The sequence below is a fragment of the Pseudoteredinibacter isoporae genome (assembly GCF_011602085.1).
GTDB classification, from domain to species: Bacteria; Pseudomonadota; Gammaproteobacteria; order Pseudomonadales; family Cellvibrionaceae; genus Pseudoteredinibacter; species Pseudoteredinibacter isoporae.
In genome coordinates this window covers 286,141-1,208,886 of the sequence record NZ_JAAONY010000001.1, presented here as the reverse complement: position 1 = coordinate 1,208,886, position 922,746 = coordinate 286,141, and the positions used below count along the sequence as shown (strand labels likewise).

The 922,746-nt window shown below is 49.7% G+C and carries 796 protein-coding genes, 1 tRNA gene and 1 pseudogene (2 of these 798 cut by a window edge); 373 read left to right on the top strand and 425 right to left on the bottom strand.

Annotation, left to right across the window (positions count from 1 at the left end; genetic code table 11):
• A protein-coding gene (locus tag G8768_RS05235) for a hypothetical protein (protein ID WP_166850265.1) crosses the window boundary here: on the top strand, positions 1-275 show its final stretch. Its footprint begins 643 nt before the window's first position; 275 of the gene's 918 nt are visible here — the last part of the coding sequence; its start codon lies beyond the left edge, outside the window; it ends in the stop codon at positions 273-275.
• 87 nt (positions 276-362) lie between these two features.
• Here G8768_RS05235 and G8768_RS05230 read toward each other — a convergent pair whose 3' ends face one another.
• On the bottom strand, positions 363-1,244 hold the full coding sequence (locus G8768_RS05230; protein ID WP_166850268.1) for a LysR family transcriptional regulator: 882 nt from the start codon (positions 1,242-1,244) through the stop codon (positions 363-365).
• Between the two features lie 222 nt (positions 1,245-1,466).
• Between G8768_RS05230 and G8768_RS05225 the strand changes: the two genes are divergently transcribed.
• Positions 1,467-2,651 (top strand): acyl-CoA dehydrogenase, encoded by a 1,185-nt coding sequence (locus tag G8768_RS05225; protein WP_166850271.1) that lies wholly within the window; start codon positions 1,467-1,469, stop codon positions 2,649-2,651.
• A 90-nt stretch (positions 2,652-2,741) separates the two neighbouring features.
• Positions 2,742-3,992 (top strand): CaiB/BaiF CoA transferase family protein, encoded by a 1,251-nt coding sequence (locus G8768_RS05220; RefSeq protein ID WP_166850274.1) that lies wholly within the window; start codon positions 2,742-2,744, stop codon positions 3,990-3,992.
• Positions 3,993-4,008: 16 nt separating this feature from the next.
• On the opposite strand, the gene G8768_RS05215 is transcribed toward G8768_RS05220, so the two are convergent.
• The 3 genes from G8768_RS05215 to G8768_RS05205 all read right to left on the bottom strand — a co-directional run bounded on the left by G8768_RS05215 (position 4,009) and on the right by G8768_RS05205 (position 9,009).
• Positions 4,009-4,599 (bottom strand): hypothetical protein, encoded by a 591-nt coding sequence (locus G8768_RS05215; protein WP_166850278.1) that lies wholly within the window; start codon positions 4,597-4,599, stop codon positions 4,009-4,011.
• Positions 4,600-4,732: 133 nt separating this feature from the next.
• Positions 4,733-7,897 carry an efflux RND transporter permease subunit gene (locus tag G8768_RS05210; protein ID WP_166850280.1) on the bottom strand — a complete coding sequence of 1,055 codons (3,165 nt, stop codon included), beginning with the start codon at positions 7,895-7,897 and terminating at the stop codon, positions 4,733-4,735.
• Entirely contained in the window at positions 7,894-9,009 is a 1,116-nt protein-coding gene (locus G8768_RS05205) for an efflux RND transporter periplasmic adaptor subunit (RefSeq protein ID WP_166850282.1), read from the bottom strand. The genes G8768_RS05210 and G8768_RS05205 overlap by 4 nt, the downstream gene beginning before the upstream one ends.
• Positions 9,010-9,302: 293 nt before the next feature.
• Between G8768_RS05205 and argS the strand changes: the two genes are divergently transcribed.
• The 4 genes from argS to rsgA (G8768_RS05185) all read left to right on the top strand — a co-directional run bounded on the left by argS (position 9,303) and on the right by rsgA (G8768_RS05185) (position 14,261).
• The gene (gene argS / locus G8768_RS05200) at positions 9,303-11,030 is read left to right on the top strand and encodes an arginine--tRNA ligase (protein WP_166850284.1); all 1,728 of its coding nucleotides are present in this window, start codon (positions 9,303-9,305) and stop codon (positions 11,028-11,030) included.
• A gap of 201 nt (positions 11,031-11,231) precedes the next feature.
• Entirely contained in the window at positions 11,232-12,203 is a 972-nt protein-coding gene (locus tag G8768_RS05195; RefSeq protein ID WP_166850286.1) for an NAD(P)H-dependent flavin oxidoreductase, read from the top strand.
• A 307-nt stretch (positions 12,204-12,510) separates the two neighbouring features.
• The gene (locus G8768_RS05190) at positions 12,511-12,927 is read left to right on the top strand and encodes a hypothetical protein (RefSeq protein WP_166850289.1); all 417 of its coding nucleotides are present in this window, start codon (positions 12,511-12,513) and stop codon (positions 12,925-12,927) included.
• Positions 12,928-13,217: 290 nt separating this feature from the next.
• Positions 13,218-14,261 (top strand): ribosome small subunit-dependent GTPase A, encoded by a 1,044-nt coding sequence (gene rsgA / locus G8768_RS05185; protein WP_166850298.1) that lies wholly within the window; start codon positions 13,218-13,220, stop codon positions 14,259-14,261.
• 143 nt (positions 14,262-14,404) lie between these two features.
• Here rsgA (G8768_RS05185) and ppnN read toward each other — a convergent pair whose 3' ends face one another.
• The 6 genes from ppnN to G8768_RS05155 all read right to left on the bottom strand — a co-directional run bounded on the left by ppnN (position 14,405) and on the right by G8768_RS05155 (position 22,267).
• Entirely contained in the window at positions 14,405-15,769 is a 1,365-nt protein-coding gene (gene ppnN / locus G8768_RS05180; protein ID WP_166850302.1) for a nucleotide 5'-monophosphate nucleosidase PpnN, read from the bottom strand.
• Between the two features lie 116 nt (positions 15,770-15,885).
• Complete coding sequence (locus G8768_RS05175) at positions 15,886-17,106, bottom strand: multidrug effflux MFS transporter (RefSeq protein WP_341800973.1); 1,221 nt, start codon at positions 17,104-17,106, stop codon at positions 15,886-15,888.
• 23 nt (positions 17,107-17,129) lie between these two features.
• On the bottom strand, positions 17,130-18,233 hold the full coding sequence (locus G8768_RS05170) for an MFS transporter (RefSeq protein WP_166853380.1): 1,104 nt from the start codon (positions 18,231-18,233) through the stop codon (positions 17,130-17,132).
• A gap of 71 nt (positions 18,234-18,304) precedes the next feature.
• Complete coding sequence (locus G8768_RS05165) at positions 18,305-18,661, bottom strand: YqcC family protein (protein WP_166850304.1); 357 nt, start codon at positions 18,659-18,661, stop codon at positions 18,305-18,307.
• Between the two features lie 23 nt (positions 18,662-18,684).
• On the bottom strand, positions 18,685-20,814 hold the full coding sequence (gene dinG, locus G8768_RS05160) for an ATP-dependent DNA helicase DinG (RefSeq protein ID WP_166850307.1): 2,130 nt from the start codon (positions 20,812-20,814) through the stop codon (positions 18,685-18,687).
• A gap of 304 nt (positions 20,815-21,118) precedes the next feature.
• Positions 21,119-22,267 (bottom strand): 1-acyl-sn-glycerol-3-phosphate acyltransferase, encoded by a 1,149-nt coding sequence (locus G8768_RS05155; RefSeq protein WP_166850312.1) that lies wholly within the window; start codon positions 22,265-22,267, stop codon positions 21,119-21,121.
• 179 nt (positions 22,268-22,446) lie between these two features.
• Here G8768_RS05155 and G8768_RS05150 point away from each other — a divergent pair, with 179 nt between their 5' ends.
• From G8768_RS05150 to G8768_RS05135, 4 genes are all read left to right on the top strand, one after another.
• Entirely contained in the window at positions 22,447-22,917 is a 471-nt protein-coding gene (locus G8768_RS05150) for a YchJ family protein (RefSeq protein ID WP_166850317.1), read from the top strand.
• Between the two features lie 24 nt (positions 22,918-22,941).
• On the top strand, positions 22,942-24,003 hold the full coding sequence (locus G8768_RS05145; protein WP_166850318.1) for a DUF3549 family protein: 1,062 nt from the start codon (positions 22,942-22,944) through the stop codon (positions 24,001-24,003).
• 10 nt (positions 24,004-24,013) lie between these two features.
• Positions 24,014-24,937: a winged helix-turn-helix transcriptional regulator gene (locus G8768_RS05140; protein ID WP_166850319.1), complete on the top strand. Its 924-nt coding sequence runs from the start codon at positions 24,014-24,016 to the stop codon at positions 24,935-24,937.
• A 550-nt stretch (positions 24,938-25,487) separates the two neighbouring features.
• A complete protein-coding gene (locus G8768_RS05135) occupies positions 25,488-25,850 on the top strand; it encodes a VOC family protein (RefSeq protein WP_166850321.1) in 363 nt (120 codons plus the stop codon).
• 15 nt (positions 25,851-25,865) lie between these two features.
• Here G8768_RS05135 and G8768_RS05130 read toward each other — a convergent pair whose 3' ends face one another.
• Positions 25,866-27,089 carry an FG-GAP repeat protein gene (locus tag G8768_RS05130; RefSeq protein WP_166850322.1) on the bottom strand — a complete coding sequence of 408 codons (1,224 nt, stop codon included), beginning with the start codon at positions 27,087-27,089 and terminating at the stop codon, positions 25,866-25,868.
• A 159-nt stretch (positions 27,090-27,248) separates the two neighbouring features.
• Here G8768_RS05130 and G8768_RS05125 point away from each other — a divergent pair, with 159 nt between their 5' ends.
• Entirely contained in the window at positions 27,249-27,647 is a 399-nt protein-coding gene (locus G8768_RS05125; RefSeq protein ID WP_166850323.1) for a hypothetical protein, read from the top strand.
• Between the two features lie 88 nt (positions 27,648-27,735).
• On the opposite strand, the gene G8768_RS05120 is transcribed toward G8768_RS05125, so the two are convergent.
• The 3 genes from G8768_RS05120 to G8768_RS05110 form a co-directional block, all read right to left on the bottom strand.
• Complete coding sequence (locus G8768_RS05120) at positions 27,736-28,605, bottom strand: DUF1295 domain-containing protein (RefSeq protein ID WP_166850324.1); 870 nt, start codon at positions 28,603-28,605, stop codon at positions 27,736-27,738.
• A gap of 400 nt (positions 28,606-29,005) precedes the next feature.
• Positions 29,006-29,554 carry a DsrE family protein gene (locus tag G8768_RS05115; protein ID WP_208020072.1) on the bottom strand — a complete coding sequence of 183 codons (549 nt, stop codon included), beginning with the start codon at positions 29,552-29,554 and terminating at the stop codon, positions 29,006-29,008.
• A 75-nt stretch (positions 29,555-29,629) separates the two neighbouring features.
• A complete protein-coding gene (locus tag G8768_RS05110; protein WP_184679351.1) occupies positions 29,630-30,715 on the bottom strand; it encodes a TetR/AcrR family transcriptional regulator in 1,086 nt (361 codons plus the stop codon).
• 95 nt (positions 30,716-30,810) lie between these two features.
• On the opposite strand from G8768_RS05110, the gene G8768_RS05105 reads away from it, so the two are divergent.
• A complete protein-coding gene (locus G8768_RS05105) occupies positions 30,811-32,190 on the top strand; it encodes an MATE family efflux transporter (RefSeq protein WP_166850330.1) in 1,380 nt (459 codons plus the stop codon).
• Here the strand turns inward: G8768_RS05105 and G8768_RS05100 are convergent.
• The 9 genes from G8768_RS05100 to G8768_RS05060 form a co-directional block, all read right to left on the bottom strand.
• The gene (locus tag G8768_RS05100) at positions 32,185-32,556 is read right to left on the bottom strand and encodes a YybH family protein (RefSeq protein WP_166850332.1); all 372 of its coding nucleotides are present in this window, start codon (positions 32,554-32,556) and stop codon (positions 32,185-32,187) included. The genes G8768_RS05105 and G8768_RS05100 overlap by 6 nt on opposite strands.
• Before the next feature lie 13 nt (positions 32,557-32,569).
• Positions 32,570-32,953 (bottom strand): nuclear transport factor 2 family protein, encoded by a 384-nt coding sequence (locus tag G8768_RS05095; RefSeq protein WP_166850335.1) that lies wholly within the window; start codon positions 32,951-32,953, stop codon positions 32,570-32,572.
• A 12-nt stretch (positions 32,954-32,965) separates the two neighbouring features.
• Positions 32,966-33,502, bottom strand: coding sequence for a DUF2889 domain-containing protein (locus G8768_RS05090; RefSeq protein WP_166850338.1), 537 nt, complete (start codon positions 33,500-33,502; stop codon positions 32,966-32,968).
• A gap of 13 nt (positions 33,503-33,515) precedes the next feature.
• Complete coding sequence (locus G8768_RS05085; protein ID WP_208020071.1) at positions 33,516-35,294, bottom strand: acyl-CoA dehydrogenase family protein; 1,779 nt, start codon at positions 35,292-35,294, stop codon at positions 33,516-33,518.
• Positions 35,295-35,372: 78 nt separating this feature from the next.
• Positions 35,373-36,563, bottom strand: a complete 1,191-nt coding sequence (locus G8768_RS05080; RefSeq protein WP_166850341.1) for an acetyl-CoA C-acyltransferase — start codon at positions 36,561-36,563, stop codon at positions 35,373-35,375.
• A gap of 10 nt (positions 36,564-36,573) precedes the next feature.
• Positions 36,574-38,694, bottom strand: coding sequence for a 3-hydroxyacyl-CoA dehydrogenase NAD-binding domain-containing protein (locus tag G8768_RS05075; RefSeq protein WP_166850344.1), 2,121 nt, complete (start codon positions 38,692-38,694; stop codon positions 36,574-36,576).
• Positions 38,695-38,701: 7 nt separating this feature from the next.
• Positions 38,702-40,330 (bottom strand): long-chain fatty acid--CoA ligase, encoded by a 1,629-nt coding sequence (locus G8768_RS05070; protein ID WP_166850347.1) that lies wholly within the window; start codon positions 40,328-40,330, stop codon positions 38,702-38,704.
• A gap of 11 nt (positions 40,331-40,341) precedes the next feature.
• Positions 40,342-41,496, bottom strand: coding sequence for an acetyl-CoA acetyltransferase (locus G8768_RS05065; protein ID WP_166850351.1), 1,155 nt, complete (start codon positions 41,494-41,496; stop codon positions 40,342-40,344).
• On the bottom strand, positions 41,497-41,889 hold the full coding sequence (locus G8768_RS05060; protein WP_166850355.1) for a Zn-ribbon domain-containing OB-fold protein: 393 nt from the start codon (positions 41,887-41,889) through the stop codon (positions 41,497-41,499). It lies immediately after the preceding gene.
• A gap of 270 nt (positions 41,890-42,159) precedes the next feature.
• Between G8768_RS05060 and G8768_RS05055 the strand changes: the two genes are divergently transcribed.
• Genes G8768_RS05055 through G8768_RS05045 form a run of 3 tightly spaced genes read left to right on the top strand, consistent with a single transcriptional unit; the run spans position 42,160 to position 44,581 of the window.
• Positions 42,160-42,645, top strand: coding sequence for a flavin reductase (locus tag G8768_RS05055; RefSeq protein ID WP_166850357.1), 486 nt, complete (start codon positions 42,160-42,162; stop codon positions 42,643-42,645).
• Positions 42,642-43,199 (top strand): NUDIX hydrolase, encoded by a 558-nt coding sequence (locus G8768_RS05050; RefSeq protein WP_166850360.1) that lies wholly within the window; start codon positions 42,642-42,644, stop codon positions 43,197-43,199. Before G8768_RS05055 ends, G8768_RS05050 begins: the two co-directional genes overlap by 4 nt.
• Positions 43,196-44,581: an amidase gene (locus G8768_RS05045; protein WP_166850363.1), complete on the top strand. Its 1,386-nt coding sequence runs from the start codon at positions 43,196-43,198 to the stop codon at positions 44,579-44,581. Before G8768_RS05050 ends, G8768_RS05045 begins: the two co-directional genes overlap by 4 nt.
• 76 nt (positions 44,582-44,657) lie before the next feature.
• On the opposite strand, the gene G8768_RS05040 is transcribed toward G8768_RS05045, so the two are convergent.
• Positions 44,658-45,257, bottom strand: a complete 600-nt coding sequence (locus G8768_RS05040; RefSeq protein ID WP_166850366.1) for a TetR/AcrR family transcriptional regulator — start codon at positions 45,255-45,257, stop codon at positions 44,658-44,660.
• 114 nt (positions 45,258-45,371) lie between these two features.
• The gene (locus tag G8768_RS05035; protein ID WP_166850369.1) at positions 45,372-47,837 is read right to left on the bottom strand and encodes a TonB-dependent receptor; all 2,466 of its coding nucleotides are present in this window, start codon (positions 47,835-47,837) and stop codon (positions 45,372-45,374) included.
• Between the two features lie 203 nt (positions 47,838-48,040).
• On the opposite strand from G8768_RS05035, the gene G8768_RS05030 reads away from it, so the two are divergent.
• The 6 genes from G8768_RS05030 (at position 48,041) to G8768_RS05005 (ending at position 55,075) form a co-directional block, all read left to right on the top strand.
• Positions 48,041-49,237 (top strand): MFS transporter, encoded by a 1,197-nt coding sequence (locus G8768_RS05030; RefSeq protein WP_166850372.1) that lies wholly within the window; start codon positions 48,041-48,043, stop codon positions 49,235-49,237.
• Between the two features lie 22 nt (positions 49,238-49,259).
• Positions 49,260-50,045 carry a hypothetical protein gene (locus G8768_RS05025; RefSeq protein WP_166850375.1) on the top strand — a complete coding sequence of 262 codons (786 nt, stop codon included), beginning with the start codon at positions 49,260-49,262 and terminating at the stop codon, positions 50,043-50,045.
• A 10-nt stretch (positions 50,046-50,055) separates the two neighbouring features.
• On the top strand, positions 50,056-51,003 hold the full coding sequence (locus G8768_RS05020) for a sterol desaturase family protein (RefSeq protein ID WP_243749358.1): 948 nt from the start codon (positions 50,056-50,058) through the stop codon (positions 51,001-51,003).
• 131 nt (positions 51,004-51,134) lie between these two features.
• A complete protein-coding gene (locus G8768_RS05015) occupies positions 51,135-52,292 on the top strand; it encodes an aromatic ring-hydroxylating oxygenase subunit alpha (protein ID WP_166850378.1) in 1,158 nt (385 codons plus the stop codon).
• A 343-nt stretch (positions 52,293-52,635) separates the two neighbouring features.
• On the top strand, positions 52,636-53,769 hold the full coding sequence (locus tag G8768_RS05010; RefSeq protein WP_166850381.1) for an LLM class flavin-dependent oxidoreductase: 1,134 nt from the start codon (positions 52,636-52,638) through the stop codon (positions 53,767-53,769).
• Positions 53,770-53,839: 70 nt separating this feature from the next.
• Positions 53,840-55,075, top strand: coding sequence for an NAD(P)/FAD-dependent oxidoreductase (locus G8768_RS05005; RefSeq protein ID WP_166850384.1), 1,236 nt, complete (start codon positions 53,840-53,842; stop codon positions 55,073-55,075).
• A gap of 47 nt (positions 55,076-55,122) precedes the next feature.
• Here G8768_RS05005 and G8768_RS05000 read toward each other — a convergent pair whose 3' ends face one another.
• Together G8768_RS05000 and G8768_RS04995 are read right to left on the bottom strand one after the other, a co-directional pair.
• Positions 55,123-55,728: an MSMEG_1061 family FMN-dependent PPOX-type flavoprotein gene (locus G8768_RS05000; RefSeq protein ID WP_166850387.1), complete on the bottom strand. Its 606-nt coding sequence runs from the start codon at positions 55,726-55,728 to the stop codon at positions 55,123-55,125.
• 23 nt (positions 55,729-55,751) lie between these two features.
• Complete coding sequence (locus G8768_RS04995) at positions 55,752-56,843, bottom strand: hemolysin family protein (protein ID WP_166850390.1); 1,092 nt, start codon at positions 56,841-56,843, stop codon at positions 55,752-55,754.
• Positions 56,844-57,414: 571 nt separating this feature from the next.
• Here G8768_RS04995 and G8768_RS04990 point away from each other — a divergent pair.
• Both G8768_RS04990 and G8768_RS04985 read left to right on the top strand, forming a co-directional pair.
• A complete protein-coding gene (locus tag G8768_RS04990) occupies positions 57,415-59,049 on the top strand; it encodes a FecR domain-containing protein (protein WP_166850393.1) in 1,635 nt (544 codons plus the stop codon).
• An 11-nt stretch (positions 59,050-59,060) separates the two neighbouring features.
• Positions 59,061-61,511, top strand: a complete 2,451-nt coding sequence (locus tag G8768_RS04985; RefSeq protein ID WP_166850396.1) for a putative bifunctional diguanylate cyclase/phosphodiesterase — start codon at positions 59,061-59,063, stop codon at positions 61,509-61,511.
• 32 nt (positions 61,512-61,543) lie between these two features.
• Here the strand turns inward: G8768_RS04985 and G8768_RS04980 are convergent, their stop codons facing one another.
• Entirely contained in the window at positions 61,544-62,686 is a 1,143-nt protein-coding gene (locus G8768_RS04980; protein WP_166850399.1) for an alkylhydroperoxidase-related (seleno)protein, read from the bottom strand.
• A gap of 227 nt (positions 62,687-62,913) precedes the next feature.
• Here G8768_RS04980 and G8768_RS04975 point away from each other — a divergent pair, with 227 nt between their 5' ends.
• Both G8768_RS04975 and G8768_RS04970 read left to right on the top strand, forming a co-directional pair.
• Positions 62,914-64,347: an alpha/beta hydrolase gene (locus G8768_RS04975; protein WP_166850402.1), complete on the top strand. Its 1,434-nt coding sequence runs from the start codon at positions 62,914-62,916 to the stop codon at positions 64,345-64,347.
• 324 nt (positions 64,348-64,671) lie between these two features.
• Positions 64,672-65,337, top strand: coding sequence for a hypothetical protein (locus G8768_RS04970; protein ID WP_166850406.1), 666 nt, complete (start codon positions 64,672-64,674; stop codon positions 65,335-65,337).
• A gap of 19 nt (positions 65,338-65,356) precedes the next feature.
• On the opposite strand, the gene G8768_RS04965 is transcribed toward G8768_RS04970, so the two are convergent.
• Positions 65,357-66,226, bottom strand: a complete 870-nt coding sequence (locus G8768_RS04965) for a LysR family transcriptional regulator (RefSeq protein WP_166850410.1) — start codon at positions 66,224-66,226, stop codon at positions 65,357-65,359.
• Positions 66,227-66,333: 107 nt separating this feature from the next.
• Here G8768_RS04965 and G8768_RS04960 point away from each other — a divergent pair, with 107 nt between their 5' ends.
• Positions 66,334-66,708 carry a nuclear transport factor 2 family protein gene (locus G8768_RS04960; RefSeq protein WP_166850415.1) on the top strand — a complete coding sequence of 125 codons (375 nt, stop codon included), beginning with the start codon at positions 66,334-66,336 and terminating at the stop codon, positions 66,706-66,708.
• A 142-nt stretch (positions 66,709-66,850) separates the two neighbouring features.
• On the opposite strand, the gene fghA is transcribed toward G8768_RS04960, so the two are convergent.
• Both fghA and G8768_RS04950 read right to left on the bottom strand, forming a co-directional pair.
• Complete coding sequence (fghA, locus tag G8768_RS04955) at positions 66,851-67,693, bottom strand: S-formylglutathione hydrolase (RefSeq protein ID WP_166850418.1); 843 nt, start codon at positions 67,691-67,693, stop codon at positions 66,851-66,853.
• Positions 67,694-67,729: 36 nt separating this feature from the next.
• Positions 67,730-68,854, bottom strand: a complete 1,125-nt coding sequence (locus G8768_RS04950) for an S-(hydroxymethyl)glutathione dehydrogenase/class III alcohol dehydrogenase (RefSeq protein WP_166850421.1) — start codon at positions 68,852-68,854, stop codon at positions 67,730-67,732.
• Positions 68,855-69,007: 153 nt separating this feature from the next.
• On the opposite strand from G8768_RS04950, the gene G8768_RS04945 reads away from it, so the two are divergent.
• Positions 69,008-69,889 carry a LysR substrate-binding domain-containing protein gene (locus G8768_RS04945; protein ID WP_166850424.1) on the top strand — a complete coding sequence of 294 codons (882 nt, stop codon included), beginning with the start codon at positions 69,008-69,010 and terminating at the stop codon, positions 69,887-69,889.
• Between the two features lie 5 nt (positions 69,890-69,894).
• Here the strand turns inward: G8768_RS04945 and G8768_RS04940 are convergent, their stop codons facing one another.
• Complete coding sequence (locus G8768_RS04940) at positions 69,895-70,863, bottom strand: SDR family oxidoreductase (RefSeq protein WP_166850427.1); 969 nt, start codon at positions 70,861-70,863, stop codon at positions 69,895-69,897.
• 237 nt (positions 70,864-71,100) lie between these two features.
• Here G8768_RS04940 and G8768_RS04935 point away from each other — a divergent pair, with 237 nt between their 5' ends.
• Complete coding sequence (locus tag G8768_RS04935) at positions 71,101-71,775, top strand: hypothetical protein (RefSeq protein WP_166850430.1); 675 nt, start codon at positions 71,101-71,103, stop codon at positions 71,773-71,775.
• A gap of 51 nt (positions 71,776-71,826) precedes the next feature.
• Here G8768_RS04935 and G8768_RS04930 read toward each other — a convergent pair whose 3' ends face one another.
• Positions 71,827-73,842, bottom strand: coding sequence for a methyl-accepting chemotaxis protein (locus tag G8768_RS04930; RefSeq protein WP_166850433.1), 2,016 nt, complete (start codon positions 73,840-73,842; stop codon positions 71,827-71,829).
• A gap of 324 nt (positions 73,843-74,166) precedes the next feature.
• Between G8768_RS04930 and G8768_RS04925 the strand changes: the two genes are divergently transcribed.
• Positions 74,167-75,171: a helix-turn-helix transcriptional regulator gene (locus G8768_RS04925; RefSeq protein WP_166850436.1), complete on the top strand. Its 1,005-nt coding sequence runs from the start codon at positions 74,167-74,169 to the stop codon at positions 75,169-75,171.
• On the opposite strand, the gene G8768_RS04920 is transcribed toward G8768_RS04925, so the two are convergent.
• Positions 75,152-75,520: a hypothetical protein gene (locus G8768_RS04920; protein WP_166850439.1), complete on the bottom strand. Its 369-nt coding sequence runs from the start codon at positions 75,518-75,520 to the stop codon at positions 75,152-75,154. The genes G8768_RS04925 and G8768_RS04920 overlap by 20 nt on opposite strands.
• Positions 75,521-75,524: 4 nt before the next feature.
• The gene (locus tag G8768_RS04915) at positions 75,525-76,685 is read right to left on the bottom strand and encodes a M24 family metallopeptidase (RefSeq protein WP_166850442.1); all 1,161 of its coding nucleotides are present in this window, start codon (positions 76,683-76,685) and stop codon (positions 75,525-75,527) included.
• 253 nt (positions 76,686-76,938) lie between these two features.
• Between G8768_RS04915 and G8768_RS04910 the strand changes: the two genes are divergently transcribed.
• From G8768_RS04910 to G8768_RS04890, 5 genes are all read left to right on the top strand, one after another.
• The gene (locus G8768_RS04910; RefSeq protein ID WP_166850445.1) at positions 76,939-79,494 is read left to right on the top strand and encodes an efflux RND transporter permease subunit; all 2,556 of its coding nucleotides are present in this window, start codon (positions 76,939-76,941) and stop codon (positions 79,492-79,494) included.
• On the top strand, positions 79,487-80,293 hold the full coding sequence (locus tag G8768_RS04905; RefSeq protein ID WP_166850449.1) for an outer membrane lipoprotein-sorting protein: 807 nt from the start codon (positions 79,487-79,489) through the stop codon (positions 80,291-80,293). The genes G8768_RS04910 and G8768_RS04905 overlap by 8 nt, the downstream gene beginning before the upstream one ends.
• A 71-nt stretch (positions 80,294-80,364) precedes the next feature.
• Positions 80,365-81,630, top strand: coding sequence for a DUF1302 family protein (locus G8768_RS04900; protein ID WP_166850452.1), 1,266 nt, complete (start codon positions 80,365-80,367; stop codon positions 81,628-81,630).
• 12 nt (positions 81,631-81,642) lie between these two features.
• The gene (locus G8768_RS04895; RefSeq protein ID WP_166850455.1) at positions 81,643-81,837 is read left to right on the top strand and encodes a YgaP family membrane protein; all 195 of its coding nucleotides are present in this window, start codon (positions 81,643-81,645) and stop codon (positions 81,835-81,837) included.
• A 283-nt stretch (positions 81,838-82,120) separates the two neighbouring features.
• On the top strand, positions 82,121-83,269 hold the full coding sequence (locus G8768_RS04890) for a GGDEF domain-containing protein (RefSeq protein ID WP_166850459.1): 1,149 nt from the start codon (positions 82,121-82,123) through the stop codon (positions 83,267-83,269).
• Between the two features lie 241 nt (positions 83,270-83,510).
• On the opposite strand, the gene parE is transcribed toward G8768_RS04890, so the two are convergent.
• The 14 genes from parE to G8768_RS04820 all read right to left on the bottom strand — a co-directional run bounded on the left by parE (position 83,511) and on the right by G8768_RS04820 (position 98,589).
• Positions 83,511-85,394 (bottom strand): DNA topoisomerase IV subunit B, encoded by a 1,884-nt coding sequence (gene parE / locus G8768_RS04885; RefSeq protein WP_166850463.1) that lies wholly within the window; start codon positions 85,392-85,394, stop codon positions 83,511-83,513.
• A 41-nt stretch (positions 85,395-85,435) separates the two neighbouring features.
• Complete coding sequence (locus G8768_RS04880; protein WP_166850466.1) at positions 85,436-86,032, bottom strand: YqiA/YcfP family alpha/beta fold hydrolase; 597 nt, start codon at positions 86,030-86,032, stop codon at positions 85,436-85,438.
• 52 nt (positions 86,033-86,084) lie between these two features.
• A complete protein-coding gene (gene cpdA / locus G8768_RS04875) occupies positions 86,085-86,897 on the bottom strand; it encodes a 3',5'-cyclic-AMP phosphodiesterase (protein WP_341800971.1) in 813 nt (270 codons plus the stop codon).
• Positions 86,898-87,024: 127 nt separating this feature from the next.
• Positions 87,025-87,480, bottom strand: a complete 456-nt coding sequence (locus G8768_RS04870; RefSeq protein ID WP_166850470.1) for a DUF1249 domain-containing protein — start codon at positions 87,478-87,480, stop codon at positions 87,025-87,027.
• A 26-nt stretch (positions 87,481-87,506) separates the two neighbouring features.
• Positions 87,507-88,163 (bottom strand): NUDIX domain-containing protein, encoded by a 657-nt coding sequence (locus tag G8768_RS04865; protein ID WP_166850473.1) that lies wholly within the window; start codon positions 88,161-88,163, stop codon positions 87,507-87,509.
• A 16-nt stretch (positions 88,164-88,179) separates the two neighbouring features.
• Positions 88,180-90,351 (bottom strand): cytochrome c3 family protein, encoded by a 2,172-nt coding sequence (locus tag G8768_RS04860; protein ID WP_166850476.1) that lies wholly within the window; start codon positions 90,349-90,351, stop codon positions 88,180-88,182.
• A complete protein-coding gene (locus tag G8768_RS04855) occupies positions 90,315-91,706 on the bottom strand; it encodes a BatD family protein (RefSeq protein WP_166850479.1) in 1,392 nt (463 codons plus the stop codon). The genes G8768_RS04860 and G8768_RS04855 overlap by 37 nt, the downstream gene beginning before the upstream one ends.
• A complete protein-coding gene (locus tag G8768_RS04850; protein ID WP_166850482.1) occupies positions 91,703-92,392 on the bottom strand; it encodes a tetratricopeptide repeat protein in 690 nt (229 codons plus the stop codon). The genes G8768_RS04855 and G8768_RS04850 overlap by 4 nt, the downstream gene beginning before the upstream one ends.
• Before the next feature lie 3 nt (positions 92,393-92,395).
• A complete protein-coding gene (locus G8768_RS04845; RefSeq protein ID WP_166850484.1) occupies positions 92,396-93,310 on the bottom strand; it encodes a vWA domain-containing protein in 915 nt (304 codons plus the stop codon).
• Positions 93,303-94,343 (bottom strand): VWA domain-containing protein, encoded by a 1,041-nt coding sequence (locus G8768_RS04840; protein WP_166850486.1) that lies wholly within the window; start codon positions 94,341-94,343, stop codon positions 93,303-93,305. Before G8768_RS04840 ends, G8768_RS04845 begins: the two co-directional genes overlap by 8 nt.
• Positions 94,330-94,980, bottom strand: a complete 651-nt coding sequence (locus G8768_RS04835) for a DUF4381 family protein (RefSeq protein WP_166850489.1) — start codon at positions 94,978-94,980, stop codon at positions 94,330-94,332. The genes G8768_RS04840 and G8768_RS04835 overlap by 14 nt, the downstream gene beginning before the upstream one ends.
• Positions 94,977-95,927: a DUF58 domain-containing protein gene (locus tag G8768_RS04830; RefSeq protein ID WP_166850492.1), complete on the bottom strand. Its 951-nt coding sequence runs from the start codon at positions 95,925-95,927 to the stop codon at positions 94,977-94,979. The genes G8768_RS04835 and G8768_RS04830 overlap by 4 nt, the downstream gene beginning before the upstream one ends.
• Complete coding sequence (locus G8768_RS04825; RefSeq protein WP_166850495.1) at positions 95,927-96,892, bottom strand: AAA family ATPase; 966 nt, start codon at positions 96,890-96,892, stop codon at positions 95,927-95,929. The genes G8768_RS04830 and G8768_RS04825 overlap by 1 nt, the downstream gene beginning before the upstream one ends.
• 155 nt (positions 96,893-97,047) lie before the next feature.
• Positions 97,048-98,589, bottom strand: coding sequence for an arylsulfatase (locus tag G8768_RS04820; protein ID WP_166850498.1), 1,542 nt, complete (start codon positions 98,587-98,589; stop codon positions 97,048-97,050).
• A 183-nt stretch (positions 98,590-98,772) separates the two neighbouring features.
• Here G8768_RS04820 and G8768_RS04815 point away from each other — a divergent pair, with 183 nt between their 5' ends.
• Positions 98,773-99,714: a LysR family transcriptional regulator gene (locus G8768_RS04815; RefSeq protein ID WP_166850501.1), complete on the top strand. Its 942-nt coding sequence runs from the start codon at positions 98,773-98,775 to the stop codon at positions 99,712-99,714.
• Positions 99,715-99,790: 76 nt separating this feature from the next.
• Here G8768_RS04815 and G8768_RS04810 read toward each other — a convergent pair whose 3' ends face one another.
• A complete protein-coding gene (locus G8768_RS04810; protein ID WP_166850506.1) occupies positions 99,791-100,174 on the bottom strand; it encodes an MAPEG family protein in 384 nt (127 codons plus the stop codon).
• Positions 100,175-100,336: 162 nt separating this feature from the next.
• Here G8768_RS04810 and G8768_RS04805 point away from each other — a divergent pair, with 162 nt between their 5' ends.
• The gene (locus G8768_RS04805) at positions 100,337-101,371 is read left to right on the top strand and encodes an AraC family transcriptional regulator (protein WP_166850509.1); all 1,035 of its coding nucleotides are present in this window, start codon (positions 100,337-100,339) and stop codon (positions 101,369-101,371) included.
• Between the two features lie 177 nt (positions 101,372-101,548).
• Complete coding sequence (locus tag G8768_RS04800) at positions 101,549-102,943, top strand: TolC family outer membrane protein (RefSeq protein ID WP_166850513.1); 1,395 nt, start codon at positions 101,549-101,551, stop codon at positions 102,941-102,943.
• A 94-nt stretch (positions 102,944-103,037) separates the two neighbouring features.
• Here the strand turns inward: G8768_RS04800 and G8768_RS04795 are convergent, their stop codons facing one another.
• The 4 genes from G8768_RS04795 to G8768_RS04780 are packed head-to-tail and all read right to left on the bottom strand — an operon-like array spanning position 103,038 to position 106,501.
• Positions 103,038-103,730 (bottom strand): M48 family metallopeptidase, encoded by a 693-nt coding sequence (locus G8768_RS04795; protein WP_166850516.1) that lies wholly within the window; start codon positions 103,728-103,730, stop codon positions 103,038-103,040.
• 52 nt (positions 103,731-103,782) lie between these two features.
• Complete coding sequence (locus tag G8768_RS04790; RefSeq protein ID WP_166850519.1) at positions 103,783-104,646, bottom strand: alpha/beta fold hydrolase; 864 nt, start codon at positions 104,644-104,646, stop codon at positions 103,783-103,785.
• Positions 104,647-104,670: 24 nt separating this feature from the next.
• Positions 104,671-105,489, bottom strand: a complete 819-nt coding sequence (locus tag G8768_RS04785; protein ID WP_166850522.1) for a spermidine synthase — start codon at positions 105,487-105,489, stop codon at positions 104,671-104,673.
• Between the two features lie 4 nt (positions 105,490-105,493).
• Positions 105,494-106,501 carry a LysR family transcriptional regulator gene (locus tag G8768_RS04780; RefSeq protein ID WP_166850525.1) on the bottom strand — a complete coding sequence of 336 codons (1,008 nt, stop codon included), beginning with the start codon at positions 106,499-106,501 and terminating at the stop codon, positions 105,494-105,496.
• A 426-nt stretch (positions 106,502-106,927) separates the two neighbouring features.
• Between G8768_RS04780 and G8768_RS04775 the strand changes: the two genes are divergently transcribed.
• The 3 genes from G8768_RS04775 to G8768_RS04765 all read left to right on the top strand — a co-directional run bounded on the left by G8768_RS04775 (position 106,928) and on the right by G8768_RS04765 (position 110,628).
• The gene (locus G8768_RS04775; protein WP_166850528.1) at positions 106,928-108,229 is read left to right on the top strand and encodes a DUF2252 family protein; all 1,302 of its coding nucleotides are present in this window, start codon (positions 106,928-106,930) and stop codon (positions 108,227-108,229) included.
• 3 nt (positions 108,230-108,232) lie between these two features.
• On the top strand, positions 108,233-110,095 hold the full coding sequence (locus G8768_RS04770; protein ID WP_166850531.1) for an alkaline phosphatase D family protein: 1,863 nt from the start codon (positions 108,233-108,235) through the stop codon (positions 110,093-110,095).
• Between the two features lie 62 nt (positions 110,096-110,157).
• The gene (locus tag G8768_RS04765) at positions 110,158-110,628 is read left to right on the top strand and encodes an SPFH domain-containing protein (protein ID WP_166850534.1); all 471 of its coding nucleotides are present in this window, start codon (positions 110,158-110,160) and stop codon (positions 110,626-110,628) included.
• Between the two features lie 2 nt (positions 110,629-110,630).
• On the opposite strand, the gene G8768_RS04760 is transcribed toward G8768_RS04765, so the two are convergent.
• From G8768_RS04760 to miaA, 8 genes are all read right to left on the bottom strand, one after another.
• A complete protein-coding gene (locus G8768_RS04760; protein WP_166850537.1) occupies positions 110,631-111,446 on the bottom strand; it encodes a substrate-binding periplasmic protein in 816 nt (271 codons plus the stop codon).
• A gap of 178 nt (positions 111,447-111,624) precedes the next feature.
• Complete coding sequence (locus tag G8768_RS04755; protein ID WP_166850540.1) at positions 111,625-112,917, bottom strand: adenylosuccinate synthase; 1,293 nt, start codon at positions 112,915-112,917, stop codon at positions 111,625-111,627.
• Between the two features lie 37 nt (positions 112,918-112,954).
• Positions 112,955-114,151 carry an ATP phosphoribosyltransferase regulatory subunit gene (locus G8768_RS04750; RefSeq protein ID WP_166850543.1) on the bottom strand — a complete coding sequence of 399 codons (1,197 nt, stop codon included), beginning with the start codon at positions 114,149-114,151 and terminating at the stop codon, positions 112,955-112,957.
• A gap of 359 nt (positions 114,152-114,510) precedes the next feature.
• Positions 114,511-115,392, bottom strand: a complete 882-nt coding sequence (gene hflC, locus G8768_RS04745) for a protease modulator HflC (protein ID WP_166850547.1) — start codon at positions 115,390-115,392, stop codon at positions 114,511-114,513.
• Complete coding sequence (gene hflK / locus G8768_RS04740; protein ID WP_166850551.1) at positions 115,392-116,546, bottom strand: FtsH protease activity modulator HflK; 1,155 nt, start codon at positions 116,544-116,546, stop codon at positions 115,392-115,394. Before hflK ends, hflC begins: the two co-directional genes overlap by 1 nt.
• Before the next feature lie 160 nt (positions 116,547-116,706).
• Complete coding sequence (gene hflX / locus G8768_RS04735) at positions 116,707-118,020, bottom strand: ribosome rescue GTPase HflX (RefSeq protein WP_166850554.1); 1,314 nt, start codon at positions 118,018-118,020, stop codon at positions 116,707-116,709.
• Positions 118,021-118,036: 16 nt separating this feature from the next.
• A complete protein-coding gene (gene hfq / locus G8768_RS04730) occupies positions 118,037-118,288 on the bottom strand; it encodes an RNA chaperone Hfq (RefSeq protein WP_166850557.1) in 252 nt (83 codons plus the stop codon).
• Positions 118,289-118,428: 140 nt separating this feature from the next.
• Positions 118,429-119,427: a tRNA (adenosine(37)-N6)-dimethylallyltransferase MiaA gene (gene miaA / locus G8768_RS04725; protein WP_166850560.1), complete on the bottom strand. Its 999-nt coding sequence runs from the start codon at positions 119,425-119,427 to the stop codon at positions 118,429-118,431.
• Between the two features lie 455 nt (positions 119,428-119,882).
• Here miaA and G8768_RS04720 point away from each other — a divergent pair, with 455 nt between their 5' ends.
• Positions 119,883-122,318, top strand: coding sequence for a bifunctional diguanylate cyclase/phosphodiesterase (locus G8768_RS04720; protein WP_166850563.1), 2,436 nt, complete (start codon positions 119,883-119,885; stop codon positions 122,316-122,318).
• On the opposite strand, the gene mutL is transcribed toward G8768_RS04720, so the two are convergent.
• From mutL to G8768_RS04700, 4 genes are all read right to left on the bottom strand, one after another.
• Positions 122,302-124,182, bottom strand: coding sequence for a DNA mismatch repair endonuclease MutL (gene mutL / locus G8768_RS04715; protein ID WP_166850566.1), 1,881 nt, complete (start codon positions 124,180-124,182; stop codon positions 122,302-122,304). The genes G8768_RS04720 and mutL overlap by 17 nt on opposite strands.
• 113 nt (positions 124,183-124,295) lie before the next feature.
• The gene (locus tag G8768_RS04710) at positions 124,296-125,651 is read right to left on the bottom strand and encodes an N-acetylmuramoyl-L-alanine amidase (protein ID WP_279544994.1); all 1,356 of its coding nucleotides are present in this window, start codon (positions 125,649-125,651) and stop codon (positions 124,296-124,298) included.
• 169 nt (positions 125,652-125,820) lie between these two features.
• Positions 125,821-126,318, bottom strand: a complete 498-nt coding sequence (tsaE, locus tag G8768_RS04705; protein WP_371315459.1) for a tRNA (adenosine(37)-N6)-threonylcarbamoyltransferase complex ATPase subunit type 1 TsaE — start codon at positions 126,316-126,318, stop codon at positions 125,821-125,823.
• 2 nt (positions 126,319-126,320) lie between these two features.
• A complete protein-coding gene (locus G8768_RS04700; protein WP_166850569.1) occupies positions 126,321-127,838 on the bottom strand; it encodes an NAD(P)H-hydrate dehydratase in 1,518 nt (505 codons plus the stop codon).
• 140 nt (positions 127,839-127,978) lie between these two features.
• Here G8768_RS04700 and queG point away from each other — a divergent pair, with 140 nt between their 5' ends.
• On the top strand, positions 127,979-129,085 hold the full coding sequence (gene queG, locus G8768_RS04695) for a tRNA epoxyqueuosine(34) reductase QueG (protein WP_166850572.1): 1,107 nt from the start codon (positions 127,979-127,981) through the stop codon (positions 129,083-129,085).
• Positions 129,086-129,088: 3 nt separating this feature from the next.
• Here queG and orn read toward each other — a convergent pair whose 3' ends face one another.
• Positions 129,089-129,649 (bottom strand): oligoribonuclease, encoded by a 561-nt coding sequence (gene orn, locus G8768_RS04690; protein WP_166850575.1) that lies wholly within the window; start codon positions 129,647-129,649, stop codon positions 129,089-129,091.
• A 102-nt stretch (positions 129,650-129,751) separates the two neighbouring features.
• Here orn and rsgA (G8768_RS04685) point away from each other — a divergent pair, with 102 nt between their 5' ends.
• The 4 genes from rsgA (G8768_RS04685) to asd all read left to right on the top strand — a co-directional run bounded on the left by rsgA (G8768_RS04685) (position 129,752) and on the right by asd (position 134,232).
• Complete coding sequence (gene rsgA, locus G8768_RS04685; RefSeq protein WP_166850577.1) at positions 129,752-130,777, top strand: small ribosomal subunit biogenesis GTPase RsgA; 1,026 nt, start codon at positions 129,752-129,754, stop codon at positions 130,775-130,777.
• 80 nt (positions 130,778-130,857) lie between these two features.
• A complete protein-coding gene (locus tag G8768_RS04680; protein ID WP_166850580.1) occupies positions 130,858-132,402 on the top strand; it encodes a hypothetical protein in 1,545 nt (514 codons plus the stop codon).
• A gap of 80 nt (positions 132,403-132,482) precedes the next feature.
• Complete coding sequence (locus tag G8768_RS04675; RefSeq protein ID WP_243749357.1) at positions 132,483-133,298, top strand: rhodanese-like domain-containing protein; 816 nt, start codon at positions 132,483-132,485, stop codon at positions 133,296-133,298.
• A 13-nt stretch (positions 133,299-133,311) separates the two neighbouring features.
• The gene (gene asd / locus G8768_RS04670; RefSeq protein WP_166850583.1) at positions 133,312-134,232 is read left to right on the top strand and encodes an archaetidylserine decarboxylase; all 921 of its coding nucleotides are present in this window, start codon (positions 133,312-133,314) and stop codon (positions 134,230-134,232) included.
• Between the two features lie 22 nt (positions 134,233-134,254).
• On the opposite strand, the gene G8768_RS04665 is transcribed toward asd, so the two are convergent.
• The gene (locus G8768_RS04665; protein ID WP_166850586.1) at positions 134,255-135,622 is read right to left on the bottom strand and encodes a cyclic di-GMP phosphodiesterase; all 1,368 of its coding nucleotides are present in this window, start codon (positions 135,620-135,622) and stop codon (positions 134,255-134,257) included.
• 103 nt (positions 135,623-135,725) lie between these two features.
• Positions 135,726-136,799, bottom strand: coding sequence for a uroporphyrinogen decarboxylase (hemE, locus tag G8768_RS04660; protein WP_166850589.1), 1,074 nt, complete (start codon positions 136,797-136,799; stop codon positions 135,726-135,728).
• Between the two features lie 258 nt (positions 136,800-137,057).
• On the opposite strand from hemE, the gene G8768_RS04655 reads away from it, so the two are divergent.
• The 5 genes from G8768_RS04655 (at position 137,058) to G8768_RS04635 (ending at position 140,823) form a co-directional block, all read left to right on the top strand.
• Positions 137,058-137,627, top strand: a complete 570-nt coding sequence (locus tag G8768_RS04655) for an RNA polymerase sigma factor (RefSeq protein WP_166850592.1) — start codon at positions 137,058-137,060, stop codon at positions 137,625-137,627.
• Positions 137,614-138,108, top strand: coding sequence for a hypothetical protein (locus G8768_RS04650; RefSeq protein ID WP_166850595.1), 495 nt, complete (start codon positions 137,614-137,616; stop codon positions 138,106-138,108). Before G8768_RS04655 ends, G8768_RS04650 begins: the two co-directional genes overlap by 14 nt.
• Positions 138,109-138,118: 10 nt before the next feature.
• Positions 138,119-139,060, top strand: coding sequence for a DUF4097 family beta strand repeat-containing protein (locus G8768_RS04645; protein WP_166850598.1), 942 nt, complete (start codon positions 138,119-138,121; stop codon positions 139,058-139,060).
• A 123-nt stretch (positions 139,061-139,183) separates the two neighbouring features.
• On the top strand, positions 139,184-140,341 hold the full coding sequence (locus G8768_RS04640; RefSeq protein ID WP_166850601.1) for an aspartyl/asparaginyl beta-hydroxylase domain-containing protein: 1,158 nt from the start codon (positions 139,184-139,186) through the stop codon (positions 140,339-140,341).
• Between the two features lie 35 nt (positions 140,342-140,376).
• Entirely contained in the window at positions 140,377-140,823 is a 447-nt protein-coding gene (locus G8768_RS04635; protein WP_166850604.1) for an acyl-CoA thioesterase, read from the top strand.
• Positions 140,824-140,827: 4 nt separating this feature from the next.
• Here the strand turns inward: G8768_RS04635 and G8768_RS04630 are convergent, their stop codons facing one another.
• Together G8768_RS04630 and G8768_RS04625 are read right to left on the bottom strand one after the other, a co-directional pair.
• Positions 140,828-141,262, bottom strand: a complete 435-nt coding sequence (locus G8768_RS04630) for a hotdog fold thioesterase (RefSeq protein WP_166850607.1) — start codon at positions 141,260-141,262, stop codon at positions 140,828-140,830.
• A 42-nt stretch (positions 141,263-141,304) separates the two neighbouring features.
• A complete protein-coding gene (locus tag G8768_RS04625) occupies positions 141,305-141,952 on the bottom strand; it encodes an MBL fold metallo-hydrolase (protein ID WP_341800992.1) in 648 nt (215 codons plus the stop codon).
• Positions 141,953-142,157: 205 nt separating this feature from the next.
• Here G8768_RS04625 and G8768_RS04620 point away from each other — a divergent pair, with 205 nt between their 5' ends.
• Positions 142,158-143,093, top strand: a complete 936-nt coding sequence (locus G8768_RS04620) for an alpha/beta hydrolase (protein ID WP_166850613.1) — start codon at positions 142,158-142,160, stop codon at positions 143,091-143,093.
• A gap of 15 nt (positions 143,094-143,108) precedes the next feature.
• On the opposite strand, the gene G8768_RS04615 is transcribed toward G8768_RS04620, so the two are convergent.
• On the bottom strand, positions 143,109-143,789 hold the full coding sequence (locus G8768_RS04615; protein WP_166850616.1) for a phospholipase D-like domain-containing protein: 681 nt from the start codon (positions 143,787-143,789) through the stop codon (positions 143,109-143,111).
• 114 nt (positions 143,790-143,903) lie between these two features.
• Complete coding sequence (locus G8768_RS04610) at positions 143,904-144,275, bottom strand: hypothetical protein (RefSeq protein ID WP_166850620.1); 372 nt, start codon at positions 144,273-144,275, stop codon at positions 143,904-143,906.
• Between the two features lie 296 nt (positions 144,276-144,571).
• On the opposite strand from G8768_RS04610, the gene G8768_RS04605 reads away from it, so the two are divergent.
• Positions 144,572-145,345: an SDR family NAD(P)-dependent oxidoreductase gene (locus G8768_RS04605; protein ID WP_166850623.1), complete on the top strand. Its 774-nt coding sequence runs from the start codon at positions 144,572-144,574 to the stop codon at positions 145,343-145,345.
• Between the two features lie 4 nt (positions 145,346-145,349).
• Here the strand turns inward: G8768_RS04605 and G8768_RS04600 are convergent, their stop codons facing one another.
• The 5 genes from G8768_RS04600 to G8768_RS04580 form a co-directional block, all read right to left on the bottom strand.
• Positions 145,350-145,952 (bottom strand): nucleotidyltransferase family protein, encoded by a 603-nt coding sequence (locus G8768_RS04600; RefSeq protein WP_166850626.1) that lies wholly within the window; start codon positions 145,950-145,952, stop codon positions 145,350-145,352.
• Positions 145,945-146,877: an XdhC family protein gene (locus G8768_RS04595; RefSeq protein WP_166850628.1), complete on the bottom strand. Its 933-nt coding sequence runs from the start codon at positions 146,875-146,877 to the stop codon at positions 145,945-145,947. Before G8768_RS04595 ends, G8768_RS04600 begins: the two co-directional genes overlap by 8 nt.
• A gap of 19 nt (positions 146,878-146,896) precedes the next feature.
• Complete coding sequence (locus tag G8768_RS04590; protein WP_166850631.1) at positions 146,897-149,143, bottom strand: xanthine dehydrogenase family protein molybdopterin-binding subunit; 2,247 nt, start codon at positions 149,141-149,143, stop codon at positions 146,897-146,899.
• A complete protein-coding gene (locus G8768_RS04585) occupies positions 149,140-149,634 on the bottom strand; it encodes a (2Fe-2S)-binding protein (protein ID WP_166850634.1) in 495 nt (164 codons plus the stop codon). Before G8768_RS04585 ends, G8768_RS04590 begins: the two co-directional genes overlap by 4 nt.
• A gap of 142 nt (positions 149,635-149,776) precedes the next feature.
• Positions 149,777-150,676, bottom strand: coding sequence for a LysR family transcriptional regulator (locus tag G8768_RS04580; RefSeq protein ID WP_166850637.1), 900 nt, complete (start codon positions 150,674-150,676; stop codon positions 149,777-149,779).
• 119 nt (positions 150,677-150,795) lie between these two features.
• Here G8768_RS04580 and G8768_RS04575 point away from each other — a divergent pair, with 119 nt between their 5' ends.
• The 5 genes from G8768_RS04575 to G8768_RS04555 all read left to right on the top strand — a co-directional run bounded on the left by G8768_RS04575 (position 150,796) and on the right by G8768_RS04555 (position 157,291).
• Positions 150,796-151,494, top strand: a complete 699-nt coding sequence (locus G8768_RS04575) for a CoA transferase subunit A (RefSeq protein WP_166850640.1) — start codon at positions 150,796-150,798, stop codon at positions 151,492-151,494.
• A gap of 11 nt (positions 151,495-151,505) precedes the next feature.
• On the top strand, positions 151,506-152,162 hold the full coding sequence (locus G8768_RS04570) for a CoA transferase subunit B (RefSeq protein WP_166850643.1): 657 nt from the start codon (positions 151,506-151,508) through the stop codon (positions 152,160-152,162).
• A gap of 234 nt (positions 152,163-152,396) precedes the next feature.
• Positions 152,397-154,634 (top strand): TonB-dependent receptor, encoded by a 2,238-nt coding sequence (locus G8768_RS04565; RefSeq protein ID WP_166850648.1) that lies wholly within the window; start codon positions 152,397-152,399, stop codon positions 154,632-154,634.
• Positions 154,634-156,037: a PepSY-associated TM helix domain-containing protein gene (locus tag G8768_RS04560; RefSeq protein ID WP_166850651.1), complete on the top strand. Its 1,404-nt coding sequence runs from the start codon at positions 154,634-154,636 to the stop codon at positions 156,035-156,037. The genes G8768_RS04565 and G8768_RS04560 overlap by 1 nt, the downstream gene beginning before the upstream one ends.
• Positions 156,038-156,163: 126 nt before the next feature.
• Positions 156,164-157,291: a hypothetical protein gene (locus G8768_RS04555; RefSeq protein WP_166850654.1), complete on the top strand. Its 1,128-nt coding sequence runs from the start codon at positions 156,164-156,166 to the stop codon at positions 157,289-157,291.
• A 6-nt stretch (positions 157,292-157,297) separates the two neighbouring features.
• Here G8768_RS04555 and G8768_RS04550 read toward each other — a convergent pair whose 3' ends face one another.
• Genes G8768_RS04550 through G8768_RS04540 form a run of 3 tightly spaced genes read right to left on the bottom strand, consistent with a single transcriptional unit; the run spans position 157,298 to position 158,897 of the window.
• Positions 157,298-157,684 carry a hypothetical protein gene (locus G8768_RS04550; RefSeq protein ID WP_166850657.1) on the bottom strand — a complete coding sequence of 129 codons (387 nt, stop codon included), beginning with the start codon at positions 157,682-157,684 and terminating at the stop codon, positions 157,298-157,300.
• Between the two features lie 9 nt (positions 157,685-157,693).
• The gene (locus tag G8768_RS04545) at positions 157,694-158,158 is read right to left on the bottom strand and encodes a hypothetical protein (RefSeq protein WP_166850659.1); all 465 of its coding nucleotides are present in this window, start codon (positions 158,156-158,158) and stop codon (positions 157,694-157,696) included.
• Between the two features lie 25 nt (positions 158,159-158,183).
• Positions 158,184-158,897 (bottom strand): SDR family NAD(P)-dependent oxidoreductase, encoded by a 714-nt coding sequence (locus G8768_RS04540; protein WP_166850661.1) that lies wholly within the window; start codon positions 158,895-158,897, stop codon positions 158,184-158,186.
• Positions 158,898-159,007: 110 nt separating this feature from the next.
• Here G8768_RS04540 and G8768_RS04535 point away from each other — a divergent pair, with 110 nt between their 5' ends.
• A complete protein-coding gene (locus G8768_RS04535; protein ID WP_166850664.1) occupies positions 159,008-159,982 on the top strand; it encodes a LysR family transcriptional regulator in 975 nt (324 codons plus the stop codon).
• 49 nt (positions 159,983-160,031) lie between these two features.
• Here G8768_RS04535 and smrA read toward each other — a convergent pair whose 3' ends face one another.
• The 4 genes from smrA to G8768_RS04515 are packed head-to-tail and all read right to left on the bottom strand — an operon-like array spanning position 160,032 to position 162,372.
• Positions 160,032-160,607: a DNA endonuclease SmrA gene (smrA, locus tag G8768_RS04530; protein WP_166850667.1), complete on the bottom strand. Its 576-nt coding sequence runs from the start codon at positions 160,605-160,607 to the stop codon at positions 160,032-160,034.
• A 43-nt stretch (positions 160,608-160,650) separates the two neighbouring features.
• Entirely contained in the window at positions 160,651-161,100 is a 450-nt protein-coding gene (locus tag G8768_RS04525; RefSeq protein ID WP_166850670.1) for an acyl-CoA thioesterase, read from the bottom strand.
• A 14-nt stretch (positions 161,101-161,114) separates the two neighbouring features.
• Positions 161,115-162,005: a radical SAM protein gene (locus tag G8768_RS04520; RefSeq protein WP_166850673.1), complete on the bottom strand. Its 891-nt coding sequence runs from the start codon at positions 162,003-162,005 to the stop codon at positions 161,115-161,117.
• A 1-nt stretch (position 162,006) separates the two neighbouring features.
• The gene (locus G8768_RS04515) at positions 162,007-162,372 is read right to left on the bottom strand and encodes a DUF2750 domain-containing protein (RefSeq protein ID WP_166850676.1); all 366 of its coding nucleotides are present in this window, start codon (positions 162,370-162,372) and stop codon (positions 162,007-162,009) included.
• A 231-nt stretch (positions 162,373-162,603) separates the two neighbouring features.
• Between G8768_RS04515 and G8768_RS04510 the strand changes: the two genes are divergently transcribed.
• A complete protein-coding gene (locus G8768_RS04510) occupies positions 162,604-164,025 on the top strand; it encodes a YjgN family protein (RefSeq protein WP_166850679.1) in 1,422 nt (473 codons plus the stop codon).
• Positions 164,026-164,031: 6 nt separating this feature from the next.
• A complete protein-coding gene (locus G8768_RS04505; protein WP_166850682.1) occupies positions 164,032-165,291 on the top strand; it encodes a M48 family metallopeptidase in 1,260 nt (419 codons plus the stop codon).
• A 14-nt stretch (positions 165,292-165,305) separates the two neighbouring features.
• On the opposite strand, the gene waaA is transcribed toward G8768_RS04505, so the two are convergent.
• On the bottom strand, positions 165,306-166,622 hold the full coding sequence (gene waaA, locus G8768_RS04500) for a lipid IV(A) 3-deoxy-D-manno-octulosonic acid transferase (protein ID WP_166850685.1): 1,317 nt from the start codon (positions 166,620-166,622) through the stop codon (positions 165,306-165,308).
• A gap of 158 nt (positions 166,623-166,780) precedes the next feature.
• Here waaA and G8768_RS04495 point away from each other — a divergent pair, with 158 nt between their 5' ends.
• From G8768_RS04495 to G8768_RS04475, 5 genes are all read left to right on the top strand, one after another.
• Positions 166,781-168,025 (top strand): FAD-dependent oxidoreductase, encoded by a 1,245-nt coding sequence (locus tag G8768_RS04495; protein WP_166850688.1) that lies wholly within the window; start codon positions 166,781-166,783, stop codon positions 168,023-168,025.
• Positions 168,022-168,816 carry an aldo/keto reductase gene (locus G8768_RS04490; protein WP_166850692.1) on the top strand — a complete coding sequence of 265 codons (795 nt, stop codon included), beginning with the start codon at positions 168,022-168,024 and terminating at the stop codon, positions 168,814-168,816. The genes G8768_RS04495 and G8768_RS04490 overlap by 4 nt, the downstream gene beginning before the upstream one ends.
• A gap of 42 nt (positions 168,817-168,858) precedes the next feature.
• On the top strand, positions 168,859-169,215 hold the full coding sequence (locus G8768_RS04485) for a nuclear transport factor 2 family protein (RefSeq protein WP_166850695.1): 357 nt from the start codon (positions 168,859-168,861) through the stop codon (positions 169,213-169,215).
• A 53-nt stretch (positions 169,216-169,268) separates the two neighbouring features.
• On the top strand, positions 169,269-169,829 hold the full coding sequence (locus G8768_RS04480; protein WP_166850697.1) for a hypothetical protein: 561 nt from the start codon (positions 169,269-169,271) through the stop codon (positions 169,827-169,829).
• 101 nt (positions 169,830-169,930) lie between these two features.
• Entirely contained in the window at positions 169,931-171,538 is a 1,608-nt protein-coding gene (locus G8768_RS04475; protein ID WP_166850699.1) for a GMC family oxidoreductase, read from the top strand.
• An 8-nt stretch (positions 171,539-171,546) separates the two neighbouring features.
• On the opposite strand, the gene G8768_RS04470 is transcribed toward G8768_RS04475, so the two are convergent.
• The 3 genes from G8768_RS04470 to G8768_RS04460 all read right to left on the bottom strand — a co-directional run bounded on the left by G8768_RS04470 (position 171,547) and on the right by G8768_RS04460 (position 173,709).
• Complete coding sequence (locus G8768_RS04470) at positions 171,547-172,290, bottom strand: LytR/AlgR family response regulator transcription factor (protein ID WP_166850701.1); 744 nt, start codon at positions 172,288-172,290, stop codon at positions 171,547-171,549.
• Positions 172,287-173,282 carry a sensor histidine kinase gene (locus G8768_RS04465; RefSeq protein ID WP_166850706.1) on the bottom strand — a complete coding sequence of 332 codons (996 nt, stop codon included), beginning with the start codon at positions 173,280-173,282 and terminating at the stop codon, positions 172,287-172,289. Before G8768_RS04465 ends, G8768_RS04470 begins: the two co-directional genes overlap by 4 nt.
• Before the next feature lie 184 nt (positions 173,283-173,466).
• The gene (locus tag G8768_RS04460; RefSeq protein WP_166850709.1) at positions 173,467-173,709 is read right to left on the bottom strand and encodes a superinfection immunity protein; all 243 of its coding nucleotides are present in this window, start codon (positions 173,707-173,709) and stop codon (positions 173,467-173,469) included.
• Between the two features lie 209 nt (positions 173,710-173,918).
• Between G8768_RS04460 and sigZ the strand changes: the two genes are divergently transcribed.
• Positions 173,919-174,464: an RNA polymerase sigma factor SigZ gene (gene sigZ / locus G8768_RS04455; RefSeq protein WP_166850713.1), complete on the top strand. Its 546-nt coding sequence runs from the start codon at positions 173,919-173,921 to the stop codon at positions 174,462-174,464.
• A gap of 33 nt (positions 174,465-174,497) precedes the next feature.
• Here the strand turns inward: sigZ and G8768_RS04450 are convergent, their stop codons facing one another.
• From G8768_RS04450 to G8768_RS04440, 3 genes are all read right to left on the bottom strand, one after another.
• Positions 174,498-175,100: a hypothetical protein gene (locus tag G8768_RS04450; RefSeq protein WP_166850718.1), complete on the bottom strand. Its 603-nt coding sequence runs from the start codon at positions 175,098-175,100 to the stop codon at positions 174,498-174,500.
• Between the two features lie 103 nt (positions 175,101-175,203).
• Positions 175,204-176,472, bottom strand: a complete 1,269-nt coding sequence (locus tag G8768_RS04445; RefSeq protein ID WP_166850720.1) for an MFS transporter — start codon at positions 176,470-176,472, stop codon at positions 175,204-175,206.
• 13 nt (positions 176,473-176,485) lie between these two features.
• On the bottom strand, positions 176,486-177,820 hold the full coding sequence (locus G8768_RS04440; RefSeq protein ID WP_166850723.1) for an NAD(P)-binding domain-containing protein: 1,335 nt from the start codon (positions 177,818-177,820) through the stop codon (positions 176,486-176,488).
• A gap of 186 nt (positions 177,821-178,006) precedes the next feature.
• On the opposite strand from G8768_RS04440, the gene arsH reads away from it, so the two are divergent.
• The gene (gene arsH, locus G8768_RS04435) at positions 178,007-178,663 is read left to right on the top strand and encodes an arsenical resistance protein ArsH (protein ID WP_166850726.1); all 657 of its coding nucleotides are present in this window, start codon (positions 178,007-178,009) and stop codon (positions 178,661-178,663) included.
• 95 nt (positions 178,664-178,758) lie between these two features.
• Here the strand turns inward: arsH and hldE are convergent, their stop codons facing one another.
• From hldE to glnE, 5 genes are all read right to left on the bottom strand, one after another.
• A complete protein-coding gene (gene hldE / locus G8768_RS04430; protein WP_166850730.1) occupies positions 178,759-180,195 on the bottom strand; it encodes a bifunctional D-glycero-beta-D-manno-heptose-7-phosphate kinase/D-glycero-beta-D-manno-heptose 1-phosphate adenylyltransferase HldE in 1,437 nt (478 codons plus the stop codon).
• A 45-nt stretch (positions 180,196-180,240) separates the two neighbouring features.
• Complete coding sequence (gene msbA, locus G8768_RS04425) at positions 180,241-182,019, bottom strand: lipid A export permease/ATP-binding protein MsbA (RefSeq protein WP_166850736.1); 1,779 nt, start codon at positions 182,017-182,019, stop codon at positions 180,241-180,243.
• Between the two features lie 24 nt (positions 182,020-182,043).
• Positions 182,044-182,808 carry a lipopolysaccharide kinase InaA family protein gene (locus tag G8768_RS04420; RefSeq protein WP_166850741.1) on the bottom strand — a complete coding sequence of 255 codons (765 nt, stop codon included), beginning with the start codon at positions 182,806-182,808 and terminating at the stop codon, positions 182,044-182,046.
• A 122-nt stretch (positions 182,809-182,930) separates the two neighbouring features.
• Entirely contained in the window at positions 182,931-183,857 is a 927-nt protein-coding gene (locus G8768_RS04415) for a branched-chain amino acid transaminase (protein WP_166850745.1), read from the bottom strand.
• Between the two features lie 88 nt (positions 183,858-183,945).
• The gene (gene glnE, locus G8768_RS04410; RefSeq protein WP_341800969.1) at positions 183,946-186,960 is read right to left on the bottom strand and encodes a bifunctional [glutamate--ammonia ligase]-adenylyl-L-tyrosine phosphorylase/[glutamate--ammonia-ligase] adenylyltransferase; all 3,015 of its coding nucleotides are present in this window, start codon (positions 186,958-186,960) and stop codon (positions 183,946-183,948) included.
• Positions 186,961-187,309: 349 nt separating this feature from the next.
• On the opposite strand from glnE, the gene G8768_RS04405 reads away from it, so the two are divergent.
• Complete coding sequence (locus G8768_RS04405) at positions 187,310-187,687, top strand: VOC family protein (protein WP_166850751.1); 378 nt, start codon at positions 187,310-187,312, stop codon at positions 187,685-187,687.
• 62 nt (positions 187,688-187,749) lie between these two features.
• On the opposite strand, the gene G8768_RS04400 is transcribed toward G8768_RS04405, so the two are convergent.
• Together G8768_RS04400 and tfpB are read right to left on the bottom strand one after the other, a co-directional pair.
• Positions 187,750-189,675, bottom strand: a complete 1,926-nt coding sequence (locus G8768_RS04400; protein WP_166850754.1) for an alpha/beta hydrolase family protein — start codon at positions 189,673-189,675, stop codon at positions 187,750-187,752.
• 46 nt (positions 189,676-189,721) lie between these two features.
• On the bottom strand, positions 189,722-191,485 hold the full coding sequence (tfpB, locus tag G8768_RS04395) for a type IV pilus assembly ATPase TfpB (protein WP_166850757.1): 1,764 nt from the start codon (positions 191,483-191,485) through the stop codon (positions 189,722-189,724).
• A 287-nt stretch (positions 191,486-191,772) separates the two neighbouring features.
• Here tfpB and G8768_RS04390 point away from each other — a divergent pair, with 287 nt between their 5' ends.
• The 5 genes from G8768_RS04390 (at position 191,773) to G8768_RS04370 (ending at position 197,709) form a co-directional block, all read left to right on the top strand.
• Positions 191,773-192,453 (top strand): TIGR00153 family protein, encoded by a 681-nt coding sequence (locus G8768_RS04390; RefSeq protein WP_166850760.1) that lies wholly within the window; start codon positions 191,773-191,775, stop codon positions 192,451-192,453.
• Between the two features lie 81 nt (positions 192,454-192,534).
• Positions 192,535-193,803, top strand: a complete 1,269-nt coding sequence (locus G8768_RS04385) for an inorganic phosphate transporter (RefSeq protein ID WP_166850763.1) — start codon at positions 192,535-192,537, stop codon at positions 193,801-193,803.
• A gap of 212 nt (positions 193,804-194,015) precedes the next feature.
• Positions 194,016-194,420, top strand: a complete 405-nt coding sequence (locus G8768_RS04380) for a hypothetical protein (RefSeq protein ID WP_166850766.1) — start codon at positions 194,016-194,018, stop codon at positions 194,418-194,420.
• A gap of 42 nt (positions 194,421-194,462) precedes the next feature.
• Positions 194,463-195,089: a LysE family translocator gene (locus G8768_RS04375; RefSeq protein WP_166850770.1), complete on the top strand. Its 627-nt coding sequence runs from the start codon at positions 194,463-194,465 to the stop codon at positions 195,087-195,089.
• A gap of 301 nt (positions 195,090-195,390) precedes the next feature.
• Positions 195,391-197,709: a TonB-dependent receptor gene (locus G8768_RS04370; RefSeq protein ID WP_208020070.1), complete on the top strand. Its 2,319-nt coding sequence runs from the start codon at positions 195,391-195,393 to the stop codon at positions 197,707-197,709.
• Between the two features lie 60 nt (positions 197,710-197,769).
• On the opposite strand, the gene G8768_RS04365 is transcribed toward G8768_RS04370, so the two are convergent.
• From G8768_RS04365 to G8768_RS04345, 5 genes are read right to left on the bottom strand one after another with little or no spacing between them, the layout of a single operon-like run.
• The gene (locus G8768_RS04365) at positions 197,770-199,005 is read right to left on the bottom strand and encodes an ABC transporter permease (RefSeq protein WP_166850773.1); all 1,236 of its coding nucleotides are present in this window, start codon (positions 199,003-199,005) and stop codon (positions 197,770-197,772) included.
• The gene (locus tag G8768_RS04360) at positions 199,005-200,201 is read right to left on the bottom strand and encodes an efflux RND transporter periplasmic adaptor subunit (RefSeq protein ID WP_166850776.1); all 1,197 of its coding nucleotides are present in this window, start codon (positions 200,199-200,201) and stop codon (positions 199,005-199,007) included. Before G8768_RS04360 ends, G8768_RS04365 begins: the two co-directional genes overlap by 1 nt.
• On the bottom strand, positions 200,198-201,364 hold the full coding sequence (locus tag G8768_RS04355; RefSeq protein WP_166850779.1) for an efflux RND transporter periplasmic adaptor subunit: 1,167 nt from the start codon (positions 201,362-201,364) through the stop codon (positions 200,198-200,200). Before G8768_RS04355 ends, G8768_RS04360 begins: the two co-directional genes overlap by 4 nt.
• Positions 201,361-202,365: an HlyD family secretion protein gene (locus tag G8768_RS04350; protein WP_166850782.1), complete on the bottom strand. Its 1,005-nt coding sequence runs from the start codon at positions 202,363-202,365 to the stop codon at positions 201,361-201,363. The genes G8768_RS04355 and G8768_RS04350 overlap by 4 nt, the downstream gene beginning before the upstream one ends.
• Positions 202,358-203,092 carry an ABC transporter ATP-binding protein gene (locus G8768_RS04345; protein WP_341800968.1) on the bottom strand — a complete coding sequence of 245 codons (735 nt, stop codon included), beginning with the start codon at positions 203,090-203,092 and terminating at the stop codon, positions 202,358-202,360. The genes G8768_RS04350 and G8768_RS04345 overlap by 8 nt, the downstream gene beginning before the upstream one ends.
• Before the next feature lie 213 nt (positions 203,093-203,305).
• Between G8768_RS04345 and argE the strand changes: the two genes are divergently transcribed.
• From argE to G8768_RS04330, 3 genes are all read left to right on the top strand, one after another.
• Positions 203,306-204,478, top strand: coding sequence for an acetylornithine deacetylase (gene argE / locus G8768_RS04340; protein WP_166850785.1), 1,173 nt, complete (start codon positions 203,306-203,308; stop codon positions 204,476-204,478).
• A 127-nt stretch (positions 204,479-204,605) separates the two neighbouring features.
• Positions 204,606-205,919: an amino-acid N-acetyltransferase gene (gene argA, locus G8768_RS04335; RefSeq protein ID WP_166850789.1), complete on the top strand. Its 1,314-nt coding sequence runs from the start codon at positions 204,606-204,608 to the stop codon at positions 205,917-205,919.
• Positions 205,920-206,095: 176 nt separating this feature from the next.
• Entirely contained in the window at positions 206,096-206,896 is an 801-nt protein-coding gene (locus G8768_RS04330; protein WP_166850792.1) for an oxygen-binding di-iron domain-containing protein, read from the top strand.
• Positions 206,897-206,955: 59 nt separating this feature from the next.
• On the opposite strand, the gene G8768_RS04325 is transcribed toward G8768_RS04330, so the two are convergent.
• A complete protein-coding gene (locus tag G8768_RS04325) occupies positions 206,956-207,756 on the bottom strand; it encodes a crotonase/enoyl-CoA hydratase family protein (protein WP_208020069.1) in 801 nt (266 codons plus the stop codon).
• A gap of 165 nt (positions 207,757-207,921) precedes the next feature.
• On the opposite strand from G8768_RS04325, the gene mnmH reads away from it, so the two are divergent.
• The 6 genes from mnmH (at position 207,922) to G8768_RS04295 (ending at position 217,459) form a co-directional block, all read left to right on the top strand.
• Positions 207,922-208,995 (top strand): tRNA 2-selenouridine(34) synthase MnmH, encoded by a 1,074-nt coding sequence (gene mnmH, locus G8768_RS04320; protein ID WP_166850795.1) that lies wholly within the window; start codon positions 207,922-207,924, stop codon positions 208,993-208,995.
• Between the two features lie 34 nt (positions 208,996-209,029).
• Positions 209,030-209,413: a glutathione S-transferase N-terminal domain-containing protein gene (locus G8768_RS04315; RefSeq protein ID WP_166850798.1), complete on the top strand. Its 384-nt coding sequence runs from the start codon at positions 209,030-209,032 to the stop codon at positions 209,411-209,413.
• 311 nt (positions 209,414-209,724) lie between these two features.
• The gene (locus G8768_RS04310; protein ID WP_166850801.1) at positions 209,725-210,039 is read left to right on the top strand and encodes a hypothetical protein; all 315 of its coding nucleotides are present in this window, start codon (positions 209,725-209,727) and stop codon (positions 210,037-210,039) included.
• Between the two features lie 93 nt (positions 210,040-210,132).
• Entirely contained in the window at positions 210,133-212,334 is a 2,202-nt protein-coding gene (gene selD, locus G8768_RS04305; protein ID WP_166850804.1) for a selenide, water dikinase SelD, read from the top strand.
• A gap of 204 nt (positions 212,335-212,538) precedes the next feature.
• A complete protein-coding gene (locus G8768_RS04300; protein ID WP_166850807.1) occupies positions 212,539-214,077 on the top strand; it encodes an alkaline phosphatase D family protein in 1,539 nt (512 codons plus the stop codon).
• A gap of 145 nt (positions 214,078-214,222) precedes the next feature.
• Positions 214,223-217,459: an amidohydrolase family protein gene (locus G8768_RS04295; RefSeq protein WP_166850810.1), complete on the top strand. Its 3,237-nt coding sequence runs from the start codon at positions 214,223-214,225 to the stop codon at positions 217,457-217,459.
• A 41-nt stretch (positions 217,460-217,500) separates the two neighbouring features.
• On the opposite strand, the gene G8768_RS04290 is transcribed toward G8768_RS04295, so the two are convergent.
• The 3 genes from G8768_RS04290 to G8768_RS04280 form a co-directional block, all read right to left on the bottom strand.
• Positions 217,501-218,493, bottom strand: coding sequence for an LLM class flavin-dependent oxidoreductase (locus tag G8768_RS04290; RefSeq protein ID WP_166850814.1), 993 nt, complete (start codon positions 218,491-218,493; stop codon positions 217,501-217,503).
• A gap of 25 nt (positions 218,494-218,518) precedes the next feature.
• Entirely contained in the window at positions 218,519-219,157 is a 639-nt protein-coding gene (locus tag G8768_RS04285; protein ID WP_166850817.1) for a glutathione S-transferase family protein, read from the bottom strand.
• A 118-nt stretch (positions 219,158-219,275) separates the two neighbouring features.
• Entirely contained in the window at positions 219,276-220,769 is a 1,494-nt protein-coding gene (locus G8768_RS04280) for an amidohydrolase family protein (RefSeq protein ID WP_166850820.1), read from the bottom strand.
• A gap of 126 nt (positions 220,770-220,895) precedes the next feature.
• On the opposite strand from G8768_RS04280, the gene G8768_RS04275 reads away from it, so the two are divergent.
• Positions 220,896-221,795 (top strand): peptidylprolyl isomerase, encoded by a 900-nt coding sequence (locus tag G8768_RS04275; RefSeq protein WP_166850823.1) that lies wholly within the window; start codon positions 220,896-220,898, stop codon positions 221,793-221,795.
• A gap of 49 nt (positions 221,796-221,844) precedes the next feature.
• On the opposite strand, the gene G8768_RS04270 is transcribed toward G8768_RS04275, so the two are convergent.
• The 6 genes from G8768_RS04270 to G8768_RS04245 form a co-directional block, all read right to left on the bottom strand.
• A complete protein-coding gene (locus G8768_RS04270; protein WP_166850825.1) occupies positions 221,845-223,404 on the bottom strand; it encodes a PepSY-associated TM helix domain-containing protein in 1,560 nt (519 codons plus the stop codon).
• Positions 223,401-223,664 (bottom strand): hypothetical protein, encoded by a 264-nt coding sequence (locus G8768_RS04265; protein ID WP_166850827.1) that lies wholly within the window; start codon positions 223,662-223,664, stop codon positions 223,401-223,403. The genes G8768_RS04270 and G8768_RS04265 overlap by 4 nt, the downstream gene beginning before the upstream one ends.
• Before the next feature lies 1 nt (position 223,665).
• On the bottom strand, positions 223,666-223,980 hold the full coding sequence (locus tag G8768_RS04260) for a hypothetical protein (RefSeq protein WP_166850829.1): 315 nt from the start codon (positions 223,978-223,980) through the stop codon (positions 223,666-223,668).
• A 274-nt stretch (positions 223,981-224,254) separates the two neighbouring features.
• Complete coding sequence (locus G8768_RS04255) at positions 224,255-226,060, bottom strand: DUF885 domain-containing protein (protein WP_166850831.1); 1,806 nt, start codon at positions 226,058-226,060, stop codon at positions 224,255-224,257.
• Between the two features lie 21 nt (positions 226,061-226,081).
• The gene (locus tag G8768_RS04250) at positions 226,082-226,750 is read right to left on the bottom strand and encodes a nitroreductase family protein (RefSeq protein ID WP_166850832.1); all 669 of its coding nucleotides are present in this window, start codon (positions 226,748-226,750) and stop codon (positions 226,082-226,084) included.
• 74 nt (positions 226,751-226,824) lie between these two features.
• Entirely contained in the window at positions 226,825-227,199 is a 375-nt protein-coding gene (locus tag G8768_RS04245) for a VOC family protein (protein WP_166850834.1), read from the bottom strand.
• A 127-nt stretch (positions 227,200-227,326) separates the two neighbouring features.
• Here G8768_RS04245 and G8768_RS04240 point away from each other — a divergent pair, with 127 nt between their 5' ends.
• Positions 227,327-228,784, top strand: a complete 1,458-nt coding sequence (locus G8768_RS04240; protein WP_166850836.1) for an HD-GYP domain-containing protein — start codon at positions 227,327-227,329, stop codon at positions 228,782-228,784.
• Between the two features lie 83 nt (positions 228,785-228,867).
• On the opposite strand, the gene parC is transcribed toward G8768_RS04240, so the two are convergent.
• The 3 genes from parC to G8768_RS04225 form a co-directional block, all read right to left on the bottom strand.
• The gene (gene parC / locus G8768_RS04235) at positions 228,868-231,111 is read right to left on the bottom strand and encodes a DNA topoisomerase IV subunit A (RefSeq protein ID WP_166850838.1); all 2,244 of its coding nucleotides are present in this window, start codon (positions 231,109-231,111) and stop codon (positions 228,868-228,870) included.
• Positions 231,112-231,211: 100 nt separating this feature from the next.
• Positions 231,212-231,964 (bottom strand): DUF3592 domain-containing protein, encoded by a 753-nt coding sequence (locus G8768_RS04230; RefSeq protein ID WP_166850842.1) that lies wholly within the window; start codon positions 231,962-231,964, stop codon positions 231,212-231,214.
• Entirely contained in the window at positions 231,918-234,578 is a 2,661-nt protein-coding gene (locus tag G8768_RS04225; RefSeq protein ID WP_166850845.1) for a CehA/McbA family metallohydrolase, read from the bottom strand. The genes G8768_RS04230 and G8768_RS04225 overlap by 47 nt, the downstream gene beginning before the upstream one ends.
• A gap of 365 nt (positions 234,579-234,943) precedes the next feature.
• On the opposite strand from G8768_RS04225, the gene G8768_RS04220 reads away from it, so the two are divergent.
• Positions 234,944-236,602, top strand: a complete 1,659-nt coding sequence (locus G8768_RS04220; protein WP_166850849.1) for an acetolactate synthase large subunit — start codon at positions 234,944-234,946, stop codon at positions 236,600-236,602.
• Positions 236,603-236,687: 85 nt separating this feature from the next.
• On the opposite strand, the gene G8768_RS04215 is transcribed toward G8768_RS04220, so the two are convergent.
• The 11 genes from G8768_RS04215 to yrfG all read right to left on the bottom strand — a co-directional run bounded on the left by G8768_RS04215 (position 236,688) and on the right by yrfG (position 249,542).
• A complete protein-coding gene (locus G8768_RS04215; RefSeq protein ID WP_166850852.1) occupies positions 236,688-237,602 on the bottom strand; it encodes a helix-turn-helix transcriptional regulator in 915 nt (304 codons plus the stop codon).
• Positions 237,602-239,002 (bottom strand): DUF1501 domain-containing protein, encoded by a 1,401-nt coding sequence (locus G8768_RS04210; protein WP_166850855.1) that lies wholly within the window; start codon positions 239,000-239,002, stop codon positions 237,602-237,604. Before G8768_RS04210 ends, G8768_RS04215 begins: the two co-directional genes overlap by 1 nt.
• A gap of 1 nt (position 239,003) precedes the next feature.
• On the bottom strand, positions 239,004-240,773 hold the full coding sequence (locus G8768_RS04205; RefSeq protein ID WP_166850857.1) for a DUF1800 family protein: 1,770 nt from the start codon (positions 240,771-240,773) through the stop codon (positions 239,004-239,006).
• Between the two features lie 285 nt (positions 240,774-241,058).
• Positions 241,059-241,367 (bottom strand): putative signal transducing protein, encoded by a 309-nt coding sequence (locus tag G8768_RS04200; RefSeq protein ID WP_166850859.1) that lies wholly within the window; start codon positions 241,365-241,367, stop codon positions 241,059-241,061.
• A gap of 42 nt (positions 241,368-241,409) precedes the next feature.
• Positions 241,410-243,239, bottom strand: coding sequence for a sulfatase-like hydrolase/transferase (locus G8768_RS04195; protein WP_166850861.1), 1,830 nt, complete (start codon positions 243,237-243,239; stop codon positions 241,410-241,412).
• A gap of 311 nt (positions 243,240-243,550) precedes the next feature.
• Positions 243,551-245,110: a phosphoenolpyruvate carboxykinase gene (locus G8768_RS04190; RefSeq protein ID WP_166850863.1), complete on the bottom strand. Its 1,560-nt coding sequence runs from the start codon at positions 245,108-245,110 to the stop codon at positions 243,551-243,553.
• Positions 245,111-245,423: 313 nt separating this feature from the next.
• Positions 245,424-246,323: an Hsp33 family molecular chaperone HslO gene (gene hslO, locus G8768_RS04185; protein WP_166850865.1), complete on the bottom strand. Its 900-nt coding sequence runs from the start codon at positions 246,321-246,323 to the stop codon at positions 245,424-245,426.
• 117 nt (positions 246,324-246,440) lie between these two features.
• Positions 246,441-246,896, bottom strand: a complete 456-nt coding sequence (locus G8768_RS04180) for a DUF4124 domain-containing protein (protein ID WP_166850867.1) — start codon at positions 246,894-246,896, stop codon at positions 246,441-246,443.
• A gap of 5 nt (positions 246,897-246,901) precedes the next feature.
• The gene (locus G8768_RS04175; RefSeq protein WP_166850869.1) at positions 246,902-248,410 is read right to left on the bottom strand and encodes a S1C family serine protease; all 1,509 of its coding nucleotides are present in this window, start codon (positions 248,408-248,410) and stop codon (positions 246,902-246,904) included.
• Positions 248,411-248,448: 38 nt separating this feature from the next.
• The gene (locus G8768_RS04170) at positions 248,449-248,838 is read right to left on the bottom strand and encodes an RNA-binding S4 domain-containing protein (RefSeq protein WP_166850871.1); all 390 of its coding nucleotides are present in this window, start codon (positions 248,836-248,838) and stop codon (positions 248,449-248,451) included.
• A 50-nt stretch (positions 248,839-248,888) separates the two neighbouring features.
• On the bottom strand, positions 248,889-249,542 hold the full coding sequence (gene yrfG, locus G8768_RS04165) for a GMP/IMP nucleotidase (RefSeq protein ID WP_166853402.1): 654 nt from the start codon (positions 249,540-249,542) through the stop codon (positions 248,889-248,891).
• A gap of 120 nt (positions 249,543-249,662) precedes the next feature.
• Between yrfG and cysQ the strand changes: the two genes are divergently transcribed.
• Both cysQ and G8768_RS04155 read left to right on the top strand, forming a co-directional pair.
• On the top strand, positions 249,663-250,523 hold the full coding sequence (gene cysQ, locus G8768_RS04160) for a 3'(2'),5'-bisphosphate nucleotidase CysQ (protein ID WP_166850873.1): 861 nt from the start codon (positions 249,663-249,665) through the stop codon (positions 250,521-250,523).
• Positions 250,524-250,612: 89 nt separating this feature from the next.
• Entirely contained in the window at positions 250,613-252,499 is a 1,887-nt protein-coding gene (locus G8768_RS04155; protein WP_166850875.1) for a DUF885 domain-containing protein, read from the top strand.
• 198 nt (positions 252,500-252,697) lie between these two features.
• Here the strand turns inward: G8768_RS04155 and G8768_RS21325 are convergent, their stop codons facing one another.
• Positions 252,698-253,444, bottom strand: a complete 747-nt coding sequence (locus G8768_RS21325; RefSeq protein WP_184679349.1) for a glutathione peroxidase — start codon at positions 253,442-253,444, stop codon at positions 252,698-252,700.
• A gap of 133 nt (positions 253,445-253,577) precedes the next feature.
• The gene (locus tag G8768_RS04145) at positions 253,578-254,144 is read right to left on the bottom strand and encodes a DUF3592 domain-containing protein (protein ID WP_166850878.1); all 567 of its coding nucleotides are present in this window, start codon (positions 254,142-254,144) and stop codon (positions 253,578-253,580) included.
• A 217-nt stretch (positions 254,145-254,361) separates the two neighbouring features.
• On the opposite strand from G8768_RS04145, the gene G8768_RS04140 reads away from it, so the two are divergent.
• Positions 254,362-255,951, top strand: a complete 1,590-nt coding sequence (locus tag G8768_RS04140; RefSeq protein WP_166850880.1) for a cation:proton antiporter family protein — start codon at positions 254,362-254,364, stop codon at positions 255,949-255,951.
• Between the two features lie 27 nt (positions 255,952-255,978).
• On the opposite strand, the gene G8768_RS04135 is transcribed toward G8768_RS04140, so the two are convergent.
• Together G8768_RS04135 and G8768_RS04130 are read right to left on the bottom strand one after the other, a co-directional pair.
• Positions 255,979-256,755 carry a metal-dependent hydrolase gene (locus G8768_RS04135; protein ID WP_166850882.1) on the bottom strand — a complete coding sequence of 259 codons (777 nt, stop codon included), beginning with the start codon at positions 256,753-256,755 and terminating at the stop codon, positions 255,979-255,981.
• A complete protein-coding gene (locus G8768_RS04130) occupies positions 256,752-257,243 on the bottom strand; it encodes a styrene oxide isomerase (RefSeq protein WP_166850884.1) in 492 nt (163 codons plus the stop codon). The genes G8768_RS04135 and G8768_RS04130 overlap by 4 nt, the downstream gene beginning before the upstream one ends.
• A gap of 152 nt (positions 257,244-257,395) precedes the next feature.
• On the opposite strand from G8768_RS04130, the gene G8768_RS04125 reads away from it, so the two are divergent.
• On the top strand, positions 257,396-258,037 hold the full coding sequence (locus G8768_RS04125; RefSeq protein WP_166850886.1) for a TetR/AcrR family transcriptional regulator: 642 nt from the start codon (positions 257,396-257,398) through the stop codon (positions 258,035-258,037).
• On the opposite strand, the gene G8768_RS04120 is transcribed toward G8768_RS04125, so the two are convergent.
• Positions 258,030-258,830 (bottom strand): formylglycine-generating enzyme family protein, encoded by an 801-nt coding sequence (locus G8768_RS04120; protein ID WP_166850888.1) that lies wholly within the window; start codon positions 258,828-258,830, stop codon positions 258,030-258,032. The two genes, G8768_RS04125 and G8768_RS04120, sit on opposite strands and share 8 nt — an antisense overlap.
• A 1-nt stretch (position 258,831) precedes the next feature.
• Entirely contained in the window at positions 258,832-259,719 is an 888-nt protein-coding gene (locus G8768_RS04115) for a formylglycine-generating enzyme family protein (RefSeq protein ID WP_166850890.1), read from the bottom strand.
• 306 nt (positions 259,720-260,025) lie between these two features.
• Between G8768_RS04115 and G8768_RS04110 the strand changes: the two genes are divergently transcribed.
• The 3 genes from G8768_RS04110 to G8768_RS04100 are packed head-to-tail and all read left to right on the top strand — an operon-like array spanning position 260,026 to position 264,241.
• The gene (locus G8768_RS04110) at positions 260,026-262,140 is read left to right on the top strand and encodes a TonB-dependent siderophore receptor (RefSeq protein WP_166850892.1); all 2,115 of its coding nucleotides are present in this window, start codon (positions 260,026-260,028) and stop codon (positions 262,138-262,140) included.
• A 42-nt stretch (positions 262,141-262,182) separates the two neighbouring features.
• Entirely contained in the window at positions 262,183-262,722 is a 540-nt protein-coding gene (locus G8768_RS04105) for a hypothetical protein (RefSeq protein ID WP_166850895.1), read from the top strand.
• Positions 262,723-262,771: 49 nt separating this feature from the next.
• Positions 262,772-264,241, top strand: a complete 1,470-nt coding sequence (locus G8768_RS04100) for a PepSY-associated TM helix domain-containing protein (protein WP_166850898.1) — start codon at positions 262,772-262,774, stop codon at positions 264,239-264,241.
• Positions 264,242-264,270: 29 nt separating this feature from the next.
• On the opposite strand, the gene G8768_RS04095 is transcribed toward G8768_RS04100, so the two are convergent.
• Positions 264,271-265,203 (bottom strand): winged helix-turn-helix transcriptional regulator, encoded by a 933-nt coding sequence (locus G8768_RS04095; protein ID WP_166850901.1) that lies wholly within the window; start codon positions 265,201-265,203, stop codon positions 264,271-264,273.
• Positions 265,204-265,332: 129 nt separating this feature from the next.
• Complete coding sequence (locus G8768_RS04090) at positions 265,333-266,334, bottom strand: helix-turn-helix domain-containing protein (RefSeq protein WP_243749356.1); 1,002 nt, start codon at positions 266,332-266,334, stop codon at positions 265,333-265,335.
• A 124-nt stretch (positions 266,335-266,458) separates the two neighbouring features.
• Here G8768_RS04090 and G8768_RS04085 point away from each other — a divergent pair, with 124 nt between their 5' ends.
• The 8 genes from G8768_RS04085 (at position 266,459) to G8768_RS04050 (ending at position 275,235) form a co-directional block, all read left to right on the top strand.
• On the top strand, positions 266,459-266,857 hold the full coding sequence (locus G8768_RS04085; protein WP_166850904.1) for a rhodanese-like domain-containing protein: 399 nt from the start codon (positions 266,459-266,461) through the stop codon (positions 266,855-266,857).
• Positions 266,858-266,982: 125 nt separating this feature from the next.
• Entirely contained in the window at positions 266,983-268,659 is a 1,677-nt protein-coding gene (gene paaN / locus G8768_RS04080; RefSeq protein WP_166850909.1) for a phenylacetic acid degradation protein PaaN, read from the top strand.
• Positions 268,660-268,724: 65 nt separating this feature from the next.
• Positions 268,725-269,984, top strand: coding sequence for a thiolase family protein (locus G8768_RS04075; RefSeq protein ID WP_166850912.1), 1,260 nt, complete (start codon positions 268,725-268,727; stop codon positions 269,982-269,984).
• Complete coding sequence (locus G8768_RS04070; protein WP_166850916.1) at positions 269,981-271,501, top strand: class I adenylate-forming enzyme family protein; 1,521 nt, start codon at positions 269,981-269,983, stop codon at positions 271,499-271,501. The genes G8768_RS04075 and G8768_RS04070 overlap by 4 nt, the downstream gene beginning before the upstream one ends.
• A gap of 1 nt (position 271,502) precedes the next feature.
• Positions 271,503-271,952: a PaaI family thioesterase gene (locus tag G8768_RS04065; protein ID WP_166850919.1), complete on the top strand. Its 450-nt coding sequence runs from the start codon at positions 271,503-271,505 to the stop codon at positions 271,950-271,952.
• A gap of 12 nt (positions 271,953-271,964) precedes the next feature.
• Positions 271,965-272,876, top strand: a complete 912-nt coding sequence (locus G8768_RS04060; RefSeq protein WP_166850922.1) for an NAD(P)H-dependent flavin oxidoreductase — start codon at positions 271,965-271,967, stop codon at positions 272,874-272,876.
• 1 nt (position 272,877) lies between these two features.
• Positions 272,878-274,083, top strand: a complete 1,206-nt coding sequence (locus tag G8768_RS04055; RefSeq protein WP_166850926.1) for an acetyl-CoA C-acyltransferase — start codon at positions 272,878-272,880, stop codon at positions 274,081-274,083.
• Between the two features lie 447 nt (positions 274,084-274,530).
• Positions 274,531-275,235, top strand: coding sequence for a type 2 periplasmic-binding domain-containing protein (locus G8768_RS04050; RefSeq protein WP_166850928.1), 705 nt, complete (start codon positions 274,531-274,533; stop codon positions 275,233-275,235).
• Between the two features lie 140 nt (positions 275,236-275,375).
• Here G8768_RS04050 and G8768_RS04045 read toward each other — a convergent pair whose 3' ends face one another.
• Both G8768_RS04045 and G8768_RS04040 read right to left on the bottom strand, forming a co-directional pair.
• Entirely contained in the window at positions 275,376-276,992 is a 1,617-nt protein-coding gene (locus tag G8768_RS04045; RefSeq protein WP_166850931.1) for a methyl-accepting chemotaxis protein, read from the bottom strand.
• Between the two features lie 120 nt (positions 276,993-277,112).
• Positions 277,113-278,384: a cystathionine gamma-synthase family protein gene (locus tag G8768_RS04040; protein ID WP_166850934.1), complete on the bottom strand. Its 1,272-nt coding sequence runs from the start codon at positions 278,382-278,384 to the stop codon at positions 277,113-277,115.
• A 134-nt stretch (positions 278,385-278,518) separates the two neighbouring features.
• On the opposite strand from G8768_RS04040, the gene G8768_RS04035 reads away from it, so the two are divergent.
• The 3 genes from G8768_RS04035 (at position 278,519) to G8768_RS04025 (ending at position 281,231) form a co-directional block, all read left to right on the top strand.
• The gene (locus G8768_RS04035; protein ID WP_166850937.1) at positions 278,519-278,971 is read left to right on the top strand and encodes an Lrp/AsnC family transcriptional regulator; all 453 of its coding nucleotides are present in this window, start codon (positions 278,519-278,521) and stop codon (positions 278,969-278,971) included.
• 169 nt (positions 278,972-279,140) lie between these two features.
• On the top strand, positions 279,141-280,808 hold the full coding sequence (locus G8768_RS04030) for a class I adenylate-forming enzyme family protein (RefSeq protein WP_166850939.1): 1,668 nt from the start codon (positions 279,141-279,143) through the stop codon (positions 280,806-280,808).
• A gap of 54 nt (positions 280,809-280,862) precedes the next feature.
• Entirely contained in the window at positions 280,863-281,231 is a 369-nt protein-coding gene (locus tag G8768_RS04025; RefSeq protein ID WP_166850942.1) for a hypothetical protein, read from the top strand.
• Positions 281,232-281,332: 101 nt separating this feature from the next.
• On the opposite strand, the gene G8768_RS04020 is transcribed toward G8768_RS04025, so the two are convergent.
• The 3 genes from G8768_RS04020 to G8768_RS04010 form a co-directional block, all read right to left on the bottom strand.
• Positions 281,333-282,442 carry a ferritin-like domain-containing protein gene (locus G8768_RS04020; protein ID WP_208020068.1) on the bottom strand — a complete coding sequence of 370 codons (1,110 nt, stop codon included), beginning with the start codon at positions 282,440-282,442 and terminating at the stop codon, positions 281,333-281,335.
• A 202-nt stretch (positions 282,443-282,644) separates the two neighbouring features.
• Positions 282,645-284,816: a PQQ-dependent dehydrogenase, methanol/ethanol family gene (locus G8768_RS04015; RefSeq protein WP_166850945.1), complete on the bottom strand. Its 2,172-nt coding sequence runs from the start codon at positions 284,814-284,816 to the stop codon at positions 282,645-282,647.
• Between the two features lie 171 nt (positions 284,817-284,987).
• Positions 284,988-285,242, bottom strand: coding sequence for a GlsB/YeaQ/YmgE family stress response membrane protein (locus tag G8768_RS04010; protein WP_166850949.1), 255 nt, complete (start codon positions 285,240-285,242; stop codon positions 284,988-284,990).
• Between the two features lie 356 nt (positions 285,243-285,598).
• Here G8768_RS04010 and G8768_RS04005 point away from each other — a divergent pair, with 356 nt between their 5' ends.
• From G8768_RS04005 to G8768_RS03990, 4 genes are read left to right on the top strand one after another with little or no spacing between them, the layout of a single operon-like run.
• On the top strand, positions 285,599-286,333 hold the full coding sequence (locus G8768_RS04005; protein WP_341800966.1) for a DUF1538 family protein: 735 nt from the start codon (positions 285,599-285,601) through the stop codon (positions 286,331-286,333).
• Positions 286,334-287,140 (top strand): DUF1538 domain-containing protein, encoded by an 807-nt coding sequence (locus G8768_RS04000; RefSeq protein ID WP_166850958.1) that lies wholly within the window; start codon positions 286,334-286,336, stop codon positions 287,138-287,140.
• Positions 287,141-287,149: 9 nt separating this feature from the next.
• On the top strand, positions 287,150-287,500 hold the full coding sequence (locus tag G8768_RS03995; RefSeq protein ID WP_166850961.1) for a P-II family nitrogen regulator: 351 nt from the start codon (positions 287,150-287,152) through the stop codon (positions 287,498-287,500).
• A complete protein-coding gene (locus G8768_RS03990) occupies positions 287,500-287,919 on the top strand; it encodes a CBS domain-containing protein (RefSeq protein ID WP_208020067.1) in 420 nt (139 codons plus the stop codon). Before G8768_RS03995 ends, G8768_RS03990 begins: the two co-directional genes overlap by 1 nt.
• Positions 287,920-287,942: 23 nt before the next feature.
• Here G8768_RS03990 and G8768_RS03985 read toward each other — a convergent pair whose 3' ends face one another.
• The 4 genes from G8768_RS03985 to G8768_RS03970 form a co-directional block, all read right to left on the bottom strand.
• A complete protein-coding gene (locus G8768_RS03985) occupies positions 287,943-288,308 on the bottom strand; it encodes a cytochrome c3 family protein (protein WP_166850964.1) in 366 nt (121 codons plus the stop codon).
• Positions 288,292-289,065 (bottom strand): ferric reductase-like transmembrane domain-containing protein, encoded by a 774-nt coding sequence (locus G8768_RS03980; protein WP_166850967.1) that lies wholly within the window; start codon positions 289,063-289,065, stop codon positions 288,292-288,294. Before G8768_RS03980 ends, G8768_RS03985 begins: the two co-directional genes overlap by 17 nt.
• A 166-nt stretch (positions 289,066-289,231) precedes the next feature.
• On the bottom strand, positions 289,232-292,348 hold the full coding sequence (locus G8768_RS03975) for an efflux RND transporter permease subunit (protein WP_166850970.1): 3,117 nt from the start codon (positions 292,346-292,348) through the stop codon (positions 289,232-289,234).
• Entirely contained in the window at positions 292,348-293,577 is a 1,230-nt protein-coding gene (locus tag G8768_RS03970; protein WP_166850973.1) for an efflux RND transporter periplasmic adaptor subunit, read from the bottom strand. The genes G8768_RS03975 and G8768_RS03970 overlap by 1 nt, the downstream gene beginning before the upstream one ends.
• A gap of 339 nt (positions 293,578-293,916) precedes the next feature.
• Between G8768_RS03970 and G8768_RS03965 the strand changes: the two genes are divergently transcribed.
• The 5 genes from G8768_RS03965 to G8768_RS03945 all read left to right on the top strand — a co-directional run bounded on the left by G8768_RS03965 (position 293,917) and on the right by G8768_RS03945 (position 298,355).
• Positions 293,917-296,268 (top strand): Tex family protein, encoded by a 2,352-nt coding sequence (locus tag G8768_RS03965; protein WP_166853412.1) that lies wholly within the window; start codon positions 293,917-293,919, stop codon positions 296,266-296,268.
• A gap of 217 nt (positions 296,269-296,485) precedes the next feature.
• Positions 296,486-297,007: a DUF4870 domain-containing protein gene (locus G8768_RS20850; RefSeq protein ID WP_208020066.1), complete on the top strand. Its 522-nt coding sequence runs from the start codon at positions 296,486-296,488 to the stop codon at positions 297,005-297,007.
• Positions 297,008-297,241: 234 nt separating this feature from the next.
• The gene (locus G8768_RS03955; RefSeq protein ID WP_166850975.1) at positions 297,242-297,604 is read left to right on the top strand and encodes a hypothetical protein; all 363 of its coding nucleotides are present in this window, start codon (positions 297,242-297,244) and stop codon (positions 297,602-297,604) included.
• Positions 297,605-297,655: 51 nt separating this feature from the next.
• The gene (locus tag G8768_RS03950) at positions 297,656-298,012 is read left to right on the top strand and encodes a hypothetical protein (RefSeq protein WP_166850978.1); all 357 of its coding nucleotides are present in this window, start codon (positions 297,656-297,658) and stop codon (positions 298,010-298,012) included.
• Positions 298,013-298,043: 31 nt separating this feature from the next.
• Positions 298,044-298,355 (top strand): hypothetical protein, encoded by a 312-nt coding sequence (locus G8768_RS03945; protein ID WP_166850981.1) that lies wholly within the window; start codon positions 298,044-298,046, stop codon positions 298,353-298,355.
• A 43-nt stretch (positions 298,356-298,398) separates the two neighbouring features.
• Here the strand turns inward: G8768_RS03945 and G8768_RS03940 are convergent, their stop codons facing one another.
• From G8768_RS03940 to G8768_RS03930, 3 genes are all read right to left on the bottom strand, one after another.
• Positions 298,399-298,743, bottom strand: coding sequence for a hypothetical protein (locus G8768_RS03940; RefSeq protein WP_166850984.1), 345 nt, complete (start codon positions 298,741-298,743; stop codon positions 298,399-298,401).
• A gap of 76 nt (positions 298,744-298,819) precedes the next feature.
• The gene (locus tag G8768_RS03935; protein ID WP_166850986.1) at positions 298,820-299,956 is read right to left on the bottom strand and encodes an SMP-30/gluconolactonase/LRE family protein; all 1,137 of its coding nucleotides are present in this window, start codon (positions 299,954-299,956) and stop codon (positions 298,820-298,822) included.
• Positions 299,957-300,107: 151 nt separating this feature from the next.
• Positions 300,108-300,881: a ferredoxin--NADP reductase gene (locus G8768_RS03930; protein WP_166850989.1), complete on the bottom strand. Its 774-nt coding sequence runs from the start codon at positions 300,879-300,881 to the stop codon at positions 300,108-300,110.
• Positions 300,882-301,009: 128 nt separating this feature from the next.
• Here G8768_RS03930 and G8768_RS03925 point away from each other — a divergent pair, with 128 nt between their 5' ends.
• Complete coding sequence (locus G8768_RS03925; protein WP_166850992.1) at positions 301,010-301,909, top strand: LysR substrate-binding domain-containing protein; 900 nt, start codon at positions 301,010-301,012, stop codon at positions 301,907-301,909.
• Between the two features lie 22 nt (positions 301,910-301,931).
• On the top strand, positions 301,932-302,858 hold the full coding sequence (locus G8768_RS03920; RefSeq protein WP_166850995.1) for a peptidoglycan DD-metalloendopeptidase family protein: 927 nt from the start codon (positions 301,932-301,934) through the stop codon (positions 302,856-302,858).
• Between the two features lie 70 nt (positions 302,859-302,928).
• Here G8768_RS03920 and fba read toward each other — a convergent pair whose 3' ends face one another.
• The 6 genes from fba to G8768_RS03890 form a co-directional block, all read right to left on the bottom strand.
• Complete coding sequence (gene fba / locus G8768_RS03915; protein ID WP_166850998.1) at positions 302,929-303,978, bottom strand: class II fructose-bisphosphate aldolase; 1,050 nt, start codon at positions 303,976-303,978, stop codon at positions 302,929-302,931.
• Positions 303,979-304,038: 60 nt separating this feature from the next.
• Positions 304,039-305,202, bottom strand: coding sequence for a phosphoglycerate kinase (locus G8768_RS03910; RefSeq protein ID WP_166851002.1), 1,164 nt, complete (start codon positions 305,200-305,202; stop codon positions 304,039-304,041).
• Positions 305,203-305,225: 23 nt separating this feature from the next.
• Positions 305,226-306,248, bottom strand: coding sequence for a type I glyceraldehyde-3-phosphate dehydrogenase (gene gap, locus G8768_RS03905; RefSeq protein ID WP_166851005.1), 1,023 nt, complete (start codon positions 306,246-306,248; stop codon positions 305,226-305,228).
• 69 nt (positions 306,249-306,317) lie between these two features.
• The gene (gene tkt / locus G8768_RS03900) at positions 306,318-308,321 is read right to left on the bottom strand and encodes a transketolase (RefSeq protein ID WP_166851008.1); all 2,004 of its coding nucleotides are present in this window, start codon (positions 308,319-308,321) and stop codon (positions 306,318-306,320) included.
• 342 nt (positions 308,322-308,663) lie between these two features.
• A complete protein-coding gene (locus G8768_RS03895; RefSeq protein ID WP_166851010.1) occupies positions 308,664-310,043 on the bottom strand; it encodes a M16 family metallopeptidase in 1,380 nt (459 codons plus the stop codon).
• A complete protein-coding gene (locus G8768_RS03890; protein ID WP_166851014.1) occupies positions 310,043-311,416 on the bottom strand; it encodes a M16 family metallopeptidase in 1,374 nt (457 codons plus the stop codon). Before G8768_RS03890 ends, G8768_RS03895 begins: the two co-directional genes overlap by 1 nt.
• A gap of 305 nt (positions 311,417-311,721) precedes the next feature.
• Between G8768_RS03890 and G8768_RS03885 the strand changes: the two genes are divergently transcribed.
• The 7 genes from G8768_RS03885 (at position 311,722) to G8768_RS03855 (ending at position 319,213) form a co-directional block, all read left to right on the top strand.
• The gene (locus G8768_RS03885; protein WP_166851017.1) at positions 311,722-312,825 is read left to right on the top strand and encodes a serine hydrolase domain-containing protein; all 1,104 of its coding nucleotides are present in this window, start codon (positions 311,722-311,724) and stop codon (positions 312,823-312,825) included.
• Positions 312,826-312,836: 11 nt separating this feature from the next.
• The gene (locus G8768_RS03880; RefSeq protein WP_166851020.1) at positions 312,837-313,139 is read left to right on the top strand and encodes a hypothetical protein; all 303 of its coding nucleotides are present in this window, start codon (positions 312,837-312,839) and stop codon (positions 313,137-313,139) included.
• A 1-nt stretch (position 313,140) separates the two neighbouring features.
• Positions 313,141-313,521 (top strand): cupin domain-containing protein, encoded by a 381-nt coding sequence (locus G8768_RS03875; RefSeq protein WP_166851023.1) that lies wholly within the window; start codon positions 313,141-313,143, stop codon positions 313,519-313,521.
• Between the two features lie 80 nt (positions 313,522-313,601).
• On the top strand, positions 313,602-314,006 hold the full coding sequence (locus G8768_RS03870; RefSeq protein ID WP_166851026.1) for a QcrA and Rieske domain-containing protein: 405 nt from the start codon (positions 313,602-313,604) through the stop codon (positions 314,004-314,006).
• 81 nt (positions 314,007-314,087) lie between these two features.
• Positions 314,088-314,462 (top strand): hypothetical protein, encoded by a 375-nt coding sequence (locus G8768_RS03865; RefSeq protein ID WP_166851029.1) that lies wholly within the window; start codon positions 314,088-314,090, stop codon positions 314,460-314,462.
• A gap of 103 nt (positions 314,463-314,565) precedes the next feature.
• Entirely contained in the window at positions 314,566-316,059 is a 1,494-nt protein-coding gene (locus tag G8768_RS03860) for an efflux RND transporter periplasmic adaptor subunit (protein ID WP_166851032.1), read from the top strand.
• Between the two features lie 10 nt (positions 316,060-316,069).
• Complete coding sequence (locus G8768_RS03855; protein ID WP_166851035.1) at positions 316,070-319,213, top strand: efflux RND transporter permease subunit; 3,144 nt, start codon at positions 316,070-316,072, stop codon at positions 319,211-319,213.
• A gap of 65 nt (positions 319,214-319,278) precedes the next feature.
• Here the strand turns inward: G8768_RS03855 and G8768_RS03850 are convergent, their stop codons facing one another.
• From G8768_RS03850 to G8768_RS03820, 7 genes are all read right to left on the bottom strand, one after another.
• Positions 319,279-319,737, bottom strand: a complete 459-nt coding sequence (locus G8768_RS03850) for a hypothetical protein (RefSeq protein ID WP_208020065.1) — start codon at positions 319,735-319,737, stop codon at positions 319,279-319,281.
• A gap of 55 nt (positions 319,738-319,792) precedes the next feature.
• Complete coding sequence (locus G8768_RS03845) at positions 319,793-320,497, bottom strand: hypothetical protein (RefSeq protein ID WP_166851037.1); 705 nt, start codon at positions 320,495-320,497, stop codon at positions 319,793-319,795.
• On the bottom strand, positions 320,494-321,018 hold the full coding sequence (locus G8768_RS03840; protein WP_243749420.1) for an RNA polymerase sigma factor: 525 nt from the start codon (positions 321,016-321,018) through the stop codon (positions 320,494-320,496). Before G8768_RS03840 ends, G8768_RS03845 begins: the two co-directional genes overlap by 4 nt.
• 234 nt (positions 321,019-321,252) lie before the next feature.
• Complete coding sequence (locus tag G8768_RS03835) at positions 321,253-322,977, bottom strand: vWA domain-containing protein (protein WP_166851040.1); 1,725 nt, start codon at positions 322,975-322,977, stop codon at positions 321,253-321,255.
• A 119-nt stretch (positions 322,978-323,096) separates the two neighbouring features.
• Positions 323,097-323,762, bottom strand: a complete 666-nt coding sequence (locus G8768_RS03830) for an energy transducer TonB (RefSeq protein ID WP_166851045.1) — start codon at positions 323,760-323,762, stop codon at positions 323,097-323,099.
• 1 nt (position 323,763) lies between these two features.
• Positions 323,764-325,263: a M56 family metallopeptidase gene (locus G8768_RS03825; RefSeq protein WP_166851048.1), complete on the bottom strand. Its 1,500-nt coding sequence runs from the start codon at positions 325,261-325,263 to the stop codon at positions 323,764-323,766.
• A complete protein-coding gene (locus G8768_RS03820) occupies positions 325,263-325,658 on the bottom strand; it encodes a BlaI/MecI/CopY family transcriptional regulator (RefSeq protein WP_166851051.1) in 396 nt (131 codons plus the stop codon). The genes G8768_RS03825 and G8768_RS03820 overlap by 1 nt, the downstream gene beginning before the upstream one ends.
• Positions 325,659-325,837: 179 nt before the next feature.
• On the opposite strand from G8768_RS03820, the gene G8768_RS03815 reads away from it, so the two are divergent.
• The 4 genes from G8768_RS03815 (at position 325,838) to metF (ending at position 330,407) form a co-directional block, all read left to right on the top strand.
• Positions 325,838-326,824: an ArsR/SmtB family transcription factor gene (locus tag G8768_RS03815; RefSeq protein WP_166851054.1), complete on the top strand. Its 987-nt coding sequence runs from the start codon at positions 325,838-325,840 to the stop codon at positions 326,822-326,824.
• Positions 326,825-326,872: 48 nt separating this feature from the next.
• Entirely contained in the window at positions 326,873-328,087 is a 1,215-nt protein-coding gene (gene metK / locus G8768_RS03810) for a methionine adenosyltransferase (RefSeq protein ID WP_166851057.1), read from the top strand.
• A gap of 19 nt (positions 328,088-328,106) precedes the next feature.
• Positions 328,107-329,489 carry an adenosylhomocysteinase gene (gene ahcY / locus G8768_RS03805; protein ID WP_166851060.1) on the top strand — a complete coding sequence of 461 codons (1,383 nt, stop codon included), beginning with the start codon at positions 328,107-328,109 and terminating at the stop codon, positions 329,487-329,489.
• Positions 329,490-329,564: 75 nt separating this feature from the next.
• The gene (metF, locus tag G8768_RS03800; RefSeq protein ID WP_166851064.1) at positions 329,565-330,407 is read left to right on the top strand and encodes a methylenetetrahydrofolate reductase [NAD(P)H]; all 843 of its coding nucleotides are present in this window, start codon (positions 329,565-329,567) and stop codon (positions 330,405-330,407) included.
• 54 nt (positions 330,408-330,461) lie between these two features.
• Here metF and G8768_RS03795 read toward each other — a convergent pair whose 3' ends face one another.
• The 3 genes from G8768_RS03795 to iaaH all read right to left on the bottom strand — a co-directional run bounded on the left by G8768_RS03795 (position 330,462) and on the right by iaaH (position 337,020).
• A complete protein-coding gene (locus G8768_RS03795) occupies positions 330,462-332,978 on the bottom strand; it encodes a penicillin acylase family protein (RefSeq protein WP_166851068.1) in 2,517 nt (838 codons plus the stop codon).
• Positions 332,979-333,145: 167 nt separating this feature from the next.
• The gene (locus G8768_RS03790; RefSeq protein WP_166851072.1) at positions 333,146-335,416 is read right to left on the bottom strand and encodes a TonB-dependent receptor; all 2,271 of its coding nucleotides are present in this window, start codon (positions 335,414-335,416) and stop codon (positions 333,146-333,148) included.
• Positions 335,417-335,595: 179 nt separating this feature from the next.
• On the bottom strand, positions 335,596-337,020 hold the full coding sequence (gene iaaH / locus G8768_RS03785) for an indoleacetamide hydrolase (RefSeq protein ID WP_166851076.1): 1,425 nt from the start codon (positions 337,018-337,020) through the stop codon (positions 335,596-335,598).
• A gap of 191 nt (positions 337,021-337,211) precedes the next feature.
• Here iaaH and G8768_RS03780 point away from each other — a divergent pair, with 191 nt between their 5' ends.
• The gene (locus G8768_RS03780) at positions 337,212-338,006 is read left to right on the top strand and encodes a class II aldolase/adducin family protein (protein ID WP_371315460.1); all 795 of its coding nucleotides are present in this window, start codon (positions 337,212-337,214) and stop codon (positions 338,004-338,006) included.
• A gap of 141 nt (positions 338,007-338,147) precedes the next feature.
• Positions 338,148-338,495 carry a hypothetical protein gene (locus G8768_RS03775; protein WP_166851080.1) on the top strand — a complete coding sequence of 116 codons (348 nt, stop codon included), beginning with the start codon at positions 338,148-338,150 and terminating at the stop codon, positions 338,493-338,495.
• Positions 338,496-338,518: 23 nt separating this feature from the next.
• On the opposite strand, the gene G8768_RS03770 is transcribed toward G8768_RS03775, so the two are convergent.
• Positions 338,519-340,069 (bottom strand): alanine/glycine:cation symporter family protein, encoded by a 1,551-nt coding sequence (locus tag G8768_RS03770; protein ID WP_166851084.1) that lies wholly within the window; start codon positions 340,067-340,069, stop codon positions 338,519-338,521.
• A gap of 199 nt (positions 340,070-340,268) precedes the next feature.
• Here G8768_RS03770 and G8768_RS03765 point away from each other — a divergent pair, with 199 nt between their 5' ends.
• Genes G8768_RS03765 through G8768_RS20970 form a run of 3 tightly spaced genes read left to right on the top strand, consistent with a single transcriptional unit; the run spans position 340,269 to position 342,934 of the window.
• Complete coding sequence (locus tag G8768_RS03765) at positions 340,269-340,649, top strand: hypothetical protein (protein WP_166851087.1); 381 nt, start codon at positions 340,269-340,271, stop codon at positions 340,647-340,649.
• 23 nt (positions 340,650-340,672) lie between these two features.
• Positions 340,673-342,259, top strand: a complete 1,587-nt coding sequence (gshA, locus tag G8768_RS03760; RefSeq protein WP_166851091.1) for a glutamate--cysteine ligase — start codon at positions 340,673-340,675, stop codon at positions 342,257-342,259.
• Positions 342,260-342,289: 30 nt separating this feature from the next.
• Entirely contained in the window at positions 342,290-342,934 is a 645-nt protein-coding gene (locus G8768_RS20970) for an ACP phosphodiesterase (protein ID WP_166851095.1), read from the top strand.
• Between the two features lie 13 nt (positions 342,935-342,947).
• Here the strand turns inward: G8768_RS20970 and G8768_RS03750 are convergent, their stop codons facing one another.
• Entirely contained in the window at positions 342,948-343,388 is a 441-nt protein-coding gene (locus G8768_RS03750; protein WP_166851097.1) for a flagellar basal body-associated FliL family protein, read from the bottom strand.
• A gap of 149 nt (positions 343,389-343,537) precedes the next feature.
• Here G8768_RS03750 and G8768_RS03745 point away from each other — a divergent pair, with 149 nt between their 5' ends.
• From G8768_RS03745 to G8768_RS03725, 5 genes are all read left to right on the top strand, one after another.
• A complete protein-coding gene (locus G8768_RS03745; protein ID WP_166851138.1) occupies positions 343,538-344,026 on the top strand; it encodes a disulfide bond formation protein B in 489 nt (162 codons plus the stop codon).
• On the top strand, positions 344,026-344,367 hold the full coding sequence (locus G8768_RS03740; RefSeq protein WP_166851141.1) for a CidA/LrgA family protein: 342 nt from the start codon (positions 344,026-344,028) through the stop codon (positions 344,365-344,367). The genes G8768_RS03745 and G8768_RS03740 overlap by 1 nt, the downstream gene beginning before the upstream one ends.
• Positions 344,360-345,094 carry an LrgB family protein gene (locus G8768_RS03735; protein WP_166851147.1) on the top strand — a complete coding sequence of 245 codons (735 nt, stop codon included), beginning with the start codon at positions 344,360-344,362 and terminating at the stop codon, positions 345,092-345,094. The genes G8768_RS03740 and G8768_RS03735 overlap by 8 nt, the downstream gene beginning before the upstream one ends.
• Positions 345,095-345,340: 246 nt before the next feature.
• Entirely contained in the window at positions 345,341-345,805 is a 465-nt protein-coding gene (gene rsd, locus G8768_RS03730; RefSeq protein WP_166851152.1) for a sigma D regulator, read from the top strand.
• A 100-nt stretch (positions 345,806-345,905) separates the two neighbouring features.
• Positions 345,906-346,895, top strand: a complete 990-nt coding sequence (locus G8768_RS03725) for a WD40 repeat domain-containing protein (RefSeq protein ID WP_166851159.1) — start codon at positions 345,906-345,908, stop codon at positions 346,893-346,895.
• 34 nt (positions 346,896-346,929) lie between these two features.
• On the opposite strand, the gene G8768_RS03720 is transcribed toward G8768_RS03725, so the two are convergent.
• Positions 346,930-348,915 carry an alkyl/aryl-sulfatase gene (locus G8768_RS03720; RefSeq protein ID WP_166851181.1) on the bottom strand — a complete coding sequence of 662 codons (1,986 nt, stop codon included), beginning with the start codon at positions 348,913-348,915 and terminating at the stop codon, positions 346,930-346,932.
• A 145-nt stretch (positions 348,916-349,060) separates the two neighbouring features.
• On the opposite strand from G8768_RS03720, the gene G8768_RS03715 reads away from it, so the two are divergent.
• Complete coding sequence (locus G8768_RS03715) at positions 349,061-349,690, top strand: Crp/Fnr family transcriptional regulator (protein WP_166851188.1); 630 nt, start codon at positions 349,061-349,063, stop codon at positions 349,688-349,690.
• On the opposite strand, the gene G8768_RS03710 is transcribed toward G8768_RS03715, so the two are convergent.
• The 7 genes from G8768_RS03710 to G8768_RS03680 all read right to left on the bottom strand — a co-directional run bounded on the left by G8768_RS03710 (position 349,685) and on the right by G8768_RS03680 (position 358,226).
• A complete protein-coding gene (locus tag G8768_RS03710) occupies positions 349,685-351,517 on the bottom strand; it encodes a serine/threonine protein kinase (RefSeq protein WP_166851192.1) in 1,833 nt (610 codons plus the stop codon). The two genes, G8768_RS03715 and G8768_RS03710, sit on opposite strands and share 6 nt — an antisense overlap.
• Before the next feature lie 69 nt (positions 351,518-351,586).
• On the bottom strand, positions 351,587-352,837 hold the full coding sequence (locus G8768_RS03705; RefSeq protein WP_243749355.1) for a 2-oxo acid dehydrogenase subunit E2: 1,251 nt from the start codon (positions 352,835-352,837) through the stop codon (positions 351,587-351,589).
• A 7-nt stretch (positions 352,838-352,844) separates the two neighbouring features.
• A complete protein-coding gene (locus tag G8768_RS03700) occupies positions 352,845-353,822 on the bottom strand; it encodes an alpha-ketoacid dehydrogenase subunit beta (RefSeq protein ID WP_166851195.1) in 978 nt (325 codons plus the stop codon).
• Complete coding sequence (locus G8768_RS03695; protein WP_166851198.1) at positions 353,815-355,002, bottom strand: thiamine pyrophosphate-dependent dehydrogenase E1 component subunit alpha; 1,188 nt, start codon at positions 355,000-355,002, stop codon at positions 353,815-353,817. The genes G8768_RS03700 and G8768_RS03695 overlap by 8 nt, the downstream gene beginning before the upstream one ends.
• Positions 355,003-355,354: 352 nt before the next feature.
• The gene (locus G8768_RS03690) at positions 355,355-356,437 is read right to left on the bottom strand and encodes a PQQ-dependent sugar dehydrogenase (RefSeq protein WP_166851201.1); all 1,083 of its coding nucleotides are present in this window, start codon (positions 356,435-356,437) and stop codon (positions 355,355-355,357) included.
• A gap of 38 nt (positions 356,438-356,475) precedes the next feature.
• Positions 356,476-356,925 (bottom strand): DUF3465 domain-containing protein, encoded by a 450-nt coding sequence (locus G8768_RS03685; RefSeq protein ID WP_341800964.1) that lies wholly within the window; start codon positions 356,923-356,925, stop codon positions 356,476-356,478.
• 80 nt (positions 356,926-357,005) lie between these two features.
• Positions 357,006-358,226 (bottom strand): methyltransferase, encoded by a 1,221-nt coding sequence (locus G8768_RS03680; protein ID WP_166851204.1) that lies wholly within the window; start codon positions 358,224-358,226, stop codon positions 357,006-357,008.
• A gap of 109 nt (positions 358,227-358,335) precedes the next feature.
• On the opposite strand from G8768_RS03680, the gene G8768_RS03675 reads away from it, so the two are divergent.
• Positions 358,336-359,055, top strand: a complete 720-nt coding sequence (locus tag G8768_RS03675; RefSeq protein ID WP_166851207.1) for a DUF3581 family protein — start codon at positions 358,336-358,338, stop codon at positions 359,053-359,055.
• A gap of 91 nt (positions 359,056-359,146) precedes the next feature.
• Here G8768_RS03675 and G8768_RS03670 read toward each other — a convergent pair whose 3' ends face one another.
• Positions 359,147-360,571, bottom strand: a complete 1,425-nt coding sequence (locus tag G8768_RS03670) for an aldehyde dehydrogenase family protein (protein ID WP_166851210.1) — start codon at positions 360,569-360,571, stop codon at positions 359,147-359,149.
• 282 nt (positions 360,572-360,853) lie between these two features.
• Here G8768_RS03670 and G8768_RS03665 point away from each other — a divergent pair, with 282 nt between their 5' ends.
• Both G8768_RS03665 and G8768_RS03660 read left to right on the top strand, forming a co-directional pair.
• The gene (locus G8768_RS03665) at positions 360,854-361,567 is read left to right on the top strand and encodes a histidine phosphatase family protein (protein WP_166851213.1); all 714 of its coding nucleotides are present in this window, start codon (positions 360,854-360,856) and stop codon (positions 361,565-361,567) included.
• Positions 361,568-361,630: 63 nt separating this feature from the next.
• Positions 361,631-362,821, top strand: a complete 1,191-nt coding sequence (locus tag G8768_RS03660) for a class I SAM-dependent rRNA methyltransferase (protein ID WP_166851216.1) — start codon at positions 361,631-361,633, stop codon at positions 362,819-362,821.
• A gap of 31 nt (positions 362,822-362,852) precedes the next feature.
• Here G8768_RS03660 and G8768_RS03655 read toward each other — a convergent pair whose 3' ends face one another.
• Both G8768_RS03655 and G8768_RS03650 read right to left on the bottom strand, forming a co-directional pair.
• Complete coding sequence (locus G8768_RS03655) at positions 362,853-363,956, bottom strand: imelysin family protein (protein WP_166851220.1); 1,104 nt, start codon at positions 363,954-363,956, stop codon at positions 362,853-362,855.
• Entirely contained in the window at positions 363,953-364,606 is a 654-nt protein-coding gene (locus tag G8768_RS03650; RefSeq protein WP_166851223.1) for a histidinol-phosphatase, read from the bottom strand. The genes G8768_RS03655 and G8768_RS03650 overlap by 4 nt, the downstream gene beginning before the upstream one ends.
• 204 nt (positions 364,607-364,810) lie before the next feature.
• Here G8768_RS03650 and rppH point away from each other — a divergent pair, with 204 nt between their 5' ends.
• Positions 364,811-365,305 (top strand): RNA pyrophosphohydrolase, encoded by a 495-nt coding sequence (rppH, locus tag G8768_RS03645; protein WP_166851226.1) that lies wholly within the window; start codon positions 364,811-364,813, stop codon positions 365,303-365,305.
• A gap of 99 nt (positions 365,306-365,404) precedes the next feature.
• On the opposite strand, the gene G8768_RS03640 is transcribed toward rppH, so the two are convergent.
• The 10 genes from G8768_RS03640 to G8768_RS03595 all read right to left on the bottom strand — a co-directional run bounded on the left by G8768_RS03640 (position 365,405) and on the right by G8768_RS03595 (position 373,965).
• Complete coding sequence (locus tag G8768_RS03640; protein WP_243749354.1) at positions 365,405-366,754, bottom strand: tetratricopeptide repeat protein; 1,350 nt, start codon at positions 366,752-366,754, stop codon at positions 365,405-365,407.
• Positions 366,755-366,767: 13 nt separating this feature from the next.
• Positions 366,768-367,382 carry a TonB family protein gene (locus G8768_RS03635; RefSeq protein WP_166851229.1) on the bottom strand — a complete coding sequence of 205 codons (615 nt, stop codon included), beginning with the start codon at positions 367,380-367,382 and terminating at the stop codon, positions 366,768-366,770.
• An 8-nt stretch (positions 367,383-367,390) separates the two neighbouring features.
• Positions 367,391-367,789 (bottom strand): ExbD/TolR family protein, encoded by a 399-nt coding sequence (locus G8768_RS03630; protein WP_166851232.1) that lies wholly within the window; start codon positions 367,787-367,789, stop codon positions 367,391-367,393.
• A 68-nt stretch (positions 367,790-367,857) separates the two neighbouring features.
• Positions 367,858-368,385: a MotA/TolQ/ExbB proton channel family protein gene (locus tag G8768_RS03625; protein ID WP_166851235.1), complete on the bottom strand. Its 528-nt coding sequence runs from the start codon at positions 368,383-368,385 to the stop codon at positions 367,858-367,860.
• 10 nt (positions 368,386-368,395) lie between these two features.
• Positions 368,396-369,766, bottom strand: coding sequence for a MotA/TolQ/ExbB proton channel family protein (locus G8768_RS03620; RefSeq protein ID WP_166851238.1), 1,371 nt, complete (start codon positions 369,764-369,766; stop codon positions 368,396-368,398).
• Positions 369,763-370,548 (bottom strand): DUF3450 domain-containing protein, encoded by a 786-nt coding sequence (locus G8768_RS03615; protein ID WP_166851241.1) that lies wholly within the window; start codon positions 370,546-370,548, stop codon positions 369,763-369,765. Before G8768_RS03615 ends, G8768_RS03620 begins: the two co-directional genes overlap by 4 nt.
• Positions 370,549-370,848: 300 nt before the next feature.
• Positions 370,849-371,370, bottom strand: coding sequence for a dihydrofolate reductase (locus G8768_RS03610; protein WP_166851244.1), 522 nt, complete (start codon positions 371,368-371,370; stop codon positions 370,849-370,851).
• Positions 371,371-371,425: 55 nt separating this feature from the next.
• Positions 371,426-372,259, bottom strand: coding sequence for a thymidylate synthase (locus tag G8768_RS03605; protein WP_166851247.1), 834 nt, complete (start codon positions 372,257-372,259; stop codon positions 371,426-371,428).
• Positions 372,260-372,306: 47 nt separating this feature from the next.
• The gene (lgt, locus tag G8768_RS03600; protein WP_166851249.1) at positions 372,307-373,143 is read right to left on the bottom strand and encodes a prolipoprotein diacylglyceryl transferase; all 837 of its coding nucleotides are present in this window, start codon (positions 373,141-373,143) and stop codon (positions 372,307-372,309) included.
• Positions 373,144-373,161: 18 nt separating this feature from the next.
• The gene (locus G8768_RS03595; protein ID WP_166851251.1) at positions 373,162-373,965 is read right to left on the bottom strand and encodes a sulfite exporter TauE/SafE family protein; all 804 of its coding nucleotides are present in this window, start codon (positions 373,963-373,965) and stop codon (positions 373,162-373,164) included.
• A gap of 105 nt (positions 373,966-374,070) precedes the next feature.
• On the opposite strand from G8768_RS03595, the gene G8768_RS03590 reads away from it, so the two are divergent.
• The 3 genes from G8768_RS03590 to G8768_RS03580 all read left to right on the top strand — a co-directional run bounded on the left by G8768_RS03590 (position 374,071) and on the right by G8768_RS03580 (position 376,857).
• Entirely contained in the window at positions 374,071-374,826 is a 756-nt protein-coding gene (locus tag G8768_RS03590; RefSeq protein ID WP_166851254.1) for an NRDE family protein, read from the top strand.
• Between the two features lie 191 nt (positions 374,827-375,017).
• Positions 375,018-375,656, top strand: coding sequence for a TetR/AcrR family transcriptional regulator (locus G8768_RS03585; protein ID WP_166851257.1), 639 nt, complete (start codon positions 375,018-375,020; stop codon positions 375,654-375,656).
• A 37-nt stretch (positions 375,657-375,693) separates the two neighbouring features.
• Positions 375,694-376,857 (top strand): aromatic ring-hydroxylating oxygenase subunit alpha, encoded by a 1,164-nt coding sequence (locus G8768_RS03580; protein ID WP_166851260.1) that lies wholly within the window; start codon positions 375,694-375,696, stop codon positions 376,855-376,857.
• 67 nt (positions 376,858-376,924) lie between these two features.
• On the opposite strand, the gene bamJ is transcribed toward G8768_RS03580, so the two are convergent.
• From bamJ to G8768_RS03565, 3 genes are read right to left on the bottom strand one after another with little or no spacing between them, the layout of a single operon-like run.
• Complete coding sequence (bamJ, locus tag G8768_RS21130; RefSeq protein WP_166851263.1) at positions 376,925-377,659, bottom strand: BamJ family beta-barrel-assembly machinery protein; 735 nt, start codon at positions 377,657-377,659, stop codon at positions 376,925-376,927.
• 53 nt (positions 377,660-377,712) lie between these two features.
• Complete coding sequence (locus tag G8768_RS03570; protein WP_166851266.1) at positions 377,713-378,279, bottom strand: hypothetical protein; 567 nt, start codon at positions 378,277-378,279, stop codon at positions 377,713-377,715.
• Entirely contained in the window at positions 378,257-378,763 is a 507-nt protein-coding gene (locus G8768_RS03565) for a TIGR02444 family protein (RefSeq protein WP_166851269.1), read from the bottom strand. The genes G8768_RS03570 and G8768_RS03565 overlap by 23 nt, the downstream gene beginning before the upstream one ends.
• Positions 378,764-378,792: 29 nt before the next feature.
• Here G8768_RS03565 and G8768_RS03560 point away from each other — a divergent pair, with 29 nt between their 5' ends.
• Both G8768_RS03560 and G8768_RS21125 read left to right on the top strand, forming a co-directional pair.
• Positions 378,793-380,691, top strand: coding sequence for an ATP-binding cassette domain-containing protein (locus G8768_RS03560; RefSeq protein ID WP_166851272.1), 1,899 nt, complete (start codon positions 378,793-378,795; stop codon positions 380,689-380,691).
• Positions 380,692-381,247: 556 nt separating this feature from the next.
• Positions 381,248-381,754, top strand: a complete 507-nt coding sequence (locus G8768_RS21125; protein ID WP_166851276.1) for a prepilin-type N-terminal cleavage/methylation domain-containing protein — start codon at positions 381,248-381,250, stop codon at positions 381,752-381,754.
• Here the strand turns inward: G8768_RS21125 and G8768_RS03550 are convergent.
• The 10 genes from G8768_RS03550 to ftsY form a co-directional block, all read right to left on the bottom strand.
• Positions 381,751-382,236 (bottom strand): LEA/WHy family protein, encoded by a 486-nt coding sequence (locus G8768_RS03550; protein WP_166851279.1) that lies wholly within the window; start codon positions 382,234-382,236, stop codon positions 381,751-381,753. The genes G8768_RS21125 and G8768_RS03550 overlap by 4 nt on opposite strands.
• A gap of 56 nt (positions 382,237-382,292) precedes the next feature.
• Positions 382,293-382,949, bottom strand: a complete 657-nt coding sequence (gene elbB / locus G8768_RS03545) for an isoprenoid biosynthesis glyoxalase ElbB (protein WP_166851282.1) — start codon at positions 382,947-382,949, stop codon at positions 382,293-382,295.
• A 139-nt stretch (positions 382,950-383,088) separates the two neighbouring features.
• Positions 383,089-384,195: an OmpA family protein gene (locus tag G8768_RS03540; RefSeq protein ID WP_166851285.1), complete on the bottom strand. Its 1,107-nt coding sequence runs from the start codon at positions 384,193-384,195 to the stop codon at positions 383,089-383,091.
• Between the two features lie 31 nt (positions 384,196-384,226).
• On the bottom strand, positions 384,227-384,883 hold the full coding sequence (locus tag G8768_RS03535) for a DUF2959 domain-containing protein (protein WP_166851288.1): 657 nt from the start codon (positions 384,881-384,883) through the stop codon (positions 384,227-384,229).
• 146 nt (positions 384,884-385,029) lie between these two features.
• Positions 385,030-385,731 (bottom strand): tRNA (guanosine(46)-N7)-methyltransferase TrmB, encoded by a 702-nt coding sequence (gene trmB, locus G8768_RS03530; RefSeq protein ID WP_166851291.1) that lies wholly within the window; start codon positions 385,729-385,731, stop codon positions 385,030-385,032.
• Between the two features lie 9 nt (positions 385,732-385,740).
• Positions 385,741-386,121, bottom strand: coding sequence for a DUF423 domain-containing protein (locus G8768_RS03525; RefSeq protein WP_208020064.1), 381 nt, complete (start codon positions 386,119-386,121; stop codon positions 385,741-385,743).
• A gap of 72 nt (positions 386,122-386,193) precedes the next feature.
• Complete coding sequence (gene rpoH, locus G8768_RS03520) at positions 386,194-387,048, bottom strand: RNA polymerase sigma factor RpoH (RefSeq protein ID WP_166851294.1); 855 nt, start codon at positions 387,046-387,048, stop codon at positions 386,194-386,196.
• A gap of 126 nt (positions 387,049-387,174) precedes the next feature.
• Complete coding sequence (ftsX, locus tag G8768_RS03515; RefSeq protein WP_166851297.1) at positions 387,175-388,167, bottom strand: permease-like cell division protein FtsX; 993 nt, start codon at positions 388,165-388,167, stop codon at positions 387,175-387,177.
• On the bottom strand, positions 388,164-388,859 hold the full coding sequence (gene ftsE / locus G8768_RS03510) for a cell division ATP-binding protein FtsE (protein ID WP_166851300.1): 696 nt from the start codon (positions 388,857-388,859) through the stop codon (positions 388,164-388,166). Before ftsE ends, ftsX begins: the two co-directional genes overlap by 4 nt.
• Positions 388,860-388,904: 45 nt before the next feature.
• Entirely contained in the window at positions 388,905-389,876 is a 972-nt protein-coding gene (gene ftsY, locus G8768_RS03505; RefSeq protein ID WP_243749417.1) for a signal recognition particle-docking protein FtsY, read from the bottom strand.
• 419 nt (positions 389,877-390,295) lie between these two features.
• On the opposite strand from ftsY, the gene rsmD reads away from it, so the two are divergent.
• A complete protein-coding gene (rsmD, locus tag G8768_RS03500) occupies positions 390,296-390,892 on the top strand; it encodes a 16S rRNA (guanine(966)-N(2))-methyltransferase RsmD (RefSeq protein ID WP_166851307.1) in 597 nt (198 codons plus the stop codon).
• A gap of 96 nt (positions 390,893-390,988) precedes the next feature.
• The gene (gene coaD, locus G8768_RS03495; RefSeq protein WP_166851310.1) at positions 390,989-391,471 is read left to right on the top strand and encodes a pantetheine-phosphate adenylyltransferase; all 483 of its coding nucleotides are present in this window, start codon (positions 390,989-390,991) and stop codon (positions 391,469-391,471) included.
• Positions 391,472-391,507: 36 nt separating this feature from the next.
• On the opposite strand, the gene mutM is transcribed toward coaD, so the two are convergent.
• The 9 genes from mutM to radC form a co-directional block, all read right to left on the bottom strand.
• A complete protein-coding gene (mutM, locus tag G8768_RS03490) occupies positions 391,508-392,323 on the bottom strand; it encodes a bifunctional DNA-formamidopyrimidine glycosylase/DNA-(apurinic or apyrimidinic site) lyase (protein ID WP_166851313.1) in 816 nt (271 codons plus the stop codon).
• A 35-nt stretch (positions 392,324-392,358) separates the two neighbouring features.
• A complete protein-coding gene (locus tag G8768_RS03485; protein WP_166851316.1) occupies positions 392,359-394,335 on the bottom strand; it encodes a diguanylate cyclase in 1,977 nt (658 codons plus the stop codon).
• 176 nt (positions 394,336-394,511) lie between these two features.
• Positions 394,512-397,019, bottom strand: coding sequence for a TonB-dependent receptor plug domain-containing protein (locus G8768_RS03480; protein ID WP_166851318.1), 2,508 nt, complete (start codon positions 397,017-397,019; stop codon positions 394,512-394,514).
• 454 nt (positions 397,020-397,473) lie between these two features.
• Complete coding sequence (locus tag G8768_RS03475) at positions 397,474-398,397, bottom strand: nitronate monooxygenase (protein ID WP_166851320.1); 924 nt, start codon at positions 398,395-398,397, stop codon at positions 397,474-397,476.
• A 59-nt stretch (positions 398,398-398,456) separates the two neighbouring features.
• On the bottom strand, positions 398,457-399,569 hold the full coding sequence (locus G8768_RS03470) for a DUF2855 family protein (RefSeq protein ID WP_166851322.1): 1,113 nt from the start codon (positions 399,567-399,569) through the stop codon (positions 398,457-398,459).
• Positions 399,566-400,165 carry a TetR/AcrR family transcriptional regulator gene (locus G8768_RS03465; RefSeq protein WP_167202724.1) on the bottom strand — a complete coding sequence of 200 codons (600 nt, stop codon included), beginning with the start codon at positions 400,163-400,165 and terminating at the stop codon, positions 399,566-399,568. Before G8768_RS03465 ends, G8768_RS03470 begins: the two co-directional genes overlap by 4 nt.
• Positions 400,166-400,388: 223 nt before the next feature.
• Positions 400,389-400,544: a 50S ribosomal protein L33 gene (gene rpmG / locus G8768_RS03460; RefSeq protein WP_166851324.1), complete on the bottom strand. Its 156-nt coding sequence runs from the start codon at positions 400,542-400,544 to the stop codon at positions 400,389-400,391.
• 28 nt (positions 400,545-400,572) lie between these two features.
• Positions 400,573-400,809 carry a 50S ribosomal protein L28 gene (gene rpmB, locus G8768_RS03455; protein WP_166851327.1) on the bottom strand — a complete coding sequence of 79 codons (237 nt, stop codon included), beginning with the start codon at positions 400,807-400,809 and terminating at the stop codon, positions 400,573-400,575.
• Between the two features lie 341 nt (positions 400,810-401,150).
• Positions 401,151-401,837, bottom strand: coding sequence for a RadC family protein (gene radC / locus G8768_RS03450; protein WP_166851329.1), 687 nt, complete (start codon positions 401,835-401,837; stop codon positions 401,151-401,153).
• Positions 401,838-401,986: 149 nt separating this feature from the next.
• Between radC and coaBC the strand changes: the two genes are divergently transcribed.
• The 4 genes from coaBC to slmA all read left to right on the top strand — a co-directional run bounded on the left by coaBC (position 401,987) and on the right by slmA (position 407,602).
• Positions 401,987-403,195, top strand: coding sequence for a bifunctional phosphopantothenoylcysteine decarboxylase/phosphopantothenate--cysteine ligase CoaBC (coaBC, locus tag G8768_RS03445; RefSeq protein WP_166851331.1), 1,209 nt, complete (start codon positions 401,987-401,989; stop codon positions 403,193-403,195).
• A 123-nt stretch (positions 403,196-403,318) separates the two neighbouring features.
• Positions 403,319-405,763: a phosphomannomutase/phosphoglucomutase gene (locus G8768_RS20955; RefSeq protein ID WP_166851333.1), complete on the top strand. Its 2,445-nt coding sequence runs from the start codon at positions 403,319-403,321 to the stop codon at positions 405,761-405,763.
• A 59-nt stretch (positions 405,764-405,822) separates the two neighbouring features.
• Positions 405,823-406,731, top strand: a complete 909-nt coding sequence (argB, locus tag G8768_RS03435) for an acetylglutamate kinase (protein ID WP_166851336.1) — start codon at positions 405,823-405,825, stop codon at positions 406,729-406,731.
• Between the two features lie 277 nt (positions 406,732-407,008).
• Positions 407,009-407,602, top strand: a complete 594-nt coding sequence (gene slmA / locus G8768_RS03430) for a nucleoid occlusion factor SlmA (RefSeq protein WP_166851339.1) — start codon at positions 407,009-407,011, stop codon at positions 407,600-407,602.
• Positions 407,603-407,620: 18 nt separating this feature from the next.
• Here the strand turns inward: slmA and G8768_RS03425 are convergent, their stop codons facing one another.
• The gene (locus G8768_RS03425) at positions 407,621-408,235 is read right to left on the bottom strand and encodes a DUF4124 domain-containing protein (protein WP_166851342.1); all 615 of its coding nucleotides are present in this window, start codon (positions 408,233-408,235) and stop codon (positions 407,621-407,623) included.
• A gap of 53 nt (positions 408,236-408,288) precedes the next feature.
• Positions 408,289-408,930 carry an orotate phosphoribosyltransferase gene (gene pyrE, locus G8768_RS03420; RefSeq protein WP_166851345.1) on the bottom strand — a complete coding sequence of 214 codons (642 nt, stop codon included), beginning with the start codon at positions 408,928-408,930 and terminating at the stop codon, positions 408,289-408,291.
• A gap of 171 nt (positions 408,931-409,101) precedes the next feature.
• On the opposite strand from pyrE, the gene G8768_RS03415 reads away from it, so the two are divergent.
• On the top strand, positions 409,102-409,875 hold the full coding sequence (locus G8768_RS03415; RefSeq protein ID WP_166851347.1) for an exodeoxyribonuclease III: 774 nt from the start codon (positions 409,102-409,104) through the stop codon (positions 409,873-409,875).
• Positions 409,876-410,061: 186 nt separating this feature from the next.
• Positions 410,062-411,897, top strand: a complete 1,836-nt coding sequence (gene ilvD, locus G8768_RS03410; RefSeq protein ID WP_166851350.1) for a dihydroxy-acid dehydratase — start codon at positions 410,062-410,064, stop codon at positions 411,895-411,897.
• A 75-nt stretch (positions 411,898-411,972) separates the two neighbouring features.
• On the opposite strand, the gene G8768_RS03405 is transcribed toward ilvD, so the two are convergent.
• Entirely contained in the window at positions 411,973-414,258 is a 2,286-nt protein-coding gene (locus tag G8768_RS03405) for a leucine-rich repeat domain-containing protein (RefSeq protein ID WP_166851352.1), read from the bottom strand.
• 312 nt (positions 414,259-414,570) lie between these two features.
• On the opposite strand from G8768_RS03405, the gene G8768_RS03400 reads away from it, so the two are divergent.
• From G8768_RS03400 to G8768_RS03385, 4 genes are all read left to right on the top strand, one after another.
• The gene (locus G8768_RS03400) at positions 414,571-415,407 is read left to right on the top strand and encodes an MBL fold metallo-hydrolase (protein WP_166851355.1); all 837 of its coding nucleotides are present in this window, start codon (positions 414,571-414,573) and stop codon (positions 415,405-415,407) included.
• Positions 415,408-415,509: 102 nt separating this feature from the next.
• Positions 415,510-415,863: a VOC family protein gene (locus tag G8768_RS03395; RefSeq protein WP_166851358.1), complete on the top strand. Its 354-nt coding sequence runs from the start codon at positions 415,510-415,512 to the stop codon at positions 415,861-415,863.
• A gap of 132 nt (positions 415,864-415,995) precedes the next feature.
• A complete protein-coding gene (lhpI, locus tag G8768_RS03390) occupies positions 415,996-416,937 on the top strand; it encodes a bifunctional Delta(1)-pyrroline-2-carboxylate/Delta(1)-piperideine-2-carboxylate reductase (RefSeq protein ID WP_166851361.1) in 942 nt (313 codons plus the stop codon).
• A 22-nt stretch (positions 416,938-416,959) separates the two neighbouring features.
• Positions 416,960-418,261, top strand: coding sequence for an aminopeptidase P N-terminal domain-containing protein (locus G8768_RS03385; RefSeq protein WP_166851364.1), 1,302 nt, complete (start codon positions 416,960-416,962; stop codon positions 418,259-418,261).
• A 109-nt stretch (positions 418,262-418,370) separates the two neighbouring features.
• Here the strand turns inward: G8768_RS03385 and G8768_RS03380 are convergent, their stop codons facing one another.
• Complete coding sequence (locus G8768_RS03380) at positions 418,371-418,580, bottom strand: hypothetical protein (RefSeq protein ID WP_166851367.1); 210 nt, start codon at positions 418,578-418,580, stop codon at positions 418,371-418,373.
• A gap of 231 nt (positions 418,581-418,811) precedes the next feature.
• On the opposite strand from G8768_RS03380, the gene G8768_RS03375 reads away from it, so the two are divergent.
• Both G8768_RS03375 and G8768_RS03370 read left to right on the top strand, forming a co-directional pair.
• Positions 418,812-419,510, top strand: a complete 699-nt coding sequence (locus tag G8768_RS03375; RefSeq protein ID WP_166851370.1) for a TetR/AcrR family transcriptional regulator — start codon at positions 418,812-418,814, stop codon at positions 419,508-419,510.
• Positions 419,511-419,531: 21 nt separating this feature from the next.
• Complete coding sequence (locus tag G8768_RS03370) at positions 419,532-420,683, top strand: aromatic ring-hydroxylating oxygenase subunit alpha (protein WP_166851372.1); 1,152 nt, start codon at positions 419,532-419,534, stop codon at positions 420,681-420,683.
• Here G8768_RS03370 and G8768_RS03365 read toward each other — a convergent pair.
• From G8768_RS03365 to G8768_RS03335, 7 genes are all read right to left on the bottom strand, one after another.
• Entirely contained in the window at positions 420,680-421,393 is a 714-nt protein-coding gene (locus G8768_RS03365) for an SIMPL domain-containing protein (protein ID WP_243749353.1), read from the bottom strand. The genes G8768_RS03370 and G8768_RS03365 overlap by 4 nt on opposite strands.
• Positions 421,374-422,063 carry an NAD(P)H-binding protein gene (locus tag G8768_RS03360; RefSeq protein WP_166851378.1) on the bottom strand — a complete coding sequence of 230 codons (690 nt, stop codon included), beginning with the start codon at positions 422,061-422,063 and terminating at the stop codon, positions 421,374-421,376. Before G8768_RS03360 ends, G8768_RS03365 begins: the two co-directional genes overlap by 20 nt.
• A gap of 9 nt (positions 422,064-422,072) precedes the next feature.
• The gene (locus G8768_RS03355) at positions 422,073-422,483 is read right to left on the bottom strand and encodes a DUF1801 domain-containing protein (protein ID WP_166851381.1); all 411 of its coding nucleotides are present in this window, start codon (positions 422,481-422,483) and stop codon (positions 422,073-422,075) included.
• On the bottom strand, positions 422,464-422,991 hold the full coding sequence (locus G8768_RS03350; RefSeq protein ID WP_166851384.1) for a GNAT family N-acetyltransferase: 528 nt from the start codon (positions 422,989-422,991) through the stop codon (positions 422,464-422,466). Before G8768_RS03350 ends, G8768_RS03355 begins: the two co-directional genes overlap by 20 nt.
• On the bottom strand, positions 422,978-423,388 hold the full coding sequence (locus tag G8768_RS03345) for a DUF4175 domain-containing protein (protein ID WP_166851388.1): 411 nt from the start codon (positions 423,386-423,388) through the stop codon (positions 422,978-422,980). Before G8768_RS03345 ends, G8768_RS03350 begins: the two co-directional genes overlap by 14 nt.
• A gap of 75 nt (positions 423,389-423,463) precedes the next feature.
• Entirely contained in the window at positions 423,464-424,747 is a 1,284-nt protein-coding gene (locus G8768_RS03340; protein WP_166851391.1) for an NAD(P)/FAD-dependent oxidoreductase, read from the bottom strand.
• 18 nt (positions 424,748-424,765) lie between these two features.
• Positions 424,766-425,812: a proline racemase family protein gene (locus tag G8768_RS03335; protein WP_166851394.1), complete on the bottom strand. Its 1,047-nt coding sequence runs from the start codon at positions 425,810-425,812 to the stop codon at positions 424,766-424,768.
• Between the two features lie 208 nt (positions 425,813-426,020).
• Between G8768_RS03335 and G8768_RS03330 the strand changes: the two genes are divergently transcribed.
• From G8768_RS03330 to G8768_RS03300, 7 genes are all read left to right on the top strand, one after another.
• Positions 426,021-427,022 carry a 4-hydroxyproline epimerase gene (locus G8768_RS03330; protein ID WP_166851397.1) on the top strand — a complete coding sequence of 334 codons (1,002 nt, stop codon included), beginning with the start codon at positions 426,021-426,023 and terminating at the stop codon, positions 427,020-427,022.
• A gap of 58 nt (positions 427,023-427,080) precedes the next feature.
• Positions 427,081-428,586, top strand: coding sequence for an aldehyde dehydrogenase (NADP(+)) (locus tag G8768_RS03325; RefSeq protein ID WP_166851400.1), 1,506 nt, complete (start codon positions 427,081-427,083; stop codon positions 428,584-428,586).
• Positions 428,587-428,741: 155 nt separating this feature from the next.
• Positions 428,742-429,398: a GntR family transcriptional regulator gene (locus tag G8768_RS03320; protein WP_166851403.1), complete on the top strand. Its 657-nt coding sequence runs from the start codon at positions 428,742-428,744 to the stop codon at positions 429,396-429,398.
• A gap of 68 nt (positions 429,399-429,466) precedes the next feature.
• On the top strand, positions 429,467-430,159 hold the full coding sequence (locus G8768_RS03315) for a glycine-rich domain-containing protein (RefSeq protein WP_166851406.1): 693 nt from the start codon (positions 429,467-429,469) through the stop codon (positions 430,157-430,159).
• Positions 430,160-430,432 carry a Rho-binding antiterminator gene (locus G8768_RS03310; RefSeq protein WP_166851409.1) on the top strand — a complete coding sequence of 91 codons (273 nt, stop codon included), beginning with the start codon at positions 430,160-430,162 and terminating at the stop codon, positions 430,430-430,432.
• Between the two features lie 279 nt (positions 430,433-430,711).
• Entirely contained in the window at positions 430,712-431,392 is a 681-nt protein-coding gene (locus G8768_RS03305; RefSeq protein WP_166851413.1) for a class I SAM-dependent methyltransferase, read from the top strand.
• A gap of 113 nt (positions 431,393-431,505) precedes the next feature.
• Positions 431,506-431,727 (top strand): hypothetical protein, encoded by a 222-nt coding sequence (locus G8768_RS03300; protein WP_166851416.1) that lies wholly within the window; start codon positions 431,506-431,508, stop codon positions 431,725-431,727.
• A 33-nt stretch (positions 431,728-431,760) separates the two neighbouring features.
• Here G8768_RS03300 and G8768_RS03295 read toward each other — a convergent pair whose 3' ends face one another.
• On the bottom strand, positions 431,761-433,455 hold the full coding sequence (locus G8768_RS03295) for an MFS transporter (protein WP_166851419.1): 1,695 nt from the start codon (positions 433,453-433,455) through the stop codon (positions 431,761-431,763).
• A gap of 198 nt (positions 433,456-433,653) precedes the next feature.
• Here G8768_RS03295 and G8768_RS03290 point away from each other — a divergent pair, with 198 nt between their 5' ends.
• The 8 genes from G8768_RS03290 (at position 433,654) to G8768_RS03255 (ending at position 445,795) form a co-directional block, all read left to right on the top strand.
• Entirely contained in the window at positions 433,654-436,299 is a 2,646-nt protein-coding gene (locus G8768_RS03290; RefSeq protein ID WP_166851421.1) for a hypothetical protein, read from the top strand.
• A gap of 259 nt (positions 436,300-436,558) precedes the next feature.
• Positions 436,559-438,499 carry a hypothetical protein gene (locus tag G8768_RS03285; protein ID WP_166851423.1) on the top strand — a complete coding sequence of 647 codons (1,941 nt, stop codon included), beginning with the start codon at positions 436,559-436,561 and terminating at the stop codon, positions 438,497-438,499.
• A 64-nt stretch (positions 438,500-438,563) separates the two neighbouring features.
• Entirely contained in the window at positions 438,564-440,399 is a 1,836-nt protein-coding gene (locus G8768_RS03280) for a hypothetical protein (RefSeq protein WP_166851425.1), read from the top strand.
• 65 nt (positions 440,400-440,464) lie between these two features.
• Entirely contained in the window at positions 440,465-442,294 is a 1,830-nt protein-coding gene (locus G8768_RS03275; RefSeq protein ID WP_166851427.1) for a hypothetical protein, read from the top strand.
• A 51-nt stretch (positions 442,295-442,345) separates the two neighbouring features.
• Positions 442,346-444,166 (top strand): hypothetical protein, encoded by a 1,821-nt coding sequence (locus tag G8768_RS03270; protein ID WP_166851429.1) that lies wholly within the window; start codon positions 442,346-442,348, stop codon positions 444,164-444,166.
• 64 nt (positions 444,167-444,230) lie between these two features.
• Positions 444,231-444,611: a hypothetical protein gene (locus G8768_RS03265; protein WP_166851431.1), complete on the top strand. Its 381-nt coding sequence runs from the start codon at positions 444,231-444,233 to the stop codon at positions 444,609-444,611.
• A complete protein-coding gene (locus tag G8768_RS03260; protein WP_166851433.1) occupies positions 444,601-444,825 on the top strand; it encodes an amphi-Trp domain-containing protein in 225 nt (74 codons plus the stop codon). The genes G8768_RS03265 and G8768_RS03260 overlap by 11 nt, the downstream gene beginning before the upstream one ends.
• A gap of 190 nt (positions 444,826-445,015) precedes the next feature.
• Entirely contained in the window at positions 445,016-445,795 is a 780-nt protein-coding gene (locus tag G8768_RS03255) for an SDR family NAD(P)-dependent oxidoreductase (RefSeq protein WP_166851435.1), read from the top strand.
• A 76-nt stretch (positions 445,796-445,871) separates the two neighbouring features.
• On the opposite strand, the gene G8768_RS03250 is transcribed toward G8768_RS03255, so the two are convergent.
• The 3 genes from G8768_RS03250 to G8768_RS03240 form a co-directional block, all read right to left on the bottom strand.
• Positions 445,872-448,988 carry an efflux RND transporter permease subunit gene (locus G8768_RS03250; RefSeq protein WP_166851437.1) on the bottom strand — a complete coding sequence of 1,039 codons (3,117 nt, stop codon included), beginning with the start codon at positions 448,986-448,988 and terminating at the stop codon, positions 445,872-445,874.
• Positions 448,985-450,331, bottom strand: coding sequence for an efflux RND transporter periplasmic adaptor subunit (locus G8768_RS03245; protein ID WP_166851439.1), 1,347 nt, complete (start codon positions 450,329-450,331; stop codon positions 448,985-448,987). The genes G8768_RS03250 and G8768_RS03245 overlap by 4 nt, the downstream gene beginning before the upstream one ends.
• A gap of 331 nt (positions 450,332-450,662) precedes the next feature.
• On the bottom strand, positions 450,663-452,771 hold the full coding sequence (locus G8768_RS03240) for a TonB-dependent receptor (RefSeq protein ID WP_166851442.1): 2,109 nt from the start codon (positions 452,769-452,771) through the stop codon (positions 450,663-450,665).
• A gap of 617 nt (positions 452,772-453,388) precedes the next feature.
• Between G8768_RS03240 and hisB the strand changes: the two genes are divergently transcribed.
• From hisB to G8768_RS03215, 5 genes are all read left to right on the top strand, one after another.
• On the top strand, positions 453,389-453,982 hold the full coding sequence (gene hisB / locus G8768_RS03235) for an imidazoleglycerol-phosphate dehydratase HisB (RefSeq protein ID WP_166851445.1): 594 nt from the start codon (positions 453,389-453,391) through the stop codon (positions 453,980-453,982).
• A gap of 163 nt (positions 453,983-454,145) precedes the next feature.
• Positions 454,146-454,796 carry an imidazole glycerol phosphate synthase subunit HisH gene (gene hisH, locus G8768_RS03230; protein WP_166851448.1) on the top strand — a complete coding sequence of 217 codons (651 nt, stop codon included), beginning with the start codon at positions 454,146-454,148 and terminating at the stop codon, positions 454,794-454,796.
• 24 nt (positions 454,797-454,820) lie between these two features.
• Positions 454,821-455,549 (top strand): 1-(5-phosphoribosyl)-5-[(5-phosphoribosylamino)methylideneamino]imidazole-4-carboxamide isomerase, encoded by a 729-nt coding sequence (gene hisA / locus G8768_RS03225; protein ID WP_166851451.1) that lies wholly within the window; start codon positions 454,821-454,823, stop codon positions 455,547-455,549.
• A gap of 16 nt (positions 455,550-455,565) precedes the next feature.
• Positions 455,566-456,339, top strand: coding sequence for an imidazole glycerol phosphate synthase subunit HisF (hisF, locus tag G8768_RS03220; protein WP_166851453.1), 774 nt, complete (start codon positions 455,566-455,568; stop codon positions 456,337-456,339).
• A gap of 744 nt (positions 456,340-457,083) precedes the next feature.
• On the top strand, positions 457,084-457,344 hold the full coding sequence (locus G8768_RS03215; protein WP_166851456.1) for a hypothetical protein: 261 nt from the start codon (positions 457,084-457,086) through the stop codon (positions 457,342-457,344).
• Positions 457,345-457,395: 51 nt separating this feature from the next.
• Here the strand turns inward: G8768_RS03215 and G8768_RS03210 are convergent, their stop codons facing one another.
• The 11 genes from G8768_RS03210 to G8768_RS03160 all read right to left on the bottom strand — a co-directional run bounded on the left by G8768_RS03210 (position 457,396) and on the right by G8768_RS03160 (position 467,532).
• Entirely contained in the window at positions 457,396-458,226 is an 831-nt protein-coding gene (locus tag G8768_RS03210) for a ThuA domain-containing protein (protein ID WP_166851459.1), read from the bottom strand.
• A gap of 33 nt (positions 458,227-458,259) precedes the next feature.
• Positions 458,260-459,954 (bottom strand): GMC oxidoreductase, encoded by a 1,695-nt coding sequence (locus G8768_RS03205; protein ID WP_166851462.1) that lies wholly within the window; start codon positions 459,952-459,954, stop codon positions 458,260-458,262.
• A gap of 56 nt (positions 459,955-460,010) precedes the next feature.
• Positions 460,011-460,649 carry a gluconate 2-dehydrogenase subunit 3 family protein gene (locus G8768_RS03200; protein ID WP_166851465.1) on the bottom strand — a complete coding sequence of 213 codons (639 nt, stop codon included), beginning with the start codon at positions 460,647-460,649 and terminating at the stop codon, positions 460,011-460,013.
• Positions 460,650-460,844: 195 nt separating this feature from the next.
• Complete coding sequence (locus G8768_RS03195) at positions 460,845-461,333, bottom strand: GNAT family N-acetyltransferase (protein WP_166851468.1); 489 nt, start codon at positions 461,331-461,333, stop codon at positions 460,845-460,847.
• A gap of 20 nt (positions 461,334-461,353) precedes the next feature.
• Positions 461,354-462,004 carry a DUF799 domain-containing protein gene (locus tag G8768_RS03190; RefSeq protein ID WP_208020062.1) on the bottom strand — a complete coding sequence of 217 codons (651 nt, stop codon included), beginning with the start codon at positions 462,002-462,004 and terminating at the stop codon, positions 461,354-461,356.
• Positions 461,997-462,395, bottom strand: coding sequence for a DUF4810 domain-containing protein (locus G8768_RS03185; RefSeq protein WP_166851474.1), 399 nt, complete (start codon positions 462,393-462,395; stop codon positions 461,997-461,999). The genes G8768_RS03190 and G8768_RS03185 overlap by 8 nt, the downstream gene beginning before the upstream one ends.
• Complete coding sequence (locus tag G8768_RS03180) at positions 462,395-463,072, bottom strand: CsgG/HfaB family protein (protein WP_166851477.1); 678 nt, start codon at positions 463,070-463,072, stop codon at positions 462,395-462,397. The genes G8768_RS03185 and G8768_RS03180 overlap by 1 nt, the downstream gene beginning before the upstream one ends.
• 152 nt (positions 463,073-463,224) lie before the next feature.
• Positions 463,225-463,503 (bottom strand): peptidylprolyl isomerase, encoded by a 279-nt coding sequence (locus tag G8768_RS03175; RefSeq protein ID WP_166851480.1) that lies wholly within the window; start codon positions 463,501-463,503, stop codon positions 463,225-463,227.
• Between the two features lie 38 nt (positions 463,504-463,541).
• Positions 463,542-464,939: an ATP-dependent RNA helicase DbpA gene (gene dbpA / locus G8768_RS03170; protein ID WP_166851482.1), complete on the bottom strand. Its 1,398-nt coding sequence runs from the start codon at positions 464,937-464,939 to the stop codon at positions 463,542-463,544.
• A 163-nt stretch (positions 464,940-465,102) separates the two neighbouring features.
• The gene (gene lhgO / locus G8768_RS03165) at positions 465,103-466,317 is read right to left on the bottom strand and encodes an L-2-hydroxyglutarate oxidase (protein WP_166851485.1); all 1,215 of its coding nucleotides are present in this window, start codon (positions 466,315-466,317) and stop codon (positions 465,103-465,105) included.
• A 36-nt stretch (positions 466,318-466,353) separates the two neighbouring features.
• On the bottom strand, positions 466,354-467,532 hold the full coding sequence (locus tag G8768_RS03160; protein ID WP_166851488.1) for a dipeptidase: 1,179 nt from the start codon (positions 467,530-467,532) through the stop codon (positions 466,354-466,356).
• Positions 467,533-467,726: 194 nt separating this feature from the next.
• On the opposite strand from G8768_RS03160, the gene sstT reads away from it, so the two are divergent.
• Together sstT and G8768_RS03150 are read left to right on the top strand one after the other, a co-directional pair.
• The gene (gene sstT / locus G8768_RS03155; protein WP_166851492.1) at positions 467,727-468,968 is read left to right on the top strand and encodes a serine/threonine transporter SstT; all 1,242 of its coding nucleotides are present in this window, start codon (positions 467,727-467,729) and stop codon (positions 468,966-468,968) included.
• Positions 468,969-469,053: 85 nt separating this feature from the next.
• Complete coding sequence (locus tag G8768_RS03150) at positions 469,054-469,983, top strand: alpha/beta hydrolase (RefSeq protein ID WP_166851494.1); 930 nt, start codon at positions 469,054-469,056, stop codon at positions 469,981-469,983.
• A 10-nt stretch (positions 469,984-469,993) separates the two neighbouring features.
• Here the strand turns inward: G8768_RS03150 and G8768_RS03145 are convergent, their stop codons facing one another.
• Both G8768_RS03145 and G8768_RS03140 read right to left on the bottom strand, forming a co-directional pair.
• A complete protein-coding gene (locus G8768_RS03145; protein WP_166851497.1) occupies positions 469,994-471,019 on the bottom strand; it encodes a hypothetical protein in 1,026 nt (341 codons plus the stop codon).
• Between the two features lie 464 nt (positions 471,020-471,483).
• On the bottom strand, positions 471,484-472,425 hold the full coding sequence (locus G8768_RS03140) for a winged helix-turn-helix domain-containing protein (protein WP_166851500.1): 942 nt from the start codon (positions 472,423-472,425) through the stop codon (positions 471,484-471,486).
• 244 nt (positions 472,426-472,669) lie between these two features.
• Here G8768_RS03140 and G8768_RS03135 point away from each other — a divergent pair, with 244 nt between their 5' ends.
• Together G8768_RS03135 and G8768_RS03130 are read left to right on the top strand one after the other, a co-directional pair.
• On the top strand, positions 472,670-473,209 hold the full coding sequence (locus tag G8768_RS03135; protein WP_166851502.1) for a DUF2058 domain-containing protein: 540 nt from the start codon (positions 472,670-472,672) through the stop codon (positions 473,207-473,209).
• 2 nt (positions 473,210-473,211) lie between these two features.
• Positions 473,212-473,631: an SMI1/KNR4 family protein gene (locus G8768_RS03130; protein ID WP_166851504.1), complete on the top strand. Its 420-nt coding sequence runs from the start codon at positions 473,212-473,214 to the stop codon at positions 473,629-473,631.
• Here G8768_RS03130 and G8768_RS03125 read toward each other — a convergent pair.
• Positions 473,628-474,158, bottom strand: coding sequence for a GNAT family N-acetyltransferase (locus G8768_RS03125; protein WP_166851507.1), 531 nt, complete (start codon positions 474,156-474,158; stop codon positions 473,628-473,630). The two genes, G8768_RS03130 and G8768_RS03125, sit on opposite strands and share 4 nt — an antisense overlap.
• A gap of 106 nt (positions 474,159-474,264) precedes the next feature.
• On the opposite strand from G8768_RS03125, the gene G8768_RS03120 reads away from it, so the two are divergent.
• The gene (locus tag G8768_RS03120; RefSeq protein ID WP_166851510.1) at positions 474,265-476,394 is read left to right on the top strand and encodes a molybdopterin-dependent oxidoreductase; all 2,130 of its coding nucleotides are present in this window, start codon (positions 474,265-474,267) and stop codon (positions 476,392-476,394) included.
• A gap of 54 nt (positions 476,395-476,448) precedes the next feature.
• On the opposite strand, the gene G8768_RS03115 is transcribed toward G8768_RS03120, so the two are convergent.
• Both G8768_RS03115 and rph read right to left on the bottom strand, forming a co-directional pair.
• A complete protein-coding gene (locus tag G8768_RS03115; protein WP_166851513.1) occupies positions 476,449-476,820 on the bottom strand; it encodes a VOC family protein in 372 nt (123 codons plus the stop codon).
• A 143-nt stretch (positions 476,821-476,963) separates the two neighbouring features.
• Positions 476,964-477,692: a ribonuclease PH gene (rph, locus tag G8768_RS03110; RefSeq protein WP_341800991.1), complete on the bottom strand. Its 729-nt coding sequence runs from the start codon at positions 477,690-477,692 to the stop codon at positions 476,964-476,966.
• Positions 477,693-477,826: 134 nt separating this feature from the next.
• Between rph and G8768_RS03105 the strand changes: the two genes are divergently transcribed.
• Positions 477,827-478,690, top strand: coding sequence for a YicC/YloC family endoribonuclease (locus G8768_RS03105; RefSeq protein WP_166851518.1), 864 nt, complete (start codon positions 477,827-477,829; stop codon positions 478,688-478,690).
• 125 nt (positions 478,691-478,815) lie between these two features.
• Here the strand turns inward: G8768_RS03105 and G8768_RS03100 are convergent, their stop codons facing one another.
• From G8768_RS03100 to G8768_RS03085, 4 genes are all read right to left on the bottom strand, one after another.
• Complete coding sequence (locus G8768_RS03100; protein ID WP_166851520.1) at positions 478,816-479,058, bottom strand: hypothetical protein; 243 nt, start codon at positions 479,056-479,058, stop codon at positions 478,816-478,818.
• 471 nt (positions 479,059-479,529) lie between these two features.
• Positions 479,530-481,932: a TonB-dependent receptor gene (locus G8768_RS03095; protein WP_166851523.1), complete on the bottom strand. Its 2,403-nt coding sequence runs from the start codon at positions 481,930-481,932 to the stop codon at positions 479,530-479,532.
• A gap of 577 nt (positions 481,933-482,509) precedes the next feature.
• Entirely contained in the window at positions 482,510-482,995 is a 486-nt protein-coding gene (locus tag G8768_RS03090) for a CPBP family glutamic-type intramembrane protease (protein ID WP_166851526.1), read from the bottom strand.
• Positions 482,996-483,023: 28 nt separating this feature from the next.
• The gene (locus tag G8768_RS03085; protein ID WP_166851529.1) at positions 483,024-483,278 is read right to left on the bottom strand and encodes a hypothetical protein; all 255 of its coding nucleotides are present in this window, start codon (positions 483,276-483,278) and stop codon (positions 483,024-483,026) included.
• A gap of 972 nt (positions 483,279-484,250) precedes the next feature.
• Between G8768_RS03085 and G8768_RS03080 the strand changes: the two genes are divergently transcribed.
• The 9 genes from G8768_RS03080 (at position 484,251) to G8768_RS03040 (ending at position 496,703) form a co-directional block, all read left to right on the top strand.
• Complete coding sequence (locus G8768_RS03080; RefSeq protein WP_166851532.1) at positions 484,251-485,150, top strand: cytochrome-c peroxidase; 900 nt, start codon at positions 484,251-484,253, stop codon at positions 485,148-485,150.
• A gap of 10 nt (positions 485,151-485,160) precedes the next feature.
• Positions 485,161-485,478, top strand: coding sequence for a plastocyanin/azurin family copper-binding protein (locus G8768_RS03075; protein ID WP_166851535.1), 318 nt, complete (start codon positions 485,161-485,163; stop codon positions 485,476-485,478).
• Complete coding sequence (locus G8768_RS03070) at positions 485,430-486,167, top strand: c-type cytochrome (RefSeq protein ID WP_166851537.1); 738 nt, start codon at positions 485,430-485,432, stop codon at positions 486,165-486,167. The genes G8768_RS03075 and G8768_RS03070 overlap by 49 nt, the downstream gene beginning before the upstream one ends.
• The gene (locus G8768_RS21120) at positions 486,164-488,338 is read left to right on the top strand and encodes a PAS domain-containing sensor histidine kinase (RefSeq protein ID WP_166851557.1); all 2,175 of its coding nucleotides are present in this window, start codon (positions 486,164-486,166) and stop codon (positions 488,336-488,338) included. Before G8768_RS03070 ends, G8768_RS21120 begins: the two co-directional genes overlap by 4 nt.
• A 29-nt stretch (positions 488,339-488,367) precedes the next feature.
• Positions 488,368-489,537 (top strand): response regulator, encoded by a 1,170-nt coding sequence (locus G8768_RS03060; protein WP_166851560.1) that lies wholly within the window; start codon positions 488,368-488,370, stop codon positions 489,535-489,537.
• A gap of 15 nt (positions 489,538-489,552) precedes the next feature.
• Positions 489,553-490,692 carry an HD domain-containing phosphohydrolase gene (locus tag G8768_RS03055; RefSeq protein WP_166851564.1) on the top strand — a complete coding sequence of 380 codons (1,140 nt, stop codon included), beginning with the start codon at positions 489,553-489,555 and terminating at the stop codon, positions 490,690-490,692.
• Between the two features lie 195 nt (positions 490,693-490,887).
• Positions 490,888-492,366: a Wadjet anti-phage system protein JetA family protein gene (locus G8768_RS03050; RefSeq protein WP_166851569.1), complete on the top strand. Its 1,479-nt coding sequence runs from the start codon at positions 490,888-490,890 to the stop codon at positions 492,364-492,366.
• A 9-nt stretch (positions 492,367-492,375) separates the two neighbouring features.
• Complete coding sequence (locus G8768_RS03045; RefSeq protein WP_166851575.1) at positions 492,376-493,062, top strand: DUF4194 domain-containing protein; 687 nt, start codon at positions 492,376-492,378, stop codon at positions 493,060-493,062.
• On the top strand, positions 493,062-496,703 hold the full coding sequence (locus G8768_RS03040; protein WP_166851579.1) for an ATP-binding protein: 3,642 nt from the start codon (positions 493,062-493,064) through the stop codon (positions 496,701-496,703). Before G8768_RS03045 ends, G8768_RS03040 begins: the two co-directional genes overlap by 1 nt.
• A gap of 32 nt (positions 496,704-496,735) precedes the next feature.
• Here the strand turns inward: G8768_RS03040 and G8768_RS03035 are convergent, their stop codons facing one another.
• Positions 496,736-497,299, bottom strand: a complete 564-nt coding sequence (locus G8768_RS03035; protein WP_166851584.1) for a hypothetical protein — start codon at positions 497,297-497,299, stop codon at positions 496,736-496,738.
• Between the two features lie 297 nt (positions 497,300-497,596).
• On the opposite strand from G8768_RS03035, the gene G8768_RS21240 reads away from it, so the two are divergent.
• The 3 genes from G8768_RS21240 (at position 497,597) to G8768_RS03020 (ending at position 501,006) form a co-directional block, all read left to right on the top strand.
• Positions 497,597-498,685, top strand: coding sequence for a response regulator (locus tag G8768_RS21240; protein ID WP_166851587.1), 1,089 nt, complete (start codon positions 497,597-497,599; stop codon positions 498,683-498,685).
• A gap of 5 nt (positions 498,686-498,690) precedes the next feature.
• On the top strand, positions 498,691-499,152 hold the full coding sequence (locus tag G8768_RS03025; protein WP_166851590.1) for a PAS domain-containing protein: 462 nt from the start codon (positions 498,691-498,693) through the stop codon (positions 499,150-499,152).
• 450 nt (positions 499,153-499,602) lie between these two features.
• Complete coding sequence (locus G8768_RS03020) at positions 499,603-501,006, top strand: PhoH family protein (protein WP_166851592.1); 1,404 nt, start codon at positions 499,603-499,605, stop codon at positions 501,004-501,006.
• Between the two features lie 13 nt (positions 501,007-501,019).
• Here G8768_RS03020 and ypfJ read toward each other — a convergent pair whose 3' ends face one another.
• A complete protein-coding gene (gene ypfJ, locus G8768_RS03015) occupies positions 501,020-501,919 on the bottom strand; it encodes a KPN_02809 family neutral zinc metallopeptidase (protein ID WP_166851594.1) in 900 nt (299 codons plus the stop codon).
• A 132-nt stretch (positions 501,920-502,051) separates the two neighbouring features.
• Between ypfJ and gmk the strand changes: the two genes are divergently transcribed.
• The 6 genes from gmk to G8768_RS02985 all read left to right on the top strand — a co-directional run bounded on the left by gmk (position 502,052) and on the right by G8768_RS02985 (position 508,413).
• Positions 502,052-502,669 (top strand): guanylate kinase, encoded by a 618-nt coding sequence (gene gmk / locus G8768_RS03010; RefSeq protein ID WP_166851596.1) that lies wholly within the window; start codon positions 502,052-502,054, stop codon positions 502,667-502,669.
• A gap of 188 nt (positions 502,670-502,857) precedes the next feature.
• Positions 502,858-503,118, top strand: coding sequence for a DNA-directed RNA polymerase subunit omega (rpoZ, locus tag G8768_RS03005; RefSeq protein WP_166851598.1), 261 nt, complete (start codon positions 502,858-502,860; stop codon positions 503,116-503,118).
• A 161-nt stretch (positions 503,119-503,279) separates the two neighbouring features.
• The gene (gene spoT, locus G8768_RS03000; RefSeq protein WP_166851600.1) at positions 503,280-505,388 is read left to right on the top strand and encodes a bifunctional GTP diphosphokinase/guanosine-3',5'-bis pyrophosphate 3'-pyrophosphohydrolase; all 2,109 of its coding nucleotides are present in this window, start codon (positions 503,280-503,282) and stop codon (positions 505,386-505,388) included.
• Between the two features lie 26 nt (positions 505,389-505,414).
• On the top strand, positions 505,415-505,798 hold the full coding sequence (locus G8768_RS02995) for a RidA family protein (protein WP_166851602.1): 384 nt from the start codon (positions 505,415-505,417) through the stop codon (positions 505,796-505,798).
• 12 nt (positions 505,799-505,810) lie between these two features.
• Positions 505,811-506,416: a hypothetical protein gene (locus G8768_RS02990; RefSeq protein WP_166851604.1), complete on the top strand. Its 606-nt coding sequence runs from the start codon at positions 505,811-505,813 to the stop codon at positions 506,414-506,416.
• A gap of 59 nt (positions 506,417-506,475) precedes the next feature.
• A complete protein-coding gene (locus G8768_RS02985; RefSeq protein ID WP_166851607.1) occupies positions 506,476-508,413 on the top strand; it encodes an alpha/beta hydrolase family protein in 1,938 nt (645 codons plus the stop codon).
• 25 nt (positions 508,414-508,438) lie between these two features.
• Here G8768_RS02985 and G8768_RS02980 read toward each other — a convergent pair whose 3' ends face one another.
• The gene (locus G8768_RS02980; protein WP_166851610.1) at positions 508,439-509,449 is read right to left on the bottom strand and encodes a helix-turn-helix transcriptional regulator; all 1,011 of its coding nucleotides are present in this window, start codon (positions 509,447-509,449) and stop codon (positions 508,439-508,441) included.
• Positions 509,450-509,550: 101 nt separating this feature from the next.
• Here G8768_RS02980 and G8768_RS02975 point away from each other — a divergent pair, with 101 nt between their 5' ends.
• On the top strand, positions 509,551-510,420 hold the full coding sequence (locus G8768_RS02975) for a TauD/TfdA dioxygenase family protein (protein WP_243749352.1): 870 nt from the start codon (positions 509,551-509,553) through the stop codon (positions 510,418-510,420).
• Positions 510,421-510,466: 46 nt separating this feature from the next.
• Here G8768_RS02975 and G8768_RS21235 read toward each other — a convergent pair whose 3' ends face one another.
• Positions 510,467-511,702, bottom strand: coding sequence for a DUF418 domain-containing protein (locus G8768_RS21235; RefSeq protein ID WP_166851613.1), 1,236 nt, complete (start codon positions 511,700-511,702; stop codon positions 510,467-510,469).
• Between the two features lie 33 nt (positions 511,703-511,735).
• Positions 511,736-512,605, bottom strand: coding sequence for a sugar nucleotide-binding protein (locus tag G8768_RS02965; protein ID WP_166851616.1), 870 nt, complete (start codon positions 512,603-512,605; stop codon positions 511,736-511,738).
• A 142-nt stretch (positions 512,606-512,747) separates the two neighbouring features.
• On the opposite strand from G8768_RS02965, the gene G8768_RS02960 reads away from it, so the two are divergent.
• The 4 genes from G8768_RS02960 (at position 512,748) to G8768_RS02945 (ending at position 517,854) form a co-directional block, all read left to right on the top strand.
• Positions 512,748-513,680, top strand: coding sequence for a hydrogen peroxide-inducible genes activator (locus G8768_RS02960; RefSeq protein ID WP_166851619.1), 933 nt, complete (start codon positions 512,748-512,750; stop codon positions 513,678-513,680).
• Positions 513,681-513,685: 5 nt separating this feature from the next.
• Entirely contained in the window at positions 513,686-515,806 is a 2,121-nt protein-coding gene (gene recG, locus G8768_RS02955; RefSeq protein WP_166851622.1) for an ATP-dependent DNA helicase RecG, read from the top strand.
• Positions 515,807-515,883: 77 nt separating this feature from the next.
• The gene (locus tag G8768_RS02950) at positions 515,884-517,236 is read left to right on the top strand and encodes an aminoacyl-tRNA deacylase and HDOD domain-containing protein (protein ID WP_243749351.1); all 1,353 of its coding nucleotides are present in this window, start codon (positions 515,884-515,886) and stop codon (positions 517,234-517,236) included.
• A 138-nt stretch (positions 517,237-517,374) separates the two neighbouring features.
• Positions 517,375-517,854 carry a DP-EP family protein gene (locus G8768_RS02945; RefSeq protein ID WP_166851625.1) on the top strand — a complete coding sequence of 160 codons (480 nt, stop codon included), beginning with the start codon at positions 517,375-517,377 and terminating at the stop codon, positions 517,852-517,854.
• On the opposite strand, the gene G8768_RS02940 is transcribed toward G8768_RS02945, so the two are convergent.
• From G8768_RS02940 to G8768_RS02915, 6 genes are all read right to left on the bottom strand, one after another.
• A complete protein-coding gene (locus G8768_RS02940) occupies positions 517,851-520,373 on the bottom strand; it encodes a serine/threonine-protein kinase (RefSeq protein WP_166851629.1) in 2,523 nt (840 codons plus the stop codon). The two genes, G8768_RS02945 and G8768_RS02940, sit on opposite strands and share 4 nt — an antisense overlap.
• 125 nt (positions 520,374-520,498) lie before the next feature.
• Complete coding sequence (locus G8768_RS02935) at positions 520,499-523,048, bottom strand: protein kinase domain-containing protein (RefSeq protein WP_166851632.1); 2,550 nt, start codon at positions 523,046-523,048, stop codon at positions 520,499-520,501.
• Positions 523,049-523,222: 174 nt separating this feature from the next.
• Complete coding sequence (locus G8768_RS02930; RefSeq protein ID WP_166851635.1) at positions 523,223-525,820, bottom strand: serine/threonine-protein kinase; 2,598 nt, start codon at positions 525,818-525,820, stop codon at positions 523,223-523,225.
• 8 nt (positions 525,821-525,828) lie between these two features.
• On the bottom strand, positions 525,829-526,791 hold the full coding sequence (locus tag G8768_RS02925) for an FHA domain-containing protein (RefSeq protein WP_166851638.1): 963 nt from the start codon (positions 526,789-526,791) through the stop codon (positions 525,829-525,831).
• A gap of 639 nt (positions 526,792-527,430) precedes the next feature.
• Positions 527,431-528,702 carry a dicarboxylate/amino acid:cation symporter gene (locus G8768_RS02920; RefSeq protein WP_166851640.1) on the bottom strand — a complete coding sequence of 424 codons (1,272 nt, stop codon included), beginning with the start codon at positions 528,700-528,702 and terminating at the stop codon, positions 527,431-527,433.
• Between the two features lie 123 nt (positions 528,703-528,825).
• A complete protein-coding gene (locus G8768_RS02915) occupies positions 528,826-529,101 on the bottom strand; it encodes an HU family DNA-binding protein (protein WP_166851643.1) in 276 nt (91 codons plus the stop codon).
• Positions 529,102-529,303: 202 nt separating this feature from the next.
• Between G8768_RS02915 and G8768_RS02910 the strand changes: the two genes are divergently transcribed.
• The 5 genes from G8768_RS02910 (at position 529,304) to G8768_RS02890 (ending at position 534,281) form a co-directional block, all read left to right on the top strand.
• A complete protein-coding gene (locus tag G8768_RS02910; RefSeq protein ID WP_166851646.1) occupies positions 529,304-529,831 on the top strand; it encodes a chorismate--pyruvate lyase family protein in 528 nt (175 codons plus the stop codon).
• Positions 529,832-529,899: 68 nt separating this feature from the next.
• The gene (ubiA, locus tag G8768_RS02905; protein WP_166851649.1) at positions 529,900-530,784 is read left to right on the top strand and encodes a 4-hydroxybenzoate octaprenyltransferase; all 885 of its coding nucleotides are present in this window, start codon (positions 529,900-529,902) and stop codon (positions 530,782-530,784) included.
• Positions 530,785-530,930: 146 nt separating this feature from the next.
• Positions 530,931-531,635, top strand: a complete 705-nt coding sequence (gene phoB / locus G8768_RS02900) for a phosphate regulon transcriptional regulator PhoB (protein ID WP_166851652.1) — start codon at positions 530,931-530,933, stop codon at positions 531,633-531,635.
• Positions 531,636-531,721: 86 nt separating this feature from the next.
• Positions 531,722-533,041: a phosphate regulon sensor histidine kinase PhoR gene (phoR, locus tag G8768_RS02895; RefSeq protein WP_166851655.1), complete on the top strand. Its 1,320-nt coding sequence runs from the start codon at positions 531,722-531,724 to the stop codon at positions 533,039-533,041.
• Between the two features lie 73 nt (positions 533,042-533,114).
• A complete protein-coding gene (locus tag G8768_RS02890; RefSeq protein WP_166851658.1) occupies positions 533,115-534,281 on the top strand; it encodes a GNAT family N-acetyltransferase in 1,167 nt (388 codons plus the stop codon).
• A gap of 2 nt (positions 534,282-534,283) precedes the next feature.
• On the opposite strand, the gene G8768_RS02885 is transcribed toward G8768_RS02890, so the two are convergent.
• Both G8768_RS02885 and G8768_RS02880 read right to left on the bottom strand, forming a co-directional pair.
• Positions 534,284-534,754: a hypothetical protein gene (locus G8768_RS02885; RefSeq protein WP_166851661.1), complete on the bottom strand. Its 471-nt coding sequence runs from the start codon at positions 534,752-534,754 to the stop codon at positions 534,284-534,286.
• 214 nt (positions 534,755-534,968) lie between these two features.
• On the bottom strand, positions 534,969-536,174 hold the full coding sequence (locus G8768_RS02880; RefSeq protein WP_166851663.1) for an iron-containing alcohol dehydrogenase: 1,206 nt from the start codon (positions 536,172-536,174) through the stop codon (positions 534,969-534,971).
• A gap of 253 nt (positions 536,175-536,427) precedes the next feature.
• Between G8768_RS02880 and G8768_RS02875 the strand changes: the two genes are divergently transcribed.
• From G8768_RS02875 to G8768_RS02865, 3 genes are read left to right on the top strand one after another with little or no spacing between them, the layout of a single operon-like run.
• Positions 536,428-537,579, top strand: a complete 1,152-nt coding sequence (locus tag G8768_RS02875) for a paraquat-inducible protein A (RefSeq protein ID WP_166851667.1) — start codon at positions 536,428-536,430, stop codon at positions 537,577-537,579.
• Positions 537,579-539,207: an intermembrane transport protein PqiB gene (gene pqiB / locus G8768_RS02870; protein ID WP_166851670.1), complete on the top strand. Its 1,629-nt coding sequence runs from the start codon at positions 537,579-537,581 to the stop codon at positions 539,205-539,207. Before G8768_RS02875 ends, pqiB begins: the two co-directional genes overlap by 1 nt.
• Positions 539,207-539,779, top strand: a complete 573-nt coding sequence (locus G8768_RS02865; RefSeq protein ID WP_166851673.1) for a PqiC family protein — start codon at positions 539,207-539,209, stop codon at positions 539,777-539,779. The genes pqiB and G8768_RS02865 overlap by 1 nt, the downstream gene beginning before the upstream one ends.
• A gap of 77 nt (positions 539,780-539,856) precedes the next feature.
• Here the strand turns inward: G8768_RS02865 and G8768_RS02860 are convergent, their stop codons facing one another.
• The 3 genes from G8768_RS02860 to G8768_RS02850 form a co-directional block, all read right to left on the bottom strand.
• Positions 539,857-540,471 carry a DUF938 domain-containing protein gene (locus G8768_RS02860; RefSeq protein WP_166851676.1) on the bottom strand — a complete coding sequence of 205 codons (615 nt, stop codon included), beginning with the start codon at positions 540,469-540,471 and terminating at the stop codon, positions 539,857-539,859.
• Between the two features lie 140 nt (positions 540,472-540,611).
• A complete protein-coding gene (yaaA, locus tag G8768_RS02855; protein ID WP_166851678.1) occupies positions 540,612-541,388 on the bottom strand; it encodes a peroxide stress protein YaaA in 777 nt (258 codons plus the stop codon).
• Between the two features lie 98 nt (positions 541,389-541,486).
• A complete protein-coding gene (locus G8768_RS02850) occupies positions 541,487-541,969 on the bottom strand; it encodes a DUF4265 domain-containing protein (protein WP_166851681.1) in 483 nt (160 codons plus the stop codon).
• A gap of 132 nt (positions 541,970-542,101) precedes the next feature.
• On the opposite strand from G8768_RS02850, the gene G8768_RS02845 reads away from it, so the two are divergent.
• On the top strand, positions 542,102-543,400 hold the full coding sequence (locus G8768_RS02845; protein ID WP_166851684.1) for a M48 family metalloprotease: 1,299 nt from the start codon (positions 542,102-542,104) through the stop codon (positions 543,398-543,400).
• Between the two features lie 57 nt (positions 543,401-543,457).
• On the opposite strand, the gene G8768_RS02840 is transcribed toward G8768_RS02845, so the two are convergent.
• The 7 genes from G8768_RS02840 to G8768_RS02810 form a co-directional block, all read right to left on the bottom strand.
• Complete coding sequence (locus G8768_RS02840; protein ID WP_166851687.1) at positions 543,458-544,564, bottom strand: DUF2891 domain-containing protein; 1,107 nt, start codon at positions 544,562-544,564, stop codon at positions 543,458-543,460.
• A 64-nt stretch (positions 544,565-544,628) separates the two neighbouring features.
• Positions 544,629-546,812 (bottom strand): sensor domain-containing phosphodiesterase, encoded by a 2,184-nt coding sequence (locus G8768_RS02835; protein WP_166851690.1) that lies wholly within the window; start codon positions 546,810-546,812, stop codon positions 544,629-544,631.
• 256 nt (positions 546,813-547,068) lie between these two features.
• On the bottom strand, positions 547,069-547,785 hold the full coding sequence (gene phoU / locus G8768_RS02830) for a phosphate signaling complex protein PhoU (protein ID WP_184679348.1): 717 nt from the start codon (positions 547,783-547,785) through the stop codon (positions 547,069-547,071).
• Positions 547,786-547,819: 34 nt separating this feature from the next.
• Positions 547,820-548,647, bottom strand: a complete 828-nt coding sequence (gene pstB / locus G8768_RS02825) for a phosphate ABC transporter ATP-binding protein PstB (protein WP_208020111.1) — start codon at positions 548,645-548,647, stop codon at positions 547,820-547,822.
• 98 nt (positions 548,648-548,745) lie between these two features.
• Complete coding sequence (gene pstA, locus G8768_RS02820) at positions 548,746-550,035, bottom strand: phosphate ABC transporter permease PstA (protein ID WP_166851696.1); 1,290 nt, start codon at positions 550,033-550,035, stop codon at positions 548,746-548,748.
• A gap of 52 nt (positions 550,036-550,087) precedes the next feature.
• Positions 550,088-551,473, bottom strand: a complete 1,386-nt coding sequence (pstC, locus tag G8768_RS02815) for a phosphate ABC transporter permease subunit PstC (RefSeq protein ID WP_166851699.1) — start codon at positions 551,471-551,473, stop codon at positions 550,088-550,090.
• 218 nt (positions 551,474-551,691) lie between these two features.
• A complete protein-coding gene (locus G8768_RS02810) occupies positions 551,692-552,765 on the bottom strand; it encodes a PstS family phosphate ABC transporter substrate-binding protein (protein ID WP_166853438.1) in 1,074 nt (357 codons plus the stop codon).
• A 332-nt stretch (positions 552,766-553,097) separates the two neighbouring features.
• Here G8768_RS02810 and G8768_RS02805 point away from each other — a divergent pair, with 332 nt between their 5' ends.
• Positions 553,098-554,387, top strand: a complete 1,290-nt coding sequence (locus G8768_RS02805; protein WP_166851702.1) for an alpha/beta hydrolase — start codon at positions 553,098-553,100, stop codon at positions 554,385-554,387.
• A gap of 104 nt (positions 554,388-554,491) precedes the next feature.
• On the opposite strand, the gene G8768_RS02800 is transcribed toward G8768_RS02805, so the two are convergent.
• The 5 genes from G8768_RS02800 to G8768_RS02780 all read right to left on the bottom strand — a co-directional run bounded on the left by G8768_RS02800 (position 554,492) and on the right by G8768_RS02780 (position 558,721).
• A complete protein-coding gene (locus G8768_RS02800; protein ID WP_166851704.1) occupies positions 554,492-554,881 on the bottom strand; it encodes an acyl-CoA thioesterase in 390 nt (129 codons plus the stop codon).
• A 70-nt stretch (positions 554,882-554,951) separates the two neighbouring features.
• Positions 554,952-556,325, bottom strand: coding sequence for a TRAP transporter large permease (locus G8768_RS02795; RefSeq protein ID WP_166851707.1), 1,374 nt, complete (start codon positions 556,323-556,325; stop codon positions 554,952-554,954).
• A complete protein-coding gene (locus G8768_RS02790) occupies positions 556,318-556,869 on the bottom strand; it encodes a TRAP transporter small permease subunit (protein ID WP_166851710.1) in 552 nt (183 codons plus the stop codon). Before G8768_RS02790 ends, G8768_RS02795 begins: the two co-directional genes overlap by 8 nt.
• A gap of 70 nt (positions 556,870-556,939) precedes the next feature.
• Positions 556,940-558,064, bottom strand: coding sequence for a TRAP transporter substrate-binding protein (locus G8768_RS02785; protein ID WP_166851714.1), 1,125 nt, complete (start codon positions 558,062-558,064; stop codon positions 556,940-556,942).
• Between the two features lie 252 nt (positions 558,065-558,316).
• On the bottom strand, positions 558,317-558,721 hold the full coding sequence (locus tag G8768_RS02780) for a DUF4332 domain-containing protein (protein WP_166851718.1): 405 nt from the start codon (positions 558,719-558,721) through the stop codon (positions 558,317-558,319).
• A gap of 277 nt (positions 558,722-558,998) precedes the next feature.
• On the opposite strand from G8768_RS02780, the gene G8768_RS02775 reads away from it, so the two are divergent.
• The 3 genes from G8768_RS02775 (at position 558,999) to G8768_RS02765 (ending at position 561,490) form a co-directional block, all read left to right on the top strand.
• The gene (locus tag G8768_RS02775) at positions 558,999-560,456 is read left to right on the top strand and encodes a helicase HerA-like domain-containing protein (RefSeq protein WP_166851721.1); all 1,458 of its coding nucleotides are present in this window, start codon (positions 558,999-559,001) and stop codon (positions 560,454-560,456) included.
• A gap of 104 nt (positions 560,457-560,560) precedes the next feature.
• The gene (gene lysM / locus G8768_RS02770; RefSeq protein ID WP_166851723.1) at positions 560,561-561,013 is read left to right on the top strand and encodes a peptidoglycan-binding protein LysM; all 453 of its coding nucleotides are present in this window, start codon (positions 560,561-560,563) and stop codon (positions 561,011-561,013) included.
• Positions 561,014-561,055: 42 nt separating this feature from the next.
• Positions 561,056-561,490, top strand: a complete 435-nt coding sequence (locus G8768_RS02765) for a YidB family protein (protein ID WP_166851726.1) — start codon at positions 561,056-561,058, stop codon at positions 561,488-561,490.
• Between the two features lie 301 nt (positions 561,491-561,791).
• On the opposite strand, the gene uvrD is transcribed toward G8768_RS02765, so the two are convergent.
• Positions 561,792-563,987 carry a DNA helicase II gene (gene uvrD, locus G8768_RS02760; RefSeq protein ID WP_166851729.1) on the bottom strand — a complete coding sequence of 732 codons (2,196 nt, stop codon included), beginning with the start codon at positions 563,985-563,987 and terminating at the stop codon, positions 561,792-561,794.
• Between the two features lie 198 nt (positions 563,988-564,185).
• Between uvrD and G8768_RS02755 the strand changes: the two genes are divergently transcribed.
• Positions 564,186-566,378, top strand: a complete 2,193-nt coding sequence (locus G8768_RS02755; protein ID WP_166851731.1) for a TonB-dependent receptor — start codon at positions 564,186-564,188, stop codon at positions 566,376-566,378.
• 108 nt (positions 566,379-566,486) lie between these two features.
• Positions 566,487-567,275: an aspartate/glutamate racemase family protein gene (locus G8768_RS02750; protein ID WP_166851733.1), complete on the top strand. Its 789-nt coding sequence runs from the start codon at positions 566,487-566,489 to the stop codon at positions 567,273-567,275.
• Here G8768_RS02750 and G8768_RS02745 read toward each other — a convergent pair.
• Genes G8768_RS02745 through G8768_RS02730 form a run of 4 tightly spaced genes read right to left on the bottom strand, consistent with a single transcriptional unit; the run spans position 567,272 to position 572,806 of the window.
• Positions 567,272-567,814 (bottom strand): peptidylprolyl isomerase, encoded by a 543-nt coding sequence (locus G8768_RS02745; RefSeq protein WP_341800963.1) that lies wholly within the window; start codon positions 567,812-567,814, stop codon positions 567,272-567,274. The two genes, G8768_RS02750 and G8768_RS02745, sit on opposite strands and share 4 nt — an antisense overlap.
• Positions 567,811-568,992: an MFS transporter gene (locus G8768_RS02740; protein WP_166851735.1), complete on the bottom strand. Its 1,182-nt coding sequence runs from the start codon at positions 568,990-568,992 to the stop codon at positions 567,811-567,813. The genes G8768_RS02745 and G8768_RS02740 overlap by 4 nt, the downstream gene beginning before the upstream one ends.
• A 55-nt stretch (positions 568,993-569,047) precedes the next feature.
• Positions 569,048-570,748: a hydantoinase B/oxoprolinase family protein gene (locus G8768_RS02735; RefSeq protein ID WP_243749350.1), complete on the bottom strand. Its 1,701-nt coding sequence runs from the start codon at positions 570,746-570,748 to the stop codon at positions 569,048-569,050.
• Between the two features lie 3 nt (positions 570,749-570,751).
• Positions 570,752-572,806, bottom strand: coding sequence for a hydantoinase/oxoprolinase family protein (locus G8768_RS02730; protein WP_184679347.1), 2,055 nt, complete (start codon positions 572,804-572,806; stop codon positions 570,752-570,754).
• A 208-nt stretch (positions 572,807-573,014) separates the two neighbouring features.
• On the opposite strand from G8768_RS02730, the gene G8768_RS02725 reads away from it, so the two are divergent.
• The gene (locus tag G8768_RS02725) at positions 573,015-573,524 is read left to right on the top strand and encodes an Lrp/AsnC family transcriptional regulator (protein WP_166851737.1); all 510 of its coding nucleotides are present in this window, start codon (positions 573,015-573,017) and stop codon (positions 573,522-573,524) included.
• Between the two features lie 41 nt (positions 573,525-573,565).
• Here the strand turns inward: G8768_RS02725 and G8768_RS02720 are convergent, their stop codons facing one another.
• From G8768_RS02720 to G8768_RS02705, 4 genes are all read right to left on the bottom strand, one after another.
• Positions 573,566-574,024, bottom strand: a complete 459-nt coding sequence (locus G8768_RS02720) for a methyltransferase family protein (RefSeq protein ID WP_166851739.1) — start codon at positions 574,022-574,024, stop codon at positions 573,566-573,568.
• A 19-nt stretch (positions 574,025-574,043) separates the two neighbouring features.
• Positions 574,044-574,511, bottom strand: coding sequence for an RDD family protein (locus tag G8768_RS02715; RefSeq protein ID WP_208020061.1), 468 nt, complete (start codon positions 574,509-574,511; stop codon positions 574,044-574,046).
• Between the two features lie 58 nt (positions 574,512-574,569).
• Entirely contained in the window at positions 574,570-575,415 is an 846-nt protein-coding gene (locus G8768_RS02710) for an isopenicillin N synthase family oxygenase (RefSeq protein ID WP_166851741.1), read from the bottom strand.
• A gap of 196 nt (positions 575,416-575,611) precedes the next feature.
• Positions 575,612-576,997, bottom strand: coding sequence for a M20/M25/M40 family metallo-hydrolase (locus tag G8768_RS02705; protein WP_243749410.1), 1,386 nt, complete (start codon positions 576,995-576,997; stop codon positions 575,612-575,614).
• Between the two features lie 206 nt (positions 576,998-577,203).
• Here G8768_RS02705 and hexR (G8768_RS02700) point away from each other — a divergent pair, with 206 nt between their 5' ends.
• From hexR (G8768_RS02700) to G8768_RS02665, 8 genes are all read left to right on the top strand, one after another.
• Positions 577,204-578,070 carry a transcriptional regulator HexR gene (gene hexR / locus G8768_RS02700; RefSeq protein ID WP_166851745.1) on the top strand — a complete coding sequence of 289 codons (867 nt, stop codon included), beginning with the start codon at positions 577,204-577,206 and terminating at the stop codon, positions 578,068-578,070.
• A gap of 420 nt (positions 578,071-578,490) precedes the next feature.
• Positions 578,491-580,929, top strand: coding sequence for a TonB-dependent receptor (locus G8768_RS02695; protein ID WP_166851748.1), 2,439 nt, complete (start codon positions 578,491-578,493; stop codon positions 580,927-580,929).
• 87 nt (positions 580,930-581,016) lie between these two features.
• Positions 581,017-581,571 (top strand): gluconate 2-dehydrogenase subunit 3 family protein, encoded by a 555-nt coding sequence (locus tag G8768_RS02690; RefSeq protein ID WP_166851751.1) that lies wholly within the window; start codon positions 581,017-581,019, stop codon positions 581,569-581,571.
• 4 nt (positions 581,572-581,575) lie between these two features.
• Positions 581,576-583,156, top strand: coding sequence for a GMC oxidoreductase (locus tag G8768_RS21230; RefSeq protein ID WP_341800962.1), 1,581 nt, complete (start codon positions 581,576-581,578; stop codon positions 583,154-583,156).
• A 32-nt stretch (positions 583,157-583,188) separates the two neighbouring features.
• Entirely contained in the window at positions 583,189-583,665 is a 477-nt protein-coding gene (locus G8768_RS02680) for a thioesterase family protein (RefSeq protein ID WP_166851754.1), read from the top strand.
• Positions 583,666-583,905: 240 nt separating this feature from the next.
• Positions 583,906-584,952, top strand: coding sequence for a glutathione S-transferase N-terminal domain-containing protein (locus G8768_RS02675; protein ID WP_184679346.1), 1,047 nt, complete (start codon positions 583,906-583,908; stop codon positions 584,950-584,952).
• A 178-nt stretch (positions 584,953-585,130) separates the two neighbouring features.
• On the top strand, positions 585,131-585,484 hold the full coding sequence (locus G8768_RS02670; protein WP_166851757.1) for a hypothetical protein: 354 nt from the start codon (positions 585,131-585,133) through the stop codon (positions 585,482-585,484).
• A 31-nt stretch (positions 585,485-585,515) separates the two neighbouring features.
• Complete coding sequence (locus G8768_RS02665) at positions 585,516-586,421, top strand: phytanoyl-CoA dioxygenase family protein (protein WP_166851760.1); 906 nt, start codon at positions 585,516-585,518, stop codon at positions 586,419-586,421.
• 42 nt (positions 586,422-586,463) lie between these two features.
• Here the strand turns inward: G8768_RS02665 and G8768_RS02660 are convergent, their stop codons facing one another.
• Complete coding sequence (locus G8768_RS02660) at positions 586,464-586,976, bottom strand: AAA family ATPase (protein ID WP_341800989.1); 513 nt, start codon at positions 586,974-586,976, stop codon at positions 586,464-586,466.
• 374 nt (positions 586,977-587,350) lie between these two features.
• Between G8768_RS02660 and G8768_RS02655 the strand changes: the two genes are divergently transcribed.
• A complete protein-coding gene (locus G8768_RS02655) occupies positions 587,351-587,923 on the top strand; it encodes a glutathione S-transferase family protein (RefSeq protein WP_166851766.1) in 573 nt (190 codons plus the stop codon).
• A 19-nt stretch (positions 587,924-587,942) separates the two neighbouring features.
• Here the strand turns inward: G8768_RS02655 and G8768_RS02650 are convergent, their stop codons facing one another.
• The 11 genes from G8768_RS02650 to G8768_RS02600 form a co-directional block, all read right to left on the bottom strand.
• The gene (locus G8768_RS02650) at positions 587,943-588,446 is read right to left on the bottom strand and encodes a P-loop nucleotide/nucleoside kinase family protein (protein WP_166851769.1); all 504 of its coding nucleotides are present in this window, start codon (positions 588,444-588,446) and stop codon (positions 587,943-587,945) included.
• A gap of 211 nt (positions 588,447-588,657) precedes the next feature.
• The gene (locus G8768_RS02645; RefSeq protein WP_243749348.1) at positions 588,658-589,683 is read right to left on the bottom strand and encodes an agmatine deiminase family protein; all 1,026 of its coding nucleotides are present in this window, start codon (positions 589,681-589,683) and stop codon (positions 588,658-588,660) included.
• Between the two features lie 114 nt (positions 589,684-589,797).
• A complete protein-coding gene (locus G8768_RS02640) occupies positions 589,798-590,250 on the bottom strand; it encodes a YaiI/YqxD family protein (protein WP_166851775.1) in 453 nt (150 codons plus the stop codon).
• Between the two features lie 61 nt (positions 590,251-590,311).
• The gene (locus G8768_RS02635; RefSeq protein ID WP_166851778.1) at positions 590,312-590,998 is read right to left on the bottom strand and encodes a hypothetical protein; all 687 of its coding nucleotides are present in this window, start codon (positions 590,996-590,998) and stop codon (positions 590,312-590,314) included.
• A 108-nt stretch (positions 590,999-591,106) separates the two neighbouring features.
• Positions 591,107-591,640, bottom strand: a complete 534-nt coding sequence (locus G8768_RS02630) for a nuclear transport factor 2 family protein (RefSeq protein ID WP_166851780.1) — start codon at positions 591,638-591,640, stop codon at positions 591,107-591,109.
• 31 nt (positions 591,641-591,671) lie between these two features.
• Positions 591,672-592,007: a 5-carboxymethyl-2-hydroxymuconate Delta-isomerase gene (locus G8768_RS21225; protein WP_166851783.1), complete on the bottom strand. Its 336-nt coding sequence runs from the start codon at positions 592,005-592,007 to the stop codon at positions 591,672-591,674.
• A gap of 92 nt (positions 592,008-592,099) precedes the next feature.
• Positions 592,100-592,699 (bottom strand): hypothetical protein, encoded by a 600-nt coding sequence (locus tag G8768_RS02620; protein WP_166851786.1) that lies wholly within the window; start codon positions 592,697-592,699, stop codon positions 592,100-592,102.
• 26 nt (positions 592,700-592,725) lie between these two features.
• Positions 592,726-594,651: an outer membrane protein assembly factor BamB family protein gene (locus G8768_RS02615; protein ID WP_166851789.1), complete on the bottom strand. Its 1,926-nt coding sequence runs from the start codon at positions 594,649-594,651 to the stop codon at positions 592,726-592,728.
• A gap of 63 nt (positions 594,652-594,714) precedes the next feature.
• Positions 594,715-596,688, bottom strand: a complete 1,974-nt coding sequence (locus G8768_RS02610; RefSeq protein ID WP_166851792.1) for a pyrroloquinoline quinone-dependent dehydrogenase — start codon at positions 596,686-596,688, stop codon at positions 594,715-594,717.
• Between the two features lie 27 nt (positions 596,689-596,715).
• On the bottom strand, positions 596,716-597,729 hold the full coding sequence (locus G8768_RS02605; RefSeq protein WP_166851795.1) for a VOC family protein: 1,014 nt from the start codon (positions 597,727-597,729) through the stop codon (positions 596,716-596,718).
• A gap of 31 nt (positions 597,730-597,760) precedes the next feature.
• A complete protein-coding gene (locus G8768_RS02600; RefSeq protein ID WP_166851797.1) occupies positions 597,761-599,596 on the bottom strand; it encodes a virginiamycin B lyase family protein in 1,836 nt (611 codons plus the stop codon).
• 101 nt (positions 599,597-599,697) lie between these two features.
• Between G8768_RS02600 and G8768_RS02595 the strand changes: the two genes are divergently transcribed.
• Positions 599,698-600,720 carry a helix-turn-helix transcriptional regulator gene (locus tag G8768_RS02595; protein WP_166851800.1) on the top strand — a complete coding sequence of 341 codons (1,023 nt, stop codon included), beginning with the start codon at positions 599,698-599,700 and terminating at the stop codon, positions 600,718-600,720.
• A 73-nt stretch (positions 600,721-600,793) separates the two neighbouring features.
• Here G8768_RS02595 and G8768_RS02590 read toward each other — a convergent pair whose 3' ends face one another.
• Positions 600,794-601,408 carry a phosphoadenosine phosphosulfate reductase domain-containing protein gene (locus G8768_RS02590; protein ID WP_166851803.1) on the bottom strand — a complete coding sequence of 205 codons (615 nt, stop codon included), beginning with the start codon at positions 601,406-601,408 and terminating at the stop codon, positions 600,794-600,796.
• Between the two features lie 238 nt (positions 601,409-601,646).
• Between G8768_RS02590 and G8768_RS02585 the strand changes: the two genes are divergently transcribed.
• Complete coding sequence (locus G8768_RS02585) at positions 601,647-602,609, top strand: FHA domain-containing protein (protein WP_166851807.1); 963 nt, start codon at positions 601,647-601,649, stop codon at positions 602,607-602,609.
• Between the two features lie 127 nt (positions 602,610-602,736).
• Positions 602,737-603,057: a heavy metal-binding domain-containing protein gene (locus G8768_RS02580; RefSeq protein WP_166851811.1), complete on the top strand. Its 321-nt coding sequence runs from the start codon at positions 602,737-602,739 to the stop codon at positions 603,055-603,057.
• A gap of 175 nt (positions 603,058-603,232) precedes the next feature.
• Here the strand turns inward: G8768_RS02580 and G8768_RS02575 are convergent, their stop codons facing one another.
• Positions 603,233-603,886 (bottom strand): DJ-1/PfpI family protein, encoded by a 654-nt coding sequence (locus G8768_RS02575; protein ID WP_166851814.1) that lies wholly within the window; start codon positions 603,884-603,886, stop codon positions 603,233-603,235.
• A gap of 90 nt (positions 603,887-603,976) precedes the next feature.
• Here G8768_RS02575 and G8768_RS02570 point away from each other — a divergent pair, with 90 nt between their 5' ends.
• From G8768_RS02570 to yddG, 3 genes are all read left to right on the top strand, one after another.
• A complete protein-coding gene (locus tag G8768_RS02570; protein WP_166851817.1) occupies positions 603,977-604,948 on the top strand; it encodes a GlxA family transcriptional regulator in 972 nt (323 codons plus the stop codon).
• Between the two features lie 55 nt (positions 604,949-605,003).
• Entirely contained in the window at positions 605,004-605,735 is a 732-nt protein-coding gene (locus tag G8768_RS02565; protein ID WP_166851820.1) for an AraC family transcriptional regulator, read from the top strand.
• Positions 605,736-605,806: 71 nt separating this feature from the next.
• Positions 605,807-606,700, top strand: a complete 894-nt coding sequence (yddG, locus tag G8768_RS02560) for an aromatic amino acid exporter YddG (protein WP_166851823.1) — start codon at positions 605,807-605,809, stop codon at positions 606,698-606,700.
• A 1-nt stretch (position 606,701) separates the two neighbouring features.
• Here the strand turns inward: yddG and G8768_RS02555 are convergent, their stop codons facing one another.
• Positions 606,702-607,625: an alpha/beta fold hydrolase gene (locus G8768_RS02555; protein ID WP_166851826.1), complete on the bottom strand. Its 924-nt coding sequence runs from the start codon at positions 607,623-607,625 to the stop codon at positions 606,702-606,704.
• Between the two features lie 148 nt (positions 607,626-607,773).
• On the opposite strand from G8768_RS02555, the gene G8768_RS02550 reads away from it, so the two are divergent.
• Both G8768_RS02550 and G8768_RS02545 read left to right on the top strand, forming a co-directional pair.
• On the top strand, positions 607,774-608,388 hold the full coding sequence (locus G8768_RS02550; protein WP_166851828.1) for a TetR/AcrR family transcriptional regulator: 615 nt from the start codon (positions 607,774-607,776) through the stop codon (positions 608,386-608,388).
• Positions 608,389-608,442: 54 nt separating this feature from the next.
• The gene (locus tag G8768_RS02545; RefSeq protein ID WP_166851832.1) at positions 608,443-610,362 is read left to right on the top strand and encodes an N-acyl-D-amino-acid deacylase family protein; all 1,920 of its coding nucleotides are present in this window, start codon (positions 608,443-608,445) and stop codon (positions 610,360-610,362) included.
• A 198-nt stretch (positions 610,363-610,560) separates the two neighbouring features.
• On the opposite strand, the gene G8768_RS02540 is transcribed toward G8768_RS02545, so the two are convergent.
• Positions 610,561-611,178, bottom strand: coding sequence for a TetR/AcrR family transcriptional regulator (locus G8768_RS02540; protein ID WP_166851835.1), 618 nt, complete (start codon positions 611,176-611,178; stop codon positions 610,561-610,563).
• Between the two features lie 222 nt (positions 611,179-611,400).
• Here G8768_RS02540 and G8768_RS02535 point away from each other — a divergent pair, with 222 nt between their 5' ends.
• From G8768_RS02535 to G8768_RS02525, 3 genes are all read left to right on the top strand, one after another.
• Complete coding sequence (locus G8768_RS02535; RefSeq protein WP_166851838.1) at positions 611,401-613,590, top strand: TonB-dependent receptor; 2,190 nt, start codon at positions 611,401-611,403, stop codon at positions 613,588-613,590.
• A 15-nt stretch (positions 613,591-613,605) separates the two neighbouring features.
• A complete protein-coding gene (locus tag G8768_RS02530; protein ID WP_166851841.1) occupies positions 613,606-614,751 on the top strand; it encodes an alpha/beta hydrolase in 1,146 nt (381 codons plus the stop codon).
• Between the two features lie 147 nt (positions 614,752-614,898).
• Positions 614,899-615,609: a DUF899 domain-containing protein gene (locus G8768_RS02525; RefSeq protein ID WP_166851844.1), complete on the top strand. Its 711-nt coding sequence runs from the start codon at positions 614,899-614,901 to the stop codon at positions 615,607-615,609.
• Positions 615,610-615,617: 8 nt separating this feature from the next.
• Here G8768_RS02525 and G8768_RS02520 read toward each other — a convergent pair whose 3' ends face one another.
• Positions 615,618-616,652, bottom strand: coding sequence for a helix-turn-helix domain-containing protein (locus G8768_RS02520; RefSeq protein ID WP_166851847.1), 1,035 nt, complete (start codon positions 616,650-616,652; stop codon positions 615,618-615,620).
• 217 nt (positions 616,653-616,869) lie between these two features.
• Between G8768_RS02520 and G8768_RS02515 the strand changes: the two genes are divergently transcribed.
• The 3 genes from G8768_RS02515 to G8768_RS02505 all read left to right on the top strand — a co-directional run bounded on the left by G8768_RS02515 (position 616,870) and on the right by G8768_RS02505 (position 622,146).
• Positions 616,870-619,035 (top strand): TonB-dependent receptor, encoded by a 2,166-nt coding sequence (locus G8768_RS02515; RefSeq protein WP_166851850.1) that lies wholly within the window; start codon positions 616,870-616,872, stop codon positions 619,033-619,035.
• Positions 619,036-619,066: 31 nt separating this feature from the next.
• Positions 619,067-620,710 (top strand): amidohydrolase, encoded by a 1,644-nt coding sequence (locus tag G8768_RS02510; protein WP_166851853.1) that lies wholly within the window; start codon positions 619,067-619,069, stop codon positions 620,708-620,710.
• Between the two features lie 239 nt (positions 620,711-620,949).
• Positions 620,950-622,146: an MFS transporter gene (locus tag G8768_RS02505; protein WP_166851856.1), complete on the top strand. Its 1,197-nt coding sequence runs from the start codon at positions 620,950-620,952 to the stop codon at positions 622,144-622,146.
• A gap of 78 nt (positions 622,147-622,224) precedes the next feature.
• On the opposite strand, the gene trxB is transcribed toward G8768_RS02505, so the two are convergent.
• The 3 genes from trxB to G8768_RS02490 are packed head-to-tail and all read right to left on the bottom strand — an operon-like array spanning position 622,225 to position 624,122.
• Positions 622,225-623,187 (bottom strand): thioredoxin-disulfide reductase, encoded by a 963-nt coding sequence (trxB, locus tag G8768_RS02500; RefSeq protein WP_166851860.1) that lies wholly within the window; start codon positions 623,185-623,187, stop codon positions 622,225-622,227.
• Position 623,188: 1 nt separating this feature from the next.
• Positions 623,189-623,521 carry a thioredoxin family protein gene (locus tag G8768_RS02495; RefSeq protein ID WP_166851863.1) on the bottom strand — a complete coding sequence of 111 codons (333 nt, stop codon included), beginning with the start codon at positions 623,519-623,521 and terminating at the stop codon, positions 623,189-623,191.
• A gap of 10 nt (positions 623,522-623,531) precedes the next feature.
• Positions 623,532-624,122, bottom strand: coding sequence for a carboxymuconolactone decarboxylase family protein (locus tag G8768_RS02490; protein WP_166851866.1), 591 nt, complete (start codon positions 624,120-624,122; stop codon positions 623,532-623,534).
• A gap of 170 nt (positions 624,123-624,292) precedes the next feature.
• Between G8768_RS02490 and G8768_RS02485 the strand changes: the two genes are divergently transcribed.
• Both G8768_RS02485 and G8768_RS02480 read left to right on the top strand, forming a co-directional pair.
• On the top strand, positions 624,293-625,093 hold the full coding sequence (locus G8768_RS02485) for a helix-turn-helix transcriptional regulator (protein ID WP_166851869.1): 801 nt from the start codon (positions 624,293-624,295) through the stop codon (positions 625,091-625,093).
• 200 nt (positions 625,094-625,293) lie between these two features.
• Complete coding sequence (locus G8768_RS02480) at positions 625,294-627,486, top strand: TonB-dependent receptor (protein ID WP_166851872.1); 2,193 nt, start codon at positions 625,294-625,296, stop codon at positions 627,484-627,486.
• A gap of 91 nt (positions 627,487-627,577) precedes the next feature.
• Here the strand turns inward: G8768_RS02480 and G8768_RS02475 are convergent, their stop codons facing one another.
• From G8768_RS02475 to G8768_RS02460, 4 genes are all read right to left on the bottom strand, one after another.
• Entirely contained in the window at positions 627,578-628,924 is a 1,347-nt protein-coding gene (locus G8768_RS02475; RefSeq protein ID WP_166851875.1) for a pyridoxal-dependent decarboxylase, read from the bottom strand.
• 87 nt (positions 628,925-629,011) lie between these two features.
• Positions 629,012-630,430: an aldehyde dehydrogenase family protein gene (locus G8768_RS02470; protein WP_166851878.1), complete on the bottom strand. Its 1,419-nt coding sequence runs from the start codon at positions 630,428-630,430 to the stop codon at positions 629,012-629,014.
• 85 nt (positions 630,431-630,515) lie between these two features.
• Positions 630,516-632,114 (bottom strand): class I adenylate-forming enzyme family protein, encoded by a 1,599-nt coding sequence (locus G8768_RS02465; protein ID WP_166851881.1) that lies wholly within the window; start codon positions 632,112-632,114, stop codon positions 630,516-630,518.
• 37 nt (positions 632,115-632,151) lie between these two features.
• Positions 632,152-633,141 carry an MDR family oxidoreductase gene (locus tag G8768_RS02460; RefSeq protein ID WP_166851884.1) on the bottom strand — a complete coding sequence of 330 codons (990 nt, stop codon included), beginning with the start codon at positions 633,139-633,141 and terminating at the stop codon, positions 632,152-632,154.
• A gap of 159 nt (positions 633,142-633,300) precedes the next feature.
• Between G8768_RS02460 and G8768_RS02455 the strand changes: the two genes are divergently transcribed.
• Positions 633,301-634,005 (top strand): TetR/AcrR family transcriptional regulator, encoded by a 705-nt coding sequence (locus G8768_RS02455; protein WP_166851887.1) that lies wholly within the window; start codon positions 633,301-633,303, stop codon positions 634,003-634,005.
• Between the two features lie 93 nt (positions 634,006-634,098).
• Here G8768_RS02455 and G8768_RS02450 read toward each other — a convergent pair whose 3' ends face one another.
• A complete protein-coding gene (locus G8768_RS02450; RefSeq protein ID WP_208020059.1) occupies positions 634,099-635,451 on the bottom strand; it encodes an aminotransferase class III-fold pyridoxal phosphate-dependent enzyme in 1,353 nt (450 codons plus the stop codon).
• A gap of 140 nt (positions 635,452-635,591) precedes the next feature.
• Between G8768_RS02450 and G8768_RS02445 the strand changes: the two genes are divergently transcribed.
• The 8 genes from G8768_RS02445 to G8768_RS02410 all read left to right on the top strand — a co-directional run bounded on the left by G8768_RS02445 (position 635,592) and on the right by G8768_RS02410 (position 644,333).
• On the top strand, positions 635,592-636,779 hold the full coding sequence (locus tag G8768_RS02445; protein ID WP_166851890.1) for an MFS transporter: 1,188 nt from the start codon (positions 635,592-635,594) through the stop codon (positions 636,777-636,779).
• 51 nt (positions 636,780-636,830) lie between these two features.
• Entirely contained in the window at positions 636,831-638,825 is a 1,995-nt protein-coding gene (locus tag G8768_RS02440) for an NAD(P)-binding protein (protein ID WP_166851893.1), read from the top strand.
• Between the two features lie 58 nt (positions 638,826-638,883).
• On the top strand, positions 638,884-639,321 hold the full coding sequence (locus tag G8768_RS02435; protein ID WP_166851896.1) for a nuclear transport factor 2 family protein: 438 nt from the start codon (positions 638,884-638,886) through the stop codon (positions 639,319-639,321).
• A gap of 17 nt (positions 639,322-639,338) precedes the next feature.
• Positions 639,339-640,517 (top strand): hypothetical protein, encoded by a 1,179-nt coding sequence (locus G8768_RS02430; protein WP_166851899.1) that lies wholly within the window; start codon positions 639,339-639,341, stop codon positions 640,515-640,517.
• Position 640,518: 1 nt separating this feature from the next.
• A complete protein-coding gene (locus G8768_RS02425; protein ID WP_166851902.1) occupies positions 640,519-641,271 on the top strand; it encodes an enoyl-CoA hydratase/isomerase family protein in 753 nt (250 codons plus the stop codon).
• Positions 641,272-641,607: 336 nt separating this feature from the next.
• The gene (locus tag G8768_RS02420; protein WP_166851906.1) at positions 641,608-642,210 is read left to right on the top strand and encodes a TetR/AcrR family transcriptional regulator; all 603 of its coding nucleotides are present in this window, start codon (positions 641,608-641,610) and stop codon (positions 642,208-642,210) included.
• Between the two features lie 88 nt (positions 642,211-642,298).
• The gene (locus tag G8768_RS02415; protein WP_166851911.1) at positions 642,299-643,213 is read left to right on the top strand and encodes a haloalkane dehalogenase; all 915 of its coding nucleotides are present in this window, start codon (positions 642,299-642,301) and stop codon (positions 643,211-643,213) included.
• Between the two features lie 436 nt (positions 643,214-643,649).
• A complete protein-coding gene (locus tag G8768_RS02410) occupies positions 643,650-644,333 on the top strand; it encodes a hypothetical protein (RefSeq protein WP_166851913.1) in 684 nt (227 codons plus the stop codon).
• A gap of 56 nt (positions 644,334-644,389) precedes the next feature.
• Here G8768_RS02410 and glmS read toward each other — a convergent pair whose 3' ends face one another.
• The 20 genes from glmS to rpmH all read right to left on the bottom strand — a co-directional run bounded on the left by glmS (position 644,390) and on the right by rpmH (position 664,877).
• Positions 644,390-646,219 (bottom strand): glutamine--fructose-6-phosphate transaminase (isomerizing), encoded by a 1,830-nt coding sequence (glmS, locus tag G8768_RS02405; RefSeq protein WP_166851916.1) that lies wholly within the window; start codon positions 646,217-646,219, stop codon positions 644,390-644,392.
• 110 nt (positions 646,220-646,329) lie between these two features.
• Positions 646,330-647,691: a bifunctional UDP-N-acetylglucosamine diphosphorylase/glucosamine-1-phosphate N-acetyltransferase GlmU gene (gene glmU, locus G8768_RS02400; protein ID WP_166851919.1), complete on the bottom strand. Its 1,362-nt coding sequence runs from the start codon at positions 647,689-647,691 to the stop codon at positions 646,330-646,332.
• A 173-nt stretch (positions 647,692-647,864) separates the two neighbouring features.
• Positions 647,865-648,290 carry a F0F1 ATP synthase subunit epsilon gene (locus tag G8768_RS02395; protein WP_166851921.1) on the bottom strand — a complete coding sequence of 142 codons (426 nt, stop codon included), beginning with the start codon at positions 648,288-648,290 and terminating at the stop codon, positions 647,865-647,867.
• Between the two features lie 64 nt (positions 648,291-648,354).
• Positions 648,355-649,752: a F0F1 ATP synthase subunit beta gene (atpD, locus tag G8768_RS02390; RefSeq protein WP_166851924.1), complete on the bottom strand. Its 1,398-nt coding sequence runs from the start codon at positions 649,750-649,752 to the stop codon at positions 648,355-648,357.
• A gap of 42 nt (positions 649,753-649,794) precedes the next feature.
• Entirely contained in the window at positions 649,795-650,655 is an 861-nt protein-coding gene (gene atpG, locus G8768_RS02385) for a F0F1 ATP synthase subunit gamma (RefSeq protein WP_166851927.1), read from the bottom strand.
• A 55-nt stretch (positions 650,656-650,710) separates the two neighbouring features.
• Positions 650,711-652,255 (bottom strand): F0F1 ATP synthase subunit alpha, encoded by a 1,545-nt coding sequence (gene atpA, locus G8768_RS02380; RefSeq protein ID WP_166851930.1) that lies wholly within the window; start codon positions 652,253-652,255, stop codon positions 650,711-650,713.
• 27 nt (positions 652,256-652,282) lie between these two features.
• Positions 652,283-652,819: a F0F1 ATP synthase subunit delta gene (locus G8768_RS02375; protein WP_166851933.1), complete on the bottom strand. Its 537-nt coding sequence runs from the start codon at positions 652,817-652,819 to the stop codon at positions 652,283-652,285.
• Positions 652,820-652,831: 12 nt separating this feature from the next.
• The gene (locus tag G8768_RS02370) at positions 652,832-653,302 is read right to left on the bottom strand and encodes a F0F1 ATP synthase subunit B (protein ID WP_166851936.1); all 471 of its coding nucleotides are present in this window, start codon (positions 653,300-653,302) and stop codon (positions 652,832-652,834) included.
• A gap of 49 nt (positions 653,303-653,351) precedes the next feature.
• On the bottom strand, positions 653,352-653,600 hold the full coding sequence (gene atpE / locus G8768_RS02365) for a F0F1 ATP synthase subunit C (RefSeq protein ID WP_166851939.1): 249 nt from the start codon (positions 653,598-653,600) through the stop codon (positions 653,352-653,354).
• An 88-nt stretch (positions 653,601-653,688) separates the two neighbouring features.
• Positions 653,689-654,600: a F0F1 ATP synthase subunit A gene (gene atpB, locus G8768_RS02360; protein ID WP_166851942.1), complete on the bottom strand. Its 912-nt coding sequence runs from the start codon at positions 654,598-654,600 to the stop codon at positions 653,689-653,691.
• Between the two features lie 130 nt (positions 654,601-654,730).
• On the bottom strand, positions 654,731-655,117 hold the full coding sequence (locus G8768_RS02355) for an ATP synthase subunit I (RefSeq protein WP_208020058.1): 387 nt from the start codon (positions 655,115-655,117) through the stop codon (positions 654,731-654,733).
• A gap of 451 nt (positions 655,118-655,568) precedes the next feature.
• Positions 655,569-656,498: a ParB/RepB/Spo0J family partition protein gene (locus G8768_RS02350; RefSeq protein ID WP_166851945.1), complete on the bottom strand. Its 930-nt coding sequence runs from the start codon at positions 656,496-656,498 to the stop codon at positions 655,569-655,571.
• Positions 656,499-656,546: 48 nt separating this feature from the next.
• Entirely contained in the window at positions 656,547-657,359 is an 813-nt protein-coding gene (locus G8768_RS02345) for a ParA family protein (protein ID WP_166851948.1), read from the bottom strand.
• A gap of 85 nt (positions 657,360-657,444) precedes the next feature.
• Entirely contained in the window at positions 657,445-658,074 is a 630-nt protein-coding gene (gene rsmG / locus G8768_RS02340) for a 16S rRNA (guanine(527)-N(7))-methyltransferase RsmG (protein ID WP_166851951.1), read from the bottom strand.
• A gap of 33 nt (positions 658,075-658,107) precedes the next feature.
• Complete coding sequence (mnmG, locus tag G8768_RS02335; protein ID WP_166851954.1) at positions 658,108-659,997, bottom strand: tRNA uridine-5-carboxymethylaminomethyl(34) synthesis enzyme MnmG; 1,890 nt, start codon at positions 659,995-659,997, stop codon at positions 658,108-658,110.
• A 927-nt stretch (positions 659,998-660,924) separates the two neighbouring features.
• Positions 660,925-662,301: a tRNA uridine-5-carboxymethylaminomethyl(34) synthesis GTPase MnmE gene (mnmE, locus tag G8768_RS02330; protein WP_166851957.1), complete on the bottom strand. Its 1,377-nt coding sequence runs from the start codon at positions 662,299-662,301 to the stop codon at positions 660,925-660,927.
• Positions 662,302-662,419: 118 nt separating this feature from the next.
• Positions 662,420-664,093, bottom strand: coding sequence for a membrane protein insertase YidC (gene yidC / locus G8768_RS02325; RefSeq protein ID WP_166851961.1), 1,674 nt, complete (start codon positions 664,091-664,093; stop codon positions 662,420-662,422).
• A gap of 5 nt (positions 664,094-664,098) precedes the next feature.
• Positions 664,099-664,338: a membrane protein insertion efficiency factor YidD gene (yidD, locus tag G8768_RS02320; protein WP_166851964.1), complete on the bottom strand. Its 240-nt coding sequence runs from the start codon at positions 664,336-664,338 to the stop codon at positions 664,099-664,101.
• The gene (gene rnpA / locus G8768_RS02315) at positions 664,338-664,706 is read right to left on the bottom strand and encodes a ribonuclease P protein component (RefSeq protein WP_166851967.1); all 369 of its coding nucleotides are present in this window, start codon (positions 664,704-664,706) and stop codon (positions 664,338-664,340) included. Before rnpA ends, yidD begins: the two co-directional genes overlap by 1 nt.
• 36 nt (positions 664,707-664,742) lie before the next feature.
• Entirely contained in the window at positions 664,743-664,877 is a 135-nt protein-coding gene (gene rpmH / locus G8768_RS02310) for a 50S ribosomal protein L34 (RefSeq protein WP_166851970.1), read from the bottom strand.
• Between the two features lie 670 nt (positions 664,878-665,547).
• Here rpmH and dnaA point away from each other — a divergent pair.
• Genes dnaA through gyrB form a run of 4 tightly spaced genes read left to right on the top strand, consistent with a single transcriptional unit; the run spans position 665,548 to position 671,923 of the window.
• Complete coding sequence (gene dnaA / locus G8768_RS02305) at positions 665,548-667,167, top strand: chromosomal replication initiator protein DnaA (protein WP_371315461.1); 1,620 nt, start codon at positions 665,548-665,550, stop codon at positions 667,165-667,167.
• Between the two features lie 60 nt (positions 667,168-667,227).
• Entirely contained in the window at positions 667,228-668,331 is a 1,104-nt protein-coding gene (gene dnaN / locus G8768_RS02300) for a DNA polymerase III subunit beta (protein WP_166851981.1), read from the top strand.
• Positions 668,332-668,351: 20 nt separating this feature from the next.
• The gene (recF, locus tag G8768_RS02295) at positions 668,352-669,455 is read left to right on the top strand and encodes a DNA replication/repair protein RecF (RefSeq protein ID WP_166851986.1); all 1,104 of its coding nucleotides are present in this window, start codon (positions 668,352-668,354) and stop codon (positions 669,453-669,455) included.
• Between the two features lie 50 nt (positions 669,456-669,505).
• Positions 669,506-671,923: a DNA topoisomerase (ATP-hydrolyzing) subunit B gene (gyrB, locus tag G8768_RS02290; protein WP_166851991.1), complete on the top strand. Its 2,418-nt coding sequence runs from the start codon at positions 669,506-669,508 to the stop codon at positions 671,921-671,923.
• Positions 671,924-672,003: 80 nt separating this feature from the next.
• On the opposite strand, the gene G8768_RS02285 is transcribed toward gyrB, so the two are convergent.
• Both G8768_RS02285 and G8768_RS02280 read right to left on the bottom strand, forming a co-directional pair.
• Complete coding sequence (locus G8768_RS02285; RefSeq protein ID WP_166851997.1) at positions 672,004-672,696, bottom strand: RES family NAD+ phosphorylase; 693 nt, start codon at positions 672,694-672,696, stop codon at positions 672,004-672,006.
• A gap of 2 nt (positions 672,697-672,698) precedes the next feature.
• Complete coding sequence (locus tag G8768_RS02280; RefSeq protein ID WP_166852001.1) at positions 672,699-673,097, bottom strand: MbcA/ParS/Xre antitoxin family protein; 399 nt, start codon at positions 673,095-673,097, stop codon at positions 672,699-672,701.
• A 164-nt stretch (positions 673,098-673,261) separates the two neighbouring features.
• On the opposite strand from G8768_RS02280, the gene G8768_RS02275 reads away from it, so the two are divergent.
• Positions 673,262-673,708: a GNAT family N-acetyltransferase gene (locus tag G8768_RS02275; RefSeq protein ID WP_166852006.1), complete on the top strand. Its 447-nt coding sequence runs from the start codon at positions 673,262-673,264 to the stop codon at positions 673,706-673,708.
• Between the two features lie 14 nt (positions 673,709-673,722).
• Here the strand turns inward: G8768_RS02275 and pdxR are convergent, their stop codons facing one another.
• From pdxR to glyQ, 10 genes and pseudogenes are all read right to left on the bottom strand, one after another.
• A complete protein-coding gene (gene pdxR, locus G8768_RS02270) occupies positions 673,723-675,225 on the bottom strand; it encodes a MocR-like pyridoxine biosynthesis transcription factor PdxR (RefSeq protein ID WP_166852010.1) in 1,503 nt (500 codons plus the stop codon).
• 92 nt (positions 675,226-675,317) lie between these two features.
• Complete coding sequence (locus tag G8768_RS02265) at positions 675,318-676,514, bottom strand: acyltransferase family protein (protein WP_166852015.1); 1,197 nt, start codon at positions 676,512-676,514, stop codon at positions 675,318-675,320.
• 547 nt (positions 676,515-677,061) lie between these two features.
• Complete coding sequence (locus G8768_RS02260) at positions 677,062-677,733, bottom strand: spondin domain-containing protein (RefSeq protein ID WP_166852020.1); 672 nt, start codon at positions 677,731-677,733, stop codon at positions 677,062-677,064.
• 181 nt (positions 677,734-677,914) lie between these two features.
• Positions 677,915-678,277 (bottom strand): CZB domain-containing protein, encoded by a 363-nt coding sequence (locus G8768_RS21320; protein WP_425048673.1) that lies wholly within the window; start codon positions 678,275-678,277, stop codon positions 677,915-677,917.
• Between the two features lie 69 nt (positions 678,278-678,346).
• Positions 678,347-678,661: pseudogene (locus G8768_RS21315) on the bottom strand (methyl-accepting chemotaxis protein); the annotation flags it as partial.
• Positions 678,662-679,267: 606 nt separating this feature from the next.
• Complete coding sequence (locus G8768_RS02250) at positions 679,268-681,994, bottom strand: M16 family metallopeptidase (RefSeq protein ID WP_166852032.1); 2,727 nt, start codon at positions 681,992-681,994, stop codon at positions 679,268-679,270.
• Positions 681,995-682,065: 71 nt separating this feature from the next.
• Positions 682,066-682,764 (bottom strand): lysophospholipid acyltransferase family protein, encoded by a 699-nt coding sequence (locus G8768_RS02245; protein WP_243749346.1) that lies wholly within the window; start codon positions 682,762-682,764, stop codon positions 682,066-682,068.
• Between the two features lie 12 nt (positions 682,765-682,776).
• Complete coding sequence (gmhB, locus tag G8768_RS02240) at positions 682,777-683,334, bottom strand: D-glycero-beta-D-manno-heptose 1,7-bisphosphate 7-phosphatase (RefSeq protein ID WP_166852035.1); 558 nt, start codon at positions 683,332-683,334, stop codon at positions 682,777-682,779.
• A 9-nt stretch (positions 683,335-683,343) separates the two neighbouring features.
• The gene (glyS, locus tag G8768_RS02235; RefSeq protein WP_166852038.1) at positions 683,344-685,422 is read right to left on the bottom strand and encodes a glycine--tRNA ligase subunit beta; all 2,079 of its coding nucleotides are present in this window, start codon (positions 685,420-685,422) and stop codon (positions 683,344-683,346) included.
• On the bottom strand, positions 685,422-686,366 hold the full coding sequence (gene glyQ, locus G8768_RS02230; RefSeq protein WP_166852041.1) for a glycine--tRNA ligase subunit alpha: 945 nt from the start codon (positions 686,364-686,366) through the stop codon (positions 685,422-685,424). Before glyQ ends, glyS begins: the two co-directional genes overlap by 1 nt.
• Before the next feature lie 169 nt (positions 686,367-686,535).
• Here glyQ and G8768_RS02225 point away from each other — a divergent pair, with 169 nt between their 5' ends.
• Positions 686,536-687,447, top strand: coding sequence for a lysophospholipid acyltransferase family protein (locus G8768_RS02225; RefSeq protein ID WP_166852044.1), 912 nt, complete (start codon positions 686,536-686,538; stop codon positions 687,445-687,447).
• A gap of 22 nt (positions 687,448-687,469) precedes the next feature.
• On the opposite strand, the gene G8768_RS02220 is transcribed toward G8768_RS02225, so the two are convergent.
• Genes G8768_RS02220 through def form a run of 6 tightly spaced genes read right to left on the bottom strand, consistent with a single transcriptional unit; the run spans position 687,470 to position 693,753 of the window.
• On the bottom strand, positions 687,470-687,997 hold the full coding sequence (locus tag G8768_RS02220; RefSeq protein ID WP_166852047.1) for a DUF4403 family protein: 528 nt from the start codon (positions 687,995-687,997) through the stop codon (positions 687,470-687,472).
• Between the two features lie 50 nt (positions 687,998-688,047).
• On the bottom strand, positions 688,048-689,496 hold the full coding sequence (locus G8768_RS02215; protein WP_166852050.1) for a TrkH family potassium uptake protein: 1,449 nt from the start codon (positions 689,494-689,496) through the stop codon (positions 688,048-688,050).
• Between the two features lie 29 nt (positions 689,497-689,525).
• Positions 689,526-690,911, bottom strand: coding sequence for a Trk system potassium transporter TrkA (gene trkA / locus G8768_RS02210; protein ID WP_166852053.1), 1,386 nt, complete (start codon positions 690,909-690,911; stop codon positions 689,526-689,528).
• Between the two features lie 55 nt (positions 690,912-690,966).
• Positions 690,967-692,268 carry a 16S rRNA (cytosine(967)-C(5))-methyltransferase RsmB gene (gene rsmB / locus G8768_RS02205; protein ID WP_166852055.1) on the bottom strand — a complete coding sequence of 434 codons (1,302 nt, stop codon included), beginning with the start codon at positions 692,266-692,268 and terminating at the stop codon, positions 690,967-690,969.
• A 2-nt stretch (positions 692,269-692,270) separates the two neighbouring features.
• Complete coding sequence (gene fmt / locus G8768_RS02200; RefSeq protein WP_166852057.1) at positions 692,271-693,227, bottom strand: methionyl-tRNA formyltransferase; 957 nt, start codon at positions 693,225-693,227, stop codon at positions 692,271-692,273.
• Between the two features lie 16 nt (positions 693,228-693,243).
• A complete protein-coding gene (def, locus tag G8768_RS02195) occupies positions 693,244-693,753 on the bottom strand; it encodes a peptide deformylase (RefSeq protein ID WP_166852060.1) in 510 nt (169 codons plus the stop codon).
• Positions 693,754-693,985: 232 nt separating this feature from the next.
• On the opposite strand from def, the gene G8768_RS02190 reads away from it, so the two are divergent.
• Entirely contained in the window at positions 693,986-695,029 is a 1,044-nt protein-coding gene (locus G8768_RS02190; RefSeq protein ID WP_166852063.1) for a LysM peptidoglycan-binding domain-containing protein, read from the top strand.
• Positions 695,030-695,079: 50 nt separating this feature from the next.
• Here G8768_RS02190 and G8768_RS02185 read toward each other — a convergent pair whose 3' ends face one another.
• The 3 genes from G8768_RS02185 to G8768_RS02175 form a co-directional block, all read right to left on the bottom strand.
• A complete protein-coding gene (locus tag G8768_RS02185; protein WP_166852066.1) occupies positions 695,080-696,120 on the bottom strand; it encodes a helix-turn-helix domain-containing protein in 1,041 nt (346 codons plus the stop codon).
• Between the two features lie 31 nt (positions 696,121-696,151).
• Complete coding sequence (locus G8768_RS02180) at positions 696,152-697,912, bottom strand: alkyl sulfatase dimerization domain-containing protein (RefSeq protein WP_166852069.1); 1,761 nt, start codon at positions 697,910-697,912, stop codon at positions 696,152-696,154.
• Between the two features lie 180 nt (positions 697,913-698,092).
• Positions 698,093-699,631 carry an HD domain-containing phosphohydrolase gene (locus G8768_RS02175; RefSeq protein ID WP_166852072.1) on the bottom strand — a complete coding sequence of 513 codons (1,539 nt, stop codon included), beginning with the start codon at positions 699,629-699,631 and terminating at the stop codon, positions 698,093-698,095.
• A gap of 272 nt (positions 699,632-699,903) precedes the next feature.
• Between G8768_RS02175 and dprA the strand changes: the two genes are divergently transcribed.
• The 9 genes from dprA to G8768_RS02130 all read left to right on the top strand — a co-directional run bounded on the left by dprA (position 699,904) and on the right by G8768_RS02130 (position 708,002).
• Positions 699,904-701,046 (top strand): DNA-processing protein DprA, encoded by a 1,143-nt coding sequence (gene dprA / locus G8768_RS02170; RefSeq protein WP_166852074.1) that lies wholly within the window; start codon positions 699,904-699,906, stop codon positions 701,044-701,046.
• 83 nt (positions 701,047-701,129) lie between these two features.
• Positions 701,130-701,636 (top strand): 5-(carboxyamino)imidazole ribonucleotide mutase, encoded by a 507-nt coding sequence (gene purE, locus G8768_RS02165; RefSeq protein WP_166852077.1) that lies wholly within the window; start codon positions 701,130-701,132, stop codon positions 701,634-701,636.
• A 6-nt stretch (positions 701,637-701,642) separates the two neighbouring features.
• Positions 701,643-702,206 (top strand): L-threonylcarbamoyladenylate synthase type 1 TsaC, encoded by a 564-nt coding sequence (tsaC, locus tag G8768_RS02160; RefSeq protein ID WP_371315462.1) that lies wholly within the window; start codon positions 701,643-701,645, stop codon positions 702,204-702,206.
• A 119-nt stretch (positions 702,207-702,325) separates the two neighbouring features.
• Positions 702,326-703,237: an oxygen-dependent coproporphyrinogen oxidase gene (gene hemF, locus G8768_RS02155; protein WP_166852080.1), complete on the top strand. Its 912-nt coding sequence runs from the start codon at positions 702,326-702,328 to the stop codon at positions 703,235-703,237.
• 78 nt (positions 703,238-703,315) lie between these two features.
• The gene (aroE, locus tag G8768_RS02150; protein WP_166852084.1) at positions 703,316-704,152 is read left to right on the top strand and encodes a shikimate dehydrogenase; all 837 of its coding nucleotides are present in this window, start codon (positions 703,316-703,318) and stop codon (positions 704,150-704,152) included.
• Between the two features lie 131 nt (positions 704,153-704,283).
• Complete coding sequence (locus G8768_RS02145; RefSeq protein ID WP_166852088.1) at positions 704,284-705,069, top strand: DUF6249 domain-containing protein; 786 nt, start codon at positions 704,284-704,286, stop codon at positions 705,067-705,069.
• A 25-nt stretch (positions 705,070-705,094) separates the two neighbouring features.
• On the top strand, positions 705,095-705,655 hold the full coding sequence (locus G8768_RS02140) for an RNA polymerase sigma factor (protein WP_341800961.1): 561 nt from the start codon (positions 705,095-705,097) through the stop codon (positions 705,653-705,655).
• A gap of 6 nt (positions 705,656-705,661) precedes the next feature.
• Positions 705,662-706,000, top strand: coding sequence for a hypothetical protein (locus G8768_RS02135; protein WP_166852090.1), 339 nt, complete (start codon positions 705,662-705,664; stop codon positions 705,998-706,000).
• Between the two features lie 196 nt (positions 706,001-706,196).
• Positions 706,197-708,002 (top strand): DUF885 domain-containing protein, encoded by a 1,806-nt coding sequence (locus G8768_RS02130; RefSeq protein ID WP_208020055.1) that lies wholly within the window; start codon positions 706,197-706,199, stop codon positions 708,000-708,002.
• A 48-nt stretch (positions 708,003-708,050) separates the two neighbouring features.
• Here G8768_RS02130 and G8768_RS02125 read toward each other — a convergent pair whose 3' ends face one another.
• A complete protein-coding gene (locus G8768_RS02125) occupies positions 708,051-708,620 on the bottom strand; it encodes a gamma carbonic anhydrase family protein (RefSeq protein ID WP_166852093.1) in 570 nt (189 codons plus the stop codon).
• Between the two features lie 145 nt (positions 708,621-708,765).
• On the opposite strand from G8768_RS02125, the gene G8768_RS02120 reads away from it, so the two are divergent.
• Genes G8768_RS02120 through G8768_RS02110 form a run of 3 tightly spaced genes read left to right on the top strand, consistent with a single transcriptional unit; the run spans position 708,766 to position 712,547 of the window.
• Entirely contained in the window at positions 708,766-709,515 is a 750-nt protein-coding gene (locus G8768_RS02120; protein WP_166852096.1) for a response regulator, read from the top strand.
• A gap of 2 nt (positions 709,516-709,517) precedes the next feature.
• A complete protein-coding gene (locus tag G8768_RS20920; protein WP_166852099.1) occupies positions 709,518-711,743 on the top strand; it encodes an ATP-binding protein in 2,226 nt (741 codons plus the stop codon).
• Positions 711,744-711,749: 6 nt separating this feature from the next.
• Positions 711,750-712,547 carry a substrate-binding periplasmic protein gene (locus tag G8768_RS02110; RefSeq protein ID WP_166852102.1) on the top strand — a complete coding sequence of 266 codons (798 nt, stop codon included), beginning with the start codon at positions 711,750-711,752 and terminating at the stop codon, positions 712,545-712,547.
• Positions 712,548-712,596: 49 nt separating this feature from the next.
• Here the strand turns inward: G8768_RS02110 and ggt (G8768_RS02105) are convergent, their stop codons facing one another.
• The 5 genes from ggt (G8768_RS02105) to G8768_RS02085 all read right to left on the bottom strand — a co-directional run bounded on the left by ggt (G8768_RS02105) (position 712,597) and on the right by G8768_RS02085 (position 724,200).
• Positions 712,597-714,351, bottom strand: coding sequence for a gamma-glutamyltransferase (gene ggt, locus G8768_RS02105; RefSeq protein WP_166852105.1), 1,755 nt, complete (start codon positions 714,349-714,351; stop codon positions 712,597-712,599).
• A gap of 143 nt (positions 714,352-714,494) precedes the next feature.
• Positions 714,495-717,518, bottom strand: coding sequence for a TonB-dependent receptor domain-containing protein (locus G8768_RS02100; RefSeq protein WP_166852108.1), 3,024 nt, complete (start codon positions 717,516-717,518; stop codon positions 714,495-714,497).
• Between the two features lie 190 nt (positions 717,519-717,708).
• The gene (ggt, locus tag G8768_RS02095) at positions 717,709-719,478 is read right to left on the bottom strand and encodes a gamma-glutamyltransferase (RefSeq protein WP_166852111.1); all 1,770 of its coding nucleotides are present in this window, start codon (positions 719,476-719,478) and stop codon (positions 717,709-717,711) included.
• A 155-nt stretch (positions 719,479-719,633) separates the two neighbouring features.
• Positions 719,634-721,553, bottom strand: a complete 1,920-nt coding sequence (locus G8768_RS02090; protein WP_166852115.1) for a phytase — start codon at positions 721,551-721,553, stop codon at positions 719,634-719,636.
• Between the two features lie 88 nt (positions 721,554-721,641).
• A complete protein-coding gene (locus G8768_RS02085) occupies positions 721,642-724,200 on the bottom strand; it encodes a TonB-dependent receptor (protein ID WP_166852118.1) in 2,559 nt (852 codons plus the stop codon).
• A 336-nt stretch (positions 724,201-724,536) separates the two neighbouring features.
• Between G8768_RS02085 and G8768_RS02080 the strand changes: the two genes are divergently transcribed.
• Genes G8768_RS02080 through G8768_RS02065 form a run of 4 tightly spaced genes read left to right on the top strand, consistent with a single transcriptional unit; the run spans position 724,537 to position 728,846 of the window.
• Entirely contained in the window at positions 724,537-725,475 is a 939-nt protein-coding gene (locus G8768_RS02080; protein WP_166852138.1) for a diguanylate cyclase domain-containing protein, read from the top strand.
• A complete protein-coding gene (locus G8768_RS02075; protein ID WP_166852141.1) occupies positions 725,475-726,500 on the top strand; it encodes an AraC family transcriptional regulator in 1,026 nt (341 codons plus the stop codon). The genes G8768_RS02080 and G8768_RS02075 overlap by 1 nt, the downstream gene beginning before the upstream one ends.
• Before the next feature lie 49 nt (positions 726,501-726,549).
• Positions 726,550-728,601 carry a M3 family metallopeptidase gene (locus G8768_RS02070; RefSeq protein WP_166852144.1) on the top strand — a complete coding sequence of 684 codons (2,052 nt, stop codon included), beginning with the start codon at positions 726,550-726,552 and terminating at the stop codon, positions 728,599-728,601.
• 8 nt (positions 728,602-728,609) lie between these two features.
• On the top strand, positions 728,610-728,846 hold the full coding sequence (locus tag G8768_RS02065) for a YheV family putative zinc ribbon protein (RefSeq protein WP_166852147.1): 237 nt from the start codon (positions 728,610-728,612) through the stop codon (positions 728,844-728,846).
• A 19-nt stretch (positions 728,847-728,865) separates the two neighbouring features.
• On the opposite strand, the gene G8768_RS02060 is transcribed toward G8768_RS02065, so the two are convergent.
• Together G8768_RS02060 and G8768_RS02055 are read right to left on the bottom strand one after the other, a co-directional pair.
• Positions 728,866-729,519, bottom strand: a complete 654-nt coding sequence (locus G8768_RS02060; protein ID WP_166852150.1) for a hypothetical protein — start codon at positions 729,517-729,519, stop codon at positions 728,866-728,868.
• 168 nt (positions 729,520-729,687) lie between these two features.
• Positions 729,688-731,013 carry an MATE family efflux transporter gene (locus tag G8768_RS02055; RefSeq protein WP_166852153.1) on the bottom strand — a complete coding sequence of 442 codons (1,326 nt, stop codon included), beginning with the start codon at positions 731,011-731,013 and terminating at the stop codon, positions 729,688-729,690.
• 521 nt (positions 731,014-731,534) lie between these two features.
• On the opposite strand from G8768_RS02055, the gene coxB reads away from it, so the two are divergent.
• The 4 genes from coxB to G8768_RS02035 are packed head-to-tail and all read left to right on the top strand — an operon-like array spanning position 731,535 to position 735,800.
• Positions 731,535-732,686, top strand: coding sequence for a cytochrome c oxidase subunit II (coxB, locus tag G8768_RS02050; RefSeq protein ID WP_166852156.1), 1,152 nt, complete (start codon positions 731,535-731,537; stop codon positions 732,684-732,686).
• A gap of 12 nt (positions 732,687-732,698) precedes the next feature.
• A complete protein-coding gene (ctaD, locus tag G8768_RS02045; protein WP_166852159.1) occupies positions 732,699-734,249 on the top strand; it encodes a cytochrome c oxidase subunit I in 1,551 nt (516 codons plus the stop codon).
• Between the two features lie 9 nt (positions 734,250-734,258).
• Complete coding sequence (locus G8768_RS02040; protein WP_166852162.1) at positions 734,259-734,810, top strand: cytochrome c oxidase assembly protein; 552 nt, start codon at positions 734,259-734,261, stop codon at positions 734,808-734,810.
• 51 nt (positions 734,811-734,861) lie between these two features.
• Positions 734,862-735,800: a cytochrome c oxidase subunit 3 gene (locus G8768_RS02035; protein ID WP_166852165.1), complete on the top strand. Its 939-nt coding sequence runs from the start codon at positions 734,862-734,864 to the stop codon at positions 735,798-735,800.
• 13 nt (positions 735,801-735,813) lie between these two features.
• Here the strand turns inward: G8768_RS02035 and G8768_RS02030 are convergent, their stop codons facing one another.
• A complete protein-coding gene (locus tag G8768_RS02030) occupies positions 735,814-736,071 on the bottom strand; it encodes a DUF2909 domain-containing protein (protein ID WP_166852168.1) in 258 nt (85 codons plus the stop codon).
• A 72-nt stretch (positions 736,072-736,143) separates the two neighbouring features.
• On the opposite strand from G8768_RS02030, the gene G8768_RS02025 reads away from it, so the two are divergent.
• The 5 genes from G8768_RS02025 to G8768_RS02005 are packed head-to-tail and all read left to right on the top strand — an operon-like array spanning position 736,144 to position 740,167.
• A complete protein-coding gene (locus G8768_RS02025; RefSeq protein WP_166852171.1) occupies positions 736,144-736,848 on the top strand; it encodes an SURF1 family cytochrome oxidase biogenesis protein in 705 nt (234 codons plus the stop codon).
• A gap of 6 nt (positions 736,849-736,854) precedes the next feature.
• Positions 736,855-737,481: a hypothetical protein gene (locus G8768_RS02020; RefSeq protein ID WP_166852174.1), complete on the top strand. Its 627-nt coding sequence runs from the start codon at positions 736,855-736,857 to the stop codon at positions 737,479-737,481.
• Between the two features lie 2 nt (positions 737,482-737,483).
• Complete coding sequence (locus G8768_RS02015) at positions 737,484-738,518, top strand: COX15/CtaA family protein (RefSeq protein WP_208020054.1); 1,035 nt, start codon at positions 737,484-737,486, stop codon at positions 738,516-738,518.
• Positions 738,518-739,432 (top strand): heme o synthase, encoded by a 915-nt coding sequence (cyoE, locus tag G8768_RS02010; protein ID WP_166852177.1) that lies wholly within the window; start codon positions 738,518-738,520, stop codon positions 739,430-739,432. Before G8768_RS02015 ends, cyoE begins: the two co-directional genes overlap by 1 nt.
• Positions 739,433-739,462: 30 nt before the next feature.
• A complete protein-coding gene (locus G8768_RS02005; RefSeq protein WP_341800959.1) occupies positions 739,463-740,167 on the top strand; it encodes an SCO family protein in 705 nt (234 codons plus the stop codon).
• On the opposite strand, the gene G8768_RS02000 is transcribed toward G8768_RS02005, so the two are convergent.
• The 4 genes from G8768_RS02000 to G8768_RS01985 form a co-directional block, all read right to left on the bottom strand.
• Positions 740,125-740,964: a substrate-binding periplasmic protein gene (locus tag G8768_RS02000; protein ID WP_166852183.1), complete on the bottom strand. Its 840-nt coding sequence runs from the start codon at positions 740,962-740,964 to the stop codon at positions 740,125-740,127. The two genes, G8768_RS02005 and G8768_RS02000, sit on opposite strands and share 43 nt — an antisense overlap.
• 112 nt (positions 740,965-741,076) lie before the next feature.
• Positions 741,077-741,907 carry an iron chelate uptake ABC transporter family permease subunit gene (locus G8768_RS01995; protein WP_341800958.1) on the bottom strand — a complete coding sequence of 277 codons (831 nt, stop codon included), beginning with the start codon at positions 741,905-741,907 and terminating at the stop codon, positions 741,077-741,079.
• Entirely contained in the window at positions 741,873-742,628 is a 756-nt protein-coding gene (znuC, locus tag G8768_RS01990) for a zinc ABC transporter ATP-binding protein ZnuC (protein WP_166852188.1), read from the bottom strand. Before znuC ends, G8768_RS01995 begins: the two co-directional genes overlap by 35 nt.
• Complete coding sequence (locus G8768_RS01985) at positions 742,621-743,121, bottom strand: Fur family transcriptional regulator (protein WP_243749345.1); 501 nt, start codon at positions 743,119-743,121, stop codon at positions 742,621-742,623. The genes znuC and G8768_RS01985 overlap by 8 nt, the downstream gene beginning before the upstream one ends.
• Before the next feature lie 69 nt (positions 743,122-743,190).
• Here G8768_RS01985 and G8768_RS01980 point away from each other — a divergent pair, with 69 nt between their 5' ends.
• Positions 743,191-744,015, top strand: coding sequence for a metal ABC transporter substrate-binding protein (locus G8768_RS01980; protein WP_166852191.1), 825 nt, complete (start codon positions 743,191-743,193; stop codon positions 744,013-744,015).
• A gap of 42 nt (positions 744,016-744,057) precedes the next feature.
• Here the strand turns inward: G8768_RS01980 and G8768_RS01975 are convergent, their stop codons facing one another.
• Positions 744,058-744,330 (bottom strand): hypothetical protein, encoded by a 273-nt coding sequence (locus G8768_RS01975; RefSeq protein ID WP_166852194.1) that lies wholly within the window; start codon positions 744,328-744,330, stop codon positions 744,058-744,060.
• Positions 744,331-744,693: 363 nt separating this feature from the next.
• On the opposite strand from G8768_RS01975, the gene polA reads away from it, so the two are divergent.
• The gene (gene polA, locus G8768_RS01970; protein ID WP_166852197.1) at positions 744,694-747,429 is read left to right on the top strand and encodes a DNA polymerase I; all 2,736 of its coding nucleotides are present in this window, start codon (positions 744,694-744,696) and stop codon (positions 747,427-747,429) included.
• Positions 747,430-747,718: 289 nt separating this feature from the next.
• Here the strand turns inward: polA and G8768_RS01965 are convergent, their stop codons facing one another.
• Positions 747,719-750,319: a TonB-dependent receptor gene (locus tag G8768_RS01965; RefSeq protein ID WP_166852200.1), complete on the bottom strand. Its 2,601-nt coding sequence runs from the start codon at positions 750,317-750,319 to the stop codon at positions 747,719-747,721.
• A gap of 219 nt (positions 750,320-750,538) precedes the next feature.
• Positions 750,539-751,183: a ribosome biogenesis GTP-binding protein YihA/YsxC gene (gene yihA / locus G8768_RS01960; RefSeq protein ID WP_166852203.1), complete on the bottom strand. Its 645-nt coding sequence runs from the start codon at positions 751,181-751,183 to the stop codon at positions 750,539-750,541.
• Positions 751,184-751,487: 304 nt separating this feature from the next.
• Here yihA and G8768_RS01955 point away from each other — a divergent pair, with 304 nt between their 5' ends.
• The 14 genes from G8768_RS01955 (at position 751,488) to G8768_RS01890 (ending at position 769,979) form a co-directional block, all read left to right on the top strand.
• Entirely contained in the window at positions 751,488-752,138 is a 651-nt protein-coding gene (locus tag G8768_RS01955) for a c-type cytochrome (protein WP_166852206.1), read from the top strand.
• Between the two features lie 147 nt (positions 752,139-752,285).
• A complete protein-coding gene (locus tag G8768_RS01950) occupies positions 752,286-752,930 on the top strand; it encodes a thiol:disulfide interchange protein DsbA/DsbL (RefSeq protein ID WP_166852209.1) in 645 nt (214 codons plus the stop codon).
• A 188-nt stretch (positions 752,931-753,118) separates the two neighbouring features.
• Complete coding sequence (locus tag G8768_RS01945) at positions 753,119-754,957, top strand: GGDEF domain-containing protein (RefSeq protein WP_166852212.1); 1,839 nt, start codon at positions 753,119-753,121, stop codon at positions 754,955-754,957.
• A gap of 72 nt (positions 754,958-755,029) precedes the next feature.
• The gene (locus G8768_RS01940; protein ID WP_166852215.1) at positions 755,030-756,853 is read left to right on the top strand and encodes an SDR family NAD(P)-dependent oxidoreductase; all 1,824 of its coding nucleotides are present in this window, start codon (positions 755,030-755,032) and stop codon (positions 756,851-756,853) included.
• 4 nt (positions 756,854-756,857) lie between these two features.
• Complete coding sequence (locus G8768_RS01935; protein ID WP_166852218.1) at positions 756,858-757,595, top strand: SDR family oxidoreductase; 738 nt, start codon at positions 756,858-756,860, stop codon at positions 757,593-757,595.
• Between the two features lie 268 nt (positions 757,596-757,863).
• A complete protein-coding gene (gspD, locus tag G8768_RS01930) occupies positions 757,864-759,960 on the top strand; it encodes a type II secretion system secretin GspD (protein ID WP_166852221.1) in 2,097 nt (698 codons plus the stop codon).
• A gap of 21 nt (positions 759,961-759,981) precedes the next feature.
• Positions 759,982-760,386, top strand: coding sequence for a hypothetical protein (locus G8768_RS01925; protein WP_166852224.1), 405 nt, complete (start codon positions 759,982-759,984; stop codon positions 760,384-760,386).
• 3 nt (positions 760,387-760,389) lie between these two features.
• Positions 760,390-761,286 carry a peptidylprolyl isomerase gene (locus G8768_RS01920; RefSeq protein WP_166852227.1) on the top strand — a complete coding sequence of 299 codons (897 nt, stop codon included), beginning with the start codon at positions 760,390-760,392 and terminating at the stop codon, positions 761,284-761,286.
• 18 nt (positions 761,287-761,304) lie between these two features.
• Positions 761,305-762,666 (top strand): ABC transporter ATP-binding protein, encoded by a 1,362-nt coding sequence (locus G8768_RS01915; protein ID WP_166852230.1) that lies wholly within the window; start codon positions 761,305-761,307, stop codon positions 762,664-762,666.
• Between the two features lie 41 nt (positions 762,667-762,707).
• On the top strand, positions 762,708-763,493 hold the full coding sequence (locus G8768_RS01910; protein WP_221450530.1) for an ABC transporter permease: 786 nt from the start codon (positions 762,708-762,710) through the stop codon (positions 763,491-763,493).
• A gap of 13 nt (positions 763,494-763,506) precedes the next feature.
• Positions 763,507-764,844, top strand: coding sequence for a class I SAM-dependent methyltransferase (locus G8768_RS01905; protein WP_166852236.1), 1,338 nt, complete (start codon positions 763,507-763,509; stop codon positions 764,842-764,844).
• A gap of 9 nt (positions 764,845-764,853) precedes the next feature.
• Positions 764,854-767,274: a glycosyltransferase gene (locus G8768_RS01900; protein ID WP_166852239.1), complete on the top strand. Its 2,421-nt coding sequence runs from the start codon at positions 764,854-764,856 to the stop codon at positions 767,272-767,274.
• Positions 767,271-769,055 (top strand): glycosyltransferase, encoded by a 1,785-nt coding sequence (locus G8768_RS01895; protein WP_166852242.1) that lies wholly within the window; start codon positions 767,271-767,273, stop codon positions 769,053-769,055. The genes G8768_RS01900 and G8768_RS01895 overlap by 4 nt, the downstream gene beginning before the upstream one ends.
• Positions 769,056-769,061: 6 nt before the next feature.
• Positions 769,062-769,979 carry a glycosyltransferase family 2 protein gene (locus tag G8768_RS01890; protein ID WP_166852245.1) on the top strand — a complete coding sequence of 306 codons (918 nt, stop codon included), beginning with the start codon at positions 769,062-769,064 and terminating at the stop codon, positions 769,977-769,979.
• Here G8768_RS01890 and G8768_RS01885 read toward each other — a convergent pair.
• A complete protein-coding gene (locus G8768_RS01885; RefSeq protein ID WP_166852250.1) occupies positions 769,976-772,561 on the bottom strand; it encodes a sulfatase-like hydrolase/transferase in 2,586 nt (861 codons plus the stop codon). The two genes, G8768_RS01890 and G8768_RS01885, sit on opposite strands and share 4 nt — an antisense overlap.
• 218 nt (positions 772,562-772,779) lie before the next feature.
• Positions 772,780-774,600 (bottom strand): sulfatase-like hydrolase/transferase, encoded by a 1,821-nt coding sequence (locus tag G8768_RS01880; protein WP_166852253.1) that lies wholly within the window; start codon positions 774,598-774,600, stop codon positions 772,780-772,782.
• Positions 774,601-774,757: 157 nt separating this feature from the next.
• Here G8768_RS01880 and G8768_RS01875 point away from each other — a divergent pair, with 157 nt between their 5' ends.
• From G8768_RS01875 to G8768_RS01845, 7 genes are all read left to right on the top strand, one after another.
• Positions 774,758-775,264, top strand: a complete 507-nt coding sequence (locus G8768_RS01875; protein ID WP_166852256.1) for a winged helix-turn-helix transcriptional regulator — start codon at positions 774,758-774,760, stop codon at positions 775,262-775,264.
• Between the two features lie 138 nt (positions 775,265-775,402).
• Positions 775,403-776,146, top strand: coding sequence for an SDR family NAD(P)-dependent oxidoreductase (locus G8768_RS01870; protein ID WP_166852259.1), 744 nt, complete (start codon positions 775,403-775,405; stop codon positions 776,144-776,146).
• Between the two features lie 258 nt (positions 776,147-776,404).
• Positions 776,405-777,265 carry an acyl-CoA thioesterase gene (locus G8768_RS01865; protein WP_166852262.1) on the top strand — a complete coding sequence of 287 codons (861 nt, stop codon included), beginning with the start codon at positions 776,405-776,407 and terminating at the stop codon, positions 777,263-777,265.
• 109 nt (positions 777,266-777,374) lie between these two features.
• The gene (locus G8768_RS01860) at positions 777,375-778,535 is read left to right on the top strand and encodes an acyl-CoA dehydrogenase family protein (protein ID WP_166852265.1); all 1,161 of its coding nucleotides are present in this window, start codon (positions 777,375-777,377) and stop codon (positions 778,533-778,535) included.
• Positions 778,536-778,682: 147 nt separating this feature from the next.
• Positions 778,683-779,750, top strand: coding sequence for a ferrochelatase (gene hemH / locus G8768_RS01855; protein ID WP_341800957.1), 1,068 nt, complete (start codon positions 778,683-778,685; stop codon positions 779,748-779,750).
• Between the two features lie 38 nt (positions 779,751-779,788).
• Positions 779,789-780,739 (top strand): YbgA family protein, encoded by a 951-nt coding sequence (locus G8768_RS01850; protein WP_166852267.1) that lies wholly within the window; start codon positions 779,789-779,791, stop codon positions 780,737-780,739.
• Between the two features lie 20 nt (positions 780,740-780,759).
• Positions 780,760-782,169, top strand: a complete 1,410-nt coding sequence (locus G8768_RS01845) for a cryptochrome/photolyase family protein (protein ID WP_166852270.1) — start codon at positions 780,760-780,762, stop codon at positions 782,167-782,169.
• 11 nt (positions 782,170-782,180) lie between these two features.
• Here the strand turns inward: G8768_RS01845 and G8768_RS01840 are convergent, their stop codons facing one another.
• From G8768_RS01840 to G8768_RS01825, 4 genes are all read right to left on the bottom strand, one after another.
• Entirely contained in the window at positions 782,181-782,441 is a 261-nt protein-coding gene (locus tag G8768_RS01840; RefSeq protein WP_166852273.1) for a DUF3081 family protein, read from the bottom strand.
• A gap of 33 nt (positions 782,442-782,474) precedes the next feature.
• Positions 782,475-783,431, bottom strand: a complete 957-nt coding sequence (locus G8768_RS01835; protein WP_166852276.1) for a MerR family transcriptional regulator — start codon at positions 783,429-783,431, stop codon at positions 782,475-782,477.
• 136 nt (positions 783,432-783,567) lie between these two features.
• Complete coding sequence (locus G8768_RS01830) at positions 783,568-784,221, bottom strand: ChrR family anti-sigma-E factor (RefSeq protein ID WP_166852279.1); 654 nt, start codon at positions 784,219-784,221, stop codon at positions 783,568-783,570.
• Positions 784,218-784,772, bottom strand: coding sequence for a sigma-70 family RNA polymerase sigma factor (locus G8768_RS01825; protein ID WP_166852282.1), 555 nt, complete (start codon positions 784,770-784,772; stop codon positions 784,218-784,220). The genes G8768_RS01830 and G8768_RS01825 overlap by 4 nt, the downstream gene beginning before the upstream one ends.
• Positions 784,773-784,912: 140 nt before the next feature.
• Here G8768_RS01825 and G8768_RS01820 point away from each other — a divergent pair, with 140 nt between their 5' ends.
• The 5 genes from G8768_RS01820 to G8768_RS01800 are packed head-to-tail and all read left to right on the top strand — an operon-like array spanning position 784,913 to position 789,426.
• Complete coding sequence (locus tag G8768_RS01820) at positions 784,913-786,244, top strand: NAD(P)/FAD-dependent oxidoreductase (protein ID WP_166852286.1); 1,332 nt, start codon at positions 784,913-784,915, stop codon at positions 786,242-786,244.
• Positions 786,244-787,029 (top strand): DUF1365 domain-containing protein, encoded by a 786-nt coding sequence (locus G8768_RS01815; protein WP_166852289.1) that lies wholly within the window; start codon positions 786,244-786,246, stop codon positions 787,027-787,029. Before G8768_RS01820 ends, G8768_RS01815 begins: the two co-directional genes overlap by 1 nt.
• 11 nt (positions 787,030-787,040) lie before the next feature.
• Positions 787,041-788,288 carry an SAM-dependent methyltransferase gene (locus G8768_RS01810; protein ID WP_166852292.1) on the top strand — a complete coding sequence of 416 codons (1,248 nt, stop codon included), beginning with the start codon at positions 787,041-787,043 and terminating at the stop codon, positions 788,286-788,288.
• Between the two features lie 34 nt (positions 788,289-788,322).
• Positions 788,323-789,078, top strand: coding sequence for an SDR family NAD(P)-dependent oxidoreductase (locus tag G8768_RS01805; protein WP_166852295.1), 756 nt, complete (start codon positions 788,323-788,325; stop codon positions 789,076-789,078).
• 24 nt (positions 789,079-789,102) lie between these two features.
• Complete coding sequence (locus G8768_RS01800; RefSeq protein WP_166852298.1) at positions 789,103-789,426, top strand: DUF6482 family protein; 324 nt, start codon at positions 789,103-789,105, stop codon at positions 789,424-789,426.
• Positions 789,427-789,449: 23 nt separating this feature from the next.
• On the opposite strand, the gene G8768_RS01795 is transcribed toward G8768_RS01800, so the two are convergent.
• Positions 789,450-789,869: a thiol-disulfide oxidoreductase DCC family protein gene (locus tag G8768_RS01795; RefSeq protein WP_166852301.1), complete on the bottom strand. Its 420-nt coding sequence runs from the start codon at positions 789,867-789,869 to the stop codon at positions 789,450-789,452.
• 82 nt (positions 789,870-789,951) lie between these two features.
• On the opposite strand from G8768_RS01795, the gene G8768_RS01790 reads away from it, so the two are divergent.
• From G8768_RS01790 to G8768_RS01775, 4 genes are all read left to right on the top strand, one after another.
• Complete coding sequence (locus G8768_RS01790) at positions 789,952-790,929, top strand: threonine ammonia-lyase (protein WP_166852304.1); 978 nt, start codon at positions 789,952-789,954, stop codon at positions 790,927-790,929.
• A complete protein-coding gene (locus tag G8768_RS01785) occupies positions 790,880-791,782 on the top strand; it encodes an NAD-dependent protein deacetylase (RefSeq protein WP_341800956.1) in 903 nt (300 codons plus the stop codon). The genes G8768_RS01790 and G8768_RS01785 overlap by 50 nt, the downstream gene beginning before the upstream one ends.
• Before the next feature lie 153 nt (positions 791,783-791,935).
• Complete coding sequence (locus G8768_RS01780) at positions 791,936-792,445, top strand: DUF6436 domain-containing protein (RefSeq protein ID WP_166852307.1); 510 nt, start codon at positions 791,936-791,938, stop codon at positions 792,443-792,445.
• Positions 792,446-792,469: 24 nt separating this feature from the next.
• Positions 792,470-793,957 carry a methyl-accepting chemotaxis protein gene (locus G8768_RS01775; RefSeq protein WP_166852310.1) on the top strand — a complete coding sequence of 496 codons (1,488 nt, stop codon included), beginning with the start codon at positions 792,470-792,472 and terminating at the stop codon, positions 793,955-793,957.
• On the opposite strand, the gene G8768_RS01770 is transcribed toward G8768_RS01775, so the two are convergent.
• The 4 genes from G8768_RS01770 to G8768_RS01755 all read right to left on the bottom strand — a co-directional run bounded on the left by G8768_RS01770 (position 793,954) and on the right by G8768_RS01755 (position 800,329).
• Complete coding sequence (locus tag G8768_RS01770) at positions 793,954-797,064, bottom strand: efflux RND transporter permease subunit (protein ID WP_243749400.1); 3,111 nt, start codon at positions 797,062-797,064, stop codon at positions 793,954-793,956. The two genes, G8768_RS01775 and G8768_RS01770, sit on opposite strands and share 4 nt — an antisense overlap.
• Positions 797,064-798,263: an efflux RND transporter periplasmic adaptor subunit gene (locus tag G8768_RS01765; RefSeq protein ID WP_166852316.1), complete on the bottom strand. Its 1,200-nt coding sequence runs from the start codon at positions 798,261-798,263 to the stop codon at positions 797,064-797,066. The genes G8768_RS01770 and G8768_RS01765 overlap by 1 nt, the downstream gene beginning before the upstream one ends.
• Positions 798,264-798,444: 181 nt before the next feature.
• Positions 798,445-799,665 carry a sensor histidine kinase gene (locus G8768_RS01760; protein WP_166852319.1) on the bottom strand — a complete coding sequence of 407 codons (1,221 nt, stop codon included), beginning with the start codon at positions 799,663-799,665 and terminating at the stop codon, positions 798,445-798,447.
• Positions 799,649-800,329, bottom strand: a complete 681-nt coding sequence (locus tag G8768_RS01755; protein ID WP_166852322.1) for a response regulator transcription factor — start codon at positions 800,327-800,329, stop codon at positions 799,649-799,651. Before G8768_RS01755 ends, G8768_RS01760 begins: the two co-directional genes overlap by 17 nt.
• 301 nt (positions 800,330-800,630) lie before the next feature.
• Here G8768_RS01755 and G8768_RS01750 point away from each other — a divergent pair, with 301 nt between their 5' ends.
• Together G8768_RS01750 and G8768_RS01745 are read left to right on the top strand one after the other, a co-directional pair.
• The gene (locus G8768_RS01750) at positions 800,631-801,626 is read left to right on the top strand and encodes a glycosyltransferase family 2 protein (RefSeq protein WP_166852324.1); all 996 of its coding nucleotides are present in this window, start codon (positions 800,631-800,633) and stop codon (positions 801,624-801,626) included.
• Positions 801,617-803,056 (top strand): ArnT family glycosyltransferase, encoded by a 1,440-nt coding sequence (locus G8768_RS01745; RefSeq protein WP_166852327.1) that lies wholly within the window; start codon positions 801,617-801,619, stop codon positions 803,054-803,056. Before G8768_RS01750 ends, G8768_RS01745 begins: the two co-directional genes overlap by 10 nt.
• A gap of 66 nt (positions 803,057-803,122) precedes the next feature.
• Here the strand turns inward: G8768_RS01745 and G8768_RS01740 are convergent, their stop codons facing one another.
• Positions 803,123-804,058, bottom strand: coding sequence for a tetratricopeptide repeat protein (locus tag G8768_RS01740; RefSeq protein WP_166852329.1), 936 nt, complete (start codon positions 804,056-804,058; stop codon positions 803,123-803,125).
• Positions 804,059-804,224: 166 nt separating this feature from the next.
• Complete coding sequence (locus tag G8768_RS01735; RefSeq protein ID WP_166852333.1) at positions 804,225-804,392, bottom strand: hypothetical protein; 168 nt, start codon at positions 804,390-804,392, stop codon at positions 804,225-804,227.
• A 363-nt stretch (positions 804,393-804,755) separates the two neighbouring features.
• Here G8768_RS01735 and G8768_RS01730 point away from each other — a divergent pair, with 363 nt between their 5' ends.
• The 3 genes from G8768_RS01730 to G8768_RS01720 all read left to right on the top strand — a co-directional run bounded on the left by G8768_RS01730 (position 804,756) and on the right by G8768_RS01720 (position 809,512).
• The gene (locus G8768_RS01730; RefSeq protein WP_208020053.1) at positions 804,756-807,056 is read left to right on the top strand and encodes a molybdopterin-dependent oxidoreductase; all 2,301 of its coding nucleotides are present in this window, start codon (positions 804,756-804,758) and stop codon (positions 807,054-807,056) included.
• An 82-nt stretch (positions 807,057-807,138) separates the two neighbouring features.
• Positions 807,139-808,131 carry an MBL fold metallo-hydrolase gene (locus tag G8768_RS01725; protein ID WP_166852336.1) on the top strand — a complete coding sequence of 331 codons (993 nt, stop codon included), beginning with the start codon at positions 807,139-807,141 and terminating at the stop codon, positions 808,129-808,131.
• A gap of 181 nt (positions 808,132-808,312) precedes the next feature.
• A complete protein-coding gene (locus G8768_RS01720) occupies positions 808,313-809,512 on the top strand; it encodes an MBL fold metallo-hydrolase (RefSeq protein WP_166852339.1) in 1,200 nt (399 codons plus the stop codon).
• A 55-nt stretch (positions 809,513-809,567) separates the two neighbouring features.
• Here the strand turns inward: G8768_RS01720 and G8768_RS01715 are convergent, their stop codons facing one another.
• The 4 genes from G8768_RS01715 to G8768_RS01700 form a co-directional block, all read right to left on the bottom strand.
• Positions 809,568-809,762, bottom strand: coding sequence for a DUF2783 domain-containing protein (locus G8768_RS01715; RefSeq protein WP_166852342.1), 195 nt, complete (start codon positions 809,760-809,762; stop codon positions 809,568-809,570).
• Positions 809,763-809,774: 12 nt separating this feature from the next.
• Positions 809,775-811,385 (bottom strand): FAD-dependent oxidoreductase, encoded by a 1,611-nt coding sequence (locus G8768_RS01710; RefSeq protein WP_166852344.1) that lies wholly within the window; start codon positions 811,383-811,385, stop codon positions 809,775-809,777.
• A 24-nt stretch (positions 811,386-811,409) separates the two neighbouring features.
• Positions 811,410-811,949 (bottom strand): VOC family protein, encoded by a 540-nt coding sequence (locus G8768_RS01705; RefSeq protein WP_166852347.1) that lies wholly within the window; start codon positions 811,947-811,949, stop codon positions 811,410-811,412.
• A gap of 220 nt (positions 811,950-812,169) precedes the next feature.
• Entirely contained in the window at positions 812,170-813,045 is an 876-nt protein-coding gene (locus G8768_RS01700; RefSeq protein ID WP_166852350.1) for a D-hexose-6-phosphate mutarotase, read from the bottom strand.
• A 317-nt stretch (positions 813,046-813,362) separates the two neighbouring features.
• Between G8768_RS01700 and edd the strand changes: the two genes are divergently transcribed.
• From edd to G8768_RS01680, 4 genes are read left to right on the top strand one after another with little or no spacing between them, the layout of a single operon-like run.
• Positions 813,363-815,168 (top strand): phosphogluconate dehydratase, encoded by a 1,806-nt coding sequence (gene edd, locus G8768_RS01695; protein WP_166852354.1) that lies wholly within the window; start codon positions 813,363-813,365, stop codon positions 815,166-815,168.
• Positions 815,169-815,197: 29 nt separating this feature from the next.
• Positions 815,198-816,655 (top strand): glucose-6-phosphate dehydrogenase, encoded by a 1,458-nt coding sequence (gene zwf, locus G8768_RS01690; RefSeq protein WP_166852357.1) that lies wholly within the window; start codon positions 815,198-815,200, stop codon positions 816,653-816,655.
• Between the two features lie 9 nt (positions 816,656-816,664).
• Positions 816,665-817,378: a 6-phosphogluconolactonase gene (gene pgl / locus G8768_RS01685; RefSeq protein ID WP_166852360.1), complete on the top strand. Its 714-nt coding sequence runs from the start codon at positions 816,665-816,667 to the stop codon at positions 817,376-817,378.
• Between the two features lie 38 nt (positions 817,379-817,416).
• Positions 817,417-818,043 (top strand): bifunctional 4-hydroxy-2-oxoglutarate aldolase/2-dehydro-3-deoxy-phosphogluconate aldolase, encoded by a 627-nt coding sequence (locus G8768_RS01680; RefSeq protein WP_166852363.1) that lies wholly within the window; start codon positions 817,417-817,419, stop codon positions 818,041-818,043.
• Positions 818,044-818,082: 39 nt separating this feature from the next.
• Here the strand turns inward: G8768_RS01680 and hexR (G8768_RS01675) are convergent, their stop codons facing one another.
• Positions 818,083-818,925 (bottom strand): transcriptional regulator HexR, encoded by an 843-nt coding sequence (gene hexR / locus G8768_RS01675; RefSeq protein ID WP_166852366.1) that lies wholly within the window; start codon positions 818,923-818,925, stop codon positions 818,083-818,085.
• 203 nt (positions 818,926-819,128) lie between these two features.
• Here hexR (G8768_RS01675) and gap (G8768_RS01670) point away from each other — a divergent pair, with 203 nt between their 5' ends.
• The 3 genes from gap (G8768_RS01670) to G8768_RS01660 all read left to right on the top strand — a co-directional run bounded on the left by gap (G8768_RS01670) (position 819,129) and on the right by G8768_RS01660 (position 822,615).
• Positions 819,129-820,154 carry a type I glyceraldehyde-3-phosphate dehydrogenase gene (gene gap, locus G8768_RS01670; RefSeq protein WP_166852369.1) on the top strand — a complete coding sequence of 342 codons (1,026 nt, stop codon included), beginning with the start codon at positions 819,129-819,131 and terminating at the stop codon, positions 820,152-820,154.
• Complete coding sequence (gene pyk, locus G8768_RS01665) at positions 820,151-821,584, top strand: pyruvate kinase (RefSeq protein ID WP_166852372.1); 1,434 nt, start codon at positions 820,151-820,153, stop codon at positions 821,582-821,584. The genes gap (G8768_RS01670) and pyk overlap by 4 nt, the downstream gene beginning before the upstream one ends.
• 80 nt (positions 821,585-821,664) lie before the next feature.
• A complete protein-coding gene (locus G8768_RS01660; RefSeq protein ID WP_166852375.1) occupies positions 821,665-822,615 on the top strand; it encodes an ROK family protein in 951 nt (316 codons plus the stop codon).
• Between the two features lie 40 nt (positions 822,616-822,655).
• Here G8768_RS01660 and G8768_RS01655 read toward each other — a convergent pair whose 3' ends face one another.
• Complete coding sequence (locus G8768_RS01655) at positions 822,656-823,663, bottom strand: substrate-binding domain-containing protein (protein WP_166852377.1); 1,008 nt, start codon at positions 823,661-823,663, stop codon at positions 822,656-822,658.
• 270 nt (positions 823,664-823,933) lie between these two features.
• Between G8768_RS01655 and G8768_RS01650 the strand changes: the two genes are divergently transcribed.
• The 7 genes from G8768_RS01650 to G8768_RS01620 all read left to right on the top strand — a co-directional run bounded on the left by G8768_RS01650 (position 823,934) and on the right by G8768_RS01620 (position 832,818).
• On the top strand, positions 823,934-826,198 hold the full coding sequence (locus G8768_RS01650) for a TonB-dependent receptor (protein ID WP_166852382.1): 2,265 nt from the start codon (positions 823,934-823,936) through the stop codon (positions 826,196-826,198).
• A 77-nt stretch (positions 826,199-826,275) separates the two neighbouring features.
• Complete coding sequence (locus G8768_RS01645) at positions 826,276-827,541, top strand: MFS transporter (RefSeq protein WP_166852386.1); 1,266 nt, start codon at positions 826,276-826,278, stop codon at positions 827,539-827,541.
• Positions 827,542-827,546: 5 nt separating this feature from the next.
• Positions 827,547-829,070 carry a trehalase family glycosidase gene (locus G8768_RS01640; RefSeq protein ID WP_166852389.1) on the top strand — a complete coding sequence of 508 codons (1,524 nt, stop codon included), beginning with the start codon at positions 827,547-827,549 and terminating at the stop codon, positions 829,068-829,070.
• Between the two features lie 135 nt (positions 829,071-829,205).
• A complete protein-coding gene (locus tag G8768_RS01635) occupies positions 829,206-830,444 on the top strand; it encodes a trypsin-like serine protease (protein WP_166852392.1) in 1,239 nt (412 codons plus the stop codon).
• A gap of 77 nt (positions 830,445-830,521) precedes the next feature.
• Positions 830,522-830,836 carry a hypothetical protein gene (locus G8768_RS01630; RefSeq protein WP_166852394.1) on the top strand — a complete coding sequence of 105 codons (315 nt, stop codon included), beginning with the start codon at positions 830,522-830,524 and terminating at the stop codon, positions 830,834-830,836.
• 6 nt (positions 830,837-830,842) lie between these two features.
• Positions 830,843-831,562 (top strand): response regulator, encoded by a 720-nt coding sequence (locus G8768_RS01625; RefSeq protein WP_208020052.1) that lies wholly within the window; start codon positions 830,843-830,845, stop codon positions 831,560-831,562.
• A gap of 5 nt (positions 831,563-831,567) precedes the next feature.
• Entirely contained in the window at positions 831,568-832,818 is a 1,251-nt protein-coding gene (locus G8768_RS01620) for an ATP-binding protein (protein WP_166852397.1), read from the top strand.
• A 3-nt stretch (positions 832,819-832,821) separates the two neighbouring features.
• Here the strand turns inward: G8768_RS01620 and G8768_RS01615 are convergent, their stop codons facing one another.
• Genes G8768_RS01615 through G8768_RS01595 form a run of 5 tightly spaced genes read right to left on the bottom strand, consistent with a single transcriptional unit; the run spans position 832,822 to position 838,640 of the window.
• Entirely contained in the window at positions 832,822-833,028 is a 207-nt protein-coding gene (locus tag G8768_RS01615; RefSeq protein ID WP_166852400.1) for a formate dehydrogenase subunit delta, read from the bottom strand.
• Entirely contained in the window at positions 833,021-833,797 is a 777-nt protein-coding gene (gene fdhD / locus G8768_RS01610; protein WP_166852403.1) for a formate dehydrogenase accessory sulfurtransferase FdhD, read from the bottom strand. The genes G8768_RS01615 and fdhD overlap by 8 nt, the downstream gene beginning before the upstream one ends.
• Positions 833,784-836,645: a formate dehydrogenase subunit alpha gene (gene fdhF / locus G8768_RS01605; protein WP_166852406.1), complete on the bottom strand. Its 2,862-nt coding sequence runs from the start codon at positions 836,643-836,645 to the stop codon at positions 833,784-833,786. The genes fdhD and fdhF overlap by 14 nt, the downstream gene beginning before the upstream one ends.
• Complete coding sequence (locus G8768_RS01600; protein ID WP_166852409.1) at positions 836,638-838,176, bottom strand: formate dehydrogenase beta subunit; 1,539 nt, start codon at positions 838,174-838,176, stop codon at positions 836,638-836,640. The genes fdhF and G8768_RS01600 overlap by 8 nt, the downstream gene beginning before the upstream one ends.
• A complete protein-coding gene (locus G8768_RS01595; RefSeq protein WP_166852412.1) occupies positions 838,173-838,640 on the bottom strand; it encodes an NADH-quinone oxidoreductase subunit NuoE family protein in 468 nt (155 codons plus the stop codon). The genes G8768_RS01600 and G8768_RS01595 overlap by 4 nt, the downstream gene beginning before the upstream one ends.
• 143 nt (positions 838,641-838,783) lie before the next feature.
• On the opposite strand from G8768_RS01595, the gene G8768_RS01590 reads away from it, so the two are divergent.
• A complete protein-coding gene (locus tag G8768_RS01590) occupies positions 838,784-839,851 on the top strand; it encodes a substrate-binding domain-containing protein (RefSeq protein WP_166852414.1) in 1,068 nt (355 codons plus the stop codon).
• A 56-nt stretch (positions 839,852-839,907) separates the two neighbouring features.
• Here the strand turns inward: G8768_RS01590 and G8768_RS01585 are convergent, their stop codons facing one another.
• The 4 genes from G8768_RS01585 to G8768_RS01570 are packed head-to-tail and all read right to left on the bottom strand — an operon-like array spanning position 839,908 to position 843,880.
• Positions 839,908-840,615, bottom strand: coding sequence for a response regulator (locus G8768_RS01585; RefSeq protein ID WP_166852417.1), 708 nt, complete (start codon positions 840,613-840,615; stop codon positions 839,908-839,910).
• Positions 840,602-841,972, bottom strand: coding sequence for a TonB-dependent receptor (locus G8768_RS01580; protein WP_166852420.1), 1,371 nt, complete (start codon positions 841,970-841,972; stop codon positions 840,602-840,604). The genes G8768_RS01585 and G8768_RS01580 overlap by 14 nt, the downstream gene beginning before the upstream one ends.
• Positions 841,962-842,318: a hypothetical protein gene (locus G8768_RS01575; protein WP_166852423.1), complete on the bottom strand. Its 357-nt coding sequence runs from the start codon at positions 842,316-842,318 to the stop codon at positions 841,962-841,964. Before G8768_RS01575 ends, G8768_RS01580 begins: the two co-directional genes overlap by 11 nt.
• Complete coding sequence (locus tag G8768_RS01570) at positions 842,315-843,880, bottom strand: sensor histidine kinase (RefSeq protein WP_166852425.1); 1,566 nt, start codon at positions 843,878-843,880, stop codon at positions 842,315-842,317. The genes G8768_RS01575 and G8768_RS01570 overlap by 4 nt, the downstream gene beginning before the upstream one ends.
• A 247-nt stretch (positions 843,881-844,127) precedes the next feature.
• Here G8768_RS01570 and G8768_RS01565 point away from each other — a divergent pair, with 247 nt between their 5' ends.
• From G8768_RS01565 to G8768_RS01555, 3 genes are all read left to right on the top strand, one after another.
• Positions 844,128-844,574, top strand: a complete 447-nt coding sequence (locus G8768_RS01565; RefSeq protein WP_166852428.1) for a hypothetical protein — start codon at positions 844,128-844,130, stop codon at positions 844,572-844,574.
• Between the two features lie 68 nt (positions 844,575-844,642).
• On the top strand, positions 844,643-846,346 hold the full coding sequence (locus G8768_RS01560) for a type I secretion system permease/ATPase (RefSeq protein WP_166852432.1): 1,704 nt from the start codon (positions 844,643-844,645) through the stop codon (positions 846,344-846,346).
• Positions 846,339-846,518, top strand: coding sequence for a hypothetical protein (locus G8768_RS01555; protein WP_166852435.1), 180 nt, complete (start codon positions 846,339-846,341; stop codon positions 846,516-846,518). The genes G8768_RS01560 and G8768_RS01555 overlap by 8 nt, the downstream gene beginning before the upstream one ends.
• Before the next feature lie 54 nt (positions 846,519-846,572).
• Here G8768_RS01555 and G8768_RS01550 read toward each other — a convergent pair whose 3' ends face one another.
• The 5 genes from G8768_RS01550 to G8768_RS01530 form a co-directional block, all read right to left on the bottom strand.
• Entirely contained in the window at positions 846,573-846,902 is a 330-nt protein-coding gene (locus G8768_RS01550) for a hypothetical protein (protein ID WP_166852438.1), read from the bottom strand.
• Between the two features lie 148 nt (positions 846,903-847,050).
• Positions 847,051-847,452, bottom strand: a complete 402-nt coding sequence (locus G8768_RS01545) for a hypothetical protein (RefSeq protein ID WP_166852441.1) — start codon at positions 847,450-847,452, stop codon at positions 847,051-847,053.
• A gap of 391 nt (positions 847,453-847,843) precedes the next feature.
• Complete coding sequence (locus G8768_RS01540) at positions 847,844-848,860, bottom strand: phosphotransferase enzyme family protein (protein WP_166852444.1); 1,017 nt, start codon at positions 848,858-848,860, stop codon at positions 847,844-847,846.
• The gene (locus G8768_RS01535) at positions 848,857-850,149 is read right to left on the bottom strand and encodes an aspartate aminotransferase family protein (protein WP_166852447.1); all 1,293 of its coding nucleotides are present in this window, start codon (positions 850,147-850,149) and stop codon (positions 848,857-848,859) included. Before G8768_RS01535 ends, G8768_RS01540 begins: the two co-directional genes overlap by 4 nt.
• A 154-nt stretch (positions 850,150-850,303) precedes the next feature.
• Positions 850,304-851,011 carry a response regulator transcription factor gene (locus tag G8768_RS01530; protein ID WP_166852455.1) on the bottom strand — a complete coding sequence of 236 codons (708 nt, stop codon included), beginning with the start codon at positions 851,009-851,011 and terminating at the stop codon, positions 850,304-850,306.
• A 149-nt stretch (positions 851,012-851,160) separates the two neighbouring features.
• On the opposite strand from G8768_RS01530, the gene G8768_RS01525 reads away from it, so the two are divergent.
• The 7 genes from G8768_RS01525 (at position 851,161) to G8768_RS01495 (ending at position 860,822) form a co-directional block, all read left to right on the top strand.
• Complete coding sequence (locus G8768_RS01525; RefSeq protein WP_166852460.1) at positions 851,161-852,318, top strand: MFS transporter; 1,158 nt, start codon at positions 851,161-851,163, stop codon at positions 852,316-852,318.
• A gap of 376 nt (positions 852,319-852,694) precedes the next feature.
• On the top strand, positions 852,695-853,573 hold the full coding sequence (locus G8768_RS01520; RefSeq protein ID WP_166852465.1) for a BadF/BadG/BcrA/BcrD ATPase family protein: 879 nt from the start codon (positions 852,695-852,697) through the stop codon (positions 853,571-853,573).
• Between the two features lie 58 nt (positions 853,574-853,631).
• Positions 853,632-855,347: a sodium:solute symporter family protein gene (locus tag G8768_RS01515; protein ID WP_166852469.1), complete on the top strand. Its 1,716-nt coding sequence runs from the start codon at positions 853,632-853,634 to the stop codon at positions 855,345-855,347.
• A 145-nt stretch (positions 855,348-855,492) separates the two neighbouring features.
• Positions 855,493-858,213 carry a TonB-dependent receptor gene (locus tag G8768_RS01510; protein WP_166852474.1) on the top strand — a complete coding sequence of 907 codons (2,721 nt, stop codon included), beginning with the start codon at positions 855,493-855,495 and terminating at the stop codon, positions 858,211-858,213.
• A gap of 339 nt (positions 858,214-858,552) precedes the next feature.
• Positions 858,553-859,422: a porin family protein gene (locus G8768_RS01505; RefSeq protein WP_166852480.1), complete on the top strand. Its 870-nt coding sequence runs from the start codon at positions 858,553-858,555 to the stop codon at positions 859,420-859,422.
• A 23-nt stretch (positions 859,423-859,445) separates the two neighbouring features.
• Complete coding sequence (locus tag G8768_RS01500; protein ID WP_166852487.1) at positions 859,446-859,793, top strand: hypothetical protein; 348 nt, start codon at positions 859,446-859,448, stop codon at positions 859,791-859,793.
• 345 nt (positions 859,794-860,138) lie between these two features.
• Positions 860,139-860,822, top strand: a complete 684-nt coding sequence (locus G8768_RS01495) for a C39 family peptidase (protein ID WP_166852492.1) — start codon at positions 860,139-860,141, stop codon at positions 860,820-860,822.
• Positions 860,823-860,930: 108 nt separating this feature from the next.
• On the opposite strand, the gene G8768_RS01490 is transcribed toward G8768_RS01495, so the two are convergent.
• From G8768_RS01490 to G8768_RS01465, 6 genes are all read right to left on the bottom strand, one after another.
• On the bottom strand, positions 860,931-862,424 hold the full coding sequence (locus tag G8768_RS01490) for a tryptophan halogenase family protein (protein ID WP_166852499.1): 1,494 nt from the start codon (positions 862,422-862,424) through the stop codon (positions 860,931-860,933).
• A gap of 49 nt (positions 862,425-862,473) precedes the next feature.
• A complete protein-coding gene (locus G8768_RS01485) occupies positions 862,474-863,982 on the bottom strand; it encodes a tryptophan halogenase family protein (RefSeq protein WP_166852505.1) in 1,509 nt (502 codons plus the stop codon).
• Between the two features lie 6 nt (positions 863,983-863,988).
• Complete coding sequence (locus G8768_RS01480) at positions 863,989-866,565, bottom strand: family 20 glycosylhydrolase (protein ID WP_166852510.1); 2,577 nt, start codon at positions 866,563-866,565, stop codon at positions 863,989-863,991.
• Between the two features lie 51 nt (positions 866,566-866,616).
• Positions 866,617-867,411 (bottom strand): glucosamine-6-phosphate deaminase, encoded by a 795-nt coding sequence (nagB, locus tag G8768_RS01475; protein WP_166852515.1) that lies wholly within the window; start codon positions 867,409-867,411, stop codon positions 866,617-866,619.
• Between the two features lie 3 nt (positions 867,412-867,414).
• Complete coding sequence (nagA, locus tag G8768_RS01470) at positions 867,415-868,593, bottom strand: N-acetylglucosamine-6-phosphate deacetylase (protein WP_166852518.1); 1,179 nt, start codon at positions 868,591-868,593, stop codon at positions 867,415-867,417.
• Positions 868,594-868,705: 112 nt separating this feature from the next.
• Positions 868,706-869,734 (bottom strand): LacI family DNA-binding transcriptional regulator, encoded by a 1,029-nt coding sequence (locus tag G8768_RS01465; RefSeq protein WP_166852520.1) that lies wholly within the window; start codon positions 869,732-869,734, stop codon positions 868,706-868,708.
• 224 nt (positions 869,735-869,958) lie between these two features.
• Between G8768_RS01465 and pgi the strand changes: the two genes are divergently transcribed.
• From pgi to G8768_RS01410, 11 genes are all read left to right on the top strand, one after another.
• Complete coding sequence (gene pgi / locus G8768_RS01460) at positions 869,959-871,608, top strand: glucose-6-phosphate isomerase (protein ID WP_166852523.1); 1,650 nt, start codon at positions 869,959-869,961, stop codon at positions 871,606-871,608.
• 500 nt (positions 871,609-872,108) lie between these two features.
• Positions 872,109-882,830 (top strand): putative Ig domain-containing protein, encoded by a 10,722-nt coding sequence (locus G8768_RS01455; RefSeq protein WP_166852526.1) that lies wholly within the window; start codon positions 872,109-872,111, stop codon positions 882,828-882,830.
• A gap of 7 nt (positions 882,831-882,837) precedes the next feature.
• The gene (locus G8768_RS01450; RefSeq protein ID WP_166852529.1) at positions 882,838-883,098 is read left to right on the top strand and encodes a hypothetical protein; all 261 of its coding nucleotides are present in this window, start codon (positions 882,838-882,840) and stop codon (positions 883,096-883,098) included.
• A gap of 405 nt (positions 883,099-883,503) precedes the next feature.
• Entirely contained in the window at positions 883,504-883,836 is a 333-nt protein-coding gene (locus tag G8768_RS01445; protein WP_166852532.1) for a hypothetical protein, read from the top strand.
• A gap of 39 nt (positions 883,837-883,875) precedes the next feature.
• Positions 883,876-885,213 carry an RHS repeat domain-containing protein gene (locus G8768_RS01440; RefSeq protein WP_481883035.1) on the top strand — a complete coding sequence of 446 codons (1,338 nt, stop codon included), beginning with the start codon at positions 883,876-883,878 and terminating at the stop codon, positions 885,211-885,213.
• Positions 885,214-885,225: 12 nt separating this feature from the next.
• On the top strand, positions 885,226-885,558 hold the full coding sequence (locus tag G8768_RS01435; protein ID WP_166852538.1) for a hypothetical protein: 333 nt from the start codon (positions 885,226-885,228) through the stop codon (positions 885,556-885,558).
• A 188-nt stretch (positions 885,559-885,746) separates the two neighbouring features.
• Positions 885,747-886,445 carry a hypothetical protein gene (locus G8768_RS01430; RefSeq protein ID WP_166852541.1) on the top strand — a complete coding sequence of 233 codons (699 nt, stop codon included), beginning with the start codon at positions 885,747-885,749 and terminating at the stop codon, positions 886,443-886,445.
• A 383-nt stretch (positions 886,446-886,828) separates the two neighbouring features.
• Positions 886,829-887,410: a hypothetical protein gene (locus G8768_RS01425; RefSeq protein ID WP_166852543.1), complete on the top strand. Its 582-nt coding sequence runs from the start codon at positions 886,829-886,831 to the stop codon at positions 887,408-887,410.
• A 75-nt stretch (positions 887,411-887,485) separates the two neighbouring features.
• Entirely contained in the window at positions 887,486-888,514 is a 1,029-nt protein-coding gene (locus G8768_RS01420; RefSeq protein WP_166852546.1) for a hypothetical protein, read from the top strand.
• Positions 888,515-888,939: 425 nt separating this feature from the next.
• Complete coding sequence (locus G8768_RS01415; protein ID WP_166852549.1) at positions 888,940-889,890, top strand: sensor domain-containing diguanylate cyclase; 951 nt, start codon at positions 888,940-888,942, stop codon at positions 889,888-889,890.
• A gap of 284 nt (positions 889,891-890,174) precedes the next feature.
• Positions 890,175-891,719, top strand: a complete 1,545-nt coding sequence (locus G8768_RS01410; protein WP_166852552.1) for a cryptochrome/photolyase family protein — start codon at positions 890,175-890,177, stop codon at positions 891,717-891,719.
• Between the two features lie 3 nt (positions 891,720-891,722).
• On the opposite strand, the gene G8768_RS01405 is transcribed toward G8768_RS01410, so the two are convergent.
• From G8768_RS01405 to G8768_RS01390, 4 genes are all read right to left on the bottom strand, one after another.
• The gene (locus G8768_RS01405) at positions 891,723-892,451 is read right to left on the bottom strand and encodes an SDR family NAD(P)-dependent oxidoreductase (RefSeq protein ID WP_166852555.1); all 729 of its coding nucleotides are present in this window, start codon (positions 892,449-892,451) and stop codon (positions 891,723-891,725) included.
• On the bottom strand, positions 892,448-893,431 hold the full coding sequence (locus tag G8768_RS01400; RefSeq protein ID WP_166852558.1) for an NAD(P)/FAD-dependent oxidoreductase: 984 nt from the start codon (positions 893,429-893,431) through the stop codon (positions 892,448-892,450). The genes G8768_RS01405 and G8768_RS01400 overlap by 4 nt, the downstream gene beginning before the upstream one ends.
• On the bottom strand, positions 893,428-893,859 hold the full coding sequence (locus G8768_RS01395) for a DUF3429 domain-containing protein (protein ID WP_166852561.1): 432 nt from the start codon (positions 893,857-893,859) through the stop codon (positions 893,428-893,430). Before G8768_RS01395 ends, G8768_RS01400 begins: the two co-directional genes overlap by 4 nt.
• Positions 893,860-894,025: 166 nt before the next feature.
• Positions 894,026-894,817, bottom strand: coding sequence for a LytR/AlgR family response regulator transcription factor (locus G8768_RS01390; RefSeq protein ID WP_166852564.1), 792 nt, complete (start codon positions 894,815-894,817; stop codon positions 894,026-894,028).
• 94 nt (positions 894,818-894,911) lie between these two features.
• Between G8768_RS01390 and G8768_RS01385 the strand changes: the two genes are divergently transcribed.
• Both G8768_RS01385 and G8768_RS01380 read left to right on the top strand, forming a co-directional pair.
• On the top strand, positions 894,912-896,252 hold the full coding sequence (locus G8768_RS01385) for an alpha/beta fold hydrolase (RefSeq protein WP_166852567.1): 1,341 nt from the start codon (positions 894,912-894,914) through the stop codon (positions 896,250-896,252).
• A gap of 190 nt (positions 896,253-896,442) precedes the next feature.
• Positions 896,443-898,113, top strand: coding sequence for an alkaline phosphatase D family protein (locus G8768_RS01380; protein ID WP_166852570.1), 1,671 nt, complete (start codon positions 896,443-896,445; stop codon positions 898,111-898,113).
• Positions 898,114-898,125: 12 nt separating this feature from the next.
• On the opposite strand, the gene G8768_RS01375 is transcribed toward G8768_RS01380, so the two are convergent.
• Complete coding sequence (locus G8768_RS01375; protein ID WP_166852573.1) at positions 898,126-900,249, bottom strand: winged helix-turn-helix domain-containing protein; 2,124 nt, start codon at positions 900,247-900,249, stop codon at positions 898,126-898,128.
• A 310-nt stretch (positions 900,250-900,559) separates the two neighbouring features.
• Here G8768_RS01375 and G8768_RS01370 point away from each other — a divergent pair, with 310 nt between their 5' ends.
• The 3 genes from G8768_RS01370 (at position 900,560) to G8768_RS01360 (ending at position 905,629) form a co-directional block, all read left to right on the top strand.
• Positions 900,560-901,669, top strand: a complete 1,110-nt coding sequence (locus tag G8768_RS01370; protein ID WP_166852576.1) for an efflux RND transporter periplasmic adaptor subunit — start codon at positions 900,560-900,562, stop codon at positions 901,667-901,669.
• The gene (locus G8768_RS01365; protein ID WP_166852581.1) at positions 901,666-904,791 is read left to right on the top strand and encodes an efflux RND transporter permease subunit; all 3,126 of its coding nucleotides are present in this window, start codon (positions 901,666-901,668) and stop codon (positions 904,789-904,791) included. Before G8768_RS01370 ends, G8768_RS01365 begins: the two co-directional genes overlap by 4 nt.
• Positions 904,792-905,053: 262 nt before the next feature.
• Complete coding sequence (locus tag G8768_RS01360; protein ID WP_166852584.1) at positions 905,054-905,629, top strand: DsbA family protein; 576 nt, start codon at positions 905,054-905,056, stop codon at positions 905,627-905,629.
• 64 nt (positions 905,630-905,693) lie between these two features.
• Here G8768_RS01360 and G8768_RS01355 read toward each other — a convergent pair whose 3' ends face one another.
• The 3 genes from G8768_RS01355 to G8768_RS01345 all read right to left on the bottom strand — a co-directional run bounded on the left by G8768_RS01355 (position 905,694) and on the right by G8768_RS01345 (position 907,505).
• Positions 905,694-906,968, bottom strand: coding sequence for a type II toxin-antitoxin system HipA family toxin (locus G8768_RS01355; RefSeq protein ID WP_166852587.1), 1,275 nt, complete (start codon positions 906,966-906,968; stop codon positions 905,694-905,696).
• Positions 906,965-907,285: a helix-turn-helix transcriptional regulator gene (locus G8768_RS01350; RefSeq protein WP_166852590.1), complete on the bottom strand. Its 321-nt coding sequence runs from the start codon at positions 907,283-907,285 to the stop codon at positions 906,965-906,967. Before G8768_RS01350 ends, G8768_RS01355 begins: the two co-directional genes overlap by 4 nt.
• A 143-nt stretch (positions 907,286-907,428) precedes the next feature.
• Positions 907,429-907,505, bottom strand: a tRNA-Arg gene (locus G8768_RS01345).
• 122 nt (positions 907,506-907,627) lie between these two features.
• On the opposite strand from G8768_RS01345, the gene G8768_RS01340 reads away from it, so the two are divergent.
• Positions 907,628-908,419 (top strand): PaaX family transcriptional regulator C-terminal domain-containing protein, encoded by a 792-nt coding sequence (locus G8768_RS01340; RefSeq protein WP_166852593.1) that lies wholly within the window; start codon positions 907,628-907,630, stop codon positions 908,417-908,419.
• Positions 908,420-908,430: 11 nt separating this feature from the next.
• Here the strand turns inward: G8768_RS01340 and G8768_RS01335 are convergent, their stop codons facing one another.
• Positions 908,431-909,282 carry an SDR family NAD(P)-dependent oxidoreductase gene (locus G8768_RS01335; protein ID WP_208020050.1) on the bottom strand — a complete coding sequence of 284 codons (852 nt, stop codon included), beginning with the start codon at positions 909,280-909,282 and terminating at the stop codon, positions 908,431-908,433.
• A 161-nt stretch (positions 909,283-909,443) separates the two neighbouring features.
• On the opposite strand from G8768_RS01335, the gene G8768_RS01330 reads away from it, so the two are divergent.
• Positions 909,444-910,094 carry a TetR/AcrR family transcriptional regulator gene (locus tag G8768_RS01330; protein ID WP_166852596.1) on the top strand — a complete coding sequence of 217 codons (651 nt, stop codon included), beginning with the start codon at positions 909,444-909,446 and terminating at the stop codon, positions 910,092-910,094.
• Between the two features lie 14 nt (positions 910,095-910,108).
• Here G8768_RS01330 and G8768_RS01325 read toward each other — a convergent pair whose 3' ends face one another.
• From G8768_RS01325 to G8768_RS01295, 7 genes are all read right to left on the bottom strand, one after another.
• Positions 910,109-910,822 (bottom strand): glutathione S-transferase family protein, encoded by a 714-nt coding sequence (locus G8768_RS01325; protein ID WP_166852599.1) that lies wholly within the window; start codon positions 910,820-910,822, stop codon positions 910,109-910,111.
• A 42-nt stretch (positions 910,823-910,864) separates the two neighbouring features.
• On the bottom strand, positions 910,865-911,530 hold the full coding sequence (locus G8768_RS01320; protein WP_166852602.1) for a 2-hydroxychromene-2-carboxylate isomerase: 666 nt from the start codon (positions 911,528-911,530) through the stop codon (positions 910,865-910,867).
• Between the two features lie 61 nt (positions 911,531-911,591).
• The gene (locus G8768_RS01315) at positions 911,592-912,410 is read right to left on the bottom strand and encodes an amidohydrolase family protein (protein WP_166852606.1); all 819 of its coding nucleotides are present in this window, start codon (positions 912,408-912,410) and stop codon (positions 911,592-911,594) included.
• Between the two features lie 15 nt (positions 912,411-912,425).
• Complete coding sequence (locus tag G8768_RS01310) at positions 912,426-913,454, bottom strand: fatty acid desaturase family protein (RefSeq protein ID WP_166852609.1); 1,029 nt, start codon at positions 913,452-913,454, stop codon at positions 912,426-912,428.
• A gap of 201 nt (positions 913,455-913,655) precedes the next feature.
• Positions 913,656-913,973: an AzlD domain-containing protein gene (locus G8768_RS01305; protein ID WP_166852612.1), complete on the bottom strand. Its 318-nt coding sequence runs from the start codon at positions 913,971-913,973 to the stop codon at positions 913,656-913,658.
• On the bottom strand, positions 913,970-914,704 hold the full coding sequence (locus G8768_RS01300; protein ID WP_166852615.1) for an AzlC family ABC transporter permease: 735 nt from the start codon (positions 914,702-914,704) through the stop codon (positions 913,970-913,972). Before G8768_RS01300 ends, G8768_RS01305 begins: the two co-directional genes overlap by 4 nt.
• 48 nt (positions 914,705-914,752) lie before the next feature.
• Entirely contained in the window at positions 914,753-915,628 is an 876-nt protein-coding gene (locus tag G8768_RS01295) for an AraC family transcriptional regulator (protein WP_166852618.1), read from the bottom strand.
• Positions 915,629-915,926: 298 nt separating this feature from the next.
• Between G8768_RS01295 and G8768_RS01290 the strand changes: the two genes are divergently transcribed.
• The gene (locus tag G8768_RS01290; RefSeq protein ID WP_166853478.1) at positions 915,927-916,313 is read left to right on the top strand and encodes a c-type cytochrome; all 387 of its coding nucleotides are present in this window, start codon (positions 915,927-915,929) and stop codon (positions 916,311-916,313) included.
• A 552-nt stretch (positions 916,314-916,865) separates the two neighbouring features.
• Here the strand turns inward: G8768_RS01290 and G8768_RS01285 are convergent.
• From G8768_RS01285 to G8768_RS01255, 7 genes are all read right to left on the bottom strand, one after another.
• Positions 916,866-917,201 carry a DUF6488 family protein gene (locus G8768_RS01285; protein WP_166852621.1) on the bottom strand — a complete coding sequence of 112 codons (336 nt, stop codon included), beginning with the start codon at positions 917,199-917,201 and terminating at the stop codon, positions 916,866-916,868.
• Entirely contained in the window at positions 917,198-917,740 is a 543-nt protein-coding gene (locus tag G8768_RS01280) for a hypothetical protein (RefSeq protein ID WP_166852624.1), read from the bottom strand. Before G8768_RS01280 ends, G8768_RS01285 begins: the two co-directional genes overlap by 4 nt.
• Before the next feature lie 14 nt (positions 917,741-917,754).
• A complete protein-coding gene (locus G8768_RS01275; RefSeq protein ID WP_425328653.1) occupies positions 917,755-918,495 on the bottom strand; it encodes a HupE/UreJ family protein in 741 nt (246 codons plus the stop codon).
• A gap of 26 nt (positions 918,496-918,521) precedes the next feature.
• Positions 918,522-919,451 (bottom strand): M56 family metallopeptidase, encoded by a 930-nt coding sequence (locus G8768_RS01270; protein WP_166852627.1) that lies wholly within the window; start codon positions 919,449-919,451, stop codon positions 918,522-918,524.
• A 25-nt stretch (positions 919,452-919,476) separates the two neighbouring features.
• Positions 919,477-919,854, bottom strand: coding sequence for a BlaI/MecI/CopY family transcriptional regulator (locus G8768_RS01265; protein ID WP_166852630.1), 378 nt, complete (start codon positions 919,852-919,854; stop codon positions 919,477-919,479).
• 158 nt (positions 919,855-920,012) lie between these two features.
• On the bottom strand, positions 920,013-922,034 hold the full coding sequence (gene rep, locus G8768_RS01260; protein ID WP_166853482.1) for a DNA helicase Rep: 2,022 nt from the start codon (positions 922,032-922,034) through the stop codon (positions 920,013-920,015).
• 79 nt (positions 922,035-922,113) lie between these two features.
• On the bottom strand, positions 922,114-922,746 hold the final stretch of the coding sequence (locus G8768_RS01255; RefSeq protein ID WP_166852633.1) for a YifB family Mg chelatase-like AAA ATPase. It continues 885 nt past the right edge of the window; only the last 633 of its 1,518 coding nucleotides appear in the window; its start codon lies beyond the right edge, outside the window — the gene reads right to left on this strand; it ends in the stop codon at positions 922,114-922,116.

Below are 922,746 nucleotides of genomic sequence, written 5' to 3'. Positions count from 1 at the left end.
AAGCTGCCGCCAAAGCCAAAGCTGCTGAAAAGAAAGCCGCTGCTAAAGCTAAAGCCGCTGCCAAGAAGGCTGCTGCCAAGCAAAAAGCTGCTGAGAAGAAAGCCGCTGCTAAAGCTAAAAAAGCCGCTGCTGCCAAGAAAAAGCCAGCTGCTAAGAAGAAACCAGCCGCCAAGAAGAAGCCTGCTGCTAAGAAAGCTCCAGCCAAGAAAGCTGTTGCCAAGAAAAAGCCAGCTGCTCGTCGCGGTCGTCCAGCAAAGAAAGCTGCTAAGAAGTAATTACAGCGATCTGAGCAAAAACGGCGCCTCGGCGCCGTTTTTTATATCTGCAATTTGCGTATTCACCCTTAACACCCCAACCACCTGTTACTGAATCCCCTCTGCCTCGCCAATCAGATAATTGACGAAGGCTCGATTAGCCGGCGACAGATAGCCTCCTTTTTTCCAACCCATTCCCATTTCAATGTATTGCGGCTCATGAAAAGGCAACGCCAACAGCTCTTGTTCCTCTTCAACCAATCGCCGTAAACACAGACACATGCCTTGACCGGATGCCACCATATTGACCATCAGGCGCAGAATATCCGTCTCGACAATAATATTCGCCTTGTGGCCAGATTTTGCCTCAAGATGGTTCAAAATCTGACGCAGGTGATACCCCTGATGGTAAACCAACAAGGGTTCATCTTTGATATCGTGAAAATCAACTGCCGTTTTTTCTGCAAAAGGGTGATCAAGGGCCATGCACAGCACAACCTCCTCGCGCAGCAGATAACTGGATTCGATCAGTTCCGAATGCTGGCGCACATTCACAATGGCCATATCCGTTGAACCATCCAGCAACATTTGTTCTGCACGCTGGGTGCCTTCGGCCGTAATGTGCAAATCGATACCGGGATAGGCCTGCCGAAAGCCAATCAATTTTTCGGGCAAATAATAGGAGCCCAACATGGCCGGGGTATCCAATCGCACTTGCCCGCTTTTTAACGCTTCCAATTCCCGGAGTTCATCTTTCGCCTGCTGGAACTCGCTTAAAATACGCTCGGCCCGGAACAATAGTTTTTCACCGGCGGCGGTTAAACCAATTCGCCGATCAATTCGGTTGAATAGCGGCGTCGCTAATTCGTCCTCCAGCTTTTTAACCGCAATGCTCACCGCCGGTTGCGCCATATGCAGTTCCAAAGCCGCTTTGGTGAAACTCTGGCTAATGGCCACCTGACGAAAGATCTGTAGCTGTCGTTTATCCATGGTTCCTCTTATCTGCTATTTCGCGTCTATCACCGTTTCGCGTCGGATCGATATACCAAACATGCCCATATATAAAATATATGCCAACAATATAAACGATATATTTTATATATGCACACAGCTGGAGTATAATTACATTACACGTGAAGCATTTGCCTATGACTTACTATACAGTTGGACAAATGCCTTAATTAGCGAAACTACACTCAAGCGGAGCACACCATGGCGAAGTCCCCCTGGGCCAGCTTTAACTGGCAAGACCCTTTCCTGATGGATTCAATGTTGACTGAAGAAGAGCGCATGGTGCGTGATTCTGCCCACCAGTACGCCCAGGAGCAGTTATTGCCACGCGTACGCGAGGCCTATCAGAAGGAAGAAACCGACATTAATATCTTCCGTGAAATGGGCGAGATGGGCCTGCTGGGCGCGCCTCTGGAAGGCTATGGCTGCCCTGGCGTGAGCTACGTAGCCTACGGTTTGATTGCCCGTGAAGTTGAGCGTGTGGATTCCGGTTACCGCTCTATGATGTCAGTACAGTCCAGCCTGGTGATGTTCCCGATTTGGAGCTACGGCAGCGAAGAGCAGAAAGAAAAATATCTTCCAAAACTGGCCAGCGGTGAGTACATCGGCTGCTTCGGCTTAACCGAACCCGATCACGGTTCTGATCCGGGCTCTATGATCACTCGCGCTAAGAAAGTTGACGGCGGCTACCGCTTGAGTGGCGCCAAGATGTGGATCACCAACTCCCCGATCGCCGATGTGTTTGTAGTATGGGCCAAGACCGATGACGATGTGATTCGCGGCTTTATTCTGGAAAAAGGCTGGGAAGGTTTGAGCGCACCAAAGATTGAAGGCAAGCTGGCCTTGCGCGCCTCCATCACCGGTGAAATTGTGATGGACAATGTATTTGTTCCTGAAGAAAACCTGATGCCGGGCGTACAAGGTTTGAAAGGCCCCTTCGGTTGCTTGAACTCTGCACGTCTGGGTATTTCCTGGGGTGCACTGGGTGCGGCAGAAGCCTGCTGGCACTCGGCTCGTGAATACACGATGGATCGCAAACAGTTTGGTCGACCCCTGGCACAAACTCAGTTGATTCAGAAAAAGCTGGCGGTTATGCAAACCGACATCAGCCTGGGTCTGATGGGCAGCTTGCGCGCCTCCCAGTTAAAAGATGCCGGACAGTTGGCCCCTGAGTTGATCTCCATGATGAAGCGCAACAACTGCGTGAAGGCTCTGGAAATCGCTCGCGAAGCACGTGATATGCACGGCGGTAACGGTATTTCCGATGAGTACCCGGTAATGCGTCATATGTGTAACCTGGAAGTGGTTAACACCTATGAAGGCACCCAGGATATTCATGCATTGATTCTTGGCCGTGCCCAAACCGGCCTGCAGGCGTTCTTCTAAGCAACGCCGTTTTTGGGCCGGCATTAGCCGGCCCAAACATTTCCGCGCATCCGCGCAGCAACATTTTCACCTTTATTTTTTGGAGCAGTCATGTCCAGCCAGGCTTCCGATTCTCAAAAAACCGGCCCACTCACTGGTTTTCGCGTTCTCGACATGAGCCGCATTCTTGCCGGCCCGTGGAGTGCGCAAACCCTTGCCGATCTCGGTGCACAGGTCATTAAGGTTGAACGCCCTAAAGTGGGGGATGACACCCGCCGCTGGGGACCTCCCTATTTAAAAGATAAAGACGGACAAGACACGGCCGAAGCGGCCTACTACACCGCGGCCAATCGCGGTAAAGACTCGATCACGGTCGACATTACCCAAGCCGAAGGTCAAAACATCATTAAACAACTGGCGCAGAAATGTGATGTATTGATTGAGAACTACAAAGTCGGTGGCCTGAAGAAATACGGCCTGGACTACGAAGCTCTGAAAGAAATCAATCCAGCATTGATATATTGCTCCATTACCGGCTTTGGGCAGGACGGTCCATACGCTCAACGCGCAGGCTATGATTTTATGATTCAGGGCATGGGCGGCCTAATGAGTATTACCGGCGAAAAAGACGGTGAGCCCGGTGCTGGCCCACAAAAAGTCGGCGTGGCCGTTACCGATTTATTTACAGGCTTATATGCAACCATTGCCATTCAAGGCGCCTTGCTTGAACGCGAACGCTCCGGTCTCGGTCAGCATATTGATCTGGCGCTGTTGGATGTTCAAACGGCAGTTCTGGCAAACCAGGCCAGCAACTATCTCGTCGGCGGTACGGTTCCCCAGCGCATGGGGAACGCTCACCCCAACATTGTTCCCTATCAGGCTTTTGCAACGAGTAACGGCTTTATTATTTTAGCTGTGGGTAACGATGGCCAATTTGCAAAACTGCTGCAGTTGGCTGGTCGTGAAGAATTAATGCAGGACGAGCGCTTTGCGACAAACCCCGCTCGTGTGCAAAACCGTGACGTCGTCTGCCAGGAAGTCGCCGAGATTATGGTGCAACAAAGCAGCGAATACTGGCTGGAAGAATTGTCGGTTCGCGGGGTTCCCTGCGGCCCAATCAATAACATTGAACAGGTTTTTGCTAATCCGCAAATTCAACACCGCCAGATGCAAATCGACGTAGAGCATCCTCTGTCAGGCAGCATCTCCCTGTGCAACAGCCCAATTAAATACAGCCGCACCGCGATTGAAATCAGTAAAGCTCCTCCTTTGCTCGGCAGCGATACCGACGATGTACTGAGCGATCTTTTGGGAATGGATGAAACACAATTGAACAGCCTCCGGGAAAAAGGCTGCATCTGATTCTCTTCCGACAGGGCTATGGAGCGTCTACTTCGCGCCCTGTCAGTTTCAAACGGTAACTCGTACCACTGGTAAAAATACACTCCGCACGAAACGCCAGGCGCTCGCCAATCAAACTTACCGCGTCAAAGTCAATCGCGATACCCACCGTCGCATCTTTATAGAGCGTCGGTTCGGGCCGTTCACGGGTCAGCACACGAATGGTGCGGAAGTCTTCATACATATCCGCCACGGCTTTATTGCAGGCCGTCCAGAACTCTCGCATGGAACGTTCGCTGGGACCTTTGTGGAATCGGGATTTGGTGCGATCGTAGGTTTTAAAGCTGGTGCCATCGAGCAGCAGGGAGAAGGTTTTCCGCTCATCGTCACGACACAGAATTTTGAATACCGGAACCTGCTGACTGCTCAAATCCACATTCACTGTGCCCTTCAGCACCTGGCTGCAACGGGGGTTCTCCCTGGCAACATCGACCGCCTGCTTTAACTGGGGCAACTTTCCCTTGTAACTGGTGGGCAACCATAAGTAGGGATCAGCCGCCTTCAGCACCGGAGCATGAAAAGAGGCATAGAACAGAACAGAGCAGATGAATATACAACGGGCTAGCATCGGTGATTCCACATATTTTCTTACTATAGTTATAGCGGAAATTTTTCACTTTGCTTGAGCCTGATGAAGGCATGGCACGTAAATAAAGCCAAGACAAAAAACCCGGCGCATGGCCGGGCTTTTCAGAGAGTATTTATACCGCCTGGCCTTTTCGCCCATTAGGTAAAAAATAGCGACGAACCAGATACACAATTCGCTGGGGTAAAACCAGCAGTACCGGGGTCACTACCAGGGTCAGAATCGTAGAGAATACCAGACCGTACACAACGGCACTGGCCAGTGGTACGAAGAAGGAAGCAATCACGCCACCGGTAACAATCTCGCGGCCCACAAAATCCACGCTCATACCCAGGGCAATCGGCAACAAACCCAATACCGTGGTTACCGTGGTCAGGAAAACAGGACGCAAGCGCTGGGCACAAGCACGCACCACCGCTTCCGCCGGAGTCAGCTCAGAATCCTGCTGGCGCACATGATTGTAGGTATCGATCAAAACGATATTGTTGTTCACCACAATACCCGCCAGAGCCACAATACCCACCCCGGTCAGAATCACACTGAAAGTCTGTTGGGTAATCAACAGTCCCAGCATCACGCCTGCAGTGGACATGATTACCGCTGACAGAATCAGGAAGCCCTGATAGAAGCTGTTAAACTGAGTCACCAGCAATACAAACATCAGGAACAGGGCCAACGAGAAGGCAACCGACAGGAAAGCCGCCGAGTTGTTTTGCTCTTCATTGGCACCCCGGAACTCCACTTTCACTTCAGAATCCCTCGGCTGCTCGGCCAACCAGGCTTCGATTTCCTTCACCTTGTTATCCGCCAACACACCCGGTTGAACATCGGCGCGCACCATCATGATTTCGATACCATCCACGCGCTTGACCTTATCAACCTTGGGCTGAGCTTCTCGGCTCACAAAGCTGGAGATTGGCGTAGAGCCCGAGTTGGTATTCACGCGCAAATCGTCGAGGGCCATCATGCCTCGCTCGGCATCCGGATAGCGCACGCGGATATCAACTTCTTCATCGGCGTCATCAGGGCGGTACTCACCCACCTTCACGCCGTTGGTAACCAGCTGAACCGCACGTCCGACTTCAACAATATTGGCACCCATCTGAGCCGCCAGGGAGCGATCCACTTTCAACTCCCACTCAATGCCTGGCAATGGCGTGGTGTCCGTGACATCGCGCAAACCTTCAAATTCGGTATCCAGAGCGTGGTGAATCCGACGCGCCGTTGCCACCAATTTGTCATGGTTATGCGAGGAAATCTGAATTTGAATCGGCTTACCCACCGGCGGGCCACCTTCAAAGGCGTTCGCACTTACGATCACACCGGGAATATCCTTGGTGTTTTTATTGATGTCCGCAAATACTTCACGGGTACGCTTGGTCAGTTTCTGGGGGTCATCCAGCTCAACCAACAAGGTACCTACCTGATCTTTTTCCGGAGGACGTGCGCCACCACCCTGGGTACCACCACTGCCGCTGGCAGAATAGGTTGAAATCACACCCGGGGTTGCGATCACTCGGCGTTCGACTTCCTGTACGATATCGCGTACTTCTTCCACGGATAAATTACCCTGAGCACGCACCGCCACCTGGCCATACTTCTCTTCGGTTTCCGTAAAGAATTCCACGCCGGCGTTACCTGCACCGTAGGCCATAAAAATTACAACCAGCGTAAACAAGCTCACACCGAACATCACCACAGGGCGACGCAACAGGGTAGTCAGCAAACGAGCGTACGCCCCGGTAACGCCTTGAACTTCTGTTGGAGATTCGGTTTCCAGCTTGCGCAGGTACTGTTGAACGTCCTGCTCCATTTCACTGCGGCCCATCAATGAACCCAGCACAGGTGCGAACAACAAAGCGTACAGTAATGAACCGGTCAGTACTGCGAATACCGTTGTGGGCAAGTAACCCATAAATTCACCGGCAACACCCGGCCAGAACATCAATGGTAAAAAGGCCGCCAATGTTGTTGCGGTAGAGGCGACAACCGGCCAAAACATGCGCTTCACCGAAATCTGATACGCCGCTTTTGCGCTCAAACCTTCGGCCATTTTCCGATCGGCAAATTCGGTAATTACGATGGCACCATCAATCAGCATACCCAGGGCTAGCAACATGCCGAACATCACCATAAAGTTAAAGGTGTAGCCCATATAGGAAATGATAATGATGGCAAACAGGAGGGAGAACGGAATTCCCAGGCCAACCAGCAAACCCGAGCGGAAACCCAGGGCCGCCACAACAATAACCATTACCAGCAACATCGCGGTAACAATATTACCTTCCATCTCACCAATCATGCCGAGGGCAAAATCGGATTGATCCAGAATGTATTCAACGGTTACGCCTTTGGGAATATTGCCCGCGTTTTCGTTAACAATGGCCTGAACTTTTCGAGTAACAGCAATCTGGTTCGCATCGCGACGCTTGGTCACCTCAACCGCAATTGCGCTTTCACCATTCACACTGGTGAAACGGTTCGGGTCTTTAAAGGTGCGACGAATATCCGTTACCTCACCGAGGGTCACAACACCATCGGCGGTGGACTTAATCGGAATCCCGTAAACGTCCTGAGCGGTTTCAATCAGGCCCGGTACTTTAATTGCGAAGCGGCCCTGACTGCTGTCCAGTTCACCGGCCGGCACCAACAAGTTGTTGCCGATGACCGCATTAATTAACTCAGTACTGGTAATGCCATAGTGTTCAAGCTGGTCGGGATTGATGATTACCTCAACCACTTCCTCACGATGGCCAACCATATTGGCTTCGAGAATATCCGGCAGGCCCTCAAATTGGCGCTTTAAGTCCTGAGCGGTTTTAAACAGAGTACGCTCGGAAACGTCACCACGGAAAGTCACCACAATGGCCGGAAAATCACTGGCCGAGGCTTCTTCAACAACAGGTTCTTCAGCTTCTGTGGGCAACTTGGCTTTCGCCCGATCAACCGCTTCTCGAACTTCGGTGACCGCCAGTTTGATGTCTTTATCCGATTCAAACTCCACCAAAATATAAGCGGTGGATTCACGCGCGGTACCGTTCAGTTCTTCCAAACCTTCCAGTGTGCGTAACTCCTGCTCAAGAGGGCGCAGCAACAAGCGCGCACCATCTTCAGGAGAAATACCTTCCTGAAAAACAGAAACGATCACAAACGGCAGACTGACGTCCGGCTGCATTTCCACCGCCATTTTGTCGCGGGAAAACATGCCTACCAGCACGATCAAAAACAATATGCACAAGGTGCTCCGGAAGCGACCTACGGCTACATCGAGAAATTTCATAGACTGGCCGCCTGCTCCTCTGCCTTAGCTCCGCCGGCAAATTTGTAAGCGACTTTTTCTCCCTTGGCCACATACTCCTGACCGACCGTAATCAGCAGGGATGACTCTGGAATGCCCAAAACCCAAACGCCGTCATCGTCGTTACCAATAATCTCGACCAGATAAAACTGCACGACCTTGGTTTCATCCACAATGCGCACGCCAACCTGACCATCATCGTCCAGGGTCAGCAGCGAAGCGGGAATGTGGAAAGCTTCAACCGAGCCTACGGGAATCACCAGTTTACTGGTAATGCCCGCCAACAATTTGCCATCGGCGTTAGGCACTTCAACTTCAATTGGGAAGGTGCGAGTGACGGTATCGGATTCACGACCGATATAGCGGATGCGACCGGTCACCTGCTCACCAGTGCGTAACTTGGCCTGCGCCTCGCCACCAACCTGCAAGCGAGCCACATCGGTTTCAGAAACCTGACCGGCCAATACCAGAGGGTCTAAATCGATCACACGGGCACAGGTGTCACCCTTGCGCATATAGTCTCCCAGCTCAACCGGACGCAAATCCACAACACCGTCAAACGGCGCTTTAACTTGCAGATTTTGTAAATCAAGTTCGCTGCGTTGCAAATTCGCTTTTGCCGTCTGTAAACGGGCTTTCGCACCAGCAATGGCGGTTTTGGATTGGTAGCCGCCAGACTTCAAACGCAGTGCGCCATCGTATTCCAACTGCGCCTGCTGCACAGCCGCTTTGGCTTCATCCAAACGCAGCTTGCGATCTTCCATGGCGATTTGACACATAGTGTCGCCAATCTTCACCTGGGCACCTTTAACCACCGGCTGCTGGGCCACACGGCCTTCAACTTCCGCACGAACATCCACCATACGATGGGCCTGGGTGCGAGCACGAACTCGAACCTGCAAGGCGTAAGGTTCGCTTTTCAAGCGCTGAACCTGAACCGTGGTCAGTTTGTCTTCGGCTTTGACCTCGCGCTGGGTTTCCTCGGAATCCGAGCTCACCACCAGACCCGATAACATCCACAGTCCAGCCAGGACGGCAATAACCGAAGCGATGCGATAATTTTTACTTTCCCATAGGGAACTTAGACTCTGCATACTAATGAACCAAGAGCATCAACATAAAAAAGAAGGGTAATAAGTTTGAGGCTAGTAATTTAGCGCCAGCAAGCGAAACCGCAAGCCAATAAATGTAAAGCGTTTCAAAACCCTCTAATTCTAGCAGAGATAAAGATAATCGCGGCATTTTAGGCATATTTATGCAATTTTCGAATGCATATTCGCACATGCTGATAAAGGCCCGAAGGATTGACTTTTGCAACGCTCTGGCTTGCATCTATATAGCCGCAAGTTACAATCTCGCCTTTCTTTTTTGCCCTCTTGGACGAGTTATGAATATCCGTGAAATCCTGAACCAGCGTTTTGCCCAAGCCATGTTGGCCGCCGGCATTCCTGCGGACTGCGCGCCCCATGTTGCGCCCAGCAAAAACCCGCAATTTGGCGACTATCAAGCGAATGGTGCCATGGGCGCCGCAAAAGCCATGGGTCGCAAGCCACGTGATATTGCCCAGGAGATTCTGGATCAAGTGACGCTTGACGACATGGCCGACAAAACCGAAATTGCTGGCCCCGGCTTTATCAACGTTCACCTGCGCCCGGAATGGATGGCTGAGCAGCTTAAACAGCAAGACAGCAAAGCGCGCCATAACGACGACGCCCAAACCATCGTGGTTGATTACTCCTCACCAAACCTGGCGAAGGAAATGCACGTTGGTCATCTGCGCTCCACCATCATCGGTGACAGTTTAGCTCGCGTTCTCGAATTTATGGGCCACAGCGTTATTCGCCAAAACCATGTCGGCGACTGGGGCACCCAGTTCGGCATGCTGACCGCCGAACTGGAAGAACAACTGGGACAAAACCAGGCCGCCAGCATGGCCTTGAAAGATCTGGAACAGTTTTATCAGCAGGCGAAAAAACATTTTGATGATGACCCCGCATTTGCGGATAAAGCCCGTGACTATGTGGTAAAGCTGCAAAGCGGTGATGCCAAATTGCTGGAGCTGTGGGAGAAGTTTCGTGACGTTTCCCTGGAACACGGCGAAGAACTCTACCAAGCACTGGGCGTGACGCTGAAGCGCGACGATGTGAAAGGCGAGAGCTTTTACAATGATGACCTCGCCAATGTCGTCAGCGAATTAAAAGCACAGGGCCTGGCCGTGGAAGACGACGGCGCGATAGTGGTATTCCTGCAGGAACTGGCTGATAAAGAAGGCAATCCTTCTGTTGTCATTATCCAGAAAAAAGGCGGCGGCTATCTTTATGCCACCACCGACCTCGCCGCAATGCGTCACCGCGTAGGCGAACTGAAAGCCGATCGCATCATGTATTTTATCGACGCTCGTCAGTCTCTGCATATGAAGCAAGTTTTCACGCTGGGTCGAAAAGCCGGTTTTGTCAGTGACGATGTCAGCCTTGAACACCACGCCTTTGGCACCATGATGGGCGAAGACGGCACACCATTTAAAACTCGCAGTGGTGGTACCGTTAAACTGGCTGACCTGACGACAGAAGCGGTTGAGCGTGCAACGGCACTGGTGGAATCAAAGAACCCTGACTTGAACGAAAGCGAGCGCGCCGAGATTGGTCGCAAGGTGGGTATCGGCGCGGTGAAATACGCCGACCTATCCAAAACACGTACCAACGATTACATTTTCAGTTGGGAATCCATGCTGAGCTTCGAAGGTAATACCGCACCTTACCTGCAATACGCTTACGCACGTATTCAGAGCATTTTCCGTCGTGCCGAAGTGAGCGCTGATGACATCAATGCCGAGCTGCAACTCAACGCCCCGGAAGAACAGGCACTGGCCTTAAAGCTGCTGCGTTTCGAGGAAGCCATTGAACAGGTGGCCAAAGAGGCCTACCCACACATTCTGTGCACCTACCTTTATGAGGCAGCCAGCCTGTACATGAAGTTTTACGAAGCCTGCCCAATCCTGAAAGACGGAGTAAGCGAGGCTGACAAGATGAGCCGCCTCCAGCTCTGTGCCGCCACCGCCAGTATTTTGCGGACCGGTCTTGATCTGCTCGGCATCGAAACGATGGAAAAGATGTAAACCAGAAACCCGGCCCAGGCCGGGTTTTTTATTCCCATCGAATTTACCACGGTCCCCACCTCAGCTTCCCCATTGCCCCTCCATGTTTCACTTTTGACCATTTTTATTATTTTTTGCCAAGGCAATGGCGCATCTGGCCATTGCGAACCACTCTCACCTGGGGTTTTATAAGCTCTGATTTTTGGCAAAGGATAAATTCCCATGGCACTACCCGAGATTCTTAAAGGTCGCTTATCGGTCCCCGCAGTGGCCTCACCCATGTTTATTGTTTCCAACCCGGATCTGGTTCTGGCCCAGTGTAAGGCCGGTGTGGTGGGCTCTTTCCCATCCTTGAATGCCCGTGGGGAAGGTGAATTTGAAAAGTGGCTAATCCACATCACCGAAGAGCTGGATCGCTACAATCAGGAAAACCCGGACAAGCCAGCCGCGCCTTATGCGGTAAACCAGATTGTACACCGCTCCAATAATCGCCTGGATCAAGATCTGGAGCTGTGCGTTAAGTACGAAGTACCTATCGTCATCACCTCTCTGGGCGCACGCGTAGAGCTGAACGAAGCCATCCATTCTTACGGCGGCATCACCCTGCATGACATCATCAACAACACCTTCGCCAAAAAAGCGATTGAGAAAGGCGCTGATGGCCTGATCGCCGTTGCGGCCGGTGCCGGTGGCCACGCGGGCGTACAATCACCACTGGCGCTGATCCAGGATATTCGTCAATGGTTTGATGGCCCGCTGCTGCTATCCGGTTCCATCGCAACTGGAGATGCCATTCTGGCAGCTCAGGCGATGGGTGCCGATCTGGGTTATATCGGCTCAAGTTTTATCGCCACGACCGAAGCCAATGCCGATGAACGCTACAAACAAATGATCACCGACTGCGACGCCGAAGATATTGTTTACAGTAATTTGTTCACCGGTGTTCACGGCAACTATCTGAAACCGTCTATTGAAGCGGCCGGTCTGGACCCGAATGATCTGCCAGAAAGCGATCCTTCGAAAATGAATTTTGGTTCCGGTGGTGATCAGAAGAGCAAAGCCTGGCGCGATATTTGGGGCTGTGGCCAGGGTATTGGCGCCATCAAGGAAGTGCGTCCGGCGGGCGAATTCATTGAACAACTTGGTCGAGAATACAAAGCAGCCCTGGCGCGATTAAACGCCTTGCAGGGCTAAAGGAGCACATAAAAGTATGTAAAGTCGCCCGAAGCCGATGGGGGCTATAAAGCAGGAAGGGGGCTTTATAGCTACCTTGGGGTATGAAGGGCGGCGTCCCATCGGTTCGGGCAGTTTTATTCTGGACTTGCCCGAGCCCCCAAATCATCACGTATTTATCACAATTTTCTCATCCCTTCTCGTCACTTGTTTTCGCCATATGCTCATTCATTTTGAGTCTAAATAAAGCCTTGCGCAGAGTCTTAAGCTCGGCAAAACTTCGCGGGTTAACAATTCTTACAACCACAAATTTGTCGCGGATAAAATTATGAAAGCGTGGACTTTACTGTGTACCCGTGTGTCAACGGGCTTATTACTATTGCTGTGGGGCGCAATAAAAATTGGAGCACCCGACAAAGCAAAAGGCGTTTCTGAAAAATATTACGGCGGCCTGGTCAGTGCGGATGAAATTGTTTTGTTGATGGGCATTGGCCAAATCGTTGTGGGCCTGCTGGTTATATTGGGCTTGTTCCGTAAGTACGCCTACCCGGCACAAGCGCTTATTCTTGGCTTTGGTTTGTTTGCTATCTGGCAGTACATTCTTGATCCTTTGGGCATGTATCTGGCAGCCGATCCAAAACCTTTGTTTTTCCCATCCACCACCGTATTTTTTGCCACACTGATTATGCTTCTGTACAAGGAAGACGATCAGCTGGCTCTAGACAATAAGCTCGGCAAAAGCTGAGTTCTGTCTCCGCTCCCAACCTCACGGCGGCCATCACTTCATCAGAACGAGAGTTTAACCTCGCGCCCGATGAAGTGATGGCGCTTGACAAGCGAACGGTTTTTGATAGATTTGCGGCTCGAAAGAACCAATATCACACTGGAGGGTAATCATGATTGTAGTCAAAACCTTCCGGGCAGTTCGCTGAAATTCGCTTAGGCTTATTTTTCTGCCCGGTTTCTAAACCGGGGCATCACCGCCCCTATTGAATCATCGATTGGACGCAACCCAGGTATGCGTCAGGGGTTCTTATGACTACACGTTTCTCACTGTCCCAATGGGGATGGTCACCCTTTTTCCAACAACAACTCACCCTCGCGGAAAGCTCTGACTATTTGGCCGCGCGAGTTATCGCTCAACATCGTTCGTACCTCGAACTCATTACAGAACTTGGCCAACGAAAGCTGACTCTCACAAACGCAATGCCCACCTTAGCGGTTGGCGATTGGCTTCTGTTGTACGAAGATGGAAGGTTCTATCGCGCATTGGATCGACTCTCACTGTTTTCACGAAAATCAGCGGGCAGCAAGCTTTCCGAGCAACTGATTGCTGTCAATGTCGACACGGTATTTATTACGAGCGCGATGAATCGCGATTTTTCGCTAAATCGAATCGAGCGATACCTCGCCCTGACAAAAGAGGCCGGTGCCGAAGCGGTAGTGGTGTTAACAAAATCGGATTTGTGCGAAAACCCGGAGCAGTATGTAACGCAGGCCCAGACACTGGATCCATTCCTTGTGGTAGAGCCCGTGAACGCGCTGGATTTCAGCCGCGTAAAAAGCTTAATGCCCTGGTGCAAGTCCGGAAACACCGTCGCCATTCTTGGCTCATCCGGTGTTGGCAAATCAACATTGGTGAATACGTTGCTTGGGCAGTCCACACAACAAACCGGAAGCGCCAGGGACGACGATGATAAGGGTCGGCACACAACAACGTCGCGTTCTTTACACCCAATGCCGAATGGCGGTGTTTTACTCGACACACCCGGCATGAGGGAACTGCAACTGGCCAATTGTGAAAGCGGCGTACAGGAAACTTTTTCCGACATCAGCACACTGGCGGAACAGTGTCGCTACAAGGATTGCCAACACGAGTCGGAACCGGGTTGTGCGGTACAGCAGGCGATCGAAAACGGAAGTCTTGATTCACGTCGCCTGGAAAGCTATCTCAAGCTAATGCGAGAACAAGCTCACAATGGTGCCTCTTTAGCAGAAAGAAGAGCCAGGGACCGCTCATTGAGCCGCTATTATCGCTCTGTTTTGAACGAATCCAACAAGTTTAAAAAAGGGCGATAAGGCGCGTACTTTTTTAGCGCTATTAACTTCCAGAATCATAACTTATGGAACCATAACTTACAGGACCATAAACCAGGCCCCAACAAACGGCAGATAATACTGTCGTTTGATGGGGCCTTTTTAAACGCGCTCAATTGAACAACTTAATGGCTCAATTCATAACAAGGCGTGTACTCACCTTTTAACTTCATGCGCCCGGCGCTGACAAAACCTCTCAGTAAGGCATCCATCGCCTGCATAATCTCGGCATCCCCTTTCAGTTGATACGGGCCGTGCTCGCGAATCTGTTCAATACCAAACGGTTTCACATTACCGGCAACAATACCTGAAAAGGCGCTGCGCATATTGGCCACCAGCTCATGCGCTGGCACATCTTTATTCAGAGCGAGGGCCGCCATATTTTCATGGCTCGGAATAAATGGCTGTTGCATGGATTCCGGAATCACCAACTGCCAGTTATACACATAAGATTCATGGGAGCGGCGGCGCTGACGTTTCACGCGCTCTACACCCTGCTTGCTTAAACGCGCAACCTGCTCGGGCTGCCCCGTGATGATCTCGTAATACTTGGCCGCGTCATCGCCGAGAGTAAAGCGAATAAAGTGATCAAGGTCTGCAAAGTACTCAGGCTTTTCTTCCGGTGCGGCAAAAATCAATGGCACTTCGATATCACGATTATCCGGGTGCATTAAAATGCCCAACAGATACATCACCTCTTCGGCGGTGCCGGCACCACCTGGAAAAACGATAATGCAGTGGGCCATGCGCACAAAGGCTTCCAAACGTTTTTCAATATCCGGCAGAATCACCAGTTCATTCACAATCGGGTTCGGGGATTCAGACGCAATGATGCCCGGCTCGGTAATGCCCACATAGCGTCCGTTGTGCATTTGCTGTTTGGCGTGACCCACAGCGGCCCCTTTCATTGGGCCTTTCATAGCACCGATACCACAACCGGTACCCACATCCAGACCACGCAGCCCCATTTGATAACCAACTTTTTTGCTGTAGTCATACTCCAGGCGATCAATGGAATGGCCGCCCCAACAAATCACCAGATTGGGAATACGTTCGGGTTTTACCACACCGGCGTTGCGCAAAATACGAAACACTGCATCACTGATACCTTCAGCATTGCTGAGATCGAAGTTGCCATGCTCACTGAGTTTATTGTGGGTAAACACAATATCGCGCAAAACATCGAACAATTGATCCTGAATACCGCGAATCATCACGCCATCCACAAAGGCGCTGGCGGGTGCATTGCGAACTTCCAGTTTTACGCCACGTGATTGCGGTGACAGTTCAATGGAGAAGTCTTTAAAGCTATTCAGCAACAGTTCCGGATCATCATCTTCCGAGCCGGCATTGAGAACCGCCAAAGCGCATTCGCGAAACAAACGATGCACTTCGGGGTGGGAATCCATAAGGCTTTCCATCTCACGGTGGGAAAGCAGGTTCATGCTGCGTGTCGGTCGGACACTGGCGTATTTGATTTTATCACTCATACGTAATACTCCTTTTTATACAGAGCCAGCATGAGCGATCAATATGACAGACGGTAGAGATTGGTAAAATTTAAATATTTTTTTCTAAATTATGTACTCGTTTACATCTACTCGCTCTATTGCTGAGCTTCCTGAGGTGATTCCAGCCTATCGGCAATCGTGACAATTATCAAGGCCAAGGCAGCACAGAGCGCAAAGCTGATCACCAAGGGTAAGACACTTCCCTCGTAATAACTGCCGATCAAGGCGCCAAGGGCAAAGGAGATCAGTGTAGACACCGAGCCCACAACGGCTGCCCCAATTCCGGCCAGTTTACCCAGCGGCTCCATCGCTACCGAACTCATATTGCCGAACACCAGGCCGACACAAAACAGTAAAATGCCAAGGAACAGCATAAAGGACAACAGGCCCGGCTCACCCAAAACAAATATGCCAATTGAGTACAAACAGGCCATCCCCATCACACAGGCAATCGCCCGACGACTGATCAAACGCATACCATAACGCACCACAATGCGAGCGTTCACAACCGAAGCGACACCGAGGCACAAGGCCAAACAAGCAAATAGCAAGGGGAAATATTTTCCGCCACCCAGCTGAATTTCCAAAATCTGTTGAGACGTCGCCAAAAACGCCACAAAGGAACCCGACACGAAGCCCGCTGCCAAGGTATAACCAATAGCGGTTGGCTGTTTAAACACAAAGGTAAAACCTTTTGCGATATCCACAATATGAAAACGGCGACGACTTTCCTTTGGCAGGGTTTCCGGTTGACGCAGCCCCAACCAAAACCAGATCACCACCCCCAGAATCACAAAGGAGCTGAAGATCATGCGCCAGTCGGCGATCCACAATACAAGCTGTCCAAGACTTGGAGCCAGCGCCGGCACCAGAATAAAGATCGTCATCATAAACGACATTACCCTGGCCATCTCGCGCCCTTTATACAAATCGCGGACAATTGCCATCGTGACCACACGAGGCGCTGCCAGACCAAAGCCCTGCAATAGACGGCCATACAGCATGGTGTCAAAATCCTGGGCGAACATGGACAACAAGCAACCAAAGAGATAAATCCCCAGGCCAATGTAAATGGTTGGCTTGCGACCAATACTGTCCGACAGCGGACCAAAACCAATTTGCCCGACGCCCAAGCCCAAAAACAAATAAGCAATAATCAACTGCACATGATTGGGGTTATCCACCTTCAGCTCATCGCCAATTTGTGCGAGTGCCGGCAACATGGCATCGATAGCCAAAGCCACCAACGCGGTCATCAATGCCATCAGAGCGATAAACTCTGGCAGCTCCAAAGGCTTTTGGGGTTTATTAAACACGTTTACTCCAAGGGCTCTGTGCCCTATCTCACTTCATTACCCGGGCTCGGCGCAGAAGGAATTCTGCGAGCCAATATCAAAGAACCCAATGCCATGGCTGCCCCTAACAGGAACACCGCAGCACTGGATGTCATCCACAGCAAGCCAAAACTCACCGGGATAACCACCGCCGCAATATGATTAATGGTAAAACTCACACCCGAGGTTGCGGCGATATCCTTCGGGTCGGCAATTTTTTGAAAATAACTGTTGATGGCAATCGCCATCGAAAAGAACAGATGATCAATAATATACAGGCCTGCAGCCAGTTCGGCGTTGTCCACAAAAGCGTAGCTGACAAAGACCAGAATCAAACCGATGTATTCAAAGCTCAACGCTGTACGTTCGCCCACGCGATTAATCCAGCGCCCTATCGGAGCGGCAATCACACTGTTAATGGCGTGGTTGATCAGATACAAAGTCGCGATATCGCTGACATCGTAGTGAAACTTCTCGACCATCATAAAGCCGGCAAACACCATAAAGATCTGCCGGCGGGCACCACTCATAAACACCAGCGCATAGTACAGCCAGTAACGGCGGCGCAGAAACAAGCGTTTGTGCTGGGGCTCCTGTTCCGGAAACAATGGATAGGCCAGAAACATAAAAAGCGCCAGCACAATACACAGGCCACCACCGAGCAAATAGGTCGATTCATAGCCAAGCGGTTGCCAGACAATGAAGGCATAAACCACCAGCGAACTGGCCGAACTCAAACCCAGCAATTTACCTAACAATGCCGGAGCCTGATCTTTCGGCAACCATTGCAAGGCCAGGGACTTTTTCAGGGTTTCAAAATAGTGAAAGCCCACAGACATAATAAACGTGGTACACAACAGGCCCATACTGCTTGGAAAAAAGCCCGTTAAAGACACCCCCAAACCCAGTGTTAGCAAAGCCAATATAGCGAAGCGTTGCTCGCGCAGCACCAACAATACAAACACCGCAGTGAATGCCAGAAAGCCGGGAATCTCACGCACACTTTGCAAAAGACCAATATCCGCACCCGTGTACTGGGCACGCTCCACCACAAAGTTATTCAGCAAGGCATACCAGGTCGAAAATGCCAGGGGCATCGCAACGGTCATCAAAGCCAGTAAGGCAAATGGAGAACGCCACCCCGATTGCTGCAATGTTTTTTGCTCTGTGTATTCTATATTCACGAGTGGCGCTCCTGCTCCATGCCATTCCCAAGGCAGTGATCAATCGCTTTTAACACCGGCGACAACACTGCCAGAATATGTGTCTGCTGGCGGTACACTTCCTCGGCCATGGCGGTAATACCACTCACCGCCGGCAAAGGCGCCTGTTGATCCAGCATAAACCGGATGCGTGCAATAAACATAAATTGCAGCCACTGGGAAAAGTCCAGAGTATCAATACAAAACGGTTGCGTGCTGGCGAGCGCCTCATCGCTGGGCGGCTCAACTTGCCACAGATCGAGCTGACGCAATGCCGCCTCCAAATCAAGCAATAAGGCCGCCATATCGGCTGCTTGCTTTTCGTCGCGGGACATCAGCTCAACTCCTTAACGGTGATTTAAAATCGGCGTGCAAACGGCGGTAATGAATTCAGAATGGCCTGGCCGTATCGACGGCTCAACAGGCGTTTATCCAACAAGGTTACCTGCCCGGTGTCGGACTCGGTACGCAGCAAACGACCACTGGCCTGAATCAAACGCACACAGGCATCCGGTACGGTAATTTCCATAAAGGGATTACCGCCACGCGCCTCAACCCACTCAGCCAGAGACGCTTCCACCGGATCATCGGGCACCGCAAAGGGTATTTTAGCAATCACCACATGACTGCAATACGAACCTGGCAAATCGATACCCTCAGCAAAACTGGCCAAACCAAAAATAACGCTTTGCATTTCACGGTCGACGGCTTTTTTATGGGCACTGATAATTTCCTGCTTGGACTTTTCGCCCTGCATCAAGATTCGGCCCTGCCAGGAAATCGGCAACCCTTCAAACACCTCACGCATTTGTCGACGCGAGGAAAACAAAACCAGACTGCCCAGTTCCTCTTTCAATAACTTGGGCAGCAATTCAATAATGCTGTCGGAATGCGCCATGGCATTCCCGGCATCGGCCGCTTCCTCAGGAATCGCCAACAAACCATTGCCTTGATAATCAAAGGGGCTGGGGACTGAATTATAACAGCTGTCGACAGGCGTTCCTGCACGCATACGAAAGCGATCAAATTTCTGTAGGGCCGTCAGTGTGGCCGACGTAACAACCGCACCGCAGCAGCGACTCCATAAACCATAAGCCAGGGTACCGGAGGCCAGAATCGGACTGGAGCAAACTTCCAGATCAATATAGCCACTGATCTCAACCACAGTAATCCAGCGTGCGGTCGGTGGTACACCTTCTTTATCGGGTGTGGCAAAACTTTCCCAGAGGGCGGCATTGGCTTCGGCTCTGGCCTGCCAGGTGCCCACCAAGGGATACCAGTTTTCCAAATCGACCTTGGGAACTTCGCAATAGCTGTCCTCCATGGCCTCTTCCAATTCACGTGCAATTTTTCCCAGCAAATCCTGCAGACGATCGAAAGCGCGATAAATTTCTTCACACTGCTGGCGTTGCTCCGGAGGAATTACGCCGCCTTCAAAACGATAGCGCAATTGGCGATCGTCATCGTCGATGGTATCGGTGAGCGCCTGAAAATCCGGGTAGATGCGATCGAGTTCCTGCCGGGCATCCAGCATGGCTGCGGGCAATTGTTCCGCAAAGCGGTCGACATTACCCGCTCCGGAAATATGCCCCAACATGGCCGCCAGCTGTTTATTACTTTGATCTAACCACTTTGAAGTCGACAGCATGCGGCTGTGATGGGCGAAGTGTCCCAGTGCCTTATCAGGCAGATGATGGCCTTCATCGAAAATATAAATGGCATCTTCCGGCGCGGGCAAAATTGCACCACCGCCCAAAGCGAGATCCGCCAACACCAGGTCGTGATTGGTCACAATACAATCGACGTTACCAATATTGTCCCGGGCTTTTAAAAAGCTGCAGCTGGACACATTAGAACAGCGTCGACCAGTGCACTGCCGGTGATCAGTTGTCACGCGACGCCAAACATCGTCTTCCACGCCGTCGGCCCAGGCATCCTTATCGCCATCCCATTCGTTGGCGGCGAGTGCATCGACCATATTTTGATAAATTTTAACGGTCTGCTCGTCCACACCACTCGCATATTCTTCATAAAGCGCCTGGGTGGGATCAACCGGCACCGGCGCATCAACCTGCTGCAGCAGATTGTCGAGTTTGCTCAAACACAAATAGCGCCCACGCCCTTTGGCCAGCGCAAAACTGAACTGCAAGCCGCTGTTGTTGCGCACATCGGGCAGATCTTTATTCACAATCTGTTCTTGCAGGGCTACGGTCGCAGTGGAGACTACGAGCTTTTTCCCCAACGCCTTGGCAATCGGTAAGGCCGCCAACAGGTAGGCGACGGTTTTACCGGTTCCGGTTCCCGCTTCCACGACGCAGATATGGCCATCGCCATGGCGTTGATCATTATCGTCCAGCACGATGCCACCCAATGTGCGGGCGATATCCGCGATCATCAGCTTTTGCCCGTAACGTGGCTGCAGACCTTTGGTCTCTAAAAACTGGCTGTACGCGCCCTGGATCTGGCGCTTGAGATCATTTGTGAGCATGGAGCAATATGGCGTTTGGTTGTGGGCTTCGCTTACAGTGGAGCAAAACTACTGGATAAATATCAGGTAGGGCATTCTACATGGTTTGCGGCGCGGAGAATAGCTGGATCCCCGATGCACACTGACGGGGATCTACAGTGTGAAGGCCCGAGCACTCCCAAAGGGGCAGGCCCTTGAGTTGAAATACGCTCGATCCATCCGGGCACTTAGACGGCGACCTCCATGTCGCAATATGGCTTCTGCTTCAGGCTCCGCCCCCTTCAGGCATACCCTGGGAATTTCGGAAAGCAGAAGAATAAAAGCCCTATTTCGATAGTTTATTGCTGACCGGGTTGGCGTACATAGCCAGATAAATCTCTCGCTGATCTTCTGGAACCTCGGCCAAGCGCTGTTCAAACTCCGCTTGCTCTGCGCTGTAAGCTTCGGCTTTGAAATCCATTGAATCGGGGCCAACTTTGATCATTGGCCACTTTTTATTGAGCTTCTCAAAAGCAAAGCAATTGCTGGGGAACAAGCGGTATTCCAGACGAATCTGGCGATCGATCTCGGCGGCAACGTCGTCGGTATTTTCAAAATCACCACGCAGAACTTCACCAAAGGCAACGTGCACGCGGCCTTTATCGCCCACAATACCCTGGGCAATACTGGCGATATCTTCATGCTCATCTTTTTCATAGCCGCCGTCTTGAGTCTGACAATACAGCTCATTGGTCTTCATGGTATCGCAGGGGTCCAGCTCATAGGAGATCGCCACAGGAACGATATGCAATTCGTTGATGTATTCACTCAGACTGCGTTGCTTGCCCTTGCTGAGCGCAATCATGCTGATCACCGCCGGGTTGGTTACATCCAAACCATCTTTCGCACGCCCCTCACGGTGAGCGATCCAGATATTGGCCTTCTCTTCATCGATGGAATGATGAATGTAGCTCGACAGATGCTTGGCCGCCTTAAGCTTTTCACGGGGCGCGGTCGCGGAACGATTGACAATAAAGCTCTTGTTCAAGCGCATCAAATCCGACACATAAGGCTTGGTCAGCAAGTTGTCACCAATGGCAATGCGCACCGTATCAAAGCCGTTGTTATACAAAGCCATGCCAACAAAGGCCGGGTCCATGGCGATGTCCCGGTGATTGCTGATAAACAGATAGGCATTATTCGGATCGAGATTCTCGATACCGGAAACGGTCAGCCCACGGGAAGTGCTGTCGATCATTTTATCCATATAGGCTTTGACTTCAGCCTGGAAATCCTCGACGTTTTGTACCTTGGCCAAGCGACGCTGCAGCGCCCACTTGATCACCGGACGGAGTACGCCCCCGATCAATCCGCTCAAGCGGGGAAAACGAAACGCTGCGATCGCTTGTAATAGTTCCGGATCGTGAAGGATTTTATCCAGAGTGGGGCGAACTTCAGCATCATTATAGGGGCGAATATCGTCAAACTTGCTCATAGTGTTCCTGTAGCAACAAAAGCGGCCAACAAGCGGCTGGCCAAAACCTGCCAACATACCGAAAAGGCGCCACAAAAGCTATATGTCAAAGCCGCCGATATCAGCGTCTATAGCGTCCTGCCAAGCCATTGTGTCGCTCCCATGATAGAATGCCGGGCTTTTGAAAATGAGGGTTCAGCATGTCGGCCAGCAATTGTTATTGCCAAAGCCAGGCCAGTTTTGAAGACTGCTGCCAGCCGATTCTGGCGGGGCAGCCTGCCAAAACGGCTGAAGCACTGATGCGCTCCCGCTATACGGCCCATGTTCTGGCCAATATCGATTATCTGATGGCAACCTGGCAACACAGCGGCGGCCAGGAAAGCGACACCCGGCAGTGGGTCGAATCCCACGACTGGCTGGGCCTGCAGGTTTTGCAATGCCGCAAGGGTGGCCCCAATCATCAGGAAGGCAGCGTCGAGTTTATTGCCTATTATCGGCCGAAAGGCAGTCAGGAAAGGCTCGCACACCACGAGCTTTCCGACTTCGTTAGAATCAATGGCAAATGGTTCTATGTCGAAGGCCAAACACCGAAAAGCGCGCCAAAGAAAACCGGACGCAATGACCCTTGCCCCTGTGGCAGCGGCAAAAAATTTAAACGCTGCTGCGCCTAGCCAGTAAGCGAGAGGAAGATCACCATGAGCGCCTCAGTAACGACGCTTTATCAACTACTTGAAAACATGAAAGTGCACTGTCGCTGGTTTGACGCTGGCCATCGCATCAGCAAACTCAGCCCAAGCCAATGGCAACAGTTTGAAGATGGACACATCGCCTATCCGCAACCCTACTTGAAACATGCTTATCTGGGCTTGGCCTTTTGGCCCGAAGACGATCAGCGCAAACAGCAGGTTCAGCTCTGGTGTTTGCGCTTCCCACTGGATGAACAGGGCAAACTCGACCTGGCCAGTCGCGATCAGTTTTTAAAGCATCTGCTTACCGCCTTAAGCAGTAATTTGGAAGCCGCCAAAAAAGACGAGCAACTAACCGCCGTATTGGAAGGCAATCCCTATGTATTCAAACCCAGCGATGAAAAACAGGCCAATCTTCACGCCGTGGTCAGCCAGCAATTAAAGCAACCCCACAGCGCTTTTATGAGCACTGTATTGAATTATTTCGCCCACCCCGAAGGCGATGACTGGCAACAACTGGGCATTCAAGGCCTGGCCGATCTGGCCTGTCGCTGGCTAGATCATCAAAACGACATCTGCAAAGCCATTCCCCAGCTGCCCAGCCCGGTATTGTGCAGCTTTTGCCACTGCCTTGAGCATCACGCCATTAACGGCATGGTGGCCGACGCCTTGCTCTCTCGCCTGGAAAACAACGACGACAAGGCCGAGCAAATTGCCCTATTACGCGGCATCAGCCACTGCCAGGATAATGCGCGCATAGAATCCGCCCTGAATCTGGTGCTCTCAAGCCCGGTGATTATGGATGTGGAAATGCTGGTCAGCTTGAGCAGCCGCTGCAGCCAACAACTGATCACCGAAAAATACGCTTTGGTATTTTTAGAGCATTTGGCCGCTGCCGGTAACGATATCTTTGCAGCGGTGATGCAGGAATTATTATTCCAGGCTCCACTGCGCGAACCCTTGCTGGGCTATATACGCTCACCCGATCGCTCAGAGACGCTCAGCCAGGCCATCGGGCATTTGTTCTCCCAGCCCAAACACACTGAACCCCAAGCCGAACAAAAACACTAAGCCGTAGTTTATGAAAGCGCCCAGCCATATCTTGCAGACCATTGCCGACGGATTGGATTTAATCGCCAACCGCTGGACGCTCAGTATTCTGCAAGCGGCCTTTCAAGGCTGCTGCCGCTTCGATGAATTTCTAAAACACACCGGCATCAGCCGGGCCACCCTGACGCGCCGCCTGGAAGAACTGACCGAACACAATATTCTCGTCAAAACACCCAGCGACCACCCTCGCCGCTTTTTGTACATCTTCAGCGAACGCGGCCTGGGCTTACTAAACGCCTCACTACTGGCCCGCGAACTCGAAGCCGCCTGGAGCGGCGAAGCACCGAGGCCACTGAAACACACAACATGCGGTCATGAATTTCGTGCCAAACTGATTTGCGAACACTGCAACAGTGAATTGCACGATAAAGATATCACCTGGCAACAACGCGACCACGGCATAGACGAACTGCAGGAACTCAACCAACTGCAAGCCGCCCTGAGCAGCAACGGAAAAAGCAAACGCCCAAGAGACAGCGCACTCAACAGTAAAAAAGGTCAAAGCGTCGTCGCGAATATTATCGGTGATCGCTGGTGCTTGTTAATTATCATTGCCCACCTGCTCAAAGTATCGCGCTTTGACGACTTCCTAAAACTCCTCAACATCGCCCCCAGCACCCTGAACGCACGTTTAAAACTGCTTCAGGAACAAGAGCTGATTGAAAAAGAGCAGTACCAGGAAAACCCACCCCGTTATAACTATCAGTTAAGCAAAAAAGGACAAATGGCCGGGCGTTTTATCAGTGAACTTCGGCAGTGGATTCTGGCGGGCGATGGAGAAAGCGTTAGCAGTCAGTTGGTCCATACGCCTTGCGGGAATAGTTTGAAGCAGAAGCTGGTTTGCGAATGTTGTGGTGGAGTTCCCAGGGCAGATGAGCTTTCGTCAATCAAATAACAGTACAAAGTAGATCTTCAACCAGGAAGCCAATATACGCATTCATAGAAAATGAACAATAAAGAAAAATACATTCATTTGTTTATCAGTGCCTGCTTCTTGGCGCTTGGAGTGGTAATTGCTTCAAAATCAACAGTATCATTTTATGATCTAAAATATGGAAGAGACCTCGTCTTTTCGGGGACGAGCAAATACATATTGGCCTTATCAGTCCTCTCCTGCGCATTGGGGTTCTTTGGAAATTTTAAAGAATTGAATAGAGACTATGAAATCCTGAACGCAGAAAACCCCTTCATTTTTTCGTTTATCGCATCCTTTATCTTTTTATTGCTCGCCTATGCCATTGAAAATGGCACCTTCCAATGATGCCAAGGCCTTAATCCCTGCACACACATTGTTTAGAACCAACAGAAAGTACTGCACACTGATTTTAATCGCGCTACTTACACGAACCCTGCTCGACGCAAGAACGCACGCCTGAATCCTGCTGACATATCCTGTCAGAGCGACTTGGTATCGTCCCCATCACTTTAGAAGAAGGATACCATCTATGAAAATGAACTACTTCGTTCTCGGCACCAATGATATGGAAGCAGCAATAGCATTCTATGATTCACTTTTTGAACAAACGGAATTTAAACAAACCTATGCAACAGAACGAATGACCTTTTGGCAAGGTGAAGATAAAGACTCCGCATTTGCCGTGGCCAAGCCTTTTAACGAAGAGCCCGCCACTCATGGCAATGGCACAATGGTTGGATTGAGTGTTGGCTCTATTGACGAGGTGAAACGCTTGCATCAAAAAGCGCTTCAATTGGGCGGCACTTGCGAAGGCGAGCCTGATCAGCGCGGACCTCGTTTCTCGGCCTATATCAGAGACCTTGATCGCAATAAAATTGTTTTTTCCGACTAATAGACGGATAACGCACTATTTTACCAGGCGCTGAATATAAACGGCGCCGGAGTTTTTGCCATTATCCGCTCGATTGGGTGAAGCGATAATGGCATGGCCTTCGGAAAGGGCCACATTCCAACCCAACCTATCACCTGCCATGCCGTCAACGGCCAAAATCTTTGAGGAATACGCCCAATCACCGGCAACCTTCTTGTACACATACAGGGCGCCAGCATTATTGTCTTTTTCATCGTTGTGCATAGCGCTGATAATTGCTGTGTTGCCTTTCAGAGCTACACCCCGGCCAAACCGGTCATCAGCCTTACCATCGGGCGCAAGAAGCTTTTGTGTCTGCGACCACTGACCCTTTGATCGTTCGAAGATATAGGCCGATCCCGCGTCAACCCCAACACCCTCAACATCATCGCGCCTTGCAGAAATTAACGCCGTGTCGCCAGATAATGAAACTCTTACACCAAAAATGTCCACAGCCCCACCATCTTCAGCCATAAGCTTGGCCTGTTGGTACCACTGCGTGCCATCATAAACAAAGGCATAAACAGCGCCCGCCTTTTCAGCTTTTTCATCGTTTAAATCAGCACCCACAAGAATGGTATTTCCATCAATGGTCGCACTGATGCCAAAAAGATCGCCCTCAGCGCCATCGCTTGCCGTAAGCTTCGCCTGAAACTGCCACTGATTATTCATGCGCTGGTAAACATACGCTGAGCCAGAATCCACTGCTGACGCATCACTGCGTGGAGCACCAATCACCAGAGTGTTATCTGTCAGCGCGATACTTTGGCCAAAAGAATCACCCTTTTTTGCATCAGCAGCCATCAACCACTGCTTTTCATACCACTTGCCAGATTCACGCTCAAACACCAACACAGCACCCGCGTTTTCAGCAACATCATCCCGACCGATAACCCCCAACACCGCCGTGTCGTTCTTTAGGGCCAAATTCCCGCCAAGCGTGTCTCCTTCAAGCGGTGCACCGGCCACAAGCTTGGCCTCGAAACGCCAACCTTCTGAGTCCAATGTATAAACATAAGCAGAACCGGAATCTTGAATCTCACCTTCGTCAGCTCTAAACGCACCAACCAAGGCGGTACGACCATCGATAGCAACACTGTATCCAAACTGATCCTCCGCCTGACCATCGCTGGCGACCAACTTCTGCTGCCCCGCCAAAGATTCACCCGCTACCAGCAAGCTCAAGACAAAAGCGGCTTTTACAGTTAATCTTTGTCGCATGGAATCTTGTCCTCTTATTTTAGAAGGCTAGCGGTTGTTTTGTGGCACACAGGTTTTTCTGATTTTAGTCATTATATACGCTGCGACAATAAGGGTTTAGGTAGACAGCCTAATAAAAAGGATGAATATAGCAATGCAGCTCCATAGGAAGGTGAAATCATGGATTTGAATTTTCAATATGCACATCATGCTCTTAATGAATCAGAAACGCAGTCAAACATAAGCAAAGACGAAGCCATGATTGCTTTCGATCAATTTGATTGGGAAGGAGAGGTTGGAAAAGCAAACGAATTGCAGAAATGTTCCCCCACTCTATCGATATTGATCAATGGGCAAGATGAAATGTTATGGGTATCAGGATTTGGAGAGGGAGGAGGCCTACAGTTTGTGTCTGAATGCTATTTCCCTGGGGACGTAAGCCGCTGGTTTGGCTTATATAAGTCGAAAGGCACTGTTATTTTGCAGACCCAGACTTTTAACAAATCGCAGGCCCGTGAAGCGCTAGAACTTATCATTGATAGAAATTACGATGGATTGAAAAAACTATTTAATCAATAATATATTCACATGACATTGCGCAGAGCAGCAGGTGGTACCAGCTACTCCGTTCAATGAGCCTATAAAACCCAAGATTCAATCAATGCAGTTAATTTTTCAACTTCGGAATCAAAACCGGAGTATTCCGCTTATAAGCCTGATACTCCTCTTCTTCTCCCCAGCGCTTATCCGCCCCGGCTTCCAAACCGGGAATACCGGAAATACGAGTCAGCAACAGAATGACAAACACAGGGCTTAGCAAAGTGGCGTACTGCCAGGATTGCAGTACTGGCACGGCTAGAATCGCTACGCCTATCCATAAGCAGATTTCGCCAAAATAGTTCGGGTGGCGGGAGTAAGCCCATAAACCGGTATTGATATAACGTCCCTTATTGGCTGGATCGGCGCGGAAGAGTCGTTTTTGGCGATCGGAAATTGCTTCAAAGGCGAAGCCGAAAATCCATAGCGCGATGGCGAAGCCATCCCACAACTGCAACTCTAAAACCTTTTCGCTGCTGATGGCGGCCAGTGCGGCAGCGGCCGTGAAGGATACCCATAGGCCTTGTAGCGTCCACACCACAAAGAAGCGAGGAGCATTGGGCTTGATCTGATCGAAGCGGTGGTCTGAACCGTCTTGCAGGATGCGAGTAAACAAGAAGCTGCCTAAACGCAGTGCCCAGATAAGCACCATGGCCGTCAGCACGATGCTGCGCATGTCGTCTTTCGCGGCAAGAAAAACAGCGAGCAGCGTCACACCGATATAGGTAAGGCTGCCGGTTAAGTCAAAGTAGCGCTCGGTCTGCCAAATATAGGCCGGAATAAACATCAGCCATTGCACGGCAAAGGCCAAGCCCATACACAAGGCAAAAATGGGCCATTCGAAAGCCGCCAAACTGTGACTGCTGCCCGCATAGCCCAACCCAACCGCCACTGCCGCAATCACCAATAAGAACTTCAACGCCCGCATATACTTCGCCATAAGGCCCCCGCTTTTAATTATTTTCTACGCATTGCCAGAGATTTAGGATCATCGGATCATGTTACTATCACTATAAGACTTAAAGATGCCTCGATCAAGTAATACCTGCTAATCCAGAGACTGAATATAGCTACAAATTTTGCCCGAATTTGAGGCCATAGCGCGGTAAAGATGCAATGCAGTTGAACACCCGAGCCTCTTGGCCACTGTTTTCAACTGATCAAAGGGACCAAAAGCCCGGCTGAACCATTCAGAGCGAGCGCCGAAGGAGCAAAAAAGACTCGCGTTTTTTGCGAGGTTTTTTTGTGAGTGAGGGAAACCTGGAAGGTCGCCGATCGTGAAGCAGGGCTTTTGATCCCTTTGATCGACCACTGAAACTGAAAAGAAACCCGCCTGAGATTTAAAACGGATTCACCGTATAACCATTCTGCTGCAAAAGTGCATGGGCCGTCATCGCCGACAAAGACATTTGCACGCCGTCATACAAATCTTCGTTTTTAATATCGTAATACGCCGCTGTCTGGCCACACAGGAAGACTTGAGTATTGTTGTTCATCAACGCTTTCAACAAAGGTAAATTAGGGTTCTCGGTCAGCTCTTTGGCTTTGCGTGCCCTATTGTGCAAAAGGTCGAGACCGGCTTTACCGTGCACCACCAGAGCCAGCTCAATATTCTCTGGTTTTACGCCAGCGGCGATATGCATATTGATAAAACGGGCGAGAGAATTGAAGTTGCGATTCAGCTTACCCGGCTCAGCAGGCTTACCGACATCGAAGGCCACTTTAAACTTGGCATCTTTGCTGACGGGTTTGCTTTGATTAACCTTGGCGTTTTCACCAAAGTTCTTAATCTGCGGACCGGGAGTAAAGGCATCAGCTCCGGCCAATGCTATATTCTGTGTTGCCAGAATCAAAAACAATACCGCTACGAATGTGTTAAACAACTTCACCTTAAGCTCCCTCTACTGTTTATTGTTACATGCTTGTACTGTTATGTGCTTGAATCAATGCCTGATTGCAATGAATCAGTTCAGCCCCTGGCGAATAAACCGCATCAGATACTCTTTCACTTCTTCCTCGGTGTAATCCTGAACGCTCCAGTAGCGTAACGACCAGACATTACAGAAGAAGTAGACCATATTGGCCGCCAAACGTGATTTCGGCGCATCGAATACGCCTTCTTTGTTGCCCTCAATAATGATCGCTTCCCAAAGCTGGGTGAACTTGCGTTCAATATCAAAGACCTTCTCACGATTGTGACGGCTCAGGGCACGGGTTTCGCGATATACCAGATTAATGTAACGGCGATTTTTGGAAATGTACTTCATATAAGCCGTGACCGCCTCTTCCAGCTTCTGGGCCGGCGGGTGATCGGTGCTCATCTCCTCGTACATATAATCGAAGATTTCCTCCATGCAACCGCTGGTAATCATAAAGAGCAGATCTTCCTTGCTCTCGATATACTGGTACATGGTGGAAATAGGTAGACCCGCAGCCTTGGCAACTTTACGAATGGTGGTCGCCGCATAACCTTCACGACCAATCACCTCGCAGGCACCTTCAAAAATACGACGTTTTTTATCTTCTATGGCCTGCTCTTTGGGCGTTAATGGCTGACTTTTGCTCGCGACCGGCTGTTCATTACGAGCCGCTACAATTTCTTCGGCTTTGGCCGCCGCTTCCTTAATATCGTACCACTGACCTTGCAGGTTATATTCGGCGATGAGCGTTTCCGGGCTGGCCTTATGTTCCGGAGCACCACGGAAGAGCTGCACACGAATGGCGCAACGCTCGGCATTTTTAAAAATAATTTCTGCGATGGCCTGAAGACTGTCACCCTCACCTTGGGCAAAAGCATTTAAATGGGTATTCTCGATGCGCAGCAGATGGTTCTTCTCCTGGCTGCGCAATAATTCATGGGCGGCCACCCAGGCCATGCGAGCACAGGCATCATCCAACACCCAGGCGTGATTACCGACATCTTCCTTGGTGAGATCCGACTCCACACAAACGCCCTTGTCACTGTTGCGTTTGCGTATGCTGTAGCTGCTTTCTATTTTATTGAGCTTATGTTCCAAGCTTTTTTCTGCAGTTTGTGTCTCTTCGGCCATTGGGTCCCCCAAATTTTGCCCAATTGTAGCAAATCCATTGAATAATAAACGTATTATTATACAATTATTGATCATAAACGATGACAATCAATACTATGTCACCCAATCAAGCCAACACACCGAAGCCCGACAAATCACAAACGGTCAGTCACGCACCCGCTGGCCGAACGTTTCTGAAGTATCTGCTGCCTTCGCTGATTGGCCTGCTGGCCATTTCCTCCGCTTCGATTGTCGACGGCATCTTTATCGGCCGCTATGAAGGCGAAACCGCTTTAGCCGCAATTAATCTGCTGATCCCGATTTTTTCCGTGTACGCCGGGCTTTTTTATATGCTGGCCGTCGGCGGATCCGTATCAGCGGGAAAATGGATTGGCGAAGAAAATTATCAAGACAGCTCAAATATTTTCAGTAAGGCATTAATGGCTCTGATTGCTGTCTCCCTGTTGTTTTGCGCACTCAGCTTTACCCTGGCCGAGCCCCTATATCGCCTGCTCGGCGCGGATGACTCCCTGAAGAGCCTGCTCGACAATTACTTTAAAACCCTTCTGCCCTTTTTGCCGGTCCAGGCCATGAGTATCGGCCTGTACTTTTTTGTCCGCATTGCGGGGAAGCCTGCTCTGGCATCGGCGGCTCTGATCTCGGCAGCGATTTTAAATGTCGGGCTCGACTATCTGTTTATCGCACGACTCGACCTCGGTCTCTATGGCGCGGCCCTGGCCACCGGCTTGTCTCAACTTTGTGCCTTATTGGTGCTGTCACTGTATTTCCTGCACAAAGAGCGAATTCTGAGCTTCTCATTTCGCCAGAAGAACTGGTCCAGTCTCGCTCAGAGTTCTTTCAACGGCCTGTCAGAATTTATTAATGAGATGTCCGCCGGCACCGTAGCTTTTATTATTAACTTGCTGATCATCAAGCAACTGGGCACCCAGGGGCTGGCTGCCTTCAGCCTGGTGAACTACACCATGTTTATCGGTTTGCTGGTGAGCTTCAGCATCGCCGATTGCCTGCAAGCACTCAGCAGTCAGTGTTACGGCGCAAAACAATGGCAGCAACTGCGCCGCTTTCTGTTGATTGCGTTGAGCGCCAGCATCAGCGTGGGCATCACCTTCAGTGTTATTTTGCTCAGTTCCGCTGAGCACATCATGTCCGTATTTATCCAAGGTGATAAACAGCCACTGCTGGACCAGGCCCGGGCATTTGCCGATATTCTGTGGCCAGTGTTTATCCTTAATGGTTTAAACATCACGTTATCGGCCTACTTAACCGCACTGCATCGGGCGGCCGCGTCATCCTTTATTGCACTCAGTCGCAGCCTGATTTTGCCCCTGACCTTTATCGCGGTGTTTATCTATTTAGTACCGGAGTATTCTCCGGTACTGAGCATTACCCTGGCTGAAGCCGGCACCCTGATACTGGCGGTGCTGCTGTATAAAAAATACAGCATTGCCAAACTAATGCGCCACGGGCAACTATAAGCCCATCGGATTGTCGATAATAAATTGCCACTCACCACAGGCGGATTTTCGCAACACATCGATGGCTCGCTGGGGCTCGGGAGTATCCGATGGGTCATCGGCCCAGTGCCATGCCACCACGACCAGCGCGGTATCATCAACGATATGAATACTGCGCTTAAGCAGATTCATATTCGCGATGATGGTGGAGAAGCGCTCCAACTCTGAATGCAACTCATCGTCGTTTTGCGTTAACTCACCATCGGGTTTCACATAAGCCCCTTGCTCAACATAGAGCGCTCGGGCTTTTGTAAAATCTTTTTTCAACAGGGATTTGACCAGGGTTTTGTAAACCAGCTCAATAGCTTCTTTGTCATGTGCACTCATGCTTTGCCCTCACTCAAGCAGGATTTTTACGATAGGAATCTTTAACCAGAATCTTATCGCCTTCAAAAACAAAGAGATCGCAACCCATCAGGTTTACCGAGCTGCCATCCGCTTTTGTGCCGGTAAATCGCCATTCTGAAACACCCCGATCACCGGCCACAAAGTGGCTATCTTCATTCCATTTGGCATCAGGGAACACCGTAAAAATAGCTTCATAGCTTGCTTTTACTGCTTCCACGCCCTCAGCGCGCTTGCCAAAGACATCTGCACCGGCAGAACTGTCGAAACGACACCCCTCAGCCATGCATGCCATCAGGGCGTCGATATCATGATCGTTCCAAGCCTGGGCAAAGTCTTTGAGCAATTGCAAACGAGTTTGAATCAATACGTCAGTCATTGTTGTTATCCTCTAATTCTTTTCAATAAAGTCCGGCCATAGCCTGGGAATGACATCGCCGCTGCTGTTCAAACCGTGACAGCTATCCAACAGGGGCTTAAATACCTGGGGATTTTCCCGGTAATCAACCGGGCGATACACCGCATCGGTAATGGCCTGGTACGCCACCGTTGCCATAGGCCCCAGCAGTTCGCGCAAATGCGTGCACCCTTCCACGCCACCCAGGCGCTGTTTAACTTCACGCTGCCAGCCAGGCCCAATCACAACACCAAGCAAACGCTGATAATTGGGCAACACCTGCGGGCAACGTTGGTAGGGGGTATCTGTCATGCCCGTTTCCACTTCGCGAATGGTCATCTCCAGATCAATACTGATCCGCAGAAACATATTGTGAAGATAATCATCACTGCCGATTAATTCCCTGTCGGGCGTACTCAGATCAAAGTATTTTTTGTCGGTTAAATGCGCTTCAATATCCCACAAGCCATCATCGCGCTCATAGGCCTGCACTTGAATATTCCGGGTATGTGATCGTTTTCTGCTTGACATGAATCAGTCCGGTTTAGTTGCCAAGGCCTTGCAGATAGTAATCCGCAATCGCCGCATTACCCGACACAATAGATGTCGCCAGGGACTGGGTTCTCGGCAGAATGCGTGCGACATAAAACTCCAGCAACGCCGTTTTTTGCTGAAGAAAGTCTGCACTGTAATCCGAACCTGAATAGGCTTCAGCAGCACAAGCTGCACGTAATAGATAGTGGGCCGCCACGATATATCCACAATACATCAGGTATTCACTGGCGGCGGCATTGACTTCAGCCATGTCTTCACTGAACGTCGGCAAGCATTCCCTGTTTAAACGCTGCCAATCCTGAACCGATTGGGCAATCTGTCGAGCGCTTTGGTGCAAGCGTTGATTATCCAGAGTCAATGCCTGTTCGCAGTTATCCTGAATCTGTTGAATAAAAAGATTTAACTGCTGTTGTTGATCCGCGATGATTTTGCGCGAGATCAGGTCGATGCCCTGAATCGCCGTTGTACCTTCATAGATGGCCGTAATGCGAACATCGCGGTAGAGCTGCTCCATGCCGTATTCCTGGATAAAACCATGGCCACCCAGAACCTGCACACCATGACTGGTGGCTTCCATCGCCACCTCGGTAATAAAACCTTTGGCAATGGGTGTTAGAAAAGCCAACGCGGCTTGAGCCGATGCAGCAAGCTCTCCACCATCATGGAGACGATCTACCTTGGCCGCCAACTCATAAGACATCATTCTTGAGGCCTCTGAAAAAGCCTGCTGGGTAAGCAGTAATCGGCGAATTTCCGGGTGAGCGATAATTGGGTCAGCCGCTTTCTGATCGTTAAAGCGGGGGCTCGCCTTCATTTGCAAACGTTCTTTGGCATAGGCCAGGGCATTCTGAAAGGATTTTTCAATTTGTCCCTGGGCTTGCAAGCACACATCCACCCGGGACTCATTGATAAAAGTGAACATATTGGCAAGACCACGATTAGGCTCACCGATCAGAAAACCTTTCGCGCCATCAAAATTGATCACACAAGTCGCATTACCATGAATGCCCATCTTGTGTTCGATAGAACCGCAAGCCACGGAATTGCGCTGATTGAATTCGCCGTTCTCGTTCGGCAAAAACTTCGGCACCAGAAACAGCGAGATGCCACGCACTCCCTCTGGGGCACTTTCGATGCGTGCCAGGGTGATGTGCACAACATTGTCGACCATATCGTGCTCACCGGAGGAAATAAAAATTTTACTGCCACTCAGTGAGTAACTGCCATCGTCGTTGACAACCGCTTTGGTTTTCAACAAACCAAGATCCGAACCACAGTGCGCCTCGGTCAGGCACATAGTACCCTGCCAGCGGCCGCTGACTAATTCAGGTAGATAATCGGCTTTTTGAGATTCCGTACCGTGGGTTTTTAAGGTCGTTACCGCTCCCCAGGTAATGGTTGGGTACAGAGTCCAGGCCAGATTGGCACTGACCAGCATTTCATAGAGCGAAAACTGCAAGCTCATGGGCAAAGCCTGACCACCCAACTCTTCTGGTTGGGCCAAAGCTGGCCAACCATTTTCAACAAACTGCTGGTAAGCCGCCTTAAAGCCCTTTGGGGTGCTCACTTCACCGTCTTGCCACTGACAGCCTTGCTCATCGCCACTCTGATTTAAAGGCGCCAACTGCTCCTCCGCAAAGCGACCGGCTTCCCCCCAAACGGCGGTGATAAAATCCATATCCAAATCCGGCGAATAGCTATTTGGAATATCCATCACCTGCTCAAAGGCAAAGCGAATGCTGTCATAAGGTACGTGATACTGAGTCACAATAATAATCTCTCAAAAACGAATATCTTTTGTTGCGGCTTTATCGCGTGCTTTTTTCAAAGCGAACAACGGCAAGCCTTACAACACTTCAAACAAACCGGCCGCACCCATACCGCCACCAACACACATGGTCACCACCACATAGCGAGCACCTCGGCGCTTACCTTCAATCAGCGCATGGCCTACCAGACGCGTACCGGTCATGCCATAGGGGTGGCCAATGGAAATGCCGCCGCCGTTAACGTTGAGTTTTTCCAATGGAATGCCAAGCTTTTCGGCGCTGTAAATCACCTGGCAGGCAAAGGCTTCGTTCAACTCCCACAAACCAATATCGTCAACGGTTAAGCCATGCGCTTTCAATAGTTTCGGAACAGCATAAATAGGGCCGATGCCCATTTCTTCCGGCTCAAGACCTGCCACCATCATGCCGCGATAAACGCCCAGCGGTTCCAGGTTTTCGCGCACCGCCAGATCACTGGAGACCAAGACACAAGCCGCCGCGCCGTCGGAAAGCTGTGAAGCGTTGCCCGCAGTAATAAAGCCGCCCTCTACAACCGGATTTAAAGCCTGCAAGCTTTCCAATGTCGTTTCGGGGCGATTGCCTTCGTCCTGCTCCAAGGTAACTTCAGCAAAACTGGTTTCCTTAGTGACTTTATTGAACACCGCCTTGGTCGTCGTTACCGGAACAATTTCCTGATCAAAAGCACCCGCTGCCTGGGCGGCCGCGGTGCGCTGCTGGGACAACAAGGCGTACTCATCCTGGGACTCACGGGAAATATTGTATTTTTTACAAATGTACTCGGCGGTTTGCAGCATCGGCATATAGGCCGTATCGGAGTTGGCCAGTACGGTTTCGTCTTTTTCCTTCATGATCCAGTCGAAAGCGGGTGTTTGAACCATGGAAATATGCTCATGACCAGCAGCTACCACAGCTTCCATTTTGTCGACGACGATTTGTTTTGCTGCTATCGCTACGGACATCAAACCGGAAGAACATTGACGATCAATTGACTGACCAGAAACCGTCAACGGCAAACCGGATGCCAGCGCCGCCATGCGCCCCAGGTTCATACCTGCCGTTCCGGCTTGCAAAGAAGTCCCCATGACCAAATCATCAAAGCGTGCAGCATCCACGCCACTACGCTCTACAGCAGCCTTGATCGCAAAGGCAGACAAGCTCGGAGACTTGGTGATGTTAAATGCACCACGAAACGCTTTGGCGATCGGGGTACGTGCGGTAGAAACAATATAAGCTTCACGTTGGCTCATGCTTGAACTCCTAAACGTTAGAAAATGATTTGGCGCTGCGATTGGCTTGTGCCAGCTCTTTCAGCAGCGGTGCGGCCGCGAACCAACGTTCGCCGTAGGCACCCAGATTTTTTTGAAGGTTTTCGAGGCCTTGCAATACATTTTGCAAACCGGTTTCGTCGGCGTATTGCATCGGGCCACCTCGCCAACGCGGAAAGCCATAACCATTCAGGTAAATAACATCGATATCCCCTGAACGCAGGGCAATGCCCTCCTCAAGAATTCGAAAGCCCTCATTGGCTAAACTGAAAATACAGCGTTGAATAATTTCTTCCTTGGAAATATTTCTTTGCTCAATACCCTGGGACTGAGCAATCTCTTTTGCCAATGCCAGAACTTCAGGGTCTTCCTGTTTTTTCCCACCGTCATAACGATAAACGCCAGCCGATGTTTTCTGGCCTAACCTTCCTTGTTCACGCAAAGCAAACTGCAGAGCCTGATAGCTTTCTTCACCCTGCCACTCATGCTGATTGGCCAAGGCTGCCATGCAACCCACATCAATGCCCGCCATATCAGCCATTTCAATTGGGCCCATTGCCATACCGAATTCGCGCAGGGCAGAATCCACCTGACTTGGGCTTGCGCCTTCCAACACCATGCGGAACGCCTCGCGAGAATACGGCGCAACCATGCGATTGCCGACAAAGCCGTAACACACCCCAACGGTTACTGCGACTTTGTTAATTTTCTTCGCCAACTTAAGGCAGGTCGCCAACACCGGCTCAGAGGTTCGCTCGGTGCGCACAACTTCCAGCAATTTCATAATGTTTGCCGGACTGAAAAAATGCAGGCCAATGACGTTTTCAGGGCGGGCGCAAACATCCGCAATCGCATTCAAATCCAATGTTGAGGTATTACTAGCCAGAATAGCTTCGGCTTTGCAGTGACGATTCAGCTCTTTAAATACCGATTGCTTAACCGTCAAATCCTCGAACACCGCCTCGATCACCAGATCGGCATTGGCAATGTCTTCATAATCACTGGCCGTGGACAGTGCAGCCATTGCCTGCTCGCAAATCTGCGCACTGATGCGGCCTTTATCACGACCGGATTCAATGGTTTTTTGAATATAAGCCCGGGCTTTTTCAAGCGCCTCGCTGTTTACATCCAATAAGCGAGTTGGAATACCCGCCAATAAAAAGTTGATGGCAATACCACAGCCCATCAAACCCGAACCAATGATGGCCACCTCCTGAATCGCCAGGCGGGCATCGTCGCGGTTTATGCCCGGAACCTTCAGAGCGTCTTTTTCGGCAAAAAACGCATGCTGCAAGGCTCTGGCCTGAGGACTCGCCGCACAATCATTGAAAAGTTTGCGCTCCAAGGCCAAAGCATCCTCAAGCGAGCTTTTCATGCCTCGCTGAACGGCTTCGATAATCGCCTGGGGCGATTTCAAACCGGTCCAGCGACGCGCCTGTTGCGCCTGATATTCAAGTAAAGCCGTTTCTTCTTCGCGACTTAAGGAATAATCCTGCTCAAACATATTGTCAGGAGTACCCGCTTCACATTCTTTCAACAGTTGATGAATAGCCGCTTCGGAATGCTCGGAAGATGCCAGCAGGGCATTAACCAGACCCAAATCCAGAGCCTGCTCCGATGAAATGGGCTTACCATCACACATCATTCTTGCCGCGAGACTTGGTGCAATCAATCGGGGCAATCGCTGAGTGCCGCCCGCACCCGGTAAAATACCCAGATTGACTTCCGGCAAGCCCAGCTTGCTCCCCCGGGTGGCGATGCGTTTGTCCGCCGCCAGGGCCAATTCCAAACCGCCACCAAGCGCATAACCGGCGACTTCTGCGATCACCCATTTCGGGAATCGGTCAATACGATCGCACAACGCAGGCAAGCTGGGTTCGGCGAAGGATTTTTCCGTTCCAAATTCGCTGATGTCGGCACCGGCTGAAAACGCCGACAACTCTGAACGCAGTACCAGGGCTTTCACCTCCTGATCCTGTTCCGCAACATCCAGATAATGATCGATGGCGCAACGCAGCTCATAACTCAAGGTATTCACCGGAGCATGACACATGCTTAAGAAAGCAATGCCACCTTCCCGGCGATAATCAACATAGTGATTCACTTCAGACATTTCGGTTTTATTCCTGATATGAAAAATCGCGATACTGTTCGCGCAGATCTTTTTTGCTGACCTTTCCGGTCGCGGTGTGCGGTAACTCGGTGGTAAATAAAATGGTTTCCGGAATCCACCAGCGCGTGACCTGAGTGGCCAGGAACGTTTTTAACTCTTCTTCGCTGACTTCCACACCGGGTTTGGTCACCACGATCAACAGCGGGCGCTCAGACCACTTCGGGTGATATACACCTATTGCGGCCGCTTCCAACACACTGTCGTGAGCCATAACGGCATTTTCCAAATCCGCAGAGCTGATCCATTCGCCGCCGGATTTGATCACGTCTTTGCTGCGATCGGTGATGGAAACGTAACCCTGCTTATCAATCACGGCGATGTCGCCGGTATCGAACCAGTCATCTTCGGTATGAGCATCGGATTGCTCAATGCCAAGATATTGAGAACACACCCAGGGGCCACGTACCTGGAAAGAACCCGGAGTTTTACCATCCCAGGGGAGTTCATTCAGCGCATCATCAACAATGCGAACCTCAATACCAAACGTTGGGCGGCCAACGGTTTTGCGTAATTCGAACTGCGCTTCTTTGTCGAGCTTTTCCATGCTCGGGGTTGGCATGTTCATGGTGCCGAGGGGGCTGGTTTCCGTCATGCCCCAGCCCTGCTGCATAAAGATGCCCTGCTCTTCTTCAAACGCTTTCATCATGGCAACTGGCGTTGCAGCACCACCCACCATCAAGCGTTCAACCGTTTCCAATTTGGTGTTGTTTTCGCGCAGGTGTTGCAGCAAGGCCAACCACACTGTCGGCACACCGGATGCGAAACGCACGCGCTCTTCATTCATCAGTTCCGCCAGTGCCTGGCCATCACCCATGAAACGTCCGGGGAACACCATCTTCGCGCCAGCCATGGCACCCGCGTAAGGAATATTCCAGGCATTCACATGGAACATGGGCACAACCGCCAATAGAGAATCTTCCGGCTGCATGCCGACGGAGCTGCTGGTGTTGGCAGTTAGGCTGATCAATACCGTTGAGCGATGGCTGTACACCACCCCCTTTGGATTGCCCGTAGTACCCGAGGTATAACAAATGCCGCAGGCCAGGTTTTCTTCCAGTTCCGGCCAATCAAACTGCACGGATTGTTCTGCCAACAAACTTTCATAGCAGTACACATTTTGCAGATTGTGCTCAGGCATATCCGCCTCATCACAGAGCACGATGTAACCTTTTACGGTTTTGAATTTGTCTTGCAGACGAGCCATTAAGGGCAGGAAATCCGGGTCAACAAAAATCCACTGGTCACGAGCATCATTTAAAACAAAATCAAATTGCTCATCGGAAAGGCGGGGATTGATTGTGTGGCAGATCGCGCCGATACCAGGAACCCCATAATACAACTCAAAATGGCGATAACTGTTCCAGGCCAGAGTGCCGATAACATCACCCTGTTCGACACCCAGTTTTTTTAACGCACCCGCCAGTTTGGCCACACGATCGAAGGCATCAACATAGCGATAACGATGCAAACTGCCATCAGCCAATTTGGAAACGATTTCGGCTTCGCCGTGAATTTTGCGCGCATGGCGCATGACAGCGGGAATCGTTAATTGAAAATCCATCATTTTACCGAGCATTTCTTTTCCCCTTACAAACAGGCTTCTGTGCCAAAGATAGTGGTGGCCTGGCTGGACAAGGTCCCACCATTACCGTGGGCCAGAGCAAGCTCAGCCGATTGAATTTGTCGATCGCCGCATTCGCCACGCAGTTGGCGAATCGCCTCGATCATGCAGAACAAGCCGTACATACCTGGATGCACGCAGGAAATGCCACCACCATTGGTGTTTACTGGCCGCTCTCCGCCGGGCGCAATTCGCCCACCGGAGACAAATGCACCACCTTCACCTTTGGCGCAGAAACCCAGATCTTCCAAAAATAAAATTACATTGATTGAAAAGGCGTCATACAACTGAATGGCGTCGATATCGGAAGCCTGAACCCCCGCCATTTGATAAGCTCGCTCACCACTTTGCACTGCTGCGGTGGTGGTAAGGTCGGGCATTTGGTCAATCTGTCGATGTGTTGTCGCCGAGGAAGAACCCAGAACATAGGCGGCTTTTTTGCCGTACTCTTTGGCGCGATCTTTCGCAACCAACACCATCGCGGCCGCACCATCGGTCACCAAACAGCAATCCATAACGGATAATGGATCGGAAATTATTTTTGCCCCCAAAACCGTTTCAAGATCGATCTTGTCTTGCACAAACGCTTCCGGATTCATAGCCCCCCAGCTACGCGCTGCCACAACAACTTCGGCGAGCTGCTCACGAGTCGTGCCGTATTCATGCATATGCCTGGCCGCCGCCAGAGCATACCCAGTGACCGGAATGCGCGGTCGATACAGCTGCTCCCACTCCGGGGTTTCGATCAAACCAGCATGATTACCACCGTTGCTGCGAGCATTGCTGCCATAGGCAATCACCACGGTTTTACACAAACCCGCTTCAATGGCCATCACCCCTTGCAGCAGCTGTGACATAAACGATGAGCCACCATTCATATCGCAGCTGGTAAAGCTGGGTTGAATACCTAAATATTCGGCGGCACTCAGGCTGGCAAAATAATGGGAGCCAGTTGTGGCACACAGACCATCGACTTCATGCAGAGCAATGCCGGCATCGTCCAGCGCACCCTGAACCGCCAAGCCCATAAGCTCGAGTGGCTGCCAACCTTCGCAATTGCCAACGCCCGCCTGGGCGACACCGACAACGGCGGTTTTTCCGCGCAAATTTTCAGCAGACATCTAAGCGACCTCCCCATGTTGAAAGACCAGCAAGGCATCGGCATCTTCTTTCTGCTCAATAATGGCGAGCACTGAATCACCAATTTGAGGTTGAGCGTCTAAATTGAGGCGCAGCTGGCTCATGAGGCGCGGGCCTTCAGCCAACTCAACAATGGCCACATAGTAGTCGCCGCCACGCTCCGGGCGCTGGGGAATACGGCTAAGGGAATAGATACTCGCGCGGCCACTGGCTTCCACCCACTGCCAATCGGTACCGCCCTGTGCGGGCACATTGACTCTCGGGTAAAAGAAATAATCACCATTCCCCCCTTGCTGAATGCAAAACTGACCGGCATTCAGGCGCTGTTGGTACTCCGCCCATGGCCCGTGCCCGTTAATAGATTGCCCCACCATTCACTCCTCTATCTTGCTGTTGCCGCTCTGTGCTGTAGCGGTTCTTAAAACACTATTTAGCCATTATTATATTTTCATCGAACGATCGTTCGTGTCAAGATCAATTTCAATGGACTTAATTGCTTAAAATTTGACACAAAAGTGAATCAAACATAATATTATCGAACGTTCGTTCGCAAAGCTAAACAATCGGCAGCCCACCCTTCCAGGCCTGCCGCTGGTACAGGCCCTGCGAACCCTATGAATCATCCAGAAAGTGAGTGCTGAATTGTGGAATCAAGCCGAATCGACCCAAGAGAACTGAGAGATGCCCTAGGCCAATTTGCGACCGGCGTGACGGTAATCACCTGCTATGACAAGGCAGGCAATGCCGTTGGCATGACGGCCAGCAGCTTTAATTCTCTGTCTCTGGAGCCGGCCCTGGTGCTGTGGAGCATTGGCAAAAGCAGCAGCAATTTCGACGCCTTTAATGGCTGTGATCACTTCAACATTCACGTTCTGAAACGTGAGCAAGATGCTTTGGCTTACCAGTTCGCCAGCAAAGAAGGGGATCGTTTTGCCAATGTCGAACTGACCCGGAACGACAGCAAGGCGCCGGCCATTGAGAATTGTCTGGCCCGCTTTGAATGTTCGATGCACGCCAATCATGATGGCGGTGATCATCGTTTATTGATCGGTAAAGTCGAGCAACTTCAGCAAAATGATGGCGAAGCCCTGGCGTTCCATCGCGGTAAATTTGCCGGGCTGTGCGCATGAATTTCTGTAGCGACTGCGGCCATAAATTGATTCTTGCCATTCCCGCAGGCGATCTGCGCGAGCGCCATATTTGTAACCAATGCAGCCGCATTCACTATGAAAACCCGAAGCTGGTGGTCGGTGTGATTGCACACTGGCAGGATCAGGTGTTGCTTTGCCGCCGGGGCATTGAACCCCAAAAAGGCCTTTGGTGTTTGCCCGCCGGCTTCATGGAAAACGGCGAATCCAGCGACGAAGGTGCGATGCGTGAGGCGGAAGAAGAAACTCGCGCTCAGCTTGAAATTGAATCATTGTATGCCGTTTACAACCTGCCTCACATCAATCAGACCTACATGTATTATCTGGCCAAACTGATCACCCCCAAGGTGGAAGCGGGATTGGAAACGCTGGAGGCACAATTATTCAAGCAGCATGAAATTCCCTGGTCACAACTGGCCTACCCCAGCATTGCTGCGGCACTTCAACAGTTTTTTATTGATCAGAAACGGGGTCAGTTTCCACTGATCCACGAAACCATTAACAGCCAAGCCAATTTGTTAGGAAATGCTTCATGAGTGATGTTTCAACACTTAGCGCACTGGAACTCAGCCGCCTGTACCAAAGTAAAACGTTGAGCCCGGTTGAGGTCGTTGACACTCAGCTAAGTCGTCTGGAGTCCCTCAACCCGATATACAATGCCTTTTACTGTATTGATCATGAGGGCGCCCGCGAAGAAGCCAAAAAATCCGAACAACGCTGGCTGAATGGAGAACCAAGCAGCCTGTTTGATGGTATTCCCACCAGCGTCAAAGATGCCTTATTGAGCCGGGGCCAAAAAAGTTACCGGGGTTCCGCGGCCAACAATTCCGATGAGCATGAATGGAATGAAGACTGCCCTTTAGTCGCTCGACAAAAAGAGGCAGGGATGATTTCCCTCGGCAAAACCACGATGCCGGACTTCGGTATTTTGGCCTCCGGTTACAGTTCTCAGCACGGTATTACGCGCAACCCCTGGAACAGCAATGTCACTACGGGCGGCAGCAGTTCAGGAACGGCCGCGGCCATTTGTGCAGGTTTAAACCCGGTTGCAGCCGGCACCGATATTGTTGGCTCTATTCGTCTGCCCGCATCCTATACCGGTTTATTTGGCCTGAAGCCCAGCCAGGGGCGTGTACCCTATTACCCGAGCAATGCCGATACTCTGGTTGCCGGCCCTATGTCACGCTCGGTCAGTGATTCGGCGGCCTATTTAAATATTTTAAGCCGCCCTGATTATCGCGATGCGCGCGCCCTGAACTGGCAAGATACCGATTATTCCGAGCACCTAAATAAAGCAAGACCGTCTTTACGCCTGGGCCTGCTCCTGAATATTGGTTTTGGCACCAGCCCGGACCCGGAAACTCTTGCGGCAATTACTTGCGCAGCGCAACAACTGGAAGATTTGGGGCACCGCATTATTCCAATCGAGAGCCCATTTTCCTCCGGTGATGAGGATTGTGCCGAACTTTATTATCAGCAACGCTGTCACCATGAATTCAAGCAATATCCGAAACATTTGAGAAAGCAAAGCCCGTACATTGATGAATTTACGCGTCGGTGCGAAGAGGTTTCGGCGGTCGATTTATTTGATGCCACAATGGCAATGCGCCAGCTGGGCGTAAAAACACTGGAGATGTGCTCGGCAGTCGACTATCTGTTACTGCCCTCAACACCCCGCCCGGCTTTTGCAGCTGAGTTGCCCGCGGATGCCCCCAACAAGCTGTTCGATCCCTGGTGCAATAATTTTCTGTTTAACATCAGTGAGCAACCGGCCGCTTCGATTAATTGTGGCTACACCGAAGGGGGGCTGCCGATTGGGCTTCAGATTGTGGGGCCGAGGTTTGATGATGCCGGGGTGCTTCAGCTAGCCAGGCAATATGAAAACATTCGCCCCGCACAAAGAGCATTTCCAATCTGATTTTCGAGCGTAATTTTTATTGCCCAGAAGCGTCAAAACCGAGCTGGGCAATTGCTAAGATCTGGAAATTCAAACCCTACACACGCAAGCTCTTCAGCAACGTTCTCGCAACTTGCAAACTGCTTTCCTGAAACACCTGACCACTCCCAAGCGGGGCAATAGACAGGCTACTCAGGGAAATGCTGGCCAAACCCCAGGCAACCGCTGCGCATTGCGCCTCACCCACCTTGGGGTAAACACTTTGCAGTATTTCCTGAAGGGTTGTGATGAAGTCCTTGTTCCATTGAAACAAACGCTTTTTAATATTGGGGTGGTTCTCGACGGCGGCCAGCAATGCCAGGGCGACTTTTATTTTGAGCTGCTCTTGCTCAGGCATTTCCCCGAAGAGGTAGGCAATGATGGCTTCGTCGGCCTGATCCGGCTGGCTACCTTCTTGTTCAATATCTTCGAATAACCGTTTTATTTCATCTTGCTCGGTATCGATGCAGCGCTCGATCAAACGGTCGAGCAGGGCCTCGCGATTGCCCACATGGTGGCGAAGCAAACTGCGATGCAGGCCGGATTCTTTGGAAATGCGCTCAAGGGTCGCACCCTCTACGCCGTATCGTGCGACACAGCGTTCGAACGCGGCCAATATGGCTTCTGCCCTTTCTTCTTTTACGCTTGGTCTTGCCATAGCTACCTCGATTTTCTTACGAGGTCATCTTACAAAGCATTGCAGGCAAAAAAAAGCGGGCCAGTGGCCCGCAAAGCAATTGGGTGAGGATCTCACCTAACCGTCGCTAAACAGTTATATGCGATATGAAAGTGTTAAGCCCACGGTGCGTGGTTTGCTGTAGGTTGAAAAGGTGGTACCGAAGGAAGCGGTGAACTCGCGGGTGTTGGAGCTGTTGTACACTTCGTCGGTCAGGTTCTCAACAAACAGAGTTGCATTCAGGCGCTCGTCGGAGCTGGACCAGTTCAGGCGCGCATTGGTCATCCAGTTGTCATCGGTTTTACCCAGAGGATTGTTACCAATGTCGGTAAAGTACGCATCGGTGTAGGACCAATCCAACTGCGGCGTTAAGTAACCCCAGTCGTCCATTTCAATGGTGTAACTCAGCACACCATTGAAGGTAAACTCAGGCGCATAACGGAATTCGTTGCCACGGATGTTCGGAATGGTACCGGCACTGACTGTCGGTTGCTTGTCCACTTTGGAATCCAACCAGGAAGCGCCCAAAGTCAGCACCAGATTGGTAATGGGGTTGTAAGCCATTTCCAGTTCGGCACCGCGAATGGTGGAATCCGGTACGTTCACCAGTTCGTTTACCACCGTGGTTCCCTGCAATTGCGATGGCAAGGTAACGGCGATAACCGCCTGGAAGTCGGTGTAGTCGTATTGGAACAAGGCCGCGTTTAACGTCATGCGACGATCCAGCAGATAATGCTTGGTACCCAACTCGAACGAGGTCAGTTTTTCAGGATCAACTTCCACTAGACGGTTGTAGTAGGTGCCGTTAAAGCTGCCACCCTTAAAGCCGCGAGACACACCGAAGTAGTACAGGGATTCTTCGTCAGGCGTGTATTCAAAAGAGAGCTTACCGCTGAGGGAATCCCAACTGGCGTCAGCACCAAAGCTTTCCGGCTGACCATTGTTCACACCACAAATCTCCGGATCCATGACCAGACTGGCCAAATCGAAGCCTCCCGGAGCATTCAAGTTGACGCCGATGCCCTGCAACTGATCGAAACGACCGTGCCCAAGATTCGGGTTTTGCCCTACATAACAGCCGAGGTACTGGCCATTCAAATCTTTTTCATCACGACTCCAACGCAAACCCAGGGTCGCTCCCCAGTAATCGCTGATGCGATATTTCATATGTGAAAATACCGCCATACTCTCGAGATTTTGTTTGTGCTTGTTGGCGCGAGTGGACACATTACCCTGCGGGATTCGGCCAACGGCTTGCAACACATTGTAAGCCTGGGCCACAGTAATGCTGTCCGTTGCTTCGAAACCTGCCAGTTGCGCAGAGCCAATCCACGCCCCGCCAAGACCGAGCGCCGCATCGAAACCACCGATGGTGCCATCACTGCCCGGCACGAAACCGTGCGGCAATGCCGCCAGAATACCGTTGATGTCGTAAGAGGTTTGCGACTCCACATCTTCGTCCATAAAGAACACACCGGCTACCCAGTCAAGTCGATCGGTTTGACCTTGCAGGCGAAATTCCTGGGTCAGCTGACGCTGGCCGGTAAAGGCCTGACTATGCCCCAGCGCCTGGGTGCTGGCATCTTCATCGTTTTGATACTGGAAATCGTGATCCACAATACCGGTCACGGAAACGAGGTTCATATCCCCCAGATCCCAATCCACCGTCAGCGAACTCATGATGGTCTCGCCTTTTTCCTTACGCACATAGTCCGGGCTTAAGGTCACGCGACGAAAATCCGAAGCCGCGCCACCGGGTGAGGTCGGATCAAAAACATTAGTCGCCAATTGGTTATGGAAGACAACCGGCTTGTTGTCGATCTGCTGATGGGCCAGGCGCCATTCCACTTTGACATCTTCACTGGCATCCCAATCCAAACTGAAACGTGCGGCCTGCACATCTTCGTTTTGGGCATCGCGGCCAAGCTGATCCTTGACGTAACCGTCGGAGCGATTGCTGACATAGGCCAGACGCGCGCGGGTGCTGTCGGTGAGTTTGCCGGAAACAAAGGCCTCCTGACGCGAGCGATCGAAGCGACCCAAGGTTACCTCAACGCCCGCACTGAACTCTTCGGTAGGACGCGCCGAAAATACCTGCATGGCACCGGTGGTGGAGTTGCGACCGAACAGGGTGCCCTGGGGGCCACGCAAAATTTCCACGCGCTCCAGATCAAACATGGCGAAGCCGTGGGTCTGAATGTTGTTCAGGATGACCCCATCGCTATACACCGCAATCGGGGTGTTGGAAATCGCGCTGAAATCGACGTTACTCACGCCACGCATACTGATGATCGGCGCAGATAGGCCGAAGTTGCCATCCACTGCCACCATGTTCGGGGTTTGGGCCGCCAGCTGACTGCTGCGGGTCACATTAACGATCTTCAGGTCTTCGGCACTGTAGGCCGTCAGGGATACCGGTACGTCCTGGGCGGACTCGGTACGCCGCTGGGCGGTTACCATAACCTCTTCAATTTGTGCTGCTGCCCAGTCGGCAGCCAGGGTTGAGCCCACCAAAATGGCCCCCAGCAGGGGTTTTACAGGGAAACTCCTAATCTCAGACATACTCCTAGCCTCTCGCTCTTTATTGTTTTAAAAATTATTACCACTCTACGTTGTGCAATCGATCGTTGTGCGGGCGGATTCGTGCAAGCCAAGCATTGCATGACCGAACGTTCGATCGTATTATTGGCGAGACTACAAATTTCAATAAGCCCTTGTCAATGAGAATTTGATCGGAATAACGATTTTTAGCCGAGAAGAGAACGATGATTCAGACCAGTTTTAATAGAAGACAAATAATCAGCCTCCTGTTCCTGGCAGTCATCGGCGGCGCTGCCGCCAATATACTGCCCTTTATTTTTGCCTCCTTCAGCTTGGTATTTGATATCGAGTCCACCGCCACCCTGACCACCGCCGAGCTGTTCGGCATCTGTGTCAGCGGCCTCACCTTCAGCTACTGGCGCAACCGCCTGAGCCTCAAGCTCAGCTGTTTGCTGGGCCTGCTGCTGTTTATTTCGGGGAATGGCATCACGATGGCGGCGGACGGAGATTTCAACATCACCTTGTTTGCGCGCCTGCTGTGCGGTCTTGGTGCGGGCATTGTGACCTCCCATGCTTTCTCCATCATCGGCAACCATAAAAACCCCGAACCACTGTTCGCCCTGGTGCTGGTTGCCCAGGTGATCTGGTCGGCGGGAGCCTCCTTTGTCATGCCAGCCCTGAGCGAGAGCGTGCCTCTGCTGTCGTTCTCTTTCCTGTTGGTCTGCGGCCTGATTGCGATCATTCCCATGGCGTTGTGGATGCCCATGCCGGAAAAACAGAATGAGGATCTTGAGGATTACCAACAGACGCCCCTGCTGAAGCGCCTGAAGTGGATCGTGATTGCAACAACGATTATCTGGTATGCCGCCTTAGGCCTTTTCTGGGCAGACTCGGCGAACCGGGGTATGGACATGGGATTATCTGCTACCTTTATCAGTAGCATCTTCGCGGCAGGCTACCTGGCCAGCCTGACTGGCAATGGCATTGCGATCTACTTGGCCAACCGTTTTGACCGCAGCTACCCGATGTTGATTTCCGGCGGTGTGCACCTGATGGTTTACTTTATGTTTTATCTGTCGACCTCCGGTGATGACAAGTGGATCTACGCCGTAGCCGTACTGATTTATTCAGTCTCATGGGCGATATTCACGCCGTTCCAACTGGGCTTATATAGTGAGTTCAGTGTTGACGGGCGTTTTGCCGCCATGTTCCTGCCCGCCACCGTGGTAGGCATGACCTTTGGCACCCAGTTCAATGGATTGCTGGGCGAGGATGGAAAAATGATTCTGGCAACGTTTTTTATGGCGATTTGTTTAGGCTGTTATGCCTATGTTTTTAAGCGCCTACCCCAGTTCTATGGCGAACTGGAAGAGCAATACGGCTCTGATGCGCTTAATGACGAAAACTATTCCCAAGTGTAATTGCGTGATAACAGGTAAGCCTATGAACTTTTTTATCTCTGTTTTGAGCACCTTATTGCTCGGCCTGGTGGTTGGCTTTGCATTAAGCCTGCAAAAAGCAGCTCCGCCGACTGAATTTGAAAAATACAGCAGCGCCAATATGGATTACGCCACCATGAGTGAAGTGGGCTACGCCATGGCGGCCTTCGGGCGCAAATCCACGGCCGATTATTTTGAGCTGGCGGACTACCAGGCCTATGAGCAAATGGCCGCCGCTGATCTCCCGGAAGAACAGCGCCAACAAACGGATGCACCTTTGCAGCTTGCCGCCTCCCCGGCGCCAGCCAAGAGCCGTACCGAGGACAAGCCCCCGGCGGCACCACAAAACAAACCAGCCAACAAGCCGAGAGTGAAACCAACATCCTCCTCGAAAGCCAGCAATTGGCCCAGCTCTGTTGTGGGTATTCAGCGAACCACCGCACTAATGAAAGCCGATACGGTATGGCAGGAGTTTTCCAATAACAAAACGCTCAGCAATCAACTGGACAGCTACACCGTCAGCGTTTTTGCCATTTACAGTAACTTCAACAGCGATTTCAGTCAGGCCACCATCAGCATTGGTTATGACAAGTCCGGCATGAAGGGCAATAGCTACCCTATACCGAGTGGGGACATTACGCCGTTGTTGAAACCCAGTAATTACGGAAACAATGATTTGTTCAATGCGTGGCAGGATATCGATTATAGTCGAGCTGTTGAGGCTGTCGTCGAACGTCGTGACTACACCCAGAACAGCGAGCTGACCTCTTTATTCGTGATTTATAAATAGAGTGCCTGCCATGATGGATTTTCTACAGCAACGCTTAACCGATCTCGAGCTTCACGGCTGGGACGAATACATTAACTACTGGTTCTTTATCGCCATGATGGCTCTGTTCGCCTTCGAACTGATCGTCATGGCGATCAAACGCAACTTCAGCTGGGATTTGGTTGGTGACTCCATTACCAACTTTATTACCCTGTTTGCCTATCGCTTTATCGGTGGCTTGATTTATCTGTTGTTTTATTTGACCGGTTTTTTCTGGATCTACGAAAACTTCAGCATCACGCAGCTGCCCATGACCTGGCTCAGCCTGCTGGGCTGCATTTTACTGGCCGACGTTATTTATTATTGGGAACATCGCTTTATGCATGTTTGCGGTCTGGGCTGGGCAACACATACCGTGCACCACAGTTCACCGCATTTTAATATTTCGGTGGCTTATCGCTTTGGCCCGCTGGACGGCTTCTTCCCGTTCTTCTTCCATGCGCCATTGGTGATGTTGGGCTTCCACCCATTCATGGTGTTCCTGGCCGAAGCACTGGTGCAGCTGTATCAAACCGCGCTGCACACTCAGATGGTGCGCAAGCTGCCAAGACCGATCGAATTCATTATGAATACGCCGTCTCATCACCGCGTGCATCATGCCACCAACACCAAATACATTGATAAAAATTACGCTGGTATTTTTATCATCTGGGATCGCATGTTCGGTACATTTGCGGAAGAAGATGAGAAAGTTAAATTCGGTGTTTACCCTCGGATTAACAGCGTGAACCCCTTTACGGTTTTCTTCCACGGCTTCGCCAAATTAGGCAAGCAACTGTGGGAAGCGCCAAGCTGGGGCTACCGTTTCCAACTGCTGATTCGCCCACCGATCTGGGCCTGGGAGCAGGAACAGAAGCGAAAACGTGAAGCGGCCCAAGCCAAGGCTGAAAGCAAAACCGACGCCGAAGCAACCGCGTAAAAAAGAACAACCTTTTGCCCCTGCTTCTGAGCATTGGGGCAAAAGGTATTTTTTTAGCCAGTTGTTTGTAACACATTACAATAAATGAAATTATCAAAATACAGCCTGGATTGGCTCTGAAGGAGATGACTATGACACTTCTGGATTCCATTAAACAAATCGCAAGCACCAAGATTGAAGACGCTACCGGCTTGCCGTTTGCCGCCTATTCCGACGAAGAAGTTTATCAGTTGGAAATGGACAAAATTTTTCGCAACGATTGGGTGTTCGTTTGTAACGAAGGCGAAGTCGCCAACGCCGGTGATTATTACGCGCTGACCATCGCTGATGAACCCATCATTATTATTCGCGGCCGCGACGGCGAGCTGCGAGCCATGTCCAATGTCTGTCGCCACCGCGGCACTCCCTTGAACGATGAAGGTTTTGGCAACAAGGGTCGCATGGTATGTCCTTATCACGCCTGGACCTACACCGACACCGGCAAGCTCATTGGCGTACCACACCCGGGAACCATCGCTGTCGAGAAAAGCGATCACTGCCTGCCCCACTTTAAGCTGGAAAGTTGGAACGGCTTGCTGTTTGTAAACATCAATGGCAATGCCGAGCCTTTAAAAGAACGTTATGCCGGTATCGATAAATATCTGAAGCGATACAACATCGAATCCTTCACCGAAGGCACCGGCGGTGAAAATGAGTACTGGAACACCAACTGGAAACTCGCCATCGAAAACGGCATTGAGAGTTATCACCTGTTTAAAGTGCATCAGGAAACCCTGGAAGTTAACACCCCCACCCGCGAAGCGTTTTACATCGAAGGCAAACCGGACTGGACCTTAACCGGCGGTAACCTGGTCGGCGAAAGCCGCAGCTTTACCGAATCCGCCATGATGGCTCTGATGCCTAAATCGGTACAGCGCTTGTATGAGCACTATATCCTGTTCAGCTTGCCACCGAATTTTGTGGGCATTCTGATCGGCGATAACCTGGGTTATCTCTCCGTCATCCCTGTGGACGCTGAGAATTCCATCATTCGAGCCGGTACCATTTCTTCGAGCAAAATTAACCCCGGGAAATCCGAGCAGGAATTTGTAGAGGCCTTCTTTGAAGAGGACAAATGGATCTGCGAACGCAATCAAAAATCCATGAAATCCAAACACGCCAAACCGGGCAAGCTGGTGGAACTTGAGCAGGTAGTTGTGGACTTTCACCACTACCTCGCCGAACGCCTATTCGACACCAAGATCGATAGTCACATTGTTGACGAGAAAGCCAAACCACTAATGGATTAATACGGTTTAACCATCCCCCAACGAAGCGCCCTTTGTGGCGCTTCGTTGGTTTTGGGCCGGTCAACGCAATCGTTACCCGCACTCTCTCCTACGGCTCATTGCACCCCGAACAGCGGAAGCTTCTGAAAAGCCCGATTCGTAAGCAATCCACCAGGAAGGTTCGACTCGAAGGCTTTTACGACAACAAACACCCTGCCAACAAAGTCTTTTTATTTCAAACACTTAAGTACTTTGACGCACAGCAAGCCACTGCAGGAAGCCCGCTCAAAACCACTGCCATCTATACAAACTCAACTTGCCGCCCTATAATCGAACGAACGATCATACCAACAGAGGATTTGCAATGAAGGCCCATATACTTGTACAGCCTTATATGCGCAGCAAAGGCGAAGACGTTGAGCTTCCCGGTGGCGACCCGGAGCGCTTTGATACGTTGCTACAGCGCACCACCGAACAAATGAAGTTTGCCGACGAGAACGGCTTTGCGGGCTTCTGCATGACCGAGCACCACTTTCAGGTGGAAGGCATTGAAACCACCACCAACCCTCTGCTGTGGAATCTGCATATTGCCCAGAACACCAAAAACCTGATGGTTGGCCAGGTGGGTATGGCTCTGACAGCGCACCACCCTATGCGCCTGGCAGAAGACCTCGCCATGCTGGATCACATGACCGACGGCCGTCTGTTTGTGGGCTTTGTGCGCGGTAATACACCACGCTGGTTGAACAACCTGTCCCAGTATCTGGACATCACCACCACACAATCTGACCGCTCAAAAGCCGACGCCCGCAACCGTCGCCTGATGGAAGAATCCTGGCAGGTCATCAAGAAAGCCTGGACCAATAAAACCTTCAATCACTATGGCGAGTTCTGGGACATCCCACCAACCGACATCACCTGGCCTTTCCCTCCCACCAAAGCCTGGGGCGGTGAAGATGCACTGGGTGAAGGCGACATTCTGAAAAAAACCGGTATCGTGCCGCGCCCTCATCAACGCGAAGGCCGTGACTTCCCACCGCTGTACGTGCCGTTTTCCTGGTCGATGGAAACCGCAAAGTTCTGGGCCAAAGAAGGCGCCAAACTGGTGGCCTTTGTCTCGAAAGAAGAATTTATCGATATGACCATGGACCTGTACATCGAGGAAGCCCATCGACACGGTCATACCGAATGCACCGTGGGCAACACTCTGGTTCTCGGCGGCCACCTGACCATTGGTTCCACCGAAGCACAGGCCGAAAGTCATTACCGCGACTTTGAAGAGCTGTTTAATTTTGCCTATAACGCGCCACCGTACAATGTCCCAATGGGTCGCGTGTGGAAAGGTACGGTCAATCAGGTTATCGATCAGGTTGGCGCACTGAAAGAAAAATACGGCACCGAAGAATTTGTATGCTGGCACCATGTGGGCTACTTCGAACAGGAAGAAGAACTGGAAATGCTGGACAACTTCTCCCAGGTGATCAAAGCGGTATCCTAATACCGTTGTTTTATGCTCAGGCCACACAAAAGTCTTTTGTGTGGCCTTTTTTGTTGATGGAAGTTTGATTATGCATTGTGTAATTGTTGGCGCTTCTCACGCCGCCGCCCAACTCGTAGCCAGTCTGCGACAGCTGGGCTGGACCGGACCACTTACCCTCATCGGTGAAGAAAATCTGCTGCCCTATCAGCGCCCCCCTTTATCGAAAGCCTTTCTGAGCGGTGAACTGGACGAAGATAAATTGTTGATCCGCCCGAGCCAGGCCTATGAAAAGCTGGACGTGGAATTAAAACTCGGCCTGCGAGTTCAACAAATCGATCGCACAAGCAAACAGCTTCAGCTGAGCAACGGGGAGCAACTGAGTTACGACAAACTGGTGCTCTGCACTGGCGCTCGCCCGCGCTTGCTGCCACTGGCCGGTGCTGAATTGCCGCAGGTTCACTATTTGCGCAATGCAGAAGATGCCCAACAGATTCAACAACAGTTAAAAGTTGGCAGCCGCGTGATCATTATCGGCGGTGGCTACATTGGTCTGGAGACCGCCGCGTCCCTGAAAAAACTGGGCGCCGAGGTTACTGTACTGGAAGCCGCCGAACGCATTTTGCAACGCGTTACCGCCGCTGAGGTCTCCAACTTTTACCAACAGAAACACCAGCGCGAAGGCGTGAAGGTTCTGGACAATGTTCAACTCGAATGCATTAAGGGCGAACACAAGGTCGAGTCGGTCATCGCTTCCGACGGCACTGAGTTTCCTGCCGATATGGTGATTGTCGGCATAGGTGTTCTGCCCAATGTTGAACTCGCCGAAGAAGCCGGGCTCACGATTGACAACGGCATTGTTGTCGATGAACAGGGCCGCAGCAGCGATATGGATATTTTTTCCGCGGGCGATTGCTGCTCCTACCCTCACCCCAAGCTCAAACGCCAGCTGCGTTTGGAATCGGTACCCAGTGCGAATGATACCGCTCGTATCATTGCGTCTACGCTCTGCAACAAGCCTCTGCCCAATGTTGAGCACCCCTGGTTCTGGTCCGATCAATACGAGATCAAACTGCAAATCGCCGGCTTTAATATGGGGTACACCCATCATATTGTGCGCGGCAATCCCGAGGAGGAAAATTTCAGTGTTTGGTATTTCAGGGAAGGCGAACTGATTGCTGCGGATTGCATTAATCGCCCGAAAGATTTTATGGCGGCCAAGCAATTGCTAAAACTCAATGCAAAGCTAAACGCTGAGCAACTGAGCGATGAAAATGTGGAGCTGAAAACGTTGATCGAGGCGGCCAAAGCGCCTGGCCCCGCCTGACAACGGTCCAACAACAGGCCAATAACAGAAGAAGGTATATGAAACGATTAAATATCTTTCATATACCTTCTGATCATCTCCTCCTGAGTTTCCACCTCACCGTCGATGCGCAACTGATCATTGATCATACGTCCCATGGTGGGAAAACTGCTGCGTTCAATCTTGCTTTCTTCAGACCACAATTTAGAACGCATCAGAGCTTTGGCACAATGCAGAAAAACTTCGTCAATATCGAGAACGATACAAGTCTTCGGGGGCTTGTCTTCATTCTTGAACACGTCCAAAAAAGAAGGGTCCTGGCTGAGCCTGGCCTGCCCGTTAACTCTCAGAGTTTCGTCCACCCCAGGAATTAAGAACAAGCATCCCGCCTGTTCTGTGTCCAGAATATTGACCAGACTGTCCAGGCGATTATTGCCCTTGGCATCGGGGATCAAAATGCGCCGCTCATTGTGTATGTGAACAAAACCTGCGACACCACCTCTGGGGGAACAATCCAACTGCCCGCTTTTATTGACCGTCGACAGCAGCATAAACGGCGAATGATGAATAAAGTTAATGCTGTGTTTTTCCAACGCCGGTAATTGTTTGTCTTTGGCTCGCCCGGCCGCGTGACCATAAAGACTCCGCAACTCAGATTCACTATTGATAAACACAGCGCGATTCCTGTATCAGAGGGTTAATCCGTTTTTTGCTCTTCTTCTGTTTCAGTCGTAAGCCCACTGGAATCGATAATCTTATCCTGACTCTCCAGACGCTCACGCCACAGCTGTTGAGCTTCAGCCTGCATATCGCTGACGCGATCATGTTCGTCCACAATTTCTACACCAATCAGGGATTCGAGCAAATCTTCCAGAGTGACGATCCCCTGAACCGCACCGTATTCATCCACCACCAAGGCGATATGCTCACGACGTTGCAGCAGGTTTTGAAACAAGCTTGGGGCCGACAAGGTTTCCGGTACGGTATAGAGTGACTTCACCAACTTGCCCACCCGGTAATCATGACCGACACGGTGATAGGCGAGCATCAAGTCGTTCTTGTGCACAAAGCCAATCACATCATCACCGTCCTCATCGTAAACCAGCACACGGGAAAACGGCACCGAACCGTGCTCTGAAAGATACTCATCCACGGTCATGTCTTTATGAACTTTAAAGAGTACCGTTTGCGGCGTCATCACGTCTTTTAAACTGGCCGTACGGAAATTCAATAAGCTGCGAATAGTATCGGACTCATCCTGATTCAAGGCACCCGCCTTCGAGCCCAACTCCGCCATCACTTCAATTTCCTGGCGGATATAGTGCGCCTCATCTTCCTTTTTACCCAGCAGGCGTGTCAGGCGATCCGCCAGCCATACAAAAGGTTTGAACACCTTGACGAGAAACACCAGGCTGATGGACACCGAAGGCGTCAGTGCTCGCCAGTAGGTGGCCCCCAGGGTTTTCGGAATGATTTCTGACAAGACCAGAACCAACAACGTCATGATCGCCGAGGCAATACCCACCGCCGCATCGGAAAATACCACCGCGGCCTGGGCTCCCACGCCAGCCGCACCGGCCGTATGAGCAACAGTATTCAGGGTAAGAATAGCGGAGAGAGGTTGATCAATATTGTCTTTAAGGGTCTGCACCCGTTTGGCCAGAATCTCGTTTTCTTTGCGGAGCACGCCGATGTAGCTCGGGGTAATACTCAACAGTACGGCTTCCATCACGGAACACAGGAAGGAAATAACAATGGCCAACACCATATAGGTGATCAGTAACAGCAAGGCGGGTTCTCCGAGTCAAATTTCAGGGGCTAACCTTATCACTTTCGTTTAAGTTCAACCACGCAAAGCCTGAGGGAAGCCAGGGTACTGCCAAACCTGATTACCAAGCCGGGTTCTGGCAGCCACAAGAGGCAGCTACCCTATACCGAAGGACGGTGAAGCTTTCTATGCCCCTGACCATATGGGCTCCATCCAAGATACCCATGCAGTCATAATAAAGAACCAATATCTCTGCTCTACGGAAATAAAGACAAATCTTCAGCCTAGGTTCATATTTCAGACGCCATGCTGCCGCGCTTTGTTGGTACCCCGGCACGCTCAAGGTGGGCCCCTACCGCCCAGACTACGGCCTCTGCGGCGTGTACCCAGTCTCAAACTGGAACGTTGATCACGGGCTTTTCCCCGTAACCATGGGATTTACCCCGGTTTTTGATAGACTAAGCAGCCAGACACCACGGAAGGGGCGCGAGATTTGCTCGCCATATACCGAGCAAAGACAACGGTAAAGCCTTCGACTGGCCCCTGCACAAAACATACAAAGATTAAGCCGTTTAATCGTTGGAATAAGAATATGTTGCTCAAACATCTGCGATCCGCGCTGGCACTATGCCTATTCAGCCTTTGTTTTATTCCCAGCAGCCATGCTGAGCACTGGGTATACACAGTTGTGGATGGCGACAACCTTTGGAACTTCAGTGAGAAGCACCTGGATAAAGTCACCCGTTTTGAGCAGCTGCGCCGAATCAATAATATCGCCGAGCCCACTCGCATGAAGCCCGGCTCGGTGATTCGGGTTCCCATGGCCTGGATCAAATCCAATGTCGTGCCTGCACGAATTCACTCCATCACCGGTCAGGCAGAAATCGAGCGAGCCCAAGGCAAAGAGCAGCTGCAAGCCAGTAAATCTATGGAAATCTACCTCGGCGACATTATTCGCACGGGAGAGAACAGCGGTGTCGCCATCAAGTTTGCCGACAATTCCATCGTGTCGATTTTCGATCAGAGCATCGTTCGCTTTGATCACCTGAGTGCCCACGGCAGTACCGGCATGGTGGACTCCCGCATTAAACTGTTGCAAGGTCGATTGAGTTCCCAGGTGACGACAGCGGTTGGCCCCGGTTCGCGCTTTGAAATTCACACACCCTCGGCCATCAGTGCCGTGCGCGGAACGGCGTATCGCGCAGTTGCCGATGATTCCGGAGAAATCTCCAACATCGAAGTGGTTGAAGGCAAGGTTGCGGTGTCCGGTGGTAAATCCCAGACTCTGGTACCGGCCGGCTTTGGCACCCAGGTGAAAGCCGGGGAAGCCCCCAGCAAACCGAAAGAGCTGCTGCCTCCCCCAAGCTTCAAGGCAATTCCCGCCGCCATTCGACAGCTGAACTGGCGCCTGGAATGGAACAAACTGGCCGACGCAAAAGCGTATCGCACTGAAATCGCCGACAATGAGGCCTTTGAAACACTGTTATGGCAAGGCGTCAGCAAACACAATAAAGCCGCTCTGCCAGACCTGCCCGATGGCGAATATTATGTCCGCGTACGAGGCATCGATGAACTCGGCCTGGAAGGCCTTGAACGCATGACACGCTTTGTTCTTGATGCACGCCCGCAACCTCCACTGCCCTTGAAGCCACACAACAAGCAAAGTTATCGCGGAGAGTGTCCCACCTTGCAATGGACCGAATCCACCGATGCCCAGCGCTACCTGCTGGAAATTGCCAGCGATGATCAGTTCAAAACGGTATTGCTAAAAGAAGAAACCAGCGCGCGCACTTTCGACAGCAATGCCATTGCTCAGCTGGGTGACTTCTACTGGCGCTTGACCAGCATTGCCAGCGATGGCGAACACGGCCCGGTTGGCGTCACTCGTCACTATAACGTGAAGCCCATTCCAAAGGAGCCCGACGCGTCACTGGAAAGCACTAACGGCAAATTGTTGGCGAGCTGGGAAAAAACCGGCGAAGGCCAACGCTATCAGGTACAGATTGCCCGTGATAAAAACTTTAAACACATTATCGTGGATGAGATGACCGAAGCTCCGCAATTTGAATTTGATCCGCACAGTGGCAACAATCGTTATATGCGCGTTAAGACCATTGAATCCGACGGCTATGAAAGCCCCTGGGGCAGCACTCAAGTGATTGAGGGATTGCCCGATAACAGTCACTGGGCTCTGATTCTTGGTATTATTGCCATTTTGATTATCTAACAGGCGGAAGCATGCCCGGGCGACATCAACAAACACTGGGCATTGCACTCTTGCTACTCGCTGGCCTTCTGCTATTGGCCAGCGGCCTGCGTTACAGTCAGCTGCTTAACCGCTTTGATACCCTGAGCTACGATTTACTTCTGCCGGTTCAGGCGCCTTCCATGTCCCCCGAAATCGTCATCATCGATATTGATGACGCCAGCATTATGGAACTCGGCCGCTGGCCCTGGCCACGGGATATTCACGCCGATTTGATCAACGTTCTCAGCCAGTACGATAGCAAAGCCATCGGCCTGGATATTATTTTTTCCGAGTCACAACAAACCAGCGTCGATCAAGCGCTGGCCGATGCCATCGAGAAAAACGGTAAAACATTTTTGATTACCGCACCGGTATTGCTGAGCAAAGCGTCGGGCGTGAGTGAACTTCTGCCCATGGCCAATCTGGCGGCAGGTGCAGCGGGTATTGGCCATGTTGATGTGGAACTTGACCTCGATGGACTGAATCGAAAATTCCATGCCTATGGCGGCATGGGGGAAGCCTATTGGCCCTCTCTGCCCATCGCCATGGCCCAGTTTGCCGGTGATGACATGCCCCAACTGGACGAATTGAAAAGCAACGATTTACGCCAGCAAATGGCCGTTGGCTGGGTTCGTGACAAGCGCGGCCTTATCCCCTTTACCCGACGACAGGAACAAACTCTGCGGCTGTCCTACGCCGACGTTTTGCGTGAACGTATCGACCTGGATGTCCTGAACGGCAAATACCTGCTGGTGGGTGTGACCGCCGCCGGCATTGGCGATCGGATTGCGACGCCCTTGTACCGGGAACATGAGCGTATGCCCGGTGTTGAATTACTGGCCCAGCAACTGAACGGTTTGCTGCAGGGAAAAATTTTGCAGGAATTCAGCAACGTTCAGCAATGGCTGATCAGCATCGTTATCATTTTGCTGGGTGCCATCGCCATCATGATGGCGCCACTGCGCTATGGTTTTGCATTGACGCTGATTTTTATTGCCTTATGCATCGCCCTGTCGGCTTTTCTTTTGGCGAGCACTCGCTATTGGTTTGCCCCGGCCACAGCCATTGCCTGTTTAATGATTTGCTGGCCGATGTGGAATTTGTGGCGCCTGCATTCCCAGGCCCAATCCCAGCGTGCTTTGCAGGAAAAACTGGACGAACTCAGCAGCCACAACCCTCTTACCGAATTACCGAACCAGGGTGCCCTGGAACGGGAGCTGGCCGACATTATTCAAAATCAGAGCCAGAAACAATTGGCGCTGGTGATCTGCCATTTTAACTGGAGCGACTCCAGCCACAGTATCTATGACCAGAGTCTGGGCAAGAGCAGCTTATTGCAGATTGCCGAACAACTCCGGGAAATCAATCGCTCAAATTATTTTATCGCACAACTAAACAGCGATGACTTTGCCTTTCTGGTTCCCGATAATGCCGAGAGTCACAACACACTGGATTTACTGGATCGTCTCTGCGCCAGTTTCAGCCGACCGATTACCAAAGAACGTGAGAGCTTGATCCTCTCTGCCAAAATGGGCGTAAGCTGTTGGCCCAAAGACAGCCACGATGCCGGTGAAGCTCTTCGCAATGCCGCCACGGCCCTGTTTAAAGCGCGCATGGATGATCGCAGCAGTTATTGTTTTTATTCAGAAACCATTGGCCAGGAAGTCCAGGCCCGTTACGAACTTGAACAGGCCCTGGTGCATGCCATTGATCGCCTGGAATTTGAATTGCACTTTCAACCGCGTATCGACAGCCAGAGTAATCGAGTTAACGGGGTGGAAGCCTTGCTTCGCTGGAAGAACCCGAAACTGGGCTGGATCATTCCCGACAGTTTTATTCCCGTTGCCGAACACTCGGGTATGATTTCATCCATCGGTGATTGGGTGCTGAAAAAAGCTTGCCTGCATCTCAAGCAGCTGCGCGAGCTGGGCTATGATGACATCCAGATGGGGCTGAACATTTCTCCCCAGCAATTTATGTCGGACAATTTCGTCAGCCGGGTACAGTTGATTGTCCTGGAGCTGGGCCTGCCGCCTTCCAGCCTGGAATTTGAAGTTACCGAAAGCACATTAATGCGAGATATGGATACCGCCGTCAAGGTCATGACCGAACTGACGCAGTTTGGCATCGACTTTACCATCGACGATTTTGGTACGGGATATTCCTCACTGAGCCACCTCAAGAAGTTGCCCTATAAACGCATCAAAATTGACCATTCCTTTACCCGGGAAATCGGCCAGAGTCAGAATGCCCGTGAAATTATTCTCAGCGTTATTGAAATGTCCAAGCGACTGGACCTGGCGATTGTTGCTGAAGGTGTTGAGGAGCAGGAGCACAGCGAATTCCTGACAGCCAATGGCTGCCATGAATTACAAGGGTTTCTGTTCAGCCCGGCACTGCCCTTCGATGAACTGTGCGAATATCTGGAACAAAGGGCATAGGGTGGGTGCTCGGCATCGCTGCTCCGGTTTGATTATTGCCCCTGCCCCATCAATCGGCGCAGCTGAAACTTCAGCAAAATCCAAATGCTCTGCCATAGATTCGGGCGTTGGGTGTTATGGATACCGACCATCTCCGACAAGCCCAATTTCTCGGTTTTATTTCCCAAACGTCCGTAGGCCATCAGGGTTTCTTCCATCGGAACACCGGTCGGATCGCTGGTACGATTCAAGCCATTGAAAATCGCCACCACAGCCGCCAGCTCCATGGCGCCGCGTTCGCCGAGCAATGCTTCCAGCTGTCCATACGACTCATAGGCGTTTTCCGGCTCGCGGTTGGCAAACTCGGTGTAATCCAAAATCAGTTCACCATGGGCCACGCCGATATCGCTCACCGCCACGCCCTGGGGCGCCGCCAAATCCACGGGGTCACCGCTCGCTTTTGCCGCCATATCCAGAATCATGGTGTGCCCGTTCGCACAATAGAAACAACGATTAATAACCGAGGTGCGTGTGGCAGCAATTTCCAGTTGCGTACGAGACAGAGATTTACGGTCCCAGAGTTTGTCAAAGAAGCTGTGCCCTTCCATGTACATGGCATCGACCAAATCGCGTCGCAAACCATTTTCAATCGGACAGACACTGACCGCACGAGAAACGTTCACCAGTTCTTTATTGGCTACCGCTGATGCCGTCTGCCGAATCCAGGCACCGTTATCGACAAGGTCTTCCGGGTATTCACGCAAAGGCTCCCCCGCTTGAGGCTCCGGCAATGGCTGCAACGCCCTGCCAACCGCCAGACAGAAGCGGTCGATCGGCAACACCAGAATAATAATCGCCACCAACTCGGCGTACGCTCCTTCACCGATTTGCGCGCATACCGCTTTGCACCAGGCTTTATCAAGCTGGCCCGATTCCGTCGTTACCCGTTCAATGGTGTCGATCACCAAAGGGCTTAACTCCTGCGCCATATTATCGTGTGCCAGCTCTCCAGGTTCCGCGCGCTGACGATCATAAACAGGGCGAGGTCTGGACTCACGCATCGCCTGAGCAATGGCAATACGCTGTCTGGCCGTCCACCAGTAACCGGGCTCAGCCAGGCGCTGCCAGACGCGATTAAATTGCAGACAGATATCATCAGTGACGAGATGGGGAAAAGAGTCGACAGAGAACAACATGGAATACTCCTGTATGCCATTGTGCCAGACAAGGTAACGGGTCTTACCCTGGCGGTTTTATTATTTTAAGCCTGCATAGTAGGGGCTTTCATCAGCGGCAACAAGGCGTGGCTGTCGAACAAACTTGGCAATTTCAATCAATGTGTTATGTGCTGCATCCAATCAACTCATCATGGCCGTCTAAGCTCGCACAACAAACATTAACAGCAGCAGTAAATGGCACTCTTATGAACAAGGTTCTTAAACTCACACTGCTGGGCGCAAGCCTGGCCTTTTCCAGTTCCCAAACCCTTGCAGGCAGCTTTAACGCTTGTTCAGAAGCACAGCAGCATCCAGAACTGGCCGATTCTCTTTGCGCCAACATTGCCGCTCCGCTGCAGCACGACGATCAATCATCAACAGACAACATCAATCTGTTTGTACGAAAGTTTCCCGCGCAGGAAAAACCGGAAGGCAGTATCTGGTTAATCGCTGGCGGTCCGGGCGAATCCGGCGCGAGCTTTTACAAAATTATCGAGCACTATCAAAACGCTTTTCCCACACTGGATATTTACATTCCTGACCACCGAGGCACCGGCGCTTCCAGCACCATCTGCAAAGAAGAGCAGCTGGCCTCCGACGGTGGAGTCGCCTTGGTGGGTGCCGAATGGGGAAGCTGCTTTGGCAGCATGTACGCCAAACCGGATCATGTGAAAGCCTTTTCAATCAGTAATGCGGCCAAGGACTTACGCCAACTGATTAATCAGCACAGCAGCCCGGGCAAACGCTATGTGTACGCTGTGTCCTACGGCACGCAATTAAGCCTGCGCTTGCTGCAATTGGAGAACGTTAAGATTGACGGACTGATTCTGGACTCACTGGTTCCACTTCAGGATGACAAGGAGTACGAATTAAGTCGCCGCTCCTTTGTGGTAGATGAAATGGGTAAGACGCTTCTGAAAAAGTGCCAACAGGATGCGAACTGTGGCAAAGGTAAGGACCTCTTATCAATCAGCGCCGAACTCAGTCGGAAATATCAGAGCCTGGAAACGCTCGATCCTAAACTGAAGGCGGCCAGCTTATCCAACAGCCTGGGCACATTGCTGGACATTCCGCCTCTTCGCAATGACATCCCCACTATTCTACTGGCTCTACAGGAAGGTAATGGCCAGCCCTTGCTAAACGCATTGGAAGCCGCACAACATTACTACGCCGGTTTCAATCAGAACTACGCCAACTTCGGAAGTTCTGTCCCATTGGTGCAAGTGATTACCGCCGCCGAAAACAACCTTCGCCCTGAGGCCAAGAAAACCGATATCAAAAAAGAAGAAAACGAACTCAGCTTTACCAGCCCACTACCAACACTGATGGCCGAGGTCACTTTGCCGCGTTACCAACGTGACCAGTACTTTGCCAAAGTGCCTGAAAACATGCCTAGAACTCTGGTTTTGCACGGTGATATGGACCCTAAAACTCACCACCTTGGGGCCAGAAAACATGTTCAAAAGTTAAAATCCATGAACACGGGGTCAACAATAAATATGATTACAATAGACGATGCCCCGCACTTTATTGCACTGAACGCTCCAGCTTGTTTTAAGGCCTATGCAAATGCGTTTTTGGGCGATACCCCTATAAAAGGCGACAGCTGCTCCGACGAAAAAAGCAAAATTAATTTTTAGACAAGGCGTTTTTCAAGGCAGAGCGTTCTGCCTTGAAAAATCAAATTTGATGCAGCGGTAAAAAATTTTATCCCCTGGGGACAAAATCACATTTTATTGTCATTTCAACCTGTCCGCTTATAGCAATGACATAAACTGCCAGATATCCTTTGAAAAATACGCGCTTCGAAACCGCCTTCAGCCAGGAAGGTTTAAGAACACAAGTCATAAAAGCGGACTCGTATTCCCTATAACATTAGCGGTTAACAAGCATTCAGAGTGTTGGCGCACAACAAGCGCCACAATAATACCGATCACGTTTTTCATACCGCAGTAGGAGATGATGTGAACACTTTGTTCAAAGGGATTTTAGTACTATTGGCAGCCTATGGCGGTAAACTGTCAGCCGCCCCATTTACCTACCAATTTCAGGATGCAGTTTCTGCCAGTTCTACCGGCATTTACAGTGCTTCTGCAGGCCAGGATTTGGTGGCGCGAGTTGTGCTCGATAATGGCGGCACGAATAATATCAACCAAAGCTGGACGTCAACCGATATCGTGAGCGTTGCCTTTGTTGTAGATGGTGTGATTTCAGTAACCTTTGATCCCAGTGCACCCGGCCATGACTTTTCCTTTATGACTGATTTTCAAAGTGATGCTTCAGGTGAACTGATTGCCGTCCCGACGTCGATGGGATCCATAAACTTTACGTCGCAGGCTTCTGTAACCCCAGGCACAAACACGAGTCAAATTGGGATCTGGTTCCTTGGCGGTGCTTCCCTCGCGGTTGCGCTTTCATCCATGAGCGGCAATTTATTCAGCAATGCCAACGCATCGGCAAGCGGAATGGCCTCTAACTGGCAGAGCGTGTCTTTGCCCGCAGCGCCTCGACAAGTACCCACGGTTCCACTGGGCGCACTGGGCATTCTCGGAATCATTCTGGCCGGCCTTGCTTCCAGGGCTCGATCACAAGAATTACCAGCGCAGGCCGGTAAATTTTTGAAGCAATGAACAGACCCCGGCAAAGGCCTTATATGGAATTCGCCAAGGTCTGTTCAATGGCCTCCAGGCATACCGAAACCCCAAGCGGCAGCAGTTGCCCATAAGGGTGTAAGGCATACACAGGGTTGGCGGGCAACTGAAAACCCGGAAAGGCTTCGCAAATGGTGCCGCTTGAGGACTGCGCCAGGAAATCCGGAATCAGACCGATACCCGCGCCATTTTGAATCAGTGCAATCGCGGTATGAAAAGAATCCACCCGGCATAATTTACTCGGCGCATAATTCATTCGTTTGCGGCTTTTGGGATTAACAAACTGATGCTGAATCGTCGCCCCCTGCCAGGTGTTCGCAACGTAAACCGTTTCTTCGTTAATCTTCTCCCCGGCGACAGACTTACCCTGACACAGCACATCCCTGAATTCACCAATTCGCCGCTGCATGAGGTTGCTGGCAACGGATTCACCAACCCGTATCGCCAAATCAATGTCGTCGGCATTGATCGCCAGTCGCTTGTCACTGCTGATCAGCTCAATGTCCAGTAAAGGATACAGCGTGATGGTTGTCGCGATCGCCGGCGCGACCAGCGTACTCATCAGCGCATCCGGTGCGGTAATACGCACCCGCCCCTGGGGCGCCTCAAGAGCTTGTCGGGCCTGCTGCCAGGCCTGTTCGGCCTGTTGATTTATGGCCTGGCAACTCTCGTAGAACATCTTTCCTGCCGGGGTTAACACTTGCTGCCGGGTAGTGCGCTTCAGCAGACTGACGCCCAGTTCCTGCTCCAAGCGGCTGAGATGTTGACTGACGACGGACTTGGACAGATCCAGATGGGCCGCCGCAGCCGTAATCGAGCCTCTCTCAACGATATGCGCAAAAACCGACATATGCCGTAATTGATTCATTGCCACTGTTCTATTTAGTTAAACATACCGTTTTTATTAGACTGTTTTTCAGATCCAATAGCAAACCTATACTGAGCCCAACGACATCAAACAACGAGGACAAGATTATGTCAGGCAAAGACGAGCTTACACTCTGCAAAGAAGGTATCAGCACTTGGCAAAACGCGTTTAACCAACAGGATGCGGCTGGCTGTGCACAGCAGTATCGTGAGGATGCCGTGATGGAAGCACGACCTTTCGGTGTGTTTAAAGGCCGCAAAGCCATCCAGGAATTTTGGCAGGGCATTATTGATCAAGGCTATGCGGATGTGGACTATACCGATGTAAAGTGGGAAGCCTCCGAACAAGGCGGTTACCTTCTGAGTTCAAGCTGGACGATGAATAAAGCGTATGGTGTGGTTCATTCAGAGCATTGGGTGATCGACAACGATGGCAAAGCCCGCCTGGAAAATGATGTGTTTGAAATTCAGGGCGAGCGCTGATCGTTTCAACTCATCGCCATCGATTTATAAGCCTCAACTCATGGTACAAGTTAGCGGGGTGAAGTTTGCGCACCTCACTCCGCTAAAAACCCTGGCCAGCTCCCTTGGGTGGCGCGCTCAGAACGGTTTCCTGAGGCCGTTCTCAAAGCAAGCCCAAATGCTCTGCATGAAAGGTCAAATGATCTTCGATAAAACTGGCGATAAAGTAATAGCTGTGATCATAACCGGCATGTCGGCGAATATTGATCGGCAAACCATTATTGTTCACCACCGATTCCAACACATCAATTTTCAACTGCTCAACCAGAAACTCATCATCCTGCCCTTGATCCACCAAGGCAGGCAGACAATCCCGCTGGTCACATAACAACTGTACGGCGTCGTATTGAGTCCATTGACCACGATCTTTGCCCAGATAGGCCGAAAGTGCCTTGCGCCCCCAAGGGCAATCACCAGGGTGTGCAATAGGACTGAATGCTGAAACCGATCGGTATTGAGAAGAATGACGCAGAGCACTCACCAGGGCTCCATGCCCCCCCATTGAATGACCGGCAATGGATTTTTGATTCGTAACCGGAAAGGTGGATTCAATAATGGCCGGCAACTCCGTATTCACGTAGTCAAACATGCGATAGTTCTGATCCCAGGGCGCTTCGCTGGCATTCACGTAGAAACCCGCACCCTGCCCAAGATCATAGGCCTCATCATCGGGAACTTCATCACCTCGCGGGCTGGTATCGGGCGCAACAATGGCCAGCCCAAGTTTTGCAGCAATGCGCAGAGCGCCGGCTTTTTGCATAAAGTTTTCATCGGTACAGGTCAAACCTGACAGCCAATAAAGCACTGGAACTTTATGTTCACTGGACGCCTGAGGTGGCAAGTAAATCGCAAAACGCATTGGGCAATTCAATACCGATGAACTGTGTAGATATTGCTTGTGCCAGCCACCAAAGCTTTTATTTGCACTTAAATTTTCAATCGTCATGATAAATTATCCCGAGTGAAGCTTTTGCTTGCGCCATTAAAAATGAATAACCGAGCGAATACTTTCACCTTTGTGCAGCAAATCAAAAGCCTCATTAATATCAGACAAACCCATGGTATGAGTAATAAAGTCATTCAGTTGAAACTCACCCTGAAGGTAACGTTCAACATAATCCGGCAATTCAGAGCGTCCTTTCACACCACCAAATGCTGAGCCTCGCCATACGCGCCCGGTGACCAATTGGAAAGGCCGAGTGGAAATTTCCTGACCCGCGCCAGCAACACCAATGATGACGGACTCACCCCAGCCTTTGTGACAACATTCGAGCGCCGAACGCATCACATTGACATTGCCAATACACTCAAACGAATAATCAACACCACCGTCGGTTAGCTCGACAATGACATCCTGAATGGGTTTATCGAAATTCTGTGGGTTAATGCAGTCAGTGGCGCCGAGTTTTTTCGCCAACTCAAATTTTTTCTCATTGATGTCAATCGCAATAATGCGCGAGGCCTTGGCCATGGTTGCACCGATGATGGCCGACAAACCAATGCCGCCCAAACCGAAAATTGCAACGGTATCACCCTCCTCAACCTTGGCCGTATTCATTACCGCGCCCATACCGGTGGTGACACCGCAACCCAACAGGCAGACCTCTTCCAAAGGTGCCTCAGGGTTCACTTTCGCCAGCGCGATTTCAGGCAATACCGTGTATTCAGAGAAGGTGGAACAACCCATGTAGTGGTAAATGGGCTCGCCATCTTTATAGAAGCGAGTCGTGCCATCGGGCATTAACCCTTTGCCCTGGGTTTCGCGAATTTGCTGACAAAGATTGGTTTTTCCCGATAAGCAAAATTTACATTCGCCGCACTCAGGAGTGTACAAAGGGATCACATGATCACCCACTTTCACGCTGCTCACCCCTTCCCCGACCTGGGTCACCACTCCGCCACCTTCATGCCCCAAAATACAGGGAAAGATGCCTTCCGGGTCTTCCCCGGACAAGGTGAATGCATCGGTATGACACACACCGGATGCCTGGATCTTGATCAAGACTTCACCCGCCTTGGGCAACATCACATCCACTTCTTCAACAGACAGTGGCTGACCAGGCCCCCAGGCAATAGCGGCTTTGGATTTTATAAACTGCTCTGACATAAGCACCTCAATTCACTTCTCAATATTGGCTAAATTCGTTTACGGCGACCGGGCCAACATGGCTTCAGCCCTTTTGAGGCGTCATTATAATCATTGCCAAAATAATGATAATTGGATATTTTGGTAAAACATTATTACTGATAGGTAACAATAGTGAAGTGGGAAGGCATCACCGAATTTGTACAGGTCGCTGAAACCGAGAGCTTTACCCAGGCCTCTCAAAAGCTGGGCATTTCTACAGCTCAGGTAAGCAGGCAAGTCAGCGCATTGGAAAAGCGTCTGAACGTCAAACTGCTGTACCGCACAACTCGGAAGGTTTCTCTTACCCAGGAAGGTAATACCTTCTACCAGCATTGCCGAGCGCTGCTGGATGGATTGGACGCGGCCGAAAATGCCGTCAGCCAGCTGCGGGAACTGCCTCGCGGGAAAATAAAGTTAACAGCTCCCGCCACCTATGGTGAACGCATTCTGGCCCCCGTGCTGAATAATTTTCTGATTCAGTACCCGGATATTGAAATCAATGCCTATTTCACCAATCGTCAGATCGATCTGGTGGAAGAAGGCTATGACATCGCCATTCGGCTTGGAAAGCTGGAAGACTCAGCCTTGATCGCAAAGCGTCTGGGCGATCGCAGTAACTATCTATGTGCATCACCGTCATATCTCGAACGCCACGGCACGCCACACAGCCTGTCTGAACTTAAGCAACATAATTGCTTGCTAGGCACACTGGATTACTGGCGCTTCAAGCAAAAAGACAGTGATAAAAATATCCGCCTGAAAGGCCGACTGAGATACAACAGCGGTGAGGCTCTGCTGGATGCGGCATTGAAAGGCATTGGCATTGTGCAACTGCCCGACTATTACGTTCAGATGCATTTGGCCAGCGGCAAACTGCGCGCCCTGCTGGAACAGTATCAGGATCGCAGCGAAGGGGTTTGGGGCGTTTATCCCCCAAACCGTTATCTATCGCCCCGAATCAGAATGCTGATCGATTACCTGGCCGAACACCTTGCCAGGCAGAAAAGCCAGTAATCGGTTTACTTTTTAGAAGCCGACGCCTTCGCCAATTCTTCGTCCAGCAACTTAACCAACTGATCACGGTTTAATTGATGGACCTGATCGGCATTCAGCTCCAGCATTTTACTGAGCTGGCGGCGCAAGGTAATTTCAGATTGAGCCGGCGTAGCCGTCACCATATAACGAGGCTTCGGCGAGTCACTCTGCATCATATGTAAAGCAGCCTCAGCGACATCAATTGGATCAGGGCCTTTTTCGGTTTGATCCAGTCTGGCCAACAACCCTTCCCGAGTTTTGCTGTATCGAGTCTTTTCACTCCAATAATTTTGTTCCAACAGACGTTTTTTCGCCGCATTACCGATATTGGTGCCGTAATTACCTGGCTCGATGACATGCACACTGACATTGTAACGGGCCATCTCCTGGGCCAGTGCATCGGTATAAGCTTCAATGGCGTGCTTACTCATACTGTAAGCGCCCATAAATGCCGGTGACAAAATGCCGGCAATGGAGCCGGTGGTTGCGATTCGCCCTTCGCTTTCCATAATTAAAGGAGCAAAAGCCTGTGTTACCCGAAAAGGCCCGTAGACATTCACATCCATCTGGTATTCCAGCTGCTCAACGGGCAATTCAATCATTGGGCCAAAAATCGACACGCCGGCATTATTAATCAAACCATAAAGACCTCGGCCTTGCGCCTTGATAAAGATCGCAGCCGCATCGATTTCCTGTTGATTGCGGACGTCAAATTGAACAGCCGTTACATTATCCAAGGCGTCCAGCGCGCTCATTTCCTCTTTATGCAAAACTCCTGCGTAAACATAGAAGCCTTTTTTCGACAGCAACTGGGTCATGCGCAAGCCGATACCCGAACTGGCTCCCGTGACCAATACGGCTTTAGGTGCCGCCTTGGCCTGCTCTGCGGCCGCTTCAGAAAATGCCGAGACAGGCATCATTACCATTAACACAAACAGCTTGAGGTACTTCATAAAATGATCTCGTCCGATTGGATATGAATTCAACATGGGGCGCGATAAGCGCCATTAAAATCGTCAAAGCGGCGTTCACCGTAAGCCAGCGAGGACGGTATTCACAGGGTTAAAAGTGATAACTAGTTTCAGAAAACGGAAGAATGCTGGAAACCGCTGAGCAGTTCAAAAAAGCGAGGCCGGAGATTGGCCTGAACCTTGCTAAACACTATAAAAACTGTGGAAATGGAGGGCAAAGTGTCAATAAACAGTACAAACCTGAATTCGACTCAGGGCCACAATACATCGACACCATCTGCGGCAAGCGACGCGGGACAATCAACGCCCACATCAACACCAACAGCAGAACAGCCGGCCAATAACACGGCCAATAAGGCTTCCACTACTCAAATTTCGAGTCGGGCACTCCATCTTCAAAAACTGGCGGAGGAGTTCTACCCGGGCGGCCCATCACAAATCAAGATCACACCCGAATTTGTGCAACGCCTGAAAGATTACGGCTTGATTTCGAATAACCAGTACAACAATATGCCCCAGCACCTCAGAGAAAGCTCCGGTACAGAAGGGCCTGAAGGGGAAAACGACACGGTATCCAGCCTCACTCAAAAAGCTGAAACGCTGATCGACAAGCTTCAGAACGATCCATCAAAAACAGACCTGATGGCCAGCGTCAAAGAAGCTTATGAGCATATAAAATCAATAGATGCCGACAAGTTAACGGCCCCAGACAATGAACTGAAATCCAGTGCCCTCAAACTCTCACAGCAGTTTAAAGATCAAACGCACAGCCTTGAACCCCAGGACGCCAGAACCATTAAAAATATGATTGTGAGCCTAAGCCTTGCCAATACCCTTTCCCTGGGAAAGAACGGCAGCACATCAACATACCAGAGTTTTAACGCTTACCGCTGACATTGATACACGCTCTCCAACACAATGAATGATTTAAGCCCGTCGAAAACATCAGAATTGAAACTGCTTCACCAGATCCTTCACTTCATTTGAGGTTGCCCCCATCTTTTGGATCGATTTCGAAGTGCTCTGGGCAAGCTGCTCGCATTCCATGGCCGCTTTGGAAATGGTGCCGACGTTATTGTTGATCTCTTGGGTGGCAGCGAACTGCTGTTCTGTTACGACAGAAATTTGACCGGATAAAGTATCCACCTCTTTGATGGAGGAATAAATTTTCTCCAGAGAACTGCCAGCCACATCAACAATGTCCACCAAATCATGGAGTTTGCTTTGATTGGTTCCCATTTTTTTGACGGACAGATCCGAATTTTTTTGCAGACCTTCAATCACGGACGCGACTTCTGCGGTTGACTCCTGGGTTTGCTGGGCCAACATTCTCACCTCATCCGCAACCACGGCAAAACCTCGTCCTTTGTCACCGGCACGGGCTGCCTCAATAGCTGCATTCAAGGCCAGAAGATTGGTTTGCTCGGCAATGCCGTTAATCACTTCCAATACTTTGTTAATCTGCAGAGCAGATTTACTGACATCATCGACAGTTTCTTTCATCTCGTCGAGGTTGAGTTTCAAACTATTGGCTTCTTTGACCACCCTGGATACAGACTCCAGGCCGTCTTCAGCATCTCCACGGGCGATCGAAATATTTTTTGCCACCTGAGAAACATTTTCCGCAACGTTTTTCGAGCTGTGCGACATCTCTTCGACAGAGGCAGAAACCTGAACGCTTTCATTTTGTTGGTAAGAAATCGCTTTTAAGGTCGCGTCGAGATCTCCCTGTATCACGTCACCTTGCTCATTCAAGGCCATGACCGAGTGATCCAGCTTCGAGATCATCTTGGCTTGGGTGTCAACAAAACTGTTAAAAGCCGCCGCCAGATCACCCACCTCATCTTGTCGGTCCGCACTGAGGCGCGCGGTCAAATCACCACCGCCACTCGCCACCTCATTGAACTTATCAACAATATGACTCAGGGGCTTGCTGACCATCGTATTGATCAGCCCGTACACCACGGCACACATGATCAGGAGAAGCACAATTGCGGTAAAAATGGACTGACGGGTACTGCTTAAAACCGGCGCGAGAATTTCCCGGGATTCTACCGTGGTTACCAACCCCCAGCTTCCGGTTTCAATCGTTGTATAGATCACAAAGATCTCCTGCCCACTGACAGGATCAAGCCCTTTTGATACTCGACTTTTACTCCCGTTTGCCGGCTGGGCAAACAAGGTATTTAGCTTGGGGTACGCACTCAACGGTTTCATGGACAAATCATTTGGGCGATCCGTCGACGTGATGATTTTCCCGAGACGGCTGATTAAATAATTCTTGCTACTGTTAAAAGGCTTAAACTCTTCGATAAGGGTTAACAGGCTATCCAAGCGCCGATCAACGCCAGCAATGCCCTTAAACTCACCGTCGATAATAATGGGAAAGACCTGCTCAACCAGTGGCACGCCCTCATACACATAGGGTTCGGTAATCAAGCCCTGCGTGTCTTTGTTTTTATTCGCTTCCCATATTTCCCTGACACCTTGATAGTAGAGGCTGGTTTCCATATCCGCGAGAGGTGATAGCTCAATGCCTTGCGCTGAACGGGAAAAATACGGCAGAAAACGGCCTTCCACACAGCAATTTTCATCGATCGACGAAGAGAGGCCTGAATCAACAGCTGCAATATTGAGTTGTGAATCGGGCTCATAACCAAAATAGGCGCCTTGGTATTCCGGATGTGTCAGTAAAACCTGCCGGGCAAATTTCAGAGATTTATCATAATCGCCAAATAAACCCGACACCTGAGAGGCCGCCATGGTTTCGGCGGTAGATACGGCACCGTAGTTTTTGCCATCAATGGAGGCACCCAAAGCCTCCAGCTCAACGGTCAATTCCCGTACCGAGCCCTGCTCGACATCACTGCGATAAGAGGCCAGCACAAACGCCAAAATAATCGCCAGGATAAGGCAAGCCGGCAGTATGCTGATAAATATAGCTTTCGATCGAATTTTCATATTGTGCAAAACCTGAATGCTAAACAACGGTCTATCTTTGCTATTGAATTCGGAAGGCGAATCTTCTGGGGCCAAGTAATCTGTCGGAATATTCAAGAAGCGGCTTGAGACATCCCTGTCACTGTTGATACTCGATCCTTTCCCTCCCCCTGAATCGTTGTTGTATTTGGGAGAGCCATTTGCAGGAAAGCCCGCCTAGTCGAACCTTCATAAGCCCTTATCGCCCATAAGGGCTTAGACTTTAGGCTCCTGATCGTTTATTCATTCAAAACTCTGACGTATAGTTCTTGTTCTTGAATTCACTGGCCTCTCTACTTTAGCGCAATGGAATTACCGGATACCCACAGCAGCCCGGTCCTGGCAATCGGCGCCCCGGACCTGATGGCGTTCTACCGCCGTCAGCAGACTGGCGAAGAAGCCCTTTTCGGCGTGCATCACTACGATGATTCGGAATTCAGGCAATGCATTCAAGGGCAATATTGGCTGCACGCCTATCACGACATTGGGCTGATCGGCATTCGCGACTTCAGCATCACTAAAGACTTTATCAGCCACAGCCAGCTCGACAACATGCTGAGTCTGGAGTATGTACTCAGCGGCGGCAGCGATATGGAACTCAACCAGAAAGCGTTGCTGGGCGATGGAGTGCCTCGTTCCTATCTCGCCAGTTATGACATCGGAGGCCGGCAGACACGACGCCATAAATCAGGTGAAACGATAAAAGGCCTGGGGCTTTGGTTGAATTCAGAAAAGCTGATTGAACGCTTTCAACCAAAATTTGAAAACTTTCCCACACCGGTGCAGGAACTCTTGCAGCTCAAAGATGAAAGAGTTTTTAGCCTTAACCTGAGTCGCTCGATTAAAGAGGTTTTGGAAGAAATCCTGGCCATGCCTTACGAGCACCATATGGCAGGCATTTATCTTGAAGCCAAAGTAACCGAATTGCTGTTCCATACCTTCAACGATTTTTACCGTTTACATCAAGGCCTGGACAACAGTATTCAGATAAGTCATCACAAGGCTAAAGCACTGGCTTTCATTCTACAAAACATCAACAACAATTTGGCGACTCAACCCGATATCGACCGACTTGCCAGAGAGACGGGCCTGAGCCGCAGTAACCTATTGAGCACCTTCAAATCCAGTGTCGGAATGAATTTTTCTGACTATCTACTGCAACAGAGAATGGAATCAGCCCGCTGCCTGATCACAGCGGGGAAGAGCAATATTCTCGAGACCGCCCTTGCCGTAGGATACAAGGATCAATCAGCATTCGGGCGAGCCTACAAACGCTACTTTGGGCACTCACCTAGGGACGATCGCCCCTGAGTTCTCGCCACCACAACGACACTCCACAGACGACCGCAAAACCATTAAGACTCAACGCACACAACAAAATATGCCCAGTGCCTTCGCTAGCACCGCCGTGCCTTAACCAGTAAACGATATGATTAACAAAGCCACCATAGGCCAATACAGAAAGGCCGATGGGAAATACAAACTTGAAAATACCGGGGAAGCCCTCCTTTAAGCCAAGCACGGTCATAAATAGAGAAATGAACAGCGTTCCTCTCACAGGATCACTGCTTGCCAGGAACGCCTCCCCGTTCTGGATCTTAAAATAAGCAGAGAGGTTGTAAACGAGGGCAAGCAGATACCAAAGGCTAAGCCCGGCCACCCGCCTATCCTTTAACAATGAGCTGCTCCAGACTCTCAGGCGCGCTTGTCATTTTACGAAAACCATCTTTGGTGATCAGCACCGTATCTGAAAAACGAAAGCCTCCGACACCTGGAATATAAATGCCCGGCTCGATACTGAATACCATATTGGCCTTGATCTCTTTTTCATAACCTTCTGCCAGGAAAGGACCTTCATGATCAGTGACGCCAAAGCTGTGGCCTGTTCGGTGCAACAGATTGTCACCATAGCCCAGCGCCCTTAAACGCTGATTCACTTGATGATCAATATCCGCCATGCATTGACCCGGCTTGAGCAGATCATAAGCCAGTCTTCTGGCCTCCAACATCGCCTCAAAGGGTTTTTGGGCGGCCTCGGGAATCCGGTCAATGAAAAAAGTGCGCTCCAGTTCAGCACCGTAGCCATTCGCCAACCCTTGAACTATGGTGACGTTTGGGCCACCTTCGTTCAGACTGGCAAACACCTCTCGAAAATTATGAGGATCACCTGACATAGCCCCAACTTGCGTCACCGCATTGAACTTACTGTTAATGAGATTCGCGGCGGGGTTTTCCAACAGCAGTTTTTGCATTAATTGCGATGAGACCTCCTTGTGAATCAACAGCGGAAGCTGGCCTGGATAGGCCATATCCAACAAAGTTTGATGCCCAAGCGTTAACAGATCACAGCAATATTGAATGCGCTGGATTTCAAACTCCGATTTGATCGCTCTCAACTCCTCAACCATATCGCTTTGTATCGCTGTGCCCGCTAACGCCCGATATACCGACAACGGACACTGACTCTCAACCCCAATCCGGTGATGTTCCTGAACATGATCCGCCAAACGGTCGTACCAGTTATTACCTATAGTGGCTGGAAATTCGAGATACTCGGCATACTCCAGGTCGATCACCACCCGGGATTTCACATGTTCCAACTCTAACTTGGGCGCGATAAAAATGGGCTGCCCCGCTGAAGGAATCAATAGTAAAAAAGGCCTTTCATGCACAAAGTTGGCGAAATTGGATAAGTAAAAAATATTGGCGGGCTCATGGCATAAGTAGAAGTCCAATTCCTGCCTCAGCAGTTGTTGTTGAAGCTTGGTAATGCGAGCCTGAACCTCTTTGTTGTCCGGGTGTTGGCTGTGCGCAGCTGGGCTCATGGTCATATTCTCCGTGGAAGTTTCCTCCATGGTAGCCGAGCGAATCGCTTGGCACTCTGCCGCAGAATCGACTTTTTGTGCCGCAAAACCGAAATCGCCAATCTCGAGCTTCTATCGCTTTTGTCGCGCCAATCCCCGGATTTGACCCTCCAGTTATCTGGCACCTGAATCCCACTACTTTGTAAATCCAGCACTTTACAAATCCAATACATTAGATAATACTAATTTAGATAAACATTGAATTGGTAATACTATGAAACACCGCCTGATGCAGTGGTCTTTCGATCACCCCAAACGCGTATTCTGGGTAACCGGATTGTTATGCCTGTTGGCGCTGGCCATGTTTCCGAGAATTTCGGTCGATACCGACCCTGAAAACATGCTGCCCCATGAGCACCCCACCCGATTGCTCCATGAGGAAATCAAACAACGCTTTGGTCTGTCCGATATGGTCGTGCTGGGGATCGTGAATGAACAGCATCCACAAGGGGTGTTCAACGCTCGCAGCCTTTGGAAACTGGCCCATGTCAGTGAGGCCGCACTGGCTATGGAGGGCGTTATTGACGATGATTTAATGAGCCTCTCCCAAAGCGACAACATCACCCAGGGTGAAAATGGCGAGATCGCATTTAACTGGATGATGCGCAAGCCCCCAAAAAACGATGAGGCTGCCAAACAAATTGCAGAATGGGTAAAACGCCTCCCCCTGCTAAATAACACACTGGTATCTGAAGATGGCAAGGCGGCGGCCCTTTACATTCCCATTGTCTCCAAGGATCAAAGTTACCGGATTTATCAGGAACTTCTGACCGTCATAAAACAACTGCCCGAGGGTGATGAACAATTTCACATCACCGGCCTGCCTGTTGCCGAAGATACGTTTGGTGTGGAAATGTTCAAGCAAATGGCCATCTCTGCGCCAGCCGCCGGCTTGCTAATTTTCGCCCTGATGCTGTTTTTCTTCCGTTCACTCGCATTGGTAACGGCGCCGATGATTGTGGCGATGGCCACGGTCATTATCACCATGGGCAGCATGATCGGCCTGGGCTTTCCAGTGCACATCATGTCATCAATGATTCCGATTTTTTTGATGCCCATCGCTGTTGTGGATTCTGTCCACATCCTCTCGGAGTTTAATGATCATTACCGGCCGGGCATGGATAAAAAAGCGTTGGCTCGCAAGGTGGTGGAAAACCTGTTTCAGCCCATGCTGTTTACCTCGATCACCTCTATGGTTGGATTCGCTTCACTCAACACCGCTGACATTCCACCGGTGAAGGTCTTCGGCAGCTTTGTTGCACTCGGCATTGGTATTGCGTTTTTACTCAGCATCACGCTGGTGCCCGCTTATATGTCGAGCTTGTCTGATAAAACGCTGGCCGCGATGGCCCGACGAGTTCATAGCGATGAAAAACCCAATAGCGTTCTGGCTCGTCTATTACGGCTGTTACCAGGCTTCAGCCAGAATTTCCGTTACCTGATTATTCTAATGGCCATCGCAAGCCTGATGTTTTCAGCCGCCGGCATCAGTCGCATCAATATTAACGACAATCCCATGAACTGGTTTGAAAGCCAACACCCTATTCGTAAAGCCGACCGGGTTCTGAATCAGCATTTTGCAGGCACCTATGAAGCTTATTTGAGTTTCAGCGCAGCACCACGCCATGAAGAGACATCCGCCCTGAACGCGGTTTTGCTCAGGGCTCCGGAACACATCCAGAGCCGGTTCAAAACTTTGCAGGCACGTAACGATGATCTCGCCAGCGCCTTAATCGACCAACAAATGACTGCCGACGACCAGGATCTGCCCTGGTGGGACGAGCTATCGCTGGTAATTGATCAAGCAGGCGATACCCAACGCCTGTTTCTACAGGCCGAGTACCTGACTTACCTTGAAAAAGTACAGGCCGCGTTAATGGAAACTGGCAATGTGGGTAAAACCAATGGATTGGTTGATCTTCTGAAAACGGTTAATCGGGAACTGCATTCCGGTAGCGCAGAGCATTATCAACTTCCGCAAAACCGTCAGGCAACGGCTCAAGCGATTCTGACGTTCCAGGGCTCTCACCGTCCGGGAGACATTTGGCATTTTGTAACGCCCGACTATCGATCTTCGGTGATTTGGTTGCAACTGAAATCCGGCGACAATCAAGATATGAACGCCGTATTGGAGGCCATGGGCACATGGTTTGAAAATAACCCTCCACCGCAAGGGCTGGAAGTGAACTGGAGTGGGCTGACCTATATCAATGTCGCCTGGCAGGATGCAATGGTCAGTGGCATGTTGGAAAGCCTGTTGTCATCTTTTGTGATTGTAGCCCTGATGATGATGTTGCTATTTCGTTCCATCAACTGGGGCCTGATCGCCATGCTGCCACTCAGCATCACCATCAGTTTGATTTACGGCCTGATCGGTTTCAGCGGCAAAAACTACGATATGCCCGTCGCTGTGCTATCGGCCCTGACTCTGGGCATGAGCATCGATTTTGCCATTCACTTTATTGAGCGCTGCCGAGCACTGATGAAAGAACACGGAAATTGGCCAGATACCTTAACGGCCATGTTTGAGGAGCCCGGTCGCGCCATCAGCCGCAATGCCATTGTGATCGCTTTTGGCTTTACACCGTTGCTATTGGCACCACTCGTTCCTTACCAAACCGTAGGTCTCTTTCTGGCATCCATTATGGCGATTTCCTGTATCAGCAGCTTACTGCTGCTACCCAGTGTTATTTCGGTAATGAACAAATCTCTGTTTGCTTCGAGCAACCCGAAAGGCAAGCAGCACAGCGGAGAGTTTTCCCATGATTAACTGGATCAATCGTTTCTTTGGCACTCTGTTGCTATTCAGTGTGCCATTCACGTTTTCAGAAAGCTCGGGCACCAGCGATGCTATGGACATCATTCAACGTTCAAACCTCGCCACGGTTTATGCCGGTGACGATGGTCGCGCCCAGGCACGCATGTTGATTGTCGACAAACAGGGGCGAAAGCAAATGCGTCAGTTTTCAATTTTGCGCCGCAATGTGGAAAAAGGAGGAGACCAGCAATTTCTTTTGGTGTTCTCTCGACCCAGTGATGTCGCACGCACCAGCTTTCTCGTCAATAAACACCCTGGCAGGGACGACGATCGCTGGCTATATCTCCCCGGCCTGGATTTACTAAAACGAATTGCAGCAGGGGACAAACGCACGAGCTTTGTGGGCTCAACGTTTTTCTATGAGGATATTTCTGGGCGGGACATTCATGCGGACAGCTATGAAATCATTCAACAGAACGAGGCCCAATGGACACTCAAGGCCACGCCCAAGGACACCAGCGGTGTTGAGTTTGCTTACTATCATATCAGCATCGACAAGAAGACTTTGCTGCCGATTCAAGCCGAGTATTATGACCCAAGCGGAGAACAATATCGTAGGCTATCTGTGCGTAAAACCACAGTTGTTCAAGGCCTGCCCACCATTGTTGAAATGAAAGCCGAGAATTTGCGTGATGGCAGCTTCAGCATAAATCAAATGCGAAATATCGAATACAGTCTGGGAATACCCGAAGCGATTTTCAGCGAACGCTCCCTTCGCATGCCGCCCAGAAAATGGTTACAAAATCAGTGAGTTTTCTATCGCCTTTCAGCTATGTATTCGCGATCGGAGTCTGTCTGGCCTTCTGTCTAGTGGGCAACCCTGTGCAAGCACAACTGCCCGAAACGTCCAGCGAAGAAAACCAACTGTGGGAAGACAGCTGGCAAGACACCGATTGGAGCGGCGAGAAAACCACTGTTGAATGGCGAGGTTTCAGCGAATTCGCTTTGGGTGCATTCAGCAAGCCAAGCCCCAGTCCGAATGGCAACAGCCTGACCGAGTGGCGCAATCAAGTGTCAGCATCTACCTACTGGGGTGAACAATATCTCAGTGCAAAGTTGGAGTTGCTTTACGACGATGTTGATGACAATCCCCTGCAACTGAATTGGCGAGAACTATACATCGATACGGCTATTAACGAGTCTTTTAATTTACGATTGGGCAAACAGATACTGACTTGGGGAACCGGTGACTTTGTGTTTCTCAATGATTTCTTTCCTAAAAACTGGCAGGCTATGTTTTCCGGGCGCGAGGATGAATACCTCAAGTCACCTTCCACCAGCGCCAAGTTCAGCTACTATAGCAATGCCTTTAACGCTGACATTGTTTGGACACCGACATTTCATTCTGACATTTATATCAGCGGCGAGCGCTTTGCTTATGCCCATCCGGAATTTTCTGAACCCGTTAGTTCACCCCGCGTAATTGCCGATGAACCTGGCCGCCAGCTAAGCAATGGGCAATTGGCGCTGCGCCTGACCAAAAATCATAAGAGCATTGAGTACGCTGCTTATTTTTATCGTGGCTTATACACACAACCGAGTAGTTTTAATCCCGATAATGGACTTCAATACTTTTCAGCACTCAACACTTATGGCGCCAGTATTCGTGCCCCAGTGGCAGGCGGCATTGCCAATACTGAAATTGCCTACTGGCAATCGCGAGACGATCAATCTGGCACAAACCCTTGGGTCCCCAATAGCCAATTGAAAATATTGGTGGGATTTGAACGGGAATTAATGCCCGACTTTACCGCCGCCATGCAGTGGTTCAGCGAGCTCACTTTGGACTATGCCGCTGCCAAGGCAAGCCAAGCCGATAATATGCCAATAGCGAACCGCTGGCATCATAATCTGACTCTGCGATTGAACTATCTCAGCATGCAGCAGAAATTAAGCTGGTCTCTGTTTGCCTTCTACTCACCCGACGAAAATGATTTTTATCTCAAGCCCAAAATCAGCTATCGCCATAACGACCAATGGAGTTTCACGCTGGGCGCCAATGAGTTTGGCGGCGGCAATCTGCAACAACAGTGGGGACAATTCAAACCTTCCAGCAGTGTGTATTTTCGAGTTCGCTTCAGCTACTAACAGGAGAACATCATGACCGTAAATCGCAGCCTGCACATTATCGCAGGCACGTTTATTATGCTAAGTGTTGCACTTGGCTACACCATTAATCCCTGGTTTTTCGCTTTTACGTTTTTTGTCGGTGCTAATTTATTTCAGTCGGGTTTCACAAACTGGTGCTTGATGGCTGATATCTTGAGGAAGTTTGGACTCAAAGACACTCCATAACTTGTCTATCTGAGACAGATTCATCACTTTTAACCCAAACTGAGCAATGCAAACCCCACCAGGCCGGCAAGTTTACAGACTTGCCGCTCAAAGAGCCTGACACACAATCACCAATCAATTGATCAAGCAATAAAACAGGTCGCATACAGAAGCAATACCGTCACTTGAGCCCTAATGCCAAAAACTCCATGAGAAAATTCTGGCAAAACAGTCTAAAATTAGTTGATATAGCAGTAAATAAGTCTTTCGGACAGCATAACGTGTTAAATTGGACTAAGGAAAGATGCCAGATTCAAAGTCGCGATCAATACCCTTAAAATCCGGATCTGAGAAAAATAATACCAATTTCGAATTTCAAATTGATCTATGGGCGTTACTGTCATCGCCAGACAAGCTGCCGGAGTCTCAGCAAAAAGTTATTTTGCTTGTTTCAGTTGCTGCCTTTCTTGTGATCATTCCCAGCACGATGTATCACTACAATCAAGGGCAAATTCTACTGACTGTCCTGGATGCGATTTTTTTATTGGTGGTAGGTTACTCTCTGTATCAGTACTTTCGTAAAACTCCTCTGCCTTTACCTCCAGCAATATTCACCGTAACGCTCTCCGCCATTTTATTAAGCAATATTTATGTTCAAGGTGTGCCATCCAGTTATTGGCTATTTCCTATGATCATGGGTCATGCAATCGTCGTGAAGAAATCCATCTCACTTCCGTACAACCTTATCATGATCACTATCGGTGGCTTTTTACTCTATAACAACACCGGGATTTTTGGTATTGCATTTGAATTTGTCGGAGCAGCGCTTGTACTTATGGGAATCTCCTATGGAATCCTGGCGATTCTCCTCAACCTTCAACACCGCCTTTCCATACAATCTAAATCCGATTCACTGACTGGGCTTAAAAACCGGCGCTACATGTCTGAACAAATTACACAGGCAATGACGGATTTTTTAGATAATCCGGAATCTGCCTATGGCGTTGTCATGTTGGATGTCGATTTATTTAAAGCTATTAACGATGAGTATGGGCACGCACAAGGTGACAATGTATTAATTGGCATCGCCTCAGTACTCAATAGAGCCGAAGAACTCGGAAACATAAAAGCCATGCGTATCGGCGGAGAAGAATTCTTACTCCTTGCCAAGGGTTTTCAGCCCAGTCCACTGAAGCGGCTGGCTGAAACCGTAAGAGTAGATGTAGAGAAATTAAATCTTTTACCTGATAATTCGGTCACGATTAGTGCAGGGGTAGCCATGCTGGAGCTAGGCTTTGATGAAAGCAAATGGCTAAAGCTTGCAGACACATGTTTATATGAAGCCAAGCGGGGTGGGCGTAACCAAGTCGTCTCATCCAACGAGATCGATGAAGCACTGCTCGCATCTGCGCTCAACGAGAACAGCTATCACCGCTGTAAGAGTCGCGCATAGAGGGATAATCCAGAGACACTTCATCAGCCCTCTTCTCTTAGATCAGGCGCATTGCAGCTAAAAAGCATCGAAGATGATTCTATTTAAATTTTTGCGCGAGAAATAAGCCATCGGGTAGCAAGCTTTATCTTCACACATGGCGCGTCCCTGCCCCAATTACATTCAGCTTTATAAGCTTACCCGATACCCCTTACAAACTTCTGCTCGAAAGGTATAAACTTTTATTGAAATCGGCAGGAGACTAAACGTCCGCCAGATTACCCTTCTCCTCCAACCAGACCTTACGGTCACCCGCCCGCTTTTTGGCCAACAACATGTCCATTACCTGATTGGTATCGTCGCCTGGATCGAGAACCAATTGCACCAGGCGGCGAGTATCGACCGCCATAGTGGTTTCGCGCAGTTGCATCGGATTCATTTCACCCAGACCTTTAAAACGCTGAACCCCCACTTTGCCTTTTTTCTTTTCGGCTTTAATGCGCTCAAGAATACCGGCTTTCTCTGCTTCATCGAGGGCATAGTAAACGTCTTTGCCCACATCGATTCGGTACAAGGGAGGCATAGCAACATAAACATGCCCCGCCGCAACCATTGGACGGAAGTGACGCAGGAACAGCGCACACAACAGCGTAGCAATGTGCAAACCGTCGGAATCGGCATCCGCAAGAATGCAGACTTTGTGGTAACGCAGCTTGGAAAGATCATCACTGCCTGGATCAATGCCCAGGGCAACAGAAATATCATGCACTTCCTGGGACGCCAGAATTTCAGAACTGTCGACTTCCCAGGTATTCAAAATTTTACCGCGCAGCGGCATGATGGCCTGAAACTCTCGATCACGGGCCTGCTTGGCAGAACCACCCGCCGAGTCACCTTCCACGAGAAACAATTCGCCACGCTCAGGCTCACCACTGGAACAGTCCGCCAGTTTGCCGGGCAACGCCGGGCCTTGAGTCACTTTTTTACGGGCGACTTTTTTCGAGGAGCGAACACGTTTTTGCGCATTGCTGATGCAAAATTCCGCGAGCTTGTCGCCCTCTTCAGTGTGCTGGTTCAGCCATAAACCAAACGCGTCTTTTGCCACTCCGGAAACAAAGGCGGCCGCTTCGCGGGAAGACAAACGTTCTTTGGTTTGACCGGAAAACTGCGGGTCAGCCATTTTTGCGCTCAATACAAAACAGCAGTTATTCCAGATGTCGTCCGGCGCCAGTTTCACACCACGCGGCAGAAGATTGCGAAACTCACAGTATTCGCGTACGGCATCCAACAGGCCTGAGCGTAAACCATTCACATGGGTACCGCCCTGGGCCGTTGGAATCAGGTTCACATAACTTTCCTGGGTAATTTCGCCGCCTTCGGGCAACCACTGCACGGCCCAGTCGACGGCATCGGTATCACCACTGAAACTGCCCACGAAGGGATCAGAGGGCAGCACTTCCCAACCTTGGGTTGCAGCTTTTAAATAATCACGCAGGCCATCTTCATAATGCCATTCGTCTTTTTCACCGGTTTGCTCATTTTTAAAAACAACTTTTAATCCGGGGCACAGAACCGCTTTCGCACGCAGAACATGCCGCATACGGGAGATGGAAAATTTATTGGAGTCGAAATACTGCGGGTCGGGCAAGAATTTAACGGCGGTACCGGTATTACGCTTACCACAGCTGTCGATTACGGCGAGATCGCTGTGCTTGTCACCGTCGCGAAATTCCATTTGGTGCACTTCGCCGCCACGGCGAATGGTGACCAGCAATTGTTTGGAGAGTGCGTTAACAACACTCACCCCCACACCATGCAAACCACCTGAAAACTGGTAGTTATCGTTACTGAATTTACCACCGGCGTGCAGCGTAGACAGAATCACTTCCACACCGGGAGCGCCCTGCTCCGGGTGGATATCGACAGGCATGCCTCGACCGTCATCGGTCACGGTCATGGAATGATCTTTGTGCAACACCACTTCAATTTGGCTGGCGTGACCCGCCAGTGCTTCATCCACCGAGTTATCAATAATCTCTTGTGCCAGATGGTTTGGGCGAGTGGTTTCGGTGTACATCCCCGGACGTTTTTTTACGGGGTCGAGGCCGGTTAATACTTCAATATCTTCGGCATTATAATTTGCCATAAATACAGGATCCTTATTGCTTCTGTATTATCGTCGAGGCGCTAGGCCTTCGGGTAGTGCTGGGCAAGGAATTCTATGCCCGGCTCGATAAATCGTTCAAAACCCTGAAAGGCATGATCGCCACCGTCTTCAATGGTCAGCCGGGCGTCCTGATACAGGGCTTCGGCTTGTCGGTAGTCCAGGGTTTCATCTTCAGTTTGCAGCAACACCCAGTAGTTTTCAGGGCGCGTAATGTGCTCGGACAGCAGCGCTTTCAATTGCTCGATATGCTCCGCTGCGAGCGTGTAGCGGTCCTCGGTATGGTAGTTCTTCAATGGCTTGCCAATGTATTCAGGCATCAGCATGGAAGGTCGTACCGCCGGGTTGATCAACAGCGCTGGCAGGTCGTAGCGTTCCGCCAGATAGGTGCTCCAAAAGCCCCCCATGGAACTGCCCATCAAATACAAATCCTGCCCTCTGGACTGAACATCCGCCACCAAAGCATCCAGTTCAGCCTGGACTTGATCAGGATAAACCGTGAGAAACGGACAGTGATACTCGATATCGGGGCGGTGCTGCTGCAACCAGTCTTTTACCTGAAGGGCCTTAAAGGAATTGGGAGAGCTGAGAAATCCGTGGATGTAGAGCAGAGCGGGCATTCTTGTATCCTAAAGCACAGCCGCCTTGTGCCGCTGTTCCAAGGCTAGGATATTAATAGCCATTGGAGCTGTAGTCTATGGGGTAATTTCGCTCGCTGATGCGCTCAACCCGGGTACCAAACTGCCCTTCTCCCGCCAGCTCGAACCAGCGATAGCCCGGCATCTTGCGATCAAGGGCAAAATCCACCGAATTGGGCTTGAATTGGATACAGGTCGATGGACTGGCCATATATTGCACACCATCGATAACACTCTCAAAAACCTGGTGAATGTGTCCCCACAACACCACTTCAACATTGCCGGCTTCAGCCACCAATGCCTTAAAACGATCGGCTGAGGCCACCTGATACTGATCGATCCAGTCACAGCCAACCGCCATCGGCTGATGATGCATGCAAACGATAATGTGCTTGTCTCGATTATCCGCTAATGCCTGCTGCAAAAAATCCAGCTCGGCATCGCACAGATTACCGTGTTCGCAATTCGGAATGGTTGAGTCCAATAACACAATTAACCAGTCACCCAATTCGACCGATCTGGGCAAAGCCGATTCAGGAAATGCCGAGGCCATTAATGAAGGAGTATCGTGATTGCCTGGCACACACACGTAGGGCACATTCGGAAAGGCTTTTTCAACATGATAACTGAAGCGCTCGTAAGCTTCGGCAGAAGCGTGACCGGCAATGTCGCCAGTCACCAAAATCAGATCGGGGGTTTCTTCACGGACAAGGGCGTGCTCCAGCACATCAACAAAGCTGGCCTCAACATTTAAGCCCAGCAATGTTTCTCCGGACTTAGCACCTAAGTGGCAATCTGTTATATGCAGAATTCGTGTGGGACGTTCCGCATTAATGGGTAGAATCACCGCATTACCTTTATTTTACACCCAAGCATCAGGCGTGTTCTTTGGAGCAAATTTAGCACCAACGACTGAACCCTAACTTAATAATTCCCGGCAACCTTAAATATGGCACAAGAATTCAAATTTTACTTTATATCCCTTCACCCAGTTTAGTGAAGTTTGGATATTCCAAACTGTGACCCTGTGCAATACACAGGCTCAACCAATCCGAAAGGAATTGATTCAACTGGGTTTTTTCGTCCATTTGATGCATATCTTTATTCGGGTAGGGATAACGCCCTAAAAATTGTCGGTATTGCGCCCAATTCACCACCTCGGCCATTTCAGCATCGTGATAAATTCGCACGCCCAATGACAAATCCTGCAACCACTTATTGATTTTACCCTGCTGCTCTACCGCAATGGTTGTCGTGTAAGGTGCCCGCTCCAGAATTCGGATGGTAATGGTGTGCGCCCCGTTTGGACTTGCACTGTATTCCCAACTGTCACGTTGCTCTCGCCCAGGCATCAAACGAAGCAGCTTGGCATAGTTCATACCACACACAGCCTGCAGGCCTTTAAGATCAACTTTATAACGGGACTTCATAAAAATATATTCAACTTATGGCGGCTTTACGTCAGTTTAGCGACTTCTTTTCGGAGTCGCTCACGATGCATCTGCAACCATTGTAAACCAATCAAAGTCGCCGCGTTATTCATCCTTCCGTTAAGCATAGCAGCAAACACCTCTTGCGCAGAAAAAACCAGCAGGCGGATATCTTCATGCTCTTCATCGAGACCATGAATTCCACCGCCGGCGCCACTCAAATCGCACATCAAAGCATAGAGGAAAACCTCTTCATCGGTCCCTCCCGGACTGGATAAATAGCGACAGATAAACTCCATATGCCGAGCTTTCAGGCCAGCTTCTTCCTCCAGTTCACGCGCCATCACCTGTTCTGGCGCCTCTCCGTCCTTATCCATCATTCCTGCCACGACCTCCAGGCACCAGGGCCCGGCAGGGCTATCGTGGGCGCCAATTCGGAACTGCTCTATCAGAGCAATTTCATCACGCCAGGGGTCGTAAATAATTCCCGCAACAGCATTGCCGCGGCGAAAAATCTCTCTTTGGAAAGCCTCTGTCCAGTCGCCTGAAAATAATCGATGACGCAATGTCCAACGTTGCATTTCAAAGAAGCCACCATAGGCGCATTCCTGGCTCACAACATCGACGTCTTCTGCCTCAAATTGGCTGCCTGCCAATAGCCCTTTATCCGATGTAGATGTCATTAAGTCTCCAATTCCACTATCGATTGATTTGCTCAAGCTGCCGTAAAAACTGCTGCCCTTGAGCATCCAACAGCGACTTTTTCGCCATCAAACGCATTTGCTGCAAGGCTTCTTTGCTTCGCCCGGTTGAGTGTAGAGCAACGGCGTAAACATATTGATAGCGTCCATTATTTGGCTCAAGTTTGGCCGCTTCCGCCAGAGCCTGTAAGGCAGGCAAATATTGTTTATGGCGCACCAATGCCAAACCCAATGCATGTTGCGCCGCTGCGGCTTGCGGCAACGCACGACTTATTTTTTGCAATAACCCTAAAGACTCTTGGGTTTTTCCGCGCTGTCGCAACAAGTCTGCCAAATTTAAATGGGCACCCAGGTGCAATGGTTCCATAACGATAGCCTTTCGGTAACTTTTTTCAGCCAGGTCGAGCTGAGCAAAGGCTAAATGATACAAACCCAAATTCAATTGGCCGGCGGCAGTATCCTGATGAAACAACAAGCTTTGCCAATAGTCCTGCCATAGACCTTTTAATGCCTGACTTTGTTCACTATCAAGCGCAGATAAATCCGCCCCCAAAGTTTGCCGAGCAATCGCCAGCCGCACAGCCATCTCCGGCTCGTTCAAACTGGCCAGCAATTCCTGAACCCGCTGGGGCAATGGCAAGACCGCCAGAAAATTCACAGCAGCTTCGCGCAACAGAGGTTCAGCGTGATGCAAACGTGACTGCGCGACCAACAAGGATTGATTGCTTGGCGCTTGCGCCAAACGCTCAAGAATACTGGCTGCAACAATCGGTGGCTCCTGGCTCAAACGAGACAATAATTTACGAGGCTCGGTCTCCGCCAGAGCCGGCTTTTCAGGCAGCGCTTTGCCTGCCTCTTTTAACCAGTTTTTAAAATGCACACTCGCCCATTGATTACTGCGATCCTGATGGCATTGCACACAAGCATTTGGGCTGCCCAATTCGTCACTTAAATCCGGACGGGGAATTCTCAGGCTGTGATCGCGACGGGGATCAACCACCATATACGTGGTTTCCGGCATATGGCAGTTCACACATTGCGCACCGGCACTGCCTTTCGGATGACGATGATGTTTGGGCTGATCATAAACCGCGGGCACATGGCATTGACTGCATACTGCATTACCGGGTGCTTTCAATTGCAGACTGTGAGGCTCATGGCAATTGCTGCATTCCACACCGTGCTGATACATCTTGCTCTGCATAAAGGAGCCCAGCACAAACACTTCATCGCGTATCTGGCCATCCCGGTGATACATAGGCTCAACCAGACTCTGAATTGCATGCTGTGCAGAGAAAGATTCACCTGCATGATGTACGCGTTTTTCGCTTAATAAACGGCGGCGGGAATGACAGCTGCCACAAACACTGATCTGCTCACTTTGCTCACCGGCTTTTCGTGGTCCCTGTTCACGCCGGGCAATGGATTCACCGACATTCAGAATCCAACGACCCTTCGCATGAAGCCGACTGATTTTTTTATCGTCACCACCGACACCCGCCGTCGCCCACTTAACATGCTCTTCTCCTGGACCATGGCAAGCTTCACAGGCCACATTGATCTCGGACCACTGAGTCTGATAGCTGTGATCTTTTGGCTGATAATTGCGTTTCAGATTGGTGGAATGGCATTCAGCGCAACGGCTGTTCCAATTGAAATAGGCACCCGTCCAATGAAGAGGATCGTCCGCACTGATTTGTTCATTGGGGTAAAGGTGAAACCAGCGTTGCCCGCCTTCAGTTTTGGGACGAGAGTCCCAGGCAATAGTCAGGGCTTGCAAGTGCCCTTTAGGCAGTTGCAATAAATATTGCTGCAAGGGGTAAAAACCAAAAGTGTAAGCCACTTTGAAACTCTGCTGCTTACCTTGGGCATTTGGGGTTTCTACAAAATAATCTTTGCCCTCACGATAGAAACGGCTCTTATCCCCAAAATGCTCAAAAGTTATATCATTAAAGTTACCCAGCACGAACGGTGCTTCGGCGGGCTTCATTGCCCAATCGTGATGGGAACCCTGCCACTGCTGGTATTCTTTTTCGTGACAATGCTTACACTGCTCACTGCCCAGCCATTGAGCTTGTGAAGATACCCCACATAACAACAATACAGCGCAAAGCAGATGTTGCAGCAGACAAGTCAGACCTTCGGAGGTGGATTTAACGGGGGCAAACATAGGTTCTTATCGGTGGCTATGGGGTTTCTGGCTCCTTTTAAACAATCACGGAGCTCTTGCAATTCATTGATTAACTGTCTCTGTTCAATGGCGCTTAAAGCCGCCATTTTACCAGCACTGTTATCTGGACTATAGGGCGTGGACAGATATTTTGGTAGCAGATCGTAACGATGTGTAACCAGAGCGTCGAAACCCTCGGGGCCCATCTTCCAAAATCGCCACCACTGATGGAAGCGCTGATAAACCTTGCTGCCCCCCGCCTCTCGAATCGACGCACACAGTGCCTGCCAGGCTTCTCGCTCAGGATTGGCTCGCTTCCTCAAATTCTGCCGCCATACTGAAGCCAAGCAGCGCCCAATGCCCAAACGATTGAAACACCACCATCCAATCAGCACCAATAAGATCGACATTCCAAGCCAAACAACGCTCGCCCGGGAAAAAACACCTACTCGTTTGATCTTTTGTTCGGGCAGCGCCAGCATTTGCTGAGCCCCATCACTGCTGTCCCAATAACTTAATGCCAAGGCGGGGATTGTGAAGTCTCCCGGCTGATTGAATTCATAACGCCAGATTTCTTCTCTTATCGCGAGAAACTCACCCCGGTTTTCACGATCATCCAGTTGCGATACTCGCCGAAAAACCTTTCCACCTGTGACGTCCTGTTGACTGAATTGAGCCTCATCAAAAAACGGAGCATTGCGATAGCTTTCACTAAACAACTGTGTAAAAGCTGGCAACAGCACCGCCGTCGTCTGCTTTGCCGTGAGTCTTATTTTGCGTTCGACAACATCACCAGGCTCCAAAGACCAGGTGTCACCCGGTGAAAGCACTGTCGAGCGTTCGCCCGCAATCAAACGATATTCTTCCTGCAGCTGCCCCTCATCGGCAACCAGGTCATCCCGCTTTTCTGTGACCGTAAAGATCAAATCATTACTGTGCAATATTAAGGGCTGCACGGCACGACCGGACCGTGCAAGGCTCATCGACAATTGAATTGGTGCCACATAGAAGGCACCCAAGCGCTGGGGGTAAATCCGATAAATCTGCTCCTGAACAATATAGTCCCGCGCCTCTATGGTTTCCTGACCATGAGTTGCAAAGGACAAAGGGCGAACGACCAACGCACCATCAACCGTAATTTCTGGATAACGGGGTGCTTTGCGCAGCCAGGTTTCGGTATACAGCTTTACGCTCAGCTGACGTTCCTGCCCCTGAAGAAACTCATGACCTTCCCCCAACAGACTTATGCGCACAAAGGCAGCCGAGGTATCTACTGCAAGAGAATTGGCACTGAGAACACACAAGATTGTCAGTATAAAGAAGCGGCAATACATTTGAGGAAGACGCTTTTTCATGGCGACTCCTCATGGGCGTTTTTTTGTTGCTGCCACTGGTAGGCAAATTTCCTTTGTAGAAAATCCACAGGTTTTCGATTTAACTGGCGCAACCACAATTTTCTCAAAGAATGTTCACTTAGATCCCCTGTTGCCAAAGCGTCATCTACAGCTTGATCGCTGTTTTTCTTATCCAGATCAAAGGAAACATCATCGGCCGCAAAATCACTTTTGGTATCCTGCTCTCGATCTCTTTGTTGACGAGGCTTGTCTTTTAGTACATCCGCAAGCTGGCGATTGAACTGTGCCGCCGGCCAATCCGGCTGAAGTGCCAGCGCCATACGATACGCCACAATAGCCTCGTCATAGCTTTCCTGATGGGCCAGACTGTTCGCCAGAGCAAAATAGGCAGCCGCATGGTGTTGCTGTGCGAACCCCCGAGCTGCGCTCGTAAAATCCTCACTGGCATAGGCCGCATAGGGAGCCAGGGAAGAGCCTTCCAGGAGTCGCGCCGCCGCTTGATAATTTTTTTGCTGCCAATTCTGGGCGGCCTGCTGCTCCTTACTCCACCAGATATCAGCGATATTTTTTTCGGGAGAAAAATAAGCAAAACCATGCGCCAACAAAAAGACGAGCAGCAAAACACCAAGGCTGCTATCGAATAACAGCCTGATGCGCGCAATGCTCTTTCGACCTTTCCAATACATGATCTATGCCCAACTCAAAACCATACCGCGGCGAAACCACAGCAATGCCAGAAAAAGCATCGGCCAAAGCAACAGATAGCCGGCGTCGTGCCAACGATCTTCTTCTCCTTGGGCCTGACTCAATTGCTGTCGTTTTAACAGCTTGCTTATTTGGTGCACATCCTCCGGGCTGTTTGTCATTAGAATTTGCTGGAAGCCCTGTTGCTGATAAACCTCATCCAGTTTATGGGCCTTCGTTGACCAGTGAATGTTTAACAGGCTTTGCCCCCAGGGCTTCAAAGCCGCTGGAGACATCATGGTTTCATCATTGCCGACCACAATAATGCTGCTGCGGGGATAACGTTGCAGATCCATTTGCCTTTCAAGCTCGGCAAAAGCCAGGTCTGGGCGAAATCCGTCTTCCGGCATGATTTCGGCTCGCAAATCGGCCAGGTACAAATGAATCGCCTGTTGATCTTTGCTTAAAGGCAATACCGTATGCGCACTGCCCGAAAATACGATCACCCCCATCGGGATAGATTTGTGGGCATCCATCAACGCTTGCACCTTCAGTTTACTGCGCAGCAGCGACTCGTCACCACCCTCCTCTGTGCTGGCATTTAATTGCAGAAGCAGAAAAATGGCCTGCTGACTTTGCTGCAAAGGATTCGCTTTCATTTGCCAGCTCGGTCCCGCGGCTGCTAGAGTGGCGATCACACAGCTGATTAGCATCAATCGCGCCGGGTTCAACCAGGCTTGCCCCTGACTATCAACCGCCAGCAACTCCAGATATTCAGCCTTAATAATTCGCCCCCACAAACTGTTCTGACGAGCGCGCCAACGCGCAAGTCCGTACAGAAATAATGCCGGCATCAGAAACGCCAACACCCAAGGACGAAGAAAGTGAAAATTCTGTCCGTCGAGAAGAAGCTCACTCATACTCCAACTCTCCGGACCGGCCGGCCTCAATTTCCCGTCTTTGTTTTATGGTCTGAAATGCGAGATAAAAATGCACAAGGTAAACCAGTAAAATCGAACACAATACTGGCCAGAAAAACAGATTTTTACTGGGCTGATAATAGTGGATCGCATAGCGGCTGGGTTCCAAACGGTCCAACATCGCTGACACCTGCGCCAGCGCTGCACGGTTCTGCGCGTGAAAATATCGACCACCGGTAATATCAGCCAATGCCTTTAGCTGCGCCTGATCGACAGCCTGCTCAGCTATCGCATCCACATTGCCCAGCAAAACCGGGTAAATTTTTATCCCCAGACCGGCCGCCAGTCTCGCGGCTTCTTTTGGTGGCACTCGGCTCCCTGAATCGTTGCCATCACTGAGCAATAACAACACTTTATTTCTCTGAGTTGTGGTTTCAAGGTTGTTCTCGGCATCGTGTTGAAAATGTTTATAGGCAAAGCCGATGGCATCACCCAGCATGGTTTTAGGGCCAGCCATTCGAACACGACTTTCTTCCAGTAATTGAATAAACAGGGATTTGTCTTCGCTGAACGGCAATTGTAAATAGGGGGCGTCGCCATAAACCATCAAGCCGAAACGATCACCTTCGCGCGCCTTGGCAAATTCGGCCAAAACCTGCTTGGCGCCGCGCAACCGAGACATAGGCTCTTGCCCCTCGGGGGCAAAGTCCTGTTCTGACATTGAGCCTGACAAATCTACAGCAACCAATAAGTCCCTGGCAGGCTCACGCACTTCCACCGGCTTTGCCAACCAAACCGGTTTTGCCAATGCAACAAGCAATAAAAACCACACGGATAAGAGCAAAAAGACCTGTATTTTTTGGCGACGCTGAACAGCCCGGGTTTGCAGCAGTTGCCCCTGTTGTTCAAGGAGCGCATCAAAAAACGGCACCTTCAACGATCGTCTCTCGCTTCCGTAGGCAGGCGCCAGTTTGCGTACCAACCAAGGGGCCGGTAACAGCAGGAAAGCCCAGAGATTCTCAAACATCAACATAGCTGCCTCCGGGCTGATGCCAGCAGAGCCAATACTCCAAACGACGCAGCACATCAACGATATGATCGGAAGAAATGCTCTTGGGATCCGGGCCATAGCTCAGTTGTTCCAATAGCAAAAAATCCTCATCGTTCAGCAGCCATTCTTTTTTTTGTTTCACCTCAGGAATCAGACTGTTCATATATTTTCGCTGTTCTGACAAACTGAGCCGAGACAAATCGGAACGCTCGCTAAACACCAGCAAACAGCGTTTACACAGAGGTAATAATTTTTGTGTAGAGTCGAGCTTACCGTTTGAGACATCTGAAGATATTTCCGAGAGCTGTCTTTGAGCTTCTTGTCGATATGCATTCAAGCTCCGCTCCAGTCGCTCTACACTGTAAAAACGTAACAGTAACAACGCACACAAAGTCACAATAAACCAAACACCCCATTGGCTTGGCAGATACATTTCCCAAGTACCGGGTAATTGTTCAGTAATGGAATCCAGTTCGTAAAAATGTTCCAACCAATCATTGCCAAAACCCTGAAACCAGTAGTCCGGTTTAGGGGCCTCCATGGCAAGCTCCACAGCAGTTGATTCGGCTTGATCAAAAGCTTCGTCTGTTACGCTTTGCTCAGAGAGCCCACTCTTCATAGCAGACCCTCTCGATATTGCATAAAGCCATCAAACGCCAGAAGTTGAATATTGGGCTCTGTTAAGGCCAATTGCTGTAAAGGATGAAACCGAAGTGCAAAGGCGTCTTTTAGCGCAAGACTTAACTCAGGATCAGAGCTGTTGATCTCCGCATGATGGGTGCCATCAGAAATGGGCAAAAAACCCAAACGGGGAAATTCATATTCCAACTCATCAAATACAAACAGCACTCGAACGCTGTTATGGCGAGCCAGGGCGCTCAGTGCCTGCACTAAAACCTTCCCCAGCTCAGGCTTGTCGAGACCGGAAAAGTCACTGATCAAATAGATATGCCGCCCTCGGCAACGGGTTTGCAAAAGCTCTTCAAGACACTCAACAAGTAACGCTTCTTTCCTTGGCTGGGAGGCGTGAAGTGTTTGATTGCAATCAACCAATCGGTTCAAGCTGGAGAGCCAGTTATTTGAGCTGCGACTGGATTTTCCTTGTTGGATACCGGATGTCGACACGATGGTGCAGGCACAAGGGTCGCCCTGCTGAATCGCCTGCCAGCCAATCTGGGCCACCAACTTAGCGGCAACAACCGCTTTACTTGCACCGCGAGAACCAAACAGCATAGGACTTCGTTGATCGACAATAAGCTCGAAACGCTGTTCTTTTTCTTCCTGATATTGGCGAACAAACGGCGTTTGCTTTCGACTGCTTAACTTCCAATCGATATGACGCACATCGTCGCCGTGCTGATAATGATTCAGTTCAGAAAAATCCAGGCCGCTGCCTTTTTTAGGACCACTGCGATGCCCCAACAATGGCCCAAGCAGGCCTTGAAACAGCAAAGGCAATAAAGCGTCGGACAGCACGGCCTGCTTCAGCAACGAATCCATATCCAGCTGGACACCGGCTTTGACCAGGCGAGCGGCATCAAGTGTTGCGCGAGCCCGGAAAAACATCAGACGAGGACCTGCTCCAGCAATTCTCGACAGGCATCTGCACTCGTGTAGGATTCAGCCTGGGCGCGATAATTCAATTGAATGCGATGGGCAAAGACTTCTGGCAATACCGAGGCGACATCTTCTGGCAATACATGGTCACGACCAGCCATCCAGGCTTTGGCTCTCGAACATTTATCCAATGCGATGCTCGCCCTCGGGCTGGCGCCCAGCTGGAGATAAGCGGACAACTGGCTTTCGGGATACAAATCGACATGGCGAGTCGCCATCACTAAATTCACAATGTATTGCTCAATAGCAGGCGCGATATGCACTTGTTGGAAGGCCTTTCTCGCTGCCAGCAGATGTTCCTGGCTCATGGTTTTTCTCAGCGCCGGAACACTGTCTTCCTCGGAACGCACCATGCGAATAATATTGAGCTCGTCTTCCGCACTCGGGTAGTCAATACGTGCTTTTAACAAAAAGCGATCCAATTGCGCCTCCGGCAAGGGATAAGTACCTTCCTGCTCGATGGGATTCTGAGTAGCAACGACCAGAAACACTTCCGGCAAGGGATAACTTTTTCCAGCAACTGTTACTTGACGCTCTTCCATCGCTTCGAGCAACGCCGATTGCACCTTAGCGGGCGCGCGATTGATTTCATCAGCCAACACCAGATGATTAAAAATCGGCCCTTCCTGGAAACTCAAATGCTGGCCAGCATTATCCTGATGCAACACTTCGGCACCGCTGACATCAGAAGGCAAGAGATCCGGAGTAAATTGAATACGCCCCATGCTGCCTTCAATGCTCTGTCCAAGCAGTTTTACCAGGCGGGTTTTTGCGGTACCTGGGTAGCCTTCCAGTAGAATATGGCCATTGCACAACAACGCCAGCAACAGGGAATCCAGCAAGGCTTCTTGCCCCACTAAACGCTCGTGCAAACTGCTACGTAAATCAGCAAATTCCTGACGCAAAGCATCCATGATCAACCTATTACCTGTTTTTACTTTTTATATGTTATTTGTTCCGGCCTTTACAGCATAACAAAAAACCCAGCACTGGGCTGGGTATATGCAAAACAGTGCCGACAAAGGCTTGTCATAAATCCAGCGGCTTTTACAGAAAAGCCGTCAGTGATTTATTTGTACTGAACGTTGTCCCAGATTTTGGCATCTTCAACAACCTTATCGATTGTGAAGGTATCCGGCTTTTGACGCGGCGGATATTTCTGGAAAGAACGCAGGAATGGCACTAACACGCCCATTGCCATTGCCGATTGTGGCAGAGTCTTGTCAGCCCACCATTCGTTGTAGGAATTGGAATGCTCATCCGCACGTTCATAAGGATCACGTCGCAAGTTGAACAACTTGGGGATACGCAAGAATTCAAATTGCTCACGCCAGACATCAAATCGTTTGGCTCTTTGCTCGGCGTAAACCAGCTTCCAATCTTCACGGCGAATACCAACAATATCCGAAGTATCCGACAAGTAAATAAAGTGATTGCGCGGTGACTTCTTCGCATTGCCGGTGAGATAAGGCAAGAGGTTATACCCATCGAGGTGCACATTATAATTGCGACCACTGACCGTCTTGCCCTTGAGCAATTGCTTACCAATGTCTTTTTCCCCGACGGCCGCCATCATGGTTGGAAACCAATCCAGATGTGAGGCAATTTCATTGGAAATACCCGGCTTGATTTTACCTGGCCAACGAATCATCGCAGGTACACGGTAGGCGCCTTCCCAGTTGGTATTTTTCTCGGACCGGAAGGGAGTAATGCCAGCATCGGGCCAAGTGTTGTAGTGCACACCATTATCGGTGGAATAAAACACGATGGTGTTATCCGCAATGCCCAACTTGTCCAACTGATCCAGCATGGCACCCACTTTTTCGTCGTGGGCCACCATCACATCATTGTAGAACCCCTGACCGGATTTACCTTTGGTATCCGGTGCAGGATGCGTACGAAAGTGCATGCCGGTAGTGTTCACCCAAACGAAAAACGGTTTCTTCGCTTTATGCGCCTTGTCGACAAAACCCATGGCAGCGTCAACAAATTCCTGGTCGACGGTTTCCATGCGCTTGCGATTCAGTGGACCGGTATCTTCAATACGGCCATCCGCATAGGAGTGCACCACACCACGCGGGCCAAAACGTTTTCGGAAACCCGGCACCTGAGGGTAATCAGGATCTTCCGGCTCTTCTTCTGCATTCAGATGGTAGAGATTGCCGAAGAACTCATCAAAACCGTGGTTGGTAGGCAGAAATTCATCGCGGTCACCCAAGTGGTTTTTGCCGAACTGGGCGGTCATATAGCCTTTGTCTTTCAGCATCCAGGCCAAGGTAGGATCTTCCTTTCGAAGGCCTTTATCAGCACCGGGCAATCCTACTTTGGACAAGCCTGTGCGCATGGGGCTCTGACCGGTAATGAAAGCCGAGCGACCAGCAGTACAGCTCTGCTCGCCATAATAATCGGTGAACATCACACCCTCTCGGGCGATGCGATCAATATTCGGGGTTTGATAACCCATTAAGCCATGGCTGTAGGCACTAATGTTGGTGATCCCAATATCATCGCCCCAAAATACTAGAATATTTGGGCGATCTTGGGCGACAGCGGTCCAGCTGGCTCCCAGGGCTAGCACTCCCGCCATCCCTCTCAGTATGGACTTAAGCATTGTCTTTATGCCTCTTTTATCGTTATCGTTCAGATAATGAGCACCTGTTTAAGGAAGGCACACGCAAGTGCTCATCCGATCAGATGCATCTTATGCACTCTAAACAAATAACAGACATAATTGAAATCGAATTTTTCCTGACTTATCATAACCAAAAGGAATGTCTTTCCAGGATAAATGACCATGCGACCAGATCTGAATTTACTCACCGCTTTACGTGTTCTGTTGGAAGAGCGGAATGTTACCCATGCCGCCAAACGCCTGCATGTCTCACAACCCGCCATGAGCAAAACTCTCCAAAAGCTGCGCGAGGAACTCAACGATCCCTTGTTTACCCGATCCTCCCACGGTTTGATACCCACTCCGCGAGCGAAACAACTGGAGCAACGGCTACCGGAACTTCTGGACCAAATCAGCAATCTGGTACACCCGAAGGAATTTGCCCCGGCGTCTTACCATGGGCGATTCAACATCGCTGGCCCCGGTGTGATTCTGGAGCAGCTTATTCCCGACTTGAGTATTACCCTTCAGGAGCAGGCCCCCGGAACCAGCTTGACCATTTCAGAGGTCACAACGGATTTCACTGAACAATTGGGTTCAGGCCAGCTGGATTTTGTTATTCATATCAACCGCTCCATGTCCGAAGACCTGATTAAAACCAGCGTGGGATTTGGCGAGGTGGTGTGTGCGATGCGTGCCGATCACCCCCTTGCTGCAAAGGAGCAAATTACTCTCGAAGATTACCTTCACTACGCCCATGTACGTCTTTACGTCGCCCAGATAACCCACGCCAATATCGGGGTCGTGGATGAGATTCTGAATCAGAGCGGGCGGCAACGTAATATCGTGCTGGAGACATCATCTTTGTCAGCCGCGCTCAACGTAATTCGCAGGACGGATTGCCTGATGGTAGTGGCCGATAACCCGGTCGAGCTTCAGGACTCCGCCTTTGTCTGCAAAACCATGCCTCTTGAGCTTGGTTATCCGACCCTGGAAACCGTCATTATTCAGCATCGTCGCAGCATCAACAGCCAACCTCATCTGTGGCTGCGCGGGGTAATGGTGGAATTGATGTCACATTTTTTCAGAGAAGAGCGACTGTTTCGATCAACAGCCTTATTGTGAAGCCCTGCCGTAAGGCAACTTGAAAGTCGAGAGCCGGGATTCAGGGGGTGCTCAACCACCCCCACCTTGTTCAAGTCTACAGTGAGCTCGCTACCAGCGCGACGCAGAAACCATAGCCTGCAATCCACACAATACTGCGCAGGGTTGCCCAATCGGCGAGATAGCACAGCTGATACAACACCCGCGATATCACAAAACCACCGGCGTACAAGTGAAGATCTTCCATGGGCAATTCCAAATGGGCGGCTGTCAGCAAAGCCAAGCCAAAAATCGGAATCGCCTCAATAGCGTTTTGATGCGCCGCCAGCGCACGCTTCCCCCAGCCGCTGAGTTCGGTCTGCTGATCCCTGGGAGAGGCATTGTTGTAACGACCGAGTCGTGCCATCGCGATAGCGACAGGCGCCTTGGTCAACCCCAATAGCAAGAGATTAAACAACATATACAAAGCAATTGCGTTCATGATGAGTCCTTAATGATTTCTGCACTGTTATTATTTTAGGAGGACACCTTTTAGGAGGTCACCCTGCGCGCATATTAGCCCAAGTTCCGAGAATTCTCGTTTACGTATTGACTTTTAGCGCCAGAAAAACACAATTGGATTTTTCATCACAGATACTTGGCCATGTCAGTCCCCCTGATTAACAGTGAGTATTTAGACGGCTTCAGCGAGTACGTTAGCGAGCTGGGCGGTGATCCGGCTGCTTTGTACAGAGAAGCAGGACTGGATTTGCCTGAAAATAACAAAACCCTGCACCTGCAAAGCGGCACACTGAATCCCTTTGATCGCCATGTGCGCCTGCTGGACCTGGCCCGTGAACGCTTGAAAAGCCCCAGCTTCTGCCTTGAGTTGGCCAGTCGCCAGGCCGTTGGTGTTTATGGCCCGATCGGTATCATGGCGACCGAGAGCCAAACCATTGGAGAAGCTCTGCAGATGCTCGCCGATCATCTGCAATTTAACGTTCAGATGATCCGCCTCGAGATACGGAAGCAAGGTGAAATCGTACAGTTCATTGTTCACTGCGAGTACGAAGCCATTGCCAAAAGTCAGGCCCTGCAGGATCACGCCCTCGCACTGATCTACAACCTGTTACAAATTTTGTATGGCGAACCCTTGCGACTACGCGCGGCTTACTTACAACATGACGGTTGTGACCACGCCAGCATTTACAGCCGTTTTTTCAAATGTCCGGTGGGCTTTAATCACGAATATGTTGGCCTCTCATTCGAACCCAGTCAGCTCGAACAACCCATTGCGGAATCGGCGCGAGCCCTGCCTGAACTGCTGCGACAATATCTGGAACGTCGCCATAAGGACAGCCTGATCGAACAGGTGCAACATGTCATCTGCATTATGCTGCCCAGCTGTCAGTGCAAACTGGAAAGCGTGGCCCGCGCCATCGGCTACAGCAAACGCACCCTGCAAAGACGCCTGCAGGAAGAAGACACCAATTTCCAGGACATGATTGATGGCGTGCGTTACCAGCTCAGCCTGGATTACTTATCCGAGCCGCACTACCGCTTAACCGACGTTGCCGCGGTATTGGGTTACTCGGAACTCAGTGCATTTACTCGCAGTTTTAAACGGTGGCAGGGAATCAGCCCACAACAATGGCGAGCCCAGCGCAGGAACCTGAAACAGGACGAAGCGCCCAATTAACAATTATTTACGGCACGTTTGCTATCCTTTAAGGCCACTTAGTCGACCACTTGCGGTGAACTGGCTAAAATTAGCGGCTAAATTTTGGAAGCTGCCTGCTCTTTTTTGCCGCAGCATCGTCTAATATGCAAACTCGGTGCATCAGGCACTTTGCTTTATTATCAGGGAACAAAACCTATGTTAAGAAAAACCCTCATTGTCGCCATTAGCGGCTTAGTGGCTGCCAGTGCCAGTTACGCTGACAGCCTGCAAGAAGTTTATCTGCAAGCGTTGAAAAACGATCATCAAATTAAAGCAGATGAAGCGGCATTCCTGGCCGGCAAAGAAGCGGTTAATATCGGACGCGCCAGCCTGCTACCCAATGTGAACGCACGCGCACAATATTCCAAGACTGAACAAGATTCTGTTGGCGCCTTATTCACTGGCGGCCCGGCAGCCACGACTGAAATTGATCGTGAAAACGAAGCCTATACCGCCTCACTCACGCAACCCCTTTTCAATATGGCCGCCTGGTACGGTTTCCAACAGGGCAAGGCACAAACCAAACAAGCTGAGTATCAGTTCGCATCTGCCCAACAGACTCTGATTCTTCGCGTTGTTGAAGCCTACCTGAACGTTTTACAAGCTCTGGATACTCTGAGCACCGCCAAAGCCGAGCAAAAAGCGCTTTCCCATCAGTTGGAACAAACCAAGCAACGTTTTGAAGTGGGCCTGGCGGCGATCACCGATGTACACGAAGCTCAGGCAGCTTACGACTCGGCCAATGCCAGCACTCTGCAGGCGCAAGGTAATGTCGGCATTCAGTTTGAAGCTCTCGAAGTACTGACCGGCAAAAAAGCCGATGCCATTTCCCCACTGAAAGATGATCTGCCAGTGGTCAATCCAACCCCGGCAGCACGTGCTGATTGGGTCGATTTCGCACTGAAAAACAACTACGCGCTAAAAGTCGCCAAAGCGAATGCCGAATCTTCCAAGCAGGGTGCCAAGGCTGCCAAAGCCAATCACCTGCCGACCTTGAACGGTAGCATTTCCTATACCCATTACGACGACACCAATACTGACATTACCGCTCAGGGCAGCACCACCAGCTCTGACAGCCGTGCAGTAGATGGCACCACCTTTGCGGTAACTTTAGATGTGCCGATTTACTCCGGCGGCGGCACCTCCGCTCGCCGTCGTCAGGCTTATCAGAACTGGATGCAGGCTCAGGAGCTGTACAACAAGTCTCTGCGCGACACCATTCAGCAAGCCCGCTCAGCACACCTGCAGGTAGTCACGGATGTTGCACAGGTGAAAGCCCAGAAACAGGCTTTGACCTCAAACATGAGCGCACAGGAAGCAACCCAGGCCGGTTACGAAGTGGGTACCCGAAACATTGTTGACGTATTGCAGGCCCAGCAGCGTCTGTATGCGGCCCAACGTAACTATGACAATTCCCGCTATGCCTACATCCTCAACAATCTGCGCTTGAAGCAGGCGGCAGGCACATTATCACCGGAAGATATTAATTCTCTGGACCAATGGATGAGCAACAGCCAATCCATCAATCGCGCGGAAGTTGACGCCCTGTAAGATTGAAATCGCCCAGCGCAGGGCACTTACACCGCTGTAAGTGCCCCAGCGTTTTTCCACCAAACCACTTCAAGTCCGCTCGGGACGACGACAGCTACAACACCAACAAGTGTCCATTCTGTTTTAACCAATCCTGCGCTTCGTGATAGCCAGGCTCACAATTTTCCACCAAACGCCAGAATGCCGGACTGTGATTAAAATGACGCAAATGGCACACCTCGTGCGCAACCAGGTAATCAATCACCGACTCAGGCGCGAGCATGATCAACCAATTAAACTGAAGCACACCCTTTGATGTGCAATGCCCCCAGCGACGTTTATTTTTTCGAACTTTCACTTCCGCAATCGACAAGCCCAACCTGGCAGCAACACCCTCAGCTTTCGCGCTTAATACGCGTTTCGCCTCTTTGCGGTACCAGGCTTGAACGCGCTCAGCAATATGCTCCGGCTTCGCAACCGGAGTATAAAGTTCATCGCCAATCCTGCGGGTATGACTGTGCCGCTGATGCACGCGCAAACACAATGAGCGCCCTCTCAGCGGAAAATATTCACCATCAACATATCGACGCTGGGGAATTTCAGCAAGTTGAGCGGTTTGCTCTTTGACCTTTCGTAAAATCCAGTCTTGCTTCTGCAAAACAAATGCCTGAATTTCCGCGCGAGCCAAACGCATTGGTGCACGCACAATAACCTGACCATGCTCAATGGTAACGGCCAGGCTTTTACGTTTACTGCGAATAAGTTGAATGCCGGCAATCTCACCGGTACTGACTGAGGGCTGATTCATGCCTCTAGTTTAGCGTTTTTAGGCATTCTTTTTAATGCTAAAAAGAGTACGCTTACTTTAAAAACTCGCGAATATGCTCCGCACATTCCAACGGACGCTCATGGGGCAGCATATGGCCGCATTCAGATAAACTGATCAATTGATCTTGGGGTCTCAGCTTCTTCCAGCGATTCCAGGATTTATCCATCAAAACGTCCGAGTATTCACCACGCAAGCCCAAAACCGGCAATTTCAGTTTCGGCAGCTGGCGCCAGATATACGGCACCGAACTGTAAATATGCGCCTCCCAGTCACGACTGAAACGCAAACCAAACCCCTTATCGGTTTCCTTGATGCCGAAATGTCCGTAGGCCTCCATAGACACATCAGTAAAGCGACTGAAGGCACGCTTTCCACGATGGAACTCTACGGCTTCTTCACGACTGCCCCAATGATTGGGCCGCTTTTTAGCGACCGCAGCCATCGGCACCGGTTTATTGATCAGACGCGCCAAGCGCGACATATACCAAAGTGGAGGCGCGACAAACACCGGATCAATCAGCACAATTTTAGAAAACAGATCCGGGCGTTTGATGGCTGCAAACATAGTGGTTACGCCACCAATAGAATGCCCCATACCCACAACTGGGCCGCGCTTCTGTTTATCGAGAAACTCAATCAGATCATCCGCATAATTGTACCAGGCAACACTGGATTCCGGTTCAGCCTGGTCTTCCCAGCAACCTCGATGGGCCAAACCAAAAATATTGCAATCTTCTGATAAACGCCCCAGCAAATCGGCATAACTGCCGAAGGGAAAACCCGTGGCGTGGTAAAAGTGAAGGGTTTCAGCAGTCTCGTTTTTTGCGTTTATCTCGTGAAAGTGGCCTTTACCATGACTCATATCACTGCGCTGTTCTTGAATCTGCTGATACATACTGTCATTCATCCATTATTATTTTCAGGGTAAGTGCCACAAGGCCAACTCACCACGCTCATCACACACATTGCTACCGAGAAGCCGTTCAAGTTGAACGGGTACTGGATTGGGCAGTTTATTGTTCAACTGTCTTACTGCCTGTACAAACTCCTTATTGCTGTTCGCAAAAGGTCTACCTTTGAAAGCCAGCATAATCACGTTATTACAACCTTCAACCGGCATCATCAACAGTTTTTTCGAGAACACCCGGCGCAACATCAAGGCCAATTGCAGCAAGGGCTCCTGCTGATTCACAGAAACGTTCAAAGCCAGCACACCGTTACTCTCCATACACCCGAAGCAATGCTGGTAAAAAGCTTCCTCATCCAGGCAAGCAGGCTGGGCCGAACCTGTAAATACATCTAATAGGATTAAATCAAACTGACGTTGACATTGGGGAATAAAATCATTGATATCTTCTTGCAATATCTCGACATCATTTCCCACCACCCCTGCGGAAAAATAGTCACGATAAGCGCGAATGATATCCGGGCAAAGCTCACAACAGCTAAACTGACTCGCCATACCTGCACTGCGAAATTGTCGAATCAAATCGCCACCACCCAGCCCCGCCATCAAAACGGACTGTGGCTTGGTAAGCAGAGCTGTATTCAACCATTGAGCATGGGGAAGGCAGGCACGATCCGCTTGCTGCAAATCCATGACACTCTGGATAAAACCGTCGACCTGTAAAAAACGGTAACGGTCATTTTCCAAAATCTGTAAATTACCAAAGCGACTGTTACATTGCCAAAGTTGCTCAGCGTTATCGGTGTTCAATTCGTTCAGAAGAGTCTTCATAATTTTAGGAACGCGTCCATCGCCCCCGTTGCCCGGTGCGACCAAACGCGGAATACGGATTATCATCCTCTTCCAGCTCGACATTGAAGAGCTGGGACAAGCCGACAATTTTCTCGGCCAACCAATTGTGCAGCGGGGAATTCTCCGTCCGTTTGTGGGCAACCAGAACGTAATTGATCTGAATTTCCTGATGGGTCGGCAGAGGTAAACTCATCAAACCACCACCAAACTGAGCAAAGTCGGTCAGGAAGGGCGGCCCCATCATAATACAGTCCGTGCGGCGCACCACCTCCATCGCGGTATAGAGGTGGGAGGTCTCAAACACTTCTCGCACATCATGCTCCAATTGATAGAACACTTCACCGACCTGATCAATCAGCTCCATTTCTTCCACATTGGGCATATACAACGCCACTCTCGGAAACTGGATGATTGAGTCCCAATCGGGTTTACGCTGGCGGCGCAATGGATGCCCTTTGCGTACCAGCAATACAGGCTTGGTGGACCCCAGGTTTTGCAGATTGAACTCTGGACGATAATGGCTACGGCGGACATGAATGGCAAAATCCAGGCCGCCCTCGGTGAGTTCATCCAATTGCCGCTCAACCCTGGAGAGCGTGGTCACTCGAAGCAAAGGCGCTTCTTCCTGCAGAAGCTGCATCAGCGCTGGCAACAGCACGACCCCAACGTATTCAGAGACTGCAATGGAGATCTCACCTTCATAGGTCTTCGGGTCAAACTGCTGACCCGCCGTAATCGACTGAACCTGGGACAACACCCCCTGAATCTGGGATTGCAGCTCCAGTGCCCTCGGGGTGGGCACCATGCCATGGGAACTTCGCGTAAACAACGGATCGTCAAATAAATCTCGCAGGCGACCGAGGGTTTTACTCATGGCCGACTGAGTGATGAACAAACGGTCCGCTGCCCGAGAAACGTGCTTTTCTTCCAGCAAAACCTGAAATGCGACCAGAAGATTTAAGTCCATTCTGGCCAACTGGCGTGTATCCATAGCTTTTTTACATCGTTTTTCTTTGTTATGAATTGAATTCATTATAGCTAGTAATCTAAACCATTGGAAACATAACAGCTCAATAACTAGACTACACACATCTTAAAGAACACGGCGAAATAACTCGCCACCAACCCTAACTTAGCAGGAGATTAGACACATGTTGCAAGCAGCATTCGGTATTTATCTAGCCCTGTTGGCTTTCATCGCCGTACAGGATTTAACTAAGTAAGCTAGCGAGGCTTACTTAAGCAGTCAGTTTCATCATCGCTTCTTCTCTATTATTTAGAGATTTTTTTAGACCGCTAAGCCAGAATGGCCTAGCGGTTTTTTTATGCCTGCCATCTACCATTCCCCACCATACAGCCGTCACCCAATGGCTGATACACTCGTCTAAGCAATACCGATGTATTAGATGGAGCAAACATGTCAGCGAGACATACCGAGGTACAAGAGTGCCTGAAACGAGTAGATCAGAAATTAGGCATCCCCAAGCACCACAAAATGAGCCTGAGCCCTTTTATTTTCTTTCGTGGCTCAGCGCCGCTGTTTTATCAGGATCTGGCCTCGGGTTTATTGCAAGTCCCCCAAGCACTCCAGCAAATGCCGCTGACAACCATTATGGGCGACTGCCACAGCTCCAACTTCGGCTTTCTTAGTGAAGAAGGCTCACACAGCAGCGATATTATTTTTAGCCCCAATGATTTCGATGATGCCTGCATCGGTCACGCCAGCTGGGATCTTCTGCGTTTCAGCTGCAGCCTGTTTCTGTGCGCGGCTCACTGTCAGGCCATCAGCGAAGGCCGCTTTGACACCAAGGACGGTCAAGGCAAAGTATTCGTCGATCAACAAGGCGCCGAAGAAGCGGCATTGGCCTTTGTACAGGCCTACAGCAAGACTTGCAGCGGTCAAGAAAAAGAACTCTACCAAAGCGGCCTGGATCAGTTCCCGGAACAACACTTTTTGTTCAAGAGCTTCAACAAAGCCAAACGCCGAGCAGCCGGCGGTGAAGATTTTTATCGCAAAAGTGCCATTGCCAAATCGGTCGATCTGGATGCCCAGCCATTACGATTTGCCACTAGAGCGGACCGCTTCGAGTTACTCAGTGAAGATCAGCTAAAAGCCATCCACTTTGATTTGGCGCCTTTTGTTGATGACTGCATTCTGGATATTGTTAAACGTCTGAACGCCGGCACAGGCTCCGTCAACATGGATCGCTACTACTTGCTTGTCGGTCCGGAAGGCGCCGGCAAAAACGAGCTGGAGCTGTGTCATTTGGTGGAAGTGAAGCACCAGCGCGAAGCCGCACCGATTCATTATTTTCCTGATTTGAGCCCGAACAACAGATTGAACCCGGCGCACCTGACCGTTATGTGTCAGCGCCGCATGCAACGCTCCCCCGATATGGTGCTGGACGAAACCGAATGGCGCGATGGCCACTGGCTGATTCGCTCAAGGCATCACGCTCGACTTGGTTTCGATCCCGAAGATATTGCACTCGGCAAAAAAGCAGCGAGGGGAGGCTTTACCCAATACGCCGAAGCCTGCGGAACGGCCCTGGCACTTGCTCATTGCCGGGGCGATCGACGCTCACAGCGATTCGAACAGTCTGTACAACAACAGCTGATCGGGCAGGAACATAATATCGTCAGTGCAGCTAAAACCTATGCAAAGCAGGTAGAACAAGACTGCCGAATCCTGGAACAATTATTACAAAGCGAAGGATAAGTAATGCCAACACCGCATGAGCTACCCGATGTATTAGCGGGGCCCATTCTGCGTCATATTGATCAAGACACTTTTACGCTTTGGCTAGCCACTCGCAAGCCTTTGCAGGGCCAACTCCTGTTAAGCGATGAACAAGGGCAGGAGCAACAGTTTGAAATCGATGATCGCATTTGTGACAGCATACAGCTGGGGCAACATTGCTTCATTCATTTGCTACAAGTGTCAACAGAGCTTAGCAGTGAGCAGGACTATTTCTACCAACTGAGCGATTTGGAAGAAGCCAATCATTCAGCCCTCTGCTATCCCGGAGACAAAAGAATACGCTTTCGGCGTAAAGCTGAAATCGATCGAATCTGGCACGGTTCCTGTCGCAAACCACATCACCCGCAACGCGATGCCATGGCCAGCATGGATGATCGCCTCGCCCAAATGGACAATAGCGAAGATCGCCCCGCCCTGCTTATGATGAGTGGCGATCAAATTTACGCAGACGATGTTGCCGGCCCAACCTTGGCTGCCATCCACCAGATCATCGAACACCTCGGTCTATTTTCTGAAAGCTGGGAAGGAGCCATGGCAAATAGCCAGGATGCGCTCCTGGAACACCCTTATTGTTATTATCAACGGGAAAAACTTTTACCCCAGGACAAAAGCAACCAGGAAGTTACTGACAGTTTTTTCCGCGGTGCACGCAAACCCATTTTTACTTCCGCTGGTGCTCACAATCATCTCATCACCCTGGCAGAAAGTATTGCTATGTATTTACTGTGCTGGTCACCCAGCTTATGGGAATTGATCGACTGGCAGGAAGCTCGCAATAGAATTCCGGAAGCCTATCTGGAACGCTATGACAGAGAAAAACAGATTCTGGATGGTTTTATTCGTGAGCTGCCAAAAGTACAACGCGTACTGGCCAGCCTACCCTGCTATATGATTTTTGACGATCACGATGTAACCGACGACTGGAATCTGACTCGTGGCTGGGAAGAAGCTGCATACAACAATCCACTGTCACGACGAATTATCGGCAATACCCTGATCGCTTACTGGATTTGCCAAGGTTGGGGCAACCAGCCTGAAACGCTTCAAGCCCTGCGCGACAGTACTCGCCACTGCTTCCAAAGTACGGGCATTGCAAAGCATGAGACGCTGATTGATATTGTTCTGGACTGGGAACATTGGCACTACTGTATCGACACAAAACCGAAAATGATTGTACTGGACACCCGCACCCATCGATGGCGTTCAGAAAGCAGCCCGGGAAAACCTTCCGGACTGATGGATTGGGAAAGTCTCAGCGAGCTGCAACAAGAATTGATTGGTGAAGACGCCGTGATCATGGTATCGCCTGCCCCCGTATTCGGGGTCAAGCTGATCGAAGTTATACAACGTATTTTTACGTTCTTCGGCAAACCTTTGTTGGTTGATGCTGAAAACTGGATGGCGCACCCCGGTGCAGCCAATGTCATGCTGAACATTTTCCTGCATGGAAAAACGCCACCCAACTTTATTATTCTTTCCGGCGATGTTCATTATTCTTTTGCCTATGACATCACCCTTCGCTTTCGAAAAAACAGCCCCCGAATTCTGCAAGCAACAGCAAGTGGTTTTAAAAACGCTTTCCCGGGGACTCTGCTAAGCTGGCTCGATCGCTTGAACCGTTTGTTTTATGGATCTCGATCCCCCCTGAACTGGTTCACCCAACGCCGTCGCATGCGCATACGCCATCGCCGCCCCAATGACCAAAAAAGCCGAACACTCTACAATCAGGCGGGCTATGGAGAATTACTATTAGCCGACAAAATTGAAGATGTGGAAGTTAAAGTTCATGCCAGCAATGGCGAAACGGTGATGTTTTTTGATTAAGAAAATCAGTTTATCCAAAGGGGAATTCCCTTTAAGATTTAGCGCCAACAGGAGGGACAAACATGTATCAGAACCGACCAGCCATGGCCATAGGTACACTGGCAATATTGACCATTATCTTTATCGCATTGATCATCCTGGCCTTTTGGGCTTGGCCAAAGTACAACGTCTATAAGCAGGAACTCAACGGCCAGGCAGCATTGAGAGAAGCCGAGTGGTCGAAACAGATACTGATTGAGGAAGCCAAGGCGCGTGAGCAAGCAGCATTAATGCAGGCAAAAGCTCGTGTAACTCTGGCCGAAGCCGAGGGTAAAGCAAAAATTGCTCGAGCCAAAGCCGAGGGCCTTGCTGACATTGAACGCGCAAAAGCCGCGGCTGAAGCCAATCGCATTATCGGCGAATCCCTTAAAAACAACGAAGAATATCTGCGCTATATATGGATTAAAGGATTGCAGGATGGCAAAGGCGAGCGCATATACATTCCTACCGAAGCTGGCTTACCCATTCTAGAGGCCGGCAAAGCCAGTAAATAAACTTAGAGGCGCACCGCCCCACCAGAGTATTGTTTCAATAAGTTTTGGTAAGCGGTGCTAGCATAAAACTCTTTCAGCGCCTCTTCCATTTTGCTTTTTAAGCGCTGGTGGTCACGCTTCTTGGAGAACACAATATAGGTTGGCCATTCAAGTACAATACTGTCTTCACTATCCACAAAATTGACCGCGACCACTTTCTCGCCAGCCCCCATTTTTTCCAGAGCCCAAGCAACCCGAACCGCATCACCCGCGATAACGTCAACACGGCCCTGCAAAAGCATTTTCAAATTGCTTTCGGTATCGTTAGAAATAGTATTACTGGAAAAGCGCTGATCAATTGCCTCTCGCAGAATACCATGACCATATAAACAACCACGTTCAGTTCCAATGCGATATCGGTTCGCCTGCTGATAATTCGAGGTCAACTCAACGGCTTGGGATTTCAAACGGTATAAACGGTAGCGCTCTACAATAATCGGCGTGCTCATATAGTCTCCCCAACGCTGACGTGCTTTATCCACACCCGACATAAAAACAAAATCACTGGTACCGTCTTCTGCCCAACGCAGGGCACGCTTCCAGGGTTGAATACGAATATCAATCGGAGCCAGCTCAGTTCGCTTTTCAATTTCCCGAAGAATATCGACAGCCAAGCCCATGAGCTGCCCATGCTCTTTATAAACATAGGGAGGCACCAAAGTCGTACTGGCAATAAGGGTATTTGTGTGATGAGCAGAAGGTGTTGTCGAAGCTGGATTGGCCAAACAACCCAATGCAAACAAGTTAATCAACAGAAAGAAAACAGCAGCTTTATACATCGTAATACTCGCTACTTCTTATTGGATTTAATTATTCTAGAAGCATGATGAATGCCGCATCAAAGGTCAAATACCATAATTAACTTAAGTGAGGCAGAGCATCAAAAGTGGACCAACGGATTCCGACAGGCACAAAAAAGCCGGACATAAAGTCCGGCTTTTTGAAACAATAAATCGCTTAGGCGAAAGGTTGGCGCAGAATAATGGTTTCGACGCGATCCGGACCGGTTGAAACGATATCGACGGGTGCGCCTACCAGCTCTTCAAGGCGAGCAATGTAGTCACGAGCGGCCTGAGGAAGTGCATCAATGGATTGGGCACCCACAGTGGATTCTGTCCAACCCGGCATTTCTTCGTAAACGGGCTGTACATCTTCCCAACCTTCCGAATCGAACGGAACCGAAATCGAATTGCCGTCTTTGTCCTGATAACCCACACAGATTTTTACGCACTCAAGGCCATCCAGCACATCCAGTTTGGTCAGACACAAACCGGAAATGGAGTTGATGCGAATCGCATGTTTAACCGCTACGGCATCAAACCAGCCAGTACGACGCTCACGACCGGTCGTTGCACCAAATTCGTGACCAACTACGCCGAGATGCTTACCCACTTCACAGGACAACTCGGTCGGGAACGGACCAGAACCTACACGAGTGGTGTAAGCCTTGGTAATGCCCAATACATAATCCAGATACAGAGGGCCAAAACCGGAACCGGTTGCCGTGCCACCGGCTGTGGTGTTGGAAGACGTTACAAAAGGATAGGTACCGTGGTCGATGTCGAGCAACGAGCCCTGAGCACCTTCAAACAAAATGTTCTCACCCGCTTCGCGAGCGTTGTGCAGCATATCGGTCACATCAGCAACCAATGGACGCAGCTCTTCACCCCAGGCCAAGGCATCCGCCAGGACCTTATCGTAGTCAAGCGGCTCGGCTTTGTAGTAATGCTCAATCGCAAAGTTATGGTATTCCAGAACTTCCTTCAGCTTCGTAGCAAAACGCTCAGGGTTCATCAGATCACCCAGACGCAAACCACGACGGGCAACTTTATCTTCATAGGCCGGACCAATACCACGGCCTGTCGTACCAATCTTTTTACTGCCGCGTGCCGCTTCGCGAGCCTGATCCAGAGAAACATGGTAAGGCAGAATCAGCGGGCAGGAAGGTGACAGACGCAGACGCTCGCGCACGGGTACACCTTTGGCTTCCAGCTCAGCCATTTCCTTCAACAACGCATCGGGGGCCAGAACCACACCGTTGCCGATCATACAGGTCACACCATCGCGCAGGATACCGGAGGGGATCAGGTGTAAAACGGTTTTTTCACCTTCAATTACCAGGGTATGGCCAGCATTGTGTCCACCTTGGAAACGAGCCACCAGAGAAACCTGATCGGTGAGCAGATCTACAATCTTGCCCTTACCTTCGTCGCCCCACTGGGTGCCTAAAATAACTACGTTCTTGCCCATGTTTTCACGCTCTTAAACTGAATAAAGCTTTACTGGCTTAGCGCCATTCAACGACCTGATAGTCGCCATTAATTAACTGTAACTGGCGATCACAAGCCAGCTCTTCCTGAATGGCTGGCTGATCTGCCAAACCACAAACAACTCTTTCGCCCTGCGCGCGCAAATCCCTTACCGCTTGCCACTGGGCCGGATCATCACTGGCCGCAGCATAAATGCCACGCATCGCTGCCGGACCATCACTGATCAACTGTGCCAGCTTGGTGACATCAACCGCGAAGCCCGTAGCAGGGCGCGCTCGACCGAACACTTCACCAATATGGTCATAACGTCCACCGTTGGCGATGGCCTGACCGATGCCATCAGCATAGGCCGCAAAGATCAATCCGGTGTGATAGTTGTAGCCACGCACCTCGGAGAGATCGAAATACATTTGGGTACCCGGGTAGCGCTGCTCGATCACCGCCGCAATCGCTTCCAATTCATCCAGAGCCGCCAGGGCATCTTCCGATACACCATTGAACCACTGGCGAGCTTTATCCAACACGGACTTGTCTCCCGCCAAGCGCGGCATCTGTTGGAGAAGGTCAACAAACTCAGCGGACAGCGACAAGCTCTCCAGCCATTGTTCCAGCTCCGAAATGGCTTTGTGTTGCAGCAGCTCAAAGAAAGTCTCTTGCTCAGCTGCACTCAAACCCGCAGCTTCCGCTACCGCTCGATAAATACCAACATGACCCAAATCAATATTGGCGGTTTCCAGGCCGGCCAGCTGCAGGGTTTCCAGCATCAGTGAAACCACTTCAATGTCCGCATCCAAACCCGCTTCACCAAACAATTCGACGCCCGCCTGAATGGGAGATCGAGTGGCCAGTGGCCCCTTTGGTTTGGTATGCAGTACATGACCTGCATAGCACAGGCGGTTTGGCCCCTGGCGACGAAAGCTATGAGCATCCATTCGGGCGGTCTGCGGGGTTATATCCGCGCGAATACCCAAAGTGCGTCCACTCAGCTGATCGGTCATTTTAAACGTCAGCAGGTCGAGGTCATGCCCCAAACCAATCAGCAAGGAATCTGTGTATTCAATCAGCGGGGGAATAACCTGGTCGTATCCCCAACTGCGATAGGTATCGATCAAACGGCGACGCAAGGCTTCAATTTTTGCCGCTTCGGCAGGCAGCATTTCTTCCACGCCATCGGGCAATAACCAGCGGTCGACATTAGCCGGGCCAGTGCTCATGGTGACAATCCTTCACGTTTAATTAATCAGGTACATTGGGCCTGCCAATACGCTGGGCAGGCTAGTTACACGAATGTGTGAATCATTCACCTGTGCCTTTGTACGACCAGGCGGCGCCATCGGTGGGGGTACAGAAAAGGGATCACCCTTCCTCGCACCTTCAGTAGACTTAGGGCTCAACCCAAATCTTCCCACATGCGAACTTTCTCTTCACTGGGCCATGCCCAGACTCAACAGGGCCGAAGCCCACACACAAAAAAACCGGAGCTAGCCCCGGTTTTTCTGATTTTACCATTTTCTTCCCGGTGGAAAACAGCCCCTAAGGGCCATTTCCTGCCGGTCAATGGTGTATTTCAGGCCTACTTGTCAGATTTACCTTTGGAATCATTCAAGTAGCGGAAGAAATCGCTCTTTGGATCGACCAGGAGCATATCTTCACGACCTTTAAAAGAGTTCTTGTAGGCGTTCAAACTGCGCACAAAAGAGTAGAACTCAGGATCACGACTGTAGGCGTCGGCGTAAATGGCAGCTGCCTCAGCATCACCGTCACCGCGAATCAATTCAGATTCACGATAAGCTTCTGCTTCCAAAACCGCTTTTTGGCGATCGGCATCCGCGCGAATCACTTCCGCCTGCTCACGGCCTTTTGCACGGTAATCACGGGCTTCTTTCTCACGCTCAGAGGTCATACGGTCATAAACCGAACCACTTACGTCATCGGGAAGATCGATCTTTTTAACGCGGACATCCACCAACTCAACACCAATTTCTTTTTTGGTAATCTCGGTGAGGCTGCGGGTCAAATCAGCCATCAGCTCATCACGCTCACCACTGACCACTTCCTGCAGGGAGCGACCACCGAACTGGTTACGCAGGCCTTCGTTTACACGCTGACTCAGCAGGCGAACTGCAGTGCGCTCTTCACCTGAGGTAGCTTGATAGTAAACGCCCACATCGGTGATGCGCCACTTCGCGAAAGAATCCACCATCAGAGCTTTTTTCTCGATGGTAAAAATACGCTCAGGCGGCGAATCCAGAGTCAATACTCGGCCATCGAAGCGACGGACGTTGTTCACGAAAGGAATTTTAAAGCCCAGTCCAGGCTTCAAGTCATCCTTTTCGATCGCACCAAAGCGCAACATCACCGCACGCTCGGTTTCATTGATGATGTACAAGCTGCTGGAAGCAACCAGCAACAATACGCCCATTAGCAACAGGCCAAATAGGGTTTTAGTATTCATTAGCGGGCCTCCCTACGACGATTGGCAGCAGCATCACGACGCAATTCATCGATTACACGGTTCTTGATATCACGAACCATATCGGGCGAAACCACCTGGCTGGACGGATAGCTGGCACTCGGCTTGGCAATCTTATCCAGTGGCAGGTACAACATATTGTTGCCGCCTTCGACATCGATCATTACCTTGGATGAACGCGACATCACCTGCTCGACCGCATCCAGATACATACGCTCGCGAGTCACTTCAGGCGCCTTCTGGTATTCCACCAACAGATCGGTAAAGCGTTCTGCCTCACCCTTGGCGCGACTGACAACCTCCGCTTGATAAGCATTAGCTTCTTCCACCATCCGCTGAGCTTTACCACGCGCTTCTGGAATAATGCCGTTGGCGTAAGCCTGGGCTTCGTTTTCGGTACGTGTCTTGTCCTCTCGGGCCTTGATCACGTCATCGAAAGCGTCCTGAACTTCGCGGGGAGGTTCAACACCTTCCATGTTCACTTTGCTCACCAGAATACCGGTCTGGTAGTTGTCCAGATAATCCTGCAAACGCAACTGAACGTCCTGGGCGATTTTCTCACGACCAACCGTCAACACGTCATCCATGCGGGAAGAACCCACCACATGACGCAAAGCCGAATCCGTCGCCTGTACCAAACTGCCATCAGGGTTGCGAACACGCAGAGTGTAATCAACCGGATCAGCAATATTGTATTGGACAGACAAGTCGACCTGGACGATGTTTTCATCCTTGGTCAGCATTGTGGACTGGGCCGAATGAACACGCTGCTTGGTGACGTTTACAATGATCACCTGATCGATCAGCGCCGGCGCAAACTTCAAACCCGGCTCAAGAGTACGGTTGTACTCACCCAGGCGAAGCACAACACCACGCTCCTGCTCGTCGATCTGGTAGAAGCTCTGGACGATGTAAAACACACCCAAAACGATAAAGATCAACATCAGAGGGAGACCGGAGCCTTTGTTGCCGGAGTTTTTACCGCCGCCATTACCAAACAGGTTATCCAGGCGATCCTGAACCTTTTTAAACACCTCATCTAAATCCGGTGGCCCGTCATTATTATTGCCACCGCCGCGGTTTCCGCCACCGCCCCATGGGTCTTTATTATTTCCACCCGGTTCATTCCAGGCCATAGATTTTCTCCAGTCAAAAGGCAGCCGTACTGCCTGTGAATTGTTATAAATCAATATAAGGCTGATGCGCTATTTTACAAGCAAACTTACGCAACTTAATAGCCGAGGCTATTGGCATTTTAAGGCAATTAATGCACAAAAGCCCTCGGGCCCGCAGACACTAGTGCCTGACCACTTCAACACGCGGCACATCGGCCTCCTTGAGGTTTTCAGCCGCCAAAATGCGACGAAAATCATTGCGCGGCATACGCAACTCAAGGTGCATTGCACCAGCATCATCATAGCTTTCATTAATAACGGCATTGTTTGCGTAAAAACGAGAGCGCAAACGGCCCGATGCCGCCATTTCAACCCCCGCCATGGAATACACTTCGTGAATCATGTCTCGCCCGACACGTTCAGCAATGGCTTGCAGTAATAAATCGACACCTTCACCACTGTGAGCCGATAACCAGACCGCAACAGGCTGACCTTGATCATCGCGATCAATTCGAGGCTCAAGACCCAGCAAATCAATTTTATTCATGATTTTCAGCGCCGGAATCTCTCCGGCACCGATTTCATCCAGCACTTCGTCGACGGCTTCAATATTGCGATCGCGCTCCTCAGCTGCCGCATCGATAACGTGCAACAACAGATCGGCATTAGCCGCCTCTTCCAACGTGGCGCGAAAGGCCTCCACCAGCTTATGGGGCAAATGGGAAATGAAGCCCACGGTATCCGCCAGAACAGCACCACCGACACCATCCAGCTCAACTCTCCGCATGGTTGGGTCCAGCGTTGCAAACAGCTGATCCTGAGCGTAAACGCCGGCTTCGGTAATGATATTGAACAGTGTGGACTTGCCAGCGTTGGTGTAACCCACCAGCGACAGTGTCGGTAAATCAGCTCGCTGACGTGAACGACGCCCCTGATCGCGTTGCTTACGCACTTTTTCAAGGCGCTTTTCGATGGCGCTGATGCGCCCGCGCAGCAGGCGGCGGTCGGTTTCTAACTGAGTTTCACCCGGTCCGCGCAAACCGATGCCACCTTTTTGGCGCTCAAGGTGTGTCCAACCACGAATCAGGCGTGTCGACATATGCCTTAACTGGGCCAGCTCAACTTGCAGCTTACCTTCGTGGGTACGGGCGCGCTGGGCAAAAATATCCAGAATCAAACCGGTGCGGTCCAATACCCGACACTCCAGCTCTTTTTCCAGATTGCGCTCCTGACTCGGGCTCAATACATGATTGAAAATAACCAGCTGGGCACCGTGCAACTGCACCGTCTGCTTGAGTTCATCAAGCTTACCGCTGCCAATAAAAAAATTAGGGGTGGGACTGTGACGATGGCCAGTCAGAAAAGCAACTGGATCTCCGCCGGCCGAGAGCACAAGCTCTTCGAATTCGCGGGGGTCGTCTGAATCTTCACTGCGAGAGAGATCCAGGTGAACCAAAACTGCCAGTTCACCCGAATCAGGTCGATCAAAAAACAAGGTTACCCTCTATTGATTAACCTTCTTCGCCTTCACCTGCTGCTGGATTCAACATAGGTACACGTACAGGGCGAGAAGGAACAACCGTAGAAATTGCGTGTTTATAAACCATCTGGCTAACAGTGTTTTTCAACAGAACCACAAACTGGTCGAATGATTCAACCTGGCCCTGAAGCTTAATACCGTTTACCAAGTAAATGGACACCGGAATGCGCTCTTTACGCAACACATTCAGGTAAGGGTCTTGTAGGCTATGCCCCTTTGACATTGTTATTCTCCTTAAAAATAAGCAAAAAACTTCCTGCAAAAACACTCTCTAGAGCCAAATATAGCTGGGGACGACTCTGAAGAGGCAGAAACAAGCGTAATAAAGGGCTCAAATGAGACCTTTTACAACTGACATACCTATTATATGTCCTTTCGGCCAATAAATCCCATCGCTTGGGAGATAATTTCATCTTCCCGTAATAATTGTCCATCTTCTTTGTCTATGTAGACCCAGTTTAGTTCAGACCAGCCCCGTAACCAGGTCAATTGGCGCTTCGCCAGTTGACGCGTCGCCACAATTGCTTTTTCTACGGCCTCATCGAGACTCAACTCACCATCCAGGTACTGCCAAATTTGCCGATAACCCACCGCACGCGCCGAAGGAAGTGCAACATGCAAATCCGCGCGACAATGCATAGCCTTCACCTCATCGAGCAAACCTTGATCAATCATGGCGTGATAACGTTGCTCGATGCGCCGGTGAAGCAATGCACGATCATGGGGCGCGATGGCCATTTGCAAAACTCGGTAACGATCCGAAAACCCTTCACGTTGTTCAGCTTGTTGCTGGCGACGCAATTCGCTCATGGTTTTACCACTCGAGCGATAAACCTCAAGGGCCCGGCTCAGTCGTTGGGAATGATTCGGGTGAATAGCGGCCGCCGTTTCAGGATCCACTTTCGCCAACTCAGCGTGCACCGCTGGCCACCCCTCTTTTTCAGCCAGCTGTTCAATTTCCATACGCACCGCAGCATCGGCCGCTGGCATATCCGCCATGCCATCCAGTAGGGCTTTGAAATAGAGCATGGTGCCACCGACCAGCAAGGGGGTTTTCCCCCTGGCCAGAATATCTTCGACCAAGGCTTCAGCATCAACTCTGAAATCTGCTGCACTGTAGGGCTCAGCCGGGTCCCTGATATCAATCAAATGATGGGGCACCTGGGCCAATTCTTCGGCACTGGGTTTCGCGGACCCGATGTCCATGCCACGGTAAACCAACGCCGAATCAACGCTGATAATTTCAACAGGAAGCTGCTTGGCAATTTCCAGAGCCAGGGCGGTTTTACCCGATGCCGTAGGTCCAAGCAGGAAGATTACATTTGACAGGTTAGAATCACCTGTAGGTATTGATACAGTCATTTATCCAGTATAACGGCGATTCAAAATATTCTCTCGAACTCATGCTTATTTGTGCAAATACTGGACACTTAAAACTTAATAACTAGTCCAGCTAAGCCAAAAAGCCCAAAGTAAGCATGACAAGCTTTCCAATTTTGAACAGTTCCCCATAAATTAGTTTGTTATTTAGAGATAATCGGCCCTTCTGGCTTCAAGCATTGAAAAAAGCCATTAACATTAAGCTAGATTTTACGATAAACGACACGGATGCCTTTATTCGAGACTATGCTTATTCGGGTGGCTGCACAGTTCCACAAAGGGAAAGTAAAACATCAGGAGTGTTCGTCCTCAGACCTTCCCCGGCACCCAGCCAAAGGAAAACGAGCAGTGAATCTTAAGGCATCCGTAAAAATGTGCCGACCCTACCTACGCTCAACAAAGCAAGGCAGCGGCGAACGTAAAAGACGAGTGTATCAATGTTTATCAGTCTGAGATGGAAAGCGACACTTGCAGTCAGTTTATTGCTGGCGTTTTTGTGCGCCGTTTTCTTCTATTTCATCGACCAGCGTGCCAGCAAAACCAACGCGAGCGAGCGCACTGAAATGCATCAGCAGCACGTGGGCTTATTGACCGGACTGATTGAGCAATCCGAACATCACTTGCAGCAGGTGGCCAGCGGAATCCCCGAAGCCCTTAGATACCCACAGAACAGCAGTCTGAAACAGGTCATCGATCGTTATTGGCTCTACCTGCAAGCCGATTGGGGCATTGAGGGCATCAGTCTTTATGACAGCAGCGGAACCATGCTGAACAGCTGGGGCAGTTCACCCCGTATGCCGGCGTCGGTTTTACGAGAGACCATTGCAGGCGTGAATCAGTCGGGTTCCAAAATCAGCTGTCAGGAACGCTGCAGTCAATCCATGTTGATGCCTATCAAGGGTTCCGATGGCCATCAGCTTATCCAGATCGATGTTGAGCTCAGCCAGCTGCTGGATGATTTTCGCCGGGTCACCAAAACCGATATCGGCATTATCAGTCGTCGCCCGAATATCGAAAACCCGGACATTCCCAACTGGACTCAGTCGGTATTGCACCTCACCCAACGCCGAAAAAACTTGCCGCACATAATTCGCCTTTCCCATCAGAGCAGCTTTACAGACAGCATCGGCACCAACCAAACCCTGGAGTCTGATAATCGCGCCTACGACATCAGTATCTTCGGCATGCCACAATTTATGGATGCACGCTTAAGTGTTGTGATTCTTTCCGATATCAGCAAATCGGTACAAGCGGCAAGGGAGGCTGAAGAACAATCGCTCAGCCAAATTCTGTTACCGCTGCTTACCGGGTGCATCGTGTTATTTATGATGATGCTTATGCCCTTGAATCGTATGATCAAACAAACACGCATCATGCGCACTCTGATCAAGGGTGATTATGAGCTGGCCTCGTCCCTGATCAAACGGCAAAAGCCACGTCGTTTTTTCTCTGACGAAGTTGATCAACTGCTGGAAGCCGAAAGTGAGCTCTCCACCCAGCTCGACCAACTGCAAATGCAGCTACAGGAAAGTACGGACGAGCTGAAAAACCTGGCCATGTTCGACAATCTGACTGGCCTCGCGAATCGCTACTGTTTTCTAAAAGAAATCAAACTTCGTCAGCGACGCTTCAAGCGCAACAAAACCGGCTTCGCTTTATTGTTTCTGGATCTCGACAATTTCAAACGTATCAACGATTCCCTCGGCCACAGTGCCGGCGATAAATTACTGGGCATTGTCTCGAACCGATTGAAATCCTGTGTTCGCGCCGCTGACGTGGTCGGGCGCTTGGGTGGCGATGAGTTTTGCATCCTGATTGATAAAGTCAGCGACCCCATCGAAACTCGATCTCTGGCCGGACACATCCTCAGCACACTGATTATGCCCATACACATTGCTGGCACCGAGATTAATATTTCCGCAAGCATCGGCATTGTGGTGGCGCCAAACGACGGCATTACGACCGAAGAATTATTGCAGAACGCCGACCTCGCCATGTATCAGGCCAAAGCCATGGGCCGAAACAAATACTGCGCCTTCAGCAAGGAACTGACTCTGCGTGCAGCTCGACAATTATCATTGGAAAATGAATTGCGAAATGCTCTGGCGAACCAGGAGTTCGAGCTTTATTTCCAGCCACAGGTCCACATCAATAGCAGCGAAATTTGTGGAATGGAAACCTTGATTCGTTGGCAGCACCCCAGCAAAGGTTTGCAATACCCCGATCAGTTTATCGACACACTGGAAGAGACCGGTCTTATTGTGCCCGTCGGTGAATGGATCCTTAAAGAAAGCTGCCGATTGGTTTCCAGCTGGTTAAAAGCCGGGCTGCCACCGATTAAAGTAGCCGTGAACATCTCTGCCCGTCAATTTACAGACCCCGGTTTTCTTCGCTCCGTTGAAAAAACCCTGGCCGCCACCGGCTTACCAACAGAATACCTTGAGCTGGAAATTACCGAATCCATGGTGATGGGAAATATTGATGAGAGCTTTGAGCTGTTGCAAAAGCTACGTGAGCTTGGCGTCACCCTGTCCATCGATGACTTTGGTACCGGTTACTCTTCGCTCAGCTATTTAAAATCCCTGCCCGTCGATATTCTGAAAGTCGACCGTTCCTTTGTGATGGACATTCCCAACAGCCAGAGCGATATGGAAATCACAGCGGCGATTATTGCGATGGCGCACAAACTGCAATTAAAAGTTGTGGCCGAAGGTATTGAAAACCCCGAACAGCATGACTTCCTGAATCAAAATAATTGCGACTACGGACAAGGCTACCTGTTTGCCAAACCGCTCACACAAAAAGAGCTGATCGAGGTTTTGAACAAGCAGCGTCTGGAGCAGGAAAACAATTCCCTTACTGTCCCCGCATAAACAGTTTATCCATCTCGGCCAAGCTCAACATCGACCAGGTTGGGCGGCCATGGTTGCATTGACCGCTGCGCTCGGTAGCTTCCATATCCCTCAACAGAGCGTTCATTTCAGCAATGCTCAGTTTACGATTGGCACGCACGGAACCATGACAGGCCATGGTCGCCATAATCTCATTAGCGTGTTCTGTAATGCGGCGACTGTCACCGTATTCGATCAAATCGGAAAGCACATCTCGCACCAAGGTTTCCACATCGGCTTTGTTCAGCAGCATCGGCACCTGACGAACCAATAAGGTTTCCGGGCCTGCCCGTTCAATCACAAAACCCAGAGAACTGAAATTATCATTAAACTGTTCTGCAAAGTCGGCTTCTTTTTGACTGAGGGCTAGACTCTGGGGCACCAACAAAGGCTGGGCCTTAATCCCTTCAGCCGCATGGGCCAACTTCATGCGCTCATAAACGACCCGTTCATGAGCGGCATGCATATCAACGACCACCAGACCCTGGGCATTTTCTGCCAATATATAAATGCCTTTCAGTTGAGCAATGGCATAACCCAGAGGTGGAATCTGTTCGTCTGAACTTTCAAGCCCCTGATTTTGATGTTCTGAAGGCGCAACCACTTGCGCGTAGTTAGCCATTTGTTCACGTAATTGATCGGCGGCTGGTCGCTGCTCAGGCCGATAGGCAGGAGCTGCACCCGACGTAAAACCGGAAGCGCCGACAGGCGCAGAAAACGGTGCACTTTGCGGGCGAAAATCCATCGCCTCCTGCTGTTTGAATTCACCAGCGGCTACACCACTGGTTGGTGCTGTTGTTGGCTGTAAAACATTCGCGTCGGCGCTGGGCAACTGATCATCGGGGCGTACTTCCGCCAGCGCCCGGTGCAAGCTTCGAAACAGGAAATCGTGCACCATACGATTATCGCGAAAACGCACCTCGTGTTTGGTCGGGTGCACATTCACGTCTACGGTGGCGGGGTCCAGCTCCAAGTACAAAACGTAAGCCGGATGACGACCATGATAAAGCACATCCTGATACGCCTGGCGTACCGCGTGGGTCACTAACTTATCGCGAATCGCACGGCCGTTCACATAGAAGTGCTGCATATCCGCCTGACTGCGGGAAAAACTCGGCAATGCCACCCACCCCCACAGACGCAATCCACTGCGTTCAATATCCAGATGCACCGCATTTTCCATAAAAGCCGGGCCACATATCTGGGCCAGACGGCGCTCTTTTTCGTGTTGATTGCTGGCCGCTGGCAAATTGTGAATGGCCTTGCCATTGTGGCGTAGAACAAAGTTCACATCGAAGCGAGACATTGCCAATCGCTTGATCACATCATCAATGCGATTCATCTCGGTTTTTTCGGTACGTAAAAACTTGCGTCGTGCTGGCGTGTTAAAAAACAGATCTCGCACTTCCACCGTTGTCCCTCGGGGATGAGCAGCGGGCTTCAGCTCAGCGACCATGTCTCGCCCTTCCGCACTGGCCTGCCAGGCATCGCCAGCATCTCCGGCATTACTGGTCAGTGTCAGCCTTGAAACCGAACTGATACTCGCCAGAGCTTCTCCGCGAAAACCCAAAGTACCGACCGCCTCCAGATCGTCCAGCTCGTAGATTTTACTGGTGGCGTGACGTGACAGCGCCAGCGGTAGATCATCCTTACCTAAACCACTGCCATTGTCCCGCACACGCATCAGCTTAACACCGCCAGCTTCAATCTCGACTTCAACACGACTGGCACCGGCATCCAAACTGTTTTCCAACAGTTCTTTAATGACCGACGCAGGGCGTTCAACGACCTCACCGGCGGCAATCTGGTTAGCGAGACGGGGGCTAAGAAGCTTGATTTTCGACATGTGATTTAAATCCGTACAGACAAGGCAGGCAGTTTAACGGGCTTTAGGAACTTTCGCATCCTTCGAAGGTGGGGCTTTAGAACACTCGCTGGCCAGCAGATACTCGAGAGCTGTTACGATGTGGGAATTTTCAAACGTTGCCCCACGCGAATGCGGGAATTGCGCAGCTTGTTGGCCTTTTTCAGAGCGGCAACCGAAACATTGTACTCCAGTGCAATACCCGACAAGGTATCCCCCCGGGCAATAATGTATTCTCTGGGGCGCCCTTCCTTCTGGCCATTTTTCACCCAAGCGAGGTAACTTCCAACAGGCGGTTTGTCATCAAAGTAACTGCGCACCCCTTTGAAAATCTGGCTGGCCATTTTTTTACGGTAGCGGCTGCTGCCCAGGTTTTTCGCTTCTTTAGGATTGGAAATAAAACCGGTTTCCACCAGAATTGATGGCACATCAGGTGACTTCAATACCGCAAAACCCGCCTGCTCCACACGACGTTTGTGCAGCTTGGCGATTTTACCCATGGATTTTAAAACCTTGTCTCCAACCTGCAGGCTCGAACTCAAGCTGGCCGTCATGGAAAGATCGACCAACACACCGGCGAGCACTTCATCCTTATCTTCCAGGCTCACACCACCAACACCACCAATCAAATCCGCCTCGTTTTCCTTACGGGCCAGAAAGCGAGCGGTTTCAGAAGTGGCACCACGACGAGACAAAGCAAAAACCGAAGCACCGCTTGCGCTCGGATGTTTGAAAGCATCCGCATGAATAGAGATAAATAAATCAGCGCGAATATCACGGGCAATGTTGCGGCGTTTACGCAGCCCGATGTAATAATCTCCCGTGCGCACCAATTTACCTTTGTAACCTTTGACCTGATTAATCTGGCGCACCAACTCCTTGCTGATCGCCAGAACCACCGCTTTTTCACGCAAGCCCCCGGGGCCTATCGCACCCGGGTCTTCACCACCATGCCCGGCATCCACCGCAATAATAATGTCGCGCTTTTGGCTGGGTTGTGCTTGCTCCAGTTTTTTCTCGGTCTTCAGGCTTTTATCAAATAAATCCAACACCAGACGATCAGGTTTATCACCATGGCGCTTCAACAGGAAACTGCGCGGCTTCACCGCTTCATGCAAATCCAGCACAACGCGCAAATCCTGTTTGTCGCGAGCACCGCTGCGAATGCGGCGAATCGGGGTTTTATTGAGATCCAGATCGGCGAGGGCAAATTTATTACCGGCCGATTCCATATCCAGAACCAGGCGGTGGGGGTTTTCAAGACTGAACAGTTTGTGTTCCAGAGGAGCGGAAAGGTCAAAAACCACTCGGGTATGATCAGGCGCGCGCCATAACCGTACGCCTTCAATTTGCGCTTTGGCGTGAGCGAATTCAGCAATAGAAAAGCAAAGAAAGGACAGCACCATCCATAGGCGCTTGGGCAGCACTAATTCGCTTGCTCGAAAGCCCATCGCTTCCCCCGGTTTTGGTCAACAACAGCAAACTCTATTGCTGTTTTATAAATATTATTAATATGCGGGCAAGAATCATGGTGGAAAGCCCGCTACACACTCTTATAGACCAAGTATAGCGGCTTTTTTCGGGAAACCGAACTGCCGCTAAAATGACCACTTCCTGCCCTTAGGCAAGTGCTTTTAAAATCCGTTCAGCAGCAGCGTTTTGCGCCTCCAAATCGATTTTTCTTCCCTGCCCGTCCACATGAATACGGATAACAATGTCGGGCTTCGGCAAAAACCCTTCACCGCGGCTCGGCCACTCAATCAAACACAGATTTCCCGGCGCAAAGTAATCTCGAATCCCCATGTATTCCAACTCTTCCGGATCCGCCAGGCGGTACAGATCGAAATGAAAAACCGGAGTCGATAAATCGTAGGGTTCTACCAGTGTATAGGTTGGACTCTTAACCGCACCTTGATGCCCGAAACCGCGCAGAATGCCGCGACTGAAGGTGGTTTTGCCAGCGCCCAGGTCACCCAGCATATAAATGACCAAACCATCCGGAAATTCGCTTTCCGCTTGCTCAGTTTCGCCTTGCAGTTGAGTTCGCAAAGCTGCCGACAGATCAGAGGCCAGGGCCAGACTGGCCGCTTCATCATTGAGAGTTTTAACGATATTCACCGCTAGGACTCCGCAAGCAATTCTGCAAGATAGGGAATCAAATCGGCCGCCAGCATGCCTCGCTGACCAAACTCATCCGCGGCCAGATCACCGGCATCACCGTGCAGGCACACCCCCAGTCGGCAGGCGTCACCAACACTCATGCCCTGAGCAATTAATGCCGCGATAACACCGCTCAACACATCGCCCATACCAGCTGTTGCCATCCCGGGATTGCCCACACTGGCTAAACCAATTGCGGCTTGGTTACAGCAGATCAAACTGCCTGCACCTTTCAACAGTACTGCACCGCCATAACGCTGTTGCAACTGAGCTACGCTCTCAAAACGATCATTTTCAATGCTCGGAATATCGCTCTTCAGGAGACGGGCCGCCTCACCGGGATGCGGTGTTAGCACCCAATTATCGCGCGCGCCTTCCAGCACTCTGCCTTCGGCAAGCATATTCAGAGCATCGGCATCCATCACCATGGGAATATGGTGTTCTGCACTGTAGTCCGCCGCTTTCTGCAGTAATTGCTCGGACCATGGGCTTCGCCCCAAACCGGGCCCGATTACCACCACCGTAGCTTTTTCCAACAGGGGTTCCAATTCCTGCCCGGAAACCACCGCATGCGCCATTAATTCCGGGCGCCGGGATATGATCGCACTGATATGCTCTGCCCGGGTCGCCACACTGACCAAACCAGCACCACAACGAGCAGCGGATTCCGCCGACAATAGGGCCGCTCCAGCAAAACCATAATCACCACCGACCACCAAAACATGCCCGAAACGGCCTTTATGGGCATCGGCTTCACGGGCAGGCAAACGGGCCAGCAATTCGGCGCTTTGAATCCGCTCAACACCTGCGGGTAATTTATTGCAGACTTCAGCGCAGGCCAGGTCATGATAGTAAAGCCGGCCACACAGCTTAGGGCCACGAGCCGTTAGCAGGCCGCGCTTCAATCCAATAAAGCAAACCGTGACATCGGCTTTAACGGCATCCTCGGCGTGGCCGCTGTCGGCACACAGTCCAGAGGGAATATCCAATGCCAATACCGGCTTGCCAGCTTCATTGATTTGACGAATCGCGGCGGCGTAATCACCACGCGGGGCGCCGCTGGCACCAATGCCCAGCAAACCATCGACCACTACTTCACCCGCAATGGCACCGTGCTCTTGAAAAGGTGCCATGATTACCCCTTCCTGGCGGGCAAATTGATACGCAGTGTAAGCATCGGCGGGTAGCTTCTCGGGATCCGCCAATTGCACAATATCAACCGCGATGCGCTTTTGTGCGGCGAGCGCGGCCACTACATAGCCATCACCTGCATTGTTACCGCCACCGCAATACACCGTCAGACTGTCGGTTTCGGGCCAATGTTGCAGCAATCTCTCAAAGGCGGCGCGGCCAGCACGCTTCATCAATTTAATTCCCGGAATCCCCAGCTCATTAATCGCCGCCTGGTCCAGGGCTTTTACCTGTTCGGCGGTATATAATGCGCGCGGAAGTGCTTGGCTTTGCGTATGGTTATACATTGTCATCCCAATGTGCTTTGAATGTGTTCAGCGAAATCTTCAGAACCGGTCATGTGCAGCACTTGCCAGGCTCAGGATCAAACCGCTGATGTTATTTTTGAATTATACCCAAGCCACAGCAGCAGACGAAAGACAGCAATATGAGTAACGCGGATAAACTTGAACAACTCGCTGAGTTGATCCCCATCTGGGGGCGTGAGCTGGGTTTTCAGGCTGTCGGCATTACGGACACCAATCTGCATCAGCAGGAAAAAGATCTCCAGAGGTGGCTGGACAAAGGCTATCAAGGCGATATGAAATGGATGGGCGAGCACGGCAATAAGCGCAGTCGCCCGGACGAGTTGCTTCCCGGAACCAAACGCGTCATCAGCGCCCGAATGAATTATCTGGCACCGGCAACCGAGCCCATCCGCGTGCTAAAGGACTCCAGTAAAGCCTATGTATCCCGCTATGCTCTGGGGCGCGATTATCACAAACTGATTCGAAAACGACTCAGCCAACTGGCCAAACAGATCGAAGACTTTATCGGGCGGGAACACGGCGCACGCGCGTTTGTTGACAGCGCTCCCGTCATGGAACGCCCGCTTGCGGAAAAAGCCGGCCTGGGCTGGACCGGCAAGCACACTTTACTCATTAACCGCGAAGCCGGCAGCTGGTTCTTTCTTGGAGAAATTTTTACCAATCTAGAATTGCCGCTTAATCAGGAACAGGAAAAAAATCAGTGTGGTGATTGCAAAGCCTGCTTGCAGGTTTGTCCGACCGACGCCTTTCCCAAACCCTATGTTCTGGACGCACGCCGCTGCATTTCCTATCTGACCATCGAGTACGACGGCCTTATTCCAGAAGAGTTTCGAGACCCCATTGGCAATCGCGTGTTTGGCTGCGACGACTGCCAGGCCATCTGCCCCTGGAATAAATACGCGCAACATACACATGAGCAGGATTTTCTCCCCCGCCACAAATTGCATGACAGTGATCTGCTGGAATTATTCAGTTGGAACGAAGAAGAATTTTTACAACGTACCGCAGGCTCACCACTGCGACGAATTGGCTATCAGCGTTGGCAGCGAAACCTGGCGATAGGCCTTGGCAATGCCAAAGCCAGTGCCGAAGCACATAGCGCACTGACGGAAAAGCTTCCCAATACCGATGCTGTGCTGGCCGAACATTTTCGCTGGGCTATTACGCAACAGGAAAACCCTCAACGTCGACGCAAGCGGAAAATTAAGCGGCCGGACAATAATTAATGTTTATTCGCCCGCAAATACCGGGTCGATAAACTGTCCGCGATAATGCTTGAGTTCCGCGATGGATTCACGAATATCATCCAGCGCAAGATGAGAACCCTGTTTGCTGAAACCATCCAGCACACTGGGGCGCCAACGCTTGGCCAGCTCTTTAATCGTACTGACATCAAGGTTGCGGTAGTGGAAAAAAGCTTCCAGTTCGGGCATGTAACGCGCCATAAAACGGCGGTCCTGACAGATGGAATTGCCACACATGGGCGAAGCACCGGCGGGCACCCATTGGCGCAAGAACTTCAGGGTATCCTGTTCCGCCTTGCTCATACTGATCTGGCTGTTTAAAACGCGTTCGGTCAAACCGGATTCACCGTGGGTTTTGGTATTCCAGGCGTCCATTTTTTCCATTCGCCCCTTGGGTTGTTTAATGGCATAAACGGGGCCTTCAGCGAGGATATTCAAATCGGCATCGGTGACAATCGTGGCAATTTCAATAATCACATCACTGGCCGGAATCAGGCCTGTCATTTCCAGGTCTATCCAGATGAGATGGGTATCTGATACAGACATTGATTATCCTCTTGATCACGCACGCTGATGAAATACTTGTTGCCGGAGCATTGTACTGGCACCATGTCGATCTTTCTAACCTAATTTTAGCACCCCTTTTGTATGTCGAAGCGCAAACTCAGCCGCCGCCAAGCCTGGCGTATTGAAAAAATACAGGCCGAGAGGGCTGAACGAGCCGCCAAAAAGCGCAATAAAGAGCTGGAAAATCTGGAAGCCGACAGTCTCGGAGACGAACAAAACGGCCTGGTCATCGCTCACTATGGCACCCAGGTTGAAGTGGAAAGCCTGGATCTGGAAGAAACCATCAGTCAACGCTGCCATCTACGCGCCAACCTGGGCTCCATCGTTACTGGCGATCACGTTGTCTGGCGCCAGGGCCAGAGCATCGGCGTCATCGAAGCGGTACTGGAGCGCCGCAGCGTGCTCACCCGCCCCGACAGCCACGGCAATATGAAAACCATTGCCGCCAACATTGATCGCCTGGTCATTGTGGTTGCGCCTTACCCAGAACCCTTTGGCAATTTGATTGATCGCTATCTGGTCGTGGCTGAATTACTGGGTTTTGAACCCCTTCTGCTGATCAACAAATGCGATCAGCTGGACGGGGGCAGCGAATCCACAAAAGTGCTGGCTCTGGCCCAGATGTACAGCGAACTGGGCTATCAAACCCTGAAACTCTCCGCCAGCACTGGCGAAGGTGTCGACGAGTTAACCGAGCTACTGAAAGACGGCAACAGCGTCTTTGTAGGGCAATCCGGTGTGGGGAAATCCTCGCTGATCAACAGCCTGATCCCCGGTCTCGATTTGCGTACAGGCGCCCTCTCGGAGGCTCGCCAGAAAGGCACCCATACCACCACTACCGCTATCCTCCTGCACTTTCCCGGTGGCGGTAATTTGATCGACTCCCCGGGTATTCGCGAATTTGGCCTCTGGCCACTGGAAGTCCATGAACTGATGTCGGGTTTTCGCGAGTTAAAAGACTATATCGGGCAATGCCGCTTCCGCGACTGCAAACATGAGAAAGAACCCGGCTGCGCTCTGCAAAAAGCGGCCGAGGAAGGCAGTATCAGAGCAGAAAGGCTAAACAGCTACTATCATATCCTGAAGAGTTTTGAAGACCCGTCCTGAGATCTGACCGGCACTCACCGCCAAACCAGAGCTAGCCTGTTTTAAAACTCTTGTGTGTTTTTTGAACTCCAGGGGTATGCATGTCAGCACCAGTCCAGCTCGTAATCAAACCTCAAGCCGCAGGTGATCGCTACTGGTTACAAAAACTCAACCGCCTTGAATGGAAGGTCTTGCCCGGCACTCGCCAGCAGGTTTTGCACGCCTGCCAGGCATCGACGGCCAACGCCGCGAACGTGGCTGCCGCCTGCCTGAACGATCCGCTGCTGTGCTGGATACTCAGCCAGCAGGCCAACACCCTCATCCCTCAACGGGAAAAATGGCCCAACCATTTGGAGCAATTAATCAGCCTGATTGGTATGCCCAAAATCATTCGTATTGTGCAGAGCTGCAATGAGTTACCGCGTGAGCATTTAACCGTCCACTACGCGGTCCTGAGCCGCAGTGTGATCCACAGCTTATTGGCGACCGAAATATTCAGTGGTATTTCTTCCGCCCTTAAAAATGATTGGGCAAAACAATTTCAATTGAGCAGTGTATTGTTTCGATTGCCCGAATGGGCAATGGCGATCGACAGTCCGCATACTCAACTGCAACTGGAAGTACTGCACAAGCAAGGCCACAACAATGAACAGTCCCAGCAAATTATGTTGGGCTGCACATTTTCAGAACTGTCGGAGGATTTCTGCCGGCAAAATGCCATTCTTCCCGCCTGCCACAAAGCCTGGAAGTGGCAGGAAATGAATAACTTTGTACAACTCAAATCCACAATGCAGGCTTTTCGCCGGAGGCAAGAAGGAAGACCGGAACCTCAAACCCCGGATGCAGCACTGCTGTTAATTGCGTGTCACCGTCTGGCCTCACAATTGTGGAATGCCCGCAGCCGGCAGCAGAATCTGAAATTGCTCAGCGGCGCAAGTGGATTAAGCCGCGAACAGCTGCACGGTATTGTCAATCACAGCATGCTGAATATGCCCTGGCATGACAGCCTCAGCATTGACCTGCACCCCATGCGCTGGCAACACTGCCAATGGCAACAGAAAGACTGGCTGCCCACCTTCCTGATGCCGCAGCAAAACGATCCCGCACAGCAGACGGAAGCCAACGTAGCTGCGTCCGCGATTACGAACGACAATCTCCAGAAAAACGACCAACTGCTAAAGCAATGCCTGAAACGCTTGCTCGGTAATCAAAGCTTTTCCAGCAGTAAACAGTTGTTGGAATTCACCTTGCAAACCTTCCGTCGAGGTCTGGCCAGCAAAGGGGCTCTTATCTGGGTATACAACAAAGGCCAGCTGAGCTGCCGTCATTTCTATGGCCTGGAAGAAAGCAAACAACCCCAGGCATTTAAGCTGAAAGAAGTGAACGGCGATATCTGCCATCGTTTGCTTCAAAAGTCTGCGGCCATTCGGCTCAGCGCCGAGCACAAAAGCCTAAGCCCCGGGCTGAAAAGCCTGCTGAACCCGCAACAGCAAATCGCCATCATGTCCGTTCTCATTGGTGGCAAGCCGGCGGCCCTGCTAATGCTGATCGAGGAATCCACGATCGACGATGAGCAGTTTCGCCGGTTCAAACAGTTAAGCCACGGATTCCACCAGGCCCTGCTGCGGCAACTGCAGGCAAAATAAGACTCCCCAGCGTTAGCACTCGCCCCGCCCCTTGGCATACAATAGCCTTTTGCGTTTTACAGTGAGAGTAAGGACTTGTCATGCCCAGTGCCCCCACGCTAATGCCGCTTATTGTGGAGCCCGAAGCCTTTCAGCAGCAGGAGCAGAGTGATCGACTGATCATTGTCGACCTGTGTGATCGCGATACGTATTTGCGCGGCCATATTCCTGGCGCAATCCACATCGATCCCAAAGCGACCACCCGAGGTGGCCAACCTCCAGGATTGCTTCCTGAAGAAGCCGAGCTGAAAGCCATCGTTGAAAAACTCGGCCTGCAGGAAGATAGCCATCTGCTGGTATACGATAACGAAGGCGGTGGCTGGGCCGGGCGCTTTATCTGGTTGCTGGACTGCATCAACGTTCAAAGCTACAGCTATCTCAACGGCGGCCTGACCGCTTGGCAGGCCATTGATGGCCCACTGCAAAGCGGCGAAGAAACTGCCCTTCAAAACGCCAGAATTGAGATCAATATTTCCAAGGCTCCCAGTGTCAGCCGCGAAGAAATTGAGTTCCTTCTCGGCGCACCCGGCAGCATCGATATTTGGGATGCCCGCAGTCCCGAAGAATATCGCGGCGAAAAAATTGTCGCACAACGGGGCGGACATATTCCCGGTGCCATCAATGGTAACTGGCTGGATTTTATGGACCGGGAACAGCACCTCAAGATTCGCAGCGACGCTCAAACTTACTTAAAGAATTTGGGCATCGATGGCAGCCGCCCGATTATTACACACTGCCAAACCCATCACCGTTCAGGCCTGACGTACTTGATCGCAAAAGCCCTGGATTACGATATTCGCGCCTACCCCGGCTCATGGTCTGAGTGGGGTAATGCCAGTGACACCGAGATTGAATAGGTAGAATCATCACATGGATAAATTATTTATTGCCTTCCAATACATCGTGCCACAACATTTGTTGTCACGTCTGATGGGAAAAATCGCCAACAGCCAACGAAAATGGTTAAAGGATCCTTTCACACGCTGGTTTGTTGATCGTTTTGGTATCGACATGAGCGAAGCGGCCGAAGAAGACCCTTGCGCCTATGCCAGCTTCAACGACTTCTTTACGCGTGCATTAAAAGAAGGTGCCCGTCCGATTGACGACGACAAACAGAGCATTGTTTTCCCCGCTGACGGTGCAATCAGCCAACTGGGCGATATTCAGCATGGTCGTATCTTTCAAGCCAAGGGGCAAAGTTACAGCACTCTGGAATTACTTGGCGGAGCCAATGAACTGGCCGCAGAATTCAATGATGGTAAATTTGCCACCGTGTATTTATCGCCCAAAGATTATCACCGCGTACACATGCCTCTGGCCGGAAAGTTGCGCAGCATGATTCACGTGCCCGGTGATCTGTTTTCAGTAAACGAAACTACCGCTGAAAATGTGCCTCGCCTTTTTGCTCGCAACGAGCGCGTCGTGTGCATTTTTGATACCGAAGTTGGCCCTATGGCTGTTGTCTTGGTCGGCGCCATGATTGTGGCCAGCATTGAAACGGTCTGGGCTGGACAGATTACTCCGCAGCTACGACAGATTCAGCGCAAAGATTATGATCAGCTGCTGGACGACATCGAGCTGGACAAAGGTGAAGAAATGGGCCGTTTTAAACTTGGCTCAACCGCAATTGTTCTGTTCGGCAAAGATGTGATGAATTGGAATGAGGAATTGCAAGCGGGCAGCCCAACCGTGATGGGACAAAGCATGGGACAAATTTTATCTCAGGAAGAGAAAGGCGAACAAGAAGAGCCAAAAGAACAACAGGAAACCGACCAAGAGGACGACAACTAAACCCTCTTGTTTTACCGGGCGCTTAACCCATCAGAGAATGTTTTAAGCGCTCGAACAATCCCTTCTTCTGCTTTTTGAACAAATAGTCGTCGCGCACTTTAGCGATATCAACCGGATAACTCGATGGCTCAAGGTCGTGAGAAATTTCGACACGCTCAACATCCTGCGCACGCTTTTTCCCTTTATCGATCTGGTTTTGTATGCGCATATCTTTTTTCGCCAGATCCAGCACCTGCAATTTCTTTAGCGGTTGCTTATAGCGATCAAGAACCAGCATCACTTTGGGTTTTAAACGGCGCTCAAAGTTTTGCTCAACCACCACAGCAACTTCACCGCTGCTCAATTCCACGAGTGTGCCGGTAGGGTACAAACCGATAGCACGAATAAACTCGACGGTCAGGTCTTCCTGAAAAGAAACATTTCGCAAATCATAAAGTTTGGCAACCGCACGTGATGGCGACAGGGCCTTGCTATTATCACGAGGGTTGGTGATCTCATCGTAAAAACTCACCAAACCCGCAATGCGACCCAATACTGGAATCTTGTCGCCTTTTAAATGCTGAGGGAAACCACTGCCATTAATGCGCTCACAATGGCTATGCACTACCGCAATAGCTCGCGGTTCTACCTGACGACTTTTGCGCAGCATTTCCACGCCGTAGTCGACAAATTTTTCGTATTCCAGCTCTTCTTCATCGCTGCGATTTTCTTTGCGCAACAGTTCGGCAGCCAGTTGAATTTTACCCACATCCTTGAGCAATACGCCAAAGGCCAGCACATCGAGGTCTTTTTTGGTAAGGCCAATATGGCGACCAAATAAGATTGCCCAAATGGCACTTCGTACTGAATGGCTGTAGCTGTGCTCATCCGCCTCGCGCACTCGGTTCAACCAACTGAGCGCGTCCGGATTGCGAAGCACACTGTCGACCATATCACTCGCCACCCGACGGGTATTCGCCAGCGCCTCACTGTTCAAGCTCGCCAGGCCCTTATCCACTTCCACAATAGCTTTAGCTACTCGCTGATTGAGCTGGCGAGCGCCGTCGATTTCGTTTTTCAGGGGAGTGTAATGGCTGTAGACGTTGTGCCGCACTTTGAGAGGCGACACTTTGACATCCACCGGCTGGTTTTTGGGGCTGCGCTTGGGCGCCTCAATGACTTTCTTGCGAATAGGCGCCAGGGAATTGGGCCTATTGGCCGGGCCTTTTCCCTTCTGGACATCGATGTAAACGTGTCGACAGTAGCGTTTTAGCTGGTTGATCTCTTCCAGGTCGCGAAGATAAAAGCCTTGCAGGGGAAACGGGGTCTGCGTCCACGGGCGATCGAGTCCGGATACGAACATACCCAGCACCAGATCATTGACGCCTACTTTTGCCTGCTTTAAGCCCAACGCCCGCTCCTTGAAAAGCCACTTGGGACCCTACCATCATAAGCCCGAGTTATACCCGGACTTGATACAACAACTCTGGTGGTATTTTAGTCTAATCAAGCTATCAGTGATAGTCAGCCGATAGTTCATGAACGGCGGAAATAAAGGCGCCAGCGTGATCTGGGTCTACTTCTGGGGTAATACCATGTCCCAAATTAAAGATGTGTCCCTCACCTTTGCCGAAGCCCTTCAGAATGGTAGCAACCTCTTGGCGAATCCGCTCCGGAGAGGCATAAAGAATACTGGGGTCCATATTGCCCTGCAGGGCGACTTTATCGCCCACACGGGCACGGGCATTGGCGATGTCCGTGGTCCAGTCCAGGCCAAGCGCCTGGGCACCACTGTCAGCCATGGCTTCCAGCCACTGACCGCCGCCTTTAGTGAACAGAATAACCGGCACCTGGCGGCCATCATGCTCTTTGATCAAACCATCGATGATGCGCTTCATCGGCAGCAAGGAGTACTTCAGATAAGCGTCATGCGCCAGGGCTCCCCCCCAGGAATCGAAGATTTGCACCGCCTGGGCACCCGCACGAATCTGGGCATTGAGGTAGTCGATAATCGAATCAACCAACTTATCTACAAGAATCTGGAACAGCTCTGGCTGGTCGTACATCATCGCCTTGGTTCGGCGATAATCTTTACTGGAGCCACCTTCAATCATGTAGGTAGCCAGCGTCCAGGGGCTACCGGTAAAGCCGATCAGCGGCACCATGCCATTGAGCTCGCGGCGAATCATGGAAACCGCATCGGTCACATAACTCAGGTCCTGAGCCGTGTTCACCACCGGCAGCTTCTCAATGTCTTCAGCGGTACGCAGTGGCTTTTTAAATTTCGGCCCTTCTCCGGCCTCAAAATAAAGCCCCAACCCCATGGCATCCGGTACGGTCAGAATGTCCGAGAACAGAATGGAAGCATCCAGAGAATAACGACGCAAAGGCTGTAAGGTGACCTCGCATGCGAGTTCGGTGTTCTTGCACAAAGACAGGAAATCGCCAGCCTGGGCTCGGGTAGCACGATACTCTGGCAAATAGCGGCCAGCCTGGCGCATCATCCATACGGGCGTGATATCCACGGGTTGGCGCAACAGGGCACGCAGGAAACGGTCGTTTTTAAGTTCAGGGAACGCTTGGGACATGGGTAAATTCGCTACCTTTAACAATGCAAAATTGGCCGCACTATACCACAAGATCTTAGCGACAAGACCCAGCCACAAGATCCCAACCAAAATATCCCACAAGCAGTGGCCGGGATTTATGGGGCGTTACCCTGTACAGTACCCCGGCACACCCAAGGCCAATAAATTAATCAGAATAAGTAAATAAATGGTATGGCGGGTAAACGTTTTCGGAGCCACCCCCGTCATACTCAACAAAGCCACACACTAGGAGACACTATGACGGCTGTTGCAGAAGCCTATGCTGGAGAAGATCCAGACAGCCCTCTGGTGGATCAGGCAGCCAGCGGCGATAGCCGGGCCTTCAAGCAGCTCTATGAGCGACACTACAAACGGGTTTACGCCCTGTGTCTGCGCATGACTGCCAACCCGGAATCCGCTGAGGAATGCACCCAGGAGGCCTTTATTAAGGCCTGGCGAAAACTCGACACGTTTAACAAGCAAAGTCGTTTCAGTACCTGGCTACATACCCTGGCGAGCCGAACCACCCTGGATTACCTGCGCAAGCACAAATCCTGGCTGAAGCTGGTCTTCAGCCAAGAGGAAGAATCGATACCCGAGGCCCATGGCCCAAGCCTGGAACAGGACAACATCGAGCTTTCAAGCCTCGATAAGCTGCTCTGTCGGCTGCCTGAACGAGCCAGGGTTGTTTTTACTCTGCACGGTGTTGAAGGTTATCGCCATGTGGAAATCGCCGAAATGCTGGGCATTTCATCAGGCGCAAGTCGCGCGCAGTACCATCGCGCACGCAATTTATTGCAGGAGTGGCTAGACCATGAAGCAGAATAGAACATTGGATGAATTACTGGCTGACGAAAGCCAATGTCCGGAAGAGATCAACCCTGGTAAAGACCTGTGGCCCGGCATTGAACAAGCCATTAATCAAGAGCAGCAAAAAAGAACCTGGGGCTTGTCGATCAACAGCAAAATAGCCCTGAGCAGCGCCGCATCGGTACTGGCGGCTGTGCTGTTGATCAAAACCGATTTCAGCTCGAACAGCGAACCGCAATTGAACGACAGCATTGCCGCTCTGGTGGAAACCTACGAGCAGGAAAAACAACAAATGCTGGTACGTTATCAAGGTCAGGAAGCGCTGGTCAGCGACTGGCAACAACAGCTACATGATATGGAGGAGGCCGCCAAGAGCCTGCGCACAGCCCTTGAAAATGATCCGGACAACGCGGTTCTGATTCGGATGCTGGGCAATGTGTACCAACAACAATTGGACCTGATCAACAAGGTTCACGCACCACAATGGCAACAAATTTAAGGTGAACAAAATGAAGCAAGCAATTTTAACTTTTGGTTTAGCTGTTCTTTCCAGTGCCGCCATTGCCGGTCAAAGCATTGATAAATCCCTGGATGCCGAATCCAATGGCCGAGTTTATATCGACAATATGCGCGGCAACATCACCATCATTGGCTGGGACAAAAACCAGGTCAAGGTCAGCGGCAAGCTGGATGATGAAGCCGAGGGCTACGAGTTCGAAAGACAGGGTCGACGAGTAATCTTCGAGGTGGACGTGCCACGCGGTAAGTATCCGAGACATTCGAAGGGTTCAGAACTGACGTTCTACATTCCCAGAAACAGTAAATTATTCGGCGAAGGTGTACTGGTCGATTTCGACATCAGTGATGTACACGGCGGCAGCATTGTGGAAACCGTCAACGGCAGCATTAAAGCCGAATCCCTGAGCGAAGAAATTCGATTGGAGACCATCAATGGCCATGTGACCGTCGAAAATCTTAATGGCCAGATTGAAATCCAAAGCATTAATGGCGGTATCGAAGACAGAAACTCCAGCGGTTCACTGGAGATCAAAACCGTCAACGGGCCAATCACCAGCACCACCGATGCCCCGGTCATTGAATTGGAATCGGTTAATTCGGTGATCGAACTGGAATCCAAAGAAGTCAGCGACCTGCGCATTCAAACTGCGAATGCCCGCGCTGACATCACCATTGACAAACTCCTGCCCAATGCCGACGTCAGCATCGACTCGGTCAGTGGCCGCATTACCTTAAATCTGGATGCCGATGTCTCCGCAGATTTCAGTTTGCGCAACCACGCTGGCGGAAGAATCAGAAATGATCTGAGCGATCATGAAGCCGTACGCCCACAGTATGGACCGGGTCGCTCTCTGGACATGACACTCAATGACGGCTCAGCCGATGTTCGAATTACCAGTGTCAGCGCTCGTATCGAATTGAAAGCGCATTGAATGGAAAGCGTACAGGGTCGAAACCCGGCATAAAAGCCCGCCGGCACTAGCCTAAAAAGCTTGTGCCGGCATGTCACAGGCTCTACTCTTAGACGTTTCGTTTCGAACAATAAGAAGTGAGTCATGCAAGCCTTACAAGAACAGCTGAATCAAGCCTCCCAGGCCCTGCGCAGCGGCCAGGCCAAACAGGCCAAACAATTATTCCAAACCGCATTGCAACATCCACAGGCCCAAGCCAATGCGGGCGTTTGGCTTGGATTGGCCTTCGCGTGTGGCAATGCCAAGGACTCACAAGGCGCACTGGATGCTGTGAACCGGGCGCTACAACTGCAGCCCCAAAATCCCCAGGCCCTGCTGTTCAAAGCGGATAATCTTTGGCATGGCGGAGAAAAAACCACCGCGGCTGAATTCTATCAGGGCTTTCTGATTCAAGCCGAACAGAACCCCCAGCTCGCGCCGGATCTGCGCGCTCAGGTTCCCCGAGCCCAAGCCAATTACCAAAGCGTTGAAAACGAACAACTGGGCTATTTGCAAGAGCAAGTTAACGCCCTTGGCCTGAAGCCCGAGAACACCGGCCCACGTTTCCAGGAAGCGTTGGACATCAGCATGGGCAAGAAGCAGTTCTATCCCCAGCAACCCTCCAAATTTTTCTTTCCACAGCTACCCCATATTCAATTTTTTGATACCGAGAACTTTGAATGGGTAGAGCAACTCGAATCCGCCACCGCGACGATCAAACAGGAATTGGAAGCGGTACTGGCCAAGGGGGTCAGCTTTGAACCGTATCTGCAAAGCAGCGAGGAAGTTCCCACACTGAGTCAAAGCAGTAATTGGGATAACGACGACTGGGGCGCATTCTATCTCTGGAAAAGTGGCGACCTGCAAGAAAGCGCCAAAGGACATTTTCCAAATACCCTCAAAGCCCTGGATACAGTTCCTTTTGCCACGGTACCCGGCAGCTCACCCAATGTTCTCTTTTCCCGTTTGCGCCCAAAAACACGCATAGATCCACACCATGGCTTTTTAAACACTCGCCTGATTTGTCATTTACCGTTGATCATTCCTGAAAACTGCGGAGCCCTGCGTTGTGGCAATGAAAGCCGCCAATGGCAGGAAGGCAAGCTTATGATCTTTGATGATTCCATTGAACATGAAGCCTGGAATGATTCTGACTCTGAACGAGTGGTGTTGATTTTTGAAATCTGGCGCCCGGAACTGAGCGAAGCTGAACGCGATGCTGTCGCCAAGTTATTACACAGCATTAAATCGTATCAGGCCTAATTTCCGAATATCCGTTTTCAGCCAGGCATAACAATATGAAACCATCCGCAGACTCTCGCAGCGATTATTTTTGGTTCACCCAGATGAGCACCAAATTTCAGGACAACGATATTTACGGGCATCTGAATAATAATATCCACAGCCAATTTATCGACAACGCGGTTAATTTATTTTTGCATCAGGAAGGCGGCTTAAACATGGCTGACGACCCAATCATCGGTCTGATCGTCAATTCCGGCTGTGATTATTTTAAAGAGCTGGGTTGGCCCGAGCACCAAAACATCGATGTGGGCGTGCGCGTTAATAAAATCGGTCGCAGTTCTGTGCAATATGCTGCAGCCCTGTTTGCTCCTGGCGACGACGAAGCAGCGGCACAAGGACATTTCACACACGTCTGGATAGATCGCGAGAGTCGCGCGGCGGTGGAGATTCCGCCAGCTTTGCGCAGCGCCATGGAATCCGTGCTGCGCAAAACCGAATGATCACCTAGCGTTTGAGTGGCACTACCGCCATCGTCAAACGGGAAATACAACTTAGGCGCCCTTTATCATCTTCGATATGAATTTCCCACACCTGGGAACTGCGACCGCGATAGGCTAACTTCGCAGTTCCGGTCACATAGCCCTCTCGAACACCACGCACATGGTTTGCATTCACTTCCTGACCAACACTGAATTCCTTGCTCGGATCGATAACCAGGTTTGCGCCAATGCTGCCCAAAGTTTCGGCCAAAACCACATTGGCACCGCCGTGAATTAAACCAAATGGCTGAAAAGTTCGATGGTCTGCCGGCATGGTGCCGCGAATGTAATCGTCACCAATTTCCGTAACCTTGATACCCATCGCATCAACTGCTGTGTTTTTATGGCCCTTGGAAAAATCTTCAATGTTTGGTTCTGAAAACCAAATACGCTCAGTCATAACGTTCTCTGCTATTGCTACTCATTAGGATTTGTTTTTTAACTAACCGAAATTTTTATCGGAAACAAATGGATTGGTTTTACGCTCATGCCCAAATGTCGACATCGGACCATGCCCGGGAATAAAGCTTACATCGTCACCCAGCGTCCATAATTGTTCACGAATGGATTTCACTAACGTATCAAAATCCCCACGTGGAAAATCCGTTCGGCCGATGGAGCCCTGAAATAAAACATCGCCAACAATCGCCAGTTTGGTTTCTCGATGAAAGAAAATCACATGCCCGGGTGTGTGCCCTGGGCAATGGCGAACTTCCAGAACTTCATCGCCAAAACGAATGTCATCGCCCTGCTCCAACCAGCGATTTGGAACAAAAGTGCTGGCCGGAGGAAAGCCCATCATTTGAGCTTGATTGGGGAGCGACTGAATCCAGAAATCGTCTTCCAGATGAGGGCCCTCAATGGGCAAATCCAATTCTTCGGCCAACGCCGCCACACCTCCCACATGATCGAGATGGGCATGGGTGTTAATAATTTTTACCAGCTTGATTCCCTGCTGCTGCACGACTTGTTTGATACGATCCAGATCACCGCCCGGATCAACGACGACGCCCTCCATGGTTTTTTCACACCACAACAGGCTGCAGTTTTGTTGGTAAGGGGTCACGGGAATAACTTGAAATTTCACGATAAGTCTCTGATCAGGCCTGATTTCATTTGTATTAGCACTGCATTATGCCCAATTTTACGCTCGGGCTCACTGGCCTATTCTGACGATAGATTGACCGGGGCAGCGATTGATCACTATTATCGGTAATGCTGGCACGCAATGCCATAGCTTATCCAACCAGGCGAAAATACCATCAAGAAAAATAAACACTCATAAGGACCTTTCCATGAAAAAGCTCAGTATAGGGCTCGCCATTTTATTACTCGGTGCCTGCGTGGTTGTTGGACTGATACTGCCCAATCACATGCTCGCGGCCAAAAACCAAACACCCAAACAAACCCCTGGGGATTTAGGCATTGCTTATGAGGACATCTATTTTGAGCCCGAAGACGAAGCAGTAAAGCTTCACGGCTGGTGGATGCCGGCGGAAAATCCCAAAGCCATTCTGTTGATGGTGCATGGTGCGAACGGTTCCAAAGAAGGTCGATTCCCAAACTCGCTGGAAATGTACAAAGCTCTTTTGGCTAAAGATATGTCTCTATTGGCCATCGATTTGCGCAACCATGGAACATCGGCTCGCAGTGAGCAGGGTGAATTGGGAATGGGCATCGCAGAACGCCCTGATCTGATCGCCGCACTGGACCAAATTGAATTGAAAAATACACAACAGCTGCCCATTTTCAGTTTTGGTTTATCCATGGGGGGTGCCGCTGTCATTCACCTCGCCGAGGCCGATTCACGAAGCCAGGGGTTGATTCTGTTTGACCCAATGCTCAATACCAAAGACGCTCTTGAGCTGGGTGCACAAGCCAGCACCGGTGTTCCAGAATGGCTGGCCGAACTGGTCGTCTGGAGCACTTTGCAACAGCGCGACTTTGAACCGTCCGCTTTCGACGTCGCCCGTCAGCAAACCTTACCGACGCTACTGCTACAGGATGTTGGCGATCCGGTCACTCGTCTGGAGCATGCCGAAGCCTTGAAAAACCTACGAACAGACATCGAATATCGCGCCTTTGATGATCCGGCCAGCGATCACTGGATCTATGAAAAACACGGAGCCTGGGGCACTCATGTTGCAGCCTTCTACTTCGAGCCCGAGGCCTTTATTGAAAACATTGTGAGTTTTGTCGAAAAACACAGCGCTGTTTCTGCCGGCCAGTAAATCAGCGTAAGCAATTTACTCATAAGCTTCCCAAAGCTGTTCAAACAAAACCGAAAACTCGCGCAACAATATGCGCTCGTAGCTCAGCACAATATTTTCCTGATTTTTTGTGCTGGCGCTGCGAGTCCAGTTAAAACTACCATTGATCAACAAGCGTCGATCAAACAACGCGAACTTATGGTGCATATGGTAAGGACTGTGATCCAGACGCAGCTGCACACCCGCCTCCTGCATGCGCTCAATATCGCTACCCAAATCGTGAGATTTATCATTATCACTGATAATGCGGACGTCTATATTTCGTTGGTGCGCTTCCAGAATTGCTTTTGTAATCACATCGTCTGAAATGGTGAAAACACAAATTTCAATTTGCTTCCGGGCGGCCCGTATCTGCTGAACGATGGCTTCCCGACAACTAGTGCCCGGACTGAAATACGCCTGCTCGGCTTTATAAAAACCACTGTCTTGTTTGCAGACCTTAACGACCTTCCGCAACCATTCCAGAATCGCTGTTGGCTCACTGCCTTCATCGGCCATCGCATCACGGGCCAGGTCAAAAGCCCGGTTACGCACAAAATTGCGATCGGCCTCACCCAGATCCAACACAAAACCTCGCAGCTCGCGCTTTTCCTGATTGTCGAATCGTTCATCGCTGAGGGACTGGGAAAGAAATGATTCCAGCTGGGCTTTTTCCATGGAGCTATCCAAATTCACTAAAACTGTGGAAAGCTCAGGATAGTGAGACACCAAGCACAATACAAGGCTTGGCGTTCAGGGAAATAAAATGATGCTGACGCCTTGAATCTGAATTCAGATTGCTTCAGCCATGTTGGAATCGGCGAGGTACTTAACCAGAGTATTGTGCTCGGAGATGATACGAACAGCACGTAGATTCTGAGGAAATCCGACCCAGGTATGACTGGCGGTTTGAGGACGCAGCAAACGGTAGCTCGCCAGGGAGTTTTCCGACTCACCACCGCAATTACAACGACTCGGCCCCATACAGAATTCGAAATCGTAGATACCCTGATCGGCATCGGGCTGATCTTTTGCAAGGCAAAGCGCAGCCCTGTCGTGCTGTTGGCAACAGTGCCCCAGAGCCACCACCACCAAATGAGACACGATGCCTCGGTACATTTCTATTTCAACTTGTTTGACGCGTTGAGCTCTAATATTTGGCATGAAACATCCCTTTATGCACAAATGGTTATTGTTATTATCGGCAAAGTCCCAAGGGGCTTAAATCGAGTTAGCTGGGCATCCTACGCCTGCTTGCCAAGAAGAAATGTGAAGGACTTGGCAAATTGATCGATGCAGAACCCGAACATCGAACCAACGGTCAATCATAGAGCCAGAACACGTTTTTATCGCCAACTGACGCACTCTTTAAATGCGACATCCTGTCAGTATTCACCCTAGGCGCTATAACTATTGGCTCTTACAATGAGCCCTCTTTCAAAACCAGCCAGGAGACAGCCATGCAGGCACTATTTGATTTACAGGGTAAGGTTGCCATTGTTACCGGTGGTTCACGGGGAATTGGCGCCATGATTGCCCAGGGATTCGTTGCCGCTGGCGCCAAAACCTACATCACAGCCCGCAAAAAGGCCGAGCTGGAGGCCACCGCCGAAGAACTCAGCAAACAGGGCGAGTGCATTGCAATCAGTTCCGACCTCAGCACCATGGAGGGCATCGAGCAGTTTGTTGCTGACATTCAGGCCCGGGAATCACAAGTGGACATTCTGGTAAACAACGCGGGTGCGACCTGGGGACAAGGCATTGACGAGTTTACCGAGCAAGGCTGGGATCGAGTCATGGATTTAAACACCAAATCCATTTTCTTTTTGAGCCAAAAACTGCTGCCCTTGCTTCGTCAGGGCGCCAGTGCCGAAGATCGCAGCCGCATTATCAACATCGCGTCCATTAACGGTTTGACCAATCCGAACATGGACAACTATTCCTACTCAGCGAGTAAAGCTGCGGTGATTCACTTAACTCGCCATATGGCCGCCCGCTTGATCAAAGACGATATTCTGGTGAACGGTATTGCGCCCGGCTTTTTCCCAAGCAAAATGACGGCCTTTATTCTGGATCACGATGAGCAAGCCGCAGCCGCTTCCGTTCCAGCCGGTCGCATTGGTACACCGGAAGATGCCGCCGGAACAGCCATTTATTTAAGCTCGCGGGCCTCGGCCTTTGTCAACGGACACACCATAGTACTGGATGGCGGGCAGGTCGCCAATGCTCACTAAGGCTTTACGCCATTAGATCACTCGGCCTGTCTACATCCCGATAAAACCCGGGATGCTGGCAGGCAATCCGCTGTAAACTTTCCCTGTTATTGTTGATCACTGGCCGGGCACCTTGATCTCCGCTTAGCAGCTCAAACTCCGGCAAAAAACTCCGACTGAATAGAACCGGGTTTCCCAGCCGCGCTTCTTTATCCGAATAAGGCGCAGCAATTAATTTATCTTGCCAGTGAATGCTTTTCAAAAATTCTGTCAGTACCGTCACGTCCAAATAGGGCATGTCGGCCAAGGCAAACACGGTGAATGAAAGATTTTGAGTTTGGGCATAAGCCGCAGCCGCACGCACGGTAACCGACATTCCTTCACTGACATCCCGCAATGTGACATTGGAAATGTTCCGGACATCCAAATGCATTCGTAATTCACCATCGTCTTCACGAAGAAAAACCACCAATGGCAACTCTAATTCAAGATAGGGTTCCAGGCTGTGATCAATCAGGTAACGACCATCCGACATCGTTTCCAATAATTTTCCACGACCAAAGCGTTTTGAAAATCCGGCCGCCAGGACACAAACCTGTAAATTAGAAAAACAATGGAAATCAGGCATTTTTAACTGATATCAAATCCGCCAAAATCGAGACGGCAATTTCAGCGGGGGTTTTACTGTGAATATCCAAACCAATAGGCGCTTTTAGAACGGCCAGCTCGTCTTCACTGAATTCAAAATGTTCTTGCAGACGTTGTCGGCGTTTGGCGCTGGTGCGCACCGACCCCATGGCGCCGACGTAAGCCGCATCGGATCGCAGGCCGAGCATAATTGCCAAATCGTCAATCTTGGGGTCGTGACTTACCGTCGCAATAAAACAATGTCGATCAACACCCTGGGCAGACAAAACGTCATCGGGGTACTGACGAAACAAGGGCGCCCAGTCTTCCTGCCATTGCTCGGCGTATTCCGGGCGAGGATCAATTACCGCACAACGGATGTTCACCAATTCGGCCATCTGCACCAGGTATTGGGCAATCGGTCCGGCACCGACGATATAAAGTTGCCAGCGTGGGCTGAGAACATTCAACCAACGCTCACCATCCCACTGGGATTCCTGCCAGTTATCACAGCTTTGCAAAACGCATTGGCCATCACTGAGTGTGCTCAATAAGGCAATCGATTCCCGGCGCTTCAACGCTTGTTGAGCATCGCGCAATAGATCGGCTTGCAGCGGCTGCACATACAAGCGCATACAACCACCGCACGGCAGTTGTAAACGGGCGCGTTCTTCTTCGCTTTCGCCATAAAGCAAAACATCCGCTTGCTGTGGCCAATTCTGCTTCAGGCGTTCGAGCAGTTCTTCTTCAACACAACCACCGGAAACCGAACCCCAGAATTCGCCACTGTCAGCTACGGCTAACAAAGAACCTACCGGCCTCGGGGAGCTGCCGAAAGTTTCCATCACCGACACCAGACAGACCCGCCGGCCAGTTTCAGCGGCGCCAAGTGCTGCCTGTAAAATATCTTCGTGTTCCGCTTGCATGTATTAACTCAAAACACTCTTAAGTCAGGCGCAAAGGCAATTCACGTAAACGCTGGCCGCTGGCCGCAAATACGGCGTTTGCTACGGCCGGCGCAATAGGTGGCACACCGGGCTCACCTGCACCGGTCGGCGCTTGCGTGCTCTGCACGATATGCAGCTCAATCTCTGGCGCCTCGTTCATACGCACAACCGGATAGTCATGGAAATTACTTTGCTCTACAGCACCATCTTTCAGGGTAATGGTTCCACTCAGCGCGGCGGACAAACCAAAGACAATGCCCCCTTCGATCTGTGCTGCGACCCCATCAGGGTTGACGACTCGACCACAATCGGCGACACAATAAACTTTGTGCACCTTAATCTGTCCACCGTCGACGGATACTTCCGCGACCTGGGCAACATAAGAATTAAAACTGAAAACCGCAGCGACACCCAGATAGCGGCCTTTTTCTGCAAGCTGCTCTCGCTGTGCCCAATTCGACATTTCAGCCACCTTTTTCAATGCAGCGGCCAGACGAGGCATATCACCGCAATGTTGCATGCGATAGTCGAGAGGATCAATACCGGCTTTTATTGCCAACTCATCCATAAAGCCTTCTTTGAAAAAGCCACTGAACGAGTGCCCGACTGAACGCCAAAAACCCAGACGCAAACCGGGATCAACGGTTACCTGCCGAACGGTTTTATTGGCTATGCTGTACTCTTCCCACAAACCTTCAACACTGCTGGGGTCGACCGTCCAATTTTCAAAAATTCCATGGCCACGTTTACTGATCCAATCCACGAAACCACCGGGCAAAAACTCAGGTAAATACATACCAGCCGCTTCATCAATGGTGTAGCCCATAATGTTCGGGCCAACACGCGTGACATCCCAGGCTTGCAACTGCCCCTGATCATCCATCGCCGCACTCATCCGAGCGGAAGCCGCCGGGCGATAAAAATCATTTCTCATATCGTCTTCACGGCTCCAGACTAATTGGATCGGGAAGCCGCTGGCTTTGGCGATCGCGACAGCTTCAGCCACATAATCCTGGTTCACCCGACGACCAAATCCGCCCCCCAAAAAGGTGCTGTGCACACGGATATTATCTCTGGAAACATCACAGTGCTCTGAAGCCACTGTTTGACTGACATCCGGCCCTTGAGTTGGTACCCAAACATCAGCAACGTCATCTTGCAGCCACACTGTACAATTCATCGGCTCCATAGTCGCATGGGCGAGATAGGGCGCATGATAGTCGGCCGTTAATGTATTCCTGGCATTGGCAATCGCTGTACGACTGTCGCCTTGCTCAAAGGCGGTTTGCCCCTCTTCGGCCAGCGCTTTTTCAAAAGCCTGACGGATATCCGCTGAATTTTGTTTGGCAAGTTCAGGCAGATCCCACTCAACGGTTAGCTCAGATAAAGCCTTGCGAGCCTGCCAATAGTGCTCGGCCACAACGGCAACACCATTGAAAATGGTGAGCACATCAATCACACCGGGCAATTGTTTGGCCGCACTGGCGTCAACACTTTTTACTTCGCCACCAATCACCGGACAACGTAGCAATGCCGCGCGTTTTAAATTGGGAATATGTTGATCAGAGCCGTTAATTACCGAATCGGAACCCGGGCTGCCAACATCAATACCGAAGCGAGCCTGACCGGTTACTTTGGCAAGACCATCCACTTTTTTCTGCTGCTTGCCAATAAAGCGTAAATTGCTATTGGGTGTCAAAATCACCTTGGCAGGCGGTTTTGACTGACTCGCACGCTCAACAAAATCACCAAGACTGTAAGCTTTTTCTGCGAGCCACAATTTTCCGTCGCGCAGCTGTAAACTGGTGGGGTCCATATTCAGCTGCTCAGAAGCAGCATGAATGATCATTTCTCTCGCAGTCGCAGCGGTTTTTCTCAACGGCTCATAGTGCGCCATAATGCTGGTACTGCCGCCGGTCATCTGCATACCAAACAAGGGGTTCTTATAAGGCTCGCCAACACCAGCGTGTAAAATCGTAATCAATTCCGGTGGCGTATTCAGCTCTTCGGCAATCAACATGCTCAGCCCGGTATTGGTGCCCTGCCCCATTTCAGCACGAGGCATCAGAAAAATAATTTCACCGGTCGGCGTAATTTGCAAAACACCATCACTAACAAAAGCATCTCCCTGGCTGTACAGGAGCGGCTTGTCGGTCGCGAGCGCCGGCATACTCAACATCAAGCCACCAGCACCCAATAATTTCAGAAAGGAACGACGCTGAATCGCCATATTGGATTGACTCATGCATCACCCCCAGCGGCCTGCTCAGCCGGATCAAACTGCTGAACCGCGGCAACACTTTTAATCGCCTTGCGTATTCTCGGATAAGTGCCGCAACGGCAGATATTGCCACTCATCGCCGCCTCAATTTCGCTGTCGCTGGGTTTGGGATTGGTCGCCAACAGCGCACTGGCTGACATGATTTGTCCGGGCTGACAGTAACCGCACTGTGGGACATTATGCTCGAGCCAGGCTTCCTGCACCGGGTGCAGCTGCTCCGCATCACCGAGCCCCTCAATCGTTGTCACCGATTTTCCAGCAACCGCCACAACGGGCAGAATACACGTGCGGCTGGCAATTCCGTCGACATGCATGGTGCATGCACCACACAGGCCCATACCGCAACCAAACTTACTGCCGGTTAACTGAAAATGTTCCCGGATAATCCATAACAAGGGGGTATCGGCGGGCACATCCACGGACACGGGCTCGCCATTGAGCTGAAATTCGATCATGAGCTAATCCTGCCTGAAGGCTTATTATCTCCGAGCCAGGAAGGCCCAGAATCTATAAAAGGCAGTCTAATTGATGACTCATTGTAGGGCTTTGTGTTTAACCAATCTTTACCAAATAGTACATTTGTACAATTGCAAAAAATCAGCGATAGATGCTCATCAGCATATCCACCATTGCCGCCGCTGGCGCTGACAATCCATGACGGCGGCGACTTAGAATAACCACCTTTCTTTTAAATACTGGCTTTTGCAGACTTTTACACTGCAAACCCATTTGCTCCATCTGCTGCTGGCAGAAACCGGGCACAATACACAAACCCAAACCTTCGGCCGCCATACGGCCCACAGTGGTCAATTGGTTGGCTTCATAGATACGCTCGGGCAACGTATTCTGCTCCAGCATGATCGCATCGAGGCTTCGGCGAAAGCCTGATCGCGCGTTCAAACTGATGAAAGGGTAACGCGCCAAATCCTGCCAATGCAGTTGTTGTTTTGAAGCCAACTCATGGGACTGAGGAAGTGCCACCACCGCCCGATCACTGAACAGCACCTGCTGATTAATATCTTCGGGCGGATCTTGCTCAAAAGCGATCCCCAACTCGACCCGCCCGGAATGCACCGCACTGAGGACATCTTCCATCACAATATCCTCAAGACTGAGATCAATTTCGGGATACTGCTCATGAAAGCGCGCCATCAACGCCGGAAAAACACTTGAAGCCAACGAAGGCATACAGGCCATGGCCAGGCGTCCCCGTCGCAGCGCAAAGCGGTTGTGCATTTCGTCAAAGGCACTTTCCCAGTCCTGCAACAATCGTTCGGCGAGCGGGAAGAAGGCCTCGCCTTCCGGGGTCAGCGACACGCTGCGGGTACTGCGGTTGATTAGCGGACCTCCCAATTGCTCCTCCAGATTACGTATGGTGATACTCAGGGCAGGTTGGGACAAATGCAGCTCACCACAGGCCTCGGCAAAACTTCTGTGCTTGGCCACACAGACAAAGGCACGCAGCTGCTTGTGGGTAAAAGAGGGGCGCTGGCTCATAAGACTCTAAGTTTTATAAAATTTATCAATAGCGAACTTTTTTATATTTGATAAATATAGCGAATTCCACCAAGCTAGACCACCTATGCACAACTGAATAACAGATAACGAGGTGGATGATGTCCGGTTTCAATAAGGTTGTCGGCAGCTATGAAGAAGCCATGGCCGGCCTGGAAGATGGCATGACAATCATTGCAGGCGGCTTTGGCCTGTGCGGTATCCCCGAGGGCTGTATCGCCCAGATCAAAAAAATGGGTACCAAAGAGTTGACCATTGTTTCCAATAACTGCGGTGTTGACGGCTTCGGCCTGGGCATCCTGCTGGAAGACAAGCAGATCAAAAAGATGGTCTCTTCCTATGTCGGTGAAAACAAACTTTTCGAAGACCAATTATTAGCTGGCGAGCTGGAAGTGGAATTGACACCACAGGGCACGCTGGCAGAAAAAATGCGCGCTGGCGGCGCTGGCATTCCAGCCTTCTACACCGCCACCGGTTACGGGACGCCGGTAGGAGACGGTAAAGAAGTTCGCGAATTTAACGGTCGCAACTACATTCTGGAAGAAGCCATCACCGGTGACTACGCCATTGTAAAAGGCTGGAAAGCCGACACCTACGGCAATGTTATCTACCGCCACACCGCTCAGAACTTCAATCCCATGGCCGCTACTGCCGGCAAAATCACCATTGTGGAAGTGGAAGAAATTGTCGAGCCCGGTGAGCTGGACCCAACCCAGATTCACACTCCGGGTATTTATGTCGACCGCCTGATTCAGGGCAGTTTCGAAAAACGCATTGAACAACGCACCGTACGCGCATAAGGAGATTGATCATGGCTTTATCTCGTGAACAACTGGCAATGCGCGTAGCGCAGGAATTACAAGACGGCTTTTACGTCAACCTCGGTATCGGCATCCCAACACTGGTTGCCAACTATGTGCCTGAAGGCATGGAAGTAATGCTCCAATCCGAAAACGGTCTGCTGGGCATGGGCCCCTTCCCGACTGAAGACGAAGTAGACGCCGACATGATTAATGCTGGCAAGCAAACCGTGACCACCATTACCGGCGCTTCGATTTTCAGTTCTGCTGAATCGTTTGCCATGATCCGTGGCGGCCATGTTGACCTGACCGTACTGGGCGCTTTTGAAGTCGATGTAAACGGTAGCATCGCCTCCTGGATGATTCCTGGAAAACTGATTAAGGGCATGGGCGGCGCGATGGACCTGGTGGCCGGTGCCGACAATATCATCGTCACCATGACCCACGCCGACAAACACGGCAATTCAAAACTGTTGAACGAATGTACTCTGCCACTGACAGGGGCAGGTTGCATTAAAAAGGTGGTCACCGATCTGGCCTACCTCGAAATTGAAGACGGTCAGTTTATCCTTAAAGAACGTGCTCCAGGCGTAAGCGTGGAAGAAATTGTCAGCAAAACGGCAGGCAAGCTTGTTGTGCCAGACCACGTTCCTGAGATGAATGTATAAGTTTTTTCTACACTGAAACGGTAACGATTTCCGTACGTAGGGCTCCCAAAGATTCTTCTAGGGGGCCCTTTTTTTATTGTTACCGCTCGCCCTCTAACCGCTTTTCACTACGCTCAATACGGCCACCCCATCATTAGCTCCAGCTAATAAGTCGCGTCACTTTGTCACATCGGAAACTCTCCCGAGCACTGCTAGCATTGTCATGATATCTACATTGTTTAAGGGGAATAAACTTTGCGATTACTCAAACCACTCTGTTTTTTCATTTCTATCAGCCAACTGTCACTGAGCGCTTATGCCACCGATAACGGAGACAATAAAAGCGAGATAGAAGAGATTAATGTAATCGCAGATCGATTATTTGCTGACACCACCCGCCTCAGCCCAAGCAGCACCATCACTGCTGAAGACCTCAAAGCCATCAGTCTGTTAACCGCCGAAGACAGCATCGCCTATGAACCCAATCTGGTTGTACGTCGTCGTTATGTTGGCGACCCCAATGGCGTGCTGGGCATTCGAGGTTCGGGTATGTTTCAAACCGCTCGCAGTCTGGTATTTGCCGATGGCTTACCGCTGCACTATTTACTGCAGACTCGCTGGTCAGGCTCGCCGCGCTGGTCTCTGTTAGGCCCGGATGAAATCGCCAACGCCACCGTAATTTATGGTCCTTATTCTGCGGAGTATTCCGGCAACGCCATGGGTGGCGTCGTCGATATTAAAACTCGTACACCACAGGAACGTCGGTTCATTGTTCAGGGGCATTTGCTCAGTCAGGATTACAATGAACTGGCAACGAACGATCACTTCAATGGCAATAAAATTTATATGGCCTATGAAGATAAAATCGATGATCTCAGCTTGAGCGCTTCCTACAACCGCTTACGAAATAACAGTCAACCTATGAGCCAGTATTTCACCAATGCCAGTGAGGCCGAAGCTCTGGATGATCTTGGTGTTACCGGCTATATCCGTGGAAAAGACAAATACGGAGATGATGTGATTTACATTGGTGACTCCGGCGCAGAAGAGTCCACCACCGAACTCTACAAGCTGAAACTCAATTACCAACTGGGCAATATGCAATTGCGTGGCACAATTGCCTATGAAGACCGGCTACGGGAAGAACAGGATAAAAATAACTATCTTGTCGACGCTTCGGGCAATACCTATTGGGGCCTGGGAAACAGAAACTTTGAGCAGCGTACCCAGGAACGTAACAGCCTGCTTCTTGGCTTCGGTGTCAGTGCAGAGATTTGGGGCAACTGGTTTTACGATATTTACGCCACCAACTTTGAAATTATCAAAGATAAAGAACGCCGCAGCGGTTTAAACCCTGACGATCCCAACTTTGGCAGCCGTAACGGTCGATTAACTCAGTTTGGAGATACCGGGTGGAACACCCTGGATATCAAACTGGGCACTGACTCGTTGTTTAACCGGGACGATATGCGCCTTTCCATCGGACTGTTGAAAGACCGCTATCAACTGGCCATCAATGGATTCAATATCAATGCCAACGACGGCTCAGTCGTTTCCACACGTTCTCCCAGCCAAGGCGAGACCTCCACAACGGCTGCCTTTGCACAATGGGGCTGGCAGAGCACAGAGAGCCTCGACTTCGCCTTGGGACTGCGCTACGAACAATGGAAAACCCTGGATGGTCTCTACAATAATATTCAAGCCCCCAAACGCGATGAAAATACTTGGTCGCCGAAGTTTTCAGCTGGCTACACGCTCAATGAGCGCTGGAGTGTGCGCTACTCAGCCGCTCAAGCATACCGTTTTCCCATTGTAGAGGAACTCTATCGCAATGAAGCCGCAGCAACTGCTGTTCTCATCGCGGATGCCAGCCTGGAACCTGAGCAAGGCATTCATCACAACATCAGCTTGATTAATGAATTCGATTCCGGAAAGCTGCAAATCAATGTTTTCTGGGAAAAAATCAAAGACTCAATTTACAATCAACGCGGCACCATCAATGACGGTGGAAACAACATCAGCGTCTCGACCTTTTTGGCCATTGATGAAGTCAACACCTCCGGTGCAGAATTTATCTATGAGCAAGGCAATTTCCTGATTGAAAAACTTTCCTTAAGATTCAATCTGAATTATACCGACGCCGAAATTACCAAAAACTCCGCCAACACCAGCATCGAGGGTAATGACCTTCCAAGAATCCCAAGTTGGAGATCCAATGTGATGCTCAGCTATCCGGTCAATGATGCGCTGAGTGTGCATTCCAGTTTCCGCTACGCCAGCAACAGTCATGGCAATCTGGACAACAGCGATCGGGGCGGCGAAGTGTTCGGCGCGATTGACGACTACTTTTTTGTCAACACAAAAGTCAGTTGGCGCATGAGTGAAGCACTATCCCTCAGTGCAGGGGTCGACAATCTCTTCAATGACACAGCCTATGTGGCACACCCCTGGCCATCGCGCAGCTATTACCTCGAAGGGCGGTATCAATTCTGATGCCATCACTTCAGGAAAAACATTCCGTCGCCTTCGAGCAATTGCTGTGGCGCTGGCATTTCTGGGCAGGCCTTCTGTGCCTGCCGGTGATCATCACCCTGGCCGCCAGTGGCGGCCTGTATCTGTTCAAATCGGAATATCAGCAGTGGCATGATCAAGGCTTGCTGAAAAACCCGGAGACCCAATCGATCAAGCAACACACCGTCAGCCTGGAACACACGCTTAATCAATTGCTTGCCCAAAAACCCGGAGCCCGTTTTAAAAAACTTCAAATCAGCCAAGCTAACAACCCCGTTGTTCAGTTTGAATTGCATGAAGACGAACAACGAAAGCTGTATTGGATGAATCGCCATAACGGAGAGCTCTTAAAGGAAGCAGTAAAAGGTCAACAGTTAATGCTGTGGTTAAAGAAGCTGCATGGCGAGCTGCACGCCGGAAAGATCGGCTCCTATATCGTTGAACTGGCGGCACAATGGTGCATTGTTTTAATCCTTTGTGGGTTATGGTTGAGCTACCTAAGGCAGCGAAAACGCAGCCCCAATGCACAGGCAGCGTTTTGGCATTTATTCTGGCCACCGCGCACTCGATCCGGCTACTGGCCAAGACACTGGCACCAAATTCTGGGCAGCTGGTTTGCGTTTGCCATTCTCTTGCTGCTGGTTTCGGGGTTACCCTGGACCCAACTTTGGGGCAGTGGATTCAAAGCACTGCAAAAGCTCGCAGGCTGGAACAGCCCTGGACAGGAATGGCATATTACCCTTCAGTCCAAAGACCAACAAACGGTGATCGACAACTCTCTCTGGCAACTTGACAGTCAGGAAGAGCAGGTGAACCCATTGCAGTCGCAAACACCCGCAAAAGCCAATAGCATTGGGCTGACAGAAGTTCTTCAAAAAGTGAGCCAGGAAGACTGGGCCTACCCTATCACCATTCAACCACCCAATAATCCAAAAGGCGTCTGGTCTGTGCGCGCCATGCACAGTGATCGCCGTCTCCGTAAAACCGTTCACATTGATCGCTGGAACGGAGAAGAACTTATGCGAATCGAATTCCAGCACTACCACCCGGTCAAACAGTTGGCGTCCTATGGAATTTCCATGCACGAAGGTGCGCTGTTCGGACGATTGAATCAGTTACTGGGAGCACTTACCGCTCTTGGGCTTATTGCCTTGAGCCTGTTTGGCCTTGTCAGCTGGTGGAAGCGCCGCCCCCAAACAAACTCGGCGAGATCGGAGAAGCCCTTTTCGATGAGCCCCGGCTTCGTGCTCGGCTTGCTGGCACTGATGTTGTTCCTTCCCCTGTTCGGAGCAAGCTTGATTATTGTCTGCCTGCTGGATAAAGCCCTGATCGCTATCCAGAAACCAAAGCCCGAAGCCGAACTGACATCAGATCAAGTACCATGACACCGGGGAATCAGCCCTCAGATCTAACCCCAAAGTATCAATTATTGATACTTTCAATAAACGTGTTGACCCAAAAGTTCTAATCCCTAGTATGGTGGCGTTCATTTGACTTAATTAGGGACTGTCATGAAATCCAGCCGCCAACTCAGTAAGATCGTTAATATCTTTCTTCATATCATCGCCCTGGTATTTACCTACTTCCTCCTTCAAGGGGGATCGCTGATCATCCAGAATCTTCCTAATCGCCATACCCAAATACAGCTGGAAGACTACTTGGACAAATCCCAACTGGATGCCCTCAACAAATCACTCGACGCCCGTAATTTGGAAGCCGAAACACTGGGTTTTAATCAGCAGAGTGTCAGAACAGAATTGGATGGTTTAAAAGAAGTGTTGGCCATTCAGCAGCAAAACTATAAAGAAATGCTTGCTTCCCGCTATGTCACCGAAGACAGCCAGAGCAACAACCAGGTAGAGCAGATTCGCAAAAGGATTGAGCAAGGGCGAGTCGCAATCACCGACGCGACACAAAAAGAAAATCAACTGGAACAGAGTCTGCTCCAAAATCAGCAGTCGCGCAGCCAGATCCAGCAGGAGATCCGTAACTTAAAGCAGGATGCCCGCAAAATCATGCGCGAGGAACAGCGCAGTAATACCTTGAAAGCTTTTTTGATTCGCCTGCTGTTTGTACTGCCCTTGATGGCCATTGCGGTATTTCTGTTTAAGCGCTATCGCGACTCCAACTACTGGCCTTTTGTTTACGGCTGGGGCTATTTCTCCCTGTACGCCTTCTTTATTGAGCTTGTGCCCTACTTCCCAAGCTACGGTGGCTATGTACGCTCCATCGTCGGCATCGCTGCCTGCTTTCTGATCGGACGTTTCCTGATCCATAAACTGCAGGATTACCTGGAAAAGAAACGGGAAATGGAACAACGCGATGAAGAGAGTCGCCGCAGCAGCTTACAGAACAATGAACGCAACCTGGAAAATTCCTTCGAAAAAATTCACAAGGGCATTTGTCCTTCCTGTGATCGAAAGTTTGCCAGCCCGGACAATAAATATTGCGTCTACTGCGGTCTGTGCATTAAACGTGAATGCGGCTCATGCAACACATTGCAAATGAGCTTTAACCAGTTTTGCTTTGAATGCGGCGAGCCCCATCGTGAAGAACAGGGAAATGAAGGTTCAGCGGACAAGGCAGTGGAACACAACAGAAGCGCAAGCAGTAGCCCACCTGCGCCTTCAAGCGCGTAAGCCACCTTAAGCCGAGTGCTGATGTTTTTCCAACCACTCGGCTTCTTCTCCCGGCTCCGGCAGAATCACACCGCCTTCCATCACCCAGCTCGCCGGGACTGGAAAAAGCTCATACCCGATTTTCAACGAAGGTATCGAACTTATGTGTTCCATGCCTTGCACAATATCCTGTTCAATGGTGTCATTTAGCTGCTGAGTGCGACCTGCGCGAGCAGAGGCTAACACATGCAAATCCATATCGTCCTGAAGAGGCAGATGCTCGGAAAAAACAACCTGCACAAATGTCCTTGGCGCACCGGTATGAGCGCAGTGCACATCCGTAATCATCATTGCGGCTTTTGCCTTCGCTTCAGCCGATAATTCCCCACGTGTTGATATCGTATAAAGAGGCATAGCTGGTCCTCAGGATTTAAGATTGATATTGAACGATGTATAACCCCGAAGCCACTTCTTCAACAGGGCTGTAATAAACATCAAAGCGAAACGTGATTTAGCTTTACTCTTGCTCAAACGCCCCTGGGATATCTGCATGTATTTCGCAACCATATCCTCATTCATCGCATTCACAATAATTTCATTCACACTGCAGCCCGTAATCTCCATCCACTCCTGACAAACTGCGTGCATAAATTGCTCTCGAATTTCCTGTTTGATATCGACAGGCACCGGCGGCACGACCGTCGATGTTGTCGATGGCTCGCCGGCCAGGTAAGCCTGTCCGGCCGGGATACGCTGCCAAACCACGCTGACGGAAGCATTCGGGTCCACAATGCCATACGCATTTTTTATGGCCTGTTCCAGCGCTTTAAAACGCTGCTCCCAAACTCCACCTTCATGGACCGAAGCAATTACTCTGTATTTATTCATCACGACTCCATATCCCCGTAAACAATTACCAGTTTTCAGTGGAGGTTCTTAAATCCAACTCAAAACTCCAGGCTTTGTTCTGCTGTTCAAAAAGATATTGATAGGCATCGACAATACCTTCCAGATTGATGCCATCTTCCTGCAAGCGAGCAGCGTACTCGGGATAGCGTTTGGCAACACGCTCACCATTAATGGCACCGTCCACGATGACGTGGGCAACATGGATACCTTGAGGCCCGCATTCTTTGGCCAGCGCTTGAGCCATTTGCCGAAGACCTGCTTTCGCTGCCGTAAAGGCACCAAAGTTGGCCTTACCGCGCAGAGAAGCACTCGCTCCCGTGAACAGAATGGTACCGCTGCCCTGCTCGCTCATTATTCTGGAGGCTTCCCGCGCAAATAGAAACGCACCAAAACAAGCGACACGCCAACTTGCCTCAAAATAATCAGCGGTCATATCCTGAATCGCACCGGGCGTATTATTCCCGGCGTTATAGATCGCGAGAGTAAGTTTTCCATTTACCTTGGAAAACAGAGCCTGAATATCCGCCTCTTGGGTAACATCGGTTTGAACCGCTTCCGCCGAACCACCTGCTTCTGCAATTTTCTCTACAATGACATCCAACTTTTCTTGAGTGCGCCCTGCAACTAATACATGCATACCCAAACTGGCGAAACGAAGGCACAGTTGTGCCCCCAAACCTCTCTCAGCACCAACACCGGCGATTACCGCAGTATCCATTTGATTTACCCTCAAACTTACCTGATAGCAACAGTCTAAAATCGGATAGAGACTCTGGGTACTGAAATAATTTTGCTACCGTTACCAACAATTGTTATAGCCGAAACTTTATGATGGAAATCAGACAGTGGATTTTAAAGATTGAACGGTGCAAACTGATTGATAATCAAGGCATTACGGTGACTGATGTGCTGGATATCTCAGACATAAAATTAATAAGTACAATCGTTGAAGAGGGCAGCATTAACAAAGCCTCAGAACGGCTTAATGTGTCTCAACCTACCCTCAGCAAGCGTCTTGGACGCCTGGAAGAGAAACTCGGGCTGGAACTGTTCTACCGAGACAGCAGTGGCATGGTGCCAACCGAAGCAGCTCGCTATCTGCAAACGGCCGCCACAGGCCTTGAAAACCAGATATCCGCCGTGTCCCGTCAGATACAACTGATGAGCAATAAGTCCTCGGGTCACGTATCCATTGGTGTAGGCCCCATCGTAGAACAGTTGTTTGTTCCCAAAGTGTTGCTCGACTTTGCCGAAGCCGAACATCCTTTTTCTGTGCGTATCCATGTAGATTCCGCTGAAAATCTATTGGATGCCCTGCGGCATGGCAATCTCGACCTGGCGATAGGACCGTTCAGCCTTGAAGAGGCCAGCACAGATCTCAAGGAAGTTTTGAGCCACTCCGAGCCTTGTACCTGCGTCATGAGACATGGCCATAAACTGGCCAACAAACGCAGCATCAGTCTTACCGATGTCAAATCCCATAAATTAATCTCAGCCGCCGTGCCTGCTTCTATGGCACCCGACATCGACAATATCGCCCATGGTCAACTTGAACCCAATATTGTGTACAACAGCTTTGCCATGGCAAAAAATATTGTCTCCAACAGTAATTACCTCACCATTGGGCCGGCTTCGATGTTCTATCGGGAAATTCTAAATGAAGAGCTTATTGCGAAGCCTCTGGAGGACCAACCCTTATGGACTTGCCGTTGCTTTGTCAAACCGGAAGTTCAGTGCATTCCGATCGTACAGGAGATGATTGGATTGTTTGGGCAGTATATGGAAGAAAACCTTCACACCTGATTGGACTTCCCTCCCCCGGAGCGAAGCAGTTTCACAATTCAGCGTTAACTCAACGTTTGGAAAACCGCTCCATATTTTCCTGTCGTTTGCGATCGCTTTTTTTCAGCATCACATACGTTGCACCGGCACCACCGTGATGCTTTTGAGCGGAATGGAAAGCAAGAACCGCATCGATTTGGGGAAGCCAATGGGCGACAGCGCTTTTTAACAAGCCGGATTGCTGTCGGCCTTCACCTTTTCCGTGGGTGATCAAGCTACAACGGATATCGTGTGCCAGGCAATCTTTAACAAATTGATACACGGCTCGGCGACCCTGTTCGATGGTCATATGGTGCAGGTCCAGACGTGCTTCAATCTGGTACTTGCCCAGGCGTAAATTCTTATACACGCCATGTTGCACGCCCGGGCGTTGAAAACCAATAATCTCCAGCGGATCAATAGGTTCTATACACTCATCGGAAAGCGGATCACCCTGGTGGCTTGGCATTTCTTCGACGGCCGCTTTTTTTCGATGTTCCAGCCCCGGGCTTTGGGTTTTACTGGATTTCAGGTTTACCCTTTTAGGTTGTTTAATGGGTTGGACATCCGCCATACTCTGACGGAAAAAATCTTCATCGTCGCTCATCACTCAACCTGTCTAGCTCGTTCTAACGTCTTCTAGCTTTTTCTTACGGGGCAACATCAACCAAAACCGCGCCATACCCGTCGCGGAATTCTGGCGGCATACGACGCGGACGACCACTGCTCATTTCGATGCAGACAACCTTCCACTGGCCACGCAATACGGTAGCGCCATCACTTATACGAACAATCTGGAAGCGTCGGATCATACTCAGCTTACCATCGCTCTCTGTGATCCAGGTGGCAACCAAAAGCTCTTCATTAAGCAAAGTGGCCTGAAGGTATTCGTATTCAGCTTTTTGAATGGCCATGGCCCGATCAAGCTCACGATACGCCTCAATGTCCAGACCAAGATCGCAGGAATGTGCCCACCCCGCCATTTCACACCACTTTACATACACCGCATTATTGGCATGATTCAATCCGTCGATATCTTCTTCTGCAACCGTCACCTCAACGGTATAGGGGTTTGGATAATCCCATTCAATGTCATTCATTTCGCCTAATCCTGTTACAGGCCCCGCTGCCATTCCTGGCGCAGCGGTATCATTCCCGGTTTATTAATTGCGGTGCGAACGGTGTTCAGCAATTTATCTTTGTCTTTACCCAGAACGCCTTTAAGCACGAGATAGTTGGACGCATGATCGCTACGGAAAATGGTTTTATCCAACTCCAGATGATCTAACAACAATTCCATTTCCCGGAACAATTCAAGTTGCTCCAGCTTGCGCCAGGGGATTTCAAAAGCCGCTTCAAAATCGTCACTGCCGCGAGGAAACTCGACAACGAGGGTAGACAAGTAGTCCGGTTGAGCCTCATTCATCAAGCGAGCCGATTGAATCGCATGCTGCTCGCTCAAGCTCGGCCCACCCAAACCGTTTAAAATCATCACCGAACTCTTCATACCCGCGGCTTTAATTTTCTTCAGAGCGTCCAAAGAACTGTCATAGCTTTCACCTTTGCGCACCCGCTCCAATACTTCGTTATCTCCAGATTCACAGCCTACATACATCAAGCTTAAGCCCAGCGAACGCAGTTCCTGAAGATCGTCAACGGTTTTATTTTTGAGGTTGCGGGGTAAACAATAGGAAGACACGCGACTGACATTCGGGAAGTAATCCCGAATTAATTGCAGAATTTCGCGCAGCCGACGCACCGATAAGGTCATGGCATCGCCATCAGCCAGGAAAATGCGTTGTACCGGATAGCCCGCTTCGGCAATCTGACGTAATTCCGCTTCGATCACATCGGTTTTTTTAGGCTTAAAACGCTTCTGCTCCATGGTGTACATTTCACAGAAGGTACACTTGTTGTAGGAACAGCCATTGGCCACTTGCAGAATCAGTGATTTCCACTCGCTAGGAGGGCGAAAAACCGGCTCGATGTAGTTCAGGGGGTACATATCAGCTGATTTCGTTTTCGAATTCTTCCAACAGATCCAGTGGTTCGATTTCCATGCCTTCCATTTCATTGTCCCAGTTGATACCAACCAGGTAGACATCATCATGCATGCCGGGCAACCACTTATCCATAAACTCTTCTACAGAGACAGCAACTGGCTGGTACACCGCCCAATCCTCCACACAATGCTGTTTGGCGAACTCAGGCTGGCTCCAAAAGGGCATTACATCGGTTTCGGTGTACTGCTCAGACGGGCAAAGCGCCCAACCTTCCGGACCTTCAAGGCCCCATACGCAACCGGTTTCAAGGGCTTCAACAATAAATCGGTCGAAATTCTCTTCAATATTGGATGACAATACTTCCGTCATGGGGCTCTCTTCTGATCAGGCAGTTTAAGCGTGCCATTGTACTGGATTTTCCTCCTGGCGATTAGACTTTGTGATGAGCTTTACATGTCACTAAGGCAAAACTCTGAATTTCATAGCTGGTCTGGCTGGGCAAAGGGCTTTTGGCGTACACTTGCTTATTGCGGCTTAGACACTAGCCCTCAGATCGTATGTCAATACGAAAGGATTTAACCTCAAGAAGGAAGGAAATACATGTCGGACGCTCCAGAAATCTCTCCAGCTGAACACGATGCCCCGCCGGCTCCCCAGCCAGAGCAACCCTGGCAATTGGTGAAATTCCACGGCACCGGAGGCGAGTACTTCCGCATCTGGATCGTAAACCTGGTTTTGACGCTGCTTACCCTCGGCATTTACTCAGCCTGGGCTACTGTCCGCGAACGCCGCTACTTCTACGGCCATACCGAAGTTGCCGGCGGGCGGTTTGACTTCCATGGCAAGCCTTTGCAAATTCTTTTTGGTCGAATTATCGCCGTTGTCCTGCTGATTGGCTGGTCACAGGGCGCCCTGCTGCACAACGCCATTCCTTTTATTTCAGCGGCCATTGTTCTTGGCTTGTTACCCATGTTTTTGGTTCGCGCACTCGGTTTTCGCCTGCGCCACACCAGCTTGCGTAATATTCGTTTTGGATTTAGTGGCAAAATCAGCGAAGCCTATAAAGCCCTTTGGCCTTATCTCGTGGCACTGCTGGTTGCCGCTGCCGGAATGATCTACATCAGTAATGAACTGCTGGCCTGGAGCGAAGAAGCTGAACAACGTGCTGAGCAACAATACCAAACTGAGATGGAAGAACTGGAAAGATTGGAAGCCGAAGAGGCTGCCGAATCTTATCAGGAAGACACCGAGGATCTGAGTGAATACGATCTGGCGGAAAATGAAGATGGCGTAATGAGCCCAGAAGAAGAATGGGGCAATGCGGACGACGACCTTGATAACGTAGCCATGCCCGACATGGAATCATTTACTCGCCTTATGGGCTTCTATGGCCTAATCATGATCACCCTGGCATTCATCTTCCCGATTTTTATCTGCGATGTGCGCAACTTCACTACACGGCACAGCCAATATGGCCGCAGCTTGTTCAATGTGGATTTGAAACGCGGAAAGTTCTTTGAGCACTTCTGGATTGCCTTTGGTATTTCGATCGCGGCGGGCATGGTCATTATGATTGCCGGCGGTATTATAGTGGGTATTGGTGCAGCCATCGTTCTCGGTCTGGGACTGGAATTCGACGGCAGCCCAACCATGATCGTGCTGATGATCCTGGCCTTTATCTTTATTTATGGCCTGATGATTGCCTCGTATATGGCCGCTTATGCGTTCTGGCGTGGTCGTATTTTTAACGATACGTTCAACACCCTGGAACTGGGTGATATCGAGTTTCGCTCACAGCTGAGTGTATTTGCCTATGCCAAACTGTGGGTGATCAACACCCTGCTAATGGTGATTACCCTTGGTTTTGCGTATCCATGGATCAAAATTCGCCTGCTGAGAATGCAGCTGGAATCCATTGAATACCGTGGCGACAGCGATCAGTTCATCGCCCACAATCAGCTTCACACCAATGCCGTAGGTGATGAAGTGGGCGAAGCCTTTGATTTCGACTTTGGATTTTAATCAAGCATGGGAATTTTTGGACGGTATTACAGAGCGGGCAGCTCTGAGCAGATTCACGCTGAGATTCTCCATCAAGAATCTCAGCTGACCCTGCACAGCCAAAACGGGGAGATATTGCAGAATCTTGCTTTGGGTGACTGCACACTCTCCGCCCCTATCGGCCGTATGCCTTATCGTATTGAGTTTCCAAACGGCGATTGTGTTGAATGTGAGGACCATGCTTCCATAGAAGCGATCTTCCAACCCAAACATCATTTACGCTTGGTGCATTACTGGGAGCGCAGCCGTCATTTTGCGCTATTGGCCTTGTTGATGCTGCCACTGGTGACTTTGCTGTACATCAAAGTGGGGCTTCCCATTCTCGCCAAAGAGCTGTCTCCACGCATCCCCAAGGAAGTGCTGCTGACTCTGGACGAACAAGCCTTAAAACAGATGGAAAACTATTTTAAGGAAAGCAAACTGGATGAAAACCAACGCTCACTGCTCGACCGAGCCTGGCAGCGCCTGCCTGAGAATCAACGCTATACCCTATTGAGCAAGAACAGCCCGGCCATGGGGGCTAACGCTTTTGCACTGCCTGGCGGGCACATTCTGGTGACCGATGACCTGGTTACCGCACTGAATAATGAAAATGAAATTCTTGCGGTACTCGCCCACGAAGCCGGCCATGTGGAGCAACACCACGGCTTGCGCAATGTGATTCAGTCACTGGGAACCGTGGCACTGCTCACGGTTATCGTCGGAGACATCAGCGCCCTGGCAGAAACAGTTCTGGTTTCTGGTCCGGTGCTGTTCCAGCAATTGTCTTACAGCCGCGATCTGGAACGCGAAGCCGATCAGTTTTCGATAAATCAATTGCAACAACTGCAAGTACCGAGCAGCTGCCTGGGCGCAGGCTTGAATCACTTGATGGCGTCTCATGGCTTTGCCGATGTTACGGATGTCGTTGTCGAAGATGCCAAGCTGACACCGACTGAAAAAACCAAAGACATCAGCAATCAGGAAGGTGAAGCTACACCCAAAGAAGTTTCTCCCGAAGCAGCCTCACCAGAAGCCCTGTCAGAAACATCACCGGAAGAAACTACAGGCGAAAACAAAGACGACAACAAAGAACCTGGTTGGAAAGAACGCCTTAAAAAACAATTGGGCCTCGACGAAGAGATCGATTTCAGCGAGGTCTTCAATTATATGCAAACTCACCCGGCGACCGAAGAACGCATTGAAGCTGCCGGCGGTACTGATTGCCCGGCACCAGCGGTCAAATAAGCGCTGCTGTTTTTCTAGCGTTTATTAAGATGGGCAGCAATGCCCATCATCATTTTATCCAAAGCCCCTCGATTCCCTTCCGCAACGCTCAATGCACTGTCTGACATGCTTCGAGCGACCTCTGGATTACTGATCAACTCTAACCAATGGGCGGCCAATTCATTGGCATTGCTAACCTGCCGCAATGCACCGGCATTCTGCAACAAAGCATTCGCCTCGGCAAAATTAAAGCAGCTCTTACCGGTCACAATAGGCAACCCCCATGCAGCGGCTTCAATCATATTGTGGCCACCCCGATCAACCAGGCTGCCACCGATAAACGCAGCATCCACCGCACCAAAAAAGCACAGCATTTCACCCATGGTATCGCCAAGAATTACCTGACAATCTTCCGCTAGCGCTTTCAGACTTCGGCTTTCACTGCGCCGCTGCATCGACAAGTTACTGGCCTCAATCAAGCGAGCAACGTCCTTAAATCTTTCAGGATGGCGGGGCACCAGCAACAGGCGGGCATTTGGTTTTTTCGCCAGCAATTGCTGAAACGCCTGCAAAATAATTTCATCTTCGCCGGGGTGAGTGGACGCAGCGGCAATAATAAAACGCTTCTCAGCGCCTTCAACATCACCCAACTCCTCCGAACCACCTTGCCACTGTTTGCGCAGCACAGCAGCCTGAGCTCGAAGCTCCTCACTCAACTGCAAATCAAATTTAATATTGCCGCTTACCTCGCAATGCTCAGCTTTGGCGCCGCTTGCAATAAAACGCTCCTGATCGGCGGAAGTCTGCGCATAGACCCCATCCAGAGCTGCAAACATTGGCTGACTTAGGGCCGAAACCCGCTGATAACCCCGGGCAGAACGCTCGGACAGGCGACCATTTAACAATAAGCTGGGAATGCCACGCTGCTGACAGGCGGCCAGTAAATTCGGCCAAAGCTCGGTCTCCATGATCAACAGAATTTCCGGATTTAGCTTACCCAGAAAGCGCGCCATGGCATCGGGCAAATCATAAGGCAGATAGACATGCAAAACCTGATCGCCGAATCGCTCCTGCAATAGCGCAGAGCCCGTTGGGGTCGTTGTTGTCACCATTAACTGATGCTCGGGGTAATCTTGCAACAGGCGCTTGATCAGGGGGCTTGCAGCAATGGTCTCACCCACAGAAACCGAATGCAGGCAAATCAACGGACGTCCATCATCAGGCTTCGGAAACAGCGCAAAACGTTCCTGCCAGCGCTTGGCGTAGGCCGGGGCCTTGATGGCTCGCCACAGCAGTCGCAACAGAACCAAAGGCAACGCCAGATAAAAAATAAGACTGTAGAAAAAACGCATTGAAGTCCTGTTCGCACTCAGAGGTTGACGCTTTTTTAGCTCGCCAGGGTGGTTCCATGAGTGTGAACATACACCAGCAAGATTCTTCATTAATTCGCGGTATAATAAAACAATCTGCCAATACCATACAGCTCTTGCCTTAAGGGGGCCTTCGCACCATGGCTCAAGCCTATATTGAACTCGATACCGCCATCATCGGCGGTGGCGTTGCCGGCCTGTGGTTGCTCAACCGACTGCATCAGCAAGGGCGCCACTGCGCATTGTTCGAGCGAGATGCTCTGGGTGCCGGACAAACCCTGGCCTCACAAGGCATGATTCATGGCGGCATCAAATACACCCTGGCCGGTGCCCTAAGCGGAGCCTCAGAAGCGATTGCCGACATGCCCCGCCGCTGGGGCGAGTGTTTTGCCGGTCATGGCGAAATCGACCTGAGTGAAGCCAAACTGCTCAGCGAAGACTTTTATATGTTTTCCAGCCAACAAAGTAGCTCAAAAATCAGCACCTTCCTGGCCAGTAAATTAACCCGCGGCCGCGTCGAAGCCGTCAGCGGTGATGAACTCCCCGAATTGTTCAAAGGGCAAGACCAGGCTCAGGTCTATAAACTCCTCGATATTGTGGTAGACACGCCTTCACTGCTTAACGCATTGAGCCAGCCCTTAAGCGAACGAATCTTTAAATTGCCCTCTGATCATCACTGGAAAAAAGACGGTAAAAGTGCGCATCTGCTATTAAACAGCAAGAGCGACAAAGCCCAGGAAATACGCGCCCGAAACTTTATTTTTTGCGCTGGCGAAGGTAATGCAGCCCTACTGGAATCGTTGGGTCTGGAAAAACCCGCTATGCAACGACGTCCACTGCAGCAAGTTTGTGTAAAGCATACTCTGCCCTATCGTTTTTATGGCCATTGCATGGGCGCCGAAAGCACACCGCGCTTAACCATTTCCAGTCATCCCTGCGCCGACAGTACTGAGGGGGAACAAGTCTGGTATTTAGGTGGCAGCCTGGCGGAAGCCGGCGCCAAGCAAAGCGAGGCGGAAGTGATCACCTGCGCCAAGAAAGAACTGCGAGAACTCTTTCCCTGGTTGGATTTCAGTGATGCCGAATGGTGCAGCCTGCCCATCAATCGAGCCGAGCCCAAGCAGAAAGGGTTGGTTCGCCCCGACAAGGCTTTTGCATCCCGTGCAGAGGGAATCGATAACGTTATTGTGGGCTGGCCGACCAAACTGGCCCTCAGCCCGAACTTTGCCGATCAAGCGATGGCTTTACTGCCCGTAAATAAAACGTCACTACCCCAAGATTTACCCCTGCCGCGATTGAGCAAAGCAAAAATAGCTCCAGCACCATGGGACAGGCTCTTTGCAAACTCAAATACACACAGTGGCGATGCGGAACACATAAAATGAGTCAGGTACAACTTCCCCAAAACCCCGCTCCCGGTTTGGATTTTTCCATCAGCCCTCTTGGGCTGGGCACCGTAAAACTGGGACGCAATCAAGGTGTTAAATACCCAACGGCTTTTAACCTGCCCAGCGACGAAGAAGCGAAAACCCTGCTCGCGACAGCCAGAAATTGCGGCATCAACCTGATCGACACTGCTCCAGCTTATGGCAATAGTGAAGAACGCTTGGGCCAACTGCTACAAGGTAGCCGACAGGATTGGGTCATCGTCAGCAAAGCCGGTGAAGAATTTGAAAATGGCCAATCCAGCTTTGATTTCCGCCCGGAACACATTCGCCACAGTGTCGAGCGCAGCCTGCGTCGTTTAAAAACCGATTATATCGATATGGTACTGCTCCATTCCGATGGCAACGATATGGAAGCTATTGCACAGGGTGGACTCGAAGCCCTGAATGAACTCAAACAAGCGGGCTTAATACGCGCCAGTGGCATGTCCACCAAAACGGTTGAGGGCGGAATCGCTGCCGCACAACAATCCGATTGCGTTATGCTCACCTACAACCTCAATGAAACTGCCGAAGGCAAAGTGCTGGACTACTGCACTGAACACAATAAAACGGCCCTGATAAAAAAAGCACTGGCAAGCGGACACATTGCCCACAACGATCAAAAAAACGGCGTGTTGGAAAGCATGAAGTTTGTCTTTGCCCACCCGGGCAGCACGGCGGCGATTATTGGGACGATTAATCCGGGGCATTTGCGCGATAATGTGAACAACTATCTCCGCGTTAACTAAATAACGTTGCCAATGCCAATCTATTTAGACACTGGAAATGCAATGCAGCCAAAGCAAATTGTTCAGCAATGGGTAGATGTCTTCAACGAAGGCAATGCCGATAAGATAGCGACCTTCTATGCCGACAATGCGGTTAACCATCAAGTCGCCAACGAGCCCGTGGTGGGCAAAGCCGCCATACACAAGATGTTCACCGATGAGTTCGCCAGTGCAGAGATGGTTTGCATCGTTGAGAATATCTTTCAAGACGGCGACTGGGCCATCTTGGAATGGAAAGACCCTATCGGACTTCGAGGTTGCGGATTCTTTCAAATCGAAAATGGTCTGATTCTTTTTCAGCGTGGCTACTGGGATAAATTGAGTTTTCTAAAAGCGCATAATTTACCGATTCCAACTTAACAGTAAAAACACAGAGAGCGCATCAATACAAATAAAACAGAGAAGGCACTAATATGAAAAAAGGAAATATTTTTATTGGCCTGTACTTTTTGATTTTTACCATTGGTTTAAGCTTGTCAGTTTTAAGTGCTTTAAACCCTCTTCATACGGAAGGAGAATATACCAATTGTAATCGAGATGGAGGATACGCGGAGTATGTGAATTGCCGAAAAATCGTTGCAGATCGATATATTAAGATTGAATACCCCCAAGTAAAAGATCTCAGCAAAATGTTTTTCACTTTGGTAACCGCTATTTTCGTAGCATCGATTACGTTTTCTGAAAAGATTCTTATGACCCCAAAACCAGGTAGCTTTGCAAAATTTTCAATGGTTGCCGCCTGGATTTCGATGCTCTGCTCGATAATCGCCTGCGGCTCCGCACTCGCTCTTGTCTCACTAGCTTATGATCAAGCAGCATGGAGTGAACTGAGGGCTTTTCCGAGTAAAGCAAGCAGTGGCATAGCGCTATATATCATTTCAGGGGCACTGTTTGTTTGGGGACTTATTCTTTTTGTGGTCACCAGTGCATGGTCTCTCTACCATTCGCCAACCGAAAGTGTCGCAACTGCGTGAGACCCAACTCTGGCGCCTATTGTCAAACGGCTCAACTTAAACACAAACGCTTTTCATTACCATAGCGCCAGAGATTAAAACAATAGAGTGGCCCCTTTCCCATGTACGATTACATTATTGTTGGCGCCGGTTCGGCGGGTTGTGTGTTGGCGAATCGCTTATCAGCGAATCCCGAAAACCGTGTTTGCTTAATTGAAGCAGGTGGCAGTGACCGTAACCCGCTGGTGTATACGCCGCTGGGAATCCTGGCCAGCCTGGCAGGGGGCTTGTTTAACTGGAACTTTAACTCCACCGCCCAGAAAAACATGAACGATCGCGAGATCTATTGCCCGCGCGGCAAGGTATTGGGGGGCAGCAGCTCGATCAATGCCATGCTGTATGTGCGCGGTCAAAAACAGGATTACGACAGCTGGGCCGCAGCGGGTAATACTGGCTGGAGCTATGATGAGGTTCTACCCTACTTCAAACGCTCACAGCATCAGGAGCGCGGCGCCAATGAATTTCATGGCACAGGCGGCCCTTTGAATGTAGCGGATCTGCGCAGTCAGCACCAGCTTTGTCAGGCCTTTTTGGACTCAGCAATAGAACAGGGCGAAAAAGCGACCCAGGATTTTAATGGCGACGATCAGGAAGGCGTCGGCTGGTATCAGACGACCCAGAAAAACGGTCTGCGCTGCAGTGCTGCCGCCGCCTATCTGCATCCAGTGCTGAACAAACGCAGCAACCTCACACTGATCAAAGGCGTGCGCGCCAGCAAAATTATCTTTGAAGACAAACGTGCCTGCGGTGTGGAAATTATTGAAAATGGCCAACGCCGAATTCTGAAAGCCAACAGGGAAGTTCTATTAAGCTCCGGCGCCTTTGGCTCGCCCCAGCTGCTGATGTTGTCGGGTGTCGGCAGCAAGGAACAGCTTGAGAAACACAATATTGATCCCGTACATGAACTGCCCGGTGTCGGTGAGAACCTGCAGGAACACGTTGATGTATTGATCACTACCGAAGAAACCACCGGTACCAGCTTTGCGCTTACCCGTCCCAAGGCCCTGTGGAATCAAACCAAGGCCTTCTTTCAGTTTGTATTTGCCCGTCGCGGCAATTTAACCTCGGTTATCGCCGAGGCCGGTGGCTTTATCAAAGTCGGCGAACATGCAGAAACCCCTGATATTCAGTTGCATTTTTCACCAGTAGCCATGGGTGATCACGGACGCGATACCGATTACTACAGCAAGTACGGCCACAGTTTACATGTCTGTGTGCTGCGCCCTAAAAGCCGTGGACAGGTCAGCCTCGCCAGCTCAGACCCGACAGCCGACCCGGAAATTGATCTGAACCTGTTAAGCGAAGAAGACGATCTGAAATTGCTGAGCAATGCCGTTAAGCGCGGCCGCGAGTTGCTTAAAGGTAAAGCCCTTCAGGATGTCAGCGGTTTGGAAATCAGCCCCGGGACAAGCTGCAACAGCGACGACGATCTCGAAACGTTCATCCGCAACAATGCCCAGCATATTTACCATCCTGTGGGAACCTGCAAAATGGGTTCTGACGATATGGCCGTGGTGGATGAACAACTTCGTGTTCATGGCCTGGAAGGTCTGCGCGTAATCGACGCCTCAATTATGCCCACTGTCGTCAGCGGCAATACCAATGCCCCAACCATGATGATTGCCGAAAAAGCCTCAGACATGATTCTGGAAACCGATAAGGCTGGGTAACCCAGCCTTTAAATCGAAAACTGTTTTTTAAGGTACTGTGCCTGGCGACGGCTCACATCAACCGATTGGCCGTTGCTAAGCTGAACCATCAAGCTACCTGGGTTCATGCCCTCTTCCACTTTACATATCGCATCGATACGCACGACATCACTGCGACTGGCCTTCAGAAAATGGCTGTCGTCCAGCTTGGCTTCAAGGCGGCTGAGGGAACTCTGGATATAGGACTTTTCCTTTTCCAGATGCACAACCACATGATTCCCCAATGCTTCAAACCGCAGCACATCTTGCAAGCGAACAATGCGATAGTCATGCCCGAACTTTAACAGGAAGCCATGATTCTCTGGCAAGATATCTGCTGTGGATGCTTTTTCCTGCTCCTGTTGTCCGTGATAGGATTTTCCGGACAACGCCAAGTCCACCTTGGCCATGACCTGATCCAGACGATTCGGGTTCACAGGTTTCAATAGATAATCAAAAGCGTTTAAGTCAAAGGCCTCCAGCGCGTGCTGGCTGTACGCTGTGCAAAAGACAAACAAACTTCGATTTCCGGCACTGGCGACCAGCTCGATACCATCCATTTCCGGCATTCGAATGTCCACGAAGACCACCTGGAATTCCTGCTCCTGCAAGAGCGCCAGCGCCTCGGCGCCATCCGCTGCTTCCGATATCGAATCCAGCTGTGAATAGCGCCCCAGTAAGCGGCGGATTTCCTGGCGGGCCAGAGGTTCGTCATCAACAATCAATACATTCATTTTTTGGGCAATTCCAGTAGCACACTAAAGCTGTCTTCTGAGTTCACGGTCATGCTCGCATGCTCGCCATACATAAGCTCCAATCGTTTACGAATATTATCAAGACCAATACCATGCCCCTGCTCCACCGATTTTTCCGGAAGGCTGTTGACCACGCATAATGAAAAATAGTCATCGCCTTGTTCTTTTGCAACCACAGCAATAGTTCCGCCCTGTCTGGAGGGTGCAACGCCATACTTGACGGCGTTTTCCAGCAAGGTCAACACGATCAGACTTGGCATACTTTGTTGCAGTAGCGAGGCCTCTATCTCCCATTCCACTGTCAAACGTTCCCCTAAACGTAAACGTTCAATTTGCAGATAACTTTCTGCGAGATCACATTCCTGTTCCAGAGTGCTCAGGGCTTCCACTTCGGCATGCATATGCACGCGCATTAACTCGGATAGCTTGGTAATGGTTTCCGCCGCCTGCTCCTGATCACTGTATACCAATGCACGAATGCTGTTTAAGGTATTAAACAGAAAGTGAGGATTGATCTGGTTGGCAAGTTGTTTCAGTCGCGTCATTTCCAACTCGCGTGTTAATTCATCACGCTTGCGGTAAAAGTGCCAGGACAGATACAAGGCCGACCAGAACAACAAAATAATGTAGTTTTGCCCCGCACTGATGGTATAAGCCGCCGTAGACATATGCCGGGATGACACATCACCACTGTTGTTCTGGAATTGAACACTGGTGATATCAAAGTCCGAGAACACAACGATCTGCCCGATAGCATACATCAGCAGCGTCAGCATAATCGCCACCGGGATCATGTAGATCGTCACACCCGCCATCGACGACAAGCTCAAGCCTGAGCGCAGCACGCCCAAGCGTAAAAACGGGCGTATAAAAAAGTGACAGACCATCAATAGCGCCAGGGACTCACAAAATATCCGCAGCAGCAACAGCGGCTTATTGTCGATTATTTTCCCCAAAAAAAGGTCGGTCATTAAGTACGCCGAGGAAATATGAGTAAGAGCCGCTATACAGCAAGCAATTTTATAGGCAGTACTTGGTTGGCGACATTCAGCCAACCAAGTGCTAAGGAACTGTGGCATATCCAGGACAACCATTGTTGTTGATTGATTTCATCCAGGCAGCATAACAATGCCCAGGCCCCAAGGTAAACTGCGATTAGCATCCTTCCTCTTCCTGCTTGCCACTAACTGCCCAGATCAGAATGCCAACCCAGGCAATCCAGGAAAAGCCCGCCGGGATGTTCGCCAACATGATTTTCTTTTTATGTTCCCGGCGCAACAGCACAGCAATCAGGCTGGGCAGGAAGTAAATCGCAAGGAAGAGCGGAACAAACACCAGCAGGAAAGCACCATGTTCGGTCCAAAGGGTATTAAGCATAAGATCGATTTTATCAAGCATCTCTGTCACCTGTTAAGTTGGGTTATTGGGTACAGGATGAATAGTAGAGATGTGGAGCCACGGTGAGGCCAGAAAAGTGAATTTCGGCCGAATAACGTGATTTGTGGTTATTGATCGCTGCAAGCCATGCCTAATTCGATAGTCCGGGCATCAGGGGCAGCCGACTGCTATAATGCGGCAACGCCAAACCTTCACGATATACACTGACTATGTCCATAGAAGCTATTTGGGACGAGTACCGTTCTGCGCTCACACGATTTCTAACTTCCCGGGTATCGAACCCCGCTGATGTTGAAGATTTACTGCAGGATATACTCATCAAGAGCTATAAGAATCTGCATACCGTCAAATCCTCAGACAGCATCAAAGCCTGGCTGTTTCAGCTGGCCAACAACACCATCATTGATCACTACCGAAAGAAAGCCAAAGGCAAAGACCTGCAAGCCGAAGACTTGTGGTATGAAGAAGATCTGCCCAACATCAAGGCTGAGTTGTCTATGTGCATTCTTCCTTTTATCAATGCCTTGCCGGAAGACCAATCCAAGCTACTCAAAGCCATTGATATCGACAACGTTAAACAGAAAGATTTCGCTGAAACGAATAACATCCCCTATTCCACGCTGAAGTCACGGGTACAGAAGTCTCGCCAGGCGCTGAGAAAGCTCTATGAAGATTGCTGCCACCTTACCCTCGACCAGCACGGCAATATTATCGACTACCAGCGCAAAAACCCGGATTGCGACGGCTGCCCCTAACGAATAAACGTTCTTGAAATGTGGTTACTGGCACTAGAATGTTACTTTCACTGACAGCGCCAGTTCTTCTTTGCGTCCATTTTCTCGCCAGCTGTCTTTCAGCTGATAAGTGAATTTTATTGATTGGTTCCCGGACACATTCAAAACATAAGCGAGTTCATACTCCAAGGCCTTAAGCTCAACAGTTGCCCCGCCCTTTTTATCATAAAGTTTCATGGGAGCACCTATTATGAGCTCCAGCTGTGAATTGCCCAGACCAGCCTTGTATTCAATCGCCGGACTGAAAACACTGTCGTTCCAAACCCAGCGGGAAGATGGGTAATACTCCGATTCCAGTTTCAGTGAATAACTCAATCCATGTCGAAGCTCATGTTTGTAGCCTAATGTTAAACTGGATGTGGTTTTGTGCTTGTACAGATCCAGTTCAAGCTCATTTTCGACAGTGAAAATTCCATTCTTTCCGAGCACCCATTCATGGGCAAGTACAAGTTCCAATTTTTCATGGCGATATATTGTGTGGCCATTGTCGCGGGAGTATTCTGCAGACAGCTCCATACTCGGAGCTGAATATTCAAGTTTTGCTGCCCATGTTTTCAAATCACCTTTGACCGTACGGTCTTTATGCTCACTGGTCACCGAAACCACCCACATCCTGTCGGCCATTGACGGTGGGCTACTTACACTCCCCAGGAGTACGACCAGTAACCAACGCATCAACATCATCGCTAAATCAGAACGCTCAGATGGTGCCCTGCTTCTTACAGTTCTGATAACGCTTCACTTTGGTTGCGAGAATAAAACTGATAGCTGAGATCAGCCCAAGAAACGCCAGAAAAACCAATACGGTGTGGTAACCACCACCGACATGCCAAATCACTGCCGCAATCCATGGAGAAAATGCCTTAATCAACTTTACCGGGATATTCATTGCACCGTTGATTGCACCATAGGCTTCTCTGGTCAGCAGTTCGGGAACGGCAACACCCTTTACAATCGTCATAATTCCACTGGCCGCGCCAAAAGCCAGCGCAAAAGGAATCAATAACCAGATTGAAACCGACAGGTATGCAAAAGCCAAAAACACCACCGGCAGAACCGAAGCGGTGAATATACCGAGATTCACAATCGACAGCTCCTTCGAAAGGAGGGATAGTAAAAACCGTCCCGCTACTTGCGCAGGACCCAGCACCACAACAATGGCCACAACTTCCGAGACAGAGAGCCCTTTCTCCAACAACATGGGGTAAAGGTGAAACTTAAAGGTGGTACCCGCTGCTGCGAAAAATGAAAAGCAAAACAACAAGCTCCAGAACATGGGTTGGCCTAAAGCCCAGCGGACCGTTTTATTTCCGGCTTCTTCAGACTTTACGCGGGAAGACCTTTCTTGATGATCTTTTTTTGCTGAGCGCTGAGTTGATGTTGGCAGGCGACGATAGATCAGCAAGCCCACGGCAATATTAATCAGGCCCAACACGATCATCGTGTTACGCCAACCCCCATACTGTAATAGCAGTTCAATCAGGGGAATAAATAAGGTTGCCGCAAAGCCGCCCCACAAGGTCAACGTCGTAATATGCCGTCGGCTGTTACCGGCATCAAAGTGATTGGCAATTACAGAAAAAGCGGCATCGTATAAAGTCGCCGCTTGCAGAGCGCCAATGCCCGCAAACACGATATAAACGCCCCACAAAGTGCTCAACTGAGAACCTGACATGAACAGCAGACCCGCGAGTAACGAGGCTGCCGTCATCACCTTTCGGCCCTGCCCCTTGTCGATGGCTTTGCCAACCGGTATTGCCGCCAGGGCTGAGAACAGAAAGCTTAGCGTCAGCGCAGCGTAGGTTTCCGACTTGTTCCAGAAAAATTCGGACATCATCGCCTCAGCGAGCTGGGGAAAACTGTAATACAGTGTTCCCCATGAGCAGATTTGAGCAATGCCCAACATACTGATGGACATCTCTTCCTGCGAAGCTGCCTGAGGCTTAGCTGAAGATTTTGAAGCCAACATATGCTCCACCTCACTATCCACAGCAGGCCGTGGTTTCTGCCGTTGACGGAGTGCAACAAGCCGAAGGTGCTTCAGCGTTTTCTTGAACAACGCTGTTCCCACTACGCTTTGTGCTACAGGCACCGGTTTTCGGCAGAACAAGTTCCACTCGTCGAGCGGCCTCGTGATCTCCAGCCAGTTCCGCAACAATTGAGCGCACCTGTTCATAGCCTGTCAGCATCAAGAAGGTCGGCGCTCGGCCATAGGCTTTCATACCCACGATAAAAAAGTTTTCGTCGAAGTGTTGAAGCTCCTGCACACCATGGGGTTTCACCGTTCCGCATGAGTGAACATTGGGGTCAATCAACGGTGCCAGCATCGAAGGCGCTTCGACAATTTCATCCAGATCAAGGCGAAGCTCACTCAGAATGCTCAGATCGGGCCGGAATCCAGCGGATACAACAATCTTATCCACCTCAATAAACTGCTCTTCACCGCCGACTGAAAGATGCACCTTCAAGGCCGAGCCCTGGCGAGTGAGACGGTGAACCTTTAACGGTGCCAACAAAGACAAAGATCCACTATCAATCGCGTGCTTGGCTGCCAAGCCCAACTCGCCTCGCGCAGGAAGCTGATCGTTCAAGCCCCCACCCAGAAGCTTTTCGAGGTTATTGGTTCTCAACCCCCAATGCACTTTGGTATGGTCGGAGTTTTCCTGAAGCTTGAGCAGGTCTAAGACCACGTTGATCGCCGAGTGCCCTCCGCCCAACACCAAGGTGCGCAGACCTTCATATTCGGATCTTTGGGAATTCACATCCGGAATGCCGTAACGGATCAAATCCTGGTTTTCGCTTTCTCCCGGTACAGGCAATCCATTTAAACCGATTGGGTTGGGTCTATACCAGGTTCCCGAAGCATCAATCACAGCATCGACATGAACGCTATGCTGCTCACCATTAGCGATCCGGTAGTGAACACTGTAGCCAGCGGCATCACGCCCCTTCGATGAGGATTTACTTAAATCGGTTTTGGTCGCAGCAATCACTTCAGCCTCATAAGTGATTGCGTTTTTCAGAGCGGTTAAGGTGGCAGCCGGGATGAGGTACTGCTCTACAATGTCGCGCCCAGTCGGCATACTTTCTTTGTCCGGGTATCGCCATTGGGTTTTATTCAAAAGCCTCTCAACCGCCGCATCCACCAGATATTTCCAGGGGGTGAACACCTTAACATGCCCCCATTCCAACATGGCTGCACCCGCGTTCTTACCTTTTTCCAACACTATCGGCTTCAAGCCTCGCTCTATCAGGTGAGCGGCGGCGGCAATACCTACCGGACCCGCACCGATAACAACAACGTTTTTGTTTTTCATGACTATTCTCCATTCAGTTTGATTACCCGTAGGACGCCAGCCATTGGAAAAAGACGAAATATAATGAAATTTATTTTCACTAATGGTCCCTCAACATTTTGCCCGCAAGCATTTCGTCTTTTTTCAAACAACGACGTCTTACGGGTAGACCACTTAATTTTGGAGGCCACATTTGTGGAAAGTAGAATGAACTATCTGGATCAGGAATCGTTTGAACTTGTACACACAGAGGGCAGCGAGCATAAGCCGCGTATATTGATACTCTATGGGTCCTTACGGGAACGCTCATTCAGCCGCTTTGCCGCTGAGGAGGCCGGCCGAATATTAGAGACGATGGGCGCCGAGGTCAGACTTTTTAATGCGGGCGGCCTACCGCTATTTGACGGCAATGCCTCATCGGATCACCCCAAGGTGCTGGAGCTTCGAGAACTCAGCCAGTGGTCCGAGGCCCAAGTCTGGTCTTCCCCTGAAGTGCATGGAAATATGTCGGGTGTTATGAAAAATCAGATCGACTGGATTCCCTTATCCATTGGTGCGGTACGCCCAACCCAGGGCAAGGTGCTCGCGGTCATGCAGGTTTCGGGCGGCTCCCAGAGTTTTAATGCGATAAACAATATGCGCATTCTTGGACGCTGGATGCGTATGCTGACCATTCCCAACCAATCCTCTGTGGCGAAAGCCTATCAGGAGTTTGACGAAGAAGGGTATATGAAAGCATCCGCCTACCGGGACAGAATCGTCGATGTCATGGAAGAGCTGATGCGCTTTACTTACCTAACCCGCGACCATAAAGATTTTTTGGTGGACAGGTACAGCGAGAGAATGCGCGCACGAGACGCTTAGAAAGAGCATCTGAAAAGAAAGCCAAAAGAGAAAATTTGAAAAGGCACTCCCCTTGACGCAAGCAAGGGGAGATGACAAGTCTGGCGCGAATGTATTTACGCCGGCTTATCCGCATCTGCGATAACTTTTTCAACAATCGCCGTGGTTGAACAGTTGTCGAAAAAGCTCAACACTTTTACTTCGCCGCCATAGCCTTTTACGATTTCCCAGCCCACAACCTGCTCTTCACTGTAGTCTCCGCCCTTCACCAGCACATCGGGTTGAATCAGTTCGAGCAATCGCTCCGGAGTATCATCCGGGAACGACAACACCCAATCCACGGCGGAAAGGCCGGCAAGTACCGCCATGCGACGATCCACCGGATTAATAGGACGGGACGGGCCTTTCAAGCGAGACACCGATTCGTCGCTGTTGATTGCAACAATCAATCGATTACCCAACTCTCGGGCATCAGCGAGATAACCCACATGACCCGCATGCAGAATATCGAAACAGCCATTGGTAAACACCAGCTTTTCGCCACGTGCTCTTGCCGCCTGAAGAGACAATACCAATTGCTCTTCATTCACCACCCCGCATTCAACTTCCTGCCCCGCCGCCACAGCCTGACGCAATTCCGGAGCAGAGATGGTTGCGGTGCCGAGCTTAGCCACCACCATACCCGCGGCCACATTGGCCAAACCGACGGCCATGGGCAAATCACTGCCCGCAGCAATGCTCGCCGCCAACACAGCAATTACCGTATCGCCAGCACCCGTCACATCAAACACCTCACGAGCTTTGGCGGGCAGATGCAGTTCGCCTTCTTTATTGGCTTGCAATAACGTCATGCCTTGTTCGCCACGTGTGATGAGCAAGGCATCCAATTCCAGATTGTTCAGTAAATCCTGCCCCTTACTGACAAGCTCCGCCTCGCTCTGGCAGGAGCCCACGACAGCTTCAAACTCGGACAGGTTTGGCGTCAGCAATGTCGCCCCGCGATAGCGTTCAAAATCATGGCCTTTGGGGTCGACCAGTACAGGAATTTTTTTCTTACGTGCAGACGCAATCAGCGATTGGCAATGTTGCAAACTGCCTTTGGCGTAATCCGAAAGCAGTAACACCTGCACACCGTCGAGCGACAAGCTATGGCTCAAACTTGCGCTGTCTTGCTCGCTGAAGGGTTTTTCAAAATCCATGCGCAGCAGCTGCTGCTGACGGCTGACCACTCGAAGCTTGGTAATGGTGGGTTTATCGGCAACCGTCGTAAACAGACAATTCACCCCCACGGAACTCAATGAGTCGAGCAAACTGGCGGCGGCATCGTCGTTCCCCACCAGGCCCGCCAGATTGGCAGCCGCACCCAGAGCGGCAATATTCATAGCCACATTACTGGCACCACCCGGGCGATCATCTGTCGCTTGTACATTCACAACAGGGACTGGCGCTTCCGGCGATACCCTTCCCGTATCACCCTGCCAGTAGCGATCAAGCATTACATCGCCCACAACCAATACGGAACCTTGGTCAAAACGCGGCATGCTTAGCTGCATGGTAATCTCCTCAATCTGTGCACTGGCTGCAATGTTTGTACGGCATTAATTGGAACTGGCATCGGCTTCTTCACCAAATTGCATGGCGTGCAGTTTGGCGTACGCGCCATTCTTCGCCAGCAGTTCCTGGTGGCTACCCTGCTCAACAATCTCGCCTTGCTCCATCACCACAATAACATCGGCATTTTCAATGGTGGAAAGACGGTGAGCGATAACCAAAGTGGTTCGGTTCTGCATCAGTTTATCCAGAGCCGCCTGAATTTTACGTTCAGATTCCGTATCCAGCGCAGAGGTGGCTTCGTCCAGAATCAATATCGGAGCATCTTTTAACAGCGCTCGCGCCAGGGCAATACGCTGTCGTTGACCACCACTCAAACGAGTGCCATCTTCACCGACAAGTGTTTCGAAACCCTCACCAAATTGATCAATGAACTCACAGCAATGAGCCGCTTCGGCTGCCTGACGCAGTTTTTCATCGCTGACATCAGCAAGCCCGCCATAGGCAATATTATTACGCAGGGTATCGTTAAACAGCGTGACGTCCTGATTTACCAACGCGATTTGCTGGCGCAAACTGGAAAGCTCATAATCGTTCAGCGCAACATCATCAATGCAAATGCTGCCCTGTTCGTGATGATAAAAACGCGGAATCAAACTGGCTAAGGTGGTCTTGCCACTGCCGGAACGGCCGACCAAAGCAATGGTCTGCCCGGCTTTAATATCGAGATTAATATTTTTAAGCACATCACCTTCGCTGGCATTGTAGGCAAAACTTAGATTTTTAATCGCGATATTGCCTGCGACTCTCTCAATCGTATGCTCGCCATAATCTGGCTCGGGTTCGACATCCAACTGGGCAAAAATATCTTCTGCAGCAGCAATACCCTTTTGAATTTTCGAATTTACTTCGCTGAGCTGACGCACGGGCTTGGGAATCAACGCCGCAGCGCCCAGATAAGCAATGAAGTCTCCGGGTGTGGATGAACCCATAAAACTCAGCGCGATGTACATCAATACACCCAAAGCTACCGCAACAATCAACTGCAATACCGGCGTATTAATCGCCGCCGTAGTCACCAGTTTTAAATTCTGTTTGAAGTTGGCAATGCTGGCTTTTTCAAAACGACCGCGTTCGTAGCTTTCACCACCGAAGCTGCGCATCACTTTATAGCCATTGATCATTTCCGAAGCGGATTGCGTCACGTCTCCCATGGTCAGCTGAATATTGCTCGACAGGCGACGCAGGCGCTTGCCCACCTTGGAGACAATAAAGCCGAGAATCGGTGCGATGGCCACAAATACCAACGTGAGCTTCCAATCTTCCCAAATCAGATACCCAAGCAGAACAATCACCGTCAAGCCTTCACGGATCAACACCTTGATGGCTTCGGTACAGGCATCCGTAACCTGGGTCACGTTATAGGTAATTCGAGAAACCAGGTGCCCTGAGTTATTGCTATCGAAATACTCGCCAGGGGCCAGGGTGAGTTGATCAAAAAGTTGCACCCGCAAATTATGCACAATTCCCAACGACACTTTTGACAAGGCATAGCTACCAATAAAAGTGCCCACGCCGCGCACAAAGAAAATACCGACGACCGCCAGGGGAATAATAACTTTGTAGTCACTGTCGCCGCCATTGATGGAATCCACCAAAATGCCGAACAGCTTGGTTAATGCCGGCTGGGAGGCGGCGAAAATCGCGAAGCCCAGTAAGCCCATAAACAACATGAACTTATGGGGTAATAAATAGGACAGCAGACGGCGATAGGTTTGCGCCCCGCTGGTTTTGTTCTCAGCTTCGCTGGAGCTAAGCTCTGTCATACCAAAATCCCGTATTGAGGCCGATTAGCTGGCTTGCTGGCTTGGGTAAAGGGCCTGTTTCAATGCGCTAAGATTGGGCCACTGGGGACATATATCAACATAGGCCTTAAGCAGGAAGTCCAGCTCGGTTTCGCCCACAACCGACACACTGTCCAGAAAACCCTGCACATCGAGAAGAAGATCACGATTTTTTGCAGGTGCAATAAACTGGGGGCTGGCCAATCGCCACTGGGGGATCTGGGTCAGATCGACGATGATGTCATCGGCTTTAAGACGGCTATGTCCGAGACCGGCGGCATGGAGGCGGCCCAGCGCTTTACCGGCCGTATGCAGAATTGACTCGCGCAGATGCCGCTCCATACCGTACCAATGCACCATAATATCTTGCAGGGACTGATAACCATCCAGAGCGCGTACCACCAGAATAGCGGCCGGGCCGACCTCCATCTGGCGCTCAGCATAGTAAACCGGCTCCAGAGTGGGAATGTGTTTCTCTTCACACAGACGAATATTACGCAATTCCTGAGCGAAGGTTGGCTCGCCAAAAGGACGTCGCCAAGTGCGGATACTGCGATTTAACTGACGCTTCAGATAGAAAGCCCCCTGACCAGACAGCTCAAAACGGTCAATCAGACTGTGCCCGGATTCCGGGAAGGAGATCTTATGGCTGTCGAGGAACTGCATTTCCCACAAGGCATGAAAATTCAGCAGATGCGCCGGGCGAAACTGCTTGCGGAAATTGGCCTCAATAAAGGCTTCGCTGTTCTTTTTAGCCGAATTGGGCCACACGATATCTTGCCTTGTCTTCAATAAAAGGCGGATTATAACAGCCCTAAACGCAAAACGCCGACCACTTAAGTGATCGGCGTTTTTTGCCGGCTTTTGAGGGCCAGAATTTGCCCGGTCAGGCCTTACTCAACAGGTGCCAGCCAATCATAGCGGTTAGGCAAACGACCTTTCACCGCATCGAAATACATGGTCTGCAAACGCTCGGTGATTGGACCGCGACGGCCATCGGCAATCTGGCGACCATCCAGCTCGCGAATCGGCAAAACCTCAGCCGCAGTGCCGGTGAAGAAAGCCTCATCGGCGACATAAACCTCATCGCGGGTAATACGCTTCTCGCGTACCTCATAACCACACTCTTCGGCCATCTGGATCACCGCATCACGGGTGATGCCATCCAGGCAGGAGGTCAATTCCGGGGTGTAGATGATGCCCTTGTTCACCAGGAAGAAGTTCTCACCGCTACCCTCAGCCACATAACCTTCGTTATCCAGCAACAGCGCCTCTTCACAACCGCTGTCCAGGGCTTCGCGCAGAGCCAGCATGGAGTTGATGTAGTGACCGTTCGCCTTGGCCTTACACATGGAAATGTTCACATGGTGGCGAGTGTAGCTTGAGGTACGAATCTTGATGCCCAGCTCTTTCGCTTCCGGGCTCATATAGGAAGGCCATTCCCAAGCCGCTACCATCACATGGGTTTGCAGGGAATCGGCACGCAAGCCCATACCCTCTGAACCCAGGAACGCCATCGGGCGCAGGTACGCTTCGTTCAAATTGTTTTCACGCACTACCAGCTTTTGGGCTTCGTTCAGCTCTTCTTTGCTGAACGGCATATCCATCATCATGATTTTGGCAGAATTGAACAGGCGGTCCGTGTGCTCTTTCAGGCGAAAGATCGAAGTGCCATGCTTTTCGGTTTCATAAGCACGTACACCTTCAAAGACACCCATACCGTAGTGCAAGGTGTGCGTCAGCACGTGGGTTTTCGCTTCGCGCCAGGGCACAAGTTCGCCATCTAACCAGATGACACCATCGCGATCTGCAAAAGACATAGTTATCTCCGTCAATAAAGTCGTTAGCAAGTTTCTGCACTTGCTCGGCCCTGCTGGACAGGAAAGCTAAACACCCCGGCATGAGCCACTATTCAGACAGCTGCATAAAGTGCTGCCATAGTCGCTGTACCGTTTGGCGTTCAGCTTGAAAATCGGTTTTTCCGTGCAAGACACTTTTTTGGCGCTGTAACGCGAGTCGGTGTCCGGCGGATCGATAGGCCTTGTAAGCTTCGATAAGTTGGGCAGTGTCTTCTGCCGATAAATACCCGGTTTGTTCAAGACATCCCAGGATACGAATATTATCCGTCCACTGTGCCAGGGAGGGCTGCTCATGAGCCCAGGCAAGTACGCCGTATTGAACCATAAATTCAATATCCACGATACCTCCGACATCCTGCTTGATGTCGAAGCGCAGGGCTTTTTCGCCCTCTGAACCCTGGGTCGCGAGATGTTTGCGCATTTTTTCTCGCATTTGCACAACATCTTCACGCAATGCTGCTAATTCCCTGGGCTGACAGAGAATATTTTGGCGAACCGTATCAAATTGCATTGCCAGCTCTCGATCACCGGCAATCGCCCGGGCGCGAACCAATGCCTGTTTCTCCCAGGTCCAGGCTTCTTCCTGTAAATACTGATCGAAAGCCGCAATCGTGGTGACCAACATGCCCGAGTTGCCATTGGGCCTCAGGCGCATATCCACTTCATAGAGCTGACCGGAAACGGTCTGGGTGTTCATGATATGAATAATCTTCTGGGCCATACGGGTGTAGAAGATCAAGTTATCCAGGCTGCGTTCGCCACTGTCGTCGCGCCCACTGGTGCTCTGGCCAGCCGCACCGCCGTGAATAAAGACCAGATCCAGATCCGAACTGTGGCCCAATTCAATACCCCCAACCTTGCCATAGCCCAGAACCAGAAACTCCGGGCGTTCAACATTGTCACCATTGCTGTTCCGGGGCCGGCCATGGCGGGCAATCATCTGCTGCCAGGCCAGTTCAATGACTTCTTCCAGTAACAACTCGGCGATGTCCGTCAGGTGATCGCTCACTTTCATTAGCGGCATGGCATCGGTTACTTCACAGGCGGCGACGCGTAACACATTGGCCATACGGAAATAACGCAGCGCTTCCATATATTCTTCGAGGTCTTCCCACTCGATACGCAAGCATTCCTGACGCAATTGATCCGCCAACTCTTGTCGGCTCGGCGGGGAGTACAAGCTGCGATGGTCCAGAAGCTCATCCAGCAGCGCCGGATGTTTGGACAGCTGATCGGCAATCCAGGGACTGGCCGCGCAGAGCCTCACCAGTTGCGCCAAGGCTACAGGGTTTTCGGTCAGCAAAACCAAATAAATGGTGCGTCGCGCAACGGAACTGACCAAGCCCAAAACCCGGCTTAGTGTTTCTGCTATATCTTCATCGGGATTGCGCCCCTGACTCAAGGTATGCAAAAGCCTGGGCATAAATTTGTCCAGACGATTGCGTCCTTCCGATTGCATCGCAAGAATGGCTCGGCTCTGTCGTAAATCACGCAACTGTTGCAGTAACTTATCGGCTTGCTGATAGCCACGCTGCTCCAACAGTTCAATCGCCGACTCATCCTCCAATTCGCCTAACCAGAGCGGCAAAAAAGCGTCCGACTCGTCATCCTCTTTGGTTTCCTCTTCCGGCTCGGCAATCACCGCCTGGAATTCCGCGTTCACCTGTTCACGGTGCTGTTGTAAATCTGCCGCCAGCGATTCCCAACTGGCGTAGTTAAGTACCCAGGCCAAACGTTCAAGATCGTGGGCATCAATCGGCAGTGCCTGGGTTTGTTTATCCTGATAACCCTGAATAGCGTGCTCCACATGACGCAGCAAACGATAGGCTTCAGCGAGTTTATCGCCGGCACCTTCGGGCAAATAACCATCTTCCTGCAGCAGAGGCAAAAGCTTCAGTACGCGACGTTCCTGCAAACGCTGATCGCGACCGCCGCGAATCAACTGAAACACCTGCACAATAAATTCAACTTCACGAATGCCACCAAAACCGAGCTTCACGTCAGTGGCGATACCTTTGCGATGTACCTCTCGATTAATCATGCGTTTCATATCACGCAATGCATCAATCGCTGAAAAGTCGATATAGCGCCGATAACTGAATGGACGAAGCAGCTCCATTAATTCTTCGCCTGCGCTTTGCTCTTGCACAGGTTCTTCACTCAGCACATCAGTTTGGGGGCCGCCCTCAGCAATCACCCGGGCTTTGATCATGGCATAGCGTTCCCACTCGCGCCCCTGGGTTTGGTAATACTCTTCCATGGAACCGAAGTTCATCACCAAAGAACCGCTTTCACCATAGGGCCGCAAACGCATGTCCACACGAAATACAAAACCACCGACCGTTTGCGCATCCAGGCTTTTTATAATTTTCTGCCCGAGGCGATTAAAAAATTCCTGATTGCTGGTGGTTTTTTTGGCGCGTCCACCAGGCTCAACATATCGATGCTCAGTTTCACCGGATTCCGGGTAGGCAAAAATCAAATCGATATCCGATGACACATTTAACTCGCGCGCGCCGAGCTTGCCCATGCCCAACACCACCAAAGACTGAATTCGCCCGCTTTCATTCCCAATAGGTAAACCAAAACGCTTAACCAAAGCAGCGTAGTGAAATTCCAAAGCCAGCTGCGTACAGCTTTCGGCAAGTGCGCTCATGTCCGCCGTGGTTTCTTCAAGTGAGGCAAGCTGATTTACATCGCGCCAGATAATCCGAATCATGGCGCGACGGCGAAACTGTCGTAAAACACGATCCAGTTCGCTGTCTTTTTCTACACCCTTGGCATGTGCCTGCAAATTCCGAGTGAAAGTTTCCCGAGACCAGGTTTCCTGAAGTTCTTCGCTTTGTAACAGCTCAAGCAAGAGACCGGGGTTATCACGGCAACAATGAAAAATAAATTCACTGCCCAACCAGGCCTTAGCAAGTTGCTTCGCGAGAAGGTCATCGTTTAAATATGAGGAAAGAGCCTGTTGCTGCTCCTCACTGGCTCGCTCTTGCCACTGCTGGGAATATTGATCGAGGGTGGACCTGAAATTGGCCAGGTCTGGCACGTATGACGCTAACACAATGTTCTCTTTTTCTATGATGCGATTTATATTCAGCCCTTGCCTTGGTTTTATCGAATCCATCCAGTGGCAGGCTATATCGTTATAAGATGAACTTATAAGGGCAGTTTGATGATGCCGTATGTTCTGGAAAGCCTATCTCAAAACCCTGGGCAGTTATAGGGTCAGGATCAAACAAACAGGCCCTCCCATGACATTATAGAAGCTATTAGCGACAGTATTTACCAAGGGAGGTAAAGAGCATTGAAGACCGCCCCAAAGTTTGTAACTCTTAGCTCCCTGTGTTGAAAAACAAGCAACCCTGAGCCTTGGCTCATTAAAATCAATAACCCCCAACAGGAGCGATTCCATGTTTAGCCATATTATGATCGGCGCGAACGATGTTGCAGAATCTAAAGCCTTTTACGATGCCGTATTAGGTGCACTGGGCCACGGCCCTGGCGTGATGGACGAGAAAGGTCGTTGTTTTTACTTTACGGAAGGCGGCATCTTCGCCCTGACCAAGCCTATTGATGGCAATCCGGCCAGCCATGGTAATGGTGGCACCATCGGATTTGCCGCAGCCACTACCGAAGCCGCGGATGCCTGGCATGCTGCCGGCCTGGAAAGCGGCGGCACTGCGATTGAAGATGCTCCCGGTGTACGCGAAGGCGCAGGTATGAAATTGTACCTGGCGTATTTGCGAGATCCTGCAGGCAATAAGATCTGCGCGATGCATCGTTTGTAATACAAGATGCACTTAGGGGGTTTTAACAAACCCCCTAAGTAACTAACAACAGTTACACCCTCTTAAATGTTCTTTTTTAGAAACTCAATCAGCGTTTTATGAAACTCTCGACGTTCATCGTCACCTCTAACGCCATGCCCGGAATCTCTGAACTTCAACCACTCTGGTGTCTGACCAGCTTTTTCCAATGCTTTTTTCATATCTTCGGCTTGTTCAATAGGCGTACGCTGATCCCGTTTTCCATGTATTAGCAAGACCTTGGCGTTAATAGAAGAAGCATGATTGACCGGCGACATGTTTTTCATAGCCTCCAGGTCATCTCCTAGAGCCTCCCGAAAGATGCCATCACGGCGCCAGTAATTGCTTTCGCGATCATCCTGATACAACATTTCCAGGTCATATACGCCCGCATTACCAACAGCACACTGGTACAACTCAGGCTCACGTACTGCAGCACTCAGAGCCGAGAAAGCTCCATAACTACCACCAAAGATGCAAATCGCTCCATCCTTGGCCACCCCCATTTTCTGAACCGCTTTTGTTGCATCGATGACATCATCTACCATTGCGGTACCCCATTTGAGATACCCTTCTCGCTCAAACCTTTTACCTTGACCACCACTTCCACGAAAATTGACTTGTAGAACATTGAATCCTTGAGCTGCCAACAATTGAACCGTTTCGTCAAACCCCCAGATATCATAAACTCCATGAGGGCCTCCATGAGGGTACACAATCAATTTTTTGCTATCGCCACCTGTTGCGCGCGTGAGATATCCATTAAACTTCAAGCCATCGCGAGCAGTAAATTTCAGCGATTCCATTGGCTGCAGCTTGCCCCGATCCATCCAGGATCTGGCCGCCATCAGGAAATCCGCTTTTTTCGTCTCTCGATTGTATAGGTAAAATTCCCCTGGATTGGTATCGCCAGAGATATGCACAACGATAACGTTTCCATCTTTTGAATGGCTGCTTATTTCAACTCTCTGACCTTTAAACGCTTTCACTAGACGTTTGTAGTCAAGCACAAAACCCTGACCGTCTCGATAAACATACTCAACAGTACTGGAGAGATAGATCGCCGCCACGGCATCACCCGTCTTAGGGTCTCGGATCACAGAGCCGACATCTCCGGCTTCAGCACCAAATAGCTGAGTGAATGTATTGTTCGCCCAATGCCACTCAATAATTCTTCGTTTTTCTTCAGCGCCTGTTTCGCAATTCAGATACACCTTGCTCGCATCAAAATTCAAAAACTCAACAAAACACTGGCTACCCTTGTCTGCAATATCCAGAACCTTCCAATCACTGCCTTTATCTTCTCGATAGTAAACATAGTCATTAAAATCTTCATCCGTGTAATTGAATACTTTCAGTTCACCACCGATAGAGGCTACGGGCAGGCTACCTGGCATTGGCAGTGTTTCCACAGGGCTCCACCGACCTCTTGATCGTACTTTGCCAATTTCAGCTCTCATTTTCCCGCTACGACTGCGCAGCCACCTGGCAACCAATAATTGCTCATCGCCAAGCTTTTGGTTGGACAAGACATGAGAGGTATAATTGCCACCCCATGACATTTTATTGCGCCGCTTATTACCCAAGTCATAACGCATCAACTCGCCAGTTCCGACAGGTCGATCGGTCCACCATACATGTCGTCCAAAGCGATAAATTACTTCTGTATTACTTATCCATGCATAGTCATAAATTAAATCCTCCTCTCCGGCTTTAATGGAGGATATTGGCTTCTTGCTGGCGACATCGACAAATACCAAGTAGCTGGAATCAGCCCCACGGATATAAGCAAAATAGGTTTTTCCATCTGGAGACAGCTGCAAATCAATATAGTCCGTTCGCTTAAGATAAAAATCCAAGTCGGATTCCAGGTCAGCAAATGATTGGCTTATCAGAGCGAAGCAAAGCAACAGCGAAGCTATCAGAGTTTTTACAAGAACAGGAAGGAATAAAATCCCTTTAACATTCATTACGAAGTTCCTTTTGTAATCAGAAATAAAATAAAGAATATACGGCTTACTTCTCTGGCGGCGGTGCCACACGAATCACTTCTTCAATAGTTGTTGTCCCCGCAGAGACTTTTTGAGCACCGGACAGACGCAATGTGCGCATACCTTCGCGCATGGCTTCTTTGCGCATGGTTTGCAGGTCGAGATCATCACTGATTAAACCGCGCAGCGATTCACTGAGCAGTAAAATCTCGTAAATTCCCTGACGCCCCAGATAACCGGTGTGCCGGCATTCATTGCAGCCGGCCGGCTGATAAATATGAGGCGGCGGGGTCACTTTCCAGGGGGCGACCAGTGAATTCCATAAATCCAAATCTACCGGCGCTTCTTTTTTACAGTGATGGCACAGGGTTCTGACCAAACGCTGGGCAACAACACCAGTAAGGGTGGAGCGCACCATATAAGCCGGCAAACCCAAATCAAGCAATCGACTCAAAGCACCGGCAGCATCGTTGGTGTGCAAGGTACTTAACACAAGGTGTCCGGTCAGTGCCGCCTGGGAGGCCATCTGTGCAGTTTCCTTATCCCGGATCTCACCCACCATAATGATATCGGGATCTTGTCGCATCAGGGTGCGAACACCGGCGGCAAAGTCGAGACCAATATTATTTTGCACCTGAGTTTGGTTGAAACTTTCTTCCACCATCTCGATGGGATCTTCAATGGTGCTGACATTCACTTCGCTGGTCGAAAGGGATTTCAGGCTGGTGTACAAGGTGGTGGTTTTACCGGAGCCCGTTGGACCGGTGACCAACACAATACCATTTGGACGGCCAACCATATCCTGCCAGCGATTCAAATCGTCGCCGACCAAACCGAGATCTTCGAAACTGCGCAACAGCACATCGGGATCAAAGATTCGCATCACCAGTTTTTCACCAAAAGCCGTGGGCAGAGTGGATAAACGCAGTTCCACTTCGCTGCCATCCGGCCGTTTGGTTTTTACACGGCCATCCTGGGGCTTTCGCTTTTCAGCAATATCCATGCGACCGAGAATTTTCATACGGCTTAACACCGCCGTAGCCACACCTTTGGGCAACTCATATACGGTGTGAAGAATGCCATCAATGCGGAAACGCAGTTTGCCGGTTTCGCGGCGGGGCTCCAGGTGAATATCACTGGCGCGCTGATCGAAAGCGTACTGCAACAGCCAGTCAACGATATTAATAATATGTTGATCGTTCGCTTCCGGATCTTTCAGCTTGCCCAGTTCCAGCAGCTGTTCGAAGTTACTGACCGAGCTGCCGCCCGGCATGGATTTGGCTCCGGAAATGGAACGTGAAAGTGCGTAGATTTCTGTGCGGGACTTATCGACATCCCCGGGGAAAGAAAAGACTCGCCGTACCTTTTTGCGAGCCACATGCTCAAGCTGTTCAACCCAGCTGTTGTTGTAGGGCTGGTTACAGGCGATGGTAATGTATTCAGGCGTCACTTCCACACAGAGAATGTCGTGACGCTTGGCAAACGCAAAAGACATCACCTTCGTCACTTCCGCCGCCCGCAACTTCAAACTGTCCAGGTGGTGAAAAGGCAAACCCGACTTCTCGGCCAACCAGCGGGTTAAGGCCTCGGCATTGAGAATGGCGCCCTCCTGGCTTTGGTCATCCAGACGCTGATTGGCAATATAGGTTAGAGGGTGCATGGCCGCTTCTTCTTTGCTGCGGCTGGAGCCGATCAGGACATTGGCATCGGCCAGACTCAGTCGCCCATCCGAGCGCAAGTCATCCAGTACGCTGCGTAAACTTAATAGTCGGTCCGAAACGGCATTCATAGTGGGCTCTCACTCTTACTTTGCACGGTGGCTAGCTTAGCATAGTCAATCGCGATATCACGACAAATCATACAGCAAATCAAAGGCTTAGCGCACAGCAGATTATCAGGGGGGCTTTTCAGGCGAAAGCCAGAACTGGCGCTAACTAGAGCTAGATCAGCCGCCGTCATATAAAGTTCATTTTTTTGTCATATTTGTGATGACGCCCAGCCCGGCTGGCACTATACTGCGCCCACTTTGCCGACCCTCCGGCAAGCCCGAATTAACCCCCGATAGGGAGCTTATTTATGGTTATTGCTAACCCATTGACGAGCCTGTTTGGCAAGTCGCCCATTACCCCTATGCAGGAGCATATGAAAGTCGCCACAGCGGCGGCCGAATTACTGCTGGAATTCTTTGTTGCCGCCACCGGCGATGACTGGGAAAAAGCAGAACAGATACAAAAAGAAATCTCCAATAAAGAGCATGAGGCGGATGAATTAAAGCGCGAACTGCGTCGTCACCTGCCTAAAAGCCTGTTCTTGCCAGTGCCACGTACCGATTTGCTGGAACTGCTGGCCATGCAGGACAAGATTGCCAACCGAGCCAAAGACATCGCCGGCATTATGCTGGGCCGCCAAATGGTCCCCCCCGCTGCGATCGCGCCCGAGTTACAAGCTCTTGTTCAAGCCGCGGTGGATACCGCCCGCATGGCCCATAAAGCCATCAATGAGCTGGACGAACTTCTGGAAACCGGTTTCTCCGGCCGTGAGATGGATCTGGTTGAAAAGCTGATCGAAGATCTGGACGCCCAAGAGAGCCACACCGACCAGTTGGAAATCCAGATGCGTCTGGCGCTGTTCAAAATCGAAGAAGATCTGCCCCCCGTACAGGTAATGTTCCTGTATCGAGTCATCGAATGGGTTGGCGATCTGGCAGACCGAGCTGAAAAAGTGGGCTCACGCCTGCAACTGCTCATTGCTCGCTAAGCGCTGAACAAACAAAAACAACAATTAGATTGATACAGCGCTCGATCTTTCGAGTGCCATAAGAATGATGTGGAGTTTACTATGACCGTGCTCGCAGAATACGGCAATGTGTTTTTAATTATGGCCTGTATGTTTGGCCTGTTTATGGCCTGGGGTGTTGGTGCCAACGACGTCGCCAACGCCATGGGTACTTCTGTAGGTTCAAAAGCCCTGACCATCAAACAAGCGATTCTTATCGCCATGGTGTTTGAGTTTTTAGGCGCCTACCTCGCCGGTGGGGAAGTTACGTCGACAATCCGCAAAGGCATTATCGACCCAGGGTTGTTTGATGACACGCCGGAACTCCTGGTTTACGGGATGCTCTCGGCACTGCTGGCGGCAGGCTCCTGGCTGTTGATTGCCAGTATCATGGGCTGGCCGGTATCGACGACCCACTCAATTGTCGGTGCCATTGTCGGTTTTGCGGCTGCAGGTATTTCCGTCGATGCGGTTGCCTGGGGCAAGGTGTTAAAAATTGTTGCCAGCTGGGTGGTTTCCCCGGTACTGGCCGGTACGATTTCTTTCTTCCTGTTCCGCAGTGTTCAAAAACTGATTCTGGATACCGACAATCCTTTCGCAAACGCTAAGCGTTATATTCCGGTTTATATGTTTGCGGTTGGCTTTTTGATCGCAATGGTGACCATTCTGAAAGGTCTGAAGCATGTCTTCAAAGACTCCGGCTTCAAACTGAGCTTTATTGAATCCATTGGTATTGCCGCCATAATTGGCGTTGGCGTTGCTGCATTTGGTGTGTATTTGCTGAGTAAAGTGAAGTACCAGGAAGACGAAAACAATCGCTTTGCCAGTGTTGAAAAAGTCTTTGCCATCCTGATGGTCTTCACCGCCTGTGCCATGGCTTTTGCTCACGGCTCCAACGATGTGGCGAACGCCGTAGGTCCTTTGGCTGCCGTTGTGAATGTGATTCAGAGCGGTGCGGTGGCGGCCAAGTCCACCATGCCAAGCTGGATTTTATTGCTGGGTGGCGCAGGTATCGTACTGGGTTTGGCAACCTATGGCTTTAAGGTGATTGCCACAGTGGGTAAGAAAATTACCGAACTGACCCCAAGCCGTGGTTTTGCCGCCGAGCTGGGCGCTGCGGGTACCGTGGTATTGGCCTCCGGCACTGGCTTGCCTATCTCCACCACGCATACGCTGGTCGGCGCGATTCTGGGTGTAGGTTTGGCACGCGGCATTGGCGCACTCAACCTGCGCGTTATTGGCACCATTGCCATGTCCTGGGTTATCACTCTACCTGCAGGCGCCGGTTTGGCCATCGCCTTTTTCTTCCTGTTCAAGAATATTTTCGGCTAAGCAACAGCGATACGCCGCTCCCATGGATGCCATCCGGCATCCATGGTCTATCCCTTCAGCCTCAAAGTTCGAGGCACACGTCCCCTCCGGCGCTTTCAAAAAAAATTCACAATCCATCTTCCAGGCTGGTCTACACTGAAATCTGTTATACCGCCATTTTTGACGCTATACGGATTTAGCCTTTAATTTCAGATCAAGCGGGAGCCAGGGAAATGATAAAGACCCCACTGAGTGTACCGAGTCAACGCTTACAATCGCTCATCGTTTTAGTCTCCGCTGCGGCACTCAGCGTCATCATCAGTATTTATCTTGCCTCCGGCCTGGGACAACACTTTGGTGATGTTTTGTTAGCGGCACTGTTGCTGTTTGCCGGCATTGAGCTTACACGCCTGAGCATTAATATTCTCTTGAACCCGGCTCACAAAAACTGGCAACAACTCTTCACGCTTCGTTATGATTCTTACAGTCGCGGCGCGATGGCCATTGCCTTAACCTATGGTTTTATGCAAATCATCGCCGCCGGTCAACTGCAGGATATTTTACTGGGCACTTTGTTTTTCAGTGGCTTTTTATACTTTGTTTGTTTCCCTATGCAGCACCGCCGATTAAAATCCTAGTTCTGCACACACAACAGGGCGGCATAATGTTATGCTGCCTTGATGTTTAGTTTAGAAATTCTTCTCGCTTTTATCACCGCCTCCACACTACTTGCCTTTGCTCCCGGACCAGATAATATTTTTGTCCTGACCCAATCAGCAATGAGCGGGCCTCGTGCAGGGATTTTTATCACTCTGGGTTTGTGTACAGGATTAATTGTTCACACACTGGCGGTCGCGGCCGGTGTCGCAGCTTTATTTCAGGTCAGTACTGTTGCCTTTACTGCGCTGAAAATGATTGGGGCGGCCTATCTCCTGTATTTAGCCTGGGGAGCTTTTCGTGCCGGAACACAAGAAATCGATGCCGAGGGGGATACCCGGCTTTCGTCCTCGGCGTACTATCGCCGTGGCATTATTATGAACATCACCAACCCGAAGGTAGCGATATTCTTCCTCGCCTTCCTGCCACAATTTACCCAAGCAGACACCGCGAATGTCAGCGTACAGGTTTTTATATTGGGCGCGGTGTTTATGGCAGTATCCCTAATCTGTTTCTCAATGATCGCCATTTTGTCTGGTTTTTTGAGCGCCTATTTGCGCCGCTCTCCCCAAGCCCAGCTCAGACTCAATCAAATCGCTGGCGGGGTGTTCGCAATTCTCGCCATCAAGCTTGCGACTACTGAACGCTAAGCGGTTCCCGCTGTGGCACAACCCGGGAGTTCAAATCTCCAGATTGCCCACAGCAAACTTGATCCAAAGCCAACGCTCTCAACTGAATTACACCTCTCCCTCCCTGCTCTCTGATGTTTACGCCCTGCAGCCTACTCCAGCGTCACAAGTCCTGACACATACGCCCCCAAAACCGTCTCCATATACCCACTTCTAATACATTTCGCTTAGTTCTAATTTACTTGGGCGCAAACCTTAAATACAATTGCGAACCATTTTTATTATCAATATTAAGAACAAGATCAATACAAGGCGGAGAACAATGAAATCAGGAAGCAGGCTGCCCTTTGCAGCGCTCGTTTTACCCATGGCCATAAGTGCCAATTCTTTTGCTGAAGATGCCCCCGGGCCCGGTGCGCTGGAAGAGATTATCGTGACCGGCCAGAAAACCAGCCGTTCATTGCAAGATACCGCAGCCTCGGTTGCCGTAGTCACAGACATTGCCATGGAAGAACAGGGGATTCGTGATTTTTATGAAGTCATGGAACGCACTGCCAATATTACTGCGCAACCTGGGGTTACTTTTAATATCCGAGGCATTGATGCTTTTAATGTCTCCGGCAGCGGAAACAGCTACCTGACCAGCGTGTATATCGATGGCGCCGTTATGCCCTACCGCGTTGTACAACAGGGCGCATTTTCAACCTGGGATTTGCAACAGGTGGAAGTGTTGCGAGGCCCGCAATCGACCCTGCAGGGTCGAAACGCTCTGGCCGGCGCCGTTGTTATGAACAGCAAAAACCCAAGCCATGAATGGGATGCCAAATTCCGTCTCGGAGGCGGTCAGGATGGTCGCCGTGAAGGCGCGTTTGCCTTTGGTGGCAGCATTGTTGAAGACGAGCTGGCATTTCGTTTAGCAGGCGAACAACGTCAGTGGGACGGTTATAACTTCAATCCGACACGCAATGAGAACCCGGACTTTTTTGACTCAAAAAACCTGCGCGCAAAATTACTTTGGGAACCCAGCAGCCTGCCCGAGTTTTCAGCACTGCTGAGCTACTCCTATACCGATGCCGATGAAGGTATACGCTATACCAATACCCCTCCGGCCGGCGTCAGTCCCTTTGACCACCGCATCAAAACGCATAATGATCCCATTACCGAATTCACGGAAACTGATATCTTTACGCTGGAGCTGAGCTACGAGTTGAACGATAACTGGACGTTCAAATCCATCAGCACCTATACCGATGCAGATTACGGTTATCTGTGGGATGGCGACGCTGGCCCAACACCCGGCTCCACTCTTGATGACAAACGTGTCGATGAAACCAGCAGTCAGGAATTTCGCCTGAGTTTTGAATACGAAAACTTTCAAGGCTTAATTGGTGCTTACTATTCAGATCTGGACGTTGATGACCGAGTTCGCGGTAGCCAGCAAATTTCTCTGCAATCTCTCGGAGTTCCATCCTTGCTGGTGGCGCCTGCACCACATGGTCTGGGCTTACCGCAAAACCTGGCCAATATGGTTTTGGGCATCTATGCACCTGTCGACCCGGTTATTCTCGGCCGCAATGCAGACCTCACCCAGGCCGTTACAACCAGAGCGCTCTTCGCCGATGCCAGTTATCGTATTAATGATCAATGGGAAGTGTTCGCCGGAATTCGTTGGGATAAAGAAAGCCAGGAAAACAGCAGCGATACGCGCATCAGTATCGACAATGCCAATGCCTTACCCAATCCTGCAAACTTCGTCACTAATCCACAACTGGCCGCACTGGTCACGGGTTTGAATGCGCAGCTGTTTCAAATGGCTGCCGATGCTTCGGGTGTGCAACCCCTTGTTGACGCTGACTTCAGTGAAGTACTGCCAAAACTGGGCGTAAGCTATCACTGGAATGATGACTTGAGCACCAGCTTTACCTATCAAAAGGGTTATCGTTCCGGCGGTGTGGGCAGCAACATTGCCAAAAGCTACAACTACCAGTTTGATCCGGAATTTACCGATAACTACGAGCTGTCGTTCCGCTCGCAATGGATGGATAGACGCTTAACGGTGAATGCCAACGTCTTCTACCTGGACTGGCAGGACCAGCAAGTGTCTGTACAGCTTTCAGGTAACCGCTACGACACCGAAACTCGCAACGCGGGCAGCTCGGAAGTCAAAGGCGTCGAGCTGGAAACCAGTTTCGTTGTGAATGATGAAATCAGTGTCTATGGTTCCATCGGTCGAGCCAAAACTGAGTTCAAGGAATTCCAGTTAATTCTACCAACCGCGACCTATGATTTGTCAGGACGTCCGTTCGCCGGCTCTCCGGAATGGACCGGCAACATGGGCGTTACCTACAACGGCGACAATGGTTTCAGATTCAACGCCAATGCCAACTATACCGATGAATCCAAATCCACCAACACCCCCTGGACACAATCTCAAGTAGGCCAACCTACTTATGACCCGGATAATGATTCACGCTGGCTTGTGAATATGCGCGCAGGCTACGAGTGGGATAAGTTTGGTGCCTACGTACAAGTGAACAACCTGCTGGACGAGGAATACATCATTCGCAACGATGCCGGAGTCGGGGAACTGTTTCTCGGCGCGCCACGCCAGGTAAGCTTTACCCTGGAAGCAAACTTTTAAGCAAAGTTCGAATCACTCGATTTAAAAACAACTTACCCTCTGGCCACAAGGCCAGAGGGTTTATTCTCTTTGCAAAGCCGTAATCGGATCCAGTCTAGACGCTTTAATGGCCGGATAAATCCCGAACAACAAACCCACCCCACAACAAAACACGACCGAAACTAAAACCGCCACCGGGGACCAAGCAACTGGCCAACCGGAAAAAACCGAAATAATTGCCGCCAGGGCAAAACCCAAAAATATACCTAAAAGACCGCCAAGGGCTGAGATAGCAAAACTCTCAACAATAAACTGATTTCGAATATCTCTTTGGGTAGCTCCAACCGCTCTCAGCAAACCAATTTCTTTGGTTCTCTCCAAAATACTCGCCAACATAATATTCATAATCCCGATTCCCCCAACCAACAGGGAAATACCGGCCACACAAGACATGATGATGTTAAATATACGTTGAGTAGCTTTATGTTGTTGCAATAAAGCCGCTGGCACCAATACATCGAAATCCTTTTCCTGGCCATGACGCTTGAGCAGAAGATGTTCGAGGCCTTTAGCCGCAGCTGTTGGAGAAATTCCCGGTGCAAGCTCCAGCTTCATGCGATCAAGCTCACTGCTGAGCACTGGGTGCTTAAAACGTTTTTGAATCGTACTGAGTGGTAGATATATCACATTGCCATCCACAGACAATTCAACACCCTGAAAGCTGTCTTTGGATAATTGTTTATTCTTCAAAACACCCACAACTTCAAGCCAAACATGATTTACCTTGAAGACTTCCCCCATCGCTTCGCGCTGGGGGAACAGCTGGGCTGCCGCCTCTTCACTGAGCACGGCCACCTGGGCAAATCTACGGCTGTCGTCTTCGGTAAACCAACGCCCCAACAGCATGCCGTTGCGCGACAGCTTAAAATGGCTTTCACTCACGCCCTGCACTTTACTTTCACCTTGGGCATGGGGACTAAACAGCGTATGCACATCCAAATCTTTTTCTGCTGAGTAATTCACAACAAAAGGCATGGTATCCAGAGCAGCTTCGACATCACCCAACGACAAACCAATTGAATGCTTGCGAAGCTCTTTTAAACGTTCATCGTCAATCTCACGCTCTTCGACGATCAAGTTTCTAACACCCATGGAATCAATCAAGCGCAAGGCTTCTTCTTCAGCCCCCTCACCGACACTGATCATGGCAATCACAGCGCCTACACCAAAAATAATGCCCAGCAAGGTCAACAGAGTACGCAATTTGTGGTGCCACAACTGGTCCACGGCATCAATAAAATCATCTCTAAGCGCCATTATGACCCCACTATATTTTCTGGCAGGCTGAGAGCCACTGACTCACCCGCTTCAAGGCCGGCGCGGATTTCTACACGACTCAGACTGCGCACTCCAAGATTAACAACACGGCGCTCATAGGCATCTCCCATTTTCACATACACCCAGAACAAACCATCTTTTGAAAACAGGCTTTGTCGCGGTACCGTTAATGTATCGGGCTTGCTTACAATTGCTATCTGCCCTTCAAGGCGCTGACCAGGACGCATAAAATCCGGATCCGTTTCTTCCAGCTGCACAATAACTTCAAAGTAATTAATTGGACTTCTTTGTGAACGTGGCGATGCCACGGAAGAAATAGAGAGAAGCTCTCCACGAATGCCTTTGTCAGGGAATGCGTCCAAATTTAATTTCACGGATTGCCCCGGCTCAATGCCGAGCGCCTCACTCTCCAATACATACAACTTGGCCTGGAGCGCCTCCAGATTAGGAATGCTACCGAGCTTACTGCCCGACAATAGCTGCTGCCCAACCTGAACCTTCTCTCCTCGCCAGTTTTTATGGTGTACAAAAACACCATCCTGGGGCGCATAGATATTAAGCTGCTTTAACACTTTATCGTTTCGCTCAATCGTGCGCTGTTCAGACTGTTCCTTAACTTCATGAACGGCTAATTGTGCGCTGCCCTGGGCAGAAGAAGTGTCTTTTCGCCAATCCAGATATTCCTGTTTTGAACCTAAATATTCCTTATCCAGCATTTGGTCCGCAATTTCATTTTTGCTATAAACCAGCAGGTCATCTACAGAAAAACGTTCGCTCATTTCCATTTCAGCAGCAACCACGTTGCTCTCACTGAGCACCGACAGCTGCTCGATATTCAGTTTTGTTTTGGTGTTATTTTTCGCCAGAGAATGCTGCTGCAAAGACCACATGGCCCGTTGGCGAATCAACTGGTATCGGCTCGCGTCAAAACGTGCCAGCAATTCCCCCTCTTTGACAAAACTGTTTTCCGGTTTCAACCATTCCAGTCGCAGAGCATGCATTGAACTAACGGGGGCCGAAACTCGTTTATTGTCTTTAGCGTGCAATTCCCCTTTTGCACGCAACAGAACCTCAAAGTCCTTTTTTTCAACCACAACGGAAATCGTTTGTTCCTGCCGCTGTTCGGTGCACGCCTGAACACTCAACAGTAAAGACAGCAGTAAGAGCTTTTTCATAGTAATCGCTCTCCGCCTTCCAACCCTTGATCGACAACCACCCTGTCTTCAAGAAAACCCGCGATATTAATATCCTGACGGTGACGACCAAACCAGCCTTGAACATCCACATAAGCTTGCTTATCTTCATATTTCACAAAACGTTTAGGGATAGCAGCAACATCATCCAGTTTCTGCTGAACGATGTTCAAACGTACAGCCATTCCAGGTCTCATAATATTCGGGTCTGTTTCCTCCAGCTCCACCAAGGCATCGTAAACCATGCTGGGATCATCATGGGCCTTCATGCGAACAATTTTTCCAAGTTGCAACAATCGCCCCTTGAAAACCTTGTCCGGCAATGCATCAAGGCGGACCTGAACTTCCTTACCCAGTTCCAAATGGGAAAAGTGGTGTTCCTGAATGGTCGTTTTTACTTGCATCTTGTCAAGGTTGGGAATTTCGAGAACATTTTGGGACATAAACACAGAGTCCCCAACTGCAAATTTATTTCCCTCAAAATCTTTAAGATACACGACAACACCTGACTTTTTTGCGGTAACGTCCAGACTTTTCAAGGCGTGCTGGTGAGCCTGAACCTCAGCCGACAATCGAGCAATTTCAGATTCAGTGATTTTACGCTGCATGAGCGATTCAGCCTTCTTACTTTCCAGACGAGACTGCTCAAGCAGTAGTTTTTGTTCAGCAATCTTTAAGTCGACAATCAGTCGTTTGACGTCCAACTTAGCTGCATAATCACCGTCCTGGGAGGCTTTGCGCCTGGCTTTCTTTAATTGCATTCGGGTTTCAGATAGAGACAGCTTTAGATCCTGAGCGGCTTTTTCACTGACCAGATTTTCGCTTTCCAACTTTTTCTTTTCGGCCTGCAAAGTGGAGTTGCTCTTTTGCAACTTCCTCATCTGTTCTTGGCCATCGTAGGCCAAAATACGATCACCTTCTTTAACCTCAGCCCCCTCGCTGGCCATATAGGTAATCTTGTAGCGCCAAGTGTGCTTGATGAATGGCGGCCCTATTTTGATTGAATCGGATGAAATCAATTCACCCGTACTATCGATACTTAACTCAACCGTTTCAAGTCCAACCTTGTAACCATCACCCTGTTCAAAAGAGCACGCGGATAACAGAAGCACGGCCAATGCCGGCACAAATTTTACGCACCTCATCCCTGACGAACTCCTTTTCTCGTTGCTGAAGTGGGAACCTTCAACATCACACTCATTCCCGGCAACAGTTTCGAGACATCAAACTCGGGGTCGTCCACCTCGACTTCCAATGCGTGATAAGAGGCATCACCCCAAGCAGCGCGAGACTCCCCCTGCTGGCTCACAGAACGTAATACACCTTTAACTTTCTCTTGATTAAGGGCATCAATATAGATTTCTACAGGTCCGGTTTTCACCCTGGCAATATCCACTTCATTCAACCAGCCCTGGATATAAAGTTGGCTGGTATCGGGAATTTCAAGCACCGTGAAGTTCTTTTGCACCGTATCCCCGGCACGAATATTCCTTCCGAACCAAGGGTGCCTAACGTAAACAACTGTCCCCATTCGCTCGGCTTTCTGGTTTAAACCCGCCAACATGACTTGCTTTCTTTTCAGCTCGGAGCTTGCTGCCAGAATTTGAATTTCAGCAATATCAAGCTGATTTGAAAGCTCGACTTTCTTCTGTGTAAACGCCTGCTTCCTATCTTGTAAAGCCAAGGTCATTTTCTTTTTTTCAAGCTGGTTTTTTTCGTAAACAATTTTCGTCAAATGCGTTTCGGGTATCGAAGCTTCCAGTACGGCCTTTTCCAATTCCAACTCAGCCACGCGCATCAGAGATTCGGCCTCAAGCAATTCAAGACGGAGTTTTTGTTCTTTCTTCTGCGATTCCGCCCGGGTTTTCCTGAGCTTGGCTTCTTCCGCCTCCACTTCAGATTCAACCGCCGCCGAGTCAAAAATTGCTACGGTTTCCCCCGCTTCGACCAACTTCCCTTCTTTTGCCAACCACTTGATTTGAAGCTGCCAACTGTCCGAGTCAGGAGTACTGAACTGTTGTTTGTATCGTGCCTCGACAAAACCACTTACCAACAAAGGTTCAGCCAGCAATAACGAAGGTGCGACCAGGAATATGGACATCACAAAGTTTTTCACAATTTTGCAAACAAATACGGGGCTATTCATTGAGCAGCTCTCCATCTCGCATGATCAGCAATCGCTGGGCAAACTCGGCGATTTCGGCTTCGTGCGTAATCAATACGATGGTTTGTCCCTGACGATGCAGCTCCTGCAATAAACTCATGATTTCCAGCGACGTTTTGCTGTCCAAGTTTCCCGTCGGTTCATCAGCAAGAATAATTTTGGGATTATTGATAAGCGCTCGCGCTACAGCGACCCGTTGCCTCTGTCCACCAGAAAGCTCGTGGGGCAAATGATTCACTCTTTGTCCCAAGCCCACTTTCTCCAGCATAGCCTTGGCTTTCGCGGCCGCTTCGCGACGCTCAACATCAGCATAACGCAAAGGTAATGCGACATTTTGCAATGCGCTTAAACGGGGGAGTAAATGGAAGGTTTGGAAAACAAAACCAATATCATGATTACGAATTGAGGCCAGTTCAGCATCATCCAGGGCCGCCACATTGCGTCCATTCAACCAGTATTCGCCCCCGCTGGGCTTATCGAGACAACCCAGAATATTCATCATGGTGGATTTTCCGGAACCCGATGACCCCATTACAGCGACAAACTCATTTTGTTGAACTTGCAAGCTGACGGACTTTAGCGCCTCCACCTTTAAATCACCGGTTTGGTAGACTTTATTGAGCGCATTTAACTGGATAACACTGGAGGTTGGATGCGCTTCAGTGGCGGGTGTATCAATAATGGCATGTGAACTGCTGGCAGGCTTCACCGGATCTTCCTCTGATCATCTATTATTAATATTTTATGACGAAAGCATACATAGCTGAGGTTGTAGGTCAAGCTTCAGGCTACCCGATCACATTGAAAGAATTCCGGGCAACACGCCATTCATAACTCGACAGTTATCGACTCAACGGCGAACATTGCAAATCCCCAGACAATGATCCACAGTAGAGCTTTATTGCCCAATGGATTACCCAGCATGAACGAAAAGCTGTTTAGCCAACGCCTCGCTGAATTGGTAAAAATTCCTTCTGTGAGTAGCCACAGCCCACAATGGGATATGGGCAATATCACCGTTATTCACACGCTGGCCAATTGGTTGGAGGCGCTGTCTTTTGAAGTGCAGATACTGCCGGTAGATGGCCATGAAAATAAAGCCAATCTGATCGCCACACGCGGTACCGGCCAAGGCGGCCTGGTACTGGCCGGACACACCGATACGGTGCCCTATGATGAAGGGCGCTGGCAGAGCGACCCTTTTACCCTGGAAGATAAAGACCAGCGTTTTTACGGCCTGGGCGCGACCGACATGAAGGGGTTTTTCCCAACAATTCTGGCGGCGGTTGAACGCTTTGAAGACGCCGAATTTGAACAGCCGCTCATCGTTCTCGCCACTGCCGACGAAGAAAGCTCCATGAGCGGAGCCAATGCATTGGCCAGTCAGGGGTTTAACCAAGAGGGCCAGGCTCGCTACGCCGTGATTGGCGAACCCACCGGTTTGAAGCCTATTTATATGCACAAAGGCATTATGATGGAGGAGCTTCGCATCACGGGTCAAAGTGGGCATTCTTCCAACCCGGATCTGGGTAACAATGCCATGGAAGCCATGCACGAAGTCATGGGCGAGCTGATGAGCTTCCGCAGAGAACTGCAGGAACAGTACAGCAATCCCGGCTTTGCAGTGCCCACCCCCACCATGAATTTCGGCTGCATACACGGCGGAGACAATCCCAATCGGATCTGCGCTGACTGCGCAATGCAATTCGATCTGCGCGCCATTCCCGGCATGAGCAATGAAGAGTTACGACAGTCCATTCGAGAGCGTGTTGAACAGGTTGCCCAAAGGCGCCAGGTGCGCATTGAGATGGAAACGCTCTTTGGGGGCGTTGAGCCCTTTGCCGAAGACAAACACTCATCGCTGGTTCAAGCCGCCGAAGAGCTTAGCCAACACGATAGCGAGGCTGTCGCTTTTGCTACGGAAGCGCCCTTTCTGCAGCAATTGGGCATTGAAACCCTGGTACTGGGCCCGGGCAGTATCGATCAAGCCCATCAACCCAATGAATTTATCGCCCAGGAACAGATTGCTCCGGCGATCGATATTCTCTGCGGCCTTATTCAACGCTTCTGTCTGCCGTCCTCCCCGCGACGATGATAAGCGCTTAAAACGAAAACCATCGAGAGATGGCTAAAGCACCCGGTACCGAACAGCTGCACAGCTTTTAATTCGTCCAGTACGCGGGCTATACTCAATACCTTAAAATCCATAAGAGTTTACCGAAGTGAACAAGCAAGACTATGTAAAATGGTTCCGTGATACCACGCCTTACATCAAGTCGCAGCGTGGCAAAACCATTGTTCTGATGCTGCCGGGCGCCGCGATTGCCCACGACAATTTTCTGAATATCGTCAGTGATATTAATCTGCTGAGCAGCCTGGGCGTTCGCCTGGTGTTGGTTCACGGTGCTCGTCCGCAAATTGAATCTCGCTTTGAAGCCGCCGGAATTGAAAGCCAGTTGCATAAAGGCAAACGCGTGACCGACCCTGAGAGCATGGGTTTGGTTTGCCAATCTATCGGTGAAGTGCGCAATCAAATTGAAGCGGCATTCTTCAGCCGCCACCTGAATGCACCGAAAGGCGCAGAATATGTCCAGGTCGTCGCGGGCAACTTTGTCACTGCTATGCCAATCGGTGTCATTGATGGTGTCGATCTGCAACATACCGGCAAAGTGCGCAAGCTGGCGACCGATGCTATCGACACCATGCTGGATAACCGCCAACTGGTTTTGATTTCGCCGCTGGGTTATTCCCCCACCGGCGAAACCTTTAACCTGTCCTACGCCGAGCTGGCCACCCGTGTCGCCATCGATCTGAAAGCCGACAAGCTGATCGCCTTCTGCTCAGAAGACGGCGCCTACAACGCCAAAGGCGAACTCTATCGCGAACTCACCCTGCTCGAATGTCAGGCTACACTGGGCCAGGATGGCGACCTGAATGATCATCGCCTTGCTCTGGAAGCCTGCTATCGCGCCTGTGATCAAGGTGTAGCGCGGGCACATGTGCTCAATTACGGCGACGATGGGGCATTACTCAAGGAACTCTTCACCCGTGACGGAGCCGGAACGATGGTGTATCGCGACAGCTATGAACTTATCCGTCGCGCACGCATCAGTGATGTTGGCGGCATTCTGGACTTGATTCGCCCACTGGAAAAACAGGGGGTACTGGTACGTCGCTCTCGTGAGCGATTGGAAATGGAAGTTGAACATTTCACAGTGATGGAAAAGGACGGAGCCATTATCGCCTGTGCGGCCTTGTATCCGTTTAACTCCGCCAATTCAGGCGAGCTTGCCTGCGTTGTCACCGCACCAGAATATCAGGGCGGCGGTCGAGCGGCCAAATTATTGAAACATATTGAACGCCAGGCCAAAAAGCTCGGCTTTGAACAGCTGTTTACCCTGACCACGCAAACTGCCCACTGGTTTATTGAGCAAGGTTTTGAATCTGCGAATGTTGCGATCCTGCCTGACGAAAAACAGTCGTTTTATAATTATCAGCGCAACTCTAAAGTCTTCGTCAAAAAAATAGACAAATAATCATCACCATTCCGACTTTGACACCCAATGAGCTGTATTCGATATGAATACAGCTCATTAATTAATCCTTTTGGATTATCTATCGCGCCACTCTTGATCCAGATCATATCCTCTTTTCGCACTCGGCATTAATGTGCACGGCCCAATACTAAAAGCCCAAAAGAGGCCTTTCATACATGAATATCTCTAGTAAAGCGGCGACGGTTCTTTACCGTAAAGACAACCATAGCTGCATCGTATTTTCTGATCTGGTGGAGGGCCATGGTGTCCAGGCCAACCAGTTTCTGATTATTGATGAAAATCACACGGCACTGATCGACCCCGGTGGCGATCTGACCTACACACCGCTGTCAATTGAAATCAGCAAACACGTCAGCCTGCAGGAGCTGGATTATATTTTCGCGTCCCACCAAGACCCGGACATTATTGCCTCATTACCTCGCTGGATGATGCACAGCCATTGTAAAGTCGTGACCCCCAAGCTCTGGTCACGCTTTCTGCCGCATTTGGCGTCCAACTTTATTACTGACAAGCTCAGCGCCACTGTCGACGAGCGCATCATTGGTGTGCCCGATGAAGGCCAGAAAATTCCCTTTGGTCGCGACCATATCATTTGTCTGCCTGCTCACTTCCTGCACTCGGTGGGCAATCTGAATTTTTACGACCCGGTCAGTAAAATTTTATTTTCCGGTGACATGGGCGCTTCCATTGTGGATACCAATGCATCTGACCCGGTGGATGATTTCGCGGCGCATATTAAATTGATGGAAGGTTTTCATCGTCGTTATATGACCAGCAATAAAGCCTGCCGTCTGTGGGCCAAAATGGTCAGTCAGCTGGATGTGCAAATGATTGTCCCCCAACACGGCCGACCCTTTGTAGGGCGCACCATGATTGCCCAGTTCCTGAAATGGATCAGCAGCCTGAAGTGCGGCGTGGATTTGATGAGCGAACAGAATTATCAGGTTATCAAATAATTCCATTCGTCAGGGAGAAACAGAAAGCCGCACGACAGAACCTAACATCGCTATAGAATTTAAATATCCGAAAAATCTCCTCCTCGGCCTTTGCCCGAGGCGAAGCGCGCCGCCCCTGAACTTGCCAGACCTTGATCCACCACCGGGCGGCCACGCGAAAACTCAATAGCCAAGCCCTCTTCGATGCTGCCGTCAAAAGCCTGATAGGCGGACAGCCGGTCTGCACGCAAGCAATCCTGGGGAAATTGTGCAATTGAAAGAGCCAGCTGTTCCGCCTCTGCCCGCACCGTTCCTGTGTCGACTACCCGGTTGGCCAAGCCCATTTGCAAGGCCTCATTGGCTGCCACTGGACGACCGGTAAGAATCAAATCCATAGCACGACTCAAACCGATCAAACGGGGAAGACGCTGAGTTCCGCCATCGATTAATGGCACCCCCCAGCGGCGACAGAAAATGCCAAAGACCGCATCCGCCTCCATCACCCGCATATCACACCACAGCGCCAGCTCCATTCCGCCAGCAACAGCATGGCCTTCAATAGCCGCGATAACCGGTTTACTCAGCAGAAGACGAGAAGGCCCCATTGGGCCGCTGTCATCAAGACTCAGTGTTTCCCCTTTGAGTGGCGCAGGATCGACCATGGGGTTGGCACCATCCATTTGCGCTACGGCTTTCAGATCCGCGCCGGCACAAAAACCGCCATCACCATAGAACACCGCAACCTTGGCTTCATCATCTTGCTCAAAATCCATAAAGGCTTCTGCAAGCGCTCGGGCGGTGGGACCATCAACGGCATTCCTGGCATGGGCTCGATCGATGATGACCGTCGTCACAGGTCCGTTCTTTTCAACGCGTACCATTATCTATTACTCCCAATCTATCGCCTCAATTATTACTTTAATTTTCCGATTGTTAAATTCAGTGTAACATGGGTACTTTAAAGAAAGTCAAGCAAGCTTAGCAAGCCCCTCCCAAGCCTTGTTACAATGGCTCTTTTTTACGCCGCGTTTTACATTAGCAAAATCATGAGCCTTGAAAACACCCTGAGCAATTACCGCGAACTGTTTCTTTCTGAACGTCCACTGATGGATGTTCGAGCCCCCGTGGAGTTTGATCAGGGACACTTCAATCAAGCTTTTAACCACCCCCTGCTGGACGATCAGCAACGCCAGCAAATTGGTCTGCGTTATAAAGAACAAGGTCAGGATGCAGCCATCGAACTCGGCTGGCAAATGGCCACAGAAGATGTTCTGGAAAGTCGCCTGCAAGCCTGGTCGGGGTTTGTAAAACAAAACCCCGAGGGCTGCCTGTACTGTTTTCGTGGTGGCTTGCGATCCCGCTTCAGCCAGCAGATTTTGCGAGATCACGGAATCGATTACCCTATTGTCGAGGGTGGCTACAAAGCTATGCGGCAATTTCTGTTAAAAGAACTGGAACAGGCCTGCGAATCTGCCCCCCTGATCATTATCGCCGGCCCAACCGGAAGCGGGAAAACCAAAGCCATCCATAACATCCAGCGCAGTATCGACCTGGAAGGCAGCGCCAATCATCGCGGCTCGGCCTTTGGTCAATTCATTGGCAGCGAGCAACCGGCACAAATCAGTTTCGAGAACGCCGTTAGCCAACGCTGGCTGCAACTGGGGCGGGATAAGGCTGTGGTTATGGAAGACGAAGGTCGCTTGATTGGTCGTTTGAATGTGCCCAATATCATGCAGAGTGCCATGCAAAGAGCCCCCCTGTTACAAATTGATGAACCCCTGAACCAGCGCTGCCAATGGGTCATCGAAGACTATGTGCTGGAACCATTAAAAAGCGTCGCTATCACACAGTTTGGCGAGAGCTTGCAGAACAACCTCTATCGCATTCGCAAACGCCTCGGCGGCCTGCGTTATCAGCAACTGCAAAAACAATTTGAAGAGGCTTGTCAGGCCTGGCAACACAAGCCCGACCCAAGTCCTTTTTATCGCCCCATTGAACAACTGCTACGTGATTATTACGACCCCATGTACAATTACCAGTTGCAACAGCGCCAGGGACAAGTACTATTCCGCGGCCGCTGTGAAGAAATTATTGATTGGTGCCGCGAGCAACGCTTATAAACACTAAGCCGTATTGACTTTATCTGGAGCAGACATGACCGTAATTCGCTGGATTTTAGGCCGTATTATTTTATTACTGAATGCGATTTTTCGCCCGAGCCAGCGCAAGCTGAGTACCGAGCAAAAAGCCGCCCAACAGGCCAATGCCAGCAATCTCGCTCTTTACCAATTTGCCGCCTGTCCATTTTGTGTCAAAGTACGTCGCGAACTGCATCGCCTGGATCTGGAGCTGCCCCTGCGCGACGCCAAAAATTCCGAACTCTATCGCTCTGAGCTGGAACACGGCGGCGGCCGCATCAAAGTACCCTGCCTGCGCATTGATGAAGGTGATAACAGCACCTGGCTGTACGAATCCAATGACATCATCGACTATCTGCGCGGACGCTTTCCGGCAGAAGCCCAGATCGCCCAAGCTTAAGCGAACCCTCATCACAGGTGGGGCGTCGGCTCCACCCGATCAACAGCGCCCTCTGCCGTGATCTCTCACTTCCCCTGATTTCTTATCTTGCTTTCCCTTTCGCCCTCACCAGCAAAACTGAACAAACCTTGAACGAACCGATCAAATAATAAACTTTCAACCAATCCCTAAGTATTAAGCCGCAGTTCATTGAAAATGAATAAGTATTAGCTTTTATGTGATCCTAGTCACGTCAGCGATTGTGGCGTCATGATGTAATCAGCCGCCTAAACCGATTCGCCAATGACACAAAAAACAAGGGGCCATTTTTCATGGGCACTTTAGATAAAAATTGGAATTCGGAAACGGAGTTCGCGTTCAATGGGCAGCAGGAAGCTCAATACCCGATGCTACTACGTATGCAGCAAGACTTTGATTTCAAAATCATGCAGCAGGATTCGGGCTATCTGTTAAGCACGCGTGAATATCTTGATATTGAAAGCGTCGATGTATCACCTCTATTCCAGACTCTGGAAGCGCTGGAGCAATATATCAACAAAAACATGGTTGATATTTTGTACAGCTATCTGTTTGACATCCCCAATCAAGACGTCAAAGATCTGAGCGGCAACTACGCCATCGCCTGATCATTAATGATTCTTCGATAAATGAAAGAGAGCAGCATTGATCTGTCGCTCTCAGTTCATTATTTATAATCTGCACTGTCGTATAATCCAGACATGGACAGTGCAAATTACATCGATATCGTTTTAATTGGCGGCGGCCACGCCCATGCCCAGGTCATTAAGATGTGGGGCATGAAGCCACTTGCCGGCGTTCGCCTGAGCCTGATCAGCCCAAGCAGCTTTACGCCCTACTCAGGCATGCTGCCTGGGCTTGTCGCGGGCCATTACACCTTCGAACAAAGCCATATTGATCTACGCCGCCTCTGCCATTGGGCCGGCGTGCGCTATATCAATGATCGTGCTGTCGCGATCGACAGCACACGAAAAGCCGTTATTTTAGCGAGCCAACCGGATCTCCCCTGTGACTTTCTCTCCATCAATAACGGGATTACACCCGATCTCAGCATTGAAGGCGCCAAAGAATTTGCCATAGGCGTGAAGCCCATCAGCAATTTTTACCAACAATGGCAAACACTGTTGCAGCAAGAAGCCTGCATGATCAGCGTCGTAGGGGCAGGCATCGCCGGTATTGAACTCAGCCTCGCGATGGCTGAACGTTTACGCAAAGAAAACAAAGCTGCCAAAATTCAGTTAATTTACCCCCAGAAAGTCCTGCTGCCAGACGCACCACAAAAACTGCGGCAACATTTGGAAGTCGCTCTTCAATCTTACGACGTGGAATGCCTGCCTGGTCATCGAGTTAATCAGTTTACCGCCGACACCATTAAATGCGAAAACGATGACGGTGAGCATTTGAATCTGAATTCCGATTTTCATCTGCTGTGCACACAGGCCAAACCCTCTGGTTTTGCACAGGAGTCCGGGCTGAAATGCGATGAACAAGGTTTTATTTTATTGAACGATGCCCTGCAATCGATCAGCCACCCCTGGATTTTCGCCGCTGGCGACACAGCTCAGCAGCAAAATCACCCACGCCCCCAGGCCGGCGTGTTTGCTGTACGCCAAGGGCCGATTCTGTTTAAAAACCTTCGCCGAATCGCCAAAGGCAAAAAGCTCCGTCAGTACACACCACAACAAGAATTTTTGAAAATCATCAGTCTGGGGAAAAAATCTGCCGCAGCAAGCCGAGGACAAAAAGCCATTTCCAGAACCGGCCTGAGTGCCGCTCTGGTTTGGAATTGGAAAAATCATATTGACCAAAAATTCATGGCGCGCTTTCAAAAACTGCCGAAAAGAGATATGAAAAAAGCACAGGGTTCTGTCACAAAACTGGCCCTGCCTGAAGAAAGCCTGTTGCCCGCCATGCATTGCGAAGGCTGCGGTGCCAAGGTGGCTGCCGATGATCTCAAAAATATTCTACAGGAGTTGAGTCACAGCAAAGCCCTGGATACCAAAACGCTCACGGATGACGCAGCCAGGCTCTCATTACCTGACAATTATGAGCTTTTGCAAACCGTTGACAGCTTTCATGGTTTGGTGAGTGACCCTTATGAACAAGGGCGCATTGCCTGCTTGCATGCCATGAGCGATATTTTTGCGATGGGAGCAAAGGTGCATAGCGCTCAGGCGATGATCAGCATCGCCCACGCCGGCGAAAATATCGTCAAACGTGATCTGAAGCGCTTGCTGCAAGGTATTTTATATGAGTTGGAGCGGCATCACGCTCAGCTGGTGGGTGGTCACAGCAGCCTTGGCGATCGCAACAGTATCGGCCTAGTCGTCAATGGCTACAGCGAACCGGAAAACATCCTGTTTAAAAATGCCTTGAGAGCGGGTGACGATTTAATTCTCACCAAAGCCCTTGGCAGTGGAATCGCATTTGCAGCTGAGCAACACGGGTTGGCCAAAGGGCCGTGGATTGATGCCACCATCGAGCAAATGTTGCAATCGAACTATCCTGCGGCGCAACTGGCGCATGAATTCAAGGTAAGAGCCTGTACCGACATCACCGGCTTTGGTCTGGCGGGTCATTTGCTGGAAATGCTGGATGGCAGTGCTCTTTGTGCCGCGCTTGACGTGAACACTTTACCGCTACTGGAAGGCGTTGATACCTTGCTTGAAAGAGAGATTCGCAGCAGCCTCTTCCCTCAAAATATGCGCAACATTCGCTCCCATATAGATGGCAAAATTCCAGACATTCTTGCCGATCCACAAACCAGCGGCGGCTTGCTTATTGCCGTGTCAGCTGGAAAATCCGATGCCTTGTTGGATGCCCTAAAAGAACAGGGCTACCATCACAGCGTCCGCATCGGGCACATAAAAGCGAAACACAGGGATCATATCGAACTGCTTTAATAGTGCTTTAATAGCATCTTCGTTTTCTGCGGAATCATTCCCCATAGCCGTCTGTTTATTTTACTGTAAAGTGCCTGCGTTATTGTAAAGTGCCTGAGCCGACGTAAAGAAGCTGCACAACCTTTTTGAGCTTTGCTCGCTACTGACCGCGAATAGTAAAATGATTACCAATATTAAAGACCTTAACAACACGGTAAGCCCGATATGATTCAGCGCCGACAATTTCTTCAGCTTAGCGGCCTCGGTCTGGCCAGTTCGCCACTCAGCGCCAGTATTAGCCAATATGGCCAGCGCCCACAATTACCCGGTTCCATCAACAGTGGCGATGTCAATCACGATAGTGCGGTGATCTGGAGCCGTACTGATCGCCCAGCCATGATGTGGGTTACCATAAGCACTGAACCTGACTTTAAAAACAGTCAACGTTTTCCAGGCACAGCCGCCCTCGCCGAAACAGATTTCAACGCCAAAGCCGTCGTCCATGGCCTACGTGCTGGAACACGCTATTTCTACCGCGTGCAATTCGAAAGCCTGGACAAACCCGGTCTGTTTGGGGAACTGCAACAAGGACAATTTAAAACTGCACAAACCCAAGCCGGAACAATTCGATTTTGCTGGTCAGGAGATACCGCCGGCCAGGGTTATGGTATTGATACTTCCCGTGGCGGAATGCATTGCTATGCGGAAATGCTAAAACGACAGCCGGATTTTCTGGTGCACTGTGGTGATTTGATTTACGCCGATGGACCGATTCAAGCCAGAAAAACTCTGAGCGACGGCACCGTTTGGAATAACATTGTCACCCCCGGAAAAAGCAAGGTGGCCGAAACATTGCAGGAATTTCGAGAAAATTATTATTACAATTTCCTCGACCCCAAGTTTAAACAGTTTCATCAAAACGTCAGCAGCTATCAGCAATGGGACGACCATGAGGTGGTCAACAACTGGTACCCCGGTGAACAACTGCTCGACGACAAACGCTATACCATCAAAAGTGTTTCTCTGCTGGCGGAACGTGCACGACAGGCCCTACTCCAATGCAATCCCATTCGCTTAAACCCGGAGGACCCACGCCGCATTTATCGCAAAGTCAGCCACGGACCCATGCTGGATATTTTCTTTCTGGATATGCGCAGCTATCGAGCAGCGAACAGTTTGAACCGCCAGAAAATAGAATCAGCTGAAACGGCGTTTCTCGGGCGGGAACAGCTGGCATGGTTGCAAAACTCCCTGGCCAGTTCGACCGCCACCTGGAAAATCATTGCCAGCGATATGCCCATAGGCCTGAGGGTAACTGAGTGGCAAAGTGAGGTCGCTGAAAATGCGGCCAATGGCAATGGGCCTGCACTGGGACGTGAATTGGAAATTGCGCGCTTATTGCAATTCATCGCGGAGAAAAACGTCCACAATGTCCATTTTATAACGGCCGATGTGCACTATTGTGCCTCTCACTATTATCATCCGCGCAAGGCCCAGTTCAAAGACTTCAAACCTTTTTGGGAATTTGTCAGCGGCCCTCTGCACGCGGGAACTTTCGGCCCGAACGAACTCGATAACACCTTTGGGCCCGAGCTGATTTTTAAAGGCATTCCCGACGACCTAAGCCCGAATGCCCCCCCTTCGGACAATCATCAATTCTTTGGAGAGATCGAAATTGATGGCCTCGCAGACACCCTTACCGTTAAGCATTTCAATCGCCTGGGCGAGGAGCTTTGGCGCAAAACATTAAAAGCTGAAGCATAATATTCGGCCATTCAGGGCTGAACAGAATAATTACAATCAATAAAACCCCTTTGTGGAACAGCCTGCGGCAAACGCCGCAGGCTGGACTCAGCAATAAACCTGCCGCCATAATAGCCCCGCCCTTTTTAACAGCAATAAGAAGACTATGATGAAACTCCGCCTGTTAGCTGCCAGCATCAGTGCAGCCCTTATGTGCAGCTCATTGAGCTCAAGCGTCGCTGCCGACACCCCCGCCAAAGAAAATGACGACAAAGCCAAATGGGATGTAAACGCACCCATGGGGGAGTTTGTTGACGCCGAAATTGATGTGCGAGAAGGCACCTGGATGAATATCGATGTCAGCCCGGACGGCAACACTCTGGTGTTCGATTTGCTGGGGGACATTTACAGCTTACCGATTGAAGGTGGCGAAGCAAAAGCCCTGATGACAGACATCGCCTGGCAAATGCAGCCGACCTTCAGCCCTGACGGCAAACACATCGCGTTCACCTCGGATCAGGGTGGCGGTGACAACATCTGGATCATGAAGACTGATGGCAGTGATCAAACCGCGGTCACCAATGAAACCTTTCGCTTGCTCAACAGCCCTGCCTGGAGCCCGGATGGGGATTACCTGGTAGCGCGCAAGCACTTTACCGGCACGCGCTCACTGGGCGCAGGTGAAGTCTGGCTCTACCACAAAGCGGGCGGCAAAGGCCTGATGTTGACCAAGCGCCCTAATCAGCAAAAAGATTTGGGCGAGCCGGCGTTCTCTCCAGACGGCCGCTATGTGTATTTCTCCCAGGATGCCACTCCCGGAAAAACCTTCCACTACAGCAAGGATTCTGAAAAAGGCATCTACAAAATCAAACGCTATGATCGCGAAACCGGCGAAATAAAAGTTATTTTGTCTGGCCGTGGTGGTGCAATTCGCCCAACCCCATCACGGGATGGCCGCTACCTGGCCTATATCGCTCGTGAAGACTTTCAATCCACGCTGTTCCTGCTGGATTTAAAAACCGGCGAAAAACGCAAGCTGTATGACAAACTTGAACGAGACATGCAGGAAACCTGGGCCATTCACGGTGTTTATCCCAGCATGGCCTGGACACCCGACAATAAAAACTTGGTGTTCTGGGCAAAAGGAAAATTACACAAGCTGAACATCGACAGTTTGGACGTAAGCAACATTCCGTTCCACGTCAAAAACACCAAGAAAATTCAAACCACCGTACGTTTTGATCAGGACATCGATCAGGATCGTTTTGACGTTAATATGCTGCGCAATGTGCACATTTCTCCGGATGGCAAACAGGTCATTTTTGAAGCATTGGGTCATATTTATAGCCGCAGCCTGCCCGATGGCAAACCAAAACGTTTAACGAAACAAAACGATCACTTTGAAATGCAGGCCAGCTTTTCCCGCGATGGCAAAAAAATTGTCTATGCGACCTGGGATGATCAAAAGCAGGGTAGCCTTCGCGTTATGTCTGCTCGCGGTGGAAAAAGTAAGGTCATCACATCTGAGCCAGGGAAATACATAGAACCGGCATTTTCACCGGATGGTAAGCACATTATTTATCGCAAGGCGAAGGGTGGCTACATCACAGACCCCAAATGGGGCCTGAATCCAGGTATCTATCGCGTAGGCAGTAAAGGCGGAGAAGCCGAGCTGATTACCGAGAAAGGTGTTCTGCCCCAATACGGAGCTGCCAATGACCGCATCTATGTTATGCGCCACAGCGCGAAGCCGTCGCTGGTGCGAGTTAATATTGTCGATAAAAAAGAACAGCCATTATATGAGGGCAAATACGCCACCGAATTTAAAGTATCGCCCGACGGCAAATACCTGGCCTTCGCAGAACGCTTCAAAGTATTTGTTACACCTTTTGTTGAAAGTGGACATCTGATCACCATTGGCCCCAAGGCCAAAAACCTGCCGGTAAGAAAACTGTCGGTACGCGCCGGTGAAAACATCAGCTGGAATGCCGAAAGCAATGAACTGTACTGGAGCCTTGGCCCGGATTTGTACCAAGCCGAATTGAACGGCCTGTTTGCTGTGGGTTCCTCGGACAGCAAAAATAAAGACGCCCTCAACAAAGAACCTGTTGTAACCGCCATCGGTTTCAGCAGCGACGTGGATGTTCCCAAAGGCAAACTCGCCTTTGTCGGCGGCCAGGTGCTGACGATGGAAGACGGTGACAAGGCCATCAAAGATGGTGTGGTTATTGTTGACGGTAATCACATCGTTGCCGTGGGCAGCAAAGCAGACATTGAAATTCCAGCCGATGCCAAGCAAATCGACATCAGCGGCAAAACCATTATGCCCGGACTGATCGACGCTCACGCACACGGCCCTCAGGGCAGCAATGAAATCATTCCCGAACAGAACTGGAAGAACTACGCCGGTCTGGCATTGGGCGTGACCACCATTCACGATCCATCAAATGACACCACGGAATTTTTTACAGCAAGCGAACTGCAAAAAGCCGGCAAGATTGTTGGCCCGCGTCTCTACTCTACCGGCACCATTTTGTACGGAGCCTCCGGCCCGGGTTACACCTCCCATGTGGACAGCCTGGACGATGCAAAATTCCACCTGCTGCGTTTGAAAAAAGCCGGCGCGTTTTCTGTGAAGAGCTACAACCAGCCTCGACGCAATCAGCGCCAACAAGTGATTCAGGCCGCACGCGAGCTTGAAATGATGGTGGTACCGGAAGGTGGTTCTCTGCTGCAACACAATCTGAGCATGGTTGCCGATGGACACACAACTCTGGAGCATTCCATTCCGGCAGAAAAGGTCTATGACGATATCAAACAGTTCTGGACCGCAGGTGAAATGGCCTACACTCCAACATTGGTTGTGGCCTACGGCGGTATCTGGGGTGAAAACTACTGGTACGATAAAACCAATGTTTGGCAACATCCGCGACTGAGCAAATATGTACCCGCGGATGTTCTGGCCAAGCGCGCCATGCGCCGCCCAACCGCACCGGACCACCACTACAACCACATTACTGTGGCCGAAACCGCAAAAGAGCTGAACGATATCGGCATTTTGACCAATATCGGCGCCCACGGACAGCGAGAAGGTTTAGGGGCGCACTGGGAGCTGTGGATGTACGCGCAAGGCGGCATGGAACCCATGAACGTTCTGCGCACAGCAACCAGCAACCCGGCGAAGTCCCTGGGATTGGACAAACACATCGGCTCAATCAAAAAAGGCAAGCTTGCTGATTTAATTGTGATTGATGGCGATCCGCTGAAAGACATTCGCGTAACGGACCGCGTTGACTATGTCATGGTTAACGGTCGTTTGTTTAATGCGGAAACCATGAACGAAGTTGGTAATCGCTCGAAAGCGCGTGAACCGTTTTACTTTGAAAAGAACGCTTCAAAATAAAGGGGTACCCGTACTTGAGCTTTTCAAGTACGGGTTCAATATCAAGACAGACCAAACGCTTCTGCCAGTAACTGATAGGAGCGTTTACGGTCTTCAAAATCGTAACAAATTGTTACCGTCATAATTTCATCAGCGCCGTATTCATCGGCCAGCGACAATAACTTTTCTTTCACTTGCTCTGCGGTACCAATGGCTGAACTGCTCATACGCTGTCCTGCAAAAGCGTCTTCCTGCGGACTCAAGCTATACAATGCCGCTTCGTCCGGATGACAGATTTCCGTATCATTCTTCCCGGCAATAAATTTCAGGTAAGACACCAAACGGCTGCGAGCCAGGTAATGCGCTTGCTCTTCGGTATCCGCAACAAGTACGTTGACGGTTAAGCAGCTGTGGGGGCTGGCGATACGACCCGGACCAGCCTCACGCTGAAAACAGTGACGGTAATACTCCAGAATACGACCATCCATTGCCGGATTGATAAACAGGGCAAAGTTGTAAGGTAACCCTAACTGCCCAGCCAAAGCGGCGCTGTCAGGGCTGGAACCAAGCATCCAGACATCGGCGGGTATTTCAGCCTGGGGACGCAGTTTGGGTTGAAAACTTTTGTCGTGCAAAATGGTTTGCAGCTGTTCGCTTTGTTCATGGAAACGAGAAAAATCTGGCTGACCATTCTGTGCCAATAATCGCGCTGTGACCATATCGGTGCCGGGAGCGCGACCGATGCCCAGATCAATTCGCCCGGGATTCAATGCACTTAAAGTCGCGGCAACTTCCGCGATTTTGTAGGGCGTGTAGTGGGGCAACATAATACCGCCACTGCCAATGCGAATTCGCTCTGTGCTTGCACCCAAAGCGCCCAGAAGTACTTCAGGTGCACTGCCAGCCAGGGCATCTGTGCCATGATGCTCGGATACCCAGAAACGCTCAAAGCCCAAAGCTTCAACAAATTTGGCCAGGGCCAGGGTTTCAGAAAAAGCCTGCTCTGCACTGCCCCCCTTGCGCAGGGGGGACTGATCAAGAACGCTTAACTTCATAAGACATTACAAACAAGGCCGGGGATTAACCACCCAGCATGGCGCGCTCTTCAGCTTCGCGCTTTTGCACGACTTCCTGACTGCGGATAAACGTCGCGTAGGCAGCCGCCTTTGGCCATCGTGAAGCATCAATGGTGTACTGACCGATTTCCGCATTGATAATTGGAGAAATCATCGCGATATCGGCGACGCTCAACTTGCCGTCGAACAAAAACTCCGCGCCGCTTACGACAGACTCAACATAGTCGAGCGCCGCTGGAATGCTCTCAGCCTCGGCGCTGGCAATGGCCGCTTCATCAGTTTCAGCACCACGCATCGGCGCGACCACACGCTGAAAAAAAGGCACCGACAAAGCACTGACCAAAGCGGTATCCGCAAACTCTTCCAACCAGCGAGCTTTTGCACGCGCTTCAACAGAGCTTGGCAGAAGGCTGGGCTCAGGATAACGTTCTTCGATGTATTCATTGATAACGGTGGAATCGGAAAGGTTTAAATCGCCATCACTCAGGGCTGGAATTTTTCCCAGCGGGCTAACATCAGTGTAGCCTTCTGGCAAAGCACCAGGGAAAACCGCTTCATTTTCATAAGCCACCCCTTTCGCTTCCAGTGCTAACATCACTTTGCGAACATAGGGGGACAACATCACTCCATAGACCTTTGGCATTGCAGCTTCTCCTCAATATTTTGGGCTGTTTATTAGCGTAGAGAAGCCGCAATATAACCTGAAAAAGAGGGTCAGTGCTGACATTAAATTGTTATTTAGTGTTAACGCCGAAAGCCCATCAAACCCCGGTGTAAAATATCACCTGCTCTGGCAGTTTTTCGACATTGATCACACGCCCCTTGGCCATCACCATAGATTGTTTGCGGATATTGCGAATGTCTTTTAAGGGATTGGCATCCAGCAGCAACAAGTCGGCAGACTTACCCAACTCCACCGTACCAAATTCCTCCAAGCCCCGAGCTGCAATGGCCCCGTTTTTGGTCGCCGCCACAATGGCTTCCATTTCGCTCATGCCCAGTTCAACCAAACCTTCGATGGCCAATAAGCTGCCGATACCAGCCTCTTGATCAATACTCTTGGGAGACTTGCGAAACTCCGGTGCTTTGCCTTGATAATTATCCGTTGCGATCGTCACTCGGCAACCCGCCTTGATCAGGCGAATAGCATTATGGCGTTCAATCTCGTAAAACTGTCCAAGCCGGCCGTTACGCGCTCTTTGTTCTGCAGTGGTCTTCGGCGCAGAGGCATTTTTAAAAGCGGCCAGTGCAGCATTGCGGCGTTTCTCATGTTTCTTCCACATATCACCGGTAAAGGTGTTGCTTCGCATCGCACAGATGACGTCTTTCTCAACGATCATATCGATCAGATCCTGGGGATAACGGCGGCTGAGAATTTCGGGATGTTGAATTAAATCAATGCCCGCTTCCACGGCCATGCGCAATGCTTCCGGACTCGTGGCGTGGGTTTCTGCAACCAGGCCACGCTTATGCGCTTCTTCCACGATCACTTTCTGCGTGCGCGGCGAAAAGCCAATCAACGAGGGATAACCAAAATGACTGGTGCCACCATATTTCAAAAAGTTCGGCCCTTTGTCCAGATATTCATTGATGGTCTTGCGCAGCTCTTCCGGCCCCATATCCATGGTTTCTTCGCCCACCCCCTGGGCAATACTGTCATTCCATTTTTGCTGGAACAACGTCAGATCAGACTCTTTGATCAGGGAGAAGGTCAGGGAAAAAGGGCCGCCCCAACCAATGATGTTTCCGGCAACCAGCATACGCGGGCCGATAGCCTTACCGGATTCAATATCATCGCGAACTTTCATTAAAGGCATGAGGGAACCGTAGCTATCACGCACGGTAGTGACACCGCGCTTGAGCTGACGCTGCACAAATTCCAATACCAGCTCATCGTTGCGCTCGCCGTATTTCACCACGGTTTCTTTGCGGCGAGCATTACCGTAAATCGACGCGTGCACATTGGTATCAATAAATCCCGGCAACAGATATTTACCACGCCCGTCAATCACTTGCACATAGTCCGGCAAGCTCAAGCTGCCCGCTTTACCAAGCCCTTTAATCACACCATTTTCCACCCACACGCTTTGATTACGCTGGGGTTTGCCGCCATTGCCATCGATCAGGGTGACGTTCTTGATAGCATAGGCGTGGCGGCGCTTGGTTTCCGCCTGACTGCTGACCGCAAGGCTCATAACAAGGCCAAAGGCAAGCAAGAGAGAACAAGGTTTTAGGAACAGCGAGCGAGTCTTCATGGGGGCTCCCGTGATTGGAATACAGATTGTATACAATATACGAACCCTATCATTAATGTTACTATCTGGCAAAGAAGCACGCAGCAAAATGACCCGCTCTTTCGAGAAACAGCACTGAGAATAACGATGAATAAACACAATTATGCACGCGGCCTTAGCCTTGTTCTTGCGGTCGCCCTGAGTCAATTTTCCCTGAATACCAATGCCAATGAAGGCAGCAAAACTCTGCGTTCCCCCTCAGAAATCACAGAAAAAGCCGAGGCCGGTAGCTGGCGCAACGTCGATCCGGAAAACCTGTTGCGCATGGAACTGGATACCGGTACCGCCTGGATCGAACTGGCTCCACAGTTTGCACCTGAACATGTCAGCAATATCAAGGTCTTGGCTAGAGACGGCTTTTACGATGGCCTGAGCGTCTATCGTTTTGTAGAAGGTTTTGTGGCTCAGGGCGGTGACGCCTCCAATGAAAAAGCCATTAAAAACGGAAAACGTACACTGAAAAGCGAACGCTTTACCAAACAACCGTTGGCCTTTACTGAACTTGGTTTTAAGGATGTCTTCGCTGAACAAACTGGTTTTGTCGATGGTTTTGCGGCGGCACAAAACAAGCAGGGCGAAAGCTGGATGGTGCACTGCCCCGGCGCCTTCGCCATGGCCCGAAACAATCCCGTAGACAGTGGCGGCACTGAGTTCTATGTGGTGCTGGGACACGCCCCGCGTTATCTAGACCGTAACGTCACGGTGTTCGGGCGAGTCATTGATGGCATGAGCGCGTTTCAATCGTTACAGCGCAAAAAGAATGAGCAGGACAAAGAATTTAATCCGATTCGCAGCTTGAAAGTCGCTTCCGATCTGGATAAGACGGAACAAAAACACTGGCAGATGATGAAAACCGATTCTGCAGATTTTAAGGAATTGATTTTATCGCGAGCCAAGCGGCCGGAAGCCTGGTTTGTAGAGCAACCCGGCGTGGTGGATGTCTGTGGCGTTGCCATACCGGTTCGAGAAAAACCAAAAGTTCAATAAGTTCCAACCCAATCACGGGGCAAGCAGATCACTTGCCCCGAAAGAAAAATTACGCCAGCGCTTCCGACAGTTCATCAGCCGCCGTTTTTTCTTGCAGACGAGCTTTAAGAAAATAAGCCAAACCAGCCATAAGCAGCAGCATGAGGTCTGCACCCCACGCTTGTGGCGCCCACTGTCCAATACCTTTGCTAAGTTGGAGCACTATATCCAAAACGGCTGTCGCCGCCAGACAACACATAATCACCTGCATCGCCCGAATAAATGAAGCTTCTACAGACTGGCTTCGCCAGGCTTGAAACGCGACCAGTAGCAAGCCCAGAACAAAAGCGACACCAGCGTAGTGAATCGCCGTTTTTGCAAAACTCAACGTTGTAAACGCGGGCAACCATTTGGTCGCTAACGCCATAACAAAACCCGTTGCAGTGGCCACCGGCAAGCTCAGCAACCCCCAGTAAACCATACGCGCCTTCCAATCGAAGGCGCGACGGCGCAACCACAAAAACAAACCGGTCGCCGGTAACAAGCAACTCATCAAGCCCAAAACAAAATATAGAAACTTCATCTCAACGCCACCAAAGGTGGCGTAGTGAAGAGGAACCGAGGCGGAATACACACGCAACGCGACATTATCGTGAATGTAATCCACCAGCTTAATGGTCTCACCCGTATCTACACGATATTTCGCAAAGCTATCAATACCCAAAGTTTGAGGGTAGTTGCCGTTAATCAGGACGAACATATTTTTATCGCCTGGATAAACCGCCATAACCTGCTGAGGATTAAACCCCTCACGCATATCTTCACGAGATTTCTCGACAAAGGGAATCATGCTTGGGATGGGTGCAGATTCTTCGGACATTACCGGGTCTTTACCAAAAATATCGGCGATGGCCGCGTCCTGATCACCGTTGTACGCCACCAGGGCCATCATGATCAAAATCACACCGAGCAAACCCAATAAGGCGCCGGTGAAGCCAATCACCACATGGAAGGGTAATGCCCAAAAACCTGCCAATTTATGCAAGTCACTCCACTTATGGCGTGGTTTTTCCAATCGCAACTGATCGCTTTCCTTGCGCCAATGGCGGTGTACCAACAGGCCCGCAACCGCCAGCATCATAAAGATCACACCCAATACACCGATGGCATAACGCCCCCATGGACTTGGCAGCCAGAAGTCCGTATGAATCTCGGCAATGATATGACTGAGGCCGCTGTCCTGATGGGTAATCAACTCACCGGTGCTGGCATCCCAGTAACTGGTATGCCAGGCTTCATCGCTTTCCGTATGGGTGCCACTGATGGCAAAACGGTGTCCCGGCATATCCTGGCTGACATAGAATACCTCGACATCTTTTCCATCGGGGCCCCCGTAAGTGTCGATGGATTGCTGCATGATCTTATCGACCGGCAGGTCTTCCAAATGACCGCTCGGCGGAGCTGCCACGCTGGATAGGGTGGCGTTTTCCCAGACACTCAATTCGCTGTGGAACAAACTGATCGTGCCGGTAAAACACAGGGCAAAAATAAAAATACCCAAGGCCACACCCAGTTGTTTATGGCTGCGCATCAGGCCCTGAAAAAATGCTTTTTCTTTAGCATGACTCATAACTGCATTCCTCCAATACCCGCCAGCAAGAGCACAATCGATAGAGCCAGCACTTGCCACATCGCACGAGCAAAACGCTCACGACTGAAGAGCCACAGGCTGGCCCAGGCCCAAGTAATAGGAACCGACAAACCCGCCCAAAAAGTGCGATGCAACGCCTTGTCCAGGGGAAGAAACTGGGCCAAAAATACAGCCGCAAAGAGGGCAAACAACAGGCCCAGAAAAATGGCTCCGCTCAGAGCTTTTCCGCTAAATCCCATCTTACACTCCTCCCAACCAGGCGGCGGAACCGAGCGCTGCCAGCGCCAGGCTTAACCACTGGTAAGCTGCTGAAAAATTCTGCCAGCGGCGTGAAACCAGCACCCAACAGAAACCCGAGATCATCAGGGCGCAACACAGAAAGGGAATGCCCCATTCCCAACCAACGTTCATGCCCCAAAGGATTGCCGACGCCACAATGCAAGCAAGCGCTAACAAACGTTGTACTTTGGGGGATATTTTCCTTATCGGGTGCTGACCATAAAACAGCGGCACCGCCAGGGCAGAAAGCCCCAGTGCAAAGAGATGGAGAGTCATAATCGGCCTTGATTATTGAATATGGCTGATCTGCGCGCAGCCTTGTAAATAATTATCAGTAAGAAATGCAATTATCAATTATTCTTATTTATCAAACAAGCCTGACTTGCACTAAAGGATCAAAGAATGATCACTCATGCAGCTCTTATAAAGAGAAGAAGATGAAGACGAAGAAGGAGAAGAAAAAAGAAAAGCCGGAGCAAGTTGCCGCGGATCTATGTTGGAAAATGGCCGCTTGCCAGCGAAAACACTGACAAGCGCAGCACTCGAAGGCTTATTGCTGTTTCTCGTGAATGTAGTCATCCACCAGTTGTTCGAGAATATCCAGAGGTACGGCGCCATTTTTCAGCACCACATCGTGGAAATCGCTCAAATTAAAGCGCTCACCCAGCGCCGTTTTGGCTTTTTCTCGCAACTCGAGAATTTTCATCATGCCAATCTTGTACGAGGTGGCCTGACCCGGCATAACAATATAGCGCTCGATTTCAGCAATCACATCGGATTCGGCCATCCCGGTATTGGCCATCATATAATCGATGGCCTGCTGGCGGGTCCAGCGCTTGGCATGAATCCCGGTATCGACCACCAGGCGCACCGCACGGAACAATTCAGCTTGTAAGCGACCAATATTATCGAAAGGATCGTTCTGAAAACCCAACTCCCAGGCCACTTGCTCCGCGTACAAGGCCCAACCCTCAACATAAGCGGTAAACGGTGAGAAGCGGCGGAACAAGGGCATACCTTCTAGCTGCATTGCAATCGCGACCTGAAAGTGGTGCCCCGGAATGCCCTCGTGATACGCCAAAGTGCGCATACTGTATTTGGGGGTTGCCTTGATATCATACAGATTGGCAAAAAACTGCCCCGGACGAGAACCATCCAAGGCCGGAGGCTGGTAGTAGGCACCTGGCGATGTCTTTTCCTTAAACTCGGGAATCCGTTTAACGTCCACGGTGGTCGATGGGCGCAAACTGAAGGCATCACCCAGCCCCTGATTAATTTCATCCAAAATGGTTTGATAGTCGGCAATAATCTGCTCGCGGCCCGCATCGGTGTCGGGGTAATAAAACTCTTCCTTTGAGGCCATTTCATCAATCGCCGCGCTAAAGCCTGCACTGACGTCGTAGCCCTGCTCGGCGAGAATAGCCAGAATTTCAGCCTGAATACGATCCACCTCGGCCAGGCCAATATTGTGAATTTCATCAGCACTGAGATCAGTTGTTGTAAACAAACGCAGAGCCGCTTTATAAGCGCCTTCACCATCTGGCAACTTCCAATAGCCGTCGTCTTCGGTCGTCTTTTCGCGCAGGCCGTTAAAGTAATCAATCAAGCCCTGATAAGCCGGATAGACATTTTGTTGAATGGCCTCTTCAGCACGGGCAAGCACTTCGGCATTGTCAAAGCCTTCGATCTTGGCCGTTTTCGTTTCCAGATTGGTGTAGAGAATATTTTCCTTTGGCGGCGTACCAACGAAGTTATTCATTTCCTCCAGAACACGATCCACGACAAAACGCGGCGGTAAAATATTTCGTTTCTCACGTTCTTCCAGACCGTCCAATACTTGCTGAAACTTTTTGCTTACAGCTTTCAGACGATCAATGTAATGATCGGCGTCTTCGGCAATTTTAATCTCATGGGTAGATTCCATAAAACTCGGATACCCATTTTGTTCACCGAACAGTTGATTGACCGGGTAATTGTGAAAGCGATACTTCTCATAATCATCAACAGACGTGAACAGATAGTTGGCGATATCTTTTGAAAGCTTTTCCGAGGCACTGAGATCGGCATCATCATACTGACTCAGGGTTTCTTTGGCCGCCTTCAGATCCGCCAGCATTTCATCGCCAGCGGCAATGCTGGCATCATCCAACTCCCGGTTGTGCCCGCGGATACCAATATTTTCCAGCATATGAAGTTGACTCAGCATTTCAGGGCTCTTTAAAGCCTGCTTGAGCACTTCACGATTGAAAAAGTTGTTGATAAAAAATGGTTTGGCATGCCATTCGTGGGCAACAAAGCTCCCCCCAAGAATCAACAATGCCAAAAAAGCATAAGCAATAAATTTTAGTATTTTCATAGTGCCGTTATTCTTGTTTTTTTATTCAATAAAAGTGGTGAATTCGCCCAACGGTTTTTTGCTGATATCGGGAACTTTGGCATCCTCTTCAGGATAACCCACCACCAACAAAATATAAGGGCGCTCGTACTCTGGACGACCACAAATATTATTTAAGAATTTCATTGGGCTTGGAGTATGAGTCAGCGTTGCAAGACCGGCTTGATGCAGCGCCGTAATGAGAAAGCCAGAAGCCAGCCCCACGGATTCCGCAGTGTAATAGTTTTTGTGCTTTGTGCCTTCTTCGTCGTACTCAAATTTCTGAAGAAAAATCGCGATCAGGTACGGAGCCGTTTCCAGAAATGGCTTTTTATCATCGGTGCCCAATGGGGCCAGATCATCCAGCCACTCATCTGTTGCGCGCTCGGAATAAAACTGACGCTCTTCCTCTTCAGCGGCCAGGCGAATGTCACGTTTGGTATCAGCATCGCTGATCACCACAAAATGCCAGGGCTGTTTATTCGCCCCACTGGGCGCCGTTCCGGCAGCTCTCAGCGCGTTCTCAATGACGGATTTGGGTACAGGTTTGGAGGAGAAATCGCGCACGGTGCGACGGCGCTTGATCATTTCGTAAAAAGACTCCGCCTTCGCTTCCATTTCAGCTTCAGGCAGTTGCTCAAAATCCAGTGGGATAAAAGGGTACTCGGACATCGTCACCTCTGATGTTCTTATCGTTGTTTCACTCTATTGATATCAATGCTGCCCGAAAAGGGCAGCACATTCATTCAGCTCTTGGGTTGCCAGAGTTCGATTTTGTTTCCGGCCGGGTCCATAAACCAACCGAAATCACCATACTCATGAGATTCCGGCTCACCAATCAACTCTGCCCCACCCTGCTTTACCTGTGCTAAAGCGGCAGCTAAATCATCCACCACCAGATTCATCATGAAATCTTTTTTGGAAGGCTTGAAGTAATCGCTGCCCTGGGTAAACGGGGCCCAAACGGTATAGCCATTCTCGGGCATATCGGAAGCCTGAAAGGCACAGCCACCGTAACTGGGATCAATGGGCAAACCCAAATGCTCCTGATACCAAGACGAAAGAGCCTTGGGATCCTCACAAAAGAAAAATATACCGCCAACACCTAATACCTTCGCCATTTCAGACTCCTCGCGGCCAAACCGCTGTCTACACCCTCGCGTTCGGGCATGGGAAATAATCTTCAAGCCGGGACCTGGGCCGCCGACATAACATAAACACTAGTGGATATTTATCATCTCTCGCATCATGACACAAAGCTATCGACAACACTATCTAGTCGCAGCAGCCCTGTTCGGCTTGTACGGGGTTCAAGTATGCCCTTTTCTCGACAGCCTCAGTCTTGGGGCACTTTTAATCCCGATCATGTTCAGTTTTGCTCTAGTCGGTGGCGGACGTTTCTTATTTCGCCATTTCGTTGATAAGGCAGAACTTAAGTACCAGGTTAAACGCCAGTTTGCTTTGGACATCACTCTCTTTCTTTTGACCGGCCTTGCTTTGGCCATCTACTTTCGCTTGCTTTACCAGTCTCCATTGGAAAGCGGTCTGAAGGTTGTTATCGGCATGGCGATTCTCGGATTTTTTATTGCCTGTGACCAAGCTTTACTGCGGGAACGTAAGATCGCTGAACAGTTGGCCAGCAGCGGTGAACATATTACACCGGATTGCGATCCCTACCCGTTGACTCACAAGTTCAGTCACTTCGCCTGCATTTGTGCTGTGGCCGTAATAGGCGTGGTTTTTATGGTTATCAGTAAGGACTTGCATTGGTTACAACAGGTGGGCGACAAGCTGCCATTGGCGACTGCACAGAGATACATTTTGACCGAAGTTTCCTTTGTTGTAGCCGTGATCATGGTGTACGTCTTGCGTATTATTTTTGCGTACGCAGGCAATTTGCGAATGTTCATTGCGATGGAACAGGCCGCGCTCGCCTCAGTGGCCAAAGGTGATTTGCAGGCTGAGGTGCCGGTGAGCAGCAATGACGAATTTGGTTTGATGGCCCTGCATACCAATCAGACCATCGCTGCACTGGCGGAACGCAGCCGCGAATTGAGCATTACCCGTGATGCCAGCATTCTGGGCTTGGCCAGCCTTGCGGAAACCCGTGACAATGAAACCGGCGGCCATATTTTACGCACTCAGAACTATGTTAAAGCCCTGGCCCTGGAGTTGAGGAAAAACAAAGCTTACGCCGCGCAGCTTGATGACGAGACAGTGGAACTGCTCTACAAATCGGCCCCACTTCATGACATCGGCAAGGTCGGAATTCCGGACAGCATCTTACTGAAACCCGGCAAGCTAAGCGATGAGGAGTTTGAGATTATGAAAGGACATCCACAGATCGGGGCAGATGCATTGGAAGTTGCCGAGCGCCAGTTGGGCAGCAACTCATTTTTGCGCATCGCGAAGGAGATCAGTTTGAGCCACCATGAAAAGTGGGATGGCAGTGGCTATCCGGCCGGACTTGCAGGCAACGACATCCCTCTTTCCGGGCGTTTAATGGCACTGGCCGATGTCTATGATGCGCTGATCAGCGCGCGAGTTTACAAACCCGCAATGAGCCACGACGACGCCAAGGCCATCATCCTTAAGGGTAATGGCCAACATTTTGACCCGGGAGTAATCGATGCGTTTTTAGCTTGTGAAGCGGAATTTGTGAGCATTGCTCAGCAGTTCAGCGACAAGAAAGTTGAAGCGGCTTGAAGCCAACCCCTTCAGATTGACATAAAAAAGGCGAGAAACATCTCGCCTTTTTTATTTTCCAGGAACAGCACTCAGAGAAACTGTTAATCAATCACTTCCACTGAATCGACTTTCTGGAAGCCTCTGGGCAACTTATTACCACGACGACCACGCTCACCCTTGTAGTGTTCAAGGTCGCTCATTTTCATGCCGAGGTGACGTTTGCCTGAGTAAATTTTCAGTTGTTGACCGGCACTCAATACCTGCACGGCAACCACAAATTCCTCTCGAGACTGCACACGTGCTGATGGAATATTCATGATTTTATTCCCCTTGCCGCGTGCCAACTCTGGCAGTTCACCCAATGGGAATACCAACATGCGGCCTTCATTACTGATGGCTACAATCAGGTGCTCATCTCCACCCTCGATGGGTGTCGCTGGCAACACTCGCCCGCCTTTGGGTAAGGTCAAGGCCGCTTTACCGGCTTTATTTTTGGTGAACAGGTCCCCCATGGTACCGATAAAACCATAACCGGCATCGGATGCCAGAAGCACTTTTTGTTTGGCATCACCCATCATCGTGGAAACAAAAGTCGCTCCACTGGGCGGGTTCAGTCGACCGGAAATCGGTTCACCCTGGCCACGTGCTGACGGTAATGTGTGAGCAGGCAAAGCATAACTTCGGCCAGTGCTGTCGAGCAGAATGGCGTTTTGATTCGTCTTGCCTTTACAGGCTACTTTGAATTTGTCACCCGCTTTGTAATTCAATGCCGTCGGATCGATATCGTGGCCTTTTGCGGCGCGAATCCAGCCTTTTTCAGAAATAACCACAGTTACCGGGTCGCTGCCCAGCAAATCGGTTTCGCTGAAGGCCGCCGCTTCTTCGCGGGCAACAATAGGCGAACGACGGTCATCGCCAAATTCCTTGGCCGCTGCCTGCAACTCTTTTTTCACCAGGGTTTTCAGGCGACGGGCACTGTCCAAAGTTTTGTTCAGGTCATCACGCTCTTTCTCAAGCGCTTCCTGCTCTTCCTTGATTTTCATTTCTTCCAGTCGTGCCAACTGGCGCAACTTGGTTTCAAGAATGTATTCCGCCTGAGCTTCCACCAAATTGAAACGCTCCATCAAAATGGGCTTGGGCTCATCTTCGGTACGAATGATGTGAATCACTTCATCCACATTCAAGAAAACAATCATCAAGGCGGCCAAACGCAGCAAACGCTCTTCCACTTTCGACAGGCGATACTGCAAGCGACGACGCACGGTAACCATGCGGAAGCTCAGCCACTCAGACAGGATAGTCTCCAGTGATTTCACACCCGGGCGACCATCAATGCCGATCATATTCATGTTCACACGGTAAGTGCGTTCAAGGTCGGTACTGGCAAACAAGTGACTCATCATCGCATCGATATCAACACGATTGGAACGCGGCACAATCACCAGTCGTGTCGGGTTTTCGTGATCCGACTCATCGCGCAGGTCTGCCACCATCGGTAACTTTTTCGCCTGCATTTGCTGGGCGATTTGCTCCAGAACTTTTGCACCACTGACTTGATGGGGCAGCGCCGTCACAACAACATCGCCATCCTGTTGAGACCACACCGCGCGCATTCTCAAACTGCCACGACCCGTCTCATACATTTTCTGCAGATCAGCCTTGGGCGTAATGATTTCAGCTTCGGTGGGCATATCCGGGCCTTGCACAAATTCGCAAAGCTCTGCCGTGGTGGCATTGGGATTTTCCAGTTTGTGAATGGTTGCAGTGACCACTTCGCGTAAATTGTGAGGTGGAATATCGGTGGCCATACCAACGGCAATACCAGTGGTGCCATTCAAAAGCACATTGGGAACCTGAGATGGCATCACAGCAGGTTCATCCATACTGCCGTCGAAGTTAGGCACCCAATCAACCGTACCCTGACCCAACTCACTCAACAAAACTTCTGAATACTTGGTCAGTTTCGATTCGGTGTATCGCATGGCGGCGAAGGATTTCGGGTCATCCTGGGAACCCCAGTTACCTTGGCCATCAACCAGCGGATAACGATAGCTGAACGGCTGAGCCATCAATACCATCGCTTCATAGGCGGCCGAATCCCCGTGCGGGTGAAATTTACCAATCACATCACCCACAGTACGAGCAGACTTTTTATATTTGGCGCTGGCCTTTAAACCCAGCTCGCTCATGGCGTAAACAATACGACGCTGCACGGGTTTTAAGCCATCGCCCACATTGGGCAGAGCCCGGTCGAGAATCACGTACATGGAGTAATCCAGGTAAGCCTTCTCGGTATATTCCTTTAAGGAGATGCGTTCATCTGCATCTTGAACTAAATCTGACATGCCATTTCCTACAATCTTTCTGGCGCTAAAGCAGGCTGTATATCAAATGCCGTAAGATGCGGCAAATCAAGCGGCTAAAACGCTGTTTTTTTAAGCAACTTTAAACCCGCTGCTGGGGTAAAAAACTGGTATCGACAAAATACACATCGGGTTTCTGCCGGTGAACCAACACCGTTATCAACTGCTTGGGGCTCAGGAATTCACTGGGATCGAAACCCAGTGCTTCACTGCGATAAACATGCATTTGATTGACTTCCTTCTCGTGCCAGCGGGCAATGATATAGAAAACCGTATTGCCTTTCTTATCACCGTCATCGGATTCCACGCGCTGGAATTCAGCCATCACCGGCATCCCCTGACGCATCAGGTAATTAACATTGTTCCTGCGGCGCCAATATAGCACTGCGGGAATCAGAGAAACCAAAGCAAATACTGTCCCCATCCCCGCCAGTAAGGTCGGCCCAAACCACAATCCCAGGAAACCATCAATACGAGCATCCATGGGGTCCGCCGGATCATACAGAACAGGCACTTTTTCACCAATGTCATAGGCCGGTGGATTGGAGCTGCTGCGGCTCACCACGGTATAGACCTGCTGTTCATTCACCACAAAGCGATACTTCGGTGCGTAGGTGGTGGAATCGGAACCACTGCGGGAAACCAGATCGATCACCTCGCCTTCAACCAGTATCGCTCGCTCTTTAAAGTTGGACACCGAATGCGCCCAGAGCCCGCCCCCAAACAACATCAGAAAACCGATCATAGCGAAGATAACGCCAACGATGCCGAAGCTTTTTAAGGAATCTTTATAAGCCGGGTGCTTGCCATTGACCATCTTGATCTGCATCCACATAAATTGGGTTACTAAAAGCAAAAGGCGGCATCACCGGAACAATCTCGGCATATAAGCCTTTACGATCGCCTTCAACCTCTACGGTAACAAAACTGTCTTTACCAAAGCTTAATGGCAACAAATTGGGCTGACCTTTAATGATCGGCATCTGCTGGTATAGCTCGCCATTGATATAAATTCTCAGGGTGTGCACATCAACCCATTGGGCCGCATTTACCGTGAGCGCCAGAACGGCTTCCTTGGCGCTCAGGGTTTCGCCCATCATGGCACGGTTGTCACCACTCTGCAGAGCGATATTCAACAGTGGCCCGGTGGTACCGTAAATATTGCCGCTTTTAATTCCAGCAATAAAATCGTCCTGGTCAAACTTGCTGACATCATCCTTCGTCATATAGATCAGAGTTCTGGGCTCAAGCACCACTTCACCGAACGTTTGACCGTGGGAATCGCTGGTCGCCGTGCCAACCAATCGCAGGCCCTGCTTTAAGAAAGCAAACCAGTCTTTGCGAAGCTGCTCATAGGAATGCAGACCGGCACCCGTACCATTGATTAATTCCATCGCATCAAAGTCGATATCCCGCACACCGGTTTCAGGATCTTTCTCGATCAGACTGCGGTTTTGCTCTGCGCTTAAAGGCTGGCTTGGGTCGTGCCCACGGCCATCCAGAAGGTGCATCAAATAACTCTCATTGTAACGTTGACTGCCTGGCTCGGAGACTTCGTCGGGCTGATAAATCACACGGGGGTGATTCAGTTGCATAACCGCTTTCGGGTCGCTCTTGCGAACCGCCGCGATCACATCACGCCAGCGTTTGTTTTCATGAGCCGGAGCGCCACTGCGGTATTTTCCTTTTTGAACGCGTAGCGGAAAGGCATTGGCGTGCCCCAAGGTGTGAGGGGCTGTCTCACTCTGCACCAGGCCGGTTATTTCCGTACCCGTTACCGTTGCCAGACGATCACTCAAGCCCATCTCGGCAATATCACGGTGGTAGTCATAAATGGTTTCATGTTCGGTGGCCACCAGCACTTCACCACCCTGGGCGACATAGCTGCGAATGCGCTGTTCCTGAGGGTAACTGTTGTCAAAACTGGGCGCCGCATGAGTATGCAAATCGGCGTGAACATAATTTGGAGTGGCCACTTCCACTTGCGGCACGCCGATGCTGAGTTTGCTTTCTTTACCCGCCTCAATATTGAGTTTGCTCATGTGAGCAGAATATTCAGGGCCTCTGCTCGCCAGCACGCGATAGCGACCCGGCATAAGAGAAATCACTTCCGGATCGGATTCAGTGCCCGCCAGCATGACATCGATAACGGAAGTTTCGCTGTGGCCACCGGTACTGAAACCAAATGGCTGACGGGAAAAATCAATGTGCTGCCCCTCTTCCGGGAAAAAACTCAGGCGCATTGTCTGGCCCGACGGTAAACGCAGCTTTCCGCTGGCTTTCAGTTCAGGGCTTGGCAAAGTGGTGTCCGCCTGCAAATCAACGGGCTGCTCAGCCAGAACACGTCCCTGCTCTTCAATTCTCAAACGGTACTTGCCCGCAGGAGCTCGCAAACTGACGTTGCCATCAGCCGCACTGATGGCATGATTGATAACAGCACCATCAGACTCACGCTGCATAAATACGGACATCCCACCCGCCGGCAGCGGCAGTTCGAGATTCGGTTGTTTATCCCAATACTGATTCAGTACAGATGCGGCATCACGCCCTGCAGCCAGGCTGATTTCATGTTCCACCACCAGCGTTTCCCCCATCCCCAAGTCAGCCATCTGGGTTTCCAGCAGTTTTAGAGGATCAAGAAACGCCCCCTCGTTATCGAACACAAACGATTCGGTGAACGTCAGTGCTGCGGAATAGGATTCCGTCACGCCAACAAAACTGGGCAGCTGGCTTTTCTCACCGTCTTCCGAGAGCAGATAAGCGTTCTTGATATGCTGCCCGTAAACCATGGGGTTTTTCCCGGCATCGGGCAGGCTCAGGATCATATCGACACCGACCAGACCATCGAGATCATCCAGCAAACCGCTGGGCAGGGGCTTGTGCTCATAACCCGGTGAAGGCCCGGAGCCATTCAAAGAGGTGCTGAAAACCTTGTTTCCCCGATTCAGATTCACCAAGCCAAAAGCGGCAGCCTCGGAACCATCAACTTCTTTCTTATGCGTCAGCTCAGCTTTGATCTGCAGCTTATTGGCGTTTTGTTCATTCAACTCATAGCTGACTTTCAGCTCGAATCCGCCGTATCTGGCCCATCCCAGAATACGGGAGAAGTCTTCCCCCTGCTGGGCTTCCATTTTGTAGAAGGCGGGAGAGCTGGTGCCACTTAGATTGATGGCAAAATAAAGCTGGCCAAAACCTTCGCCCGGCGTATCGCAAAAGCCAAAATCGGTCAGATAGCCGCCTGTGGCCGCCAGTTCACCTTCGTGCTTGATATCGGAAATCACCGCACAAACCTGGCCATTACTCAGTTGCCAGTCGTCAATGCCGCCCCAGGCCATATCCCCGGCCACTCGAATTTGCTCAACCTGTTCAATTTGTTGTGCCTGATATTCCCCCCAACACAACGGTGTTATGAACAGTAATGGCAGCATTTTGCCCAATCGTGATCTCATGTTTTGTCTCTTGTTCTTGTAGTGTGCTAACTGTGTTTTTATATACGTTCTTTTTATGTGCTTGATATCAGCGCGGCAATCGTTGCCAAAAGCCCCTATTGTGACAGCATGACCCTGCCAACTCTAGGGCCACAGGCATTTCTAATTCAAAGGAGCAATACGATGCCAGGACGTTTCAGCCGCCAATATTACGGGGATGTTTGCACTGGCGCTATGGCAGTCATAAATTTTGCCAAATGTGCAGAACAGCTCACATAGTCTATGCTTGAACAGTAAACAAAACATCTTAAGCTGAGCCTTGGGAGCAAGAAATCTTACTTTTGATAAGCCTGACGCGACCGCTCAACCAATAGGAGAACCGCGCGATGAAAGCATCGGATCTGATGGTCAAATGCCTGGAAGAAGAAGGAATCGAGTACATCTTTGGTGTACCCGGTGAAGAAAACGCCGACTTTATGATGTCCCTGGAAAAGTCCGAGAAGATCAAGTTTATCCTCACGCGACACGAACAGGGCGCAGCGTTTATGGCCGAGATCTACGGTCGCCTGACAGGTAACCCCGCGGGTTGTCTGGGTACTCTGGGCCCGGGTGCGACCAACTTGATTACCGGTGTCGCCGATTCAAACATGGACCGCGCGCCCATGCTGGTTCTCACCGGTCAGGGGGCTTCAACCCGTCTGCACAAGGAATCCCATCAGGTGATGGATGTGGTTGGCATGTTCGAGCCTGTTACCAAATGGGCAACGACGGTTTGGCATCCCGAGAACATTCCTGAGATCGTTCGCAAGGCCGTACGCCTGGCAAGAACCGAAAAACCCGGCGCCGTACATATCGAGTTGCCGGAAGACATCGCCAAGTTGCCAGTTGAAAAAAGCCCACTGTCCGTACGCAAAGCTCGCCGCCCGGTGCCTGCCGACAAGATTATGGATCAGGCTTTTGAGCAAATTAAGAATGCCAAGCGCCCAATCATTATTGCGGGCAATGGCTGTATTCGTACCCGCGCCTCCAAACAACTGCGCCTGCTCTGCGAAAAAACCGGTATCGGTGTTGTGAGCACATTTATGGCCAAGGGTTGTGTGGACATGGATGCCGATTACTGCCTCTACACCATCGGCCTCGGCGCGAAAGACATTCCGGCTTGCGCCGTGGATGCTGCCGATCTGGTGATTACCCTCGGCTACGATATGGTTGAGTATCATCCGAAGCTGTGGAACAACGATCAAAGCAAAAACATCCTGCACATCGACTTCCTGCCTTCGGAAATTGATGAACATTACCATCCAGAAACGGAAGTGGTCGGCGATCTGGCCCATGCCCTGTGGATGCTGAACGAACGTATTGATGCTTACGGCGCTGACAAACTGGATTTCGATTTGTCCCAGCAAACCGCTGTGCGCCGCGACATGAGTGCCGAACTGGCCAAGCACAAGGACGATGACACCGAAGGTGCGATTCGTCCCCAGAAAGCGCTATGGGATGCTCGCGCCGTTATGAATCCGGAAGACATTGCCCTGAGTGATGTAGGCGCCCATAAAATGTGGATTGCCCGTCACTTCCAGTGCCATGAACCCAACACCTGCCTGATTCCAAACGGCTTCTGCTCCATGGGCTTTGCCTTGCCAGGTGCGATTGCAGCAAGCATTGTTCATCCAGACCGAAACATTTTGGCGATCTCAGGTGACGCCGGTTTTATGATGAACATGCAGGAAATGGAAACTGCTCGCCGATTGAATTTGAATCTAACGATCATGGTTTGGGATGACGGCGGTTACGGCTTGATCAAATGGAAGCAGGAAAACGAATTCGGCAAACACACCGATCTCGATTTCGGCAACCCGGAATGGGTACCTTTGGCTGAAGCTTTTGGCTGGCACGCCCAGAAGGTTGAAAATTCCCGTGATCTGCAAGGCGCACTAAAAACCGCCTTCGCCACAGACGGACCGAGCCTGGTAGTGATTCCAATCGATTACAGCGAAAACAAAAAACTGACCGAGCGTTTGGGCGAACTGACCTGTTCGATTTAATCTGCCTGGCTTAATCAATAGCTCAAAAAAAGGCCAGCTTGTGAAATCACAAGCTGGCCTTTTCTTTACCTCAGATTTTATGTTGCTAGCAGCTTGGCACCACTGGCAAACAAATTGAAATCAACATGCCGCCATCATCTCGATTTTGAACGGCAATTTCATCACAGAGAAAGGCCTCGTAATCAATCTGCAAACCTTCATCCGATAAGCGTCGATAAATGGCCTCCCACACCATGAGATAACTCGCTTCCGAATCGATCACAACGGTTGCACACAAATAAGTCCTTGCGGGCACCTGATAGTTTGCCAATTCGACTTTTGCTTCGTATCCCCAGTAGTAACTGGCCATGGCCGGGTTTGCGCAGGCTTCCCAAGGTGAATACACAAAAACCGTATCGCAATTGAGCGGCAGGTATTTACTGCACGCGCAATAAATCTGCCCAACCGAACGTGCATTGGCTTCGTACAAATACAGGTAACGTTCGCCACGCTGCTCCAATCGGATCTCAATACGATCCAACAAAGTGTTATCCAAACTTTCCGGATGGTCCGGATGCGGCTGACCGAGCTTTGGCAACAGAGACTTCCAGACCTGAGCGTCTCTTTGGGAACACAGTTGGCGCACATCCGATGCACTTAAACCCAGCACTCTTCGTAATGCTTTTGCCAGCGCCTGGGACGAGGAAAATCCCGACTCCAAAGCCACATCAGTGACGCTCTTGTCACTCAATTGCAATTGGCTCAACGCATATTGCAAACGCATGCGGCGTTGAAATTGACCCGGTCCTTCATTGAAAGCGTTTTTAAACACATAGTGAAAATGGCTGGGCGAGACAGCGCATTGCTGCGCCAACCAGTTCCAATCAATGGCTTCATTAAAACGCTGGCGAATCAGCCGGGTTGCCGTCGCCATACGCGATTGCCATTGAGGCTTTAGAGAATCCAGCAAATAATTTTCGGCACCCAATCGCGCCGGCGGTGTAAGAGCAAGTGTATTCATTAGCTTTTCAGTAGATCCAGGCGCGGCCACGGATCGTCAGTCAGTCCTGCAAAATTCTGTAAATTTGGAAACAGTCTTGGAATGTCTTCTTCGCTTACACCAAACCACATGGACAGTTGTGCAAACAAGACATCGGTTGGCAACGTAGGAATTAACACACCGCCGCCGACATCCAATGGATTGTTATCACCCAGCGACAATGCAGGGTACTCGCCCAGCACTTTGCCGCCTTTCACGGCATCGCCCATCACCATACAGTGGCCACCCCAACCGTGGTCGCTGCCATTGCCATTAGAGGTTAAGGTACGGCCAAAATCAGAACCGGTAAAGCTCAATACCTGTTCAGACAAACCCATCAACTCCAGAGCGCGCTGGAACTCCCCCATAGCCTTACTCAGTACTCGCAACATACGCGCCTGATTGGCCAGCAAATCGTCGTGGTGATCCCAGCCGATATAACGCAGAAAATAGGTTTGCTGAGGCAGGCCCAACTCTTCAGCCGCCGCGATGCACTGCGCCACTTTTGATAGCTGTTGTGACAGATCGCTGTCACTGAAATCTATTGGTAAACTGACTTTTTCAACCGCATCACTGAACTTTTGGTGTTGCAATTGCGCTTCACGGGTAATCGATAAATACGTCTGCTTAAAGGGATCACCGCTGTAGCTGGTATTCAGAACCGTTTCAAAGCTACGCAGGATTGCTCGGTTTAAAGCGCTTTCTTCTTCATTCACCACTAAACCAACACTGCCCGACCCGGTAATTGAATAATGGGTACTGCGGCGGCCGTTTTGCATGATGTTTGAACCCGCCAATGAAATATTCATCGGGATCTGATCGGCTTTTTTATTGGCTTGCAGAACATCGGCAAAATAACCAAACCACCCCTGTTGAACACGAAGGTCCGGGCGGGAAGTCTGCCAGTGCTTAAACTGATCGGCATGGGAGAGCAAACCCAGGGGCACGCGCGCGCTGCGATTTAAAAAGGCCTGTTTGTTTGTCGGTTCGATCAATGGCGCAATATTGGCAACAAAAGACAGTTTTTCCTGATCAAACAACTCGGCAACTTCCGACATAGAGGGATGCAATGCAAACTCTCGGCCTTCACCATCTTTGAAACCATTCAACGGTAATAGTTGGTCTTTCGCCAGGGCCAAGTTGCCACGGGTCTTTGAATATTCCTGGTAATGCGCCTGCGAGCGTGGCACCAACATATTGTAACTGTCGTTACCACCGTCGAGCATGATGCACACCAACGCTCGTTTACGCTGATCAATATTCAGCGGTGGTGGAATTTGACCCTGGGGCTTGGGTAACGAAAAGCTTGGCGCAGCCGTTGCCGCGAGACCGGCCGCCATACTGCCCTGAACAAACTTCCGGCGCGTTAGATTCTTCAACATCTTATACCTCCAACACGGTAAATTCTGGGGAAATGGTCAGCATAAAGGCGATGGTTTGCACCACCCATTCCGGATTAAATCGATAACTCTGGAAAGCCTTGCGTATGGCCGGCTTAATTTCTGGCTGACTCCTGCCCAGCAGCAACTGACTCATACGGTCAATCAGCTCGTCATGCCTGGCGGGGTTTTGGGCAATCTGAATTTCCTCACTGAAATCCAGGCGCAATTTATTTTGCTGAACATTATTCAAATAGTCTGGATTGAGTTCCGGAGCATTTTGAATACTGTCCGTTTGATTAATCTCGGTACTTACGCCGGGCAAATATTGCCCAAAGAACCAGTAATACATCAAGTTCACATACGCGATGGAGGTCGCCGATGTGTGGATTTCAAATTCGGGAGCAACTTCACCGATCTCCTTCAACATGCCTTGAGGCACAAAATCGGGCTTATAGAAGTTGAACACCGTTGGTGCTGAAACCGGATGCTGTTGGACCACTTCCTGAATGTCATCTCCGATCAGCCACATATAACCACTGCGATTTTTCGCATTAAACGCACGTAAAATTTGCGTTAGGCGCAACAGCGGCGACTTCAGTTTTTGGGATTGCAGTTTGCGGCCATCTTCTTCGCGCTGTGCGGGGTACTCTGTGTCATTGACCGGATGATGCAAAGGATACGTCAATACTTCCTGAATGGTCGCAGCTAAATCACCCCGAGCCCCAAACTTTTCAGCAACAGCCGCAATGTACTCTCCAGAAGGATTCGAGGTGACCATTTGCTGAATCAAGTGCTTGGCCACAAAAGGGGCTGTATTCGGGTGTGCAACCAGACGATCCACAACCTGACGAACCTCTTCACTCACAGACTGCCCACCAGGCAACTGAATAAAACCATCCAGTAATTCCTTACGACCGCGATCATGATGAGATTCATGCCCCACCATGGGTTTGCGCATATTCACGAAAGGCACCGTTTTGTAGCTGCTTTCCACACCGTCATTGAAACTCACCGGCTGGTCGTTATAGATGCTCGACCAAAAGCTGTTGTTCCATTCATAGCGATAACTGTCAGCCGTCAAACCGGTAAACACTCGAGCCAACTCACGAATATCCCGGTTGTGATAACTCGGAATACTGTTGCCCTGCTCATCCAATTGCAAACTGCCATCTGGATTCAACATAAACAAGCCGATGGAAAACAGCTGCATAATCTCCCGAGCATAGTTTTCGTCCGGGTGAATGTTCTTGGCCGGCACCGCTTTCTGGTTATTCATATGGGACAGATAAACGCCCATGCAAGGGTGCATGGAGACGTGATACAAAAGATCTGCATAACTGCCAAAAGCATTGTCATACAGCAGATCATAGAAACTCGCCATGCCCACCGCATCCAATTCCAGTGAGGAGTTATCTGAAATCACCAGTAACTCACTCAACGCCTGGGCGACACGTTGACGCAACAGATGCTCCTGTTCACCCAGTGCGTCCTGCCACCAGGCCATATGGAAATACCATTTGTAAGGCAAGGCCGGGTTATTGCCATCACCATCGATCGCACTTTTGCCATGAGCATTCAGCAACTCACGACGGAAATACTGCCAAATCTGATTCGTACTGCGTTGGAACTTTCCCGCCTTTGGCGCTTTGGCATTCAACTGCCACTGCAACCAGGCTTCCGGCCCCATTTCGGCCAATTGCTCAATCGTCGAACGGTTGGCACCTAGGCTAGCCTGCATTAAAAAGCGGCTGGCTTGGTTGACTGTGCCCATAAAACATACCCCATCGGCTAATGGTAAAAATAAGCTGCCTGAAGACTGTAGCGGGCATACCACATCAAAACGTGTCTGCTTTTACGAAAGCAACACACAAAAAAGGTGGGGGTTCTTGTTCTGGAGAACGATGTTTTATTCGGCGGGAATGCGCCTGCTGTCTAGAGAATAAAGACCAAATAGGATAGGTGAGGGCTATGTAGATAGACTACAGAATAGAAAAATGCGCTCTAAATTGAGGCGATTGTCATTATGCACAGAAGATCGTCAAATGCGCCAGAGCGATCAGCTGTCGCTACCGCACTGCCAGCAAATCTCGAAGCTGGCATCATTCTCTTCGCCACAGGCCCCGCAATTCCAGGCCTCAGCCGGGGCAGACTGTTGCTCAAGAATCTTGTCCAGAATAACCTTGGCGCGCGGATAATCCGCATCATTATGCACCCACAATTCTGGCCAGGTTTCAAAATGTGGCATTTCACCACTGCCCGCGCCCAAGTGCTGGTTTTTAATCAGGGTAGAAATGCCTTCGGCCTCAATAAGGTTTTGAATATTGCTTAAGCTGAAGGTATTTTCCTGAGTGTGTAATAGCTTCATCGTACAATCCTGTTTTGCCTGGCCCCGTCACTCGGGTGCGAATTACAACTCCATGCCCACCAGCTCCCGGAAATCTCGCGCGCTGTAGGTGGTTGTCAAATTCATGGCGGCGACTTTCGCCTCACTCTTGCTTGGACCACTCAAAACGCAATATTCTCCTTCCGGTGCGGTGGGCTCGATCTTGGCAATATTTTCGCAGCTTTCAAATAAAACGAAATACGACTCTGGTGGGATATCGTCAATATCGTCGGAAAACGTTTTGTGATACAGGGAGCGATTAAACTGAAAACGCGCCACTGTGGTTAAATTTGGTTTTATTTCCAACAGGGCCGGCAATTTGATTTGCTGGCCACCCAGGAGGATGCGCTTCTCCTCCCAGTTGATATGAGTGTCGCCTTTTACGCGTGGAAATTCCCAAAACTTTAATATATCGATATCCCAGGACTTCAACTTTTTGTGGACATCCTGAGTCAGCTGGGGATCACTTTTGAGAAGATCCCTGCCAAGGCCGATGGCGCCCTCATAACCCATAAACGGCAAAACCGTCGCACCGATATCCAAAGTCGACCCCATAACATCCACTTGTTTGGACTGCGGATTTTCGAGATCCAGAATCATAAACAAATCCCGTCGATTGCCTTTTTTCAGCTGATCGAAGGCGGTGTTTCTCATTGCCAGATGGTCGGAAGCCAATACCACAATCGTGTCTTTTGCGTACTCACTGTTTTCGATTTTTCCGATAAACTCCGAAATAAGAAAATCTGAACATTTCACCGAATTCAAAATGGCATTTTCACCATCCTGATAGTTCAAACCTTTGCAACGTCTCGACGGGTGACCTTTCGGGTGATGGGTGTCCAGAGTCAGAGTGAATAAACCAAACGGCTGATCTTGCCTGGAAAGCTCTTCGAATTGCTCATAGGCATAGTTCAAAACCACATCATCGTACAAGCCCCACCAAGACAGATAGCCACCCACCTTGAGTTTATCTTTCAGTTCAATTCGGCCTTCAACATTATTGAAACCATGGGTTTTAAAGAATTTTCCTTTACCGCCAAAATTTAAATTGGCACCGCCCACAAAACTCAACTGATAACCCATCGAACTCATGACATCACCAAAGCAGGTGGTTCCACTTAAAAACCCTTCCAGGCCGGACATAGAGTTCACATGGGAAGGTGTTATCAGGGGAATACCACATTGACTGGCGGTAATGCCACCAATAGTCCAACCGGTGCCCCGCAGTTGCTTAATGTCGGTAAAATAGGTGGATTTTGATTCAAGCGATTTAATACCATTCAGCAAACCCGGAAATAGAGACTCGTCCAGATAGGTACGCTCCAGGCTTTCTGCATAGATAAAAACAATATTTTTCTTTTTGCTTTTCAGTGAAGTAATTTCCGGGGATTGGTAGTAGCTGTAAAAATCGCTCTGCTCGGATTGCATCCACTGGGCAGACATGAGTTCTTTGATATCGTGAACCGCAGGGTTCAAAATAACCGAGCCGAGCAACAGTACACAGGGAGCAGCCACTTTTCGACCATCAAGCTGGGTTTTGGATATTCTCCCAGTAACCCAAAGCAGCGTTAGCAATAGCAGTAATAACGCGATTCCGCCGGACAGAATCAGTTTGAAGTATTCCAGAAAACCCGCGCCTTCAAAGCCATACCACAGATGATAAATCGCCGCTTCATCAATACCATTGCCGGTGAAATAATCAGACGATACATGGGTAATGGTTAAGGCTATCCACAGCAGACCAGCCGCAATCACAAATGCTCGTAACACGGGCTTGAAATAGGAAAAGTAAGCAAGGACGGCAAAAAGAGCAAAAAGGAAAATGCTCAGAATTCCCAAAACGCTGTCGAACATACACCGGCTCCCTGTGTTTCATTTGTGTGACATTCAATCCGAGGCGGAATTTATCAACACTTCCCTGACTTGTAAATGACCCCAGTTCCCCCGGGGCTTTTTTTGAGAAATGTTTCCTCCCCAAAACTTACTATTGCCAGGACAACATTTTTTCATGTGAAAAATTGCTATGAAAAATGTTGAAAAAAATTCGCCCTCCTAGGCAAAAAGTACCAATCGAAACTCAGCTTAAGTAGGTATTTCCTTTATCCAGGGAAACACTACAGGCATAAAAAAAGGCCCCGCAGGGCCTTTTCACATCGCGTCATCGATTAACCGGCTTTTGGACCCGCCGCTTCGATTTCAGCGCTGACTTCGAACTTCTGAATGTTCTCAGCGAACAAACCTGCCAGTTTACTGGCAGATGCGTCATAGGCATCTTTATCAGCCCAGGCTTCGCGTGGATTCAAGTAAGACTTATCAACACCAGGAACTTCAACAGGAATTTCCATGTTCATGATGTCCATATGCTCAGTGGCTACCCCTTCCAGAGAACCGTTCTGAATAGCCGCAACAACCGCGCGAGTAACAGGAATCGGGAAGCGGGAACCCGTACCGTTTGAACCACCGGCACCACCGGTCCAGCCGGTATTAACCAGATAAACCTTTGAATCAAAGTCTTCGATACGCTTCATCAGCAACTCAGCGTACTCGCGAGCAGGACGCGGCATAAACGGTGCACCGAAACAGGTAGAGAAGGCTGGGTGGATACCCGCTTCTGCACCCAACTCAGTAGAACCTACACGCGCGGTGTAACCCGACAGGAAGTGATAAGCCGCAGCTTCTTTGCTCAGAATGGAAACCGGAGGAATAACGCCCGACACATCACAAGTCAGGAAGATAACATTTTTCGGCTCACCGGCACGGTTCTCTTCAACACGCATTTCAACGTGCTCAAGTGGGTATGAACAACGACCGTTTTCAGTCAGGCTGGTGTCGCTGTAATCCGGGATGCGCTTGTCATTGTGAGCAACGTTTTCAACGATGGCACCGAAGCGAATTGCGTCCCAGATAACAGGCTCGTTTTTCTGGCTCAGGTCGATGGTCTTGGCGTAGCAACCACCTTCCATATTGAAGACGCCGCCTTTGGCCCAACCGTGCTCGTCATCACCAATCAGGTAACGCTCTGGATCAGCAGACAAAGTGGTTTTACCGGTACCGGACAGGCCGAAGAACAGGCAAGTGTCGCCCTCTTTACCAACGTTAGCCGAGCAGTGCATTGGCATGACGTCTTTTTCCGGCAACAGGAAGTTCTGAACCGCGAACATGGATTTCTTCATTTCACCCGCGTACTTGGCACCCGCCAACAGTACTTTGCGCTGGGCGAAGTTCACGATAACCGCCACTTCGGAGTTGGTGCCGTCACGCTCGGGCACACATTCGAAGTTGGCCGCGTGAAGAATGCGCCACTCTTCCTTGCCCTTGGGGTTATAGTTGTCGGTACGAATAAACATATTGCGACCGAACAGGTTGTGCCAGGCAGTTTCAGTACTTACTTTCACGGCCAGGTAGTGATCGGGATCTTCCGCCACATGCAGGTGGGAAACGAAAGAATCAACACCGGCAATGTAGTCTTCAACGCGCTCCCACAGAGCATCAAACTTGTCGGAGTCGAATGGGCGGTTAACCGCACCCCAGTCGATGCTATCCGCAGTGGATGGCTCTTCCACGGTAAAACGGTCTGCAGGAGAGCGGCCAGTACGCTCACCAGTAACGGCAGTAAAGGCGCCATTGGCAGCCAGCTTACCTTCGCCACGGGCCAGGGCCTGCTCAATCAGCTCTACTGAACTGAGATCTGTGTAGACGGTTGGAGAATCGTCAATTTGTGTCATGGGTGTGTCCTGTCAGCTATGGGCCTGCACCGCCGCACTTCAGCAAACACTGCCGAAACACCAGAGGCATAGACGTTTTTAATTAAAATCGGTCTTCCCCGGATCTTAATGTCCAGGGGCTGGTAAATTTGGGGGCGCCATTATGCCAGAAAACCTAATGAGATTCGATCTTATCCTGGTACTTTTTTAGGTAGTATTTTTACTAGTTTTTGAAGACCCTGAAAGGCGCCGAAACGCCCGGTAGCAATGCCCAGAACGGCTTTATGGGCATTGTTAAAAAGACGGCTTTGAGAGCCGGATTTGAGCGCTGGAATCAGTGGCGAGCCTTGTCCGCTTCAGCGAAAATTTTCTCTACTTGCTGGGGACCAAATTGGTATTTCTGACCACAAAAGTGACAATCCATAGTGATTAAATCTTGCTCACTCAGGATTGCCTGGGCTTCGCTCTGGCCAATGGACAGAATGGTGTTCGCACAGCGTTCTTCCGAGCAACTGCATTGAAAGCTGACCGGCACCGGATCGAACAGGCGTACCTCTTCCTCATTAAACAGACGATAAAGAATGGTGTGCTGATCCAGACTCAGCAGCTCTTCATCTTTAATAGTTTCCGCCAGGGCGGTAATGGTCTGCCAATGTTCGGCATTGGTTTTGGCATCGGCCAACTGCTGGGGCAGTTCCTGCACCATCAGGCCTGTCGCACGCTTCTCATCAGCCGCCAACCAAAAACGTGTGCCTAACTGCTCGGACTGAGCAAAATAATCTTCGAGACACTCGGCCAGATCGGTCTTCACCAAAGGCACAATACCCTGGTAACGCTCACCCTTATCGGGTTGAATCAAAATAGCCAACAGGCCCTGATTGCCCAACAAATCGGCCAGGCTCGCGGACTCCAATGCCTCAATCGCCGCCGCATCGTTGACCTGAACCGCCGCTCGCAAACCCTTCTGGTAGCTGGCTTCGGCCATAATCATCGGCATAGCGCCATCGCCACGGGCCTGCAAGGTCAGCAGCCCCTCAAACTTCAAGGTGCCAGATAACAAGGCTACCGCAGCCATAAATTCACCCAACAGCTGTAAAACTCGCTCGGGCATGGCGTCTTCAGCAGCCATATTGTTATTGCGCACCTGCTGGTAGGCCTCTTCGAGGGTGATGATCTCACCACGAATATCGGTGCTGTCAAAAATAAAGTGTTGAATGCTGTCGGTGTTGGCCATTAGCTGGGACCTGATCTCACGGGTAATGTCTCTAGGCCCCTTATTATGGGGACGAATTTTCGAGCATCAAGGGTAAGGGAGGTACAGGCAAGGAGAGCAGCAGAGCGAGGCTCTCCCCTATGAGCAATGTGCCTGAACCTGAGCCTTGGCCTTCTTCACCATTTCCTGGCGCTGGGTCTCACTGATCTTTTCATTTTCGGGGCGATAGCGGAAATAGGAGCGACTGCTGTAACGGCTCAAATTACGCCGGGCATTGCTGCAAGCCTTCTGACGTCGCTTGGCCTGAGCGGCTTGTTGTTTCTGTTTACGCTCGGCATCCTGCTGACGCAGCTGTCGAACATTATCCAAAGAGGGAAGTTTTTCGTGGCTGGAATCGATATTGGCGGCAGGCAGCTTATCAGAGATATCTTCAGCGGCCTGGCCTTTGGGCTTCTTATCGCTGTAATGCACATTGCCATTGGCATCCACCCATTTATAGAGCTTGGTTTCTGCAACAGCAGCCACAAGCGGAAAGCAAAGCAGCAAGCCAAGTACAGCTGTTACAAAACCACTTGCTTTCCAGAGGGTCTTCATTGGAATTATTTCTCAGCCATCGCCACCGGCTCTAAATCGCTGGAGAACGGCATGGGGACACGGTAACGGGCCAGAATATCCGGCAAACTGCTTTCAGATTCCGCTTTGTTCAGAATTACCTGATAACCATCGCTGTCCGATAAGGTCAGAAAATCACTTTGATTCGACCTTACCTGTTCAACAAAACTCGTAAAATCGCGAATCGGTTCGCCGTTTACGGTTTCGATAATCCAGTTTTTCCAATCGTGGAAACCCAGATTCACATCTGCCGGCAACACCTTCAACGCCACTACCAGTTCGGTTTTTTCCGGTGAACGCCATTGACCACGAGCACTCAGGAAATCGATAGGAGCCTTGCTGTGCCAGCTACTGCCCCAACGCTTGATCAGGTTCATGTTCAGCGGCACAAATACCACACCCCCATAAATAAAATAGGAAGGCTGCTGACCAAAACGTTCGGCCAGTACCAGGCTGTAGTTGCGACGAGAAGGTGCAGCCGTGATGTTCACGGTTTGCTTTTTACCCTGACGGCTGATGCTCAACGTGATGTTGTCACCGACATGATGCTGATCCAAAGCGTACTTAAAATTGGTGCGTTGGTTTTTACGAAATTCAATGGAACGATCTTCCGCCACATCGTAATCATCAATCGCCAGAATCACATCACCGGGAAACAGCTTGCCTTCGGACGCACTGCCTTCAAACACCTTTACCACCAGAGCACCGCTCTCGTCGTCCTTCAACTGGTGAGCAGCGCGCAGTGCTGGACTTTCCAAACTCTGGGTACGCAATCCCAAATTCACAAAACCGTTATGCTCGGAATCATCCGCATCTTTCAAAATATGGCGAATCACCGAAGGTGGCACAAAGTAACCCAGGTTTTCGGCACGGGCACCGGTATTGGCCTGCATCACCACACCCACAATTTTATTGCCCGCAATCACCGGGCCACCGGAATTCCCCGGATTAATTGCCGCATCGATTTGTCCAGCCAACAGGTAACCACCGGCGTGAGCATAAAACTGATGCTCGACACGTGACAAAACGCCTTGGGTAATACTCAGGGTATTACCCCCAAAGGGATAACCAAATACAGAAACCGTTTCCAGAGGCTCGGGTAATTTGCCGACTTTGAGCGGTGAAATGCCATCAAAGAAACTTTCATCTTCCACTTTCAAAATAGCCAGATCAGCTTCATGGGAAACAAAATCCACATAGGCCAGATATTTTTTTGGCTGACCGTTTTTCTGCACCTGCAAATAACTGGCGTCGGCAATGACGTGGGCATTGGTCAAAATTCGATTGCCTGCAATCACAGCTCCGGAGCCACTGCTTTGCTGTGAATTCAGCAAACGCCAAGGCGTAAAATAATCCGGCGGCGTCAGTGTGCTGTAAATTTTAATAACCGCATTTTTGACTTTGTTATAGTCCTTGCTGAGGGAAGCCTGAGCTGAAGCCGCCAGCACCACAGAAACAAGGGATACCAGCACAACAGCGATGCGGCGAGAAAACATAAGTACCATCCAATTTACCTATTGCTATAGTGATTTCGCTAACCGGAATAATCCTGCTCGCGGAAACGATGAATTTGTCGACGTTGTTTTTTGGTTGGGCGTTGCTCTGGCATCAAATCAATTCCGCGCATCACTTTGCGTTTTTCTGCCTCGGCTTCACGCTTGGCAATACTTTCCGGTGTCTCCTGATACAACTGTTGAGCAACCGGTGCCGGACCGCGCTTGTCCGACAAGCCCAAAACCTCAACATCTTTTTCGTCCCAGCCCTGACGAATTGTCAGTACCTGCCCAACCATGATTTCCTTACTGGCTTTTACACGCTGGCCGTCGGCGTGCACCTTGCCACCGTCAATCGCGGTTTTGGCCAGGCTGCGGGTTTTGAAAAACCGCGCGGCCCACAGCCATTTATCAATTCTTACTTTGTCCAAAGTTTGTCGAACCTTGCGCCTGATCGCGCGTTTTCCTGAAGCCTATGCATTCACAGCGGCGGCATGATTTCATCAAAGTGATCAATCGCCGGATAATCGTCAATACGACGCGTCTGCTGGCTATCAGGCTGATGAATACACAATAAGTGTTTAATACCGTACTCGGCGGCCGAATCCAAAATGCGCACGGTGTCATCAATAAATAGAGTCCGTGCGGGGTCAAATTGTTCCTGCTCTTGCAAACAGTGCCAAAAAGCCTGTTGCTCTTTCGGTTGACGATACTCGTGGGAAGAAATCACGACATCCAGCCACTGATCAATCGCCGTAATATCCAGTTTCAGAGACAGGCTCTGCGGGTGAGCATTGGTGATCAGAACCAACTTCTTATTCAAGGCCCGCAAACGCTGGAGGAATTCAATGGCATAAGGGCGAGTGGCAATACGCTCCTGAACTTCTTCTTTGAGCGCTCGAATATCCAGCTCCAGAGCGTCAGACCAATGCTCCAGGCAATACCATTCCAGCTTGCCTGCATAGGTTTCAAACATGCCATGGAGTTTTTCGGTGGCAGCCTCCATGCTCACGCCGTGGGTATCCACATAGCGTCGTGGCAAGTGATGCAACCAGAAATAATTATCAAAATGCAGATCCAGCAAGGTACCATCCATATCCAACAAGACAGTATCGATCTGCTCCCAGTCCACCAGGACTTGGGGTGAATTAGACATCATAATTTGTTTTACTCATTATCACTGCGGCATCAGGCGCTTACGGAAAATACCGGCAACCGCCTGCGTCATTAAGACTAACACAAAACAGGGAACCCCATGAGCCTACACCCACCCAGCTTAAGCCGAGCTGACCTCTGCGAGCGCCTGTTGGAGATAGGTCGTGCAGCGGGCGAGGCCATATTGGAGATTTACCAGCAACAAGGGAATATTGACGTTCAGCACAAAAGCGATGACTCCCCGGTTACCCAGGCCGACCTCGCTGCCCACAAGGTGATATGCCAGGGCCTGACTGAACTCAGCCCGGATATTCCAGTGCTGTCTGAAGAAGCGCACATGCCCAGTTTTGAAGAACGCCAATCCTGGCCTTACTACTGGCTGATTGACCCTTTGGATGGCACCAAGGAATTTATCCGTCGCAACGATGAGTTCACCGTCAACATTGCCCTGATTCACCAACACCGAGCAATATTGGGGCTGGTGCATACCCCGGTTTTGGATATCAGCTACCTCGGCCATCAACTGGGTGAAAAGCCCCTTGCCCTGAAATATCACAGGGGCGCCTCAGGAAACCTCACTGAAGAGCCTATTCAGGCAAGCCGGCAAAGCTCCGGCCAGAGCCTCTCAGTAGTTGGCAGCCGCCGCCATGGCGCCGAAGCGCTCGATGCCCTGCTGACAAGATTGAAGCCATATTTTGGAGACTATGAACTGCAATCCATGGGCAGCTCGCTCAAACTGTGTTTGATCGCAGAAGGCCGGGCTCAGCTTTATCCGCGTCTTGCACCCACCTGCGAGTGGGATACCGCTGCTGCTCAGGCCGTGGTGGAAGCCGCGGGTGGACAGGTGCTTAACCCCGAATTCAAGCCCCTGAGCTACAACCAGAAAGATTCTCTGCTGAACCCCAATTTCTATGTGGTCGGCGACTCGAGCCTCGATTGGGCGAGTCTTTTACAAGACTAATTACCATACACATGCGCTCTTTGATTGAGCCCTGCGAGGGCTCGTCCGTTGATCTATTACAGAATACCTAACCTAAAGCGAGTAGAAGCATGAAACGTACTCCCATCGCCATTGCCCTGAGCGCCGCAATCGCCCTGAGCGCCTGTGGCAATAAAGAAGAAGCCAAAGCCCCTGTAGCTGAGCAACAAACCCCGGCCGTTGAGCAAGCGGCTCCGGCAGCGCCGGCTGAAAAAGGCCTGGGCGTCCAGCTGGACGACGCCACCACCGCCCTGTTCCAGGCTCGCCCGCAGTTTTCTACCCAGGTGGGTTTGGATGAAAAAACCGCCGGCGGTGCGTACTTGAGCCGTATGGAAGATTACTCCCTCGAATCTGAAAGTGCCCTTCGCAAAAGCATGGCCGATGCCGCCCAGGCGATCAGCGCTCTGGATGTGAGCAATGAAGGCCTGAATCTCGACAATCAGCGCGTCGGTGCCAATCTGCTGAATTATTTCGCTGGTGTTGAAGGCTTTGAGCAGGGATATATCGACACCTGGATGGGACACACACCTTTTATCGTAAACCAGATTAATGGCCCGCTGATTGACGGCCCGGCCACCTTGCAAAACGCCCAGCAAATCAAATCCAAATCTGATGCCGAGCAGTATTTGCAACGCCTGGTGGCCTTTGAAGCCTACATCGACAATATCAATAAGAAGCTGATCAGCGATTCCGAAACCGATTGGGTTCTGCCAAAAGCGCTGGTGAAAAGCACTCTGAACTTTGTTGATGGCTACAGCGCCATTCCGGCGACCGAACACACCCTGGTCACCAGCCTGAAAACCAAGCTCGACAAAATTGAAGGCATGAGCGACGAGGAAAAAACCGAGGTCCTCGCACAAGCCGCTGCAAATGTTGAAAAGCATGTTTATCCGGGCTATCGCAAGGTTGCCGAAACCCTGCGCAAGTACGAGAGCAAAGCACGCGACGCTTCCGGTATCTGGGCACAACCGAACGGTGACAAGTTCTATCTGGAAATGGTTAAACGTTTAGGCGATACCGACATGACGCCTGCGGAAGTTCACGAAGTGGGTCTGACCGAAGTGGCCCGTATCACCGCTGAAATGGATGAGATTCTGAAAGCCCAAGGCTACACCGAGGGCAGCGTCGGCGAGCGCATGATTGGCCTCACCGATGAAGCGCGCTTCCTGTATGAAGATTCCGATGCAGGCCGCCAGGAACTGCTGAACGATCTGAACGGCATGATCGAACACATCAACAAGCGTATGCCTGAGCAGTTTGCCACCAAGCCGCCTTATGACGTTGAAGTGCGCCGCATTCCTGAAGCGGTAGAAGACGGTGAAGCCGGCGGTCGCTACACCGCTCCAACTCTGGACGGCAGTGTTCCGGGTATTTACTGGATTAACCTGCGCGATATGAAAGCTGTGCCGAAATTTGACCTGCGCACTTTGACGTATCACGAAGCCAACCCTGGCCACCACTGGCAGATCGCTTTGAACCTGGCACAAGACAGCCTGCCATTGCTGCGCCGTGTTGCCGCGTACAACGCTTACTCTGAAGGCTGGGCGCTGTACTCCGAGCGCGTGGTTTGGGAAATGGGCGAATACAAAGACGATCCCTTTGGTGATCTGGGCCGCTTGAAGGCTGAAATTTTCCGCGCCGTGCGTTTGGTTGTTGATACGGGTATGCACTTCAAAAAATGGACTCGTGAAGAAGCCATTGAGTACATGATGGCCAACACCGGCATGGGCGAAACCGAAACCGTTGCCGAGATCGAGCGCTACATGGCGTGGCCAGGTCAGGCCCTCGGTTACAAACTGGGCATGTTGAAATTCCTGGAGCTGCGCGAAATGGCCAAAGCCGAACTGGGGGAAAAGTTCGACATTAAAGAATTCCACGATGTTGCACTGTTGAGTGGCGCAATGCCAATGCAGGTGGTGGAAATGAAAGTGAAAGACTGGGTAGCTTCCAAGAAGTAAATCCAATCTTGGGAATCAGCTCTCTTCTCGATGTTTATCGAAGGAGGGTTGATTCTCTCTCTTCGCTCCAATTCGCCAAATATAGGCAGTGGAGACAAAAGTCTTTTGGGCGATGTATCGCAACAAAATTCCTAAATAAAAAACAGGGCCAGAGTATACCCCTGGCCCTGTTTTATCAGGCTATTGCACAGCGGCTTTTTAGTTGTTCGAAAAGTACTTCACCAGATCGTCGTTGCCACCAATGTGCTCGCCGCCGATGAACACCTGTGGCACCGTGTCACGACCAGTAATTGCACGCACAGCCACAGTGCTCGCATCTTTACCCAGAACGATTTCTTCGTAGTTGTAACCACGCTCGGTCAATAACGCTTTGGCAGCAATACAGTGCGGACAACCCGGCTTACTGAAAATTGTGCTCGACTCCGGCAATTGATACTCGGGTGACAAATACTTCAACATGGTATCGGCATCAGAAACCTTGAACGGGTCGCCCGGCTCTTGTGGCTCAATAAATTGTTTCTCAACCACACCGTCTTTCACCAGCATGCTGTAGCGCCATGAGCGATCACCAAAACCCAGATCTTTTTTCTCAACCAGCATACCCATGCCGCGAGTGAAATCGCCATTACCATCAGGAATCACTGTCACGTTTTCAGCTTCCTGACCTTCCTTCCAAGCATTCATCACAAAGGTATCGTTCACCGACAGACAGACAATGTCATCAACACCCAGCTTCTTAAATACCGGGGCCAACTCGTTGTAACGCGGCAAATGGGTAGATGAACAGGTCGGGGTGAATGCGCCCGGCAGGCTGAATACGATTACGGTCTTGCCCGCAAACAACTCATCACTGTTGATCTGTGCCCAGGCGTCGCCCTCTCGCACAGGAAAGGTGACCGATGGAACACGTTGACCTTCGTGGTTATTCAATTGCACTTCACTCATAGCAAAACCTTTAATCGCTCAAATTTGGGGTTGGCATCAGTGGATGCCTCTCAAAACACAGGGCTAGTATAGGTCGCGAATCGGCAATTGGTATAATTAACTAATTTGATGCGTGTGATAGGCACTGGCTATTTTACGAAGTTTCATCCAACAGCTCCCGGGCATTTTCAGGCTCTTGGGCCAAACGCTCTTCGGGGCTCATTCTTAACTGTTCAAGAAAGACCGTGAGATTCAAGCGACTCGCCAACGCAACCAGGGCCACCAATGCGATCAGGTATTCGGTTTTCAGGGTGAGGCTCACCGGCTCCCAGCTCAAATACGCTACAACGCCCAGCACAATACTGAAGAAACCACAGAGATTGGCCGCATTGATGATACTGTTGAGACTGAGCTGTACGCGGAGGTGATTGTTCGGGTCATAGCGCAGAGGAACCGAATTACCTACCGTCCAGGGGTTGCGGCTGTCCTCGCCATGATGGGTAAAACGATAGCGCTTGCCATCTAATTGATATTCAATGTCCGGAGCCCGATAAGCGCTGCTGCGCCTTTCCACCCCAGACACCCGAACGGTTTGTAGATTGACTTCAACAATCTCGCCTTCCGTGTGTTGCCAACAGCGTTCAACAGCCCGCTCACGTTGCCACAACAGTATCGCAAGCGCCGCCATAAACACGGCAATAGCCGCCATCAAGAGTCCCATATCAAATTCCCTTACTTCCTGTCACAGATGCCTGGCCAGTAGCGCCTTTGTGGTGATTTATTGCGCACTAAGTACCTTGAGGCAGAAGTTTAGACGACAAACCAGCCAATAGTGGGACAAAGTTATTCCTAATAAATCTATAAAACAGCGACTTATCGACAAAATACGCTAAAATACAGACAGGCCAGATTAACCATAGCCATTAAGCGAGCACCCAATGCTGGATCCTATTATCATCATTATTGCGCTCTTCGCTGGCCTGAGCTTTAAGCGAATAGGCTTTCCCCCCATGCTGGGCTATTTGCTGGCCGGCTTTCTGATTCACGGGTTTGGCCTGGACAGCAACTCAAGCACAATCATTGATACCATCGCCAATGCCGGCGTAACTCTCCTGCTTTTTACCATCGGCCTGAAACTCAATGTGCGGGATTTAATTGCCCCCCAGATATGGGCGGTGGCTTCCAGCCATATGCTGATCTCTACGGTCAGTTTCGGCATTCTGTTTATGATGCTCGCCCCCTGGATTGCGAGCCTGAGTAGTCTCGACAGCACCGCCATCTGGACCATCGCTTTTGCACTGTCTTTTTCCAGTACGGTATTTGCGGTAAAAGTCTTTGAGCAACACGGTGAGACTTCGTCCATCCACGCGAATGTGGCCATTGGCATATTAATTATTCAGGATTTGGCAGCGGTCTTTTTCCTGGCCATGAGCACGGGCAAGTCTCCAGACTGGACCGCACTGCTTTTGTTCCTGCTGATTCCGGCGCGCCCTTTTTTACACCGTTTACTGGCCAGCAGCGGCCACGGTGAACTGCTGGTTCTGTTCGGAATTGGTATTGCCTTTGGGGGCGCGAAACTGTTCGAGCTCTGCAATGTGAAAGGCGATCTCGGTGCCCTGGTGTTTGGTGTCCTGTTAGCTGGCGGTATTAAATCCAATGAGCTTTCCAAAGCACTGTTGAGCTTTAAAGATATTTTCCTGGTGGGGTTTTTCCTCAGCATCGGTTTGAATGGGCTGCCCGATATTTCCATGCTGATCCTCGCCCTCGGGTTGGCCTTCGCGGGCGGCTTTAAACCATTGCTGTTTTATTGGCTGATGACCATCACCCACCTGCGAGCCCGAACCTCCCTGCTGGCGTCACTGTCGCTATCCAATTACAGCGAGTTCGGTTTAATTGTCGCCGCCCTCGCCGCCAGTAATGGTGTTTTGCCTCAGGACTGGGTTGTCACACTGGCCATTGCCGTCGCGCTGTCATTTTTTATCGCCGCTCCCATCAACGACAAAGCCCACGGTATCTACAATCGTTACCGCCACCTGTTCACGCGCTTTGAACTGGAAAAGCGTTTGCCCCAGGAAGAAGGGCCAGATCTAGAGCAAACCGATGTGTTGGTTTTGGGTATGGGGCGTGTGGGTGTCGGTGCCTATCGCTATCTGCGTCACGCCTATCCGGGCCGAGTGGTTGGCGTTGAAGAAGGGGATAAAAAATCCAAACGATTATTGCGCGAAGGCTATCGCGTGGTTCGTGCCGACGCCAGTGACCAGGACTTTTGGCAGCAGGTGAACCTGGACAGCATTCGCATTATTCTGATCAGCCTCGCCAACCACGGCGAAAACGTAGAGGTGGTCGAGTTGATTCAACGCCTGGGTTACAAAGGACAAATCGCAGTCATCGCCCGCTTCCCCGATGAAATCGGTCAACTCAAACGCATGGGCTGCGTCACCTACAACCTCTACTACGAAGGCGGCCATGGTTTTGCCGAACATGTGGTGGAAACGCTGGAAATGATTGAAGACGGGCAACTGAATTAAACACTTGTCCGCCTCTTTTCTGTGCAACTAGTAACGCAATAAAATTTTATCCAAGCCCTCCGGCATATCAACCTTTCCAGGCGTATAAGAGGGAGTCAAAGTTGCCATCAGTTTTTTAGCCAGCGATAGACCATGCTGTTTTAATACATGTCGATGTTGCTTACGCTCGGGAAACTCACTTAGAAATATTGAGCCGAAACGATGCAGATAACGATACAAATGCCATTGAGCATAGCTACCCCAGATTAGTCGATGGGTATAAGAGCCCCCCATGGCCTTGTAGACATTGTAGGCCACACAGCGATGCTCGATTTCTTCTGCCAGATGCCATTCAATAATCTCTCGCCAGGGTTTCTGGCTGTGTTGCAAGGTCTGATGTTCAAAAGCCCACAGTGACATCGCGCAGGTTGCCGACTCAAAACCCTCGGCGTAGGCCAAGTTGAACAGAGTATCTTTTTCTTTGAAAAAACGATCGTAATCACTACGCAGTTGAGCCTCGGCATTCAACAAGCGCTGCCTTCCCGTTTTGCTGAGTTTCTGACGAAGAATATCATTGAGCTTGTCATGGTTTTTCAGGTGACTGGCCTCCTGTCCACAAAAGGCAACCAGGGAATCCCTGAGGCTTGCGCTGTCCAGCTCTTTACTGCACTGACGCATCACTCGAATCAGAAAACGTTCGATATGGGGCGCAAGAATGGTCACTGAACAACTGAATGCCGAATACAAGGCATCGTCCGGATCCGGCATCAGGGCCAAGTCCTCCTGAAAGCTAAAATCTGGTTGACGCACACTGATTGAACTCACGATAAACTCCTTAGCTTGTTCAGTCCCAAAACGATCAGCAGGATCACGGCGTAAAAGGTTGTGACCATCGCAATCGATGCTGAGCACATCGCGATAAAGTCTGCCAAATTGCCATAACCAAACTGCTGACTTTCCACGGCCAGGCCTCGGGTTTCGCCCCAGATTCGAAAGACATAAAACAAAGCGTTGCCCCAGACCATCAAAATCACTGCGTAAGCGATATGACGGGCTTGTTTAAAACTGGCACCCAGGCTGTGGGACACATACACCAAAACAATGGCTAACACACCATTGAGCAACGGCCCGGTGTGCATGGCTCGCCACAAAGAAACATCGCCAGGAAGCAACCACGACCAGGCACCGAAGGGCCAGATTGCGACTTCATCCAACGCACTATAGATAAGAAAAACACCTCCCAGCAAGCCCAGCACTACACTGTAAAGTCCGTGGACAATTGCTCTATACTGATCATGCGAAAGCGCCGTCATGGTTCTCTCCTTTTTCAAGGCATCGTCGATGGGAAAGGTTCGACGCCAGCCTCACTATTCGATAAGCTAATTGCTTGTTTTTATGCAGTGCGATACACAGCGCTGATACATAGCACCGACATGCAATACCTCAAAGTTTTCAGAGCCTCTCAATGTCTGATAAAAACCGCAGCCAATTCAGTAAAGACACTATCCTAGAAGCAACGCTTTATGTTCTGCTCGAAGATGGTATCAAAGGCATTAAATTTCAATCGGTTTCCGAACGGGCTGGCGTGTATCCCAGCTCCATTTCCTATCATTTCAAAACCATTGAAAACCTTATCGAGTCTGCCTTTCATTTTTATATGGCACATTACAACCGGGAAATGGCGGACTATCGGGACTATGCAAAATCCCTGATCAACAATTTTTCAAAGGCTGACCTCAACTCCCAGGGTGAACGAGACGATGTGCTGAAAAAATACAGTCAGGTGCTGCTCGAAGTGGCAACACCCAACAACGATCAATATGTTTACCTGATGGAACTGGACCGCTTGTTTAGAAACGAGCTGGTCAACTACCCGGCCATTGCCAAAAAGATCGCCGCTCAGGACCGGGCCGACATTGAACTGATGAAATCGTTTTTCGTCTTATTCAGTTCTCCGAACGCCCACACCGACGCGATCCATTTGATGGCGCTCTTGAGTCATCTCAATAACCAATTTCTTCAACACGGCCCTAAGGCCTCAAACCGGGGAGAATCCCTGGAACTGATCCTCACCCTGTTGAAGAAAAGTATTCCCCCAATCAGTTAGCCGACTGCGCACAGCGCGCACCGACAATATAGCCCTGCCCCGCGGGCGCATAGGGCCAGCGCACAGTCAGTGCCAGACCATCGCGGTATTTTGCCGTCCAGGCACTGCCGCGTAGAACTTTTGTGCTACCACTTGCCGGGCCTTTGGGGTTTTTATAAGGACTCTTTTTAAAGTAGCTTTCCGAGTACCAATCCGATGTCCACTCAAAGACATTGCCCGCCATATCCATCACACCATAATGAGATGCCCCTTTGGGCTTGCTGCCCACGGCTTGTGTTGTACCGGCACCGCAGCCAGGACCAATTTTGTTACCGTCTACTCGCTGATTCATCACCACTCGATCGCAACTCGGTTCAGGCGTATTGCCCCAGGGAAACAGATTGGCCTTCGGCCCCCGAGCCGCTTTGGCCCATTCGGCTTCTGTCGGCAAACGCTTGCCTTCATAGGCACAAATCATTTCGGCTTGCTTGTATGTGATGCAATTCGCTGGATGATTGCCTGACCATTTCATTTGATAGTTACACGCTGCACCATAATACGGCTCGGTACAGTAACCACTGTCAATACACGCTTGGTAACGTTCAAAGGTCACCAAATATTTATCGATCTTGTACTCATCAAGATAAACTTTGTGAGTATCACTGCCGGGAGAACAGTAAACACCATCAGACTTTTTACAGCCCATCGTGAATTCACCGGCAGGAATATTTATCATTTCTCGATGTTGAACTTCGCCATACAGTGCCTGGGCAAAAGACACAGTGCCCAGGGCAATCCACATATTAATAGCCATATCATTTCACCTCAGCGACATCATCAAATACACAGCGAAACCCAATCGCCGGGCTCGGGTTGGAAGGATAATAAGGAAAACGGCCCGTGGTTCGAAGCTCGTAACTCTGGCGACTTAAGAAATCACCGCCACGGGTGATTTTCAGTTCGCCGTACTCAGGCCCTTTGGGATTGCTGTAGGCACTGTCGAAATAATAGGTTTCGTCGTACCAATCACTGGTCCACTCCCATAGGTTTCCGGCCATATCCATAACGCCGTAGGGTGAGGCACCTTTGGGCTTGGAACCTACATCGAGACTGTTGCCAGTTCCGCAACCAAGGAAGCCGGCTTCCTCGCGGTCCATGACCGCTCGCGTACAATCGGGTTTCTCTTCACCCCAGGGAAAGGTTCGACCATCGGTTCCTCGTGCTGCCAATTCCCACTCTGCCGATGTTGGCAGACGCTTGCCTTCCCACTCGCAATATTTTTTTGCCTGATACCAAGACACACCATTGATGGGGAAGTTACCGGCTTCGGGATCGCCATAATGCATAATGCCGCCCACGGTCGGGAGGTCGCATTCGCGTGCGTTGACACACTCCGCATATTTATTGGTGGTTACTTCGTATTTATCGATCTTGAAAGCACTCACATAGACCTTATGTTGCTGCTCTTCGGGCACATAACTGCACACTTCATCGCGATAGGGATCACATCCCATGGAAAATTCCGCAGAGGGAATCAGGATCATTTCCCGATGCTCAGGCTTGATCTTCACCGACTGATAGAGCTTTGCAAACTGCGCTTCGGACAGGCTTTTAACTGCACTATTCTCACCATCGGCAGCCTGGATATTGGCTACCCATAACGCTGATAGCATTAAGGGCCACTGAAATCTGACACTCGACATACAACCTCCTTAAGTTGGACGCTGAGTGTAATTGGGTGTTTTTGAAAAAAAATTCAAACCCCAGCTTCGCTCAAAACAACCCCTGATATAAGCAGGGTCATACCCACCGCCGAGCCGTTCTTTATGTCGAAAAAGATCTAAGCATATGCCTACTGGCTATTAGGACACCACCCGGGACGAATTTGTCACCACCCTACAGACCTGTTTTACCGCACTATTGTCGGGTCTCGTCAATTGTAATTGGTACAACCGACTGAGATAATGGGAACCATTATTACTATCATTTGTGTTTTTAGAGGAGTTCCCATGAAATCTCAGTACCGCAGAGGTGCGCTGTGCCTAAGTGTGCTCGCCAGCGCAATCGCCCAGACCAGCCTGGCTGAAGAAGCCACAAACGACGAAATTGAAACCGTTGAAGTGGTTGGCGAGCTGCGTGACTTCAGTGCACTTAAGCACAGTACCCCCATTCTGGAATTGGCACGCTCTGTCTCTATCGAAACGGCCGATCAATTCATCGAAAAAGGTGCTTTGAACCTGTCACAAACCGTAAGTTACCTGGCCGGGGTAACCGCCGAAACTTACGGTTTCGCAACCCGTGGCGATTGGATTCGCTCTCGTGGTCTTGAGATCCCTCGTTATCGCGACTCGATTCAGGAACTGTTTGGCAGCTACAACGCTTCTCGAGCCGACGTATACACCATTGAGCAAGTAGAGGTGTTAAAAGGCCCGGCTTCTGTTTTGTATGGACAAGGGTCCCCGGGTGGTTTGGTGAACTACGTTTCCAAAACCCCTAAAGATGAACAAGCTGGCGAAGTCGTGGCCGAGATTGGTAACTTTGATCGCCGTCAAATTGCCGTTGATGTTACCGGCCCGCTGAGCGAAGACGGAACATGGTTGTATCGCCTTGTGGGTAAATACCGTGACAGCGATACCCAGGTTGATCACGTTTCCGATGAAACCAAAGTGTTTATGCCATCGATCACCTATCAGCCGAGCGATGACACCAGCATGACTCTGATCGGTTTGTACAATGACACCGACAGCGATAGCGCCTCACAGTTTATTCCTGTTGTTGGTACATTGTTTCCACTGGCCGATGGCAGCTACCTGGATCAGGACGTCTATGTTGGCGAGCCCGGATTTAATCGTTTCAATACCGAAAGTAAGCAAGTCACCTTCCTGGCCACTCATCGCATTAACGACACATTTAAAGTACAAGCCACCGCTCTGTGGCGCGATGGTGAAGCAGATTATCATCAGGCCTGGGCGGCGTTCACTGGTGACGGGAATAGCCGTTATCTGAGTGGCGTACCATCGGCAACTCCGACTACCGTGCCACGTACCTTCTACCAGGCTGACAACACTTCCGAGCAATACGCTGCGGACATTCGATTGACCGCCAATTTTGTCACCGGTGCCATTGAGCACGAAGTGCTCTCGGGTGTTCAGTACCAGGATGTCACCACCGACAATAACTTTTCCTATTTCTTCGGCGGCGGCGTACTGCAAGGCGATTTGCGTTATGTATTGGATCTGGCCAACCCGGTTTACCCTGGCGCACCTGATCAGGCCGTATTCGACGCAATTTACACCAACAACCCGGAACAGGGCGTTGAAGACGTGGGTGTTTATATCTCGGATTTGATGACCATTGGCAACTGGCACCTGACAGCGGGTTTACGTTATGACGAAGTTGAAAACGACAACGGCAGCAGCGTGCAAAAAGACGATGCCGTTTCTTTAAGCGCTGGTATTTTGTATGCCTTTGATAACGGCATTTCTCCTTACATCAGCTATGCCGAATCCTTCGAAACCGTTGTTGGCCTAACCGCCCAGGGAACGCAGCAGAAACCCGAAGAAGGTGAACAAACAGAAATCGGTATTAAGTATCAGCCAGACGGTTTTCCTGGCATCTTCACATTGAATTACTTCGATATCGAAATCTCTAATCTACCTAACCCGAACGCTTTGCCTGCGACGAATGGCCAACAGTTGGGCGTGAGCAAACTGGACGGTTTCGAGTTTGAAGGTAATGTTCGCCTGGGTGAGTTCTACTTGCAGGTGGCGGCATCGAAACTGGATGCGAAGGATCCAAACGGTTTTGAACTGGCTGCAACACCAGAAAGCAACGCCTCTCTGTGGGCAAGTTGGGAACCGGAATCTCTGGGCGGTTTCCGCGCCGGCTTTGGTGTACGCCATGTTGGCAAAAGTGTTGCCGAAACCGCTACCCTTCGTTATGTAACGGATTCCTACACCCTGGCCGATGCCATGCTGGGCTATCGTATTAACGACAACTGGGATACCGCTCTGAACATTCGCAACATCAGCGACAAAGAGTATCTGACCTCATGCCTGACACGCGGCGATTGTTTCCCCGGGGTACGTCGTACGATTACGGCCAGCATTAACTACAGCTTTTAATCATAGAAGAAGCGAAAACTACAACAACATAAGGTAACTAGCATGTGGTTTACCCTTGCACTTACCACTCAGGCAGCCATGATTGGCTGCCTGTTTTTTTCCTGGCAAGCGCCGAAGCAAAACAAACTGTGGTTTCGAAGTGCCGCTCTTTTGGCCCTCGCAGCGTCTCTGTTTTGTTGGAAGTCCCTGGCGGGTTGGGAATTTGGCCTGAGTTATTTCTTCATCGCAGCCAGTCTGATTGCCTGGGCAGTGATATTGAACCAGGCACCCGAAGCGAAACCGGGAAACGTGAAAGGCAAAGCTGAAAAAGCATTGGCAATCAACGTAAAAAAAATCGTCCTTTTTATTTTACGATTTCTATTTTACGTGTTGATTATCGGAGGCATCACCGCCTACGCCAGTATTGCCATCAGCTACGACCTTCCCCTGGGCGAGCCGGAACAGATGACAGTTGCTACCTTTCTGTTTCCCAGCCTTTGGGCGAGCTTGATCATCTACAGTTTTGTCAGCGATAAGCTATGGCGTTTGGCCATAATTTTGACCGCCTTGGCAAGCTATGCATGGGTCAGACTTCCGCTGTAATACGACAATTACCGTTATCCATTAAATGCCCCTGAAGAGGGCTTAAACTATGCCTGATAATAGAAAAACTGACAGCAATCTCAGCCAACGCTCTCTGGATGCACACTCCTGGATGGGCCTGTTGGCTGCAGCTTTTCTGTATTTATTGTGTTTCTCTGGTGTTCTCACCGTTGTTGGACAAGAACTGGAGCGCTGGGAGCAACCCGGCATTGATGAATTCAGCGATTACAGTCCCGAGTTTATCAACCAGGCCTATCGCCGATTTATAAAGGCCCACCCGGAAGAATCCGAACACATTCACGTTGTATTTCCCCGGGAAGCCATTCCCAGAATTGTGGTTGAAAACGACCATCGCGCATTTTTTGTCAACCACGACGGCAGTATTGGTGCTGAAGAGCATGCCCCGTGGATAAAAATGACCATCGCCCTGCACAAACATCTGCATCTGCCATTAACCATTGGTACGCTGATTACCGGGATAATCGCGACTCTTTTATTGGTACTGATTATTTCCGGCATCCTCGCTCACAAAACTATTTTCAAAGAAGCATTTCGCCTTCGTTTGGGGCGTTCAAAGCTGACTCAGTCAATCGACTTGCACAATCGTTTAAGTGTCTGGGGTCTGCCGTTCCATCTGATGATCGCCTTAACCAGTTGCTATTTCGGTTTGGTAGGTTTGCTGCTGACCATCGCTGCCGGTTTGTTTCACGATGGCGATCAAACTCATATGATCGAACAGGTTTTTGGTAGCGAGCCGGAACTTGTAAAGCAAGCTGCTGTTGTTGACGTTAAGGCAAGTATCGAAAACCTGAGAAACATTGAACCCGGCGCCGAACCTATTTTCATGACGATTCACGAAGCGGGCAGTGAAAATCAATTTGTTGAATTTTATTTAATGAAAGACCAACGCCTGATCTATTCGGAGAACTTTCGTTTCGATGCCGCAGGGAACTTTATCAGCCGAACTCAGCCCGATGAACTCCCCATCGGCTCCCAGATATTGCTATCGACCTATCGACTGCACTTTGGTGACTACGCCGGTTTTAGCATTAAGCTGCTGTATTTAATTCTGGGAGCAGCACTAAGCTATATCGCCGTTAGTGGTGTCAATATATGGCTGAGCAAACGCCGACACGAAGATGTGATTAATCTTCTTTGGGCAAGTTATGTCTGGAGCGTTCCTCTGGCGTTTGCACTCAGCTTTTTCCTGTCAGAAACTCTGGGCGTAAACCCTTACTGGAGCTTTTGGAGCAGTCTGACTGTAGCGACTTTTGCGGCACCGATCTGGAAAAAGCTCAAACCGGAGTTTGCGTTCAGCACCGCATTACAATTGCTGACGGTTGTGTTCTGCGCTATTTCAGCACTGGGTTTTGCGATGGTGAACATCGAGCACTCAACTCGCGCCGATTACTGGTCAATGATAGCCGTTTTGCTCATAGCCACATCGCTAAGTTTCGCTTGCTATTGGAAACGCACCCCAGGAAGAGACGCCGAAAATTCAACATTTGCGGCGCAATAAATCACGGCGATCATTCTGCTTTGCCGCTTTTATTTCTGGTAAGACACGTCTTTCGGATTAGGAACGGCAGAGCAGGTTTTGCAAATCACATCCACCGCCAACTCATGACCGCAAGGTTTGTGAATCAATTTGAACGGCGTGTCATCCATGGCATCCAGCCAGTCTAGGGACCACTGCCGCATCATCATTGTGAAAGGGTAAAGGGCCTTACCTTTTTCTGTTAAGCGATATTCACTGCGCGGCGGTTTACTTTGATACTCGATGCGATCAAATACCCCGGCTTCGCTTAACCGCTTCAGGCGATCGGCCAGAATATTGGTCGCAATGCCTAACTGACGACGGAAATCATCGTAGCGCTGAAGCCCCATAAAGGCCGCCGCCAGAATCAAGCTGGCCCAGCGATCACCAATGATGTCGGTGATGTGTCCAAGACTGCTGTCTTCTTCGGTACCACGGCCACCGCGAGAACGACGTTGATTTCCGATGGTTTTCAGAGCCTGCACATCACTCTCATCCGCGTCGGCCAAGACTTCACGTTCAACATCGGCAATATGGAGTTCCTGCTTGCAGTGACGACACACCACCATCGGCTGCAGTTCATGCTCATCCGGCACACGGTGAATCAGCTTGGGCGGTAACTGGTGAGCATCATTACACCATTGAGATTCCCACTCCCAAATCAACAGCGCCCAGGGGTAGAGATCCAGGCCTTTTTTGGTCAGGCGATATTCGTTACGCAGCGGCGTTGTTTGATAGGGCTTTTTGTAAAGAACCTCCTGAGCGACCAGGTTTTCCAGACGCTTGGATAAGGTACTGCGAGATGCACCTGTATGACTGCGAAACTCTTCGAAGCGATGACGCCCCAGAAACGCGTCGCGCAGAATTAATATGGTCCAGCGATCCCCCAACAGCTCAAGGCTTTTTACGACGGGGTTAATCACAATTAAATTGGCGACACTCATACACGCTTTTCCTTATTTCTCTGGCAGGCTGACTGACCACACAATACGGCAGCCCTCTCAATCACCCATCGCTCCCTGCATGGGTGAACCACAAAGTGTCAAAATTCTACCCCAGATTAACGAATTTCACTATTTGGCCTGAAATTGGCGACGATATTCACTGGGCGAAAGGCCAAATTGGCCGCGAAAGTGATGCCGTAAACTGCTGCCGTTGGCAAAGCCAGTAGCTTGAGCCAAAGGTTCAATGCTGATGTGACTGCTTTCCAACAGGTTTTTCGCCTGCTGCAAACGCTGGGACAAAAGCCAGGATTTAGGGCTCTGACCCATGCTTTGTCGAAATTTGCGGTCGTAGCTGCGCCGGGACATATTGCAGCGTTCCGCCAACTGATCCACGGCAATGGGCTCAGCCAGATGCTCAATGGCCCAATCCAGACTGGCGGCCAGCAAATCCGGATGGCGGCTGACGGGCCGATCGACAAACTGGGCCTGACCACCCTGTCGCATCGGGCTGCTGACCAAACGACGAGCAACCACACTGGCGACCTCATGCCCATAATCCCGGCGGATAATTTCCAGCCCCAGATCCAGCGCCGCCGCACTACCCGCCGAGCAGGCAATCCTGTCTTGATACCGATACAGACAATCTTCGCGATAGCTCAGCAGAGGAAAGGCCTTGATTAATTTTGACCTGTAGCGCCAGTGAGTACTCACATCCTTGCCGTCCAGCAAACCGGTCTGCGCCAGCAGAAATACACCAGAACAAAAACTCCACAGCCGGCCCCCTCGCTGATACAGGGCTTGCAGCTCCGTAATCAAATTGGATTCAGCAGACTGTTCTATCGGCCAATAGGGAATCAACACATCATCGAAGTCGGCCAGGCTTTTCCAACTCGGAGCTTGCAGGCTCAAACCGGCCAAGCCTTCCAGCGAGTGCCCTGGCAACGCCAGCACCTCAGCCTGATACCAGTTCTCCAATTCGGGTCTTGGCAACACGAATAACTCAACAGCGCAGCCCAACTCAAACAGGGAAACTGGGCCGGGAACCAAAATAGCGACGCGGCGACTTTTGACCTTCATTTCGGCCTGGAAAGGGGAAAGAGAGGGAGAAGTAACGTATACAGAGTCAGACATTGGCTGATTATTAACGAATAATGACTTTTAAGCCAGCATTCAAAAACCCCGCTAAACCCTAAGATAGGCCTCGAAGTTAACGTTCCTTCCACCGACCATAAACCGATTATTTAAAGGAATTGCCATGTCATCCGCCGTTACCCGAGTTGCCGCTGCCCCGTCCCAGAAAGCGTTGGAGCATTTTGAAGCCCTGCTCGCCTTCGAAACCGATTGCTGGGATGTGCACCATGCCCTTAGCAACAAACGCCAGGATTTTGTGTTACTGGATGTGCGTGGAGAGGAGATTTTCCAACAGGGCCATATTGCCGGAGCCATCAACCTGCCTCACCCACGCATTAATGAAAGTAGCCTCGCGAATTTTCCGAGTGAGCAGTTGATTGTGGTTTACTGCGCCGGCCCGCACTGCAATGCCACGGAAAAAGCCGCAATTCGCCTGGCCAAACTGGGCCGTCCGGTGAAGAAAATGATCGGGGGCGTTTGCGGCTGGCTGGACGAGGGCTTCACCCTGAATCACCCCGCTTAGCCCAAAAAAACCTTAAGAATTCTTTGGGCCTTTGACTCCACGGCAATGTAACTTGTATTATTGGACTGACAAAATAAGCCCTGACTCACAGGGCCTGATCTCAGAGCAAAGCCGAGGAGCAGCCCATGTCAGTCTGGTTCGAGAAACACCAAGCCACCCTGGAAAAGGCCCTGGACGCCTGCGCCAAGCGCTATGCCTGGACCGCCTACCAGGAAAGCCCCAGCAGTAAAATCCACGGCAGTGAGCGCCCGGCCGCGGGCAAAGCCAACTTTGAAGCCATGCTGGGCCAACCCTATCCACTGAAACAGCCGGCAAGCATTGGGCAGACCGGTGCAGAAGTCAGTCCTTATACCAAAGAAGCCTTGGGCATCACGTATCCCAAAGCTGATATCCCCGAGCTGTACCAACACATTGATCAAGCCAAAGCCCAGTGGCGCCAGACCAGCATTGAAGAGCGCGTGGGCTTGTGTATGGAAATGCTGCACCGTTGCAGCGAGCAATTATTTGAAAACGCCCATGCCACCATGCATACCTCCGGGCAAAGTTACATCATGGCGTTTGCTGGCTCCGGCGCAAATGCACTGGATCGCGGACTCGAAGCTCTGGCCTATGCCTATAAAGCCATGAAAGATGTTCCCACCACAGCAGATTGGGAACGCCAGTTCGGTGCCGATGGTGCCGCCAAACTCGATAAACGTTATCGATTGATGCCGCGCGGTGTAGGCGTGGTGATTTGCTGCGCGACATTCCCGTTGTGGAACGGCTACCCGGCCTTGTGTGCCAGCCTGGCCACTGGCAACCCGGTGGTCATGAAGCCACACCCCGCTGCCATCTTGCCAGTGGCCTTAATGGTCAGTCGTTGCCGGGAAATTTTGGTGGAAGCCGGTTACGATCCGAATCTTGTTACGATGGTGGCTGATACCCGTGAAGAACCGGCCACCATGGAATTACTGGAACACCCGGACACCGCCATCATCGATTTTACCGGCAGCCCGCAATTCGGAACCTGGATCGAGCAAAACTGCCGCGACAAGTTGGTGTATACCGAAACTGCCGGTTGCAATTCCGTAGTGATTGAATCCACCGACGACCTTGCCGCAATGAGCAAGGCCATCGCCCATTCTCTGTGTCAGGCTTCGGCGCAAATGTGCACCAGCGTGCAGAATGTTCACATTCCTGCCGAGGGCATTTTGGTCAACGGTGAACGCGTCAGTTATGAGGAAATTTGCCAATCGATTGTAGAAGCAGTTGAAGGTCATTTGGAAAATCCTAAAAACGCTGCCTTTCTCTGCGGCACATTGGTAGACGACAATATCTACCAAACCCTTGATCGACTTGCCGTTCAGGGCGAGCAACGCGGCACCATTCTGCGTCAATCCGGCCCTTACGAAAACCCGGGCTTCCCCAATGCGCGTACGGCAACACCATTAATTATTGCGCTCAGCAATGAAGAATCCGAATTGTATCGGGAAGAACTGTTCGGTCCGGTTTCCTTTATGATTAAAGGCAAAGACGCCAACGACTGTCTGGCCGCGGCCACTCGCGATGCCCGGGAACGTGGTGCGATCACCTCGCATGTGTACAGTGTTAATGATGATTTTCTGGAAAAAGCTCAGGACGCCTATAACGTCGCCGGTGCCTCTGTCGCCTGTAATTTGATGGGAATGCCCATTAACTTTGCAGCGGCTTACAGCGATTTCCATGTTACGGGTTTGAACCCCGCGGGCAATGCTTGTCTGGCGGATCTGGCGTTTGTCACCAGCCGTTTTCGTATTGTTCAGAGCAAGGTGATGCGCCGTTAAAACCCTGGCCACCTTATTCTGTAAACGACAATACAATCGCTTCGACAACGGACAGATGATTCGCCATGAATGATATTGTAATCGCCGGCATCGGCATGACCGGGCTGGGCAAAATGCCCGAGCGCAGTGTAAAAGATCTCAGCGCCGAAGCCGTGAGACTGGCGCTGAAGGATGCCTGTGCTGATGTGCAGGATATTGAAGCGGCCTGGTTTTCCAACACCCGCCAACAAATGCTCGAAGGACAAAACACCATTCGCGGACAAATCGCTTTGCATCCTCTGGGGTTCGAGTCCATTCCCATCTGTAATGTCGAAAATGCCTGCGCCTCGGGCTCGACAGCCCTGTATCAAGCCGTCACTCATATTCGTGCAGGCATGGCAGAAATGGTATTGGTGCTGGGTGCGGAAAAAATGTTTTTTCCGGAAAAGCGCGAAGCCATGTTCCGGGCATTTATGGGCGGCACCGACATCTATCGTCTCGAAGAATTCAGTGCAGCAATCGAACAAACCGCGGTGGATTTGATTCCCGAAGAACTGCGCAATATCGATACCGGTCAACGCAGTTTTTTTATGGACAGCTACGCCGCTCAGGCTCGGCTGCACATGAAAACTTTTGGGACAACACAGAAGCAGCTGGCCATGGCCGCCGCCAAAAATCATTGGCATTCCACCATGAATCCATTGGCGCAATATCAACACGATATGAGCACCGAAGACGTCCTGAATGGCCGCCTGATCAGCTGGCCATTTACGCTCCCTATGTGTGCACCCATTTCTGACGGAGCTGCCTGCGCAGTTGTTTGTTCCAGCAGCGCCTTGGCCAAACTGGAAAAGCGGGGTTATCAGCGTCAACGGGCCATTCGCATTCGCGGCATTCACTTAGCCAGCGGCCAGAATCGCGCCGCCGATGATTTTGCCAATCACATTGGCCGCATAGCGGCGCTTGGCGCCTACGAGGAAGCGGGTATCGAAGGCCATGATATCGATGTTGCGGAAGTGCACGATGCCACAGCCTATGCCGAAATTCAGCAGATTGAAAACCTTGGGCTCTGCGAAATCGGTGCGGGTGGCGCGTTTACCGAAGCGGGAGACAGCAAACTCGGCGGAAAAGTACCGGTCAATCCTTCCGGAGGTTTGGTGTCTAAAGGCCATCCCGTTGGTGCCACCGGCATTATGCAACTCCAGGAACTGTGCACCCAGCTACGCGGTGAAGCGGATAAACGCCAAGTAGAAAACCCCCGCATTGCCGTCGCGGAAAACGGCGGTGGTTTCTATGAAAATGAAGAAGCGGCAACTGTTGTGACGGTGCTGGAGCGTCAGCCATGAACTCACAAAAGAAAACTCTGCCCTTACCTGTCGACTATGTGTACCGAGGCTTCGCCCTGAATCCGCAGGCTATTGCAGCAACGGACGACCGGGAAACCATCAACTACCAGGAACTGAAAATTCGATCAGAAGCCCTGGCTATGGTGTTGCAAGAACTTGCTCCGGAACCCAGTCGAATTGCACTTTGTGCCCAAAACCACATTGATCATTTGGTGAGTTTTCTGGCTATTTTGCTGGCTGGCCATTGCTGGGTACCCATCAATCCTAAAAATGGCGCACAGTTAAATCAACAACTGCTGAAAAAAAGCAAACCCCGCTTAGTGCTCGTCGACCCGGAAAGTGAAGTGGCTCTGGCGGGCAGCGAGATCACTCGAATTTATTTGCGCAGCACGTCCGATAACAGTATTGCGATTCTCAATCATAAGTTTATCGGCAAAGCTTTCACCCCAGTACGGGCAAAAGCCGATGATATTTTTGGCATTAAGTTTACCGGTGGCACCACGGGTGAACCCAAAGGTGTTATGCAAAGCCATGCGAACGTTGCGGCGGTGGTTGAAAACATGCAGGCATTGTTTGAATTTCAAAACAGTGATGGCAATCTGGCCGTTGCGCCACTGACCCATGGTGGCTCGCACTATATCTTGCCTTTGCTTGCAGTTGGGGGAAAACAAATCTTATTGCCCCAGGCCAACACCGACTTAATTCGTGAAGCCTTCCGGGAACGCGGCGCCAGTGTCAGCTTTATGCCGCCCACTTTGATTTATAAAATTATGGATTGTGGCAACGACGCCAAAGTCGATTTCAACACGCTTCGCCACCTCACCTACAGCGCGGCGCCGATGCCTCCGGAACGCATTCAACAAGCTATCCAATTCTTTGGGCCGAAACTCTCAACAGTTTACGGCCAAACCGAAGCTCCCATGACCATAACGGCAATGACTGCCGAAGATATGGTACACAGTGATTTGCAAGGTTCGGTGGGCAAAGCCTGTTTATACAGTGACATAGCGATCATCAACGGAGATGGCGAACAACTCACTGTTGGCAAAAGCGGCGAAATCATTGCTCGCGGCGAAATTATTATGGCCGGCTACTTCGAGGAACCGGAAAAAACCTGTGAAACCATTCGTGAGGGCTGGCTCTATACCGGTGACCTGGGCTACATCGATCAGAACGGCTATCTATTCCTGCAAGGTCGCGCCAAAGAATTGATCATCAGTGGCGGCTTTAATGTTTACCCGGCTGAAGTGGAAAATGTACTTAGCGAAATTCCAGGAGTCCGCGAATCCGCCGTATTTTCTGTGGACGACGAATATTGGGGCGAGCGAGTTGAAGCCGCCATTTGCCTCGACCAGGCATTTGATTTAAGCGATGAAGACCTCAGTCAAAAACTGAGAGCCGAATTAGGTGCCGTAAAAACCCCCAAAGCCTTCCATCGACTCGAACAGCTGCCTCGCAATCCGGTGGGCAAAGTCGTCAAGAGAGAAGTCAAAGCATTAATTTATCCAGGCTCATAAAATGAACGACCCCATTAATTTTAATCAGCTCAATCATTTGAGCGGAAAAGAAAAAATCGAAAAATTTGAAACCATGGAACAGCGCGGCGGAATGGCAGATAACCTCGGTTATACCGTCACCGAATATGGCGAAGGCTTTGTGGTTTATGAATACACCTTGAAAGATCGCCACGTTAATCTGATCGGCACATTGCATGGTGGCATTATGGCCACCTTATTGGATACCGCCATGGGCGCCGCCGTCATGACGTTGCTGGATGTCGGCGAACGCCACACCATGACCGACATCACCACCAAATTCATTCGCCCCGTGACCAGCGCCGAAGATGTACTAACGGTCCGCGCCGAAGTTGAAAACGCCGGTCGGCGCACCCTCGCCACCGCCGGAACCATTCACAATAAAGCTGGCAAGCTGGTCGCTCGGGCGATTGGTTCAGCCATGAAAATTTAGGAGCTGAATTCGATGAACCGCGAAGAACTTCTGGACAAACTGACCTTACCCGCCATGTGCGCCCCCATGTTTTTGATCAGCGGCCCTGAAATGGTCATCGCTGCATCCAAAGCGGGTCTGCTGGGCTGTTTCCCGACCCCGAATGCACGCACCACCGAAATTCTCGATCAGTGGATGGAAAACATTAAACATGAGCTGGGCGATACTCCCTGGGCCGTTAATATCGTTGTGCACCCGTCTTACCCAAGGCGCGATGCTGATCTCGAGCTAATCAAGAAACACCAGCCCCCTATTGTCGTTACCGCTCTGGGTAGTCCCGCGCATATCATCGAAGAAGTGCACGCCTATGGCGGCATGGTAGTGGCCGACGTTATTTCACCGGCTTTTGCCAAAAAGGCGGTAGCCGCCGGCGTTGATGGCCTCGTGCTTGTGGCCGCCGGAGCCGGAGGTCATACCGGGTATTTGTCTCCATTTGTGTTTGTTCGCGAAGTACGAGAATTTTGGGATGGCTTGCTGATTCTCGGCGGCGGTCTTTCCAGCGGTGCGGATATCCGGGCGGTAGAAATCATGGGTGCCGACATGGCCAATTTGGGGACGCGTTTTATTCCCACTGAAGAAAGTATGGCCCAGGACGGTTACAAACAAATGGTTGTCGACTGCAACGCCGATGACATTATGATTTCCGACGCGATCACTGGAGTAAAAGCCAACTGGATGATCCCGTCTTTGGTTCAAGCCGGTTATGACCCCCGCAATATGCCCAGTGCCGCCGGCATTAACTTTGCTGAAGCCGGTGCCGATGCGAAAAAATGGAAAGACATCTGGGCAGCCGGCCAGGGTGTGGGCGCCAGCCAATCGGTTCAGAGTATCGAGGAACTGAGCGCTGAACTTATTAAAGAATACCAACAAGCTCGAGGAAATTAATATGAACGCCTTCGATGATGTGTACATTTACGAAACCCTGCGCAGCCCGAGAACCAGAGCGAAGGCGGGCACCGGCCTATCGGGCCTGTCCTCGATTGACATTATGTTGCCGTTGTTTAAAGAACTGGAAAATCGTGCACCTGGTGCCAAAAAAGCTTGCGGCGATTTGATCTTTGGTAGCGCAACCCAGACCGGCGAGCAAGGAGCCAATGTTGCCAAACTGGCAGCCAACACCGCAGGCTGGACTCAACTCCCGGCCATGAGCATCAATCGCTATTGCACCTCAGCATTGGATGCTATGGCCATTGCTGCGGGAAAAATCAGCATGGGCATCGATCAAGCTGTTTTGGCGGGCGGCGTGGAAATGATGTCGCGCACACCGATGATGAGTGACAAAGCACCGGGCTTTATGGACCCGAAAGTGGCCACTGCCGCACACAATCTTCCTCTGGGTATTGGCGCTGACCTGATCGCGAGTTTACAGAACATCAGCCGGGAAGAAGCGGACAGCTACGCATTGCGCAGTCAGGAGCGTGCAGCGAAGGCGATCGCAGAGGGCCGTTTTAAACGCTCCATTGTCAGCATCGACACCGAAAACGGATTGATGGAAAGTGACAATGCACCTCGCCCTGGCGGCAGCCTGGAGAGCCTCGCAGAACTGCAACCTTCGTTCGCCAAAATGGGCGCGATGGGTATTGATCAAGCGTTGCTGTCGCAGTTTAAAGAACTCGATGAGATCGCCCACATTCACCACCCGGGTAATTCTCCGGGCATGGTGGATGGGGCTTCCTTAAACCTCATGGGCAGTAAAAGTATTTCCGAAGATCTGGGCATAAATCCTCGCGGTCGAGTACTTGGCTTCGCGAATGCCAGTGGCGACCCTCGCCTTGTGCTAACCGGCGGTATTGATGCGGCAGACAAACTACTCGCCGCCCACAAGATGACCATCAACGATGTGGACTTGATGGAATTTAACGAATCCTTCGCCGCTACCAGTATTTACTGCCAACGCCATTTTGATTTGGCCGATGAGCAATACAATGTTAACGGTGGCGCCTTGTCTCTGGGGCATCCCATGGGTGCAACCGGTGCCATGTTGGTAGGCATGGCGTTGGATGAGCTTGAACGCCAGGACAAATCAATTGCCATGATCGCAGTCAGTGGTGCCATCGGCATCGGTACCGCCATGCTGGTCGAACGCACTTAAGCAGCACAGAGCACAAACGGTAAAGAGCAGAGAGCGATTTTTAGGTGTGAAATTTTAGATTCCTGAAAATTGTTCTCTGTCCTTTTACTTGCGCTGTTCTCTTCATTCTATTCTCTTCACTCTAATCTCTCTACTCGCTTCCAGAACCTTTCTTTGTAGGCATCAAATTTGCTTTTTACGGACAAAGGCAGAAAGCCTCAGGGAAAACCTCATGCCGTTTAGGTAAATACATTCCCCAACGTAATGAGCCTGACATGGCCATTGCAGAGATTGAGAAATTACTTGCCCGTATCAACTAAGGAATAAATCGCCACATTCAATGGTTTGCAAAGCCATTCCAAAATCGCCTTGAAGAAAGCCACGCACGGGTCAATAATAAATTTTTCGCCTATGGAAGCCCCGGCCATGTGGATTCGCTGCTTATGTCTATTTTTGATATCAACCCATGTGAATGCAGCGAACCATTATAAAATTGGCACGCAAAACTTCGATTATTCTCCTCAGTACAATTTTATTGCCCGAAAAGACAAAGGATTTGCCTGGGCGGTACTGGAAGCTTTCGCGAAACAGGAAAATATTAACTTTGAATATGTGCCGCTTCCCCTGAGACGATTGCAAGATGAACTAAAACGCGGCAGCATTGATTTTATTTACCCGGATAATGTTCGCTGGCTGCAAGGCGAAGACTCTCACCCTTCAAACAAAATATTCAGTCGTGCGCTTACCATGGCCACTTACGGAACCATGGTGCACCAGCGCCGAGAAGGCGAGGGCGCTGAAAAATTTCGCTCAGTCGCATTCCCAAAGGGATTCACCCCTACCAAATGGCGCATACTGTTACAACAAAAGCCCTTGCAGCTGGTCGAAACAAGCACACCCGAGCTGGCCTTAAAAATGGTGCTGAGGAATAGAGTCGATGGCGCAGACATTGAATATAACGTCACTCAGTTTATTTTGAATAAATTGGGTCAGCCGGGAAAACTGGTTATGGATGATACGCTTCCCATCACCGTTGTCGGCTTCCGGGTATCCACTATTCGGCACAAGGAAATGATCAACAAGCTCAACACATTTCTTATTGAAAACCAGGCGTTGATAGAGCGTCTGAAAAAACGATACAAGATAAGGTCGGATGACGCCGAACACGAATGAACAGGCCTCTCGATTGCGGCAGATAGATAACGACAAACAGATAACAGCAAATAGCGAATAAGAACGATCAAATCCGGAAGATATAAAACCGGAAAAGTAAAAACGGGAGCGAACAGCTCCCGTTTGATTGGCACTGTATTTTACTTTCCGAGATTAAACTGCTGGAGCAGTTTATTGAGATTATAGGCCAGCTCTAACAACCCCTCGCTGATCTGCTTACCTCTCACCGCGTCCTCACTGGACTGCTCTGCAACCTGAGCAATGCTGACCACATTCTGATTAATTTCATCAGCAGCCTGATTTTGTTGCTCTGTGGCCGATGCAATCTGGATATTCAAACCATCCAGCACTTTAATTTGCTCGGTAATGCCATCCAGCAAATCCGCAACCGCTTCTACATCGCTGGCCTTTTCATTGGCTTGGTGACGCACATCGTGCATTGATTTTACGGCCGATTTGGCATCACTCTGCAAAGCTTCAATGGTATCTTGAATCTGGTCGATGGATTCCCGTGTGCGAGTGGCCAATTGGCGAACCTCATCAGCAACAACCGCAAAGCCTTTTCCTTGTGGGCCCGCACGGGCCGCCTCAATCGCAGCGTTTAAAGCCAACAAATTGGTTTGCTCCGCGATACCGGTAATCACATCCAGAACACCACCCACCTCCTGGGTTTTCTTGCCCAGCTCTTCGATTTTTCCGGCATTGCTTTCGACAGTATCTCGCAATAGAAATATTCCCTGGCGAGTTTTCGTTACCAGGGTCAAACTTTCGCTCGCGCTGTTATTGGCCGCTTCTGATTTCTCAGCCGCGTCTCGAGTGTTACTGCGCACGGCATGTGCAGACGCATCGAGCTCATTAATTGCTGATGCAACAGAATCGGTACCGCGCTTTTGACTGAGCACAGCTTCCTTGGTGAGCGAGGAAATTTTATCCAGGCTGGTCGCCGAGTCCACAAGGCGATCACTGGCATCCGAGACCGCTAAGAAGCTGTCTTTAAATTTACTCATCATGGCATTGAGTGCTTTGCTGACCGCGCCAAGTTCATCATCATGATGAACCTTGATCTCACGGCTTAAATCCATATCTTCTTCCACCTTGCGAATGGTGCCTTTCAGACGATTCAAGCGGCGCAAGACCAAACGGTGGAAGGTCAAACTCAGTAGGGCAAAACAAATAATTATCAGAAGTAATTGCGCACCCGCACCCAGCATTACCGAACGACGAATTTCTCCGTCGACACGACCAAGGTCATAGCTGATTTTTACCGCACCCAGAACTTCGCCCTGTTTCGCCTGGTGGCAACCCAGGCAGTTGGTACCCCGGTAATTCTCCATTGCTTTTACCGGCATAATGTATTCCAGCACATGCTGGTCACCCTGTTCGTTCATGCGAAAGCCGGCAATGCCCTGCAGCGCTTTGCGCTCAAACTCGTCGATCGCACGCTGATCTGAAAAACCATCGCCATAGAATTCACGGGTTTTATCACCCCGAATGATCCGAGCTTCAACAATGTCGTTTTCTTGTAACAGTTTATCCTGGATGATCTTGCGATTGGCCATACTGCCGGTGAGCATCATGGCATTGACCGAATCAAAATAATTGCTGGCCAGGGTCTGCATATTGTCTTTGACCAGGCCTTCCGCCAGGGAACGCTCATCGTAATAAAACACGACAATATTTGCTGTGAGAAGGAGGGCGGCAATCAGGCCCAGGGCCCAGTAAATTTTGCTCGCCAGGGAGAGGGGATTAGCTTGCATGGCGCACTCTACGTTAATCCAAATACGTATGGTGCTATCGGCGCCTTATTCCAAATAATTAGACATATTTTATGGGGATATTCACCCCGGCCGCCTGGCCGGGGTAACAATGGAACGGGATTAGGCCTTAGCCAGAGCCTGTTCCAAATCGGCAATAATATCTTCCGGGTTTTCCAAACCCACGGAGATACGAATAAGGTTCTCGCCAATGCCGATCTCGGCACGGCGTTCCTCCGGCACGCAGGAATGGGTCATGGAAGCCGGATGCTGGATCAAGGTTTCGGTCCCGCCCAGACTCACGGCCAACATAGCGATCTGCATATTGTCCAACACCGCGAAGGCCTCTTTCTCACCGCCCTTGATCGCAAAAGAGAAAGTGGAGCTGCAACCACTGCACTGACGCTTGAAGATTTCCGCCTGGGGATCGTCATCCGCCAGGAACGCCGGGTACAACACCGCTTCCACAGTCGGATGATCACGCAAGTACTCCGCCACTTTTAAGGCATGGCTTGAAGACGCCTGCATGCGCACCTTCAGGGTTTCCAGGGAGCGCATAATCAGCCAGGCCGTGTTCGGGTCCATGGTGGTGCCCATAATATTGCGGAAGCCGCGAATCTTACCAATCACCTCACTGCGGCCGGAACAGGCGCCACCCACCACATCCGAGTGGCCTCCAATGTATTTGGTCAAGGAGTACAGACAGACGTCGGCACCGTGCTCCAGGGGCTTCTGGAAAATCGGACCGTACATGGTGTTATCCACGATAAAGACTGGCTTTTCATCCTGCTCGACTGCGGCTATCAAGTCCGCACAAGCGCGAATATCGATAATCTGATTGGTGGGGTTATCGGGTGTTTCCAAAAACACCACCGATACGGGGCCAATAGCTTTTGCCTGTTCCAGCGCCTTCGCCAGACCCTCGGCGCCTTCGCTGGAACAAAAACCAATACCACTCACCTGATACTGGGAAAGAATACTGCTCAACAAGGCATCGGTGCCGCCATACACCGGCTCGGAGTAAATCACCACATCACCGGGCTTCGACAGGGCCAGCAAGCTCGTTGAGATCGCTGCCATGCCACTGGCTGTCACCAGGCAATCATCCGCCTCATCCCACAGAGCGATGCGCCCTTCCAGAATCTCCAGTACCGGATTATTGAAGCGGGTGTAAATCAAACCCGGCTCTTCACCTGGCGGCAAGGGCTCGCGACCGGACGCATAGTTAAAGAAATCCTTACCGTGCTGAGCCGAGTCAAAAACAAAAGTCGAGGTTTGGAACTGGGGGCATTTAACGGCCCCTTCTGACAGGCTGGGCTTATAGCCGTAATGCATCATTTGGGTTTCCGGGGCCAACTTTTGGGCCCCCAAATGGCGGGCTTTGCAGTCGTTCATCTCGCTGTCTCTCTAATTATGATGTCCCTCGCAGTATGTCAAAGCATGAGCGCAATTAATTTGTGATTTTTGCCACCATGAAGGATCATATTGGCAGAATATTGCGAGCCCAGATAAGAACGAGACAGAATACGATGGATACCATTGATCGGCAGATTTTGCGCGAACTCCAGCGAAATGCCCGAATAACCAATGAAGAATTAGCCGAAAAAGTGCATTTATCCCCATCTCCCTGCTTGCGCCGGGTGCGCAAACTGGAGGCCAATGGCTTGATTGAAGGCTACAGCGCCAAGGTCAATCAGGAGGCCTGTGGTCTGGCCATGAACGTGTTTGTCAGCGTGCGCCTGGAAAAGCCCGAAGAACACATTATTCGGCACTTTGAAGAGGCGGTCGCCACGCTCGATGAAATTATTGAGTGCTATCTGATTGCCGGTAATCGCGATTATCTTCTGCGGGTTGTCGCGGCGGATTTGAAAGATTATGAACGCTTTATCCGCGAACGTTTCTCCAAGGTTCCGGGTATCGATTCCATCGAATCCAGCTTCGCCTTTGGCCATGTAAAACAACAAGCCGGTTTACCCTTATAGCGCTTGTCACTATATTGTCCAAGGAATGACGTTGTTCTTGTCACCATAGGACTAAAAAACTGGACAAACAACGGCCAAGTGGGCTTATAATGTCAGTCTCATAACGCAAGTTATTGATTGTGATCAAGACGACAATAATAAAATTTGCCCAAGGCCAAGGAGCCGAGTGATGATTACCACCCCCCAACCATTGCGCCAGTATTATCGGGAACAAGGTTTTTTCGCCGAACGCAAACTGCACGATTTACTCTATCAGACCGCTGTACAAAAACCCGGGGCTGTTGCGCTGGTTGATCCTTTAAATCGCCAGGATCTTACTGGCCAGGATGCCGTATCCCTGAGCTACCAGGAATTGCACGACAGCATTGAGCAATACAGCTACGGCCTGATGCGCGCAGGCCTGAAGAAAGACGATATTGTTTTTGTGCAGCTGCCCAATATTGTCGAGCTGGTCATTCTTTACATGGCCTGCTCTCGCCTGGGCGCCATTGTCAGCCCGGTACCCATGCAATACCAAAAGCATGAGTTGGCGGATATTCTGCCGATCCTGCAACCCAAAATTGTCGTCAGCCTGAACACCTTTAAGGGTAAAGACCAGAGCAGCCCCATGTGGCATGCCATTGAGCACTGCCATTTGCAGTTGGATGAAAAGCCCGCCCATTTCACCATCGGAAATGGCCAGGCCGAGCACGGCGAACCCTTTGACCGTTTATTGGAAGAACCCATCGACGAAACGCTCTGGCGACAATATCTGGCAGACTATCCGGCCAATGCCGATGACATTGTCACCATTTGCTGGACGTCTGGAACCGAAGGAAAACCCAAGGGGATTCCGCGCTCCCACAACCAGTGGCTCACCATTGGCCTGGCTACCTATGAAGGCAATAAATTGCAAGATGGTGAGGCGTTGTTGAATCCGTTCCCTTTCATCAATATGGCATCGATTGGGGGCCTGATGATGAGTTGGTTGTACAGCGCTGGAAAAATGGTTTTACACCACCCAATGGATTTGGCCGTATTTGTTCAGCAGCTGATTAGCGAAGACATCAGCTACACCCTGGCACCACCGCCGCTACTGAACAATATTATCAAGCACCCGGAAATGCTGCCGCCCAATACTCTGGCCAAAGTGCACACCATCGGCTCCGGTTCTGCGCCGCTGGATGCCTGGATGGTGGAAGGCTTCAAGCAACAACACAATATCGAAATCGTGAATCATTTTGGTTCCAATGAAGGCGTGAGCATGGTCTGTGGGCCAGATGACACGCAACACCCGGAACAAAGAGCTCGCCTGTTCCCCATCAGCAACAAACTGCTGGAAACTCGACTGGCGAATCCCGAGAGTTGTGAAATCATCAACGAGCCGGGCGTCAGTGGCGAACTGCAAATCAAAGGCCCTGCCGTGTTCGACGGTTATTACAAAGCCCCACAAAAAACCCAGCAGGCCTTTACCACCGATGGTTATTTTAAAACCGGAGACCTCTTTGAAATTGCCGACGCGGATTTCTATCGCTTTGTGGGTCGCTGTAAAGATCTGATCATTCGTGGCGGCGTGAACATCGCACCCGCCGAGCTGGACAACCTTCTGGGAGCGCACCCGGCCGTCGAAGAAGCCGCCGCCGCCGGCTACCCCTGTGACACCATGGGTGAGCGTGTCGCGGCATTTGTGGTATTAAAAGATGATCAGGAACTGAGCCTGGAAGCACTTTGCGAATACCTTAAGGAGCGCCAGATTGCCATGTACAAGCTGCCCGAAAAGCTTGTGCTTCTCGATGCAATTCCCCGCAATCCCTTAGGTAAAGCACTACGCTATAAGCTGTCAGAAATGGTATCCTAGGCGGCATTGGGGCCCGGCTTATCGGGCCATGAATTAAACCTGCTAAGGATTCCTATGAAAGTTCTGGTTCGCACATTGTCTGTGCTTATTGTTTTAAGCTGTGCCTTTATTTGGGTGAAGACCTTAATCTCTCCGGTCGAAATGGCTCAGCAACTTGGCCTGCAAGGTGTGGGTAATCTGGGCCTGGCCTCAATTCGCGGCGATATGGGCGGCATCTTTTTTATCACCATGGTGCTCACCAGTCTCGGCTTGATCAATAAAGGCAACCATTGGTTTGCCGCCGCTGCCACTGTCATGTTGGGTGTGGCGATTGGCCGCATTACCGGATTGATTGTTGATGGATACACGGAAGCGGCGATTATTCCACTGGCCGCAGAATTTGTATTGATCGCGATTTTATTCGCGGCCTACAAAAAAGCCTGATACTCAAGGCTTTCTAACGCTGAAAGGCACAAGCCGCAGAAATAAAAAAAGAGTGCATGTACAGCACTCTTTTTTGTTTTCAGACGCTAATAACATTAACGTCAATTCAGCTGATCCAGTGGGCGACTCATTTCGGCCCAATCAATATCTCCATCATCAATCATATTTTCATATTCCAGTACGCCCAGCTCATCAAACTTGGGACGAATTTTATCGGTTAATAATCCAATGCGACGTAGATTGGGAATGACTCGTTGGAACAGATGATTACGGAAATTGGTATTTCCCTCACCGGCCAAAAAGGCCTGGCGCGCATCCTCCACATCCCAACCGTAATATTCAAAGACATCCGTAGGAATTAAACGCTCACGGGAAACCACACAGGCTTCATAGGCAAACTGCGCTCGCTCTTCGCGCTCTTCATCACTCAACGATTTCACAAACTCTTCGAGATAATGAATGCCAAAGGCGACGTGGCGAGCTTCATCGCGAATCACGTAATTTAAAATGTCTTTTAACAGCCCACCTTCCGGCAAACGATCGTGCATGGACGTAAAAGCAGCCAAGGCCAAACCTTCGATCACCACCTGCATACCAATGAACTTCAAGTCCCAACGTTCATCGGTCAGAATTTTATCCAGAATACCTTTCAGAGCATAGTTCACCGGGTACATCACCCCCAGTTTCTCCTGAATAAATTTATTGAAGACTTCAACATGACGGGCTTCATCAAAGGTTTGCGAACCGGCATACAACTTTGCATTGAAGGTCGGTGCGCAACTCACCAACTGGGAAGCCACTAATAAAGCGCCCTGTTCGCCATGTAAAAACTGTGCCAGACGCCAGGCATCACAGTGATCCAGAAATTCGTTTTTCTTGGCTTCAGATAATTGCTCGAAAGGTTCGAATCCGGAAAAGCCACCCACTTTGGCGCGCACTTCATCGGGCAACAGGGTAACGGGTTTGTCCCAATCCAGATCGCTTTCAACGTTCCAATTGAGTTTTTTCCCGAGTTCGTACAACTGCTTGATGCGCCCTTCCTGAAGCTTGTAATCCCAGTTGTAACTCCCCGTCAATGGGGTTTGGAAAATTTCGGCCACATCGTCAACGTCCTGTTCCGTCAGGGGAATATCATCGTCTACGGTAATGGCTGCAGCGCGACTGTAGAAATAAACACTGCGCGGGGTTTCATCAACAAATTTTGCAGGCATTTCGGACTCCTTAATCATTATTATTGCGAAGTTCTGAGCAAACCCAGTGTAGCTTTAGCTCACGGGAAAAGCCGGACATATTTTGCGGTAATAATGACAAAGGCCAGTAATTGTGACGGCACCGTCAACAAGTGCTGACAAAAAAACAGCGGGATATAACCCGCCGCTCCTGTATCAGTAAAAGTTTGGAATAACTGAGCAATCAGAACACTCGCTCATCACCGTGGCTATCGATAGCGCGCTGAATAATATAGTGATGAATGTCCTGAACTTCGCTCACAGTCAAGTGATCGTTAAATGCGGCCATACCCTTATCTTTCAGCATGCCGCCATAAACGATGCCCATAAAGGCCTGATGACTGGCTTCGCTCATGTGGCGCAAGTCAGGGATAACACCACCACTGACGGCATGCAAGCCATGACAGAACTGGCAGTATTCATCATAAAGCGCCCCACCATTGGCAATTTGAGCCGCCGTACCAGTTTGGGCGGGAGGCTTGGGAGCCTCTTTTACTAATTTGGCCTGCTCAGGCAAACTGCCATTGGCACCCAGTTTGTACACCAGAACCCGGTTCGGCCCAGGCCCTTCATCTTTACCGAATACAGTGCCACCTGTCAGACTGAACATACCACCCCAACCGGCCATCACCGCGACGTATTGTTCACCATCAATTTCATAAGTGATTGGCGGTGCTACGACGCCGGTTTGTGTGTAGGCTTCCCAGAGTTGTTTTCCCTCACTGGCACTGTAGGCCATCAACTTACCCTGGGGCACGCCATGAAAGACCAAATCGCCAGCGGTGGTTAACATACCGCCCACACCGGGCGTTGGGTAAACCACTTCCCAGGCCGGCTTTTGTTTCGCCGGGTCCCAGGCGATCAGTTTTCCGCTGGTCAATTTTTTATTCATCAAAATGGTTTCATTGTCTTCGGCCGGTGGCTTAACCCAGTTCATGCCGAGGTTCCAAATACGCTCCTTGTCCATCTCTTTACGGCCATTGTAAAAATGCGGCATTTCAATTGCCGGAATGTAAACCAATCCGGTATTGGGATTAAACGCCATCGGATGCCAGTTATGGCCACCATAAGGTGCGGGCCAAACCATTTGAGTACGCTCGGTAAATTCCGTCACGCTTTTATCTTCCACAGGACGACCGGTTTCCTGATCCACATGACTGGCCCAGGTAACTTGCACATAGGGCTTGGCCGACAGAAATTCACCCGAGCTTCTGTCGAGCATATAGAAGAAGCCGTTTTTCGGTGCCTGCATAATGACTTTGCGCAGCACACCGTCCATTTGGATATCCGCAAGGATCATGTGTTGGGTAGCAGTGTAGTCAAAGTTATCGGCGGGTGTGGTTTGATAGTGCCAAACGTATTCGCCAGTCTCCGGGCGCACCGCGACGATGGACGACAAAAATAAATTATCGCCACCTTCCGGACTGCGAATGTTTCGATTCCAGGGAGAGCCGTTGCCCACCCCCACATAAAGCAGATTTAACTCGGGATCGTAAGCCATGGAATCCCAAGCGGTGCCACCACCACCGAGCTTCCACCATTCACCGGTCCAGGTTTTGGCGGCCATTTCCATGGCTTTGCTCTCAAACCCTTTTTCCGGATTGCCGGGCACAGTGTAGAAACGCCATTGCTGCTCACCGGTTTCGGTATCGTACGCAGTGATGTATCCGCGCACACCCATTTCGGCACCACCGTTACCGATGATCACCTTGTCTTTCACAATACGCGGAGCACCTGTAATGGAATAGGGTGCACCATCTACCGTTTTCACATCCCAAAGGACTTTCCCGTCAGCGGCGTCCAGCGCGACGAGATGACCATTGATGGTACCGATGTAAACCTTGCCCTTCCACACCGCTACGCCACGGTTCGCCGGCGAACAGCAGAGATAACGGTTATATTCTTTCGGCACTTCAGGGTCGTAGTGCCACAATTGTTTACCGGTTTTGGCATCCAGTGCGTACACCGCACTCCAGGCCGTACTGGTGTACATCACACCATCAACCACAATCGGGCTCGCCTCCAAACCCTGTTGATGCTCCACATCAAAGGACCAAGCCAGCCCCAGGTCTTTCACATTGTCTTTGCTGATTTGGGTTAAGGGGCTGTAGCGTTGCTCACCGTAGGTACGACCATGAGCCATCCAGTTACCGGGTTCAGCATCCGCCGCCAGCAATCGATCAGAGTTGATATTGGCCGTTGCGGGCTCAACACTGGGTTCTGCCATGGCAGCAGATTGACTGGCATCAGGGGATTGATCGTTTACTTGCGAAGGCTCTTCATTACTACAGGATATCAAGGCAAGGCTCAGCAATACCGCCGATACCGGCCCCAGGGACAGATAGGAGAATTTCACCAGGCGCTCCAAATGTTATTGTTGGTTTGCGCTGAGTATCAGTCACTGCTGATATGAAAGGTAGGTAAGAGTTTGACAATCCGCGACAAAAGCGAATCTGAGAAAACACATCAGGAAATTAGAAACAGCAGAGAAAGGGGCCAGAGAGAGGACTCTGACCCCACTAGGAGCTTACTTCTTGAGAATCAACTTGTTGTACGCAAACAGCAGAATAAAGGCACCCACTGTTGCGGTAATAACGGTAACGATATTGAAACCGGAGACGGAGCCGATGCCCAGCAAGGAACCCAGGTAACCGCCAACAAAGGCACCACCGATACCCAGCAGGATGGTCAGAATCCAACCCATTTTGTCTTCACCTGGCATCAACCAGCGCGCCAAAGCGCCCGCGACCAAACCCAGGATAATCCAAGCAATCCAACCCATAATCATTCCCCTTTCGCATTTTGAATCGTGGGCACAGCGTTTCGCCATGCCAACTGTTTAATGGGGCACACAACCTAAGACCCTAGCCCCATCGCGTGATACCACTATCGTGGAATTTGGCTGAACCCATACTTAATAACCATACAGCAAACACATTCCAGCGTCTTAATTCTGCAACAACATTTCCACACAATGACAAGGGTTATTAAAAACTTAAAAATATTTGCCAAGTACTTGATCTGGAAGGGGTAAATGGCTCTTTTATCTTTACGGAAACCAACCTCACTTCTATCATGGTTTTTCACCCCGTTTTGTTTCCATCACGCTTTTTTATCGCACTCACGAAAGGATCGCTTGTGCTGACAACCCTGAAACAACTTGGCCGCTCCATGGTCGGCAGTTTGCGAGACCTGATGCCCATTGTGGCGGTGATTCTGTTTTTCCAGTTTTTTGTTTTACAGCAACCCCTGCCCAATATCGGCCAGCTGATGATGGGCGTGGTGTTTGTGGTGCTCGGCTTAACGTTTTTTATTCATGGGCTGGAACAGGGTCTGTTCCCCATCGGTGAATCCATGGCCCATGCCTTCGCCCGCAAGGGCAGTCTGTTCTGGCTGATCGTGTTCGCCTTTTCTCTGGGCTTTGGTACCACCGTGGCCGAACCTGCGTTGATTGCCGTGGCGGCCGAAGCGGCCGAAGTTGCCGCCACCGGACAAATGATCGAAAACAGCCTGAGCGCAAAAAGTGAATACGCCAACGGCTTGCGCTACACCGTGGCCTTTTCCGTAGGGCTTGCCATTGTGATTGGTGTCGTACGAATTCTGAAAGGCTGGCCGATCCAGTGGATCATTATTGGCGGCTACGTCATCGTGGTCATCATGACCATGTTTGCCCCTCGGGAAATTATCGGCATCGCCTATGATTCCGGCGGCGTCACCACGTCGACCATCACCGTTCCACTGGTGACGGCACTGGGTGTGGGTTTGGCCTCTTCCATCAAAGGACGCAATCCAATGATTGACGGTTTCGGCTTGATCGCCTTTGCTTCTTTAACTCCCATGATTTTTGTTATGGCCTACGGAATGCTTATCTAAATGGAAATACTACAACAGATATGGGAAGTGACGCTCGGCACGGTAACGGATGTCCTGCCCATTGCCGCCATTATTTTTGGGTTCCAGTTCGCCGTCATCCGTAAAAAGCCGGCAAACCTCGGACAGATTTTATTTGGCTTTGTCTGGGTGCTGGTCGGCCTATCTTTATTTCTGCTCGGCCTCGAGTGGTGTCTGTTTCCACTTGGCCGCCTGATGGCCGAACAATTAACCGACCCCAATTTTATTCACGCCGGCAAAGCCGTTGCCGATGCCGCCAACCAAATTAACTGGAGCGACTATTACTGGGTTTATCTGTTTGCCTTTTTAATTGGCTTCAGTACGACGATTGCAGAACCCTCTTTGATTGCAGTTGCTATCAAAGCAAATGAGGTATCCGGCGGCGCCATCGGCATCTGGGGCTTGCGCCTAGCCGTCGCGCTCGGGGTAGCGATTGGTATATCCCTGGGTTGCTATCGCATTGTGGTTGGCGACCCTATTCACTGGTACATCATCAGCGGTTATATTGTGGTGGTGATTCAAACCAGTTTCGCGCCGAAAATGATTGTGCCACTGGCCTATGATTCTGGCGGCGTGACCACCTCAACCGTTACCGTGCCACTGGTTGCCGCCCTTGGCCTGGGATTGTCGGAAACCGTTCCCGGACGCAACCCTTTGATTGACGGTTTTGGTTTGATTGCTTTTGCCAGCTTGTTTCCCATGATGTCGGTCATGGCATACGCCCAAATCAGCGAGTATCGTGCTCGCGCAAAATCCGCCGATGTCGAGTCGGCTGAGTCCTCGACCTAGGAGCTCACTATGCACTTTAAGATGATTGTCGTTTTTGTAGAAGACGATAAAACCGATGACGTTATGGACGCTGCCCGTAAAGCCGGAGCGACCGGAGCCACGGTTATAAACAATGCCCGCGGTGAAGGCTTGAAACAAAGCAAGACCTTTCTGGGCTTGTCCCTGAGCAGCCAACGCGACGTTATTTTATTTTTGGTTGAGGAACACCTCAGCCGCCACATTCTGGAAGAAATCAATCGTGTGGGCGAATTTGATGCGGCACCCGGTACCGGCATTGCCTTTCAGATTGATGTCGAAGACGCTGTTGGCGTCGCCCACCAAGTCGAAAAACTCACCTCGGATGTAGAGGAGCTGCTGTAATGGAAAAGGCTGCAATGGAAAAGAAAGTAATACAAGCTCGACAGGTAATGCACAGCAATCATCTGGAAATTGACGGCAAAGCAACGGTGAAAGAAGCCATCGCTTTGATGCGCGCCCACCAGAGCGATGTACTGATTGTTCAAAAACGGGATGAGAATGATGCGCTGGGTATTGTGCTGCTGTCGGATGTTGTCAAAAAAGTGCTCGCCAAAGACAAGGCTCCCGAGCGGGTGAACGTTTATGAAATCATGTCCAAGCCAGTGATTCCGATCGAAGCTGATTTGGATGTGCGCTATGTTGCACGCATGTTTGATCGCTTTGGCATTTCCAATGCCCCGGTAGTTGATCAAGGTAAAGTAGTTGGCGTGGTCAGTTACAATGAACTGATTTTTAACGGCCTGTGCGAGTTGCTTGACTGAATAAAGACGTCAATTCAATTATATCAGGGCTTGGTGTCCGGCTTGTGACACCCCCCGCACTGGCGCACTGGCCCTGATTTTTCACCGGCAACTTTCAACTCCCGGTGGCATTCACGACATAAGCCGTGGAACTGCTCTTCCACCAGAAGATTGACCGACTCGTCTTCCTTATGGCATTGGTAGCAACCAAATTGCCGGCCCGTTCCGTCCACGTAATTGTGATGACATTGAGCACAGCCCACCTGATGATGATCTTTGTGAACAAAATAAACATCCAGTAAAGGTGCTTCGCGCAGAGAGGCCTCGCGTTTTTCAGGCAACATCAAGAACAAAGCCGCGACGATAGAGACGGCAATCATGATCAATATCATCTTAGCGGGTGACCACATACAAGCCCCCACTCAATACCGCACAACACACAAAAAGGTACACGGACAGTACGGTTTTCTGAGCACCGGACAAACTCATCCGCGCTTCATCGGTCTCACCAAGCAGCGCTTTACTGAGTGACATTTTCTGGGCCTGACGATTCAAGCCGTAATACAACAAAAAGAGAACCAGAAGAATCGAACAGGCTGCCCAGGCAATATAACTCTTTAAATAAAAATCACTGCCAACGATGTGATAGAAACTGGCCAACATCGCCACGATAGAACACAGTGCATGGCTCACTCGAAACGAATAATGTTTGCCATGCAAACGCCGTCGAAAGGGACGCAAGGACGCAAAGCACAAGTAGGCGAATAATATCCAGGCTAACCAGGCAACCAACATATGCCAGGGCGCGCGCAAACTGAGATATTCCAAACTGGTAGGCTCAAGTACCAAAAAGCCAACACCGTGTACCGTAGAGAAAAATAACATTGCGAATGCCAGCAAGCGATGCCACCAGTAAAACAAATCTCCACGAAGGCGAGGCCAGGTTTTTGGGCGTGCGCGTTCCACAAAAAGATACAAGCACAGGGCAAAGGCGACAAAGCCAATACCATTGAGCCATTCCCAATAACCACCCGCAGAGATCGCGCCAAAAGCAAGAATCAGCACAAACGGCAGCAACAAATAGCCACTGAGAGCCAATATATAAATCAGCAAATGTCGCCAGGAAGCGTGTAGGGGAAGTTGTTTTTGTACACCCTTATCAGTCATTCGACCTATTTTCAGATTGAATGACTAACATGTCAAGTAATCGAATTTATTCTTCGGATACCGACAAGGTAAAAGAGAAAATAAATGAAACAAGGAAAGAGATTGAAATCTCATGCTGGTCAGGACAATCAACACCTTGCTGTCCTGACCAACACGAGCGATCTTCCTACACCGCTCTCGGCAAAGGTGAAGCTTCGCTGCGCCAGCGAGCTTTTGCACGCTCTGCCAGCATAAACAGGCTGGGCACCAAAATCAGAGTCACCGTGGTTGCCAGCAAAACACCAAAGGACAGTGAGATCACCATCGGCACGAGGAACTGCGCCTGGGTACTGGTTTCAAATAAAATCGGTACCAATCCAACAAAGGTCGTCACCGATGTCAGGATGATTGCGCGGAAACGATCCCTGCCAGCATTGACCACCGCGTCGTAAACACTTTCACCCTGAGCACGCAGCTGATTGATTCGATCCAGAAGAACCAGGTTATCGTTCACCACAACACCAGAACAGGCAAAGAAACCAAGGAAGGACATCATGCTGATCTCACGCCCCAGAATCATGTGACCCGCAATGGCACCCATAAATCCAAAAGGAACTGCCGTAAAAATCAGGAAAGGCTGCCAGTAGGATTTAAAGGCAATTGCCATGAGTGCCAGTACCACCAAGGAAGCCACAAAGAAGTTAACAAGAATGGACACCATAAATTCCTGTTCTTCTTTCATGCCTTCGGATACAGACAATCTCAAACCGGGATACTGCTTGCGCCACTCAGGATAATGTTCCTTAAAAATAGACTGCACAATTTCATCCGGTACGCCCACGCCATCTTTTACATAGGCTCGCACTTTTACCGAACGTTTGCGATCTTCACGCTTAATGTGAGAATAACCGGGAACGTAGTCAACATTAGCAACTGCATCCAGTGGAATTTCGCGCTGGTCCATCGTACGAATGCGAACATCACTCAAATGATCAACATTGTTTCGCTCTTCCTTGGGATAACGCACCATCACTCGGACGTCTTCATTGCCTTTGGGGATTCGCTGAGCCTCAGCGCCATAAAAGCCCTGGCGAACCTGCCTCGCCACATCGCTTAAGCTTAAGCCCAACGTTTCAGCATAGGGCTTCAAACTCAACTGGATATCACTGCGTGCGGATTCAATCGTGTTTCGCACATCGTGAACGCCTGAATAGGATAGCAACGCCTCTTCCAGCTTTTTAGCAACATCATTCAGAACGGCTTCATCATCTCCCGGCGCCGTCAGTAACAAACTGATATCAGCACCAACATCGTTGATGGTTGCATCCAGCGTAATTTCTTCCAATTCCGGCAATGGGCCAACCAATTCACGCCAACGCTTGACCACCGCATCAGCCGAGACTTTCCCATCGGAATTGTCCAGCGACAAAGAAACCAGAATATTGTTTCGCCAGCCCCAGGTTTGCATATCCTTGATAACGGCGTCGCCACCTCCCTCGCCGAAAAGATTGGTATCTTGCTTCAGCTCGGGCACCGCACCTTCAACACGCTCGATAATAGAATCCATTGTGGAGAATGGCGCCCCCTCTGGAATCTTCATACGCAAACGCACAAAATCGGACGCCACCACAGGCATAAAGGATTTGCCAACCCAGCCACCCATGAATACTGAAACCGACAAACCGAAGGCAACAATAAAAACAGCAACCGTCGCACCATTGTGTTGCAGCATGCGCTTCAAGCTGGTTTTGTAGTAGCGATCAGCCACGTATTCAAGACCGCTTGCTACGCCCTGACGCCATTTCTGAAAACGTCGCATAAACGTAAAGCGACTGTCTTTCTCCGGTTTCATGTGCGCCAGATGGGAAGGCAATATCAGCAGGGACTCCACCAGTGAAAACACCAGACAGAGGGTAACAACCGCTGGAATACCAAAAGAGATTTCCCCCAGCGGGCCGGGAATAAACAACATTGGCGCAAAAAAGATAATGGTTGACACCACCGCCAGCAATACGGGCTTGCTGACCATCTTGGCACCTGTCGCCGCCGACAGGTTTCCTTGCATGCCTGCCTGTTGTCGCGAGTAGACGCTCTCCCCAACGATGATGGCATCGTCCACCACGATCCCCAGCACCAACAGGAAGGCGAACAGGGACAGCATATTCAAACTCACACCGGTCAGAGGCAGGAACCACAGCGCACCTAAAAATGCGACAGCAATTCCCAGTGTTACCCAAGCCGCCAAAGCCGGACGCAAGAACAACATCAATACCACAAAAACCAGAACAAGACCGGAAAGGGAATTGTTCATCAGCAGATTGAGCCGGCCTTCAAACAGGGTGGACCAGTCGCGCCAAACCACCGCATGAACACCGGGAGGAAGCTGGTCCTGCACCTCATCCATAAATTTACGGACTTCTTTCGCTGTTTCCACAACATTGGGATTGTCGGTGGCATAAACTTCCAGGTAAACGGCTTTGCGTCCATTCAAACGCGCAATCAGGTTCCACTCTTCCAATGTTTCCTTAACATCGGCCACATCACCAATGGTTAATTCAGAACCGTCTTCCTTACCCTGAATAACAATGTTTTGAAAATCTTCAACGGTATAGGCTTGCGCTCGGGTTTGTACCTGCAGATCACCGTTTTTTGAACGAATGGAACCGGCGCCCAAATTCATGGAAGAACCGCGAACCGCATTGACTACATCTTCAAAACGTAAACCATAACGGCGCAGCTTTTGTTCTGAAATTTCAATTGCCATCTGTTCCGGGCGAACGGCTTCAAGATCAACCAGAGTCACCGCCGGCAACAAAGAAATTTCATCGCGCAACCATTCACCGGTCGCTTTTAATGCGGCATCATCCACTTCACCGTAAATGCCCACACTGAGCACTTCGATCTTTTGCTTGTTCTCACGGACTTCGGGCCGCTCGACATCGGCCGGGAATGTTGTGATGGAATCAACCCGGGTTTTCACCTCATTAAGCAGCGCTTGGGTATCATAATCATTTTGAACTTCGATCGTGACGTTACCCGAACCATTGCGAGCGCTCGACTCAATCTTTTTAATGCCCTCCAAATCGAAAACGGCTTGCTCAATGCGTTTTACAATTTGTTCTTCAACTTCTTTGGGGCCTGCACCTGGATAAGGCACATAAACACTTAAGGTTTCTGGTGAAGCACCAGGAAACACTTCACGATCCAGTTGGTTATAGTTGTATACGCCACCGATAATAATCGCAACCATTAACAAATTGGCCGCAATCGGGTTTTCAACAAACCATTGCACAAGTCGATTCATTAGCTATCAACCTCTTCTGCACCGGCATTGTTTTTATCTTCGGCAACCGATGTGGGAGCCTGTTCGGAAGATTTAATTTTCACTTTCTTGCCAGGAGCCAGGTACTGCTGATTACCATCGACAATATTGTCTCCAGGGGAGACATCTCCGCTCACCCAAACCTTGTCTTTGGAAACTTTTAAAACTTTGATTTCCTGACTGACAATTTCATTGTTAGGGCCAACGCTGTAGACCAGATTGCGCTTGTACAAGGCTTTACGGGGAAGCTCCACCACATTTTCCAAAGCTTTCCCGTCAATTTTGGCTTCCACAAATAAACCCACCATCAACGGTGCCGCCTGGCTGTCGGCATAGGGATCATTTACTTCGGCAACGGCATAATAAAGACGTGTGCGCGTATCCAGACTCGCATCGGTGCGAACAATATTTCCCTGCCAGCTGCGCGATACACCGGCGACGGTTCCTGTCAACGTAACAGCAGGGCCTTCGCCGCTGCTCACACTCATCCCCAAGGGTAAGTCCACCAGACCCGCTTCGGAATCAGTCAGCGGCAAACGAATTTCCACCACCGATGTATCAAAGGCTTGACCCAGTTGCGTACCCGGCCCTACATACTGCCCTAAATCCACATTGGTACTGCGCACCAGGCCCGAAAACGGCACACTGATTTTGGTCCGGCGCAAATTCAGCTCTGCTTTTTCCAGATTTGCCTTGGCGGCTTCCAGGCTCGCTTCGGCAGCGGCAATTTGTGGCTTACGCAAAAACAGATCGTTGGCTTCCGAATTGCCCAAATTACGCCACTCGCGCTTTTTCTGTCGGGCCTGACCACGCTCCGTTGCCAAACGCTGCTTAGCTTCAGCAACTTGGGATTTGGCTTGCACCACAGCGAAACGATAATCACGCGGATCAATTTCAACCAGTGTCTCACCGACTTCGATATGTCCCCCGGCCACGAAAGCCGGGTTGACCTTCACAATACGCCCTGATACTTCGGCAACCAGACTGATTTCACGTCGAGGAGCGACAGTACCCTGGCTGTGCACACTCAGGCGATGCTCAGATGGCTGGGCCGTCACCACTGCCACTTCTGCAGGTTTGGCTTCGGCTTTCGGTTGCGGCTCAGGTTCGGGTTTCAACGTTGCAACAGCGAAGATCAGAGCACCTCCAAGCAACAAAATAATCAGCGGTAAATACTTGCTCAGCGGGGAGCGAACAGCAGAGTCGGCCACTCAAATAGTCCTCATGTCTTATCTATTGTCGTTATTACTCGGTACCCACACCGAGCCTAGGGCTAAAGTGCTAGTGTAACTCCAGCATAAGCATTACGTGGGGATTTTACCCTTCTTCACATAGCCCATCACATAACCCACCGCGCAGGCCAAGCCGAAGCCCCGCAGCGCAGCCCAGAAAATCGTCATGTAACAGCCATATTCCCCAACTAAAAACAAGGCTGTTGCAGACCCCCGGAATGCCGCATAATGCGCCGTCCCTTGGGCCTGTTAGCAAGCCTCGGAGGTGCGGCCAGTTCGCCGCAAGCGAAGGAATACATAAGAGAGACCAAAGATTCAATGATCAGTATTAATGCTCGTATTGCCGATGAGTTATCGGTAAACGCTCGCCAGGTAGAGGCGGCTGTGGAACTGTTGGACGAAGGCGCCACTGTTCCTTTTATCTCACGTTACCGTAAAGAGGTAACCGGCGGTCTGGATGATGGCCAATTACGTACCCTGGAAGAACGTTTACGCTATTTGCGAGAGCTGGAAGATCGCCGTTCAGCGATTTTGAAAAGCATCAGCGAACAGGAAAAACTGACCCCCGAGCTGGAAGCTGAAATCAACGCCGCCGATACCAAGAATCGTCTGGAAGACCTCTATCTGCCGTATAAGAAGAAGCGCCGTACCAAAGGCCAAATCGCCATCGAGGCCGGCCTGGAACCTCTGGCCAACAGCCTGCTGGACAACCCGAACCTGGCCCCGGAAGAAGAAGCCCAGAAATACCTCAACGGCGACAGCGAAGAAGGCAAAAAGATTACCGACATTAAAGCCGCTCTGGATGGCGCCAAGTACATTCTGATGGAACGTTTCAGCGAGAACGCCGAACTGATTGGCAAGCTTCGCCAGTTCCTGAAAGACGAATCCAATCTCAGTGCCCGCGTAATGGATGGCAAAGAAGCTGAGGGCGCAAAGTTCTCCGACTACTTCGAACACGACGAGCCCCTGGGAAGCGTTCCCTCTCACCGTGCCCTGGCCATGTTGCGCGGTCGCAATGAAAGTATTTTGAGCCTGGCCATTACCGTGGGTGATCCTGAAGATCGCCTGGCCGCTCACCCCTGCGAAGCTATGATTGCCGATCACTGGGAAATCCAGCAGCAAGAACGTGCGGCGGATAAATGGCTGTCTGAAGTGGTACGCTGGACCTGGCGAGTCAAGTTACTGACCCATCTGGAAACCGATCTGCTGGGTGAAATCCGCGAAGCCGCCGAGGAAGAAGCCATCAAGGTATTCGCCAGTAATTTGAAAGATCTGCTATTGGCCGCACCCGCCGGCCAGAAGGCCACCATCGGCCTCGACCCGGGTTTGCGCACCGGCGTAAAAGTCGCGGTAGTCGATGCCACCGGCAAAGTCGTCGATCACGGTGCGATCTTCCCAACTCCACCCCAAAACAAGATTCGCGAGGCCGAGGCCGTGATTGTTGCCTTGTGCAAAAAACACGACGTTGGCCTGATCGCCATTGGCAACGGCACCGCCTCCCGTGAAACCGATAAATTTGTGGGCGATGTGCTCAAAGCGCACAAAGACATCAGCGCTCAAAAAGTGATGGTCAATGAAGCCGGTGCATCGGTCTATTCCGCATCGGAAGTGGCCGCCAAGGAGTTTCCGGACCTCGACGTGACGATTCGCGGAGCGATTTCCATCGCTCGCCGTCTGCAAGACCCGCTGGCCGAGCTGGTGAAGATCGAGCCCAAATCCATTGGCGTGGGTCAGTACCAGCACGATGTCTCCCAGGCGCAACTGGCGCGCTCTCTGGACGCTGTGGTAGAAGACTGTGTGAACGCCGTTGGTGTTGAAGTGAACACGGCATCCGCCCCTCTGCTGGCCGCCGTTTCCGGCTTGAACAGCAGCATTGCCAATAACATCGTCGAATTTCGCGATCAAAACGGCGCCTTCAAGAGCCGTGAAGATTTGAAAAACGTCAGCCGCTTCGGTGCAAAAACCTTCGAACAGGCGGCGGGCTTTCTGCGAGTCGCCGGTGGTGATAACCCACTCGACGCGTCGGCGGTACACCCGGAATCCTATTCAGTGGTGGAAGCCATTGCCGAGAAAAACGGCCGCCCGATTCACAATCTGATGGGCGATTCCGGTTTCCTTCGCGCACTCAAGCCAGCCGACTACACCTCGGAAGCGTTTGGTGTGCCCACCGTGACCGACATCATCAGCGAACTGGACAAACCTGGCCGTGACCCTCGCCCGGAATTCAAAACCGCCCAGTTCCAGGACGGTGTTGAAGAGATCAAGGATCTGGAGCCCGGTATGATCCTCGAAGGTACCGTCACCAATGTGACCAATTTCGGCGCTTTTGTGGACATCGGTGTCCACCAGGATGGTCTGGTGCATATTTCAGCCCTGTCCAACACCTTTGTGAAAGACCCTCGTGAAGTGGTGAAAGCCGGTGATATCGTGAAGGTGAAAGTCATGGAGGTGGACGTGCCTCGTAAGCGCATTGGTCTGTCCATGCGCCTGGACGACACTCCCGGGGAGAAGCAATCCGGTCCTGCAGGGCAACAGCGCCGCGGCAAAGGTCGCCAGGATCGCAGCCAGCAGCAACGCTCCTTTGGTGGCAAACAAGGTGGCCAGCAAAAACAGGGGGGCATGGGCTCTATGGGTGCCCTGCTGCAGCAAGCTATGAAGAACAAAAAATAAAACTTTACAAAACCTAAGTTCAGCGCTGCTTCATGCTCGCTAGGCCAGTATACTCAAGGCCTGGCGAGCTATGATCATGATATCTAATGAGTGCCATTTTCAGCCGTAAATAGCCTTTTTCGTCATAGTTCGAGGAACGTCAGGGATTTTCCTCGTCTAAATCAGCAAGAAGCCAAACAGGCGAAGAAACAGACACTACAGAGACTTGGAGCAAATCATGTCCGAAGAGAAAGAAGTACAAGGCGAAGTTATTGAAGAGAATGTAGAAAGTACTGACAACAGCTCCCAGGAGAGTAACGCCAGTACCGCGAATGCCGAGCAGCAGAATGCCAATGCTCAGGAACAAAGCAGCCAAAGCCAGCAGCAGGAAGAGCCAAAGCAAACTTATGAGCCGGCCACGCCGAGCAAAGAAGAGCGCGACTGGGCGATGTTCTGTCACCTCTCAACCATGGCAGGCTTTTTTATTCCGTTCTTCAGCATTATCGGCCCATTGATTGTCTGGCTGATCAAGCGCGACGAGATGGAATACGTGAATTACCACGGTAAAGAAGTACTGAACTTCCAAATCACCATTGCCCTGGCGATGTTTGTGAGCATCATTCTCACCGTGATTTTGATTGGCGTGGTGATGATATTTGTGGTCGGCGTCTTCTGGTTTGTCATGTCGATTATCGGTGGCGTCAAAGCCAGCAGCGGTGAATATTTTGAATACCCGTTTACGCTCCGCCTGATCAAATAAACCCACCGAACACAAAAAAGCGAGGCATTGACCTCGCTTTTTTTATGCCCGAAAGCACACAAGAAGAATGAGATGCCATTTGCACCTATTGCTGTTAACCACAACCCTTGGGGATATTTGACAGTTTGATGAACAACTCATAGGCTTAGTTGACGGATTTAGAACGGAGTCTTGATCAGTTGTGTCCAGCAAGCGTGAATCTTCACGCTCAGGTAAACCGACAAGGAGCTTGTTATGCCGATCAAACCTCACATTATCGCCTGTATCAGTGCCATGGCTGTCGCCTCTGTCAGCAGCAACGTCGCACTCGCGGCTTTGAGCCAAAGCAATCATGATGCTTTGACGTCCAATGCCAAAACAGCCTTACTATTGAAACCTGGAAAATCTGATCAAAAATATTGTCGAGTTGTGCGCAACTCTCTTTATGGCCATTTCCGTAAAAAATGTCGTACAGCAGCCGAGTGGGAAGAATGGATAAGCAGAACGGCTCCCAAGATTGAAAAACAATGGCAAATTGCTGGCGCGACCCAGCCCAAAAAAGGCGGCAAGAATTTACAAAGGTATCTGGCACTACCTGTTTACATTGGTTATTACTAAACGCCCCATTAAACAGCTTATTTTTGAATACTAAAAAACAAAGGAATCATGATGAAAAAAGTAGCTCAAGTTGTTGTATCCGGTCTGGCACTGAGTCTCAGCTTTGGCAGCATGGCCGCCGAGCAAGCTAAAGACGAAGTGGTTTGCAAAAAAGCGCGCGCGTCTATCTACCAGCATTACAGCAAAAAATGCATGACAGAAGCCGAATGGGCCACTTGGACCGCAAAAGCAGAAAAGCAGATGAAACGCCAGTCTTCGCTCGCGAATGTCAGCACCAATCAGAAAGCCGTACTGGCAGAAGGCGACAGTGGCGCGACCGCGACCATTGCCCGCAAGACTCACCCCTCATCGAGCCGCCTGAAAGACAGCAACATGAGAAATAGAAATGAGCTTGCCAGAGTTCAATAAGTAAAAGTAACGTTCACAATTGGAGGTGAACATGAAAAAGTTTATTTGTTCAGCCGCACTACTCAGCCTGAGCAGCCTCAGCTTTGCCATGCTCCCGGCAAGCGAACAAAAACCACAAGCACAAATGCAGGCCCAGGAAGAAGAAAAAATTTGTTTAGTGGTGCGAAAATCCATTTACGGGAAATATCGAAAAAAATGCAAAAGTACCCAGGAGTGGATGGATTTTCTTGCGGAGTACGGCCCTAAAATTGAAAAGCAACTGGAGACGGCTGGCATTACTCGCAGTCTGCGTGGCGGTGCCATTTATGGCAAAGCACCGCAAATAGCCTACAAAGAAAAGTAATCACTTCCCACGACGCGGCTTTATTAAGCCGAATGCAGGCCGCTCAAGCTATCCTCTGGTTTGAGCGGCTTAGTCGCCAATTTGAAATCCAGACCCCCGTCAGACAACAGGCAATCGCCAGGATATACGCCGCACCGTACACTGGCCCGGACACTTTATAGATCGGCCCGTAGATCATATATTCCAGCCCCATATAAAATGCGATACCCAAAAGGGCTCCCCAGATATACGGCATCGGAAAACGTGCAAAGTAATAACCGGCAAACAGACTGGGCACGCCCATAAGCAATACAACGCCTTTATAATCGAGGGGCAGAATTGACGCCCAAAACGCTGCGCCAAACAACAATACGGCACCTGCGGCATAGGCCGCCCACTGATTTTTCATGCATCACCCTGTGCTGATAAACATTCTACCGGCCCATTATGAGCCGGTCGTTTTGGCAAGGCTATTAGACGAAACGCTAATTGCCTTGCTCGTCCGCACCTTCCGCACTTTCTCTAACCGGCCAGGGAACCCGCAAGAGACGGTCACCGGCAAAGCTGCCGATATATAAGTAGTTGCCTAACACCTGAGCAACCGTTCCCGCCCCCATCGGCGGCCCCTGCTGCTCCAGAACAACGGTGTGACTCATATCTTCTGGATTGACAGCAACAATATCAAAACGGCTCGGGCAAGCGCCTTTGCGAATTTCCATACACTGCCGAGCACTGGCCAGGTTGAAATGCTGCGAAGCCACCAGCAAGCGGCCATCCTCTGTCCATTGTGTATTGTCCGGGTGCGGCATATCGGCCGTGGCGAGAACCTCACCGCTGCGCCAATCCAGTTTGTGAACCTGATTATCACCCCAGCTGTTTACATAGAGGTACTTGCCTTCGGCATCAATTTGAATGCCATTGGGGAAGGCACTGCGGAAATCTTTTACCTTGGAAAAGGCACCGCCATTTTCGGGCGTCCAATGCCAGACCCATCCGGTATCAAAGCCTAACAAGCCTTCCAGTTGCGGCCAGTTGATCGGGCCCAGACTCAGCCCCTCCATGGCAAACATATGTGTTGTAAAGAAACCGCCATCTGGCCCGGCTACTACATCATTGATATTGCTGTTGTCGGGCATTTCGACACAGCCCTGCCAACTGATCTGAAACGTATCGTCCTCGCGTCGAATTAAAAACGACTCGACGGCTTCGCGCCCACCGTGATTCACCACCAATAGACGCTGAGTATTTTCGTTCAATCGACTGAGGTGAATGCCATGGGGTGAAAACGCTTCTCCTGGCGGCTCACAGTTTTCCTGCCCCCAACGCTCCGGGTCCGCTTCGGTGAAATCGGGAAAAATCTTAAGGTGTTTGGCTTTCACATCATAAAACGCCAGAGACCCTGGCGTGTGTTGTCCGACAATTCCCATCTGACTGACGATTAAGGTGCGCCCATCGCCCAGCGGTTCAAGATCTTCCGGGTTGTGAAAGCCACATAGCGCTTTACGATCGCCTTTGGCATTGCAATCCGTAATCACAGGCGTGGGGTCGCTACAAGCGAGCAAGCCACCCAGCATCAGCAACAGACAGGATCTGCGCAGCATCAATAGTAGGAACCTTGCCATAATTATTCTCGTCGTTGCCTTCCCTTCACGCAGTGTAAGCGAAAATACCCGGGACCAAAACGAAAAAAGCCCCCTGGGCAAAAACCGAGGGGGCTAAAGCGTGAAACGGTTAACGTCGTATTGCTGGTGCTTGAATTTAAAAACTTCTGCTTTACTGCTCTACAAAAGCACGCTCAATCACATAGTGAGCTTTTTGCCCATGGCGCGATTCTTTAAAACCATGGCTATCGAGAATTTCACACGTCTCTTTCAGCATGCTCGGGCTGCCGCAAATCATAAAACGATCGTCGTCGAGATTTGGCTTGGGCAAATCCAAATCGTGGAACAGTTTACCAATCCGCATCAGGTCAGTAATTCGACCATTGTTGCGATAGGGCTCGCGGGTAACAGTGGGGTAGTACAACAGCTTTTCGCGTACTTCTTCCCCAAAGAATTCATTGTTGGGCAATTCGTTTTCAATCACATCCTGGTAGGCCAACTCGGAAATATGACGCACACCATGAGTCAGAATAATCTTGTCAAAGCGCTGGTACACCTCAGGATCTTTGATGATGCTCATGAACGGTGCCAACCCGGTACCCGTGCTGATCAGATAAAGGTGCTTGCCTTCCAGCAGGTGATCTGCCACCAAGGTGCCCGTGGGCTTGGTGGATAATAAAACCTCATCACCAACCTGAATGTTCTGTAGACGGGAAGTCAGTGGACCATCGGGGACTTTGATGCTGAAGAATTCCAGCTCTTCATCGTAGTTCGCGCTGGCAATACTGTAGGCCCGCATCAGTGGTTTACCCTCAACCTCCAGCCCCATCATCACGAAATGGCCATTTTCAAAGCGTAAGCTCTGGCTACGGCTGGTATTAAAGCTGAACAGGCTTTCATTCCAGTGATGTATTCGGGTGACTCGTTCACGAATCAGGCTGGCCATAGGGCTTCTCCACAGGGGTAACTTTCAACTGCAAGCAGTCTAGATGCCTGTCCCTTAGCTGTAAAATGGGTTATTTTTCTATTGCTTATTGATAAAATCGATATACAAACCCATTATGCGGTACCGATATGCGTTTTAGTCTTCGCCAAATTGAGGTTTTCCTGGCCACCGCCCAACAGCAGAACATCAGCCTGGCGGCCAAACAGCTCAACCTTTCCCAGTCCGCAGCCAGCTCCGCCCTGCGTGAATTGGAGCAGCAATTCGGCCTGCAGCTCTTTGACCGCCTCGGCAAGCGTTTGCGACTGAATGAAAACGGCATCGCCCTGCGCCCCCAGGCCCAGAGCTTGATGAGCGCAGCCGAGCAGCTGGAATCCAGCTTTAAAGGCCAGGCCGGGTTGGGAGACTTGAGAGTGGGCGCGACCTTAACCATTGGCAATTATCTGGCTGTGCCGTTGGTCGCCGAATACATGAACGACGCCCGCCAACAGGGCCAGGAAGCCAAGGTCGATCTTCATGTCGCCAACACCGACAACATCGCTCATCAGGTACTCAACTATGAGTTGGATATAGGCTTGATTGAAGGCGAGTTTAATCACCCCCAGCTGCGAAGCGAGCACTGGCGTGATGATGAACTCGTGATTGTCGCCAACCCCAATCATCCCCTCGTGAATCAAGGCGCACTAAGCGATGAGCAATTGCTGTCTCTCCGCTGGATCAGTCGGGAACATGGCTCCGGTACCCGCCAGGCCTTCGAGCATGCCCTGCACGGCCTATTGCCCCACTTGAATATCGCCATGGAGCTGGAACATACCGAAGCCATCAAGCGCGCCATTGAAGCCGATTTGGGGGTAGCCTGTCTGTCCCGCCTGGCGGTGAGCGAAGCCCTGCAAAGAGGCAGTCTGGCCCAACTGCATGCTCCCCACCGGGATTGGCGTCGGCGTTTTTATTTTGTATTCCACCGCGACAAAGCCATCAGTCACTCTCTGGAACACTGGTTGCAATTATGCCAAGCTAAGCACAATAACTAATGCGCAGTCAGAACACGTCACCATGCCTTTGAATTTCTCCACTGAGCCGAAACGGCCATTTCCCATTCGACTTGGCCTACTGGCCGTTCTGCTGAGTTACTGCCTGACGACATCAACCAGCAATGCGCAAAGCAAAATTTACAAATACAAGGACGAAAACGGCAAGTGGGTCTTTACCGATAAAAAACCCAAACAAGCCGCTGAAACCATTCAATTAAAAACCCGCGGTAACGCCTCAAAACACGAGCCCTGGCTGGAAACCCTCAGAGAAGATGGTAAACATCGCCTGTTTTTGAACAATCCGGTTCACGCGCCCATTCAGTTTATATACCGAGCCAGCCGCCTTGGCAAAAAACGTTTTCGCTTCAGCGCAGAAGGACCAGGTCGATTTCTGCTGCGTGAACAAGACACTGCCTTCGGTGAAATAAAATCCGGTTGGGCCATTGGCAAGCTCAATGTGGTACACAGCCAGTCGGTTTACGAACTGCCCTTTTCCAGCAAAAAACGCCTGCTGATCAGCCAGGGCTTTAACGGACGTTTTTCACATACCGGTATCGGCAATCGCAACGCTTTGGATATCGCCATGGAAGTGGGCACCGACATTGCCGCTGCACGCCCCGGCGTCGTGGCCATTGCCAAAGACGATTATCATATGGGGGGCGCCAAGAGCTTTTTCCTCGACAAGGCCAATCACATCACGGTTTATCATGACGATGGCAGTTCGGCGATTTATGCGCATATTCTGCAAGGCAGCGCCAAAGTAAAACCCGGCGATAAAGTTCGTGCCGGGCAATTAATCGCGCGCGCAGGATCATCCGGTTATTCCACCGGCCCTCATCTGCACTTTGTGATTCGCGGCATTGTTGGCGGGCGCGTCGCTTCCCTACCCTTCCGCTTACGGGGGAGAGATGGCAAAACCTTTAACCCAAGAGCGGGGCAAAAAATATAAACCCGACTCAATTCCTGGGCATAAAAAAACCGGAGCAAGCTCCGGTTTTTACAAACGCTTTAATTCACTCTTAAAGCTCGCCATTCTCATAACGCAGGAACATATCGTCCAGGCTGATAGGCTTGATCTTGCTGGCATTGCCAGCGGTGCCAAAGGCTTCGTAACGCGCCACACAAATGTCTTTCATAGCATCAACGGTTTTGCTCAGGAATTTACGCGGGTCAAATTCGCTGGTGTTTTCCGCCAGGAAACGACGCACAGCACCCGTGGAAGCCAAACGCAAATCGGTATCGATGTTCACCTTGCGCACACCGTGCTTGATACCTTCGCAAATTTGCTCGACCGGCACACCATAGGTTTCCGGAATCTCACCGCCAAATTCATTGATTACCTTCAACCACTCCTGCGGCACAGAGGAAGAACCGTGCATCACCAAATGGGTATTCGGAATTTGTTCGTGAATGGCTTTAATGCGATCGATCGCCAGAATATCGCCTGTAGGCGGGCGAGTAAATTTGTACGCACCATGAGAAGTACCACAAGCAATCGCCAAGGCATCAACTTTGGTTTTTGCAACAAAGTCAGCCGCTTCTTCCGGGTCAGTCAGCATTTGATCGTGACTCAATTTGCCCACGGCGCCAATGCCATCTTCTTCACCAGCCTCACCGGTTTCCAATGAACCCAGACAACCCAGTTCACCTTCTACCGACACACCACAAGCGTGGGCCATGTCGACCGTGCGACGGGTTACGTCAACATTGTATTCATAATCGGTTGGGGTTTTGCCGTCTTCACCCAGAGAGCCATCCATCATTACGGAACTGAAACCCAATTGGATAGAACGCTGGCAAACCGCTGGCGAGGTACCATGGTCCTGATGCATACATACAGGAATATGCGGAAACTCTTCAATCGCAGCCAAAATCAGATGGCGTAAAAAAGGTGCGCCAGCGTATTTACGGGCGCCGGCAGAAGCCTGCACGATCACCGGAGAATCGGTTTGATCAGCAGCTTCCATAATGGCGCGCATCTGTTCCAGGTTGTTCACGTTAAATGCGGGCACACCATAGCCATACTCGGCGGCGTGATCCAACATTTGGCGCATGCTAATTAAAGCCATAATCGTCTTCCTATAATAGTCTGGCCCACGCTATCCCTAGGGACCTTTTCAAGTTAAAAATTATTGTGCAGCGCGAGCTTCTAAAATCGCAACTGCCGGTAAGGTTTTACCCTCAACATATTCCAAAAAGGCGCCACCACCCGTTGAGATATAAGAGACTTTATCGGCAATCTCATACTTATCAACGGCCGCCAGAGTGTCACCACCACCAGCAATCGAAAAGGCATCGCTCTCAGCAATAGCATGGGACAGCGCTTTCGTGCCTTCGCCAAACTGATCAAATTCAAACACACCTACCGGGCCATTCCAAATGATGGTTTTGGCGTCCGCCAGGATCTTGGCCAGCTCTGCGGAAGCATCCGGGCCGATATCAAAAATCATATCGCTGTCGGTAACCTCGCCCGCGGACTTCAGTTCAGCCGCAGCGCTTTCGGAAAACTCCTGGCCAACCACAACATCACTGGGAACAGGAATATCGCATTTTTTCATCAGCGCTTTGGCATTGGGGATCAGGTCATTCTCGCACAAAGACTTGCCCACATTGTTGCCGCTGGCCGCGAGAAAAGTATTGGCAATGCCACCACCAACGATCAACTGGTCCACCTTATCAGACAATGACTCCAGAACCGTTAACTTGGTGCTCACTTTAGAGCCGCCCACAATCGCCACCATAGGGCGAGCGGGCTTATCCAGTGCTTTGGCGAGCGCATCCAGCTCACCGGCCAACAACGGGCCGGCACAAGCTTCCGGCGCAAACTTGGCCACACCATGGGTAGAAGCCTGAGCCCGGTGCGCAGTACCAAAGGCGTCCATAACAAAGACATCGCACAAAGACGCATAGGCCCTGGCCAATTCATCTTCATCTTTCTTCTCACCTTTGTTGAAACGCACGTTTTCCAACAACACCAACTCACCTTCAGCAACATCAACACCCTGCTGCCAGTCTTTCACCACGCTCACATCGCGGCCCAACAGACCGCCCAGATGATTCGCCACTGGCGCCATGGAAAACTCCTCGGCAAACTCACCTTCGGTTGGGCGGCCAAGGTGACTCATCACAATGACTTTTGCACCGGCATCCAGAGCCAGCTTGATGGTTGGCAAAGCCGCACGAATACGCGCATCGGAGGTGACCTTGCCATCTTTCACGGGCACGTTCAGGTCTTCGCGAATCAGTACGCGCTTACCCGCCAGATCCAGTTCGCTCATCTGTTTAACAGCCATGGTGTGTTGTCCTCAGTATAAATTTAGAATTTTTTTGCCCAGTACGCCGCCGTATCGATCATACGGTTGGCATAGCCCCACTCGTTGTCGAACCAGGTCAATACTTTCACCATGCGTTCTCCGGCCACTCGGGTTTGGGTGGCATCCACAATGCTGGAGCGGGGGTCGTGGTTGAAGTCACAGGAGGCCAGCAACTCTTCGGTGTAGCCCAGCACTCCGTTAAAATCATTGTCTGCCGCCTCTCGCAAGGCGCGGTTAATATCCGCCGTGCTGACATCACTCTTCATAACCACCGACAGATCCATCGCCGATACATTGACGGTGGGTACGCGCATGGCCTGGGCTTCAAATCGTCCGGCCAACTGGGGCAAGAGACGATCAATGCCTTTTGCCAAACCGGTGTCGACGGGAATCATCGATTGAATCGCACTCCGGGTTTTACGCAAATCGGTGTGATGGTAGGCATCGATCACTGGCTGGTCGTTCATCGCCGAATGGATCGTGGTAATCACACCGCTATCAATACCAAACGCTTCATGCAAAGTATGGATAACCGGCACGATGCAGTTCGTGGTGCAGGAAGCATTGGACACAATCAATTCGCGGCCATTTAACTGCTGGTGATTCACACCGTAAACAATGGTGGCATCGACTTCGGCCGTTGCAGGCTGGGAAAACAGTACATGGCGAGCACCTGCGGCAATATGCTGCTCCGCGGTTTGGCGATCATTGAAAGCACCGGTACATTCCAATACCAAATCGATATCCATGTCGGCCCAGGGCAGTTGCGTGATATCAGGCTGGTGCAAAACACGGATGCGTTGGTCATCGATATGCAGCTGATCATTCTCAACCGCAACGGCCGCCGGAAAGCGACCGTGTGTGGAGTCGTATTGGGTCAGGTGTGCAATGGTGTTGCAATCGGCCAGTTCATTGATGGCCAGCACTTGAAGATGGCCAAAGCGGCCCTCTTGCTGAGCTTCAAATAAAGCCCGCAGCACACAGCGGCCAATTCGTCCGTAGCCATTGATAGCTATCTTTGTCACGCTCACATTCACAGGTCCGGCCAGCGGCCGATGCACAGAAGCGGCATCGACCTGAAAAAGGAAGACCGTTTAGTCTTCCAGCAACTCTTCAACATTGGCAACCACATTGTCGACGGTAAAGCCAAAGTGCTCCAACAATACATTACCCGGGGCGGATTCACCGAAGGTATTCATACCGATCACACGACCTTCCAGGCCAACAAATTTGTACCAGTAGTCTTCATGTGCCGCTTCAATGGCAACACGAGCGGCCACTTCAATAGGCAATACAGACTGCTTGTACTCAGCATCTTGCTTACTGAAAATTTCTGCACAAGGCATGGATACGACACGCACCTTACGGCCCGCAGCACTCAGCTTGTCAGCAGCTTCTACCGCCAGACCCACCTCGGAACCGGTGGCAATCAAAATGGCTTCCGGCTCACCGTCGCTGTCTTTCAACACATAGGCACCACGGCTGATATCCGCCAGCTGCTGCTCATTACGTGGCTGGGGCGTTAAGCCCTGGCGAGAGAAAATCAGTGCACTCGGGCCATCGCGGCGCTCGATGGCGCTCTTCCAGGAAACCGCAGATTCCACGGCATCGGCGGGGCGCCAGGTGTGCAGATTTGGGGTTAGGCGCAGGCTGGCAATTTGCTCGACCGGCTGGTGTGTTGGACCATCTTCACCCAGGCCAATGGAGTCGTGGGTGTAAACAAAAATGCTCTGCTGCCCCATCAAGGCCGCCATGCGTACGGCGTTGCGGGCGTACTCCATAAACATCAGGAAGGTCGCACCGTAGTTCACGAAACCGCCGTGCAGAGCGATACCGTTCATGATGGCGCTCATACCGAATTCACGCACGCCGTAGAACAGGTAGTTACCACTGGCATCGTCAGCCGTTACGCCCTTTGAACCACTCCACAAGGTCAGGTTGGAGCCGGCCAGATCCGCAGAACCGCCCAGCAATTCAGGCAGCATCGGGCCAAACGCGTTCAGGCTGTTCTGGGACGCCTTGCGGGAAGCAATCTTCTCAGACGCTTCCTGGCACTCTTTAATGTAGGCATCCGCTTTTTCGCTGAAATCAGCGGGAAGATCGCCCTTGATCACACGGCGCTCAAACTCGGCGGCCAACTCAGGATGGGCACCTTTGTATGCCGCCAGTTTCTCTTCCCACTCACTTTCGGCTTTCGCGCCCGCGTCTTTGGCATCCCAAGCGCTGTAGATATCTTCGGGGATCTGGAAGGCATCGTGCTCCCAACCGAGGGTTTCACGAACCAGAGCAATTTCTTCGGCACCTAATGGAGCACCGTGACAATCCTCCTTGCCCTGCTTGTTGGGAGAACCGAAACCAATCACGGTTTTGCAGCAAATCAGGGTCGGCTTGCCTTCTTCAGCGCGAGCCTGTTCGATGGCTTCTTTGATGGCAGCACTGTCGTGGCCATCGACCGCTGGAATCACCTGCCAGCCGTAGGATTCAAAACGCTTAGGCGTGTCGTCGGTAAACCAGCCCTCAACTTCACCGTCAATAGAGATGCCATTGTCGTCATAAAACGCGATCAGTTTGCCCAGACCCAGGGTTCCAGCCAGAGAACAGGCCTCATGGGAAATACCTTCCATCAAGCAACCATCACCCAGGAAGCTGTAGGTGTAGTGATCAACGATGTCGTGCCCTTCACGGTTAAACTGCGCGGCCAGAATCTTCTCGGCAACCGCCATACCCACGGCATTGGTAATGCCCTGACCCAATGGGCCCGTAGTGGTCTCTACGCCCGGCGCGTAACCGTATTCCGGGTGACCCGGAGTCTTGGAGTGCAACTGGCGGAAGTTCTTCAGCTCTTCAATGGGCAGCGCGTAGCCAGACAGATGCAACAGAGAGTAAATCAGCATGGAACCATGGCCGTTGGACAGCACGAAGCGGTCACGGTTAGCCCACTCGGGGTTGGCCGGGTTATGCACCAGATAATCGTTCCACAGTACTTCGGCAATATCCGCCATGCCCATTGGGGCACCCGGGTGGCCGGAATTGGCTTGTTGAACGGCATCCATACTCAAAGCACGAATCGCATTGGCTAGCTGGTTGCGGGAAGGCATAAAGAGCTCCTGAGAGGGCTAATAGGTCAAAAAGTACACAGCCTGGGGCTGGAAAATGGGCGCTATTTTCCCTTTTCTTGGGGGGCAGGTAAAGGCCGTTAAGAAAGATTTCTTAACGGCGTAAACCCTACAACGGTGCGGGCTTTCAAAGCACTCCGCGAAGATGGCCGTTTGTTATCGGGCTTTGTCATCATGCCTCTCCCGTCACATTGAGAAAGGACAGGCCAAAGAAGGATTTAAGTGCCGTCAAGCCAGTAAGTACCAGACACAAAACCGGCCGCGAAAGCGGCCGGTTTTGTGTAGTTGCAATCAGCGATCAATAGCCGATCTCAATGGTGGAGATCAATGGTAGAAGTCCTTGATATCCACCTCGGTCACTTCACCATATTGCTTGGCCTTTTCACGAATATCGTCCGCCTTGCCAATCAGCACAAACTGGAGATTTTCACGTGGGAACTGGCTTTTGGCCAGTTGATTCGCTAACGCGACATCCAAAGCGCCGACCTTGGATTCAAAATCGTTAATCACTTCATCGCCCAAATCAAAAGCCCACATGGTGGCCAACAAACCCGACAATTGAGAAGAGGTTTCAAAACGCGGCGGAAACAGACCGTTCACATACGCTTTGGCCGAATCCAGGGTTTTCTGATCGATACCTTGATCCCATAAACGCTGATAGGTTTTCAAAGCCAGATCCAACGCCTCAAACGTGGTTTCGGTTTTAGTAAAGGTACTGATTCTGAACAGGCCCGCTTTCGATTCCTTACTGAAGCTGCTGCGAGCACCATAAGTCAAACCGGAGTTTACGCGCAGCTCATCGTTCAACCAGGACGTGAAGCGGCCACCCAAAATGGTATTGATCACAGACAGCGGCACTTCATTTTTATCACCCACCGCAATACCCGGACCACCGATGATAAAACGCGTTTCTTTTGAGTCGCCTTTGTTCACCAGCAATACACGAGCTTTCTTGGGAGCTTCGATAGCCTCCAATGACGTCTTGGCTTTCGCCTTGCCCTTCCATTGGGCGAAGTGCTTTGCCAACTTGGCTTTCATCGCTTTCGGATCAATGTCGCCAACGACAATCAGGGCAGCATTGTCAGGCGTAAAATAATCCTGATAAAAACCTTTGATGTCATCACGACTAATGGTCGCCACGGTTTTTTCATTGCCCGAAGAAGGATTGGCATAAGGGTGCTTGCCGTAATACAAATGATTAAACAAATCGCCAATCATTGCCCTTGGGCTTTCGCGATTTTGTTTTAACAGGGCACCAAGGCGCTTTTGGTATTTATCGATTTCAGCCTGATCAAAATCGGGGCGCAACAACATATCCGCCAACAGTGGCAGCATAATATCGCCATCTTTTTTCGCGTAGGACATGCTGAGAGTGGTCATCTCTGTGCCTGCACCGCCACCAAAATCTGCACCGTAAAATGCAATTTCGTCTTCCAGCTGAATTTTACTTTTTCCGGCCGCACCAAACTTCAGAGCTTCAGCGGTAAACTCCGCCAGACCATATTGTTTGCCGTCCTGAACCGCACCGGCTTTAACAGCGACAACCACATCCACCAGAGGCACTTCATCCTGACGCATCAAATAAACATCCAGACCGTTGTCCATAGTGTACTTTTCATAGTCCGGCATGGAAAACGCCGCCAACACCCACTGGCTGGCAAGCAAGAGACCGGATAAGAGACTCATCTGAGTAAAACGTTTCATTATCGATCTCCCTCTTTGCTGTCGGCATGTTTATCCAAAATCATCACACTGCGATTGGCCTTGCGAAAATAGGTTTTCGCAACACGCTGAACATCTTCAGCGCTGACCTCGGCCATATCTTTGGAAGCATCGAACATTTTTTTATAGTCACCAAAATAAATCTGGTAGGTACCCAGCGTGTCGGCCTTGCCGTTAATGGTCGACAACGTACGATACAAACCGACCTGGGCCTGGTTTTTCACTTTCTGCAGCTCCTTTTCGCTCACCGGTTCAGCACTCAGCTTGGCCAGCTCTTCAATAATACCTTTTTCCAGCGCTTCGACGGATACGCCTTCGGCAGCTGTTGCGAAAATATAAAACAGATTCGGATCAATACTCTGCGGGAAATAGGCCCAAACATTGGTCGCCAGCTGTTTCTGATCAACCAACGCACGATTCAAGCGCGCACTGTCATCACCACTCAAAATGCTCTCAACCATCGCCAACGGGTAGTAATCGTCATGGCGGCTGTTGGGCACATGGAAACCCATCATGATGTTCGGGCTGGAAACAGATCCCTTTTGCACATAGCCACGACGCTCACCTTTTTGTTCAGGCTCAACGGTGTGAATTTTTCGAGGCTCGGGTTGAGCAGGAATGCTGCCCAGGTATTTTCTCGCCAGACGCTCCACTTCTTTTGCGTCGACATCGCCGGCGATAACAACCAGACCGTTATTTGGCGCGTAATAACGACGGTGGAAGGCCCGCAAATCCTCGATGCTCCAGTTATCGATATCAGACTGATGCCCAATCACTGGCCAACTGTAAGGATGAGCCCGAAAGGCGATGCCTTTCAATTCCATCATCATCAGACGGACATTGGAATTTTCCAAACCCGTACTGCGCTCGGAGGTGACAACACCGCGCTCACTCTCGACCATCTTCTCATCGATTTTCAAATGGGCAATACGATCGGATTCCAGATCAAAAATGGTTTCCAGAGCATTGGCCGGGAACCAGTCAGTGTAGACGGTAACGTCCTCGGTGGTATACGCATTGTTTGCACCACCATTGGCTTCCATCACTCGGTCAAATTGTTTTGGACCGTATTTTTTTGCACCGTTGAACATCATATGTTCGAAGAAATGAGAAAGGCCAGTGATACCAGGCACCTCATTTCGAGAACCGACCTTCCAGAACAGGTACATATTGGCATTGGGGATGGAACCATCCTCCACCACCATAAATTCCATGCCATTCTTCAAGGTAAAGGTCTTAACGTCCTCCGCCGTGGTCTGGGCAGATAACTGCGTCGACAGTCCCAAACTGAGACCCGCCCCCAAAACCAGCAGGCCTCGCCGTATATTGCGGGCCCATGCTTGATATCTTTGCATTTCGCTTCCTCTAGTGATTCTTCTTAAAGCTGCGCTCTTCGGCATTATGATTGGCGTGCCAATCGTTAACAATGTCTCGCCACCCGTAACACGTTGAACCGTGACAATAAACCGATTTTCAGTTCCTCGCACAGTTCCGGCTTTGATTTAGTGATAATATGCCCCAAGGCCTGTTCACACTTGTGAACGGTGCATTAGCTTTAACGAACGACCGAAAGAACCCCTCTGAAACAAGGGCCCATTAAATGAAACGAGTGTCGATAGTTAATATTGCTGTAGGCCTCTGCTGCTGGAGTCTATGTCTTATGAGCTCTGCTCAATCCTCCGATTTGCAAGCCACACTGGAAGCGGAACTCAAACAGCATCAACAATCCAAAGATCTGATTGGCATTGCCGGGGTTGTCATTCGTGGCAATAACATCCAGGCACTGGCCAGCGAGGGCCTGCGCAAAAAAGGCAGCCCTGAAAAACTGACCGTTGATGACAAATGGCATTTGGGCTCCGTAACCAAATCCATGACCGCAACGGTAATTGCCCGCCTTGTCGAGAAAGGTATTTTGAGCTGGGATCAAAATCTTGATCTCATTCCCGGTGGAGAAAACCCCCGACACAGTGACTGGAATAAGGTCACCCTGAAACATCTCTTGCATCACAGCTCGGGAGCACCGGCAAATTTTTCGCTGCTGCTCTTGTTTAGCGACGACCCGGAAACGGACGAAGCTCTGCACAAAGAACGACTGGCCGCAGTGCAGGGTGTGTTGAACAAACCCACCGACAGTCAGGCCGGCACCGCCTTCCAGTATTCCAATGTGGGATATACCATTGCGGCCGTCCTCGCCGAACAGGCCACCAATAAAGGTTGGGAAACCCTGATGCGGGAAGAACTATTCGAGCCGCTGGCCCTGAACTCGGCCGGTTTCGGCCCACCCAAAGACAACAGTAACGGCATCGATCAACCGCGAGGTCATAAATCCATATTCGGATTCAAGTTTGCCGTTCAAACCAGCTCGGACAACCCCAAAGTGATGGGGCCGGCAGGTAATGTTCACATGAGCCTCAGTGATCTGGCCCGTTATGCTCAGGAGCATATGAAAGGCGCTCGGGGCGAAAGCGATTATCTGGATAGTGCACAATATAAGGCATTGCATACCGCCGAATTGGATAGCTATGCCAAAGGCTGGGTGATCAAAGCACACGACCCACTGGCCGATGGCCAGGTGATTTGGCATAACGGTTCCAATACCATGTGGTATTGCCTGCTGACATTATTGCCCACGCTGGATACCGCCGTGGCCATCACGGTCAATGAAGGTAATATTCAAAAAGCCGAAGCCAGCGCAGTTGATATTACTCGCGCACTGGTGAAAGCCATGAAGCATTCTTCAACACATCAAGTGGACGATCATTGAGGGAAGTTACTATGACATACGATATAAAATTCAAACTAAAACAAAGCCTCGTCATTGCGGCGATGGGCGTCGCTATCATTGGCAGTGCCAGCGGCACCGCCAATCCTTTTGTCAAAGACCCGCTCACCCATGAGCTGGAACGTCAGTTGCATATCAAGATGCGCGCCAATGCCGCTATCCTGAATGACGACCAGTTCATTAAAGACAAAGCCAAGTACATTCGTAAGCTATTTTTGGCCCTGAAAGCCGAGGGTTTCAGCGACAAACAAGCACTGGAACTGGTCAAAGCCAGCCTGCATGAGGACAGTTTGTAAAATGGCCAATGAAAACAAGAAATCGGTTTCTCTTGAAGAAAAGTTTTCCCGGTTTGACGATCACTGGTCACCTAAAATCATCGCGGAATGTAACGGTCAATTGGTCAAGATCGCCAAAGGCCAGGGTGAGCTGGTTTGGCACAGCCATGACAATGAAGATGAATTATTTTTCGTTCATAAAGGTCAGCTCACCCTGAAACTCCGTGACAGAGATATCGTACTCAACCCAGGCGAACTGTTTGTGGTGCCCAAAGGTGTTGAACATTGCCCCCAGGCCGAAGAGGGCACCGAGTTTTTAATGTTTGAACCTGGCAGCACCGCACACACGGGAAAAGAGCAAACCGAACAAACCGTTGCCCAAGATAAACAACCCTGGATCTAAGCGACCAGGCCCGAACTGACACACCCGCCGAAAAACAACAATGCCCCACAAGAACATCCAAAGTGAGACCGGAAAAACCTATGAAGCGCCGTGATTTTATAAAGAGCAGCAGCGTTGTTGGCAGCAGTGGCTTACTGTTTGCCTGCGGAGGGCGCACCATCAAACCGCTGGCTGTGCCTCAACAGGGATCGGCTTTGAGCATTCCCAAATCCGCGATCAAAAATGGGCAGCTGCTGATTGCCCACCCTGACGAGCGTTACCCCATCTCAATTGCCCAGTTGGACGACGGCAGCTATACCGCCTGTCTGATGCAATGCACCCACCAGAAATGCGAAACGGCCCCTGATGACGCGGGCTATATCTGCCCCTGTCATGGTGCGCGCTATGACAAGCGAGGCCAGGTTACCAAAGGACCAGCAGAAAAAAACCTGAAGCGGTTTGATGTGCAGGATCTGGGCAAAGAACTGACGCTGGAACTCAACTAGGACGACAAGGTCATATTTACATCGATCTGCTATTGCCCTAGCATTATACGTTCACTGAATCGGAAACCCGTTAGAACACCTATGTTTAAGTCTCTTTCACAAGCGCTGATTGCTGCCGCGATGCTGATTGCCCTGCTGGGCCAATCACTCGCCTATGCCCATATTGCTTGTGAAATGCCGATGGATGCTTCACACAGCATGTCCCACGACAGCATGAACCATTCTCTCGAGCCGGCCCACGGGGATATGGATCACCAGACGATGATGAATAGCATGAGCGATTGCTGTGGAGCAGACTGTTCCTGCCCGAGCAGCTCATGCACCAACATTTCTTCACTGCTTTCCAAACAAACCACGGTGGAATTTGAAGGCATAAGCAATGCCCGCTTCAGCGACTCCCTCGGGCAACCCAAAGCCCTGACAAGCACCCTCTTCCGTCCGCCAATACTCGCCTGACACAGAATCGGTACGCCTGAAATTCGTGTACCCACCCTCTTTTTCTGTTAATTATTTTCGCGCATCTGCGTAGAAACATACCCGGTGTTATCTGGGGGCGATTATGAATACAACGTTATTAAAAGCACTGATTACTTTGCTGCTGGGTGCAGCACTTGGTTTTGGTTTATCAAACTTTCTATCAAATTCCCGGGAGCCATCCACTCCAGACAAAGGCGCGATGGAGAAAAAGCCTCTCTATTGGGTAGCCCCTATGGACGCCAACTATCGCCGTGACAAGCCCGGGAAATCACCAATGGGGATGGCCTTAATTCCTGTTTATGACGAGGAGAACAATTCCACGGATCATGGCCCGGAAGTTGTGAAAATCGCCCCTCATATTGTGAATAATCTGGGCATTAGAACGGCCCAAGTTGAATCAAAAGCCCTGAACAATGAAATTTCTACTGTGGGCTATGTGCAATACGATGAAGACAAACTGATTCACATTCACCCACGAATCGATGGCTGGGTAGAAAACCTCTACGTAAAAGCGGCGGGCAATCCAGTGAAAAAGGGGCAGGCGCTTTATACCCTCTACTCCCCTGAGCTGGTGAATGCACAGGAGGAACTGATGATTGCCCTCAAACGAAATAACAACTCCCTAATCAAAGCGGCTCGCAATCGTATGAAAGCCCTGCATTTATCCGCAGAGTTTATCCGCGAGCTGGAGAAAAAACGTGAGGTGCAACAAACCATCACCTTTTACTCTCCCCAGGAGGGCGTAGTCTCTGATCTGAAAATCCGCGAGGGTTTTTATGTTCAACCGGGCAATACTCTACTCAGCATTGCCAAGCTGAATCAGGTTTGGGTTGAAGCTGAAGTATTCGAACGAGATGCGGCTTTGATTCACAAAGGATTGCCCGTCACCATGAGTCTGGATTATCTGCCAGGCAAAACCTGGCAAGGCACGGTGGATTATGTGTACCCAAGCTTAAACAATAAAACCCGCACCTTAAGAGTGCGATTAAAATTCGACAATCCCAACCTTCAACTCAAGCCCAATATGTTTGCCCAAATTGTGATTCATGCCGAGAAGCGCGAAAACGTCATTTTGGTGCCCAAGGAATCTGTTATTCGAACCGGCAAACAGGATCGAGTGGTTCTTGTTTTTGGCAAGGGCCAGTTTAAATCGGTGGCAGTAAAAATTGGTCGGGTAACTTCAGACAACATTGAAATTCTGGAAGGCCTCAAGGCCGGCGATACCGTCGTAAGTTCAGCCCACTTTCTGATTGATTCAGAATCGAGCAAAAGTTCAGACTTCAAACGCATGGATGCGGAGGCTGAATCGAAGTATGAGCAAGCCACCGTAAAGGGAACCATTAACCGCATCGACCTTCAGGGGCGCGTTGTGAATATCAGCCGGGAAGCCATTGAAAAGTGGAGCAGGCCAGCAGCAGAACTCGATTTTCTGGCTGAACAATCCATCCATCTGGAATCATTCAAACCTGGTGACACGGTAATTTTCACGTTTGAAGTCCGGGAAGAACTTACCATCGTGGACATCAGCCTGAGCGATAAACATGAGCAACACCAACACCATATAGACAAGCCGTGAGGACTCGAACATGATCGAAACAATCATACGCTGGTCTATCGAAAATCGTTTCTTTGTGCTGTTGACGACGGTTATCGTGGCGTTCTCCGGAGTGTATTCCATTCGGAATACTCCTGTAGACGCCATTCCTGATTTATCCGATGTGCAGGTAATTATTAAAACCAGTTATCCAGGACAAGCACCACAGGTTGTTCAGGACCAGGTAACTTTTCCATTGACCACCGCCATGCTGTCAGTACCCGGTGCGGAAACCGTGCGAGGGTATTCCTTTTACGGGGATTCTTACGTCTACATTATTTTTGATGACGATACAGATCTGTATTGGGCTCGCAGTCGGGTACTTGAATACCTGAGTCAGGTGTCGGCCAGCTTACCGAGCAATGCAGTGCCCCAACTCGGGCCCGATGCCACCGGTGTTGGATGGGTTTATATTTATGCGCTTACCGATAAATCAGGCAAACACGATCTCAGTCAGTTGCGTAGCTTGCAAGATTGGTTTTTAAAATACGAGCTACAAACTGTCCCCGGAGTTTCCGAGGTGGCCGCTATTGGCGGCATGGTAAAACAGTATCAGGTGCAGGTTGACCCGGATAAGTTGCGGGCCTACAACATTCCCCTCAGCCACATCCAAATGGCCCTGCGACAGGGCAATCAGGAAACCGGGGCTTCGGTGGTGGAAATGGCCGAAGCCGAATATATGGTGACCGCAACTGGCTACATTCAATCCATCAGTGACATCGAAAAAATTCCGCTGGGCCTTAACGACCAAGGCACTCCATTGCGAGTTGCCGATGTGGCTAACGTCACTCTGGGCCCACAGATGCGCCGTGGCATTGCCGAGCTGAACGGTGAAGGGGAAGTTGCCGGCGGAGTGGTCGTCATGCGCTTTGGGGAAAATGCCCAGAAAACCATTGAGGGCGTCAAAGAGAAATTGGCGTCACTCGAAAATTCTCTGCCGGAAGGCGTCGAAATTATTCCCGTTTACGACCGTTCCAAACTGATCAGCAGCGCCATCGACAATCTATGGGACAAATTAACAGAGGAGCTTTTGATTGTAGCGCTGGTGTGTGCAGTGTTTCTGTTTCACCTACGCTCTTCAATCGTGGCCGTTGTCAGTTTGCCCTTAGGCATTTTGATCTCTTTTATCATCATGCACAGCCAGGGCATTAATGCCAACATCATGTCTCTCGGTGGTATTGCGATTGCCATCGGCGCTATGACCGATGGCGCAATTGTGATGATCGAAAATATGCACAAGCATATGGAACGAACACCATTGACCGATGACAATCGCTGGCAAATCGTGGCCAAATCCGCAGCCGAAGTCGGACCGGCTTTATTTTTCAGCCTACTGATTATAACGGTTTCCTTTTTGCCGGTGTTTATCCTGGAAGCTCAGGAGGGAAGAATGTTCTCTCCGCTGGCTTACACCAAAACCTATGCCATGGCTGCATCAGCGGGCTTGGCCATCACATTAGTTCCTGTGCTTATGGGCTACTTTATCCGAGGCAAGGTGATCTCAGAGAAGAAAAACCCATTGAACCGGATGCTCATCAGCCTTTACATGCCTGTACTGAAGCATGTACTGAACTTTCCAAAGGTGACTGTTTTTGTCGCCATCGTCATTACCATTTTGGGTTTCTACCCCATCAACAAAATTGGCAGCGAGTTTATTCCACCGCTGGACGAAGGTGATTTAATGTATATGCCAACGACTTATCCTGGAATTTCCATCGGCAAAGCGCGCGAACTCTTGCAACAAACCGACAAACTGATTCGCACCGTACCGGAAGTTCAGAATGTCTTCGGCAAGGTGGGGCGCGCCGAAACCGCAACCGACCCCGCCCCACTCACAATGATCGAAACCTTTGTGCAACTGAGGCCTAAAAGCGAATGGCGCGAAGGCATGACACCCGAACGTTTAAGGGCGGAGTTGAACGAACTGCTTAAGTTCCCTGGACTGAGTAATGCCTGGGTGATGCCCATTAAAACTCGAATTGATATGCTGGCTACTGGCATTAAAACCCCCGTGGGAATTAAAGTCGCAGGGCCAAACCTGGACATCATTCAAAACATTGGCCAGGACCTGGAACGCATTCTCGGTGAGGTTCCGGGTACCGCTTCGGTATATTCGGAACGTGTCGCCGGCGGCCGCTATATCAAGGTTGATATCTCCCGCGACAAGGCCAGCCGTTTTGGTTTGAACATTGCCGACATTCAACAAGTGGTTTCTACGGCCATCGGTGGCATGAACGTTACGCAAACTGTAGAAGGCCAGGAACGCTACCCGGTAAACCTGAGGTATCCCCAAGACTACCGGGACTCTCCCGAGCGCTTATCGCGACTACCAGTGCTTACTCCCTCCGGCCAACGCATTGCACTTGGCGATGTGGCTCAAATCTATATTGAGAACGGACCACCGGGAATCAAAAGCGAAAACGCCCGTATTAATGGCTGGACGTTTATTGACATCGATGGTGTCGACATTGGAAGCTATGTTGCGACAGCCAAACAGGCTCTGGAAGAGGAGCTGGTCTTACCTCCCGGGTATTCGATCAGCTGGGCGGGACAATATCAATATATGGAACGAGCCAAGGAAAAGCTCAGCTATGTTCTGCCGCTTACTCTCGCCATTATTATCATTTTGCTGTACCTCAATTTTCGACGCATCAATGAGGTAGCGGTTATTATCGCCACATTGCCCATGGCGATGATTGGGGGGTTGTGGTTGATGTATCTGGAGGGCTTTAATTTTTCAGTAGCCGTTGGTGTTGGCTTTATTGCACTGGCCGGCGTGGCCGTTGAAATTGGCGTTATTATGCTCGTGTACCTGAACCAGGCCCTTGATGAGCTGAAGGAAAAAGCACGGGATCAGCATCTGGCTATCAGCCCGGAAGCCTATCGAGAAGCCTTGTTACACGGTGCCGGTTTGAGGGTTCGCCCAGTGATGATGACCGTAGCAACCATCATCATCGGCCTGCTTCCCATTCTATATGGCAGCGGCACAGGCTCCGAAGTTATGAGCCGAATTGCCGCCCCCATGGTCGGCGGCATGAGCAGCGCCGTTTTGTTAACGCTGATTGTGTTACCGGCGAGCTATTGCTTAATGAAATCTTCTGAGGTGCTGAAATTTAATAAAGATCTGAAGTCTTGAAGTACTTTCAATCAAGCTCAGCTACTGGATATTATTCAATACGGTCTGGTACTCAGTAGCGGAGTTTATGCCTGATTGTTGGATTTGGATACGAATTTTCTATGTAAAAATTCGTATCCAAGCACCGTAATTACAGACATAAGAAACCAAATTAAATACTTGAACCCGTTCTGAACCAAAACCACCTGCATTGGATTTCCGACGATGTAGTCCATGAATGGCTGTCTGATCAAAGCGCCATGTGTTGCAGCCAACAATGCAAACATAAATAGAATGACAAGCGGAATCCCCCAAGCCAGCAGCTTATCCCTTGCAAAATGATAAATAAGTAAGGCCGCCACACCATATTCAATGGAGGTCATCATTGCGATATAACGGACATCCCACGAAGGCGATATGGTTCTCCCCTCCATTTGTTGACCTATCCACCCAGGCAACCATTCTACTGTGAGAACATGGACGATAAAGCTGCTACTTGAAGCAATGGCGGCGATAAGCAGTAAGCAAAGTATTCGCAAGAGCATTTCCAGGTCCCTTCCAGATCCTTTTTGTTTGGTGACTTTATTCTGTACCGATATTCTATTGCTCGGACTCTTCTTCCAGCTCTTCCATGAACTCGTCAAGCATCATCAGGGCTTCTGCCAATTCTTCTGGCAGACCTGTATATTTTTTCCGTAGATCACGGTACTGCGATTCTGCCAACTGGAGGTCCGCAAGGTCTCGAATAGTCATCAAGCGTTGACGAAGCTCTTCATTATTTTGAACACTATCAATAAATGCATCATATTCGGGTGATGCTTCCCCAGCCTGCATAACAAGCTCTTCCAGAACAGGCTTCGACAATGAGTCCCGGCTGCGCGACATTCTTTTTTCGGCTTTTACAGTGATTTCTTCTTGTGGCACTGGGCTGGCTGTTACCGTAACACTCTCCATGAACTTGCTGTCTTCTTCATGAATCTCTTCATGAAGGTCTTCTGACCCTGCCATCATGCCAATGGCTTCGGGCTTGGCCTTTTTCGCTGCCGCGGGTTCGGGTGTAATCACAACATCGTATACAAGGTCTTGTTTAACCGTTTGCTGTTGCATCGCAGGATACAGCAATACAGCCAGTACCAGCACAGCCATACTGGCCGCCCCGGTGTACCAATGTTTTGACCATGCTGTGCTGTGATTCTGTTTGTTGGCCTCTGCTTTGCGGCGAGCGTAGGCCAGTACTTTATCATCCAGTTTTTTGGGCGATGTTTGCAGCTCTGGATGTGCTTGAGTGCGTTGTTTTTCGCTCATGCTTCATCCTCCAGAAGTTGTTGTAACTTTTTCTTTCCGTAACGCAGTCGGCTTTTTACGGACTCGGGTTGGCTGTTGGTAATTTCTGCTATTTCCGCCAGGCTAAATCCTTCCAGCTGCAATAAATAGCTTTGCCGTTGTATCGGTGGCAGTTGGGCTAGCAGTCGTTCTACTTCTACCAGCAGGTATTGCTCCTCCAGGTGATTGTCTTTACCACTTTCGTTTTCCAATATTTCTTGCTGGTCTTCGTCTATGTAGTCAATATGCTTTTGTTTACGCCAGAAGTCGATAACCTTGTTGTGGGCAATTCGGTATAGCCACTGTTTGAAGGGCTGACTCAAGGAAGCATCAGGCACGAAGCTCTCGGCTTTATCGATAACAGAAACCCAGGATTCGTGGGCGATATCTTCCGCACTCGCGCTGTCTTGTACACTTTTCAGGGCATAGCGATATACGGCATCTTTGTAACGGCCGTATAGGGTTTCAAAACAGGAATGAGAGCCTTTACTGAATTTGTCCAGCAGGCTCTCATCCGACTTAAAGCGATTTAGCAGGGTGCCATCTCCGAATCAACAAGTCTTTTCGTCAGCGGCCTTCGAATCAGCCTTGAACCGAAACTGATGTGTAAAACTCGCCGTGAACCCATCCTTGGGGGCTCTCCAAAAACTTCCCTGTTTTTGAAGGTTTTACACATCAGTTCCGATTCAAGACCTCACATTGACTAAGCCTGAAGCGATATTGTCTAAATTTAAAACCTATTGAAGCGCAATCTGCTGATCAATGCTAGCCGCAAGTTCAGCGATGTTGACCAGTTCACCTCGATAGGAGAAACGATCTTCGCCTCGACTGTTGCGAAGCTGTTCGATCAGTTCCTGCATGCTGCCCTTGCTGATACGCTGACCTCCACGCAGTCGCTGGGCAAACTCAGCCACCGAGGTGGCGAAGCGATGTTCATTGGATGCTTTGTTAAAATCGGTGTTGAGTGTATCGGTATGAACAATTTTCTCAATCAAGCGACTGGCTTCTCCATGGGCAGGCTTGTAACGCAGCTTGATGTAGGCGAGTTCGCGGTTTTTGTCATTAACGCTTGGTTTTTTCTTTGAAAGCTCATGAACTGTGGCTTGTTTGCCGTAGCGCCTTTCTGGCAAGCTGCCCTGGCCCTTCAGGCTGATCTCATAAATAGCTGTTACCTGATGGCCCATCCCTATGTCGCCCGCATCCACTTTATCGTTATTGAAATCTTCACGATTCAACATGCGGTTTTCATAGCCGACCAGGCGATACTCGCTGACTTGATCAGGGTTAAATTCCACCTGAATTTTCACATCGCTTGCAATGGTGTGCAGGGTCGCGTTCATTTGCTGAACCAGGACCTTATAAGCCTCTTTCATGCTGTCGATATACGCCGAGTTGCCGTTGCCGACGTTTGCCAGCTCTTCCATTAAGGCATCGTTATAATTGCCAGTACCGAAGCCCAGGGTCGTCAGTGCAATACCCGATTCGCGTTTACGTTCGATCAGGGATTTCAGTTGTTCGATATCGGTAATGCCGACATTCATATCACCATCACTGGCGATAATGACTCGGTTAATACCCTCTTTAATAAACCCCTTCTGGGCTTGCTCATAGGCGAGTTTAATGCCTGCACTGCCATGGGTGCTACCGCCAGCTTCGAGGGCGTCTATCGCTTCACGGATTTTCAGTTTTTCCGAGATTTTAGTCGGCGGCAAAACCACTCCCGCGGCCCCCGCATAAACCACCAGAGACACTGAGTCGCGCTCTTCCAACTTATCGAGCAGCATCAACAAAGAGCGTTTTAACAATGGAAGCTTGTCTTGCGACTGCATACTGCCAGAGACATCCACTAGAAACACCAGGTTCGATGCCGGACGCTGATCCAGGTTTTCTTCATAGCCCTGCAGACCAATTCTCATCAGATATTTATTGTCGTTCCAGGGGGAAGTACTGAGTTCAGTATCGATTGCAAATGCCTGCTTTGGGCTTTTGGGTTTCGGATAGTTGTACTGGAAGTAATTGACCATTTCTTCAACACGTACTGCTTCTTTTGGTGGCAATCTGCCCTCGCGCAGAATCATTCTTCGCACATTGGCATAAGCGGCCGTATCCACGTCGATTGAAAATGTCGACATGGGTTGTTCCAGCACGCTGCGAATGGGATTGTCATCGGGCCCTCGGTAATTTTCTCGATCCTCCTCAACAGACAAATAATGTGGCTCGGGAAAAGGACGACTAACCATCATATCGGCCTTCACTTTCCCCAGAGCTCTAGGGTGCATAACAATTTCTTGCTTCGCGCCAGTGACCATAACCTCTTCCAGCTCCTGTTCACTGGCGAGTACAACAGGAATAGGTTCTGCGGTATTGGCTTTCCGATCGGTTTCTGTCGAGCTTTGACAGGCAATTAAACCACCCATCAACAGGACCAGAACCGGGCTTGCACAGGATTTATATATACTCATAGCAGTAGCTCCTCAGCGAATATCTATACCTATAACGCGGCAGCCGAAAAAAAGGGGTTAACATTTTTTGAAAATACCTTCCCTGGCACGATTTCCATCAAAGTGGTGGTTTGGAGCGCTTATTTCTCCAAGTTGAATCGAATGCGTTCGGTGACGTTCTTAGTGGCTACCGGCTCACCACCTTGCATGGCAGGCTGATATTTGTATTTGGCAACAGCCTGAGTGGCTGCCTTATCAAAAATGCCTTCCGGCTGAGATTGAATAATACGGATATTCTCGGTGTTGCCGATTTTCGTGACATCAAAGCGAATATCGACGAACCCTTCGATGCCTCTGGTAATGGCCCGCCCCGGATATCGAGGCGCTGCCGCAACGCGCTTGACCAACATGCCACTTTGGCCAATGGCAAAATCAGTCCCGACGCCTGTATCGACCTGAAATTTTTCGCCAATGAGCCCTGGGCCCTCACGCTCAATGGCAACAGGATAATCCGGCAATGCTTCAGGGGGAGTACTGGGCTCCTCTATAGGCTCCGGTTTGTCATATTCCTTTTCCGTCACAATGTCCCTTTTTTGCGCCCAAATATCCGTCGGTATCGTCCGCGTCGCTTCAACGGGTTCAACATACTCCTTATAGATCAGGCTGTGCATCAACAATAGTAAAGCTGCGGTAACCGCAACGGAAAAGACAACCGCTAATAAAAATGCTGATATTCGGGTAACAGGGCTCGGCTCTTTCGCTTGAATTTCCTGACGGATACCTGCTTGTCGATATAATGTATTCATATCACACCTCTTCCGATAATTTCCGTGTGTTGCTCGAGAATTTATTTTTCTCGGCGGGCTTTATAGCGTCTTTTTTCATCTTGATATCACGCATTGGCTTATCCTCCTTTTTTGATGCTTTTTCCTTTTTAGGTTTTTCTTTAAGTTGGTAACGCTGCTCCGCTCCGGTCACAACCACCGGCTCTCCGTTGAGTCTGTGAACAGCAAATTGACTGTTTTTGATTGCATTGGAAATTTCTTCCCGCAATTCGGTCTCAAGGTCCTGCGGCTTTATTTTCACAGCGTACGCCCGACCTTTTTCATCGATGTTGAAGTTTGCCCGTATATCAATGTCCTTATTGATCCCTTCAAAAAGTTGGGCAGAAGGCAGCTCGATATCACCGGCCAGATAGCCACTCATCTCAAAACGAGTTGATCGCTCAGCCGTGGGCGCTTTTTCAGCTGCCATGGCGACCACTTTCAGGGACTCATCCCACCCGACATTTTCCTCTACAGCTCCCGCTACAGGTGCATCACGGAATTTCTGAATGCTGACCATTTCAACAGGCAATTTAAGATACCCTTTATTTTCAACACTCAAATCAATAGCCGCTGCACTGAAAGTACTCAGAATCAGGAACCAAAACAGAGGACGGGAAGCTTTATTAGGTTGAGCCGTGCGATCCACGTAGCGATCCAAAACTGTCATTACGCGCTGGTAGTATTCACCATTACCATTTACCGCGACGGCCATTGAACTTGCTTCTTTGTGCAAACGCCCAGCTCGCATTAACACCTCCGCATAATCGGCATCGTTCGCACCGACATTTAACACGGTATCGTCGGCCAGTTGCTCGGACAGTTTTTTAAGTTCGGCAAGCAACCACCAGGCGGGCGGAAGAAACCAGTAAAAGGCCAGCAAGAAACGAGCACCGTTTAAGCGCAAAAAATCACGATGTTTGACATGCGCCAACTCATGCAACAGCACCAATTCAAGTTGTTCTTTCGGCCAATCCACGGCATTGGCCGGTAGCAGCACCACAGGGTTGAGCGAACCAAAAGTACAGGGGCTCATCGCATTATTGTGATGAAGTTTTAACTCGGGCACGTTCAACAAGCCAATACGAGCGGAAAGTTTATCCAGTAGCTGTTGCAATTCGAGTGGCGCCGTTTGCGCTGACTTCCGATATCGGGATAACTGAGAGAGCCCGAGGAATACATAGAACAATAACCAACTGCAGATAAAGCAGTACAACAACAAACCAATTTGCAACCAGGGCTCCTGAAGAAGTTCAGCCCCGCTGCGCAATAACAAATGATTCGTGCGAACCGCCACCGTAACATCAAAACTGTTCAACAACTGATCCAGAATCGGAAACAGTAAAAATAAAACGCTGATCGTACTCAGCCATTGATAACGAAGGCGAGCGGAATGTTTATCCAAGCCATAGTAACAACCGATAAACAACAAGCCGACCAGGGCAGCTTTTACAGGAAACATCAACAGCGCCGCCGTCATCATCACTTCTCCTGCTGCTTGCGTTCACGCGCCTGACGAATCATTTTTTCCAGTGATTCGAGTTCCTTTTCATCCAACTGTTCTTCAGCATTGCCGATCAAAGCGCTGGCCGCTTTAATAGCCGAGCCATCGAAGAATGTACGTACCAGGCGGCCAATCGCCGACTGGCTCGCATCGTCTTTGGCCGTGATGGGGCTATAAAGATACTTGGCACCTTCCTGGGTATGACTCACCAGACCCTTTTCCACCATGCGGGCAAGCAGTGCTCGAATAGACGAATAACTGGGGGCATCATCGATACCGGCCTGCACATCCTTGGCCGAGGCCTGTTGTTTTTCATAGAGCACATCCAATATTTGTCGCTCTCGGCGGCTGAGTTTATGCGGCGTTTTGGTCATGGTTCATATTTCCCGTAGCGGTTTGGCGGAGAGCTTCTTTGGTTTCGCTCCCTGGGTGCTAATTTTTTAGCACCATGCTAAAAAATTAGCACTCACAATCGACGAGGTCAAACAAAAATTAAACAAATCTATATCGAAATATTTTGATATAGATATTAAGCACTGCTACACTCCCTTGCATGTCGAGTCCAGATGCCATAGCCGATCGTCCCGCCGAGCAGCTGGCTGCTTTACTGAAAGCAGCCGCCGACCCCTTGCGCCTGGAGGTTTTGCGTGTCCTGGCCAGGGATTCCTACGGCGTTCTTGAACTGGTTTCCATTTTCGATTTGAAGCAGTCCAGCATGAGCCACCACCTCAAAGTTCTGGCATCTGCTGGCTTGGTGGCGACCCGCCGGGAAGGAAATTCCATCTTTTACCGACGCGCGCTGGCCAGCCATGACCCCCTGCTGGGTGATGCCCAAAGGCGCCTGTTCCACAGCGTGGACAGCCTGCCACTGGCGGAACAGCTGCAAGCTCAACTCGATGAGATTCAAAGCGAGCGAGAAGCCGCTTCACGTAAGTTTTTCACGGAAAATGCCGGCAAGTTCCGCGAACAAGCCGACTTAATTGCCAGTTTTCCAATTTATCGCGAGCAAGTCGCCGAGGCTTTGCTGGCAGCGCCTTTACACGACCATAAATTGGCTCTTGAGCTCGGTCCCGGTGAAGGGGAGTTTCTGCCTTATCTGGCCGAGCGATTTGACACGGTATTTGCCCTCGACAACAGTCCGGCAATGCTTGAGACCTCTCGCCAGCTGGTTCAGTCCGAGGGGCTGAATAATGTCGAGCTGATTCTCGGTGACACTAAGCGCCTGGCCGAATTGGAACTGTCAGCACAGTGCATCGTGGTGAATATGGTGCTGCATCATACCCCTTCGCCAGCCCAGATCTTCAGTGATTTAGCCAATAGTTTAGCCAGCGGTGGGGTTCTGCTGGTAACCGACCTTTGTCGCCATGATCAAGCCTGGGCACAGGACGCTTGCGGGGACTTATGGTTGGGCTTTGAACCCCAGGATTTGAGTCAGTGGAGCGAAGCCGCAGGCCTCGAAGAAGGCCAGAGCATTTACTTCGCCCTGCGTAATGGCTTCCAGATCCAAATACGTGAATTTATTAAACCAGCACTGACTTAACAGTGCAGATACTCATTGGCCCATGGCCATTAGTTTAGGAAAACAGTTATGTCTGAGTACAGCATTTTTACTTCGGAGTCTGTCTCTGAAGGTCATCCCGACAAAATGGCCGATCAGATTTCCGATGCCATTCTCGATGCCATCATCGCACGCGACAAAGACGCACGTGTCGCCGTTGAAACACTGGTAAAAACCGGTATGGCCGTAGTTGCTGGCGAGCTGACCACCAGCTGCTATGTCGATCTGGAAGATATTATTCGCGATGTTATTAAAGGCATCGGCTACAACAGTTCCGATGTAGGCTACGACGGCGCAAGCTGTGCCGTTATTAACGCGATTGGTAAACAGTCTGTAGACATTAACCAGGGTGTTGACCGCTCCAAGCCCGAAGATCAGGGCGCCGGTGACCAGGGTTTGATGTTTGGCTATGCCACTAATGAAACCCCAACCTTGATGCCCGCTCCGGTGTACTACTCACACCGTCTGGTTGAGCGTCAGGCCCAATTGCGCAAAGACGGTATCCTGCCCTGGTTGCGTCCCGATGCAAAATCCCAGGTCACTCTGCGTTACGAAGATGGCAAGCCCGTTGCCGTCGATGCAGTTGTACTGTCCACCCAACACAATCCTGAAGTGAGTCAGGACGATATTCGCGAAGCCGTGCTGGAAAACATCATCAAGCATGTACTGCCCGCTGAATTGCTGCACGAAGGCACTCAGTACCACATCAACCCAACCGGTAACTTTGTGATTGGTGGCCCGGTCGGTGACGCGGGTTTAACCGGGCGTAAAATTATTGTGGATACCTATGGCGGCATGGCACGCCACGGTGGTGGTGCCTTCTCTGGTAAAGACCCATCGAAAGTGGATCGCTCTGCCGCTTACGCCGGTCGCTATGTTGCAAAAAATGTTGTTGCAGCCGGCCTGGCAGACCGCTGTGAAATCCAGGTTTCTTATGCCATTGGTGTTGCCGAACCGACCTCAATTTCCGTCAACACCTTTGGCACCGGCAAGGTCAGTGACGATCAATTGATTGCCGCGATTCGCGAAGTTTTCGATCTGCGTCCATACGCCATCACCAAAGTGCTGGATCTACAGCACCCGATGTACCAGTTAACCGCCGCCTACGGCCACTTCGGTCGCGAACCCTTCGAGCACCGCTACGAGTGGGTCGAAAATGGCGAGACCCATAGCGATACCTTTACGGCCTTTACTTGGGAAAAAACCGATAAAGTGGATGCACTGAAAGCAGCCCTTGGCCAATAATTTTTTTGAGAGATAAATCATGAGCACATTTACCGATTACAAAGTTGCTGACATCAGCCTGGCCGAATGGGGTCGCAAAGAAATTGAAATCGCCGAAGGCGAAATGCCCGCACTGATGGCACTGCGCCGCAAATACAAGGAGGCACAACCTCTGGCGGGCGCCCGAATCATGGGTTGTATCCATATGACCATCCAAACCGCCGTGTTGATTGAAACTCTGGTGGAACTGGGCGCTGAAGTACGCTGGTCTTCCTGTAATATTTTCTCTACTCAGGACCACGCCGCCGCCGCTATCGCCGCTGCTGGCATTCCTGTTTTTGCCTGGAAGGGTGAAACCGAAGAAGAGTTCTGGTGGTGTATCGAGCAGACCATTCTGGCTGAGAAAGACAGCGACGAACTGTGGAATTCCAATATTATTCTGGACGATGGTGGTGACCTGACCCAGATGTGCCACGAGAAATACCCACAGGTATTGGATAACATAAACGGTATTTCTGAAGAAACCACCACGGGTGTTCACCGTCTGGTAGAAATGCTGGAAAAAGGCGAGCTGAAAGTACCGGCCATCAACGTGAACGATGCGGTCACCAAATCCAAGAACGACAACAAGTACGGCTGCCGACACTCTTTGAACGATGCCATCAAGCGTGGTGTTGATCATCTGTTAAGCGGGAAAAAAGCCCTGGTCGTTGGTTATGGTGATGTAGGTAAAGGTTCTGCAGCTTCACTGCGTCAGGAAGGCATGATCGTTAAGGTTACTGAAATCGACCCAATCTGTGCCATGCAAGCCTGTATGGACGGCTTCGAAGTTGTATCGCCTTATATCGATGGCGTTAACACTGGCGAGCTGAGCAGCATCAACAAAGAACTGCTGGGCACAACCGATTTGATCGTTACCACAACCGGCAACACCAATGTGTGCGATGCCAACATGCTGCAAAGTCTGAAAAATGGTGCTGTGGTTTGTAACATCGGTCACTTTGATAATGAGATCGATACCGCTTATATGCGCGAGAACTGGGAGTGGGAAGAAATTAAACCACAGGTTCACAAAATCTATCGCGACCGAGCCAGCAAAGATCATTTGATTCTGTTGTCTGAAGGTCGCTTGGTTAACCTGGGCAACGCTACCGGTCACCCTTCTCGTATTATGGATGGTTCTTTTGCCAACCAGGTACTGGCCCAAATTTATCTGTGGGAACGCAAGTTTGCTGATTTGCCAGAAACGGAAAAGCAAGACGCGCTGTACGTAAAAGTACTGCCCAAGAAACTGGATGAAGAAGTGGCGGCCGACATGGTTGCCGGCTTCGGTGGCGTGATCACCAAGCTGACCAAGACCCAGGCGGACTACATCAACGTTGAAGTTGATGGTCCATTCAAGCCGGAATCTTACAAGTACTAAAATCTGTCTGCTCCGGCATTCGCTATGCCGGAGCAGCCAATAGAGCACTGTTCAACATAAAACAGGCCAGACACCATGAGCAATGAACACATCCCAGTCAGCTTTGAATTCTTCCCTCCGAAGACTCCCGCTGGCAAAGAGAAACTGGCGGCCGTGCAAGAAGAACTCGCCCTGTTTCAACCTGAATTTTATTCTGTAACCTATGGCGCTGGCGGCTCTACTCGCGACAGCACGAAAGGTATTGTTTTAAGTTCCATCAATGCCGGTCATGATACGGCACCCCACCTGTCTTTCGGCGGAGATGATGAAGACACCATCAAGCAACTGCTGCAAGAATATAAAGACGGTGGTGTTAAACGCCTTGTCGCCTTGCGCGGCGATATGCCCTCGGGTATGGGCGGCGCTTCACAACTGGTTTATGCCAATCAGTTAGTGGCTTTTATCCGCGAACATTTTGGCGACCACTTTCATATTGAAGTAGCAGCCTATCCGGAAATTCATCCGGAAGCCCGCAGCTACAAAAAAGACATCGAATATCTGAAAGGTAAATTCGATGCTGGCGCCAACAGCGCAATCACCCAGTATTTCTATAATCCTGATGCCTATTTTTACTTTGCTGATCAGTGTCAGGCAGCGGGCATTGAGCAGCCAATCGTGCCGGGCATCATGCCGATTATCAACTACAAAAATCTGGCTCGTTTCAGTGCCAACTGTGGCGCAGAAATTCCTCGCTGGATGGCTCGTCGATTGGAAGATTTTGCCGACGATCAGGAAAGCATTATTTCTTTTGGTATCGATTTGGTATCGGATCTCTGCGAAATGCTGCTGGACAATGGCGCACCGGGTTTGCACTTTTACACCATGAATCAAACCCAACCAACGGCCCAGATTCTGACGAATCTATTGGCCAGTGAATAAGCCATAGAATCTCTGCCGCCCTGGAACCGCAAGGGCGGCGATTTTCTTTCAATCCTACTTGACCTTCAAAGTTTTAATGTGGTGCTTTCCTGAAGTGATTTCATCTCGAGTATAAGGGATCTTTTTGTACTTGTAGTTTTCAAACATATCCAGCTGATCCCGATAGTGAACACTCTCTACACCGTCAATGCTGACAAAGCCACTCTGCCCTGGTGGAATCGAATCGAAGGCTTCAAAGCCGTCATCTCTTGCGATGAATAAATTATTCTCACTGCCACGATTAGCGTACTCAGGCACCGACACCCTCGCTTGCTGACCGGCCTGCGGGACGCCTCGAAAGTTTACCGGCTGCCACTCCATGACCGGGGCAGCGACACGCCATTTGCCGGGCACAGGGCCCTGCTCAACACTTAATAATTTGACGGCTTTCCGAAAGCTTCGGTTCAACAATTGCATTGACTGCCCATTAAAAAAATCATAAATCGGCTTTTCATCACGAGCCAATGCATCAAGGTTTTTAACCAACGCCTTGATTCCCGGGCCAGTGTGCATTGAAGCGCCCAGCGGGCGAACCGGATAAGCTGTCGAGCTGTAAAGATAAAAATTTCGATCACCAACATCGTCCTGCAAAGCGTCTTTTAACAAGACACCGATAAAGCTCTCTGCCAAAGCCGCTTCCGGGGGATAATTTCCGTCATCATCTGCAATCCATTGTTGATCCCAGTCGTTTAGACGGGCAAGCGCCGAGGCTTCCAAATCATTCAGCTTGCTGCCTTCGAGAGCTTGATTTAAATAAGGCAAGAGGAACGGCAAACTCACATCACCGTAACTGACGTTGCGATTAATTGCCCAAACTTCATCAGGTGTAAAGGTAGGTTGACGCTCCAGCTGATCAAACAACAACTGAACCCTATCCGCTCTCCCCCAAGTGAGAGACCACAAATCAGAAGCCGCCCAATGTTGAGAAGGTCGATTATTCCAGTTACTGATATAGGCCTGCTTGGGGTTTTCGACCGTTGGGTTGTCGCTGTACGGGCGCAGAGATAACCAATCGTAAGAACCGTCTCCCGGTGCCGGCAAACGAGAGTCATGACCCGCAGCACGCTCGGGATACCTTCCCGCATGGGTATAAGCAATATTGCCCAAGGTGTCCATATAGTAAAAATTAATATTGGTAGCGACGTCTTTTACGGTGCGCTTGGCTTCAGCAATCGAACCTTGTTTGGCAAGATTGACCCAGGCCAACAGTGTGTTCAGCTCTTTACCTTCCCAAGCCCGCGCCCGACTGACCGCAACACCCGCTTCCGGATCATGTAACAGCACCATGCCCTGGGCTGCTTTTCTTACTGTCAATTGCTGTTCCTGTTTGACAGGTTTTCCATTTTCATTTTTCTTCACAAAAATGCTTTCGTTCCAGGTCTGGAAATTTTTATATTCACCTTGATGCCAATACTGCTCCGGGTTTTCAGGATTTAATGTCAGAACATACTCATCCACCTGATCGCTTAAGCCCGCCGTACTGCCCCAGGCAATCTGATTATTGTGAGCAAACAATAATGCGGGCAATCCTAACAGCGTATTCCCCACCAAATTGAAATCACCACCGTGCAAACCAATGCCGTTCACGTAGGAAGGCAGACTCCAACCGAACTGAGGCCCATTCACCAAAATGCCATTTGCACCCTGGCTTTTTGCTTTCGACACCGCCCAGTAATTACTGGCCGGGGCAAATTCGGGGCTACTGTGAAAACCATTTTCCGCCAGCATCCGCTCAAACTCCCGATTTGTCAGCTTTTCCCCCGTGATCCCTTGAAACTCGCCCAGCTCATTGACCGCAACGCGTTTTGACTTTTTAATTTTCGCAAGCCCTTCAAGGTACACAGGCATATTATCGGCTTCGATCTGCGTCTCTTGGTCTTTGGGAACCGTTGTAGGGGAATCTGGATCGAGCAGCCATTTTGATGCTGAGAAAATACGCCAGGCTTTTTCAGAGCCATGCTGTTCTTTCAGATTTTGCCAAAGTACTAAATTGTCTCTCTCGGAGTTAAAGTCGGAATAACGATGGGCAATTGCTCCCGCAAAGATCATCGCTACATCGTAGGCTCGCCAGGCCTTGGGAAGAAATTCATTGTCATGAAATTCTTTGGGAAGCAATGCCGGTTGATCCGCCAGAACCTCTTCGACCCTCTTGCTGAAACCTGCGGCATAGGCTTCCAAAACGAGACGATCGTCCTTTGAAATACGATCAAATTGTTTTCTCACCGAAGGCAGATCATAACTGCTGCGTATATGTTGATCTAAAGGCAGGTATTTTTCGCCCAGCACTTCAGAAACCTGTCCCAATACTGTCCGCCGAAGCATCTCCATCTGATAGAGACGATCTTCAGCCACTGCATAACCGTATCCGTAATACACACCATAATTGTCTTCCGCAAAGATATGAGGTGTGCCAAAACTGTCGCGAATGATATCAACATCTGAATGGCGTTGATCAACAAACTCGTCTTTTGAATGCTGACAAGCGCTGGTTAACAACGTTGAAACCAGCATCAAACTTAGAGCTTTTTTCATGGTGTGCTCCTTTTTATTGAGGCAGATTATTGGGGGCAGAATTTATGAGGCAAAAAAAAGCCCAATCAAATTGATTGGGCCAAATACACAACGAAATCGACTGCTATACACGTTGTTACGGCTGGCTCCATAAAGAGGGGAGAGCATCCGGCCAGCCGCAATCGGTATTACATGGAGTAGTTAACGGTTAAACCGTAGGTGCGTGGTGCACCCCACACACCGATACCACCAGGACCAATCACGTATTGGTGAGAAATATAATCCTCATCCATCAGGTTTTTACCCCACAGGGCAACTTCCCATTGTTCATCGGCCGAGGTCCATGCAGCACGCGCATCCCACAACTCGTATGCATCCAGAGTGATGCGGTCATCGATATAGTCACCGCGCTGCTCATCCGAATAGCTGTACTCCAAACGGAAATCCATCGCACCGGATTCCATGGGCACATTGTAGTTAAAGGACAGGTTGGAGCTGTTTGGTGGCGCTGAACGCAAACCCTTACCCGAAGCATCAACAACACCACTTGTGGTTTCGATAATCAGGTCGCTAACTTCACTATCCATGTAGGCGTAAAAGCCTTTGATGTAGAAGTTGTCGGTTGGGTACCAGGTCACTTCCAGCTCCGCACCGGTAATTTCTGCTTCACCAATATTGGTGGTCAGAAAGGTACCAAAACTGGAGTTTGGCACAGGACCAAAACGTACCACCTGCAGATCTTCATAATCGGTGTAGAACGCCGTCAGGTTCATGCGCAAACTGTTATCCATAAAGTCGCCTTTGAAGCCAACTTCATAGTTCAGAGCCGTTTCCGGATCAACCGGAGTTGACGCTGACGCCTCTACACCTTGCGAACCGGCAAAGCCACCGGACTTAAAGCCTTTCGACGCCGAGGCAAAAAACATAACGTCATCGGTTGGGTAGTATTGCAACGCGATTTTAGGCGAGAAGTCATTCCAGTCATCGCTGGGATTTACTTCAAATGCTTCGGCAATAATATTCAAGCTGCCGCCAACCCCGCCACAGGGTGCAAAGTTTTCAAATTGCGTACCGACAACAGAAGGATCATTATCCCGCACCAGATCACAGTTTACAGAAATGGCGGTGTAATCTTTTTCGTCAACGGTGTAACGAGCACCCAATGTCAAATGCAGTTGTTCACTGAATTCCCAGGTACCCTGCCAGTAAGCCGCGTAGCTTGTGGTTTCATTACCGGTAAAGGCGTATTCGTTACCAATGATTTCCTGGCTGCCTACATCAGTGGCACGGAAGCCATCAAAGGTACCGGCCTTGGTGATGCGGAAAATTTCAGTACGATCTGTTTCTTCAGTGAAGAAATACAAACCAGCGGTGTAATTAAAGTTGCCATCCAGGTTTGATGTCCAACGAATTTCCTGGGAGAAGGTGTCGATTTCTTCCTGAATGTCATCCATCACTTCATCAAAAGGCAAACCCAGAGCACCAAGTGGTGCACCAACAGAGGCCATTTCCCAATCCGTCTCGGCTGTGCGATAAGCCGTGATGGTGGTCAAGGTACCCGTATCGAATTCAATATCACCCTGCAGACTGATGCCGCTTGCTTCACGATCTGAAAAGCCGTCTTTCGATGCGGCGTTTTGACGAGGGCCAGTCACGCCGTTCGCAGCCATAATCGCACTCAGCGGTGCATTATCAGTTACACCGGTACGACCCATATCAGCACGATTGTCTTCCATGGTGTCGACAGACAACAACCAATCAGAGCTTTCGGCTTCAACACGTAATTGAGCACGAATGGAGGTTTGGTCTTCGTCTTGTAATTCAGTACCCAGCAAAACGTTATCAACATAACCATCGTGCTCACGATGATTGATACTGATTTTACCGAAAACATTATCACTCAAGGCACCACTGACCAGACCTTGATAACGCACGATGCCCTCGTTACCTACAGTAACGCCGGCTTTTAATTTTGTTTCATCAGTTGGTTTGGCAGAAACAACATTGATGGCACCACCGATGGCATTACGACCGAACAGTGTGCCCTGTGGTCCACGCAACACTTCAACACGCTCCAGATCGAACATATCAAAGTTAATGCTGGCACCGCGGCCGATGTAAACGCCATCCAAAAACAGCGCTACGGAGTTGTCCAGACCAGCGCCGTCATCAGCGGAAGAAATGCCGCGCAATGAAGGAATCGCCTGGCCTGGGGAAAATTCACTAAAAGATAAGCCTGGCGTGTGTTGAGCAATGCTGCCGGCGTCAAAAATATCCGCTTTTTTCAGTTCATCAGCACCTAATGCGGTCACTGCAATGGGGATATCCTGCACGTTTTCAGCACGGTGCTGAGCCGTTACAACAATTTCTTCAATCTGCGCCACTGCACTCATGGAGACCGCGCTGATTGCAGTTACTGCAGCAGCTCGACGGATAGCTACGGCTAAAGGGTTTCTCATTGGGTTGTCCTCATCGTCTCAATTATCATTATTGTTGACGGCTATTTGGTTTTTTATTCGGCCGTCCTAGTGGCATTAACACCGCTCTGCTAAACCCCCTCCAAAAAATTTTACGGATTAGCTATTTTTTTCCTGGGCCATCACAGAGCATCGTTAACAAAGCGTTGATTTTTATGGGTTTAGTGATTCAATTCTTTCAGAATGTCTTCAACACGGGCGGCAATGGCTAATAACTTTCGATCACTGCCCGTCGGACCATCAAGTTCCAACCCCATTGGTAAGCCCTGAGCGGAACGCCCAATAGGCAAACTGATTGCCGGGCTGCCAACGTTACTGGCCGGGTCGGTGTTTTGGATATAACTGGGAAAGGTTGGCAAATCAGGGCCCGAGCCAGAAGGCGTTGCACTAACAGTTTGCTCGCTGCCCTTTATTGGTCTTGCAGTTAGCCCCGTGGTCGGAAAAACCAGAGCGTCAAGCTGATGCTCCTCAAACAATCTCTGGTAATAAGCTTGCAAAGCTGGACGATGTATTCGCATGGCTTCCTGATATTGCGTTTCGCTGATTGCACCCGCAAAAGCATCCCTCAGCACGGCTTTGACATCCGGACTTTGAATCGCCTCGGTCAACTCCGCTGCACTCACAGCAATATCGTTCGCCTGTAAATACGCTGGCAAAAGCTGAGTCGTTTCATACAGCACCACCGGAAAACTCACCCGATGATTCAAACCTGTCAGTTCGGCCGCCGACAACTCAAACAGCTCCACACCGGACTGCGCCAACAACGACAACGCGGTCTCGATTCCTTTCGCCACGGCGGGCTCCAGATTTTGATAAAAATAATCCCGCGCCACCCCCAAACGAATGGTAGTCGCCAAAGGCGCTTGTAACTCGCCTTGTTTCTCACCAGCCAAAACCGCATCCAGCTTCGCAACCGTTGCCACATCGATCGCCATGGGTCCGGCGGTGTCTCGAGTTTGGGAAATCATGGTCATTCCCTCATTGGGGTATCGCCCCATAGAAGGGCGAAAACCCACAATGCCAGTTAGCGCTGCCGGAATGCGTGTGGAGCCGCCAGTATCCGTGCCGAGCCCGGCACCAACGATTCCCGCCGCCACGGCCGCTGCCGTCCCCCCGCTGCTGCCCCCGGCGAAATAACCCGCCTTGGCCGGATTCTGAACCGGCCCGGTAAAGTGGTTATTGCTGGTAATGCCGTAAGCCAACTCGTGCAGATTGCTCTTACCAACAATTAACGCCCCTGCCTCGCGTAATCGCTTAACAACTTCGGCATCCTGTTGCGGCACAAAATCCTTCAGGCCCGGAGTGCCCGCCGTATTGGGCATTCCGGCAACGTGGATATTGTCTTTTATCACCAGGGCCATACCAGCCAAAGGCAATGCCTCGCGCGCGCGTGAACTCATCTGGTCCAACGCCCGGGCATCTCGCTTGAGTTTTTTCTCATCAATAAACACCATGGCATTGAGCAACTGCTGCCTTTTGGCTTCCGCAATAACGCGCTCGGCTTCATGAAGGGCTTGGGGTTCCTTCATGGCCTCACAGGCGCCAAGCATCAAGGTAAACAGTAGAGCGGGGACTCGTTTCTTCATAATCGATCTCATTTTTATTCCTCTGACTTGCAGACTAGGGAAAAAGAATCGATATGGCGTCATCACTTGTGATGATTTTGTCGCCTGGATGACAGTATTTTTTGCAGACAGAGCAGATACTGGGTTCCATAACGCTAGGGGAATGCCCGGCAAGCCTGATTCGAGACACAACAAGAGAAGACAATAAGCTTATGAGCGACAATCAAGTTAGTGACATCGTGATGAATAATGACGGTAAGGGCATGCCAGGTGCCGAAGCCCTGCCGGTGGAAGAAGAGCGACTGCAACGCAAACAAAAGCTGGCCGCAGCATTCCGTCTGTTTGGCCGCTTCGGATTTGATGAAGGTGTTGCCGGTCATATTACCGTTCGCGACCCGGAGAAGCTGGATCATTTCTGGGTAAACCCAATGGGCGTTTCCTTTAAGCAGATGCGAGTTTCTGATTTGCTGTTGGTCGATCATGAAGGCAATGTTGTGGAAGGTGAAGGCCTGTTAAATGGTGCGGCATTTACCATTCACTCTCGTGTTCATGCGGCTCGCCCGGATGTGGTCGCCGCAGCTCATGCGCACTCGGTGTATGGCAAGAGCTGGTCCAGCCTGGGCCGCTTACTCGATCCAATTACCCAGGACTCCTGCGCATTCTACGAAGATCATGCCTTGCTGGGTGAGTTCACCGGGGTGGTATTGGATCTCGATGAAGGCAAGCGTATTGGTGACGCTCTTGGCGACAAGAAAGCCATCATTCTGCAAAACCATGGCTTGTTGACGGTTGGACAATCTGTTGAAGCCGCGGCCTGGTGGTATATCACCATGGAACGCAGCTGCCAGGCTCAGCTGATGGCCGAAGCCGCTGGCACTCCAAAGTTGATCAGCCCGGAACACGCCAAGCAAACCCACGGGACAGTGGGCAGTGAACTGGCCGGCTGGTTTAGCTTCAAGCCGCTGTATGATGTGATCAGCAAAGAGCAACCCGATCTATTTGATTAATCCTCGCAGACGCATACACTGATGTGCCCCACATTGGTGTATGCGAGGATTGCTTTGAAACATCTGCCCAAGCCCCTACGGACAGCACATTGCCTGCTCGGTTGTTTTGCAATTTTATTATTTCTGGGGCAAGGGATGTATATGATGCAGGTCCATAATGCCCTGCAGGATCTGGCAGATGGCCCACGCATGCTGTTCCGCTCCGCCCACATCTACACACTTTTGATGGCTACTGTTCACCTGGGACTTGCGGCGATCGGGCCGATCTGGCGACCGCTGTACTGGCCGATGATTCTGGCCAGCGGCCTGTGCATCATTGGCTTATTGCTGGTGAGCTACGGCTTCTTTGTGGAATCCTTTGTTACGGACCTCAATCGCCCGCTGCTAAAAATGGGGTTGTTTGCTGTCTTCGGAGCCACCGTCCTTCTGGCCGCTAATGCCATCAGCCATAATCTGGGCTTGGGCAAAACCGGCGGAAACAACCCGTAAAATATTGGGTAGAGCACACTCTGTTAGCGCTCTATCTGACCACTCCGAACAGCACGCAAATAGCCGGCCAATTCCGCTTTCACCTCTGGCAACATGATCAACAAACCGATGATATTCGGCACCGCGATCAGAAACACCAGCGCATCGGAAAACTTCAGCACCGCATCCAGCTGCATGACACAACCAAGCGCCACAAAGCCGCAGAACACCAAATTAAACAGCTGCACCAACGCCGGCTTATCACCCACCAGATACTGCCAGGCCTGGCGACCGTAATAGGCCCAGGAAATCATTGTCGAAAAGGCAAACAGCAGGGCCGCAATTGCCAGCGGGTAAGGTGACCAGGAGACGGTAGATTCAAAAGCCGCCGAGGTCAGTGCTACACCTTCAAGGCCAGAGTTCATCAGGGGAGAACCGTACACAGTGGTGATAATCACCAGTGAAGACAAGGTACAGATCACCACCGTATCGATAAAGGGCTCAAGCAAGGACACCAGACCTTCAGAAGCCGGGTGATTGGTCTTCACCGCCGCGTGGGCAATCGAGGCCGACCCCAAACCCGCCTCATTGGAAAACAACGCACGCTGAAAGCCGATGATCATTACACCCAACATACCGCCGGAAATGCCCTCCGGGCTGAAAGCGCCCTCGATAATCAACCCTATCGCCGGCAGAATTCGATCCGAGTGGTAGGCCAGAATCAAGATGCAGGACAACCCGTACAACAAAGCCATAAAGGGCACCAGTTTACCCGTCACCCGGGCGATGGATTGAATGCCCCCAATGATGACGGCCGCAACAATCCCCGCCAACATCAAGCCGAACAACCAGGCGCGATCGGCAAACCAGCTGGCCTCACCGCCACTGACATTCACAAACTGCACATAGGCCTGGTTGGACTGGAACATATTACCGATACCCATGCAGCCAATCACAATGGCAATGGCATAGAAACCACCCAGATATCGTCCCAACTTGTTCCAACCGCGTTTGGCCAGTCCCCGGTTCAGGTAGTACATCGGGCCACCCGCCACCGTGCCATCCTGATGGTAATCGCGGTACTTAACAGCCAGGGTACATTCCACTAACTTGGTCGACATGCCGAGCAAACCCGCCATGATCAACCAGAAGGTCGCGCCCGGTCCGCCCGCCATAATGGCCACTGCCACACCACCGATATTCCCCACACCCACGGTGCCGGAAATGGCCGTAGCAACCGCCTTAAACGGAGAGATATCACCAGGACTCTTTGGATCCGCGTACTGCCCAAAGGCCAGCCGCCAGGCCAGGGTAAACCCTCGCACGTTGATAAAGCCGAGATACAAAGTGAACAACAGAGCCGCCAACACCAGCCAAACCACGATCAGGGGCAGCTCTACCCCTCCCATGGGCACGGCGTAAAACACCAGAGCCGAGAGGGCATCGGCAAACGGCCCCAGAGCGTTGTTGATCTGATCATCAATACCCGCATGGGCCTGCGCTTGAAAGAGCAAAGCGCCGATAAAGAGAAAACAGGAAAATTGAACAGGTGAGAAGAGAAAACGTGTTGCTCGGCTAAGGCGACTAAGGCACATAAAGGCTGGTCTTTTATTATGAAGTGCACCTACCTAAACATATTCACGCTGGGAATGAAAGCGCCGACACTTGCGGGGACGCAAGCGACAGGGCACAAATATGCACGGTGAATTACCCCCTGCAGACTAGAGCCCATACTTGATAATCGCTACACTGCCCTTATCTATATGGCTATCCTATTGGCAACGAGAAGCAGCAATGAGCCAAGTTTTTATCCTGCAAAATCAGGACGGTTACTTTTTAAGCAAACAAAAGGAGTGGGTAGACGGACGCGATGCCAGCCAGCTCTATCGCAGCCCTCACCGCGATGAGGCGCTGAACCAGATGGTGGAAGTGAATGCGAAGGACTACACCCAGCGCATCACGATTGTCGACTGCCAGCTCAATGAAAAACGCCACCCCCAGCTGGACCCGGAAAAACTACCCGAACCCAAAGTCGACGCGGCAAACGATGAAGAGGTCGCCTTGGCTGATGACACCGAAGACGCTTCAGAGGAAGCAAGCTCGAATGCCGAGCCCGCTGTTGTCGACGCTGAGCCAGTCAATGACGACCAGCCCAGCAACAATAGCCTGTTCTAATTACACTACCCCGAGGTTGTCCCGTGAGTTTAGATAACACCCTGCTCGAGGCCTTAAACGATAAGGCCAATCGCCCATTGATCACCGGCATCCTGAGGGGTATCGAAAAAGAAAGCCTGCGCATCGGCCAGGACGGTCAATTGTCCCAGAAGCCCCACCCGGAAAGTTTGGGTTCAGCACTGACACACCCGCAAATTACCACCGACTTCAGCGAGGCCCTGCTGGAATTTATTACCGCGCCCTCGCACCGACTGGACGAAGTATTAAAGCAGCTGGAACAGCAGCATCGTTTTACCGCCCAACAAATTGATGATGAATTGTTGTGGGTAACCAGTATGCCCTGCATGTTGGGCAGCAACGACGAAGTGCCCGTCGCTCGCTACGGCAATTCCAATGTCGGCCGCATGAAAACCTATTACCGATATGGTTTGGGTCATCGTTATGGTCGCAAAATGCAAACTATCGCCGGGATTCACTATAACTTTTCTCTGCCCAGTGCGTTCTGGGCCATGTTGCACAATCAAGAAAACAGCTCAATGGATTTGCAACAGTACAAGACCGAACGCTACTTTGATTTGATTCGTAATTTCCGTCGCTACTTTTGGGTACTACTGTATTTATTCGGTGCTTCCCCGGCGGTGTGTCGCAGCTTTGTCAAAGACCAGCCCCACAGCCTTGAGCCGTTTGGCAAAGACGAACACAGTTTGCATGCACCGTTTGCAACGTCTCTGCGCATGGGTGATCTGGGTTATCAAAGCAATGCTCAAAAATCCCTGACCGTATGCTACAACCAGTTGGACAATTACCTGCACACTTTGACCGAAGCCATCAATACACCTTACGAGCCCTATGATGAAATCGGAACCGTAGACAGCAATGGGGATTACCAGCAACTCAACTCCAGCTTGCTGCAAATTGAAAACGAGTTTTACAGCACGATTCGCCCCAAGCGTACTGCACGCTCTGGTGAAACCGCACTAAGCGCACTGGATCAGCGCGGCGTGGAGTACATTGAAGTGCGCTGTCTCGATGTGAATCCTTATTCGCCAATTGGTATTACCAAAGAACAGATTCACTTTATCGACACCTTCCTGCTGTTCTGCCTGCTAAAAGACAGCCCCAAAACCGATTGCGCCGAATATCAACGCATGCAGGAAAACCAGAAACTGACCGTATACCGCGGTCGCGATCCGGAAATGAAGCTGCAAACTGCGGAAGGCGAACGCAGCATCCGCGATTGGGGCAGCGAGCTAATTGCCGAAATGCAACCCATTGCCGAGCTGTTGGACAGCGCTTATAAAATCGAAGGCCACAGTCAAGCGCTGCGCGATCAACTGGAGGTCATTAAAGACCCGAGCCTGACACCGTCCGGTAAAATTCTCCAGACCATGGAAGCGGAAGGCAAAAGCTTTTTCAAAGTTGCGATGGATCTGGCCAAGGATCACCAACAAAGCTTTATCAACAACCCCTTAAGCGGCAACGATCTGGATCGTTACGAAACGCTGGCGGTAAGCTCGTTGGCTGAACAGAAAAAAATCGAAGCCGAAGAAGAACTGGATTTCGAAAGCTACCTGGCCAACTTTTACGCCCAATACAAACCGTTCCAATAGAGAGCGCAGTCATCAAGTGCACGTAAACCTGTGAACTATCTCGCCCATGCTTTTCTCTCTGGTGACAACACCAAGGTTCAGCTGGGCGGTTTGCTGGGTGATTTCCAAAAAGGCCCCCTCCCCCAATTGCCACTGACCGATACCAGCCGGCACTCTGCTTTTTTACAGCAGCCCGATATCCACTTTGGTATTGAACATCACCGTGCTATCGATGCGTACAGTGACAGCCTGGAGAGTTTTCGCGAGTGTGCGGCATTGTTCGATAAACGTTTTCGAAGAGTGGCGCCCATCGTTGTTGATATTTGTTTTGATCATTACCTTGCCAAACAATGGTCGCAGCATCACATGCAAACACTGAGCGAGTTCGCTAACGGTCTTTACCTGACGATGGCTCGCTGCCCAGATGCTCCCAGCGGCTTTGTACGCTTCCGTGAACGCAGTCGTTCGGCTGACCTATTCAATCTCTATCAGGACACTGAGACTATTGCCGTTGCGCTCGAACGTGTTGCCCAACGTTTCAGCCGACCACACCTCATGGACGGTGCTTATGATAACTGGCTATCTCGATATGAGGATATGGAGGCAGGTTTCGAGCGATGTTTCGCAGAAATAAAACATTTCGCGGGAAACAGGCTCGCTGATGAAGGCTACCCCACCAGCAATTGGCGACTTTAAGTGAGCCGGTGCTTTATTTTTGCACCACAAAGTTAGTGAAGAACAAATCCTCAACACCTTTTTTGGTTTTGTCTTCTTTTAACAGAATACGGCGCACTTCTTCCAAGGCTTTTTTGCGCATGGTTTCGCGACCATCCAGGCTGTTAATTTCTTCTTCCGTCTGACGGCTGAACAACATCACCAGATTATTGCGAATATAGGGGAGGTGGTGGCGTACGGAGTTGGCCACATGAATGGAATCAACACGCACGGAAATTTCGGCACGTAAATATTTTAAACGCCCCTGACCACCATAGTTGAGCACAAAGGCTGGCTGCAGCGGAACATAGAACGGGCCTGCGGGGCCGATCGCTTCTTCATCCTGCGCCAAAGCCGGTTGTGCACCCAGCAGCAACAGTACAACAAATGCGAGTGAAGCCGATTTTTTAGCCAAGACAGCGATTGCCGTGTTCATAGTGTCCTCTATCTCCGTCGGGAACCTGCCAGTGACCCTTATGTCCAAAAGGCCAGTAAATAAGATTGCCCTATCTATGGTAAACTGCGGGGCCCGCCTAGCTTGGGCCCTTGCTTATAATTTTAGTCAAACTTCGGGATTTCGCAGACATGCCACTACCCAACCCTCGTCAGACCAACCTAATTATCTTTATCGGCTGTGTTGCCCTGATCTTAATCGCATTGGGCTTTCAGGAGATTATGGGCCTGGCACCTTGCCCACTGTGCATCACTCAGCGCATTTTTGTCGTGGCGGTTGGCCTGTTTGCTCTGGCTGGATTTATTCATAACCCCGGCAATACCGGGCGCAAAGCTTACGCGGTTGGTGGCTTGCTGATGGCCATCGCCGGTGCCGGTTTTTCTGGTCGTCACCTTTACCTGCAAGGCCTGCCACCCGATCAACTGCCGTCCTGTGGTCCGGGCCTTGGCTATATGTTCGAAACCTTCCCGTTCATGGAAGCTCTGGAAATCCTGCTGATGGGCGACGGTAACTGTGGCGAAATTATGTGGAGCCTGTTTGGCCTGAGCATGCCGGGCTGGGTTCTGGTCGCCTTTATCGGTCTGGCCTTGTTTAATATCTGGCAATTCCTGCGCCGCTAATGGTTCGGGGTTTACTGGTTCTATTTTTCTTCCAGTGGCTGGGCGAGTGGATTAGCCTGGCCACACAGGCACCCATTCCCGGCCCGGTTATTGGCATGCTACTGCTCTTATTGGCGCTGTTATTGCGCCAGAAAGTCTCCAGCGGACTTCAGCAAAGCAGTCATGTACTGGTGCAACATCTAAGTCTTCTGTTCCTGCCCGCTGGGGTGGGCATCTTTTTTCTCAGCAAGGACGTGATTGCCCAATGGCCTGCGATTGCTGTCGCCATGGTACTGGGTACTTTGATCAGTTTGGTACTCAGCAGCTGGATTGTGAAAAAGCAGGTGCGCTCCGATGATTGAGCAACTGAAAAATTCTTTGACGCAATTGACCAGCAGCGAGCACCTTAACCAGCTAAGCGCCATTATTCTGACTCTGGCGGCCTACCAGTTCGGCCAGTTCTGTTACCAGCGCAGCAATCGGCTGATGCTGTTTCACCCAGTCGTGATTGCCGGCTGTATGATTGCAGCGGTCTTATTTTATTTTGATATCAGTTATTCCCAATATCGCGATGGCAGCCAGTTATTTTATTTTTTGCTGGGTCCGGCAACCGTAGCCCTGGCAGTTCCCCTGTATCAGGAGTTTCGTCATATCCGGCAGCTGGCCGGTCCGATTCTGATCACGGTGATGCTGGGTGCAACCATTGCCGCAGGCAGCGCCGTCCTGCTCGGCGGCTTGATGGGCGCAGAGGGTGAGGTACTTCGTTCCATCGCCAGCAAATCGGTCACGACGCCCATTGCACTGGGTATCAGCGATAAAATTCACGGCATCAGCACACTCACTACCGGCGTGGTGGTCGCCACGGGAATCCTTGGGGCTCTTATGGCTCCGCTGGCTTTTCGCCTTTGCTCTCTCACAGACCCGCGCCTGCAGGGCATTGTGCTGGGGCTCAATGCCCATGGTATCGGCACCGCTGTTGCCTTTGAAAAGAATGCCTCCTGTGGCGCCTTCTCCAGTCTGGCCATGGGACTCACCGGTGCATTCACGGCCCTGACTCTGCCCTACGCCATTCATTTTTTCGGCATCTAGCTGTATAAAAATCTTCCACCCTGCACAACAATTAAACAAATTTTCTTGAAATTTTGGACGATAGAATTTTTTATCCCAGACTGTTCTAAGAACTGGCTCACACTTTCTTGCGGGCCTACCGTTCGTCTTCTACTTTTAATTTACAGGGTTAAAAAAATGCCGATCTCGAAAGCCGCTTGAACACCCTTTTATTGACAAGTGAGCAGTCGCTGATGGCAATTAAAACGATGAAAGCAGAGGTGACATATGCTCGAGCATTGCAGGACACAACAAGAATTATGGGGTGGTGTAAACCGCACATTGGATGGCTGGTTTGAAGCGCGCAAACAATTACTCGTCGAGTACGCCGCCCTTTGCCAACGCCTGGATGAACAGGACAGTCCCGCACTCAAAGCTCGCTTACGTCGTTTCTGCCAAAGCCTGATGGACTATGTTTCCGCCGGTCACTTCGAAATCTACGAACAACTGCAAACCGAATCCAAACGCTATCAGGATGAAGAAGCACTGGTCATGGGTTACCGTTTGTATAAGCAGCTGGAAAACTGCACCGAATTGGTGCTCGAGTTTGACCAGCGTTACACCTCGCTGGATGACCTCAGTAATCTGACACAGGATTTATCCAAGCTGGGCCTGTGCCTCGAACGACGTTTCTTTGTGGAAGACAGCATGGTGAACATCATGCACGAAGCCCATCGCGAGCAAGCCGCCTGATATTGCCTTGGGCCGCAAGGCCCAAGCCCCTCCTTATTATTGTACTTTTTCGCGCATCGGCCGCTACAGTAGGCATAGGTTTAAAAACTAGGAATTTGCCATGCTGCGTCCTGCATTCAGCACTCTCATTATCGCCATCGCACTGTTTAGCTTAACGGCTTGCGAGCCTTTGCCTGGCCCGGAGAAAAGCATCGAAGTTGCCGTTCAGGGAAGCCATATGGGGCGCCTGTCGCACAATGGCAGCCGCGCGGTGATCGGCTCCATCAACCACGGTGGCAGTCTTTGGCAAGTACTGAAAGAGGAACGGCTTTACGATTGGAATCACAGCGAGGAAAAAAGCACGCTGGTGGCGGCCGCCTTTTCTCCCGAGGGCGACTGGGCCATGACCACCGATTCCCACAGTCTGGTGTTATGGAAAGTGGACAGCGGTGAAGCCTTTCGCTTCTGGACAGCTCCAGGTGAAGTGTTATCGTTGGCATTGGCGCCCAATGGCGAGTACGCCCTACTCGGCATGGCCGATCACAGCGCGGTAATTTTCGACAGCAAACGCGGCGGCGTGAAACGTCGCTTTAATCACAGCGGTCGTGTGCGCAGTGTCGATCTCAGTGCCGATGGCAAACTGGCGTTAACCGGTTCCGAAGATCGCACTTCAGTCCTGTGGAATGTGGCTTCCGGTAAAAGCATGCAGAGCATGCAACATGAAGAGGATGTTCAACTGGTGCGCTTGAGCAAAAACGGAGACCGTGCTCTGTCTGCGGCAAAATACGATAAAGCTGTGGTGTGGAATACGCAAACCGGAAAAGCCATCGGCGAAATCCCTCTGTCGGCAGAAAAGATTAAACGCGGTTTGCGTTTCAGCGCGGCGCGCTTTTCCAGCAGTGGCCGTTATCTATTGGTGGGGCGCCCTGACCAGCGAGTGCAATTATGGGACACCAAAACCATGAAAACGCTGGCAGAATGGGAAGTGTTAAAACGCGACGCCTGGAAACCGACCAGCGCCGCGATTCAGGATGTGGCATTCGCCAGCGCCAAACGCACGTATTACGCGATCGCATCCAATGGCTTTATCCATCAATTAAAACGACCGTAAATAGCAAACCGTTTTTGTGGTTCCTGGTTACGGTTTATGGCTCTACGATCGCAAAAGCCTCACTGCTTTTATCCAGCAGTGAGAAAAATTTCAGCAAATCCAGTTGACTGCCTTCCAATGACAGCTGATCCGAAAACAACAAATCTCTCAGATTGGCCGTACCCAGAATAACATCCAAAAACAAATCATGTGAGATGCGCAGGCTTGCATCGGCTTCTGCAACATCGTTCAACGAGCGGTAGTGCAATACCGAATTTTCAATCCACAACTGATAGGATGTTTGCAAATCGCTAAAGTGAACATTCAAACGGATTTCCTCACCTTCGGCATCAGGCCCATTGAGCTGTGCTGCCATGGCATCAAAAAACTTTTCAACCGGTGCATGCTTTAATAGATCTTTCGCGGCCGCCAGGCTGATCAGATCTTTTCCAGGCCCGTTTTTTAATTCGACAGCTGCCGATAAATACACATCACGCCAGGGCCCGGATTCGGCTTGATAGCCCAATTGTGTGTAGGCCTGTGCCAAAAGTTCTTTGGCTTTTTCTCCACCACCGGCAAATACCAAATGATTCAACAATTCAGCCGCCCAGCGGTACTCACCTTGATCTAAAGCTGCCTGGCCTTTTTGCAGAACGGCATCTTCACCTCCCATTGCCTCGATATATTTAACAGAGGCAGCTTCAGGAGGTAACGGGTTTAAATTTGCCGGGTTAGCATCGTACCAACCAAAGTACGCTTGATAGACTGCTTTGGAATTGTGTTTCGTGGTGCCGTAATAACCACGATTCGAAAACTCGGAAGCCAGGGATTCAGGCAAACGAATCATTTCGGAAATTTCCTTGGGAGTGTGACCCTTGTAGGCCAGTCGCAGGGTTTGGTCATGAATATACTTGTAGGTATCTCGTTGACCGCGCAGAAACTTATCGATGGATTCCTGCCCCCAAATCGGCCAATGATGACTGGCAAAGTAAATATCAGCATCCTTGTAAAGTAGGCGGGCCTCTTCAATATACGCACTCCACGCCAGAGCATCACGCACTTTAGCACCGCGCAAGGTATACAGATTATGCATATTACGGGACAGCAATTCGGCACCGCAGAAGGCTTTCTGTTTGGGAAGATAAAACGTTAACTCGGCGGGCGCCTCAGAATTGGGCGTATATTGAAACTGAAACTCTACGCCATCAATCCTGTGGGTTTCGCCGGTTTTTGAAATCAAAATATTCGGTGGCACAATTCCCACCGTACCGAAGGCAGGTGCTTTACCCAAGCCGGTATCGACATGCCCATAAGGACTTTTGGGCAAATCCCGGCCATACATGTATACCGCGCGGCGCTTCATGGTTGGACCGGCCAGAATATTCTCACTGGTCGCCTCCGCCATAAAATGCTCCGGGGCAACCACGGGCACATCACTTTGGGTTTCCGGGTCGAGCACCGCAAGTGCTCCGCCAAAATGATCCACATGGCTGTGGGTCATAATCAAACCGCTTACCGGTTTATCACCAAGATGGGTGCGAGCAAAAGCCAGTGCCGCCTCAGCGGTTTCCTTGGTGGTCAGAGGGTCAACAACAATCCAACCGGTCTCCCCCTCGATCAGCGTCATATTGGAAAGATCATAGCCACGCAATTGATAAATGCCATCGCTGACCTTGTAAAGGCCATGCAGATTATTCAATTTTGCCTGGCGCCATAAACTGGGATTGACCGTATTGGGTGCATCACCTTGCACAAAATCATAGTCCTTCATGTTCCAGATTGTGCGCCCCAGTTCATCCTTGATTTCCAGCTGCTCATCACGGGCGATCAAACCACGATTGGCCTGCTCAAAATCTTTTGGATTATCCAGAGAAAGTGTTTCTGCCACACGACGATTGTGGTCGACGGTGTATTGACTGGCCTGCCCACTTTCAGACCCGCTTCCGCCTTGGTTTTCTGACAGATCCGTATCAGAACAGGCCGATAACACCCCCGCCAGAAATAACACCAATATCGCAGGATTTACATTTAAACCACGCATAAAACACTCTCCTGAAATCAAGGCATTTGTTATAGCATGATAAATATCGTATAAATGTAAATATGTTTACATTTATACGATATTTACGAGCAACATGATTTCCAAGCAGCAACACGAACTGAGCGGGGCGCTATCAACAGACTGTATGGCGCTTTTAGAGCCCCTGCTGAGCATTCGATATTATGCCGATGGCGAACTGATCTTTGCGCGCGGAGAATACAAAGCGGGGCTTTGCATCGTGCTGGAAGGTTCGGTCAAGGTTGGTAATTATGGCAAGGATGGCCGCTACTTTCTTAGCAAGGTCTTAAAGCCTTACGAGAGCTTTGGAGAATTTACGATATTTTCCAAACTGCCTCGCACCCATACCGCAGAGGCTTATGGAGAAAGCAAAGTCGGTTATATTGGGCCAAGCAAATTAAAAAAGGCCATCATCAAACAGCCTGAAATTGCACTGCAACTGTTACAGTCCCTGTCGACTCGATTGCACATGAGCCTGGAAGTGATGGATGATATTAAAAGGCTTCCCGTCATTGTACGAATCGCAAAAGTTTTATTCGAACTTAATCGTGAAGCCGGCGGGCTGGAGTCACACAGCCTCAGCCAGGAGGAGATTGCTTCCCAGCTCGGAGTGAGTCGCATGGTCGTGTCGTCTTCGCTCAAAGAATTGAGCGAACTCGGTTTGATCGAAAAAGGTTATCGCGCCATTCGCATACCCGACACTCATCGACTGTTGAGCTGGATTAAGGAACGCCAGCAAATCAAGGATTTGTTATGAGTCTGCTTTTGCCGGATGTTGATAAAAACTCACCAGTAATTGATCTTGTTTGGTGAAGAACTTGGTATCTTTGTAGGGCAACTTCATAAAACCGGAAACCCCCAAACCATCAATCAAATGAATATTGGCCAGAATCTGATCCAGACAATTCTGAAACTCATCCACTTTGCTGGCATCCAACAGGTTCAGATAATTGTGGATTTTCAAATCCAGCTCGACACTTTCAAAAATAATGCAGCCGGTATGATGCAGACTGTTCATATGAGCCAGCACTGTCATAATTTCTTCCGGTAACTGCAACATTTCATCGGGGTCATCGCCATCCTCGAAATAGGAATGCAGGCGACTCTCCTCCTCCAGCACCACTTCATCACTGACATCAAACTCAATACGCATATCACCACTGGCAACAAAAGCGTCTTCAACACTCAAACGTTCGATGTGCAGAGTTTTTTTGGCATCAAAAATACAGCTTTTGAAAACGCCCTGCTTATTGATCGCTCGCCCGAGATGCACAATATTGTTTACCGCTGAATATAGAGCTGGCGCCATACTGCGATCATACAGCTTTAAACTGGAGTCAATATTGATGCCTTCTTCGTCCCAGTGCATCGCCAGCCCCCCCACGATCGGGTAGTGACTCAAATGGGCAACAGCGGTGACAAAAGCTTTTTCTGTATCTGCCATACCGGAAAGATAATTTTTATAATATTTTTCCAATTCAGCATCATTCACATCTTCCAGCTTTTCCCGGTCCACCTCCTTGCGCAGAAATGATTTACGAGAGCTGTACACCACAGTTTCAATGGCCTGATCTTCCTGAGCGATCCACACGGGCAACAACGGCGCATCTTCATTGCGATTGTGATCATGCACTGCAACCTTGGCCATGTGGTGAATGTTTCGGAAGAGATAATCTCCGGCCTGTCGTCTGAGCCGGGCATCATCAGACATCATGTTTGCCAGGGTTCGGGCAAACTCCTCCGGCAAGCCCAAGGACAATGGAGAAATCACCTTACTGCCAAAGCGACTGCCCTGCCCCGATGCCAGCGCATAAAGTGTTCCAGCCAGGCCTTGCTCATCAAAGCGCGGGGAACTCAGCTGCCCTTCCAGCTGCTCTTCACCGATAAAATAAATATCACCCAGTTTGGCATTGGTTTGATGCAAATCCGAACTGAGTGCCGTAAGACCACCACCACTGCTGTGTTGCCCTTGATGATCGAGCTGACCATAAACCGCCGCTCCCCAATCAATCAGACTGACCTGATTACTCTGCTGATCGTAAACCAGATTGGAAGGCTTGATGTCGCCGTGCACCAATACCGCTTTTGCTTGGCGTTTCGCGCTGTCGCGTAACTGTTGCAGAATATCCACCATTTGTGCAGCAATGCTGAGTAGAAGCTTGATACCCAGACGGCCGTGCTGGCGAGCATAATCGTCGAGATTTTCTCCCTGGGCCCGACTCATCATCAGGATGGACTGGCTGCGAACACGCGTAAACTCAATAAAAGAAGGCACATTCGGATGATTCACCTGGGAGAGCATATAGCCCTCTTCTTCCAGGCGTTCCTGAACAGCGATCGGCAAGGTAATACGAGCAAACTTGAACACATATTCCTGCCCATTGGCTGCCGTGCCACTGAACGCAAATCCGTAAGCGCCTTTACCCAACAACTCAATATTCAAATAACCAAGTCGTTCCAGCTGCTGCTGGCACAGACTCAACCAGTCTTTAAGTTTCTGGGCATCACGATGGGAGAGCAAATAGAAGGATTGCTCTTCGTTGATATAGAAATGCTGAAGCTGATCGCTTTCAATTAAGCTCATGGAAGTTGGTTTTGTTCTAAACAGGCCTCAGGGCAGCATATCACAGCCGCCACCCCCAAGCCTGAACAATTACACCATTGAGGCCAGCATGGTCGCAGGTTGTTCCAGATATTGTTTCCACAAATTATTGAAACGAGAGATCGTACCGCCATCAATAACACGGTGATCACCAGACCAACTTACGGTCATAATTTGACGAGCTTCCACTTCACCATGGGCATTAAAACGCGGCAATTCCTGAACACGCCCCAGCGCAACAATCGCCACTTCGGGCTTATTAATGATCGGCGTTGCCACGGTGCCACCAATAGCACCTACGTTTGAAATGGTAATCGTGCCACCGCTGAGATCGGCCGGGCTGATTTTTCCGCTGCGCGCTTCTGCCGTAAGGCGCGTCACTTCAGCAGCCACATCCAGCAGACTTAAGCTCTGAACATTTTTAATGTTGGGTACCAGCAAGCCGGTTTTACCGTCCACCGCCATGCCGATGTTGTGTTCGGCCAAGTAGGTCAGCTCGGTAAACGCTTCATTCACGCGGCTGTTCATGATCGGAAACTCTTTAATGGCCAAGGACAAGGCCTTGATAAAGAGCGGCATCATGGTGATTTTCAGATCGTCGCTGGCGTACATGGCTTTCAGCTTCAAACGCAACTTGATCAGTTCGGTCACATCAAACTCTTCGGCATAGGTAAAGTGCGGAATGGTAGAAACCGACTCCGCCATACGCGCACCCATGACGGCACGCACGCCTTTAATAGGCTCAACACGATCAACCATATCGGCACTGAGCGCTGCACTCACCACAGAGCTACCTGTAGTTGCAGCGCCCGTATTGCCTTCGAGGTAATTTAATACGTCTTCTTTGAGTACGCGACCGTTTTTACCGGTGCCGTTTACCAATGCCAGGTCGAGATCATTTTCCCGCGCAATTTTTCGAACCGCCGGCGTACTGAGTACTTTACCGGAGTTTTCAACAGCAGCGGGCTTCTCTTCTTGTACAGCAGCGACAGGGGCCGCAGTTTCAGCAGTTTTTTCTTCCGCCTTTGGTGCTTCCTGAGCGGCATCATCGCTCGCTTCGCCTTCCAACTCGATAGCAAACAGTGGGCTGTGTACTTTGGCAATATCGCCCTGCTGATAATGCAGCTTCACCACCTTGCCGGTGTACATGGAAGGAATTTCAACGATGGCTTTGTCGGTACTTACATCCGCGACCACCTGGTCTTCCTCGATAATATCGCCTTCCGCCACTTTCCATTCGATGACTTCACACTCGACAATACCCTCACCGATATCGGGCAAAATAAAATCTTTAATCATCATCAGCACCTCAGTAGTTCAAGCTGGCCACTAGGGCTTCATAGACTTTCAAATAATCTGGCAGGTATTCTTTCTCGTGAGCCAGAGGGAATGGCGTATCCATTCCGGTAACGCGCGCGATGGGCGCTTCCAGCGACAGGAAACATTCTTGCTGGATTGTTGCGGCGATTTCACCACCAAAACCACCTGTGTGCGGTGCTTCATGGGCAATCAACAGTCGACCGGTTTTACGCACGGAATTCGCAACGGTTTCTACATCCCAAGGCAGTAGTGAGCGCAAATCAATCACTTCACAGGAAATGCCTTCTTCGGCCGCTTTGTCAGCCGCTTTATACATTTCAGTCATCTGTGCACCCCAAGCCAGCAGGGTGATGTCGCTACCATTGCGTACCACTTCGGCCTTGCCGATAGGAATCTCGTAATCGTCTTCTGGCACATCACCTTCGGCAGCCCGGTATAAACGCTTGGGCTCGAAAAACAGAACCGGGTTAGGGTCACGAATAGCCGATAAAAGCAGACCTTTCGCCTGATAAGGGTTCGACGGCATTAACACTTTCAAACCCGGCGTGTGACAAAAATACGCTTCAGGAGATTGCGAGTGATACAAACCGCCTGCAATACCACCACCATACGGAGTACGGAATACAAGGCTGCCCACATTAAATTCATTACCCGAACGGTAACGGAATTTAGCCGCTTCGTTAACGATCTGATCGAAGGCCGGAAAGATATAATCTGCAAACTGAATTTCCGCCACAGCGGTAGAACCCTGGGCAGCCATACCAATTGCAAAACCCGCAATGCCCTGTTCAGTCAGGGGCGTATTGAAACAACGGGCTTTACCGTATTTTTCCTGCAAATGACTGGTCGCGCGAAATACACCACCAAATTTTCCCACATCCTCACCCAGACAAATCATGCTGTCATCGGCAGCCATCGCGCTGTCCAGGGCATTGTTAATGGCCTGCAATAAATTCATCTTAGCCATGTTTAGCACCTCCTGCGACAGGATAATTTTCCGGATATTTAGCGATGTGTTCTTTCAATTCTTCAAACTGCTTTTGCAAATGAGCGGGTGGCGTATCGTAAACATCGGTGATCAATTCATCCAAGCCTGGCATGTCTTTTTTCTCAACACGTTTGAGGGTATCGAGAACGTCTTTGCGGTAGGACTCAAGAATGGATTTTTCTTCCTCTTCGTTCCACCAGCCCTTGCTTTGTAACCAGTTCTGCATACGCTCGATGGGATCTTTTTCGCGCCACTTATCTTCTTCATCTTTACTGCGATAACCACTTGGGTCATCGGAAGTGGAGTGTGCGCCAAGGCGATAGCTCATGGTTTCAATTAACACTGGCTCATTGTTTTCAATGGCAATACGACGTGCGGCAAGCGAAGCGCTGTACACCGCCAGAATGTCATTGCCATCAACACGAATGGTTTTGATGCCGTAACCTACACCACGTGCAGCAATACCATCCCCTTTAAATTGCTCATCGGCAGGGGTTGAAATGGCATAGCCGTTGTTGCGACAGACGAACACAACCGGACAGTTCAACACCGCCGCCATGTTCATGCCTGCATGGAAATCACCTTCGGAAGCCGCACCTTCACCAAAGTAACACAGTGTACATGCGTCATTGCCTTGCAGCTTTTGCGCGTAGGCATAACCGGCCGCCTGGGGGATTTGGGTACCCAATGGCGAGCTGATGGTCATGTAATTGAGTTCATTGGAACCGTAGTGCACGGGCATCTGACGACCTTTACCCAGATCATCTTTATTACTGAGCAGCTGATTCATAAACTGCTCGGTGCTGAAGCCGCGCAAACGCAGCGCCGCTTGTTCGCGATACTGACCCATGATCATATCGTTTATGGTGAACGCCGCAGCGGTTCCGGTTACGGCCGCTTCTTCACCGGAACAGGTCAAATAGAAGCTCAGACGACCCTGACGCTGGGCACTGATCATACGCTCATCAAGAACACGGATGTAAACCATATTGCGGTAGATTTTGATGGCGGTTTCCTGATCCAGTTCAGGCACCTCAGCACCGGCTTGGATGCTGCCATCAGCGTTCAAGATGCTTAGGGTTGGAATGGGTAAATCATGCCCCTGAATAAACTGAGTCTGATGCATCAGATTGGGCTTCTCATCGCTTGCGCTACTCATTTTCGCCTCCGTAAACTCGCTGGCGCCCCTTCCCTCGTTCATCTAGCGACGCCGGAAAAGTACGCAAAGAGTGCTGCAATTATTGTATTTAGAGCTTAGCACCGAGCCAGCTAGAGAGTCCTGCTAATCTAGGGGCTGGGAAGGAGGCTTTTGGTAGGGTTGCCTAAAATCTCAGGCAAGCTAAGAATAATTCTCCAAATTTGGAGTAATATACCTTTTTTGAACTAAAAGCTAGACATTTTGTGGTGATTAATTCTAAGGTTTCGCCCCTTAACAATGCGATGTGTTTGCGATTCAAGCAGGCTACGCAATCACTGCCCAGCCCGTTGAACAGAAGCCTGATCCGCCCAAACTACTTGGGCGAGAGCTGCAGCAGCTTGCCGGAATCGGTAAGCAGATAGATAAAACCTTCCGGGCCTTCCTGAACGTCGCGAATACGCTCACTGGCGTCATCCAGCAAACGCTCCTGCTCAAGCAACTCATCCTCGGCATTCAATCGCAGGCGATTAACATGGGTTTGCGCCAAAGCACCCGCAAAGAAATCACCGCGCCACTCGGAAAACACCTTGCCCGAATAAATCATCAAACTACTGGGCGCAATACTGGGCACATAAACCTTGGCGGCATCCTGCATGCCTTCTTTGTGGGTGGCTTCGCCCACCATTTTGTCTTCCCGATATTCCTTACCGAAAGACACCACCGGCCAACCGTAATTCTGACCGGCGACAATTTTGTTGATCTCATCACCACCCCGAGGGCCGTGCTCGATTTCCCACAGCTGCCCCTCTGCATCGAAAGCCAGTCCCTGGGGATTACGATGACCAAAACTGTAAATTTCCGGCTGAACATTTTTGTCGCCGTAGAAGGGATTATCGGTCAGTGCCTTGCCCTGCAAATCAACACGCAACAGAGTACCGATGTGGTTGCTGTTATCCTGGGCGGGCTGCCTTTTTGCACGATCACCCACACCAAAATAGAGCGCACCTTTGCCATCAAACACTACCCGGCTACCGTAGTGACGCCCGGTTTCAGTATCGGATTCGGTCACCACAAGGTCTTCCCAGCCCAGCAGACGGTTACCATCAAGCTTAGCCCGGGCCAATGCGGTACGACCGTGCATTTCGGGCTGCTCACTGCGCTTGCTGTAAGTAAAATAGGCATAGCCGTTATCGTTCAGATTGACGTCCAACAAACCGCCCTGACCATAAACATAGATATCGTCGGGTAATCCGGTCACTTCCGTATGCTTGCCAGTTCGCAGGTCCAGGCGCTTCACCTTGCCACCCTTCTCGGTAACCAAAGCTTCGTAACCATTGATAAAGCTCATACCCCAGGGGCGATTCAAATCCTTGGCGACTTCCTTGACTTGAAACTCAGTGGCATGGGAGAGGCCAGCAGCCACCAGCAGTGAAGCACTTATCATTGATTTCAACATGGGATTTTGATCCTGTATCACGGCAGCCAAAGGCCGAATTATTGGTATTTCTCTTCTCCGAGACGCAACCAGCCGCCGGGCTGAACGCCTCTCGGGTCATGGTGGGTCCAGTGCAGCACACCGCCTTTCTGATTCCACTCGTAACGGCCCTTTATATACAAGCTTTGGCCTGGACGCAAAGGGGCTCGTGGAGCCAAATCGATATTGTGAGCGACCAACAAGGTGGGCAGCCCTTCCCGCTTCACCAAAAAGCGTTGATGGCGGCTGCCTTTGGTATCGTCGGCCAGCAGTTTATACACGGTAAACTGGGTTTCATTAAACCAAACCTTACTGCGTTGAGCGCTAACGGCTTGTTGCAAACTCAGCAGATCATCGTATTCGCCAGGCTGTTTCAGCTCGGCCTGCTTGTTGCCGAACTGGTAAACGCCATAAACCAGCAGTAGCAGGACAAAGCTGAATGCCTGCTTCCAAAAACGATTTTGATTCACGCCAAACTCCTAAATACTTATTTATTCATACCATGCACTCATCGGGGCGCCATAGTAGGTTCCAACGCCTGTAGGCCAGCTTAATCGCGCCAGGCATTAATCAATAAATTGCGAGGGCTCAGCTCCTTCGGGCAGAACTCCACCAACTCCACCTGAAATGACTGCTCCTGTAAAAACAGCATCTGATCCAGCAATACCGTGATTTCAAGAATGCGGCGATATGCCAACCTCAGCAGATCCAGGCGGCGAGCTTCAGCAAAACGCTGCTCACCCTGCTTTTCAAAATAATCCCAATCAGGCTCATCAGTGAGGGGCAACTCTCGGCGCTCCGCCAGTAAACGACAGAAACCAGCAAAGCCCAATTTCAAAGCCGACTGAGGCAAGGAAGGCGTACTCAAGTATTCATCTATGCCCCGCAATTGTCGCTGCAAAACATCAAATCCGAGACGCCACTGTTGCAACTGAATTCGGCGGCGACGAACCGCTCCCGGAGCCGTTACCGTTTCCTGCACAATGGTATGCAGATCCTGTCGTCGAAGTTCCAATACCTGCTCCTGGCCCAGGCGAGATAAAAACCGATGCTTTTCAGCGCGGATCTTCTGATAACAACAGGGAGCGATGGAAACAGCCTGCATTGACTCAGCCACCGCCGCATTAAGTAATTCCCGATGAAGATCTCCACAGGCGTGTAACGCCAACACATGGTCTTTCCCGGTAAGGTGTTGCGTACTCTCGCTGGACAGCACATCACAACACTTCAAATCCATTGCGCCCGCTTTCAAGCTCAGTGACATGGCTCGGCCCTCTTCCACCAGAACCGGATCCCACTCCAATCCCAACACCTCAGCAGAACGGCTGCGGGCGATATAACGGCCGAGATGTCCCTTGCCACAGCACCAGTCAACAAAACGCTCACCGCGGCCCTCCATATGGGCCGAAAAATACTGGATCTGTTGCCATTTCCGGCCGGGGATGTGATTGGCAAAGAAGCGCATTTCGTGAGGCACTTCCGGCAATGAAAGCGATAGAGACGGAACGCAATCAGCAGCGCTCAGGAGGGCCTTAAAACCGGGCAGATAGCGCTGGATAAACTTTCCCAGAATCGCATTATCCGATTCCATTTCAGCCAACTGCCCATCATCCAGAGCCAACAGCGCGGTGTGCAACTTCGGCAAATGGTCTCTCCAGGCAAGCTCTGGCTCGCGAAACGCATTGGATTGCCAATACTCTTTTTGCACCTGAAGATCTGCGCAAAGATTGGCAAAAAGATCCTTATATTGCTGCTGACAGTTCGAATTCATAACACCCTTGTGTGAAGCCTGGTTTTCCAGGGGGTGGGCGTAAACCTACCGAGAATCAGGAAGGCCAACTGTGTATAATGCCCGGTTTTGAACAACAGTATAAAATTATATGCAAATTCAGGAATTCTTCACCCCTGGCCCGGAAAACGCCGATCAGTTCAGTTTCACCCGGGAACAGGCCAGCCGCTTTGCCAAATTTGTTGCAAACGATTACAACCCCATTCACGATGTTGACGCCAAGCGCTTCTGCGTACCTGGAGATCTCTTGTTTGCCATCAGCCTCGCCAAAGCAGGCTTGAGCCAAAGCATGAAAGTCGACTTTACCGATATGGTAACCGATGGCATTCAACTGAGCTTGCAGGCTGCAGAAGCCGGACAACACCAGCTGACGGGTGACAATGACAAATGCTACCTGAAACTTACCTACAGCGGTGAACATAGCGAGAACGCTGAACTGATCAGTAAGTTAAGCGAATCCTACGTCGCCTACTCCGGTCTGACGTTTCCACACATTCTGGTACCGCTGATGCGTGAACAAAACGTTATGATCAATCCCGCTCGTCCGCTGGTAATCTATGAAGGCGCAGAGCTGGAATTAGAACGACTGGACTTAAATGACGCCGAACTCGTCGGCGCTGAATCCAAACTGCTGGTGGAAGGCAAGCGAGGGACGGTAACGCTCGGCTTTGATATTGTCAGTAACGGAACGCGTGTGGGTCACGGCGAAAAGCGCATGGTACTTTCTGGCCTCAGAGAATTTGACGAGCAGGCGATGACCGATGTTGTCGCTTACTACAAAGATCGCCAAACTCAATTTGTCGATGCTTGATGCCACTGCCTAAAAGCGTTTTTTGAAGAAAAAACGCAAATAAAAAAGCCGGCAAATGCCGGCCTTTTTATTCATGGAAACAATTAATGAACTATGAGTTTGCGCCAAATACAGCTTTTACTTCCAGAAATTCTTCCAGACCAAATTCACCCCACTCACGACCGTTACCCGATTGTTTGTAACCACCGAATGGGCCTTTTGTATCGGCACCGGAACCGTTCAGGTGAACATTGCCAGTACGTAATTGATTGGCAATGCCCGCAGCTTCTTCAACAGTTTCACCGTATACATAACCGGAAAGGCCATACGGAGTGTCGTTAGCAATGTCTACCGCTTCCTCCACAGAAGCGTATGGAATCATCGTCAGAACCGGACCAAAAATTTCTTCACGGGCAATTGTCATTTGATTGTTGGCATTCGCAAAAACGGTCGGTTTTACATAGTAACCCTGATCCAAACCTTCCGGCTTACCAGTACCACCAACGACCAGCTCTGCACCTTCATCGATGCCTTTTTGGATCAGTCCCTGAATCTTTTCAAACTGTACATCAGAGGATACGGGGCCGAGATACACACCTTCCGCATGAGGGTCATTGACGGCAAGACCTTCGGCCGTTTGTTTGGCAATCTCCACCGCTTCGGCATGCTTTTCAGCAGGCACCAGCATACGCGAAGGCGCATTACAGGACTGCCCGGAATTCATCATCATGCTCTGAACGCCTTTGGACACAGCTTTTTCCAGGTTGGCGGTCGGTAAAATAATGTTGGCTGACTTACCACCCAATTCCAATGAAACGCGCTTGATATCATCAGCGGCCGCTTTGGAGATCAAACGACCCGCGCGTGTTGAACCGGTGAAGGAAACCATATCCACGTCAGGATGGCTGGACAGCGGCGCACCAACACCCGGACCATCACCGTTCACCATATTGAAAACACCTGCAGGCACACCTGCTTCATGGAGAACCTCGGTGAAAATTGCCGCATCGAATGGAGCAATCTCAGAAGGCTTCAATACCATCGTACAACCAGCGGCCAAAGCCGGAGCCACTTTACAGGCGATCTGATTCAACGGCCAATTCCACGGTGTAATCAAAGCACACACACCGATGGGCTCTTTTCGCAAACGGGTGCTGCCGCGATTGCTTTCAAACTCATAGTCTTTCAACAGCTGCAAGGTTTCATTAAAATGTGCCGCACCCATCGCCGACTGTGCCATTTTGGACAACCAGGCTGGCGCACCCATTTCGGCGGTGATTGCTTCCGCCAAGTCATCTTTTCTTGCTGCCAGACCCGTCAGAATTTTTTCCAGCAAAGCGATACGTTCTTCTCGACTGGTTTGGGAAAAAGCCGGGAATGCCGCTTTAGCAGCAGCCACAGCGGCGTTCACATCCTGCTCATTACCCAAAGCAATTCGACCACAGCTTTGCTCAGTTGCAGGGTTGATCACTTCCAAAGTTTGGGCTTGGTTCGGTTCAACCCACTCACCATTAATATAGAACTTTAGAGTTTCCATCTGAGGCTCCTTTAAATACATTATGAAATATTTCGTGTTCTGATATGACAGCAAACTCTGTCATATCATGAGTTCTGAACATATCGTCTAGACTGCCTGTTTTACTAGGAACTGCCAAGGTCGAACAAGCACGATTACCAGCCAAAAGCGACAGTCATCATACCGCCTTCGACCCAACCATGAAAATGTCTTTTTAATCGTTCGCTGAGCATTATAATGGACTTAACAAGACCTTCACCCGTTCTTTACTCAATTCGGGTTTCCATTTTTACGGAGTTTTCGATGGCTGAAATTCTACTGGTACGGCACGGTCAGGCCTCGTTCGGCAGCGACAACTATGACCAACTTTCAGAGCTTGGGTATCGTCAAGGTCGTCTATTGGGGCAACACTTTCTGCAAAAAGAGCACCACTTCAATGCACTTTACAGCGGCACACTTGCACGACAGCAACAAACCGCACAAGCGCTGATTGATGTTTATCGCGCGGCTGCGGTTGACGTTCCCGAACTGACCATCGATGCCGCCTGGAACGAATTTGACAATCACGCTCAAGTAGAGCGGCTCTTACCAGGCTTATTGGAAAAACACGCTGAACTGAAAGACGATGCCGAAGCCATGCTTCGTGATAAAAAAAGTTTTCAGAAAGTGCTGCGCGCAGTCTTTCAATACTGGATTGTCGAACAACCTGAAACTGAGGGCCTGGAATCCTGGCCCGAGGCAAAAGCTCGATTTGAGGCCGCCCTGAAAACGGTTATGAAAAATAACGGCTCCGGACAAAGTGCCGCGGCTTTTACCTCAGGCGGTGTTGTCGCTGCATTGAGTGCTATCGTGATGGGAATGGGTGCCGACAAGGTATATGGCTTGTTTGAACCCGTCATTAACGCCTCAATCACTCGACTGATTCACAGCCAAAATAACATCAGCCTTTCCAGCTTTAATGAGCATCAATATCTCACCGCCCTAAGCGGAGACGATGACATTATCAGCTACCGTTAGGTGCAGTGCTGGCCCCTTACCCCCAAGGGGCTTTATAATAGGGCTTTTTCTCCAGGTAAGCCCATGTCTTTTGCCCCTCTGCACTTAAAATCCAATGCTGATCGACGCCTTAAACAAGGGCACCTTTGGATTTACTCTAATGAAATCAATACCGAAGCAAGCCCACTCTCCGGCTTCAGTGTCGGCCAACAGGTCGAGGTACTGAGCAACGGCGGCAAATCTCTGGGGCTGGCCACCATGAACCCACAAGGCCTGATCTGTGCTCGCCTGGTGAGTCGCCAGAAGAAGTACCCACTGGATAAATCACTGCTGGTACACCGCATCAAGCAAGCCTTGTCTTTAAGGGAGCTGGCGTTTAGCAAACCGTTTTATCGACTGATCTATGGTGACAGTGATTTATTGCCAGGACTGGTTGTTGATCGCTTCGATCGTTACCTGGTTGTACAGATTTCCACAGCGGGCATGGAATTGCTCAAGCAGGAGATTGTTGAAGCTTTGCAGAAAGTTCTACGCCCTGAAGCCATCTTACTGCGCAATGATCACAGCGCACGCAAGCTGGAAAACCTGGAAGAAACGGTCGAAACCATTGGCGACATTCCTGAGGCTGTAGAAATGGAAGAGAATGGCTGTTCTTTTCTTGCCCCTGTTGCTTACGGTCAGAAAACCGGTTGGTTTTACGATCATCGGGAAAATCGAGCACTATTACAACGGCTCTCTCCCGGCAAGCGTGTTCTCGATGTATTCAGCTACGTGGGTGGCTGGGGTGTTCAAGCCGCCCATGCAGGGGCCAGCGAAGTGGTGTGTGTGGATGCCTCGGAATCAGCCCTGGATTGGGTATCTGAAAACGCCGCCATCAACGGCCTGCAAGATAAAGTATCGACCATTCATGGCAAAGCCATTGATGTGTTAAAGCAACTGATCCAAGCTCAGGAACGTTTTGATATTGTCGTTTTGGATCCACCCGCGTTCATCAAAAAGCGCAAAGATAAAAAGTCCGGGGAAGCGGCCTACCGTCATATCAATGAATTGGGCATGCGCCTATTGGGGAAAGATGGTGTTCTGGTTTCTGGCTCCTGCTCAATGCATCTGGAAAAAGACCGCCTGAACGATATTGTTCGCGCGTCAGCTCGTCATCTTGAAAGGCACTGCCAAATTCTTCATCAAGGTGGCCAGGGGCCGGATCATCCCGTACACCCGGCGATTCCTGAAACCGATTATTTGAAAGCGGTTTTCGCCCGGGTTTACTTACCCTGATCCTTCATGATGCCCGCTTCTCAGAAGCGGGCTATTGCTGGGCCTTAGCCCGAATCGCATTCAAAATTTCCTGCAAATCACTACCAAACTGAGCGCGCTGCTCGCTCGTCAGGGCCTTATATAAAGTCTTTTTCTCGCTTTCTTTTTCAGCACCAAATGAGCTCAGCGATTCACTTGGTTCAATCACTTTAATACCCGCAGCGTTCAGAAAATCGAGTTCCTTCTGCAACTGTTTTAATTGGGATGCAAACACAGCGGGCCACACCTGATAAGGGCGCCAGTCTTCCCTATCACTGTCGTTCAGCGGCAGTAATATGTTATCTTCGATCATTGCTGCGTTGGCCTGCTTGATGAGTTCCACTTGGGCGATCACCGGCAGGCGGTAAAAAAGTACATCCAATGGCCCGGTATCATCCAGCCAACTCTGCAAGACCGCTGCATCTTTTGCAATTGCCACGCTGTTTAGTTCCAGTAACTTTCTTCGTCGCATAATGGGCTTTTCTTCAGAGCTTGCTGCAAAATCAGCTACACGCTCTTCGCTGGTTTTTCCATCACCCCACAATAAAAAGGCCATCGGCAAATAGCCAAGTACTGCTTCACTTTCATCGGTAATCGCATGCTGAGAACGTATCGCGGCCTCGCTCATTTCGACAGTATAGTCATGGACAATTCCGATGTTCTTATAGGGCCCGAACTCATCGACGAAGCCAACTGCAATGGGGTAAGGATCTAAAGCCAGCCAAATATTGCTCGACTCCGCAAAGACATTCGGCGCAGCTTTGGTAAACCGGCTCGGTACAGTCAACGCTTGATAGTGAACATAGGATTCCAGCCACATGGATTTAGCTTCATCCAGGTTTACAACATTTGGCTCACGCAAAAATTCAGCAATCACTTCCTGCAATGTACTCAGGTTTTGTCGATTTTGTTTTGCGGCAAGCTTTACCTCGCCCCAGTATTCGGCAACCCGCTTTTTAAGCCGCATTTCCTCATCGCGAGTGAGCACAGGCGCTTTAACACTTACCTGTTGGGCAACAGCCTCTGGCTTTGCTTCCTCGCGGGTCTTACTGTCACAAGCACTTAAAGCGGCCAAAAACAAGACAACAAAAACTGAAGGCCAAAGAACTTTTTTCATCGCAAGCTCATTACTTCGATGTTGTGTTCTGTCGCATAGGCCAATAATTTTTCATCCGGATCTACGGCAACTGGTCGATCCACTTTTGCAAGTAGAGGAATGTCGTTGTGGGAGTCTGAATAAAAGTAAGCACCCTCCATGGTTTCACCACTGCTTTCCAACCATTCCTGCAGGCGGGTCACTTTACCCTCCTGAAAGGTAGGGACACCAACCACCCCTCCAGTGAAGCAACCATCCAAACACTCCAGCTCCGGCGCCAGCAACAGCTCGACATCCAGCCGCTCAACAATCGGAGCAGTAATAAAACTACTGGTGGCGGTAATTACCATCAAGGTATGACCTTCTGCCCGGTGCTTCTCAATCACCGCTTGAGCCTTCGGCAACATGATGGGCTTAATTTTTTCATCGAAAAATTGCTGGCGTAAACTGTCCCTATTTTCCGCAGGAATGTCATTCAAAGCCAAGGCCACAAATTCCAGATAAGCGTAGACATCCAGCTCTCCACGCTTGTAATCTTCATAGAATGCTTCATTTCTGGCACCATAAACGACCGGGTCAACCAGCCCCTGCTCTACCAAAAATTCTCCCCAAAGATTATCGCTGTCTCCGCTGATCAGGGTGTTATCAAGATCGAATAAGGCTAGGGTCATGGCTCCGCTCTGTGCTGATTTAATATAGGCTTATTGTAGGTCAAAAGCCCCAGCCTGAGCAGTTTAAATTTGTCTCTTCTTATAGCCCTTGTGTCAAACTTATGAAACAATGATGACAATTAATTTTTGCGGCTGCGCTAGAGCAGATTACAAAGACAGCACCCCGCTTCTGACGATCGCCATGACAGCCCCCTGGAGCAATCCTTGATAGATGCAGATGGTTTTCGTCCCAATGTTGGGATCATAATTTGTAACGATAAAGGCCAGACCCTTTGGGCAAGGCGTATAGGCGGGCAGGACGCTTGGCAGTTCCCCCAGGGCGGAATCGATGACAATGAGTCACCCGAACAAGCCCTGTTTCGCGAACTCTACGAAGAAGTTGGCCTCGAAAAATCCGATGTGGAAATTCTGGCCGTTACCCGAGGCTGGCTTCGCTATCGGCTCCCCAAACGCCTTATTCGGCGTCATTCCAATCCTCTTTGCATTGGCCAGAAGCAAAAGTGGTTTCTGCTTCGTATGTTATGCGATGAAAGTAAGGTGTGTCTCAATAAAATTGGCAGCGCAGAATTCGACCACTGGACCTGGGTGAACTATTGGTACCCAATTGGCAAGGTGGTATCTTTCAAGCAAGAGGTGTATCGCCGCGCCTTGAAGGAGTTGTCACCAAGACACAGCATGCTGGAAGAAAAGGGCAGCTAAAACCACGAGCTTACAAACTTACCAACCGCGCCTCCCATTAAATTTCTGCCATAAAAAAAGCCGCTAAAAAGCGGCTTTTTTTATGGCTAAGTCAGTAGCTTAGGAAGCCGCCAACTTACGCTCACGTTCAAGTTCGTTCTGGCAATACTTGATCCAACCGGTAGCAAATTTCTTGCTGCGCGGATCTTTAGCTGCCTCTTTGAAGAACTTAATAGCAGATGAGTATTTCTTCTGGTTTGCAGTAGCCATACCGAGGGTAATATAAAGCTGGTCTTTACGCTTTACCTTACCGCGCTTGAGCGCTTTCTCGCCGACTTCAACAGCCTTTTTGTTGTTGTCGCTATCCAGATAGATACCCGCCAAGCGAGCATACAAATCGCCACCGTCAGATTTAGAGGCCGCCTGCTCCATGACTGGAATAGACTTCTTCACTTCTTGAGACATGCGCAACGCAGTTGCATACACCTCAAGATTTTTAGAAGTTGGCTCAATAATCTTGTCGGCCAAGCCTTTCTTAAGAACTTTTGCCGCCAGATAAGGAACGTCTTCGCCCATGTACAAATAGGCCAAGTTCATCAGTTCCTTCTCTTTGCTCAAACCGCCCATTTGGTAAACGGCGTCGTAGGCGTACAACTGATCTTTTTCGCGATTATCCAGGCCATACATACCAGCCAAACGGCGCCAGTAAGTTTGTTTTGGATACAGACGAACCAAACGCTCGAGAATACCGATTACCTTCTTGTTATCACCCACTTCATAATGCAGGGCACTCAAGATCTGAAACCAGTTTTCTTTTGGCGTCTTACCTTTCTTGTCGTACATGCCGACAGCGGTATTGATCGAACCAATCGCTTTCTTAGGCTTTTTATTGGTGTAGTAAATCTGACCCAGCAAAGCGTGGGCATCTGCACCAATAATTGGAGCCATGCTCATCCACTTTTCAATGGTCTTTTCAGCTGCATCGTAATCTTCCAATACAAACTGTAGCTGACCAACCGTATAGGTGATCTGCACTTCAAGACCCAGTGGAATCTGAGGGCTCTGAGCCAGCAATAATTTATATTGCTTAATGGCGTTGCGATAATCTTCCAAACTGTAATAAGCGAAACCTTTCAGGTTGTACACCTGAGCTTTTTCGTACTTATTAAATTTGTCGGTATTAATTTCATTAAGGAGCTTCAAAGCGCCACGGTAATCCGGCTCACCCTGTTCAGGGTTAATAAGCTGGTTGGGAGCTTCAAGCTTCTTAAATACCTTCTGGCTTAACGCAGGAGTTTTACGCGTTTTCTGGGGTGGCTTTTTCGTCGCTTCCTGAGCGTAAACCGCACCAAAAGTCGCGTCTTGATTAAAAGCTTTCATCACCACACTGGATACTGCCGGGGCCAGCATAAGCGGGGCCGCCAGCAGAGTGTGTTTGACAAGCTTTGTTGCCGCAGCTGTCATTTTCATGTTGTCACCCATTCTATTGTGCAATGGCGAAGGAGATCTTGTTGCGTACGCCAGGAACCTCAATTGGTTCACCGTCGATAACCCGAGGCTTGTACTTAAACTTCAGCGCCGCCTTCATTGCCGCTTTGGCAAAGATGGTGGAACCTTCAGGTACGTGCTCTACAACCACCGGGTTACTTACCGCACCACTCTTGGTTACAGTAAATTCAACAATTACATAACCTTCAATACCACGACTTAGCGCTCGACGAGGATACTGGGGCTGTACCTTCACGATTGGCAAATATTCACCATCGGAAGAGAAACCACCAACACCGGCCACATTCAGATTTGCCTGCACCTTCGGGGCACCCATGTTGATAGCGTCAGGACTAACATCAGGGGTTTCGAATTCAGGTTGAGGCATCTCCGGTGGTGGCTCATCCGGCTCTTCGGGTTTTTCAGGTTTTTCCGTTTCGAAGCGCGTCTCAATCTTCGCTTCCGGCATATGAATATCGGCAATCTTGGTAGCCTCGCCCTCTTCAGGCTCTTTCATATTGGCCGCGATCAAGGTGTGCATCAAAACGAACAAGCCAAAAGTCACTGCCAGTGCAACGGCTCCGGCTATTATGAGTCGTACAGGATTCATAGCTCGCCCTAGTTCTTCTCTGTTGCCACAGCAACGTCAGTGACACCCAGATCACGGGCGGCGTCAACCACCTTGGTCAGGGTTTCAATGCTTGCTTTATCATCCGCCTGGACCACGATTCCCCCTTTCGGGTTCTCCGCACGCAATTGCTCGATGCGGTTACGCACCTGGCGCTCGTCAATGCGACTTTTGTCGATCCAGATTTCATTGTTGCCGTTAATCGCAATCAAGATATTCGACTTGTACTTCGGCTCGGCCGTAGTTGCATCAGGTCGATTAATCTCAATACCGGTTTCCTTAATAAAGGAAGCCGTTACGATGAAGAAGATCAACATGATGAACACCACGTCAAGCATAGGTGTTAAATCAATGCCGCCTTCTTCTTCAACTTTTCTTTTTTTGGCCATGGTTACTCTCTTAACATAACCGATTAATACTTAGCGTCTGCCTTGTGGGCACTAAGCAGTTGGACTGCTTAGTGATCCATCGTCAGGTGATCGGCAAGTAACTGATTTTCACGTTCGGCAATGCGTGTAACCAGGGTGTTACCAAATACGCCCGAAAGCGCCGCAACCATACCCGCCATTGTCGGGATTGTTGCCTTGGATACACCACTAGCCATGGATTTCGCATCACCACCACCAGTAATGGCCAAAACGTTAAACACTTCAATCATTCCCCATACGGTACCCAGCAGACCAAATAATGGCGCCAGGGAAACCAGGGTTTCGATCATGCTCATGTTAGAGCGAACCTTCTCACTCACACGAGAGATCAGTGCATAACGAATTTGGTGGGCATTCCAGGACTGGCGCTCTGGACGAGCTTCCCAGGTATCTAATGCGCCTTGCACATCGCGCTTCAGAGTTCCCTTGAAATACCACAAACGTTCGAAAATCAGTGTCCACATGACGAAGGTCAGGATGGCGATAAGTACCAGTACTTCACCACCCGACTCCACAAAGGCCTTAATGGCTTCTAATTGATCCATTAATGCCGTCATGAGTACTCTCCTACTTAGCTTCTACGTTTTCAGCTACGATACCAGCGCTTTGCTCATCCAGGATGTGCAGAACACGCTGTGCACGACCATTAACCAAGGTGTGCATCAATACAGTAGGAATAGCCACAACCAGACCCAGTACCGTGGTTACCAGAGCACCGGAAATACCGCCAGCCATTGCTTTCGGGTCACCAGCACCGAAGATGGTGATCGCCTGGAAGGTCACGATCATACCGGTTACAGTACCCAACAGACCCAGCAGAGGCGCGACTGCGGAGATAATCTTCAGCAGCTGCAAGCCGGATTCGATAGCAGGTTTCTCTTTTAGAACCGCTTCTTCAAGCTTAAGTTCCAGAGTCTCGCCATCCAAGTTTGGATTGTCTTCGGCCACTTTCAATACGCGACCCAGAGGGTTGTTGGTATTGGCTTTGTCAGATTTCAGCTGAGCACTAACCTTGGCAGAAACACCGGTCAGAACAATCAGACGGAAGATAGCCAACAGCATGGCGAACACACCAACACCGGTAATGATGTAACCAACCAGCTGACCTTGGTGCCAGCGCTCAACAATAGAAGGGCTGTTGATCAATGCGCCCAGGTAAGAACCACCGGAAGGACCGGTTGGGTCGATACCCACTTTGGAGAACGTGCCAGGAGCAGCAGATTCCAGAGCTTTGGCCTGAGACAGGTACTCGGTAGGCTGACGTGGCAGCTCTTCCAGTTTACCTTCTTTAAAACTCAGGTACTGACCATCAGAAACCAGGTTAAAGGTACCGATACGAACAACGTCCTGATCAGCCTTGTCACCATTTGGCTTGATTACGGTGCCAGTGAACTTAACCACTTTACCGCCTTCAATGGTTTCACGCTGAACTTCGTACCACAGCTGCTCAATCTCTTCGATAGTAGGCAACTGATCAGCGCTGTTCATTTTCTCGATCAAGTCGTCCAAGAATGCGGCACGCTCGCCGTACTGAGCACTTACCAGAGAAGTTTCTACGTTGGAACGCAGATCACCGGCGGCAGACGTCAGGTGACCAAACAGTTCTTTCAAAGAACCCAAACGCTCTTGCAACTGCTGACGCTTCTGGTCAACGGCAACTTCGTTTTCTTCGTAGTTCTTCTCAAGGCGAACCGAACGAGCTTCCTCGTTAGCTTTGGTTTGCTTGGCTTGGTTCAGCAGAGCCTGCTGGTTAGCCTTCTGGCGACGGAAATCAGCTTCACGTTTACGCTGGTCAGCAGACTCAGCAACGCGAGCGTCTTTTACCATTTTCAGCAGCTCATCCAGAGAGGCTGCTTTGTCCTGGGCCATAGCAGAGCCGGCAGACAGCATGCCTGCTGCGGCGATAGCAATAACGCGCTTGGCGAAGGTCATTTTCATTGTGCAGCCTCCGGAGCCAGAATAGGTAGATCCATGATGTCGATTGTTGCTTGTTTCTTGGCGATCTTGATGCCTTTCAGGATGGCAGCACGGAATTCACCAGAATCAATCGCTTCCCACTGACGGGTGCTTGAATTGTAGGCACCAGACTTTTGAGTATCAGTGGTTTGATACATCAGGGCGATACGACCAACACGCAGGATATTCACCTCACGCTCTTGACCGTCGATCTCCAGAGTGTCTTTGTAAGTGTCGATCTTACGACCATACTCAGACTCAATTTTGTAGGCTTCCAGAACCTGACGGAACTTCTCAGATACAGGAATATCGGCACGTTCCTGGTTGTTACGCAACATTTCCAGACGCTCTTCACGCTCAGCGGTGTGGAAAGGCATATCCAGGCTAACGAACTGCTCCAGACCATCCAGCATACGCAGGATCAGTGGCTGGATTTGACGCTCCATTACCGTTACCTGGTCGATGGAGTTAGTCAGGTTAGTGATAACCTTCAACTGGCTAGCAATCTGCTTTTCCAGCTGCTTGTTGTAAACGCGCAAACCTTCGATCTGCTTATTTACGGTTTTGAAATCTTGTAACAGGCTGCTGGTTTGCTCAGCAATCTTGTCGATTTTCTGTTGCGACTGTGCCCCGGATTGGGCTTTAGTCTGGCCAACCTTCAGGATGGCATCAATAGTTTGATCTGCTTGGGCAACACTCCCCATGAGTGCGCCGGCAGAAAGCACAGTGGTTAAAGCCACGGCTTTCAATCGCTGCTTCTTCATATTTCCCCCAACTCGGGTGCTTCTATCAACTGAGTTTGCGACGTTCTCTAGCTGGCAAATGGTTTATAAAAGTTATCCATTTGCCGAGGTCAAGAGTGCGCCATTGTAATAACAGGCTGGAGCAAGATTCAACGGTTAATCTGGCCCCTCTGAAAATTGTGTAGTTAAGTATCAGCCGGGTAACACATCCCCCGGCTGGAATCGGGCACTAAGGTAACATATAAATTAAACCTGTCACAGAGCGGTTAAAATCAAGACAGTTGAGCGATTTTTAACCACTTCCGAACAAACATTCAGAAACTACTGTGAATTATTTATGTCTCCAGAAGTAACACGCTCCAATACGCAGAACGCGTAAGGATACGGATTACGTTCGCAAGCCTGATGCTCTTCGCAACCGGTTTGGCGCCATTGCGAATCCTCCAGCGCCGGAAAAAATGCATCCCCTTTCAACTCGGTATACACCCGGGTCAGATAAATTTTTTCAGCCAACGGCAAAGCCTGGCGATAAATTTCAGCACCACCAATAATCATGACATCAAGAGTCGGGTTAAGTTGCTTTGCCAAACTTACCGCCGAATCAAGATCATGCACAACATGAACGCCCTCATGCTGCCAATCCTGTTGGCGGGTGATGACAATATTTTCACGTCCGGGCAACGGCCGCCCAATTGAGTCAAAAGTTTTGCGCCCCATGACAATGGGCTTCGACATGGTCAGCTGCTTAAAATACTGCAAATCTTTTGGCAGATGCCAAGGCAGTTCATTGTTCACACCAATCACATTATTTTCTGCCGCCGCAACGACCAAACAAACACTCACCGTATTTTTACCTTATTCGTATTTATTTCATGGGACCTTTTAAAAACACAGATTCCTAAATCGCAACTGGCGCGGGAATATGCGGATCCGGATCATAATTCTGCAATTCAAAATCTTCAAAACGAAATGCAAAAATATCCTTAACCTGTGAATTAATTTTAATGCTCGGCAAGGTTTTTGGAGTGCGTTGCAATTGCAGATCAACCTGTTCGGCGTGATTGGAATACAAGTGAGCATCACCAAAGGTATGAACAAAATCGCCAGGCTCCAAATCACACACCTGGGCAATCATCATGGTCAGCAATGCATAGGAAGCGATATTAAATGGCACCCCCAAAAAAATGTCCGCACTGCGCTGATACAACTGACAGGAAAGCTTTCCCTCGGCGACGTAAAACTGGAACATAGTGTGGCAAGGCGCCAAGGCCATCCGCCCTTCTTTTACATTGTCCTGAGGAGACATGCTCTCGTCGGGCAAATCCGCCGGGTTCCAGGCCGAGATAATCAAGCGACGGGAATCGGGCTTGCGCTTAATCATATCGATAAGCTGAGAGATCTGATCAATACTTTCGCCATTTGGAGCTGGCCAACTACGCCATTGATAGCCATATACAGGGCCCAAATCGCCTTCTTCGCTGGCCCACTCGTCCCAGATACTGACACCATTTTCTTTTAGGTAGGCGGTATTGGTATCACCATTTAAAAACCACAGAAGCTCGTGCACAATCGATTTCAAGTGGCACTTTTTCGTGGTTACCAAAGGAAAACCCTCTGATAAATCGAAACGCATTTGGTAACCAAATACACTTTTGGTTCCGGTTCCTGTGCGGTCACTTTTTTCACAACCCTGGTCACGCACGTGGCGCATTAAATCGAGATACTGTTTCATTAAATGTCTTTCTCTTGAGCTGGACCTACTAAAGTTCCAGATAGATTTCAGGCTTCTTCAGCACTGCTGTTTTCGGTTTTCCCATTACGCTTTTCTTTTGCGGCCATGGAATAGGCCCAGGCGATCAACAAGAGTCCCGCAATGATCATCGGAAGTGATAAAACCTGCCCACGAGTAACCCAACCCAACCAGAGCTGATCCTGCAAATGCGCATCGGGCTCGCGGACAAATTCCACAATAAAACGGAAGCAACCGTACAGCGCTAAAAACAATCCCCCGACGGCGCCGCGTGGTCTTGGCTTTCTGGAAAACCAGAACAGTATTGCAAATAAAACCAAGCCTTCCAGAAAAGCCTGATACAACTGCGAAGGATGACGAGGGTTCATGGGATCGTTTGGAAAGTACATGGCCCAAGGCGCATCCGGGTCAGTAACGCGCCCCCACAATTCCTGGCCGATAAAATTTCCGATGCGTCCAAAGCCTAAGCCAAGCGGCACCAAGGGCGCCACAAAATCACCCAGCTGCAGCAGGGTTGTTTTTGTTCGGCGAGCGTAAAAAAAGATGGCGATACAAACACCAAGCAATCCACCATGGAAAGACATGCCGCCTTCCCAAACACGGAAAAGCCAAAGCGGGTCTACTAAGAATTTATCAAAATGATAAAACAAAACATAACCGAAACGACCACCCAGGATCACGCCAAAAGCGCCAAACATAATCAGGTCTTCCACCTGATCCGGAGCGATAGGCGACTGAGGTCGACGCGCACGTCGCATCCCCAGATACCAGGCCATGGCAAACGCCATCAGGTACATAATGCCGTACCAATGTACTTTCAAGCCGAACAAACTAAAGGCTACCGGGTCAATATCGGGGTATTGCATAAATTTGAGTCACCAGATTCAGATGGAGTCCATGATACCACTAAGCATAAAATTGAGCCCCACCAAACAGAGAAAGGCCGCAAAGCAACGCTGTAATAACTCCGGCGAGAGCTTGTGGGCCAGCTGGGCCCCAAAACGCGCCGACAAGGTGCTGAACACTGCAATTCCTATCCAGGCGGGCCAATACACCAATCCCAAACTCTTCTCAGGAAGGCTTTCCATTCCAAGGCCACTGTAGATAAAACTCAATGTACCCACCAGCGCAATGGGGAACCCCAATGCAGCACCACAGGCAACGGCTTTTTGCGCCAGCACACCGCGAGAGCTTAAAAACGGAACAGTAAGAGAGCCACCACCGATACCAAATATCGCCGAAGCCCAGCCAATTCCCGCGGATACGGGCACCAACAAAGTGGGAGTGAGTGATTTTTGTACAGCTTCTTGTTTGGATTTATTCCACATACGCCAAGCGGTATAGAGCGCAAACACACCAATAATGATTTGCAGGTGCTCACCTTTAATACCCACCGCGGTGAGGCCTCCAAGCCAACTGCCAAGCGCAATACCCGGTGCCATCAAGGCCACCAGCGACCAATTGACCGCGCCTTTTTTATGGTGAGCATAAATGGAGCTGACCGATGTGGTCACAATACAGGCAAGCGAAGTGGCAATGGCCATGTGCACCAGGTGCTCTGAAGGAAATCCCAGCAAGCCAAAACTGTAGATCAGCACTGGCACAATGATAATACCGCCGCCAACCCCGAACAGGCCTGCAATAATACCCGCGAATACGCCCAAGACTGCGTAAATCAAAAACAGCATTCTGCCCCCGGAAATCAGCCGCCGTACAAATAAAACAATGCGGGGCATTATGGTGCCTAGTTCTGTTAGACTCCACCACCAATTTCATTTATCACAGCCGATGCCATGTGTTTGATTTTATTTCGCTTTGATCCCAGCTGCGAGCATGCTCTGATTGCCGCCGCCAACCGTGACGAAGCCTATGATCGCCCAACGGCGCGTGCAGATTACTGGAATGAACAGCCCGGAATTCTCGCCGGCCGGGATCTGGAAGCCGGGGGCAGCTGGTTGGGATTAAACCAAAGCGGGCGCTTTGCGGCACTCACCAATTACCGGGAAGGGAGGGCCGCCCCCCATCAAGGCCCATCAAGGGGGCAACTGGTCAGCGATTTCTTAAGCACCGAACTCAGCCCCGAAGACTATCTCAACCAGCTTGAACGGAATGGCCAACAATATGCCGGCTTTAATCTGCTGGTCGGCAATGCCCGTGAACTCTGGCATTTCAGCAATCGAAGCCCCGGCCCTCAACAACTGGCGCCAGGGTACTATGCACTCAGCAATGGTCAGTTTGACGCTCCCTGGCCAAAGGCCTTGCATGGCAAGGCGCAGTTACAAGCCTGTATAGAGCAGGGCGCCGAAGAAGAACACTTGCGTCGCATATTGCTCAACGAGCAGGTATTTAAAGATGGACTTCCCGATACCGGCGTAGGGGAGGAGTTGGAACGCTTGCTCAGCCCTCTATTTATACGCAGCTCACACTACGGGACGCGCAGCTCCAGCCTGGTTTACCTTGGCAAAGAACAATTCGATTTTTACGAATATAACTACCCCTATGGTGAACTGGGCCAGCCAGATCGCCGCCATTTCCAACACCGATTCTAAATTCGGCATTCCGAAGCAACGCCAATTTCCTATATAAGAAGGAAGTAAAAGATTGTTTCATAAAAAGTAAAATGAATTCACTTTACTTTTGAGCAATAATCAATCAACCTATAGTTATTCAAAATTGCTGGTGCCAACAGAGCCCTGCCATGAAAGCCCTAATATTAGGCCCCCAACATGAGAGCCCGACCATGAATTCGGAACCGGACAATAAACCCAAAGCCTACGGCCAGAAAGCCAAGCAGACTCGCCAGCGCATTTTGCAGGCCGCGGCTCAAGAGCTGGCCGAGCGAGGCGGCGAACTGGAAATTGCCAGCGTCGCCACCACAGCTCAGGTTTCCAGCGGATTGATTTATCGCTATTTCAGCTCACGCACCGACCTGATTGCCGCCGTTGTCGACGATTTCTATGATCAATACGACCAGTGGATTATTGATATTAACCCACTTCCCGGCGCTGATTGGTTGAGCCGTGAACGCGCCAGGGTAGAGCGCAGCATCAGCTTTATTCGCAAACACCCGCTAGCAAAAGTGGTTTTTCTAAACCGCCAGAAGGAGCCTTTGGTCGCGGCCGTCGAAAGCCGGCGCCTCGCCGCTCACCTTCAGCTGGCCATCGAAAATGTTCTGCTGGCTCAATCCAGAGGAGAAATCGACAAGAACATCGGGGCCTATGTGGCCTGCCCCATGGTCATGGGGGGGATTCGCGAACTGATGGTGCAGCTGCTCTCAAACAGCCCTCATCTGACATCCGATTCAACGCAACTGCTGGATCAAACCATGGCATTTATCGCGCGCGCCATGGGACTCCCCAATCGCAAGCAATCATCATAAAAAGACAATATAAAGAAGCCTAAAGAGACGCCTGACAATGGAAAGACAAGCCGAAATCAATTTAATAAAAGAGATACTCAGCTACGAGGCTGACAAAAGCACCGATATGCAGAGCCACTGCTCCAGCATTGCTGTTGACTGTTACACCCGGGACGATCAGTTCGAACAGGAACAACAACTGTTTAAGGAAATGCCCATTATTGTTGGCCATGGCAGCCAGGTGCCCGAAGCCGGCGATTATTTCACTCGGGATATTTGTCAGGTTCCCATTATCGTTTTGCGACAAAAAGACGGCAGCCTGAAAGCCTTTATCAATGTCTGCAAGCACCGTGGTGGCCGCCTCGCTCGCAAAAGCAGCGGCCAGGGACTTCGCACATTGGTCTGCCAATACCATGCCTGGACCTATGAAACCAATGGCAAGTTGCGGGGAGTCCCACACCGCGATGGCTTCAGCGATATGCCCGACCGCTGCAAAAGCCTGACAGAGCTGCCGCTCTGTGAACGCTTTGGTTTTATCTGGCTGCGCTTGAGCCCGATAACCGTAGAAGATCAGGATGGCGGCTTTGAAAACACTCTAAATCAGCTGCTGGGCGACACAATCATTGGCGATCTGGAAGGCTACCAAATGGATAGCCACGTGGTGTTCGATCCCAAAGATTTTCATCGCCCCATTAACTGGAAGTTGGCCGTAGATACTTTTATGGAAAACTACCATGTACGCAAAACCCATAAAGAAACGATCGATTTTATGTTTCTGGATACGGTTGGCAGCTACAAGCAATTTGGCTTGCAACAACGTAATTTATACCCGAAAAAGACCATGACCGGCCTGCGCGAAAAAGACGAATCCGAATGGCATATTCGTGAGCACGGTAACTTTCTCTACCTGCTGTTCCCAAACACTCTGTTGCTGATCGAACCCGACCATATCAATGTGTCTATCGTCTATCCCGATGGGATTGGTCACACACAGCTGATTAACTTCACACTTTTGCCTGAGAAGCCAAGCGAAAAGGGCATCGCGTACTTTCGAAAAAATAATGAAATTTTATATCGAGCCCTGGAGGAAGATTTCAGCATGGCCCTAGATGTGCAACAGGGCTTGCATTCGGGGGCTTGTGAAGAATTTTTACACGGCCGTTTTGAACAAGGGCTGCGCTACTTCCACGAAAATATTGACCAGTTATTAGCAAAACGATAATCCAGAAACAAAAAAGCCGCCGAAAACCCGGCGGCTTTTTATTCAGATCTCAAAGACCCGAAGACTGTTAAGGATTCACCTTCAACAGCTCAACCTCAAATACCAGAGTCGCATTCGGGCCAATCAAACCACCAGTTCCACCTGGGCCATAAGCCAGATTCGATGGAATGTATACCTTCCACTTCGACCCTTCCGGCATCAGTTGCAGAACTTCCGTCCAGCCTGGAATCACCTGGGTAACTTTAAACGTCGCTGGCTCACCACGAGCAACGGAGCTGTCGAACTCAGCGCCATCAATCAAGGTTCCAACATAGTGAACCTGTACAGAGTCTTCTGTGGTTGGCTTGGGACCAGAGCCCTCGGTAATCACCTCGTACTGCAAACCACTGGCGGTGGTTGTTACGCCTTCTTTCTTACCGTTTTCCGCTAGGAAAGCTTCACCTTTCGCCTGGTTTTCCTGGCCAACTTTTTCGCTCTCAAGACGCGCTTTTTCAATGGCTTCCTGCTGCTTAGCCATTTGCTTTTCCTGATACTGAGTCATTACCGACTGCATTTCTTCCGGGGTCAAGCGGGATTCTTTACCCTCAGCAATGTCCTTAACGGCTGCGGAAATGGCAGCGGCATCCAGATTCATCTCATCTTGCTTAAAGCGACCAGCCACATCGTAACCCAGAATATAGCTGATCTTCTTTTCCATGGTGTCCAACACCAGCTCGGGTTCTGGTGCTTCTTTAGCCTGCTCATTACAACCAGCAACGAACATTACGGCTGCTGCAACACCGGCAATCGCGAATTTTTTCATTATTGCTTCCTAATAGTCCATGATGGGGCCTCGCCCCGTTTACTTATTTACAATTATTTCTGCGCATCGGCATCGATTTGCTCATAGCGCTTGTCCACCAGTCCCTGGATTTTCTGGGCATCCTGCATCAATTGTTGGGCCTGCCCGGGACTTACAGTCATCGGCAAGGGTACAGAACTTGGGTCCCCTTGAGTAGTGTTTTTATCCTCTTCTGCTACCTCTGGTAGCGGAGTTGCCGGCATCAGGTTCACATTTGGGTCAACCCAAAGCTCTTCAGAGCCGCCCGCAGGATTCGGGGTATCGGATAAATGCCAATTGCCTTCACTATCCTGCCAACGATAAGCCTTGGTCTTACCCGACTGCCTGTCAGCGAACAGATCCCGACGCAGACCATGCCACCAACGATACAGCTCCAGCTTGGCTTTTTCGTAACTACCATTGACCTGAATATCCGGCGACAGTTCCGACGCATCCATCCAGGGCTGGCCATCAGGTCTCTTCAAAACATAGGGCGCCGCCAGAGCAACGACCAATAAGAGGATCAACAGGGTAAGAAACAGGCGCATACACTCTCCGATAATGCAGGCGATTGGAACCTCAACCGCGGAATAACTGCTCAAGCAGCTTCTTTATTAGGGCTTCAAGTTTAGCCTTGCTCTCTGAACTTGTCGCCCCGCATGGAGGCAGCCGCCCTACATATAGGTGGATATTAGCTTCTGCTACCGACGGCCCCACATCTGAGGGGCAAGTTTCCCATTCAAGAAACATCTCATAAAGCCTGTCCTGCTCCCAGCGCTCCATGGCCAGCTCCAGAGCCTTGGCCTGCTGATACAACTCTAGCTCAGGGTGGTTTTTCAATTGTCGACGCAGATCTCGCATCGGTAATAAATATTCCACCTGATGTTCGTCCAGCAGCAGCAGGGCTTCACTCAATACCTCTGTCGACAGGCGATGCTGCTGTTTACCCAACCACAGGCACCACAACAACATATTCACCTGGCAGCCGTGTTGATCCTGCAATTCCAGCAGCGCATCGGCCACACCCGCTTCGCCGTAAAAACCCAGGCTAAATTGCCAAAACAAATTCTCGTTGTGCTCTGTCATTTACTCTTCGCGCCAGTACAATAGCGGCCATGATTGAGATACAAGATTTAAGTTTACAGCGCGGCCATAAGCTTCTGCTAGACCACTGTGCACTGCGCATTCATCCGGGTCAAAAAATAGGCTTGATTGGCGCCAATGGCAGCGGCAAGTCCAGCCTGTTTAAATTACTTCTGGGCCAGCTCCAGGCCGATACGGGAGAGTGTAATATTCCCGGCAACTGGCGATTGGCGCATATGGCACAGGAAGTCAGCCACAGTGAGCGGCGCGCTTTGGATTACGTTATCGATGGTGACCAGGCCCTGCGTGCCCTGGAAGCTCAGCTGGAACGGGAAAATGCCAAGGGGCAGGAGGCCTGCGGTGAAACTCTGGCCAAACTCTACGGCGACATTGAACAGCTGGAGGGGTATACCGCTGAAGCCAGAGCACAAGGGCTGTTAAATGGCTTGGGCTTCAGCCAGGCCGATACCCGAAAACAAGTGCATGAGTTTTCCGGTGGCTGGCGCATTCGACTCAATCTTGCACAAGCCTTGATGTGCCCATCCGACTTTCTTTTACTCGATGAGCCTACCAACCACTTGGATCTGGACGCCACCGTCTGGTTAGAACAATGGTTGCAACAATATCCCGGCACCTTGTTGATCATTTCTCACGACCGAGATTTCCTCGATAACGTTATTCAGTACACCGTTAATCTGCACAATCAAAAGCTGGAGTTATACAGCGGCAATTACAGCAGCTACGAGAAGCAAAAAGCCGAGCGTCTGGCTCAACAACAGGCCGCATTTGAGAAGCAGCAAAGCCGCATCGCTGAAATTGAAAACTTTGTGCGCCGCTTCCGCGCTAAAGCCACCAAAGCCAAACAGGCACAAAGCCGATTAAAAGAATTGGAGCGCATGGAGGCCATCGCGCCCGCTCATATTGATTCGCCGTTTAATTTTCAGATTCCGGTTGCTGACAAATTGCCACAGACCCTGATGAATTTGCAGCAAGTACAGTTGGCTTATGTCGACAATGTCATCGTCGACAACATTAATCTCGCCATTTTACCGAGCAGCCGCATCGGATTACTTGGCCACAACGGCGCGGGCAAATCGACATTGATGAAAGCCCTGGCCAACAGCCTGGAAATAAAAAGCGGCGAGATCACTCATTCAGAACACTTGGCTATTGGTTACTTTGCTCAACATCAACTGGAAGCTCTGGACATGCAAGCCTCGGCAGCACTGCATATTCAGCGCCTAAGCCCAAACGCCAGCGAGCAGGAAATACGAAATTTCCTGGGTGGCTTTGGCTTTCAAGGCGACCGAGCTTTTGAGGTGATCGAACATTTTTCAGGCGGGGAAAAAGCTCGCCTGGCACTGGCGATTATCGCCTGGCAAAAGCCCAACGTATTGCTGCTGGACGAACCGACCAACCACCTCGATCTGGAAATGCGTCACGCACTGACGGTAGCACTCCAAGCCTATGAAGGTGCCATCGTATTGGTGTCCCACGATCGCCATCTGCTGAAAAATACCGTGGAGCAATTTATTCTGGTTGATAAGCAACGTGCAGAAGAATTTAACGGCACGCTGGAGGACTATCAACATTGGCTCGGCCAACAGGCACCCAAGCAGGATGAGCCGGCAGACACACAGAACAAGTCACCCAAAGCGGACAAAAAAGAACAACGCCAATCCGCTGCAGCTCTGCGACAAAAATTACAGCCCCTGCGCAATCAGATTAAAAAAATTGATCGCGATATGGAATCATCCCAGGAAAAGTTAGCCAGTGTTGAAGAAAAGCTTGGAGACAGTGCCTTGTACGAGGGTGACAGCACTGAACTCAATCACTTATTGCAGGAACAGGGTGAGCTGCGGAAAAAATTAGAACAGCTCGAGGAACAGTGGCTGGAGCTGAATGAAGAACTTGAAGCTTTAAGCCATTAAACTCGCTATGGCCATCGCGCTATATTGACCGCTCTTTATGAACGCCTGCTTCTCCATAAGACGCAACAGCGTTAGCAATATATGGGTGCACCATATCCATGTACTTCTGACGCCGAATCTTCAAAGCGAAGTACAATAGCAAACAACAGCTTATTGGCATTCCAAGAAACAGAACCTCATCGTGTTCGGAAGTTATCGCAAAGATCAGAACGGCGCTATACATAAATACTGATAGCAACGTTACCCGAAGATTAAACCACAACCACTCTGAGTTTTTTCCTTCTGTTTGAAAACAGCGGTACCTGGCTGCTTCAAAAATTTGCTCAAGTAGAGACCCGGGAACAGTCGCCAGTGAATCGATGTGCTGTAAATCTGACGTTTTAACTCTCATTCTGTCCTTCCTAATTCCCTTTCTCTCAGCAGCTTTATTGCAAATACATCACGCCAAGAAAATAAAAGCTCATCGACTTATTTTAAAGCGTGACCATTTGTCGGCAAAGCATCAGTTTCAGTTATATGGTCTATAATTGCCATAACAAATATTTTGAGCTACCCCATGCCCAGACGACGTCACAATCAAGGTTTTACACTGATCGAACTGGTTGCTGTGATTGTGATTCTTGGCATTCTGGCCGCCGTTGCTGCGCCCAAATTTTCTGATTTATCCACAGCGGCCAAGATTGCCGCTTTAGAGGGCATTAGAGAAACCATGCGCTCAACCGCGAGGATGACCAAAGCTATGGCGGCAGCCAATGGCATCAGCGCGAGCAGCAGCAACCCCGGTGGTGGACAATCCCAGTTTGTGATTCAAGTAGCTGGCGGCAGTTCGGAGTTGGACTGGCGAAACCTCTGTCCGGAAAGTCGTGCCGAGTTGGGCAGCCGCCTGACCATGGTCGATTACATTAATCTCACCGGCAATATGCAATCCCGGGTCACCAACCGATACACTTTTGTCGGCTTTGACATTCCCAGTTCAGCCCCCAGCGGTTCGGGCTGTTATGTTATTTACGATTCTTTCGGTTCGCCGGATTGCACATTTACCGTTGTCGATTCGGAGTGCTAGCGCGCTCCGTTTAAATCGATCTTACCTTCGTCTTCAATTCGAATCGCTGAAAATAAACTACCGGTATCCAGCTTGAGCGACATACGGTAATTCAATGGCTCATGTTGTTTTTGCATCAGTTTATTCAACAACCTCACGCCTTGAATAACGTTGGCCTGAGCTTTCACCGTGAACTCTTCGCTGTCATAGGCGCCGATAGTGGGAATGTCCTTGGCCACGCCATGAATCACCTCAAAGCCTTGCAAACTGACACTGTAAGATGCCCCAACAACATCGAGATCAAAACGGTTAGGGTTATCCACTTTAAGCTTGATGTTAAACGTTGGAGACAGGTTCTCACCAGGTAACATCTGAATATCCAAAACCTGCAGGCGAGGCTCTTCAAACGTATTGGGTAAATGGCTGCAGGCACTAAGAACACCAAGCAGCACCAGTAGAAAAAAACCTTGCACCAGACATCGGCTTTGATTTAAAAATTTCATTATAAATCCTCTTTTATCCAGGCAAGGCTTTCACTTCAAAGTCCAGCGCACAAGCCTCAACTGATCTCAATTACTTTGTCGACCAGGGCATTAATACCTTTCGCCGCCTCACTTATGCTGCCCGCTAACATATACGCTGGCGTACTGACCAGCTTGTTCGCCTCATCGTAGACAATGGCATCGACTGCACAATTTTCATGACGAGCGCCGGTTTTCTCAACGGCTGCCGCCGTATCGGCATCATTGCCGATGGTGCAACAAACACCCGCACCCAAAAGCTTGGCAGACATCGCCGGAGCAATGCACATCAAACCGATGGTTTTACCCACCGATTTTGCCGACTGTACAAAGGCAGAGAAATCTGGATTTACCGCCATCTCTGGCCCATCGACAGCAAACGTACACAGATTTTTAGCCGCACCAAATCCACCAGGCACAATCACAGCATCAAAATCTGCGGCATTCGCAGAAGCGATATCCTGAATGTCGCCGCGAGCGATTCTGGCGGCTTCTTCCAGCACATTTCGAGTCGCACCTTCGACAGGTTCTCCGCTTAGATGGTTTACGACATGCATTTGTTCCACGTTAGGCGCCAAACACGTCACCTCCGCATCTAACTGATCCAAGCGCAACAATGTCAGTACCGACTCATGAATTTCTGCGCCATCAAACACACCACAACCTGCCAATACGACCGCTACTTTTTTCGACATCAATTACATCCTCTGAAATGGTTAACGATGATTAGATGGGCAGTATGGTATCACCCACAGGTAAGCAAGAATAAACTTATCTCTCAGACATAAAAAACCCGGGCAAGCCCGGGTTTTTTAATGCCATACAGTACTGAGTTTATTCAACTGTTTCAGTGCTGATCTCGGCAACCACTCGACGGTTAGCCGCACGGCCCTCAGCGGTATTATTATCCGCAACAGGGCGAGACTCGCCATAACCATTGGAGGTTACGCGACCGGCTTCAACGTCAAAGGTTTCAACCAGTACTTTTGCAACGGCATCCGCACGACGCTTGGACAAGGCCTGGTTGTAAACATCGGTACCACGTGAATCAGTGTGGCCAGCCAGTTCAACATTGGTTTTGTTGTACTGCTTCATAAACTCGGCAACATCTTTCAACTCAGACATGTACTGAGGCTTCACTTTTGAGCTGTCAGTATCAAAGTTAACCTGAAGTTCGATAGAAACGGTTTTCGCAATTTTCTCAGGGCAACCGTCTTTATCAACTTTGGTGCCCATTGGGGTATTCGGACACAGATCACCGTAGTCGAATACACCGTCACGGTCGCTGTCTAGAGGACAACCTTTACCGTCTACTGCAACACCAGCAGGGGTATTCGGACACTGATCCAGGCTATCCTCAACAGTGTCGCCGTCACTGTCCAGCTTCTGCGGTGCAGATTTTGCGCCCATCAAATACGCTACGCCAAGACCCAGAGCGTAGTCAGTTGCTTCTTCATCCAGAGAATGGATAGCACGTAAATCACCACGCAAAGCCCACTCATCAGACAGGAAATATTTGGCACCACCACCAAAGTTTATTGCGGTTTCGCGATTGTTATTGCCGCCTTCAACGTCAAAACCCTGATCGCCAGCACCGCCGACCAAGAATGGCTGCCATGCGCCATTGCGTGCCAGGTTATAAACGGCATCCAAACGATAGTGACGACCGTCGACATCGACAGCACCCACTTCGGTATCCGCTTTAAAACCATTGAACACACCTTCAATGGTCCAGTTTTCATCCAGCACATAGCCCAGGCCTACAACGACACCCGTGTCGTTATCAATACCACGCTTACCGTCGATAAACTGACGAGCAGCCCCCAGGTAAGCTTCATATTTATGGCTAGCACTATGGCCGTCGGCCAAAGCCGTTACGGAAGTCACGCTGGCAGCTACACCCAGAGCTACCATAAGAGCGTGTTGTTGGAAGTTTTTCATTAAATGAACTCCTATTATTGAATTAAAATCCCTACTTCAAACTTTCTACAAACTTTTCAGATTCCGCGATAGATTCTTCCATACGCGCAATCAAAGTATTAATGTCACGACGCAGACCACCAAACTCGGCTTTCAACGAGCTGATCGCACGAGCATTCAAATTGTGCTTGAGATACAAAACCTGATCATTAAAGGTGGTCAGCACCGGCGCCATTTTGGATTCGGCACTGCGCATGGTGGTCAACATACGCTTGTACTGGCTGCGGGTTTCCCGTAATTTTTTCTGGCTGTCGCGACGCAGGCTGGCACTGGAATACTGTTCCAACTCATCTTCCCATTCAGCAAACAGCGCTTCGGCAACGTCTTCCACTTTGTCGATACGCGCACTGACATTGTCGGCTTCTTTTTTACTGTCTTCGTAAGCATCACGAAGATTTTCATAAACGCTTTGCAACTCACCACCGCTGTAACCCAGCTCCTGGCTGAAACGATCGAGAGCATCGCGAAATTGTTCTTTGGCATCCACTTGTGCGTCGCGCACGCCCTCAATTCGACTGGAAAGAATGTCGCGCTTATGCTGACCAACAGATTCCATCGCAGAATAATAGGCGGATTGGCAGGCCATCAGGCCCAAAGACAAAAGGGTAATAAGCGCTAGCTTATAGACGGTTTGTGACTGTCGAATCATAAAGCTTCCCGGTCTTAAGATACGCAAATGAATGCACCGAGCAGCATCCTGCTGCTGATTGGGCGGCATTCTAGCGTATTTTTCGCAACATTCCCAATAACGTGATACAGATCACGTTTTAGGCGTCAAGGAGCGGTAACAGGAGCTTAGCGCTTGCGGAAGAGGAGATCCCAAACACCGTGACCCAATCGATCACCTCGGCGTTCGAATTTGGTCACCGGGCGAAAGTCCGGCCTTTCGGAAAATAAATAATCGCCCTGGGTATTCTCAAACTGTTCAGCTGCGCTCATGGTTTCCATCATGTGCTCGGCATAGGGCTCCCAATCGGTCGCCATATGGCAGATACCAGCGTGGCACAGTTTGTCTGAAACCTTCTGAATAAAGCCTGAATTCACAATTCGGCGTTTGTTGTGCTTTTTCTTATGCCAGGGATCAGGAAAATAAAGCTGGAAGCGATCGAGGCTGGCATCTGCAATACAGTCTTCAAGGACATCATTGGCATCGGCCATATAAACCCGCAAATTTTCCACACCCTCAAGGCCGGCATTATTAATTAATCGTCCCACACCGGGAGGGTGAACCTCGATGCCAATAAAATCTTTTTCAGGTTCAGCCTTGGCCATTTCAAGCAGGGAATCCCCCATACCAAAACCCACTTCCATCACCTTTGGCGCTTTACGCCCAAACAGCTGATCGAAATCCTGCGCACCGGAGTAGAGACTCAAGCCGTATTTCGGCCACCATTGTTCGAACGCACGACGCTGGCCATCGGTAATTCGGCCCGCGCGAATCACAAAACTGCGGATCGATTTGTCTTTGTATTCGGGTTTATAAATGGGTTCTTGCATAATTCAATCTTAAATATCTTTATTCGCAAAGGCCTGCTGAAACAACAAAGCCCAGGCACTCATCAGGGTCAATCCACCGAGGGGAGTAATCGGCCCGACCCAACTCGGCGCCCCCAGAGCCAGGGCATAAATGCTGCCACTGAAAAGAACAATGCCAAGCTGCCAACCCCAAGCAACCCAAACCAATTTGGGCCAATGGCGTACAGAAGCAAATGCTGCCAATGCCAATAGGGCAAGCGTATGATAAAAATGGTATTGATTAGCCGTACTATAAGCTGACCAAAGTTTTTCACTCAGCTCAGGCTTTAAGCCATGAGCACCATAGGCTCCCAGTATCGCTGCTAATAAACCATTAATTGCAGCAATGGCCAGAATCGTTCGATACATCATCTTTTACCCCAGCTTCACCAACGGCCATAAAAAAAGCCGCACTAGGCGGCTTCTTCACCAACATTGCAAACACTAAGCTTCGATGTTGGCCTTTATTTTCTTCATGGCATTTTTTTCAAGCTGGCGAATACGCTCAGCAGAAACACCGTACTGATCAGCCAACTCATGCAGAGTGGCTTTGTCTTCACTCAACCAGCGCTGTTGCAGAATGTCGCGACTGCGATCATCCAGCTGTTCCATAGCAGCACTTAAACTGGCTAAACTATTTTGCTCGGTATCGTGATGCTCCAGCGCCGTGGCCGGATCAGCAGCGCGATCTTCAAGGAAGTTCGCAGGCGCCTGGTAAGCACCTTCATCATCGTCATCGCTACCGGCATCAAAAGCCATATCGCTGGCGGCCAATCGACCTTCCATCTCGCGCACATGGTTCACGTCAACATTGAGATCCTTGGCAACCGCCTCAGCCTCTTCATTGTTTAACCAGGCCAGACGCTTCTTGGCGCTGCGCAGATTAAAGAATAACTTACGCTGGGCCTTAGTCGTAGCGACCTTAACGATGCGCCAGTTACGCAGGATAAATTCGTGCATTTCGGCCTTGATCCAATGCACCGCAAAGGACACCAGACGAACACCGCGCTCTGGGTTAAAGCGTTTTACCGCCTTCATCAGGCCAACATTGCCTTCCTGAATCAAATCCGCCTGGGACAGACCGTAACCGGAGTAGGATTTGGCGATATGCACCACAAAACGCAGATGGGCCATTACCAACTGGCGGGCGGCATCTAGGTTCTCGCGATAATACAGATCTTCAGCCAGGTTCTTTTCTTCCTCGGCTGACAGGACACTGATTCCATTTACCGCCTGCATATAGGCACCCAGATTGGCTCCTGGGGATAACATACCTACAGGCTGTAAGGCTGTGCTCATAAATATTCTCCGTTACTCGACCCTTAATACTAGCAGCTATCGGGTTTGACTGCTAATACTAGCGCGGGTTCGAGGAAAAGACCTTTAAGTCTTGTAAAGCCCTGAATCTGGGTGTTTTTCAATCAACTATTTGGGCTCAATAGCTGCCAAATGCCGGCCGACCGCCAAGGCGGCTCCCAACCAGCCAAGCACGGAGCTAACCAGAAAAAGAAAGCCTGCATCGAACCAGTTCAAACCGATTAAGCGGAAGCTGCTGCCATAGGAACCTGCCAGCTTGGCGACCGGGCCAGACAGGGCAAACAGGCACATTTCGGTCAGCAGCAAGGCCAGCAGACCACCCAACAAGCCATACCAGAAGCCGGTATAAAGGAAGGGACGACGCACAAAGGCATTGGTACCGCCCAAAGTTTTGGTCACCAGAATCTCTTCTTTGCGCGCAGCAATCGCCAGGCGAATGGTGTTGCCGACAATCAGCAAGACACCCAACGCCAGCAAACCGGCCAAAATCCAGATAAGCGTCTTACCCAATGCCAGGATCTGCTGCAAACGCTGCAACCACTGCAAGTCCACATCCACCTGATCGACTTCACCCCGAGCCTGCAAATCGGCCTGCAAGGCCTGCACCTGCTCCAAGCTCGCCTCCTCGGCCAGACTTAGCTGAAGCAGCGGTGGCAATGGGTTGCGTTCCAACTTGCCTAATACATCGGCAAAGCCGGAGTGCTCTTCAAATTCCTCCAGAGCCTGTTCCGGGCTGATGAAACGTCCTTCAATAATCAACTCTCGCTTTTCGATCTCGCTGAGCAGACGCTGGGCCACAGGCTCTTTAACCTGTTGATGCAGATAAACCGATAAACTCGGCCGTCCCTGCCACCCCTGACCCAGCTGATCAATGTTACTGACAGCCACTGACAAGACCTGTGGCAGAGCCAGCGCAATAGCAATGACCAAACAGGTCATCAAACTGGATAGGGGCTGGACCAACAAACGGCGCAAACTGTCATGGGCACTGCTGACATGATGCCGGCAATAGGAGCGCCATAGATTAATCAGACTGAGCTGTTTAAGGCTGGCCCCACGACTGAGCGCGTCTGGCAGGGGCTTTTGAGATTCCTGACTCATAGCAGCCCTCCTTGATCAACCTGGCCGCCTTCAGGCTCATCGCCCACTAGCTGCCCAGCCTCCAAGGTAAGTTTGCGCTTACCCATACGTTCAATCAGAACCAGGTCGTGGCTGGCAATCAGCACGGTCACACCAACATCATTGAACTGCTGCAGGAGCTTCATGATTTCTGCGGACAGCTTTGGGTCCAGGTTTCCCGTTGGCTCATCGGCTAACAGCAAAGGAGGTTTGTTTACAACCGCCCGGGCAATGCCGACGCGTTGCTGCTCGCCTCCGGAAAGGGCAATAGGGTTAAGCTTTTCCTTACTGAGCAAGCCAACCTTATCCAGCGCAGCGCGCACTCGGCGACCAATATCTCTGGGCTCAAAACCGGCAATCAATAAGGGCAGGGCGACATTGTCAAAAACACTGCGATCGAACAGCAACTGGTGATTCTGAAATACCACGCCAATCTGGCGGCGCAAAAACGGGATTTGGCGACGTGGCATTTTATTGAGGTTCTGCCCCCCAACAACCATCTGGCCACGCGTAGCGCGCTCCATCAACATGACCAGCTTCAGGAGGGTGGACTTACCCGCGCCGGAGTGACCCGTGAGAAAAACCATCTCTCCGGCATCAACCGTTAAATTCAGATTACTGAGGGCATCAAAGCCCCCGGGATAACGCTTACTGACATTGAGAAACTGGATCATGGCCTGGATTGGAGGTCCTTGTTGTTCTTATTTTCTCAGATATTTTTATTCTGCCTGGGCTTGATCAAACAAAGCGCGTACAAAGCTCTTGGCCTCAAAGGGTTGGAGATCATCAATACCCTCACCCACACCAATGAAACGGACCGGCAGCCCCAGCTGTTTGGCCAGAGCAAAGATAACACCGCCTTTTGCTGTGCCATCCAACTTGGTCAGGGCCAGACCTGTCACCCCGGAGGATTCACTGAACTGCTGAGCCTGATTAATCGCATTTTGGCCTGTACCGGCATCCAGCACCAACAAGACTTCATGGGGTGCGGAATCATCCAGTTTGGCCATGACCCGCTTAACTTTGGCAAGCTCATCCATCAAATTATCTTTGTTATGCAGGCGGCCCGCAGTGTCGGCGATCAAAATATCGATATTTCGGGACTGGGCTGATTGCAGCGCATCAAATACTACCGAGGCACTGTCTGCCCCAGTGTGTTGAGCCACTACAGGCACATCGTTTCGATCACCCCAAACCTGCAACTGCTCTACCGCCGCAGCACGGAAGGTATCACCGGCGGCCAGCATGACCTGCTTGCCCTGATTCTGGAAGCCCTTGGCGAGTTTGCCAATAGTGGTGGTTTTGCCCACCCCGTTCACACCGACAACCAAGATAACAAAGGGCTTCTTCTGGGTATCGATCATGAGAGGCTGCTGAACCGGCATAAGCAAGTCTGCCAAAGCCGTCTGTAGCGCCTTATACAGGGCCTCAGTATCGGCCAGCTCTTTACGGGCTACCTGCTCAGACAACTTCTCCATGATCTCTTCAGTGGCCTCAATACCGACATCAGCCATTAACAACTGGGTTTCCAGCTCTTCCAGGAGATCCTCATCGATCTCTTTGAGACCCATAAAGATGTTGCCCAGACCTTCGCTGAGGTTGCCACCGGTCTTGGCCAGACCAGCACGCATGCGGGCAAACAATCCTCGTTTTTTCTCTTCCTCAGGCTCGCCATAGCCTTCAGGCGCCATAAAGACTTCCTGAGAAGCCTCATCGACCTCTGCAACTTGCAGGGACTCTTCTGCCACGGCAGGCGTTTCAACCGTAGCAGGCGTTGCTACGGTTGAAGGTTGCTGTGGGGCGGAAGATTGCGCGGCCGGAGCCTCTTGCGGTTGGGGCGATGTTTCAGGCTCAGGGGCGTTCTCAGCAGCCTCCTGAACAAGCTTCTGCTCGTCCTGCTCAGCGGCTGTTTTTTCGGCGTCGCCCTTGGGGGATTTTTTAAAAAAACCAAAAACCATGGTATCTAAAATCTATTGCTTATCGGGAGGAGAAGGCTCGCTTCGGCCTTCATGAAAGGGCCGCATTCTAGCACTGTCTGTCGCTGCTGTCGCAGCCTTAACACAGCAATGCGAGATCGCTACAATGGCCACCCAATTGGACGAGGCAAAGCATGGCAAAGGCAAACTCCACCCAACAATTACGCATTATTGGCGGCCAGTGGCGAGGACGAAAGTTTAACTTTGCCAGCGCCGATGGTCTGCGTCCTACCGGGGATCGGATACGCGAGACCCTGTTCAACTGGCTCAGCGCAGATATCCACGGAGCTCGTTGTCTGGATCTGTTTTCCGGATCTGGAGCACTTGCTCTGGAAGCCTTATCGAGAGGCGCATCCGCAGTGGAGCTCTGGGAACACAACAGTACTGCCTGTGCCTTGCTCAAAAAGCATCTTCAGTCCATGGCCGAGCAAATGCCCCAGCAACAGGCCAGGGTTGTGCAGGGCGACACCCTCCAGAACCTGAAAGCCGGCAACCCATCGAAACCTTTCGATATCGTTTTTATGGACCCGCCCTTCGCTGCCGGTTTTTGGGAATCCTCCGCTGAATTATTGGAACAGCATGGTTGGCTTCATCCCGACAGCCTGATTTATGTGGAAAGCCCAAGAGACAATCTGCCAAAGTTACCCAATAACTGGCGCAATTGGCGCTGCAAAAATAGCGGTCAGGTTTGCTACCAGCTATTTATCGCCGGCGAATTACCAAATAATTAACTTTTTTACCTGCATTTTGCCGATTAAGTTTTGTACTGAGACGCCAAATTGTTTACCATCTGCGCCCGATCGTGAAACCTGACGTGGAAACTAAATATGAAGCGCGTGGTATACCCTGGAACTTTTGACCCTATCACCAATGGTCATATCGACCTGGTCGAGCGAGCCTGCAATCTGTTTGACAGTGTTGTCCTGGCAATTGCTGCCAGCACCAAAAAAAATCCACTGTTCACTCTGGAAGAACGCGTTTCCCAGGCCGAACAAGTCTTGGGACATTTACCCAATGTGGAAATTTGCGGCTTCGATGTTTTATTAGCCGATCTGGTAAAACAAAAGCAGGCCCAGGCTGTTGTCCGCGGTTTGCGTGCGGTGTCTGATTTTGAATACGAATTTCAGCTTGCCAATATGAACCGCGCTTTGTCACCGGATATGGAAAGCCTGTTTCTTACTCCGGCTGAACACTTATCTTATATTTCTTCTTCTCTGGTACGTGAGATCGCCTCACTCGGTGGTGATGTCAGCAAATTCGTACACCCTATTATTGAGCAGGATCTGAAGCAAAAATTCAGCGGCAAATAATATTTGTCGCTCACTTCGAGTTTTGTTTGTTTACGGTTATTTCTGACATTGGGGGCAGTAGACACTGGCCCGCTGAACATGACGCTGGCTTTTTAAAATGCTGCCGCACCGCAAACAAGGCTCACCCTCTCGCCCGTAGACACTTAATTCCTGAGCAAAGTATCCCGGCTTGCCATCACCTCCAACAAAATCTTTCAGGGTCGTCCCCCCTTGGGTGATCGCTTTTTGCAAAACCTGCTTGATGTTGCTGACTAATAATTCAACTTCAGCCCGAGTCACTCGACCCGCTGCTCGGCCTGGTCGAATGCCGGTCATGAACAGCGATTCATTGGCGTAAATATTTCCAACACCCACGACCACTTTGCTGTCCATGATCAGCACTTTGATCGCCTGCTTGCGCTTACGCGTTTTTTGATACAAATAATCTACAGAAAAATCTTCAGAAAGAGGCTCGGGGCCGAGATGGTTGATCAGCTTATGTTTTTCCGGAGCGTCATCAGTCCAGAGAATGACACCAAAGCGGCGAGGATCGGTAAAACGCAATACGGTATCCAGGCCAAAAACAATATCAACATGATCGTGCTTTTGGGGCTCATCTGACGCCTCAACAATGCGCACGCTGCCCGACATGCCCAGATGCATCAGCAAATGACCGTGCTTAAATCGAAACAGCATGTATTTACCGCGACGACTTAACTCCAGTAACTTTCGCCCCTCCAGAATCCCCGCAAGATTGTCATCGATAGGCCAACGTAATTGAGCATTACGCACCAACACCTGCTTTACGGTGCGACCCACGATATGAGGAGCAACACCACGGCAACTGGTTTCTACTTCGGGTAATTCAGGCAAGGGCTATACTCTTCGTAAAAAAATTGCCAAGCACCTTAGCAGTGCAGACCATGATTGGCAAACGCTTGAAGCGGGACTTTAGGAGAAACAAACTCACCCTGTTGCAGATGAACTCCCAAACGAGACCAGGCCTCACTGACCGAGCTGGAATTGACACCATCGGCAATACAGGGAATCTGCAAACGATGACAAAGATCCACAATGCAACGGATCACAGTCATATGATCGGAAATATTCCGGGAAAACTTTGACGATAGTTTCACATACTGAAGAGGCAGGGTCTGTAAATCCATCAGCGGGGAGCAACCGGAACCAAAGTTATCCAACGCAAACTTAAAGCCCTGCTTTCCTGCTTCCGTAAAAAAATCCGCTTGGTGGTCCAGCACGCGCTTTAGGGCCCGCTCACTGATTTCAAAAACCAGATTGTCGAGATTAAGATGTTTATTTCTAAGGCATCTTTCGGCACGCGTTAAAAAGCTCTCTTCAATCAACTGACTCGCCGACACATTGAACGCCAATCGAAAACCACCTTCGGAACGCTTACCCTTTAACTCAGAAAATTCATCGTTCATCATTTTAAGCAGCGACTCTTCCACCTCGTACAAACGATTGGCTTTTACCAGAGCCTCATTTACCTCATGGGCACGTAAACTTCTTAATAGCGGATTTGGCCAATGCAAGTAAGCCTCGAAAACAAAAATTTCACCTTTGGACAAAGACTTTATTGCTTGATACTCGAAGAGACTGTCACTGCCCTGCAAAGATTCATCCAATTGCTGAACAATAATTTCACTGCGCATCAGTTGCTCTTTCACTCGAGTTGAATAGTGAACATACCGATTTCGCCCACGTTGCTTGGCAACGTACATCGCAGCATCCGCTTTTTGCAGCAGAGCATCAATATCCGATGCGTGTTCTGGAATGCTTGCACTGCCCACACTGGCGGTGACATTTAAACGTCGCTGATCGCTGCATAAAAAAACCTGAGTTAGCTGCTGAATGAGTTGCTGGGCGATGAAATTTAAATCGCCCACATCAACGCTTCCAGGAATCGCCATAAGGAATTCATCGCCGCCCAAGCGAGCACATATCGCCGACTGATGCACTTCGTAGCGCAACACCTTGGCCACATGACATAAAACCTCATCACCTACAGCATGACCATAGCGATCATTGATGGGTTTAAACTCGTCGAGATCAATAAAGAAAACCGTGCAGCCTTCCGAAATTTTGGATTGCAATTGTCGTGTGATGCCGCGGCGATTAAACAGACCGGTTAAGGCATCAGTATCCGCAGCGACGGCATTTTTAAGTTCGGCCAACTTTCGGTCATGAATATCCAATAGGGTCAGGCTGAGCACTGAAGTCGAGTTGGCTTCCAACTCTTCCTGATTATGTTTGCGTACCTCCACGCTGTGCCAACGCGGACCACTCTTGCTTGCACACAACATCTCTTCACTGTGGCCATCTTCTGCCGCGAGCAGACGACTCAAGTCCTGGGCTTCGTGAACAATGCCCTGCACATAGGGCACCGAGATTCCAAACTGTCGCTCAAACGGGGGGTTTGCACTTTGAATGACACCCTGAGCATCAATCAGGCAAATCATCACAGTGCCGTATTCGCTCGCATCGCCCTGCAACAATTCCGAGTGCAAGCCTTCGACCAACATGGACATATGCCCCGGCGCTGTCATCACGCCGGAAAAACGACAATGCACACGCTTGTCGATATTCTTGGGGGAAATTTGCCACCAACGATCAATAACCCGACCGCGTTTGAATTCATCGAGATAGGAACACAGAGTTTGCTGCACCGCTGCGGAAGAGCCCGGCTTGAAATCACGCGCGGTAAGCTCCGACAGATTGTCAGATTCCCACAAGCGCAGTGCGGCTTTATTGGCCCAGTGAATGCGATAATTTAAAACATCATAGACCCACACTGCGCTTTTGAGCGCATCCAGATCTAACTGATTAAAATCGGCAGGCTGATCAGTTGGCACGTAATTCTTCACAAGGTACTACTCTCACCTTTAAAGGTAATACATAAGTGTCAAGCTGTAAAAATACATAGTAACAAAGTATCAGCCAGTCAAACTGAATACAGAGTTAAAAGGTGAAGAACTGCCGCACAAAATCAATAAACACAAAAAAGGCCGCCCGCAGGCGGCCTGAACACAGAGAATAAAGGTTAAAAGCTGTAACGAACCTTGGCGTAGTAGAAACCGCCATTAAAGCCTGTTGGCGCAAACTGGCTATAACGACGCCCGGACTGCTGAGCGCCAGTGGGGTTTTCATCCGGATATTCATCCAGAAGGTTTTGCGCTCCAACCGTTATTGAGTAGTTCTCGCTGAAGTTGTACTCAGCTTCCGCATCAAAGATGTACTCGTCGCCATAGGAACGGTCGTCTTCAGAGTCATAGAAATCATTGAAGTAACTCATGCGCAGAAGGAAGCGCCAATCTTCCAGATTGTGAGTCATTGCGAGATTCCAGCGCGACTCTGGCAGACCTTCCTGCAATTCCCGAATACGCGTGGCATCAATCACATCCGGCGAAAAGCTATCCACTTCAGTTTCGGTGTAGTTGTAGGCGAGAGAGAATTCGGTACTTCCCCCCAACATATCAAGGCCGTAAGTGGCAACCACATCGAAACCAGACGTTGTGGTGTCAAAGTCATTGGTGAAGAAACGGAAGTTCTGCAAATTTTGCGCACTGGTCACACCCGAGGCAACCAGATCATCAATTTCCTGCTGAGTCAAACTGAAGTTCTGGGAAACACTGATGCGATCAGTAAGCTCAATATTGAAGTAGTCGATGGTCATGCTCACTTCGCCCAGCTGCAAAATTGCACCCAGGGTGTAGCTTCTGGACTCTTCAGGATCCAACGGTTTACCACCACGTAATACCGCAACCGGGTTGGTGGACGGAATTGTTCCGTTGTTCACCAAGTCCCCTGTGGCCGCATCAAATTCTGTGGACACATTGAACGCATTTGACTGCCCTGGGGTTGGTGCTCGGAAACCCGTACTGGCGCTACCACGCAATGAGAAGTTTTCCGTCAGCTCAAAGTTGGCGGAAATTTTTCCGTTGGTTGTTGTGCCGAAATCACTGAAGTCTTCCCAACGAATTGCCATACCTACTAACAAGCGATCGGTGACATCCGCTTCCAGGTCAACGTATGCGGCAATATTTTTACGAGCAAAGCTGCCGCCCGCCAGGGGACTAAAACCTGGAAAACCGTTGGACGCTGCGGAAAAGCCTTGCTCGGCCAAAGGACCAATTTCAAAGGAAGCCTGATCACCAACGGTAATTTCGAAAGTTTCTTCACGCCATTCCAAACCGGCCGCGATGTTCAAATCCGACTCGAAAGCATCAACCGGTACCGCATAGGAGATATCGGCGTTAAAGTTGATATCCTGCTGGGTATAATCGCCCGGGTCAAAAGCGGTGGGGGTTTGCGGTCCAAGTGAGGCATTGACGGTGTTCTTGATGAAAAAGTCCACATCGTTACGACCGTAGCTCGCGCTCAATTCCCAGTTCAAATCACTGGCCGTGGTTCCGCGCACACCAGCCGTGAGCGCAGCGTCATGAACTTTACCGCCGAAGCGTGGCGTGAAGCCCCCCGGGAACATTTCATTGAACACAAAACAGTTGGGGTCGGCGATCACTTGTTGCAGCGCCGCAGCGTCACCTACATTGACAGTTGGACAAGCAATACCGTCATCCGGGGTCAGATCGCCAACCAGACGCGTAACGCCGCCGTCATTACTAAATACACCGCCGCGTGTGTCGGGGTTACGGAAAAAGAATCCGCCTTCTACTTCTTTTGTTGCGTAGTTACCGAAAGCGAAAAATTCTTTTCCGCCACCCAACTCCAAACCAAGATTGGCCATCAGTTTAATGTCGTCTTTGATTTCCGGCGTACCCCAGATCTGGGCAGGGTTGGCCACCGCGGTATTGCCCGAATCAATCAGAGCTTGCGCATCCGCGCGCTGCTGACTGCGATCGGTAGGATCAGTATTGCCGTATTCAAAACTGACGTTCACGAAGCCGTTGTCGGTAAAAGGCATGCCGACATTCCCGGCCACGGTGATGTTTTCACCATCACCTTCTTTAAATTCTCCGTATTTAACTTCAATGCTGCCGCCTTCAGGGTCATCCTTCAAAATAAAGTTCATCACACCAGCAATGGCATCCGAACCGTATTGTGCAGCCGCGCCGTCGCGCAACACCTCAACCTGCTTTAAGGCGATCGCCGGGATCGGTGAAATATCCGCCCCCTGGGCACCATCGGCGACACCATTACCCAACCAATAAATAACCGCGGCACGATGTCGGCGCTTACCATTGACCAGAACCAGAGTATGGTCCGGCGCCAGACCTCGCATATTGGCAGGACGAACAATGGTCGCTGCGTCACTGATTGGCTGAGCGTTCACATTATAGGAAGGCACAACATTACGTAATAAGTTACTGAGATCCGAGTCGCCCTGATTAGCAAAATCATCACCACCGACAACATCGATGGGAACCGCAGAATCAAAAACCGAGCGTGGTGCTCGTCGGGAACCGGTGACAACCACTTCTTCAAGCAGGTCGTCGGCCTGGTTTTCTCCCTGAGCTATGGATATTTGACTCATGCCTGCAGCGGATAGGGCCACAGCCAGAGACAAAGCACTGGATGGAAACAGCTTCATAGAGTTCTCCTCGCAATTATTTTTATTGTCTTCTTTTTCAACCCCGGGAAATCCCGGAGTCAGCTTCGAAACGAAGCACAATAAATCACGCTAATGCAATTTATTGTTGATGCTCTTGAAACTGATGACTGCAGTCGGCGGCCTTGCTAACTCTGTGCACGACTCTATCAGTGAAAATCGTACTTATTTGAAAATTACATTTATTTTTATCGTATTTTTCCACGACTAATCAGTCCGTACTTTTTATTTTGGGACTTATCAATAGTGGACAGTTTTAAAATTAGCACGTGCTTGTGAAAAAACCAAAGAATGCTTTGGTTTTTCAGCATAAATAATCAAACACAATTAAAAGTAGTACTTATATTTCTTTCTGCAATGAAATTTTTAGAGAAGGAAGAAAGATGCGCCATGAGAATACATGGCGCGGGATGAACTCAACGCATAAACGTACTCATCAGAAATCCGTATTATTCATACGAGCACAGATTTCTTTATATCCGGTAATCGTATCCTGAATGATTTGCTCAGCGCTTTTGACATCATCAATCAAACCGGCGGTTTGACCTGCCAGAGCAATACTGGCTTCCATGTCTCCACCGAAATACAGATCCTTGATGGTCATGAACGCTTCCATGGGCATTTTTCCTGCACTGAAATATTCCGCTGTACGTTCTGTTTTCAATGCCCTTACACAAGGTGTGGATGTCTTATTCAACATATAAGTGCCATCCGTCGGCGCATTAATAATGGCTTGCTTGTAGTTTTCGTGTGCCGGGTTTTCTGCACAGGCAACAAAACGCGTACCCATTTGCACCGCTTCCGCGCCCAACGCAAATGCGGCAGCCATACCGCGCCCGTCACATATACCACCAGCAGCTACCAGGGGAAGGTCCACTTTTTCGGCGATGGCTTGAAGTAAAACCAACGTTGAAACCTCTTCCGGGTTTTTAAAGCCACCGCCTTCACCACCTTCCACGACCAAACCGTCAACACCTGCATCCGCACATTTTAAAGCGGCATCCAGAGATGGCACTGCGTGATACACAACAATGCCCGCTTCTTTTAAGGGCGCTAAAAACTTTTTGGGGCTGCCAGCCGACGTCGTGACAAAACGCACGCCGGATTCACAGATAAATTTCAGCATCGAGTCATCATGCAGAAACATAATCGGCAAATTCACACCGAAAGGTTTGTCGGTCAGCGCGACCATCTTTTCAATTTCAGCTTTGCAGTTTTCGGTTTCACCCGAGGAGGTTTCAATAATGCCAAGACCACCGGCATTGGATACCGCCGATGCCAGTTGAGACCTCGCCATCCAACCCATTGGGGCTTGAATGATCGGATACTGAACGCCGCTATGCTGTAAAAATCGATTCACTGTACTGCTCCGTTTTATTTTGCCTTGTCTGTTTTCCAATAAGGATTGATGCTTTCAAGCTATGCTGACTGGCCGTTCACGCGATAAATCAATCCCTGCTCCGGTTTAACTGAACCGTCAACCATCGCCTGATAAGAGGTGCCAATGGCCTCCTCACCATCGACATATTCAACCGTCATCCAGTCGCCGACATTCTGAAGGAAACCCTGCCACATAACCGCCAATCTCTCGCCAAAACCTTTCGGCCCCCATTCCTGCATACGCTTTTGCGCCTGGCTGGGTGCAAAGAATAGTTGTGGCTCGGGGCCAACCAATTTTTCAGCCGCTGCCATAGTTTGGTCCCAGTGCGAGGCACCCACTATGCAGCTGTATTGCAACTGATCGCTTAAGTGTTTGTGAATACTGGATTTCACTGCGGCATTGCCCGCAAAATCAATCAGGAAAGAAGATTTTCTGGAGATCTTATCCAAATCATCATAACTGTATACTTCATCGTATAAATTCAGAGAACGTACAAAATCCACATTCGCCGCCGAACTCAAGCCGATAATATTTGGCCCTGATCCATTTTTCCTACGCTGTTGATGAAACGCAAAAGCGGTCCCGATAGAGGTTTTACTCGACGCGCTGCTCATTACCACCTGCTCCGACGAAAAATATTCGTGTTCGGCGAAAAAATCTTGCAACAGGAATGAGGTCGTAAACAAAGGACGCAGCAACATTTGCAGAGCTTCTGTACTTTCCTTGTATAAAGGATCTTTTGCGCATCGAATATACTGGTTGTAAACCACTGGAAGGGCTTCACGATGGGGCATCGCATCAATAAAACTGCCTTCGCTGATATTTGCCGGCTTAACAATTAACGCATCCGCCATCGGGAAATAACCGTATACCAGCTCCCCGATATTTACTGCTTCGTTATTAGACTCCGTGACTTCAGCAAAACCCCATACTGGAATCAATCCATAAGCTTCACCGGCCGGAAAAAATGACCAGTACTGCAGCGCCTCTCCCATCACCGCATACGTCACATTGTTTGCGGTAAACGCAAAATCTTTAATGCGCAATCGAACTTCATCCTCCTGAAGATCTCGATCTTCCCGCTGCTTCCACTGGGTATCCAATATCTGGGTTTTATTTACCCAAAATTGCTTTCCAATCACTGTATTCATGACACATCTCCGCTGAAGTTGTTCGCTCTAAGCTGTTGCGCCAACATAAGGGCGACTTTTTGTTCCTTAGGCCTGCTGTGAGGCAGTGTGGATTGCAATAACAATCCCTGGATGAATAAGGCAAGCTGCTCACAGAGCAGTGAAAGATTCTGCCCCGAGGCAATTTCCTCTTTAGCTTCCGCGTCTTCCAAAGCCTGTCGCAATGCTCCACAGACCAACTGGCCAGCCTCTCGAATCAAAGCGATGGCCGCCTCAGGAATGTGTTCCAATTGAGCCTGGCTGTTGACCAGCAGGCACCCCCAATGGGCATTGGGATCATTCAGGGCACTGGCAACATATTGCTGGATGCCCTCAAGGCCGGTGCCGGCCATCAGGTATTTGTCACAACGCCCCTTAACGACTTTTTGCACATACTGTTCGAGTACGGCCTCGAACAACTGCGCCTTGCTGCCAAAGCGGTTGTACAAACTGCTGGCCGGCAAACCGCTGATACGCTGCAAATCCTGCAAGCTGGTCGCCAGGTAGCCATGCTGCCAAAACTGCGCCATAGCACTCTTAAGCAGCTGATCAGTAGGGATGGATTGGGGCCTCGCCATAATCAAATAACCTTGCCATTTTAGTTTTGTAATAGTCACTACAAAACTAAGCAAATACCAAGGTCATTACTGACAATATGGCGGTACAGCGGGACAAAAGCTCGCCGGGATCAAAAAAGAACGGGATCAGGGATAATAAAGAAGAGGGCTCAAGCCGAAGGGCAAAACCAGACAGGCACAAAAAACCCGGCCTGAGCCGGGTTTTGAAATCAACAAGAAGGGCTTACTTGATTTTGCCTTCTTTGTAGACCACGTGCTTGCGCACAACTGGGTCATACTTTTTGATTTCCATCTTTTCAGGCATGGTACGCTTGTTCTTGTCAGTGGTGTAGAAGTGACCAGTACCAGCCGTTGAGTTCAAACGGATCTTATCACGCATGGGAATTTCTCCTGTCCTTTAGCGGCGATTAAACTTTTTCGCCACGGGCACGAACTTCGGCCAGAACCGTCTCGATGCCTTTCTTATCAATGATACGCATACCCTTGGCAGAAACGCGCAGCTTAACGAAACGCTTTTCAGACTCAACCCAGAAACGGTGGGTGTGCAAGTTAGGCAAAAAACGACGCTTAGTGTGGTTTTTTGCGTGGGAAACATTATTACCAGTTACTGGGCGCTTGCCGGTAACCTGACATACCTTAGACATCTTTTGGCCTCTACCTTGTATCATCACTGCCACCACCGGTCGTGCTTTATTGAGCACCAGACTGGAAACACAGCGAATCGCTACTTAAAAAATTCGACTCATTTTGGGCCTGCGGGAGCCCGACACAGGTCTCATTGACCTTATTTCACATCAGGCGGGGCAGACCCCGGCCGCAGAGAGCGGCGTTTTATACCAGAACAGCCCCCCACATTCAACTTTTGCGCCCATTTTTTATTCAAAAAGTGCCTTGTACCGATGATTTAGTGGTCAAACGGTCAATTCACCACAAGAGACACTCCAAGGAGTTTTTTCAGGGTCTCGCCAACAGCAAGCACAGAACCTTAACAATGCCCTTTAACGAAGCCCCGCTCCGCCAGGGAAACCTCTTCGCCATCCCCCACAATTAAATGATCCAGCAGGCGCACCCCCACCAGGCTCAGAGCTTCTTGAATACGCCCGGTAATCAAGCAATCCGCCTGGCTGGGCTCATTGATGCCCGATGGGTGATTGTGAGCCACAATTACCGCCGCAGCGTTATGACTCAGAGTCAGCTTGACCAACTCACGGGGAAACACCTGAGCGCTGTCGACTGTTCCCTGGAACAGCTCTTCAAAGTGAATCAGGCGATACTGGCTGTCCATCAACAATACAGCAAAGACCTCTCGCTGACGGTGCCTGAGATTCGCTCGCAGGAACCGGCGCACCGTTTCAGGGTTGCTGAATACCTGATCCCGTTCCAGCGCCTCACGCAAATGACGTCGGCTGATCTCCTGCACCGCCTGCAATAGGCTGAAACTCGCCTGACCGAGCCCGGGTTGGGCACAAAATTCATCCTCCCGGCTTTCTAACAGTGCCCGCCAACCGCCGAAATGCAACAACACGCCCCTTGCCACATCAACCGCAGAAGCGCCCCGTGTGCCGGTTCGCAGGAACAGCGCAAGCAGCTCAGCATCGGACAGTGCTCCAGCCCCCCTCAGTCGTAACTTTTCCCTTGGGCGTTCGGCCACCGGCCAATCCCTAATGCTCATTTTTTCCTCTCAATTGCGCTTGTGCTGGCCAGGAACGCAATGGAACCATTGCCGCCAGCTTGTTAGACAGGGTATCTTAGCGCTTCCAAATTAGTGCCCGATTCGGCCAAAGATCCCAAATTTGTCCATGTGACCCTAAGGCAGTACCCATGAGCTCCTTGCAAAACAAACAGATTCTCCTCGGCATCACCGGGGGCATTGCCGCCTATAAAAGCGCCGAGTTGGTTCGCCGCCTGCAGGATCAAGGGGCAGAAGTTCGAGTGGTCATGACCAAAGCCGCGATGGAGTTTATTACACCGCTGACCTTACAGGCGCTCTCGGGGAACCCGGTTCACACTGAACTGTTGGACCCGGAAGCCGAAGCAGGCATGGGACATATCGAATTGGCTCGCTGGGGAGACCTCCTTATTGTGGCCCCGGCCAGCGCCGACTTTATTGCCCGCTTGGCCCAAGGGCAGGGCAACGACCTGTTAACAACATTGTGCCTCGCCAGACGCAGCAAGCTCGCGGTGGCGCCTGCCATGAATCAGGCCATGTACGCCAACGCCAGCACACAAGACAATCTCGCCAAACTGGCCAAACACGACATCGCCATCTGGGGCCCCGCCAGCGGTGCCCAGGCCTGCGGTGATGTCGGCCCAGGGCGCATGCTCGAAGTCGATGAGCTGGTAGAAAAAGCCTCTGCCGAATTCCAAACCGGAATGCTCGCCGGCAAACGTGTGGTGATCACGGCCGGACCAACCCGTGAAGCCATCGACCCGGTACGCTACATCAGCAATCATTCTTCCGGAAAAATGGGTTATGCATTGGCGCAGGCTTGCGCTGAAGCCGGTGCTATTTGCACACTCATCAGCGGCCCGACACAACTTAATTGCCCGCCACACTGCCAGCGCATCGACGTCGAAAGTGCTCAGCAAATGCACGAAGCAGCCTTAAAGGCAGTGAATGATTGCGATATTTTTATCGCAACGGCCGCTGTGGCAGATTTCCGCCCTTTGCAGGCGGCCGATCAGAAAATAAAGAAACAGGCCGATAGCGATACCATGACCTTGGAAATGGTGAAGAATCCCGACATCCTCGCGGACGTTGCCAACTCCCAGCAGCGCCCCTTCTGTGTGGGTTTTGCCGCAGAAACACAGGATGTCGAGCGCTACGCTCGCGGAAAACTGGAAAGAAAAAATCTGAACATGGTGATCGCCAATGATGTTTCCCAACAGGGTATTGGCTTTAACAGCGACGATAATCAGGTGTTGATCGTTGACGCCAAGGGCAGCAAAGCCCTCGACAAACTCAGCAAAGCCGAGCTGGCACGTCATCTGATTCGAGAAATTTCCGAGCGCTTCCAAAAAGCCGATTAGTCATCGATTGCACTCGACCCGGCGTTTACGCCCGAGGCATCGGAGTGACAGGGAATTTAGGCTTGGGCTAACCCTAAGCTATTGTTAAGATTGGAAAACTAAAAAATTAAGTCCGACTCTTTTATGCGCATAGCCAACATTAAGAACTGGGGTAACGCCGAAAAGCAAACGGCAGCAATTCTCTGCGGCCTACTGTTCATCTGCATCGGGGTGGGTGCCTGGTATTACCAACGCTACGTTGTGATCGAAGCCGAGCAAGCCCTGGATAAAGCCATCGACAGCATGGTCAGCACCCAGGTTGATGCCATCGGCCATCGCATCGGCTCACTGAATCAGGATCTACGACGATTCACCAGCCGCGAAGCGCTTACCAAGGCTATCGTGCAACAAGAGCCCGTTACCATTCGCAGTTTTATGTCGAGCCTGGAAAAGGCTTTCCCCAAAGCCATCAGCATTCGCATCATTCCCCGTGGAACCGCAAAACTGGATCGCGAACACGCCGCCCCCATTCGTTTCGCCGAGCTGGATATGATCACTCGTGCCGAAAATCATCAGCCCATTACGGTTGAAGCGGCAAATATTGAAGAGAGGTGGCAATTTAATTTACTTGCCCCCATTCCTCACAGCCAGGATCAAACGCCCGTCGCTACCTTGATGGTTACGCTGGATCAACGGGCGATTGCGCAATTGCTGCGCGATGCCGATCAGGACAGTGGTCGCTTCGAACTGCTCCAGCAATTCGGTCGTCATCCCGCCCAACTCATTATTGGTATTGGTAAGTCTGACAGCCAAAAAAATCTGACCAAAGATATTCCCAACACGCTGTGGAAACTGCGTTATTCACCGTCTCACAGAACCGTGAACGCAGCGGGCATCAGCCTGTTGCCTTTCCTCAGCATCTGGTTTTTGGCCACGGCCTTGTTGCTAAGCGGTGCCTTTCAATTATGCCGTCGTAAATATGCCCCTCATAGCAGCCGAACCAGCCGAACGGCTCAAGAGTTTGACCAAAAAGTTCGCGATCATCAGCTCACCAATGGGCGCAAGATGGATGATATTCTCGATATTGAAGTGAACGCGGATGATGAAAACCTACTGGGCGAGGGCTTTGATACCCCAAGCCGCAAGGGCGGAACATTGCCACAGCTGGATATCGTCAATAATGAAGAAGACCATCCGGCTCCTGTCAGCGATGAGCTGATTCCCGAAGAAGTGTTTCGCGCGTATGACATTCGCGGCCTGGCTGACCCGTATTTAAGCCCGGCTTTTGTTCATCGACTCGGGCAAGCATTGGGTAGCGAAGCAATCGATCAGGGCGAAGAAACCTTAATCGTGGCACGAGATTGCCGCGTCCATAGCCCGGAGATTTGCGAACAATTGATCGCCGGAATTACCAGCACCGGCTGTAATGTCCTCGACCTCGGCATCGTACCAACACCCCTGCTGTATTTTGCCTGCCATGTCCTGCCGAGCAGCAACAGTGGCGTCATCGTCACCGCCAGCCACAACGGCCCGAAATACAATGGCTTTAAAATGGTGTTTAACCGCAACACCATCAGCGACCAGGGCATTCAATACATCAAGCAGCGAATGCAACAACAGGCTTTCGCCAGCAGCGACGCTTCCGGCCAGGTGAGCCAGCAAGACATCAGTGCAGAATACATCGAGCAGATTTTCTCCGATATTGCGTTGGCCGGTGACATCACAGTTGTTATTGATGCAGGCAATGGCGCAACCTCTGAAATTGCACCGCGTCTGTTTGAGGAACTCGGCTGTACAGTCATTCCCATGTATTGCGAATTCGACGGTCGTTTTCCAAACCACGCCGCCGACCCAAGTCGCGAACGCAATATGCGCGATCTGATCAAAGCCGTGCGTAAACATCGTGCGGATCTGGGTATTGCCTTCGATGGTGATGGCGATCGTCTGGGTGTCGTTACTCCCGAAGGAAAAATCATCTGGCCCGATCGTCAGCTCATGCTGTTTGCCAAAGACATTGTATCCCGTAATCCCGGCACCGATGTGCTGTTCGATGTGAAATGCACCCGCCAGCTCAACAGTCTGGTGAGCAGTTATGGCGGCCGCCCGATTATGTGGAAAACCGGCCACTCCCTGATGAAAGCCAAAATGGCTGAAACCGGGGCCTTGTTAGGTGGTGAATTATCCGGGCACATTTTCTTCAAGGAACGCTGGTTCGGCTTTGACGACGGCATGTATTCCGCCGCGCGCCTAATGGAAATCATGAGCTTGCGTGATCAGGATCTGGACACCATTTTCTCCAGTTTCCCGGAGCTGCCAGCCACACCGGAAATCAAAATTGATGTGGAAGAAAGTGAAAAATTCCAGATTATTGAAGATCTGATTTCCCACGGCCACTTTGAGGATGGTCGCCTAACCACCATCGATGGCCTGCGAGTGGATTTCGCCCATGGCTGGGGGCTGGTGCGTGCATCCAACACCTCACCGGCACTCACTTTGCGTTTTGAAGCCAATACCGAAGAGCAATTGCAGGATATCCAGGAGCATTTTAGAGCGGAAATCGCTAAAATAGCGCCTTCCATAAGCTTTTAATTAGCGGAGCAGGCGCTCGTCACCATAGCCCAACGACACCTGCCCACTCAGGTACTCCTATGTCTTTATCTCAAAAGAAGGCGATGAAAATTGCCCAGGTTCTCACCGAGGCCCTACCGTACATTCAACGTTTCACCAACAAAACCGTCGTCGTAAAATTTGGTGGCAACGCCATGATCGATGAAGAACTGCAGAACAGTTTTGCTCGCGATATCGTGCTTATGAAACTGGTGGGTATGAACCCTATTGTGGTTCATGGAGGCGGCCCACAAATTGGAAACCTGCTCGATAAGCTCAGTATTCACAGCGAATTTGTTGACGGAATGCGGGTCACCGACAGCGCCACTATGGATGTGGTGGAAATGGTATTGGGCGGCACCGTAAACAAACAAATCGTCAGCCTGATTAACCGCAATGGCGGCCAGGCGATCGGTATCACCGGTAAAGATGGTCATCTGATCAACTCCAAAAAGCTGTCCGTGAGTCGCTACAACCCCGCCATGAAAGCCTCGGAAATTATCGATATTGGTCATGTCGGTGAGGTGAAAAGCATCAATACCGATGTCATCGATATGTTGATCGACAGTAATTTTATCCCGGTCATTGCCCCCATCGGCGTAGGTGAAGATGGTAACAGCCACAACATTAATGCCGACCTGGTTGCCGGAAAACTGGCGGAAGTCGTGCAGGCCGAAAAGCTGATGCTCCTCACCAATGTGGCCGGTCTGCAAGATAAAGAAGGCGAAGTATTAACGGGGTTAAGTACCGAGCAAGTCGATGGGTTGATCGAAGACGGGACTATTTATGGCGGCATGCTGCCCAAGATCAATTGTGCGCTGGATGCCGTAAAAGCCGGCGTCACCAGCGCCCACATTATCGATGGTCGAGTTGCCCACGCGGTTCTGCTGGAAATCTTCACCGATACCGGTGTCGGCACCCTGATTACCAACAGCAAGGTTGTCTCATAGGGTATAAATATTCGACAAAGGTGCCATCAAACCGCCATAATCGGAATTTAGAATGGTTTTGCTTCAACGGCCCGTGGTCTAGCGCCTGATTTACATCATGGCAAGCCAATGCCTCTTGCCGTTTAAATAGACAACTCAGCAAAATTGCAGCTGGGCAATTGCAGCCGGCCCCTGTTGTCGTTAGGATGACAGGCGCCTCTGGCATGCGTTAACTGATGTATTTTCTCCACTGACCTTGGAACCTAGAGCAAACCCATGGTTTGCCTTATTTGCATCTATGACTAAAAGCAACAATAAAACTTCTCGACGCCAGCAAATTCTTCAAGCCCTGGCCCATATGTTAGAAGCCAGTCCAGGCGCCCGAATCACCACCGCAGCACTTGCTCGCGAGGTGGGTGTTTCCGAAGCCGCCCTGTATCGACACTTCCCCAGCAAATCGAAGATGTTCGAAGGCCTGATCGAATTTATTGAAGAGACCCTGTTCAGTCGAATCAACTTGATCCTCAGCGAACAACCCAACGCCTTGGCGGCGTGTGACAAGATTCTGTACCTCCTGCTGACCTTCACCGAACGCAATCCTGGAATTACCCGCATTTTGACCGGCGATGCCCTGGCAGGTGAAACCGACCGTTTGCGCGCTCGCGTTGCCCAGCTCTATGACCGCTTGGAAACCCAGATCAAACAGATTTTGAGAGAAGCCGAAGTGCGCGAAGGTCTGCGCCCCAGCATTACTGTTGGTGCCGCCGCCAATTTATTGATGGCCACCGCCGAAGGGCGCATTGCGCAATTTGTACGAAGTGAATTTAAACGTTCACCTACCGAGAATTGGCAGGATCAGTGGGCGGTGTTGACCCAGGGCTTTTTCCGCTAAGCCCTGTACTCATTATTCCTAACTGTCGCGACGCCCGGTAATAACACCGAAACGCTCAATATCCTGATCAAATTTATCAATCAGGTCCTGGCGCTCCTTCTCCCGCTTTTCAATGCGCGCAACCGTTACCTCACGTTTGTGCTTTAGCTCTTCCAACTGCTTCAAGAGATCATCACCCACCTCACGGCCCGCACGTTCCAGATTGGCGGCTTCCATTCGTTTCTGATGGATGCGGGTATCGATACCCCCAATGTTGCCTTTCAGAATTTGAATGCTGCCATCAATACTTTCCAGTTTGCGCTGCTTGGCCAGCTTGATTTCCTTCACTGAGCTGTAACGGCGACGCAATTCTGCGTCCCATTTAGCCATCTCTGCTTTGGATTTAAGATTCGCTTTTTCAGCGTCGGAAGGTGCCGGCTTAACCACACGCACCACTCGACCACTGGGCGTCACGACCTCATACCCTTTTTGGGCATATTCCGGGGGAATTTTCGAGCTAATGACCGGAACACCATTCTTATCGACATAGCGATAGAATACGGTTTCCCCGCTGGCAACTGGAGCCATCAACGCCAACATCAATACTGCGGCGGATGCTCGAGACAATCTTGCAGTTAGGGTCGTTATCAACACTGATATCTTCCTTTGGGTTCGACAGAGTGGACTACCGCAATCGGGGAACGCCTTTACACCCCATATTGTTTCCGGTATTCCTCTATTTTAGCGACTGTTTCCGCCATATCGCCAGTCTCTTCTAAATAGACCACAATATCTTCCAGACTGACAATACTAATAACAGGTATATTGAACTGCTGCTCAACCTCACCAATCGCTGACAATTCACCTTTACCTCGCTCCTGGCGATTCAGACCAATCACCACAGCAGCCGGACTCGCATCGTGCTGATCGATAATGTCCATCACCTCACGCACCGCTGTGCCCGCTGTAATCACATCGTCAACAATAGCAATGCGCCCCTCAAGAGGTGCCCCTACCAGGGTGCCACCTTCACCGTGTGCCTTGGCCTCTTTTCGATTAAAACAGTAGGGCAGGTCACGGTTGTGCTCATCGGCCAGCGCCACTGCGGTGGTTGCTGCCAAGGGAATGCCCTTGTAGGCCGGACCAAACAGCACATCAAACTCCAGACCGGCATCAACAATGGCAGCCGCATAGAAACGACCCAATGCCGCCAACGCCGCTCCGGTTTTAAAGCGACCAGCGTTAAAAAAATAGGGGCTCACTCGCCCTGACTTCAAAGTAAACTCACCGAAACACAATACTTCATGTTCTATCGCCAGCTTGATGAATTCACGCTGAAAGTCTTTCATAGTTGTCTCCACATTTTTTCGTCAACCTGTATTTCAAGGCTGATCGCCGGTCGGTACTGATACGCTCAAACTTTGGCCGCATCGGCCGCTATAGCGTCCAATGGAACCAAATAAACTACCAATATTTGCAAAGCCCGGTATCATACACAGTCCAGTATCAAGGGGCTATTAATGCGCATTATCAGTTTAAGTGTCGACGGCATCCACCAGGCAGCTCAGCGTGGATTGTATGATTGGCTAGCCGAGCAAGACGCCGACATCGTCTGTCTACAAGACCTACGTGCGCAGGAGTACGAGCTGGACCACGACACCTTCCACCCAGAAGGTTATTTTGCCTATTTTTTCGATTCCGGCATTCCTCACACCAATGGCGTGGCAATCTACACGCGTCACATGCCCAAGGCGCTGATTTATGGCTTTGGTTTCGCCAGCGGCCTGGATATGCAGGGGCGCTATCTTCAGCTTGATTTCGAAAGGCTAAGCGTGGGTTCTTTCCTGGCCCCGAATGCCGAGCCCGGTAATGAGCAACAGCTCGAAGAGAAAGTGGGCTTTTTTGATGATCTTCAAGCCCATCTGCATAAGATTTCCAACAAACGTCGCGACTTCATTTTCTGTGGCAACTGGGCCATGGCCCGAGACCGCAGCGACGTACAAAATTGGCAAAACCATGAGGACGAGGACGGCTTTCGTCCCCACGAACAACAGTGGATGCGCCAGTTAGTGGACGAACTGGACTATGTCGATGCTTTCCGCCGCGTAAACAGTGATGGCGACGAATACAGCTGGTGGCCATCCGGGACCGTTGGTGAAGGTGACGGTTGGCGCACGGACCTGCAGATCATTTCCGATGATCTCAAACACCGTATCGAGTACGGAGCCATCAATAAGAACAAGCAGTTCTCAAGCCACCTGCCCGTCATTATGGACTACGACATCGAACTCTAAAGTCCGATCCTTTCTCCGGGACTTATAGCCCCGGAGCTGCATCTGTTACAATCCCAATCCTACGCCAGACGGCGAACACTGCCAGCCAATAGCCACACCAAAGAAAGGGCCAGAAACCCAAATAAAGGCCGGCAGCGGGGCCCTGAGCCCACCCGCAAACCAAGCAATAGCGCAATCGAGGATGTTATGCCTGAGTACCGTTCCAAAACTTCCACCGCTGGCCGTAATATGGCTGGCGCCCGCGCCCTGTGGCGCGCCACCGGCATGAAAGATGAAGACTTTCACAAACCGATTATTGCCATCGCCAACTCCTTCACACAGTTTGTTCCCGGTCATGTGCACCTGAAAGATATGGGACAACTGGTGGCCCGCGAAATCGAAAAGGCCGGCGGCGTTGCAAAAGAATTTAATACCATCGCCGTTGACGATGGTATTGCTATGGGTCACGACGGCATGCTCTACAGCTTGCCCAGCCGTGACATTATTGCCGACAGTGTCGAGTACATGGTCAACGCGCACTGCGCCGACGCCCTGGTATGTATTTCCAACTGCGACAAAATCACTCCCGGCATGTTAATGGCTGCCATGCGCCTGAACATCCCGGTTATTTTTGTTTCCGGCGGCCCAATGGAAGCCGGCAAGACCAAACTCAGCGAACACAAACTGGATTTGGTCGATGCCATGGTTATCGCTGCTGACGAAACCGTCAGTGATGAACACGTCGCTGAAATCGAACGCAGTGCCTGTCCAACCTGTGGCTCCTGTTCAGGCATGTTTACCGCCAACTCCATGAATTGTCTGACCGAAGCGCTGGGCTTAAGTCTGCCAGGTAACGGCACTGTGGTTGCAACCCACGCCGACCGCGAGCACCTCTTTTTGGAAGCAGGGCGTCAAATTGTGAATCTGGCAAAACGTTATTATGAAGGTGACGACAACAGCGCATTGCCACGCAGCATTGGCAGTTTCAAAGCGTTTGAAAATTGCATCACCTTGGATATCGCCATGGGCGGTTCAACCAATACCATTTTGCATTTGCTGGCCATTGCCCAGGAAGCCGAAGTGAACTTCACCATGGAAGACATTAATCGCCTTTCCAAAACCGTTCCACAATTATGCAAAGTCGCTCCCAATACACCGGAATATCATATTGAAGATGTGCACCGCGCTGGCGGCATAATGGCAATTTTAGGTGAACTCGATCGCGCAGGTGTATTGCACAGCGAGCTACCCACTGTCCACAGCAGCAGCATGAAAGAAGCGTTGGACAAATGGGACATCATGCGCAACCCCAGCAGTAAGGTAATGGAGTTTTATAAAGCTGGCCCTGCCGGCATTCCTACCCAACAGGCCTTTAGCCAAAGCACTCGCTGGCCAACTCTGGACGCCGATCGCGCCAATGGTTGCATTCGATCCCTGGAACATGCCTTTAGCCTGGAAGGTGGTTTAGCCGTTCTGACCGGTAACATTGCCGAAGACGGTTGCGTGGTAAAAACCGCCGGCGTTGACGAATCTATTCTGGTATTCGAAGGCAATGCCTACGTGACGGAATCACAGGATCAGGCCGTAGCCGACATTCTCGATGACAAAGTTAAAGCGGGCGATGTGGTGATCGTAAGATACGAAGGTCCACGCGGCGGTCCGGGCATGCAGGAAATGCTGTACCCGACTTCTTACATTAAATCTAAAGGCCTGGGCAAAGACTGCGCCCTGTTAACCGATGGCCGATTTTCCGGCGGAACCTCTGGTTTAAGTATCGGCCACGTTTCACCAGAAGCCGCCGCCGGTGGCGCCATTGGTTTAGTCCGCAACGGTGATCGAATCAAAATCGACATCCCCAATCGCTCTATCGATGTGCTACTGAGCGATGAAGAGCTGGCCGAGCGCCGACGCGAGCAAGACGCCAAAGGCTGGAAGCCCGTAGAAGCCCGACCACGCAAAGTCAGCGCTGCCCTGAAAGCCTACGCAAAGCTGGCCACCAGTGCGGATAAAGGCGCGGTCCGAGATTTGTCTCAGCTGGATTAAGCTCTTCGTTAGCGTTTATCCAAATAAAAAATCCCGCTACGGCGGGATTTTTTATTTCTATCAAACACATAAGTTTTAATGGATGTGTTGATCGACTATCACAAAATTCTGTCCGGCCGGATCAAAGCGAAGAGTTACATCGCTGCCGACCTCAGGAAAGTCATCTACTACAACTTCATCACCGTACGAATGAACATAGATTTGATCACCAAATTCATTAACAGGCGTAAAAGACAAAAACTCAACCTCCTGAAGCACAAATCTTGTCTGATAGATAACATTCTCAAGCGCACTAAGATCGGCCTTATACCAACCATTTTTCAAGCTACCGGAATACCAGAGAAAGCTCCAACCAAAGTCTCCCGACACAGAGAAAGTTGCATTTACGTCTTTACGTTTATGAAATGTCAGGTTTCGACTGACATTAGACTCTTCGCTCCCTGAATCAATGGAGAATTTTTTGTCCTGCAAACCAAATTCTCCAAGCGCAGGGCTTTGATCCCTTTGAGCTATGAACCACCCCCGCATATTTTGCACACCGGAGTATATACGGGCAGAAGATGGATTTTCTATTTGAGCAGCAGACCTGTCTCCATACTTCGATGACTTCTGTCTCAGCTTCGAATCTGAGTATCGTTCGCTCTCATCACTGAAATGCCGTTCTTCACTTCGAACAGACTTACCTGAGGAATCAAACTGATTCACAACGGTAAAACTCTGCTCTGCAACATTAAAAGCTATTTCTGAAGAATGCCCCGGAATTGGAAAATTTGGAACGATAGCAGATTTTTCAACACCACTGATGTATTGAACCTTTCCTGCTATTTTTGGATTAAAAACGGTGAAATCGATGTCGGCCAGTTGCACACCTATACTGTTAAACAACTTTAAGTTGTGCTGGCCATTTTCCAAATCTCCTGTGTAAATCGGAACACTCCAGCCCAGCTCTCGCTCACCTTCAGAAAGTGTGTAATTCATTGCCTCAGTCACATCACTTCTTGCATCCAAACCCTGAAAGTAAATACGCTCACGATCATCAATTCTTATGGAAAACCTTGTTTTTTCTCCATGGGGGAAATTGTTATTAAAAACCTGATCCCAATCAGTCAATAGAAACCACCCTCGAAGCTGAACAACACCAGACAACTTCTTGCCTTGAAATGGAGACTCTACTTTTACATTAGGAACAGAATTCGTTCTACCAAAATCCACCACACAGGACTTTCCGTCGCACGGAGAAAATACTATGTCAACATTGCATTTTGTTTGGCCATCAGATATCGAAAAAATATTTTTCTCCAACTGACCTGAACATCCGGAAACAGATGTAACTTTATAACCCTCATCTGGAACGATAAATATGCGAGATTGCTGGCCTTTTATTTTCGGTGCAAGAACCGCATTTCCCTTATTATTGTGTTTCAACGTTATTGATGCAGGATGATTTTCCTGATTAGCTGCCAACGTCTGATCAGACATATCAACAAAATAATAGCCATTATTCTCAAGAAACAAGTGGATTGGGTTGTTTAAAGCATTGGAAAAGTGATTGTGATCTAAAACAACCAATGTGCTTTTTCCCAAAGGAACTGTGGTATTAAGAACATAGTCAGGGATCTTTCCCCAGAAACTGGATTCCACAAGGTGGACATCAGGCACAACATTGTTCTTTAAAATCTCAAATGGAAACTCTCCCCATAAATAGGGGTTAAATGACAGATTTAGCTTTGTAAGCTTCTTGAGATCTACAATTGAGTTATCTACCTCTCCATAAAACAAATTATTATTTAGTCTCAACACTTCCAGAGTCGAGAAATCATTCCAATTACTCGGAAGCTTGTCCCGAATTTTTAGATTTCCCAACTGCAAAACCTTAATGCTTTTTAACTCTTTCAGAGACGGTGGAAATGTGTTAATTGTCTCCACCTTACCAGCAGTCAAGGTTAGCCATTCAAGGTGCGGAAATGCCTCCCAGAAATCAGGGATTGGAGCTTCGTGAGTTGCACCGGAAACATCCAGTTTTTCTAATGCGGTTAACTGCTTAAAGCTGTCCTTGAACTTGCCTTCTAACCAAACATCACCTTCAAATGAATCACTCGATACATGTTGCTTGTCTAATTTGATTTCGACTACTCTGTCATTGGAAGTAACAATTCCCTTCCATAAATTTACCTTTGGTTGCCCCCAAGTATTCTGACGATCGATATTTCGAACGTTAAAGGAGTGGTAAAAATCCACCAAAGCCAGACAATCACTCCTCTTAACACTCAATTCGGCATGGTCACAGACAGTATCAATATTTGAATTTGCAAATACACTCACACTACAGAGTAGCGGCAGCAAGCCAAAGACAGTGCGCATTTCCCTTTCCTATTTACTTAAATTTAAATCTAATTCTTTGGACACTATGATACTCAGCAGGCCAAGCATAGGCATGCCATGAAAATAACGAAGAACGAGGTTGGTATTTAGAGCAAAATGAAATGCCGTCCAATGAACATCTTATCCCTAATATTCGGCCAATCCTTTCTTCCTTAGCCTGAGAGCGTGCCAATTCTATTACATATCTCGTCTGAGTGTGTAAATTAATGCCACTGAAAAAGACGGATTTCACACTTTAGTCTCCCCAGCCATGGATTAGAATGACTATTCAGGAAAGAAAGAGATCCAAATATGCCCATTCGCCAACACTATGAATACCAACACACCGATGGCACTCGCGTCGAAGGGGTCAGGGTTGGCCGTTTGAACGGGGGCATGACCTCTAACTTTATTGTCTATCGTATTGGTAATGTGCTGATTGACTGCGGTCCGTCCAACCAGTGGCGACATGTGAAAAGTTTTTTGGAAGCAGGGCCTTCGATAGAGCAGTTGTGGTTAACCCACCACCATGAAGATCACAGCGGTAATGCATCGCGAGTTGGTCGAAAATATGGCCTGGTACCCAAGGCGCCTGTTCAAGCCCAGAAAAAGCTCGCTCGAGGGTTTCGCATACCGGCGATCCAACAACTGACCTGGGGAAAGCCTCAACGCGTCATCACAGAAGCACTGGCTGAACATGAATATCTGCAAAATGGCGATGAGGTGGTCACCCTCCATACCCCCGGACACGCAAAAGATCTGACTTGTTTCTATTTGCCCAAACAGCGCTGGTTTTTCAGTGGTGATTTGTATTTGGCCCGCGCTCTGAAATACATGCGTTCCGATGAAGACCTGATGGAGTTGATGCTGAGCCTGAAAAAAGTGCTGAAACTGGATATGGATGTGGTCTTTTGCCCACACCGAGGTATTGATGAGGCCGGTAAAGCCGGCATGCAGGACAAGCTCAACTATTTAATTGATCTCTGCCAGAACGCTCAGCAAAATAGGGAGCAAGGCTTATCTTTGGATGAGAATACCTTCCAGATTCTGGGTAAACCCGAAATGATGGACAAGATCAGTCGCGGAAACTTCAGTAAAGCCAACCTCATACGACAGGCACTGTCAGTAGACTTGCAGAGCTTCTGTTAAATCCCTTTCTGCCAAAATGGCAAGCCGCTACCATAGACTCTGATTTGAACCGAGGGGAATTGCCCACCGGCAATTCCTTCACAGATGTCAGCAAGGTAGCCTATGAAAAAACATCAACAAATTAACTACATCGAGATGCCAAGTCAGGACCTGGAAAAAACCAAGGCTTTTTTCAATTCCGCATTCGGCTGGACCTTTCAGGATTACGGCCCGGATTACTGTGATTTCCATCAGGATGGCATTGACGGGGGCTTCTATCGCATCGACTTAGCGATGAATCAAGAAGCCGGCAGCGCGTTGATTGTACTCTACAGCGACAATCTGGAGGCCAGCGAAAAAGCCGTCGTTGACGCTGGGGGAGAAATCAGCAAGCCCTGTTTTGACTTTCCCGGTGGTCGTCGCTTCCACTTCCGGGAGCCCTGTGGCAACGAATTCGCCATCTGGTCAGAATCCTGACACCACCAAACCTGCACACACGGGTCAGAGACCTCACTCTGATCCACCTTCCACACTCTGAGATCCGATTATTTATTTTGCTCAGACAGTTCTTGTATACTGTATACAATTTACAGGTGTGAGAATTAAGCCATGGATTTTATCGATCAGCAGACCATTGATCGCGCGCTACCCTTTGAAGAACTGGTAGATGCCCTTCAACAGGGCTTCGCCAGCGATATAGAGACCCCTCTGCGCAACCACTACGATATCCCCAACCCCCACAGCAGCCGGGAAACCACCTTGCTGATGATGCCATCCTGGCAGGCGGGCAGCGACATTGGCATTAAACTGGTGACCGTAACTCCCGAAAGCCACAAATTTGATCTTCCCTCGATTCAAGGCACCTACGTGCTCTTCGATGCAGTTCGAGGCTGTGTTAAAGCCACCATGGACGCCCCCGCGTTGACGGCCAAACGTACGGCGGCAGCATCGGCTCTCGCCAGCCGCTTTATGTCCCGCCCGAACAGCCGCAAACTCCTGATGGTCGGCACCGGCACCCTGTCGAGCCAGCTTATTCGTGCCCACGCCAGCGTTCGTCCAATTGAAGAAGTTGTTATATGGGGCCGCAACCCCGACAAGGCCCAGGCCATTGCAGAGCTCGAAAGTCTCTCAGCGTTTAAGGTTCAAGTCGCTAAGGATCTGGGCGAAGCCGTAAAGGACGTGGATATTATTTCGGTGGCCACCATGAGCACCGAACCTCTGATCATGGGCGACTGGCTGCAAGAGGGCCAACACCTCGATCTGGTTGGCGCCTATCGCCCAGACATGCGTGAAGCCGACGACGAATGCATTCGCCGCAGTCGTATCGTTGTCGATAACTATACCGGTGCCTGCAAAGAAACCGGCGATATTGCCACACCACTGGCGAACGGTGTTTTGCAAAAAGACGATATCTGCGCAGACCTGTTTCAACTCTGTAGGGAAGAGCGTACATTCTTACGCAACGATAAGGACATCAGCTTGTTTAAATCCGTTGGGCATGCATTGGAAGATCTCGCTGCCGCCCAGTTAGTGGTAAAAAGCCTGGCCTAAGGCCACTCGCTCTGGAAAACTTATGACAATCAATTACCAAAAGCGCCGCGATATTTTGCTAAGCGAGATCGAAGCCGACTCGGCAGTGATTCTGGTTGGCAATACTGAAAAAGTGCGCAATAAAAACATCACTTATAATTTCCGTCAGGATAATGATTTTTATTATTTGACGGGCTTTGCCGAGCCCGATGCCGTTGCGGTCTTACGTCCAGACTCTGAGCAACCCTTTGTGCTCTTTAATTTACCCAAGGACGAAGCGGCGGAAATTAATTTTGGTCATCGATGCGGCCAGAAGATGGCCGGTGAACTTTATGGCAGTGATGCAGCGTATGACATTGCCGAACTGGAAGAACGCCTACCTGCATTGCTGGAGCAACGTCAGCATATTTATTTGTCCGATGAGCTAGGCCGCTTTGAAGATCGAATTTTCAGCTGGCTGAATCGACAACGGCGCAGCGTAAAATTTGATGAAACCAAAGTGTTCCGCAGCCTGCACTCGGTACTGCCTTATATTCATGAACGTCGTATTATTAAGGACGAGGCTGAACTTGCGCGTATTCGCCAAGCCGTGAATGCCTCCGTTGATGGCCACAAAACCGTAATGAAGCAGGCCAAGCCCGGCGTCAACGAGCAACAACTGGCAGGCGCTTTTTTTGGAAAAGTATCAGAATACGGCTGCCAGGATGTTGGTTATCCCACCATTTTGGCTAGCGGAAACAATGCCTGCTGTTTGCATTACACCGAAAACAATGACGAATTACAGGATGGACAAATTCTGTTGATTGACGCTGGCGGCGACTATCAATACTACACCGCCGATATTACTCGCAGCTTTCCCGTCAATGGAACATTCAACAATACTCAAAAAGCCGTGTATGAAATTGTTTTGGCGGCGTTGGATAATGCCATTGCACAGGTCAAACCCGGCAACCCCTGGAATCGCTTGTACGAAACCGCTATGGAAACCCTTGCTCAGGGACTGATTGATCTCGGCATACTCAATTGCAGTTTTGAAGAAGCGATGACAAAGGAACTCTATAAACCCTATAGCATCCACAAAACGGGCCACTGGATGGGCCTGGATGTACACGATGTCGGGCGCTATAAAAACAATGGTGAATGGAAAACGCTTCAGGCAAACATGGTGTTCACCATCGAACCTGGCTTGTATTTCCCGGCACACGATAACAGTGTGGCCCCGGAGTTTCGAGGCATGGGAATACGAATCGAGGATGACATTCTGGTCACCGTCGATGGCCATGAAAACCTCTCGGCAGGAGCACCAAGAACCGTTGAGGAAATCGAAGCCTGGATGGCCTCATAGACAGACGACACGTGGAAAAGCTGTTCTTCCTGAGCGCTGCCTGATTTTGCATCCGGCAGCGTGTCTTCAAGCTTAAAAGCCCTTTACCAAGGACTTTTAGAGAAGGGGGTTAGAGAGGCTTCTTACGTGCCACAGGTACCGCCGGTCTCGCCAATTCCAGGGCGAAATCAGATTCTACCCGACCAAGCCAAACCAGCAGCTCGACAATCAATCCCACCATCACCAGCAGTACGAGCCCTTGCCGAAAACCGAGAAGGAAACACGCAACTCCCAACAGGGCAATGCCCATCAGTAGCAGTAAACGGTATTTGAAATTCATGCTGTTAAATCCTTTTTGCGTACAGTCGCCATGACCCAGCACCGCTTCATAGCTCAAAGACTAATAGCGACCGTCCGGGGAAAAAACTGAGCCCAACTGCAACAAAAGTCAATTTAGCCCAAAAAAGTGGCAGAAAGCTGCCTTGCCGACCGAAACTTAATGAGCAATACTCATTAAAATTCAATATACTGCTATTTTACTGGCACCTAACTGAACATTGACCAAACCATTATGAGTGCAACTCAGACCGAAAAGCGCAGCCAGGCACAGCGCCGGGAAGCCACCCGCCAAGCCATCTTGCAGGCCTGCAAAGCCATCATGAGCGAGGAAGACTTCGCAAAAAGCAAGACCGGAACCATTGCCAAACGGGCCGGAGTCGCTGAAGGCACCGTGTTCCTCCATTTTGAAAACAAGCAAGGGCTGCTGCGGGCGCTGATCGATGAGTTCTTCGACACCATGCACGCGAATATCGAGCTGATTAATCAGGCGCACAGCTGCCCCAAGCGGCGCCTGCGAGCCATGGCCGAAGACTACATTCAGCAGCTGGAAGCCCAGTGGCCACTGGCCAGATTGGTGGTGAGCAGCTATGCCCGCTATGGCGATGAACAGACGCAACAGGCCCTGCATCAACACAATCGTCGCTACACCCAATTTTTCATCAACGCCCTGGAAGAAATCATCGAGAAAGAGCCCGGCTGCAATATTCCCAGCCCAGTGTTTCGCGATGCCTTCTTTGGAGCAATAGAACATTTTGCCATCGCAAATTTCAGCACCGGCAAATCCCACGATAGCGCTCTGTTTCTGGAGCAACTCTGGCAACTTTTGTTCAGAGGTATTCTCAGTCGTGAAAATACTGAGCAAACCCCATACCGCGATCTCGATAACATCGACAAAAAACTGGATCGCCTAATCAACAAACTCGACGCCTGATAAGGATAAAGGAGCGTGATTATGTCCGACCCCAGACAAGATATTTTTTCCGAACTGATCGTCAAAACCAGAGAGGGCGATCTGGGCAATATGGACGCCTGTGGTGAAATCGAGGCAAAGATTTACCATTGCGAAGACATCTTTCAAGATGAACAAGACACTATCTTCCGCGACGGCGCCTTCATTGTTGGTCATCACACTATGCTGAAATCGGCGGGTGATCACATGGCCTTCGACCACCTTGGACAACCGATCATTCTGACCCGCGCCCGTGATGGCAAGATCAGAGCTTTTTTGAATGCTTGCCGCCACCGAGGCGTTCGCTTAGTGGATGGTGACGAGGTGAAACGCCGTCCCAGTATGGTCTGCCCTTATCACAACTGGGCATATGGCATGGACGGAAAACTCATTGCGGTGCCACTGGAAGAATCGTTTCCCCATCTGGATAAAAGCTGTCGCAGCCTGAAAGCTCTGCCTTGCGAAGTACGCCACGGTTTTATCTGGGTGAATCCAAACCCCGAAGGCACTCTGGATCTGGATAAACACCTGGGAGATATCGGCAAGGATCTGGACGCATTCGGAGTGGATGGCGAAGTGTTTTTCAAGCAATCGCTAAAACGCAAAAAAACCAACTGGAAATTAATCGTCGACGCTTTTCTTGATGGCTACCATGTGAAACGCCTGCACAAACATACCGTCGGCCCGCTGTTTATCGATTGTGCGGCAGTCAGTGAAGCAAAGGGTGTCCACATTCGCTCCAGCGTTGGACGCAATGAGCTGGTTGAAGCCTTTGAGTTAACGGAGGACGACTGGGATTACCGCCACCACTGCACATTTGCGTACCAGGTCTTTCCAAACACAACACTGATCTTCCACCCGGATTACAGCAGCATTTTATCGGTCTACCCCATCGCGCCCGATGAAACTCTGGTCAGCCATATTTGCCTGATCCCGGCGGAACCTGAAAACGAAGCTGAGCAAGCACATTACGAGCGGGCGTTTAATATTATCGAGAACGGGGTGTTTGAAGCCGAAGACTTTTTTGTGTGTGAGCAGGCCCAAAAAGGCATCGCAACCGGCGCCAACGACACCTTCATCATTGGCGGCCACGAAGCCAGCTTGCAGTTTTTTCATCAAATCCTGCAACAACAAATTCAAGAAAAACGCGCCTAGTCAGAAAGATAATACTCTACCGTCGAAACCACCCGTATCTTCTTAATGTGCGGGTTGTTCCGGTCGCGATCCTGAATCGAAAACTGCCCTTGGCTGGCTTTTTTAATCTTACCCAAACGACTGTTCGAATCGGCGGCAAACTTCTCGGCAACCTGTCGAGCGTTTTTGGTCGATTCCTCGATCATGGCCGGTTTTATCTCGTTAAGCTGATTAAAAATGTACTCCGGACGGCTATCATAGTGATCGCCTTTTAGCACCACGCCTTGCTTGCCTAGCTCGCTGATTTCTCCCATCAATGCCCGAACCTTCCCTAACTGCTCACTGTAAACAGTGACGGTTTGCCAACCGACAAAACGGAAAGGCGAGGGCTCATTGCCATATTGTTGAGCAGATTTATCCGTCACGGCCGGTGCTGAAATACTCACTTCATCTGCCTGAATACCACGCTTGATGAGAAATCCACGAACCACGGCAGCATGCTCATCCAGCTTCCGATACAGATCTTCGAGGCTATTGCTTGCTGCGGAGTATTGAATCGGCCAAATCACAATATTCGCGGGCAACTCACGTTCGGCCAGGCCTTTTACTCGAACGACACGCTCATATTCCTTAACTTTTACAGCCGACTGCCCGAGCAAATATCCCAAGGCAACAAAACCCATGCAAAGCAGGGCGCCCAGAATCAAAGCGCTACTGCGACGATTCGCCATCATCATCTCCCTTTTTGAGTTCAAAGATTTCATCAAGACGGTAGACCTCGGAAGGTGTGCTTTGGTTCTCAGCGAGATGCAATAAAGCCGCTGCGACCTGCTCACCTTTAATTGGGCGGTAGCGCTTCAGCATACCCATAGAATTAAACCAATTGAGAACGGACTCCCCCAAACTTTCACCCAGGCGGCCCTGCTCCCGATTACCAACTAGCAACGACGGTTGGAGAACCGACAATTTTTCAAAACCCAATCCCTTGATCGCCCGCTCCAGCTCACCTTTCATTTTCATGTAAGCACTGGCACTTCTGGCGTTGGCTCCGGATGATGAAACCAATAAGGCATGCTTAACCCCGGCAGCCTTTGCCAGTTCAGCCGCTTTGAGCTGATAGTCGTAATCCACTATTCTCTGGGCAGCAATAGAGCCAGCTTGCTTACGGGTCGTTCCCAGGCAGCTGAAAAAGCAATCGACCTTGAACACGTCAGCGTAATCGTCGAGCTGCTCAAAATCGAGCACAATATTCTCAACCTGCTCGGGACAATTTTTGATAGGACGGCGGCTGAGCGCCACAATATGATTAAAGTTCTTATTGCCAGCTAACTGCATCAATAAGGCATTGCCCACCAAACCGGTCGCCCCAATGATCAGCGCGGATGCCGATCGATTTCGCATCGTATTCACCTAGTCGTATTTCTCGCTCATGGATTGATAGGAAAGCGTGATTAATTCTTTTAATATTTCTTCATCAACCGCTTTTAGAGAACTGATATACAAACAAGATTTTCCAAGCTTGTGCTTACCCAGCTTTTTGAGCAAAGCCCCGTACTTCGAAAAGCCGTTCATGATATAAATTGAAAAATTCTGTTTTCTCGGCGAAAACCCGGTTTTAAACCAACGTCCACCAGCACCCGTATTTTTATACTCATAGGCACCAAAACCTACAATCGCACTTCCCCAGACAACCGCTTTGTCGCCGGTAATGCTCTTCATCATTTTGATCAGGCGTTTGGTATCTTCGAGTTTCTTTTCAGGAACTTCGGCCATAAACTCCGCCAGGCTGATCTGGCCTGCTTTAGTTTTCAGTTCTGACATCAGACACCTCGCATTCAAATCTCAACTGTAGACGCAGCATATCCAGACACTCGATACCATTTTCGATAATGGTTTCTGGATACTCGGAGAAATAATCAGGAACAATATGGTGAAGACGAAACCCCATCTTCTGATACAAGGCCAATTGCGACAGACTGGAGTTACCTGTTCCAATCCACAAACTACGAAGCCCGTCTTGCCGCCCCACCTCAATACAGTGTTGAATTAGCTGCTTTGCCAGGCCTTTACCTTGCTGCTCTAGGATAACGGCAATATTGATCAGTTCTGCTTCACCTTCTGATAAGGCCAGCTTTTTCCCATAGGCACTTTCAGCACCCAACAATAGAGCCAGGGCGATGGGTGATCCGTTCGTATTGACGGAAAATATTCGACAGTCAGGAAGGTAGTTCGAAATCACCTCGCGATCCGGGTCGGCCATTAACATTAAAGACCAATGCGCTTCATTGAGTTCATCAAGATGACATTCGTGAACCTTACGGTTTGGCATTGCGATTACGCCACTGCCAGAAACCCAACAAACCCCGAGCACAGACCAGCGCACCCAGGCCATTCAACAACGCCCCGCCGTAACGCCAGTAATCAGATGGCCACAGACTCGGGTCTTTTGTGTAAGCGGGGAGTACCGCTGAACTGGCAAGAAACATCAGCAAGACCGTCGCTACGGCATAGAGATAAGGCCAACGCCACACCCCCAAACCAATAGCAACGGCAAATCCCAGCAGCACGATGATTGTCGTTACTGAAGCCGTCGGGCCCAGAGCTTGCTCACCATTTGACAACAAAATCAGCCCTGCCACATTCCAGACGATACAGAGCATTAAATAATTAAATTGATACGCAAGGCTTGGCTTGATAAAGCTTAAGAGCGAAGCAGCTGGGCTCATAGATGGATTCCTTTTCTGCCAGCTTACTAGTAACTGGTCGAAGCAATCAAGCCCGAGCCGTTTCGCAGAAAAGGCTCAGTTAAAACGTGCAATCGAATACGGAAGCAGCTCGATATCGCTGTCCTCACCCGCCATATTCTGTGCCAGAAGTTTGCCGGCAATGGCGCCCCAGGTCAGACCCAAATGCTGGTGTCCGAAATTGAAATAAACACGCTTGTGCTTCGGTGCCTTGCCCATGACCGGAACCGAATCTGGAAGAGAAGGGCGACAGCCCATCCAGCGCTCATGGTGCGCCTGAACATCAAATGCTTGCAGAGCCTCTACATTTAACAAGGCTTTGGCGTGGGGCAACAGCATATCCGCACGACTGTAATCCGGTGCAGCATCCAGCCCCGCGAACTCAACCGTACCTGCAAGGCGAAGGCCATCGGACATTGGCGTCATGATAAACTTGCGCTCGGCGGAAGCCACCGGCCGACTCAGCAGCTTGTGCTCTGGAACCATCAAGTGATAACCGCGCTCGGTATCCAGGGGCACTTTGTAACCCAGTTGCTTGGCAAACGGTTTCGACCAGGCCCCAGAGCTGACCAGAATTTTATCGAAAATAAAATCTTTATGGCCACCTTCCTGCTCGGACTGCTCCGATTTGATGGCGCGCACTTTCACTGAGGTTTCAAATTCAATAAGTTCACTTGCCGCCATGGCGTAAAATTTTCCACCATTATCCAAAAAGTGGTCGGCAAGCTTTCGGCACAGGACCGCAGGATCACTGCTATGACCCACTTCGGTAAAATAGAGGCAAGCGCTCACGGAATCACTCAGCGCCGGCTCCAATGCCAAAGCTTCGTCTCGAGTCAAATACTCAACGGCCACGCCTTCGGCCAGAAAAGCCGCTTGCTGTTTTTTGATCTCGGATTCAGGTGTACTTTCAAAGGTAAGCAAACTGCCCGACAAATGCAGTTCGCCCTCTAACTCACAATGACCCAGCAATTCCTGATAACTCGATATAGCTCGCTCATTCAGTTGACGAATCAAACGCGAATTATGCCGTGAACGGCTGGGAAACATGTTCCAAAGAAATCGAAAAAACCAGGGCAAGGCACGCAGAAAATAGGCAGGCCTGACTCGAAACGGCCCCTTGGGATCCAGCAATATTTTAGGCAACTGGGGCAATAGGGAAGGGTCTGCCAACGGAAAAACCTGCTCACTGGCAAAATGCCCTGCATTACCCGAAGAAGCCTGAGTGCCTAGGCCTTTGGGGTCGAGCAAAGTGACCTCAAATCCGCGGCGCTGTAATTCAATGGCCGAGCAAATGCCGATGATACCGGCACCCAGGATGCCAACTTTTTCTACTGCCATAGTGTGCGCATCACTTCTTTATCGAATCAAAAAACCGTGTTTCAGCGGATCGTCCTGGTCCACCAGAAACTGGTTCACACCGGTAATAAACGCGGTACCAAACACTCTCGGGATTACCGCCGCTTTGCCCTCAAAATCCAGCTCTTCGGCAATCTCCACCTGCATGGCACTGCCAATGATGCTTTCAATATTAATACGCTGGCCTGGGCTTACTTCGCCACGGTGATGCAAGAGAGCAATTCTCGCGCTCACACCGGTACCTGTGGGCGAACGATCCACTTCACCGTCTGCAAAAATACAAACATGACGGGAATGGCTATGCTCTTCATCGGTCTTACGGGACGTAAAGATGGTGCCATAGAGGAAACCCAGGTCTTCTTCCGTCGGGTGTTTCAGGGGGTAGTCGGCCATAACCGCATGTTTGATTGAGCGCCCCAGTTGAATCAGCTGCTCGGCATTGTCAGGGCTACAGGCCACATCAATCGCATCGGCATCCACATAGGCATAATACGCACCGCCATAGGCAATATCGTAAGTAACTTCACCAAAGCCGGGCACCTGAACCCTGCAATCGCAGACTTCAACAAAGGATTCAACATTGTCGAAGCTAACCCCCAGCTCGCCCTGGTCATCACGCTCGGCATAAGCGGTAATTTTTCCGGCCGGCGCATCGATACCAATGGTGCGCTTGCTCCCATTTGCCACCTCCAGATTGGCGTATTCAGCTGCCATCGTGACCGCCGCGATAATGCCGTGACCGCACATGCTGGAGTAACCTTCGTTATGCATAAACAGGATGCCAAAATCCGACCCCTCGGTGGTCGGCTCAGTGAGCAAGGCACCATACATATCCGCATGCCCACGCGGCTCATACATCAACACCTGGCGCAGATGATCCAACTCGGATTGAAGGTGGCGACGTTTTGCCAAAATCGTATCACCCTGCACCTCAGGATAGCCATCCAGAATGATGCGCAGAGGCTCACCCTCTGTGTGGGCATCAATGGTGGTAAGGGTCTGAAATTTCTGAATTTTCTCCTGCTGGAGAGACAACTTAAAGCTCATAGGAAAAACGCCGGGAAAGAAAAGTGATTGTTATTGTATACAATATACACTATATTTCAATTCGTTCATTGGCCCCGCTGAGGCCCTGTCCTGCCCGGCTGTTTAAGCCGCAGGCGAGCCTACCAAATCGCGCGGTCAAAACCGGTTTCAGCGGGCGCAGAAACAACAAATGCCCCCACTTTTTAACACGCTTGATAAGGCCTAATACATGCGCAAAGGCACGTTTTTTTGCATCGATGCTCACACCTGCGGCAATCCGGTTCGCCTGGTGACCTCGGGTCATCCGGACTTGGTCGGTAATAATATGAGTGAAAAACGGCAGGATTTCCTCGCCAATCACTACTGGATTCTGGAATCCCTGATGTTCGAGCCCCGTGGTCACGACATGATGTCAGGCTCGTTTTTATACCCGCCCTGCAGTGACAACGCCGATGCCGCCATTTTGTTTATCGAGACCTCGGGCTGTCTGCCCATGTGCGGTCACGGCACCATCGGCACGGTCACGGCAGCGCTTGAATCCGGCCTGCTTCACGCCAAAACCCCCGGCCAATTGATTCTCGATGTACCCGCGGGCCAAATCCGGGTTGAATATGAGCAAAGAGATGGCAAGGTCGAGTGGGTAAAAATTTACAATATCGCCTCCTATCTCGCCCATCAGGATATTCAGATCAACGTGCCCGGCATTGGTGAACTCAAGGTCGATATCTCATACGGCGGCAATTACTACATTATTGTCGAGCCCCAGGAAAATTACCCAGGCCTTGAGAATTGGTCCGCCGCCCAGGTCTTGCAGTTCAGCCCGATTATCCGCGACATCATTAATGACACGGTTGAATGTGTGCACCCTGATGACCCCAGTGTCTGCGGTGCCTCGCACTTGCTCTGGACCGGCAAACCGCAAAAGCCGGGTTCCGATGGCGCCAATGCGGTTTTCTACGGTGACAAAGCCATTGACCGTTCACCTTGCGGCACCGGCACCAGTGCCCGCATGGCACAGCTCTATGCACGCGGCGAACTCAGCGTCGGCCAGGAATTTACCCATGAGAGCATTATCGGAAGTCAATTTGTCGGCAAAGTTGAAGCCGCCACGGAAGTCGCCGGTCAACCGGCCATGATGCCAAGCATTAAAGGCTGGGCCAAAGTGTTCGGTAAAAATTGCATCACCGTTGATGATGATGACCCTTACGCCTTTGGCTTCCAGGTTAAGTAATTTTAGTTTTTGAAGATGAATCGCCCGCTGCGGGCATGTTGAAAAACAGGAATGATTTATGAGTATTAGTGGCAAAAGTTTAGTTGCCGGCGTCTGGTTGGGCAGCGAAGCCGAGGGTCAGTTTCAGGCCTACAACCCAATAGCCGGCGAGAATCTGGCCCAGCGTTACTACAACGCCAGTCGCACAGACATCGACCAGGCCGCCCTACAGGCTGCGGCTGCCTTTCCAAGCTTTAGTCAGTTGAATGTCGAGCAACGCGCACAGTTTTTAGAAACCATCGGCGAAGAAATTCTGGCTTTGGGTGATGAGCTGTTAGAAACCACGGCTCTGGAAACCGGTCTGCCGATGATGCGCCTGCAAGGTGAGCGCATGCGCACAGTGAATCAATTGAGAATGTTCGCCCAATACATCCGTGAGCAGGCGAACGCCGAAGTGCTGGACGAAGCCGACCCAGCTCGCGAGCCACTGCCAAAACCCGAAACCCGCCTGCGCCATATTGCCCTTGGCCCGGTTGCTGTATTCGGTGCATCCAACTTCCCTTATGCTTTTTCAACGGCGGGTGGCGATACCGCTTCGGCGTTGGCGGCAGGTTGCCCGGTAGTTGTTAAAGGTCACCCGGCTCACCCGGGAACCTCAGAGCTGGTCGCCCAGGCGATTGATAAAGCGATCAATACATGCGGTTTGCACAGCGGTGTTTTTTCACTTTTTCAGAGCAGCAAGCCCGAAGCCAGCATTGAACTGGTGCAACATCCGGCCATTCAGGCGGTTGGCTTTACCGGTTCTATCCGAGTGGGCCAGCTGCTGCAGAAAGCCTGCTGGGAACGCACCCAGAACATTCCATTCTATGGCGAGCTGGGCGCGGTAAACCCGCAAGTTGTGATGCCTGCCATGGCAAACGACAACGCCCAGAATATTGCCCAGGGCCTGGTCGATTCATTGGTCATGGGTAATGGCCAGTTTTGCACCAATCCAGGCCTATGGCTGGTTCCGGAATCCGCCGGCGAATTCCGCCAGGCTGCCAGTGAGGCCATCCGCAATGCCAGCACCACCGCCTTGCTGACCCAGGGCATCAGCGCGGCTTATAGTGCCGCCACCATTAAGCTGGCCCAAACAGAGGGTGTTGAACTGCTGGCTGGCAATGAAGTGGAACAGCCACACTTTTCAGCCGCAAAACTGTTCAGCACCAGCGCCAGTGAGTTTCTGGCCAACCGCGAACTTCACGAAGAAGTCTTTGGTCCTGCCGCACTGATGGTGAGTTATCGCGACGAGGAAGAACTGCACAGCGTCATTGCATCACTGGAAGGCCAGCTGACCGCAAGCATACACGGTCTGGAACAAGACCTGGCGCAAGCCGGAAATCTGAGCCAGCAGTTGGCTCATAAGGTAGGGCGTCTAATTTACAACCAAATGCCAACGGGTGTTGAGGTGTGCTACTCCATGAACCACGGCGGCCCGTTCCCATCTTCCACCGATGTGCGCAGTACCTCGGTTGGTGCAGCGGCCTACCAGCGTTTTGTACGCCCTATTTGCTATCAGAACGCACCGGCTCACTTACTGAGCTGAGACCCGCGAAACGGTTCCTTTTTCCTGTAGTGTTTGGCCAGCTTGTCTGGCCTTTTTTTTGGGCGAAGCACCCCGGTTTTTCGCAGAACACTTAACCGTTATACTATGCATCAGTCAGCGCTCGCTAGCGCCAAAGATAACAACCGAGAAGCCTAATGGCCATTGTGCACAAAACCCGTAGCCAGCTGGTGGTGGAATCCATCCGCGAAAAAATCCTCAACGGTGAGATTAAATCCGGCGAACCTCTGCGTCAGGCCGCTCTGGCCGAAGAGCTGAATGTCAGCCGCATTCCTGTCCGTGAAGCGCTGTTGCAGCTGGAGGGTGAAGGTCTTGTGCATTTTGAACCTCACAAAGGCGCCACCGCCACCGAGGTTTCCGCCGAGCAGGTTGATGAACTGTTTGAGCTACGCGCTATGCTGGAAGCCGAGCTGCTCAAACATGCTTTTGACTCGCTGACGGAGGAGGATTTTGCCAAAGCCGAATACATACTCGATCGCTTGGCCAAACAGGATGATGAAGACACCCAAAGCCACAGTGGCGAACTGAACCTGGATTTTCACCAGCACCTCTATCAAAAAGCCAAGCGCCCACAAACCCAGGAAATGGTTCGCACCTTGAATAAAAGTGCCGATCGCTATGTGCGCATGCACTTGATGCTTGCCGGTGGTTTCACCACTGCCGCGCAAGAGCATCGAAAGATTTTGGAGCTGTGCCGAGCAGGCAAACGCGATGAAGCCTGTGAATTTTTGCAACAGCATATTCTCAATGCTAAAGAAGACATCAAAGCTCTGTTGTTAAAGATGGAAGCCTAGGATCGCTTCGCAAGCACTCAACACATAATCGGACTCAAGGAACCGTATTCACTACTGAGAGGGCAATAATGGATTTTAAACTGCTCATATTGCTTATCCCGGCATTTTTTGTTGGCTATGTGTACTATCGACTGCGCTTGCAGAAACAAAAAAAGTACATCCAGAGCTTTCGTTTTAATTCCCTGATTGCCAAAAAAATAAAAGAAAAATACCCTCACTTAAGCGATGATGATATCGCTTTGGTATTCAACGCACTGCGCGACTATTTCACGCTTTGCCACATGGCCAAACGAAAAATGGTTGCCATGCCTTCTCAAGTTGTTGATCTCGCCTGGCATGAGTTTATTCTTGTCACTCGTTCCTATCAGGAATTTTGCAAGAAGGCCTTTGGGCAATTTCTGCATCACAGCCCAAGTGAAACCATGCCCAGCCCGGTAAGCGCACAGGAAAGTATCAAACGAGCCTGGCGCCTGGCCTGTGCTCAACAGGCCATTAACCCCTCAAGACCTGTTCGGCTGCCTTTGTTATTTGCCATCGACAGCCGACTCAACATTGAGGATGGATTTCACTACAGCCTGGATTGCAAACGAAACACCAGCACACAACTGGACGGCAATAAAAGCTACATCGATTATTGCGCTGCCCACATTGCTTGTGCATCAGGTTGCGCCGGCATTTCGGGCGATGTCAGTAGCGATGGCTCAGGCCTGTTTTCCGGAAGCGCCGACAGCAGTTGCGGCGGCGGGTGTGGAGGTGACTAGATGCTGTCTTGTCAAATTTATGACGTTTTGGAACTCTGTTGCATTTATCACCTGGCCATCAAGGTAGAATTGGAAAGCGGGCAGTGTGTTCATGGTGTACCAAGTGATCTTGGTAAAGATCACAGTGGCGATGAGATTCTTGAAATACTTTTGCACGCCGTACCCAGCAAAACCAAACACGCGATCAAACTTAGCCAAATTGTGTCTATTGAAGCACTGGTACAAAACCCTCACTTTGATAAAGTGGAATTCCTCCCTGAAAATAAAAAGTGATTGCCGTCAAATGAAACCACAGAGTGGTAATTATTGAACAGCAATAAAGATCCGGTAAAAGGAACTTTATTCTTGGGGAAATGCTCAAATGCCCATAAGCATAATGAGGTAATCTATTATGGGTTGGCTTAAAAAATTCGCCTTTATAATACTTGGTTTTGGCGCATTGCTCGTCGGAATTTGGCATCTATACTTGGAAGACTATCAAAAGCATCGTATCCTCCAAGGAGCTGATCGGCTTATGGCATCCCAGCATGCCACCAACGAACACTGAAGATTATGACTCTGCTCAATGAACAACTCATCCTCCAGGCGTGGAATCACAACGCCTCACCGTGGATAGAAGCCCTCGAAGCTCGTGAAATTACCAGTCGCGAGCTGGTGACCAATCAAGCTATTTTGGAAACCCTGCAAGATATCCCAAGCCATAGCGTACTCGACCTAGGTTGTGGGGAAGGCTGGTTAAGCCGCGCATTGGCCGCAGAAGGTCGCAAGGTGGTCGGGGTTGATGCAGTTCCCATGTTTTTAGAGACCGCCAAGGCCAAAGGTGGTGGCGATTTCAAACTCTGTCGCTATGAACATATTTGTCGACGTACCGTGGGTTCAACGGTTGACTTGGCGGTCGCCAATTTCTCATTGCTGGGTCGACAATCAGTGGAGTTGGTCTTCAGACGCCTTCGCCCTCTGTTGAACTACGGCGGGCATTTTGTGGTTCAAACACTGCATCCCCATACAAGCTGTGGTGATTTACCCTATAAAGATGGCTGGCGAGAAGGCAGCTGGGCAGGCATCAGCGAACGCTTTCAGGAAGCGGCGCCCTGGTATTTCAGAACCCTGGAAACCTGGCTCCAGCTGTTCAATGAAACCGGTTACAGCCTGCAAACAATCAAAGAGCCGGTAAATCCAAACACCCAGAAAGCGGCCTCGATTATTTTTGTTGCCCAAAAGATAGATGTGTAATACACATCGCCATGAAGGAAGCACAGTTTTATTGGGGGCCATTTGCTAGAGGCTGTTACATCGCCGCTTGGTGTTTTTGCCCCGTTTTTATGTGGACAAACCCCAAAGTTCTTTTGAGCTATCTTCCCTTATTGATGTTTCTGGGTCTCGGCCTTCGCCCACTGCTTGAAGCCACTGGCCTCTATCATTTGTTTCAGGCAATTCTGTTAAAACGGGATGATGCAGCCTGGGAAAAGATCAACAAAACCCACCGACAAAAAGTGAATCAGAAGGAGCGCAGCAATAGTTTGAAGCAACGGCGGGTGAAAGATCCACGCCTACCGAAAAACTGGTAAGCGCTTAAACATTTTATGACAGCAGATTTTCGCCTAGCGTTTTACATAGCGGCGATTAAACCACCACAAGCCCGCCGAAGTGACTAAACCAATACCCGCAAAGATGACCCACATTAAACCGGGCTGCCCCCATTCCTTGGCCACGGTTCCGTAACCCCAACCCGACAGCAATCCGGCAAACAAAAAGCCCAGGGCCATAGAAACAAAATAATAGCCCATATACAAAGCAGCCTGATTTTTAGGCGCGATATTCGCAACGTATTCCTGGCTTTTGGGTACGGTGACCATCTCACCAAAGGACATCATCACCACAGCCAGCACAATCGTACCGCCACCCAATGCAACGCTGCCGGAAGTCAAAGCCACCAGTAAGCCCAGCACAAAAATAATCACACCGGCGATGATCACATTAATGGCTTTGAAACGCTGGCAGACATAGCTGACCGCAATCTGGCCAAAAATAATCAGGGCGAAACCAATATTGACGATGTACTCAGGATTGACCTGGCGGTAATTCTGTTGCCACTGCAAAGCAATGTCCCGTGCATCAGAGCCTTGGCGAATGGCCTCCAATGCCGTTGCGATTTCAGCTTCAGGAACCATAACTTTCAAATGCACCAACTCCAGGCGTAACTTTTCCAAACTTGTCGTCACATCCTGGCTTGCCAGTGATTGCAGCTTGTCTGTCAATGCATCGACATTCACAATCGCAAAAAAGTCGACCGCGCTCTGGCCAAAGAAACTGATAAAGGCGATAACATCAGCCGTATCAATATAGTCGCGCAGGTACAGAGGCAGGGTATAAAACAGCTGGTTATACACCGCCCAAAACCCCGAAAGAATACCCAAATAAATCGCAAAGGGTACATTACTGACTCGAATTCTCTGCTGCCACCATGCCGCCTCTTCCGCATCCGAAGCGAACTTATTCCAGACCACATTCAACACTAACCATGCCACAATTCCCCCAAAGGCCAGGGGGTAACTGAGCCAATCGGCACCCGCACACATCAACAAAATAATGCAGGGGAAAATCGTCATGGCGAAGCGCGCATTTCCCAAAACCTGCTGAGCTTCCTGCAACACCTGCTTCAAACTCTTACTGGCCTGGGCGTCCGCTTGTTCCGGATCACGGGGATCGGTATATAAAAATGCTGCTGGAAAAAAGTTAATGCAGATCCACAGCGCCGACATCAAAAACACCGCATCCCAGCTAATCGCCCGAACATAGCCCGCAACAAAAGGTCCGATAAAGCCGCCAACATTCACCATGGTATAAAAAATACCAAAACCTAAACCGCGGTTATGCGCATTGGTGGTTAGCGAAATGGTTCCTTGCACCACCGGCTTAAAACAAGCCGCGCCCAAGGCAACCGCAAAGAAGGCCAGGAAAAAGCCTCCGAAGCTGCTGGCTTGCCCAAGCAAATAATAGCTCGGCGCCATAATCGCAAAGGACAGCAAAAACATTTTCTTAAAGCCATAACGGTCAGCCAGGGCGCCAGTGATGACCGGAAGAATATAGAGAAAGAAGGGAATAATGCCCTGCAAGGCACCGCGTTGAGATTCGGTAAAACCCACGCCCCCCTGGTCGACCGGGGTAGTCATGTACACCGAGGACACCGTAAAAAAACCATACCACGCCAGGCGCTCAAAAATTTCCATGCCATTGGCAACATAGAAAGACCTGGGAAATGCCGAGCTCGCCGGCGAGACTGCTGTCGTTGACATTAAATCGCCACCATTGTCTGTTGTTATTGTGATCTTCGGGATTGGCGCTTCAATGCCACCCCGGATACCGGAACAAGTGTGGAATATGGAAATGCCGCGGTGAATGGCGCCCAATCACAATTGTCGCATTATGCACTTGTCCTGTAATTGGGCATATTGTATAAAATATACAATTTAGTCAATAACAAAGGACCCGGCATGACGAATAATAACTCCAAGCCCCAATCACCGATTCAATCTATTCGTCAGACCTATTCAGCATCTCGCTCCCGCACACGGTCTTTTCTGCGGCACAGCGGTATCGTCAACGCCTGCTGTCTCGCAGCCCTGGGGTTAAGCTCTTGCAGCCCTCAAACACCCAAAACGCCGACCGCAATGCCTCAAAAAGCCGAATTGAGTATCCCCAAACCCTCGGAAATGAAGGCCGACGTCAAGGTCGAGGGCCGCTTGTCCACCCTGTTGGCGATGGACATCAAGAAGCTGGGACGACAAATTCCCTATACCTACAGTGCGGGTAAAATCTCCAATAGCCCGGGCTATGAGTGGTGGGTGAGCAAGCATTTCGCGATCAAGAGCGATCTGCCCGAAGCCAAGGTAAAGCTCTATCTGGAACTGCTGGAAATGTCTTACCCCCATTACGTCGAGCTGTTCGGGGCGGAACCGGCCAATATCGACAATCAACGCATTGCGGTGGTCTATGGCAAAAGCCGGGCGAGCACCCGCAATACCATGCTCGACGATGGCTTCCGTCGCGGTGTTCACAAGAATGCTGGTGGTGAAACCATGTATTACAACCGCGCTGGTTACAGCTTCCCTTCCAGCCGTGAACAGCATCAACGCTATATCGTCATCCATGAAACCATGCATGCTTACCATATGGCGTTGAGTGGCCACTCCACCTGGGCACCGAACTGGATTACTGAAGGCCTGGCTGACTCCATCGCCAGCCATGTGTACTACCCTGAGCGTCAGCAACTGGCGGTGATGGTCCGCGACCGGGCTCCCATGAGCTACCTGATCAGCGGCCTGAAACAGTTTTATGCCGCCGATAAACCCGGCATCGCTGAAATTAATGATGACCCCGCACTCAAACGTGGCCTCAACTTTTTTATCATTCACTTTTTACTGAGCGATCCCGAGCGAGCACAATACTTCGCCTGGTTCCGCGATCAACTGATGGCCGCCAATCCGCATTCCGAAGCCACTTTACCCACCGCCAATAAATTACTGAAAGAGGTGTTCCCGGATTGGGATCAATTAGAGGCAGCCTTTCAGGAATACGTCAAAAGCCAGAACAGCAGTTTCCATATTGCCTCGGGCCCGTGGGAGCAGGATGGCAGCGCCTACTGGATTCGTGTGCAGGAAGAAAAACAGCAACCACGTCTGGATATTGGTATCAATCCAAAGGGTGAACTGCTGAGCACCATGCAAAACGCTGTGGATTTCCCGGGGCCTCTGGCAAATCCGCTCATTATTCCCGCCGCCGAATCTCAACTGGGATTACTGGTGAAATACCAACCCGGACAACTTCACCGTGGTCAGGTGGGTATCGGTCTGGGGCTTGAACTGCACCCCGAAAACCAGGCTTATCGCAAAGACTATCAAGTCGTTAAGGAAGAAACTGAAAACACTAACGACAACAAGACAAGCAAAAACGAAAAAGCAAAAATCAAACGTCCCGACTACGCGCTTGATAGCTACTTCCCACTATGGATGAAAGAAGGCCGTTATTTGGTTTTTGAAGGGCCCCAATATCAAGCCTTTGCATTGAACCCCCAGCTGCTTGATGCAATGAAAAAACAAAACGAAAAAGGCGCAAAGCTTGGCATCAACCTTAGTATTTCCAATAACAGCTTGATCGTTGAACTGCGTAGCGAGCTTAATGGTGAGTTGATCAAACAACGTGAAACAATCTCACTGTCTGAGGAGCAAATTAAACGCCTGAGAAACAGCGCCATAAATCTGTTAGCCAACAATGTCAGCCATCGCCTGACACCTTATTTGCAGTTCCCCAATAACGCTCAGACACCGCGATCAGAAGGGCAAACCAAAATTGTCAGCAACCCCTGGCAATTTGTCGACATGCCCAAATTACAACGCGTATTCCGTGCTTGCCTGCACGAACAGAACACCGAGCTCGCCAAGCAATGCTCAGACACATTGCCCACCATTTATGCGAGCCTGAACAACGAGCATCAACAGGCTTCAGCGACACTCAGCACACTGGAAAACGCTCTGCTGGCAAGTGATAACCAAGACACACTGAAACAACTGGCGGGCCTGAATAATCGATTGCGTTACAACCGTGGAAAACCTCAGCTGTTGAGCGAGATCGCTGGCGACGCCACATTGAACAGCACCCTCAGCTGGAAACAGCAGGAACAAAATCTTGACCAAAGCATCGAGCAATCGCTGTCAAACCATGCCGTTGCTGACCTTCACAACGTCAAGGCCAGCACACTGAACTTAAAGCAAAAGGTAAACTGGAAAGGTAGACAATTCACCATCACCGAAGAATTTGAAAACCCGGGCTTCGATGGGGTCTGCATGGTAGATCGCAATAATCTGCGTGATGGCAAATTGCAAAACCTGGTCAAAATTACCGGCCCTTATTCTGGCAAAACCAAGGGCACATTACGGATTGATGTCATGCCGAGCCAGGCCGTTCGCAATAGCGTACAAACTGTCGATGTCGAAATCGCGCCCTATGAAACCAAAAGTTTCAAACAGCTTTTTGAGTTAAATCCAGATTACAAAGGCCCTATCACCATCCACAGCTCAGCTAATCTGGACGTGGATGGCGAAGCAATTTATCTGAGTCAGGATCAGCGTATAAACCAGTAATAAAGTACTATGGTTTTGCACAGGTATATGCATCAGCGACGTATACCTGTGCAATCTTTCGAACCCACACCCACTCTCAACGCGCCTCATAAGATTCCTTCCATCCAAAACAATCACTGTTTTATCGGTACAATAAGCACTTCTTAAAACAATCAGTTTACATTCGGCTCCCAAATGTAGATTATCTATACCCCTCGAAAAGCATGGTTTCTAAAAACCTAAACCTTTGCACAGCATTTTTATATAAGGATAAATGCTCATGACGAGATGGATTTCCCATTTTGCTTTTGGTTTGGCCTTAGGGCTGTTCAGCTTACCTGGCAGCGCACAAATGTTTTCAAATCCAAACAACACCGGTCAATTGTTGCTTTATCCGCTCTACACCACTAGTAGAAACAACGACACCTACATTTCTGTGGTCAATACCACTGCCGACTATAAAGCCATCAACGTCAGGTTCCTTGAAGCCATGAATGGCCAAAGTACGCTGAGCTTTTACATATATCTCGCTCCCCACGATCACTGGGCCAGTGTAGTTTCCGATGACTTTTCCATTGATAGTACGGCACTCATTACTGCCGACACATCATGTACGATCCCAAACCTTATTGCCTCAAAAGCGGCGGGCACTTTGGGTGAGCGAGTACTGCTTACTCCAGAAAAATATAGAGACAACGGTCCGGAGGCCGATGAACAACACAAAGATGCTGAGCGCACGATGGTAGGGCATATCGAAATCATTGAGATGGGAACATTCAACTATGAAAAGGTTGGTGGAGGTGATGACCTTGTCGACAATCACCCAGTCACAGGCCAAGATTTTAGCATCGACAATCAGAAAGCAATTACAGCACTCAAGCACTCGATGAACCATAGGTACGGATACGGCTCTCCACCCAATGACTGTGCTGCTTTAGAATCAGCTTGGCAAGCCACGGATAGAAAAGCTGAATCAATAGATAGTCCAGAAGGCGCATTTTACTACGCAAAGCCCGAACATGGGGCAGGTGACTTCAGTTCAGCAGCCATCCCTTTGGCTGCCCCTACAGGAGGCCTTTATGGTTATGGCATAATAATCAATGTATCTGAGGCCACTGCAATTCAATATTCAGCAACAGCCATCGACGGATTTATGTCCGGGAGCTATCACCCACACCCAGGTGGAGACGAGCCGGGTATTGATGATGGCGTTCCATCGGCGCTGATTGAAAATAGCAAAGGGTTAAACAGTATCTTCCTCGCGGGATCAATGGCCGAAGCTGATTTCCAAAGTAACTCCGAAGCAAAAACAGCGGTGGCCGGAAACCAGGTTTCGCTTATTCATGTCGACCGCACGCCCGGGAAAACAGCTTCCCACCTCGCCGGAGGCGGGCAGATTATTTCCGCCATAAGGGAGTCAACACACAGTGATAATTTCAGCCACTATGGCGATACTCGTAATAAGAACAGCTTTACAGAAGTTATAAGCGGGAAAACCCTAAAAGGCTTACCCGGCTCCAAGGAAGCACTAAGTGCACTGTTAAGCCGCAGCTCGGTAAGTAATGACTATGTTTTGGAGCCCGCCTTAAATGCTGCTACCGATTGGGTGATCACTTTACCCACCAAACGGGATTTCGTAAATCTTGCTCAAATAGGTGAAACTGGCGCCGAACAACACCGTTTTGCTCAAGCCCCCTTCTCCAGCCTTTGGGATCACAGCAATACCAACTCCTGCGATCACGTAGCCGCAAATTATTATGGTCGAGAGCAACAACAAGACGCCTTGCTTGCATCTGGCGACCTTGGTTCCGCGACCAACGACAGCCAGGCAAGCCTGTGTTTTCAAACCAATCTCTTCAGTTTGAGTAATGATGAACCGGATAGCAGCACAGACCTGCTGCTGAACTCAAGTACTCTGGGCTATATGTACAAAAAAGTCACTTTGACCAGGGGTTTCGAAAACGGCTGGCTCGAATTTAATCTCGATCACGATCAACTCAAATCAGACAATCAGCGAGAGGCACTTATCGGACGTTCAGGAACCGCTGGACAAGTAACTGCCGGAGTGAAAACTCTGTCCGTTAAGGGGCTACCAGCGATTGGTTTTGCTATTCAAAAATATATCAACAATTCGGCTACATCGGCGGGAGCAATAGCGAATTATGCTATTTCAAAGCCCCATCAAGGCAGCAGAAATATTAGTCATGACATATCGAAATAGAATACGGGCACGTGTTATAGATTCAAATTAATACTCGACCTGAACAGCCTCAAAGGAGTGACAAATGACTATTAAACCTTCACAGATTGCCCTGAGTTTTCTTGGCACACTGATGAGTGCTATATCGAGTGCGCAAATGTATCTTGACCAAAGCGGTCAGGGTCAGCTGCTAATGTACCCCGTCTACACCGCAGCCAACGGCAATGATACCTATATGTCATTGCTCAACAGCACTGACGATTATAAAGCCGTCAGCGTACGCTTTTTACAAGCCGATGATGGCCAATCTGTATCCGGTTTTTATCTATACCTATCCCCCAGAGATCACTGGTCAGCAGTGATTACGAAAAACCCGAATGGTGATGGTGCAATTATCCGCACGGGCGATACCTCTTGCACAATCCCTTCACAGCTCGCTGCTACAGGATCGAATTCTATTGGGGCAACGCTGACGTTTGAAGAAGCAGAGAACAGCAAGCTGCCATACAATCTAATCGGTCATATTGAAGTTATTGAGATGGGTACTCTGAATTATGAACGCGCAGGTGCAAATGATCTTCACCCTATCACTCAGCAGATATTCAGTGCCGATAACCAAAAGGCTATTGATCAATTAAAGAGCTCCATTCGCCATGTGAACAACGTACCCGTAAATTGTTCATTACTCTCCGCTGCATGGCAGGCACCTTCCAACAACCCCCAGAACACGGTTCCTTCTTCATCGGCATTTTATTACCCCGATACTGACAACGGCCCCGGAGATTTCACTCAAGTCCGGCTTCCTTTAGCAGCGCCGAGTGGCGGCTTGTCGGGTCATGGCATTATTATCAATGTACCCGATGGTACCGCTGTTCAGTATGAAGCCGTTGCGGTGAACAACTTTATGTCTGGTAGCTATCACCCCACCCCTGGCGGTAATGAACCGGGTATTGATGATGGTGTACCCTCGGCCGTTTTAAGCACTACCGATGGAAAGAAAGCCATTTTTCTACCTGGGCCATTGGTAGATACCGAATCCGAAGACATTCAAAATAGCGGGGTTATACCTGGTGATAAGGTGTCCTTGTTCCATGTTACCCGAGTACGTGACGCGACTGGTTCTCGACTGGCTGGAGGTGGGCAGATCATTGCAGCTATAAAGGATAACAATAGCCGTGATAGCTTTCACTTTTACGGTGATCACAGTTCCAACAACTCGTTCCTTGAGGTCATCGGCGGCGAACAAGGCCTAGGTCTACCAGGATCTAAGGAAGCTCTATCAGCATTGCTCGGGCACAACAGCATCGTCAATGATTATGTTTTGGACCCCTCGCTGAATGCCAATACAAACTGGGTGCTAACCTTTCCCACAATTCGAGATTTTATTGTTTCAAGGCCACAGGGTTCAACAACCAAACATATGGTTCAACTACCGTTCACCAGCCCATATACCAGGCAAGATTTTCCTTGTGCCCAATTTACATTTGAATACTGGGATCGTCTTACTTATAGACATGAAGCGGGAGTGTACAATACTAGTGGCTTTCTTACTCCTACTAATCCGCGCCCACCAGAATTATGCTCAGCGAATAATGTTGTCAGTTTCTCTAAAAAAATCAATATTCTGAGTAGTGAGAGATCTGGAGAAAACGTCAATCATAGTATTGAATTAGAACAAGGCTTTATAAGTGGTTGGGCAAAACTTAAATTTTTGCACCTCGACAAAAGGCCTCTGGTCGGTCGATCAGGAGTACAAGGACAGCAAACTGCCGGTGTTTCAGCCGTGACCGTTCAGGGTTTGCCAGTTATCGGTATTGCGATTCAAAAGTATGTTAACAACTATGTGATTAAAAGCGGAGCGGTTGCGAACTACTCCATCGCATTGAAACATAGCTTCACGACAAATATATCAACGGATTAGCGCTACTGTTATTTTTAAAAAGTAACTCAAAGAGTTTTCTAATCTTCCTATACGGATAAGTACGAATGAAAACAGGAATTTTCCATTTTTCTTTTGCTTTGGCCTTAGGGCTGCTGAGCATAGCGAGCAAGGCTCAAATGTATCTCGACCCAAATGGCAAAGGACAGCTGTTAATGTATCCCTTTTACACAGCTGCAGCGGACAATGATACTTACATATCATTGATAAATAGCACCGATGATTTTAAAGCGGTCAGCGTCCGCGTTTTACAAGCTCACGATGGCCGATCAGTGGCCAGCTTGTATCTGTATCTATCTCCCCATGATCATTGGTCTGCCGTCATTACCAAAACTAGTGACAACGAGGGCGCCCGCATTCGTACCGCTGACATATCCTGTACTATCCCCACAGGAATCGCGGCGGAGAAGATTGGCAACATTGGAGAAGATTTAGTATTTGAAGGGGCTGAAAACGATACAGCTTCAAATAATGAAATCGGCCATATTGAAGTGATTGAAATGGGTACTCTGAACTACCAAGAGTCAGGAGATAAGTACCTCCACCCATTAAACAATAATACATTTTCCGAGAACGATAAAAATGCGATTGATAGCCTAAAGAACGCCATCAAGCATACATATTATGCACCGAATGACTGCTCTTTGCTTACAACTGCGTGGCAAGCACCTTCTGAAAATACTGAATCAATAGAACCTTCTTCATCAGCATTTTACTATCCGGATACCGATGATGAGCCTGGAGATTTTACCCAAGCTCGAGTTCCTCTAGCTCCCCCCAGTGGTGGACTCTTTGGATATGGGGTCATTATAAATGTACCCGATGGAACAGCGGCTCAATACAAAGCGATTGCCATCAATAATTTTATGTCCGGAAGCTACCACCCAACTCCAGGAGGTAACGAACCAGGTATTGACGACGGAATACCTTCCGCTACTTTACGCAAGAAGAATGGACGAAAGGCCGTTTTTTTAGCTGGGCCTCTTGCGGATTTGGCGTCGAATGATATTAGGAATTCTCGTTTTATACCGAGTGACAAAGTATCTTTGCTCCACGTTAATCGAACACGCGGTGCCACAAGTTCTCGCCTGGCGGGAGGAGGGCAAATCATTGCTGCTATAAAGGATAATAATAGCCGTGACAGTTTTAATTTTTACGGCGACCATAGATCCAACAGTTCGTTTGTTGACGTCAGCGGTGGAGAACAGGGTTTAGGTCTGCCTGGGTCAAAAGAGGCCCTGTCAGCCCTGCTTGGACGTAGTAGAATTATCAATGACTATGTCCTGGAGCCCGCACTTAATGCCAATACCAACTGGCTCATCACTTTTCCAACGGCTAGAGACTTTATCGCTGTTGCGCCAGATTCAACAAACGAATACATAACTCAAAGGCCCTTCGGTACTCTGGGTAGTCAATCAGGCTTTCCTTGTCCAGAAATAACATTTGAGTTTTGGAATCGTGAGGCCGATGGCGATACTGTGCTTTTCGATGTCAACTCTGGAACTACACTTAGAACTTCAGCCTCTCCAACCTTATGTTCTTCTGCTAATGTCGTCAGCTTTGCCCACAAGACCAGTATGCTGAATGACGATAAATCCGGTTCGCAAATAAATTTAAACATTCCATTGAGTAAGCAATTTTCGAACGGTTGGGCCAAACTAGGATTTCCTAATGCCAAAAGTATTGGGAGAGCAGGAACGCCAGGCCAGGAAACAGAGAAGATTCCTCCTATTACCGTGAACGGTTTACCGGCTATTGGATTTGCGATCCAAAAATACGTCAACAACTCGGCAACCTCAGCAGGTGCTTTGGCAAACTATGCCGTTTCAAAAGCACACCAATACAGTACAGATATAGAGAGTGGTGTTTCTCCATAGCTGAAACTCAAATTTTATTAACCCCTCTCAAATCTCCAAATGGGAAGCAGTATGAACTGTAAACAACGATCGATTGTTCTGAGCTTGCTGGCCGCTTTAGTGAGCTTTACGGTTAAGGGCCAAATGCACCTTAACCCCGACGGGAGCGGACAATTGCTTATGTATCCCTTGTACACTACAGCGCAAGCTAACGATACCTATCTGTCTTTATTAAACAGCACAAGGGATTATAAAGCTGTAAGTGTGCGTGTTTTACAATCCCACGATGGTCAATCGGTAGCGAATTTCTATGTGTATTTGTCGCCTCACGATCACTGGTCCGCGGTTATCACCAAAGACCCAAATGGTGAAGGCGCTTTGATTCGAACGGGCGATAGCAGCTGCACAGTACCCGAGCAGATAGCAGCTACCGGACCAAACAGCGTCGGTGCGGTAACTGCATTCAAAATCCTCGAAAATGGCAATCCCCAATATAACCAAATAGGTCATGTTGAGGTTATCGAAATGGGCACATTGAACTTTGAAGAGAGTGGAACTGCGTATCTCAATCCTGTGAACGATACCCCCTTTTTACAGAATGACCAGCAAGCCATCGAGCAACTAAAAAGCGCAATCCATCATGCCCAAGGCCTACCGGGAAACTGTCGAGCGCTTACGAATGCCTGGCAACCAGCTGCGGATGCCAACAACCCCTCCACAGCAGCATTTTATTATCCAGATCCAGACAGCGGACCAGGCGATTTTACCCGCGCAAGGATTCCCCTGGCTCCTCCCAGTGGAGGCCTGTCAGGTCATGGCATTATCATCAATGTTCCCGACGGCACAGCGATCCAATATGAGGCTGTGGCGGTTGAAGATTTTATGGCAAGCGGTTATCACCCGAGCCCGGGAGGTGATGAACCCGGCCTTGACGATGGTGTACCGTCGGCAATTTTGGAAACCTCTGACGGCCAACAACAGATTTTTTTAGCCGGACCTTTGGTCGACATGGAATCTGAAGAAATCAAGAACACCGGGAATTTGCCTGGTGATCGAGTCTCCCTATTCCATGTTAAAAGACAAGCTGGCGCCAGCGGTTCACGCCTGGCCGGCGGTGGGCAGGTGATAGCGGCTATCAAGGAAAGCCATCGCAGTGATAACTTTCATATGTATGGCGATCAGCGTGCTAACGATTCTTTTCTATCGGTCACAGGGGGACCACAAGGCTTGGGTTTAGCCGGTGGTAAGGAAGCACTTTCGGCCATGCTAAGTCGCAGCATGGTAATCAATGACTATACGTTAGAGCCCGCTCTCAATGCCACTACAAACTGGGTAGTCACCCTACCAACCACCCGAAACTTTATCGCCGTGAATCAGCTGGCTAGTGAAAACTCCTCATCGGAATATATTGCGCAAGCCCCCTTTGAAATACTAAGGCTACGCCCAGATTTTCCGTGCAGCCAATTCAACCTGAGATATTGGGATCGAGAAAGCTCTGAAGATGTAGCTTATTATGCAAACTCAGGCGTCCTTCGACGTGCCTTCTATGGCCTTTGTGCGACAAGTAATATTATTAACTTCAAAACCAACCACTTAGGTCAACGAATTACGGAATCGTTTGCGAATCTTGATAGATATTTTTCCTCTCACTACCGCAATGGCTGGGCTCGACTGGAGTACACGGACCTCGATCTTAGACATTTGACGAGTCGAGCGGGAACAGCAGGGCAAGTCACCGCTGGAGTCAAATCTCTTACCGTTAAAGGAATGCCAGCCATCGGCTTCGCCACTCAGGTTTACGTAAACAGCTCAGTAGGCCACAGCGGTACCCTGGCAAATTATGGCATAGCCTTAAAACACGGCTACGTAAGTGATATAACGATCAATGAATAATTTACTTGTGCAAACAATGCTGGGTAAGTAAAGCCATTAGATTTATGAAATTCGAATATCCAAGATGAGTAAAAATACAGCCCTATCTACTCTGCTACTGTTGTTCTGCCACTCCACCATGGCCAACGACACCGTCAGCCCGTGGAAGGTATTTACCTTTAAAGTTGGCATTCGCGCGGGCTGCATGGAATCGGAATATCGTGAGAGTGAATCCCTGAGCAAAGCCTGGCAACACTGCGCCTGCGTGATGAAGGGCTTTGAAGACAATCTGAATGAAGCACAGTGGTATCTGGTGACCAAACAGATAATGGAGGATGGCAAGGGGCTGGAAGAGGTTCCCTTACTCAAACCCGTACTGGAACAGATTCCCCTTTGCTCAAAAGACTCGTCTAAGGAAGAGACTGATCAAACAAACGCCAAGAATGAGGAACATCATGAGCAATAAAAGTGATCGCGATATCGAAAAGTCTTACTCTACTGCTGAGTTTGTATCCAAGTTGCGTCGTCTGGCCGATGCCCTGGAAACCGGTGACAAGTTTGAAATTCAAATTGCGGGCGAGCGCATCTATGTGCCAGTACGCGCCATCTACAATATTGAGCATGAGCGTGAAGGCAATGAGGAAGAAATCGAATTCCAGATCAAGTGGCAAAACGACTAAGCCCCAGCTTTCAGGCCGCCGAAGGCCTTCTGATTAGCCCTCGATACCCACTGCGCCCCACATTGGGGCGCAGATATTCCCACTGATTCACACCGATAGCCACTGCCCAGGCAAACTCTCGTCTTTACGCTATAGTTAAAGCAACAGGCTTGGAGATACAGGCCGTTCTTATTTTAATGTCGGAAATTTTATGAACAGTACTACAGATACGCACTTCCAGGATAAAGTTGCTCTGATCACTGGTGGCAGCCAAGGCATTGGGCTCGCCACAGTCAATCAATTGGTTCGCCAGGGCGCTCAGGTAATTTGCTGTGGTCGCAGCCAGAAAAACTGGGACAACGCTCTTGAGGCCAATCCCGAATTGAAAGACAGCGTCGAATTTATCGCCACCGACCTGAACAATGAGCACGCCACCGATATTCTCTTCAAACGTATTGAACAGAGCTATGGCCGTCTGGATATTGCCATTAATAATGCCTCGCCCACCGTAGCCTCACACGGCCTGTTCGCCAATGTTCCCACAGCAAAGCTCAAGGAAACACTGGACGCGGATCTCTGGTCCCAAATGTTTTGCTTGCAACGCGAAATCGCCTTAATGCCCGGCGGCGGAAAAATTGTGAATGTTTCATCTGTAAACGGGCTGTCCGCAACACCTGGCGCCGCTGCGTTCAGCGCCGCAAAATTCGGCCTGGAAGGCATCACCAAATCCCTTGCATTGGAATACATTCAACAGGGTATTCGAATCAATTCTGTGGCCCCCGGCGCCACCTTAACGCCGCGGGTTCAACAGCAAATCGACGGCGCTCCCAACCCGGAGAAACGCCTGAAGGAAATTGAGTCTCGCATTCCGTTAAAACGTCTGGGACGCAGCAATGAAGTGGCTAACGCAATCTGCTGGCTGTGCTCGGATCAGTCCAGCTATGTGGTAGGGCACACTCTGGTCGTCGATGGCGGGCGCTGCCAAGCATAGAGCTGACTCAATCAGACAAAATCTGTCCCAATAAAAAAGGTGGCAACTGCCACCTTTTTTGTATCGGCCTGATAAATCAGGTTTCCGCCAGTGGGGTGGCCTCTCCTTTAATAAAGGCTTTAGCATTTTCCAGCAGCAATATATTAACCGGCACAAGAATCAGCGTAACCAGCGTGGCAAATAAAATGCCGAAGCCCAGTGACACCGCCATCGGAATTAAAAACTGCGCCTGCACCGCCTTTTCAAATAACAAAGGCATCAAACCCAAAAACGTGGTCAATGAAGTCAACATCACTGGCCGGAAACGTGCCGCTCCAGCTTGCAAAACTGATTCCATTAACGCTTCAGCTTCTGATAGAGTTTTTACCAGTTCTTCGCGGCGCCGATTACAGAATTCCACCAGTACCAAGCTATCATTTACGACGACACCCACTAAGGCCAATAAACCCAGCAAGCTCATGATGGTAAGATCCATACCCATAATCCAATGCCCAACGATGGCACCAATGGCCCCAAAAGGAATGATCGACATTACGATTAGGGGCTGGGAATAGGAACCAAATGGAATCGCCAGCAATGCATAGATAACAAACAGCACCAAGGCGATACCAATACCCAATGAGGAAAACGAATCTCGCTGCTCCTGAGCCTCTCCCTCAAGACTAAAATTTGATCCCGGATATTGATTACTGAGTTCATCCAAAAACTCGGATAAGTCTCGATACAATACCGTGGCATTGGTGCTATTTTTATCGAAGTCAGCAACAACACTGGCGGTACGTCGCTGATTAATTCGATAGATAGCCGATGCCCCTCGATCAGGAACCAATCGTGCAAGTTCATCAAGAGGAATTAATCCCGCCGGGGTTTTAATATCAATATTACGCAAATCGCTGATCGCCCGACGCTCATCAGCAGGCAGCCGGACCATAACACGTACTTCATCGCGACCACGCTGAATTCGTTGAACTTCGATACCAAAAAAACTTTGTCTCACCTGGCGAATAACCTGACTGCGGCTGATACCCAGGGTTTTTGCTTGCTGTGTTAATTCCAGGCGAAGCTCTTCCTTGCCGTCTGACAAACTATCTGAAATGTCGAAAACGGTTGGATAGGTTCCCAATCGCTCTTTCAGTTGCGCAGCCATCTTCTCAAGATCCGCAACATTGCCGGAACTCAAGCGCACATCAATCGGATCACTGCTTCGGCCGATTTCGGCGCGAAAAGTCAGGGATTCCGCACCGGGAACCTCGCCAATCAGCTGTCGCCATTCCCTGACCAAGCGAGCGGTGCTGAGTTCAGGATCACGATTCTCAGAGGGCACCAATTCAAAGCGAACGTTGCCGTTCTCTGCTTGCCCTCGATGTCCAGTACTGGAATAGATGTTCAAGACAACACTCTCACCAGATTCTTCATCTCGATAACGATTCTGAATATCTCTCGCCGCATTGACCATATTCAAAACAATCTTATCGGTCACTTCAAAAGCTGTGCCGGCCGGCATCACAACAGTTGCACGGGCGGTATCACTCTGAATACGAGGAAAGAAAATAAATTTCGTCCACCCCGTCATAATTAAGGTGAGAATTAACCCGAATACCCCACAGAACAGCAGCAAAGTGTTTAAGCGATTACGCAAGGCAACCGCCAGCAGCGGCTTATAGGAGGTAATCACAAAACGTTCAAAGCCCTTCGCAAAACTCTGTTGCCAGCGGGAAAGACGACCGGGTTCTTTTCGAAAACGGACGTTTTTTAAATGCGCCGGTAGAACAAGTTTTGATTCGATCAAGGAAAAAATCAGCACCGGAACCACAATAAACGGAATCTGAGCAAAGAACGCTCCACGTCGCCCTTCCATAAAGGCGATAGGCATAAAGGCCGCTACTGTCGTAAGAATTCCAAAGGTCACCGGCACAGCGACCTCACGGGTGCCCCGTATTGCAGCCTCCAGCCCACTGTCGCTGCGTTCCAGATGACTGTAGACATTTTCCCCCGTCACGATAGCATCATCTACGACGATCCCCAGCACCAGAATAAAGCCAAACAGAGACATAATGTTTAAGGTGACGCCAAAGAAGGGCATCAGGATAAACGCGCCCATAAAGCTCACGGGAATCCCCAGAAAAACCCAAAACGCAATTGATGGTCTTAAAAACAGGCTTAGCAGGGCCAACACCAAAATACCGCCCTGCATGGCGTTATTAATCAAGGTGCTGAGACGCCCTTTTACAATTTCGGAATCATCATCCCAGTAACTGAGTGACATGCCATCTGGCAAGCGCTCCTGTTGCCCTTCGATATAGCTGCGAACTTTTTCTGCAACTTCAATGGCGCTTTGATCACCAACACGATAGACCTCGATCATGACTGCGAGTTCGCCATTAAAGCGACTCCGCAAGGGTGTTTCTTCAAAACCATCACGAACTGTCGCCACCGTACCCAAATTGATCACACTGCCATCGCTGTTGGTTTTAACGGGAATATTCTCAAACTCATTGCGCGCATAGGCCTGGCCTTTCGACCGCACCAAAATTTCTCCGGAGTCTGTTTTAACGTTACCCGCAGAAAGATCCAAAGAATCCTCGCCTACGCTACCTGCGATATCGTCCAGTGCTAAATCGTACTCACGCAAGGTATTTTTACTGACCTCTACGGTCATCTCGTAATTGCGCACCCCCACCAATTCCAGCTGGGTAATTCCGGGAACCTGAAGCAAGTCATCGCGCACTTTCTCGGCATAGCGCCGCAGCTCCTGCTCACTGAGTTTTCCCGAGATAGCAACGGTAATCACCTCTCGCTTACGAATGGCTAACGCAACGACCGGCTTTTCCGCTTCCACAGGAAAGGTATTAATCTCGTCAACTCGCGCTTTCACATCAGCCAGTAATTCACGCGGGTCGTAATCGTCTTCAACTTCGATACTGACCGTACTGCCGCCTTCAACGGAGCGACTGCTCAGCTCTTTAATGCCTTCCAGATCAGCCACCGAATTTTCAATGCGCATGGCCAGGCCCTGCTCAGCATCTTCCGGACTGGAGCCCCGCAAGCTTACCGACACATTAATAACATTAGGCTCAACACTGGGAAAAATTTCGAGGGGAATCTGGGTTTTTAAGGAAAACACGCCTGCGATGACAATCACAATCATCAACAAATTGGCGGCCACATGATTTTTGGTGAACCAGGCGATCATGATTCACCTCGTTGCCCGTTGGCGGCAGAAGTTTCTACATTGTTTTTTTGAGGTGCCGTTTGCTCTCCGCGTTCACCAAGCTGCCGAGATTTCCCCAGCTGCGGGCCACGGCCTTCAGTTTTGCCTTTTCGGCTTTCTTTGTTTTTTTGTCCAGCACTGGCTCTACGCTTATCCGGCTTGTCTTTTATCACGCGTACTGCTGTTCCCGATGGCAACTGTCCAAGACTGGTGGTTACCAGCATGTCTCCTACCTGAAGACCTTCATCAATCAGCGCCTCCTGTTCATTTTGCCAGGCAATATGAATATCCCGCCGCTGTAGTTTCCCGCCTTCCTCGACATAAACATAACTGCCCTGGTAGATCACCCGATTGGGGATCACGATGGCATCGTTCAGTGTTTTGCCGTTAATTTTCGCTTGCACATACTGACCGATTTTCAATGGCGCTTTTTTCTGTTCTCCATCCGTCAGTGCCGCGGCACCATAAGGGTCTTTAATTTCCGCGATCACATAAAGCTGGCGACTGCCGCTGTCGATTGCGCCTTCGGTTTCAATGACCTGGCCAAACCAATGCTCCGGACGAATCAAAGTCGAGATAAACTCTACCGCCGGTTTGTCTTCAGAAGTTTGATTAAAACGATAACGCTCGGGCAACTGAATATACGCCAGATCCCGACTTTTAATGGGCAACCTCACCTCGATGGTATCAACACCATAAATGGTCGCTAATACGGTACCACTGGAAACAAACTGACCAAGATCCACAGATTTGCTGAGCACTCGCCCGGCAAAGGGTGCTCGTATATGAGTCCGTTCCACATCCAGTTTCGCCTGACTCAAACTGGCAGCCGCGGATTGCACATTCGCCTGAGCCGCTCGCAACTGAGGTTTGCGAACAACGATGTCCGGCGCCTCACCTTTTTTGCCCGAGCGCTTCCAATCCGCTTTGGCCTGTTTCACACGAGCCTCTTCTTCGCTGAGCAATTGTTTTGCGCTGGCCAAACTGGCTTCAGCTCTGATCAGCGCCACCTGATAGTCTCTGTCTTCCAAGCGTAAAAGCGCTTCGCCCTCCTCAAAGAAACCACCGGCCCGAAACTGTGGGCTAACCCATGTCACTTGGGCCGATACCTGGGGCAGTAATTGAGTTTGTGTACGTGGACGAATCAAACCATAGCTGTCCAGTTTAATGGTGTATTCGCGTGCCTCCACGGCCTTCACATCGACGGCAATATCAGCTGGGGGTTTGCCACCACGCCGCTCTGCAGAAGGCGGGTTGCTGCTGATCACAAAAATCAAAATGGCAAAAGCCGCGACGATCGCGACAGATAGGAGTCTTTTGCGCATTAAACTGCTCACTATTATTTGGGCTTAATCAGGGGACTAGTGGCGAGTTTAGTGGATTTAATAAACAGGAAAAAGGCAGCGACAAAGTGTGTTGCGACAGCGTTTTTACAAAACTTCACCCAGATTGAACATACAAGCTGCCAAGGCTACGTTTTATCTCATTATCAGGCGTATTTACCGAGGAAATTCGCTTTTTCCGCCGGGATCAGTCCCTCAGTCTGGATTTCGGTGGGAAAATCTCCATAAAGAATCCATATTTTCAGGGCATAAAAAAGCCCGAGCTGTTCCCAGCTCAGGCTTGCTGCCGACAGGCAACGGATCTACGGTTTACTTAGAAACTGTAGCGGGCGCCAACGGTAACACCACGACCAGGCTCAGGAGCGATCTCTCTGAGGAAGGAACTGGCATTGCGAATCTCCTCGTCCAGCAGGTTGTCGCCGCGAACAAATACGGTCCACTCACCGTTACCGCTTTCGATGCGGTAGTTCAACTTGGCATCCAGACGCTTGTAGCTGTCCGTGGCTTCTTCATTGCGACCGGGGCGGTCTTGTTCAGCAACATGGGTGTAACGCAATTCAGCGTCGAAAGGATTCGAGGCAATTGATCCGTGATAATCGATTTGCATACCAATACGGCGCGGTGTAATGCGCGGTACATCTTCACCGGAATCCAGTTCAGCCCTTACGCTATCGGCAAAGAACTGCACATCCCAGCTGTGACCATCGTTACGGTAAACCGGCAAGGTCAGTGCCGCTTCGATGCCGGTGAACTCAGCACCTTGCTGACGGTAAACAAAAAGCGGTTGTTCTTCGCGAATATCGCCGGTGTTATCGCGGTAGATAAAGTCGCGAATATCGTTGTAGAACACACCAACATCAAGCTCAATGTAGTCACCGCCCATAGGCACGTGGTACTTATAGCCCAATTCGATATTGTGGCTGGTTTCCTCATCCAGATTGGCGTTGCCAAGCTCGTAACTTTGAGTAGCAACGTGAACACCGTCAGAGAACAACTCTTCAACCGAAGGCGCACGCTGGGCACGACTCAGCACCAGGTTAAGCTGCTGCTGATCGCTGAAGCGATACTGGGCTGCCAGGCTCAGGCTGTGAGTATTAAAATCTACGGTGCTGTGACCCTGAGCATCAATTTCGGTGTGCTCCAGGCGAGCACCGGCTTCTAGCAACCAGCTGTCAAAATCCCATTCTTCGATCAGGAAAACACCGACATTTTCGGTGTTACTGCCCGGAATAAAGGCTTCGGCGCCCACGGCCTGGAAATCTTTATCCAAAAACTGCAGGCCAAATGCACCGCGCGCTTTGCCATCCATCCAACGATTGTGAACCATCTCAATACGGCCTTCAAACGCTTCGCTGTCAAATACGGTACCCACTTCTGCACCTTCCAGCTCTTTGTGCTGGTAATCAACGTAGCCCAAGCGCAAGGTCATTTTTTCGATGCCAGTAATCGGCTCCATGAACTGACCTTTGATGTCATAACGGGTTTGTTCCATGTCGATGCGAACGGCAGCTTCTTCCTCATGGCCATGCTCATCTTCGTCTTCATGGCCATGTTCGTCCTCATCTTCATCATGATGCTCGTCTTCATCCTCATCGTGATGCTCCTCCTCTTCCTCATGCGCATGAGCGCCGGCTGGAATACCGTATTCATTCTCTAAACGGCTGACACTGAAACCAAAAAAGCTGTCATCGTCTCCGACCCAGCTCAGGCCAGCTGTGTAGCTCTTGCTTTCGCTGTCGCTGTTTTCGATAAAGCCGTTGGTGGTATCTTCAGGGTGCTCATCACCGTGGATGTCGGCATAACCCGGAATTTCCACATCGTCGCTGTTGCGATACAAGCCATCCAAATGCCAGGCCAGGTTGCCAGAGCCCCCTTCCAGTCTTAATACCGTCGCACTTTCTTCATTCACGCTGTTGTAGCGGGTTTCGATGCTGCCATTGATCTCATCGGGGACTTTGGAAGGAATTCGATTGTCGATAACGTTAATCACACCACCAATGGCGCCACTACCATAGCGCAGGGTCTGTGGACCACGCAGTACCTCGATACGCTCAGCCAGCAGAGCCTCAACAGCATTCGCATGGTCTGAAGAAGCGTTGGCAGCATCCAGCGTATCCAGATTGTCCTGCATCACCTTGATACGGTTGCCCTGCTGACCACGAATCACAGGCGTCCCTACACCCGGTCCAAATGAGGCACTGGCTACACCCAGTTGACCCTTCAGTGTCTCACCCAGAGTCGCAGCCGCAGCCTGACGCAATTGATCTCCACTCATAATCGCCGCAGGACGGGTGTTATCAGAGTGGGTTTTATCCAGCGGAGAAGCACTGACAATGACTTCTTCAATGGAGTTCTGGTGCTCATCATGCTCGCTAATGCCGGGGGCGGCATCGGCCAGTAAGTGAGTGCTCGCAATCATCATGGAGCTTGCTACAGCTATAGCTAAGCATAGGGGACGCTTGTTCATCGGTTTTCCAAATTGAGTTCAGGCGCAGGGCGCCAATGTGCATGAGCGGCCGCAAGCCCAAGGCTCGGCCAAGTTATTTATAAATCAGAGGGGCTCCGGGAGCCTTAAAAGGATGGTGGTGCGCGAATCGCGTTAAGTTTCAGAACGGGCGCTTTGGGGGAGTCGCCTTTTTCCGAATCACGCTGCTCTATAGCCTCAACGATGAAGGCAAAGAGCGGAGTACTCGCCACAGGTTCGCAGGAGTTTAGCTGCTGGCAGCTAACGCACTCATGAGGGGGATGGCTCTCCAGGTGGATATGCTGAGCATTCACGATTTGCCCCCACAGCAAAGCACCGGCTAGCACTAGCAGCCAGAGCGATTGGGGCAATGATCGAGACAAGGAGAACTTCATGTTGTTATGTTATAACAATTCAATTCCACAGGTAAACATCATCTTACCGTAATAATCCTTCGCCTAATGGGGCGGCGCCTTGTAGATCCGCCTTGGTGCAAACAGGCGGAGAGGCTATAATCCGGCCTCTTTTTGCTGGTCCAGGCGGGCTGGAGCCAGTTATATACAGAGGATAGAGACATGTCCGATCGTTGTGCCAGCGTAAAACGCGACACACTGGAAACCAAGATTAGCGTTAGCTTGAACCTGGATGGCACTGGCAAAGGCCAGTTCGACACCGGGGTCCCCTTTCTGGAACATATGATGGATCAGATTGCCCGCCACGGTCTGATCGATCTCGATATTCAATGTGATGGTGATACCCATATTGATGATCACCACACGGTAGAAGATATCGGTATCACGCTGGGACAGGCCATTGCCCAGGCGGTAGGCGACAAAAAAGGCATCCGCCGCTACGGCCATGCCTATGTTCCGCTCGATGAAGCACTAAGCCGTGTAGTAATCGACTTTTCCGGCCGCCCGGGCCTGGTGATGAATGTGCCCTTTACCCAAAAACGCGTGGGCGCTTTCGATACCGAATTGTTTAGCGAGTTCTTCCACGGCTTTGTGAATCATGCGCAGGTTACCCTGCACATTGACTGTCTGCGTGGCGCGAACGCGCATCACCAGATCGAAACCGTTTACAAAGCCTTTGGTCGTGCCCTGCGAATGGCGCTGGAAACCGATCCGCGCATGGCCGGCATGATGCCGTCTACCAAGGGCAGTTTATAAAGAGAACTCTATCGCTGGAGTTCTATACTGAGGTCTATTGAAACCTTGGAGCGGAGGGTGTCTTTCCGCGGCGAAAGACCAAGCCCACAAGGCAGTGTTGTTCGCGCCCTTGCTCCAAAACCTCAATAGATCGAGCATAACAATACACACACTAGTAATAGCCATGAGCAAAGCAACAATCGCCGTTATTGATTACGGCATGGGTAATCTCCATTCTGTCGCCAGTGCACTCGAACACGTTGCTCCGAATCACAATATTGTGATCAGCAGCGACGCCGACGTGATCGGCAACTCCGAACGCATTATTTTTCCCGGTGTTGGCGCCATGCGAGATTGCATGGCCGAAATCAAACGACTGAATTTTCATACGCTGGTTCCGGAATTCATTGCCAGCGGTAAACCGGTACTGGGTATCTGTGTCGGCATGCAGGCCTTGATGAGCCACAGCGAGGAAAATAATGGCGTCGATGCCATTAACCAACTGCCTGGCCGGGTAAAGTTTTTTGGTGAAGACCTCAAGGAAAATGGCGAGCGCGTAAAAGTACCGCATATGGGGTGGAACACCGTACAGCAAAACGCAGATCACCCTCTTTGGCACAATATTGAAAACCACGCGCATTTTTATTTTGTGCACAGTTACTATGCCAAAAGTGAAAACCCGGACGTCGTGATCGGACGCTGCCAATACGGACTCGAATTTGACGTAGTCCTGGCCAAGAACAATCTGGCTGCTGTCCAATTCCATCCGGAAAAAAGCCACAGCAATGGCCTGCAATTGTTAAAGAATTTCAGTCAGTGGCAAGCTGACTCATAAAAAATACTCTACGAGAACCATAGCATGTTAATTATTCCAGCAATCGACTTAAAAGACGGCGCCTGTGTACGTTTACGCCAGGGCCTGATGGAAGATTCCACCGTATTTTCTGACGACCCGGCCGCAATGGCGACCCAGTGGGTAGAACAAGGTTGTCGTCGCCTGCACCTGGTTGATCTCAATGGTGCCTTTGAAGGTAAACCTATTAATGGCGATGTGGTTACCGCAATTGCCAAAGCGCACCCCGACCTACCGATTCAAATTGGAGGCGGCATTCGCAGCGCTGAAACCATTGAGTATTACCTCAATGCCGGCGTGAACTATGTGATTATCGGCACCAAAGCGGTAAAGGAACCTGAGTTTGTTACCGATATGTGCAAACAGTTTGCCGGACATATTATTGTTGGCCTGGATGCAAAAGACGGTTTGGTTGCCACTGACGGCTGGGCCGAAGTATCAGAAGTAAAAGCGACCGATCTTGCCAAACGCTTCGAAAAAGATGGCGTCAGCTCAATCGTTTATACCGATATTGCTCGCGACGGCATGATGCAGGGTGTGAATGTTGAAGCCACCGTTGCTATGGCCCAGGCATCCAGCATTCCTGTGATTGCTTCGGGCGGTGTCACCAATATGGAAGACATTCGCGCACTAAAAGCCGTTTCCGATAAAGGAATCTGTGGCGCCATCACCGGTCGTGCCATTTACGAAGGCACTCTGGATATGGCCGAAGCTCAAAGCTACTGCGATCAATAAATAAAGGTGATGCCCTATGGCTTTAGCAAAACGCATCATTCCCTGCCTGGATGTTGAAAACGGCCGCGTGGTAAAAGGTGTGCAGTTTGTTGATATTCGTGATGCCGGCGATCCGGTAGAAGTCTCAAAGCGTTACAACGAGCAGGGCGCCGATGAAATTACCTTTCTGGATATTACCGCCACCCATGAAGGCCGTGATACAACCGTGCATACGGTTGAGAAAATTGCCAGTGAGGTTTTTATTCCTCTCACCGTAGGTGGCGGAATTCGTACCGTCGACGACATTCGCACCATGCTCAATGCCGGAGCCGACAAAGTCAGCATTAATTCGGCCGCAATTTTTAATCCGGATTTTGTAAAAGAAGCCGCGGATCGTTTTGGTTCACAGTGCATTGTTGTAGCAATCGATGCGAAATGCGTAAGCGCCGAAGACGAAACCAAGCGCTGGGAAATTTTCACCCACGGTGGCCGTAAATCCACTGGCATTGATGCCGTTGAATGGGCGAAGAAAATGACCGCTTACGGTGCTGGGGAAATTTTGTTGACCAGCATGGATCAGGACGGCATGAAAAATGGTTTTGATCTGGATGTCACCTCAGCCATCAGCGAAGCAGTTCCTGTACCCGTGATCGCTTCAGGTGGCGTAGGCAATTTGCAGCATCTGGTTGACGGCGTAAAACTCGGTAAGGCTGATGCTGTCCTGGCCGCCAGTATTTTCCATTTTGGTGAATACAGCGTTCCTGAAGCTAAGCAGTACATGCGAGAGCAGGGTATTGAAGTTCGCCTGTGAAAATGGTCAATAGCGACTCTAAAAAAACGGCCACCCGAAGGTGACCGACAACCGTGATTAGCCTGATAAGGAGAAGTGGCGAAAGCCGCTTCGTGTTGACGTTGTAGCGCCAACGGAATTAATAATAATGATTCTCATTTTCATTGCAAGACCTTTTTGCAGTTTATTTTCATTATTTTTGCTATTCACCAGAAAAGCCGATAATTCCCGCGATAAGGACGAACTTCACCCAATCTCTGAAGTAATTTGGCGCTAAAAGCAGGCAGAAGTCCACTTGACGCTATTTTCTGTTAGCTCAATAAGAGGGGATACGGTATACTGCTCTCGCAGCTATGGATCAACATAGCGCACTATAAGAAACCGACAAACGTGTCAGCCTAAGAAAAAAACGGCCACCCGAAGATGGCCGACAACCGTGATTAGCCTGATAAGGAGAAGTGGCATGAGCCGCTTCTGGTTGGCGTTATCGCTAACATCCAACTTCTGCTAATGATAATCGTTATCATTAGCATTGCAAGCTTTTTATTGCCTCGTCCTGCATTTTTGTCGCACGAATCCTCTCTTGCCGCACCACCTCTCTGAAAAACCGACTTCTGCCCAAAGTTTTATAGCTTGGAACTATAAGCTCATGACCAGTAATAGCCAAAAATAGAAAAACGGTTGATCTTTTTTAAAATTGAAAAGTTAAGCCTTCCCACATGGGATACACTGAATGTTCTGCAGATTGATATTGAGAGGTGCATTTTGCAACTTTGGCTACGACCTTTGATTTACGGCATTTTGCTAAGCACTTTTCTATTATTTTTATTGCCGGCTGTGAGTAATGCCTTGTTCGAGTTGTATCACCTGAGCAAGATTGAACCTCTTTACTACCTCTATTCGGGCTTCAAGGCGCTATCGGTTTACTACCCACGCTGGGAATTCTTTGAGGCCAGCGCCGTCATGGCAGGCGTGTTGTTAGCCCTGACGATTTGGGCCTGGAGGTGCCGACGATCCTCAAGCTGATTCCCAACAGAATCAGATGACGAACCGGAAACGCCGACATAGCAACATCTGTTATTGGTTCAACAACCAGACTGAGGCATTTTCCAACAAGATCTGATATTCCTGATCCTCATAGGCTTCCGCCAAATGCCCCAAGGCACTGAAAAATACCGTGCCGTCACCCACCTTGTGGTGCCAGACCAAGGGGTGATCTTCGCCCATTTTCAGTGACTCTGGAACATCGTACTCACGTTCATCGACACTGATCAGCACCTCAACATTGCCCCTCGGGCTTTTATCAAAACTGTACCACTCTTCATGCCAGGGCTTTGTTTCAGAAAGATGGGCCGTTGCAGGGTGACTCCGATTTTCGACCCTCAAGGTACCATCGCGAAACTGGGGAAACATAGGGTGACCAATAAACTGGGATTTGATCACATGTTTTGGAAACCATGCCCAGTCATAATGTTCATTACCACCCGTGCCATGCAGAGCCAGCATTCGACCGCCCTTCATCATATGGGCTTTTAATGCGGCTCGTTGCTCTTCAGTTAACACATCACCCGTCACATTATTCCAGATAATCAGATCGAATTTATCGAGCAGATCCGCATTGTGTATCGCAGCGTTTTCGGTAATGAATAATTGCCAGTTGTTTTTTTCAGCAAACTTTTGAAATAACGTTTCAACAGCGGGAATCGCTTCTAAATGACGAAAGCTATTGGTTTTTGAAAACAGCAAAATTTTTGTCGGTGAAGACATATCTGGAATATCAGGCGCCGTATTTTCATAAACCGGTGTTTTAAACACTTCATAACGCCACAGCTGATACCCCACATAAGCAGCGATTGATAGTACCGCGATCAGCGTAAAAACCAGAATTGTGCGCAGTAGCTTTAGCATGTTTGTTTTCCTGATTGAGAAAGCTGTAATTCGTTAGATGTGTCCTTGACGCCATTGTTTAACCGCATAATCACAAGCTCTTGCGGTCAATGCCATGTAGGTCAAGGAAGGATTTACACAGGAACTGGATGTCATGCAGGCACCGTCGGTGACAAACAGATTCGGTACATCATGACTTTGGTTCCATTTATTGAGCACCGAGGTCTTGGGGTCTTTACCCATTCTCGCCGTCCCCATCTCGTGAATGGCGCTTCCCGGCACACTCACTTTGTCGGTCGTTTCGATGTACACAGCGCCCGCCGCCTTAAAAATCTTTTCGCCGCTGCGAATAATATCCTCTGCCATTTTGTGCTCGTTATCACCAAAGCTCATAGACACTTTAATTTGGGGAATACCAAAGGCATCGAGATTGTTTTCATCCAAACTGACTTTATTATTGTAGTCTGGCAGGCACTCTCCAAAGGCACCCAGAACCCAAATCCAAAACGGTGCTGGCTTCCGCAGTTTATCTTTCAGACTTTTTCCAAAACCCTTTTGGTTGAAATGAAAGCGCCAATCCGGACGCACTGGATCAGCTTGCACACCAAAACCACGAAGATAATTGGTTTTTTCTTTTCCCGGCAAATTCTTAAAACGCGGAATATAGCTGCCAGTCGGACGAAAGCCTTTGTAGTAGTGGTCAATATTATCTGCAAACACGGCCATGTGTTGCATTTTAAAATGGTCCATCAAATAGTGTCCCAAGGTTCCACTGCTATTCGCCAGCCCACTCGGAAACTGTTCAGACTTTGAGTTCAGAAGTATCTGCGTGCTTGCCAAAGTCGATGCACAGAGAAACACCAAATCTGCCGAAAAGCTCAGTCGTTCTCGGCTTTCCGCATCAATCACATGAACAGCGGATACGCGATTTTCCCGAGCATCGTATTCTAATTTTTCAACCACACTATAAGGGCGCAGCGTTAGGTTTCCAGTTGCTCGTGCAGCAGGCAGGGTAGAGCTTTGGCTGCTGAAGTAACTGCCCGTCGAGCAACCTCTTGGGCAAGGGCCACAATAATGGCAAGCGGCACGACCATTGTGATTCTCACTCAGGATCGCCGTGCGCCCCATGGTCATAGTCACTTCCGGCATGTGCTTTTTTAGGCGCCCCTTGATGGTTTTTTCGATGGCGTACATCCCCATCGGCGGCAAAAACTCACTGTCTGGTAATTCCGTCAAGCCTTCTTTTGCACCGGATATACCCACAAAGCGCTCAACATAGCTGTACCAGTCTTTGATGTCGTCATAGCCGATGGGCCATTCACAGCCATGACCGTCTTGCGAATTTGCCTTAAAATCAAATTCACTCCAGCGATAGGTTTGCCGCCCCCAAATCAAGGAGCGACCGCCAACCCCATTCGCCCGAATCCATTCATACGGTTTTTCCGGATCTTGCTGATAGGGGGCTTCACTGTCTTTGTTAAAAAAATCTTTAGTGGCCGCATCGAAGGCGTAACATTTGCTCTGAACCGGGTAGTCATCTTTGTAAGGCTTACGATCAGCTTTATTGGCAAACGGCACTTTCCAGGGTGGTGCATGTTCGCCCAGATAATCCAAACCGTGTTGAATATCCCGACCTCGCTCCAGCAACAACACTCTCAGGCCTTTTTCACACAGTTCTTTTGCCGCCCAGCCTCCGGAGATTCCTGAGCCAACGACGATGGCATCGTATTGTTTATCGCTATTACTCAAAGCCAGTTCCTATTTTCGATGTCGGGGTTGCGGGCAGCCGTTCCTGAAGAGTAAGTCTACATCAGGCGAATCATTGACCAGGTGCTGTCATCTTCATTAAGCACAAACTCGCCATCAAACTGCATCGGCATTGGATCGTGCCGCAAGACCTGGGTGGCCCCGACTTCAGAAGAATAAAAACCAAAAATCGTCAATTCTTTCAACTGACAAATAAAGGGAGCACCTTCGACATACTGACGCTGTACATTGGCAAAATCATACCAGGGGGAACCACTGGCTTCGTCTTCCAGAGCCTCCAGAAAATCGAGCTGCTGATCCATCGTCAGTTGTGAAAATTCCCGGGAGTGCTTTTCCCGACTGGCTACTTGAAGGGCTCTAAAGCCCTTCAGGAAAAGGGCACGCTCAGCGTCCGATAACCAATGCTGAACCATGTGTTCTACAAAATTGGGAACGCCAGCATCAACGGCTCCTGGGGTGTCAGTTCTCGGGATTACGGCCTCAACCATCGCCGCCAAATCCGTCCGCTCCTGAATCTGGAACAGGTTTGCAGGCAGTTCGCCAATTGAGGGGCCAGTGGCCAGGGGTTGAAGAGCTTCGGAATCAGATACAGCAGGACCGGAGAGATCCGCCAGTGCGCGGGTGGCAAAGGCGCCACCGAGCAGCGTCGCCACCTGAAGAAAATGTCGTCTATCCATCATCGCTCCTGATCCGGCTAGTATTAAGGCTTATTGTTATTCTCATACGGTTTTGTTGCCATTTTTTGTAACGCGTCGTTTTACAGTCAACAATACGCAACCATTTATTTTACGCCTCAGTCAATAAATGGCTTCCGTTTTTTAAAATTCCTCAGTGTGATGATTGTAGAAGCTTTTAATGAATTCGCACATAGCTTATTCGCTCAGGGACTTTTCCCAAAACATCGCCTTACCGTCAGCTTCGTTCAGTTCATAACCGCTGAACCCGAATTTGCGATAGGCCGCCTGTGCCAAGGTGTTGCCTTCCAGTACTTCCAGGGTAATCTTGCAGCAAGTGCGCTCACGAGCAATCTCTTCAACCTTGTCGATCATTAAACGACTGAGCCCCAAACCGCGAAATTCCGGCATCACCGCTACATCGTGAATGTTGACCAGCGGTTTACACTTGAAGGTTGAGAACCCCATAAAACAATTCGTCAGCCCCGCGGCTTTACCATCCACATAAACCAGAATGGAAAATGCCCCCGGAATGGCTGCCAAGCTGTCAGCCAGCTTCGACTTCACCTCTGGGCTCAGGGCTTCCCCACCACCCATTGGGTCACAGGCATAGGCATTTAACACATCAACCAGCGCTTGGGCATCTTTCGCATTGCGGTAGTCGGCTTGTTTAACTTCAATATTCATTCTTGATGATGATTACAGCTCTAGTTTTTAAGGTTCTCAGGCGGGAAATATGGCCCAGGTAGTAAGCCTCGATGTTGATCGTTCACAATCCTATGAGTTGCAAAGGTTGAAACATTCATCATGGGATCAAATGCTTCTGACATCAACTGTGTTACCAATGCTCCTAACAACGCACCAGCTAAACCGCCGCCACCATTTCCAGAACCTTGTTGATGGAAAGCTGTTCCTGACCACAACAAAGCTCCATTCTTAGAATCAATAAGATTAACATCTGCCTTCACAGTTGAAGTGGAACTTAACACTTCGTATTTTTGCCCCCAATCGTGAATGATTGTATACAAAACAGCATCCGCACCAAACTGCTCCTTTAACTTTTCCAATTCAACCGAATTCATTTCTTCAGGGCCAGGCAAGCCATTTTCATGGAAATAACGTTGTACCACCGCTACTGGGAAAACATAGTACCCCCGCTCTGAAAGCGGTTGACTCATAGCGGACATAAACAAATCTGAGGCCAAGACCTCTGTAGTTTGATTAATTGGAGGAATGATTAGTATAGATCTTGGCTTAGCGGCTTTTAAGGCTGTGTAATCGTAAGGGCTTACATTTGCACAGGCAACAACACTTAAAATCAGAAGCACGGTAAATAATCTAGTAAAAACTCTATGCATCACGGTCATCCTGACTTGGCTTGGAACCATGGTTATCCAAATTGCTTATCAAGCGATCCATGAATACTTTTGCTTCCGGAAATTCTTGCGCCTCAACTTTGAAATACTGCCTAGCCAAATCGGGGTTCCCTTGCTGTAAATGTAAATACGCTAAATGTGCATATAAACCAGGTGCAAGTTTTAAGTCTTTTGATTTAGCATGTTCAATACTGGCTTGAATTGCTTCTATTTGTTCTCCCACATTATCAGCGCCCGGGTTTTTATATGAATCATACAAACCTTTCTGATAACTTCCCCAATAAAAGCTTGCCTTAGGCTGTGACGCACAGGCACCTAATAAAAGAGAACTAACAAATAGCAGAGATACTAGTCCCTTGTAGAATTTATCCATTAGTTCAATACCAGACGCCCGTTATCCAAATCTGACACCAACACATTCACAGCTTCAGTGATCGCCAAATTGAGCACTTTTCCATTCAGAGTTGAATCGTAAGCTGCTTTGCCACCAAAACCTATAATCTCTCGATTAGACAATTGATACTCACCTGCGCCTTGAACAGAATGCACAACTTCAGCAGTTTCAACTCGAATAACATTCATTGTGACTTTTGCATATGCGACCTGACTCTTTCCCGAGCCGAGAATACCAAATAGCTGACGATCACCTGTAACCTTCCGACCAAACTCAGTTACACCGCCTACAACAGCATACTCTGCACCTACGAGCTTCTGTGAAGTACCACTCAATTTGGCTTCTTGAGTCAATGTCTCACTACTTTCACGATCAAATAAAGTAAATCGACCACTCTGTTGCAAATGCGACTTCGCAATTAGCTTGGCTTGATTACCGAGTTTATCGACATTACCTGCAAACGCTCCTCTCAAATAGTCGGATCTATTGCTAAACTTCCCTACAATTATTTTTTGCTTTTCCCCTTGGTATTCAGAACTTGCAGCAGACACAGTTGCCGACTCTACTACACGGTGAGATTCGCTGGCACATGCCGAAATCATGACAATAGCGGCTGAAACTAGAAATTTACTTCGAAAGCGCTTGAGAAAATTCATGGACAAATACTCCTTGTGTCCGTTGATATGATTTTGGAAATCGTCTGCAAAAAACTAGTTTTTAAGACAACTATAGAGACGCAGATTGGCACCCACCATATAATGCGTGCCAGCTATTTTCAACAGCTTGGTTTATGCTCAGGACAGACTAACTAGTCCCGATAAATCGTTTCGATTAAATGATAACCAAATTTGGTTTTAACTGGGCCATGAACGGTCAGTATGGGTTTTTTAAACACGACATCATCAAAGGCTTTTACCATTTGGCCACGGCGAAACTCGCCAAGATTGCCGCCCTTCTTTGCTGAAGGACAGCTTGAATGACGTTTGGCCAGCTGTCCGAAATCCTTACCCTGGGCAAGCTGCTGTTTGATTTTTTTCGCTTCCGCTTCGGTTTTTAACAGAATGTGGCGAGCGCAGGCTGTCGACATAAGTGTGTCTCTTTTGTTTATTCAAATACCCGGATCATTTACACATTCGGGCGACTGATCTTACGCACTTTGATTTTACGACCTTTAATTTTACCCGCTTGCAGCTGTTTCAGCGCTTTGTTGGCAACGGCCCGTTTTACCGCAACGTAAGATTGGAACAGTAGCACATTGATCTTGCCAACGTATTTACCTTCAATGCCGGCCTCACCGGTCAGAGCGCCGAGGATATCGCCAGGGCGCAATTTGTTCTTTTTACCGGCGTCCAGTCCGATGGTGATCATTTCAGGGCGCTGATCCACCCATGCCATACCCTCGACGCGAGGCGGTTCGGCCCATTCGATGTCCTGGCCAATATAGGCTTCGATATCGCCCATGGCTCGTCGTTGCCGGTCATTCACCAGGCTCACAGCCAGACCGCTGCGACCCGCTCGACCGGTGCGACCGATTCGATGCACATAAACTTCGGCATCTCTGGGTAAGTCGTAATTGATCACCAGCTCTACGGTGTCCACATCCAGACCACGCGCCGCCACATCCGTCGCAACCAGAACCGTAGCGCTGCCGTTGGCAAAACGCAGCAGGCTTAAATCGCGCTCACGCTGTTCCATATCGCCATGCAAGGCCAGGCAATACCAGCCCTGTTCATTGAGTGATTGGGCGATATCGACGGTTTGCTTTTTGGTGGCACAAAAAATCACACAGGAACTGGGCTGTTGCTTGGCCAGCAAATGGTGGCTCAGTTCAATTTTTTCCTGTTCACCGCCCTCAACGGCATAAGCCTGCTGAGCGATATTCGATTCGCTGTGAGTGCGGCTGACCGTAATGCGCTGTGGGTCGCGCTGATACTGGCGGCTGATTGCTTCGATCCCTTCCGGGTAGGTTGCCGAATAGAGTTGGGTTTGTCGCTCACCTGGACATTCCGCCAGAATGGCGGAAATTGCATCCGCAAAGCCCATATCCAACATGCGATCCGCTTCATCCAGAACCAGGCTGTGAATATTACCAAGCTCCAAGGTGCCTTTGCGCAGGTGGTCCTGAATGCGGCCCGGGGTGCCCACCACGATGTGGGCGCCGTGCTCCAGCGAGCCAATTTGCGGGCCGATGGGCATACCACCACAGAGAGTGAGCACCTTGATATTGTGAACGCGTCGAGCCAGGCGGCGAATCTCCTTCGCCACCTGATCCGCTAACTCTCGGGTTGGGCACAGCACCAGGCTCTGAATGCGAAAACGCTCAACGTTTAATCGCTGCAACAACGCCAGTGCGAAAGCGGCGGTTTTACCACTGCCGGTTTTTGCCTGGGCGATCAGATCCTTACCTTCCAGAGCCAAAGGCAAACAAGCGGCCTGAATGTCAGTCATTTCCTGGTACCCCAGGCTATTGAGGTTATCCAGTAATTCCGGACGCAGGGCTAATTGTTTAAATTCGTGGCTCATCACATCTCTCAGGGCAGGGCGTTTAAAGGGCGCGCACAGTAGCAGAAAGGCGGGGTAAAAGCGATGCTATTTTGATCAATTCCCAGCCAATTCTCTGGACTGACGCTGGGTGCTGGTACTGTTCCTGGCTTCTTTATACGCCCCAGGATAGGCCCCGGGTCCGCTAATCCGGGTGCAGATTCAGCGCCTTCAGAATGTGATCCGCTATTGGCAAAGCGGAGGTTGCCGCCGGTGAGGGGGCATTGCACACCACCAGACTGTGCTGGCTGCGGGCAAACAGGAAGTCATCGATCATGTTGCCCTCGTGATCAACAGCTTGTGCACGAATGCCGGCGCGATACGGCTGAAGATCCGCTTTTGTCAGGCTCGGACAGTAATTCTGCACGCGCTTGAGGTAGGCCCCTTTGAACATACTGTCTCTCAGCTCGCCCAGCCCCGCCTTCCAAAAACGACCCAATAAACGATAGCTGCCTGAGTAACTGGCCATCGCCAGCAAATCGGGCAGTGACAACTGAGTCTTACGGTAGGCTTCCCGCCCGAACGCTAAAACGGCGTTGGGCCCCACCGTTACCGAACCATCAATCATGCGCGTTAGATGCACCCCCAAAAAAGGCATACTGGGGTCAGGCACGGGATAGATCAGATGGCGAATTATCTGATTGTGTCGAGCCGACAACTGAAAGTATTCCCCACGAAATGGCATCATACGGAAGGACAGGTCCAAGCCCAGGCTTTGCACCAGTTTATCGGCTTGAATGCCAGAGCAGGCAATCAACTGCTGGCAACTGATGTGCCCCTCTGAATCATTTGCATCATTGTAGAAGACACAAACTTCGCCTTCTTTTTCAATCAGCTTGTGAACCTCGCAACCATAGAAAATCTGGCCGCCGCGTTCGCGAAACTGACTTAACAGGCTTCGGCAAATTTCGGCGTAATCCACAATCCCACTGGCGGGAACAAAGAGCGCACCAAGCCCGCGAATATTCGGTTCGCGTTGAGCAAGCTGCTGACCGTCCAGCACATCGACATCCAAACCATTTTGCTCGGCACGCACCTTCAGTTGCGCCAGCCCTTCCAACTCTTTCTGATGACAAGCCACCAACAACTTTCCGCATTCATCAAAGGCGATGTTATGTTCACGGCAAAACGCCTTGGTGCGGCGATTACCCTCGACACAGAGTTTGGCTTTGAGGCTGCCAGGAGCGTAGTACACCCCCGCATGGATCACGCCGGAATTGCGCCCGGTCTGATGCTGTGCACAGTCACTTTCCTTTTCGATAAGCGCAATACGCCATGAGGGCTTCAGTTCTTGCAAGCGCGAGGCCGTGGCGGCGCCGATGATTCCGGCACCGATAATAATGGCATCATAATCCGGCATGGGAATGTATTACGCTCAATGCTTTCATCACATTCATCACTCAACGGGCAGGTTTTCCAGCAGAAAGCGCTTCATGTTCCCACCCATAACGGCACGAATTTCCGTTTCCGTAAAACCCGCTTTCAACATTTCTTCGGTCAGGACGGCAAGCTCAGAGGTATCAAATTGCACTTCGGTGGAGCCATCATAATCAGAACCAAGGCTGATGTGTTCGAGCCCAACAAGATCAATACCAAAGCGCATGGCTTTTACAATATTCGCCGGGCTTATGTCACAGACAGCCGCATCCCAGTAGCCCACGGCAATCAAACCGCCCTGCGCAGCAATGTCTTTCATCAACGTATCGGAAACATTACGTGGCCCCGGGCAATGGCCGTTAAAGCCGGTATGGCTGACCACCACCGGACGTTTCGCCATGGCCAGAACATCGCGCACTACCGCTTCGGAGGAGTGGGCAACATCCACAATAATCTTAAGCTGCTCCATTTGCTCAACCGCTTTACGGCCAAAGTCACTGAGCCCCGCACCACTGGTGCCGTGCAGAGAGCCACCCAGCTTATTGTCGAAAAAATGGTGCAAACCCATCATTCGAAAACCCGCATCGTATAAGCGCCGAATATTACTCAGCTCGCCATCCAGAGCATGTGAGCCTTCGGTACCCAACAGGGCCGCAATGGTTTTCTTCCCCTGCTGACGTTGCTGCAATACCGCCTGCAAATCCGATTTATTGCGCACCAATTGAATGGCATCGGGGTTGCTGTCGACCACCGCTTGTAAACGCTCCGCCTGATACAGGGCTCGTTCCGCCAGGCTGCTCCAGGTGCGTAGCGGCCAGCCCTGCACCATTGCCAGCATGGTGATGTTGTCACCGGCAGAGCTTTCATTACGATCATAGTTTTGACCGGAAGGACTTTTCGTCACGCTGGTAAACATCTGCATAGCCACATTACCGGCCTGCAAACGGGGTACATCCATATGACCGCGATCGGCATGCTCATTCAGATCACGATCCCACAGGGTGGAATCGCTGTGCCAATCACCAATTAAGAGTTGCTGGTGCAGAGTTTTTGCCGCTTCGGAGATTGCCCAGGGCTCATGGGGGACAACTTTATTCAAGTCTTTTTCAATCATAGCCGGGGCGAACAGGCGCATTAAAACCATCGCGAGCAGCAGTACCAGCAAAACACTCATTACGCTTATTTTTATTATTTTCATCGGTTTCTTCTCCTCACACCGTATCGCTATCATTTTGAAAACCGGCTTTTATTGTAGGGCCTGAGAGGACCTGAAAAAGTACAAATTGAATCATTTTCAGGCTCAATCGTTGTGTTAACAAATCGATTCGAACAAAATCGTACACTGAAACGCCCCACAAGGGCTGCTTTGCTCACAAAATAATAGGGTTCGCGATGACCTCAGCTACCTCTTCATCACCATCTCCATCCCCCTTTCAACGCTTTTTGCAAGGCTCACTGGTCCTGCAAATTGCCATCGGTATTGTTCTGGGGATTATTGCCGGCAGTCTGCTGCCTGAATTCAGTCAGAAGCTGTCCTTGTTAGGCGCGTTGTTTGTTGGCGCCCTGAAGGCCGTGGCACCGGTACTGGTATTTGTGCTGGTCATGTCATCCCTGGCAAATCACCAGAAAGGCCAGCAAACCCATATGAAGCCAATTCTGGTCTTGTATGGAATCGGCACCGTATCGGCGGCATTTGTGGCTGTTATGCTGAGCTTCACCTTTCCGGTCAGCCTGACCCTCGTAACGAACGAATCCTCGCTGACACCACCCGAAGGCATCACCCAGGTTTTGCAGGGTGTCCTGATGAAGATGGTCGACAATCCCATCAATGCTATCAGTAGCGGTAACTTTATTGGCATTTTAGTCTGGGCGATTGGTCTCGGTCTGGCGCTTCGCCAAGCCAGCGACAATACCCGCCGTTTTCTGGCCGACAGTGCCGATGCTGTTACTGCCGTCGTTAAAGTCGTTATTCGCCTGGCTCCGATTGGCATCTTCGGTTTGGTTGCCGGCGTCATTGCCACCACTGGCTTCAGCGCCCTGGCCGAATATGCACAACTGTTGATGGTTCTGCTCAGTGCCATGTTGATCATTGCTTTGATCGTCAATCCGATTATTGTGTTCATCCGCACCCGTCGCAACCCTTACCCGTTGGTGTTCAGCTGCTTGCGCGAAAGTGGCGTCACTGCTTTCTTTACCCGCAGCTCGGCCGCGAACATTCCGGTGAACATGAACCTGTGTAAAAAACTGAATTTGCACGAAGATACCTATTCGGTTTCCATCCCATTAGGTGCCACCATTAATATGGCCGGTGCCGCCATTACGGTTACGGTTTTGACGCTGGCGGCGGTCAACACGCTGGGAATTGAAGTGGACATCGCCTCCGCCCTGTTATTGAGTGTTGTCGCAGCAGTTTGTGCCTGTGGTGCATCCGGCGTGGCAGGGGGTTCTCTATTACTGATTCCATTAGCCTGTGGCTTGTTTGGCATTGATAACGATGTGGCCATGCAAGTCGTGGCCGTTGGCTTTATTATTGGTGTGGTTCAAGATTCAGCAGAAACTGCTTTGAACAGCTCCACCGATGTGGTGTTCACTGCCGCCGCCGAAGGGCGTTGGGGCGATCAGAGCGACAGCTAATACCCTGATTCAAACCTCGTAGAGGAACCCTGTTCCTCTACGCAAACATTCAAGCGTTGACCAGTAGCAGCGAAGGAATCCAGCTATGCCTATCGATGATCAAAAATACCAGCAAGTCATTGAACATATGGAAGCCGTATCGGCAGCCACTCGCCAATCCGGCGGCGAAACCGTCGCCAAGCGAGCATTGCTGGACATGTATTGCGCAGCAGATCCCAGCATCAGCGCCATTAAATCCCGCATTTACCCGGTTATTGCCAGTGACGGTGATTTGAATGTGACTTCCGAATGGGTCATTGCACCGAATAGCCAGGCCGGAAAACGCCTGTTGTACATTCATGGCGGTTCATGGATGGCCGGCTCGCCCGCCACACATCGCTCTATCACCTCGCGACTGGCTGAACTGACCGGCTGTGAAGTGCTGGCCATCGCTTATCGTTTGGCCCCGGAATTTCCTTTTCCAAACGGTCTAAATGATTGCATCGCCAGTTATAAATGGCTGTTGGAAAACGAGCGTACCGATCAGAAAAAAGCGGAAAAGATTTATGTCTCTGGCGACTCTGCCGGAGGTAATTTAAGCCTGAGCCTGGTTCTGGCTTTGCAAAAAGAAGGCATTCAACTGCCCAACGCCGTCGCCGCCATTTCGCCGGCGACCAGTCTGGATTTTGCCAGCCCAACGGTTCATACCAACAAAGCCATTGACCCCATCATTAATGCAGACCTTTTGCCCCTGGTGGTGGAAAACTACACCCAAGGAGCCGATGTAAGCGATCCATTAGTGTCGCCATCAAAAGGGGATTTAAGCCAGTTGCCACCCACATTATTACAAACAGGTGAGCGGGAAGTTCTGCTGGGGGACAGCATCATTTTTGCCGATGCCGCTAAAGAACAGGGTTCAGAAGTGGAGGTGGATTTATGGCCAGACATGCCCCATGTCTTTCAGGGCTTCGCGCCTTTTTTGCCCGAAGCAGATTTGGCCTTGGAAAAAATCAGTGAGTTTTTATTAGCTCACTGACTGACCCGGTTTACTGAATCCTGCGGGACGTTTTTAAATGGCGTCCCGCAAAACCTGCTATCACAATCATTAGCAAAGACAGACTCCAAGTTGTGCTGCTCGGCACTGAGGCGACGCTCCCCGCACTTGCAGAGGGAACCGTCGCCTCACTTCTCTGAGCCCCTATCGTACGAAAACTGGCTTGCCCCGGCCCGATAAACTCCGCCCACGCTCGCAGTCCCGGTGTGTTCAGCAACGCGACTCCCGCCGCATCTGAATCCAGAAAATTGGCCTGCGCACGAAAGACATCGGGCGTCGCCAAATCGGTTCCGAATGTATCGGGAATAGCGCCACTAAGCTGATTAAAAGGGACCTCAACACTCCCCGGCACTTGTGAAAGGAATTCGGGAATGCTGCCGCTGACAGTTGTACGACTCAATGTGAAACGCTGTAAGTTGCTCAGAGCCGACCAGCTTGTTGGAATACTCCCGGTATAAGAGCCGCGGGAAATTCCAAGATCAGTTAATGCGGTTAACGCTGACAAACCATCAGGCAAACTGCCCGAAAAATGGGGCGTTGTTATTCTTAACAAGCGCAATGTGCTTAAGCTAAAAAGCTCCGGGGGAATGACACCATTGAGGCGAACCTGGTCCAATAAAACCAGATTCCGTATACCTGACCAGGCGCTTATGCTTGCCGGCAAATCACCAGTAATCGGCGCGTTTATATGAACAACCTCCAACGCTGTAAGATTGCCAATGCTCGCAGGTAATTGCCCACTTTGGCCATGTTGCAAACCCAAAAACGTAACACGCCCAGCCAGCGTGTTCACACCTTCCCAGAGCTCAACATTGTTGTCCCCCCAGTTATCAGCCCCGGTCCAGCTTGCCCCACCGTTATTCAAATAAATATCCCTTAAGGCCAGGCAGTCAGCCACGCTGGCATTGACCACGGCATTACAATCCAGATTTTGCATGCGCGCGACCTGACCAGGAGGGGCAGCCGCCATACACTGCATAGAAACACTGACAATTAGGGCAGATACGATTTTTTTCATCCTCTCATCCTTGAACACAATTGATTCAGTAAACACTCGCTCTAGAAATGCCAAATAATGTTTTCTTCATTACGCGCACTTATCGAGCCATTAAAATTTGACGCGCATGGTAAAAAGAGCGCCCAGGGATTACTTGAACAGCCTGTAAAAAGTTTTGAAATTTCTTGAATGACGTGCCTTTGAAGACCCTAAATGTTGTCGCAGAGGTTTCAGCACAGATGCATTCCAGAATATAGGGATGAAGACATTGGCCAGGGCAGCAGAAGGGACTCTCAAACCGGCCTGAAAAATAAGATAGCGTCACCTTTCAGGTACTGCCGCCTGACCAACCGTGACACCATAAGCGTCTCAATCAGCAAAGGCCTGAAAGGCTTTTATGATTTATGAAAACTTTTGAATAGCCAGAATGGCCTGGCCTTATCGTGCAAAAAAGAAAATCTGATGTGGAAAAAAGGAAATTGAAACTAGCGCTCACTGACCATGGTGCTGATTCCTTCACAGAGTACGCCAGTTCCGTCCATTTCCCAGGTCCACTTGGATTTCCCCAGGAGTTTGCTCGGGCTTTCAAAGATCAGTTCCAATTGAGTCCGAGTAGTACCGTGACCATCACGATAACTAAAATTGGCCCACACCGTTTTTCCATACTCGATGTCCAAACCCAGATTGATCTCCAGAAGCGGCGTGACCATAAAATAGGCGCTATCACGACGAACCAGTTTGGCATTCATATACTCAACATTATCTTCACAGTAGGGAAAGCCATCGCTGTTAATGCCCGTGTTCGTAACTACATTATTATCAATCAACTGCCAGCGCCCTTCGATGGAATCCGGCGCTTTTTCTCTCGGAAAGAAATAAGCACCGCCGGCGAAAGCGAGAACGACAGCCAATGACAAACTCAGAACGAACACCCAAACAAACGCTGAACTTTTCTTGTCCGGCTCAGGGCTCGTGGCGCCACGCTTATCTGAAAGGGTATTCCCAACTCCGTGACTCTTATCACTGTGGCTTATGCTTTCCGCGTTCTCACCCATGACGTCATCGGATTCAGATGGGCCACTGAGCGGCCCGGCGGTGCTTTCTGAGATCAAGCGGGGTTCAACGCCAAGACGATAGCCTTTTCCATGGGCGGTTTTTACCAGCTCCGCGTCCGGGTCAAACCGCTTGAACAGGCGCCTGGCCTCCGAGACCAGTTTGGCCAGAGAGGCCTCTGACACCACCACGTCCCCCCAAACCTCATCCAATAGGGCCTGCTTACTCACGGATTGCGGATAGGCGCCCACCAAACTCAATAGCAACTGGACGATCTTCTCATCATCGCTGGCCAGTTCATTGGCAAAACGTAGCTGGCGATGGGTGAGATCGAGCTGAAAACGGGCAATATGATAGATAGGTTCACTGGACACGGAGGTTTAATCGCTATTCGGGCAAAGTATCGTAGAGACACAAAAAACGAGGCGACAATGTTACGTGAGCCCCCGTGAAATATGGCCCCCTAAAACTAGTAATTTTCGTGCGCTTAACCGGCTTTTGTAAAAAACCTCCATGATCTCTTGCGAAGTCGCTGCTAAACAGATGCCCGTTAATCTACTGCACAAGCAGGAGTTTGCTTATAATAGGGCTTTCAGTTTCAGAGCAGGATTTTGGGAAATGAGCAAATCCCTACAAGAACAGCTATTGGGTGCCGGTCTGGTTGATCAGAAAAAGGCCAAGGCCATCAGCAAAGAGAAGCGCAAAAAAGCCAAGCAAACACCGAAAGGGCACCAGCAGGAAGACGAGATCAAGCTGGCAGCCAAACAAAAACTGGCCGAGAAAGCCGAACGCGATCGCGCCATGAATCAGGAGCGCCAGAAAGAAATCGAAGCCAAAGAGATTCAGGCCCAGATTCGTCAGCTGATCAAGCAGAATGCTATTTCCCGCAAAGACGGCGAGGTAGCTTACTCCTTTACCCATGAGAAGAAGATCAAAAAGATCTACGTCAACGAAACTCTGCAAGGCCAGTTGGCACGCGGCCAAATTGCCATTGTGGCCGAAGGCGAAGCCTACGAATTGGTTCCCAAGGCGGTGGCTGACAAGATTGCCCAGCGCGATGAAGCTCGGGTTGTTCTGCAAAACGAACGCAGCACTGAAGTGGCGGAGGAAGACGATCCATACGCTGACTACCAGATCCCTGACGACCTGATGTGGTAAGCATGGCCTTAAACGAAGACTTTGAAGAAGTTCTGGAAGCGCTGCAGGAAATCGCCGAACGTGTTCCTGTCCCTCTGGATCTCCCCGAGCACGACGATTTGGTCGATATTGAAGAGGCCATTCTGCTGCCAATTCCTCCGATTTACCGGGACTTTCTGCTGCATGCCAGCGATCTGATTATCGGCAGCCTGGAACCGGCAACCGCTGCCGACCCCAGCTCCCACAGCTACCTGGCGGATATGGCTCCGGAGGCATGGCAGCGTGGCCTGTCACGTGAACTGCTGCCAATCTGCCCCTGCCCGGAAGGCTACTATGCGGTCAATCAGGACGACGAAATCGTACTGTGGCACTTCGACGGCAATACTGAAGAAGCCGCCGAATCGATCTGGCACTGGGCGAGAGACATCTGGGCAAACAGCTAGGCTTTGTTTGCCGCCAGCCAGTCCCGTTTGCTCATGCCATAAATCGAGACCTTGTGACCGAATACCTCATCGTCGCGCTGGTAGCGTTCCCCCAATTTTTCAGCCAAGGCAATTGACGCCGTGTTTTCGGGGTTGATAACACTGATCAGCTCCTCACGTCCCATCTCCTCAAAAGCATAGGCCAAGGCTCTGCGAGCCCCTTCTTCCGCCAGGCCCTGACGCCAAAAGGGGCGGCTGATGGCCCATCCTATTTCAAAACCCGGCCAATCCTCCGGGTTAAAAAAGCCCAGGCGTCCGGCGAATAAACCGCTTTCTTTATGCTCCAGTGCCCAGTGACCGTAGCCTCTCAGCTGCCAATGCCCAATGATATAGGCCGCGTGACGCCAGCCTTCCTGGCGGGTCATTGGCTTGCCGGTGAGATGACGCATGATCTCTTCATCGGCACACATTTCAATATAGGGTTCGATATCACTGTCCCGCCACGCTCGCAGGCGCAGGCGCTCGGTTTCCAGTTCCGGTATGTTCATATTGCCCTCCAACTTCAGGGTTGCTAAATGTCAGTTTTCACTCTTGTGGAATAGGACGAATAGCCCTTAAATACTTTCATAAATAATAATATCCGTGAGCGCCGTCATGTCTGCAAATGAAGTTAAAACCCACTACCGTGCCTGTAATCTCTGTGAAGCTATCTGCGGCATTGAGATTAAAACCCAGGGCGAGGAAATCCTGTCGATTAAAGGTGATAAAAACGATCCACTCGGGCGCGGACATATCTGCCCCAAAGCCGTCGCTTTGCAGGATTTACACAATGATCCCGAACGCTTGCGCAAACCGGTAAAAAAAGTCGATGGGCAATGGCAGGAAATCAGCTGGGAAGAAGCCATCGAACTGGCCGCTGAAGGCATGGTGAAACTGCAACAGACACACGGTAAAGATGCCCTCGCCATTTACGCCGGCAACCCCAATGTGCACAACTATGGCAGCCTGACCCACGGCAGCATGCTATCGAAATTGCTGCGCAGCAAGAATCGTTTTTCCGCCACGTCGCTCGATCAGCTGCCTTGCCAGCTGGTGTGTTACTGGATGTACGGGCACCAACTGGGAGTACCGATTGCCGATATTGACCACTGCGATTTTTTCGTCATCATGGGCGGCAACCCGATGGCCAGTAATGGCAGCATGATGACAGTACCGGATATCGCCAAACGCTTGAAAGCCATCAAGCAACGTGATGGCGAGGTTCTGGTTATTGATCCGCGACGCAGCGAAACTGCCGAGGTGGCCAGCGAACACTGGCCCATCCGTCCGGGCAGCGATGCCTTTTTGCTGATGGCGGTTATTCATACCCTGTTTGAAGAAAACCTGATTCGTCTCGGGCATCTCGAACCCCTGCTGAAAGACATTGCCGATATCGAAGCACTGGCCAAACCCTTCAAACCCGAGCTTATCGAAGCCCATACTGGTATCGGCGCGGAACAGTGCCGGGAGCTTGCACGTAAACTGGCCAACACAGAGCGTGCAGCGTTTTACGGTCGCATGGGAATTTCCACTCAACAGTACGGCACACTGTGCAACTGGGCAATTCAGGTAATTAATATTCTGGCCGGTAATCTCGACAAGCAGGGCGGCACACTGCTAACTCATCCTGCGGTTGGTATGGTTCAACCCGGCGAAGCCGGTGCGGGTAATTTTGGTCGCTGGAAAAGCCGAGTGAGCCAACTGCCCGAGTTCAACGGAGAAATTCCAGCCGCCGTCATGGCAGAAGAAATGCTGACGGAAGGCGAAGGACAAGCCAAAGGATTATTTATTATGGCCGGTAACCCGGTCTCGTCTTCACCCAACGGGCAACAGCTTGATAAAGCGTTGGAACAACTGGAATTTATGGTCGCCGTTGATATTTACATCAATGAAACCACACGCCACGCCGATGTCATCTTGCCACCGACCACTACCCTGGAGCACGATCATTTTGATCTCGCATTTTTAAGGCTCGCGGTACGCAATACCGTTCGCTTTAATGAGGCGGTTTTTGAACCCAGCGAAGGTGCCAAACACGATTGGCAAATCTTTAATGAGCTGGCCGCTGCCCTGGCGCAAAAACAAGGCATTGATTTTCAGGCTCTACCGGAACCTAAAAACATCATCGATTTTGCGATTCAGATGGGCCCCTATGGCGAAGCTGCCGATAATGATTGGGCTTTAACTATCGAAGAGCTGGGTAAACATCAACACGGTCTGGATCTCGGCCCCCTAAAGCCTTCAATCGCAGAAGGACGTTTGTGTACCGAAGACAGCATGATTCATTGCCTTCCGGAATTAATTCCAGAAGATGTTGCCCGACTGGAGGAACAGCTCGGGCATCAAGCTCAAGATGGACTGTTGCTCATTGGTCGGCGACATGTTCGCGATTGCAATTCCTGGATGCACAACAGCCATCGCTTAACCAAAGGAAAAGATCGCTGGCAATTATTTATGCACCCCAAGGATTTGGAAAAGCGCGGTATTAATGATGGTGATACTGTGAGCATCGAGTCAAGGGTCGGCGAACTCAAAGTGGCCGTCAAAGCAACAGATGAAATGATGCCAGGCGTTGTGAGCATTCCTCACGGCTGGGGCCATAACTCCCGAGAAGGGGTGAAGATGAGCATTGCCAATGAACAGGCCGGTGTTAATTGTAACGATCTTACCGATGAAAAGTTTTACGATCAGGTTTCAGGTAATGCCGCGCTGAATGGCGTACCTGTCGAAGTAAAAGCGATTTAAAATCAGAAAATAAATGAGGTCAGAGTTCTCACTCTGACCTCACGCAATCAAGGCTTAGCTTGTAATGGTGAACGCACACAGCTTATTGCCGTCAAGGTCACGGAAGTAAGCCGCATAAAAGCCATCGCCGCGAGAACCCGGCTTACCTTCATCACTGGCGCCCAGCTCGATGGCTTTGTGATAAAAAGCATCGACCTTATCTTGCGCATCCATAGCAACCGCCGTCATACAGCCATTACCCACTGTGGCTTCGTTGCCATCAAATGGTTTTGAGATACAAATCATCGGCTTACCCGGGTCGACCGCCCACGCCATAAAAGTATCCATTTCCATAAAACGCGTGGCACCAATCGAACCCAATAAGCCATCATAAAAATCAGCGGCTTTGGCAAAATCGTTGGTACCCAAAGTAACGTATCCGATCATGGTCTTGCTCCTGTTATTTTTGAATAGAACCGAGGTATCGCACTCAAGCTACACCCCAATTGATGACCTAACTATCGCATCTCTCAAACAAAAAAGGCAGAGTTTTTTACTCTGCCTTTTTCCCTACTGACATGTTCTGACAATCAGGAATTTGCCAGCGCCTCTTGCTGCAAACCCAATAGCTCTTTAATGCCGCTTTTCGCCAAACCCAGCATCGACATAAATTCCGCCTCGGTAAAAGGCTCACCTTCCGCCGTGCCTTGAATTTCAATAATGCCACCATCACTGGCCATCACAATATTCATGTCAGTTTCAGCGTTAGAATCTTCCGGGTAATCCAGATCCAGTACGGGCTCACCTTGATAGATACCAACAGAAACCGATGCAATCATGCGCGCCAGAGGCTCAACATCATCTTTCAGCTTGTCATTGGCCTTCATCCAGTTAATGGCATCAGCCAGGGCAACACAGGCGCCGGTAATAGAAGCGGTGCGAGTGCCACCATCCGCCTGAATCACATCGCAGTCAATCGTAATGGTGTTTTCACCCAGAGCTTCAAGATCAATAGCCGCGCGCAATGAGCGACCGATTAAACGCTGAATTTCCACAGTGCGACCACCTTGCTTACCACGAGCCGCCTCGCGGTTCATACGATCACCCGTGGAACGTGGCAGCATGCCATATTCCGCCGTCACCCAGCCTCGGCCTTCACCACGCATAAAACGAGGCACACCATCTGCTACGCTGGCCGTACAGATCACCTTGGTATTCCCAAATTCTACCAGCACCGAACCTTCAGCATGGCAGGTAAAGTTACGGGTGATACGCACTGGGCGTAGGTCCTGGGGTTGACGGCCGCTGGGGCGCTCGATGCTGCTCATAGATAAACCTTTGTGTTGAATTAGCCGGGCAGTATACCCTTTATGGTAAGATTCCGCCCTAGGCGACTTGCGGAAACACTTCCCGGGTCCTGGCAAGTTTATGAGTTGATTAAAAGGTAAGCACTATGCCACGCAGTATGACTGGATTTGCACGCTCCGAACAACAATATTCCTGGGGCAGCATCAGCTGGGAACTGCGCAGTGTTAATCACCGCTACCTTGAACCGAACTTCCGACTGCCTGAAGCCCATCGTAGCCTGGAACCCAATCTGCGCGAACAGATTCGCAACAAGCTCAGCCGCGGCAAGCTCGATATCAATTTGAACATCCAACTCGGAACTAGCGAGAAGGCGCAACTAGGTCTTAATCAGGATTTAATCGATCAACTCATCAGCGCCAATAAGCAACTACAAAGCCAGGGCGAGTTCAGCCCCCTTGATCCACTCGAGCTTTTGAAATGGCCAGGTGTCATTGTTGAAGATCGCGTCGACGCCGAACAACTCAAGCGCGATGCCTTGCAACAATTCGATGGAACGATCGACCAATTAATCGAAAGCCGCAACCGGGAAGGTGCCGAGCTGGCCAATATGATTGAGCAGCGCTTGCAAGGCATCAGCGAGCAAGTCACACTGGTTCGAGGATTAATGCCACAAATCCTGAAAGCGCAACGGGAAAAGCTTCAGGAACGCTTAAGCGACCTGAAAGCCGAGCTGGATGCCGATCGCGTCGAGCAGGAAATTGTCATCCTGGCACAAAAAGCCGATGTCGATGAAGAACTAGATCGCCTGGATACACACGTCAACGAAGTGCGTCGCGCCCTGAAACAAAAAGGCGCCATCGGCCGCCGACTGGACTTCCTGATGCAAGAACTCAATCGAGAAGCCAACACCCTTTCATCTAAATCCATTGTCACCGATACAACCGCTGCCGCAGTAGAGCTGAAGGTGTTGATTGAGCAGATGAGGGAGCAAATTCAGAATATTGAGTGATACCGTAGCGACTTTCCATTTTGATATGCAAATCCAAACGGCCTCTAGCAGAATTAAAAATAACCTATCGAGGTCGGTTTTGTTTCTTAGCGCTTAGAAAAGATTTTATAAAATCAACAAACCTTTTAACTTGGGAAGGTTTTATCAAAAACAATACCAAATAAAAACACTACGACTCCAGCCAACACACTTGCCAGAATATCAAAATAGTCAAACGTACGTGAGGTGATAAGTAGCTGGAGAATTTCATACAAAACTCCGCCTAACACCCCATAAAAAATCGAATAAGAAACTCTTCCCTCAAAAATTGAAATACTCAGACAGACAACCACACCCCCGATAAAATTAGGGAAAGAACCAACTATCAAACCTAATCCCTCGACATTAAACAGGGAACTTCGAAACACCGAAAAGAAGACCAGGCATTGTAGGCAGAAAAAAATAATCGTAATTAGAACCTGATTCCTGGTCATATATAGACTCATCCTAGTTTAATTAGACATATAAACTGACACTGGGATCAAGAACAATAAAATTTGACAGAAAAACAGGGCGATTGTAATTGATTCCATACCGATGCAAGGGAAGGCTTCGGCATAGCGAGTACTTTATTAAATTTCCAGGCATTGATACAACTATCCTGGCGGTTCGGGCAAACCCAAAGAAAGACATGCGGCATGCTTTTAAGTACTCATAATTGGAGCCCTTTATCAAAACCGCAGAGATCTTAGAAAGAGAATCTTATTTGCAAAGCACTCGAAGTATCACCTTGGATGCCGCCTTCAAATTTTCTATCAAGCGGCACCCAAGGCTCATCTCGTTAACATTTAACGTATCCGTTAAAACTCATAATCCACCGTTAGCTTCACATTGCGGCTGTTTGCTGGCAAACCACCCAGGAACATAGCTTTCTCGTAGTAACGCTCATCCGTCAGGTTCTCAACATTCAAACTCAATTTAATTTTCTTGAGTTCGTAACTGATGGCCGCATCGTAGCTGGTGTAGCTCTCGAGTTCAGAAACTGGAAGACCGAACGAGACCGAGTTAATGCTACGCTCACTGACATAGCGAACACCAACACTGGTTTCCAGAGTGCCGTCGGCAATATCATGATGGTAGGTACCCCAAAGACTGGCAAACTTTTTAGGGATGCCCTTGCGCTGGCCGGATCGGCTTCCCGAACGAATCTGAATCGCTTTTTGGTAGGTACCATTAAGATTGACACTGAACTGATCATTCAAAGCCATATTCAGATCGAATTCCCAACCCTTGGTATTGTCTTCGTCATCAAAGAAATACCGCGGAACATTGACGTTGTATTCCGGATCATTCGGATTGTCGTTAAAATCCGGGTTGTTATAACGAAGATTGGTGCGACGTGTTTCAAACCATACAAGAGAGGCCAGAAGATCCTCATCAAACGCCGTGAATCGCATACCCACATCAAGGGATTTGGACTCAGAGTCCGGGCGATCATTCTGGCCATTGATGCTACCCAGAATACTGTAGGCCGTACGCCCCTGAGAGGCATTTACAAAGGCTGCCAACTGGGGCGTGACGCGATAATTCAAGCCAACGTTGTAGCTGCTACCGGAATCATTGGTATCCGCTTCTTCACCTTCACCCGGACTTCGGTCCGTACCCTTATGCTGATACGTCTGCTTAATCCGACTGTAGGCCACACCAATACGCCCGGTCAGCTTCTCAGTAAAATACACAACTTCCTGGAAGCTGATGCCATACGCACTGACTTCTTTATCATAATTTGATCTCAGGGTGGGTGAATAATCTTCGAAACGACCCGCACCCCAATTTGCTTGACGGATATCCAAAATATACGGAACCGCATTGCCATTGGGATTGCCGTCAGCGTCGTAAATGGACCAACTCTTCAAGGCCATATCGCGTTGCTCGTAATTCACACTGAGCAAGTGCTCACCGCGAATCCAACCACTCTGCCATTCGTGTTTAAGATCCGCGAAGTATTGCCAGGTTTTTTCCTCTGACTCAACTTTGCGGTATTCCTGACGGCGCGCAGCGAAAGGATAAAGCTCACCATCAACAATCAGTGGCGCACGAGGATTCAAATTAATTTCGCCCCGTCGATTCCAATACACATAATTAAAAGCTCCGGTTTGACGAACAAACTCAGAGTCGTAATCGCGGTACAACAGTTGCTGGGTCAGTAGAGAATTGTCTGATATCGTCCAGTCGTGACGTAATTTGATTCGGCTTTCCTTACCTTCGTTTGGACGTGATAAGGGAGAAATCAAAGAGCCACTGCCCAAGTCATAGGGGCGCAAGCCATCCTCGGCACCAATACTGGCCGCGAGCTGGGCACGCTGTTCGTCGGTCAGTTGCAGGCCCACAACACCATCGCCGTCGCTATCATTGTCATTGGGCAATAGATCAGGGCCAATCAGAGTCGGAGTAACCCCGACACTGTCCCAACTCACAATACGCACGGGATCACCAATGGAATCGACTTGCACAGAGTCATCGATGTAAGCAGCAGATAACAACAAGGAATGCTGGTCGCTGGCGACAAACTTCAGTGAACCGTAAACTTCAGAACGCTCACTGCCCAGATCACGGAAACCATCCTCTTCTTCACGGTTTACTACCAGACGATAAGCGGTGTTCTCAGACAACGCATCGGTGCTATCCAGCATCAGATTGTAATGCCCCCAGCGACCAACGCTGGCGCGAGTTTTTAGAGAAGGCTCAAACTCGGGCTTCTTTTCAATCATATTGATGACGCCACCTGCCGAACCAATGCCATACAAACCTGTCGCCGGGCCTTTCAGTACTTCAATAGACTCAACGTTGGTCGTGGAGCGGGTAGGGTTGTAGCTGTTACCAAGATCAGCACCGGCGTACATACCATCGTAGACATAGTTCACACCCAAACCACGAATCTGTAGATTGTCGCCAATTCCGTAGTTATTACCGGCCTGGGCCAGACCACTGACATTGCGAAGAGATTCCTGCAATGTTGTAGCCGCCTGAGCATCCAGCAGAGCGCGGTCGACAACAACAATCGCCGCCGGCGTCTCGATGAGCTGCATATTGGATTTGGTTGCCGTTCCCGATTCCAGAATTAACTGGTTGTGGCGTCCGTAGACCGTCATTTCTTCCAGTTCGGCGTTGGTATCTGCTGCGGAACCGTTGGAAAACCCGAGGAAAAGTCCTCCTGGGACGGCTGTTAAGGCAATCGCTTTGGATAGCTTGGTAAGGTGCATAGTGGCTCCAATAGTGTGGGGGCTGGGCAACTACCAACTATCAGCCCCAAAAATGGGGCCAAATATTAAATGATTATCATTATCATATAAATAGGTCTATTTTATTAATATGATCAGTTTCATTTAGGAACATTCACCTACCTTTGTGGGGCCGACCAATTCCCGAAGCTGCTGATCTGCCTAAGACTCCATAGCTTATGGATTAAGACCTGAGTCAGGTGACTTATCTAATGAATGACCAAAATTGAGAATTCTCCCCTTGGGAGCAATAACAAATGAAGCCAGCTGAGGGGTTACGCAACACATCAAACTTACGTTGTCGCTGCAGCCATAAGCACTGTCGCCCTCATCCTGGCGACCCCAAGGGAGGGTAATAACCTCCTAAATGCTTTGTGCTGCTGTCAAGTTGACTAACTATACAATGCACAGGGTTTCCACTGAGGCTGCCATAGGCTTAGTAGATCGGTAAAACTTCCAGGCTTTTCTTATTCGGAGTTACTCTTCTGAGGTCCTCTAGCAATATCAACGAAGAGTTATTGAGAAGAAACTCTAATTACTAAAACCTACCAAACCAAACTTAGTATGCCGAGAAAAGAAAGTTAAGTAATGAATGAGCAATCATCGCTGAAAACGCTGAAAGCTTCCTGCCAATACGCTTAGTGCCGTGAATGTATGCCAATGTAATAGGAAGCACACTAATGCCTATGCATATAGCAGCTATTGTGGAAAATCTGTAAGTATGAGCATAGCCAAAAACAAAAGATATAAATATAGCGATCAACCATTGCCTATTAATTTTTTTCTCAAGTATAAAAACTAAAAACACTTGAAAAAAAAGTGTTTCAAGGATGGGGGAAAATATGTACGCCTCCCACTTTTGGACTGACGACGCATCATCATTTATATATCCCTGAAATATAACAAAGAAGGAATAATTTGACTCAGTAAAAGCATTCACATAAAGAACACGAAATACATCACAAACGATTGAAATGAAATAACAAGCCAGCGTTGCACCCAATGTTTGAATGAGAAAAAACTTATACTTTAATCTTTCGTCCATATAGGTGCCCATCCCTGATAGTTACAGATTAATTAACCATATCACCATAGAACGCTTTAACCGTGGCCCAAGAATCTGACGCTTCGCCCGCGTACCAGTCCCATATATCCGAATAAATGTCTGAGAGGAATTCGTAATAGTCTTGAACTCCGTTTATGGCCTGCCCAATAGTTCCATTCACTATGCCAACATTCCAATTAATATCTTCCCACTGGTGCTCTTCACTTTCGCTATTGCCACCAGAAACAAACTGAACTTGTTCTATCGATAATTCTTTAATCATGGAGTTATGCCTACTGTATAAATTAGTTGATTGAGTCAAACACTTCAGACCGCCTACTACTCAGATTACGAAAGCCACCTTCCTCCTATTAAACACGAGGCAATAAGCCATGCTCTCAGACAAGAGAGACCTGCTCGAGTATCAAAGTAACGTCGCCGGCGTCCCGATTAGCTGTACATTTGAATTTGGAGTCATTCCAGATTCGAAAATCATCTACGTCAGTGTTTGATGCTGAGCAAAACTGAGCAGAATTCCTGCTAGAACGAACGTTAAGGCAATAAAGCCTGGATAGCTTTATAAGGCGCATTGTGACTCCAATAATAGGCTGGTTAGCCAACGACAGGCACAAATGTTAAATAATAATCATTACCATTTAAATGGCTCTATCTTACCAAAATGCGCTATTTCGACTAAGAACTTCTACTTAAGCTTTCTTTCTGTGAATTGAGCTTATCGTCAAGCTTTTGAAACCAAATCACCGGGGCCCAAAAGCCAGTTAACGAACTCTAGATCACGGACTGATCTTATGTTTTATATATGGCGCCGCGAATCCTTTATTTATCGAATGCCTGTACACCAGACGTTGAATATACCCAGTAAATTACTCTGATTTATATCGCCTTTTTCGTTGAAAAAACCTAAAAATTTTTCCTTAGGGCTGTCATTTTTACCCTACAAACCAGCACCTTCCTGATCACTTACAGCTTATTTATTTTCAATTCTCCATCAGAATTTTTTATGTAGAGTTGAAGTAAACGACAGTTCATCGCTTTCTTCCCGAAAGGCTCAATGTAGTCACGCCAATAATTGCCAAATCACGTTCTTGTCCTATATTTGTATAAAACAGGAATACATAACTAGTACCGAAGTACTGATTAAAACTAGGTATGTCGCGTTATGAAAGTTTGGATGTATCTATCATTAGCCTGCGTAAGTCCCTGCTTAGCGGAATCCCCTTTCGAGAAGGGAGAAATGGAATTGTTAAAACAACAGTGGCTACTGCCTGAAATCAGCTATCAGGAACGTCACCAGCAGCTTGCCGCTCTGGGGAAGGCGCTCTTTTTTGACAGCAATTTGAGTATTGATTTCAGTACTTCATGCGCCACTTGCCATAAGCCTGATCAAGCATGGGCAGATGGCCAGGCAACAGCAACAGGTCTGAAAAACAAGACTTTGAGAAGGGCAACACCCTCTATTATCAACACCGCTTATTCACTCACATTTATGTGGGATGGACGCTCGCCCAGTCTGGAGCACCAGGCTCTGATGCCTATTTTTAATCCGGAAGAAATGGGGCTGAATGCCGATTTGCTGGTCAAGAGGATTGAACAGAACCCGTCCTATTCCGAGCTGTTTGACGCCGCCTTCGACAGCAATGACATCACTATCCATAAAGTCGGACTCGCCATTGCAGAATTTGAACGAACCATAGTGTCGCGCAATACACGTTTTGATCGTTGGCTAAAAGGCGATAAAAACGCCATGACATTAGAAGAACGAGAAGGCTTCAGATTATTTTTGGATGGCCAGAAAAGCGGCTGTATTAACTGCCACAACCCACCCAATTTTACCGATCATGGTTTTCACAACATCGGCCTTGCCAAACTGGAAGGGCAATCAGCAGACCTCGGGCGTTTCAATCAAACTCCGCTGAACATTATGAAAGGTGCCTTTAAAACACCCAGTCTGCGCGGTACACCGTTAACGGCGCCCTATTTTCACAATGGCAGTGCCAATACACTGGAAGAAGTCGTCGATCATTACCAGGACGGTATTCTCGCGAAAGAAAACCTCTCTCCAAGTTTAATTAACATAACATTGAGTCAGGAAGACAAATCAAAACTCGTCGCCTTTCTCAAAACCCTACAATGAGACAGAGACCATGAAGTTCGCAGCAATAGTATTTTCATTAGGCATCGCTATTTGCTCAAACACATACTCGGACGAGCATGAAGTAGGGCAGAAGAACAAAGCATTTTCCCAAAAAACCTTGAAGGTAAAAGTGGGCGATGTTGTCCATTTCACCAATCAGGATCCGTTTTTTCATAATGTTTACAGTATGTCTGAAACGACAGCATTTGATTTAGGGTCTTATGCGAAAGGGAGTTCAAAATCGGTTAAATTTGAAAAACAAGGAGAGGTTGTCGTGCAATGTGCCATACATCCTTTTATGAAAATGAAAATCAAAGTGGAAAAGTAATCCACCTGCTGAGGCATACCATTGCCGCGCTGCTTTTGTTGGTGCTCGCACAGTACAACAGTGCAGCTGAACAAAAGGACACCGTAAATAGCTCCGGCGCAGCGATCTATATTGAACGCTGCGCGCTGTGCCATGGGAACTATGGCTACGGAGACGGCTACATTCCTCTGTCGCTCCAGCAATACCCGAACACCAGTCTGTTCGAACCCAAGTATGGACATGAACTAAAACAAATTGTCGATGCCATCCGTTGGGGCGGATCAAAAGGGAATATGAGCCCACTCTCTCCTCCCTGGAAAGGCGAGCTTAGTGACCAGGAAATCCAGGCCGTTTCACAATTCATTATAAAGATTCGCAACAACAGCGAATCCGTCCGAGATGATATCGATATTGCTTCAAAAAACCTTCCCAGCAGCGCACGAACAGGAAGGCAAATTTATTTAACGCGCTGCAAAATTTGTCACGGTGAAAATGGAGAAGGGGACGGCGTTTTGTCAGGCAAAGTCATCAACAACCCTCCACCGTTTGATTTAACCCAAAGCCGGCAGGACGCAGCTTACTTAAAACAGATCATTATGGACGGCGGCGGAAAACTCGGACGCTCCAGCAAGATGCCGGCCTGGAAGTATGAACTGCTCAGCCATGAAGTGGAATCTCTGGTGATTTATATCCGTTCGATAAGACAATGAAAATTAGAAATACTCGAAAAGATGTGCTGATATTCTTTCTTGTGCTTGCCATAGGGCTCTCTGTATCTATCCTCGCACAAAATTCTAATATCAAGGAATATCGCAAACAGAAGGCAATCGATTTCGAATCCAAGATCGCCAGCCTAACATTGATCATTGGTGATACGCTCAAAAACAAACAGGATTACTCCGACATCCTCGCCAAGTCAATTTCGGAGGTATCTGAGCACAACTCTAATGATATCGAAACCTATAAGACCAAGGCGGCTCACTTGGTTAAAAGGCTTTCCAATTATGAATCCTTTTATATTCACCTTGAAGACAACAATGGTAAGGCTGCCCTGCATTCTTTGGAAGAGGTCTCCGATCTTGATTTGAAATCGGATATTTTGAAGTCACTGGTCGATCTTGAAAACAAACCGGATCAATTCAGCATTCTGATCAAGTCGGAAGATGAACTGCACAACGAAATGTGTATGGTCACAAAGATCCCCGAGCACATGAACTCTCGGTTGATTATTTGCAGCAGCCTGGAAACCCTGCTGGCCAAAGTTATTGAACGATCCAGCGAAGAATGGCAACAAACGCATCTCTACACAGGTAACCGCATACAGGGCTTTAATCATCTATACACGCATCCAAATACACTCTCAGGCCCCGTCAGTGTTGGTGAGCTGAAAGCCCAGAGTAATAATCTGATATTGCTCCCCTATGTGGCGAGATACGCCGATCTGGAAATATCCATAGCCTTTGACCCCGGCAATGATTTCTACAAACTGGATAGCTGGTTGGATTATCTGCCCTTTATTTTCGGTTTGACGCTTACTTTGGCCAGTCTCTATTACATTCGCACAAAGTCCATCGAAACCCGGGTGATCAACCACAAAGTCAAACTGAAAACCAAAGAACTGGAAGAGGCCAAAAATCAATTGCAAAGCCAGGTAAACAAATCTACGGCCTTGTTTGAAAAGTTGCAGGAATCCAATGATGAGCTGACCGCCCTGACGAACTCCGTTGACGGCATTCTCTGGGAAGGTGATCCCAAAACCATGCGATATACCTATGTGAGTGAGCAGGTGGAACGAATTCTTGGTTTTACACCCGAAAAATTCACCAAAGGTAACTTTGTGATTGGCACGCTTATGGAAGGTACTGACCGAAGTGCCATTTCAGAAAAAATGCTGGAAGACCCCAACAGCAATAACAGCTTTCAGATGGAATTCAGCAGTCAGCGGGCGAATAAGGAAAAAATATGGTTGAAGGGCATTATCACCCGGGTTTATAAAAATGGAAAGCTGCATCGTCTTCGAGGGGTCTACATCGATATATCCAAACAAAAAATTCAGGAATTAAAAAATCAGGAAATTGAAGCCCAGCTTCGGCAAGCCCAGAAACTGGAGTCTATCGGTCAGCTGGCAGCGGGTATCGCTCACGAAATCAATACCCCGGCACAGTTTGTTGGTGACAATCTCACCTTTATCGAATCTTCAAGTAAAGATCTGATTTCCTATGTCAAAGACAGCCTTCAGTCAGACTCTGACAACATCAGCCTGGAAAAGCTGAACAGTATTTTGGAAGACATCGACTTTGAATTTCTTGAAGAGGAATTGCCCGATGCTATCCAGCAGTCCAAGGAGGGCCTGGACCGAATTAATCGAATCGTCGGCGCCATGAAAAATTTCTCCCATCCGGACGGTGAGGAAAAACAGAAAATTGACCTGAATAAAGCGATCGAAAGCACATCTATTATTTCTAAGAATGAATGGAAGTATCTTGCCGAGATGACCCTCGAGCTTGAAGACAAGCTGCCACCCCTGAGCTGCCACCCCAGTGAACTGAATCAGGTCTTCCTGAACATCATTGTGAACGCAGCCCATGCCATTGAACAAAAATATCAGGGCAGTGGAATGGGCAAAATCAAAATCGTCACCGCCAAACAGGGTGACAATGTGCTGATTTCGATTCACGACGATGGTTGCGGTATTCCCCAGAGCATTCTCAATAAGATTTTCGATCCCTTTTTTACCACCAAGGGAGTCGGCAAAGGTACTGGCCAGGGATTATCCATTTCCTACTCGGTGATCAGGGATAAGCATAATGGCTCGATCAATATAGACAGTGACGAAGGAAAGGGAACTGTCTTTCACATCATACTTCCACTTGAGGGTTAGAGGCAGGTGCTAATTGCAGGATAATGAAAATGAACGTTATTTTTGTTGACGATGAAGAAAATGTACTGAAAGGTCTGAGAAGAGTTTTGCATCCAGCTCGAAAGGAATGGTCGATGAGCTTTGCGAACTCGGGCCAGGAAGCCCTTGAACTGATGAAAGCAGAAGCCTTTGATGTCATCATCAGTGACATGCGCATGCCGAAAATGAACGGCGTCGAGCTGCTCACGCAAATCAAGGATGCCTATCCGGACACCCTGCGGGTTGTCCTGTCCGGTTACAGTGAGACCGAGTTAATCTTGAGCTGCGTCAAAGTGGCCCATCAATACCTGCCAAAGCCCACGGATTATAAAACCATCAAATCTACCGTGGAAAAAGCACTCAAACTTAAGCACCTGCTCTCAAATGAAGCCTTAACGACGGCCATCTCCAAACTGGAAAATTTGCCCAGCTTGCCCCAAATATACGATGACATTAACAATGAGCTAAAAAAAGAAGACGCCAACCTTCAAACCATCTCCGAGCTGATCAGTGCGGATGTCAGTATGACCGCGAAGTTACTGCAAATCTGTAACTCCGCTTACTTTGGTTTGAACCGCAATATCGACTCCCCTGTAGACGCCGTTAACTACCTGGGTATCGATACCATTAAGAGCCTGATTCTGACCATTAAAATCTTTGAACAGTTTTCAGAAACGGGCGTGCCCAAGGAAAAACTGGAAAACATCTGGCTCGACAGTCAGTCCACTGCCATGCTCGCTAAGCAAATTGCCAGTAAGGCGGGCTGCGATAAATCACTGGTCAATCAAGCTTATACAGGCGGGCTCTTGCACAACATTGGCGAAATCATCCTGCGCCACGAATTGGCCGAACAATACGAAGGCGTCGAAGCGCTTTGCCAAAATCCGGACATGGATACCATCCGTGCCGAACAGCAAGTGTTTGGTTTCAGTCACGATATTGTCGGCGCCTATCTGCTGGATCTTTGGGGATTACCTTCAAGTATTTCCAGCAGTCTGGCGCTATTGCATCAGCCGGAGCATTTGAACTTTGATGGTTTGAATCCGGCCGAACTGGTGTTTATAGCCCATAAAGTTTTGCTGATCAAAAAAGGTCAGCGTCATCATCAGAAAACCCTTTTAACTTATTTTGAACAGGAAACTATCGACAACTGGCTGCTGCTCGCAGACAGCCAGGATTAAGGAAACGAGGCCAACATGAAACACTCTGTATTATTAGTCGACGACGAACCCAATGTATTACGCGCCTTTCGCAGGAATCTTCGCGAAGAGTTTGACGTCCATGTTGCTGAGAGCGGCCCCAAGGGCCTGGAAGCTCTGGATTCCGAAGTTTCCTTTTCGGTCATTGTTTCCGACATGCAAATGCCCGACATGAACGGCATCGAGTTTTTGGAAAAATCCAAGGATGTACAGCCCAATGCCGTACGGGTAATGTTAACCGGTAATGCCGATCAGCAAACCGCGATTGATGCCATCAATCAGGGAAACATCTTCCGTTTTATTAACAAACCCTCCACGCCCCAATTTGTTTCTGAAACCCTGCATGCCGCCATTCAGCAATACAAGCTCACCACTTTGGAAGATGATCTGCTGGAAAATACATTGCGCTCCAGCATCGAAGCCCTGAGCGAAACCCTGGCCCTGGCCAGCCCGGAAATCTTTGGTCGCACCTCACGCTTGAAAGACCATGTCACTCGCTGTGTAAAATTGCTGGGGGTAAAAGACACCTGGCGCTATGAAGCCCTGTCCATGCTCTGCCTTGTGGGTTTGGTCAGCATGCCCGATGAAGCCATTAAAGCCATCAACCAGGGGCAGCGTCTGGATGCCAACTATGTGCAGATGTACAACCATCATCCGGAGCTGGCTCATCAGCTCATCAGCAAAATTCCCCGCATGGAAGATGTTGCCAACTCAATCCGGTATCAGAATAAGAACTTTAACGGCTCAGGCTTCCCCGATATAGAAATGGACGGTAGCAATATCCCGGTGGCCTCACGCCTACTTAAGGTGATTATCGATTTCGACCACTATGAGTCGCTATTTGGTAACTCCGATATTGCCATGAAAAAGCTGGAAGCCAAATCTGGCATTCTTTATGACCCCAAGCTAATCGAGCTGTTTAAGAAATCACTCAAGTTCATTACTCATACGGGCGAGAAGCTGATCAATATTTCAGAGCTGGATACCAGCATGACCTTGGCCCGAGACGTGGAAACCGAAGCCGGCACATTGCTGCTGTCCAAGGGCATCAAAACCAGCGATGCGGTTATCTCGCGCTTGAACAGCTTTCAACGCAGCAAATCCATCTCGGATATGGTCTTTATCGTGGCTAAGTAGCCTCGCTTCTTCTGTATCAGTAAAGGCCGGATTTCCGGCCTTTTTGCCCGCGTCAAACCATCCCATCTAGCCGGCAAAACTCTCCTCACCTGAATCGCTGCAACTCTTATTAAGCCCCATATTTACCCCCAAGGCTCAAAGCGCTAGAATCTCCGCTTTTGGCCCCGCGACGGCAGGGATTGCCGAGGGTTATCGATGTTTTTCAGCGACGAGCGTTTACACTTTTTCAGGGCCTTAACCGGCAAATACCGGGGCCAGGTCGCGGCTTGCCTGACCCTGCTCTACCAGCGCCAGTACAGCGCCACAGCAGACTACGGCCACGCCCCTGATCGCGAACTGATCGTCGATATCATCAGTGAAGCCCTGGCTCGAAACGCCAAACTGGTATTGGACACGGAAGACCTGGACGGAAGTGGGTCAGAAACCGCCGACAATGAACCTCGCTTCAAGAACCCCCGGGAACAGGCCAGCTGGGTTCTGAAACTGTTGATTGACTGCGGCTGGGTAGAGCGCCAGGTCGACCCCGCCACCCTGGCCACCAGTTACCCCTTTAGCCGAATGGGCCGAATTTTTGCTCAGGCTATTCTGGAATCTGACAGTAGCCAGATCCGCACTCGCCACCGCAATACCCGTAACACTCTGAATGCGCTTGAGGCTTTTTACAGTCGCGCTGAAGTCTATGATCTGCTCGATGCCTTTGATCATTCCGAACGTATCATCACCGACTTCACTGACATTATTTCTGAGCTGGAAGAGCGTAAACGCCAACTGGTGCGCGAAGTTGAAGCTCAGCAATTGGTCGAGCAAGCCAGCGAACAGTTTTTTGAATTCATGGAAAAACGTTTCCAGCCGGATATTCAGGTGCGCCTATCCGCAGACAGTGTGGAAAAATACCGAGATGATATTAAGAAGGTCATTCGAAAAATCCGCAGTCGCCCAAAGGATGTGAAGCAACAGGCCGAACGTGAATTGCGCCGTGTCGTTCCGGATCTATGCAGTAATGAGCAATCGTATCTTTACTACTTGCTGGAACAAATTGAGCAACGTATGCGAAGCGCCGCCGACATTATGCTTCCAGCCTTACGCAGTGCCTTGCACGGTTTTACCAAACGCGCGGATATCATTATCCGGCAGCTGAGTTACCTGCACAGCCAGGCCGATAACGATCTGGTCGAAATTTGCCGAGAACTTGCCGATCTGGATGAAGATCACTATCAGCAACGCCTCGAAGCCGCGGCTGAAGCATGCTCCAGCATGCGATTGGCCTTTATCGACCCGGCACAAATTAAATGGCAAGAGAGAAAAAGTGCCACGGTTCTTAATACACAGGTTCAGGAAAGCCCCGAACTCGATACCGATGCCCAGCGAGAACTTATGATTCAGCAATTGCTGGACCAGGCCTTTGTCAGCAACAAGCAAGGTTTGCGCCGTTATATTGTTGATTCCTTGCGAGGCGGGCGGCGCATTGCCACCAGCGAGTTACAAATCGACGACGCCCACAGCCTGATGAGCATGGCCTCAGCCATTGAGATTGGCGCCGTGAACAATCAAAGCTCGGAAATGCAATTTGATGTTCAGTTTGAACGCGCCTCCGTTGAAGGTAATGAGTACTTTCAACAATTTGACGAATTCACCATTGAGCTGCGCGGCAAGACGCCAGCCAGCGACGATTAAAAGCGATTTATGTTCAGCCAAATGCTACAACAAGCCTTGAATGAAAAGGCCATACGCCCCGAAGATTTTTCCGAATTAATGATCCGCCTGCTGGATTACGGCATCATCAATCGGGATGAAAGCCAGGTCGAAGCTAATCTCTACGACCGTTATTTGCAGTGCCAGGATCTGGTGGACGATTATCTCTCCATCATCGGTGTACGTATCGAGCACGATGAGCAGTTCTGTTTTGTGCGTCTTTATCCGCCCGGCGCCAGCGCGCCCAACTTGCAGGATGCGGAACACAGCCCTTTTAATCAAGGCTTTCGCCATCGCCCCAATCAAATGGAAATGGCCCTGATTCTGGTTCTTCGTGTGGAGTATGAAAAATCACTGCGCGAAGGCCTGGTCGACGACAAAGGCTGCGTATTAATTTCGATGGAAGAAATTGCCATCAGTTTGAATAACCTGTTAAAGCGCAAACTGCCAGAGGGGCTTCAGGAACGAAAGCAGCTGTTCCGCAATTTGCGACAGCTCAGAATCATTCGCTTTAACAGCGACAGCAGCAGTGAAGAAGCAGAAAATTGGATCAGTATTCAACCCGGCATCAGCAGTTTGGTCAGCCACGACGTGCTCGCCCAACTTGATCCGGAAAGTCAGCAGAGCGAAGCGGCTCAGCTCAACGAACGCTCAGAAACAGAAGGAGGTCGTGCCTGATGTTTTGTAAAAAAGCGATTCTGGTGAACTGGGGAAACATCCCGCCAATTGAATTCGATTTTGGCCCGGTAAACTTATTTTCCGGTGGCAACGGCTCTGGCAAAACCACTGCTGCCGATGCCCTGCAAACTCTGATGACCGCGGCCCACGAAAACCTGTTTAACTACAACCCGGGTCAGGACGAAACCAGCCAACGCGGTCGCGGTGGCAAACAAGTGCGCACACTGGCATCGTATATTCTCGGATGTGACGATGGCAGTTATGCTCGCCCCAACAAATGTCAGGGCTACATCGCGGCACAGTTTCACCCTACACAGGGTGAAAGTGGCCAGGCCTTCTGGGCCATAATGGCGGTGCAAGCGAGCCTGGAAACTGCTGGCAAACAACGCCAGGCCCGCCAGGATGAATTGCTGTTTTTCGTCTTGCCCGGTGACCAGGTGCCGATTGGTGCCATCACGCTTGCCAGCTTTGTAAAAGAAGATAAAGGCGGAAAGTACATTCTTCCTATGGCCAACCTGGGAAAAAATTTACGCATTGAATTTGGCCAGGATGCCATCGAGGTTTACGACAAAAAGAGCGCCTATCTGCGCCGCTTATACGGTGCCCTGCGCGGGCAAAATGGTGCCGTATCTGATCGTGAAGCCAAGCACGCCGCGAAAACTTTCTCCAATTTTATGGCCTATAAGCCAGTTAAAAGCATCAACGACTTCGTTGCCAAAGAGGTATTGGAACCCAAGGATCTGAGCGAGGATATCCGCCAGGTATCCGAGCTGATGAAAACCATTCACGGCATGGAACAGGAAACCCGCTCCCTGAACGAATCCATCGAACGCCTGGAAAGCGCAAACCACAATGCCATAGAGTTTATCGATATCTGGCAACAAATTCGGATTCTGGAATACGCCGAGCTTTACCGCCGCCAGCGCAGCTTGCAAAAAACTTATCTCAGCAAAAAAGAACAACAGCAGAGCAATCAACTGGCCGTAAAAGATGGTCTGCACAGCATTGAACTGGCCGAGCGTAAAAAGACAATTTTGTTCGACCAGATCACTGAGCTGACCGCAAAACGCAAAGGCATCTCTGCTCTCAAAGACAAAGATGAGCTGCAAAAGCAGGCCGAACTGGCTCAACAGCAGCTGGCAAAACAGGCGCCCTTGTTACTACAACAGTTGCACAGTTTCAGCGAAAACTTTGGCCAGGCCCAAAAGCTGCAAAGACTGGTTCAGCAAAGCTCGCTGGAACTGGAATGTCCTGCTCTAAACCAAAGTCCGGTTCAAAAAGCATTAAAACAGGTTATTGCGCTGGGAGACGACACGGGCATCGATTCCCAAAAGTTGATGACCATCGATTTTCTCGGCAGTGGCGATCTTGAGAAAAAGTTGGAAGATCTGGTCAAGCGTGACAGCAGCCATCAGCATTTGCAGGCGATTTTGCATCAATCCAATGGGAGCGAGAACAGCCTTCGCGATCAGTTGTTCAGCCTTAGCCAGAAACGTCGCGAACGTCAGGACAAAAACCGCCAACACATCGAGAGCCGCGAGCTGGAGATCCAACGCTTGGGCCAAAGCAAGATCAGCTACCCACCCTATGTGCAGCACGCTCTACAGGCCATTGAGCAAGAGTGCCCGGCCGCTAAGCCCAGTGTCTTGTGCGATTTTATTGAAGTCAGCGACCCACAGTGGCAAATGGCCATTGAAGGTTATATCGGTGGCGCTCGCTTCGGCATTATCGTTGAGCCCGAATACGAAGCCCAGGCCATTGCCATCGTTCGAGCGATGGGTGGCCGAAAAAATAAGGCACGAGTGATTCAGGGACACAAAGCGGCCCGTGACGCCCATCGGGTAAAACTGCCAAAAGATTCCATTCTGGATTTGATGGAGTTCAGCCATAAAACCGCCGAATACTATGTTCGCGCCTCATACGGCAGCGTGGTGCGTGCGGCCAATGAAGAAGAACTGCGCGGATTACACCGTGGGCTCTGCGCCAGCGGCGTTGGCGCCGGCAACTATGCCATGTTCCGTTGTGACATCGACGCCAGCGATTTATTGTTTGGTCAGGGTGCCCGCGATCGCGCCTTACTCGCAAAGCGCGAGCAACTCGACGAACTGATTGAACAAAGCCAGCATCTTGAAAGCGCTTACCGTGAAGTTGCCAACTGCCTGGATGCCTGCGATAAAATTACCGCTCCTCAGTCAGCCATGATTGTTCACGAGCTGCTCGACTGCTATCGCAAACTCGAACAGGCCGAGCAGGCCATGAACAATCTCGATTTGAGTGAGTTCGACGATCTGGAAGCGCAACTGCAGCAACTCAAACAAGACCACAGCGACGTAGAAAAAGAAATTAATCAGCAACACCAGGCCCAGGGCGAATACAAAAACAAAGCGCATCAACTGGAACTGACTATCGATAAGCTCGCCGACGAGCAGGATACCCTGCAAATGCAGCTGGAGCAGGGCGAAGCCGCTGTCGATGATATCGCAAAACACAGCAGCCACTTCGATAGCCAGCAAGCCCTCGGCAAAGCCGAGACTATCGCAGACCAGTCCAGTGACAGCCTGCTGCCCCAATGCAATGATTTACGGGGTCAGCTTGAGCAACTCGAACGCAAACTGGATCAACAATTGGCTCAACACAATCAACTTTGTAATAGCCATTGTGTGATTCCTTATTTAGCCAACAGCGATAGCCGCGACAGCCTGGCGATGTATCAACAGGTGCAGCACGCCCAGCAAAACATCGAATCGATTTACCACTCGCTGAAAAACAATGTACTGGTGGGCAAACATGAAAACCTGTTGGCACTGAAAGACAGTTTTAACACCGCCTTTGTCAGCAACCTTTGTCACTCCATTTACCAGGCAATTGGCGATGGCAAGGAACAGTTGGAAGTTTTAAACCAGGAACTGGAACACCATCGTTTTGGTGACGATCGCGAGCGCTTTTTCTTTGGCTATAGCTGGATACCGGAATTCCGCGAATACCATAAGTTTTTCAAGGAAGTTATTGATACGCCGGATCTCGGCGATGGTAACTCTCTGTTTGATGCCGAACTCAGCAAGAAATCCCAGCAGGTGCGCGACAAGCTCCTGGCTATGTTGCTGGATAAAGACGAGCAAACCGCCCTGCGCGAACTGAATCGCATCAGCGATTATCGCAACTACCGCAGCTATGAAATCTACAAAGAACCCTTGAATAAAGAAGCCATTGCCCTGAGCACCTATGGCACTGGCTCTGGCGGCCAGTTGGAAACACCCGCCTACATCATTCGCGCAGCAGCGGTAACGTCAGCGTTTCGTTTCAATGAAGGCAATACCCACTGCCGGATGGTATTGGTGGATGAGGCCTTCTCAAAAATGGATGAAACCCGTTCGCGCCAGGTTATTCACTATCTAACCGAGTCTCTGGGCCTGCAATTGCTGTTTATTATGCCGACCAGCAAGTCCGGCCCTTTTATGGATTTGATCAGTAACCAGACGATCTTCAGCAAATGCCCAGCCACACAACCCGTGGGAGAACTGCAAACCCGTGTGCTGGTGGATCGCAAAGTCTGCAACACCGACAAGATTCAGGAACTGTGGGCCAAGCATCGCAAAACCGTCCGCCACCAGGCCATGCTGGATTTTATGGAGGGTATTTAGGGTGGGCTGATACTTTCAGGTGGGAGCGGCGACTACGCCAGCTCCTGCTCTGAATCGTCCTTTCGAATATAAAGTGCGGTTTCCAGCAGCAAGGCCATATCCTGAGCGTCTCGCGGATCAACCACCAATAAAGGAATATTGTGCTCCAGACATTCAAACACCTCGAACTTATGAAGTTCACGGCTGAACACTGTGGCGCCCGGATCTGATTTCACATCCATATGACTGATACCCACAACGATACGGGTCGTCTTTGCCAGTTCACCAATCTGCAATAATTGTTCACGCAGTTTTGCGAGCGGGTTGGGTACGGCATTACTGATCAGGATCACAACCGCAGCAACACCACGGCGCAATAGCACCTGAATGGTCTGGCTATTCTGGCTGCCCTGGGTACCTAATAGCTGTAAAGTTTGGCCATCTCTCAGGTTGATCAGTTCATAATCAATAGCATGTCCGAACAGCATATTATGCTGCGGTTCAGGTTCAGCTGAGGGCTGTCCCTGAAACCCGGCTCTGGATTGGATAACTGTTTGAATTGCCGTGGTTTTTCCGGCACCTGACGGCCCGACAAAAACAACTTTGTTCTTGCTCATGATTCTTCCCTGTGGGTAATCCCTAGCTCCCAAACTTAAGGCTAATACGATCGAATGGGGTACGCATAGCCACCTAGTACTTAATAACCAAATATTATGCGGGTTCAACTTGAACCCTAAATGAATAGCGACAGCTATTTTAAGGAAATAAAACAATCAACATGATCACTTAATAAACGAATTTGGCCGGAAAAGGCCTCTGATTTGGGACTGACGGGAGCCGGCGTCGACATCCCCAAGAAAGTCAGAAATTCTCTGCTACATTTAATGAGTAGTGACCAACGATAAGAGCAAATCATGGCAACTCCCGTACTCATTTGTGATGACTCGAACATGGCGCGCAAGCAATGCGCCCGCTCTCTGCCCGACGGCTGGCCCGTAGATGTCAGCTTCGCCACCAACGGCGAAGAAGGTGTCGAAGCAATTAAAGAAGGCAAAGCCGAACTCCTTCTACTGGATTTGAATATGCCGGTGATGGATGGCTACGAGGTGCTTGAAGCCATTCGCGCCCAGGATCTGGAAACCATGGTCGTGGTCATTTCCGGTGACATTCAACCGGAAGCCCGCAGCCGGGTGAAACAGCTGGGTGCTATCGACTTCATTAAGAAACCCGTTGATAAAGAAAAGCTCACTGGCATGTTGCTGGAATACGGCATTATTGACGCCGAGCTGATGAAAGCCGTGGAAGAAACGGTAGCACCTGAACCCAAACCTGAAAAGAAGGCAGCCGAAAAGAAAGCGGCGCCAAAAGAACTGCCTGCCTCAGCAAATGACAGCGTACCCAGTGAGCTGGACCCTCTGTTACGCGACTGTCTGCAGGAGCTTTCCAACGTCGCCATGGGCCAGGCGGGCGATATGCTTGCGCGTTTGCTGAAAGTGTTTGTTGAGCTACCCATCCCCAACGTTAATCTGATAGAAGTCAGCGAACTGTGCATGGCCTTTGCTTCAGTGGAAGACTTCCACGAAACCTCAGGTGTATGCCAGGGTTTTATCGGTTCGGGCATCAGCGGTGAAGCTTTACTGATATTAAATGATTCCAGCTTTGGCGATATGGCCGCTCTGTTGAATTACAAAGGGCAGTTGGACGACAGCGCCGAACTGGAAGTGCTGATGGACATTTCCAATATTCTTGTTGGCGCCTACCTCAAAGGGTTGGCGGAACAACTTGATCTTCATTTCAGTCGAGGCGCACCGGTGGTATTGGGGCAACACTGTGATGTCACGCAATTACTGGAAACCAAAAACCAGGCCTGGAATCGCACACTCGCCATCGAGCTGAGTTACGCCATCGAAGATTACCCCATTAAATGTGACTTGCTGCTGTTCTTTACCGAAGACAGCATCCCACACCTGACTCATCACGCTTCTTATTTACTGGATGACTAATCGCTATGCTCGAACAAGATGATCAGCTAAAAGAATTTTATTGGTACATCGATATTCTGCAAAACGTTGATGTTGGTTTAGCCGTGCTGGACAAAGAATACAATATTCAGCTGTGGAATGGCTTTATGGAAAACCACAGCGGCCATCATCCGAATTCCACCAAAGATCAAAATATTTTTGAGCTCTTTTCAGAAATTGATGAGGCGCGCTTTCGCAGCAAAGCCGAATCTGTCTTTTTGTTACAGAGCAGCGCCTTCAGCAGCTGGGAACAGCGGCCTTATTTATTTAAATTCAAAACCTATCGCCCCATTACCTGCACAGCACCGCATATGTATCAGAACACCACCATCATCCCTCTGGTATCAACCACCGGTGAAGTCAACCACATCTGCATCATCGTGTATGATGTGACCGAAGAGGCCATGTATAAACTTCGCCAGGAAAAACCCCAGGCCATGAGCGCCTAGAAATTCTCTACAAGTCCATTTCTCATTTCTGAACATTGGATGGCGACGGGTTCGCCGTCCATCTATTGAATAAAATTTTTGAAGATTTCACGCCGAACATTTATCTCGATAAAACACCAAATATAATTGATGCGGCTCTTTGATTTCAAAAAACGTGCCACCCTACATTCAGTAAGCCGATGATTTCGCTGATATTTTAAAAAATATTTTTCGGTGATTTTTTAAAATAATTTTTTCTTGCCAACGCTCCCAAAAACTGAAAGTATGGTTGGTTCCCCTCCAAGAAAAACTTGCCACCACCTCTTTCCTATATATGACAAAATCGTCATGGGATTGCCCTAGTTTTCACCCATTAATACTGTTATAAGAACCCTAGGGGGCTATTCGTACGAGCTATACAGCCGACCGATTCAGCGTCCTGCGCCAACTCAACAACCAAAGGGATCGCATATGGGTGAATCGCTGTTGTCCGTTAGGAATACACAAAATAAAAGTACTCGCTATGTACTGGATACTAACGTTTTAATTCACGACCCTACTGCATTACTGAACTTCGAAGAACATAAAATCTCCATTCCCATGACCGTGCTGGAGGAGCTGGATTCCCTGAAAAGCGGCCGTAACGCCGTCGCCGCCGATTGCCGACAGGCAATCAGAGAACTCGATAAAATTCTTGGTCGCGCCAGTCTCGACGATATCGAAGCCGGCGTACCCATTAAACGCGGAGAAAAAAGTCAGGCCCAGGGCAGCCTGTCCATCATTATGCGTGAGACTCCCGAAGGCGTTAGCACCTTACCCACCCATCTAAACGACAACAAAATCCTGAACGACATTTATTTTCTTCAACGCCAAAACCCCGATGAGCATATTGTCCTGATCAGCAAAGACATCAATATGCGTTTAAAAGCCAAAGGCTGTGGTATTGAAGCTGAGGACTACCACAACGATCAGCTGGTCACAGACATAGAGAAACTCAACAAAGGCTTCCTGGAATTTTCGGGCAGCTTTTGGGAGCAAATCAATCAGGTCGATACACAACAGGAAATGGGCCGAACCGTTCATCGCCTGGAGCGTTGCAGCGTGCTGTCCGAATGCTCACCCAACCAGTTTATTCTGGACGAACAGGAATTCGTTGGACGCGTTCTTGAAGTCAACGATGAGGACGTTTTGCTCTTACACCTCGATCAACACCAGTTGATGGAAACCGAGGCCTGGGGCTTGAAACCCAGAGACATTTATCAGGCCTGCGCCTTGAATCTGCTTCTGGACCCCGATGTTCACATCGTCAATCTGACGGGCTCAGCGGGCTCGGGTAAAACCATTCTCGCACTTGCCGCCGCCATTGAAATGACGGTGGCCAATAAACTCTATCGCCGAATTATCGCGACCCGCTCAACACAGGGGCTCGACGAAGACATCGGCTTTTTACCTGGTACCGAAGCGGAAAAAATGGAACCCTGGCTGGGCGCCATCACCGATAACCTCGAAGCCTTGCATTGCGATGACGAAGACTGCTCCGGGAGTGTGGATTATGTGCTGAACAAAGTGCCCTTGCACTTTAAGTCCTTGAATTACATTCGTGGGCGAAGCTTCCAGCACAGCCTGATTTTAATTGATGAGTGCCAAAACCTGACGCCTCATCAAATTAAAACCATCATCACTCGTGCAGGTTCCGGATCCAAAGTGATTTGCCTGGGCAACCTCGCGCAAATTGACACACCGTATCTCAATGCCACCAGCTCGGGCCTGACGTATTTAAGCGAACGCTTTAAAGGTTTCCAGCAGGGAGGGAATATTCAACTTCAGGGCGTACCGCGCTCCATTTTGGCGGAGTACGCCGAGTCTCATTTATAAATTGAACAGAGTGTCACAGGCTTGCGGCTTTAAACGTGTCGCAAGCCTGTAAGCTGCCATTTTTCAGGCCATTGGAAAACCAGCGAATGCGCTGCTCAGCCGAGCCATGGGTAAACGCATCCGGCACCACATAGCCTTGAGCTTGTTTCTGCAAAGTATCGTCACCGATTGCGCTCGCCGCTTGCAAAGCCTCTTCAACATCACCCGCTTCTAAAATTTTCTGCTGCTTTTGCGCGTGATGCGCCCAAACGCCGGCATAACAGTCGGCTTGCAATTCAACGCGAACCTGCAGGGCATTGCCTTCGGTTTTGCTCAATCGACGCTTGGCCTGGTGGGTTTTGTCCAACACACCAAATACGTTTTGCAGATGATGACCTACCTCGTGGGCAATCACATAGGCCTGGGCAAAATCCCCCGGCGCGCCATGGCGACGTGCCAGCTCATCAAAGAAACCAAGATCCAGATACACCTTATTGTCACCAGGACAGTAAAACGGCCCCATTGCGGAAGAGGCCTGGCCACAGGCGCTGCGCACACCATTGCGAAACAGTACCAAGCGTGGCTCGGGATAAGCCTTGCCAAAACTCTGCTTGAAAATGCTGCCCCAGACATCCTCGGTCTGCCCCAGCACAGCGGTCACAAAATCCGCCCGCAGATTGTCTTCCTGGCTGTTTTGTACCTTGGCCTGGCTGATCCCTTGCTGTCCTGGCTGCAGCAAATTCATTGGGTTAAAACCCAGGAAGTAGGCGATGACGCCGACCACCAAAACAATACGGCCCACCTTGGTGCCAATCAGCATGCGAATAATCGGCAGGAAGCTCGCCATTCCACGGCCACCGCCACCAAACCGGGCAGGGGAGTTGCTGCGTTGATCATCCACATTACTGCTGCGGCGGCTGTTTCGCCATTTCATCGGCTTCCCTCACTTATTTGCTTTCGACCTGCCCTGGCGCAATAAACTCAACGAGCAAGGCCGCAGGGCTTAGGTTAAAATACAGATCATACGCGACTAAAACACTACCCACGCTTAATAACGAGATTTTACATGAGTAACAGCGGTACTCTCTATACGGTATCAGCACCTTCTGGCGCCGGAAAAACCAGCTTGGTCAAAGCCTTGATCGACACCCTGAGCGATGTTCAGGTATCGATTTCACACACCACCCGCGCCATGCGTCCGGGTGAGGAAGACGGTGTGAACTATCATTTTGTCTCCCAGGATACCTTTCAGGATATGTTGGCCAAAGGTGCCTTCCTGGAACACGCTGAAGTATTCGGCAATTGGTACGGCACCTCACAGGCCTGGGTGGAAAACACTTTGGCTAACGGCGGTGATGTCATTCTGGAGATCGACTGGCAGGGCGCCCAGCAAGTGAAGCGTTTGATGCCGCACACCCAGGGCATCTTTATTCTGCCACCCAGCCAAACCGCCCTGCGCCAGCGACTGACCGGACGCGGCCAGGATGACGACAGCATCATTGATGGCCGCATGGCCGAAGCCGTCAGCGAAATGAGCCATTACGTTGAAGCCGACTTTATTTTGATCAATGACGATTTCGACGAAGCCTTGATCGACTTCGCCGCTATTTTACGCGGCCAGAGACTCCAGCAGGGCAAACAACAGCAACGCCACAAAACCTTGCTGCAAGAGCTGCTGAAATAAACCCCATAAATGGCCAGCCCTTGCCTGGGCTGGTCAAAATGCGTACACTAGCGCCCCTTTTTTATATCTGCCGCGATGGATTTACGCCTTGAGCTTTTGCAAAAGCTCTACTTTCAGGCTATAACTCTGCGACAGAAGACATTTGCCAAGACCTGCCCGATGGCAGGCATATTGAATAGGAAATACTGATGGCCCGTATCACCGTTGAAGATTGCCTCAACCACGTTGATAACCGTTTTGAACTGGTAATTGTAGGCAGCAAGCGTGCTCGCCAGATCGCTGTCCAGGGTAAAGAGCCTATGGTTCCGGAAGAAAACGACAAGCCAACGGTTCTCGCTCTGCGTGAAATCGAAGAAGGCCTGATCGATCCCGCCATGTTCGACGTTGAAGAAGACGAGCAGGACGAGATGCCCATCATGCCTCAGCAAGAGCCCGGCATCGAGCTGTAACAGCACAGCGAATGGCTCAGGCGCTCGGCTGCCAATAGCCACAGAATGTGTTACTTTAAAAGCTAGGTACGTTAGCAGGAGCTAACGCCCTAGCTTTTTTGTTTTCTGGCCGCCGTATGATGTGATCTATCGACGGGGTTCTTGAGTTACTGGAGCCTACTTTGCAAACCATTGAGTCCCTCAGCAACCGACTCTCATCCTATCTTGATTCCGAGCAAATCAATCTGGTGCGGCGCGCCTACTATTACGCCGAACAAGCCCACGATGGCCAGACCCGTCGCAGTGGCGAACCCTATGTCACTCACCCGCTGGCCGTTGCCGGTATTCTGAGTTCCATGCATATGGACCATCAAAGCCTGATGGCCGCCATGCTGCACGATGTGATTGAAGACACCGGCATCCCCAAAAAAGCCCTGGCCAAACAATTTGGCGATACCGTCGCAGAACTGGTGGATGGCGTCAGTAAGCTGACCCAAATCGAATTTGGCTCACGGGAAGAAAAGCAGGCCGAAAACTTTCAGAAGATGGCCTTGGCAATGGCCAATGACATTCGTGTCATTCTGGTGAAACTGGCCGACCGTTTACACAATATGCGCACACTGGGCGCATTGGCGCCGGAAAAAATGCGTCGTATTGCCTTGGAGACCCTCGATATCTACGCGCCGATTGCCCACCGCCTGGGCATGAACGATATGCGTATCGAATTCGAAAACCGGGGTTTCTCCGCGATGCACCCCTTGCGAGCCCGACGTCTGCAAGCCGCCTTGCAAGAAGCCCGGGGCAACCGCAAAGAGCTGGTTGAGAATATTCAAAGCGCCATTGAAGCCCGCCTTGAAAAAGAAGACATCGCCTCGTTGGTGCTGGGAAGGGAAAAGCATCTGTTCAGCATCTACCAGAAGATGCGCGCAAAAAAGAAGTCCTTCCGTGAAATCATGGATGTCTACGCCTTCCGAATTATTGTTGAAGATGTCGACACCTGTTACCGCGTTCTCGGCGTCATGCACAACCTTTATAAACCCGTCATCAGCGAATTCAAAGATTATATTGCCATACCCAAGGCCAACGGTTACCAATCTCTGCACACCGTCTTGGTCGGCATGCACGGCGTGCCCATTGAAGTTCAGATTCGCACCAAGGAAATGGACGAGCTGGCCAATACAGGCATTGCAGCACACTGGCTGTACAAAGCCGACGAAGACAGTCCGGTCAGCAATCAGGCACGCGCCCGTCAATGGGTGCAGGGCCTGTTGGAAATTCAAAAACAGGCGGGCAACTCCCTGGAATTTATTGAGAACGTTAAGATCGATCTCTTCCCGGATGAGGTCTATGTGTTTACACCCAAAGGCAAAATTATCAGCTTACCTTCCGGCGCCACAGCGGTTGATTTCGCCTACGCTGTACACACCGGAGTAGGGCATCGCTGTGTTGCCTGCCGAATTAACGATCGCCTGGCACCGTTATCGCAACCACTCAAAAGCGGCGAAAAAGTGAAAATCATTACCGCTGCGGGAGCGCAACCCAACCCCGCTTGGCTCAACTTTACCACCTCCGGCAAAGCGCGAAGTTCCATTCGCCACTTTCTGAAAAATCAGCGTCACCATGAATCCATTGAACTGGGTGAACGCTTACTCGGTCGCGCACTGAGCAATATTAATATGCGCCTCGACGAACTCAGTGAAGAACAGGTTCAGCATTTGCTCGATGAAACCCATATGAGCAATATGGAAGCCCTGCTGGAAGATATTGGTCTGGGTAACCGACTGGCCAATGCGGTCGCGAATTTGCTGCAGCAGGATCAGGAAGATTCCAAAGCAACTCATATCCATTCCCCACTGATGATCGACAGCGACGAAGGTATGCTGATCAGTTTTGCCCGCTGCTGCCGCCCCATTCCCGGCGACCCGATTATTGGCCACCTAAGTGCCGGTAAAGGTCTGGTGGTCCACGTGGAGGACTGCAATAATATTGCCGAACTGCGTCACTCTCCGGAGAAAATCAGTTTGGTAAACTGGGCGCCCAATGTGACCGGTGAGTTTCTGGTCGACATTAAAGTTGAAGTGGAATCCCAGCGCGGAATTATTGCCAGCCTCGCCAATCGCATGGCCGAAGCCGGCGCTCATATTGAACGTATTAATGTTGATGAGCGCGACGCTCACAACAGCGTGATCGAACTGTGTATCGGTGTGCAAAACCGAGTCCATCTGGCGAACGTTATTCGTCGGGTGCGCAATATGCATTCGGTCATCAAGTTAACCCGAAGCAAAAACTAATCGCTTATATTTATTTGAGAAACACCATGCCAAATCGTTCTATTGTAGAAACCAGCAATGCACCTTCTGCCATCGGCACTTACTCACAGGCCGTTAAAGTAAACAACACAGTTTACCTGTCGGGTCAAATCCCACTGGTGCCGGAAACCATGACACTGGTTGAAGGCGATTTTGAAGCCCAGGCTCATCAGGTATTTAAAAACCTGGCCGCCGTGTGCAAAGCCTCTGGTGGCGACATTCAGCAAATCGTAAAACTGAACATTTACCTCACCGATCTCGGCAACTTTCCGATTGTTAACGAAGTGATGTCCCAATACTTCGAGCAACCCTATCCGGCACGCGCTGCCATCGGCATCAGCCAGTTACCGAAAGATTCCTTGATTGAAGCCGACGGCATTTTGGTTGTGTAAAGGTGTACTAAAATGGGCAGGGAATTTCACTTCTTAAACCTGCCCTTAATTTTCATTATGAAAAGTCCATTCAATCTGTTTTTGATTGTCCTCATTTTTCCTTTATTGGCAGCTGATGTTTCAGCCCAAGCAAGTGAGCCTTCAAAAAACAAATTGAAACCCGGCTATGGCTACTTGCTTCTGGCCATAGAAAGCCTGGGTACAACGCCCCATAAGATTCTGCTAAAAGGCCCAAAGCTTTTTTCGAACCCCAGCGTTCAGTCCATCCAGCCTGGCAACAATTACCGTTTGATGCCAGTACCTGCCGGTCGATATTACTTCAGTCAGGTTCACAACGATGGCAAGAAAGAAGAAGCCGCGTACTGGGATATTCTAAACTTTGACTATTACGTCGATGTCAAAGCCGATACCATTTCCTATTCCGGACACTTTATCAGCGAGATGTACAGCGAGCAGGAAGTGGACTTCGTCTACCGTAATCGCAGCAGCCAGGCCTATGAATATCTTCGTGGCTGCTGTTTTGAGACCGTAAAACGTTATCCGCTCAGTTTTACCGGCTCTTATCCCGATCCATTTCTGGATTTTTTAAAGCAGAATGACCAAGCGGTGAAGCCATGATGGCCATCACCAATAAATGTGTGCTCCTTGGCTTATTGACCATATGGTCTTTAGTCACCATGATTCGACCAGTTTTCGCCGACCATGAAAACAGCGTGGCTTATCAACACGCTAAAGATATTTTTCGAAGCTCCATTTACTACTTGGTCGACAGTAATCCTGAAGGCTCGTTAATTACCTATATCGAACGGCTGGATCGCGGCCAGCGTTTAATGTTGTTAAATCTGCAGGATGAAAGCTTGCAAATTCTTTTGAACGATCTCGAGGGTAATATCACGCACTATTCCTGGATCGATAACGACACCTTGGTTCTTAATGAAGTAAACAGTGACCATCAGCAGGCTCTGACTCAGCTTTCCATCAACTTTATCGATAAGCAGCTGAGCAATATCTATCAACGGCCTTTGCTTAAAAACGCTGTGGTTATCGACACCTTGCCGTATAAAGAAGATCGGGTTTTGGTGAAGCAATTTCGTGAATCGAAATCGTATATCTACAATCTGAACCTCGCAGCCAGGAATATCAGCGGGCAACTGCGCAACCGATTTAAACTCAATCGCCTGGCGCCCGCCGCCGAGCATTGGTTGAGCGACACTTCCGGAGCCCTCAGAATTGGCTATGTCGCCCCCCGCCACGGCAAACAGAAGGTCTGGTATCGCCCGCTGGACAATAAACGCTGGTCGGTGATTTGGGAAAGTGACAAACGCAGTATTTTCAGGCCAATTTTGTTTGAAGAGGAAAAGCAGCAACTCCTGGTTCTAAGCAACCATCAACGCAATTTTATTGAACTGCTGCGCTTCGATATCAAAACCCAAACCTTTGTTGACACCGTGCTCAAGATACCCGGCTACGACATTGAGTCTGTCGAGCTGAATAAGCGCCGGGACGACATTTTGTTTGCCAGCTACACTCAAGATGGCAACCATCGTCGACACTATATGAACGAGCTCGGTGACTTTTTAAGCAATACTTTAAAGCGCGACCTCAACACGCCCAACATCTGGGTGGTCGACAACAGCCTGAACGACAAAATTATTATTGCTCTGAAACGCGATGGTAAAAACCCTGGTATTTTCTACTTATTTAACACCCGACAATGGCAACTCACAGAGCTTGCCGATACCCAACCTTGGTTAAAACAGTTTCAGTTGGGTGATACACAAGCCATCACGTCACGTTCCAGCGACGGTTTGGAAATTGAAAGCTATCTAACATTACCCAGTAATCACCAAACACACAAAGCCCCCCTAATTGTTATGCCCCACGGCGGCCCTATCTCAGTCAGATCCTCCGCAGACTATGACCCCCATGTACAGTATCTGGCCAGTTTGGGTTATGCCGTTCTGCGACCGAATTTCCGAGGTTCTTCCGGCTATGGCCGAGAATTTATTGAAGCCGGTAAACAGCAATGGGGTAAGCTCATCGAAGATGATATTGAATCTGCGGTACGCGAAGTCATTGCACAAGGCTTGGTGGATGGCGACAAGGTGTGTATTTATGGCAGCAGTTACGGCGGCTATTCTGCGTTAATGAGCGCCATTCGCTCGCCGAACCTGTTCAAGTGCGCAGCATCCTATGTGGGCGTGACCGACATTAGCCTGATGTACAATAATGATGTGCACAATTCCAGCAGTATATTAAGTTGGCGAAAGGATTATGTCGGCGATCCCAAAACTCAGCAACAAGAACTCATGCGCTATTCACCGGTTTATCAAGCCGAACGATTGAGGGTACCGGTGTTTCTCGCTCAAGGTGAAAAGGATCGCGTCGTCGACAAAGAACATTTCTATCGCATGCGACATGTATTGGAAAAGTATGGAAAGACGGCCGAGTATCTTCTCCTGCCGGAAGAGGTCCATGGCTTCAGCTTGCTGCAGAGTTATTACGAATTTTATTCCCGCCTCGATGCCTTTTTCAGAAAGCATCTGAAACTGCCCAATGCCTCACCACTGCTTCGGGACAACGAAGAACAGCAAGCCAATATGGCAGCCAAATAAGTCAGACGCCTCTCTGCATTTTTAGTTAGGCCATCGCCGTATCTCTGAATTGTTTGGGGCTCGCGGAAAACCAACTCTTAAACGCACGATGAAACGCGCTGACTTCAGAGTAACCCAGCTCCTGGGCAATCGCACTGATTTCCCAGCGCTCTGTAATCAGCAGGGCTAACGCTTTTTCCTTCAATAAACTTTCTTTTAACTGACGAAAACTGCTGCCCTGTTCAGCCAGCAAACGCTGCAAGACACGTTTGTTTACATCCAGTTCCCGGGCGACGTCTTCGATTGTTACCTGAGCCGGGGCGCCTTGCTCGATCATTTGCTTAACGTCTTCGCGCAGAGATTTGCCTTCCCGTTTATGCCGGATCATGCCTTCGGCATAGGCCAGGTTGATTTCATAAAGGTGTTCGTCACGCCCTTCAATCGGCAGCTGCATCAAGTTACTGTCCAGATGAAGGGAAAAGTAAGGGCTCGCAGGTGTTACATGTACATCCAGTAGCTTGGAAAGCTCTTTGTGCGCCATATCCTCCGGAATACCAACCGCCAGAACAGGGTCCTGGGGGCTGATGGCTCTCAACACCAATATCGTTCCTGTGATTACCGAAAGTATTTGCTGGCGGTTGGGCGGCACACTGTGCGCACTGGGCACATACTCGCAAACTGTCAGGCCCGGTTTTTCATTGTCTCGAATGCGGTACAAGCCGTTATCACTGATCAGGCTCTGGAAACTGGCAATATGTTGGAAAGCCTGAATCGGCGTTGGACTGTGCCAGCAAATGGGCATCAAGACACCACTGGCGCGCTGGTTTTGCAACAAGCCAAGCTGAGCACCCAAGGTCGTATTCTCACTGAGTTCCTCGGCCCGATGCCACAAGCGACGGGCATCTCCCAATTCCATGCTTCCCGGGTTTAGGGAATTATCAGCGTAATTGTTCGCACTCGAAATTCCCGCCATCAATGCCGCACGATCAAGCCCCAGGCGTTCAAAGCCCGCGAAAACGCCGCTGATCCAGAGGTTGGTGATATGAAAATGCCGCATGAGGAAGCCCGCTTAACTTACAAGTTACGTCTTTTACTTAGTCGCATAATGTTAATTATTTGCACCCACTGTCAATGGCAAAGCGAAAAGAGTTCGCCACAATGAAGCCACTCAATAACAATAATCAGGAAAACGATATGTTGATCAGTAAATCCAATGGCGCCTGTGGTGCCCGTATCGAAGGCATCGATCTCTCACAAGAACTCAGCTCGGAACAGGTTGAGCAACTGCGTGCTGCCTGGCTGGAACATCACGTTTTGGCTTTCCCGAACCAGACACTGGATGATGACGATCTGGAACGCTTCAGTCAGTACTTTGGAACCTTTGCAGGCGATCCGTATTTTCCACCGATTGAAGGCCGGGAATACGTGGCCGAATTGCGCCGGGCCGCCGATGAAACCACCCCCATTTTCGCCGAAGCCTGGCACAGTGACTGGAGTTTTAGAGCCGACCCTCCAGCCGGCACAATTTTATATGGGATTACAATTCCACCGGTCGGTGGCAATACCGATTTTATTAACCTGCACAAAGTACTGGAGGATATGCCGGCCGATTTACGCGAACGTCTGGAAGGAAAAATTGCCCAGCATTCTGCCAAGCTGGCTTACGCACCTGACGGGCTTTATGGGGAGCGGGAAAAAGACGCAAAGCGCGGTATGAAAATTTTATATTCTGAAGATGCCTACCACGTAGAAACGCACCCAATTATTCGCAAACATCCCGAAAGCGGGAAAGAGGGTGTCTTCGGAACCATCTTTGGTTATATCGTGGGCATTGAAGACACAACGCCGGAAGAAGAACAACGTCTTATGGAAGACCTCTATAACTGGCAAACCCGCGCCGAATTCCAGTACAGCCACGAATGGGAACCCGGCATGCTCGTGATGTGGGATAACCGCTCGGTTTTACATAAAGCCAACGGCGGCTACGAAGGTCACGAGCGCGTTTTGCATCGCGTTGTTATTAACTAGCTCCATGGAAACACTTGCCCGATTTTGTTCGGGCAAGTCTTCATCCTTATTTTCGCAAGGGCGGCAGAGAAAAATACGTTAAACAACGCCAGATATATTCCACCGGCCCCTGACGAAAATAGCGTAACCACAGAGGCGCCAGCCACAACTGCAAACCCCAGATCATTAACATTAGCATCACTAACTGCCAACGCGACAATTCGCCCCACAAACCCAATCCATAACCATACACCACTGACGTACCGATCAGGGATTGCAAAAGATAATTACTGAGCGCGGTCTGCCCCAAAGCCTGTAAGCGTTTTTGCAAGCCCTTGGCCCATTGAATACGGCACAACACAATAATGCCTGAAACATACGCAATGACCAGCGCGACAGAACCTATTGTATTTAAAGGCAGCACTCCCCAATGATCAAAATAGCGTTCCACCGACCACTCTGAATTTACCCCAACAAACCAGGACCAAAGAGAAATCGGTACACCCAGCAGCAATCCAAAAAACAAACTATTTTTGTACAAGGAGATTGGAAACTGGCCTTGTAAAAAGCGCAGCTTATACAAAGCCATCCCTAAGCACATCATACCCAGAGCGCGATAGAATGTAGACACCAGAATCAACACATCAAACTGAACAAATACCGAACTGGTTTCCTCTTCTACGCCTAAGCGATAGTTAACAATATCCTGGTAGCTCCCCGAATAAAGCTGTTTGGTATCATCAATCATTTCTGCAGTCGGATATAACAATGCCTGAACATCATAAAACTCCTGGACACTGTAATCAGCAATATTGCCGACAAAATCTCCAGAAGTATATATCGATGCCATCAACAACACGCTAGCAAACAGAATAAGCACCCAGGGTGAGGAACGATGCAGAGGGTAAAGCAGTAAGGCGCAAAAACCATAGATTAGCAACACATCCCCTTCCCACAGATATATACCATGGGCAAGACCGATAGCCATCAGAATAAGATTACGACGGTAATGCACTCCCAAGCTGGCCTTTCCTTTTGCTTGTACTCGTTCGATCAACAACAGAACACTGGCACCAAACAACAGGGAAAACATGCCCATAAACTTTTGATCGGCAAACACAAAAAATATTGAAAAGATCGGAAAGTTTAAGAAGTCATCAGCACGATATGCAGTGGGACTTGAATATGCACCAAAGGGCATCGCCATACCCACCAAGTTCATCGTCAACAAACCCAATAGCGCGACACCACGAACGGTATCGATGCTGTCGATACGTTCATCCAAACGAATACTTTGATTCACAATCACTCCATGGTTTTTTATTCAACGGATAAATCAGTTCTGACCTAATGCCGCCAATTGAACTTGATAACCTTCACGGTACGTCGGGTAGAGATACGAGTATGAAGATCGCAGAAGACGCTCGGGAATTAATTGTTTGCCGGTGGCAGAATCGCATTTAAATTCCATCGTCGATTCCACACCCAGCTGACCAGCCAGATAGGCCTTAATCTGCCCTCGCAAAGAAGGCTCAGTATCCGTTGCCAAATACACCTCTTCACGCTGCGCTTCAGGCAAACTCAGAATATGTTCCAGCACCCCGGCACAATCATCGACATGGATGCGATTGCCCCAGTGAGCATCCGCGTCTGAAAATTCACAGCCTTCGCGAACCTCGTCCACCAGCTTGCGAAACAAACGTTTGCGCTCTGGCCCATAAATGCCCGAAAAACGTACCCGACAATGGCGCAGACCACTCTCGGCCAACAACTGTTCCGCTTCCAACATGCGAATACCGTTGTACTGTTGAGGTTCGGTTGGGGACTCATCACTCAGGCGACTGCCATCGTTTTGCCCATACACCGCGGTGCTGGAAACGAAAATCAGCAGAGGGCACCTCTCCAGCGTTTTGCCAAATTCAAGCAATTGCCGAATGGGTTCAACATAACTCAGGCGGTAGGCCTCATCACCACGGTCAAAGGGCGTCAGGGTAATCAACAGGGCGTCCAGCTCCATTAGATATGAGCTATAGCTGCCGATATCCCTGGCATCGGCCTGCCGCCACTGAAAACCTTTCGGCAGGACTTTTTCGCTACGGCTGAAGGCATAACCCGTCGCCTTGCCCTGCAAACGACTCAAGAGGCGCTGACCAATATCGCCATACCCCAAAACCCCCAGCCGTAGACTCTGATTTAAATGTTCCATAGATGCGCTCTCAATCCGTATTCACATTCTGAACCCTAATATTTGCCATCGCTTAAATGGCTTGATTAGAGTTTAGCTATTGACTTTAATTTATTAATAGTTAAATTCTAAAACATTACTTTGACTACTGCGAGACCCGAACATGACCTTAACCGAGCTTCGTTACATAGTTACCCTGGCCCAGGAAGAGCATTTTGGCCGCGCCGCCGAGCGTTGTTTTGTCTCCCAGCCCACCTTGAGCATCGCTGTTAAAAAGCTTGAGGAAGAACTGGATGTCGCTTTGTTCGAACGCAGCAAAACCCGCGTCCACCCGACGCCGCTGGGTGAAAAAATTGTTGCCCAAGCCCAAATTGCACTGGAGCAGACCGCAGCAATCAAGGACCTCGCTACCGCCGGAAAGGACCAACTGTCCAGCCCACTGAAAATTGGGGCCATTTTCACCATTGGCCCTTATCTGTTTCCGCACTTTATTCCGGAGCTGCAAAAAAGCGCCAAGCAGATGCCTCTCTACATCGAAGAGGGCTATACCGCGACTCTGCGCCACCGTCTGCGCAATGGAGAGCTGGATGTCATCATCGTGGCCCTGCCCTTCACCGAAGCCGATGTGGTTACTCAAGCGCTCTACGAAGAGCCCTTCGAGGTTCTGATTCCCGTCGATCATCCGCTTGCTGAAAAAACCCATATCGAGCCCAGCGACCTGGACGACTACAATGTGCTCTTGCTGGGTGAGGGCCACTGTTTCCGGGATCAAATCCTGGAAGCCTGCCCAAATCTGCAGGCCAAATTCGACAGCAGCAGTACCACCACATTGCAAGCCGCAACCGAGGGCAGCTCCCTCGAAACCCTGCGCCATATGGTTGCCTCAGGTCTGGGCATTACGGTACTGCCACAATCCGCCGCCGGTACCAGCCATTATGCACAGGGCGTATTAACAACTCGTTCATTTAGTGATCCGGCGCCCACACGCACGGTGGGTCTCGCATGGCGAGCCAGCTTCCCGCGCCATCAGGCCATTGATGCACTGCGCAGCGCCATCTGCGATGGACACGGTATTTGCACCATTCTTGAGCGTTAATTTCCATGAGCAATAAGGCTGCCCCCAGCCTCGCGCACATTGATGTCACCGCCTTGAAAGGGGTGGGCAAACAGCTGGCTGAAAAGCTGGCTCGCTTGCATATCTTCAACTTGCAGGACTTGCTGTTCCATTTGCCGAGCCGTTATCTGGATCGCACCAAAGTTACCCCAATCGGCGGCCTCCAACCCGGACAGAATGCGGTTGTGCAGGGCATCATCAAAGCCAGCGATGTGGTCTACGGTCGCCGTCGCAGCCTGATGTGTCGAATACAGGACGGCACCGGCACCCTGACCCTGCGCTTCTATCATTTTTCTGGCAGCCAGAAAGCCAAGCTGGCACCGGGTAGTCATGTGCGCTGTTACGGCGAAGCACGCCGGGGTTCTTCCGGCCTGGAGATGTATCACCCGGAATACGAGTTCTACGATGAGCAATCCCAACTGGTGCTTCCGGACAGCCTGACACCGGTGTATCCCGTGGGAGAAGGCATTACCCAATCCCGCCTGCGCGGACTGATCACACAGCTGCTGCCCCAGGTTAATGAACACAATGTGCCCGAACTGCTGCCTAACCATGGGCAGGGAAGCGGGGGCGGGCAAAGCACCAATGTCAGCCTCGCCGACGCATTGAAATATCTGCATCAACCACCGACCGATGCCAATGTCGAGCAGCTTATGGAACGCCAGCATCCTTACCAGCAGCGTCTGGCCTTTGAGGAGTTGCTTGCCCACAACCTGAGCCTGCTCCGGGTGCGCCAAAAGATCCAGGCTACCCAAGCGCCGGTGCTGCCACCGAATGACCTGAGCCAACAGAACTTTTTGGACAGCCTGAGTTTTTCCCCAACCGGCGCGCAATCACGGGTCATCCATGAAATCAGCACCGATATGGCCAAAGGCGTGCCCATGCTTCGCCTGGTACAAGGTGATGTGGGCTCGGGCAAAACCCTAGTCGCTGCCGCAGCGGCTCTGCAAGCCATTGCCAACGGCTATCAAGTGGCCCTGATGGCACCTACGGAGATCCTTGCGGAACAACATCGACAGAATTTCAGCCACTGGTTTACGCCTCTGGGCATCACGGTCGGTCAGCTTAATGGCAAACAAAAAGCCAGTGAGCGCAAAACGCAACTGGAGGCAACCGCCAGTGGCGAGAACCAGCTGATTATCGGCACCCACGCTCTGTTCCAGGACGGAGTGGAATTCGCCGACCTAGGGCTGGCCATTATCGATGAGCAACATCGCTTCGGTGTTCATCAGCGCATGGCTCTGAGAGCCAAAGGCCACAGCAAGGACAACGGCAGCAATCAGGCACGACCACATCAATTGGTGATGACCGCTACGCCAATCCCCCGCACGCTGGCAATGAGCGCCTATGCAGATTTGGATATTTCCATCATCGATGAACTTCCTCCGGGCCGCAGCCCGGTAACCACGGTGCTGATTGCCAACGAACGGCGCCAGCAGGTGATCGACAGAGTGCGAGCCGCTTGCGGTGAAGGGCGGCAGGCTTACTGGGTGTGCACCTTGATTGAAGAATCCGAAGCCCTGGAGGCCCAGGCCGCCGAGGTCACCGCCAACGAACTTCAGCAACAACTGTCACAACTCAACGTCGGTCTAATTCACGGCCGATTGAAAACCACCGAGAAAGAGGAGGTCATGTCGCAATTTAAATCGGGGCAACTGCAGGTACTGGTTGCCACGACGGTGATTGAAGTTGGGGTTGATGTCCCCAACGCCAGCTTGATGATCATCGAAAACCCCGAACGTCTGGGATTGGCCCAATTGCACCAATTGCGTGGCCGCGTAGGACGTGGCAGCACCGCAAGCCACTGTGTTCTGCTATATGGCCAACCCCTGTCAGAGTACGGACGAGCCAGACTCAGCGCTATGCGTGAAACCAGCGACGGTTTCAAGATTGCTGAGCGCGATTTGGAACTGCGCGGCCCCGGTGAGGTACTGGGAACCAAACAAACCGGCGAAATGCAGTTCAAACTGGCGGATTTGCAACGAGATGCTAACTTAATTAAGAGTATTAGGCGCTCTGCACAGGAAATTGCCGAGCACCATCCCCACCTGCAAGAACCCATAATTCAGCGTTGGCTAGGCCAGGCTGAAGAATATGCTCAGGTTTAAGGGAAATAGGCCGAAATCCTATTACATGCTATCGCGTTGCTTAGCCACGTTTTGCACAACGACGTAAGGAGGTCAGATTGTCTAGCGTACCTACCAGTGTAATGGAGCAACTGGACACCCAAAAAATCGGTTACCAGATTGCCAGTGCCAAGTTTCCACCTGGCAGCGGCCGCCGTGTTCGCGCCACGATCTTGCAAGATAACCTTGGGCAACTGCAGGCTCTGCTGCCTGCTGACCGTCTATTGGATGTACGCCTGGTCAATGAGATCCTGGGCCGAGAACTGAAGGCAACTCGACAGAAGGATCTACAGCCTCTGTTCGATAAATACAAACTGCAGAATATTCCCGCGCTGCCAAAACTGGCCGGCATGCCCACCATTGTGGACGCCAGCCTATTGCAGACCGACAGCCTCCTGCTTGCCTCGGGCAGCCTTGGCGAAGTCTTGGCCGTCAGCACGGCCGATTTCAAACTCGCCATGAACGACGCCGAGATTGGCGACATCAGCATGCCACTGAAAGCGGATGCGCTGGGAGACGATGTCCTGGCCATTACCCAGTCGGTGCAGTCGTTTACCAAACGCCGTGTCGAGCAGCGCCTGGAAGAAACACTGGAGTTGCCATCACTGCCGGAAACGGCACAACGAATTATCAATTTACGCGTCGATCCCAATGCGGACATTTCCGATCTCGCCAGCATTGTTGAAATGGACCCGAGTTTAGCGGCTCAAGTTGTTAGCTGGGCCAGCTCGCCATACTATTCCGCACCGGGAAAAATTAAATCCATTCACGATGCTATCGTGCGTGTACTGGGTTTTGACATGGTGCTTAACCTGGCGCTCGGTTTAGCGCTCGGAAAAACATTGAACATGCCCCAGGATGGCCCCTTTGGTTCCACCCACTATTGGCATCAATCGGTTTTTACCGCCGCCATGGTGGAAGCTTTGGTGACCAAAATTCCACGCGAACATCGCCCGGGTTTTGGCATGTCTTATTTATCCGGTTTGCTCAGCAATTTTGGAACGCTGGTCATGGCCGAAGTATTCAGCCCACACTACAGCGACATTTGTCGCTTACAAGAAGCAAATCCCCACATTCCTTATCAGGCTATTGATCGTCATGTACTGGACGTCAGTCGCGATCAACTCAGCGCCTGGTTAATGGATTTATGGAACATGCCACCGGAAGTGGTGGCGGCTTTGCGCTTGCAAGGAATGCCGCAAGCAGAAGATGATCAAATCGCCTATGCGCAATTGGTTTACCTCGCGCGCGCCTTACTGTGCCAGGAAAATTTAATTCATGGCCCCGCCTTAAACGTCGACGATTCCCTACTTGATGCTTTGCATTTAAAACGCGATCAAGTTGAAGAAGCGGTAGAAAGTATCGCCGAATCAAAAGACGAACTGCTCTCTATCGTCAAAGAACTTTGTTGAGTTCGAAATAATTTCAAAACCATTACAGCGACTTATTGTAAGTCGTTGTAATACCGCGTAATGGCAGCAAAGAAGTCGCCTAAGTACTCTTCTTGACGCCACATTAATTAATAAAAAAACAGCAATACGGAGACTGCTATGTCCACATCAGATACCTTGTCTATTTCTGTCCCACAAGGGCAAGGACAAATCAAAAATTTCACTCTTAAGCCAAGTTTGCCTGCAAATGGTCAGCCTGGAGATTGGGTTTTTCAAACGATTGAAAGTGACGGTTCACAACAGCCGGTTGAAAATTTAGATATTAGTTTTGATCCAAATTCAAACTGGCTGCAACGTCAGTCAGAAGTTTGTGTATTAGTCGTAACAATGGATGAGCCAGGCTGGCGTTTTGCACTCGGCGGCACTAAAAGTTGCCTAAGTGAAATCAACACTACAGATCAACTGCATGATGTAGAAACCGCTGTTACTGCAAATGGTAAAGTTCTAACTGCAGTAATAAAAAGTTTGAGCAAAGTTGGAGAAGCAGTTGGATTTTCTTTTGTAGCAGCACACACTTCGGACGACGGTAGCGTGAATATTTATCAGTCTCCAGATCCCGGGTTAGAAATCAAACGTTAACCCTCACACTTGACCTCTATCAAGCTCGCATACTCGGATCCATATACTGGATCCGAGCACAAACTATCAAACCATGGCAATGTAAACCAAACTTTTCCTAATCCGCCTTCAAGGGATTTCTCAATAGCAATTATTGTCGAAGGATAGTCCTTTAATTTAACGTTCAACAATGCCTCTGCATAACTTGTTTCGACGCTATGTGATGTTGACTTCAACTTGCTCAATAGTTTTAATGCGCGTTTAATCTCACCCAAATGAATTAATGCCTGAGCTTTAAATATCAAATCTTTAAACCTAGCTTCGTCCGAAACACTATCAACAACCTCATTATAAAGCTTAAGGGCTTTACTAGACTCACCCATGGACATATAAGTGTCCGCCAAATTCAAACGATTAGAAATTTGATCATTCGTCAAACTTCGCGCTTTTTCAAAATAATAGATAGCTTTTTCATAGTCCCTTTTAAACAGATAAAGCACACCCAAATTTGAATGGGTGGACCCGACATTCGACAACTCCACAAAACGCAAGAATAATTTTTCAGCCTCATCAAGCTCTCCCGCAGCGACTAAAAATGTGGCTAATGTTAATCCTGCATGTATGTTTTCGGGGTCAACTTCACGAGCCTCTCTCATATATTCAATGGCTTTTTCCGCATTTCCTGCATACCAGTAATTGATCCCCAAGTCCCTTAAAGTTCTAACACTAGTTCTATACTCATTCGCCCTAGAAAAGTGATCGATTGCTTGGCTATAGTTTTTTTCCGACTCTCGTTGCAGGCCTTTCAATACTTCGATCTCTCTCAAATTTCCACCTGCTTTCTTAAATTCAGAAATCATCTTTTCAGATAGTTCAGGTCTATCAGTCTCTGAATACAGCTCAGCCAAAAGCCTCATTATTAACGTGCTACTTGGAATTTTCTGGCGAGCTTCGTTAAGTAAATTTTCAGCCCTATCCGCAAAAACTTGCATTCGCTTTTCAACATATAAGTCCAAAGCCAATTGAGCATGAAGAAAGTAGATTGGCTCAAACTTTGGGGCTCGCTCCTGTAGGATTTCCAATGAATTGATAACTGCCAAGTAGTTATTTTCGCTTTCTTTGGCTCGAGCATCCAATCTAAGATATTCTTTATAGTCTTCCTCACCAACTAAATCACTGAGCTTTACCAAACCGCGCCGATCAGGAAATAGGTCTGCTAAACCATGTTGTGACAACTGATGTGATTCGAGTAGCTTATCATCGACTTCAACACTGACTTCCAAATTTTTGTTTCCGAGCACACTCTTTAGGCGCAAATCACAAACCAAGTTTTCACACACGAGCTGGCTTCCAATGACTACGTCCGCACCGATTGCCTTAGCCAAGATTTCATTACTACCCTCAAAACCTTCAACTTCACTGGCGGGGATCAAAAAACTATTTTGTAAAGCGATAACACCATCTTGCAGAGCAAAATATACCGTTTTTTGAATATCCTCATAATCCAGCGTATCTTTTGCATCGAGTTGCGGAGGTAAGATCGCCACATAGACTGAATCCGGTTCCGGTTGCAGCCATAGATAGGCCTCTCTTGCAGAAACCACTACGAGCAATAAAGCCAAAAGAATTGTTGCAAGATATACCCAGGCCTGATTGGAAGAGCCTGGCTGTAAAAAACTGCGTCGTAAGGTGAGAGTAGGGTCTTCAATCTCTTCACTGAGCTCAGCCGCGTATGATTTTAAGGATTTAATTAAAACCGCAATATCCTTCGGGCGTTTTTCAGGCTCTTTGTTAAGTGTTTCATCCAGACAATCGGTAAACCCATTGGGAAAATCATCCCCAGCGAGAGAGGGAGCAGGTTCATTCAATATTTTTTCAACACGAACCAGTTCACTATCGGCCTCAAAAGGGTGTTGGCCTCTCAAAATCTGCCAAGCAAGCAAACCAAAGGAAAATACATCGCTCGCCGGACAAAGAGTTTCACCCCGAATCTGCTCCGGCGACATGGCACTCAGACTGCCGGAAATGTTATTGTGTTTTGTAAGCTCAACTGTATCGCCACTTTGGCGCTTAGCAATACCGAAATCACCAATCTTCGCGCGACCATGCTCATCAATTAAAATATTATCGAGTTTTAAATCACGATGGATAATTCCCTGACTGTGGGCTGTCGCCAAACCATCCAGAATCTGCACAAGTAATGCCAGCTGCTGACGCTGACTCAAATGGTTTTCTTTCAGGTAGTGTTTAAGCGAACGCCCCTTAACGTACTCCATGACCAGAGCAAAACCCTGCTCATCATCGACCACATCGTAGATATGAACCACATTAGGGTGATTAAGCTTGGCCAATACTTTTGCTTCGCGGCGCAGGCGTTCAACCAAGGCTTCCGACTGTTGTTGCTTGTAGAGACACTTAATGGCCACTTGGCGCTTCAAACGACCATCTTCCGCCAGGTAAACAATGCCCATACCACCTCGGCCGAGGGTACTTAGGATCTTATAGTGGGCAATGCTTTCGGGAAGTTCAGGGTATTTCATGATCGCCTGCTTATTATTGAATTTTTCTGCTGGGGGATGCTAACACAGCCTAACATTCGAAACTAATCGGTATATTGGGCTAATGCCAACTCAAATTACTCAACTTGGTAAATACATTGCCAAAACTAGTTTGTACAAGATTGACCAACTAATTCTTTAAACTTTGTACCATGTATTTGATGTTTACAGAGAACATCAAACCAAGGCAAGGAGTACCAGATCGCTCCCAAGCCAAGAGAAATCGACCTTTCAATGGCAATCAATGCCGAAGGGTAATCTTCAAGTTTTGCGTAAATAATTGCTTCAGCATAAACAATATCAGAATTATCCGGTGCAATTTCCTTTGCTTTTTTTAGGGCTGCAAGCGCTTTCTTGGACTCCCCTATATGTATGTACGCTTGGGAGGTTGATCCCAGCTGATCGCTACGCATTGAATCACCCAGCTTATCTATAACCATAAGGTAGTATTTTCTCGCTTTCTCGGTTTCTCCCTGTAACGCATAAGCGTCAGCCAAATTCAGAGGCCACGATCTTAGGTCATTGGTGATCTTACTGGTTTTTATGAAGTATTCCTCCGCTCGTTTATAATTTCGCCTGAGCATATATAGCAAACCCAAGTTATCAAAGGTTGAACTAATCTGTGACTTTTCTTCCAATCTAAGAAACATTCTTTCAGCCTTATCAAGGTCTCCAGATGTCATATAGAAAGTTGCCAAAGTTAAACCGGCATGAATATCTTTTGGGTTCAACGCTAAGGCTTTTTCAAGGTAATCAATTGCCTTTTTCACTTCTCCCAAATACCAATAGTTTATTGCAATATCTCTATAGGTCCTGACACTTGGTCGCATATGGCTTGCCGCCTGATAATGTCGAACAGCCAGCTCGTAGTTTTCGCGAGCCTCTTCTATCAAGCCTTTTAGGGACTTAGTTTCTCTATTTTCACGATAATTCTCTTCAAATTCACTGACTTTATCCAATGCCAATTCCATCTCACCCAATTCAGCATGGGTTTCTATCCATAACAGCCTGATTTCCCGCTCATCAAACTTTGATCGATCGACCATTTCCAAAACTTCTTTCACTTTAAACGCAAACCGGTCATCTCTCGTTTCGGAGTATAGGTCCAGGCCTATTTGGGTATGCAAATAATATAGAGGCCCAAATTTCGGCGCCTTATCCAGAAGCTTTCGAAGGCGCATAAAAATTTCAACATGATTATGTTCGCTTTCCTTTGCCAAGCGACTTAACTCGATATATTCCTTATAGTCTTCTTCATTTATTACTTCATTCAGAATATCCAAGCCCTTTCGATTAGGGAAAAGCTCCGCCAACTTAAGTTGAGTGATTCTATGAACTTCCAGCATGGAGTCTTCAACGATATGAACCTTTTTGCTTTTCACTTGATTCTCGCCAGAATCGCGAGTCAGAACCAAATCACACTTAAGCTCACGACATTTCAGATAACTATTGACAACCACATCGGCTCCCAGAGACGCCGCTAAACGTTCACTCTCACCTTCATAGTTCTCGACTTCTAGGCTCGGAATCAGATTACTTTCATTAAGATCTATAATGCCTTCCTGTAACGCATAATATACAGTTTGCCTTATGTCCTCATAATCGAGCTCATCTTGAGATTCTATATCGGGAGGTAGGATCGCGACATATATAAAATCAGGTTCCAGATTGAACCAACTTTTAAATTCTTTATTCGCAGTAAATATTGTCACTAACACAATTATTACTACTACAATATAGACCCAAACCTGAGTCATGACATTGCGCTTTTTGAGATTTATGCGGGAATCTACACTAGGATTTTTAGCTCTCTGACTTATTGAAGGCAAATAAGGCTTCAATTCTTGAATCAATTCATCCGCACTCTGCGGCCGTTGTTCAGCCGACTTATGCAAAGCAGCATCTATGCAATCCGAAAGCCCTTGGGGAAGCTCTTCACTCTGCAACGAGGGTGCGGGTTTATTGAGTATTTTCTCAATACGCATCAGATCATTATTTGCTTCAAAAGGATGATGACCACGAAGCACTCGCCAAGCCAGCAAACCAAAGGCGAATACATCACTGGCAAGGCTAAGTTTTTCTCCACGGATTTGTTCAGGAGACATAGCACTGAGACTGCCCGCAGAATCGTTATGCCTGGATAGCTCTGCAGTATTGCTGTCGTAGTATTTGGCAATACCAAAATCACCAATTTTCACCCGTCCATCGGCATCGACCAAAATATTATCGGGCTTCAAATCCCGATGAATAATGCCCTCGCCATGCGCAGCGGCCAGACCGTCCAGAATTTGAGCCAACAATGAAAATTTTTGCTTTTGGCTAAGAGAATTTTCTTGTAAGTACTGTTTGAGTGAACGACCTCGTACATACTCCATCACAAGGGCAAGCCCTTGTTCGTCTTCGACAACATCGTATATCTGAATGACATTGGGGTGATTCAGTTTTGCAAGAACTTTGGCCTCACGGCGCAAACGCTCTACCAGGTTCTCAGACTGCTGATGTTTATACAGGCATTTGATAGCGACTTGCCGACCCAGTCGGCTGTCCTCTGCCAGGTAGACAATACCCATTCCACCTCGCCCAAGGATATTCTGTATTTTGTAATGGGCGATGTTTTCGGGTAACTCAAGGTACTTCATTGTACTGCTTACTTCCACTTTATCTCGCGGAAAATGCTAACACAGGGAATTACGAAGCACTATGAACGGCAATCTGATTTCTAGGATGAGTAGGAAAACCAACAGAAGGGGGAACAGATAAAAAATCTGAAAACACAGGGTTGAAAAATTCCAGCAAGCGATCAGCAAATTACTTTTGTCATTACTGACAGCTTATTGAGTGGAAACCGCAGCATTTTCATCTCGAATTGGGCACGACAGACCGATAACACTTTCAAAATCCTGAGCCGAAGTGGAAGAGTTACACAGGCTATCGAACCAAGGCAACGCGAACCAGTTCTTTTCAATACCCAGTTCAAGTGAGGTCTCAATCCAAAGCAAACCCGAAGCGGTATTCTCAACTTTGCTGTACACCAAAGCGGAGGCAAAGGCGACGCTTTTATCTCTTGCATCCAGTGTCTGCGCTTTTTGCAGAACCCGCAGCGCATCCATGGTCTGTCCTTGTTGAATCAAGGCCCTTGCCAGATAGCTGTGTTCCTTTGCGTTATCTTCGTCGACGGGCATTTCACTCAGCAATCGATATTGTGTCTTGGCCTGAGGCTCCTTGTCCGCCAGTAAATAACTGTCCCCAAGGTAAAGGGTGTACAAACGATCGTTAGGCTTCAGTGCTTTTGCCTTGGAGAAATAGTCAATTGCCGCCTCGTAGTTTCGCTCCAGCAGAGACAATAAGCCCATGCTTTCATAAACCCCCTCAACGGGATGAGTATCCAGCATGGTTTCATAAATTGCCTTGGCCTCAGCCAAATCACCACTGCTTAAAAAGATGCTGGCCAACAGGCTATGACTTTGTACGCTTTCAGGGCTGAATGTCAAACTGCTTTTTAGGTTTTGAATGGCCAGTTCCTTGTTGCCATCTTTCCAGTAGGCCATCGCGAGATTACGGTAGGCCTGACTGCTGCTGCGTTCTGCCAAACGCTCCTGGAACAGCCGAATAGCTTCCTGGTTTTCACCTTTTGCCAGGGCAACTTGTGCGCGCATGCGTTCACTTACCCAGCGATCCAGCTTCAGTTTGTCCAGCACCTCGATGCTACCGATGGCTTTGCTGTATTCCTCACTCTTCAGATACAACTCAAACCAGAGTTTCTGATAGAAAATAGATTGAGAAAGCGGAGCAGGTGCTTTCTCAAGCATGCTTCGCAATCTGTTCAGATAGTCACCATGGTGATGGCGGCGTTGTTGAGTAAGGCTGATATCGGCATATAGACTGTAGATACGGTCAAATCGCGGTGCCCGCCGCTGAATCGCTTCCAGCTGATCCAGCAGCTGGTCAGCGGCTCTCGGGTCATCGTCTTTTTTCCGACGAATATCCAGATAGAGCTGATAATCTTCTTCCGATACCACTTCAGATAAATGTTTCGCATCGCCCGTCGCGCCGAACAGTTTACGAACCGCTTCCTGCCCGCTGGCATGTGCATCCAGTAAATTTTTGTGTACCAGGGTTAAACGATCCTGTTTAAGTACGGTCCAGCGCTTACCGGCCAATTTGGACAATGTTAGCTGACACCGTTGCAACTGACACTGGAGCTGACTGCTCAATACGATATCCGCACCGACGGCTGCGCCCAGCTTTCCACCGCTGCGACGGGCAGAACGCACTTCCTTCGGAGAAACCAGCTGGCTGTTGTCCAGACTTCGTACACTATCCTGCAACGCTAAAAAGAGTGACGCTTGAAGTTCACGGTATTGCTCGGCCTGCTCACCTTCTAACTCAGGTTCGATAACCGCAATATGCGTCACCGGTTTCGCGAAGAGTAAATCGAGAGGTTTGAATTTGATAAAGGCAAAAGCTGAGAGCCCCAACATACAAGCCAGCGATAACACCTTGGCAAATCGCAATAGATAACGGGACTGACGGGAAGGCGCCTCGTAATCCGAACGCAGAATATTGTGAGCCGTCATTTCACCGCTCAACTCATCGGAAACCTGAGGCAATAATATTTGCAGCTGGCGGGCCAACCAGGCTGCATTGGAAGGTCTCTGCTTCGGGTCTTTAATGAGTAATTTATCAATAAGCTGACACAACTCTGCGGGCAATTCAGTTTCGCTTTCACAGAGCTGCTCTGGCTCGTTGTTGAGAATTTTTTCGACCATCAGCAGCTGACCGGCTTCATCCCCAAAGGGGTGGCGCCCCAGAAACATGCGCCAGGCAAGAATGCCAAAGGCAAACAGATCACTGCCTGGACCCACTTTTTCACCGCAAATTTGTTCCGGCGACATCGCACTGTAACTGCCGGATACAGCATCGTGCTGGGTAAGCTGGGTGACATCGGGGTCCTGGGATTTGGCGATCCCAAAGTCGGTTAACTTCAGCAAGCCTTTTCGGTTTACCAAAACGTTATCCAGTTTTAAATCGCGATGCACAATGCCGGCATTGTGTGCCGCTGCGAGGCCATCAGCGATTTGCGCCAGAAACAGCAACTTCTGTTTTTGATCGCAGAGGTTTTCTCGCATGTACTGTCGCAGCGTGCGCCCTTCAACATACTCCATCACCAGAGCGAGGTTTTCACCATCATCGATAAAATCGTAAACCTGGACCACGTTGGGATGATTTAACTGGGCCAGCAGTTGGGCCTCATGACGCAGGCGCTCGGTCAGAACGTCATCGGTAATCTGTTCATTGATGCATTTGATGGCAACCTGGCGCTGCAAACGATCATCTTCTGCAAGATAAACCACCCCCATACCGCCTTTTCCGATAACGGATTGCACGCGGTAATTAGCGATAGACTGGGGATGATCGGCACTGTCCATAGTGGGGATTATTCTGCTTTGGCGGTCAAACGGTGGGTCACTTCCGCGCCTTTGCAGACACTGTAACAGCTGCCGCCGAAACGCAGGCGACCGCGCATACGCTGGATCAGTTTGTTCAAACCGGTAACGGCGGGGAGGGCTTCAGCCAATTGTTTGCGAGCCCTGAAAATCAAAATGTTCAGATGCCCGGCATCAAGGCCAAGTTCTTTAGCCAGTAATTCAGTATCGACCCAGCCCTGGCTGTTCACATCGAGACCACTGTCGGCATCTTCGGCGCGACGACGAGCTAGGTGCAGCAGCACGTAATGATGAGAACGCTCACCCAAATCAACCTGTTCGCCATCAGCGGACAAGTTTAAACGGCTATTTTCTTCATCCAGGCTGGTTTCAAAACAGAATTCGTAGTCTGCGAAGTGTCGCGGTTTGAAACTCATCTGTTCAGTAGCGACAAGGTGTTCAACCAAAAATAATTGCCAGTGTTTCCCATGACAGTGGAAGCTGTCACCATGACGCAAGACACGGGATTCACCCGTACTGATATCTTCCAAGTGCCACTGACCGTCTTCCGCACTTAAGCTCAGGGCCAGTTCAGGGGATTCGTCATCGGGAAGAAAATGATACTTCTCCAGGGCGAAGGTTTCTCCATCTTCCTGGGCCAGTAATATATCGAGGGGCGGCTCAAGATCTTCGACCTGCCAAGCTTTATGCTGGGGCGAACCGAAGCGGATTTCCTGACCAATTTTCAGCGGGTAAGACTCACCGGTCTGAAGCTTTTCTTCATCCAGCCAGGTGCCATTACGGCTTAGATCGCGCAGCAACCAGGCAGCACCGTTCCATTCGATCGCCGCGTGAATTCGTGACACAGCGGCCAAATCAACGCAGCTATCCACCTGATCCGCCAAGCGGCCGAATGTGTGGTGGGCACGCAAGGGCTGAACGCGGCCAGATCTCAGATCCCGCATCTGCGCCATGTATTTACTCCCGAATTCCTTGGTAGCCTAATGCTCAACTACTCAAGTTGTAGCTATAATTTTATTTTGTCCCAAACTGCTCTGCGCAGTCAGCCTCTATTCAGGTTTTATGCCCCAGCATAACGTGTTCCTGAATTAACATGCGACAAGGGCAACGCGCAGATTGACGTCAATCGATTCAATTTGACGCGGCCATTTAAGCGCTTTATTACACCATAATACGCGCGCAAGTGTAATATGCTGTAATACAGAAATGCCCTGTCCTGTTCTATATTCAAGTCTCACGATCAGGCGTGATCGTAAATGGCCACAGGAAGTGGTACTTCGTAAGAAGCGATCAAAAAAACTCGATATTTCGCAGCTACAAGGAAGACGCACGATACAGGAAGTAGTCAGTGCAGCTCGGCAGGCACATAGCTTTCGCGTTATATGTGAGAAGGACAAGCGCCGTTCGTGAGTAGTTTTCGTCTTAAGGGAAGAGGGCCTGTCACAGGGACCGTGACGAAAACTATTCAGGGAGAGGCGCAGGGAGCATGCGAATAAGGGCAAGCGTGTTGGATGACGCCCTAATGGACCAAAAAAGGAGAGCTTAGCTCTCCTTTTTCATTTCCGGGAACCGCTCATCGGTTCTGGCGAATCTCAGTGATCCGCCATCGGCTTCGCCGGACTGTCAAAACACTCTTTATCCAGAGCACCTTCACTTTTGGCAACGATCGCCGTTACCGCAGAATCACCAGTTACGTTAACCACGGTGCGAGCCATATCCAACAAGCGGTCAACACCGATAATCAAAGCGATGCCTTCAACTGGCAGGCCAGCCTGTTCAAGAACAAGCGCCAGTGTAATCAAGCCAACACCCGGCACACCTGCTGTACCAATAGAGGCCATGGTTGCCGTCAGGATCACCATCAAATAACCCGTTAGACCAATATCCAGGCCATAGGCTTGAGCAATAAATACGGTCGCCACACCTTGCATCACAGCGGTACCGTCCATATTGATGGTCGCACCCAATGGAACCGTGAACGAGGCAATACGGTTATCAACACCCAAACGCTCTTCGGCGGTACGCAAGGTCACGGGGATAGAGGCATTGGAAGACGATGTACTGAACGCGAACATCATCAACGGACGTAACTTCGACAGGAAGATCAGAGGATTCAAACCGCCGAAGATACGCAACAGAGTTGGGTAAACCACAATACCGTGCAGCACCAACACGCCAAACACCGTGAAGAAATACGCCGCCAACTTATGAATGCCATCGAAGCCCAGGCCGGAAAACAACTTGGCCAACAGGCAAAATACACCGTAAGGGGCCAGGTTCATCAACATCATCACCATTTTCATGATGACTTCGTTGACGTCTTCAAACCAGGACAACAAGCGCTTACCGGCTTCACCCGCACGGGACATAGAGATACCGAACAGCAGCGCAAAGACAATAATCTGCAGCATATTGCCCGCGCTCATGGACGCTACCGGGTTGCTGGGGAAGATATCAATCAACACCTGTTTGAACGGCGGCGCTTCTTTCGCAACATAATCCGAGGCTGTTGGCAGATCCATTCCGGCCCCGGGGTTAATCATCGTTGCTGCGAGCAGGGCAAAACTGATCGCGATACAAGTCGTTAACAGATACAAACCGACGGTTTTACCCGCCATGGGGCCAACACGACCTTGCTCACCCAGTGCACCGGAACCGCAAATCAGAGAAACCAATACCAGCGGCACAACCAATAGCTTCAGGGACTTCACAAAAATCTGCCCCACAACATCGAAAACGCCCTCAACCATATAAAGCTGCAGCCATTGGCCAAATTCACCGCCGCCGGCAATCACTGACTTAAAGACGATACCGACCAGCAAACCCAAGCCCATGGCCAGGAGAATTCGTGTTGTTAAACTCATAAAAAACCTATGAAAGTTGAATGCCACCGAACGCTCAGCTGCCAAGCACTCGGTGGGCAAACTATGGATACATCGCTTGAGTAAATACTACTTTGCCATCAAAGGCACGAAGGGGATTGTTAATTAGCTGTTAACCGCGTCTTTCAAAGCCTTACCGGCTTTAAAACCCACGGTATTGCTGGCAGCGATCTCGATGCTGGCACCGGTTTTGGGGCTGCGGCCGGTACGGGCGGCACGGTGACGCTGACTGAAAGAACCAAAGCCCACCAAGCTTACAGTCTCATTGCGGCTCACGGCGTTGGTAATTTCATCCAGAATGGCGTTTACCACATCGGCGGCTTTTTCCTTTGGCAGGTCAGCCTGATCAGCCACAGCGGCCACTAGATCGGTCTTATGCATAATTTTTATCCTGTTCTTATAGCTGTTGGATTTGGCCCCACATTAAACCAAGCCCGCGCCCATAAACCAAGGGCTGAGGCACTGTTAGGGGCGACAAAGGGAATCTGACGCTGGCGCCATAGGTCAATGCCCACTAAAATAGCGCCTTTGTTAAGCATAACGATGCGCGGCCGATTGCCCGCAAGATTTCGGAATTCCCCGTTTGAGAACACACGTCCCCCGCTGGCATAAGCAAGCCCATGCCGAACTCACCCAGAATCAGCGTCAATGGCTGCTTGGTGAAGGCTCTCTGACCAAAAAGCTCCAGGACGCCTGCCAGGGCGAATTCTCTCTGCGTATTCTTCGCCAGGGGCTGGCAACGCCGCGAGTCGATGAGGCCAAAGCGCTCGGGCTCCCCCAACGACAACAGGCCCTGATTCGGGAAATCGTGATGTCTGGCCACGGTCAGGACTGGGTTTTCGCCCGTTCGATATTACCGCTCAGCACCCTGACGGGGCGACTGAGACAGCTGAAAACCCTGGACAATCGCCCGCTGGGAGCCCTGTTGTTCAAAGATCCGAGCATGAAACGCAGTCCCATAGAGATTAGTCAGCTGGTCTCGGATAACTTCCGCTACCCCTGCGAAGAGAGCTGCTGGGCCAGGCGTTCTGTCTTCTACCTGGATCAAAAGCCGCTGCTCGTTGCCGAGGTTTTTCTGCCCGGGTTTGCTCACTTTTACGGGAAACGATAGAGTTTCGAAAGCTTTACCCAGACCCCACATTCCGGAACCCATATTACGGCCAGCACACAGGACAATTTATGAGCGCCAGCGCGACCCCGGCATTGAGCTGGAAGCAAAAACTCGAAGCCTATGCCCAGTTGATGCGGATTGATCGCCCCATCGGTACTTTGCTGCTGCTCTGGCCGACCTATTGGGCTCTCTGGATCGCCAATGAAGGCATGCCATCTTGGTCGATCTTGATTATTTTTACCCTGGGCGTCTTTGTCATGCGCGCCGCAGGTTGCGTGATTAATGATTACGCCGATCGCAATTTTGATGGCCATGTTGAACGTACCCGGCATCGCCCTCTGGCTGCGGGCAAGATTCCCGCAAAACACGCGCTGATCCTGTTCGCCGCCCTCGGGCTAATAGCCTTTGGACTGGTCTTGTTGACCAATACCTTTACCGTAATGCTGTCGGTAGGCGGCCTGGCCCTGGCGGCTTGTTACCCCTTTATGAAACGTCACACCCATTTGCCTCAATTGGTTCTGGGCGCGGCTTTTTCCTGGGGCATTCCCATGGCTTTCAGTGCCAGCTTGAATGAACTGCCTCCCACCGCCTGGCTGATCTTCACCGCAAACCTGCTCTGGACGGTGGTTTACGATACCCAGTACGCCATGGTGGATCGTGAAGATGATCTGAAAATCGGCATCAAATCCACCGCCATTCTGTTTGGTGAACAGGACAAGATGATCATTGCCTGCCTTCAGGGCCTTACCCTGATGTCCCTGATTGTCGTCGCCAACCGATTTGATCTTGGCTTTGCCTTTTACATGAGCCTGGCCGTCGCCACGGCCCTGTTTGTGTACCAGCAAGTATTGATTCGGGGCCGGGAACGACAGGCCTGTTTCAAAGCATTTCTGAGTAATAATTACGTGGGCGCTGCCATATTTCTGGGCATTGTCTTCAGCTATCTCGACTAGAACATCATCGGAATCAGACGGCAGGACTGTTGCCGGACAAGAAATTGTCATAAAGTTGCAACAAAACCTTTATTTAATAATGCCTTCTTCACAGACCCTGGGGCATTGCCATTGTGTAAAGCCCTGTTGTTGATAGAGGGGCTACCATGCCTAATAAGACAATTCTCATCGTCGATGACGAAAAGGCCATTCGCGACATGCTGCGCATCGCGCTTGAGATGGCAGATTATCAGTGCCTGGAAGCCGGTGATGCCCAAGAAGCACACAGCCTGATCATCGACGAAAAACCCGATCTTATTCTGCTGGACTGGATGATGCCTGGCACCAGCGGCATCGAACTGGCCCGCCGCCTCAAGCGCGATGAAGTGACTTCCCGTATTCCTATCATCATGCTGACGGCCAAAGGTGAAGAAGACAACAAGGTACAGGGCCTGGAAATCGGCGCAGACGATTACATTACCAAGCCGTTTTCACCTCGCGAGCTGGTTGCTCGTTTGAAAGCGGTTTTGCGTCGCACCGACAATCATCAGGATGCCGAACCCATTGTGGTAGGGGAACTGTGTCTGGACCCCATCAGCCATCGCGTCACCATCGGTGAAACACCGGTGCAAATGGGCCCTACCGAATATCGCCTGCTGGAGTTCTTCCTGACCCACCAGGAACGCGTCTATACTCGCAGCCAGTTACTGGATCATGTCTGGGGTGGTAACGTCTATGTGGAAGAGCGCACCGTCGACGTTCATATTCGTCGCTTGCGCAAAGCACTGACGCTGGACGATCACGACCGCTTCATACAAACTGTGCGTGGAACCGGCTACCGCTTCTCCACCAAGGTAACCGCTGTAAATTAATAAGGCTCTGCGGTCTTCTTGTCGTAACATCTGGCCTGATACACTCTCGGGTATTGAGCTTCCATAACCATTGGCAGGTATTTTAATTGCACCAGGGCTTAGGCGCTGAACTCAAGCGCATTGCATTCTTTACTCTGATTTGTCTGATCTTTGGATGGCTGAATGGTTACATCAGCTGGACTCTGATTATTGGTGGCGGCCTGTACATGGGCTGGGTGCTGCTGCAAATTCGCCAACTCTACCTGTGGGTTACCTCCCGCCGCCGCGAACCGCCACCGGATACCGTCGGCATCTGGGGCGAAATTTTCGATAATGTTTATCGCATGCAAAAGCGTCACGAAAAAGAACGTCGACGCCTGCAGGGCATGATCCGTCGAGGTCAGCAAACAACGGCGGCCTTGCGCGACGCCGTTGTCCTGCTCGATGCCAATGGTTGTTTGAACTGGTGGAACCAGGCCGCTGAAACCCTGCTCGGTTTACAACCGATTGACCAGGGACACCCACTGGTGAATTTTATTCGCCATCCGGGTTTTATTGCCTACTTTGACGCTTGTGAATACGACGAGCCTCTCGATCTTCCATCACCCCGTAACGAATCCAAACAACTGCAATATCAAATCAACCGCTTTGGTAAAGGCGAGCGCCTTGTTGTGGTTCGTGATGTTACCCGTGTGCACCGCCTGGAACAGGTTCGCAAGGATTTTGTGGCCAATGTGTCCCATGAATTGCGCACACCACTGACGGTATTGCGTGGCTACATCGAAACGTTAAGCATGTCGCCCGATTTAAACCCGGTAATGACCCGTGCCTTTGAACAAATGCAACAACAAAGCGATCGCATGAACTTGCTGATCAACGATTTGCTAATGCTGTCCAATTTGGAAACGGATGACAATGAACGCAACCAGCAAACCGTCCAACTGAAACCGATGCTGGATATGATCGCCGCCGATGCGATGGCCTTGAGTGATGATCGACAACATAATCTGATCGTGAAATGCAAAAGCGACATCGCCCTGATTGGCAGTGAAAAAGAACTGCACAGCGCCTTTTCAAACCTCGCTTTCAATGCAGTGAAGTATTCCAGCCCGGACAGCGATATCAAACTGAGCATCAGCATTGATGAATCGGCCTTAACCTTTTCTGTAAAAGATCAGGGTGACGGTATCGATCCGATTCACATTCCACGCCTTACCGAACGTTTTTATCGGGTCGACAATGGCAGCCGCAACTCCGATGCAGGGGGTACAGGCCTGGGCCTGGCTATCGTCAAACACATTCTGCTTCGCCATGATGCGCATTTAAGCATTGAGAGCAAACCAGGCAAAGGCAGCACCTTCAGTTGTATCTTCCCAAGGGACCGATATCAGATTCTGGAAAACCAGACCGTAGAAGCCGTCGACTAAAGCTGTCTAACTTCGCTTGCCTTGCGCTTGGCAAACGTTATGATGGTGGGCCTTTACATAACAAATGCCCACCATGCTAGCTGAATTTCTTCCCTCTATTGAATCCATAGACCGTGAACATTGGCAGGCGCTCTGGGCAAGCGATTACCCCTTTGTTCAATATGACTTTTTACTGGCTTTGGAACAAAGCGGTAGCGTGAGCAAGGCCAGCGGCTGGATACCACACCATTTATTAATCTGGTCAGGAGAAGTCCCGGAAGAAAAAGGCGAACTTATCCTTGCCATGCCGCTGTACATTAAAAGTCACTCCTACGGCGAATACGTTTTCGATTGGGCCTGGGCCGATGCCTATCACCGCTATGGCCGTGACTACTATCCCAAGTTACTTAACGCCATTCCGTTTACGCCCGCAACTGGCCCACGTTTTGCTCTCAAAGAAGGGCTCGACGCCGAGCTTTTTTCAGAGATATTGATCGGCCAACTGAAAGAAGAAAGCCAACGACTTGGCGCCTCCAGCTTTCACAGCCTGTTCCCAAAAGCCAAGCAACTCGAGTTACTGGAAAACAACCGTGACATATTGCAACGCGATGCTGTCCAGTTTCATTGGATGAACGACAACTACATCGACTTTGACGACTTTCTTTCTACATTCAAATCCCGAAAACGAAAAAGCCTTAAAAGCGAACGCCGAAAGGTGACGCAACAAGGTGTGGAGATGCGTCGAGTTGAAGGTGTGGATATTACCGACGAGCAATGGCATCAGTTTTACCACTGCTATCACCTGACCTATTTGAAGCGCAGTGGTCGGCAGGGTTATTTAAACCGGGAATTTTTTCAACGACTCGCCGAAAGCTGTCGAGAATCCGTAATGATGGTACAGGCATTTTATGACGGGCAAATGGTTGCTGGCGCGCTCTACTTTAAGGACAGTCAAACACTCTTCGGACGCTACTGGGGATGCCTGGATCAATTCGATGCGCTTCATTTTGAAGCCTGCTATTACCAGGGCATTGAATACGCCATTGAAAATCAATTGAAAAAATTTGATCCCGGCGCTCAGGGCGAACATAAAATCCAGCGCGGCTTTATTCCAAGCTTTGTCCATTCACTGCACTGGATCGCCGCCGACGAATTTCGCCCGGCGATTGCGGATTTTCTGAATCAGGAAAAAGAACACATTCAGATGTATCAAAAAGACGCGGAAACGTACTTGCCATTTAAAGAAGTGGATAATAAATAAGACTAAGCCGAGCAACAGCGTTCTTTCATCAAGCCAAGCAATTCCGTTCTTTGATCAGCTGATAAAAATTCCACATCCTGTTCAATCAATTGATCGCCTGCGCCATTAAAAACGTTCAGCATATTGGCTCGATTTAAGAAAAGATGCTCACGCCGATTAATCGTGAAACGATCAATATCAGAATAGGGGATGTGCCAATGAATGGCCTCGTCCTGATACATCGCCAAGGTATTTTGGCCGAAACGAATTTTCTTTTGCGGTTCAAATCTGGGGGCTACTTTCAGGACGATTAACAGCAGCATAACCATGAGCACCAGCATTATGCCGATATGGCTCCCACTCATCTTCCCCCACCATTTGAACATCAAGATCAACTGTGGAACAAACACCGCCACTACCATCACTTGAGTGACAGGCCGTTTCCTGCCGACAAATTCCTTTATATTTGGATTTGCACTTCTATTTTTATCCATATCCCTGTCAGTAACTGTGAGCGGACCAAAATTATCAGATATGGATTAAACATCTTCAATAATAAAAAATGACCAAGTTAGAAAGCAGCCGTCGACGTAAGGAAATATTGGGAAAGAACAATTTAGGGCCGGTGGCTGTATGGACACAACATCTGGAAGGACATTAATCCCTTCGCTTATCCTGCTTAACAGCCACCGTTTTTATGCAAACGATCTACGAGGCCGGCAACATCAATCGCCCAATCATCGCCTCACATTGAGACTGATCCATATACTCCGGCACTGGATAGGTTCCATGGGACTCTTCCAAAGCCGCCTCCGCCAATCCTGGAATATCCGCCGCTTGAATTTGCTCAAAGCCAACCGGAATACCAATCTGCTCATTCATCGACTTAATATGATCGATAAATTTCTGACTCAGCACCGCATCACCTTCATAGTGCTCGCCCAAGCCGGTATGGATGGCCAACTCTGCCAAACGATAGGAGGCCGCGTCTTTTGAAAAGCTGAGTACCTCTGGCAAAACCACCGCATTGGCGAGGCCATGGGGTATGCCGTATTTACCACCCAGTTGATGGGCAATACCGTGAACGTAACCCACCATCGCTTTGGTGAACGCCAAACCCGCGTAGTAAGACGCCAGAGCCATTGCCTCACGGGCTTTTACATCACTGCCTTCGGCAACCGCCTTGGGCAGGTTCTCGAAAATCAACTTAATCGCGGCCTTCGCCAACGCATCGGTTTCCTCATTAGCCCATTCACCAATATAAGACTCGATGGCATGGGTCAACGCATCCATACCCGTAGCTGCAGTTACGGCAGGTGGCAAACCTAACATCAGGGTTGGGTCCAGGGCAGCAGCACGTGGAATCACCCGGGTATCACCAATCAAATCCTTCTTATGGGTTTCCGGATCAGAAATTACCGCCGCAACGGTCACCTCAGAGCCGGTTCCTGCGGTGGTTGGAATCGCAAAGAGTGGCAAGCTGTCCTGCTTGGCTTTCTTGAAGCCCGCCAAATCTCGTAGCGGCATGGAAATATTATTGGCGGCCAAAGCAATGACTTTCGCCGCATCAATGGAGGAACCACCACCAACACCCAACACGCCGTCACATTGCTCAGCCTGTAACAGCGTCAGGCCTTCTTCAACAACCGTCCACACCGGATCAGGCGTCACCCCCTGATACACCACAACCTCAACTCCAGCGTCATTCAGGGCCCTTTGTAAAGGATCTATTAAGCCCAATTCACATAACATGGCATCGGTTACAATAAGTACCTTGCGCACATCAAACTGACTTACGGATTCGCAAAGCTTCAGGGAAGAACCTTCGCCGACATAAGTGATGGGTTTGGGCTGAGCAATCAGGGATATAGCAAATTTACGTACAGCGAGTTTTAGCTTGGCAGCAAAGGGCATGGCAATCTCCGGTACCGTAGGGCCGCATTAGCGACGGCTTATTATCTTGTTATTATGGCAATCCATACAGGGGCCTGTTAACAGGCTTGAAGCCAGTTTATGACAAGCCCGTACGAATTCCGAGACAAGATTCTGAATTTTGGCCTCATATGTCTTTTTGGCGACATTAGCCCTCAAAACGTCAAATAAGACTGCACAATCGCGACAATCGATGCACGGGCTTCGAGTGGAAAGTAACAACCGGGAACCAATAATGGCGGCAGATCATCACGAGACCATTACATGCCATGAATGCGAGTTGCAGCTCGCCGTGCCTGTGTTGGCCCACAATCAAAACGCCCATTGCCCCCGTTGCGGCTATCGCCTCACCGCCAATAAACGCAACCATGAGCAGGCGATTGTTTCCCTTGCGTTAACCGCATTGATCTTCCTTGGGTTTTCGCTGCCTTTTGAATTTCTGTCATTCTCGAGTCAGGGCCTCGCTCAGTCCATGAACCTGCCCGGCAGTATCCAGATTCTGGCCAGCAATGAGTATCTGGGCCTGGCGGCTTTGCTGTTGCTGGTCATTTTTATTCTGCCGGCGGCGATCTTACTGAGCCTCTTGTATTTGTACGGTTGCCACCTTTTGAAGATCAAACCTCTGGGCGCCACGCACCTGGCCAAAATGATTTATCTCTTTCAGCCCTGGAGCATGGTGGAAATCTTTTTGGTAGGTGTCACTGTCAGCCTGATCAAAATTGTCTCTCTGGCGGATGTAGGCCTGGGATTGTCGTTCTACAGTTATATTGGCTTTACCCTGACCACCATTGCGACACTGGTGTATGTGGACAAACATCAAATTAAGAAAACCTTCGATGTGGAATTTCCCCACAGCCAAATCAATCAAAGCCTCAGCATTCAGCGTACCTGGGCTCTGCTGGTGACCTCGGTTATTCTCTATATTCCCGCCAATGTCTTGCCCATAATGTATACCCGCACATTGGGTCAGGATGAGCCCAGTACCATTATGGGGGGTGTTATGCTGCTGTGGAAATTGGGCTCTTACCCAATTGCGCTGGTGATTTTTATCGCCAGTGTTTTTGTACCGGTGGCCAAGATGATCATTTTGATCTGGTTAAACTACACCGTGCAAAAAGGATTTACCGGCAACACCCAAAGCCGGATTTTCTGGTATCGAGTGACAGAGTTTATCGGTCGCTGGTCAATGGTGGATGTCTTTGTGGTGGCCATACTGGTGAGCCTGATTCAATTGGGCAACCTGATGAGCATTTACCCCGGGCCCGCCGCCATGGCCTTTTGCGGTGTGGTTATCGCCACCATGCTGGCAGCCATGACCTTCGATACCCGACTGATGTGGACCAATGACAAATGGATAGAAAACGACAATAGGGCAGAACAGCAATAATGAGTGATGATACGCAATTTTCCGAACTGGCAGCGATCAAAGAATCCCGACGCCTGTCTTCGGTTTGGCTGGTGCCCATAATCGCCTTGGGGATTGGTCTCTGGTTTGTTTACTATCAGCTGAGCAATCAAGGGCCAATGATTACCATTGCCTTCGAAAACGCCGAAGGCCTGGAAGCGGGCAAAACCAAAATCAAAGCCCGAGAAGTGGACATTGGTTTGGTGAAAAACATCAAACTCAATGAAGACCTGAGCGGCGTGGTCATTACCGCACAGATGTCGAAAGAAGCTGAAGACATGCTGACGGAAAACACCGAATTCTGGATTGTCACTCCGCGCATTTCTTTGAGTGGTGTATCGGGCATGAGCACTTTGCTATCCGGCCCTTACATTAATATGGAACCCAGTTTGGAAGGTGATCCAGAATCGGATTTTATCGCACGCATTGAACCACCGGTAACACCCATTGGTACCCCCGGGCTGCACATCACCCTGAACAGTAATGACGAATTCGCTTTTGAGAAAGGCGATGCCGTTGTTTATAAAGGATTGAAGGTAGGTGAGTTTGAAGACATCTACTTCAATCTGGAAGAGCGGGTTGTTTACTATAACGTCTTTATTGAAGCGCCCTATCATCGTTTGATTACCAAAAACACACGCTTCTGGAATGTCAGCGGCATTAATTTCGAACTGGGCGCCAATGGCCTGGAGGTTCAGGCAGGCAGCGTAGAAACCTTACTCACCAATGGCGTAACCTTCGGTGTACCCGAAGGCATGTCACTGGGTGAACGCATTACCGAACGCGATTACTTTGATATCTATGCCGACTATCAGGCGGCCAGTGATCAACGCTATAAGCGTGGCGTGAAATTCGCTCTGATGATTGAAGATACCGTACGAGGATTAAAAGTAGGCGCTCCTGTTGAATACCGAGGTCTGGTTATCGGTCAGGTTGTTGAGATCAATCCGGAATTTTATTCCGAACAGATTATTCTCGATGAAGGCTATTCCATTCCCGTCATTATCGAAATCCAACCCGGCCGGGTACAACAACCCGATACTGACGAAGGTGTGGAATTTGTGAAGCAACAAACCCTGCACTGGATTGACCGCGGCTTCCGAGCCACTTTGGAAACCGGTAACCTGCTGACCGGGGCACTCTATGTGGATGTCGATATTTACCCTGAAATGGCACCGCCGGAAACCCTGGAAAACTTTATGAATATTCCGGTGATACCCACCATTCCTGAAGAGTTTGGTCAGATTACCGAGAAGATGAATCAGATCCTCAACAAAGTAAACCAAATGCCGCTGGATGACATTGGTAAGAATGCCAATCAAATGCTTAAGCAGTTCTCTGATACCGCCAGCTCATTTGAAGCCACCAGTAATAATGCGGATAAAGTGATCATTGCTGAAATGAGCAAAACCCTTGCTGAAGTCAACCGCTTGCTCGCTGACTACCAGCAAGGCTCGGTAACCAATACCGAAATCAACCGCACTATGAAGAGCGTTCAGCAACTATTAGGCGACTTGCAGCCTCTGATCAAACAATTGAATCGCGCACCGAACAGTCTGGTTTTTCCACCGGCTGAAAGCACCGAAGTGGAACCTAAAGGAAACCAATAATGAATCCCATGAATCGAACCCTTGTACTGGTTTCACTGCTTGTTTTGTTGAGCGGCTGCGCATCGCAACCCGAAAGCATCAGTTACTATTTGCTGCACAGCCCTGACAATGCAGCCGAACTCAGTAAACCCCAGGCCCAACAGAAAGTCGTGCTGCGCTCCCTGGAATTGGCTGAGTATCTGCAAAATCGACACATTGTTATGCAACTGGCTTCCAACAAACTGCAATTTTCCAATAAACACCGATGGGCTGAAAACCTTCATACGGGCGTAGAGAAAGCCCTTCTCAATAGTTTAAACCGACAGTCAGACAAGGCCCTTTATTTGAGCCCAAGGCAGCTGGGAGATGAAAACGCTGTGGAACTGTTTGTCGAGCTGAAGCACTTTTTAATTACCAACGATTCCACAGCGCTGGTCTCTGGTAATTTCTGGCTGAAGGGCCAGAAAGATGGTTCGAGCATTCAGTCCTTTAACATCAAACGTGATTTGAACAGCGATGGTTATCCCCATGCCATTGATCAGCTGCGGTCTGCGATTGATAAGCTCGCAGAGAAAATCAACAAAACCCTTTGATAGGCTTTATCCCGCTCATCGTTCTGTTCACAAAGGTATAGACAAAAGGGCCACCCAAAATCAGGTGGCCTTTTTAATTAGCGCTTTTGCCAAATCAGAAGCTGATTATTCGCCGGCATATTGTGATCTTTCAATAATTCAAACCCCGACTTATTCGCTTCTTCCGCGATGGCTTCAAAATCACGAATGCCACGATGGGCTTCCTGGGCTTTTAGCCAATGTTCAAAACGTTCGTTACTTTCACTGGTAAATTGCCCCTGATATTTAAAGGGTCCGTAAATTGCCAGGCGAGAGCCTTCTTCCATGCCTTTTAAGCCCACAAAGAATTTTCTCACTGTTTCCCATGGCATGATATGACAGGTATTTGCTGTGTATAAACCGTCAAAATTTTTCAATAGATCCGTGTTGGGCCAGTGTTTTTCAATATCAATTTCCAACGGACGCAGAACGTTGACCACTTTCTCATCGTTGATCCAGCGATTGATGCCTTCCACATTCTCTGAGAGGTCACTGGTCTGCCATTGCAAATGGTTCATACGAGGTGCCATATAAACCGCGTGCTGGCCCGTACCACTGCCAATTTCCAAAATGGTTTTTTTATTGGCAAAGGTATCTTTCAGCACTTCGTAAATCGGCTGGCGATTATTTTCACAAGCTTGGGAAAAAGGCTTGTTTGAATCTATGTCACTCATAACTCAATCGTTCTATTCAGCTAACAGATTTATTTTAATAATTCGGACTTGAAAAATAAAATAACAGGGAAGAATTTAAAACGCCCGTTCAAACAGGGGAAGGAGCCTGCTCGCCTTTTATGGCAAGCAGGAAATCGCATTTATTCGGCATGATCGCGGGTAAATACCCACTGTTTATCGGTAGATAGCTCTTTATTAAAGCCGTAGCCTTCACTATCAAACTTTTTAATGTCGCTAATATCCGTGATGCGATTTTTGATCACATATGCCGCCATCAAGCCTCGTGCTTTTTTGGCATAAAAGCTGATCATTTTATATTGGCCGTTTTTAAGATCTTTAAACGCCGGCGTCATGATTGTCGCATTGAGCAGCTTGGGTTTGACCGACTTGAAGTACTCATTGGATGCCAGGTTTAACACCACATCACCTTTGACTTTCTTCAGCTGGGTATTCAAGGCGTCGGTAATCATTTCACCCCAGAATTCATACAGGTTTTTACCACGCTGATTGGCGAACTTGGTGCCCATTTCCAGGCGATAAGGCTGCATTAAGTCCAAGGGGCGCAACAGGCCATACAAACCGGAAAGAATTCGCAGATGCTTTTGGGCAAATTTGAAATCGTCCGCTTTAAAGCTTGGGGCATCCAGGCCCGTGTAAACGTCACCATTAAAGGCCAATACAGCTTGCTTGGCATTATCGGTAGTAAATGGCTGACCCCAAGACTGATTGCGATCATAGTTCAATGTGCCCAGTTTATCGCTGATGCCCATCAGTTCAGACAGATCGTGGGGCGCCAGTTCACGCAGATCTTCCATCAGGATTTCAGCCTGATCGAGAAAATCAGCTTCCGTAAACTGCTTGGTTTTAGCCGGCGTTTCGTAATCCAGGTTTTTCGCCGGGGATACCACCATTAACATAGACGTTCCTCGCATTTGGTTTCAAGTCTGACATTATTAGGGAATTCGCCAGCCAAGAACAATTAAAGATAACAATACGTTTAATTGTTAAAGATCGATTATTTTTCTTCCAGGATGGATTGCCACCAGTTCAACGGCGTTTCGCCATCTTTCGGGTCATACACATTCCCGTAAAGCCAAATACTGCTCTGGCCATCGACGTGTTTATTAAGCAATGCCTCAATAGCCTGAAAGCCGCAACTCACATGGATACTGAACACCAACATGCGTTCAGTCTCGGTATCCAGCTCACCACCGAGCTTTTCCAGTTCCGGCGCCAATGATTCGGCCAAAGAGGCGATTTCACCTCGGCTGAGTACCCGTATGCACAGGTTGCCACTGCGTTTGATCAGTTCAAAATCCTGGCTGCCCGGGCGAAGCTTGATGGTATCGCCGCTCGCAATACCCTTCACAAAGGCGGGGGATTTTACGAGCTGACAACTGTCGTCTTCTTCACTGATTTTAACGGGCATTCTTTCGATAACGGCCTGGCCATTGGCGTCCAGGCCAGCGAACAGCTCGATAACTTGTAGGGCTTGCATGCAATTGATCTCTTCAAACTCGACGGGCCAGTAGTTAAGTCTTGGTTAAGGCGACCCTGCTAATGTCAGCCCCAGGACAGGCTGCTAGAATGAGCGGCATTATACCCGAATCAAGGTCTTGGAGGTGTCACTGTGAAGAAAGGATTTGCAAAGCTGATCGGCGTGCTGGCCCTTGCATCTGCAGTGGTTGGCTGTAGTACCAACCCCGTAACCGGCAAAAGCCAACTCAATTTTATATCGCCCGCCCAGGAAGTCGCCCTGGGTGAAAAACAGTACGGTCCTTCTCAGCAAAGTCAGGGCGGTGCCTATGAAGTCGATCCCGCACTCAGTCGCTATGTGAATTCGGTCGGTCAAAAGCTGGCGCAACTCAGCGATCGCCCCAATCTGCCTTATGAGTTTGTGGTGCTCAACAATGACGTACCCAATGCCTGGGCTCTGCCGGGCGGCAAGATCGCCTTTAACCGGGGCCTGTTGATTCATCTGGAAGATGAGGCACAGTTGGCCGCCGTTCTCGGTCATGAGATCGTTCACGCCGCCGCCAGTCACAGCGCTCAACAAATGAGTCAACGTCAGCTGCTGGGTGTGGGTGGCCAATTGGCCGCGGTTGCTGCCACCCAGAGCCGCTACGGCGGTTTAATTCAGCAGGGCATTGGTCTTGGTTCTGCGGCCTTCCACGCGAGCTACGGACGCGGCCAGGAACTGGAAGCGGACGCCTATGGCATGGAATATATGGTTGCCGCCGGCTATGACCCCCAGGGTGCCGTTGAATTGCAGGAAACCTTTGTGAAGCTTTCCGAGGGCCGACAGAGCAACTGGCTGAATAACCTTTTTGCCAGTCACCCGCCATCACAAGAACGCGTTGCCGCCAACCGCGCCCGCGCCAAACAGATGCCACCAGGAGTGCGCAATCAAAAAGCTTTCGATCGCGCCATGGCTCAATTGCGCAAAGACGCTCCAGCTTACAAGCTCCATCAGGAGGCTCTCGCTGCAGCCAATAAAAAGCAAATGGACAAGGCCCTGAGCTTGACCGAGCAAGCCATTCGCAAGCAACCCAAAGAAGCCCTGTTCTGGGATACCAAGGGCAAGCTGTTGTTAAATCAAAAACGCGGAGAACCCGCTTTGAAAGCCTTTACCCGGGCCATCGAAATCAACCCAAACTATTTCGGCCCCTATGTCGGTCGGGGCATCGTGCATAAAAATATGGGCGATGATCAGCGTGCCAGAATCGATTTTGAAACCAGTCTGAGCATGCTGCCAACCCAGTACGCTACTTTTCATTTGGGCGAACTGGAACTAAAACAGGGCAACAGCCGAAAAGCCTATGAATACTATCAATTCGCGGCGGCTTCGGGTGGTGAACTGGGCAAACGCGCACAGCAGCGCATGCACCAGATTTATCCTCAACAACCGGCGCAGCAGCGGCGCCGATAGTGGCATCTCGGTAGATACAAAAAAGGCCTCGAATGAGGCCTTTTTCTTTTCCGGCAGTTAAATGCCGCGCTTACTGATCAAGTACGTCGCAAAGCTTCCCAACCAGTGACTGCCCATATAGTGCAGATCACCCATGACCACCGGCAAGCTCGCTTCTTTATGAGCTTCAGCCGCAGCCAGTACTGAGGCACGACGCGGATCGGAATCTGACATGGCGCTGGCGATGCCTTCTAACATCCAGGCTCGGCTCAGGTTCAAGCCATCAAGGTGGGCTAACTTACCGTCACTGCGGTCGGTCACTTTAGCGACGGGCATCCAATCGACGCTGCCGTCTTTTGGCAGGCTCGGGAAGAAATCGCCCAACCATTTTTGATAGGCTTTTTTGTCCATCACACGGCGCATTAAATCGGCTTCAGCCAGGCAAGGTGACAGAAAATCCTGACCGGAAGGTTCATAGGCCAGCGGGCAGTTCACGTCTTTCAAGTAATAGTGTTTGATGCGGGAAGTCAGCAATGTTTCAAAATCACGGTCGCCCGCTTCACGCGCCCAATCCAGCATCAAACCGAAGGCAAAAGCCGTTTGACTGTGTTCACCGACACGAATCGGGTAGGCCAGTTTGGGTAACCAGCCCGCAACATTGGCAACGATTTTTTGCTCAAGCGGTTGCAGCCTCTTCAACCATTCCTTCGCCTGGGGGTCATCCCATTGGCGCAGTTCTGTCGTCAACTGCAAAAACCAGGCGAGACCATAAGGGCGCTCAAAGCTGGTGCCAGAGTTCGGACGATTGAAATAGGCCAGCTCGCCAGTAAGGCTGCTCGGCTTAAAACTCTGATCCAGTTGCTTACGAATGGCATCGCTATCCAACTTATCGCCAGCCTTGTGCAACATTCGCAGCAATAACCAATGGCCATGAACCGAGGAATGCCAATCCAGACAACCGTAAAACGATGGGTACAGCTCTTTCGGTGTACGAACATCCTGTGGTCCCAGGAAGTAGTGTTTTACAACATTAGGGAATTCCTTGTGAATGCAGCTGGATGCCAGGTTTGCCATTGCTTTGGCTTGCTCATCAGTAAACAGTTGTTCTGCCTGGGCACCGCCAGAAGCCAGTGCCAACAAGGTTAAACCCAAGCCCTGCTTTTTACGCCAGTATCTCGCTAACATTCAATGTACCTTATGATTTGTCTGAGGAAGTGTTCTAAGTGTAACGAACGAGAGACTATTGTACTCAGCTGCCGGACTTCTTATCAGATTTCCGGGCACAGACCAAACCACGTGCATCCAGAGATGTCATCAGTTCATCCAAGCGAACAGGTTTGCTGAATAAATACCCCTGAAATTGCTGACATCCCAAACGTTGCAGAGCTTCGTATTGATGTTGATGTTCAACGCCTTCCGCAACGACTTGCTTGTTCAAGGCTTTAGCCATCGCCATCATGGCATCAAGAATGGCAGATTGGTGATCGCTCTGTCCCAGCTCGTCAATAAAGCTCTTGTCAATTTTTATGGTGTCGATGGGAAATTTATTCAGGTAGCCGAGCGAGCAATACCCTGTACCAAAGTCATCGACAGAGATGGAAAAACCGGCATCCGCTAACTGACAGAGAACATCGAAGTGGCCATCACTGTCTTTGGCGAGAATATTTTCCGTCACTTCGATATTGAATTGCTCAACAGACAAGCCAAACGATTCAATAATGCCTTTCCAGCGTTCAACAGGATTGCGACGTTTTGCCAGTTCTTTGGGGGAGCGATTGGTGCATAACATTAAATTGTCGATACCGGCCTGCTGCAACTGAAAACCTGCATAGCAGGCTTGCTCCAGAATTACATCATCCAGCTTTGAGATGAGATTAAACTCTTCGGCAATATCGATAAAGACATCCGGTGGAATATGCTCGCCTTCATAACACCAGCGTGCCAATACCTCCAGCTTTAACTGGCTTTCATCCCGGTGGTTTTTAATCTCCTGAAAACGAACTTCCAATTCCCGATTAATGATGGCTTCTTGCAGGGCATTTTTAAGGGCCAGTTTTTCTTCCATAGCTCGGTGCATATCGGAAGTAAAAAATTGATATTGGTTTCGCCCCAAGCTTTTGGCGCTGTACATGGCCTGATCGGCATGTGCAATTAATTGTTCTCGATCTGAGCCATCATTTGGATACAGGGCCACACCCAAACTGCTGGTAACAAACAATCGATTGGATTGCAGATTAAACGGTTCCTGCATCGCTTTGGTTATTTGTTCCAGCACCGCAATGGCATCGGCAATTTTTTCAATGGGGTCAACAATAAAGGTAAACTCGTCACCACCAAAACGTGCAATCGTATCACTCGCTCTCAATGCTTGCTTCAGGCGTAGTGAAACTTCCGCCAATAACACATCCCCCCAGGAATGACCAAGGCTGTCATTGATGGACTTGAACATATCAATATCCATAAAAATAACAGCAAATTTTTTATTTTTACGGCGGGAGATTCGAATAGCCTGATCGAGACGATCGTTAAACAGCTGCCGGTTGGGAAGACCCGTTAAACTGTCGTAGTTGGCCTGAAGGTGGATGGTTTTTTCTGCGTGTTTCTTACTGGTGATGTCATTTAGTACGGCAATGTAATTCTCAACATCGCCTTTTTTGTTCCGGCTGGCCGTTACTTGCACCTGAACGGTGTAGAAAACACCATCTTTGCGGCGGCCATTGATTTCACCCACCCAGCTGCCAACGGTCTCCATAGATTCAGCAAAGGTGTACAGCAGTTGTTTGTTGCGACCGAGAAATTCTGTATCGTAAATGTCTTTGTTAATCAGCTCATCATGCTGATAACCACTGATGCGCTCATAGGCTCGATTCACCAAGCGAATTTTAAATTGCGGATCGAAAATAACGATGGCTTCATCCAGGCTACTGAATACCTGACTGGCAACACTCAGCTGGCGCATGTTTTCCACTACAACCAGCTCTCGAGAAATTAAGCCCGAAAATAAATTAAACAGGAGTTCGGCATGTTTCATATCGGGAATTGAGCCGGAAAACAGCGAAACCAAAATACCGATAACCTCATTGTCGGCATTTCGCAGAGGCGTTCCCATATAGCTGTTGATCCCCATATCCACCAGCATTTCGTCTTCCGGAAAATTCTCTTGTACATCACCATTGTAGGTACAGACCAGATCTCCGGATTCCGCTACCTGACAGCAGGGGGTGTGTTTCAAATCATAATCGAAACTGTCTAATTCGCTACCGGGACTGTAAACACTGATGGTTTTTGCGCTGTTGGTTTCATTATCGATCCGCGCAATAAAAACCATATCGGCATCAAGGGCTTCGGCCAAGGTTCTGACAATAGAAGGAAAAAAGGCTTGGTCACCTGGAGATACGGATTGCAGTATCTCTTTAACCGTATATTGAGACATAGGGCGGCTCTGGTTTTCTGGCAATAGCTCGAACAAACACTAAAGCCCACCGAAACGCCGGGAATGGCGATACTACTACTTAAAAGGTATCTAAATTAGGGAGCCTAGCAGTATATAAACTGTCAAATAGTATAGGCTATGCCGCTTAAATCACCCATACTTTTTCTTGATGTCTATCAAGACAGGCAGATGAAACCCGCTACTTTCATGCTTATCTTTTCGTCGAAAGCAGCGAGTTCAGAAAGGGGAAGAAAGCTTAGGCGTCTTTAACCTGGCGCTCCATTTCCTTGACAGACGTGTGGCGAACATCCAGACCTTTCACCAGATAAACGATGTGCTCGGCGATATTGCGAGCGTGGTCGCCGATGCGCTCCAGTGAACGCAAAGCCCAAATGATATTCATTACACGACCAATGGAACGCGGATCTTCCATCATATAGGTCACCAGCTCGCGCATGGCAGATTTGTACTCGCGATCAACGGCTTTGTCATCACGGGCGACTTTCACTGCCGTATCGACATCGAAACGCGCAAACGCATCCAGAGTTGAATTCACCATTTTTTCAACGATGTCACCAATATGGCGCAGTTCCACGTAACCGTGTGGTGCCTGGCCTTCTTCGTTCAGAGCGATCGCCATTTTGGCAATCTTCTGGGCTTCATCACCCATGCGCTCCAAATCGCGGGTCGCTTTTGACACCGCCAGCACCATACGCAAATCAGAAGCCGCTGGCTGACGACGCGCCAAAACGGTCGTGCAGTTTTCGTCCAGACTGACTTCGCGATTATCGACATCGTCTTCAATCACCATCACTTTTTCAGCCAGTTCACTGTCGGCCTGCTCGATGGCATCAACGGCGTCGCTGATCTGCTGCTGAACAACACCGCCCATTTCCAACAACTGAGTTTTCAGCTCTTCCAGGTCGGCATTAAATTGACCAGAAATATGCTGGTCCAGATTAAGATTATCCATTGTTAAAGCTCCTCGATCTTAGCTCAACCAGCAATTAACCAAATCGACCAGTGATATAGGCTTCGGTCAGTTCATGTTCCGGATTAGTGAATACCTTTTCTGTGTCATTCACTTCAATCAATTTACCCAAGTGGAAGTATGCCGTGCGGTTGGAAACACGCGCGGCCTGCTGCATTGAGTGGGTAACGATTGCGATGGTGAAGTTTTCACTCAGCTCTGCAATCAGTTCTTCAATTTTAGCCGTCGCAATCGGGTCCAATGCTGAGCAAGGCTCATCCATCAGAATCACTTCAGGGCTTACTGCGATGGTGCGGGCAATACACAAACGTTGCTGCTGACCACCGGAGAGACCGGTACCGGGTGCGTGCAGACGATCTTTTACTTCTTCCCACAAGCTGGCTTTGCGCAAACTGGTTTCTACGATTTCATCCAGTTCCGCCTTGCGGCCGGTCAAACCATGAATACGTGGGCCATAGGCCACGTTATCGTAAATCGATTTCGGAAACGGGTTTGGCTTCTGGAATACCATGCCTACGCGTGCGCGCAGTGGTACAACGTCCAGCTTGGGGTCGTAAATGTCCTGACCTTCCAAAGTGAGAGAACCTTGAACACGACAAATATCAATGGTGTCGTTCATACGGTTCAAGCAGCGCAGGAAGGTAGATTTACCACAACCGGATGGGCCGATCATCGCAACCACTTCATTTTTACCGATATCCAGACCCACATTGAAGATGGCCTGCTTTTCGGCGTAAAAGACGTTTACATCACGCATGGACATCTTGGCATTTTCAACGAAGGGGGTACCTACTGTCCCTTCGATATCGTCAACATTGGGTTGCTCAATTACGTCTTCTTTCATAGTTTTTAACTTGTTTTCTTCCGCTTGCACGGCGTTGTCGACACTTGCAGTGGCTTCCATAGTATCACCTGTATTCATTCTTTGCTGTAAGGCCGGGATTACCAGCGGCGCTCCAGACGTTTACGCAACCAGACTGCCAGGGCATTCATCACGATCAGGAAGCCAAGCAGCACCATAATAGCAGCCGAGGTACGCTCTACAAACGCACGCTCCGGGCTGTCAGACCACAAGAAAATTTGCACCGGCAGCACAGTCGCCGGATCGGATACTCCACCGGGGATATCCACAATAAAAGCCACCATACCAATCATCAGCAGTGGCGCTGTCTCACCCAGGGCCTGAGCCAAACCAATAATGGCGCCTGTCAGCATACCCGGCATGGCCAATGGCAGAACATGGTGCAGAATCATTTGCATTTTTGAAGCACCAATTCCCAAAGCCGCTTCTCGAATCGAAGGCGGTACCGCTTTAATGGCAGCACGACTGGAAATAATAATGGTCGGCAGGGTCATCAGTGTCAGCACCATACCCCCTACCAACGGCAGGGAACGTTGCATACCAAACATGCCAATAAAGATCGCCACACCCAACAGACCAAAGATAATCGATGGCACCGCGGCGAGGTTATTAATGTTGACTTCGATCAAATCGGTCCACTTGTTTTTCGGCGCATACTCTTCCAGATACACTGCCGCGGCAACACCGATTGGGAAAGACAAAATCAAGGTGACCAGCATCGTGAACAATGAGCCCATGATCGCGCCGCGAATACCCGCTTGCTCCGGCTCACGGGAATCACCATTGGTGAAGAAGACCGTATTAAAACGCGTTTCAATTTCGCCATTGTCTTCCAGACTTTTCACCCAGGCCTGCTGCATTTCATTCATGCGACCCGTGAAGGCCTTGCCGTCTTTGGACGTCGACTTGATATAGGTATCAATATCGTCGTCTGCGATCAACCAAACGGTTTGAGTGGTGTTCAAAATAGAAGGATCCGCTTCCAACATTTTGCGTAAATCAAAACCACTGCCATTACTGACCAGTTTGTACAGAGTGCGCTTGTCGCGACGGCCGCTCACATCTGGAAAACGCTCACGCAATGATTTTTTCACGGCAGCCATATAGTTGGCGCCGGCAATCTGATTCGGATCACTGGGATCGCTGATGTCCAGAGTGTCTGCATCAAGGGTAATTTCCAATTTGATGTAGCTCTGTACAAAAGCGGTGTAACCTTTACCAATAATGTCGGTAAACAAAAACACCAGGCAAATCATACCGAACGTGATCGAGGCAATACCGTACGCTTTAAAACGCTTTTCAGCACGGTAGCGCTTGGCCAGGTTTTTGTTCACCAGATCAATGGTGTTCATTTTTTCTGTTGAGTTCATGTTCTTATTCACTCAGTTAGCAAGTCAGTAGGACAATCGAGCGGACTATCTATTAGTCGTACTGCTCGCGATACTTTTTCACCACATGCAGGGCGATGAAGTTCAGACCCAGGGTCACGATAAAGAGCATTAAGCCCAGAGCAAACGCTGCCAGAGTTTTCGGACTGTCAAACTCTTGGTCGCCCACCAACAGGGTTACGATCTGTACCGTTACGGTGGTTACCGGCTCCAATGGGTTTGCCGTCAGGTTTGCCGCAAGACTCGCCGCCATTACCACAATCATGGTTTCACCAATGGCACGGGATACAGCCAGCAAAATGCCGCCAACAATACCAGGCAGGGCAGCGGGAATAACCACTTGGCGAATGGTTTCAGATTGAGTGGAACCCAAACCAAGAGAACCGTCACGCAGGGATTGCGGAACAGCATTGATCACGTCATCAGACAGAGACGACACAAACGGAATGATCATGATGCCCATGACCAGACCCGCCGCGAGTGCACTTTCAGAAGAAACGCTTAAACCAATCAGGCCGCCACTGTCGCGAATCATCGGCGCAACCGTAAGAGCCGCGAAAAATCCGTATACCACAGTAGGAATACCCGCCAGAATTTCCAAAGCCGGTTTCACCAGAGAGCGAACTTTGGTGCTGGCATACTCTGAAAGGTAGATAGCCGCCATTAGACCCGCTGGAACCGCTACGATCATGGCGATCAGGGAAATCAGCAAGGTACCCACAAACAGAGGGATTGCACCGAAGGCCCCGGAACCGCCCACTTGGTCAGCACGAATGGCCATCTGCGGACTCCATTCTGCACCAAACACAAAGTCGGTAATAGGAACCATGCTGAAGAAACGAATCGATTCAAACAGTACCGACAACACAATGCCAACTGTGGTTAAAATCGCCAGGCAGGAACAGGCCAGCAAAATAATTTTAAAGGCGCTTTCTACCTGGTTACGTGCTTTCAGTTGCGGTTGAATTCGGCTCCAGCCCCAAACACCCGTCATTACTGCAACCAACAAGGCAACCCCGGTCAGGGCGTAACTGCTGGTTTGCTTTAAACGATTCAGTGTAGCGATGGCATCTTGAATATAGGGCTCGGCATTGGCGCCCATGCCCGAGGCCGCCATATTTTCAATGGTGTTAATGCGCAGGCTGAGTTCGGTGGAATCCAGGTTGCGAATGTTCTCAGGCAATGACTGAATCAACAGTTGTTGAATGAACAAGTCATCAAAAATAATCCATGCACCCAAAACCGCCAGACTTGGGATACCGCACCACAACAGTGTCAGCATGCCATAGTAGGAAGGCAGGGAATTCAAGGCACGTACACCGCCCGCATTGGAAGCCTGGGCAAGCGAACGCCCGCGTCCCAGAATAAATGCGCCGGCCATTAGCAGTGCTAAAAAGGCAAATAATGTTGAGGTGTCCATATCACCGTGTCTCTGCAATCGTGGGTTCAGGTACTTTTAGAATTACACTCTTGGACATCAATACGTCCTTTTATACCGAGAGTGTAAATCGAAAAGCACCCACTTTATTTTATTCTTGTCTATTGAGCTATTGTTGATATAAGCAAAAAAGACTTGGGGTAGAAACGAATAGCCCAGCTCGAAGCTGGGCTATCCTATCGCTGCTTTTCCGAACCGAATTACATGCTCAGGTTCTTCAGGTTTTTAACGTCAGCAGCAACTTGAGAGCGCTTGGAATCACCCAGTGGGATCATACCTTTTTCAGTCAAGTAACCTTCTTCACCGAACGCTTTTTCGCTGGTGAATTCAGCCAGGTACTCTTTGATACCAGGAACAACGCCGATGTGAGCTTTCTTAACGTAGAAGTAAAGCGGACGAGATACCGGGTAAGAACCGTCAGCAATAGATTCGAAAGTCGGCTCTTTACCGTCAACGATAGAACCTTGGATCATGTCAGAGTTCTGATCCAGGAAAGAGAAACCGAAGATGCCCAAAGCGTTTTTGTTGGCATTCAGCTTCTGAACGATCAGGTTATCGTTCTCGCCAGCTTCGATGTAAGGACCGTCTTCACGAACGCTGTGACAGATCGCTTTGTACTTTTTCTTCAGAGTCTTGGCTTTAGCTTTGTCGCCAGCTTTCTTGGCTTTTTTTGACTGCTTCTTGATGTCTTTGATCCAACCAAACTTCTTACAACCACCTTCCATCGCCAGCTCAGCGAAGGCGTCACGAGTACCGGACGTTGGAGGAGGGCCCAGAACTTCAATTTTCTTGGCAGGAAGCGCAGGGTTTACGTCTTTCCAAGTTTTGTACGGGTTGGCAACCAGAGTTTCAGAACCGTCTGGGTTTGGTACTTCTTTAGCCAGGGCCAGGAACAGATCGCGACGAGTCAGCTTCATGGTGTCGGCCGCTTTGGCGTTACCGATAACGATGCCGTCATAACCGATCAGAACTTCAACGATGTCTTTTACGCCGTTAGAAGCACACAGATCAACTTCAGAAGACTTGATGCGACGAGACGCATTAGTCACGTCCGGGTGCTGGGTACCAACGCCCTGACAGAACAACTTCAAACCACCGCCAGAACCGGTAGACTCGATTTTAGGCGTTTTGAACTGGGTAGACTTACCGAAACGCTCAGCAACAACGGTTGCGAACGGGTATACAGTGGAAGAACCTACTACAGTGATGTAATCACGAGCAGCGGAAGCTACTTGGGTACCAGCCAGTGCTGCAGCAGCCAGTGTTGCGGTCATGAGAGTCTTTTTCACGTTATCCTCCTGAGGATCGTGTTTTTCTAGTCGAAAGCGCTGTTTGCTTGTAATCGCGCTATGTTAATGAACTGGCCACTGAGCCGAATGTTCAATCAAGGGCGATACTAGATTTTACGGGTGACAATTCTATGAATGTAATATGACAGAAGTGTTACAGAGCTGGCATCTAAATAGACATATCTACAACTTGTATTATTGCCTTTTATGGAGCCCTATATATAGTTGCTACTTCAGACATCCAGCATGATCTCACCCACAATGCTTCGCACAGGGTGACAGAACATTCGCTAAGGAGAGCCACCTTGCCACCTCTTATGAGATATAGCCAAGCACTGATTTGCTTTTTATTTGCCCAGTTTTCATTGGCCTTGAGCCCTGTACCGCCGGCCGTAGTCGTACAAAAAGACATTGTGTATGGCCAGGGCGACACCCAAAGCGGACCGAAAGATCTGCTACTGGACCTGTACACACCTGGCGTCGATGACCCCAGTGAGCCCATTGCCAAACGGCCGGCGGTTATCCTGATTCACGGCGGCTCCTTTCAAACGGGCAGTAAAGAGAATGCGGCGTTGGTTAATATGGCCAATGATCTGGTGCTGCGGGGCTATGTCGCTGCGGTGATCAATTATCGCCTTCAGGGTGATGAGCCCATTCCTTCGAATCGAGTCTCCCACCTGCCCACCCAAAGCGGAGTCGCAGCCCCACTGGCGCAGCAGATAGCCGCCCAGGCAGCTCTGGACGATGCGATCACGGCCTTTGAATGGCTCATTTCCAGAGAAGATCGCTACCAGATCTCCGACATTGGCCTTATTGGCAGCTCTGCAGGTGCAATTACCGCTATCAATCTTGCCTACATCAGCGACGATTTCAGCATTGATCTGCCAAATCGGGATCGAATCAGCTTTGTTGTGAACTATTGGGGAGGAGCCCTGTTGCCGCTGGATAATCCCAATGAAGCGGTGAAGAGCGTTGACCAGGGCGAGGCCCCGATATTTATTGTGCACGGCAGTAACGACATCATTGTGTCGTTCAATTACTCCGTACTGCTTGATCAGCGAGCTGAAGAAGTGGGCCTGGATTATCAATACCATGTCATCGACGGTGGCGGCCATGGCTTTGCTGCCATCGACCCTTTTAATGTCACAGTGGAAAGCGGCAAAAGCATTGCCAACGCCATGTACGAATGGATCGACAACATCAGCCAACACAGCTTCGGCCAGCAATCGGTTGGCAGCTGGTATGAACCAGCCACCAGTGGGCAGGGTCTGCTACTGGATCTCGACGATCGCAGCAAACAAGTGTTCGGCGCCTGGTTTACCTACAACAATGAGGCTGGCAGCGAAAATGGCCAGATTCCCGGTGCCGAGCAACGCTGGTTTACAGCCCAAGGCAAATATTCCGGTCGCAGAGCGGTGCTGGATCTGTTCCAGTCCCGCAATGGTCGATTTGATGCCAATAACACCGTGGAAACCAGCAAAGTGGGCACGCTGGAGCTTAATCTGGAAAGCTGTAAGAAAGGCACGGCCCGTTACGATATGCCCGCATTGGGGCTCAACGGTGACATCAGTATTGTGCGCCTGATGAGCAACAGTAACTGCCCCTGAACCATTGGCAAAACCCCAGAGCCCGGGCCAGAACCAAAGACGGGAAGAGAAACAAAAAAGGCGAGCCACAAGCTCGCCTTTTCTTTGTCAGCACCACAACGTCACTAACCAATCGGGCGGGTACGCCCTTTATCATCAATGGCCACGTACACAAACTCACCTTCAGTAACCTTGTTGCACTCACCACTTTCCACATCGGTTAACCACACCTCCACCATGGTTCGAATGGAAGAGCGACCCGTCTCCGTCGCTTCGGAATAACAGCTTACGGTGGCACCAACCGGGACGGGACGCAGGAACGCCATGCTGCCTACGGCTACGGTGGTAACACGACCCTTGGCAATTTGCTGGGCCAGAATGGCACCTGCCAAATCCATCTGGGACATCAGCCATCCGGCAAAAACGTCACCATTAGGGTTGGTTGCCGCCGGCATGGTCAGGGTTTGTAGAGTTAATTTGCCCGCCGGGGTGGGCTCTTCATCCAGGGAACTCATCGCTATGTAAAACCTTCAATATCGTTCTTTTAATAGTTTCTATGTAAATGCTTGCTCGCTTCGCAGCCCCTTAACGGTCAGCTTTAATGGCCTCAGGTAGATAGGTTGCCAGCTCCGGCCAGAGGGCCAGGGCGAGCAGCAGCGCCAATTGCAGCACAATAAATGGAATAACGCCACGATAAATTTCACCCGTGCGAACTGACTCCGGCGCCACTCCTCGTAAATAAAACAACGCGAAACCAAATGGCGGGGTCAGGAAGGAGGTTTGCAGGTTAATGGCGATCATCACCCCCAACCAGATTGGGTCAACACCCATGGCGAGCAAGACCGGGCCAATTATGGGTACGACGACAAAGGTGATCTCGATAAAGTCCAGAATGAAACCCAACAGGAAGATCAATACCATCACGATCAGCACTGCAAGCGCGATATTCCCGCCCAGCTCGGAGAACCAGCGTTCAATCAATTCTTCGCCACCAAAACCGCGAAACACCAAAGAGAAGATAGAAGCCCCAATTAGAATGGTGAACACCATTGCAGTGACCAAAGTGGTCGAATGACAGACCTCGGCGAGACGCGTTTTATTCAACTGACCTTTCAAAAATGCCAGCACCGTTGCACCCAATGCCCCGACGGCGGCCGCCTCTGTGGGTGTCGCAATACCGGAAATAATCGAACCCAGCACCAACACAATCAACAACACCGGCGGCGCCAGGCTCAGCAAAACCTTACCGCGATCAATCTCTTCCACTTCTTCATAAGCCGGCGCGACTTCGGGCTTCATTTTGGCCGTAAAGTAAACGTACAACAGATAGAAAATCACCAGGATCAAACCCGGCACCAACGCCCCGACAAACAAATCACCCACAGACACCGGCTTGGGATTAAACACGCCGGCACCTAACTGTGCTTTTTGATAAGCCGTCGATAGGGTATCACCCAACAGCACCAGCGCGATTGAGGGTGGAATAATCTGGCCCAGAGTCCCGGTGGCACAAATGGTCCCGGTGGCGAAGCTTGGACTGTAGCCACGCTTTAACATGGTGGGCAGGCTCATCAAGCCCATGGTCACAACCGTTGCCCCCACAATACCGGTACTGGCGGCCAGCAACATACCCACAATCACCACCGCGATACCCAGGCCACCGGGCAAACTGCCACTGAGCTTGGCCATGTTTTCCAGCAGCTCTTCAGCAAGCCGGGATTTTTCCAGCATCACCCCCATTAACACAAACAGGGGAACGGCAATGAGTGTGATATTGCTCATGGTGCCAAACAAGCGATCCGGCATGGTCAGCAACAAATTGGCATCAAAGTGGCCAAAAACAATTCCGCCGGCTGCAAAGATCAATGCAACACCCGCCAGGGTAAAGGCAACCGGGTAGCCTGCCATTAACGCCAGGCAGACAACCGCGAACATAAACAGTGGAATTAACTCAAGCATGATCCACCTCGCTCTCTTCGCTGGAGTGTGGATTCATCAATGTCGCCAGGGCGTGGCAACATTCCGCAATGGCTTGCAGAGCTAATGTGGCGGCCGCCACCGGCAACAGGGTTTTTAGAAGATACACAAAGGGTAAGCCATTCGGGTCTCGAGACGTTTCTTTCACCGCCCAGGATTGCTCAACATAATCAAGGCTGCTGAAAAAAATCAGGCCACACATCGGTAATAAAAACAGTACGCTGCCAATTGCATCCACCCAGGCTTTCTTGCGGCGATTAAAATTGCGATAAAACACATCCACGCGCACCTGCCCGCCATGATTCAACGCATATGCGGCACCAAGCAGAAACACTGTACTGTGCATATACGTAACGCTGTCTTGTAATGCTGTCGCGCCAATTTCAAACACATAACGCAAAACCACCACCACACAACTGATGATCACCATGATGATGGTCAGCCAGGAAACGCTGCGACCGATAAACTCTGAGACACTATCCAGCAAGTCCGCCAGATAGGCACAAACCCGAATGGCCAGGGGCATAAAGTACCTTCAATATTTTTTATTGCTATTGTCATTTCAAAAGCGGAGCCCGTGCTCCGCTTTTTATTGTTCACTCATTCGCTTCGTAATACGCTTGCTCTGAAATGTCGTGGTACTGAGCAACTTGATCGGCAAAGCTGCGATAGTGCTTGTACACTTTGGCGAAGAAGGGGTCTTTGGCGGCGAATTCGCTGTACATGGCATCGGCGTGCTTGCGCAGTTCCTGCAGAACCTCTTTGGGCAGAGGTCTCAGTTGTACACCGTGCTCGCTAATCAGGGTTTTTAATGCGGCGTTGTTGCGCGCCGTATACTCATCGAGCATATCCTGATTCACAACTCTGGCCGCGGACTCCACAATGGACTGCAAATCTTTTGGCAGGGATTCAAAGGCGTTTTTATTTACCAGCAGTTCGAGGGTTGGACCTGGTTCATGCCAGCCCGGGTAATAATAGTATTTAGCCACTTGATGGAAACCCAGAGCCAGATCATTGTATGGCCCCACCCACTCAGTGGCATCGATCACGCCGGTTTGCAGAGCCGTGTACAACTCGCCACCGGGAATGTTTACAGCAACACCACCGGCACGATTCCAGACTTCGCCGGCCAGTCCCGGGATACGCATTTTGGTACCCTGGATATCGTCGATGGTATTAATTTCCTTGTTAAACCAGCCCGCCATTTGCACACCGGTGTTGCCGGCGGGGAATGGCATTAAGTTGAATGGCGCATACGCTTCGCGATAAAGCTCCAGGCCACCGCCATAAAATAACCAACCGTTCATTTCCTGGGCATTCATGCCAAACGGGACGGAGGTAAAAAACGGTGAGGCGGGAATTTTTCCTTTCCAGTAGTACGCCGCACCATGACCCATTTCCACACTGCCGGATGACACCGCATCAAATACCCCAAGCGCAGGAACCAGATCGCCAGCGCCATACACTTTCACTTTTAAGCGACCGTTGCTCGATTGTTCAACAATGCGGGCAAAGTTTTCAGCGGCCAAACCCAACCCCGGCAAACCTTTTGGCCAGGTGGTGACCATACGCCACTCGTAATGCTTTTGCTGTTTACTGTTTTCGCTGAGTTGGGTGGGTTGTTGATCGGCCTTCTGAATCACAAGTTGGGATACGGTGGCCACCAGTGCCGCCAGTAACAGGATGATGACCAGGGGGGACCAGTTCACACTTTTTGTCATTGTCGTTGCGCTATGTCGTTATCATTTCCGATTAGGGTAATAGATATCGACTGCCAAGGCCATAGAGGGCGGGTGCTCAGGTGGCTTGTCTGTACGTGTTAGCGATTCGTTTTCCGTTAAGGAAGAATCGAATTTGAGAACGAGAACGGGGATGGCCATGCCAGAAGAAAGTATCACTGCCATCAAGCGGTAGTGAAGATCGTGCCCCTATTTTGAAGAACGGAGGTGGATCAACCACCCCCGCTTTCGAGATCAGTAGTGAATGGCGCGAGGCAGTTCTTTCGCCTGAGCAACCCAATCGGCAACTTGGCTGGCAGAAGGCACTTGGCGAACCAGCTTTTTCTCTTCGTTCACTTCAGCCATCTTGGCGGCCAGGTTTTCGGCATTGCGCTGAGCCAGTTCCGGCACGGTATCAACACCCGCAAATTCCAGCAGATCAGCGTACTGGGTGCTTACGCCCTTAACGCGAGCCAGGTCGGCACGGTTGGCCCAATTTAGAATTTGTTTTTCGCTCAGGCCAGAAGCCTCGGCGACATCTTTACGGCCCGTTTTCTGGGCGCACTTTTCCAGGAGATCTTCCAGGGAAGACACGCCAGCCGCTTCGAGTTTGGACGCGTATACTTCACCAATACCTTCAATATCTGACAACTTAGCCATTTCTTACTCCATCAAACTGTTCAAAATATGATCAGGTGTCACCACCCAGGATGAAACGTCCGCTCCAATTCCTAATCGCTTCAGGCCCGCAAACCATTAAGTCATTAGAGACATCTCCCAGTGTACTGCCTGCGCCTGGGGATGGCGAACTCTCTGGGCTCTAGCTTGTTAATTACTATCTGAATTCATGCTGAATTGGGTGAAATTATTTCCTTTGATCCGGCTACCGCTTTGCTTTAACTTAGGGCCTTTCTCACGCGATAAGGAATCGGCTGAAATGAGTGAAGCGAAGGTATTGGTTGGCGGTTGCGACAGCGGCCAAGTCAGTATCGATCCCCGTTATGCCAATCGCCACGGGCTGATTGCCGGTGCGACCGGTAGCGGTAAAACCGTTACCCTTCAGATTCTTGCCGAAGGTTTTAGCAAGCTTGGCGTGCCGGTTTTTATGGCCGATGTGAAAGGCGATCTGGCGGGCTTGGGCCAAGCCGGTAAACCACACCCCAAAATTCAGGAACGCATCGACAGTATCGGCATTGAAGGTTTTGAACACCTGCCGTTCCCGGTGAATCTATGGGATGTCTTTGGCGACCAGGGCACACCCGTGCGCTCGACCATTTCCGAGATGGGCCCCCAGCTGCTGTCCGAGCTGCTGGATTTGAATGAAACCCAGCAGAGTGTGATGACCCTGGCGTTTGAATTTGCCGACGATGAAGGATTGCTGCTGGTTGATTTAAACGACCTGCGCTCGGTTCTTGAGTACCTCGCCGAAAACAACGGCAAGTTGGGCGTGGGCCTGAAAGTTTCCAAGGCTTCTGTAAACGCGATTCTGCGCCGCCTGATTATGATCGAGCGCGAAGGTGGAGATTTGTTTTTTGGCGAACCTGCACTGCAGCTGGAAGATTTTATCAGCCACAGCCGGCGCGGCGAGGGCATTATCAATATTCTGGCGGCCGACAAGCTGATTCAAAGCCCGCGTCTGTACGCAACTTTCCTGCTCTGGTTACTGTCGGAGCTGTTCGAAAGCCTGCCTGAAGTTGGCGACCCTGATAAACCCAAGTTGGTGTTCTTCTTCGATGAAGCTCACCTGCTGTTTAAGAACGCCTCGCGCGCACTGATTGAAAAAATCGAACAGGTGGCGCGCCTAATCCGCTCAAAAGGTGTTGGCATTTACTTTGTCAGCCAGAGCCCTGCAGACATCCCTGAAGATATTCTGGGCCAGTTGGGCAATCGCATCCAGCACACTCTGCGTGCCTACACCCCGAAAGATCAAAAGGCCGTGCGCGCTGCAGCCCAATCCTTCCGAGCCAACCCCAACTTTGATACTGCTGAGGTCATTACCGAGCTGGGTATTGGTGAGGCGATTGTTTCGGTTCTTCAAGAAGGCGGTGTGCCCAGCCAGGTTGAACGCGTTTTGGTACGCCCGCCGGAGTCACGCATGGGGCCGGTTACAGATCAGGAGCGACAGCAATTGATCAATGGCAACCCCTTCCACCGCAAGTACGAGAACGCCGTCGACCCGGACTCTGCTCGCGAAATGCTGCAACGCCGCGCCGAACAAACCGCCCGTGCCGAAGAGGAAGCGGAAGGAACACAGAAAAGCAGCCGTCAGCCCAAGCGTCGCAGCAGCAATCGCCAGAGCGTTGGCGAAGCCTTTATGAAGAGTATTGCACGCAGCATCGGCTCCAGCATTGGGCGGAAACTGATCAGAGGCGTGCTTGGCTCGCTTCTCAAGTAAGCGGGCCGACACGGAATACATTTAACATTTGCGTCGCTATTGAGCAGTAAGCAGGCGCGTGTTTTAGGGGAAGACCCCATCCATCACAACAAAGGTAAAGAGAAATGGGATTATTTGATTTTGCCAGCGATCTGGGTAAGAAACTGTTCGGCAGTGAGGACGAAGCCGGTGATAAGCTCAAGGAGCACGTCGAAAGTGACAACCCCGGTGTAAAAGACCTGAAGGTCGAAGTACAGGACGGTGTCGCCAAGGTGAGCGGCGAAGCCGAATCGCCGAGCGCATTTGAAAAAGCCATTCTGATGGTCGGCAATGCACTGGGCATCAGCTCAGTGAAAGCCGAAGAAATGACCGTTCAGGGTGAACCTGCCGTAGAACCCGCGGTTGAAGAAGTTCAGTATTATGTGATCCAGTCGGGTGACTCACTGTGGAAAATTGCCTCGGAATTTTACGGTAATGGTGCAAAATACCAGGCCATCTTTGAAGCAAACCGCGAAGTGATCAAAGACCCTGATTTGATTTACCCAGGCCAGAAGATCCGTATTCCCAAGCAAGACTAAGCTCTGGGCTCGTTAATTAAAGCTTCATAAAAGGTGTTTAACATGGACATCAACAGTATTTTACAAATCGGCGCTCAGCTGTTTCAGAGCAAATTGTCCCAACAGGGCCAGCAACTCGACCTCGGCGCTATTTTGCCAGCACTCACAGGTCTCCTGTCCGACAGCAAAGGCAATGTGGATATTGGCTCTCTGGTCTCCAATATGGATGCCGGTGATCTGGTGAATATCGCTCAGTCCTGGCTCGGTAACGGTTCAAATGAAGGAATTTCAGCAAACCAGTTGACCCAGATTTTAGGACAAAATAAAATCAGCGACTTCGCATCCCAGCTATCGCTTAATGAAGATCAGGCGATATCCGGTTTGCAGGAGGCCATACCAAATATTGTGGATAAATCTTCCAATGATGGTAGCCTATTGGACATGGTTGGGGGCGTTTCTGGCGCACTCAATTTGGCAGGTAAGTTATTCGGCCGCTGAGGCGCATACCTGCAACCTGTAAAGAACACAACTGCTTAAGCACGGGCCTCTGGCCCGTTTTTTTTGCCGGCTGTTTTTGTACACTTTTTATTCTTTCCATATTCCCCTACCCAGTTCTAGTTAGGGAACTCCCCCTGTATTGCAACAACGTGTCCCAGACTATGGGCGGCGAAAGGTCAGAACGGAAAAAAGAATGTGCTGGTGAAGGTTAGAAAGAAACAGGGATAAAGCCGGCAGCGACCTCTAATTCAGGCCCTGCCGCAAAAAGACGCGATAAACTGCCTCGGAAAAACCGCAGCTTTTACAGAGGGTCGAGCTTGGCACCGGCAATCAGCCACTTGCTACCTACATCATCGAAATTGATTTGAATCTTGTTGCCTTCGAAATGCAGGATCGTGCCTTCACCAAAACTCGGGTGCAATACCCGCTGGCCCAAACTCAAACCCGTGTCACCGCCGTCATCGGACAGTCGTCCAGCAAGTTTTCGCTGACCCAGGCGCGGACGACTTTGCGCACTGTCTCCGTAAGAACTGCCAAAGCTGACGGGACGAGTAATCGCGGTTTTCAAACGCACTTCTTCGATCAGCGCATCGGGAATTTCTTTTACAAAACGGGAAACATTATTAAAAGTTTCCGAACCGTACATGCGACGGCTTTCCGCATAGCTGATATACAGCTTTTCCATTGCGCGGGTAATACCCACATAGCAAAGGCGACGCTCTTCTTCCAAACGCCCGGGCTCTTCAGCCGACATTCTGTGAGGAAACAAACCTTCCTCTACACCGGCCATAAACACCAATGGAAACTCCAAACCCTTCGCGGTGTGCAAAGTCATCAGCTGCACCGCATCCTCAAATTCATCGGCCTGGGCTTCACCGGCATCCAGAGCGGCACCGTCAAGAAACTCTTCCATGGGGCTCAGATCATCGTTTTCCGGGTTGAAGGCGCGGCAGGCATTGATCAATTCCTGCAAGTTTTCTACCCGGGCCTGACCTTTCTCGCCTTTTTCTTTTTCATGGAATTCAATCAAACCCGAACTGTTAATCACAGCAGAGGCAATTTTTTCCAGGCTTAATTCCTGGGTTTGATTGTCCAGTTCGTTTAACAGAGCACAAAACGCCGCAACGGAATTGGCCGCGCGTGCGCTCAGGCCTTTATTGCTGACCATTTGTTCGGAGGCATCCCACATGGAACAACCTTGCTCGCGGGCAAATAAACGAATGCCGTCAACCGTCTTGCTACCGATACCACGGGTGGGGGTGTTGATCACACGCTCAAAGGCCGCATCATCATTACGATTGATGATCAGGCGCATATACGCCAGGGCATTTTTGATTTCCAAACGCTCATAGAATCGCTGACCACCGTAAATGCGGTAAGGCACCGACTCGCGCAATAAAGCTTCTTCCAGAATTCGGGACTGGGCATTGGAACGATATAAAATCGCGCAGCTTTCCAAAGACTTACCTTTGCGCTGCCATTCCTCAATACGTTCAACGATAAAGCGGGCTTCATCCTGTTCATTGAAGCCGGCGTATAGGGAAATCTTTTCGCCATCGTCGCCATCAGTACGCAGGGTTTTACCCAGGCGACCAAAATTATTTTCAATCACCGCATTCGCCGCATCCAGAATGGTGCGGGTAGAACGGTAATTCTGTTCCAGGCGAACCGTTTCCACGCCTTGGAAATCCTGACTGTAACGCTGGATGTTTTCAATCTTGGCACCACGCCAGCCATAAATAGACTGATCGTCATCGCCTACCGCCGTAACCGCACAGCGATCACCGGCCAGCACACGCAACCAGGCGTATTGAATCGTATTGGTGTCCTGAAACTCGTCGACCAGCACAAAGGGGAAACGATCCTGATAATGTTGAAGTAATCGTGGATTGTTTAACCAGAGTTCATGGGCACGCAGTAACAATTCACCGAAATCCACCATGCCACCACGCTGGCACGCTTCTTCATAAGCGCGATAAATTCGGACCAAGGTTTCCTGATGAGGATCGCCGTGGGTTTGAATATAATCCGGACGCAGACCTTCATCTTTATTATGATTGATAAACCACTGGGTCTGTTTAGCGGGCCAGCGCTCTTCATCAAGTTGCAGGCCCTGACTCACACGCTTGATCAAACGCAGTTGATCATCACTGTCCAGAATCTGAAAATTCTGGGGCAATTTGGCCTCTTGCCAATGCGCTTTTAGCAAACGATGCGCGATGCCGTGAAAAGTGCCCACCCACATGCCACGTGGATTTAAGCCCAGCAACTCTTCAATGCGCCCACGCATCTCCCTGGCCGCCTTATTGGTAAAGGTCACCGCCATAATGGAGAACGGGGAAATGCGCTCGACCTGAATCAGCCAGGCGATGCGGTGCACCAGCACTCGGGTTTTACCCGAGCCGGCGCCGGCAAGAATAAGTTGATTACCCGCCGGCGCAGAAACCGCCTGGCGCTGGGCATCGTTCAATTGATCTAAAATAGGGGATACGTCCATGGTGCTAGTTTATCAGACTCCCAGCCCGGATTGCAGAATACCTCGCACACACCCGCCGCAGGAAATTCAGCGCCATTAATGATTACCGCATAATGTTTATTGTCCACCCCCGAGTAACGCGTCTTGTTTCGCGACCTGTTGATAGACTGATTAGAAATCCATCAATAGGCACCAACTTTGGTGCGAATAGATAAAAATATGATGAGGGGAACCCAGGCGATGCGTATTAACCGTCTTTTACTCGCAGCTCTGCCGTTGGCCATCAGCAGCCAATCGCAAGCCCAACAGACTTTGGAAGAGGTCGTAGTCACAGCGCAGAAGCGCGCACAATCTGTACAGGACATTGGTGTCACGGTCAGTGCCTTTAACGGCGAGCAAGTGAAAGACATGAACTTGAGTTCGCCAAAAGATCTGGCCACTTTCACACCGGGCCTGAGCACCGCCAACGCCACATCGGGTGGCACGCCGATTTTTGCGATTCGCGGTATTGGCCTCGACGACTTTAATATCAACAATAACAGCGGCGTAGGCGTTTATACCGATGAAGTCTTCGCCAGCTCTCCGGCGCTGCTGAGCGGACAGCTTTTTGATATCGAACGCGTGGAAGTCTTGAAGGGTCCGCAGGGTACCCTTTACGGTAAAAACACAACCGGCGGTGCGATTAATTTTATCTCCAACAAACCCACTGACGAATTCGAAGCCGGTATTACATTGGGCTACGGCAACTGGCGAACCTCCAGCGCAAACGGTTTTGTCAGTGGCGCGCTGAGTGAGGATGTACGCGGCCGCTTCGCCTTTGACTATGAAAAGTCGGATCAGGGTTGGCAGCAGGATATCGACACCGGTCGTGAGTTTGGCCTTGTGGATCGCTTCGCGGCTCGGGGCTTATTGGCCTTCGATATCAATGAACGTTTGTCCGGTCTGTTAAATATCCATCTGTCAAAAGATGACTCTACGCCGGAATCCCCACAAAGCACAGGCGGCCCTTTTGCACCCGCCGGTTTTGATATCGCCACCGGTACCGAAGCCCCGGATAAAGTCCGCGTTGGTGATTTAAATGTGATGCGCGACGAGCAGGGCGTGGGCAGCTCCCTGAATCTGCAATATGAATTCGACAGCTTTACCCTGACCTCCATCACCGCCTGGGATGACTACGAGCGTAAAGTAGTCGACAACCTCGACGGCGACCCTTTCCCGACCTTTGATTTCTTCCAGGACAGTCAAGTCACTCAATACTCCCAGGAATTTCGTGTGAATTCCGATGCTACGGATAATTTCAGCTGGGTGGCCGGGATCAGTTTTTCCAATGACGAAATCACCGTCCGGGACATCAGCGATTCTGCGGTGCCTTTTGGCGTGTTCCCGAACCGCTCCCGTGCTGCAGCAGACTATGTGCAGGAAACCGATTCCTTCGGTGCTTTTATTCACACAGAAACCGATCTGAGTGATGAGCTGCATCTATCCGTAGGCCTGCGCTATTCACGCGATGAACGCAGCTTTAACGGCAACACCATCGATGTGGATGGTAACGTTATTTTCACCACCCCAGGTGCCGAAGTGGCTCGTTTAAATGACAGTCGCACGGAATCGGATTTCTCTTATCGAGTTGGCCTGGATTACGATTTCAATGACAACACTCTGTTGTATGCCAATGTAGCCACCGGCTATAAAACCGGTGTGTTCTACGGCAGCCCGGCACTGGCCCAGGAAGTCTGGGGTTATACCAACCCCGAAGAAGTGTTCTCTTACGAAATCGGCTTTAAAAGTGATCTGCTGGATCAGACCCTGCGTTTGAACGCGGCGTATTTCCACTACGATTACGACAACCGCCAATCCCTGTTGTTGGGTGCGACCCCAGACAATATCTTTATCGTGACTCTGGACAATATTCCGGAATCTGAAATCGACGGTGCGGAAGTTGAGCTGGAGTGGCTGCCACTTGAAGGCTTGGATATTCGAGCCGGCATTTCCTATCTGGATGCCGAAGTAACCGTACCACCAAGCAGCTTGCGGGGTTTGACCCTGTTCACGCCCGTAACGCCGGGCACCACTTTGGCCCAGGCGCCCGAGTGGAGTTACAACCTGGCTATGGCTTATCGTTGGAACCTGAGTGATGAGCTTTACGCACGTGCCTTCGCCAGCTTTAGCCGCGTTGAAGAACAGGCCGCCGCACTGGCCGATCCCAATGGTATTTACGGCCCCATTAATAACAGTTCTGCGCGTTTGAGCATCGGCAGTGAGAGCGATAATTGGGAAGTCTCTCTCTGGGGTAAAAACCTGGCGGATAGCCGAGATGTGACCTATTCCGCCGCTAACTTTTACGCCGGCGCGCAATATTACCGCCAACAGCCTCGCAGTTATGGCGTCGAGCTGAGCTTTAACTTTTACTAAGCGGCTTTTCCCGGATGCCTTTCAATCATTAAAGGCGAAACCGATAATTCAGCAAACCCTCTTGAAGCCGCAAACCCTGCGGCTTTTTTTGTTCTGGAGAGCACGAATATGGCAAACATAAAACTCTGCTACATCGACCCGGTCAGCAGTCCGGATTTTCTACCGGAATTGGTCCAGCATTTCCAATGCTTGAAAGAGACGCAGTGCCAGATCGATGTCGTTTCCCTCCGGGCGGGTTTGCCCTGGGATAATCTGGAGTATCACAGCTATGAGGCTCTGGTCAGTGCGGACCTCGTGAAAGCTATTCACTGGGCAGAGAAGGCGGGATACGATGCAGCCGTTATCGGCTGCTTTTACGATTTGTGTTTGCACGAAGCACGCGAGATATGCGAACAGATGATTGTAACCGCGCCCTGCCAAAGTGCCTTGCAAACCGCCAGCCTGCTCGCCAATCGTGCATCGATTATTATTGGCCGCAGTAAATGGCGTCAGCGCATTTCTGAAAACCTGCATCGTTACGGCTATCAAAACTTTATTGCGTCACTGCCCGACAGCCAATGCCGGGTCAGTGACTATCTGAATCATCAGCACGACGACATTGAATCCTTTGAGGCTCTTGCTCATGAAGCCATTCAACAGGACGGCGCTGAAGCGATTATTCTGGGTTGTTCAGCAAACCTTGGCGTTTATAAACGTTTGCAGGACCGTATATCCGTTCCGGTCATCGACCCGGCTTTAGCTGCATTGGCACAAGCTAAACTGGCGGCACAGAACAAACAACAGTTCGGTTGGCATAGCAGCAGTGCAGGGAGTCTGGAGGCACCCTGGAGCGACCCACGGGCTGGAGAATATTTTATGGATGCTGAAAAATCGATTGGAAAAGTGCTTCGAGTCTAAGGAGCGTGGAGCACACTGACTTGTTCAATCGCGATGGGGGTTGTCAGATATTCATCTCGTTCAGCACGGGCGTACAAAGCATCCAACACCGGATAACCGTCGACAAGCTGGCCGAATACAGCAAAGCCCTGTCCATCAGGCTGGCGGGCGCCCGCAAAATCCAGGGCGGGCTCATCGCGAAAGCAGATAAAGAAACTGCCGTTGGCGCTGCCCACTTGATAACGCGCCATGGACAAACTGCCACGTCGATGGTGCAAGCCTGTCTCTGTGGTGGGCTCGTGCCCAATGCTCTCCAATAAATTCGGATGATCAATATTCAGCCCACCTTGAATGGTTTCTATTTTGACCGGGTCTTCAGTTTGAGGGTGGGCTTCGGTGACAATTCTGAAAAAGTCGCTGCCATTAAACCGTTTTGATTCCACATAGCGTAGAAAGTTAGCGACCGTTTTAGGGGCTTTATTCGGATAAAGCTCAAAAATCAGTTCCCCCAATCCCGTTTGCATGGAAACCTGCTTTACAAGAGAGCGACCAAGATTCACTGAGCGTTCTCCACATCTCGGGAATAAGCAAGGGAATTCACTAATGGATAGATACAGACAACGGAAAAGATCAATGCCAATGCCGCGAGATAAATGATCACCTGATTTCCATGATCAAGAATCCACTGGGAAGCCAGCAGTGGGCCCAATGCGAAACCAATATTAATCAGGGGTTGGCAGGCGGTGATAAAACGGCCGCTGCCATCGCCTTCAGCAACATCGGCGTAAAGCTTGGAGGCAATAACGCTCCAGACCACACTGTAGGCCATCAAGGCACTCAGGTACTGCCATTGCGTAAAACCGCCAAGAAGCAGCCACAAGCTGACCACCATAACGATCGCCGATATTAAATAAATCCAATAGTTTTTCGCTGCTGACCCTAAAAATACCAATAATACAGCTCCGGCAAAGCCACCAATCATTGATAAGCTCAACGCTTCTGATACCCATTCAAAACTGAAACCTTCCGCTGTCCCTAATGTTGCGGCATAGGTCCAGAAGGTGCCAATGCTGATATAAAAACCGAGAACAGCGAACAGCGCAACGTAGAGTGATGTTTTTGAAACAGCCCGTGAAGTGTCCGCAGGGGATTCCGGATTGTTTGTACCGTTTTGATCGCTCAATGGCATTAAAAAGCGTCGGCAAAACAGCGGGCCAATCAGTAGCATTAAAAAGCAGAAAATCACTCCATCAAAACCCCACTGGGCGATAATTTTAGGAAGCGCGAATAATCCCGCTGCCTGCAACAACACCGCAGCGGCGGTATAAATTGCAAACCAGCGATTGGTATCCCGGGTTTGAGCCAGGGTCGACATACCCACAACCACCAGCAAACCTTCCCCCAGGCCTGCTAAAAATCGAGCGCCCAGCAAATGGCTTAAGTCAGCCGAAAACAAACTGTACAGATTGCCCAAAATCGCAATCAGCACACCCGACCATAAAAGCCGGGCCAATGTAAAACGCTGCAGGTAAATGGCCATCACCGTTGTCGATAACGCGAGACCCGCCGTGTCGGCGGCGCCCAACCAACCCAATTGTTGATCATTCAGGCCGTAATGTTGTGCCGCGGCTTCAACAAAGGAAGGCAGCAGAAAAATCACCGAATACCCAACAAGTGCACAGAGCGTCCCGGCAATTCCCAAAGCGTAAGATTCTCGGCTGACAACTGTTGGGCTCATGATATTCTTCTTGTCCTTATCGACCTTGTTTTTAATGCGATCTATCAATAGTGTTTTACAAACCGTAAATGGCTTCGGCCTGATCGCGATGAATGTAACCGTTTTTAACATCGCTCATCAGGGATTCCCGACAACGCTTTTCCGGTTTACCCCAGCCACCGCCAGTGCCGGTAATTAAACGAATTAAATCACCTTCCGCCAATGGAAAGCGACTGGTTCGGGCAAAACGACCTTTTAAATTACCCGCCTTGTCGAAAACTTCAATACGATTGCAGCTGCCATCATGCCCCCCGTCGATTCCCCAGGGCGGCGTTTCGGCGCGGCCAAAAAAGCTGGAAATATCGGCGGGCGCGGCCAGTACGCGATACTCGTGCACCACACCCAGGCCACCGCGAAACTCGCCTGCGCCAGCGGCTGAGTCGGTATCAAAACTATAACGCTCCACGCGAATACCGTAACGGGCTTCCAGGATTTCCACCGGAATATTACTGGTCTCGCCATTGCCGACACAGAACTGACCGGACTCACCGTGTTTATCCACGCCAGCACCCCAGCCACCCACCAAAGGTTCGACCAACAAATAATTTTCATCGCTATCAGGTAAACGTCCGGACAGGTTCATGGTGCACACTGAGCCAAACTGCCCTGCGGTAATCACACCCGGCAATACGTCCGCCAATGCACGCCGGGCGACATCCGCCGCGCAAACCATGGCTTCAAAATAAGATGACACCGGAGCGGGACGCTGGGCGGTCAGCAATGTGCCTTCGGGGCAAATCACTTTCAAGCGACGAAAACACCCTTCCGTAGCCGGCGCATCGGGTTGCACCACACCCATAAACACTTCTCGCGCGGCAGACACCAATACCCCCATGGAACAGTTAATCGGACCGGGTGCCTGGGCATCGGTGCCGCTGTAATCGAGAGTGAATTCGTCGTCGCTGATGCTGACTTTAACTTTTACCGTAAACGGACCATGACCCACGCCATCTTCGTCGATGACATCCTCCGCCGTCCAACTGCCTTTGGGCAACTCTTTAAAGCGTTCCCGAACCATGGTGTCGCCGTGATCGAGCAGACTGTCGATGGCTTGCAAGGTAATATCCCGTCCGTATTTTTCCATCACGGCGAGAAAACGCTGTTCCCCCACTTGCAGAGACGCCGCGCAGGCATGCAGATCCCCAAGGGTCATATCCGGCAATCGAACATTGGCCGCAATTAAATCCAGCAGCGCCTGGTTGGCATTACCACGTTCAAACACTTTAATGCCGGGAAACTGCAAACCTTCCTGATACACTTCACTGGCATCGGCGCTGTAGCTGCCTGGGTCTTTACCACCGATTTCGGTCCAGTGCGCTTTGTTGGCCGTCCAGGCAAGCAGCTCATCATTAAAAAATACCGGGCGAATCATACAAACATCGGAGAGATGTGTTCCACCCCCGGAGTAAGGATCGTTCAGGATAAACACATCGCCCGGAAAAATATCCGACAGGCTGAATTTTTTCAGCAGGGTTTGCACGCCGCCATCCAGCGTACCAATAAAACCGGGAATGCCATTCCCCTGGGCGATTAAACGACCCTTGGCATCGGTAATGCCAATACCGTAATCCAGGGACTCATAAATAATCGGGCTTTTGCTGCTGCGCTTCAGCGCCAGAAACATTTCTTCACCAATGGCCACCAGTGAATTCTTGATCACTTCGATGGTAAAAATATCCATGGGTTTTTGAGTGGGGGTTTGCATAGACTTTTGCATGGCTCAGGCCTCCAGATAGATATGTAAGCCGCCGAAGCCATCCACCTCTACGCGGGTGTTGGGTTCTACAACCGTGGTCGTTGTGCTTTCTTCGATAATGGCTGGGCCACACAGCTGCATACCATGCAGCAGCTTTTCACGTTGGTAGACAGCAGCGTCATGGACGCCCAAATCGTCGTAGTCGACCGAACGAGTTTCCAGCAAAGCCGATGATGCATCGCCGCCTGTTTTTTCCTGGGCCTTTAATTCGGCCTTATCGAGCAAGGCGTAGGACACCAAGTGAAAATTTACGACTTCAATCGGAGAATCGGCTAGTTGGAAACTGTATTCCTGCTCGTGACTTTTATGGAACACGGAAGACATTGCTCCGATAAATTCTTCTCCTTCCAGATCCAGATCAGCCACTCGCACCTTCACGGTATGCTCTTGTCCTTGATAGCGGGCATCAAGATACAGTTCGTGCAGCAATTGTTCCGAGCCAAAGCCATCTTTACCGTAATCCCCTTCAGCCTGTGACAGTTGCTCGGCAAAGGTGGCTCGTATTTCCTGAATGCCGGCTTCGGTAAGATCCAGACGGTGAGTACGAATATAATCCCTGCGTAAATCGATCATCAACATACCAAAAGCCGAGAACACGCCAGCCAAGGGCGGAATGATGACTTTGCGCGCATTCAGTTCACGCGCCAGTGCACAGGCGTGCATAGCACCGCCACCTCCAAAGGCCATCAGGGCAAAGTCTCTGGGATCATGACCACGATTCACAGAAATTAATTTAAGAGCATTGACCATATTGGCGTTGGCAATTCGAATCACACCGTGGGCCACATCAATCGCATCAACACCCAACGGTTCTGCCAGGGTTTCAAAGGCAGTTTGTACAGCACTCATATCCGGTTCGATATCACCGCCGGCAAAATTATTCGGATTAATTTTTCCCGTGATTAAATTGGCATCGGTGGTTGTCGCTTGTTGACCACCACGTCCATAAGCAACAGGCCCGGGAGTGGAGCCTGCACTTTTGGGGCCGACTCGCAAAGAACCCGCCGCATCAAGATGGGCAATACTGCCGCCGCCGTTTCCAATCTCAACAATATCGATGACTGGCGTTTTAATCGGGTAGCCCGCAGTCGTGGCGGTTTTTTCGATGATATATTCGGTGGTTACGCGCGTTCGTCCCCGATGAACCAAGGAACATTTTGCCGTGGTGCCACCGATGTCCAGCGCCATGATATTGCTTTCATCGATCAAACGACCATAAGCAACCGCGCCCAACATGCCACCGACCGGGCCGGATTCCACCAGACTGATCGGATTTGCTTTCGCAGCCTGCAACGTTGCGATTCCGCCATTGGATTGCATAATAAAAGGGTCGCTGGCCAGGCCTTGATCGGCCAGTTGTTCCTTCAAGGTGTTGAGATAATTTTGCGCTGGCGGCAACACATACGCCGATAAGACCGTGGTACTGCTGCGCTCGTACTCTCGCCATTCCGCGCAGATTTCATGGGAACAAATAATATGTACCGTTGGCCATTTCTCACGAATGTATTCCGCCGCAAGCTGTTCATGCGCCGGGTTTAAATAGGCGTGCAGAAAGCACAGGGCAATAGCTTCTACACCGTCGTCTTTAAAATCTGCAATGATGCTATCCAGCGCTTCCAGCTTGGGCGCTTCGATAATTTGCCCACGATGATCCAGACGCTCCTGAATCTCTCGGCGCAAATAGCGCGGGACAAACGGCTCGGGCTTGCGATAGTAGTTGTTGAAAATATCCGGTGTATTGCCACGGGCGATTTCCAGTACATCCCGAAAGCCGGCCGTGGTGACCAAAGCGGTCTTCACCCCTTTGCGCTCCGTGAGTGCATTGATGACCACGGTTGTCCCGTGCGCAAAAAAACTCACCTCACTCAGGCTCAATTGGGCCTTGGCCGCTGCATTGATCACTCCCTGGTCAAAGTTAGGGTAAACCGTATCACTCTTGACGGCCTTAATTTCACCTTCCCGGATGTACACCAAATCGGTAAAGGTGCCTCCGACATCAGTCGCCACTCGCAGATTCATTGCTTATCTTCTCACCTAGCATTGGATATTCGTTGTATCTCAATACGGTACCAAGATGCCGCTGCATATGATTTCGTTAGGACGTCGGTGGGCAATAGGATATTTTTTATCGGCTGCAGCTGCGCAAGCCTGTACGGTACAGACCCCAATGGTTGACCCCCGCCACAGAGGAAAGTTAGGCTAGACTCGCACTCATGAGGGCTTAGCCATGAAACGAAGTATCAAGCTCGATCGATTGAATCGTCGGATTTTGACCTTTTTACAGAATAACGCGCGCATCAGTAATATTGATCTGGCCAATGATGTGGGCTTGTCCCCGAGTGCCTGTTTGCAGCGCACCAAAGCTCTGGAAGAAGCGGGCTATATCCACAGCTACCTGACCGTGGTGAATCTCAACAAGATCTGTGAAAACGTCACCGCTTACCTCGACATCACCATGAATCATCATGAGCAGCCGACCCTTAGGCGATTTGAAAAAGCCGTGAAAGCGTATGGCAATATCGTTGACTGCATGCGTATGTCTGGCGGTTCGGATTACATGGCTTTCTGTGTGTGCTCTTCGGTCGCGGAGTTGAATGAGTTGTGTGAAGAGCTACTGGGACAGGATTTGGGAATTCAACGCATCGATACCCGAATTGTGATGGACACCCCCAAGTGGATGGGGGGTTACCCGTTGGATGATTTGCGCTGGCGTGATGGCGGCGATGAAGAAGAATAATTCTTTACCTGCACCCAGGTTCAGCTCGCTCTGAATCCACCCTAAATCCAGCGACGTACCGTTTGCTGGTATTCACTGTACGCTTCTTGAAACTTGCGTTGCAGCTGTTTTTCTTCTGGCCCAATCTGATAGTTATTCAAATACCAGACGAACAACGGCAGGGCCGCAATCGACAGCAGATTTCCACTGAGCACGATAGCCCCCGCGATAAACATCGCAAACCCCAGATACATGGGATTGCGACTGAAACGAAATACACCCGAGGTGATTAATTCGCTGCTCGCTCTGGGGTTGCGCGGGTCAACGGTGGTGCCGGCAAAGTGGCATTGCAGAACCGCGACGGCACAAATACCCGCCGCCGCAAAACAGATCAAAGCGGCCAATGCCGACTGAGCAGCAAAGCTCAGCGATAACATGGGCAATAGCTGGTGAAACAAAAACACCAGGCCAGTAAACACAAACATCAACAACAGTGGCGGTATTTTCAATTCCAGACGCATTGTATTGTCCTGAACGGGCTTATGGATTCCGGGAGGTTGCATTTTCCTGGGCAGGAATCGACGCTGTAGGTTCATCGATAATCACCAAAGTACCGGCCAGTTTATCGTGCCAACCTTGTTTGCGCTTATCGAAAGCCACCCAGATTAATCCCAGCAAAAGAGGAAGTATGGATACGATATAGGCAAAGTAACGACCAATGGTCTGACCAACACTTAAACGCCCGAGGGTTTCGGCATCAACGATTTTAATACGAAACACCATTTTGCCCGGGGTTGCGGATTTGTAATACCAAAATAACCAGACCGCCAACATAGGCAAAATATTTTGCACGATGCTGGCACCGGCACTGCTTTCGCTGTAGCGGGCGAGATCGAAATCCACCATCCACAGAACCAGCGGTACGATCAACAGGGAAAAAACAAAACCATCGATAATGTGGGCTACCAGGCGAATCCAAAAGCCTGCGTACTTTGGGGTTTCCATCATCTCATCTTCCTTTTTCAGAAACCGAATTTTTCGGCAGTGTAGCCCACTTAGACGAGGTTTACATTACACCCAGCTCACGCAGACGCTCTTGCAAATACTCTCTGGCGGTATAGCGGTCAGACAGCTTTACTTCCGGGCGCGGGTGCAGGAACAGGGGCAGGGAGATACGCGCGCGGCGGCTATCACTGCCTTCGGGGTTAATCACACGGTGTGTGGTTGATGGGAAGTAGTGACCTGAAGCCTCTTGCAACATATCACCAATATTGATGATCAGGTTGCCGAATTCACATGGAATATCCAGCCAGTCCCCTTCTTTGGTTTTCACTTGCAGACCGGGCTCATTGGCAGCCGGCAAAATGGTCAACAGGTTGATATCCTCATGGGCCGCAGCACGAATCGCTCCGGGCTCTTCATCGCCCTGGAACTCGGGATAGTGCAGAACACGCAGAAGGGTTTTTTCGCTGCCTTCAATCATATTAGTCAAAGGCTCGCTGTAGTAACGGGCAACGTCCGCCGGGCTGTGGCCTTCCACCCAGGTCAGTAATTCACGGGCCAAACCATTGGCTTGCTCGTAGTAGTTATGGATTTCTTCTTTCAGTGCAGATGGGCACTGACCCCAGGTGTAGTAGTGAAAGTACTCTTTGATGTCTTTCACTTCATGACCTTTGGCGACTTCAGATACGGATTTCGGGAAGAAGCCGTCCTGGGTATCCACATTAAATTCATACTGGTCTTTTTCTTCGCTGTCGAAGAACTGCTTCCAGTTGGCATAAATTGAGCTCACCAGATCTTTCGAGATCGGATGGTTCTTCAGCACACCGAAACCGGTGTCTTTCAGGGATTGCACAAATCGGGCTTGGGCATCTGGGGCCTGGTAATCTACGGCCTCGATACGGGTAGTCATATTTCTCTCCAATAAAGCGATGGGGCTGGCCCCATAGTCGGCGGCATTATCGCACTATTGTTTGGGAAATACCCAATCCAGATCATGAGTAGGCTTTATTAGCATGGAGTGATATTCAACCGAAGTGGTCGGGCTCTGGCGTAACGCCTATAGGCCCTCATCGAAGCAATCGACGTTCCGATGAGGGCTCATTCACTTACTTCCGAAAATCAATCAGGCTGTTCGCCGTTAACCAGGCAAACGCTGTGTAAACCGCTGAGGCCTGACGCATCGTTTCCGGCGGTACATTGGCCATGGTGTCGTTTTCAGTGTGGTGGTAATCAAAATAGTCGGTCAAATCCGAATCGAAGTTAATGGCCGGCATACCCGCTTTACCCAATACCGAAATATCCGACTGGCCCTTGGCACTGTTGGATGGATGCAAGGCAACGCCATAAGGCTTCAGCAACTCGGCCATTTGCTTGATGGCGGCTAATGATTTCTCACCCACACCCGGGCGCAACTGGTGAATCATGCGAGTACCGGAATCCCATTCAGCACCAATAATGTGATTACCCAATTTGTCTTTGTGCTTCTCGTAGTACTGCTTTACGCCGTACAGACCGATCTCTTCGGCGCCAAAGAGAATCACACGAATCGAGCGCTTGGGCTTTTTGCCGCTGTCGATGATGTGTTTGGCGGCAGCCATGGTAATGGCAACGCCCATGCCGTCGTCCACCGCACCGGTGCCAACATCCCAGCTATCGAGGTGGGAACCCAGAACCACAAAATCTTCTGGGCGTTCGGTACCGGTAACTTCACCGATCACATTCGCGGTTTTAACATCGGCGGTTTTGCGGGAGCTGATGTTGATCTTCAAGGTGACCTTATCACTGCGCTTCATCATGCTTTCCAGCAGATCGGCATCGGGAATGGACAAGGCCGCTGCCGGGATCGTGGATTTATCACCTTGGGCACCCGTGTGGCCAATACGGTCATTGTCGGTACCGACAGAGCGGATCAGAACCGCAGAAGCGCCCTTGCTCGCCGCCACTTCGGAACCCAGGTAGCGCTGCTTACCGGCGACACCATAATCGGCACCATCGATGGATGGTTTCATCTGATAACCGATATAGGCAATCTTGCCTTTCAAACTGCCCGCCTCGGCGGCTTTCAGGGCATCCAGATTCGGGAAGGCAACAACCTGGGCCTCAATACCGTCTGCCGGGGTAGGGACACTGCCACCCAGAGCGATGGCAACCATGCGCTGAGGAAAAGGGGATACCGCTTCGACACTGATATCACCGCGCTCCCACCCCGGAGTGGTCACCGTTTCAGTCCAGACGCGATCAAAGCCCAGCGCTTTCATTTTTGCGACCGCCCATTCGATGCCCGCTTTGTCACCCGGGGTGCCGACTCGGCGTGGACCCACTTCGGTGCTCAGGCTCTCATCCAGTTGGTAGGCCAGCTCGGATTTCCCCGCTTTTTCAGCCAGGGCCTTTGCCTGCGCCAGATTTTCAGCGCTGAACTCAGCCGCCATAAGACTCAAAGGGGTTAACAGGAACGCCATGCCAAGCACGGCCTTTTGCATAAAGGTTCGCATCACTCGATCACCAGATGGTTGGATTTGTTTAGTTTTCAGGCAAATAGCTGGACTTTGTCAGCTTATGTAGGAAATTTACATATTTTTGCTGTATTTACTACATATCTTGGCTACTATTTTCCCAAACGTAACCAAGCAACATAATCAAAACGATAGTAAACCCGATAACAGCAAAAGATTGTCAGTAGGATGGAGCTGAAGTCACCGTGAAACCCGCCGAATTAACACAACGAATCTCTGAATCATTGGACGATATGCGCAAATCCGAGCGCAAGGTTGCCGAGTATGTGCTGAGTCACCCAAGCGACATTATTCATATGCGTATTGTCGACCTGGCTGCGAAATCCGAGGTGAGTGAGCCCACCGTGGTGCGCTTTTGTCGGGCGGTTGATTGTGATGGCTTCCAGGAATTCAAATTGCAATTGGCCCAGCAGCTGGCTTCCAGCCCCAGCTTTGGTCAAATTGCCGTGACCGAAACCGATGCTGTTGAGGAATTCACCCAAAAGGTCTTCGATTCAACCGTCGACACCCTGTTGCAGGTTCGCGATCGCCTGAACCCGGAAATTCTGGATCAGGCGGTAACCGCGCTTTGTCTGGCCAACCGCGTGGAGTTTTATGGTTTCGGGGCCTCGGGCGCGGTCGCAGCGGATGCCCAGCACAAATTCTTCCGCCTGCAACTGGCTACAGCGGCTCACTCAGACCACCATATCCAGAATATGTCGGCCATGAGTATGCAACCCGGTGATGTGGTGGTGGCCATTTCACAAAGTGGCCGCACCAAGGCCTTGCTGCATTCCATGGAGATGGTCAAAGCCATGGGCGGAATCGTGATTGGTCTGGCCCCAAGCGGAACACCGGTAATTAAGAATGCCAGTATTCCCATCGAAGTGGATGTCGAGGAAGACATTGAGATCTATACCCCGCTGTCTTCGCGTATCGCACATCTGGTGATTATTGATGTCCTCGCAATTGGCGTTGCCCAGCGAAAAGGGCCCGAGTTGCATGATCATCTATTCAAACTGAAACAAGGTCTGCGCTCGTTGCGCATCCAGCCGGAAGACCGTTCCAAGTAAACGATTCTTTCACTTTCTTTCCATTTCCCCGTGTAACGCCCTCTGCCTGACCCTCAATCCCTCGGAGTTCAGGCAGCCTCTGGTTTCACGGTTCGACCCTTTCACTTTATCCGGGTATTCCTTTGGGAGCCGGGGCCTTCAGAGTGGTTTCGTGCCATCTGCGAAAGCCTGCTCCCCCCAAGAAACTCGCGATCTTGCAGCAAAAAGCATGAAAATTCATATATCTGCATGAAACTCCCCATGAACCCGCAAATACAAAATTGCCGTCAAATAGTTATTTACATATAAAACACTTATGTTTAAATTATTATTGTAACGCTTAAATTAACGTGTAATTTTTATTCCCATAATATGAATAATCCACTGCGTTAATGCCCAAACATAATAAAAACCCAAGATAATAAAAAATAGGACAGCACGATGACTTTCAAGAAGAACGCTCTAAGCTCGACCATCGCATTTCTTAGCACCGCCGTTATTTCCTACGCTAGCCAGGCCCAGATTCTGGAAGAGGTTACCGTGACCGCGCAAAAGCGTGAACAAAGCCTGCAGGATGTGGGCATCGCCGTCACCGCCTTCAGTGGTGACCAGATGTCAGCACTGGGGGTGAGCCAAAGCCATGACATCGCCACCTTCAGCCCCGGTGTGCATATCTCCGGTAACCTGGCCGGGCAAAATACCCAGTTCACCATTCGTGGTGTTACCCAGAACGACTTCAACGACATCGTGGAAGCACCTAATGCCGTATATCTTGATGAAGGTTATCTCGCCATCGCCCAGGCCCAAACTTTTGCGGTATTCGATGTTGATCGGGTAGAAATTTTGAAAGGCCCCCAGGGCACGCTGTTTGGGCGTAATGCCACCGGTGGTCTGGTACATTACATTTCCCGCAAGCCCAATATGGAAGAAGTGGAAGGGTATCTTGATTTGACCTTTGGCCGTTTTGATACCCCCGCCGATGCCAATAAGTGGACGTTGGAAGGTGCCGTGGGCGGCCCATTAACCGACAAGCTGGGTGCACGTGTTGCCTTTAAAACCAACCAGCAGGATGGCCATTTAAAAAACGTGTATCCCTTTGGGGCGAACAGTAATCTACCGGGCGGCGGCTCACCCGGTACAGGCTCCGGTGCCGATCTTGGTGGCGACGACACCACTGCCGGACGCCTGAATCTCACCTACGAAGCCAATGACACCACGACCGTTAACTTTTCGGCAAACTACGCCAGCTCAGAAGCGAGCACGGGTCCTTATCAATCAAAATCCACCATTGCGGTTCTCGATGCCAATGGCGAGCTGATTAACGTGATTGATACCCCGGCTGGCGAAACCCGCTTGAGTATTCAGGGTGACGGCGACGGTGGGGGTGATGTTATCGATGGCGATCAGTTTATTCCCGGGGGTGGCATCGGTTTAAGCGGACGTCCGGTGCCCGGCGGTGACTTCTTTGGTTATGTCGATCCCGATGGCGATGATTTTACGTTCTCTGGTGATTTTGCCTTTGAAGATCAGGGCTCAACCGATACCTGGGGTTTGAATTTCAATCTTTCAAAAGAGCTGAGTGACTCGGTTACCATGACCGCCATCACCGATTATAAAGACTATGAAAAGCTGCTCTTTATCGATGTCGATGCCGCACCGATTAATCAGCTGGCCAACTATGCGGGCGTGGACGCCAGCAGCTTTTCCCAGGAGATTCGTTTCAACGGTGAAACGGAATCCAGCCGCTGGGTAGCCGGTTTGTATTATTTAAATATCGACAACCATTCCGACAACGGATTGAAAGCGCCGGTTAACAGCATTGTAGATGCGCTTTTCCCACCAGTGGATATTGGTGTGCAAGCCAATCTGGAAACCAATTCCTACAGTGTCTTCGGTCAGATTGAATACGATCTCAGCGATAAGCTGGCACTGACCGCTGGCCTGCGTGTGATGGAAGAGAAAAAAGATTTTGATATTGAAGTCGGTGTTTATATTTCCCAGGGCAACGACACCGTTAACCAGGGCTCACCAATTCCGAACGCTTTTGGTGCGGGCTCCCCGTTTAATCACGATCTTGAAAGCTCGGATACCTTTTGGACCGGTAAGGTGCAACTGGATTACCGTCCGAACGATGACTGGCTGTTGTATGCCGGCATCAATCGCGGCGTGAAAGCCGGCAGCTTCAATGCGCCGTTACTCGGTGCCTATCTCGGTTCCGGTGGCGAAGCCGCCTTGCCCTATGATGAGGAAATTCTGCTGGCTTACGAAGCCGGTTTTAAAGCCACTTTGGGTGATGGCAGTACTCGCCTGAACGGTTCCGCCTATTACTATGATTACAGTGACTACCAGGCCTTCCTCTTTGTTGGTGTGGGTGGTGTTGTCATTAATGCCGATGCGGTCAATAAAGGTGTGGAACTTGAATTGATTACCAGCCCGGCCCAAGGTTGGGACATTTTGTTAAGTGCTTCCTATCTGGATGCTACCGTAAAAGATATTCTTTTACGTTCCGGCTCACCGCTGCCGCCTCGTGATGTACGCCCAACCTATGCACCCGAGGTTCAAGCCACGGCGCTGGTGCGTTACGAGTGGGAAGCCTTTGGTGGCATGATGCACGTGGCCGCCGATGTCAGTTACTCGGATGAGTTCTACTATAATCTGCGTAACTTTGACGCCGATAAATTCGACAGCTATGTGATGACCAATGCTCGCCTCGGATGGGCCAGCAGTGATGACACTTGGGAAGCGTCTTTGATCGTTCGCAATGTGACGGACGAACGCGCCGGTGTTCAGGGTTTCGATCTGGCCACCTTATGCGGTTGTAATGAGGTATCTTATCGCGATCCACGCTTTACCGGTGTGAACATCAAGTATCGTTTTTAAAAAGCGCTCATTAAAGGGCTGTATTAAAAATAATGGCGGTGCATGAACGCGCCGCTTTTTTCCAAGCTTCTTATCTTGGAGATAATCGTGATTAAACGCCGACAATTTTTGCAGGCCAGTGCTCTGGTTTTCAGTTTCAATGTCGCTGGCAGCTGGCTCGAATTAAATTGTGCTCAGGCCGCTGAGTTAAAGCTGCCTTATCAAAATTTCAATAAAACCCAAGCGCTCGATTTATCACGTCTGAGCGAGGGATTGGTACCCGGAGCTGCCCAAGCGGGAGCCGTACATTTTATTGATCAACAGTTGCAACGCGATGGCGCAGAAAACTGTTTGCTGATGATTCGTTATCTGGGCGTTGATCCACCGTTTAAACCGTTTTATCTCGCCGGCCTGGAGGCCGCTCAAAAAGCCGCAGGTGAGAAATTCAACAAAAGCCTTGCTCTGCTGAGTGATGACGAGTTAAACACGTTTATCACGGCAATGGCCAGCGATGCTCTCAAAGGTTGGCAGGGACCGCCAGCCTCTTTTTTCTATTTTGTTCTGCGCGCGGATGCTGTCGATGCGAAGTACGGAACCGAACTCGGCTTTGCGGATCTCGCTGTTCCCTATATGGCGCATATAAAACCAAAAACAGCCTGGTAATACTGTGACGACAATTATTCAAAATGATGAAGTCGATGTGCTTGTTGTTGGCTCTGGCGCGGCGGGCAGTCTTTATGCCGCTGTAGCGGCCAAGGCGGGCAAGCACGTTATGATTCTGGAAGCCGGCCCGGAAAGAACGCTAAACGATTTGCAAAGCTCACAAATCTGGGCTCGTCAACTCAAGTGGGCGGGCAGCCCAGTTGAGGAAAGCGGCAATCATAAAATTGGCCACAACTTTAATTCCGGCTTTGGCACAGGCGGTAGCGCGGTGCATCATTACGGGGTGTGGCCACGTCTGCATGACAATGATTTTAATACCCAGAGCGACTACGGTGTGGGCCTGGACTGGCCAATTAACTACGCTGATTTGCAACCGTTTTACGATCGCATTCAATCCCATATTGGTCTCAGTGGTGACGCCAAAGCCGAACGTTGGCGACCGAGTGGTGAAGCTTATCCGATGCCAGCTTTGCCCATTTTGTCCCAGGGGCAGGTCATTGCTAAAGGTTTTCAAGCCAAGGGCATGCACACGGCACCGATTCCCTATGCGGTTAATTCCCTTCCCAAAGGCGAGCGACATTCGTGTATTTTTGATGGCTGGTGCGACGCCGGTTGCCCGAACGGTGCGTTAGCCAATCCTTTGGTGACCAGTCTGGCGGAAGCCAGGCAACACGGTGCCAAGATATTTCATCGCTGCCAGGTTCGTCGAGTATTGTTGAATAAGCGTGGAGACAAAGCGCTGGGTGTTGAATATCAAAATGCTGCGGGTGATATTTTTTCTCAGAAAGCCAAGGTTGTTGTGCTGGCGGCCTTTACGGTTCAAACCGCTCGATTACTGTGGTTGTCCGAACACGAAAAACACCCCAGGGGTTTAGGAAATAATCACGATTTACTCGGCCGCTATTTAATGACGCACCCAGCCCATACGATTTGGGGATTATTTAAGGAGCAAACCCAACCGCATATGGGTTTGAGTGGCGGGCAGTTAATATGTCAGGATGGTTATGCAAACAAACAAGCAAAGCCGAATCGCTATGGCAGTTATCAGTGGTTGATTGCCAATGCCTGCAAACCCAATGATTTATTGGGCATCGCGACATCGCGGGCGGATTTGTTTGGTAAAAAGCTCGAAGCGTTCATGCACGATGCCACGAAGCATTTCGGCACGATGGTGGGCATTTGTGATGATATTCCTCTGGCCGATAATCGCATCACTTTGAGCCAGAAAAAAGACACTCTTAACCTTCCAATCGCAAAAGCCCATCACGATATCGATCCGCGCGTTGCCACGTTGACAGAACATATGGTGAAAGAGGGACTGGATATTTTTAACGCCGCTGGTGCCAGGGAAAGTTGGACTGGTCCGCGAGCCGGCATGCACATTATGGGTGGTACGGTGATGGGGGATTCGGCAAAGACTTCGGTCTGCAATCCATTCGGTCAGTTACATGATGTGGCCAATGTTTTTGTGGCCGGACCCAGTCTTTTTCCAACGAGTGGCGCGGTAAACCCCACTTTTACGGTTTCAGCCTTGAGCTTGATGGGCGCCGAGCATATGCTTAAACACTGGAGTCAGTTAAGCTAATTTTTATTTCGGTATTGCATTGAGGGTTCGCGGTGAGAGAAACGTTTAGCGGTTGTGTTGAAGAAGCCTGGATCGATCTCAATCAACATATGAATATGGGCTACTATTTAGTGGTCTTTGATTTGGCGACCGCCAATTTTTATCGCGATCTGAATATCGGTGGAGTCTGCCATTTGGAAAGCGGACAGACGATTTTTTCTATTGAATCTCGGATTTGTTATCGCAAGGAATTACGTTTGGGCGAGGCCTTTGTGATTCACAGTCAATTATTGGGCTTCGATCATAACAAGGTACACTATCTGCATAAGATGCTCACGGCCGATGAATTGGAGTTGGTCGCGATGAATGAATGCATGTCGATTAATGTGGATGAACGCAGTCGCAAATCGACGCCGTTTAATGAGGCCAGTGTGGCGGGTTTGCGGAAGGCGCGATTTGAGGATGAGGGGCTTGAAGTGGACCCTTGGGTGGGGCAGAGTTTGCGTCAAATTAAATGGCCGGTGGAGTAAAAGCCCTCCAATCGTAGTTCTTTTCCCAGCCAGTTTAAATCCGAGTTAGTTTTCCGTTCCGAATGCTGCATCCATGCAGCGACCCGTTCCATCCAGGAGCCTAGTCACTACAAACTAACTCGGATTCAAACTGCCTTACACCGCAACGTCTACATGAATTCCAATAGTAAGTGCTTTCAGATTCACAATAAGGTACTTTGTCGATATCGCATTGACTAAAAAACTCTGAGAATAATAACTATGTCCCTGTCGAAACCCATTCCCTTAATTGGTGCCGTTGGCTCTCCCTATACCCGCAAGATGTTATCGCTGCTGCGTTATCGGCGAATTCCACATAATATTATTTGGGATGACCCTTCTCTTGTTCTGGACGAGATGGGAATAGAGAAGCCGAAGATTCCGTTTTTGCCGACCTTTATTTTTGAAGACCAAGAAGGGAAGTTGGAAGCGACGTGTGATTCTACGCCGATTATTCGCCGGCTGGAGGACTTGCAAGCAGGACGTTCGGTCATTCCGGATGACCCCGCACTGGCGTTTATCAATTATCTTCTTGAGGATTTTGGTGATGAGTGGTGCACGAAGTTTATGTTTCATTATCGCTGGCATTTTTCGGAAGACGCAGACAATGCCGGCACACAATTGCCTTTGTGTCGGGATGTGACCCTGCCCGATGATGCCTTGCAGGAATTCAAGCGCTTTTTCAGTGAACGACAAATCGGGCGCCTGGGGTATGTGGGCTCCAATAACACCACGGCACCCATTATTGATCGCTGTTACCGTCGCTTTTTACGTTTGCTGGAAGCGCATTTTAAGGCGCTGCCGTTTTTGCTTGGCCATCGTCCTGGCTCGGGTGACTTCGCCATCTTCGGACAACTCACTCAACTGGTAGGCTTTGATCCCACGCCACGTGCAATCACCCATCAAGTATCGCCACGCACGGTTGCCTGGACAGGCACGATGGAAGATCACAGTGGGCTCGATCTTGAGAAAAATCATTGGGCTGAACTGGAGTCTTTGCCAAACAGTCTTTATGAAATTCTTAAGGAAGTGGGCCGCAGCTATGTGCCGGCATTGCTCGCCAATGCCCAGGCTCTGGTGGCCGGTGAGAAGGAATGGGAAACGGATATCGACGGTCAGCGCTGGTCCCAGCGAAGCTTTCCCTATCAGGGCAAATGTCTCCAGTGGATCAATGAGGAATACCACAAACTCAGCTCAAACGATCAGCAAAGAGTGGATTCCTGGATTGCAGGTACCGGTTGTGAAGCGTTATTGATTCCACAGCCGTAACGTCGATACAGGCGGCTGTCTGCTTGCCCCAAGTCTCACCTCAGTTCACTACCTCCGTAGTATTCCGCGGTATTGTTATCACAGTGCTTTGATCACTCTACTATTGACTCTCTTTTCTTTATGGGAAACAATGTTTCCCATAAGCATAAAAATTGAATGTTATTAGCTGGTGATCTCTATGTTGGATGTTCTCTTCTATTTTGCTCTGGTCGTGGCGGTGATTCTCACGATCGGGGAAACCCTGGTATTGGTCAAAACCGATAAGTACTGGCCGCTATCGCTGGATGACTACGCGGTATGTGCCCTGTTGGCGTTCAGTGCTTTCAATGTAACCGACATCTTCGGTTTGGTGCTGATGCTGGTCGCTTGGGCGTTTATGGCCGGTAATTTGTACGCGATGCTGTTCACCCGCATGGACCCAAACGGCGGAACCCGGGAACGTCTGGGGGCCTTGGCTGTGCTATTGCTGTGTGCACTGGCCGGTGGGGCGATGACGGCATTGGAACTGATCGATCTGAATTCTGCGGTTTAACACCAGGATAAGCGAAAAGGAGCTGCCTGATATGAGTACTTTGAATCCGGCTCAAGTTGAGCAATACAAAGCCCAGGGCTTTATCTGCCCGGTGGATATTTTAAGCCCGGAAGAAGCCAGGGTAAGCCGCGCACAGTTAGAGGCTATGGAGGAGCTGCAGGGCAAGCCCATGGACCGAATCCAGTGCAATAAAACCTATCTGCTCTACGATTGGGCGGATGAGCTGGTCCATCACCCCAAGGTGCTGGATGCTGTAGAGGCTTTAATTGGCCCGGATATCCTCTGCTATATGACCAACCTCTTCACCAAGGAGGCCGGCACTGGCAGTTATGTGTCGATGCACCAGGACGCCGCCTATTGGGGTGTAGATGCCGATGATGTCGTGACCGCCTGGATTGCCCTCAGCCCCGCCACAGCGGAGTCCGGCGTGATGAAGGTCGAGCCCGGCAGCCATACCCGTGAGCGCTCCCAGGTAAACACCTATGCCAAGGACAATCTGCTGACCCGCGGCCAGGCAATTCCGGATGCCGAGTTGGAACCCGAGAAGCAGGTGTATATGGAGCTGGAACCCGGGCAGATGTCCCTGCACCACTTTATGCTGGTGCATGGCTCAGACCCGAACCAGAGTGATGACCGCCGTATTGGCCTGGCGGTCCGCTATGTGGCGGCCACGGCAAAGAAGATCGGCAAGCCAGAGTCGGCGCTGTTGGTGAGGGGAGAGAACAAAGGCAATTTCCTGATGGAAACGCGCACAAAGGGCTTGGGCAAAGGCGCTCGCACAGTGGAGCATATCCGTGCCCTGCGTCGCCAGCTGCACAACATTTTTGAACCCAATGAGCAGGCCGATTGGAAGGAACGCCTGCGCCTGCGCATCACTAAAACCGCAGCGATCGGCCTGAGCTATATCAAGGAGTTTTCGGCGAAGTTAGCGTCGTAAACCGGATATTTCCGTTCAAGCTATTTGCCAGGACAAGTAAGACTAGGAGGCTTTCTTGTCCTGAGCGTCGGTTTTTTCCTGAATCAGCGGACGCCCGCTGAGTTCGGTTTTCTTACCCTGAAAACGCTCGAAAAAGGCCTGATGGGCCGACAGTGAGCAGGCATCTTCCCGGTGGGCATAATCGTGAATCCACTGGGTCAGCATTTCCAGGTTCTTATCCTGTGAGGCTTTACTGGAATATTTGTGGGGTTCCCAGGGGCGAGCCTGAGCATTCGCCACACAGTCTTCGATAGGCAGGTTCAGAAAGATCAGCTCATTGGCATCTTCTTCCATCAGTTCCAGCAGATCGGCGTAACAACCTTCGATCACCCAGCCCTCATGTTGCTCAACGAAATCGGTAATCAAACCCATGGATTCGTCCAGGGGCATGCGTTTGGGAGGCAGCTCGGGTAACCAGGCAACCGTGTCCAAATCCAAATACCCCAGGCCTTCCGTGGTCGCTAAGTAATTGGCCAATGTTGATTTACCGGAACCTGAATTTCCGGTGATAAGCACTTTTCGCAAAACTATTTCCTAAGACAAATCCATCAAGCGGCGCGAGTATAGCCGAGTCACTATGACACTTTTGTGTCATTGTTCGAGCTTTACCCGACAAGGCGCGTAGCTCAACTTAAAGGCGGTAGATTCTAATCATTGAAGGTAAATCTGGCCTGAACCAGAGGCTTTTATTTCACCTCGATGAAGGTATAGAGCCACATTTAGAGCCTGTCAATTTCATCAGACCGGGCTCAGGCACCCCGAGTTCCGTGCCAAAGCAACAACAACCCACAGAACCCCGCCGGTCCGGGAACGGGCTTCTGTATTGCCCAACCCAGAGCTACAATAAATAAACCATCCATTCCGAATTTCTTCAGTAACGGAAGCTCACTATGAAACTGATTGGTTCAAAACCTTCTCCCTATGTTCGACGTCTGCGTCTATGGTTAGCCGCAGAGGACTACGACTATGTACAGCTGGACATATTAGGCCCCGAAGGACGAGAGGCCCTGCGCCAACACACACCCGCCATGAAAATTCCGGTACTGATTGATAGCGAACACACGGTATACGACTCACGTGTCATCTATGAGTACCTTAACCAGAAACTGAAAAAAGAGCGCTTGAGCTGGGAACAACAAAATACTCTGACACTCATTGACGCCGTGAATGATTCCTTTGTCATCATGATCATGATGGATCGCTCCTGCATCGATAACAGCCAGGATATTCTGATTGCCAACCTCCAACGTGATCGCATCGAACAAACACTCAGCATACTGGAACAAAAATGTCAGGGCGGAGAATTCAGTCAGTGGCAGTATCCGGCGATTTGTCTGTACTGCCTGCTGGACTGGATAGAATTCCGAGAGCTCTATGAGCTTGGCGCCTATCCAGCGTTACAGGCATTTAAACAGGCCAGTGAGGCACAGCCGATGGTCAACGACACCGATCCCCGAGTGTAAAACCTGATTAAAAGCCTCATCAAAAATCCGCCCAACGCTCAAGCACAATATGAAAACCTTCGCTTGGCTTGGGCTCAACAAAATGCTGTGTAACTTGTTCAAACATTTCTTGGGTATCCGTCGCCGCCCGCTCTGGTTGTTCAAGGCGTCGTTGGGCAATTTGTTTTAAACAGTCCTCATCACTCAAGGCTAAATAGACCAGTTTATGTGGCGCATTCACTTCCAGAAAAATACTTCGAAGCCAGGCGCGTTGAGCCAGAGTATTGGCGGGGAAATCCATGACAACATCTGTACCCGTGCAAAGAATGGATTGCACCATCGTTTTCATCTGGGGTTTTAATCTCGCCGATCGTTCAATATAACTTTCCAGAGATTGAATCTGGTCAGGGTATAGGGCCGCCAACCAGTCATCTTCAGAAAGCAGAACCGAAGCGCTTTCTTCCGCCAACTGCTTTGATGCGGTTGATTTACCTGCGCCCATTTTGCCGCAGAACAATGTGAGTGTGCCTACCGGGGTTTTCATTTTGCCTCCTTCAAGGTGTCATGAGACTTTCATGGCCCAGAGGCAGATACAAAAAACCCGCCTCGTGGGCGGGTTTTGTTCATTCAGTCAGACACTAGCAAACCCACCATTGATGTTTAATGATGGTAATAATCAGGCTAGTGTTGTGTGGCTGTGTCATAAACGGGTTCATGCTGATCATACTGGGTGACAAATCGCATCTTGTCAATGCTTAAGCGTTCATCCGTGGTTCTTGCTGGGTCGCGCAATGAATACCGCCACCGCCAGCTGCAATACCATCGATATTCAGCATAATAATCTCGCGTTCGGGAAATAAGGCTTGCAGCTTGTTTCGGGTATCCCTATCGCTTCGTTTATCACCAAACTCAGGCGCAATCACGGCACCATTGCACACATAAAAGTTAATATAGCCCGCTGCAAAATCATCGTGGGCGAAATCTTCCCGAATATGAGACGGTGCTTCCAGCACCACGACTTCAAGGCGACGACCATGGGCATCTGTAGATTCACGTAAAATCTCCAGATGGCGTTTGGTGACAGCGTGATCAAAAGAGTCAGCATCCGGTTCATAGGCGGCAACTACGGTTCCGGGTTTGGTAAACCGGGCATAAAAATCCGTATGCCCATCGGTAATATCCTTACCTTTAATACCGGGCAACCAGATAATCTTCTCAAGACCTAACAGCGCTTTTAATTCCGATTCCACCTGGGCCTTTGAAATGCCTGGGTTTCGATTTGCATTCAACACACAGCTTTCGGTAATTATCGCCGTACCATGGCCGTCGACTTCAATACCGCCACCTTCCAGGATCAGCGTTGACGCTATAGCGTTAGTCCGACTGGCGTCGGCGACAAAACCTGCAACCAGCGCATCTTGCTCGTGACTTTGCTTTTCACCCCAACCGTTGAAGTTAAAATCGATGGCCGCTTTACGACCATCGTCAGACAATACAAACACCGGACCCGTATCGCGAATCCATAAATCGTCGATCGGGCAGGGCAGCAACTCGACCTTTTCTCCCATCAAATCCCGGGCAATTTCAAGATCCGATTCACGCACCAACATGGATACCGGTTCAAACTCGGCGATGCTCAACGCGATATCCGCAAGGTTTTGCTGCACAACCGGAAGCAGCTCAGAACCCCAGATTTCCTCGCTGGCACCGAAGGCCATCCAGGTACGTTGATGTGCTTCTGCCTCATCGGGCATATACCAATTCCCGACCGCTGCTTTCATAGCCAACACCTGATGTGCTCCACCAAATAAACCTATAGAGGAAACAAGCCCGAGACCTTTAACAAACGACCTTCTTTTCATTGCCATGCCATATTACGTTTAACGATTGGTACACTAGGTACGTTTGCACTTGGCGAGATACTTATCCAACTGATTGGCAAACGCCTGTTTTTCTTTTGCCCCCAGCGGCGGTGGCCCACCACTCTGAATACCACTGGCACGCATGGTATCCATAAAATCCCGCATATTTAAACGCGCACCAATATTGGCCTTGCTGAAAGGCTCTCCCCGAGGGCTCAGCGCCTTGGCGCCTTTCTCAATGACTTCCGCGGCTAATGGAATGTCCGACGTAATCACCAAATCGCCCTCGGCGCAGCGCTGAACAATCTCATTGTCCGCCACATCGAAACCGTGGGAGACCTGTACGCTGCTGATAAATTTTGACTTGGGCACAGGGATATACTGATTGGCAATCAAACAGCAGGGCATTTCAGCGCGATTCGCCGCGCGGAACAAGATTTCTTTAATGGCTACCGGACAGGCATCGGCATCGACCCAGATTGTCATTGGGGAGGGGTTCCTGAATACATATTGAAGTATTAATCATACCCGATCTTACGCTGGGTATTTAATTTTTTGAGGCGTTATATTCATTCAATTGGCTACTTACTGCAAAGTCAATGTATTGATTAATCGACATATTGCGCTTTTCTGCCGCCTCTGCTGCGAGTTCATAGGTTCCTAAGTCCAGCTTAAGCTCCACAACTTTTGGTTCTCCATTCAGGCCTATAATCCCAACCAGAATCACCACTAGCAAAGCAAATGATGTCCTAGCCCATACTCTACTCATTTTCTCATGCAGGCACTTTGATTTCAGTACAATTTGCCGAGATAAGAATAATAACAACCCTACCGATAAAGCAAACGTTAAAAACATAAGGAATTGACTAAAATATAAAGGGTTTTTCATACGAATGCTTTCAATAATTACAGGTATGGAAAACCCCATAACGATAAAAAATGCGGGCGATGAAAATTGTGATATACGCTTGGAAATATGAATATTCTGTTTGACCAAAAGACCCTGTTTCGGAGATATTGCTACGGAAGCGAGCTCTATCAATGTCATACAAATCAATAGAGTGCTTATACTTGAATAGGGAATATGGTCAAAAAGCAACTCTGACAAATATCCTCTTTCCATATGTGCAGGTAAACTAAGCTCGTCAAAAAACCACATTGCATAAGACAATAAAAAGCCAAAAGCCGTAAAAAATGGGAAATCGTCTTTATCCAAGACATTTAAAATACGCACAAAATCACCTTAATAAGGACTGGGAATTTCAATATTTTTAATCTGGGTATGCAGGAATTTGGGAAATCAACAGAATGGAGTATTGAACGAAAAATTATAAACTTTGAGCTAGGTAATAACAGGCAATATCTTAGAGAGCGGTATAATTTCTGGTGTACAAGTTGATAGCTCAGATGACCGCACCCAAGGGTAAGGAAGACCCGAAGCCCAGGACATCAACTCACCTTCTTCAGTATTCGAAAAAACGATCATATCTTCAATCACTATCGTTAACTTATCCACGAGACATAAATCGTCATTGCAAAAGCGCCACTGATAATCTCCGTAACCGACACGAACATCCCCGGTAGCCTTTTCAGACATCGCCACAAACCATCGGCAATCCAGGGAATTTTGTTTCTCTATCACCGAATCACTTAGGCAAAAGGTATAAATATTCTCATAGGTTTTATTGAAGTCTCTAACCAGTGTTTTGGTGATTTCATCTCTACCCTGGGTTACCGAGGGGAAATCAATAGCACCGGTGTTTACTTCCATTTCGAGGGTAGCCTGTTCCGAAAACACACGGTTCATCAGCTGTGGATTATTATCATCTTTCGCTCGTATATAGCGTCGAATGATATTTTCGATATCTATCTTCATTCGTCGTATCCAGAAGAATCCCTGTTGTTCTTTAACCCATACACTTCGAGTAACTGTCGGTATCAATATCAATCACTTCTACCGTTATTGAACAACGACCCAGATTAAGTCCTTTCACCTCTTTAAAAACACTTTCCGAAAATGCTTCTTTCTGTTCAAGGGTTCGACCGGATAGCAAGCGAAGTTGCACGTGGACGAAGTCGGTTTTTTCGGGCCCGGTCATGTACTGATCGTAAGCAATGCAACGCGCTTTGATATCGCTGCCGTCGGCTTCAAACAATTCAGAATTTAAGGTTCCTTGAAAAACAGCATTTAACAGTTTGTTTCCATCAATGGATGATGAGTGCTCGGCAATACAATGAGGCACAGTTTGCTCCTGAAAATAATCAATCACTGCTGGGAAGGTGAGACAGCTAATGTATTGCTTTTCTGTGAAGCTTACAAGGCAAAGGAGGGCGTTTAACTTTTTGGGTTTCGGCAAAAAACAGCACAACGCCCAAAACCTAACATAGCGTAAGCCGCCAGCAAGGCACTTAACATGGAAATAGGCGGGAAGTAGGCGGGCCATTGATCAGGGCTTGCCCAGGAGCTGGACATGGGCAAAAGATGCGCTAACAAGGCCAGGGAAGCCAGTGCTTTAATCAGGTTATTCAAACGCTCAGTTTGCAGGCGATAAAAGGCATAGCTGCCAAGCGCCCCCGCCAGTAGCATAATATTGCCAAGCAAATTCAGTTTTTGCCCGTCGTAGAATTTTGCGAAATACGCAGGATTCAACAAGCCGATGGATAACAGAATATGCAGAATCAGTGCATGCCATGCCCAACGACCATAGCGGGCAGAACAATTTGCGGATTGCTGATCTTGCGGTTCTTTTTTTAGATTTAAGGAGTAAAACGCCGAAGCCGCCATGCAAGCTGCGATGAAAAAACTCACGCTTTTGTTGACGATAAACACTGGCCACTGCTCCAACGCTACATCGCCGAACACGATATAGCGCAGGGTGGCATAGGCCAGACAAAAAAGAAGGACAACAATCGGCATGGCTTTTCTGTATCTCACTCTTCTTTCTGTATGTCGCGGAGCCGTTATTGCTCTAACTCAAAGGCAAGCAGAACATTGCCGGGCAATTGACCGAACATACTGTAACCGGAGTTAATAAACAGTTTGTCTTTGCCCAACACGGCACCGTCGACATCAATCGCCCCGCCATGAGCAGGAATACCATTTACTGTGTTAAACGGCACAGCGGTTTTGGTTTGCCAAAGAACCTTGCCATCACTCATGCGGTAGGCAGCGAGTTTGCCATCCAAACCTGCTGCGAAAACCAGCCCAGGTACCGCACTGGGCGCAGCGGATAAACCGTAATACCAGGAGCAGGCGTAGCGATCTTCGAGTTTGCGTTTTTTGCCACTGCGTACTTGTTCCAGGCCAATCTTGGGAGCGTAGGCCATATCGAATTCGCAACCACGCTCGGCAGGATTGGCCCATTCCACTTTGCCACTATCTATATTCAGACGATAAAGGCCTGGCTTGGGTGTGTAACCGGGGATATCGCGTTCTGGATCGGCCAGGGGAACATAAACTGAATTTTTATAAACCGTCATACCCCAATGAATACCACCATTGGTGGTGCCCATACTCAAGCGCTTGCGCCAATAGAGTTTTCCGGTATCAGGATTTAAGGCAAACACCTCGGAAGATTTTTGACCGGCTAGCAACACCGGACGACCGTCGCTCATATGATGCAGAATCATCGGCGCCCCGAAATCAAAATCCGGCCCCATATCTTCCGGGCAGGCTTCGCCGCCGTTCAGACAAGCCGCATTCCAGATATCATTGGCCAGGGCCTGGAATTTCCAGCGCATTTTGCCCGTCATCATCTCAAGCGCAATCACTGAATCGCTGGTATCGGTAGCGGGTTTCGATGTGTTTTCACCCGTACCGATGTATACCAATCCTCGCTCGGCATCGATAGTGGGTGTTGTCCACACCACAGCACCGGAAGGCCCAAACTTGGGCACACCGCTGGCGGTTTTACCCAAAAGCTTGGCCTGTTCGGTGGCGTGCCATTGCCATTGGGTTTTACCGGTATTGGCATCCAGAGCGATCACCATGCCGTGGGAACGACAACAGGGATATCCGGGCATTCCCGCGGCAGCCACTTCAAAAGAAGAAATCGGTACGATCAATTGCGCACTTTCTTTTTTCTGGCCCTTAACCATACCTTTAAAGAACGCCGGCGTACCGGTAATTAGAGAAGTGGGAAAAACACCCAGGTTTTCTTTCCAGATCTGGCTGCCGTCTTTTGCACGCACAGCGTAGACATTGGCCAACTCGTCGGCAAAAAACAAAACCCGCTCACCAGCAATATCACCCAGCACAATACTTGAGCGCACGCCTGCCGCTGTTTGCTTCTGCCATTTAATGCAACCTGTGTCAGGGTCCAGCGCCATAACATGGGCGCTTTTACTGCCGACATACAGAGCATCTTCGGTATACACCGGCTGGTTGCGCATATCGTTCACCTTCTGAAAACCAAAGGCCCACTTCAATTTAAGCTTGTGAACATTATCCGGTGTGATCAGGCTGTTTTCCTGCAAGCGACTGTTGAATTTACCCATGCCCCAGTCGCCACTGATCACTTCGCTATTGGCTTGGGTATTCACCGGATACTTGTCACAGCGATTGCTTTCCAGCCAGGTATTGTCAACTTCACCACCACCGGACAGATATTCCGATACCCAGCTGCGTTCATCTTTGCTCATCGCCGCAGCCTGAGGCTGCATACGGCCGATGGAAATTGTCAGCATAATCTGGCTTTGGCTGAGGCGTTTTAAATCTTCGACTTTGGGCGCTTTGTCCAAACCTTGATCATGGCAAGCGGCACAGTATTTTTTATAGAGTTGTTCACCTTTTTGGGCATTGCTCATTTCACCGGCATGCAGGTTACTGCTCAGTACGGCGGGAATCAGGGCACTTAAGGTCAGGGCTAATCGACTCAGGGTTTTCATCGGCATACTCGTTTTATTGATGCTGTACTTATATTTTTATTGCGGCTGTTTCAGTTGAAACCATCAATCGGGCAAGGCATAGGCGAGGATGTAATCGCCGGTGCCACGGTTAAACATTTTGTGGCCGCCGGCCGCCAGGATGACATACTGTTTGCCATCAATTTCATAGCTCATCGGCACGGCCGTTGCATCTACCGGCAGTTTGGCAGTCCATAACACTTTTCCACTCAGGCTGTCGTAAGCGCGAAAACGTTTGTCCATTGTGGCGGCAATAAACGTTAAGCCACCGGCTGTGGTCATGGAGCCGCCTAAATTGGGTGTGCCCCAATTAATATCGAAGGGCACAGGAAACGGTGCCATATCGTGAATGGAACCCAAAGGCGATTCCCAACGCACTTCGCCATTGCTCATATCGATGGCCACCATTTTTCCCCAAGGTGGTTTGGTGCACGGGGCACCCAAAGGTGAAGTGACCGTATCGGTTATCACCATATAAGGAGAATCTTTCATGGTGACTTTCATTTCACTGCCATGGGCAACGATATGATCACCCGGATTATTAGCATCAATCGGCTTTAGCTGACCTTCAAACGGTGCCGTATTCAAATTCACAAACAATAGATTGCGGCGCGGCCAGAAACTGGCGCCTCCCCAATTTGCGCCACCCAGACTTCCCGGCAGCATTAAGGTTCGTTTTTCAGATAAGGGCGTGAACAAGCCTTCGCTATGAAGGGAAGCCAAACGCTTTTCACAGGCATTTTTATCGAACCACAACATGCCGAAGGCATCTTTTTTGGGATCGATATTGGCATTAATCAATGGTCGAGGCTTTAAAGGAAACGGCTGGGTCGGAGAGCTGTATTCACCAGGTATCGTGGATTGAGGCACTGGACGTTCTTCCTGGCCAAACACCGGCTCGCCGGTTTCCCGGTCAAAGGTAAACACCAAACCCTGTTTGGTAACTTGAATCACGACCGGGCGCTTTTTGCCGTCTTTTTCAATGTCCACCAATACGGGTGCAGCAGGGGTATCGTAATCCCACAAATCATGATGCACGAGCTGCTGGTGCCAGACCACCTCACCGCTTGAACCCCGCAGGGCAACAATGGAATCCGCATAGCGATTGTCACCGGGGCGCATCCCACCGTAAAAATCCGGTGAGGGACTGCTGGTAGGAATAAACACCAGATCCCGTTCATTATCCACCGACAATGGCGCCCAAGCATTGGCGCCGCCTGCAAAGTCCTGAGGAGTTTTGCCTTCGACTTGAGGCCAGTCCCTGGCCATGGGATGATCATTGCTGTTCGGAATTGGGTCGAAGCTCCAACGCTGTTCGCCACTCAAAGCATCAAAGGCAACAACCGTACCCTGGGGCGCATGGGATTCTGCAAAGTCGATAATGGCAGAGCCCACAACAATGTTGTTGCCTACCACAACCGCCGCCGAGGAATTGTTTACATAGTCAGGTTGATAACCGGCCGCTTTATTGTATAGCGCAATTTCGCCGTTCTCACCAAAGCTCTCGCAACGCTTGCCTTTGTTCGCATCGATAGCGATCAAACGGCGATCGTGAGTTGCCACAAATAAACGGCGGCCACAATGTTTATCCTGTTCGCTCGCCTCCGGATGCTGCCAGTAGCTAACGGCTCGACAACGCATGGGACGATTGCCGCTTAAATTTACCTTGGGATCAAACGACCAACGCTCTTTTCCTGTCTTAGGATTTAACGCGATCACACGATTAAATGGCGTACAAAAAGCCAAATGCCCACCGGCTTCTTTGGGTAACAGAATAGGCGTCACCTGAGTCGAGGTGCGAGACATATGCTCAGCCATGTGTTCGCTGTCACCAGTGCGAAACTGCCAGGCCAGCGCCAAATTTTTTACATTACTGCTGTTAATCTGACGCGAATCTGCAAAGGCGGAAGCGCCTTCATTGGCGCGATAATGCAACCATTGTTCAGCGTGCGCTTCCAGGCCGGAAGCACTTGCAGAGAATAGCAAAACAGCAAAAGACAATTTCCAATGACGATTCATAACTCAGTTCTTTTTAACGCTTGCTGATCACGGTAACTGCTTGACGATTTTTAAGGTGCCCAGACCTTTGAAGGCTTTGGTAAACTCCAGCACCCAGCCCAATTCTTGTTCACTGGCTATATAAGTGGCGGTGCGACCTTCGCCGCCATTGTCAGATTGCATTTGCAATTGGAAGCCGGCAGACATTAGGTGAGCTTGCAGTTGATCGTGTTCTGGCAAGCGCCCCAGACTGAAGTGGTGTGCACCGTCACCATGCTTGCGCAAATAATCACGATGGGGTGTAGGGCCTGCAACCGGCTGGAGCAATTCAATTTGCAAATCAAACCATTGTCCGTAAGCCACATGCACCTCGCTGTAGGCCTTGCCCACCGCACCCAGATATTGACCATTGCTGGTCATCGGCGGTTTAAAATCCACAAACACCCAAGGACCCAGGCCCAATAATGTTTTCCAGGCTTTAGCGGTGTTATCAGCGGATGCGACGATGATGCCAATTTGCGCCAGACGCGCATTGTCGAGAGGCGGAGCATTTTCCAGTGCCTTTGTGTTCACCACGCCCCAGAACAGATCTTCAGCTGGGGCTCTTTTCGCTGTACTTAAATACACGCCCAGTTGAGCGTAACTGTCCAGCCACTTTTGCTGATAGGCATTGCGGCTTTTTAAGTGGCTGTTATCTGCAGTCGCACGTTCAAACACAGGTAATTGATTGGCTTCTTTCCCTTGCAGATATTCTGGCGATACCTGTACATGGAAAATACCTGGGCCACGTTCCTCAAGAAAATCAGCCACCTTGCTCTTGCCATAAAGTGGCTGCAGTAAATCAAAATGCTTACCTTTAAACCGAGCGCGGGCAATGCGTATCGCGCCCGCCTCAACATTCACGTCCATATACTTCCATTGCTGAATACCCAACGTCTGTTGGTAGGCAGGTAATGCACTGGGGATGTCATTGACAACCACTCCCACACCAAGAATGGGCGATTCTGCGGCCCAACTCCATTGGGCCAGTAAACACGTGATCAGTACGGCAATCTTCTTCATGATATTTCCCTTTTCTTTTTTCCCCTAAGCCCTAGCGAACCGACACTTCAGTTTTCGTGGCCTTAACACGTTCGCCATCAGTGGGCTTTACGCGGATAAGTGTTGGCTGCCCGTCTTCAATTTGCCAACTCGGGAAATGAGAATTAGAGGTATAGATCGAACCGTCTTCCCCCACTTCGATATCGCGCGTAAAGGTTCGTTTGCGCGGCATGGGGTAAACCAGCCATTCTTCTTTGTCGATATCAAAACTGAAAATGGTGTCCGACTGATTGCCGTTTACCCATACCATTCGGCGGGGGCGATCGATATTCAGTGAGTAAGGCAACTCATTCACCACGGGTAAATCGTACATGGTGAATTTTTTGGTGCGTGGGTCATACTTCGCCAGCTGGGAATCCTGGAAAGCCACAATCCACAAATTATTATCGGCATCGACGCGCAGGCGACGCGGACCTTTAAAAGGTGTCTGAATCATCGATACTTCATCGGTTTCCGGATCGATAAAGCCGATATCATCACCATACAATCGGGCAAACCAGATCTTCCCGTCAGGTGCGACATCAATACCGTAAGGCATCGGCACACCGGTAGACTTGCGATCAACCTTTGGCAAGGGGCGATCTTCTACATCCAGGCTTAAAATAAAGGGAATGGATTTGATGATCATCCACTCTTTAAAAGAGCGGGCTGGCAAATTATAGATTTTGAATTCTTTTTTATTTCGATCCCAGCTCGCCACCTGGGAAGACACCGCCAGAGTAAACCAGATACGGCCTTTGCCATCCGCACGAATGGTATGGGGATAGTAACCATCGTCCATTTTATGGGTGGTAAATTCTTTGGTATGGGGATTAAATTCTATCAAGGCTTGTTGCATGGACGGGGTAATGAATATGTGCCCATCTTTTGGCGAGACCGCAAAGGAATGCACCCCCATATAGTTGTACAGTTTGGGAATCATTTCACCAAAGCGATTTCCCAGAATGCCACCCAGCTTGGCGTCTTTTTCGTGGGGAACGACGTAAACTTTGTAGTCGCCGGTCTCAGGGTTCACCTCATAAATGCGATCTTGCAGATTATCGCCCACATACACAAAGCCATTCGGGTGCACCAGGAAGTCGTGCATTTGCGAAAAGGCATCGCCAATCGGATATTCGATGATTTCAACATCGGATAATTTTTCAGACCATGGGCGAGGCTCTACCAGCTTGTCGGTATTGGCATTGAGTTTTTTATACTGACGGCTCAAAACCGCAGCCAAACGTTCTTTATCTTCATCTGCGACACGGGCACCGTACTTGCCCATACGATTGATAATGTCCAACCATTGTTCAGGACTGCGTTCGGCACGCATAAAGGCTGAGCCTTGCTGATGACAAAACGCACAGTTCAGTTGGAAATGCTTTTTCAGTTCCTTATCGCCCTCGAAGTCCATGGAGTTAATCCACACATTGCTGGGCTTGGCATCAGCCAGGGCTTTTGGATCGCTGATGGCTTCCAGACTGATGGTGATTTCGCTGTCGGCATCCTGTTGCCTCAGCAATCGGTCCTGATACCCCGGTTTGCGCACTCGGTAAGTTACCGTGCCGGTACTGTCCCCCAGGCCATCGAACAGCACCTTGCCGTCTTTATTACTGAAGCGGTTATGTTCCAGCGCCATTTTATTGGCCACGCCATGGGGGCTGTAGCCGTTATCACTTAAATCCTGCGTGGGCTTATTGTCCAGAATACGGCTCACCATAGCGGTGGGCAGGGGGGTTCCGTCTTTATCGGTAACGGTGATCTCGGGCTTGGCCAACGCGATTCCAGAAAAGGACACAGCACTGCTAAGGGCAAGGGCTATCAGGGCTTGGGGCTGAAGGCGCATACGGGGCTCCTCTCGTTCTTTATTGTTCTGAGGGCTCAAATACTAGCAATCTTCTGGACTTTCGTTTGACATTTAAACACATACGATTGACACTTAAGACCATGTCGACACAAATCATCAGCCCGTTGCAGGTAAGGGCCAGCAATTTATACGGTTTTGACCAGGCAGTACGCAGCCTAGGGGGCGATCACCGGCCCTTATTCGAGGAGCTGAATCTGGACCCGGGCCTGATCGAGCGCCCCAATGATTTGTTCGCCTTTGTGGACTTTAACCGGCTGCTCAATCTGGGCGCCGAGCGCCTGGATTGCCCTTACTTCGGCGTGTTGTGCGCAAAGATGCACGAAAGCGCACCCTTCGATACCTTTTTACAAATCATCAAGCGCAGCCCCAATCTTGCCGCTGCCCAGGTGCTCTCTGATCGCTACCGTGGCTTGGAATCCGAAGTGACCTTTTTTAAAGTCGTCACAGAACAAGGGCTGGCCATCGTTCATCGCTTATACAATGCGCCCTTTCAGTTTGATACTCGCCAACACCGATTTTTTACCCTGACTCGCGCATTTGTCTTGGGTCAGTTATTGCTGAAAGAAGATTGGCGCCCGCAATCGGTGAGTTTTTCTTTTTCCCAACCGGGGCCCGGGCCTTTTGAACGTTTATTCGGCACACCGGTGTACTTCAATCGCGAAGCCGACAGCTACTGTTTTCCAGAAGAGGATTTGTATCGCCCACTGCTGAGTTCCGATGAGGAGCTACTCGACATTTTGCAGAGCCATGCGGAACAACTGAAAAAACATTTTGAGCTGGGCGGAAAACTGCAACCGGTTGTACGCAAACTTATTCAACAGGGTCTGAGTAGCGGCAATGCGGATTTACATCAGATTTCGATTCTGTTGAAAATGCACCCACGTGCACTCCAACGAGGTTTGATCAAAGAAGGGATTACCTTTAAGGCCCTGTTGCTGCAAACACGAATGGAGATTGCCCAGGATTTATTGTTGAACTCGGATATATCGCTGACGGAAATTTCGGAATTGATTGGCTACAGCGAACTGAGTGCTTTTTCACGCGCCTTTAAACGCTTTCTGAATTTATCCCCCGAAGATTGGAGAACCCAGAAGCTTAAATAATCGTGAATGCCCACTACTGTCAGAGAAAACATCAACGTTTACAACTGACAGTAGCGTATAAAAATACGAACCATTAACGGGTGTGCAAACCACACTCGCGATTGGCCAGCGCCTTGGTAGGATCGTAATAGTTTTCTTCATTCGGCAAATCATTTTCCTGCAGATAGTCTGCCAGGGCTTCATCGCTGTAATGGAAGAACGGAGACACTTTAATCACACCGTCACTGCTCATGGACACAATATCCAGAGTCTGGCGTAAAGCGGTTTGATGCTTGCGCAGATTGGTAAACCACACTTCGGGTTTGTGTTCGCTCATGGCGCGATTAAATGGCTCGAGTTTAAACTGCTCGGTAAACTCAGCATGTTCAGGCTCGTCTACCATGGGGATACCCCCCATTACGGCGTCGCGTCTTGCCGCACTCACCTTGGGCGTGTACACATCCAGATTCAAATCAAAACGTTTGATCACTTTATCAGCAAACTGGTACGTCGCTTTCAGAGCATAACCGGAATCGATCCAAACAACCGGAACACTTGGGTCTTGCTCAACCACGGCGTGAATAATCGACGCTTCACCCGGGCCAAAGTTGGTGGTTAAAATTGATTTTTTACCCAAACCCAGTGCCCACTTTACGATTTCGGCTGGGCTCGCGGAGGCTAATTCTTGGTTGATCGCCTGGAGATCCATGATTCTATTACCTTACTAAAACAAGGTGGAGGATGGTAAACCAAGGAATTGTCGATGCAAAATGACCTTTAACCATAAGTTAAAGGCTTTTAGCTATATAGGTCGTCAAAATGCGAATCAAGACACCTGCATGACTAACTCTTATATACCGACTCTGGTAGAATTCGGGGCAATTGCCACCCTAGTTAAGCTGTAGATGGGGGCAGCCTGTGTTAACCCTGAGAAATGCAATAACAATATGGCTAGCCTGATCAATGTCCAGAGCAAACAGCTCTGTCACTTATTACCACATCACACCTTTGGTCGCCGGGAAGATAAGGTCGACACCTTTCTCGATGCACCGCAGATTTCCAAGATCCATGCGTCTATCGAGTGGGATGGTTGCCAGTGGTTGCTGAAAGACATCAGCCGTAACGGTGTGTGGGTGGATGGCAAGAAAATTGAAAGCCAGCAAAATTACCCTATTCAAGCCGGGCAGTTGATTCAGTTTGTCAGTAAAGAACTGCGTTTTCTGGTCGAAGACACCTCGGCGCCAGACAGTTATATCGTGCCACAACACAGCCGCGACGGTGCAATTCCCATGCGCGAGTTGATGTTGCTGCCCGATGACGAGAATCCCAAGCTGGCCTTGCACCTGTCGCCAGACAATCACCAATGGTTGCTGGAATCTTTGGATGAATCCCATGAGGTGAAAGAACTCAAACACGGTGATGAAATCTCTCTTGGGGATCTGCGCTGGGTACTGCACCTCACCGACAAGTCGAATTCTCCTACCGTAGTGATTGATGCCGACTGGTCCGTGGATAACTTCTTGTTCCGCTTTAACACCACCCAGGACGAGGAAAATACCAGTCTTGCCCTCAGCAACGGCAGTAATCAATGCGATCTCGGTGAGCGCAGCCACCATTATGTGCTGCTGCACCTGGCACGCTGTCGCGCAATCGATGAAGCCAAGGGCATTGGTGAATACGACCAGGGCTGGATCGATAACAATCTGCTGTGTCGGGAAATGGGTATGGATCTCGCCCATATCAATATTCAGCTTTATCGCCTGCGCAAGCAGTTAAGCGATGCCATGCCGGATTTGATCGGCATCAATAAGCTGGTTGAGCGCAAGCGCGGCAAGTTGCGCTTTGGCCGGGCGCCATTCCAGATATTCAAAAGTGGCGAGCTGCTAACCGAGCTGAAGCGCGCGGTATAACCTCTTCCACCCCAATGCTATTTCCCGTTCGCTTGCTGTGTAAAAACTCGTAAAGCTGCGGGAGTTTGCCTCCATTTGCAGTGATTCATCGTCTAACATCGGGAATACATCATTTATGGAGTCGACTATGTTAAAGACCACTACTACCAATATTGAAGGCCAGCCGATTGATCGCTATTTGGATATCGTTGTGGGTGAAGCCATTTTGGGTGCGAATATCTTCAAGGACATTTTCGGCATGGTGCGCGATGTTGTCGGTGGCCGTTCAGATGCCTATGAGAAAGAAATGGGCAAAGCCAGAGAAATTGCATTTCAGGAAATGGAAGCCAAAGCCCGCGCTGTTGGCGCCGATGCCATTGTCGGCGTCGATATTGATTATGAGGTTGTCGGCCAGGGCGGCAGCATGATGATGGTCAGCGTCAGTGGCACAGCGGTTAAGTTGAAGTAAACAAAAACGCCTAAAAAGCTACAAATACAATAAGCTGGGTGTGGGTAGTGTTTCGGAGTGACTAGGCTCCTGGATGGAACGGGTAGCTGCATGGATGCAGCATTCGGAACGGAGAAACACTGCCCACTCCCGGCTTATGATCAGGTCGGCACTGAACCGGCAATATCACCAAATACTATCCGCTCTGCAATCCCTGACTGACACTCAAATAGCGGTTTAATACCGCATCGACAATCTCGGGTCTGGCTTGCTCGGGCGTTCCTGAGCAAAAGGGCGCTTGGGGGTTGTACTCCAGCGCCAGCTGCACCGCTTCAGCCACATCTCGACCTGCAAGGTTTTCCAGCAGGGCCAGGCCAAAATCAATTCCCGCAGTCACACCACCCCCGCTGGCAACCCCGTCATCAATCACATAACGCGCTTTCTCCACCTCAACGCCCATGGTTTTCAATGCATCCAGGGCCGCCCAGTGCGTAGTGGCACGCTTGCCTTCCAGCAGGCCGGCAGCCGCTAACACCAGAGAACCCGTACAGACGCTGGTAACCCATTGGGCGTTTTGGGCTTTGTCTTTCAGAAAGCTCAACACGGTTTGGTTTTCCATCAGCTCCAGGGTAGGCAGGCCGCCGCCAGGTACAAAGAGAATGTCCGGGTCACTGAAGCAGTTATCAAAACTGTGGCTGGGCATAATGCCGGCTACCGTATCCGTGGGCACCACTTCATGGTCTTGCCAGACGACTTGTATCTCGGCCTCTGGCCATTGGGACCACACCTGCAGCGGACCCAGAAAATCCAAAGGGGTCATGCCGGGGTAGATCAACATCAGTATCTTCATGGTCAACTCCTCTATGCGCTCTGATTTGAGCCTCATGCTTAAGATAAGCTCACCATAGCAATTGCAGGAAATGGCCGTTATGATAAATAGATGTCAAATTCTGCCAAACAGATTTACATTCTTTGTTACCCGGGCTTCCAACTGCTGGATGTAGCCGGGCCTGCGGACGTCTTTGCCCAGGCCAATGAGGAACTGGGCCGCACGGTGTATGAACTGCACTATATTGCCGAGCAAGAAAAACTCTCCAGCGCCTCGGGCCTGCACATTGTTTGCGAGCCTCTGTCGACCTGCCGGGCACCTTTAGACTATCTGTTCGTTCCAGGTGCTAACGCCGAACCATTGTTTGCCGCCAGTGAAAGAGCGAGCTTTATTGCCTGGCTTGCCCAACATGCAGCTCGTGCCAATACCTTGTGCTCTGTGTGCAGTGGCAGTTTGCTGCTGGCCAAGGCGGGCTTGCTGGAAGGAAAACGCATAACCAGTCATTGGGCAGCCCTGTCTCATTTGCAGCAAATGTGCCCAGCCAGTACCGTCCTGGAAAACAATCTCTATGTGAATGATGGCCAGCTTTGGACATCGGCCGGCGTGCTGGCGGGGGTCGATATGGCACTGGCATTGGTGGCGCGCGATCACAACCACTCGCTTGCATTGAAGATCGCCAAAAACCTCTTGGCGTTTATGTTCCGGGATGGACACCAACCTCAGCTATCATTGCCAATCAGTTTGCAGGAAAAAGCGTCGGATACCAGTTTGCTGAGGCTGATCAAGTGGTTGCAAGATAATTTAGCCGAGCCCATCAATGTCGAAAAGATGGCCGACTATATGGCCACCTCGGTACGCAGCCTGCATCGCTATTGCCAGGAAAACCTGCAACTCTCACCCGCAAAACTGTTCAATGAACTAAGACTGGAACAGGCAAAAACATTACTGGGCGACAAAGATATTCCCATTAAACAAATAGCCAGTGAATGCGGCTTTGCCGACAGCTCCGCCTTTTCAAAGGCCTTCAGTCAGAGGCATCAGCTTTCGCCGCTGCAGTATCGACATCGTTTGTATGGGGCTTAGGTGGTTCTGCTTTATATACTTTTTGATTCGTATATCCGTTTGTTACAATCCAACGATGAAAAACTCAAACCTGTTGTTAGAGCTTCGTAGTTATAGCTCCGAGACTCGTAGTCATCATCATGACTATCATCAGTTGGTGCTCCCGGTTGATGGTGAGTTATCTATTAGTGTTGATGGCAAGGAAGGTGCCGTGTTTTCCGAACAACTCGCCGTTGTCGCAGCGGGTAAGGATCACGGATTTTCTTCGTCAAACCAGAATGTATTTGTTGTCGCGGATATACCCGAGGCACTTGCACCGAACTTGGAAAAGCTGCCCGCATTTATCACCCTCGATCCAATATTGTCCCAGTATGTTTCTTTTCTACATCAACATATAAAATCAGATGCTTTTGGGAAAAACAGCGAACGTCAAATGTTACTTTTGCTCATCCAGCTATTACAAGAGCGATTCGGAAAAGAACTACGATTGGACCGCCGTATAGAGAGCGCTCGTGCTTACCTCGATCAACACTTTAAAGAAACTATTTCTCTCCCCCAACTTGCCAGCATTGCCAATCTCAGCCCTCGTCAACTCAGTAAACTGTTTTTACATGAACTCGGAATGACACCCTCACAGTATGTTATTGAGAAGCGCATGCAAAAAGCTTGGCACTTATTGGAGTGCAGTACTCTCAATGTCCAACAGGTAGCCGAGCATGTCGGTTATAGTAACCTTTCCAGTTTTAGTGATCGTTTTCGAAAACACTTTAATAAACCACCCAGTTATTTTCGCAAGATTGGCAAATAACTTCGCTGAATCGGCAAAGCGCACCCCACATCAAAACCCTAAACTTAGCTTTTTGCTTATGGATATAGGGCATGTCTCAAGTGCACAAAGCAACAATCATCGGCAGTATTTCAATAGTATTGTGGGGCACTCTGGCTTTATTGACTCAATTGACCGGGGGGCTTATTCCCACATTTCAAATGATGGCAATGACCTTTGGCCTCGCTTTTTTATGTATGCTTTTGTATTGGCGATCTCAGGGACACTGGGGTTTAAAACATCTTAAGCAACCATCAAAAGTCTGGTGGCTCGGAGTAGGCGGGTATTTTTCTTATCATTTTTGTTACTTCATGGCCATGAAACTGGCACCAGCGGTTGAAGTGAGCTTAATTACCTATTTATGGCCCTTATTGATTGTCCTTTTTTCCGCTTTGTTACCCAATGAAAAATTGAGAATAGCTCATATAGCAGGTGCCATAATGGCTTTTTCTGGATGTTGGATGCTGATTTACAAAGACGGTGCTCAAATTAATGTCCAACACATACCAGGTTATTTATTTGCACTTTCCTGCGCATTTATCTGGTCTCTTTATTCCGTTGCAAGTCGATGTATCAGTTCGGTGTCTTCAAATGTTGTTGCGTGGTTTTGCGCGGGTACGGCATTGCTCGCAGTATTTTGCCACCTTCTGTGGGAAGAAACTTATTGGGATCTGGATACTTCCCAATGGCTGGGTGTGATAGGACTGGGGGTCGGCCCCATAGGTATTGCGTTTATTACCTGGGACTACGGCATTAAACATGGAAACCTATCTTTATTGGGTGTCTTTGCCTACATGACACCACTCATCTCGGTATTGTTCCTCGTCATCTCTGGTAGCACTCAACTCAATGAAGATATTATTACGGCCTGCATTGCAATTATCTGTGGGTCCTTACTGGCAGGTCTCTTGGGAAAAAGCGCCAATTTGAAACAATCTCACCAATAACTCATTGAAAACGTAAAAATTCCAAATGACCATCTAATACACCCTCGCTATCTTCCACCTGTGGGTAGTGACCAATTAGGGGTAACTCTTTTAGATAATCCAGGCGGCAGTTCAGTTCTTTGTATCGCGCAACCATATGTGCACCCGATACGGGGTCTGCCGAACCGTTAATCAAGGCAAGCGGGATACTAGATTCCTGCAGGGGCTTGATCCAGCGTTCGCGATGTTGTTTTCGATCGTTGATGTAAGTGATGAGGTTGTGGAACAGGTGCTTGCCATTATTTTCATTAATCAGCTGCCAGAAGACCTGCAGCTCGAACTCAGTGGGCTTGCTGGCGGGACCAAACACACTGCTGAAATTCTTTTTAAACGATGCAAAACCATTAAAGTGATTAATCAGCGGGCCCAGTGGCGAGAGCAAAAGTTTTTGGGTAAGCAGGGCACGGTGCGTTTCCGGGAATATGCCCCCATTGAGGAAACAGGCCGACAGACATTTACCCGCGCCACTTCCCTCAAGCTGTCTGGCCAATAGCTCCTGGGCTACGGTATCACCATAGTCATGAGCCAGAATATGGTACTGCTCTAAGCCCAATTCACGGATTAATGCCTCGAACAAATCGGCCTGCCCATGAATGCTGTAGTTGCGTTTATTGGGCTTGTCGGAAAAGCCAAAGCCCAGCATATCCAGAGTGACCAGGCGATACCGACCCTGTAGCGGTTCCCATATAGCTTCCCAATCCCAGCTGGAGGAGGGAAAGCCGTGGATCAGCACAACCGTCGGTTTTTGCTCATTTCCACACCATTCATCGATGGTGAAGATACGATGACCACAAAGCTGGCGATATAGCCCCTTACTGCGCCAGTTTTCGATGGTTTTTGAGATATTCGCTTCAGATGCTGTGTTTTTATCGGCCTTTTCGCTCATTATCGCGTTTTCCTGTTTCTTTTATTCTTGCTCTCTGTTCGATTCGCGCGCGCTTTCCAGCTATCAATAGTGTAAAACATATACGAACTTGACTTCTAGTTCATATTCTAATTAGAGTTCAAGTATTGAACCGAAGATTCCACATGCTATGAAAACACTCCCCACCCAAAAGCGGGCCCTGGAAAAACGCAAGGCTCTGATTCAAGCCGCCAGAGTAAGCTTTGCCGAATGCGGCTATGAAAACACCACAGCAAAAACCATTGCCGAGGCTGCCGGGGTAGCGACAGGTACCTTCTACCAGAATTTTGAAAACAAAGACGATCTCCTGCGGGTGATTGCCCAACAGAAGCGCGATGAAATTTATCAGGCAGTACCCGGTTTAAGCACTCAAACTGTGGAAACCGAAGAGCAAAGCCGGGGTGGGTACTCCACTGAAGCTTTGTTCCGCCAAGTACTGGAAATCGTGTACGACTATCACGAAAGCGAAGCCGAATTGCATCAGGTAATGGAGCAGCGACGTTTTATTGATAAAGACCTGGATGAGATCCTGTTGCGCTCCGAAAACGTCATGGAAGAAAAAGTGCTAGCCTATGTAAAGGCACATAACACGTCAAATCCGGAAGCCGTTGCCTACAATTTATTCGCCATGGCCGAGGGGCTCGTGCACCGCCACGTCTTCGGCAAACCCAATAGCAGTAAGGAAGACACCCTGGAGCTGGGTGCAAAAATGCTTGCCTGTTATTTTGAATGCGATCAACACTGAACAAGCTGACATCGGAACGACAGCGATACTAAAAATATAAAAGAGATGACAATAATGAGTGATTCACATCTAGCCTATGACACCCTGATTCAGGGCGCGAAAATCTTTAACGAAGGAAAGACCGCGGTAATCGAAGATTTAGCGGTTAAAGATGGTCGTGTCGTCGAGCGTGGGAAAAACCTGGACGCCTCCAAGGCCGATAAAGTCATTAACGGTGAAGATCAGTGGCTAATGCCCGGCTTGTTTGACATTCACACGCATTATGATCTGGAACTTGAAATTTCACCCGGGCTTCCAGAATCTATACGACACGGGACAACCTCCGTTGTCATTGCCAACTGTAGCCTCGGTTTGGCTTTTGGTAATCAACGTGATGGCCGGAACGATCCGATCGTGGACTGTTTTGCTCGTGTGGAAAATGTGCCCAAATCTATTCTCCGCGGTTGTGCGGACAATGTTGATTGGGAAACCCCGGAAGACTATTTGAATCATCTGGATACGTTAAATCTCGGCCCGAACGTTGCTACCTTATTGCCCCATTCCATGTTGCGCATCGATGCCATGGGCTTTGAAGAAAGCATCAGCCGTGATCCCAGTGAGGACGAACTCACGGCCATGAAAAACACATTGGCCGAAGCTGTCGAGCTGGGTTACGTTGGTATGTCCACCGACGCACTGCCTTTCCATTATCTGGCGAGTGCAGCACATTGTGATAAAACCATCCCGACTCAGTTTGCCAAGTACTATGAAATTAAAACTTTGACCCAAGTCTTGCGAGAGAAAGAGGCACTTTGGCAGGCAACCCCACCGAAGGACAGTGCCATCGACACCTTAAAAACCTTTATGCTTTCCAGTGGCTTCTTCCATGGCAAGCCTTTAAAGACTACCGTCGTCGCTGCTCTTGATGTGTTCAATAATTGGAAAATTCTGAAGCTCGGACGTTTATTATCTCGTACACTAAACTCAAAATTCTTACGCGGTGATTTTCATCTGCAAGCTTTGGGTGCGCCGTTTAAAGTCTGGTCTGACGGTGCGGTAACCCCATTGGCGGAAGAAATCCCCGAACTGCGCCGCTTGAACGAAACCGACCTGGAAGACAGAGAAAGCCGTCAAAAAATCCTTAATGACCCCGAATATATACAAACCTTCCGAGACATGTGGCTTAAAGGGAAATCTGGCTTTGGCATTGCACGTCTCAAGCGCCTGATCAATATGGAAGACTACGCCTTCAATCGCGCTATGGAGGATATGCTCGTGGATCTTTGCCCTCTGGAACACTGGCAGGGCAAAAACTTCCAGGAGCTGTTCGATCGTGTACGCGACATAAAAAGAGGCAATGAAGTTTCCGGGCTGACTGATGAAGAAGCCGCTTTGATTGAAAAAGATTTTTTCTGGGTTAGCGATGAAGCAGATTTTGTACTGCAAACTCTGCGCACCTTTGATCTGGAACTCAGCTGGAGTACCGTTACCGCCAACCGTGATGTAAACACCGTACGCGAGTTGATTATGGACCCTCTATTGATGCCAGGCTTTAACGATAGCGGTGCCCACCTGAACAATATGGCCTTCTATGACGTTAATCTGCGCAGTCTTAAACTGGCTGCGGAGGGTGGTGATGCTGACGTGAGCTATATGGTGAAACGCCTGAGCAAAGATGCTGCCGATCTGTTTAACGTTGAAGGCGGCAGCATTAACATCGGTGACAAGGCCGACCTGATTCTGGTCGACCCCGAAGCCTTGAAAAACTACGATGGCGAAGCCAATGTTCAACGTCTCATGCGCGACGAATTCCAACACCATCAATTGGTAAACCGTTCGGAAGGTGTTGTACCGCTGGTAATGATCGGTGGCCATATCGCCTGGAAAGACGATGCCTACGGCAAAGACCTGGGCAAACTTCAAATGGGACGATTACTGAGAAATAAAAACAGTAACGTAGAAAGCGTAGAGCTTCAGGAACAGGACGTCGCCTGAGCAAATCAGTAAACGCTTATGCCAGCTGAAAAGTGACGGCATAAGCGTTCAGACCAAGCCATTCTCATCCTGCTAATCCGCTGGAAAAACTTTTAAGAATAAGGTCTTTCTATTCAGGAGTAGAAAAAACAGCCCTCACGGCTATCGGTACATTTTTAGATGGTTTGGGCTTATTGCTGTTGAGCTTTGCAGATTGGTTTAATCCAAATCTACGTCAAACATCGCCTGCAACATCGACAGGGACATTTTCATTGCCTGCTGTCGGCTTTCGCCTTCCTGAAAGGAGGTTTGGGAGATCAGGAAAATCGACGCGACGCGAATAAACTCCAATGTATCGGCGCGATGCTCACGGTTGTATTGAATCTCAAAATTGTCCAACAGCTGGCCAATCCCATCGGCAATCCGTTGATTGTGCACGGTCATCACATTATCAAGACTCTCACTGCGCGAGCGGATGTTATAAATCTCTTCATAGGCCGCATAATTGCCATAGTGGCGCTGTAGGATTTCCTGAAAAATACTGGTGATGGCTTCGGCAATCGTCTCACTCTCGCGACACTCCTCCAAACAACCGTAAAACGTATCTTCAATACCATCCAGCCAGCGTTTGGCCAAGGCTTCTACCGCCTCGGTTTTATTGGAGAAGTACTGATAGAAGGATCCCGTGCCGATCCCGGCCTGGGTGGAAATCTTGCGAGCGGTTAATTGGGCATAGCCAATCGTCGCGAGAAGCTGCTCCACCGCATCGAGGATTTTATTAACCGTCTCTTCCCCTTGTTTGGTTATGGGGCTTCGTCGGGTGGCGCTACTACTCATTAAAGGCGGTTTCCCTTGTCTTGTTGTTTTCATATCGGGTGTTGGCTTCCTGCCTGCGGCATTCTAGCCTTTGGCTGGGGAGAAATCATCTGACCATCCTTTCTCAGGAAAATTTCACTCCACATGACACTTTAGTCATATGACTTATTGATCACATGACTAAAGTGTCATACTATCTCGCCAGATCGATAAACACAAAACCATAATAATAGTGAGGCTAAGATGAAAACCCTGTCCCCCATAGGCTGTCTGTCTCTGGCAGCTCTGCTCGCCACTCAAGCGTCCGCTGAGAGTGGCCTATTGATAGAAGAACTCGTAGTAACCGCCCAAAAGCGGGCCCAGAACCTGACTGATGTCCCCATCGCCATTTCCTCCTTCGGAGCAGGTGACATTGAAGCGACAGCCTCCCGCCAATTGGCTGATCTGGCGGAGCATATTCCCAACCTCGCGATGGACAGCAGCAATGCACTGTCTTCAGCCGTCGCCATTCGCGGTGTTGGTTCCAGCAGCCGGAATATCGGCTTTGATGGTCGGGTTGGGGTCTATATTGATGGCGTCTATATGGGGCAGTCTCCAGCCTTGAACCAGCAATTACTGGATCTGCAAAGGGTTGAAGTTCTGCGTGGCCCACAAGGTGCATTGTTCGGGAAGAACACGGTTGCCGGCGCAATCAACCTGATCACCGAAAAACCGGGTGCGGAAAACTATACCGAGTTAGGCATCAACGCCGGCAACTATGGGGCCCGCCAATTCAGTATTAAATTCAATCGAGCCTTGAGTGACGATGCTGGTCTGAAATTCTCCGTCGCCAGCCTGCAACGCGATGGTTTTGCCCACAATGAACTCGACGGACAGGAACTGGGCAATATTGATAGCCGCACCGTTCGCTTGCAGTACCGACAGGAATTGAGTGATTCGCTCAGTGTGTTATTGAGCGGAGACTATATGGAGGTCGACCAGAATTCCATTTTTAACGATGGTATCGCAGTTACCGACAGTTTCGGCACCCGTCAAATTGCTCGACCGGAAGATCGCAAAGCCAATGTCAATTTTTTGCCCCGCGACGAACGGAGTATTGGTGGCTTGTCGATGGATATTGAGTACGAATTGGATAACGGTTTTGGTCTGCGATCCGTCAGCGCCTGGCGCAGTACCTCGGCAGAATTCCGAAACGATGTCGACTACTCGCCACTGGATGTACTGACCAGCACTTTCGATGATAAGTACCAACAGTTTACCCAGGAATTTCAATTAATTTCTCCAGCGAAGGACGAATTCAATTACGTTGTCGGGCTGTATTATTATCGCCAGGATGCCGAAAGTGAGCGCAATGCTTACCCCGGTAGCATCGCATTATTTCCGGGCTGGCCAACAGCGCCGGTGACGACCGATGGTGAAGTGGATACCGAAAGCGTGGCCGTGTTCGCGAATGCCGAAGCGAACTTTGCCGAGAACTGGCGCCTTGGATTCGGATTCCGCCTGGCTACAGAAACCAAAGACGTCGATTGGACCATTGATGGCAGTGGCTCCGGTATCTTTTTTATCGGCGTAGGACAGGTGCAGGATTCCCGCCGCGACACTGATTTTTCCCCGAGTCTTTCTCTGAGCTATGACATCAATGAAGACCTCAGCGCTTATGTACGCTATGCCGAAGGTTACAAAAGCGGGGGCTATAACCTCGATTATGTTACCCAGGCCGATCTGGTCGCGGGTATCGAGTTTGACAAAGAAACCGTCGAAAATTTTGAACTGGGTTTAAAAGGATCACTGTTTAATGGCCGAGCCCGTTTTAGCGCGGCACTGTTTCGTGCAGACTATGAAGATTATCAAGTGAATCAGTTTCTCGATCTGGGCAATGGCGCAACCTCAATTTCCATCCGTAATGCTGCCAAGGTAGAAACCTCGGGTGCTGAACTTGAGCTGGATGTAAAACTGGCAAAATCACTGACTCTCTCCGCCGCATTGGGTCTTTTAAGTGCTGACTTCGATCGCTTTCCAAATGGTGGCGGCCAAGGTGTGGATCTGGATGGCAATCGTCTTCCTGGGGCAGCTGAACGCCAAGCATCTCTCGCTCTGGATTACCGCACCCCCTTGGGTTTTATCGATGCCGAGTTGGGGATCAATTTGAACGTCAGTTACAGTGGCGATTATTTCACAACAGCCACCAATGTTCGCAGTGCCACTCTTGGCGATGGCAGCACTCTGGCCTACGGTCATGTGGATTCCCATAGCCTGGTGAACCTTCGCGTTTCTCTGATGGAATCAAGCGCTCGATGGAGCGTAGCTCTTTGGAGTAAAAATCTGCTGGATAAGGAGTTTGTGGTCAACGATGGTCGGGATTTTCTCAACACTTATAACATTGGCCTGAATGACCCACGCACCGTTGGACTCGAAGCCACCTACGCATTTTAAATAGGAGTTTTTCATATGCGCGCTTTAAAACTGACCGCCATCATGGCTGTAGTGGTGGTCGTCACGCTGGGTATTGTTGCCAACAACGACACCGTTCAACAAAAGCTCTATGTTTGGCATTTGGGTTTGCCTAATGGTTTGTTTGAAAATCTTTTGGATAATCCCACAATCGAAGGTGAAGGACAGAGCCTGCACCCCAAACTGCAATATCTATTGGAGTTGCATGGCGATCCTGAAGAGGAACCCTTTGAGTACTATCTCGAAAACCCGGAAGCCATGGCGTATCTTCGAAAGATGGTGGATATCTACTGGCCTTTGCGGGCGAAGTCTACCGCCGCGATGGCTAAGGTGGAAGACCGTTTGGTTCCCGATGGTGACAATGGGGAAATGCGCCTTCGAATTTACACCCCGGACAGCGCCGTAAATCAAAGCGAGCCGGTTCCTATCATGGTGTATTTTCACGGCGGTGCTTTTTTAATGGGCAGTATTGAAGCACTGGACCCGGCGGCCAGACTGATAGCCAATCGATTGGGTGCTGTAGTTGTCTCGGTGAACTACAGACTTGCCCCGGAGCATCCATTCCCGGCAGCCCATAAAGACGCAGCGGCGGCATACCAGTGGGTAAGAGAGCATGCCGAAGAGCTTGGTGGTTCGCCGGGAAAACTTCTGGTAGGCGGCGACAGTGCCGGGGGAAATTTGGCGCTGTCGGTGAGCCATCAGCAAATTATTGATGGCCAAAGCAAACCGCTGTTGCAATTGCTGTTTTATCCAAGCACCGATGTGTCCATGGATTACCCGTCTTACGATTTGTATAAAAATGGATTCGGTTTGGATGAAGACGTCATCGAAGCAGCCCTGGCGGCTTATGTTGCCGATGCCAGTCTTGAAGAACAACAAGGGGCAAACCCCATTGACTATCACACCCTTAACGCCATGCCACCCACGGTTGTGGCGACAGCGGGGTTTGACCCGATTCGGGATCAAGGCAGCCAGTTAGCCGATAAGCTAAACGGCTATGGCGTAAAGGTGACACACCTGCATTACCCAAGCCTGATTCACAACTTTCTGGAATACACCGGTGTGGTTGACGACGCCGAGCGCGCCACCGAAGAAAGTATCGACCAGATTCGCCAATGGTTGAATACTCTACCCAATTCTTAACTCCACTCCTGTAGAGTCTTGCAACTTGAGAGCGGCTTGGCCGCTCTTTTTTTGTTTTATCTCCTGAATTTCCTGGTTTATAGTGGTGTTCAACCGGCTCCAGCCACTTCCCGCTCAGGGAGCAGCTGTTTCCCAAGGAGATATGTCATGCCAAATCATCCCCTTACCTCGCGACAACAATGGATTGAAGCCCGCAAAGAACTCCTGGCCAAGGAAAAGGAATTTAATAAACTGCGCGACGAACTCTCGCAACAACGCAGGGAATTACCCTGGGTGGAAGTAAGCAAGCCGTATCTGTTTGAAGGCGAAACGGGAACTCGATCCTTAAATGATCTTTTTGGTGAACACAGCCAATTGATTGTTTTTCACTTTATGTTTGGCCCGGATTGGGAAGAGGGCTGTCCCAGTTGTTCCTTCTGGGCCGATAACTTTAACGGCATTCCCATTCACCTCGCCCATCGCGACGCAGCCTTCGTTGCAATTTCTCGCGCACCCTATGAAAAACTCTCAGCCTACCGGGAAAGAATGGCTTGGACCTTCCCCTGGTATTCTTCTGTAGACAATGATTTCAATTTTGATTTCCATGTGTCTTTCAACCAGGAACAAATCGAAGCGGGCGAGGCCGAATACAATTATCGCCAAACCAATATTCTCGGGGAACTCCCCGGTGTCAGTGTGTTTTGCCGAGGCGAACATGGTGAGATCTACCACAGCTATTCCACCTACTCTCGTGGGCTGGATATGTTGAACGGCGCCTATCACTTAATGGATATTCTACCAAAGGGCCGGGATGAATCAGAACTGCCACGCCCAATGGCCTGGCTGCGTCGACATGATCAGTACAACGACGATGCATAGCCACTGGCTTAAGCAGGGCGACAATCCTTTGCACTAAAACCATAATAGGCTTTAAAGGCTCTAGAAAATGAGGCTTGCTGCTGATAACCAACTTGCTCGGCTACATCGGATAAGGCCGCTTTTTGTTGAATAAGTTGCATAGCCCATTGCATCCTTAGCCTTGTTTTATACTCAAACAGTGTTTCACCGAAAATGGATTTAAAGTTTTGTTTGAGTGAAGTTTGATTCGTACCAACAGCTCTGGCCAACTCAATGATGGTAAAGTTTTCACTGAAATTATCAGCGATAAAATCTCTTGCTCGAATCAAAGTGTCAATATCCTGTACGGAATAACTCTCTTCATCCAGATGACTGATATTGCTAATGGTTTCAATAACATAGCAGATCAGTTCTTCACTACGACTGTGCACATAACTCAGCCAGAGTTTATCACTGAACCTTTCCCTGGCTGATAATATGGCCGATGCCGCATTGATGATGTCAGCATTCAGGGGCAATAGGTAGTTACTCACCCGAATGGAGTGATTAAAAATAAACTGAGCAATACTCTCCGGGATAGAGAGAATCTGAGGTGCCAGGTTTTGGTAGAAGTATTCGGGTTTAAAATGAAAAGTCACCGACCTTTCTCGTTTTGGGTGAATTTCCAATTCAAAATCCTGCCCTATGGGGTGAGTACCCGCACTTAGGCAAGGTGCGACCAACTCCTGGCTTTGATTGCCACCGAAATTAAAACAGGTATGGCCTTCTAATTTGACATGGATATCGAGCATCCCGGCTCCACGCTGTCTATCAAAGCGCGTTTCCCGGCAATGAAAATCGGCAATCAAAACAAAGAAATCATCTGAGAACTGGCAGCATTGCCATCCTCCTTCTCCATCAACATCAGACATGCTCACATTCGCCCCAAACCATGATTTATTGGGGTTTTCAAACAGAGTATGTGCTTCATCTGATTGTTTAAGACGTTCGATTATCTCACTGATGCCACAATCGCCGTCACCAAGATTGAGCTTGTTAATACGTACTTTTTTGTCAGGCGCCATAAGCATCACTCGATAAATGCAGTATCGCTATATTAACTGCATCTGTTAATAATCAAGAGCAGCAGACTAAAGGAGAATCTACGGCAATTAGGGCGAAATGTCCAAAATGCTAAAAAAACTTTCATATGAGCAAATACCCGCAAAAGAGGCCTGACTAAAATCACTTTCCTACTCGTTCATCAAGTCACTATAAAAATAAACAGAGAGGAAACCATAGATGCGCCCGAAAATTCTTTCAGTTGCCATAGCGGCCAGTGTGTTGGGCTGCAGCACAATCAGCCACGCTTCTATCATTGAAGAAGTTGTTGTTACTGCCCAGAAACGGGAACAAAACCTGCAGGATGTCGGTCTTGCGGTTACCGCATTCAGCGGTGATCAGCTGGCTGAATTGGGTTACACCAAAACCGAAGATATTGTGGCCCAAACCCCCGGTTTAAACGTGGCTCAGCTTCACCCAACCATTACCACGCTTAATATTCGTGGTGTCTCCCAGAATGATTATGCCGATGGTTATGAAGCCCCTGTTGCCGTTTTTGTTGATGGTGCCTATGTCAGCTCCATGGGCGCAGCCAGCGCACAACTGTTTGATATTCAAAGGGTAGAAATTTTGCGTGGCCCTCAGGGAACCTTGTTCGGCCGCAATGCCACAGGCGGTGTACTCCACTACGTTAGCAATGCACCTAGTGATGAATTCGATTTTTATATCAATGGCACTATCGGAAACTACGGGACTAAGCGAGTTGAATCCGCGATTGGCGGTAGCTTGAGCGACGACATTCAAGCGCGCCTGGCCATGGTGGTCGATCGCAATGACGGCTTACTGAAAAACCGCATTGGCCCTAATTTACGGGATACTGATGCTCGTTCCCTCAAGCTGCAAGTGGCTTGGCAACCCACCGATTCACTGGACGTTTTGCTGAAGCTTCAGCACGCCAAAGATGATGCGAATGGCAATGGCTATCAACATACTGCCGCTGTAAACGGAAGCGATGGATTAGGTTTTATCGTGCCTGGCCCAGACCCAACAGGCTATGAAGATCGCGATGGTGACGTACATGCCGGTGATTATGACGATATTGGTTTTTTTAACCGGGAAATCAATGGCAGTACTTTGAAGCTTAGCTATCAATTAGCAGAATCCATTAGTTTGGTATCCATTAGCGATGTGAATATCATCAAAAAGGATTACCGTGAAGATGGCGATTCAGGCCCGAATCCATTTCTCTCGGTGGAAACTCGGCAGGATCAAACCCAGTATTCTCAGGAATTTCAACTGTCACAGGAAGGCGAAAATCAACGTTGGCAAGCTGGAATTTACTATCTCGACATTGAAAATCGATTAAGCCCACAGTTTGAATTGGACTTTCATCCATTGGGGTTTGCTCCCGACTATGGTTTCGCGGTTCAAAATGCAAAAAATAACTCTGTTTTAAACACTCGCTCGGTCGCGCTTTACGGACAAACGGAATTTGACTTAAGTGAAAACCTTTCAGCTATTTTGGGTGCCCGATACACCCGCGACCAAAGACAAATAGACTATCAGGGCTTTGACCCTTTTGCCGCAGACGGTATCACTAACCTCACTTTGGATGAAAAGATCAAATTCAATAACTGGTCTTATAAAGCCCAACTGGATTGGCGTCTATCAGAAGATAGTTTGTTGTATTTCGGTGCGACCAAAACCCATAAAGCCGGTAACTTTCAAATTCGAGGTGATGCACCATTGGGCGTTATCCCACACGATCAGGAAGAGTTGTTGAACCTTGAAATTGGCTTTAAATCCGACATTTTGGGGGGCCTGGGTCGACTGAATGCAGCGGTTTTTCGTTACGACTATAAAGATTATCAAGCCTTCTTTACTGACCCATTGTTCGGCGCCACAGGCACTACCTTGATTCAAAACCTGGATGCTAATGCTTACGGTGGTGAAATCGAGCTGGCCTTTTCACCCAGCGAGGGTTGGGATGTTTTGCTGGGCGCATCGTATCTGCATTCAACCGTTAAAGATGTTGTTTTTCCAAATGGTACGGTAAAAGACGGTGAACTTCCCAATGCACCGCGTTTTACTTTGAACGGTTTGGTCCGCTATGCCTGGCCCGTCATGGAAGGCGAGGCCTCAGTACAAGTCGATTGGAATCACAGCGATAACTTTTCATTTTCGGTACTTAACTCACCTATTGATCAGGAACCGGCCTACACCCTATTCAATGCTCGCGCCAATTATAAGCTTCCCGGGAATCGCTGGTCAGTTTCTTTGTTTATCAACAATTTAAGCGATGAAGAATACCGGCTTTACGCCCTCGATGTTTCCGCAATTGGTTTAAGCGAGAGCATTTATGGTCCACCGAGAATGTATGGTGTGTCGGTTGAGTATCGAATGTAAGTTTTATCCCAGGAATTAAATTGGAGTTAACATGAATTTCTTTAAAACATCCAGACTGCCTTTCGCAGCAATGGCTCTGTCTTTATTGTCGGCCTGTAGCCAAAGCAGCCCTCCGCAAGAATCTGTACAAGCAGACAATGTGTATTTTAATGGCAAGCTTTACACCATGGATGCGCAGCAGCCTTGGGCAGAAGCCGTTGCCATTAAGGATGGTCGCTTTCTGGCCGTTGGATCAAAACAGGATTTGATGAGTCAAACCGGCCCAAACACACAGTGGATCGACCTGCAAGGTAAAATGGCAATACCCGGTATGACCGATGCCCATTTCCATACTCGAAATGTATCGGCGAGAATTGATTGTTATCCCGGCGTGTTTAAACCCGCACAACTTCGGGAAATTTTGGAATACTGTAAAAGTAAACAGGTGCCCGGTTATTCGTGGTTAATCATTAACGGCTTGGAGCTTTGGGTCGAAGGTGGCGTTGATAACCGCCTGGTAAATGAAATTTTTCCAGATACACCCGTCATGATCAAGGAACTGAGCCAACACTTGGCTCTGGTGAATGACAAGGCGCTGGAAGCTGCTGGTATAAGCAATGCTACTCCAGACCCTAACGGCGGAAAAATCTTACGCGATCCCGAAACTGGTAAGTCTACCGGTCTGATGATTGGGGTAGGAGCCGCTCTATTGGTCAACAACGTCATCCCGCCTTATCCCGAAGCGGTGATAGAAAAACATTTAGAAACACTATTTACCGACCTGCTGGCTGTTGGCGTTACCAACCTGCAAGATCCACTGGTTCTAGACGATACCGACATGAAACGCCTCCAAAGAATGGATCAGAATTCCATTAACATGCCATACATCTTTGCCCATATGGGCTGGACGCACCAGCAAGCTAATTTGTTGAAAAAACAGGAAGCTATGATTGCCAACCGAGACAGCTTTCGCAGCCAACATTTGAACCCGGCGGGCATCAAAATCTTTGTCGATGGCGTGCCCGTTCCTCCCAAACCTACTCATGTACCACTCGATGAACATGGTGAAATTGACGAAACTAATCTACAAATCAGTCAAGATCTTCTAAGGAAAAAGCTGATTGAGTGGGATCATGCAGGGCTTCGTCTGAAAATGCATGCGGCAGGCGAGGGCTCTGTTCGAGTGGCCCTGAATGCAATTGAAGCAACCCGTAAGGCGAATGGCGATAGCGGTATCTGGCATGAAGTGGTGCATACGTCCGATGTTTCTCCTGCCGACATGGGCCGCTTTAAAAGTCTGAGAGCAGCTGCAGAAGTGTCACCTTATTTCTGGCACATGCCCGGCCCCATGGGGGCTGTTGGTTACCAGTTCAAAACCTTGCTCGACAACGGCGCCTTGATGACAGCAGGCTCAGATTACAATGTGGTGGAATCCTTCAATCCTTTCCCACCACTCCAGGGCATCGTTACCCGTCCAAACAATGAGGCGATTGACCTGCACTCAGCCTTGGCCATGTTCACCACCAATCCCGCCAAAGTCATCGCACGAAGCCAGGATTTCGGGTCAATCAAAGCCGGCAGGGTCGCCAATATGGTGATTCTGGACCGTAATTTATTTGAGATCGACAAAAACGATATTGGCGGTACACAGGTACTAACAACCATTCTTGATGGCGTGGAAGTTTATAGAAAGTAACTATTAATCAATATCTTATAAGTTACCCACAAGTTTACACACTGTTTGGCCGTCTTTTCCTGGCAGCGGGGAGGCGGCATTTTTTGTCAGGTTCGCCATACCTTAAGAATAAACCTCAAGTATCTTCAAACATTATCTGTCTATTGACAGATAATGTAATCATACCTATTCTCACAAACAAGGCTCTTAGAAGCCAATCAATAGCCCCAAAACGTCAATGTTTTGCAGGAGTGATACCCATGTCTTTATCAGTGGCGCCAACTCATGGTTCGGTTTCAAACAACGTTGCCGCACCGTTTCTAGCCACAACCGCAATCAAGCTACTGAGCATCATTGGTTTATTAATGATGCCTTTTCAAGTTTCCATTCTGATGGATTTCTACGAATTGAGTGCCCAAAAATCTGGCGTACTCGCCACTGTGGAAACCACCTGCCTGGGTTTTGGCGTTCTTCTGGTGGCATTCAATCTTATTCGCCTCGATTTAAAGAAAATGGCTCTGTTAGGCTTTTCCCTTGCCCTGTTGGCCAATTTGTTAATGCTGTTGCGCAATGAATACGAGTGGCTGTTTGCCTGCCGGGCCATCGCGGGATTAGGGTATGGTTTGGCCAATGCAACCGCCTCACGGCTTATTGCCTCGTTATTTAAAGAAACAGAAAAGGTGGCCGGTTACCTTTACGCCTTGATCTACCTGATAACCACAGCCTTGTACTATCTTAGCCCAACGCTGATTCAATGGAGTGGGAGCGCAGGTTTTTATTTATTGATCGCCGGAATTTTAACCCTGTTGTTCCCGCTGATCTTACTCTTACCCTCCGTAACCTCCAAAGAGGAAAGCCGTTCTTTTGAATTAGCGCTGTTGTTACAACGCGGTTTACCGGTATTTTTTGCGATTGAAATTATTTTGATGATGGGGCTTGGAGCAAGCTGGTCATTTTCCGAACGCTTTGCCAAAAGCATTGAACTGGGCGCCGATAAAATCGGTTTGTACTATGCGCTTTCCAGTGCCAGTCAATTCCTGGGGGCACTGTTGGCCGCTTGGGTGGCCGTCAGGTTCGGTAAATTAGTGCCTCTGATCGCCTGTCTTCTGCCTTGGGGCGCTATCTGTATTATCTTGTCCCACGCCGAGACCGAAGCTGCGTTTGCGTTTGGTATCCTGGCCTACCAGTTTATGCTGGCCTTTTTCATTCCTTATTTACTGGGTATAGGTGCTCGTTTAGATCCCAGTGGTCGAATCGCCGCGGTAATTATCGGTGTACAGATTTTCAGTTTTGGTGCGGGTTCAAGTCTGGGCGGTTTTATTAACGACCACTTTGGTTTGAACCACATTGGCACCGTGGCCGCTTTCGCCTGTTTTCTGGCCGTAGCGGTTCTCCCGTTTGTGGTGAGAAACTTCGACACTCAGAATATGCATCATCTCGAAAGCCGGAATATGTAAATTTCAAAAAAAAGCCCAGCGTCATGCTGGGCGAAAGACGAATTCCAATCGGTTTTCCAAAAGCAAATAAGGTACGGATTATGGCTTGCTATGTTGACTGAGATATTGCTCCGCATCCAGCGCTGCCATACATCCCATACCTGCTGAGGTAATGGCTTGACGATAATGCTGATCTGCAACATCACCCGCAGCAAATACCGCTGGGTTTGAGGTTTGTGTTGCCTTGCCTGCCAAACCACTCTGAACCCAGAGGTAACCTTCTTTCATTTCCAACTGACCCTGAAACAATTCCGTGTTGGGCCGATGACCAATAGCGATAAATACTGCATCAGTAGCGAGGATTTTCTCTTTCTCGCGAGCCTTGTCTTTAAGCTTGATCGAAGTAACTTTTTTTCCGTCCCCCAGAACTTCTTCAAGCTCGCAGTTCCATTCAATGCGGATATTTCCTGTATCGGCTTTCTCAAAAAGTCGATCCTGCAACACTTTTTCTGCGCGCAGGCTGTCACGGCGATGAACCAAAATAACCTCGGAGGCAATATTGGAAAGGTAAAGTGCTTCTTCAACTGCGGTATTACCACCACCGATGACAACCGCAGTTTTGTCCTTGTAGAAGTATCCATCACAGGTTGCACAACCACTCACACCCTTGTTCATGTATTCACTTTCGGAAGCCAGGCCCAAATACAAAGCCGAAGCGCCGGTGGAAATGATCAAGGCATCACAGCTGTATGCTTGCCCACTGTCACCGCGCAGCTCTATAGGGCGACTCTTCAGATTTGCCTCAACGATATGATCGTAAATAACCTCCGTATCAAATCGCTCGGCATGCTGTTGCATACGCGTCATGAGATCAGGCCCCTGAACACCTTCCGCATCACCGGGCCAGTTATCAACTTCGGTGGTTGTGGTTAGCTGGCCACCCAGCACCATGCCGCAAATCAGTGCAGGCGCCAGGCCTGCACGGGCAGCATAGACCGCAGCGGTGAAGCCCGCTGGGCCGGAGCCGAGAATAATCAGTGGATGATGAATTGTATCACTCATATCAAGCCTCGTTACCCAATTCGTTTTGCAACCAACTCAGTATCTGACTTTGCATCGCTGCGCCTGAACGCCGGGCAATTTCCTTTCCGTCTTTAAACAGCAGTAGGGTAGGCGTAGCTTTGATGTCGTATTGCTCTGCCATTGCCGAAAACTCTTCCATGTTCGCCATGCCCAGGGAAAACCATTCTGGTTTATCGGCATGAATGCGCTCAACAGCAGGTCCAACCATTTTGCAGGGCCCACACCAGGGCGCCCAAACGTCAACTAGCAAGGGCTTGTCAGCGTTATTCAGAGTCTGTTGAAAATTTTCATCGCTAAGTTGAAGAGTCGTCATGGTCTGCTCCTTACACGTGTTTACCGGCCGTCCAACCTGTGTGGCCAACGGCGCGCTCAGTAACTTGTGTCGGCAGTTCTTCAAGCTCGGTCGCCATGGTATCGTTCCAACGATTCAGATAACCAAAGAGAGCAACGGTCGCTACAATTTCGACAATTTCAGATTCGCTAAAATGTTTTTTCAGCTCATCAAAATCTTCGCTGCTCGCCTCATTTGGCAAGGTACCGCCTTTGATACCAATCTTGATTGCAGCACGTTCCGCATCTGTGAACAGCTCACTGGTTTCAAATTCCCAGATTGCAGCAATCTTTTCATCCGGTGCTTTATAGATACTCGACAGATTCGCCATATGGGACTGACAGTAGCGACAGCCGGAAGCTAAACTGGATGCCAGAGCGACCAACATTTTCAGCTCTTCGTCGACCGTTCCTTCATACAGTACAACTTGATTGAGCTTGCCAAAGGTTTTGGAAATATTTGGACGGCGAGCCATGGTCTTAACACTATTCGGACAAAAGCCACGGGTTTTTTCATAGTGTTCGAACATTTCACGCAGTTCCTGATCGACCTCGTGGTTCTCAAGGGGGCGTAGGTGTGCCATAATTTAAGCTCCTGTTTTTTATGGAATTTATCTTGATGCAGGCGGAAGCAATTGGCTGTATGACCCGCTGGCAATCAGGATATTGAAACGCAGGATAATGAAACGCTGCCAGGCTGTCTGTCCCTCCAGACAGGTACAGAGGCTCCGCTGAAACAGCAATGGTTCTCATAATGAATGAGCTTTCTCCCGATTGGGAACGCGATATTAAATCCCGCTTTTTTGATCGCGTTGATACGTTGCTGGAAGCCATTGGCAAAGCGTCTTTCCCACAGGTACTGATCCACAACCTCAGCGACTTTCTGCCACTGGATCACCTCTCTCTGGTTCATCTGGAAGAACGCAATGATGTGACCTATGGCTTTTCTGCCAGCCGGGGCGTTGAACCCATGCGCCGAGAGTTACAGCAACTTTATCTGTCTATTTTTTATCGCTTGGACCCTAATCGGGAGTTTTTGGATCACTATCTTGCCGATACCGAAATACAAATACGCAGACTGCTACCTGAAGCTATAGAGGACAGGGATTATAAAAACCTGTGGTGCGAGAAAATGGGAATCAATGATCGCCTTTCTGTTATTACCCGCGCGGACAGGGGACTTTATTGCTTGAATCTGTTCCGAACGGAAATTAACTTCAGCGATCAGGACGTTAAGGTTTTGGAATTACTGAAACCGCTTTTGTCCGCTCTGGTTTTGAAACACAGCCGTTTGAGCGGAACCCTGTCGAGCTTTATGACCCGCGAAGAGCAAATCAATAATCTCGCCGATCGACTCGCCTATATTGATTCCAGCCTGACCCAAAGGGAGAAACAAGTCTGTGCAAGATTACTCCTGGGCATGAGTACAGAAGGCATTGCTTTGGATTTGGATATTAAAAAACAGAGCGTTATGACCTATCGTCGACGAGCCTATTCCCGCCTGGAAATCTCAAGCCAAAACGAGCTTTTTGGGCTCTGCTTAACCCACGCCTGATACTCCTGTCAAAAACTGAAAAACCATTTTTCATATCAATCACTTAAGTCACTTCGGACTCCTTGGTCATGGTCTTCTGTGCTTTCCGAACATTAATCTGTCTGTTGACAGGTAAAAATATCGGGAGTAGTCTTGACCCAGTATTGAGCAATACGCACTGCAAAAATCAATAATCCTAATAATGATAGAGAGTCACAAAAATGATTGATGAACCGAAGCTGCCTATACCTCATCCGCGTGGAAAACTGCCCCTGGCAATGGCCTGTTTAAGCTGTAGCATCGCTTTAGCACCACATGCCAATGCCAGTGTGCTGATTGAAGAAGTGGTTGTTACGGCGCAAAAACGTGAACAGAATTTGCAAGACGTCGGGATATCCGTAACTGCATTCTCAGGAGACCAGCTAAGAGAGCTGGGTTATAAAAATTCCACTGATATTGCTCAACAAACGCCAGGCCTGAACTACATACAATCCCACCCCACCTTAACCACCATCAACATTCGCGGTATTTCCCAAAACGATTTTGCTGATCACCTGGAACCCCCGATTGCCATGGTCGTTGACAATGCGTATGTCAGCTCCATGGGTGCAGCCTCTGCGCAATTGTTTGATATCGAGCGAGTTGAAGTATTGCGTGGACCGCAAGGTACATTGTTCGGCCGTAACGCAACCGGCGGCTTGCTGCACTATGTGAGCGTCAAGCCCAGCCAGGAAGTTGAGGGTTATTTGAGTGCTACCGCCGGTAACTACAAAAGCCGTCAATTGGAAGGGGCTATCGGCGGAGGACTGACTGAGAACCTTGCCGGACGTGTGTCTTTTGCAATGGATAAAAACGACGGCTATTTGGAAAACCGCATTGGTGAAAACCTGCGGGATACCGACGCCCAGGCTCTACGTGTGCAATTGGCTTGGGATGCAGGGGAAAACAGCGATGTGTTATTAAAGCTTCATCATGCCAAGAACGACAGCCGGGGTAATGGCTACGATCACAGCGCCGCATTTGCAAATGAACAGGGATTGGGTGTGCGCATTTCCGGACCGGATTGGACTGGCTATGAAGATACGGATAACGATCCCCATGTGGGAAGCTATGACGACGTTGGGTTTTTCCGCCGCGAAATAAATGGCACCACCCTGGAAGTTGTACACCAACTGGGTGAACAGCTAACTCTGACTTCCGTGACTGACTATATGCGCATGCATAAAGATTATCGCGAAGATGCCGATTCAGGGCCAAACGCTTATTTCCACTTTGAAACCGGCCAGGACTTCAAACAGTTCTCTCAGGAAGTTAGACTGAATGGCGAATTGGAAAGCCTACGCTGGCAGGCGGGTCTGTATTATCTGGATATTCGCAGCGACAGCCGAGGCGTATTTGATCTGGACAATTTCCCATTCGGTGTCGGGAGTGACTTCGGAGAAGTTGTGAATGTCGGTGGCCACAACACGGTGCTGGACACCAATTCCTGGGCGATATTTGGTCAAACCGATTTTGACCTCAGTGATGAGCTAACAGCCACCTTGGGTCTGCGTTATACCGAAGATACCCGCGATGTGAATTACGACGGTTTCGATAACTTCGATACGGGCAACCAGGAACAACGTAAGCGTAACTTCAATAATGTTTCCTACAAGGCCCAGCTTGACTGGCGCCCTACCGATGAAACCTTGTTGTTCGCTTCGGTAACTCAAACTCATAAGGCCGGCAATTATCGCCTGGGCATTGGCTCCCCTAATTTACTCACACCGCATGATCAGGAAGAGCTGTTGAGCTATGAATTGGGCATCAAAACAGAAATGATGGATGGTCGATTACGCTTGAACGCGACGGCGTTTTACTACGACTACAGCGACTATCAGGCCTTCGTGGTTGATCCAACCGTAGGGGTTGCTGCAACACTGGATATTATTAATGTCGATGCTGATGCGAAAGGTGCCGAACTGGAAATTATCGCCAGTCCGATTGAAGGACTGGATATTCTATTCGGTGCCACCTGGATGGATTCTACGGTAAAAGACGTCAACTACCCGGATGGAACGGTCAGCGATAGCGAACTCCCTTATGCACCGACGTATTCTTTGAATGGCCTGCTACGTTACCAGTGGTCTGCTTTTGATGGCACCATGGCCGCACAAATTGATTTCAATTTCAGTGATGACTTCTGTTTCTCCGTGTTCTGTGCCCCTCTGGATCAAGAGTCTTCTTACTTGGTTAGCAACGCCAGAGTTTCCTATGACTTCCCATCTGGAGATTGGGGCGTTTCAGCGTTTGTCTCAAATCTGGGTGACGAAGAGTATCGAGTTTATGCATTGGATCTAGCCGGTCTTGGTTTGTCGAATTCCTCTTTTGCAGCACCGAGAACTTACGGCATCAGTGTGGATTATACCTTTTAGTGTTTGTTCTTCATCGTAAGCTATAGGCCGGCATTGCCGGCCTTTTTTTGTCTTGAACAATGGGTTTTGATAACGAACAACAAACGAAGAATCAAACGTTTTGCAGTAAACCACGAGAATGATAATGACTAAGGTCGTTCAGAAACTCATCAGCCATGGCTTTGCCGACATGAGGCATTACAACAATATGCGCGTAGGCCGGCCTCTGGCCCGCTACTGCCTTAACTTTTGCTAAAGTCCATTTGTCTACAAGATCCTGATTCACTAATTTAAAGTACAATGTGTTGGATTCTTCGCTGAAACGTTTCGTTTCCAGTTGTGGAAACTGCTTCTGCATATGCTTGTGTATATAGGCTGTCATGTTCATCATGTGATGATAGTCTTGACGCTGTTCTTCCTGGGAAGCCTCCGTGCAGTAGTAGTGAAACAGCGCCGGTTTTAAAGGGTCTCGAGAGCAACTTATCGTTCCTGGTACATGGGTAATGTAAGCAGGGTCATGGGACTTCGAAAAATACCCTCGAAACTCTTCAAAACGATCACCGTGGGTAAAGAACAAGCCCGCCGTTGACTGAAAACCAAAAAACTTATGACAGGAAATCGACATGGAATCAAAACGCCGCTTGCCACTTTGAATGGCTTTAAGATTCGCGGCACTCTTGCCAAAATGGCAGAAACCACCAAACAATGCACAATCCAGATGAAGGTAGCTATTGTGGCCTTCTATGGCTTCATGTATTTCATCAAGGTTGTCGATAGCACCTTTAAGAGTTGTCCCCATGGTTGCGAAAATGATTGCGCCTTCACTCGCATTTTCCTTCAGCTGTCGCGCCAGATCCTGGCAATCCATATTGCCTTCTTTGCTTGATTTAACCAATACAGCAGGCAATGACAATAAATCTTGAATAATCTGAATGGAGTAGTGAGCGTCCTCTGTGTAATACAACTTTGGAGGTTTTCCATGGCGGTTCTCCAACAGTGTCTTCCCAATATATACACCATGCATATTACTGTCGGTTCCACTGTTACTCACAAAGCCCCAACAGTTACTCTTATCGAATCCATGGAATTGAGCAAAACGTTCAATAAGGTCAGCTTCCAGATAGTGGCTGTCGTATACACTACGCTGATAAAACGGATCACCAACATTATTCATTGAACGAAGCCCATACTCCAATTGATAGAGCTGTTCCTGCCAGTCTAGAAAACCCTGACTCGGCAAATTCAAATTGATTGGGTAACCCAGAAATTGTTTGGGATTCTGTTTTTTCAGAAGCTGGCGACGCAGGTGTATGAACTTTTCTTGGGCTGAATCAAGCGGTTTTTTTCCCGGTTTTCTTGCTGTAAGCTCCGAATGAGCACCGGCAAAACCTCCTGAGGCCAAGGCAAGGCCACCAGATAGAAACACACTGTTTTTCAGAAAATCTCTACGATTATTCATCGCAGGTCTCCTATTATTGTTGTCAAATTGAGCTGCGAATAGCGGTTTATGGCAGGGTAGAAAGATATGCACCCTGCCATAATCGACTTATTGTTTAGGAACAAATACAGACTGGATGCTGGTGTACTCTTCGAGACCGTGACGACCAAACTCAACACCGATTCCCGATTCTTTCACACCACCGAAAGGAACGTTTGGTGATAGCGATGCATGGTTATTAATCCAGGCGGAACCACACTCCAAACGTTTAGCCAGCGCGATAGCCGCATCCACATTGTTAGACCACACAGAGCCTCCCAAACCATTTGGGTTATTATTCGCTCTGGCCAAAACCTCCTCAACATCGGAGAATTTAACAATCGGCAATGCAGGGCCAAAAGGTTCTTCATCCACAAGACGAGTGCCATCACTGATGTCAGCAACCAGTGTTGGGGGATAGAAGAAACCATTGCCTTCAGGGCGCTCACCACCACAAAGGATAGTTGCGCCTTTTTCTTTGGCATCGTCAACCAGCTCCATTACCAGGTTCAGCTGTTCCAGGTTTTGCACAGGCCCCAACTGCATCCCATCATCCATACCATTGCCCACCGTCATGGTCTTGGCAATTGCCGTCAATTCCTGACACATTTCTTCGTAAATATCTTCATGCACATAAAGGCGTTTTAGAGCTGCACACGTTTGGCCATTATTGATAAAGGCTGATATAAAAATATTCATGGCCACATCTTTGGGCTTCACGTCACCCAATACAATTGCCGCATCATTGCCACCCAATTCAAGCGTGAGTCGTTTTAGGTTATCGGCGGCATTTCTCATAATATTTTTACCCGTGCCTGTTGAACCGGTAAAAACAATTTTATCGATGCCTGGGTGGGAAGTGATCATTCGACCCAAGCCACCTTCACCAGTGACAATATTCAAAACACCTGCCGGCAATACGGATTGTGCCAGTTCAACAAATTTTAACGTTGCCAGCGGGGTCAGAGAAGAAGGCTTGATGACCACAGTATTCCCGCTGCGCAAGGCCGGCATAATATGCCAGATGGCAATCATCAGAGGGAAATTCCAGGGAGTAATTGAAGCAACAACCCCCAAAGGTTTACGGTGTATTTCGGCACGATGCTCGTCTGTTTCTTCAGCAACTTCCACCTCCAGGCTCAACTCGGAGGTTGCACGGCACCAGTATTCGGCCCCCCCCACTTCCGCGAAAGAACCGAAGCCCAAACCATCCAGAGGACGCCCCTGTTCCAGAGTAATCAGTTGAGCAAGCTCTTGCATATTATTTGCCAGCACATCGGCCAGACCTTGAACACATTGCTTTCGAGTCTCGTCACTGCTGTTTGACCAGGCCGGAAAAGCTCTACGAGCAGCGGCAACCGCATCATTCAGTTGCGCCTCAGTTGCACCGGGGCAGGTAGCAACCACTTCACCATTGGCCGGGTTTTTAACGTCGAAATGGTGCTCGGCTTTGACGGGCTTCCCGTCAATAATCATTGAATATTCCATACATCACCTGTGATGAATTAGTTGTAAAAATGCGCCTGGGCTTTACTGATTTCCTGAACCTGAGGTTTAAACTTTAAACCTATGATCAAGATGAATGTTCAGCAATAGCTCGGGCGTTAGCTTGCAGTTGTTTTTTATCGATCTTTCCATTGGCGAGTAGCGGCAAGTGGTTTAACAGATGGAAAGCTTTAGGGATTTTGTAGTTAGCCAATCTCTGTCGGCAATCTTCACGCAGGCTTTCTTCACTGAGTTGACTATTGGCTTTGCTGGTAATATAAGCGTGGCCTACTTCACCATAGAGTTCATCGGGCACACTGACGACAGCGATCATGTCAACGCCGTCAATATCCTCGATAGCTTGTTCCACTTCTCTTGGGTAAACATTGAAGCCACCGGACTTGTACATTTCTTTGCTGCGGCCAATTAAAAACAAATTTCCATTATTATCCTGTTTCGCCAGGTCTCCCGTTTTCAGCCAACCGTCTTTGCTGTACGTATCCCTTGTTGCCTCTTCCTGTCCCCAATATTCCAACATGCAAAAGGGGCCCTTAAGCTGCAATTCACCCACGTTTCCATCGCTTACGACGTTGTCCTGCTCGTCCACTAATCGGTACTCAACATCGTTCATTGCCTGACCCACGGATTGCGCTAACAGATCCAGATCACGATTGGGTGGCATAATGAATGTTCCACCCGTGGTTTCTGTAGCGGCGTACAACGTAGAAAGATAGGGCACACGTTCAGAGAGTGTTTGCAAAAGCGTTTGTGGCGCTGCGCTGCCACCCCAACTCAGCAGTTGTACAGAAGATAAATCCCGTTTGGAAAAATCTTCATGGGCAACACAGAGTTGCAACATAGTGGGAATGCCACCCCATTGGGTAATACTTTCCTTCTCGATCGTCTCCAGAGCTTTCGCCGGATTAAACTGTTCCATCAATACGTTACAGCCACCACCAACCAGGGTGTAAATACTATTGGCAACAATGCCGGCCACATGATTCACGGGATAGTAATTAATAACTTTTAGGGGCTCAGGCTTAAACTGCGCTAAGGACAGTTTGCCATGACGAACACAGGCCGACTGTTTCAGCAGAGCACCTTTGGGTTTGCCGGTGGTGCCGGAGGTATAAACAATCAAACAAGGGCTTTCGCCATCAATTGAATCAAGTGGCAGGTATTGGTTTGTTCTGTTTTTGTGCTCGCAGAAGTCGGTGAAGCTTTGACCATTCGCCGCCTTTAGATCACCGTTGAGAATGACTAATTGGAGATCAGGATGATTCTCTTTTAGAGCCGTGAGTTCTTCGCGGTAATCTCGCTTACCCATTTGGCTGCGACTGAATAAAAATTTCGGGCGAGCATCGTCGATAACATGTTGCATTTCGGCAAGTTGATAGCGAGGGTTTATCCCCACCCATATTGCCCCTATCGCCATACTGGCCAACATCAACTGGATACATTCCGGGTGCGGAGCCGATAAGCAGGCAATGCGCTCGCCAGATTGAAGACCACGCTCAAGCAATGCCGTGGCGAGGGTATCAACTCGATGTTTTAAATCTTCATAAGAAATGCGTTCATCACCGTACACCAAAGCAATCTTCTCGCCTTGGGTTTGAGCATAGTGATACAAATAATCATAGGCGCGATCAAACTGGGGCGGCTTAAAATTAAAACTCGGCTGACTCATGGATTTACCTATTGCACCTTGGTTTTTGAATACTGTTTTAGGAATTCACATCGATAACAACACGGCCACGAATACGGCCCGCAATAATGTCTTCTGCCAGGCTTCCCAATTTACTCATTGGTTCTACCTGGGTGAGTTCGGTGAGTTTTTCTCTGGGCAAATGTTTATCCAGTAAGTCCCAGGCTTTTTGGCGAATGGCTTGGGGTGCCATTACCGAATCCACACCAATCAGTCGCACACCGCGAAGGATAAATGGCAATACACTGGCGGGCAGATCGGCGCCGCCGGCCAGACCACAGCAAGTAATTACCGCTTGATATTTACTTTGTGCAAGCACATTAGCCAACGTGGTATCACCAACCGTATCAATTCCACCCGCCCAACGTTCAGCCTGGAAGGGTTTACCCGGCTCGGACAAGCTCTTTCTATCGATAAAATCCGTCGCACCCAAAGCACTTAAATAGTCGTGGGTTTGCGGCCTCCCGGTTGAGGCCACAACGTGGTAGCCGAGCTTCGACAACAAGCTGATCGCCACAGAACCCACACCACCAGCGGCACCTGTCACAACGATCTCACCATCTTCTGGCTTTACGCCATTGGCTTGTAACTGCATCACACACAGCATGGCGGTATAACCCGCTGTGCCGATAGCCATGGTTTCCAGCTCACTGAAGTTTTCCGGCACCCGAACCAACCAATCTGGCTTCAAACGCTGGAACTGGCTATACCCCCCCCAATGTAATTCCGATAAGCCCCAGCCATTCACCAGCACCTTATCGCCGGATTTAAAGTCACTGCTGCCACCATCTACAACTTCACCCACAAGATCGACCCCACCCACCATAGGCAAGCGTCTGGCGATACCCTGGCCGCACAAGGCCAGGCCATCTTTGTAATTGAGGCCCGAGTATTGGATCGCAACCAGCACCTCTTCATCGGGCAGGTCGGCTTCTTGTAACTGGACCAGAGAAGACTGGCGTTGGCCATCCTCCTCGCGAATCATGTAGGCATTAAAGAATTTGCTCATGCTTAAGTGCTCCTTTTTGAGGATTATCTGTCTCATGACAGATAAAGTCAAATACGCATGGTATCAATTCCCGGCTGGTTTGCTGTGCCTGATAAAAATTGGTAGCCTTGTCAGTTGACAGATAACTGTCTCTAGAGAGAAAAAGGGCCCGACACCGCAATGGAAACCAGCAGTAAGAAGACAGAAAAGAACACCGACAGTAAAAACACTAAGGCCAGCGGAAAGGGTACGAAGTATCGCCAGACCAAACGCTTGAAAGCGGGCGAACGGAAACAAATGATTCTGGATGAGGCCCGCAATATCATTCTGTCAGAGGGCTTTGCCCAGCTCAGCGCTCGCAGTGTTGCCGAGAAATCCGGTATCCGTTTAGCCACCCTGCAGTATTATTTTTCCACCAAGGAAGAACTCTTTCGCGCCGTATTTGAAGATGTGGTTCGCCAGGAACGAGAGCGTATCGAGCAGCTGCGCGATGACACGCCACTGAAAACCCCTGCCAGCAATCTGAAAGCTCGAGTCGTCGGGCATCTACGTGCGGATACCCATGAAGAAACCGCCGGCTTGTTCTACCAACTGTGGGCCATGGCCTATCTGGACGACTACGCGAAAAGCATCATGGATGAGTTTTACGAACGCAACCTGGGCGTTATCAGTGAACTTATCTCGGCCTACAACGAAGACCTCAGCGAACTGGAATGTCGTAGCAAGGCGGTAATGATCATCGCCTTTCTGGAAGGCCTGACCTTATTTGTTCACGGTGATCGCAAGAACGCCCCGGAACTGGAAAATATCGAAGACAAAGTCGTGAATATGATTTTCAATATGGTTAATGCCACAGAACATCAGTGGGTATTCGATGCCGACTAGGCTTCAAACCACCAAAACCCAATAGAATCAAAGCACAAAAAAGGCCCCCGTAGGGGCCAAACAGCATAGGGTAACTGACTCGATACTGTTCTGTTAAAGGCTTACCTGGGAAAACGCCAAATCCATGGTATTGACCATGGTATCAACATTTTCTTTGGTGAAAGTCAGAGGTGGCGACAGGATAATTTTCGGCCCCACTGAACGAATCAGTACACCATTTTCCTGACAAATCGCCGAAACTTTATCGGAATAACCAGAAGCAGGATCAACCGGTGTTTTAGACTGCTTGTCGGTCACCAGATCCAATGCTGCCATCAAGCCTTTACCTCGAGCTTCACCGATGTGTTCATGTCTTTCAACCAGCGGCTGCAATTGCTGAAGCAGATAATCACCTACGATGCCGGCGTTTTCGACCAGATTTTCTTCTTCAACAATATTTAATGATGTCAGGCCAACAGCACAGGCCAAAGGGTGGCCGGAGTAAGTGTAACCATGGGCAACAAAAGCATTTGGAGCCGCTTCCAGGAAGGGCTCGGCAACCTTATCGTTAATGACCGTTGCACCCAATGGGATGTAACCCGAACTGATTCCTTTGGCAAAGCACTGAATATCCGCTGCGACGCCCCAGCCACGTACACCGAACAGGCTGCCTGAACGACCAAAGCCCGTCACCACCTCATCGGCAATTAACAGGATGTCATACTTATCACAAATCTCACGAACCAACGGCCAGTAGTTCGCGGGTGGAACAATCACGCCACCGGCTCCCTGAATAGGCTCAGCAATAAAAGCTGCAATATTGTTGGCACCATCGTGAAGAATTTTACGTTCGAGAATATCTGCACAGATTTGACCCAACTCTTCCAAATCGTTGGTCCAGGGATTGCGGTAGGGGAAAGGGCCATCAACCTGCGAACAACCCGGCAGTAAGGGGCCGTAATTCTGTTTGAAATTCTGCATACCGTTCAGTGAGGTACCACCGAAGTGAACGCCGTGATACGCGTTTTTCAACGAAATGAATTGCGTTTTATCACTTTGACCCTTCAGTCGCCAGTGATGCCTGGCAAGTTTCAGCGCGGTTTCTACGGAGTCAGAACCACCCGAAGTAAAAAACACTTTGCTCATGCCTTCCGGTTTTAACATGCCGGTAATTTTTTCCGCCAGTTCTACGGATGGTCGGTTAGATACATCACCAAAGGTATTGTAGTAAGCCAGCTTGGCTGCTTGTTCCTGAATGGTCGCCACCATCTTGGGGTGACTATGGCCTACATTGACACACCAGAGCCCACCCAGACCATCCAGGTATTGTTTGCCAGTATTGTCATAAACATGCACACCTTCGCTGCGCTCTACGAATAAAGGCTGTTCATTGTCGAAAGCCGGCATGCTCATGGGATGCAGAACATGGTTGGCATTTAATTCTGTTAGTTTGCTTGTGTCAGTCACTGTCTTAGCTCCTGGCTATTGAAGAAGGTAAATTTTCAGAGTGTGACTTGATTATCTGTCACGTAACAGATAAAGTCAATTTCAACTGGCTGAAACAAGCCAGCGGTCAATTTGAAAATAAGTAAAAATGAGACAGCCCTATGGAGCCACAGGCCTATTCAGCAATGGTGAGAACAAACGCTACCCGATTTTTGTTCTCCTTGATTTATTCAGCGGGCACCTTGGTTTACTTCGCTCTGCCGGTGTGGGGAGGCCTGTTTGACCAGGAATATGGGTTTAGCGCGGCCCAGATTGGTTGGCTGCTATCCGCTGACATGACATCAAATGCAATTGCCAATGTTTCCGCTCGCTATTGGATTCATCGTTTTAACTGGCAGCGCAGCCTACTGACTTTTGTTTTTGTCTTCGTCGCCGCCAATGTTGCCTGTATGTTCTATCAGGATTTCAGTAGCTTAATGCTGCTGCGTTACATCGCCGGTTTTGCCGGCGGGGCTATGGTGTCTATCGCGGTCGCCGGTATTGCCAGCACCGAAAATCCAGACAAAGACTTTGGCCTGGCCCTGTCACTGCAGGTATTTCTGGGTGGTTTGCTAATTCTGAGTTCTTCTGCGCTCGTGGATATACTGGGCGCAGAGAGTATGTACATCATTATCAGTATTCCAGCAGCGCTCTGTATTCCGTTGATTCATTGCTTGCCAGCGAAAATGGTTTCCCAGGAAGATCAAACCAGACAGGCCAGCGATGAGTTTGCTCATGGAAAAACCCTTTATTTAGTTCTGGCCTTTACTGCAATATTCCTGTTTTTTACGGGCATGAACAGCCTTTGGAGTTTTGCAGAGCTGATCGGAAGCGAACTTGGTGTCCATGACGATCTAATTGCGATCAGTCTGTCTGCATCTCTCATTTTAAGTGTCGCCGGATCGCTTTTGGCTGCCTGGATGGGAGGAAAAACCGAACGTTTGCGCGCAATTACCTTGGGTACATTCAGTACCATTCTTTCCGTACTGGCCCTACTTTTTATTCCTGGTGGCTGGCTGTTTTTTCTGGCCATTAATATTTTTAACTTTGGTTACAACTTTATTATTCCCTTTCAGAGCGGGTGGGTATCTAAGCTGGATAACAGTGGCAAAAACATTGTAATGCTGCCAGCTATTCAAGGCTTTGGTATTTCACTTGGTCCCATACTCGCGGGAACCGTCGCCGAAAAAAATGGACTGCTTCAGATTACTTATCTAAGCGCCGGATTTTTACTGAGCAGTATTGTGGTTTTTACCGCCTTGTATTACCTGCAAAACCGCTCTCCATTAATAGCCAATGAAAGAAGTTAAGCCGAACAAAACAAACAGTGTGTGATTGAAAAACAACAATAGGTGAAGTCGATGACAAAAATACGACTCGATGATGAAACGCTAGGCATGAACAGCAAAATTACCCGAAGGGATTTTGTTAATGCCAGCCTAGTTGGAACGGGAACCGCCCTTATAGCAACCTCTGGCATTCCCGGTTTGGCCAGCCGTGCTCAAGCTCAAGGCCTGGGTGCGGACTGGACCGGCCCAGGGGGAATCGGCGACTATGCTGATTCCAACGGAAATACTGCAGAGGTCGTGAATGCGGCCCATGCTCTCAGGGACGGGCAATTTCGTTCGTTGCCAGAGGATATTATCGACACCGGAGAAATTTACGATGTGGTATCGGTGGGTGGTGGTTTCGCTGGGTTAAGTGCGGCTTATACCGTACAAAAGGAATACCAGGGCAAAAAAAACGTTCTCGTTCTTGATAACCATCCTATTTTCGGTGGTGAGGCAAAACAGAATGAGTTCGAAATCAATGGCCACCGTCTATATGCTCCCCAAGGGTCCAATGGCTTTGTATGGCCACCCAAACCAGCAGAAGAAGCGGGCTTGTTTCATCGCTACTGGAACGAAATTGGTTTACCCAATGAACTCAACTGGAAAACCAAGGCTACGGGCACCAGTAAAAACCTGAGCTTCCCCACAGATCATTTTACGGCTATGGGCTCTGAAGCCAGCAACGCGACGACCGGTTTTTTCTACAAAAATCAACAAACCGGAAATAAAGGGCAATGGGTTTTAGGGGCTCATGAAAACGGCTTTAAAGACGCCCCGATTTCCGACAAGGTAAAAGCTGATTTGCGTGAGCTATATAGCCACGAGCCATTGGAAAACCTCGACCTGCCAGATAATTGGCCGGAGTGGTTGGACAGCATGACCTTAAAAGATTTCATTGTTAAGGAAATGGGTTTATCCGCGGAAGTTCTGGATTACATCAGCGGCACCGTATCAACTTCAGGTGGAGGTTTAAGCCCGGAAGTTATTTCTGCCTATGCTGCGGTGCAGTATTTTGCTCCGCCTGCAACACGCATCTATGCAACCGCGGCCAAAAAAGCGGAGGCGAAGGGAGAAAGCAAAGAGGGCGTTACAGATTCAACAGAATTTACCTTGGTCAGTTTCCCGGGTGGTAACGCCGGGATTGCAAGACACTTTGTGAAAAAGATGATTCCGGATTCCATTCCCGGAGACAGCATGACCGATATTCTTAATAACCCTCTAAACTGGGAAAGTCTGGACCGAAAGAACCAAAGCGTTCGTATTCGGGGTCGCTCGATGGTGGTCTACGTTGAACACGCTGGAAGCATCGATAAATCCGAGTATGTCAACGTAGTGTATACCGACACCGCAACAGGCAAAGCCTATCGCGTAAAAGCGAGAACCGTGCTTATGGCCAGTGGTGGCTGGGTGAACAAGCACATTATTCGTGATTTGCCGACAGGCTTTAAAGATGCCTACAAAGAGTTTTACCACGCTCCGATTCTGACTGCCAATGTCGCCGTGAATAACTGGCGTTTTATGGAAAAGCTTGGCATTACCGGTGCCCAATGGTTTGACGGTTTTGGTTGGTTTACAAACCTTCGTGCCCCTATGGATTTGGGTAATCAAACCATGCCCCTCGATCCGAACAAACCGGCTGTATTAACCTTTTATGTTCCGTTTCTGCAGAAAAATATGCCTCTGCAATCGGAGGCCATTGTCGCGCGCACTCAATTATTCGCTACCCCCTATAAAGAATTTGAACGACAAATCCGAACCAAATTGACCGAGTTATTTTCAGACTACGGCTTTGACGCCAAAACGGATATCGAGGGCATTATCACCAATCGCTGGGGGCATGCTTATATCGTGCCACAACCCGGTTACTACTATGGCCGTGACGGTCGCCCGGCCCCCCGAGAGATTATCCGTCAGGGCTATGGCCGCATCGCCTTTGGCCACTCAGAGCTGACCGGTGAGCAACTATGGAGCAATGCCGTAAGCGAAGGTGAAAAAGCCGTTCGCCAATTAATGAAGAAATTTTAAATCCTGGAGAAAAATCATGCTTTCAAAAAAACTGTTTAACCTAATCGGAATGTGTCTTATGAGTATTAATGTTCTGGCTGCAGACAAAAGCAGCAATGGATCATCGGAAGATGTTGCTGCCATTCAACACTTGTTAAACGAGTCTTATCTCAAAGGCTTTTACCACGAACTCGATGCCGACAAAGTAAAAGCAGGATTTCATCCTCAAATGCAATTGGCTGCCATGTACGAAGGCCAGGCCATTTATGTTCCTCTTGCTGAATGGATGCAATATGAAGCGGTAGGTGCTGAGAAATCGAGTTTAAGCAAAGAACAGGAAAACAAGATCAATGCTTCTCTACACATTGATAGAGTGGAAATCATCGGTTCAACTGCAAATGTTAAAGCCCGGATTCTACTAAGCGGTAAGCTGCTATATACCAATTTCTACGGATTGTATAAGTCTGACGGGAAGTGGGCCATCGTTACAAAACTGTTTGAAGATCACAGCCTCTAAGACGAGGTGGGGAAGAAGTGCGTAGCCTGTTTCTGTATTTACTGTTTACCTCTGGAAATGGAATTTACTACCTTCTTCCTTTGTTTAGCGATGCTTTTAAGAAAAGCGACAGCTATAGTTCCATCGAAATGGCTCTATTGCTGTCGATTGAATTATTTATTAAACCCCTGGCAATTATTTTTTCCCAATCCTTTTTGCCATTTTTTCTAAGAAAACGTTGTTTAATAGCCATTATCCTTCTAATGGCAAGCTGTAACTTATTGAGTGCTTTCTTTACAAACTTTATGAGTCTGTTTTCACTGAGGCTTCTGGTGGGGCTACTCAGTGCAGCCTTAGCAATGGTGGTTTACCATAATTTTTCGCAGGCAGACAATCCGGAGCGAGAGTACAGCTTATCCTTATTAATTTTGATTGCTGTAGGTGCCATCAGCCTCGGGGCGTTTAGCCTTATCCCCGCGACTATACCGGCTCTTTTTACCATTGTATTTCTGATTTCGATAGCGCCACTATTTTTACTTCTTTTCCTTGGCAAAGGAAAGTCGTCTTGGGAACAAGCAATAAGTACTCCACAAACCCGAAAGACACAGGAGAGCGACAGCCAATCCACTGCTCCGGTTTTACCGTTAAATGCGATTTTGTGCCTGCTGGCAATCTTTGTCTTTTTTGCGGCTATGAATGTAGTTTGGGTAGATTTTTTAAATTTGGGTTCAATAGCGGGAATGAGCAGTGACAAAGTAGCGGCCCTGTTGTCGATGTCCCTGATTTTCAGCTTTCTAGGTGCTGCTTTGGCAGTAAAGGTGTCATTAACAAATACGCCTTGGCAGTATCGATTACTCTTTCTTCCCTTACTTTTAATTCTACTCAGTTTGTTAATCTATTTCATAGCACCAGGAAGGATAAGCTTTTACCAATTGGTTATCGTCTTTGATTTTTTGTATGCCTTTGCCATTCCGTTTCAGGCCGGTTTGGTTTCAAATTTTGATAGAAGTGGAAGGGGAGCATTGTTTATTCCCGCAGTGCAAGGTACTGGCTTAACACTCGGTGCTTTTCTTTCCGCCAAAGTCGCAGAACACGGCAGTCTGCAATCCATTTTTTTGTCGGTATTACTGATTTTACTGGCCAGTACCCTGTGGGTGTTTTTGAGGTTTCAAACTCGGATGACATCGAATACTGACGTGAACTATTCTGGAAACTAACATGTTAAAAGTTATCAATCATCAATTGTACAGCGGTAACCGTATACGAGAGTTGCAGCTACGACGCCCTCCCGTGAACGCCTTTGATATCGATCTTCTGCAACGTTTGCATTCCGGCATCGAGCAAGCTGTGGAAGATGGAATAGGAGCCATTGTTGTTTCGGCTCATGGTGCGAGTTTCAGCGCCGGTATGGATGTCAAACTCAGCGTCAATATGAATCGAGAGAAAATCAGCGAGCTCTTCCAAGCATTAGGTGATGTCACCCTGGCCGTGGGGAAAAGCCCTATTCCTGTTGCTTTCGCCATCAATGGCAATTGCCTGGGCGCCGGGGCGGTATTTTCACTATTTGCAGATTTTCGTATTATGAGCCGCCAAGCCAGCTTTGGGATTACCGAAGTTCGCGGCGGCATGACTTTGGGAAAACATGTATTTGCAGCGCTTTCTCGAATACTCGGACCACACCGCGCCCAGGAATTTATCATGGAAGCAAAAGTGATTCAGGCTGAGCGGGCCTTGGAACTCGGTATCGTAGACCGACTGGAAGCCAATCACTTATTGGTCAGTCGAGCATTAGCCTGGTGTGACCGAGTATTAAAACTTCCATCTAAAGCTATGCTTGAGACTCGTAGTCTTTGCAGAGAAGATCTTCATGAGGTATTGGCGTATTTCGAAGAGAAGAACCAAAAAGCCCGCGTGGATGATTGGTTTGATTCCAAATTGAATACAACCATTACCAAAGTACTCAAAACATGACACAGAACTCAAACTAAAACGAGCTGACGGCGCAGGAATTTCCGCCGTCAGGGACGGACCATCAATTAATAAAGTTTAGCCATCCATTTTGAAGCGAATGTACCACCACCCACAGGCAGGTTTACTCGATTAATAAAGCTTGCCTCCTTTCCACACAGAAACGACTGATTCCGTGGCTATCCACACAAAAGTTGATCCCATACACTAAGTTTGGCAAAAATGGCCGAAAATAGTGCTCTCTTCAACGATTGAATCAGCGTGCACCATATTTTAGAGTGATCACTCTAAAACACACAAATAAGCTCGAGTCACACATGCAAGTAATGGATACGCTTAATGGCACGCCCTAAAGAATATCAGCAAGAACAGGTATTGGATCGCGCCACCGAGTGCTTTTGGCAGCGAGGTTACACCGCTACCAGTATGAAACATCTGGAGCAGGCCACGGGCTTAACACCCGGCAGCTTATACAACAGTTTTGGTTCGAAAGATGGCGTGTTCCTCGCCTGCCTGGATCATTACAACGACACGGTCATCGGAGAACGAGTCCGTCATTACTTAAAACCGGCCTCGCATGAATATAAGAACAAGCCCTTGCAGGGCATCGAAGATTTTATTCTTTCTGCTTTTGAGCCAGGCCCAATAGATCTGTGCCTGGGTTGTCTCATGGTAAATACAACGGTTGAACTTGGCCCCCATGAGAAAGCCGTACGCCAACGCACCTCTAAGGCCATGAAAAGTGTGTTGCAAGGCATTCAACACGGTTTGCGCCAGGCACAAGAGAAGGAGCAATTGGATAGCGCTGTAGACAGCCGGCAGAGAGCTCAATCTATCTCGTTAATGTTTAATGGCATGTTAGTGCAATGGCGCGGTGCTACCGATAAGCGCTGGTTGAACAATACCATGAGCAGTATTCGCGAATTACTTAGATCGAATTAATCAGCACACCTGAACAACGTTAAATGGAACCGTATAGAAAGTTAAGCCAGCAGACATAATTCTGCAAAAATTAGAACGAGAGGTCATCATGGAATATTTGAGAACACCCGATGAATGTTTTGACGCATTGCCTGATTTTCCCTACCAAGCCAACTATCTGAATGTCGATGATTGCGACGGGGGACAACTGCGTGTGCACTATTTGGACGAAGGGCCAAGTGATGGTGACATTGTGTTGTTAATGCACGGCGAACCTTCATGGTGTTATCTGTATCGTAAAATGATACCGGTTTTAGTGGGTGCCGGCTTACGGGTTATCGCCCCGGATCTACCCGGTTTTGGTCGCTCGGATAAACCCAGCAAACGCAGCGATTATACCTATCAACGCCATGTGAACTGGATGCAATCGGCACTGGATCAACTCGATATTAATAACATCACTTTGGTCTGTCAGGATTGGGGCGGCCTAATCGGTTTAAGATTATTAGCCGAAAACTCCGATCGTTTTGTTCGCGCTGTCGCCGCAAACACCATGTTGCCAACGGGCGATCATGATCCCGGGCAAGCCTTTCTGGATTGGCGTAAATTTTCTCAAGAGGTGCCTGAATTCCCAGTCGGCGGCATTATCTCTGGCGCAACCACCACCGATTTGTCGCCAGAAGTCGTGGCTGCATACGATGCACCATTTCCCGACGAATCCTATAAAGAGGGTGCGCGTCAGTTTCCAACACTAGTGCCCGTAACACCGGACGACCCCGCATCAGAAGCCAACCGAGCAGCTTGGGGCGTATTGACGCAATGGAACAAACCTTTTCTCACCGCATTCAGTGACTCAGACCCGATCACAAAAGGCGGCGATGCCGTTATGCAGAAACTGATTCCCGGTTGTCAGGGACAACAGCATACAACCATCGTCAATGGCGGGCACTTTTTGCAGGAAGACCAAGGAGAAAAGCTGGCTGAGGTCGTTGCGGCTTTTGTTGCGGCGAATCCGCTTACTTAAATCTGATAGATAGTGCAATTTCAAAGCCCCAACATTTACCCTGGGGCTTTGAATATCGAAAACACCATTCCATTGAACCCAAATGAGTTTTTAGTTTCGTTATCTCTATTGAGTTGAAATACTTAATCCGCGCTCCTCTCAAGGTAGAATCACCTTCCGTTGTGAATCCCGAACTCAAAAGCCAGCAAGACCATTCTCTGCTGTCAGGGTTTATATAATTTCTATGATTCCAGGCTCACCTGTTCATTTCCGTACACAACAATAGGGCAAGTATCAGCAAGCGTACGATTTCATTGTAATAGACGTCTAATTCAAGAACGAGACTCGGACTATCTCAGTTATCCATCCGACCCTCGCAGGAGTCTATTCAATTTTTCTAACGGGATAGATAATTGACAAGACTTATACAGAGTTCTGTGCTTGAGAAACCGTGACAATGAATATTTATTTAAATACTTATTTTTTAGCCCTTATATACACATCACTCTTTTTCTCTGCCAATTTGTTTTCAGAAGACAATACAACTGAACATAAAGAAGTTGATAGCCCAGTAAAACAAAGATTCATTCCTGTAGAACTTTTCACGGGAGCAAAGTGGGATGGAAAGCATGAATTGGCAATGAAAGCAGTCTCCACTTCCACTTGTGTTACCTTCATTGGGAAGAAAAGGCCCTGCAGCCAATTCCAAATCACTGGGCCGTTCAAGACCGAAGAAAACAATACTAAGATTGAATGGCGTGGTGATGAAATCCCCTACTACCGAAGAATATTTAGTATTCGAGAGAGCCAAGTGGAGTCTTTTTTCACGATCAATAATTCCAAAGACGGACTGGTAAGAATTTACGATAAACGAAAGCAATGGGGCACCCGAACCTATGACGGCCTAGGGAGTAAATTTCCGCTTGGTTATTGGAAACAGGGCGAAGTACGAGAATACAACTCACGTAGACCAACAAGAATCGAAATTATCGAGCTTGAGGGCCCGAATAAGTGCTTAACTTTTCGATGGACAATCGGCGAAGGGAAGAGGAGAAATCAGGACAATATTTATACCTTTTGTCCTGATCTGGGGTTTACAGAGTTTCAGCACTACAATGTGGATGTCGAGCAAAAAAATTAGTACCCACATGGCCCTTAATATAAAGGCCAATACAACACATTAAATCCGATAAGGAATTACTCCACCGTCACCGACTTAGCCAAATTCCGCGGCTGATCCACATCGGTACCTTTCAGTACGGCAACATGATAGGACAGTTGCTGAAGGGGCAGGGTGTAGATGATGGGTTCCAAACTGGCGGGAACATGGGGCAAGTTAATAACTTTGGTGCTGCCATTATTTTTAAAGCCGGCATCTTTGTCGGCAAATACAAACAGCATTCCACCACGCGCCTGAACTTCTTCCAGATTTGATTTCAGTTTTTCCAGAAGATCATTATTCGGTGCAACTGCCACGATAGGCATATCAGAATCGACGAGGGCCAATGGGCCATGTTTTAATTCGCCCGCTGGATAGGACTCCGCATGGATGTAAGAGATTTCTTTCAGCTTCAGGGCACCTTCCATCGCGACGGGATACTGCGGACCACGGCCCAGGAAGAGGGAATGATGTTTCTCTGAAAAGTGCTCGGACATCTCGAGAACTTCAGGGTCGAGCGATAACACTTCTTCGCAGAGAGAAGGCAAACTGTGCAACGCTTCAACCAGCTCAGCTTCACGTTCGGCACTCAATTGATGACGGCGACCGAGAACAATGGTTAATAGCTGAAGAGAAACCAATTGAGTGGTAAACGCTTTTGTTGAAGCCACACCAATTTCCGGACCGGCCTGAGTCATAAAGACCAAATCAGATTCACGAGCCAGTGAGCTGTTAGGTACATTACAAATAGTGAGCGATGCCAGATAGTTCAGTTCTTTTGCCAGACGCAAAGCGGCAAGCGTATCGGCGGTTTCACCCGACTGTGAAATAGTCACAAATAGTGTACCCGGACTTACCACGACTTTTCGGTAACGGTATTCCGAGGCCACTTCGATATCGCAGGGGATACCCGCCCAGTCTTCCAACCAGTATTTACACACTAAGCCAGAGTGATAACTGGTACCACAAGCAATAATTTGCACACGTTGAACCTGGTCAAAAATATCGGCAGCGGAGGTACCGAAAACTTGTTCAAGCACTTTGTGTTGGCCAATACGACCTTGTAGAGTATTACCAATAACTCGCGCCTGCTCAAAAATTTCTTTTTGCATAAAGTGGCGATAATGACCTTTGTCGACCACCTCATCCGCTTCGGCAATTTTTGTGATTGGGCGATCAACTGTTTCACCCGTACGATTCACGATGCTGTAGGTTTCCCGGCGGAGATCGACCATGTCACCTTCTTCGAGATAGACAAAACGGTCGGTGACCTGGCGTAGAGCCATTTGATCGGACGCAAGAAAGTTTTCTTCAATGCCAATGCCAATTACCAATGGGCTGCCGCTGCGAGCCGCGACTATGCGCTCGGGTTCGCGACTGGAAATAACCGCAAGACCATAGGCACCTTCCAACTGTGCGACAGTTTTCTGCAGGGCGCTAAAAAGATTTTGTTCTTGCTCATACACCTTGTGGAGCAAATGGGCGATGACTTCGGTATCAGTTTCGGTAATGAACTCGTAACCATCGGCACTGAGTTGCTCGCGCAAAGGCTCGTGATTTTCAATAATACCATTGTGAACAATCGCGATGTGATCGGAGTAGTGTGGGTGGGCATTAGCCTGGCTAGGTTTGCCGTGAGTTGCCCAACGCGTGTGTGCAATACCAAGATTTCCACGGGTTGGTTTGTCGGCCAGTTCTTTTTGAAGCTCACTGACTTTGCCCAGGGCTTTGCGAATAGTGAGATCACCCGTGGGCTCTACTAAAGCAACACCTGCTGAATCGTAACCGCGGTATTCCAAGCGTTTTAAACCTTCAACGAGAATACCCAGCACATTCCTTTGTGTTACTCCGCCGACAATTCCACACATAGTCTTTCCTATCGTTTTTACAGCTTTTAATCGTTTTTCTAATTTTGGTCTTTCATTTGCCCTGCTTTCTATTTACAGAGCAGCCAGTGTTTTTGAATTTAATTCCTGGCTTATTTTTTTACCGGCTTTTGCCAGTTGGAAATATTTCGTTGTTTGGCTCTGGCGACGGCCAACTCACCTTCGGCTACATCTTTTGCCACGGTGGAGCCAGCACCAACTGTAGCTTCACTGCCGATACTAACTGGCGCTACCAAGGCTGTATTGGAACCAATAAAAGCGCCATCACCAATGGTGGTTTTGGATTTATTCACACCATCATAGTTACAGGTGATGGTACCCGCGCCAACGTTTACGTTGCTGCCCAGCTCGGCATCGCCCACATAGCTGAGGTGATTAACTTTTGAACCTTCACCGATAATGGCTTTTTTGGTTTCCACAAAGTTACCAATTTTTGCGCCCTTCGCTAATTGTGTTCCAGGGCGTAATCGCGCAAACGGACCAATATCGGAATCACCGGCAATGCTGGTATCTTCCAAAACACTGTTGGCTTTGATGGTAGTGTTGTCGCCAATGTCACAATTACTGATGACGCAGTTGGGACCAATATACACATTGTTGCCAATGTTTACTGTACCTTCGAAGACACAATTCACATCGATGGTCACATCATTACCAGCGCTCAATTCACCCCGACAATCAAAACGATCCGGATCTAACAAGCCCACACCTTCTTCCAGCAACACCATGGCTTGCACGGATTGGTAGTAACGCTCCAGCTCGGCCTGTTGTACCCGGTTATTCACTCCCAGCACGTCCATTTCGTCATCGGCCTGCACGATGTTAATGTCGATATGATCATTACTCGCCATTTCAACGATGTCGGTCAGGTAGTATTCGCCCTGGGCATTGTCGTTGGACAGTTGGGGTAACCAGGCTTTCAACAGGGCAGACGGTACCGCCATAATGCCAGTATTGATTTCGCAAATTGCCAGCTGGTCTTTGTTGGCATCTTTCTGCTCAACAATCGCTTTGGCGTTGCCCTGGGCATTGCGAATAATACGACCATAGCCGCTTGGGTCATCCAGTTCGACCGTCAACAAAGACATCGCTTCCGGATTTACCTGATCCAATAGTTCACGCAAGGTAGCGGTCGGGGTCAATGGAACATCCCCGTATAAAATCAACACCGTGGCATCATCGCGCAGATAGGGCAGGGCTTGTTGCATGGCATGCCCGGTACCCAGTTGTTCGGTTTGCTCGATGAAGTTAACCGCTTCCCCGGCAAATTCGGCCTTCACGGTTTCGGCGCCATGGCCAACAATAATATTGATATTGTCAGATTCCAGGGCCTTCGCCGCGCCCAGCACATGGGACAGCAAGCTGTGCCCGCCAACCTTGTGCAATACTTTGGGCAGGCTGGACTTCATCCTTGTCCCTTTACCGGCCGCCAGGATCACGATGTCTAATAACATAGGGGTTCCTTGTTGTTTGGGTAGCTGCGCCTTTATTTCTGAACTCAGAAGGGCAGATACTTTGAAAACATTCACAATACTATGAATGTTTGACAGTTTAATGCAAAAAAGTGCTCAAACGATGAGGACAAAAAAGGCAGCCGAAGCTGCCTTTTTTACACCGGCTAAGTAATTTACTTACCCAGTTTTTTGCGAATGGCCTGCAAGGTGCGTAGCTGTGCAGAGGCTTCCGCCAACTGTACGGCCGCAGCCGAGTAGTCAAACTCACCAGACTGATTGGTCAGTGCCTGTTGAGCTTCTTTCTGAGCGGCCAATGCTTTGGATTCATCCATATCATCAGCACGCAACGCAGTATCTGCCAATACAGATACCTGGCTGGCTTGCACTTCCAAATAGCCACCGGAGATGTAGTAGATCTCTTCTTCACCATCTTGCTTGATGATGCGAATCGGGCCTGGCTGCAGAGACGTCAGAAGTGGGGCGTGGCCGTAAGCGACACCGATATCTCCTTCTGTACCTGCAGCAATTACCATTTCTACCAAACCGGAGTAGAGCTGTTCTTCTGCACTTGCAATTTCGCAGTGGACAGTCATTGCCATTGTTCTAGCCTCTTTCGGGTGTGTGGTGGGGGTCATTCCCTTTCAGGATTGAGCCCCCAGCCCCTTACATGTTTTTGGCTTTTTCGATAGCTTCGTCGATAGAACCAACCATGTAGAACGCCTGCTCAGGCAGATCGTCGTACTCACCCGCCAGCAAACCAGTGAAACCACGGATAGTTTCATTCAGTGGCACATACTTACCAGGTGCACCGGTAAATACTTCCGCTACGTGGAAAGGCTGTGACAAGAAACGCTCGATCTTACGAGCACGAGATACGGTCAACTTATCTTCTTCAGACAGTTCGTCCATACCCAGAATCGCAATGATGTCTTTCAACTCTTTGTAGCGCTGCAGTACAGTCTGTACGCCACGAGCTACATCATAGTGCTCTTGACCAATGATCAGTGGGTCCAACTGACGTGACGTTGAGTCCAGTGGATCGATCGCCGGGTAAATACCCTTGGAAGCAATGTCACGGCTCAATACTACGGTTGAATCCAAGTGCGCAAAGGTGGTTGCTGGAGACGGGTCAGTCAAGTCATCCGCAGGTACGTATACCGCCTGAACCGAGGTGATCGATCCGTTTTTGGTGGAGGTAATACGCTCTTGCAGAGCACCCATTTCTTCTGCCAGAGTTGGCTGATAACCTACCGCAGAAGGCATACGACCCAACAGTGCAGATACCTCGGTACCCGCAAGGGTGTAACGGTAAATGTTGTCTACGAACAACAGTACGTCTTTACCTTCGTCACGGAATTTTTCCGCCATGGTCAGACCAGTCAACGCAACACGCAGACGGTTACCTGGTGGCTCATTCATCTGACCGTAAACCATCGCTACTTTGGATTTGCTCTGGTCTTCAACGTTTACAACGCCAGACTCCTGCATCTCGTAGTAGAAATCGTTACCTTCACGAGTACGCTCACCAACACCTGCGAACACAGACAAACCGCTGTGCTCCAGAGCGATATTGTTGATCAGTTCCATCATGTTTACGGTTTTACCTACACCCGCACCACCAAACAGACCAACTTTACCACCCTTGGCGAATGGGCATACCAAGTCGATGACTTTAATACCTGTTTCCAACAGATCGCTGGATGCTGACAACTCATCGTAAGCAGGGGCTTTACGGTGAATAGCACTACGCTCTTTTTCACCGATAGGGCCACACTCATCGATTGGGTTACCCAATACATCCATAATACGACCCAAAGTCTCAGTACCTACAGGTACAGAGATAGGGGCACTGGTGTTATCAACGCTTAAACCACGGCTCAAACCTTCTGATGAGCCCATGGCGATTGCACGTACCACGCCGTCACCTAGCTGCTGCTGAACTTCAAGGGTCAAACCCTTTTCAGCAACGGTCAGTGCGTCGTAAACCTTAGGTACGGAATCACGGGGAAATTCCACGTCAATAACGGCGCCAATAATTTGTACGATACGTCCGCTACTCATTTCCGGATCCTCTTAAATAATGAATTCCTTGGATGCTTCGGCTTAAACCGCCGCGGCACCGCTAACAATTTCAGACAATTCTTGGGTAATCGCTGCCTGACGAGCTTTGTTGTAAACCAGCTCAAGATCATCGATAAGATCGCCCGCATTTTCGGTAGCGTTCTTCATCGCGATCATGCGCGAGGCTTGCTCACAAGCGCCATTTTCTACGACCGCCTGATAAACCTGAGACTCAACATAGCGAGTCAAAAGGCCATCTAGCAACTGACGTGCATCCGGCTCGTAGATATAGTCCCAAGCGTGTTTTCTCTCGGTGTCTTCTTGCGCTTGCAATGGCAACAACTGCTGTACACTCGGGTTCTGAGTCATGGTGTTCACGAACTCATTGCCAACCAGGTACAGTTTGTCGATCTTGCCATCGGCGAAAGCATCGAGCATTGTCTTAACGCTGCCGATCAAATCGGCGATGGCCGGGTCTTCACCCAAGTCGCGAACTGCTGCGACTACGTTGCCACCGTAGCTGTTAAAGAATGCCTGGGCTTTTGCACCGATCAAACACAGGTCGATACCCACATCCAAGTCGTCCCACTCTTTCATGGACTTAATGGCTGCTTTAAACAAGTTAATGTTTAAGCCACCACAGAGGCCACGGTCGGTGGAAACTAAAATAAATCCAACCCGCTTAACTTCACGCTCCTGCATATAAATATGCTTGTATTCAGGCGTGGCGTTGGCGATATGACCAACAACATCACGAATACGCTGTGCGTAAGGTTTGCCTAATTGCATGCGGTCTTGGGCTTTACGCATCTTACTCGCCGCAACCATTTCCATGGCGCTGGTGATTTTCTGCGTAGATTTAATACTCGTTATCTGAGTACGTATTTCTTTTCCGCCTGCCATAACCGGCCCTCGAACAAGGCCTTCAGTTAGCTAGCCAACCGAAGGCATGAATAAATTACCAGGTTTGAGTTTCTTTGAACTTATCCAAGGCTGCTTTGAAGCCGCCTTCGATTTCGCCGTTGAAATCACCGGTATCGTTAATCTTGTTCATCAGGTCAGCATGCTCTGCGCCCATGTAGGACAACAGAGAGGCTTCGAAGTCGCCGATCTTGTTCACAGCAACGTCGTTCAAGTAGCCTTCGTTCGCGGCGTAAAGCACAACCCCCATCTCTGCAATTGACAGAGGAGAGTACTGCTTCTGCTTCATCAGCTCGGTTACGCGCTCACCGTGATCCAGCTGGGCTTTGGTTGCATCGTCCAGATCAGAAGCGAACTGAGAGAACGCTGCCAATTCACGATACTGTGCCAAGGCAGTACGAATACCACCGGACAGCTTCTTGATCACTTTAGTCTGTGCAGAACCACCAACACGAGATACCGAAATACCGGCGTTCATCGCAGGACGGATACCGGCGTTGAACAGGTCAGTTTCCAGGAAGATCTGACCATCAGTAATCGAAATTACGTTGGTAGGTACGAATGCAGATACGTCACCAGCCTGGGTTTCAATAATCGGCAGAGCGGTCAAAGAACCGGTCTGGCCTTTTACTTCACCGTTAGTGAATTTTTCTACGTAGTCAGCGTTTACGCGGGAAGCGCGCTCCAGCAGACGTGAGTGCAAGTAGAAAACGTCACCAGGGTAAGCTTCACGACCCGGTGGACGACGCAACAACAGGGAGATTTGACGATAGGCCCAAGCCTGCTTGGTCAAATCATCGTATACGATCAGGGCATCTTCACCGCGATCGCGGAAGTATTCACCCATGGTACAACCACCGAAAGGTGCCAGGAACTGCATCGCGGCTGGGTCAGAAGCCGTAGCGGCAACAACAATGGTGTGATCCATTGCGCCGTGCTCTTCCAGCTTACGTACTACGGCGGCAACAGAAGAAGCTTTCTGGCCAACGGCTACGTATACACACTTAATGCCTTTGCCTTTCTGGTTGATGATGGCATCAACGGCGATGGCGGTTTTACCCGTCTGACGGTCACCAATAATCAGCTCACGCTGACCACGACCCACAGGAACCATGGAGTCGACCGCTTTCAAACCAAACTGTACGGGCTCATCAACCGACTGACGCTCAATTACGCCCGGAGCGATTTTTTCTACCGCATCGGTAGTCGCGTTGCCGATTGGACCTTTACCGTCGATAGGATTACCCAGCGCGTCAACAACGCGACCCAGCAATTCATTACCTACCGGTACTTCCAGGATTCGACCTGTACATTTACATTTCTGACCTTCGGCAACGCCTTCGTAGGCGCCCAAGATCACGGCACCAACGGAGTCTTGCTCCAGGTTCAGTGCCATACCGTAGATGCCGCCTTCGAACTCGATCATCTCACCGTACATCACATCGGCCAGGCCGTGGATGCGGATGATACCGTCGGTTACGGAAACTACAGTACCTTCGTTCTGTGCTTCAGTTGCAACGTCGAGACTGTCGATTCGTTGCTTAATAATTTCACTGATTTCAGAAGGATTCAGTTGCTGCATGCTCTGTTCCTCAATTCCTAAATCGTGTTAGGAGTTCATTGCTTCGGCCAGCTTAGCCAAACGGCCTCGCACCGAACCATCGATTACTGTATCGCCGGCGCGTACCACAACACCGCCCAAAAGACTCTGATCAACAGAGCTCTGTACAGTGACTTCGCGGTCCAGTTTGGCACTCAATGCTTTCGCCAATTTTGTTTCCAAGTCGCCAGACAGTTCGAAAGCGGTTTCGACGTGAACGTCGACTGCTTTTTCCCGTTGAGATTTAAACTGCTCAAACAACACAGCAATCTCCGGCAGTAATTCCAAGCGCTTGTTTTCAGACAAAACGTGCAGCAGGTTTGCTGCCTTTGCTGAAATTTCATCGCCGCATACAGTGACAAAAGCTTCCGCTTTTTGCGCTGCAGTCAGGCTTGGATTTGCCAGGGTTTTTTGCATGGCACCTTGTTGGGCCACCGCTGCCGATACCGCTAAGGTGTTTGACCAGGAGGCCAGTTCACCCGCCGCATCGGCAAATTCGAATACAGCTTTGGCGTATGGTCTGGCTAACGTTGTGAGTTCAGCCATGATATACCTCGCTTAAAGCTCTGCCGCCAACTTGTCTACCAAGTCGTTGTGTGCATTGGCATCGATGGCATTGCCCAGTACTTTTTCAGCACCAGCCAGAGCCAAGGTAGCAACTTTCGCGCGCAATTCTTCTTTCGCACGATTTGCTTCCTGTTCGATCTCAGCTTGAGCGGCCGCTTTCAAACGATCGCCTTCGGCGCGCGCTTGATCTTTGGCTTCATCAACAATTTGGTTAGCACGCTTGTTAGCTTGCTCAATAATTTCCGCCGCCTGTTGCTTGGCTTCGGACAGGGTTTCAACGGCTTTTTTCTGAGCCAGTTCCAAATCCTTGTCCGCACGATCCGCAGCTTCCAGACCATCGGCGATTTTCTTTTCACGCTCTTCCATTACGGAAATCAGCGCAGGCCATACGTACTTCATGCAGAACCAGATGAAGGCTACAAAAGTAATCGATTGGCCAATCAGAGTTAGGTTGATATTCACACTAACACCTCTTGCTTAGTTAACGTTAAATTCAGCAAAAAGCGGTGAATTAAGCAGCCAGACCTGGAGCAACAACAAAGATCAGGTACATGCCGATACCTACACCGATCATTGGAACCGCATCCAACAGACCAGCCATCAGGAACATTTTACCTTGCAGGGCAGGACCTTGCTCAGGCTGACGTGCAGAACCTTCAAGCAGTTTGCCACCCAAAGTACCGAAACCGATCGCAGTACCCAGAGCGCCCAGACCGATCAACAGAGCTGCCGCAACATATACTAAACCAAGTGCTTCCATTGTGTTCTCCTTAAGAGAGTAGTTAAGTTTAAAATTAAAAGTTTAGGTTTAAATTATTAGCGCAGTGCCGGAGCACTGCGCTGAATGCTTAGTGTTCTTCTACATCGTGGGCCATGGCCATGTATACGGTGGTCAATACCATGAATACAAAAGCCTGCAGGGTAATTACCAGGATGTGGAAAATTGCCCAACCCATTTGCAAGAAGAAGCCACCGATACCCATGATCAAGCCCGCGCTGAACATCAGGGCGATCAGGATGAAAATCATCTCACCTGCGTACAGGTTTCCGAACAAACGCAAGCCGAGAGAGATAGGCTTGGCAATCAGAGAAACCGTTTCCAAAATCAAGTTGATTGGAATCAGGAAGATATCGATATAAATCTTACCGCTATGGAACGGATGCAAAGTCAGTTCCTTCACAAAACCCATAAAGCCTTTTTCTTTGATGCTGAAGAAAATCATCAACATAAATACGGTCAAGGCCATGCCCATGGTGGCATTCGGATCGGTAGTTGGAACGACTTTAAAGAAGAAATGCGGGTCGCCAGTCACTTTGGTGGCTGCCCAGGGAAGCCAGTCAACCGGGATCAGATCCATCAGGTTCATCATGAAGACCCAGGTAAAAATGGTCAGCGCCATTGGGGCAATCAAACGATTCTTGTGATGGAAAATGTCGGTCACGGTGTTGTTAACAAAGTCGACGATCATCTCAACGAAGCTTTGAACACCTTTGGGGGTTCCGGTATTCGCGCCGGCGATTGCCTTGCGGAATACGAAGCCCAGAATTAACGCTAATACGATTGACCAGCCCAGGGTATCCAGATGGATGGCCCAAAAGCCCATGTCCGCCGCCTCTTTGGAAGAGTGGGCGATCGTCCAGATATCCTGGGTCAACACAGTACCGTCAGCGCGGGTATAACCGGCCTCCAATTTGCCATAGGCGAGGTTTTGGAGGTGGTGTTGGATATATTCCGTTGAAGTTTGACCTTCGCTTGCCATGTCTCAAGCACCTTAAATTTAAAAGCTAAAAGATAGAAGTTGTAAAAACACTCTTTGGCTTGTCAAAAGCGCTTTTAGAACCCCTAGCCGCGAGCTTATTGCTCGTCTTGTTGTTGGTCTGTCCTGAGACTCACCAGCGAACCTGATTAATCGCCCGGGTCTGCAACAAACTGCCCAGCAGGAGGGCAATGGCATAAGCCGCAAACACCACCGCGACGGACCAGCTAACCGGACTGTTAAACACACAGGCAAAGCCCACCAGTGTTAACAGGTACTTGCCCACTTCACCTCGATAAAATGACTGGGCAATCAAGCGACTGGCCCGGGCACCACGAAAGCGAAAGGCATATAAGGCAAAATAGCTTTGCGGGATGATATAGAGGCAAGCGCCTGCCATGATCGACTGCCCCCAAATGGGGCGAAGACCATACACCAGTAGAGAGATCACTCCACTGAGCAGGAAAAGCTGTAACATCACACGCAAAATTGCGGGTTTATCGATGGTATTGCTATGCATGATGGCAACGCCGATTTCCAATAAGCCCCACTTTTAGCACCGAATACGCCTGCATCTGCGCTTATTTTGGGCGCAGTTAGGCGTCGCGCATTATAGTGTTAAGAGACCTTGCATTCAAGGCGATAAAATCCCCTAAAATTGGCAATTTCGGGATATGTAAACGCTTACTAATCAGCAAAACCCGAGCCCGGGAATCGACGTTCAAAAAACACCCAGCAATTCAGCAATCGCTATTCAGAATATTCATAATAATTATATTACTTGTAGCGTTATCATCTAAAGTTTGAGGATGATTTTTGATCATTCAAACCAAAGTCAGAGTGATATCGCTTGAATTCCCTAAGGCAAAAGGTATTTCAGAAGAGAAAGAAAATAGCCCCCAAAGCGGTATCGACGGCGAAGGGAGAAACAGACCTTGCCAAGCCCTGACAAGGTCAAAAAAATCAGGGAATCAGGATTCGTAATTCAGGTGATTCAAAATGCCATCCAGTTCATCGAGACTGGAATAGTTCAGAACCAACTTCCCCTTGCCTTTGGCGCCATGCTGAACCATAACCGGAACACCAATCTGCTCGGACAGGCCGTCCTGAAGCTTTTTGATGTCCGGATCGATGGTTTTATCAGCCTTGAAGTTGTCTTCGTTCTGATCCATTTGCTGCAGGCGGCGGACCAACGCCTCTGTTTGACGCACCGACAAGCCTTTTGCAGATACCTGTCGAGCCACGTCTTTTTGCTCATGGCTCGGTAGAGGCAACAAGGCGCGAGCATGGCCCATTTCCAGATCACCATGTTCGAGCATTTTCTTCACCTCATCGGAGAGGCTGATCAAGCGCAGCAGATTGGTGACAGTGGTACGTGACTTACCCACTGCCGCCGCAACCTCCTGCTGGGTGAGTTCGAACTCATCCTGCAAACGCTTGAGGGCAATGGCCTCTTCGATCGGATTGAGATCTTCACGCTGGATATTCTCGATCAGCGCCATCGCAATGGCCGCTTCATCGGCTACTTCGCGAATCACCGCCGGGATTTTATCGAGACCGGCCAGTTGGGTCGCACGCCATCGGCGCTCACCGGCAATGATTTCGTATTTAACGGTGTCATTGCCTGAATCGATAGGGCGAACAACGATAGGTTGCATCACACCCTGAGCTTTGATGGACTCGGAAAGCTCTTCCAGGGCATCCGGGTGCATGTCCCGGCGAGGTTGGTATTTACCGCGTTGGATAAATTCCACAGGGATGTCAGTCAGGGTGCCATCTTGACCAGGCTCAGGGGAAGAAACAGCGGCGATCGCCTGGGTGGCATTTTCCACCTGGCTCGCTCCGCCGCTGCCCAATAGTGCATCCAAGCCCTTACCTAAACCTTTGCGTTTCCCCGCCATTGTGATTCCTACTTCTTAAAAAATTGCGAATACTGTTTTACGTTGATCTTATGCTTCGGCTTCCGCCACATTTTTGAGACTGTGCTCATTACGTCGAATCAGCTCACCGGCTAAAGCCAGATACGCGGTTGCACCTTTGGAATTGCGATCATAGACCAACACCGGCTGCCCAAAACTCGGGGCTTCGGCCAGCCGAACATTACGTGGAATACAGGTGCGGTAGAGCTTCTCGCCAAAGAAATCCGCCAATTGAGCAGACACATCGTTGGTGAGGCTGTTGCGCGGATCGTACATTGTGCGCAATATACCCTCGACCTGTAACTCGGGATTCAAAGCACTTTGAATCTGGTTGATGGTATTAATCAGCGCCGACAAACCTTCCAATGCGTAATATTCGCATTGCATCGGGATGATAATGCCCTGACACGCCACCAGAGCATTGAGGGTTAACATGTTCAGTGATGGCGGGCAGTCGACCAGAATATAATCGAATTCTGAGGTCAGTTCTTTCAAGGCCAGCTGCAGCCGGCGCTCTTTGTGCTCCAGGCTGAGCATTTCCACTTCGGCGGCCGTTAAGTCGCCATTGGCTGGCAGAACGGAGTAACCCCCGTCTTCCGATTTGACCAGAGCCTCTTTCGCGCCAACTTCACCCACCATGACATCGTAAATCGACAACTCAAGTTCGTTCTTGTTGATACCCGAGCCCATCGTGGCATTGCCCTGGGGATCCAGATCCACCAGCAAAACCTGCTTTTTGGTAGCAACAAGGGAAGCGGCCAGGTTTACGGTTGTGGTGGTTTTACCCACACCACCTTTCTGGTTGGCAATGGCGTATAAGTGGCAGGGGCCTTGGGTACTCAATGTCGTTATCCTTCTTGCCTGCTCCGGCAGCAAAGTGTGCGCTCACAAGCTTTATTGTCGCTACGCGGGGAATAGCTCGCGCCCATTAGCGGGGGCGGATCTCCAGAACATGGCGTTCACCCTCTTCACCCGGAATCGTTAATGCATGGGAGTTAGCGACGATATAGTGTTTTTCCAACGGCTTCAATTCATCTGTTGGATAAATTCCTTTCATGGCCCAAAAGCGGCCGTTTTCCTTCAGCAAATGGTGGCAACCTTGGGTCATGTCTTCCAAGCTGGCAAACGCCCGACTCATTACGCCGTCAAATTTGTCTTCCGGTTGGAAGCTCTCTACCCGGCAGTTATGCACTTGCACATTGTCCAACTTCAACAGGGTTTTCACCTGAAACAGAAAACGGGTTTTCTTGCCATTACTGTCCAGCAGGTGGATCTCGCGCTCGGGATGGCAAATAGCCATGGGAATACCTGGCAAACCGCCGCCCGTTCCCACATCGATCAGTCTCTGCCCCTCAACAAAGGGCAAAATAGCCAAACTGTCGAGCAAATGGCGGGAAACCATGGCGTCGATATCCCGTACCGCTGACAGATTGTAGGTTTTATTCCACTTATCAAACAGCTGGATATAGGCCACAAGGCACTCAATGGTGTCGTCGGGAAGACTGACATCCAGGGTATTCAGGCCTGCTTCAAGGCGGTTGCGCAAGTGCGAGGACATGTTTAGCGACGATCCTTTCTTTTCACGGCACGCCTAAGCACTTTGCTTACGCAAAAGACCATGTTTCTTCAAATACACCAACAACAGCGACACTGCAGCCGGGGTCACTCCGGGAATTCGGGACGCCTTGGCGAGAGTGCCCGGCAGGGATTCCTTGAGTTTTTGCTTCACCTCATTGGACAAGCCCTCCACGGAATCGTAGGGGAAGTCCTCTGGGATCAAGGTGTTTTCATTTTGACGCAGCTTTTCGATATCGCCCATCTGACGCTCGATATAGCCCGCGTATTTGGCGCTGATCTGAACCTGTTCGGATACTTCGCTGGAAATATCCGCTTTGGGGTAGGGCAGCTCGGCAATGTCGCCGTACTCTAATTCCGGGCGGCGCAGTAGATCCATCAAGCTGTACTCACGGCTCAATGGCGCTTTCAATTTGGGCGCCAGCTGAGTCGCTTCGGCACTGCCGGCCTGTACCCAGGTGCTCTTCAAGCGCTGTTCTTCCTGAGCAATGGCTTCCTGTTTTTCGCAAAAATGCTGCCAGCGAGCATCATCAACCAATCCAATTTTGCGCCCCTGTTCGGTCAAACGGGCATCGGCATTGTCTTCACGCAGCAACAGGCGATATTCCGCACGACTGGTGAACATACGATAAGGCTCTTGGGTGCCAAGGGTGATCAGATCATCAACCAGCACGCCGAGGTAAGCTTCATCGCGGCGGGGATGCCAGGGGGCTTTGCCCTGGGCGAGTAAGGCGGCATTGCTGCCGGCCAGCAATCCTTGTGCACCCGCTTCTTCGTAACCGGTAGTGCCGTTAATTTGTCCGGCAAAGAACAAACCTTTGATGTGTTTGGTCTCCAAGCTGTAATGCAAATCCTGGGGATTGAAAAAATCGTACTCAATGGCGTATCCAGGACGGGTGATATGGGCCTGTTCAAAACCTTTGATGGAATGCACCAGATCCAGCTGCACATCAAAAGGCAAACTGGTGGAAATACCATTGGGGTAAAGTTCGTGGGTGGTCAGGCCTTCAGGTTCGATAAAGACCTGATGGGAGTCTTTATCAGCAAAACGTTTAACTTTGTCTTCGACGGAGGGACAATAACGTGGCCCAACTCCGTCGATAACCCCGGTATACAGCGGCGAACGGTCGAGTCCTGCCATGATGATGTCATGGGTTCGGCTGTTGGTATGGGTAATCCAGCAACAGGTTTGCTCAGGCTTGTCTTCGGCTTTGCCCATGTAGGACATGATCGGGGCCGGATTATCCCCCCACTGCTCGGCAAGCCCGTCGAAGTTGACGGATCGTGCGTCGATTCTTGGTGGTGTTCCGGTTTTCAGTCGCTCAACTCTCAAGGGCAGTTCACGCAGTCGATCAGCCAATGCGATGGAAGGCGGATCACCTGCTCGGCCACCGGAGTGATTTTCCAAACCAATATGAATTTTGCCACCCAGAAAGGTACCTGCCGTTAGTACCACCGCGGGCGCATAGAAACGTAGTCCCATTTGGGTAATCACACCGCGAACTTGCTCACCCTCTAAAATCAGATCGTCAACCGATTGCTGGAAGATTTGCAGGTTTTGCTGATTTTCCAGCGTTTCCCGTATTGCGGCCTTGTAGAGTACTCGGTCAGCTTGTGCCCGGGTGGCTCGTACAGCAGGCCCCTTGCGGCTGTTTAGTACTCGAAATTGAATACCGGCACGGTCGGTCGCCAGTGCCATGGCGCCACCCAAGGCATCAATTTCTTTCACCAAGTGGGATTTGCCAATGCCACCAATGGCGGGATTACAAGACATCTGACCCAAGGTATCAATATTGTGGGTCAGCAGAAGGGTAGAACTCCCCATACGAGCGGCCGCCAAGGCCGCTTCAGTGCCAGCGTGTCCACCACCAATAATAATGACATCAAAGGTCTTTTTGTAATCCACCGTATCGCCTTTGCCTGAACCAGGCAGGGGTAAGAAAAAGGGCAGGCATTATAGGGATCTTTCTCCAAGAGTTCAAAACTTGCTCGAATATTAATCAGAGTCCGTTTTTCTTAATTTATCAGTCTTTAATTAATAGATAAGAAGATAAATAAATATTTATATATGAATAGATAAAGAAGATTATATTTATTGTTATATATAGTGGGCCAGTTTTCTGTGGATAAGCAGTTTTAGTTCTTTTATATCAATTACTTAGCCAGTGCTTAACTATGTCCAAAAGCCTCTGTTTAAGGCGGGGAAAAGCCCTGTTTAATACTCGGATGAATTTTGGATAAATTTGGGCTCTGTGCCTAACTTGGGTTTATTCACATTTTTACGCCGAAGAAGCTCAAGAGTTCTACCATGATTTATTCACAAGCCGGTTTTAATCTCTTCTGATCGAACAAAAAACCTGCAATATTAAGCACTTATGTGATAAAGCTGTGGGTAATTGTGGATAACCCTCTCTAAGTAACCGTATTTATTCAAATTTTCTGTGGGTAACTTTGGATAACTTTATTTGGCCTGATATGACCTTATTGTTTTTTTGTGAAAACTGAGTGCGAACGGTGAATGGAATCCTGTTCTATATTTCGGACTACTGTATACCCCCTTCGTACTATTTAGTCTTTGTGTTGAAGGATTGGTAGTGGATAGGAGGGGTTATTGAGGGGGATATTGGGTGGGATATGCGTTTCGAAGCGACGGTGACCCAGGCAGACGAGAGGCTTCTTTGTTGCTGATCTAAAGCAATGGGGAAACCAAATCCAGGAGGATAATTTTCCAGGGGATCTGCAAATAAGTGTCTGTGTGAGGCCTAACTGCTGTTTGTAAACGACTACCTATATAAGGAAGCCATTCCCAAAAACGCGAAATACAGAAAGGTGCTTATTTCCCAATACAAAAACTGGAAAAGATGCGCCCCAAGAGTTCGTCCGGTGTAAAGCTGCCAGTGATTTCACCAAGTGCTTCCTGAGCCGCACGCAGGTCTTCAGCGAGCAATTCCCCCGCACCCAGCTCGTGTAACTGCAGTGCTCCGTTGTCCAGTGATTCCTGAGCTTTTTCAATGGCTTCCAGATGTCTGCGACGGGCTGTAAAACCACCTTCACTGGCGCCCTGGTAGCCCATTACGGATTTTAAATGCTGTTTAAGTTCTTCCAGGCCGGCACCGGTTTTGGCGCTGATTCCCAGGCAATCTTCTTTGTCAGAGCTGAGTAGACCAACTCCGTGCTTACTCAAGTCGGCTTTGTTGAGGATGACCGTTAACTGATCAGGGTTTGGAAGCTTTTGGGTAAACTCAGGCCAGATAGAGCCTTTATTAAAATCAGCATCGATGGTCTGTCCGTCAACCAATAGCAAAACGCGATCGGCTTTTTCAATGGCTTGCCAGGCCCGTTCGATACCAATGCGTTCCACCTCATCCGGACTCTCTCGTAAGCCGGCTGTATCGATAATGTGTAAAGGCATGCCGTCGATATGAATCTGTTCCTGAAGAATGTCACGTGTGGTACCGGCGATGTCCGTCACAATGGCCTTATCCGTTCCGGCGAGGGCATTGAGCAGACTGGATTTACCGGCATTGGGTTTACCGGCGATAACGACATTCATGCCTTCACGAACCAACACACCTTGTTTGGCATCGGCCAGTAATTGTTCGAGCTGTTTCTGTAGCTGAGTGAGATCTCCTGCCACCTTGCCATCGCTAAGAAAATCGATTTCTTCTTCAGGGAAATCAATAGCGGCTTCTACATAAATGCGCAGACGAATCAGGGATTCGACCAATTCGTGAACGTGCTTTGAAAACACACCTTGTAAGGAGTGAAGAGCATTGCGAGCGGCTTGGGCCGAGCTAGCCTCGATAAGGTCGGCGATGGCTTCGGCCTGAGCCAGATCCATTTTGTCATTGATAAAGGCGCGCTCGGAAAATTCTCCCGGTCGAGCCATGCGGGCACCGAGTTTGCAGACTTCGGCCAGCAGCAAATCCAGAATGACTGGACCACCGTGACCCTGTAATTCCAATACATCTTCTCCGGTAAAAGAATCAGGGTTGTTAAAAAACAGTGCAATACCCGAATCCAAGACGTCTCCATTACTGGAGTGAAAATCACAATAGTGGGCGTGTCTTGCGGTTAAACTTTTTGCACAGATTCTTTCAGCAATATCAGCAGCATGCTTGCCGGAGACGCGAATAATTCCAACGCCTCCGCGTCCAGGTGCGGTTGCAATGGCGGCAATGGTGTCACTGAATTGATAAGACTGTTGCATGTTTTCTGGCTCGCAATTTGTAAAATAATTTAACAAATGTATTTTTACAAAAATAATCGATGTCGATTTAACTCTATAAAAAAAGGGGCTAGAAGCCCCTTTTGGTAAAGCTGAAAGCTTAGGCTTCTGCTTCAATCTGTTTGGTAATGATGTACTGTTGAATCATCGAAATCGTGTTGTTCACTACCCAGTACAATACCAGACCTGCCGGGAACCACATAAACAGGAAGGTAAATACGATGGGCATATAGCTCATGATTTTTGCCTGCATCGGATCCGGTGGAGTCGGGTTCATCTTCATCATAAACCATTGGGTAGCCCCCATGATTAACGGCAAAATGAAGTACGGATCTTTCACCGACAGATCCTGAATCCATAAAATAAATGGCGCATGACGCAATTCTACCGATTCAGAAAGCACCCAGTACAAGGCAATAAATACCGGCATTTGAATCAGGATGGGTAAACAGCCTCCCAGTGGGTTCACCTTTTCTTTTTGATAGAGCTTCATGGTTTCTTGAGACATCTTTTGACGATCGTCCCCGTAAAGCTCTTTCAGTTGCTGCATTTTCGGTTGCAGCTTGCGCATATTGGCCATGCTTCGATAGCTGGTCGCGGTCAGTTTGAAGAAGGCCGCTTTAATAATCAGTGTCAGAACGACAATGGACCAACCCCAGTTACCGATAAAGCCTTGGATCCAGGTCAGCAAATAAAACAGTGGTTTCGCAATCCACCACAACCAACCGTAATCCACGGTTAAGTCCAGATGTGGAGCGATTTCTTCCAGACGGTATACGTCTTTTGGACCAACATAAAACTCAGAATCAATCACACCTAAGGTACCTGGCTCTACCAGAGTCTGAGGTGCGGTATAACCAAAAGTGTACATTTGAGTATTGCGAATACGACGCAGGGTAAAGGTATTATCCTGTTCTTTATCGGCGATCCAGGCACCAATAAAGTAGTGCTGCACCATAGCTACCCAGCCACCCTGGATATCGACTTTTACGGATTCTTCATCAAGATCGTCGAAATCAACTTTCTTGTAATTTTCATCAGCTGTGGTCAATGCGGCACCGAGGTATGGCTGAAGGCCAATGGCGCTGGTTCCGGTTGCTACAGGAGAGCGATCACGCTTAATTTGAGCGTAGAAGTTACCTTTCCAATTACTGCCGCTTTTATTGTCGATCAGATATTGGATCTTGATCAGGTTTTCGCCTCGGGCGAAGTTAAAGCGTTTGGTGATTTGAACATCACCTTGTTGCAGGACCAGATCTACTGCCAGATTGTCCTTACCCGGAGCCAGTTCGTATTGACTCTGGCTGGTTTGGAAAACCGGGCGACCTTTGGCGGTATCGGTAGCGTTGGGGCCAATCAATCCGCTTTGAGCAATATAGGTTTTGTCCGCAGTACGATTCAGAATCACGAACGGCAGTTCGGGGCGATTCAGCTCAGCGTAGTGCTGAGGCAATGCCGCTTTAATAATGTCGCCACCGTGGGTATCGATGATCAGATCCAGAGCATCGGTTTTAACGCGGATTAGCTGGGAACTGGTTGGGGTAGTTTCTACCGGTTCGGTTCCTGTGGTGGGAAGGTCACTGGCCACTGCTGTTTTGTTCAGGGCCGGTGTTGGAAGTTCACTGGCGGCGACTGGAGAAGCCAGGGTTTCCTCGCTGGCTGCAACCGGTTTGCTTGCGGCCAGTTTGCGGTCCTGGAATTCATTCCATTCCAGCACCAAAAGATAAGAGACCACTGCCATGGCGATGATCAATAAATACTTTTGCCAATCCATAATGTCTATTCTTGGTCTTGAGAAGTTGAAGGTTTAGCCGGCACAGGGTCAATTCCGCCTGGGTGCCAGGGGTGGCATTTGGCCAATCGGCATGCGGCCAGGTAACAGCCCTTTAAACTGCCGTGAGTTTCTATTGCCTCTTTCGCATAATTAGAGCAGCTTGGGTAAAAACGACATTGGTTACCAACCCAGGGGCTGGCGAGGTATTGATAGACTTTGATCAAACCCAGCAATAGCGTTTTCATTAGTCATTGCTCGCTGCTTTACGAACCAGCTTTTGCCACTGTTTATTTAACTGACGTGTCAATGCCGCATTATCGAGTGTGTCCATGCCGCGGCGAGCGAGCACTATAGCATCGAATGAAGGCAATTGGTGTTGCTGTAACCGAAAAGATTCCCGAATCACACGTTTTAGACGATTGCGATCGACCGCGTGGCGAACATTCTTTTTGGCGATAACCAGACCCAGTCGGGGATGATCCAGCTGATTACGTTTTACGAGAATAAGGAAGTGCTGATGAGAAGCACGAAAGGAAGGCGAGTCGAAGACTGGCTTAAAATCACTGGAGTTCAGCAGTCGCAGGGATTTATCAAAACCTAAATGGTGCGACAAGCGAAAACTCCAGTGTCAGGGCAGTATTAGCGCTAATTATGCAGCCAATACTTTACGGCCCTTGCTGCGACGGCGAGCAAGCAACTTACGACCGTTTTTAGTGGCCATACGAGAGCGGAAACCGTGAGTGCGCTTGCGCTTCAGTACGCTTGGCTGAAAAGTTCTTTTCATGATAATACCCGTTGTTCAATCATGTCGGCTTTAGAGCTTAACTGAAACCCATTTGAACAGCCGAGCTCGTGGAAAAATGAGGCGCGATTTTAATGAATCCACCTAAAAAATGCAATGAATAATTAGAAAATGATCAGATATTGATGGATTAACGGTTTTTTAACCGTATTTGTACAGTCTATATTCAGGTTTTCAACAGGGTTTTCCACAGAAAACAAATTTTGAGCGTCTAGTCATGGATTTGAGATAGTTGGGTGAGTCGTTGATATAAGGGGAGTTTTTCTGGCTGTAGTAAAAATTAAATACGGTTTTTGTGGATAACTTATCCTTGTTGAGGTAGTCTAGGCGGATCGCTGTGGTTAACTTGAGTTATTTGAACAAACACAGCCAGGGAAAGAAGACTTATACACACGTCGCCATTGGCTTTTGTCACCCTCGTTGTCATTAAAGCCGCCATGTCTTTGGATAAAAAGAAGACAAACACAGACTTGGCGATCCAGAAAATAAAGTCTTTCTTCTTTATATATAGATATTGTTTCGCGCATGCCGATCAACATAGCGATTTTATGTTGTTTCCTGCTGCGCTGTTGTGGGTGAAAGCTTACAAGAATAAAACAAACCTGCTGGGTTATTGGGGGATTTTTTGTCAGGTCTTATTTGGGATAAATGCTTGAGCAGCTTAAGTCAGGAGTTGCCTTCTCAGCAGTTCAATACCTGGATCAAACCACTGCAAGCGCAATCGGACGATGCGGGTGGATTGTGTCTGTTGGCTCCCAATCGATTTATCCATGATTGGGTAAACGACAAGTACTTATCTCGTATCATTGAATTGGCCAATAATTACGCCGAGGGTGCTCGGTTGAATGTGAGTGTCGCAGTGGCTAATCGTCAGGCGACCCGTTTTCAACGTCGAAGCCAGCGTGCTAATCCTGAGCCAATTCAAACCGCTGTTGCTACGCCGACGATGAATCCAGTGCCTGCACCCACTCCGATAGTGGCACCGGATAATCGGGATCTAAACGTGCCTGTTTCCGACGGTATGCCGAACGTAAACTCAAACTATTCAACGGCAATAGATCCGGGATCGAGCAGCGCTGGCCATTCCGCTAACCTGGCTGTTCCTGGAATGAGTGGAGGCGGGTTCGACAATGCAGTGTCTAAGCCTGTCTCGTTGGATCAACAACCATCTGTACCTGCTGAACCAATAAAAGCAGCCCCTGAAATCATCAAGCCCAGCGGCGATATTGAAGTTGAAGGTGGCTTGAAGCATCGCACCTACTTAAATGCCGGTTTTACGTTTAAGAGTTTTGTTGAAGGTAAATCGAACCAATTAGGTTTGGCGGCTGCAAGGCAGGTAGCGGAAAATCCGGGTGGTTCTTACAACCCTCTGTTTATTTATGGCGGTGTTGGTTTAGGTAAAACTCACCTTATGCACGCTGTTGGTCACCACCTCGTTGAACAGAACCCACACGCTAAAGTGGTGTATTTGCACTCCGAGCGTTTTGTTGCGGATATGGTGAAAGCCCTGCAATTGAATGCAATCAACGATTTTAAGCGCTTTTACCGTTCAGTTGATGCGCTTTTGATTGATGATATCCAGTTTTTTGCCGGCAAAGAGCGTTCCCAGGAGGAATTTTTCCATACGTTCAATGCCCTGTTGGAAGGGGGGCAGCAAATTATCCTGACCTGCGATCGTTATCCAAAAGAGATTCAGGGGCTGGAAGAGCGATTGAAGAGCCGCTTTGGTTGGGGTTTAACCGTATCGGTTGAACCGCCCGAATTGGAAACCCGAGTGGCCATTTTGATGAAGAAGGCCGCTCAATCCAACATGTTATTGCCAAACGATGCGGCCTTCTTTATTGCCCAGCGCATTCGCTCCAATGTTCGTGAACTGGAAGGTGCACTTAAACGTGTGATTGCCAATGCGCAATTTACCGGACGCGATATCGATGTGCCTTTGGTTCGAGAAGCGCTAAAAGACCTGTTAGCCCTGCAAGATAAGCAAGTTGGTATCGATAATATCCAGCGCGTTGTGGCGGAATACTATAAAATCAAGGTGGCTGATTTATTGTCGAAGAGACGCAGCCGATCTGTTGCTCGACCTCGCCAGGTCGCTATGGCTTTGGCAAAGGAATTAACCAATCACAGCTTGCCTGAAATTGGGGACTCTTTCGGCGGACGCGATCATACAACTGTATTGCATGCCTGCCGTAAAATTAAGGAGTTAAGGGAAGAAGATGCCGATATCCGCGAAGATGTGAAGAATCTTTTGCGTTCCTTGACCACTTAAGTACGTTGTATTTATATAAGATATATCTAATATAAAACCATTAGGATTTGGGATAAATTGATGAAATTTACTATCTCTCGAGATGCTTTATTAAAACCCCTGCAGTTGGTTGCGGGTGTTGTAGAGCGCAGACAAACTCTGCCTGTTCTGGCGAATGTACTGGTTGTTCTTGAGGGCGATCAGCTATCCTTGACCGGTACCGATCTGGAAGTGGAAATCGTGGGCCGCGTGCAGTTGGAGCAAGCGGGAGATTCCGGTCAAATTACTGTTCCTGCGCGTAAGCTGTTTGATATTTGTCGTTCACTGCCTGATGGTGCTTTGATTGATTTTATTGAAGATGGTCAGAAGGTGACTGTGAAGAGTGGCCGTAGCCGTTTCAGTCTGGCAACCTTGCCTGCGAACGACTTCCCCAATGTGGAAGATTCCGCCCAGGATCTGCAGTTTTCCTGTGGTCAGTCCATTATCAAAGGCCTGATCGACAGCACTGGCTTTGCGATGGCACAGCAGGATGTTCGCTATTACCTCAACGGCATGCTTTGGGAAGTTAGCCAGGGGCAGTTACGTTTTGTTGCTACCGACGGTCACCGCCTTGCCTTGAGTACTGAGCAAATCGATATCAACTGCCCTGAAAACAAGCACGCGATTTTGCCCCGCAAAGGCGTCGTTGAATTGTCTCGACTGTTGGAAGACAGCGATGCTGAAGTTACAGTGAGCTTGGGTAGTAACCATGTCCGCGCAATTACAGAGCACTATACCTTCACTTCAAAGCTGGTTGATGGGAAATTCCCGGATTATGAGCGTGTATTACCGAAGAACGGCAACAAAACTGTTATCGGCGAACGCGCTGAGTTGAAGCAAGCCTTTGCTCGTACGGCGATTTTGTCCAACGAAAAATACCGAGGTGTAAGGTTGTTGCTAAGTGATGGACAGTTGACCGTCACAGCGAATAACCCTGAGCAGGAAGAAGCGGAAGAGCAGGTTACCGTCAACTACAGTGGGGACAGCCTGGAAATTGGCTTCAATGTCAGTTACTTACAGGATGTGGTCAACGTACTTCAATCTGAAAACGTTAAATTCACCCTGTCTGATTCCAATAGCTCGGCATTGGTGGAAGCCGAAGAGGGCGGCAACGCGGTTTACGTTGTAATGCCCATGCGTCTGTAAGGATGGGCTTTCCGCATTAGATGCCCCTAACCCGCCTAAAAATTTCCAATCTTCGAAATCTGGGTGCAGTTACACTGCACCCAAGTTCCAGTCTTAACTTTATATTCGGTGCTAACGGCAGTGGCAAAACCAGTCTTCTGGAGGCCATTTTCTTTCTGGGTACCGGCCGTTCCTTTCGCTCTCATAAGGTTAAGCCTCTAATTAATCATAATGCCGACAGTCTGATACTGTTTGCGAAGCTACTTTCTCAGGATTTTGAGCACAGTATTGGACTGGAAAGGCAGGGTTCAAGTGGAGCTAAGACAAAAATTGATGGAAAAGCTGTTTACTCGGCCTCCTCACTGGCTTCCTTGCTGCCCACCCTGATCATCGATGCTCACAGTTTTGATTTAATCGAAGGTGCACCGAAAGAGCGCCGCTCTTATTTGGATTGGTTGGTGTTTCACGTGAAACATTCCTTCCACGATTGCTGGAAAGGCTACTCAAAAGCCCTGAAACACCGGAATAGTCTGCTCCGACGTGGTAGAATAGAAGGCTTTGAACTGCGGCCCTGGGAGCAGGAGATGTGCTCTAAGGCCGAACAGCTGGCGCTGATGAGGCAGGAGTGCTTTGACAAGCTAAAGCTGAATTTAAATGAAGTTATCAGTGACTTTGTTCCTCTGGAAGGCATTAGTATCGACTTCTACAAAGGTTGGGATAAAGAAAAAACCTTTCAGGAGCAACTGGAAGAGGGGAAAGAACGCGATGCTAAGCTGGGCTACACCTGGTATGGCGCGCAAAAGGCTGATATCAAAATAAAAATTGAAGGCCATCCTGCAGAGCAAGCGCTTTCCCGAGGGCAGCAGAAGCTGTTGGTCTGTGCGCTGAAGATCTCAATAGGCAAAACATACAGCGAACTTACCGGAAAACCCTGCATTTATCTGGTAGATGATTTGCCAGCTGAGCTGGATGGCGACAACCAAAAGCGGCTTGCAAACTGGCTAAGCCTAATTGGTGCCCAGGTATTTGTTACTGCTGTAGAGAAACAAGCTTTATTGAATGCTTGGCCGGAAGCCGAAAAAGAACAAGCAGCGATGTTTCACGTGAAACATGGCTTAGTGGAACATACAAATCAGACGTTATAACGGCGTTTGATCGGCGTGAAACAGGCGCCAATATAACAACGGAGTATGCTATGTCAGAAGAATCATCTTATGATTCGTCCAGTATTAAGGTATTGAAAGGCCTGGATGCTGTGCGTAAGCGCCCAGGTATGTACATTGGTGACACGGATGATGGCACCGGTTTACACCACATGGTGTTTGAGATTGTCGATAACTCAATTGATGAGGCGCTTGCTGGCCATTGTTCTGAGATCAGAATCGTCATTCACCCTGATGAATCGGTATCGGTATCTGATAATGGTCGTGGAATCCCGACAGAAATGCATGAAGAAGGGGTGTCCGCCGCCGAAGTGATTATGACCGTACTCCATGCGGGCGGTAAGTTTGACGATAATACTTATAAGGTATCCGGTGGATTGCACGGTGTAGGGGTATCCGTGGTAAACGCCCTATCGTCAGAGTTGAAACTGACCATTCGCCGTGAAGGCAAAATCCATGAGCAGATTTACCATCATGGTGTTCCACAGGCCCCATTAACGGTAGTGGGTGATACGGAAATCAGCGGTACAGAAATTCATTTCACACCGTCCCCGGATACCTTCAGCAATATTCAGTTCCACTATGACCAGCTAGCCAAACGCCTGCGTGAGCTGTCTTTCCTGAACTCTGGTGTTCGTATTGTTCTGAAAGATGAGCGTACAGCTAAAGAAGACATCTTTGAATACGAAGGTGGCTTGCGTGCCTTTGTTGAATACTTGAATCAAAACAAGAATTCCGTAAATCAGGTGATGCACTTCGATGTGCAGCGTGATGATGGAATTGGTGTTGAAGTCGCTTTGCAGTGGAATGACTCCTTCCAGGAAGGTATTTTTTGCTACACCAACAATATTCCCCAGCGTGACGGTGGTACTCACCTGGCCGGCTTTCGTTCTGCACTGACACGCGGACTGAATAACTATATTGAAAAAGAGGGCATGGGTAAGAAAGAGAAAGTTTCTACCACCGGTGACGATGCCCGCGAAGGTTTAACCGCCATCATTTCGGTAAAAGTCCCTGATCCTAAATTCTCTTCCCAGACCAAAGACAAGCTGGTTTCTTCCGAAGTGAAAGGTGCAGTTGAGCAGGAAATGGGAGCAGCCTTCAGCGATTATCTGTTGGAAAACCCCCAAGAAGCCAAAGCGGTTGTGGGCAAGATGATCGAAGCGGCGAAGGCGCGAGAAGCCGCGCGTAAAGCTCGTGAAATGACCCGTCGTAAAGGGGCTTTGGATATTGCGGGTCTGCCAGGAAAGTTGGCGGACTGCCAGGAAAAAGATCCGGCCTTGTCTGAAGTATACCTGGTGGAGGGTGACTCGGCGGGTGGTTCTGCAAAGCAGGGCCGTGATCGCCGAACTCAAGCTATTCTGCCTTTGAAGGGTAAGATCCTGAACGTTGAAAAAGCACGTTTCGATAAAATGCTGTCCAGTGCCGAGGTTGGCACACTGATTACCGCATTGGGTTGTGGTATTGGTGCGGAAGAATTCGACCCGGATAAACTGCGTTATCACCGCATCATTATCATGACGGATGCGGACGTGGATGGATCTCACATCCGCACGCTGTTACTGACTTTCTTCTTCCGTCAAACTCGAGAATTGATTGAACGTGGTCATGTCTATATTGCGCAGCCTCCGCTGTACAAAATCAGCAAAGGCAAGCAGGAACAGTACCTGAAAGATGAGGCAGCCCTGGAAGAATTCCTGACCAATGTGGCCCTGGAATCCGGTGCGCTTTATGTGAACCCGGATGCTCCCGCTATTACCGGTGGTTCATTGCAGGAATTGGTAAACGCTTACCGTGCCGTTATGGGTACAATCGAACGTTTATCTCGCCTGTACCCATCTGAAGTTCTGGAGCAGATGATCTATCATTCTGCGATTAGCATGGATGATATGGCCAGTGAAACAAAGGTACAGGAGTGGAGTGAGTCTTTACTATCAAAAATTCAAAGCGATAACTCAACCGGCAGCCATCGCTACAGCGTTACCGTGAGCGAAGACAGTGAGCGTCATGTTTACCTGCCAACGTTTAAAGTAACGGCCCACGGTGTGGATACCGAGTATCACTTTGGTCATGACTTCTTCCAATCCGGCGAATATCAATCCATGGTTGAGTTGGGTAATAAGCTAAATGGCTTAATGGAAGAGGGTGCCTACTTCTCCAAAGGTGAGCGTAAGTTGGAAACCCGTGATTTCAAAGATGGCCTGGAATGGCTGATGAAAGAATCCAAGCGCGGCTACAACGTTCAGCGCTATAAAGGTTTGGGTGAAATGAACCCTGAACAGCTTTGGGAAACCACTATGGATCCGGAAACCCGCCGTATGCTGCAGGTGACCATCGAAGACGCCATCAGTGCTGACCAGATGTTCAACACCTTGATGGGGGATCAGGTTGAACCTCGCCGTGACTTTATCGAAAGCAATGCGCTGTCGGTGGCAAACTTGGATGTTTAGTCTCCCAGTTGTTTATTGGCAAATCGCAATGAAGTAAGAATAAAAAAAGGCAGCTTTCGAGCTGCCTTTTTTGTGTAGATTCACAGAGAGATCAAAGTCTTCTCAATCACGTGGGAAATGGTTTTTCCATCAAAGTGGTATTGGTAGTGTTTGGCCTGGCGACAATTAGACAGGGCGGGTGGCCTGAACACGCCATAACAATGACCACCATCTCTTCGCACGCTGGAAAATGCGATGCCCCAGGACTTGGCGTCTTTCAGCTTTTGGCCGAGGGCCTGACCGGCTGAATAATCATCGAGGTGATATATATCGGACAGTTCTTCTTGTCTACCTAGAACGGTGTGGAGGTTTTGGTCCAAGTCGGTTAGCAGTGAGCGCATATCCACGGTTGTTGGGCTGCTGTTGAAATCGCAAAAGAATTTCGCCCGGTGGTATTTGGTTTCTTCGATGGCAGTTTCCAGTTCCTTCGCGCAATAAAATACACCGTAACCTCTATCGAAACGGCCTCCATCTTCATTCACTCGGGCGTGGGTAAAGGCCGCCATAATATAGCTGGTGCCAGGGCCGGCGATCCGATCTTCTTTGGCAACCAGGCTGATGTCCCCAACTTCGTCTCTAAGTCGGTCATTGGTCAGGGATTCAATTTCGTGGAGAATTTCGAATTCTTCAGCGTTGGCCACTCTCTCGTAGAGGTCAATCGGCGGAAAGCGGCTGGGAATCAAGCGATAAGTGGTCTCTTTAACAGGAGTGACTTCCAGGTCAGCGACATCCATTCCTAGCCGCCTCGCTCTGCATCCAGATATTGGCGAACATGTGCCAAATCCACGATATGTCCGGCCAGCATTCGCTGTAGCGGAGATTGGCCGTTGAAGGCACTGCTGCTATTGGGGGATGTTATCCAAGTATCGGAAATACGTTCTTCCGGGATAAGAATCTGAAGCGATCTCCAGATGCCCAGAATGTAACTGGTTCTCTCAAGGAGGTCATTGGTGAGAGTGGCGGATTCGGGCTTTTTCTTCCAGTTGTAAAAAGTCCCTTCATTATGTAAGCCTAATAAGGCCTGCTGCTGGCTATTATTAAGTTTCCAGCGTTCAAAGATTTGCAGAATGGTTCTGATTAAAGGCCCTGCGGCCTCTTTTCTTTTTTCAGTGGTGAAATTTGCAAATTGGCTCATGGTGTTTTTCCTCAAGCTTTACAAAATTATAGCTCAATTGATAAATACTTCAATATTATAGTCAATCTTCTATTGGCCTCTTAAAATTTGAAAAAAGTGGACCTTTCTAAAGCCACTTTGTTGAGCAAGACTAAAAGCACCATAAAACCAAACAGGGGATAACGATGAGTGTTCAGGTACGAATGCTGAGCGAAGACGATTTTGATCAGTGGCAAGAACTCTTCAAGGGCTATTGTGATTTTTATGAAAGTCCGGCTGATAAAGAAAAGATCATGATCCAGTGGAATTGGCTACATGATGACGCCAATATGCTCCAAGGGTTGGTGGCTTATGATGAAAATGGTGATTTAGCAGGCTTAGCTCATTATCACGCTTGGCCCTTGAGTATCTATGGCAAGGAAGTGTGTTACTTGAGTGACTTATTTGTTTCTCCGGTGTTTCGGGGTAAGGGGGTGGGTAAACTTCTTTATCGTCATTTAATGGATATGTGTAAAGAAAAGGGCTGGCCAGCATTAACCCTACTGACCCAGGATGGAAATGCCACGGCGAGGTCGCTCTATGACCAATATGCGGAAGCGAGTGATTTTCGCTTTTACATAACGGGTGTGTAAGCAAATCCGCTAAGTTAGAGCGGGCTTAGTGTTGCGCCCCGCTGTTGAACAGCCGATTGCAATATTGAAACGGCGTTCAGAATCTTGTCTTCGTCACAGGAAGTAAACCCGAGGAGAAAACCCTGCTTGGCGCGAACCGGTTCCCGATAGAGAAAAGAGAGGGGAATGCAGCTTATGTCGGTATCTGATATGGCTTCCATAATTTCTGAATCGGTCACGTCTTTACCTTGAAGTTCGGCAACAATATGCAAGCCACCGGGGTTGAACGCTTCCTGGTGATTGATGTGGTTGCCGACAAGTGCTTGCTCAAGAGCCCGTCGGCGTCTGCCATAGATTTTTCTCATATTGGATACGTGTTTGGCGAATCGGCCGGAGCTGATCAATTCGGCAAGTGCTGCTTGGCTTACGACGCTACTGAAGTTTCCAAGCATTGGGTAGATTGCCTGAAAACTCTCGACCAGAGCTAAAGGAACAACCACAAAACTCATGCGTAAACTCAGAGACAGGGTTTTGCTGAAGGTACCCATATAGAGAGTTCGCTCATTGTTCTCTAAACCGAACATAGCCGGAATAGGATTGCCCTTGTATCGAAACTCACCATCGTAGTCATCTTCCAGCAGCCAGCTGTCTTTGGCCTTAGCGATGTCGATAAGTTTGAGCCGACGACTGATTGGCATGGTATAGCCAAGCGGAAATTGATAGGAGGTCGACGTGCAAATCAAGCGGGGTGAGCTGTCCCGAATCTGTTCTGTGCTGGGGTTTAATCCATGATGATCAATTTCCGTATTAATTGGCTTAAGACCTTCCATTTCCAATGTTTCTGCAATCATTGGATAACCGGGATTTTCGATCCAGGCGCTGTCACCGGGTTGACTCACAGTCTTAGCAATAAGAGAAACTGACTGTGAAGCTCCATGAGTAATAAATACTTGTTCCGGCCGAACATTGATGCCTCGTGAAATTGCGAGATGTCTGGCGATGGATTGGCATAGAGGAAAAAAGCCATTTCCAGATGTAAATTGTTTTAAGGCGTCTCCAATTTGAAGGCTATGCTTTTTATAAAGCTTGTTCCATACCCCATAGGGAAAAAGAGAGTGGTCGACAAAACCTGGAAGAAGTTGGTTTCCACTAAAAACAATGTTGCTGCTTTTTAGTGGTGTGCCTTCCAAGCGTCTGGAGGGAGGGTTTTTTGCTTGGGAAGCGGGAAAAACATGGCCGTCCAAATTTTTTGATGACTGACTTGTGAATTTTAAATCGGCAATATAGGTACCGTCGCCTTGTCTGGTAATGAGAAAGCCTTCTGAAAAAAGTTGATCCAAGGCTGTAGAAATCGTAGTTCGGGATAACTTCAGGGAAGAAGCCAATGAACGACTTGAAGGGATTTTGGATGCTGGAGCAAGTACACCATTTATAATCGCCTCGCGAATCACCACATAAACTTGCTGATGCAGTGCTTCCTCACCCGAGCGTTCCAACTTCAATGCAATCAAATCTGCAAGGAGCTTGCTTTCGTTCATGATGATCACTCAATGGGGCATGAATCGGATTTTGATGTTACCTATTCCAATATATTAACAAGTCTGTGCGTGATCACAAAAAGACAAAGTTTCTAAACCTTATGAGCGAGTACTTCGTCATAGCGGTTTTCTTGTTGGGCTGATCGAGTTTTGTGTTTAACCCAGTTAATCACTTTGGATTCAATAAAAAACCAGGATAGAGATGCGAGTAGAAGTGAGAAAACAAAGGTTACTGATGTCAGCCATAGAAAATGATCCCCTGCCATAGAAGAAATAGGGCTGTATTGGTATACCCATTTCATGACTGGAAAATGCCATAAATACAAGCCATAACTAACTAGCCCCATATAGAACACGTAGCGGTTCGCAAAGAGTAATCTTGCGCTGCTTAAGTTTGCTGCACAGGCGAGTACGACCAGCGCCGTTACGGCACTGAACAGCGTTGTCCAACTGAAGAATATTAGGTTGTTTTTCCAATACAAAAGCTTGTCAGTGTCCATCCAGGAAATCAGCAATACATACGCTGGGAGGGCCAATGCGAAAGCGACGGGCAAATAGCGTAGGTAGCGTGTCCGTAACTGGGCATTTTCATAATAGTGCACATGAATTAATGCAGCCATAATACCCAGCCCGAATGAATCCAAACTGCCTGGGAGCTGTACCGTCCATACCGTTACCTTTGCGGTGGGAAGTTCGCTGACCACATAATAACGCCAGACAAGCATACAGCCGACAAATAAAAACAATAAATAAAACCGGTTTTTCCATTTTAGGAATGGCCCCAAAAACGGTAATACGATGTAGAAGGACAGTTCAATTGGTAGTGTCCACCATACGCCATTCAATATCGGGTTTCCGATCCCTATGGGCTCTGGAATAAACAACATGAGTACATAACCGTACAGCCTATCCAAACCAAAAGGCCAATCTCCATTAAGGGCATAAAAAACAAACAGAAGAATGATTAATTGCGCATAGTAGGCGGGGAATACCCGAGAAGCGCGATGCAGAAAATAAGACGGTGTTACCGGAGATCGTTTGAAGCTGGAATTTGCGCGTATGAATGGTCGAGCTAACAGGAAGGCCGAGAGAACAAAGAGAATCTGAACACCCGACCAACCAACAGACAATAGTGGGTCCAAACGTACATTTATGTCTCCCAAGGGCAAGCTTAGCGAAGAAAACCCCGCTTCTCCCCAACAATGAAACAGCAGCACCATCAAGGCTGCAATTCCCCTTAGTCCTGTCAGCCCTGGCATCGAGTGCTGAAGGTGATTCCGTTCTAACATAAATCCTACGCATCAGAATTCAGAGGTAGGGGCTGATTATTCAAATTTAGTAAAACAACTATTCATTCACCAATACCGGGTTTTGTGCGGCACCGGTTAGCGAACATAGACATGTAAATATCTTTTGTGCTGGCTGGAAAGCGGTTTTGTCGACTACAAAACTGGATATTTAAATACTTTTTGCTAGGTACGTAGAAGTTCTATTACTAAATTTGAATTGGTTTATATTCAGTCCCTAAATTAGTGCATTCCAAGAGGGGCATACTATGCATTCGGTGTGAGCAGAAATAAAGCTTGAGATACAAATTTATACATCGTGATAGACAAAGTCCCGGATAATTGGATTGAATGGTTTCGGCTTTCAAAAAGGATTGTGATTGTTTTTATTCAACTTGCTTAGGCAATCAAAGAATTGGATAGTGGGAGAAGAAGTTTAAACATAACGGAGGGATATGTTCAGAAAAGAAAAAGCCTGAACCCTTCCTTGTTCCAGTCTTACGCTAAAACGAGAAAAGATTCAGGCTTTGATGTATTACAAAAAACTGGATTAGCGAATGCGCTCAATCTCAACTTTTGCTACAGCACCGCCCCAATTGTAACGTGCGCGGGTCAAGTCAGCTTCACCGTGGATACCTGGGCTCGGGAATACGTAACCTTCACCGGAATCATCGGGTGAGAATGGGCTGCCGCCACAACGAGGGCCTGGAATATCAGCACACAGCTCTGAGTTGGTTTCGGTACCAGCATCGTAAGCGTTCATGTAATAGGTCAGCTTAGCGGTCCGGAAACCTGGCAGTACCGCCTGGTTTAAGGCCACCATGGTGTCATTGGTTGGCAGCAGCATGGAAACGATACTGATAAAGCTAACAAATGGCTGAGATTGCAGTTCAAATTCCGTGCTTTCACCTGGACCCAAAAGGCCGCTGGTTGTTGCTGTATCGGCAACGCTGGAAGATGCATCCAATTGAGTGGCCAGGGGGCCTACATCACCACCTTCTGCTACGCGAGCAACTTCATCGCTGGCAGCCTGACCAACTTCAAATACTTTCACATCACTGCGATGAGATGCGGCCAAAAACGGCGTAAAGGTAATACCGTGAGTAATGTTCGTGATTTTTACTTTATAGGTTTCCAGAGCCTGGGCAGATACACTGGCGGACAGGCTCAAGCCTGCGGCGAGAATAGCGGTTGAAGCGATAAGTGTTTTCTTAAGAGACATGTTGTAATTTCCTCTATTGCGACGTTGGGTACTAACTGCAAAACCGCAGATAACGTTACAGAGCAAAACAAACTATCCAGTCACTGCTTTCTAAAGAAAAAATCACAAGTTGATTAAAAAATATAACAAATGGGGACATGAGTAGCCCTCCTGAAAGGCTACCCAGGGAACTTAAGAGGTTTTAGGCGACATCTGATTGATCATTGTAATGGCTCAATTCTTCGAGATAATCCATTACCTGGTGGCTGGCCTGTTCCATTTCTTCCATATATTGTGTTGCCAGCTCTTGCTGGTTCTCGGCCAGAGCGTTTAAGGCGGCGATGCCGCAGTCGTGGACCTTTTTGTGAGGAACATCGATATTTTTGTACGCGGCGCTGTCTCCGTATTTCTCCATGCCTTCATTTTTATACCAAATGCCCAATCGGCAATTCATATGGCCGGTGAAATCATCAATGGATTTATCGCTTTTGCCGGACGCGACAGCATAGACTTCGCTTTTCCAGACAATATGGTCCAGCTTGACGGTTTGAACAAAGGTCCGCATGGAAGCGTTGCTGATGGTGGATTTCATGGTATTGCAGCAGCCAATAATGGCGCCGTAGTCTTCATTCAGGCGACCGACACCTTCTGACAGTTCATTATTACTGCTTTGGATTGTGTTCACTGAGTCCACGGTTTCTGAGGTGGATTGGATAATCTGACCCACCAGCTCAGATACTTCGTTGGCGGAGGTATTGGTATTGTTGGCCAGGGAGCGAACCTCGTCCGCGACCACACTGAAACCACGACCGGCTTCGCCGGCCCGGGCCGCCTCAATGGCAGCATTCAGGGCCAGCAGGTTGGTTTGGTCCGAGATCTTGGAAATGGTCTCCACAAAAGAGTTAATGTTGTCGGCCATCTCCGAGAGGCCAGAGATGTTTTCTGTCATCCCCCCCATATTATTGGTCAGGCCATGCATCTCGGTGACGATCTGCTTCAGGGAATCATTGGAGACATCAAGCAGTTCATTGATTTTGTCCGAGGATTGGCTTTCAGCTTCGATTGATTGGTGTGAGGAGAGTACCGATTCACGAATTCGCTCAATTTGTCCCAAACACTCCAAAGTGTAACCGAGGAGTTTGGATTCAAAGCCCCCGTTGTTGTTAAGCTGCTCTGGTGCTTCTTCAATTTCTGTGGGAATTTTAAGTTGTTGGTTTTCTTGCTCAAGCAAGCGAATTTGCTTACGTAGAGATTCGTTTTCCTGTTCCAGACTTTGGTAGCTTGATTGCAATACGAACATTGATCCACCCTTTTTCCATTATGATGTACTGTTATTTGCCTAAAGACACATCCATGAAGGCTGGATAGAAGTTCCTGCCCAAGTACCTCTGTCAGTTAATCTCGTCCGTGAATTCAAGAAGTAAGCTTCTTATCGGCTCTTCTTTAAAAAAGTTAATACAAAATTAGCATAGACTAGAATGTGACGGTCGCTAGGGTGGAGGCAGGAAAATAAAAAAGCCGCCCGGAAGGCGGCTTGGAATAGGGTTTGAAAGGTTTATTTTGCCTTAGTGAAATCGGCACCCGTCAGGATGGCAAATTCATCGATATTCAAATAGCGCTTCATTACCTCGTGAATATCTTTGGCTGTAAGGGACTCAATTTTTGCTTCAAAGTCTTTCGACCATTGCATATCGCGTTTTAAATACGAATTGTTGCCGAGCATGGGGGCAAGCTCATCGTCTTTTGAACGCGCAATTTTACGTTGCTGCAGATAACCGGATTTAGCACTGGCGATTTCTTCATCAGTGAAGCCGGATTCAATGACTTTCTGCAAAACTTCTTTTACACCAGACTCGACCTTGCCCAGGTTTTGCGGCGCACAGATGGCGTAGATGCCCAGGGCAGAACGCTTATCCAGCTCGCTTTGATTCAAGAAAGAACCAGCGCTGTAACTTAAGCCATCTTCCTGGCGAAGTTTGGTGGCCAAACGACTGTTCAAAAAGCCTCCGCCCAACATATAGTTTCCGAGTACCAGCGCCGGGCTATCTTTATGCCCATCATTAATGGGTAATGAAATGGTCGCCGCAAAAACAGCGTTTTCCTTATCCGGCGTATTAAACTGTTGGGCTTTGTTATTCACAGCTTGAAAGGAACGAGCGATGCGCTGATAAGCTGTTTTGGGTTTCCAATCCGCGAAGAGTTTTTTCAGTTGAGATGTAATCGCCTTCTCATCAAAATCACCGACGACAGCAATTTCCCCGAATTGGCTGCCATAAAATGTATCGTGAAAAGCTTTTACGTCTTCGAGTTTTAAACCTTCCAAACGTTTCAGGCTTTCATCGAAAGTTGGTACATAGTGTGGGTGGTCTTTTGCTACCTGACGGTGACGACGGCTGTACTCACGGAAAACCAGCGATTGCGGGTTTTGCATGCTCTGCTCAAGATTCACTTTGGATTTGGCTTTGTACTGATCGAATTCTTTTGAGTCAAAGTTAGCTTCTTTCAGCACATGGGCAATCAGCTCGATAACCTTGGACAGGTTTTCACGCTTGGTATTTGCGCGAATTCCGATACCGGTTGCACCACCACCAATGGAAACACTGGATTTCAATTTATCGAATTCGTCTTGCAGCTGTTCCCGGGTGTACTTGCTGGTGCCGTGCATTAATAAGTTTGCGGCAGCGCTGCCAATATTGGCTTTTGACATCAATGATTTTTCATCACCGAGGTTTAAGCTCATATAAAACTCGACGGATTCACCACGAGTTTTCTTGGGCAACAGTGACACTTTCAGATCATTGCCGATGCTGAAGTTTTCTGTACGTTTATCGATATTATCGAAGGAGGCATCAAAGACTTCACCAGCACTCACCGCTTTGCGACCTTTGTAGCCTTTCAGCATATCGCTGACGCTGGCAACGGCAGGAATTTCCACTCGCTCGGGTTTGTCAGCAGGTAGATAACGGCCAGCGGTTCGATTATTTCGAGTCAGGTATTTTTCAGCTACGCGTTGAACATCTTCAACGGTAACTTTCTCAATGCGGTCGCGATTCAAAAACAGTAAACGCCAGTCACCCATACCGAGCCATTCGCTCAATTCCAGAGCAACGCTTTCGGAAGAATTAAAACCGAGTTCAAAGTTTTTGATCAGCTTGCGTTTGGTGCGCTCAACTTCTTCCTGGGTAATCGGTGTTTTCGCCAGATTCTCCAGAACCTTGTGACTTGCGTCGATGGCTTTATTCAAATCTTCTGCCTTGTCGACGACCAGGCCATACATCATTAAACCTGGCTCAGCCCACTGAAAATTAAAACCGTAACTTTGGGTGGCGAGTTTCTTTTCAACCACTTCCTGATGCAGACGGCCGCGTGGGGTTTCGCTCATGATGCCGGATAGAACTTCCAGCGCCGCAAAATCTTCATGGGAACCAGCGGGAACGTGATAAGCCATTAGATAAACCTGCACATCGCCAACGCGTCGAACGGTAACCAGCTTTTCACCGTCTTGGGCAGGTTCCTGGGTATACAGTGGCTCAATAACGCGTTCGGGCTTTGGAATCGGGCCGAAGGCGGCTTCGACTTTCTTCAGCATATCCGCAAGTTCAAACTTACCCGCGACAATTAACGTTGCATTGTCCGGTTGGTAGTACTTTTTATAGAAGGCCTTGAGGCGATTAATTGAAACGTTTTCAATATCCGAGCGGGCACCGATGGTGGATTTTCCGTAATTATGCCAACTGTATGCCGCTGCCATCACGCGTTTGGCCAGAACGTTATAAGGGCTGTTTTCACCGCGTTCGAACTCATTGCGTACGACCGTCATTTCACTGTCGAGATCTTTCTGGGCAATGAAGGAATTCACCATACGATCGGCTTCCATATCCAGAGCCCAATCGATATTTTTCTCGGTGGCATTGAAGGTTTCGAAATAATTGGTGCGATCCGTCCAAGTTGTACCGTTCGGGCGGGCACCGTGTTCGCTGAGCTCTTTGGGAATGTCTTTATGCTTTGGGCTGCCTTTGAAAACCAGATGTTCCAATAAATGGGCCATACCGGTTTCGCCGTAGTTCTCATGTTTGGAACCGACTTGATAGGTCACATTTACCGTTACGGTTTCCTGGGTGACGTCGGGAAAGAGAAGAACGCGTAAGCCGTTATCCAGGCGGTATTCACTGATACCTTCAACTTCGGTAACTTTTACAGGTTTTGCCAGAATACCTTGAGATAAAGTACCGGCGGCAATGATCGCTGACGCAATCAAGGTTTTACGAAAAGACAAGCCCATAGCTGGCTCCTTATGATTGGGCAGCACCCCCTCGATGGGGTGCTGGAGTTACAAATGGGTCGAGCGTATTTTTAGACGCTGTGTTGCTCGATCCAGTTTCGTACTTCTTGGGTAAGTTCTTTGCTATTGCGGTCTTCACTGCTGATCATATCACTAATTGAGACAGTGACGACGCCAGCTTGTTTCGCAAGTTTGTGTGGAGCCCAGAAAACTCCAGCGTTGTGCGCTACGGCAACGACGGGGACGTTGGCAGCGATGGCTATATCGGCGCCGCTGCGGGCGAAGTTTCCAAGTTCACCAGGTTCCTTACGGGTGCCTTCGGGAAATACCAACACACTAATGCCGTCATCCAGACGAGCGACACCTTCCTTGCGAATTTTTTTAAGGGCTTCTCTGGGGTTGCCACGATCAATCGGGATCGATCGTAATGCTCGTAAACCCCAACCAAAGAATGGAATGTTTAATAATTCCTGCTTAAGAATAGTCGCAACAGGACTGAAGTGAGCCTGTAAAAACAGGGTTTCCCAGCTGCTTTGGTGATTGGCGAGAATCACACAGGGTCGCGTCAGGCTTTCTTTATTGCCGCGAATGTCGATACGGACACCACAGCAGACTTTGAGCCAGAACAGACAAAATCGATTCCAGGCGACCAGCACAGGCGCCCGAAGCGAGTAGGGGAATAACATAAGTGGCAGTGCCAATGCGCCAAAGAGAATACCGGTAATTACATAACCGATATAAAAAACAATTGCGCGTAGCTTTGCTATCAAGAGTCCATATCCTTAACCGAAGTGATCGGCGATATAGGCAGCCGCCGCTGCGAGATCATCAAATACCGGTGTATTTTCCAGTCCGTCGACCGGTTCTTTGGCGAGCTTGGCCAGGGTTTGTTCGCCTTTACCTGTGCGCACCAAAATAGGTTGGCAACCCTTGGCGAGACCGGTTTCCAGGTCTCTTAAGCTGTCGCCAACGAAAGGCGCGCCTTCCGCACAGACATCAAATTCAACTTCTATGGCATCCACCAAACCGGTTTTGGGTTTGCGGCAGCTGCAATTGTCATCCGGCCCATGGGGACAGTAGAAAATGGCCGCAATACTTCCGCCACGGGTTTCCACCATCTCGGTGAGCTTGCTGTGCATGGCTTCCAGATCATCAAGGTCAAACAAACCCCGTGCCAGTCCGGATTGGTTCGTTGCAACCACAACGGTAAAGCCCAGGCGGGAGAGTTTGGCAATGGCTTCCAGACTGCCTTCAATTGGCTGCCACTCTTCAGCCGACTTAATATAGTCAGCCGAATCGTGGTTGATCACACCGTCTCTGTCCAGGATAACCAGTTTCACAGTGGCCTCTTACTTAGCCGGTGCCAACAGGGAAATGTCCGCGACCTGCAGGAACAACTGACGCAGCTTGTTCAACAGGGCCAGGCGATTGTTGCGCAGATCCATATCGTCTGCCATGACCATAACATCATCAAAGAAGCTGTCGACGACTGGACGCAAATCCGCAAGGGCGCTCAGCGCTTCGGTGTAATTGGCGTCGACAAAGAGCGGCGCAACCTGCTCGGCTTTTTCAGCAACGGCCTTGGCCAATGCTTTTTCAGCGGCTTCCGTTAACAGGGCGTCGTTTACGTCATCAGCAACCGGGCTTTCGAGCTTGGCCAGAATATTGGATACGCGCTTATTAGCGGCGGCCAATGCGGTAGCATCTTCCAGCTGGCTGAAAGCATGAACGGCGTGAACGCGACGGTTAATATCCAATGGCACGCTGAGATTTTTGGCGCTTACGGCCATAAAGACTTCAGCAGCAATTTTTTCTTCTTCGTACCAGGCGCGAAAACGTTCCAGCATATAATCCAGAGCGGTCTTCACCGAGGCTTCGCTGTCTTTAATGGCGCTGCCATGATTAATGGTGGCCAGTTTCAACAGTTGTCCCAGATCCAGCGGCAGTTCTTTTTCAACCAGCAGACGCAAAACGGCAACGCTGGCGCGACGCAATGCGAAGGGATCTTTTGAGCCAGTAGGTTTTTGTCCGATGCCAAAAATACCGCTCAAGGTATCGAGGCGATCTGCCAAGGCGATGATGGTACCAGTTGTGCTGCTCGGCAATTTATCGCCCGCAAATTTCGGCAGATATTGTTCTTGTAATGCCAGGGCAACTTCTTCGTCTTCACCAGCGTGCTTGGCGTAGTAGTAACCGGCGACACCTTGCATCTTGTCGAACTCACCGACCATGTCGGAGACCAGATCGCTTTTACAAAGCTCAGCGGCGCGCTGGCACTTCGCCAAATCACCACCGACTTGTTGAACCATCATTTGAGCGAGATTGCGAATGCGTTCGGTCTTATCGTAAATAGAACCCAATTGCGCCTGGAAAACGATGGGCTTCAAACGTTCGCGCATATCGCTCAGGCTGGTTTTTTTGTCGGTTTCGAAGAAGAATGCTGCATCGGCGAGGCGAGGACGAATCACTTTTTCGTTGCCGGAAATCACCTGGGCCGGGTCTTTACTTTCGATATTACTGATGGTGATAAAGTAAGGCATCAGTTGGCCATCAGTGTTTTGGACCGGGAAGTATTTCTGGTGCTCTTTCATAGAGTAGACCAGCGCTTCGGAAGGAACTTCCAGGAAGCTTTCTTCAAACTTGCCTGTCAGAGCAACGGGCCATTCAACCAACGCGGTGACTTCGTCCAGCAATTCTTCATCCAACATGGCTTCGCCATTTACCTTGGTGGCTTCGGCCAACACTTGCTGTTTGATCAGTTCGCGACGTTGTTCAAAGTCTGCCATCACATAAGCAATAGACTGAAGCTTCTCGGCGTACTCACTGGCTTGATCAATAATCAGAGTTTGGTTGTAGTGGAAGCGATGGCCGCGGGTTTCGCGATTGGCCTTTACGCCATACACTTCCGCTTCAATCAGCTCGTTACCAAACAACATCATTAGCCACTGTACCGGGCGCACAAATTCATCGCGACGGGCACCCCAGCGCATACGCTTGGCGATTGGCAGTTTAGCCAGTGATGTCTGAATAATGGCTTCGAGTTTATCGCTTGTTAGTTCTCCGCCGGCTTTTTTGCGGTAAATCAATTTGTCCTGTTTACCATCGTTTTCGGTTTTCAGGTCATCGACGGCGATGCCGTTTTTATTGGCAAATGCTTCGGCGGCTTTACTGGGCTTACCTTCTCCATCAAACGCAATTTTTGCCGGCGGGCCCCAGACAGCGACTTCTTTCACCGGAGTCTGCTCATCCAGGCCATTAACCTGAACAGCCAAACGGCGCGGTGCGGCGTAGGCCTTTACGGAATCGAAAGACAGTTCCAAATCCTTCAGACCGGTTTCGATACCTTGTTGAAAGGCATTGGACAAGGTTTTCAGGGCTTTTGGAGGCAGTTCTTCGGTGCCCAGTTCAACTAAAAAATCTTTTTTCATCAGGCGTCCTCCTCCTTGGCCAGGAACTCATTACGCAGACTTTCCTCGGCAAGTGGGAAACCCAGTTCTTTACGTGCGTCGTAGTACGCTTGGCAAACGGCGCGCGCCAAGGTGCGAACACGCAGAATGTAACGTTGGCGCTCGGTCACCGAAATGGCGTGGCGAGCATCCAGCAGGTTAAAGGTATGGGAGGCCTTCATAACCATCTCATAGGCTGGTAAAGGCTGGCCGGCTTTCACCAGGCGAGCGGACTCGCTCTCGTACTTGTCGAAGCATTGGAACAGAAAATCCACATCGGCTTCTTCGAAGTTATAGCGTGACATTTCCACTTCGTTCTGGTGGAAAACATCGCCATAGGTCACCGGGCCTTGCGGGCCTACGGTCCAGATCAAATCGTAGATGCTGTCGACACCCTGCAGGTACATGGCGATACGCTCGAGACCATAGGTAATCTCGCCCATAACCGGCATACACTCAAGGCCGCCAACTTGCTGGAAGTAAGTGAATTGGGTTACTTCCATACCGTTCAACCAGACTTCCCAGCCCAGACCCCAGGCACCCAGAGTTGGAGATTCCCAGTTATCTTCCACAAAGCGGACATCATGTATGGTGGTATCAATACCCAGAGCATCAAGAGAACCCAGATAGAGCTCCTGGAAGTTTTCCGGGTTGGGCTTCATGACTACCTGAAATTGATAGTAGTGTTGAAGGCGGTTCGGGTTTTCACCGTAGCGGCCGTCAGTCGGGCGACGACAAGGCTGCACATAGGCCGCATTCCAGTTTTCCGGGCCAACCGCACGCAGAGTAGTGGCTGGGTGAAAGGTACCGGCACCGACTTCCATATCCAAGGGCTGTAAAACCACACAGCCCTGTTGGGCCCAATATTGTTGCAGGGCGAGAATCAGCCCTTGAAAAGTACTTGTATCAGCTTTGGGGTCGGACACCGCGACATTGCCTCCGGCAGAATGAATCAAAAGGGCGGATTATATCGTCGGCAGCACAATAACTCTATGGCGGAAGGGGTTTCAGACCGGGCAAACGCCTAATTCGCTTGGGACTGAAAGCGGATTACGTTAAGCTGCGCCCTTGATACACCTGAAGTACACCTGACTTATGACAAACGCCAGTAACTCGCCTGCTCCCAAGCGAGGACTTATTTACCTGATTATGGCCATAGTGGCTCGTTTACCTCTGGGACTGAGCCGAGGAATCGGCCGGACCATCGGCCGTTTGCTCTGGCTTTGTAACAGTCGGGAGGCCAAGGTAACCCGACGCAATCTGGCGATGTGCTTCCCCGATATGCCCGAGGAAGAACGCCTGAAGCTTGCCAGGCAAAGTTTGCAGGAAACCGGGGTTATGCTGATGGAGACCCCGGCAGTGTGGATGCAGGACATGGAATGGTTGAGAGCCAAGGTCATCGAAACCGAAGGCTGCGAGCTGGTGGAAGAAGCGCTGGCGAAAGGTAAAGGCATGATTTTGATTGCTCCCCATCTGGGTAACTGGGAAGTGGTGGGTTTGTACGCAGCGACACTCGGCCCGATCACCAGTCTGTTTGAACCCCCAAAAAATGCCGAAGTCGGTGCAATTATTCAGGAATCCCGGGAAAAGTCCGGTGCGACACTGGTGCCAACCGATCGCCGCGGTGTAATGAAGTTACTCAAGGCAATTAAAGCGGGTGGGATTTCCGGCATACTGCCCGATCAGGTGCCTGACGATGGCGCCGGTGAGTTGGTGGAGTTCTTTGGTCGTCCGGCTTATACCATGACGCTGCTGTGCAATTTGATCAGCAAAACCGGTTGTGAAGCGTTAGTGAGTTATGCGGAGCGAATCCCGGGGGGCTTCAAGCTGGTTTTCAAAAAGCCCTGCTCAGAACTGTACAATGAAGATTGTGACGAATCCTTACGGGCACTGAATCGCAGCGTGGAAGATGCCATTAAGGAAATTCCCAGTCAGTATCAATGGGAATACAAACGCTACAAGTGTTTCGAAGAGGGGTATCAGGACCCCTATACTCAACTGACTTAGGCCATCTTCTTAAAGACTCAATTTACAGGCCCAGCGTCTCTAAACGTTTTTTCAATTCCGCTTCCGCCTGGGCTTCCCACTCAGGCTTTTCTTTCGCAATCAACTGTTCCAGTGCCGGCTTGATCGGTAGCTTGAGGCCCTGGCAATCCAGTTCGGTTTCCGGAATTGGAATTTGCATATCCAGTTTACTGCTGAGTGTCTCGGCAAATACCGGTTTGAAAATCATCTCACTATTGGTTTCAAACTCGGTGGTGCAATCGATGTCGATTTCCTGGCCGAACAGTTTTTGCTTGACCTTGCCACTGAGTTGAACTTTCAAAGGCAGTTTTGCCGTAATCGTTTCCGGACCGCTTCCAATACCGGCATCTCCCGCTTTGCTGATGTGCAAATTGTAGTGGCCGTACTGCCAGGGGATATCCTTGGCATGAAACAGTACTTCCGGCAGCTGTTTGCTGAGAACTCTTTCGATGAGAGTGTTGAGTGCATTTTCACCGTAAGACATATTGGCGGCACTGAGACACAAAATGGCTGAGACGAGTTTTTTTTTCATTGTCGTTTTATTGAAGCATTGATGAATGTGTTGGTTAAAGTTGACGTCGCTTAGCGACGCCAGAAGCTGGGTGAGAATAAAACCAGCAAGGTAAAGATTTCCAGTCGACCCAGTAACATGGCAAAGCAGAGAATCCACTTCGCGGGATTATTAATATCGGTATAGTTCAGGGCGACATCGCCCATGCCTGGGCCCAGATTCGAGATACAAGCACCGACAGCAGATACCGACGTGAGGAAATCCAATCCTGTGGCCATCAGTAAAATAAACATGATCATATAGCTGATCACAAAGACGGCAAAGAAACCCCACACAGCCTCCACGACCCGATCGGATACCGAGGTTTGGCCAAGCTTAATAGGAATCACCGCATTGGGGTTGATGAGGCGTTTAATCTCCCGAATGCCCTGTTTGCAGATCAGCAGGACGCGAATGACTTTCATGCCGCCGCCGGTGGAGCCTGCACAGCCACCCATAAAGGCAAACAAAAACAGGAAGAAAGGTAGAAAACCGGGCCAGATCGTGAAGTCGGCGGTTCCAAAACCGGTGGTGGTTAAAATGGAAATAAACTCAAAGCTGCCGTGAATGGCACTGGTTTCCAAATCGTAGGTATCGGTGTGGGCGAGGTACGCAATGGTGATTGGAATACCGATAGCCAAACAGCTGATGTAAAACTTAAATTCCGGATCATGCCAGTAGTGACTGATGCTGCGATTGCGGCTGGTATAAAAATGCAGCGCGAAATTCACACCGGACAAAATCATAAACAGCATACAAACAATTAAAATGATTGGGCTGTCGAAATACCCCATGCTGGCATCGTGGGTGGAAAAGCCTCCAATCGCGACCGTAGAAAAAGCATGCCCGATGGCGTCAAACAAGGTCATTCCTGCTGCCCAATAAGACAGCGCGCAGGTAATGGTCAAGGTGCAGTAAATTAAAAACAGCGCTTTGGCGGTTTCGGTAATTCTGGGGGTAAGCTTTGAATCTTTTACCGGCCCTGGAGTTTCTGCACGATACAGCTGCATGCCACCAATACCGAGCATGGGTAAAATGGCGACCGCAATTACAATAATACCAATACCACCTAACCACTGCAGTTGCTGGCGGTAATACAAAATGGATTTGGGCAGGTCATCCAACCCGGTGATGACGGTTGCTCCAGTCGTGGTCAAGCCTGACAGAGATTCAAACATGGCATCGGTAAAACTCAAGCCAGGTTGATCAGAAAAAATAAAGGGCAGGCAACCAGCGATCCCCAGTACCGCCCAAAACAAAACGGTAATTAAAAAACCATCGCGAGTGCGCAAATCATGGCGAGTTTTATTACTGGGCAACCAAAGTAAACACCCAGTGGCAAAAATTAAACCCATGGCGGACAGGAAAGCGACCAGAGATTCATCGTTATAATATAAGGACACAAAAATAGGCGGCAGCAAAGTCATGCTAAACAGCATGAGTAGAATGCCCAGTACGCGAAAGATAACTGAAAAATGCATTTGTGTTTGCGTTGCCTATTTTTACGCCGCTAAAAAAAACTGATACCGGTTTGGAAAAGATGCTCGATATCGCGGGTGTATTTTTTATTAACCAGGAACAAAATAACGTGATCGCCGTCTTCCACCACAACGTGGTCATGGGCAATTAATACTTCACTGCCACGACTGCTTTCCCGAACGATGGCGCCAATCGTTGCACCATCTGGCAGGTCGATATCCTCAATGGATTTACCCACCACTTTGGAGTTGCTTTTATCGCCGTGGGCAACAATTTCAATGGCTTCGGCAGCGCCGCGTCGCAGGGAGTGTACGTTAACGGTATCGCCTTCTCGCACATGAGTAAGCAGGCTGCCCAGTGTGGTTTGCTGGGGCGAGATAGCAATATCAATGTCGCCGCCCTGAACCAGATCGACATAAGCCGGGTTGCTGATCAAAGCCATCACCTTGCGCGCGCCCAATCGCTTGGCGAGCATGGAGGACATAATGTTGGCTTCGTCATCATTGGTAACGGCGAGGAACACATCGGTGTTTTCAATGTTTTCCTCAAGCAGCATTTCCTGATCGGAAGCTGAGCCGTGCAGTACGATGGTGCGCTCAAGTTGTTCGGATAGAAACTGGCAACGCTGGGCATAATACTCAATGACTTTTACGGCGTAGCGGCTTTCCAGCTTCTTCGCCAGGCGATAGCCGATGTTTCCGCCACCGGCGACGATGATGCGTTTGTAGTGGGTTTCCAATCGGCGAAGTTCACTCATCACCGCGCGGATATTGGCCTTGGCCGCAATAAAGAACACCTCATCATCCACTTCAATAACCGTGGAGCCTTCCGGTGTAATGGCGCGGCCGCGACGGTAGATGGCGGCAACTCGGGTATCTACTGAAGGCATATGCTGGCGCAGAAAACGCAGTTCCTGGCCCACCAGCGGGCCGCCATGGTAGGCACGAACCGCAACCAGCTGGACTTTTCCGTCGGCAAAATCCACCACCTGCAAGGCACCAGGGTGTTCAATCAAGCGGAAAATATAATTGGAAACCAATTGCTCCGGACTGATCAAAACGTCAATAGGAATGTTTTCATCCGCGAACAGGCCGGGTTTATTCAAATAAGATTGCGCACGAATGCGGGCAATTTTGGTGGGCGTTTTGAATAAGCTGTAGGCCACCTGGCAGGCGATCATATTGATTTCATCGTTATTGGTCACTGCGACCAACATATCGGCTTCATCAATTCCAGCTCGCAGGAGCGTATCCGGGTGACAGGCATGGCCGGTAACGACGCCGATATCCATATGATCCCGCAACTCGCGCAAGCGGTTTTCATCGGTATCGACAATGGTAATATCATTAGCTTCATTGGCCAGGTTTTCGGCCAGGGTGCCGCCGACCTGGCCGGCCCCGAGTATAATAATTTTCATAGGTTGAGCAGCTTAGCTAATCCATTGCGGCTTATTTGGCCTTTGCTGACTAATTCTACGCCTTTTGTTCGTTTTTTTGCAGACGTGCGTAATAAAAACCGTCGTGCCCATTAGCCTGTGGGAAAAGCTGGCGGCCATGGGCGCCTGCAACTCCCCAAGGGGCATCGATGGTGTATTCCTCGGCATCAGCATGATGGGCGAGGAATTGTGTAATCTGTGCGTCATTTTCTTCCGGCAATACCGAGCAAGTTGCATAGAGCAAAATGCCGCCCGGCTTTAATAGTGGCCAGAGATTTTCCAGCAAGCGCTTCTGGATTTCACATAATTCATCAATATTCTGTGGCTTGCGCAGCAACTTGATATCCGGGTGGCGACGGATCACGCCGGTGGCCGAGCAGGGGGCATCCAGAAGAATGCGGTCAAACCGCTTGCCATCAAACCATTGCTCAGTATCTGAAGCATCGGCACATCGAAGTGTAGCGCTGAATCCCAAACGTGCCAGATTCTCTTCTACCCGCTTCAGGCGCTTGGCCTCAGTATCAACGGCGGTGAGCGAAGGGTTCTTTGCCAATTCCAGAATATGCCCGGTTTTCCCGCCGGGTGCGCAGCAGGCATCAAGAATGTGTTGATCATCCGCCAGTTCCAATAAACGGGCGCTGAATTGGGCCGCCTCATCCTGCACACTCAGCCAGCCCTCATCAAAGTGGGGTAGCTGTTCTACCGGGCAAGGCTTTTCCAGCGTGATGCCTTCTGGGCTGAACTCACAGGCCCGCGCGGCAATGCCCTGTTCGGCCAGCAGTGCCAGATAATCGGTGACCGATGCGCGTTCCAGATTCAGGCGTAAGGTAAACGGCGGATGCTGATTGTTTTGCTGGAGAATATCATCAGCGAGGTCAGGCCAGGCCTTGTGAAGTCGTTTGTAAAACCATTTAGGGTGGCTGTGTTCGAGCCAGGGTTGATCACTGTTGTCGCTGGCTTCCTGACGCTGATAATTGCGCAGTACCCCATTTACCAGTTTACAGGCCCATGGCTTCTTCAAGGCGCGACAGGCTTCAACGCAGCTGGCTACGGCGGCGTGGGGGGGAATTCGACTGTAATCCAATTGATAGCAACCGATCAGCAGCAAGGCCTGGATATCCTGATCTTTGGTTTTCAGAGGCTGCTTTAACAGGCCCAGCAGGCTTGCGTTCAACCGGTGAAAGTAGCGAAGGCTGCCGTAGCACAGTTCTTGCAGCAGGCCTTTGTCCTGGGCGCTTACCTGTTTTAGCAGAGGCGGGAGAGCACTGGCCAGGGAGCCTTGCTGTTTGAAAACCTGGGCGATGGCCCTGGCGGCTGCGGCGCGGGTATCGAGGGCCATGATCAGTTGAGCTGCCCGCCCGCAACAAACAAATCACTGCGACCATTGAGCAGGTCTTTCAGTGTCATGGCTTTCTTTCCGGGTAATTGCAGGCTTTCGATGTGCAACAGTCGGCCGTCGCCACAGGCAACCCAAAGCCCCTCATTGGAGACCTTGCTGATTTCGCCGGGTGACAGGCTGGTTTCGCTGTTTTCGGCTCGGGCCTGCCAAATTCGCAGGCGTTGCTCTTTGCCTTTGTCTTCAAAACCGCAGTGCGCAACCGGGAAAGGGTTGTAGGCTCGAACTTTCCGTTCCACCTCGACCGCTGGACGTTGCCAGTCGATTGCAGCATCGGCTTTGTTGAATTTATGGGCGTAAGTTACACCTTCTTCTGCCTGGATTTCAGGCTGGCTGCGGCCCGCAGCAATCTGCTCCAGTGCTTCCAGCAGGGCTGGCCCGCCAGTCTCCAGTAGCTTGTCGTGCAGACTGCCACCGGTCTCGTCCGGTGTGAGAGGAAAGCGGCGGCTTACCAATACCGGGCCTGTGTCGAGGCCGGCATCCATCTGCATAATACAAACGCCGGATTCAGCATCACCGGCTTCGACTGCGCGCTGAATTGGAGCGGCGCCGCGCCAGCGGGGCAGCAGAGAGGCATGCACATTAATGCAACCGTATTTTGGGGTATCCAAAACGCTTTGGGGCAGCAGCAGACCATAGGCGACAACGACCATAATGTCGGCATTCAGCGCCGCCAAATCGTCACGGTCATTGGCGTCTTTGAAATTCAGGGGTTGATAGACGGCAATATCGTGCTTCAGCGCCACCTGCTTAACAGGGCTGGCCTGCAGGCTTTTTCCCCGATTGGCGGGGCGGTCAGGTTGGGTGTAAACCGCAACTACATTGTGTTCGCTCTCCAAAAGGGTGTTCAGGTGAGCGGCGGCAAAATCCGGTGTACCGGCAAAAACAATATTTAGTGGCATGAAGGTATCAGCGCTCTCAGGCTTGGGTACGGTGCTGTTTTTCCAGCTTCTTGCGAATTCGCTGGCGCTTCATATTGGAAATGTAGTCCACAAAGAGCTTGCCGTTCAGGTGGTCCAGCTCATGCTGAATGCAGACGGCCAGCAAGCCATCGGGCTCCATAGAAAAGCTTTCGCCCTCGCGATTCAGCGCTGTAACGCGAATGCGGTCCGGGCGACTTACGGTTTCATAGAAACCAGGTACTGACAGACAGCCTTCATCATAGTCGTGCAGACTGTCCTGATCCAAAACTTCCACTTCCGGGTTGATAAACACCAGAGGCTGATCCTGCTCTTCACTGACATCGATGACCACGACGCGCTTGTGCACATTGATCTGGGTGGCCGCCAGCCCAACGCCAGGGGCGTCGTACATGGTTTCAAACATATCATCGACCAAGGCACGAATTTCGTCGTTCACTTCGCTGACATCTTCAGCGGTGGTACGTAACCTTGGGTCCGGGAATTCTAAAATCTCTAAAATGGCCATGTGAGTTGTTAAACTGCCTGTGACAAACTTCTAGTAAAAAGGTAAGGAGCGCTGCTAACATTATGATCAAGCAGCAAATATTGGACGACTTATCGCCCCCTTAACCTGCCGCCTTGCCAGCGAAGCTGCTATATTAGTGATTTAACATCGACTTTCATCGGCAAAATGCAGGTATTAAGCGGTTCATTATACCGGGATTCTGTTAAGGGGCCGACCACAAAGGGCATTTTCTATGAAAAAAACACTGCTGGCGTCATTGGTCAGCCTGTCTGCCTTAGCCGCACCATTGCTCGGCTGGGCCGATGAGCCACGCCTGAAAAATAGCCACCCGGATACCTATTCGGTGGTTAAGGGCGATACCCTTTGGGATATTTCCGCCCGTTTTCTCGAAAACCCCTGGATGTGGCCTGAGATCTGGCATGCGAATGACCAAATTGCCAACCCACACCTGATTTTCCCGGGTGATCGTATTCGTTTGGTTTATTTAGATGGCAAGCCTCGCCTGACATTGGATCGTGGCGAAGCAGGCCGTACCTACAAGGCCAAGATGGGACCTGAGATTCATGTGGTTCCCCAAGAAGAGGCCATTACCACCATTCCTCTGGATCGCATCAATGCATTCCTGTCCCGCAGCCGCATTGTGGGGGTGGGGGTTCTTGATACCGCGCCCTATGTCCTGGCCGGTGGTGAAGAGCATGTGGTGACGGGTGCCGGCGATACCATGTATGCGCGCGGTAACTTCAACACAGAGGTGAAATCCTACGGCGTTTATCGTCAGGGCGATGTTTATGTTGATCCCCAGACCAAAGAGCCCTTGGGTATCCAGGCAATCGATATTGCTTCGGTAAAACAGAAAGCACTGAATGGTGATATCGGTACCTTCGATATCGTTCGCACCACCCAGGAAGTTCGTTTGGGTGACCGCCTGCTGGAAACCGTTGAACGTTCCATTGATTCTACTTTTTTCCCGCGTCCTCCATCGAATGAGACTCGTGCTGAAATTATCGGCGTTGAAGGCGGCGTGAATCAGGTAGGCAAGTTGGATGTCGTCGCTCTGAACAAAGGTGAGCGAGACGAACTTCAGGTGGGTGACGTGTTGCTGATTTACAAAAAAGGTGACACGGTTCGCGATCGAATTACCAATGAAGTGATTCAGCTGCCTGCGGAAAAATCCGGTGTGATGATGGTGTTCAGCGTCTTCGAAAAAATGTCCTTTGGCATTGTGCTCGAAGCTGAGCGTCCACTGCGTACCGGTGATGAGTTGAGATCGCCCTAAAATCCAACGTCACCTGTTAATAAAAAACCCGGCAACTTAAGCCGGGTTTTTTATGTCCGCTTACGATAGTCTTGAGGCGAACAACCCTGCCAACGTTTGAAACTGCTGCTGAAGTTACGTGCCTCACTGAAGCCGCAAAGTTTTGACACCTGAGCCAAATCCAGATCACTATTGACCAGTAAATCCAGTGCCAGGCGATGTTTGCTTTGCTGCAATAATTTCTGGTAACTGCTGCCACTTTGTTGCAGGCGACGGCGCAACGCCCTTGGCGAGACCGCCATTTTCGCTGCAATTTGTTCCAGGCCTGGGTAGTGTCCAAGCCTTGCGTTTAAATGATATTCGACCTCATCCTGGGTGTTCATTTCCTGATTGAGACCTTCACGCATTTTGATACAAAGTTGTTCGATGGCATCAACCATGTACTGATCGTAATTCGGCAGAGTTTGATCAAAGATATCCATGGAATAAGTCAGGCGGTAGCTGCCCTGATCATAGGCAATATCGCCCTGGTAAATGGTTCGGTAGTCGGTTTTTTGATTTCGGGATTTGGGAAATGGGAGATCCAGTAATTTGGGGCTAAGTTCACCGGGAACCAGGCTGGCTTGATTGATGTGCATACCCAAAATAATTTCAGTCAGAAACCATTCCAGGTTTTGCAAAAAGCCTTTATCGTGATGCGCATAAATTTCATCTGGAAACGATGTGGAATAATACAGCTGAATCTCTCTTTGGTTAATTTTCATATCCCACTGTACAAGTGGCATAAACATCGGCATATATTTCTGCCCGAGTGCCATAACATGGCGCATGGTTTGAGCAGATAGCTGGGCGTGACCCAGAGCGCTTTTATCTGAAAGGCCAATCTGCTGACCAATTTCCAAGCCCAGGTTTGGGGATATACCCAGCTTGAGAATATTCGCGAAAAACTGGGTGAGTTGAAGAGGGCTGATCTTATGATAGGGTTTTTTAAAAACCGAGGAACTCAGACCGTTGTGCATCAAAACCTCGCTGATATCCACACCATGACTTTCCAGAGCCCTTAGGGCTGGTCGAATAAAGTGTGAATAACAGCAGGGAGGTATGGTTGTCATATTGGTCTGTAAACGCCTTCACAATTGATCATCACAGCTCATAAAAATCGAAGCACTCCAAAAAAGCACCCAGATCTGATGTATCACCGATAACATTGATCTTGCCTTCATTTACCGCATCTTTCCAGCTCAATTGGTTTGCTAGAATGTGTTCCAGTGTTTCTCGTTCGGTCTCTATTTGAGTGTCAGGTTCCTCAACTGGATTTTTGTGGTAGTGGAACACACTCCGACGCAGGCTAATGAAGTGCACTTCGTTTGGTTTTTCTGATCGATTCTTCATATGGATTGCGAGGGTGGTGGTCTTCTCCGGGCAGGCATCCGGGTTCAGGTTTGGCCCCATCAATCGCAACAATGTTTTCATTGAAAGCAGTTTCAGTGGTGCTACATCTTTCGGTAATTGTCGGGCTTTATTTGGATTGACGCCGAGTTCCATTGTCAGGGCTTCGGTCAGCATGTAGTGACGTTGATTACCGCTATAGGAGGCATAAGCCATACCTTTTAATGCGGCTATTTTTATTGCTTTTGCGGTCTTTTCTTCCACCTTGGCGTCCAGAAGATAACTCGCTAACTGGGCGGCCCATTGATAATCCCCTTGATGAAAAGCGTTTTCGGTGTGTTCGAGAAAGGCTTCGGCACCACCGGCCAGAACGATCATGCGTTTGGCTTCTTCATGCTTGCTCAGAGGATTCAAGTCTGCAGTATCACCGCTGAACCAACCACCGTAACGAGAATATAAACCTCGCACTAACCAGGGCACGCGGTGGTAGGTTTGGGAAAGAATAGGGTGGTTGGCAAGGTGATCCGGAAGTTGAACCGTTTCAGCGGTTTCTCTTGGGCCAAGATTATTATTCAAGGCTCGGATGGTTTGATCGTAAATAAACTGAGCTGCATCACGTTGTACCAACAAGGCTTCCCGGGCTTTGTCTTTTCCAAGAACGGGCAGTGAATGCCCTGCGATTAAATGTTCTACGGGTCTGTCCATCATCAGTTCGATGGAATCAATAAAACCAATCGGGGATCGATCAGGTTCATTGCGTGGTGTAGATAAAATGGGAACCGCGCTGGCGGCAACATCAGCCGCGTGCATAACTTTGTCCTCGGGCAACCAAATCAACATCTGGTCAATGGTTTCCGAAGCCATGGGAATTAGTTGCAGGCGTACGCCTTCAATAGTGATATTGCTCAGCTCGGAAATTTCTTCCGTTGGTGCCACAAAATCCACAGAAATATTATTTTTGAGCTGCATTTTTCCAACGCCGATATTGACTCGACCGTGATTTCCATCCGGGAGAAGCGCGCCAAGTTGCGCGGCGGCGCGCATGGTGACATGAGGAGCCAAAGCGGTATTAAAATGGGCGTATTGTTTGTGCCAGCTGTCAGCAGCGTATATTTTTACCGGTACATCAGGGTTTTCATCGACAAGGATTCTGGCACCCCCCAGATGATCACTGTGCCCATGGGTATAGATTAGCGCTACGATAGGCTTTGTTGTGATCGTTCGATAATCCTGCAATGCGCGTTCTGTTGCTTTTGCAGACCAGCCGGAATCAATAACAATAATGCCCTTGTCGCCTTCAATAAAAAAGATATTGGAAAAGTCGTAGGCAAATGCCTGGTGAATACGGTCGCCTATCTTGATTAACCGCGCTTCTTCAGCGTGCTTGCCTTTCATTTGAAGCACGGGGTGAACCGATGGTTCTACCTGGTAAGCTGAAAACGCTGAGGTATACACACTCAAAAAAGCCAAATATCCAACCGCCAGCAAGCTGAGAAAAGCCACTAAATACTTCATCTCGATATTTCCTCTGTTCTTTTGGGATAAATTATATCGAGGCAGACTTGAAGGGGGGATCTGCACAGCGGTCATTGGCCGCGTTAAAGTGACCACTGTGCAAAGTGAGTGTTAAAAAGGGCAGGAGGTTTATCCAGATATGAACCCGAACAAAAGGGGGATTACTTTTTAAGTCAGGGTTTACTTATAGTTTTTATAAATTTCCAGAACATCATCCAGATTGTTAATCAAGGCATCCACAATGCTCGGGTCGAACTGTTTGCCGCGTTCGGATTTGATAAGTCCTAGAGCGTCTTCAAGACTCCAGGCTTCCTTGTAGCAGCGTTTACTGAGCAGTGCATCAAACACATCCGCGACCGCGGTAATGCGCGCTTCAATGGGAATATCATTGCCGGAAAGATCGCGAGGATAGCCGCCGCCCTCCCAACGTTCATGGTGACCGCCAGCCAGATTGGCGGCAGTACGAATAATTTCCAGATCCGAGCCGGACAGCATTTCTTCGCCAATCAAGGCGTGTTGTTTCATGATTTCCCATTCCTCTGGATCGAGCTTTCCTTCTTTGTGAAGAATGGCATCGGGTACCGCAATCTTGCCGATATCGTGAAGCGGCGATGCAATTTTAATGATCTGTGCTTTTGCTTCCGATAAACCGCAAGCAAGTGCCAATAGCTCAGAAACGATAGCAACCCGTTTTACATGGTTACCGGATTCATTGGAGCGATTTTCAATGGCTTCACCCAGGCGGTAGGCAATCTCTTTTTGAGTGCGTTCGGTTTGTGCTTCTAGAGACAGGTTTTCGTAAGCGATATTAACGTTATTAATAAACAGGTTCAGTAGGGAGTACTGATTATCTTCTTCCTGTTTATAGGCCATATTGTTCAGCAGCAAGACGGTAGGATCGGCGAACGGGCAACGCAAAATAATTGCGAGTTTATCGTGGGGAAGGTTAACCAGGGTTTCGTCAATGGCCAGCAGTTTTTCGACGGTTGTGCCGAACTCGGCTTTGACATCAATTTCGCTGATTCCCCGATAACAACCTGTTGCAGCTACGACTTCGTATTGGCCTTCATTGCGCTGGATCGCAATGGCGTTGTCCTCAATAACCAAGTTCGCGCTGCGCTCAAGGCTGCTCAAGGAAAAAATTTGTTCCAGTACGCCCTCAACAAATAAACCAAGAGAACGTTTACCAAAGATATCACCGGTGGATTGGATAACTTTTTTCATGCCCGCTTCATGGGCCATCAGTGAGTGAATATCCTGATAGGAGCGCAGAGAACTGCAGGTCACGGTATACAGTTTATTGGCGGTGAGTTCGGACTTTTCCTTATAGCCATTGATATCGTAGTCGCGAACGACTTGACGCTCAGGCGCGTCGCCGGGCTGACCGGTACGCAATACGATACGAACCTGTTTATTCTTCAGTTCTTCGCGAATCCAGATGACCAATAAGAGACCGGCATCACGGGACTCCATCACGACATCAAGCAGAATAAGGCCGATATCTTCTTCGCGCTGAAGAATCTCTTTTGCCTCGGCGGCGGAATTGGCGTGCAGCAATTCAATGCCGCGATTCTGATATTCAAAATCACTAAGGGCCAGTTCGGTAATGGTGTGGATATCGGGCTCATCATCAACAACGAGCACCTTCCACGGATCCCCCAGAATCTGTTTGGGTTCAAACTGTGATTTTTCATTACTCAGAAAGCTGTATTCAGGCATAAAGGCATCCTATAAGACGTCTGATTTCAATACTAGACGACAAAATTTGACTGTGCACACAGGAATGAAGCTTTTGCCTTAAATTCCTTCCTTGATCGCTAAATGTCAGTTATGACAGGTAAGTTCGCTACTCAACACATGACAGGTGTTACAGACTAATAAGAAATTTGGCCCGTTTCAATTTATGTAAACCCGTTTATGTTTCTTCCCCTTTGTTACGAGCTCAGGCGCCAATCATTGGCGCCTGAAAATGATCAGAAAACGGGGTTCACATGGAGCTTGATAGGGAAAGAATGTGTCGTCTGGCCTTGCTGTTGTGCCAGCATTGGCAGGGGCGTTATCTGCGTCGATCACTACAGGGCTTGGAACACGCTACAGCGTTCTTTTCCCTTGGAGGGGAGGAACAGAAAAAGCGTTTGACGCCAGCGGCCTATGATCAGCTGCTCCCCTATATCCGCCAGGGCGACAACAGTGCTTTGGGAGCCCAACTTCAGAAGACACTGGATAAATGTCGCGCCTTGGGTGTCCATTTGTTGTTTTCAATCGATGATGATTTTCCCAACTTACTGAGAGAGACCGCCGATCCTCCCGAGTTGCTGTTTGTGGCTGGTGAGAGGGAGATCCTGCATTGGCCGCAGCTGGCAATCGTGGGTAGCCGCAAGGCCAGCCCTTCGGGCATCAAGCAGGCGGAGCAGATCGCGAGAGAACTTGCTGTCGTTGGTTTGGTGATCAGTAGTGGTTTGGCCCTGGGAATCGACGCGGCTGCGCATCGTGGTTGTCTATCGGCCGGGGGCAAGACGATTGCTGTGCTCGGAAGTGGTCTGGATCAGCTCTATCCCAGACGCAATCTCAATTTGAGTCAGCAGATTATTGCGGAGGGTGGAGCAATCATCAGCGAATACCCCTTCGGAATGGCACCCCAAGCAGCCAATTTCCCCAAACGAAATCGAATTGTGACCGGCCTGGCTTTGGGAACACTGGTGGTGGAAGCCGCTGAGCGCAGTGGTTCCCTTATCAGCGCGTCCCTAGCGTTAGAAGAAAATCGCGAGGTGTTTGCGGTTCCGGGCTCGATTAACAACCCCCTGAGCCGGGGCTGCCACAAGCTGATTAAGCAGGGGGCGATACTGGTTGAGGGTGCCAGAGACATTGCAGAGCATTTAAGCACTTCCATTCAGGGGCAATTGGCGTTGTTGGCTCCGGAATTGGAAAGCTTGAAAACAGATAAATCCGTGGCTGGAGAAGAGGAGTGGGCACTGAAAGGCGTATTGCAATATGTCGGATTTGACCCCATCAGCCTGGACGAAATCCAGATGGCTTCCGGCCTGGCGGCAGATGAAATTTCCGTGCAACTCATGGAGTTAGAGATCAATGGCCAAATTTGCCAGCAGGCCGGGCTATATCAACGCTTAAAATAGGGATTTTAAGATGTGCAAAAAGGCTTGAGCGCGGTAAAGAGTTCGGGTAAATTTGCCGCTTTTTCGCACAAGAGACTACGCCGATGAGCAAACCATTTGTTGCTATTTTGATGGGTTCTGATTCAGACCTGCCTATTATGGAAGCCGCTTTCGATACACTGGATAAGCTGGGTGTTCCTTTCGAAGCTAAAGTTAGCTCCGCTCACCGTACCCCGGAAGCCACACACACTTACGTTAAAGATGCCGATGCCCGTGGCGCTGGCGCCTTTATCTGTGCAGCTGGTATGGCCGCTCACCTGGCCGGTGCCGTTTCTGCCAATACCCTGAAGCCAGTTATTGGTGTACCCATTAACTCTTCTCTGGACGGTCTGGACGCTTTGTTGTCTACCGTTCAAATGCCTGGTGGTATTCCAGTAGCGACCGTGGCTATTGGTAAAGCCGGCGCTAAAAACGCTGCTTATCTGGCGGCTCAGATTCTGGGTGTATCCGACGCTGATTTGCACCAGAAGCTGATCGACGAGCGTAAAGCAAACGCTGATGCCGTTATCGCTAAAGATGCATCTTTGCAGGAAAAATTAGCTCAGCGCTAATTGACTGTGAACTGGGCCCTGAATCCGCGTATTCGCCGTCTTGCGTCTATCATGCAAGGCGGTGGCGTTATCGCCTATCCTACCGAAGCGGTTTGGGGCCTGGGCTGCGATCCTTTTCAGCAGCAAGCGGTTGAAAAAATCCTTTGGCTCAAAGGCCGTGCCCAAGCCAAGGGTTTGATATTGGTAGCCGCTGATATTGAGCAGTTCGAGCCGTTTCTGGCCGGCATTTCCCCAACTCAGTTAGAACAACTCAACGCTACTTGGCCTGGCCCGAATACCTGGCTGGTGCCGGTTAATGGTTATTGTCCGAAATGGATCAGTGGTCGTTTTGATTCGGTTGCCCTGAGAGTCAGTGCACACCCGGTGGTGGCTGGGTTATGCAAAGCGTTTGGTGGTCCGATTGTTTCGACTTCGGCAAACCCCCAGGGCTTACCTCCCGCATTGAATACCATGCAAGCCGAACGATACTTTCACGGTTGCCTGGATGGGCTGGCACCGGGTCTGGTTAATACCCAGGCAAACCCGTCGACCATTCGCGATCTGAGCAGTGGCGAACTGATTCGCGCCTGATTCGCGCTTTACCTCCTGATTAATTCCTGTACCCGATCTTTCGGTATCCCAATTGTCGGCAGCGCTCGACGGTGGCTTTTGGTACTATGCCCAGCTTCCAAACCATAGAAGAAGCAGTTATGAGCCTGGTTGATAAACACGCGGTGAAAGCCTATTTAATGCAGCTCCAAGACAATATCTGTGCCGAGCTGGCCAACGCTGATGGGGGCTCCCAATTCAGGCAGGATGAATGGACGCGAGAAGAGGGCGGCGGTGGTCGTTCACGGGTTATTGAGAATGGCCAGGTAATTGAAAAGGGCGGGGTAAACTTTTCACACGTCAGTGGTGCTGCCATGCCGGCTTCCGCCACGGCCCATCGCCCGGAGCTGGCAGGTCGTTCCTTTGAAGCCATGGGGGTGTCGCTGGTGATTCATCCCAACAACCCTTATGTGCCCACCAGTCACGCGAATGTCCGCTTTTTTATCGCCGAGAAACCCGGTGCCGATCCTGTATGGTGGTTTGGTGGTGGTTATGATCTTACCCCCTACTACGGCAATGAAGACGATTGCCGTAGTTGGCACGAAACAGCCCGTCGTGCCTGTGAACCCTTTGGTGAAGATGTTTATCCGCGCTATAAACAATGGTGCGATGAGTACTTCCACTTGAAACATCGCCAGGAAGCGCGCGGAGTGGGTGGCTTGTTCTTCGATGATCTCAATGAATGGGGCTTTGAGCGCAGCTTTGAGTTTATGAAAGCCGTCGGTGACAGCTACACCAAAGCCTATTTGCCCATCGTTGAACGCCGAAAAGACCAGTCTTTCGGTGAGCGTGAGCGTCAGTTCCAGCTGTATCGCCGTGGTCGTTATGTTGAATTTAATCTGGTGTGGGACCGAGGCACCTTGTTTGGCCTGCAAACGGGTGGTCGAACCGAGTCCATTTTAATGTCCATGCCTCCCTTGGTGCGTTGGGAATACGACTACCAGCCGGAACCTGGCAGCGCCGAAGCCGAACTGACAGAGAAATTCCTGCCAGCTCGTGACTGGTTGGCCTAGCCCCGCTAATCGATTCTGAATAACAGGGCGTTGAACAGCTTCGGCGCCTAAACCCCAACTAACGAGAGCTTGCCTAACGTGACCGATCATCAAGCTGACCGCTATGCCGTTGTCGGCAATCCCATTGCGCATTCAAAATCCCCGGCTATCCACAGTGAATTTGCCCGTCAATGCCAGGAACTGCTGAGCTACGAGGCGATTTGTGCAGAAGACTTTGCTGTAGAAGCCAAAACCTTCTTCCAGCAGGGCGGAAAAGGGATGAATGTGACGGTGCCCTTTAAGCTTGATGCCTTGAGTTTTGCTGATGAGTTGAGCCCGCGGGCATCCCGTGCCGGGGCCAGCAATACATTAATACTGAAAGCGGATGGCCGCATTTGCGCAGAAAACACCGATGGTGTGGGTATGGTGCGTGATATCCAGAGTAATCTGGGCTGGCGGATTGCCGATCAACGCGTTCTGATTGTGGGCGCTGGCGGAGCAGTTCGCGGCATTCTGGAGCCTTTATTAGCGGCCAAGCCCAAGTCTGTGCATATCGCCAACCGGACCGTAAGCAAAGCGGAAGCCCTCGCCACCGAATTCAACGACCTCGCCAGCATTACCGCGTCCGGTTTTGAAGACATTGCTGCCGGTCAATTTGACCTGATCATCAATGGCAGTGCGGCCAGCCTGCAGGGCGACCGGCCGCCCTTGGCCGATGATGTTGCCCGAGACTGCTATTGCTATGACATGATGTATGGCGCCGAGCCGACGGTATTTATGGTCTGGGCTAGCCAATATGGTGCCGCCGCGGTTGCCGATGGCTTGGGCATGCTGGTAGAGCAGGCCGCTGAGTCCTTCTATTTATGGCGGGGCAAACGCCCGGATACCGCCCCGGTTTTGGCTGATTTACGCCAAAAGATCCAGTTGTCACAATAAAAATCAAAGTTTTTCTGGTACTTGCATCCAATTGCGGCTTTGCGCCGTCTTAAGCAATACCAAGCGATAAACGCCTGTGCAATAGCTGGGCAAATGATCATTGCCCAAATTAAACAATGAGGAAGATAGATATGAATCCATTAAACCTGAAGCAGCTGTTCGCCGCGCTGCTCATGCTGTGCACCTTGGTGGGTGCAGCAGCGGTTGCGGCTGAAAGCGAAACCGATAGCCACCGCAAAGTGATTGTGGTGAAAGACGGTGATGTCGAGAAGACCATCGATCTGAACGTAGAATCCGGCCAAATCATCGTGCGCTCCAATGAAGGCGGCGACAATGAGAAGGTCACCATTAATCTCGGCTCTTTCCTGGGTGAAAACGTCCTGAAAGAGATCGCCACCGAACTGGAAAAGGAAGGTGTAGAGATCAATGGCAAGATTGTTATCGCCAATGAGAGCGAAAACGAGCAAAACGGCGAGAATGAGCAGGAAACCCGCGTCGTTTATAAGGAAGGCGGGAATATCTTCACCAATTCCATCGGTGATTTCCTGGAAGCACTGGTTGCGGTAGTCGCCATTATCCTGATCTTTGGTATGCCTGTACTCATCGTCGGTGTTGTGATGTACGGCCGTTACAAGCGCCGTGAGCTGATCAACAAGAGCATCGACAAGATGCTGGAAAGCGGTCAGGAGATCCCGGCGGAGATTTTCCAGGAAGCGACCGGTAAAGATGAAAAGAGCACCCTGAGTAAAGGCGTTATGTTGATCGCCATTGGCCTTGGCCTGATGGGCTTCCTGGGCGCCGTTGCTGGAGAAGTCGGCGCTGTTGGCCTGATCCCGGCCCTGATCGGTGCGGCTCACCTCTTCATCTGGAAGACTGAGCAGGCCCAGCAAAAAGACGATAACAGCCAATCAGCATAACAACATAATAACTTAGGCCACATTAGTGATAGAGCTTAGCGACCAACAACTGATTGACCTTGTAGTAAAGGCGGGTAACCAACGCGCCTTTGCTGTGCTGGTGAATCGGCATCAATCTGGACTGCGCGCCTCCTTAAGGCAGTGGTGTCAGAACGATGCACTGGCTGACGATCTGGCGCAGGAGACCTTTCTTAAGGCCTTCCGCAAGCTGGACAGCTTTCAGTCCAATGCTAAGCTGAGTACCTGGTTATATAGGATCGCTTATAATACCTTCCTCGATTATAAGAAGATCAAGAAGAACAATTTCCAGGACACCTTTGAAGACATCGATAATGTGCATTCGGCAGCTGGCTCCGATCTGGAGCAAGTGGGCAACCGCAGGGACCTTGATCAAGCCCTGGCCCAGCTGCCGGAGATTCAAAGGCAAACGATTGACCTGTGTTATACTCAAGGCATGAGCCACAGTGAAGCTGCGGAAATCTTGCAGTGTCCAGTAGGTTCGGTAAAATCCCATGTTCAGCGGGCAAAACAGAAGTTGAAGAATTTGTTGGCCGTACCCGCAACCGCTCAAGTAGCGGGGGAATAAGTAGCAATGAATGATCAAGAATTTGAATTATTTCTTCAGCGTGAGCTGAAGGCCCAAAATGACTATATTGAGGACGATGGCTTTACTGCGGCGTTGATGGCCCAGTTACCGGCCAAGCCTGAGCGTGCCAAAGCCAAACCGAACCGTCTGGTGGTCTGGGCTGGCATTATCTCTACCGCCATCGTTGTCGCGATTCTGCCCATCCAATCCATGTTGCAGGGTTTTGCCTCAATTTTTACCCAGCCGAGCGCAAACTGGGCGACACTGCTGGGCTTGGGCCTTAGCATGTTGGCGGTATCGGCTTTGGTTGTCTGGAACGATCGAACTCGCCTATTTGAGCTTTAAGCGTTAAATAGAGCACTTTTTTCTCAAGGGCCAGTGGCGATCACTGGCCCTTGTTCGTCTAAGTACTGTATCAAGGTGCAATCAATCAAAGCACCGAATCCCAATTTCTTAACAAATGCCCCAAAAAGGCAATATTTGCACTGGTGGTCGACTTCAAGCTGAATTCGGGCGCTGGGCTATATCATGAGGAAGACCAATGAAGTTGATGACGAAAGCGACCCGCATGGCGGTAGCGCTGGTGGCTGCCAGCAGTGCCCAGTTTGCTTTGGCGCAGGAGACAGAATCGGAGAAGGCCAGCGCTTTTTTCGATAGAACCTTCAAAGAGGCCCTGGCCGACAAGCCTATGTACCTGACCTATCTGGGTATGAAGCAAAAATACGGTGAGTGGGGTGATTTTTCATCCGCCCAGGACGATCGCGATTTGGCGATGACCAAAAAGCACCTGGAAGAGCTGAAGAAAATCGATTTCAGCAAACTCAGCGAGCAGGAAAAACTGAGCTATCGTTTGTTTGAAGCCGAAGCCAAGGACGATATCTACTCGGATCGCTACAGAGACTATGATTACCCTGTAAACCAGATGCACGGTATTCAGTCTCAGCTGCCGTCTTTCCTGATCAATATGCACCGCATCGACAATGTCAGCGATGCCGAAGCGTATGTGTCCCGTCTGCAAAAAGTGAAGCCACTGTTCGATCAATTGATCGTGCGTTTGAAAACCAGTGAGAAGCTGGGCGTAGTGCCGCCGAAATTTGTTTTTCCTATGGTGATTCGCGACAGCAAAAACATTTTGGCCGGTAAGCCTTTCGATGCCAAAGCGGAAAAAGATAACCCTATCTGGGCGGACTTCCAGGGCAAAGTAAATAAACTTGAAGCCAGTGACGAAGAAAAAGCCAAGTTGCTGAAAGATGGTAAAGCTGCGCTGCTGGGTGAATTCAAAGCCGGTTATAGCGAGCTGATTGATTTCCTGGGCGCTCAGGAAAAGCGTGCTGACACCCGCGACGGTGTTTGGAAGTTTCCAAAAGGTGGCGAATATTACAAATACCGCTTGAAGGAAATGACCACCACTGACATGACCGCCGATGAGATCCACAATTTGGGTCTGGCCGAAGTTGCCCGTATCCACGATGAAATGCGTGCGATCAAAGACAAGGTTGGTTTCAAGGGTGATCTGCAAGCTTTCTTTAAGTTTATGCGCACCGATGAGCAGTTCAAATTGCCGAACACCGATGAAGGTCGCCAGAAGTATCTGGACGATGCGGTTAAAACCATTGATGTTATGAAGTCCCGTTTGGACGAATTGTTCCTGACCAAACCCAAAGCTGATTTGGTAGTAACTCGTGTAGAGCCTTTCCGTGAAGATTCTGCCGGTCGTGCCTTCTATCAACGTCCAGCATTGGATGGCAGCCGCCCGGGTCGCTACTACGTGAACCTGGCAGACATGGACCAAATGGCCGTTTACGAGTTGGAAGCTTTGGCGTACCACGAAGGCATTCCGGGTCACCATATGCAGTTGGCGATTGCCCAGGAGTTGGAAGGTATTCCAACGTTCCGTAAGATCGGCGGCTACACGGCTTATACAGAAGGTTGGGGTTTGTATTCAGAGACTTTGCCGAAGGAAATCGGTTTCTATCAGGATCCGTACTCCGACTTCGGTCGTCTGTCCATGGAATTGTGGCGTGCCTGCCGTTTGGTAGTGGATACCGGTATTCACGATAAAAAATGGACTCGTGAGCAAGCTATCCAGTATCTGCGTGACAACACCCCAAGTCCTGAGCTGGACATTGTAAAAGCTATCGAGCGTTACATTGTTATGCCAGGTCAGGCAACGGCCTACAAGATCGGTCAAATTAAAATTCAGCAGCTGCGTGCAAAAGCCAAGAAAGCGCTGGGTAAGAAATTTGATATTCGTAAATTCCACGATGTCATTCTGCGCAACGGTATGTTGCCACTGGATATTCTGGAAGAGCAGGTCGACCAGTATATTGCCAAGAACAAGGCATAAATAAAAAAGGGCAGCTCAGCTGCCCTTTTTCTTTTCGGCTCGCAGAAACTAATCTTTCGCTTCCGCCAGGTATTCATCTTTAAGTTTGACGTAATTTCCGGCGGTGTAGGGAAAGAAGTTACGTTCTTTATCTTTTAGCGGCCGGGCTTTTTTCACCGGTGAGCCAACATACAGATGACCGGATTCCAAACGCTTACCCGGTGGCACCAGGCTGCCCGCACCGATAATCACCTCATCTTCAACCACTGCACCATCCATAATGGTGGAACCCACACCCACCAGAATTCGACTGCCCAGAGTACAGCCATGCAGATTGACGGAGTGACCCACTGTCACATCGTCGCCCAGTGTTAACGGCCAACCGCCAGGATTGAAATCACTGGCATGGGTAATGTGCAACACCGAGCCGTCTTGAATGCTGCAACGATCTCCGATACGAATGGAGTGCATATCCCCACGAATCACCGCACAGGGCCACACAGAACAATCGTTACCCAGCTCGACGTCCCCGATAACCACAGCAGCGGGATCGATCATTACGCGCTCGCCCAGTTTGGGGCTCATGCCCTTATGAGACCGAAGGGCAGGCTTGGGGGTTGAAGAAGAATCAGTGCTCATAGGGGCCTCACGGGGTATTTTGGTTTGAGATTCAGCGGGCATATTAAAGGATAATCATTGGTTTACAAAAAAGCCCTTGCCAGCCGTTGGAGCCAAGCGCAGATGGGTTATAATTTGAGCAGTATCTACAGGCGCAGACCGAGCAATGATTAATCCATCCAGTAAAGCCACAAATAAAGTTACCACGCTTCTTATTGTGGAAGATGAATTGGCCAGTATGGAATTGCTGTACAGCTATTTTAATCAGCAGCCCTATGAGGTCTATAAAGCGCACAATTGCAGCCAGGCCAGAGAGCTTCTCGCCCAAAAAACCATTGATATTGTGTTATTGGACATCACCTTGCCCGATGGTGACGGCCTTGCGCTGACCCGCGAGATTCGCAGTCGCTCAAACATGGGCATTATTTTAGTGACGCACCGTTCCGATGATATCGATCGCATTGTGGGTCTGGAATTGGGCGCCGATGATTACGTTACCAAGCCCTACAATATTCGTGAGTTGATGGTGCGAGTGAAAAACCTGAGTTCAAGGTTGCACCAGGAAACGCTCAACAATACCCATCAGCTGGGTGAACAAATCAATTTTGACTGCTGGAGCTTCTTGCCGGGCAGACGTTTGTTAATTCATAACGAAGGTCAGGAGGTCAGTTTAACAGAAGGTGAGTACAAGCTTCTGGCTGCACTGTTGGCCAATCCGGGGCTGGTGTTGAGTCGTGACCAACTGATGAACAAAATGCAGCGCCGTGACTGGTATCCAACCGATCGCACCATCGACGTGATGGTTGCTCGCCTGAGAAAAAAACTCAATGATGACAAGGGTTCACCCAAATACATCAGCACTGTTCACGGTGCCGGTTATTTGTTTATTGCCCCCATTGAGTCGGCAGATTCCTGATCGTGCCCTTTAAGTCGCACAAACTTCCTCTTCATCAACGCCTGGCGTTCAAACAAACCAGAAACATTGTTCTGGTTGCCTTTTTGATCGGATTATTGCTTACCGGTGGCCAGTTGACGGCGGATTTTTTTCAACAGCGAAGCAATCACGACAACGATGTGCAGAGAATTCTCAGTACCGCGATTAAATCAGCACAGTTTGCGGCTTACAATCTGGATGATGCCACCGCGGGGGAGATTGTTGCCGGCTTGCTCAATAACCGATTTATTATCAAAGCCAGCATTCAGGATAACTACGGCAATGTATTGGCCAGTGCCAGCAAGGCACCGGAAGAAGTGTCCGATCTTGGGCGATGGTTATTTGGTGATTTACGAAACATCGAAACGTCGCTCCAGCATCAAACTTCTGACAATGTGGGTGCCCTGTATATTCAGGTGGACCCGGCCAATGAAGCGGAAGCGTTTATTCAGCGATCCATGCTGACTTTTGTGTTCGGGATTATCCGCAACATCGTTTTGGCCGCCTGTATCATGCTGGTGTTCTATTTTGGGGTCACCAAATCGATTCTGTTAGCGAGTCAGCAGGTCAGCCGGCCGGAAAAAATTAAAAGCATTGATGTTCCTGAAGCCCACCAGAGAGACGAAATTGGCATGTTGTTGATGGCCTTTAATCAACAACTCAATACCATTGAGCATCAGCATCAACAAATTCTCGCGGCCAATCGAAATCTGGAAGCGCAGGTACTGGAGCGAACTTCCGAACTGAAAAAAGAACAGCAATCGGCCTTGGCGGCCAGCAAAGCCAAGTCGGATTTTTTAGCGGTGATGAGCCATGAAATTCGAACCCCAATGAATGGCATACTGGGCTTGTTAAGAATTCTTTCCGACAGTGGCCTGCCTCAGGCCCAGGCGCAATATGTGGATTCCATTAACGATGCCTGTGAATCATTGTTGAGCTTAATGAACAATGCTCTGGAATACACGCGCAATGAACAAGGCGAGCTGGAACTCAGCGATAAAGTGTTTGATCTGGAAAGGTTGATGAGTTCTATCGTTTTTCTCATGAGTTCATCGGCGAAGAAAAACCAAAACCAGCTCAGCTTTCATGTTGCCAGCGATGTAGAGCGTTATATCGAACTCGATTCCGAAAGGCTGCGACAAGTCATTTTGAATCTGATCAACAATGCCATTAAATTCACGCGCGATGGAGAGATTCATCTTGAGGTGGTTTGTCTGGAGAAAACACCTGAAAAAAGCCTGCTGAAATTTACGGTCAGTGACACAGGTGTCGGCATTGCGGAAGATGCCAAAGAAACCATCTTTGCACCCTATCAGCAAGCCGATAAAAGCATCCATGCCATGTACGGTGGGGCGGGTATGGGCCTGGCGATCTGTAAGGCCATCGTTGAAAAAATGGATGGACGAATCGACTACAGTAGCCGGGAATCCGAAGGGTCTGAATTTTTCTTTGAAGTGCCGGTCAAGAACGCCCAGCAAATGCCTTCTATTGATGAAAAACAACACAAGCAGCCTGCAGCGCCGATGCGGATTCTGGTGGCTGATGATGTGGAAATGAATGTGAATCTGGCGAAATGGTATTTCGAGGAAAACCAGCACAATGTGTTCAGCGCCGGTAACGGTTTGGAAGCGATTACCCTGGCCAAAGAAGAAAATCCCCAGGCCGTGCTGATGGATGTAAATATGCCGAGTCTCGATGGTATCGAAGCAACTCGACAACTGCGTCAGCTGAGTTATTGCGGTTTGATTTATGGCGTTACTGCCCATGTCGATCCACAAACCAAAGCTCGTTGTTTTCAGGCCGGTATGGATGGTGTGATTGAAAAGCCGGTAGATTACCCGGAATTGATTAAACTGCTGGCTGAAGATATTGCCCGTCAAAGCCACGCTCTGGACAATAGCATTGTTCATGAACATTTCAGTAATCTTGGGCTGGAGCCCGCAGCTCAGCTATATGATAAGGCCTTGCAGGAACTGCAAAAGAACATGTCCGAAACAGAAGGCGTGGCGCCTGGAGAGCCGATCAGCAAAGAGCAGCTACACAAACTGAAAGGCTTGGCTGGAAACTTCGGCCTGCGGGCTATGCTCGATTTATTTGAGAGTTTCGCCGATGATGATGGTATATTGAGCCCCGCTACTTATGCGCTGTGGATGAAAACCATGAGAATAACGCAGAGTGCAATCAATCAATATCAGCCGAATAAGATGTAGATAATAATGAAGCGATTACCTCGGCGTTTACCCCGGTGTGTGTTGGCAGCCTTGCTGTCACTGGGAGGCGGACTGGGTGCACCAATCAGTCTTGCAGAACTTGAGCTGGACGTATTAACGGAAAAAACCCCCATTACCTTTCGCAGTCGGGATAATCTCGCCGACGGGCAGGCCACTGAGTTGGTTCAGGAGCTTATCGGCCAGACAGGTTTTGACTACAATTTGTACTTTGTACCCTGGAAGCGTGCGTATCGCCGTGCGGAATCCGAAGCCGACGTCATTATTTACCCACTGGCAAGAACTTCGGTGCGAGAAGACAAATTCCACTGGATTGGGCAAATCACACCCGTTCACTACTACTTGTTTAAATTGCGGGAACGCCGTGACATCTCAGTAAACTCTCTCGATGAAATTAATCGCTATAAGGTTGGCGTAGTTAATTTTCATGCTCACCATGTTTATTTGAGTTCACATGGCATCGACAATGTAGAACAGGTAAATTCCAATCGACAAAACTTTCATAAACTTCTGCGTAAGCGGGTCGAGCTGTTCGCATCCAGTTCTGCGGGTTTACTGACCCTATGTGAAAAAGAAAAGGTAGACTGCAATAAATTTGAACCGGTGATCAAGCTGGAAGGCATCTCGAAAGGGCTTTACATCGCCGCCAGTTTGGATACCGATAAAAATGTGCTTGAACAGCTTAAAGCCAGCTATCAGCGTCTGGAAGAAAACGGCTCCCTGGCGAAGATTATGGGCGAGAGAATGAACAGCCCGGATGAAGATCGCTTTTTAAAAACCTTTTAAGCCCACACACCTCACAGTATGCAGGCTTCATCTGGGTGTGGACTATCGCCTATTCAGCAATGGTTGCCGCACCTGGGCGTCTCGGGTCTGAGGCGCCATAAACAATACCACCTTTGACCAAAATCGATTGAGTGCTGCCAATACCTTTGCTGGTTTTGGTGGTATAGCCCATCTGATTCAGAATCTTCACCGTATCGGCGCTGATGCCGGATTCATAGTTCAGTACATCAGGCAGCCACTGATGATGAATTCTGGGTACCGAAGAAGCCTGAGCAATATTCATATCGTAATCGATCACGTTACTGATGGTTTGCAGAACCGCATTGGCAATTTTACTGCCGCCAGGACTACCGGTAATCATAAAAGGTTTGTCGTTTTTAAAGATAATGGTCGGGGCCATGGAACTCAGCGGGCGCTTACCGGCTTCAATGGCATTAGCTTCCCGCCCGATTAAACCGAAAGCGTTAGGCACGCCGGGTTTTGCCGAGAAATCGTCCATTTCATTATTCAGAATAAAGCCAGCACCCTTTACAACAATGCCAGAACCATAGCTGAAATTCAGGGTGTAGGTATTGGATACGGCATTGCCGTATTGATCAATCACGGAAAAATGTGTGGTGTCAGGGCTCTCTTTAAAGGCTCTAATATTAAGAGGCTTAATTTCAGCCGCACTTTTGGCATGATCCGGATCGATTTTTTCAGCCAGCTGTTTTGCGTACGATTTGCTGGTGATGATGTCGACCGGCACATCGTAAAAATCGGGATCTCCCAAGTGTTCGCTGCGATCGGCAAAGGCAAACTGCATGGCGCTGCTCAGTTGGTGCAAATGTGCGGCGCTGTTGTGGGGGATATTCTGCAGTTGGCTGTTTTCCAGAATATTGAGCATCTGAATAATATGAATACCACTGGCGCTTGGTGGTGGCATGGTCACTAAATCGTATCCGCGATAATTGCCAGTGGCAGCTTTGCGCAGAGCAGGTTTGTAGTTTCTAAGATCGTCTTTGGTGATTAATCCGCCACGCCGCTTGGAATCCTTGACGATAAGATCAGCAGTTTCGCCATGGTAAAAAGACTCGCCATTCGTCAAGGCAATTCTTTCCAGAGTATTGGCGAGATCTTTCTGTATCAGTTTTTCACCCGCTTTGTAAAAACCGCCATCCTTTTTGTAGAAGATATTTTGTCCCGCTTTTGAACGGCTTAATTGAGAGTGGCGTTGTTGCAGTTCCAAGGCCAGTTCTTCGGATAAGACAAAACCTTCTCTAGCCAACTTAATGGCGGGGGCCATAACCTGTATGGGCTTCATGCTGCCATGCTGTTTGAGTGCCAGCAGTAGGCCAGCCACAGTGCCCGGTACGCCAGCACTCTGAAAGCTGTTGCGTGCTTTGTCTTTGTTCACGCTGCCGTCTTTATTCAGAAAGACATCTCTGTGGGCGGCCGCTGGTGCTGTTTCGCGATAATCAATGGCATGGGTATGCTTGCTCTTTGCATCGTGTACCAGCATGAAACCGCCTCCGCCGATGTTACCGGCTTTCGGCAGAGTTACGGCCAGCGCAAAGCCTACAGCGACGGCAGCATCAACGGCATTGCCACCCTGGCGGAGTATATCAACACCGATCTGGCTGGCTCTGGCTTCCTGGCTCGATACCATACCCTTGCGCCCGACAACCGGGTGGAATTGACCAGCTAAATCAATGATCGCTTCTGAGCCATGGGCGGTTTGCGCCAGTGAGCCGGGCACTTGGCTATTGAACAGCAGCACGCTGCTACAGGCGAGAACACAAGCTTTTTTAATCGATATATTCATAATTCATCAGCGGATAAAACGGAAAAAAAGCCCGTAGCAGAGACGGGCGAAAACTCGTATAAACTGCACTCACAGTAGAGATCAAGCATGCGGGTAGCTGCCTCTTTTGCTATACGAGGGTGAGGGGTGGGGCCATTGGGCCCCTAAAACTTCTTACTCACATCAAGATACACGTAACGGCCTCGGGCGGAATGCAGTGCCGGGCTGTAACCTCGTGAAGAATCGAACAACGGTGGCTCTTCGTCGAACAGATTGTTGGCACCCAAACGGATGTTGGTTCTGTCCAGTACGCCACCTTCAAAGCGATAGTTCACATAGGTGTTTACTGTTGTCCAGGATGGGATTTTCAAAATAATGCTTGGATCGTCATCCTGTTTTACGTCCGGGTCGTACACCTTGCCAACGTAACGGGCACTGATGCCTGCACGCCAGTTTTCATTGCGCCAGGTAACACTGGCCTTTGCACGCCAGCGCGGTGTGGCTTCGTCCTGAATACGGGAGCCACTACTGAAAGAAGATACGGAACCGGTAACCAGTGGGTTGTTGGCAACGGCTTGCTGCAGTTCTTCAACCTGTGGTGATGCTTCCTGATCCCACTTGGCGATATAGGCACCGTCAAACTTTAGGGTAAAACTACCAAAGCTGTATTCTTCCGTATCGTAGCTCACGCTCAGGTCAGCACCTTCAATGGTGCGTGGCTGTAAATTCAGGAAGGTATCGTTCACATGCAAGAGGGCACCAACGGCGGCCAGACTGGTACCGTTGGCGGCGTTGTAAGCATCGATTTCAGCTTGATCCTGAGCCGTAACATCAGCACGGATTACGTTGGGGTTGCTGCTGCCGTTCAAACGCATGATCTGATCGAGAATCAGGTGATTGTCGCGACCAAACAGACCCACAACTCCTTCTTGCTCGATACGCCACCAGTCTGCGGTAAACACCAGGCCTTCCAATGGTTCAAGTACAAAACCGAAGGTCAGGTTTTCAGATTCCTCACTCTGCAGGTTTTTGTTACCCAGGCGGCGGGTATTAATTGACTGTGAGCAGGCATCCACATCACTTTCGGCAGTACCCAGCGCTTGACCGGCTGCACAACGAAGGAAGTCACTCTGGTTGTTGTTGAAGCGTTCCTGAACCGTCAAATTCAAAGTTTCCAGATTGGGTGCGCGGAACCCTTTTGAATAGGCGCTGCGAATCTGCAGCCACTCACTCGGGCGCCAGGATAAGGCGAACTTTGGTTTAAGAATATCTTCATCAACATCGGAATAGTTTTCAGCACGTACCGCGATTTGAGCATCCAGGCTTTGTACCAATGGTATTCCCATGGACTCATTTAACAGTGGTACCAAAAATTCAGCATAGGCCGAATACACTTCACGGGCGCCGTAAGTATCCGGTGTGGCGCTTACACCCATCACATCACTGCTGAAGAACTCACCACTCAGCGGGTGGGTAAAAGTGATGGTGCCGTCCAATAGTGGATCGCGATCATCTTTGTAGGTTTCGCGACGCTGCTCGATACCAAAGGCCGCACCGATATCACCACCGGCCCAGGTGACCAGATTTGGTGTCGATGCTTTGAAATCCATACCACTGATTTCAGTTTTGTTTTTGCGTTGGACATTCACAGTGAACTCGGAAGCATCACCGCCACTGCTAGGGTCGCCGTTAGCTGGGTCTGCAAAGTTACCACCGGTAAATGGGTTGTAGGCATCCGGTGTTGAGCGCGAAACGGCCGCGTAGAATTTGCTGCGGCTGACACTCAGCTGACTGTCTTCGGCCTTTGCTGCCGAGCTGTAAGCGGCGGTTTCCCAATCCCAATCGTCCCAGGTTCCACGTAATCCAAACAGGAAGCGGTAAGAGTCACTTTCAGTCTGAATTTTACGAGGACCGGTATCGTACAAACGCAGGCGATCAATTTTTACATCCAAGCCTTCTTCCGGCACATCGTCAGTGCTTAAGCCGGCGAGACGGTTCGGGTTTCCGACGGCCCCAAAGGGGTTGTAGTAGGCCGTTCTCGGAATGTACATTTTGTTCACGTCGGAAATAACGTTCGGGCCAAAGAAGGTATCGTACTCGGATTCGTAGTAAGAACCTTCCGAGAAAAACTCCATACCGTTGTCGAATTCATGGGTGAACGTTGTAAAGAACTGACGGCGTTCCAGGTTTGGAATGATCATACGCAGATCATTAATGTTGTAACGCAGGTCGCTGTTCAGCGTACCGTCGTCGATTTCCAGACCGCCCTGGTAGCTCACACCACCGGAAGCACCTTCGGGCTGTAAATGAAAACGACCGTCACTGCTACGCGCAATGCCAGAAACACCGACGGGCGAAAAGCTGCCGTCGCTGTTCAACTGGCCGAGATTGAATTGCCCCCAGGGTGTAAAGGTCGAGAGGTTACGCAGTGACGTATCACCGACAAACAAAGCTGGTGTACGATCCGTATCGCGGTAGTCACTGCTGTGGGTGTAATCAATTTCCTGCGCAGTAACACCAGAGCGATTGAAATCGCTCGCAAACAAAGTCAGATTGGAAGCGCCTTCATTAAATTCAAAGCCGCCGCGCAGTTGAACCGACGTTTCCCCCAAACTGTTGGAATGTCCGGAACCGTAGCGGGTTTTGATTTCAAAGCCTTCGTAATCGGTATCCAGTACATAATTCACCACACCGGCAATGGCATCGGTACCATAAATTGCTGCAGCACCATCTCGCAGTACTTCCACACGATCAAGACCTGAGGCCGGAATCATGGCGCTGTTTACAAATTGAATGGGTACACCATCGCGAGTTGACGACGAGGGGTTCAGTACCATGCGGCGACCGTTGACCAAAACCAAGGTGCTGTCGGCGCCCAGGCCACGCAAGTTGATCGAGGCCACATCGCCACGAACATTGTTGGACGAAGTACCTTCACTGGAACTGTTGAATTCAACTTGTCCAGCCTGGGGCAATTCGCCGATTAATTCTTCAGTGCTTAAGGCGCCTGCCAAATCCAGATCTTCTTTTCCGAGTTGGCTAACGGGTAGGGCGCCGGCTACATCAACGCCTTTAATGTGGGTACCAGTGACAATGACTTCTTCAAGAGAAGAAGACTCTTGGGCTACTGCAGACCCTGCGCTTAAGCTTGCTAATATGGCAATGCTTAATGGGTGCGGTTTAAACATATGGACTCTCCGGTATCAGGCCGACTTCGGAGCCAGCCTTTATTATTGTTCAGCATCAGGTGACAGCCATTCTGCCGGGAATTCCAATGGGCAAATCCCAGCCATTCCATACTAGCGAGCGTGAGTAAACCAACTGCTGCAAGCCTGTGTGAAGTTGTAACAGCCTGTAAATGAATTGTTACAGACTGCATTACAAGGCGACGGCTGCTGCTCCTGGCCGTCGGCTGTCCGCAGCGCCCTGATAGAGGCCACCATCAATGGCGATCGACTGTGTGCTGCCCATCGTGGCGCCCTTTTTTAAACTGTGGCCCTTATCTTTCAATAGCTTAAGGGTATCCGGGCTGAACCCTGGCTCATGTTCCAGTTTGTAATCCCGTCGTCCCCAGCCTTGGTGAATGCGAGGAAAGCTCGTCGCCTCAGCAACATTCATCTGGTGATCCACAACGTTGGAGATCAACTGCGTAACGGTGGTAATGATTCGACGCCCGCCTGGTGTGCCGGTAACCAGAACCGGTTTTTCGCCTTTGAAGACCAGAGTGGGAGATTGGGTGCTCTTGGTACGCTTGCCCGGAGCGATAGCATTCGGTTCGCGGGGGCTGTCTTTGTAGGCGTCGCTGGGGCGAATCACGAAGTTGTTGATTTGGTTATTCATTAATATGCCGGTACCGGCAATCGTGACCCCGGAACCAAACGAAGCGCTCAGCGTATAAGTGTTGGATACCAGATTGCCTTCACTGTCGGCGATGGAATAGTGGGTGGTGTCGGGTCCAGGGGCTGGGCCCTGCAATACGCTGGCTTCCAGCTTACGGGCGTCCAGGACACTGTTCATTCGGATCGAATCGGCTTTCTGCTTCGCAAGTTTCTTATTCAGCAGCGCCTTGACCGGCACCTCGCTGAAGCGTGGGTCGCCAAGATATTTAAATCGATCGGCATAGGCGTGTTTCATCGCTTCCGCGAGTATATGCAGATTATCTGCCGAACCGGCACCCATGGCACGAATATCGTAGTTTTCCAGAATGTTGAGGATTTGCAGCAAAGGCAGACCGCCCGCGGGTGGTGGCATGGTCAGCACCTGATGATCACGATAGGCGCTGCTCAGGGGCTCAACGATGTGAGCTTGGTAGTTGGCAAGGTCTTTGGCCTGGAAGAAGCCGCCATTGGCTTGCATATCGCCCACAATTTTCGTCGCTAGCTCTCCTTTGTAAAAGGCTTTCTCGCCGTGTTTGGCGACCAGGCGCAGGGATTCGGCAAGATCCTTTTGAATCAGAGTATCGCCCGCCTCCAGATAACCACTGCAGTTTTTGAAAAAGATGCGACAGCTCTCGGGGTTTTGAGTGAGCACCTGGGCTTTCGCTTTTAATGCCCAGGAAAGATCCTGTGTGACTTCGATACCTTCATCGGCCAGTTTAATGGCGGGTTCCAGCAAACTCGCCCAGGCTAATTTCCCTTGGGCTCTATGGGCTGCGTACAAGCCGGAAACGGTACCGGGAACGGTCGATGCCGTATGCCCCAGCCGCGTCTTTTGCCGATCAACCTTGCCTTCGTCGTCGATATAGTCATCCGAGATGACAGCAGAGGGGGCTTCGCCCCGGTAATCAATGGCGCTGGTTTTGCCACTGTCTGCAGAGTACATCAGCATAAAACCGCCACCGCCAAGATTGCCCGCCCGTGGCAAAGTGACGGCCAGCGCAAAGCCAACGGCCACCGCCGCATCGACGGCATTACCACCTTTGGCCAAAATATCGCGCCCGACCTGGCTGGCCACGGCATTTTGACTGACCACCATGCCTTTGTGACTGTTGACGCTGTGATGAATGCTGTCGTATCGAAGGATATAAGTGGAGTTCTTTCCCTGCTTCGGTGGCCAGGCCAGTGCTTGCTTATTGCGGTTGTCCGCAAAGCTGTTATTTGCGGCCATCATGCAGCAGCTGAGCAGAATGGGTGTAGTGATCGATTTCATGATATCCCCCGAGGTACGTTGGCAGATCTACGCTACCGAGAATCGTAGAGGGGAACAAGCATATGAGCTGCTCATTTTGTTAATGATGAGTTAACAAAATGAGCAGCTTTCTTCAGGAGGGGGCAGCCTTGATTGAAGACGCAAAAAACTGGAAGCTAGTTCAACTGCAAAGCTGATTTAATGGTCGTCCAGGATACAGCTTTAAAGTTTTGTGGTTCGCTTGGTAAAACATTGTGGCCGTCTTGCACCACCAGCATGCCTTCCGTAAAAACACCACCAAAGTTTGCACTGCTGACATCCAGACCATCGGTTTCCGATGTGCCATCGATGCCCCGCGCAGCGTTCATGGTAATTCTGAATGAGCCGCGATATTGATAAGGAGCTGTGGTGTCGAACACCGCGTAACTGTTATTGCCCTGGCTCGATACAATCAAATAATCGTTTTGTTCACCCTGATAAATCGCCATACCCTCGACATCGTCATGGAGCGCATCGCCGATTTTATGAATCAGCTTGGGGGTGTCCTGACTGTCGGCTCGGCTGTTGACTACCCAAATACCGGCGTCCTCTTCGCCCATAAACAGCAGTTCCTGTTTTTCATCAACCGTGCAGCCTTCCGGCTGACCAGGCAGGCTGAATTCTCGGCGCAGAGTACCGCTCATGGTTGACGTAGAGCCACTAATTTCATACTGCTGGTATAAGCCGCTTTTATCATTGGCCAGCACATAGGCTTTTTCACCCGACTGGAACATGCATAAGCCGTAAATTTCACTCATGGAGGTGGCAATCTGTCCGGCTTCTGAAACTGTACCGTCAGAGGAAATGTGAAACATGGCAATACTGTTGTTATCTCGCAGGCTGGCTGCGGCAATATCACTGTTGTCATTGCTCAGGGGAACTTGGTAGGCAATGTCGACATTATTAAGCCGACCGCTTCCAATAAACTGACGTTGTTCACCGTTTAGTTGATAACTGTGCAGGCCCGCTGTTTTATTGGTACCCAAAATCAGGGACTGCTCAGGAGCGGCGGCATTAAACCAGATGGCAGGATCGTCTGCGACATCACCGTGTCGAGGCATGGCGAGAGTTTCCATATGTGCAGTAATCTCGACCATGTTTTCTGTGTTCGCTTTGTGCATCGGCAGAGAATAGCTCCAGCGAAACACGTGACCATTTTCATCCACGCTGCTGAAAACAATATTTGATTCGCTTTGTTGCAGGGCGAGTTGTTCGCTTTCTCCGGCATTGTCGAGAACGAAGCGGGCTTTCAACTCACCACTCTGAACCAATGCAACAGAATGATCACTGGGGGAAATGGCAGCAAAACCGCCAGCAATGGCACGGATGCCTGCAATGTCTTCGCCCAGAACTCCGCCCCAGGCTTTACTTAAGGCAATCAGCTTCCGACCTGCTTCGGCTTCGGCCTGGGCTTCATAGGACCAGACGCCGCTGTTTTCTTCGCCGACATAAAGTCGTTGCTCGGAGTCATCCACGCTGCAGAAGCTGCCTGGCGCCGTGGTAAAACTTCTCACAATCCGGGCCGGGCCTTGATCAGCCAATAGCCATTGTTGTGCCCGCCCTTCACCGTCCAGATAAAAACTGAACAGTTGATTAGCGTCTGCGCTCAAGCATAGGCCATCGATATTAAAGCTTGGGCTTGAAAACTGATTGATTCGCTTCAGCTGGCGATTATCAATAGTAAACAGGGTGGGCGTGTTGCGGTTTTTATCCACCAGCAATAAGCGCAGATGACCGCCGATAAAGCGATAGTCGCCGAGTTCAAATTTCCCTTTATATTCGTCAATTGAAGTCCCGCTCTCATCCAGCAAGCGAAGTCCAAAGCTTTCGCTGATGGCCATAGAGAAGCCGGGCACAGTGATCAGTTGTTGGGCATCTTCAATGACAGATGATGATTTAACAGAAATATCCGTTGTATGCTGGCCTGAAAGATGCTGAACATTTTCAGCTGGTGTATTGCTGAGCTGTTCATCACAGGCGCCCAGACCCAGGGAAAGCGCTGCCAAAGCAAGGCTGTTGATAAGGCGTGTACGTTTAAAAAAGGTATATGTTTGCATAACAATCTTCTTAAAATCAGCAACACCGCCGAGCTATAGGGGAGGCTCGACGGCGCTACTGTAAACAATGGAGCTGGAAATATGGGGACTAAAAGTTAGTAATGGTTGCACCTAGTTTGAAGGTCGGACCATAGTCCTCATATTGCGCATTCCAGCGTGGGCTGCTCACATAGGAATAAAACGGTTCATCATTGATGTTGATGGCTTCGAAGAAAATCTGGATATTATCCTGAACAAAGTAACGCGCACTGAAATCCAGCTGGAAGTGATCGTCGACTACAATGTCATTTACCGGGCTCTCGGCATTGATCTCATCCAAATAGTCGGACTTGTAATTGGCCGCCAGGCGCAAACTTAATTTATCGTTGTCGTAACCAATGGTGAAATTACCAGTGGTGTCCGACTGTTGGGGCAGGCGAATGCTGCGCGGACCTTCGATGGTATTGATTTCGGCGTCCGATTCCGCGAGGGTCAGGTTCGCAGAAAGTAGCAAGCCATTAAATGGTTCTGGCAGTTCGTTCAGTTGCTTTGACCAGGCAAATTCCACACCATACAGCTTGGCGTTCTGACCGTTTAACGCGATCTCGGCCTCTTCGATGGTATCGAAGCCGTCCAACTGATCAGTAATGGTGTCGTAAATAAAGGTGTCGATGTCCTTGTAAAACGCGAAGGCGGAAACAACCCCAGCAAAGCCCATGTAATGCTCAACCCCCAAATCCAGATTGCTGGTTTCCCAAGGTTTGAGTTGCGGATTACCGAATGAGCCCTTTTCGCCGTCGTCTTCAAGAATGTAACCCGGGCGCGCCTGCTCAAAAGTCGGGCGAACTACCGAGTTTGTCCAGGCTGCACGTAATTGGGTGTTTTCGCTGACCGAATAACGCAAATGCAGAGCGGGAAGGAAATGTGAGTCTTTACGGCTGGCACGACGCGGCCTGATTTGCTGATCGTCTTCAGCGTCGTCATCGTAGGCAAAACCGCTCGCATCAAAATCCACTTCTTGATAACGCGCACCAAACACCAGACGGAGCTGATCAATATCCATGGTTGCCATGGCGTAAACCGCTCGCAGATCTTCTTCGATGGTCCAGTCTCCCGCGTTGGACTCTTCGATATCCAACTCGCGCTCTTCACCCTGAATCGCTTGTAAAACTTCGCCGGAATTAATACCCGGGCCAAAACGATGCAGTTTGTAATTTACATCGTTGCTGACAAAGTCGCTTAATGGATTCAGTGTTTCTTCCACCTTGTAGACGGTTTCATCAGCCGTTTTCTCACGCTGAGTAAACTTGGCGCCGAATTTCAACGTGGTAGGATTGCCCGCAATTTCTGTTGCTTTGGAAGCATCAAATTTAAAACTGCTGGCTTCATCCTGAGTCTGTGAGGTCGCCAGCTCTACCGATTCAAGGAAGTAGCGACTGGGGTCATAAAAGCTTTCTGGAACAATCGGCCGTGGCTGGCTGCCGTTGCTAAAGCCGACATCGCCTTCAATATGGGCAACAAATTTGGCTTCGGCCATGTGCTCGGGTTCAACTTCTTCGGATTTGCTGTAACCAATATTGTATTCCAGTGTCCAATCGTCCAATTTGTATTCACCACCGAATACAGAAGAATAGATTTTCTGGGTTTCCAAACGTTGTTTCAGCTCTCGAACAGCAATGGGGGTGTCTTCAAATTCATTGCCATCACCGTCGATGTAATCGTCTTCTTTAAGGCTGCCCAGTTCACCGGGTGCCAGGGCATCTTCAAATTCAATAATGTTAGCCAGTCGCTGTTCAGTATCGGTATATTCGCTAAACAGATTGCGCAGATAGATCTGATGATTGTCTGAAATTTTATAGTCAATATTAAAGGCCGCCCCCAGACGTTCGCGGGTGATGTCATAATTACGTTGCTCAAACTCTTCCAGTTTGGCTTCGCCTTTTTCAATTTCCCATTTTCCGCCGGTTTCGATGTTGTTGGAGCCAAACTCCCGATCGAACCAGCTGACGGCTCCGGCAATGGCCAGATTATCGGAGCCCTCACCGACGCTGAAGATGTTACTGGCGCTGGCTGAAAACTTGGGGCTGCTCTCACCGCTCAAGTCGTCATAACTGCCCTCGCTGCTGAAAGAATAAAACAAACCGTCGCGATCAAAACCGGAAACACTTTTTACTTCTACCGACCCACCAATGGCATCGGCGTCCATATCCGGCGTAATGGATTTGGTGACTTCGAGAGTTTCCACCAGGTCGGACGGAATCACATCCAGTGCAACTGCGCGACGATCGGATTCCGGAGACGGTGTGCTCATGCCGTTAATGCTGACAGAGTTCAAATCCGCAGAGAGTCCACGAACGCTGACAAAACGCCCTTCGCCCTGGTCGCGTTCAATGGAAACACCGGGTACACGTTGCAGAGCCTCTGACACATTGGTGTCGGGAAGTTTACCGATGGAATCTGCACTGACTATGCTTTTGATGTTGTCGGCCATGCGCTGCTTTTCCAATGCGCGATTCAAGCTGGCGGCGTTACCAAAAACAATAATTTCTTCCAGTTTTTCATTGTTTTGAGCGACGCTGTTGCTGGCAAACCCGCTGGCGACGATTGAGGTGGCTATTGCCACTGCGAGCTGGCTGGGTAAAAAAGTGTGCTGTGTTGCTTTGGCCATGATGGCTCCCCTTGAACGTGTTCCCGAAGGCTATGGAGCGAACGGTAGGAAGACTATGTGACAGATAGGTGACGCCTGTGTGTCAATGGCAGCGATGGCTAAAAGAATGTGGGCATAAGCGTTTAAAAACGCTGCAACTTGAGCTTTTCAGACCCCCTGATGCCTGGGCGAAGGCATTGATATTGTTTAAAGCGTGAAGAGAAAACCCAAAATTCAGAGTGTTTTTTATAAAAGCATTGAGCTGATCGGCCGAGCGCTTCGTGGTATGCGTTTGGGTTTGTCATAAATGTGTCACGCTGGCCTGCTTTATTGGGTGGATATTAAGAAGGGGCGTGTATGTTTCAACAGTTAAAAAATCATGGCCGCAAGTTGGCGCTGATTTTTGTTCTATTAAATGTCCAGATCTTGAGCACCTTGGCCTTGGGTGACAGCAAAAGCTGGCAGGAAATTGATTGGTTGGATATTGCCGGTGAAGGCGGTGCCGTCTGGCTGTGCCTGGTATGGTTGATAGTGCTGCTGGCGACCCGTCCGGATGGTCCGGTAACCCGTTTGCTGTTTTGGGGTTTTGCCTGTTTCCTGATTGCCAGCGGTCAGGACCTACTCGATGAGGTTGTGCGTCTGCCGGAAGCTACCGTATGGAATCACGCAGTGGAATCCATTCCGATGCCTATTGGTATGCTGCTGATGAGTATCGGGCTTTTGTACTGGTATCACGAGCAGCAGGCATTGAATGAACAATTGCGCAAACGCGAACGACGTTTGCGTGATCATCGCCGACTGGACAAAGTCACAGGGCTTGCTGATGCACAGTATCTGAGCCAGCAACTGGAAACTGAATTGACCGTGGCGCGAGCGGAGGGTTTGCCGACATCGGTACTGATGCTTGATATCGATAAATTTCGGGAAATCAATCGCAATCTCGGCATGGGAGAGGGCGATCGCCTACTGCGCGAGCTGACCGAGCTTTTGCTTTTGAATATACGTCGTCGGGATCTGCTTTGTCGGTATGCCGGCGATCGTTTTGCGATTGTATTGCCTGCGACCTGCCAAACCATGGCCGAATTAATGGCCCGACAGTTGGAAGATGTCTGCCGCCATTTTGCGTTTCGTGCCCGCAACAGTGATCTGGCCCAATTTCATACGGTGAGTACCGGTGTGGCCACCGATGGTCTTGATGTGCAGCTCGATGAAAAAGATCCTGTTGAGCAATTGCTCAGTCGGGCTAACTATCGTCTGGCGAAAGCGAAAGAAGCGCGAGTTCTCAAGGTGGCCTGATGAGCACGGCGTATTCGACATTGAGTGAAAAAACCATTGTTGCCCAGGAGCAACTTCTGGGCATGTTCGAGTTGGCCCAGAGTCGTTCTGTTCACCTTGACAAACTGCTGCGTGGAACCGGTATCTTCGCCCTGGACATTGAACAACGGGAACAAACCATTTCGCCCCGACAGCTGCTTCTGCTGTACCAAAATGCTCGACGATATTTTCCGGTGGATGATTGCAGTTTTTTATTGGGGCAGTATTTATTGCCGGGCAATCATCCGCAGTTCAGTCGTGCTGTACTGGCATCGCCAACGGTTCAGGACGTATTTGAATTGCTGCTGGCTTATGCTCAGTTGGCGTTACCCCTGATCGATTTTCGCGCCTATTACAGTGACAGCGATTTATATGTTCAACTGTTGAGTGCTGATGTCGACGATTATCAGCATGATTTTTTACTTGAGGCCGTGAGCAGTGCCTGTCTTTCTCTCTGTCGCTGGTTAGGTGCAGATACCAGCAGTTGGCAATATCTGCATGCGTTCAAAGCACCGGCTTATCGAGAACAATATCTTGTTCACTACGGGACTCGCCCACACTTCGGTGCCCATATTAATGCCATTGTGATTCCAAGAGATAGTTTGCACCAAGTATTGCCACGGGGTTCGCGAGCGCAGTTTGACATGGCCTTTGAAGCTTGTGAATTGAGTTTCATGGAGCATGAGCGGACACCACACCGCAGTTTGGCATTAGCGGTTTATGACCGATTGCAGGCGCACATTACGCATCCTCCGAGCCTGGAACAACTGGCCGAATATTTCGACATGAGTGTGGCAACCTTTAAGCGTTATTTGAAAGCCGAAGGCCGCAGTTACCAGCAGTTGCTGGACAGTGTTCGTCGGCATCAGGCCATTTATTACCTTCACAGTGGTCAGCTGAACACCGAGCAGATCGCGGCTCAATTGAATTATCACGATAAGCACAATTTCAAACGTTCCTTCAAACGTTGGACAGGACTTAACCCGGCGGCTTATTTCTCCAACTGATTTCGGCTAAAATAGGGGTATTACCTCGGCACGATGAGACCCCAGAGACATGAATTCCAATCCCCTGTTGCAAGACAATCTCTTGCCACCGTTTTCCAAAATTGAGAATGAGCATATCGAGACCGCGATCAGCTCGCTGATTGATCAATCCAAGTCTGAACTGGAAGCGCAGCTGAATCACCTCGGGGACCAGCCCAGCTGGAGTTCTCTTGTGGAGCCCTTGGAAGCGCGTTCTGATCGCCTCTCCAAAGCCTGGTCTCCAGTGAGCCATATGCATTCCGTGGTGAATAACGATGGCTTGCGCGAGGCTTACCAGGCCTGCATCGGTAAACTGACAGAGTACAGCACCGGTCTGGGCCAAAATGAAGCGCTGTTCAACGCTTATCAGCAGCTGGCTGAGGGTGAACAATACGAACAGCTCAGCGCCGCGCAAAAGAGCACCATCGAGCAGGCCTTGAGGGATTTTAAATTGGCCGGTGTGAGTTTATCGAAACAAGATAAGGCTCGCTTCGGGGAAATCAAATCCCGCCTCTCTGAATTGAGTACCCAGTTCTCCAACAATGTTATGGATGCAAACCAGGCTTGGTACTTCCATACTGAAGACGAGGCCATGCTGGTAGGCTTGCCGCAGATGCAGCGTGATATCGCGAAGCAAAGTGCGGAAACAAAATCTCTTTCGGGGTTTGTATTAACGCTGGATATTCCGTCCTATCTGAGCGTAATGCAATATGCGGATCGCCGTGATTTGCGTGAAACCCTGTACCGAGCTTACGTTAGCCGAGCCAGTGAAAACACGGTTCGCTTGAACGATGAAGAAGGCCCTTGGGATAACGCCCCTCTGATTGCAGAGACCCTACAGCTACGTCATCAATTGGCCGAATTGCTGGGCTTTAGTAACTACGCTGAGCTGTCCATCGCCAGAAAGATGGCCAAGCAGACGGATGAAGTGGTGGATTTTCTGCGAGAGCTGGCCAGCAGCAGCCGCAAGGTGGCCGAGCAGGATTTGAAGGAGTTGCAGGAATTTGCCGCTGAACAGGGTTTACAGGGCGAGCTGCAGGCCTGGGATTTAAACTACTACGGCGAAAAGCTTAAACAGGAAAAGTTCGATGTATCCGATGAAGCTTTGAGGCCATATTTCCCGGCACCTGTGGTGATCAAGGGGTTGTTTGATATTGTCCATAAGCTCTTTGATATAGAGATCTTTGAAGAGCCGGATGCCGATCTCTGGCATGAGGATGTGAAGTTTTTCCGTATTGAAAAATCCGGTCAGGTATTGGCTCGTTTTTATCTGGATCTCTATGCCAGGGAACACAAACGCGGCGGCGCCTGGATGGATGAATGCCGTGTGCGTCGTCAAACAGAAAATGGGCTTCAGCTTCCGGTTGCTTATCTGGTGTGTAACTTTACCGCGCCAGTTGGTGATAAGCCGGCCTTGCTCAGCCACGATGAAGTGACGACTTTATTCCACGAGTTTGGTCATGGCCTGCATCATATGCTGACGGAGATTGATGTTGCTGCGGTCAGTGGTATTAACGGTGTGCCTTGGGATGCTGTGGAACTGCCCAGTCAGTTTCTGGAAAACTGGTGTTGGCAGGCGGAATCCATTGCGATGATTTCTTCCCATTATGAAACCGGAGAAAGTTTGCCCCAGGATATGTTGGACAAGTTACTGGCGGCGAAAAACTTCCAGGCGGGTTTGCAAATGCTGCGCCAGATAGAGTTCGCTCTGTTCGATTTTCTGTTACACAAGGATTATCAGGCGAACTCACCTGAAGATCCGCAAGCCGTGTTGAATAAGGTTCGCGATGAAATTGCCCTAATCAAACCGCCGACCTTCAATAAATTCCAAAATGGTTTTTCTCATATTTTTGCGGGCGGTTACGCAGCGGGTTACTATAGTTATAAATGGGCTGAAGTTTTGTCGGCCGATGCCTTTTCCTATTTTGAAGAGAAGGGGATTTTCAGTGCAGAAGCCGGACAGTGGTTTCTGGAAACCATTTTGAGTCGTGGCGGCAGTGAAGACATTGCTGATTTGTACGAGCGCTTTCGCGGCCGTGCGCCAAGCAGTTCAGCCTTGTTACGCCACAACGGCATGGCTTAGGAGTCGTTATGAATAAGCGATTTATTGCCGGTGCAGTTTGCCCAAAGTGTTCCAAGATGGACAAAATCGTGATGTACAAGAAAGACGATAACGATTGGCGTGAGTGCGTGTCCTGTGGCTATAAAGACAAAATGAACTTTCAAACTCAAACCCGTGAGTTGGAAACTCGAGTCAATGTGACCGAAGAGGAAAAGCAGGATCAACTCCAGGTGATTCAGATTGAACCTCTGGGTAAAAAACACTAAGAGTTGTTAACCGTTTGGATTAACGCTGCAAGGCCAGGTGAACGGAATTTTCCGTTTTTGATGTCTCGTTTTCCTGAGCGTTGTTTTGGTTGTATTTTTGAGCGTCAACATACAGCATCAGGGAATGTTTGCTGAACAGAGCGTCCTGGCTGATAAGCATTTCCACTGAATAATGCACGGCCAGGTCGAGTTCATTGGCCAGGGTTTCGCCGATCAGAAAATGCATCACAACATTGTCTTCAGTATTATCAATTGGCGATATCGAAACACCAGCGTTTGAAAGAAATCGGTCATTCACTTCTTCAATCAGGCGATGGGTGAGATACGCAGCATCCATAATTTTCAGCAAACCCCGATGACTTGCGGTGATTTCCAGAGGCTGCAAAAAATAATCAATGGCGATATTCAAAAACGCTTCGAGTTCATCTTCAACGCCCGCTGCGACGGAAATTTTATGGAAGTGATCGAGTACCTCGGGGACTTGTTGGATATAACGATGAACAAACTGTTGCAGTAGCTCTACCTGGTCACCATCCGCAAAGCCGATGCTGCGATGCATCGTTTTTGCTCGGCTAGCGAGAAAACGATGCAAGCTAACATCGTTCATACTCTCGCTGAGGGCAATATCAATCGCCTGCCTTAGCTCGGATAGTGGAACCAGTTCGTCATTCATTATCAGTAGTTCTTTTCGTAAATCTTGCTGCTGACGATGTCATCTCAATCAGATAAACATAGACTCAAATTCAAACAAATCAAACGATAGGGCTGATCTTGCGTAATGCGCGGTCGCTCTCAGGGCGTACTGTTAAGTATAGACAATGCTGCTGTCTTTTATTTCCCTTTAATTGACTAATCCCCAATTGGAGCGCTGACGATAACAGAACATTAATGCCAAAAAAACGCCTCTAGCGCCATTGAAGGCACAAAATGACAACCACAGGCCGTGGTTCCCCAATCCCTGACTCAACCACCAAATGGGCAGAAATACGGCAAATGAGGACAGAATCATCGTGATTTGCATATCAAAAGTATGCGCGGTTCCAATAAAGACCCCATCCAGGAAATAGCAGGTGGCCGATACCAGAGGCAGCAGCAGGACCCAGGGGTAATAATGAATGACCTGTTGTTGCAGCATGGGATCGTCGCTGAACAGCTGAATTAAGGGTGTCTGGCCTGTGTGGAAGAGCAGAACAATAAACACGGCGATAATGAGCGACCAAAAGCCGGTACTCAGACAGGCTTCTTTAAACAGTTCGGGACTTTTTTCTCCCATGGCTTTGCCAACCAGCGCCTCTGTGGCATGGGCAAATCCGTCGAGAGCATAGGATGAGAGGTGCACCAGCTGAAGCAAAATAGCATTTGCTGCCAAAATCAACGGGCCCTGCGCTGCGCCCTGGGCTGTAAAGAAGCTGAGGCTGCCCAGCAAAACCAGGGTTCGCACGAATAAATGCCGATTAACCTGAAGCAGTTCTCTATAGGGGGCAAGCTGAGTGAGTAGGGCGAAGGAAAACGGTGAGTCTGAAAACTGTTTAAGCTGTTTGAATGCGAAATAAAGCCCCAGCATGAGATTGGTAGCATCCCCCAGTAGGCTGGCCAAGGCTGCACCTCGGCTTCCCATATCCCAATACAGAACAAAGACTACATCTCCAACGATATTCACGGCATTCGCGGCGACCGCCATATATAGAGGAACGCGGGTATTTTGCAGGCCGATAAACCAGCCGATAATACCGTAGGACAATAGCACCGCCGGCGCGGCCAGCAGTCGAATCTGAATGTACTCCTGGCTGAGTTCGCCAAGCTGTTGATCACTTTGCATCAAGGCCACTGCCAAGGGCACCAGCAGGGGGGAAAACAGCACAATCAGGAAGCCAATACCCAGGGCCAGCAAGCTGGACTGTCCGAACAACAGCTTTAACTGTGGGTGTTGTCCGGCGCCATAAGCCCTCGCTGCCAAACTGGTGGTTCCCATCCGCAAAAAGCCAAAAGCCCAGAGTAAAAAACTGACAACAGAAGCACCTACGGCAACCGCGGCGAGATAATCAGGCGTATCCAAATGACCCAAAATGGCGGTATCGACCAGGCCAAACAGGGGAACGCTGATGCTGGAGATCAGCATTGGAATGGCAAGATTAAAAACCTTACGGTGTGCAAGTGTATTTCTCAAAAAATTCTCCAAACAACTTTGAACGTGCGAAATTTAGTCATTAATGTCGTTAATTATACGATTATTAGTGCAGTCGAATATAAATTGATCGCTATAGCAAAACGAGATCAAAGGCCTTTTCTAAAGGAATTAATTAAATATCAAACATTGACATTGTGTTGATGCTGTGGCCTTCTAGGGCTGCTGTCGTTGCGACGATTTGTCGCACAGCATTGGTTCTGCCTTCTGGAAAACAACGGTTTGGGGTTTTGCCGGGAGTTATGTAGTCCGCTTTATTGAAAGCGAGTTAACCGCCACGCAGCAGTAAAAATAATAAACCATAAAGCAACACTTAGTTGCTAACAGTGTATATAGCCGACACTGATGCAGTTCTTTGTTCTCCAGTTGGTCGTAGTTGAAATAACAACTGCTCCGGACCAATGGGGGTGCCGATTCCCGGTGATATAAAGCCGGGCCGCGTTATTTAGGCATCTCCAGAAGTAGTAATAAAAATGTATAAGACTACACGGAGATAAAAAGCAATGTTATATCAAGCGCGCAGCTTGTTAAGCCGGCTGCTGGCCGCCTGTTTTTTGGCCGCCTTTTCGACGCAGTCTATGGCCGAAGAAGAGGTTGAGCGATGGGGGCTCAATATGACTGAAGGTGTCACCACCGTCAGTCGTGATATTTTCGGCTTGCACATGAATATCCTCTGGTGGTGCGTAGGCATCGGCGTAGTGGTGTTTGGTGTGATGTTTTACACCATGCTTGCCCATCGCAAATCCAAAGGGGCCAAGGCCGAAAATTTCCATGAGAGCACCACGCTGGAAATTATCTGGACGATTATTCCTTTCGTCATCTTGATCATTATGGCAATTCCTGCCACCACAACCCTGAAGCAAATCTATGACACTGATGAAGCGGACATGGATGTTGTGATTACCGGTTATCAGTGGAAGTGGAAATACGAATACCTCGGTCAGGATGTCAGCTTTTTCTCCTTGTTGAGTACGCCTGTTGCTGAAATTCAAAACCAGCAAAAGAAGAACCCCAACTATCTGTTGGAAGTGGATGAGCCTCTTGTGATTCCCATTAATAAAAAGGTTCGTTTTCTGATTACTGCGAATGATGTTATTCACTCCTGGTGGGTGCCCGACCTCGCGGTTAAGAAAGATGCGATTCCCGGCTTTATGAATGCCGCCTGGACTCGGGTGGAAGAGCCTGGCATTTACCGGGGACAGTGTGCGGAACTGTGCGGTAAGGATCATGGCTTTATGCCCATCGTAGTGAAAGCGGTTCCCCAGGAAGAATACGATCAGTGGATCACTGAGCGCCGTGAAATGGCGGCCAAATTAAAAGCGATGGCAAATCAGACGTTTACCTTTGACGAGCTGTATGCAAAAGGCGAACAAGTGTACAACACGGTTTGTGCTGCTTGCCACCAGCCCAATGGTGAAGGTATTCCCCCAACCTTCCCGGCGATTAAAGGCAGCCCTATTGCCACGGGCCCACTTGCTGAACATATGGATATCGTGATTAACGGTAGCCGTACAAACCCTGCCATGGCGGCTTTTGGCGATCAAATTTCTGAAGTTGATCTCGCAGCCGTTGTCACTTTCCAGCGCAATGCCTTTGGCAATAATATGGGCGATACCGTTCAGCCCATTGATGTGCTTAAAGCAAAACAACAATAAAGGAGGCACGTCATGGCACACGGTCCTGCAAAAGGTTTTACTCGTTGGTTATACACAACCAACCACAAAGATATTGGCAGCATGTACCTCTGGTTCAGCTTTGCCATGTTTTTATTGGGCGGCGTATTCGCTTTGGTGATTCGCGCCGAACTGTTTGAACCGGGTTTGCAAATCGTTGAACCCGAACTGTTTAACCAGATGACCACCATGCACGGTTTGGTGATGGTCTTTGGTGCGGTAATGCCGGCCTTTGTTGGTTTGGCGAACTGGATGATTCCGATGATGATCGGCGCTCCGGATATGGCGCTGCCACGAATGAACAACTGGAGTTTCTGGATTCTTCCCTTTGCGTTCGCAATGATGACATCCACATTGTTTATGGAAGGTGGTGCACCGAATTTCGGCTGGACATTCTACGCACCGCTGTCGACAACCTATGCGCCTCCAAGCGTAACCTTCTTTATTTTCGCGGTGCATATTATGGGTGCATCTTCGATTATGGGTGCGATCAATATCATCGCAACCATTATGAATATGCGCGCGCCCGGCATGACGTATATGAAGATGCCGCTGTTCGTCTGGACGTGGTTTATTACCGCTTACTTGCTGATTGCGGTTATGCCGGTTCTGGCCGGTGTGGTTACCATGATGTTGTTTGATATTCACTTCGGCACCAGCTTCTTCGATGCGGCAGGCGGTGGTGATCCGGTCTTGTTCCAGCACGTGTTCTGGTTCTTCGGGCACCCCGAAGTGTACATCATGATTCTTCCGGCCTTCGGCATCGTGAGTGCGATTATTCCCACCTTTGCGCGTAAGCCTTTGTTTGGTTATTCCTCGATGGTTTACGCCACGGCCTCAATTGCGTTCCTGAGCTTTGTGGTTTGGGCGCACCATATGTTCACTGTCGGTATGCCATTGGCCGGCGAGCTGGCCTTTATGTATATGACCATGCTCATTGCTGTGCCTACCGGGGTGAAGGTGTTTAACTGGGTGACGACGATGTTCCGAGGGTCGATGACCTTTGAAACGCCGATGTTATTCTCGGTGGCCTTCGTGATTCTGTTTACCATTGGTGGCTTTTCAGGATTGATGTTGGCGATTGCGCCGGCAGACTTCCAGTACCACGATACCTATTTTGTTGTGGCGCATTTCCACTACGTGCTGGTACCAGGTGCTATTTTCTCGATCACGGCGGGCGTCTACTACTGGTTGCCGAAATGGTGCGGCAACATGTACAACGAAACCATGGGCAAGACGCATTTCTGGCTGGCCTTTATTGGTTTGAACCTGACGTTCTTCCCAATGCACTTCGCAGGTCTGTCGGGTATGCCGCGTCGTATTCCCGATTACAACATGATGTTTGCGGATTGGAACATGGTGTCGTCAGTGGGTGCATTCCTGTTTGGTGCGGCACAAATTATGTTCCTGTTCAATGTGATAGCGACCATTCGCGGCGGCCAGAAAGCCACCGATGAGGTCTGGGAAAATCCGGAAGGTCTGGAGTGGACAGTTGCTTCTCCTGCGCCATACCACACCTTTAGCAAACCACCTCAAGTGGACTAGGAGTTAAGCATGGCGGCAAAAGAAACCATGCGAGTAACCTGGCGGCTGCTGTTTACAGTCGTCGCCATGTTTATTTTTGCTGTATTTATCATGCCGCCTATCTATGACGTGTTTTGTGAAATTACCGGGTTAAACGGAAAAACCGGCGACCAGTATCAAGCTATATCAGCGGAAGTGGATAAGAGTCGCAAGGTTAAAGTGCAGTTTCTGGCAACGAATAATGAATCTATGCCTTGGCAATTCAAGCCAATGCAGAGTGAGATTTATGTCCACCCGGGTGAGGAAGTGGAAGTTAAATACTTCGCCACTAACCCAACGGCCGAAAATATGGTGGCCCAGGCTGTACCCAGTGTGATCCCGTTTAAGGCGGCAGAGTATTTCCATAAAACAGAATGTTTCTGTTTTAACAACCAGCCTCTGAAGGCGGGTGAAAGTACCGAAATGGCTCTGCGTTTTATTGTGGATATCGGTGTCGCCAAGTCGGTAAACACTATTACATTGTCATATACCTTGTTTGATATTACGGCGGCGGCAACGCAGCAATCGATCGCCCAAAATTAATGGCCAATCATAAGGCCACCCCAATAAATAACTGAAAAGGCGGGGATAGTTATGTCGAGTAGTCAAAACAATACCGTAGAACATGAAGAGTATTATGTTCCTGAACAAAGTAAGTTGCCTATTTTTGCGTCCATTGGTTTATTTTTAACGGTTTGGGGCGCGGCAAATTGGTTAAACGGCAGTGAAAACGGGCCGATGATTTTCTTTGGCGGTTCGTTGATGTTTGCTTTTGTTCTCTGGAATTGGTTTTCCATTGTCATCAGCGAAAACATTCAAGGCTTGAACAGCACGCAGTTGAAAAAGTCCTATGTCCTTGGCATGGCCTGGTTTATTTTTTCCGAGGTAATGTTCTTTGCGGCGTTCTTTGGTGCACTGTTTTATGTGCGCAGTCTGGCAGGCCCATGGCTCGCCGGGGAAGGCGATGCCGGCTTGGGTAATCACCTGATTTGGCCGGGATATGAGCATGAGTGGCCGGTTATGACAACGCCGGATATGGCAGCAAACGGTGAGGGTGCGACAATGCGTGGCCCGGATCAGAACATGAGTAACCCGGGGCTTGCCAACTGGTTTGGTTGGTTGCCCTTCTGGAACACTGCCATTCTATTGACATCCAGTGTCACGGTTCACATTGCCCACGGTGCCCTGAAAAAAGATAACCGCAGCCAGTTCAATCTGTGGCTGGGCCTTACAGTAGTGCTGGGTATCGCCTTTATTATTTTACAGATCGAAGAGTACGTACATGCCTATCAGGAAATGGGCTTGACGCTTGAGTCTGGTATTTATGGGGCGACGTTTTTCCTGCTGACCGGTTTCCACGGTGCGCACGTAACTCTCGGCACCTTTATGCTGTTGGTGATGTTCTTGCGTTCCGTACTGAAAGGCCACTTTAAATCGGACGACCACTTTGGTTTTGAATCGGCCAGTTGGTACTGGCACTTTGTGGATGTCGTATGGGTAGGTCTGTTCCTGTACGTTTATGTTTTTGGCTAATCGACAAGATCATTCAATTGCCGTCCTGCACAGGGGCTTGGCCACTGTGCAGGCGTTTATCCCAGGGCGCTTGGCTACGTAGTTCACCGCTGGTAAAACCGTAATAAACCGCACCTAGAAGTGCCGCCGCCAAAACGATTCGGATACCCAAAGCCATACGTAAACGATCAGATTCCTTACTGCCAAAATCCTTGAGTAAGAAATACAGGCCACTGGAAAGAGATAGCAAGACCCCGATAAACAGCAGGACAATAATTATTTTAATCGCCATTGGTCCATCCTCTGTTGGTAGTAAGCGTTGCAAAGTTTAACATTTAAATTAAACAAACCACTAAGCCTTCTCGTGGTAGTACTGTTACCGCTGCTGATCAGCTTGGGATTTTGGCAGCTGGATCGGGCGACAGAAAAAGAACAGATATTGACAACTCTTGAGGAAGTGAAGCGCCTTCCCGGTACACGCTGGGAGGCCAATGGCCTCGAAAGTGGGCGTCTGGTTCAGGCAACAGGGTATTTTGATACAGACAAATACTGGTTGCTGGATAATCGAATTCATCGCGGCAAAGTTGGCTTTGAAGTCATCATGCCGTTTTATACCGAAGGCAATATTGCCTTGGTGAATCGTGGCTGGATTGAAGGTGACCTAAGCCGTCGGTCGTTGCCGGAGTTGACTACTCCAAGTGGTGAATTGAGTATTGTGGGAAGAGTGCATATCGCAATGGAAAATGCTCTGGTGGATTTTCAGAGCAGTGACGGTTGGCCAAAGCTCATCAGTAGTGTTCATCTCGAAGCTATGTACAACAATCTGGAACAAAATAGAGCGATAACGGCTACTGACAACATCATCCGTTTACAACAGGACAGTCAGGCAGCGCTGGTCAGCGATTGGCCGGCGGTGAATGTTTTGCCACAAAAACACATTGCTTATGCGGTACAGTGGTTTGCCATGGCATTTGCCTTATTCGCTATGTACATCATATACAGCAGTAATATTCTGGTGGTTGCGGGTTTTAACAACGACAAGAGTTCTAATAAAAAAGAAGCTGAGTAGTATTCTATGGTTGCACAAGTACAAGACGCTGATAGCAGCATTAAGCCCAACAAAGGAATCGGCAATTGGCAGGCCGTTTTACTCTTTGGCATCATTGCATTGCCGATGATTTTGGCTTTGTTGATCTATAAAACCGGCATTGGCAAACCGGGTTCAACCATTAACGAAGGCGTGCTGCTGACGCCCGCAAAACAGGTAGATACTTTTGCGCATGCTGACACGCAAGGCCAAAGCTTATTGGCCAGCGGCAAGAAGTGGCGCCTGCTGATTCCCTATCACGCCGCTTGCAATGAAGCCTGTTTAAGTAATTTTTACATAACTCGCCAGGTTCATATTCGATTGGGTGAGAAAGCGCGTCGGGTCGAGCGAGTTATGGTGTCATTGGGTGCTATGACGCCCGCTCTGGAAACGTTACTGCTTGAACATCCCCGCCTGCGAGTAATGCCGGTGGACAGCGCAGTTTATTCAAACTGGTTAGCAGAAGCGTCTCTGCCTGAAGACAGCAATGTTCTTGAGCACTACTTCCTTGTTGATGAAAATGGTTTCGCCATGATGGCCTATAGCGCAGAGCATGATGGCAACAAGCTTCTTAAAGATATTAAGCGCGTACTGAAGTTTACCAGCGAAGAGTAGTGATGATGCAGGCAGGAACTTCGAATTTACTTTGGCAATATCGTCTGGTTCTGGCGTCGGTGGCGCTGGCATTTGTGGTGGTTGGCCTGGGGGCGTTTACGCGTCTGGTAGATGCCGGTCTTGGCTGTCCGGATTGGCCAGGCTGTTACGGTCATTTGTTGTGGCCGGATACGGTTGCAGAACAACAGGCCGCGGCGGTGAATTTTCCTGATTCACCTGTGGATACAGAAAAAACCTGGCCGGAAATGGTGCATCGTTATTTTGCCGGCAGCCTGGGACTGCTGATTGTTGCGATCGCATTCTTTGCGTATCAAGGTCGCAAGGAAGGCTTAGACCTGCCCATCAAACTGCCCGTCGCCTTAATTGCTCTGGTTACTTTGCAAGCCGCATTCGGTATGTGGACGGTGACATTGAAGCTGTTGCCTCAAGTGGTTACCGCACATTTATTGGGTGGTTTCTGCACCTTGTCTCTGTTGTGGTTATTGAGTCTTCGCATTCGCTCCAGATTTACAGAATGGAAAGCCTGTCAAAATCGTGGGCCGATCAAGCTGGCAGTGGTTTTGTTGTTCCTCGTGGTGCTTCAGATTGCGTTGGGAGGCTGGGTCAGCTCGAACTATGCCGCATTGGCCTGCGCTGATTTGCCGACGTGTCAGGGACAGTGGTGGCCTGCAGCCAACTTTTCGGAAGGCTTTGAATTGACCCATCAGATTGGACCGAATTATGAAGGTGGTTTATTAGGGTTAGAAGCAAGGACAGCCATTCACCTGGCCCATCGAATTGGCGCGATTATCGTTTTGTTGGTGTCTTTGGTATTTATTTTCAGACTCTGGCAGAAACACTTTAACGGTTCTGCTCTGACAATATTGGCCGCCTTAGGTGTTCAAGTTGCGTTGGGTCTGAGCAATGTATTTTTTGCCTTGCCTTTGGCGGTAGCGGTAGCCCACAATATCGGTGGTGCCGTTTTATTACTGGTTTTGATCAGTATCATTTATAAGCTATACAAAAATAATCAACTCACGGCGATGAGGGTAGCGTGATGAGCACAACAAGCGTTGTAAAAACGAATCATACTAACTGGCGCGACTATCTCGAGCTTTGTAAGCCGGGCGTTGTGTTGCTCATGATACTGACCAGTGTCATTGGCATGTTGCTGGCGGTTCCCGGTGCGGTGCCTCTGGACATTTTTCTGTTGGGGAATTTGGGTATTGCCCTTTGCGCTGGCTCGGCCGCGACAGTTAACCATTTGGTTGATCGCCAGATTGACCAAAAGATGGCGCGCACTTTGAATCGCCCCGTTGCCCGAGGTCGTGTAGAGCCCCTTAACGCTGCGATTTTCGCCCTGGTGCTGGGCAGTGTGGGCATGGCGATCCTGTTACTGTTTGTTAATGAAATTACAGCCTATTTAACCCTGGCTTCCTTGCTGGGTTATGCGGTGGTGTACACCCTGTTCTTAAAGCGTGCGACGCCACAAAATATTGTTATCGGTGGAATCGCCGGCGCTGCACCTCCACTGTTAGGCTGGACGGCGGTTACCGGTGAAGTGGCTGGCCACGGTCTGCTGTTGATGTTGATTATCTTCGCCTGGACGCCGCCGCATTTCTGGGCGTTGGCTGTGCACCGTAAAGATGAATACGCCAAGGCCGATATTCCGATGTTGCCGGTAACCCATGGCGAGCACTACACCAAAATTCATATTTTGCTTTACACCATTATTCTGTTGGCAGTAAGCCTGCTACCATTTGCCACAGGCATGCTGAATTGGTTTTATCTTTTGGGTGCGGTAGGCTTAGGGCTAGGTTTCGTTTATTGGGCGCTGGTCATGTTACTGACCGATCGAAAAAATGCTGGCATGCAGACTTTTAAGTACTCCATTATTTATTTGATGTGCTTATTTGTCGTGATGCTGATTGATCACTACGCCTTTCCTGTACGCATGGTGATTGCGCCCTAGAATTGATTCATGGCCCACAAGGAGGCTTCGGTGAGTGAAGTAAACACTGAGCGCGATTCCAGTTCTGCACCGGGTTCTGCGAGTGCAGAACAAAAGGCGGGCATCATTAAAACCGTTGTTGGTATCGTCATCGCCATTGCAATTATGCTGATGATGTTTATCCATAAGATAAATTCCCCTCGTGTTCTTACCAATGAAGAGCTGCGCATTAATGGGCTCTTTGTTCTTGATCAGCCGAGAATACTGTCCGACTTTGAATTGAAGAGTCATCGCGGAGAAGCCTTTACTAAAGAGAGCTTGAACGGGAAGTGGAGCTTGGTGTTTTTCGGGTTTACTCACTGTCCGGATATCTGCCCGACGACAATGGCGTTGTTAAATGAGTTAATGACCGAGTTGAATGGCAGCATTCTCGATCAAAGTCAGGTGATTATGGTGACGGCGGACCCGGCTCGGGATTCAGTGGAAAAGTTGGCCGAGTATGTACCGTTTTTTAATCCGGAGTTTACGGGAGTAACCGGCGATTTTCTCAGCTTGAAACGATTGGGAAATCAGTTGAATGTGCCCTTTGTGAAAGTACCGCAGGGCGATAGCTATACGATTGATCACGGTGGTCAGGTGGTTATTATTAATCCCCGTGGAGATTACCATGGCTTTATGAGCACGCCGTTGGATCTGGCCCGCATGAAGCTGACTTACCAGTCGATGGTCACAGCGTCGACGTGTTGCGGGCAGTAATGGTCGCTCAGCATTAGTTCTTTATCCAAATACTGGTCATTAATTTTCTTCAGCTCGCCACTGCTGCGCATCTCCTCGAGTATGGGGCCAAGTACCGGGGCGAGCTTCATAGCTTTTGGACTTTTTCTGGACAAGGCCAGGTAAGTAGGCCTTGGCATGGTGAAGCGTTTGGGCTGAATATGCAGGGAATCCTCAACACCCATTTGTGTCGCGGTGTATCCGAGAACGGTAATATTGCTTAAATAATACTGCAGACGGTTACGTTGTAGAGCTTTGATACCCAGTTCCGTTGTATTGAATTGCTTCAATTCAAAACGTTTTTCCTGTTGTGCCTCACTGAATTGTTTATTGACATAAAAGCCTGAGTTCAAGCCGATGGTTTTATGGAACAGGTCGCTGAACTTCTCAACGGCTTTATCATTGTCTTTATTACTGACAATCACATAAGACTCATAGTGCAGCGGCGTCATTAGATAGCGGCCCCAGTTGAGTCGCTTTTGATTTAGATAAATAGGCAGTACGCCGTCAAAATTGCCCGTAGCAACTTCATGGATACTGCGTCGCCAGGGAGTGCAATGAATCTCGAGTTCCAGATTCGCTTTCGCCATAGCTTCACTGATGATGCGAATATCGAGCCCCTCAATAGCCATATTGTTTTCATCGCAAATGACAAACGGGGGATATTCCACCGTTGTGAAACGAAAAGCGCGATCAGATTGTGTGGCGGAGGTATCCACAGCCAAGGCGCTGGAGACAAAAGAACAAACCGACAGAGTTAGGAAAGAAACGCGGTTCATATTGAATAAAATCCACAAGGCACGAGAGTGACATTAGAATTCCGTTTCTGTGCTGCCATCTTTTTAATATGTGGCACAGTCTAAATGAGGGATGATTAAGCAGCAAGAAGGATTATTTTTGGCTGAGAACTTTAGCGCTTATTTTTCCGAACATAAACACCAGGCAGGCTGCGGTTACAATACTGGGGCCCGTGGGCACATCCCAATGAAACGAGGCTAACATGCCAGCACCAAGAGCAAGGAGTGCAGCACTCATGGCGAGCACAGCCATTCTTCCGGGACCATTGGATAGCATACGGGCACTGGCGGCGGGAATAATCATGAGCGCAGTAATTAGTAAAGCACCCACAAGCTTCATGGCCATTGCCGTAACAAAAGCAATGGCGATCATTAAAATAACTTTGTGGCGTTCAACCGCAATGCCTTCCACTTTTGCCAGATCTTCATTGAGACACAGGCAGACCAGTGAATCCCAATAACGAATTAAATAGGCGGCCAGAATCAAGCCGCAGAAACCAAGGAGTATTACGTCTCTATAGGTTGCGGCAAGAAGGTCACCAAAAAGATATCCATACAAATCCACACGTCCGGCGCCGGCCACAGTAATAGCGATAATACTGATAGCGAGGCTGCCGTGAGATAAAACCCCCAACCAGGTGTCTGCACTCAGTTGACTGTCTTGCCGAACCTGGGACAGAAGCAATGCCAACACTACGCAACTCATCACAATTGCCAGCTGCGGAGAAACGCTGAGAATCAAACCCAGTGCAACACCGAGCAGTGCCGCATGGGCAAGAGCATCACCGAAATAGGCGAGGCGACGCCAGACCACAAAGCAACCTAATGGGCCAGCCATCAGCGCAACAAAAATACCCGTAAGAACAGGCGCAAGCAGTAAATCCAGCATATTAGTGATTGTGATTACAGGGTTCGATAAGCTCACCGTGAACACCATGCTGGTGGTCATGGTGGTGTGTGTAGAGCGCAACGTTCGCTGCCTGTTGCTGCCCAAACAGTTTCAGGTATTCAGGGTGCAAACTGACTTTTTCAGGATGCCCATGGCAGCAGATGTGTTGATTCAGGCAAATCACTTCATCGGTAGCGGCCATTACAAAATGCAAATCGTGGGAAACCATTAAAACGCCGCAGTTGAGTTCATCGCGCAGCTGGGCGATCAAGCGATACAGTTCAGCCTGGCCATTGACATCCAAGCCTTGGGCTGGCTCGTCGAGAATCAACAGTTGAGGCTTTTTCAGAATGGCTCGACAGAGCAATACTCTCTGTAATTCCCCGCCCGAAAGCGATTGCATGGGGCGCTCGAAAATACAGCGGACGTCTGTTTTTTCCGCGCTCTCAAAAAAATGCTCGTCGCGCTTCTGATTTAAAGATAAAAACGCCAACACGGTAATGGGGAGGCTGGCATCCAGATTGAGTTTCTGGGGCATATAACCGATGCGCAGGCCTTCTTTAATGTGCAGATGTCCCTCGTCAATTTTGAGGAGTTTCATCAAGGCGCGAATCAAGGTGGTTTTGCCAGCCCCATTGGGGCCAATCAGGCTGACCACCTTACCGGCCTGCAAACTGAGGCTGGCTTTATCAACCAGCGTGCGTCCTTGTCGGTGTATGGAAAGGGATTCGGCTTTAAGTAAAAAGGGTTCAGTCACCCGCCGTCTCCAGGCAGTGCTGGCACATTCCGCTTAATTCCATATTTTGCTGGCGGATGTCAAAGCCGCTGTTTTTTTGCAGCTTTCCCACTGCGCCCTGAAAACCACCGGGATCGACTTCGATAGCGAGATTGCAGGAGGTGCAAATCAGAAAGTAACAGTGGTGTTCGTGGCTCGGGTCCTGGCAGCCTATATAGGCATTGAGGGAGTTGATTCGGTGAATCAATCCAAGCTCAAGCAGAAAATCCAGTGCCCGGTAAACCGTGGGCGGGGCAATGCGTTTCTGCTCGCCTTCGGCCAGGCTGTCCATGATGGTATACGCACCGACCGGACGATGGCTGTCCCAGATGAGCCTGAGAACCTTTTCGCGGGTTTTGGTGAGCTTTTGCTGCTTTTCTCTGCAGAGTTCGCGCGCAGTGTTCAGGGCGGCATCAATACAGGCTTGATGATCGTGATCCGGGTGCGCGGCGGGGGCATCCATTTTGCTTAGCATAGGCAAAGTGTCCAACTGATATCGTGTTACAATATAACATAAGCATCAATTTTGAGGTATGTCGTACACATGTGGAGTAGTTTGCAGCGGTTTGTTCTGCTGTTTTTAATGGGACTTCCGGCAAGCTGGGCCGATGAGGGAAAACCGAAGGTTCTTGCCAGCATTGAGCCACTGGCAAAAATTGCGCGTGAACTGCTTGGTGATTCCGCCGACGTCGAAGTGTTATTACCAGCGGGGGCAAATCCGCATCAATATGCTCTGAAAATCTCTGATCTGGCTCGTATCAAGTCGTCAACGCTACTGATTTGGAATGGTCCAAGACTGGAACCCTATTTAAAAGCCGCCGTGGCAAAGACGGCCGTTGCCCACATCAATTTCCACTCGAGCCAGGGAGGGAAAGCCAGTGCTTTGCACGAGGATCCTCACTATTGGTTGAGCCCGGAACGAGCATCGGCAATGGCAGCAGCCATGGCGCACCACCTGGGGCTTCCGGAGCAGCACATTCAGGAATATCAGCTTGAGAGAGAAGCGCTGTTAGAACGTTGGAAAACGCGTTTGGCAGGCAAAAAGCTGGCGGTCTACCACGATGGCTATGAACACTTGGCTGCACCCTTCGGTTTTGAGGTGTTGGCCGCCGTCTCGGCCGGCGAAGGCAAAGGCATCAGCATTGCCAAGCGCTTAAAGTTGAAACAGGAACTGAAAGCGGCCAGCTGTCTGCTGGCCGAGCCCTATAGCGAAGCTGAGCGTGCAAAGTTGCTGGCTGAGCAGGAAGGCTTAAAGCTTGTTTGGATAGACCCGCTGGCACATCAGGCGCCTGAGCCGTTCTATCACCCCTGGATGGAACGCATGATGTCAGATCTTAGTGGTTGTTTCGAGGATCTTACAGAAAGATAGATAATAAAAAGGCCAACATTGTGTTGGCCTTTTTATTGGAAATTACTGCTTCGGGGGCAGCTGGAACTGACGTTCGGTTTTCACCGCCATCTTGCGCTCCAGCTTAGCGTTCAGCTTATCGGTTAACTCTTGATGCTGTGCTTCAAGCTCAAGCAGCTTTGATTCAGTGGTGCTGGTAGTCATTTTTTCTACCGCCCAGCTGTAATTCGCGCCTGCTTCAGCAATGGCAACGGCGATATTGGATACCGCAACTTCCTTGGCCATAACACTGGGTACAAACAGTGCTAGGGCAACGTACAAACCAAATTTTTTCATACTGTAGCCCTCCTTTCTAAAGGCAAAAATAAAAGTGATCAGCTTGGTTTTACTGATCACTTGGAATTCAAAATACGAGCGAATTGAGTGGTGTTACCCGCAATCAATTCGTTTTGTTACTTTGCGTTACATATTGTAGTCGCTGTTCAATAAATGCGCTAGTAAGGTCGATGGTAAAGATTGGTAAGGCTTATATGACAGGGCTGTAACGTAAGTAAATACAAACCCAATGTTATGAGGTGAATATTAAATTTAGCGTAACAAAGGGTAACAAAATGGAAGTTGCACAGCTCAATCCACCGTAGACCCAATGCCGGGGCAATCTAGTGTATGCTTCGCTATTTACCCAGCAAGAGACACCCTATGTCGGACACTCAGCAGGCCCCACTGGTTTTGGTGGATGGCTCTTCGTATTTATATCGTGCATTTCATGCTTTACCCCCCCTCACTAATTCAAAAGGTCAGCCCACCGGAGCGGTAAAAGGGGTGATTAATATGCTGAGGCGCCTGCAGAAGGATTATCAGGGCAGTGAAGTTGCCGTTATTTTCGATGCCAAAGGAAAGACGTTCCGCGACGATATCTACCCGGACTACAAAGCGAATCGTCCACCGATGCCTGATGAGTTGCGCAGCCAAATTGAACCGATTCACCAGATTATTCGTGCTATGGGACTGCCCCTGATAGCGATTCCTGGCGTGGAAGCCGATGATGTGATTGGTACTCTGGCTGAGCAGGCCACTGGCATTGGTATGGATGTGGTGGTGTCCACGGGCGATAAAGATATGGCCCAGTTGGTGAACAAGCACGTCACTCTCGTGAACACCATGACCGAAACCGTGATGGATATTGCCGGCGTAGAAGACAAGTTCGGTTTGCCACCGGAGCTGATCATTGATTACCTGGCGTTGATGGGTGACAAGGTCGATAACATTCCGGGTGTACCCGGTGTGGGTGAAAAAACGGCATTGGCCCTGTTGCAGGGGCTGGGTGGTTTGAACGATATCTATGATCGCCTGGATGATATTGCTGCCCTGGGGTTCCGGGGTTCTAAAACCATGAGACAGAAGCTGATCGACAACCGTGACCAAGCTTTCCTGTCTTATGAGCTGGCCACTATCAAGCTGGATGTCGACATGGATCTTGGACCGGCTGATCTAAAGCAAAGTGCGCCCGAGCAAGATGCGTTGATGGGTTTGTTCCAGGAGATGGAATTTAAATCCTGGGTCAGTGAGTTGGGTGATGCCGAAGAGGGTGACTCTGCCCAAGGCGGTTCAGCTCCCCAGATTGCCGAGGTGGAGTATCAAACCATCCTGACGGAAGAAGAATTGCTGCCTTGGTTGGAAGCTCTGGCAAAAGCGGAGCTGTTTGCCTTTGATACTGAAACTGACAGCCTCAATTACATGCAGGCCCAATTGGTGGGCGTGTCTTTTGCTGTTGAGGCGGGCAAGGCGGCCTATGTACCTTGCGCCCACGATTATCTGGATGCACCGGATCAGATTGATAGGGAGCGCTTACTAACTCTGCTTAAGCCTATTCTAGAGGACCCCGATAAAGCCAAAGTCGGGCAAAACCTGAAATACGATAAAAGTGTTCTGGCGAACTACGATGTCCAGCTTAACGGTATCGCCTACGACACCATGCTGGAATCCTATTGCCTGAACAGCACCGCCAATCGCCACGATATGGATACTCTGGCGAAAACTCACCTCGATGTGGATACCGTGCACTTTGAGGACATTGCGGGTAAGGGCGCCAAGCAACTGACCTTCAATCAGATTGATCTGGATACAGCCGGACATTATGCGGCTGAAGATGCGGACATCACTCTGCGTTTGCACCAAGCCCTGTGGCCGCAACTGCAAGAGGACGAGGGTCCTTGCTCAGTATTTGAAAAGATCGAGTTGCCACTGGTGCCGATTCTCTCGAAGATCGAGCGGCAGGGGGCTTATCTGGATTGCCAGCGTTTGGGCCAGCAGAGCCTGGAGCTTGCCGAGCGTATGGATGCCCTGGAGAAGGAAGCCTTTGACCTGGCCGGAGAAGAGTTCAATTTGGGCTCACCAAAACAGTTGGGCGCCATCCTGTTTGAAAAGCTTGAGTTACCGGTGATCAAAAAGACACCGAAGGGTGCGCCGTCGACGGCAGAAGAGGTGTTGCAGGAACTTGCTCTGGATTACCCGTTACCCAAGCTTTTAATGGAATATCGCGGGCTTTCGAAGCTGAAGTCGACCTATACGGACAAGTTACCGCAGATGGTTCAGCCGGAAACGGGCCGGGTACACACCTCCTACCATCAGGCCGTGACCGCAACCGGGCGTTTATCGTCTTCTGACCCTAACCTGCAGAATATCCCGATTCGTACCGAGGAAGGACGCCGTGTACGTCAGGCCTTTGTGGCCCCCGAAGGCTATAAGATTGTTGCGGCGGATTATTCGCAAATTGAGCTGCGCATCATGGCCCATTTGTCGCAGGACCAAGGCCTGTTGAGTGCCTTTGCTCAGGGCTTGGATGTGCACAGGGCGACGGCGGCGGAGGTCTTTGATTGCGATATTGATGCTGTCAGCACTGAACAGCGACGCAGTGCCAAAGCGATTAACTTTGGTTTGATCTATGGCATGTCCGCCTTTGGCTTGGCCAAACAGCTGCATATTGGCCGTAACGATGCCCAACAATATATGGATCTCTACTTCGAGCGCTACCCGGGCGTGCAGGGCTATATGAACGATACTCGTGCTCTAGCGGCCGAGAAGGGTTATGTTGAGACCCTGTTTGGTCGCCGTCTCTATTTGCCGGAGATTAATTCCCGTAACGGCATGCGTCGTCAGGCAGCAGAGCGCACGGCGATCAATGCACCCATGCAGGGAACTGCCGCGGATATCATCAAGCTGGCGATGATCTCAGTGGATGAGTGGTTGGAGAAAAGTGGTCTCGATGCCCGCATGATCATGCAAGTTCACGACGAATTGGTGCTCGAAGTCACCGAATCCGATTTGGATGAGGTCATTGCCGGCCTGACTGAAGCCATGTCGAGCGCCGCGAATCTCGATGTTCCGCTCTTGGTCGAAGCCGGTGTCGGCGACAACTGGGATGAGGCCCATTAAGCCGTGATACGGCGGGTATAAAAGAACTCAAAAAACATTAAAAATTTGTCATGTTTGTGGGAACTTCTCCCGGTGAGCTGAGTCATAAGTAACAGTTAATGTGACTCTCCTCTCTATTGATTAACTGAAATTTCAGTACTTGCTAGAATTTTAAGCAACCCCGGCCAAATGGTGCGGGGTTTTTTATTGCCTGAACAAAACGGTGGGGAAGTTCTGCCCTCCCTGTGATTTTTCCGGGCAATAAAAAACCCGGCGCCAGGGCCGGGTTTTGATCACGCCTTAAGTTGACTTAGAAGTTGTACTTCGCGGTCAGGCCGTAGGTGCGTGGCGCCTGCTGAAGGAAGGCACTCAAGCTGTTGGTCTGGAAGGTCGAGGAGAAAGATGCGTACACTTCATCATCTGTCAGGTTCTTACCCCACAGTTCCAATGCCCAGGCACCATCTTGCGAGCCAATGCCTACTGTGGCATTGATGGTGTTGATGTCCTGCTCACTTAAAGGCTCATTCGCGGACTGACGGAAGAAGTCAGAACGGTAATTCGCGCTTACGTTCGCATTAAACTCCAGATCATCACTGATTGGCTGGTTATACGCCACCATCAAAGAGGCATTGAAGTCAGAGGTCTGGACCACGCGCTGACCGGACAGGTCGTTGGTGTTGGCGCCTTGGCCAGCTACGCCCTGAGCGATGGTGATTGGGCCATCAGGAAACTCATCATACTGGACATCCTGCCAAACCATACCGCCGCTGAAGAACCAGTTCTCATTAGGTTTGAAGGCGAAATCGACTTCCAAACCCTTACCGTCGGTTTTCGCGGCGTTACGCACAACGAAGCCGGTGCCGATAAAGCTCTGGAACTGATAATCCTCAAGCTCCTGGAAGAATATCGCAGCGTTCAATTGCAGACGATTGTCCATTAAGCGAGACTTGAAACCCACTTCGAAGGTGTCGACCACTTCTGGTTCGAAGATAACCGCATTTGGATCGGCCACATGGTTGCCCGGGGTAGTGCTTGGGCCGGCACGGTCGAGGTTCAAGCCACCTGACTTGTAGCCGCGAGCGTAACGGGCATATGTGCTCATATCTTCGTTGAACTGGTAGTTCACGCTGATAGTTCCAGAGATGTTGTCATCGTCATAATTGGCAGAGAAGGGATCGTAAGGAACGACCAACTGAAGGCCGCGAGCACCGGCTGCCAGTTGTTGAGCGCCGCCAACCAGTTGTGCTGAACCTGGATCACCCGCTGCAGCCGCACCTTGAATGCCTGCCAAAGTAGCATTTACCACCTGTGCTGGCGTACCCAATGGGAAGACGCCATTTTGAACCGCCAGTGCGGCCAGGTAGGTATTGAACAGAGCGTCTGGACCAATTTCAGAGAATGGGTTGTTGAAGTCTGGAATGTAATCCGCTTTCTTTTCTTCATCAGAGTAACGCAGACCCAGAGTAACGCTCAGGTCGTCGTTAACGTTCCAGGTAGCCTGGCCGAAGAAGGCGAAGCTTTCCGCAGAGTAGTCGTTACCGCTACCACCCTTGCCATCCGGGCCGTAATACAAAGAACCAATTTGAGTTGGGGCAATGTTACCCAACGCAGCCTGACCCACTTCCGCCAGCGTGATCAGGTTGGCGTCATTGGTTGGGTTAGCATCGATAGAACCCAGTGCGTTTACATAGGCGCGCAGGTCCGTACCGAAGGGCAATGGTGAGTTGTATTCAATTTCCTGGTCGAATACGAAGGCACCTACTGTCCAATCGATGGTGTTGGAACCGGTGGATGCCCAACGAATTTCCAGGCTGCGCTCATCATTATCAAAAGTTTGAATACGAGTCAGAATGTCGGCCGAGTTGTGGTCGGCATCCAGTGCCTGGAAGTTTTCATAGTTACGGCTGGAAGCAATAACGGTCAGGGCAGTGTCACCCAGATCCCAGTTCAGCTCAGCTGAAATACCGGTGTCATCAATCTTGTCTTCATAGGGCTGGTTCGAGGTGAACTGACGGTCAAAAACATCCCGCAGACTGGAATTCGGCAGTCCGCCATATGGGAATGGGCTGGCGGGCAAACGCGCAAACTGCGGACCATCAACCAAATCGATAGCATTTTGTGCTGGGCCGTACAGTAGTGGCGTTGCGGCACAGCAGTTTTCATCGGAGTGGGACTTGTCGGCAATGATTCGCAGAGTGGCGTCATCGCTGATGTCCCAAAGCAACTGACCGCGCAAGCTGTAACGGTCGCGGTTTTGAGCTTCGGCACCGGTAAATGGGTTATCCATAAAGCCGTCACGCTCGTGCCAGGAACCTGAAATACGGCCAGCCAATTTATCTTCGACCAGTGAGCCTGTTGCTGAAGCGCGCACTTGTTTGAAACCGTAGTTACCTACGCTGACTTCCATCGTGCCTGCGGCTTCATGGGATGGCGCTGCAGTGCGGACACTAACAACACCTGCTGAGGTGTTACGACCAAACAGGGTTCCCTGTGGGCCTTTTAAAACCTCAATGCCTTCGATGTCGACATAGTCCGACATGGCGGAACCCGGGCGACCACGATATACACCGTCAATAAAGATACCAACTGACTGTTCGAAACCAGCGTTGTTACCCGAGGTGCCCATGCCGCGAATGTAGATTGAGGTATCGGAGGCACCGGTCGAGTTATCGATGCTCAGGGAGGGTGAAATCTGGGTCAAATCGTTAATATCACGAACTTTGGCCTGATCCAGAGAATCGGCACTGTAGCTGGATACGGAAACGGGTACTTCAAGAATAGATTGCTCACGTTTTTGAGCATATACAACGATTTCTTCAAGCTCGGTGCTTTGTTGTGCAAATGTTGAGCTTGCGCCTACAGCCATAGCAATAGCTGTAGCCAACACTGTTGGTCGGTGGTGTAGTGTCATGGTGACATCCTCTGTTGCAACTTCATTTTTATGTTTATTAGGGAATTTGCCTGGCTTTTGACTGCCAGTTTGCAGAATCTTTTGGTTTTTTACGCCCTTATTATTAAATTATTGGACGCTTGTTTGAGATTACCGCATTCGTTAAGAAATGCAAATAATCAGTGGATATGGTGAGTACTTATTCAGGTGAATATAGGGCAAAAACCTTAACAAAAAACTTTATGCGTTAAGGTCTTCTTGGCTTTTTGGGGTGTCTTGTTCGATTCTTAACCAGTTGTCGAGTGTGTTCTCGAGTTCTTTGATGCCGGTCTTTTTAAGGGAGGAAAAAAGCTGCGCGCTGACGAGGTCGTCGACCTTGGCGTCTTTTAAATGTTTGCGTACTTTCAGCAGGGTATTTTGCGCCGGGCCTTTTTTGAGTTTGTCCGCTTTGGTCAGCAGGATGTGCACAGGCATTTCACCTTCGATCGCCCAATTCAACATCATGGTGTCGAATTCCTGCATAGGGTGGCGCACATCCATTAGCAAGATAAGCCCCTTCAAACACTGGCGTTCGGCGAGGTATTCCGAAAGATGTTTTTCCCACTCTTTTTTCATCGCCAGAGGGACTTTGGCGAAGCCGTAACCGGGCAGGTCGACCAAATGCTGGTTGTCGGACAGCGCGAAAAAGTTGATCAATTGGGTACGGCCAGGGGTTTTACTGGTACGGGCCAGCTTGTGATTCTGGCACAAGGTGTTAATGGCGCTGGATTTGCCCGCATTGGAGCGACCGGCAAAGGCGACCTCGGCTCCGCTGTCCGCTGGACATTGACGGATACTGGGGGCACTTTGGGTAAAAATAGCGTCGCTGTATTTGATCTGGGCCATATCCGGCTGCAAAACCCTCTATAAATAGTGTGTTATCAATGAGTTGTGTATATAATGTCGCGGCTTTGGCCTCGGTGAGGGGGCGCATTGTAGCCTGTCGTGTACAGGATACCAAGCGGCCGCCGATGATGGGGATGCCCCACAATCTGGTTCCAGTATGCATTGGTTCCAGGATTAACTTAGGCAAATTACGCACTGAGCGAGCTGGCCGTCTACAATAGGGTCTAGCCATGCCAATGCAGCAGGTTTATAAGTGATAGTCTCGCCTGAGAGGCGAAATCATAACCGGATTACGGATTAGCCAATGAAGAATCTATATAAATACGCCCTAGTATCCTTAGCAGCCCTGGCGACTGCCCCTTCCGCGATGGCGGCGGGCGATGCCGCAGCGGGTGAAGCAAAAACGGTCGTGTGTGCCGCTTGCCACGGTAAAGATGGCAACAGCGCTGCACCAAACTTCCCCAAGCTGGCTAATTTGGGTGAGAAATACCTGATCAAACAGATGCAGGATATTAAATCCGGTTCTCGTCCGGTATTGGAAATGACTGGCATGCTGGATGCCATGAACGATCAGGATCTGGCTGACATTGCTGCCTACTTCAGCAGCAAAAGCATGCAACTGAGCGGCGCCAAGGAAATCGACGTACAACTGCAGTCAGGTTTGCGTTCAGAAGATCCCATCGCCTTCGGTGCTAAAGTATATCGTGCTGGTAATGCCGAATCTGGCACTCCGGCGTGTACGGGTTGTCACTCCCCGCGCGGTCAGGGTAATGCGCCTGCCGGTTATCCTCGCTTGAGCGGTCAGCACGCCGATTACATTGAGAAGCAATTGAAAGCCTTCCGCAATGGTGATCGCGTCAACGATGGCGAGACCAAAATTATGCGCAGTGTTGCTCAATATATGACCGACGCTGAAATCAAAGCGGTTGCTAACTACATCGCTGGCTTGAACTAAGTCAGGGCAAAGCTTTAGAGAGGCGGCTTTTACAGCCGCCTTTTTTATGTCAGCTAGTGCGCCCAGGCTTTCAGTTTTTGTTAAGTCCTTGGAACTAGAATAAATTTAGCTGTCTAATGCTATCTACCACAGTTATGGAGAAGAAATATGCGTGCCATTATGGCTTTAGCTGCAATGCTGTTTTCCCTTACGGCTTTTGCCCAATATGAAGTAGGCAAGGATTACATTGAACTGGCGGTTCCCCTGAAAACCGGCAGCGACAAGATTCAGGTGGACGAGTATTTTTCGTACAGCTGTGGTCACTGTTACAAGTTTGAGCCTGTTATTGCCCAGTGGAAGAAAACCCTGGCCGACGATGTAGAACTGGTACAAACCCCTGTTGCCTGGCAGTTGGTTAATAAAGGCCAGCGCGGTTATGCGATGGTAGCGTTGGCAAAAGCTTTCTATACCGCCAAGGCTCTAAAGGTTTTGGATAAGGTTCATATGCCGATCTTCGATGGCATCTTTGTAGAGCAGAAAAACATGTCTGATGAAGACGAGCTGAAAGCTCTGTTTGAAAAGCATGGTGTTGATCCAAAGAAGTTCGAAAAGGTGTTTAATTCCTTTGGTGTAACTACACAGGTTCGCGTTGCTCATTCCCGTTCTCGCGGTGCCAAGATTTCTGGTACTCCCGAGATCGTTGTCGACGGTCGCTATGTGGTAAGTGCTCGTAAAGCGGGTGGTCAGGCTAATATGCTGAAGATCACCGACTTCCTGATTAATAAGATCCGTCAGGAAAAAACGGCCAAGTAACTGGCCGCGAGATAGAGCATTGTACAGAGGGCCCTTCGGGGCCTTCTTTCGTTTTAGAGCCTGCCCTAACAAGCCTCCTTTGCCGTTATTAATCTCGTCGTTTGCTCCCTCAATTTTCCTCCGTTTCAGCCGTTAGCAACTAATATCTATGCCTGAATTTCAGGGTACACCCCGGCTACGGCGAGCACATGACTAGCAGCGATCAGAACTGGAAAGAAAAATACCTCAATCTCATTGATTCCAATGAGCGTCAGAAAAAGCGCTTTGATGACCAGCAGGACAGCCTGAAAAAGGCCCTGGGCCGCTTAAGTGTTGCCGCGACAGGTCTGGATGAGGAGCTGGATAAGCGTCTGGACGATCTCAGGCGGCAGCTGCGCAGCTCTCAACCCAAGCCCTTGGGGCCATTGCTCAGTCGCCTGGACGCCAGCGTGGTAGCCTATGACAGCCGACGAGATCAACGAGCTGGTGTCAGCCTGGATGCGCTCAAAACGATAAGTGAGCAGTTACAAACTATCTCAAGGGATAAGGCGGCGGATAAAGGCCTGAAGCGCTTTCGCCGGGAGCTGAAATCCCGGGTTGAGCAACAATATCAGTACTCGGTGATGCTGAAAGAGTTGGCCGATTTACAAAGCCAGGTGATCGACAGCGTCGCGCTCGGGCCATCGGGCTTCTGGGATAAGCTCAAAAACAAGCGCCAGGTTATTCCCCTCAATGAGTCTCAAGAAGGTGATGAAAGTGAAGCTGGAGTAGAGCCTGCCGCGCAGAGCCCGGAGACGGTCCCCGAGGACTCATTGCCCTCGCTGGATCAGGAACAGCCTTTGGAGCTGGCGGAATCCGAATCGGAAATGGTTTTCGATTCTGGGGCCTCCAATCCACCCAGGGATCAACCCAGTGAGGAAATCGAAGGGCAGTTTCTAAGCCGGGTTGAAATTGAAGCCGAGATGGAAGCCAGTCTGGATCGCCCCCGTAAAGAGCCGGCTTTCAGTCGCATATCCAATCACATCACCCGGGTACTCAATGAGTTGCTGGAAGGTTTGCAGCCCGAAGCCTGCGTTGCGGCTCAGGCATTGCGGGCCCAAAATCGTATTGCCCGGGGGTTGAATTGGTACGAACTGGTACCGACGCTCGAAGATATTCGGGATCTCATTATGCAGGCCTTTCTGGCAGCGGAATTGAATTTCCAAAATTATCTGCAACAGCTCAACAGTGAGTTGGCCCTGGTGGGCGAATCTCTGGGGGTGGCGCTGGAGGTGCAAGAACAGCAAAGTGATGCTGAGGTGGTTTTACAGAAAACCCTGAATGCTGAAATTGATGTACTCGAACAAACCGTGCAGACCGCTGACAATGTTGATGAACTCAAAACCATGCTCAGTGGAAATATTGCGACCTTGCGATCGGCGGTTGCCCAGCACGGGGAGTCCAGCCAGAGCGGTGGCTTATTGGAAGAAATGAAAAATCTGCTGACCCGGGTTCAGGATATGGAAGAAGAGGCGAAGCAGCAAGAACAGGCATTACAAGAAGAGCGCGAGCGTGCCCAAAGCGATTCTCTGACGGGCCTGCCCAATCGGGAAGCGTATCTCTTGCGGGCGGAACAAGAGATTGAGCGTTGTCGTCGTTACGGCCATGGTCTGGTATTAGCAGTTTGTGATATCGATCATTTTAAATCGTTTAACGATAACTATGGCCACCAAGTGGGTGACCGAGTTTTGAAGCTGGTCGCGCGGGCAATCAGCCAGAGGCTGCGTCAGGTGGATTTTATGGCGCGCTACGGCGGTGAAGAGTTCGTGGTGTTGCTACCGGAAACCGATGAAGACGGTGCGCTTAAGTTGCTGGATGAGGTGCGTGGCATGATCGCGGAAGCGCCGTTGCGTTTTCGCGATGAGCCTGTGCGGTTAACGGTGTCTTTCGGCCTTTCGGCGTTTCGAGAAGACGATGATCTGAGCGCGGTTTTCTCCCGGGCTGATAAAGCCCTCTATCAAGCCAAAAATGACGGTCGCAACAAATGTTGCGTCTTTAGTCAAAGCTAAGCTAAAAACTGTCATTTCTTTTCGGTATGGTGTGCGCTAATAAAAAATAATAAGCAATTACTGGAAGCGAATATGATCAGTTTTAAATCTCGCCTTGCGGTTATCACCGGGGCTGGTTCGGGTATTGGTCGGGCTCTGGCCTTGGCGCTCGCCAAAGAAGGCGCTTCATTGGCCTTGGCGGATATCAATGAAGAAAGTGTTGCGGCGGTCGCCAAAGAGGCCGAAGCGGCAGGTGCCCCAGCCGCCAGGCACTGGACCTTGGATGTTGTTGATGAAAATGCCTGGCGGCGTTTTGCAGATGAGGTCGAGCAAGAGCTGGGGATGGCGGATCTATTGTTTAATAATGCCGGTATTGCACGTATGGGGCGTTTCGAACATACCGAGTCCCAGGCATTTCAAAAAGTGGTAGATGTGAATTTCTGGGGTGTGGTTTATGGAACGCGAGCTTTTCTGCCCCAGTTAAAATTGCGCCAGGGCGTGTTCATCAACATCTCCAGTCTGTTCGGTTTAATTGGTGTACCCGGGAATACTCACTACTGTGCGAGTAAGTTTGCCGTGCGTGGTTTTAATGAATCCATTCGCCAGGAGTTTGCCGAGTTTGGTGTGCATGTCGCCAGTGTGCACCCAGGTGGCGTACACACCAATATTGCCAATAGTGCAGAATTCGATGAAGGTGAAGAAGACCGTGAGGCCTTGTTGAAACGCAGCAATGAAAAGTTTTTGGTGATGCCGCCCGAGAAAGCGGCGAGCATCATTTTAAGCGGTGTTCGCAAGCGTAAACACCGTATTCTTGTTGGCAACGATGCCAAGTTGTTGTCTTTTGTACAGCGCTTGCTGCCGGCTTCCTATCCAAAAATTATGAAGCGCTTTCTCGGCGGTGAAGAAGGGCCTCAGCTTGATCCGGGGCCGGTTCAAGCGCGTATGGAATCCCCCTCATTGCGTTCACGTTTTTTCAGTTGGACGATTCGCAAAAACTTCAAAGGAAAGTTTGCCGATACTTCTAAGCCTTGGGATTCGGACAAAATCAGAGCGGCCGTAGAAAAAGCCAGCCGCTCGAAGTCGATGCCAAACGTGGTTTGCGAAGATATCAATCTTGATGGAGAAGAGGGTAAGGCCGGTGTCAAAGGCCAATGGCAACGCCCTGCCTCAGGGTCCAATAGCCACACGATTTTGTATTTACACGGTGGCGGCTATGTGTTCTGTTCTGTTCGCACCCATGCCAATATGACCCGGGCATGGGCGGAACAAGCCGACGCCCAGTTATTCAGCGTCGATTATCGTCTGGCTCCGGAAAACCCTTATCCGGCGGCGCTTGAAGATGCGTTGGCTGCTTATGAGTATTTACTGGATCAAGGTATCGATGCGAATTCAATTGTCGTCGCTGGTGATTCAGCGGGTGGTGGATTGAGTACGGCCTTGTTGCTCAAGATAAAGGAGCGTGGCTTGGCCATGCCTGCGGGTGCACTCTTGTTGTCACCCTGGGTGGATTTGGCTGGCACGGGTGCCAGCTTGGAAGCCAATACGGATTCCTGCGCATTCTTTACCGGGGATATGATTCGGCGTGCCGCCGAACACTATGTGGCTGACGATGATGAAAAGAATCCGTTCATTTCTCCACTCTATGGTGATTTGGAGGGGCTGCCTCCAATTCGTATCTATGTTGGCAATACTGAGGTTTTGGAAGACGATTCCCTGCGGCTATTTGATAAGGCTCGAGAACACGGCGTTGATGCCGAACTCAGGGTCTGGAATGACCAGCCCCATGTTTGGCCGGTGTTCTATCCGTTCTTCCCCGAAGCCAAGCTAACCGTCGCGGAAATGGCAGAATTCAGTCAGCGGGTAACGTCCCTTGATGAGGGTGTTAATGTGAGCAGCGACAAGGGCAGTGAGGCCTAGCATTATGGCAAACGTATTTATTACCGGCGCATCCTCGGGTTTGGGTTGGTACATGGCTTTGGAGTTTGCCCGACGCGGTCACTCATTGGCTTTGTCCGCCCGCCGATTGGAAAAATTGCAAGCGCTGGCCGAGCAGATTCGAACGGAATCCCAGGTTGATGTCTTTGTTTATGAGCTGGATGTACGTGACGAAGATGCTCAAAAGCAGGTTCTTGAAAAAGCTCAAGCAGACTTGCAGGGACTGGATATCATCATTGCCAATGCGGGTATTGGCGAGAGTGCACCAATCGGCAAAGGCGACTTTGCGAGTACCCGCGCCACCATTGAGGTGAACGTGATTGCGGCGATGGCGACTCTGCATCACGGGGTTGAATTGTTACGCGGGCAGGGTTCCGGTCAACTGGTGACCATCAGCTCGGTAGCGGGAGAGCGCGGTATGCCGGGGGCGGCTGATTACTGCGCTTCCAAAGCGGCCATCACCTCTTACACGGAGAGCCTGCGTTTGGAATGTCTCAATGAAAATATCGATGTGACATTGCTGAAACCTGGCTATATCGATACCCCGATTAACCAAGGGGCGGCCAGTCGCCCTTTCCTTGTTGGGCCAGAGGTGGGTGCGAGGGCGCTGGTGGAGGCAATTGAGTCCAGAAAGTCACGCAGCTACATCCCTAACTGGCCCTGGTGTGTGGTTGCTCGCTTGCTGAAATGGCTGCCTGGACGGCTGTTGGCAAGGAGTGTTTAATCGCTCAACACTTCACACCGTTGGGTGCGGGATTTGATCCGCTGGGAAGGCGGTGAAGAATCCAGTGAACTTTTCAACAATATCCCACCTAAGAGCTATTGTGTGAGACCCCTTTAAAGGCGACTTTGGGGGTGTCACGCATGCGATACATTTAGGGTATACTCTCGCCCTTTGACCTATCGTCCAGAGAATGGCCCTGAAAGGCCGCAAAAATACAGCACACAGTGAGCTTAAGCCGGCTTCTGTGTAGTAAGAAGCGACACTATATATGAAAAAGCAAGTTTCATTACTGGCGGCGTCAATAATCGCCCTGAGCGGTTGTGCCCATAATGATGAGAAAGAAAACCAGTTTTCCTTTGATCGCATTCTTCAATCAGACGATCCCTATGTAGCGGCGGAAGCCCCTAAGGTCGAAGTCAAAGACGACAAGGTGCGTAAAGCCACCGATACCATCTACAAGGGCAATGATCGCCAGCTTAATTTGCCAAAAGCCCGCCCGGCCATTCGCCTGGACGGTGATGCGGTTCAAATGAACTTTGAGGGCGCTCCTCTGGCGGATGTGGTCCATGCTATTTTGGGGGATACCCTAAAGCTGGACTACGTGGTTGAGCACCCCATTAAAGGCAAGATCACTCTGCGTACCCGCAGCCCGATTCCCCGTGATCAGTTGCTGGAAGTGCTGGAATCCCTGTTACATGCCAATGGTGTGCTGATGGTGCGAGACCCGAATGACCGCTATTTCGTGTCGTCTTCGAAGGCACTGAAAACCATGGTGCCCCAGTTTGAAAGCCCTTCCAGTAAAGGTGCGGGTTTTTCAACAACCATTATTCCGTTGCAACATATCGGCGCTGCCGAAATGGCCGATATTCTTCGCCCTGTGGCTGGTGATACCGCTTTTGTTCGCATCGATGTGGCCCGCAATATTCTGATTATGGCGGGTACCCGTGTTCAGATGTCGGGCTGGATGGACATTATCAATGCCTTTGATATCGACACGCTTAAAGGTATGTCCGTAGGCGTTTTCCCGATTGAATACGCCGAGCCTGAAGAGATTGAGGCTGCGATTACTCAAATTATAGAGAGCAACGGTGAAGAAGCCAGCATGGCCTCCAAAGTGGTGAAGTTAATTCCATTGGAGCGTTTGGGCAGCTTATTGGTGATTACACCCAGAGCGAGCTTGCTGGAGCAGGTAAAAACCTGGATCAAGCGTCTCGATATTGTTCCGGACAGCGGTGCTGAGCCGCAGTTGTATGTCTATCCGGTTCAAAACGGTAATGCCAGCCATATTGCTGATTTATTGGGCCAACTGTTTGGTGGCGGCTCTGGAAGCAGTTCCAGTCGTTCCGGTGTCGCACCAGGTATGAAGCGCCAGTCAGTTACCGATTCTGCAAACAAAAGCAGTACGTCTTCTTCTACAAGCAAGAAATCCACAAGCTCGAAAAAAGGCGGTGGCAGTTCAAGCGTTTCCATTGAAGGGGATGTGAAAGTTGTTGCGGATGAAGACAATAATGCCTTACTGATCTATGCCACCAGCAAACAATATCGCAAGATTGAGCAGGCTATGAAGAAGCTGGATGTGTCGCCTGCTCAAATCATGATTGAAGCGAGCATTATTGAGGTTACCCTGAACGATACCTTGGAGTATGGTCTGGAGTGGTCTTTCAGGGGCGGCTTCGGTGGTGGTGATCAAGGCCTTGGTGCATTAGCGAATACAAGAAATGCCCCAGCCGCTGCTCGTCCTGGCTTTTCTTATTCATTGGTAAATTCCGCGGGTAATATTCAGGCCATTTTGAATGCGCTCGCAACCGATTCTTTGCTCAATGTAATTTCTACACCTTCAGTAATGGTGCTGGATAACAATGAAGCAAAAATCAAAGTGGGTAGTCAAACACCGGTAGAGGTTGGCAGTTCCACAACGTCCACGGGAATCGTGACGAATAACATTGAGTTTAAAGACACCGGTGTGGATTTGGAGGTAACGCCTTCGGTTAATGCGGGTGGCATGGTGACGCTTGATGTTCTTCAAAAGGTGTCCGATGTTGGTACCGTGGATGAAGTCTCCGGCCAAAGAACCTTTCAGACCCGGGAAATTCAAACGCGAATTGCCATTCGCTCTGGTGAGTCTGCTGTTTTGGGCGGCTTGATTCGCGAAAATAAAACCAATGGCTCCAGCGGTGTTCCGGGCTTGCACAGTCTCCCGGTCGTGGGTGCTTTATTTGGCAAAAAGAGCACAACTTCAGTGAAAACGGAGTTGCTGGTCATCCTTACCCCAAGGGTATTATTTAATGAGCAGGATATGCGTGATATCAGCCGCGAAATGCGTTCTAGAATCAGCGATTTAAGCCTGCTTGAAGGCAAATACTAAACATTGATTTGTAGGTGAAAAGTGATCGATATTAAAAAAGCTGCTCTTTTAGTAGCTGTTGCCGCGAGCAGCGGTTGTGCAGGGTTAATGCAAGACAACCGTGCCCCCGAAGAAATTGTTGCTGAGCGTGCTCAGGAACGTTACGACGGTTTGATGCAGAAGAATATGGAAGGCCTGAAAGAAGCCTTTAAGTTCACCACGCCGTCGTTCAGACAATACACGACGCCTGAACAGTACAATGCCCGTGTAGCTGGCCGTGGTATGTGGAACGCCGCCAAAGTAAATAAGGTAAGCTGCGAAGAAGATGTGTGCGATGTTGTGATTGACGTTACTTATACCTCGCCGCAGATGGGCTTGCCGATTACCCGTCCACTCGATGAAAAGTGGATCCGTATTGAAGATAAATGGTGGGTTTACCACAAGTAAGTCATGGCAGCACAAAAAATGATTAAGAAAAGCTTGAAAGTATTGGCAATGCTCTCCGTATCCAGCATGGCCTTTGGTGGTAACGTTCTTACCGCTGGTGATATTGTTGTAACGGATGATGACGTTAAGTACTTTATTGAACAGGGTATTCCAGCGGACAAACGCAAAGAGGCCTTAGCCGATAAAGATATCTACCGTCAGATTGCTGAAAATCTGTTCTTGACCAAAAAGTTGGCGTCCCTGGCGAATAATGATAAATCGATCGACGTTAAACGCATTCGCTGGGTTGGAGAGTACCAAACCGACAATGAACTGAAAGAATCGGTATTGGCCAAGGTTGTTGAAGCCTCGCTCGAAGGTGTTAATTTCGATTCCATGGCAAAAGACATTTATGAAAAAGAAAAATCGTCATTTATGTCTGAAGAAAAGAATCGTGTTTCGCACATCCTGGTCAGCAACAAATTAAAGAGTGAAGAAGAAGCGCTTGAATTGGCAAAAAGCCTGAAGGTACGCGCGGACAAAGGGGAAGATTTTGGCAAGCTGGCCAAGGAGTTTTCTGATGACCCTTCCGCCAAGTTTAATTCCGGCGACGTTGGTTTCTTTGGTGCCGGAAAAATGGTTCCTGAATTTGAAGCGGCGGCCAAGAAAATGGATAAGCCTGGCCAAATCAGTGATCTGGTAAAGACACAATTTGGTTACCACATCATAAAGTTCACGGCTCGCCTGGATCCAATACAAAAACCTTTCGAGGAAGTTAAGCCGTTGATTATTCCAGAGCTCAAGCAACGTCTTGCTGCAAAATTCCAACAAGACTTTATCCAGTCTGTGCTTAGCGGAAGTAAATTGGAATTTGATGAGAAATCTCTGAAATCTTTGCAATCCAGCTTCGACTCTCAGTAATATCGCGTGTCACTCTGAATGAGCGGAACAGAAAATAGCAATACCGAAACGGTATTGCAGGTGCAAAACCTTAGCAAAACGTTTCCAATTTACGACAATCCCGCTCGCCGCCTGATGGAGCTGATGCTTCCATGGGCGGCTTCCTCCCCGAAACAATATCAAGCGCTGGATGACATTTCCTTTTCCCTCAAAAAAGGGGAAACGGTGGGTATTGTGGGCCAAAATGGTGCCGGAAAATCAACCCTGTTGCAGTGTATCTGCAACACCTTGACGCCGAGTTCTGGTGATATTCACTGCAAGGGAAAGATTGCCGCATTGCTTGAATTGGGTGCCGGTTTCAATCCGGAATTTACCGGTCGGGAAAACATTTATCTAAATGGTTCCATCTATGGCCTGACGAATGAGCAAATGGAAGAGCGTTTCGACAGCATCTGCGCGTTTGCGGATATTGGAGAGTTTATTGAGCAACCGGTCAAAACCTACTCTTCCGGTATGTTTGTGCGCTTGGCTTTCGCGGTTATTGTCCATGTTGACGCGGATATCCTGATTATCGATGAAGCCCTGGCGGTTGGTGATGCCTTGTTTTCCCAGAAATGCATGCGTTTTCTCGAGGATTTCAAAGAGAATGGTTCCATACTGTTTGTGAGTCACGATTCCAGCGCGGTGACCCGGCTTTGTGATCGGGCAATCTGGCTGGAAAAGGGCAAGCTGCGATGTGAAGGTACGGCGAAGGAAGTCACCGAAGGCTATCTTGAGCACATCTACGCAAAACAGCAGGATATTTCCATTAGTACGTTCCAGTCCCCGCCTGAAGAGCCAATGGCTGAACACGTGCCGGAGTTTGAGTACTGGCACGATGGCCGACAGGATTTCCTGGCAGGCTCCTCTTTGAGAAACGACATCAAGCTGCAACCTTTTGATACAACAAGTTCATCGTTTGGAACTGGAAAAGCTGAGATAATCGACGTTTTTCTAAGAAATGAGGACGGAAAGAAGCTATCGTATGCTGTTGGCGGAGAAAAAGCCGTGGTAGAGATACGTTTCCGGGCCTTGGAAGAGCTGCAGAGTGTCATTGTTGGCTTTTTGTTCAAGACCATTCAGGGGCAAGTGTTGTTCGGGGATAACAGCTACCTCAGTTTGAAAAATAATCCGGTAGTGGTTAAAGCGGGGCAGGTTTACAAAGCTCAGTTTGCAATTAGCTTGCCTTATCTGGTCTCAGCGGAATACGTAATGTCCGCCGGCGTTGCCAGCGGGACCCAGGATGAGCATGTTCAGCATTGCTGGTGTCACGACGCTTTGGTCATGAATGTACTCAGTGATCACATGGTGCACGGCCTGATAGGGCTGCATATGTCCTATTGCCATATTAAACCCGTATAGCCTCACAGTGGCTGTACAGATTCCAATCAGAAAACGTAAGTATGCTAGCATTTTGGACCCACAGATCCTTGATCTACGGATTGAGCAAGCGCGAAGTCTTGGCCAGATATAAAGGATCCTGGTTGGGTATGTTGTGGAGTTTGATTACTCCGGTTTTATTGCTGTTGGTGTATATGTTTGTGTTCGGTGTGATCTTTCAGGCACGCTGGCCGCAATCGAATGGCGTTGACGAGAACTTTGCGGCCTTATTGTTCAGTGGCATTGTGATCTATATGTATTTCTCCGAACAGCTAACCGGTTCGCCAACTTTAATTTTGCGACACAGTAATTTTGTGAAAAAGGTGGTATTCCCATTGGATGCGCTGGCTTGGGTTTCGGTGTTTTCATCCCTGTTTCACTTTTTGTTGTCATTGCTCGTCTTATTGGTATTCGTGGCGATCTGGGGTGGGGGCTTAACGGTCAGTCTGTTTGCGATGATCCCGTTAACGGTGATTCTCAGTGTTCAGCTGGTAGCGTTGGTGTGGTTTGTGTCTGCCTTGGGTGTTTTTGTTCGGGATACGGTCTATGTGGCGACGTTTTTATCGACAGCACTGTTTTTTCTCAGTCCCATATTTTATCCCATTGACGCTGTGCCTGATGCCTTTGCCAGAGTCATGGAGGCCAATCCCTTGAGCTTCTATATCGAGGCAACCCGAACCATTGTGGTATTGGGCGAATGGCCTGATTGGTTCGCGTTGGCGAAAGCTAGCGGATTAGCACTGCTGAGTTATATTCTTGCTTTTCTGTTTTTTAATCGCGTAAAGCGCGGCTTTGCTGATGTCATGTAACGGGCGGCCTGGAATGGAAGAAACTGATAAAAACATCGTATTGGTCGTCTCGGAATCAAAACGACAGCCTGGTGGATTGGTGCGGGGTGTTGAACTGCATTATATGGATTATGCGTTTAGCGATGAGCCCTCAACTAATGGTTTGAGTGCCTGGGTCGATGGCGATCTCATAAAAGTCAAAAATGATTGTGAGGGTTTTGCGGGTGTTTATCGCCAACAGGCCCTAAACCGTTTATTTGCGCAGCAGATATTGAACCTCAAGCCAAGTCGAGTTCTGGTAATTGGTGTTAACGGCGCCAGTATTGATTTGCTGCGTGTCGCAACACTGATGGGTGTTGCTGCGGATGTACTGATTGACAACAACTCTGCCCCTCAATCACTGTTGCCTGCTGAGAATCAATGGCTCGGCGCCTGCTTGCAAAGTGCTGCAAGAGCTTATGTCGCCAGCGATGAATTGATAGAGTTGTGGCAGAACCATTGTGAATCAGAACTCTTAGTATGGGGCGAAAGCTGGGCAGAGGAAAACTTTAGCCGTGGTCGTTTTTCCTTTGATTACAGTATTTATGAATTCTGCTTGCGAGATCATCCGCTATTAATGGCCATGCAGCAGTTCGACGTTCGTCATTTTGAACATTGTGAGCAGGTTCTCGATCTCGGTTGTGGTGCAGGCTTATTTCTGCAGTTACTTACAGAACAGGGCATTTCTGCCCATGGCGTAGAGCGCGATAGCATTGTCGCTGAATATGGTCGCGCCGCTGGTTTGGATATTATCTGTGATGATGCCCTGAAATACTTGGAAAAGAATAAACGGGCTGTTGACGGGATTTACTGTTCCCATTTCGTTGAGCACTTGCCGATTGAATTGGTTGAATCGTTGATTGAACACATTGCCACTCGTTTGAACAGGGGGGGTGTTGCGGTACTCACTTTCCCGGATCCGGAATCCATCCGTTCCCAGTTGTTGGGTTTCTGGCGTGATCCCGAGCACGTTCGCTTTTACCATCCCGAGTTGATCACAACCATTGCTTCAGTACATGGCCTCGCCTGTGAATGGAGCAGTTATGATGAGCAGCCTCATCAGGTATATCCGTTTCCCGAAACCCCTGATGTTATCGAGATTCATGAGCCAAAGCACATCGAGGCGGCCCCTGAATCCTGGTGGCAGAAACTGCTTTCTCACCTGGGGATTGCAAGTCGGGCGGACCTTCAACATATTGAACAACTTAAATCCTCACTGGATAAGCAGCAACAAGCGCTTGTGCAATTAAAAGAACGAACTGAAAAACTCTGGCAGATTAATCAAACCTGGGCCTGGAATGACAATGTTACCCTTCGGTTCCGAAAGCGGTAGTGCTGAGCTATGAATGAAGCGCTTAGGTGTACGGTCGATGTTATTATCCCGGTTTATCGAGGGTTTGATGAAACCGTCGCTTGTGTAGAAGCTGCAAAACAAGGTCTAAGCCTATCCAATGCCAATATCATTCTTGTTGATGACTGCTCACCGGAGCCTGAGATTTCAGCTTACCTTAAAGAGCAGTCTGTACTTGACCGCATTCATTTAATCGTCAATGAAGAAAATCTGGGCTTTGTGGCGAGTGTGAATAAAGCCATGGCGTTCAGTCGTGACGATGTTGTGTTGCTCAATAGCGATGCCATTGTGAGTAACGATTGGCTTCAACGTCTGCAAGCGGCGGCCTACAAGTCCGGAACCACTGCAACTGCGACCCCACTGTCCAATAACGCGACCATCTGTTCCGTGCCTTCTATCGCAAGTCTATATGAGGATGGCATATTAAGTCTGGCGGAAGTTGATCGTTTGGCCGCCGATGTAAACAGTGGAATGACCGTTGATATTCCTACAGCGGTTGGCTTTTGCATGTACATCAAACGCTCAGCACTGGAACACGTCGGGTATTTTGATGAAGAACACTTCGGCAGAGGTTATGGCGAAGAAAATGATTTTTGCATGCGTTGTATGGCTTCGGGCTTGAAGCATGTGATGGCCATGGATGTCTTTGTGCATCATGAAGGCGAAGTCAGCTTTTCCAGTGAGTCCGAAGAAAGAAAACAAAAAGCCGAGCAAATATTACTTTCTTTGCACCCCACTTACACAGATTTGTTAAAGGATTATCTGGCAAAGAACGAAGCTGAACGTTATCAGCTAAAGCTGCTGACGGAAGCTCAATGGCAATCACTCTATAAAAATCTATCCGCTGAAAAATCGGTATTGCATATTTTAGGGCTGGACGGTGGTGGCAGTTTTAAGTATGTGCAATCCCTTGTGGAAGAAAGCCGGGAGCGAGTAAAACATTTCGCACTGCTTATCGATGAGCAACACTGTTACCTTCAGGATTTGAACAGTTTTGTGTTCTACAATCTGAGTGCCTTTTCGGCGAAAGAAAATCTGGCGGATTTGTTATTTGAAAAGCTGGCTTTCAACAATGTTCACCTTCATCGGTTCAGCCCAAGAATTCTCGATGTGTTCAGCCCGGTGGATTTCAGCCGCATTGGTTTATACATCACCTACCATGATATTAGTTTTCTAAAATCGGATATTTTCTCCGACATCAACAACATCGACTTCAAGCAGATCGAGGACCATCGTTCCCAGGAGTGGATTGATGCCTGTGAGCCATTCAGGCAGTCGGCAAAATTGATATTTTTCCCCAGTGAATATTTAAAAACCTTGTATGCCAGGGTTTTTGCCGATGCAGATAATGGTTATGTATTTTGTCCCGATCGGGCTTTAACCCCAAAGCCGCTCAATGCAGAAGAGGCTGAAGAGATTGAGCGCCTGCTTGATCAGGCCTTCGACACCGAGAAAAAAACCATAGCGGTCGTGGGTGCATTGGGTAAGCATAAAGGTTTTGATTATTTTGAAGCACTTAGAGAACTCACTACCGGTGAGAATGGGGGTTTCAATTGGCTGCACATTGGTTACTCAGATAAAATCAGTGGTCAGAGTGTGCAGCCTAACTATATTGTCACCGGTGCCTATGAGGCAGAGTCTTTACCGGCGTTGTTGTCACATTATCAGGTGGACATTGTCTATTTCCCACTCGGTGTGCCTGAGTCATACTGTTATGCTTTGTCAGATGTATTGGCATCACCGTTGCCGGTGCTTGTTCATGGCCTGGGTGCTTTGGAAGAGCGAGTAGAAAAATTGTATGGCAGGGCACATATTTTGCCCGCTGAGGCTAGTTGCGACGAAGTGGCGGACTATCTTCTCAATTTTGTACCATCTGAAAGAAAAAATGCCCCAAAAAATCACAATTCGAAGGTTCTCGACGTGTATATTGAGGAACTGCAAATGAGCAGCCCAAACGCTCCAAGCCCGGAAGATTTTCACGCCTTACAGGAACATATGCAGCAATACAGCGTCGACCAGCTTCCGTATCGCACAGAGCTGCGCAGATTGTCGGAAGTTGAATCCTATCTGGAAGGTCAGCTGATGATTGCCCAAAAGGAAATTGATTCATTGGATCGATTGGCAGAGGAACGCAAGCATTGGGCCGAGTCGATCGAGAAAAACCATAAACAATGGCAGGAAAAGCTGGAAGGGGATCTGGCGTCACAGGAAAAAATGATTGGCGAACTCGTTGAGACCAAAGCCATTCTTGATCGCAGAGAAGTTGAGCTTCAAAATGAGATTGCTGCTAAAACAGAAGCTTTGGAGATAACGGCTGCGGAGCTTCATCGAGCGCAATTTTCCCTGAAACACATACTGACAAATCTGAAATCCTATTTGATTCGATATATTAAAGAGAGACTAAAGTTGTGAGCATCGGAACGCTAGATATATTTCTAGTTATTTTTCATCCGAAAGTAGAAGATCTGAATGAGATTTTCGAGTCCCTGCTGCACCAGAAAGTGCATGGGTTTGATGGAATTAATATTAATATATGGGACAACTCGATTAATCATGAACATGTTGCCGGACTAACTGAACTGGAAGCTCAGTACGGTGACAAGTTTGCCAGCTTTGATTGGGAAAAGAGCCCTGATAATCTGGGCTTTGGGCGCTCGAATAATCGGCTGGCTGACAGAACATCCGCTCCCTGGATTTTCCTGTTGAATCAGGATGCCATTCCAGAGAGTGATACTTTGGCAGAATTATCGGAAAGAATCGAACAGTCCGAAGACAGCGTTGTTGCCTGGGAATGTCGGCAGATACCGTTTGAGCATCCCAAAGCTTATAACCCCTCGAGTCTTGAAACCGAGTGGAACTCCGGTGCAGCGGTGGTTTATCGTCGTGCGGCTTATGAAGATGTGGGAGGTTTTGATGAAAACTTTTTTATGTACGCCGAAGATGTGGATATCTCCTGGCGCTTGCGAGCCAAAGGCTATACCTTAAATTATGTTCCTCGTGCATCGGTGTTTCATGATACCTATTCCGAGGCAGGTGCCGTTAAACCTTTGCAGGTGATTGAAGGTACCTTGAACAATCTGTTTATGCGTGCCAAATACGGTAGCTGGTCCGATATACGTGCTGGCGTGTTAGGTGTGATCAATGAAGCCCGACGTCCTGCGAGCTTTCCGGGACGACGTCTGCACATGGCCTTGCTCGTGCCCAGGTTTTTAAAGCGCCTATGGTCAGTACGCCGCGCCAATGCGGAATATCGGAAGGGCTTTAAAGCGAGCTTCCCGGGCTGGGATTATTCCCAACACCGTGATGGTGCTTTTTTTGAATTTAAACGCGCCGATGAACAGGGTGAACAACCCCTGGTTAGTATCGTCGTGAGAACTCATAAGCGCCCCGAGTTTCTTCGGGAAGCGCTACTCAGCCTGGTGAACCAAAGTTATAACAATCTAGAAATTGTTGTGGTTGAAGACGGTGAGGATAATGCCCGCAGTTTGATTGAAGAAGAGTTTTCTCAAGCGAACATAAAGTACCATGCCACCGGTGAGTGTGTTGGTCGATCGGCAGCGGGAAATCTGGGGCTGGAAATGGCCAGCGGTGACTGGTTGGGTTTCCTGGATGATGACGATCAGTTCTTCTGTGACCACATTGAAGTCATGATTCAGTCTGCGCTTGAGCATAAAATGAAGGGGGTGTACGGAACGGCCTGGGAAGTCACTACTGATGTTGCTTCCGTGGCTCCGCTTGCCTATCAGGAGTACAATAGCAAAACCGTTTATCGCCAGCCTTTCTGCCGTCCGTTGATGTGGCGACAAAATTATCTGCCCATTCAAACTGTGCTCTTTCACCGAGAAGTGTACGAACGCTGGGGCGGCTTTGAAGTTGATATGGATCAGCTTGAAGATTGGAACTTGTGGACCAAATACACCTTTGAGCATGACTTTGTCATGGTTGACAAGACCACCTCAAAGTATCGTGTTCCTCACTGCCCGCAAACTTCTTTGGATAGGCAAGAGAAGCTGGATGAGGCCTATCAACAGGCACTGGAAAAACAGAAAATCCTGCGTCTGGATTTGAGTCCGAAAGAGTTCTTTGTCCTGGCCGATTCAGTGGCTCAAGCCCAGGCTGCTGCTGCCTGGAATCCGTCTCTCGGCCTTCGAGTTAAACACTTTGTAAAACAAAAGCTGAAGCGTCTGGTGTAAGGGTTGATGAGTGTTTCACCAGAGCTTGCTGCTGAAGAGAAGTTGCTGTCGGTCATCGTCAGCTACAACCCCGATCTCGTCGAACTCGAAAAGCTGATTGCCTTATTGGCTGAGCAAAGTGATGTTTGCCTGGTGGATAACGGCTCGAGTAATTCCGACCAGCTCAAAGAGCAGTTTGATTCCAGGCTTGCTTTCTTTATGCCCCAGGAAGCCAACATTGGTTTGGCTGCCGCATTGAATCTGGGCATTCAATGCGCCCGGGAAAATACCTACAAAGCCGTTTTGCTGTTTGATCAGGATAGTGTGCCCGTGGGTGATTTCGTCGGGAATATGGATGCCTGTTATGAAGCGGTTAAGGCAAATACTCAGCTGGATTGCGCGCTTATTGGTCCCAGATTAATACACCCGGATACCCAAAAAGCCACTCGGTTTAAGCAATTCAAATGGCCTTTCAATAAAAATGATGAGGAACTGGCGGATGTACCGGGGGTGTATTACAGCGATTTTGTGATCACATCGGGCAGCTACATTCCGCTTTCCAGCATTCACAAAGTAGGCCTGATGAAAGAAGAATACTTTATCGACAACATTGATCTGGAATGGTGCTTTAGGGCGTTGTCCAGAAATATGTCGGTACTGGGCTGCGATGGCGCGCAGCTTAGGCATTCCATTGGTGAAGAGCAGACAAACCCCCTGTTCAGAGCCTTGGGCTTAAAACAGCATAAGCCCAAACGCAGTTACTACACGACAAGAAATCGTTTGGATCTATATCGACAGAATTACGCCCCCAGCGCCTGGAAGGTTAGGGATTTTTTGCGTTTTATCATCAAGACCGCTCTTCAGCTTTTGCTGAGTAAGGACCGAAGAGCGTTGTGGCATTACATTTCCCTGGCGATTCGCGGTAAGCCCGTAGCGGATCTTTAAATCGTTTGTGTCAGCTGGAAAAAGTGCGCCTGACCAAGGTGTTCCAGGTAGTGTTTGCTTATATAACTGCGATAGTCCTCCAGATTACCGTTTCCAGGAACAAACTCTTTGTCATCCTTGGTGTACAAGCCTTTAATAAAAATCTTGCGCGAGTTTAGTGGAGATCGCTTTTCCAGATCGAACAGCAGTTTACCTTCAGGAGTTTCCAATATCATATTGAAAGGGGTGTTCTGTATCCCCGCAGCGGCACTGATGGCAAAACCATGTCTTAAGGTCGGATCCAGCAGGGAGGTGCCATCGCTGACGAAAGGTGTGTATTTATTTAAACCAACCGCATCAAGCAGTGTCGGCATAATATCAATCTGCGAAGCAACACCCGGGCGCTTGCCTGGATCTTGTTGAGGAACCTTCAGGATTAAAGGGATGCTCAGATCTTCTGCAAACAAGGATTTTCCGTGCATCAGGAAATTGTGTTCCATAAACTGTTGGCCGTGATCGCCAACGGCAACCACGATGGAATCTTTATATTGACCATGGGCTTTTAAAGCACTGATCACTTGGCCAAGCAAATGATCAGTAAAGTGGATCGAGTTCTTGTACCGATTGACGATCATCTTACGATTATTGATAGAAAAATCCCGTGCGGTATTCAGCGATATCGCCGACACTGGCTTTCCGGCATAAGGCTGAAACTTGTCCGGGAAGTTTTCCGGCCAGGTATAGGGATAGTGTGTTGAATCGTAAAAGATAATGTTCAAGGTAGGTTGATCTGCTTGCTTTTGAGCAATGGCAGATTTCAGGTCTTCGGTGACACGAATGTCCCTTTCCGGTGCCGAAAGAGATGAAACCGGTGTTAGATAGTCATAAACCTTTTCCTGTTCACCGAACATAATTCGCTTTGAATCGAGATAATTCAGATCTTTAGCGCTGTGTACATTGATGGTATAGCCGGCGTTTTTAAAGAGTTGCAAGGCGCCCGAGCCGAGTACATTCCGGGTGTTCCTGTAGGACTCCCAATGTAAGGGGAATTGGGAGTTTACAATGGAGTACCAGCCATAATGAGTGGCATTGCCATCCGAAATGGAAGAGCTGTACTCAATTGCATCTTGCCGCAGTTTCTCCAAATTAGGCGTCACCGTTTGATTGGTTACATCATGTCGAACGGATTCTAAAATGAACAGATAGATGTCACGTTTTTTAGCGGCTTCTACTTTCTCTGTAGTTGTCCAACGAGATTGATCATTTTTTACCTTGATTTCCAATGAAAAAAGATAAGATTTGGCTTCATGAAATTTGGGGTATAACGGTAGCTCTTGTTGTTCTACGGAAAAGAGTTTGGAGGATTTAATTTGATCGCTGTATTTCTGTTCGACAAGCAGCCCTGCAAGAATGGCCAGACAGGCGATCAACATCATGCCATTTTTAATATTGATGGGTTTTGATCGGGTGTAGTTAACACTCAGTAGACTGATCAAATAGGTTCCGATAATGGCCGCAAGCAGGAGCAGCGGATAGATAATCAATTCAATGCTGGTCAGCTTGGTGAACTTCAGGTTTCTGAAGAAATTACCCACGCCACCATCCAGAAGCATGCCGATACCGTGGGAAATGTGCATGCCATTGATTCGGTATAGCAGTGCGTCAGCAAGATAGGCAATAGAAGACAACAGTACAAGGGTCAGCAGGAGTGTGTGCAAACGTTTGTAGTGCTTAGTCAGGCTGCATACGATAACGCTCAGCAATAGAAGCGCAATTACTCTGAATTCTGCGGCAAAGAAGGCGGAAAGGGCACCGTGGGAATAACTTTGGTATATGTGTTTAATAAATAACACATTGGCGGCGCTGGCGATCAGGAAGCTACTGAAAATAATTATGTAGTTGAATTCCGATGATCGCTTGACGACAGTAATGCTGTTTTTACCCAGTGCTTTGACGAAATTGTCGGCGTACTCTCCCAGACGATATCGAATAGACTCGATGCTCATTGCTGTATTGGCAAACAGTACCCATACGGAAATTAACAGTCTCAATAAGATATAACTGATCAAAGAAAAGAAGAAGATGGCAAGCCCATAGGAGGCCATGTCCACTTCCCGAAAGCTTTGTATGTTATTGAGTATTTGCACATGGGGGTCATTCGCGGAGGCTTCTAACTCCAAACCCTGTTCGCTTAACGTTAAGGACTTAATGGCATTCAGGGCTTGCAAGTGCTCTGTGTTAATGGTTTCCAGATCAATATCTATCCAGCGAAAGGTTCTTATTTTAACGCTTTTAACGATCACCTTGCCCGGTCCGGCGGTAAAGTCGAAGCGCAGTTTGTCGGGTTTGCCGGCGCAAGGAATTTTTCCGTAGTACTTGTAAAGATTATGACCGACGGAAGTCTCCTTACTATAGGGAAATACTACATGGTATTGCCCGCTGTATACCGCGCCAGATCGGCAGAAGAATTGTGCAGGGCCTTGCCCTTCCTGGTGTTCTACAATGAATTCATATTTGATCGGGCGTTCCTGATGCAAGTAATAATAGGAACAGACAAAGCCCAATATCAGGGCGATAAAGGTGGTGCTATAGCTAGGTTTCATCAGTTTTTCCAAAGAGTGGCCTCGCGCTTGTTGCAAGGCATGCCGTTCCCATTTGCAGCAGGGTACTTCCGTTAATTGAAGTCTATTCGAATAACTATGTGCTTTACTATGACGAAGTTTTTAAAATCTGAAATAGCTTGGGCACAATTATTTTTCTGAGTTACCACGTATAAACCTCGGTATTTGATCTACGGCCCGGTGTCGGGCGTGAGTAGTTCCTATGACTTCATGCCCATTAAATTCCGAAGTTCTTTGATAGAAAGGCGTTCTTTCGGGCTGAGGGTTTTAACCGTATTTATTTTTCCGGGTTTGCCACCGCTCAAACAAAATGAGCCTTTAGGAGCCTTTTCACTCGATGATGGCATATTCTTGCAGCTGTCAATCCATAGGAAGTGAGAACCGGGCGGTATTTCCGATATATGGTCTACAAAAGATTGGTGTCCGGCTGAACGGTCGAATTGAAATCTCGCGATGGTTCTAAGATTGGGCTTCACCTCAATCAACACCGGTATTTTTAAGTCTCGATTGGCAAAGGAAATGTGTCCCCCTGGCAAATCAATGGTGGCGTGCCCATACAGTTGTGGAAATTCCCAAAACTCAAGGAAGTCATCACGCCAGCTTGGTAATTTTTTATTGAGGCTTTGCGCGGTTTTCAGTTTTGTATCAAAAAGATTTTTTCCCAAACCCATATTCGCTTCATAACCTACCGCAGACAGAAGAGTGGGAGCGATATCGAGCGGTGAGCCCTCGGTGTTAATTATTTGCCCTTTTTGCTCAGGATCAATAATCATCAGGAAGTTTTTCCTGGGTTTCTGCTTGAGTGTATCCCAAGCCAGATTTTTGAGAGCCAGATGATCAGAGGCTAAGACAATGACGGTGTTCTTATCTTTATCGAGAGCCCGGATGGACTCGATGAAGTCAGACAGCAGTGCGTCGGTACAATGGACGGCGTTCAGCATTGCGTTGCTGCCATCCCGATAGCGCATATCGCGACAGCTTTTGGATATATGCCCTTTGGGATGGTGGGTGTCCAGGGTGAGTGCAAACAGACCAAAAGGTTTGTTTTGGTCTTGCAATTGTTGGAATTCTTCCCTGACCAGAGTCAGTAGCTGGTCATCATAAAGGCCCCAGGCTGATGTGTTCTTACTGATGGTTTCGTCTTTCTTAAAGTGATTCAAGCCTTTGATGGTGCTGAAACCGTGGTTTTTCAAGAACTTTCCCTTACCGGCAAACTTCAGTTGAGCGCCACCCATAAAGTTGAGTTGGTAGCCTTCCTTGCTGAGCAAATCACCCAGGCAAGTCGCTCCAGGTAAAAATTCCGGCATTCCGGACATAGAATTTCCGTGAGAAGGCGTGACCAGTGAAATGCCACATTGGCTGGCAGCGATTCCGGCAATTGTCCAGCCCGTGCCATAGACCTGGTGGATATTGGTGAATAAAGAGGATTCGGCACTCAGGGCTTTGAGTTTCGGCATCAAATCAGGAAAAAGCGTTTCATCAAAATAGTTTTGCTCGAGGCTTTCGGCGTAAATATAGACAATGTTCTTTGTATGATTGCGGCTCGCTGAAAGTTCAGGCTTCTGATAATACTGGTGAAAATCCGATGCCGCCGGGGCGGTATCCAGGCCGGAGACGCGGTACAAATCCAGGCTGGCGGGATTGCACAATAGCGCTGCGAATAAACTGGCGGGCATCAGGGTAACAACGGTTTTGGAGGCTTCAGGCTTTCGACCAAAAAAGAAGGCATAGATGAGCAAGCCCACGATCGCCGCCAAACCCAGAGAACTGACAAGGATCAGGCGGCTGTATTCACCGAAACCGGCCCCGCCAAGGCCATATTGCATATGGTAAACGGTGGCCTCATCGATGCCGTTTCCGCTGAAGTAGTCCGCCACAAAAAACGTGCAGCTTAATATCACCCACAGCATGGCGAGCAAAAAGCAGGCAATTCGAGTTTTCTTATTGAGCGTAAATCGGATGCTGAGTCCGAGGGCTATAACAAACAGGAGTACAGAGGTAATCAATATAAAGCTGGGCATTAAGGAGAAATCCGCGAATAATCCTTGCGTAATCAGTGGTTAAGCAATTGTCATACATATGAAACATATATCAAGTACTCAAATGAGTTATATGTGGTTTTGCCAGCCTGTTCTCATCGCCCTATAATCCCTTTCACGGTCATAAAAGGTACATATCATGCGCTGGAGCGACATTGGCAATGAGACTTGTTCGGTATCCCGAGCCCTGTCGGTGGTGGGCGATCGTTGGAGTTTGCTGATTATCCGCAGTGCATTTCTCAAAGCCCGTCGTTTCTCGGATTTCCAGTCTGATATAGGCCTGACCAAGCATCGTTTGTCTGATCGCTTGAATAAACTGGTTGAGCAGGGGGTGTTTGAGAAAGTCCTGTACCAGGAAAAACCGCCTCGTTACGAATACCTGCTGACCGAAAAAGGTCTGGATCTATACCCCATTATGTTGGCTCTGGTTCAGTGGGGTGACCGCTGGATGGCCGGCGAGAAAGGTGCGCCGATTGAATATGTGCACAAATCCTGTGGCCAGCGCATTAAACCCACCTATTTCTGTCCGGATTGCAAAGAGCCTATTCGTCCCCAGGATATGAAACCTGTAGCCGGCCCGGCTTTGTCTGATCTGGATCTGGACGAGCTGCGCCCCGGCATCCGCGCGCTGAAGACGTCTCGATAAACATAGCCAAACTTCCGCATTCGGCATACTCCTCCATTGATGGTTGCAAAATGGAACCCTTTGTTTGATGATTATGCCTCCATCATATAAGTGGCAGATGATGTCTGGGCATTAGCTGGGCAGAGCGAGGTGAAGAGCATGGCTGAGAAAACGACTGAAAAACGGGAAGTGGCCTTGGTGGTCGGAGCGGGGGATGCTATTGGCAGCGCGATTGCCCGACGTTTCTCCCAAGAAGGGTATGTGATTGTTGCCGTGCGCCGCAATGGTGATCGCCTGCAGGGCCTCGTGGAAGAGATCGAGGCGGCAGGGGGTGAAGCTCATGGTTGGTCAGTGGATGCTCGCGATGAAGAAGCGATAGTAGAATTGTTTGCTCGCATCGAATCCGAAGTGGGCCCACTGTCAGTGGTCGTCTTCAATGTGGGGGCCAATGTACCCATGAAGATTCTGGATACCAGCAGCCGTAAATTTTCCAAAATCTGGGAAATGGCCTGCTTTGCGGGATTTTTGACCGGGCGCGAAGCCGCTAAAACCCTCCTTCCCCGAGGTAAAGGCAGCATCATTTTTACGGGAGCCACGGCCAGTGTTCGAGGCGCTGCCGGCTTCGCTGCTTTTGCCAGCGCCAAGCACGGGCTGCGTGCCTTGGCTCAGAGTATGGCTCGCGAGCTGGCCCCGCAAAATATCCATGTTGCTCATGTGGTAATTGATGCGGCGGTGGATACGGCCTGGATACGCGAGAATTTTCTGGTGCACAAATCCGATCGACATGACGATGATATCGTCAAACCCGAGTCTATTGCCGAGGCTTATGTTCAACTGCATCGCCAGCCACGAGATGCCTGGACCTTTGAGATGGACCTGCGCCCCTGGGTGGAAACCTGGTAACGGAGCGGCTATCAAATTCGGCTGCAAGGCCCTGGCTGAGTCAATCAGGCCCTTTTCTTGGTCGATTGTATGTTGTTCTTTTCTTCGAGGCTCAGTAAAGTGAGCTTCGTCGCTCTACAGTAGCTGTCGTTATAAAAATACACATCCGTATAGAAAGCGCCAAAAGTACAGAAAGCACCAAGACTTTCATAAGGCTTATGCGACGGCGCTGTATCTGAAGCGATGCCCATAGTAATGTGAACAGGTCTGATATCCCCGATGTACAAACTCAATCAATTGCTCGATACCCTGGAAGTCGAGCAGCTGGATACATTTTTATTCCGTGGCAATTCTCTTCCTCTGGCCCTGCCTCGAGTTTATGGTGGGCAGGTTCTCGCCCAGGCGATCAATGCCGCTGCTCGTACCATCGACAGTGAGCGACAGCCGCATTCTATGCATGCCTATTTTCTGCGCCCCGGCGATGCCAAGCGCCCAATTATTTTTGATGTTGATCCGATTCGCGATGGTGGCAGTTTCAATACCCGTCGTGTTGTCGCCAAGCAAAATGGTGCAGCGATTTTTAACTGTTCCATTTCTTTTCAGAAAGTTGAAAAAGGCCTTGAACATCAAATGGATCTGCCCGAGGGTACGCCGATGCCTGAGGATCTGGAAAGTGATCAGGCGCGTAATGAGCGTATTTATGCTCAGTACAGCGATAAAAGCGCACCGTTTATTTTTCCCCTGAGTATGGTGGATATCCGTTCCACCCAACCCCAGCACCCTATCGATCCGGAGCCAGCCGAGCCCGAGCACGGCTTTTGGTTTCGTTTTAATGGCAAATTATCGGATGACCTCAATGTGCATCGCACCTTGTTGACCTATATCTCCGATTATAAATTGATGACCACGGGTCTCAGACCCCATCGCGTTCGCGGCCTTATGGAAAAAATTCAGGGCGCCAGCCTCGATCATTCCATGTGGTTTCACCAGCCGGTGAGAGTCGATGAGTGGCTTTATTATCATTTGGACAGCCCCAAGAGTGGCGGCAGCCGAGCCTTTAACCGTGGCAGTTTTTACAGTCACGATGGCCGTCTCGTTGCGTCAACAGCCCAGGAAGGACTGATCCGCGTCCGGGACTAGCGCCCGGATTTGAGTTCGATTTGAGAGTTTTCGTCTCTCGCTTGATAAACTTGGCCATGGTGACGGCTATCGGCAACATCATATGATGTTGCAAAAGAGGAGAGTCATCATGAGAAGCTTTACCGAAGAACAAACCATGTTTCGCGAGGCCTATCGCAAATTTCTGGAACAGGAAATCGCGCCCCATATGGAGCGTTGGCGCGAGCAGGAAATTGTCGATCGCGAAGCCTTTTTAAAAGCCGGTGAGCAGGGCTTCCTGATGATTTGGCCCGACGAAGAATACGGTGGTATGGGCGACCGAGATTTTCGTTACGAGCAGATCATCATTGAAGAAAACGCCCGAGCCGGAACCGGTGAATGGTTTGCGACCCTGCACAGTCGCTTGGTTGGCCCCTATCTTGATCACTTCGGTAATGACGAACAGAAAAAACGCTTTCTGCCTCCCTGCGTGCGTGGTGAAAAAATTCTCGCGATAGCGATGACTGAACCTGATGCCGGCAGTGATCTGGCCGGCATGCGAAGTACGCTCAAGCCCGATGGCGACGATTTCATTCTGAATGGCTCGAAGACGTATATCTCAAACGGAATCAATGCCGATCTTGTCATCGTTGCGGCCAAGGCTGATCCGGATAATAACCCGCACGCCATGACGCTTGTGGTGGTTGAGCGTGGCATGGAAGGTTTTGAGCGGGGGCGAAACCTCGACAAGATGGGCATGAAAGCCCAGGACACCGCTGAGCTGTTTTTCAATAATGTGCGTATTCCCAAAGACAATGTGCTTGGCGAACATGGCCACGGTTTCTTTTACTTGATGAAAGGCTTGGCTGAGGAGCGACTGATTGCAGCGGTTGGTTCAACTGCCAATGCTCGCCGTGCCTTTGATTTGACTCGCCAGTTTGTGATGGAGCGCAAGGTGTTTGGCAAGCCTTTGTCTCATATGCAGAACACCCAGTTCACCATGGCTGAAATGGACGCCGAGATCGACATCATGCAAGCCTATGTAGATACCTGTGTCACCCTGCACAATAAAGGCGAATTAACCGTAAATATGGCCGCGAAAGCGAAGTTGCAGGCCACAGAAATCGAGGGTCGCATGCTGGATCTGGGCGTGCAGCTTCACGGCGGCGCGGGTTATATGAAGGAATACCCCATTTGCAATATGTTCACCGATGCACGCATTAACCGGATTCTGGCGGGCAGTTCGGAGATTATGAAGTTGATCATTGGGCGGGATGTTTTCTCTGATAACTACCGCAGCTTATTGGACTGAGGCGCCTAAAATCTCATTTTTGACAGACTTTTGTCTAATTAGAGCTCTATTTAATTAGACAAAATCTGTTCATTCGACGAGATTCATTGCCAGAATCGAGGCTCTGTACAATTATTTCAGTCAGATCATTGATTGGAGTACAGCCCCGTGGCCTACTTGGCAGAGACCGCAAACCCTCATCAGAAAGCAGCGCAAGCACCCATCGCGGTATTGTTGTGCAATCTGGGAACACCCGAGGCGCCAACAGCCAGTGCTCTGCGTCCTTATCTGAAGCAGTTTCTCAGCGATCCACGTGTTGTTGAAGTCCCGCGCCTGCTCTGGTGGGTGATCTTACGCCTGTTTATTTTACCTTTTCGCCCCAGGGCCTCTGCCAAACTCTATAAACAAATCTGGACAGAGAACGGTTCTCCGTTATTGAAGATTTCCCGGCAGCAGCAGTCGGCTTTGCAAGACCGTCTGGATGCGCACTTCGGGGCAGGGCAGTACCAGGTGCATCTGGCCATGAATTACGGTAAGCCTTCTTTTTCCGATGAGTTGGCCGAGATTCGAAAGCAGTTCAGTGATCAAGTAATCGTGCTCCCCTTGTACCCACAGTATTGTGGTGCCACCACGGCTTCGGCCTTTGATGCCCTGAGTAAAGAGCTCAGAAAACAACGCTGGGTGCCCAGTCTGAGATTCATCAATGGTTATCATGATCATCCTTTTTATATCGCTGCGCTGAAAGCATCGCTGTTGAAGGATTTTGAAAAAAATGGCCAGCCACAAAAGTTGATCATTTCTTACCATGGAACACCCAAGTCGTATCTGGAAAAAGGGGATCCTTACTACTGTTTCTGTATGAAAACATCTCGCTTGCTCGCCGAAGCTTTGGGCTTGAGTGGGGAGCAATACGAAAGCTGTTTTCAATCCCGATTCGGAAAGCAGGAGTGGCTGCAACCTTATACCGATATTCGGCTGGAGCAATTGCCGGAAGAAGGCACAAAAGATGTGGCGGTTATCTGCCCGGGCTTTTCGGCGGATTGTCTCGAAACCCTGGAAGAAATTGCGGTGGAGAACCGGGACACTTTTTTACATGCCGGGGGAGAAAGCTATCGCTACATTCCCTGTCTGAATCAGGAAGCGGAACACATCAATTTCCTAGCTGCCCTGGTGCAGGAAAACGGATTTTCAGAACGTAGAAAATCGCAGAACACAATGGCTGTGGTCGTTGCGTAGAGTAGGAACTTTGGCTTGAATAAAACTGGAGAAATGTCATGCAACAGAAAATACAGATTGGTATTAGTGCTTGCTTGGTGGGACAGGAAGTTCGATATAACGGCGGTCACTGCCAGTCGAGCTTGTGCCTTAAAACTCTAAGTGAGTATTTTGAGTACAAAACCTTTTGCCCGGAAGTGGCAGCCGGTTTTTCGGTACCTCGCCCAACCATGCGTCTGACAGGTGATCCGGACAAACCTCGTCTCAGTTACAGCGATGATCATAGTGTTGATGTCAGCGCCCGGTTAATTGCGGTCAGCCAGGAAGTAATGCCTCGAATGCAGGACATCTACGGTTACATTTTGATGAAGAATTCTCCCAGCTGCGGCATGGAGAGAATAAAGGTGTACCAAGACAATGGTCATCCGCATATGAAAAAACGTGACGGTTTATTCACTGAGCAGCTGCGCAAAGCGTATCCCAACCTGCCCATCGAAGAAGAAGGTCGCCTGCACGACAAATACCTCTATGAAAACTTTGTCTTGAGAGTGTTTTGCTATCATGAGTGGCGGAGCAAGGTCCTGGCCAATTTGAGCATTGGTGAAATGATGAAATTTCACAGCCGACACAAGTTTATTTTGCAGGCACACAATTATGAGCAAACCGTCGCTCTGGGAAGGTTTCTGGCCGATCTTGAGCAGGGGGCGTTAGCTGATGCGGCTCAAGAATACGAGTCTCGTTTTATGACGATTCTTGCCAAGCCGGCGTCAAAAGCCGGGCACTGTAATGTTATGATGCATATTCTCGGTTTTCTTAAAAAGCGTGTGGATAGCCAATCGCGTCAGGATCTTGTTTCGGTGATTAAAAGCTATCGCAAGGGCGAAGTGCCCTTGATTGCACCCATGACGTTATTGAAACACTACACCCCAAGATTTGGTGGTGATTATATTAATGCCCAGAGCTACTTTGATCCGTACCCGGGGGAACTCGGTTTGCGTAATGGGCTTTAAGTTTAAGGTATGTTCTGACTATGCAGCTTGTTTGGTTTCGAAATGATCTTCGTCTGGATGATAACCCAGCTCTTTTTCATGCCTGCCAATATGCCATGGAAAAGGGCGATACTGTACGCGCCGTTTTTATCGCCTGCCCGGAGCAGTGGCGCTTGCATGATGAGTCTCCCCGTAAGTTGGGAATCCTTCAGTCTGCATTGCAGTCCTTGCAGAAAACGCTTGCAGATTTGGGGATCACACTTGAGTTGTTGGACGTTGCGCTTTTTGACGATGTTCCCAAAGTGTTGTTGGATTATTGCCAAAGTCACCAGGCGAATGGTGTGTATTTCAATCGCGAAATTCCTTTAAATGAAAAGCATCGAGATGAAGCCGTTGCTGAATTGTTGGGAAATCATGGCATTACTGTTCAACCGTATTCGGATGATCGAATTATCCATGCCCCCTTGCTCAGTAAGCAGGGCGCTGTCTATCGAGTGTTTACACCCTGGTATAAAAACTGGCTGTCAGTGCTCAGTAATGGTCTTCCGGAGGTTTTGCCCAGCCCCAAAGCGCCCGCAAAAGCGGTGGATATTCTTGAACCTATAACCGTTCCTGGCGCGGAAGTCTTTCGAGAGGATTTATGGTCTGGCGAGGAAAACAAAGCGCTCGATCAATTGCAGCGGTTCTGTGAGCAAAAAGCCGAACATTATCAGGCAAAGCGAGATTATCCATCCATTGCCGGTACCAGTACCTTGTCACCGTATTTGGCCATCGGTTTGTTAAGTGCGCGTCGCTGTTTGCATACGCTGTTTGAAGTCTGCGTTAAGCAGGGGTTTCATCATGAGGATTGTCTGAACCACGTTTGGGCAAGAGAGCTTGCCTGGCGGGACTTTTATCGCTATCTCATGTTGAACTTTGAACACATAAGTCGAGGTGAAAACTTTAAACAGGAGCCCCTGTCGAGAGGCTGGCTCACTAATGAAGACGCCAAACGGGCTTGGGAAACGGGCCAGACAGGATTTCCAATCATCGATGCTGCCATGCAACAGTTACTTCGAACCGGCTGGATGCACAATCGTTTACGGATGCTGGTGGCGAGCTTTTATTGCAAACTGCTTTGTCTTGATTGGCGCGACGGAGAACGCTTTTTTATGCAGCATCTGGTGGATGGTGATTTCCCTTCTAACAATGGAGGCTGGCAGTGGAGTTCATCAACAGGCTGTGATGCCTCACCGTGGTTCCGAATCTTTAATCCAACAACACAGTCCCAGAAGTTTGATGAGTCCGGAGACTTTATCAAACGCTTTCTGCCAGAGCTTGCCGATTTAGACAGCAAGTCCATTCACTGGCCCAGCCAGGAACAACGCCTGGCGTGTCATTACCCGGATCCAATTATCGATTATAAAGAGGCGCGGCAGCTCGCCCTGGATTTCTTCAAAGTAGATAGTTGAATCGACGAGGATTAGGAGTAGTTTTTAATGATCCTATCCAAGCGATCGTAGAAGGCTTCAAGTTCTCGGCGGTTTGCTGCGTCACTATTGAGGGTGTGATGAAAACCAAGGTTCAGATTCACTCCATTGTAGTGCAGGCAAATTTGGTAGCCGTCTGGACCTTTGTCGAGTTGCACCTGATCCAGGTGGTATACGCCGTCTTGTTGATGTCCATGGGCCTGTATCAGGCCCGCGGCCAAGAGAATCCGTCTTCTATCCTGTGGGCTGCTCATAGCGGTTTCTCATGACCAATTTTCAAAAGAAATCTAAATCTGAATGTTTTCCGCTTCAATAACCTGCTGAAGCATTTTTTCCATGGTGTGACGTGCGTGCGCCGTCTGCAAGTATATGCGACGGTGTAGTATCGCGTCTTCGGTGTCGCGGTTTTCACATTGCTGGCTGTAGCTCTCAAACGCGCACAGCGATTGAATGAGTTCGGCGATATGTTTCGGGCATTCGCAGTCGATAGCTGTGCTGACATTACTCAGCTTGTTGAGCTGTGAAGGGTTAAAAATATGCACTGGCGCCATGCCTGAGCTGTCGATTTCATGCTCTGATTCTTCTTCCAGACTCGCCAGCTGACTGATGGCTTGGTACAGCTCCGCAGTGTTCAGAGGGGCTCGCCAGAGTTTGAAGCCATAGCCTCGAAGTTCTTCAACCAACTCGCGCAGGCCGTAGTGGAATACGATAAATACCGATTCGATTCTCTGGCTGTGATGAAGCTCACGCAGGCTGTGCAACACGGTGGCGTTCAAAGTTTCAATCTGCAATACCGCAATATCATAGTGACCGTTTTCAATCGCTTCAGCAATTTGAGCAAAGCTGCGCAGACGGGCACAGAGGTCGACGTTTTGATTATTGTCGAGCTTGTTGATCAGTGCCGAGGGAATGGCTTCCCCACAGGTGAGCAGGCGCAGCTTGCCATTGCCGGTCTGGGCTTTGCTGGCAGAGTCCAGGGAAGGTTCCAGGGCCTCCTGACTGCAGAGGCCGGACAGCTCATCCTGGCTCAAGGTGGCCAGTTCGCCGATCTTGTAGCCATCGTCGATCAATTGTTTGATGGTTCGCAGGCGGAAGATGTCCTGCTCGGAGTAGCGACGTCGACCGGTTTCGGTGCGTCCGACCAGCAGGCTTGGGTGGCGTCGTTCCCAGGCGCGCAAGCGGTGTGCACTGATGCCGGTTTGTCGAGATACGGTAGCAATTCCAAATTCAGCGAGTTGATTCATAGCCATTTCCTATCCGCGTCTAAAGTCTGACTATAGATATAGCAAAATCAGTCTATGAATGCTCAAAATTTTCTGTACAAAGCTATTTATTTTCATGTTTTGTCTAAAATATTTAGACAAAACGTAGAGGCTTGTGTCAAAAGCCGATAAAGGGTTGTAGCAGTTTTGGCACAAGACCTTTGAATTGCAGAGGGGCATCCATAGCCACCAGGCAGATACAGGCTTCATTGCCGATGGTAATCGGCTGATGTTCGACTTCGTGGTTCAAATCGGCCACATCTCCAGGGTAGAAACAACCCAGTTCATCCTGAAATGCCCCTTGCAGAACCATGGTCAGTTCGCTGCCCTGGTGGCTGTGCATGGGTAGATTACGACCGGGCGCAATACGCAGCAGTTTGAGACCACCATCCATGGAATCCAGGCTAATGCTGTGCATACCAGGAACGAGGCACTTCCATGGCAAGTCGTCGCCCTGTCCCGATAGAATTTTCTGGATAGCATCGGGCATGGTTTCCTGGCGCGGGTCGATCAGCTCAGGCTGCGGCGTTGGTGCAGACTCCATTTCCAGTTTCCTGAAAAAGTCGTCCCTGGCCGAGTCATTCTGCTGAGGTACTGCCGTCGCCTGGGCGTTCAGTAGCTGCCCGGCAAGCGCCTCGGCCTGAAAAACTTTCTCATGGCAATGGGCGCAATGCTGCAAATGGCAGGCAACTAAGACATCGAAAGACTCAGGTAGGCTGCCGGCTGCATAACTCAGTAAGGTGGCGTCGTCTGGATGATGATTGATATTCATGATGCTACATCTAAATCTTTACAGAGTTTTTGAAAGGCCAAGCGAATACTGGACTTAATGCTGCCCAGGGGGAGCCCCATGATCTCGGCAATCTCACTATGACTGCGCCCGAGGAAATAAGACTGATAAATAACCTGGGCTTGTCGATGGGGCAGTTTGGCAATGGCTTCTTTCACGATATTGGAATCCAAATTGAAGTTATCCATTTGAACTTCTTCGCCTTCCAGGCTTTGCAAATGCTTTTGCTCAACTTTTTGTCGACGTTTGAAGTCGATAAACAGGTTTCTGGCGATGGTGAACAACCAGGTTGAGGCACTGGCCTTGCTGCGCTCGTAACTGGCCGCTTTGCGCCAAGCTTGTAAAAATGCCTCCTGGCTGAGTTCTTCCGCCAGCGTGGCATCGGCGCAGAGCTTCAATAACCAGGAGCGCAGGCGCGGGGAAAAATGGTCGTAAAAGCGCATAAACAAGCGCTTATCGCCTGTTGTCGCAATTAGCTCCAGACTTTGATTCCAATCAGTTTCCACTACTGACTCTACTTGGGCTTCACTCATCGAATTTCCCGTTTGCATGTTCTCTATACGAGGGCGATCAGCATTCAGATCACAAGAAAAATAACTAAATATGAACTGATCTACTCATGCAAGGGCAGCGTATGACTATGTATAGCAAACGATAAGTATTGTCTAAGAAAATGTCTAAAAAAATTGCAGTTATTGGTTCAGGTATCACCGGTTTGTCTTGCGCGTGGTTATTGTCACAGCGTTATCAGGTCAGCCTGTACGAAAAAGATGACCGTCTCGGCGGCCACAGTAATACTGTGGAAGTGGACAGCAGCATTGGGAAATTGCCCGTAGACACCGGCTTTATTGTCTATAACGAACGGAACTATCCCAACCTGATGGCTTTGTTTGACCATTTAGGCGTCAAAACCCAAGCCTGTTCGATGTCTTTCTCGGTTAGCAACCATCAGATGGAATACGCCGGTGGCGAAGGTCTCAGTGGCATTTTTGCACAAAGTGCGAATAGCTTACGTCCCGAGTTTTGGCGCATGTTGGTCGATATTATTCGTTTCTACCGCCGAATGAGTGACGAGGAACAATCGGTTCCCAATGACATAAGCCTGGGTGAACTGCTGGAACAGCAGAAGCTCAGTCGGTCTTTCATCTATAACCACCTGTTGCCGATGGGAGCCGCTATCTGGTCGACTCCGATGGACAAAATGCTGGAATACTCGGCCAGCAGTTTTATTGAGTTCTGCCGCAATCACGGGCTGCTGCAATTGGCGAATCGTCCGCAATGGCATTCCGTTGTTGGTGGCAGTCGCGAATACGTGAAGCGCATCATCGATGAATACCAGGGCGAACTGCTGTGCAATCGAGCGGTGAAATCTGTACGCAGATTGGGTGGCCGAGTATTGATCGAAGACTGGCAAGGTAACCGAGAGGACTATGATGAACTGGTGATGGCTTGTCACCCTGATCAAAGCCTGAAGTTGCTCAATGATGCCAGTGAGGAAGAAAGCCGGCTATTGAGGCTGTTCCAGTATCAACGCAATCGCGCAATTTTGCACAGCGATGAAAGCTTGATGCCAAAGAGTAAATCGGCTTGGGCCGCCTGGAATTATTTATCGGATGGTGCTTCCGAAGTTTCGGTCAGTTATTGGATGAATAAGCTGCAGCATTTGGAATGCCCGGAAGCGATGATTGTCAGCCTGAATCCGCTTGAAATGCCCGATGAAGATAAAATTCACGCCAGCTTTCTCTACGATCACCCGATGTTCAACAATGACACCAAGCAGGCTCAGACTGAGTTGTGGAATATACAAGGCCATAACAATACTTGGTTTTGTGGTGCCTGGTGTGGTCATGGTTTTCATGAAGACGGTTTGCAATCAGGTTTGATTGTGGCCGAAGCTTTGGGGGGCTTATCGCGTCCATGGTCTGATGATGGGGCGAAATGGAATGCGCGTATTCCGTTGCCAGATTCCTGGCGCAAAACCTCTGCCTCCATTGAGGCAGCCTGATGAACAGCAAGTTAGTCTACGGCAGTGTCAGTCATCAGCGTTTTCGGCCCGTGCCTTATACTTTGAAACAGGCGCACAACTGCATGTTACTGGATATCGACGAGCTGGATCACTGCTGCAGTCTGTCCCGCATGTTTAACAGAAACGTGTCTGCGGCCATGGCTTTCTATGACAAGGACTATGGCCGTGAAGAAAGTCAGAGTGTGCGGGAATTTATAAACGATTTGCTCAGCAATAAAGGGCTTCCAAATCCCAATAAGGTCATGCTTCTGTGCAGCCCCAGAATTCTGGGTTATGTGTTTAATCCTCTCAGTGTTTGGTTGTGTCTCGATGAGGCTGAAGAGATTTATACGATTGTCTATGAGGTTCGAAACACGCGGGGCGAGAAACATCATTATATCGTTCATCTCCCGGAGGGTGAGCAAAACACCGATAGACTGCCCTGGCATACGGCTGACAAAAAAATGTATGTGTCTCCGTTTTCCACGTTGGATGGTGAGTACAGTTTTAAATTCTCGCTTTCTGAGGAAAAATTCAAATTAGTCATCCACTTTTCAAATCGGGATGATCGTGCTTTCAGTGCAATGTGGGGAGGTCGTTTTGAAACAATCGAAAAACGATCTCTCCACCGTTTTTTCAGACAATCCATCTTCAATAACGTCAAGGTTATTCTGGCAATACACTGGCATGCATTGAAGCTCTTCCTGCGATCCGCGCCGTGGTATCGCTTTCAAACTCAATCCGGGCCTGCAGTGAGCATGGGCCGTATCAAATCAAATAAATAATGGTGAGTGAAATGTCCGGTTCCTATTTACAGAATGATATTGCCAAGCAGCCTCAAAGCTACCCCATGTTGAATAGTTGGCAGCGATACCTGATCAGGCATCTTGAGTCACTGGGTTTGAGCCGTTTCGAGATCAGTTTTGGGAACAAAGCATCTTCAGCCGTTACCCTTGGGGTAATTAAACCTGGAATACCGCTTGCCAAAATTCGCATTGTGAGTATTAAAGCGCTGGGAGCTGCTTTGGGTTCTGGGGTGTTGGGCTGGTCGGAAGCCTACCTAAAGGGTCATTGGGAGACCGACAGTTTGATTGATGTCTGTAATTGGGCCATGGCAAATCTGGACAACATTGAAAAAGGGTTTTCAGGCAGTTTGTGGAGCAAACTGCTTAACCGCATCGTACACCTCAGAAACGCTAACAGTCGCGAAGGCAGTAAGAGAAATATCGAATACCACTACGATCTTGGGAATGATTTTTATCGCCTGTGGCTGGACAGTTCCATGAGTTATTCCTCGGCCCTGTATGACAGTCAAAATATCTCCTTGCGCGAAGCACAAGTGAACAAATATCGTGAAGTGATTCGCATGGCCAATATTCGACCCCATGATCGAATTCTTGAAATTGGTTGTGGCTGGGGTGGTTTTGCGGAAGAAGTGATGTCGGTACTGGGTACAGAGCTGCATGGCGTCACTCTGTCAAAGGAACAACTCCAATGGGCAAAAGAAAGAATGTCCCGCTTGAGAGAATCCGACCGAACGCGTTTGGAATTGAAGGATTATAGAGATCTCGACGGCCAATATGATGCCATTGTCAGTATTGAGATGTTTGAAGCCGTTGGCGAAGAACATTGGCCGGGATACTTTGAGGTACTTAGGGAAAAGCTCAAACCCGGCGCCAGTGCGGTATTGCAGGTGATCTGCATTAATGAAGATCGCTTTGAGCATTATCGTAAAAATACGGACTTTATCCAGAAGTACATTTTTCCCGGTGGCATGTTGCCGAGCCCAAGTAAAGTGCGTGAATTGGCTGAATCTTCAGGTTTGGAACTGCATTCCGAGAAAGAGTTCGGCACAGACTACGCGAAAACTCTGGAGCTGTGGCGTTTGTCTTTCCAGCGAGCCTGGCCGGAACTCCAGGCCCAGGGCTTTGATGCGCGTTTCAAACGTATGTGGGAATACTATTTGTGTTATTGCGAAGCTGGATTCAATTATAAGTCAGTGGATGTGCGTCTGTTTGAATTGAAAAAACCAGAGTCCGTGTAGGAAAAATTAAATCACTGTTTAGAGAGGCTTGGCGATGGAATCAGTGTGGTTAACAGGTGCCAGCCAGGGCATTGGTCGGGCACTGGCTCTTGAATTAGCAAAAGAAAGGCGGCGCATTTATGTGTCGGCCAGAAATGAATTGGCCCTGCAGGAACTAAAGCAAGAAGCCGAAAGAGAAGGCTATCCTGGCCTATTGATTCCTAAGGCCCTGGATATTTGTCAATCCGATGAAGTGCAGCGTGTCTGCGAGGAAATTCGAGCGGATGGGAAAATCGACAGTGTTATTTTAAATGCTGGTACCTATCAACCGGCCCCTGCGTCCGAGTTTAATTGCCAGTCACTACGCGAATTGTTTGAATTGAATGTGTTTGGCACCGCCAATTGTCTGGAGGTTGGTATCAAGACTCTTTTGAAGCAGGAGGGCGGGCAAATTGCCGTGGTAGCCTCTTTGGCAGCCTATCGCGGCTTGCCTAACTCGGCTGGCTATGGCGCTAGCAAATCAGCCCTGATTCATCTTGTTGAGTCGCTGTATACAGAGCTTCATGAGCACAATATTGATATCAAAGTGATTAACCCGGGCTTTGTGGAAACTCCATTGACGGATAAAAATGAATTTCCCATGCCCCAGATCGTCACCGCAGAATGGGCGGCCAGACGAATCGTCAAAGGGCTCAATAACAGTGGGTTTGAAATTCGTTTTCCTTTTGTGTTTGCCCAGTTTATGGGGTTCCTGCGTTCCTTGCCGTATGGCCTGTATTTCAGATTGTTAAGAAGATTTGTAAAACACTAGAACTTACTTACTGGAGGGGGCTGTATGCAAAAGATAACACTTTCCCAACTAAACCAATGCACTAAGAATCTCCAGCTTCGGGTTTTGTCCATCAACAGTTGTTTGTATCAAGCGTATGTGTTGGTGGATGATTTCGAGTGCGTATTGCTCGACGAAAAACAGCGAAGCATTAAAGCAGCAAGTGTTGGTTTGTTGGTTGAGAAATTAAAAGGTATTCCTTTTTCAAAAGCCACTATGGTACACAGCAGTGCCTATGATGAAATGATTGGCTTGACGGAAGGTGAAAAGGTCAAGGCCTTGGAAGTGCCCATGGATTGGGCCGGTCTCTGTAACATCCATGGAAGGTAAGTGGTTTACGTATTCTAAAACACTTAATTGATTTTGCAGTTTCCGTTCTCACAACGCGATTTCCCGGTAAACAGGAAAGAAATGCGGTAGCGATTTTTGGCAAACAGAATATAAGCAAAATTTGCAATGGGTCGAATCAGTGGCCAGCGTGTGATGGAAAAACCGATATCTCGCCAGGAACCTTTTTCTACAAGGCGCCAGGCCGCATGACTAACGTCGAGACCATAAATAAATGAGCCATCGCCTTTTTGGCCATGCAATATCTGACGCGCCTCATTCAAATCAATCGATGGGTACTGTTCACCAAAGCCATCCGCTTCGATGTCCAGAAACGCCAGTTTCCCATCGTGGTTTAGCGTTCTCAGTATATCGACTTCCTTAACGCACAATGGACAGGTGCCGTCATAAAAGATGTTGAGTTCAGCGGTGGGTTCTGTCAACATAGGATCATGTCCCTAATTTGCATTTCTGATATTGCCTAACTCTGGCATAATATTCCCGCCATTAAAAGGGAACCCAAAATCGATGAGCTTAGCCATTTCCTATCAGGATATTGAACGTGCAGCGCAAAGGCTGCAAGGTGTTGCCGAGGTAACGCCATTATTACACAGCCGTGAGCTGGACCAAGCCACCTCTGGGCAAATATTCGTCAAAACTGAAAGTTTGCAGCACGTTGGCGCTTTTAAATTCCGTGGTGCCTACAATCGTATTGTGCAGCTGAGTGATGAACAGAAGCAAGCCGGCGTTGTGGCTTGTTCTTCTGGAAACCATGCCCAGGGCGTGGCGGCAACCGCGCAAATGCTGGGCGTAAAGGCGACCATTGTGATGCCCGAAGATGCTCCGGCCATTAAAGTAGAACGGACTCGTTCATATGGTGCCGACGTTAAGTTCTACGACCGCTACACTGAAAATCGTGAACAAATTGCCCATGAGCTTTGTGAGCAACTGAACGCAACTTTTGTGCCTCCATATGACCATGCTGATGTCATTGCAGGTCAGGGCACGGTGGGCTTGGAAATCTGCCAGCAGATGAATGGCGAAGCGGACATTCTATTGAGTCCATTGGGTGGCGGAGGATTATGTTCCGGCAGCGCATTAGCGGCTAAACATAACTGGCCGAATTTAACGGTCTATGGTGTAGAGCCTGAGGCCTTTAATGATACCCAGCTGTCCATTCAAAAGGGTGAACGACAAAGCGTTTCCCAATCCGCGAACTCCATTTGCGATTCCTTAATGACGCCCACTCCAGGCGAGTTGACGCTCCCTATTAATCAGGAATACGTCAATGCCGTTCTCACGGTCAGCGATGAAGACGTGGAAGCGGCCGTTTATTTTGCCTGGAAGCATCTAAAGCTGGTCATTGAGCCAGGTGGTGCTGCTGCCTTGGCCGCGGTATTGTCCGGTAAAGTCGATGTGGCGAATAAACGCTGTGTGATAATCGCCAGTGGTGGCAATGTTGATCCGCTGTGGTTTGCAGAAATGCTGCAAAGACAAAGCGCCTGACACTTCCAGATTTATGCCCGATACCGTGCACTCAAATGACATTTTCTCGATGAGAGCTTTTCTCCAGAAACATCCGCGCGTGGTTGTCATTACCGGCGCGGGTTTGAGTGCCGAATCGGGAATTCCCACCTATCGCGATGCCCAGGGCAACTGGTTGCGAAGAGAGCCCATTCAGCATCAGCGCTTTATTCAAGAACTCAGTGAGCGCCAACGCTATTGGGCTCGCAGCATGTTAGGATGGAAACTGGTTTCTGCTTCCCAGGCCAACAGCGCCCATAAGTCTCTGGCGCGTTGGGAGCAGGAAGGACGTATTGAGTTGCTGATTTCCCAAAATGTTGACGGCTTACATCGCAAAGCCGGTTCCAACAATGTGCTAAATCTTCATGGCCGTTTGGATCGAGTGCAATGTTTGAATTGTTACCACATTGCCCAGCGCGAAGATGTGCAATCCCAACTGATTAGCGATAACCCGGAACTGTGGCACTACGTCAGGCATGCCGGTATTGATGCTGGCCCGGACGGTGACGCCAATGTTGACGATTGGGACATGAGCCAAGTACGTTGTCCGGTATGCCCAGCCTGCGGACAAGAGGCCTTAAAGCCCGATGTGGTGTTCTTTGGTGGCACGGTTCCCAAGGCCAGGGTCGAGTTGGCCAAAGCGGCCATTCGTAAAGCGGATGCCTTATTGATTATTGGCAGCTCATTGATGGTGTTCTCGGGTTTTCGTTTTTGCAAATACGCTCAGGAAATGAATAAGCCCATGGCGGCGATCAATCTGGGCATGACCCGGGCAGATGAGCTATTGGATCTGAAGCTCGATATGGATATTGGTGAGGCCCTGAAGGCACTTTGATCTCCGTTCTACTGCAAATCTCTTTTATTTTCCCAAGTTTCCTTCTTATGGGAATAGCGCCTGATTCGACATTACTGTCAGCTAAATACCCATGAAAAGATAAAGATCATTCTCTTTTTGTCGATAGCCTAGTCAAAGGAAGGTGAATTTGGCATGGCAAAACGTGAAGTACTGGCCTTCGCACTGATCGGAGTTTTGGGTTCTGTCGCTTTATTGTCGTTTTGGCTGTTGGAGTGGCGCTGGTTAGGCAGGTTCGACAATTCATTGGCGCAGTTTGATGGGCAAAATCTGTTGGCGGTTTCTAACGGTCGCATAACTGTGCAGCAGTTTATTGATCCGAATTGCCCCTGCAATCGTTATGTTCGTGAACATCAGAAAGAACTTCAGGCGCACTACGGCCCGCAGAACGTTCGCTTCGATTTCCTGACACCTTCTTCATTGGCACCCGTATCCATTCCTTCCAGCCCGGCGGTAGCCATCTGGAGTGGCGACGGTCAGCTGGCGTATTTCGGTCCTTATAGCAATGGGATTATTTGCAATGCCAAAACCAGTTTTATTGAACCTGTCTTGAAACAATTAAAAACAGGTGAAAACCCACAGATAACCAATACGGCCGGTGTTGGCTGCTTTTGCCCCTGGCCTGATGCACAAAGCCGTGCCTAGTCTAAAACTTGAGAGTTGTTTTTCATGAATATCGACAATCATTATCGTAAAGCCGACAAATTGATGTTGGGTATATGCTGTGGCTTGTTCTTTTACGGGCTGGCCCTGGCTGGGCTCTACGATACTTGGATGTTGGCACTGCTGACGGGGGGCAGTTGCCTGGCATTGGTGTTTTTGCTGAACCACATTGTTCCGGGCTCGCGGATTATGCGATGCACGGTGGCCGCTGTATTTATGGTGTTTTGCGCCATGCATATTCAACAGGGTCACGGTCTGATTGAATATCACTTTGGTATTTTTGTGTTGCTGGCTTTGTTGTTGTATTACCGTGATTGGGCGCCACCCGTTGTTGCAGCGGGTGTGGCTGCGGTTCACCACTTGTCCTTTTACTACCTTCAAAGCCAGGGCAAACCGGTGTACATGCTGAATCCAGACAATCAGTCCTGGGGTCTGGTATTTCTTCACGCTGGCTATGTCGTGTTCGAAACCGCCGTCGTGGTCTGGATGGCTCTGGACGCCAAGCGTGAATACGCCCAGACCGAAGCAGTAAACAGTTGTATTGATACCGTGATGCAAACCAAGGGTGAAATACACTTGAATGTACGCGCGGATATGGACTGCGAGGTAGTCAATGTGCTCAATCAATTTCTGGAATCCACAGAGCAGCTCGCTGCCCAAGTGAAGAGCACGGCTGGCCAGCTTGCGGATCAGGGCAATGAACTGAATGAAAGTAACAATGCCATTGCCCGGGAATTGCTTGAACAGGGTCAACAAACGGATGAAATTGCCAGCTCCGTGATCCAGCTCAGTGATGGTGCGGGCAAAGTTGCTGAATCGGTCAAGCAGGCAACGGCTCAGCTGGATGAAGCAAATCAGGATTCAAACCGTGGCACTGAGGCTGGTGACGCATCGCTGAAAGACATCCAAAGTTTAAACACTTTGATCGGCAATGCTTCAGGCAAAGTGGGTGAAATGGAAAATCACTGTGAACAGATTTATGCCTTACTGGGAACCATCCAAAGCATTTCCGAGCAGACCAATCTATTGGCCTTGAATGCCGCCATTGAAGCGGCTCGTGCTGGTGATCAGGGGCGTGGCTTTGCGGTAGTAGCCGATGAAGTTCGTGTTCTGGCACAGCGCACCCAGTCGACAACTAATGAAGTTCAGGAAACATTGGAAGCCTTACAGCAAAGCTCGAAGGAATCCATGTCCGCCATGGACAATAGCCGGAAAAATGCCGAGCGTTGTGTGGATAAAACACAGGCAACGGTTCAGGTCCTACAGCGTGTACAAGGTAACCTGAATACTCTGTCGGGAATTGTGGCGGGTGTAGAAAATTCCTCAGTTGAGCAGCAGCAGTTAGTCCAAGGTATGGTCAGTAATATTGAGCAGATTCAAACTCTGTCCCGCTCGAACAAAGAGCGGGCAACTCAAAGTGAAGGCTTGAGTTGCGCGATGGTCCAACAGAGCCAGGAGCTGGTGCTCAATGTTGGCAAGTTTAAAACAGCCTAGTATTTTTCAATAACTTCCCCTTGGCGGGCTGGCGACTTCGCTGGCTCGTCTTTCTTTTGTGTCAGCTTGCCATGCTGCACGTAGAGAACTGGTAGAAAGCTGAGGCAAACCACACTGGTAAAGAGAATTCCGAATCCAATACTCACCGCCATAGGTATCAACATTTGAGCTTGGCGGCTGCTTTCAAAAACCATTGGCGCCAAGCCAAAAAACGTTGTGATGCTGGTTAAAAAAATGGGGCGAAAACGCTGACACGCCGCTGTGATAATTGCGTCTTCCAGCATTTTTCCCCCTTCTCGAGCGCGGTTGGCAAACTCAATCAGGATCAAACTGTTGTTAATAACGATGCCGCTCAATGCCAGAATGCCCATAATACTGACCATGCTAATGCTCAGTTGAAGCACCATGTGGCCAAGAATGGCACCAACGGCGGCAAAGGGAATAATGCTCATGATGAGCAAGGGCTGGCTGTAACTGCGCATTGGAATAGCAAGCGCTGCAAAGATAGCCAACAGTGCCAGCACCGTCCCGACCGATAAATTGCTTAATCCCTCTGAAGCTTCTTCCTGATTTCCAGAGAACTGTAAAACAATCCCGGGGTACTTGGCACGTAAGGTCGGGAACAGCTTGTCTTCAATAGTCTGTACAAGAATGGGTAATTGACGAGGGTTGTTGGCCCGCGCGGTAATGGTTTCTATGCGTTGAGCATCGCGACGGGAAATGCTGGCAGGGGCACTGGATTTTTTCAGCTCGGCCAGTTCATGGAGGGGCAGTTCGCCACCACTCTCGGTTTGAATAGGCAGGTTTTTGATATCCGCTTCGCTGCGTATGGCATCCCGATCCATGCGCACCAGCACACTGACCTCGCTGGATTGTCGTTGCAGCCGCATGGCCTGATTCCCATAAAGTGCGCCTCGCAATTGTTCTGAAACCATAGCGGTATTCAGACCGAGATTTAAACCGTGTTGGCTCAGGCTAACATCCCATTGGGGAATGCCCTCGGAATAACTGCTTTTAACATCACTCAAGCCGTTAATGTCGGCGAGTTGTTGTTCGGCATCGCGAATGGCTCTGGCGAGCAACAGGCCATCTTGATGTCTGAGTTCAATACTGAGGCGGCTATTGTTGCCTCCGCCACCCCCGCGTTCGGCATCGAACTCGATACTGCGAACATGATTGATCGGCCCCAGGTTTTGCTGCCATCTTCTAACCAGCTCGTGGGAGCTGATGGGGCGAACTTCTGTTGGTGTCAGGTACAGACCAACGCTGACGCTGTTGCCATCAATTTCGGCTTGGCGGCTTTGCAATAAGGTATCGCCACCCGACTTGGCTACCGTTCGCAGTGCAGCGGCTTCCACGTGATCTCGAACCTGCTTTAGTTGAGCCATTGAAGCATCATTGGGCAACTCAGCGGTAGCAACGGCCCATTCTCCTTCCAGTGCAGGAAATACCGAAAAGCCCATGCGGCCACTCAAGGCATAACTGAGGCTGATCGACGCAATACACAGGGGAAGGGCCAAACTCAGCAAAGGACGTTTTAAGCAAGTCTGCAAAAAACGGCGATAGCGATGGTGGATGAAGTGATCAAGATAAGCTGCGCACCGTTGGCGAATGCCATCAAAGCGATGTGTTTTGCTTTTTCCACTGGCGGCCAGATGAGCAGGTAGAATAAACAAGGCTTCCACCCAACTGATGACAAAACAAATCACAACGACGATCGGGGCGCTGCCAAATATTCGTCCAATTTGCCCGGGCATGCTGAGCAATGGAAGGAAGGCAATGATGTTGGTCAGAATGGCAAAACTTAATGGTACTGCCATTTCCTTTGCGCCCATAATTGCGGCGGTTTGAAAATCCATGCCTTGTTGTTGTCGGGCATAAATATTTTCGCCTGCGATAATGGCATCGTCGACCACCAGCCCCAAGGCAATAATAAACCCAAACAGACTGATGACATTGATAGTGACATTAAAAAGGGGCAAAAAAATAATCGCGCCCAGAAAGGTGGTAGGCAGGCCGATCACAATCCAGAATGCCAGATGATGCTGGAGAAACAGTGCCAGGGTGATCATCACCAGTAACAAACCGAGAAAAGCGTTTTTTAACACCAGGCCTAAACGTTGGGTGTAGGTGGTGGCGTCATTGTCGGTTAAACGCAGATCCGCTCCGGGAGGCAGTAAAGCTTGTATCTCAGACAAACTGTCGAGATAAGCATCGTACACATCGCTGGGGGTTTGTTGCCCGCTACGATAGATATTCAACAAAATGCCATTGTGTCCATTAAAGGTTACCAACTGATTGCTGTCGGCAAAGCCTTCTCGGATTGTTGCAATATCGCCCAGTAGCAGATTACTGCCATCACTCTGTTGCAAAATGGGGATTTTGGAAAACTCATAGGACCAGTAGCGTTTATTGTTAACGCTGACCAATATATTCCCGTTTTCACTTTGAACTGTTCCTGCGGATTGCTCAAGGGCGGAACTGCGTAAGCGGGAGGCAATGTCCGCAAGACGGATGCGATAACGCTTCAACATCTCAGGGCGAATGTCGATATGAATCTGTTGCTGTGGCAATCCGTTCATTTCGATTTTTGACAGGCGATTGTCTTGCAGAAGCAGCAAGCGTACTTGTTCTCCAAGCTGCTTCATTTCGAATAAACTCAGATCACCAAATACCGCCAGTTCCAAAACTTCAATGGTATCTTCTTCAAGGGATACCAAAGGCCGTTCAATCAGTTGGGGAAAGGTATTGATGCGGTCCACTGCCTGTTTAATATCCTGATAGACCTTGCTGCGATCGGCGGACTCGACAAGCTCGATGCGGGTTTGGCTGCTGCCCTGACTGATGCTCGAACTCAATTTTTTAATATTGATCATTCCCTGCAGGGCGTTCTCCAGGGGAACCACAACGCTCTGTTCAATCTCGCTTGGCGTTGCGGCCGGGTATTCAATATCAATGTTAACGATGGCGGCAGATTCACTGGGCAGAAACTCTTTTTGAATCGTGTAACTGACAAACAGTCCCCCAATGATCAGAAACAGCATGAGCAAATTGGGCGCAACCCGATGATGGGTCATCCAGGCGATAGGGCCGTTTTGGTTTTCCATCACGAGCGATTCTCCTGAGCTTGATCAGCGTTGGGAGATTCGAGTTGCATAGATCTTTGTTCTGGTGAAACCTCCTTTGTCGCTTTGTCTTTTAAAAGCACTTTCCTCACGGGCATTCCATCATTGACGGCTATCAGTTTCTGAGCGGCTACCCATTGTTGGGCTAGCGTATTGGAATTGACGATGATGGTGTCTCGGCCAGTAAAAATCGGGTTTGCTGTATGCTTTTCGAGGCGCTCGTCCTTTATCAACCAGAGTTTTTGTTGATCATTAAGCCATTCCCGGGAAAGCTGAATGGTTTCGCCGGGAATGGGAGTGCGCAAGGTGACATCCAGATATTGGTTAAGCAGGGGCTTGTGTTGCTCGTGATTGGTCAGGGTTACCGCAACCAGTATCTGGGCCTGGCGGTCGGCGTTGTTCACTTCCGATTGAACACTGAGTATTTTTCCGGGGTATTGTTTCTCACCCCAACTGGGGTGGCTGTATAGCACCTCTGTATCGTCATTGACCCAGGACAAAAAGCTGGCAGGCACTTTGACGTTTAACCAATACTCATCATTGGCGGCGAGCTCCATCAAGGGCGTGTTTGCGCTCAAGTAACTGCCTTGATCCACTTGCTTCCTGAGTACCACCGCATCTGTCGGTGCGTGAATCCGAGTATAACTGAGTTGCAGTTTTGCCTCGGCCAATGCGGTTTCACTAAGCGCCAGTTTCGCCTTGGCGATTTCGAGCTGAGGTTGGCGTAAAGCCAGAGCTTCCGATTTGCCTTTTAAAATGTGCTTGGCCAGCTGATATTGTGCAGCGGCGAGTTTTTGCTGACCGACTTCAATATCCAGCTCAGCCTTGGCACTGGCCACGTTACTCTGAGCCTGTTGCAGTTTGAGTTGAAGTTCGCTGGGGTCGATATTTGCCAGCAATTGGCCCTTGCTAATTTTGGCCCCTGGATAAACCGAATCGGAAAGGCCTTCAAGAATACCGGCAACCTGATTGGATAAAATTATGCGCTTCGCGGGTGTGAGCAAGCCACCGGTTTTCCAGCTGGCGTAATGGTGCTGCGCTTTTAGCTGCACAGCCAGAACCTCTCGGGTTTTTTCCGCCTCAGGAATGGAGGCTTCAATTTCAGCAGGCTTCAGCAACAAATAGGAAGAAAAACCAAGACTGCCTGCCAACAGCAGTAAAGGAAAAATAGACTGGCGCATAGATCGGTTCCCGGCTCCGGCCTGACCGGCTTTATGCGCTGTTTGCTAAAAAGCGGACAAGACCTATGAAAAACCTTCATTGTAGAGAAACAAGCGTGAACCAAATGTCACATGAAGTGGGGCTGGAAATAGGATTGAGAATACGATGTAAGAGGAAAGCAAGCCAGCGCCCGGATAGGCGCTAGGCGTGGGAAGCAAAGGCACTGAAGTCGATGCGAGCAATGTACTGCTGCTCAACTTCGCTAAAGGTGGCTTGCCAGTCGTGGTATTCACAAATGCGGCTGATAATCTCCTGGCCGTAACCATAACCATCCTGACTGTTCTGCTCGGCAATCGGGTTAGAAACCTGAATGTATTCGATATTGCCCTCAATACGGATTTGACCGCTGCCATGATTGACAGCATTGCGTAACAGGTTTTGCAGGGCGACCGTAATCATGGCTTTATGGGCCAGAATATTCGCCGAGTTGTCCAGTTGAAGATCGACATCCATGGCCTTTTGTTCAATCAAAGCACTTTGTCTTTCGATACAGCGTTGCAGAATCTGCTTCAGATTGCAGCTTTTCCAATGTTCCATGGAGGCCGGTCGATCGTGGGCACGCCCCAGGGCGAGAAAGGTATCCACAATGGATTCGATATCCGAGCCGGCATTGCTGATCCGTCTCAGGTTACGATCTATTTTGTCTTCATCCAGCGATTTCAGTTGCAGCACCGAAACCGAGTTCCTGATGATCGCTGCGGGTGTGCGCATTTCATGGCTGGCATGGCGGGTGAAAGACTTCTCGCGATCTAACTGTTGGGCCTGCTGTTGCAGAAGATGTGCAAGAGCACGACTGAGCACACCCAGCTCATCGCCTCGATCCTGACCATGCAGTTTATAGCCTGGCTGCCAGTTCACACTGGCATCTTCAGCCAAATCCATAATGGGCTTAGCCAGGCTACGGGCCAGGAAGGTGGCGATAAAAAAGCTGGCAAACAGAACAACGCAACCGATGGCGAATAGCGTGCTGTGCAAAGGACCATCCAGCTTTTGCAATGAGCCCAGTTCATCTTCATCCAAGACGATATAGATACGTTTGCCGTCCGATGTTTCATTGGAAACCGCGACGTGGGTACTTCGGTCGGGGAGTTCGTGAATACCGTTTTCAAAACTCTGGTATTCAACAGGAATTTCATTCTCGCCTTCGCGATAGCTTTTAAAATAGCTGGTGGAGGGCAATTCACTCGCGTCGTTCTGCAGAGCAATATTCAGCTCATGCTTGAGGTAACTGTGTGCAATGTGGTCTTCAGTACCGTAAATAGAATACTCGATCAGTAAACTGTACAGCAGCACCACAAAAAAGGAGAAGGGCAGGAGATTAGCCAGTACTCGCCAAAAATAGGAATTAATTGGGTATAGCAAGACGGTACCCCTTTCCATGAATGGTTTTAATCAGATTGCTGTTGTAGGGCTTATCAAGCGCCATGCGCAGGCGATACACATGGGTTCGCAGAGCGTCACAATTGGGTGGCTCGCCTTGCCACAGTTCTTTCTCCAGAATTTCTCGACTCACGGCCGCAGGCGCGTATTGAGCCAGTACTTCCAATAAGCGAAATTGAATATGATGCAGTTCGATAGCCTCTCCCTGGCGACGGAGCTGTTGAGAGTTGCGATCGATTTCAATATCGCCAAGGGAAATAACATTGCCGCTGTGCTTGCTTTGTCGATTGGCCAGAACGTTAAGCCTGGCGGCCAGCTCAGCGGGCGCAAAGGGTTTCACCAAGTAATCGTCTGCCCCCGCATCAAAGCCTGCCAGCTTGTCTTCCAGGGTATCCCTAGCGGTCAGAAAAATAATAGGTGTATTACTGCCTTGATTTTGTCGGAGTTCCTGGCAGGCACTCAGGCCATCCATTTGTGGCATGTTGACGTCCATCACCAGAACGTCATAGTGATTTTGACGGCAAAGCTCCAAGCAGGCTTGGCCATTAAATGCGAAGTCCACGTCAAAACCGACCTCAATTAAAAAGTCTGCCAACGATCCGGCAAGTTCAGAATCGTCCTCTACCAACAGTACGGTAATGCCCATTTGGACCCCCACAATACGCCCTGGCTAATGGCAAAATGATGGTCTATGACTCCCAAAATTTCAAATAGTTGCGAGGAAATTTGAAAAAATTTCAGTTCACATTTGGATCACAAATCCGTTGCTAGTCTTGCCCGCCAATAGGCTTCGCTCAATTGATTTTGCAGGAATTTTTATACGAATGAGCTTTGCAAAAAGCCGGATTAAGAGCCAATAAAGTTCGTTGTATACCCCTTTTCCCTGCAAGGAAAAGCAACAGCAAGCATTTGTTTTGAATAAATATTTTCCCGGGAGTAAGAACACTATGCCCAGTCAAAGTGTGGACGTTACGGTCGTTGTACCCTGTTTCAATGAAGAGACGGTACTGCCCAGTTTTCATCGGCGCATGCTCTCCGTGATGGCAGAGCTACCCTCCAGTTGCGAGATTCTGTATATCGATGATGGCAGCACCGATCAGACCTTTCAGCATATCAACGGCTTTTGTCTGGGGAGACATGTTAGAGGGATTCGATTCAGCCGTAACTTTGGTAAAGAGTCGGCGATCCAGGCGGGTATCGACCACGCCAAAGGTCAGGCGATTATTCTGATCGATGCCGATTTGCAGGATCCTCCCGAATTGATTCCAGACATGATCGCCGCCTGGAAGTCGGGTTTCGACGTGGTGAACATGCAGCGCGAGTGCCGAGGTAAAGAAGGCCTTGCAAAGCGGTTCAGTGCAAAGTTGTTTTATCGAACAATCGCCAAGCTCAACGGGCGTTTGCATTATCCCAATGAGGTGAGTGACTTCCGATTGATTGGAAAAGAAGTGATTGATTCACTTAAGCAAACCTCGGAATCATCACGCAGCTTCAAATCCATGGTGAGCTGGTGTGGCTATAAATCCATTGAGTTGCAATACAAACGAGACGAACGTTTCGCAGGCGAAACCAAATGGAACCTTTGGTCCCTGAGCGACCTGGCGATTGAAAGCATTATGTCGGTATCGCGAAAGCCTCTGCGCTTGTTCAGCTTTTCTGCGGCATTTTTGTTTTTCGTTTGCATTTTTTTGAACCTCTACAGTTTTTGGCAAGGCGCGTTCAGCGCGTCGGTATTTGCATTGCTGGTTATTTCTTTTCTGGGACTTGGCCTGGCGATGATTGGGGAATACCTCGGTGCAGCTTATCAGGAAATCAAGGGTCGCCCCGGATACCTTATCGCCGATACGGTGGACAGTGAAAGCATGGAAGCTGAAAACGCAGGGCCTGCCAGTTATGGGGTCTTCAATGTGGTCAGCACAGAGGCGATTCAGCAATGCAGCTAAGCGCAATACTGTCCGGCCGAAAGCCGAGTTTAAGTTGGGATTGGGATCTGTCTCGAAACACGACGGCAAAGCTCTATGGCTTGCTAATGGCCATTTTGTTGATCAGACTGGCCTTGCTTGCGGTCTACCCTCTATTGGATACCAGCGAGGCTCGCTATGCGGAAATGGCGAGAAAAATGGTCGAGTTGAATGATTGGGTCACCCCGATGTTTGACTACGAAGTGCCGTTTTGGGGCAAGCCGCCCTTATCATTTTGGGCACAAGCCCTTTCGATAAAAATTTTCGGGCCAAATGAATTTGCTGTCAGGCTACCTTCTCTGCTGTACTTACTTGCTTGTTGTTCGTTATTGATCCGCTGGGGCCGAGAAGAACATTCACTCGAGTTGGGATTGCTGGCCGCTATTGTATTGGCCAGTTCAAGTTTGGGTTTTGTCGCCTTTGGCGCCGTGCTGACCGACCCCGCGTTGTGTTTTTCTCTACTGTTGGCGGTGTACGGTTTTTGGCGGGTGATTCACTACAGTGACCAATTCTGGGCCTATATGGGGTTCGTTGGTTTGGCTTTTGGCATGTTGGCAAAGGGGCCCATTGCTTTAGTGTTGTTCGGCGCACCGGCATTCTTTTGGTTGTTACTTCACCGACAGTGGTATGCACTGTTTAATATTCCCTGGTTGGGCGGCTTGGCTCTGTTTTTTATTCTCTCTGCTCCCTGGTATGTCATTGCCGAATGGAAAACGCCGGGCTTTTGGGATTACTTTTTTATCGGTGAGCACTGGCGTCGATTTCTTGTTCCTGGCTGGGCGGGTGATCTTTACGGAAACGCCCATCTTCATCCAAGAGCTTATATCTGGATTTACGCGTTTGCAGCGACCCTACCTTGGTGTCTGTTGCCTGTGTTTAAACGGCGTTCGCGTTGGAAGTCTTTGATCAAGGAGCCTCTGTTTCAATACAGTGGGATTATTGTGGTATGCCTGCTGGTGTTTTTCAGTTTTTCCAGAAACATTCTCTGGACGTATGTTTTGCCGGTACTTCCACTGCTTGCACTCATGCTTGCCTGGATGTTGTTGAAGATTAACAGTAGCTTTCGAACCATTCTTTTTTCTTCTTTATTGCTTCCTGCGCTTGTCATCATTATGTGTATAGAGGGCAGCAAGTTTGATTCATGGAAGAATCAAAAACAGGTCATTCAGTATTGGTCGGAACATAAAGTAGGCGGCGAGCCTTTGTTTGCTTATAAGCGACGTATTTATTCGGCAGAGTTTTACAGCGGTGGTTTGGCAAGCCGTCTTCCCGAAAATCTTGACGGCCTGGCTGGAACGCGCTTTTACCTGATTGTTCGAGAAAGTTATCAATTAGAAGGTCCGGATTTAAAACCTGCATGTGTGCTAAAGCAGAAGATCACAGGTAGCGAGTTGTATTATTGTCAGTTATAAGACGTTCGACTTATTTGATGGCGATTTCCAGAAAAAGTTGGTGGATCGCGCCTTGTTGAAGAACAATTATCTTGTCAGTTGGGTAATGAGCTTCCGATTTTCTTTTGAGGGTGCTTTTCCCTGAGCCTTGAGTTGCGCCACTTTGGTTAACAAATACTCCAGCTCCTGCGCCCTGATTTCGTTCGCAAGTTTCGCGGCTGCCTGAAAATCAACCAGCGCACGATCGAGGTCCTTGGACAGCTCGTATATTTTAGCTCGATGAATCAGACCACTCATGAGCCAGTACCGATTGCCGCCTTTTTCGATAATACGCAGACTGTTGTTCACCGTGGCGAGAGCTTCCACGTATTTTTCTTGTTGACGATAAAGGTATGCCTTGTTCATCAGATGTATGGCCAGTTCTTTTTGTCCGGCCGTGGATTGTCGACGATCAATGGCGATAGCCAGGTCGATATATTTGAATGCGTTCTTGAAGTCACCCAGTGAAGAATAGCCAGTAGCGATATTATTGTAGGTGGACGCTCGATCGGTATCGCGCTCCAGATACTGAATGGCCTCGCCCGCAAGCGTAATAGCCTCCTGATTGCGCCCCATATCGCCGAGTATGGCCGCTTTGGTTGCCAGGCTTATGCCCATTTCGCTTGAGTTTTGAGTACGGCGGTCGAAAGTGAGCTTCTTATCGATATAAGCAAGGGATTTATCGAATTGACCAAGATACTTAAACGCCACGCTCAGATCAAAGTAGAGATCGTTTTTCTCATGTTCGGTTTTTGCAAGAGATATGGCTTTTTCGAACGCTTGAGCAGCGCCCTGAAATCGTCCCAGGTGTTGATGGGCCAGCCCGAGACACAAATACTTTGTATAGCTTGCTTTGTTGTTGGTAAGTGTTTTCTCGGCATGTTTTATGGCAGTTTCATAGTTGCCGATGGAAAGCTGTGACTGGCAATCAGCAAATGTGCCAGCACTCACCAGACAGGCAATCAAACACAGAGTAACGCGCAAAACCCTTCCTCTCTACTGCTTAAAACAGAGAACCCAAAGGGCAATGGTACTGGGAAGGCTGTTTAGTCCAATAGGAAGTTGGAACTAATTATTTAGTTCTTAGGAGAAAAATAGAGGCGAAAGCGCTGAAATTTAATCAAAAAGGATGATTCTTCAGTATTGTATATCAGGAGCTGGAAGAACTCCTGGCTCGAAAAGTGGAAAGGGCAGAAGCAATAATGATTCCTGCAGCAACGCCAGCCAGCATGGACAGCCCCATATCAAACCAGAAAATACCAACGAACAATCCCACGATAGAGCCTAAAACAATCCCCCAGGTCAGGTAGTGATTCATGCTTCAATCTCCTTGAATGATGGTCGATTTATTTGTCCCACACCGCGATTATATAACCCGTATCCAAATGGTCTCTGTCTAACAGTTCACCAAATTTTGCGTTTCAAAAGGATGGCGCGCAGGGTTCATGCTGCCAGCTCTGGCGGGGATTGGCAAAATATAGGAGCCGCAAGGCCCCGGAGGATTGTGATCACAGTCTGGTTTTGCGGGCCTAAAAGGCTGCCGATAATCCTTGACAACTCTCTCCGAGGCCCCCTAATATCAATGAGTTCCAAAAAGATACCTATATAAAATTAATTACAAGAACAACAATAACAAGCATGGCGTTCTTTAGTCGGCCATGCCGTAGCCTAAAGGTAAGAGATGATGGCCAAGCCCGAGCAAGCCAATGAAGAGTGGCACAGCACAGCCTGTAATCTGTGTTTCGTGAACTGCGGTGTCGAAATCAAGTTGGGAGGTGAGGACGGGCGCCAGGTACTGAAAGTCCGTGGCGACAAAGAGCACCCCACCTCACAGGGCTATATCTGCAACAAGGCCTCCCGGCTCGATTACTATCAAAACAGTAAGGCTCGAATCAACAGCCCCATGCGCCGCACGCCGGATGGCAGCTATGAGGCGGTGGATTGGGATACTGCCATCAGTGAAATCGCGGGGAAGCTTGCTACGGTGCGTGATGAACACGGTGGCGACAAGATTTTGTACTACGGTGGTGGTGGTCAGGGGAATCACCTTGGCGGCGCCTATGCCACCAGCCTGCGAAAAGCCTTGGGGATTCGATATAAAAGCAGCGCTATCTCCCAGGAAAAAACCGGCCTGTCCTGGGTTTTCAGCCGTATGATAGGTGGCTTGGTTCACCCCGAAGTTCACCACGCCAAGGTGGCCATGTTTGTGGGCAAAAACCCGTTTATGAGCAATGGCCTGGATAGGGCCCGGCTGTTCCTGAAGGAAATCAAAAAAGACCCGGAACGCACGCTCATTGTTATGGACCCGCGTAGAACCGAAACTGCTGACCATGCCGACATCCATCTCGCGGTGAGACCAGGGAGAGACGCCTGGTGTCTTGGTGCCATACTGGCTCATATTGTCCAAAGTAATTTATTGCCCATGGATTGGTTGGCTGAACACGCCGCCGGCTATGAAAAAGTGATTGAGCGTTTTCAGGCAATTGATGTGGACAGCTATGCGGAATTCTCCGGTGTCAGTCCGAGCCAGGTCAAAGAAACGGCTGAAGTCATTGCCAAGGCAGAATCCTTTGCGCTGGAAGAAGATATCGGCGTCCAGATGGCGCCACACTCCACGTTGGTTACCTATCTGAATTTTCTGCTGATGCTCATGAATGGTAATTACGGGCGGCCCGGCACCATCGGCATGATTACTCAGCTAGCGGATATGATCGCGGTGGATTATGGTCCAGTGGATGAAAATGGTTATGAGACCGAACGCCGAACGCTGCCGGTTACCGGCGCGCCTATTGTCAGTGGCCTGTTTCCGGCCAATTATTTAACCGAAGAAATTCTTAACGATGATCCAAAGCGATCGCGTGCTCTGATTGTTGAAAGTTCAAACCCGGTGCACTCCCTTTCCGATGCTAAGCGTATGCGCAGGGCGTTGCGTCATCTCGATTTCAGTCTGGCCATCGATGTCGTGATGAGCGAAACCGCCATGGAGTGTGATTATGTGTTGCCGGCAAGCAGTCAGTATGAAAAGTGGGAGGCGACGTTTTTCCCGAGAAACTTCCCGGCCAACATCTTCCATTTGCGCGAGCCTATCCTTGAGCCCATGCCAAATACCTTGGGTGAACCTGAAATGCACGCTCGTTTGATCGAAGCGTTGGGCGTGTTTGATGCGGGTGAATTGGATGGCTTAAAAACGGCCGCTCAGAATGGTATGGCCGCCTATCAGGGCGAATTGTTTTCTCAGATGGGCAGCAACCGCAAAGTCGCCAGCTATCTGCCTTATGTCCTGTATCGAACCCTCGGCCCCGCATTGCCAGAAGGCCAGGCGGCTACAGCGGCGATTTGGGGCTTGTGCCAGATGTATGTACTTAAACACAGCGCCGAAGCTGCCCGTGCAGGCTTTAGTGGCCCAAGCGCCGGTAGTGATTTGTTTCAGGCGTTGGTAGACAGTCCGACCGCTGTCGAGATTGGCATTTCCACCTATGAAGAAAGCTGGGCGCGTATTCCTCACCCAGAAAACAAATTGCAAATGCTGATTGGTGAGTTACTGGATGAAGTGGATGTGCTGGACAAGCTCGAACCCATGCTGAAAACCAGTGAGGAATACCCCTTTGCTCTGGTGGCGGGTGTTCGTCGAGCTTATACCGCGAACTGCAACATTCGTGATCCCCAGTGGGCAAAGGGAAGAGCAGTCACTGCGCTAACCATGCACCCGGAAGATGCCCAGCGTTTCGGCCTGGAAGAAGGCAAGCGTGTGTTGCTGGAAACCGAAACCGGACAAACGGAAGTCGAACTGGCTTACGACGAGCGGATGCACCTCGGAACCATTTCCGTTCCCAATGGCCAGGGTATGCGCTTTGTAAATGAAAACAATGAGTTGGAAGACACGGGTGTGTATGTGAATGAACTCACCAGTGTTTTCCATCGCGATCGATTTATTGGTACACCTCTGCATAAGTTTGTTCCAGCGCGTGTGAGCGCCTGTTGATTCAGGCGCTATTTTTTTCTTTTTTAAACCGTTTGCATTCTTCCCTCGTCTAAATCTGCAATACCAGGATGAGGGAAGGATCGTGAAAAAAATAATCGCCGTAGCAATAGCATTCAGTTCTATCAGTTTGGCCGCCTGTGCCAATACCCAATCAAAAACTCAAGCCTCCGAGAACCACGTCGCATTTTCAGCCTCTCATATTGAGCGCATGGATTTCGGCAAGGATCTGCAATACAAGCATTGGAACTCGGGAAAAGACGAGTGTGAAAGCCGTTTGATGAAAGAGTCCATTCTGTCCAACTATGAAATTCACCAGTACGACGAGAGCAGCTATATCATTCGTCAAAACAAATGCAGCAATGCAGAAGCGCCCATGATGTATCTGATGTTGGGCGAGCACAAAAATGTGTTGTTGGATACCGGTGCCAAAAGCGAAGATGGTGGGCGTGAGTTTGCTCACATTGTGCAGAAACTTATTCACAAGCATGGGCGCAGTGAGCAGTTGTTGGTCTTGCACTCCCATCATCACAGTGATCACACCGCAGGTGATGAGATTTTTTCATCTTTTGAAAATACCGAAGTGGTCGAGGCGGGTAAAAAAGCTTTTGCAGATTTCTATAAAGACGATATCACTACCATAGCGTTAGGTGACAGAGAATTGACGGTGATAAAAACGCCAGGTCATCAAGAAGAAGCTGTTGCGGTTTACGATTCGAAAACCCAATGGTTGTTAACCGGTGACAGCTTTTATCCAGGTGTGCTTTATGTGAAAAACTGGAAAGACTACAAACACAGCATTGCCAAGCTTCACTCGTTCACTCAGAACAATCCGGTGAGTTTTATTCTGGGCTCCCATATCGAGATGAGTGCGGAGCCTGGTAAGGTGTATGAAATTGGCAGCCTTTACCAGCCTCAGGAAGCGTCCATGGCGATGACGGTGGAGCAGTTGACAGCATTGCACCAACAATTGCAAAACACCGATGAGCAGCGTCTGGTCAATGGTGCTTACATTGTGCAGCCCATGAATGGCTTGCAAAAATCCTTGAGTAATATTGTACGTTGGGCGAAAAACTAGAGAGAACTTTAGAGAGAACCTGTCAGTCAACGACAACTATCTCTTCATACCGTCTCTACATGCTGACCTGATTCCAGCCCAGCATGTAGAGAAAAGTTAAGTTAACACTATCTTACTTGTACAAATATCGTTCCACGCTTACAGTGCCGGCTTATCCTTGGCTCTGTAAGATTTTCGTAGAATGTTTAAAACCCTGTCAAAAACAATCAAGTACCTGTTGTTTGCCCTTATTGCGCTTGTTGTTGCTATCTATATTTCTGCCTGCAGTTCTTTTGGCCAACTGCCTGATTTGAGCAACAAAAAGATTGCTGAACAATTTGAACGGTCTCCCCAATGGGATGGCAGCTATTTTAAAAATAAGCTTGCCCAGGAGCCGGTAGATCGTTGGAAGGCCGCCAGAGCTTTTTTCCTGGCGTCGAACCCGAATACCGAACCCGATCCTGTCTTGGAGGTAGAGTCAACGGATGTCAGCATTTATCAGAATGCCCCTGAAAGTGGCTTCCGCGTTACCTGGTTGGGGCATTCGATTTTGCTGTTGGAAATCGACGGTAAGCGTATTCTGATCGATCCGGTTTGGTCTGAACGCGCTTCCCCCTTCAGCTTTATGGGTGCCAAGCGCTTTTATCCATCGCCCCTGGCATTTGAAGACTTGCCAAGTATCGATGCCGTACTGATTTCCCACGATCACTACGATCATCTCGATATGGAAACAGTAAAACGTTTAAAAGAACAGGATCTGAATTGGTATGTTCCTCTGGGTGTGGGTGCACACCTGCGTTTTTGGGGAGTGGATGAAGAAAAAATTTACGAGATGGATTGGTGGCAACAGCAGCAATTGGGCGATGTGACCATCAGTTCAATTCCCAGTCGCCACAGCTCCGGCCGTACTTTGTCCGGCAGCGAGCATAAGAAAACCCTGTGGTCAGGTTGGGCCGTGAACGGTCCGGAGCACAGCGTTGTGTATTCCGGTGATACATCCATGCATCCTGACTTTGCGGAAATTGGCGAACGTTTGGGACCCTTTGATTTATCCATTATTGAAATTGGAGCCTACAACCCTCTGTGGCGAGATAATCACTTGGGACCGGAGCAGGCTTTTATCGCCCATCAGTTGTTACAGGCCAACACCATGTTGCCCGTGCACTGGGCCGGCTTTAATCTTTCCCGTCACGCCTGGACAGCACCTATCGAACGTTTATTGGTAGCCGCTGAAAGCTCCGATAAAAACAGCAACATTATTATCCCGAAACCCGGTCAGGCTTTTGAACCCAGCTCACCGCCCCAAAACCAACGTTGGTGGCCGAGTATTCCCTGGAATGGCGTGGATAAAGAGCCGGTGTGGTCAACAAAAGTGGATGAATTGCTTGAGGGTTATCGCTAACTCTTACCAACAAAAAAGCCCCATATGAAGGGGCTTTTTTGTTGGTAAACAGGCTCTACGAATGTATCGGCTTCGCCAAATCCATCGCTTCAAACAACAAACTCTCCTCGCCAATATGATTGGCCAGTAGGAGAATCAGCTTGGCATTCATCATCTGCACTTCTTCCTCACTCAAATCCCTTTGCATATCGATCAAGCGGTTGTAGAAGTTATCCGGGTTGGGGATGTTGGCATTTAGGTTCAAGCTCATCATGTCTCTCCCTTAGTGTTGGCAGCTGGCTTTGGCAATGGCGACTTTGATTTTGGCTTCATCAAAGTGGCGCCAGCGGGCGGCAATATGCTGGTCCGGGCGGATAAGGTAGACGGCGCCTTGCTCTCCATCGTAACGTTGCTTCACCAGACCTAGCGAATCATCAAAGTGTTCGCCCAGGCGCACCACATTGGCATGAATACCGCCTTGTTCCACCGAGTGAGCCGATTCGTTATTAATGACCAATAGTTTGAAGTCGCCTCCGAGTTCAGACAGTAACCAGCTGTCTTTGTCCTGAATTTTAATTGGCGCGTCGGCGCAATTGGTTCCGGGCGTCATGCTGCCGCTAAAGTGATCTTCATCGGCGGTGTTCAGAGTGGAATTAATATAGGGCGTCGGGGTTGAAAGTCGACCGCTGTTTACCAAGGGGCGAGCGAATTCATGTTGCTCCGCCAGTTGCAGGACGGCATCGCGGAATATCCGGCTGCTTTTACTTTTGGGGGTAATGAAATCGGTAGAGCGCGTTGAGTTCATCAGGTTGTCGTCGGCCGCGAAAACCCGCTCTTCGCTGTAGCTTTCCAGCAGTTCTGCGGGTGCCTTACCTTCCAGATTCAGTTTTAATTTCCAGCCGAGGTTATCAATATCCTGGACTCCGGTATTGGCGCCACGTGCGCCAAAGGGCGAAACCTGATGGGCGGCGTCGCCGGCAAAGAGTACGCGGCCATAGCGAAATTTATCCATGCGACGGCAGGCAAATTGATAAACTGATACCCACTCCAGTTCGAACTCACAATCTTCTCCCAGCATTTGTTTCAGCAAGGGAATGACATTTTCCGGTTTCTTGGCTTCTTCCGGATCAGCTTCCCAGCCCAATTGGAAATCGATACGCCAGACATCGTCAGATTGTTTATGCAGCAGGGCTGATTGGTTTTTGTGGAAAACCGGGTCGAACCAAAACCAACGCTCCGTAGGGAAGTCGTTTTTCATAACGACGTCTGCAATTAAAAAACGATCCTGAAAAAACTGTCCACTGAACTCGCCGTCGAGCATTTTCCGGGTATCGCTATTGGCGCCGTCGCAGGCAATCACCCATTGGGCTTCCATATTAAAAACACCATCCGGAGTTTCAACGACCAGAGTCGCGACATCATCGGTTTGGGAAAGGCTGAGCAGCTTATGTTTCCAACGCAGATCGATCAGTTCCTGGCGCTCGCATTCCGTGACCATGTACTCTTCCAGATAATATTGTTGGAGATTGATCATGGCAGGCATCTTGTGGCCTTCTTCGGGCAACAAATCAAATTGGTAAGCCAGCTTTTCCTTAAAAAAGACTTTACCGATTTTCCAGCTGATGCCTTTCTCGACCATGGGAGCGGCAACACCGAGACGATCCCAGATCTCCAGCGGGCGCTTGGCATAACAGACGGCTCGAGAACCGATGCTTACGGTATTGTTATCGTCGAGTACGACAACAGGAATACCCTGGGCGGCGCATTCCAACGCGGCGGTAAGGCCAATAGGACCCGCACCAATAATTACGACTGGGTGCCGTTTTAATTCCCCCGATGCCTGTTCTGCGGATTGCTGGTATTCGAATTCCGGATAGCTGTAGGTGTTTAACATAGACTTTGCCTCCCAATCTGGTTCTTATTCGGCGGAAAATTCGTCGCTGTGCAACCAGGCCGCTTGTTTAACGGTGGTTTTCTTTTGACTCCACTCCTCAAGCATTTCCGGTGCAATGCGATTGAGTTCTTCAATCTGGCCGGGCTTGTCGGTGCGTACGGTCAGTTCCAGGCGGTGACCGCTGGGGTCAAAGAAGTAGATGGATTTGATGATTTCATGATTGGTTGGGCCAACCACCTCAATGCCCTTGGCTTCGATTTCGGTCTTGGCTGCCATTAATTCCTCTTCGCTTTCCAGTTCAAAGGCAATGTGTTGCACCCATTCCGGTGTGTTGGGGTCGCGCCCCATTGGCGGCGAATTGGGGATTTCAAAGAAGGCCAAAATGTTGCCGTTGCCAGCATCCATAAAGAGATGCATGTAAGGGTCCGGCTCTTTGGTGGAGGGGACTCTGTCCTCCGAAATGGCCAGAGTAAAGTCCATATTGAGAACATCCCGATAAAATTCGACAGTCTCTTTGGCGTCTTTACAGCGATAGGCTACATGGTGAATTTGCTTGATGTTCATATGATCCCCGCAGATATTGTTAGCGTTCCAAAACAGGCTTTTCGAGGATAATAATGTTCTTATATGAAACTAATGTAAAGTCTTTGCAGGGTGTTTATTGATCGGTTGTAGACTCGCCCATGGCGGGATTTATTGTTTTTATTAGAATAATCAAAAGCTTATGGAATTAATGTGCATTGGAAAAATATGGAAATATTTTCTCATTTGAGATTATTTTTTATTATTCCGGGGGTTGGTGTTCTAGCGTTGTGCTGATACTGACGGACTGTCCAGGGGCCAATGTTACAGGATCATACTGTTCGGTATTGGCCGCCTCTATACAGATAAAAGCGGATAATTGGCTTGGGGCGATATCAGCCGGTGGGGAATCACTGCCCGGGTTCCATATTACAGTGGACTGACTGTTTTCTTTGGCGATGTTCAACTGGCGTTTTAGGCCTTGGTCAAGGAGTCGGGTATCGCCTTGGTGCTGATAGATGCGGTCCATGGCCATATCCCAATGGTGTTCCTGGCCACGGGTGTAACACTGGGCGAGCTTATCGTAATAAGCCTCTGTCTCTGGTCCATGAATCTGGATATTGCGGGTATCGGATAGCTGCAAGTAACTGTGCAGGGCCTGGGTAATGGGGTAGGCCTGCGAGCGTTTGTTTTCGGTCGTCAGCTGAACCTTGAGCTGAACGCCATCGGCGCGGATATGGAGCTCAAGCGTGATGCCATCGACTAATTCGGGAGCTCGCAACGTCCAATGGCTTTGTTCAGAATTGTGGGTTTCTTCGATTACCGACCAGTTTGCCGTGCGGGCCAGCCCGTGGCTGGGCTGATCTGGCAAGCTGGGGTGAGCGCCAAACCACGGCCAGCAAAGGGGAATGCCGCCGCGAATCGCTTTTCCCGGTCCGGCGCTTTCCTCGCTCAACCACAGCAGCGCACGGCTGTCTTTCGGCTGATAATGCAGAACCTGGGCGCCTTGTTCCGCAATGGCCAGTTCCCCCCAGATTTGTTTGAACAGAAAAACTTTGTAGCCCCGCCAGATCACTGTACTTCGCTCGCCCTGCATGGCGCTGAAATAGTTGGATAACGGGTGGTGGGTAGGGCTCATTGGGGAGGTCTCGGTTATCGTGTTAATGGTTTCTTGTGTAATTGAATTACATTTATGTGAGGAAGTGCCGTTGCAGGCTCTGGATTTATTTAATTAAATTACTTGTTTTGTGTCAAACATTGTGTATCATTTAATTAAGTTACACAGGTGTCATGTGTGACTGTCAGCTTTTAATGGATTGAGTCTCGTTTCAAGTATTATCCATGGCCCCCGTTGTATGGGGGCATCTTTTTATTCGAGACCCCTGCAAAGCTTTCCGGAACCCCAAGATTCCCATTAGAAGGAATCCTCTGTTACTGCCAAGGTAATAAGAATTTATGCTCCATTCAATTGTTGCAGCGGTTACCGAACGAATTCGGAAGCGCAGCCAGGACAGCCGAGCCAGTTATTTGGAAAAAATCAGCGAGGCTCGCCAGCGCGGGGTTTATCGCAGTGGTCTGTCCTGCGGTAACCTGGCCCATGGCTTCGCCGCCTGTGGAAAAGATGATAAGTCCGTTTTAGCGGTAGATCGCAGCGCGAATATCGGCATCGTATCTTCGTATAATGATATGTTGTCGGCTCACCATCCGTTTAAAGATTATCCCGATCTTATTAAGGAAGCCGTTCGCGAACAGGGTGCGGTTGCCCAAGTGGCGGGCATGGTGCCCGCGATGTGTGATGGCGTCACGCAGGGGCAGGATGGCATGGAGCTGTCATTGTTTTCCCGGGATTTAATCGCCATGTCGACGGCGATCTCCCTGTCGCACAATATGTTCGATGGCGTGATGTGCCTAGGTGTATGCGACAAAATTGTGCCGGGCCTGTTAATTGGCGCATTGTCTTTTGGTCATTTGCCGGTTGTGTTCGTACCTGCAGGGCCAATGCGAACCGGCTTGTCCAATTCTGCAAAGCATCGCATCCGCCAGTTGTACGCAGCGGGCAAGGTGGGCCGCAAAGAATTACTGGAATCCGAAAGCCAGTCCTATCACAGTGCGGGCACCTGTACTTTTTATGGAACGGCCAACAGCAATCAGCTGCTGATGGAATTTATGGGCTTGCAATTACCGGGCAGTTCCTTTGTAAACCCCGATACCGAATTACGCGATGCGTTGACACGGGAAGCCAGCCAACGAATTCTGCAGCAAACCGCTTTGGTTGATGGCTTTATGCCATTAGCGGAAATTCTGGATGAACGTGCTATTGTCAACGGTATTGTTGGCTTACTCGCCAGTGGCGGTTCTACCAATCACGCGATCCATCTGGTGGCGATTGCCCGAGCGGCGGGCATTATTATCGACTGGCAAGACATGTCCGAATTGTCAGCGGTTGTGCCTTTGCTTTGTCGTATCTATCCAAATGGTCAGGCCGATATTAATCACTTCCAGGCAGCAGGTGGCACAGCGCTATTGATCCGCGAGTTATTGAAAGGCGGTTATCTGCATTCGGATGTGAATACCATTGCGGGCAAGGGCCTGGAAAACTATTGTCAGGAGCCGTTTTTGGAAAACGGTCAGGTCGCATGGCGAAACGGTATTGAAAAGAGCCTGGATGCCGATGTTATCAGTAACATCGAACAACCTTTCAGTGATGAGGGCGGCTTGAAGTTGTTAAGCGGTAACCTCGGGCGTTCTGTCATCAAAATTTCTGCGGTGAACGAAGCTCATCGCAAAGTATGTGCACCCGCGATCGTATTTGAACATCAGGATGAATTACAGACTTTGTTTGATGCGGGTGAGTTGGAAAAAGATTTTGTTGCGGTGGTGCGTCTGCAAGGGCCAAAAGCCAATGGTATGCCAGAGTTGCACAAGCTGACACCGATTTTGGGCTTGCTCCAGGATCGAGGCTTCAAAGTGGCGCTGCTGACCGATGGCCGAATGTCCGGAGCGTCGGGCAAAGTGCCTGCGGCGATTCACTTGCAACCGGAGGCCATAGAAGGTGGCGCAATCGCCAAGCTTCAAACCGGCGATATGATAGAGTTGGATGCAAACGAAGGTCGACTCAATGTATTGGATGAGCTGGTATTACAACGTCCGGCGAAAACCTATGACATCGGCCAGACAAATGGCATGGGACGAGAGCTGTTCCAGGGCTTCCGTGCTCTGGTCGGCAATGCGGAGCAGGGTGCAAGTGTATTTTCAGAATAAACATCTTCGACATTTGGCGGAGGTTAACTATGTCGAATAAAACCGATATTGTCATCTTTGGCGGCACCGGTGATTTATCAGAGCGCAAGTTGATTCCGGCCTTGTTTCGGGCTCATCAGGCGGGCAGTTTGCAAACGGAATGCCGTATCATCATCACCGCCAGGCAGGCGAATGATCTGGAAAACTATTTCGATAAGCTGGGTAGCAAACTGGAAAGCTATTTGAGCGGCGAGGATGTTTTCAGTCAAGAGGTCTGGGAAAGTTTTAAAGCCCGCATTGTAACGCTGTTACTGGATGTGTCTTGCGACGATGAGCAATGGCAAGAGCTTGCAAACATTTTGGACGCTGAATCTGATCACCATCGGGTTTACTACCTGGCAATTCCGCCAGGTGTGTTTTCGGTGTGTTGTCGGTTGCTTTCAGAGCATGGTCTGTGCAATGAGAACAGCCGTGTTGTGGTGGAAAAACCTTTGGGTTATGACGAAGCTTCTGCCGAGTCGATCAATGAGGACATTGCCCAGTTTTTCCCCGAAAACAATATATATCGAATTGATCACTATCTGGGGAAAGAAACGGTTCAGAATTTATTGGCTCTGCGTTTCGCCAATCAAATTTTTGCCCAGCTGTGGGATGGCCGTGCAATTGATCATGTCCAGATCAGTATTTCTGAAACGGTAGGCCTTGAAGGGCGCGTAAGTTTTTATGATGAAGTGGGCGCGTTGCGTGACATGGTGCAAAACCACTTACTTCAATTGCTGTGCCTGGTCGCGATGGAGCCACCTAATAAACTGGATGCCAACAGCATTCGTAGCGAAAAAATCAAAGTGTTGGAAGCCTTGCGCCCAATATTGCCGGAAGACATGGGACAGCAAACCGTTCGAGGTCAGTATGTTGCCGGTGAGCAAAGCGGTGAAATGGTTCCCGGGTATCTTGAAGAATTAAATGGCGGCAGTGAAACCGAAACCTTTGTAGCGTTAAAGTGTTTTATTGACAATTGGCGCTGGTCCGAAGTGCCTTTTTATCTGCGTACCGGTAAACGCTTGAAACAGCGTTGTGCGGAAATCATTATTCAGTTTAAAACCATTCCTCATCGAGTTTATGAAGAATCGGCAGGAAATATTGATCCAAATCGCCTGGTGATTCGCTTACAGGAAGAAGAACTGATTCAGCTCACGATTACCTCCAAAAATATGCAATCCATGGGGGTGGAGCTTGAGCCGGTTACCTTAAACCTGAACTACAACAAACCCCATGGCGATGCTTACATGCGTTTGCTCATGGATGCGGTAAAAGGGGATCCAGCATTGTTTATCCATCGGGACGAAGTTCGCAGCGCCTGGCGCTGGATCGATCCGATCATTAATAGTTGGGCTGAGAAGAAGCAAAGTCCGCATTTGTATCGCGCAGGAAGTTGGGGCCCCGAGGCGGCCAATGAATTGATTCGCCGAGATGGACGAATCTGGTTCAACGCTGGCGAGAATCAATAGGAATCCTGTGTGGTAATTGAATCTTTTTTTGATAGTAAGCCGGAAATGCTATCGGCCGTACAAGCTCATCTATTGCAATCAATTGAATCGGCTCAACAGAAATACGGGAATGCCTTGTTGGCACTCTCTGGCGGCAGTAGCCCAAAGCCTTTGTATGAGTCCTTAGCGCAACAGGATCTGGATTGGTCGCGTACCCGGATTGCCCTTGTGGATGAACGCTGGGTTGATAAGGATCATCCGGCAAGTAATGAAGCGTTCATCGAGCGTTGTTTTTCCTCGGGAGCCTGCCAGGGGCTCAATATTGCTGGGCTGAAAAATCAGGCGAAGAGCGCTGCTGCCGGCTTGGCCGCAGCGGAAGAACAGTATCGCCGTTTGGGGCGCGCTTTTGACTTTGCCCTGTTGGGTATGGGGACCGATGGACACACGGCTTCGTGGTTTCCCCGTGCGGATGGTTTGGATGATGCGTTGAGTTCGCAAACGAATGATCAGCAGCTGCTCTGTGTGGTTCATGCCAGGCAAAGTGAAGTCACCGGGCCCTATACAGAGCGTATGACATTAAACAAACACGCCGTACTTAATTCCAGTACTGTGGCACTGATGATCAGTGGGCAGGAAAAATTCGATGTGTATCAGACCGCAAAAAACGCTGCCGTTCAGGATCATCCAGTTGCCGCCTTATTGCAGCAACAGGAAAAAGACATCCATGTTTTTTACGCGCCTTGATTCAACACATGATTACGGAAAAATAATCAGGACTAGCAATGAGTAGAATTGAAGAAATAATGACGAGCAGCCCGGTGATACCGGTAATTGTGATTGACGATCTGGCAGACGCCGTGCCCATGGCAAAAGCCCTTCTGTCTGGCGGACTCAAGGTATTAGAAGTTACTTTGCGCACAGAACACGGTCTGGCCGCCATTCGTAAAATCAAACAGGAATTACCCGAGGCCATTGTTGGTGCGGGTACCGTAATCAGCGCAGAAGATGCCGAAAACTCTGTTGCTGCGGGCGCTGAATTTTTGGTGAGCCCAGGTCATACGGATGAATTGGTTGACCGTGCGCTGGCCTTGGGAGTGCCGATTCTTCCTGGTGTTGCGACACCCAGTGAAGCGATGAAGATGCTGGCTAAGGGCATTCGTCATTTGAAATTTTTCCCTGCAGAAGCCGTAGGCGGCCTGAAAGTTTTGAAAGCCATTGCCGGACCGTTACCACAGTTGCGCTTTTGCCCAACCGGAGGGATTAATCCTGAAAAGGCCATAGACTATCTTGCCCAGAATAATATTCTCTGTGTTGGTGGCAGTTGGATGTTGGAAAAAGGCGATATTGCAGACAAGAACTGGGCGGCTATAGAGAGCAAAGCCCGTGAAGCGGCCAGCCTGGCAGGGTAACATCAGCGGTGATATCGGCTGGCCATCGCTGCTGAATGCCTACGGAGTTTTGGTGTCGTCTAGGCTGTGCTTAATTTCACGCAGGCGATCATCCATATTCTCGCCGAGTGCAAGGGCCAGACCGGTTGCCAAAATATCAATAATGGTGAGCACCACAATTCTTACCGTCATTGGGACGTAGATGGTGGTGTCTTCCAGCTCATTCCCTGAAGGTATCGCCAAATCAACCTCTGCCGCCAATGGTGAATCCGGGCTGGTAATGGCAATCAGTTTGGCGCCTTTGGCGGCAGCAATTTGTGCGACCTCGACCATGGCTTTAGTACGCCCTGTGAACGAGAACATCAGGATCACGGAATCTTTATCGGCACCTGCGGCGGACATTCTCTGCATCAAATGATCTTCGTGAGCGACGCAGGGAATGCCCAGGCGAAAGAGTTTGTGTTGGGCATCTTTTGCAATCGCCGCTGCGCCACCCATACCAAAAATCTCAATGCGCTTGGACGCTTTTAGGATGGCAATACACTGTTCGATCAGTTCCGGGTCCAGTTCCTCCCGGATAAAAGCCAACGCAAGCTGATTGGCACTGACACGTTTTTCAATCAAATCCCGAGCAGTGTCGCCCGGGCTGACGGCCTTGCTGATAAAGGAGCTTTCGCTGGCCAGACTCTTGGCAAGCTTCACTTTGAAATCGGGAAAGCTGCTGCAACCGATGGATTTGCAGAAGCGGGAAATCATCGGGTCACTCACCTCGGCCAGGCGAGCCAGTTGCGCTGTAGTGTAGTTCGTGGCGGCTTCTGGCTGGGCCAGGATCGCCTCGGCAATACGTGCTTCCGATTTACTCAGGGTGGCGAGTTCTTTTTGTAATTGAATTAAAAGATTCATCTTGTTCCGCTGGATATCCCTTAAGTTATTGATTATGCCTCAAAAGTTGCACAAATCAGAGCGTGGAGAGCGCTTAATTCAAACAAGTGTATTTAATTAAATTACATAAATCTATTGGTTTGTAATGAAAATTAAACTAATATTTTATTAAATTACAAAGCGATAGCGTTTTCCTCGCCATCATTACTATTAAGAGGTTTTCCATGACAATTCGAATTGCCATCAATGGCTTTGGCCGTATTGGCCGGAACATATTTCGCGCGCTCTACGAAGGCGAGCAGCACAGTGGGATTGAGCTGGTTGCCATTAATGATCTGGCGCCTGCTGATTTCAACGCGCACCTGGCGCAATTTGATTCTGTTCATGGTCGCTTCGCGGGGCAGGTGGAGCATCAGGGCAATACGCTTCGGGTAAACGGCCATGACATTCGCTTGTGTTCGGAACGAAACCCAGAAGATTTGCCGTGGGCAGAACTGGCCATTGATGTGGTGCTCGAATGTACCGGTTTCTTTACCAGCCGAGATGCGGCTCAGGCGCACATTACGGCGGGGGCTCACAAAGTTATTATTTCCGCACCCGCGAAAGATGTGGATGCGACAGTTGTGTATGGCGTAAACCACCATGTGCTGAATGCGGATTGTCAGATTATTTCCAATGCTTCCTGTACGACCAATTGCCTCGCGCCTTTGGCGATGGTACTTAATCAGGATCTGGGCATCGAGCGTGGGATTATGACCACGATTCATGCCTATACCAATGATCAGCAGGTGCACGATGCGTTCCACAGTGATATTTATCGTGCCCGTGCCGCTGCAACCTCGATGATTCCAACCAAAACCGGTGCTGCACAAGCGGTGGCTCTGGTGCTGCCAGAATTGGCGGGCAAGCTTGATGGCATGGCGGTACGTGTGCCGACGGCCAATGTCTCGCTGGTTGATTTCAGTTTTGTCGCTCAGCGCGAAACCAGCACCGAAGAAGTGAATGAATTGTTACGTAAAGCTTCCGAAGATATGCCGGGTGTTCTGGCTTACAATCAATTGCCTTTGGTGTCGGTGGATTTCAATCATGAAATTGCCTCGTCGAATTTTGATGCAACCCAAACCAAGGTCAACGGCAATCTGGTGAAGGTGATGTCCTGGTACGACAATGAATGGGCTTTTGCCAATCGTATGCTGGACAATACCCGAGCGTTGATCGCCGCCAGTCGCCTCAGTGAGGCGGTTGCATGATCCGTCGTACAAAAATTGTTACCACCCTTGGACCGGCCACCGACAAAGATGATGCTCTGGAGCGCTTGATCAAAGCCGGAGCGAACGTCGTTCGCCTGAACTTTTCCCATGGCGATGCTGATGATCATCGCCAGCGCATTCAAACGGTTCGAGCGCTGGCCAGTAAACTGAAACGCAGTGTGGCGGTTCTGGGTGACCTGCAAGGGCCGAAGATTCGTATCTCGCGCTTTAAGGAAGGAGCCGTCGATCTGGAAAAAGGTCAGCGTTTTGTTCTGGACAGCGCTATGTCGCCTTTGGATGGTGATAAGGAAAGCGTTGGTCTGGATTATGAAGGTTTACCGAACGAAGTCGCTCAGGGTGATCGACTGCTATTGGATGACGGTCGCCTGATTCTGCAAGTTGAGGCGGTCCTGGGTCAGAAGATTGAAACCCGGGTCGTTGTGGGTGGCCGTCTGTCCAACAACAAGGGCATCAACAAAGAAGGCGGTGGTTTGTCGGCTCCGGCACTGACCGAAAAAGATTTCTGTGATATCGAACTGGCCGCTGAAATTGGTGTGGACTATCTGGCGGTTTCATTTGTGCGCAGCGCAGAGGATATTGAGCGGGCGCGAGCGGCTTTAAAAAAGGCAGGCAGTGAAGCGCATATTGTCGCAAAGATTGAACGGGCGGAAGCGGTTGCCGATTACGATTTGCTTGATCAGATCATTTTGGCCTCCGATGCCATTATGGTTGCCCGTGGAGACCTCGGTGTGGAAATCGGTGATGCCGCTTTGGTCGCTGTGCAAAAGCATATGATTCAGAGATCGCGGGAATTAAATCGCGTTGTCATCACCGCCACGCAGATGATGGAGTCGATGATTGAAAGCTGCTTGCCAACACGGGCTGAAGTTTTCGATGTGGCGAATGCGGTTCTGGATGGCACCGATGCGGTAATGCTATCCGCAGAGACGGCGGCCGGACGTTATCCGGTTGAAGCTGTGGAGGCCATGCATCGAATCATTGTCGGCGCAGAAGATCATCCCCTGGCGTTCAACTCCGGGCACCGTCTGCATCAGGATTTTAATGCGGTGGACGAATCCATCGCCATGGCCGTTATGTATACCGCCAACCATTTAATGGGAGTCAAGGCGATTATCTCCATGACGGAAACCGGAAATACTCCATTGCTTACCAGTCGTATTAATTCTAAATTACCCATCTTTGCCTTTACCCGGCATGAGCACACCGAGAATCGGGTTGCCTTGTATCGCGGTGTGATGCCGGTAACCTTCGACATCAACAGCTATCCAAAAGAAGAACGTTTGAACATGGCAATCAATAATTTGCGCGACCGGCAATTGGTCAGCGCTGGAGATCGAGTGATTGTAACTTTGGGTGACTGTGATAATGTGCTGGGCAGTACCAACACGATGAAGGTGCTCAGCGTATAGAGCCGGGCCAGAATAAGCGCTCCATGTTTTTGGGGCGCTACCAAGAACAGTAATACAAATAAGCATGTCTGGATTGAGTTGTGAAAGCCAATACCGCCTTTTCTGAAAAATCGACTTTGGTTGCTGATATTGGCGGCACCAACGCACGCTTCGCCACAATGAGCGCTGAACAGCAAGTATTGTCAAACCTGACGGAATATTCCTGTAAGGATTTCGACAATATTGACGATGCTCTTTTTCATTATCTGGAACAGCCTTCAGTAATACGACCAGAAAAAATCTGCCTTGCGGTTCCCGGCCCTGTAGAGCAGGATAAAATCACGCTGGTGAACAGTCATTGGACGTTCAGTCAAAAAGCCTTATCGGAAAAAATGCAGTTGCCCTTGCGTTGCATTAATGATTTCGATGCCCAGGCGTTTTACGTTCGACAGATTGGCAACTCGGAATTGCAATGGCTTGACGATCAACCAGAGGGGCCAGTGAGTGGTATGCGTCTGGTGATTGGTGCTGGTACGGGCCTCGGGGTTTCTGCCATTATGCCCGGTGGCGAGCTGGTACCTTCCGAGGGTGGGCATATTGCTTTCGCTCCTATCAATGAACATCAAAACGAATTGCTGCGATTGTTACAGCAGCGTTTTTCTCGGGTTTCGGTTGAGCGATTGCTTTCCGGGCCCGGTCTGGAAAACTTGTATTGGGCAAATTCCAGAATACAGGGGCAGGAACGTACCTTGAGCGCGCCGGAAATCACTGCAGCATTAGACGCGAACGATCCAATTGCTATCGCCTGTGTACATGACTTTTTCGATATTCTTGCCGCCGTGGCCGGTGACCTCACGTTGGCAATGGGTGCCTGGTCGGCGGTTTATTTAAGTGGCGGTGTGACGCCGCGACTCTATTCCCATATCGATATAGAGCGCTTTCGCAACACCTTCAGCAATAAAGGGCGTTTTGAGGCTCTGTGTCGCAAAACACCCATCGCATTGGTGACTGCGGATCAGCCCGGATTGAAAGGTTGTGCTCTGGCGGACTAATGCCCTGTTGGATTAATACAGCCGTGTGGAAATTTTTCGATCAGGTATCTCGAACCACGAGTTCAGTATCAATGGTTTCGGAGCGCACCTGTTTCTGTTCAATGATTTTCATCAGCTTACTGACCAGAAGCTTTCCAGCGGCGTAAGGGTCCTGGCGAATGGTGGTGATACGCGGGTTGAAAAAGCCGGCACTGGGTTGATCGTTGTAACCAACCAGCGAGACGTCATTTGGCACTTGCAAATCCATTGTCTTGAGCGCCATGATGATCGCCATAGCGGCGGTATCACTGTAAGTGAAAATACCGTCGGGCATGGTGTCGACTTGATTGAAATAGTCCACCGCCGACTGATAGCTGCTTTCATAGGAAAAAGAATTAAGTTGCAGCTTGCTGATGGAAACCTCGTCGTGCTGGTCAAGGGTTTCTTCCAGACCTTTGTAACGCCAATAGATTTCGGTGTGGTCGGTATTGCCCACAAATAAGATATTGCGCCGGCCCTGTTGGTATAAATAATCCGCTGCCATCTGGCCACCGCCAAAATTATCACTGCCGACCACGCAATAGGATTCCTTCTTGCGCTTGGCTCCCCAGACCACCATCGGGGATTTAAGTTTGGCAAACTCCATCAGCATATCTTCCCGCTGGCCCTGGCCAAGAAAAATAAAACCGTCGACACCCCGGGATAGCAGCATTTGTTGAAAATCTGTGCTGTTGTTGTGATTCGGGGCCGTGAGCAATAAATCCTGATTGTGCTCGCCCAGTGCTTCAGACACGCCGGCCAGCAACTCAAAGATAAATGGATCTGAAATATGGTTCTGACGATGGGATAAAAAGTCGATGGAAACGGCAATAGTGTTGCTGCGTTTATGGCGCAGTTTTTGCGCATTACGGTTCACCGCATAGCCGAGTTCCTGGGCGACCTTTAGTACCTTGTCCCGGGTGGCCGGGCTGACCAGCTCGCTGCCACTGAGCGCCCGAGAAACGGTGGGTTTGGAAACATTGGCCGCAGCGGCTACCTCATCCATTGTGACCGGGGTCTGTCGTGACACGCACTTGCTCCATCGATAATTCTATTAAAAAACAAAACTCTATCACCACCTATAAGGGGAAACCAGCACTAACATTGAAATCGATTGTAATCCCTATGTTCTGTGGGTTTTCGAGCTTCTGAAAGATTTTATGAAATGCATTTCATAAAGTTGTTGAAATCGATTTCATCAGTGGCTAATATCTGCTCATCGACCATGGAAAAAAGCGCGCAATTGGCCATTGTCGGTATGAAACTCATATATTGCTCTGTGAAAGAGAGGAGAATAATAATGAAAGCCAAGTTTTTACCCCTGGCCATCCAGGCGGCAATAGCGTGCGCGAGCACGACGGCTATGGCTCAAGAATCAGCCCTTGAGGAGGTGGTCGTCACCGGTACCGCAAATGGCAGCGAAGTGCGTAAGCTGGATGCCGCCTTTGCGATTACCAATGTGAATGATGAAGATATTGCCAAGCTCTCCCCCAAGAGTACGGCCGACCTATTAAAATCCATCCCCGGAGTCTGGGCTGAAAGCTCGGGCGGTGTTGCTGGCGCCAATGTTTTTGTGCGTGGTTTCCCGGCAGGTGGTGATGCCCCGTTCTATACCTTGCAGTTGGAAGGTGCCCCGATTTTCCCACCATCAACCTTGTCCTTTCTGGAAAACACCACGCTGTTTCGTGTTGACGAAACCATTGAGCGTGTCGAAGGCTTGCGCGGTGGCCCACAACCTGTGCAGGATAATGGCCAGCCCGGTTTAACAACGAACTTTATTTTGAAACGTGGTCACGATGAAAGCGAAGGCCTCGTTAAGTACACCACTTCCGATTATGACCTGCAGAGATTTGATGCCGTTGCCAGTGGCAAAATTACCGACGGCTTGTACTACATGGTGGGTGGCTATGTGAAATCGTCACCGGGTGTTCGTGATGCGGGGTTCAGTGCGGAAAAAGGACGTCAGTTCACCGTGAACATCACCAAGGAGTTGGAGAACGGCAGTCTATCTGGCTATCATCGAGTCACCGATGATCACGGTACTTGGTATCTCCCCGGCGCCCTGAATGTTCCTGGTGTTGATGCTTCTTATACTCAAGTTGGCACCTTGAATCGACAGGCCCGCATTCTTGCTGGCCCCAATGGCGATGTACGCAATGTCGATCTGGGGGATGGCCGCGGTTGGGATGGTTCGGTCAGCGGCTTGAATGCCGATTTCGATATTAATGAAAATTGGTCACTGAGTAATAATCTGAATTTTACCCAAGGCGACGCGGATACACTGGGCTTTGTCCCTAATGGTGGTGCAGTAAACGTGGGGCAGCTGTTGGCCGATCCGAGCCTGGATGCTTCTGCTGTCGTTGTGGGTGATATCACCGGAGCCGTGACCGGCAATGCCATTTCAGCGGATCGCTATCTTCAGCAATTCGGTGTCTGGGAAGTTCGAAAAAATATCGAGTCCTTCACGAACAATTTATCCCTGACCGGTAGTTACGATTCCGTTGACTTTGTGCTGGGCTATTACACCGCTACCACTTCGGTGGATGAGTTTTGGTCTCTGGGTAATCAAAAATATTATGTGGTCGGTCAGGGTGGTGAACGTGTGAACGGTATCGCTTGTAATGCGGCGGATGTTGATAGCTGTGGTTGGAACTACGATATCGATGCCACAGGTGATATGACCCAGAATGCGGTGTACGCCACCGTGACTTATCGCTTTAATGATGAGCTGAGTGTTGATTTCGGTGTTCGCAATGAAGAGCACGATGTTGATTACAGTGTAGATGAAGGTCTGACCGGTAATATCAGTAAGTTTGTAAACTACAATGAAAACAAAACCTCTTTTACCGTTGGTGCTAACTATGCACTGACAGAAGATCAGGGTTTGTTTGCTCGTGTCAGTAAAGGTTTCAAACTGCCGTACTTTGACGATTTCAGAGATAACTACGGTGCCTTTCAGGGCGGTGAAGATCTGATTAAGGAAGTGAAACAGTTTGAGTTAGGCTATAAAGCCAGCTTTGAAACTGTTTCAGCGTATCTGACGTTCTTTGGCAATGAAGTGGTAGGCGATACCTTTGTGGCCCAGCCGGGTGCTCCGGCCCAAGTGTTCACCAACGAGGCTTATGGCCTGGAAGTCGATGTGAAGTGGGTGCATGAAAGCGGTTTCTCCCTATTGGCCAATGCCACCATCCAGGAAACGGAAATTACCGAGAGCCCGGACAACAATGGCAACGAAGCCCAGCGCCAACCCCCGTATCAGATTCGCCTCTCTCCGAGCTATGACATCGAACTGAACGATGGCATGTCGGCTACACTGTACGGAACATTGACCGCTGTTGATGATCGCTTTAGTGATAACGGTAACACGGTAGTGCTGCCGGGTTATGAGAAAGTGGATCTGGGCGTGATCTTTTACCCCAATGAACAGTTGAGCTTGCAGTTGCTGGTCGACAACGTGACAGACGAAGAAGGGCTGACCGAAGGTGATCCTCGTAATCCATCGGCTCCAAACGGACGTTATATTCTTCCTCGAACCACTAAATTCAGTATCTCTTACGCTTTTTAGTGTGCCTTGTTGCTTGCTATCGTTGATTGAAATCTGTGTTGGGCGGTAGCAAGCACTTTTTTTGGAGCCAGGAACTTATGAATTCACTGTGGACGGTTAAGCTCTCCCTGTTTATCAATTACTTCTTGTTTGCGATGTTATTGAACAGCGTGGGCACGGTAATCTTTCAGGTGCAAAACAGTTTTGCTGTGGGTGAGACCGCCGCCAGTGTTATCGAGGCGTATAAGGATTTAAGCATTGCGTTGACCTCTTTTTTAATCGGTTCTTTTATCACAAAGATCGGTTATAAACGGTCCATGTTGTTTTCTCTGCTGCTGATCTCTGCTTGTTGTTTATTGATTCCCTATATTCCCGGTTTTTGGTCCATCAAGCTGTTGTTTGCGGTAACCGGGTTTTGTTTTGCACTGGTTAAGGTTTCCACATTTGCGTGTATTGCTCTGTTTGCTGAGAAACGTCAAGAACACGCCAGCTTTATGAATTTCCTGGAAGCGATTTTCATGGTGGGCGTTTTATCCGGTTATTTCTTATTTTCGTTCTACGTTGATAACGATGATCCGGGTAATCTGGTGTGGCTGAATGTGTACTTCCTGCTGTCCGGATTAGCCCTGATGGCATTCTTTCTGTTGTTGGTATCCCCGTTGGATGAATCCAAAATCGATGCTGAACACGAGCAATCCAAAAGCATCAAGGAAGATTTTTGGGGTATGTTAACGCTGTGTGCCAAACCATTGGTGACGGTTTTCGTTGTCAGTATCTTTTTGTATGTTTTGGTGGAACAGAGCATTATGAGTTGGCTGCCAACATTTAACTCCCGCGTCTTGAATATGTCCGCGAGTCTGAGTATCCAAATGGCGAGTATGCTGGCGGCGGCAACCGCTATTGGTCGTTTGTGTGCGGGTTTTGCTCTGCAACGTGTCAGCTGGTATCTATTATTGAATGCCTGCCTTTTTGCGGCAGCTGGGTTGGTGTTGCTGGCCATGCCGATGGCGGCAAGTCATGATGGCAGTTTGGTTGAGAGCTGGTCGGCTGCACCCGTGGCGGCTTTTGTCTTTCCGTTGATTGGTTTGTGTCTTGCGCCCATTTATCCCGCCGTTAATTCATTAATTTTATCTTCCTTGCCCTTGAAAATGCACGCCGCCATGGCCGGTTTGATTGTCGTGTTTTCGGCTTTGGGCGGAACAACAGGTTCTATTCTTACTGGCAAGCTGTTTGAAGTGGTCGGTGGGCGGGAAGCCTTTTACTTTTCATTAATTCCAATCGTTGGTTTAGTTGCTTGTTTATACCTCTTTAGAACAAAGGTGGAAGCGCAAGGCAGTCCCCAGGGTTTGAGTACAGAGAGTTAACAAGCGTGAAACAGCAAGCGTTAAAATCCATATGTCTGTCGAAGGACATTCCCGAATTGTTTTTTGATGTGCAAACTCAACGGATATTTCAGGATTCCAAAATATTTGCCGATGCGAGTCCCAAAACGGATTTGGAAAGTATTCGGGAAAAATATCTACAGCTTCGTAATAAGAACGATGTTGACCTTCTGGCGTTTGTAGAAGCGCATTTTGATCTACCTGTGGATCCGGTCATGCACTTTTCAGCGGAGAATCATGGAGTCTGGGAGTATATTGATAAGCTTTGGTTGAAGCTGACTCGCCAGCCTGATTTTGAAAACAGCTCTTTATTGCATTTACCCAGACCCTATGTAGTGCCCGGTGGCCGATTTCGGGAAATATACTATTGGGACAGCTATTTCACTATGCTCGGCCTGGCCAATAGCGGCCACGTTGATCTGGTGGAAGATATGGTAGAGAACTTTGCCAGTTTGATGCGCAACTATGGTGTGATTCCAAATGGTAATCGGGAATACTATTTAAGTCGCACGCAACCGCCTTATTTCGCTTTGATGGTTCAGTTACTGGCCAGCTTGAGAAACAATGAGCGTCTGATTCTGGGTTATATCGATGTTATGGAGGCCGAGTACGCCTATTGGATGAAGGGACAGGATCAACTGTTTAACAATGGTGATGCCCACAGCCGAGTGGTGAAATTAAAGGGCTACCTGTTAAACCGTTATCATGATGATCTGAATACACCTCGCCCCGAGAGTTTCTTTGAAGACAAAGCGTTGAGTAAAGCGCTGGGCGTAGAACCGGATAATGGCAATGACAGACTGTTTTGTGATATTCGCAGTGCCTGCGAAAGTGGTTGGGATTTTTCGTCGCGCTGGTTTGCCGATAAAGAAGACTTTGCCAGCATCGAAACCACTAAGGTTGTTCCTGTTGATCTCAACTGCCTGATGCATGAACTGGAAGCGGCTCTGGCAAAAGCGTTTCAGTTGGCCGGTAATGTTGAGATGGGCGAGCAATATCAGGGGTTCGCCAATCGCCGCAAACAAGCCATTCAGGAATTATTTTTTGATTCGGAGGACGCCTGGTTCTTCGATTTGAATTGTCAGGATGGGTCTTTCAGGCCAACGAAAACCCTGGCGGCGGCGTATCCGCTTTATGCCAATTTGGCTACAGACGCACAGGCCGAGGCGATTGCCCGAAACTTGCAGAGTGATTTCCTGTATCCGGGCGGTTGGGTAACGTCGACTAACAGCAGCCGCCAGCAGTGGGACTTTCCGAACGGCTGGGCACCCCTGCAATGGACGGTGTATCGAGGCTTGCGCAATTATGGCTTTGAAGCGCTGGCGCGAGAAGGTGCCGAAGCCTGGTTAAACAATGTCACCGATTTATACCGCAAGACGGGCAAGCTCTATGAAAAATACGATGTGGTAAATACAGAGCGTTTTGCAGACGGCGGTGAGTATCAAAACCAGTATGGGTTTGGCTGGACAAATGCCATCTTGCTTAAGTTGCGGGAAGGCCTGACGGATTGAGAAATGCCTGTTCCGAATACACCGGAACCTAAAAGACGTGTACAAAGAGATACAAATTCTCTACACAACAACACTAATATCCCGCCCGTTTTAAGCCTTTAATGACTCTTACCAACCTGGATAGGAGTCATAATTGTGTCTGTATCTGTAAAAACTGTTCTATTTTCCGCTTTAGGGATGAGCTTGCTGGGCCTTCCATACGCCGAGGCAAGTCAGAAGGCCAGCTCACAGGGAGAGAGCTACAATCTTAAGCTCAAACTGAAACAGGAAACCACGCTGCACCGGATTATCGGTGGCAAGCCCAGCGCCAAGGGCGAGCGCCCTTGGCAGGCGGCCCTGACCATCGGTGGCCAGCAGTTCTGTGGTGGTTCTTTAATTGATAAGCAATGGGTACTGACGGCGGCCCACTGTATTGAAGACATTAAACCGAATGAAATGCCGTCCTTTAAAGTTCGCCTGAATGTGAATGATCTGGCTAATGCTAATGAAGGTGAAACCATTGCGGTAACTGCCATGTACCCCCATGCGAGTTACAGCCAGGGGGCGGCGGCTGATATTGCTCTGTTGAAACTGGCAACGCCCGCAAGCGTCGACCCCATTGCTATCGCTGACAGTGATTTTATGAACAATCATGCGCGCCCGGGAACGACCACGACGGTCAGTGGTTGGGGAAACCGCAGTTCTTCCGGTGAAGACTTTTCAACCAAGCTGCATCAGGTCAGCATTCCTCTGGTAAGTCGTGAACAATGCAACAGTCCTCAAGCCTACAACGGTCAAATTGCGGATACCGAAATTTGCGCGGGTTTGGCCGCAGGGGGCAAAGATTCCTGTCAGGGCGACAGCGGTGGGCCGCTGGTCACGAATCGCCAGGGTAAGCCTGTGCAATTGGGTGTCGTCAGTTGGGGCGAAGGTTGCGCTGAGCCAAATAAATACGGTGTTTATGCCCGAGTGGCTTCTTTCACGCAATGGGTGGCTCAAGTGAAGAGTGGTCAAGTTGCCGGCGGTGGTAATACGGGTGGCGGAAATTCCGGCGGTGGCACGCCCACTCCAATTCCACCAAGCGGTGGTATGCTGGAAAGTGGTCGTCTGGTGCACGGCTTGAGTGATCAAACCAGTGGCCTTAAACACTTCAGCATTCATGTGCCCCAGGGAGCTCGTATTCTCTGGGTGGATATCAAAGGCAACAATGGCGATGCCGATCTCTATCTGAAGCATGGCAGCAAAGTGAGTGAGAGTAACTATGACCATGCGCCGCTGATGGAAGGCAGTGTTGAAAAGATTTTGTTGCGCAATCCCCAGCCGGGTGTGTGGCATATCGCCGTCGGTGCCTTTGATGATTATGAAAGTCTCGAACTGATGGCGTTTACCCGATAGGTCCATAAGGGATACGAAAAGGCGCGGTGAGAGCCGCGTCCATCCATATCAATCTCTCACATAAAGAGGCTATGCCAATGAATATGATCATGCTTGGCCTCTTTAGCGCTTTTATCGGCGCTGAAGGGGAAAGCAAACCAGAGCTGGAAGCTATCTATGGCGTAACGCTGTTGGATGAAAGCCGCATTGAGTTTCAAGTCAAATCGACAGGTTGTACCAAGGCACAGGATTTCAGTCTCAGCTATCAGGATAAACACATTCGTTTACTCAGGCACAAAACCGATAAGTGCCGCCGAAAGCCCTACCTCAAAAGTATTGTACTCAGCCTGCCTGAGCTGGAAGGCCCGTTTTCTCTGGGCAATCCAATTGCCGCTCACTCCCTTAAAAAATGAGGTAGTATGATCTCTTTTGAGCAAAGTGCAGAGGGGCGAATGGCGGCAGAAACTCTGTTGTTGGTCGACGACGACACGCAGCTGACTGGATTGATTTCCCAATATCTGGAAAACAATGGTTATCAGGTCGAGGTGGAAAACGACGGCAGCCAGGCGATTGAACGAATCCAGCGGATTAAGCCGGATCTCATTGTTCTCGATTTGCTGCTGCCCGGCTCCGACGGTTTGGCCATTTGCCAGTCCATTCGCGATGACTTTCCTGGCCCTATCATTATGCTAACCGCACTGGATGACGAGATTGATGAAGTCACAGGGCTGGAATTGGGTGCCGATGATTATTTGAGTAAACCCATTAAGCCACGCGTGCTGCTGGCCCATATTCGCTCCCAACTGCGCCGTTATGGTCGTAAGAAGGACGATGTGGAAATGCAGGTTCTCGCCGCTGACGGTGATTTGATTGTGGACCAAGGGCGCCGACAAGCTCGCTACAAAGGCAATGTGCTGGACCTCAGCAGCGCGGAGTTTGATTTGCTTTGGCTGCTGGCTGAAAACAAAGGCCGTGCCATGAGTCGGGAAAGTTTGTATCAATCTCTGTTTCGCCTGGAATATGATGGTTTGGATCGTTCCGTAGATTTGCGTATCTCGAGAATTCGTAAAAAAATGAGTGTTCATTCCGCGAGTGTGATTGTCACCGTGCGAAACAGCGGGTACCAGTTGATCGAATAATGATAATGCGCAGCTTGAAATACTGTCTTCTCGCGTTGGCCTTGAATGTCGCTTACGTCTGGCTGCATGTTTTTCATATTCAAAATACCATTGCGGATTATCAATTCGAAAAAACCGCTCACTACGATGAAATATTTCTTGAGCAATTTGAGAATTTGCATCGCGAATACATGGAAGACGGCGCTGAGCTGAGCGACGAGCTTGAAGATAAAATCAATCGCCTCTACGGTTACAACGTAGAGTTCTACGTGGCAGCCGATGTTCTGGGTGATATTCCTGATCTAAAGCCCACCGAATACAGCATGGAAGATGAAGGTATCGTCTATTGGCGGGTCAAACCGGATACTATTGCCCTGATTCACATTGACAGCTTACCGATGTGGATGATGATGTTAAGCGAGTTTGTGCTGGCGGCTGTGTTGTTTCTAATTAACGGCAGTTTGATGGTGCTTTGCTATTGTCGATACGAACGGCAACATCTTAATCTGATTGATAACTATAAGCTCAGTACAGGCAACCATGCTGAAAATCTCAGGGACGTTATTGTTGCTTTGATCGAGGACGAAAAACAACGCTCTGCATTAATTGACCAGCAAATCCAGAATCACAAGGATCTTCTGCACGGCGTTGCCCATGAATTCAGAAGTCCCCTGGCACGCATGGAATTTGCCCTGGAAATGCTCAGCCAGGATACGCCCGAGCAAAATGAACTCAAGCAAACTCTGGAACAGAACATCAATGAATTAAATGATTTAATCGCGGAGTTGTTGAGTTTTTCCCGCTTGGCTCACCGGGGCAGCTATGAGCGTAACGACAATATTGAACTGTCGGCATTGATCGAACGAGTCAAAGACAATCTGAAAACCATCTACCCGAAACTGGCGTTTATCAATGAAGTGGATCATTCCCTTCGGCTGGTGGCCAATGAGCGCTTGATTGAACGGGCGCTTATCAATGTATTGCGTAATGCAGGTCGTTATGCCAGATCAGAATGCCGTGTCAGTTGTGAACATGACGGTCGCGGCTTTACGCTGATTATTGAAGATGATGGCCCTGGTATTCCTCCGGGCAAGCGTGAGCGTGTATTTGAACCCTTTACAAGGCTCGACCCTAGCCGCTCCAGAGATTCTGGTGGCAGTGGTTTGGGCCTGGCGATTGTGAAATCCATAGCTGAACTACATGGTGGGGATGTTCATATCGGGGAAAGTGATCTGGGAGGTGTAAAGCTGACGATGTTTCTCCCGAACGAGGTGTAAGTTCTACTGAAGGTCACGAATTGCGTGATTCAATACGTCGGAAGAATAATCCGGATTTTTCTCCAGGGCTTCAGTTAATTCCTTTCGCATCTGGGGTGCCCAGAATTTTTTCAAATGCAAAACCAGGGCATCTGCCGCTTCCCGCGGATCGGCGATTGCCTGATTTGCGATAATCTGTTTGGCCATGTTGATTAAACTCTGACTATTCATTATTGAAACCTGAGTACATTCTGTATTTGTCCGGGCGAGCGAAGCCAATCAGGTTCAGCCCGCATTCCTTAGCAGTTGTAATTGCCAGGCTGGTAGCTGCCGAGAGGCACACCAGTGTGGGAATCCCCTGGCTGATGGTTTTGCTCACCATTTCATAGCTGGCTCGGCTTGAGGCGATCACAAAGTCTGGCTGAATATTTTTTTTCGCGAGGGCGCCAATCAATTTATCCAGTGCATTGTGTCGTCCAACGTCCTCACGCAACAGCAGCATTTTTCCATCGGCGTTGCAGGCCGCGGCGCAATGGGTGGCGCCGGTTTTTTCCCGAATGGTTTGAAAGCTGTTGAGCTGGCTGATGGCTTGCTGAATTGCCATCATATCGGGGGCGGCTTGTTGTCGAACAATACCTTCGGGTTTGGGAATGCTTTGCAGGGAATCCAAACCACAGAGCCCACAACCACTGGGGCCCATTAAAAAACGTCGGCGTTGTTTCAATTTGTCCATAGCTGCGCTGGCGATATCGATTTCCACCTCCATGCCCCGGGCATGCGAGCGAAGTTCACAGCTGTAAAATTCTTTGGGCTGATGAATGATGCCTTCGCTCAAGCTAAAGCCAAGCGCCAGTTCATCCAGTTGGTGGGGGCTGGCCATCAGTACAGCATGGGATATGCCGTTGTAAACCAGAGCGACTGGCAGCTCCTGCGCCAGCGCTTCATTTTGCACTTCGTTCAGTGGTCGCAATAAAGAGGGCTTAAATTCAATCCCGTCCATTGGAAAGAGACTCAAACGGTTGATTGGTATTGATGGTAGCGCCTTGTGCTTTGCGTAGAGCCGATTGCCAATGGGTTTCGCTCATACATTTTTCAACTTGCACAGCCGTGACTTTGTACTCCGGGCAATTGGTGGCCCAGTCGGAATTTTCTGTCGTAACCACATTGGCGCCGCTGAGAGGGTGATGAAAAGTGGTGTACACCACGCCGGCCTGCATTCGTTCAGAAACCCTTGCCAGCAAGCTGGTTTCACCCACGCGACTTTTAATTAGCAAGCGATCGCCGTCATTGATTCCGCGTTGCTCGGCATCAAAAGGGTGGATCTCCAACACATCTTCCGCATGCCAGGTTTGGTTTGGTGTGCGTCGGGTTTGGGCGCCTACATTGTATTGAGTTAATACTCGCCCGGTCGTCAACAAAAGCGGAAAGCGACGATTCACTTTTTCTTCAGTGGGCACAAATTCTGTGATTGCAAAGCGTGCTTGCCCAATTGGGAAGCTTTCACTGTGCATAATAGCCGTGCCCTCAGGGTTCTGCTCATTGCAGGGCCATTGAATACTGCCCTTTTCTTCCAGTAAATCGTAGTTCACGCCGGCGAAGCTCGGGGTCAACAGGGCAATCTCATCCATAATGTCGCTTGGATGAGCGTAGTCCATTGGGTAGCCCAGAGCGTCACTCAAGGCCATGGTGGTTTGCCAATCGGCTTTTCCAGCAATAGGTTCGATGGCTTTCCGTACCCGATTAATTCTGCGCTCCGCATTGGTGAACGTGCCATCTTTCTCAAGGAAAGAGCTGCCGGGTAAAACCACGTGGGCAAAACGAGAGGTTTCGTTCAAAAAAATATCCTGCACAATCAGGCAATCCAAAGAGCGCAGGGCCGCTTCGACATGTTGCGTATTGGGATCGGATTGGGCAATGTCTTCACCCTGACAGTACAAGCCTTTAAATTGTCCGGCAATCGCGGCGTCGAACATATTGGGAATTCGGAAGCCCGGATCGGGATCCAGTTCTCGTCCCCAGGCGGCTTCAAACTTTTTCTGTACACTTTCATCGCTGACGTGCTGGTAGCCGGGGTACTCGTGGGGGAAGGAGCCCATATCGCAAGAACCCTGAACGTTATTTTGTCCACGCAGTGGATTAATACCAACGCCTTCACGTCCAATGTTGCCGGTTGCCAGGGCGAGGTTGGCAATGCCCATCACCATACTGGAACCCTGGCTGTGTTCGGTGACGCCCAGGCCGTAATAAATTGCCGCGTTTTCGGCTTTGGCATAACGTCGTGCAGCCTGGCGAATTCGTTCGGCATCCACGCCAATATGCGAGGCCATATTTTCGGGTGAGTGGCGGTCGTCGGCAATAAATGTACGCCATCGCTGGTAGCTCTCATCCTGGCAACGTTCTGCGATAAAACCGGCGTCTTCCAGTTCTTCGCTGATCACGGTGTAGGCCATGGCATTGATCAATGCGACATTACTGCCCGGTAGCAAAGGTAAGTGTAAAGGCATTTGGCTGTGCACGGTATTGAGCAGATCAATATGTCGTGGGTCGGCAACAATCAACTCGGCGCCTTGACGCAATCGCTTGCGCAGCAGTGAACCAAAGACCGGGTGCGCGTCGGTGGGGTTAGCGCCAATCACCAGAATTAAATCCGATTTCAAAACGGAGTCGAAGGTTTGGGTACCGGCGGATTCTCCCAGAGTGGTCTTCAATCCATAACCGGTGGGCGAATGGCAAACGCGTGCGCAGGTATCGGTATTATTATTGCCAAATGCCGCACGCACCAGTTTTTGAACAAGGTAGGTCTCTTCATTGGTGCATCGTGAAGACGTAATGGCGCCGATCGATTGGCGCCCGTATTGTGCCTGCACGGCTTTTAACTTGTCGGCGGCAAAGTGAATGGCCTCTTCCCAGCTGGCTTCGCGCCAGGCGTCTTCGATAGAGTCTCGAATCAAGGGGCTGCGAACCCGATCCGGATGATTGACATAAGCAAAAGCAAAGCGGCCCTTCACACAGGCATGTCCGTGATTGGATTGGCTGCTTTTGTCCGGACGCATTCGCAGTGGTTCCTGTCCTTGCAGGTCCACTTCAAAACCACAGCCCACACCACAATAGGCGCAGGTGGTTTTTACACTTCGCGTTGCATTGCGTCCTTCGGCGTAGGGCTTTTCCATCAAGCTCGCGGTTGGGCAGGCCTGCACGCAGGCGCCGCAGGAAACGCAATCAGAAGCCAGAATATTTTCCGCCGCCGCACTGATTTGAGAGTCAAAGCCACGCCCGCTAACCGTCAACGCAAAAGTGCCCTGGGTTTCTTCACAAGCGCGTACACAGCGACTGCAAACAATGCATTTGCTGGGTTCAAAATCGAAATATGGATTGGATTGATCTTTCTCCAGAGATAAGTGGTTTTCACCGTTGAAACCATAACGCACCTCTCGCAGGCCAACGGCTGCTGCGGTATCTTGCAATTCACATTCACCGTTAGCGCTGCAACTCAGACAATCCAGTGGATGATCCGAGATGTAGAGCTCCATAATATTGCGTCGCAATTTTTGCAGTTTCTCGCTCTGGGTGTGCACCACCATGCCTTCAGTAACGGGTGTGGTACAGGCGGCGGGAGTGCCGCGGCCGCCTTCAATTTCAACAGCACAGATCCGGCAGCTGCCGTAGGCTTCCAGGCTATCGGTAGCACAGAGCTTTGGAATATAAATGGCGCTTTCCAATGCCGCGCGCATAATCGAGCTGCCTTCTTCCACTTTTAAGGGTTTGCCGTCGATGATCACATTGACGGTTTTTCCAGTCGCGGCCGAGGGTGTGCCTAAATCGGTATTCGGGTCAAAGAAATTAATCACGTGATTGGGCTCCCGAGTGAAAGTCTTCAGGGAAATGTTGCTTTGCACTGCGAACCGGTATCACTGTCATACCGCCCATGGCACAGAGAGAGCCCAGCTCCATGGTGTCGCAAAGGTCGTCCAGCAGTTCCAGGTTTTGATCGGTGGATTGTCTGGCAATAATTCGATCCATCACTTCGGTGCCACGCGTAGAGCCGATACGACAGGGTGTACATTTGCCGCAGGATTCTGCTGCACAGAATTCCATGGCAAAGCGTGCCTGCTGGGCCAGATTGACATCTTGGTTAAACAGCACGATGCCGCCGTGGCCGATGCCGGCTTCTATTGTGGCAAAGGCTTCATAATCGAGTTCCGTATCCCAGAGCGACTCGGGTAGGTAAGCGCCCAGTGGCCCGCCGATTTGAATCGCGTGAGCGTCGCCGTGACGACAGCCACCCGCAATATCAAACACCAGTTCTCTTAAGCTCATGCCAAAGGCAAATTCATAGAGACCGCCGCGTTTGATATTGCCGGCCAATTGAAAGGCGAGAGTGCCGCGTGAGCGACCCAAGCCAAAGGATTGATAATGCTCTGCGCCCTTGGCGAGAATAAAAGGCACGCTCGCCAGGGTGATCACATTGTTCACAATAGTGGGCTGGCCCATTAGGCCGCTGATGGCGGGGATGGGTGGTTTGGCTGATACCATTCCACGTTTGCCTTCCAGGCTACGCAATAAGGATGTTTCTTCACCACAAATATAAGCTTCAGCGCCGATGCGCAGCTCCAATCGAAAGCACTTATCGCTGCCAGCGATATTGTTCCCGAGAAAATGGTTTGCTTCGGCGATATCAATCGCCTGTTGTAACTGAGTGGCTGCGCGAGGGTATTCCGAGCGCAAATAAATAAAACCTTTGTCGGCACCTACAGCCAGGCCGGCAATAATCATGCCTTCAATCAGGCAAAAGGGATCGCCTTCCATCATTAGGCGATCAGCAAAAGTGCCCGAATCACCTTCATCGGCATTGCAGACGATGTGCTTTTGCGAGGCTTCTGTTGTTAAAACGGTTTGCCATTTGATTCCGGTTGGAAATGCGGCGCCGCCACGGCCACGTAAGCCGGAGGTTTGAACTTCATCAACAATCTCCTGGGCTGACAATGTCAGGGCGGTGTGCAAGCCTTCGAAGCCGCCATGGGCAATATAGTCATCGATGTTGAGTGGATCGGTGATGCCTAAACGGGCAAAGCTTAAACGTTGCTGGCATTTGAGTTCAGGAATCTCCTCTGTAAGCCCCAAACATAGGGGGTGCTTGCCCGCACTTTTTACGGCGTTCACAAAGGCTTCATCAATGTTGTCCGGCAGTACCGGCCCATAGGCAATTCGCCCTTGTTCGCTTTCAACTTCAATTAATGGCTCTAACCAGAACAAACCCCGGGAGCCATTGCGGATCACGTTGAATTCCGGGCCCAGTTGCAGTTCGAGGCTGGCGGCAACCTTATCGGCCCCGAGGGCAATTGCGCAGCTGTCGGCAGGGACGTAAATTTTTCGGGTCATGATGTCAGCTCCCGAATGATCCTTGTCATTTTCTCATTGTCGACCTGTACATAGAGTTCATCGTCAACGCGCACGGCCGGGCCATGACTGCATAAGCCAAGGCAGTAAACGCTGTCCAGGCTGATCAGGCCGTCATCACTGGATTCGCCATAATCCAGCTGCAAATGATCTTTACTGAACTGCTCAAGAGAGCGACAGCCATTGGCTTGACAGGCTTCTGCACGGCAAATCTGAACTCGGTGTTTTCCCTGTGGGCGACTTTTGAATTGGTGGTAAAAACTGATCACGCCATCCACTTCCGCTGTGGACAAGCGAAAAACAGGCGCTACGGTGGCCGCGCAGATTTCCGGAATATAGCCGTATTGTTTCTGTACGGCGTGCAGCAGTGGCATTAAGCCACCCAGCTGGTCACGGTGGGCCATGGCGAGTTCGGCCAGGGCGTGTTTTAACTGATCGTCAGACATGATTCACGATTGTTCTTGGTTTTCGAGTAGATTTTATATATGCACAAAATTACATATATTTGATCTTTTATTAGGCTGTAATTACTCTAACACTCTGGTTTTTGACTGAAAATATGAATAAAAATACATATTGTGGAGTGTGTATGCCAAAAGGCGTAATTGAAAAATTCAGCATTGAGGCCCGCTGGGTGTTCACTGACGAAGCCGGTCAGCAGCTGAACGCCAACATGTTCGAATTGTTAAAAGCCATCGACAGTGTGGGTAAACTCACTGCGGCGGCACAACACTGTGGCATGTCCTATCGTCACGCCTGGAATCAGTTGCAGCAGTGGGAATCCTTTTTTGGTGTTGCTCTTGTGCATTTGCAAAAAGGGCGGGGCGCTCGCCTGAGTTCCTTCGGTGAAAAGCTGTTGTGGGCTCAAAAACGTATCGACGCCAAACTGGAGCCGGAGCTGGAAAACATCAGCTCTGAAATCAACCTGCATATTCAAGCGCTCAATCCCGACAGCAGTGAGCCATTAACCATTAATGCCAGCCATGGTTACGCGGTGGCCTTGCTCACTGAGCATATTCAGTCCCCGTCTTTAAAGCTGACTTTTACCAGCGCGGAAGATGCCTTACGTTCTCTGTCTGCTGGGGAGTGTGACCTGGCGGGCTTTCATGTGCCCGAAAAAGACAGCGATCTGAAACGCATTCCCGCCTTTGATCGTTACCTGAATAATCAGGAGTTTGGTTTGATTCGCTTTATTCAACGCCGTCAGGGCTTGATGGTAACCAGCGACAATCCTTTGGGAATTCGACAAATTTGTGATCTGGCGCGGGACAATATTCGTTTCGTGAATCGACAGCAGAGTTCTGGTACGCGCTTTCTGTTCGATCAGTTTCTGGAAAGAGCCGATATTAAGGCCGAGCAGATTAACGGTTACACCGGCGAAGAATTTACACATTCGGCGGTAGCGGCGCATATTGCTGCCGGTATGGCAGATGTGGGCTTTGGAGTAGAGCAGGCTGCTCGACAGTTTGGCCTGGAATTTTTACCGCTTTGTAAAGAGCAATATTTATTTGCTTATCACAAGGAGCGGCTTGCCAGTCAACGATTGGCGTCCTTTATTGGGCAATTGCAATCTGTTGAAATTCAGCAAGCCATTCAAGCCTTGTCCGGCTATCAACCTTCGCGCTGTGGCGAGCTGGCTGAATGTTCTGAGTTGTAACTAGGCAGAGCGGTTGTAGGTGTTCAGAATATCCGTTGCTTTTTGTGTTTCTGCCCTTACTCAGCTTCGCCCACAAATACGTAGCCCCGGTTCCGAATGGTCTTAATCAACTTGGGATTCTTCGTATCATGCTCAAGTTTGGAGCGTAAGCGTGAAACCGTAATATCAACCTGTCGGTTGCGGCCGTCGTACTCAATGCCGCGCAGGTTTTGCAAAATGAACTCCCGATCGATCACTTTGCCGGGGTTTTTAAGAAACAGGGACAGAATCTCAATTTCCGGTCCGCTTAAGTTCACCACATCCTCGCCTTTCTTAACGGTTCTGTGCCGAAGATTGATGGTGATGTCTTCAAAGGTAAAGCTGTTTTGGTCGCCGCTGTCACTGTTGCTGCTAGCATGGCTATCCCGCCTTAAGACCGAACGGGCTTTGGCCAGAAGCAACCGGGGCTCGACAGGTTTGGGAATGTAATCATCGGCACCCATTTCCAGGCCGGCAATTTGATCCATGAGATCTGTTCGAGCGGTCAGCATGATGATTTTGCCGCGAAATTTATCTCGTACCTGCCGGCAAATTTCAACGCCGTCGACATCAGGCATCATTAAATCGAGAATCAACAGGGCGGGTTGCTCGTTGAGAATACGCTCGGGTGCTTTCACGGCATTCAGCTCAATGCTGCAATCAAACTCGTAACGAGAGAAAAAATCGGCAATAAGCTGTGCAAGCCCTTGGTCGTCTTCAACGATTAACAGTTTATTTTTTGCCATTCGGTTTCCACTCTACACCCAGGGTGAACAGGTTTCTATCGTCGGCATTGGGGCCGAGATGGCTGCGGTGCTCCCGGCGATAGGACGCCAGTAGTTTCCATCGGGAATTAACTTTGTAGGAGCTTTCCAGGCCCAGGCGATAAAATTTACGATCCGACTGTTGCTGATAGTTGTAATCAATATAGCGTCCGGATAGGCCAAAGTTCAATCGGGAGTTATAACTGTAGTTAACATTCAGTCCGCTACTCACCGCAGTATAATTCAGATTCAGAGTATTATCTTCGTAGGGGTACACATAGTTGTAGTCGGCCTGGTCAACCGCCCTGGATTTCACTTTGATGCTTTTCAAATGGGCTGACAAACGAAGTTTGGGCGACAGGGAAAAGCTTTGGTGCAAAGTAATCGACTGGTAGCGATTGGAGTGCCCGGTGCTATTGGGGCCAACATATTTCTGCTGCATCTTATGGTAGTTTGCGCTGAAACGTCCGGCTGAAAAGAAATGCTCCAAACCAACATTAAAACCGTGGTAAGTCAGGTGGCCCAGATTATCTCGGTCTATCTTGCGGGTATGAATTTTCCCGGACAAATAACTGTGTTCGCCAAAGAGGCGGCGCAGGCCGGTATTGAGCTGGTAGCTGTTGTGATCATCAACACTGTCTTCGCTGAAGGTTTTACTCGACAGCTTTAATGTCGTGTTCCAGTACAGCGGTCGTTCGCTGTCGGTCAGCATATTGCGTTGCATTACGCCCTGGAAGCTGAGCTTGTGAAAGTTACTTGAGGTGCCCTCGGCACAGCCGTTGTTCTGGCATTCCGTCCGGTCAGGGACAAATAGGGAATTGGTATCGCTGCCAATTGGCAAACCGTAGTTATCAAAAACAAATACTTCCTGTCCGCGAGCTACATAAAGGTCATCCAGAAAGGCAACGCTGGTAAACCCAAATAAGCTGGGGTCACTCCACAGCAAGGCATTGCTGTCACGCCCGGTATTGTAGGCGAGCTTGGAATACAGACGGTTCTTTTTAAATCGCTTGATGCACCGGTCTGCAATCACATCCACCCGTTCATTGACGGTTTCCGGCAGCTCAACGGATTGTCTCAATATTCTGATCTGGCCCAATGCGCGATCACAAGAGCCCCTTAAGGCCAGAATGCGAGCCAGCTCAAGTCGTGCTCGGTGAGCGCTGGGGTCTTCACCCAGCAATAAAATTAACTTGCGTTCAGCGGAACTGAAATTACCCTGCGCGATGGCCTTCAGAGCATCCTCCAGACGATCTGGAGACCCACTGCCGGCGTTGCCGGGCAGGGGGAGCAGCAGTAAGGAAAGGAATACACACCCTATTCCCGTTTTAAATATCATTTTCCATTTCCTCGTCGAGTAGTACCCCGCTTGGATCGTCTACTAAGCTGCTCTCGTCCAGAGAGTTTAACTGCTCCTCGAGTTTGCCTTTAATGCCAACGCCATATTGCTTGCCGTCTTTGCCTGGCTTTTTGTTCCAGTAGCCCCAGTCAATATTGTCTTTGTTGGTCTTGGGGCCCTTGTCGCTTTCAGTAGATTGGGGTTTTTTCTTTATTATATCGCTCTCAGGTTTTTCTTTTGTGCTGACTTTTTCTTTGTCTTGTGTGTTTTGTTCTGCGCCCTGTACCGTGGGCACAGCTATCAGCAGGCTCAATAGGAGTGCCATCAATAGACGAACAGTCATCATATGGCCTCCGTAATTGCAGTGGGTCGTAATAATGGAAACTCTAATTCAAAAATAGCCCCGCCATTACTCGCATTTCGGGCCGATACCGAGCCGTCATGCTGTTTGGTTACACGTTTAACAATAGCGAGGCCGAAGCCGAAACCTATACCCGTGCCACTCCCGCTGCGGCTGCTGTCGCCCCGATAAAAAGGATCGAACAATTGGGGCAGGGAAACTTCGGATATGCCCTGGCCATCGTCACAGAAACGGCATATCAACTCATCCGAATGGTAGTCCAGTTGAATCCAGAATCGTTGAGAGCAATGGCGGATGCCATTTTGAATAATGTTTTCAAAACTGCGTTTGATCAGGGCACGGTTTCCGTTGATGGTATAAGGGCAACCAGGACGAGCTTGGTAGGAAAACTCGACATTCGGACTGATCAGGCGATATTCCTCAATAAGTTCCCGGCAAAGATCATCGATATCGATACTTGCGAAATTCAGTCTGTCTTCGGCCTGTTCAAAAGTCAGCAGTTGTTCAATAAGGTGGTTGATGCTGAACAAGTCCTGTTTTAAATCGTTAATCAGTTTTCCTTCCTCGGGAAGCATATCGGCCAGGGTGTCTACCCGAAAATGAAGCTTTGAAATCGGCGTACGCAGGTCGTGGGAAATTGCGCGAACGGTATAAGTTCGCTCCTGCAGCAAGGCTTGAACGCGATTCCCCAGCCAGCGGATTTTCTGGGTGATGTCTTCGATAGGATCATCACTGTGCTGTTCCAGATTTTCCAGGCCAAGCTTTTCCGAGCTGATGTCGTCGATGCTGTGTTTCACCCGAGTCAGGCGCGAGGTCAGCAAACTGACAATCAGCAACACACAGGCGGTAATCAGCAGAAAGGAAAAAGCAAAGGTAGCCAAAATAATTTCAATCGGATAGGGCTCAAATAGCGGGATGGGCCCAAGTACCAGAATATGTCCGCTTCTTCCCCAGGGGGCATAGGCGTAGATTTGATCGCCTTTGTCATAAACCTTTTTCCACTCGATGACAATCTCACCGTTTCGGAGACGCTCCAGTTGTTTGTCATTGAGACGATCTTTTACTTTCAGTGAGCGATAAATGGGGTAGGGGGCAGAAGCGCGAATACGATCAAAAATCGCTTGCCGCTGTTTGGCCGGATGAACCCCCAATTCATTGAGAATCAAGAATGCGGTTGCACTGATTAAGGATTCATTCAATCCATCGAGTTTCAGATCGATGTGACGATTCTGGCTGATGGGGGCAGTGAGAATAAACTGGCCGCTCTTGTCCGAATCAACCACTACCGATGTCTGATCGGATTTCTGCTCGATATCCAGTTCGATCTGCATGATACCTGACACAATATCGAGCCATTGTTCGAGCTGTTGTGGTCGCTGCCGCTCGACGCCAAGCCTTAGCAGTGTCGCGGTAGGGGATAACTGACTGCGCAAATGGGCGCTATAGCGTGCATGATTGGTGTATTCGAGAAACGCAAAGGCAAGCCCAGCCACAACGCATATGCTGATAACAATCGATAGCATGATGTTGAAAAACAAACGTCGCAAAGCGGCAGTCTCTAGTGGTCAAAATACAGCCTTATAGTTTATCACTTTCCATAAACTTGGCGAGAAAATACGATCAAATGCCGCCTATGTATCTGAATGTATCCGGGTGTAACGCTGGTACCCCTATCTGGAAACAACTGCGAACATTATATCGTTTTACCTCCTGCCGGATGTTGGGTTAAATAACACTCCACTGCGTTGGGCCGGCCAATAAATCAAACCGGAGAAAATGAGAAAGGTATCCAACATGAGCGACAAACCTCATCAGCCGGGCAGCATCACAATGCCTGCGGAGTTAAAAGCCTTATACAATAAGTTGGATGCCATCTTTGGTATTCCCAAAACGACATTGAACGCAGAAGAGCAAGCCAGAGAAAAACAGATCTCTGACGCGATCGAAAAAATTATGGAATCCTCCGGTGAGGGGGAGCTTAACTTCCAGCAAGAGACCGAGCTGGCCACACAGTACGATGCACTTGATAAGCTGTATGGCGTCCGTTCTTATGAAAGTCTCAGCATTGATGAGAAGAGTCAGGTCAATAAAATTTATCAGCAGATCGAGGCTTATTACGATGAACATCCCGAAGCCCGATTTGATGAAGATATCAGCTTCGATGATTTGGATTTCACCTTGCTAAACAAGGATGTAAACACCTTAACCAGTTTTGATTTCCCCGCAGAATTAGCTGGTTAACCCTTCCCAGTTTTGCCTGCACCATTATGGGTGTGCCTGGGCGCACCCTTTTTTTATCGAGACAGCGCATGGAATCTCGCAGTTTGGTCAGAACAGCATACGATGGTTTAAAAAGAAGCCTGGCTTATGTCTTTTTGTTCAGCTTCTGTGTGAATCTCTTACTGCTTGTTCCACCGATTTATATGTTGCAGCTCTACAGTCGGGTGATCACAACGGAAAATCTGGATGCGCTGTTGCTGTTTACGGTTGTGGCCTTGTTTCTTATGGTGTGTATGGCGTTTTTTGATTGGATCAGGTCACAAATGCTGATTCGATTGGGAAATCATTTCGAAGACAATTTGCTGGAAAGTCTCTATCGCTATAACTTTTTCCAAAAAGTGAATCGTATTCGCGATGAAGACAAGCTCAATGGCCTGTCTGAACTGGAATCAATCAAGCGTTTTATTACGGGGCCGAATATCATTGCATTTTTCGATGTGCCCTGGATACCGGTTTTCCTGATCGCTCTGTTTGCGTTTCATTTTCTGATCGGCCTATTCGCCTTGTCTTGCGTGTTACTGTTGATGGCCATCGCTTTTGGCAATGAATATCTGAGTCGATCGCTGCCCGCCTACGATGCGAAATCCCCGAGGCAGCTGCAAGCAAACTTGCACAATTCTGATGCCGCTATTGCTATGGGGATGATGCCAGCGTTGGTAAAACGCTGGAAAACAAGTCGGCGGAGCCAATCAATGCAATCGGCAGAGTTGGATATCTACACATCGAGTTTCTCCACCGTATCCAAACATCTGCGCCTAATTGCGCAGTCTGCCATTCTTGGGCTGGGTGCGTATCTATTAATAAAGCAAGAAATTTCCCTGGGTTTAATGATTGCCAGTTCGATCTTGCTGGGGCGCAGCATGGCACCCATCGAGCAAGTGGTTCGTTCCTGGAGTTCCTTTGTGCAGGTCAGACGCGATTTTCGTTTGCTGGACAGGGTGTTGCAGAACGGGCCAAATTGCTACTGTGCCGAAACAATGCAACTAACCCACAGGCCTTTTGAAGCCGGCGTTATTCACGCGCAAAATATTTCTGTTTCTGCACCTGCTTCAGGATTCATATCACTCCGGGATGCCAGCTTTCAGTTACCGCCTGGCACCGTTACAGCAATTACCGGAGAGAGTGGTGTCGGAAAATCCAGTCTGCTCAAATCCATTATCGGTATCTGGCCGGTACACGAAGGTCGTTTAAAGATTGATGATGTGGATATGTCCAATTGCGATGAGCGTTATCGTCAACGCTTTTTCGGCTATCTGCCCCAAGATGTTCAGCTGTTTGATGGCAGCATCGCTGAAAACATTGCTCGCTTTGCCGAGGTGGAGCCCGCAAAGGTGATTAAGGCCGCTCGGGAAGCTGGTTTGCACAGTTTGATTCTGCGTTTGCCTCGTGCCTATGAAACGCTGATTGGCTCAGAGGGTATGTCCTTGTCCGGTGGGCAAAGACAACGGATTGCACTGGCAAGAGCGTTGTACAATGATCCGCAAATCGTCGTTCTGGATGAGCCCAATGCCAACCTCGATCGCTTTGGCGAACAGTGTTTGCATCGCGCTATCGACCACCTGAAACAAAAAGGCAAAACGGTTATTATTGTCAGCCACCGGCCGTCGATCTTGAATCATGTTGATCAGGTTTTTCACATCAGTGATGGACAAATGACACATGTCCCGAGAGAGGATGCAAACACAACTACCCGGAAACAGAATAAGCCAATATCGGAGCTGGAACATGCATAAAGATTATTGGTTGAATTCGAGTCGCTACCTGCAATGCTTGGGAATCATATTGCTGGCTGTAATGTTGTTCGCGGTCAGCTTTTGGCTTGTGTTTTCATTTTTGTCTTCGATGGATGGTGTGTCGGCCGAGGGCGATGCGGAGCGAGTTTCTAGAGAGTCGCGCTCGCGATAAAGCTTACACATGGTATATCTCTGTCTTGGGCACGCCTCGTGCAGTTCAAGCGAATCACTCACAATAAATATATTTTTTCACCTGATCATCCATATAGTAAATTTCTCGCTCAATACCCGTTTCACTTAAAGGAGTGCAAAGCTTCAACATGTTGTTCATGCTAAGGCTGCTACTTACTTCTACACTCAGCTTTGATATCGAAGAAGGCAGATCTTTTACAGTGCTTTCAAAGGACTTGATATCCAGCTTCCTTCCGTTATGTAAATACGAACCGTGCTCGTCTATTTTAAGTATAAGAATAGAGTCTTCTACATTGGACGATTTTTTATGAGCACAACCATTTAGTAAAGTAATCAAGATTATTGAAAATAATAACTTATTCATGTGATCTCATTGGGGTTTTAGCGCTCGCCTCAATAGAAGGCAAGGCAGTACTTATCACATCCAAATCTTTCAATCCATAAAACTAACATGGTGGGCGACCAAGATATTCTTATGGCATTTGAGATGCGGGTTTCTGGGGAATGATAAATTAACAGTATTTTAATAGCAAAAGACTGATGCCACCAACTATTGGCAAACAAGCAACAATTTGCCAAGAATAATATAAGTTGCCAGACTTTTTGATTTTGCTGGGAATTCTTAGAAAAAATATTCGGGTTTTAGCTTTTCGCGCGATTTCGACATGCCTTTTAAATCGATTTGTATGCAGTTTGTTTAACCAAAGGTTAATCAAGCCAATTGAGATTGTTAGCAGTGAAATAAAAATTAGTATTTCGTTAGAGATTTCATTTCCTATAGCTAATCCTATCAAAACAAAAGCGGCTGCAACCAGAATGGAAGTTATTTGTGCGCGAAGATATTCATGATCCCGGGCATGAGCATAGTTTTCTTCGGCAGTAATTATCAAAAATTGCAATCGATTTTCGTTCATAACTATTCTCTATTAACTGACAATTAATGCAGCGGATATGCGCTATTGCAATAGTGGGAACATTGGTTCGTAATCCTGCTTAAAATAAATTCATTTTTAAAGCGATGTCAAGCCTTCTGAATTTTTAAGCGCCGCTTTCTTACTGAAAACTATTTGGATTATGGAAAAATTGTATATTATTTAAAATCTAAATCGATTTTTAATCTAAAAAGTAGATGATTTATTTATTATTCTTTGATGTTATGGTTCATCTAGCTCTTCAGCATAACGACATGTTCGTGCTCGAGACACCAAAGGAAGAAGTTTTATCTTAAAGGTCTCACTGATCCTCTTACTGAAACCACCCATAGCGGCCTTTAAAGGCCGCTGCCAGTATGGTGGAGTGAGATGACTACTGAGCCAGAAATGCCTTAATGGTTTTCATACATCGCTCAATCAACTCTTCTTGCATTTCATCCGCTGTGGGGTTGCCTTCGCGGGTATGAGCCCACCCTAAATACGTTAAACTTCGGGCTGCGAGAAAGAGCGGTAGTTTTTCCAGTGCTTCCTCACTGAGCGTGCGGTGTTGTCTGTAGCCCTCGATCAATGAGCGTTTGGCCAGTTCGTAGTGTTTGTCCTCTTGAATAAAATACAGAGCAGTGGCCAGTTCAAACAGATACCAGGAAAAGCCTGAATCATCGAAATCAATCAATTGCAGATGCTCACCGTGCAATAGCGCATTTTCCGGGACAAAGTCCGCGTGAACCATGCCATAGCATTCCGCGGTTTTTTCCAGTGCGCCCAGTTCGGCTGCAATTCTGTCTTTGGCTTGCAGGATCCATCCACGTTCATCGTCGGTCAGGCGTTTCAATTCCCAGAACTGTCCCCAGAAAGGTTGTTTGCCAACCAGCCCGTCTTTATCCCAGTGATGTCGTTTGAAATTTTCGGGCAGTGTCCATTGGGCGGAATGGTTGTGGAGTCGAGCCGCCAACTGCCCCAGGCTTGAGTAGCAATAGCGAACGCGTTCGGGGTTATCTTCCAAAGGTTCTTCAATCGTACCAATTTGTTCGCCTTCTACCCAGGCCAAAAGGTCGACCTGTCGTGCATCGGGTAAGGCGGATGAATCGAGAATGGCGAAAAACTTCCCGCACGGTGTTGGAACAACGGTGGGCACTGAAATACCGGCCTCGGCCAGTGCCATCATCCATTGCAGCTCTGATTGCAATGCTTCATCACAATGATAGCCGGCTCGGTGAATGCGCAGGGCAAAACGATCACCGGAATCTGTGCGCAGTGCAAAGACAGCGTTTTCACGATGTTTGATCAGGCTCAGCGTTCCCTGCAAGCCCCAGAGCGCCAAAGCTTCCTCGGCTGCTGTAAGCAACCCCTTTTCGGTAGTTCGGCTGGCGCGTGCGTCGAGTGGGTTCATAGCAAGCCCTCCCGTGATACTTCGTTCAGCACCTGACCAAGTTCGTTCAAGAGGATATCGGCGTGCTCCCGGCCGAAACAAATCGGTGGCCGCATTTTCAGAATATTATCGTGAACGCCAATTTTGCTGATCAGTACGCCGCGATCTTTCATGCGATTGACGATATGCGCTGCCGCAAGCGCAGATGGTGTTTTGTTGTTGCGATCTTTCACCAGCTCGACACCGAAAAATAAACCACTGCCGCGCACATCACCGATGACTTCATAGTGACTGGATAACTGCTGAAGCTGCTGCTTGAGGTAGCCGCCGACATTGCGACAGTTTTCCAAAAGGTTTTCGTTTTCAATAACGTCCAGCACCGCTTTGCCCACTGCGCAAGAAACCGGATTGCCCGCGAAGGTATTGAAATACATCACCTGGGAGCGAAATTCTTTTCCGAGTGCCTGATCACAAACCAGGCCCGCCAGGGGATGACCATTACCCATGGGCTTTCCCAACACGACAATATCGGGCACCACGTCAATATGTTGAAAGGCCCACATATCGCCGGTGCGTCCAAAGCCAGACTGAACTTCGTCGAAAATAAGCAGACCGCCCGCATCACGAACGAGTTTGGCAACTTGCTTCATGTAATGCTCGGGCACATCAGGGAGGCCTTCATTGGCAAAAATCGGGCAGAAAAGCAGGCCGGCAAAACCGATGTCCGAGTCTTGGAATTCGGCAATGGTATTTTTGATTTGCTGAACATAGGCCTGGGTCAGCGCTTCACCGCGTAAACCATTCAAGGGGCGATAGCTGTCTGGATAATTAACGGCTTTAACATTGGGGCCTTTGGCTTCACCGCCATTAAACAAGGTGGCTAATTCATCAACCGCTGCTGTATTGCCATGGTAAGTGGCATTGCTGCAAATGATGCCCATGTTGCCGGTATGCTGTCTCGCCATGCGCAGTGCTAGCTCGTTGGCTTCACTGCCTGAGCAGGTTGGAAACAGCATCGACAGTTTGGGATCAAAGCTGGCGGTCAGTTGTTCCCCGTATTCCACCAAAGCCGGGTGCAAGTAACGACTGTGAACATTAATCTGGCTGGCTTGTCGTTGCAGCGCTTCTACCACGTGAGGGTGACAATGCCCGACATTGGGAACATTGTTGTACACATCCAGATAGCGTTTGCCTTCGGCATCGCTCAACCAAACGCCTTCGCCTTTGATCAAGGTGAGAGGTTTGTCATAAAACAGGGGGGCGTGTTCACCCAGCAGGTGATTGCGCCTTTCCAGAAGAGTGTTTTTCATCTTGCGCTCCATTGTTCCAAGTGTCGGACTTACACGGTGAGGTAGGTCCTTTGACAATGGCTTTATGGTAGATAGCGGATGGAGAATTCAGCATCCACCGAATGGTGGAGTTGCGAAGATTCCCTTCAGGCGTCGGAAGCGTTGATGTCAACAATCAGCGCAGATCGGCGATGACTCTGGCCAGCAACTCCGCTCGAGAACTGACGGACATTTTCTGGAAAATATGCAGCAAATGGGTTTTAACTGTGGCGAGGCCAAGATTTAATTCCTTGGCGAGTTGTTTGTTGCTGGCCCCGGCAATAATTTGTTCCAGGACATCCAGCTCTCTTGGCGTCAGCTGGTATTTATCACCCAGAGACTGACGTTCTTCCACGCGTTTGGGCAGATACACGCTATTGAGGGTGTACTGTAGAAACGGTTGCATTTTACGCAGCAATGCGAGTTCTTCTTCAGAGTATTGACCCAAAGATTCATGCCGCAACAAGGTAATGACGGCAATCACGAAACCTTCATAGCGAAAGAACATATCGGCGACATAACGATGGCCATGGGGCTGCATGAAGTCCTGGTAGTAGATGGTTTGGCGAAGCAGGGAGAAAGACATTTGCTCATCGATTGTCGCTACTCGTTCTTCCCGATGATGAAATTTTCGGGCGTCCAGAGGGTCGAGGCTGCTGAACTCTTCATAGTAACGGCGTTCAACTTCGGGGGGCATATTGGACAGCACAACGCCACGGTGGCGCATTTCCGGGTCCAGCAAATAAAAAGCGGCCGAACTGACCGGCAGAAGCTCTTCCAGCAACTTGAGTGCTTGGGTTTGGAACTGCTGGGGAAAATCGGAGCTGGGGGTTTCGATCGACATATAAAAGCGCCTCTAATCCCTCAAACTATCACAGGGATTTCTCTCTGTTCAAGTGACCGGCATTGATGTGCGGCTATCCACCATTTGGTGGATAGGGTGTGGTGCGGGCCCTACCTATACTGCCTAAAAATCGAATTCGAGCAGGTATTATGACAATAAATACAAACCTGAACGCCTCGGCGGATATCGATCCTGATAGTCCGGCCAGCCGTTATGCCGCCATTTACTTTGGGGTGTTGGGCCCGGCAGTGTTTATTGTGCAGCCCGGTTTTGTGCAGGGTCTGGTGAGCGAACTGACATTCAGCGAAGCCCAGGCAGGCTATGTGGCCTCGGCGGAAATGTGGGGCATTGCCATAGCGACCTTTCTACTGACGTTCAGTGCTCGACATCTCAACTGGCAGCGTGTCCTGTTCTTTTCTGTTTTGCTATCCACCGTGGGTAACCTATTGTCGATGTTCCCCGACAGCTCAACAAGCTTCGCTGCCATTCGTTTTGTGACAGGGCTGGGCTCCGGCGCCATGATTTCCCTGAGTTTTACTGCCATAGGTTTGAGTCGCGATCCAGATCGGAATTTCGGTTTTATGATCATGTGGATCCTGATTTACGGCGCGATCGGTTTCGCCTCCATGCCTTGGGTTTTGCACGAGCTTGGCCTGGATGCGCTGCTGGTATTTTGGGCCATTTTGAATGTGAGCGGATTGGCCGTATTGCGGTTTATGCCCAAAAGTCCGACACGGGAACACGATAGTCCGAGCAAAACCCACGCACTGGCCTGGAGCGCCATTGCAGCGCTATTTTTCTATTTTCTGGCTCAGGGTGTGATCTGGACCTATTTATTTTTGATTGGCACCGATGGTGGAGTCAGTGAAGATGATGTGGCTTGGGGGTTAACGATTTCCCAATTGCTGGGCATCGCGGGTGCTTTCTGTGCGGCGATGTTGGCCAATCGCTATGGTCGATTGATTCCCCTGCAGTTGGGGATTCTATTCAGTGTGGCGGCTTTGCTGATACTGCTGGGTGATCTTACGGCGAGTCTTTATGCCATCTCGGTGTGCCTGTTTAATTTTGCCTGGAACAAAACCCATCCATTTATGTTGGCTCTGCTGGCTGATTTCGACAATGCGGGCAGGGCTGTGCAGTTGGGTGTTGCCGCCCAGATGTTGGGACTGGCTTTCGCACCTGCTCTGGCGGCGACGCTCTTGCAGGGCGCTGATTACCTTAGCGTCATTTGGCTTGGCGTAATGCTATTTGTTGTATCCGGGTTGTTTATTTTGCCGCCTCTATTGAGCCAGCGTGAGTGGAGCTGAAGGACGGCCGTTTTACGACACGCCGATTTTCTGTGCTCTTCTGTCTCGTTTTCCAACTTGCCTCTTGTCCATTTGAACCAAGGCTAGTTCGATCGTTCAGCTGATTCTAATCAGTTGATTTTATTGAAATAAGCCGCAGTCTTGGGGGCTTCTGCATCCGTTCAAACCTCAGTACCTATTGCCCAGACTGGCGGCCATTCCCTGCGGATTCCGGCTCTCGTTTCTGCACAGATAGGGTGTGCCTTTTCCGTCTCGGGTACAGGCTCCGCTCTCGCTAAACATCGAGTTTTGTATAATATCGTGTTGACAACGTTGTCTCATGGTTTTAATCTTGCCTGAAATAAAAACGATACATCCGAATGAGCAGGGTAAATCTGTGCAGCGAAACCAGAGTTCTTCTTTCTACCTCGGCGTGGACGGGGGAGGCAGCAAATGCAAAGCCGTTGTTGTCAATCATGACTTGGAAATCCTCGGCTCGGCGGTGGCCGGGCCGGCTAACCCCTGTGTCGATTATCAACTGGCTATTCATTCGATCACCGAATCCTGTTCGCAAGCGCTGGCCGAGGCAGGTTTATCCCAACAGCAGCATCAGATTGAACTTGGCCTGGCCTTGGCCGGGGTAAATTTCGAAAACGTTTTTCAACGAGTGAATGAGTGGTCGCACCCTTATCATTCCATGCGTTTGATTACGGATTGGCATGCGGCCTGTCTTGGTGCCCACGAGGGGAAAGACGGCGCCGTGGTTATTGTCGGGACTGGCTCCTGTGGATATGTGTGTGTCGATGGTCACAGCAAAAGTTTTGGCGGACATGGTTTTCCCGTTGGCGATAAAGGCAGCGGTGCCTGGTTGGGCCTGCAAGCGGTGAAGGCTGCCTTGTTGGCCAAGGATGAGATGGGCCCGGCGACATTATTGATGGATAAACTTTGTGAGAGTTTATCCTGTAAGCCCGAAGAGTTGGCCATTCGAATGGTTGGTGCCAGCTCGGCGCACTATGCGCAATTGGCGAAAACGGTGTTTGCAGCCAATAAAGACGGTGATGAACAGGCTGCCCGTATTTTACGTGAGGCGACCGATTACATTGAGGCCATGCTCGCCTCAATATTAAAATACCAGCCACCGCGATTATCATTTGTTGGAGGCATCACACCTTTCCTGGTGCCTTTACTCAACAGCGAATTGCGTGAACGAATATCACGGCCCTTGGCCAACCCGGAAATGGGTGCGGTTTACGCATTGCTGAAAAATAACAGGTAATAAAAATTCATTTCTGAGCCCTGTGTATTCAGAAACAGAAAATAATAACGAGGACATTATGCATCTAAGTATGCTCGACTGGTCGATAGTTATCGCCGTGCTGGGAACCACTCTGTGTATTGGTTTATGGGTCAGCAAGCGCTCTTCTGCCGACAGTAACTCCTTCTTTTTGGCGAGTCGAAATATGCCCTGGTGGCTGCTGGGCGGCTCGATGGTAGCGACAACCTTTGCAACCGATACACCCAATCTGGTGACAAACATTGTTCGTAGCAACGGCGTCAGTGGAAACTGGGTCTGGTGGTCCATGTTGATCACGGGAATGCTGACAACCTTTGTTTATGCGCGGCTCTGGCGAAGAATGGGGGTGGCCACGGATCTGGAGTTTTATGAATATCGCTACAGCGGCAAAATGGCTGGATTTCTGCGGGGCTTTCGTGCTGTATATCTAGGAGTTTTCTTTAATATTATGATCATGGCCGGGGTAACTCTGGCCGCCGTTAAAATCGGGGCGGTGTTGTTCGGCAGTGAGCCAAAGCAGCTGGTCTTAATCGCGGGAATCATCACGGTGATCTTCAGTGCGGTAGGCGGTTTTCTCGGCGTTATTCTGACGGATATTATTCTTTTCTTTATTGCTATGGTGGGTTCCGTTGCCGTGGCTTACTATTCGGTAAACCACCCGGAAGTTGGTGGCTTAACGGCGCTGATTGAACACGCTAATGTGAAAGACAAGCTTTCCTTCCTCCCAAACTTTGACGATCCGCAACAGTTTATTCCTTTGCTGATTATTCCTTTGTTCGTGCAGTGGTGGAGTGTTTGGTATCCCGGATCCGAGCCTGGCGGTGGTGGTTATGTGGCTCAGCGCATGCTCGCTGCAAAAAACGAAAAACACGCAATTGGCGCCTCGGCATTTTTTAATTTCTGCCACTATGCACTCAGACCCTGGCCCTGGATTCTTGTTGCCTTGGCCTCTCTGGTGGTTTTTCCCGATCTACAGTCTTTGGAGCGCGCGCTGCCGAATGTACCAAAGCATTTGATTCAAGATGATTTGGCCTACTCTGCGATGTTGACCTTCTTGCCGGCCGGGGTCTTGGGTATCGTGGTGGCTTCTTTGGTTTCCGCGTATGTTTCTACGATTTCAACCAGTCTGAACTGGGGTGCGTCTTACATTGTTAATGATGTATACGGCCGCTTTGTCAGCCCGAATGCCAGTGAAAAGAAGAAAGTATTTATCGGTCGCTTATCGACGGTGTTGCTGATGCTGGTGGCCAGCAGTATGGCGTTGTTATTGGAAAGCGCTCTACAGGCATTTCGACTATTGCTGACCATCGGTGCAGGTACGGGGCTGTTGTTTTTACTTCGCTGGTTCTGGATGCGCATTAACGCCTGGAGTGAAATTACTGCGATGGTCGCGTCGTTCCTGATCAGCCTGGCCATCGAGTTTGGTCCCTTTGATCACATTGTTGAATGGCAAAAGCTGGTGTACAGCATCTTTCTGACCACCGTCTGCTGGGTGACCGTGACCCTGCTCAGTAAAGGCGAGCAGGCGGAGAAGGTTGATGAGTTCAGACAAACCGTTGATTTGAAAGACGGAGAGATTAAAAACGGTATGTGGGCGGCTTTGTTCGCAACCGTGTTTGTGTACAGCACCTTGTTTTCTGCCGGTGCCTGGTTATTCGGTCGTGAGCTTTTGGCGGTAGGTCTGGCAGCGCTTGGGCTACTTACCCTGGTGCTTGCATACCGAAAAGAGTCATCTCGGGAATACAGCGCCGCATAAGGCGCTTGGTTTTTAGAAGGATTTTGAAATTCAGTTTGCTTTTTCTTGACAACGTTGTATTTGCTGGATAATTTGGACAACGTTGTCAACAGGCGGTACTTTTGGCTAAAGCAAATCATTACAATAACTAGTATGAGGATTAAGTATGTCACCTAAACTTAGGAGAGCCATTCAGGCAATTAACAGGGCCTCAAGTCGATGCGGTTATTTGGCAGCGGCCGTTGCACTGGGTGGGTTATCGACGGCTCCGGCATTCGCCCAAACCAATGAAGCAGCGGAACTGGAAGAAGTGGTTGTTACCGGTATCCGACGCAGCCTGCAAGACAGCATGGACATCAAGCGCTTTTCTTCGGCCGTGGTCGATGCGGTCAGTGCCGAAGATGTTGGCAAATTCCCGGATAAAAACGTTGCTGAATCCCTGGCTCGAATTCCCGGAGTGACCATTTCCAGAACCTTTGGTGAGGGCCAGGGCGTAACCATTCGTGGCCTGGGTGCCGGTCGAAATCTGACTCTGGTGAATGGTCAGGCGGTGGGTACGTCCCAGTGGTTTATTCTGGCCGATGCCACTCGAAACTTTAACTATGAGCTGCTGGCTTCAGAGATGCTGGCAGGCGTAGAAGTTTACAAATCTGCCCAGGCGGATATCGATGAAGGTGGTTTGGGTGGCACGGTCAACCTGAAAACCCGACGCCCTCTTGATATGGAAGCAGGCGAGGGCAGTATTTCCGTGGAAGCTCAGTATGGTGATCTGTCCGAAGAAACCGACCCTTCTTTCTCGGGTTTGTATTCCTGGAAAAACGAAGACGAAACCTTCGGGGCGTCAATTGTCGTTTCCCGCCAGGAGCGCACGGTTCGACGTGAAGCGACGGAAATGTTTGTTCCTGCCTACTTTACTCAGTTTGATCGTGACTGGAATGCGGCGACCAATCCCGATACACCTTTTAATCCACCGGCAGGTGCGAGCGAACAGGGCTTGTTGCCTTGGGGTATCGGTTCGGCCCTGTTTACCCAGGAGCGTGAACGTACCGGTGTTGATCTGAATTTGCAGTGGAAGCCCAGCGATAACTTGAGTTTGGGGCTGCACTACCTGAATTCGGAGCTTAAGGCCGACAATGTAAACTCCAACTTTATCGGTATTCCCTTTCGAGGCATTTTTGCAGCCAACAATCCGTCAGAGGGTGTGGTTCAAAACGGCATTGTGACCGAACTGCATGTTGATGGTGGCGATCCGGCCGCGTGGGCAAACCATATCGCCTACGACACCATTTATCGTCCAGGCTCCAAGATGGATACGGAAGTGGTGGATCTGGATTTGGAATTCAGTGGTGACAATTTCACAATTGAAGGTCGTCTGGGTACAACCAGTGGTGAAGGCACCAATAACGATTTCTTCACGGAATTTTTCGCCAGCTCCCAGGACCCGAGAGCGAACTTTGATTTTTACAATCCCGGTGGTCAGGCGCCACGCCTGGATTACAGTCGCAGCCCCTGGCTTGCATCGCCGACAACCGAAATGTCTCTGACCGGTGTTTTCGATCAGCAAAACATTGCCGAAGATTCAGAAGATTATGCCCAGATTGATGTCAGCTTTGATGTAGCCTTTGGTGCGGTCAATGAAATCAAAGTGGGCGGTAAGATTCGTGATCGAAGCTTTGAGCAGACGCGTTACCGTGACGAAATGCAAAATGCGGTGGTGGGAACAGAATCCCTGGGTTATGCCGGCGATTTGAGCAATGGCACTATTACCGTTGCCCACGATGAGACCAGCATGGGCAGCCTGACGGTATTCAATCCGGATTTGAATGGCATGCGTACAGCGTTCTTTAATTTGCCAGTCTGTGATTCCAGTGGTGAGTTATGCAGAACCGGAAGAACCATTACCAATGAATCGTCCTATGGAATCGACGAAGACATCACGGCGCTGTATGCCATGGCGAAGTTTGAAGGCGAAAACCTTCGCGGTAATGTCGGTGTACGTTATGTTAAAACGGATACCGATTCCCGCGGTTGGGATTTCAACAACAATCGTCCGATCACAGAAAGCGGCAGCTATGACAATGTCTTGCCAAGCGTGAATATCGTTTACGATCTCAGCGAAAATGTGGTGATGCGTTTTGCAGCGGGCAAGTCCATTGCACGACCTGCACCGTTTGCTCTGTCATATGCAGTGAACCTGACTCCGGAAACCAGTTCCGGTACGGCGGGCAATCCAAATCTGAAACCGGAGGAATCCAATCAATACGAATTGGGTATTGAATGGTATTTGGGTAACGCCTCCATGCTGAGCGCGACCTACTTTAAGAAAGACATTCAGAACTTCGTGTACAGCCTCACCAAGCGCGCGGTCATCAATGGCCAGGAGATTAATCGACTGAGCACGTTTGATAATGGCGGCCAGGCTGAAATTGAAGGTGTGGAACTTACTGCACAGTATGCCTTCGATAACGGTTTTGGTTTCTCGGCCAGCTACACGTACTCAGATGTGGGTGACGGTGTGGTGCAGGATGTTGAAGATGGCGCTTTAGTGAGCCGTAATATTCCATTCCCTGATGCCTCAAAAGATGTCTTGAGTGGTACGGTTTACTATGAACAGGAAGCCTTCAGTGCTCGATTGAATTACAGCTATCGCTCCGAGTTCTTTAAGGCGATTCAAGAATCCGGAAAGTTGTTTGGTGATGAGCAGAGCCAGTGGGACGCTCAGTTGAACTACTTCGTAACAGACAACTTCACCCTTCGTGCTGAGTTCTTGAATATCACTGACGAAACCATCGATGATTTTTACTCATCGGCGGGTGGCCACAATGTGAAGGCGACACAGTTGTACAACGGTCGACGCTTTATTCTTGGGGCCAACTATAAATTTTGATCTCCCAGCCCCTCTATAGTGACTGAGATTTAGCCCTGCATTGCAGGGCTTTTTTTATGTCCGTGAAAAGTATCAGAAAGTTGAGGTGTCAATAATATATTTAATAGCAAGTGTTTCTGTTCCCTTGTGATGCCCAGCTTTACACCCGATTCTAGAATTAACACTCCGCCTCTTTTTGGCAATGTTGCTTGTGCTTCAGTGAATCATTGTCTGGCATTACGCGGGTGGTAATCTTCTAGTACGAATAGCTGCGATCCTTAATATTTAATTTAAACGATGGTTGAAAAGCTAATCGTTTTCTCTGGTGATAGTATCCTGGTTTTAATGAGGACGTTAAGCATGCGCGTTGTAATCACCTTCCTGGCAGTCTGTTTTTTCACTGAAGTAAACGCTGGCCTTCCCCTGGCGCTAGAGGATCTTATTACTAATAAAGGTAAGATTAAATTGAGTACTTCTATTTCGTACTTAAATAGCAGCGCCGAAGATATCCAGCTCGGAGAGCAAGTTATTGTACAAGTAGACAATAACTCCTTTCTTAATCTACCTTCTAGTATTGGAGAAACTAAAACAAATACTGACACTCTTATTGGAACTGTTGGACTCAGGTACGGAGCCTTGAGAGATTTAGAAGTCTATGCTCGTTCGAGCTACGTTTACAGGGATACTCGAAGCTTTCAATCTGATGGAATTAACAGCCAATCGTTTAATGACTTTGCCTCAACTTGGTTCGGAACGAGTTATCAATTCTCATACGACAATGAATCTCCTGCCCTACTAGGTTTTTTAGAAACGTCTGTTTACGAAAAGTCTCAAGGAAGCACATCCTCATTTGATAGTTGGTCAGCCGGCGTTACTACGTATCGAGCTATCGATCCAGTTGTGTTATCGATGAGTGCTGCCTATCAGTGGAATGCGGATAGAGAACTAAATGGACAAATAGTTAAACCTGGAGGAATTCTATCTATCAATCCTTCCTTGGCCTTTGCTGTGAATGACCGTATTACGCTAACGACTGGGGTTCAATGGAGGCTCAAAGCTAGAGGTGAAGTTGATTTTAGAAAAACTGGGTTTCGCCAAACCGATACGGGGTTATCTCTCGGTTTAGGGTACGGATTCGCGAGAGGTAACATCTTGAATGTTAGTTTGTTCGCGAATACCTCGGGTCGGAGACAATCCAACTTGAGGTTTAATTGGCTCTATGCCTTCTAAATAATTGTAAATTGGAGATTATAATGAAAAAGCTAGTTTTAGCTGCTTTACTTTCTGTCTGTTTTACCCATGCGGTCATGGCTCAAGATGATATTGTCATGTCGGATCGTGACTATATTTTTAGCTCTCATGCTGAGAGTTCCGAACAGATTTCCTATAAAACTTTAACCTCTGAAGAAATGAAATCTACGGAGGGTGCTGCTGTCCCGATAGTTGTTGCTATTGGTTTTGGTGCCTTAGGTCGATTCACGGCGAATCAATTTGTTAAGCATTTTATTTCAAATGGGGCGCTTGCTTGGGGGACGTACAGCTTTGCAAAGAAAATGCACTTTTGCGCTCAGGATAAAGAAGGTATAAATCCTCTTTGTTAAAATTTGAAGTCACACCTCCCTGAGGGAGGTGTGATTGTAGTGATTTAATTATGATAAAAAGAACTATGAGAATATGTCCAAGTTGTAAATCTAAATGTATAGACTCTTCTAAATTTAAGAAATATGAACTATACAGATGCGAAAACTGTGGTGTTGGAGTGGAATCAAGTGTTATTTTGTCCTCATTGATATCCATAGTGCTAGCTTTAAGTGTAGGTGTTTTCTTGGATCATGGGTATTATTTTTGGGGGACTCTCGCCTTTTTTATTCTAGGTGTTAGGTGGGCTTTTCTAGAAATTCTTGATGCTGCAACATTGCCGCTTAAAAATTTTTTTGAAGAATAGAATGAAATGGAAAATTTCAATACTGATTGATATGTTTAAATTTTTTATTGCTTTTATTTTTTGTGTTATTTCCTCTATCTCCTATGTCTATGGTAGCGCGGTCGTTGAATTTAACAAAAATATAGGGGTTTTATCTGTAAAAACGTGGAAGGATATTAGAGATGAAAATGTTGTTAAGCAGAAACTTGATTACTCATGTGGTGCGGCGTCAGTAGCCACAATTCTTAATCACTTTTACGGATTTCCGATTTCCGAAGAAGAAATTTTAGAGTTGATTGCAAAAGATGATCTAATGGCCTCGTTTGAAGATATTTCTAGAATACTTCCTAAGTTTGGTTTTAGAGGTGTTGGATTTAAGTCGTCCTATAATCAGTTGATGAGCCTAAAAATCCCAGTCATTGTCTATACAAAACATCGTAATAATGATCACTTCTCGGTTCTTAAAGGAGTAGATTCGGAAACGATTTTGCTTGCTGACCCATCTTTTGGAAATCGGACGTTTAGTAGATATCAATTTAACGAAATATGGGAGACGGATGATGATCCAAATTTAAAGGGTAGGTTTTTAGCTATAGTCCCTATTGATAAAGTATACACGAAAGCGAAAATGGATTTCTTTGACCCTAAACCAGTAAGACATACATCTAGGGTTATTGTTGGTGGTATACACAGAGACATACAGTAGAGCTATTGGAAGTGCTGTTTGTAGAAAACCATACCTATAAAACCTTGCCTATTGAATAAAACTCCCCTCATAAAAACTATTTTTAAAAAGGTAAGTCAGAAATATGGATTATTGAGCGTCCAGAAAACGGCGGTGATCAGAGAACATAGCCGCCATTTCCTGGCAATAGATTGCAGCCATATCGGCGGGGGCGGGCTCAATACGAGAAGTTTGGTTCGGGTCAGCTGTGGGAAATAAACCCATACCGGAAAATATGGTGTACCAGCTGGGTTTCAAGTACGCGACCGAGGTTTGATAGTTTTCGAGAACGTTCTCCAGATCGCCGCCAGAAGACCAACACTCCAGCAGCGTAGACAATTGCTCTGAAACATTGTTGTTCTCTCGATTGTCAATCCAATACTCGGTATCACTGCGACTGTTGATCTTGTAATGACACTGAACATAATCTGATATTGCATCAAAAGCCCGGTTGATCTTCCGGTTATAAGCGCTTGTTGTGCCCTCAGGGTAATTGGATATAAATTCTTCCACAGTGTATTGAACCAGCATCAGTGCGGTGGCTTCCAGTGGTTCAATAAACCCCTGGGACAAGCCCACCGCCAGGCAGTTCTTTTCCCAATGGCGCTCGGCACGACCTACCTTCATGTTCAGATGCCGTGCCGAGGTGCTATCGTCTACGCCCAGCTCGCGGCGCAATTCCTGTTCGGCCTGCTCCGGGCTGCAATGCGCAGAAGAATACACATAACCATTACCATGGCGGTTACGCAGAGGAATTTGCCAGCGCCAGCCATGTTGCATACCACTGGAGACAGTTTGAGCTGAAATGGGGGAGCTGTTGTGTGTTTCGGTCAGGATGGCGACTGCACGATCATTGAACAAGCGATTCTGATAGCTGTGAAACGGAACCTTAAGTTGTTGCTGCAACAGGATTGAGCGAAAGCCACTGCAATCAATATACAAGTCCGCGTTAATAAGGCCGTGCTGTTTGCTGCGTAGGTTATCGATAACACCCGATTCAGAGCAAAGCTCGACCTGCTCGATCTCGCCTTCCAAATGTTTTACACCCGAAGCCACGGCTTTCTCTCTTAAAAAGTCACCCAAAGCCCCGGCATCAAAATGGTAGGCGTAATCGAGTTCAAACGGTAGCCGCTTTTGGGTCTTCGGTGCGCGTTTGTCCATTGCCAGGCGTGCGGACAACCAAAACTTATCCGGATTGGCATCGGCCTCGAACCCTTGCCGTCTCAGGTCACAGTTTTTGAAGAAGGCTTTAGCAGTTTCCAGATCAAAGTGAGAATAGAAAGGATGAAAGTAAGAGGGGTAATTCTTGTCGCCTGTCCAATTGGGAAAGCTGATGCCGGTTTTAAAAGTGGCATTGCATTTAGGCATCCATTCGGATTCTGGAATACCCAGCTTGGCAAAAAAAGATTTCATCGCGGGTGTGGACCCTTCGCCCACGCCCACCGTGCCGATTTGCGGGCTTTCAATAAGCTGGATATTAGAATTTGGCCAGCGAGACTTCATCAAATTGGCAGCCATCCAGCCAGCGGTGCCGCCCCCGACAATCAGGATAGAAATTTTTATATCATAATTTATGCTTGTCATGATGTTCGTCCCGGGGCTCTAAGGTCGATCCAGTGTTATGAAGTCGGTTTTACTTTATGTGTCGAGGGCCTTGTTGTTCCAATGCTGCCCGATGAGGTGTAAAAGTACCCAGACCCAAATCTCTCATCGTTTGCAATTTCTTACAGTACTCGTCCATATCACCTTCCGGGGTACGTTGAGCTTTTGGAAAGTGTGCCATGCCGGAGAACAGACAATACCAGGACGTTCTTCGATAGACCTGTCGACGTCGATGTTCTTGCATGGCGGTTTCAAATACCTCGTTGCTCTTCCAGCGTTCAAGCAGAGCCTGTAGGTCATCAGACACCTCGCAGGCTTCGCGAGCATCCCGCCAATATTGAGTATCGCTGCGAGTGTTCAGGACATAATGCCCCTGAATGTAATCGCGAGTGCCATCAATCAGATCATTAATTCGCTGGTTGTGACGGTGCCGATATTCACCACTGAAGTTACCTTGTTTAAAGCACTCAATAAAGCTTTCAATGGTGTCCTGAATCGTATGCAGCATGGCGGCCTCCAGGGGTTCCAGAAAACCCTGGGACAAGCCGATGGCGACACAGTTTTCTCGCCAGTTGTTTTCCAGGCGCCCAGGCGTCCAATTCAGCTTCAGTGCTTTTGTCGTATTCGGATCGACCTCAATGATCTTGCTTAGGGCAAGATGGGCCTCTTCGTGGTTCAGATAATCGCGATTGAACACATAACCGTTACCGACTCGACTTTGCAAAGGGATTTGCCAACGCCAACCAAAGGGCATGGCTTCAGACAATGTCTCGGAAGGAATGTCCTGTTCTGCTGGAAGTGGGCAGGGCATGGCGACGGCAGCATTATTGATCAGATATCTCGAGTAATCGAGAAAGGCGGTACCTTGGGCTTCGATGCACAATAAACGTTTAAAGCCACTGGCATCAAAAAAGACATCCCCGGAAATTTTCTCGCCGCATTCGCTGATCAAGGATTCGATTTTGCCTGCCGCTGTGCAGTGTACCTGCCCGATATCCAGTTTTTTATGGATAACGCCACGTTCAACGCAAACTGAGGCCAGAAATTCTGCCAGCAAATGGGCATCGAAATGGTAGCCATAGTCGAATTGAGCAAAGGCTTCATGCTCGGACAGTGGGGAAAGTCCCAAACGCCCGATTTCAGAGCTGATGAAAAACTGATCCGGATGGCTGGGAATATTCCAGCCGGCCCGCCGTAACTGACAGTTTCGAAAGAACTTTAGCGCGCAGCTGTGATCGGCCTGGGAATAAAATGGGTGAAAATAGCTTTCCTTCGGGTCACTCAGCCAACCGGGGAAGCGAATACCGCATTTGTAACTGGCATTGCATTTGGGCATCCACTCCTGCTCCGGGATGTTCAGCGTTTCAAAAAAGCGTTTTAATGAGGGCGTTGAACCCTCGCCGACACCGATAATTCCCCGACTCTCGGATTCGACCAACAGAATCTCAGCCGTATCTGAAAAGTGATGTTGCAATAAGCTGGCACACATCCAGCCGGCCGTGCCGCCACCGACGATAACAAATTTGAGTGTTTCACCCATGTCGTATTACTCCAGGGGAACGCTAAGCTCCCGACCAGCTCTATTGAGTTTATGATTCAAACTCCGAATTTTTATAGCTTGTGAATCGACGGAAGTTTCCAGGTCGAGCTTTCCTTGTGAGCCTGGAAGTGTTTGCCAGTGGCCATCATCGGTCTGGTATTCCAATGGGAGGTTCGGAACCGGGCTTTGCCAATGCAGCTGATCGTTTTTGACGATGGCGCCAATCACGGGCAGACGATATTCAATGTGCCATTCGTCCAAGCGTTTCATCGCCTCACTGAGCGCAAAGCTGAATCGATGCCAATCGGATTCCCGCGTTGATCGATTGCTCGAAAAGTACTGACTGTCTTCGGAGTAGACTCGGTTTGCGGTATACGCCAATTCCCAATCTGCCTTGTGCCATGCACGTTCGGCCAGCGCAAACAAACGCGGGTAAATCATGTATTCAGCTTGTGTATCGCTGCGAACCACTTCTGTCCATAACTGGCCTTGCAAACCGAAGAACGCATTTTCTTGTGGAGCGACACTGTCATCAACTTTATACGCTTTGCCATTGCGATTTTTCCAAATTTCTGCGTGAGCGGGCAAATTGTCCGGCATAAAGTCGAAGGCTTTTTTGGTATCGATACTTCTTGATGCCCAATAAAAGCCCCTTTCCTTGTAATGAGCTTGATAGGGGAAATCAAAATAAGTGGCGTCAGGCGTGGACACCACAACATCCCATTTTAAATTGGCGTGGCGTTGAGCTACTTCATGGCCTTTCCAAAACAAGGGTGTCCAGGCATGGGATTGAATGTTTTTTCCGGCCAGGCTGGATTCAACATGATTAAGACCGTCATTCCAGGCGGCGGCTTTGATGCCTTTGTCTTCCAGTAGAGTCACCAAACGTTCTATAAAGTACGCGGTCAACTCTGCGTTGTGACGGATGCCATAGGGATTATCAGTCAGAAAGCTTTCACATACCGGAGAGGCTTTCCAGGCACCAGGCGATTCATCGGCGCCAATGTGGTAGGTTTTCAATGGCCAGCCGGCCTGCTCATGCAAACCTTGAATCTCATCAATAACCACGTCAAAGAAGCGGTAAGTCGATTCCATACAGGGGTTGATGGTGTTGTCATTGTAATGTTGATGGGAAATGTATTCACTGCGATCTTCAAAGTCACTGAGTAAAAATTCTTCCGCGGCTTTTTGTTTGCCTGCTTTACTCAACATTTTATAACGCGCTTCCATGGATTTAATGGCCGCTCGTGCATGACCGGGGGCGTCAAAAGAGGGAATCACTTCGATGTTTCTGGATTTTGCGGCTTTCAATATGTCCAGATAATCGTCCTGGGTCAGAAACTGATTTGCTTTGGGAAATGGACCGTCGCCGAGTTGAGTAATCAGGCAACGCTCCTCTTTTAGATCGAGACAGCGTTTTGCCCCGATGTCCGTTAACTCGGGTAATGCATGAATCGCCAGTCGCCAGCCTTCGTCATCGGCCAAATGCAAATGCAGTTTGTTGAGTTTTACCGCAGCCATTTGTTGCATGAGTTCTAGAATAAAGGCTTTCGATAAAAAATTACGGGAAAGGTCTAGGTGCATTCCGCGATAAGCATAGCGAGGCTCGTCACTAATACTGATGCTTGGTAGCTGGCCTTTGCCGCTGTGCCAAAGCTGAGCAAGTGTGTAAAGCGCATAGTTGCTGCCAGCAGCGTCTGCCGTACGAATATCGATGCCGCCTTTATCGATTCGAAGTTGGTAGCCATCAGCCTTGAGGCTATGATCACGTGTAAAATTCAAAGCCAGCTGTTGATCTTTCGTGACGGGTAATCCCAGTTTTTCTAAATATTCCAGAGCGGCAGTATGAGTGTTTTCGGGAAAATCATTTTTTGCGATATGCAGCGCACTCAAGGTAATAAGCTGACTACCGAGGTGTTCTATCGTTTTGGGTTTAGGTATCACCAAGGCCTCAGAGCTTGCCGGTGTCTGGTGTTCAGTGTGTCGATCTCCAAACGCCTTATAGAGATAAGGCGCATCGGCAATGACCGTCAGATCTTTTTTATTTCGCTTATGATGTTTTTCAGGGTTCTCAGGGGGTAAAACAAAAGCCGGGGCTTCCAGCCCGGTTTCTGAATCAAATTCCATGACGGTAGATTGCACAATCGCCGGTTCCAGACCGTCAACATGCAAAAAGAAATTGGGAAAAATATCGCTCTCGGTTAAATGCCAGAAGGATGCCCGGAATGGAATTTTGTAAGCATGGTCGGCTTTCAAACCTTTGAAGCTGTTGCTGGGGCGTAGCCGGTGCAGGTCTCCTTGAATACGCTCGATAATAAAGTCTTCGTTGTAAACTTCATGTATGGGCGAGTAGTGGCTGAAGTACAGCTGCCATTCGGTGCCGGGATAGTCGATCGGAGATTCAATGAAAAGCTCAGCTTCAAAGCAGGGTGCTTTTTCATGGAGAATATTGCACTCGCCGTCGGCCTGATTATTCACTACCTGATAGCGAACATCCAACACCTCACCCAAGGTATTCAGCTGTTCTTGCTGGCTTTGACAAGCGCAGATCAACAATGCAAAACACACCCAAAGCCTTTTCATTATTATTCTCCAGTAATTTTCGGATTGTTACGATTCAGGGCCGGGGCCTTCTCAGGATAAATTCAAGGTTTTCATTAAGGCCTGCTGCTTTTCTTCAACCTCAATAAAAAACTCAATGTGCTCCAAACGGCTGGCCGCATCCCGATCCAGGACGATAATCGCATCGGGATGCAGTTGCAGGGCCGAAGCTGGACAGTAGGCACTTAGGGCTCCCTCAATCATGGTTTGCACCGCTTGTGATTTTTCTTCGCCGAAGGCCAACAATAAAATTTTCCGGGCTTCGAGGATGGTGCCAATGCCCATGGTGAGCGCCAGCTCGGGTTGGAATTCGCCATTACCAAAGAATCTTGAATTGGCATTAGTGGTCGATTGCGTCAGTGTTTTAATCCGCGTTCGGGATTGCAAACCCGAGGTGGGTTCATTGAAACCAATATGCCCATTGCGCCCAATGCCGAGTACTTGTATATCAATGCCGCCGTGAGCATTAATTTCATCCTCATAGTCGGAACAAGCCTGTATCGGGTTTTCATTTAAGCCGTCTGGGACATGGGTGTTCTTCACATCAATATTGATATGATCAAACAGCTGTTGCTGCATAAAGTAGCGGTAGCTTTGTGGGTGTTCAGGAGATAAGCCGTGATATTCATCCAGATTGAAACTGGATGCCTGGGAAAAATCAACATAGCCTTCTTTGTACAAGCGAATCAGTTGTTCATAGCACAACGTGGGTGTTGATCCAGTGGCCAGGCCGAGAACAGATGTTGGTTTTTGCTGAAGTTGCAATGCAATGGCTTCCGCCGCAAAGGCCGAAGCTTCATATCGATTTTCTTTGATCACAATCCTCATGGCTTAGCCCCGTTTGGTCTCCTGTTTGAATATAATGTTTCCAGCACAGCTGCTGGCGTATACCTGCAAATCGTTCTCCAGACAGATAAAATCGGCTTCATAACCTGCTTTTAAATACCCCAGTTTGTGTTCCAGCCCGAGGCTCTGGGCCGGGTAAAGGCTGGCCATGCGCAGGGCTTCATCCAGACTGACGATGTCTTGTTCGCGGAGAAAATGAATGGCGTCGATTAACGCAATGGCGCTGCCGGCGAGATTGCCTTCGCCGTTAATTAAGATGCTTCCTTGAACGCTCAAGGTTTCTTCATACAAATCAAACGTATTTTTATGGCCACCGACGGTGGCCATAGCATCACTGACCAACACCACTTTGCCTTTCGATTTGCTGCGCAGCAGCAGTCGTATATTGCTGGGGTGTACGTGGTGCCCATCGGCAATCAGTCCACAGTAACTGTGTTGGTCTTCCAGTGCGGCACCCAGCAAACCGGGGTCACGCGCCTGGATGCTGCTCATGGCGTTAAACAGATGAGTAAATCCGCATACGCCTTCTTCAAGTGCGGCCACGGCCTGTTCATAACTGGCGTTGCTGTGCCCGGCCCAGACATGAATGTTTTGCTGTGCCAGTTCCTGAAGGGTGTTGGCGGGGACGGCTTCCGGCGCGAGTGTCACCATAAGCAGCAGTTTTTGGGCGATCTTTTTCAGAGCTTCGGCATCGTCGGATTCGAGGCGACGAATAAATTCCTCTTTATGGGCACCGCGTTTGCTGCGAGCAAAAAATGGCCCTTCAAGATGGAGCCCGAGAATTCCGGAAAGCTGTTCATTCCGGGCTTGCTGTACGGCATCGGCCGCTTGCTGTCGAATGCTTTGCTCATCGCTGATGATGGTCGGCATGATGCGACTTGTACCCAGGCTCAGATGGGCATTGGCGATTTGCTTCAGCCCATCAAGATTGGGTTGCTTGTTAAACAACACATCTCCGCCACCATTGACCTGTATATCGATCAGGCCTGGTGCCAGCAGGCGATCGCCGAGATCAACGATGATTTCATCACCGCTTAATTCGGATTGTGGCTTGATCGCCAGTATCTTGTGGCCTGCAATCAGCAGCGCCGCATTGTGGTGTCGCTGCTCGCCATCAAAGATCTGCCGGCAGAGGATCGCGCGGATCGGGTCATTCTTAGCCATAGTGATACGGTCATTATTATCTGCTTGGGGAGCAGTATAGTATTATTGAGACAACGTTGTCACATGTTTCCGAAAAAAATTGGATCAGACCGGAACGAGGCTTGGGATGTACCTAGGTGCTTTTGGGGCCGGTAGAGTCGCGCTCTACAAGCTGAGGGCAGAAACCATAACCCTGCCAGGCGTAACCCTGCTTGGATTTCTTGCGTTGGCGAATCTCGTCAATCAGGATGCCTGCGGCTTTTTGGGCGATTTCCTGCCCGGCTTGCTGGGAGGTGGTTAATTGCGGCCAGGACTGACGGGAGAAGGGGCTGTCCTCAAAACCCGCAATGGATAAATCCGAGGGGACTTCCAAACCCAGGCGGCGGGCGGTAAACAGAGTACCGGCCGCGATCTCATCGTTACAGGCAAATATGGCTGAGGGACGCTTGTCCTGTTGCAGCAGAATTTCGCTATTGGCGACACCCGATTCAAAGGAGTAGTGGCCATCAAGAATCAGCTCGGCTTTGGCGTCCAGCTTATTGTCTTCCAGGGCTTTGAGGTAGCCGTCCTTGCGTTCCAGGCTGGAGCGATGGTCAATATCGCCTCCCAGAAAGGCAATGTCTTTGTGGCCCAGATCGATCAGATGTTGGGTTATTTGGTAAGCCGCTCGGTGGTCATCGATAAACACACAGCTGGAAATGGTGTCTGCCTGTTGGGCCGAAATGATGCGAACAAGCACCACCCCTGCCTGTTGTAACTGGTCGATAACTTCCGGCATTTCCGACAGTGGCGGTGTCAGGACTAAGCCCGCCACCTGGCTGCGTTGGGTCATACTCAGAATTTCATCAACGATGTCTTTCGAGGTCGCTTCACAGGGATGAATAATCAGTTCAAAGCCATGCTTATGGCATTCTTTTAAGATGCCGTTTTGCAGTTCAATAATGTAGTGACTATTGGGATTGTCGTAGATCAAGCCCAGGGATGAGGCGGTACCGCGCAGCAGACGGGCAGAGCGATTGGGTTGATAGTTCAGCTCTTTTACCGCGGCCCAGACTTGTTCCTGCAGCTTGGGGGCGACATTGGGTTCATGGTTTATGACCCGGGAAACAGTCTTAAACGATACGCCCGCGAGCTTGGCGACATCCTTAATAGTGGTCTTCATATAGGAACTTGTTACTTTGTACGAGTTAGGCGGAGCTAGCCTACTGTGTACAGACCCACCCCGCAACCCTGGCGCAGGGCATCGCCCCGGCGTTGACAGTCATCGCATTTCTATTTAATCTCTTCGAATCTTTTTGACAACGTTGTCATTTGTTTTTTGAACAAACGTGGGATCAACACCAGAACCACACGACAGTGAATCGATTACATAGGAGTGCCTGATCTATGCGTACACAACTGGACAGTTGGCGCCGTTTAAAAGACCTTGCCGAGCCGGCGAAGCACTGGTCTTTGCAAAAGCTGTTTTCCCAGGATGCCGAACGGGCGGCCCGCTTCAGTCTGGAGTTGCCTGATATGTATCTGGATTATTCGAAGAACCTGATCGATGAAGAGGTTATGGGCTCCTTGTTTGATCTGGCCGAAGAGGTTGGTCTGGTGGATAAAACCCGGGCCATGTTTTCGGGGGAAATGATCAACACCACCGAAAACCGAGCGGTACTGCATACGGCCTTAAGGGATTCCAGTGGTTCTGCGGTTCAGGTGAACGGAGAAAACGTCCAGACAAAAATTGCGGCCGAGCTGGCCAAGATGCAAAACTTTGTAGAGTTGGTTCGTGACGGTGAATGGCGAGGCAGCACCCGTAAAAAGATTCGTGATGTGGTCAGCCTCGGTGTGGGCGGTTCCAACCTCGGTCCCAAAATGGTGAGCCAGGCCCTGAAACCCTACGCCGATAGCGAACTGCGGGTTCACTACGTCTCGAATGTCGATGGCAACAGTCTGGCGGAAACCCTGCGGCCGCTAAATCCGCAAACCGTGCTGTTTGTGGTCTCATCCAAAACGTTTACCACCACCGAAACCATGACCAATGCGCGCACGGCATTGAACTGGTTGGAGTCGGCATTGTTCGATAAAAAAGCCGTTGAAAAACACGTTGTGGCGGTAACTTCGGATTTCGCCAAAGCGCGTGAGTTTGGTGTGCTGGAAGAGAACATTTTTGAAATGTGGGACTGGGTCGGTGGGCGATTCTCACTGTGGTCCGCTATTGGTTTACCGATCGCTCTGGAGCTGGGTTTTGACAATTTCGAAAAACTTCTGCGCGGCGCTGAAAACATGGACAAGCATTTTCTCTCCGCCCCTATCAATGAAAATGCACCCGTTCTGTTGGCGCTGTTAAGTTTGTGGAACACCACCTTCTTGAATTTCCGTGCCCAGGCGATTCTTCCCTACGATCAAGGTTTGCATCTGTTCTCGGCCTATATGCAACAAGCCGAAATGGAGAGCAATGGTAAGTCCGTAAACATACACGGCGAGCCCATCGATTATCAAACCGTGCCATTGATCTGGGGCCAGACCGGCATCGATGGTCAACATGCCTTTTATCAATATCTGCACCAGGGTATGAATGTAGTACCTGCGGATTTTATAGGTTCGGTGAGCAGCGAAATTACGATCGAGCACCACCAGGATATTTTACTCGCCAACCTTATTGCGCAAAGTCAGGCGCTCATGAATGGCGTGGATGCCAATAGCCTGAGGCGCACCGCACTGAGTGCAGGCTGCAATCTCCAGGAAATGGAACAGATCATCCCCCACAAGGTACATCAAGGCAATCGTCCGAGTAACACCATTCTGTTGCCTCGTCTCGATCCAAACACACTGGGCGCATTGATTGCGCTCTATGAGCACAAGATTTTCGCCCAGGGTGTTTTACTCGATATTTGTTCTTTTGATCAGTGGGGTGTAGAGCTTGGGAAAAAACAGGCCAATGAAGTACAGCAGGCGCTAACAAAACCGGGCCGCGACGAAGGCGAATTTGATTCTTCGACTCGGGGTTTGATTGCGTATTGCCATAAACATCGCTCGTTGACGGTATAGTTCGGTTTGTGGAGCGCCTCATCGCTATTGGCGTTCCATTGCTCGCCGCTGGTCTTATAAAACATTGTCGGAATCGACAAATTACGAAATGAGATAGTTTGCGCATGGTTCTTTAGTGTTTTTTAAAACAAGAGTGTCCGTTCTGTTGCCTGGTTCTTTAGTATTAATTTTTATAATGTCTAATGCTTAGACATCTTCCTCGCTTACTATTTGTTCAGAATAATATCATCAATAAGCATTAAAAAATCCGCAAAGCGTCTTAATATTGACCAGTCTAGCGTCAGATGATAGTGTCGCCCCGCTCCGCATTATTGCGGTCAAAATTGAGCCAAATTTCTCAGTAAATAAAATCAAATTATTACCTCAATAAAAGGGTACGCACCTTCTGGGTGTTAAGCCATGTAGGTAGCGAGGATACCTGCTGTTAGAACGATGGGCGTGAATCCTGGTGATCGCTCACCGACTCGTTTAAGGGATCCTGGGTATTAGGGAAGATGTTTATGTTAAGTCGACTGAAAGTCGCCGTCGCTTGCGCGCTATGTTTTTTGCCTGTGTCTCATTCGCAAGCAAATCTGGATGTTTATGAACTGCGATTTGCCTTCAAAGCCGATGGTCGGCCTATGTACGAGCAAATCAATGTTGGCAGCGCGCAAACCCGTAATACCTTTCCTGCCGATATTGTCGTCAGCGCAGGCGCGATACAGAAATCCGGTCAAACTGTTTGGCAAATTACCAACAATTCCTCTGAAATGCTGAATAACAGCCAATCAATTTTGCTGCTCGACCTTGAAATTGATCAGCAGAGCAACACGTATTTCAATGAGCGTGTCAACAGCGTCGATACAGCAGCACCCCCGCACAGCAACCGCGATGGCTATGATTCCCAGAGTTTCTCCAGATGGAGCGTAGACGAACTGGGCTACAGCGGTGGACGCCTGGATGCCGCCTACCAACTTTTTTACCTCGATAACCGCAACCACATAGCTTCTGCTGCCAACGATGTCGCGGTGGCCATGCAATATGATCTTGGCGACCTGCCTCCCGGAGAAAGCGTGTTTATTGAACTGCATTTAGGAGACAGCCCTGTGGGTGGCTTTAAGCAAATGGACGATGACTCTGGCGATACCGTGAACATCAATTCGGTTGCCTTCACTCGCCATGCTGCTTCCGGCGGTGGTGGCGGTGGCGGAGGCGGCGCCGGTGGGGGTGGTGCTGGAGGAGGAAGCGGAGGCAGTGTTATCGGTGTCCCGCTACCGATCTGGTTGTATCCATTGATGCTGTTTGTGCTTTTGAGTGTCGTCAGAAAACAAAAGCACATTGTAAGTAGCTTGGTTCTTCTCTTGGGCTTGGGGCTGGCTTCGCCTGAGCACAGTTACGCTCAAAACCCTGGTCCATCCGATCCTTTGTATTACGAAGTACTGGAGTCATTGAATCGCGCAAGTGCCTTTGTTGAAGAAGAAGGCGCACGTTGGTATTTAGATCGCGACAAGCGTTGCTTTGGTTGTCATATGCACTCGCAGTCTATTGTCGGTTTGGGTACCTCTGTTGGCAAAGCCGCTATCAATAAAGATGTGGCTGACTACATGATCGGTGAAGCGATTCATAAACAGGCCGCAGGTGGCGGGCTTTATCCGAATACCAGTCGAACAGACCCGGTTACGCAGACAACATTGATGCTTTGGGCAATCGATCTGTGGCCGGAAACCGAGCAGACTTTCCCTGTGCGTGAGCGGGCCTTGAATTTCATGAAGCCGAGATTGCTCATCGACAATGATTATGCGTATTGGGGAAGAGATGACGATCGAGGCTGGTGGGCGACGAATTCGACTTTGTCGGCCATGAACATCAGCGTAGTCGTCAACTTTATTGAAGATAGTAAGCGTTACCCGAATATGCTGGGCGATGCGGATTTACCGGTTTACTTCGAATCCTTACTACCGAAATTCGCAAAGTACTTACTTGAGAAAGCCAATGATACCGCCCCTGATACGGACAATATTGCGCTTTCATTTAAGATGCGAGCACTCGCGCATTTATCTAAAGCTTTACCAGCTTCATCATTGCAGCAGCAAGTTTCCCAAAAAGTACTGGAGTTCAAAGCTCTTCTAGTGAGCAGGCAGACGGGCGATGGCAGTTGGAAATTGCAAGAAGATGATACGGTTGGAGATGCACTGTCAACCGCCGTTGTTGCGGGTACGCTTAACGATTTAAAAACCAACGGTATAGTACTTGAGGATCATGATCGTACTGCCATTCGTTATCTGTTGGATATTCAACATAAAAACGAACAGGAAGTGGCGTTGTTAGGCAGTTGGAAAAGCGAAGCGTTTAATACTCGTATCAGCGCAACCAGCCTTGTTATGGGTTATCTGCCAATTGTGATTGAAAATTTGGTGAATGATGCCAGTTGCCATATACCGATCCGCTCTCGATCCAAGTACGGAAAAGTTCAGCTAAAGTGGAATCCACGCAGTAATGCTCGCTACACACTTCAGCGAAAGAAAGACCTTGTGTCTGACTTTATGGATGTGTCCGATTTCGATGCGTCCAGAAAAACGTATCTGGATCAAAATGTTTCAGAAGGCGAGAACGTTTACTACCGTTTGGTCGAATACAATGAAAACGGGGTGAAAATCTGCCAATCACAAACAGAATCCGCCTACGTTCCTCAGCAGATCAGTGAGCCAGGCACAAATCTGGCTCCTTATATTGTTTCCGTTCCTAATCTCTTTGCAGAAACGGGTACAGAGTATCGCTACCAAATAGAAGCTGATGATCCGGATGGCGGCGCACTGGCTTACCGATTGGTGAAAGGCCCGGCCTCAGCATCAATCGACAACAATGGCCTGTTAAATTGGGACGTAGGTTCCCGCCCAAGGCAATTCAATTTTCTGGTTGAAGTCAAAGACCCCCAGGGCGCGGCTGTTGTGCAGGAGTTTGAAGTGACGGCTGAAAGCTTGGGGCAGATCAATAATATTCCATTAATACATTCAACGGCGCCGGTTCGAGCTTCAATTGGATCGACTTATCGTTATCAGGTAAATGCTGAAGACGAAGATGGTGATCGCCTAATCTATGTACTTTCAGGACACTCCGCTCCTCGAAAAATGACGATTAACCGACTGACCGGTGAGTTGTCATGGGAGCCCGATAATCTTCAGAAAGAATACACTTTTGATATTCGTGTTGTTGATCAGAACGGTGGTGTCGCTACCGAAACCGTTGAGCTTGAAGTTTATCGGGGACCGGAGTTTATATCCGCTCCAATGATTACCGCTGTAGCGGGCCAAGCGTATCGCTATCAGGCCATCGCAGAAGATCTTGACGGCAAGGCGATTCAGTACTCTTTGCTTGCGGGTCCGGAAGGTTTGAGCATCGATACTTCCAGTGGGGAAGTGACATGGCAGCCTACAGCTGATAAAGAAGGTAAACATGAAGTCGTACTGTTGGCTACCAACAGTGATGGCGGCAAAGGTGAGCAAAGATACATTCTGAGTGTTAAAGTCAGCGCTGATTTGCCTCCGATCTTTGAGAGCAATCCTGTGTCACAGGTACAAGCTCGCAGAAGCTATCGCTACAATATTATTGTGCGTGATCCTGAGGGGGCCTATGTCAGCGTAAAATTGCAAAATCCGCTTGATGGCATGGTTATGTACAATGACCAATATGTCAGCACTTACCACTCACCGTTTATTTCCTGGGTACCAAAACAGGAAGATTATGGCAAAAGCTTTCCGATTACACTGATTGCAAGTGATCCGGCAGGAAATACCAGCACCCAAAGCTGGGAGATTGAGGTCTTGGCCCCCACGTACAGCTCGGAGCCCTACGCGTACACAATTCCTCCTGGGAGTATTCGTGCAGAAAGTACCTGGACCTATTTCGTTGGTGTAACCGACCCTGACTCCGATTCGCCTTACACATTGAGTGTGGCCAATGCTCCGGCTGGCGTGAGTTTGGAGAATAATATTCTGCGATGGGTGCCAACTGAAAGTCAGGTTGGAAAGCACACCATTTCAGTTGATATCGAGGACAACACTGGCGCAAAAGGAAAGCACGAGTTTACGATCACGGTCTATCCTAAGGACTACAATCTTCCCCCATACATCAACACAATTCCCAAGACCCAAATTCAGTTTGGCGAAGAGTTTGTTTACAAGCCAGGTGCAATTGATCCCGACGGTGATGATCTCGAAATTACGGTAAATGCCAGTGAGCCTGGTTTTATCGTGGATACAGATAAAAAGCTCATACGATGGACTGCGCCAACTGTTGAAAAAGACGTTACCGTAGATCTGGAAATCAGTGATGGCCACGGCGGTAAAGTTGCACAAAAATTTGTGCTGCTAGTGAGGGCTGACAGCGGTACGCCAAATAGACCACCCTATATCCTTTCCTCACCCGGAACCTCGGTTCTAGCTGGTCGAAGTTATGGATATCAAATGCGCGCGTCCGATAGGGAGGACAGCAGTCTTCTCTATCGCCTGGATAATGCCCCTGTTGGAATGGAGATCAATGGGAATCTCATCAGCTGGATACCGGAAGAGGGTGACGAAGGGGAGCACGTCGTTGATATTGTTGTGTCTGACAGTGCTGGTGCTGAAGCGCGTCAAAGCTACATATTGAATGTCGAAGTTAGAAATCGTAAGCCTTTCTTTAACAGCAGTTTTCCAATTCCTGTGTTGGGTAGAGAATTTAGCCATCGCGTTCATGCCCGTGATTATGACGGTGATCCAATAACTATAGAGCTGGTATCTGCTCCGGCCGGGATGACAATTGACAGCGCGGGTATCGTAGAATGGACTCCTGCTGTAGGCGATCATCTGGTCCATATTAAAATATCGGATCCCAAGGGCGCGAGTGACGAAAAGAAAGTCAGATTCAGTTTGAGAGAGCCAAATCGTAAACCGGTGTTTAATGGATCCTCTCCGCCAAACGCAACGGTTGGCGTACCGTATGAATATACACCTCAGGTGACGGACGCTGATGGAGATAGCGTGAGGTTTTCCATTGTCCGGGTTCCGCAAGATGTTCAATTTGAATCTTCCACCGGAAAAATGTCTTTTATTCCTGAGGTAAAACACGTGCCTCAAATTGCCTACCGATATCGGGCAACCGATGAGCATGGTGCTTACTCGGAAATAGCTGGGCTTATTTATGTGCGAAGCCCACAGAGTAACGGTGCGCCCAATTTTGTATCCACTCCGCAGCAGAATATTGCGATCGGCGAGAGCTGGAGCTACCAAGCGGAAGCCGTTGACCCTGATGGTGATGCTATTCAATATCGCTTTTCAAAAGCGCCATTGGGAATGATCATTGATCATCAGACTGGTTTGGTGCATTGGCCATCTGCGACTGCAGGTACACACTTTGTTCAAATTACAGCTATTGACGAAAAAGGCGGAAGTAAGAGCCAGTCGTTTAAGCTGTTTGTATCAGGCACGCTGGGCGGCGAACACCCTCCGTTTGCCAATGTTGCAAGCTCACACCTGATTCAACTGAATACCGATTGGTATTTAAACCTCAACAGTGCCGATCCCGATGGCGATAGCATTAGTCACCAATTATTGCTTGCTCCGGAAGGCTTTAATCTCAATGAGGCTACGGGTGAAATCACCTGGCGCCCCCAGGAAGCTGGTAATTACCTGGCCACCATTCAACTAAGCGATGGTTCTCACAAGACGGATATCCAACTTGAAATAGAAGTTACCGAGCAAGCCGTTAACTACGCCCCGCGTTTTGTCAGTGTGCCGGTAAAACAAGCTGCTGTTGGCAATGCGTATAGCTACACCGCCCAAGCGGTGGATGACAATGGCGACGAGATTGAATACAAATTGCAGCGTGGCCCGGTGGGCTTGCGGGTGCATGCTGTCAGCGGAGAATTCACTTGGACGCCCAATGCCGGGCAGCTGGGCAAGCATCGTGTTGTCGTATCTGCGAACGATGGTGAACACAGTACCTTGCAGGCGTTCTCTATTACCACGACAGGTAACAGTGCGGGCGATGGTTTGTCCGTCTCCTTGCCCTTGGCAAAAAGCCAGCTGGATGCCAACGAAGAAATTGTGCTTCGCCCGCAAGTCAACAACATCAGTGGCTCACTGCAAAACCTGACCTTATCGATTAACGGCGAATCAAAAACTCTAGCGGCCGATAACAGTTTCACTTTCTCGTCAGATCAGCCGGGGCGCTATGCCATTACTGTGGTTGCAAAAGATGATGATGAAGAAATCAGCATCGAAGAAGTAATCTTCGTGCAGGACCCGAGCGATCAGCAAGCGCCTGTCATTGCATTCCACAACCCGGTTGATGGAATTGAGATGGCAACCATCAAAGAACCTATTGATGTGATTGTCTCGGTACAAGATGACAATGCCCTGACCTGGAAATTGCACCTTAAAGACCTCAGCGACCGAAACGCTGAACCCGAGTTGCTGTTTGAAGGCAGTGGTAATCTTGATAACGCAACGATCGGCAAGTTGGATCCAACCCTGCGCGAAAATGGCATCTATTCCTTAACACTTTCTGCCGAAGATGAAAGTGGCAACGGTACTGCCATCGAAACACATGTGAACCTCGATGGCGACATGAAGCTTGGCCAGTTCTCTCTGAGCTTTAGCGACGTGAATATTGATACCGTCGGCATTCCGCTATTGGCAACCCGCAGCTACGATTCGCGCGCGCGTAACAGCAATGGTGATTTCGGTCATGGCTGGAAGTTGGATTACTCCTATATCCGTATTTCCGAAAACGGTGTGTTGGGCAGAAAATGGCTACTGGAAGAATCGGGTTTTGGCCTGAATAAAAAGTTCTGCTTTAACCCCAACGGTGATCGCAATGTGTCGATTACCACCCCCGATGGCGAAAACCACAGCTTTAAAGCCGTGGCCGTACCGGCCTGTTCAACGATCGCCTCAAACCCACATGCGACGTTCAGCCTGGAATACCAAGCCATTAATGGTGGCACATCAACACTGGAACAATTGGATTACGGCACCGTACGAGTTCGCACACAAGGTGGCCGCACGGGCGTTTACGAATTGGGCGGCGTCGAGCCAATTAACCCCAGAAACTACAAGCTGGTCACCAAAGAAGGCGTGGAATATCTGCTGGATCAAAACTTTGGCATTCGCAAAGTAACCACAGCAGAAGGGCACAGCCTGGATTTCACCGATTTTGGCATCGAGCACAGCCAGGGCCTTAATCTCGAAATTAAACGCGATAATAAAGGCCGTGTCACAAAAATTACCAAGCCTGATGGTGAAACGCTGGAATACCGTTACGACAATGCCGGCAACCTTGCCTCGAGTATTGACGAGAATGGCAACATCACACACTACAGTTATTACGATGGCAAGCTTAAGCACTATCTGAAAGAGGTCTTCGATCCACTCGGTAATCGTGCCAGCCGCATGGAGTATTCTGATGATGGCCGCTTGGAAGCACAAATCGATGCCCAGGGGAATCGCACCGAGTTTACCCATAATGTAAGCGGCCGTACCAGCCAGGTGAAAGATCGCAATGGTAATGTCAGCATTTATGTCTATGACACAAATGGTAATGTTTTAGTCGAAACCAATGGCGAAGGTGAAACCACGACACGCGCTTACGATCAGGAAGACAATGAGGTTCGTCGTGAGGATGCGCTGGGCAATACCACCGAGTACAGCTACGATGTCAACGGCAATGTACTTAGCGAAACCAATGCGCTGGGTGATACCACCACCATGACTTACAGTGGTCAGCAGCTCACCAAAGAAGTGAATCCGCTGGGCGAGGCAGTCGAGTTTACCTACAAAAATGGCGCTCGTGGCGTCGCTACCCGCGCTATCACATCAGCAACGGATGGTGATGGCAGCAAACTGTTGGTGGAATACAATTGTAACTACGGCGCTGTACTGAATGTAAAAGACGCCGAAGGCCACACTCGAAGCTTCATTAACAACTGTATAACCGGGCAGACCACGGGCGAAACCGATGCGGAAGGCGTTACACGCCGGATGCACAAAAATAAATCCGGACATCTGCTGTCAGAAACCGTCGACTGGACCGATGAAAGCGGCAATGCCCAAAAACTACGAACAAACTACACCGTAGACGCCAAAGGCAACCGAACCGCCACCGAATATCCCGACGGCAGTAAAACCAAAGCGCGTTACAACTCCGTTGATCAAATGATCAGTGCAAGCGATGCACTGGGCCGTGAAACTCGCTACAAGTACGACAAGCGTGGCAATCAAACCCAGGTTACTTACCCGGATGGCAGTCAAGAGCAAAAGCAATACGATCCGGAAGGTAACCTTGTTGCCGAAACCGACGCCAATGGCAACACCACGCGCTATGTGTATGACAAAGCCAATCGCCAGATCGAAACACGTTATGCCGATGGCAGCATTATCAAAAATGAGTATCTGGACAACGGCTGGCTGGCTGCCACCATTGATGCTCGTGGCGCGAAAACACAATACCGTTACGACAAGGCGGGAAGACGCACCCAGATCATCGATGCTTTGGGTAACACCATGCGTTATGAGTACGATAAAGCCGGCCGAAAAGTGGCCGCGCTCGATGCGCGTGGTAATCGAACCGCTTACGAGTACGACAAAGCCGATCGCTTAATCAAAACCACCTTTGCCGATGGCACAAGCATTGGTCAAGGTTATCTCAAAAACGGCTGGAAAAAATCCAGTACCGATCAGCTAGGTCGTGTTACGCAATACGGTTACGATAAAAACGGGCGGCTCATCTCCGTGACCGATGCCGCTGGCGGTATCACCCGTTACAGCTACGACGAGCTGGGTAATAAACTCACCCAAACCGATGCGGAAGGCCGTGTAACTCGCTGGGCCTATGATGAGATGGGGAGGGTAACTAAACGCATATTGCCCATGGGCCAATTCGAAACCATGTTTTATGATGCCGCCGGCAATACGATCAGCCATACTGATTTCAATGGTCAGCTGACCACATATGAGTATGACAACCGAGATCGCAAAACCCAGGCAAGCTACGCCGATGGACGCGTAGAAACATGGTCCTATGATCGCAATGGCAATATCACGAATCACTCCATTAGCAAAGATGGCGACACTCGTACAACGGCCTTTGAATACGATGTTAGAAACCGACTAATCAAAGAAACCTTACCTAACAGTAAAGTGCTCGAATACCAATACGATGTCGCAGGCAATCGCACGCAACTCAAAGAAACGGTCAATGCAGAAACTAACATTACCCGTTTCACCTTCGATGTACTGAACCGCCTGGCGAATACCATCGACGACAATGGCACAACTGCCAATGAGTACGACGTCGTTGGTAACAAGAGCAAAGAAACCAAGCCAAACGGCAACTCAGTTCACTATGTGTATGACAGCGTAAACCGCTTGATACAACTGCGTCATGAAGACAGCGGCAATGCCGTATTAAAACAACGTGACTATACCCTGGATGCCACCGGGCGACGCGTTCGAATCGAAGAGCCCAGCGGCAGAACTCGCAGCTACAGCTACGACAGCCTATATCGCTTGGTGGATGAAACCATACTGGATTCCGCCAACGGCGATTACCGCAGCGAATTCCAATACGATAAGGTTGGCAATCGAATCCAGTCGGTCATCAATGGCGTAACCACAGCCTACCAATACGACAGCAACGACAGGCTGCTGAAACAGGGCGGCACGGTTTACACCTACGATGATAACGGCTCAACCCTGACAGAAACACTGGATGGCAATGTAACTCGCTACGAGTACAACGCCAAAAACGAACTGGTCAAACTCACAAAAGCCGGCACCATCACCACTTATCAATACGATATCGATGGCATTCGCTCAGCCAAAACCGAAAACGGCGTAACCACGGAATTCCTGGTCGATAAAAACCGTGACTACGCCCAAGTACTGGCCGAAGTCGTAAACGGCTCAGTCATCACCCGCTACACCTATGGTGATGACTTGCTAAGCAAAACCCAGGGGAATCAAACGCACTACTATCATTATGATGGTCTGGGCAGCACGATAGCCTTGAGTGATGGCTCAGGGGCTGTCACCGATACCTATGGGTATAATGCCTTTGGGGAGGTATTGTTTAGAACGGGTAGTACGGAGAATAGGTATACGTTTACAGGTGAGCAGTATGATCCCACGCTGGGGCAATTTTACCTGAGGGCGAGGTATTATGATCAGGAATCTGGGCGGTTTACCCAGATGGATACCTGGATGGGCTACTCTCAAGATCCGATAACTCTACATAAATATTTGTATGCCCATGCTGATCCGGTGAATATGACGGATCCGACAGGAAACTTTAGTCTCGGATCCTTTAGTGCTGCATCTACAATTAACGGTATTCTTCGGGCAATGAGTGTTGCAAATTCAGTATATGATGTTCTTCAAATATCCAATGGCGAGAAGGAATTTTCAGCTCGAGAGCTTGGGACTTCAGTTCTTCTTAGTAAGCTTCCTATCAAATTTGTGAAAAAACTGTTAACAAAAGCTTGTAAGTTTAATAGCTTTTATGGAGATACCCCTGTTTCAACTGAAAGTGGGATTGTTCCCATTTCCGAAATAGAGATAGGAGACAGTGTTTGGGCGTATGATAAACTTACTGGAGAAATAACGCTACAAGAGGTGGTTCACTCAATTGTTGGTGAAGGTGAAAAGGTAATTGTCGGGATTACGCTTGCGAGCGGCGAAGAAATTTTCGCGACTGGTGACCACCCTTTTTATATGCCCAAATCTGAGACTTGGTCAGTCGCTAGAAATTTGGCCATAGGAGATTACCTGCTTACTCTAACTGGGCAGCTTATCAGAGTCGATAATGTCGATATAAAAACTGAAGTCACTAGCGTATACAACATAACGGTCAGCAATAACCACACGTATTTCGTAGGTGAAGCCGAAGTATTGAATCACAATACGAACTGCTTTAAATTGAAATCAAGGATCAAGGAGAATCCAAGACTTGTTAAAGAGGCCCAGAAAGCGGGTAAGGACCAGAAGGTTCAAAAAGACCTTGATGATTTGAGTGCAAAGTTGGGTGAAGGAAACTTAAATCCTGGAATTGGCACAAAACCAATAGGGAAGGGGATATCCGAAGCAAGGTCTAAAGATGGTGCTAGGGTTTATTTCAGGGTTATTAAAGGCGAAATTGAAATCCTTGGTAAATCTAGTAAGGCAAATCAAGAAGTAGTAATCAAAGAAATTCTCAATACCTTTAGGTAGAAAATTTATGACAAAAATTAAATGTGATGAAGTAAGTTATCGGAAGGGGTTTGTCGAGATATCCGGAAATATTCACGAGAACCATATTAATCTTGAGGTTTGGGGGGTGCATCCTGACTTTGATATCCCGCCGGGCGAAGCATCGTTTAACAAGACTCCGGAAGAGTCTTTTATTGGGAATGTCGAGTTAGAGTTGAGTGTTGAAAATGCTAACGCCTTAATTCAAGAATTAAGTAATTTTGTTAATAGTTTGGAAAAAGATTTATAAGTGGCGAGCTTCAGTACGACTAAGTAGGTAACCGAGTTCAACCCGTTATCATTGCGTAATCACCACATACCAATGCGACAGCAATGTTGGAATGTAGAATTGTGAATGGAAATATATTTTAAAAATGAATCTGTTGGAATTCTGGAACAATACATTTTCTCTTTGTTGAGATTTGAAGGGAAGTATAAAAATTGGCCTTCGATTTCAAAAGGTGGAATGCTAAGGAAGCTTCTTGAGAACAGACTAAGTAATCTAGTGAACTAAAAAAATAACTCTGATTAGATTTAGTGTATTGCTCCATTTTTGGCATGAAAATAATGTCAATCTCCAGAGGGTGATGTTATACACGGTCATCCAATTACAAGGTGAGAGTATCTAAAATTACTTGGCAGGTAAATTACGTTTATGAATACGTATTATGTGACCCGGTGGGGTAACGATATTAGTGGGCCAGATGAAGAAGATGCTAGCTTTATTGTTGTAGCAAGAAATTACAAATCCGCTGCAGAACTTGTAGATTCGATGTTGACTGGTCAAAAGCCAGAGGTCATTAGCAATTTTTGTCATCGGATAACCGAATTAGGTAGTGCACATGCGAATTCTGAAAAGATTATTTTAGGCCCTGTAGTTTCGCGTGTACTCTATCATGATGATGTTGGGATTCCTGACAATAAAAAGTGGGTTAGAGATAGCTTGGAAGAAGGGTGGGAGGAGTTTTCTGAATATTATGAAGATTAGAGGCAGCGATGTCGAATTTTGTGCTAGTTAGCCTGTAGTATTAATAAAAATAAAAGAATCCAGAATGGCAGGCTGTTAAAGCAAGGCGGTACGGCCTACACCTACGATGACAACGGCTCAACCCTGACCGAAACCCTGGATGGCAATGTCACTCGCTACGAATACAATGCCAAAAACGAGCTGATCAAACTCACAAAAGCCGGCACCGTCACCACTTATCAATATGATATCGATGGCATTCGCTCAGTCAAAACCGAAAATGGCGTAACCACGGAATTCCTGGTCGATAAAAACCGTGACTACGCCCAGGTACTGGCCGAAGTCGTAAACGGCTCAGTCATCACCCGCTACACCTACGGTGATGACTTGCTAAGCAAAACCCAAAACAACCAAACCCATTACTACCACTATGATGGTCTGGGCAGCACCGTTGCCTTGAGTAACAGTGTGGGTGCGATAACGGACACCTACGGCTATAACGCCTTTGGTGAGGTGTTGTTTAGAACGGGCAGTACAGAAAATAGGTACACATTCACCGGGGAGCAGTACGATCCAACACTGGGGCAGTTTTATCTGAGGGCGAGATATTATGACCAGAGTGCTGGGCGGTTTACGCAGATGGATACCTGGTCTGGAGAAGGTGCCATTCCAAGGACACAAAATAAATATATATATGGATATTCTGAACCCACAAATTTTATAGATCCTTCGGGTAACATTGGTGTAGGGGCCTTTTTCTCTAGTGCTGGAACTGCTCTAACGCTCGGTTCAGTCGGGTATACTGCGTATGACCTAACGTCGCTAGCGATTCGTGGAGGTGACAATCTTACACCTACTGCGGTAGGAGCAAGCTTAATTTTGGGACTGGTTGGAAACAAAGTTCTCAAGCCAATTGCCAAGGCATGTAAGGCAAAACGAGGAGCGGATGATAGGTGCAGGTATGCAATTGCGTATGTAGAAGCGCAGTTTAAAATGCATCGTTTGGTAGATGGAACGCCTAACTCTCGATTTGACAGTAAAAAATCCGGTACATTCACCGTGAGAGTAGTTTCGCCTGTAATGGATATCAAACGAGGTAGAGGAACAGCTGCGTTCAATGGCCCGATCAATTCAGTTATTAAATCAAGGAAATTGAAGTCCCACGCTAGGAAGTTTGGTATATACATTGGTGAAAAAGGAGCTTGTGGAACCAGAAACACTGTAGGTCGGTGCGCAGAATGGAGAGCGGCAAATAAATTGCTGAAATCAGGATCCAAGATAAAAAATCTTAGATGGTTGCCTGCTTGGAGTTTGAAAAAAGGCGCTAATGGGTTTCTTGAGTTAGATGCTATAAAGCAACCTTGCGGTATTTGTAATACGGTAAATTTTAAGCCGTAGAAGGAGTTTGATATGAATCAGTACTTAATTTCATATACTTTATTTTCGCAGAAAGAAAGTGTATCCGCAAAAGATGTACAGCCCTCAAAATCGATTGAACTAGCGGTTCAAATCCTTAATCGACTTGAAATTGGAGATGATTTATATGTGACGATTGTTCCCTCTGGAGACAGGTTAATAATCAGTGTAGTTGAGCAGGGTGTTTATGTTGAGCTCGATTGTGCTTCAGGCGGATACCTAGGGAAAACTGTAGGACGAAGTGAGGCTCGAGAAATTTTGGAAAGCAGTGACCAGTACTTTAACTCTCCTGAAGATCATGGCTTTGAGCTGATGCCTTATAGCTAGGGGTTGCTAAAGTAAAAATCAGAATTTTTTGGACTAAAATGAAGTTTTGATAAGAGGGTAACGTAACGACCGTTCTTAATCTTGATGGAAGTGTTAATCACAGTAAATTTCAGGTGGCCTTAGACCAAGGTAGGGATATAAATGATCTTCTATAGCTTTCTCACATATGAAAAATAGGGTGATTTAATATGACTGAGAATGACAGCGATACAATAAATTTAGTTGATCTGCGTGATTTTGTGTCTAATCTATCGGATGTTGTATCTAACTTAAATCTTAACAATGACGTTCTTGAAGAATTGTTTCAAGACGTAGAAGATTTGTTGGATGATTTTTCCATTGACTCAAAGAAAATATCTTTACTTTCTGAAAACGTTAAAGATCTAAGAGGTGAAAGTAGGCTTCAAGAGTTAAAGAAATTTTTGGCGCACAACCTTTCAGGCTTTTCCGATACTTCCATTTTGTTTGAAGAATTGCATAAACTAGCTACATCAGTAATATCAGAAATTGCGGAGATCGACCTTCAGAAAGCGGAAAGCGAATATGCCAAAATGGATTTTGAGAATGTGCTGCGAGTGAATGTTGACTGCAGTATGGGCGGGTTTATTTATGATCTTAAACGAAAGTTAGTTTTTGATCGAAGAAAAATAGAAAGCTTTTGTAACTTAATTGAAGGAGAGGAGAGTTATGATCCGCTTAAGCATGTTGCAATGCTTAAAATTTCTATGTTTATTTCCGAGTCAATTTCTCATCATTACACTCCTAGTGATTTATATGTCCTAAAAAATCGGGAAGGTGAAAATTGTGCCCAGGAGCTGGCCGATCTTCTTGATTGTATTCAGGTTAAAGTAAGAGCTTACGAGAAAAAGGCTATGAAAACTGTATAAGACAGAGGGCCTGGTAAAGTCGGAATCGGATTTGATACGACATATGTTGGAATATGTGACTTTTTACGGATAGATGGTGAGTTCATTTTTTTGTGAGCGAATTTAAAGATTTACTTCCTTAATCTTTCTTCGGCGATGGAGTTCCATATTGGAAGATTTTTATAAAACAAACACATGAAAAGCATATACTGCATACTTTCCTGATCGGCCTGCTGAAATAGCATTTGTTACTTTTAATGGAATTTTTATCGAGATTTATTTTTCGGAAATATTGCCGTTGCCAATGGGCCTGTAGTTGTGCCAATTTTAATTGAGGTGGGTTTTGAACTTTTTAGATCATTACAAGGAATTCCCCCGGTGGTCAATCGACACGGAATGAAGTTATGAATTACTCTGTTGAACGTTTTTTAAAAGAAAACATAGAAATGCATGAAAAGGGAGATTGGTTTATATACGACAGTGCTAGAAAGAGAATAAATCAGCCTTTCATCTCTTCAAATGATTTAGTAGGAATGAGGAGTTTTTATGACAGCGCGCTGGAGAATGTTTCAAGCCTAGAGGTATACAAAAGTTTAAAAACCCATGAGAAAAAAATAGGTGAAATTTTAGATGGGATTTCTAGTCAAGCTATACTTTCGGTTGAGAAAGCTTTGTCAGGTGATAAAAGCATAAAGTCTATTTACTTTGAATACAATGAAAAAACCATAGATGCATTTTTCTGCACTCGTTTCGATAAAAGCTCTGAGTTATGGACAGAAAGTAGCGTTTTTAATAAAGAAGGCCCTCAGATACATCAGGTGTTTGATTTTTATGATTGGGGTTTGGCTTCTCATGAGGAAAGTGTTGCGCGCGAGTACTTTGATGCGCTTTTGCTTTCGGAAGTGGTTGTGGGGTGTAGAAAGCCAAATGCTAGTTCTCTAGGTTTTGGCTTTGCAGAACATGATTTCGAAGTTATAAATTTCTAATTCAAAATAAACTATAGAAGTTTGTTTTTATAGAATATCAATTTTCAAAGTGACACACACGGAGCGTAATAAACAATGTTGTTTTTTCTACAATTACTTGGGGGCATTGTGTTGTCCCTGGCCATTCTGGCGGGGCTGGTGTACTTGTACTTCAAGTGGAAGTTTGGAAAGTATCTGGATTTTGATGAGGACCATTCTGGGGAACCTCTTTATATACACTTAAACGAACAGATAGAGCCGAATTGGTTAGAAGCTAAAAAAGTTAAGCTGGCTGCCTCAGAACTGGAGAGCTTGGGGTTTAAAGGTGGTAAAGCCTATTCGATTCATGAAATGAATGGTGTTTGTCTGCAAGGATTTTATAAAAGCCCCTTTGCTGCGGTTCTTTACTCCCATGAAATTGCTGGCAGCTGGATCGATATTGTTTTTGATGAGGTCGATGGAAAGGAATACACGGTTTCAAATGCTCCAATGGGCAGTCAGATGGAGGAGCGGCCAGAAACACAAAAGGTTTTCGATGCGAAGTTGTCAGTTGCAGAGATCTATGCAAAAGCTGAGCATTTGCAGGCGAGTTTATCTGGGGGTTTCGTTGATATTCACGAAGGAAACTTCCGGGAGTACTTTGAAACGGCTTACAAGAAAGATATTGCTTTCAGAACCCGCAAGGGTGGAATAAGTTATGAAGAATTTCTGGCAAGCTCGAAAGAGGCGCCCTTCCGGAGTTCTGACGAGACAGTACAAGAAGCTTTTATTACCTGCAAAGAGCAGGAATTGTTTCGCTGGCATGAAGCGGCTCTGGAAGAGTATCGGGTTTCGGAAAACATTGACATGGAGAAGTTTTACGATATTGAGTTCTCGATGCTCATAGTACCTTTTACTACACACCCTCCGGCTTTTGTGCAATATTTATTGGCTCAGGACTTCATTGATTGTGATCAGGAAGAGCAACTTTCCAAAGTTGCTGAAGACACTGAAGATGTCAACCAGTTGTTTGATCGCATTAACGATTTGCTATCTCCGGAGTTAAGGGCAACCTTTGTGAAAGACATCGATTACCCTTTGCCTATTAAGCTCTATAAGATGAGCCCGAAGATGATTGATTGCTAATCATGTCGTGTTTTACAGCTGGGCTGAATGTTCAGTCCAGTGGGCCTTTCACCTTTTATGGAATCTTAAGATATTCATTTGGCACCTCCTAACACCCTGTCGGCAGTCTTTGGTGGACGGGTTAATTTGCTCATTCTGATCATCAACCCAATAAATAACCCAGCATTATAAAATTCAGCAACATATGACTAATCAGTATTTTCCCATGTAGGCTAACTACTGTTAGCCTACATGGGATTTATTACCTGAATAACATATAAATAATCATATGTATGCTGAGGTTTTAAAGGTCACAGTGTGAACTAACCTCGGCTATACAATACAAGACCTTATTTTAAATGAGTGCGATACGGCTAATGGAATAGCGATCTCCTTGTTTTTAACGAAAACTACAAGCGTCGTACTGAAAACGGAGTAACGTTACGATGGGCACACTCTCCGATGGTTTTTTAATTCGAGTCATTGATTCGGTGAGCAGTAATATAGCCGTGTTGGACGAAGACTTTAATATCGTTTTCGTCAATCAGTCATGGATTGAGTTTGGTATTCAAAACGGCCAGAAGAGAGCCTTCAACTGGCTGGGCTTAAATTATAAGTCTTCCTGTCTGCCTTCAGAAAATGACGGCGATGAATTCGTTGTGTTGGCCATGAGAGGTCTCGCCGAAATAAAGGCGGGCCAACGACACAGCTTTATTATGGAATACCCTTGCCACAGCCCGGATCAGGACCGTTGGTTTATCATGCGAATCGATCGTTTTATTTCAGAAGGGTTGATGTATTTTGTCATTTCTCATCAGGATATCAGCGACAGAGTGCGTCTGGAGCAGGAAGCCCGATCCCTGGCTCGCATTGATGCGTTAACGAATATTGCCAATCGGAGAACCTTCGATGAATTTGTGCAATCAGAATGGGGGCACTGTAAGCGCAGTAATCAAACTTTATCGATTGCCATTCTGGATCTGGACGACTTTAAACTTATCAATGACAACTGCGGCCATCAGCATGGTGATGAATGTTTGAAGGAAGTGGCCAAGATACTTTCTATGTATACCGGCCGGGCTTCGGACATTTGTGCACGCTATGGTGGTGAAGAGTTTGTGCTCGCGTGGGGCAATATGGGCCACGAAAAGTCCCTTGAGCTTTCCAAGCGAATTTTGAAGGAGATCAACAACATCAAGGTTCGATACAATGACGGCAAGCTTTATGGTCGCCTCACGGCCAGTATTGGCTTGTATACGGCATCTCCTTGTTTGGAAAAGGTGGAGCAAGGTGTGTTCAATGCAGATGAGCTGATGTATCGCGCAAAGCGTATAGGCAAGAACAGCATCTGTGATGATCAAAAACTGGTAAATGTTGCCTTCTGCAAGACGTCGTAACATGGGGTCAGCTTCACACCGTAATATTGTGGCCTGGATATCTTCAGGATATATACAAAGCTTTGTCATTCCCGGAGATAGCTTCGTTCGCTGGGCGGTCGGTCTATGCTCGTTGTCGCGTATTTGAGTTCAGAAATTCCACTACTTTGATCAAACGCTGTTCATATTGGGTGATATTCCGAGCCTTGGGTTTGCCGGACTCGAAAATCCAAGCTGATCATTGCTAAAAACCGAATGCTCAATACGTACGTACAAAGGAACAACACTGATTGCCCGGGAACGTGATGACCAAGACTGTAGAGTTGCGCTTTTTATTCGGAGACCAGCTTAACATTCAGCACAGCTGGTTTGCTGATGTGAACACTGCGTGCCTTTATGTAATGGCTGAAATGCCTTCGGAACTGGCCTACGTTCGCCACCACCATCAGAAGATCAGCGCCTTTTTCGCCGCCATGAGGGCCTTTTCGGCCGATCTGAAAGCCGCTGGGCACAGAGTTCTGTATCTGGATCTTAATCAGTGTGATGGAAAAAACACGCTCGTAGAGGTTTTGCATCCGATTATTGAGCAATATCAGCCGGAATCCCTGTTGTTTCAGGAAGTGGACGAATTTCGCCTCCAGCAACATATCGAGCGTATTCAGGCAAAGGCCAAGCTGAATGTCGGTATCGTTGAGAGTGAACACTACTTTTTGCCAAAACAGGAGTTGTCAAAGTACTTTAGTCCTGGGAAACACAAAAAGATGGAGTTTTTCTATCGAGCACTGAGAAAGCGTTTTGACATTTTAATGTGTGACGGTGGCCCTGAGGGTGAGCGTTGGAACTTCGACAGTGACAATCGAAAAAAGCTGGCAAAAAAAGACATCCCTGATATTCCAGAGCCCTTGGTGTTTGAAAACGATGTGAATGACATTGCTGACCTTCTTGAAACCCATAAGGTCAAAACCATCGGGGCTGCCAAGAGCAAAATTGATTGGCCGGTTAATCGCGAGCAATCCCTACGGTTATTGCATTGGTTTTGCCAATATTGTTTACCTAATTTTGGTCGTTTCCAGGATGCCATGACGGGGCAGAGCGAACACAGTTGGAGCCTTTATCATTCCCGATTGTCGTTCTCACTGAATTGTAAACTCTTGTCTCCGGATGAAGTGATCAAGGTAGCTATTCAACAGTATCGAGACCGAGAGGAGATCGATCTTGCCCAACTGGAAGGCTTTGTTCGGCAGATTCTAGGTTGGCGAGAGTTTGTGCGTGGCATTTACTGGACAAATATGCCCGGCTATAAGCAATCCAACTTTCTGGCCTCGGATAGAAAACTTCCGGATTTTTTCTGGAACGCAAACGTAGATATGCATTGTTTGCGCAGTGCGTTGCAGCATGCCCTTGAACGCTCTTACTCTCACCATATTGAACGTCTGATGGTGATTGGCAACTATTGCTTATTGGCGGGTATCGACCCTGATCAGGTGGATGAATGGTACTTGGGGGTCTACGCGGATGCGATTGAGTGGGTGCAGTTGCCCAACACCCGAGGCATGAGTCAGTTTGCAGATGGGGGGCTATTGGCAACCAAGCCTTATGTGGCGAGCGGTGCCTACATGAACAGGATGAGTGACCATTGCCGGTCCTGCACATTCAATGTTAAGAAAGCAGCGGGTGAGGGCGCATGTCCTTTGAATAGCCTGTACTGGTATTTTCTGGAAACCCATCGGGAACGTTTTGCCAAAAATCCGAGAATGACAATGAGCTATAAAAACTGGGATGCCAAGTCTTCTGAGAATCAGAGTGACATTCTGGAAACTGCGCAACAGTATTTATCCAGCTTGCAATGAGCGTCAGGGTAGAATCTCTTGCCCATCCCAGGCGATACATTGCCCACTGTTTTCGGTGTTTAGGTTCTCGACAACCTCCATCAACTTGTTAACAGAATAGTCGACCGTAAACAGTTTTCCTTCAGGTACATTTCCTTGAAAGGGTTTCGACAGTGCGCTGTCTACCGTACCGGGGTGCAAGCCAACCACGATAGCCTGCTTGTTCCTCATTTTCATCTCCAGAGCAAAGCTTTTGATCAGCATATTAAGGGCGGCTTTTGAGGTGCGATAGGCGTACCAACCGCCTAATTGATTATCTGAAATGCTGCCAACCCGAGCAGACAGAGCGGCAAACACCGAAGTTTTCTCGCGATTCAAGGTCGGCAGAAAATGTTTCGCTACCAACGCAGGTACGATGGTATTGATCTCATGCAGGCGTTGCAGGCTTTCTCTACTGAGGCTCTTGAAGGTTTTTTCCGGCTTGAGTTCCTTGTCATGGAGTAAGCCGGTTGCGAGCACGATCCTATCCAATGGTTTATCGATTGACGCTATTTCGGCAGCGTACTGCAGGGAATCTTCGTTCAAGTAATCAATATTGTGGTAGTGTATGTTTCGAGTGGTGTTGCTCGGTACCTGCCGCGAAAAGGCGTGAATCAACGCATCGGGGTGGTGCGCTGAAAAGTATTCTACAAAGCCTCGTCCTATGGCCCCTGAAGAACCAATCACAGCGACATTGTTTATGGGTGTGTTCATTGAATCAACGACTCCAGGTGCTCGGCCAAACGATGTGCTGACATAAAAGCGCCTTCAACACGACCGCCGTTGCACCAATCACCACAGGCTGCCAATCTTAAATTCTGATCGATCAGGCTGTCGTATTGAATACTTCGATCGCTGTTGGCATAGCGCCAAAAATGCAGAGCGGTGTGCTGGGAGTGCCCAACATAACACCCAGTAACTCGCTCGATTTCCAGGCACAATTTTCTGATCACTTCTTCATGACGGCGTTCTGCATACTCGGCTGCAAAACCAATTGAAGAGTGAGCAACAAGTGTTTGCTTCGAGGGCCGCTGTGGCTTACTGCTGTTGATCGCCAACCAGCTTAAATCCGAATTGTCGATATGAGCGGCATCGAAATCCCAGCCTAGTGCTTCTTCAAATCCCAGCATTAAAGCAAAGCAGGGGTACATTTCAGCATGACAAATCTCGGATATATACTGAAATGTATCCGGAAAAAGAGCACCTGTCTGGGGTGTGGGTGCTGTGGAAATGACCCAATCAAACTGCCCAAGGTTATTGCCTTCCTGATCAAAAAGCTGCCAATCAGAATCCCGCTCGATTTTAGTGACCCGGCAGTTCAGGCGAACATGGTGTTGTTTGGCCAGTTCCTTCAGTGGGCTGTTCATGCCGGGGGTACCTACATAACGGGGCTCGTCAAGTTTCCAATCGGTAAAGCTGATTTTTCGGTTGCTGTCATAGCGTGCGTATTTTGCATCCCAGCGGCGAACCAGCCCTTTCATTAACAGAGGGCGAAGAAATTCCTGGAAGGCTTCCTCTCGAGCCGTGAAGTACTGAGCCCCATGGTCAAAAGCGTAAGGCTCTCCTCGCCGCGTAGATAATCTGCCACCGATACCGCGTGCTTTTTCAAATACGGTGATGTCTGCCTTGTCTTTTAGCAATGTGGCCAGGCTCAGGCCGCTGAAGCCTGCGCCGATAATCGCGATACGAGTCATGTAAAAAATCCAACAATCAGAAAATTAGTGAGCACAATACTTGTTCCGATAATGCGCAGCGTGAAGTAATCCTCAGTGATCAGGCCTCGGTGCAAGAGAGATTTGTCCGCCGCCAGTAGCAGAAGAAAGCCGACAGAAAAAAGCAGAAGCTGCAGGCAATGTGAGAGCGACAAATACGCGAGCCACACAGCGACGGCGATAATATTACTGAGGGCGAGAAACAAGGCCTTTGATTGTCGGCTATTGGTGGACTGATGACCCCAGAGACTGCCTGCCATGAACGAGACAATAAGCAGGCAATATACAGCCAGAACATTCCGGGTATTTCCCAATACAGGAAGAACGTCTACCCCAGCAAGAAGCGTGAAGGTACAAAAAAAGACGGGCAGTGTGCCCGTCAACGTAAGGTAAAGCGGTAAGCTTTTCATAATAGGCCTTGTTACAGCGTCTCGGAATCCGCTGTGCAGAGGATGAACTCAATACTAGGCTGGGCCCCCGATTCATCCAAGGGACTGGGGGATGTAACGAAGCGATGTGGATTTCTTGTCTAGATATTGGCAAGAAACTTGATTAGCTTGAGATGAAAACGCCGACTCAAACCAGTCCAGCGAGTAGCTGTTCATCCGCAATATGTTTAGAACGTGGAATTTCCTCGCCCCCAACATACACACAGTCTTGACTGAAGGACTCGATGTGCTCGCTATTTACGATATAGGAGCGATGTACGCGAACAAAGCACTCTGATAATTGCTCTAGTGCAGCCTTTATTGAGGTGTAAACGACAATCTTGCGACCATCCTTCATATGGTAATTGGCATAGTTACCCATGCCTTCGACATAACGAATGTCGGAGGGTGAGACAATATAAGTACGACGATTGGATTTCAGTGCCAAGTGCTCGGGCTGAAGGCCCTTATTATTTTCAACTTCCATAAGGTACAGTTGAAATATCTTCACCGCCGACAGAAACAACACGGTTGAGTTGATTAACATCACGCTGCGGCTCAGGCCGGACAGGGTCAACAGCGGTCCTTGTTCATTGAGTAGAAGGCCTTGGTAGAAGAAGTAATCCGACACACAATGCAATAGCGCACTGCCCATCAGCAGTGCTATGTACAGAGGGACAAACTGCTGGTAGTTGCGTTTCAAGAGGTAGCGGGGTATCAACAGGTACAGCATCGTGTAAGCGGCGATCAGACGGGCCGGCAACAAGACAAATTCCAGGTAGAATGACGCAAAGTAGTTGCCGTCACGAGCCCAGATCAAACTGAAACTGATGTAGTACAGCAACCAAAAAGCGATGTGTTTGGCGACTCGATTTTGATAAACAGGCAGCAGGTATGTGCGCCCCAAGCCCTTGGAAAACATCATGACAAAGTCGTTCATCGTATAAAAAACCCGAAAGTTGACATAATTTCGAACATTGGCCGCCTGGGTTTCCCTAGGATTGCTCCCGAAAACACCTATTCAGGGGGAACCTATGAGAAACCTACGCAAACACCTTCGCCGCCAGATTAGCATTGTGCTGTTCACGATGATGGCTGCGATCAGTTCAGCCGAGTCTTTGGAGCGACGTGCTGCCTGGCAGGCAAAATTCAAGGCACCGACCGAAAACGGCGTTGAAATCAGAGAGCTTACGCCATCGTCTCCGCTTGATCAGGCGGGCTTGCAGAAAGGGGATTTCATCATTGAATTTGATGGCGAGAAGATGGATAAGGCAACCCAGTGGCATGACATCAGCGATGCGCTGGTGGGGGACAAACCATACCGTATTCGCTATCAAAGAGATGGACAGACGCGATCAGCCCAGGCGAACTTTCCGCCCCTCGCCAGGGAGCAACATCCCGGAATCAACACCCTTTATGGATCGTTTAAAAACCCGGATGGTCTGGGTATTCGCACCATTGTCACTCACCCCAAAGAAGCGACGCAAAAGCAATGGCCTGCCATCTTTGTGGTGCAGGGGCTTAGCTGTTCCAGTATTGAGATATTGCCCAAGCGCCGCTCTAACTACATTCGGTTGCTGAAGGACGTGGTTCGCGATTCCAATATGTTGGTGATGCGGGTTGAAAAACCGGGTCTTGGAGACAGCGAAGGTAACTGCTCGCAAACCGATTTTGCGACTGAGCTTCAGGTTTATGAAACCGCACTGCAGATGCTGTTAAAGCGTGACGACGTTGATCGTCAGCGAGTAATTGTCTATGGCAATAGCATGGGTAGCACTCTGGCGCCGTATCTGGCCAATAAATACCAACTCAATGGGATTATTTCCGATGGACCTTTTTTCCGCAGTTGGTTTGAACATATGCTTGAAATTGAGCGGCGCATAAAATCCATGCAGGGTTTGAGTCAGTCCGACATTCAACAGCAAATTAATCGGGCTTACATTCCTTTGTATTACGGCATGTTAATTGATAAAAAATCCTATGCCGATGTGATTAAAAGCAATCCCGAGTTGGGCAAATACAATTATCACGGCCCGGAACATATGTACGGTCGCCCGATGAGCTTCTATCACCAATTCCAGGATTTCAACTTTGAAGGTGGATGGGCCAACCTTAAAGCCCCCGCTCGAGTTCGCTGGGGACGTCACGATTGGATAATGTCAGAGTACGATATTGATATGATCGCTGCCACGCTCAAAGCCAATGGCAACCGCAATGTAGAGATATTTAAATACCCGCTGCTGGATCATTGGGGTACATTACATGAATCTCCAAGTGATTCATTTCACGGCAAGCCCGGCCGCTGGGAGGACAAGATTTCTGGACAAATTGTTGGATGGGCCAAGGCGTTGAACGCAAAAGTAAATAAGCCCTAGAGTCTTGGTGTTCGGCAAGCGCTAATAAATAATGTCAGTCCAGAGGACAAGCTGTGGGCTGGCATTGTGATTATTTCGACAGGCCTTAAAGCGAACGGGAGAAAACGGTTTCTAAATCCAACTTGTCAATACGGGGTGAGTGCGTCATCATAAGCTGAATAAAAAATAATAAAAACAGAGGATGTTACCCATGCCTGTCCGTTGTAAAAAGCCTAGCCTTGGGCCCATGTTTGGCTATACCACACAAGAATCTACCATTGTCTGGATTCGCGGTCGACGATCACAGAAGGCGGTGCTGCGATATCGAATTGGCGAGAATAATTGGCAATACGATGATATTCCCCTTCATGACAATCTCGATTTTATTGGTATTAAGCGAATCGATTTTAATGGAGAACAGCAAGAAGTTTCTGTACAAGTCACGCTGGTGGCAGAACATCAGACTATTGAAGACCCTTCAACATTGAGCTGGTCAAATTCCCGTAGAACCGCCAAAGGTTCATGCCGCCCGGCTCCAGATCCCAACAGTGGATTTACCTTTTTAAGCGGTTCATGCTCACATAAAGGCTACGGCCTTTTCCGAAGAGGGCAGGAGGTTTATAAACGCATTGAATCCTCGGGGGACAGCCAATCCGATTTTATGATGTTGATGGGAGATCAGGTCTATTGCGATCATCCTGGCACCCACGGTTTGAATATTCTTCCTGCATGGATCGTCGGTCAATCTAAACCCCAGAGAGTGCAAGGCTACTTCCGTAAGTATCGATCCTACTATCGACAAAAGCACTTCCAAAAGCTCATGGGCCAGATGCCGACCTTCAGGATTTTTGATGATCATGAAATTGAGAATAATTGGAAGGGTTACTTGTATGATCCCAATTGCGATGGGCAGGAAGGCTATAAGAATTCAAAAACCTTGTTGCAAGGGCTTACCGCGTATCTTGCTTACCAAGATTCCATGAGTGGAAGTTACCAAAGACATTTTGCCGAAGCCGATGAAATTGATGGTTTACGGCAATGTGCCAGGGTATTGGATCCCGAGCGTACGGACCAGTGGCAGGAAAAACCCGAACACTGGGGCTATGAATTCAGTTGGGGTCTGGCTGATTTTCTGGTTTTGGATGTGCGTTCCGAAAGAACTGACCCTAATCAAGCTGGAGCGAACATACTCCGTGATGAAGGCCAATATCATCGTTTGATTGAATTTCTAAAGCAAGGTGATGGGCAACGTTACAAATTTGTGGTGTCACCCGTACCCCTGGCGCCAGATATTAATGCCGACGCCAGATATGGTGAGAATGAAGAAGAGGTTCCGGATAATGAATTGGAATTTGAGCATGATGACACCTGGCGCTCATACCCAGAGCAAAGAAAAAGACTGCTGGATAAAATCCGTACCTGCCCTGAGATAACAACAATGCCTATTTTCTTGAGCGGCGATATTCACTTATCCAATATTGTGGAGATCAAACGCCGAGACGATGAGGAAAATTTTGCTTTGCCCTGTTTGATATCCAGCGCTATTAACTGGATTGTCTTTGGTGTACAACCGGTAAGCGACAATGAAATGCTTTTGCCCAAGTTGGAAGATGGGCCTTTGCTGGAATCTCGGCAACAGTTACGGGACGCTCCCGCAGATCGAGAAGACGCGAGCGAGTATCGCGTTGAGTTTTTTGAGTTCAAGAACGAAGAAGATCATGGCCATCTTAGCTATGGCAAACGCACAGCCTGCACCCGTAACAACTATATGAAGATCAACGTTGATGAAGAAGGGGTCACAGCTGAAATCATCCAGGCCAATGGTGAACGTTTTGGCCGGCCCTGGTTTCGAAGCCGTGAAAGCTTGCAGATCGTGAGATAAAAACTATGTGCTCTATTTGGCTTGAGTCGGCTCAGGCCATTCAACTTTAACCAGATCACTGTCCGCTGCCTGGAATCGAGTCATTAGAAGTCGATCACCTTTGGGGTGTATATGAAATTCCCAAGAGTCCGGGCTTTTCGCCAGTAGGTGTTTACGTTTCTGCTTGTTGTTGAGATCAAGCTGTACAAGATAGGTGTTGCCGTAAGTTGGTTCACTGAAATACAAATAGTTGTTTTGTATCTGCCAGGTGCTGCCGCTTAGATGGGAAAAAGCCTGGATAAAATGTCTTGTTCCCTGGCCATCTACTTGGTGGAGTTTTAAGTCATGATCGATAAGAAAATCTCGTCCATCCGCAAGCTGTTTCAGGTAGCTGATATTCCCTTCTTTATAACGGATTTCTCCATTGGACATTTGATAGCTGTACAGATCACTGTTGTCTTCTTTAATTCGAGAGAAAAAGATTGCTTGGCTGTCACGGCTCCAGGATGGCGGGCCGACCTTTTCAAGCTCACTGCTGATAAATTTCAGATCAAGGCTTTCGAGATCCAGTAAGAACAAGCGATCTTCCAGTCTCCCCGCCAGAAATCGTTGGTCGGGGCTTTGCACCAGCTCGCGGACAACGTGTCGAGGGTTAAATGTCCAAAGGCTCTGTGGCTCTTCATTAAGTTTGTGCCGGACAATAACGGCCTGGTTTTCATCTTTTTGGGTGTAGAAGAGTGCATCACCGTCATGGCTGTAGATGGGGTGAAACTCAGCCTTGTTGGATTCCAGTTGAAGCCGGGGTGTTGAGGTGGCGGGGATAAAGGGATTTGTAACTTCCAGCACATCAGTATAATTCATGGTGTGACGACGCATAAAGAAACAGCGTGGGCCACAGTCATAGAAAATATCATTAAGCCCCGGCGCCGTACCACTTTGTTCCCACAAGCGGTCGGCTTCAATACTGTAGTAGTAGATATCGCCCTTGAAGCTGCCAATGACCAAATTTGCCTGGCTTCCGTCCTTGGTTTTGACAATGCTGCGCTCATCCAACCATAAAATCTTGTCGCTGAAGAAGTTCAGAATGCGTTCTGCCACCAGACTGTTGGTTTGCATGTCCATCAAGGTTATCGCGTAGCGACGGCCTACGAGGTTTTTGAGAATGGCGAGGTAGCGCCCATCCGGGGATTCCTTCGCATAAAAAGCCCCGTAACCTTGTTTACTGGAATAAGTGACCTGCTCGATGGTGCCGTTGTCGAGTCGGTAGCGATAGATTTCCCATGGGTCGCTGTGTTGGGTTTCATAAAAAAAGTACAGGGATTTGCCATCGGCCGACCAACTGCTCAGTGAATTGGTGTTATCGCTAACCCCAAGGGCTTTGACATTGCTCAGGCCAAGTGCCGGATCGTAGTCGGCAATGTAAATTTCAGGATGCTCCTTCTGATTGCTTTGATGGCTGTACGCAACCTTCCTGCCGGACGGAGAAAAGGTACCTCGATAAAAGTTGCCTTCACCATGGCTTATTTTTTGAACAAATGAGCTGTTGAGATCTTTGGTGTATAAGTGAAGGTCTTCATTGCTGTGGTTACGCAAGGTAAAAAGCAATCGCTGGCTCTCGGAATGGAAGCTTCCTTCAATCTCCGATCCCGTTAGGGAGGTAAGGGCAGTTTCCTTTAATGGGGTTTTCTCAGCTTGCTGGGGAGCGCCCTGCTCGAACCATTGCTTCCCCAGGGCGATATACAGGCCTGCGGCCAATAAAGTGATCAGAGCAATTTGCGGCCAACGACCAATCGATGATTTAACTTTCGGTACTTTCTGCTCACTGACCTTGGCTACGAGAATATAGCCCTGCAACGGCTTGGTTTTTATATAGCGCGGATTTCTGGCGTCATCGCCCAGCGCCAGTCGCAGCTTTTTCACGGCCCGGCGCAGTGAATCATCTGAGACCACACGGCCCTGCCAAACATGCTCAAGCAGTTCTTCGCGGGTAACAATCTGTCCTGCTCGACTTGCCAAATATTGCAAAAAGTCGCACAGCAGGGGCTCCAGTTTTACAACATTATCGCCCTGCGAAAGCTCACAGCGGGCAGGATCGAACTGCCAATCGGCAATGAGCAGCTTTTGTTCCTGCGGGTTTGAATTTTCAAAATTTCCCATTAAATCAATAACTTGAGCTTGTGATTATTTGTGATCAGCTATTTTACACCATGGTAACAGAAGATCCTAAAAGCTCATTGGTGGGTCACGGCGGGATTTGCTGAACTGCTCGCCTGTAAATCCGGGGCGACGATCTGAACATTGAGCTGGAGCATTCAGACCGTCATTCGGAGATTCAAAAGAACCGCTGACCAAAAGGCAAGCTATGAGAAAAATGGCCGCTGTACCGAAAGCTCGTTTGGGCTTTCCCTTTTCTATTTGCTCATCACGAGCGCATTTACATCGAATCTTGTTTGTTTGGATTCTCAGTATGTTGATGGTTGTTAGTTCAGCCAATGCTGAAGAGATTCCTCTCGCAAAGGTTAAAACCGCCAAGGTCAAAGCCTGGCAGCAAGGGCTCAGCAAAGCGCTTTATTGTGTGGTAAGCACGCCCTTTGTGTTCCAGGCAGACAGCCACAGTGATGCGGAATTAATGAGCATTCTGCCGGTAGGCAGCCGGGTCAAAGCTGGCCAGTTGGTTGCTGAGCAAGATGATTTTTACCTAAAGCAGGAATTGAAGCAGCTCGAGATTGACCAAAAGCAAGCCAAAGCTGAACTTGAGCATGCGATCAGTGAGCACCAACGCTTGGATGTACTGGATCAGCAAAAACTGGTGGCCAATGCCCAGTTGAACCAGGCAACGCTGGTACGAACATCCGCTGAGTTAAAGCTTGAGGCGCTCTCTAATCAGATGCGCACACTCACAAGAAGAATTGAGCGCTTGCAGCATCGGGCACCCTTTGATGCACAGGTGCTTGAGGTCAGTGCAGAGCCCGGTCAGCAGCTAGGTCAGGGACAAACGCTCTTTCAATTATTGCCGCTGGACCAGAAGCAGCTGGAATGCAAGTTGCCCCTGAGCACGGCCCAGGCACTGGATTTACTAACCGCGCCTCTCACGGAAGAGAATATTGACGAGGGTTCAGTCGCTTCGGCCAGTGCATTGGCCGGAGTACAGTTTCTACTGGCTGCTGATTCGGCGCAGGCCCCGTCTTCAAACGATATCAGCGGTCATTTATCACTGCGTGAATTAAGTCAGGACGTCGATATTGAAACCCAGAACCTGCGAGCGTATTTCGACTATCGGCGATTTAACGGTCCACCTTTGCTGGTTGGGCAGCGGGTAAAAGTTGACATTCAGCAACGCTATCAGGACATAAGCCGTGTTCCCTATGATGCCATTACCCTCGCCGGAAGCAGCTATGAACTCTGGCAACTCAATGCGGACAATACCGTCAGTAAAATTAATCCGCAGATTATTTCGACCAGTAAAGACTATTTTGTTGTGCGCTCTCCTTTGAGAGCTGGTGATACTGTCGTGGTAAGAGGGCAAAAAAAGCTACAGGAACAGCAGCAGGTTCAGGGCATAGGTGAGCGCTCGTGAATATTTCAAATCGCTTCGCGCCATTCATACTGGCTTGTACTCTGATTATTATCGCAGCCGGTGCGATTTCCGGGCTGGGTTTGCCGAACAGTTTGTTGCCCGATATTTCGAGGCCGCAAATCGAACTGTTCAGCCGATGGTCCGGAAAAACCGCCACTCAAATCGAACAGAGTTTAATCGCTCCCCTTGAACAGCAACTGGCCGGTATTGCACAGATGAGTGAGATGCGCTCGGAAATTCGCGCAGATACCGCGACGACAGTACTGACGTTTCAGCCGGGTGCGGATATGAAGCAAGCCTATATTGATGTACTGTCGGCCTCCAGCCAGGTTCCAAACTGGCCAAGTCAAGTTCCGAAGCCCTTCATCGAAGACTATAGCAATGGTGCGAGTGCGACGCTGGCGAGTTTCTTTGTTTATCACAAGGATAAGTCTGTCAGTGACCCGGAAGCGCTCATCGATGCGTATAAATTTTACGTTGAGCCAGCTTTCGCCAATATATCTGGCATCGCCGGGGCGGTGGTTGGTACGCCGATTGATCGCCGGGTTGATATCGAGTTCAGTCCGAAACTGTTGGCCAAGTATTCACTGAATCAAGCGGATCTTATTTCAAAGTTGAGCGGCTTTGCTGATCGTTCGGGAGGCACCTTGCACTTTGGGGCACGTGAATACGATTTGCAGTTCAAAGGTCAATTGTCCTTGGAGCAGTTGGCTCAAGTAGCGGTCGCGGTAAAAGATCAACATATCATTCGTGTGCGTGACATCGCTACCATTGAAACTCGCCTGGCGTCAGATTGGGGCTATTTTGCTCTGGAAGGGAAGCGCTCTCTGTATTTCTTTTTGCAGCCAGGGAACAATATTAATGCATTAGAAGCCATCGACACCATTAAACAGGTAATGAAACGTCTCAATGATGGTCCGTTAAAAGCCAGTGGTATTGAAATCGCTATCAGCCGGGACGATTCTGTGGCCATCACAAATGCCTTGTTGCTGGTATACGGCAGCCTGGTTCTCGGTGCCGTTCTGGCCTGTGGTGTTCTGTACTATTTTTTGAGGCATGCACGTTCTGTTGCGCTGGTATTCTTGAGCATTCCGTTTTGTTTGGCCATTGTGGTGTTACTAATGGCTCTGGGGGATTACAGTCTCAATGTTATTTCCCTGGCCGGCATGGCTCTGTCGATTGGATTGATTCTGGATGCTGCGATTATCGTGGTGGAAACCTTGAATCGGATTCAGAATCGAACACATTCCCGGGATTCAGTGGGTGAGAAACATAAAAATCAAAAAAGCATTGAACAAGCGATGCAGGAGGTGAGGGTCGCTCTATTTTCTTCGATTTTGTCCAGCATTATTGTGTTTCTACCCATGTTGTTTATGGAGTCCGCAGAGGGACGATTGTTTCGGGATTTGGCTTTTACCATCTCGGCCGCTCTGGCGGCATCCGCGCTATTTGCTTTGTTGGTGTTACCAATATTATATCGTCGCTTTCTGTCGCCACAGGAAAATGATCCTGTTGAACCCCAAGTAAGCATGAATTCGGAGCCCAGCGAAACTTCCCGAAAGTTTTCACGTTTACTGGTCGCTCCGTTATTCAATCGGACGGCGGCGATTGGGCTAGTCGTGTTGGCCGTTCCTTTTGCGATTGCAGCGAGTTTATGGATGCGCCCTCCGGTGGATGTGCTACCTGACCCCAAACAAAATATTCTTTCTGGTTTTGTCAGCTTTGAAGATCCTCTCTCGGTAGAAACCATCGAAAGGGAATACGCTAAAGTGATGGTTGCGAGGGTAGAGCGGCAGCTTGAGCAGAGACAAGACTTGGGTATCCGAACCCATGGCATGTTTTGTTTTCCTACCGGCTGCCAAATTTACTTCTACACCGATGGTGAGAAAGCATTTCCGGAACTGAAAACGTGGCTGGAAAGCACAATCACCCATGATCTGGTGGGGGTGCAGGTCTTCGCGGTACAGGGCGGTCTATTGCGATTCGCAATGCCCAATAGCCGAGTCTCTCAATTGGATATTCTCGGAGCAGACATGGCCAGTTTGCAGTTGGCGGGCCGAGGTTTGCTGGACCATTTGAAGAAGCAGTACCCGGCCGCGCGAATCGAAGAGGGCACACCTCTTGAAAACCGTGCCACTCGCGTAGAGTTTGCTCCCAAGCAGGATCAGTTAATACATTTGGGAATCAGCCCGGACGAACTGAATCGACATTTACTGGCATTGAGTGGCGGTGTGTATCTGGGGGATTTCTACGATGGTTCGAATACCCTGCCTTTCTATTTCAAAGGTAAGGAGCCGAAGTACCTGGACGAACTTCTGGATACAGAAATTTTTATCGCATCTCATGGCCTGATTCCCCTGAGACAACTTACGGATGCGACAATAAAATTGGCTCCGGAATCCATCTTCCGGGTCAACCGGGAATTGGCCACCTCAATCTCCGTGACGCCGCCCGAGGGTCAAGCAATGGGCGAGTTCGTTGAACAGCTGCGACCAGATATCGCCAGCTACATGAGTGCACACCATCCGGGTCTTCATCTGAGTTATCGTGGTAGCGCCGATAAACTGGCCGAGTTTCTAGAGGAGTTTATTCAAATATTTCTCGCGGCACTCATTATTCTGGCCATTTTGATGTACCTGAGCCTGAGATCCTGGAAATTGGCCGCTGCGGTTTTATTGTCTATGCCTCTGGCGATCTTTGGGGGCATGCTCAACCTGAAATTATTGAATCTCTTTGTTGCTCAAAATCTCGACATCATCACCATGATTGGCTTTATTATTTTAATGGGACTCGTAATCAATAACGCTATTTTGTTGGCCAGCCAGTACCAACAGGGTCTGCATCAAGGTTTGTCTCAAAACGAGGCAGTGATGGAAGCGATAGCAACGCGTAAACGCGCAATCTATATGAGTACTGGCACCAGCATCCTTGGAATGCTTCCACTGATGATCAGCCCGGCCAGCAGCGCCGAAATATACCGGGGGCTCGCCGCCGTTATTTGTGGCGGAATGATTTTCAGCGCTCTTTTCAGCATCAGTTTTATGGCGGCTCTATTGTCGTTGCCGATGTTTAATCATGTTCAAAAACTGGCTCCTGATGAGCAAATGTCCATTGCCCGTTAAAAAGTACTGCTCAGCACAACTTCATCCTGAGGCAGCTGCCTGCCTCGTGGTTGTGTTGCTCTTTGTGTTTTTCCAAATAGCACCGCGCAGTCGTTAGCATCAGGGTTCAACCTCGACGTTGTTCCGGCTATGAAGTTCCAGCACTGAGACGGCAAAACACCGAAATAACGCGATTTAACAAAATCATGCTATCGTTATTGATGCCCAACCTGGCGGTTGGAGCTTACGCTTAGTGTCAAAATTCTTTAAGAGAGTTGTAAACATGGCTATTCCTATCCCCCATCGCCCGAGCGGCTTTCTTCTCGGTGAACCAGCGGCGGCTGTTACGCTCGACGCGTTTATCGACATACAATGTCCGCACTCGCGCGCCGCCTGGCCAACATTAATGGCGGTGGTAGATCATTATAAAAATGAATCTCTGAGCCTCCGGGTCCATATGATAACCCTAAGCAACCATCGGCAGGCTTGGGATATTAGTTTGGGGCTGTTCGCTTTTGCGGAAGGAGATGCGGGAAAATTCAGAGACTTCACAAGCTTTGTGTATCAACGCCAGGAGCAGTTCTATAATGCGGCGTTTTTCCACAAAACACACGATGACTTACGTCAGTATGCAGCCGATTTGGCTGAAGAACATGCGGGTGTGAATCGTGACGTTTTCCTGGAGCGCTTGGCAAGTAATGACATCTACATTGATGCTCGTACCCCGATTCGATATGCGGCAACAAAGTCTGTTTGGGCTACGCCCACCTTCTTTGTGAATAACGGAGATAATGTTCCCGTTGATCATAAATCGGATCTTAATGACTGGAAGGCACTGATTGATCCGTTACTTGCTTAATACCTATCCTGGTAAATGGCGGAACCAATTCTCTGGAATTTGGGGGCGGTTTTAGTGTTACTGCTTAGGGTGACCCTATTTTGAAATCGGCTTTAAGTTGGCCCCAATGATCTCTCAGGCCTGCTTTGTGTTTATCATTCATTGGTAAATCTTTAAGCGCTTCTGGCCAGAGTATTCTGGCTTTTTCCATCGTGTCATTCAGATGGGGTTTTATCGCCCGCCAGGGTATTCCCGACTTTTCAGCCCAAGACTGAAAGTGTGCCATGGTAACGGTGTACCACTCTTTTGTTTTTCCCAGGTTCAATGCATATTTCTTTTCATCCGTGATGTACACCTTAGTCGTTACAATATCGTAGGCGGGTGACAGGCGCGGAGTCACCTGATCAGCGTAGAGCAAGCTCCAGTTTTTAAGGTGCGCATCTCCATTGGCTAGAAGAATATTTACCAAAAGCCTGCGGGCAAACTGCTGAGCATCGGCTAAACCGTCCCCTGAATAGTCATAAATCACTTTGCCGATATTTTCGTAACTGGCTGATGTGTACTTTTCGTGCGGATGCTTCACCAAAACCTGGGCGAAATCTTCCATATGAACGCGTATGTCCTCGTTACGATCAAATCGTTTGATGGCAAACGCCAATTTTTCATCCGGCAGGTTAATTTGAGGCAGGTTTTCTAGCTTATCAGGTTCAACCAGCTTTATTTCAGGAATATCTACGCCCGCTAAAGCTGCCAAAGACATGGCGGTGTATTCGTTTAGTGGCACGTCTTTGTATTTTGTGGAAGGCGTTTTGATAATCCAATCACCCAGAACATCGCCTTTAGAAAGATTATATCGACCGTCCTTTTCTTTCATTGAAAACTTCATTTGCACGCCAGCAAGAGAAAACTTATTTTCTTGAACTCCTTTCTCAAGTTTTACCGCCTTGGCTTTTCCATGTGCTTTTAACACCTTATCCGGTACATCTTCAGGCTCCATTGGCGTAGCGATTAGTGCCCCGGGCAAATCTTCACCCAAGTAGGAAAGAATATGAAATTCGTTGTCGACATGGACTTTAAGGCCTTGCGCAATAAGCTCTCGTAATGAGCCTTCAGGCAATAAGTTGGAGAGAAGGGGATGTAACCGTTGGTTTTTAGCCCAAGGCTCGGACATGACTTTATCGGAATTCGGGAATTTGGGGTGCGTAATCAGGCTAAGGGTAGGGCGCTCAGGGTTGTTCTTAAATTCGTCCGCGATACTCAGCACATTGCGGCCATTCTTGAATCCCGCTAAATAGCCGACCAGATGACCATGCAGCATTAGCTGCAAGACATTGATTTCCTCTTGGGATTGACCGTTCATTCCTCATCTCCCAATAGTCCTTGCCATGGGTCGTCAGAGAGTAATTTTTTTCCGTCAGCCGATTTTCGCGTAGAGGTCAAATCAGGGTTTTCCTCCGCTAATACCGTTATTACGGCATCGAGCTTCTCTTGAGGAATCAAGAGAAGCTCGCTTTTCAGGCCTTTGGCAATCAGCTCAAGCGTATCAAGCCGTGGATTGCCCTTTGACTCCAGACGTTGATATTGCTGCCGAGACATGCCGACCCTAAGCATCATGTCATGCTGCTTAAGACCGAGATCAATCCTGCGCTTTTTCATCTGTTTAAGTAGATTGGTCATGATAAAACATATAAGTTGCTATTTTGGCTATAGAAACATATTAGTTTCTATTTAGGGTTTTAGCAACATATAAGGCTCTATTTGCATAAAATGTACAAAGATACTGAGCAAAGAATTGATGTCGCAGCGTTGGGTTTGTTTGATGGCCCACCCTAGAGGATTCGAACCTCTGGCCTTCGCCTCCGGAGGGCGACGCTCTATCCAGCTGAGCTAAGGGTGGGTAATAGGAATGGCTTGATCTGCCTTTGCCAAGGAGGGCGAATAATACCTTGCCTCTAGGCTGTCGTCCACGCTTGTCATACACTATAAGCCTCTGATTTGCTTAGTGTAAGAGGCCTGCTTTTGGCGCTTAAACCGAAACATCTTATTTTGAACCTGTTGCTGGAGTCGGATAATCCCATCAGCTCCCAGGTGTTTATTCGTATTTGCGAGCTGTTCGATATCACCGAAAACAGTGCCCGGGTGACCTTGGCCCGTTTGAGTTCGGACGGGATGGTCGAGGCGCCGGAGCGCGGTTTGTATCGCTTAGGGCCGGCGGCGCGTAATCTGGCAGCGGATCTGGCCAGTTGGCGAGAGCTGGAAAGCAAGCTTTGCGATTGGGATGGCAGTTGGATCGGGGTTTATCAGGCCATGCTGGGGCGCAGCGACCGCACGGCTCTTCGTCGTCGTGAACGTTTACTGCAATTGGCGGGTTTCAGTGCTTTGGAGCAGGGTCTTGCGGTACGTCCTAATAATGTTTGTGGCGGTGTGGCCGCGTTGCGTAAGCGCTTGCAGGGTATCGGGCTTGAGGAAGAAGCGATCATCTTCCGTATTGATGAGCTGGATGAAGACTCCCATCAGCGTGCGGTATCCCTGTGGGATCGCGCGGATCTGGAAGAACACTACCGCAATGCCCGGGAGATCATGGAAGATTGGATGGCCAAGGCCAATCAGCTTGACTCAGAAACCGCCGCTCGGGAGTGTTTTCTGATTGGCGATGAGTACATTCGTTGCATTGCCTACGACCCAATGCTGCCAAAAGAAATGGTCGATACCCAGCTGCGCGCGAGTTATTTGGACAGCCTGATTCGCTTTGATCAGCTGGGCAAATCCATTTGGCACAGTCTCTATAGGGAATTTGCCCAAGCGGTTTAGCCCGGGTGCTCTTAATCCTCCTCCATATATCGCGCGAATGCTTCCGCATAGTCCGGGTGCCAGCGTGAAAGGGCCGGGCGGTTCAGGCTGATGTCGGTGGCGCCCCAAAGTACACGCTTATTATCCATTTCCCGCGTAGTTTCATTATCTGGGCAGATGATGTAGAAATCTCCAGCATCAAGGCGTTGCATCATAAACTCGATCGTCTGTTCTGAGGTCCAGGCAAACTCGGGTTTTTCGGGAATAAAACGCTGAATCATGCCGGTATACACAAAGCCGGGAACCAGCAAGTGGGCACTCAGCTGCCCGTCATCAATATTGCGCAGTTCGTGTTGGAGAGACTCCGTCAGGGCTTTGACCGCTGCTTTGCTGACATTGTAAGCCGGGCTACCGGGTGGGCAGGTAATGCCCTGCTTGGAACCGGTGTTGATGATCATGCCGGGTAAACTCTGATCAATCATGGCCTGCCCAAAAGTCTGCTGACCATGAATGACACCCCAGAGGTTGATATCCAGAATGGCCTGCCAGTTGTCGTAGTTATCCAGGCTGCTGCTGCGACGGGCGATGCCGGCATTATTCATCAACACATTCACTTGACCGAATTGCTCGAACGCGGCGTCGCGCAGGGCTTCCAAGGAGCTGAGTTGGCTGACATCCACGCGCTGTGAGGCCAGCTGTTCCACTGAATAGTGTCGGCTGAGCTGGGTATAGGCATTTTGCAGGGCGTCTTCATCAATATCGGCGAGCATGACTTTGATGCCCAGGGATAAGAACTTCTCGGCCGCGGCCAGGCCCAGACCGCTGGCTGCGCCGGTAATCACAGCCACATTGCCAGCTTGTAAGGCGGGGTGTTGCAGGCTCATGGCAACTCCTTAACTTATTGGATAATTGTCAAATATGTTACACTGCCGCTGGCGAATCTGTAAACAATGCCTGACAATGGTCCAGGGTTAGTTCGCGCCCCTGTAATTCTTGTTCCTGTTATCCGTGCCCTTGTTTTAGACCCTATTATTAGCCCCTATTTATGAATCATCGACATTCACCCAGCCCAAGCCCCCAGGATCGTCGTCCGCTAACCCGCAAAAGCCAGGCAGAGCGCAAGGCGGAATCCGAGCAAAAATTGTTTGATGCATTAGTGGATATCGTCAATCGCGAAGGGGTGAGTGCGGCTACCTGTGAACGCATTGGTAAAGAGGCGGGATATAGCCGCGGGCTGACAACGACGCGTTTAGGACGGCGGGATACCATGTACGCTCGTTTGATGGATCGACTGTATCAGGATCAGGTGGATCGCCTTGCGGAGCAAAATGTCGATGAGTTAAGTGGTCTGGATGCTTTGCGGAAATACGCAGATCTGCACTTTGAAGACATCCAGCACAAGGCCGGCTATCGCGCTTATTTTATTTTGGTGGCCGCGAGCCTGACAGAGTTGCCGAGCATTCGTGACCGGGTATTGATGCAGCACGAATTGGTACAAACGCTGTTGGCCTCTTTTTTTGAGCGTGCCGTCAAAGAAGGAGAGCTGGCCAGGGATACCGACTGCCGACAGCGAGCCGCAATTCTCGGCAGTTTTTTATTCGGTGTGGCGATGCAAACTCGTTTGAGTGAGAAGGAGCATCTCGGCCCCATCAAACAGGGGGCTTACGAAATTATTGATCTGGGCCGAAGTGTTTGAAGTCTCTTTAAGGCTCAGGTTTTGCTGATGCGGTTTCCCGCTTTGGCATAACGTGCTTTGGTTTCTTCACTCCACTGATCCACCTCGCCTTCCGGTGCACCATAAGCCAAACCCCGTTCAAAGGCTGGACGAGCGCGCAAGCGTTTTAGCCAGGCCAGGATATTGGGACGGTCGCTCATGTCGACTTTGCTCCACTTCCAACCGCGAACCCACGGATAGACAACAATATCGGCTATAGACAAATGTTTACCGCAGATAAAGTCCTGTTCACCTAAACGTTGTTCCAAAATACCCGCCAAGCGTTGGGCTTCTTTATTAAAGCGGGCGAGTGGGTGGGCTTTTTGTTCTTCGGGAACGTCGTTCATATATCGGGTGTAGCTCAGTTTGTTACCAAAAGCCGGGCCAACATTGGCGGCTTGCCAGTACACCCAGGGCAGAATTTGCCATTTGTCTTGTTCAGGCAAAAGCTCACTGGGATACTTTTCAGCCAGGTACTGAACAATGGCACAGCTTTCCATGATGTTGAGTTCGCCATCAATCAACAGCGGAATTTTTTGATTGGGATTACGCTGGCTGAATTCGTCTTCGAACTGTTCGCCTGCCATTAAATCAATGGCTCGAACCTGCAAACCTTCCAGAGTGTGGCCCGCCTCGCGAAGTTCTTCAATCATAATGCTGACTTTCCAGCCATTGGGGGTGGCGGCGGTCCACAGTTGTAAATCACTCATGGTGGGAATTTCCTGAATATTTTTATCGATTTTTTGCTGGCGTTATTTTTTCATTTCTTTGCGCATGGAAGATGCTTGCCACTTACTGCTCAGCCATTCCTGAGCTTGTTCGCTTTTACTCGGGTCTTTATTTTCCAGTAGCAGTTCGAGATAGCGGTAATCGTCCTGACCGAAAAATAAATCGTTACCAACAATAATGGTGGGCACACCAAAGACGCCTTTTTCGATCGCCTCGTTCGTGTTTTTTTTCAATTGCTCACTGGCACTTTTGCCAAGCCCTTGTTTAATCAAGGCGTTGGCATCGAGTCCCGCTTTCTCAAGTGCTTCAAAGACGTCGGCCTCTTCACTGATGTGTTTTTGCTCCTGCCATACGGCGTTCATAAGAGCGTCAATGATGGCATGGCGCTGTTGGATGTCGTTTTCTTCGGCAGCAATGCGTAAACCCAATAAGGGGTTAAACGGGTGGAATCTGGGTGCTTTGATCGTAATGCCCATTTCCTCGCATTTGCGTGCGATATTTCGTTGCATCCACTTTTGCTTGGCCGGGTGCTCGGCAGGGCCAATTTGTCCATAGGCTCGCAAGAGCCCGGCGAAGAGCACTGGAACGGGTTCGATGCTTAAGCCGGTCTTGTCCTTTAATTCGGACAGCTTTTGCCAGCCGATATAGGCATATGGAGAGATATAGTCAAAATAGAAAGTCGCATTCATGGCTTTGAGTTTCAGAAGAATGGGGAAGAAAGCGGAGTCATCCGTACTCCGCTACAGGGCTTTAGAGTTTAAATACGCGTTCAGCATTGCCGGATAAAAACAATGCTCGGCTTTCATCATCCATGCCGAGGCTGTTTAAATCGCGCAGGCACTTTTCCGGTGTAATCATAGGGTAGTTGGTGCCGAACATGACTTTTTTCCGGCCGTGTCGTTTCATAAATTCCACCAGTTCTGCCGGGAAACGGTTGGCGGAATAGGCCGAGGTGTCGATGTAGACATTTTCGTGCTTGGTCGCAACGGCAATCATTTCTGTGGTCCATGGATAACCGATATGACCGCCTACAATTTGCAGTTCAGGAAAATCCAATGCAATTTGGTCAATGTAGGGAATGGGGCGGCCGGTTTCCGATGGGCGCAGCGGTCCGGTGTGACCAACCTGCAAGCAAACCGGAATGCCCAGATTGACGCATTCGGCGTAGAGCGGGTAATACAAGCGATCAGTCGGTGGTAGATTCCAGACCCACTGCACAATACGCAGTGCTTTAAAACCATATTCTGTGACCCATTTGCGCAGCTCGCGCACGGCCTCCATTGGCTTGGATAAATCTGCGCCGGCGACACCTGCAAAGCGATCGGGCAGGCGTTGAACCAGATCGGCCACTTCTTCATTGGAAATTAAATACCCATTCGGGCTGGACCAGGCGCAGGCAAGCGATTTATCTACACCCGCTTGATCCATCGCGGCCAGTGTCCATTCCAGAGGGATGGCTTCGGTTAATACATCGGTTTTGTTCCAGCGACGCAAAGATGCAAACATTTCATGGTTTGAAAATTCCAGATTTGGATGCTGCATCCAGACATCGATAATTTTTTCGCTCATTGTCTCACCTGTGGCTTAAGCGGTTTGGGGACTTTTGGATGACACCAGATTCAACACGTACCAGTAACTGGGTGGCTCGGGAATGGCATCTTTTTCTCGTAACAGTTTATGCAGACGTGGCAACTGCCAATACGGAATTGAAGCCAGAGCGTGATGCTCAATATGATAGTTCACCCGGAAAGGCGCAAACAACGCTCGGGCGATCAGGCCAGCTTTTGTGCTGCGGGTATTTTTCAGCATATCAGGGCTTTGTTCCGTCATGGCGTGTTCGGCCAATGCGCGAATACGAGTAAATAATAAATACGGACTCAGATAGGCAACAAACCAGGCCAGAAATAACTCAGGATGACCCATTAGCCAGAGCACCGAAAACAATAACAGGTTTGCCAACAGACTTGGCCAGGCTTCTCTCAAAAAATTCAGAAAATACTCAAAATGGCTACGGCCATTTCGTGGCAGTTTTTCAATATCACTGGCCACGGTCCATTTCACATAACCGGCATTCATTAGGTAAACACCGATCAGGTTTTTGATGCCAGTGAGCCCAAAAAAATCACGCGCCAGCTTTCGACTTAATGATGTTCGGGTGGTTGGGAATCCGCGAATCAGTGAATAATCAATGTCCTCGCTGGTGCCGGTTTTGGCGTGATGCACAAAATGGTGTTTGCGATACTTTTCAACGTCGAGAAAAATAATGTGGCCACACAGCCAGTTGGACAATTTGTCGTTCAGCCAGACGTTTTCGAACAGTGCCCGATGTGAGGCTTCGTGCATCAAAATGGCCAAGCCCAGCTGCCGCCCTCCCAGAAGCGCGAGGGCCACGATGATGGTGGGAATGGCGATCAGCAGGGATTGCTGCTGGCCCCAGACGATCATAGCAAACGCAATGATGATGGCACCCCAGCAGGAGGCGATGGACCAAACTCCCATCCAGTTTGAGCGGCGGTGAAGGTCTTTAATGGTTTGCTCGCCCAATAACTCAGTCAGCTTGCGCCGGGCGGTCTGTCGTTGCAGGCCTTCGGAAAAGAGATCTTGTTCAGACATAATGAATCCACGGTTTTGGCTTTCCTATAGAATATTACTCAAAATACCCATTTACAATAACATTTGTAATGATGTTTGAAAAATCACCGCTTAAATGGGCTTGAGAGAGGTATCAGGGATTCAGAGTGGAGATTAGAGAACAAGGGAAAGGGAATAGGGAAAAGCCCGGTGTGACGCTTTGCCGGGCCTGGCCGTTTTTCCTCAGGCAAATAGCCAGAATTTCAGTGCTACAAAAATCAGCATACTGAGTACCGTGCTCAACAGGGTGTTCTTGCTCAACAGCATAATCAGTACAGCCGCTATGGCGCCAATCAGGTAAGGGTTTTGCCAATCTGAGTTGAGTTGGCCCTGATGAATCAGCACCATGGGAGCAATCACGGCGGAAAGCACAGCCGGTGTGGCATAACCCATCAGGCGGCGCAGCTTGGGACCGAGTTCCATCGGCAGGCGCGGTTCCAGAAAGAGGTAGCGGCTGGCGAAAACCACTACGGCCATGGCCGCCAGAGTGAGTGCGATCATGCCTGCTCCTCCTGGTTGGAGGGTGTGCCCCATGGGCGCTTAAGCTGCAAATACTCACTAACCTGCTCCCAAAGATAACCCGCAAACATGCCGCTCAGGATGGCCAGCAATAAACCGGCTTGCCAGCCCAACATGGCGCTCAACACAGCCACAGTACTGGCGGTGGCACAGCAACAGGCAATGGCCAGTGAGCGAATCATGGGAACCAGCATGGCTGTGAAGGTGGCGACCACCGCAAACTCCAGGCCCAGCTCGGTAAGATTGGGGATGGAACTGCCGGCAATAATGCCGAGCAGGGTGGCGAGGTTCCAGGCAATGTAAAAACTCAAACCTGCACCCAGGGCATACCATCTGTTCAGCGGTTTACCATCATTGCTGGGCGTGTGTACAAACAATTCATCGGTCAGCAAAAAGCCCAGGCCGTAGCGCCAACGCGCGGGCAGGGGGCTGATCTTATCTCGCAGAGCCATACTGTAGAGCAGGTGCCGGCTGGTAATCAGCAGGGTAGTGAGCATGATAGCGACAAAACCGGCCTGGGCCTGCATCAGCCCCAGCGCGACCAATTGCGAGGTGCCCGCGAAGACAAATAGAGAAAGGGACTGCGCTTCAAGAGGGCTCAGCCCAACTTCCAACGCGTAGGCGCCGACCAAGAATCCCCAGGGGGCGACGGCGATACTCAAGGGAGTCATGGCCAAGGTGCCGAGCCAGATCTCACGTTTACTGCTGTGCATACTTCTCTTTTTTCTAACCTCTGGAGTTTGAGCTATGGAAACAACAGCTTAGTTAATCCGTGGCTGATTGTTTTGCACATTCCTGCGGATTTGCTTGGCAAAGCGCCCGGGGGTGATCCCCATAGCGGCCTTGAAGTGGCGATGGAAATGGCTTTGATCGTGAAAGCCCGCACCTTGAGCGGCATTGGACAGACTGCTGCCCAAACGAATCAGCTGTTTGGCTTTGCGCAGACGCGCCTGTATCTGATAGGCGTGAGGTGACAACTCATAGTGGCGTTGGAATTGTCGAATAAAGTGGTATTGGCTGATCCCTGCCAGTGCGGCAAGCTCTTCAAGGCTGATGTCCAGTTCAGGGGCTTCGTCCAGCAACTGCTTAGCTCGCAAGAGTTGAGGTTTCGCGCAGGCCTCGGATGTGACTGACCCTTTGGCAATGCTGTGTCGCTCAACCAACCTTTGGAGGCAGCTGATCAAGAGGCTCTCTCTCAACAAGCGATTGTCAGAACATTCCAGCACACTGAAACAGTGGCGCAGCATGCCCGCCATGGCCGGATCTTCCACCACCGCATTGGGGAAATAAGGAGCGCCCTGCAGGCTGATGCCGGTATTGCTGTCGGCGTGATAGAACTGTTCGGGTGTTGGGTAAATTGCACGATAGGACCAGCCGCCCTGGCTCGCGGCACAACCGGTGTGGACCTGATCGGCATTGACCAGAATAATGCTGTATTGCGGAGCGATGTGATTATCACCGGTGCGATAAAATTGCTGGGCTCCGCTCTCGATGACCCCGACAGTATAGCCTTCGTGGGTGTGGCGGCTGAAGTTCTGCTGTTGATAACTGGCTTTTAACAGCTCCAGGCCACCAAGCTCCTGGGCGTGGTGGTAGGTGGCGTGTTCGGAGGTGTTGACCTGCTTGCTTGTGCTCATGGCAGCAGTCTATCACAGGGCTTTTGGCGGTTTTTGTACATAATTGCGCTATCCTTATGATTCCTAAGGCTTCTTTGTTTCAACTTAGGGGCCAAGGCGCTATAATGCCGACGCTTTGCGGGCGATCGAAGAAGGCGCCCAACAGATGATGTCGTCATGAGCATCTGTACAAGCAGTAGCCAATGGGTTGTGCACGCCTGATAGCTAAAGAGCACAATCGAGCTGCCCGGTAAGAGCCGGAGCAACCAAAGAGGACAAAACCGTGAGTCACGCGAAAAAAGTAATTAGCCTGTTTTCCATGGCGGCCGCTGCCGCTGTTGTATCTGCTGCGGTATACGCTGCGGATGATTCTGTTAAAGCACGCATCGCGCCAATCGGCGACGTTTGCATGTCCGGTGAGGACTGCGCTGCTGCGCCAGCTGCCCCGGTTGCTTCCGGTCCTCGCTCCGGTGTTGATGTGTACAACACCAGTTGCATGGCATGTCACGCAACGGGCGCTTCCGGTGCTCCAAAGCTGGGTGATGCCGCGGCTTGGGCGCCACGAGTGAGCAAGGGTATGGATGTACTGTACGCGAGCGCGATCAATGGTTTGAACGGTGTGATGCCTCCGAAGGGCATGTGCATGGATTGCTCTGATGACGAGCTGAAAGCCGCCGTTGACCACATGCTTGAAAACAGTAAGTAAGCGCTGATTCAAGCCAGGTGATGGTTCCTTGGGGACGCAAAAAGTTCCCTAAGCGAAACTAAAAAAAGCCGCTATGTAGCGGCTTTTTTTATGTTTAACAATCGCTTAGCTGCAGAAACTATTATTCATATTAAGTGTAAAGATTAGGCGACGTGTAAACTGATTCGATCTTCTTATTAATACGAAAATTCTTAGGCCAAAACGATTGCTAAATCCTCGCCATTTGTCGTTCAAAACAATGCAAAGCCATCGATAAGTGCGTATGCTTGTTTCCAGACCTTGGGCTCCACAGAGGTGAAAAAGAGAACAAGAAAGCCAAACAGCGCACGGTGACTCAAGGCCGAGCAGGGGACACCCCAAGCCAACAGTTGCGCTATCTTTATAGATTCTAGGTTGTTTGCTTTTTATCTCTAAAGCCGTGGGGCTCAGGGCCACCAATTTAAACCATTTAAAAAGTAACGTTTGAAAAATGTAAGTCGACGGCGTTACTTTTTTTATTGCAGAAATAAAAAAGGCCTCTGAATAAAGAGGCCTTTTTGCTTTTTGGAAATGTTATTTTTCTTGCTGAGGTTTTACACTCAGCACATCGCCATTGGCTGAAATGCTGACGATAATTGCTTGTTGGGTTTCAGCATTATTTACGCGAACCTGGTGTTTGCCGGAATCACTTGGTAACACGGTAAGGTCACTGGATTTTATTTTTTTCCAGCTGCTGTCCAATTTTCCAACGCTGTAGCCTAAATCTTTAATGCTCAATTTTTTAGTCATGCTCAGTGCGATGGATTTTGCTTGACCAGCGTTAATAAAGCCGTGGTCCGCATGGGCAGCCAGCCATTGGCTATTGCAACTGATAACAATGAATAGAACAAGGCTCAGATATTTTTTCATGGTGTATCCTCTTGGTTTGGAAGTGCTTTCGCCAGGCGATATTGCCCTTTGAGTTGCAGTAAAATTTCAACGTCTTCGGTGCTGGTGTTTTTCCAGTACCAGCCGTGGGTTCCGGTAAACGGCGCGGTAAAACTGCCTTTCATTTCCGGCAGTGTTGCAATGGCATAGCTTTCAAAGTAGCCGGTGGTGTCACCTTCTGGTTCGCCATGCAGATCAAAATAAATGGCATCACCTGCACTCAACCATTCATATTCCACTTTTTGGAATTGATCCATAAATAATTTGTACTCAATGCCCGCTCCGGCAGGTACGGTGACATCGATGGTATCTTCGCGCAGTTGCCCGTTGCTGTCGGCGTACTGAATAACCGTTTTTTCTTCGGCCTCTGCAATGGCGGTCAGGCCCAGCTTTTTACCAATGCCTGTTGGGTCTTGGCCAAACTCGGCCGGCATGACGATGGTGATAAAAACCACAGCAGCGAGCAGTACAGCAATGATGCTGGCTTTGATGAGCGCTGGCCCGGATAAATTCTGTTCCATGGTGAATCCTTAAATTAAGACTGAAAATAAGAGGTTAGTTGCAGAGCCATCAGCAAAAAGCCGGCACTCATTAATAGGGTATTGCTGACCGTTGCAAAGCGCATGAAGCTGTCATGGCGACGCCAGGCGCTAATCGCGATCACGATGATTGCCAGGGCGGCAAACTGGCCGAGTTCCACGCCCACATTAAAAGCCAGCAAGTTTGTTAGGAGTCCATCCTCTGGCAGCTGGAATTCCTGAAGCTTGGTGGCCAAACCAAAACCATGGAACAGCCCAAAAATAAATACCACCAACTTGCTGTTGGGACTATGTCCCAGGATTCTTCGAAAGCCACCGAGATTGTCAAAGCCTTTGTAAACAATAGAGAGTGCAATGATGGCGTCGATCAAATAAGCGTTCAGCTGCACTTCCATTAATACGCCCAGCAGCAAGGTGGTACTGTGTCCAAGGGTGAACAGGCTGACATAGATCAGTACATCGCGTGTGCGAAAGAGAAAGAAAATAACACCAAACAAAAACAACAGGTGATCGTAACCGGTGATCATATGCTTGGCGCCGATGTACATAAACGGAATAAAGTTGGCGCCGGTATTACTTTGAAGGAAGAGTCGCGTCTGTTCATCCACGCCGTGAGCGAATGTCAGGCTGCTAAACAGAAAAAGGGCGGCCGCAGCAAAATAACATACGATACGCCGCATGGAATACCGATTGCTGATCGGTTTTTTGTGCCATAGAGAAGAATGATCTGTTTTCACGTGTGCTTTCCAATATCAATAATAAACTAGAGAAAATAAAAAAGAATGGCTTCGCTCAGATGGTGAACGCTGTCAATCGAAAAAACCAGGCTCAGAACCAAGGTCAGTATGAGCGCAACCATAACGGTTGGTGACCCGGATGAGTCTTTTTGTTCTCCGCTGAGAGCATCGACCCGCTCTGGAATAAATGAAGAAGAAAATGAACAGGCAGCTTTGAAGTCTTGAGTTTGATTTTGCAATCGGGCCACTTTGACGAGTGTGCCGGCGATGTCAAAGCGATTGAAGCCGGATCTTACAGTTTGTACATCTGCTCGTTCTTCCATGGCCAAATAATATTGCCGGGACAGTGTTTTGCGAAGCGGATAGAAAAACAATGTGTAAAGACAACGAACCAAATACAACTTGATTGGGTCACGATAGTGGCAATGGGCCTGTTCGTGGGCAACAACAATATTGAGTTCTTTTTCATTCAGTTGTTTGGCGAGGGTGGGGCTGATAAAAATATTTTCCTCGCTTGTGCCATAGCTAAACGCAGTGGCCTGTTGCACTTGATTGGGGTTGCCCTGCCATCGGCGGAATTGTTGCTGGGCTTGCTTCCACTGATGTGCTTTTACGAGGACAAAACTGACAGCAGCGATCAAGCCGACAATGCCAGAGACGCTGTGCCAATTAAACTGCTCGGGCACATGATGCCAATGAAAGTAGTCGTCAGCGTACTGGGGGAACGCAGCCAGCAGACCTACGGCAACCAGTGAAAGGCTGGCAGCCAGCAACGGCGCCAGTGATAAGGCGGTTAAAGATTGCAAACGTGCTTGGGCTTTACAGCTCTGAAAGTGTTTTTTCAGGCGGGGAATCAGCATTAGACTGGCCAACGTATTGAACAGCAAGGCCGCGGCAATCAGTGCGAGAAAAAACACACCGAGCAGATGAGCGATACTGAGCAAAGTCGTTACCATGATTGTGTTAAGCTGCCTTTATGAATTACGGCTTCAAAGTCTGTCGGCGTTTTTGAATCAGAGCTTCCAATTCATCCAGCTGATCGGCATCGAGTTCTTCGGACATGGATGCAAACGCCGCAATTAATCCATTCTCCTGATGCTCGGCCAGCTCCTCCGCCACCTGAGTAATAATTTTTGCAATTAGCTGGCGGCGCTCAATGCGTGGCGAGTAGAGCCAGGCATGGCCTTGTTTCTCACGACTCAACAGTTCCTTTTTAAAGAGCCGGTCCAGGGTGCTTTGAATGGTGTTCAGCGAGCCACCGCGGCTTTTGCTGAATACGCTGTACACATCTTTTGCCGAAGCTGGGGCTTCTTGCCAGAGATAGTGCAGTACCTGTTTTTCCAATTCGCCTAATTGCATGGTGTTATCGAGCTGTCACGTAAGATTTTTAGCGTTATATAAAAAGGCCGTATACAAAGCGATGTATAACGACCGATGAGGCATTCTGGCAGAGTAAAAACCGATAGGCAATCGGTTTTTACTCTGCGTGTACCTTGGAAAGAAAAAAGGGTAGCGGATTAGAGGTCGGCGAGCAGGCTATCCAGGGTCATGCGGCCCTTTTGTTCATTGCGCACCGGACAGTGATCGCCAAAGCCTTCGGTCTCGATTTCTTCTTCCGGCAACTCTTCCAAAAACCGGGAATTACTGGTGTCGATAATCTCGCCGTACTGTTTGCGCTTTGCCGCCATGGTAATGCTAAGGGTTTTCTGGGCGCGGGTGATACCCACATAGCAAAGGCGGCGCTCCTCCTCGACATTGTCTTCTTCAATGCTGGTGCGGTGTGGCAGGATGTCTTCTTCGAATCCCAACATAAAAACATGGGGAAACTCCAAGCCTTTAGAGGCGTGCAGGGTCATCATCTGCACTTGGTCCATTTCCTCTTCTTCTTCGTTGCGCTCCAGCATATCCCGCAAAATCAGCTTGTTGAGAGCCGCTTCGAGTCCGATGTCGCGTTCGTCCAGATCGTCTTCGGTTTGCTGGCGTTCCAGAAGATTACGAATCGAATCGATCAGATACCAAACGTTTTCCATGCGCTTTTCGCCCACTTTGGGGCTGCTGGCGTTCTGCACCAGCCAGCCTTCGTAGTCGATATCCGTAACCATCTCACGCAGCGCGTTGATGGGGTTGCCGGTTTCTGCGAGGTGGCCAATATGCAGTACCCACTCCCGAAAGCGCAGCAATCTTGCCAGAGTTTGTTTCGGAATTTCCCGCGCCAGGCCCATCTCGTCCACGGCGGCAAACAGGCTGATATGGCGTTCGCCCGCATAGCGTCCCAAGGCTTCCAGGGTGCTGGTACCAATCTGGCGCCGAGGCGTATTCACAATGCGCAGGAAGGCATTGTCGTCATCCGGGTTCACCAGCAGTTTCAGGTAGGCCATGATGTCCTTGATCTCGGTGCGTGAGAAAAAGGAGGTGCCCCCCGACATGGCATAGGGAATTTGATGCTGTTGCAGCTTGATCTCCATCAGCCGGGCCTGGTGGTTGCCCCGATAGAGGATGGCGAAATCCTTGAAATGAATTTGTCGCTGCAGTCTCTGGGTGATGATCTCATTGGCTACCCGCTCGCATTCCAGCTCTTCATTGCCACAGCGAATAATGCGGATGGGCTCACCATAGGACTTGTCACTCCACAGCGCCTTATCAAATTCATGGGGGTTGTGAGCAATCAGGTAGTTGGCGGTTTTCAGTATTCGCTGGGTCGAGCGATAGTTCTGCTCCAGCTTGATCAGGTGCAGATTGGGATAATCCTGGCGCAACATACTCATGTTTTCCGGACGCGCGCCTCGCCAGGCGTAGATTGACTGGTCGTCATCGCCCACCACGGTCAGCTTGCCCCGATCGCCTACAATTTGTTTCACCAGCAGGTACTGGCTGGAGTTGGTGTCCTGGTACTCATCCACCAGCAGGTAGCGAATCTTCTTCTGCCAGCGTTTGAGAATTTCTGGTTCATTGTGAAACAGCTGTACGGGGATCAGAATCAAATCATCAAAATCCAGCGCGTTATAGGCTTTCAATGCCTGGGTATAGCGCTCGTAGACATAGGCAATAAACTCTTCGCCCTTATTCTGGGCTTTACTCTTGGCGTGGGCCGGAATCACCAGATCGTTCTTCCAGTTGGAAATCTGGTTTTGCACCATATCGAGGTGGTCGCTGTCGATATCGCCCTCTTTGAGCATCAGGTCTTTCAGCAGGGTGCGGGAATCCTCGGCATCAAAGATGGAAAAGCCGGGTTTGTAACCCAGGGTTTTGCACTCCTGGCGGATGATGTTCAAACCCAGATTGTGGAAGGTCGATACCGTAAGGCCTCGACCGGCCCCCTTGGCCAGCAAGCCGCTCACCCGCTCCTTCATCTCCCGGGCCGCCTTATTGGTAAAGGTCAGTGCGGCAATATTACGCGCCGCCATGCCGCATTCTTCGATGAGATAGGCAATTTTTCGGGTGATTACACTTGTTTTGCCACTGCCGGCGCCCGCGAGCACGAGGGTCGGGCCGTCAATGTATAAAACCGCCTCTTTCTGGCGAGGATTCAGGTGTTGAATGAGATGGGACACGGTCGATCATGGTCTTGCTTTATGGCCGCCTATTGTAGCGGCGGCCCGGGCAATTGTCAGAGGGAATTTAGCCGGCCTCGCGATCCAGTCCCCGATAGCTAAGCGCCTCGTTGATGTGCCGAGCGTCAATCAATTCCGCATCCGCAAGATCGGCAATGCTCAGCGCCAGTTTGAGAATGCGGTGATAAGCCCGAGCTGAGAGTTTCAGTTGGCTCATGGCTTTTGCCAGGCGTTGCAGGCTGTCCTGGCTTGCAGGCAGCCCTTTGTTCAGCACTTCTTCCAGCTCCTGATTATTGAGTTTGGCATTGACCTTGTTCTGGCGAGCGAGTTGCCGTTGTTGGGCATTGAGTACGCGCTCGCGAATTGCGTCGCTGCTGTCACCTAATGGGGCTTTTTGTAGTTCTTCGCTGCTGATCGTTTGCATGGGGATATGCAAATCGATGCGATCCAGCAGTGGGCCGGACAGGCGCAGGCGGTAGCGTTGCACCTGATCCGGGCTGCAGCGACAAGCTCGCTGGCGGCTGCCGTGATAACCGCAGGGGCAGGGGTTCATGGCGGAGATGAGTTGGAATCTGGCCGGAAAGTTAGCCTGGGCTCTCGCCCGGGATATGCAGATCTCGCCGCTTTCCAGTGGTTCGCGCAGAACCTCCAGCACGGAGCGGGGGAATTCGGGCAGTTCATCCAGAAACAGTATGCCCGC

Bases quoted from the DNA above. Each gene is read 5' to 3' on its own strand.
- G8768_RS01285 (WP_166852621.1), bottom strand. From the start codon at position 917,201: ATGAAAAAATATCTGAGCCTTGTTCTATTCATTGTTATCAGTTGCAAT.
- G8768_RS04795 (WP_166850516.1), bottom strand. From the start codon at position 103,730: ATGAATCAGCCCTCAGTCAGTACCGGTGAGATTGCCGGCATTCAACTT.
- G8768_RS03855 (WP_166851035.1), top strand. From the start codon at position 316,070: ATGATCGAAACAATCATACGCTGGTCTATCGAAAATCGTTTCTTTGTG.
- G8768_RS04030 (WP_166850939.1), top strand. From the start codon at position 279,141: ATGATTACCACCCCCCAACCATTGCGCCAGTATTATCGGGAACAAGGT.
- G8768_RS04310 (WP_166850801.1), top strand. From the start codon at position 209,725: ATGGGCACTTTAGATAAAAATTGGAATTCGGAAACGGAGTTCGCGTTC.
- G8768_RS04275 (WP_166850823.1), top strand. From the start codon at position 220,896: ATGAATAAACACAATTATGCACGCGGCCTTAGCCTTGTTCTTGCGGTC.
- parC (WP_166850838.1), bottom strand. From the start codon at position 231,111: ATGTCAGATTTAGTTCAAGATGCAGATGAACGCATCTCCTTAAAGGAA.
- G8768_RS04155 (WP_166850875.1), top strand. From the start codon at position 250,613: ATGAAACGTACTCCCATCGCCATTGCCCTGAGCGCCGCAATCGCCCTG.
- G8768_RS03735 (WP_166851147.1), top strand. From the start codon at position 344,360: ATGATTGAGCAACTGAAAAATTCTTTGACGCAATTGACCAGCAGCGAG.
- hisH (WP_166851448.1), top strand. From the start codon at position 454,146: ATGAGCAAAGCAACAATCGCCGTTATTGATTACGGCATGGGTAATCTC.
- glmU (WP_166851919.1), bottom strand. From the start codon at position 647,691: ATGTTATTAGACATCGTGATCCTGGCGGCCGGTAAAGGGACAAGGATG.
- ftsY (WP_243749417.1), bottom strand. From the start codon at position 389,876: ATGGCGCCTGAAGGCTATGGCGAGCCTGAGGAAGAGAAAAAACGAGGA.
- G8768_RS01485 (WP_166852505.1), bottom strand. From the start codon at position 863,982: ATGGGTGAAACACTCAAATTTGTTATCGTCGGTGGCGGCACGGCCGGC.
- G8768_RS03750 (WP_166851097.1), bottom strand. From the start codon at position 343,388: ATGAACACGGCAATCGCTGTCTTGGCTAAAAAATCGGCTTCACTCGCA.
- G8768_RS03875 (WP_166851023.1), top strand. From the start codon at position 313,141: ATGGCCAATGAAAACAAGAAATCGGTTTCTCTTGAAGAAAAGTTTTCC.
- rpoZ (WP_166851598.1), top strand. From the start codon at position 502,858: ATGGCCCGTATCACCGTTGAAGATTGCCTCAACCACGTTGATAACCGT.
- G8768_RS02990 (WP_166851604.1), top strand. From the start codon at position 505,811: ATGGGCAGGGAATTTCACTTCTTAAACCTGCCCTTAATTTTCATTATG.
- G8768_RS01385 (WP_166852567.1), top strand. From the start codon at position 894,912: ATGAGAAACCTACGCAAACACCTTCGCCGCCAGATTAGCATTGTGCTG.
- recF (WP_166851986.1), top strand. From the start codon at position 668,352: ATGCCCCTAACCCGCCTAAAAATTTCCAATCTTCGAAATCTGGGTGCA.
- G8768_RS04060 (WP_166850922.1), top strand. From the start codon at position 271,965: ATGAACCGCGAAGAACTTCTGGACAAACTGACCTTACCCGCCATGTGC.
- G8768_RS02550 (WP_166851828.1), top strand. From the start codon at position 607,774: ATGAAAACACTCCCCACCCAAAAGCGGGCCCTGGAAAAACGCAAGGCT.
- G8768_RS01900 (WP_166852239.1), top strand. From the start codon at position 764,854: ATGAATGAAGCGCTTAGGTGTACGGTCGATGTTATTATCCCGGTTTAT.
- cyoE (WP_166852177.1), top strand. From the start codon at position 738,518: ATGAGCACAACAAGCGTTGTAAAAACGAATCATACTAACTGGCGCGAC.
- G8768_RS04325 (WP_208020069.1), bottom strand. From the start codon at position 207,756: ATGGTACGCGTTGAAAAGAACGGACCTGTGACGACGGTCATCATCGAT.
- G8768_RS02525 (WP_166851844.1), top strand. From the start codon at position 614,899: ATGCCAAATCATCCCCTTACCTCGCGACAACAATGGATTGAAGCCCGC.
- G8768_RS02575 (WP_166851814.1), bottom strand. From the start codon at position 603,886: ATGAAGATACTGATGTTGATCTACCCCGGCATGACCCCTTTGGATTTT.
- G8768_RS05040 (WP_166850366.1), bottom strand. From the start codon at position 45,257: ATGGCAAGACCAAGCGTAAAAGAAGAAAGGGCAGAAGCCATATTGGCC.
- hisF (WP_166851453.1), top strand. From the start codon at position 455,566: ATGGCTTTAGCAAAACGCATCATTCCCTGCCTGGATGTTGAAAACGGC.
- G8768_RS04360 (WP_166850776.1), bottom strand. From the start codon at position 200,201: ATGAAAAAGCTCTTACTGCTGTCTTTACTGTTGAGTGTTCAGGCGTGC.
- G8768_RS02965 (WP_166851616.1), bottom strand. From the start codon at position 512,605: ATGGAACATTTAAATCAGAGTCTACGGCTGGGGGTTTTGGGGTATGGC.
- G8768_RS04710 (WP_279544994.1), bottom strand. From the start codon at position 125,651: ATGGGCTTTCGAGCAAGCGAATTAGTGCTGCCCAAGCGCCTATGGATG.
- G8768_RS03365 (WP_243749353.1), bottom strand. From the start codon at position 421,393: ATGGCGAATCGTCGCAGTAGCGCTTTGATTCTGGGCGCCCTGCTTTGC.
- G8768_RS04825 (WP_166850495.1), bottom strand. From the start codon at position 96,892: ATGGATGCTTTGCGTCAGGAATTTGCTGATTTACGTAGCAGTTTGCAC.
- G8768_RS04505 (WP_166850682.1), top strand. From the start codon at position 164,032: ATGGGAATTTTTGGACGGTATTACAGAGCGGGCAGCTCTGAGCAGATT.
- G8768_RS05230 (WP_166850268.1), bottom strand. From the start codon at position 1,244: ATGGATAAACGACAGCTACAGATCTTTCGTCAGGTGGCCATTAGCCAG.
- G8768_RS01850 (WP_166852267.1), top strand. From the start codon at position 779,789: ATGCAACAGAAAATACAGATTGGTATTAGTGCTTGCTTGGTGGGACAG.
- G8768_RS04845 (WP_166850484.1), bottom strand. From the start codon at position 93,310: ATGAGTGAGCTTCTTCTCGACGGACAGAATTTTCACTTTCTTCGTCCT.
- G8768_RS02110 (WP_166852102.1), top strand. From the start codon at position 711,750: ATGAAGCGATTACCTCGGCGTTTACCCCGGTGTGTGTTGGCAGCCTTG.
- G8768_RS04855 (WP_166850479.1), bottom strand. From the start codon at position 91,706: ATGAAAAAGCGTCTTCCTCAAATGTATTGCCGCTTCTTTATACTGACA.
- G8768_RS04605 (WP_166850623.1), top strand. From the start codon at position 144,572: ATGCAGGCACTATTTGATTTACAGGGTAAGGTTGCCATTGTTACCGGT.
- G8768_RS01875 (WP_166852256.1), top strand. From the start codon at position 774,758: ATGCGCTGGAGCGACATTGGCAATGAGACTTGTTCGGTATCCCGAGCC.
- rpmG (WP_166851324.1), bottom strand. From the start codon at position 400,544: ATGCGTGATAAGATCCGTTTGAACTCAACGGCTGGTACTGGTCACTTC.
- G8768_RS05045 (WP_166850363.1), top strand. From the start codon at position 43,196: ATGAGTGATGTTTCAACACTTAGCGCACTGGAACTCAGCCGCCTGTAC.
- G8768_RS02875 (WP_166851667.1), top strand. From the start codon at position 536,428: ATGGCGGCAGATCATCACGAGACCATTACATGCCATGAATGCGAGTTG.
- G8768_RS03085 (WP_166851529.1), bottom strand. From the start codon at position 483,278: ATGATTAAAGAATTATCGATAGAACAAGTTCAGTTTGTTTCTGGTGGC.
- G8768_RS03965 (WP_166853412.1), top strand. From the start codon at position 293,917: ATGATCAGTATTAATGCTCGTATTGCCGATGAGTTATCGGTAAACGCT.
- G8768_RS04775 (WP_166850528.1), top strand. From the start codon at position 106,928: ATGTCAGCGAGACATACCGAGGTACAAGAGTGCCTGAAACGAGTAGAT.
- G8768_RS04615 (WP_166850616.1), bottom strand. From the start codon at position 143,789: ATGGAAAAAGCCCAGCTGGAATCATTTCTTTCCCAGTCCCTCAGCGAT.
- G8768_RS04575 (WP_166850640.1), top strand. From the start codon at position 150,796: ATGTCCGGTTTCAATAAGGTTGTCGGCAGCTATGAAGAAGCCATGGCC.
- G8768_RS03290 (WP_166851421.1), top strand. From the start codon at position 433,654: ATGACGAATAATAACTCCAAGCCCCAATCACCGATTCAATCTATTCGT.
- G8768_RS04330 (WP_166850792.1), top strand. From the start codon at position 206,096: ATGAATATCTCTAGTAAAGCGGCGACGGTTCTTTACCGTAAAGACAAC.
- G8768_RS02355 (WP_208020058.1), bottom strand. From the start codon at position 655,117: ATGCATAGCAATACCATCGATAAACCCGCAATTTTGCGTGTGATGTTA.
- G8768_RS02615 (WP_166851789.1), bottom strand. From the start codon at position 594,651: ATGAAAACCCTGAGTCGATTAGCCCTGACCTTAAGTGCCCTGATTCCC.
- iaaH (WP_166851076.1), bottom strand. From the start codon at position 337,020: ATGAAGAAACGAGTCCCCGCTCTACTGTTTACCTTGATGCTTGGCGCC.
- rsmB (WP_166852055.1), bottom strand. From the start codon at position 692,268: ATGGCCCTCGATACCCGCGCCGCAGCCGCCAGGGCCATCGCCCAGGTT.
- G8768_RS01540 (WP_166852444.1), bottom strand. From the start codon at position 848,860: ATGAACCCACTCGACGCACGCGCCAGCCGAACTACCGAAAAGGGGTTG.
- lhpI (WP_166851361.1), top strand. From the start codon at position 415,996: ATGGATTTTATCGATCAGCAGACCATTGATCGCGCGCTACCCTTTGAA.
- G8768_RS01585 (WP_166852417.1), bottom strand. From the start codon at position 840,615: ATGGCAAAAAATAAACTGTTAATCGTTGAAGACGACCAAGGGCTTGCA.
- G8768_RS04585 (WP_166850634.1), bottom strand. From the start codon at position 149,634: ATGATCGAATTTCAGCTCAATGGCGAGCCCGTGTCCGTGGATGTGCCC.
- G8768_RS01720 (WP_166852339.1), top strand. From the start codon at position 808,313: ATGTTTAAAACCCTGTCAAAAACAATCAAGTACCTGTTGTTTGCCCTT.
- G8768_RS04040 (WP_166850934.1), bottom strand. From the start codon at position 278,384: ATGAACGACTGCAAAGCCCGCCATTTGGGGGCCCAAAAGTTGGCCCCG.
- G8768_RS04380 (WP_166850766.1), top strand. From the start codon at position 194,016: ATGATAAAGACCCCACTGAGTGTACCGAGTCAACGCTTACAATCGCTC.
- G8768_RS01320 (WP_166852602.1), bottom strand. From the start codon at position 911,530: ATGAATGCGACTTTCTATTTTGACTATATCTCTCCATATGCCTATATC.
- G8768_RS04010 (WP_166850949.1), bottom strand. From the start codon at position 285,242: ATGGGTTGGATTGCTTGGATTATCCTGGGTTTGGTCGCGGGCGCTTTG.
- ilvD (WP_166851350.1), top strand. From the start codon at position 410,062: ATGCCTGAGTACCGTTCCAAAACTTCCACCGCTGGCCGTAATATGGCT.
- G8768_RS01590 (WP_166852414.1), top strand. From the start codon at position 838,784: ATGCCAAAAGGCGTAATTGAAAAATTCAGCATTGAGGCCCGCTGGGTG.
- G8768_RS04985 (WP_166850396.1), top strand. From the start codon at position 59,061: ATGCCCGGGCGACATCAACAAACACTGGGCATTGCACTCTTGCTACTC.
- ppnN (WP_166850302.1), bottom strand. From the start codon at position 15,769: ATGAGTGATAAAATCAAATACGCCAGTGTCCGACCGACACGCAGCATG.
- G8768_RS04915 (WP_166850442.1), bottom strand. From the start codon at position 76,685: ATGAGCCCAGCTGCGCACAGCCAACACCCGGACAACAAAGAGGTTCAG.
- ggt (WP_166852111.1), bottom strand. From the start codon at position 719,478: ATGAAATCGATCACTACACCCATTCTGCTCAGCTGCTGCATGATGGCC.
- G8768_RS05070 (WP_166850347.1), bottom strand. From the start codon at position 40,330: ATGCTCGGTAAAATGATGGATTTTCAATTAACGATTCCCGCTGTCATG.
- mnmH (WP_166850795.1), top strand. From the start codon at position 207,922: ATGAGCCTTGAAAACACCCTGAGCAATTACCGCGAACTGTTTCTTTCT.
- G8768_RS03700 (WP_166851195.1), bottom strand. From the start codon at position 353,822: ATGGCTAAGATGAATTTATTGCAGGCCATTAACAATGCCCTGGACAGC.
- G8768_RS02630 (WP_166851780.1), bottom strand. From the start codon at position 591,640: ATGAAGATAGATATCGAAAATATCATTCGACGCTATATACGAGCGAAA.
- G8768_RS03275 (WP_166851427.1), top strand. From the start codon at position 440,465: ATGAAAACAGGAATTTTCCATTTTTCTTTTGCTTTGGCCTTAGGGCTG.
- G8768_RS04295 (WP_166850810.1), top strand. From the start codon at position 214,223: ATGATGAAACTCCGCCTGTTAGCTGCCAGCATCAGTGCAGCCCTTATG.
- G8768_RS21325 (WP_184679349.1), bottom strand. From the start codon at position 253,444: ATGAGTGAAGTGCAATTGAATAACCACGAAGGTCAACGTGTTCCATCG.
- atpD (WP_166851924.1), bottom strand. From the start codon at position 649,752: ATGAGTAGCGGACGTATCGTACAAATTATTGGCGCCGTTATTGACGTG.
- G8768_RS03870 (WP_166851026.1), top strand. From the start codon at position 313,602: ATGAAGCGCCGTGATTTTATAAAGAGCAGCAGCGTTGTTGGCAGCAGT.
- G8768_RS03280 (WP_166851425.1), top strand. From the start codon at position 438,564: ATGACTATTAAACCTTCACAGATTGCCCTGAGTTTTCTTGGCACACTG.
- G8768_RS03315 (WP_166851406.1), top strand. From the start codon at position 429,467: ATGGATTTTAAACTGCTCATATTGCTTATCCCGGCATTTTTTGTTGGC.
- G8768_RS05165 (WP_166850304.1), bottom strand. From the start codon at position 18,661: ATGTCCCGCGACGAAAAGCAAGCAGCCGATATGGCGGCCTTATTGCTT.
- G8768_RS01465 (WP_166852520.1), bottom strand. From the start codon at position 869,734: ATGAAGACCACTATTAAGGATGTCGCCAAGCTCGCGGGCGTATCGTTT.
- G8768_RS01940 (WP_166852215.1), top strand. From the start codon at position 755,030: ATGATCAGTTTTAAATCTCGCCTTGCGGTTATCACCGGGGCTGGTTCG.
- G8768_RS05210 (WP_166850280.1), bottom strand. From the start codon at position 7,897: ATGAAATTTCTCGATGTAGCCGTAGGTCGCTTCCGGAGCACCTTGTGC.
- G8768_RS03035 (WP_166851584.1), bottom strand. From the start codon at position 497,299: ATGAGCAAGAACAAAGTTGTTTTTGTCGGGCCGTCAGGTGCCGGAAAA.
- G8768_RS02350 (WP_166851945.1), bottom strand. From the start codon at position 656,498: ATGGCGGGGAAACGCAAAGGTTTAGGTAAGGGCTTGGATGCACTATTG.
- G8768_RS02455 (WP_166851887.1), top strand. From the start codon at position 633,301: ATGGAAACCAGCAGTAAGAAGACAGAAAAGAACACCGACAGTAAAAAC.
- G8768_RS04300 (WP_166850807.1), top strand. From the start codon at position 212,539: ATGATTCAGCGCCGACAATTTCTTCAGCTTAGCGGCCTCGGTCTGGCC.
- G8768_RS03330 (WP_166851397.1), top strand. From the start codon at position 426,021: ATGCGCAAAGGCACGTTTTTTTGCATCGATGCTCACACCTGCGGCAAT.
- hldE (WP_166850730.1), bottom strand. From the start codon at position 180,195: ATGCAGCTAAGCATGCCGCGTTTTGACCAAGGTTCCGTATTGGTTGTG.
- G8768_RS02785 (WP_166851714.1), bottom strand. From the start codon at position 558,064: ATGACAAAAAGTGTGAACTGGTCCCCCCTGGTCATCATCCTGTTACTG.
- G8768_RS03920 (WP_166850995.1), top strand. From the start codon at position 301,932: ATGCCTTTGAATTTCTCCACTGAGCCGAAACGGCCATTTCCCATTCGA.
- G8768_RS03710 (WP_166851192.1), bottom strand. From the start codon at position 351,517: ATGAGCTTAATTGAAAGCGATCAGCTTCAGCATTTCTATATCAACGAA.
- pstA (WP_166851696.1), bottom strand. From the start codon at position 550,035: ATGAACTCAACAGAAAAAATGAACACCATTGATCTGGTGAACAAAAAC.
- G8768_RS04120 (WP_166850888.1), bottom strand. From the start codon at position 258,830: ATGGCTATTAATATGTGGATTGCCCTGGGCACTGTGTCTTTTGCCCAG.
- G8768_RS03580 (WP_166851260.1), top strand. From the start codon at position 375,694: ATGGAAAGACAAGCCGAAATCAATTTAATAAAAGAGATACTCAGCTAC.
- G8768_RS01765 (WP_166852316.1), bottom strand. From the start codon at position 798,263: ATGCGCCAGTCTATTTTTCCTTTACTGCTGTTGGCAGGCAGTCTTGGT.
- G8768_RS03320 (WP_166851403.1), top strand. From the start codon at position 428,742: ATGGCCATTGTGCACAAAACCCGTAGCCAGCTGGTGGTGGAATCCATC.
- G8768_RS03370 (WP_166851372.1), top strand. From the start codon at position 419,532: ATGTCCGACCCCAGACAAGATATTTTTTCCGAACTGATCGTCAAAACC.
- phoU (WP_184679348.1), bottom strand. From the start codon at position 547,785: ATGGATAATCTTAATCTGGACCAGCATATTTCTGGTCAATTTAATGCC.
- G8768_RS03675 (WP_166851207.1), top strand. From the start codon at position 358,336: ATGCAAATTCAGGAATTCTTCACCCCTGGCCCGGAAAACGCCGATCAG.
- G8768_RS04895 (WP_166850455.1), top strand. From the start codon at position 81,643: ATGACCGTAAATCGCAGCCTGCACATTATCGCAGGCACGTTTATTATG.
- G8768_RS03175 (WP_166851480.1), bottom strand. From the start codon at position 463,503: ATGTCGACAGCCTGCGCTCGCCACATTCTGTTAAAAACCGAAGCGGAA.
- G8768_RS03400 (WP_166851355.1), top strand. From the start codon at position 414,571: ATGCCCATTCGCCAACACTATGAATACCAACACACCGATGGCACTCGC.
- G8768_RS04600 (WP_166850626.1), bottom strand. From the start codon at position 145,952: ATGCCTGATTTCCATTGTTTTTCTAATTTACAGGTTTGTGTCCTGGCG.
- glyS (WP_166852038.1), bottom strand. From the start codon at position 685,422: ATGAAAAAAGATTTTTTAGTTGAACTGGGCACCGAAGAACTGCCTCCA.
- G8768_RS02030 (WP_166852168.1), bottom strand. From the start codon at position 736,071: ATGGCGATTAAAATAATTATTGTCCTGCTGTTTATCGGGGTCTTGCTA.
- hemF (WP_166852080.1), top strand. From the start codon at position 702,326: ATGAGCCTGGTTGATAAACACGCGGTGAAAGCCTATTTAATGCAGCTC.
- G8768_RS02705 (WP_243749410.1), bottom strand. From the start codon at position 576,997: ATGCGAACCTTTATGCAAAAGGCCGTGCTTGGCATGGCGTTCCTGTTA.
- G8768_RS02490 (WP_166851866.1), bottom strand. From the start codon at position 624,122: ATGGCACACCTACGCCCCCTTGAGAACCACGAGGTCGATCAGGAACTG.
- pdxR (WP_166852010.1), bottom strand. From the start codon at position 675,225: ATGAACGAAAGCAAGCTCCTTGCAGATTTGATTGCATTGAAGTTGGAA.
- lgt (WP_166851249.1), bottom strand. From the start codon at position 373,143: ATGCAATACCCCGATATTGACCCGGTAGCCTTTAGTTTGTTCGGCTTG.
- G8768_RS04480 (WP_166850697.1), top strand. From the start codon at position 169,269: ATGAAAAAAGGAAATATTTTTATTGGCCTGTACTTTTTGATTTTTACC.
- G8768_RS02135 (WP_166852090.1), top strand. From the start codon at position 705,662: ATGAATGATCAAGAATTTGAATTATTTCTTCAGCGTGAGCTGAAGGCC.
- argS (WP_166850284.1), top strand. From the start codon at position 9,303: ATGAATATCCGTGAAATCCTGAACCAGCGTTTTGCCCAAGCCATGTTG.
- G8768_RS03105 (WP_166851518.1), top strand. From the start codon at position 477,827: ATGCCACGCAGTATGACTGGATTTGCACGCTCCGAACAACAATATTCC.
- G8768_RS02840 (WP_166851687.1), bottom strand. From the start codon at position 544,564: ATGTTAGCGAGATACTGGCGTAAAAAGCAGGGCTTGGGTTTAACCTTG.
- G8768_RS04650 (WP_166850595.1), top strand. From the start codon at position 137,614: ATGAAGCAGAATAGAACATTGGATGAATTACTGGCTGACGAAAGCCAA.
- G8768_RS01495 (WP_166852492.1), top strand. From the start codon at position 860,139: ATGAAATGGAAAATTTCAATACTGATTGATATGTTTAAATTTTTTATT.
- G8768_RS04470 (WP_166850701.1), bottom strand. From the start codon at position 172,290: ATGAATGTATTGATTGTTGATGACGAACCTCTGGCCCGCCAGGAAATC.
- G8768_RS04590 (WP_166850631.1), bottom strand. From the start codon at position 149,143: ATGAGTCAATCCAATATGGCGATTCAGCGTCGTTCCTTTCTGAAATTA.
- G8768_RS21125 (WP_166851276.1), top strand. From the start codon at position 381,248: ATGCCCAGACGACGTCACAATCAAGGTTTTACACTGATCGAACTGGTT.
- G8768_RS04865 (WP_166850473.1), bottom strand. From the start codon at position 88,163: ATGACATCTACATCGGATAAAGGGCTATTGGCAGGCAGCCAATTTGAG.
- dnaN (WP_166851981.1), top strand. From the start codon at position 667,228: ATGAAATTTACTATCTCTCGAGATGCTTTATTAAAACCCCTGCAGTTG.
- G8768_RS03355 (WP_166851381.1), bottom strand. From the start codon at position 422,483: ATGTCAGAACTGAAAACTAAAGCAGGCCAGATCAGCCTGGCGGAGTTT.
- lysM (WP_166851723.1), top strand. From the start codon at position 560,561: ATGGGATTATTTGATTTTGCCAGCGATCTGGGTAAGAAACTGTTCGGC.
- tkt (WP_166851008.1), bottom strand. From the start codon at position 308,321: ATGCCTTCCCGCAACCAGCTAGCCAATGCGATTCGTGCTTTGAGTATG.
- G8768_RS04260 (WP_166850829.1), bottom strand. From the start codon at position 223,980: ATGACTCTCCATCTCTTTGCACTGGGGCTTTCTGCCCTGGCGGTGCCG.
- G8768_RS03770 (WP_166851084.1), bottom strand. From the start codon at position 340,069: ATGTGCCTTAGTCGCCTTAGCCGAGCAACACGTTTTCTCTTCTCACCT.
- fba (WP_166850998.1), bottom strand. From the start codon at position 303,978: ATGGCTTTAATTAGCATGCGCCAAATGTTGGATCACGCCGCCGAGTAT.
- G8768_RS04785 (WP_166850522.1), bottom strand. From the start codon at position 105,489: ATGAAGACTCTTCTGAACGAATTGAACACCGATAACGCTGAGCAACTT.
- recG (WP_166851622.1), top strand. From the start codon at position 513,686: ATGAGCAATAAGGCTGCCCCCAGCCTCGCGCACATTGATGTCACCGCC.
- G8768_RS01335 (WP_208020050.1), bottom strand. From the start codon at position 909,282: ATGAGCCTGCAACACCCCGCCTTACAAGCTGGCAATGTGGCTGTGATT.
- G8768_RS04350 (WP_166850782.1), bottom strand. From the start codon at position 202,365: ATGAATAGCCCCGTATTTGTTTGCAAAATTGTGAAAAACTTTGTGATG.
- edd (WP_166852354.1), top strand. From the start codon at position 813,363: ATGCTCCATTCAATTGTTGCAGCGGTTACCGAACGAATTCGGAAGCGC.
- G8768_RS05090 (WP_166850338.1), bottom strand. From the start codon at position 33,502: ATGTCAAGCAGAAAACGATCACATACCCGGAATATTCAAGTGCAGGCC.
- G8768_RS03885 (WP_166851017.1), top strand. From the start codon at position 311,722: ATGAGCTCTGCTCAATCCTCCGATTTGCAAGCCACACTGGAAGCGGAA.
- G8768_RS01555 (WP_166852435.1), top strand. From the start codon at position 846,339: ATGCATAAAGATTATTGGTTGAATTCGAGTCGCTACCTGCAATGCTTG.
- G8768_RS02780 (WP_166851718.1), bottom strand. From the start codon at position 558,721: ATGGCTAAGTTGTCAGATATTGAAGGTATTGGTGAAGTATACGCGTCC.
- G8768_RS02075 (WP_166852141.1), top strand. From the start codon at position 725,475: ATGAGCACGGCGTATTCGACATTGAGTGAAAAAACCATTGTTGCCCAG.
- G8768_RS03995 (WP_166850961.1), top strand. From the start codon at position 287,150: ATGCACTTTAAGATGATTGTCGTTTTTGTAGAAGACGATAAAACCGAT.
- fdhD (WP_166852403.1), bottom strand. From the start codon at position 833,797: ATGGACGGGATTGAATTTAAGCCCTCTTTATTGCGACCACTGAACGAA.
- G8768_RS02880 (WP_166851663.1), bottom strand. From the start codon at position 536,174: ATGCCCTTTGCTGCCAAGCTAAAACTCGCTGTACGTAAATTTGCTATA.
- hisB (WP_166851445.1), top strand. From the start codon at position 453,389: ATGTCCGATCGTTGTGCCAGCGTAAAACGCGACACACTGGAAACCAAG.
- G8768_RS04400 (WP_166850754.1), bottom strand. From the start codon at position 189,675: ATGAATGTTAAAGGGATTTTATTCCTTCCTGTTCTTGTAAAAACTCTG.
- trkA (WP_166852053.1), bottom strand. From the start codon at position 690,911: ATGAAAATTATTATACTCGGGGCCGGCCAGGTCGGCGGCACCCTGGCC.
- atpA (WP_166851930.1), bottom strand. From the start codon at position 652,255: ATGCAGCAACTGAATCCTTCTGAAATCAGTGAAATTATTAAGCAACGA.
- G8768_RS02715 (WP_208020061.1), bottom strand. From the start codon at position 574,511: ATGATGGAAACCCCAAAGTACGCAGGCTTTTGGATTCGCCTGGTAGCC.
- G8768_RS02535 (WP_166851838.1), top strand. From the start codon at position 611,401: ATGAAAACCCTGTCCCCCATAGGCTGTCTGTCTCTGGCAGCTCTGCTC.
- G8768_RS04680 (WP_166850580.1), top strand. From the start codon at position 130,858: ATGTCAGCACCAGTCCAGCTCGTAATCAAACCTCAAGCCGCAGGTGAT.
- G8768_RS03525 (WP_208020064.1), bottom strand. From the start codon at position 386,121: ATGATGTATCGAACGATTCTGGCCATTGCTGCAATTAATGGTTTATTA.
- G8768_RS04445 (WP_166850720.1), bottom strand. From the start codon at position 176,472: ATGTTGGCTTCAAAATCTTCAGCTAAGCCTCAGGCAGCTTCGCAGGAA.
- G8768_RS04245 (WP_166850834.1), bottom strand. From the start codon at position 227,199: ATGGCGAAGGTATTAGGTGTTGGCGGTATATTTTTCTTTTGTGAGGAT.
- G8768_RS03480 (WP_166851318.1), bottom strand. From the start codon at position 397,019: ATGAAGCTGTTTCCATCCAGTGCTTTGTCTCTGGCTGTGGCCCTATCC.
- G8768_RS03245 (WP_166851439.1), bottom strand. From the start codon at position 450,331: ATGCGCAAAAGACTCCTATCTGTCGCGATCGTCGCGGCTTTTGCCATT.
- G8768_RS01625 (WP_208020052.1), top strand. From the start codon at position 830,843: ATGATCTCTTTTGAGCAAAGTGCAGAGGGGCGAATGGCGGCAGAAACT.
- G8768_RS04460 (WP_166850709.1), bottom strand. From the start codon at position 173,709: ATGCTTGATAAAATCGATCTTATGCTTAATACCCTTTGGACCGAACAT.
- atpB (WP_166851942.1), bottom strand. From the start codon at position 654,600: ATGGCAAGCGAAGGTCAAACTTCAACGGAATATATCCAACACCACCTC.
- G8768_RS04515 (WP_166850676.1), bottom strand. From the start codon at position 162,372: ATGACGGAAGTATTGTCATCCAATATTGAAGAGAATTTCGACCGATTT.
- G8768_RS02710 (WP_166851741.1), bottom strand. From the start codon at position 575,415: ATGACTACCCGTATCGAGGCCGTAGATTACCAGGCCCCAGATGCCCAA.
- G8768_RS02695 (WP_166851748.1), top strand. From the start codon at position 578,491: ATGACTTTCAAGAAGAACGCTCTAAGCTCGACCATCGCATTTCTTAGC.
- G8768_RS05075 (WP_166850344.1), bottom strand. From the start codon at position 38,694: ATGTCTGAAGTGAATCACTATGTTGATTATCGCCGGGAAGGTGGCATT.
- G8768_RS02515 (WP_166851850.1), top strand. From the start codon at position 616,870: ATGCGCCCGAAAATTCTTTCAGTTGCCATAGCGGCCAGTGTGTTGGGC.
- G8768_RS03045 (WP_166851575.1), top strand. From the start codon at position 492,376: ATGTTCAGCCAAATGCTACAACAAGCCTTGAATGAAAAGGCCATACGC.
- G8768_RS03305 (WP_166851413.1), top strand. From the start codon at position 430,712: ATGACTCTGCTCAATGAACAACTCATCCTCCAGGCGTGGAATCACAAC.
- G8768_RS03815 (WP_166851054.1), top strand. From the start codon at position 325,838: ATGTCGAGTCCAGATGCCATAGCCGATCGTCCCGCCGAGCAGCTGGCT.
- G8768_RS04215 (WP_166850852.1), bottom strand. From the start codon at position 237,602: ATGAATACACTTGCTCTTACACCGCCGGCGCGATTGGGTGCCGAAAAT.
- G8768_RS03385 (WP_166851364.1), top strand. From the start codon at position 416,960: ATGACAATCAATTACCAAAAGCGCCGCGATATTTTGCTAAGCGAGATC.
- G8768_RS03690 (WP_166851201.1), bottom strand. From the start codon at position 356,437: ATGTTGAAATCAATGATAAGTGCTTCACTGCTGGTGGCTGCTGGCCTC.
- G8768_RS02860 (WP_166851676.1), bottom strand. From the start codon at position 540,471: ATGAGTGACATAGATTCAAACAAGCCTTTTTCCCAAGCTTGTGAAAAT.
- G8768_RS01325 (WP_166852599.1), bottom strand. From the start codon at position 910,822: ATGAGTGATTTACAACTGTGGACCGCCGCCACCCCCAATGGCTGGAAA.
- G8768_RS04870 (WP_166850470.1), bottom strand. From the start codon at position 87,480: ATGAAGTCCCGTTATAAAGTTGATCTTAAAGGCCTGCAGGCTGTGTGT.
- G8768_RS02120 (WP_166852096.1), top strand. From the start codon at position 708,766: ATGATTAATCCATCCAGTAAAGCCACAAATAAAGTTACCACGCTTCTT.
- G8768_RS02035 (WP_166852165.1), top strand. From the start codon at position 734,862: ATGTCGAGTAGTCAAAACAATACCGTAGAACATGAAGAGTATTATGTT.
- G8768_RS03620 (WP_166851238.1), bottom strand. From the start codon at position 369,766: ATGAAAATGACCTTCGCCAAGCGCGTTATTGCTATCGCCGCAGCAGGC.
- G8768_RS04815 (WP_166850501.1), top strand. From the start codon at position 98,773: ATGCGACCAGATCTGAATTTACTCACCGCTTTACGTGTTCTGTTGGAA.
- G8768_RS03125 (WP_166851507.1), bottom strand. From the start codon at position 474,158: ATGAACATACCGGAACTGGAAACCGAGCGCCTGCGCCTGCGAGCGTGG.
- G8768_RS03020 (WP_166851592.1), top strand. From the start codon at position 499,603: ATGGGTGAATCGCTGTTGTCCGTTAGGAATACACAAAATAAAAGTACT.
- yidC (WP_166851961.1), bottom strand. From the start codon at position 664,093: ATGGATTGGCAAAAGTATTTATTGATCATCGCCATGGCAGTGGTCTCT.
- G8768_RS02485 (WP_166851869.1), top strand. From the start codon at position 624,293: ATGAATGAGCTTTCTCCCGATTGGGAACGCGATATTAAATCCCGCTTT.
- G8768_RS01800 (WP_166852298.1), top strand. From the start codon at position 789,103: ATGCAAAAGATAACACTTTCCCAACTAAACCAATGCACTAAGAATCTC.
- G8768_RS04125 (WP_166850886.1), top strand. From the start codon at position 257,396: ATGTCTGATAAAAACCGCAGCCAATTCAGTAAAGACACTATCCTAGAA.
- G8768_RS01980 (WP_166852191.1), top strand. From the start codon at position 743,191: ATGTGGAGTAGTTTGCAGCGGTTTGTTCTGCTGTTTTTAATGGGACTT.
- G8768_RS01600 (WP_166852409.1), bottom strand. From the start codon at position 838,176: ATGACCCGAAAAATTTACGTCCCTGCCGACAGCTGCGCAATTGCCCTC.
- coaD (WP_166851310.1), top strand. From the start codon at position 390,989: ATGAAGCGCGTGGTATACCCTGGAACTTTTGACCCTATCACCAATGGT.
- G8768_RS01445 (WP_166852532.1), top strand. From the start codon at position 883,504: ATGAATACGTATTATGTGACCCGGTGGGGTAACGATATTAGTGGGCCA.
- G8768_RS04765 (WP_166850534.1), top strand. From the start codon at position 110,158: ATGTATCAGAACCGACCAGCCATGGCCATAGGTACACTGGCAATATTG.
- pqiB (WP_166851670.1), top strand. From the start codon at position 537,579: ATGAGTGATGATACGCAATTTTCCGAACTGGCAGCGATCAAAGAATCC.
- G8768_RS04210 (WP_166850855.1), bottom strand. From the start codon at position 239,002: ATGTTGAAGAATCTAACGCGCCGGAAGTTTGTTCAGGGCAGTATGGCG.
- G8768_RS03295 (WP_166851419.1), bottom strand. From the start codon at position 433,455: ATGTCAACGACAGCAGTCTCGCCGGCGAGCTCGGCATTTCCCAGGTCT.
- G8768_RS05095 (WP_166850335.1), bottom strand. From the start codon at position 32,953: ATGACTGACGTATTGATTCAAACTCGTTTGCAATTGCTCAAAGACTTT.
- G8768_RS03940 (WP_166850984.1), bottom strand. From the start codon at position 298,743: ATGAAAAATCAGTGGGCGGCCTATGCCGCAGGTGCCGTATTGTTGTTT.
- G8768_RS04230 (WP_166850842.1), bottom strand. From the start codon at position 231,964: ATGTGGATGCAGATCAAGATGGTCAATGGCAAGCACCCGGCTTATAAA.
- G8768_RS04105 (WP_166850895.1), top strand. From the start codon at position 262,183: ATGTGGTTTACCCTTGCACTTACCACTCAGGCAGCCATGATTGGCTGC.
- G8768_RS02585 (WP_166851807.1), top strand. From the start codon at position 601,647: ATGGCTAGCCTGATCAATGTCCAGAGCAAACAGCTCTGTCACTTATTA.
- G8768_RS03560 (WP_166851272.1), top strand. From the start codon at position 378,793: ATGATTGAGATACAAGATTTAAGTTTACAGCGCGGCCATAAGCTTCTG.
- G8768_RS03395 (WP_166851358.1), top strand. From the start codon at position 415,510: ATGAAAAAACATCAACAAATTAACTACATCGAGATGCCAAGTCAGGAC.
- G8768_RS03740 (WP_166851141.1), top strand. From the start codon at position 344,026: ATGGTTCGGGGTTTACTGGTTCTATTTTTCTTCCAGTGGCTGGGCGAG.
- G8768_RS02940 (WP_166851629.1), bottom strand. From the start codon at position 520,373: ATGAAATACCCTGAACTTCCCGAAAGCATTGCCCACTATAAGATCCTA.
- G8768_RS01890 (WP_166852245.1), top strand. From the start codon at position 769,062: ATGAGTGTTTCACCAGAGCTTGCTGCTGAAGAGAAGTTGCTGTCGGTC.
- G8768_RS03190 (WP_208020062.1), bottom strand. From the start codon at position 462,004: ATGCATAGAGTTTTTACTAGATTATTTACCGTGCTTCTGATTTTAAGT.
- G8768_RS01290 (WP_166853478.1), top strand. From the start codon at position 915,927: ATGGCGGCCGCTGCCGCTGTTGTATCTGCTGCGGTATACGCTGCGGAT.
- G8768_RS04840 (WP_166850486.1), bottom strand. From the start codon at position 94,343: ATGTTGATGTTTGAGAATCTCTGGGCTTTCCTGCTGTTACCGGCCCCT.
- G8768_RS05155 (WP_166850312.1), bottom strand. From the start codon at position 22,267: ATGAGCAAGTTTGACGATATTCGCCCCTATAATGATGCTGAAGTTCGC.
- G8768_RS03945 (WP_166850981.1), top strand. From the start codon at position 298,044: ATGAAAAAGTTTATTTGTTCAGCCGCACTACTCAGCCTGAGCAGCCTC.
- G8768_RS05220 (WP_166850274.1), top strand. From the start codon at position 2,742: ATGTCCAGCCAGGCTTCCGATTCTCAAAAAACCGGCCCACTCACTGGT.
- G8768_RS02725 (WP_166851737.1), top strand. From the start codon at position 573,015: ATGAAACGAAGTATCAAGCTCGATCGATTGAATCGTCGGATTTTGACC.
- G8768_RS21240 (WP_166851587.1), top strand. From the start codon at position 497,597: ATGGCAACTCCCGTACTCATTTGTGATGACTCGAACATGGCGCGCAAG.
- G8768_RS02765 (WP_166851726.1), top strand. From the start codon at position 561,056: ATGGACATCAACAGTATTTTACAAATCGGCGCTCAGCTGTTTCAGAGC.
- G8768_RS02070 (WP_166852144.1), top strand. From the start codon at position 726,550: ATGAATTCCAATCCCCTGTTGCAAGACAATCTCTTGCCACCGTTTTCC.
- hflC (WP_166850547.1), bottom strand. From the start codon at position 115,392: ATGAATACTAAAACCCTATTTGGCCTGTTGCTAATGGGCGTATTGTTG.
- G8768_RS03850 (WP_208020065.1), bottom strand. From the start codon at position 319,737: ATGCTCTTGCGAATACTTTGCTTACTGCTTATCGCCGCCATTGCTTCA.
- G8768_RS02865 (WP_166851673.1), top strand. From the start codon at position 539,207: ATGAATCCCATGAATCGAACCCTTGTACTGGTTTCACTGCTTGTTTTG.
- tfpB (WP_166850757.1), bottom strand. From the start codon at position 191,485: ATGAATGCCGTTTCGGACCGACTATTAAGTTTACGCAGCGTACTGGAT.
- G8768_RS02650 (WP_166851769.1), bottom strand. From the start codon at position 588,446: ATGAAAACCCCGGTAGGCACACTCACATTGTTCTGCGGCAAAATGGGC.
- radC (WP_166851329.1), bottom strand. From the start codon at position 401,837: ATGAGCATTAGGGATTGGCCGGTGGCCGAACGCCCAAGGGAAAAGTTA.
- G8768_RS05120 (WP_166850324.1), bottom strand. From the start codon at position 28,605: ATGGCGAAGTATATGCGGGCGTTGAAGTTCTTATTGGTGATTGCGGCA.
- G8768_RS03310 (WP_166851409.1), top strand. From the start codon at position 430,160: ATGCTGTCTTGTCAAATTTATGACGTTTTGGAACTCTGTTGCATTTAT.
- G8768_RS04610 (WP_166850620.1), bottom strand. From the start codon at position 144,275: ATGCCAAATATTAGAGCTCAACGCGTCAAACAAGTTGAAATAGAAATG.
- G8768_RS04485 (WP_166850695.1), top strand. From the start codon at position 168,859: ATGCAGCCAAAGCAAATTGTTCAGCAATGGGTAGATGTCTTCAACGAA.
- G8768_RS02980 (WP_166851610.1), bottom strand. From the start codon at position 509,449: ATGCGGCATTTTCATATCACCAACCTCTGGATCAGCGGCGTTTTCGCG.
- G8768_RS01310 (WP_166852609.1), bottom strand. From the start codon at position 913,454: ATGTCTGAACAAGATCTCTTTTCCGAAGGCCTGCAACGACAGACCGCC.
- G8768_RS02655 (WP_166851766.1), top strand. From the start codon at position 587,351: ATGAAACTGATTGGTTCAAAACCTTCTCCCTATGTTCGACGTCTGCGT.
- dbpA (WP_166851482.1), bottom strand. From the start codon at position 464,939: ATGAGCCACGAATTTAAACAATTAGCCCTGCGTCCGGAATTACTGGAT.
- G8768_RS02410 (WP_166851913.1), top strand. From the start codon at position 643,650: ATGAATATTTATTTAAATACTTATTTTTTAGCCCTTATATACACATCA.
- G8768_RS02185 (WP_166852066.1), bottom strand. From the start codon at position 696,120: ATGACAACCATACCTCCCTGCTGTTATTCACACTTTATTCGACCAGCC.
- argB (WP_166851336.1), top strand. From the start codon at position 405,823: ATGTCTTTATCTCAAAAGAAGGCGATGAAAATTGCCCAGGTTCTCACC.
- G8768_RS21320 (WP_425048673.1), bottom strand. From the start codon at position 678,277: ATGCGGACCTTTGTTCAAACCGTCAAGCTGGACCATATTGTCTGGAAA.
- G8768_RS02125 (WP_166852093.1), bottom strand. From the start codon at position 708,620: ATGAGCACTGATTCTTCTTCAACCCCCAAGCCTGCCCTTCGGTCTCAT.
- G8768_RS02395 (WP_166851921.1), bottom strand. From the start codon at position 648,290: ATGGCAATGACTGTCCACTGCGAAATTGCAAGTGCAGAAGAACAGCTC.
- G8768_RS04355 (WP_166850779.1), bottom strand. From the start codon at position 201,364: ATGAGGTGCGTAAAATTTGTGCCGGCATTGGCCGTGCTTCTGTTATCC.
- G8768_RS03795 (WP_166851068.1), bottom strand. From the start codon at position 332,978: ATGAAAAAAGCTCTAAGTTTGATGCTGGTTTCAACGTTGTTAACCAGC.
- hemE (WP_166850589.1), bottom strand. From the start codon at position 136,799: ATGTCCCAAGCGTTCCCTGAACTTAAAAACGACCGTTTCCTGCGTGCC.
- G8768_RS01560 (WP_166852432.1), top strand. From the start codon at position 844,643: ATGGAATCTCGCAGTTTGGTCAGAACAGCATACGATGGTTTAAAAAGA.
- G8768_RS04095 (WP_166850901.1), bottom strand. From the start codon at position 265,203: ATGAGTGTCGCCAATTTAATTGTGATTAACCCCGTCGTAAAAAGCCTT.
- G8768_RS04190 (WP_166850863.1), bottom strand. From the start codon at position 245,110: ATGACACAAATTGACGATTCTCCAACCGTCTACACAGATCTCAGTTCA.
- G8768_RS01790 (WP_166852304.1), top strand. From the start codon at position 789,952: ATGAGCTTAGCCATTTCCTATCAGGATATTGAACGTGCAGCGCAAAGG.
- G8768_RS01280 (WP_166852624.1), bottom strand. From the start codon at position 917,740: ATGGAACAGAATTTATCCGGGCCAGCGCTCATCAAAGCCAGCATCATT.
- G8768_RS01920 (WP_166852227.1), top strand. From the start codon at position 760,390: ATGGCAGCACAAAAAATGATTAAGAAAAGCTTGAAAGTATTGGCAATG.
- G8768_RS01580 (WP_166852420.1), bottom strand. From the start codon at position 841,972: ATGATATTTAAAACGGGAATAGGGTGTGTATTCCTTTCCTTACTGCTG.
- G8768_RS01375 (WP_166852573.1), bottom strand. From the start codon at position 900,249: ATGGGAAATTTTGAAAATTCAAACCCGCAGGAACAAAAGCTGCTCATT.
- G8768_RS02465 (WP_166851881.1), bottom strand. From the start codon at position 632,114: ATGAGTCAGCCGAGTTTTAATTTTAAGCCGCCCCAGTTTGATCGCGCC.
- G8768_RS04270 (WP_166850825.1), bottom strand. From the start codon at position 223,404: ATGAGTCATGCTAAAGAAAAAGCATTTTTTCAGGGCCTGATGCGCAGC.
- G8768_RS03070 (WP_166851537.1), top strand. From the start codon at position 485,430: ATGTGCCATACATCCTTTTATGAAAATGAAAATCAAAGTGGAAAAGTA.
- G8768_RS02470 (WP_166851878.1), bottom strand. From the start codon at position 630,430: ATGGAATATTCAATGATTATTGACGGGAAGCCCGTCAAAGCCGAGCAC.
- G8768_RS02750 (WP_166851733.1), top strand. From the start codon at position 566,487: ATGGCAAACATAAAACTCTGCTACATCGACCCGGTCAGCAGTCCGGAT.
- G8768_RS01955 (WP_166852206.1), top strand. From the start codon at position 751,488: ATGAAGAATCTATATAAATACGCCCTAGTATCCTTAGCAGCCCTGGCG.
- G8768_RS03860 (WP_166851032.1), top strand. From the start codon at position 314,566: ATGAATACAACGTTATTAAAAGCACTGATTACTTTGCTGCTGGGTGCA.
- msbA (WP_166850736.1), bottom strand. From the start codon at position 182,019: ATGACAGAGCTTAGCTCCAGCGAAGCTGAGAACAAAACCAGCGGGGCG.
- zwf (WP_166852357.1), top strand. From the start codon at position 815,198: ATGTCGAATAAAACCGATATTGTCATCTTTGGCGGCACCGGTGATTTA.
- G8768_RS03265 (WP_166851431.1), top strand. From the start codon at position 444,231: ATGAGTAAAAATACAGCCCTATCTACTCTGCTACTGTTGTTCTGCCAC.
- G8768_RS04620 (WP_166850613.1), top strand. From the start codon at position 142,158: ATGAAAAAGCTCAGTATAGGGCTCGCCATTTTATTACTCGGTGCCTGC.
- coaBC (WP_166851331.1), top strand. From the start codon at position 401,987: ATGAGCTCCTTGCAAAACAAACAGATTCTCCTCGGCATCACCGGGGGC.
- G8768_RS04880 (WP_166850466.1), bottom strand. From the start codon at position 86,032: ATGCCCGCTCTGCTCTACATCCACGGATTTCTCAGCTCTCCCAATTCC.
- G8768_RS04540 (WP_166850661.1), bottom strand. From the start codon at position 158,897: ATGGATACTGCGGTAATCGCCGGTGTTGGTGCTGAGAGAGGTTTGGGG.
- ahcY (WP_166851060.1), top strand. From the start codon at position 328,107: ATGAGCACATTTACCGATTACAAAGTTGCTGACATCAGCCTGGCCGAA.
- G8768_RS02805 (WP_166851702.1), top strand. From the start codon at position 553,098: ATGAGATATAGCCAAGCACTGATTTGCTTTTTATTTGCCCAGTTTTCA.
- G8768_RS20955 (WP_166851333.1), top strand. From the start codon at position 403,319: ATGCGCATAGCCAACATTAAGAACTGGGGTAACGCCGAAAAGCAAACG.
- G8768_RS01680 (WP_166852363.1), top strand. From the start codon at position 817,417: ATGAGTAGAATTGAAGAAATAATGACGAGCAGCCCGGTGATACCGGTA.
- G8768_RS01400 (WP_166852558.1), bottom strand. From the start codon at position 893,431: ATGACTCGTATCGCGATTATCGGCGCAGGCTTCAGCGGCCTGAGCCTG.
- sstT (WP_166851492.1), top strand. From the start codon at position 467,727: ATGACCTCAGCTACCTCTTCATCACCATCTCCATCCCCCTTTCAACGC.
- G8768_RS01715 (WP_166852342.1), bottom strand. From the start codon at position 809,762: ATGAGCTTGAACCTAAATGCCAACATCCCCAACCCGGATAACTTCTAC.
- G8768_RS02920 (WP_166851640.1), bottom strand. From the start codon at position 528,702: ATGAGTTTAACAACACGAATTCTCCTGGCCATGGGCTTGGGTTTGCTG.
- G8768_RS03380 (WP_166851367.1), bottom strand. From the start codon at position 418,580: ATGAATTTCAAATACCGTTTACTGCTACTGATGGGCATTGCCCTGTTG.
- G8768_RS04240 (WP_166850836.1), top strand. From the start codon at position 227,327: ATGACACAAAGCTATCGACAACACTATCTAGTCGCAGCAGCCCTGTTC.
- ftsX (WP_166851297.1), bottom strand. From the start codon at position 388,167: ATGAGTCAGGAATCTCAAAAGCCCCTGCCAGACGCGCTCAGTCGTGGG.
- G8768_RS01705 (WP_166852347.1), bottom strand. From the start codon at position 811,949: ATGAACATCAAGCAAATTCACCATGTAGCCTATCGCTGTAAAGACGCC.
- G8768_RS03255 (WP_166851435.1), top strand. From the start codon at position 445,016: ATGAACAGTACTACAGATACGCACTTCCAGGATAAAGTTGCTCTGATC.
- G8768_RS04110 (WP_166850892.1), top strand. From the start codon at position 260,026: ATGAAATCTCAGTACCGCAGAGGTGCGCTGTGCCTAAGTGTGCTCGCC.
- G8768_RS03240 (WP_166851442.1), bottom strand. From the start codon at position 452,771: ATGATGATTGCGAGCACTCACTTACTGGCCGATGCCGCCCCCGGCATT.
- coxB (WP_166852156.1), top strand. From the start codon at position 731,535: ATGTTATATCAAGCGCGCAGCTTGTTAAGCCGGCTGCTGGCCGCCTGT.
- G8768_RS01500 (WP_166852487.1), top strand. From the start codon at position 859,446: ATGAAAAAGCTAGTTTTAGCTGCTTTACTTTCTGTCTGTTTTACCCAT.
- G8768_RS04280 (WP_166850820.1), bottom strand. From the start codon at position 220,769: ATGAAGACTCGCTCGCTGTTCCTAAAACCTTGTTCTCTCTTGCTTGCC.
- G8768_RS02850 (WP_166851681.1), bottom strand. From the start codon at position 541,969: ATGCAAGCCCTACAAGTTATCGAGCTGTTCGCTGGCCTGGACGCCAAT.
- G8768_RS03670 (WP_166851210.1), bottom strand. From the start codon at position 360,571: ATGGAAACTCTAAAGTTCTATATTAATGGTGAGTGGGTTGAACCGAAC.
- G8768_RS01295 (WP_166852618.1), bottom strand. From the start codon at position 915,628: ATGAGCACAAGCAAGCAGGTCAACACCTCCGAACACGCCACCTACCAC.
- G8768_RS02730 (WP_184679347.1), bottom strand. From the start codon at position 572,806: ATGAATCTGCGAGTGGCGACTGATGTCGGAGGCACCTTTACCGATTTG.
- waaA (WP_166850685.1), bottom strand. From the start codon at position 166,622: ATGCGTTTTTTCTACAGTCTTATTTTTTATCTGGCGTTGCCTTTGGTT.
- purE (WP_166852077.1), top strand. From the start codon at position 701,130: ATGAGCAAACCATTTGTTGCTATTTTGATGGGTTCTGATTCAGACCTG.
- G8768_RS04645 (WP_166850598.1), top strand. From the start codon at position 138,119: ATGAAGCAAGCAATTTTAACTTTTGGTTTAGCTGTTCTTTCCAGTGCC.
- G8768_RS02945 (WP_166851625.1), top strand. From the start codon at position 517,375: ATGTCCACATCAGATACCTTGTCTATTTCTGTCCCACAAGGGCAAGGA.
- G8768_RS02565 (WP_166851820.1), top strand. From the start codon at position 605,004: ATGAAAAACTCAAACCTGTTGTTAGAGCTTCGTAGTTATAGCTCCGAG.
- G8768_RS01525 (WP_166852460.1), top strand. From the start codon at position 851,161: ATGACAATAAATACAAACCTGAACGCCTCGGCGGATATCGATCCTGAT.
- G8768_RS01425 (WP_166852543.1), top strand. From the start codon at position 886,829: ATGAATTACTCTGTTGAACGTTTTTTAAAAGAAAACATAGAAATGCAT.
- G8768_RS04000 (WP_166850958.1), top strand. From the start codon at position 286,334: ATGGAAATACTACAACAGATATGGGAAGTGACGCTCGGCACGGTAACG.
- G8768_RS02175 (WP_166852072.1), bottom strand. From the start codon at position 699,631: ATGCCTGAATACAGCTTTCTGAGTAATGAAAAATCACAGTTTGAACCC.
- parE (WP_166850463.1), bottom strand. From the start codon at position 85,394: ATGGCAAATTATAATGCCGAAGATATTGAAGTATTAACCGGCCTCGAC.
- G8768_RS04205 (WP_166850857.1), bottom strand. From the start codon at position 240,773: ATGGGCACAGTCAACCAAGCCAGCCGCTTTTTAATGCAGGCTAGCCTA.
- G8768_RS01565 (WP_166852428.1), top strand. From the start codon at position 844,128: ATGAGCGACAAACCTCATCAGCCGGGCAGCATCACAATGCCTGCGGAG.
- G8768_RS02215 (WP_166852050.1), bottom strand. From the start codon at position 689,496: ATGCATTTTTCAGTTATCTTTCGCGTACTGGGCATTCTACTCATGCTG.
- G8768_RS03680 (WP_166851204.1), bottom strand. From the start codon at position 358,226: ATGAATTCGAACTGTCAGCAGCAATATAAGGATCTTTTTGCCAATCTT.
- G8768_RS05025 (WP_166850375.1), top strand. From the start codon at position 49,260: ATGAACTTTTTTATCTCTGTTTTGAGCACCTTATTGCTCGGCCTGGTG.
- G8768_RS04720 (WP_166850563.1), top strand. From the start codon at position 119,883: ATGTTTATCAGTCTGAGATGGAAAGCGACACTTGCAGTCAGTTTATTG.
- G8768_RS03115 (WP_166851513.1), bottom strand. From the start codon at position 476,820: ATGATCGGATACGTTACTTTGGGTACCAACGATTTTGCCAAAGCCGCT.
- G8768_RS04520 (WP_166850673.1), bottom strand. From the start codon at position 162,005: ATGTACCCCCTGAACTACATCGAGCCGGTTTTTCGCCCTCCTAGCGAG.
- G8768_RS03780 (WP_371315460.1), top strand. From the start codon at position 337,212: ATGAGCGACAATCAAGTTAGTGACATCGTGATGAATAATGACGGTAAG.
- G8768_RS02735 (WP_243749350.1), bottom strand. From the start codon at position 570,748: ATGCAAAAGTCTATGCAAACCCCCACTCAAAAACCCATGGATATTTTT.
- G8768_RS01745 (WP_166852327.1), top strand. From the start codon at position 801,617: ATGCAGCTAAGCGCAATACTGTCCGGCCGAAAGCCGAGTTTAAGTTGG.
- G8768_RS04180 (WP_166850867.1), bottom strand. From the start codon at position 246,896: ATGAAGACCCTCTGGAAAGCAAGTGGTTTTGTAACAGCTGTACTTGGC.
- G8768_RS02740 (WP_166851735.1), bottom strand. From the start codon at position 568,992: ATGAGCCCAACAGTTGTCAGCCGAGAATCTTACGCTTTGGGAATTGCC.
- G8768_RS01430 (WP_166852541.1), top strand. From the start codon at position 885,747: ATGACTGAGAATGACAGCGATACAATAAATTTAGTTGATCTGCGTGAT.
- gyrB (WP_166851991.1), top strand. From the start codon at position 669,506: ATGTCAGAAGAATCATCTTATGATTCGTCCAGTATTAAGGTATTGAAA.
- G8768_RS01830 (WP_166852279.1), bottom strand. From the start codon at position 784,221: ATGAATATCAATCATCATCCAGACGACGCCACCTTACTGAGTTATGCA.
- gap (WP_166852369.1), top strand. From the start codon at position 819,129: ATGACAATTCGAATTGCCATCAATGGCTTTGGCCGTATTGGCCGGAAC.
- G8768_RS04770 (WP_166850531.1), top strand. From the start codon at position 108,233: ATGCCAACACCGCATGAGCTACCCGATGTATTAGCGGGGCCCATTCTG.
- G8768_RS04265 (WP_166850827.1), bottom strand. From the start codon at position 223,664: ATGGGATTTAGCGGAAAAGCTCTGAGCGGAGCCATTTTTCTGGGCCTG.
- G8768_RS05125 (WP_166850323.1), top strand. From the start codon at position 27,249: ATGGATTTGAATTTTCAATATGCACATCATGCTCTTAATGAATCAGAA.
- G8768_RS03260 (WP_166851433.1), top strand. From the start codon at position 444,601: ATGAGCAATAAAAGTGATCGCGATATCGAAAAGTCTTACTCTACTGCT.
- G8768_RS02925 (WP_166851638.1), bottom strand. From the start codon at position 526,791: ATGGCGCAGATGCGGGATCTGAGATCTGGCCGCGTTCAGCCCTTGCGT.
- G8768_RS04535 (WP_166850664.1), top strand. From the start codon at position 159,008: ATGATGGAAATCAGACAGTGGATTTTAAAGATTGAACGGTGCAAACTG.
- G8768_RS01650 (WP_166852382.1), top strand. From the start codon at position 823,934: ATGAAAGCCAAGTTTTTACCCCTGGCCATCCAGGCGGCAATAGCGTGC.
- G8768_RS01405 (WP_166852555.1), bottom strand. From the start codon at position 892,451: ATGAACACACCCATAAACAATGTCGCTGTGATTGGTTCTTCAGGGGCC.
- G8768_RS01450 (WP_166852529.1), top strand. From the start codon at position 882,838: ATGACAAAAATTAAATGTGATGAAGTAAGTTATCGGAAGGGGTTTGTC.
- G8768_RS04290 (WP_166850814.1), bottom strand. From the start codon at position 218,493: ATGAAGTTAAGCGTTCTTGATCAGTCCCCCCTGCGCAAGGGGGGCAGT.
- G8768_RS04100 (WP_166850898.1), top strand. From the start codon at position 262,772: ATGCCTGATAATAGAAAAACTGACAGCAATCTCAGCCAACGCTCTCTG.
- G8768_RS01860 (WP_166852265.1), top strand. From the start codon at position 777,375: ATGAGAAGCTTTACCGAAGAACAAACCATGTTTCGCGAGGCCTATCGC.
- G8768_RS02480 (WP_166851872.1), top strand. From the start codon at position 625,294: ATGATTGATGAACCGAAGCTGCCTATACCTCATCCGCGTGGAAAACTG.
- G8768_RS03375 (WP_166851370.1), top strand. From the start codon at position 418,812: ATGAGTGCAACTCAGACCGAAAAGCGCAGCCAGGCACAGCGCCGGGAA.
- G8768_RS03640 (WP_243749354.1), bottom strand. From the start codon at position 366,754: ATGAAAATGACAGCTGCGGCAACAAAGCTTGTCAAACACACTCTGCTG.
- G8768_RS03895 (WP_166851010.1), bottom strand. From the start codon at position 310,043: ATGAAACGTTTTACTCAGATGAGTCTCTTATCCGGTCTCTTGCTTGCC.
- G8768_RS02190 (WP_166852063.1), top strand. From the start codon at position 693,986: ATGAAAAAAACACTGCTGGCGTCATTGGTCAGCCTGTCTGCCTTAGCC.
- metK (WP_166851057.1), top strand. From the start codon at position 326,873: ATGTCTGAGTACAGCATTTTTACTTCGGAGTCTGTCTCTGAAGGTCAT.
- G8768_RS02545 (WP_166851832.1), top strand. From the start codon at position 608,443: ATGAGTGATTCACATCTAGCCTATGACACCCTGATTCAGGGCGCGAAA.
- G8768_RS04375 (WP_166850770.1), top strand. From the start codon at position 194,463: ATGTTTAGTTTAGAAATTCTTCTCGCTTTTATCACCGCCTCCACACTA.
- G8768_RS02275 (WP_166852006.1), top strand. From the start codon at position 673,262: ATGAGTGTTCAGGTACGAATGCTGAGCGAAGACGATTTTGATCAGTGG.
- G8768_RS03595 (WP_166851251.1), bottom strand. From the start codon at position 373,965: ATGCTGTTTTTGATTTACGCAGTCTTGGGCGTATTCGCGGGTATTATT.
- G8768_RS04860 (WP_166850476.1), bottom strand. From the start codon at position 90,351: ATGTTTGCCCCCGTTAAATCCACCTCCGAAGGTCTGACTTGTCTGCTG.
- G8768_RS04760 (WP_166850537.1), bottom strand. From the start codon at position 111,446: ATGTATAAAGCTGCTGTTTTCTTTCTGTTGATTAACTTGTTTGCATTG.
- G8768_RS03625 (WP_166851235.1), bottom strand. From the start codon at position 368,385: ATGACGGCATTAATGGATCAATTAGAAGCCATTAAGGCCTTTGTGGAG.
- G8768_RS02790 (WP_166851710.1), bottom strand. From the start codon at position 556,869: ATGCCCCTGGCCATTCGGGTTTGTGCCTATCTGGCGGACTTGCTGGAT.
- G8768_RS04675 (WP_243749357.1), top strand. From the start codon at position 132,483: ATGCCCAGTGCCCCCACGCTAATGCCGCTTATTGTGGAGCCCGAAGCC.
- G8768_RS01505 (WP_166852480.1), top strand. From the start codon at position 858,553: ATGCGCGTTGTAATCACCTTCCTGGCAGTCTGTTTTTTCACTGAAGTA.
- rpmB (WP_166851327.1), bottom strand. From the start codon at position 400,809: ATGTCTAAGGTATGTCAGGTTACCGGCAAGCGCCCAGTAACTGGTAAT.
- G8768_RS03270 (WP_166851429.1), top strand. From the start codon at position 442,346: ATGAACTGTAAACAACGATCGATTGTTCTGAGCTTGCTGGCCGCTTTA.
- glmS (WP_166851916.1), bottom strand. From the start codon at position 646,219: ATGTGTGGAATTGTCGGCGGAGTAACACAAAGGAATGTGCTGGGTATT.
- G8768_RS04910 (WP_166850445.1), top strand. From the start codon at position 76,939: ATGAAACACCGCCTGATGCAGTGGTCTTTCGATCACCCCAAACGCGTA.
- G8768_RS03890 (WP_166851014.1), bottom strand. From the start codon at position 311,416: ATGCAAAGATATCAAGCATGGGCCCGCAATATACGGCGAGGCCTGCTG.
- G8768_RS03930 (WP_166850989.1), bottom strand. From the start codon at position 300,881: ATGGCCAGCCTGATTCGTGAACGAGTCACCCGAATACATCACTGGAAT.
- G8768_RS02130 (WP_208020055.1), top strand. From the start codon at position 706,197: ATGAAGTTGATGACGAAAGCGACCCGCATGGCGGTAGCGCTGGTGGCT.
- G8768_RS02995 (WP_166851602.1), top strand. From the start codon at position 505,415: ATGCCAAATCGTTCTATTGTAGAAACCAGCAATGCACCTTCTGCCATC.
- G8768_RS04475 (WP_166850699.1), top strand. From the start codon at position 169,931: ATGTACGATTACATTATTGTTGGCGCCGGTTCGGCGGGTTGTGTGTTG.
- G8768_RS01535 (WP_166852447.1), bottom strand. From the start codon at position 850,149: ATGAAAAACACTCTTCTGGAAAGGCGCAATCACCTGCTGGGTGAACAC.
- G8768_RS01315 (WP_166852606.1), bottom strand. From the start codon at position 912,410: ATGAGCGAAAAAATTATCGATGTCTGGATGCAGCATCCAAATCTGGAA.
- pstC (WP_166851699.1), bottom strand. From the start codon at position 551,473: ATGGACACCTCAACATTATTTGCCTTTTTAGCACTGCTAATGGCCGGC.
- G8768_RS02580 (WP_166851811.1), top strand. From the start codon at position 602,737: ATGTTAAAGACCACTACTACCAATATTGAAGGCCAGCCGATTGATCGC.
- sigZ (WP_166850713.1), top strand. From the start codon at position 173,919: ATGTCCATAGAAGCTATTTGGGACGAGTACCGTTCTGCGCTCACACGA.
- G8768_RS03565 (WP_166851269.1), bottom strand. From the start codon at position 378,763: ATGACAGAGCACAACGAGAATTTGTTTTGGCAATTTAGCCTGGGTTTT.
- ftsE (WP_166851300.1), bottom strand. From the start codon at position 388,859: ATGATCCAGTTTCTCAATGTCAGTAAGCGTTATCCCGGGGGCTTTGAT.
- G8768_RS04225 (WP_166850845.1), bottom strand. From the start codon at position 234,578: ATGAGATCACGATTGGGCAAAATGCTGCCATTACTGTTCATAACACCG.
- G8768_RS03090 (WP_166851526.1), bottom strand. From the start codon at position 482,995: ATGGACGAAAGATTAAAGTATAAGTTTTTTCTCATTCAAACATTGGGT.
- G8768_RS01810 (WP_166852292.1), top strand. From the start codon at position 787,041: ATGTCCGGTTCCTATTTACAGAATGATATTGCCAAGCAGCCTCAAAGC.
- fghA (WP_166850418.1), bottom strand. From the start codon at position 67,693: ATGACGATTGAAAATTTAAGTGCAAATAAAAGCTTTGGTGGCTGGCAC.
- G8768_RS04035 (WP_166850937.1), top strand. From the start codon at position 278,519: ATGGATACCATTGATCGGCAGATTTTGCGCGAACTCCAGCGAAATGCC.
- G8768_RS04975 (WP_166850402.1), top strand. From the start codon at position 62,914: ATGAACAAGGTTCTTAAACTCACACTGCTGGGCGCAAGCCTGGCCTTT.
- G8768_RS01985 (WP_243749345.1), bottom strand. From the start codon at position 743,121: ATGCTAAGCAAAATGGATGCCCCCGCCGCGCACCCGGATCACGATCAT.
- G8768_RS02090 (WP_166852115.1), bottom strand. From the start codon at position 721,553: ATGCAAACATATACCTTTTTTAAACGTACACGCCTTATCAACAGCCTT.
- G8768_RS05170 (WP_166853380.1), bottom strand. From the start codon at position 18,233: ATGACCGTTGCGATGCCCCTGGCATTTTCGACCTGGTATGCCTTGCTG.
- G8768_RS02595 (WP_166851800.1), top strand. From the start codon at position 599,698: ATGTCGACACAAATCATCAGCCCGTTGCAGGTAAGGGCCAGCAATTTA.
- G8768_RS02060 (WP_166852150.1), bottom strand. From the start codon at position 729,519: ATGAATGACGAACTGGTTCCACTATCCGAGCTAAGGCAGGCGATTGAT.
- G8768_RS03865 (WP_166851029.1), top strand. From the start codon at position 314,088: ATGTTTAAGTCTCTTTCACAAGCGCTGATTGCTGCCGCGATGCTGATT.
- G8768_RS04195 (WP_166850861.1), bottom strand. From the start codon at position 243,239: ATGTTCGACAGCGTTTTGGGAATTCTGAGCATTTTCCTTTTTGCTCTT.
- G8768_RS04755 (WP_166850540.1), bottom strand. From the start codon at position 112,917: ATGGGCAAGAACGTAGTTATTTTAGGCACCCAGTGGGGCGACGAAGGT.
- smrA (WP_166850667.1), bottom strand. From the start codon at position 160,607: ATGAGCGACGATGAAGATTTTTTCCGTCAGAGTATGGCGGATGTCCAA.
- G8768_RS04700 (WP_166850569.1), bottom strand. From the start codon at position 127,838: ATGTATAACCATACGCAAAGCCAAGCACTTCCGCGCGCATTATATACC.
- G8768_RS04510 (WP_166850679.1), top strand. From the start codon at position 162,604: ATGTCGGACGCTCCAGAAATCTCTCCAGCTGAACACGATGCCCCGCCG.
- G8768_RS03050 (WP_166851569.1), top strand. From the start codon at position 490,888: ATGTTTTTCAGCGACGAGCGTTTACACTTTTTCAGGGCCTTAACCGGC.
- G8768_RS03955 (WP_166850975.1), top strand. From the start codon at position 297,242: ATGCCGATCAAACCTCACATTATCGCCTGTATCAGTGCCATGGCTGTC.
- G8768_RS02460 (WP_166851884.1), bottom strand. From the start codon at position 633,141: ATGAGCAAATTCTTTAATGCCTACATGATTCGCGAGGAGGATGGCCAA.
- G8768_RS05145 (WP_166850318.1), top strand. From the start codon at position 22,942: ATGAGCGCCTCAGTAACGACGCTTTATCAACTACTTGAAAACATGAAA.
- G8768_RS03550 (WP_166851279.1), bottom strand. From the start codon at position 382,236: ATGAAATTTTTAAATCAAAGCCGATGTCTGGTGCAAGGTTTTTTTCTA.
- G8768_RS03765 (WP_166851087.1), top strand. From the start codon at position 340,269: ATGAGCCAAGTTTTTATCCTGCAAAATCAGGACGGTTACTTTTTAAGC.
- G8768_RS04130 (WP_166850884.1), bottom strand. From the start codon at position 257,243: ATGACGGCGCTTTCGCATGATCAGTATAGAGCAATTGTCCACGGACTT.
- G8768_RS03660 (WP_166851216.1), top strand. From the start codon at position 361,631: ATGTCTTTTGCCCCTCTGCACTTAAAATCCAATGCTGATCGACGCCTT.
- G8768_RS04630 (WP_166850607.1), bottom strand. From the start codon at position 141,262: ATGACTGAGCGTATTTGGTTTTCAGAACCAAACATTGAAGATTTTTCC.
- G8768_RS05100 (WP_166850332.1), bottom strand. From the start codon at position 32,556: ATGAGTGCACATGACAAAGAAGCTATTGAGCTGGTTTACAAAACCCTG.
- G8768_RS01455 (WP_166852526.1), top strand. From the start codon at position 872,109: ATGTTAAGTCGACTGAAAGTCGCCGTCGCTTGCGCGCTATGTTTTTTG.
- G8768_RS04495 (WP_166850688.1), top strand. From the start codon at position 166,781: ATGGCTCAAGCCTATATTGAACTCGATACCGCCATCATCGGCGGTGGC.
- G8768_RS03745 (WP_166851138.1), top strand. From the start codon at position 343,538: ATGCCACTACCCAACCCTCGTCAGACCAACCTAATTATCTTTATCGGC.
- G8768_RS01905 (WP_166852236.1), top strand. From the start codon at position 763,507: ATGGAAGAAACTGATAAAAACATCGTATTGGTCGTCTCGGAATCAAAA.
- G8768_RS02265 (WP_166852015.1), bottom strand. From the start codon at position 676,514: ATGTTAGAACGGAATCACCTTCAGCACTCGATGCCAGGGCTGACAGGA.
- G8768_RS03635 (WP_166851229.1), bottom strand. From the start codon at position 367,382: ATGAATCCTGTACGACTCATAATAGCCGGAGCCGTTGCACTGGCAGTG.
- rpmH (WP_166851970.1), bottom strand. From the start codon at position 664,877: ATGAAAAGAACTTTTCAGCCAAGCGTACTGAAGCGCAAGCGCACTCAC.
- G8768_RS02285 (WP_166851997.1), bottom strand. From the start codon at position 672,696: ATGGATGTCGCTGACCTGGAAGTCACTCCTGTTAAAGAGACCACTTAT.
- G8768_RS02260 (WP_166852020.1), bottom strand. From the start codon at position 677,733: ATGTCTCTTAAGAAAACACTTATCGCTTCAACCGCTATTCTCGCCGCA.
- G8768_RS04570 (WP_166850643.1), top strand. From the start codon at position 151,506: ATGGCTTTATCTCGTGAACAACTGGCAATGCGCGTAGCGCAGGAATTA.
- slmA (WP_166851339.1), top strand. From the start codon at position 407,009: ATGACTAAAAGCAACAATAAAACTTCTCGACGCCAGCAAATTCTTCAA.
- G8768_RS03340 (WP_166851391.1), bottom strand. From the start codon at position 424,747: ATGGCAGTAGAAAAAGTTGGCATCCTGGGTGCCGGTATCATCGGCATT.
- G8768_RS03540 (WP_166851285.1), bottom strand. From the start codon at position 384,195: ATGAAAAACTTCCAACAACACGCTCTTATGGTAGCTCTGGGTGTAGCT.
- uvrD (WP_166851729.1), bottom strand. From the start codon at position 563,987: ATGGACGTATCCCCTATTTTAGATCAATTGAACGATGCCCAGCGCCAG.
- G8768_RS03720 (WP_166851181.1), bottom strand. From the start codon at position 348,915: ATGCGTGGTTTAAATGTAAATCCTGCGATATTGGTGTTATTTCTGGCG.
- G8768_RS01530 (WP_166852455.1), bottom strand. From the start codon at position 851,011: ATGTCGATCGAAACCCCCAGCTCCGATTTTCCCCAGCAGTTCCAAACC.
- G8768_RS01270 (WP_166852627.1), bottom strand. From the start codon at position 919,451: ATGGTAACGACTTTGCTCAGTATCGCTCATCTGCTCGGTGTGTTTTTT.
- G8768_RS04930 (WP_166850433.1), bottom strand. From the start codon at position 73,842: ATGAAAATTCGATCGAAAGCTATATTTATCAGCATACTGCCGGCTTGC.
- G8768_RS04090 (WP_243749356.1), bottom strand. From the start codon at position 266,334: ATGTCTGACTCTGTATACGTTACTTCTCCCTCTCTTTCCCCTTTCCAG.
- G8768_RS03990 (WP_208020067.1), top strand. From the start codon at position 287,500: ATGGAAAAGGCTGCAATGGAAAAGAAAGTAATACAAGCTCGACAGGTA.
- G8768_RS02425 (WP_166851902.1), top strand. From the start codon at position 640,519: ATGTTAAAAGTTATCAATCATCAATTGTACAGCGGTAACCGTATACGA.
- hexR (WP_166852366.1), bottom strand. From the start codon at position 818,925: ATGAATCTTTTAATTCAATTACAAAAAGAACTCGCCACCCTGAGTAAA.
- G8768_RS01750 (WP_166852324.1), top strand. From the start codon at position 800,631: ATGCCCAGTCAAAGTGTGGACGTTACGGTCGTTGTACCCTGTTTCAAT.
- G8768_RS01395 (WP_166852561.1), bottom strand. From the start codon at position 893,859: ATGAAAAGCTTACCGCTTTACCTTACGTTGACGGGCACACTGCCCGTC.
- G8768_RS04115 (WP_166850890.1), bottom strand. From the start codon at position 259,719: ATGTCGAGTGTCAGATTTCAGTGGCCCTTAATGCTATCAGCGTTATGG.
- queG (WP_166850572.1), top strand. From the start codon at position 127,979: ATGAGTAACGCGGATAAACTTGAACAACTCGCTGAGTTGATCCCCATC.
- nagA (WP_166852518.1), bottom strand. From the start codon at position 868,593: ATGGCTAAGAATGACCCGATCCGCGCGATCCTCTGCCGGCAGATCTTT.
- G8768_RS05195 (WP_166850286.1), top strand. From the start codon at position 11,232: ATGGCACTACCCGAGATTCTTAAAGGTCGCTTATCGGTCCCCGCAGTG.
- G8768_RS02020 (WP_166852174.1), top strand. From the start codon at position 736,855: ATGGTTGCACAAGTACAAGACGCTGATAGCAGCATTAAGCCCAACAAA.
- rsd (WP_166851152.1), top strand. From the start codon at position 345,341: ATGCTCGAGCATTGCAGGACACAACAAGAATTATGGGGTGGTGTAAAC.
- G8768_RS03880 (WP_166851020.1), top strand. From the start codon at position 312,837: ATGACATACGATATAAAATTCAAACTAAAACAAAGCCTCGTCATTGCG.
- G8768_RS05135 (WP_166850321.1), top strand. From the start codon at position 25,488: ATGAAAATGAACTACTTCGTTCTCGGCACCAATGATATGGAAGCAGCA.
- G8768_RS01755 (WP_166852322.1), bottom strand. From the start codon at position 800,329: ATGGGCATTACCGTACTGTTGGTAGAGGACGATTCTGAACTTGCCGGA.
- G8768_RS02675 (WP_184679346.1), top strand. From the start codon at position 583,906: ATGTCCCTGTCGAAACCCATTCCCTTAATTGGTGCCGTTGGCTCTCCC.
- G8768_RS03725 (WP_166851159.1), top strand. From the start codon at position 345,906: ATGCTGCGTCCTGCATTCAGCACTCTCATTATCGCCATCGCACTGTTT.
- pgi (WP_166852523.1), top strand. From the start codon at position 869,959: ATGCGTACACAACTGGACAGTTGGCGCCGTTTAAAAGACCTTGCCGAG.
- G8768_RS04200 (WP_166850859.1), bottom strand. From the start codon at position 241,367: ATGAAGCTATTACACACTCAGGAAAATACCTTCAGCTTAAGCAATATT.
- G8768_RS04950 (WP_166850421.1), bottom strand. From the start codon at position 68,854: ATGTCAGAGCAGTTTATAAAATCCAAAGCCGCTATTGCCTGGGGGCCT.
- G8768_RS03925 (WP_166850992.1), top strand. From the start codon at position 301,010: ATGCGTTTTAGTCTTCGCCAAATTGAGGTTTTCCTGGCCACCGCCCAA.
- G8768_RS02415 (WP_166851911.1), top strand. From the start codon at position 642,299: ATGGAATATTTGAGAACACCCGATGAATGTTTTGACGCATTGCCTGAT.
- G8768_RS03845 (WP_166851037.1), bottom strand. From the start codon at position 320,497: ATGAGCGAAAAACAACGCACTCAAGCACATCCAGAGCTGCAAACATCG.
- G8768_RS03335 (WP_166851394.1), bottom strand. From the start codon at position 425,812: ATGAGCTTTAAGTTGTCTCTCCAGCAGGAGAAAATTCAGAAATTTCAG.
- G8768_RS04405 (WP_166850751.1), top strand. From the start codon at position 187,310: ATGTTTAGCCATATTATGATCGGCGCGAACGATGTTGCAGAATCTAAA.
- G8768_RS01770 (WP_243749400.1), bottom strand. From the start codon at position 797,064: ATGGAAAACCAAAACGGCCCTATCGCCTGGATGACCCATCATCGGGTT.
- G8768_RS05080 (WP_166850341.1), bottom strand. From the start codon at position 36,563: ATGAGCCAACGTGAAGCTTATATTGTTTCTACCGCACGTACCCCGATC.
- G8768_RS01330 (WP_166852596.1), top strand. From the start codon at position 909,444: ATGAATCATCGACATTCACCCAGCCCAAGCCCCCAGGATCGTCGTCCG.
- G8768_RS04780 (WP_166850525.1), bottom strand. From the start codon at position 106,501: ATGGATACACGCCAGTTGGCCAGAATGGACTTAAATCTTCTGGTCGCA.
- G8768_RS03210 (WP_166851459.1), bottom strand. From the start codon at position 458,226: ATGCTAAAGCTACTGCGCACAATTCTGGTTTTTACGCTGATCGCGGTA.
- G8768_RS02985 (WP_166851607.1), top strand. From the start codon at position 506,476: ATGATTCGACCAGTTTTCGCCGACCATGAAAACAGCGTGGCTTATCAA.
- G8768_RS03095 (WP_166851523.1), bottom strand. From the start codon at position 481,932: ATGCACCTTACCAAGCTATCCAAAGCGATTGCCTTAACAGCCGTCCCA.
- G8768_RS01870 (WP_166852259.1), top strand. From the start codon at position 775,403: ATGGCTGAGAAAACGACTGAAAAACGGGAAGTGGCCTTGGTGGTCGGA.
- G8768_RS03820 (WP_166851051.1), bottom strand. From the start codon at position 325,658: ATGACCAAAACGCCGCATAAACTCAGCCGCCGAGAGCGACAAATATTG.
- G8768_RS03350 (WP_166851384.1), bottom strand. From the start codon at position 422,991: ATGCCAAACCGTAAGGTTCACGAATGTCATCTTGATGAACTCAATGAA.
- G8768_RS02720 (WP_166851739.1), bottom strand. From the start codon at position 574,024: ATGCGTCTGGAATTGAAAATACCGCCACTGTTGTTGATGTTTGTGTTT.
- ggt (WP_166852105.1), bottom strand. From the start codon at position 714,351: ATGAATATATCGATTAAAAAAGCTTGTGTTCTCGCCTGTAGCAGCGTG.
- arsH (WP_166850726.1), top strand. From the start codon at position 178,007: ATGAACTATCTGGATCAGGAATCGTTTGAACTTGTACACACAGAGGGC.
- G8768_RS01815 (WP_166852289.1), top strand. From the start codon at position 786,244: ATGAACAGCAAGTTAGTCTACGGCAGTGTCAGTCATCAGCGTTTTCGG.
- G8768_RS04085 (WP_166850904.1), top strand. From the start codon at position 266,459: ATGTCATCCGCCGTTACCCGAGTTGCCGCTGCCCCGTCCCAGAAAGCG.
- G8768_RS03695 (WP_166851198.1), bottom strand. From the start codon at position 355,002: ATGAGTAGCGCAAGCGATGAGAAGCCCAATCTGATGCATCAGACTCAG.
- G8768_RS03325 (WP_166851400.1), top strand. From the start codon at position 427,081: ATGAGTATTAGTGGCAAAAGTTTAGTTGCCGGCGTCTGGTTGGGCAGC.
- phoB (WP_166851652.1), top strand. From the start codon at position 530,931: ATGCCTAATAAGACAATTCTCATCGTCGATGACGAAAAGGCCATTCGC.
- G8768_RS02495 (WP_166851863.1), bottom strand. From the start codon at position 623,521: ATGACGACTCTTCAACTTAGCGATGAAAATTTTCAACAGACTCTGAAT.
- G8768_RS04980 (WP_166850399.1), bottom strand. From the start codon at position 62,686: ATGTTGTTCTCTGTCGACTCTTTTCCCCATCTCGTCACTGATGATATC.
- G8768_RS02800 (WP_166851704.1), bottom strand. From the start codon at position 554,881: ATGAGTTCCCTGGATGAAGAGCCCACCCCGGCGGGCAAATTAACTCTA.
- G8768_RS04065 (WP_166850919.1), top strand. From the start codon at position 271,503: ATGAACGACCCCATTAATTTTAATCAGCTCAATCATTTGAGCGGAAAA.
- G8768_RS02810 (WP_166853438.1), bottom strand. From the start codon at position 552,765: ATGACCGCAACACTGGCTGCTGCAGCACTGGCTGGTACCCAAGTAGCT.
- ctaD (WP_166852159.1), top strand. From the start codon at position 732,699: ATGGCACACGGTCCTGCAAAAGGTTTTACTCGTTGGTTATACACAACC.
- G8768_RS02225 (WP_166852044.1), top strand. From the start codon at position 686,536: ATGACAAACGCCAGTAACTCGCCTGCTCCCAAGCGAGGACTTATTTAC.
- G8768_RS03605 (WP_166851247.1), bottom strand. From the start codon at position 372,259: ATGAAACAGTATCTCGATTTAATGCGCCACGTGCGTGACCAGGGTTGT.
- G8768_RS01795 (WP_166852301.1), bottom strand. From the start codon at position 789,869: ATGTTGACAGAACCCACCGCTGAACTCAACATCTTTTATGACGGCACC.
- G8768_RS20850 (WP_208020066.1), top strand. From the start codon at position 296,486: ATGTCCGAAGAGAAAGAAGTACAAGGCGAAGTTATTGAAGAGAATGTA.
- G8768_RS03415 (WP_166851347.1), top strand. From the start codon at position 409,102: ATGCGCATTATCAGTTTAAGTGTCGACGGCATCCACCAGGCAGCTCAG.
- G8768_RS03060 (WP_166851560.1), top strand. From the start codon at position 488,368: ATGAACGTTATTTTTGTTGACGATGAAGAAAATGTACTGAAAGGTCTG.
- G8768_RS02570 (WP_166851817.1), top strand. From the start codon at position 603,977: ATGTCAAATTCTGCCAAACAGATTTACATTCTTTGTTACCCGGGCTTC.
- lhgO (WP_166851485.1), bottom strand. From the start codon at position 466,317: ATGCCGGATTATGATGCCATTATTATCGGTGCCGGAATCATCGGCGCC.
- yddG (WP_166851823.1), top strand. From the start codon at position 605,807: ATGTCTCAAGTGCACAAAGCAACAATCATCGGCAGTATTTCAATAGTA.
- ubiA (WP_166851649.1), top strand. From the start codon at position 529,900: ATGAGCGCCAGCGCGACCCCGGCATTGAGCTGGAAGCAAAAACTCGAA.
- def (WP_166852060.1), bottom strand. From the start codon at position 693,753: ATGGCCATTTTAGAGATTTTAGAATTCCCGGACCCAAGGTTACGTACC.
- G8768_RS04525 (WP_166850670.1), bottom strand. From the start codon at position 161,100: ATGAATGACATTGAATGGGATTATCCAAACCCCTATACCGTTGAGGTG.
- G8768_RS03650 (WP_166851223.1), bottom strand. From the start codon at position 364,606: ATGACCCTAGCCTTATTCGATCTTGATAACACCCTGATCAGCGGAGAC.
- G8768_RS03285 (WP_166851423.1), top strand. From the start codon at position 436,559: ATGACGAGATGGATTTCCCATTTTGCTTTTGGTTTGGCCTTAGGGCTG.
- G8768_RS02250 (WP_166852032.1), bottom strand. From the start codon at position 681,994: ATGGGCTTGTCTTTTCGTAAAACCTTGATTGCGTCAGCGATCATTGCC.
- G8768_RS01575 (WP_166852423.1), bottom strand. From the start codon at position 842,318: ATGATGACTGTTCGTCTATTGATGGCACTCCTATTGAGCCTGCTGATA.
- pyrE (WP_166851345.1), bottom strand. From the start codon at position 408,930: ATGAAAGACTTTCAGCGTGAATTCATCAAGCTGGCGATAGAACATGAA.
- G8768_RS04905 (WP_166850449.1), top strand. From the start codon at position 79,487: ATGATTAACTGGATCAATCGTTTCTTTGGCACTCTGTTGCTATTCAGT.
- G8768_RS04370 (WP_208020070.1), top strand. From the start codon at position 195,391: ATGAAATCAGGAAGCAGGCTGCCCTTTGCAGCGCTCGTTTTACCCATG.
- G8768_RS03590 (WP_166851254.1), top strand. From the start codon at position 374,071: ATGTGTTTGATTTTATTTCGCTTTGATCCCAGCTGCGAGCATGCTCTG.
- G8768_RS02530 (WP_166851841.1), top strand. From the start codon at position 613,606: ATGCGCGCTTTAAAACTGACCGCCATCATGGCTGTAGTGGTGGTCGTC.
- G8768_RS04250 (WP_166850832.1), bottom strand. From the start codon at position 226,750: ATGTCCGAGTACCCTTTTATCCCACTGGATTTTGAGCAACTGCCTGAA.
- elbB (WP_166851282.1), bottom strand. From the start codon at position 382,949: ATGTCGAAAAAAGTAGCGGTCGTATTGGCAGGTTGTGGTGTGTTTGAT.
- G8768_RS03705 (WP_243749355.1), bottom strand. From the start codon at position 352,837: ATGATGATTAAAGATTTTATTTTGCCCGATATCGGTGAGGGTATTGTC.
- rsmD (WP_166851307.1), top strand. From the start codon at position 390,296: ATGGCAAAGGCAAACTCCACCCAACAATTACGCATTATTGGCGGCCAG.
- G8768_RS04990 (WP_166850393.1), top strand. From the start codon at position 57,415: ATGTTGCTCAAACATCTGCGATCCGCGCTGGCACTATGCCTATTCAGC.
- G8768_RS01370 (WP_166852576.1), top strand. From the start codon at position 900,560: ATGTTGATGGTTGTTAGTTCAGCCAATGCTGAAGAGATTCCTCTCGCA.
- yidD (WP_166851964.1), bottom strand. From the start codon at position 664,338: ATGAAAACGCTATTGCTGGGTTTGATCAAAGTCTATCAATACCTCGCC.
- dinG (WP_166850307.1), bottom strand. From the start codon at position 20,814: ATGCTCACAAATGATCTCAAGCGCCAGATCCAGGGCGCGTACAGCCAG.
- G8768_RS02540 (WP_166851835.1), bottom strand. From the start codon at position 611,178: ATGAGTAGTAGCGCCACCCGACGAAGCCCCATAACCAAACAAGGGGAA.
- G8768_RS02670 (WP_166851757.1), top strand. From the start codon at position 585,131: ATGTTGGATGTTCTCTTCTATTTTGCTCTGGTCGTGGCGGTGATTCTC.
- G8768_RS02930 (WP_166851635.1), bottom strand. From the start codon at position 525,820: ATGGACAGTGCCGATCATCCCCAGTCTATCGCTAATTACCGCGTGCAA.
- gmk (WP_166851596.1), top strand. From the start codon at position 502,052: ATGAGTAACAGCGGTACTCTCTATACGGTATCAGCACCTTCTGGCGCC.
- G8768_RS05215 (WP_166850278.1), bottom strand. From the start codon at position 4,599: ATGCTAGCCCGTTGTATATTCATCTGCTCTGTTCTGTTCTATGCCTCT.
- rpoH (WP_166851294.1), bottom strand. From the start codon at position 387,048: ATGAGCACAGCCTTACAGCCTGTAGGTATGTTATCCCCAGGAGCCAAT.
- G8768_RS01950 (WP_166852209.1), top strand. From the start codon at position 752,286: ATGCGTGCCATTATGGCTTTAGCTGCAATGCTGTTTTCCCTTACGGCT.
- G8768_RS01435 (WP_166852538.1), top strand. From the start codon at position 885,226: ATGAATCAGTACTTAATTTCATATACTTTATTTTCGCAGAAAGAAAGT.
- G8768_RS04440 (WP_166850723.1), bottom strand. From the start codon at position 177,820: ATGAAAAACAAAAACGTTGTTGTTATCGGTGCGGGTCCGGTAGGTATT.
- G8768_RS03055 (WP_166851564.1), top strand. From the start codon at position 489,553: ATGAAACACTCTGTATTATTAGTCGACGACGAACCCAATGTATTACGC.
- bamJ (WP_166851263.1), bottom strand. From the start codon at position 377,659: ATGAAAAAATTCGCGATTGCCGGTGTTGCAGCAGCCGTAATGTTCGTT.
- fmt (WP_166852057.1), bottom strand. From the start codon at position 693,227: ATGCCACTAAATATTGTTTTTGCCGGTACACCGGATTTTGCCGCCGCT.
- G8768_RS01845 (WP_166852270.1), top strand. From the start codon at position 780,760: ATGCAGCTTGTTTGGTTTCGAAATGATCTTCGTCTGGATGATAACCCA.
- G8768_RS02645 (WP_243749348.1), bottom strand. From the start codon at position 589,683: ATGAAAGCAGCGGTCGGGAATTGGTATATGCCCGATGAGGCAGAAGCA.
- G8768_RS05005 (WP_166850384.1), top strand. From the start codon at position 53,840: ATGCATTGTGTAATTGTTGGCGCTTCTCACGCCGCCGCCCAACTCGTA.
- G8768_RS04790 (WP_166850519.1), bottom strand. From the start codon at position 104,646: ATGTATCAGCAGATTCAAGAACAGCGCAGTGATATGAGTCATGGTAAA.
- yaaA (WP_166851678.1), bottom strand. From the start codon at position 541,388: ATGTTAATGGTGGTATCCCCGGCGAAAAACCTGGATTACGAAACGCCG.
- G8768_RS04940 (WP_166850427.1), bottom strand. From the start codon at position 70,863: ATGAAGTACCTCAAGCTGTTTGTGTTAATGGTAATGATGCCTGTCTCG.
- G8768_RS04045 (WP_166850931.1), bottom strand. From the start codon at position 276,992: ATGCAAGCTAATCCCCTCTCCCTGGCGAGCAAAATTTACTGGGCCCTG.
- G8768_RS02100 (WP_166852108.1), bottom strand. From the start codon at position 717,518: ATGTTTAAACCGCACCCATTAAGCATTGCCATATTAGCAAGCTTAAGC.
- G8768_RS01380 (WP_166852570.1), top strand. From the start codon at position 896,443: ATGCCTGTCCGTTGTAAAAAGCCTAGCCTTGGGCCCATGTTTGGCTAT.
- G8768_RS02505 (WP_166851856.1), top strand. From the start codon at position 620,950: ATGTCTTTATCAGTGGCGCCAACTCATGGTTCGGTTTCAAACAACGTT.
- metF (WP_166851064.1), top strand. From the start codon at position 329,565: ATGAGCAATGAACACATCCCAGTCAGCTTTGAATTCTTCCCTCCGAAG.
- G8768_RS03250 (WP_166851437.1), bottom strand. From the start codon at position 448,988: ATGATCGCCTGGTTCACCAAAAATCATGTGGCCGCCAATTTGTTGATG.
- G8768_RS03980 (WP_166850967.1), bottom strand. From the start codon at position 289,065: ATGACTGATAAGGGTGTACAAAAACAACTTCCCCTACACGCTTCCTGG.
- G8768_RS01910 (WP_221450530.1), top strand. From the start codon at position 762,708: ATGCTAGCATTTTGGACCCACAGATCCTTGATCTACGGATTGAGCAAG.
- G8768_RS04655 (WP_166850592.1), top strand. From the start codon at position 137,058: ATGACGGCTGTTGCAGAAGCCTATGCTGGAGAAGATCCAGACAGCCCT.
- cysQ (WP_166850873.1), top strand. From the start codon at position 249,663: ATGAGCCTACACCCACCCAGCTTAAGCCGAGCTGACCTCTGCGAGCGC.
- G8768_RS04595 (WP_166850628.1), bottom strand. From the start codon at position 146,877: ATGCAAGCGGAACACGAAGATATTTTACAGGCAGCACTTGGCGCCGCT.
- G8768_RS03835 (WP_166851040.1), bottom strand. From the start codon at position 322,977: ATGAGTATATATAAATCCTGTGCAAGCCCGGTTCTGGTCCTGTTGATG.
- G8768_RS04890 (WP_166850459.1), top strand. From the start codon at position 82,121: ATGCCAGATTCAAAGTCGCGATCAATACCCTTAAAATCCGGATCTGAG.
- G8768_RS04075 (WP_166850912.1), top strand. From the start codon at position 268,725: ATGAATGATATTGTAATCGCCGGCATCGGCATGACCGGGCTGGGCAAA.
- G8768_RS01360 (WP_166852584.1), top strand. From the start codon at position 905,054: ATGGCTATTCCTATCCCCCATCGCCCGAGCGGCTTTCTTCTCGGTGAA.
- G8768_RS03830 (WP_166851045.1), bottom strand. From the start codon at position 323,762: ATGAATACATTATATCGACAAGCAGGTATCCGTCAGGAAATTCAAGCG.
- G8768_RS04415 (WP_166850745.1), bottom strand. From the start codon at position 183,857: ATGTCTTTTGCAGATCGCGATGGTGTCATCTGGTTAGATGGCGAACTT.
- G8768_RS03630 (WP_166851232.1), bottom strand. From the start codon at position 367,789: ATGGCCAAAAAAAGAAAAGTTGAAGAAGAAGGCGGCATTGATTTAACA.
- G8768_RS02640 (WP_166851775.1), bottom strand. From the start codon at position 590,250: ATGACAATCTGGGTCGATGCCGATGCCTGTCCGGTAGCCATTAAAGAA.
- G8768_RS05060 (WP_166850355.1), bottom strand. From the start codon at position 41,889: ATGGTGGGGCAATCTATTAACGGGCACGGGCCATGGGCGGAGTACCAA.
- rsmG (WP_166851951.1), bottom strand. From the start codon at position 658,074: ATGTCCTCGCACTTGCGCAACCGCCTTGAAGCAGGCCTGAATACCCTG.
- dprA (WP_166852074.1), top strand. From the start codon at position 699,904: ATGGAGCTTGATAGGGAAAGAATGTGTCGTCTGGCCTTGCTGTTGTGC.
- rsgA (WP_166850298.1), top strand. From the start codon at position 13,218: ATGACTACACGTTTCTCACTGTCCCAATGGGGATGGTCACCCTTTTTC.
- G8768_RS04850 (WP_166850482.1), bottom strand. From the start codon at position 92,392: ATGTATTGGAAAGGTCGAAAGAGCATTGCGCGCATCAGGCTGTTATTC.
- G8768_RS02610 (WP_166851792.1), bottom strand. From the start codon at position 596,688: ATGAATCGTCATTGGAAATTGTCTTTTGCTGTTTTGCTATTCTCTGCA.
- G8768_RS01645 (WP_166852386.1), top strand. From the start codon at position 826,276: ATGAATTCACTGTGGACGGTTAAGCTCTCCCTGTTTATCAATTACTTC.
- G8768_RS03465 (WP_167202724.1), bottom strand. From the start codon at position 400,165: ATGGCGAGGCCCCAATCCATCCCTACTGATCAGCTGCTTAAGAGTGCT.
- G8768_RS01915 (WP_166852230.1), top strand. From the start codon at position 761,305: ATGAGCGGAACAGAAAATAGCAATACCGAAACGGTATTGCAGGTGCAA.
- G8768_RS02590 (WP_166851803.1), bottom strand. From the start codon at position 601,408: ATGGATCTCCAGGCGATCAACCAAGAATTAGCCTCCGCGAGCCCAGCC.
- G8768_RS05015 (WP_166850378.1), top strand. From the start codon at position 51,135: ATGACACTTCTGGATTCCATTAAACAAATCGCAAGCACCAAGATTGAA.
- G8768_RS03360 (WP_166851378.1), bottom strand. From the start codon at position 422,063: ATGCGAAATCGATCGGCATCCGCGCTGATCATTGGGGCGACCGGTTTG.
- atpE (WP_166851939.1), bottom strand. From the start codon at position 653,600: ATGGAAGCACTTGGTTTAGTATATGTTGCGGCAGCTCTGTTGATCGGT.
- nagB (WP_166852515.1), bottom strand. From the start codon at position 867,411: ATGAGGATTGTGATCAAAGAAAATCGATATGAAGCTTCGGCCTTTGCG.
- G8768_RS01785 (WP_341800956.1), top strand. From the start codon at position 790,880: ATGTTGATCCGCTGTGGTTTGCAGAAATGCTGCAAAGACAAAGCGCCT.
- mnmE (WP_166851957.1), bottom strand. From the start codon at position 662,301: ATGCAACAGTCTTATCAATTCAGTGACACCATTGCCGCCATTGCAACC.
- G8768_RS01420 (WP_166852546.1), top strand. From the start codon at position 887,486: ATGTTGTTTTTTCTACAATTACTTGGGGGCATTGTGTTGTCCCTGGCC.
- yihA (WP_166852203.1), bottom strand. From the start codon at position 751,183: ATGGCCCAGATCAAATACAGCGACGCTATTTTTACCCAAAGTGCCCCC.
- G8768_RS05140 (WP_166850319.1), top strand. From the start codon at position 24,014: ATGAAAGCGCCCAGCCATATCTTGCAGACCATTGCCGACGGATTGGAT.
- G8768_RS02065 (WP_166852147.1), top strand. From the start codon at position 728,610: ATGAATAAGCGATTTATTGCCGGTGCAGTTTGCCCAAAGTGTTCCAAG.
- G8768_RS02085 (WP_166852118.1), bottom strand. From the start codon at position 724,200: ATGGCCAAAGCAACACAGCACACTTTTTTACCCAGCCAGCTCGCAGTG.
- G8768_RS02445 (WP_166851890.1), top strand. From the start codon at position 635,592: ATGGAGCCACAGGCCTATTCAGCAATGGTGAGAACAAACGCTACCCGA.
- G8768_RS04640 (WP_166850601.1), top strand. From the start codon at position 139,184: ATGCAAGCCTTACAAGAACAGCTGAATCAAGCCTCCCAGGCCCTGCGC.
- G8768_RS02600 (WP_166851797.1), bottom strand. From the start codon at position 599,596: ATGCGCCTTCAGCCCCAAGCCCTGATAGCCCTTGCCCTTAGCAGTGCT.
- G8768_RS03910 (WP_166851002.1), bottom strand. From the start codon at position 305,202: ATGGCTGTTAAACAGATGAGCGAACTGGATCTGGCGGGTAAGCGCGTA.
- G8768_RS04315 (WP_166850798.1), top strand. From the start codon at position 209,030: ATGACCGTAATTCGCTGGATTTTAGGCCGTATTATTTTATTACTGAAT.
- G8768_RS03080 (WP_166851532.1), top strand. From the start codon at position 484,251: ATGGAATTGTTAAAACAACAGTGGCTACTGCCTGAAATCAGCTATCAG.
- G8768_RS02000 (WP_166852183.1), bottom strand. From the start codon at position 740,964: ATGAACCGCGTTTCTTTCCTAACTCTGTCGGTTTGTTCTTTTGTCTCC.
- selD (WP_166850804.1), top strand. From the start codon at position 210,133: ATGGACAGTGCAAATTACATCGATATCGTTTTAATTGGCGGCGGCCAC.
- G8768_RS04960 (WP_166850415.1), top strand. From the start codon at position 66,334: ATGTCAGGCAAAGACGAGCTTACACTCTGCAAAGAAGGTATCAGCACT.
- G8768_RS04025 (WP_166850942.1), top strand. From the start codon at position 280,863: ATGAAAGTTCTGGTTCGCACATTGTCTGTGCTTATTGTTTTAAGCTGT.
- G8768_RS04810 (WP_166850506.1), bottom strand. From the start codon at position 100,174: ATGAACGCAATTGCTTTGTATATGTTGTTTAATCTCTTGCTATTGGGG.
- G8768_RS05190 (WP_166850289.1), top strand. From the start codon at position 12,511: ATGAAAGCGTGGACTTTACTGTGTACCCGTGTGTCAACGGGCTTATTA.
- G8768_RS01630 (WP_166852394.1), top strand. From the start codon at position 830,522: ATGAATATGATCATGCTTGGCCTCTTTAGCGCTTTTATCGGCGCTGAA.
- orn (WP_166850575.1), bottom strand. From the start codon at position 129,649: ATGTCTGTATCAGATACCCATCTCATCTGGATAGACCTGGAAATGACA.
- G8768_RS05130 (WP_166850322.1), bottom strand. From the start codon at position 27,089: ATGCGACAAAGATTAACTGTAAAAGCCGCTTTTGTCTTGAGCTTGCTG.
- G8768_RS01945 (WP_166852212.1), top strand. From the start codon at position 753,119: ATGACTAGCAGCGATCAGAACTGGAAAGAAAAATACCTCAATCTCATT.
- G8768_RS03150 (WP_166851494.1), top strand. From the start codon at position 469,054: ATGCCTATCGATGATCAAAAATACCAGCAAGTCATTGAACATATGGAA.
- G8768_RS03345 (WP_166851388.1), bottom strand. From the start codon at position 423,388: ATGAGCCCAGCTGCTTCGCTCTTAAGCTTTATCAAGCCAAGCCTTGCG.
- G8768_RS03180 (WP_166851477.1), bottom strand. From the start codon at position 463,072: ATGAATTTTCTCAAGCGCTTTCGAAGTAAATTTCTAGTTTCAGCCGCT.
- G8768_RS02885 (WP_166851661.1), bottom strand. From the start codon at position 534,754: ATGGATAAAAATAGAAGTGCAAATCCAAATATAAAGGAATTTGTCGGC.
- G8768_RS04175 (WP_166850869.1), bottom strand. From the start codon at position 248,410: ATGTTTTCTCGCCGCATCGCTGTTGTGCTGGTATCCCTTGTTTCTGTG.
- G8768_RS01615 (WP_166852400.1), bottom strand. From the start codon at position 833,028: ATGAATAGTCAGAGTTTAATCAACATGGCCAAACAGATTATCGCAAAT.
- G8768_RS01730 (WP_208020053.1), top strand. From the start codon at position 804,756: ATGATGGCCAAGCCCGAGCAAGCCAATGAAGAGTGGCACAGCACAGCC.
- G8768_RS02555 (WP_166851826.1), bottom strand. From the start codon at position 607,625: ATGAGCGAAAAGGCCGATAAAAACACAGCATCTGAAGCGAATATCTCA.
- trmB (WP_166851291.1), bottom strand. From the start codon at position 385,731: ATGCAAGAACCCATTTATAAACCCGAATACAAAGACAAATCGATCCGC.
- G8768_RS04805 (WP_166850509.1), top strand. From the start codon at position 100,337: ATGTCAGTCCCCCTGATTAACAGTGAGTATTTAGACGGCTTCAGCGAG.
- G8768_RS21120 (WP_166851557.1), top strand. From the start codon at position 486,164: ATGAAAATTAGAAATACTCGAAAAGATGTGCTGATATTCTTTCTTGTG.
- G8768_RS02280 (WP_166852001.1), bottom strand. From the start codon at position 673,097: ATGAGCCAATTTGCAAATTTCACCACTGAAAAAAGAAAAGAGGCCGCA.
- rsgA (WP_166850577.1), top strand. From the start codon at position 129,752: ATGTCGAAGCGCAAACTCAGCCGCCGCCAAGCCTGGCGTATTGAAAAA.
- G8768_RS05205 (WP_166850282.1), bottom strand. From the start codon at position 9,009: ATGCAGAGTCTAAGTTCCCTATGGGAAAGTAAAAATTATCGCATCGCT.
- G8768_RS05150 (WP_166850317.1), top strand. From the start codon at position 22,447: ATGTCGGCCAGCAATTGTTATTGCCAAAGCCAGGCCAGTTTTGAAGAC.
- G8768_RS02890 (WP_166851658.1), top strand. From the start codon at position 533,115: ATGCTAGCTGAATTTCTTCCCTCTATTGAATCCATAGACCGTGAACAT.
- pyk (WP_166852372.1), top strand. From the start codon at position 820,151: ATGATCCGTCGTACAAAAATTGTTACCACCCTTGGACCGGCCACCGAC.
- G8768_RS03405 (WP_166851352.1), bottom strand. From the start codon at position 414,258: ATGCGCACTGTCTTTGGCTTGCTGCCGCTACTCTGTAGTGTGAGTGTA.
- G8768_RS04145 (WP_166850878.1), bottom strand. From the start codon at position 254,144: ATGGGACTCTTGATGGCGGCTATTGCCGTGTTTATGGCGGCGCTTGCG.
- G8768_RS03130 (WP_166851504.1), top strand. From the start codon at position 473,212: ATGGCCTTAAACGAAGACTTTGAAGAAGTTCTGGAAGCGCTGCAGGAA.
- G8768_RS03145 (WP_166851497.1), bottom strand. From the start codon at position 471,019: ATGAAAAAAATCGTATCTGCCCTAATTGTCAGTGTTTCTATGCAGTGT.
- G8768_RS01820 (WP_166852286.1), top strand. From the start codon at position 784,913: ATGTCTAAAAAAATTGCAGTTATTGGTTCAGGTATCACCGGTTTGTCT.
- G8768_RS01620 (WP_166852397.1), top strand. From the start codon at position 831,568: ATGCGCAGCTTGAAATACTGTCTTCTCGCGTTGGCCTTGAATGTCGCT.
- G8768_RS03135 (WP_166851502.1), top strand. From the start codon at position 472,670: ATGAGCAAATCCCTACAAGAACAGCTATTGGGTGCCGGTCTGGTTGAT.
- G8768_RS04820 (WP_166850498.1), bottom strand. From the start codon at position 98,589: ATGCTTAAGTCCATACTGAGAGGGATGGCGGGAGTGCTAGCCCTGGGA.
- G8768_RS04550 (WP_166850657.1), bottom strand. From the start codon at position 157,684: ATGCCTCTTTATACGATATCAACACGTGGGGAATTATCGGCTGAAGCG.
- G8768_RS02510 (WP_166851853.1), top strand. From the start codon at position 619,067: ATGAATTTCTTTAAAACATCCAGACTGCCTTTCGCAGCAATGGCTCTG.
- gspD (WP_166852221.1), top strand. From the start codon at position 757,864: ATGAAAAAGCAAGTTTCATTACTGGCGGCGTCAATAATCGCCCTGAGC.
- G8768_RS01545 (WP_166852441.1), bottom strand. From the start codon at position 847,452: ATGAACGAAAATCGATTGCAATTTTTGATAATTACTGCCGAAGAAAAC.
- G8768_RS01780 (WP_166852307.1), top strand. From the start codon at position 791,936: ATGGCAAAACGTGAAGTACTGGCCTTCGCACTGATCGGAGTTTTGGGT.
- G8768_RS05225 (WP_166850271.1), top strand. From the start codon at position 1,467: ATGGCGAAGTCCCCCTGGGCCAGCTTTAACTGGCAAGACCCTTTCCTG.
- G8768_RS03585 (WP_166851257.1), top strand. From the start codon at position 375,018: ATGAATTCGGAACCGGACAATAAACCCAAAGCCTACGGCCAGAAAGCC.
- G8768_RS02775 (WP_166851721.1), top strand. From the start codon at position 558,999: ATGAGTGAAGCGAAGGTATTGGTTGGCGGTTGCGACAGCGGCCAAGTC.
- atpG (WP_166851927.1), bottom strand. From the start codon at position 650,655: ATGGCAGGCGGAAAAGAAATACGTACTCAGATAACGAGTATTAAATCT.
- hisA (WP_166851451.1), top strand. From the start codon at position 454,821: ATGTTAATTATTCCAGCAATCGACTTAAAAGACGGCGCCTGTGTACGT.
- G8768_RS03535 (WP_166851288.1), bottom strand. From the start codon at position 384,883: ATGATTCGACAGTCACAAACCGTCTATAAGCTAGCGCTTATTACCCTT.
- G8768_RS01775 (WP_166852310.1), top strand. From the start codon at position 792,470: ATGAATATCGACAATCATTATCGTAAAGCCGACAAATTGATGTTGGGT.
- G8768_RS03200 (WP_166851465.1), bottom strand. From the start codon at position 460,649: ATGGATAGACGACATTTTCTTCAGGTGGCGACGCTGCTCGGTGGCGCC.
- G8768_RS02180 (WP_166852069.1), bottom strand. From the start codon at position 697,912: ATGAAGTATTTAGTGGCTTTTCTCAGCTTGCTGGCGGTTGGATATTTG.
- G8768_RS01390 (WP_166852564.1), bottom strand. From the start codon at position 894,817: ATGAACGACTTTGTCATGATGTTTTCCAAGGGCTTGGGGCGCACATAC.
- G8768_RS02435 (WP_166851896.1), top strand. From the start codon at position 638,884: ATGAGTATTAATGTTCTGGCTGCAGACAAAAGCAGCAATGGATCATCG.
- G8768_RS03075 (WP_166851535.1), top strand. From the start codon at position 485,161: ATGAAGTTCGCAGCAATAGTATTTTCATTAGGCATCGCTATTTGCTCA.
- G8768_RS04635 (WP_166850604.1), top strand. From the start codon at position 140,377: ATGAAACCATCCGCAGACTCTCGCAGCGATTATTTTTGGTTCACCCAG.
- G8768_RS01840 (WP_166852273.1), bottom strand. From the start codon at position 782,441: ATGAGCAGCCCACAGGATAGAAGACGGATTCTCTTGGCCGCGGGCCTG.
- G8768_RS03470 (WP_166851322.1), bottom strand. From the start codon at position 399,569: ATGAATACAGTGATTGGAAAGCAATTTTGGGTAAATAAAACCCAGATA.
- G8768_RS04580 (WP_166850637.1), bottom strand. From the start codon at position 150,676: ATGAGCCAGCGCCCCTCTTTTACCCACAAGCAGCTGCGTGCCTTTGTC.
- G8768_RS01350 (WP_166852590.1), bottom strand. From the start codon at position 907,285: ATGACCAATCTACTTAAACAGATGAAAAAGCGCAGGATTGATCTCGGT.
- G8768_RS03665 (WP_166851213.1), top strand. From the start codon at position 360,854: ATGGCTGAAATTCTACTGGTACGGCACGGTCAGGCCTCGTTCGGCAGC.
- G8768_RS01700 (WP_166852350.1), bottom strand. From the start codon at position 813,045: ATGAGCCCTACCCACCACCCGTTATCCAACTATTTCAGCGCCATGCAG.
- G8768_RS04555 (WP_166850654.1), top strand. From the start codon at position 156,164: ATGAAATCCAGCCGCCAACTCAGTAAGATCGTTAATATCTTTCTTCAT.
- G8768_RS04255 (WP_166850831.1), bottom strand. From the start codon at position 226,060: ATGAAAATACTAAAATTTATTGCTTATGCTTTTTTGGCATTGTTGATT.
- G8768_RS01490 (WP_166852499.1), bottom strand. From the start codon at position 862,424: ATGACAAGCATAAATTATGATATAAAAATTTCTATCCTGATTGTCGGG.
- G8768_RS04835 (WP_166850489.1), bottom strand. From the start codon at position 94,980: ATGAAGAGTGGGCTCTCTGAGCAAAGCGTAACAGACGAAGCTTTTGAT.
- G8768_RS04465 (WP_166850706.1), bottom strand. From the start codon at position 173,282: ATGACCGACCTTTTTTTGGGGAAAATAATCGACAATAAGCCGCTGTTG.
- G8768_RS03825 (WP_166851048.1), bottom strand. From the start codon at position 325,263: ATGATGACGGCGGCGCTGTTGATGTTTCCTGTAAAAGCTGCCCTGGTC.
- G8768_RS03185 (WP_166851474.1), bottom strand. From the start codon at position 462,395: ATGGATAAATTCTACAAGGGACTAGTATCTCTGCTATTTGTTAGTTCT.
- G8768_RS02040 (WP_166852162.1), top strand. From the start codon at position 734,259: ATGGCGGCAAAAGAAACCATGCGAGTAACCTGGCGGCTGCTGTTTACA.
- G8768_RS02605 (WP_166851795.1), bottom strand. From the start codon at position 597,729: ATGAAGAAGATTGCCGTACTGATCACGTGTTTACTGGCCCAATGGAGT.
- G8768_RS02795 (WP_166851707.1), bottom strand. From the start codon at position 556,325: ATGCTTGAGTTAATTCCACTGTTTATGTTCGCGGTTGTCTGCCTGGCG.
- G8768_RS03025 (WP_166851590.1), top strand. From the start codon at position 498,691: ATGCTCGAACAAGATGATCAGCTAAAAGAATTTTATTGGTACATCGAT.
- G8768_RS01710 (WP_166852344.1), bottom strand. From the start codon at position 811,385: ATGTTAAACACCTACAGCTATCCGGAATTCGAATACCAGCAATCCGCA.
- hflK (WP_166850551.1), bottom strand. From the start codon at position 116,546: ATGGCCTGGAATGAACCGGGTGGAAATAATAAAGACCCATGGGGCGGT.
- G8768_RS01410 (WP_166852552.1), top strand. From the start codon at position 890,175: ATGACCAAGACTGTAGAGTTGCGCTTTTTATTCGGAGACCAGCTTAAC.
- G8768_RS01480 (WP_166852510.1), bottom strand. From the start codon at position 866,565: ATGAAAAGGCTTTGGGTGTGTTTTGCATTGTTGATCTGCGCTTGTCAA.
- G8768_RS05020 (WP_243749358.1), top strand. From the start codon at position 50,056: ATGATGGATTTTCTACAGCAACGCTTAACCGATCTCGAGCTTCACGGC.
- argE (WP_166850785.1), top strand. From the start codon at position 203,306: ATGAACGAAAAGCTGTTTAGCCAACGCCTCGCTGAATTGGTAAAAATT.
- G8768_RS04965 (WP_166850410.1), bottom strand. From the start codon at position 66,226: ATGAATCAATTACGGCATATGTCGGTTTTTGCGCATATCGTTGAGAGA.
- G8768_RS01415 (WP_166852549.1), top strand. From the start codon at position 888,940: ATGGGCACACTCTCCGATGGTTTTTTAATTCGAGTCATTGATTCGGTG.
- G8768_RS02975 (WP_243749352.1), top strand. From the start codon at position 509,551: ATGAAGCCACTCAATAACAATAATCAGGAAAACGATATGTTGATCAGT.
- ypfJ (WP_166851594.1), bottom strand. From the start codon at position 501,919: ATGAAATGGCGAAACAGCCGCCGCAGCAGTAATGTGGATGATCAACGC.
- G8768_RS04390 (WP_166850760.1), top strand. From the start codon at position 191,773: ATGGTTATTGCTAACCCATTGACGAGCCTGTTTGGCAAGTCGCCCATT.
- G8768_RS02440 (WP_166851893.1), top strand. From the start codon at position 636,831: ATGACAAAAATACGACTCGATGATGAAACGCTAGGCATGAACAGCAAA.
- G8768_RS01305 (WP_166852612.1), bottom strand. From the start codon at position 913,973: ATGATCGCACTCACTCTGGCGGCCATGGCCGTAGTGGTTTTCGCCAGC.
- G8768_RS04220 (WP_166850849.1), top strand. From the start codon at position 234,944: ATGAAAGCATCGGATCTGATGGTCAAATGCCTGGAAGAAGAAGGAATC.
- G8768_RS02520 (WP_166851847.1), bottom strand. From the start codon at position 616,652: ATGGCGCCTGACAAAAAAGTACGTATTAACAAGCTCAATCTTGGTGAC.
- G8768_RS04020 (WP_208020068.1), bottom strand. From the start codon at position 282,442: ATGCCTGCAAAATTTGTTGATGAAACCCCGCGCAGTGTTTATTTCTAC.
- G8768_RS01935 (WP_166852218.1), top strand. From the start codon at position 756,858: ATGGCAAACGTATTTATTACCGGCGCATCCTCGGGTTTGGGTTGGTAC.
- G8768_RS03950 (WP_166850978.1), top strand. From the start codon at position 297,656: ATGAAAAAAGTAGCTCAAGTTGTTGTATCCGGTCTGGCACTGAGTCTC.
- polA (WP_166852197.1), top strand. From the start codon at position 744,694: ATGTCGGACACTCAGCAGGCCCCACTGGTTTTGGTGGATGGCTCTTCG.
- G8768_RS02420 (WP_166851906.1), top strand. From the start codon at position 641,608: ATGGCACGCCCTAAAGAATATCAGCAAGAACAGGTATTGGATCGCGCC.
- G8768_RS03935 (WP_166850986.1), bottom strand. From the start codon at position 299,956: ATGGCAAGGTTCCTACTATTGATGCTGCGCAGATCCTGTCTGTTGCTG.
- G8768_RS04385 (WP_166850763.1), top strand. From the start codon at position 192,535: ATGACCGTGCTCGCAGAATACGGCAATGTGTTTTTAATTATGGCCTGT.
- G8768_RS04070 (WP_166850916.1), top strand. From the start codon at position 269,981: ATGAACTCACAAAAGAAAACTCTGCCCTTACCTGTCGACTATGTGTAC.
- G8768_RS01550 (WP_166852438.1), bottom strand. From the start codon at position 846,902: ATGAATAAGTTATTATTTTCAATAATCTTGATTACTTTACTAAATGGT.
- G8768_RS02375 (WP_166851933.1), bottom strand. From the start codon at position 652,819: ATGGCTGAACTCACAACGTTAGCCAGACCATACGCCAAAGCTGTATTC.
- paaN (WP_166850909.1), top strand. From the start codon at position 266,983: ATGTCAGTCTGGTTCGAGAAACACCAAGCCACCCTGGAAAAGGCCCTG.
- G8768_RS02755 (WP_166851731.1), top strand. From the start codon at position 564,186: ATGATGAGGGGAACCCAGGCGATGCGTATTAACCGTCTTTTACTCGCA.
- G8768_RS05035 (WP_166850369.1), bottom strand. From the start codon at position 47,837: ATGTCTGAGATTAGGAGTTTCCCTGTAAAACCCCTGCTGGGGGCCATT.
- G8768_RS01975 (WP_166852194.1), bottom strand. From the start codon at position 744,330: ATGAAAAAATTTGGTTTGTACGTTGCCCTAGCACTGTTTGTACCCAGT.
- pstB (WP_208020111.1), bottom strand. From the start codon at position 548,647: ATGAAAGAAGACGTAATTGAGCAACCCAATGTTGACGATATCGAAGGG.
- G8768_RS04140 (WP_166850880.1), top strand. From the start codon at position 254,362: ATGCTGGATCCTATTATCATCATTATTGCGCTCTTCGCTGGCCTGAGC.
- G8768_RS01825 (WP_166852282.1), bottom strand. From the start codon at position 784,772: ATGAGTGAAGCCCAAGTAGAGTCAGTAGTGGAAACTGATTGGAATCAA.
- mutL (WP_166850566.1), bottom strand. From the start codon at position 124,182: ATGTCGAAAATCAAGCTTCTTAGCCCCCGTCTCGCTAACCAGATTGCC.
- G8768_RS01300 (WP_166852615.1), bottom strand. From the start codon at position 914,704: ATGCACAGCAGTAAACGTGAGATCTGGCTCGGCACCTTGGCCATGACT.
- G8768_RS02475 (WP_166851875.1), bottom strand. From the start codon at position 628,924: ATGAATAATCGTAGAGATTTTCTGAAAAACAGTGTGTTTCTATCTGGT.
- G8768_RS03715 (WP_166851188.1), top strand. From the start codon at position 349,061: ATGGCGCTTTTAGAGCCCCTGCTGAGCATTCGATATTATGCCGATGGC.
- asd (WP_166850583.1), top strand. From the start codon at position 133,312: ATGGATAAATTATTTATTGCCTTCCAATACATCGTGCCACAACATTTG.
- G8768_RS04830 (WP_166850492.1), bottom strand. From the start codon at position 95,927: ATGTTTTTCCGGGCTCGCGCAACACTTGATGCCGCTCGCCTGGTCAAA.
- G8768_RS04750 (WP_166850543.1), bottom strand. From the start codon at position 114,151: ATGAGCACTGGCCCGGCTAATGTCGACCGCTGGTTATTGCCCGATGGC.
- G8768_RS02145 (WP_166852088.1), top strand. From the start codon at position 704,284: ATGAATCCATTAAACCTGAAGCAGCTGTTCGCCGCGCTGCTCATGCTG.
- G8768_RS03975 (WP_166850970.1), bottom strand. From the start codon at position 292,348: ATGAATCGACTTGTGCAATGGTTTGTTGAAAACCCGATTGCGGCCAAT.
- G8768_RS03775 (WP_166851080.1), top strand. From the start codon at position 338,148: ATGATGCAGGTCCATAATGCCCTGCAGGATCTGGCAGATGGCCCACGC.
- G8768_RS04490 (WP_166850692.1), top strand. From the start codon at position 168,022: ATGAGTCAGGTACAACTTCCCCAAAACCCCGCTCCCGGTTTGGATTTT.
- G8768_RS04365 (WP_166850773.1), bottom strand. From the start codon at position 199,005: ATGGCGCTTAGAGATGATTTTATTGATGCCGTGGACCAGTTGTGGCAC.
- G8768_RS03985 (WP_166850964.1), bottom strand. From the start codon at position 288,308: ATGTGGTCACCCGCTAAGATGATATTGATCATGATTGCCGTCTCTATC.
- G8768_RS03790 (WP_166851072.1), bottom strand. From the start codon at position 335,416: ATGAGAAACCCTTTAGCCGTAGCTATCCGTCGAGCTGCTGCAGTAACT.
- G8768_RS01835 (WP_166852276.1), bottom strand. From the start codon at position 783,431: ATGAATCAACTCGCTGAATTTGGAATTGCTACCGTATCTCGACAAACC.
- G8768_RS05030 (WP_166850372.1), top strand. From the start codon at position 48,041: ATGATTCAGACCAGTTTTAATAGAAGACAAATAATCAGCCTCCTGTTC.
- G8768_RS03120 (WP_166851510.1), top strand. From the start codon at position 474,265: ATGTCTGCAAATGAAGTTAAAACCCACTACCGTGCCTGTAATCTCTGT.
- G8768_RS01805 (WP_166852295.1), top strand. From the start codon at position 788,323: ATGGAATCAGTGTGGTTAACAGGTGCCAGCCAGGGCATTGGTCGGGCA.
- G8768_RS04800 (WP_166850513.1), top strand. From the start codon at position 101,549: ATGTTAAGAAAAACCCTCATTGTCGCCATTAGCGGCTTAGTGGCTGCC.
- G8768_RS02220 (WP_166852047.1), bottom strand. From the start codon at position 687,997: ATGAAAAAAAAACTCGTCTCAGCCATTTTGTGTCTCAGTGCCGCCAAT.
- G8768_RS01510 (WP_166852474.1), top strand. From the start codon at position 855,493: ATGTCACCTAAACTTAGGAGAGCCATTCAGGCAATTAACAGGGCCTCA.
- G8768_RS01735 (WP_166852333.1), bottom strand. From the start codon at position 804,392: ATGAATCACTACCTGACCTGGGGGATTGTTTTAGGCTCTATCGTGGGA.
- G8768_RS02915 (WP_166851643.1), bottom strand. From the start codon at position 529,101: ATGCATAAGACCGATCTAGTGGCCGCTGTGGCTGATCAGGCTGACCTG.
- G8768_RS05050 (WP_166850360.1), top strand. From the start codon at position 42,642: ATGAATTTCTGTAGCGACTGCGGCCATAAATTGATTCTTGCCATTCCC.
- G8768_RS02960 (WP_166851619.1), top strand. From the start codon at position 512,748: ATGACCTTAACCGAGCTTCGTTACATAGTTACCCTGGCCCAGGAAGAG.
- miaA (WP_166850560.1), bottom strand. From the start codon at position 119,427: ATGACTGTATCAATACCTACAGGTGATTCTAACCTGTCAAATGTAATC.
- G8768_RS04545 (WP_166850659.1), bottom strand. From the start codon at position 158,158: ATGAATAAATACAGAGTAATTGCTTCGGTCCATGAAGGTGGAGTTTGG.
- G8768_RS04285 (WP_166850817.1), bottom strand. From the start codon at position 219,157: ATGCCAAAGGTCTATGGAGTGATGTTGTCCCCCTATGTTCGCAAAGTG.
- trxB (WP_166851860.1), bottom strand. From the start codon at position 623,187: ATGAGTGATACAATTCATCATCCACTGATTATTCTCGGCTCCGGCCCA.
- G8768_RS04055 (WP_166850926.1), top strand. From the start codon at position 272,878: ATGAACGCCTTCGATGATGTGTACATTTACGAAACCCTGCGCAGCCCG.
- G8768_RS02835 (WP_166851690.1), bottom strand. From the start codon at position 546,812: ATGTCTCAATATACGGTTAAAGAGATACTGCAATCCGTATCTCCAGGT.
- G8768_RS01265 (WP_166852630.1), bottom strand. From the start codon at position 919,854: ATGCAATTAGGCGAATTGGAAAAACAGGTACTGCACTATCTCTGGCAA.
- G8768_RS03195 (WP_166851468.1), bottom strand. From the start codon at position 461,333: ATGAATATTGAAGTTAAACAAGCCGACTACCGCAATGCGAAAGATGCC.
- G8768_RS01865 (WP_166852262.1), top strand. From the start codon at position 776,405: ATGTACAAACTCAATCAATTGCTCGATACCCTGGAAGTCGAGCAGCTG.
- hfq (WP_166850557.1), bottom strand. From the start codon at position 118,288: ATGTCAAAGGGGCATAGCCTACAAGACCCTTACCTGAATGTGTTGCGT.
- G8768_RS05010 (WP_166850381.1), top strand. From the start codon at position 52,636: ATGAAGGCCCATATACTTGTACAGCCTTATATGCGCAGCAAAGGCGAA.
- G8768_RS01880 (WP_166852253.1), bottom strand. From the start codon at position 774,600: ATGCCCAGCTTTATATTGATTACCTCTGTACTCCTGTTTGTTATAGCC.
- G8768_RS03655 (WP_166851220.1), bottom strand. From the start codon at position 363,956: ATGAAAAAAGTTCTTTGGCCTTCAGTTTTTGTTGTCTTGTTTTTGGCC.
- G8768_RS05105 (WP_166850330.1), top strand. From the start codon at position 30,811: ATGTCACCCAATCAAGCCAACACACCGAAGCCCGACAAATCACAAACG.
- G8768_RS01885 (WP_166852250.1), bottom strand. From the start codon at position 772,561: ATGAAACCTAGCTATAGCACCACCTTTATCGCCCTGATATTGGGCTTT.
- G8768_RS02665 (WP_166851760.1), top strand. From the start codon at position 585,516: ATGAGTACTTTGAATCCGGCTCAAGTTGAGCAATACAAAGCCCAGGGC.
- G8768_RS02080 (WP_166852138.1), top strand. From the start codon at position 724,537: ATGTTTCAACAGTTAAAAAATCATGGCCGCAAGTTGGCGCTGATTTTT.
- G8768_RS03615 (WP_166851241.1), bottom strand. From the start codon at position 370,548: ATGAAGAAGCAGCGATTGAAAGCCGTGGCTTTAACCACTGTGCTTTCT.
- G8768_RS02015 (WP_208020054.1), top strand. From the start codon at position 737,484: ATGATGCAGGCAGGAACTTCGAATTTACTTTGGCAATATCGTCTGGTT.
- G8768_RS03040 (WP_166851579.1), top strand. From the start codon at position 493,062: ATGTTTTGTAAAAAAGCGATTCTGGTGAACTGGGGAAACATCCCGCCA.
- G8768_RS04925 (WP_166850436.1), top strand. From the start codon at position 74,167: ATGGAATTACCGGATACCCACAGCAGCCCGGTCCTGGCAATCGGCGCC.
- hslO (WP_166850865.1), bottom strand. From the start codon at position 246,323: ATGGCCAACACCGACAGCATTCAACACTTTATTTTTGACAGCACCGAT.
- G8768_RS05110 (WP_184679351.1), bottom strand. From the start codon at position 30,715: ATGGCCGAAGAGACACAAACTGCAGAAAAAAGCTTGGAACATAAGCTC.
- G8768_RS03160 (WP_166851488.1), bottom strand. From the start codon at position 467,532: ATGAAAATAATAAAAATAAGCGTAATGAGTGTTTTGCTGGTACTGCTG.
- G8768_RS01965 (WP_166852200.1), bottom strand. From the start codon at position 750,319: ATGACACTACACCACCGACCAACAGTGTTGGCTACAGCTATTGCTATG.
- G8768_RS01355 (WP_166852587.1), bottom strand. From the start codon at position 906,968: ATGAACGGTCAATCCCAAGAGGAAATCAATGTCTTGCAGCTAATGCTG.
- G8768_RS05065 (WP_166850351.1), bottom strand. From the start codon at position 41,496: ATGTCTGCTGAAAATTTGCGCGGAAAAACCGCCGTTGTCGGTGTCGCC.
- G8768_RS01595 (WP_166852412.1), bottom strand. From the start codon at position 838,640: ATGTCTGACGATCAGTTAAAACACGCCCTGGCCGAACTCGCCATGGCC.
- G8768_RS04560 (WP_166850651.1), top strand. From the start codon at position 154,634: ATGCCATCACTTCAGGAAAAACATTCCGTCGCCTTCGAGCAATTGCTG.
- G8768_RS01515 (WP_166852469.1), top strand. From the start codon at position 853,632: ATGCATCTAAGTATGCTCGACTGGTCGATAGTTATCGCCGTGCTGGGA.